The sequence below is a fragment of the Bradyrhizobium sp. NDS-1 genome (assembly GCF_032918005.1).
GTDB lineage: Bacteria > Pseudomonadota > Alphaproteobacteria > Rhizobiales > Xanthobacteraceae > Bradyrhizobium > Bradyrhizobium tunisiense.
Genome location: NZ_CP136628.1, coordinates 1,820,195 through 2,742,940 on the forward strand (window position 1 = coordinate 1,820,195; position 922,746 = coordinate 2,742,940).

At 61.6% G+C, this 922,746-nt stretch carries 769 protein-coding genes, 2 tRNA genes, 68 pseudogenes and 1 other annotated feature (2 of these 840 only partly in view); of the genes and pseudogenes, 500 read left to right on the forward strand and 339 right to left on the reverse strand.

What is annotated here, in order from left to right; all coding sequences use genetic code 11:
• From RX330_RS08610 to RX330_RS08670, 13 genes are all read right to left on the reverse strand, one after another.
• Nucleotides 1–1,019, reverse strand: partial view of a xanthine dehydrogenase family protein molybdopterin-binding subunit gene (locus RX330_RS08610; RefSeq protein WP_317242724.1) — the 5' portion only. It extends 577 nt beyond the left edge of the window; 1,019 of the gene's 1,596 nt are visible here — the first part of the coding sequence; its start codon is at nt 1,017–1,019; its stop codon lies beyond the left edge, outside the window.
• 9 nt (nt 1,020–1,028) lie between these two features.
• A complete protein-coding gene (locus RX330_RS08615) occupies nt 1,029–1,505 on the reverse strand; it encodes a (2Fe-2S)-binding protein (protein WP_212092013.1) in 477 nt (158 codons plus the stop codon).
• Between the two features lie 4 nt (nt 1,506–1,509).
• Nucleotides 1,510–2,328: an FAD binding domain-containing protein gene (locus RX330_RS08620; protein ID WP_317242725.1), complete on the reverse strand. Its 819-nt coding sequence runs from the start codon at nt 2,326–2,328 to the stop codon at nt 1,510–1,512.
• Nucleotides 2,329–2,330: 2 nt separating this feature from the next.
• The gene (locus RX330_RS08625; RefSeq protein ID WP_212092017.1) at nt 2,331–2,774 is read right to left on the reverse strand and encodes an SRPBCC family protein; all 444 of its coding nucleotides are present in this window, start codon (nt 2,772–2,774) and stop codon (nt 2,331–2,333) included.
• A 2-nt stretch (nt 2,775–2,776) separates the two neighbouring features.
• Nucleotides 2,777–3,214, reverse strand: coding sequence for an SRPBCC family protein (locus tag RX330_RS08630; RefSeq protein WP_018643039.1), 438 nt, complete (start codon nt 3,212–3,214; stop codon nt 2,777–2,779).
• A 9-nt stretch (nt 3,215–3,223) separates the two neighbouring features.
• Nucleotides 3,224–6,130, reverse strand: a complete 2,907-nt coding sequence (locus RX330_RS08635; RefSeq protein ID WP_212092019.1) for a flotillin family protein — start codon at nt 6,128–6,130, stop codon at nt 3,224–3,226.
• Between the two features lie 25 nt (nt 6,131–6,155).
• The gene (locus RX330_RS08640) at nt 6,156–6,989 is read right to left on the reverse strand and encodes a phosphoenolpyruvate hydrolase family protein (RefSeq protein ID WP_317242726.1); all 834 of its coding nucleotides are present in this window, start codon (nt 6,987–6,989) and stop codon (nt 6,156–6,158) included.
• Between the two features lie 3 nt (nt 6,990–6,992).
• Nucleotides 6,993–9,200, reverse strand: a complete 2,208-nt coding sequence (locus RX330_RS08645) for an ABC transporter permease (protein ID WP_317242727.1) — start codon at nt 9,198–9,200, stop codon at nt 6,993–6,995.
• Nucleotides 9,193–9,975: an ABC transporter ATP-binding protein gene (locus RX330_RS08650; RefSeq protein WP_317242728.1), complete on the reverse strand. Its 783-nt coding sequence runs from the start codon at nt 9,973–9,975 to the stop codon at nt 9,193–9,195. The genes RX330_RS08645 and RX330_RS08650 overlap by 8 nt, the downstream gene beginning before the upstream one ends.
• A complete protein-coding gene (locus RX330_RS08655) occupies nt 9,968–11,050 on the reverse strand; it encodes a branched-chain amino acid ABC transporter permease (RefSeq protein ID WP_212092027.1) in 1,083 nt (360 codons plus the stop codon). Before RX330_RS08655 ends, RX330_RS08650 begins: the two co-directional genes overlap by 8 nt.
• A 1-nt stretch (nt 11,051) precedes the next feature.
• Entirely contained in the window at nt 11,052–12,062 is a 1,011-nt protein-coding gene (locus tag RX330_RS08660; protein WP_317242729.1) for a branched-chain amino acid ABC transporter permease, read from the reverse strand.
• Between the two features lie 225 nt (nt 12,063–12,287).
• Nucleotides 12,288–13,115 (reverse strand): helix-turn-helix transcriptional regulator, encoded by an 828-nt coding sequence (locus RX330_RS08665; protein ID WP_212092031.1) that lies wholly within the window; start codon nt 13,113–13,115, stop codon nt 12,288–12,290.
• 121 nt (nt 13,116–13,236) lie between these two features.
• On the reverse strand, nt 13,237–14,487 hold the full coding sequence (locus RX330_RS08670; protein WP_212092033.1) for an ABC transporter substrate-binding protein: 1,251 nt from the start codon (nt 14,485–14,487) through the stop codon (nt 13,237–13,239).
• A 254-nt stretch (nt 14,488–14,741) separates the two neighbouring features.
• On the opposite strand from RX330_RS08670, the gene RX330_RS08675 reads away from it, so the two are divergent.
• Complete coding sequence (locus RX330_RS08675; protein ID WP_212092035.1) at nt 14,742–15,599, forward strand: SDR family oxidoreductase; 858 nt, start codon at nt 14,742–14,744, stop codon at nt 15,597–15,599.
• A gap of 71 nt (nt 15,600–15,670) precedes the next feature.
• Here RX330_RS08675 and RX330_RS08680 read toward each other — a convergent pair whose 3' ends face one another.
• Entirely contained in the window at nt 15,671–16,186 is a 516-nt protein-coding gene (locus RX330_RS08680) for a ferritin-like domain-containing protein (protein WP_212092037.1), read from the reverse strand.
• A gap of 86 nt (nt 16,187–16,272) precedes the next feature.
• Here RX330_RS08680 and RX330_RS08685 point away from each other — a divergent pair, with 86 nt between their 5' ends.
• From RX330_RS08685 to msrA, 5 genes are all read left to right on the forward strand, one after another.
• A complete protein-coding gene (locus RX330_RS08685) occupies nt 16,273–16,467 on the forward strand; it encodes a hypothetical protein (protein ID WP_212092039.1) in 195 nt (64 codons plus the stop codon).
• A gap of 127 nt (nt 16,468–16,594) precedes the next feature.
• A complete protein-coding gene (locus RX330_RS08690) occupies nt 16,595–16,777 on the forward strand; it encodes a hypothetical protein (RefSeq protein WP_317244059.1) in 183 nt (60 codons plus the stop codon).
• A gap of 235 nt (nt 16,778–17,012) precedes the next feature.
• Nucleotides 17,013–19,334 (forward strand): molybdopterin guanine dinucleotide-containing S/N-oxide reductase, encoded by a 2,322-nt coding sequence (locus RX330_RS08695; RefSeq protein ID WP_317242730.1) that lies wholly within the window; start codon nt 17,013–17,015, stop codon nt 19,332–19,334.
• A gap of 19 nt (nt 19,335–19,353) precedes the next feature.
• Nucleotides 19,354–19,776: an OsmC family protein gene (locus tag RX330_RS08700; protein ID WP_212092043.1), complete on the forward strand. Its 423-nt coding sequence runs from the start codon at nt 19,354–19,356 to the stop codon at nt 19,774–19,776.
• Between the two features lie 329 nt (nt 19,777–20,105).
• Nucleotides 20,106–20,621: a peptide-methionine (S)-S-oxide reductase MsrA gene (msrA, locus tag RX330_RS08705; RefSeq protein ID WP_317242731.1), complete on the forward strand. Its 516-nt coding sequence runs from the start codon at nt 20,106–20,108 to the stop codon at nt 20,619–20,621.
• A 77-nt stretch (nt 20,622–20,698) separates the two neighbouring features.
• Here the strand turns inward: msrA and RX330_RS08710 are convergent, their stop codons facing one another.
• The 3 genes from RX330_RS08710 to RX330_RS08720 form a co-directional block, all read right to left on the reverse strand.
• The gene (locus RX330_RS08710) at nt 20,699–21,829 is read right to left on the reverse strand and encodes an MFS transporter (protein WP_317242732.1); all 1,131 of its coding nucleotides are present in this window, start codon (nt 21,827–21,829) and stop codon (nt 20,699–20,701) included.
• Nucleotides 21,830–21,993: 164 nt separating this feature from the next.
• Complete coding sequence (locus tag RX330_RS08715) at nt 21,994–22,812, reverse strand: quinoprotein dehydrogenase-associated SoxYZ-like carrier (protein ID WP_317242733.1); 819 nt, start codon at nt 22,810–22,812, stop codon at nt 21,994–21,996.
• A gap of 97 nt (nt 22,813–22,909) precedes the next feature.
• Nucleotides 22,910–23,836 carry a quinoprotein relay system zinc metallohydrolase 2 gene (locus tag RX330_RS08720; protein ID WP_317242734.1) on the reverse strand — a complete coding sequence of 309 codons (927 nt, stop codon included), beginning with the start codon at nt 23,834–23,836 and terminating at the stop codon, nt 22,910–22,912.
• A 127-nt stretch (nt 23,837–23,963) separates the two neighbouring features.
• Here RX330_RS08720 and RX330_RS08725 point away from each other — a divergent pair, with 127 nt between their 5' ends.
• A complete protein-coding gene (locus RX330_RS08725) occupies nt 23,964–24,845 on the forward strand; it encodes a substrate-binding domain-containing protein (RefSeq protein WP_212092053.1) in 882 nt (293 codons plus the stop codon).
• Nucleotides 24,846–24,855: 10 nt separating this feature from the next.
• Nucleotides 24,856–25,413, forward strand: coding sequence for a PQQ-dependent catabolism-associated CXXCW motif protein (locus RX330_RS08730; RefSeq protein ID WP_317242735.1), 558 nt, complete (start codon nt 24,856–24,858; stop codon nt 25,411–25,413).
• Nucleotides 25,414–25,467: 54 nt separating this feature from the next.
• Here RX330_RS08730 and RX330_RS08735 read toward each other — a convergent pair whose 3' ends face one another.
• The 6 genes from RX330_RS08735 to RX330_RS08760 all read right to left on the reverse strand — a co-directional run bounded on the left by RX330_RS08735 (nt 25,468) and on the right by RX330_RS08760 (nt 30,330).
• Entirely contained in the window at nt 25,468–25,770 is a 303-nt protein-coding gene (locus tag RX330_RS08735; protein ID WP_317242736.1) for a copper-binding protein, read from the reverse strand.
• Between the two features lie 148 nt (nt 25,771–25,918).
• A complete protein-coding gene (locus tag RX330_RS08740) occupies nt 25,919–26,527 on the reverse strand; it encodes a hypothetical protein (protein WP_317242737.1) in 609 nt (202 codons plus the stop codon).
• Nucleotides 26,524–27,372, reverse strand: coding sequence for an ABC transporter permease (locus RX330_RS08745; protein WP_212092060.1), 849 nt, complete (start codon nt 27,370–27,372; stop codon nt 26,524–26,526). Before RX330_RS08745 ends, RX330_RS08740 begins: the two co-directional genes overlap by 4 nt.
• Nucleotides 27,369–28,175, reverse strand: coding sequence for an ABC transporter ATP-binding protein (locus RX330_RS08750; RefSeq protein ID WP_317242738.1), 807 nt, complete (start codon nt 28,173–28,175; stop codon nt 27,369–27,371). The genes RX330_RS08745 and RX330_RS08750 overlap by 4 nt, the downstream gene beginning before the upstream one ends.
• Nucleotides 28,172–29,140, reverse strand: a complete 969-nt coding sequence (locus RX330_RS08755) for a YVTN family beta-propeller repeat protein (RefSeq protein WP_212092137.1) — start codon at nt 29,138–29,140, stop codon at nt 28,172–28,174. The genes RX330_RS08750 and RX330_RS08755 overlap by 4 nt, the downstream gene beginning before the upstream one ends.
• An 8-nt stretch (nt 29,141–29,148) precedes the next feature.
• A complete protein-coding gene (locus RX330_RS08760; RefSeq protein ID WP_317242740.1) occupies nt 29,149–30,330 on the reverse strand; it encodes an ABC transporter substrate-binding protein in 1,182 nt (393 codons plus the stop codon).
• Between the two features lie 59 nt (nt 30,331–30,389).
• On the opposite strand from RX330_RS08760, the gene RX330_RS08765 reads away from it, so the two are divergent.
• On the forward strand, nt 30,390–30,962 hold the full coding sequence (locus RX330_RS08765; protein WP_212092067.1) for a DUF3280 domain-containing protein: 573 nt from the start codon (nt 30,390–30,392) through the stop codon (nt 30,960–30,962).
• A 4-nt stretch (nt 30,963–30,966) separates the two neighbouring features.
• Here the strand turns inward: RX330_RS08765 and fghA are convergent, their stop codons facing one another.
• Together fghA and RX330_RS08775 are read right to left on the reverse strand one after the other, a co-directional pair.
• Nucleotides 30,967–31,812: an S-formylglutathione hydrolase gene (gene fghA, locus RX330_RS08770; protein WP_317242741.1), complete on the reverse strand. Its 846-nt coding sequence runs from the start codon at nt 31,810–31,812 to the stop codon at nt 30,967–30,969.
• A 69-nt stretch (nt 31,813–31,881) separates the two neighbouring features.
• On the reverse strand, nt 31,882–32,502 hold the full coding sequence (locus RX330_RS08775; RefSeq protein ID WP_014493646.1) for a response regulator transcription factor: 621 nt from the start codon (nt 32,500–32,502) through the stop codon (nt 31,882–31,884).
• Between the two features lie 195 nt (nt 32,503–32,697).
• Between RX330_RS08775 and RX330_RS08780 the strand changes: the two genes are divergently transcribed.
• The 5 genes from RX330_RS08780 to RX330_RS08800 all read left to right on the forward strand — a co-directional run bounded on the left by RX330_RS08780 (nt 32,698) and on the right by RX330_RS08800 (nt 38,062).
• The gene (locus tag RX330_RS08780) at nt 32,698–34,056 is read left to right on the forward strand and encodes a histidine kinase (RefSeq protein ID WP_317242742.1); all 1,359 of its coding nucleotides are present in this window, start codon (nt 32,698–32,700) and stop codon (nt 34,054–34,056) included.
• 160 nt (nt 34,057–34,216) lie between these two features.
• Nucleotides 34,217–36,679 (forward strand): TonB-dependent receptor, encoded by a 2,463-nt coding sequence (locus tag RX330_RS08785; protein ID WP_317242743.1) that lies wholly within the window; start codon nt 34,217–34,219, stop codon nt 36,677–36,679.
• Between the two features lie 145 nt (nt 36,680–36,824).
• Entirely contained in the window at nt 36,825–37,187 is a 363-nt protein-coding gene (locus RX330_RS08790) for a hypothetical protein (protein WP_317242744.1), read from the forward strand.
• A 239-nt stretch (nt 37,188–37,426) separates the two neighbouring features.
• Complete coding sequence (locus tag RX330_RS08795) at nt 37,427–37,594, forward strand: hypothetical protein (RefSeq protein WP_212092075.1); 168 nt, start codon at nt 37,427–37,429, stop codon at nt 37,592–37,594.
• A 60-nt stretch (nt 37,595–37,654) separates the two neighbouring features.
• Nucleotides 37,655–38,062, forward strand: coding sequence for a hypothetical protein (locus RX330_RS08800; protein ID WP_212092077.1), 408 nt, complete (start codon nt 37,655–37,657; stop codon nt 38,060–38,062).
• A 69-nt stretch (nt 38,063–38,131) separates the two neighbouring features.
• Here RX330_RS08800 and RX330_RS08805 read toward each other — a convergent pair whose 3' ends face one another.
• Nucleotides 38,132–38,704 carry a YybH family protein gene (locus tag RX330_RS08805; protein ID WP_212092079.1) on the reverse strand — a complete coding sequence of 191 codons (573 nt, stop codon included), beginning with the start codon at nt 38,702–38,704 and terminating at the stop codon, nt 38,132–38,134.
• Nucleotides 38,705–38,780: 76 nt separating this feature from the next.
• Here RX330_RS08805 and RX330_RS08810 point away from each other — a divergent pair, with 76 nt between their 5' ends.
• The 4 genes from RX330_RS08810 to RX330_RS08825 all read left to right on the forward strand — a co-directional run bounded on the left by RX330_RS08810 (nt 38,781) and on the right by RX330_RS08825 (nt 43,493).
• The gene (locus RX330_RS08810; protein ID WP_212092081.1) at nt 38,781–39,734 is read left to right on the forward strand and encodes a LysR family transcriptional regulator; all 954 of its coding nucleotides are present in this window, start codon (nt 38,781–38,783) and stop codon (nt 39,732–39,734) included.
• 155 nt (nt 39,735–39,889) lie between these two features.
• Nucleotides 39,890–41,353 carry a GH1 family beta-glucosidase gene (locus tag RX330_RS08815; RefSeq protein WP_317242745.1) on the forward strand — a complete coding sequence of 488 codons (1,464 nt, stop codon included), beginning with the start codon at nt 39,890–39,892 and terminating at the stop codon, nt 41,351–41,353.
• Between the two features lie 261 nt (nt 41,354–41,614).
• Nucleotides 41,615–42,847, forward strand: coding sequence for an acetyl-CoA C-acetyltransferase (locus RX330_RS08820; RefSeq protein WP_317242746.1), 1,233 nt, complete (start codon nt 41,615–41,617; stop codon nt 42,845–42,847).
• A 343-nt stretch (nt 42,848–43,190) separates the two neighbouring features.
• Nucleotides 43,191–43,493, forward strand: coding sequence for an HU family DNA-binding protein (locus RX330_RS08825; protein WP_094891268.1), 303 nt, complete (start codon nt 43,191–43,193; stop codon nt 43,491–43,493).
• 72 nt (nt 43,494–43,565) lie between these two features.
• Here RX330_RS08825 and RX330_RS08830 read toward each other — a convergent pair whose 3' ends face one another.
• From RX330_RS08830 to RX330_RS08850, 5 genes are all read right to left on the reverse strand, one after another.
• Nucleotides 43,566–43,721, reverse strand: coding sequence for a hypothetical protein (locus RX330_RS08830; RefSeq protein WP_317242747.1), 156 nt, complete (start codon nt 43,719–43,721; stop codon nt 43,566–43,568).
• A gap of 5 nt (nt 43,722–43,726) precedes the next feature.
• Complete coding sequence (gene lon, locus RX330_RS08835; protein WP_317242748.1) at nt 43,727–46,120, reverse strand: endopeptidase La; 2,394 nt, start codon at nt 46,118–46,120, stop codon at nt 43,727–43,729.
• 8 nt (nt 46,121–46,128) lie between these two features.
• Nucleotides 46,129–46,512: an Hsp20/alpha crystallin family protein gene (locus RX330_RS08840; protein ID WP_063202787.1), complete on the reverse strand. Its 384-nt coding sequence runs from the start codon at nt 46,510–46,512 to the stop codon at nt 46,129–46,131.
• A gap of 153 nt (nt 46,513–46,665) precedes the next feature.
• Nucleotides 46,666–47,232, reverse strand: coding sequence for a ferritin-like domain-containing protein (locus RX330_RS08845; RefSeq protein ID WP_317242749.1), 567 nt, complete (start codon nt 47,230–47,232; stop codon nt 46,666–46,668).
• 113 nt (nt 47,233–47,345) lie between these two features.
• On the reverse strand, nt 47,346–47,552 hold the full coding sequence (locus tag RX330_RS08850; RefSeq protein WP_212092090.1) for a hypothetical protein: 207 nt from the start codon (nt 47,550–47,552) through the stop codon (nt 47,346–47,348).
• 86 nt (nt 47,553–47,638) lie between these two features.
• Here RX330_RS08850 and RX330_RS08855 point away from each other — a divergent pair, with 86 nt between their 5' ends.
• The 3 genes from RX330_RS08855 to RX330_RS08865 all read left to right on the forward strand — a co-directional run bounded on the left by RX330_RS08855 (nt 47,639) and on the right by RX330_RS08865 (nt 50,138).
• Nucleotides 47,639–47,809, forward strand: a complete 171-nt coding sequence (locus tag RX330_RS08855; protein ID WP_317244060.1) for a hypothetical protein — start codon at nt 47,639–47,641, stop codon at nt 47,807–47,809.
• Between the two features lie 88 nt (nt 47,810–47,897).
• The gene (locus tag RX330_RS08860; protein WP_317242750.1) at nt 47,898–48,338 is read left to right on the forward strand and encodes a class II aldolase/adducin family protein; all 441 of its coding nucleotides are present in this window, start codon (nt 47,898–47,900) and stop codon (nt 48,336–48,338) included.
• Nucleotides 48,339–48,350: 12 nt separating this feature from the next.
• Nucleotides 48,351–50,138: a chloride channel protein gene (locus RX330_RS08865; RefSeq protein WP_212092092.1), complete on the forward strand. Its 1,788-nt coding sequence runs from the start codon at nt 48,351–48,353 to the stop codon at nt 50,136–50,138.
• Nucleotides 50,139–50,145: 7 nt separating this feature from the next.
• Here RX330_RS08865 and RX330_RS08870 read toward each other — a convergent pair whose 3' ends face one another.
• Entirely contained in the window at nt 50,146–50,397 is a 252-nt protein-coding gene (locus tag RX330_RS08870) for a DUF2798 domain-containing protein (RefSeq protein WP_317242751.1), read from the reverse strand.
• Nucleotides 50,398–50,702: 305 nt separating this feature from the next.
• Between RX330_RS08870 and RX330_RS08875 the strand changes: the two genes are divergently transcribed.
• From RX330_RS08875 to RX330_RS08895, 5 genes are all read left to right on the forward strand, one after another.
• Complete coding sequence (locus RX330_RS08875; RefSeq protein WP_212092094.1) at nt 50,703–51,116, forward strand: hypothetical protein; 414 nt, start codon at nt 50,703–50,705, stop codon at nt 51,114–51,116.
• Nucleotides 51,117–52,244: 1,128 nt separating this feature from the next.
• Nucleotides 52,245–53,891 (forward strand): phosphoglucomutase (alpha-D-glucose-1,6-bisphosphate-dependent), encoded by a 1,647-nt coding sequence (pgm, locus tag RX330_RS08880; protein WP_317242752.1) that lies wholly within the window; start codon nt 52,245–52,247, stop codon nt 53,889–53,891.
• Between the two features lie 256 nt (nt 53,892–54,147).
• Nucleotides 54,148–55,197, forward strand: coding sequence for an aromatic ring-hydroxylating dioxygenase subunit alpha (locus RX330_RS08885; protein WP_317242753.1), 1,050 nt, complete (start codon nt 54,148–54,150; stop codon nt 55,195–55,197).
• A 3-nt stretch (nt 55,198–55,200) separates the two neighbouring features.
• Nucleotides 55,201–55,953 carry a GntR family transcriptional regulator gene (locus RX330_RS08890; RefSeq protein WP_212092097.1) on the forward strand — a complete coding sequence of 251 codons (753 nt, stop codon included), beginning with the start codon at nt 55,201–55,203 and terminating at the stop codon, nt 55,951–55,953.
• 10 nt (nt 55,954–55,963) lie between these two features.
• Nucleotides 55,964–56,944: a PDR/VanB family oxidoreductase gene (locus RX330_RS08895; protein WP_317242754.1), complete on the forward strand. Its 981-nt coding sequence runs from the start codon at nt 55,964–55,966 to the stop codon at nt 56,942–56,944.
• Nucleotides 56,945–57,008: 64 nt separating this feature from the next.
• Here the strand turns inward: RX330_RS08895 and RX330_RS08900 are convergent, their stop codons facing one another.
• Both RX330_RS08900 and RX330_RS08905 read right to left on the reverse strand, forming a co-directional pair.
• The gene (locus tag RX330_RS08900; RefSeq protein WP_317242755.1) at nt 57,009–58,970 is read right to left on the reverse strand and encodes a putative bifunctional diguanylate cyclase/phosphodiesterase; all 1,962 of its coding nucleotides are present in this window, start codon (nt 58,968–58,970) and stop codon (nt 57,009–57,011) included.
• Between the two features lie 252 nt (nt 58,971–59,222).
• On the reverse strand, nt 59,223–59,588 hold the full coding sequence (locus RX330_RS08905) for a nuclear transport factor 2 family protein (RefSeq protein WP_317242756.1): 366 nt from the start codon (nt 59,586–59,588) through the stop codon (nt 59,223–59,225).
• A gap of 100 nt (nt 59,589–59,688) precedes the next feature.
• On the opposite strand from RX330_RS08905, the gene RX330_RS08910 reads away from it, so the two are divergent.
• Genes RX330_RS08910 through hemC form a run of 3 tightly spaced genes read left to right on the forward strand, consistent with a single transcriptional unit; the run spans nt 59,689 to nt 62,961 of the window.
• Entirely contained in the window at nt 59,689–60,279 is a 591-nt protein-coding gene (locus RX330_RS08910) for a TetR/AcrR family transcriptional regulator (protein ID WP_212092101.1), read from the forward strand.
• Between the two features lie 54 nt (nt 60,280–60,333).
• A complete protein-coding gene (locus RX330_RS08915) occupies nt 60,334–61,956 on the forward strand; it encodes a GMC family oxidoreductase (protein WP_212092102.1) in 1,623 nt (540 codons plus the stop codon).
• 24 nt (nt 61,957–61,980) lie between these two features.
• Nucleotides 61,981–62,961 carry a hydroxymethylbilane synthase gene (hemC, locus tag RX330_RS08920; protein ID WP_212092103.1) on the forward strand — a complete coding sequence of 327 codons (981 nt, stop codon included), beginning with the start codon at nt 61,981–61,983 and terminating at the stop codon, nt 62,959–62,961.
• A gap of 149 nt (nt 62,962–63,110) precedes the next feature.
• Here hemC and hemE read toward each other — a convergent pair whose 3' ends face one another.
• Entirely contained in the window at nt 63,111–64,145 is a 1,035-nt protein-coding gene (gene hemE / locus RX330_RS08925) for a uroporphyrinogen decarboxylase (protein WP_317242757.1), read from the reverse strand.
• Nucleotides 64,146–64,251: 106 nt separating this feature from the next.
• Here hemE and RX330_RS08930 point away from each other — a divergent pair, with 106 nt between their 5' ends.
• Together RX330_RS08930 and RX330_RS08935 are read left to right on the forward strand one after the other, a co-directional pair.
• Nucleotides 64,252–64,467 carry a hypothetical protein gene (locus RX330_RS08930; RefSeq protein WP_212092105.1) on the forward strand — a complete coding sequence of 72 codons (216 nt, stop codon included), beginning with the start codon at nt 64,252–64,254 and terminating at the stop codon, nt 64,465–64,467.
• 172 nt (nt 64,468–64,639) lie between these two features.
• Nucleotides 64,640–66,544: a diguanylate cyclase gene (locus RX330_RS08935; protein WP_317242759.1), complete on the forward strand. Its 1,905-nt coding sequence runs from the start codon at nt 64,640–64,642 to the stop codon at nt 66,542–66,544.
• Nucleotides 66,545–66,550: 6 nt separating this feature from the next.
• Here RX330_RS08935 and RX330_RS08940 read toward each other — a convergent pair whose 3' ends face one another.
• Nucleotides 66,551–66,769, reverse strand: coding sequence for a SlyX family protein (locus tag RX330_RS08940; protein ID WP_212092107.1), 219 nt, complete (start codon nt 66,767–66,769; stop codon nt 66,551–66,553).
• Nucleotides 66,759–67,541 (reverse strand): rhodanese-related sulfurtransferase, encoded by a 783-nt coding sequence (locus RX330_RS08945; protein WP_317242760.1) that lies wholly within the window; start codon nt 67,539–67,541, stop codon nt 66,759–66,761. Before RX330_RS08945 ends, RX330_RS08940 begins: the two co-directional genes overlap by 11 nt.
• A gap of 196 nt (nt 67,542–67,737) precedes the next feature.
• On the opposite strand from RX330_RS08945, the gene ggt reads away from it, so the two are divergent.
• The 5 genes from ggt (at nt 67,738) to RX330_RS08970 (ending at nt 73,935) form a co-directional block, all read left to right on the forward strand.
• A complete protein-coding gene (gene ggt / locus RX330_RS08950) occupies nt 67,738–69,324 on the forward strand; it encodes a gamma-glutamyltransferase (protein WP_317242761.1) in 1,587 nt (528 codons plus the stop codon).
• Nucleotides 69,325–69,483: 159 nt separating this feature from the next.
• Nucleotides 69,484–70,098, forward strand: coding sequence for a (2Fe-2S)-binding protein (locus tag RX330_RS08955; protein ID WP_317242762.1), 615 nt, complete (start codon nt 69,484–69,486; stop codon nt 70,096–70,098).
• A gap of 4 nt (nt 70,099–70,102) precedes the next feature.
• Nucleotides 70,103–71,119, forward strand: a complete 1,017-nt coding sequence (locus tag RX330_RS08960) for an FAD binding domain-containing protein (protein WP_317242763.1) — start codon at nt 70,103–70,105, stop codon at nt 71,117–71,119.
• A gap of 2 nt (nt 71,120–71,121) precedes the next feature.
• The gene (locus tag RX330_RS08965) at nt 71,122–73,410 is read left to right on the forward strand and encodes a xanthine dehydrogenase family protein molybdopterin-binding subunit (protein WP_317242764.1); all 2,289 of its coding nucleotides are present in this window, start codon (nt 71,122–71,124) and stop codon (nt 73,408–73,410) included.
• A gap of 60 nt (nt 73,411–73,470) precedes the next feature.
• Nucleotides 73,471–73,935 carry an FKBP-type peptidyl-prolyl cis-trans isomerase gene (locus tag RX330_RS08970; protein WP_212092113.1) on the forward strand — a complete coding sequence of 155 codons (465 nt, stop codon included), beginning with the start codon at nt 73,471–73,473 and terminating at the stop codon, nt 73,933–73,935.
• A 162-nt stretch (nt 73,936–74,097) separates the two neighbouring features.
• Here the strand turns inward: RX330_RS08970 and RX330_RS08975 are convergent, their stop codons facing one another.
• Entirely contained in the window at nt 74,098–74,316 is a 219-nt protein-coding gene (locus tag RX330_RS08975) for a CsbD family protein (RefSeq protein WP_212092114.1), read from the reverse strand.
• Nucleotides 74,317–74,446: 130 nt separating this feature from the next.
• On the opposite strand from RX330_RS08975, the gene RX330_RS08980 reads away from it, so the two are divergent.
• The 3 genes from RX330_RS08980 (at nt 74,447) to RX330_RS08990 (ending at nt 76,040) form a co-directional block, all read left to right on the forward strand.
• Nucleotides 74,447–74,959, forward strand: coding sequence for a cupin domain-containing protein (locus tag RX330_RS08980; RefSeq protein ID WP_080137629.1), 513 nt, complete (start codon nt 74,447–74,449; stop codon nt 74,957–74,959).
• A gap of 128 nt (nt 74,960–75,087) precedes the next feature.
• Complete coding sequence (locus RX330_RS08985) at nt 75,088–75,516, forward strand: VOC family protein (RefSeq protein WP_317242765.1); 429 nt, start codon at nt 75,088–75,090, stop codon at nt 75,514–75,516.
• A 35-nt stretch (nt 75,517–75,551) separates the two neighbouring features.
• A complete protein-coding gene (locus RX330_RS08990; protein WP_317242766.1) occupies nt 75,552–76,040 on the forward strand; it encodes a VOC family protein in 489 nt (162 codons plus the stop codon).
• A gap of 102 nt (nt 76,041–76,142) precedes the next feature.
• On the opposite strand, the gene RX330_RS08995 is transcribed toward RX330_RS08990, so the two are convergent.
• Nucleotides 76,143–77,300 (reverse strand): hypothetical protein, encoded by a 1,158-nt coding sequence (locus RX330_RS08995; RefSeq protein ID WP_317242767.1) that lies wholly within the window; start codon nt 77,298–77,300, stop codon nt 76,143–76,145.
• 2 nt (nt 77,301–77,302) lie between these two features.
• Nucleotides 77,303–78,004: a FecR family protein gene (locus RX330_RS09000; RefSeq protein WP_317242768.1), complete on the reverse strand. Its 702-nt coding sequence runs from the start codon at nt 78,002–78,004 to the stop codon at nt 77,303–77,305.
• Nucleotides 78,005–78,055: 51 nt separating this feature from the next.
• On the opposite strand from RX330_RS09000, the gene RX330_RS09005 reads away from it, so the two are divergent.
• On the forward strand, nt 78,056–79,486 hold the full coding sequence (locus tag RX330_RS09005) for a phospholipid carrier-dependent glycosyltransferase (protein WP_317243863.1): 1,431 nt from the start codon (nt 78,056–78,058) through the stop codon (nt 79,484–79,486).
• A 51-nt stretch (nt 79,487–79,537) separates the two neighbouring features.
• Here RX330_RS09005 and RX330_RS09010 read toward each other — a convergent pair whose 3' ends face one another.
• On the reverse strand, nt 79,538–80,179 hold the full coding sequence (locus RX330_RS09010) for an OmpA family protein (RefSeq protein WP_317242769.1): 642 nt from the start codon (nt 80,177–80,179) through the stop codon (nt 79,538–79,540).
• A gap of 367 nt (nt 80,180–80,546) precedes the next feature.
• Here RX330_RS09010 and RX330_RS09015 point away from each other — a divergent pair, with 367 nt between their 5' ends.
• The 3 genes from RX330_RS09015 (at nt 80,547) to RX330_RS09025 (ending at nt 82,413) form a co-directional block, all read left to right on the forward strand.
• Nucleotides 80,547–80,783: a hypothetical protein gene (locus RX330_RS09015; protein WP_212092140.1), complete on the forward strand. Its 237-nt coding sequence runs from the start codon at nt 80,547–80,549 to the stop codon at nt 80,781–80,783.
• A 120-nt stretch (nt 80,784–80,903) separates the two neighbouring features.
• Nucleotides 80,904–81,149 (forward strand): hypothetical protein, encoded by a 246-nt coding sequence (locus RX330_RS09020; protein ID WP_212092120.1) that lies wholly within the window; start codon nt 80,904–80,906, stop codon nt 81,147–81,149.
• Between the two features lie 97 nt (nt 81,150–81,246).
• The gene (locus RX330_RS09025; protein ID WP_212092121.1) at nt 81,247–82,413 is read left to right on the forward strand and encodes a winged helix-turn-helix domain-containing protein; all 1,167 of its coding nucleotides are present in this window, start codon (nt 81,247–81,249) and stop codon (nt 82,411–82,413) included.
• Nucleotides 82,414–82,446: 33 nt separating this feature from the next.
• Here the strand turns inward: RX330_RS09025 and RX330_RS09030 are convergent, their stop codons facing one another.
• Complete coding sequence (locus RX330_RS09030) at nt 82,447–82,893, reverse strand: DUF2809 domain-containing protein (RefSeq protein ID WP_212092122.1); 447 nt, start codon at nt 82,891–82,893, stop codon at nt 82,447–82,449.
• Between the two features lie 77 nt (nt 82,894–82,970).
• On the opposite strand from RX330_RS09030, the gene RX330_RS09035 reads away from it, so the two are divergent.
• The 10 genes from RX330_RS09035 (at nt 82,971) to RX330_RS09080 (ending at nt 97,108) form a co-directional block, all read left to right on the forward strand.
• The gene (locus tag RX330_RS09035) at nt 82,971–84,308 is read left to right on the forward strand and encodes an MFS transporter (protein WP_317242770.1); all 1,338 of its coding nucleotides are present in this window, start codon (nt 82,971–82,973) and stop codon (nt 84,306–84,308) included.
• A gap of 232 nt (nt 84,309–84,540) precedes the next feature.
• Entirely contained in the window at nt 84,541–85,647 is a 1,107-nt protein-coding gene (locus RX330_RS09040) for an efflux RND transporter periplasmic adaptor subunit (protein ID WP_212092124.1), read from the forward strand.
• A gap of 180 nt (nt 85,648–85,827) precedes the next feature.
• Nucleotides 85,828–88,965, forward strand: a complete 3,138-nt coding sequence (locus RX330_RS09045) for an efflux RND transporter permease subunit (RefSeq protein WP_317242771.1) — start codon at nt 85,828–85,830, stop codon at nt 88,963–88,965.
• Nucleotides 88,966–88,999: 34 nt separating this feature from the next.
• Nucleotides 89,000–89,599: a TetR/AcrR family transcriptional regulator gene (locus RX330_RS09050; protein WP_317242772.1), complete on the forward strand. Its 600-nt coding sequence runs from the start codon at nt 89,000–89,002 to the stop codon at nt 89,597–89,599.
• Between the two features lie 176 nt (nt 89,600–89,775).
• Nucleotides 89,776–90,399: a flavin reductase family protein gene (locus tag RX330_RS09055; RefSeq protein ID WP_317242773.1), complete on the forward strand. Its 624-nt coding sequence runs from the start codon at nt 89,776–89,778 to the stop codon at nt 90,397–90,399.
• A gap of 226 nt (nt 90,400–90,625) precedes the next feature.
• A complete protein-coding gene (locus RX330_RS09060) occupies nt 90,626–92,893 on the forward strand; it encodes an acyl-CoA dehydrogenase (protein ID WP_317242774.1) in 2,268 nt (755 codons plus the stop codon).
• The gene (locus tag RX330_RS09065) at nt 92,893–94,176 is read left to right on the forward strand and encodes an acetyl-CoA C-acetyltransferase (RefSeq protein ID WP_317242775.1); all 1,284 of its coding nucleotides are present in this window, start codon (nt 92,893–92,895) and stop codon (nt 94,174–94,176) included. Before RX330_RS09060 ends, RX330_RS09065 begins: the two co-directional genes overlap by 1 nt.
• 2 nt (nt 94,177–94,178) lie before the next feature.
• A complete protein-coding gene (locus tag RX330_RS09070) occupies nt 94,179–96,275 on the forward strand; it encodes a 3-hydroxyacyl-CoA dehydrogenase NAD-binding domain-containing protein (protein WP_317242776.1) in 2,097 nt (698 codons plus the stop codon).
• A gap of 7 nt (nt 96,276–96,282) precedes the next feature.
• Nucleotides 96,283–96,693 carry an acyl-CoA thioesterase gene (locus RX330_RS09075; protein WP_212089165.1) on the forward strand — a complete coding sequence of 137 codons (411 nt, stop codon included), beginning with the start codon at nt 96,283–96,285 and terminating at the stop codon, nt 96,691–96,693.
• A 223-nt stretch (nt 96,694–96,916) separates the two neighbouring features.
• The gene (locus RX330_RS09080; protein WP_212089167.1) at nt 96,917–97,108 is read left to right on the forward strand and encodes a hypothetical protein; all 192 of its coding nucleotides are present in this window, start codon (nt 96,917–96,919) and stop codon (nt 97,106–97,108) included.
• Nucleotides 97,109–97,333: 225 nt separating this feature from the next.
• On the opposite strand, the gene RX330_RS09085 is transcribed toward RX330_RS09080, so the two are convergent.
• On the reverse strand, nt 97,334–97,786 hold the full coding sequence (locus RX330_RS09085; protein WP_317242777.1) for a nuclear transport factor 2 family protein: 453 nt from the start codon (nt 97,784–97,786) through the stop codon (nt 97,334–97,336).
• 155 nt (nt 97,787–97,941) lie between these two features.
• Between RX330_RS09085 and RX330_RS09090 the strand changes: the two genes are divergently transcribed.
• Nucleotides 97,942–98,628 carry an HAD family hydrolase gene (locus tag RX330_RS09090; RefSeq protein ID WP_317242778.1) on the forward strand — a complete coding sequence of 229 codons (687 nt, stop codon included), beginning with the start codon at nt 97,942–97,944 and terminating at the stop codon, nt 98,626–98,628.
• 92 nt (nt 98,629–98,720) lie between these two features.
• Nucleotides 98,721–99,569: a DeoR/GlpR family DNA-binding transcription regulator gene (locus tag RX330_RS09095; protein ID WP_317243864.1), complete on the forward strand. Its 849-nt coding sequence runs from the start codon at nt 98,721–98,723 to the stop codon at nt 99,567–99,569.
• Nucleotides 99,570–99,571: 2 nt separating this feature from the next.
• Here the strand turns inward: RX330_RS09095 and RX330_RS09100 are convergent, their stop codons facing one another.
• Nucleotides 99,572–99,997 (reverse strand): type II toxin-antitoxin system VapC family toxin, encoded by a 426-nt coding sequence (locus RX330_RS09100; protein WP_317242779.1) that lies wholly within the window; start codon nt 99,995–99,997, stop codon nt 99,572–99,574.
• Nucleotides 99,994–100,278, reverse strand: coding sequence for a type II toxin-antitoxin system Phd/YefM family antitoxin (locus RX330_RS09105; RefSeq protein ID WP_317242780.1), 285 nt, complete (start codon nt 100,276–100,278; stop codon nt 99,994–99,996). Before RX330_RS09105 ends, RX330_RS09100 begins: the two co-directional genes overlap by 4 nt.
• Nucleotides 100,279–100,509: 231 nt before the next feature.
• On the opposite strand from RX330_RS09105, the gene glpD reads away from it, so the two are divergent.
• The 7 genes from glpD (at nt 100,510) to RX330_RS09140 (ending at nt 108,152) form a co-directional block, all read left to right on the forward strand.
• Nucleotides 100,510–102,060, forward strand: coding sequence for a glycerol-3-phosphate dehydrogenase (gene glpD / locus RX330_RS09110; RefSeq protein ID WP_317242781.1), 1,551 nt, complete (start codon nt 100,510–100,512; stop codon nt 102,058–102,060).
• Nucleotides 102,057–103,133, forward strand: coding sequence for an ABC transporter ATP-binding protein (locus tag RX330_RS09115; protein ID WP_317242782.1), 1,077 nt, complete (start codon nt 102,057–102,059; stop codon nt 103,131–103,133). The genes glpD and RX330_RS09115 overlap by 4 nt, the downstream gene beginning before the upstream one ends.
• Nucleotides 103,134–103,146: 13 nt before the next feature.
• Nucleotides 103,147–104,232: an ABC transporter ATP-binding protein gene (locus tag RX330_RS09120; RefSeq protein WP_212089180.1), complete on the forward strand. Its 1,086-nt coding sequence runs from the start codon at nt 103,147–103,149 to the stop codon at nt 104,230–104,232.
• Nucleotides 104,232–105,134, forward strand: coding sequence for a carbohydrate ABC transporter permease (locus RX330_RS09125; protein ID WP_317242783.1), 903 nt, complete (start codon nt 104,232–104,234; stop codon nt 105,132–105,134). The genes RX330_RS09120 and RX330_RS09125 overlap by 1 nt, the downstream gene beginning before the upstream one ends.
• Complete coding sequence (locus tag RX330_RS09130) at nt 105,134–105,940, forward strand: carbohydrate ABC transporter permease (protein WP_317242784.1); 807 nt, start codon at nt 105,134–105,136, stop codon at nt 105,938–105,940. The genes RX330_RS09125 and RX330_RS09130 overlap by 1 nt, the downstream gene beginning before the upstream one ends.
• A 9-nt stretch (nt 105,941–105,949) precedes the next feature.
• Entirely contained in the window at nt 105,950–106,279 is a 330-nt protein-coding gene (locus RX330_RS09135; RefSeq protein ID WP_212089186.1) for a DUF2160 domain-containing protein, read from the forward strand.
• Nucleotides 106,280–106,409: 130 nt separating this feature from the next.
• Nucleotides 106,410–108,152 carry an ABC transporter substrate-binding protein gene (locus RX330_RS09140; RefSeq protein WP_212090331.1) on the forward strand — a complete coding sequence of 581 codons (1,743 nt, stop codon included), beginning with the start codon at nt 106,410–106,412 and terminating at the stop codon, nt 108,150–108,152.
• A gap of 187 nt (nt 108,153–108,339) precedes the next feature.
• Here RX330_RS09140 and RX330_RS09145 read toward each other — a convergent pair whose 3' ends face one another.
• The 5 genes from RX330_RS09145 to RX330_RS09165 form a co-directional block, all read right to left on the reverse strand.
• Nucleotides 108,340–109,440: an alkene reductase gene (locus tag RX330_RS09145; RefSeq protein ID WP_317242785.1), complete on the reverse strand. Its 1,101-nt coding sequence runs from the start codon at nt 109,438–109,440 to the stop codon at nt 108,340–108,342.
• 179 nt (nt 109,441–109,619) lie between these two features.
• Nucleotides 109,620–110,123 carry a DUF1993 family protein gene (locus tag RX330_RS09150; RefSeq protein ID WP_212089190.1) on the reverse strand — a complete coding sequence of 168 codons (504 nt, stop codon included), beginning with the start codon at nt 110,121–110,123 and terminating at the stop codon, nt 109,620–109,622.
• 61 nt (nt 110,124–110,184) lie between these two features.
• Nucleotides 110,185–111,534: a lytic murein transglycosylase gene (locus RX330_RS09155; RefSeq protein ID WP_317242786.1), complete on the reverse strand. Its 1,350-nt coding sequence runs from the start codon at nt 111,532–111,534 to the stop codon at nt 110,185–110,187.
• An 87-nt stretch (nt 111,535–111,621) separates the two neighbouring features.
• Nucleotides 111,622–113,559: a glycosyltransferase family 2 protein gene (locus tag RX330_RS09160; protein WP_317243865.1), complete on the reverse strand. Its 1,938-nt coding sequence runs from the start codon at nt 113,557–113,559 to the stop codon at nt 111,622–111,624.
• Nucleotides 113,559–114,899: an HlyD family secretion protein gene (locus tag RX330_RS09165; protein ID WP_317242788.1), complete on the reverse strand. Its 1,341-nt coding sequence runs from the start codon at nt 114,897–114,899 to the stop codon at nt 113,559–113,561. Before RX330_RS09165 ends, RX330_RS09160 begins: the two co-directional genes overlap by 1 nt.
• Nucleotides 114,900–115,184: 285 nt before the next feature.
• Here RX330_RS09165 and htpX point away from each other — a divergent pair, with 285 nt between their 5' ends.
• The 3 genes from htpX to RX330_RS09180 all read left to right on the forward strand — a co-directional run bounded on the left by htpX (nt 115,185) and on the right by RX330_RS09180 (nt 117,491).
• Nucleotides 115,185–116,120, forward strand: coding sequence for a zinc metalloprotease HtpX (gene htpX / locus RX330_RS09170; RefSeq protein WP_212089197.1), 936 nt, complete (start codon nt 115,185–115,187; stop codon nt 116,118–116,120).
• 139 nt (nt 116,121–116,259) lie between these two features.
• Complete coding sequence (locus RX330_RS09175; protein ID WP_317242789.1) at nt 116,260–116,901, forward strand: tetratricopeptide repeat protein; 642 nt, start codon at nt 116,260–116,262, stop codon at nt 116,899–116,901.
• A 200-nt stretch (nt 116,902–117,101) separates the two neighbouring features.
• Nucleotides 117,102–117,491 carry a DUF3551 domain-containing protein gene (locus RX330_RS09180; RefSeq protein ID WP_317242790.1) on the forward strand — a complete coding sequence of 130 codons (390 nt, stop codon included), beginning with the start codon at nt 117,102–117,104 and terminating at the stop codon, nt 117,489–117,491.
• Between the two features lie 233 nt (nt 117,492–117,724).
• Here RX330_RS09180 and RX330_RS09185 read toward each other — a convergent pair whose 3' ends face one another.
• Both RX330_RS09185 and RX330_RS09190 read right to left on the reverse strand, forming a co-directional pair.
• Nucleotides 117,725–118,072 (reverse strand): hypothetical protein, encoded by a 348-nt coding sequence (locus RX330_RS09185; protein WP_317242791.1) that lies wholly within the window; start codon nt 118,070–118,072, stop codon nt 117,725–117,727.
• A 161-nt stretch (nt 118,073–118,233) separates the two neighbouring features.
• Complete coding sequence (locus RX330_RS09190) at nt 118,234–119,034, reverse strand: hypothetical protein (protein WP_212089210.1); 801 nt, start codon at nt 119,032–119,034, stop codon at nt 118,234–118,236.
• Nucleotides 119,035–119,260: 226 nt separating this feature from the next.
• On the opposite strand from RX330_RS09190, the gene RX330_RS09195 reads away from it, so the two are divergent.
• On the forward strand, nt 119,261–119,554 hold the full coding sequence (locus RX330_RS09195) for an antibiotic biosynthesis monooxygenase (protein WP_027575542.1): 294 nt from the start codon (nt 119,261–119,263) through the stop codon (nt 119,552–119,554).
• A gap of 163 nt (nt 119,555–119,717) precedes the next feature.
• Here RX330_RS09195 and RX330_RS09200 read toward each other — a convergent pair whose 3' ends face one another.
• Nucleotides 119,718–121,163 (reverse strand): short-chain fatty acyl-CoA regulator family protein, encoded by a 1,446-nt coding sequence (locus RX330_RS09200; RefSeq protein WP_212089212.1) that lies wholly within the window; start codon nt 121,161–121,163, stop codon nt 119,718–119,720.
• Nucleotides 121,164–121,392: 229 nt separating this feature from the next.
• Here RX330_RS09200 and RX330_RS09205 point away from each other — a divergent pair, with 229 nt between their 5' ends.
• From RX330_RS09205 to RX330_RS09215, 3 genes are all read left to right on the forward strand, one after another.
• Nucleotides 121,393–123,027, forward strand: a complete 1,635-nt coding sequence (locus RX330_RS09205; RefSeq protein WP_212089214.1) for an isocitrate lyase — start codon at nt 121,393–121,395, stop codon at nt 123,025–123,027.
• A 30-nt stretch (nt 123,028–123,057) separates the two neighbouring features.
• Nucleotides 123,058–123,267, forward strand: coding sequence for a hypothetical protein (locus RX330_RS09210; RefSeq protein WP_018323282.1), 210 nt, complete (start codon nt 123,058–123,060; stop codon nt 123,265–123,267).
• 189 nt (nt 123,268–123,456) lie between these two features.
• Entirely contained in the window at nt 123,457–124,011 is a 555-nt protein-coding gene (locus RX330_RS09215; RefSeq protein WP_212089216.1) for a hypothetical protein, read from the forward strand.
• Nucleotides 124,012–124,132: 121 nt separating this feature from the next.
• Here the strand turns inward: RX330_RS09215 and RX330_RS09220 are convergent, their stop codons facing one another.
• Nucleotides 124,133–125,014, reverse strand: coding sequence for a metallophosphoesterase family protein (locus tag RX330_RS09220; RefSeq protein WP_317242792.1), 882 nt, complete (start codon nt 125,012–125,014; stop codon nt 124,133–124,135).
• Between the two features lie 93 nt (nt 125,015–125,107).
• Here RX330_RS09220 and RX330_RS09225 point away from each other — a divergent pair, with 93 nt between their 5' ends.
• Genes RX330_RS09225 through RX330_RS09240 form a run of 4 tightly spaced genes read left to right on the forward strand, consistent with a single transcriptional unit; the run spans nt 125,108 to nt 128,303 of the window.
• The gene (locus RX330_RS09225) at nt 125,108–125,599 is read left to right on the forward strand and encodes an NUDIX domain-containing protein (protein WP_212089220.1); all 492 of its coding nucleotides are present in this window, start codon (nt 125,108–125,110) and stop codon (nt 125,597–125,599) included.
• A gap of 48 nt (nt 125,600–125,647) precedes the next feature.
• Nucleotides 125,648–126,799 carry a hypothetical protein gene (locus RX330_RS09230; RefSeq protein WP_212089222.1) on the forward strand — a complete coding sequence of 384 codons (1,152 nt, stop codon included), beginning with the start codon at nt 125,648–125,650 and terminating at the stop codon, nt 126,797–126,799.
• Entirely contained in the window at nt 126,796–127,731 is a 936-nt protein-coding gene (locus RX330_RS09235) for a glycosyltransferase family 2 protein (RefSeq protein WP_317242793.1), read from the forward strand. The genes RX330_RS09230 and RX330_RS09235 overlap by 4 nt, the downstream gene beginning before the upstream one ends.
• A 56-nt stretch (nt 127,732–127,787) precedes the next feature.
• Entirely contained in the window at nt 127,788–128,303 is a 516-nt protein-coding gene (locus RX330_RS09240) for a GNAT family N-acetyltransferase (RefSeq protein WP_317242794.1), read from the forward strand.
• Nucleotides 128,304–128,511: 208 nt separating this feature from the next.
• Here RX330_RS09240 and RX330_RS09245 read toward each other — a convergent pair whose 3' ends face one another.
• The 6 genes from RX330_RS09245 to RX330_RS09270 form a co-directional block, all read right to left on the reverse strand.
• Nucleotides 128,512–130,884, reverse strand: coding sequence for a TonB-dependent receptor (locus RX330_RS09245; RefSeq protein ID WP_317242795.1), 2,373 nt, complete (start codon nt 130,882–130,884; stop codon nt 128,512–128,514).
• A gap of 142 nt (nt 130,885–131,026) precedes the next feature.
• The gene (locus RX330_RS09250) at nt 131,027–131,443 is read right to left on the reverse strand and encodes a DUF2946 domain-containing protein (protein ID WP_317242796.1); all 417 of its coding nucleotides are present in this window, start codon (nt 131,441–131,443) and stop codon (nt 131,027–131,029) included.
• 262 nt (nt 131,444–131,705) lie between these two features.
• The gene (locus RX330_RS09255; protein WP_212089233.1) at nt 131,706–133,769 is read right to left on the reverse strand and encodes a hypothetical protein; all 2,064 of its coding nucleotides are present in this window, start codon (nt 133,767–133,769) and stop codon (nt 131,706–131,708) included.
• A gap of 142 nt (nt 133,770–133,911) precedes the next feature.
• Complete coding sequence (locus RX330_RS09260; RefSeq protein WP_317242797.1) at nt 133,912–136,725, reverse strand: DUF4159 domain-containing protein; 2,814 nt, start codon at nt 136,723–136,725, stop codon at nt 133,912–133,914.
• Nucleotides 136,722–137,666: a DUF58 domain-containing protein gene (locus tag RX330_RS09265; RefSeq protein ID WP_212089237.1), complete on the reverse strand. Its 945-nt coding sequence runs from the start codon at nt 137,664–137,666 to the stop codon at nt 136,722–136,724. Before RX330_RS09265 ends, RX330_RS09260 begins: the two co-directional genes overlap by 4 nt.
• On the reverse strand, nt 137,666–138,664 hold the full coding sequence (locus tag RX330_RS09270; RefSeq protein WP_317242798.1) for an AAA family ATPase: 999 nt from the start codon (nt 138,662–138,664) through the stop codon (nt 137,666–137,668). Before RX330_RS09270 ends, RX330_RS09265 begins: the two co-directional genes overlap by 1 nt.
• A gap of 309 nt (nt 138,665–138,973) precedes the next feature.
• On the opposite strand from RX330_RS09270, the gene RX330_RS09275 reads away from it, so the two are divergent.
• Genes RX330_RS09275 through RX330_RS09295 form a run of 5 tightly spaced genes read left to right on the forward strand, consistent with a single transcriptional unit; the run spans nt 138,974 to nt 142,547 of the window.
• On the forward strand, nt 138,974–139,585 hold the full coding sequence (locus RX330_RS09275) for a DUF1285 domain-containing protein (protein WP_317242799.1): 612 nt from the start codon (nt 138,974–138,976) through the stop codon (nt 139,583–139,585).
• Nucleotides 139,582–140,253 carry a CoA pyrophosphatase gene (locus tag RX330_RS09280; RefSeq protein WP_212089256.1) on the forward strand — a complete coding sequence of 224 codons (672 nt, stop codon included), beginning with the start codon at nt 139,582–139,584 and terminating at the stop codon, nt 140,251–140,253. The genes RX330_RS09275 and RX330_RS09280 overlap by 4 nt, the downstream gene beginning before the upstream one ends.
• On the forward strand, nt 140,250–140,513 hold the full coding sequence (locus RX330_RS09285; protein WP_212089259.1) for a DUF6111 family protein: 264 nt from the start codon (nt 140,250–140,252) through the stop codon (nt 140,511–140,513). Before RX330_RS09280 ends, RX330_RS09285 begins: the two co-directional genes overlap by 4 nt.
• 10 nt (nt 140,514–140,523) lie before the next feature.
• Complete coding sequence (locus RX330_RS09290) at nt 140,524–141,780, forward strand: CCA tRNA nucleotidyltransferase (protein WP_317242800.1); 1,257 nt, start codon at nt 140,524–140,526, stop codon at nt 141,778–141,780.
• A complete protein-coding gene (locus RX330_RS09295; protein ID WP_212089263.1) occupies nt 141,777–142,547 on the forward strand; it encodes a sulfite exporter TauE/SafE family protein in 771 nt (256 codons plus the stop codon). The genes RX330_RS09290 and RX330_RS09295 overlap by 4 nt, the downstream gene beginning before the upstream one ends.
• Nucleotides 142,548–142,557: 10 nt before the next feature.
• Here RX330_RS09295 and RX330_RS09300 read toward each other — a convergent pair whose 3' ends face one another.
• The 9 genes from RX330_RS09300 to RX330_RS09340 form a co-directional block, all read right to left on the reverse strand.
• Nucleotides 142,558–143,124 (reverse strand): hypothetical protein, encoded by a 567-nt coding sequence (locus RX330_RS09300; RefSeq protein ID WP_212089265.1) that lies wholly within the window; start codon nt 143,122–143,124, stop codon nt 142,558–142,560.
• 111 nt (nt 143,125–143,235) lie between these two features.
• Nucleotides 143,236–145,377, reverse strand: coding sequence for a glucans biosynthesis glucosyltransferase MdoH (gene mdoH, locus RX330_RS09305; protein WP_317242801.1), 2,142 nt, complete (start codon nt 145,375–145,377; stop codon nt 143,236–143,238).
• The gene (locus RX330_RS09310; protein WP_317242802.1) at nt 145,365–146,876 is read right to left on the reverse strand and encodes a glucan biosynthesis protein G; all 1,512 of its coding nucleotides are present in this window, start codon (nt 146,874–146,876) and stop codon (nt 145,365–145,367) included. Before RX330_RS09310 ends, mdoH begins: the two co-directional genes overlap by 13 nt.
• Nucleotides 146,877–146,996: 120 nt before the next feature.
• A complete protein-coding gene (locus tag RX330_RS09315) occupies nt 146,997–147,596 on the reverse strand; it encodes an Isoquinoline 1-oxidoreductase subunit (protein ID WP_317242803.1) in 600 nt (199 codons plus the stop codon).
• Between the two features lie 108 nt (nt 147,597–147,704).
• Nucleotides 147,705–147,923, reverse strand: a complete 219-nt coding sequence (locus RX330_RS09320) for a DUF2158 domain-containing protein (RefSeq protein WP_212089278.1) — start codon at nt 147,921–147,923, stop codon at nt 147,705–147,707.
• Between the two features lie 320 nt (nt 147,924–148,243).
• The gene (locus RX330_RS09325; protein WP_317242804.1) at nt 148,244–148,993 is read right to left on the reverse strand and encodes an HAD family hydrolase; all 750 of its coding nucleotides are present in this window, start codon (nt 148,991–148,993) and stop codon (nt 148,244–148,246) included.
• The gene (hemF, locus tag RX330_RS09330; RefSeq protein WP_317242805.1) at nt 148,990–149,877 is read right to left on the reverse strand and encodes an oxygen-dependent coproporphyrinogen oxidase; all 888 of its coding nucleotides are present in this window, start codon (nt 149,875–149,877) and stop codon (nt 148,990–148,992) included. The genes RX330_RS09325 and hemF overlap by 4 nt, the downstream gene beginning before the upstream one ends.
• 19 nt (nt 149,878–149,896) lie before the next feature.
• On the reverse strand, nt 149,897–150,529 hold the full coding sequence (gene queE / locus RX330_RS09335; RefSeq protein ID WP_317242806.1) for a 7-carboxy-7-deazaguanine synthase: 633 nt from the start codon (nt 150,527–150,529) through the stop codon (nt 149,897–149,899).
• A gap of 34 nt (nt 150,530–150,563) precedes the next feature.
• The gene (locus RX330_RS09340) at nt 150,564–151,022 is read right to left on the reverse strand and encodes a tRNA (cytidine(34)-2'-O)-methyltransferase (RefSeq protein ID WP_317243866.1); all 459 of its coding nucleotides are present in this window, start codon (nt 151,020–151,022) and stop codon (nt 150,564–150,566) included.
• A gap of 277 nt (nt 151,023–151,299) precedes the next feature.
• Between RX330_RS09340 and petA the strand changes: the two genes are divergently transcribed.
• The 5 genes from petA to RX330_RS09365 all read left to right on the forward strand — a co-directional run bounded on the left by petA (nt 151,300) and on the right by RX330_RS09365 (nt 157,852).
• On the forward strand, nt 151,300–151,830 hold the full coding sequence (gene petA, locus RX330_RS09345; RefSeq protein WP_212089289.1) for a ubiquinol-cytochrome c reductase iron-sulfur subunit: 531 nt from the start codon (nt 151,300–151,302) through the stop codon (nt 151,828–151,830).
• 62 nt (nt 151,831–151,892) lie between these two features.
• On the forward strand, nt 151,893–153,965 hold the full coding sequence (gene fbcH, locus RX330_RS09350) for a cytochrome b/c1 (RefSeq protein WP_317242807.1): 2,073 nt from the start codon (nt 151,893–151,895) through the stop codon (nt 153,963–153,965).
• Between the two features lie 181 nt (nt 153,966–154,146).
• Nucleotides 154,147–154,836, forward strand: a complete 690-nt coding sequence (locus RX330_RS09355; protein WP_212089293.1) for a dienelactone hydrolase family protein — start codon at nt 154,147–154,149, stop codon at nt 154,834–154,836.
• A 301-nt stretch (nt 154,837–155,137) separates the two neighbouring features.
• Nucleotides 155,138–157,303: an anthranilate synthase component I gene (locus RX330_RS09360; RefSeq protein ID WP_317242808.1), complete on the forward strand. Its 2,166-nt coding sequence runs from the start codon at nt 155,138–155,140 to the stop codon at nt 157,301–157,303.
• Nucleotides 157,304–157,312: 9 nt separating this feature from the next.
• Entirely contained in the window at nt 157,313–157,852 is a 540-nt protein-coding gene (locus tag RX330_RS09365; protein ID WP_018323310.1) for an adenine phosphoribosyltransferase, read from the forward strand.
• Nucleotides 157,853–157,865: 13 nt separating this feature from the next.
• On the opposite strand, the gene RX330_RS09370 is transcribed toward RX330_RS09365, so the two are convergent.
• The 9 genes from RX330_RS09370 to RX330_RS09410 form a co-directional block, all read right to left on the reverse strand.
• Nucleotides 157,866–158,198, reverse strand: coding sequence for a GIY-YIG nuclease family protein (locus tag RX330_RS09370; RefSeq protein ID WP_317242809.1), 333 nt, complete (start codon nt 158,196–158,198; stop codon nt 157,866–157,868).
• 83 nt (nt 158,199–158,281) lie between these two features.
• Nucleotides 158,282–158,950: a hypothetical protein gene (locus tag RX330_RS09375; protein WP_212089299.1), complete on the reverse strand. Its 669-nt coding sequence runs from the start codon at nt 158,948–158,950 to the stop codon at nt 158,282–158,284.
• Nucleotides 158,951–159,010: 60 nt separating this feature from the next.
• Nucleotides 159,011–159,763 (reverse strand): hypothetical protein, encoded by a 753-nt coding sequence (locus RX330_RS09380; protein ID WP_212089301.1) that lies wholly within the window; start codon nt 159,761–159,763, stop codon nt 159,011–159,013.
• 219 nt (nt 159,764–159,982) lie between these two features.
• Complete coding sequence (locus RX330_RS09385; protein WP_317242810.1) at nt 159,983–161,224, reverse strand: M48 family metallopeptidase; 1,242 nt, start codon at nt 161,222–161,224, stop codon at nt 159,983–159,985.
• A gap of 130 nt (nt 161,225–161,354) precedes the next feature.
• Nucleotides 161,355–161,915 (reverse strand): LemA family protein, encoded by a 561-nt coding sequence (locus RX330_RS09390; RefSeq protein WP_212089313.1) that lies wholly within the window; start codon nt 161,913–161,915, stop codon nt 161,355–161,357.
• A 137-nt stretch (nt 161,916–162,052) separates the two neighbouring features.
• On the reverse strand, nt 162,053–163,030 hold the full coding sequence (locus RX330_RS09395) for a small ribosomal subunit Rsm22 family protein (RefSeq protein ID WP_317242811.1): 978 nt from the start codon (nt 163,028–163,030) through the stop codon (nt 162,053–162,055).
• A 121-nt stretch (nt 163,031–163,151) separates the two neighbouring features.
• Nucleotides 163,152–166,616, reverse strand: coding sequence for a chromosome segregation protein SMC (gene smc / locus RX330_RS09400; protein ID WP_317242812.1), 3,465 nt, complete (start codon nt 166,614–166,616; stop codon nt 163,152–163,154).
• A gap of 217 nt (nt 166,617–166,833) precedes the next feature.
• The gene (locus tag RX330_RS09405) at nt 166,834–167,505 is read right to left on the reverse strand and encodes a DsbA family protein (protein WP_212089327.1); all 672 of its coding nucleotides are present in this window, start codon (nt 167,503–167,505) and stop codon (nt 166,834–166,836) included.
• A gap of 133 nt (nt 167,506–167,638) precedes the next feature.
• Complete coding sequence (locus tag RX330_RS09410) at nt 167,639–168,130, reverse strand: DUF721 domain-containing protein (protein WP_317242813.1); 492 nt, start codon at nt 168,128–168,130, stop codon at nt 167,639–167,641.
• A gap of 197 nt (nt 168,131–168,327) precedes the next feature.
• Between RX330_RS09410 and mutY the strand changes: the two genes are divergently transcribed.
• A complete protein-coding gene (gene mutY / locus RX330_RS09415) occupies nt 168,328–169,446 on the forward strand; it encodes an A/G-specific adenine glycosylase (RefSeq protein WP_317242814.1) in 1,119 nt (372 codons plus the stop codon).
• 51 nt (nt 169,447–169,497) lie between these two features.
• Entirely contained in the window at nt 169,498–169,920 is a 423-nt protein-coding gene (locus RX330_RS09420) for a PaaI family thioesterase (RefSeq protein ID WP_212089333.1), read from the forward strand.
• Between the two features lie 201 nt (nt 169,921–170,121).
• Here the strand turns inward: RX330_RS09420 and RX330_RS09425 are convergent, their stop codons facing one another.
• Complete coding sequence (locus RX330_RS09425; RefSeq protein ID WP_212089335.1) at nt 170,122–171,399, reverse strand: flavin-dependent oxidoreductase; 1,278 nt, start codon at nt 171,397–171,399, stop codon at nt 170,122–170,124.
• Between the two features lie 126 nt (nt 171,400–171,525).
• On the opposite strand from RX330_RS09425, the gene RX330_RS09430 reads away from it, so the two are divergent.
• Nucleotides 171,526–172,146, forward strand: a complete 621-nt coding sequence (locus tag RX330_RS09430; protein ID WP_212089337.1) for a glutathione S-transferase family protein — start codon at nt 171,526–171,528, stop codon at nt 172,144–172,146.
• Between the two features lie 98 nt (nt 172,147–172,244).
• On the opposite strand, the gene RX330_RS09435 is transcribed toward RX330_RS09430, so the two are convergent.
• Nucleotides 172,245–173,162: a LysR family transcriptional regulator gene (locus RX330_RS09435; RefSeq protein ID WP_317242815.1), complete on the reverse strand. Its 918-nt coding sequence runs from the start codon at nt 173,160–173,162 to the stop codon at nt 172,245–172,247.
• Nucleotides 173,163–173,253: 91 nt separating this feature from the next.
• Here RX330_RS09435 and RX330_RS09440 point away from each other — a divergent pair, with 91 nt between their 5' ends.
• The 5 genes from RX330_RS09440 (at nt 173,254) to RX330_RS09460 (ending at nt 179,436) form a co-directional block, all read left to right on the forward strand.
• Nucleotides 173,254–173,697: a nuclear transport factor 2 family protein gene (locus RX330_RS09440; protein WP_212089341.1), complete on the forward strand. Its 444-nt coding sequence runs from the start codon at nt 173,254–173,256 to the stop codon at nt 173,695–173,697.
• Nucleotides 173,698–173,780: 83 nt separating this feature from the next.
• Nucleotides 173,781–173,915 carry a DUF1127 domain-containing protein gene (locus tag RX330_RS09445; RefSeq protein ID WP_317243867.1) on the forward strand — a complete coding sequence of 45 codons (135 nt, stop codon included), beginning with the start codon at nt 173,781–173,783 and terminating at the stop codon, nt 173,913–173,915.
• A gap of 128 nt (nt 173,916–174,043) precedes the next feature.
• Nucleotides 174,044–174,625: a biliverdin-producing heme oxygenase gene (locus tag RX330_RS09450; RefSeq protein WP_212090337.1), complete on the forward strand. Its 582-nt coding sequence runs from the start codon at nt 174,044–174,046 to the stop codon at nt 174,623–174,625.
• A complete protein-coding gene (locus RX330_RS09455; protein WP_317242817.1) occupies nt 174,622–177,168 on the forward strand; it encodes an HWE histidine kinase domain-containing protein in 2,547 nt (848 codons plus the stop codon). Before RX330_RS09450 ends, RX330_RS09455 begins: the two co-directional genes overlap by 4 nt.
• Before the next feature lie 258 nt (nt 177,169–177,426).
• Nucleotides 177,427–179,436: a methyl-accepting chemotaxis protein gene (locus RX330_RS09460; protein WP_317242818.1), complete on the forward strand. Its 2,010-nt coding sequence runs from the start codon at nt 177,427–177,429 to the stop codon at nt 179,434–179,436.
• Between the two features lie 55 nt (nt 179,437–179,491).
• Here the strand turns inward: RX330_RS09460 and RX330_RS09465 are convergent, their stop codons facing one another.
• The 3 genes from RX330_RS09465 to RX330_RS09475 form a co-directional block, all read right to left on the reverse strand.
• Nucleotides 179,492–180,178, reverse strand: a complete 687-nt coding sequence (locus RX330_RS09465; protein WP_317242819.1) for a glutathione S-transferase family protein — start codon at nt 180,176–180,178, stop codon at nt 179,492–179,494.
• Between the two features lie 129 nt (nt 180,179–180,307).
• Nucleotides 180,308–180,634: a hypothetical protein gene (locus tag RX330_RS09470; RefSeq protein WP_212089349.1), complete on the reverse strand. Its 327-nt coding sequence runs from the start codon at nt 180,632–180,634 to the stop codon at nt 180,308–180,310.
• A gap of 150 nt (nt 180,635–180,784) precedes the next feature.
• A complete protein-coding gene (locus RX330_RS09475) occupies nt 180,785–181,915 on the reverse strand; it encodes a site-specific DNA-methyltransferase (protein WP_283818780.1) in 1,131 nt (376 codons plus the stop codon).
• A 414-nt stretch (nt 181,916–182,329) separates the two neighbouring features.
• Between RX330_RS09475 and RX330_RS09480 the strand changes: the two genes are divergently transcribed.
• Nucleotides 182,330–183,262, forward strand: coding sequence for a neutral zinc metallopeptidase (locus tag RX330_RS09480; protein ID WP_317242820.1), 933 nt, complete (start codon nt 182,330–182,332; stop codon nt 183,260–183,262).
• Between the two features lie 150 nt (nt 183,263–183,412).
• Nucleotides 183,413–183,976: a molybdenum cofactor biosynthesis protein B gene (gene moaB, locus RX330_RS09485; RefSeq protein ID WP_317242821.1), complete on the forward strand. Its 564-nt coding sequence runs from the start codon at nt 183,413–183,415 to the stop codon at nt 183,974–183,976.
• A 196-nt stretch (nt 183,977–184,172) separates the two neighbouring features.
• Here the strand turns inward: moaB and RX330_RS09490 are convergent, their stop codons facing one another.
• Together RX330_RS09490 and RX330_RS09495 are read right to left on the reverse strand one after the other, a co-directional pair.
• On the reverse strand, nt 184,173–185,102 hold the full coding sequence (locus tag RX330_RS09490) for a helix-turn-helix domain-containing GNAT family N-acetyltransferase (RefSeq protein WP_317242822.1): 930 nt from the start codon (nt 185,100–185,102) through the stop codon (nt 184,173–184,175).
• A 63-nt stretch (nt 185,103–185,165) separates the two neighbouring features.
• Nucleotides 185,166–185,738 carry a glycosyl transferase gene (locus RX330_RS09495; protein WP_212089358.1) on the reverse strand — a complete coding sequence of 191 codons (573 nt, stop codon included), beginning with the start codon at nt 185,736–185,738 and terminating at the stop codon, nt 185,166–185,168.
• A gap of 331 nt (nt 185,739–186,069) precedes the next feature.
• Between RX330_RS09495 and RX330_RS09500 the strand changes: the two genes are divergently transcribed.
• Nucleotides 186,070–186,909 carry an RMD1 family protein gene (locus RX330_RS09500; RefSeq protein ID WP_317242823.1) on the forward strand — a complete coding sequence of 280 codons (840 nt, stop codon included), beginning with the start codon at nt 186,070–186,072 and terminating at the stop codon, nt 186,907–186,909.
• 142 nt (nt 186,910–187,051) lie between these two features.
• Here RX330_RS09500 and RX330_RS09505 read toward each other — a convergent pair whose 3' ends face one another.
• Together RX330_RS09505 and RX330_RS09510 are read right to left on the reverse strand one after the other, a co-directional pair.
• On the reverse strand, nt 187,052–188,230 hold the full coding sequence (locus RX330_RS09505) for an acetate/propionate family kinase (RefSeq protein WP_317242824.1): 1,179 nt from the start codon (nt 188,228–188,230) through the stop codon (nt 187,052–187,054).
• A 2-nt stretch (nt 188,231–188,232) separates the two neighbouring features.
• Nucleotides 188,233–190,644 (reverse strand): phosphoketolase, encoded by a 2,412-nt coding sequence (locus RX330_RS09510; protein WP_317242825.1) that lies wholly within the window; start codon nt 190,642–190,644, stop codon nt 188,233–188,235.
• 209 nt (nt 190,645–190,853) lie between these two features.
• Between RX330_RS09510 and RX330_RS09515 the strand changes: the two genes are divergently transcribed.
• The 4 genes from RX330_RS09515 (at nt 190,854) to RX330_RS09530 (ending at nt 195,074) form a co-directional block, all read left to right on the forward strand.
• Nucleotides 190,854–192,020: a PA0069 family radical SAM protein gene (locus RX330_RS09515; protein ID WP_212089371.1), complete on the forward strand. Its 1,167-nt coding sequence runs from the start codon at nt 190,854–190,856 to the stop codon at nt 192,018–192,020.
• 21 nt (nt 192,021–192,041) lie between these two features.
• Nucleotides 192,042–192,497, forward strand: a complete 456-nt coding sequence (locus RX330_RS09520; protein WP_317242826.1) for a VOC family protein — start codon at nt 192,042–192,044, stop codon at nt 192,495–192,497.
• A gap of 73 nt (nt 192,498–192,570) precedes the next feature.
• Nucleotides 192,571–193,431 (forward strand): ribonuclease HII, encoded by an 861-nt coding sequence (locus RX330_RS09525; RefSeq protein WP_317242827.1) that lies wholly within the window; start codon nt 192,571–192,573, stop codon nt 193,429–193,431.
• Nucleotides 193,432–193,565: 134 nt separating this feature from the next.
• Nucleotides 193,566–195,074, forward strand: a complete 1,509-nt coding sequence (locus tag RX330_RS09530; RefSeq protein WP_317242828.1) for a glycosyltransferase family 39 protein — start codon at nt 193,566–193,568, stop codon at nt 195,072–195,074.
• A gap of 130 nt (nt 195,075–195,204) precedes the next feature.
• On the opposite strand, the gene RX330_RS09535 is transcribed toward RX330_RS09530, so the two are convergent.
• Nucleotides 195,205–196,011, reverse strand: a complete 807-nt coding sequence (locus tag RX330_RS09535) for a uracil-DNA glycosylase family protein (protein ID WP_317242829.1) — start codon at nt 196,009–196,011, stop codon at nt 195,205–195,207.
• A 135-nt stretch (nt 196,012–196,146) separates the two neighbouring features.
• Between RX330_RS09535 and RX330_RS09540 the strand changes: the two genes are divergently transcribed.
• From RX330_RS09540 to RX330_RS09550, 3 genes are all read left to right on the forward strand, one after another.
• Nucleotides 196,147–197,808, forward strand: coding sequence for an electron transfer flavoprotein-ubiquinone oxidoreductase (locus RX330_RS09540; protein WP_317242830.1), 1,662 nt, complete (start codon nt 196,147–196,149; stop codon nt 197,806–197,808).
• Between the two features lie 289 nt (nt 197,809–198,097).
• Complete coding sequence (locus tag RX330_RS09545; protein WP_317242831.1) at nt 198,098–199,894, forward strand: tetratricopeptide repeat protein; 1,797 nt, start codon at nt 198,098–198,100, stop codon at nt 199,892–199,894.
• 84 nt (nt 199,895–199,978) lie between these two features.
• Nucleotides 199,979–200,863 carry a 4-(cytidine 5'-diphospho)-2-C-methyl-D-erythritol kinase gene (locus RX330_RS09550; RefSeq protein WP_317242832.1) on the forward strand — a complete coding sequence of 295 codons (885 nt, stop codon included), beginning with the start codon at nt 199,979–199,981 and terminating at the stop codon, nt 200,861–200,863.
• Nucleotides 200,864–201,011: 148 nt separating this feature from the next.
• Here the strand turns inward: RX330_RS09550 and RX330_RS09555 are convergent, their stop codons facing one another.
• Genes RX330_RS09555 through RX330_RS09565 form a run of 3 tightly spaced genes read right to left on the reverse strand, consistent with a single transcriptional unit; the run spans nt 201,012 to nt 203,527 of the window.
• Complete coding sequence (locus RX330_RS09555; RefSeq protein WP_212089393.1) at nt 201,012–201,887, reverse strand: alpha/beta fold hydrolase; 876 nt, start codon at nt 201,885–201,887, stop codon at nt 201,012–201,014.
• Entirely contained in the window at nt 201,880–202,512 is a 633-nt protein-coding gene (locus tag RX330_RS09560; protein WP_212089395.1) for a LysE family translocator, read from the reverse strand. Before RX330_RS09560 ends, RX330_RS09555 begins: the two co-directional genes overlap by 8 nt.
• A 7-nt stretch (nt 202,513–202,519) precedes the next feature.
• Entirely contained in the window at nt 202,520–203,527 is a 1,008-nt protein-coding gene (locus RX330_RS09565; RefSeq protein WP_212089397.1) for a polyprenyl synthetase family protein, read from the reverse strand.
• A 133-nt stretch (nt 203,528–203,660) separates the two neighbouring features.
• Between RX330_RS09565 and RX330_RS09570 the strand changes: the two genes are divergently transcribed.
• The 6 genes from RX330_RS09570 to glyS all read left to right on the forward strand — a co-directional run bounded on the left by RX330_RS09570 (nt 203,661) and on the right by glyS (nt 209,311).
• Nucleotides 203,661–203,888 carry a DUF2007 domain-containing protein gene (locus tag RX330_RS09570; protein WP_212089400.1) on the forward strand — a complete coding sequence of 76 codons (228 nt, stop codon included), beginning with the start codon at nt 203,661–203,663 and terminating at the stop codon, nt 203,886–203,888.
• On the forward strand, nt 203,881–204,645 hold the full coding sequence (locus RX330_RS09575; RefSeq protein WP_317243868.1) for a tRNA1(Val) (adenine(37)-N6)-methyltransferase: 765 nt from the start codon (nt 203,881–203,883) through the stop codon (nt 204,643–204,645). The genes RX330_RS09570 and RX330_RS09575 overlap by 8 nt, the downstream gene beginning before the upstream one ends.
• A 214-nt stretch (nt 204,646–204,859) precedes the next feature.
• A complete protein-coding gene (locus RX330_RS09580) occupies nt 204,860–205,768 on the forward strand; it encodes a S49 family peptidase (protein WP_212089403.1) in 909 nt (302 codons plus the stop codon).
• A gap of 105 nt (nt 205,769–205,873) precedes the next feature.
• Entirely contained in the window at nt 205,874–206,065 is a 192-nt protein-coding gene (locus tag RX330_RS09585; RefSeq protein ID WP_212089405.1) for a hypothetical protein, read from the forward strand.
• Nucleotides 206,066–206,276: 211 nt separating this feature from the next.
• Complete coding sequence (locus RX330_RS09590; protein ID WP_212030902.1) at nt 206,277–207,212, forward strand: glycine--tRNA ligase subunit alpha; 936 nt, start codon at nt 206,277–206,279, stop codon at nt 207,210–207,212.
• Complete coding sequence (gene glyS, locus RX330_RS09595) at nt 207,212–209,311, forward strand: glycine--tRNA ligase subunit beta (protein ID WP_317242833.1); 2,100 nt, start codon at nt 207,212–207,214, stop codon at nt 209,309–209,311. Before RX330_RS09590 ends, glyS begins: the two co-directional genes overlap by 1 nt.
• A 258-nt stretch (nt 209,312–209,569) precedes the next feature.
• On the opposite strand, the gene RX330_RS09600 is transcribed toward glyS, so the two are convergent.
• Nucleotides 209,570–209,923, reverse strand: coding sequence for a DUF1236 domain-containing protein (locus RX330_RS09600; RefSeq protein ID WP_317242834.1), 354 nt, complete (start codon nt 209,921–209,923; stop codon nt 209,570–209,572).
• A 231-nt stretch (nt 209,924–210,154) separates the two neighbouring features.
• Here RX330_RS09600 and RX330_RS09605 point away from each other — a divergent pair, with 231 nt between their 5' ends.
• From RX330_RS09605 to RX330_RS09615, 3 genes are all read left to right on the forward strand, one after another.
• Nucleotides 210,155–210,310 (forward strand): DUF3096 domain-containing protein, encoded by a 156-nt coding sequence (locus RX330_RS09605; RefSeq protein WP_008562090.1) that lies wholly within the window; start codon nt 210,155–210,157, stop codon nt 210,308–210,310.
• Between the two features lie 96 nt (nt 210,311–210,406).
• Nucleotides 210,407–213,334 carry a pyruvate, phosphate dikinase gene (ppdK, locus tag RX330_RS09610; protein WP_317242835.1) on the forward strand — a complete coding sequence of 976 codons (2,928 nt, stop codon included), beginning with the start codon at nt 210,407–210,409 and terminating at the stop codon, nt 213,332–213,334.
• A 456-nt stretch (nt 213,335–213,790) separates the two neighbouring features.
• Nucleotides 213,791–215,245 carry a cell wall hydrolase gene (locus RX330_RS09615; protein ID WP_317242836.1) on the forward strand — a complete coding sequence of 485 codons (1,455 nt, stop codon included), beginning with the start codon at nt 213,791–213,793 and terminating at the stop codon, nt 215,243–215,245.
• Between the two features lie 131 nt (nt 215,246–215,376).
• Here RX330_RS09615 and nadC read toward each other — a convergent pair whose 3' ends face one another.
• From nadC to nadA, 3 genes are all read right to left on the reverse strand, one after another.
• Nucleotides 215,377–216,255, reverse strand: a complete 879-nt coding sequence (gene nadC / locus RX330_RS09620) for a carboxylating nicotinate-nucleotide diphosphorylase (RefSeq protein ID WP_317242837.1) — start codon at nt 216,253–216,255, stop codon at nt 215,377–215,379.
• An 11-nt stretch (nt 216,256–216,266) separates the two neighbouring features.
• Nucleotides 216,267–217,868, reverse strand: coding sequence for an L-aspartate oxidase (locus RX330_RS09625; protein ID WP_317242838.1), 1,602 nt, complete (start codon nt 217,866–217,868; stop codon nt 216,267–216,269).
• Between the two features lie 178 nt (nt 217,869–218,046).
• Nucleotides 218,047–219,159: a quinolinate synthase NadA gene (nadA, locus tag RX330_RS09630; RefSeq protein WP_317242839.1), complete on the reverse strand. Its 1,113-nt coding sequence runs from the start codon at nt 219,157–219,159 to the stop codon at nt 218,047–218,049.
• A gap of 331 nt (nt 219,160–219,490) precedes the next feature.
• Between nadA and RX330_RS09635 the strand changes: the two genes are divergently transcribed.
• The 6 genes from RX330_RS09635 to RX330_RS09660 all read left to right on the forward strand — a co-directional run bounded on the left by RX330_RS09635 (nt 219,491) and on the right by RX330_RS09660 (nt 225,128).
• Nucleotides 219,491–220,741: an MFS transporter gene (locus RX330_RS09635; RefSeq protein WP_212089425.1), complete on the forward strand. Its 1,251-nt coding sequence runs from the start codon at nt 219,491–219,493 to the stop codon at nt 220,739–220,741.
• Between the two features lie 43 nt (nt 220,742–220,784).
• Nucleotides 220,785–221,771, forward strand: coding sequence for an MDR family oxidoreductase (locus RX330_RS09640; protein ID WP_317242840.1), 987 nt, complete (start codon nt 220,785–220,787; stop codon nt 221,769–221,771).
• A gap of 113 nt (nt 221,772–221,884) precedes the next feature.
• A complete protein-coding gene (locus RX330_RS09645) occupies nt 221,885–222,472 on the forward strand; it encodes a hypothetical protein (protein ID WP_317242841.1) in 588 nt (195 codons plus the stop codon).
• Between the two features lie 165 nt (nt 222,473–222,637).
• Nucleotides 222,638–222,877, forward strand: a complete 240-nt coding sequence (locus tag RX330_RS09650) for a DUF6894 family protein (RefSeq protein WP_212089430.1) — start codon at nt 222,638–222,640, stop codon at nt 222,875–222,877.
• Nucleotides 222,878–222,890: 13 nt separating this feature from the next.
• Complete coding sequence (locus RX330_RS09655; RefSeq protein ID WP_375848293.1) at nt 222,891–223,082, forward strand: hypothetical protein; 192 nt, start codon at nt 222,891–222,893, stop codon at nt 223,080–223,082.
• A gap of 357 nt (nt 223,083–223,439) precedes the next feature.
• Nucleotides 223,440–225,128: a methyl-accepting chemotaxis protein gene (locus RX330_RS09660; protein WP_317242842.1), complete on the forward strand. Its 1,689-nt coding sequence runs from the start codon at nt 223,440–223,442 to the stop codon at nt 225,126–225,128.
• A gap of 3 nt (nt 225,129–225,131) precedes the next feature.
• Here RX330_RS09660 and RX330_RS09665 read toward each other — a convergent pair whose 3' ends face one another.
• The 6 genes from RX330_RS09665 to RX330_RS09690 all read right to left on the reverse strand — a co-directional run bounded on the left by RX330_RS09665 (nt 225,132) and on the right by RX330_RS09690 (nt 231,904).
• Nucleotides 225,132–227,846 (reverse strand): DUF2339 domain-containing protein, encoded by a 2,715-nt coding sequence (locus RX330_RS09665; RefSeq protein WP_212089434.1) that lies wholly within the window; start codon nt 227,844–227,846, stop codon nt 225,132–225,134.
• Nucleotides 227,847–227,893: 47 nt separating this feature from the next.
• Nucleotides 227,894–228,862: an NUDIX hydrolase gene (locus RX330_RS09670; RefSeq protein ID WP_212089436.1), complete on the reverse strand. Its 969-nt coding sequence runs from the start codon at nt 228,860–228,862 to the stop codon at nt 227,894–227,896.
• Nucleotides 228,863–229,043: 181 nt separating this feature from the next.
• Nucleotides 229,044–229,550, reverse strand: a complete 507-nt coding sequence (locus tag RX330_RS09675; RefSeq protein ID WP_212089438.1) for a tyrosine phosphatase family protein — start codon at nt 229,548–229,550, stop codon at nt 229,044–229,046.
• Nucleotides 229,551–229,788: 238 nt separating this feature from the next.
• On the reverse strand, nt 229,789–230,403 hold the full coding sequence (locus RX330_RS09680) for a YfbR-like 5'-deoxynucleotidase (RefSeq protein ID WP_212089439.1): 615 nt from the start codon (nt 230,401–230,403) through the stop codon (nt 229,789–229,791).
• A complete protein-coding gene (locus RX330_RS09685) occupies nt 230,400–231,026 on the reverse strand; it encodes a DNA-3-methyladenine glycosylase I (RefSeq protein WP_212089441.1) in 627 nt (208 codons plus the stop codon). The genes RX330_RS09680 and RX330_RS09685 overlap by 4 nt, the downstream gene beginning before the upstream one ends.
• Entirely contained in the window at nt 231,023–231,904 is an 882-nt protein-coding gene (locus RX330_RS09690; protein WP_212089443.1) for a YgfZ/GcvT domain-containing protein, read from the reverse strand. The genes RX330_RS09685 and RX330_RS09690 overlap by 4 nt, the downstream gene beginning before the upstream one ends.
• Before the next feature lie 101 nt (nt 231,905–232,005).
• On the opposite strand from RX330_RS09690, the gene RX330_RS09695 reads away from it, so the two are divergent.
• Entirely contained in the window at nt 232,006–233,340 is a 1,335-nt protein-coding gene (locus tag RX330_RS09695) for a dihydroorotase (protein WP_212089445.1), read from the forward strand.
• 172 nt (nt 233,341–233,512) lie between these two features.
• On the forward strand, nt 233,513–234,382 hold the full coding sequence (locus tag RX330_RS09700) for a sulfurtransferase (RefSeq protein WP_317243869.1): 870 nt from the start codon (nt 233,513–233,515) through the stop codon (nt 234,380–234,382).
• A 172-nt stretch (nt 234,383–234,554) separates the two neighbouring features.
• Here the strand turns inward: RX330_RS09700 and RX330_RS09705 are convergent, their stop codons facing one another.
• From RX330_RS09705 to RX330_RS09720, 4 genes are all read right to left on the reverse strand, one after another.
• Nucleotides 234,555–234,821 carry a hypothetical protein gene (locus tag RX330_RS09705; protein WP_028134933.1) on the reverse strand — a complete coding sequence of 89 codons (267 nt, stop codon included), beginning with the start codon at nt 234,819–234,821 and terminating at the stop codon, nt 234,555–234,557.
• 257 nt (nt 234,822–235,078) lie between these two features.
• On the reverse strand, nt 235,079–235,456 hold the full coding sequence (locus RX330_RS09710) for a TIGR02301 family protein (RefSeq protein WP_212089447.1): 378 nt from the start codon (nt 235,454–235,456) through the stop codon (nt 235,079–235,081).
• A 46-nt stretch (nt 235,457–235,502) separates the two neighbouring features.
• Nucleotides 235,503–235,937: an NUDIX hydrolase gene (locus tag RX330_RS09715; RefSeq protein WP_317242843.1), complete on the reverse strand. Its 435-nt coding sequence runs from the start codon at nt 235,935–235,937 to the stop codon at nt 235,503–235,505.
• A gap of 33 nt (nt 235,938–235,970) precedes the next feature.
• Nucleotides 235,971–236,471 carry a hypothetical protein gene (locus tag RX330_RS09720; protein WP_317242844.1) on the reverse strand — a complete coding sequence of 167 codons (501 nt, stop codon included), beginning with the start codon at nt 236,469–236,471 and terminating at the stop codon, nt 235,971–235,973.
• 63 nt (nt 236,472–236,534) lie between these two features.
• Between RX330_RS09720 and RX330_RS09725 the strand changes: the two genes are divergently transcribed.
• Nucleotides 236,535–237,299: an SOS response-associated peptidase gene (locus tag RX330_RS09725; protein ID WP_317242845.1), complete on the forward strand. Its 765-nt coding sequence runs from the start codon at nt 236,535–236,537 to the stop codon at nt 237,297–237,299.
• A gap of 202 nt (nt 237,300–237,501) precedes the next feature.
• Here the strand turns inward: RX330_RS09725 and RX330_RS09730 are convergent, their stop codons facing one another.
• The 6 genes from RX330_RS09730 to RX330_RS09755 all read right to left on the reverse strand — a co-directional run bounded on the left by RX330_RS09730 (nt 237,502) and on the right by RX330_RS09755 (nt 243,288).
• Complete coding sequence (locus tag RX330_RS09730) at nt 237,502–238,695, reverse strand: CaiB/BaiF CoA transferase family protein (protein WP_317242846.1); 1,194 nt, start codon at nt 238,693–238,695, stop codon at nt 237,502–237,504.
• Between the two features lie 37 nt (nt 238,696–238,732).
• Nucleotides 238,733–239,662: a glycine reductase gene (locus tag RX330_RS09735; protein ID WP_317242847.1), complete on the reverse strand. Its 930-nt coding sequence runs from the start codon at nt 239,660–239,662 to the stop codon at nt 238,733–238,735.
• Between the two features lie 154 nt (nt 239,663–239,816).
• Complete coding sequence (locus RX330_RS09740; RefSeq protein ID WP_317242848.1) at nt 239,817–240,398, reverse strand: NUDIX domain-containing protein; 582 nt, start codon at nt 240,396–240,398, stop codon at nt 239,817–239,819.
• A 9-nt stretch (nt 240,399–240,407) separates the two neighbouring features.
• Nucleotides 240,408–240,851, reverse strand: coding sequence for a GNAT family acetyltransferase (locus RX330_RS09745; RefSeq protein WP_212089459.1), 444 nt, complete (start codon nt 240,849–240,851; stop codon nt 240,408–240,410).
• Nucleotides 240,848–242,275 carry an FAD-binding oxidoreductase gene (locus RX330_RS09750; RefSeq protein ID WP_317242849.1) on the reverse strand — a complete coding sequence of 476 codons (1,428 nt, stop codon included), beginning with the start codon at nt 242,273–242,275 and terminating at the stop codon, nt 240,848–240,850. Before RX330_RS09750 ends, RX330_RS09745 begins: the two co-directional genes overlap by 4 nt.
• Nucleotides 242,276–242,298: 23 nt before the next feature.
• Nucleotides 242,299–243,288 carry an L-threonylcarbamoyladenylate synthase gene (locus RX330_RS09755; RefSeq protein ID WP_317242850.1) on the reverse strand — a complete coding sequence of 330 codons (990 nt, stop codon included), beginning with the start codon at nt 243,286–243,288 and terminating at the stop codon, nt 242,299–242,301.
• 68 nt (nt 243,289–243,356) lie between these two features.
• On the opposite strand from RX330_RS09755, the gene RX330_RS09760 reads away from it, so the two are divergent.
• Nucleotides 243,357–243,433 (forward strand) — tRNA-Pro (locus tag RX330_RS09760).
• A gap of 273 nt (nt 243,434–243,706) precedes the next feature.
• On the opposite strand, the gene RX330_RS09765 is transcribed toward RX330_RS09760, so the two are convergent.
• Nucleotides 243,707–244,975 carry a tyrosine-type recombinase/integrase gene (locus RX330_RS09765; RefSeq protein ID WP_085398456.1) on the reverse strand — a complete coding sequence of 423 codons (1,269 nt, stop codon included), beginning with the start codon at nt 244,973–244,975 and terminating at the stop codon, nt 243,707–243,709.
• 958 nt (nt 244,976–245,933) lie between these two features.
• On the opposite strand from RX330_RS09765, the gene RX330_RS09770 reads away from it, so the two are divergent.
• Both RX330_RS09770 and RX330_RS09775 read left to right on the forward strand, forming a co-directional pair.
• Nucleotides 245,934–246,320 (forward strand): hypothetical protein, encoded by a 387-nt coding sequence (locus tag RX330_RS09770; RefSeq protein ID WP_085398455.1) that lies wholly within the window; start codon nt 245,934–245,936, stop codon nt 246,318–246,320.
• Complete coding sequence (locus tag RX330_RS09775; protein ID WP_085398454.1) at nt 246,317–246,952, forward strand: DUF6036 family nucleotidyltransferase; 636 nt, start codon at nt 246,317–246,319, stop codon at nt 246,950–246,952. The genes RX330_RS09770 and RX330_RS09775 overlap by 4 nt, the downstream gene beginning before the upstream one ends.
• Nucleotides 246,953–247,019: 67 nt before the next feature.
• Here RX330_RS09775 and RX330_RS09780 read toward each other — a convergent pair whose 3' ends face one another.
• The 3 genes and pseudogenes from RX330_RS09780 to RX330_RS09790 all read right to left on the reverse strand — a co-directional run.
• Nucleotides 247,020–249,806, reverse strand: coding sequence for a caspase domain-containing protein (locus RX330_RS09780; protein WP_317242851.1), 2,787 nt, complete (start codon nt 249,804–249,806; stop codon nt 247,020–247,022).
• A 3-nt stretch (nt 249,807–249,809) separates the two neighbouring features.
• Entirely contained in the window at nt 249,810–250,145 is a 336-nt protein-coding gene (locus RX330_RS09785) for a hypothetical protein (protein WP_317242852.1), read from the reverse strand.
• 228 nt (nt 250,146–250,373) lie between these two features.
• Nucleotides 250,374–250,634: pseudogene (locus RX330_RS09790) on the reverse strand (short-chain fatty acyl-CoA regulator family protein); the annotation flags it as partial.
• Nucleotides 250,635–250,799: 165 nt separating this feature from the next.
• Between RX330_RS09790 and RX330_RS09795 the strand changes: the two are divergent.
• A complete protein-coding gene (locus RX330_RS09795; protein WP_085398462.1) occupies nt 250,800–251,009 on the forward strand; it encodes a cold-shock protein in 210 nt (69 codons plus the stop codon).
• Here the strand turns inward: RX330_RS09795 and RX330_RS09800 are convergent, their stop codons facing one another.
• The 8 genes and pseudogenes from RX330_RS09800 to fixL all read right to left on the reverse strand — a co-directional run bounded on the left by RX330_RS09800 (nt 251,010) and on the right by fixL (nt 257,444).
• Nucleotides 251,010–251,315: a hypothetical protein gene (locus RX330_RS09800; protein ID WP_085398451.1), complete on the reverse strand. Its 306-nt coding sequence runs from the start codon at nt 251,313–251,315 to the stop codon at nt 251,010–251,012.
• A 529-nt stretch (nt 251,316–251,844) separates the two neighbouring features.
• Nucleotides 251,845–252,195 carry a hypothetical protein gene (locus RX330_RS09805; protein WP_085398450.1) on the reverse strand — a complete coding sequence of 117 codons (351 nt, stop codon included), beginning with the start codon at nt 252,193–252,195 and terminating at the stop codon, nt 251,845–251,847.
• Nucleotides 252,196–252,357: 162 nt separating this feature from the next.
• The gene (locus tag RX330_RS09810) at nt 252,358–252,513 is read right to left on the reverse strand and encodes a hypothetical protein (protein ID WP_201266095.1); all 156 of its coding nucleotides are present in this window, start codon (nt 252,511–252,513) and stop codon (nt 252,358–252,360) included.
• Between the two features lie 330 nt (nt 252,514–252,843).
• Nucleotides 252,844–253,943 (reverse strand): annotated as a pseudogene (locus RX330_RS09815) (NAD(P)/FAD-dependent oxidoreductase); the annotation flags it as partial.
• A gap of 93 nt (nt 253,944–254,036) precedes the next feature.
• Nucleotides 254,037–254,735, reverse strand: coding sequence for a helix-turn-helix domain-containing protein (locus tag RX330_RS09820; protein WP_085399681.1), 699 nt, complete (start codon nt 254,733–254,735; stop codon nt 254,037–254,039).
• A gap of 103 nt (nt 254,736–254,838) precedes the next feature.
• Nucleotides 254,839–255,261 (reverse strand): response regulator, encoded by a 423-nt coding sequence (locus tag RX330_RS09825; protein WP_317242853.1) that lies wholly within the window; start codon nt 255,259–255,261, stop codon nt 254,839–254,841.
• Between the two features lie 44 nt (nt 255,262–255,305).
• Nucleotides 255,306–255,923, reverse strand: coding sequence for a response regulator FixJ (gene fixJ, locus RX330_RS09830; RefSeq protein ID WP_085399672.1), 618 nt, complete (start codon nt 255,921–255,923; stop codon nt 255,306–255,308).
• Between the two features lie 3 nt (nt 255,924–255,926).
• Nucleotides 255,927–257,444, reverse strand: coding sequence for a sensor protein FixL (gene fixL, locus RX330_RS09835; RefSeq protein WP_085399680.1), 1,518 nt, complete (start codon nt 257,442–257,444; stop codon nt 255,927–255,929).
• A gap of 264 nt (nt 257,445–257,708) precedes the next feature.
• Here fixL and RX330_RS09840 point away from each other — a divergent pair.
• From RX330_RS09840 to ccoS, 10 genes and pseudogenes are all read left to right on the forward strand, one after another.
• Nucleotides 257,709–257,927, forward strand: a pseudogene (locus tag RX330_RS09840) (universal stress protein); the annotation flags it as partial.
• 36 nt (nt 257,928–257,963) lie between these two features.
• A complete protein-coding gene (locus tag RX330_RS09845) occupies nt 257,964–258,389 on the forward strand; it encodes an HPP family protein (RefSeq protein WP_085399671.1) in 426 nt (141 codons plus the stop codon).
• 209 nt (nt 258,390–258,598) lie between these two features.
• The gene (gene ccoN, locus RX330_RS09850; protein WP_317242854.1) at nt 258,599–260,248 is read left to right on the forward strand and encodes a cytochrome-c oxidase, cbb3-type subunit I; all 1,650 of its coding nucleotides are present in this window, start codon (nt 258,599–258,601) and stop codon (nt 260,246–260,248) included.
• Nucleotides 260,249–260,258: 10 nt separating this feature from the next.
• Nucleotides 260,259–260,993, forward strand: a complete 735-nt coding sequence (gene ccoO / locus RX330_RS09855) for a cytochrome-c oxidase, cbb3-type subunit II (RefSeq protein WP_085399670.1) — start codon at nt 260,259–260,261, stop codon at nt 260,991–260,993.
• A gap of 13 nt (nt 260,994–261,006) precedes the next feature.
• Nucleotides 261,007–261,171, forward strand: coding sequence for a cbb3-type cytochrome c oxidase subunit 3 (locus RX330_RS09860; RefSeq protein ID WP_085399669.1), 165 nt, complete (start codon nt 261,007–261,009; stop codon nt 261,169–261,171).
• A gap of 6 nt (nt 261,172–261,177) precedes the next feature.
• Entirely contained in the window at nt 261,178–262,053 is an 876-nt protein-coding gene (ccoP, locus tag RX330_RS09865) for a cytochrome-c oxidase, cbb3-type subunit III (RefSeq protein ID WP_085399668.1), read from the forward strand.
• Between the two features lie 110 nt (nt 262,054–262,163).
• Nucleotides 262,164–263,630 (forward strand): cytochrome c oxidase accessory protein CcoG, encoded by a 1,467-nt coding sequence (gene ccoG / locus RX330_RS09870; RefSeq protein WP_317242855.1) that lies wholly within the window; start codon nt 262,164–262,166, stop codon nt 263,628–263,630.
• Nucleotides 263,631–263,648: 18 nt separating this feature from the next.
• The gene (locus RX330_RS09875; RefSeq protein WP_317242856.1) at nt 263,649–264,140 is read left to right on the forward strand and encodes a FixH family protein; all 492 of its coding nucleotides are present in this window, start codon (nt 263,649–263,651) and stop codon (nt 264,138–264,140) included.
• A gap of 11 nt (nt 264,141–264,151) precedes the next feature.
• Nucleotides 264,152–266,341: a cation-translocating P-type ATPase gene (locus RX330_RS09880; RefSeq protein WP_317242857.1), complete on the forward strand. Its 2,190-nt coding sequence runs from the start codon at nt 264,152–264,154 to the stop codon at nt 266,339–266,341.
• Entirely contained in the window at nt 266,341–266,502 is a 162-nt protein-coding gene (gene ccoS / locus RX330_RS09885) for a cbb3-type cytochrome oxidase assembly protein CcoS (protein ID WP_317242858.1), read from the forward strand. Before RX330_RS09880 ends, ccoS begins: the two co-directional genes overlap by 1 nt.
• Before the next feature lie 67 nt (nt 266,503–266,569).
• Here ccoS and RX330_RS09890 read toward each other — a convergent pair whose 3' ends face one another.
• Complete coding sequence (locus RX330_RS09890; protein WP_317242859.1) at nt 266,570–267,082, reverse strand: hypothetical protein; 513 nt, start codon at nt 267,080–267,082, stop codon at nt 266,570–266,572.
• Nucleotides 267,083–267,962: 880 nt separating this feature from the next.
• Between RX330_RS09890 and RX330_RS09895 the strand changes: the two genes are divergently transcribed.
• From RX330_RS09895 to RX330_RS09910, 4 genes are read left to right on the forward strand one after another with little or no spacing between them, the layout of a single operon-like run.
• Nucleotides 267,963–269,102 (forward strand): DNA adenine methylase, encoded by a 1,140-nt coding sequence (locus tag RX330_RS09895; protein WP_317242860.1) that lies wholly within the window; start codon nt 267,963–267,965, stop codon nt 269,100–269,102.
• Entirely contained in the window at nt 269,099–269,818 is a 720-nt protein-coding gene (locus tag RX330_RS09900) for a hypothetical protein (RefSeq protein WP_317242861.1), read from the forward strand. Before RX330_RS09895 ends, RX330_RS09900 begins: the two co-directional genes overlap by 4 nt.
• Nucleotides 269,796–270,791 carry a beta-ribofuranosylaminobenzene 5'-phosphate synthase family protein gene (locus RX330_RS09905; protein WP_317242862.1) on the forward strand — a complete coding sequence of 332 codons (996 nt, stop codon included), beginning with the start codon at nt 269,796–269,798 and terminating at the stop codon, nt 270,789–270,791. The genes RX330_RS09900 and RX330_RS09905 overlap by 23 nt, the downstream gene beginning before the upstream one ends.
• Complete coding sequence (locus tag RX330_RS09910) at nt 270,788–272,419, forward strand: non-canonical purine NTP pyrophosphatase (protein ID WP_085399661.1); 1,632 nt, start codon at nt 270,788–270,790, stop codon at nt 272,417–272,419. The genes RX330_RS09905 and RX330_RS09910 overlap by 4 nt, the downstream gene beginning before the upstream one ends.
• 437 nt (nt 272,420–272,856) lie before the next feature.
• Here the strand turns inward: RX330_RS09910 and RX330_RS09915 are convergent, their stop codons facing one another.
• The gene (locus tag RX330_RS09915) at nt 272,857–273,057 is read right to left on the reverse strand and encodes a hypothetical protein (RefSeq protein WP_085399662.1); all 201 of its coding nucleotides are present in this window, start codon (nt 273,055–273,057) and stop codon (nt 272,857–272,859) included.
• 149 nt (nt 273,058–273,206) lie between these two features.
• On the opposite strand from RX330_RS09915, the gene RX330_RS09920 reads away from it, so the two are divergent.
• The 6 genes and pseudogenes from RX330_RS09920 to RX330_RS09945 form a co-directional block, all read left to right on the forward strand.
• Nucleotides 273,207–274,097 carry a di-heme-cytochrome C peroxidase gene (locus tag RX330_RS09920; protein ID WP_317242863.1) on the forward strand — a complete coding sequence of 297 codons (891 nt, stop codon included), beginning with the start codon at nt 273,207–273,209 and terminating at the stop codon, nt 274,095–274,097.
• Nucleotides 274,098–274,596: 499 nt separating this feature from the next.
• A pseudogene (locus tag RX330_RS35685) lies at nt 274,597–274,942 on the forward strand (helix-turn-helix domain-containing protein); the annotation flags it as partial.
• Nucleotides 274,943–275,249: 307 nt separating this feature from the next.
• Nucleotides 275,250–275,768, forward strand: coding sequence for a hypothetical protein (locus RX330_RS09930; protein ID WP_144030660.1), 519 nt, complete (start codon nt 275,250–275,252; stop codon nt 275,766–275,768).
• 1,935 nt (nt 275,769–277,703) lie between these two features.
• Nucleotides 277,704–278,919, forward strand: a pseudogene (locus RX330_RS09935) (EAL domain-containing protein).
• 526 nt (nt 278,920–279,445) lie between these two features.
• Nucleotides 279,446–279,649, forward strand: coding sequence for a 4Fe-4S dicluster domain-containing protein (locus RX330_RS09940; protein ID WP_085399650.1), 204 nt, complete (start codon nt 279,446–279,448; stop codon nt 279,647–279,649).
• Nucleotides 279,650–280,510: 861 nt separating this feature from the next.
• Nucleotides 280,511–280,687: pseudogene (locus RX330_RS09945) on the forward strand (hypothetical protein); the annotation flags it as partial.
• Between the two features lie 247 nt (nt 280,688–280,934).
• On the opposite strand, the gene RX330_RS09950 reads toward RX330_RS09945, so the two are convergent.
• Together RX330_RS09950 and RX330_RS09955 are read right to left on the reverse strand one after the other, a co-directional pair.
• Complete coding sequence (locus RX330_RS09950) at nt 280,935–281,090, reverse strand: hypothetical protein (RefSeq protein ID WP_317242864.1); 156 nt, start codon at nt 281,088–281,090, stop codon at nt 280,935–280,937.
• 369 nt (nt 281,091–281,459) lie between these two features.
• Nucleotides 281,460–282,527, reverse strand: a pseudogene (locus tag RX330_RS09955) (cytochrome-c peroxidase).
• 2,525 nt (nt 282,528–285,052) lie between these two features.
• Between RX330_RS09955 and RX330_RS09960 the strand changes: the two are divergent.
• The 12 genes from RX330_RS09960 to gltB all read left to right on the forward strand — a co-directional run bounded on the left by RX330_RS09960 (nt 285,053) and on the right by gltB (nt 303,517).
• Nucleotides 285,053–285,526 carry a helix-turn-helix transcriptional regulator gene (locus tag RX330_RS09960; RefSeq protein WP_317242865.1) on the forward strand — a complete coding sequence of 158 codons (474 nt, stop codon included), beginning with the start codon at nt 285,053–285,055 and terminating at the stop codon, nt 285,524–285,526.
• 1,357 nt (nt 285,527–286,883) lie between these two features.
• Nucleotides 286,884–288,386 (forward strand): nitrogenase molybdenum-iron protein alpha chain, encoded by a 1,503-nt coding sequence (gene nifD / locus RX330_RS09965; RefSeq protein ID WP_085399646.1) that lies wholly within the window; start codon nt 286,884–286,886, stop codon nt 288,384–288,386.
• Nucleotides 288,387–288,467: 81 nt separating this feature from the next.
• Nucleotides 288,468–290,027, forward strand: coding sequence for a nitrogenase molybdenum-iron protein subunit beta (gene nifK / locus RX330_RS09970; RefSeq protein WP_317243870.1), 1,560 nt, complete (start codon nt 288,468–288,470; stop codon nt 290,025–290,027).
• A gap of 117 nt (nt 290,028–290,144) precedes the next feature.
• Nucleotides 290,145–291,788: a nitrogenase iron-molybdenum cofactor biosynthesis protein NifE gene (nifE, locus tag RX330_RS09975; RefSeq protein ID WP_317242866.1), complete on the forward strand. Its 1,644-nt coding sequence runs from the start codon at nt 290,145–290,147 to the stop codon at nt 291,786–291,788.
• 9 nt (nt 291,789–291,797) lie between these two features.
• Nucleotides 291,798–293,204, forward strand: coding sequence for a nitrogenase iron-molybdenum cofactor biosynthesis protein NifN (nifN, locus tag RX330_RS09980; RefSeq protein ID WP_317242867.1), 1,407 nt, complete (start codon nt 291,798–291,800; stop codon nt 293,202–293,204).
• Nucleotides 293,201–293,596, forward strand: a complete 396-nt coding sequence (gene nifX / locus RX330_RS09985; RefSeq protein ID WP_085399643.1) for a nitrogen fixation protein NifX — start codon at nt 293,201–293,203, stop codon at nt 293,594–293,596. Before nifN ends, nifX begins: the two co-directional genes overlap by 4 nt.
• Before the next feature lie 10 nt (nt 293,597–293,606).
• Nucleotides 293,607–294,077 (forward strand): NifX-associated nitrogen fixation protein, encoded by a 471-nt coding sequence (locus tag RX330_RS09990; protein ID WP_317242869.1) that lies wholly within the window; start codon nt 293,607–293,609, stop codon nt 294,075–294,077.
• 105 nt (nt 294,078–294,182) lie between these two features.
• Nucleotides 294,183–294,467 (forward strand): ferredoxin III, nif-specific, encoded by a 285-nt coding sequence (gene fdxB, locus RX330_RS09995; RefSeq protein ID WP_148775419.1) that lies wholly within the window; start codon nt 294,183–294,185, stop codon nt 294,465–294,467.
• Between the two features lie 176 nt (nt 294,468–294,643).
• Nucleotides 294,644–296,710, forward strand: a complete 2,067-nt coding sequence (locus RX330_RS10000; protein WP_317243871.1) for a prolyl oligopeptidase family serine peptidase — start codon at nt 294,644–294,646, stop codon at nt 296,708–296,710.
• A 111-nt stretch (nt 296,711–296,821) separates the two neighbouring features.
• On the forward strand, nt 296,822–297,304 hold the full coding sequence (locus tag RX330_RS10005; protein ID WP_317242870.1) for a hypothetical protein: 483 nt from the start codon (nt 296,822–296,824) through the stop codon (nt 297,302–297,304).
• Nucleotides 297,305–297,505: 201 nt separating this feature from the next.
• A complete protein-coding gene (locus RX330_RS10010) occupies nt 297,506–298,624 on the forward strand; it encodes a TlpA disulfide reductase family protein (protein WP_317242871.1) in 1,119 nt (372 codons plus the stop codon).
• Between the two features lie 132 nt (nt 298,625–298,756).
• A complete protein-coding gene (gene gltB / locus RX330_RS10015) occupies nt 298,757–303,517 on the forward strand; it encodes a glutamate synthase large subunit (RefSeq protein ID WP_317242872.1) in 4,761 nt (1,586 codons plus the stop codon).
• 48 nt (nt 303,518–303,565) lie between these two features.
• Here gltB and RX330_RS10020 read toward each other — a convergent pair.
• From RX330_RS10020 to RX330_RS10030, 3 genes and pseudogenes are all read right to left on the reverse strand, one after another.
• Nucleotides 303,566–304,337, reverse strand: a pseudogene (locus tag RX330_RS10020) (IS5 family transposase).
• Nucleotides 304,338–304,871: 534 nt separating this feature from the next.
• Nucleotides 304,872–306,548: an ATP-dependent Clp protease adaptor ClpS gene (locus RX330_RS10025; protein ID WP_317242873.1), complete on the reverse strand. Its 1,677-nt coding sequence runs from the start codon at nt 306,546–306,548 to the stop codon at nt 304,872–304,874.
• A 50-nt stretch (nt 306,549–306,598) separates the two neighbouring features.
• A complete protein-coding gene (locus RX330_RS10030; RefSeq protein WP_317242874.1) occupies nt 306,599–306,826 on the reverse strand; it encodes a hypothetical protein in 228 nt (75 codons plus the stop codon).
• On the opposite strand from RX330_RS10030, the pseudogene RX330_RS10035 reads away from it, so the two are divergent.
• Together RX330_RS10035 and RX330_RS10040 are read left to right on the forward strand one after the other, a co-directional pair.
• Nucleotides 306,825–307,016 (forward strand): annotated as a pseudogene (locus tag RX330_RS10035) (HesB/IscA family protein); the annotation flags it as partial. The gene RX330_RS10030 and the pseudogene RX330_RS10035 sit on opposite strands and share 2 nt — an antisense overlap.
• 167 nt (nt 307,017–307,183) lie before the next feature.
• Nucleotides 307,184–308,354 (forward strand): ISAzo13 family transposase gene (locus RX330_RS10040; protein WP_410707531.1). Its coding sequence is split into 2 segments (ribosomal slippage): nt 307,184–307,936 and nt 307,938–308,354, totalling 1,170 coding nucleotides; the frame shifts between segments, so codons are not numbered across the junction.
• A gap of 5 nt (nt 308,355–308,359) precedes the next feature.
• On the opposite strand, the gene RX330_RS10045 is transcribed toward RX330_RS10040, so the two are convergent.
• Nucleotides 308,360–308,707: a hypothetical protein gene (locus RX330_RS10045; protein WP_317242875.1), complete on the reverse strand. Its 348-nt coding sequence runs from the start codon at nt 308,705–308,707 to the stop codon at nt 308,360–308,362.
• A 45-nt stretch (nt 308,708–308,752) separates the two neighbouring features.
• A complete protein-coding gene (locus RX330_RS10050; protein WP_317242876.1) occupies nt 308,753–308,941 on the reverse strand; it encodes a class I SAM-dependent methyltransferase in 189 nt (62 codons plus the stop codon).
• Between the two features lie 255 nt (nt 308,942–309,196).
• Between RX330_RS10050 and RX330_RS10055 the strand changes: the two genes are divergently transcribed.
• Entirely contained in the window at nt 309,197–309,406 is a 210-nt protein-coding gene (locus tag RX330_RS10055) for a hypothetical protein (protein ID WP_317242877.1), read from the forward strand.
• Here RX330_RS10055 and RX330_RS10060 read toward each other — a convergent pair.
• Together RX330_RS10060 and RX330_RS10065 are read right to left on the reverse strand one after the other, a co-directional pair.
• Nucleotides 309,403–309,737: pseudogene (locus RX330_RS10060) on the reverse strand (hypothetical protein). The gene RX330_RS10055 and the pseudogene RX330_RS10060 overlap by 4 nt on opposite strands.
• Before the next feature lie 389 nt (nt 309,738–310,126).
• Entirely contained in the window at nt 310,127–310,717 is a 591-nt protein-coding gene (locus RX330_RS10065) for a hypothetical protein (RefSeq protein WP_317242878.1), read from the reverse strand.
• A gap of 317 nt (nt 310,718–311,034) precedes the next feature.
• Between RX330_RS10065 and RX330_RS10070 the strand changes: the two genes are divergently transcribed.
• The 16 genes and pseudogenes from RX330_RS10070 to RX330_RS10140 form a co-directional block, all read left to right on the forward strand.
• Entirely contained in the window at nt 311,035–311,355 is a 321-nt protein-coding gene (locus tag RX330_RS10070) for an iron-sulfur cluster assembly accessory protein (protein ID WP_317242879.1), read from the forward strand.
• Nucleotides 311,356–311,394: 39 nt separating this feature from the next.
• Nucleotides 311,395–311,664, forward strand: coding sequence for a NifU family protein (locus RX330_RS10075; protein ID WP_317242880.1), 270 nt, complete (start codon nt 311,395–311,397; stop codon nt 311,662–311,664).
• 18 nt (nt 311,665–311,682) lie between these two features.
• On the forward strand, nt 311,683–312,876 hold the full coding sequence (nifS, locus tag RX330_RS10080) for a cysteine desulfurase NifS (protein WP_317242881.1): 1,194 nt from the start codon (nt 311,683–311,685) through the stop codon (nt 312,874–312,876).
• A complete protein-coding gene (gene nifT, locus RX330_RS10085; RefSeq protein WP_085399342.1) occupies nt 312,873–313,094 on the forward strand; it encodes a putative nitrogen fixation protein NifT in 222 nt (73 codons plus the stop codon). Before nifS ends, nifT begins: the two co-directional genes overlap by 4 nt.
• Complete coding sequence (locus tag RX330_RS10090) at nt 313,091–313,330, forward strand: hypothetical protein (protein ID WP_317242882.1); 240 nt, start codon at nt 313,091–313,093, stop codon at nt 313,328–313,330. The genes nifT and RX330_RS10090 overlap by 4 nt, the downstream gene beginning before the upstream one ends.
• Nucleotides 313,331–313,485: 155 nt before the next feature.
• Nucleotides 313,486–315,039, forward strand: a complete 1,554-nt coding sequence (gene nifB, locus RX330_RS10095) for a nitrogenase cofactor biosynthesis protein NifB (protein ID WP_317243872.1) — start codon at nt 313,486–313,488, stop codon at nt 315,037–315,039.
• Between the two features lie 16 nt (nt 315,040–315,055).
• Nucleotides 315,056–315,280: a 4Fe-4S dicluster domain-containing protein gene (locus RX330_RS10100; RefSeq protein ID WP_317242883.1), complete on the forward strand. Its 225-nt coding sequence runs from the start codon at nt 315,056–315,058 to the stop codon at nt 315,278–315,280.
• Between the two features lie 1,103 nt (nt 315,281–316,383).
• Nucleotides 316,384–316,701, forward strand: a complete 318-nt coding sequence (locus tag RX330_RS10105; RefSeq protein WP_085399339.1) for a nitrogen fixation protein NifZ — start codon at nt 316,384–316,386, stop codon at nt 316,699–316,701.
• Nucleotides 316,701–316,955: a nitrogen fixation protein NifZ gene (locus RX330_RS10110; protein ID WP_317242884.1), complete on the forward strand. Its 255-nt coding sequence runs from the start codon at nt 316,701–316,703 to the stop codon at nt 316,953–316,955. Before RX330_RS10105 ends, RX330_RS10110 begins: the two co-directional genes overlap by 1 nt.
• On the forward strand, nt 316,952–317,311 hold the full coding sequence (locus tag RX330_RS10115; RefSeq protein WP_317242885.1) for a hypothetical protein: 360 nt from the start codon (nt 316,952–316,954) through the stop codon (nt 317,309–317,311). Before RX330_RS10110 ends, RX330_RS10115 begins: the two co-directional genes overlap by 4 nt.
• 2 nt (nt 317,312–317,313) lie before the next feature.
• Nucleotides 317,314–317,592, forward strand: coding sequence for a hypothetical protein (locus RX330_RS10120; protein ID WP_410707328.1), 279 nt, complete (start codon nt 317,314–317,316; stop codon nt 317,590–317,592).
• A gap of 889 nt (nt 317,593–318,481) precedes the next feature.
• Nucleotides 318,482–319,714: pseudogene (locus RX330_RS10125) on the forward strand (IS3 family transposase).
• Nucleotides 318,766–318,882 (forward strand) — a sequence feature (AL1L pseudoknot). (Overlaps the previous pseudogene by 117 nt.)
• A gap of 361 nt (nt 319,715–320,075) precedes the next feature.
• Nucleotides 320,076–320,836: pseudogene (locus RX330_RS10130) on the forward strand (IS5 family transposase).
• Between the two features lie 377 nt (nt 320,837–321,213).
• Nucleotides 321,214–321,588: a DUF4189 domain-containing protein gene (locus tag RX330_RS35690; protein ID WP_410707329.1), complete on the forward strand. Its 375-nt coding sequence runs from the start codon at nt 321,214–321,216 to the stop codon at nt 321,586–321,588.
• A gap of 106 nt (nt 321,589–321,694) precedes the next feature.
• Nucleotides 321,695–322,851: pseudogene (trbL, locus tag RX330_RS10135) on the forward strand (P-type conjugative transfer protein TrbL); the annotation flags it as partial.
• A pseudogene (locus RX330_RS10140) lies at nt 322,763–323,040 on the forward strand (VirB8/TrbF family protein); the annotation flags it as partial. The pseudogenes trbL (RX330_RS10135) and RX330_RS10140, both read left to right, overlap by 89 nt.
• 131 nt (nt 323,041–323,171) lie before the next feature.
• On the opposite strand, the gene RX330_RS10145 reads toward RX330_RS10140, so the two are convergent.
• From RX330_RS10145 to RX330_RS10180, 8 genes are read right to left on the reverse strand one after another with little or no spacing between them, the layout of a single operon-like run.
• On the reverse strand, nt 323,172–323,906 hold the full coding sequence (locus RX330_RS10145) for a DUF1045 domain-containing protein (RefSeq protein WP_317242886.1): 735 nt from the start codon (nt 323,904–323,906) through the stop codon (nt 323,172–323,174).
• Nucleotides 323,906–324,640: a phosphonate C-P lyase system protein PhnL gene (gene phnL / locus RX330_RS10150; protein WP_317242887.1), complete on the reverse strand. Its 735-nt coding sequence runs from the start codon at nt 324,638–324,640 to the stop codon at nt 323,906–323,908. The genes RX330_RS10145 and phnL overlap by 1 nt, the downstream gene beginning before the upstream one ends.
• Nucleotides 324,641–324,653: 13 nt before the next feature.
• Nucleotides 324,654–325,433: a phosphonate C-P lyase system protein PhnK gene (gene phnK / locus RX330_RS10155; RefSeq protein ID WP_317242888.1), complete on the reverse strand. Its 780-nt coding sequence runs from the start codon at nt 325,431–325,433 to the stop codon at nt 324,654–324,656.
• Nucleotides 325,430–326,236, reverse strand: a complete 807-nt coding sequence (locus RX330_RS10160; protein ID WP_317243874.1) for an alpha-D-ribose 1-methylphosphonate 5-phosphate C-P-lyase PhnJ — start codon at nt 326,234–326,236, stop codon at nt 325,430–325,432. The genes phnK and RX330_RS10160 overlap by 4 nt, the downstream gene beginning before the upstream one ends.
• 49 nt (nt 326,237–326,285) lie before the next feature.
• On the reverse strand, nt 326,286–327,479 hold the full coding sequence (locus RX330_RS10165) for a carbon-phosphorus lyase complex subunit PhnI (RefSeq protein WP_317242889.1): 1,194 nt from the start codon (nt 327,477–327,479) through the stop codon (nt 326,286–326,288).
• Complete coding sequence (gene phnH, locus RX330_RS10170; protein ID WP_317242890.1) at nt 327,476–328,072, reverse strand: phosphonate C-P lyase system protein PhnH; 597 nt, start codon at nt 328,070–328,072, stop codon at nt 327,476–327,478. The genes RX330_RS10165 and phnH overlap by 4 nt, the downstream gene beginning before the upstream one ends.
• The gene (gene phnG, locus RX330_RS10175) at nt 328,069–328,491 is read right to left on the reverse strand and encodes a phosphonate C-P lyase system protein PhnG (protein WP_317242891.1); all 423 of its coding nucleotides are present in this window, start codon (nt 328,489–328,491) and stop codon (nt 328,069–328,071) included. The genes phnH and phnG overlap by 4 nt, the downstream gene beginning before the upstream one ends.
• A gap of 60 nt (nt 328,492–328,551) precedes the next feature.
• Nucleotides 328,552–329,832 (reverse strand): alpha-D-ribose 1-methylphosphonate 5-triphosphate diphosphatase, encoded by a 1,281-nt coding sequence (locus RX330_RS10180; protein ID WP_317242892.1) that lies wholly within the window; start codon nt 329,830–329,832, stop codon nt 328,552–328,554.
• A gap of 250 nt (nt 329,833–330,082) precedes the next feature.
• Here RX330_RS10180 and RX330_RS10185 point away from each other — a divergent pair, with 250 nt between their 5' ends.
• The 9 genes from RX330_RS10185 to RX330_RS10225 all read left to right on the forward strand — a co-directional run bounded on the left by RX330_RS10185 (nt 330,083) and on the right by RX330_RS10225 (nt 341,897).
• On the forward strand, nt 330,083–331,351 hold the full coding sequence (locus RX330_RS10185) for an extracellular solute-binding protein (protein ID WP_317242893.1): 1,269 nt from the start codon (nt 330,083–330,085) through the stop codon (nt 331,349–331,351).
• A 442-nt stretch (nt 331,352–331,793) separates the two neighbouring features.
• Nucleotides 331,794–332,972 (forward strand): ABC transporter ATP-binding protein, encoded by a 1,179-nt coding sequence (locus RX330_RS10190; RefSeq protein ID WP_317242894.1) that lies wholly within the window; start codon nt 331,794–331,796, stop codon nt 332,970–332,972.
• 83 nt (nt 332,973–333,055) lie between these two features.
• A complete protein-coding gene (locus RX330_RS10195; RefSeq protein ID WP_317243875.1) occupies nt 333,056–333,913 on the forward strand; it encodes a sugar ABC transporter permease in 858 nt (285 codons plus the stop codon).
• Nucleotides 333,910–334,743 (forward strand): carbohydrate ABC transporter permease, encoded by an 834-nt coding sequence (locus tag RX330_RS10200; RefSeq protein ID WP_317242895.1) that lies wholly within the window; start codon nt 333,910–333,912, stop codon nt 334,741–334,743. The genes RX330_RS10195 and RX330_RS10200 overlap by 4 nt, the downstream gene beginning before the upstream one ends.
• A gap of 347 nt (nt 334,744–335,090) precedes the next feature.
• Entirely contained in the window at nt 335,091–335,843 is a 753-nt protein-coding gene (gene phnF, locus RX330_RS10205; protein WP_317242896.1) for a phosphonate metabolism transcriptional regulator PhnF, read from the forward strand.
• A gap of 1,210 nt (nt 335,844–337,053) precedes the next feature.
• Entirely contained in the window at nt 337,054–338,547 is a 1,494-nt protein-coding gene (locus tag RX330_RS10210) for a porin (RefSeq protein ID WP_317243876.1), read from the forward strand.
• A 220-nt stretch (nt 338,548–338,767) separates the two neighbouring features.
• A complete protein-coding gene (locus RX330_RS10215; protein WP_317242897.1) occupies nt 338,768–339,250 on the forward strand; it encodes an HIT family protein in 483 nt (160 codons plus the stop codon).
• Nucleotides 339,251–339,514: 264 nt separating this feature from the next.
• Nucleotides 339,515–340,516: a succinylglutamate desuccinylase/aspartoacylase family protein gene (locus tag RX330_RS10220; RefSeq protein ID WP_317242898.1), complete on the forward strand. Its 1,002-nt coding sequence runs from the start codon at nt 339,515–339,517 to the stop codon at nt 340,514–340,516.
• A 109-nt stretch (nt 340,517–340,625) separates the two neighbouring features.
• On the forward strand, nt 340,626–341,897 hold the full coding sequence (locus RX330_RS10225) for an extracellular solute-binding protein (RefSeq protein ID WP_317242899.1): 1,272 nt from the start codon (nt 340,626–340,628) through the stop codon (nt 341,895–341,897).
• 708 nt (nt 341,898–342,605) lie between these two features.
• Here RX330_RS10225 and RX330_RS10230 read toward each other — a convergent pair.
• The 7 genes and pseudogenes from RX330_RS10230 to RX330_RS10260 form a co-directional block, all read right to left on the reverse strand.
• The gene (locus tag RX330_RS10230; RefSeq protein ID WP_317242900.1) at nt 342,606–343,427 is read right to left on the reverse strand and encodes a class I SAM-dependent methyltransferase; all 822 of its coding nucleotides are present in this window, start codon (nt 343,425–343,427) and stop codon (nt 342,606–342,608) included.
• Nucleotides 343,428–343,453: 26 nt separating this feature from the next.
• Nucleotides 343,454–344,584, reverse strand: coding sequence for a PLP-dependent aminotransferase family protein (locus RX330_RS10235; protein WP_317242901.1), 1,131 nt, complete (start codon nt 344,582–344,584; stop codon nt 343,454–343,456).
• Between the two features lie 43 nt (nt 344,585–344,627).
• Nucleotides 344,628–345,248: a CDP-alcohol phosphatidyltransferase family protein gene (locus RX330_RS10240; protein WP_317242902.1), complete on the reverse strand. Its 621-nt coding sequence runs from the start codon at nt 345,246–345,248 to the stop codon at nt 344,628–344,630.
• Nucleotides 345,245–346,060 (reverse strand): phosphocholine cytidylyltransferase family protein, encoded by an 816-nt coding sequence (locus RX330_RS10245; protein ID WP_317242903.1) that lies wholly within the window; start codon nt 346,058–346,060, stop codon nt 345,245–345,247. The genes RX330_RS10240 and RX330_RS10245 overlap by 4 nt, the downstream gene beginning before the upstream one ends.
• Nucleotides 346,061–346,084: 24 nt before the next feature.
• The gene (locus tag RX330_RS10250) at nt 346,085–347,293 is read right to left on the reverse strand and encodes a pyridoxal phosphate-dependent aminotransferase (protein WP_317243877.1); all 1,209 of its coding nucleotides are present in this window, start codon (nt 347,291–347,293) and stop codon (nt 346,085–346,087) included.
• Between the two features lie 568 nt (nt 347,294–347,861).
• A pseudogene (locus RX330_RS10255) lies at nt 347,862–348,285 on the reverse strand (transposase); the annotation flags it as partial.
• Between the two features lie 116 nt (nt 348,286–348,401).
• Nucleotides 348,402–348,682 (reverse strand): annotated as a pseudogene (locus tag RX330_RS10260) (transposase); the annotation flags it as partial.
• Nucleotides 348,683–348,863: 181 nt separating this feature from the next.
• Between RX330_RS10260 and aepX the strand changes: the two are divergent.
• The 3 genes and pseudogenes from aepX to RX330_RS10275 all read left to right on the forward strand — a co-directional run.
• Nucleotides 348,864–349,724 carry a phosphoenolpyruvate mutase gene (gene aepX / locus RX330_RS10265; protein ID WP_317243878.1) on the forward strand — a complete coding sequence of 287 codons (861 nt, stop codon included), beginning with the start codon at nt 348,864–348,866 and terminating at the stop codon, nt 349,722–349,724.
• Between the two features lie 308 nt (nt 349,725–350,032).
• Nucleotides 350,033–351,664: a glycerophosphodiester phosphodiesterase family protein gene (locus RX330_RS10270; protein ID WP_317242904.1), complete on the forward strand. Its 1,632-nt coding sequence runs from the start codon at nt 350,033–350,035 to the stop codon at nt 351,662–351,664.
• 472 nt (nt 351,665–352,136) lie between these two features.
• Nucleotides 352,137–352,677, forward strand: a pseudogene (locus tag RX330_RS10275) (IS630 family transposase); the annotation flags it as partial.
• Between the two features lie 117 nt (nt 352,678–352,794).
• On the opposite strand, the gene RX330_RS10280 reads toward RX330_RS10275, so the two are convergent.
• Both RX330_RS10280 and RX330_RS10285 read right to left on the reverse strand, forming a co-directional pair.
• Nucleotides 352,795–353,907 (reverse strand): hypothetical protein, encoded by a 1,113-nt coding sequence (locus RX330_RS10280; RefSeq protein ID WP_317242905.1) that lies wholly within the window; start codon nt 353,905–353,907, stop codon nt 352,795–352,797.
• A 636-nt stretch (nt 353,908–354,543) separates the two neighbouring features.
• A pseudogene (locus RX330_RS10285) lies at nt 354,544–354,751 on the reverse strand (IS630 family transposase); the annotation flags it as partial.
• Between the two features lie 214 nt (nt 354,752–354,965).
• On the opposite strand from RX330_RS10285, the gene RX330_RS10290 reads away from it, so the two are divergent.
• The 5 genes from RX330_RS10290 to RX330_RS10310 all read left to right on the forward strand — a co-directional run bounded on the left by RX330_RS10290 (nt 354,966) and on the right by RX330_RS10310 (nt 362,652).
• On the forward strand, nt 354,966–355,325 hold the full coding sequence (locus tag RX330_RS10290; RefSeq protein ID WP_317242906.1) for a hypothetical protein: 360 nt from the start codon (nt 354,966–354,968) through the stop codon (nt 355,323–355,325).
• Between the two features lie 264 nt (nt 355,326–355,589).
• Nucleotides 355,590–357,080, forward strand: a complete 1,491-nt coding sequence (locus tag RX330_RS10295; protein WP_410707533.1) for a S10 family peptidase — start codon at nt 355,590–355,592, stop codon at nt 357,078–357,080.
• Between the two features lie 390 nt (nt 357,081–357,470).
• Nucleotides 357,471–359,048: a B12-binding domain-containing radical SAM protein gene (locus tag RX330_RS10300; RefSeq protein WP_317242908.1), complete on the forward strand. Its 1,578-nt coding sequence runs from the start codon at nt 357,471–357,473 to the stop codon at nt 359,046–359,048.
• Nucleotides 359,049–359,342: 294 nt separating this feature from the next.
• A complete protein-coding gene (locus RX330_RS10305) occupies nt 359,343–361,319 on the forward strand; it encodes a RiPP maturation radical SAM C-methyltransferase (RefSeq protein WP_317242909.1) in 1,977 nt (658 codons plus the stop codon).
• 304 nt (nt 361,320–361,623) lie between these two features.
• Nucleotides 361,624–362,652 (forward strand): IS110 family transposase, encoded by a 1,029-nt coding sequence (locus RX330_RS10310; protein ID WP_007596425.1) that lies wholly within the window; start codon nt 361,624–361,626, stop codon nt 362,650–362,652.
• A gap of 464 nt (nt 362,653–363,116) precedes the next feature.
• Here the strand turns inward: RX330_RS10310 and RX330_RS10315 are convergent, their stop codons facing one another.
• From RX330_RS10315 to RX330_RS10330, 4 genes are all read right to left on the reverse strand, one after another.
• Entirely contained in the window at nt 363,117–363,530 is a 414-nt protein-coding gene (locus RX330_RS10315) for a hypothetical protein (protein WP_317242910.1), read from the reverse strand.
• A gap of 383 nt (nt 363,531–363,913) precedes the next feature.
• Nucleotides 363,914–364,237: a hypothetical protein gene (locus RX330_RS10320; protein WP_317242911.1), complete on the reverse strand. Its 324-nt coding sequence runs from the start codon at nt 364,235–364,237 to the stop codon at nt 363,914–363,916.
• Between the two features lie 23 nt (nt 364,238–364,260).
• Nucleotides 364,261–364,623: a hypothetical protein gene (locus tag RX330_RS10325; RefSeq protein WP_317242912.1), complete on the reverse strand. Its 363-nt coding sequence runs from the start codon at nt 364,621–364,623 to the stop codon at nt 364,261–364,263.
• A gap of 184 nt (nt 364,624–364,807) precedes the next feature.
• Nucleotides 364,808–365,296 (reverse strand): hypothetical protein, encoded by a 489-nt coding sequence (locus RX330_RS10330; RefSeq protein WP_317242913.1) that lies wholly within the window; start codon nt 365,294–365,296, stop codon nt 364,808–364,810.
• A 5-nt stretch (nt 365,297–365,301) separates the two neighbouring features.
• On the opposite strand from RX330_RS10330, the pseudogene RX330_RS10335 reads away from it, so the two are divergent.
• The 18 genes and pseudogenes from RX330_RS10335 to RX330_RS35695 form a co-directional block, all read left to right on the forward strand.
• Nucleotides 365,302–365,661: pseudogene (locus tag RX330_RS10335) on the forward strand (nickel-dependent hydrogenase large subunit); the annotation flags it as partial.
• Between the two features lie 198 nt (nt 365,662–365,859).
• On the forward strand, nt 365,860–366,951 hold the full coding sequence (locus tag RX330_RS10340) for a hydrogenase small subunit (protein ID WP_317242914.1): 1,092 nt from the start codon (nt 365,860–365,862) through the stop codon (nt 366,949–366,951).
• A gap of 21 nt (nt 366,952–366,972) precedes the next feature.
• A pseudogene (locus tag RX330_RS10345) lies at nt 366,973–368,762 on the forward strand (nickel-dependent hydrogenase large subunit).
• A gap of 9 nt (nt 368,763–368,771) precedes the next feature.
• Nucleotides 368,772–369,509, forward strand: coding sequence for a Ni/Fe-hydrogenase, b-type cytochrome subunit (cybH, locus tag RX330_RS10350; RefSeq protein WP_317242915.1), 738 nt, complete (start codon nt 368,772–368,774; stop codon nt 369,507–369,509).
• 14 nt (nt 369,510–369,523) lie between these two features.
• The gene (locus tag RX330_RS10355) at nt 369,524–370,105 is read left to right on the forward strand and encodes a HyaD/HybD family hydrogenase maturation endopeptidase (protein WP_317242916.1); all 582 of its coding nucleotides are present in this window, start codon (nt 369,524–369,526) and stop codon (nt 370,103–370,105) included.
• Nucleotides 370,106–370,131: 26 nt separating this feature from the next.
• Nucleotides 370,132–370,428 carry a HypC/HybG/HupF family hydrogenase formation chaperone gene (locus tag RX330_RS10360; protein ID WP_317242917.1) on the forward strand — a complete coding sequence of 99 codons (297 nt, stop codon included), beginning with the start codon at nt 370,132–370,134 and terminating at the stop codon, nt 370,426–370,428.
• A gap of 275 nt (nt 370,429–370,703) precedes the next feature.
• Nucleotides 370,704–371,150 carry a hydrogenase accessory protein gene (locus tag RX330_RS10365; protein WP_148756124.1) on the forward strand — a complete coding sequence of 149 codons (447 nt, stop codon included), beginning with the start codon at nt 370,704–370,706 and terminating at the stop codon, nt 371,148–371,150.
• A complete protein-coding gene (locus RX330_RS10370) occupies nt 371,147–372,010 on the forward strand; it encodes a hydrogenase expression/formation protein (protein WP_317242918.1) in 864 nt (287 codons plus the stop codon). The genes RX330_RS10365 and RX330_RS10370 overlap by 4 nt, the downstream gene beginning before the upstream one ends.
• Nucleotides 372,007–372,216, forward strand: a complete 210-nt coding sequence (locus RX330_RS10375) for a rubredoxin (RefSeq protein ID WP_317242919.1) — start codon at nt 372,007–372,009, stop codon at nt 372,214–372,216. The genes RX330_RS10370 and RX330_RS10375 overlap by 4 nt, the downstream gene beginning before the upstream one ends.
• A complete protein-coding gene (hybE, locus tag RX330_RS10380) occupies nt 372,213–372,740 on the forward strand; it encodes a [NiFe]-hydrogenase assembly chaperone HybE (protein WP_317242920.1) in 528 nt (175 codons plus the stop codon). Before RX330_RS10375 ends, hybE begins: the two co-directional genes overlap by 4 nt.
• The gene (locus RX330_RS10385; protein ID WP_317242921.1) at nt 372,737–373,828 is read left to right on the forward strand and encodes a nickel-dependent hydrogenase large subunit; all 1,092 of its coding nucleotides are present in this window, start codon (nt 372,737–372,739) and stop codon (nt 373,826–373,828) included. Before hybE ends, RX330_RS10385 begins: the two co-directional genes overlap by 4 nt.
• A complete protein-coding gene (hypA, locus tag RX330_RS10390) occupies nt 373,821–374,162 on the forward strand; it encodes a hydrogenase maturation nickel metallochaperone HypA (protein ID WP_148774722.1) in 342 nt (113 codons plus the stop codon). Before RX330_RS10385 ends, hypA begins: the two co-directional genes overlap by 8 nt.
• Complete coding sequence (gene hypB, locus RX330_RS10395; protein ID WP_317242922.1) at nt 374,162–375,082, forward strand: hydrogenase nickel incorporation protein HypB; 921 nt, start codon at nt 374,162–374,164, stop codon at nt 375,080–375,082. The genes hypA and hypB overlap by 1 nt, the downstream gene beginning before the upstream one ends.
• A 2-nt stretch (nt 375,083–375,084) precedes the next feature.
• A complete protein-coding gene (gene hypF, locus RX330_RS10400) occupies nt 375,085–377,337 on the forward strand; it encodes a carbamoyltransferase HypF (RefSeq protein ID WP_317242923.1) in 2,253 nt (750 codons plus the stop codon).
• Entirely contained in the window at nt 377,337–377,573 is a 237-nt protein-coding gene (locus RX330_RS10405; protein ID WP_085398637.1) for a HypC/HybG/HupF family hydrogenase formation chaperone, read from the forward strand. The genes hypF and RX330_RS10405 overlap by 1 nt, the downstream gene beginning before the upstream one ends.
• The gene (gene hypD, locus RX330_RS10410) at nt 377,570–378,712 is read left to right on the forward strand and encodes a hydrogenase formation protein HypD (RefSeq protein ID WP_085398636.1); all 1,143 of its coding nucleotides are present in this window, start codon (nt 377,570–377,572) and stop codon (nt 378,710–378,712) included. The genes RX330_RS10405 and hypD overlap by 4 nt, the downstream gene beginning before the upstream one ends.
• Nucleotides 378,709–379,749, forward strand: a complete 1,041-nt coding sequence (gene hypE / locus RX330_RS10415) for a hydrogenase expression/formation protein HypE (RefSeq protein WP_317242924.1) — start codon at nt 378,709–378,711, stop codon at nt 379,747–379,749. Before hypD ends, hypE begins: the two co-directional genes overlap by 4 nt.
• A 76-nt stretch (nt 379,750–379,825) precedes the next feature.
• Nucleotides 379,826–380,035: pseudogene (locus RX330_RS35695) on the forward strand (hypothetical protein); the annotation flags it as partial.
• Nucleotides 380,036–380,180: 145 nt separating this feature from the next.
• Here the strand turns inward: RX330_RS35695 and RX330_RS10420 are convergent.
• Complete coding sequence (locus RX330_RS10420; protein WP_410707535.1) at nt 380,181–381,506, reverse strand: M16 family metallopeptidase; 1,326 nt, start codon at nt 381,504–381,506, stop codon at nt 380,181–380,183.
• Nucleotides 381,507–381,562: 56 nt separating this feature from the next.
• Complete coding sequence (locus RX330_RS10425; RefSeq protein ID WP_410707537.1) at nt 381,563–382,957, reverse strand: M16 family metallopeptidase; 1,395 nt, start codon at nt 382,955–382,957, stop codon at nt 381,563–381,565.
• A gap of 1,351 nt (nt 382,958–384,308) precedes the next feature.
• On the opposite strand from RX330_RS10425, the gene RX330_RS35700 reads away from it, so the two are divergent.
• Nucleotides 384,309–384,452 (forward strand): hypothetical protein, encoded by a 144-nt coding sequence (locus RX330_RS35700; RefSeq protein WP_410707338.1) that lies wholly within the window; start codon nt 384,309–384,311, stop codon nt 384,450–384,452.
• 270 nt (nt 384,453–384,722) lie between these two features.
• The gene (locus RX330_RS10435) at nt 384,723–384,953 is read left to right on the forward strand and encodes a hypothetical protein (protein WP_317242927.1); all 231 of its coding nucleotides are present in this window, start codon (nt 384,723–384,725) and stop codon (nt 384,951–384,953) included.
• Nucleotides 384,954–385,493: 540 nt separating this feature from the next.
• Here the strand turns inward: RX330_RS10435 and RX330_RS10440 are convergent.
• A complete protein-coding gene (locus RX330_RS10440; RefSeq protein ID WP_317242928.1) occupies nt 385,494–386,048 on the reverse strand; it encodes a peroxiredoxin in 555 nt (184 codons plus the stop codon).
• A gap of 539 nt (nt 386,049–386,587) precedes the next feature.
• Between RX330_RS10440 and nifH the strand changes: the two genes are divergently transcribed.
• The 8 genes from nifH (at nt 386,588) to RX330_RS10480 (ending at nt 393,556) form a co-directional block, all read left to right on the forward strand.
• The gene (gene nifH, locus RX330_RS10445; RefSeq protein WP_085398584.1) at nt 386,588–387,478 is read left to right on the forward strand and encodes a nitrogenase iron protein; all 891 of its coding nucleotides are present in this window, start codon (nt 386,588–386,590) and stop codon (nt 387,476–387,478) included.
• 67 nt (nt 387,479–387,545) lie between these two features.
• On the forward strand, nt 387,546–388,250 hold the full coding sequence (locus tag RX330_RS10450; RefSeq protein WP_317242929.1) for a nitrogen fixation protein NifQ: 705 nt from the start codon (nt 387,546–387,548) through the stop codon (nt 388,248–388,250).
• A gap of 114 nt (nt 388,251–388,364) precedes the next feature.
• Nucleotides 388,365–388,505 carry a hypothetical protein gene (locus RX330_RS10455; RefSeq protein ID WP_317242930.1) on the forward strand — a complete coding sequence of 47 codons (141 nt, stop codon included), beginning with the start codon at nt 388,365–388,367 and terminating at the stop codon, nt 388,503–388,505.
• 84 nt (nt 388,506–388,589) lie between these two features.
• Nucleotides 388,590–388,922: a nitrogenase stabilizing/protective protein NifW gene (gene nifW / locus RX330_RS10460; RefSeq protein ID WP_317242931.1), complete on the forward strand. Its 333-nt coding sequence runs from the start codon at nt 388,590–388,592 to the stop codon at nt 388,920–388,922.
• A 1,109-nt stretch (nt 388,923–390,031) separates the two neighbouring features.
• Nucleotides 390,032–391,147: an electron transfer flavoprotein subunit alpha/FixB family protein gene (locus RX330_RS10465; protein WP_410707340.1), complete on the forward strand. Its 1,116-nt coding sequence runs from the start codon at nt 390,032–390,034 to the stop codon at nt 391,145–391,147.
• Nucleotides 391,148–391,157: 10 nt separating this feature from the next.
• Complete coding sequence (locus RX330_RS10470) at nt 391,158–392,465, forward strand: FAD-binding protein (RefSeq protein ID WP_317242932.1); 1,308 nt, start codon at nt 391,158–391,160, stop codon at nt 392,463–392,465.
• 41 nt (nt 392,466–392,506) lie between these two features.
• Complete coding sequence (locus RX330_RS10475) at nt 392,507–392,803, forward strand: ferredoxin family protein (protein WP_085398575.1); 297 nt, start codon at nt 392,507–392,509, stop codon at nt 392,801–392,803.
• 117 nt (nt 392,804–392,920) lie between these two features.
• A complete protein-coding gene (locus RX330_RS10480; RefSeq protein WP_245343919.1) occupies nt 392,921–393,556 on the forward strand; it encodes a hypothetical protein in 636 nt (211 codons plus the stop codon).
• Nucleotides 393,557–394,409: 853 nt separating this feature from the next.
• On the opposite strand, the gene RX330_RS10485 is transcribed toward RX330_RS10480, so the two are convergent.
• The gene (locus RX330_RS10485; protein WP_317242933.1) at nt 394,410–395,105 is read right to left on the reverse strand and encodes an SPASM domain-containing protein; all 696 of its coding nucleotides are present in this window, start codon (nt 395,103–395,105) and stop codon (nt 394,410–394,412) included.
• Between the two features lie 534 nt (nt 395,106–395,639).
• A complete protein-coding gene (locus RX330_RS10490; protein ID WP_317242934.1) occupies nt 395,640–396,095 on the reverse strand; it encodes a hypothetical protein in 456 nt (151 codons plus the stop codon).
• A 534-nt stretch (nt 396,096–396,629) separates the two neighbouring features.
• On the opposite strand from RX330_RS10490, the pseudogene RX330_RS10495 reads away from it, so the two are divergent.
• From RX330_RS10495 to RX330_RS10525, 7 genes and pseudogenes are all read left to right on the forward strand, one after another.
• A pseudogene (locus tag RX330_RS10495) lies at nt 396,630–398,006 on the forward strand (M16 family metallopeptidase); the annotation flags it as partial.
• Between the two features lie 6 nt (nt 398,007–398,012).
• Nucleotides 398,013–399,371, forward strand: coding sequence for a M16 family metallopeptidase (locus RX330_RS10500; protein ID WP_410707539.1), 1,359 nt, complete (start codon nt 398,013–398,015; stop codon nt 399,369–399,371).
• 1,541 nt (nt 399,372–400,912) lie between these two features.
• The gene (locus tag RX330_RS10505) at nt 400,913–401,185 is read left to right on the forward strand and encodes a hypothetical protein (RefSeq protein WP_317242935.1); all 273 of its coding nucleotides are present in this window, start codon (nt 400,913–400,915) and stop codon (nt 401,183–401,185) included.
• Between the two features lie 32 nt (nt 401,186–401,217).
• Nucleotides 401,218–401,469 (forward strand): hypothetical protein, encoded by a 252-nt coding sequence (locus RX330_RS10510; protein WP_317242936.1) that lies wholly within the window; start codon nt 401,218–401,220, stop codon nt 401,467–401,469.
• 577 nt (nt 401,470–402,046) lie between these two features.
• Nucleotides 402,047–402,358 (forward strand): hypothetical protein, encoded by a 312-nt coding sequence (locus tag RX330_RS10515; protein ID WP_144030614.1) that lies wholly within the window; start codon nt 402,047–402,049, stop codon nt 402,356–402,358.
• An 819-nt stretch (nt 402,359–403,177) separates the two neighbouring features.
• The gene (locus RX330_RS10520) at nt 403,178–403,402 is read left to right on the forward strand and encodes a hypothetical protein (RefSeq protein WP_317242937.1); all 225 of its coding nucleotides are present in this window, start codon (nt 403,178–403,180) and stop codon (nt 403,400–403,402) included.
• Nucleotides 403,399–403,596: pseudogene (locus RX330_RS10525) on the forward strand (hypothetical protein); the annotation flags it as partial. The gene RX330_RS10520 and the pseudogene RX330_RS10525, both read left to right, overlap by 4 nt.
• Before the next feature lie 883 nt (nt 403,597–404,479).
• Here RX330_RS10525 and RX330_RS10530 read toward each other — a convergent pair.
• The 4 genes from RX330_RS10530 to RX330_RS10545 form a co-directional block, all read right to left on the reverse strand.
• Nucleotides 404,480–405,049, reverse strand: coding sequence for an anthranilate synthase component II (locus tag RX330_RS10530; RefSeq protein ID WP_317242938.1), 570 nt, complete (start codon nt 405,047–405,049; stop codon nt 404,480–404,482).
• Nucleotides 405,046–406,443, reverse strand: a complete 1,398-nt coding sequence (gene pabB, locus RX330_RS10535; protein WP_317243881.1) for an aminodeoxychorismate synthase component I — start codon at nt 406,441–406,443, stop codon at nt 405,046–405,048. The genes RX330_RS10530 and pabB overlap by 4 nt, the downstream gene beginning before the upstream one ends.
• A gap of 116 nt (nt 406,444–406,559) precedes the next feature.
• Nucleotides 406,560–406,919 carry a Dabb family protein gene (locus tag RX330_RS10540; RefSeq protein ID WP_085398924.1) on the reverse strand — a complete coding sequence of 120 codons (360 nt, stop codon included), beginning with the start codon at nt 406,917–406,919 and terminating at the stop codon, nt 406,560–406,562.
• A gap of 156 nt (nt 406,920–407,075) precedes the next feature.
• Nucleotides 407,076–407,720, reverse strand: a complete 645-nt coding sequence (locus RX330_RS10545) for a GntR family transcriptional regulator (protein ID WP_317242939.1) — start codon at nt 407,718–407,720, stop codon at nt 407,076–407,078.
• Nucleotides 407,721–407,922: 202 nt separating this feature from the next.
• Here RX330_RS10545 and bioB point away from each other — a divergent pair, with 202 nt between their 5' ends.
• The 12 genes and pseudogenes from bioB (at nt 407,923) to RX330_RS10605 (ending at nt 423,439) form a co-directional block, all read left to right on the forward strand.
• Nucleotides 407,923–408,921 (forward strand): biotin synthase BioB, encoded by a 999-nt coding sequence (gene bioB / locus RX330_RS10550; protein ID WP_317242941.1) that lies wholly within the window; start codon nt 407,923–407,925, stop codon nt 408,919–408,921.
• Nucleotides 408,922–408,967: 46 nt separating this feature from the next.
• Nucleotides 408,968–409,319, forward strand: a pseudogene (locus RX330_RS10555) (aspartate 1-decarboxylase).
• Nucleotides 409,320–409,402: 83 nt separating this feature from the next.
• Nucleotides 409,403–410,557: an 8-amino-7-oxononanoate synthase gene (locus RX330_RS10560; RefSeq protein ID WP_085398920.1), complete on the forward strand. Its 1,155-nt coding sequence runs from the start codon at nt 409,403–409,405 to the stop codon at nt 410,555–410,557.
• Nucleotides 410,554–411,186 (forward strand): dethiobiotin synthase, encoded by a 633-nt coding sequence (gene bioD / locus RX330_RS10565; RefSeq protein WP_085398919.1) that lies wholly within the window; start codon nt 410,554–410,556, stop codon nt 411,184–411,186. Before RX330_RS10560 ends, bioD begins: the two co-directional genes overlap by 4 nt.
• A complete protein-coding gene (locus RX330_RS10570; RefSeq protein ID WP_317242942.1) occupies nt 411,183–412,448 on the forward strand; it encodes an adenosylmethionine--8-amino-7-oxononanoate transaminase in 1,266 nt (421 codons plus the stop codon). Before bioD ends, RX330_RS10570 begins: the two co-directional genes overlap by 4 nt.
• 1,213 nt (nt 412,449–413,661) lie before the next feature.
• On the forward strand, nt 413,662–414,534 hold the full coding sequence (panB, locus tag RX330_RS10575) for a 3-methyl-2-oxobutanoate hydroxymethyltransferase (protein ID WP_317242943.1): 873 nt from the start codon (nt 413,662–413,664) through the stop codon (nt 414,532–414,534).
• 13 nt (nt 414,535–414,547) lie between these two features.
• The gene (gene panC, locus RX330_RS10580; RefSeq protein WP_317242944.1) at nt 414,548–415,399 is read left to right on the forward strand and encodes a pantoate--beta-alanine ligase; all 852 of its coding nucleotides are present in this window, start codon (nt 414,548–414,550) and stop codon (nt 415,397–415,399) included.
• A 474-nt stretch (nt 415,400–415,873) separates the two neighbouring features.
• On the forward strand, nt 415,874–416,074 hold the full coding sequence (locus RX330_RS10585; RefSeq protein WP_317242945.1) for a hypothetical protein: 201 nt from the start codon (nt 415,874–415,876) through the stop codon (nt 416,072–416,074).
• Between the two features lie 438 nt (nt 416,075–416,512).
• A complete protein-coding gene (locus RX330_RS10590; protein WP_085398936.1) occupies nt 416,513–416,752 on the forward strand; it encodes a hypothetical protein in 240 nt (79 codons plus the stop codon).
• Nucleotides 416,753–417,691: 939 nt separating this feature from the next.
• Nucleotides 417,692–419,686 (forward strand): HAMP domain-containing methyl-accepting chemotaxis protein, encoded by a 1,995-nt coding sequence (locus RX330_RS10595; RefSeq protein WP_317242946.1) that lies wholly within the window; start codon nt 417,692–417,694, stop codon nt 419,684–419,686.
• Between the two features lie 1,148 nt (nt 419,687–420,834).
• Nucleotides 420,835–421,608: a polysaccharide deacetylase family protein gene (locus RX330_RS10600; RefSeq protein ID WP_317243882.1), complete on the forward strand. Its 774-nt coding sequence runs from the start codon at nt 420,835–420,837 to the stop codon at nt 421,606–421,608.
• 1,258 nt (nt 421,609–422,866) lie between these two features.
• The gene (locus tag RX330_RS10605) at nt 422,867–423,439 is read left to right on the forward strand and encodes a GNAT family N-acetyltransferase (protein ID WP_317242947.1); all 573 of its coding nucleotides are present in this window, start codon (nt 422,867–422,869) and stop codon (nt 423,437–423,439) included.
• Here the strand turns inward: RX330_RS10605 and RX330_RS35705 are convergent.
• Nucleotides 423,426–423,476, reverse strand: a pseudogene (locus tag RX330_RS35705) (hypothetical protein); the annotation flags it as partial. The gene RX330_RS10605 and the pseudogene RX330_RS35705 overlap by 14 nt on opposite strands.
• A gap of 220 nt (nt 423,477–423,696) precedes the next feature.
• On the reverse strand, nt 423,697–424,932 hold the full coding sequence (locus RX330_RS10610) for a diaminopropionate ammonia-lyase (RefSeq protein ID WP_317242948.1): 1,236 nt from the start codon (nt 424,930–424,932) through the stop codon (nt 423,697–423,699).
• A gap of 744 nt (nt 424,933–425,676) precedes the next feature.
• On the opposite strand from RX330_RS10610, the gene RX330_RS10615 reads away from it, so the two are divergent.
• From RX330_RS10615 to RX330_RS10625, 4 genes are all read left to right on the forward strand, one after another.
• Nucleotides 425,677–425,928 carry a hypothetical protein gene (locus tag RX330_RS10615; protein ID WP_317242949.1) on the forward strand — a complete coding sequence of 84 codons (252 nt, stop codon included), beginning with the start codon at nt 425,677–425,679 and terminating at the stop codon, nt 425,926–425,928.
• A gap of 92 nt (nt 425,929–426,020) precedes the next feature.
• Nucleotides 426,021–426,266 carry a DUF6894 family protein gene (locus RX330_RS10620; RefSeq protein ID WP_317242950.1) on the forward strand — a complete coding sequence of 82 codons (246 nt, stop codon included), beginning with the start codon at nt 426,021–426,023 and terminating at the stop codon, nt 426,264–426,266.
• Nucleotides 426,267–427,102: 836 nt separating this feature from the next.
• The gene (locus tag RX330_RS35710) at nt 427,103–427,396 is read left to right on the forward strand and encodes a helix-turn-helix domain-containing protein (RefSeq protein WP_085398908.1); all 294 of its coding nucleotides are present in this window, start codon (nt 427,103–427,105) and stop codon (nt 427,394–427,396) included.
• Nucleotides 427,384–427,506, forward strand: a complete 123-nt coding sequence (locus RX330_RS10625; RefSeq protein WP_144030609.1) for a helix-turn-helix domain-containing protein — start codon at nt 427,384–427,386, stop codon at nt 427,504–427,506. The genes RX330_RS35710 and RX330_RS10625 overlap by 13 nt, the downstream gene beginning before the upstream one ends.
• A 52-nt stretch (nt 427,507–427,558) precedes the next feature.
• Here the strand turns inward: RX330_RS10625 and RX330_RS10630 are convergent, their stop codons facing one another.
• The gene (locus tag RX330_RS10630; protein ID WP_245343950.1) at nt 427,559–427,912 is read right to left on the reverse strand and encodes a MarR family winged helix-turn-helix transcriptional regulator; all 354 of its coding nucleotides are present in this window, start codon (nt 427,910–427,912) and stop codon (nt 427,559–427,561) included.
• A 577-nt stretch (nt 427,913–428,489) separates the two neighbouring features.
• Between RX330_RS10630 and RX330_RS10635 the strand changes: the two genes are divergently transcribed.
• Both RX330_RS10635 and RX330_RS10640 read left to right on the forward strand, forming a co-directional pair.
• Nucleotides 428,490–428,843: a HipA domain-containing protein gene (locus RX330_RS10635; protein WP_317242951.1), complete on the forward strand. Its 354-nt coding sequence runs from the start codon at nt 428,490–428,492 to the stop codon at nt 428,841–428,843.
• 188 nt (nt 428,844–429,031) lie between these two features.
• On the forward strand, nt 429,032–429,187 hold the full coding sequence (locus RX330_RS10640; RefSeq protein ID WP_317242952.1) for a hypothetical protein: 156 nt from the start codon (nt 429,032–429,034) through the stop codon (nt 429,185–429,187).
• Nucleotides 429,188–429,800: 613 nt separating this feature from the next.
• Here the strand turns inward: RX330_RS10640 and RX330_RS10645 are convergent.
• Nucleotides 429,801–431,435, reverse strand: coding sequence for a PAS-domain containing protein (locus tag RX330_RS10645; RefSeq protein WP_317242953.1), 1,635 nt, complete (start codon nt 431,433–431,435; stop codon nt 429,801–429,803).
• Between the two features lie 270 nt (nt 431,436–431,705).
• Between RX330_RS10645 and RX330_RS10650 the strand changes: the two genes are divergently transcribed.
• Together RX330_RS10650 and RX330_RS10655 are read left to right on the forward strand one after the other, a co-directional pair.
• Nucleotides 431,706–431,888: a hypothetical protein gene (locus RX330_RS10650; protein WP_317242954.1), complete on the forward strand. Its 183-nt coding sequence runs from the start codon at nt 431,706–431,708 to the stop codon at nt 431,886–431,888.
• 207 nt (nt 431,889–432,095) lie between these two features.
• Nucleotides 432,096–432,284: a hypothetical protein gene (locus RX330_RS10655; protein ID WP_161495752.1), complete on the forward strand. Its 189-nt coding sequence runs from the start codon at nt 432,096–432,098 to the stop codon at nt 432,282–432,284.
• 295 nt (nt 432,285–432,579) lie between these two features.
• Here RX330_RS10655 and RX330_RS10660 read toward each other — a convergent pair whose 3' ends face one another.
• The 4 genes and pseudogenes from RX330_RS10660 to RX330_RS10675 form a co-directional block, all read right to left on the reverse strand.
• A complete protein-coding gene (locus RX330_RS10660; RefSeq protein ID WP_317242955.1) occupies nt 432,580–432,930 on the reverse strand; it encodes a hypothetical protein in 351 nt (116 codons plus the stop codon).
• On the reverse strand, nt 432,887–433,204 hold the full coding sequence (locus RX330_RS10665) for a hypothetical protein (protein WP_317242956.1): 318 nt from the start codon (nt 433,202–433,204) through the stop codon (nt 432,887–432,889). Before RX330_RS10665 ends, RX330_RS10660 begins: the two co-directional genes overlap by 44 nt.
• 130 nt (nt 433,205–433,334) lie before the next feature.
• Complete coding sequence (locus RX330_RS10670; RefSeq protein WP_317242957.1) at nt 433,335–435,806, reverse strand: putative bifunctional diguanylate cyclase/phosphodiesterase; 2,472 nt, start codon at nt 435,804–435,806, stop codon at nt 433,335–433,337.
• Nucleotides 435,807–436,935: 1,129 nt separating this feature from the next.
• Nucleotides 436,936–437,246: pseudogene (locus RX330_RS10675) on the reverse strand (transposase); the annotation flags it as partial.
• Between the two features lie 1,444 nt (nt 437,247–438,690).
• Here RX330_RS10675 and RX330_RS10680 point away from each other — a divergent pair.
• Both RX330_RS10680 and RX330_RS10685 read left to right on the forward strand, forming a co-directional pair.
• On the forward strand, nt 438,691–438,912 hold the full coding sequence (locus RX330_RS10680) for a hypothetical protein (protein ID WP_085398308.1): 222 nt from the start codon (nt 438,691–438,693) through the stop codon (nt 438,910–438,912).
• A gap of 20 nt (nt 438,913–438,932) precedes the next feature.
• Nucleotides 438,933–439,357 (forward strand): annotated as a pseudogene (locus RX330_RS10685) (hypothetical protein).
• A gap of 131 nt (nt 439,358–439,488) precedes the next feature.
• Here the strand turns inward: RX330_RS10685 and RX330_RS10690 are convergent.
• From RX330_RS10690 to RX330_RS10705, 4 genes are all read right to left on the reverse strand, one after another.
• Nucleotides 439,489–439,809 (reverse strand): hypothetical protein, encoded by a 321-nt coding sequence (locus RX330_RS10690; protein WP_317242958.1) that lies wholly within the window; start codon nt 439,807–439,809, stop codon nt 439,489–439,491.
• Between the two features lie 382 nt (nt 439,810–440,191).
• Nucleotides 440,192–440,413 (reverse strand): hypothetical protein, encoded by a 222-nt coding sequence (locus RX330_RS10695; protein WP_317242959.1) that lies wholly within the window; start codon nt 440,411–440,413, stop codon nt 440,192–440,194.
• Between the two features lie 2 nt (nt 440,414–440,415).
• Nucleotides 440,416–440,637: a hypothetical protein gene (locus tag RX330_RS10700; RefSeq protein WP_317242960.1), complete on the reverse strand. Its 222-nt coding sequence runs from the start codon at nt 440,635–440,637 to the stop codon at nt 440,416–440,418.
• 39 nt (nt 440,638–440,676) lie between these two features.
• Nucleotides 440,677–440,940: a hypothetical protein gene (locus RX330_RS10705; protein WP_317242961.1), complete on the reverse strand. Its 264-nt coding sequence runs from the start codon at nt 440,938–440,940 to the stop codon at nt 440,677–440,679.
• A 692-nt stretch (nt 440,941–441,632) separates the two neighbouring features.
• On the opposite strand from RX330_RS10705, the gene RX330_RS10710 reads away from it, so the two are divergent.
• Nucleotides 441,633–441,812: a hypothetical protein gene (locus RX330_RS10710; protein ID WP_027516023.1), complete on the forward strand. Its 180-nt coding sequence runs from the start codon at nt 441,633–441,635 to the stop codon at nt 441,810–441,812.
• A gap of 628 nt (nt 441,813–442,440) precedes the next feature.
• Here RX330_RS10710 and RX330_RS10715 read toward each other — a convergent pair.
• On the reverse strand, nt 442,441–443,163 hold the full coding sequence (locus RX330_RS10715; protein ID WP_317242962.1) for a GIY-YIG nuclease family protein: 723 nt from the start codon (nt 443,161–443,163) through the stop codon (nt 442,441–442,443).
• Nucleotides 443,164–443,639: 476 nt separating this feature from the next.
• Here RX330_RS10715 and RX330_RS10720 point away from each other — a divergent pair, with 476 nt between their 5' ends.
• The 3 genes from RX330_RS10720 (at nt 443,640) to RX330_RS10730 (ending at nt 445,441) form a co-directional block, all read left to right on the forward strand.
• Entirely contained in the window at nt 443,640–443,873 is a 234-nt protein-coding gene (locus RX330_RS10720) for a hypothetical protein (RefSeq protein WP_317242963.1), read from the forward strand.
• Between the two features lie 69 nt (nt 443,874–443,942).
• Nucleotides 443,943–444,194, forward strand: a complete 252-nt coding sequence (locus RX330_RS10725) for a hypothetical protein (protein WP_317242964.1) — start codon at nt 443,943–443,945, stop codon at nt 444,192–444,194.
• Between the two features lie 548 nt (nt 444,195–444,742).
• Nucleotides 444,743–445,441, forward strand: coding sequence for a hypothetical protein (locus RX330_RS10730; RefSeq protein WP_317242965.1), 699 nt, complete (start codon nt 444,743–444,745; stop codon nt 445,439–445,441).
• Nucleotide 445,442: 1 nt separating this feature from the next.
• Here the strand turns inward: RX330_RS10730 and RX330_RS35715 are convergent, their stop codons facing one another.
• Nucleotides 445,443–445,598, reverse strand: coding sequence for a tyrosine-type recombinase/integrase (locus RX330_RS35715; protein ID WP_354099219.1), 156 nt, complete (start codon nt 445,596–445,598; stop codon nt 445,443–445,445).
• 48 nt (nt 445,599–445,646) lie between these two features.
• Here RX330_RS35715 and RX330_RS10735 point away from each other — a divergent pair.
• Nucleotides 445,647–445,751, forward strand: a tRNA-Ser gene (locus tag RX330_RS10735).
• Between the two features lie 164 nt (nt 445,752–445,915).
• Here the strand turns inward: RX330_RS10735 and RX330_RS10740 are convergent.
• The 15 genes from RX330_RS10740 to RX330_RS10810 form a co-directional block, all read right to left on the reverse strand.
• Nucleotides 445,916–447,442 (reverse strand): hypothetical protein, encoded by a 1,527-nt coding sequence (locus tag RX330_RS10740; protein ID WP_317242966.1) that lies wholly within the window; start codon nt 447,440–447,442, stop codon nt 445,916–445,918.
• 1,066 nt (nt 447,443–448,508) lie between these two features.
• A complete protein-coding gene (locus RX330_RS10745; protein WP_317242967.1) occupies nt 448,509–449,501 on the reverse strand; it encodes a hypothetical protein in 993 nt (330 codons plus the stop codon).
• A gap of 502 nt (nt 449,502–450,003) precedes the next feature.
• On the reverse strand, nt 450,004–451,254 hold the full coding sequence (locus RX330_RS10750) for a DGQHR domain-containing protein (protein WP_317242968.1): 1,251 nt from the start codon (nt 451,252–451,254) through the stop codon (nt 450,004–450,006).
• Nucleotides 451,251–451,793: a hypothetical protein gene (locus tag RX330_RS10755; protein ID WP_317242969.1), complete on the reverse strand. Its 543-nt coding sequence runs from the start codon at nt 451,791–451,793 to the stop codon at nt 451,251–451,253. Before RX330_RS10755 ends, RX330_RS10750 begins: the two co-directional genes overlap by 4 nt.
• 630 nt (nt 451,794–452,423) lie before the next feature.
• A complete protein-coding gene (locus RX330_RS10760) occupies nt 452,424–453,590 on the reverse strand; it encodes a cysteine desulfurase family protein (protein ID WP_317242970.1) in 1,167 nt (388 codons plus the stop codon).
• 11 nt (nt 453,591–453,601) lie between these two features.
• Entirely contained in the window at nt 453,602–453,991 is a 390-nt protein-coding gene (gene dndE, locus RX330_RS10765; RefSeq protein ID WP_317242971.1) for a DNA sulfur modification protein DndE, read from the reverse strand.
• The gene (dndD, locus tag RX330_RS10770; protein WP_317242972.1) at nt 453,966–455,972 is read right to left on the reverse strand and encodes a DNA sulfur modification protein DndD; all 2,007 of its coding nucleotides are present in this window, start codon (nt 455,970–455,972) and stop codon (nt 453,966–453,968) included. Before dndD ends, dndE begins: the two co-directional genes overlap by 26 nt.
• Entirely contained in the window at nt 455,969–457,435 is a 1,467-nt protein-coding gene (dndC, locus tag RX330_RS10775; RefSeq protein ID WP_317242973.1) for a DNA phosphorothioation system sulfurtransferase DndC, read from the reverse strand. The genes dndD and dndC overlap by 4 nt, the downstream gene beginning before the upstream one ends.
• The gene (dndB, locus tag RX330_RS10780; protein ID WP_317242974.1) at nt 457,432–458,550 is read right to left on the reverse strand and encodes a DNA sulfur modification protein DndB; all 1,119 of its coding nucleotides are present in this window, start codon (nt 458,548–458,550) and stop codon (nt 457,432–457,434) included. Before dndB ends, dndC begins: the two co-directional genes overlap by 4 nt.
• A gap of 105 nt (nt 458,551–458,655) precedes the next feature.
• Nucleotides 458,656–460,788 carry a DEAD/DEAH box helicase family protein gene (locus RX330_RS10785; protein WP_317242975.1) on the reverse strand — a complete coding sequence of 711 codons (2,133 nt, stop codon included), beginning with the start codon at nt 460,786–460,788 and terminating at the stop codon, nt 458,656–458,658.
• A gap of 4 nt (nt 460,789–460,792) precedes the next feature.
• Nucleotides 460,793–461,266, reverse strand: coding sequence for a hypothetical protein (locus RX330_RS10790; RefSeq protein WP_317242976.1), 474 nt, complete (start codon nt 461,264–461,266; stop codon nt 460,793–460,795).
• A 2-nt stretch (nt 461,267–461,268) separates the two neighbouring features.
• On the reverse strand, nt 461,269–463,284 hold the full coding sequence (locus RX330_RS10795) for an AAA family ATPase (protein ID WP_317242977.1): 2,016 nt from the start codon (nt 463,282–463,284) through the stop codon (nt 461,269–461,271).
• Complete coding sequence (locus tag RX330_RS10800) at nt 463,281–463,442, reverse strand: hypothetical protein (protein ID WP_317242978.1); 162 nt, start codon at nt 463,440–463,442, stop codon at nt 463,281–463,283. The genes RX330_RS10795 and RX330_RS10800 overlap by 4 nt, the downstream gene beginning before the upstream one ends.
• Nucleotides 463,439–466,177 (reverse strand): ATP-binding domain-containing protein, encoded by a 2,739-nt coding sequence (locus tag RX330_RS10805; RefSeq protein WP_317242979.1) that lies wholly within the window; start codon nt 466,175–466,177, stop codon nt 463,439–463,441. Before RX330_RS10805 ends, RX330_RS10800 begins: the two co-directional genes overlap by 4 nt.
• A 912-nt stretch (nt 466,178–467,089) precedes the next feature.
• On the reverse strand, nt 467,090–467,476 hold the full coding sequence (locus tag RX330_RS10810; RefSeq protein WP_317242980.1) for a hypothetical protein: 387 nt from the start codon (nt 467,474–467,476) through the stop codon (nt 467,090–467,092).
• Nucleotides 467,477–467,564: 88 nt separating this feature from the next.
• Here RX330_RS10810 and RX330_RS10815 point away from each other — a divergent pair, with 88 nt between their 5' ends.
• The 3 genes from RX330_RS10815 to RX330_RS10825 all read left to right on the forward strand — a co-directional run bounded on the left by RX330_RS10815 (nt 467,565) and on the right by RX330_RS10825 (nt 471,252).
• Nucleotides 467,565–467,819 carry a hypothetical protein gene (locus tag RX330_RS10815; RefSeq protein ID WP_317242981.1) on the forward strand — a complete coding sequence of 85 codons (255 nt, stop codon included), beginning with the start codon at nt 467,565–467,567 and terminating at the stop codon, nt 467,817–467,819.
• A gap of 218 nt (nt 467,820–468,037) precedes the next feature.
• Nucleotides 468,038–469,690 carry an alpha/beta fold hydrolase gene (locus RX330_RS10820; protein ID WP_317242982.1) on the forward strand — a complete coding sequence of 551 codons (1,653 nt, stop codon included), beginning with the start codon at nt 468,038–468,040 and terminating at the stop codon, nt 469,688–469,690.
• Nucleotides 469,687–471,252: a serine protease gene (locus tag RX330_RS10825; RefSeq protein WP_317242983.1), complete on the forward strand. Its 1,566-nt coding sequence runs from the start codon at nt 469,687–469,689 to the stop codon at nt 471,250–471,252. The genes RX330_RS10820 and RX330_RS10825 overlap by 4 nt, the downstream gene beginning before the upstream one ends.
• Before the next feature lie 266 nt (nt 471,253–471,518).
• Here RX330_RS10825 and dinB read toward each other — a convergent pair whose 3' ends face one another.
• Complete coding sequence (gene dinB / locus RX330_RS10830) at nt 471,519–472,556, reverse strand: DNA polymerase IV (RefSeq protein ID WP_317243883.1); 1,038 nt, start codon at nt 472,554–472,556, stop codon at nt 471,519–471,521.
• 65 nt (nt 472,557–472,621) lie between these two features.
• Entirely contained in the window at nt 472,622–473,371 is a 750-nt protein-coding gene (locus RX330_RS10835; RefSeq protein WP_317243884.1) for an SOS response-associated peptidase, read from the reverse strand.
• Nucleotides 473,372–473,415: 44 nt separating this feature from the next.
• On the opposite strand from RX330_RS10835, the gene RX330_RS10840 reads away from it, so the two are divergent.
• The gene (locus RX330_RS10840; RefSeq protein ID WP_085398870.1) at nt 473,416–474,450 is read left to right on the forward strand and encodes an IS110 family transposase; all 1,035 of its coding nucleotides are present in this window, start codon (nt 473,416–473,418) and stop codon (nt 474,448–474,450) included.
• Between the two features lie 249 nt (nt 474,451–474,699).
• Here RX330_RS10840 and RX330_RS10845 read toward each other — a convergent pair whose 3' ends face one another.
• Entirely contained in the window at nt 474,700–475,149 is a 450-nt protein-coding gene (locus RX330_RS10845) for a hypothetical protein (protein ID WP_317243885.1), read from the reverse strand.
• 46 nt (nt 475,150–475,195) lie between these two features.
• Entirely contained in the window at nt 475,196–475,591 is a 396-nt protein-coding gene (locus RX330_RS10850) for a hypothetical protein (RefSeq protein ID WP_317242984.1), read from the reverse strand.
• 144 nt (nt 475,592–475,735) lie between these two features.
• Here RX330_RS10850 and RX330_RS10855 point away from each other — a divergent pair.
• From RX330_RS10855 to RX330_RS10865, 3 genes and pseudogenes are all read left to right on the forward strand, one after another.
• Nucleotides 475,736–476,669 (forward strand): annotated as a pseudogene (locus RX330_RS10855) (Ku protein).
• 64 nt (nt 476,670–476,733) lie between these two features.
• On the forward strand, nt 476,734–477,237 hold the full coding sequence (locus RX330_RS10860; protein ID WP_317242985.1) for an NUDIX domain-containing protein: 504 nt from the start codon (nt 476,734–476,736) through the stop codon (nt 477,235–477,237).
• A complete protein-coding gene (locus RX330_RS10865) occupies nt 477,234–477,698 on the forward strand; it encodes a metallophosphoesterase family protein (protein WP_317242986.1) in 465 nt (154 codons plus the stop codon). The genes RX330_RS10860 and RX330_RS10865 overlap by 4 nt, the downstream gene beginning before the upstream one ends.
• Nucleotides 477,699–477,782: 84 nt before the next feature.
• On the opposite strand, the gene ligD (RX330_RS10870) is transcribed toward RX330_RS10865, so the two are convergent.
• Entirely contained in the window at nt 477,783–478,730 is a 948-nt protein-coding gene (gene ligD, locus RX330_RS10870) for a non-homologous end-joining DNA ligase (protein ID WP_317242987.1), read from the reverse strand.
• A gap of 145 nt (nt 478,731–478,875) precedes the next feature.
• Between ligD (RX330_RS10870) and RX330_RS10875 the strand changes: the two are divergent.
• Nucleotides 478,876–479,489: pseudogene (locus tag RX330_RS10875) on the forward strand (cell envelope biogenesis protein TolA).
• Nucleotides 479,490–479,535: 46 nt separating this feature from the next.
• Here the strand turns inward: RX330_RS10875 and RX330_RS10880 are convergent.
• Nucleotides 479,536–479,703, reverse strand: coding sequence for a hypothetical protein (locus RX330_RS10880; RefSeq protein WP_317242988.1), 168 nt, complete (start codon nt 479,701–479,703; stop codon nt 479,536–479,538).
• Complete coding sequence (gene ligD, locus RX330_RS10885; protein WP_317242989.1) at nt 479,703–480,623, reverse strand: non-homologous end-joining DNA ligase; 921 nt, start codon at nt 480,621–480,623, stop codon at nt 479,703–479,705. Before ligD (RX330_RS10885) ends, RX330_RS10880 begins: the two co-directional genes overlap by 1 nt.
• Before the next feature lie 109 nt (nt 480,624–480,732).
• On the opposite strand from ligD (RX330_RS10885), the gene RX330_RS10890 reads away from it, so the two are divergent.
• Nucleotides 480,733–480,918 (forward strand): DUF3606 domain-containing protein, encoded by a 186-nt coding sequence (locus tag RX330_RS10890; protein ID WP_283018230.1) that lies wholly within the window; start codon nt 480,733–480,735, stop codon nt 480,916–480,918.
• 30 nt (nt 480,919–480,948) lie between these two features.
• On the opposite strand, the gene RX330_RS10895 is transcribed toward RX330_RS10890, so the two are convergent.
• On the reverse strand, nt 480,949–481,218 hold the full coding sequence (locus RX330_RS10895; RefSeq protein ID WP_317242990.1) for a hypothetical protein: 270 nt from the start codon (nt 481,216–481,218) through the stop codon (nt 480,949–480,951).
• Nucleotides 481,219–481,717: 499 nt separating this feature from the next.
• Between RX330_RS10895 and RX330_RS10900 the strand changes: the two genes are divergently transcribed.
• The 9 genes and pseudogenes from RX330_RS10900 to RX330_RS10940 all read left to right on the forward strand — a co-directional run bounded on the left by RX330_RS10900 (nt 481,718) and on the right by RX330_RS10940 (nt 494,541).
• Nucleotides 481,718–482,239 (forward strand): thermonuclease family protein, encoded by a 522-nt coding sequence (locus tag RX330_RS10900; protein WP_317243886.1) that lies wholly within the window; start codon nt 481,718–481,720, stop codon nt 482,237–482,239.
• Between the two features lie 133 nt (nt 482,240–482,372).
• Nucleotides 482,373–482,555 carry a hypothetical protein gene (locus tag RX330_RS10905; RefSeq protein WP_085398880.1) on the forward strand — a complete coding sequence of 61 codons (183 nt, stop codon included), beginning with the start codon at nt 482,373–482,375 and terminating at the stop codon, nt 482,553–482,555.
• 501 nt (nt 482,556–483,056) lie between these two features.
• Nucleotides 483,057–484,004 (forward strand): annotated as a pseudogene (locus RX330_RS10910) (ArdC family protein).
• Nucleotides 484,005–484,110: 106 nt separating this feature from the next.
• Nucleotides 484,111–486,228, forward strand: a complete 2,118-nt coding sequence (locus RX330_RS10915; protein ID WP_317242991.1) for a ParB/RepB/Spo0J family partition protein — start codon at nt 484,111–484,113, stop codon at nt 486,226–486,228.
• A 179-nt stretch (nt 486,229–486,407) separates the two neighbouring features.
• Complete coding sequence (locus RX330_RS10920; RefSeq protein ID WP_317242992.1) at nt 486,408–490,730, forward strand: strawberry notch-like NTP hydrolase domain-containing protein; 4,323 nt, start codon at nt 486,408–486,410, stop codon at nt 490,728–490,730.
• A complete protein-coding gene (locus tag RX330_RS10925) occupies nt 490,730–491,791 on the forward strand; it encodes a toprim domain-containing protein (protein ID WP_317242993.1) in 1,062 nt (353 codons plus the stop codon). Before RX330_RS10920 ends, RX330_RS10925 begins: the two co-directional genes overlap by 1 nt.
• A gap of 330 nt (nt 491,792–492,121) precedes the next feature.
• Nucleotides 492,122–493,045 carry a DUF2493 domain-containing protein gene (locus RX330_RS10930; protein WP_317242994.1) on the forward strand — a complete coding sequence of 308 codons (924 nt, stop codon included), beginning with the start codon at nt 492,122–492,124 and terminating at the stop codon, nt 493,043–493,045.
• Nucleotides 493,046–493,186: 141 nt separating this feature from the next.
• Nucleotides 493,187–493,666 (forward strand): hypothetical protein, encoded by a 480-nt coding sequence (locus RX330_RS10935; protein WP_317242995.1) that lies wholly within the window; start codon nt 493,187–493,189, stop codon nt 493,664–493,666.
• 554 nt (nt 493,667–494,220) lie between these two features.
• The gene (locus RX330_RS10940; RefSeq protein ID WP_259219296.1) at nt 494,221–494,541 is read left to right on the forward strand and encodes a DUF736 domain-containing protein; all 321 of its coding nucleotides are present in this window, start codon (nt 494,221–494,223) and stop codon (nt 494,539–494,541) included.
• A 119-nt stretch (nt 494,542–494,660) separates the two neighbouring features.
• On the opposite strand, the pseudogene RX330_RS35720 reads toward RX330_RS10940, so the two are convergent.
• A pseudogene (locus tag RX330_RS35720) lies at nt 494,661–494,925 on the reverse strand (helix-turn-helix domain-containing protein).
• A gap of 1,060 nt (nt 494,926–495,985) precedes the next feature.
• On the opposite strand from RX330_RS35720, the gene RX330_RS10945 reads away from it, so the two are divergent.
• Nucleotides 495,986–496,801 carry a ferredoxin--NADP reductase gene (locus tag RX330_RS10945; RefSeq protein ID WP_317243887.1) on the forward strand — a complete coding sequence of 272 codons (816 nt, stop codon included), beginning with the start codon at nt 495,986–495,988 and terminating at the stop codon, nt 496,799–496,801.
• 520 nt (nt 496,802–497,321) lie between these two features.
• Here RX330_RS10945 and RX330_RS10950 read toward each other — a convergent pair.
• Nucleotides 497,322–497,603, reverse strand: a complete 282-nt coding sequence (locus RX330_RS10950; protein ID WP_148778165.1) for a helix-turn-helix domain-containing protein — start codon at nt 497,601–497,603, stop codon at nt 497,322–497,324.
• Between the two features lie 107 nt (nt 497,604–497,710).
• Between RX330_RS10950 and RX330_RS10955 the strand changes: the two genes are divergently transcribed.
• The 5 genes from RX330_RS10955 (at nt 497,711) to RX330_RS10975 (ending at nt 500,219) form a co-directional block, all read left to right on the forward strand.
• Complete coding sequence (locus RX330_RS10955) at nt 497,711–497,989, forward strand: DNA -binding domain-containing protein (RefSeq protein ID WP_317242997.1); 279 nt, start codon at nt 497,711–497,713, stop codon at nt 497,987–497,989.
• A 218-nt stretch (nt 497,990–498,207) separates the two neighbouring features.
• Complete coding sequence (locus tag RX330_RS10960) at nt 498,208–498,330, forward strand: transcriptional regulator domain-containing protein (protein ID WP_317243888.1); 123 nt, start codon at nt 498,208–498,210, stop codon at nt 498,328–498,330.
• 55 nt (nt 498,331–498,385) lie between these two features.
• Nucleotides 498,386–498,910, forward strand: a complete 525-nt coding sequence (locus tag RX330_RS10965) for a DUF2285 domain-containing protein (protein ID WP_317242998.1) — start codon at nt 498,386–498,388, stop codon at nt 498,908–498,910.
• A 124-nt stretch (nt 498,911–499,034) separates the two neighbouring features.
• On the forward strand, nt 499,035–499,313 hold the full coding sequence (locus RX330_RS10970) for a helix-turn-helix transcriptional regulator (protein WP_317242999.1): 279 nt from the start codon (nt 499,035–499,037) through the stop codon (nt 499,311–499,313).
• 3 nt (nt 499,314–499,316) lie between these two features.
• The gene (locus RX330_RS10975) at nt 499,317–500,219 is read left to right on the forward strand and encodes a replication initiator protein A (RefSeq protein ID WP_317243000.1); all 903 of its coding nucleotides are present in this window, start codon (nt 499,317–499,319) and stop codon (nt 500,217–500,219) included.
• A gap of 587 nt (nt 500,220–500,806) precedes the next feature.
• On the opposite strand, the pseudogene RX330_RS10980 reads toward RX330_RS10975, so the two are convergent.
• Nucleotides 500,807–501,784, reverse strand: a pseudogene (locus RX330_RS10980) (IS110 family transposase).
• Nucleotides 501,785–502,103: 319 nt separating this feature from the next.
• Here RX330_RS10980 and RX330_RS10985 point away from each other — a divergent pair.
• The 4 genes from RX330_RS10985 to RX330_RS11000 all read left to right on the forward strand — a co-directional run bounded on the left by RX330_RS10985 (nt 502,104) and on the right by RX330_RS11000 (nt 505,943).
• On the forward strand, nt 502,104–502,568 hold the full coding sequence (locus RX330_RS10985) for a DUF2840 domain-containing protein (RefSeq protein WP_317243001.1): 465 nt from the start codon (nt 502,104–502,106) through the stop codon (nt 502,566–502,568).
• Entirely contained in the window at nt 502,568–503,074 is a 507-nt protein-coding gene (locus tag RX330_RS10990) for a S26 family signal peptidase (RefSeq protein ID WP_317243002.1), read from the forward strand. Before RX330_RS10985 ends, RX330_RS10990 begins: the two co-directional genes overlap by 1 nt.
• Before the next feature lie 3 nt (nt 503,075–503,077).
• Complete coding sequence (locus tag RX330_RS10995) at nt 503,078–503,974, forward strand: lytic transglycosylase domain-containing protein (RefSeq protein ID WP_317243003.1); 897 nt, start codon at nt 503,078–503,080, stop codon at nt 503,972–503,974.
• A gap of 241 nt (nt 503,975–504,215) precedes the next feature.
• Nucleotides 504,216–505,943 (forward strand): relaxase/mobilization nuclease domain-containing protein, encoded by a 1,728-nt coding sequence (locus RX330_RS11000; RefSeq protein ID WP_317243004.1) that lies wholly within the window; start codon nt 504,216–504,218, stop codon nt 505,941–505,943.
• A 43-nt stretch (nt 505,944–505,986) separates the two neighbouring features.
• Here RX330_RS11000 and RX330_RS11005 read toward each other — a convergent pair whose 3' ends face one another.
• A complete protein-coding gene (locus tag RX330_RS11005; RefSeq protein WP_317243005.1) occupies nt 505,987–506,256 on the reverse strand; it encodes a hypothetical protein in 270 nt (89 codons plus the stop codon).
• 654 nt (nt 506,257–506,910) lie between these two features.
• On the opposite strand from RX330_RS11005, the gene RX330_RS11010 reads away from it, so the two are divergent.
• From RX330_RS11010 to RX330_RS11080, 15 genes are all read left to right on the forward strand, one after another.
• Nucleotides 506,911–508,887 carry a conjugal transfer protein TraG gene (locus RX330_RS11010; protein ID WP_317243889.1) on the forward strand — a complete coding sequence of 659 codons (1,977 nt, stop codon included), beginning with the start codon at nt 506,911–506,913 and terminating at the stop codon, nt 508,885–508,887.
• Nucleotides 508,888–508,897: 10 nt separating this feature from the next.
• Nucleotides 508,898–509,320, forward strand: coding sequence for a CopG family transcriptional regulator (locus RX330_RS11015; RefSeq protein ID WP_317243006.1), 423 nt, complete (start codon nt 508,898–508,900; stop codon nt 509,318–509,320).
• A gap of 383 nt (nt 509,321–509,703) precedes the next feature.
• Nucleotides 509,704–510,366, forward strand: a complete 663-nt coding sequence (locus RX330_RS11020; protein WP_317243007.1) for a hypothetical protein — start codon at nt 509,704–509,706, stop codon at nt 510,364–510,366.
• Between the two features lie 73 nt (nt 510,367–510,439).
• Nucleotides 510,440–511,759, forward strand: a complete 1,320-nt coding sequence (locus RX330_RS11025; RefSeq protein WP_317243008.1) for an MFS transporter — start codon at nt 510,440–510,442, stop codon at nt 511,757–511,759.
• A 202-nt stretch (nt 511,760–511,961) separates the two neighbouring features.
• Nucleotides 511,962–512,930, forward strand: coding sequence for a P-type conjugative transfer ATPase TrbB (trbB, locus tag RX330_RS11030; RefSeq protein ID WP_317243009.1), 969 nt, complete (start codon nt 511,962–511,964; stop codon nt 512,928–512,930).
• Nucleotides 512,927–513,253: a TrbC/VirB2 family protein gene (locus RX330_RS11035; RefSeq protein WP_317243010.1), complete on the forward strand. Its 327-nt coding sequence runs from the start codon at nt 512,927–512,929 to the stop codon at nt 513,251–513,253. Before trbB ends, RX330_RS11035 begins: the two co-directional genes overlap by 4 nt.
• On the forward strand, nt 513,253–513,516 hold the full coding sequence (locus RX330_RS11040; protein ID WP_317243011.1) for a VirB3 family type IV secretion system protein: 264 nt from the start codon (nt 513,253–513,255) through the stop codon (nt 513,514–513,516). Before RX330_RS11035 ends, RX330_RS11040 begins: the two co-directional genes overlap by 1 nt.
• Before the next feature lie 10 nt (nt 513,517–513,526).
• Entirely contained in the window at nt 513,527–515,968 is a 2,442-nt protein-coding gene (gene trbE, locus RX330_RS11045; protein WP_317243890.1) for a conjugal transfer protein TrbE, read from the forward strand.
• Nucleotides 515,965–516,699: a P-type conjugative transfer protein TrbJ gene (trbJ, locus tag RX330_RS11050; protein ID WP_317243012.1), complete on the forward strand. Its 735-nt coding sequence runs from the start codon at nt 515,965–515,967 to the stop codon at nt 516,697–516,699. Before trbE ends, trbJ begins: the two co-directional genes overlap by 4 nt.
• On the forward strand, nt 516,699–517,070 hold the full coding sequence (gene trbK-alt / locus RX330_RS11055; RefSeq protein WP_317243013.1) for a putative entry exclusion protein TrbK-alt: 372 nt from the start codon (nt 516,699–516,701) through the stop codon (nt 517,068–517,070). The genes trbJ and trbK-alt overlap by 1 nt, the downstream gene beginning before the upstream one ends.
• A 3-nt stretch (nt 517,071–517,073) precedes the next feature.
• Nucleotides 517,074–518,309, forward strand: a complete 1,236-nt coding sequence (trbL, locus tag RX330_RS11060) for a P-type conjugative transfer protein TrbL (RefSeq protein ID WP_317243014.1) — start codon at nt 517,074–517,076, stop codon at nt 518,307–518,309.
• Nucleotides 518,310–518,359: 50 nt separating this feature from the next.
• Nucleotides 518,360–519,040 carry a conjugal transfer protein TrbF gene (gene trbF, locus RX330_RS11065; RefSeq protein ID WP_317243015.1) on the forward strand — a complete coding sequence of 227 codons (681 nt, stop codon included), beginning with the start codon at nt 518,360–518,362 and terminating at the stop codon, nt 519,038–519,040.
• Nucleotides 519,041–519,042: 2 nt separating this feature from the next.
• A complete protein-coding gene (gene trbG, locus RX330_RS11070) occupies nt 519,043–520,017 on the forward strand; it encodes a P-type conjugative transfer protein TrbG (RefSeq protein WP_317243016.1) in 975 nt (324 codons plus the stop codon).
• Nucleotides 520,014–521,219 carry a TrbI/VirB10 family protein gene (locus RX330_RS11075; RefSeq protein ID WP_317243017.1) on the forward strand — a complete coding sequence of 402 codons (1,206 nt, stop codon included), beginning with the start codon at nt 520,014–520,016 and terminating at the stop codon, nt 521,217–521,219. Before trbG ends, RX330_RS11075 begins: the two co-directional genes overlap by 4 nt.
• Nucleotides 521,220–521,225: 6 nt before the next feature.
• Nucleotides 521,226–521,468, forward strand: coding sequence for a DUF2274 domain-containing protein (locus tag RX330_RS11080; protein ID WP_317243018.1), 243 nt, complete (start codon nt 521,226–521,228; stop codon nt 521,466–521,468).
• Here the strand turns inward: RX330_RS11080 and RX330_RS11085 are convergent.
• From RX330_RS11085 to RX330_RS11105, 5 genes are all read right to left on the reverse strand, one after another.
• The gene (locus tag RX330_RS11085; protein ID WP_317243019.1) at nt 521,441–522,394 is read right to left on the reverse strand and encodes a LysR family transcriptional regulator; all 954 of its coding nucleotides are present in this window, start codon (nt 522,392–522,394) and stop codon (nt 521,441–521,443) included. The genes RX330_RS11080 and RX330_RS11085 overlap by 28 nt on opposite strands.
• Nucleotides 522,395–522,465: 71 nt before the next feature.
• Nucleotides 522,466–523,098 carry an acyl-homoserine-lactone synthase gene (locus tag RX330_RS11090; protein ID WP_317243020.1) on the reverse strand — a complete coding sequence of 211 codons (633 nt, stop codon included), beginning with the start codon at nt 523,096–523,098 and terminating at the stop codon, nt 522,466–522,468.
• Between the two features lie 94 nt (nt 523,099–523,192).
• On the reverse strand, nt 523,193–523,915 hold the full coding sequence (locus RX330_RS11095) for a helix-turn-helix transcriptional regulator (protein ID WP_231144076.1): 723 nt from the start codon (nt 523,913–523,915) through the stop codon (nt 523,193–523,195).
• A gap of 163 nt (nt 523,916–524,078) precedes the next feature.
• Nucleotides 524,079–524,252, reverse strand: coding sequence for a hypothetical protein (locus RX330_RS11100; RefSeq protein ID WP_317243021.1), 174 nt, complete (start codon nt 524,250–524,252; stop codon nt 524,079–524,081).
• Between the two features lie 79 nt (nt 524,253–524,331).
• Nucleotides 524,332–525,192, reverse strand: coding sequence for an enoyl-CoA hydratase/isomerase family protein (locus tag RX330_RS11105; protein ID WP_317243022.1), 861 nt, complete (start codon nt 525,190–525,192; stop codon nt 524,332–524,334).
• Between the two features lie 12 nt (nt 525,193–525,204).
• Between RX330_RS11105 and RX330_RS11110 the strand changes: the two genes are divergently transcribed.
• The 3 genes from RX330_RS11110 to RX330_RS11120 all read left to right on the forward strand — a co-directional run bounded on the left by RX330_RS11110 (nt 525,205) and on the right by RX330_RS11120 (nt 529,376).
• Nucleotides 525,205–525,879 carry a GntR family transcriptional regulator gene (locus RX330_RS11110; protein WP_317243023.1) on the forward strand — a complete coding sequence of 225 codons (675 nt, stop codon included), beginning with the start codon at nt 525,205–525,207 and terminating at the stop codon, nt 525,877–525,879.
• A 492-nt stretch (nt 525,880–526,371) separates the two neighbouring features.
• On the forward strand, nt 526,372–527,907 hold the full coding sequence (locus RX330_RS11115) for an AMP-binding protein (protein WP_317243024.1): 1,536 nt from the start codon (nt 526,372–526,374) through the stop codon (nt 527,905–527,907).
• Nucleotides 527,908–527,984: 77 nt separating this feature from the next.
• The gene (locus RX330_RS11120) at nt 527,985–529,376 is read left to right on the forward strand and encodes an amidase (RefSeq protein ID WP_317243025.1); all 1,392 of its coding nucleotides are present in this window, start codon (nt 527,985–527,987) and stop codon (nt 529,374–529,376) included.
• Between the two features lie 537 nt (nt 529,377–529,913).
• On the opposite strand, the gene RX330_RS11125 is transcribed toward RX330_RS11120, so the two are convergent.
• Nucleotides 529,914–531,311 (reverse strand): IS1380 family transposase, encoded by a 1,398-nt coding sequence (locus tag RX330_RS11125; RefSeq protein WP_317243026.1) that lies wholly within the window; start codon nt 531,309–531,311, stop codon nt 529,914–529,916.
• Nucleotides 531,312–531,536: 225 nt separating this feature from the next.
• On the opposite strand from RX330_RS11125, the gene ald reads away from it, so the two are divergent.
• Entirely contained in the window at nt 531,537–532,649 is a 1,113-nt protein-coding gene (ald, locus tag RX330_RS11130; RefSeq protein ID WP_317243027.1) for an alanine dehydrogenase, read from the forward strand.
• A gap of 759 nt (nt 532,650–533,408) precedes the next feature.
• On the opposite strand, the gene RX330_RS11135 is transcribed toward ald, so the two are convergent.
• The gene (locus RX330_RS11135; protein ID WP_317243028.1) at nt 533,409–535,088 is read right to left on the reverse strand and encodes an MFS transporter; all 1,680 of its coding nucleotides are present in this window, start codon (nt 535,086–535,088) and stop codon (nt 533,409–533,411) included.
• A 654-nt stretch (nt 535,089–535,742) separates the two neighbouring features.
• The gene (locus tag RX330_RS11140) at nt 535,743–536,219 is read right to left on the reverse strand and encodes an Lrp/AsnC family transcriptional regulator (RefSeq protein ID WP_231144083.1); all 477 of its coding nucleotides are present in this window, start codon (nt 536,217–536,219) and stop codon (nt 535,743–535,745) included.
• 191 nt (nt 536,220–536,410) lie between these two features.
• Here RX330_RS11140 and RX330_RS11145 point away from each other — a divergent pair, with 191 nt between their 5' ends.
• Nucleotides 536,411–537,886, forward strand: coding sequence for an NAD-dependent succinate-semialdehyde dehydrogenase (locus tag RX330_RS11145; protein ID WP_317243891.1), 1,476 nt, complete (start codon nt 536,411–536,413; stop codon nt 537,884–537,886).
• Between the two features lie 10 nt (nt 537,887–537,896).
• A complete protein-coding gene (locus tag RX330_RS11150) occupies nt 537,897–539,297 on the forward strand; it encodes an aminotransferase (RefSeq protein ID WP_317243029.1) in 1,401 nt (466 codons plus the stop codon).
• A 1,100-nt stretch (nt 539,298–540,397) separates the two neighbouring features.
• Here the strand turns inward: RX330_RS11150 and RX330_RS11155 are convergent.
• Nucleotides 540,398–541,144 (reverse strand): hypothetical protein, encoded by a 747-nt coding sequence (locus RX330_RS11155; RefSeq protein ID WP_317243030.1) that lies wholly within the window; start codon nt 541,142–541,144, stop codon nt 540,398–540,400.
• A gap of 903 nt (nt 541,145–542,047) precedes the next feature.
• On the opposite strand from RX330_RS11155, the gene RX330_RS11160 reads away from it, so the two are divergent.
• Nucleotides 542,048–542,623 (forward strand): hypothetical protein, encoded by a 576-nt coding sequence (locus tag RX330_RS11160; protein WP_317243031.1) that lies wholly within the window; start codon nt 542,048–542,050, stop codon nt 542,621–542,623.
• 427 nt (nt 542,624–543,050) lie between these two features.
• Here the strand turns inward: RX330_RS11160 and RX330_RS11165 are convergent, their stop codons facing one another.
• A complete protein-coding gene (locus RX330_RS11165; protein WP_317243032.1) occupies nt 543,051–543,533 on the reverse strand; it encodes a MarR family winged helix-turn-helix transcriptional regulator in 483 nt (160 codons plus the stop codon).
• 470 nt (nt 543,534–544,003) lie between these two features.
• Between RX330_RS11165 and RX330_RS11170 the strand changes: the two genes are divergently transcribed.
• The 15 genes from RX330_RS11170 to RX330_RS11240 all read left to right on the forward strand — a co-directional run bounded on the left by RX330_RS11170 (nt 544,004) and on the right by RX330_RS11240 (nt 564,160).
• The gene (locus RX330_RS11170; protein ID WP_317243033.1) at nt 544,004–545,524 is read left to right on the forward strand and encodes a porin; all 1,521 of its coding nucleotides are present in this window, start codon (nt 544,004–544,006) and stop codon (nt 545,522–545,524) included.
• 928 nt (nt 545,525–546,452) lie between these two features.
• Nucleotides 546,453–547,547 carry an ABC transporter ATP-binding protein gene (locus tag RX330_RS11175; protein ID WP_317243892.1) on the forward strand — a complete coding sequence of 365 codons (1,095 nt, stop codon included), beginning with the start codon at nt 546,453–546,455 and terminating at the stop codon, nt 547,545–547,547.
• A gap of 25 nt (nt 547,548–547,572) precedes the next feature.
• The gene (locus RX330_RS11180) at nt 547,573–548,637 is read left to right on the forward strand and encodes an ABC transporter substrate-binding protein (protein ID WP_317243034.1); all 1,065 of its coding nucleotides are present in this window, start codon (nt 547,573–547,575) and stop codon (nt 548,635–548,637) included.
• A gap of 66 nt (nt 548,638–548,703) precedes the next feature.
• A complete protein-coding gene (locus tag RX330_RS11185) occupies nt 548,704–549,948 on the forward strand; it encodes an ABC transporter permease (RefSeq protein ID WP_317243035.1) in 1,245 nt (414 codons plus the stop codon).
• Nucleotides 549,949–549,952: 4 nt separating this feature from the next.
• Nucleotides 549,953–550,783, forward strand: coding sequence for an ABC transporter permease (locus RX330_RS11190; protein ID WP_317243036.1), 831 nt, complete (start codon nt 549,953–549,955; stop codon nt 550,781–550,783).
• Between the two features lie 698 nt (nt 550,784–551,481).
• Complete coding sequence (locus tag RX330_RS11195) at nt 551,482–552,531, forward strand: ABC transporter substrate-binding protein (protein ID WP_317243893.1); 1,050 nt, start codon at nt 551,482–551,484, stop codon at nt 552,529–552,531.
• A 728-nt stretch (nt 552,532–553,259) separates the two neighbouring features.
• Complete coding sequence (locus tag RX330_RS11200; RefSeq protein WP_317243037.1) at nt 553,260–554,744, forward strand: AMP-binding protein; 1,485 nt, start codon at nt 553,260–553,262, stop codon at nt 554,742–554,744.
• A gap of 97 nt (nt 554,745–554,841) precedes the next feature.
• Complete coding sequence (locus tag RX330_RS11205; protein WP_317243038.1) at nt 554,842–555,645, forward strand: enoyl-CoA hydratase/isomerase family protein; 804 nt, start codon at nt 554,842–554,844, stop codon at nt 555,643–555,645.
• 156 nt (nt 555,646–555,801) lie between these two features.
• Nucleotides 555,802–556,683 (forward strand): SDR family NAD(P)-dependent oxidoreductase, encoded by an 882-nt coding sequence (locus tag RX330_RS11210; protein ID WP_317243039.1) that lies wholly within the window; start codon nt 555,802–555,804, stop codon nt 556,681–556,683.
• A 314-nt stretch (nt 556,684–556,997) separates the two neighbouring features.
• Nucleotides 556,998–558,452: a M81 family metallopeptidase gene (locus tag RX330_RS11215; RefSeq protein ID WP_317243040.1), complete on the forward strand. Its 1,455-nt coding sequence runs from the start codon at nt 556,998–557,000 to the stop codon at nt 558,450–558,452.
• A 123-nt stretch (nt 558,453–558,575) separates the two neighbouring features.
• Nucleotides 558,576–560,141: an ABC transporter substrate-binding protein gene (locus RX330_RS11220; protein WP_317243041.1), complete on the forward strand. Its 1,566-nt coding sequence runs from the start codon at nt 558,576–558,578 to the stop codon at nt 560,139–560,141.
• A gap of 69 nt (nt 560,142–560,210) precedes the next feature.
• Nucleotides 560,211–561,155 (forward strand): ABC transporter permease, encoded by a 945-nt coding sequence (locus RX330_RS11225; protein WP_317243042.1) that lies wholly within the window; start codon nt 560,211–560,213, stop codon nt 561,153–561,155.
• Entirely contained in the window at nt 561,152–562,024 is an 873-nt protein-coding gene (locus tag RX330_RS11230) for an ABC transporter permease (protein WP_317243043.1), read from the forward strand. The genes RX330_RS11225 and RX330_RS11230 overlap by 4 nt, the downstream gene beginning before the upstream one ends.
• Before the next feature lie 9 nt (nt 562,025–562,033).
• Nucleotides 562,034–563,077 (forward strand): ABC transporter ATP-binding protein, encoded by a 1,044-nt coding sequence (locus RX330_RS11235; protein WP_317243044.1) that lies wholly within the window; start codon nt 562,034–562,036, stop codon nt 563,075–563,077.
• Between the two features lie 69 nt (nt 563,078–563,146).
• On the forward strand, nt 563,147–564,160 hold the full coding sequence (locus RX330_RS11240) for a dipeptide ABC transporter ATP-binding protein (protein WP_317243045.1): 1,014 nt from the start codon (nt 563,147–563,149) through the stop codon (nt 564,158–564,160).
• Nucleotides 564,161–564,232: 72 nt separating this feature from the next.
• On the opposite strand, the gene RX330_RS11245 is transcribed toward RX330_RS11240, so the two are convergent.
• From RX330_RS11245 to tnpA (RX330_RS35730), 8 genes and pseudogenes are all read right to left on the reverse strand, one after another.
• Nucleotides 564,233–564,433, reverse strand: a complete 201-nt coding sequence (locus RX330_RS11245) for a hypothetical protein (RefSeq protein WP_410707543.1) — start codon at nt 564,431–564,433, stop codon at nt 564,233–564,235.
• Between the two features lie 35 nt (nt 564,434–564,468).
• Nucleotides 564,469–564,546: pseudogene (locus RX330_RS35725) on the reverse strand (transposase domain-containing protein); the annotation flags it as partial.
• A gap of 113 nt (nt 564,547–564,659) precedes the next feature.
• Nucleotides 564,660–565,661 (reverse strand): tyrosine-type recombinase/integrase, encoded by a 1,002-nt coding sequence (locus RX330_RS11250; RefSeq protein WP_317243046.1) that lies wholly within the window; start codon nt 565,659–565,661, stop codon nt 564,660–564,662.
• On the reverse strand, nt 565,658–566,584 hold the full coding sequence (locus RX330_RS11255) for a tyrosine-type recombinase/integrase (RefSeq protein WP_317243047.1): 927 nt from the start codon (nt 566,582–566,584) through the stop codon (nt 565,658–565,660). The genes RX330_RS11250 and RX330_RS11255 overlap by 4 nt, the downstream gene beginning before the upstream one ends.
• Complete coding sequence (locus tag RX330_RS11260) at nt 566,581–567,822, reverse strand: tyrosine-type recombinase/integrase (protein ID WP_317243048.1); 1,242 nt, start codon at nt 567,820–567,822, stop codon at nt 566,581–566,583. Before RX330_RS11260 ends, RX330_RS11255 begins: the two co-directional genes overlap by 4 nt.
• A 149-nt stretch (nt 567,823–567,971) precedes the next feature.
• A pseudogene (locus RX330_RS11265) lies at nt 567,972–569,311 on the reverse strand (IS66 family transposase); the annotation flags it as partial.
• 13 nt (nt 569,312–569,324) lie between these two features.
• Nucleotides 569,325–569,678 carry an IS66 family insertion sequence element accessory protein TnpB gene (tnpB, locus tag RX330_RS11270; protein WP_317243049.1) on the reverse strand — a complete coding sequence of 118 codons (354 nt, stop codon included), beginning with the start codon at nt 569,676–569,678 and terminating at the stop codon, nt 569,325–569,327.
• A gap of 65 nt (nt 569,679–569,743) precedes the next feature.
• The gene (gene tnpA / locus RX330_RS35730; RefSeq protein ID WP_410707360.1) at nt 569,744–570,094 is read right to left on the reverse strand and encodes an IS66-like element accessory protein TnpA; all 351 of its coding nucleotides are present in this window, start codon (nt 570,092–570,094) and stop codon (nt 569,744–569,746) included.
• A 634-nt stretch (nt 570,095–570,728) separates the two neighbouring features.
• On the opposite strand from tnpA (RX330_RS35730), the gene RX330_RS11280 reads away from it, so the two are divergent.
• From RX330_RS11280 to RX330_RS11305, 8 genes and pseudogenes are all read left to right on the forward strand, one after another.
• Nucleotides 570,729–571,733: an alpha/beta hydrolase gene (locus RX330_RS11280; protein WP_317243050.1), complete on the forward strand. Its 1,005-nt coding sequence runs from the start codon at nt 570,729–570,731 to the stop codon at nt 571,731–571,733.
• A 422-nt stretch (nt 571,734–572,155) separates the two neighbouring features.
• Nucleotides 572,156–572,971 (forward strand): annotated as a pseudogene (locus RX330_RS11285) (tyrosine-type recombinase/integrase).
• Nucleotides 572,964–573,296 carry a transposase zinc-binding domain-containing protein gene (locus RX330_RS35735; protein WP_410707362.1) on the forward strand — a complete coding sequence of 111 codons (333 nt, stop codon included), beginning with the start codon at nt 572,964–572,966 and terminating at the stop codon, nt 573,294–573,296. Before RX330_RS11285 ends, RX330_RS35735 begins: the two are co-directional and overlap by 8 nt.
• A 99-nt stretch (nt 573,297–573,395) precedes the next feature.
• Nucleotides 573,396–573,503: pseudogene (locus RX330_RS35740) on the forward strand (transposase); the annotation flags it as partial.
• Between the two features lie 217 nt (nt 573,504–573,720).
• Nucleotides 573,721–574,092, forward strand: a complete 372-nt coding sequence (locus tag RX330_RS35745; protein WP_410707364.1) for a transposase — start codon at nt 573,721–573,723, stop codon at nt 574,090–574,092.
• A gap of 538 nt (nt 574,093–574,630) precedes the next feature.
• Nucleotides 574,631–575,556: pseudogene (locus RX330_RS11295) on the forward strand (IS630 family transposase).
• 709 nt (nt 575,557–576,265) lie between these two features.
• Nucleotides 576,266–577,150, forward strand: coding sequence for an acyl-CoA thioesterase II (locus RX330_RS11300; RefSeq protein WP_317243895.1), 885 nt, complete (start codon nt 576,266–576,268; stop codon nt 577,148–577,150).
• Nucleotides 577,151–577,177: 27 nt separating this feature from the next.
• Nucleotides 577,178–577,372 carry a hypothetical protein gene (locus RX330_RS11305; protein ID WP_317243051.1) on the forward strand — a complete coding sequence of 65 codons (195 nt, stop codon included), beginning with the start codon at nt 577,178–577,180 and terminating at the stop codon, nt 577,370–577,372.
• Nucleotides 577,373–577,531: 159 nt separating this feature from the next.
• On the opposite strand, the pseudogene RX330_RS11310 reads toward RX330_RS11305, so the two are convergent.
• Nucleotides 577,532–577,919 (reverse strand): annotated as a pseudogene (locus RX330_RS11310) (transposase); the annotation flags it as partial.
• Nucleotides 577,920–578,540: 621 nt separating this feature from the next.
• Here RX330_RS11310 and pimC point away from each other — a divergent pair.
• The 8 genes from pimC (at nt 578,541) to RX330_RS11350 (ending at nt 590,356) form a co-directional block, all read left to right on the forward strand.
• On the forward strand, nt 578,541–579,743 hold the full coding sequence (gene pimC / locus RX330_RS11315; RefSeq protein WP_317243052.1) for a pimeloyl-CoA dehydrogenase large subunit: 1,203 nt from the start codon (nt 578,541–578,543) through the stop codon (nt 579,741–579,743).
• A 91-nt stretch (nt 579,744–579,834) separates the two neighbouring features.
• Nucleotides 579,835–581,019, forward strand: coding sequence for an acyl-CoA dehydrogenase (locus tag RX330_RS11320; RefSeq protein ID WP_317243053.1), 1,185 nt, complete (start codon nt 579,835–579,837; stop codon nt 581,017–581,019).
• Nucleotides 581,012–583,096 (forward strand): 3-hydroxyacyl-CoA dehydrogenase NAD-binding domain-containing protein, encoded by a 2,085-nt coding sequence (locus RX330_RS11325; protein WP_317243054.1) that lies wholly within the window; start codon nt 581,012–581,014, stop codon nt 583,094–583,096. Before RX330_RS11320 ends, RX330_RS11325 begins: the two co-directional genes overlap by 8 nt.
• A 141-nt stretch (nt 583,097–583,237) precedes the next feature.
• On the forward strand, nt 583,238–584,443 hold the full coding sequence (locus tag RX330_RS11330) for an acetyl-CoA C-acyltransferase (RefSeq protein ID WP_317243055.1): 1,206 nt from the start codon (nt 583,238–583,240) through the stop codon (nt 584,441–584,443).
• A gap of 850 nt (nt 584,444–585,293) precedes the next feature.
• Nucleotides 585,294–586,388: an ABC transporter ATP-binding protein gene (locus RX330_RS11335; RefSeq protein ID WP_317243056.1), complete on the forward strand. Its 1,095-nt coding sequence runs from the start codon at nt 585,294–585,296 to the stop codon at nt 586,386–586,388.
• Nucleotides 586,389–586,476: 88 nt separating this feature from the next.
• Complete coding sequence (locus tag RX330_RS11340) at nt 586,477–587,541, forward strand: ABC transporter substrate-binding protein (RefSeq protein WP_317243057.1); 1,065 nt, start codon at nt 586,477–586,479, stop codon at nt 587,539–587,541.
• 185 nt (nt 587,542–587,726) lie between these two features.
• Complete coding sequence (locus RX330_RS11345) at nt 587,727–588,959, forward strand: RidA family protein (protein WP_317243058.1); 1,233 nt, start codon at nt 587,727–587,729, stop codon at nt 588,957–588,959.
• A 332-nt stretch (nt 588,960–589,291) separates the two neighbouring features.
• Nucleotides 589,292–590,356, forward strand: coding sequence for an ABC transporter substrate-binding protein (locus RX330_RS11350; protein WP_317243059.1), 1,065 nt, complete (start codon nt 589,292–589,294; stop codon nt 590,354–590,356).
• A 1,382-nt stretch (nt 590,357–591,738) separates the two neighbouring features.
• Here RX330_RS11350 and RX330_RS11355 read toward each other — a convergent pair.
• Together RX330_RS11355 and RX330_RS11360 are read right to left on the reverse strand one after the other, a co-directional pair.
• Nucleotides 591,739–592,512 carry an SDR family NAD(P)-dependent oxidoreductase gene (locus tag RX330_RS11355; protein WP_317243060.1) on the reverse strand — a complete coding sequence of 258 codons (774 nt, stop codon included), beginning with the start codon at nt 592,510–592,512 and terminating at the stop codon, nt 591,739–591,741.
• A gap of 202 nt (nt 592,513–592,714) precedes the next feature.
• Entirely contained in the window at nt 592,715–593,758 is a 1,044-nt protein-coding gene (locus RX330_RS11360; protein ID WP_317243061.1) for an ABC transporter substrate-binding protein, read from the reverse strand.
• Between the two features lie 1,063 nt (nt 593,759–594,821).
• Here RX330_RS11360 and RX330_RS11365 point away from each other — a divergent pair.
• The 4 genes and pseudogenes from RX330_RS11365 to RX330_RS11380 all read left to right on the forward strand — a co-directional run.
• Nucleotides 594,822–595,151, forward strand: a pseudogene (locus RX330_RS11365) (tyrosine-type recombinase/integrase); the annotation flags it as partial.
• 232 nt (nt 595,152–595,383) lie between these two features.
• Nucleotides 595,384–595,667 (forward strand): annotated as a pseudogene (locus RX330_RS11370) (IS5/IS1182 family transposase); the annotation flags it as partial.
• Between the two features lie 827 nt (nt 595,668–596,494).
• On the forward strand, nt 596,495–597,385 hold the full coding sequence (locus RX330_RS11375) for a 3-keto-5-aminohexanoate cleavage protein (RefSeq protein WP_317243062.1): 891 nt from the start codon (nt 596,495–596,497) through the stop codon (nt 597,383–597,385).
• A 37-nt stretch (nt 597,386–597,422) separates the two neighbouring features.
• Entirely contained in the window at nt 597,423–597,869 is a 447-nt protein-coding gene (locus tag RX330_RS11380) for a thioesterase family protein (RefSeq protein ID WP_317243063.1), read from the forward strand.
• A 1,188-nt stretch (nt 597,870–599,057) separates the two neighbouring features.
• On the opposite strand, the gene RX330_RS11385 is transcribed toward RX330_RS11380, so the two are convergent.
• Nucleotides 599,058–599,837, reverse strand: coding sequence for an SDR family oxidoreductase (locus tag RX330_RS11385; protein ID WP_317243064.1), 780 nt, complete (start codon nt 599,835–599,837; stop codon nt 599,058–599,060).
• A gap of 1,111 nt (nt 599,838–600,948) precedes the next feature.
• Here RX330_RS11385 and RX330_RS35750 point away from each other — a divergent pair.
• Both RX330_RS35750 and RX330_RS11390 read left to right on the forward strand, forming a co-directional pair.
• A pseudogene (locus RX330_RS35750) lies at nt 600,949–601,968 on the forward strand (M20/M25/M40 family metallo-hydrolase).
• A gap of 689 nt (nt 601,969–602,657) precedes the next feature.
• Nucleotides 602,658–603,518: a CmcJ/NvfI family oxidoreductase gene (locus RX330_RS11390; RefSeq protein WP_317243065.1), complete on the forward strand. Its 861-nt coding sequence runs from the start codon at nt 602,658–602,660 to the stop codon at nt 603,516–603,518.
• Between the two features lie 666 nt (nt 603,519–604,184).
• On the opposite strand, the gene RX330_RS11395 is transcribed toward RX330_RS11390, so the two are convergent.
• Both RX330_RS11395 and RX330_RS11400 read right to left on the reverse strand, forming a co-directional pair.
• Nucleotides 604,185–605,354, reverse strand: coding sequence for a Xaa-Pro peptidase family protein (locus RX330_RS11395; RefSeq protein ID WP_317243066.1), 1,170 nt, complete (start codon nt 605,352–605,354; stop codon nt 604,185–604,187).
• A gap of 177 nt (nt 605,355–605,531) precedes the next feature.
• Nucleotides 605,532–606,722, reverse strand: coding sequence for a M20 family metallopeptidase (locus RX330_RS11400; RefSeq protein ID WP_317243067.1), 1,191 nt, complete (start codon nt 606,720–606,722; stop codon nt 605,532–605,534).
• A gap of 1,141 nt (nt 606,723–607,863) precedes the next feature.
• On the opposite strand from RX330_RS11400, the gene RX330_RS11405 reads away from it, so the two are divergent.
• From RX330_RS11405 to RX330_RS11460, 12 genes and pseudogenes are all read left to right on the forward strand, one after another.
• The gene (locus RX330_RS11405; RefSeq protein WP_317243068.1) at nt 607,864–608,745 is read left to right on the forward strand and encodes an ABC transporter permease; all 882 of its coding nucleotides are present in this window, start codon (nt 607,864–607,866) and stop codon (nt 608,743–608,745) included.
• Nucleotides 608,735–609,535, forward strand: a complete 801-nt coding sequence (locus RX330_RS11410) for an ABC transporter permease (RefSeq protein WP_317243069.1) — start codon at nt 608,735–608,737, stop codon at nt 609,533–609,535. The genes RX330_RS11405 and RX330_RS11410 overlap by 11 nt, the downstream gene beginning before the upstream one ends.
• 8 nt (nt 609,536–609,543) lie before the next feature.
• On the forward strand, nt 609,544–610,632 hold the full coding sequence (locus RX330_RS11415; RefSeq protein WP_317243070.1) for an ABC transporter ATP-binding protein: 1,089 nt from the start codon (nt 609,544–609,546) through the stop codon (nt 610,630–610,632).
• Nucleotides 610,633–610,691: 59 nt separating this feature from the next.
• Nucleotides 610,692–611,741 carry an extracellular solute-binding protein gene (locus tag RX330_RS11420; RefSeq protein ID WP_317243071.1) on the forward strand — a complete coding sequence of 350 codons (1,050 nt, stop codon included), beginning with the start codon at nt 610,692–610,694 and terminating at the stop codon, nt 611,739–611,741.
• Nucleotides 611,742–612,239: 498 nt separating this feature from the next.
• A pseudogene (locus RX330_RS11425) lies at nt 612,240–612,392 on the forward strand (amidase); the annotation flags it as partial.
• 699 nt (nt 612,393–613,091) lie between these two features.
• A complete protein-coding gene (gene tnpA, locus RX330_RS11430; RefSeq protein WP_317243072.1) occupies nt 613,092–613,514 on the forward strand; it encodes an IS66-like element accessory protein TnpA in 423 nt (140 codons plus the stop codon).
• Nucleotides 613,511–613,864: an IS66 family insertion sequence element accessory protein TnpB gene (gene tnpB / locus RX330_RS11435; protein WP_061876445.1), complete on the forward strand. Its 354-nt coding sequence runs from the start codon at nt 613,511–613,513 to the stop codon at nt 613,862–613,864. The genes tnpA (RX330_RS11430) and tnpB (RX330_RS11435) overlap by 4 nt, the downstream gene beginning before the upstream one ends.
• A 69-nt stretch (nt 613,865–613,933) precedes the next feature.
• Complete coding sequence (gene tnpC, locus RX330_RS11440; protein ID WP_317243073.1) at nt 613,934–615,523, forward strand: IS66 family transposase; 1,590 nt, start codon at nt 613,934–613,936, stop codon at nt 615,521–615,523.
• A gap of 22 nt (nt 615,524–615,545) precedes the next feature.
• Entirely contained in the window at nt 615,546–615,968 is a 423-nt protein-coding gene (gene tnpA, locus RX330_RS11445; RefSeq protein WP_317243074.1) for an IS66-like element accessory protein TnpA, read from the forward strand.
• Between the two features lie 207 nt (nt 615,969–616,175).
• The gene (locus RX330_RS11450; RefSeq protein WP_317243075.1) at nt 616,176–617,414 is read left to right on the forward strand and encodes a tyrosine-type recombinase/integrase; all 1,239 of its coding nucleotides are present in this window, start codon (nt 616,176–616,178) and stop codon (nt 617,412–617,414) included.
• Entirely contained in the window at nt 617,414–618,328 is a 915-nt protein-coding gene (locus tag RX330_RS11455) for a tyrosine-type recombinase/integrase (protein ID WP_317243076.1), read from the forward strand. The genes RX330_RS11450 and RX330_RS11455 overlap by 1 nt, the downstream gene beginning before the upstream one ends.
• Nucleotides 618,325–619,336, forward strand: a pseudogene (locus tag RX330_RS11460) (tyrosine-type recombinase/integrase). The gene RX330_RS11455 and the pseudogene RX330_RS11460 overlap by 4 nt, the downstream one beginning before the upstream one ends.
• Before the next feature lie 129 nt (nt 619,337–619,465).
• On the opposite strand, the gene tnpA (RX330_RS11465) reads toward RX330_RS11460, so the two are convergent.
• Nucleotides 619,466–619,897 carry an IS66-like element accessory protein TnpA gene (gene tnpA / locus RX330_RS11465; RefSeq protein WP_317243077.1) on the reverse strand — a complete coding sequence of 144 codons (432 nt, stop codon included), beginning with the start codon at nt 619,895–619,897 and terminating at the stop codon, nt 619,466–619,468.
• A 371-nt stretch (nt 619,898–620,268) separates the two neighbouring features.
• On the opposite strand from tnpA (RX330_RS11465), the pseudogene RX330_RS35755 reads away from it, so the two are divergent.
• Nucleotides 620,269–620,416: pseudogene (locus RX330_RS35755) on the forward strand (transposase domain-containing protein); the annotation flags it as partial.
• Between the two features lie 177 nt (nt 620,417–620,593).
• Here the strand turns inward: RX330_RS35755 and RX330_RS11475 are convergent.
• Nucleotides 620,594–621,355, reverse strand: a complete 762-nt coding sequence (locus tag RX330_RS11475) for a CmcI family methyltransferase (RefSeq protein WP_317243078.1) — start codon at nt 621,353–621,355, stop codon at nt 620,594–620,596.
• 950 nt (nt 621,356–622,305) lie between these two features.
• On the opposite strand from RX330_RS11475, the gene RX330_RS11485 reads away from it, so the two are divergent.
• Complete coding sequence (locus RX330_RS11485; protein ID WP_317243079.1) at nt 622,306–623,358, forward strand: KamA family radical SAM protein; 1,053 nt, start codon at nt 622,306–622,308, stop codon at nt 623,356–623,358.
• Between the two features lie 191 nt (nt 623,359–623,549).
• On the opposite strand, the pseudogene tnpC (RX330_RS11490) reads toward RX330_RS11485, so the two are convergent.
• Nucleotides 623,550–624,308: pseudogene (gene tnpC / locus RX330_RS11490) on the reverse strand (IS66 family transposase); the annotation flags it as partial.
• A gap of 63 nt (nt 624,309–624,371) precedes the next feature.
• Between tnpC (RX330_RS11490) and RX330_RS11495 the strand changes: the two are divergent.
• Nucleotides 624,372–625,370, forward strand: coding sequence for an IS110 family transposase (locus tag RX330_RS11495; protein ID WP_028146080.1), 999 nt, complete (start codon nt 624,372–624,374; stop codon nt 625,368–625,370).
• 227 nt (nt 625,371–625,597) lie between these two features.
• On the opposite strand, the pseudogene tnpC (RX330_RS11500) reads toward RX330_RS11495, so the two are convergent.
• A pseudogene (gene tnpC / locus RX330_RS11500) lies at nt 625,598–626,418 on the reverse strand (IS66 family transposase); the annotation flags it as partial.
• Between the two features lie 521 nt (nt 626,419–626,939).
• Here tnpC (RX330_RS11500) and RX330_RS11505 point away from each other — a divergent pair.
• Complete coding sequence (locus tag RX330_RS11505; protein ID WP_317243080.1) at nt 626,940–629,027, forward strand: recombinase family protein; 2,088 nt, start codon at nt 626,940–626,942, stop codon at nt 629,025–629,027.
• On the opposite strand, the gene tnpB (RX330_RS11510) is transcribed toward RX330_RS11505, so the two are convergent.
• The 4 genes from tnpB (RX330_RS11510) to RX330_RS11525 form a co-directional block, all read right to left on the reverse strand.
• Complete coding sequence (tnpB, locus tag RX330_RS11510) at nt 629,015–629,320, reverse strand: IS66 family insertion sequence element accessory protein TnpB (protein ID WP_317243081.1); 306 nt, start codon at nt 629,318–629,320, stop codon at nt 629,015–629,017. The genes RX330_RS11505 and tnpB (RX330_RS11510) overlap by 13 nt on opposite strands.
• Complete coding sequence (gene tnpA / locus RX330_RS11515) at nt 629,317–629,679, reverse strand: IS66-like element accessory protein TnpA (protein ID WP_317243082.1); 363 nt, start codon at nt 629,677–629,679, stop codon at nt 629,317–629,319. Before tnpA (RX330_RS11515) ends, tnpB (RX330_RS11510) begins: the two co-directional genes overlap by 4 nt.
• A 233-nt stretch (nt 629,680–629,912) precedes the next feature.
• Nucleotides 629,913–631,187, reverse strand: a complete 1,275-nt coding sequence (locus RX330_RS11520) for an aminotransferase class I/II-fold pyridoxal phosphate-dependent enzyme (RefSeq protein WP_317243083.1) — start codon at nt 631,185–631,187, stop codon at nt 629,913–629,915.
• Nucleotides 631,188–632,033: 846 nt separating this feature from the next.
• Nucleotides 632,034–632,924, reverse strand: coding sequence for a 3-keto-5-aminohexanoate cleavage protein (locus RX330_RS11525; protein WP_317243084.1), 891 nt, complete (start codon nt 632,922–632,924; stop codon nt 632,034–632,036).
• A 490-nt stretch (nt 632,925–633,414) separates the two neighbouring features.
• Between RX330_RS11525 and RX330_RS11530 the strand changes: the two genes are divergently transcribed.
• The 3 genes from RX330_RS11530 to RX330_RS11540 all read left to right on the forward strand — a co-directional run bounded on the left by RX330_RS11530 (nt 633,415) and on the right by RX330_RS11540 (nt 637,993).
• Nucleotides 633,415–633,588, forward strand: a complete 174-nt coding sequence (locus RX330_RS11530; RefSeq protein ID WP_317243085.1) for a hypothetical protein — start codon at nt 633,415–633,417, stop codon at nt 633,586–633,588.
• Between the two features lie 956 nt (nt 633,589–634,544).
• A complete protein-coding gene (locus RX330_RS11535; protein WP_317243086.1) occupies nt 634,545–636,983 on the forward strand; it encodes a CoA transferase in 2,439 nt (812 codons plus the stop codon).
• Nucleotides 636,984–637,207: 224 nt separating this feature from the next.
• Nucleotides 637,208–637,993 carry an SDR family oxidoreductase gene (locus tag RX330_RS11540; RefSeq protein WP_317243087.1) on the forward strand — a complete coding sequence of 262 codons (786 nt, stop codon included), beginning with the start codon at nt 637,208–637,210 and terminating at the stop codon, nt 637,991–637,993.
• Between the two features lie 387 nt (nt 637,994–638,380).
• On the opposite strand, the pseudogene RX330_RS35760 reads toward RX330_RS11540, so the two are convergent.
• Nucleotides 638,381–638,458 (reverse strand): annotated as a pseudogene (locus tag RX330_RS35760) (transposase); the annotation flags it as partial.
• 703 nt (nt 638,459–639,161) lie between these two features.
• On the opposite strand from RX330_RS35760, the gene RX330_RS11550 reads away from it, so the two are divergent.
• Nucleotides 639,162–640,811 (forward strand): class I adenylate-forming enzyme family protein, encoded by a 1,650-nt coding sequence (locus tag RX330_RS11550; RefSeq protein WP_317243089.1) that lies wholly within the window; start codon nt 639,162–639,164, stop codon nt 640,809–640,811.
• 496 nt (nt 640,812–641,307) lie between these two features.
• Here RX330_RS11550 and RX330_RS11555 read toward each other — a convergent pair.
• A pseudogene (locus RX330_RS11555) lies at nt 641,308–642,227 on the reverse strand (IS630 family transposase).
• A gap of 1,024 nt (nt 642,228–643,251) precedes the next feature.
• Between RX330_RS11555 and RX330_RS11560 the strand changes: the two are divergent.
• The 3 genes from RX330_RS11560 (at nt 643,252) to RX330_RS11570 (ending at nt 648,047) form a co-directional block, all read left to right on the forward strand.
• Entirely contained in the window at nt 643,252–643,929 is a 678-nt protein-coding gene (locus tag RX330_RS11560; protein WP_317243090.1) for a hypothetical protein, read from the forward strand.
• A gap of 962 nt (nt 643,930–644,891) precedes the next feature.
• Nucleotides 644,892–645,983, forward strand: coding sequence for a C45 family peptidase (locus RX330_RS11565; protein WP_317243091.1), 1,092 nt, complete (start codon nt 644,892–644,894; stop codon nt 645,981–645,983).
• Between the two features lie 648 nt (nt 645,984–646,631).
• The gene (locus RX330_RS11570; RefSeq protein WP_317243092.1) at nt 646,632–648,047 is read left to right on the forward strand and encodes an amidase; all 1,416 of its coding nucleotides are present in this window, start codon (nt 646,632–646,634) and stop codon (nt 648,045–648,047) included.
• A gap of 386 nt (nt 648,048–648,433) precedes the next feature.
• Here the strand turns inward: RX330_RS11570 and ccrA are convergent, their stop codons facing one another.
• Together ccrA and RX330_RS11580 are read right to left on the reverse strand one after the other, a co-directional pair.
• Nucleotides 648,434–649,708 (reverse strand): crotonyl-CoA carboxylase/reductase, encoded by a 1,275-nt coding sequence (gene ccrA / locus RX330_RS11575; protein ID WP_317243896.1) that lies wholly within the window; start codon nt 649,706–649,708, stop codon nt 648,434–648,436.
• Nucleotides 649,709–652,533: 2,825 nt separating this feature from the next.
• Entirely contained in the window at nt 652,534–654,075 is a 1,542-nt protein-coding gene (locus tag RX330_RS11580; RefSeq protein WP_317243093.1) for an acyl-CoA synthetase, read from the reverse strand.
• A gap of 1,177 nt (nt 654,076–655,252) precedes the next feature.
• Between RX330_RS11580 and RX330_RS11585 the strand changes: the two genes are divergently transcribed.
• Together RX330_RS11585 and RX330_RS11590 are read left to right on the forward strand one after the other, a co-directional pair.
• Nucleotides 655,253–655,765, forward strand: coding sequence for a hypothetical protein (locus tag RX330_RS11585; protein ID WP_317243094.1), 513 nt, complete (start codon nt 655,253–655,255; stop codon nt 655,763–655,765).
• On the forward strand, nt 655,758–657,185 hold the full coding sequence (locus RX330_RS11590; protein ID WP_317243095.1) for an MATE family efflux transporter: 1,428 nt from the start codon (nt 655,758–655,760) through the stop codon (nt 657,183–657,185). Before RX330_RS11585 ends, RX330_RS11590 begins: the two co-directional genes overlap by 8 nt.
• 325 nt (nt 657,186–657,510) lie before the next feature.
• Here RX330_RS11590 and RX330_RS11595 read toward each other — a convergent pair whose 3' ends face one another.
• A complete protein-coding gene (locus RX330_RS11595) occupies nt 657,511–658,596 on the reverse strand; it encodes an IS5 family transposase (protein WP_317243096.1) in 1,086 nt (361 codons plus the stop codon).
• Between the two features lie 540 nt (nt 658,597–659,136).
• Here RX330_RS11595 and RX330_RS11600 point away from each other — a divergent pair.
• The 5 genes from RX330_RS11600 (at nt 659,137) to RX330_RS11615 (ending at nt 662,895) form a co-directional block, all read left to right on the forward strand.
• A complete protein-coding gene (locus RX330_RS11600) occupies nt 659,137–659,442 on the forward strand; it encodes a hypothetical protein (RefSeq protein WP_317243097.1) in 306 nt (101 codons plus the stop codon).
• 223 nt (nt 659,443–659,665) lie between these two features.
• Nucleotides 659,666–659,992, forward strand: a complete 327-nt coding sequence (locus tag RX330_RS11605; protein WP_317243098.1) for a TlpA disulfide reductase family protein — start codon at nt 659,666–659,668, stop codon at nt 659,990–659,992.
• Between the two features lie 285 nt (nt 659,993–660,277).
• Nucleotides 660,278–661,573, forward strand: a complete 1,296-nt coding sequence (gene dctA / locus RX330_RS11610) for a C4-dicarboxylate transporter DctA (protein ID WP_187437134.1) — start codon at nt 660,278–660,280, stop codon at nt 661,571–661,573.
• A 175-nt stretch (nt 661,574–661,748) separates the two neighbouring features.
• The gene (locus tag RX330_RS35765; protein ID WP_148774871.1) at nt 661,749–662,003 is read left to right on the forward strand and encodes a DUF6538 domain-containing protein; all 255 of its coding nucleotides are present in this window, start codon (nt 661,749–661,751) and stop codon (nt 662,001–662,003) included.
• Entirely contained in the window at nt 661,951–662,895 is a 945-nt protein-coding gene (locus tag RX330_RS11615) for a hypothetical protein (protein WP_317243099.1), read from the forward strand. Before RX330_RS35765 ends, RX330_RS11615 begins: the two co-directional genes overlap by 53 nt.
• Before the next feature lie 309 nt (nt 662,896–663,204).
• Here RX330_RS11615 and RX330_RS11620 read toward each other — a convergent pair whose 3' ends face one another.
• Nucleotides 663,205–664,293 carry a uridylate kinase gene (locus RX330_RS11620; RefSeq protein WP_317243100.1) on the reverse strand — a complete coding sequence of 363 codons (1,089 nt, stop codon included), beginning with the start codon at nt 664,291–664,293 and terminating at the stop codon, nt 663,205–663,207.
• Between the two features lie 1,228 nt (nt 664,294–665,521).
• On the opposite strand from RX330_RS11620, the pseudogene RX330_RS11625 reads away from it, so the two are divergent.
• Both RX330_RS11625 and RX330_RS11630 read left to right on the forward strand, forming a co-directional pair.
• Nucleotides 665,522–665,898: pseudogene (locus RX330_RS11625) on the forward strand (SDR family NAD(P)-dependent oxidoreductase).
• 292 nt (nt 665,899–666,190) lie between these two features.
• A complete protein-coding gene (locus tag RX330_RS11630) occupies nt 666,191–666,871 on the forward strand; it encodes a hypothetical protein (protein WP_317243101.1) in 681 nt (226 codons plus the stop codon).
• 1,407 nt (nt 666,872–668,278) lie between these two features.
• On the opposite strand, the pseudogene RX330_RS11635 reads toward RX330_RS11630, so the two are convergent.
• Nucleotides 668,279–668,374 (reverse strand): annotated as a pseudogene (locus tag RX330_RS11635) (DUF892 family protein); the annotation flags it as partial.
• Nucleotides 668,375–668,474: 100 nt separating this feature from the next.
• On the opposite strand from RX330_RS11635, the pseudogene RX330_RS35770 reads away from it, so the two are divergent.
• Both RX330_RS35770 and RX330_RS11640 read left to right on the forward strand, forming a co-directional pair.
• Nucleotides 668,475–668,675, forward strand: a pseudogene (locus RX330_RS35770) (ABC transporter substrate-binding protein); the annotation flags it as partial.
• Complete coding sequence (locus tag RX330_RS11640; RefSeq protein ID WP_317243102.1) at nt 668,593–668,859, forward strand: hypothetical protein; 267 nt, start codon at nt 668,593–668,595, stop codon at nt 668,857–668,859. The pseudogene RX330_RS35770 and the gene RX330_RS11640, both read left to right, overlap by 83 nt.
• Before the next feature lie 539 nt (nt 668,860–669,398).
• Here the strand turns inward: RX330_RS11640 and RX330_RS11645 are convergent.
• Complete coding sequence (locus RX330_RS11645; RefSeq protein WP_317243897.1) at nt 669,399–670,136, reverse strand: outer membrane protein; 738 nt, start codon at nt 670,134–670,136, stop codon at nt 669,399–669,401.
• 1,262 nt (nt 670,137–671,398) lie between these two features.
• Here RX330_RS11645 and RX330_RS11650 point away from each other — a divergent pair.
• On the forward strand, nt 671,399–671,536 hold the full coding sequence (locus RX330_RS11650) for a hypothetical protein (protein WP_317243103.1): 138 nt from the start codon (nt 671,399–671,401) through the stop codon (nt 671,534–671,536).
• Nucleotides 671,537–672,061: 525 nt separating this feature from the next.
• Here RX330_RS11650 and RX330_RS11655 read toward each other — a convergent pair.
• From RX330_RS11655 to RX330_RS11690, 8 genes and pseudogenes are all read right to left on the reverse strand, one after another.
• Nucleotides 672,062–672,277, reverse strand: a pseudogene (locus RX330_RS11655) (transposase); the annotation flags it as partial.
• A 170-nt stretch (nt 672,278–672,447) separates the two neighbouring features.
• Complete coding sequence (locus RX330_RS11660; protein ID WP_317243104.1) at nt 672,448–672,828, reverse strand: hypothetical protein; 381 nt, start codon at nt 672,826–672,828, stop codon at nt 672,448–672,450.
• A 1,234-nt stretch (nt 672,829–674,062) separates the two neighbouring features.
• Nucleotides 674,063–675,088 carry an LLM class flavin-dependent oxidoreductase gene (locus RX330_RS11665; RefSeq protein WP_317243105.1) on the reverse strand — a complete coding sequence of 342 codons (1,026 nt, stop codon included), beginning with the start codon at nt 675,086–675,088 and terminating at the stop codon, nt 674,063–674,065.
• 11 nt (nt 675,089–675,099) lie between these two features.
• Nucleotides 675,100–675,270, reverse strand: a complete 171-nt coding sequence (locus RX330_RS11670; RefSeq protein WP_317243106.1) for a hypothetical protein — start codon at nt 675,268–675,270, stop codon at nt 675,100–675,102.
• Between the two features lie 34 nt (nt 675,271–675,304).
• A pseudogene (gene hisC, locus RX330_RS11675) lies at nt 675,305–676,380 on the reverse strand (histidinol-phosphate transaminase).
• A gap of 621 nt (nt 676,381–677,001) precedes the next feature.
• A complete protein-coding gene (locus tag RX330_RS11680) occupies nt 677,002–678,168 on the reverse strand; it encodes a branched-chain amino acid ABC transporter substrate-binding protein (protein WP_317243107.1) in 1,167 nt (388 codons plus the stop codon).
• A 644-nt stretch (nt 678,169–678,812) separates the two neighbouring features.
• On the reverse strand, nt 678,813–679,532 hold the full coding sequence (locus RX330_RS11685; protein ID WP_317243108.1) for a MerR family transcriptional regulator: 720 nt from the start codon (nt 679,530–679,532) through the stop codon (nt 678,813–678,815).
• Between the two features lie 2,622 nt (nt 679,533–682,154).
• A complete protein-coding gene (locus tag RX330_RS11690) occupies nt 682,155–683,099 on the reverse strand; it encodes a LysR family transcriptional regulator (RefSeq protein ID WP_317243109.1) in 945 nt (314 codons plus the stop codon).
• A 465-nt stretch (nt 683,100–683,564) separates the two neighbouring features.
• Between RX330_RS11690 and RX330_RS11695 the strand changes: the two genes are divergently transcribed.
• From RX330_RS11695 to RX330_RS11755, 13 genes and pseudogenes are all read left to right on the forward strand, one after another.
• Nucleotides 683,565–683,963, forward strand: a complete 399-nt coding sequence (locus RX330_RS11695; protein WP_317243110.1) for a response regulator transcription factor — start codon at nt 683,565–683,567, stop codon at nt 683,961–683,963.
• The gene (locus RX330_RS11700) at nt 683,960–684,592 is read left to right on the forward strand and encodes a NodA family N-acyltransferase (RefSeq protein ID WP_317243111.1); all 633 of its coding nucleotides are present in this window, start codon (nt 683,960–683,962) and stop codon (nt 684,590–684,592) included. Before RX330_RS11695 ends, RX330_RS11700 begins: the two co-directional genes overlap by 4 nt.
• Nucleotides 684,589–685,248, forward strand: coding sequence for a chitooligosaccharide deacetylase NodB (nodB, locus tag RX330_RS11705; protein WP_317243112.1), 660 nt, complete (start codon nt 684,589–684,591; stop codon nt 685,246–685,248). The genes RX330_RS11700 and nodB overlap by 4 nt, the downstream gene beginning before the upstream one ends.
• Before the next feature lie 14 nt (nt 685,249–685,262).
• Nucleotides 685,263–686,618, forward strand: coding sequence for a chitooligosaccharide synthase NodC (gene nodC, locus RX330_RS11710; RefSeq protein ID WP_317243113.1), 1,356 nt, complete (start codon nt 685,263–685,265; stop codon nt 686,616–686,618).
• Between the two features lie 24 nt (nt 686,619–686,642).
• The gene (gene nodS, locus RX330_RS11715) at nt 686,643–687,272 is read left to right on the forward strand and encodes a nodulation methyltransferase NodS (RefSeq protein ID WP_085399769.1); all 630 of its coding nucleotides are present in this window, start codon (nt 686,643–686,645) and stop codon (nt 687,270–687,272) included.
• Between the two features lie 11 nt (nt 687,273–687,283).
• The gene (gene nodU / locus RX330_RS11720; protein WP_317243114.1) at nt 687,284–688,996 is read left to right on the forward strand and encodes a nodulation protein NodU; all 1,713 of its coding nucleotides are present in this window, start codon (nt 687,284–687,286) and stop codon (nt 688,994–688,996) included.
• Nucleotides 688,997–689,000: 4 nt separating this feature from the next.
• Entirely contained in the window at nt 689,001–689,915 is a 915-nt protein-coding gene (gene nodI, locus RX330_RS11725) for a nodulation factor ABC transporter ATP-binding protein NodI (RefSeq protein ID WP_317243115.1), read from the forward strand.
• 3 nt (nt 689,916–689,918) lie between these two features.
• On the forward strand, nt 689,919–690,707 hold the full coding sequence (locus tag RX330_RS11730; RefSeq protein WP_148774890.1) for an ABC transporter permease: 789 nt from the start codon (nt 689,919–689,921) through the stop codon (nt 690,705–690,707).
• A gap of 198 nt (nt 690,708–690,905) precedes the next feature.
• Nucleotides 690,906–692,909: a carbamoyltransferase gene (locus RX330_RS11735; protein ID WP_317243898.1), complete on the forward strand. Its 2,004-nt coding sequence runs from the start codon at nt 690,906–690,908 to the stop codon at nt 692,907–692,909.
• Between the two features lie 196 nt (nt 692,910–693,105).
• The gene (locus RX330_RS11740) at nt 693,106–694,077 is read left to right on the forward strand and encodes a nodulation protein NodZ (RefSeq protein ID WP_317243116.1); all 972 of its coding nucleotides are present in this window, start codon (nt 693,106–693,108) and stop codon (nt 694,075–694,077) included.
• A 905-nt stretch (nt 694,078–694,982) separates the two neighbouring features.
• Nucleotides 694,983–695,822 (forward strand): annotated as a pseudogene (locus tag RX330_RS11745) (SDR family NAD(P)-dependent oxidoreductase).
• Between the two features lie 256 nt (nt 695,823–696,078).
• Nucleotides 696,079–697,833, forward strand: a complete 1,755-nt coding sequence (nifA, locus tag RX330_RS11750; protein WP_317243117.1) for a nif-specific transcriptional activator NifA — start codon at nt 696,079–696,081, stop codon at nt 697,831–697,833.
• A gap of 394 nt (nt 697,834–698,227) precedes the next feature.
• Nucleotides 698,228–699,094 carry an electron transfer flavoprotein subunit beta/FixA family protein gene (locus RX330_RS11755; protein WP_317243118.1) on the forward strand — a complete coding sequence of 289 codons (867 nt, stop codon included), beginning with the start codon at nt 698,228–698,230 and terminating at the stop codon, nt 699,092–699,094.
• A 658-nt stretch (nt 699,095–699,752) separates the two neighbouring features.
• Here the strand turns inward: RX330_RS11755 and glmS are convergent.
• The 5 genes from glmS to RX330_RS11780 all read right to left on the reverse strand — a co-directional run bounded on the left by glmS (nt 699,753) and on the right by RX330_RS11780 (nt 709,379).
• A complete protein-coding gene (gene glmS, locus RX330_RS11760) occupies nt 699,753–701,579 on the reverse strand; it encodes a glutamine--fructose-6-phosphate transaminase (isomerizing) (protein ID WP_317243119.1) in 1,827 nt (608 codons plus the stop codon).
• A gap of 223 nt (nt 701,580–701,802) precedes the next feature.
• Nucleotides 701,803–702,780 (reverse strand): GDP-L-fucose synthase family protein, encoded by a 978-nt coding sequence (locus RX330_RS11765; protein WP_085399778.1) that lies wholly within the window; start codon nt 702,778–702,780, stop codon nt 701,803–701,805.
• Nucleotides 702,761–703,846 (reverse strand): GDP-mannose 4,6-dehydratase, encoded by a 1,086-nt coding sequence (gene gmd / locus RX330_RS11770; protein WP_317243120.1) that lies wholly within the window; start codon nt 703,844–703,846, stop codon nt 702,761–702,763. Before gmd ends, RX330_RS11765 begins: the two co-directional genes overlap by 20 nt.
• A 2,995-nt stretch (nt 703,847–706,841) precedes the next feature.
• Complete coding sequence (locus tag RX330_RS11775; RefSeq protein WP_317243121.1) at nt 706,842–708,221, reverse strand: hypothetical protein; 1,380 nt, start codon at nt 708,219–708,221, stop codon at nt 706,842–706,844.
• A 132-nt stretch (nt 708,222–708,353) separates the two neighbouring features.
• Nucleotides 708,354–709,379, reverse strand: coding sequence for a radical SAM protein (locus RX330_RS11780; RefSeq protein WP_317243122.1), 1,026 nt, complete (start codon nt 709,377–709,379; stop codon nt 708,354–708,356).
• Nucleotides 709,380–709,946: 567 nt separating this feature from the next.
• Between RX330_RS11780 and RX330_RS11785 the strand changes: the two are divergent.
• Nucleotides 709,947–710,308, forward strand: a pseudogene (locus RX330_RS11785) (helix-turn-helix domain-containing protein); the annotation flags it as partial.
• Between the two features lie 393 nt (nt 710,309–710,701).
• Nucleotides 710,702–711,574: pseudogene (gene panB, locus RX330_RS11790) on the forward strand (3-methyl-2-oxobutanoate hydroxymethyltransferase).
• Between the two features lie 977 nt (nt 711,575–712,551).
• Here panB (RX330_RS11790) and nolL read toward each other — a convergent pair.
• From nolL to RX330_RS11815, 5 genes are all read right to left on the reverse strand, one after another.
• Nucleotides 712,552–713,673, reverse strand: a complete 1,122-nt coding sequence (nolL, locus tag RX330_RS11795; RefSeq protein WP_317243123.1) for a nodulation factor fucose acetyltransferase NolL — start codon at nt 713,671–713,673, stop codon at nt 712,552–712,554.
• Nucleotides 713,674–714,224: 551 nt separating this feature from the next.
• Nucleotides 714,225–714,497, reverse strand: a complete 273-nt coding sequence (locus tag RX330_RS11800; protein ID WP_317243124.1) for a hypothetical protein — start codon at nt 714,495–714,497, stop codon at nt 714,225–714,227.
• A 109-nt stretch (nt 714,498–714,606) separates the two neighbouring features.
• A complete protein-coding gene (gene ectB, locus RX330_RS11805) occupies nt 714,607–715,860 on the reverse strand; it encodes a diaminobutyrate--2-oxoglutarate transaminase (protein ID WP_085399795.1) in 1,254 nt (417 codons plus the stop codon).
• A gap of 990 nt (nt 715,861–716,850) precedes the next feature.
• Nucleotides 716,851–717,240, reverse strand: coding sequence for a response regulator transcription factor (locus tag RX330_RS11810; RefSeq protein ID WP_317243125.1), 390 nt, complete (start codon nt 717,238–717,240; stop codon nt 716,851–716,853).
• A 90-nt stretch (nt 717,241–717,330) separates the two neighbouring features.
• Nucleotides 717,331–718,014, reverse strand: coding sequence for a response regulator transcription factor (locus tag RX330_RS11815; RefSeq protein WP_085399787.1), 684 nt, complete (start codon nt 718,012–718,014; stop codon nt 717,331–717,333).
• A 2,162-nt stretch (nt 718,015–720,176) separates the two neighbouring features.
• Here RX330_RS11815 and RX330_RS11820 point away from each other — a divergent pair.
• Nucleotides 720,177–725,747, forward strand: coding sequence for an AAA family ATPase (locus tag RX330_RS11820; protein WP_317243126.1), 5,571 nt, complete (start codon nt 720,177–720,179; stop codon nt 725,745–725,747).
• A gap of 356 nt (nt 725,748–726,103) precedes the next feature.
• Here the strand turns inward: RX330_RS11820 and RX330_RS11825 are convergent.
• Nucleotides 726,104–726,721: pseudogene (locus RX330_RS11825) on the reverse strand (FMN-binding negative transcriptional regulator).
• A gap of 566 nt (nt 726,722–727,287) precedes the next feature.
• Between RX330_RS11825 and RX330_RS11830 the strand changes: the two are divergent.
• The 4 genes and pseudogenes from RX330_RS11830 (at nt 727,288) to RX330_RS11845 (ending at nt 734,011) form a co-directional block, all read left to right on the forward strand.
• Nucleotides 727,288–728,000: pseudogene (locus RX330_RS11830) on the forward strand (IS5 family transposase).
• An 831-nt stretch (nt 728,001–728,831) separates the two neighbouring features.
• Nucleotides 728,832–730,079 (forward strand): polysaccharide lyase family 1 protein, encoded by a 1,248-nt coding sequence (locus tag RX330_RS11835; protein ID WP_317243127.1) that lies wholly within the window; start codon nt 728,832–728,834, stop codon nt 730,077–730,079.
• A 444-nt stretch (nt 730,080–730,523) separates the two neighbouring features.
• Complete coding sequence (locus tag RX330_RS11840) at nt 730,524–731,453, forward strand: TauD/TfdA family dioxygenase (RefSeq protein ID WP_317243128.1); 930 nt, start codon at nt 730,524–730,526, stop codon at nt 731,451–731,453.
• A gap of 1,319 nt (nt 731,454–732,772) precedes the next feature.
• Entirely contained in the window at nt 732,773–734,011 is a 1,239-nt protein-coding gene (locus tag RX330_RS11845) for a cytochrome P450 (protein ID WP_317243129.1), read from the forward strand.
• A gap of 810 nt (nt 734,012–734,821) precedes the next feature.
• Here RX330_RS11845 and RX330_RS11850 read toward each other — a convergent pair.
• Nucleotides 734,822–735,115, reverse strand: coding sequence for a hypothetical protein (locus tag RX330_RS11850; RefSeq protein ID WP_317243130.1), 294 nt, complete (start codon nt 735,113–735,115; stop codon nt 734,822–734,824).
• A gap of 185 nt (nt 735,116–735,300) precedes the next feature.
• On the reverse strand, nt 735,301–736,626 hold the full coding sequence (locus RX330_RS11855) for a DUF3422 domain-containing protein (protein ID WP_317243131.1): 1,326 nt from the start codon (nt 736,624–736,626) through the stop codon (nt 735,301–735,303).
• Nucleotides 736,627–738,571: 1,945 nt separating this feature from the next.
• Here RX330_RS11855 and RX330_RS11860 point away from each other — a divergent pair.
• Nucleotides 738,572–738,868 (forward strand): annotated as a pseudogene (locus RX330_RS11860) (integrase); the annotation flags it as partial.
• A 154-nt stretch (nt 738,869–739,022) separates the two neighbouring features.
• Here the strand turns inward: RX330_RS11860 and RX330_RS11865 are convergent.
• Nucleotides 739,023–740,420, reverse strand: a complete 1,398-nt coding sequence (locus tag RX330_RS11865) for an FAD-binding oxidoreductase (RefSeq protein ID WP_317243132.1) — start codon at nt 740,418–740,420, stop codon at nt 739,023–739,025.
• Between the two features lie 186 nt (nt 740,421–740,606).
• A pseudogene (locus RX330_RS11870) lies at nt 740,607–740,864 on the reverse strand (helix-turn-helix domain-containing protein); the annotation flags it as partial.
• A gap of 312 nt (nt 740,865–741,176) precedes the next feature.
• Here RX330_RS11870 and RX330_RS11875 point away from each other — a divergent pair.
• The 3 genes and pseudogenes from RX330_RS11875 to RX330_RS11885 form a co-directional block, all read left to right on the forward strand.
• Nucleotides 741,177–741,545: a hypothetical protein gene (locus tag RX330_RS11875; RefSeq protein ID WP_317243133.1), complete on the forward strand. Its 369-nt coding sequence runs from the start codon at nt 741,177–741,179 to the stop codon at nt 741,543–741,545.
• 587 nt (nt 741,546–742,132) lie between these two features.
• Nucleotides 742,133–743,272, forward strand: coding sequence for a redoxin family protein (locus RX330_RS11880; protein ID WP_410707378.1), 1,140 nt, complete (start codon nt 742,133–742,135; stop codon nt 743,270–743,272).
• A gap of 401 nt (nt 743,273–743,673) precedes the next feature.
• Nucleotides 743,674–744,445, forward strand: a pseudogene (locus RX330_RS11885) (IS5/IS1182 family transposase); the annotation flags it as partial.
• A 196-nt stretch (nt 744,446–744,641) separates the two neighbouring features.
• Here RX330_RS11885 and RX330_RS11890 read toward each other — a convergent pair.
• The 4 genes from RX330_RS11890 to RX330_RS11905 form a co-directional block, all read right to left on the reverse strand.
• Nucleotides 744,642–744,854, reverse strand: coding sequence for a helix-turn-helix transcriptional regulator (locus RX330_RS11890; protein ID WP_317243135.1), 213 nt, complete (start codon nt 744,852–744,854; stop codon nt 744,642–744,644).
• A 224-nt stretch (nt 744,855–745,078) separates the two neighbouring features.
• A complete protein-coding gene (locus RX330_RS11895; RefSeq protein ID WP_317243136.1) occupies nt 745,079–745,318 on the reverse strand; it encodes a helix-turn-helix transcriptional regulator in 240 nt (79 codons plus the stop codon).
• Nucleotides 745,319–746,195: 877 nt separating this feature from the next.
• Nucleotides 746,196–746,381: a hypothetical protein gene (locus tag RX330_RS11900; protein ID WP_317243137.1), complete on the reverse strand. Its 186-nt coding sequence runs from the start codon at nt 746,379–746,381 to the stop codon at nt 746,196–746,198.
• 769 nt (nt 746,382–747,150) lie between these two features.
• Nucleotides 747,151–748,239, reverse strand: coding sequence for an NtaA/DmoA family FMN-dependent monooxygenase (locus tag RX330_RS11905; RefSeq protein ID WP_410707379.1), 1,089 nt, complete (start codon nt 748,237–748,239; stop codon nt 747,151–747,153).
• On the opposite strand from RX330_RS11905, the gene RX330_RS11910 reads away from it, so the two are divergent.
• The 5 genes from RX330_RS11910 to RX330_RS11930 all read left to right on the forward strand — a co-directional run bounded on the left by RX330_RS11910 (nt 748,179) and on the right by RX330_RS11930 (nt 752,349).
• Nucleotides 748,179–749,036, forward strand: a complete 858-nt coding sequence (locus RX330_RS11910) for a hypothetical protein (protein ID WP_317243138.1) — start codon at nt 748,179–748,181, stop codon at nt 749,034–749,036. The two genes, RX330_RS11905 and RX330_RS11910, sit on opposite strands and share 61 nt — an antisense overlap.
• A 752-nt stretch (nt 749,037–749,788) precedes the next feature.
• Nucleotides 749,789–749,965 (forward strand): hypothetical protein, encoded by a 177-nt coding sequence (locus RX330_RS11915; protein WP_317243139.1) that lies wholly within the window; start codon nt 749,789–749,791, stop codon nt 749,963–749,965.
• Between the two features lie 119 nt (nt 749,966–750,084).
• Nucleotides 750,085–750,261 carry a phage terminase large subunit family protein gene (locus RX330_RS11920; RefSeq protein ID WP_317243140.1) on the forward strand — a complete coding sequence of 59 codons (177 nt, stop codon included), beginning with the start codon at nt 750,085–750,087 and terminating at the stop codon, nt 750,259–750,261.
• 908 nt (nt 750,262–751,169) lie between these two features.
• Complete coding sequence (locus tag RX330_RS11925) at nt 751,170–751,637, forward strand: hypothetical protein (protein WP_317243141.1); 468 nt, start codon at nt 751,170–751,172, stop codon at nt 751,635–751,637.
• Between the two features lie 52 nt (nt 751,638–751,689).
• Entirely contained in the window at nt 751,690–752,349 is a 660-nt protein-coding gene (locus RX330_RS11930) for a hypothetical protein (RefSeq protein ID WP_317243143.1), read from the forward strand.
• On the opposite strand, the pseudogene RX330_RS11935 reads toward RX330_RS11930, so the two are convergent.
• A pseudogene (locus tag RX330_RS11935) lies at nt 752,324–753,167 on the reverse strand (IS630 family transposase); the annotation flags it as partial. The gene RX330_RS11930 and the pseudogene RX330_RS11935 sit on opposite strands and share 26 nt — an antisense overlap.
• Nucleotides 753,168–753,371: 204 nt before the next feature.
• Here RX330_RS11935 and istA point away from each other — a divergent pair.
• Nucleotides 753,372–754,109, forward strand: a pseudogene (gene istA, locus RX330_RS11940) (IS21 family transposase); the annotation flags it as partial.
• A gap of 27 nt (nt 754,110–754,136) precedes the next feature.
• Here the strand turns inward: istA and RX330_RS11945 are convergent.
• The 4 genes from RX330_RS11945 to RX330_RS11960 all read right to left on the reverse strand — a co-directional run bounded on the left by RX330_RS11945 (nt 754,137) and on the right by RX330_RS11960 (nt 757,381).
• On the reverse strand, nt 754,137–756,203 hold the full coding sequence (locus RX330_RS11945; protein WP_317243144.1) for a recombinase family protein: 2,067 nt from the start codon (nt 756,201–756,203) through the stop codon (nt 754,137–754,139).
• Complete coding sequence (locus tag RX330_RS11950; RefSeq protein ID WP_317243145.1) at nt 756,196–756,450, reverse strand: hypothetical protein; 255 nt, start codon at nt 756,448–756,450, stop codon at nt 756,196–756,198. The genes RX330_RS11945 and RX330_RS11950 overlap by 8 nt, the downstream gene beginning before the upstream one ends.
• A gap of 23 nt (nt 756,451–756,473) precedes the next feature.
• On the reverse strand, nt 756,474–756,950 hold the full coding sequence (locus RX330_RS11955; RefSeq protein ID WP_317243146.1) for a helix-turn-helix domain-containing protein: 477 nt from the start codon (nt 756,948–756,950) through the stop codon (nt 756,474–756,476).
• A 164-nt stretch (nt 756,951–757,114) separates the two neighbouring features.
• Nucleotides 757,115–757,381 (reverse strand): DUF5372 family protein, encoded by a 267-nt coding sequence (locus RX330_RS11960; protein WP_317243147.1) that lies wholly within the window; start codon nt 757,379–757,381, stop codon nt 757,115–757,117.
• Between the two features lie 44 nt (nt 757,382–757,425).
• On the opposite strand from RX330_RS11960, the pseudogene RX330_RS11965 reads away from it, so the two are divergent.
• From RX330_RS11965 to RX330_RS11980, 3 genes and pseudogenes are all read left to right on the forward strand, one after another.
• Nucleotides 757,426–758,208, forward strand: a pseudogene (locus tag RX330_RS11965) (Mu transposase domain-containing protein); the annotation flags it as partial.
• A 19-nt stretch (nt 758,209–758,227) separates the two neighbouring features.
• Nucleotides 758,228–758,989: an IS21-like element helper ATPase IstB gene (gene istB / locus RX330_RS11970; protein WP_317243899.1), complete on the forward strand. Its 762-nt coding sequence runs from the start codon at nt 758,228–758,230 to the stop codon at nt 758,987–758,989.
• Nucleotides 758,990–759,807: 818 nt separating this feature from the next.
• Nucleotides 759,808–760,011 carry a hypothetical protein gene (locus RX330_RS11980; protein ID WP_317243148.1) on the forward strand — a complete coding sequence of 68 codons (204 nt, stop codon included), beginning with the start codon at nt 759,808–759,810 and terminating at the stop codon, nt 760,009–760,011.
• Nucleotides 760,012–760,123: 112 nt separating this feature from the next.
• On the opposite strand, the gene RX330_RS11985 is transcribed toward RX330_RS11980, so the two are convergent.
• Entirely contained in the window at nt 760,124–760,384 is a 261-nt protein-coding gene (locus tag RX330_RS11985) for a tyrosine-type recombinase/integrase (protein WP_317243149.1), read from the reverse strand.
• A gap of 122 nt (nt 760,385–760,506) precedes the next feature.
• Nucleotides 760,507–761,258: pseudogene (locus RX330_RS11990) on the reverse strand (IS5 family transposase).
• Between the two features lie 743 nt (nt 761,259–762,001).
• On the opposite strand from RX330_RS11990, the gene RX330_RS11995 reads away from it, so the two are divergent.
• A complete protein-coding gene (locus RX330_RS11995) occupies nt 762,002–762,964 on the forward strand; it encodes a tripartite tricarboxylate transporter substrate binding protein (protein WP_317243151.1) in 963 nt (320 codons plus the stop codon).
• 26 nt (nt 762,965–762,990) lie between these two features.
• On the opposite strand, the gene RX330_RS12000 is transcribed toward RX330_RS11995, so the two are convergent.
• Together RX330_RS12000 and RX330_RS12005 are read right to left on the reverse strand one after the other, a co-directional pair.
• The gene (locus RX330_RS12000; RefSeq protein ID WP_212089476.1) at nt 762,991–763,317 is read right to left on the reverse strand and encodes a hypothetical protein; all 327 of its coding nucleotides are present in this window, start codon (nt 763,315–763,317) and stop codon (nt 762,991–762,993) included.
• A gap of 219 nt (nt 763,318–763,536) precedes the next feature.
• Nucleotides 763,537–763,926 (reverse strand): hypothetical protein, encoded by a 390-nt coding sequence (locus RX330_RS12005; protein WP_249153406.1) that lies wholly within the window; start codon nt 763,924–763,926, stop codon nt 763,537–763,539.
• Between the two features lie 109 nt (nt 763,927–764,035).
• Between RX330_RS12005 and RX330_RS12010 the strand changes: the two genes are divergently transcribed.
• The 5 genes and pseudogenes from RX330_RS12010 to uraD all read left to right on the forward strand — a co-directional run bounded on the left by RX330_RS12010 (nt 764,036) and on the right by uraD (nt 768,436).
• Nucleotides 764,036–764,995: an N-carbamoyl-D-amino-acid hydrolase gene (locus RX330_RS12010; protein ID WP_212089478.1), complete on the forward strand. Its 960-nt coding sequence runs from the start codon at nt 764,036–764,038 to the stop codon at nt 764,993–764,995.
• A gap of 911 nt (nt 764,996–765,906) precedes the next feature.
• A pseudogene (locus RX330_RS12015) lies at nt 765,907–766,106 on the forward strand (hypothetical protein).
• A gap of 89 nt (nt 766,107–766,195) precedes the next feature.
• Nucleotides 766,196–766,609: a DUF3830 family protein gene (locus RX330_RS12020; RefSeq protein ID WP_317243152.1), complete on the forward strand. Its 414-nt coding sequence runs from the start codon at nt 766,196–766,198 to the stop codon at nt 766,607–766,609.
• Nucleotides 766,610–767,545: an allantoinase PuuE gene (gene puuE / locus RX330_RS12025; protein WP_317243153.1), complete on the forward strand. Its 936-nt coding sequence runs from the start codon at nt 766,610–766,612 to the stop codon at nt 767,543–767,545.
• A gap of 3 nt (nt 767,546–767,548) precedes the next feature.
• Entirely contained in the window at nt 767,549–768,436 is an 888-nt protein-coding gene (gene uraD / locus RX330_RS12030; protein WP_317243154.1) for a 2-oxo-4-hydroxy-4-carboxy-5-ureidoimidazoline decarboxylase, read from the forward strand.
• Here uraD and RX330_RS12035 read toward each other — a convergent pair.
• From RX330_RS12035 to RX330_RS12045, 3 genes are read right to left on the reverse strand one after another with little or no spacing between them, the layout of a single operon-like run.
• Nucleotides 768,433–769,830, reverse strand: a complete 1,398-nt coding sequence (locus tag RX330_RS12035) for a nucleobase:cation symporter-2 family protein (protein ID WP_317243155.1) — start codon at nt 769,828–769,830, stop codon at nt 768,433–768,435. The genes uraD and RX330_RS12035 overlap by 4 nt on opposite strands.
• 17 nt (nt 769,831–769,847) lie before the next feature.
• On the reverse strand, nt 769,848–772,571 hold the full coding sequence (locus tag RX330_RS12040) for a molybdopterin-dependent oxidoreductase (protein WP_317243156.1): 2,724 nt from the start codon (nt 772,569–772,571) through the stop codon (nt 769,848–769,850).
• Nucleotides 772,568–773,395 carry an FAD binding domain-containing protein gene (locus RX330_RS12045; protein ID WP_317243157.1) on the reverse strand — a complete coding sequence of 276 codons (828 nt, stop codon included), beginning with the start codon at nt 773,393–773,395 and terminating at the stop codon, nt 772,568–772,570. Before RX330_RS12045 ends, RX330_RS12040 begins: the two co-directional genes overlap by 4 nt.
• Before the next feature lie 147 nt (nt 773,396–773,542).
• Between RX330_RS12045 and RX330_RS12050 the strand changes: the two genes are divergently transcribed.
• Complete coding sequence (locus RX330_RS12050) at nt 773,543–774,892, forward strand: 8-oxoguanine deaminase (protein WP_317243158.1); 1,350 nt, start codon at nt 773,543–773,545, stop codon at nt 774,890–774,892.
• Nucleotides 774,893–774,999: 107 nt separating this feature from the next.
• On the opposite strand, the gene RX330_RS12055 is transcribed toward RX330_RS12050, so the two are convergent.
• From RX330_RS12055 to RX330_RS12075, 5 genes are all read right to left on the reverse strand, one after another.
• Nucleotides 775,000–776,076: a BMP family ABC transporter substrate-binding protein gene (locus tag RX330_RS12055; protein ID WP_212090544.1), complete on the reverse strand. Its 1,077-nt coding sequence runs from the start codon at nt 776,074–776,076 to the stop codon at nt 775,000–775,002.
• A gap of 78 nt (nt 776,077–776,154) precedes the next feature.
• Nucleotides 776,155–777,072, reverse strand: coding sequence for an ABC transporter permease (locus tag RX330_RS12060; protein WP_212090548.1), 918 nt, complete (start codon nt 777,070–777,072; stop codon nt 776,155–776,157).
• The gene (locus RX330_RS12065) at nt 777,059–778,150 is read right to left on the reverse strand and encodes an ABC transporter permease (RefSeq protein WP_317243159.1); all 1,092 of its coding nucleotides are present in this window, start codon (nt 778,148–778,150) and stop codon (nt 777,059–777,061) included. Before RX330_RS12065 ends, RX330_RS12060 begins: the two co-directional genes overlap by 14 nt.
• Nucleotides 778,134–779,723, reverse strand: a complete 1,590-nt coding sequence (locus RX330_RS12070; RefSeq protein WP_375848875.1) for an ABC transporter ATP-binding protein — start codon at nt 779,721–779,723, stop codon at nt 778,134–778,136. The genes RX330_RS12065 and RX330_RS12070 overlap by 17 nt, the downstream gene beginning before the upstream one ends.
• A gap of 188 nt (nt 779,724–779,911) precedes the next feature.
• Entirely contained in the window at nt 779,912–780,394 is a 483-nt protein-coding gene (locus RX330_RS12075) for a nucleoside deaminase (protein WP_317243161.1), read from the reverse strand.
• A 182-nt stretch (nt 780,395–780,576) separates the two neighbouring features.
• Between RX330_RS12075 and RX330_RS12080 the strand changes: the two genes are divergently transcribed.
• Nucleotides 780,577–781,950 (forward strand): hypothetical protein, encoded by a 1,374-nt coding sequence (locus tag RX330_RS12080; RefSeq protein WP_317243162.1) that lies wholly within the window; start codon nt 780,577–780,579, stop codon nt 781,948–781,950.
• Between the two features lie 54 nt (nt 781,951–782,004).
• On the opposite strand, the gene RX330_RS12085 is transcribed toward RX330_RS12080, so the two are convergent.
• Nucleotides 782,005–782,226, reverse strand: a complete 222-nt coding sequence (locus RX330_RS12085) for a hypothetical protein (protein ID WP_317243163.1) — start codon at nt 782,224–782,226, stop codon at nt 782,005–782,007.
• Nucleotides 782,227–782,573: 347 nt separating this feature from the next.
• Between RX330_RS12085 and RX330_RS12090 the strand changes: the two genes are divergently transcribed.
• On the forward strand, nt 782,574–782,756 hold the full coding sequence (locus tag RX330_RS12090) for a hypothetical protein (protein WP_317243164.1): 183 nt from the start codon (nt 782,574–782,576) through the stop codon (nt 782,754–782,756).
• A 34-nt stretch (nt 782,757–782,790) separates the two neighbouring features.
• On the opposite strand, the gene RX330_RS12095 is transcribed toward RX330_RS12090, so the two are convergent.
• From RX330_RS12095 to RX330_RS12105, 3 genes are all read right to left on the reverse strand, one after another.
• Entirely contained in the window at nt 782,791–784,170 is a 1,380-nt protein-coding gene (locus RX330_RS12095) for a vWA domain-containing protein (protein ID WP_317243165.1), read from the reverse strand.
• Between the two features lie 5 nt (nt 784,171–784,175).
• Nucleotides 784,176–785,123 (reverse strand): AAA family ATPase, encoded by a 948-nt coding sequence (locus RX330_RS12100; RefSeq protein WP_212090584.1) that lies wholly within the window; start codon nt 785,121–785,123, stop codon nt 784,176–784,178.
• Between the two features lie 146 nt (nt 785,124–785,269).
• On the reverse strand, nt 785,270–785,470 hold the full coding sequence (locus RX330_RS12105) for a hypothetical protein (RefSeq protein ID WP_027545881.1): 201 nt from the start codon (nt 785,468–785,470) through the stop codon (nt 785,270–785,272).
• 224 nt (nt 785,471–785,694) lie between these two features.
• Here RX330_RS12105 and RX330_RS12110 point away from each other — a divergent pair, with 224 nt between their 5' ends.
• The gene (locus RX330_RS12110; RefSeq protein WP_212090586.1) at nt 785,695–786,669 is read left to right on the forward strand and encodes a quinone oxidoreductase family protein; all 975 of its coding nucleotides are present in this window, start codon (nt 785,695–785,697) and stop codon (nt 786,667–786,669) included.
• A 37-nt stretch (nt 786,670–786,706) separates the two neighbouring features.
• Here RX330_RS12110 and RX330_RS12115 read toward each other — a convergent pair whose 3' ends face one another.
• Both RX330_RS12115 and RX330_RS12120 read right to left on the reverse strand, forming a co-directional pair.
• Nucleotides 786,707–786,982, reverse strand: coding sequence for a hypothetical protein (locus RX330_RS12115; protein ID WP_212090588.1), 276 nt, complete (start codon nt 786,980–786,982; stop codon nt 786,707–786,709).
• A 112-nt stretch (nt 786,983–787,094) separates the two neighbouring features.
• Nucleotides 787,095–787,703 (reverse strand): helix-turn-helix transcriptional regulator, encoded by a 609-nt coding sequence (locus RX330_RS12120; RefSeq protein ID WP_041748162.1) that lies wholly within the window; start codon nt 787,701–787,703, stop codon nt 787,095–787,097.
• A gap of 165 nt (nt 787,704–787,868) precedes the next feature.
• Between RX330_RS12120 and RX330_RS12125 the strand changes: the two genes are divergently transcribed.
• A complete protein-coding gene (locus RX330_RS12125) occupies nt 787,869–788,399 on the forward strand; it encodes a GcrA family cell cycle regulator (RefSeq protein WP_212090590.1) in 531 nt (176 codons plus the stop codon).
• A 45-nt stretch (nt 788,400–788,444) separates the two neighbouring features.
• Complete coding sequence (locus RX330_RS12130) at nt 788,445–789,020, forward strand: hypothetical protein (RefSeq protein ID WP_212090591.1); 576 nt, start codon at nt 788,445–788,447, stop codon at nt 789,018–789,020.
• A gap of 149 nt (nt 789,021–789,169) precedes the next feature.
• On the opposite strand, the gene RX330_RS12135 is transcribed toward RX330_RS12130, so the two are convergent.
• On the reverse strand, nt 789,170–789,526 hold the full coding sequence (locus RX330_RS12135) for a hypothetical protein (RefSeq protein ID WP_317243166.1): 357 nt from the start codon (nt 789,524–789,526) through the stop codon (nt 789,170–789,172).
• A gap of 641 nt (nt 789,527–790,167) precedes the next feature.
• Here RX330_RS12135 and RX330_RS12140 point away from each other — a divergent pair.
• A complete protein-coding gene (locus RX330_RS12140) occupies nt 790,168–790,353 on the forward strand; it encodes a hypothetical protein (protein ID WP_007601490.1) in 186 nt (61 codons plus the stop codon).
• Between the two features lie 149 nt (nt 790,354–790,502).
• Nucleotides 790,503–790,844, forward strand: coding sequence for a phasin (locus RX330_RS12145; protein ID WP_094972645.1), 342 nt, complete (start codon nt 790,503–790,505; stop codon nt 790,842–790,844).
• A 237-nt stretch (nt 790,845–791,081) separates the two neighbouring features.
• Here the strand turns inward: RX330_RS12145 and RX330_RS12150 are convergent, their stop codons facing one another.
• The 4 genes from RX330_RS12150 to RX330_RS12165 all read right to left on the reverse strand — a co-directional run bounded on the left by RX330_RS12150 (nt 791,082) and on the right by RX330_RS12165 (nt 794,454).
• Entirely contained in the window at nt 791,082–791,399 is a 318-nt protein-coding gene (locus RX330_RS12150; protein WP_212090595.1) for a c-type cytochrome, read from the reverse strand.
• 34 nt (nt 791,400–791,433) lie between these two features.
• Nucleotides 791,434–791,589 (reverse strand): hypothetical protein, encoded by a 156-nt coding sequence (locus RX330_RS12155; protein WP_317243167.1) that lies wholly within the window; start codon nt 791,587–791,589, stop codon nt 791,434–791,436.
• A gap of 77 nt (nt 791,590–791,666) precedes the next feature.
• A complete protein-coding gene (locus RX330_RS12160) occupies nt 791,667–792,497 on the reverse strand; it encodes an alpha/beta hydrolase (protein ID WP_212090597.1) in 831 nt (276 codons plus the stop codon).
• A 160-nt stretch (nt 792,498–792,657) separates the two neighbouring features.
• Nucleotides 792,658–794,454: a ShlB/FhaC/HecB family hemolysin secretion/activation protein gene (locus RX330_RS12165; RefSeq protein ID WP_317243168.1), complete on the reverse strand. Its 1,797-nt coding sequence runs from the start codon at nt 794,452–794,454 to the stop codon at nt 792,658–792,660.
• Between the two features lie 130 nt (nt 794,455–794,584).
• Between RX330_RS12165 and RX330_RS12170 the strand changes: the two genes are divergently transcribed.
• The gene (locus tag RX330_RS12170) at nt 794,585–795,784 is read left to right on the forward strand and encodes a FecR family protein (RefSeq protein WP_317243169.1); all 1,200 of its coding nucleotides are present in this window, start codon (nt 794,585–794,587) and stop codon (nt 795,782–795,784) included.
• A gap of 62 nt (nt 795,785–795,846) precedes the next feature.
• Nucleotides 795,847–798,588, forward strand: coding sequence for an EAL domain-containing protein (locus RX330_RS12175; protein ID WP_317243170.1), 2,742 nt, complete (start codon nt 795,847–795,849; stop codon nt 798,586–798,588).
• A gap of 15 nt (nt 798,589–798,603) precedes the next feature.
• Here the strand turns inward: RX330_RS12175 and RX330_RS12180 are convergent, their stop codons facing one another.
• Complete coding sequence (locus RX330_RS12180; RefSeq protein ID WP_212090616.1) at nt 798,604–798,864, reverse strand: hypothetical protein; 261 nt, start codon at nt 798,862–798,864, stop codon at nt 798,604–798,606.
• 257 nt (nt 798,865–799,121) lie between these two features.
• Here RX330_RS12180 and rocF point away from each other — a divergent pair, with 257 nt between their 5' ends.
• A complete protein-coding gene (gene rocF, locus RX330_RS12185) occupies nt 799,122–800,099 on the forward strand; it encodes an arginase (RefSeq protein WP_212090619.1) in 978 nt (325 codons plus the stop codon).
• Between the two features lie 309 nt (nt 800,100–800,408).
• Complete coding sequence (locus tag RX330_RS12190) at nt 800,409–800,747, forward strand: hypothetical protein (RefSeq protein ID WP_317243171.1); 339 nt, start codon at nt 800,409–800,411, stop codon at nt 800,745–800,747.
• Nucleotides 800,748–800,821: 74 nt separating this feature from the next.
• On the opposite strand, the gene RX330_RS12195 is transcribed toward RX330_RS12190, so the two are convergent.
• Nucleotides 800,822–801,232, reverse strand: coding sequence for a hypothetical protein (locus RX330_RS12195; protein ID WP_317243172.1), 411 nt, complete (start codon nt 801,230–801,232; stop codon nt 800,822–800,824).
• A gap of 239 nt (nt 801,233–801,471) precedes the next feature.
• Between RX330_RS12195 and RX330_RS12200 the strand changes: the two genes are divergently transcribed.
• A complete protein-coding gene (locus RX330_RS12200) occupies nt 801,472–801,678 on the forward strand; it encodes a hypothetical protein (protein ID WP_249153510.1) in 207 nt (68 codons plus the stop codon).
• 5 nt (nt 801,679–801,683) lie between these two features.
• Complete coding sequence (locus RX330_RS12205; protein WP_212090636.1) at nt 801,684–801,821, forward strand: hypothetical protein; 138 nt, start codon at nt 801,684–801,686, stop codon at nt 801,819–801,821.
• A gap of 3 nt (nt 801,822–801,824) precedes the next feature.
• Here the strand turns inward: RX330_RS12205 and RX330_RS12210 are convergent, their stop codons facing one another.
• Nucleotides 801,825–802,193, reverse strand: coding sequence for a nuclear transport factor 2 family protein (locus RX330_RS12210; RefSeq protein WP_317243173.1), 369 nt, complete (start codon nt 802,191–802,193; stop codon nt 801,825–801,827).
• A 146-nt stretch (nt 802,194–802,339) separates the two neighbouring features.
• Between RX330_RS12210 and RX330_RS12215 the strand changes: the two genes are divergently transcribed.
• Both RX330_RS12215 and RX330_RS12220 read left to right on the forward strand, forming a co-directional pair.
• Nucleotides 802,340–806,368, forward strand: a complete 4,029-nt coding sequence (locus RX330_RS12215; RefSeq protein WP_317243174.1) for a response regulator transcription factor — start codon at nt 802,340–802,342, stop codon at nt 806,366–806,368.
• A gap of 150 nt (nt 806,369–806,518) precedes the next feature.
• Nucleotides 806,519–806,803, forward strand: a complete 285-nt coding sequence (locus RX330_RS12220) for a hypothetical protein (protein WP_317243175.1) — start codon at nt 806,519–806,521, stop codon at nt 806,801–806,803.
• A 74-nt stretch (nt 806,804–806,877) separates the two neighbouring features.
• On the opposite strand, the gene RX330_RS12225 is transcribed toward RX330_RS12220, so the two are convergent.
• From RX330_RS12225 to RX330_RS12245, 5 genes are all read right to left on the reverse strand, one after another.
• Nucleotides 806,878–808,164, reverse strand: coding sequence for an NRAMP family divalent metal transporter (locus RX330_RS12225; RefSeq protein WP_212090646.1), 1,287 nt, complete (start codon nt 808,162–808,164; stop codon nt 806,878–806,880).
• 231 nt (nt 808,165–808,395) lie between these two features.
• On the reverse strand, nt 808,396–808,581 hold the full coding sequence (locus RX330_RS12230) for a hypothetical protein (RefSeq protein ID WP_212090649.1): 186 nt from the start codon (nt 808,579–808,581) through the stop codon (nt 808,396–808,398).
• A 218-nt stretch (nt 808,582–808,799) separates the two neighbouring features.
• Nucleotides 808,800–809,426: a general stress protein gene (locus RX330_RS12235; protein ID WP_317243176.1), complete on the reverse strand. Its 627-nt coding sequence runs from the start codon at nt 809,424–809,426 to the stop codon at nt 808,800–808,802.
• A 12-nt stretch (nt 809,427–809,438) separates the two neighbouring features.
• Nucleotides 809,439–809,759 carry a hypothetical protein gene (locus RX330_RS12240; protein WP_212090656.1) on the reverse strand — a complete coding sequence of 107 codons (321 nt, stop codon included), beginning with the start codon at nt 809,757–809,759 and terminating at the stop codon, nt 809,439–809,441.
• A 524-nt stretch (nt 809,760–810,283) separates the two neighbouring features.
• Nucleotides 810,284–810,478, reverse strand: a complete 195-nt coding sequence (locus tag RX330_RS12245; protein WP_317243177.1) for a hypothetical protein — start codon at nt 810,476–810,478, stop codon at nt 810,284–810,286.
• Nucleotides 810,479–810,604: 126 nt separating this feature from the next.
• On the opposite strand from RX330_RS12245, the gene RX330_RS12250 reads away from it, so the two are divergent.
• A complete protein-coding gene (locus RX330_RS12250) occupies nt 810,605–810,832 on the forward strand; it encodes a hypothetical protein (protein ID WP_211419921.1) in 228 nt (75 codons plus the stop codon).
• 167 nt (nt 810,833–810,999) lie between these two features.
• Here RX330_RS12250 and RX330_RS35775 read toward each other — a convergent pair.
• Nucleotides 811,000–811,089 (reverse strand): annotated as a pseudogene (locus RX330_RS35775) (EAL domain-containing protein); the annotation flags it as partial.
• Nucleotides 811,090–811,380: 291 nt separating this feature from the next.
• Here RX330_RS35775 and RX330_RS12260 point away from each other — a divergent pair.
• Together RX330_RS12260 and RX330_RS12265 are read left to right on the forward strand one after the other, a co-directional pair.
• Nucleotides 811,381–811,629, forward strand: coding sequence for a hypothetical protein (locus RX330_RS12260; RefSeq protein WP_212090665.1), 249 nt, complete (start codon nt 811,381–811,383; stop codon nt 811,627–811,629).
• Nucleotides 811,630–811,757: 128 nt separating this feature from the next.
• Complete coding sequence (locus RX330_RS12265) at nt 811,758–812,027, forward strand: DUF6894 family protein (protein WP_212090668.1); 270 nt, start codon at nt 811,758–811,760, stop codon at nt 812,025–812,027.
• Here RX330_RS12265 and RX330_RS12270 read toward each other — a convergent pair.
• Complete coding sequence (locus RX330_RS12270; protein WP_317243179.1) at nt 812,021–812,251, reverse strand: hypothetical protein; 231 nt, start codon at nt 812,249–812,251, stop codon at nt 812,021–812,023. The two genes, RX330_RS12265 and RX330_RS12270, sit on opposite strands and share 7 nt — an antisense overlap.
• The gene (locus RX330_RS12275; RefSeq protein ID WP_212090687.1) at nt 812,248–812,448 is read right to left on the reverse strand and encodes a hypothetical protein; all 201 of its coding nucleotides are present in this window, start codon (nt 812,446–812,448) and stop codon (nt 812,248–812,250) included. The genes RX330_RS12270 and RX330_RS12275 overlap by 4 nt, the downstream gene beginning before the upstream one ends.
• Before the next feature lie 945 nt (nt 812,449–813,393).
• Here RX330_RS12275 and RX330_RS12280 point away from each other — a divergent pair.
• The 3 genes from RX330_RS12280 to RX330_RS12290 all read left to right on the forward strand — a co-directional run bounded on the left by RX330_RS12280 (nt 813,394) and on the right by RX330_RS12290 (nt 817,014).
• Complete coding sequence (locus RX330_RS12280; RefSeq protein WP_317243180.1) at nt 813,394–813,987, forward strand: DUF4261 domain-containing protein; 594 nt, start codon at nt 813,394–813,396, stop codon at nt 813,985–813,987.
• Between the two features lie 523 nt (nt 813,988–814,510).
• Entirely contained in the window at nt 814,511–815,032 is a 522-nt protein-coding gene (locus RX330_RS12285) for an imm11 family protein (RefSeq protein WP_317243181.1), read from the forward strand.
• 362 nt (nt 815,033–815,394) lie between these two features.
• Nucleotides 815,395–817,014, forward strand: a complete 1,620-nt coding sequence (locus tag RX330_RS12290) for an AHH domain-containing protein (RefSeq protein WP_317243182.1) — start codon at nt 815,395–815,397, stop codon at nt 817,012–817,014.
• A gap of 154 nt (nt 817,015–817,168) precedes the next feature.
• Here the strand turns inward: RX330_RS12290 and RX330_RS12295 are convergent, their stop codons facing one another.
• From RX330_RS12295 to RX330_RS12305, 3 genes are all read right to left on the reverse strand, one after another.
• Nucleotides 817,169–818,701 (reverse strand): FAD-dependent monooxygenase, encoded by a 1,533-nt coding sequence (locus RX330_RS12295; protein ID WP_317243183.1) that lies wholly within the window; start codon nt 818,699–818,701, stop codon nt 817,169–817,171.
• 222 nt (nt 818,702–818,923) lie between these two features.
• On the reverse strand, nt 818,924–819,268 hold the full coding sequence (locus RX330_RS12300) for a response regulator (protein ID WP_212090720.1): 345 nt from the start codon (nt 819,266–819,268) through the stop codon (nt 818,924–818,926).
• A 64-nt stretch (nt 819,269–819,332) separates the two neighbouring features.
• Nucleotides 819,333–819,533, reverse strand: coding sequence for a hypothetical protein (locus RX330_RS12305; RefSeq protein WP_212090723.1), 201 nt, complete (start codon nt 819,531–819,533; stop codon nt 819,333–819,335).
• A 519-nt stretch (nt 819,534–820,052) separates the two neighbouring features.
• Here RX330_RS12305 and RX330_RS12310 point away from each other — a divergent pair.
• The 6 genes and pseudogenes from RX330_RS12310 to RX330_RS12335 all read left to right on the forward strand — a co-directional run.
• Nucleotides 820,053–820,247, forward strand: a pseudogene (locus RX330_RS12310) (hypothetical protein); the annotation flags it as partial.
• Nucleotides 820,244–820,543, forward strand: coding sequence for a hypothetical protein (locus RX330_RS12315; RefSeq protein ID WP_317243184.1), 300 nt, complete (start codon nt 820,244–820,246; stop codon nt 820,541–820,543). The pseudogene RX330_RS12310 and the gene RX330_RS12315, both read left to right, overlap by 4 nt.
• A gap of 53 nt (nt 820,544–820,596) precedes the next feature.
• On the forward strand, nt 820,597–821,025 hold the full coding sequence (locus RX330_RS12320; protein ID WP_317243185.1) for a GNAT family N-acetyltransferase: 429 nt from the start codon (nt 820,597–820,599) through the stop codon (nt 821,023–821,025).
• 244 nt (nt 821,026–821,269) lie between these two features.
• The gene (locus RX330_RS12325) at nt 821,270–822,538 is read left to right on the forward strand and encodes a CaiB/BaiF CoA transferase family protein (protein WP_317243186.1); all 1,269 of its coding nucleotides are present in this window, start codon (nt 821,270–821,272) and stop codon (nt 822,536–822,538) included.
• Nucleotides 822,539–822,691: 153 nt separating this feature from the next.
• Nucleotides 822,692–823,897 (forward strand): acyl-CoA dehydrogenase family protein, encoded by a 1,206-nt coding sequence (locus RX330_RS12330; protein ID WP_375848866.1) that lies wholly within the window; start codon nt 822,692–822,694, stop codon nt 823,895–823,897.
• A 9-nt stretch (nt 823,898–823,906) separates the two neighbouring features.
• Nucleotides 823,907–824,470, forward strand: a complete 564-nt coding sequence (locus tag RX330_RS12335; protein WP_212090859.1) for a flavin reductase family protein — start codon at nt 823,907–823,909, stop codon at nt 824,468–824,470.
• 22 nt (nt 824,471–824,492) lie between these two features.
• On the opposite strand, the gene RX330_RS12340 is transcribed toward RX330_RS12335, so the two are convergent.
• The gene (locus RX330_RS12340) at nt 824,493–825,401 is read right to left on the reverse strand and encodes an NAD(P)-dependent oxidoreductase (RefSeq protein ID WP_317243188.1); all 909 of its coding nucleotides are present in this window, start codon (nt 825,399–825,401) and stop codon (nt 824,493–824,495) included.
• Nucleotides 825,402–825,566: 165 nt separating this feature from the next.
• On the opposite strand from RX330_RS12340, the gene RX330_RS12345 reads away from it, so the two are divergent.
• The 6 genes from RX330_RS12345 (at nt 825,567) to RX330_RS12370 (ending at nt 831,923) form a co-directional block, all read left to right on the forward strand.
• Nucleotides 825,567–826,550: an ABC transporter substrate-binding protein gene (locus RX330_RS12345; protein ID WP_212090865.1), complete on the forward strand. Its 984-nt coding sequence runs from the start codon at nt 825,567–825,569 to the stop codon at nt 826,548–826,550.
• A 78-nt stretch (nt 826,551–826,628) separates the two neighbouring features.
• Nucleotides 826,629–828,323, forward strand: coding sequence for a dihydroxy-acid dehydratase (gene ilvD, locus RX330_RS12350; protein WP_317243189.1), 1,695 nt, complete (start codon nt 826,629–826,631; stop codon nt 828,321–828,323).
• Between the two features lie 123 nt (nt 828,324–828,446).
• The gene (locus RX330_RS12355; protein WP_212090872.1) at nt 828,447–829,292 is read left to right on the forward strand and encodes an ABC transporter ATP-binding protein; all 846 of its coding nucleotides are present in this window, start codon (nt 828,447–828,449) and stop codon (nt 829,290–829,292) included.
• A complete protein-coding gene (locus RX330_RS12360; protein WP_317243190.1) occupies nt 829,289–830,074 on the forward strand; it encodes an ABC transporter permease in 786 nt (261 codons plus the stop codon). Before RX330_RS12355 ends, RX330_RS12360 begins: the two co-directional genes overlap by 4 nt.
• The gene (locus RX330_RS12365; protein ID WP_317243191.1) at nt 830,071–830,838 is read left to right on the forward strand and encodes an ABC transporter permease; all 768 of its coding nucleotides are present in this window, start codon (nt 830,071–830,073) and stop codon (nt 830,836–830,838) included. The genes RX330_RS12360 and RX330_RS12365 overlap by 4 nt, the downstream gene beginning before the upstream one ends.
• A 38-nt stretch (nt 830,839–830,876) precedes the next feature.
• On the forward strand, nt 830,877–831,923 hold the full coding sequence (locus RX330_RS12370) for a peptidase M29 (RefSeq protein ID WP_317243192.1): 1,047 nt from the start codon (nt 830,877–830,879) through the stop codon (nt 831,921–831,923).
• Here the strand turns inward: RX330_RS12370 and RX330_RS12375 are convergent.
• Genes RX330_RS12375 through RX330_RS12395 form a run of 5 tightly spaced genes read right to left on the reverse strand, consistent with a single transcriptional unit; the run spans nt 831,920 to nt 837,641 of the window.
• A complete protein-coding gene (locus tag RX330_RS12375) occupies nt 831,920–832,915 on the reverse strand; it encodes a 3-hydroxybutyryl-CoA dehydrogenase (protein WP_317243193.1) in 996 nt (331 codons plus the stop codon). The two genes, RX330_RS12370 and RX330_RS12375, sit on opposite strands and share 4 nt — an antisense overlap.
• 3 nt (nt 832,916–832,918) lie before the next feature.
• A complete protein-coding gene (locus tag RX330_RS12380) occupies nt 832,919–834,007 on the reverse strand; it encodes an NAD/NADP-dependent octopine/nopaline dehydrogenase family protein (RefSeq protein ID WP_317243194.1) in 1,089 nt (362 codons plus the stop codon).
• Nucleotides 834,004–835,539, reverse strand: a complete 1,536-nt coding sequence (locus RX330_RS12385; RefSeq protein ID WP_317243195.1) for a class I adenylate-forming enzyme family protein — start codon at nt 835,537–835,539, stop codon at nt 834,004–834,006. The genes RX330_RS12380 and RX330_RS12385 overlap by 4 nt, the downstream gene beginning before the upstream one ends.
• Nucleotides 835,540–835,541: 2 nt before the next feature.
• Nucleotides 835,542–836,831, reverse strand: a complete 1,290-nt coding sequence (locus tag RX330_RS12390) for an acyl-CoA dehydrogenase family protein (RefSeq protein ID WP_317243196.1) — start codon at nt 836,829–836,831, stop codon at nt 835,542–835,544.
• Between the two features lie 12 nt (nt 836,832–836,843).
• The gene (locus RX330_RS12395; protein WP_317243197.1) at nt 836,844–837,641 is read right to left on the reverse strand and encodes an alpha/beta fold hydrolase; all 798 of its coding nucleotides are present in this window, start codon (nt 837,639–837,641) and stop codon (nt 836,844–836,846) included.
• A gap of 213 nt (nt 837,642–837,854) precedes the next feature.
• Between RX330_RS12395 and RX330_RS12400 the strand changes: the two genes are divergently transcribed.
• The 4 genes from RX330_RS12400 (at nt 837,855) to RX330_RS12415 (ending at nt 843,249) form a co-directional block, all read left to right on the forward strand.
• Nucleotides 837,855–838,616, forward strand: coding sequence for an SDR family NAD(P)-dependent oxidoreductase (locus tag RX330_RS12400; protein WP_317243198.1), 762 nt, complete (start codon nt 837,855–837,857; stop codon nt 838,614–838,616).
• 43 nt (nt 838,617–838,659) lie between these two features.
• Entirely contained in the window at nt 838,660–839,496 is an 837-nt protein-coding gene (locus tag RX330_RS12405; protein ID WP_317243199.1) for an enoyl-CoA hydratase family protein, read from the forward strand.
• Between the two features lie 99 nt (nt 839,497–839,595).
• On the forward strand, nt 839,596–841,947 hold the full coding sequence (locus tag RX330_RS12410; protein ID WP_317243200.1) for a bifunctional salicylyl-CoA 5-hydroxylase/oxidoreductase: 2,352 nt from the start codon (nt 839,596–839,598) through the stop codon (nt 841,945–841,947).
• 51 nt (nt 841,948–841,998) lie between these two features.
• The gene (locus RX330_RS12415; RefSeq protein ID WP_317243201.1) at nt 841,999–843,249 is read left to right on the forward strand and encodes a flavin-dependent oxidoreductase; all 1,251 of its coding nucleotides are present in this window, start codon (nt 841,999–842,001) and stop codon (nt 843,247–843,249) included.
• Between the two features lie 9 nt (nt 843,250–843,258).
• Here the strand turns inward: RX330_RS12415 and RX330_RS12420 are convergent, their stop codons facing one another.
• Complete coding sequence (locus RX330_RS12420) at nt 843,259–843,714, reverse strand: cupin domain-containing protein (protein ID WP_212090913.1); 456 nt, start codon at nt 843,712–843,714, stop codon at nt 843,259–843,261.
• A gap of 27 nt (nt 843,715–843,741) precedes the next feature.
• The gene (locus tag RX330_RS12425) at nt 843,742–844,917 is read right to left on the reverse strand and encodes an ABC transporter substrate-binding protein (RefSeq protein WP_317243202.1); all 1,176 of its coding nucleotides are present in this window, start codon (nt 844,915–844,917) and stop codon (nt 843,742–843,744) included.
• Between the two features lie 248 nt (nt 844,918–845,165).
• Here RX330_RS12425 and RX330_RS12430 point away from each other — a divergent pair, with 248 nt between their 5' ends.
• The 3 genes from RX330_RS12430 to RX330_RS12440 all read left to right on the forward strand — a co-directional run bounded on the left by RX330_RS12430 (nt 845,166) and on the right by RX330_RS12440 (nt 847,999).
• Nucleotides 845,166–845,684, forward strand: a complete 519-nt coding sequence (locus RX330_RS12430) for a MarR family winged helix-turn-helix transcriptional regulator (protein WP_317243203.1) — start codon at nt 845,166–845,168, stop codon at nt 845,682–845,684.
• 145 nt (nt 845,685–845,829) lie between these two features.
• On the forward strand, nt 845,830–847,521 hold the full coding sequence (locus RX330_RS12435; protein WP_317243204.1) for a benzoate-CoA ligase family protein: 1,692 nt from the start codon (nt 845,830–845,832) through the stop codon (nt 847,519–847,521).
• Nucleotides 847,522–847,540: 19 nt separating this feature from the next.
• Nucleotides 847,541–847,999 (forward strand): RidA family protein, encoded by a 459-nt coding sequence (locus RX330_RS12440; RefSeq protein ID WP_375848855.1) that lies wholly within the window; start codon nt 847,541–847,543, stop codon nt 847,997–847,999.
• A gap of 42 nt (nt 848,000–848,041) precedes the next feature.
• Here RX330_RS12440 and RX330_RS12445 read toward each other — a convergent pair whose 3' ends face one another.
• Nucleotides 848,042–848,770 carry a CBS domain-containing protein gene (locus tag RX330_RS12445; RefSeq protein ID WP_212090927.1) on the reverse strand — a complete coding sequence of 243 codons (729 nt, stop codon included), beginning with the start codon at nt 848,768–848,770 and terminating at the stop codon, nt 848,042–848,044.
• A gap of 207 nt (nt 848,771–848,977) precedes the next feature.
• On the opposite strand from RX330_RS12445, the gene RX330_RS12450 reads away from it, so the two are divergent.
• Nucleotides 848,978–850,831, forward strand: coding sequence for a PHA/PHB synthase family protein (locus RX330_RS12450; RefSeq protein WP_317243205.1), 1,854 nt, complete (start codon nt 848,978–848,980; stop codon nt 850,829–850,831).
• Here RX330_RS12450 and RX330_RS12455 read toward each other — a convergent pair.
• Both RX330_RS12455 and RX330_RS12460 read right to left on the reverse strand, forming a co-directional pair.
• The gene (locus RX330_RS12455) at nt 850,828–851,802 is read right to left on the reverse strand and encodes a CHAD domain-containing protein (RefSeq protein WP_317243206.1); all 975 of its coding nucleotides are present in this window, start codon (nt 851,800–851,802) and stop codon (nt 850,828–850,830) included. The two genes, RX330_RS12450 and RX330_RS12455, sit on opposite strands and share 4 nt — an antisense overlap.
• Nucleotides 851,803–851,827: 25 nt before the next feature.
• Nucleotides 851,828–853,360, reverse strand: coding sequence for an AAA family ATPase (locus RX330_RS12460; RefSeq protein WP_317243207.1), 1,533 nt, complete (start codon nt 853,358–853,360; stop codon nt 851,828–851,830).
• Between the two features lie 186 nt (nt 853,361–853,546).
• Between RX330_RS12460 and RX330_RS12465 the strand changes: the two genes are divergently transcribed.
• Together RX330_RS12465 and RX330_RS12470 are read left to right on the forward strand one after the other, a co-directional pair.
• A complete protein-coding gene (locus RX330_RS12465; protein WP_317243208.1) occupies nt 853,547–854,386 on the forward strand; it encodes a universal stress protein in 840 nt (279 codons plus the stop codon).
• Nucleotides 854,387–854,450: 64 nt separating this feature from the next.
• On the forward strand, nt 854,451–857,144 hold the full coding sequence (locus RX330_RS12470; RefSeq protein ID WP_212090938.1) for a bifunctional acetate--CoA ligase family protein/GNAT family N-acetyltransferase: 2,694 nt from the start codon (nt 854,451–854,453) through the stop codon (nt 857,142–857,144).
• Nucleotides 857,145–857,151: 7 nt separating this feature from the next.
• On the opposite strand, the gene RX330_RS12475 is transcribed toward RX330_RS12470, so the two are convergent.
• Both RX330_RS12475 and RX330_RS12480 read right to left on the reverse strand, forming a co-directional pair.
• On the reverse strand, nt 857,152–857,637 hold the full coding sequence (locus RX330_RS12475; RefSeq protein WP_212090941.1) for a phage holin family protein: 486 nt from the start codon (nt 857,635–857,637) through the stop codon (nt 857,152–857,154).
• Nucleotides 857,638–858,030 (reverse strand): hypothetical protein, encoded by a 393-nt coding sequence (locus RX330_RS12480; RefSeq protein WP_249153543.1) that lies wholly within the window; start codon nt 858,028–858,030, stop codon nt 857,638–857,640.
• A 58-nt stretch (nt 858,031–858,088) separates the two neighbouring features.
• Between RX330_RS12480 and RX330_RS12485 the strand changes: the two genes are divergently transcribed.
• The 3 genes from RX330_RS12485 to RX330_RS12495 are packed head-to-tail and all read left to right on the forward strand — an operon-like array spanning nt 858,089 to nt 861,102.
• A complete protein-coding gene (locus RX330_RS12485) occupies nt 858,089–859,225 on the forward strand; it encodes an ABC transporter permease (protein ID WP_317243209.1) in 1,137 nt (378 codons plus the stop codon).
• Between the two features lie 2 nt (nt 859,226–859,227).
• A complete protein-coding gene (locus RX330_RS12490) occupies nt 859,228–859,995 on the forward strand; it encodes an ABC transporter ATP-binding protein (protein WP_317243210.1) in 768 nt (255 codons plus the stop codon).
• Nucleotides 859,996–859,998: 3 nt separating this feature from the next.
• Nucleotides 859,999–861,102: an ABC-type transport auxiliary lipoprotein family protein gene (locus RX330_RS12495; RefSeq protein ID WP_212090962.1), complete on the forward strand. Its 1,104-nt coding sequence runs from the start codon at nt 859,999–860,001 to the stop codon at nt 861,100–861,102.
• Nucleotides 861,103–861,105: 3 nt separating this feature from the next.
• On the opposite strand, the gene RX330_RS12500 is transcribed toward RX330_RS12495, so the two are convergent.
• On the reverse strand, nt 861,106–861,423 hold the full coding sequence (locus tag RX330_RS12500; RefSeq protein WP_212090965.1) for a c-type cytochrome: 318 nt from the start codon (nt 861,421–861,423) through the stop codon (nt 861,106–861,108).
• Nucleotides 861,424–861,577: 154 nt separating this feature from the next.
• Here RX330_RS12500 and RX330_RS12505 point away from each other — a divergent pair, with 154 nt between their 5' ends.
• The 3 genes from RX330_RS12505 (at nt 861,578) to RX330_RS12515 (ending at nt 863,515) form a co-directional block, all read left to right on the forward strand.
• Entirely contained in the window at nt 861,578–862,291 is a 714-nt protein-coding gene (locus tag RX330_RS12505) for a helix-turn-helix domain-containing protein (RefSeq protein WP_212091669.1), read from the forward strand.
• A gap of 92 nt (nt 862,292–862,383) precedes the next feature.
• Nucleotides 862,384–862,512 (forward strand): hypothetical protein, encoded by a 129-nt coding sequence (locus RX330_RS12510; protein WP_317244061.1) that lies wholly within the window; start codon nt 862,384–862,386, stop codon nt 862,510–862,512.
• 274 nt (nt 862,513–862,786) lie between these two features.
• The gene (locus tag RX330_RS12515) at nt 862,787–863,515 is read left to right on the forward strand and encodes a Crp/Fnr family transcriptional regulator (RefSeq protein ID WP_212090980.1); all 729 of its coding nucleotides are present in this window, start codon (nt 862,787–862,789) and stop codon (nt 863,513–863,515) included.
• Nucleotides 863,516–863,519: 4 nt separating this feature from the next.
• Here RX330_RS12515 and RX330_RS12520 read toward each other — a convergent pair whose 3' ends face one another.
• Nucleotides 863,520–864,302: a cyclase family protein gene (locus RX330_RS12520; protein WP_212090983.1), complete on the reverse strand. Its 783-nt coding sequence runs from the start codon at nt 864,300–864,302 to the stop codon at nt 863,520–863,522.
• Between the two features lie 292 nt (nt 864,303–864,594).
• Between RX330_RS12520 and RX330_RS12525 the strand changes: the two genes are divergently transcribed.
• From RX330_RS12525 to RX330_RS12545, 5 genes are all read left to right on the forward strand, one after another.
• Entirely contained in the window at nt 864,595–865,566 is a 972-nt protein-coding gene (locus tag RX330_RS12525; RefSeq protein WP_212090986.1) for a TRAP transporter substrate-binding protein, read from the forward strand.
• Nucleotides 865,567–865,630: 64 nt separating this feature from the next.
• A complete protein-coding gene (locus tag RX330_RS12530; RefSeq protein ID WP_212090989.1) occupies nt 865,631–866,179 on the forward strand; it encodes a TRAP transporter small permease in 549 nt (182 codons plus the stop codon).
• Nucleotides 866,170–867,462, forward strand: coding sequence for a TRAP transporter large permease (locus tag RX330_RS12535; RefSeq protein ID WP_212090992.1), 1,293 nt, complete (start codon nt 866,170–866,172; stop codon nt 867,460–867,462). The genes RX330_RS12530 and RX330_RS12535 overlap by 10 nt, the downstream gene beginning before the upstream one ends.
• Nucleotides 867,463–867,484: 22 nt before the next feature.
• Complete coding sequence (locus tag RX330_RS12540) at nt 867,485–868,291, forward strand: SDR family NAD(P)-dependent oxidoreductase (protein WP_317243211.1); 807 nt, start codon at nt 867,485–867,487, stop codon at nt 868,289–868,291.
• A 155-nt stretch (nt 868,292–868,446) separates the two neighbouring features.
• Nucleotides 868,447–870,561, forward strand: a complete 2,115-nt coding sequence (locus tag RX330_RS12545) for a molybdopterin oxidoreductase family protein (RefSeq protein WP_317243212.1) — start codon at nt 868,447–868,449, stop codon at nt 870,559–870,561.
• Here the strand turns inward: RX330_RS12545 and RX330_RS12550 are convergent.
• A complete protein-coding gene (locus RX330_RS12550; protein WP_317243213.1) occupies nt 870,534–871,910 on the reverse strand; it encodes a caspase family protein in 1,377 nt (458 codons plus the stop codon). The genes RX330_RS12545 and RX330_RS12550 overlap by 28 nt on opposite strands.
• Nucleotides 871,911–872,078: 168 nt before the next feature.
• Here RX330_RS12550 and RX330_RS12555 point away from each other — a divergent pair, with 168 nt between their 5' ends.
• On the forward strand, nt 872,079–872,861 hold the full coding sequence (locus tag RX330_RS12555) for an enoyl-CoA hydratase/isomerase family protein (protein WP_317243214.1): 783 nt from the start codon (nt 872,079–872,081) through the stop codon (nt 872,859–872,861).
• A 168-nt stretch (nt 872,862–873,029) separates the two neighbouring features.
• Here RX330_RS12555 and RX330_RS12560 read toward each other — a convergent pair whose 3' ends face one another.
• Together RX330_RS12560 and RX330_RS12565 are read right to left on the reverse strand one after the other, a co-directional pair.
• The gene (locus RX330_RS12560; protein ID WP_317243215.1) at nt 873,030–873,458 is read right to left on the reverse strand and encodes a GlcG/HbpS family heme-binding protein; all 429 of its coding nucleotides are present in this window, start codon (nt 873,456–873,458) and stop codon (nt 873,030–873,032) included.
• The gene (locus RX330_RS12565; RefSeq protein WP_317243900.1) at nt 873,451–876,459 is read right to left on the reverse strand and encodes an FAD-binding and (Fe-S)-binding domain-containing protein; all 3,009 of its coding nucleotides are present in this window, start codon (nt 876,457–876,459) and stop codon (nt 873,451–873,453) included. The genes RX330_RS12560 and RX330_RS12565 overlap by 8 nt, the downstream gene beginning before the upstream one ends.
• A gap of 205 nt (nt 876,460–876,664) precedes the next feature.
• Here RX330_RS12565 and RX330_RS12570 point away from each other — a divergent pair, with 205 nt between their 5' ends.
• The 7 genes from RX330_RS12570 (at nt 876,665) to RX330_RS12600 (ending at nt 887,639) form a co-directional block, all read left to right on the forward strand.
• Nucleotides 876,665–877,864, forward strand: coding sequence for a pyridoxal-phosphate-dependent aminotransferase family protein (locus tag RX330_RS12570; protein WP_317243216.1), 1,200 nt, complete (start codon nt 876,665–876,667; stop codon nt 877,862–877,864).
• A 45-nt stretch (nt 877,865–877,909) separates the two neighbouring features.
• Nucleotides 877,910–878,707 carry an enoyl-CoA hydratase/isomerase family protein gene (locus RX330_RS12575; RefSeq protein ID WP_317243217.1) on the forward strand — a complete coding sequence of 266 codons (798 nt, stop codon included), beginning with the start codon at nt 877,910–877,912 and terminating at the stop codon, nt 878,705–878,707.
• A gap of 564 nt (nt 878,708–879,271) precedes the next feature.
• Nucleotides 879,272–883,180 (forward strand): beta strand repeat-containing protein, encoded by a 3,909-nt coding sequence (locus tag RX330_RS12580; protein ID WP_317243218.1) that lies wholly within the window; start codon nt 879,272–879,274, stop codon nt 883,178–883,180.
• A 200-nt stretch (nt 883,181–883,380) separates the two neighbouring features.
• Nucleotides 883,381–884,355: a Bug family tripartite tricarboxylate transporter substrate binding protein gene (locus tag RX330_RS12585; RefSeq protein ID WP_317243219.1), complete on the forward strand. Its 975-nt coding sequence runs from the start codon at nt 883,381–883,383 to the stop codon at nt 884,353–884,355.
• A 181-nt stretch (nt 884,356–884,536) separates the two neighbouring features.
• A complete protein-coding gene (locus RX330_RS12590) occupies nt 884,537–885,079 on the forward strand; it encodes a tripartite tricarboxylate transporter TctB family protein (protein ID WP_317243220.1) in 543 nt (180 codons plus the stop codon).
• Nucleotides 885,080–885,091: 12 nt separating this feature from the next.
• Nucleotides 885,092–886,609 (forward strand): tripartite tricarboxylate transporter permease, encoded by a 1,518-nt coding sequence (locus RX330_RS12595; protein WP_317243221.1) that lies wholly within the window; start codon nt 885,092–885,094, stop codon nt 886,607–886,609.
• A gap of 160 nt (nt 886,610–886,769) precedes the next feature.
• The gene (locus tag RX330_RS12600; protein WP_317243222.1) at nt 886,770–887,639 is read left to right on the forward strand and encodes an outer membrane protein; all 870 of its coding nucleotides are present in this window, start codon (nt 886,770–886,772) and stop codon (nt 887,637–887,639) included.
• Nucleotides 887,640–887,717: 78 nt separating this feature from the next.
• Here the strand turns inward: RX330_RS12600 and RX330_RS12605 are convergent, their stop codons facing one another.
• Both RX330_RS12605 and RX330_RS12610 read right to left on the reverse strand, forming a co-directional pair.
• On the reverse strand, nt 887,718–888,911 hold the full coding sequence (locus RX330_RS12605) for a CaiB/BaiF CoA transferase family protein (RefSeq protein ID WP_317243223.1): 1,194 nt from the start codon (nt 888,909–888,911) through the stop codon (nt 887,718–887,720).
• 116 nt (nt 888,912–889,027) lie between these two features.
• Nucleotides 889,028–889,333: a hypothetical protein gene (locus RX330_RS12610; protein ID WP_212091037.1), complete on the reverse strand. Its 306-nt coding sequence runs from the start codon at nt 889,331–889,333 to the stop codon at nt 889,028–889,030.
• A gap of 186 nt (nt 889,334–889,519) precedes the next feature.
• Between RX330_RS12610 and RX330_RS12615 the strand changes: the two genes are divergently transcribed.
• From RX330_RS12615 to RX330_RS12630, 4 genes are all read left to right on the forward strand, one after another.
• Nucleotides 889,520–892,138 carry a M10 family metallopeptidase C-terminal domain-containing protein gene (locus RX330_RS12615; RefSeq protein ID WP_317243224.1) on the forward strand — a complete coding sequence of 873 codons (2,619 nt, stop codon included), beginning with the start codon at nt 889,520–889,522 and terminating at the stop codon, nt 892,136–892,138.
• 487 nt (nt 892,139–892,625) lie between these two features.
• Nucleotides 892,626–893,474: a right-handed parallel beta-helix repeat-containing protein gene (locus RX330_RS12620; RefSeq protein ID WP_317243225.1), complete on the forward strand. Its 849-nt coding sequence runs from the start codon at nt 892,626–892,628 to the stop codon at nt 893,472–893,474.
• Nucleotides 893,475–893,537: 63 nt separating this feature from the next.
• The gene (locus RX330_RS12625; RefSeq protein WP_317243226.1) at nt 893,538–894,386 is read left to right on the forward strand and encodes a right-handed parallel beta-helix repeat-containing protein; all 849 of its coding nucleotides are present in this window, start codon (nt 893,538–893,540) and stop codon (nt 894,384–894,386) included.
• A 122-nt stretch (nt 894,387–894,508) separates the two neighbouring features.
• Nucleotides 894,509–895,066, forward strand: a complete 558-nt coding sequence (locus tag RX330_RS12630; protein WP_317243227.1) for a tetratricopeptide repeat protein — start codon at nt 894,509–894,511, stop codon at nt 895,064–895,066.
• 231 nt (nt 895,067–895,297) lie between these two features.
• Here RX330_RS12630 and RX330_RS12635 read toward each other — a convergent pair whose 3' ends face one another.
• Both RX330_RS12635 and gspD read right to left on the reverse strand, forming a co-directional pair.
• Nucleotides 895,298–895,888: an A24 family peptidase gene (locus RX330_RS12635; RefSeq protein ID WP_317243228.1), complete on the reverse strand. Its 591-nt coding sequence runs from the start codon at nt 895,886–895,888 to the stop codon at nt 895,298–895,300.
• A 4-nt stretch (nt 895,889–895,892) separates the two neighbouring features.
• Nucleotides 895,893–898,271, reverse strand: a complete 2,379-nt coding sequence (gene gspD, locus RX330_RS12640) for a type II secretion system secretin GspD (RefSeq protein ID WP_375848841.1) — start codon at nt 898,269–898,271, stop codon at nt 895,893–895,895.
• A 139-nt stretch (nt 898,272–898,410) separates the two neighbouring features.
• On the opposite strand from gspD, the gene RX330_RS12645 reads away from it, so the two are divergent.
• From RX330_RS12645 to gspM, 9 genes are read left to right on the forward strand one after another with little or no spacing between them, the layout of a single operon-like run.
• A complete protein-coding gene (locus tag RX330_RS12645; RefSeq protein WP_375848839.1) occupies nt 898,411–900,099 on the forward strand; it encodes a GspE/PulE family protein in 1,689 nt (562 codons plus the stop codon).
• Between the two features lie 3 nt (nt 900,100–900,102).
• Nucleotides 900,103–901,314, forward strand: a complete 1,212-nt coding sequence (locus tag RX330_RS12650) for a type II secretion system F family protein (RefSeq protein WP_212091112.1) — start codon at nt 900,103–900,105, stop codon at nt 901,312–901,314.
• Nucleotides 901,315–901,353: 39 nt separating this feature from the next.
• The gene (gene gspG / locus RX330_RS12655; protein ID WP_212091116.1) at nt 901,354–901,809 is read left to right on the forward strand and encodes a type II secretion system major pseudopilin GspG; all 456 of its coding nucleotides are present in this window, start codon (nt 901,354–901,356) and stop codon (nt 901,807–901,809) included.
• Nucleotides 901,772–902,266 (forward strand): prepilin-type N-terminal cleavage/methylation domain-containing protein, encoded by a 495-nt coding sequence (locus tag RX330_RS12660; protein WP_317243231.1) that lies wholly within the window; start codon nt 901,772–901,774, stop codon nt 902,264–902,266. Before gspG ends, RX330_RS12660 begins: the two co-directional genes overlap by 38 nt.
• Nucleotides 902,244–902,639, forward strand: a complete 396-nt coding sequence (locus RX330_RS12665; RefSeq protein WP_212091122.1) for a type II secretion system protein J — start codon at nt 902,244–902,246, stop codon at nt 902,637–902,639. Before RX330_RS12660 ends, RX330_RS12665 begins: the two co-directional genes overlap by 23 nt.
• 26 nt (nt 902,640–902,665) lie before the next feature.
• Nucleotides 902,666–903,370 carry a type II secretion system protein J gene (locus RX330_RS12670; RefSeq protein ID WP_249153564.1) on the forward strand — a complete coding sequence of 235 codons (705 nt, stop codon included), beginning with the start codon at nt 902,666–902,668 and terminating at the stop codon, nt 903,368–903,370.
• A complete protein-coding gene (locus tag RX330_RS12675) occupies nt 903,367–904,281 on the forward strand; it encodes a general secretion pathway protein GspK (protein WP_317243232.1) in 915 nt (304 codons plus the stop codon). The genes RX330_RS12670 and RX330_RS12675 overlap by 4 nt, the downstream gene beginning before the upstream one ends.
• A 1-nt stretch (nt 904,282) precedes the next feature.
• The gene (locus RX330_RS12680; protein ID WP_317243233.1) at nt 904,283–905,320 is read left to right on the forward strand and encodes a PilN domain-containing protein; all 1,038 of its coding nucleotides are present in this window, start codon (nt 904,283–904,285) and stop codon (nt 905,318–905,320) included.
• Complete coding sequence (gene gspM, locus RX330_RS12685) at nt 905,317–905,898, forward strand: type II secretion system protein GspM (protein WP_212091133.1); 582 nt, start codon at nt 905,317–905,319, stop codon at nt 905,896–905,898. The genes RX330_RS12680 and gspM overlap by 4 nt, the downstream gene beginning before the upstream one ends.
• A 30-nt stretch (nt 905,899–905,928) precedes the next feature.
• On the opposite strand, the gene RX330_RS12690 is transcribed toward gspM, so the two are convergent.
• Entirely contained in the window at nt 905,929–909,546 is a 3,618-nt protein-coding gene (locus RX330_RS12690) for an autotransporter domain-containing protein (RefSeq protein WP_317243234.1), read from the reverse strand.
• Nucleotides 909,547–909,874: 328 nt separating this feature from the next.
• Here RX330_RS12690 and RX330_RS12695 point away from each other — a divergent pair, with 328 nt between their 5' ends.
• The 8 genes from RX330_RS12695 (at nt 909,875) to RX330_RS12730 (ending at nt 918,797) form a co-directional block, all read left to right on the forward strand.
• Nucleotides 909,875–910,555: a hypothetical protein gene (locus tag RX330_RS12695; RefSeq protein WP_317243235.1), complete on the forward strand. Its 681-nt coding sequence runs from the start codon at nt 909,875–909,877 to the stop codon at nt 910,553–910,555.
• Nucleotides 910,556–910,697: 142 nt separating this feature from the next.
• Complete coding sequence (locus RX330_RS12700) at nt 910,698–912,251, forward strand: lipopolysaccharide biosynthesis protein (RefSeq protein ID WP_317243236.1); 1,554 nt, start codon at nt 910,698–910,700, stop codon at nt 912,249–912,251.
• Nucleotides 912,252–912,254: 3 nt separating this feature from the next.
• Nucleotides 912,255–914,093, forward strand: a complete 1,839-nt coding sequence (asnB, locus tag RX330_RS12705; protein WP_317243237.1) for an asparagine synthase (glutamine-hydrolyzing) — start codon at nt 912,255–912,257, stop codon at nt 914,091–914,093.
• Nucleotides 914,094–914,096: 3 nt separating this feature from the next.
• On the forward strand, nt 914,097–915,185 hold the full coding sequence (locus RX330_RS12710; RefSeq protein ID WP_317243238.1) for a glycosyltransferase: 1,089 nt from the start codon (nt 914,097–914,099) through the stop codon (nt 915,183–915,185).
• Nucleotides 915,186–915,228: 43 nt separating this feature from the next.
• Entirely contained in the window at nt 915,229–915,834 is a 606-nt protein-coding gene (locus tag RX330_RS12715) for an acyltransferase (protein ID WP_317243239.1), read from the forward strand.
• Nucleotides 915,824–916,675, forward strand: coding sequence for a class I SAM-dependent methyltransferase (locus tag RX330_RS12720; protein ID WP_317243240.1), 852 nt, complete (start codon nt 915,824–915,826; stop codon nt 916,673–916,675). The genes RX330_RS12715 and RX330_RS12720 overlap by 11 nt, the downstream gene beginning before the upstream one ends.
• Before the next feature lie 3 nt (nt 916,676–916,678).
• A complete protein-coding gene (locus tag RX330_RS12725; RefSeq protein WP_317243241.1) occupies nt 916,679–917,611 on the forward strand; it encodes an NAD-dependent epimerase/dehydratase family protein in 933 nt (310 codons plus the stop codon).
• Nucleotides 917,604–918,797 carry a glycosyltransferase family 4 protein gene (locus RX330_RS12730; RefSeq protein ID WP_317243242.1) on the forward strand — a complete coding sequence of 398 codons (1,194 nt, stop codon included), beginning with the start codon at nt 917,604–917,606 and terminating at the stop codon, nt 918,795–918,797. Before RX330_RS12725 ends, RX330_RS12730 begins: the two co-directional genes overlap by 8 nt.
• Nucleotides 918,798–918,810: 13 nt before the next feature.
• Here the strand turns inward: RX330_RS12730 and RX330_RS12735 are convergent, their stop codons facing one another.
• Together RX330_RS12735 and RX330_RS12740 are read right to left on the reverse strand one after the other, a co-directional pair.
• Nucleotides 918,811–920,115 carry a hypothetical protein gene (locus RX330_RS12735; RefSeq protein ID WP_317243243.1) on the reverse strand — a complete coding sequence of 435 codons (1,305 nt, stop codon included), beginning with the start codon at nt 920,113–920,115 and terminating at the stop codon, nt 918,811–918,813.
• 39 nt (nt 920,116–920,154) lie between these two features.
• Nucleotides 920,155–921,117, reverse strand: coding sequence for a UDP-glucuronic acid decarboxylase family protein (locus RX330_RS12740; protein WP_212091161.1), 963 nt, complete (start codon nt 921,115–921,117; stop codon nt 920,155–920,157).
• Nucleotides 921,118–921,335: 218 nt separating this feature from the next.
• Between RX330_RS12740 and rfbF the strand changes: the two genes are divergently transcribed.
• Complete coding sequence (gene rfbF, locus RX330_RS12745) at nt 921,336–922,106, forward strand: glucose-1-phosphate cytidylyltransferase (protein WP_212091164.1); 771 nt, start codon at nt 921,336–921,338, stop codon at nt 922,104–922,106.
• A protein-coding gene (locus RX330_RS12750) for a GNAT family N-acetyltransferase (protein ID WP_317243244.1) crosses the window boundary here: on the forward strand, nt 922,103–922,746 show its 5' end (the start). Its footprint extends 2,563 nt past the window's final position; only the first 644 of its 3,207 coding nucleotides appear in the window; its start codon is at nt 922,103–922,105; its stop codon lies beyond the right edge, outside the window. The genes rfbF and RX330_RS12750 overlap by 4 nt, the downstream gene beginning before the upstream one ends.

Consider the following 922,746-nt stretch of genomic DNA (forward strand, 5'->3'; position numbering starts at 1 on the left):
TAGCTCGACAGCCGCGTATAGGCGCCGCTGTCGAAATAGGCGCGGATCTTGCGCGCGACGATGCGGCCGTCACGCATCACGCCATCCTTGATGTAGATCCGTTCGGCGCCGCGCGGCGGGCCGTATTGCATTTCCTCTTCGCGCCCGAACACGTAGCGGACGGGGCGTCCCGTCAGCATGGCGCCGAGGATGGCGAGCGGCTCGGTCAAAGTGTCCACCTTGCCGCCGAAGCCGCCACCCACGGTGCCGCCGATGAAGTGGAAAGTGTTGGACGGCACGTCCAAGATCTTGGCGCAAGTGTCGACCGAGAAGAACAGCGCCTGCGTCGAGGTATAGACGACGTAGCGGCCGTTGGTATCCGGAGCCGCAATGGCGCCGTTGGTCTCGGTCGGCGCGTGCTCGATGGGCGACATCTGGTAGCGCTGCTCAAGCACGTGATCTGCGCTCGCTAGCGCCGCATCGGCGTCGCCGAACCGCAGGCGCTGGTGGTCGTAGACATCGTGATAGATGAAAGCGTTCTTCGGATAGGTCTCGTTGACCACGGGCGCGCCGGGCTTGAGCGCGTCCTCGACGTCGAACACGGTCGGCAGCGGTTCGTAGTCGACCTTGACCTTCGCGATGGCCTCGAAAGCCTCGCGCTCGCTGTCGGCGACGATCGCGACGATGGGCTCGCCCTTGTAGCGGACCTTGTCGACCGCCAGCGACGGCTCGTCGTCCTTGCCGAAATTGATCAGGCTCAGAAGCGTGTTGAGATTGACCGGCACGTCCGTGCCGCGGATGATCCGGCGTACGCCGGCCGACCGCTCCGCCTCGGTGGTGTCGATGCGACGAATCCGTGCATGGGCCTGTGTCGAGCGAACGACCTTCAGGTGCAGCATGCCCTGCAGCTTATGGTCGTTGAAGTAGCTCGACGTACCCGTGACATGGCCGAGCATGTCCTGGCGTTGGGTGCCCTTGCCGATCTCCTTGAGGTTGTCGTCGCGCTCGTCGGCGAAGATGTCCTTGCGCAGTTCCAGCATGGTCTGACCTCAGGCGCTGACCCGGCCGCCGGCGGCGGCGAGGATGGCATTGATGATCGGCTCGTAGCCGGTGCAGCGGCAGATGTTGCCGGAAATGGCTTCGATCACCTCGTCGCGGCTGGGCGAGGGATTGCGGTCGAGCAGCGCCTTGGCGGCCATCAGCATCCCCGGGGTGCAATAGCCGCACTGGGCGGCAAAATTGTCGGCGAAGGCGCGCTGCAGCGGGTGCAGGTTCGGGCCCTGCTTCATGCCGTCGAGCGTGTCGATCGAACGGCCGGCGACCGTCTCGGCGAGCGTCAGGCAGGAGAGGTGCAGCTCGCCGTCAACGAGCACGCTGCACGTGCCGCAGCCACCCTGGCCGCAGCCGAATTTCGGCGTCATGTCGCCGATCAGCTCGCGCAGCGCGACCAGCAGATTGGTGCCGCCGTCGACGAAGATCGCGACGTCGCGGCCGTTGTGACGAAATTGCAGGGGGATTTTGGCCATGGCTTTATTCCTGTCCCGACAGCAGGCGGCGCAGATGCACGCCGACGATCTCGCGGCGATACCAGGCGCTGCCGAGCGCGTTGTCGGATGGCGAGGTTCCTTCGGTGGCCGCGGATGCGGCCGTCGCGATGGTCGCGGCATCCAGCGAGCGGCCCTCCAGCGCGCGCTCGGCGGCGCGGGCGCGGATCTGGGTCGGTGCCATCGATCCCAGCGCGATCCGGGCGCCCGCGATACGTCCGCCGCTGATCGGCAGATGGGCCGCGAGCGTGACGACCGAACCGCCCTTCGGCTTGATGCGCGCGATCTTGCGATAACGGAAGGCTTCGCTGTTGGCGGGACGGGTGCAGGACACCGACAGCACCAATGTCCCGGCCTGTCGTTCGCGCGCCTGCAGGAACTCTTCGATCGGGACGTCGCGCGCGCCAAAGCCGCCGGCTACAGTGACGGTAGCATCGAGCGCCAGCAGCGCGACGGTGAAATCGCCGTAGGGATTTGGCGCGAAGAGGTTGCCGCCGACCGTACCCATGTTGCGCACGGCGGGACCGCCGATCGAACGGGCGGGCGCGTGCAGGAAGGCGAGGTCGCGTTCGGCGAGGACGCGCGCGAAGGTGACGCCGGCGCCCAATGTGATGCGTGGGCCCGAGGCGTCGATCCTGGTCAGTGCCTGGTCCTGTGCGCGCACCACGGTCGAGATGGAAACATCCCCCTCGTTCAGCGCTCGCATCACCAGCGTGCCGCCGCCGAGATAGCGCGCGCTGCGGTCCGAGGACAGCGCGCCGGCCGCCTCGCTGGCGCTTGCAAAAGTCTTCACTGTCACAGCCATGATTACGCGGCCTCCTTCAGGTGCCGGCGGATCGCCTCGAAGCCTGCCTGATAGATGTCTTCGGCGACCATATGGGTCATACGGTCCTTGTCCTCGGGCTTCGTGGTGAAACGGGATTCCCAGTGCCAGAAAGTCCGGTCGCCGTCGGTGACCGGCAGCAGCCGGACATGAGCGACGTAGTTGAACATCGGCACCGGTGTATCGAGCAGGCAATAGCTGAAGGACTGTTCCAGGTCCGACAGCGCCAGCAATTGCTCGCGCAACTCGGAGCCGTCCGTCAGCTTGAACCGCCTGACGCAGCCGATCTTGTCGGACGACTGCGCACGCTCGATCGAGGAGGTCGCGACCGCCGGATGCCAGCGATCATGCCCGTTGAAATCGCGCAGCACCGCCCACGTCGCGTCGGTCGGCGCGTCCAGGATCGTGCTCTTGACGATATGCGGCACCGCTAGCCTCCGAACACGCGCTTGAGCGCGTCGAACCCGCCCTGGAACACGCCGCCGCCGATATTGCTGACGAGCTCGGTCTCCCGCTCCGGCGCGCAGTCGAACTCGGCGGTCCATTCCATGAAGGTCTGGTCGCCGTCGGTGACGGGGGTCAGCCGCAGGGTCGCGACGTAGTTCTCGACGCCCATTGGCGATTCCAGGATCGAATAAGTGCAGAACATGTCGTAGTCGGAGAGGCCGAGCAGCTTCTCGCGGATTCGGTCGCCGTTGCGCAGGCGAAAATCGCGCACACACCCGATCTTGTCGGAGGGCTCGCCGCCCTCGATGCGGCTTTCGGCGATGGCCGGATGCCAGTTCGGCAGGCCATTGAAATCACGCACCCGCGCCCAGACGCGGTCGTTGCGGGCGTTGACGACGGTGGAGACGTAGACGCGAGCCATGGTGCGACCTCAGCTCTTCTTCTTCGGCCCGCGCTCGGCCGCCGCCTCGCCGCCCTCGGCCGCAGGCGGGGAGGCCGCCGGCTTGTCACCCCCACCGCCGCCGCCCTTGCGCGCGGACTCCTTGATGCCCTGCATGTCGCGCGCCTCCCGGATCAGGCCCGGCATCTTGGCGAGGCTGCCGCCCTCGACGCCGATATCCGCAAGGATGGAATCGATCAGCGGCGCCTGGACGCGGTAGCGCAGGGCGGAATCGATCACCTCGTCGGTGGCGCTGCGGCCGCCATTGCCGCCATTCCCGTTGCCGTTGAGGCCATCGACCTGGAGGATGCGGATGCCCTCGATCTTCTCCATCGGCTTGACGCTTTCGCGCACGATGCCCTCGATCCGGTCGAGCAGCTTTCTGCGGAACAGCGAGTAGCGCGCCTGATCGGTCAGCACGTTCTCGGCCTCGTTGAGCATCCGCTGCGCCTCGGCCTCGACCGCCGCACGAACGCGCTCGGCTTCCGCTGCGATCCGGGTCTCCTCGGCTTGTTTCTCGGCGATCAGGATTTCCACTGTCTTGCGTCGCTTCGCGATCTCGTTCTCGCGCGCCGTGATGACGCGCTCGGTTGCTTCCGTCGCGCGCATCCGCGCTTCCTCTGCGGAAGCCTTGGCCGCGGACTCTTCCAACGACTTCAGGTGGATCGCGATCGCCTTCTCCATCAGGACGGTCTCGACCTCCTTCTCGCGGTTGACTTCCAGCTTGCGCAGCTCGCGCTCGCGGCCGACGCGGGCTTCATCCAGGCCGCGGTCGGATGCGATGCGCGCGCGCTCGACCTCCTCGCGGGAGGCAATCTCGGCCTCCTGCAGGGATTGCACGCGGGCGACCTCGAGCTGCTCGATGGCGCGGCGGCGTTCGATGCGCGCGGCTTCCAGTGCCTGCTCGCGCGACACGTCGGTGGTCTCGACCTCCTTGCGCGCGACGATCTCAGCCTGTCGGACCTGGCGATCGGCATCGATGCGTTCGGATCGCTTGGTCGACAGCGCGATGACGCGGTCCTCGTCGGCGATCTCGACCGCCTTCTTCTGCTCGATATTGAGCACCTCGCGCTTCTTGGAGGAATTGATGCGCTCGGCCTCCAGCGCCAGATCGACGGTGATGCGCTGGCGCTCGATGGCGTCGCGCCGCTTCAGCTCGGCCGCCTCCAGCACGCCGGTGCGCTCGATTTCGAGCGCCTTGGTGTCGCGCTCGGCCTGGATGCGCTCTGCCGCAACCGTCTTCTCCTGGGCGATGCGGGCCGCCTCGATCGCTTCGCGCGAGGCGATATCGGCCTCCTCAATGGCACGGTTGCGGGCGATCTCCAGCGAACGCACGCGCTCTTCCTGGGCTATGCGGCTGGCCTCAGTGGTCTCGCGCGCGGAGATGCCGGCGACGTCGAGCGCCTGGTTGCGCTCGATCTCCAACTGCCGCGTGTTCTGTTCGGCGGCGATGCGCTCTGCGGCGAGCGTCCGCTCGCGGGCAATGCGGGCGGCTTCCACGGCGCGCTGGGCCTCGATCTCGGCCTCCTGAATGGTGCGCACCTGCTGGATCTCCAGCGCGCGGGTACGCTCATCCGAGGAGATGCGCTCGACATTGACGATCAGCGTCTGGGCGATGCGGGCCTTCTCGGTCGCCTCGCGGGCGGCGATCTCAGCCTCGTCCACGGCACGCGAGCGCTCGATCTCGCGGCGCCGCGTCTCCTCCTCGTTGGCGATACGGGCATCGGTGACGACGCGATCCTGCTGGATCCGCGCCTTCTCGATGGCTTCGCGGGCGGCGATCTCGGCTTCCTCGATCGTGCGCATGCGCTCGATCTCGCGCTGGCGCACCTCGCGCTCTGACGCAATCCGCGTAGTGTCGATCGAACGCTGGTTGGCGATCCTCGTCTTCTCGATCTCCTCCCGTGCCAGCAGCTCCTTCTCCTCGATGGTCCGGGTCCGCTCGATCTCTTTCTGGCGGGTTTCCCGCTCCGAGGCGATGCGGGCCTCGGCGATCGCCTGGTCATTGGCGATGCGGGCGCGCTCGATGGTCTCGCGGGCGGAGATCTGGGCCTGTTCGGCCTCGGTCTCGCGCAGCGCGCGTTCACGGGCGACTTCCGTGCGTTGCAGGGCGCGGCGCATCTCGATGTCGCGCTCCTGCTCCAGCCGCGCGGTCTCGCTCTCGCGCTCGATCTCGAGGGCCTGCCGCTCGGCCTCCAGATTGCGGGTGCGGATCTTGATCATCGAGTCCTGCTCGATGTCGTTGCGCAGCTTCCGCCTGGCCTCGATGTCCTGCATCAGCTGGGTCAGGCCTTCGGCGTCGAACCGGTTCGACGGGTTGAAGAACTCGAGGTCGGTCTGGTCGAGATCGGTGATGGCGACGGATTCCAGCTCGAGGCCGTTCTGGGCGAGGGCTTCCGCCGCTTCGGTCTTGACCCGCGCGACGTAATCGCCGCGCCGCTCGTGCATCTCTTCCATGGTCATTTCAGAGGCGACGGAGCGGATCGCGGAGATGAATTTGCCGGCGAGCAGCGCGTGCAACTGCCCGGGCTCCAGGGTGCGGCGGCCGAGCGTTGCCGCTGCGATCGAGACCGCTTCGCGGGTCGGCTGCACGCGGACATAGAAGTCGGCTTCGATGTCGACGCGCATGCGGTCACGGGTGATCACGGCATCCTGCTTCGAGCGTACGATACCCATCGGCAGCACGTTCATGTTGACGGGCGTGTAATCGTGGATGAAGGGCAGCACGAAGGCGCCGCCATTGATCACCACGCGTTCGCCGAGGAAGCCGGTTCGGACGAACGAGGTCTCCTTGGAGGAGCGGTGGTAGAGCCAGTTCACGATGTAGACGCCGACCACGATCACGACGATCGCGACGATCAGCCAGAGGATCAATTCACCGACCAGATTCCCCGACATCTTTCCCTCCCTCGTACCTTCGGCGTTACCGCGCGCCGATCGCCTTGAATTGACGCACCTGTTCCGTCAGCGCCCGCTCCACGGGCAGCCGCTCCATCGAGGAGGCGCCGTAGAAGCCGTGGCAATGGCGGGTGTTCTTCATGATGAAATCGGCGTCGGCGGGATCCGCGATCGGACCGCCATGCGCCAGCACCAGAATGTCCGGATTGATGCTGAGTGCGGCGGACGCCCAGGTATCGATCTGCGCCGGACAGTCGTTCAGCTTCGGAGCCGTCTGAGCGCCGATCGAGCCGCCGGTCGTCAGCCCCATGTGGCAGACGATGATGTCGGCGCCGGCGATCGCCATCGCGGCGGCCTCCTTCTCGCTGAAGACGTAGGGCGTGGTCAGCATGTCCTTGTCGTGCGCCTTGGCGATCATGTCGATCTCCAGCGCGTAGGACATGCCGGTCTCTTCGAGATTGGCGCGGAAGGTGCCGTCGATCAGGCCGACGGTCGGAAAGTTCTGGACGCCGGCAAAGCCGAGCGCCTTCAACTGGTCGAGGAACACGTCCATGTCGCGGAACGGATCGGTGCCGTTCACGCCCGCGAGCACCGGCGTCCTGGTGACCACGGGCAGAACTTCGTTCGCCATTTCGAGCACGATGGCATTGGCATCTCCGTATGCCATCAGCCCCGCGAGCGAGCCGCGGCCGGCCATCCGATAACGGCCGGAATTGTAGATGACGATGAGATCGACACCGCCGGCCTCCTCGCACTTGGCCGATAGCCCGGTGCCGGCGCCGCCGCCGACGATCGGCTCGCCGCGCCTCGCCATCTCGCGAAACCGCCTCAGCAGTGCCGTGCGTTCAAACCTTGCCATCGGTCACCTCGCTAGTCTCCGACGCGTAGCCGTGCGGCCGAACAGGGTTCGGAATGCACTGACGATGGCGGCGGCGAAGTCGGGATCGTTGATGTTCTTCGGGACACGAAGGAGCTGACGATTGCCGGTCTGCCGTACCGTGCGCTCGAGCGTGCGGAACAGCGCGGCGTCGGCGTCCGGATCCCAGAACGGTTGGCCCCGCGCATCGAGCGCGGAGACACCGCCTTCGGGCAACAGGAAGCGCACAGGGCCATCCATCTGGTTGAGCCGCTCGCCGATCCAGCGGCCGATCCGCTCGTTCTCTTCCACGGTCGTCCGCATCAACGTCACCTGCGGATTATGGACGTGGAACTTGCGGCCGCGGTAGCGCTCGGGAATGGTCTCGGGCGCGCCGAAATTGACCATGTCGAGCGCACCGACCGAGCCGACGTAAGGCAGCCGGCTGCGGATGATCGCGCCGAAGCGGTCCTCCGTCGCCGGGAACACGCCGCCCATCAGGAGGTCGCAGACCTCGGTCGTGGTGAGGTCGATGATGCCGGCAAGCTGGCCGGACTCGACGAGCTTCTCCATGGAGCGGCCGCCGACGCCGGTGGCATGGAAGACCAGGCACTCGAAATCGTCACGCAGATCGGCCGCAATCTTCTGCACCGCCGGCGTCGTCACACCGAACATAGTGATGCCGACCGAAGGCAGGCCGGTCTCGGATGCCGTGGCGGCGCGCGCATCGAGGCGCGCTTTGACCATGCCGGCGATCGCATGGGCACCATTGGCCAGCACCGCGCGAGAAATCGAGTTCAGCCCCTGCACGTCGGTGACGGAGTACATCATCGTGATGTCGGCCGGGCCGACATAGGGCCCGACGTCACCGGATGCGACGGAGGAGATGATCAGCTTGGGCACGCCGACCGGGAGCGCGCGCATTCCCGGAGCAACCAGCGAGGCCGCGCCGGACCCACCGGCCGAGATCACGCCGGCGACATTGCCCTGGCGCCGCAGCCAGTTGGCGAACGCATCGGCCATCGCGGTCACGGCAACCCCGCGATCCGGGCCGAATACCGCGGCCCCCCCGCGGCCGTGATTCAGGGCGATCTCCTGCGCGGAGACATCGCAGGACGAATGCTTTCCACTGGTCGAGACGTCGACCAGCCGCGTGCGCAGGCCGCTTTCAGCGATGATGTCGCGGATGTAGCGCAGCTCGATGCTCTTGGTGTCGAGCGTGCCGACGACCAGCACCACCGGTGGGCCCGCGGTCTGCGCCGCTACCGGCTCGCGCTTGCGCCGCGCCGTATCGTCGAGCCGCGCGACTTGCGTTGAGAGCGTGCGCGCCGCCGCCTCGATGCGGGCGATTGGCACCGGCTGCGACCACCGCGTCGGCAGCGTCGGGTTGGAGATGTAGATGCGGATCGGACCGTCGCGGCGCGGGGCCGGCGCCGGTTTGGCTTCGGTGCCGGACGCCGCGACATCGACATCGGGCTCGAGCTCGGCGTGAAGCCCGACGCCGAGCAGGCGCTGCTGCAGCTCGCGGTCGGCGGCGAGCCGCGCGGAATCGATGATGCGGTTGATGCGCCCGTTGACCATGATCGCGACGTTGCGCGAGATCGCGGTGGCGACGCCGATATTCTGCTCGATCACGAGCACGGACATATCGCCGTCCTCGCCTAACCGCAGCAGCATCTCCTCGACCTGCGTCACGATGACGGGCGCAAGGCCCTCGGTCGGCTCGTCCATGATCAAGAGCTGCGGATTGGTGAGCAGCGCGCGCGAAATCGCCAGCATCTGCTGCTCGCCGCCGGAGAGCTGGCCGCCGCCGTGATCCCGGCGCTCGGCAAGGCGGGGGAAGGTGTCGTAGATGCGCTCGACCGTCCAGGCACCTCGCCGCATCCCGCCGGCGAGCTGCAGATGCTCCTCGACGCTGAGCGAGCGCCAGAGCCGGCGGCCCTGCGGCACATAGCCGACGCCGAGCCGGGCGATCTGGGCGGAAGGCCGCTGCGTGACGTCCTCGCCGCGAACGCGGATCGAGCCGCCGCTCACGGCCACCAGCCCCATGATCGCCTTGCACAGCGTGGTCTTGCCCATGCCATTGCGGCCGACGACGGAGAACACGCCGCTCTCCAGCGTGAGGTCGACGCCTTGCAGGGCGTGCGAATGACCGTAATAGACGTCGAGGCCGCGGACCTCGAGTGCGGCGGCGGAGCGGCGGACCTCACTCATGGCCGCCTCCGAGATAAAGCTCCTGCACCTCGGGGTCGGACTGGATCTCCTCCGGCAGGCCCTCCTTGAAGATGCGGCCGTTGTGCATCATCGTGACGCTCTCGACGACGCGTAGCGCCACGTCCATGTCGTGCTCGATGATGATGTAGCCGATATGCGCCGGCAGCGAGGTCAGGATCTCGATCAGCTCGGCCCGTTCGGTTGGCGACAGGCCCGCGGCCGGCTCGTCGAACAGGACGAAGCGCGGGGCACCGGCGAGCGCCAGCGCGATCTCGAGCTGGCGCTGCTGGCCGTGCGCGAGCTCGGCCACGCGCTGATCCTTCACGGCCGAAAGATGCACGGCCTGAACCAGATTGTCGGCCGCATGCATCAGGGCATCGTTCTGTCCCGGACGCAGGAACGAGTAGCGCCCGCGCGAGACGCCGCGGCAGGCGAGGTAGACGTTGTCCTGCACGGTGAGGCCGGGGAACAGCGCCGAGATCTGGTAGGTCCGGCGCAGCCCGCGCCGGATCCGCTCGTAGGGCGGGAAGTGGGTGACGTCTTCGCCGAAGAAGCGGATGGTGCCGGAGGAGGGCGCGAAGTCTCCGGTGATGCAGTTGAACAGCGTGGTCTTGCCGGCACCGTTGGAGCCGAGCACGGCGCGCCGCTCGCCGGGGCGCACGGTCATGGTGACATCGGTCAGCGCGGCGAGCGCGCCGAATAACCTCGTCACACCGCGCAGCTCAAGCGCTGCACCGGCGCCGACGGCCGAAAGGCGTTGCGCGACGCTATCCATGGCCGCGTCCTCCGCCAGGTCGATTTGCGGCCGGACGCCGGCTCTGACGCCAGCGCTGCCACAGGCCGATGACGCCGTCCGAGGACCAGAACACGATGGCGAGAAAGCCGAGCCCGATCAGCAGCCGGAAGCGGTTGCCGTCGAGGCCGATCCTGACCAGGAAGTCGAGCGCGAAGGTGCGCAGCAGCACGAAGATCAGCGCGCCGATGAAGGGGCCGATGGGGCGTGTGATGCCGCCGACGACGGCGATGATCAGAACGTCGATGCAGGCCCCGACGCTGACCGAGCCCGGCGAGATCTGGCGGTAGTTCCAGACCTGGAGCACGCCGGCCAGCGCGGCCACGAAGGAAGCGAAAGCATAGGCCGCGATGCGGTGCGCATTGACGTTGAAGCCGAGCGCCGCCATGCGGCGCGGATTGTCGCGCACGCCCTGAAGGGCGAGGCCGAAGGGGGCGCGCGAAAGATATTCGACCGCGAAATAGCAGAGCGCGGCGACCGCCAGCACGATGTAATAGAAGGGAATGTCGGCGCGCCAGTTGACGCCCCAGAAATGTGGCGTGGCCACGGTATTGATGCCGGTATGGCCGTTGAAGATCGCCCAGTTCTGATTGGTGAAATAGTAGAAGGCAGCTCCGATCGCGAGCGTGATCATGATGGTATAGATGCCTTCGGTGCGCACGGCGAGCGCGCCGCCGAGCGTGCCGAACGCGGTTGCCAGCGCCAGCGCCATGGGGACCGCGAGCCACCATGGCCAGCCCAGGCTGATATTGGCGTTGCCGCTGACGCCGAACACGGCGACCATGTAGGCCGAGAAGCCCGCGATGGTGAGCTGCATCAGGCTGACCATGCCGCCATAGCCGGCGAGGAACATCAGGCTCAGCGCCATGGTGCCGAGAATCAGGGTGGAGGCGAAGATCTCGATCAGGAAAAAGCCGTTGGCGATCAGCGGCATGATCACGAGAACGACCGCGACGATCCAGGCCGCGGGATTGTTGATCTCCGGCCACGTCCGGGCCGCGCGCTGCGCCAGTGTGGCGGGAGGTGCGGTAACGCGGGCATCGTGGGCGAGCGACATGTCAGCGCCTCGCCAACAGGCCTTGCGGCCGGATCGCCAGCACCAGCACCATGATCAGGAAGGTCACGACGATGGCGTAGGTCGGGATGTAGACAGAGCCGAGCTGCTCGGCGAGGCCGATGATGAGCGCCCCGAGCGCCGCGCCGGGGATCGAGCCCATGCCGCCCACGATCACGACGACGAGCGAGGCCAACAGGAATCGAATGTCCTCACCCGGCGATAACGACTGGAAGGTGCCGCCGACGACGCCGGCCATGCCCGCAAGTCCCGCGCCGAACGCGAACACGGCCACGAAGACGAGCTGGATACGCACACCGGTCGCGGCGAGGATATCGCGGTCGTCGACACCGGCGCGGATGATCATGCCGATGCGGGTGCGGTTGAGCGCAAGCCACATCGCCACGCCGATGATCACGGATGCTACGAAGATCACCAGCCGCACCATGGGATATCTGAGATAGACCGGCTCGCCAGAGGATTTGATTGCCGTGACCAGCGGCAGCTCCACGGGGCCGATCAGCCAGTTCGGTGTCTGGATCTGGTAGAAATCGCCGCCGCAGGCCCACAGCATGAGATCGGCGAACACGATTGAAAGCCCGATCGTCACCATGGTCTGCCTGAGATCCTGCCCTTCTATCCGGCGGAACACGATCACTTGGAGCAGGATGCCCACCATGGCGGTTAGGATGAAGGCGACGATGAAGCTGAGCACCCAGGAGCCGGTCGCCGTACTGACGGCGTAGCCGACATAGCCGCCGAACAGATAGAGCGAGCCGTGCGCGAGGTTGACGTTGCGCATCAATCCGAAGATCAGCGTGAAGCCGCTGGCGACGAGGAAGTAGAGCCCTCCAAGCGTGATGCCGTTGAAGACGGCGTTGAGGAAGACGCGCTTGCGGCCGACGGCTTCTTCGAGACCCGGCGGCCAGACCGCGAAGATCAGCCAGAGCGCGCCGGCAACGGCAATAATCAAAATCAGTGCCCAGGCCGGATGGCGTTCGACAAAGCGGCTCATGCTCTCGCCCCGCACACGGGGATAGGTCGCGAAGGCGCGGGCACAGCCCAACCGTCTCCCCGCAGGCGCGGAGAGGAGGGATGCAAGCCGCTGCCGGCTGCGAGCCCTGCCATGGACGAACGTCCTCCCTGGACCAGCGACCCTCTTTCGGGATCGCGTTGCCCGCATCCTAGCGAGGCTGCGCGAGTGACGTTTGATCGTGAGTATCTTTTCGTGGCCCGCCGCTCAGGCGCGCAAAATCTTGGCTGCGCGGCGATAATCGGTCGGGGCCATCCCGACATTGGCGGCGAAGAAGCGGGTGAAGCCGCTCTGCGAGGAGAAGCCGAGATCGAAGCCGATGTCCGCGATCGGCGTCTCGCTCGCCACCAGGGCGTCGAGCGCCTGTTCCATGATCAACGTGTTGAGATAGAGATTTGGGGTGACGCCGGTTTGTGTGCGGAACAGACGGTAGAAGTGCGGCCGGGACAGGCCGGATTCGCGCGCGATCGTATCGAGCTCGATTTCGGCACCGGGGCTTTCCGACATCATCTTGATGCATTTGCGCACGCGGAAATCGGTGACGGACCCGCTTGCGCGCGGATCGCGGGCGATCTCGGCCTGCTGCCAGCTTTCGTCGTAGCAGATGTCGATCAACCTCCGCAGCTCGGAATCCAGACTGGAGAGCGATGGTGCGCCGCACACGAGCGCGGCGGTTCGCCTGATGTGCTTGTCGAGTGCCGGCGTGCGCTTGAACTGGGTGCGGCCGAAACGCAGCCGGTGGGTCCCCGAAGCATCGGGTGCGAACCATTCGGCGTTGACGTAGAGCACGAAGAAGATCGCGCCTCCCTCCAGATCGGCGGGCAGGAAATTGTGCGGCTCCCAGGGATTGACCGCGACGACGGACGACTCGGTGAGATCGTGGTGCCCGTCGGACACGTCGATGCATGCGGGCATGCCGCCGACATGGAAGATCAGATGACCTTCGCGATGGGCGTGGATATTGAAAGGGCGGTTCAACTGATAAACCGTCGCCCGACCGAACCGGCCGTGGAAGACGGCGAGCGCACGGCTCATGCCTTCCCCTCCCGAATGTTCTTGTCTTTTCGGTCAGCGTTCAACAACGCCGACAAGTTTGCAAGAGCGGAGAGCGACCGCGTCAGCAAGTCGCTCCCCGGTTCCGTCCAGGCGTGATGCGTCAGTACTTCTTACATTCCGGCACGGTGCGGCTCGGCAGCCCGATCTTCGAGAATACGGCCGGATCATAGCCCAGCGTCTGGTTCACGTTCGGGATCACCTTCACGACCTTGCTGAACAGCGCGCCCTTGCCGTCGTCGACGACTTCGGTGACGAAGTTGGTGCCGATCGCCTGGCGGTTGGAGTCGAGCTTGATCTTGCCGTTCGGCGCATCGATCTCGATCTTCGCCAGCGCCTCCTTGAACTTCGCCTGGTTGTTGGAAAGATCGCCATTGACCTGACGCAGTGCGAGGATCAGCGCCATGGTCGAGTCATAGTAGTTGGTCGCGAGCAGCGACGGGCTCGGGAAGCGCTTGTTGGGCGGGAAGGCGTCCTGATAGGCCTTCACGAATTTCTGCCAGCCCGGATCTTCCCAGGTGTCGGCTTGGCCGCTCGCCGCGATGGTGCCGATGAGAGCGTTCTTGGCGTTGCCCTTGGACGACAGGATCGTCTGGTCGATCATGATGGAGCCGCCCATCAGATGCGCCTTGCCGCCGGCCTGCTGGTACTGGTTGAGGAAGTTGACGGCGTCGGCGCCGCCGAGGCCGAGATAGATCGCATCGACATCGTCGGGCAGTGCGGCGATGACCGAAGCGAAATCCTTGGTGCCGAGCGGCACCCATTGCCGGTTGGTGACCTGTCCGCCGGCGCCGCAGAATTCGAGCACGAGGCCGAACACCTGGGTGTAGATGAAGGAATAGTCCTCGCCGACGGTTGCGATCTTGCGATACTTCTTCTCCTCATAGGCGTATTTGCCGAGGCCCACCTGCCATTGTGCGCCGTCCATGTTGTAGCGGAAGAAGTTCGGGGCAGGATCGACATAGGTGGTTTCCTGCGCGCCGGAGGCCGCATTGATGAAAGTCAGCTCCGGATGGGTCTTCGCGAAGTTCTTGACCGCGATACCCTCGTCGCCGGACAGCGGCGAGAGCAGGATTTGGACCTTGTCCTGCTCGATCAGCTTGCGCACGGCGCGCACCGCCGAGTCCGGCGTCGCGTCGGTCGAGGCGACGATGAATTCGAGCTCCTTGTCGCCGATTTTCTTGCCCAGCACGTTGAGCGCGGTCTGGTGGCCGCGCATGCCGTCCTCGCCGAGCACCGTGTAGGTGCCTTCGAGGGTCGCGGTCACGCCCACCTTGATTTTTTCCTGGGCGATCGCTGCGCCCGAAAGAAACAGGCTGCTCAGCGCGAGCAGTCCCACACTGCATTTCGACATTGTGCTCCTCCCTGTGACGTCGATTTATGGCCGTGCCGAACTGGCGCGGCGCCGCGTGACTCTCGAAGGCCCGCGGCTTTGAAGAGAAGCTAGCCGAAGTCGCACGCGGTGCATGCGCGGGCGCCTGCCTTGGTTTGACGGGCAGTCTCATTTTGGATGTTGCGGCGCAAATGGTTCCGCGGTGCAGCAGCGCGGGTCGCAGGAACGCTTCCGGTGGGGCTCCGTTAGCGGAGCACATCCGCTGGAGCCACTTCATGACCGACTATCCGAAGCCACCCTATCCGTCGCAGCAGCAACCGATGCCCGGTTCGACGCGTGCGATGAAGCCACGCCCCGATCATGGCGAGGAGAGCTACAAGGGCTCGGGACGACTGGCCGGAAAGAAGGCGCTCATCACCGGGGGCGACAGCGGCATCGGCCGCGCGGTCGCGATCGCCTACGCGCGTGAAGGCGCCGACATCGTCATCTCCTACTTGAACGAGGACGAGGATGCGGCCGAGGTCAAGGCGCTGGTGGAGCGGGAGGGACGCAAGGCGATCCTCATGCCCGGTGACATCGGCAATCCCGAGCACTGCCGCGCCATCGTACGCCACACCGTCGAGGAACTCGGCGGCATCGATATCCTCGTCAACAATGCGGCCCATCAGGCCACGTTCGGGGATATCGGAGACATCAGCGACGAGGAGTGGCAGCTCACGTTCGAGACCAACATCCACGCCATGTTCTATCTGACCAAAGCGGCCGTGCCTCACATGCGGCCGGGCGCTGCGATCATCAACACGGCCTCGGTGAACTCGGACATGCCGAACCCAACTCTCCTGGCTTACGCCACGACCAAGGGCGCCATCCAGAATTTTACGGGCGGGCTGGCGCAAATGCTGGCGGAGAAGGGCATTCGGGTCAACGCCGTTGCGCCGGGACCGATCTGGACGCCGCTGATTCCATCGACCATGTCGGAGGAACGGGTCAAGAACTTCGGCAAGCAGGTCCCGATGCAGCGGGCCGGCCAGCCGGCCGAGCTCGCGACCGCCTACGTCATGTTGGCCGATCCGCTCTCGAGTTACACCTCAGGGGCGACGTTGGCCGTCACCGGTGGGAAGCCGTTCATCTGACCGTTTCTTAGCTCATAGAATCGTGGCGGCACCGGGAGGCCGGGCCGCCACGTCGCAATGGCAGATCCTTATCAGGCGGCGTTGGAAGCCTTGGCGTTGACGCCCTTGCGAAGCGCCACCGTGTTGAGCTTGGTATTGGCCGCCTTCTCTTCGTTCAGGTTCGTCGTGAGGAAACGCACGATGTCGTCGTGGCCGAGTTGTTCCGCCCAGGCGATCAGCGTGCCGTAGCGGCACATCTCGTAGTGCTCCACGGCTTGCGCATTGGCGACGATCGCCGCGTCGAGAACGGCCTTGTCCTCGATCTCACTCGCGGTCGCGTCGGCTTCCTCGATCAGGCCGTCGATGGCCGGACACTGCGTGCCGCTGGGCTCCTTGCCGAGCTTGGCGAACACTTTGTCGAGTCGTTCGACCTGCTTGTTGGTCTCGTCTAGATGAGCTTTCAGTCCGGCCGCGAGGTCCCTGTTGGTCGCCTTGTCGATCATCTTGGGCAGCGCCTTCAGGATCTGCTGCTCCGCGTAATAGATGTCCTGCAGCCCGTGCAGCAGCAGGTCTTCCATCGATTTGATGTCCTTGGTGAAGAATCCCATAAAAGACGCTCCTTTTCACAATGATGACACTGGAACGCCGGACGCCCGCAGCTGTTCCATTCCCGTGTGCTGACCAGGAGAGCCGAATGAGCGATGGAGTTGATCATCTCGCGGGCCTGCTCGGACGCGCCGCGATGGACGTATGGGGCGACATGCCTCGCGACATCCAGGAAGCGCTGTTCGAGGCCGCCATGAAGGGACGCGCGAGCGAGCGTGAGGAGCTCGCGCGGCTGCTGCACGAGCGGCATCCGCGCACGCTTCATCCGGCGCGGCCGGGATGAGGTCCAGAAGCGGAACGATCATGCGTGCTCATGATTGGTAAACCGGGTGGCGCGTCGCCGAATGGTTCGCATGAGACCGCGGCAGGCGCCCCGCTCGGCTGTTGAGCAAATCTGCGAGTCGATCGCCGTGACTGAGATGAACATCGGAAAATGGTACGACCCGATCTCGGAGCGGTGGATCGAGCCTCGTGAAACGCGCGCCATCGCCGGTTATGATCAGTCCAGCGCCGAGAAAGCGCCGGAGAGTCACGAGCGGGGCGAGGCGCAGCGGATCTGGCAGCTGTTGGTTGATTGCTGCGTGGGTGAGTGATGCCGAATTCCGGCGGTCCTCGGCCGGAGAGCACCTGCCGGCACGCACGGTCATAGTGTGATCACGAAGTTCGCGAGGGCGATGACGAACCCGGTGCGGCCGCCGCGCCGGGCTCGGCTTGCATCGCGCGGGGCAGCCCAGCGTTTCCGTCAAGGCTGATCTCGACGACGTCCGGCACGGATCGGTATAATTACCCCACCCGATTGCAAGCCGGACCCGGAACAAGGATCAGATGATGGACGATACGATTGGTTTCCCCGACCCCGGTCTCGATCTGTCGGACGGCTTCAAGCCGCACACCTCGCATTGGGGCGTGTTCTCCGCGCGTCAGGGCGCGGCCGGCCTCGAGGTCAGGGCCTATGCGGGCGATCCCGATCCGAACGGCATCATCGACAATTTCCCCGGTGCACTCCGCCATCAGGCGCGCATCGCCCAGCCGGCGATCCGCCGCGGCTGGCTCGAGCGCGGGCCGGGCCCCGACAATCGCCGCGGCCGCGACGAGTTCGTTTCGGTGAGCTGGGAGAAGGCGCTCGATCTCCTCGGCGACGAGCTCTGTCGCATCCGCGACACGCGCGGCCCCGGCGCGGTGTTCGGCGGCTCCTATGGCTGGTCGAGCGCCGGCCGCTTTCATCATGCCCAGAGCCAGGTGCATCGCTTCCTCAACATCGCGATGGGCGGCTATGTCCGCTCGGTGAACTCCTACTCCTCGGGCGCGTCCTCGGTGCTGCTGCCGCAAATTTTGGCAGGCTATGAGGACATCACGAAGCGCAACGTCACCTGGGAGCAGATCGCCGAAGACACCGACATCGTGCTGGCCTTCGGCGGCATGGCGCTGAAGAACTCGATGGTGGCCGGCGGCTCGATCAGCAAGCATGTCGAGCGCGGCGCCATGGCCGCAGCCCGCAAGCGCGGCTGCGAGTTCGTCCTGGTCAGCCCGCTCCGCGATGATCTGCCGGTCGAAGCTGGTGCGGAATGGATGAGCTGCGTGCCCGGCACCGATACCGCGCTGATGCTCGGCCTCGTCCACACGCTGGTCAGCGAAGGTCTGCACGACCAGGACTTCCTCGATCGCTACACCGAGGGCTGGCCGGTCTTCCTGCGCTATCTCATGGGCGAAAGCGATGGCCAGCCCAAGCACGCCGAATGGGCCTCCGCGATCTCAGGCGTCGCGGCCGACACGATCCGGAAGCTGGCGCGCCGCGCCTCCGGCAAGCGTGCGCTGATCACCGTCTCACATTCGCTGCAGCGCGCCGAGCATGGCGAGCAGCCGGTGTGGATGGGCATGGTGCTGGCGGCAGCGCTCGGCCAGATCGGCCTTCCCGGTGGCGGTTACGCTTATTCGCTCGGTGCGATCGGCTATTACGGCCGCCGCGTCAACGACGTGCCGGGGCCGACGCTCGGGCAGGGCCGCAACGGCGTTGCCGATTTCATTCCGGTCGCGCGGATCGCCGACATGCTGCTCAATCCCGGTACCACCTATCGTTATAACGGCGAGACGCGGACCTATCCGGACATCCGCCTGGTCTATTGGGCCGGCGGCAATCCCTTCCACCATCACCAGGACATCAACCGCCTGCGTAAGGCTTTTGCGCAACTCGACACCTTCGTCGTGCACGAGCTCGCCTGGACCGCCACCGCGCGCCACGCCGACATCGTGCTGCCCGCGACGATGACGCTCGAACGTGAGGACATCGGCTATTCCACCAATGATCCCTTGATGGTCGCGATGCACAAGGTCGCCGAGCCGTTTGGCCTTGCGCGCGACGACTACGACATCTTCGCCGATCTCGCCGATCGTCTCGGCGCGCGCGAACCCTTCACCGAGGGACGCACGTCGCGGCAATGGCTGGAGCATCTCTACGAGCCGACCCGCGCCTCGCTTGCGAAGCGTGGGCTCGAAGCGCCAACCTTCGACGAATTCTGGGCGCGCGGCAGCCTGGTCGTGCCGCAACAGCCCGATGACGGCGGCCGGCTGCGCCGTTTTCGCGAAGACCCGGTCAATCACGCCCTGCCGACGCCGAGCGGGCGCATCGAGATCTTTTCGCAGAAGATCGCCGGCCATGGCGATGCAGATTGTCCCGGTCATCCGGTCTGGCTCGACAAGACCGACATGCCCAAGCCCGGGGCGCCGTGCTTCCTTGTCGCCAATCAGCCGGTGACGCGCCTGCACAGCCAGCTCGATTTCGGCGGCCATTCGCTTGCCGCCAAACATCGTGGCCGCGAGGTCGCGCGGATGAACCCGGTTGATGCGGACGCACGTGGCATTGGGGATGGCGACATCATCCGCCTGTTCAACGAGCGCGGCGCCTGCCTTGCCGCGGTCCACGTCACCGACGGCATCGCGCCCGGCGTGGTGCAGCTGCCGACCGGGGCCTGGTACGATCCGATGGATCCCGAGGACGAGGCGCCGCTCTGCGTTCACGGCAATCCCAACGTGCTCACCCGCGACGTCGGGACCTCGTCCCTGGCGCAGGGCTGCACCGGTCAGCTGACGGCGGTCGAGGTCGAGAAGTTCACCGGCAATCTGCCGCCGATCCGCGCATTCGATCCGGTTTAGGCAAGCAAGGAGAACTGAGATGATCCGCAAGGCAACAGCAGTCTGGAAGGGCACTGGTCGCGATGGCACGGGCCACCTGTCGAGCGAATCCGGCGTGCTTGCCGGGACGCCTTATTCCTTCAAGACCCGCTTCGAGAACGAGAAGGGCACCAATCCCGAAGAGTTGATCGCCGCGGCCCATGCCGGCTGTTTCACCATGGCGCTAGCCTTCGGCCTGCAGATGGCGGGTTTCACACCGGACGAGCTCTCGACCGAAGCCGCCGTCACGCTCGAGCCTGAAGGCAAGGGTTTCAAGATCAGCAAATCCGCGCTGACCCTGCGGGCGAAAGTGCCGAATCTCGACGATGCCGGCTTCGCCCGGATCGCCGGCGAGGCCGAGAAGAACTGCCCGGTGTCCAAGGTGCTCAACGCCGCCATCACGCTCGACGCCAAGCTGGTCTAGGCGCGATGAGATGAGGATTGATTGCTGCGACGACGGCGGTGCAGCACTCCTCTCCCGCCTGCGGGAGAGGGTGCTTCCACAATGGGATAGCCCCCTAGAGGAGAAAGCCCTCACCCGCGCCTTCGGCGCGACCTCTCCCGCAAGCGGGAGAGGTCGCACCGAGCCCGGGGCAATCGATTCGACCTAAAGCCATCGCGCGCTGGGGCGAGCGTTTGCTCCGCGCCATTCGATCCAGGCGACCGGATGGGCGTCGAGGCGCGGCTTTCGGCCGGGCGGCCGAAAGCCTATATGATGGACAAGCTGTTGAGCGATCATTGGGAGCACATCACATGACGACGGAACGCGCAGTTTTGGCCGGCGGCTGCTTCTGGGGCATGCAGGATCTGATCCGCAAGCAGCCGGGCGTGATCTCCACCCGCGTCGGTTACACCGGCGGGCACGTCAAGAACGCCACCTACCGCAATCACGAAGGCCATGCCGAAGCGATCGAGATCGTGTTCGATCCGGCCAGGACCAGCTTCCGGACCATGCTGGAGTTCTTCTTCCAGATCCATGATCCGACCACGCTCAACCGTCAGGGTAACGATATCGGCACGAGCTATCGGTCGGCCATCTTCTACACCAGCGAGGAGCAGAAGCGGATTGCCGAAGACACCATTGCCGACGTCGAGGCATCCGGCCTGTGGCCCGGCAAGGTGGTGACCGAGGTCGCGCCCGTGCGCGAGTTCTGGGAAGCCGAGCCCGAGCATCAGGACTATCTCGAACGTTATCCTGATGGTTACACCTGCCACTTCATCCGGCCCGGCTGGAAGCTGCCGCGCCGAGCGGCCGCGATGGGCGGCTAACGCCGAATGGCCAAGGGTTGAAACGCTAGCCTCATCCTGAGGGGCTTGCGCAAGCGGGCGAAGGACGAGGCGCGCGCTCACCTTGCGACGATGCGCGCCGACAGCGTGACGAGACCCATCAATGCAGCCAGCAACCAGAACGCCAGCGGCAATCCGCCAAGATGTGCGACGAAGCCGACGCCCGCGGGGCCGATCAGGATCCCGGCATAGCCCGCGGTCGTGATCGCGGCGACCGCAAGCCCCGTCGGCATGACGGTCTGCCGCGCCGCCCGCCGAAACAGCACCGGCACGAGGTTCGACGCCCCGAGCCCGATCAGCAGGAATCCGGCGATGGCGACTGCCGCGACGGGCGCCGTGAGCAGGACCACGAAACCGGCGATCGCGATGAGACTGCCCCAGAGCAATGTCGCGCGGTCCCCGATGCGCGCAACGACGGCGTCGCCGCCGAGCCGGCCCACGGTCATCGCGATCGAGAACACGATGTAGCCGGCTCCGCCTTGAGCCTCGGTGACGAGCCCTGCGCCGATGACGAGCAGTGCGCCCCAATCGAGCATCGCGCCCTCGACCAGGAACGTGATTGCGCCGAGCAGCGCAAGCAGCAGCACCGATCCGTGCGGCATTACGAACAGCGGGCCCTCCTGCACCTGCACGGAACGGAGCAGGCGCGGCCAGGTCACGATCATTGCGATCAGCATCAGGACGGAGCATATCAGCGTGCAGGCCAGTGTGCCGAACTGCAGCGAGAGCAGCGCCGTCACCAGCGCGGATCCGGCGAACCCCCCGATGCTGAACAACGCGTGGAAGCCGGACATCAGCGGGCGTCCCGCGGCGCGCTCCACCTCCACGGCGTGGATGTTCATGGCGACGTCGATCGAGCCGAGCGCCGCGCCAAATGCGAAAAGCGCCAGCGCCAGCGTTGCGGGCGAGCTCGCGACCGCGAGCAGGGGCAGGACCAGCGCCAGGCCCAAGCCGCCCGCAATGATGATCGGCCTGCTGCCGTGTCGCGCGCTCATGATTCCAGTCAGCAGCATCGCAACGACCGAGCCGATGCCGAGGCTGAGCAGGAGCAGTCCGAGGACGCCGTCGTCGACGCCGAGCCGCGTCTTTGCGAACGGCACCAGCGGTGCCCAGCATGAGATGCCGAAGCCGGCAACGAGGAAGGCAAGCCGGGTCGCAAGTCGCGTCGAAGGCCGGTCGGCAGAAGACATGGGGATTCCGGGGGAGGAAGCAGGGCAGGACGGCCGACAAGCCGGAGAAATGCCGCAGCTTTATGTCCGAGCCATTCCCGAATTGCGCAGCCGCCCACAGCAAGCCGCAACACCATGATCGCCCGTTCGCGTCTCGTGCGCCCCGGATTGAGAGGAGGAACGCCTCACGTCCCCGGCTTTTCCACGTCCCACTCATTGCGGAACACGTGGCCGTCCGTGTCCCTGGCTTCCGCGCGGAAACGCCTGGCGCCGTTGGAGACGTAGGTGAAGCGCAGATTGGGATCTTCCGAGATCGAGATGCCACCTTCCATCGACAGCACAGGGCTGTCGTCCTGCGTCAGCTTCAGCTGGTTGACGAAGAACGCGGGAATGTAGAGCTGCGTGACCTGGTCCATCTGCAGGCCGGAATTGTTGGGATGGCCGATCATGATCTGCGCTTCGCGGATACGGCTCGCCGGCGCCTCCTCGCGCGCGAATTGCCGGTAACGCATCTGGCCCAGCCGGCTGTTGGCTTCTTCTGCGTTCTTTCCAGCTGGCGCAGAGCAGCCGCCCGAGGCCTTCACATAGACCTTCGAGACATAGAGCTGGCCGTCGCTGAGCTCGGCCACCGCATGGACGTCGGTGTAGTTGTTGACGCGCACGCGCGTCGAGATCTCGGTGACATTGGCATCGGGGCCGAGCTCGAACTTCGCCGCCATCGGCGCCGGGTTACGGTCGATCACGAGGGTGATCGAGCGGATGCGGCGGCTGTCTGCGGGCGACAGTTTGCTGCGCAGGGTCACCGGAACGATCGCCGCGTCCTCTGCGCGATACGGCATCTCGATGCCGATGACGGCGCTGCCGTCGTTCATCGGGCGATTATTGAAGATATCCTGGACCAAGCCCGGCCAGGGATCGTCGGCGTCTGCAGCCTGCGCCGGCACGGCAAAGGCGATGCCGAGCAATGCGGCGATCAGGGGCAGGCGACGTGTCCATCTGGTCATGGTCGTGGTCCTCCGAGTCAGCAAAGCTGATCTCGTCCAGAGTCAGCGAAGCTGATCTCCCGCGGAAGCTGATCTCTTGCTCATGATAGCGCGCCTGCTACTCCCATTCAATTTCCGAGAATGCTGCAGTTGCGTTCCGCGCGTTGTAGTCGCCGAACAGCTCCCAGCGCGACCGCTCCTCAGCGGCCGCCTTGTCGGCGGCGGCCCGGATCGGCTCGCCGGTCTTGTTCAGCGTGCGGACGTCGGACAGCAGCGTTGACAGGTAACGCCGCTCATCGGTCAGCGCGGCAGGCCAGTCGCTCACGGGGCCGTGACCCGGCACGACGCGTCGCGCCGGGATGGTCTCCAGCTCCTTCAACGTCTCGAGCCAGCCGCGGATGCTGCCATCCATGACCGGAATGTGGCGGAGAAAGACGAGATCGCCCGCGAACAGGGTCTTGGTCGTTTCGTCGTAGACGGTGACATCGCTGTCGCTGTGCCCGGTCCGCCAGGCGCGCAAGGTCAGTTGGCGCGACCCGAGATCAAGCGTCTTCGTGTCCGAAACCAGCAAGGTGGGAGCAATGATCTTCACGGGATCCATCAACTCGCGACCCATGATGCGACGAAAATTGTCGAGATAGAAGGGCCCGCGCGTCGCGAGCGCCTGCGGCAGCTTGTTGTGGCCGACGAAGCTCGTGCCCGCGGTGGCGAAGGCCGCATTGCCGAAGACATGGTCGGGATGGCCGTGGGTGTTGATGACATAGCGGATCGGCTTGGATGTGCGGGCCCGCACGGCGGCCAGCAGGGCCTCGCCTTCGCGAAGGCTGCCGCCGGTGTCGATGACGGCCACGGCGTCATCGCCCACGACGAAGCCGACATTGGCAATGTCGCCCTCGTTCTCGCGGGTCATCAGGGCAATGGCCCCGGAATGGACGAAGATTCCCGGTGCGACTTCGCTCACAGGCAATTCGGCCGCCCCGGCCCGTGCTAGCGTTGCGATCCCCAGCAGGGACAAGGCTGCGATCACTCGAGCGATGCGGGACACTTTTCTGCCTCAGTTCAAAGGGTTCGCTGCATTGCACTGCAACAAAGCGAAGCCAGCGAAGTCTGGCCCATCATGGCGCGTCATGCGTTGCATGGATAGCATTCAAACAAAACGAGGAGGAAGCACGATGACGGAGGCCGGACGACATCGTCGCTGGTTGTTTTCAATGTGGGTTCTGGTTGCATCCTGTGCGCTCGGCGATGTCGCCGTCGCGCAGACGAACGAGGCCGGCGATCTCTCATTCGAGCTGGTTGATCCCAAGGTGCTGCGCGTCTGTGCCGATCCGCGCAATCTGCCGTTCTCGAACGAGAAGGGCGAGGGGTTCGAGAACAAGCTGGCCGAGCTGCTTGCAGACAAGCTCCAGAAGAAGCTCGACTACGTCTTCTTCCCGCAGGCCACCGGCTTCGTGCGGATGACGCTGGGTGCGCATCGCTGCGACGTCATCATGGGCTTTCCGCAAGGCGATGACGTCGTGCAGGGCACCAACCCCTATTACCGCACGAGCTATGCATTGGTTGCCAAGGCCGGCAGCGGGCTCGAGAGCGTGGCTACGCTCGAGGATCCGAAGCTGAAGGGCAAGCATGTCGGCATCGTCGCGGGAACGCCGCCGGCGACCAACATGGCCATTGCCGGCCTGATGGGCGATGCAAAGCCCTATCCGTTGATGGTCGACACGCGCTACGACAATTCGGCGCAGGTCATGATCGACGACCTCGCCGCCGGCAAGATCGACGCCGGCGTCCTGTGGGGACCCATGGCCGGCTACTATGCGAAGAAGGTCGGCTCGCTTCACGTCACGCCGCTGGTGAAGGAAGCCACGGGTCCGAAGCTGGTCTATCGCATCGGCATGGGCGTGCGGCCCGCCGACCAGAACTGGAAGCGGCAGCTCAACAAGCTGATCCAGGAGAACCAGGCCGAGATCAACAAGATCCTGGTCGACTTCGGCGTACCGTTGCTCGACGAGAGCGATCGGCCGCTCAGTGCGGAGACGGTCAAGAAGACGCCATGAGGCAGACACCATGAGGCGGCCTCTTGCCGCTGCGCTCGTCGCCGCCCTGCTGGCGGCGCCGGTTCTGGCGCAGCAGCAGGAGCCGTTCGAGCCCGAGGGTTATCGGACCGACAATTATCGCGCGCCGGTGCCGGCGACGCTCGCCGGCGCGCGGGTGCTTGCCACGGCGGAAGCCGAAGCGATCTGGCGTGCCGGAAGCGGTGCGTTTATCGACGTGCTGCCGCGTCCGCCGAAGCCGAAGAACCTTCCGGAAGGCACGGTGTGGCGCGATGCGCCGCGCAGGAACATTCCGGACAGCATCTGGCTGCCGGATACCGGCTATGGCACGCTGCCGCCCGCCATGGACGATTATTTCCAGCGCGGCCTCGCGCGCGCCTCGCGCGGCGACAAGTCGGCGCTGCTTGTGATCTACTGCCTCGCCGACTGCTGGATGTCCTGGAACGCCGCCAAGCGCGCGCTGGCCTATGGCTATTCCAACATCGCCTGGTATCCCGACGGCACCGACGGCTGGGAGCGTGCCAAGCTTCCCACCGAAGAGGTGCAGCCGGAGCCGCGGCCGGAGCAGTAGTGATGGGCGCAGATGCCCGCCTCTCCCCGTGAGCGAGGAGAGGCGGAGACAGGACTATTTCTGCTTCTGCAACTTCGTCAGCGTGCCGGTGCCGTTCGCCTCGGTGGCGGTATAGCTCACCCTGTCGCCGGCATGGACGGCGTCCAGCATCGCGGCGTCCTTTGCCTTGAATTCCTGGAGCGCGCCGGCGCTACCTGTGCTGGCGCCGACCGTGCCCTTTTGCGCCTGCTGGATCGAGATCGTGCCGTTGAGCCGGTCGATCCGCATGACCATTCCGGTCATGTCTTCGGCAAAGGCGCTGGTTGCGAGCATCGTGGCGACCGCAGCGCCCGCGAGGATGAATTTCATGGTTCCCATCGAGGCCTCCCGATGTCCTGGATTGGAATGTCTTGGATTGACTTGGACAAGACCTCCCAAGGCGATTTGGTTCCGCCTGCTAGCGCGGCGAAAGGTTAACGATCGTGAACATAGCTCGGGAACTTTGAAGCAGCTCATGCTGCCGACCCTATTCCATTTCCTGCTGGATCACGCGGCCGAGCGCGAACAGGCGCTGGTCGATCGTGGTTGGAACCTCGCAGACGAACCGCACCACCTTGTTGCGGTCCTCGAAAATGCGGGTCTTCCAGATGAGTTCGTTGCCGAGCGCCTCCACCTTGGCATCGTCACGCGGGGTGGCACCCTGAAGCGCCTGGAGCTGAACTGCCTCCTCGCGGATCTTGTCGGCGGCCTCGCGCTGCTTGCGGCTGACGCGCTCCAGCCCGCTCATGACTTGCGAACGCTGGGCATTGAGCGTTTCGAACAGGCCGGCGAACAGCAGCTTGGCATTCGCAGACTTGTCGGCGGAAGAGGCGGCCAAAAAGTCTTTCACCGATTTCTCGGCTTCGTCCATCGACGTCTTGCGCGCTGACAGTTTTGCGACCAGCGCCACGATTTTCGTGTCGTTCTTCCACCTGGTCTCGGCGTCGTCGAGCGCAGGACCAGCCCAGACCGCGGCGAGCGAGATCTCCGGCACCTTGGCCTGCGTGCAGGGCCAGTTGGGGTAGCGCGGATCGGCCGCGCGGGCCGCCGTGCCGGACAGCACGAGCGCCAGAACTGCCATCGCCAGAACCTTCATCCTTCGCCTCCTGCAGGCCCCCGTCGCGCCAGCCCACGCGAGGGATCATAGGCCCAAATCGCGCCGATCATGAAGACGATTGTGCAAGCCGCGACCACCGCGAGCGAGATCCAGTTGATCTGTCCGTACAGCGCAAAACGTATCAGCTCGACTGCGTGGGTGAACGGATTGGCCTCGCAGAGATAGTACAGATAAGGACTGCCCTCCCGCACCCGCCAGAGCGGATAGAGCGCGGAGGAAGCGAAGAACATCGGGAAGATCACGAAGTTCATCACGCCGGCGAAGTTTTCGAGCTGCTTGATGCCGGAGGAGATCAGCATGCCGAGCGAACCCAGCATCAGCCCCGACAGGATCAACGCCGGCAGCACGGTGAGATAGCCCGATGACGGCGGGGTGATGTCCCAGAACCAGGCGATCAGCAGGAACGCATAGACCTGGAGCAACGACACCGCGGTGCCTGCCAGCAGCTTGCAGAACAGCAAGAACCCGCGCGGCAGCGGGCTCACCAGCAGCGTGCGCATGTTGCCCATTTCGCGGTCATAGACCATCGAGAGCGAGGATTGCATGCCGTTGAAGAGCTGGATCATCGCCATCAGACCGGGCGCGATATACACCTCGTAGAGGATATAGGTTTCGTAGGGCGGGATGATGGAGATGCCGAGCACCTGGCGGAAGCCGGCGGCGAAGATGAACAGCCACACCAGCGGCCGCACCAGCGCCGAGACGAAGCGCTCGCGCTGATGCAGGAAGCGCAATCCCTCGCGCCAGACGATGCCGGTGAGGCAGGTCATGTACTCGGCGGCCGAGAAGCCGCGCGGCGCGTCACGCGTGGTGATGCTGCTCATGCGCCGCCTCCCGGCATGGTTTGCGCGCCGGTCAGGCGCATGAAGGCGGTGTTGACGTCCTGCACGCCGGCCTCCGCGATGACGCGGCTCATCGGCCCCCGCGCCAGCACCTTGCCCTGGTGCAGCACCACGAGGTCGTCGCTCGGCATGATCTCGTCGAACAGGTGCGTCGCCCAGAGCACGCCGATGCCTTGTTCGGTCACGAGCTGGCGGACCTGGCTGATGATGTCGGCGCGCGCCTTGACGTCCAGGCCGACGGTCGGCTCGTCGAGCAGCAGCAGCCGGGGCCGGTGCAGCAGCGCGCGGGCGATCTCCAGACGCCGCATCTGCCCGCCCGAGAGATCGCGCACCTTGCTGCCGGCGCGGTCTTCGAGCCCGATGCGGCCGAGCAGCTCGGCGCTGCGCGCGGCCGCCTCGCGCCGGCTGATGCCGTGGAGTGCGGCGTGGTAGAGCAAATTCTGCGTCAACGACAGGTCGAGATCGAGCGTGCGCGGCTGGAACACGACCCCCAGCAGCCGCAGCGCTTCGCCGGGGCTTTTGCCGATGTCATGGCCGAAAATGCCGACGCGGCCGGACTGAATGCCGAACAGGCGCGTGACGAGCGAAAACAACGTGCTCTTGCCGGCACCGTTGAGGCCGAGCAGGGCCGTGAAGCTCGCCGGCTGCACATTGAAAGAGACGTCGATCAACGCGCGGCGTGGCCCATAGGCATGGCTGACACCGTCGATCGACAGTGCCGGCGCCCCGGCCGATTCCAGCCCCGGCGTCTCACGCGGTTCGGCGATGGGGGCAGGGCTGATCATGGCGCGATCGCGACGCCCCAGGGCAGCTCGCCGACCTGAATGGTCTTGATTACCTTTTGCGCGGCGACGTCGATGACGGAAACGTCGTTCGACACGCCGTTGGTGGTGAGCAGGTATTTCTCATCGGGCGTGAACGCCACGTGCCAGACCCGCTGCCCGACCAGGAGATATTTCGTCACCTTGCGCGTGGCGACATCGACCACGGCGATGCGGTTGGCGGGGCCGAGCGCGACGAAGGCGGTCTTGTCGTCCTTGGTCATGCCGATGCCGACCGGCTGGATCGCCTCTTTCCGCAGGCCCGGAATCTCGAACGTGACCTTGCCGATCACCTCGTGCTTCTTCGGGTCGATGATCGAGACGGTGCCGCCGATCTCGGAGGACACCCACACTTCCGAACTGTCGTGCTTGAACTCGGCAAAGCGCGGCCGGGCGTCGACCAGCACGTTGGCGACGATCTGGCGCGAGGCCGTGTCGATGAAATGCGCCATGTTGGTCGTCTCGGACGTGTTGATCAGCGTCTTGCCGTCGGGGCTGATGGTCATGCCCTCGGGCTCGACGCCGACCTGAATGTCACCGAGCCGGGCGCGCTTCTCGAGATCGATCACGGTCACCGTGTTGTCGTTCTCGTTGGCGACATAGAGGATCTTGCCGGCGGCATCCTGGGCGAATAATTCCGGGTCGGGTCCGGAGGGCAGGCTGTCCACGACGCTGTGCGTCTTGGCGTCGATCATCTGGATGGTGTCGTCGTCGCCGACGGCGACCATCACGAACTTGCCGTCGCGCGTGAGATCGATGCCGCGCGGGCGCTGGCCGACCTTGATCGTCTTGGTCACGGTCCAGCTGTTGGTGTCGATCACCGTCACCGTGTTGCTCTTCTCGTTCGAGACATAGGCGATGAACGCATGCGCGGGCGCGGCCGCCAGCGCCAGTCCGGAGAGAAGCCCAACACGCCACATGCGCAACATCCGCGTCCTCATTTCAGCTTGCATTTGCTCTCCGGACGATCGTAGCCGAGCGTGTCGAGCTCGGAGACTTGGTGCAGAAAACCTTCCTGCGGCGAGACTGACACCACCATGCGGCCGTCGACCAGGAGGATCGGCTGACGCAGCTGGAGATTCCAGTCGCGCAAGGTGAGGCGCGTGCCCTTGAAGGCGGCGACCGAGAAGTCCGGGCCCTTGATGAAGTCGGTCACCTTTTTCACGTCGCCGGAACTGGTGCGCGAGGTGGCCTCGCCGATCATGCGCACCGCGGTCCAGGCCTGCATATCGAGCGCGGTCATCCGCCGCGCGTTCAGCTTGACGAAGCGGTTCTGGATCTGGATGGCGCCCCACTGGTCCTGCGCGGCGTCCCAGCTGCGCGGCACGAGCCCGGCCGAGCCCGCGACCGGTCGCGGATCCCAAATGCGATAGGGCAGGTAGGCGCCGAACACCTCGCTCTCGTCGGCGGCGACCAGCACGTCATAGGCGGGCGCCTGCTGCGTGAATACCGGCATCTGGCGCTGGATCAGCGTGACGCCGCTGTCGGTGCGGCGTGCGCCGCCCTTGTCCTCGAAGGTGCGCTCCTGCACGATCTTGGCGCCGAACCGCGTCGCGGTGCGCCTCAGCGCATCGGCGAACAGCTTGTCCTCGTCATGCGAGCCGACCACCAGCAGCCAGCGCGACCACTTCTTCCACACCAGGTATTGCCCGAGTGCATCGGCCAGCATCGCGCGCGTCGGCGCGGTGTGGATCACATTGCCGCGGCAATCGGCCTCGCGCAGCCGCTCGTCGATTGCACCGACGTTGAACAGAAGCGTGCCGCGATCGCGCAGGGCGTCCGAGACCTTTAGCAGAGCATCGGCGGGCAGGTCGGCGATGATGAAGCCGTTCTTCTCCGCGAGCGCGGCCGCGGCCTGGACCGGGTCCTCACCTTCCTTGATGCGCCGTTCTGCCAGCGCAAAGCGTTGGCCCAGAAATTTCCCGGTGGTGTTGTTGTCCTCGATGGCGAGGCGGGCTCCGGCGAGGCCGTCATTCTCCGCGGGCAGATCGACCAGCGATAGCGTCGATCGGGAAGCGGCGAGGCCGAGATAGCCGACGCCGATCAGGGCAGGCTCCGCCGCGAGCGCGCTCGTCGCAGCGAGACCAAAGCCGATCAGACCGGCCAGCCATCGGATCATGTTTCCTCCAAGAGTTCTCCCCCGCTTGACCGCCGGTAGAGAATTGTCTCTGCTAAAGCATGACCGATTTGTCAGGGCATGCAACCCCGCATTTCGTCCCCGCGCGCACGAGGACCGGAATCACGATCATGCGAGCGCTGATAGGTTTCGCGGCTTTGCTGTTGACGGGCTCGGTCGCGCTCGCCGACCCGCCGAAACTCGCGGTGTTCGATTTCGAGCTGATCGACACCAGCCTGCCCGGCGAGTTCTATGGCTCCAGGCCGGAAGAGGCGCGGCTGTTACGCATCAGCGAGCAGCTGCGCAAGGAATTGGCCGATTCCGGCAGGTTCCAGGTGCTCGACATCGCGCCGGTCAGGGACGCGGCCCGTCAGGCCAATTTGCAGGCTTGCGGCGGCTGCGATCTCAAGCTTGCCGGGCAGCTGGGAGCAGACCTGGAGATCACCGGCATGGTACAGAAGGTCTCGAACCTGATCATCAACCTCAACATCTATCTGCGCGACGTGAAGACCGGCAACATGATCGCCGCCGCCAGCGCCGACATGCGCGGCAACACGGATGAAGCCTGGACGCGCACGATGAGCTATCTGATCCGCAACCGGTTGCTGGCCCCGAACTACGGGAGGCGGGAGTAGGGGATCACCCCTTCAATTTCTCCGCATGCCAGTGCAGATGATCGCCCATGAAGGTCGAGATGAAATAATAGCTGTGATCGTAGCCCGCCTGCCGTCGCAGCGTCAGCGGGATGCTCGCCTTGGTGCAGGCGGCTTCGAGCAGCTCCGGCTTGAGCTGTTCTTTCAGGAAGTTGTCGGCTTCGCCGACATCGACCAGGAAGCCGGAAAACTTCGCGCCATCCTCGATCAGCGCCACCGTGTCGTGGCCGCGCCAGGTGTCCTTGTTCGCTCCGAGATAACCGGTCAACGCCTTGATGCCCCAGGGCACCAGCGAGGGCGCCACGATCGGCGCGAAAGCGCTAGCCGCCCGAAAACGGTGCGGGTTGCGCAGCGCCACCGTCAATGCGCCGTGACCGCCCATCGAATGGCCCATCACCGATTGCCGCTTGGCATCGACCGGAAAGTTCTCGGCGACCAGCTTCGGCAGCTCGTCGGTCACATAGCTCCACATGCGATAATTGCGCGCAAACGGCTCCTGCGTCGCATCGACATAGAAGCCGGCACCCAGGCCGAAATCATAGGCATTGTTGGCATCGCCGGGCACGTCGGGCCCGCGCGGTGAGGTGTCGGGCGCGACGAAGATCAGGCCGAGCTCGGCGCAGGCTTTGCGGAATTCGCCCTTCTCGGTGACGTTGGCATGGGTGCAGGTGAGGCCGGAGAGGTACCACACGACGGGCAGCCTGGCGCCCTCGGCATGCGGGGGAACATAGACCGAGAACACCATGTCGGTGCCGGTCGCCTGGCTCGCATGGCGATAGACGCCCTGCACGCCGCCATAGGATTTGTTTGTCGAGACAGTCTGGATCGTCATGCCTTAGAGCTCCTTGGCATCTCACCGCATCAGCATTGCAACGCTTATGTGACCGAATTTATGGCGTCGTCAGGCGACGCCGCTGTCGATCGCCAGCCGCACCAGCTCGACGGAGGTCTTCACCCCGAGCTTCTGGCGCATGATGGACGAGGTGTTGGCCACCGTCTTGTAGGACGATTGCACCAGCCAGGCGATCTCGGACAGGCTCTTGCCGGCGCTGAGCAGCCGCAGGATCTCCATTTCGCGCGCATTCAGCTTCGACAGCGGGCTTTGCGCCAGCGTCGGCCCCGCAAAGGCGATGCTGCGCGCGATCGCGGTCGGAAGGTAGGTGCCGCCGCCGCCGACGGCGCGGATTGCCTCGACGAGGTCGTCGGGATCGCCGGTCTTGGAGACGTAACCCTTGGCGCCGCATTCGATCGCGCGCGCGGCAAAGGCCGGGTCGTCGTTCATGCTGAACATGATGATGCGGGCCTCGGGCGCGCGCTCGAGGATGCGGCGGGCGAGCTCGAATCCGGAGACGGTCGGCAAATTGATGTCGATGATGCAGAGGTCGGGGCGCTCGACGATGAAGACGCACTCGCCGTCCTCGGCGTCGGCGGCCTCCAGAATCTCGATCTCGCCCTCGTCGGCCAGCACGGCGCGACAGCCGGAGGCGACAATGGGATGATCGTCGACGATCAGAATGCGCATAGGCGTTTCCCTGTGACAGCGCCGGCCTGTTGTCGCGCCGCATGATACCGAACATGGCGCCGCGCGGGTCTCATGTCGCCTCATGCAACCCGGCCGGGATTGCTGTACGCTTCCGATTAGATATCCGCAGCTTCCCCTCTGTCAACGTCATCGGGCAGGCGCGGGCCAAACCTTCGCGGGGCACGAGCGATACCAATGTGGCAAAATCTATCCTTGCGCGGGCGCATCAACCTGTTGCTGGCGCTGCTGCTGGCCCTGGGGCTCGCCGTCAATATCGGCCGCCAGGTGGCGGAAGCCGGACCGCGGGTGCAGGCCGAGGACCAGAGCGTGATCCGGCTCGCGCGCGAGTTCATCGAGATGATCGTGGCGGACCTGAACGAGGCGCCTGATCCTGATGCCAAGCTGAACCAGATCGCGCGCGACCTCAGCCGCCTGCGCCATGTCAGCATCGCCCTCCATGACGCCAGTGGTCGTCCGCTGACGCCGCCTCGAACCGGGGCTGACGCTGACATGCGCGGGCCGCCGGCCTGGTTTGTCGGCCTGGTTCATCCTGAGCAGACCGCAGTCAGCGTACCCGTCTCGATCCAGGGCAAGCCCGGCTCGCTCGTGGTCACCTCGCATCCGACCGACGAGATTGCCGAAATCTGGGACAGCATCGTCACCCAGCTCGAAGTCGGCTCGGTCGTCGCGGTAGTGCTGTTCCTGGTGATGATGAATGTGGTGGGCCGCGCGCTGGCCCCGCTGCAGTCGTTGGCCGAGACGATGGGAGAGATCGAGGACGGGCATTATGACGCGCGGGTCACGCCAGGAGGGGCCCCCGAGCTCGCCGCGATCTGCGGCAAGCTCAATCATCTGGCGGCGGTGCTTGGAGAGGCGGTCGAGGACAAGCGGCGCCTTGCCGAGCGCGCGGTGTCGCTCCAGGACGTCGAGCGCAAGGAAATCGCGCGCGAGCTGCATGACGAGTTCGGGCCTTATCTGTTCTCGCTGCGCGCCCATGCCAGCGCATTGGCGAAGCTGGCGGACGGACGCGCGCCGAGTGCGGAGGCCGTCCGCAAGCATGGCAGCGCCTTGCTGGAGCAGATCAACGCGCTCCAGCAGTTCACCCGCCGCGTGCTGGAGCGGCTGCGTCCCGTCGGACTTGCCGAGCTCGGTCTGCGCCAGGCGCTGGAATCGCTGTCGCGGCTGTGGCGGGAGGCGCACCCGGAGGTCGCCATCGAGACCTCGATCTCACCGGCGCTGGGCACGACCGGCGAGACCGCGGATCTCACCATCTACCGCATCGTGCAGGAGGCGCTCACCAACGTGTTCCGCCATGCCGGCGCGACCTCGGTCAACGTGCTCATCGAGCCGGCCGGACAGCCGGGACGCGACGGCCGCTTTTGCGCGAGGGTGCGGGTCAGCGACAATGGCCGCGGCATGGAGCCCGGTCAGAAGCTCGGCTTCGGCCTCGTCGGCATGAGGGAACGCATTCTGGCCTTGGGTGGCACGCTCAACGTCGTCTCTGGCGACGGCGGCTTGACCGTGGAGGCGCTGGTCCCGACGGCGACTGCCTGATCGCGCCCGAAATGGTCGGGAAAAATTCCCGATTTGATCGGGAGAACGGGCGCGGATATTGCCGATCTTTTGTGGCTGGCGCACCCATCGCGGCCGAATACACTCGTCCGGACCAATCGGCGAAAATCAAAACAGCCGGTGGTTACGGATGGGGAAGGGGATGAGCAAGTTGAAGCGTGGTTTGTTGATGGCCTCGGTGTCGACGGGGCTGTTGTCGGGGTTGGTCCTTGCGAGCCCTGCCGGGGCCGCTCCGGACGAAGAGACCAACGTCCAGAACCTGCCACCGGTCGAGGTGACTGCACCTCCGACGGCAACGCGGCGTGCGGCGCCCTCGCGGCCGGTCGCGCGTATCGGTGTGCCCGGGTCTGCTGCCCCGAGAACGCGGCTCTATGTCTATCCGACCTCGCCGGGTACCGGCAGGGGTCTCGACGTCGACAAGGTTCCGTCGGCGATCAATGCCGTCGACGCCAATCAAATCAAGCGTACGGGTTCGCTGAACGTCACCGATGCGCTGCGCGACAACATCGCCGGCGTCAATATCAGCGAGGTCACCGGCAACCCCTTCACGCCGGATATCGAGTTCCGCGGCTTCGTCGCTTCTCCGGTCGTGGGCACGCCGCAGGGCCTCGCCGTGTACCAGAATGGCGTCCGCATCAACGAAGCCTTCTCCGACGCCGTCAACTGGGACCTGATCCCGACCGCCGCGATCAGGTCGGTGACGCTGGTGACCAACAATCCAGCCTTCGGCCTCAACGCGCTGGGCGGCGCGCTCAATTTGCAAATGAAGGACGGCTTCACCTATCAGGGCACGGAGCTCGACATCATGGGCGGCTCGTTCGGCCGCATTCAGGGGTCGGCGCAATGGGGCAAGCAGGTCGATCAGAACTACGCCGTCTATGGCGCGCTCGAAGGCGTGCGCGACAACGGCTTCCGCAACTTCTCGCAATCGGAGGTGCGGCGCTTCTACGGCGATGTCGGCTACAGGGGCGGCGACAGCGAGTTCCACGTCAACATGGGAGTGGCCAAGAACCATTTCGGCGCCAGCGCCATCGTCCCGGCCGAGCTGCTGGATAAATATTGGGGCGCCACCTACACCACACCGCAGACCACCTCCAACCGCGTCGGCTATCTCAACCTGACCGGAAAGGTCGACGCGACGCCGACCTGGACGTTTGAAGGCACCGCCCATGTGCGCAGGTTCGAGCAGAACATCGTCGACGGCAATCCGACCGACGCGGAGGAGTGTGCTGCGAATCCGGCGTTGCTCTGCTTTGGCGATGACACCACACCTGCCAACGGCGCTGGCGGCGTGCAGCTTGCCAATCCCTTTGCGCCGGGAACGATCCTCGGCGCGATCGACCGGGGCTCGATCCGTTCGACGACATTCGGCGTGTCCGGGCAAGCCACCAACACGGATCAACTGTTCGGTCATGACAACCGCTTCGTGGTCGGCGCAACCTATGACGCCGGCGTCACGCGTTACAACGCCAGCTCCGAGATCGGCTCGATGGGAGAGAACTACGTCGTCAGCGGCGGCGGCGTTTTCCTCGGTCCAACTCCCGCCGCGGACCCCATCGCCGGCCCCGTCTCGCTGCGAACCGTCAACCAATATAACGGCCTCTACGCGATGGATACGTTCAACGTCACGGACGCCTTCGCTGTCACGGGCGGCGGCCGCTTCAATGCGGCGCGGATCACCTTGGAAGATCAGCTCGGGACTGCGCTCAACGGCGACCACACGTTCATGCGCTTCAATCCGGTCATCGGCGGCACCTACAAGATCACGCCCGGATTGACAGCCTATGCCGGCTATTCCGAGGCCAACCGCGTGCCGACGCCGCTCGAGCTCGGCTGCTCCGATCCAGCCCGCCCCTGTCTGATCGCGGCGTTTCTGGTCTCCGATCCGCCGCTCAAGCAGGTCGTCTCCAAGACCGTGGAGGCCGGCTTCCGCGGCACCAAGGAGCTGAACATCGGCACGCTCGGATGGAAGATTGGCGGCTTTCGCGCCACCAATCACGACGACATCATGGCGGTGCCGGTCGTTGGCCGGACCGGCTTCGGCTATTTCACGAATGTCGGCCGGACAAGGCGGCAGGGGCTCGAGGCCGAAGTCAACATCAAGTCGCCCACGCTTCAGTTCCAGGCGAGCTACGCCTTCGTCGACGCACGCTACCTTGACCCGCTCGAGCTTGGCTCCGAAAGCCCGTTTGCCGACCCGGCCACCGAGACGATCCAGGTCCGGCCCGGCAACCAGATCCCCGCGGTCCCGCGCCACCGCGTCAAGGTCGGCGTCGACTACGCCGTGACCGACGTCTGGAAGGTGGGCGGCAATGCGCTGTTCGTCTCCGATCAATTTCTAGTCGGCGACGAGTCGAACCAGTACGCAAAGCTGCCTTCCTATACGGTCTTCAATCTCCACACCTCCTACCAGGTCGCGAAGAACGTCCACCTCTACGGCCGCGTCGACAACGTGTTCGACAAGCGCTATGTGACCTACGGCCAATTCTTCGACCGCGATGCCTTGCCCAACTTCACCAATGGCGGCGCCGACTTCACCGACCCTCGCTCGCTCAGCCCTGCAAGGCCGCGCGCGTTCTATGCCGGGATGCGGGTGACGTTCTAACGACGGCTGCCGCGTCGGTACGGTCCGGGCCCGCACTCGGTAAGGCGAGCTGCCGGAAGTTCTGCCACCGGGCGCCGCGGCCGGAGGCCGCGCCCCTTGTTCCGCGGTTGCGCTCGCTGAGCTTGCAGAATATTCCGCCTCCGGCATGATGGCTCCGGAGGCCCGCTTTGCCGTGTCGTTGAAGAATCCGGATGCCGTCGCTTCGATCGTTTCAGCGCTTCGGCACGCCTACGGTGACGAGGTCGCGCGATTCATGCTCGTCGAGGGCATGAGCCTCGCCGACTTGATCGACGCGATGTTCTCCGCGCCCTTGACGCACCGCGAGGCCGTTCGGGATATCACCGACGCATTGGACGATTTCGTCATTTCACCGGACCTGGGTCTCGTGTGGCACCTCAGGTACATCTATGCAGACGAGCCCGGCTCCCTGCACGTCGTGGACATGGAGATCGCCACGCCGGATGGCACGCTGGCAAGCAAGGATGTCTGGCTTCGTCTGTCCGCTTAAAGCATGATCCGGAAAAGTGCGCAGCGGTTTTCCGAAAAGATCATGCTCAAACAACAACCTAAAGCGCGATGACGATTCATCCTAATCGCATCGCGCTTTAGGGGCGAGGCCGGCCGGGATGATTTGGCCACGCACCGCGCCGCGTTGTCTTTACCAATCAGAAACCATCTCAAATGATCCGAAAATTTTAACGAAACCCCTCGGGCTTCTCCGCGTCAGTCTGTCGGAGGGCCGGTGTGATGACAGAGCGCCAATTGAGAGAGCAGGAATGCCAGATCGCGCGTTATCGGCGTTTGGAACGGGAGGTTACGGATCCGCTCGCCGCGTGTCTGCTTCACGGCATCGTCGAGGAGCTTGAAGCCGAGCTGCGCAAGCAGCGTCCGGAATGGCACGGGCCGCGTGATTAACGCTTTCTTAGCGCTAATCGTGCGGATTGTCCTGGGGAATGGCCAAGGAAGACTGCTCCCATGCTCAAGGACGGGACATATGCGGCGTGGTACAAGACGCCGCTCGACCAGGGGACCGGCATCGTCCATGTCGCGGACGGACAGATCTGGGGCCGTGACAGCCTGATGACCTATCACGGCTCGTGTCAGGTCGATGGAGATCGCTTCACCGCCACGGTATCGACGAAGCGCCATACCGACGGACGAGCCACGGTGTTCGGCGTGGAAGACGAACTCATTTTGGATATCGAGGGAAACTGCCCCGGCAAGATCGCGACTTACACCGCGACGGCACAGCAAGTGCCGGGGATGATCCTCCAGGGCACGCTCATCCTGACGGAACAAAAGCAGCCGGCACATGACGAGGCGGCGCAGCGCCCGGCGTTCAACCCCGGCAAGCTCCCGAAGCTGCCGAAGCGCTCGCGCTGAGAAACCTCAGGCGGACTGCTGGGGACATTCTGAAACGGCTGACCGGCAGAACCAGCGAGGCAAGGGACACTATTCTTTCTCCAACCCGCCCCGGGCGAGTAGCGCCGCTTGCTGCAGGGTGACGCTGCGGACCAGCGGATCCGCATGGCGGTGCACGAGCTGCCAATCCATGCCGTCCTTGCGGTAGACTTCAGTGACGCGGAGCGACCAGTCTTGAGCGGCCAATCCGCCGACTTCGGCGCGCTGATGTTCCACCATGACAAGTACGACAAGCGTGTCCGACGCAAGCGTTTGCACGACCTCAAGGTCGGTTTCGCCCTTCCTGAAGTATCGCGATAGGTCAGCCAAGCGTTTGGGGCTGGCGTCAAATCCGCGACTGGCGGGCCCGCCAAAGGGCTGCATCAACGTGAAATCCGGTGCGATGCGAACAAGCTGGAGCCAGCGATCCATGTCGCCCCGCATGAAGGCGGCATTCTTACGGCGCGCGCGTTCGATGAGGTTCGCTGTCACCTCGGGCCCGGCGGCTGCGTCGGCCGAAAGCTGAACCAGAGGAACTGCAGCCGCGGCGGCCATCATCGCGCGCCGCGACATCTTTTCCTGCCTGGATGCCGATCTGCTCTGTCCGGACGTCTTCTTGGTCATTGTGCAGTTCCTGGTCGACGGGTGCCCATCCATGAAGTCTTGATCTCGATGAATCCAGCGATATGATTTCAGCAACATGCTGAACCAAATTGATCTATCCAGGATTGATCTGAATCTCCTCGTGCTCTTCCGCGTGGTCCTGGAAGAACGTCATGTCGGTCGGGCAGCCGCCCGGCTGAGCCTGACGCCGTCGGCTGTAAGCCATGCGCTTGGCCGGCTCCGGCTTCTGCTGAATGACCCGCTGTTTCTGCGCACACCGAAGGGTGTGGTTCCGACGGCGCGGGCGCTGGAGCTTGGGGAGCCCGTGGCCGAGATCGTCGCACGCATCGAACGATTGATCGGCTCGGCCGCACCGTTCGACCCGAAGACAAGCAGTCGCCGGTTCATCATTGGCGCTCCCGATGCCGTACTGGTCTCGGCAGTCGGTCCGCTCCTGCGATCGATTGCGACTGCGGCGCCTCACATTGACATCGGGCTGGTCCACCTGATGCCGGCGCCGCGCGCCGGCGCGATCGGAGAGCCTTGGCAGGAGAATCTCGACATGCTCGAAAGACGCGAGCTCGACATCGCGATGCTGCCGCTGCTGGCGGTATCACCTCGTTTCGAGGCGCGCAGGCTTTACGAGGAGGATTTCGTGCTGGCCATGCGCAAGGGACATTCCTTGGCAAGAGCGGTCAGCCATGCTGCATTCGCGCAATCGCAGCACCTGCTGGTCTCTCTCAGTGGTGAGCCGCGCGGCTTCGTCGATGAGATGTTGGCCAAGCGCGGCCTCGAACGCCGCATCGCCCTGACCGTTCCGAACTTCATGATGGCGCTGGCCCAGCTTTCGGAATCCGATCTGATCGCGGCATTGCCACGCCGACTGATGGAGCAGTATGCCGGCCGCTTCGGCCTGGTATTCGTCGAGCTGCCTTTCGCCCGCAAGGCGGATACGATCCGGGCCGTCGCCACCAAGGCCGCGATGAGAGACGCCGGCATCGCGTGGCTGATGCAGGTTGTGGTCGGTTCAATCGGAACAAGCCGACGCTAGAATCGACATACTGAATTGGAGAGGCGTTCATCTCGGAATGGGCGCGACATTTTGCCTGCCACACCTTCTACCGTTCTGAGTGCCCGGCACCGCTTCTCAAATGGCCTGGAAATGTCCATTGTGCCGGCCCGAAAGAGAGAAGAGGAGCATCATTGATGACGGATACGGTCTCGCGCCGCCAGTTTGCCAAGCTGGCGGGGTTGTCCGCAGCCGGGATTGCAAATCCTCTCGAGGCCGTCGAGGCCAGGCCGGCACCGCCGCCGCGCGGCGGAAGCGGCTTTCCCGCGGGCTTCCTCTGGGGCACGGCGACCTCGTCCTACCAGGTCGAGGGTGCGGTTGACGAGGACGGCCGGGGGGCCTCGATCTGGGACAAGTTCGTGCGCATCCCCGGCAAGATCGAGGACGGCACCACGGGCGACCGCGCCAATGAGCATTATCACCGCTACAAGGAGGACATCGCGCTGATCAAGGCGCTCGGCTGCAAGGCCTACCGGTTCTCGGTGGCCTGGCCGCGGCTGTTTCCGGACGGCGACGGCAGGCCGAATCCGAAGGGGCTCGATTTCTACAACCGGCTCATTGACGAGCTCCTGAAGAACGGCATCGAGCCGTGGCTGACGCTCTATCATTGGGACCTGCCGCAATCGCTTCAGGATCGCTTCGGCGGCTGGCGCTCGACGGAGACCTGCAAGATCTTCGGCGACTATGCGGCTCATGTCGCGAAGCATCTGACCGACCGCGTCAAGAACGTGTTCACTCTGAATGAGAGCGGCCGCTTCGTCTATTTCGGTTACGGCACCGGCATCGATGCGCCGGGCCTGACGCTGCCGCAAGCCGAGGTCAACCAGATCAGGCACAACAGTGCGCTGGCGCACGGGCTCGCGGTCCAGGCGGTGCGCGCCCATGGCCGGCGCGGCACGAGAGTGGGGCCGGCAGAGAATATCGACGCCTGTGCCCCCGCGATCGACACGCCTGAGAACGTCCGTGCTGCCGAGATCGCGCTGCGCGAGATGAATGCGGGCTATCTCAACGTCATCATGACGGGGCGCTACACCGACGCCTTCCTGAAATACGCCGGCGCCAACGCGCCGAAATACACCGATGCGGAGCTGAAGATCATCTCCTCGCCGGTCGATTTCCTCGGCCTTAACATCTACGCGCCGCAGAACTACGTGGTGGCGTCCGACCAGGGCGCGGGGTTCATGCCGCTGCCGATCCCGAAATCGTTCCCGCACATGAATTCGGACTGGCTCCGCGTCGGTCCCGAGACGCTCTATTGGGTGCCGAAGCTGGCGGCGAAGATCTGGAAGACCGATGCGATCTATATCAGCGAGAACGGCACCTCCGGCGACGACGTCGTGACGCCGGACGGCAAGATCTACGACACCGACCGCATCATGTACCTGCGCAACTATCTCGCCCAGCTCCAGCGCGCCACCGCCGAAGGCGTGCCGGTGCGCGGCTATTTCCTCTGGAGCCTGATGGACAATTTCGAGTGGGTGTACGGGCTGAACAAGCGCTTCGGACTCTACCACGTCAATTTCGACACCCAGGTCCGCACGCCGAAACTCAGCGCCAGCTTCTATCGCAACGTGATCGTGAAGAACGCGGCGGGGGTGTGAACTCTATCCTCGTTGAGGTCGTCATGCCCGGGCTTGTCCCGGGCATCCACGTTCTTCGTGCGTAGTAGCAAGGCGTGGATGGCCGGGACAAGCCCGGCCATGACGTCGACTGTTTCGGGCCGATCATTCAGGCCGTATGCGATCGGCTCAATTTTACGTGCGGCGGAATTCCGGGTGGCGGGTGCAAACGCCCCGCATTGACTCTCCTCTCGCCCTTATTCAGAACCGTCCTCAACACTGACAACAAAGAGGACAACGCCCATGACCGATGCACTCATCATCGATGCCTGCCGGACCCCGCGCGGCGTCGGCAAGGCCGGCAAGGGAGCGCTGTCGGGCATTCATCCGCAGCAGCTCGGCGCAACCGTGCTGCGCGCGCTCGCGGAGCGCACCGGCATCGACACGGCCGACGTCGACGACATCGTCTGGGGCTGCAGCGCGCAGGTCGCGACGCAAAGCGGCGATCTCGGGCGGATGTCGGCGCTCGATGCCGGCTATGACGTGCGCGCCAGCGCCGTGACGCTGGACCGCTTCTGCGGCAGCGGCATCACCAGCGTCAACATGGCGGCCGCCTCGATCATGGCGGGCGCGGAAGACCTCGTCATCGCCGGCGGCTGCGAGATGATGTCGATGGAGGGACGCCGCGGCTCGGGTCCGATGATGATGGACAACGGCAATCTGCGCCTGCGGGCAAAGCATCCGCAGTCGCATCAGGGCGTCTGCGCTGACGCGATTGCCACGCTGGAGGGCATCACGCGAAGGGATGTCGACGCGCTCGGGCTGGAGAGCCAGAAGCGCGCGGCCCATGCGATCGTGAACGGGCACTTCAAGAAGAGCCTCGTGCCCGTCCACCGCGAGGACGGCAGCCTCGCGCTCGACCACGAGGAGTATCCGCGGCCGCAGACCACGATGGAAGGCCTGGGCAGCTTGAAGCCGGCATTCCCCGCGGTCGCCGACTACGCGCTCGACGACAAGGGCACGACCTATCGTGGCCTGATCCTGCAGAAATACCCGGACCTCGAGATCGATTTCGTGCACCACGCCGGCAACTCTTCCGGGGTCGTCGACGGCGCCGCCGCGATCCTGCTGGCCTCGCCCGCCTACGCCAGGGCGCATGGCCTGAAGGCTCGCGCCCGCGTCGTCGCGATGGCGAACATGGGGGATTCGCCGACCCTGATGCTGAACGCGCCGGTGCCGGCCACGCGCAAGGTGCTGGCGAAGGCCGGCCTCACCGTCGACGACATCGACCTGTTCGAGATCAACGAGGCGTTTGCGGTGGTGGCGGAAAAATACATCCGCGACCTCCGGCTCGATCGCGCCAAGGTCAACGTCAATGGCGGATCGATCGCGCTCGGCCATCCCATCGGCGCCACGGGCTCGATCCTGATCGGCACCGTGCTCGACGAGCTCGAACGGCGCGATCTCAAACGTGGTCTCGTCACCATGTGCGCCGCCGGCGGCATGGCGCCCGCCGTCATCATCGAGCGCATCTGACCGATCGCCCGCCACTTTCTCCCTGTTTTTACGGGGAGGAAGACCGGCGATATGCGTCCGACCCTTATTTTTCAGGGTGAAACACGACCAGCCTTTCACAAAGAGGCCGGTCGCCGCTTGTCGAAAGCGGCGAATCAGTTCTAGCAGGATGGCGTGCGGGCCTTTGAAACAAGGCAAAATCCGCTGCCCGAAGCTTCTCCCGCGCCGGAAGTAGCTAAAAAGCAGGGTTTTTTGCTACAGAGGGCCAAAAAAGCCCGTAAAACCCCGACAAAACCGTGCAGAAGGCTATAGGCCTTCGCCGGTTGGTCTAATATCCAACCGCCAACGAATCAGAGGAGACACGATGGCAACCCAAATGTCCAAATCGCAGTTGATCGAAAAGATTGCGACCGCCACCGAGCTTTCCAAGCGCGACGTCAAGAGCGTCATGGAAACGCTGACCGACGTCGGTCACAAGGAGCTCAAGAAGAACGGCCTGTTCCTGGTGCCGGGCTTCGCCAAGTTCGTGGTCATCAAGAAGCCCGCGACCAAGGCACGCAAGGGCACCAACCCGTTCACGGGTGAAGAGATGATGTTCAAGGCCAAGCCGGCCCGGAAGATCGTCCGCGCCCGCCCGGTCAAGGCCGCCAAGGACGCCGTGGGCTAACGACGCAAAGGCCCCCTCGGCTAGGAGGGGGCCTTTTGTTTGGGGCAGCCGCGAGGGCCTGAGACGGAGGGCTCAACCCTTGCGGCGCTTCACCCGGACAGGAACGGGTTGAAGCTGCGGCCCGGACGCCGCCAGCGCATCGCGGACCCGGTCGATGGCGCGATCGAGCAGCCGGCGTAGCCGCTGCGTTGTCCGCGACCGCTTTGCATTTTCCAGCCGTTTCTTCATCGCATTCACTCCGCCGCCTCGACCTTTGCATCGGCTTGGACCTCGACCGGCTCGAGCGCCGCGGCGATGGCTTCATCGACGCGCTCCAGCCAGATGAATTCGAGGTTGTCCCGCGCGCTCTTCGGGATGTCGTCGTAATCCCGCTTGTTGCGCGCCGGCAGCATCACCCGCTTCAACCCGGCAGCGGCCGCAGCCACCACCTTCTCCTTGATGCCGCCGACCGGCAGCACCAGTCCGCGCAGCGAGATCTCGCCGGTCATGGCGGTATCGCTGCGCACCGTGCGGTTGGTGAGCAGGGACGTCAGCGCCGTGAACATCGCAACGCCCGCGCTCGGACCGTCCTTCGGAGTCGCGCCCGCGGGAACGTGAACGTGGATGTCGCTCTTCTCGAACAGTGACGGATCGATGCCGAGCTGCGGCGCCTTGCTCTTCACCAGCGTCAGCGCAGCCTGCACGCTCTCGCGCATGACCTCGCCGAGCTGACCGGTCAGGATCATCCCGCCCTTGCCGGGCACCTTTGATGCCTCGATGAACAGGATGTCGCCGCCGACCGGCGTCCAGGCAAGGCCGGTGGCCACGCCCGGAATGCTGGTGCGCTGCGCGATCTCGCCTTCGAAGCGCGGCTGGCCGAGCACGGTGGCGATGTCCTTCGCGCCCACCACGACCTTCGTCGCCGTACCCTCGGCGACCTGCACCGCGGCATGACGGAACAGCTTGCCGATCTCGCGCTCGAGGTTACGCACGCCGGCCTCGCGGGTGTAACCCTTGACCACCAGCTTCAACGCATCCGGCTCGATCTCGGCCTGCTCGGCGGAGAGTCCGTTCGCCTCGAGCTGCCGCCGCACCAGATAGCGCTGCGCGATCTCCAGCTTCTCGTCCTCAGTGTAGCCGGCGAGGCTGATCAGCTCCATGCGGTCCAGGAGCGGACCCGGGATCTGGTCCAGCATGTTGGCGGTCGCGATGAACACCACGCGCGACAGGTCGAAGGGCACGCCCAGGTAATTATCCCGGAACGTTCCGTTTTGCTCGGGGTCGAGCACCTCCAGCATGGCGGCCGACGGATCGCCCTGCACGCCGCGGCCCATCTTGTCGATCTCGTCCAGCATCATGACGCAGTTGCGTGAGCCCGCCTTCTTGATGCCCTGGATGATGTTGCCGGGCAGCGCGCCGATATAGGTGCGCCGGTGGCCGCGGATCTCGGCTTCGTCGTGCACGCCGCCCAGGCTGACGCGCACGAAGGGGCGGTCCATCGCGCGGGCGATGGATTGTCCGAGCGAGGTCTTGCCGACGCCGGGCGGGCCGACGAAGCACAGGATCGGCGCCTTGCCCTGCGGCGCCAGCTTGCGCACCGCCAGATATTCGATGATCCGGCTCTTGATCTTCTCCAGGCCGAAATGGTCGGCATCCAGGATGGCTCGCGCCTCCTTGATGTCGATCGGCTTCTCCGCGGGCAGCGCCCAGGGCAGCTCGATCAGCCAATCCAGGTACGTGCGGACCATGCCGGCCTCGCCGGCAGCCTCGGGCATGCGCTCATAGCGGCGCAGCTCCTTTTTGGCGTGCGCGTCCGCCTCGGGCGGCATGTTGGCCTTGGCGATCGCAGCGGTCAGCTCGGCGACCTCGGTCGCCTTGCCGTCGCCTTCGCCGAGCTGGCGCTGGATGGTCGCCATCTGCTCGCGCAGGATCGCCTCGCGCTGCCGCTCGTCGAAGGAGGCCTTGGTCTTCTGGCCGATTTCGTTGGAGATGCGCAGCACCTCCAGCCGCTCGGCCAGGTGCTTCGACACCTTCTCGACGCGCAAGGCGAGGTCGATGGTCTCCAGCACCTCCTGCTTGTCCTGCGGCTTGATGTCCATGAACGAGGTCGCCAGATCCGCCAGCGCGCCGGGCGCACTGGTGCCCTGGAACATCGCGGCCAGCTCGGGCGGCGCCTGCGGCAGCAGCTCGATCGCCTCGATCGCCTGGCGCTGCAGATTCAGCGCGCGCGCCTCGATCTCGGGCGAATTCGCGGTCGGCTCGGGGATCTGCTGGATCCGCGCGGCCGGGAACGGCGTTCCCGGCAGGAAGTCGAGGATGCGCGCGCGCTGCACGCCCTGGCAGACGATGTGATGGGTGCCGTCGGGCGCGGTGATGTAGCGCACGATGTTGGCGATGGTCGCGACCCGGTAGAGGTCGTCCGGCCCGGGCTCCTCGGTCTCGGGGCTGCGCTGCAGGACGATGCCGACCGGCCGCTGCTCGCGCAGCGCCTGCTGCGCGGCGGCGATGGACTTGGCACGGCCGATCGTGATCGGCGCGATGGCGCCTGGGAATAGCACCATCTCGCGCACGGGGATGATGATCAGCGCGTCGTCGGGGATCTTCACGTCGTTACTGGTCTGTTCGTTGTTCATCTGTTCGGTGGCCATGATCGACCTCAGGATTTGGCAAGGCGCAGCGCGACGCAGCCGTCCATCACGAAGCGGCTGATGGCGTAGCGGCCGAGGGGCAATGCAATGCGGCGCTCAAAACGCCCCTGCGGCAGCTCGAGCCGGTGGATGCGGGCGTTGCGGAGCTCCGGGGGCAGGGTGCGCTGGCCGGAGACGACGAGCACGCCGTCATGGATGACAGTCTCGACATTGTCCGGATTGACACCGGGAAGCGCCACCAGGATCAGAAGCTCATGCTCGGTCTCGAGCACGTCGATCGGCGGCTCCCAGCAGGCTTCCTGGCGGCCGAACTGCTGACGCAGCCGGTCGGCGCGGGTCAACGAGTCGAGGGCTTCGGACAGCATCCAGTCGAGGGGATTTTTCGGTTGCATGATGCGGGGCTCGGGGGTGGGGAAGCCTGCATATGGGGCTGGTTCCCCGGAAATCCAGTCCGCCGGCGCTGACGTGCCATGCGCCGTCGTGCGATTGAAAAACGAACGCCGCGGCCCGGGCCGCGGCGTTCCATCGTCGGGTCACGCAGGGCGTCAGGCCGCCGCGCGGTACTCTTCTTCGGCCTCGAGGTTGATCACGGACGTCGCGAGCTCGGTCAGCGTGTGATCAGTCGCCTCTTCCTCGTCCAGCGTCGCCTGCAGCAGCCTTGCCGCGTCCGGCATGCCGAGCTCTTCGGCCCAGGTGCGCAAGGTGCCGTAGCGGGAGATCTCGTAATGCTCCACCGCCTGGGCGGCCGCGAGCAGTCCCGCATCGAGCGCCGGCGCGCCCTTGAACTCCTTCATGATCTCGGCGCCCTCGTCGGTAATGCCGTTGATGGCTTCGCACGGCTTGCCGCGGGCAGGCTTGCCCAGCATCTTGAAGATCTGGTCCAGCCGCTTGACCTGGCCCTGGGTCTCGCGCAGGTGCTTGTTGAAGGCGGCGGCCAGCTCCTTCGATTGCGCTGCCTTCGCCATCTTGGGCAAGGTCTTGATGATCTTGTTCTCGGCGAAATAGATGTCCTTCAGCGTCTCCACAAACAGGTCGCTGAGCATCTTCGGCGCCTGACGCGGCCGCCGAGCCGCGGTCTTCTTGGATGTGCGCTTCTTGGTTCGTTTGGCCATACGTCCTCCTCTTGAGGTGACACGGGAAGGCCTCGCCCTCCTCAATCCTCAGGCGATCAAAGCCGCGTCAGTAACGAAAGTTCCTAACTGCAACCGGCGCGCGGAGCGGTCGCTCAGGTCGGGCGCTTGTAGGGATCTTCCTGGCGCTGTCGCTCCTCCGTCGCGCGATCGAGCTGTGCCCGCTCGCCGCGCCTGAGGTGGCCGGCCTTCATCACCCCGTAGACGAGGACCGCACCGAGCAGGAAGGCTCCGATGAACCAGAGCCAGAGCAGGTTGGCCGAGAGCTGGCCAAGAAGCATTCCGATTCCACTGTCGCTCATTGTCGTCTCCACTGATTGCAAAGCGGTGGCCTAGGCTAAGTCTGCCCGGAAGCCATCGTTCCAGCGTCCGAGGACCACGCCGGCCCGTGCTCGACTTCGCGCTGTGCTCTGCTTCGGCTCACCGGATCGCGCGCACCGGAAATGCGGTGCTCTCGCGCGTTCTCCGCATGCTGCTCGCCGCCTATTCCGTCCAGTTCGTGATCGACGGGATTGCGGCCGTCCGGACCAACCTGTCACAGGGCTGCGACAATCAGTGAATCCATTGATTTTGGGTCGCTTTCGCTTGCACTGCCATGTTGGTTTGACGTACTTCCGGTCCAACAAGACCATCGTCAGGAAATCGGGATGTCGATGACTGCGGACGAGCTCGCCAAGAGACAGGCCATCATCGACGCTTGCCGGCGCATGAACGCGCTCGGCATCAACCAGGGCACCTCGGGCAATATCAGCGTCCGACATGTGGACGGGCTTCTGGTCACGCCGACCAGCGTGCCTTACGAGGCCATGACGCCGGACCAGATCGTCTTCACGGCCATGGACGGCGCACACGCGCCCGATCAGAAGCCGTCGAGCGAATGGCGGTTTCATCGCGACATCCTGGAGTCGCGTCCCGACGTCAACGCCGTGGTGCATGCGCATCCGACCTATTGGCTCGCCGTCGAAGTCGAGCCGCTGGCGCGGCAGGATCACGGCTGCCTCCAGATCGGACAACCGCCGCTGCTTCCCAGCGACGAGATCGAACGGGTCCGCCGGCGCATGGCCGGCTACGGCCTGTCGGAAGGGTAGGGCAGGCAGAAGGTGTTCGTGCGGATCAGGCATCTCGTCGATCGCAAGGGGACGAACCGCACCATGGTTCGGCTGCGCGCTCTCTTGCGCAGCAACGAGTTCTACCTGATCCCGCTCGCGCTGGTGATCGGCACGCTGGCCGGTGCGGTCGTGACGCTGATGGCCCATATCGCGCAGTTCGCGCATGTGGTGATCTACGGGATTCCCGTCGATGTTCACCTGTCGGCTCACGCGAGCGTCAGTCCGTGGGCGGCACTGATCGCGCCTGCACTCGGTGGGCTGTCGCTCGGAATCATGGAATGGTCGCGGCGGCGCATGAAGATCTCGAACGCGGTCGACCCGATCGAGGCGAACGCGCTGCGCGGCGGCAATCTCTCGATGCGCGACAGCATGGTGGTGTCGGGCCAGACCCTGATCTCCAACGGCTGCGGCGCCTCGGTCGGCCTCGAGGCCGGCTATACCCAGATCGGCTCGGGTATCGCCTCGCAGCTCGGCAAGTTCTTCAATCTGCGCCGCAACGATTTGCGCCTGATGGTTGGCTGCGGCGCTGCCGCCGCGATCGCGGCGGCGTTCGGCGCCCCGATCACCGGCGCCTTCTACGCCTGTGAGCTCATCGTCGGCGTCTATGCGGTCGGCAGCGCCGCCCCGATCCTGGCGGCATCGCTCGCGGGCGCCCTGACCGCGCAATGGCTCGGCGGCGCGCCGTACTCGCTGGAGATACCCAAGGTCAGCGCCGTCGGCGTCGAGCAATATCTGGCGCTGATCGGGCTCGCGCTCATCACCAGCGGCGTCGGCATCGCCGTGATGCGTTCTTCGCCGATGTTCGAGCGCCTGTTCGCCTGGATGCCGGTCTGGCTGCGTCCAGTGATCGGAGGCCTCATCGTCGGCGGCTTCGCCATCATCACGCCGCAGGTGCTGGCAGCCGGACACGGCGCCATGGTGCTCGATCTCTTTCACGACATGACGATCGGCCTGATCGCGCTGATCATCGCCTTGAAAGTGACCGCGTGCCTGATCTCGCTCGCCTCGGGCTTCCGCGGCGGCCTGTTCTTCGCCTCGCTGTTCGTGGGCAGCCTGATCGGCAAATTCTTCGCGGCAGTGCTTCTCCTGATCAGCCCGAACTTCGCGATCGATCCGCTGGTCGCGATGCTGACGGGCATGGCGACGCTCGGCGTTGCCATCGTCGGCGGCCCCCTGACCATGTCGTTCCTGGTGCTCGAGATGACGCGCAATGTCGACGTCACCGCCGTGGTGCTCGCCGGCTGCATCGTCACCTCGATCTGCGTCCGCTTCATGTTCGGCCATTCCTTCTCGACCTGGCGGCTGCATCTGCGCGGCGAGACCATCCGCAGCGCCAACGACGTCGGTTGGCTGCGCAATCTCACGGTCGAGCGGCTGATGCGCTCCGACGTCGGCAAGGTGCCCTCGACCACGACCATCGCCGCCGCACGCCGCGAGTTCGCGCTGGGCTCGCGGCCGGGTATCGTCATCGTCAACAATGTCGACGAATATGTCGGCCTCGTCCTGCTGCCCGATTTGTTCTCCGGCGACCTCGACACCATCGCCGACGAGATCCAGGTGATCGAGCTCGCCCGCCTGATCGACATCGTGCTGATCCCGGAAATGAACGTGAAGTCGGCGATGGCGGTGTTCGACGAGGCCGAGGCCGAAATGCTGGCGGTGGTCGATTCCACCGACAGCCGCAAGGTGATCGGATTCCTCACCGAAACCTTCGCGCGCCGCCGCTATGTCGAGGAGATCGACAAGGCGACGCGCGGCGTGCTGGGGGCGCTGTCGTAGGCGACTTCTACCGGCCGGATGGGGCTGCGACGAGGCAGGCCACGATGCGCCGGACCATCGGCAGCACGACGAGCAGCGTTGGAAAGGCGACCAGCCAGGACAGGGCCCAGGCACCTGGCCACGTCGCGAGGAATGCCGGCGTTGGCCCCAGGCTCCGAAGCGTCGAAATGACCGACACCACGGCCGTCATGAGAACGGACAGCACGAATGGCATCACGATCGGCGCATAGCGCGCCGGCAGTTTGCGAACAGCAATCATCTGATTTCTCTTGAGGAAAAGGACGCGTCGGTCACGTTGAACCCTGCAAAACGGCATCGATCCCGACGGCGTCGGTTGATGCGTTGGTTCACGTAAAACGCTTACGGCGACCGGAAAACGGCGCAGCCGTTCATTATCCGCTCAGGTTCGGTGGTTCAAGCTGCGATTTGGTCGTACGTTTACAATCGTTCAAAGCGTGGCAGATTGCCGCGAACGTGAAACCAGCTCGATGGTTTGCGGATTCAATGCGGTTTGCGTATCTCTTCGCTGGGCAAGAACTTAGGCAAAGGCATAGGAAGGTCAAAATGACTGTTAGACCCGTGATTTCTGCAGCCGGCCGCAACATGGTGCTGGCCGCGTTCACAAGCCTGGCGTTGGTCGCAATTTCGGCGTCGCCTTCGGCTGCTGCCTCGCCGGCGGAGCCGGTATCCGCAAAGCCTGTCGCGGCCGGGCAGGGCTCCTCCGCCGCCACCGATTTCAGCGCACATCGCCGCCGCTACTACCGGCGCGGGTCGAACGCTGCCGGTCTCGCCGTTATGGGCGCCGCGGCGGGCATCATCGGGGGGGTGATCGCCGAGCAGCGACGCCGCGACTATTACGAAAACCGCTATTATTACGGCTCACGTCCTTACTACGGCGGGCACGGCTATTACGGCGGTTCCGGCTACGGCGGCAGTCCTTTCTATTACGATCCGGGCTACCGTTACGCGCCGTATTGAACGATCGTTTTTGACGCCGCCCGGATTGGGTTGCAGGAGAAAGGGCGGTGTTTGGGCCGCCCTTTTTGCTGCGTCGGTTCTCTCGTAGTCGCGGTGAGCGCAGCGATACCCGGATTCCGCTCGTAAAGATCCGGACGTCTCTTCCGCCTTCGCTTTTCGAGCTGCCGCGGACAAGGCGCTGATCCGGGCTACGGCATCGCGCCTGTGTCGCCCTCTGTCAATCCACTAGCGCGAAAATATTCCACTTTACCGAAATTCGGTTTCGGCGTATGGGTCGTGCATCCCGGCTCACTCAAGAGGGGCGATCATGAGGTCGTCATTTTCGCGAGCCGGGTCTGCGGTGGACGCGGCAGCGTCGGCGCGAGAGGTGCGGGCAGGGCGGGTAGTCCCTGTGAGCCCGTAACCGCGTGCGGACGACGGCGCTGCCAGGCTTCGTCTCGCCTGTAAGTTTCCAGCTTTGTCGACAGGGCTGGGAATACTGCGGCGACATGGCGGGCCGTGCGTACGGCAAAACCGTGTGGTCCTGGCCGTCGTTGCCACGGTCAAGCTGTCTGCGAAGGTGCGAGCGAGCCCGACCGGGCGGACTGCATCATCCAATTCGCGGGGCGAGGGAGGCCAGAAGGAAAGTTCGGCTCCCGGGAGAGCACGGCATAAGCCGTCCGACCATCGCGCAGGGAAGGCCGAGTGATCGGCACCACCTGTATGCTGCTGTGCGGTTCTTCCTGCGTGCGCATGTCGCGCAGCGGACCGCGGGTGCCTGTCGGCACCCGGCCTTCCCTGCGCCCTCTTGGTTTAAAGAGGGTGGAGCGACCAGGCATAGCTCGGGCGAAACACGCCGCGAGGCTGCGAGTGCATGTCATCATTGAAGATCCCAACATCGATGATGCAGGCTCGGATTCATGACCATCACCCTTCGAGGCTCGACCACGATGCTACGCACCGCATGCCTCGCACCGCCAGCGACGACCGCTTCGCGGTTGCGCGGCTATGACGTTCTCTGGGCGCGGACTTTCGCTGCAGTCATCTCCCCAAGGAACGGCCACCCCGCCGCGCGAGTTGTGCCCTTGGCGGGGGCCCGGCCGATGCTATGGTGCTCCGCGATTTCTTGCGACAGGACGAGGTACTTCAGTGGCTGATGTTCATCCCGCGGCAGGCAAGCAGGCTTCGCCGGACACGCTCACCAATATTCCGCGGCTGGTGACGGCCTATTTCGCCGGCAAGCCCGATATCACGGATCCCGCGCAGCGGGTGGCGTTCGGCACCTCCGGTCATCGCGGCACCTCGTTCAAGAACACGTTCAACGAGGGCCACATTCTCGCGACCACGCAGGCGATCTGTGACTACCGAAAGGAAAAGGGGCTGACCGGTCCGCTCTTCATCGGCATCGACACCCATGCGCTGGCCGAGCCGGCGCTGGTCAGTGCCGTCGAAGTCTTCGCCGCCAACGGCATCGACATCATGGTCGACAAGGACGGCGGCTACACGCCGACGCCGGTGATCTCGCACGCGATCCTCACCTACAACAAGGGCCGCACCTCCGGCCTCGCCGACGGCGTCGTCATCACGCCCTCCCACAATCCGCCGGAAGACGGCGGCTACAAATACAATCCGCCGCATGGCGGACCCGCCGACACGGATGTCACGGGCGTCGTCGAGAAGCGTGCCAACGCCTATCTGGCCGACGGCCTCAAGGGCGTGAAACGCGTCGACTACGACAAGGCGAAGAAAGCCGCGAACGTCCACGCCTACGACTTCATGACGCCCTACGTCGCCGATCTCGGCCAAGTCGTCGATCTCGATCTGGTCAAATCCGCCGGCATCAATATCGGCATCGATCCGCTCGGCGGCGCGGCGGTGCATTATTGGCATCCGATCATCGAGCGCTACGGCCTGAAGGCCACGGTGGTGAACGAGGCGATCGATCCGACCTTCCGCTTCATGACGGTCGACTGGGACGGCAAGATCCGCATGGATTGCTCCTCGCCTTACGCGATGGCGAGCCTGATCGCGATGCGCGACCGCTTCGACGTCGCTTTCGCCAACGACACCGATGCCGACCGCCACGGCATCGTGACGCGGACCGGCGGCTTGATGAATCCCAACCATTATCTGGCGACCGCGATTTCCTATCTGTTCGCGCAACGGCCGAACTGGAGCAGGGATGCTGCGATCGGCAAGACCGTGGTGTCGAGCTCGATCATCGACCGCGTCGCCAAGAAGCTCGGCCGCAAGCTGGTCGAAACGCCGGTCGGCTTCAAATGGTTCGTCGACGGCCTTCTGACGGGCGGCTTCGGCTTCGGCGGCGAGGAGAGTGCGGGGGCCTCGTTCCTGCGCCGCGACGGCGGGGTGTGGACGACCGACAAGGATGGCGTCATCCTCGGCCTGCTCGCCGCCGAGATCATGGCCAAGACCGGCCGCGATCCCAGCCAGCTGTTTGGCGACCTCACCGCCGAGTTCGGCGTGCCCCATTACGCGCGCATCGACGTCGCCGCGACTGGGCCGCAGAAGAACATCCTCAAATCCGTCACGCCCGAGCAGCTCGGCCTGAAGGAGCTCGCCGGCGATCCGGTTCGCGCCACCCTGAGCAAGGCGCCCGGCAACGGCCAGCCCTTCGGCGGCATCAAGGTCGAGACTGATTTCGGCTGGTTCGCCGCCCGGCCCTCCGGCACGGAGGACGTCTACAAGATCTACGCCGAGAGTTTCCGCAGCCCCGAGCACCTGAAGCGGATTCAGGAGGAGGCCAAGGCGGGGCTGGCCAAGGTGTTCGGGGCGTAAGACGCCGAGAGGAGGGTACGCCGCATCCTCCGCTGTCATCACCCGCGAAAGCGGGTGGTCGAGTACGCTGCGGCTCCAGTTGTGTGAAGCCAATGTCCGGCGGCGTACTGGATTCCCCGCCTTCGAGGGGAATGGTTGTGGATGTATACAGTATCCTGACTATAGGTATCCAAGTACATAAAATTTAGCCTTGAACGGTTCAATTCCTCCGCTATTGTATACATAACGCATACATAAGCCCGTGGGAGTGAGATCGATGACAAAACCCTTCCCGATGAACGCCTGGTACGCCGCCGCCTGGGACGCCGAGGTGAAGCCGGCCCTGTTGCCGCGGACGATTTGCGGCAAGCACATCGTCATGTACCGCAAGGCCGACGGCTCGGTGGCTGCGCTGGAGGACGCCTGCTGGCATCGGCTGGTGCCGCTGTCGAAGGGCCGGCTCGAAGGCGACACCGTCGTGTGCGGCTATCATGGTCTGAAGTACAACGCGCAAGGCCGCTGCACCTTCATGCCCTCACAGGAGACCATCAATCCGTCGGCCTGCGTCCGCGCCTATCCCGTGGTCGAACGTCACCGCTACATCTGGCTCTGGATGGGCGATCCCGCGCTGGCCGATCCCGCGCTGGTCCCCGACATGCACTGGAATCACGATCCGGCCTGGGCCGGCGACGGCAAGACCATCCACGTCAAATGCGACTACCGCCTCGTGCTCGACAATCTCATGGACCTCACCCACGAGACCTTCGTGCACGGCTCCTCGATCGGTAACGAGGCCGTCGCCGAAGCTCCGTTCGACGTCACCCATGGCGAGAAAACCGTGACCGTGACGCGCTGGATGCGCGGCATCGAGCCGCCGCCGTTCTGGGCCAAGCAGCTCGGCAAGCCCGGGCTCGTCGACCGCTGGCAGATCATCCGCTTCGAAGCGCCATGCACCATCGCAATCGATGTCGGCGTGGCGCCGACAGGCACCGGCGCGCCCGAGGGCGACCGCTCACAGGGCGTCAACGGCTTCGTGCTCAACACCATCACGCCCGAGACCGAGAAGACCTGCCATTATTTCTGGGCCTTCGTCCGCAACTATCAGCTCGGCGAGCAGCGCATCACCACCGAGATCCGCGAGGGAGTTTCCGGCATCTTCCACGAGGACGAGCTGATCCTCGAAGCGCAGCAGCGTGCCATGGACGAGAATCCCGATCGCATCTTCTACAACCTCAACATCGATGCCGGCGCGATGTGGTCCCGCAAGCTGATCGACAAGATGGTGGCGAAGGAAAGCGCGCCGCAGCACCTTCAGGCCGCGGAGTAGCTCATGGCCGAGCGTGAGGTCGACCGCTCCGTCTCGCAGACCGTGAAGGCGCAGCTCGCGCTGCGCGACCAGATCCTGTCGGGCGCGCTGCGGCCCGGCGAGCGCATCTCCGAGCTTCAGGCCGTGGAAACCACCGGGGCCTCGCGCACCCCGGTGCGCATGGCGCTGGTGCGGCTGGAGGAGGAGGGCCTGCTGGAAGCGATCCCCTCCGGCGGCTTCATGGTGAAGGCGTTCTCGGAGCGCGACATCTCCGATTCCATCGAGCTGCGCGGCACGCTGGAAGGCCTTGCCGCGCGCTTTGCCGCCGAGCGGGGCGTCTCCGCGCGTGAGCTCGAGCCGTTGAAGGAGTGCCTGGCTGCGATCGACGAGCTGTTGCGCCAGGTGCCGATCTCGATCGAGGCCTTCTCGTCCTACGTCGCGCTGAACGCGCGCTTTCATGCGCTGCTCACCGAATTGTCGCGCAGCCCGCCCTTGATCCGCCAGATCGACCGCGCCTCGGCGCTGCCGTTTGCATCTCCAAGCGGCTTCGTGATGGCGCAATCCGCGCTGCCCGAGGCGCAGCAGATCCTGATCATCGGGCAGGAGCACCATCGCGTCGTCATCGACGCCATCGAGAACCGCGAGGGAGCGCGCGCCGAAGCCGTCATGCGCGAGCACGCGCGGCTCGCCGTGCGCAACCTGCGCCTTGCGCTGCGCAACCGCACCCATCTCGACCTCTTGCCGGCGCTCGCGCTGATCAAGACCGCAACCGAGTGAGGCAATAGCCATGCGCTTCATCGAAACCTGGATTCCCGCGACGCTGGTCTCGACCCGCGATCTCGCCCCCGGCATCCGTGAATTCCTGATCCGCCCCGATCAGTTCGAAGCCACGGGCTATCCGGTCGGCAGCCACATCAATGTCAGCGTCACCATCGGCGGCCTGCCGGAGACGCGGTCCTATTCGCTGGTCGGCGAAGCCGCCCCGCAAGGCCTCAAGATCGCGGTGCGCCGCGCCGAGGATTCCCGCGGCGGCTCGCGCTACATGTGGTCCTTGCAGTCGGGCGCACGGCTCGAGATCACGCAGCCCGCCTCGCTGCTTGCCGTCGACTGGACGCGCGAAAGCTACTGCCTGATCGCGGGCGGCATCGGCATCACGCCGATCCTCGGCGCCGCGCAGGCCCTGGCGCGGCGCGGGGCCGACGTCACGCTGCATTATGCGGTGCGCTCGCGCGGCGAGGCCGCCTATCTCAACGAACTCGTCGCGATGCTCGGCGATCGTCTGGTCGTTCATGCCAGTGACGAAGGCCGCCGCCTCGATCTCGACGCGCAGTTCGCCTCGCTCCCCAAGGGCGCGCTCGCCCTGTTCTGCGGCCCGATGCGGATGCTCGATGCCGCACGCCATGCCTGGATCGGCGCCGGCCATCCGCTGCCCGATCTGCGCTACGAGACCTTCGGCTCCAGCGGCACGCTGCCGACCGAGACCTTTCGCGTGCGCCTGAAGGGCTCCGACGTCGAGCTCGAAATCCCCCGCGAACGCTCCATGCTGGACGTGCTCAACGCCAGCGGCCATGACGTGATGTACGACTGCAAGCGCGGCGAATGCGGCCTCTGCGCCATCGACGTGGTCGAGGTCGACGGCGAGATCGACCATCGCGACGTCTTCTTCAGCGATCATCAGAAAGAGAGCAACCAGAAGATCTGCGCCTGCGTCTCCCGCGCGCGGGGCACCATCACCGTGGATACGCTGCTGCGCGCGGATGCGATCTGATGGAGAGCTCGTTGGAGGGGTGGACGCCGCCGCGGTCGTCGCTCAGGTCAAATCTTGGTTGCACCTACGCCGCGAAATTCGCCCGATACTTTTTCGTTTCCAGCAGCGCCAGCACGCCGTCCGCCAGCACCGGCCGGCTGATCAGATAGCCCTGCGCTTCGTCGCAACCGATCTGCCCGAGATATTCGAGCTGGTCGGCGGTCTCGACTCCTTCGGCCACCACGCCGATGCGCAGATCACGCGCGAGGCCGACCACCGATTTCACGATTGCCGCGCAGTCGGGCTGCACCAGCATGTCGCGGATGAAGGACTGGTCGATCTTGATGCGGCTGAACGGCAGCTTGCGCAAATAGGTGAGGGCGGAGAAGCCCGTCCCGAAATCGTCCAGCGCCACGTTGACACCGAGCTGCAGCAGTGCGTTCAGGACCGACTCCGCCGCGCCGTATTTCGACAGCAGCATCGATTCCGTGATCTCGATCTCGAGCCGGTGCGGGGCGATCTTGGCATCGCCGAGCGCCTGTACGATGCTTTGGAGGACGCTGGCGTTGTGAAACTGCGCCGCGGAGAAATTCACGGCGACCCTGATCTCATCAGGCCATCTGGCGACGGCCGCGCAGGCGCGGCGGATGACCCATTCACCGATCTCGTGGATCAGCCCGGTCTCCTCCGCAATGGGGATGAATTCGCTCGGCGGCACCAGTCCGCGCTGCGGATGTTGCCAGCGCAGCAGCGCCTCGAAGCCGGTAATGCGGCTTTCGTCGAGATCGAGGAATGGCTGGAACACGAGGAACAGCTCGTTTCGCGCGATCGCGCCGGCGAGGTCTGATTGCAGCGCCTTGCGATCGCGCGAGACCCTGTCGTCGGCTTCCTCGAAGAAGCGGATCATGCCCGGTCCCGCCTTCTTGGCGCGGTAGAGCGCGGCGTCGACATTCTTCATGAGGTCGAGCGGCGTCGTGCCGTCGCGCGGTGCCAGCACGATACCGACGCTGGTCGCGCCCACGATCTGGCGGCCCTCGATCTGGAACGGTCTCTCGAAGGCCGCGACGAAGCGCTCGGCGATCTCGAGTGCTTCCTCGGGGCGCGCCAGATTGGCCATCACCAGTGCGAACTCGTCGCCGCCAATGCGCGCGACATGTTCGGCCGCGCGCGTGCAGCGCCGCAGCCGGCTTGCGACCTGGACCAGGAATTCGTCGCCGGCAGGATGGCCGAACTTGTCGTTGACCTCCTTGAAGCGATCGAGATCGAGCAGGAGCACCGCGAACTCCTCGCCGGACAAGGCCAGTCGCCTCAGGGCGGCATCGAGCGTTTCGTTGAAGGCGACGCGGTTGGGCAGATGGGTCAGAGGATCCAGCCGCACCGTCCGCTCCGTCTCGATCTGCCGCATCACGCGACGCGCAAACGTGAACGAATTGACGAACACGCCGCGCAGCAGCACGCTGCCATAGACCACGACGAGAAAGGCGATCAGCAGGAAAGCCAGGTCGCCGTTCCGGCCGAGGCAAATGGCGATGCCGAGGAAGATGGGCGCCGTGAAGGCGATCGCGGCGATCGGGATGGTGGCGAAGGCGAGGGCGCCGCCGGCCAGCATGCCCGAGCACAGGCAGGTGATGACGAGCTGCCCGCCGGTTGAGGCATCGGCGAAAAAGGCGACCGGGACGATGCCCCAGGCGGCGCCGAGGACGAAGGCGTTGCGCACCAGCCGCTGCATGGCACGGCGCGACACGAATTGCGGCTTGGTGATGCGGCGCGCGGCGCGGGATTGCAGGCCGAACGCGATCGCGGCGCTGGCCACGGCGACCGCCCAGATCAGGGCAGGTATCCTGTCCGGCGACTGCCACAGCGCGATCGCCAGCACGATGGCGTTGCAGGCATTGGCGAGCATGATGCCGACCGAATAGCCCAGCACAAGCGACATCTGCTCGGCGCGGATATGCCCGGCCACGGCTTCGTCGGTTGCGGGACCGCCAAAGGCCGACAGATCGCCGGCGAGCAGCCGCGCGAGATAACTGGTCGTTTGAGTCCGCATTCCAGAGCCTACCAGCTTGGGTCGTTCGTCCGGCGCGAAGCTGAGAATTCGCTGCAAAACTTTGACGAACTATGAATTATCCCCGGCTGCGGCGCTCGCCGTGACCACTTCTGCGTGTTCGAACCACGGTATCGATAACAAATCGATACAAATGCGTGATGGGCGGGAAATGTTCGCCACCATCTCCGCGGTCAAGCCGGGCCATGACACCGATCGCAAGGCGGGCGCGGTGAAGCACCCCGGCCCAGACACTCACCGCCCCAGCTGCTTGGGGTCGTAATAGAACCGCTCCTCGATCAGCTTGTCGCCGCGCCAGGTCTGCCAGGCGATCTCTTCCAGCGTTCGTGTGACGCCCTCTGCGTTGGTGAAGCTGAACTTCCAGCGGGTCGCAACATGGTCGCCCTCGATCAGGCTCGGCCCGATGCGGACCGCCTTGACCTCCCTCGACGCCGCAAGCACGCCGCGCTCCTTGGCGACGAGCTTGTCGCGCCCCACCGTCGGCGCGGCATTGTTCTCATAGGTCGCGGCGTCGGGTGTGCAGAATTGCTCGATCGCGCCGATGAAATCTCCGGTCTCCAGCCGCTTGGCAAAAGCTTCGACGATGTCACGGCCCGGCATGGCGCACCTCACGATAAAAACCGACTGATGGTCGGTAAATACCGACCGGTGGTCGAAAAGTCAACTGGCTGCCTGATTCGAATTCGACTAGACGAGACACATGGCAAAGCAGGCGGAGCGGCGGGCGGCGACATTGGAAGCGATCCTGACGGCGGCACGCCGCCTGTTCGGGACGCAAGGCTTTGCCGCAACCACGATGGATGAGATCGCGGACGACGCCCGCATCGCCAAGGGCGCGGTCTATCATCACTTCAGGAACAAGGAGGCGGTGTTCGAAGCTGTGTTCGACCAGGTCTCGCGCGACCTCGTCGCGGAAATCGACGGTGCCGCGCGTGCCGAGAAGGACGTGCTCGCCGCGATGGTCGCCGGCACCCAGCATTATTTTGCCGCGACGGCGAAGGGGCCGACAGGCCAGATCATCCTGCGCGACGGCCCGGCCGTGCTCGGCTGGGAGCGCTGGCGCGAGATCGACGCCAGGCATTTCGGCGGCAAGCTGCCGCGTGCGCTTGCGGTGGCGATGGAGGCCGGCCTGATCGCGCGCCAGCCGGTCGAGCCTCTGGCGCGGCTGCTGCTCGGCGCGGTGACGGAAGCCGCGGTTGCCTGCGCCGGACGCGCGGATATCGCAAGGGCGGGCGCGGAATACGCCCGTGCGTTCAAGTCGCTGGTCGAGGCGCTGCGCGTGCGGGAATGATTGTGCTAAGTGACGCAACGGAAACGTCCACAGCAACAAGAAGACTAGCAACAAATGACCGCAAGCTCCCTCACACCCTCCGATCCCGAATTCGACTACATCATCGTCGGCGCCGGCTCAGCCGGCTGCGTGCTCGCCAACAGGCTCTCGGCGAACGGCCAGCACAGCGTCCTGCTGCTCGAGGCCGGCCCGAAGGATTCCAACATCTGGATCCACGTCCCGCTCGGCTACGGCAAGCTGTTCAAGGAGAAGAGCGTCAACTGGATGTATCAGACCGAGCCGGAGCCCGAGCTGAAGGGTCGCCAGGTGTTCCAGCCGCGCGGCAAGACGCTGGGCGGCTCGAGTTCGATCAACGGTCTGCTTTATGTCCGAGGCCAGCACGAGGACTATGACCGCTGGCGCCAGCTCGGCAACGCCGGTTGGGGCTATGACGACGTGCTGCCCTATTTCAAGAAGGCGGAAAACCAGTCGCGCGGCGCCGATCAATATCATGGCACGGGTGGGCCGCTGCCGGTGTCCAACATGGTCGTGACCGATCCGCTGTCGAGGGCTTTCATCGACGCTGCGGTCGAGACTGGTCTGCCCTACAACCCCGATTTCAACGGTGCCACACAGGAAGGCGTCGGCCTGTTCCAGACGACGACGCGCAACGGCCGCCGCGCCTCGACCTCGGTGGCCTATCTCGGTCCGGCAAAGACCCGCGGTAATCTCAAGATCGAAACTGGCGCGCTCGGCCAGCGCGTGCTGTTCGAGGGACGCCGTGCCGTCGGCGTCGAATATCGGCAAGGCGCGCAAACCCGCCGCGTACGCGCCCGCAAAGAGATCGTGTTGTCGAGCGGAGCCTACAATTCGCCGCAGCTGCTCCAGCTCTCCGGCGTCGGCCCCGGCGACCTCCTGCGCAAGCACGGCATTGATGTCGTGCTGGATGCGCCGGGCGTCGGTCACGACCTTCAGGACCACATGCAGGTCCGTATCGTGATGCGCTGCTCGCAGAAGATCACGCTGAACGACACCGTCAACCATCCGCTCCGCCGTACCATGGCTGGCGCGCGCTATGCGCTGTTCCGGAAGGGTTGGCTGACCATCGCGGCCGGCACCGCGGGCGCGTTCTTCAAGACCAGCCCGCGGCTGGCCTCGCCCGACATCCAGGTGCATTTTCTCCCGTTCTCGACCGACAAGATGGGCGAGAAGCTGCACGACTTTTCCGGCTTCACTGCTTCGGTTTGCCAGCTTCGCCCCGAAAGCCGCGGAACCTTGCGCATCCGGAGCGCCGATCCGACGGTGCCGCCGGAGATCCGCATCAACTACATGTCGACCGAGACCGACCGCAGCACCAACGTCGAAGGCATCAAGATCCTGCGCAAGATCCTGAATTCGCCGGCGCTGAAGCCGTTCGTGGTCAGCGAGTACGACCCTGGCGCGAAGGTATCCACGGATGCCGAGATATTGGATTATTGCCGCGAGCGCGGCAGCACCATCTACCATCCGACCTCGACCTGTCGTATGGGCAACGACGCGCTCGCGGTGGTCGATCAGCGGTTGAAGGTGAGGGGTCTCGAAGGCCTGCGCGTCGTCGACGGCTCGATCATGCCGGACCTCGTGTCCGGGAACACCAATGCGCCGATCATCATGATCGCCGAAAAAGCCTCCGACATGATATTGGAGGATGCGCGTTAATTCGCGGCTCGAAAGGACGACAGCTTGGCTATTCGACTTCGGATCGGCACCCGCAAGAGCGCGATGGCGCTGGCACAGACGGAAGAGATCGCGCGCCGCCTGACCGCCGCCGTGCCCGGCCTCGACGTCGAGATCGTCAAGTTCGACACCACGGGCGATCTCGACCAGACCAGCAAGCTGTTGCCCCATGGTGGCAAGGGCGGCGCCTTCGTGGCGCAGATCCGCGCCGCCGTGCTGTCGGGCGAATTGCAGGCGGCGATGCATTCGCTGAAGGACATGCCGGGCAACGAGGATACGCCGGGCCTCGTCATCGGCGCTACGCTGTCGCGCGATCCGGCCAGTGATGCGCTGGTGCTGCGGGACGGCGTAACACTGGAGGCGCTGCGCCAGTCCCGGGGCAAGGGGTTCAAGATCGGCACCAATGCCGTCCGCCGCGCCGCCTATGCGCGACGGCTGTTTCCCGAGATCGAGATTATCCACTTCCGCGGCGCGGCCGACACGCGCGTGCGAAAACTCGACAATGGCGAGAAGCAGCGCCTGCCGGATGGCGGCGCCGTCGGCCCCGCCGACGCGCTGATCATGGCGCGCTCGGGCCTCGACCGCGTCGGGCTCGCCGGTCGTATTGCGTACGAATTCACCGCGACGGAGATGTTGCCCGCGGCGGGGCAGGGCATCGTCGCCGTCGAATGCGCAGCGCAGGACTGGCCGACGCGGCAGATCCTCGCATCGATCGACGATCCCGCCGCGCATGCCTGCGCGGATGCCGAGCGCGAGGTCTTGTGGGTGCTGAACGGCCACTGCAATTCACCGGTGGCGGGCTTCTCGACCATCGCGGGTGATCAGATGTCGCTCACCGCATCCGTGCTCGATCTCTCCGGCAACACCATCATCGAGGCCTCGCGCGCCGGTCCCGCCAATCGCCCGCGCGAGCTCGGTCGTGCCGTGGGACTGGATTTGCTGGGCAAGGGTGCCGCCGAGATCATCGAGCGCAGCCGGCCGCGCTGAGCCTCATCGCGAAACACCGCGCCTGTTTTGCCCGACGCGTCAAACGCGTCTGAGCCGCCTCATGCCGGCCCAGCTTTTTCAATGACTTGTCTACTGTGCATGGGGTTGTTTTCGCGTTTTTGTGCGACCCGATCACAACGGCTCGTCCCTTAGCCCCGCACGCGCTTGATCATCTGCTCGACATGGGCGATCGGCGTTTCCGGCTGGATGCCGTGGCCCAGGTTGAAGATGAAGCGCCCTTGCGCGAAATTGGCCAGCACGTTGTCGACCGCGCGGTCGAGCGCGGCGCCGCCCGTGATCAGCACCAGCGGATCGAGATTGCCCTGCACGGCGACCTTGCTCTGGACGCGCTCGCGGATGAAGGCCGGCTCCGCCGTCCAGTCGATGCTGACGGCGTTGACGCCGGTCGCCTCGACGTAACCTGGCAGCTGTGCGCCGGCACCGCGCGGGAAGCCGATGATCTTCGCATCCGGCACCCTGGCCCGTACGCCGTCCACGATGCGCCGCGTCGGCTCGACCGACCATCGCGCGAATTCGACCGGCGGCAGCACGCCGGCCCAGGTGTCGAAGATCTGCAAGGCGTTGGCGCCGGCGGCGAGCTGCGCCAGCAGATACTCGATCGAGTTCTCGACGAGTACGTCGATGATTCTCGCGAACGCCTCCGGATGCCGGTAGGCCATCATCCGTGCCGGCCCCTGGTCGGGCGTGCCCTGACCGGCGACCATGTACGTCGCGACCGTCCACGGCGCGCCGCAGAAGCCGATCAACGCGACCTCCGGGGCGAGCGCGGCGCGCACGAGCTTGAGCGCCTCGAACACCGGCGCGAGCTTGCCGAGATCGGCGCGCGGTGCCAGCGTCGCGACCTTTGCGGGATCATCCAGCGGGTCCAGCCGCGGACCCTCGCCGACCTCGAACCGGACCGAGCGGCCGAGCGCATGGGGGATTACCAGAATATCCGAGAAGATGATCGCGGCATCGAAGCCGAACCTGCGGATCGGTTGCAGCGTCACTTCGGCCGCAAGCTCCGGGTTGAAGCAGAGATCGAGGAAGCCGCCGGCTTTGGCACGCACCTCGCGATATTCCGGCAGATAGCGGCCGGCCTGCCGCATCATCCACATGGGCGGGATGCTCTGACGCTGACCGGAGAGCACGTCGATGAAGGGCTGTTTTGCAGATTGGGGCACGAATGGTCCTGAACAGGGTTATGGCTCCTGATACACCGCCTAGGCCCCCAGCGGAACAGGGGAACCAGTGCAACATGGCCGCGTTGACCCGCCGATGGAGGACATCATGGCTGAGACATTCAATCCCGCGCCGCATGACAAGCACGCCGACGATCTGCACGAAGCACTTGCTGCCGACCGCCACGCCAAGCTCGACGCCGGGCTGAAAGACACCTTCCCAGCGTCCGATCCCGTGAGCGCCGCCCAGCCGACGCCCTCGAAGGCCGATGCCGATGCCGAAAATCCCTCGCTCTGGGACAAGGTTAAGGCCATCTTCAGCTAGGCGAAGCCGACGCGGAATTTCGATCGGCTTACTAATGTGCTGTTAGCGATGCGCGGATCCGAGCGTCCGTACGACTACGGAAAACCGGCCTATCGCGACCTATTCCGGCGGTACTTTCAGAGTTCAATAACGGAAGCGGCAGAGGTTCCGAAACATCGGAGAACTCTGTCGCATGAACGCTGCTACCCAACGAGCTGGATGGAGCCGCCTGCCGCTACGCGCGGCGGCGTTCGTTGCGCTGACCTGCGTGACCATCCTGGGCGTCAGCGGCTGGCGCGAATGGGCCGCGCGCGACGCGGTGCTCAGGGATGCCGAGACCGAGATGGCGAACGTCGCCCGCTCGCTCACCCAGCATGCCGAGGACAGCCTCGATCTCCTGGATTCCGGCGTCGTCGGCGTCGTCAGCCGGCTGGAGATGGACGGCACCGGGCCTGCCACGATCACGAAGCTGCGCACCCTGCTGGATGTGCGCAAGAAGGCGATCGAGCGCATTCACGGCCTCGCCATCATTGACGACCAGGGCAACTGGCTGACCTCGCCCGGCACGATCGGTTCGACCCTCACCGACGATGCCTTCTTCCGCTATCACCAGCTCTCACCCAAACGCGAGGCCCATGTCGGCCGCCCCGTGAAGAGCTTGCTCGACGGCGAATGGGTCGTCACCCTGTCGCGCCGCTTCAACAAGCCGGACGGCAGCTTCGGCGGAGTCGTGCTCGCCACTATCAGCTCGAAATATCTCTCGCGTTTCTATGAGCAGTTCGAAATCGGCCTCAACAGCTCGGTGTCGCTCACCCATGGCGACGGCCTGATGATCGCGCGCAATCCCAGCAACGAGACATTCGTCGGACGCAGCGTTTCAGACAAGCTCTTGTTCCGCGACGCCGGTCTGCAGCGGTCGAGCGGCGCCTATCATTTCAAGTCGCCGCTGGACGGCGCTGAGCGTGTCAGCTTCTTCAAGCGCAGCAGCCGCTACCCGCTCCTCCTGCTCGCCACCGTCGACAAGGCCGAGCTGCTCGCGCCCTGGCGCGCCGCGGCAATCTCCCGCATGCTCTACGTACTTGCGCTGGTGATGCTGATCGCGGTCATCGGCGCGGTGCTGGTGCGGCAGTTGCAGCGGGGCCAGCGCATGGCCGCAGCCCTGACCGAGAAGGAGGCGCATTTCCGCCTGCTCGCGGAAGGCTCCAGCGACATGGTGACCCGCATCGGGCTCGACGAGCGGCTGCGCTATGTCTCGCCTTCGTCCGTGCGCGTCGTCGGCTGGCGCGCCAACCAACTGATCGGCACGCCGGCGCTGGCGGGCATCAATCCGGAGGATCTGCCGGAGGTCCAGGCGGTGGTCGACGCCATGAAGCGTGGCGATAGGGAGGAGGCGCGCCTCACCTACCGCAACTCGCATCGGGAGAACGGCGAGGTCTGGCTCGAATCGACCATGCGGGTGACGCGCAAGGACGATGGCCGCGTCGACGGCGTGGTCGCGATCTCCCGTGACATCACCGAGCACAAGAAGCTGGAAACCAGGCTCGAGACGCTTGCGATCGAGGACAGCCTCACTGGCCTTGCCAATCGCCGCCGCTTCGACGAGCGGCTGAAGGAGGAATGGGCGCGCGCCTATCGCGACCGCTCCAGCCTCGCCTTGCTGATGATCGACGTGGATCACTTCAAGTCCTATAACGACGAATACGGCCATCCCGAGGGTGACGCCTGCCTGCGCCTGGTCGCAAAGATCATCGCTGCCGAGGCGCAGCGGGCCGGCGATCTGGCGGCGCGCTATGGCGGCGAGGAATTCGCCATGCTGCTGCCGAGCACCGATGCCGCCGGCTGCGCCCGGATCGGCGAACGGATCCGCACTGCCATTCACGAGGCCGGCCTCGTTCATGTCGGCAATCTGGCGTCTGGGTGCGTCACCGCCTCGATCGGCGGTGCGACCTGCCGGCCCGCGCTGGAGCGCACCGCCGGCGTGACCTCGTTGGTCGAAGCTGCCGACCGGGCGCTCTACGCCGCCAAGGACGCAGGCCGCGACCGCCTGATGATGTCCGTCGAGGTCGTGGACCTGCTGCCCAGGGCATCCGGCCAGTAAGACGGCTCAATAATGCGGCGGAGGCTCGTTGGCAGGTCCAGGCGCATTCGCCTCCGCCTCCTGCAGCCGCTCGCCGAGTTCTGCGATCTTCCGCGTCAGCAGATCGATCTGCTTCCACTGCGCGGTGATGGTTTGGTTCAGCGTCTCGATAGTATCGTCCTGATAGGCGAGCCGCGTCTCCAGCGTGTCGATGCGCTCGCCCAGACTCTTGATCTCATTCGTCACGGCCTTGCTCCATATCTTGTTCGAGCAAGCTCCGCTCGCGCAAACCGTGGCCGAGCGCGACGCGCTCGTCGAACACGAAGCATTCGCCACGCCAGCGGCTCTGCGCTTCCGGTACCTCCTCCAGATATTTGAGGATGCCGCCCTTGAGGTGATAGACCTCGGCAAAGCCGCGCGCGAGCAGATGTGCGCTCGCCTTCTCGCAGCGGATGCCGCCGGTGCAGAACATCGCGATCTTGCGGTGCTTTGCCGGATCGAGCGCGGCTGCGGCAAAATCCTTGAATTGACCAAAACTCCTGATGCCGGGGTCGACGGCGCCTTCGAAGGTGCCCATCGCCACCTCGAAGGCGTTGCGGGTGTCGAGCAGCAGCGTGTCGGGTGCGGAGATCAGCGCGTTCCATTCGCTCGCATCGACGTAGCTGCCGACCTGGCGGGTCGGATCGGCGGCCTCATCGCCGAGCGTAACGATCTCCTTCTTCAGCCGCACCTTGAGCCGTCCGAACGGCATCGCTTCGGCGGTCGAGAATTTCAATTCGAGATCGTCGAGCCTGCCGCCGAACATGTCGCCGTGCGCCAGCTCATGAGCGAGAGCGTCGATCGCCTCCGGCGCGCCGGCGAGAGTGCCGTTGATGCCCTCCTGCGCCAGCAGCACGCTGCCTTTCAGCGCCAGGCCGGCGCAGAACGCGCGCAGCGGCTCGCGCAGCTCGCGGTAATCCGGGAGGGCGGCGAATTGATAGAAGGCGGCGACCTTGGTGAGCGAATTCGGATCAGACATGGCGGCTCGTTTAGCAGGCGGCCGCCGCTCAGAAAACCCGCATGGCCACTGATCCCGGAAGGTCTATACGCCCAGCGGATGGCAGCCATTTCCTGGTATGCCAGCATTGCCCCGGCCGGCCGGAATGTGTCATGAAGACCCGGTTTTCCTAAGACGGTGCGGCGCGCGCATCCACGGCCAAGAGAGCAAGAATTCGATGAGAAACTTTCATTTCCCCGGCAGGTCAACGGTCCATGCCACCAACGCCATGGTGGCGACCTCCCACCCGCAGGCTTCGCTCGCGGCGATCGAGGTGCTGCGCGAGGGCGGCACGGCGGTGGATGCCGCGGTCGCCGGCTCGGCCCTGCTCGGCGTGATCGAGCCGCAATCGACCGGCATCGGCGGCGACTGTTTTGCGCTGGTCCAGCCGCGGGGTGAAGGCAAGATCATCGCCTATAACGGCTCCGGCCGTGCGCCGAAGGCGGCAAACGCCGACTGGTATCTCGAACGCAAGATCAACTCCGTGCCGCTGACCTCGGCGCATGCGGTGTCGATCCCCGGTGTGGTCGATGCCTTCGCGACCGTCTTGCGCGATCATGGCAAGTTCGGTTTCGACCGGCTGCTCCAGCCCGCTATCAAGGCGGCCGAGGAAGGCTATGTCGTCGCGCCCCGCATCGCCTTCGACTGGAAGAACCAGTTCGAAAAGCTGAAGGGTGGCACCAACACGGTGCGTTACTTGTTGCCGGACGGCAAGCCGCCGGTGGCCGGCGACGTCATCCGCCAGGCCGAGCTCGGCAGGACGCTGCGCGCGATCGCCAAAAACGGCCGCGATGCCTTCTACAAGGGCGAGGTCGCGGAAGACATGGTCGAGACCCTCAGGGGCATCGGCGGCCTGCACACGCTCGACGATTTCGCCGCGCACACCACCGAGACGACGTCGCCGATCGGCACCATGTACAAGGGCTACGACGTCTGGCAATGCCCGCCGAACGGACCCGGCCTCACCATGCTGCTGATGCTCAACATCCTGTCGCGGTTCGACCTGACGAAATACGCGCCGCTCAGCATCGAGCGATTCCATCTCGAGGCGGAAGCCGCGCGCATCGCCTACATGCATCGCGAGCTGCATGTCGCCGACCCCGAGCACATGCAGATCGAGGTCGCGAAGATCCTCGCCAAGGAGTTCTGCGACGAGCACATCGCCAAGATCCGCATGGACGGCATGCTCGACCTGCCGAACGTTGCGCCGCCGATGAATCCCTCGACCATCTACATCACCGTCGTGGACAAGGACCGCAACGTCTGCTCGTTCATCAACTCGATCGCGCATTCGTTCGGCTCGGCGATCGTCTCGAACAAGACCGGCGTCTTGTTCCAGAACCGCGCCGGCGGCTTCCGCATCCAGCCGGGCCACCCCAATTGCATCGCCGGTGGCAAGCGCCCGCTCCATACGATCATGCCGAGCCTGCTCACCAAGGGCGGCCGCTCCGTGATGCCGTTCGCGGTGATGGGCGGACAGTACCAGCCGGTCGGCCAGACCCGTGTCGTGACCAACATCCTCGACTATGGCTGCGACGTGCAGGAGGCGATCGACATGCCGCGCGGCCTGCACTACGAGGGCCAATATCAGCTCGAGGACAGCGTGCCGGCCGCGATCGTCGAAGGCCTGAAGAAGCTCGGTCACAAGACGACCAGCGTGGTCAGCCCGCTCGGCGGCGCCCAGGCGATCTGGATCGATTGGGACAAGGGCACGCTGACCGGCGGTTCCGATCCGCGCAAGGACGGCTGCGCGTTGGGGTACTGAGCGCGCGAGTTCCCCGCTCAAGATCAGGAAAAGTTGACGAAGGGCGATGCGGCAATTGCTGCATCGCCCTTTCTCGTTCGGAACGGAGCTCATCGCATCTGGTTGAGGGGCGATGAGCGGCGCTGGCCTGCGCTGCTTTGCATAGCGGCGGAGGCGTCGATGTCCGACAAACCAGGTTCCAAACAATCAGTATTCGATCGGCGCGCCTTCATGGCTGGCGCGGCCGGCAGTGCGCTCGTCCCGATTGCGGCGCGCGCGGCCGCGGAGGAGGCCATGGCCCCCGCCGCACGGGATCCATCGCTTCCCGTCGACGTCACGCTGCGGGTCAACGGCCAGGACAAGCGCCTGAGCATTGATGCACGCACCACAGTGCTCGACGCACTGCGCGAACATCTCAAGCTCACCGGCAGCAAGAAGGGCTGCGACCATGGCCAGTGCGGCGCCTGCACCGTGCTGATCGACGACAGGCGGGTGGTGTCGTGTCTCACGCTCGCACTCGCCGCGGAAGGGCAGGAGATCACGACCATCGAGGGCCTTGCCACCGACGACCGCCTGCATCCGATGCAGCAGGCCTTTGTGGACAACGATGCATTCCAGTGCGGCTACTGTACGCCAGGCCAGATCATGTCGGCCGTCGCCTGCGTCAAGGAGGGGCATGCGGGGAGCGAGGCCGACATCCGCGAATATATGAGCGGCAACATCTGCCGCTGCGCCGCCTATCCGAACATTGTCGCCGCCGTGAAGCAGGCGGCGCCCGAGATCATGAAGGGCTAGTCGCATGCGACCTTTCTCGTATCAAAGGGCAACAGACCCGACCGCGGCCGTGCAGGCGCTCAGCGCCGCCGCGGCAACGAACGATGCGCTGACCAAGGCCGCGGCGCAGCCGCTGGCGGGCGGCACCACGTTGATCGACTTGATGAAGCTCGATGTGATGCGGCCGGCCGCGATCGTCGACATCAATCCGCTTGCAGATGGCTGGGCGGCAATCGAGCCGGGCAGCGACGGCCTGCGGCTCGGTGCTCTCGCGAAGATGTCCGACGTGGCCGCGCATGACGGGGTCCAGCGCCACTACCCGGTGATTGCCAGCTCCCTCAAACTCGCCGCGAGTGCCCAGCTGCGCAACATGGCGACGCTCGGCGGAAATGTGATGCAGCGGACGCGTTGCAGCTATTTCCGCGACATCTCCTACGAGAATTGCAACAAGCGCAATCCCGGCTCCGGCTGTGCCGCCATGGACGGCGTCAACCGCATTCATGCGGTGCTCGGCGTGTCCGATCAGTGCATTGCGACCTATCCCGGCGACTTTGCCCAGGCGCTGATCGCGTTGGATGCCGTTGTCGAGATCACGGGCAGATCCGGCACGCGCAAGATGCCGTTCGCAGAGTTGCACAAGGCGCCCGGCCATACGCCCGACATCGAGACAACGCTTCGGCCGGGCGAGCTGATCTCGGCTTTCTCCATCTCCGGCCGCTGGCCGCGTTCGGTGTATCTGAAGGCGCGCGACCGGCAATCCTATGAGTTCGCGCTGTCGTCGGCTGCGGTCGCGCTCGACGTCCAGGACGGTACGGTCAGGGACGCGCGGATCGCCCTCGGCGGCGTCGCCACCGTGCCCTGGCGCGCGCGCGAGGCGGAGGCGGTGTTGAAGGGGCAGAAGTTCGACGACGGCCTGGCGCAGCGTGTTGCGGATGCCGCCTTCGCGGACGCCAAGGGCCGTCGGCACAACAGCTTCAAGATCGCGCTCGGCAAGCGCGTGGTGGCGCGCGCGCTCCAGCAGGCCGTAACGATGGAGATCTGATCATGACCGCTGCAGCTCCCGAGCCGAAGGTGAATATGGGCCAACCGGTGCCGCGCTATGATGCGACCGCAAAGGTCACGGGGCGCGCGACCTACGCCTCCGACATGCCGCTGGACAATCCGGCTTATGCATTCCTGGTCACCAGTGCGATCGCCAGAGGTCGCATCGACGGTTTCGATCTCGATGACGCCCGGCGTGTCCGCGGCGTGATCGACATCGTCACCCACGAGAATGCTCCGAAGCTGAAGGAGTCGAAGCTTTTCAGCAATGGCGGTTATGCGGGCACGACGATCCAGCCGCTGAGGTCGGCCGACATCGCCCATGACGGCCAGATCATCGCCGTCGTCGTCGCGGAAAGTTATGAGGCCGCGCGCGAGGCGGCCAACCGGGTCAAGGTCAGCTACACCGCCACGGCGCCGAGTGCCACGTTCGACTCGCCCGGGACAACCACGGCGGCTGCGAAGGGGCAGAGTGCCCAGTTCAAGGAAGACCCCGAGGTCGGCGATTTCGCCAAGGCGTTCGACGCGGCCGAGGTCAAGCTGACCGCCTCCTACGAGACGCCGACGCAGCATCACAACCCGATGGAGCTGTTCTCGACCAGCTGCTTCTGGATGGGTGGCAACCTCGTCATCTATGAGGGCAGCCAGTTCGTCTACGGCCTGAAGAACGGCGTTGCCGAGCAGCTCGGCATCGACGCCGACAGGGTGCGCGTGGTCAATCCCTATGTCGGCGGCGGCTTCGGCTCGCGCGGCTCGATGACGCCGCGCACTGCCATCATCGCCGCCATCGCAAGGCGCCTGAATCGTCCGATCAAGCTGGTCCCGACCCGCGACCAGGGTTTTACCATCACGACGTACCGCGCCGAGACGCGGCATGAGATCAAGCTCGGCGCGAGCCGGGACGGCAAACTGCTTGCCTTGAGGCATGAGGGGGCTGAAGTCTCCTCGCGTGCCGACGCCTATTGCGTCGGCGGCACCAAGACGACGGCGCGGCTTTATGCCTGTCCGAACGTCGCCAGCCTGGTGTCGATCGTGCGCGCCGATCGCAACACGCCCGGCTTCATGCGCTCGCCGCCTGAGGTGCCGTATCTGTTCGCGCTGGAAAGCGCGATGGACGAACTCGCGGTGAAACTGAATATGGATCCGGTCGAGCTTCGCCGCATCAATGACACCAATGTCGAGCCGATCGGCGGCAAGCCCTATACGTCGCGCTCGCTGATGGCCTGTTTCGACGAGGCAGCCAAGGCGTTCGGCTGGGCGCAGCGTTCGCCGCAACCGAAATCGATGTCGGACGGCGACTGGCTGATCGGCTATGGCTGTGCCGCCACCTGCTACCCGACCCAGATGGCCCCGGCGGCTGCCCGCGTGCGCCTCCAGCGTGACGGCCGTACCCGCGTCGAGATCGCCGGTCACGAGATCGGCACCGGCGCCTACACGGTGATCGCGCAGACCGCGGCCGAGCGGCTCGGCGTGCCGCTCGAGAAAGTCGCCGTCTTCCTGGGTGACAGCGATCTGCCGCCGGCACCGGTTGCGGGCGGATCGAACTCGACCGCGAGCACCTGCTCGGCGGTGATGATGGTGTGCGACCAGATTCGCCAGCGCCTGTTCAAGGCCGTGATGCCTGACAGTCTCACTGACAAGGCCAAAGAGACCGTTGGCATCAGCCAGGCGCCGACAGCCCAAGCCGCCAAGAGCGACCGTCCGGTCGATATCGAGAAGGCGTTCAATGCCCTCGGCGTCGGCGTGGTCGAGGAATATGGCGAGTGGAAGCCGGAAGGTGCGCCGCTCGATTCGTTCAAGGCCATGCACAGCGGGCAAGTCCGGTTGGTCGGTGGCCACCAGATGAAGGACCACATTGCCTATGCGTTCGGCGCGGAGTTCGTGGAGGTCCGCATCAACCGCTTTACGCACGAGATCCGCTGCCCCCGTCTGGTCGGCGCCTTCGCCGGCGGGCGCGTCATGAACCCGCGCACGGCGCGCAGCCAGTTGATGGGCGGCCTGATCTGGGGCATGTCTTCGGCGCTGCTGGAGGCCACGGAAATCGACGAGCGCAATGCGCGCTACGTCAACGACAATCTTGCCGACTACCTCGTGCCGGTGAATGCCGACGTCCCGGGCGTCGAAGTGATCATGCTCTCCGAGCAGGACGATCACATCAACCCGGTGGGCGTCAAAGGGCTCGGCGAGCTCGCCAATGTCGGCACCAATGCGGCCATCTGCAACGCGATCCATCACGCAACGGGCCAGCGCATCCGCAAGCTCCCGGTCCGGCTGGAAAATATCGAGGTCTGAGGGGTGGAAACCCTACCCGCGTTGCGCTAGACACCTTCCGCCCCAAACGGAAGGTGCCTCATGCAGCGTTTCCAGCGCGCGCTCCTCACCCTGATGTCGGCACTCGCGATCACGGTGATCGCAGGCGTGTCGCATTTCGTTTCCACCACGGCCTCGGCCCAGACCGCAGGAAAGACCATGACCACAGCTTCAGGCTTGCAGATCATCGACTCCACCGTCGGCACAGGTGCCTCGCCGCAGGCCGGTCAGATCTGCGTGATGCACTATACCGGCTGGCTCTATGAAAACGGCCAGAAGGGCAAGAAATTCGACAGCTCCGTCGATCGCAAGGAGCCTTTCGAATTTCCCATCGGCAAGGGCCGCGTCATCGCCGGCTGGGACGAGGGCGTCGCGTCCATGAAGGTCGGCGGCAAGCGCACGCTGATCATTCCGCCGCAGCTCGGCTACGGCGCCCGCGGCGCCGGCGGCGTGATTCCGCCGAACGCAACGCTGATGTTCGACGTGGAATTGCTCGCGGTGAAATAACCCTCACCGTCATTTCCGGAGCGATGCTGAGCATCGAGCCCGGAATCTATCTCGAGATTCCGGGCTCGGCTCTTCGGGCCGCCCCGGAATGACCACACAAACAAGAACAGACAAAAAAAGACCGGCCTTGCGGCCGGTCTCTTCTTTTCAGTCCTGCGCCGGTTACTCCGCCGCGCGCTTTGCGGCCGCCGCAGCGCGGTCCATCGCGTCCTTCGCGGCGTCCTTGGCATCGCCCATGGCCTGCTGGCCCTTGCCCTTCACTTCCTGGACCACGCCTTCGCCCTTCAAGCGCTCGGAACCGGTGGCTTCACCGATGCCCTGCTTGGCCTTGCCGATGGCCTCGTTGGCGTTGCCCTTGATCTTGTCTGTCGTGCTACCCATGAAACTCTCCTTCCAATCTGGTTCGCAATGACAACGTCCCGCGGCTATGAGGGTTCCGAATTTAGTATGGCTCGCAGGCGCAGCTTCGGGTTAGTTTGCCGCACACGGAACCAACAGAAGGCAAGCCTCCATGACCGGCCATGATCATTCGCATTCCCACCATGACCACGATCACGACGATCGCTGGAAACATGACGGCGTGCGCGTCATTCCCGGCAACCAGCTCGACACCAACGTGCCCTCGACGGCGGGCATGGACCGCGCGGCCGCGATCAATTTCGCGCGCGTCGGCGCGCAGAAATTGTGGGCTGGCACGGTCAGCATCAAGCCGGATGCCAAGACCGGTGCGCATCATCACGGGCACCTCGAAAGCGTCATCTATGTCGTGAAGGGCAAGGCGCGGATGCGCTGGGGCGAGAGCCTGCAATTCACCGCGGAGGCAGGCCCCGGCGATTTCATTTTCGTCCCGCCTTACGTGCCGCACCAGGAGATCAACGCCAGTCCCGACGAGGTGCTGGAATGCGTGCTGGTGCGCAGCGACGGCGAGGCGGTGGCCATCAACCTGGACATCGAGCCGGTCGAAAAGCCTGAAACGGTGCTGTGGATCGACCCGGTGCACCGGGATCCGAACGAGAAGAAGTAAGGCCGCCCCGAAAGGGCCGATTTCGGTGCGGGAGAACCTCGCAGCTCGGGTCGAAAAATAGTCGGAAGCAGTGTCGGACCGCCGCTGGCTCGTCCGTCCTTGGGCAGAACCCGCCCAAGGAGCTTGCGATGCCCAAGATGATCTTCGTCAACCTGCCGGTGACCGACCTCGAGCGCGCGACCGCCTTTTACGAGGCGATCGGCGCAGTCAAGAATCCTCAATTCTGCGACGGCACGGCGAGCTGCATGGTCTTTTCCGAGACCATCTTCGCCATGCTGCTGACCCACGACAAATTCCGTCAGTTCACGCCGAAGCCGATCGCAGATGCCAGGACCTCGAACCAGGTCCTGTTCTGCCTGTCCGCGGACAGCCGCAGCGAGGTCGACGATATCATCGGCAGGGCCGAGGCGGCGGGCGGCGTGGCCGATCCCAGTCCGAAGGACGAATACGGCTTCATGTACGGCCGCAGCTTCGAGGATCCGGATGGTCACATGTGGGGTGTGAAGTGGATGGATCTCGCGGCGGCCCCTCGGCAGCCCGAGATGGCGAACGTCTGATCCAAACCCGGAAGATCTGAAGAGGAGCATCCAAGATGTCCAAGCTCGTGCCCTGCATGTGGTTCAACGGCGATGCCGAGGACGCCGCAAAGTTCTACGTCTCGCTCGTTCCGAATTCGGCGATCACGCGCGTCCAGCGCAACGTTTCGGACGGTCCCTCCGGCAAGGAAGGCTCCGTGCTCGTCGTCGAGTTCACGGTGGCCGGCCAGCCGCTGGTCGCGCTCAACGGCGGGATGAAGATGGAATACACCCACGCCATCTCGCTGATGATTCACTGCGACGACCAGGCACAGGTCGATAGCGTTTGGAATGCGTTCCTGGCCCATGGCGGCAAGGAAGAGCAATGCGGCTGGCTCAGGGATCGCTGGGGAGTGGCCTGGCAGGTGGTGCCGACAGTGATGTTCGAATTCCTGTCGAGCCCCGACAAGGCTGCCGCCGCGCGCGCGATGCAGGCCATGATGAAGATGGTCAAGCTCGACATTGCTGCCGTGCGCCGCGCGTTCGAGGGGAAGTCAGCGGCGTGAGCCGCAAGCTCGTTCCCTACTCGCTGTCGTCCCGGATCGGCGCCAGGCTCGAGACAGCGCTACGCGTTGTCGGGAGCTCCGCTTGTCCGGGACGACGACGTCCTAATAGTTGATCCGCAGCCCCACGCCGCCGTGGATGGTATTGCCGACCGGCTGCGGACCGAGCGTGCCGTTGGCAAAGAGATCGACGATCCAGCCCTTCTGCACGCGGAAGCCGAGGCGGCCGCCATATTCGAACCAGCCCTGGTTGCCCATGGTCGGCACCACCGTCCCGGTGCCGGTCACGGTCGCGACGATGCCGCTGTGACTCGCAAACGACTGCACCCAGCCGCCATTGATGTTGGTCTCGATGTTGCTGCCGAAGAGGTGTGTCCACTGGCCGCCGATCTTGACGAGGCTGGTGCGGTCGGTGCCGGTCGCGATGCTGGCATCGAATGGATTGAAGGCCACGGTGCTGTCGCTGTAGCCCGACACGCGTTGCCAGAGTTGCCAGACCTCGATCGACGCCGCGACCTCGTCGCGTGGCGAGATGCGACTTATCCAGCCGGCGCGACCGTAGACGGCGTAGTTCGAGGCGTTGGTCGAACTGGTCACGCTCACCGGGCCGAGACTGGTGTCGTAGCTGCGCGTGTAGCGCGCCTTCTCCCACGGTGTCAGGATCGTGCCGATGTCGAAGAACGGGCGCGAGGAGCCCCAATCGGTGAAGTCGTAGCGCAGCGCGAAAGCGCCGATCGGTGCGCTGGTGATCTCGTAGCCGCGCCCATCGTAGTGCGTATAGGCGATGCCGGCGAGCAGCGAAAGATTGTTGGTCAGCGCCTTGCGGCCGTGGATGCCGGCGGAGAACGAGCCGGCCGAGCCGAACGCGCTGACGCAGTCGCCGCAATTGATCTGCTCGTTGACGCCGAGCAGCACCGTGCCGAGCACCCGGTTGGTGATCATCTGGTTGAAGCGCTGGCCCGCGAGGCCACCGAGCGAATTGCCGCTGGAACCGGCGCCGGTCGGCGTCGGGCTTGGCGAGGGGTACGGACTCGGCGATGGCGACGGATACGGGCTCGGCGACGGGGAGGGCGTAGGCGTGGGTGACGGATACGGCGAGGGAGAATAGGTCGGGGACGGATTGGGATTCGGTTCACCGCACCCGGATTCGCACTCCGCCGCCTGCGCAGCCGCCGGGCTGGCATTGAGTGGGACAAACGCAAACGCCGCAGTTGCGGTCAGCGCAGCGGCAAGGATGAGGCGCCTGACGTTGAATTTTGCCATCGTCAGCGCCCGCACAGCATGCCGTCGTCCTGGACGGCGGGCGTGATGGTCGGCGAGGCGCCGGCGTACTGGTTGACCGCGCACAATCCGGCGCTCGCCGCGCAGTTGGCGGCGAACGTCCAGGGCGGCGTATTCGCCTTGGTGATGCTCACCTTGCCCCCGGTCGAGGTGATGATCGCGGTGTCGCCAGGCTGAGTGAGTTGCACGCACTGGGAGCTCTTCGTGCAGACGCTGGCCGCGCCGTCCTGAAGCACGACGACGGAGCGCCCGCGCTGCGAGAGGATGTCGAGCGTGGTGCCGCGCACGCCGATGGTCGCAAGCGGCGTCGTGATCTTGTAGGCGGCCTTGTCGGAGTGTCCGGTGACGAAACGGAAAGCACCGGTGGTCATGCGGATCGCGACGTCGCGATAGCTGTGCTCGCCGTTGAAGACGGTGCGGTCGAGCTTGAGCGTGGCGCTGGGGCCGAGCGACAGGTTGGTGCTGTCGGCCATCACGAAGCGCGCCGCACTGTCGGCGCCGGTGCGCACGGTCTCGTCGCGCAGCATGCTGTCGCCGACGCTGATCGGCGTCGTGGTCGCGGCCACGCGCACCACTTCGTTCTGGATCACGACGGCTTCGCCGACGCGCGTCTGTGCCAGCGCGCTGGGCGACGCACATAGTGCGACTGACAACAGGGTGGGGAAAAACAAGAAACGCAAATTCATTTCGCAACCGATCGATGTGTCCCTGATCGTACCGGATCGCGCATGCTTGCGATGTGGCGGAATTATCACAAGCGGCGCGGGACGTGCGTTATGCTTAGTGACAGTTGCGGCAGAATGCGTTCAATGAAAATCGCGCTCTCTTTTTTTGTCCGCGGTGACGCAAATTTGCCACGTAAAACATCCCCACAGCAGCCGATCGAAACGTCCGCAGTTCCAAAGGTGTCGCGGAGCGCAGTCATTGCTGTCGCGATTTTCCTGATTGCCCATCTCGCGCTGCTGATCGGCCTGGCGGCGCCGGAGAAGTTCGTCTTCGACGAGGTGCACTACGTGCCGGCGGCGCGGCAGATGCTGGCACCGGCGATGTCGCAACCGATGCTGAATCCGATGCATCCGCCGCTGGGCAAGGAGCTGATCGCGGCCTCGATCGCGGCCTTCGGCGACAACGCGCTCGGCTGGCGCTATCCCGCGACATTGTTCGGCGCATTGGCGATCGTCGCGATCTATCTGTGCGGCCTCGCGCTGTTCTCCGCGCAAGGGCCCGCCATCGCGGCGGCGCTGATCGCCGGATTGAACCAGATGCTGTATGTGCAGGCGCGCATCGCCATGCTCGATGTCTTTGCGCTCGGCCTCAGTCTGCTTGCGACCGCAGCCTTCATGCATGGTTTTCGACGACAGCGGCCGCAGGCGCTGTTCGCGCTCGCCGGCGGCTTGTTCGGTCTCGCCGCAGCCTGCAAATGGAGCGGACTTTTTCCGCTCGGCGTCTGCGTCGTCATCGTTGCGGTGATCCGTCTGATGCAGGGCTGGCGCACGCTGTTCGCCGACGCGAAGCCGGACGACTGGTATCGGCCGGACATCTGGCCCGGCTTCAGGCTGCATCATGCCGCGCTGTTCTTCGCCGTCCTGCCGGGCGTGGCTTACCTCGCCGCTTTCGTTCCGCTCTACGGCCTGTCGCTGCCGGACCTGATCGAGGCCCAGCGCCGGATCTTCGCCGACAACACGACGACCGCGATTGCCGGCCACACCTATATGAGTTCGTGGCCGTCCTGGCCGCTGCTCGCCCGTCCCGTCTGGTTCCTGTTCGACAAGAGCCCGGAGGACGACGTCTCCGCGATTGTCTTTCTCGGCAATCCGCTGGTGTTGTGGCCGGCGCTGATCGCGCTCGCTGTGGTGCTGCGCGACTTCGTCGTGGCGCGGCGCTGGGATGCCTTCCTGATCGCAGCGTTCTATTTCGGGCCGTGGCTGGCCTGGGCGTTGCTGCCGCGCACGCTCGGCTTCATCTACTACTACCTGCCGGCCGCGACCGCGGCGTCGCTCGCGCTGGTCTATGTGCTGCGCCGGGAGGGGCTGCCGCGTTGGATTCTGTGGGCCTATGTCGGCGTCGCCGCGGCCGGCTTTGCGGTCATGCTGCCGGTTTCCGCGGCCTTTGTGGGCATCTCCATGCGGGCCTTCGGCCGGCTGATGCTGTTCCAGAGCTGGATATGACAACGCCGCCTGCCAAGGCGGCAGGCGGCGCGGTTGCTCAATGCCTGGAACTTATTTCGACGCGGTCTTGGTGTCCATGTTCACGACCTGGACGCGGCGGTTGGCCGGGCCAGCGACGTTGGCGGCGTCCTTCAGCTTGGTCTCGCCGTAGCCGACGGTGACGAGATCGGTGCCGTTCAGGCCGTAGTTCTGCACCAAATACTTCTTGATGGTGTCGGCGCGCCGCTCGGAGAGTCCTTGATTGTACTCTTCGCCGCCGGTCGCGTCGGTATGGCCGGCGACCACGAAAGTCGAGCCCTTCAGCGCCGGATCGGACAGGGCCTTGCCGAGCGCCTGCACCGAGGCCATCGAGGTCTTGGCAATGTCGGCCGAGTTGTAGTCGAACTGGATCTCCAGGTCGATCTTCGGCTTGGTCGCCGCGAGCTCAGCGATCTGCTCGCGCTCGCCGGTCGAGAGCGACCGGGTCGAGCGGTTGCGTACGGTATTCAGGAAGGTCGCTTCCTTGGCCTGCACGGTCGTGTCGACCTGCGGACCGACGGACAGGCCGCGGGTTGCCGGCTTCGGCTTCAGGGCATCCAGGATCTTGTCGGTCGAGACGTTGTTGTCGCCGGCAATGGCCAGGCCCGCCGTCATCGACAGCGCGGCGGTGAGAGTCATCGTCTTCAGTCCAAAGAATTTATCAAAACGGATCATTGTCATATCCTCGTTGTTACGCCTGATGGCGATTTGATGCTGCGAGCCTAGGGCAGGTTCAAAGAGCTTGATGTGATCTTGGTCACATCCAAGGTTGGCGAGCCGAGGTCACCCTGATCTGCCGCGATCGCTGCTTCGAACCGGCTCCCTGGGTTCCGGCAAACCCGCGTGCACCGATCGTCGCAAAGGCGTCGCCACGAGGTCCGCGTGCGAACAAGAATTCGTCCAGATGCCCGCCTAGCACGCTTCAATCATTCAACAATTCGTCCGCAAGCGGGGAGCTGAGTTCCATCCAGTGCCGAGGCCGACCGACTACAACCAGTTCTATCGAGGCGGCCCGCCGGACCGGACAGTGCACCTGAACGCGATGCCCATCTATATCGGCGCAGCCATGATTGCGGTGGCGATCCTGCTGTCCACGCTGATCACGGGAATGACCTCCCGTTATGTCGGCCTGGAGGGACCGACCGAGGAAAACATCTGGCTGGTCGACCGCCTCACCGGCAACGTCTATCGCTGCCAGGCGGAGGGGCGCGGCAGGGCCGTGTGTGAGCCGGATGTTGCCACGGGCAGCGTCGGGGAGCGCCCAAAAGCCGCACGCTAATCGTGGGCTGGCACTGCAGTGCAGCAACGAAAATGTCTTCTCCCTGAAAACTTGTCGCTGAAGAATGGCTGTCGTGTTGGCCGGCATGGCGCCGGTTTTGTTCTACGGAGGAGACATTCGATGAAGATCTTGCTTTCGGCCGTTCTGCTTGCCGCGTTCGCTGCCTCGCCGGCTTCTGCGGCGAAGATGCAGCCCTGCACCGGCGAGGCGCTCGGCAAGTCGATAACGGGGATGGGAACTGTGGATTCGCCCGCCAAACAAGCGACGGCCAAGGAAATGGCTGCGGCCAACACCGAGCTGAGCAAAGGCAATGCGAAAGGCGCCTGCAAGCACTACATGAAGGCGCAGAAGATGAGCGCGAAATAGTTCGAGCGTCGACGACCGCGCTGTCAGCAGATGGCAGCGCGGTTTTCTTTTGCACCTTTTGTTTGCCCCAACGAATCCCGCTACATTGCGTTCTGCAATGTCACGCGCGCCCAAACCGCTTCCCCTCACCACGACACAGGCCCGGCAGATCTGGCTGCATGCCCAGCGGCTGGACGAGCGCGCGCCGTTCGGCGTGGGAGCGCAGGCTGTCGCGGACGCGGTAGCTCATCTCGGCTATGTGCAGATCGACACCATCAACGTCATCGAGCGCTGCCATCACCATATCCTGTTCAGCCGTATCCCGTCCTACCGCCGCGCCGATCTGCGCCACGCCCAGAGTGTCGACAAACGCGTGTTCGAATACTGGACGCACGCGCTCTCTTACGTTCCGGCTGAAGACTTCCGCTTCTTTCTGCCGGCGATGCGCGAACACCGCCGGGAGGGACACAGATGGTTCGCCTCGGTGAAGCCGGCCGACACGCGCAAGGTGATGCGCCTGGTGCGGGCCGGCCCGCTGACGATCCGCGACATCGAGGACGACGTGCTCACCGAGAAGGAGCATCTGTGGCAGAGCCGCAAGCCCTCGAAGCGGGCATTGCAACTCGCCTTCTATACCGGTGCCGTGACCATCAGCGAGCGGCGGGGCATGCTCAAGACCTACGAGCTGACGACGCGACATTTCGGATGGGACAAGCCGCCGAGGCCCGCCTCGGCAAGGGAGATCACGGCCTATGTGCTCGACCGCGCATTGCGGTCGCAAGGCGTGGTGAGCCTCGATTCGATCTGTCATCTCGATGCGCCGCGCAAGAAGGCGGTCGCAAGCCTGATCACCGCGCGTGTCCGCCGCGGTGAGTTGGTGCCTGTCGCGATCGAGGGCGCCGGCAAGCAGGAGCATTGGGCGGCGCCGGCCGCGCTCGAGGCGAACGGTACGGCGATCTCGCCTGATCTCGTCCACATTCTCTCGCCGTTCGATCCCCTGATCATCCAGCGCAAGCGCACCAATCTCATCTTCGGTTACAACCATCTGTTCGAGGCCTATGTGCCGAAGGCCAAACGCAAGCTCGGCTATTTTGCGCTGCCGGTGCTGGTCGGCGACGAGATCGTCGCCGCGCTCGACCTGAAGACGGACCGACAGGCCAGAAAGCTCTTGATGCAGAAATGGACCTGGGTCGGGCAGGGGAAGAAGACTGCAGGGCGCAAGGAGCTCAAGCACGTGATCGAGAACGAACTCGATCGCTTCGAGCGGTTTCAACTGGCGGAGTAGCTCGGGCATCGGTCTCGTAGGGTGGCCAAAGCGCTAAGGCACCTTTGCCCACCCTACGAGACCGCGCATTGTGGTCACCCGATCGATCCAAACGCCGAACGCAATCCCGACCGCGTAAGCCGCCAGATTCCACAGCGAGAAGATGCGCCCGAGCAGCAGCGCGCCGGCGGTGGTGAGCCGAAACGCATCGAGCCATGGTGTATGAATCAGCCGGGAGAATTCGACCACGATCGCAATCACCGCCGCGATGGCTGCGAGTTGGCTGCGCGACAGCCGCGGCAGCAAGACCCCGGCCAGCAGAAACACCATCGTGGCCCACAACAGCGAGCCGCCATACTTCACGACGAATGCAGGCAGGCCGAGCGGAAAGCCGTACCAGCGCAGGGACAGCCCGCATACGATCACCGCGACGGCAAGGGTGGCGCGGATCAGCGATGTCCGTAACAGCGCAACAGGTTTATCCGGCTGCGTCTCGTGCATTGCTCGCTCCATTGACTCTTCGCCCGCGATGCTCAAAACCGCCACCAGCCCTAAAAGAGCAACAACCCGGGGAAACCATGAGCCAGACCACCACCTATTCCGCCGGCGGTGCCAGCAACGTCAACAAGAGCGACATCGAGACGTCCACGATTCGCGCCATCTCCTGGCGCCTGATTCCGTTCCTGGTGCTGGCCTACTTCTTCTCCTATCTCGACCGCGTCAATCTCGGCTTCGCAGCGCTGACCATGAATGCGGACCTGAAGTTCACGCCGCTGATCTTCTCCTGGGGCGCCGGCATTTTCTTCATCGGCTATTTCATCTTCGAGGTGCCGAGCAATCTGGCGCTGGAGAAGTTCGGCGCCAGCCGCTGGATCGCCCGCATCATGGTGACCTGGGGCATCATCTCCGCCCTGATGGCGCTCGTCAGCGGCGTGACGAGCTTCTACGTCCTGCGCTTCCTGCTCGGCGTCGCCGAGGCCGGCTTCTTCCCCGGCATCATCCTCTATCTCACCTACTGGTATCCGGCCGAATACCGCGCCCGGTTCCTGGCGGCCTTCGCGATCGCCGTGCCGGTCTCGACCGTGATCGGCGCGCCGGTCTCGGGCCTGCTGCTCGGGCTCGACGGCATGATGGGCCTGAAGGGGTGGCAGTGGTTGTTCATCATCGAGGGCATCCCGTCCGTGCTGCTCGGCATCGTCACCTGGTTTTACCTCACCGACAAGCCGGAGAAGGCGGATTGGCTGTCTGGCGAGCAGAAGGCCTGGCTCAAGGCGAGGCTCGATTCGGAGATCGCGGCCAAGCAGGCGGTGAAGCATGTCTCGCTCGGCGAAGCGCTGTCCTCGCCCAAGGTGATCGCGCTCAGCCTGATCTATTTCGGCTTCGTCGGCGCGCTCTACGGCATGCAGTTCTGGCTGCCGCAGATCGTCAAGGCGTTCGGGCTGACCAATGCGCAGACCGGGTTCGTCACCGCGATCCCGTATCTGTTCGGCACCATCGCCATGGTCCTGTGGGCGCGGCACTCCGATGCCACGCGCGAGCGCGTGATGCATGTCGGAGCGCCCTTGCTGCTCACCGCCGTCGCGCTCGCCGTCTCCTCCTATCTCACCGACCCTACCCTGACGATGCTGGTGCTGACGGTTGCGGCGATCGGCGTGTTCTGCTGCTTCGGTGTGTTCTGGACCCTGCCGACCGCCTGGCTCTCCGGCACGGCGGCCGCCGGCGCCATCGCTCTGATCAACTCGATAGGCAATCTCGCCGGCTTCGGCGGACCGTACCTGATCGGCTGGGTCAAGGAAGCCACCGGCCAGACCTCGACCGGTCTGCTGGTGCTCGCCGTGCTGCCGCTGCTCGCCGGCATTCTGGTGTTCTTGGGCGGCCATGACACCAAGCACGAGTTTGCCGGGCAGGGGCGGTGAGGGGATGTAGGCAGGCAAAGGCGCACTCAACGCGCCGTGCCCACTGCATGTCCCGGGCGTGACCGGCGCTCGGGCCAGCTTCGCTTTGCCTACCCTACAATGACACCTGTAGGTGCTTCTCGACCCCCACACCGCCTCTTAACGATCACGTATTTCTGATGACTGACGAATATTGACTTTTATCAGTGATTAGTCGACATTCCTCTCATTCGAGATGCAGGAGTGTCCTTCGATGTTCGTCCGGTCTGTTTTGTCGAGCTATTCCAGGCTGTTGGCTGGCGTGTCGCTGGCTTTGATGGCGGCTTCGCTGGCCGGGTGTAATGACACCGTCGCCGAGAAGGCCGAGCCGCCGCGGCCGGTTCTGGTCGCGACCGCTCATTATGATGCAGAGACCCCGGAGCGCAGCTTCGTCGGTACCGTCAGGCCGCGGATCGAGAGCGACCTCGGCTTTCGCGTCGCCGGCAAAGTTGCAAAACGCCTTGTGGAAGTCGGCCAGACCGTCGAGATCGGCCAGCCGCTGGCCACCCTCGACGAGATCGATCTGAAGCTCCAGGCTGAGCAGGCGCTGGCCGAGCAGACCGCGGCAACCGGCGTGTTGGCCCAGGCCGCCGCCGCCGAGCAGCGCGCCAAGGACCTGAAGGCCAAGGGCTGGACCACGGACGCGCAGATGGATTCGAGCCGCGCCGCCGCGGACGAAGCCCGCGCGCGCCTGAACCGCGCTGAGCGCGCGCTCGAGCTGAGCAAGAATTCCCTTTCCTACGCGACGCTCAACGCCGACGCCCGTGGCGTCGTCACCGCAACGCTGATCGAGCCCGGCCAGGTGGTCGCCGCGGGCCAGGCTTCGATCCGCGTCGCCCGCTTTGCCGAAAAGGAAGCGGTCGTCGCGATCCCCGAGACGCTGGTTGGACGCGCCAAGTCGGGCGTCGCCAGCGTCACTCTTTGGTCCGAGCCGGGCAAGAAGTACACGGCCAAGCTGCGCGAGATCGCGCCGACGGCCGATCCGGCCACGCGCACCTATCTGGCGAAATTCTCGCTGCCCGAGGCCGACGACAAGGTCTCGCTCGGCATGACGGCGACCCTGACGCTGTCGGACGCCGCGACCGAGCGCGTGGCGCGGCTGCCGCTGTCGGCGCTGTTCAACGAAGGCGGCAAGCCGTCCTTCTACGTCGTCGACGACAACGGTGCGCTCACGCTGAAACCGGTGACGGTGAAGTCCTACGAGAGCGGCGACGTCGTCATCACCGGCGGTGTGGAAGAGGGCGCCAAGATCGTTGCCCTCGGCGTGCAGAAGCTCGATCCGGGCCAGCGGGTGCGGATCGTTTCGTCACTGTCCTTCTAAGTTTCTTACGAGTTACGTCGTGTGAGGAGAGTTTCGGCCTTTGTCCCTAAGCAGAGGCTGAAGCGGCGAAGCGATCCAGAATCTGCCCAGCCCCCTGGATTGCTTCGCTGCCTCGCGATGATGGTTTGAACAGAGCGGCTGTCCTTTTTAGGCAATTGGAACGTCCTTTCGGAGAGAGCGATGAAGCGCTTCAACCTTTCGGCCTGGGCCGTCAGCCACCCGACGCTGGTTCTCTTCCTTATGGTCATGCTCGGCGTCGCCGGCTACTTCTCCTATGAGAAGCTCGGCCGGGCCGAGGATCCGTTCTTCACGGTGAAGGTGGTCAACGTCTCCGTGCTGTGGCCGGGCGCGACCGCGCAGGAGATCCAGACCCAGGTCGCCGATCCCATCGAGAAGAAGATCCAGGAGCTGCCCTATTTCGAGAAGGTGCAGACCTATTCCAAGCCCGGCTTCACCGCGCTCCAGGTGACCTTTCGCGACAGCACCCCGCCGAAGGACGTGCCCTATCTCTTCTATCTGCTGCGCAAGAAGCTGGTCGACGTCCAGGGCCAGCTGCCGTCCGGCATCCTCGGCCCCGTCGTCAACGACGAGTTCTCCGACGTCGATTCCATCCTCTACATGATGACCGGCGACGGCGCCGACTACGCCCAGCTCAAGAAGATCTCCGAAGGCTTTCGCCAGCGCCTGCTGAAGGTGCCTGGTGTGACCAAGGTCGACGTCTACGGCAATCAGGACGAGCGCATCTTCGTCGAGTTCAGCCACGCCAAGCTCGCGACCCTCGGCATCACGCCGCAGGCGCTGTTCGATTCGCTCGCCAAGCAGAACAACGTGACGCCGGCCGGCACGGTCGAGACCTCCGCGCAGCGCGTGCCGCTGCGCGTCACCGGTGCGCTCGACGGCACCAAGGCCGTCGCCGAGACCCCGGTCGAGAGCAACGGCCGCGTGTTCCGCCTCGGCGACATCGCCACCGTCACCCATGGCTATGTCGATCCGCCGACCTTCGTCGTCCGCCAGGAAGGCAAGGCCGCGATCGGCATTGGTGTCGTCACCGCCAAGGGCGCCAACATCCTCGACCTCGGCAAGGAGGTCGAGAAGGCGACGGCCGACTTCATGAAGGCGGTCCCGCAGGGGATCGATGTCAAGCTGATCGCCGACCAGCCCAAGGTCGTCGAGCATGCCGTCGGCGAGTTCGTGCATTCCTTCATGGAAGCGCTCGTCATCGTGCTGTTCGTCTCGTTCCTGGCACTCGGCTGGCGCACCGGCATCGTGGTCGCGCTGTCGGTGCCCCTGGTGCTCGGCATCGTCTTCATCGTCATGAACATGATGTCGCTCGACCTGCACCGCATCACGCTGGGTGCGCTGATCATCGCACTCGGCCTGCTCGTCGACGACGCCATCATCGCGGTCGAGATGATGGTGGTGAAGATGGAGCAGGGCTGGGACCGCATGCGCGCGGCATCCTTTGCCTGGGAATCTACTGCGTTTCCGATGCTCACGGGAACGCTGGTCACGGCCGCTGGCTTCCTCCCCATCGGCTTTGCCAATTCCGCGGTCGGCGAATATGCCGGCAGCATCTTCTGGATCGTGGCGATCGCGCTGGTCGCCTCCTGGTTCGTGGCGGTGATCTTCACACCCTATATCGGCGTCAAGCTTCTGCCGGAGATGAAGGCGCACCACAATCACGATCCGCACGCGGTCTATGAGACCCGCATGTACCGCGGCTTGCGCGCCATCGTGCAATGGTGCGTCAACCACCGCATCACCGTGGTGGTTGCGACCGTCGGCGTCTTCATCGCCTCGGTCGTCGGCTTCGGTCAGGTCCAGCAGCAGTTCTTCCCGCTGTCGGAGCGGCCCGAGCTGTTCCTCCAGCTGCGCCTGCCCGAAGGCACCGCGTTCAACGTCACGGAAAAGGCGGTGAAGCAGGCCGAGACGCTGCTCAAGGACGACAAGGACATCGCGACCTATACCTCCTATGTCGGCCAGGGCTCGCCACGCTTCTGGCTCGGCCTCAATCCCCAGCTGCCGAACGAGGCCTTTGCCGAGATCGTCATCGTCGCCAAGGGCGTGGAGGCGCGCGAGCGGATCAAGGCCAAGATCGAGAGCGCGGCGGCCGAGGGCTTCCTGTCCCAGGCGCGCGTGCGCGTCGACCGCTTCAATTTCGGTCCGCCCGTTGGTTTCCCCGTCCAGTTCCGCGTGATCGGCCCCGACGCCAACAAGGTGCGCGAGATCGCTTATCAGGTCCGCGACGTCATGCGGCAGAACAAGAACGTCCAGGACGTCCAGCTCGACTGGAACGAGCAGTCGCCCTACCTCAAGCTCGTCGTCGACCAGGACCGCGCCCGCGCCATGGGCCTGACCCCGCAGGACGTCTCACAGGCGCTCGCGATGCTGATCTCGGGCGCGCAGGTCACGACCATCCGCGACGGCATCGAGAAGGTGGCCGTGGTCGCCCGCGCGGTCCCGTCCGAGCGTCTCGACCTCGGCGGCGTCGGCGATCTCACCATCACCTCGCGCAACGGCGTTGCCGTGCCGCTGCAGCAGATCGCCAAGATCGAATATGCCCACGAGGAGCCGATCATGTGGCGGCGTAACCGCGACATGGCGATCACCGTGCGCTCCGACGTCGTCGACGGCGTGCAGGCGCCCGACGTCACGGGCCAGATCACGCCGAAGCTGAAGCCGATCATGGACCACCTCGAGCCGGCCTACCGCATCGAGCCGGGCGGCGCGTTCGAGGAATCGGCCAAGGGCAACGCCTCGATCTTCGTCCTCTTCCCGCTGATGGTCATGGTGATGCTGACGCTGCTGATGATCCAGCTTCAGAGCTTCTCGCGCCTGATCCTGGTGTTCCTGACCGCACCGCTCGGCATCGTCGGCGCCTCCTTCGGCCTCAACGTCGCCAACGCCCCGTTCGGCTTCGTGGCGCTGCTCGGCCTGATCGCGCTCGCCGGCATGATCATGCGCAACACGGTCATCCTGGTCGACCAGATCGAGACCGACGTCTCCCAAGGCATGACCCGGCGCGAGGCGATCGTGGAGGCCACCGTCCGCCGCGCCCGCCCGGTGGTGCTGACGGCGCTCGCCGCGATCCTCGCCATGATCCCGCTGTCGCGCTCGGCGTTCTGGGGCCCGATGGCGATCACCATCATGGGCGGCCTGTTCGTCGCGACGTTCCTGACGCTGCTGTACCTGCCGGGCCTCTATGCACTTTGGTTCAGGAAGAGCCTGGACGAGGCGGGTACCCCCGAGCAGCCTGCCGCGCCGCAGCATGGGAGCAATGACCCGCATGCTATTCCGCTTGCTGAAGCGGCTGAATAAGTGAGATGAAGTACTGACAGACGAGTCCTGACAGATGGCCCTAATTTCGGAACATATCGAAAGCGACACCCGGGATCGTATTCTCGAGGTGGCGGAGCGGCTGTTCCGCCAGATCGGCTACCAGAAGACCACGGTGGGCGACATCGCCAAGGAGCTCAGGATGAGCCCCGCCAACGTGTATCGCTTCTTCGAATCGAAGAAAGCGATCCATCAGGCGGTGGCGCAGGGCTTGATGGGCGAGGTCGAGCTCGAGGTGCAACGGATCGTGGCGCGTCCCGGTCCGGTACTGGAGCGCTTCCGCGAGCTGCTGACCACCATCCATCGCATGAACACCGAGCGCTATGTCGGCGACAACAAGCTGCATGAGATGGTCGAGATCGCCATGGAGGAGGACTGGGACGTCTGCGTCAGCCACATGGAATGCATTGCCAGAATGATCGGCCAGGTGATCGCGCAAGGCGTGGCCTCCGGGGAATTCGAGGCGCCGGACCTGGAACTGGCTGCGCTCTGCTCGTGCACCGCGATGATGCGGTTCTTCCACCCCCAGATGATCGCCCAGTGTGCCACCAAGCCGGGCCCCAACATCAACCAGATGATCGATTTCGTCATCGCGGGTCTGTCGCCGCGCCACTGACGGACGGCCGGTTTCCCCGTATAAGATGTCCGGCACGCCCTCGAAGGGCGAAATGACGGGCAGTAGCGGATCAACAAACTCCGTCATCGCGAGCGCAGCGAAGCAAACCAGACCGTCTCCGCCGAGGGATTCTGGATTGCTTCGCTGCGCTCGCAATGACGAAAAGGAAGCAGCGCGTGACCGAAAAAGACCTCTATTTCTACGAGCCCTCCAAGGGCCACGGCCTCAAGCACGATCCCTTCAATGCCATCATCGCGCCGCGTCCGATCGGCTGGATCTCCTCTCGCGACACCAGGGGCCACGTCAATCTGGCGCCCTACAGCTTCTTCAATGCGTTCTGCTACGTGCCGCCGATCATCGGCTTCTCTTCCACCAACTGGAAGGACACGGTGGAGAACATCCAGCAGACCGGTGAGTTCGTCTGGAATCTCGCCACGATGGAGCTCGCCAAGCACATGAACGCGACCGCCGCGCATGTCGCTCCCGAGGTCGATGAGTTCGAGGTCGCGGGCCTCACCGCGGTGCCCGGCAGGCTCGTCAACGTGCCGCGCGTGGCCGAGAGCCCGGTCGCCTTCGAGTGCAAGGTGTCCGACATCGTCCGTCTCAAGGGCGCAGACGGCAAGGAAGCCGACGCCTGGCTGACGCTGGGCGAGGTGGTCGCCGTCCACATCGACAAGGCCATGATCAAGGATGGCGTCTACCAGACCGCCGCCGCCCACCCGATCGTCCGCGCCGGCCGCCGCGGCGATTATTTCGAGATCAAGCCGGAAAACATGTTCGAGATGGTGCGGCCGGATTAAGGCCGCCGCTTCGCTCTCGCCGCCGTCATTCCGGGGCTCGCGCTTCGCGTACTCCGGAATGACGTGGAGAGATCTCGCCTGCTCCCCTCCCGGAACTGCCCGCGCACCCTGGCCGTTATGGTCCGGGGGCCGCCCGGCCGCGTCAATTTTGCAGGCGAAGTGTTCGCCTCCGCGCGCCAGTTTCCGCTAAAATGCCCGACAACCGCGCCGATGCACGAGGTCAGCCATGAGCTTCCGCCGCGACACCCTGACAAAGCCGATCTTCTCCTGGGCACGCGGCGTGCTGCCGGCGATGTCCGACACCGAACGCGAGGCGCTGGAGGCGGGCGACGTCTGGTGGGACGCCGACCTCTTCACCGGCAACCCTGACTGGTCGAAGCTTCTGAAGATCCCGCAGGCGACGCTGACCAGCGAGGAGCAGGCCTTCCTGAACGGCCCAGTCGACGAGCTCTGCGCCATGCTCGACGAGTGGAAGATCTTCTGGGAATGGCGCGACCTGCCGCCGGACGTCTGGCACTTCGTCAAGCGCGAGAAATTCTTCGGCATGATCATCCCGAAGGAATTCGGCGGCCTCGGTTTCTCGCCCTATGCGCATTCGGAAGTCGTGCGCAAGATCTCGACGCGCTCGATCGCGGCGGCGGTCACGGTGATGGTGCCGAACTCGCTCGGGCCCGGCGAACTGCTGATGCGCTTCGGCACGAAGGAGCAGCAGGCGCGCTGGCTACCGCGGCTCGCCGACGGCCGTGACATTCCCTGCTTCGGCCTCACCAGCCCCGAAGCCGGCTCTGACGCGGCCTCGATGATCGACACCGGCATCATCTGCAAGGGCGAGTTCGAGGGCCGCGAAGTCCTCGGCCTCAGGCTCAACTGGCACAAGCGTTACATCACGCTCGGCCCGGTCGCGACGCTCCTGGGTCTCGCCTTCAAGGCCTCTGATCCCGATCATCTCGTCGGTGATCAGGAAGAGCTCGGCATCACTGTGGCCCTGATCCCGACCAATTTGCCCGGCGTCGAGATCGGCCAGCGCCATCTGCCGTCGATGCAGGTGTTCCAGAACGGCCCGAACCGAGGGCGCGACGTCTTCATTCCGCTCGACTACGTCATCGGCGGCAAGGAGCGGCTGGGGCAGGGCTGGAAGATGCTGATGACGGCGCTGGCCGCCGGCCGCGGCATCTCGCTGCCGTCGCTCTCTGCTGCGGGTGCCGCCTATGCGGCGCGCACCACCGGCGCCTATGCCCGCATCCGCGAGCAGTTCGGCATCTCCATCTCTAAGTTCGAAGGCGTCGAGGAGCCGCTCGCGCGCATCGTCGCGACAGCCTATCAGCTCGATGCAGCACGTCGGCTGACCTGCGCGGCGCTCAATGCCGGCGTTCATCCCGCCGTCATCTCCGGCATCATGAAGCTGCATGCGACCGAGCGGATGCGGACCGCGATCGACGATGCCATGGACATCCATGGCGGCAAGGCCGTGATCGACGGCCCGCAAAACTATCTCGGCAATCTGCACCGCGCCGTGCCGGTCGGCATCACGGTGGAAGGCGCCAACATCCTGACCCGCAACCTCATCGTGTTCGGCCAGGGCGCCATCCGTGCGCATCCCTATCTGCTCGACGAAATGAATGCGCTCGCCGACACCGATCGCGACCGCGGGCTCACCGCGTTCGACAAAGCGTTCTGGAAGCATGTCGGCCACAGCTTCCGGACCCTGTTCCGCGCGTTCGGCCGGAGCTGGACCTTTGGCGCGTTCGCGCTGGCGCCCGATGCTGGCGATGCCACCCCATTCTATCGCCAGCTCTCGCGCTATTCCGCCGCCTTCGCGCTCTGCGCCGACATGGCGCTGCTGACGCTCGGCGGCGCGCTCAAGCGCAAGGAGATGCTGTCGGCGCGCTTTGGCGACATCCTGTCTGAACTTTATCTGCTCTCGGCTGCGCTGAAGCGCTGGCAGGACGAGGGCCGGCAGAAGGAGGACTTTGCCGCGCTGGAATGGTGCATGGCGACGGGCTTCAAGACCATCGAGAACCGGTTCGCCGAGATCCTCGCCAATCTACCGAACCGCTTCGTCGCCGCCTTCCTCAAGCTCGTGGTCCAGCCGTTCGGCGCCCGCGTCCTCGGCCCCTCCGACCGCGTCGTGCACCAATGCGCCGGCATCGTGCTGGAGCCCTCGGCGGCGCGTGAGCGGTTGACGCCCGATTTGGCCCATGTCGATGACGACGGCGGCTTTGCCCGGCTGGAGCGCGCCTTCAAGTTGGTCGCTGGCACGGACGCCATCGCCAAGCGCATGCGCGCGGCGCATGTTCGCAACTGGGAGGAAGCTGTCGCCAAAGGCGTGATCACGCAGGCCGAGGGCGAGCAAATCTCTGCCGCCCGCAAAGCCGTCAACGAAGTGATCGAGGTCGACGATTTCGCCCCGGAGGCCCTGTCGCCGATTTACAGGAAAGCCGGCGACGTGCATCAGTTCTTCCAGGAACTCGGTGAACAGAGGGCGGCGAGCTGATGGCACGACCGGTTTTCATCGTCGACGGCAGTCGCACGCCGTTCCTGAAGGCGCGCTCGGGGCCGGGGCCGTTCACGCCGGTCGATCTCGCCGTGCAATGCGGCCGGCCGCTGCTGGCGCGCCAGCCGTTCTCTCCAACTGATTTCGACCAGGTCATCCTCGGCTGCGTCAATGTGATCGCCGATGAGATGAACCCGGCCCGTGTCGCCACGCTCCGCCTCGGCATGGGCGAGGACATGGTCGCCTTCACCGTGCAGATCAATTGCGGCTCCGGCATGCAGTCGATCGACACCGCCTATCGCTACATCCGCGAGGGCCATGCCGACATGGTCCTCGCTGGAGGCACCGAGGCGCTGAGCCACGCGCCGCTGGTCTGGCCCAATTCGGGCGTGCGCTGGTTCGCCGGCCTCGCCACGGCCAAGGGCATGGCCGCGAAGCTCGCTGCCGCGTTCAAGCTGCGGCCGCGCTATCTCAAGCCGATCATCGGCCTCGAACGCGGGCTGACCGATCCGATCACCGATCTGAACATGGGCCAGACTGCCGAGGTCGTCGGCCATCTCTTCGGCATCACCCGCGCACAGTCCGATGCCTATGCCGCCGAAAGCCACCGCAGGCTGGCGCATGCGCAAGGCGCGGGCTTCCTCAAGGGCGAGGTCGAGACCGTGTTCGCGCGCGACGGAAAATTCTTTGATCACGACGACGGCGTGCGCCCGGACTCCACGGCCGAGACGCTGGCAAAGCTGAAGCCGGTGTTCGAGCGCCCCTGGGGCCAGGTCACCGCCGGCAATTCCTCGCAGATCACCGATGGCGCCTCCTGGGTGATCCTCGCCTCCGACGCCGCGGTCGCAAAGCACAAGCTGACGCCGAAAGCCGCGATCGTCGACAGCAACTGGGCCGCGCTCGATCCCGGCATTATGGGACTCGGCCCGGTGATGTCGGCAACGCCGCTGCTCCGGCGCAACGGCCTGACCCTTCACGACGTCGAGACCTGGGAGCTGAACGAGGCCTTTGCCACGCAAGTGCTCGGCTGCCTCGCCGCCTGGAACGACGACAAATTCTGCCGCGAGATCCTCGGTCTCGACGGCGCGGCCGGTGAGATCGATCGTGGCAAGCTCAACGTCGATGGCGGCGCGATCTCGCTCGGCCATCCCGTCGGCACCTCCGGCAACCGCATCGTGCTGCATCTCGTCAACGCGATGAAGCGGCTGGGAACGCGTCGCGGTGTTGCGACCGAGTGCATCGGTGGCGGGCTAGGTGGGGCCATGCTGATCGAGGCGGTGTGACCATGGATTCCAAGATCATGACCGCGCTCGCGGATCGCGTGCTGACGCTCGGGCCCACGCCCGCGCCCGACAGCCCGTACAGGCACTTCAAGCTGACGCGCGATGCCGACGGGGTCGCCTGGCTCTTGTTCGATCGCACCGATGCCAGCGCCAACACGCTCTCCTCCGAGGTGATGGAGGAATTCGACGCCGTGCTCGCGGCAATCGAAACTGAGCGTCCCGCCGGTCTCGTGATCCGCTCCGCAAAACCGTCCGGCTTCATCGCGGGCGCCGACGTCAACGAATTCCGTGGCGCGTCCGATCCCGACATGGTGGAAACGCGCATCCGCGCCGCGCATGCGGTGATCGACCATCTGGAAGCCTTGAGGTTGCCGACGGTCGCGGTCATCCACGGCTTCTGCCTCGGCGGCGGGCTCGAGGTCGCGCTGGCCTGCCAATCGCGGATCGCCATCGACGGCGCGCGCTTCGGCTTCCCGGAGGTGATGCTGGGTCTGCATCCCGGCCTCGGCGGCACTGCGCGCTTCACCGCGCTGGTCAATCCGGTCCAGTCGATGTCCCTGATGCTGACCGGGCGCACCATCGACGCGCGCCGCGCCAGATCCCTCGACCTCGTCGACACCGTGACGCAGGAGCGCCACGTTCGTAACGCGGTGAAGGATGCGCTGTTTGGCCGACTGAAGCGGGCGCGGCCAGGCTTGCTGACGCGCGCGGCGAATGTCGGCCTCGTCCGCGGGCTGCTTGCCAAGCGTATGCGCTCGGAGGCGGCGAAGGCCGCATCCCGCGAGCATTATCCGGCGCCTTACGCGCTGATCGACCTATGGGAGACCCATGGCGGCAGCAAGGCCGCGATGCTGAAGGCGGAGCAGGCTTCCTTCGCCAGGTTGATGGTGACCCCGACCGCCCAGAACCTGATCCGCGTCTTCTTCCTGCGCGAGCAGATGAAGAAGGCCGCAGGCAGCGGCAACTCCATCAAACACGTCCATGTCATCGGCGCCGGCGCCATGGGCGGCGACATTGCAGCTTGGGTTGCAGGGCAGGGGCTGCGCGTCTCGCTCGCCGACATGAAGGCGGAGCCGATTGCGGGCGCGGTGAAGCGCGCCAATGAGCTCTACGGCAAGATCATCCGCAATCCGACCGACGTGCGCGACGCGCTGGATCGCCTCATCCCCGACATGAACGGGGAGGGCGTGCGCAGCGCCGATCTCATCATCGAGGCGGTGCCGGAGAAGCTCGAGCTCAAGCAGAAGGTCTATGCCAGCATAGAGCCTCGGATGAAGCCGGGCGCGATCCTCGCGACCAACACGTCGAGCATTCCGCTCCAGGATCTGCGAACCACGCTGGCGCGACCGGAGCGGCTGGTCGGCCTGCATTTCTTCAATCCGGTGTCGCGGTTGCAATTGGTCGAGGTCGTCAGCCATGACGGCGATGACCCGCAGGTGCTGAAGCAGGCGCTCGCCTTCGTCGGTGCGATCGACCGGCTGCCACTGCCTGTGAAGAGCTCTCCGGGCTTTCTCGTCAACCGCGCGCTGACGCCGTACATGCTGGAGGCGATGGTGATGCTGGACGAGAAGATCGACCAGCGCCTGATTGACGCGGCGGCCGAGCAGTTCGGCATGCCGATGGGGCCGATCGAACTCGCCGATCAGGTCGGGCTCGACATCTGCCTCGACGTCGGTGACATGCTGCGCACCAAGTTCGGCGATCTCCTGCCGCCGACGCCGGCCTGGTTGCGCGAGAAAGTCGCCAAGGGCGAGCTCGGCCGCAAGACCGGCAAGGGCTTCTACACCTGGAAGGACGGCAAGGCGGAGAAGGCGCCGCTCCCCGAGACCGGCCCGCGCGTCACCGATCAGATGATCGACCGCCTGGTGCTACCGATGTCCAATGTCTGCGTCGCTGCGCTGCGCGAGGGCATCGTCGATGATGCCGATGCCGTCGATGGCGCCATGATCTTCGGCACCGGTTATGCACCATTCCGCGGTGGTCCGCTGAACTACGCGCGTACGCGTGGCCCGGAAAATGTCGTATCGACCTTGCGCGGGCTGGCCGAGCGATTCGGCGCGCGCTTTGCGCCCGATCCGGGCTGGGACAATTTCAGGTGAAACCGGCATGAACGAACATGCGAATACCGGGCCGGGCGGCGATCTGTGCATCCGCACGCTGGCGATGCCTGCCGATACCAACGCCAATGGCGACATCTTCGGCGGCTGGCTGCTGAGCCAGATGGATGTCGGCGGCGGCGTGTTTGCGTCAAAGGCCGCGAAGTCGCGTACCGTGACGGTTGCGATCGAGGCGATGAATTTTCGCAAGGCGGTCTATGTCGGCGATCTCGTGTCGGTCTACGCCAATCTCGTCCGCGTCGGCCGTACCTCGCTCACCGTGCATCTGGAAGCCTGGGCGCTTCGCCGCGGCGAAGAGCATCCGTTCCTCGTCACCGACGGCAACTTCACCTACGTCTCGATCGACGAGCACGGGCGCCCGCAAGCGGTTCGTCCGACCGGCACGACGATAGCGACGTAGTCGCGCGCGACGCTCTGCCTCGTCTCGCGAACGCGTGCAGCGCCGTCAAACGCGGCGCGACTGAGTCATCCTCGTCGCGGCTTCGCCAAGAACCAGTCATAAAACGGATGAGGTCCCGGCGTACTCAGTTGCATGTCGATTCGGGGTGGAAACGGCCTCAAATGCCTGGGGAACCTTTGGGCAGGAGCACCGTTATTTGCCCGCACTGAGGAATCCACGGACCATGCCGGACAGCTACATCATCGAAGTCGATTCGCAGACCGCAGGTATCGTCGTTCGTTCTTCCGGAGGCTATTGCTTCTTCGCCTCCTCCCAGCGCTTCAACCGCCTCGAAGGACAGCTCTTCCGCAATGCGCGCGAAGCCGAGCGCGCTGCGCGCAAGCTGGTGAACGGTGATGTGAAGGAGGCGGCGTAAGCGCCGCACTCGTCAGTCCGGGGCGCGCGAAGCGCGGTCGGAATTTTTTGCCGCCCGGGAATGCTGTCGACCCTTCTCACCTTGTGGGAGTGGCGCGAAGCGCCGGATGAGGGGTTGCCTCAGCACACTCTATTGTGAGAGGTCTCGCAGAGAGAACCGCTCACCCGTCTCGCCGCTCGCGGCGAGCCACCCTCTCCCACAGGGGGAGAGGGCAAGCGTCGTTGCTCACAATTTCGTTGCGGCGCGCGACAAGAGCTTCCACTCGTCGCCCTGCTTCTGCCAGTTCATCAGGATGTGAAGGTTGGTCGATACTTTTTTCCCGTCGGCCGCCATCTCCTGCTCGCCCAACCAGTGGAAGCGGACGATCGCGGCGGGGCCGACCACCTTGATGGTCGGGTCCTTGTACTCGATCGACAGGAATTTCGACTTGCCGTCGGTGGCGTTGGCGATGAAGGTCGCCTTGTCCTCGACCTTGCCGCTGGAATGGCTGTAGCTGAGATCGTCCCAGCATAGCGCGCCGAGCGCCTTCGGATCGGCCGCGATCTGGGCGAGGCGGAAGGCCTCGACTTTCTTCGCCACGGCCTCCTCGTCGGCCGAGGCCGCCAGCACCGGTGTTGCGAGCGCAAGCGCGGAGACGGCAAGGGTCGAGAGAGCCAGATCGCGTCGGTTGATCGTCATCGTTTCCTCCTTTTTGATCTTGCGGCGAGTGTTGCAGCCGCGCGCGACTTTGTCGAGTGGTGCAGATGTCGTCATCTGCATGCGTCGTTGCGCGGTTGAAGCCATATTGATACGTCTCGCGCATCAATGCGCCGCGGATTTGGGAAAGTACGGAAATGATCGAAGCCAAAACGGAAGCGATGGGCAGGGCCTTGCTGTTCGACATCGATGGTACGCTGGCCGACACCGACCCTCTGCACTTGAAGGCCTTCAACCAGGTGCTCGGCCCTCACGGCCATGTGTTCGATCACGCGCGCTTCTCCAGGGAGCTGCAAGGTTTCGCCAATGTCGCGATCGGCGAGCGCTTTCTGCCCCACGAGGCGCCGGAGCGGCGCGCCCTGATCCTCGATGAGAAGGAAGAGGTCTTCCGTACGCTCGTGGCCGGGCAGATCACTCCGCTTCCGGGCCTGATGGCATTGCTCGACCGGGCCGACAGCGCCGGCATTCCCATGGTGGCCGTGACCAATGCGCCGCGTCTCAACGCCGAGCTGCTGCTCTCCGGCCTCGGCATCACGCATCGCTTCAAGGCCCTCGTGATCGGCGCGGAGCTGCCGCACGGCAAGCCGCATCCGCTGCCCTATCAGGAAGGGCTGCGCTTCGTCGGTGCGAGCGCAGAGGCCTCGATCGCATTCGAAGATTCCCGCACCGGCGTGCAATCGGCCACGGCGGCCGGAATTCCAACCGTCGGCATCCGGACCAGCCTCAGTCATGCTGACCTGGTGGGCGCCGGCGCGGTCACGTCCGCCAGCGCCTTCGACGATCCGGCGCTGCTGACACGCCTCGCGAGCGCCATGGCGTGGTGAGGAGCCGCGTCCGTTAACCGTGATCGGCGCGCGCATTGACCGCAGCTGCAAACCGCCGCACCATGCATCATTCTGAATTCGAGGCCGTTGCCGTGACCGGATTGACCCATCGCCAAGCCGAAATCCTCAACATCGCGCGCGCTTCCGGCCGTGTCATGGTCGAGGAACTCGCGCGCCGGTTCGAGGTCTCGGCACAGACCATTCGCAAGGATCTCAACGATCTCTGCGAGCGGAGATCGCTGACGCGTATCCATGGCGGTGCCATCATCGCCTCCGGCGTGGAGAACCTCGCCTATGAGGCGCGGCGCTTCGTCGCCGCCGACGAGAAGAAGGCGATCGGGGCTGCGGCGGCCTCGCTGATCCCGAACGGCTGCTCGCTCTTCATCAACATCGGCACCACGACGGAGGAGGTTGCGAGCGCGCTGACCTCGCATGAGGACCTGCTCGTCATCACCAACAACCTCAATGTCGCGATGCTGCTGTACCGCCATCCCCGCATCGAGGTGGTGGTCGCCGGCGGCACGGTGCGGCGCGCCGACGGCGCCGTGGTCGGCTCGACCGCGACGCAACTGATCGGACAGTTCAAGGTCGACTACGCCATCATCGGCGCGTCCGCGATCGACGAGGAGGGCGCGCTGCTCGACTTCGACTATCGCGAGGTGCAGGTTGCGCAGGCCATCATCGCCAATGCCCGCAGCGTCATGCTGGTCGCCGATTCCACCAAGCTGCGCCGCAGCGCGCCGGTGCGGATCGCCCATATCACGCAGATCCAGACCTTCGTCACCGACCAGGAGCTGCCCGAGCGCCTCGCCACCATCTGTCACAGCAAGGGCATCGAGGTGATGGCGGCAATGCCGAAGGAGGCGGGGGAAATCGATGATGCGCAGGCCGAAGCGCATGATACGGTGCCCGAGGCGGCGCCCGTGGTCAGGCTGAGGTAGGACTAGACATCGTCCCACGGGTTGAGCAGCGGGACGCCGAACGCCGCAAAATCGTTCACATTGCGCGTGGCGAGCGTGAGGTGGTGCGCGAGTGCAGTCGCCGCAAAGAAGCCGTCCATGACAGACAGCGCGACGCCGCTTCTCCGGCTCTGCGCCATGAGGTCGCCCCAGCGCTCGGCCACGGCGTAGTCGATGGGCAAGACACGTTCTGCAAATCGCGCTGGGAGATCGTGGGCAAGCCAGGCGGCCAGCGCCGTGCGGCGCCGGCCATCCTCCAGCAACGCGACGCCGCGGCGAAGCTCGGCGATCGACGCAACGCTGATGAAGGCACGATCCTCGTCGATCGTATCCAGCCAAGCCAAGACTTTCGGCGAAGGCGCGGGACGCCGAATCTCTGACAGCACATTGGTGTCGAGCAGCAGGTTCACGGCATCTCGTCGCGGGGCGCGTCGTGCACTCGTTCAAGTTCGAGATCGACGCCGCGAAGCGGCGACGCCAGCAGGAATTCGGCCAGCGTGCCTTTGCGTGCAGTCTTGCGAGCCCATTCCTCGGCTGAGACGACAACCGCGTTGGGCTTGCCATGTCGTGTGATGACCTGGGGGCCGGCTTGAGCGCGATCAATCACCTCGGACAACCGCGCCTTGGCGTTGGCCAGCGTCCAGGTGTCATCGGCCAGAAGTCCGTGAGGTGCAGTGTGGCGATCGGTCATGCGCGCGGAACCAGAATGACTAAAATGACTATAATTCTTCGGCACTGACCAATCAAGAGCACTGTTGCATCCCCAGTTGCCAAATCGGTCGCACATTATTGTCGCTTCTTGCTCATCAAAATAGTTCTGCTTTCACTTCCCTCCGCCTCTCTTTCATCTTGCTTTCGTTTTTCGGTATGATCTAATCAAAAACGAAAGTAGCCGCTCGAAGGAACGGGCGGTCGTCAGGGGATGCGTCTGTTGGAGCGTATTTTCGACCTCGCCATCATCGGAGGCGGTGTTAACGGCTGCGGCATCGCGCGCGACGCGGTGGGCCGCGGCAACACGGTTTTCCTGTGTGAGATGAACGATCTGGCGAGCGGGACGTCGTCCTGGTCGACCAAGCTGGTGCATGGCGGCCTGCGCTATCTCGAATATTACGAGTTTCGCCTGGTTCGCGAGGCACTGATCGAGCGCGAGATCCTCTGGGGCATCGCGCCTCACATCATCCGTCCCCTGCGTTTCGTTTTGCCGCATCATGCCGGCCTGCGTCCCGCCTGGCTGCTGCGCCTGGGCCTTTTCCTCTACGACCACATCGGCGGCCGTCATCTGCTGCCCGCCACGCGCTCGGTCGATCTTGGGCGTGATGAGGTCGGCAAGCCGCTGATCCCGAATCGCTACAGCCGCGCGTTCGAATATTCCGACTGCTTCGTCGATGACGCCCGCCTTGTCGTGCTCAACGCACGCGATGCCGCCGACAAGGGCGCCGAGATCCGTACCCGCACCCGCGCCAGCGAGATCCGCCAGTCCGACGGCCTCTGGACTGTCGGCATGGTCAACACGCTGACCGGCGAGCGCTCACAGATCCAGGCCCGCGCGCTGGTCAATGCCGGCGGCCCCTGGGTCGAGGACGTGCTCGGCCGCGGCGCCGGCGTCAACGCGAAGGCCAAGGTGCGCCTGGTACAGGGCTCGCACATCGTGGTCAGGAAGCTCTATGACCACGACCGCGCCTACATGTTCCAGAACGCAGACGGCCGCATCATCTTCGTGATCCCGTACCAGGACGATTTCACGCTGATCGGCACCACCGACCGCGACTATGACGGCGATCCCGCCAAGGTGAAGGCGACGGCTGAGGAGATCCAGTATCTCTGCACGGCGGCGAGCGAATATCTGGCCAAGCCGGTGACGCCGGACGACGTCGTCTGGACCTATTCCGGTGTCCGCCCGCTCTATGACGACGGCGCCAGCGAAGCCAAGGCCGCTACGCGCGACTACGTGTTCGAGCTCGACACGCCCGGCGGTGTGCCGCTGCTCTCGATCTATGGCGGCAAGATCACGACCTATCGCCGCCTCGCCGAAGAAGCGCTGGAGCGGCTCGCGCCTTATCTCCGTAGCGCAAAGGCGCGGGAGGGCTGGACCGGAAAATGGCCGCTGCCCGGCGGCGACATGAATGTGTCCGACATCGACGGGCTGATCGCCGAGCTCCAGCGTGGCTATCCCTTCCTCAGTCACGAACATGCGCGCCGTCTCGCCCGCGCCTATGGCACAAAGGCCGTCAAGCTGCTCGGCGACGCGAAATCGGCGGCCGATCTCGGCCAGTCCTTTGGTGCGACGTTGACCGAGCGTGAGGTCCGCTACCTCATGGCCAATGAATGGGCCGTGACCGCCGAAGACGTCGTCTGGCGCCGTTCCAAGCTCGGCCTGCGACTATCTGCCGATGAGATCGGAACGCTTGACGACTGGATCAGGATCCACGCCGTGCCGCAAACTCCCCTGATGGAAGCGGGAGGACGCTCATGACCGTGACGCTTGATCATGTGACCCGGACAGTCGAGGGTATTCCACATATCCGCGACGTCTCGCTGACGCTCGAGAGCGGGACCCTCAACGTGCTGCTCGGCCCGACACTGTCGGGCAAGACCTCGATCATGCGGCTGCTCGCCGGGCTCGACAAGCCGACCACGGGCAAGGTGATCGTGAACGGCAAGGACGTCACGGGCGCCGACGTGCGCCGGCGTTCGGTCGCGATGGTCTATCAGCAGTTCATCAATTACCCCTCGCTCACGGTCTACGAGAACATCGCCTCGCCCCTGCGCGTGCAAGGCAAGCCGCGCGACGAGATCGAGGCGCGGGTGGCGGAGGCCGCAAAGCTGCTGCGGCTCGAGCCGTTCCTGAAGCGCACGCCGCTCCAGCTCTCCGGCGGCCAGCAGCAGCGCACCGCGATCGCGCGCGCGCTGGTCAAGGGCGCCGATCTCGTGCTGCTCGACGAGCCGCTCGCCAACCTCGATTACAAGCTGCGCGAGGAGCTGCGCGCCGAGCTGCCGCGCATCTTCGAGGCTTCCGGCGCGATCTTCGTCTACGCCACGACCGAGCCGACCGAGGCGCTGCTGCTCGGCGGCAATACGGTGTGCATGTGGGAAGGTCAGGCGCTTCAGATCGGCGAGACCACCAACGTCTACCGCCGCCCGCAGACCTTGCGCGTCGCCCAGGTGTTCTCGGATCCGCCGCTCAATCTTGTCGGCATCGAGAAGAAGAACGGCTCCGTGCAATATGCCGGCGGCACCGCTTCGCCGGCCTCGGGGCTCTATTCGTCGCTGGCCGACGGCGCCTATCGCGTCGGCTTCCGCGCCCATCAGCTCGCGCTTGCCAATGGCGAGGCCGACCGCCACGCCTTCCATGCCACGGTGACGGTGACCGAAATCACCGGTTCGGAGAGTTTCGTGCATCTGACCCGCGACGGATCGAACTGGGTGGCGGTGCTGCACGGCGTGCACGAGTTCGAGCCGGGCCAGACGCTCGACGCCGTGCTCGATCCCAACGACGTTTTTGTCTTCGATGCGGCTGACCGTCTGGTCGCCGCACCCGGATCCTGAGGAGGCATGCGCCATGGCCCGCATTGACCTCGTCGATCTCGCCCATTCCTACGGCGGCAATGATGCGCCGCAGGAGAGCTTTGCGTTGAAGCCGGTCACCATGACCTGGCGGCAGGGCGGCGCCTATGCGCTGCTCGGCCCCTCCGGCTGCGGCAAGACTACGCTGCTCAACGTCATCTCCGGCATCATCACGCCGTCTCGGGGGAAAATCCTGTTCGACGGCAAGGACATCACACCGCTGTCAACCCAGAAGCGCAACATCGCCCAGGTGTTCCAGTTTCCGGTGATCTACGACACCATGACGGTGGGTGAGAATCTGGCGTTTCCGCTGAAGAACCGCGGCGTGCCGAAGCCCGAGATCGACAAGCGCGTCGCCGAGATCGGCCGCCTGCTCGATCTCGAACCCTATCTGAACCGCAAGGCGACGCGCCTCACGGCCGATGCGAAGCAGAAGATCTCGCTCGGCCGCGGCCTCGTCCGCTCCGACGTCGCCGCCGTGCTGTTCGACGAGCCGCTGACGGTGATCGATCCCGAGTTGAAATGGCAGCTCCGCTCCAAGTTGAAAGCGTTGCATCGCGAGCTCGACCTCACGATGATCTACGTCACCCACGACCAGACCGAGGCGCTGACCTTCGCCGACACCGTGGTCGTCATGCATGACGGCCGCGTCGTGCAGAGCGGCACGCCGGCGGAGCTGTTCGACAAGCCGGCGCACACCTTCGTCGGCTATTTCATCGGCTCGCCCGGCATGAACATCCTGCCGGCCGAGGTGAGAGGACGCGAGGCCAATGTCGGCGGCCATGTCATCGCGCTCAACCGCGCTTACGACAATCTGCCTGCCGATGCCAAGATCGAGATCGGCGTCCGTCCCGAATTCGTCGAGGTCGTCGCGCCTGCGCCCGGTCTGCTCACCGCAAGGATCGAGCGCCTCGACGATCTCGGCCGCATCCGTTTTGCGCGAGCGCGCTTCGGCGACGCCAAGCTTGCGGCGCGCGCGCCCGCGGGGTTCACCAGCTCGGACGGCATGGCCGGACTGAAATTCGACCCGTCGCATGTCCACGTCTACGCCGACAGCCTTCTGGTGGAGGGAGCCGTCTGATGGACAAGACCGTCAATCAAAAAGCCTGGTTTCTGGTGCTGCCGGTGTTTCTGGTCGTCGCCTTCTCGGCGGTGCTGCCGCTGATGACGGTGGTGAACTATTCGATGCAGGACACCTTCGGCAACAACCAGTTCTTCTGGAACGGGGTCGGCTGGTTCAAGGAATTGCTCGATCCCTCGACCGATCTCGGCGGCCGCTTCCTCGCCTCGCTCGGGCGCAATCTGTTCTTCTCGATGGTGATCCTCGCGATCGAGGTGCCGCTCGGCATCGTCGTCGCGTTGTCGATGCCGCGCCAGGGCTGGACGGTGGCGGCCTGCCTCGTCATCCTCGCTCTGCCGTTGCTGATTCCGTGGAACGTGGTCGGCACGATCTGGCAGATCTTCGGGCGTCCCGATATCGGCCTGCTCGGCTATGTCCTGAACGCCATCGGCATCGACTACAATTACGTCTCCAACGAGATCGATGCCTGGGTCACCGTCATCGTGATGGACGTCTGGCACTGGACCAGCCTCGTCGCGCTGCTGTGCTATGCCGGCCTGAAGTCGATCCCGGAAGCCTATTACCAGGCCGCCCAGATCGACGGCGCCTCGCGCTGGGCCGTGTTCAAGGCGATCCAGCTGCCGAAGATGAACCGCGTGCTCCTGATCGCGGTGCTGCTGCGCTTCATGGACAGCTTCATGATCTACACCGAGCCGTTCGTGGTGACCGGCGGCGGGCCGGGCAATTCCACGACGTTCGTGTCGATCGAGCTGGTCAAGATCGCGCTCGGCCAGTTCGACCTCGGCAAGGCGGCGGCGCTGTCGCTGGTCTACAACCTCATCATCCTGATCGTCTGCTGGATCTTCTACACCGTCATGACCAATGCGGGCGCCGAGCGGAAGCCCCAGGAAGGAGCCGTGTGATGCACTCGATCCCCGGCCGCCGCCTCATCATGGGGCTGTTCCTGATCTTCCTGATGCTGCCGATCTACTGGCTCGTCAACATGAGCTTCAAGACCAATGCCGAGATCGTCTCGACGATGACGCTGTGGCCGCACACGCCGACGCTCCAGCACTACAAGCGCATCTTCACGGACGAGAGCTGGTATTCCGGCTACATCAACTCGCTGACTTACGTCGTCCTCAACACCATCATCTCGATCTCGGTGGCGCTGCCGGCGGCCTACGCATTCTCGCGCTACCGCTTCCTCGGCGACAAGCACCTGTTCTTCTGGCTCTTGTCGAACCGCATGGCACCGGCCGCGGTCTATGCCCTGCCGTTCTTCAACCTCTATTCGGCGATCGGCCTGTTCGATACGCCCTGGGCGGTTGCGCTCGCGCACTGCATCTTCAACGTGCCGCTGGCGGTGTGGATCCTGGAAGGCTTCGTCTCCGGCGTGCCGCGCGAGATCGACGAGACAGCCTTCCTCGACGGCTATTCCTTTCCGCGCTTCTTCATCAAGATCCTGGTGCCGTTGATCGCGAGCGGCATCGGCGTGGCCGCCTTCTTCTGCTTCATGTTCTCCTGGGTCGAGCTTCTGCTCGCGCGCACGCTGACCTCCGTGCATGCAAAGCCGATCGCAGCGATCATGACGCGCACTGTGTCGGCGGCCGGCATGGATTGGGGCCTGCTCGCCGCCGCCGGTGTGCTCACCATCATTCCAGGGGCGCTCGTGATCTGGTTTGTCCGCAATTACATTGCGAGCGGTTTTGCGCTCGGCCGGGTGTAGGAGGTTTTGATGGAGTCCATCGCATGGATGGCCTGGACGCTGCCGACCGCGATCTTCTTTGCGGCGCTCGCCTGCACGCTGGCGGTGATGACATGGCTTGCCGCGGTCTACCCCGAGGCCGAGCGCGTCGGTGTGTTGCGCATTCCGACCACGCGCGGTGATCGCCTGTTCATCTCGCTGATCACGGCGGCGGTCATCCACCTCGCCTGGATTGGCCTCGTCGGCACTGACGCGATCGCCACGGTGCCGATCGGCGAGGAGGGATTCGAGATTTCGAGCCTGTGGCTCGCAAGTGGAATTTCGCTGGCTGCGGCCGTGCTCATTTTTCGCACGGTCTGAAGTTTGCGAAGGGACGGCCAGATCCGGGACCAACCCGGGCCTGTATAAAAGTTTGTCGCTGCAACGGAGGAACAATATGCGACAGTTTAGGAGAAGGAAAGGTCCATTGACCAAGAATAGTTTTCTGACCATGTCCAGCGCCGCTGCGATCGTTGCAGTGTCGCTCGCTCTCTCGGCGCCGGTTCGCGCCGCCGACGAGGCCGCGATCCAGAAGTGGATCGCGGAATTCACGCCCTCGACGCTGTCGAAGGAAGACCAGAAGAAGGAGCTGGAGTGGTTCGCCAAAGCCGCCGAGCCGTTCAAGGGCATGGAGATCAACGTCGTCTCCGAGACCATCACGACCCACGAATACGAGGCGCAGACGCTGGCGAAAGCGTTCTCCGAGCTCACGGGCATCAAGCTCAAGCACGACCTCATCCAGGAAGGTGACGTCGTCGAGAAGCTGCAGACCCAGATGCAGTCCGGCAAGAACGTCTATGACGGCTGGATCAACGATTCCGACCTGATCGGCACGCACTTCCGCTACGGCCAGACCATCGCGCTGTCGGACTACATGACCGGCGAGGGCAAGGACGTCACCAATCCGATGCTCGACGTCAACGACTTCATCGGCAAGTCGTTCGGCACGGGTCCGGACGGCAAGCTCTACCAGCTGCCCGACCAGCAGTTCGCCAACCTCTACTGGTTCCGTTACGACTGGTTCACCAACGCGGACTACAAGGCCAAGTTCAAGGCGAAGTATGGCTACGAGCTCGGCGTGCCCGTGAACTGGTCCGCCTATGAGGACATCGCCGAGTTCTTCACCAACGACATCAAGGAGATCAACGGCGTCAAGGTCTATGGCCATATGGACTATGGCAAGAAGGACCCCTCGCTCGGATGGCGTTTCACCGACGCGTGGCTGTCGATGGCCGGCAACGGTGACAAGGGCATTCCGAACGGTCTGCCGGTCGACGAATGGGGCATCCGCATGGAAGGCTGCCGTCCGGTCGGCTCCTCGGTCGAGCGTGGTGGCGACACCAACGGACCGGCGGCGGTCTACTCGATCACCAAGTATCTCGAGTGGATGAAGAAGTATGCGCCGCCGCAGGCGCAGGGCATGACCTTCTCCGAGTCCGGTCCCGTGCCGGCCCAGGGTAACATCGCCCAGCAGATGTTCTGGTACACCGCCTTCACCGCCGACATGGTGAAGCCCGGCATCGCCGTGATGAACGCGGACGGTACGCCGAAATGGCGTATGGCTCCGTCGCCGCACGGCTCGTACTGGAAGGAAGGCATGAAGCTCGGCTATCAGGACGCGGGCTCGCTCACGCTCCTGAAGTCCACTCCGCCGGATCGCCGCAAGGCCGCCTGGCTCTATCTCCAGTTCATCGTCTCGAAGTCGGTGTCGCTGAAGAAGAGCCATGTCGGTCTCACCTTCGTCCGTGAATCCGACATCTGGGACAAGTCGTTTACGGAACGTGCGCCGAAGCTCGGCGGCCTGGTCGAGTTCTACCGCTCGCCGGCGCGCGTGCAGTGGACCCCGACCGGCAACAACGTGCCCGACTATCCGAAGCTCGCGCAGCTGTGGTGGCAGAACATCGGCGATGCGTCGTCCGGTGCGAAGACGCCGCAACAGGCGATGGATGCTCTCGCCGCGGCCCAGGACTCCGTCATGGAGCGCCTGGAGAAGTCCGGCGTGCAGGGCGCCTGCGGTCCGAAGCTCCACAAGAAGGAGAAGCCGGAGTACTGGTTCGCGAAGGCCGAGAAGGACGGCACCATCGCGCCCCAGCGCAAGCTCGCCAACGAGAAGCCGAAGGGCGAGACGGTCGACTACGACACCCTGATCAAGTCGTGGCCGGCCACCCCGCCCAAGCGCGCGGAAGCGAAGTAAGCGGCGCGCGACGTCACCAAATGCGAAGGGCCGGGAGCGATCCCGGCCTTTTTGTTTTTGGTGAGTTCGCTGCGCTGTCTCCACACCGTCATTGCGAGCGAAGCGAGCAATCCAGAGCCTTCCCGCCGCGGCAGTCTGGATTGCTTCGTCGCAAGAGCTCCTCGCAATGACGCGGAGAGAGTTGATTTTACTCCGCCGGTTCGGCCGCCAGCGTCGGGTAATCCGTATACCCCTTCGCGCCGCCGCCGTAGAACGTGGTCTTGTCCCAGTCGTTCAGCGCTGCGCCCTGCTTCAGTCGCTCGACGAGGTCGGGATTGGAGATGAAGGGCTTGCCGAAGGCGATGAGGTCGGCTGCGTTCGCGTCCAGCACCTTGGTGGCGAGATCGAAATCGTAACCGTTGTTGGCGATGTAGGCGCCGGTGAAGCGCTTGCGCAATGACGCATAGTCGAACGGCGCGACGTCGCGGGGGCCGCCGGTGGCGCCTTCGACGACGTGGAGATAGACCAGCTTGAGCGCGCCGAGACCGTCGACGATGTGGTCGTACAGGGCCTGCGGGTTGGAATCCGAGATGTCGTTGGCCGGCGTCACCGGCGAGATGCGGATGCCGGTACGATTCGCTCCGGCTTCGGCCACGACGGCCTTGGAGACCTCCAGCATCAGCCGCGCGCGGTTCTCGATCGAGCCGCCATAGGCGTCCGTGCGCTTGTTGGTGCCGTTCTTGGCGAACTGCTCCAGCAGGTAGCCGTTGGCACCGTGGATCTCGACGCCGTCGAAGCCGGCCTCGAGCGCATTCCTCGTCGCGCGCTTGAAGTCGTCGATGATTCCCGGAATCTCGGAAAGCTCGAGCGCGCGGGGTTCGGAAACATCGGCAAAGCCGCCATTCACGAACGTCTTGCCCTTGGCGCGGATCGCGCTCGGCGCCACCGGGGCGGCGCCATTCGCCTGGAGGTCGACATGCGAGATACGGCCGACATGCCAGAGCTGGATGAAGATCTTGCCGCCGCGCTCATGCACGCGGTCGGTGACTTTGCGCCAGCCGGCGGCCTGCTCCTTGCTGTAGATGCCGGGCGTGTCCTGGTAGCCTTGCCCTTGCTGCGAGACCTGGCTCGCTTCGGTGATCAGAAGCCCTGCGGAGGCGCGCTGACCGTAATAGTCGGCTGCGAGGGCGCCGGGGACGAACGTGCCGGGAACGGCGCGGTTGCGCGTCAGCGGCGCCATCACGAAGCGGTTCGCAAGCGTGATCGGACCGAGCTTATAGGTCTCAAACAATTTGGTTGGACGGCTCATTGGCAATGTTTCCAGCAGTGAGGGGTCTGGAACAGTTGTGCATTGCGATATCCAACGCAAGGGAGGAGCCATACGGAAAGCGCAGGCGACCTACGCGGCAAATCCCGCGTAGCATAATTCATGTGCAATTCCGGCCGCGACAGTCGATTTCAGCTGTCGCGACCGTGCGATTTCGCAAGTCAGTTCGCGCCCATGAAATCGCGCTTGCCGATCTCGACGCCGTTGTGGCGCAAAATGCCGTGGGCGGTCGCGCAGTGGAAATAGAAGTTCGGCAGCGAGAACGCGCTCAGGAATTGCTGGCCCTTCATGGTGATGGATTTGTCCGGTCCGGCCGGGAAGGTGACGTCTTTGGTGTCGGCACCCTCGAACTGCTCCGGCTTGAACGACTTCACGTAGTCGATGGTCTTTGCCAGTCGCTGCTTCAACTCCGCAAAGCTGGTTTCGGTGTCGGGGGTCGCGGGCACCTCGCTATGCGTCAGTCGCGCGCAGCCCTTGGCGGCGAAGTCGCTGACGAGCTGGACCTGCTTGGACAGCGGCAGCATGTCCGGGAAAAGGCGCGAGCCGAGCAGGACGCTGGGGTCGATCTTCCTGGCCGCGCAATGCGCCTCGGCCTTGGTGAGCAGGCCGGTGACGCTGTTCAGCATTTGCAGATAGGCCGGGACGGCCGCGTCGTAGAAGGACATGTGATGCTCGCTTGTGAATGGGAAATCTCAGGAGAAAACCTGAGCCACTCACATGGGAGCCTCATGGAAAAATACAATCGCAGACAGCGGCTTGTGCGATGCGAAAATTCTTTCGCACCGTCGCCTGGGGCTGCGCCTGCGCCGTGCCGCCCCGCATGCGCGCCAGCAACTCCGCAGTCGGCCAGGAATCGGCGGGCAGGCCGAACTTGATCTGCATCGCCTTCACTGCAGTGCGGCTCAGTTGCCCCATTACGCCATCGACCTTGCCGACATTGAAGCCGGCGCGGACGAGGTGCTGCTGCAACTCCTTCAGCTCGTTGAGCGGCAGTTGCGCAACCGGCACGGCGGGCTGCCGCATCGGCGGGGCGCCGGCGATGCGGCTGGCGAGATAGGCTGCGGTGGTCGAATAGATCAGTGAGTTATTCCACTCGGTATAGGCCGCGAAATTCGCATAGGCGAGAAAGGCTGGCCCGGTACGACCCATCGGCAATAGCAGTGAGGCGGGCAGGTCGTCGTTCGGCAGCGGCCGGCCATCGGGATAGGTGACGCCGAGTTGCGCGAATTTTGCGCGCGGCAGTTTGATCGTCAGGTCGGCTTGGTCCCACGGAAAGTTCGTGGGCGCGCGCACTTCCTGCAGCCACGGCTCGCCACGCCGCCACTTCAGTCCGTTGGCGATGTAGTTCGCGGTCGAGCCGATCACGTCGGGCGCGCTGCGCAACAAGTTGGGATGGCCGTCGCCGTCATAGTCCACTGCATAGTTGAAATAATGCGTGGGCAAAAACTGCGTCTGCCCGAGCTCGCCCGCCCAGGAGCCGATCATCTCGGATGGTGAGAGATCGCCGCGGTCGATGATCTTGAGAGCCGCGATGGTTTCCTTCTGAAACATCTCGGAGCGGCGGCAGTCGTAGGCCAACGACACCAACGAGGGCAGCGTATGCAGCGTGCCGAGCTCGGCGCCAAAGCTGCTCTCCAATCCCCAGAACGCAGCGATGACCGCCGGCGGCACGCCATATTCTTTCTCGGCGCGGGCGAACGCCGCCGCATGCATCTTGATGCGCGCCTGAGCGTTCCTGGCCGCGCCCTCCGACGCTCGGTTGCGCGAGAATTCGGTGAACACCTGGCCGAACACGCGCTGGCCGCGGTCGCGGTTGACGATGCTCTGGTCGTAGGTGAGGTATGGCGCGGCCTCGGCGAGCGCGCGCTGCGACACCCCGGCCGCGATCGCCTGCTGCTTCAGGTCGGCCAGGAAGCGATCGAAGCTCGCGCCGTTGTGGCATGAAGCCGCGCGCGGCGAAGGGGCAGCGGCCTTCGGCGCTGCGGGCCTTGCGGGAGGCGGGAGCATTTGAGCGGAGGCGGTGGCTGTGCACGCGACAAGCGCGACGGCCGCGATCAGAAATCGGGTCTGGACCATAGGTGTTCCGGTGAGGGGGTCGAGCGTGGATTCGTCCGAAGTCTAGGTGAAGTGATGGCCTCGGGCCATCACTTCCTCGTCGCCCGCCTAGCCGAACAGCCGCATCAGCAGCGCTTTCCCGACCGGGAGCGCCCTGACGCCCCGGAAGGCGCGAACATATTCGCCCGCATAGAACGCCCTGATCGCGTGCACGCGCGTATCCATGCCTTCCTCGAATCGCACGGCGAACCCGTCGGTGGTTCGCCGCACCACGATGGCCGCGATTGGGCGGCCATAGATCCGGCATTCGATCGTGCTGCCCGGCGCCGGCGGATCGGGATCGATCAGGCGAGCGCCCGTGATGGAGATGTCGGCGAGCCGCGCGAGATGCGACCTGCCGTCCTGGCGCACCAGGACCGGTTCATTGCGGTTGAACCGTTCCGCCTTGCGCTTGCGCGGTTGCTCGATGCAGACGAAGCAGACCACGGTGAGGATGAGCGCGTTGTAGAGACTCCAGGCCAGCGCCAGTCCGCCATAGGCGATGTTCTCGCCGCGCTGCTGCAGGACGAAAGCATACGCGATGGACGCGAGCGTGATGAAGAGTGCGCAGCCATAGATCCGCAGCAGCGGCCATTCGACGAAGCGCCGGTCGCGGTCGCCGCCTTTGGCGGTGACCTTGAACTTGTGTCCCTTCGGTTTCAGCAGGCCGGCGGCAACGGCCTTGAGCACGGCGGGCGCGGCGATGAGCTGTGAGACATCCGTCATCATCGCCAGCGAGCGGCCGCGCGACAGCCAGGCCATGCTGAGGCCGTTCCAGACATAGAACGGCAGGAAGACGCGCAAGAGCTCGTTGAGGTCGGCCCGCACCGCCTGGATGCCGAAAAGCAGGAACAGCCAGGGCACCACCAGGCCCGCCACCTTCGAGGTGTAGACCGCGGACCAGCTCATGAAGGCGTCGACCAGCGAGAGCCGGTCGATGAAGGACAGCTTCGAACTCCGCGAGAGCGGTCCGCTGCGGCCGCGCACGATCTGCATCAGGCCGAGGCACCAGCGGGCGCGCTGGGTGATGTATTCCTTCAGCCCTTCCGGCGCGAGCCCGATCGTCAGCCGCTCGTTGAGATAGATCGTGTTGAGGCCGTATTCCTTCAGGCGAAGGGTGACGAGGTAGTCTTCCGTCACCGAATCGGTCGGAAATCCGCCGATCTGCATCAGCCCGGCATAGCGGATGAGGGAGGAGGTCCCGCAGCAGAACGCAACGCCCCAGGCATCCTTGGCCGGCAGCAGGATGTCGAAGAAGAAGCGCTGCTCGTCGGGCCACACGTCGGTCGCAGCGAGATTGGTCTGGATCGGGTCGGAATTGATGAAATGCTGCGGCGTCTGCACCACGCCGACCGAAGCATCGTCCATGAGCGAGGCGGTTCGTGCGAGGAAGTCGGGCCGCGGCACGAAGTCCGCATCGAGAATGGCGACGAATTCCGGCCGCTCCGGCAGCGCGCCGACATGCTTGAGGGCGTGATTGATGTTGCCGGCCTTGGCGTGGTGGTTGTCGGGCCGCGTCAAATAATGGCAGCCGAGCTCGCCCGAAAGCCGACGCAGCCAGGGCCGCCTGCCGTCGTCGAGCACCCAGACGCGATAATGGCCGTACGCCATACCGGTCGCGCCGATGATGGTGCGCTCGAGGATCCCTCGTTCCTCGTTGTAGGTGCAGATGAAGACGTCGATCAGCGGTGCGCGAGGATCGCCGGCGCTGCTGTGAATCTTCGCGGTGCCGGTGCGGTCGCGCGTGCGGCTCAGGAACAGCAACGACAACGCGACCGCGACCAACGAGGCCGCTTCCAGCAGCATGAAGGGGTAGCCGATCAGGGCATCGACGGTCAGGTGCGGCGGCGGGAGCGTCGAGGTGACGCGCCAATGGAGATAACGCAGCAGCAAGGTCACCGACACGATGGCCAGGAGCGAGCGCGCCATCGTGCTGTCGCGCCTCAGCAGCGGCACGATCGCCATGAAGGCGCCGAGCGCGATCAGCCCGGGCGTCAGCGCCATCATCACGGTGCGGTCTCGTGCCGGGCAAACACGACGCGGCCTGTGCGTCCGACGGTGCAGGCGCCGGCCGCCGCATCGTGCGATGCCACGGTCACGCGATAGGGCTCCTTGCTCAGCGCATCCGGATTGATGGCGAGATTGGCCGGCGCACCGGCCGCGCCGGTCAGGTTGGCCACCGTGCCGGAGATCGGTTCACCGCCGTCATTCGGCTCGAACGTCGCGCGATCGCCGAGCTGCAGGCGGTTGTAGACGCTCTCGGTGACGTTGGCGGTGATGACGGCGCCGCTGCAATCGAGCACCTTGAGCAGGGGCTGCCCGGCCTGCACGTCCTCGCCGGGTGAGGTCATCATCTCCCAGACGCGTCCCGTGACGGGTGTCGTGATGTTGGCTTCGGACAGATCGGCGAAGCGGACCTCCTCGACGATGATCTCGTTGGCGAGCCAGGCGATCTCGGTGTCAGTGCGCGACAGATCGGCTTCGAGGTCGCCGGCACGCTGACGCATCTCCTCCTCGCGCTGCACCGAGCTTGGCCGGTCGTTGTAGCTGTCGCCGAGGAACGAGCCGTTCTGTGCGGCGGTGAGTTCGACTTTGGCGGCATCCAGCCGCTTGCGCGCGCCGAGTTCGGTTTGCTGCGACACGGAGAGCTCGCGCGTCAGCCGCGCCAGCTCGACGGTCGAGACATTGCCGGTTTTGGCCAGTGAGGATGCGCGCTCGACGGCGGCGCTGGCTTCGTCCCGCCGCGCCGCCGCCGCCTCGATCGAGGTCTGGATCTCGGCAATGCGAGCCTCGAGCTGAAGCACGCGTCCGTCGCGGAATTGGGCTGCCTGCCGCGCCAGGTCCTTTTGCGCGGCCTGCGCCGAGGCGAGCTTGACAGCAAGGCTGGGCCGGTCGTTCTCCAGGCGCGACTTCTGTCGCCGGAGATCGTCGAGCCGGGTGCGATCGCCGCGCGAGTTGACGACACGCAGGACGACGGTTCCGGCCTCTAACCGGGCCTGGTCAGTCACGCGCTGCGCGGCAGAGACGCGGCCACCGATGGGTGCGCGCAAGGTGACGAGGCGGGAATTCAGCACGGCCTCGACGCTCGAATATTCCCAGATCGCGCGCAGCGGTAGCCAGCCAAAAACGGCGAGGATGGCAAGTCCGATGGCGATCTTGGCGCCGCGCCGCAGGTGCGGCCACCGGCGCCCTGGCTCCGGCTCCGTCTGCGCATCGGACGTTTGCTCGGGCTCGTCATGCGCGAATAGTTGCGTGTGCAGCGCCTCCTGCAAGCCCTTGGCGTCAGCTTTGCTCTCGGTAGGGGAGGGGGTGGGGTCGACCGGAGCGGCACCTGAGCGGTCCATCATGATGGTCACCTTGCTGACGAGATGCCAACGGAACCGGTCAATGCGCAAGAACCCTGCGACGTGCCCGGTTACCGCGGATTAAGTCGACGCCGCGCTTTCCAGGTTACTAACCGTCCACGTGTGTTTTGGTGTAAATCCCCGTCAAGGTTTAGCGACAGCGGAAAGGCTGCCGCACTGCCGTGGATCTGCGGCTCGGCGACGCACGAACCTTGCGGTCGCCGGCGGCATCCATATTTTCGCTGGAGCCGGCCGAAGGTTCGCCCGCGGCCGCCCCAGGAGACGGCCATGAACTATTTCCGCACCGCAATGCTGCTCGCAGGCCTCACTGCCCTGTTCATGGGCGTCGGCTATCTGATCGGTGGCGCCTCCGGCGCCGTGATCGCGCTGGTCATTGCCGCCGCGACCAATCTATTCACCTACTGGAATTCCGACCGCATGGTGCTCTCGATGTACGGCGCCCATGAGGTCGACCGCAGAAGCGCGCCGGAACTGGTCGGGCTCGTCGCCGAGCTTGCGGGCCGCGCGGGCTTGCCGATGCCGCGGGTGTTCCTGATGGACGAGGCGCAGCCCAACGCGTTCGCGACCGGCCGCAATCCTGAGAACGCCGCGGTTGCCGTCACGACCGGCCTGATGAACCAGCTCAGCCGCGAGGAGCTCGCCGGCGTGATCGCGCACGAGCTTGCGCATATCAAGAATCACGACACGCTGCTGATGACCATCACCGCGACCATCGCGGGCGCCATCTCCATGCTCGCTCAGTTCGGCATGTTCTTCGGCGGCAATCGCGAAAACAACAACGGCCTGGGCATCGTCGGCTCGATCCTGATGATGATTCTCGCGCCGCTGGGCGCCATGCTGGTGCAGATGGCGATCAGCCGTACCCGTGAATACGCGGCGGACAATCTCGGTGCCCGCATCGCGGGACAACCGATGTGGCTGGCTTCCGCGCTGGTGAAGATCGAGGGCGCAGCGCATCAGGTGCCGAACTATGACGCCGAGCGCAATCCCGCGACCGCGCACATGTTCATCATCAATCCGCTGTCGGGCCACGGTGTGGACAATCTGTTCGCCACCCATCCCTCGACCCAGAACCGCATCGCGGCGCTCCAGCAGCTGGCGGCCGAGCTCGGCGCGCGGGCGGCGCCGTCGGTCGGGGCCAACGAGAATTATCCGCCCCGAGGCCCGTGGGGCCGCTCATCTTCACGCGGCCCTTGGGGCTGATGCGAAAACCGGCTGGAATTTTGCATCCCGCTTTGTGACCTGGCGCACACTGGATCGTTCGAGCCGGTGTTAACACCCCGGCAAGACCAATTCTTCGAAAGGGGATGCGTGGCCGGCCCAATGCCGGCCGCCGTCGAAGATGACCAGAACTGCCGTACCATTGCTGATCGTCCTGTGTGTCCTTGCCGGCCTGTCCACGCACATGGTCGTCAATTGCGGTGACGAGGACGATCCCGACATCTGCTCGGCGGTGATCGGCTTCTCGCCGCTCCGCGGCTCGCTGATCGCCTTTGCCTATGAGGGGCGCGGACGGATCGCGCTGCGTCATGGCGACTTCAAGCGGGCGATTGCCGATTTCGACGAGGCCATTCACCTCAATCCCAACCGCGCCTCGCTCTATCGCGAGCGCGCGCTCGCGCGTCGTCAGAACGGCGATCTCGAGCTCGCCATCGCCGACTATGACGAGGCGATCGCGCATGATCCCAAGCGCGCTGCGCCCTACCACCAGCGTGGTCTTGCGCTCGCCGCCACCGGCGATCTCGATCGCGCCATCCTGAGTTACAACACGGCGGTCCGCCTCGATCCGTCGGATGCCCTGGCCCGCCTCGACCGCGGCCTGGCATTCCTCGCCCGCGGCCAGGCCGACGATGCGCGCGCCGATTTCGAGGCGGCGCTGGCGCTACCTGCAGGCAAAGACGGCCGCGCGCGCGAGGCTGCGCGCGAAAAGCTCGCCGAGCTCGCGAGCGCCGAGCCGACCCGGATCGCCGCGCCGGGAAGGTGAGGGGAGCAGCGTTCACCGCCCACAGCGCCTTGCTCTGGTCGGAGAGGGGTGGCTCGCCCTGGAGCGGCGAGAGGGGCGATGGATGCGGCCGGTAAGACTGTCGCGGCCGCGGGCGTTTGAACCAATGCCCCAGAATTGATTTGGATCAACGCTGATTGCGCCCAGACTGCACCCTGTGTCGTGCAACCTTGGAGGTTCCAATGCGGAAATGGGCTTTCATGATTCTGACGGTGAGTATCGCCCTGACAGCGGGGCACGCCCGGGCCCAAACATACGACCCGGCTTTTCCGGTTTGCCTGTACGTCGTTTCGTTCGGAATGACCCCGTACTATCGATGCAGCTACATGACGATGGACCAATGCAGGGCGTCGGCGAACGGTCAGATGTGCGTCCTCAATCCCTATTACGCAGGTCCGGCCAGAGGAGGCAAACGGGGTCAGCATCGTCAAACCTACGCACCACCTCGGCCGCCGGTGCACTACCGGGCCTCACCGTACAATCAACACTATGAACCGTATTATGGAGCGTCGCAGGGCTACGCGCCGGGCGAGAAGGAACGATTTCTCCAAAGTGTGAGAAGCTTTATGTGACGGATCGACGGTGTGTAGCGCACGTGTGCCAGCCCGCGGGCCGGGGGGCAGCTTCGTACGTCGTGGGCGACCCTATCGCGGCGGACCTGCGGAAGCACGCCGCCCAAATGGCGAGTCGTAAACGAACGACGCTGCAGCGGAGGCCCGCGAGCCGACCAGACGGGAGATGACAAGAAAAGCCGACGCGTGCTCCCGGGATGACAAGCAGCGCCGGGAGCGCGGAAGAGCAACGGCTACTTCGTCTTTTTCGCTTTGGCTTTCTTCGCGGCCTTCTTCTCCGGCTTCTCCTTCGCCTTCTTCTCCACCTTCACCGCAACGGGCGTGCTGGCGGCAATCCGCATCGACCGCGCGTAGCTGTCGGCGACGTTGTCGGCGGACATCTGGAGGCGCTTGGCGGCGGCGGTGGCCTGCTCCATGGTGGCCTTGGCCATCATCTTGAAGCGGTCGGCGGTTTCCTTGCCCTTGGCCTTGACCGCAAGGCCGTTGAAGCGATCCCGCCGCTCCTTGGCGCGGGTCATCAGGCCCGTATGCAGCTGTCTGGCCAGTTGCCGGATCACGACATCCAGGTCGGCGTCCGCCATGTTCTCTTATCCCCTTCGAAAAACGGTATCGATGCGGGCGGGACTATGCAGATCAGGCCCCGCCTTGGCAATTCCCGCCGGGGCGTCATCCGCAGCTTCCCGCGGGCCAAAACAAAAAAGCCGCGCATGCCGCGCGGCTTTTGAACGTTTCGGGAGGCGCCTCACTTCAGCGAGGCCACCGGTCCGTTTGCCGCCGCGGGCTCGGGGTCGAAGCCGAACACGCCGACCAGATATTTGTAATAATCCGGCATCTTCTCCTTGAGCGCCTCGCGCGACTTCGGGTCGTGGAATTCGCTTTTTCCGGCCAGGAAGATGCTGGCGGTCACGGCAAAGAACTCCATCGGATTCTTCATCGCATAGGAGTCCTTGGGGAGAAGATCCTTGGACTTGGCAAGCGCGTAATAGGCGATCACGCCCTTGTTGGCATAGCCGTCCGGCAACAGCCGGGCGTGATAGGCGTGCAGCAACTCGTGCAGCAGCACGGCTTCCTTCTCATACCGCATCATGTCCGGGCGCAGCATGATCACGCCGAGCCCGGAATCGACCGCGAGGTCGACGGCGTTCGGGTTGGTCCAGCGCTGCTTGTTCGGGTCCCACACCGTGAGCGTTCGTGGCGCGGAGCGGTGAATCTCTGGCGTGACCCGGCCGTAGCACGCGGTCGCGGCGCCTTCGTCGAGACAGGCCAGCTCGCTCGCGACGATCGGCACGGTATGGAAGAAACGCAGCACGCGCGGCGAAAGGCCAGCGCCTTCGACGAGATCGATCTGCTGCTTCAGATTGTCGGTGAGCTTGTCGACGTCCTTGCGGTCGGAATTCTCCGACAGGTCGAACATGTAGCCGCGGTAGCTCTGGAAGCCCGGCGGCAGCGGCTGCGCTGCGCCGGCATCGAGCGAGCCAGCATGGGATGGACTGGCGAAGAGCGCGCCGACGATGGTCGCGGTCAGCAGCAACGCAATGCGCATGATGAACCCCCTGATGTCACTTCGCCCGGAAGAATAGGTCACCGGTGTTTGCGAAAAGTGAGTGGGGCAAGACTAAGGCACCGATGTTGAGGCGTGCTTAATCCTTGGTTACAGATCGCAGCAGTGGATTAGGGCAGGGTTAACCAAGCATGGATTGGCGGGGCGCTTCGGCGTAACATCGTTCCGGGCAACAAGCCCCTCATCACGAGCCGGAAGGGAGGATGCCATGTATGCCGCCATCCGTCAGGCCAAGGCGAAAAGCGGGAGTGCGGAAGAGCTGGCGCGCAGGATCAAGGACGGCGCCGTTCCGATCATCAGCGACGTCGACGGCTTCCGCGCCTATTACGTCGTCTATGCCGGCGACGACACGGTCACCGCGATCTCGATCTTCGACAAGTTCGAGCAGGCCGAGGAAGCCAACAAGCGCGCGATCGCCTGGATCGAAAAGGATCTCGGCCCGCTGCTGGCCGGGCATGCGAGCGCCGCCGCGGGCCCCGTGATCGTGCATACGCTGGCGTGAGGTGCTGGCTGTCGCCACGCATTCAACTGTGATCGCCCGGCTTGACCGGGCGATCCAGTACTCCGTGGCGGCAGTGATGGGGCCGATAGGCCGCGGCGTACTGGATGCCCCGCTTTTGCGGAGCATGACAGCGGAATGAGCGGTATGTGCCTTCCGTCAAACCTCACAATTCCCGCGCATTCGAGAACGCGAAGCTCGACACCCGCCGCGTCGTCTCGTCCAGGATAAGCGTGCGCGTAATCGGCGGCTCGGCGCGCTGGGCGCAGTTTTCGCGCTCGCACAGGCGGCAATTGACGCCGATCGGCGTGCCCTCGGTTTTCTCGAGGTCCATGCCGGCGGCATAGGTCAGCCGCGCGGCGTGACGGATCTCGCAGCCGAGGCCGATGGCGAAGCGCGGTTGCGGCAGCGGGTGCGGCGCGACGGGACGGCGCACCATCTGCGCGATCGAGAAATAACGCGTGCCGTCGGACAGCTCGATCACCTGCTTGAGCAGGCGATCCGGCGTGTCGAAGGTCGAGTGCACGTTCCACAGCGGACAGGTGCCGCCGAACTTCGAGAACGGGAAGGTGCCGGACGAGAAGCGCTTGGAGACGTTGCCGGCATTGTCGACGCGCAAGAGGAAGAACGGAATGCCGCGCGCGTTCGGCCGCTGCAGGGTGGTGAGGCGGTGGCAGACCTGCTCGAAGCCGGAATTGAAGCGCTGCGCCAGCACGTGGATGTCGTAATTCAGGGCTTCGGCCGCGGCCAAGAATGCCGGATAGGGCATCATCACGGCGGCGGCAAAGTAGTTGCCGAGCGTGATGCGGAACAGGCGGCGCGGCGCGTCGTCGAGCGGGCCGGCGCGGCCGATGATGGTCTCCAGGGCTTGCGCGCATTCCCCTAAGCCAAGCTGGAAGGCGAGCTGGAAGGCGCGGCCGGGCGGATCGACCAGCTCGGAGATCAGCAACTGGCGGCGATGACGATCGAACCGCCGGAGCGTCTCGCGCATCACGTCGACAGGCATGACGCGGGTCTGGATCGAATGCTTTTCACGCAGCCGCGCCGCGAGCGCTGCATAGAGTCCCTCGGCCGGCACGTTCAACTCGTCGCGAAGATTCTCCGCGGCCTGTTCGAGTTCCGGGAAGTAGTTGCGGTTGGCCTCGATCAGCTCGCGCACGCGCTCGACCGGATTGGCCTCATAGCGGGTGCCGACATCGCGGTCGGCCATCTGGGCGGCGGCCAGCGTCTCGCCCTGGCGGGCCTCGGCGTAAGCGGCGTAGAGCCGCTGCAGGGCATGGGTGACGCCGGGGCAGAGCTCGGCGAGGTCGCGCAGCTCCTGCTTGGGAACGTCGATCTGGCGGAACAGCGGATCGGAGAAGATCTCGTTGAGCTCGGCGAAGAAACGGTCCTCGTCAGCGGTGGCCAGATCGCGCAAATCGAGGTCGTAGGTCTCGGCCAGCCGCAGCAGGATCTGCGCCGTCACCGGGCGCTGGTTGCGCTCGATCAGGTTGACATAGCTCGGCGAGATCCCGAGTCCCTCGGCGATCTGGGTTTGCGACAGCCCCAATTGCTGCCGGATCCTCCGGAACCGCGGGCCGACGAAGAGTTTCTTGCCGGAATTGGCGGGCATTCTCAGATCTCCCGGGACCGCAAAAAGGGCAGTTTTGCTGACCTATATGTTACAAGATTTACAAAATAACATCTATTACATGTTCTGATGTTACATGACATCACCAATAAAAAACAAGCCATCTATACGAAGTTTCTGTTTTCGCGTTTAGCTCCTGACACGCATCTCGCAATGCACTGTCAAGAATGTCGATGGCAAGCCAGCCATCGTCAGCGAAAGGATCAGGCACATGAACTACCAGCCGCGCGGCATCAGCACCCTTCAGGGCCCGGGTTCGTATCAGGACGAAGTCAAGGCGGCCCGGGCGCTCCTCGAGACCCAGCCGACCTGGAACGGCGTGTCGGCCGAGGCCGTCGCACGCATGCGCCTGCAGAACCGCTTTAAGACCGGTCTCGACGTTGCCCGCTACACCGCGGCGCTGATGCGGGCCGACATGGCCGCCTATGACAACGATCCGACCAAGTACACCCAGTCGCTGGGCTGCTGGCACGGCTTCATCGCCCAGCAGAAGCTGATCTCGGTCAAGAAGCACTTCGGCGGCAGAACCGATCGCACCTATCTGTACCTCTCGGGCTGGATGATCGCGGCGCTGCGCTCCGAGTTCGGCCCGCTGCCCGACCAGTCCATGCACGAGAAGACCTCGGTGCCGGCACTGATCGAGGAGCTCTACACGTTCCTGCGTCAGGCGGATTCGCGTGAGCTCAACGACATCTTCCGTCTTCTCGACAAGGCGCGCAAGGAAGGCGACCAGACCCGCGAGAAGGAGCTGATTGCGAAGATCGACAACTTCCAGACCCACGTCGTGCCTGTCATCGCCGACATCGACGCCGGCTTCGGCAATGCCGAGGCGACCTATCTGCTCGCCAAGAAGATGATCGAAGCGGGCGCCTGCGCGCTCCAGATCGAGAATCAGGTCTCGGACGAGAAGCAGTGCGGCCACCAGGACGGCAAAGTCACCGTGCCGCATGACGTCTTCCTCGCCAAGATCCGTGCCTGCCGCCACGCCTTCCTGGAGCTCGGCGTCGAAGACGGCATCGTCGTGACCCGCACTGATTCGCTCGGCGCCGGCCTGACGCAGCAGATCGCCGTCAGCCACAAGCCCGGCGATATCGGCGACCAGTACAACAGCTTCCTGGATTGCGAGGAAGTGACGGCGGAGAACGCCCGCAACGGCGACGTCATCATCAATCGCAACGGCAAGATGATGCGTCCGAAGCGGCTGCCTTCGAACCTCTATCAGTTCCGCCCCGGCACCGGCGAAGACCGCTGCGTGCTGGACTGCATCACCTCGCTGCAGAACGGCGCCGACCTGCTCTGGATCGAGACCGAGAAGCCGCATATCGAGCAGATCGCCAAGATGGTCGATCGGATCCGCAAGGTCGTCCCGAACGCGAAGCTGGCCTACAACAATTCGCCGTCGTTCAACTGGACCCTCAACTTCCGTTGGCAGGTCTACGACGCGATGAAGGAAGCAGGCAAGGACGTCAGCAAGTACAACCGTGCCGAGCTGATGAAGGCGGAGTACGACGATACGCCGCTGGCCAAGGAAGCCGACGAGCGCATCCGCACCTTCCAGGCGGATTCGGCCAAGCGTGCCGGCATCTTCCACCATCTGATCACGTTGCCGACCTATCACACGGCAGCGCTCTCGACCGACAACCTCGCCCGTGAGTATTTCGGCGAGCAGGGCATGCTGGGCTACGTCAAGAACGTCCAGCGCGCCGAGATCCGTCAGGGCATCGCCTGCGTGAAGCACCAGAACATGGCCGGTTCCGACATCGGTGACGACCACAAGGAGTACTTCGCCGGCGAGGCTGCCCTGAAGGCGGGCGGCGCCCACAACACGATGAACCAGTTCGGCTAACGCAGCACGCACCGAAACAGGAGACTGACAATGACCAAAGGCAGCAATTTCTGGGTGATCGGCGGCGAGTTCGGCTCGATGAACTTCCACAAGCTGGTGGAAGGCTCGGCCCAGGTGCAGGGTCCGTTCAAGACCCGCAAGGAGGCCGAGGACGCCTGGCGCACGGTCTCGGAAGAGAACCGCCATAAGGCCGGCGTCCGTTTCTCGATCGTGGAAGAGCCGTCGCGGGTCTCGGCCTGACGGCTGCCTGAAGATCTAAGAAGACGTCCAAGGACGGAGGGTCCCATCCGGCGCAAGCCGGGTGGGATCGTCTGTTTTTGGCACAGGTGAATGGCCTGTGGGCGCCGTAAGCCTCTGGAATTGTGGGCCCTTTGCGGGCGTATTGGTTGCTGATAGGTTAACGGAGGAAAGTCGAGGACGAGGCCGACAATGTCAGAGCCCGAGACCAGCGGGATCCATCCCGGCCAGCCGCGCCCGGTGCGGCTGCGCGATGCGCTGCTGCGAGCGCGGATCGAGGCCGCCGACCGGACCGGCGTGGTGGTCGATCTCAGGGACGCCGAGGTCGCGCGACTCGAGATCCTCAACGACGCCCTCGATCCGCTGTTCGCGCAGGTGCCTGACAAGATCGACCTGTTCGACCGCGGCATCAGCCAGGGCGATACGCCGAGACTGTGGATCGACGTCGTCGCGCACATCGTGATGGGGCGCGACAAGAGGATGTACCGCTTCGTCCAGGACACCCGCTTCGGCCGCATCGTGCTCGCCGAATCACACGACACCATCGTGATCGTCGAGGCCGTCACCGACTACGTCGCGCGCCGCATGGTCGAGCGCGAGCATGCGATGGTGGTCCCGCCCGAACCGAAACCCGAGGTCGCGCCCCCGCGGCGACGCTCGCGCGTGTGGCCGTTCGTGTTCGGCTTCATTCTCGGCGCTGCCGCGTTGTTTGGCGTCGCCGTGGTGGCCGCCTTGCGGAGCTGGTGAGGCTCTCTCCATCGTCATTCCGGGGCGCGCGAAGCGCGAACCCGAAATCCATTCATCAGCACGTAGTGCGGCTCGATGGATTCCGGGTTCATGCTTCGCATGCCCCGGAATGACAGCGGGGCTAAATCAACCTCACATGCTTGATCTGCCCAATCTGCAATCCCGCTCTCAGGCTCCGCACCGTCTGCTCGCACCGCCAGCCGGCATTGTCCTTCTCGATCGTGAACAGATTATACGCCGCCGCGGGGTAGCGCCCATGCGCGAGCGCGGAGGCTGAGGGCACGCCAAGCGCGGGAATCTTGCCGTTCGGCCCCTCGAACCACATCGTCGAATGAATGTGGTCGTGCCCGTGCAGGATCAGCTCGACGCCGTGGCGCTTGAGCAGGGCCAGCAGCGCGGCCGAATCTGTCATCCGTTTCTGCCGCGCACCGGACTTCAGCGGATGGTGCACCAGCAGCACGCGGAAGACGTCCTCGGTCGCGAGCCGTTCGAGCACTGCTGCGAGCGAGGCGAGCTGATCGCGGCCGAGCGTGCCCGTCGCCATCAGCGGCATGGTCGGGACCGCCGTCGACAGGCTGATCAGCGCGAGCGGCCCGCGCCGGCGCACGGACGGAAAGCCGATCTTGCCGTCATCGTCCGCAAGATAGGGGGCAAACGTCTCGCCGAAGCGATGCGAGGTGGCGCGAACATAGGCGTCGTGATTGCCGGGAATTGTGGTGACGCGGTCGGGCGGGCCGACGCCCTCGAGCCAGGCGCGGGCAGGAGCGAACTCGGCTTCCAGCGCCAGGTTGACGAGATCGCCGGTCACCGCGATGTGGTCGGGCACCTGCGCCTTCATGTCGGCCACCAGCGCGTCGAGCACCTCGCGGCGCTGGTACTTGTGGCGGTTGCGCGTCCAGTTGACATAGCCGAGCACGCGCTTGCCCGCGAGCTCGATCAGCTGCGGCTTCGGCAAGGGCGGCAGATGCGGATCGGACAGATGGGCGAGCGTGAAAGGGGCCATGGCGCGCGATTGCCTCGCTATTGCTCCACTGTAATGGCAAGGTCGCAGGCAACGTGCAAGCGGGGCCCGGGACAACGGCCTCGAGGAAGCCTGATGGAAGATCGTCTGAACAGCGTTCGCAGGAAGTTCGAGCCGTTGCTGCGGCGAATCTTCCACGCCTATTTCCTGGTCGTCCGCGCCATGACGCTCGGAGTCCGCGCCGTGGTGCTGGATCATGAGAATCGGGTGTTCCTGGTCAAGCACAGCTACGTCAGCGGCTGGTACCTGCCCGGCGGCGGCGTCGATTTCGGCGAGACCATGGAAGAGGCGCTGCGCCGCGAGCTCAAGGAGGAGGGCGACATTGATCTGGTCGGAGATGCCGTGCTGCACGGCATCTTCCTCAACAGCCACGTCTCCCGCCGCGACCACGTCGCGGTTTACGTGGTCAGGCAGTTCAGCCAGGACCGCCTGCCCGAGCCCAATCGCGAGATCGTCGAGTGCGGATTTTTCGCAGTCACGGCGCTGCCGGAGGGGACCACGCCCGGGACGCGGCTGCGGATCGCGGAAGTCGTGGGCGGACAAGCTCCGATTGCGACGTGGCGCTGACGGCGGCTTGTGCTAGTAACCGGATCCTACGGATTCCGCGGACCCCGGATGAAGATTGCCAAACTCGCCTTCGGCCTGATCTGCCTTGCGATCCTTGCCAGCAACATCGTCACGATGTCGCGCTGGAGCGAGGCGCGCGGCGTCTATGACGACATCTGCTATCTCCGGCAGGCGCATCTATTCCAGCGCCTCGGCATCGGTGGGCTCAACACCAACGCCGCGTTTGATTACGATGATTATGCCAAAGGCAAGTGGAAGGAAATTTCGTACGCCGAGTGGCAGGATCCGACGCGCTGGCCGTGCCACAATCCGATGCCGGGCGGCAAGATCGTGATTCAATATCCGCCCGGCACGGGATTCCTGCTGGCGCTGTTTCCGGAAGGCAATCAGGTGGTGCCGCTCTACATTGCCGCGAGCCTGATCGTCTGCGGCCTCGCGCTATCGGGCATCTTCTTGGCGCGCACGCTGCCTTCGATAGTGGGCGCGGGCCTGTTCGGCGCTCTGGCAATCTATCTCATGATCAACCCGGCGAAGGCGAGCTATTCGATCGCGCCGACCATGGCGGTGTGTGCCGTCGCGGGATTTCTGACCGCGCTGTGGCTGACGAGGCAGAAGCGCAGTCTGCTGCTGCTCGCGCTGATCGGCCTTCTGCTGGGAGCCTCCGTCAGTTTCAGGCTGCCGAACGCGCTGCTGCTGGCTGGTTATTGCCTGTTCCTGGCCGTTGCGTTCCTGCGATCGCGGACGGTCGCGGATTTCATGCAGGGGCTCGGCTTCGGTGTTGGTGCCCTCGTCGGTATGACGCCGACATTGCTTGCCCAGGCCGTCAACGCCGGCAGCCCCCTGGCCACCACCTATGGCAGCGTCGACGCGGTCGCGCCGGCCTTCGATCTTGCCGTCCTCGGCCAGTATCTACGCGACACGCAGTCCGCGCTGATCGTGCTGGCGATCGGCTCTACGGCCTGGTTCTTGCGGGTGGGCGAGGGGAGCGTGCGGCAGGTCGCGCTCGTCGTCGCCGGTAATCTCGTCGTCAACCTCGTCTTCTTCCTGAGCCATCCGATCTTCACACCCTATTACATCGTGCCGATCGCGATGCTGTCGCTGTGGAGCGTCTCGTTCGCCTGGCTGATGCAGCCCGAGCAGGCGCGGCAGGCCGCGCTGCTCGCGCGCGAGCCGGCAAGCCTCGGGGTGCCCTCGCGATGACCTCAACGCAACTTCGCATCGCGGTGCTGGTGCCATGCTACAATGAGGAAGCGGCGGTCGCGACCGTCGTTGCCGACTTCCGCAAGGCGCTCCCTTCGGCCGAGATCTATGTCTACGACAACAATTCGCGCGACCGTACCGCGGCAGCCGCGCGCGAAGCTGGCGCAATCGTGCGCAGCGAGCGGCGGCAGGGCAAGGGCCACGTCGTGCGCCGCATGTTCGCCGACGTCGAGGCCGACGTCTATGTGCTGGTCGACGGCGATGCCACCTACGATGCGCCGAGCGCGCCGCGCATGATCGACAGGCTGCTCGATGATCAGCTCGACATGGTGGTCGGCCTTCGCGTCGATCAGGACCAGGCCGCCTACCGGCTCGGCCACCGTACCGGCAACCGTATGCTGACCGGCTTCCTGGCGTCGACCTTCGGTCACACGTTCAAGGACATCCTGTCCGGCTACCGCGTGTTCTCGCGCCGCTTCGTCAAATCCTTCCCGGTCCTCTCCGACGGCTTCGAGATCGAGACGGAGCTTGCGGTCTACGCGCTGGAATTGTCGCTGCCGGTCGCCGAGATCGAGACTCCCTATTACGCGCGCCCGGAAGGCTCGTTCTCCAAGCTCAACACCTGGCGCGACGGGTTTCGTATCTTCGGCACCATGCTGAAGCTCTACCGTTCGGAGCGGCCGTTGCGCTTCTTCACGGTGATCGGAATCCTGCTGGCGCTGGCCTCGGTGACCCTCGCGATCCCGATCGTGATCACCTTCATCGAGACCGGTCTCGTGCCGCGCCTGCCCACCGCGGTGCTGTCGATGGGCTTGGCGATCATGGCCCTGCTCTCGGTGTCGTCGGGACTCGTGCTCGACACGGTGACGCGAGGACGGCGGGAAGTGAAGATGCTGGCCTATCTGTCCCAACCGACCTTGAAAAGGAGCTGAGCGCCGTCGCTGCCCAATGGACCGCGCTGCGTTGAGGTGCTATCCCGCGAATTGACATGACCGATCTCTCACTGACCATCCTTCCCGAGGCCGCCGGCGACGCCCAGTCGATCGAGCGGCTGCATGAACGCACCTTCGGTCCCGGCCGCTTCGTGCTCAGCGCCTACCGGATTCGCGAGCACGTCGACCATCTGCTCGAATTGTCCTTCACGGCCCGCATCGGCACGCTGCTGGTCGGCTCCGTCAGGCAACTGCCCATCCTGATCGGCGACACGCCCGCGCTGCTGCTCGGGCCGCTCACGGTCGAGCCGCCGTTCCGCGGCCGCGGTGTCGGCCGTCTGTTGATGGAGCGCGCGCTCAAGGACGCGAAGGCGAAGGGCCACCGTCTCGTGCTGCTGGTCGGCGACGAACCCTATTACAGCCGTGTCGGCTTCAAGCCGGTCCCCAAGGGCCGCGTCACCATGCCGGGCCCCGTCGACGCCGCGCGTATCCTGGTGTTCGAGCTCGTCGACGGCGCCTTCGAGGGCGTGTCGGGCCCGGTCGGCCCCGACTGGAGCAAGGCGCGGGCGTAATAGCGCGACGACGTTGGCATGATGAGGGCGTGAGCGCCGCCTCGTACTTCGTCATCGCGAGCGGCTTGTCCGCCATAGCTCGAAGAGCGACGGCGGAAGCGAAGCAATCCAGAATCTTTCCACACGACAGTCTGGATTGCTTCGTCGCAAGGGCTCCTCGCAATGACGGTGTAGGTCGGGGCCCGCGGGCCCCGGCCTTGATCCACGCTCAGAACTTGAAGTTCGCGAACGCCCGCACGCCAATGCCGGGCATCAGCACCTCGTCCTTGGTGTAGGACACCGAGTTGCGGATGTTCTCGTTGAGCAGGTTGTTGCCGAGAAGGCCGACCAGCATCTCGCGCGCGCCGAATGGATTGGGGTTGAGCTTGGTCCTGTAGCTGACCTCGGCCTTCAATAGATTGTAGCCTGCCGTCGGCGTCTCCGCGATCACGGCGACGTTGTTCTGGGCGAAGGCATGCAACAGGTTGACGCGCATCAGCCAGTTGTCGTCGCGCCAGAACAGGCCGCCGCCCATTCTGAGCGGGGGAATCCGCGGCACGTTGGTGCCGTCAGAGAAGGTGGCGCGGACGAAGTCGATCTGGTTCTCGATGCCCCAGATGCCGCCCTGGAACGCGCCGACGTCGAGCTGCGACTGGAATTCGCCGCCGCGGAAGGTTGCGTTCCGCTGCGTATAGACCGCCTGGTTCAACTCGCCATCCGGCGCGCCGCAGGATGCGAAATCGTCATCGCACCGCACGCCGGTGAGGCGACGATAGATGAAATTGTCGAAATGCGTGTAGTAGACGGTTGCCTCGAAGCGGAACGGGCCCGTCGCACGGCGCACGCCGACTTCGACAGATTTTGCGGTCTCGATGGTGAGGTTCGGGTTGCCGATGTCGAAGGTTGCCGTCGCGTCGTGGCCGCCGCGGGAAAACAGCTCGGCCGCCTTCGGCGCGCGTTCGACATATTGCGCGGTGATGCTGCCGACCATGCCGCCGGGCAGATCCTGCAGCAGGCCGATGCTGCCGCTCTTGGGCGTGAAAGACGGGTTACGCCCGATCGCTGCCTGGGGCGTGCCGTCGGGCAGATAGTCCGCCGGGAAATTAGGCGTCGTGCCGTGCAGCTCGACATGTTCGATGCGGCCGGCGATCTGCGCCCGGGTCGCCTCCGTGAATTTGAACTCGTTGAAGGCGTAACCGGCAACACGGTTGCTGTTGCTGGGATCCAGCAAGCCGTTGAAAAGCGCACCGGGATCGTTGGGGCTCGACGCGCTCAGTTCCTGATGGCCGACCTGGAAGCCCAGCGCCGTCGTCACCTCGGCGAAGCGCGCGTTGAACGGCATCAGCTGCACCTCGGTGCGGATCTCCTGCTCCCTGTTGGTGAAAGTCTGCTGAATACCGTCGCTGGTGAGATCGGCCGGATCGCCAAGCCCGATCTCGTGATGCCTGTAGTCGGTCGCGCCGGCCCAGAACCGGACAGCATCGATGGCTGCAGCGTCCGGGCGGTACTCGCCCTTGACGTTGATCTTGGTCTGGTGCGCGTCGATCCGCGTGTTGTGGTCGGAAGCCTCGATACCGGGGATGTGGTAGAGCGAGTCGTTCTGCGTGATCGACGCGCCGATATAGCCGCCCTGGAAGAAATAGGAGCCGCCGATCGAGGCACCGTACGAGCGCGTCGCCGAGTTGGGCTGGCGACCGTTCACCGGCCGCGTCTGGTCGAACAGATACGGATAGCCCGGGATGTGATAGTCGGAAGTCGTCCGGCCATAGGCGTCGGCATGGAACGCGAAATTGCCGCCGCCGGTATCGAGGAGCACGCCGCTTTCAACGCCGCGATCGACCGAGCTGACCGCGGTCCGCGTCTCGGCCGTCACGCAAGGCGCCGAGGCGGCGCCGGCGAGCGGCGCCTTGACCGGCAGGCCATAGCTCTGGAACGGGGCGCCGCAGTTCGGCAGCGCATCCGGAATGCGATTGTTGGTGGCGCTGACGACGCCGCCGATCGAGGTCGAACCGTAGCGCAGAGCGGCGGGGCCGCGCACCACTTCGATCTGGTTGGTCGCGAGCGGATCGATTGGAACGAAATGATCCTCGCCGAGATCGGAGACGCCGCCGGCATTGGTGCCGTTCTCGATGATCCCAACGCGGTTGACGTCGAGGCCGCGGATGATCGGCCGGCTGGAGGCGCCGGGCGCAAAGCTCGAGCCGGTGATGCCGGGCTTGGAGAACAGGAGATCGCCGAGCTGACCGCCGCCCTCGCGGCGGATCTCCTCGTTCGGCACCACGGTGACCGTCGCGAACTGGTTGGTCACAATAGGCAGCACGCCCGGTTGGGGCGCGGCGGATGCCGGCGTCGCCGGCGTTGCTTCCGCCGCCGTTTGCGCGGGGTTGCGCACCCGCGCGGTCCGCGTGCCGCGGCCTGGGTTGCGGGACGTCACCGCCGCTCTGCGCACGATCGGGCTCGGCGCCGTCACGGTGACGGCGGGGATCTCGGTCGACGATTGGTCTTGCGCAGGCGTTTGTGCGAAAACGGGTGTGGCGGCAGCACCGAGCAGGAGCAGGCTTGCTCCGCCAAGACGCTGCGCGCGCCGCGATTTGAATGACATGATCCTGATTCCAGCCAGGCCGTCCGCATAGTGTTCGATGATGGGAGGCGGCCCGCCGTCGCAGCGCGACGGAATTCGACTTCAACTTCTCCCAGGCATTCGCCGATGCGCGGCGAGGCTGGGCGTGATCAGACGTTGGAGGTCAGGACGCGGGAGGGGCGCGGGGCTGGAATGCCGTGCCGGCCGATTTCAGATGGATGAATTCGGCATCTGTGGTGCGGTGGAGCAGTTCGATCGCCTGCGGCAGCAGCAGCACGGGCGGCGTTGCCGATATGATCGTGCCCGCCATCGCAATGATGGCGCAGATCGCGCAATTGTCCTCGGCCGGATGCTCGCGGTCGGGGCTCGAGGGCGACTGCTTGTGAACCGCTGTGCGGTCGATCGCAGCGACGTCCTTGGCACTGTCCTTGGCGCCGTCGGTCTGCTGCAGCGAGGATTGAGCAAGGGGAGCGGCCTGGGCGAACCAATGGCTGTGGCCGAATGTCAGCGCGAACTGCACCAGCATCGCGAACAACGCGAGCCGGGTGCCGTGCCTGATATTCGACCGGAACCACTTCATCTGAAAACGCCACCCCCACACCGGGGCGCCAATCTCAGGACGCCGCGATGTTATAATGTAACATCGCCTGACCAGTCGTTGGATGTCAACGGCCGGTCGGGGCTGCCGCTGCGGCGGCCCGCTGGATGTGTCCTCCGGGCAACTAAATCGGGATGGGGCTGGGTTGAGTCTGCAACCGCGGGGTGGTTCAGCTCTCCGGCGTGCGTGCGGGGGAGGTCGGGGCGAAGCGCCCCGTTGCAATCAAGACTGATGGCATCGCGCCTCAGCGCCCTTCGCGCACCCAGGTTGCGGCAAACGCGCCGAGCAACAGCAAAAGGCCGATCACGCCGGCGAAGATCGGCAGCACGCCGACGCCTTTCACCACGCTGGCATCGCGCATTCGCACGCCCATCCAGCCGTCGCCATGGAACATGCCCACCGAGCGCACCGGCAGGATGCGCGGCAGCTCAACGCTTGAACCGCTGGCCACGCGGACGGCGTCGCCGCCGGTCGCCTGGGTCAGCGGCTTCAACGTCTCGGTGGTGGAGGTGACTTCCGAAAATTCCCTCGGGTTGGTCGGACCGACGTTGATCAGCGCCTTCAGCGTGCCGTCGGTGGCCTGCCACAGGCCGAGCTCGCTCGCGGGAAGACTGGCGCGCCACTCGCCGGGATCGGCAGGTGCGAGCGTCAGATCGTGCGTCGCGCCCGATGGCGAGGTGACCTTCACCGGCGGGACGCTGTCAGCCATGGTCTGGCGCACCACGACGAGGTCCTTGGCCTGTACCTGCAGACGCAGCGCCTCCTCGTCGAGATCGGGCTGCTTCATCAGCCAGTGTGACATCCGCCGGAGCAGATCGAGATGCGGGCCGCCGCCCTCATAGCCGCGCGCCCACAGCCAGATGTGGTCGGACAGCAGCAGTGCGACGCGGCCCTCGCCAAAGCGCGACAGGAAAAGGAGCGGCTTGCCGTCGGCCCCCGTCATCACCGGCGGGTTGACGGAATTGCGGGTGTCGACCGTCCTGAAGAAGCGGCTCCAGCGCGGCGGCTCGCTTCCGGAGCCCTCCAGGGCGCGGGTCACGGGGTGGCGTTTGCCGATGTCGGACAGATGCGCATAGAACGGCTTTTCCGTCACGCCGACAGGTTCGGCCGGCAGCACCGAATCCAGCGGCGTGCGCCAGATGCTGGTGTTGGAGGCGTAGTCGGGACCGGCCGAGACCAGCACGGCGCCGCCGCCGCGCACATAGCGCGCGATGTTGTCGAAATAGGCGATCGGCAGCACGCCCTGACGGGCGTAGCGGTCGAAGATGATCAACTGGAATTCGTTGATCTTCTGCTGGAACAGCTCCCGGGTCGGAAACGCGATCAGCGACAATTCGTTGATCGGCGTGCCGTCCTGCTTCTCCGGCGGACGCAGAATGGTGAAATGCACGAGGTCGACGCTGGCGTCGGACTTGAGCAGATTGCGCCAGGTGCGCTCGCCCGAATGCGGCTCGCCCGAGACCAGCAGCACCCGCAGCTTGTCGCGCACGCCGTCGATGGCGACGACGGCGCGGTTGTTCACCGGAGTCAATTCGCGTTCGAGCGGCGAGGCTTCGATTTCGACGATGTTCGGCCCGGCATGCTTGATGTCGACGTCCACGCTCGCGGCCTGGCCGCTCGACAGCGTGCGCTCGTTGATGACTTCGCCATCCCTGCGGACCGTGACCCGGGCGCGCTCGCCGGTGACGCCCTGGTCGTCGAGGCGGTAGCTGATGGTCTGGGTCTGTCCGACGATGCCGAAGCGCGGCGCCGCCGTGATCGCGATGCGGCGATCGCGCTCGTCCTTCTGCCCGGTGATCAGCGCGTGCACCGGCGCCTGGAAGCCGAGCGCGGCGGCGTTCGCCGGAACGTCGTGGACGCGGCCGTCGGTGATCAGGAAGGCGCCGGCGACGCGGTCGACCGGCACGTCCGACAAGGTCGAGGCGAGGGCGCCGAACAGCTTGGTACCGTCGGTCTCGCCGTCGGCCTGTCCGGCGTCGACGACGCGGACTTCGAGGCCCTTGATCTTCTTCAGGCTGTCGACCAGCGCCTCCTGCGCCTGCGCGGCCTCACGATTGCGGTTGCCGAAATTCTGGCTCGGGCTCTTGTCGACGACGACGGCGGCAACCGAGGTGAGGGGATCGCGGTCCTCGCGGGTGAAGGAGGGGTTGGAGAGCGCCAGCAGGAACAGCGCCAGCGCGGCGACGCGCACGGCGGCGCCGCGTGCGCGCGCGAACAGCAGCACGAGCGCGACGACGACGATCGCGGCGAGCGCGATCCAGAGGACGATCGTGGGGACAAGCGGCGTGAACGCAATGCCGTAATTCATGGCGTCACTCTCTCGGCATCGTCATGGCCGGGCTTGTCCCGGCCATCCACGCCTTGCCACACGGCACGAGGAACATGGATGCCCGGGACAAGCCCGAGCATGACGGCTTCATGTTGGCGAGCATCCAATCGCAACACCCGCATCATTGCCCCAGCCGTTCGATCAGCGCCGGTGCGTGCACCTGGTCGGCCTTGTAGTTGCCGGTCAGCGTGTACATCACGATGTTGGCGCCGGCGCGGTAGGCGAATTCGCGCTGGCGGGTGTCGCCGCCGGTCACCGGCAGCATGGCCTGGCCGTCGGGCCGCACAGCCCAGGCGCCGGCAAGGTCGTTCGAGGTGATGATGATCGGCGAGACGCCGTCGCCGCCGCGCGCCGGCCGCTGCGCGCTGTCCTCGTCCTCGTCGCGCGGCAGGGTCTCGACCCAGGTCTGGCCGGTGACGAAGCGGCCGGGAAAGTCGCGCAGCAGATAGAAGGTCTTGGTCAGCACGTGCTCGCGCGGCACCGGCTCGAGCTCGGGAACGTCGAGCGACGACAGGATCTCGCGCAGCGTCCGCATGGCCGGGGTCTGGGCCGCGCCGTTCGCGCCGGGCGGTGCTTCGATCGCGTCGCGCGTGTCGAACAGCACGGTGCCGCCCTGCTTCATGTAGGCGTCGATCTTGTTGATGGCGGCCTGCGGCGGCTTCGGCGCGCCGGGCACGATCGGCCAGTAGATCAGCGGGAAGAAGGCGAGTTCGTCGCGCGCGGGATCGATTCCGACGGGATCCCCGGCCTCGAGCGCGGTGCGCTGGGCCAGGAACAGCGTCAACCCGTTCATCCCCGCTTTGACGATGGAATCGACGTCGGCATTGCCCGTGACGACATAGGCGAGGCGGGTCTGCGATACCGCCTTCATCGCGAACTCGTCGGACGCGCCATCGGCGCGCGCCGGCGCGGGCGCGAGCGCCGGAAGGCCCGCGAGCACGAGCCCGAGCACGATCATCGCAGGCGCGGCGCGGCGGCGCAGCAGCGCGGCGATCCCGCCGCCGAGCACCGCGACGATGATGGCGTCGATCAGAAACAGTGCGAGCGCCGTCGACAGCAGCCAGCCGCGCAAGTCGCGCGGCTCGGCATTGGTGTAGGTGGCGTGCCGGGCGCGCAGGCTCGCGGTGTTGAGGGCCGCGATGCGGTCGGCGCTGGCAAGCGTGTTCACGGCGAGCGGTCCTTCGGCCGGGCCGTAGAAGCCCGGCGGATGATCGGGGGTGGCGCGGTCGCGATAGTCCGCGGGCAATGGCTTTGCGGTTGCCGGGGGCGGGCCGAAGGCGCCAAACCCGTCGAGAATGTGCAGCGGCGCCACCGTTTCAGTGGTCGCTTCGCTGGCAACCCCGGCGCCGGGCTTGGACGTGTAGCCGGACATGTCGACGACCCGCCGCAGCATTTCGACGAAGGTGCCCGACATCGGCAAATCCGACCAGCGCATGTCGGCGCTGACGTGGAACAGGCTGACCAGTCCCTTGCCGCGATGCTCGCCGGTCACCAGCGGCGTGCCGTCTTCCAGCGAGGCCCAGCTCTTGGTGGCGAGCACGGCGTCGGGCTCGGCCAGCACCTGGCGGCTTACGGTGATGTCCTTGGGGACGACGACGCCGGCAAACGGACCGTCGGCGGCGAACGAGGCCAGATGCTGCGGCTTCTCCCAGGTCAGGCTGCCGCCGAGCGTGCGGCCGCCCTTGCGCAGCTTGACCGGCACGAGATCGTCCTCGGCCTGAGCCAGCCGGGGCCCTGCGAACCGCACCAGCACGCCGCCCTGGTCGATCCAGGCATTGAGGCGCTCGCGCAGCTCGGGGGCGATGGTGCCGACATCGGCAAGGATGATCATCGGCAGCTTCTGGTCCAGAAATTGTGTAATGCCCTGCTGCGGCGAACCCTTGTCGGCGAGCCTGACGTCGGCGAATGGCGCCAGCGCGCGGGCGAGGTAGAAGGTCGGCGCCAGCAGCGGCTGAGCGGTCTCGCTTGTCGTGCCCGAGACGACGCCGATGGCGCGGCGGCGCCAGCGCTTGTCGAGCAGCTGCACCGCGCCGGCGGAGCGCTCGCCCGATATCTCGAGCCGCGTGATGTCGTTGCGCAGCTCGACCGGCAGGTCGAACGAAGCGTCGGTCTCCTTGTCCTGCGGGCCGAACGTATAACGCGCTTCGCCGATCGGCGAGGCCTTCTGGTCCAGCGCGCGCACGGTGCCGACGGCGATGCCGCTGTCGGTACGCAGCACCTTCACCGTCATCCTGGCGGCGGCATTCTCGGCCGCAACGAGCGCCAGCGGCGAGGAGGTGCCGCCTTCGAACACGGTCAGGCTGCGATCGCCGATGGTCTTGCCGAGGCCCTGCACGAAATCCCCGCCGCGGCCGGTGTCGATGCCATCGGAGAGCCATGCGATCTCGCAATCGCCAGTGGCTTTCAGGAAGCGGTCGATTGCAGTCAGCGTCTCGACGCGGTCGATCGAATAGGGCTTTGGCGCGAGCTGGCGCAGCGCGACGCGCGCGGCGCCCGCCGGCATCAGGGTGATGTCGCGGTTCGGCTCGGACAGCGGCACCAGCGCGATGGCGCGGCGGTCGGTGTCGGCGTTGGCGACCAGCTCGTCGGCGGCCCTGATCCTGACATCCCAGTGCGATGCGGCGCTCCAGCCGTCGTCGAACATGATCATCAGCGGCGCCTTGCTGGCGGCGAGGCCTGATTGCGGATTCCAGATCGGACCGGCGGCCGCGAAGATGACGAGCGCCGCAGCCAGGAGGCGCAATGCGGTCAGCCACCATGGCGTCCGCGAGGGCGTCTCTTCCCTCGGCGCAATGTCGAACAACAGGCGGGTCGGCGGAAACTCGATGCGGCGCGGTCGCGGCGGCATCACGCGCAGCAGCCACCACAGCACCGGAAGGCTGATCAGCCCGATCAGGAGCAGCGGTTGGGTGAATGCGAGCGGTAGTCCCATCATGCGGCCGGCCCCGCCTTGATGGTCGTGGTGCGGGCGCCCGACTTGCTCACCTGCATGCCGGCATGCAGGAACAGAAGCAGCTCGGCGGCAGAGCGATCGGTGGCGTGCGTCGTGAACAGCCAGTCGAGCTTGCTGGTCTCGGCGCGGATCTGATCGCGGTGCAGGGCGAGGCGCGCGGTGTAATCCTGCGCCCAGCTCTCGGCGCGGCCGGCGGTGATCACGCCGAACCCCTCGGGCTCGACGAACTCGACGCGGCCGGAATAGGGGAACGATTCTTCGGCGGGATCGACGATCTGCACCAGCGTGCCATGCGCGCCCGAGCCGGAGAGCCCTGCGAGCGTGGCCCTGATCTCGGAGATCGGCGACCAGAAATCCGACAGCACGATCGTCTCGGCAAGCGCCGCGGGCACGAAGGACGGCGGCAGGCTGAGACGATCGGCATCGTCATGCAGCATCGTCTGCGCCATCTTGTCGATGACGCTGCGGCTCGCCGTCGGCGCCATCAGCCCGGGAATCCCGACGCGCTCGCCGCCCGCGACGAGCAGCTCTGCCAGTGCGAAGGCGACGATCAGCGTGCGCTCGAGCTTGGACTCCCGCGCGGTCTTCGAGGCGAACGCCATCGAGGGCGAACGGTCCGGCCAGATCCAGACCGTGTGCGAGGCCTCCCATTCGAGCTCGCGGACGTACAGGAGATCGTCACGCGCCGAGCGGCGCCAGTCGACGTTCTGCGCCGGCTCGCCGGAGACGAAGCGGCGATATTGCCAGAAATTCTCGCCGGAACCGGCGCGGCGCCGACCATGCAGGCCGTGGATGACGTTGGCGGCGATACGGCGGGCTTCGAGCACGAGACGCGGCAAGGAAGCTGCGAGCGTGCGGCTTTCGCCGTCGGCACGTCGGATCGCAATGACCTCCTTCGCCGCGTGCCCGTTCTCCGCTGCCATCAACCGATCCGTGTCTTCAATTGCCGGATCACGTCCGGAATCGTGCGGCCTTCGGCGCGCGCCTGGAACGTCAGCGCCATGCGGTGCTTCAGCACGGGCTCGGCGAGGTCGAGCACGTCGTCGACCGAGGGCGCGAGGCGTCCGTCGATCAGCGCACGCGCGCGCACCGCCAGCATCAGCGATTGGCTGGCGCGCGGGCCGGGACCCCAGGCGATGAACTTGCCGGCTTCGCCGGCGTCCGGACCGGGACGGGCCGAGCGCACCAGCGACAGGATCGCCTCCACCACGGAATCGCCGACCGGCAGGCGCCGGATCAGCCGCTGCGCGGCGATCAGCGCATCCGCACTCATCGCTCCCCTCGCGAGCGTTTCCTCTGCGCCGGTGGTCTCGAACAGGATGCGGCGCTCGGCGTCGCGATCGGGATAGTCGACGTCGATCTCCATCAGGAAGCGGTCGAGCTGCGCTTCCGGCAGCGGATAGGTGCCTTCCTGCTCCAGCGGGTTCTGCGTCGCGAGCACGTGGAAGGGCTTCGGCAGATCGTGGCGCGCGCCGGCGACGGTGATGTGCTGCTCCTGCATCGCCTGCAGCAGCGCCGACTGCGTCCGCGGGCTGGCGCGGTTGATCTCGTCGGCCATCAGGAGCTGCGCGAACACCGGGCCTGAAATGAAGCGGAAAGCGCGCTTGCCCGCGGTGCTCTCGTCGAGCACCTCGGCGCCGAGAATGTCCGACGGCATCAGGTCCGGCGTGAACTGGATGCGCTTGGCATCGAGACCGAGCGTGACGCCGAGCGTCTCGACCAGCTTGGTCTTGGCAAGGCCGGGGACGCCGATCAGCAGTGCATGGCCGCCGGAGAGGATGGTGACCAGCGTGTTCTCGATCACGCGATCCTGGCCGAAGATGACGGACGCGATCGCCTCTTTCGCTGCGCGAATCTGGCCCGACACCTGCTCGGCCGAACGGACGATCCCGTCCTCGAGTTTCTCGACACTCTCCGCCATCCGTTCGCTCCTTCGGCCCGCCATGCGGCTTGCGTCATGATGTCATCGCATCACGCCAATTCATCACGTCAGGTGATCACCGCCAGGTCATCACGCTAGGTCATCACGCCAGATCATGGGCCCTATGCTAGACTTGCAGGAAGGCCATGTATTCGTTGAATTAACCTATCCCCACCTTATCGGCTTCGGGTTATGTACGGCATCACGAAGTGGCGACCGCCACACCGCACTAATCCGGGGTGGAACCGAGCGCCGATGTACAACGTAGACCTGCACCAATCGTGCCAAAGGACAAAGTCAGGGCAAACCATGGCGAACCAAGGGCAGAGCGCCGATTGTGGTCTCGAGGGGCTGACGGCCGCGGCCCAAACTGCTGCCAAGGCCGAAGGCGCCAAAAAGGGCCTGCCTCCGGTACATCTGTGGAATCCGCCGTTTTGCGGCGATCTCGACATCCGAATCGCCTCCGACGGTACTTGGTTCTACATGGGGACGCCGATCGGGCGCCCCGCGCTGGTCCGGCTGTTTTCGACCATCCTGAAGCGCGAGGGCGACAAGCATTTCCTGGTCACGCCGGTCGAGAAGGTCGGCATCCGCGTCGATGATGCGCCATTCATGGCGGTCGAGATGCTGAAGGACGGGGAGGGAACGCATCGCGTGCTCAGCTTCCGCACCAATGTCGACGACTGGGTCCCTTGCGATGCCGCGCACCGGCTGCGCTTCGAGCAGGCCGGGGACGGCGGGCTGACGCCGTACTTGCATGTCCGCGCCGATCTCTGGGCCAAGGTCACGCGGGCGCTCTATTACGATCTGGTTGACATGGGCGAGGAGCGGATGGTCGATGGCCAGCCGATGTTCGGCGTCGAATCATCAGGCGAATTCTTCGCCATGGCCGATGCGGAGCAGGTGAGGGCCGCGCTTTGAACAAGCCTATCCCCAAGAACGATCCGGCCGTGATCGGCGCGGCGGATTTCTTCGCGCGTTCCCGGGCCAAGCTTGGTTTCGACGTGCCGCCCGGTCTGTTCGATCCCAACATCATCCCCGCCTCGGGCGATCCCGGCACCGACAAGATGCTCGAGATCATCGCGCGCGAGCAGCCGGTGCGCCCCGCAGCGGTCCTGATCGCGGTGGTCGATCATCCCGAGCCGACCATCCTCCTGACGCAGCGCTCGGCCCATCTGAACGACCATGCCGGCCAGATCGCCTTTCCGGGCGGCAAGATCGACGCGACCGATTCCTCGCCGCTGGACGCGGCGCTGCGCGAAGCCGAGGAGGAAGTCGGGTTGTCCCGAGACTTCGTCGAGCCGCTCGGCTATCTCGATCTGTACGGGACGGGGTTCGGCTTCCGCATCCTGCCGACCGTCGCGAAAGTCCGGCCGGGCTTCGAGCTCACCATCAACCATTCCGAGGTTGATGACGCGTTCGAGGTGCCGCTATCCTTCCTGATGAACCCGGTGAACCATCAGGTGCACAGCAAGGAATTCCGCGGCATGGAGCGATCCTATTACGCGATGCCCTTCGCGGAGCGCTACATCTGGGGGGCGACCGCCGGGATGCTGCGCGTGCTCTATGAACGGATCTATTCATCATGATGCGGACGGTTCTGACCGAGATCGGAATCTTCCTCATCCCCTTTGCCGTCTATGCGCTGTTCCTGGCCGCGACGCGATCCGGCCTGTTCGCGCGCTCGTCCTGGCCGCTCACCGTCGTGGCGCGCCTCGCGCTCGTTGCCATCGTGCTCGTCATTGCGGGCTTGATCGGCCTTGCGCACTTCTCCGGCGCGTCGCCCGATTCGACCTACGTTCCCGCTCATATCGAGGACGGCAGGCTGGTGCCGGGCACGGAAAAATAGGGGCCGGCTGATGAGCGCGGAGCCTTTACTCGCCCATGCGCCCTGGCTGACCGCAGGCGGGACCGCGCGCGTCCTGCAACTGCTCAACGCCGACGGCGAGGAGGCGCGGGTGGTCGGCGGCGCGGTGCGCAACGCGCTGCTCGGTCTCGAGCCCGGCGACATCGACATCGCGACCACGGCGCGGCCGGAGGAGGTGATGCGGCGCGCCAAGGCAGCCGGCATCAAGAGCGTGCCGACCGGCATCGATCACGGCACCGTCACGCTGGTCATCGACAGCCATCCCTATGAAGTCACGACGCTGCGCGAGGATACCGAGACTTTCGGCCGCAAGGCCAAGGTCGCGTTCGGCCGCGACTGGGTGAAGGATGCCGAGCGGCGCGACTTCACCATGAACGGCTTGTCGGTCGATGCGGCAGGAATCGTCTACGATCATGTCGGCGGCATCGCGGATGCGAAAGCGCGCCGCGTGCGCTTCATCGGCGATCCCGATCAGCGCATCGCCGAGGATTACTTGCGCATCCTGCGCTTCTTCCGCATCCACGCCGCCTTCGGCGCGGGCGAGCCCGACCGCGAGGGCTATCTCGCCTGTATCCGGGGACGCGCGGGCCTCGCCAGCCTCTCGGCCGAGCGGATGCGGATGGAGATGCTGAAGCTGCTGGTGGCAGCAGGCGCATCCGCAGCCGCGCTGGCCATGGCCGAGGGCGGATTGCTGCAAACGCTGACCGGCGGCGTCGTCTATACCGGGCCGCTGGCGACGATGATTGCGATCGAACGCGAGTTCGGCCTCACCGCGAGCACCACGCGCCGCCTCGCCGCGCTGACCGTCGCGGTGACCGAAGATGCCAAGCGCGTCGCCGCGCGCCTGCGGCTGTCCAATGCCGAGACCAAGGCGCTGGATTCGATGGGCCATCGCTGGTGGCGCTTCGCGACCAAGGACGAGGCCAATGCGCGGCGGCTGCTCTATCGGCTCGGCCCCGAGCGCTATCACGATCGCGTGTTGCTGGGATGGGCGCGGGCCGGCGGCGACGTCACGTCAACGCGCTGGCGCGCGCTCGCCGAGCTGCCGCAGCGCTGGACTGCGCCGAAATTTCCGCTGAAGGCCGCCGACTTCATCGCGCGCGGAATGGCGGAAGGACCCCGGCTCGGGCATGTGCTGACGCTCGCGGAGGACGCTTGGCTTGCGGCGGATTTTCCCCTAGATGATGCCGCACTCGCTGCCATCGCCGATCAAGCTGCGGCCCGCGTCAGCCGCGACGAGAGAACGTGACCATCGTCTCAGCCTTCGCCGACATCTCGATCTTTCAGCTCCTGCTGGTCGCGTTGATGGCGTTGTTTGCTTCGATCATCGGTGGTCTCGCCGGCTACGGCACCGGCGCCCTGATGCCGCTGGTGCTGGTACCCCTGGTCGGCGCCGAGCCGGTGGTGCCGATCATCGCGATCTCCGCGATGCTCACCAATTCGAGCCGTGCACTCGCCTATATCCGCTATGCCGACCGACGCCGCGCGCTGATCGTGCTGGCCTGCGCGGCGCTGACGACCGCACTCGGCGCCTACGGCTATACGCGCCTCACCAACGCCGGCGCGGCTCTGGTGATTGGTTCGATGCTGATCCTCAGCGTGCCGCTGCGCCGCGTGCTCCGCCGCCGTCAGGTGCGGATCGGCGACGGCGGTCTTGCCGCCGGCTCGGTCGGCTACGGCGTGCTGGTCGGCGGCACCTCGGGCTCCGGCGTGATCCTGCTCTCGCTGCTGATGGCCGCCGGCCTCGAAGGCGCCGCCGTGATTGCGACCGATGCGATGATCTCGCTCGGCACCGGCCTCATCAAGATCTCGGTGTTCGGTCTCGCCGGCGCCGTCACCGCGCAAGTGCTCGCCTTCGCGCTGCTGATCGGCGCGATCGCGATCCCCGGCGCGTTCCTCGCCAAGGCCTTCGTCGAGCGGATGCCGGTGCATATCCACACTGCGATCCTCGATGCCGCGGTGATCACCGGCGGGCTGGTGATGATCTCGGCGGCGGCGAGGCAGCTGATCGCGTAGACGACGCGGCTCAGCGCACAGTCGCATCCGGCGTCGCGTTTAACGGCGCTCCCCCGATTGATATCGGACCGCTCGGGGCCGCTGCGCGCGGTGGCTTCTTTTGCTTCGGGGCGACGCGCGCTGTCGCTGCTGGCGAAACGGGAGGCACTGAAGCCGATGGCATCGCGACACCGGGCGCGGTCAGCGGAGCCGGCGCGACCGATGACTGCGGGGCCGGGCTCTTCAGTGCGTCAATTTTCGAACTGAGGTTGGCAAGCTGACTTACGATCGCCTTCAGCTGCTCTTGCTGGTCGGCGATGGCCCTGTCGACCGCTGCCAGGTCGTCGGCCGTTTTCTGTTGCGCGGCGAGCAAGTCGGTCATGATCGCCTTGTCACCGGATCTGCTGTCGGCATCCCCATCCTCGCGTCCGGCGGACTGACTGAGCAATCCCGGATTCAGCCAGACGTAACCGGCCCCTGCGCCTGCCAGCGCCAAGACAACGGCCACGAAGAGAGCAAACGGCCATCGGCGACGAGGCGCGGGCACAAAAGGCGGCGGGTCCACAACTGGCCAACTCGGAGGCGATTCGATGCTCATCCGAACGTCCTAGTCAGCCTTTTCGTCCAACGCAATTGGTGCGGCAGCGATCGGCAGCCGTGAGCAATGAACGCCCGCACCTGGCACCCGATAACGGCTTGACCGCAACGGCTACTCTCGCCTGCCCGGAGGCATTTCGAGGACGTGCTTGAGCAGCGTCGGATGGCCGAGAACGGCTTGCAATTCCGAGCGGTCGAGCCAGGAAGCGGCATCCTCCAGGCTTTCGCATTGCTCGACCTTGGCGGTTGCGGTCGCAAGAGGCACGTCGACGGGAGCAAATCTGCGCGGGCTGGCAGGCGAGAGCGAGCCCAGATGCTCGACCAGCAATTCAGGGTCCCGGCCGAGCTGGTGTAGAGCCCCGGCCATTTCAGTGCGCTTTGATGCGGCAAGCTCGTTCGCGCGCAGCACTACGGCAGGCGGGCTGTTGGTTTCCGGCGTGGCAAAGACCCCGGGCGTGCTCAGCCGCAAAGACGTCATGATCCCCAACGGGATCGAAAGCAGCAGTCCCAGCACCACCGGCGACATCCAGAGCAGCAGGGGCAAGGAGACTGCATAGGCGCATATCGACAGGGCGAGGCCGAACAGTGTCGGTCCGGCGAGCTTTCGATGGACTTCGCCGCGGGCAGGCTGTCCATCGCCTCGGCGCTGCACTTGCCAGCCCGCGTCACGGCCGGCGAGAATTTCCACGACGGCCTTGGTCTGAAGGATCATCATGCAGGGGGCTAGCAATGCCGCCACGAACGTCTCGCAAACGACACCCACCAGAGCACGAAAGCTTCCTGCAAATCCGGCTCGCTCATCGCGATTGCTGATCATAACCAGATAGGCCAGCAGCTTCGGCAGGATCAGAAGCCCCATTGTCGCGGCAAAGACCCAGGCCGCAAGCACCGGATCCTGTTGCGGCCATGTCGGAAACAAACTGAAGCCCTTCGGAAAGTATTCGGGCCGGATGAAGTGCGCCTGCAGCGAGATGAGCAGACCGAGCAACAGGAACACAAGCCAGAGCGGCGCCGTCACGTAGGAGCCGATGCCGGTGAGCAGATGCAGCCTCGAGACCCAGTGTAGCCCGCGTGCCGGCAGGACCGCGAGATGCTGCAGGTTTCCCTGGCACCAGCGACGGTCTCTCCCCGCAAAGTCCAGCAATGACGGCGGGACCTCTTCGAAGCTGCCGTGAATCGCCGGGACCATATAGATCCCCCAGCCGGCGCGGCGCATCAACGCGGCCTCGACAAAATCATGGCTGAGGATGTGTCCTCCGAAGGGTTTGCGACCGCGCAGTTCCGGCAGTCCGGCCTCCGCAGCGAAGGCCTGTATCCGGATGATGGCGTTGTGGCCCCAATAGTTGCTGTCGCCGCCGTGCCACCAGGCATTGCCCGCCGTGATGAGCGGACCGTACATGCGTCCCGAAAATTGCTGCAGCCTGCTGAACAGCGTGCGCGCGTTGACGATGACGGGCTGCGTCTGGATCAGCGCGCAAGTGGGGTTGTGTTCCATCGCGTGGACGATACGAACGATCGTGTCAGCCTCCATGAGGCTGTCAGCGTCAAGGACGATCATGTGATCATAGGCCGCGCCGAACCTGGTGACCCAGTCCGCGATGTTTCCGGACTTCCGCGCGGTGTTGTCGGAGCGATGCCGGTAGTACAGCCGATCTCCGCCGCAGGCGCGGCGCAGCTGGATGAAGGCCATCTCTTCGCTGATCCAGATGTCCGGGTCAGTCGTATCGCTCAGCAAGAACCAGTCGAACTGTGGGCCATATCCGGTCGCTTCGACGGATTCATACATTGCGCGCAGCCGGGCCATCACATGATGGGGGTCCTCGTTATAGGTCGGCAGCAGCATCGCGGTGCGCGTGGTGATGGGAGGCAGCGGGCCTGTCGTGTCGATCGGCAGGCTGACCTGCCCGCGCGTCAACAGCACGAAAAATCCGGCAAGCGCGGACATGAACGAGAACGCGACCCAGGCGAGCAGCACGAAGAACAGACCCAGCAGCAGCGCCTCGAGAAAGGTGACACCGCCAATTTTCACCACGTCGTACATGCCGTAGCCGCCTGCAAGCGTCAGCAAGGCGGTACCGGCAAAGATGAAGAGACGGCGAACCGTCAGGCTGGCCCTCGCCGGCGCTTGCGACTGCCCGACGCCGGTTGCGTTGTCCAGCCGGCACGGCAGCATCGTCAGCGGGCTTTCCTGCGGCAGAAACGGGCGGGCGGAGGCGCTTGGCAGCGCCGCCTGCGAGTGCTTCAGGGCGTCCATCGATAGATCCAGACTTCAGAGACCGGCGCATCGTTTTGCGCGAGGAAAGCGCGCAATTCGATCGACGCCTGCCCCTTGACCGCGCATTGGAAGCTCAAACGCCATCCGCCGGTCGCGGGATTAGGTTGCGTGACGATGTTGCTGATTTCAGCTTTTTCAGCGGTCACCATGCCTTTGATGGTCTTGGGATCGATGCTTTTGAGGCGGTCGCCCATCAGCTCCAGGACGAACAGCTTGCTGTCATCGCCACGGCTGCCGATTCCCGTTCGCGTGAACCGCGCAAGTGCGTCGGCTTTCGGCGCGTCCGGTCCCCAGTGCAGTCGATAGGTAAAGATGTGCTCGCTCTTTGCCGCCAGGGGCTGCTTCGGCTGCCAGAGCGCGGCGATATTGTCGTGGACCTCTTCCTTGGTCGGGATCTCGATCAATTTCACCGCCCCTTCGCCCCAATCGCCGATCGGCTCGAACCAGAGGCTTGGACGCGTCTCGAAACTGGATTCCAGATCCTGATAAGCGAGATAATTCCTCTCCCGCTGCATGAGGCCGAAGCCGCCAGGATTGACATCGGCAAAACTGCTGACCTGCAAATCGCGCGGATTGTTGAGCGGTCGCCAGAGCTGCTCGCCTCTGCCGTTGAAGATCGAAAGTCCATCCGAGTCGTGAACCGCGGGGCGGAAATCATCGAAGTCCTTCCGATCGTTCGGACCGAAGAAGAACATGCTGGTCATCGGCGCGAGCCCCGCGTGCTCGACGTCGACCCGCGGATAGAGGGCCATCTCGACGTCGAATACCGTGGTTTGGCCCGGCCGTATGGTGAAGCGGTAGCTGGCCGCCGCGCTCTTGCTGTCGAGCAGCGCATGGACCACCATCGAGGAGGCGTTCGGCGCCGGCTTCTCCAGCCAGAACGCCTTGAACACCGGAAACTCTTCGCCTTTGCTCTCGCCTGTATCGATCGCAAGCCCCCGCGCGGACAGGCCATAGGTCTGTCCTTTCGCAACGGCCCGGAAGTAGCTTGCGCCAAGGAATACGCAAAGTTCGTCGTAATAATCGGGTTTGTTGATCGGGGTATGGATACGGAAGCCGCCGAACCCGAGGTCCGCATCCGGCCATTGCCCGAGCCCTTCGCCGAACGAAAAGTCAGCGCGCCGATACAACACCGGCGTGACGCTTCTGTTCGCCACCTCAAAGATGTCGACCCTGTTCTTGTAGAAGAAGCCGCGGTGGAAGAACTGCACCTGGAACGGCAATTTTTCGTCACGCCACAGCGCCTTTTCGGGGGCGAACCGAATGGATCGGTATCGGTCGTAATCGAGATTCTTCAGTGGATCCGGAAGCTTCTCGTCCGGAGCCACAAATGGCTTGGTCGCAAGCGCCCGCGCCAGCTCGCGCACGGTGGATGGGCCGAAGGGCGCGGCGGCGCTGGTCTGAGCGTCTGCAGCCCGTGGCAGGATGGCTGCAGCTGAAACAGCAGCTGATGCGCGAAGAAGGTCTCGGCGGTTCACGCGCGTCTCCTGATTTTGGAACGGATGGAAACGGCCGATGTTCCCGGGAGTTCCATTGGACATTCCAGGAGCTCAGCATCGCGCGTTATGGGCGCCGCAACGTCCGGATAACTGCCTGCGTCAGCGTGGGCACTCGGCGCCGCTATCGATCCAGGCCTGCACCAGTTCGCCCGCCGCCTGCTGGCTGCCCGGAGCCGGCTTGCGGCCTTCGCCGGGATTCCACCCCCACGCGACGAGATCATCCTTGGCGATGTGTTCCTGCAGCGCGGCGAGGTCACGACCGCCATTGAGCTGGACGTCCTTCAACTGGCGGCAGATCTCGCCCAACGACTTGCCTTCCCACGCCATGGACAGTGGCGCGAAGCCCCATCGCGGATGACCGGGAATGCTTCGATAGGTGGCCGCTTCGTGAAGCGAGAAGTTCTTCCCGCCATGGCATCCGGAGCAATTGACCTCGAAATGCCCGGTCTCGGCACGCCATATCGGCGGTACATGCTCGTGGCTATCGTCACCCTGCAACGGATGATCGCCGGCCGGGTGGCAATTCATGCAACGCGGATTGGTGAGCACCTTGCCGATTTCTTCGAACAGCGCGCGCGAGCGATCCGCTTGATTTGAAATGGAGGAAAAAGCGGCGGCATTCCGAAGTGTTGTGGAAGCAGATGAGGGGTCTGCACCGCTCGGGCCAGAGCCAGTCATCGCTACGACGAAAGCGATCATCGCAAGGCTTCCGGCCCGAACCGCGAATTGAGGTGCGCGGATCATGACATCCTAATCGACGCCTTTGGGTTTGGTTCCCGCGCCGCCAGGATGAGGACCCGGCCGCGCCTATTCCTCGTCTTCCTCGTCTTCCTCGTCTTCTTCATCCTCTTCATCCTCGTCCAACTCTTCCAGTTGTTCGAGCACGGCGAGCGGTAGGGTCTCGCGAAACAAATCGCCTTCCACGCCCATCCAGAGACAGAGGACTTCGTCGCCCTTCACTTCGGCGACGGTGAGCGGCTGCCCGCCGGATTTCAGCATGACGATATCGCCGGCTTTCAGTTCCATGGATGGTCCTTTCAGGTTGATTGACTTGAGAAGCTAGCAAGCCGGCATGACACGCCGATCACGGGATGGGGACCCGCGAATGTGCCCGGCTGGCGTCAACTTCCGAAGCGTCTATGGCAGAGGTTCGAGTGGGGATCGCTCGATGGTCACCGAGGGCTGTTCCGTCCTGGGTGCGGCGATGATGGCATCATGCGCCCGTTTTGCCCGACGGGTCAAATGATTTCGTAAAATCGGCAATTCGCTTTCGGCGTGACGTAAGCCGTTGTTATTGCAGCAGCCGTCTACTGTGCATGGGGTTGTTTTTCGATATTTTGGTTTGGTCAGGGCCGGTCCGGCACCAGCTCGGTCAGCGAGCGGATGATGCGGTCGGGTCTGACCGTCGAGCCTTCGGGCAGGCCGTCGCCATGCACGTCGATCCAGATCGAATAGATGCCGAGGCGCTGCGGCGTCACGACTTCCCATTCGAGATTGTCGCCGATCATCCAGGTGTCCGCGGGCGTGACCCCAAGCGCTTCCATCGCGTGCAGATAAGCGCGCTCCTCGGGCTTGCCGAAACCGTGCTCGCCCTCGATCTGGATGTGGTCGAAGCGGTGCGCCAGCTCGAAGCGCTCGACCTTGGCGCGCTGGGTGTCGGCGGCACCGTTGGTCACCAGCGCCAGCTTGATGCCGAGCGCCTTCAATTCGTCGATCGCTTCATGCGCGCCGGGGAAGACGAACATCTCCTCCTCGCGATAAGCCGTGAAGCGGTCGGCGAGGCGGATGGCGAGGTCGTCGGGGAGGGCGCGGTGGCCGGCTGCCGCGAGCGCGGCAAAGCCGCCCTTGACCGTGAGGTGCCGCGCCTCGGCGAGCTTCATCCGCCATGCGGCTTCCGCGTTCGCCCAGAAGTTTCGCGCGAAGGCGAGCACGGCGGTTGCGACCAGCGCTGGCGGCAGCGGCGCCAGCTCCTCGGCAAATTCGTTCGTGATCGTGTTCCAGGCGATCTCTGGCCGGCCATAGGCGGACAGGATGGTGTCGTCCATGTCGATCAGCATGGCGCGCGGCAACGGTTTCGAGATCGGCGTCGTCGTCATGGCCACTTCACCTCCGGCGGCATGGATGACAGGATCGAGTCGACATTGCCGCCGGTCTTGAGCCCGAAGATGGTGCCGCGATCGTAGAGCAGGTTGAACTCGACATAGCGGCCCCGCCGGACCAATTGCTCCTCGCGGTCCGCGGCGGTCCAGGCGCTCGCGAAATTGCGCCTGACGATCTCGGGATAGATCTTCAGGAAGGCGCGGCCGACGTCCTGCGTGAAGGCGAGGTCGGCGTCCCAGTCGCCGCTGTCGTGCCAGTCGTAGAAGATGCCGCCGATGCCGCGCGCTTCCTTGCGGTGCGGCAGGTAGAAATACTCCTCGCACCATTTCCTGTACTTGTCGTAATCGGCAACGCCGTCGTGCTGGTTGCAGGCTTGCTTCATCGCGGCGTGGAAGGCGATGGTGTCGGCATCTTCCTGCGTGCGCCGTCGGTCCAGCACCGGCGTGAGATCGGCGCCGCCGCCGAACCAGGCCTTGGTGGTGACGACGAAGCGGGTGTTCATGTGCACCGCGGGCACGTTCGGATTGCGCATATGCGCGATCAGGGAGATGCCGGAGGCCCAGAATTTTGGATCTTCCGCGGCGCCGGGGATCTGAGCCCGAAACTCGGGCGCGAACTCGCCATGTACGGTCGAGCAGTGCACGCCGACCTTCTCGAACAGCCGGCCGTGCATCATCGACATCACGCCGCCACCGCCGGCCGCGCCGGTATGGTCGGTGCGTTGCCACGGCGTGCGCTTGAAGCGGCCTGCTTCGCCCGGATAGAGGCTCTGCGGGGCGTCGTCCTCGAGCCGCTCGAAGCTCGCGCAGATGTCGTCGCGCAAGGCTTCGAACCAGGCGCGTGCGCGGGTTTTGCGGTCTTCGATCGTGGACATGTCCATCTGCATTCCCGGTCGCGTCCTATCTGATGCCGAGCGACTTGTGCGTCTGCACGCTGAGCCGCCATTGCGGATGGCGCAGGCAATAGTCGATCGCACGTGCGGTGTTCTCGATGGCGTCGGGGCCGTCCATAGGCTGCAGCGAGAAGCGCTCGAAGGCGAGGTTCTCGAAAGTCTCGGGCGCGGCGAGGGCCTGCGGATAGACCAGCTTCAGCTCGTGCCCCTGGCGCAGCACCAGCTCGCTGCCTCCCTTGGGGCTGACGCAGATCCAGTCGAGCCCCTCCGGCGCTTCGATCGTGCCGTTGGTCTCGACGCCGATCTCGAAGCCGCGGGCATGGAGCGCCTCGATCAGCGCGGCGTCGACCTGGAGCAGCGGCTCGCCGCCGGTGAGCACCACGTAGCGGTTGGCGGCGGTTGCCGTCCATTGCTCGGCGATGGTGTCGGCGAGCTCGGCGGCCGAGCCGTAGCGGCCGCCGAGCGTGCCGTCGATGCCGACGAAATCCGTGTCGCAGAATTTGCAGGTCGCATCCATGCGGTCCGCCTCGCGCCCGCTCCAGAGATTGCAGCCGGCAAAACGGCAGAACACGGACGCGCGCCCGGCATGGGCGCCTTCGCCTTGCAGGGTCAGGAAGATTTCCTTGACCGCGTAACTCAATTGTCTCTCCTCATCCTTGCCGGACTTGACCTTGTCAGACTTGCGGGGCTCGCATCTGCCGCAGCGCCTCGCCTGCGGCCATGGCCGCGGTCATGGCGACATTGAGCGACCGCAGCCCCGCCGTGATCGGGATCACCAGCCGCGCATCCGCGGCCTCGACCACCGCGTCGGTGACGCCAGCGCTCTCGCGCCCGAATAGCAGGATGTCCGACATCTGGTAACGGAAATCGCGATAGTCGGTGGCGCCCTTGGTGGTGAACAGCAGCAGGCGGTAGCCGTGCGAGGCGCGCCAGTCCTCGAATTTCTGCCAGGAGTCGTGCCTGACGATGCTGACATGGCCGAGGTAATCCATTCCCGCCCGGCGGAACGCGCGGTCGGAGACCGGGAACCCCGCCGGCTCAATGATATGGGCGGCCAGTCCCAGGCAGGCGCAGAGTCTGAGAATCGTGCCGGTGTTCTGGGGGATGTCGGGCTGGAAGAGCGCTATCTGCATCATGGGCTGCGGTTGGTTGTGGGGCGGAAATGTCTCAATAAAACATCGCCTGCCCGGGAATTCGTGCATTGCACGCTCCCGCGCCGATAGCGGGCTTGCGCTCGCCCGGCAAGGGTGCCAATAGAACGATTCTGGACTGCTGTTTCGCCTGTTTAGAGGTGGATAAGCGAAGTTCTGCCGCCGCGGGGGGCCGCGGGCGCCGGCAGCCTTTCCGGGGACCTCATGGGCGCCCCCTGGAGCGGTTCCACCGGTCGCATAAGAAGAAAGGGTTGGAATCGTGACGACAGCGTCTTCGGCGGACCATCCGACACGCCGTGATTTCTTATTCGTTGCAACCGGGGCAGCTGCAGCAGTAGGGGGCGCGGCTGCGCTCTGGCCCTTCATCTCCCAAATGAATCCTGACGCCTCGACCATCGCCGCTGGTGCGCCGATCGAGGTCGATCTCAGCCCGGTCGCCGAAGGCCAGGACCTCAAGGTGTTCTGGCGCGGCAAGCCGATCTACATCAGCCACCGCACCAAGAAGCAGATCGACGAGGCGCGCGCCGTCAACGTGGCGAGCCTGCCCGATCCGCAGACCGACGAGGCCCGGGTCAAGTCCGGCCATGAGCAGTGGCTGGTCGTGATCGGCATCTGCACCCATCTCGGCTGCATCCCGATCGCTCATGAGGGCAATTACGACGGGTTCTTCTGCCCCTGCCATGGTTCGCAGTACGATACGTCCGGCCGCATCCGCCAGGGGCCCGCGCCCACGAATTTGGCGGTGCCGCCGTACCAGTTCGTTTCCGACACCAAAATCCAGATCGGCTGAGCCTCGGACCTTCGTCCGAAGCTTCGCGCCGTCTCGTCGTACTATTTCCTCAGGATCGCATCATGAGCGGACCATCCGACTACCAGCCGAGCAATCCGGCCTTGCAATGGATCGAGCGGCGCCTGCCGATCTTTGGTCTCATGCACTCCTCCTTCGTCGCCTATCCCACCCCGCGCAACCTGAACTATTGGTGGACCTTCGGCGCCATCCTCTCCTTCATGCTGGGGATGCAGATCCTGACCGGCGTGATCCTGGCGATGCACTACACGCCGCATGCCGATCTCGCCTTCAAGTCGGTCGAGCTGATCGTCCGTGACGTGAACTACGGCTGGCTGCTGCGCAACATGCACGCGGTCGGCGCCTCCATGTTCTTCGTCGCGGTCTATGTCCATATGTTCCGCGGCCTTTACTACGGGTCGTACAAGGAGCCGCGCGAGGTGCTGTGGATCCTCGGCGTCATCATCTATCTCCTGATGATGGCGACCGGCTTCATGGGTTATGTGCTGCCGTGGGGCCAGATGAGCTTCTGGGGCGCCACCGTCATCACCAACCTGTTCTCCGCCATTCCCTATGTCGGCGAGAGCGTCGTGACGCTGCTCTGGGGCGGCTATGCGGTCGGCAACCCGACGCTGAACCGCTTCTTCTCGCTGCATTTCCTGTTGCCGTTCGTGATCGCGGGCGTCGTCGTGCTCCACGTCTGGGCGCTACACGTCGCCGGCCAGAACAATCCTGACGGTGTCGAGCCGAAGACGGAAAAGGACACGGTGCCGTTCACGCCGCATGCCACCATCAAGGACATGTTCGGCGTCACCTGCTTCATGCTGCTCTACGCCTGGTTCATCTTCTACATGCCGAACTATCTCGGCGACGCCGACAACTACATTCCGGCGAACCCCGGCGTGACGCCGCCGCACATCGTGCCGGAATGGTATTACCTGCCGTTCTACGCGATCCTGCGCTCGATCCCGGACAAGCTCGCCGGCGTCATCGCAATGTTCGGGGCGATCATCATCCTGTGCTTCCTGCCCTGGCTCGACAGCGCCAAGACCAGGTCGTCGAAGTATCGTCCGCTGGCAAAGCAGTTCTTCTGGATCTTCGTCGCGGTCTGCATCCTGCTCGGCTATCTCGGCGCACAGCCGCCGGAGGGCATCTACGTGATCGCCGGCAGGATCCTTACGTTCTGCTATTTCGCCTACTTCCTGATCGTGCTGCCGCTGCTCGCGCGCATCGAGAAGCCGCGGCCGGTTCCGAACTCGATCTCGGACGCGGTGCTCGCCAAGACCGGCAGCAGGTCGACGCCGATGGTTTCGACCGCGATCGTGCTGGCGCTCGCCGGTTCGTTGTTCGCGGGCTCGATCGACAGCGCGAAAGCGGCTGAAGGCGGCGACAAGCCTCCGGGCAACAAATGGTCGTTCTCGGGCCCCTTCGGTACGTTCGATCGCGGCGCGCTGCAGCGTGGCCTGAAGGTCTACAAGGAAGTCTGCGCCAGCTGCCACGGCCTGTCCTACGTCGCTTTCCGCAATCTCGCCGAGCCCGGCGGTCCGGGCTATTCGGTGGCGCAGGCGGCTGCCTTCGCTTCGGAATACAAGGTCAAGGACGGCCCGAACGATGCGGGTGACATGTTCGAGCGTGCGGGCCGGCCGGCGGACTATTTCCCCTCGCCATTTCCGAACGAGCAGGCAGCGCGTGCCGCGAACGGCGGTGCGGCGCCACCCGACCTGTCCCTGATCACCAAGGCGCGTTCCTACAAGCGCGGCTTCCCTTGGTTCATCATCGACTTCTTCACCCAATACCAGGAGCAGGGTCCGGACTACGTGTCGGCAGTGCTTCAGGGCTACCTGGACAAGGCGCCGGAAGGTGTGACCCTGCCGGAGGGCTCCTACTACAACAAGTACTTCCCGGGCCATGCCATCAAGATGCCGAAGCCGATCAGCGATGGCCAAGTCACCTACGACGACGGCTCGCCCGCCACGGTGGCGCAATACGCCAAGGACGTCACCACGTTCCTGATGTGGACCGCAGAGCCGCACATGGAAGCGCGCAAGCGCCTCGGCTTCCAGGTCTTCGTGTTCCTGATCCTCTTTGCCGGCCTGATGTACTTCACCAAGAAAAAGGTCTGGGCCACCTCGCACTGAGCGGCTCGGGACGAGACGAGCGAAATGAAAAAGCCCCCGGATGGGGGCTTTTTTGTTGTCCGTCATTCCAGCGCGATGGGTAAGCATCGAACCCGGAATGACGGGAGTGTGGATTGCGCCGCGCGCTTCCAGCCGTCAAAATAGCCTCAACCGCTCCCCCAAAAACTCATCGGAGGACACCATGGGAACCGCCATCACCTTCAAGCGCCCGGACGGCAAGGACGCCTCGGGCTATCTGGCCAACGCCGCGCGCGGCAACGCGCCGGGCGTGGTCGTGATCCAGGAATGGTGGGGGCTGTCGGACCAGATCAAGGGCCTGTGCGATCGTTTCGCGCTGGCAGGCTTCGATGCGCTGGCGCCCGATCTCTACAAGGGCAAGGTGGTGCCGTACCACGACACGGATTCCGCCAACAAGGAAATGAACTCGCTCGACTTCATGGACGCCACCACGCAGACGGTACGCGGCGCCACGCAATATCTCTCGCGCAACGGCGCCAAGGTCGGGCTGACAGGCTTCTGCCTCGGCGGCGCCGTCACCATCATCGGCGCGACCAAGATCCCGGAGCTTGCGGCCGGCGTCGTGTTCTACGGCATCCCGCCCGAGCAGGCGGCCAAGCCCGCCGACGTCAAGATTCCGCTCCAGGCCCATTTCGCCAACAAGGACGATTGGTGCACGCCGGAGCTGGTCAATGGCTTCGAAAAGGCCATGAAGGCCGCCGGCAAGTCGCTGGAGCTGTTCCGCTATGACGCCGAGCACGCCTTCGTCAACGAGCAGCGCCAGGCCGTGCACGACCGCGAAGCCGCCGAGCTCGCCTGGGGCCGGGCGATCAAGTTCTTCGCCAATCATCTCGGCGGCACCAGCGCGGCCTGACCCAACTGGTAGCCCGGATGGAGCGCACCGGAATCCGGGACTGTCTCGTCGTGGCGCGTCTCCGGATTGCGCTACGCTCCATCCGGGCTGCCGCCCACCCTTGACGCCGCTTCCCGACCATGGTGAGTATCCACGCTATGAGCACCGCCGTCCGCCCAGCCCGTCTTTGGTGGCGCACCTCCTGACGAGGTGGCCGGTGCGATTTTCCTTTCCCAAATCGTCTGAGGTCGCCAGCACAGCGCGGCGGCCTGATCGTTTGTCCTGTGTGGCGTTCCCTCGGCAAGTTTCGTAAGAGGACGACATGAACAGGACAGTCTTTGCCCTCCCGGCTCGAAGCGACTATGTGACCCGCGCGGGACTTGCGATCACGCGGGTGGCCGAGCAGTTTACCGGCGGTGCCAATCGGCTCGACGACCTGATCAACCTGCTCGACCACCGCCGCGGCGTGGTGTTGTCCTCGGGCACGACCGTGCCCGGCCGCTATGAGAGTTTTGACCTCGGTTTCTCCGATCCGCCTCTCAAGCTCGAGACCACGGGCGTCAATTTCAAGCTGGAAGCGCTGAACGCACGCGGGCAGGTGCTGATCGCCTTCCTTACTGACGTGCTGCGCGAACCCTGCGTGGTGATCTCCGAGAAGACCGCTTCGCGCCTGGCCGGCCACATCATCCGCGGCGACGCGCCGGTCGAGGAGGACCAGCGCACCCGGCGTGCCAGCGTGATGTCGCTGGTGCGCGATCTCGTCGCCGCCTTCTCCGCCAATGAAGACGGGCTCCTCGGCCTGTTCGGCGCCTTCGCCTACGACCTCGTGTTCCAGATCGAGGACCTCGTACAGAAGCGTGCACGCGAGAGCGACCAGCGCGACATCGTGCTCTACGTGCCCGATCGCCTGCTGGCTTATGACCGCGCCACCGGCCGCGGCGTCGTGCTGAGTTACGACTTCGCCTGGAACGGCAAGTCCACCGCAGGCCTGCCGCGCGAGACCGCCGAGAGCCCATACCTGAAGACGCCGCGCCAGGGCTTCGCCGATCACGCGCCCGGCGAATATCAGGCCACCGTCGAGACCGCGCGCGCCGCCTTCGCCCGCGGTGATCTGTTCGAGGCGGTGCCAGGGCAGTTGTTCGCGGAGCCTTGCGATCGCTCGCCGGCGGAAGTGTTCCAGCGCCTCTGCGTCATCAATCCGTCGCCCTATGGCGCGCTGATGAATCTCGGCGAAGGCGAGTTTCTCGTCTCCGCCTCGCCGGAAATGTTCGTGCGCTCGGACGGGCGCCGCGTCGAAACCTGCCCGATCTCAGGCACCATCGCGCGCGGCAGCGATGCGATCGGCGATGCCGAGCAGATTCGCCAGCTGCTGAACTCGGAGAAGGACGAGTTCGAGCTCAACATGTGCACCGACGTCGACCGCAACGACAAGGCGCGCGTCTGCGTCCCCGGCACCATCAAGGTGCTGGCGCGCCGGCAGATCGAAACCTACTCCAAGCTGTTCCACACCGTCGATCATGTCGAGGGCATGCTGCGCCCCGGCTTCGACGCGCTCGATGCCTTCCTCACCCATGCCTGGGCGGTCACCGTAACGGGTGCGCCCAAGCTGTGGGCGATGCAGTTCGTCGAGGATCACGAGCGTTCGCCGCGCCGCTGGTATGCCGGCGCGATCGGCGCGGTGAACTTCGACGGCAGCATCAACACCGGTCTCACCATCCGCACCATCCGCATGAAGGATGGGCTTGCCGAAGTGCGCGTCGGCGCCACGTGCCTGTTCGATTCCGATCCCGCCGCCGAAGACCGCGAGTGCCAGGTGAAAGCTGCCGCGCTGTTCCAGGCGCTGCGCGGCGATCCGCCGAAGCCGCTGTCGACCTTTGCGCCTGATGCGACCGGTTCGGGCAAGCAGGTGCTGCTGATCGACCACGACGACAGTTTCGTCCACATGCTCGCCGATTACTTCCGCCAGGTCGGCGCCAGCGTCACCGTGGTCCGCCATGTGCATGCGCTCGACATGCTCAAGCAGAGGACATGGGATTTGCTGGTGCTGTCGCCGGGTCCTGGACGCCCCGAGGATTTCGCGATCAAGAAGACGATCGATGCGGCGCTGGAGAAGAAGCTGCCGGTGTTCGGCGTCTGTCTCGGTGTGCAGGCCATCGGCGAATATTTTGGCGGCGAGCTCGGGCAGCTCACCCATCCCGCCCACGGCCGCCCCTCGCGGGTGCAGGTGCGCGGCGGACGGCTGATGCGCAATCTGCCGAACGAGATCGTCATCGGCCGCTATCACTCGCTCTTCGTAGAGCGCGACAGCATGCCGGAGGTGTTGTCCGTCACCGCAAGCACCGAGGACGGCGTCGCCATGGCGCTGGAGCACAAGACCCTGCCGATCGCCGGCGTGCAATTCCACCCGGAATCGCTGATGTCGCTCGGCAATGAGGTGGGACTACGTATTGTCGAGAATGCGTTCCGGCTGGATGCGCGCGTTGATTGAGAGGCACCAATGACCTTCGACCATGATATCAAGGCGAGCGTCCGCACCATCCCTGACTATCCCAAGCCAGGGATCATGTTCCGCGACATCACGACCCTGCTGGCGGACGCACGCGCGTTCCGCCGCGCGGTCGATGAGCTCGTCAATCCCTGGGCCGGCAACAAGATCGACAAGGTCGCGGGCATGGAGGCGCGCGGCTTCATCATCGGCGGCGCGGTGGCGCATCAGCTCTCGGCCGGCTTCGTGCCGATCCGCAAGAAGGGCAAGCTGCCGCACACGACGGTGCGCATCGCCTATTCACTCGAATACGGTATCGACGAGATGGAGATGCATGTCGACGCGATCCAGCCCGGCGAGCGCGTCATCCTGGTGGACGACCTCATCGCCACCGGCGGCACCGCGGAAGGCGCGGTGAAGCTGCTGCGCCAGATCGGCGCCAACGTCGTCGCCGCCTGCTTCATCATCGACCTCCCCGAGCTCGGCGGCGCCGCCAAGCTGCGCGCCATGGACGTTCCGGTGCGCACGCTGATGACGTTCGAGGGGCACTGAGCCGCCGCTGCGGTCAGATCATCTCGGCCTTCAGCTCGTCCCGCCAATGCAGCATGCGCTCCTTCAGGAGCGCGTTCCTGACATAGGCGCTCTCCTCGTCCTCCAGGCGCTCGCACTCGGCAAAGGTCAGGCCGGTCTCGCCATGGGCCTTCCAGGCTGCCTGGAGGCTGCGGCATGTGTGGCTGCCCTGGCGCAGTGAGAACCAGATGCGGTTCTGGATCGTCTCCAGGTTCGGCGCCTGGCCGACCCAGGCCTCGCCCGAGGCCGCGCAGCGCAAGACGAAGATGCCCGCGATGGTCTTTCGCTCCTTGTAGGCGGCGATCGCTGCTTTCCGGTCGATGCTCACGGGGATGGGCCTTACTGAGGACGTTGCTGCGCACTCAGTAGCGGCAGGCCCGCCCACTGTCAATAACACCCGGGTAAAATACGTCAGGAGCGCTGCAGGATCAGGCTGAGCTCGAGCTCACGAAAGGCGAGGTAGTTGCGCCGGGTCCATTGGTGCAGCTCGGTCGAGGCATCCTTCTCCTGGCGCAGGTAGCCGGTGAAGGAGAAGTTCAATCGGTCGATATAGGTCTTGAGGAAGCCCGGCAGCGCGGGCAGGCGGAACAGCCGGCCGCCGGCCATCGCGGCCGGCAGCTCGCCGCGCACGACATGTTCGTTGTCGACCGTGATCAGGTTCATGCGCGGGATCTGCCCGCGCAGCGTCTCGTGGGCGCGGATCGAGACGCGGTCGGTGTCGGCGACGAACAGGATCTGAGGCGCGACATGGCGGCGCGCGGCCTCCTTCAACAGGCCGATCTCGTCGGTCATCTTGAAGAACTCGTCGAAGGCGTGGAAGCCGAGGTCGATCACCTTGGCAACGCCGTCATCGAGGATGACGCGGTCCATCAGCTGCATCTTGCCGTAGGTGTCGATCACGTCGGCCGTTTCGGTCACCTTCGGCAGATAGTCGAGCAGCGACGGCTCCTTCAGATTGACGTCGAAGGCCGCGACGTTGCCGTTCTTGAGCAGCAGGAATTCGCTGAGGAGCCGCGCCAGCAGGGTCTTTCCTACCTGCGGGCGGGGCGAACAGATGATGTAGACGGGTGTCGCGGGCATCGACAGCTATATCAGGCCAACTCACCGCCCAATCCAGCCGTATCAGCCCCGGCTTCGCAACTATTTTTCGCTGTTGCGGGTCGCGGATTTCGACCCGACGATGTCGGTCAGGCGGATCCGGTCGAACTCGCTCCAGACGTTGGCCAGCCAGTGCCGGACATAGCCGCGCAGAACGAACGAATAGTTCGCTGCCTCGTCGTTGATGCCCTTGTTGGCGACGAATTTCAGGAACGGAACGGAGGACACCTCGACCTGCTCATAGGCCATTTCGTTGAGCTTGGGGATGGTCAGCTCGGTCGCGTCCTTGATGCGGTTGAAATACGATTGGTAAGTCGCCTGGTCCCACTGGAAGAACTGGGTGTCGTTGATGAAGTTCTTGACCAGGAAATATTTTGCGCCGCCCATGAAGCCCGCGGTCTCGGCGATCTCGTCCAGCGAGGCGATCGAGGGGCCGAGGATGTGGAACACGGCAAAGGTGATTTGGCCGGCCTTGGCGGCGTCGAGGAAACCGATGTCGCGCAAGGAGGCGAGCGCCGGCGAGAGCAGGCCGGCGCGGACGTCGATCACGGTGACCGACGGGCTCGTCGCGTTGAGCGTATCGAAGATCTTCATCTGATCGGCCGTCGTCGTCATGTCGACGATCTCGGTGATGTCAGGGTGGAAGCGCTTCAGGGTTCCGCGGGGCGACTCCGTGTCGAAGGCGCGCGTGGGCACGTTGTTGGCTGAGAAATAATCGAGCAAGGTCCGCGACACCGTGGTCTTGCCGACCCCGCCCTTGTCCGCGCCCACCACAACCACTGCCGGCTTTGCCATTGCTGTCCCCTAACGCGCGCCCCCCGATCGCGAGGTCGCGATCGGCCGGGCCCCAAATCGATGTCCCGAGGATGGCCCCAAGGATGTCCCGAGTCTGCTGTTGGGCGCGAACATGGCAGAAACAAGGGAGAATTCAATTCCGCAGGCCGTCGATACGGCAATTCCGGAAGTTTTTCCCAAGCGCGGCGAAACTGCCGCGGATGGCGGGACATCGCGTGCCTAATGACGGCCCCAGGGGCCCATGGAATTGCGGACCGGATTGCTGTTCGCGGTTCCGGAGGGGCCGGATGCAGGCACGGGCGGTGGAGCGGCGGGCTCGTCGGTATCGTCCCAGGGGCCATGACGCGGCGGCGGGGCGTCCTGCTGGTCGGCTGGTGGCTCGGGCTCGTCCGTTTCCTCACTCGGCAGCAGCGGGCCTGGATCGCGGCCGCCGGCAAACTTGACCAGTGCATCGACCCGGGACTGCACAGAAGGATGGGTTGCGAACAGGTCGGCAAAGCCCTCGCGGGGATTGTCGACGCAGAGCTCCATGACGGCCGAGGTCGCGCCGGGCAGCTCGCCGCGATTCTCGATCTTGCGCAGGGCCGAGATCATCGCATCGGGATCCTTGGTCAGCTCCACGGAGCCGGCGTCGGCGAGATATTCGCGCGAGCGGGACAGCGCGAGCTTCACCACCTGGGACAGCAGCCAGGCCACCACGATCAGCACGATCGCGATGATGATCACGATCACCGCGCCGCCACCGGAACTTTTTCCCTCGCTCGACGAGGAGGACGACCGCGACGAGGAGGAGGAGCCCGAGGACCATGAGCCGCCGGAGCCGGAGCTCCAATTGAGATTCGTGAACAGGCGGAAGAACAATTCGCCGAAGAAGCCGACCACGCCGGCGATGATGACGGCGACCACCATCAACTGTACGTCGCCGTTCTTGATGTGGGTCAGCTCGTGGCCGAGCACGGCCTCGATCTCCTTGTCATCAAGCGCATCGAGCAGACCCGTGGTGACGGTGATGGAATATTGCCTGGGATTGAGGCCGGTCGCGAACGCGTTCAGTGCCGGGCTCTCCATGATCTTCAGCTTCGGCATGGTGATGCCGCGCGAGATGCAGAGGTTTTCGAGCAGATTGTAGAGCCGCGGCTCCTCCTGCCGGGTGACGCCGTGGCCACCGGTCACCGCATCGATCATCGACTGGTGGAAGAAATAGGCGATCACGATCCAGACCGCCGCCACGATTGTCGCAACGGGGGCAGCGATTTTCAGATCCTGGAAGGCGTGGCTCAGGTAGAAGGCGACGGTCCGGTTGCTGTCGATGAGAACTTCGGCGAGCAGCGCGCCGGCATAGACCAGCACGTAGACCAGCACGTAGACCAGCACGTAGACCAGCATGAACAGGCCGGCGAGCAGCAGCATCGAACGAAACTTGTTCGAGGCGATATGCGTGTAGAGACCATACGCGGCCATGACGCGTCTTTATCAAAATCCGTCGTTCCGGGGCGCGCCGAAGGCGTGAACCCGGAACCTCGAGATTCCGGGTTCGATGCTACGCATCGCCCCGGAATGACGGAAAGAAATGATGGGCATGCTCAAGCAATCAGAACTTCACCTGCGGTGTCGCCTCGACCTCGGTGCGGCTGGCGCCGAGATCGAAGAAGTCCTTCCTGGTGAAGCCGAACATGCCTGCGAACAGCGCGGCAGGCAGCTGCTGGATGCCGGTGTTGTATTCCTGGACCGCGTTGTTGAAGAAGCGGCGGCTCGCCGCGATCTTGTTCTCGAGGTCGGAGAGCTCGGATGCGAGCTGCTGGAAATTGGCGTTGGCCTTGAGATCCGGATAGGCCTCCGAGAGCGCGATCAGCCGGCCGAGCGCACCCGAGAGCTGGTTCTCCGCGGCGGATACCTGCGACGGCCCCTGGGCTGACATCGCCGAATTGCGCGCCTTGATGACGTCGTCGAGCGTGCCGCGTTCGTGCGAGGCATAGCCCTTCACGGTCTCGACCAGGTTCGGGATCAGATCGTGACGCTGCTTGAGCTGCACGTCGATGTCGGCAAAGGCCTGGCCGACGCGTTGGCTCAGCGCCACCAGGCGGTTATAGGCGCTGAAGGCGAACAGCGCGAGGACGACGATGACGCCGAGAACGATCCAGCCGGTCGACATGGAGAACTCCTGAAGAGGGAAGAAGGCGGGTGCTAGGGTAGACCAAATTGGCGTGGAGCGAGAGCCCGTCGCGGAGGGGAGGTAGGATTTGGTCTGACGAGGAGCCATCCGAGTTCAAGCCGAAGGCCTGAACGGGGTTAACTTTCGGCAACAACCGCGTCGCCCCAGCGCCAACGCCGGGCGCTTGCATAGGCCGGCTTGTCGCGGCGCGGGATTTTCGTCAGCGCGACGCTGCTCTCGGTACAGAGCTTGGCCGTGATCTCGGCCTTGCCGACATCCGGCGGCGCCAGCACGCGCGCGGCGCGGCTCTCGGGCGCCGTGCGGGTCAGGGCGACGTAGATGAAGCGCTCGTCCTCGAACGGCACCTCGGCCCCCTTGATCTGGCGGTGCGCCTGCGAGCGCGGCAGGCGCTGGGAGAAATGGCACCAGTCGGGCGCGAGGAGCGGACAGGGCCTTTCGTGCGGGCAGGGTGCGGCGACGTAAGCGCCGGCCGTGACCAGCTGCTGGCGCAGCGCGAGGATGCGGGCATAGCCCGCGGGCGTGCCGGGCTCGATCACGAGCAGGGCGTGGCGTGCTTTCGCCCACATCGCCTGGGCGAGCTTGCGCTGATCGCTCTCGCTGAGTTCGCCGATGATGTAGCTGGCGATGACGAGATCAGCTTGCGAGACTTCAGCGAGGTTGCCGCCGGCATCGCCCGGCAGATAGCGACACTCTCCAAGACGCGTGCTGTCGCGCGCGAGGTCGAGCGCCAGCCGGCTCAGCGTGGCGTTGGCGTCGAGCAGGGTGAAATCCTGCAGCGACGGGAAGGCTTCCGCGGCCGCCCAGCTCGCGGTACCCGGGCCCGCGCCGACGTCGAGCAACGTTTCCGGGGCGAGGTCTGGTGCGATCTCGGTCAGCGCGTTCAAGCTGGCGGCCACGGCCGCGTAGGTCGCCGGCATGCGCGCGAGGGCATAGGCGAGGCCATCAGCCTCGGACTTGATCGTGCCGGACGTACCGCCTGCGCGGTAGGTGGTCGAGATCTTCTGCGAGCGCTGTGCCGCGTCGGTGCGCGAGAAGCACTGCAGCTTGCCGTCGAGTGCGGCTTTCAATTCGGCGGGGAGGGTGGGGGAGATCATCTATGCCCACCGTCATTCCGGGGCGATGCGCAGCATCGAACCCGGAATCCATCGCGCGGCAGACTCGGTCGAGAAATGGATTCCAGGTTCTCGCTGCGCGAGCCCCGGAATGACAGCCACGTCAAGCCACGTTCTGGTCGAGGATGTCCACGGCCTCTGACAGGCTTACCGACACCAGTTGCGACACGCCGCGCTCGGCCATGGTGACGCCGAACAGACGGTTCATCCGCGCCATCGTGATCGGGTTGTGCGTGATGATGATGAAGCGCGTATCGGTCGAGCCGGTCATCTCGTGCAAGAGGTTGCAGTAGCGTTCGACGTTGTGGTCGTCGAGCGGCGCGTCGACTTCGTCCAGCACGCAGATCGGCGAAGGGTTAGTCAAGAACACCGCGAAGATCAGCGCCATGGCGGTCAGCGCCTGCTCGCCGCCCGAGAGCAGCGACAGCGTCTGCGGCTTCTTGCCCGGGGGCTTTGCGATGATTTCGAGACCGGCTTCGAGCGGGTCGTCGCTCTCGATCAGATGCAGCGCGGCTTCGCCGCCGCCGAACAGCTCGACGAACAGGCGCTTGAAGTGGTTGTTGACGACCTCAAACGAGGTCAGAAGCCGCTCGCGCGCCTCCTTGTTGAGGCTCTGGATGCCCTGGCGCAGCCGCTTGATGGCTTCGACCAGGTCGTCGCGCTCGGTGACCAAACCGGTGTGCTGGGTCTCGACCTCGCGCAGCTCTTCCTCGGCGCGCAAATTGACGGCGCCGAGGCGCTCGCGGTCGCGGCGCATCTTTTCGAGATCTTCCTCGATGTCGTGCAGCGGCGGCAGCTCGGCACCGGGCTCGAGCTCGGCGAGACCGGCGACGGCCTGCGGCTCGACCTCGAGCATGTCGCGGATCTCGCGCTCGATGTCCTCGAGCCGGCGCCGCGCGCCTTCCATGCGCTCCTCGGCGCGGGCGGTGGCCTCGCGCGAGCTGGAGAGCGCCTCGAGGGTCAGCTTGGCAACGCGGTCGGTCTCGGCCATCGCGGTCTCCGCGGTGGCAAGCGCGTCGGCGGCCATGCGGCGGTCGTTTTCGGCGTATTCGATCTCGGTGATCAGCGCGCTGCGCTTCTCGGCGAACACTTGCGGCGCGTTTTCGAGCTCGCTGCGCTCGATCGTGAGCTCGGCGATGCGAGCCTGGATGGTGTCGATATGAGAGGCCGCGCTCTCCTTGCGGTTCTGCCACTCGTTGCGCTCGGCCAGGATCGCCTGCACGCGGCGATCGGCGAGCTCGGCTTCACGGGCCAGCGCCTGCGCCTCGGCGCGGACCTGGGCGGCCATGCGGCGATGGCCTTCGATGTCGCTGCGGACGGCGGCGAGACGGGTCTCGGTATCCTCGCTCGACGGCAGCTCGGAGATGCCGGCTTCGGCATATTCATAGGCAGCTTCGGCTTCGGCACGGTCGGCGGCGAGGCGGCTGTGCGCTTCCGACAGCGTTGCCTTGCGTGCGGCGTGGCGGCTGATCTCTCGCTCGGCATTGGCATGGCGCTCGCGCGCGACGTTGAGCTCGCGCTGCGCGGCGCGCCAGGCTTCGCGGCTCGCGCCTTCGGTGCTGGCCGCCATCTGCAGCTCGGACTCGGCGTTCTCCAGCTCCTGGCGCTTGATCTGCGCGTCGATGCGGGCCTGCTCCAGCTCGTTCTCGATGTCGACGAGACGAGCGCGCTCGGCAAGGCGCCGCGCGGCACCGGTCGGGGCGTGAGCGGCCGCGACAAAGCCGTCCCAGCGCCAGACGTCCCCCTCGGGCGAGACCAGCCGCTGGCCGGTCTTGAGCTGCGAGACCAGCTCGGCGCCGCGCTCGCGCGGCACCACACCGATCTGGGCCAGGCGGCGCGCCAGCTCGGCCGGCGCCTGCACGTGGTTTGCGAGCGGGGTGACGCCTTCGGGCAGCTCCGGATCGGCCTCGGTGTGTCCGACATTGGTCCAGCGCATCGGCGCCGACGGATCGACCGGCGCGTCGAGATCGTCGCCGAGCGCGGCGCCGATGGCTTTTTCGAAGCCCTTGTCGACGGTGATGCCGTCGATGATCGGCGGCCACAGATTCTTGGTTTCGCCGTTGAGAATCTTGGAGATCGTGCGCGCCTCGGTTTCGAGCCGCTGCGCGCGCTTGTCGGCCTCGACCAGCGGCGAGCGCGAAGATTCCAGCGTCTGGCGCGCCGCGACGTGCGCGGCTTCGCTGGCCTGCGCCGCGGCCTCCGAGGCCGCCAGCGTCTGCTCGGCGGTCTCGACCGCGGCCGTCAGCTCGTCGAGATCGCCGAAGCCGCCGGTCTCGGCGGCAAGCTTCTGCTCTTCCGCGGCAACATTCGCGATCTCCTGGTCGAGCCGGGCAAGCTTGTCGCGGTGGGTGCGGACGTTGGCTTCGAGTTGATTGCGCTTGGCGGTGAGGTCGGCGAGCGCGGTGGTGAGCTCGGCGAATTGCTGCTCGGTCTCGGTCAGCACCGCTTCGGCTTCGCCGACGCGCTCGTCGACGCCGGAACGCTTCTCGACGCGCGACTTGATCTCTTCCTTCAGCTCGGAATCTTCGGTGTCGAGCCGCTGCAGCGCGACGTCGGCATCCATGGTCTGCTGCTGGGCGCGGGAGATGTCGCCTTCGAACTGGGCGAGGCGGCGCTCGAGTTCGGCGACGCGTTCCTTGGCGCGCTCTTCCTCGCGGTCGAGCAGCTCGCGGGCATTGGTCAGGCGCTGCAGCCCGGCAGCGGCGCGCGCTTCGGCATCGCGCAGCGCCGGCATTTCGGCGGCGCGGATCGCCTGGATGCGGGCGGCTTCGGCCTGGTGCTGGGTGCGCTCGGCCATCTCGCGGACGGCGAGATCGTGGGTCTGGCCGGATTCGTTGACGTCGGCATGGGCGCCGATCCAGCGCAGATGGAACAGGGTGGCTTCGGCCTTGCGGACCTTGGCGGCGACCTCGCGATAGCGCACCGCCTGGCGGGCCTGCTTCTTCAGGCCTTCCATCTGCCCTGCAAGCTGGCCGATCACGTCCTCGACACGGGTGAGGTTGGTTTCAGCCGCCTTCAGCCGCAGCTCGGCTTCATGGCGGCGCGCGTGCAGGCCGGCGACGCCGGCGGCGTCTTCCAGCACGCGGCGGCGCTGCTCGGGCTTGGCCTGGATGATCTCGCCGATCTTGCCCTGGTGGACGAGCGCCGGCGAACGCGCGCCGGTGGCGGCATCCGCGAACAGGATTTGCACGTCGCGGGCGCGCACGTCGCGACCGTTGATGCGGTAGACCGAGCCCGCTTCGCGCTCGATGCGGCGGGAGATTTCGAGGAGCTGGCTGTCGTTCATCGCCGCCGGCGCGGTGCGATCGGCGTTGTCGATCGTCATCGTCACTTCGGCATGGTTGCGCGCGGGGCGGTTGCCGGAGCCGGCGAAGATCACCGCGTCCATGTCGGCGGCGCGCAAGCTCTTGTAGGAGGTCTCGCCCATCGCCCAGCGCAGCGCCTCGACGAGATTCGACTTGCCGCAGCCGTTGGGGCCGACCACGCCGGTCAGGCCGGGCTCGATGACGAAGTCGGTCGGCTCAACGAAGGACTTGAAGCCGTGAAGGCGCAGGCGGGTGATTTTCATAAGCACGCATCTCTGTTGGCAGGCGCGAATCCCCCTGCCGGGACAATACCATGGAAGGCAATGTCGCTCTCTGGGTGAGTCGCGCGAGGCGCCTCATGCGGCTGGACAATGGCCGCGGTGTGCCGTGAGGGCAACCGGCGAAAGCCGCTTTTCCCAAGGGATTTATGCCGGGAAAGATACGGCCTCAGATGCGCGAATCAGGATTGTCGCGCGCGAATCAGCTCTTCAGCAGCGGATTGATCTTCTTGGCGAAATCCTCGAACGAGGCTTCGCCCTTGATCTTCTCGCCGTTGATGAAGAAGGTCGGCGTCGAATCCACCTTCAGCACCTCGCTGGCATATTTCTGGTCGGCGGCGATCTTGTCGAGCAGCGCCTGGTCCTTCAGGCAGGCTTCGACCTGCTGCTGGGTGAGGCCGGCCTGCTTGCCGATCCGCGTCAGGGTCTCCGTGGTGTTCTTCATCACCCAGTCGTTCTGCTGGCGGAACAGCATGTCGGTGACCGCGAAGTATTTCGGCGCGTCGCCATTGGCGATGCAGCGCGACAGCATCGAGCCGGCGGCGGCTTTGATATCGAGCGGGAACTCGCGGAAGATGTAACGCACCTTGCCGGTGTCGATGTATTCCTTCTTGAGCTTGGGGAACACCTGCTCGTTGAAGGCCGCGCAGTGCGGGCAGGTCATCGAGGCGTATTCGGTAATCGTGACGGCGGCATCGTTCGGGCCAAGCGCCATGTCGGGAAGTGACACCGGCTTGGCCACATCGCCTGCGGACTGCGCCATTGCTTCAGGGATCATGGCTTCGGAGATGAAGCGCAGAGGAGAGAACCCGGCGACCGCGGCAAGCCCGGTCAGCGACAGCATCGTGGTGAAGGCGCGGCGGGTGATGATCACGGTCGGCTCCAGATTTGGCAAAAATGTCGCCCCAGGGATCTATCTTTCCCGGGCGGCCTGTCGCTAGCTTGAAACGTCGATTGAGGCAATGGCGAGCGGTCAGGACAGGTCCAGATTGGCCGCGAAATAAGGCTCAATTTCGCTTGATGGCGGCCCCGAGCCGCGCAAGCGCCGTCTTCAGCTCTTCATCTTCGATGTCCCCCAGGCCCTCGGCTACCTTGGCGACGCTCTTGGGGTCTGGCGGACCGGGGCTCTTCCGGACCCGGGGCCGCGACAGGGGGGCCTGCCGGAAGGCCAGCTTGCCGACCGCGCTCCAGCCGAAGAAGCGGTTGACCCGCTCCAGGATCACGTCGGCGGAATGCTGGATCTCCAGCGCCATCGGCCCCTCGACCCGCAGCACCAGCGTCGCCGGCTCCTGCGGCTGGCCCTCCACCGGCCGCGGCCATTGCATCTTCAGCGGCTCGGCATGAGCTGCGATCTCCGGCCCGGCGATCTGCGCCCACCGCGTCACCAGCTCGCGCGCCGCAAAGCCCTGCTTGGCATAGGCCTCGGCAAAGACGTCGTTGAGCAGGATGCCGAGCGGCTTGGCGCTGATCGGACCGGGTTTGGGAGGGAATTTGGACATGGGCCCTTATAGCACTTCGTCGGGTGGGCCACAGGCCCCGCGGCCCGTGATGGCCGGGCTTGTCGCGCCTGCGCGGCCGAAGCCGCTTCGGCGAGGCGAAGGCCGGCCACGTTCTCCTGCGAAGAAAAGACGTGGATGCCTGCGCCGAGCGCGGGCCTGACGTGGAGAGATCGGCGTAACGCCGTTAGGGTGAGAGCATGAGCCCCAAATCTGCCCTCAAGGCCAGGCCGGAACCCGCCCCCTCGAAAGCATCATCGCGCCCGACGCTCCTGCTTGCCTGGTACGATCGCCACCGCCGCCGATTGCCCTGGCGCGCGGCGCCTGGAGAGGCATCGGATCCTTACCGCGTCTGGCTGTCGGAGATCATGCTCCAGCAGACCACGGTGAAGGCGGTCGGTCCCTATTTCGAAAAATTCGTGGCGCGCTGGCCTGATGTCGCGGCACTCGGCAACGCCTCGCAGGACGACGTGCTGCGGATGTGGGCCGGGCTCGGCTATTATTCGCGTGCGCGCAATCTCTACGCCTGCGCGGTCGCTGTGACGCGCGAGCATGGCGGCAGCTTTCCCGATACGGAGGAGGGGCTGCGTGCGCTGCCGGGCATCGGGCCCTACACGGCGGCGGCGATCGCGGCGATCGCCTTCGATCGCCACACCATGCCGGTCGACGGCAATATCGAGCGCGTGGTGTCGCGGCTCTTTGCGGTTGAAGATGAACTCCCGCAGGCGAAACCTTTGATCCAGCAACTGGCGGCGACGCTGCTTGCAAACTCCCGCGCCGGCGACAGCGCGCAGGCGCTGATGGATCTCGGCGCCTCGATCTGCACGCCGAAAAAGCCGGCCTGCTCGCTGTGTCCGCTGAGCGAGGATTGCACGGCGCGGCTGCAGGGCACGCAGGAGAGCTTTCCGCGCAAGGCGCCGAAGAAGAGTGGCACGCTGCGGCGCGGCGCCGCCTTTGTCGTCACACGCGGCGGCGAGCTGCTCGTGCGCAGCCGTCCCGAAAAGGGGCTGCTCGGCGGCATGACGGAAGTGCCGGGCTCGGACTGGCTCGCCGGCCAAGACGACGCGACGGCGAAGCGGCAGGCGCCCGCGCTGAAGGGATTGTCACGCTGGCAGCGCAAGGTGGGCGTCGTCACCCACGTGTTCACGCATTTTCCGCTGGAGCTGGTGGTCTATACGGCGAAGGCGGAGGCGGGCATGGGCGCGCCGGAGGGCATGCGGTGGGTGCCGACCGCGACCCTTGCCGGTGAAGCACTGCCCAACGTCATGCGGAAGGTGATCGCGCACGCGCTGGACCTGTCGCCGGGGCGATCCTCCTGACAGCACGCTGGCAGCAGCGCTACGCTAGGGCATTGCGAACGGAGGCTGCCAATGGTCAAGACCGCGCTCGACAACTTTCCACGGCCGCCCTGCGCCGAATTGCTCGGCTGGCGTCTGCTCGATGCCCGTCCGGAGGAAGGCTGGATCAAGCTCGCCTTCGAGGGCAAGCCGGAGTTCTGCAATCCGGCCGGCTTCATCCAGGGCGGCATGCTCTCGGCCATGCTCGACGACACCATGGGTCCGGCCGTGCTGGTGATGAGCGAGGGCCGGCTCTACACCACCACCATCAGCATGACGGTGAACTTCCTCAGTCCCGCCAAGCCCGGGACGATCATTGGCGAAGCGACAGTGACGCAGCTCGGCAAGACCATTGCGTTCGTCGAGGCGAAGCTGATGGCCGAAGACGGCACGGTGCTGGCAACGGCAAGCGCGAGCGAGCGATTGCTGGAGGCGGCGAGGGTGGTGGGGAAATAGGCCGCTCCTCTTCCCTTCTCCCCTTGCGGGAGAAGGTGGCGCGAAGCGCCGGATGAGGAGTATCTCTCCGCGAACTCTCATCGCGAGTTGAACGCGGGGAGACATACCCCTCACCCAAGCGAGCTTGTGTTTGCCTGCGTCGCTGCCCTCTCCCACAAGGGGCGAGGGCGCATCCATGCGCATCCCGCTTCGTGCGAAATCCTAAGCTCCCGCCCGCGCGTCCTTGCTCACGATCGGCGGCTTGGCATTCAGCGCTTCCACCTGGAATCCCGCGACGCGCTTGTAGTTGGCCGCGATGTCCTCCAGCTCCTTTTGCGACAGCACGTCGGTGACCACCTCAAAGCCGTCGGGCGCGCGTTCCTCGACGAGCTGCATCACCTGCTCGGGGCCGTTCTTGCGGTTGAGCAGGACGAGGTCGGTGGTGGCGGGCCGGCGCTCGGCCTCATAGGCGAGCAGCGCCGCGGTCGTCGGTCCGTGCGCGAGGATCTCGCGGGTGATGGTGCGGGCATCGAGGATCGCCTGCGAGGCGCCGTTCGATCCGATCGGGTACATCGGGTGCGCGGCATCGCCCATCAGCGTGACCTTGCCAAAGGTCCATCGCGAGACCGGATCGCGGTCCACCAGCGGATATTCGTAGGCGTGCGGGCAGTTCCTGATCAGGCCGGGCACGTCGAGCCAGTCGAACTGCCAGCTCTCGAACCAGGGCAGAAACTCCTCCAGCCGCGCGGTGCGGTTATAGTCCTCGCGCCGCCACTGATAGGTCGGGGGCATGTGGCGCTCGGCGACCCAGTTGATCAGGTGATTGCCGGACGCGTCCGGCGCCTTGCTGATCGGATAGCAGACGAATTTCAGGATCTCGTGCCCGGCCATGATCATGGTGCGGCCGGTGAGGAAGGCCTTGGACGGCGTGACGCCACGCCAGAGGATGCGGCCGTTCCAGATCGGCGGGCCTTCATTGGGATAGAGCTTTTCGCGCGCGGCGGAATGGATGCCGTCGGCGGCGATCAGGATCGCACCGTCGTACGTCCCTGCGGCCTTGCCGGCTGCCCGGTCGATGAAGTCGGCGCGCACGCCATTGGCCGTCTCGGTCCAACCGGCCAAATGGTGGCTGGTGAGGATGTTGTCGCGGCCGAGTCGCTCGACCGCGGTGTCGAGCAGGAGCTGTTGCAAAGTGCCGCGATGGATCGAGAATTGCGGCCATTTGTAGCCGGCTTCCAGCCCGCGCGGCTCGCTCCAGATCGGCTTGCCGTGCTTGGAGAAATAGGCGAGCTCGCGTGTGCGGACACCGCTGGCGTCCAACTTGTCCATCAGACCGAGCTCGATCAGCTCACGCACCGCATGCGGCAGTACGTTGATGCCGACGCCGAGCGGCTTCAACTCGGCGACGCTCTCGAACACTTTTACGGGAACGCCGATTCCGTGCAGGCTGAGCGCGAGCGTCAGCCCGCCGATGCCGCCACCGGCGATGAGTACGGTCATGACAAGATCCCCCTCCAATTCACGCGTCTTCGCATAGCAGGGTGGCGGTGGGCAACTGCGAAGAGTTCGCCTATGGACGGCGCGGCGGGGGCCCGTTAACCTCGACTTTTCCCCATGAGGTCCGCCATGCTCAAGCTCTACTACGCCACCGGCACCTGCGCGCTCGCCACCTACATCACCCTGGAGGAAGCCGGCGCCGACTACACGGCCGAACGGCTGAGCTTCAAGGACAACCAGCAGACCAGCCCGGACTATCTCGCGATCAACCCGAAGGGCCGCGTGCCGGCGTTGGTGACCGATCGCGGCGTCCTCACCGAGACGCCGGCGATGCTGGCCTACCTCGCGCAGACGTTTCCCAAGACGAAGCTCGCGCCGCTCGACGATCCCTTCGACTTCGCCCAGGTGCAATCGTTCAACTCCTATCTCTGCTCGACCGTGCACATCAACCACGCCCACAAGATGCGCGGCGCGCGCTGGGCGACGCAGGAGAGCTCGTTCGCAGACATGAAGGCGATGGTGCCGAAGACCATGGCGGCCTGCTTTTCCCTGATCGAACAGAAGATGTTCCGGGGGCCCTGGGTGATGGGCGATCAGTTCACGATCTGCGATCCCTATCTCTACACGCTCTCAACCTGGCTCGAAGGCGACAGCGTCGACATCAACGCGACGCCGAAGATCGCCGATCACTTCAAGCGCATGTCCGACCGCCCCGCCGTGGCAAAGGTAATGGCCGCGCAGAAGGCGTGAGGGCCCGGCTCTCGTAGGGTGGGCAAAGGCGCGCAGCGCCGTGCCCACGATCTCTTTCCGATCGCGACAGATGGTGGGCACGCTTCGCTTTGCCCACCCTACAAGGTCCTCCGCTTCTCCAACTCGCGCCCCGTCTCCAGCATCAGCCGCCGCAACCAGATCGAGCCGGGGTCCATCTGCGCACGGGTGGGATGGAACATGAACTGCTCGTCGATCCCCGGGTCGAGCGGCGGTGTCACTGCAACGAGGCCGAGCTGTTTCGACAGCGCTGCGATGAGGCGGCGCGGTACGAAGGCGACGAGGTCGGTCCGGGCGGCGACGTGAAGCGCTTCGAGATAGCCTGACACCACCAGCGCGATATGGCGCTCGATGCCCTTGGCGCGCAGCCAGGTGTCGATCAAATCCTCGTTGCTGCCGCGAATGATCACGCCGACGTGGCGTGCCGCCAGGAACGTCTCGCGCCGTTTCAGCTTCGCGCCCATCGGATGGCCGCGCCGCACCGCCAGCGCATCGCTGTCGGTGTAGAGCAATTGGCGGTGGAAGCCCTTGAAGGCATTGCCGATCGAGATCACGACGTCGATGGTCTGGGCGAACTCGGCGTGGAAAATCGCAGGTCCCCGCCACGGCACCACGTCGATGCGGACATTGGGCGCGGCCCGTGTCACCTTCTCCATCAAGGGCGGCATCAATAGCTCGACCGCCAGATCCGGCATCATCAGGCGGAATTGCCGCTCGCTGCGTGCCGCATCGAAATCGTCTGGCGCGAACAGTCCGCGCACCTGGTCGAGCGCCTGGGCGAGCGGCGCGCGCAGGGTCTGCGCCCGCGGCGTCAGCTCCATCCGCGCGCCGGTGCGCACCAGCAGCGGATCGCCGAAGATGTCGCGCAGGCGCTGCAGCGCGTGGCTCGTCGCCGGTTGCGATAGCCCGATCCGCATGGCGGCACGGCTGACGCTGGCCTCGCGCAGCAGGGCGTCGAGGGCCGTCAGCAGATTGAGGTCGAGCGAATTCAAATTCATCAAACGAATAGATATCATATTCTCTATCGATTTGAAGAATTATCATCGCGCGGCGATGATCTCCGTGTTCTCACCAAACGGAGATGCCGCCATGAGCGCTGCCGCCAACAAGAAACTGATGCAGGATATTTTCGCCGCCGCCGCCGATCCCGATCCGGCCGCGCGCGATCGCGCCCTGTTCGCCGCAAGCCTTGCCGAGGATGCCAAATGGGTCGTCACCGGCCAATATTCCTGGTCGCGCACCTTTTCGGGCAAGGAGGCGATCCTTGGCGATCTGCACGGCTATGTGCGCACCCGCCTGCGCGACCGCACGCGCACGGTCGCGCACCGCTTCATCGCCGACGGCGACGTGGTCGTCGTGGAGGCCAAGGGCGACAATGTCACGCCTGAGGGCGTGCGCTACGACAATGACTATTGCCTGGTGTTTCGTCTCGCGGACGGCAAGATCAAGGAAATCCGCGAGTACTGTGACTCGATCCTGACGGAGAGGGCGCTCGGTCCTTTTCCGCAGGCGCCGGAGAGAGCTGCGAGCTGAGGAGAGTGAGCACCACCTCCGCCGGCCGGTGTCATCGGGCCGAGCCGGCGAAGGTCATGCGGGCCTGGCAGGCTCTGGTCGAGATGCTCCGGAACAAGCGCGAACGATCCCGGGCCCGGGCTCAACTCGCTGCGATGACCGACCGGGAGCTTCCGGACTGCGGGATGACCAGGGCCGAGATCACGTACGAGCTGTACAAGCCCCACCGCCGGACATAGACGCGCGTGGGCATGGTCCGTTCGCTGCTCAGATTCTCCAGCGCCGGTGGAACCTTTTGGGTTCCGCCGGCGTTTTCTTCGCTTCCGGGGCAATCGCGCCCCCGACACTGCGCGTGTTTGGGAATTTCATGCTGGCTGGGGTTTCGGACGTCTCGACGCAGGTGAACCCGGGCTTCCCTGGACTTCGTGACCGACTAAGAGATGCAACCGCAGCTGCGCACCGGGAGCTCGATGCGCAATTGTCGTCATTTGATCTTACCGTTCTGACGGGCTATCGCCGCTTTCTCCAAGCCAGCGCCGGCGCGCTGCTTCCGCTCGAAGCCGCGCTCGAGGCGGCTGGCGTCGCCAGCATGTTTCCCGACTGGCCGGATCGGTCGCGCAGTGCGGCGATCACGGCCGATCTCGGACGGCTCGGCGGCGATGCGACGTCTTCCGTGTCGGTGCCGCCGCTGACGCCCGGTGGCCTGCTCGGGACCATGTATGTGCTGGAGGGCTCCCGGCTCGGGGCCAAGTTCCTGCTGAAAGAGGTCACGGAGGCCGTCGATCCGCGCATCGGTGCGGCCACCCTCTATCTCCGCCACGGGACAGGCAAACGGCTCTGGCAAAGCTTCCTGTCGAAGCTCGAAAGCGAGGTCTGCGACGAGGTCGAGGTGATCGCGGCGGCGCGGATGGCGTTCGCCGCGTTTGAGCAGGCGGCGGATCGCGCATGAACGAGGCCGTCAATCTCACCAATTGCGATCGCGAGCCCATCCACATTCCGGGCAGCGTGCAGCCGTTCGGCTTCATGCTCGTCGTCCTCTCGGATTTCACGATCTGCATGGCCTCGGACAATGTCGGCAGCTTTCTCGGAAGCGAAATTGCCGACCTCCTCCAGCGACCGTTGGCGACCGTCATCTCCGAAGCGGCCGTCGAGACCATCCGCAGCCGCGTCGATCATTTGAGCGGGCCGGATGCGACCGAGCGCCTGTTCGGTATCGAGCTCCAGGCCGGCAAGCCGCAATACGATCTCTCGATCCATTTCTCCGGCGTCTATCTCATCATCGAGGCGGAGCCGAGCGTCCACGAGCCGGGCGTCAATTCCGGCGAGCTCGTCCGTCTGATGCTCGACCGGATCCGCAAGACGCGCGGCATGAGCGATCTCGCGCGCGAGGCGGCTCGCCAGCTCAAGGCGCTGACTGGCTTCGACCGGGTGATGGTCTATCAGTTTCACCCGGACGGATCGGGCGAGGTGATCGCCGAGACCGCGGAGGCCGGACTGGAATCCTTCCTCGGTCTACGTTATCCCGCCTCCGACATCCCGAGGCAGGCCCGTGCGCTCTACCAACGCAACTGGCTGCGTATCATCGCCGACGTCAATGCCGTGCCGGCGGCGTTGACGTCCACGGCGACGCACAATGCCGGGCTGCTCGACCTCTCGATGAGCGTGCTGCGCTCGGTCTCGCCGATTCACATCGAATATCTGCGCAACATGGGCGTCGCCGCATCGATGTCCGTGTCGATCCTGCGCGACGGCAAGCTGTGGGGGCTGTTTGCCTGCCATCATTATTCACCGCGTTACATCTCATTCGACAAACGTACGGCCTCCGAGCTGTTCGGGCAGATGTTCTCCTGGATCGTCGAGGGGCGCGAGCGCGAGGGCGACGTCGCCTATGAAGCCCGTGCCCACCAGGTTCAGGAGCGGTTAATCGAGATCGCGGCCGCGCATGAGCACAGCCGCCGCGCCATCGTCGACTTCCTCGGCGACTATCGCAAGATGATCGACTGCGACGGCGTCGCGGTGTGGTCGGATAACAAGATCGCGCTTCAAGGAGACACGCCGACCGAGGACGAAGTGAAGGACCTCGTCGCGTTCATCAACCGGACCTCGCCGGGGCGGATCCTGGCGAGCGCCGAGATAGCCAAGGTTTATGCCGCCGGCCAGTCCTTCCGCGACCGTGCGGCGGGTTTTCTCGCCATTCCGATCTCGCGAACCCCGCGTGATTGCCTGATCTTTTTCCGCCGCGAGGTCATGCGGTCCGTGAACTGGGCCGGCGCCCCCGACAAGGTCTATGATGAAGGTCCGAACGGACCACGGCTGACGCCGCGCAAGAGCTTCGAGCTTTGGCAGGAGACGGTGGCCGGCCAGTCGAAGCCGTGGTCGGTGGCCGACATCCGCATCGCCGAGAGCCTGCGCGTCACACTGCTGGAAGTGATCCTGCAATTATCCGACCTCGCCGCGCGCGAGCGCCGCGGCGCGCAGGAGCGGCAGGAGCTGATGATCGCCGAGCTCAACCACCGCGTCCGTAATATCCTGAGCCTGGTCCGCGCGCTGGTGGCGCAGAGCAAGGATACCGCGACGAGCGTCGAGGAGTTCGCCAGCGTTCTCGGCGGCCGCATCCAGGCTCTGGCGCGCGCCCACGACCAGATCACCAATCTGAACTGGGCGCCGGTGGCGCTGCGGACCCTCGTCGAATCCGAGGCCGGCGCCTATCTCGGGGCGCGTGCAGACCGGGTCAAGATGGGCGGGCCTGACGTCGCGCTCGATCCCAAGGCGTTTGCCACGCTGGCTCTCGTCGTCCACGAGATGATGACGAATTCCGCCAAATATGGCGCGCTCGCCGATTCCACCGGCAGCGTCGAAGTGGTCTGGCGTCTCGATCCCTCGTCGAGCCTGGTGATCGAATGGAAGGAAAGCGGCGGCCCGCCGGTGCAGCCGCCGTCGCGGCGGGGCTTCGGCACCACGATCATCGAGCGCTCGGTGCCGTTCGATCTCAAGGGCGATGCCGAGATCCGCTTCGATCTGCTGGGCGTGCAGGCGAAGTTCGTCATCCCCGCAAATTTCGTGGAATTCGTGCCATCAATAGCAGGAGCCGCCATGCGCGTCGAAGAGCAGCAGTCCAGCCGCCCGCGGCTGTCCGACACAGCGCTGATCGTCGAGGACAATCTGATCATCGCCATGGCGGCGGAGGTCATCCTGCTCGATCTCGGCGCGCGCCACGTCGACACCGCCGCGAGCGTCGATCAGGCGCTGCGTTCGATTGAACGCACGCGGCCGAGCTTTGCCCTGCTCGATCTCAACCTCGGCAGCGAGAGCAGCATCAAGGTGGCGCAGAAGCTGAAAGAGATCGGCGTGCCCTTCATCTTCGCAACCGGCTATGGCGAGCGCGCGCCGCTTCCGGCTGAGCTTGCCTCGGTGCCGGTCATCCAGAAGCCGTACACGCTGGAAGTGGTCGACCACGCCCTCGGCAAACTGCAGCAAGCCAGCGCCCTCTGAGGGCTTGCGTGCGACGTTATGCATGCCGCTGCGGATTCCTGCATGACTTCGCATAGCTGCCGATAAAATCAGCAAGTCTGTGTGCGACGAGGCGCGCACGCGCGAACAATTTGAAGGTTCAATTAACGAGTGTCCTCCATTGTGTCGCGGTGCAGCGTGGGTAGCGAGAATGCGGCGCGCGGCTGCCAGGGGGGCCGGCGATAATCGCCGGAATCGTTCGGTCGCTCGAAGTGGAATGCATCTGGGTGGACAGTGGGAATGCCGAAGTTTCGTTTGCGGATCAGGGGGCGCCTGTACGCAGGCTTCATGGCCCTGGTGGCGGTTGGTCTCGTGATGGCGGTCGTTGCCGTCGGGAATTTGTGGGCGGTCCAGGATCAGGTCGCAAGACAGTCCGCTCTCTCTGACAGCACGGCGCGAGTGCTGGAGATATCGACCCACCTTCAGGCGATCCAGCGCGCCAATCTGCGCTACGTCTACGATGCCAACGAATCCGCGATGAAGGAGGCGCAGGAGCGCGAAACCGCGGCGACCGAGCTGTTGCGGGTCGGCGCGAAGGGGACGCTCTCGGAGGAGCGGCGAGCGCTCTACAACGGTCTCATTGACGACGTCGTCAAGATGCGACGCCTGCGTGACAACCTCGCAGACGCCGTCAACGAGGCAAGGACGGGCAAGGCGACGTTGCTGCCGAGCGGCGAGGAGCTGGCCGTCAAGATGGGCAAGCTGGTCGATACGGCGCGCGCGGCCGTCGACGAGGACACCGCGGCCCTCGTCGCCGACCTCGAATCCAGGACCCTTCTTGTTCGGGTCGCAAACTGGCGTTTCCTCGCCCTGCGCGATACACAGGGGCCGGCCAACTTTCGGGCGAGTGTGGACAGGGCGGCGCAGCGGCTCGCGGCTCTCGAAAAGAGCCCGCAGGCAGCGGAGTTGCGCGCCACCCTCGCGCCGGTGAAGACCTCGCTCGGAATCTACAAATCCGCGTTCGAGACGACGTCGGCCGCGATGCTTCAGGCCGACGAGATCTACCACAAGAGCCTCGCACCTCTGATCGTCGACAGCATCGGCAGACTCAAGGCCGCGGAAACGACCCTGAAGAAGGACTATCAGGACTCGCGCAGCCATGCCGAAGCGGTGATCGCCGGCACGACGACCGTTCAGGAGATTGCAGGCGGGCTTGCCGTCGTGTTCGGCGGCATCGTCGCCTTCCTGATCGCCCGCAGCATCGTCGGTCCCCTGGCCTCGATGACCAGCGCGATGGGGCGGCTTGCCGGCGGCAATCTCGAGGTCGAAATCCCCGGCCGCGGCAAGGCCGACGAGATCGGCGACATGGCCAAGGCGATCCAGGTGTTCAAGGACAACATGATCGACACCGAGCGCATGCGCGCCAAGCAAAGCGAGCTCGAGGCGCGGCAGGCCGAAAGCCGCAAGAAAGACATGGAGAGGCTCGCCGACCAGTTCGAGCAGGCCGTCGGCGAGATCGTCAACACCGTGTCGTCGGCATCGAGCGAGCTCGAAGCCTCGGCCGGCACCCTGACCACGACCGCCTCGCGCGCCCAGGATCTGTCGACCGAGGTGGCCTCCGCATCCCAGGAAGCCACCGCGAATGTCCAGGCTGTCGCCACCGCGACCGAGGAGCTGTCGTCGTCGGTCGGGGAGATCGCCCGCCAGGTGCAGGAGTCCGCGCGCATCGCGGGTGAGGCCGTCGGCCAGGCCAGCCGAACCAACGATCGCGTCGGCGAGCTCTCCAAGGCGGCGGCCCGGATCGGCGACGTCGTCGAACTGATCAGCACCATCGCGGGCCAGACCAATCTCCTCGCGCTCAACGCCACCATCGAGGCGGCGCGTGCGGGCGATGCCGGCCGCGGCTTTGCCGTCGTCGCCACCGAAGTCAAGGCGCTTGCCGAGCAGACCGCGAGGGCAACCGGCGAGATCGGCCAGCAGATCGCGAACATCCAGGCCGCCACCGAGCAGTCGGTCGGCGCCATCAGGGAGATCAGCGGCACCATCGAACGGCTGTCGGAGATCTCCTCTGCGGTCGCCGCGGCCGTGGAAGAGCAGGGCGCGGCCACGCAGGAAATCTCGCGCAACGTGCTGCAGGCCGCCCAGGGCACCCAGCGGGTCTCGACCAATATCGGCGACGTGCAGCGCGGAGCGTCCGAGACCGGCTCGGCCTCCTCGCAGGTGCTCTCGGCGGCGCGCCTGCTGTCGGCCGACAGCAACCGGCTGAAGCATGAAGTCGCCAAGTTCCTGAGCTCGGTTCACGCCGCCTGAGCTGAAAGCAAAGGGCCACGCGCGCGCGCGCGGCCCTTCATCGTTTGTGGTGCGATCAGGCGACCTTGGTCGTCATGTGCTTGAACATATTGGCCCTCGCCTCATCGTCCATCTCGGCCTTGAAGGTGAACTTGTCCTTCAGCGCAATCGCGCGCGCCGCTGCCGGGCGCGCCGAAATCTCCTCTACCAGTCGCTTCACGTTCGGGTATCGCGCAAAGGCGTCGTCACCGAGCTTGAACGGGAGCATCCGCGCCCAGCCCCACAGCGCCATGTCGACGATCGAATAGCTGTCGCCGACCATGTAGCGGCGGCCTTCGAGGTGGCCGTCGAGAATCCTGTAGTGGCGATCGGTCTCGTACTGGTAGCGGTTATGAGCGTAGTCGTGGTTCTGGTCCTTCGGCGCAAAATGCTTGAAGTGCACCGCCTGGCCCGAGTACGGCCCGACGCCGGTGGCGATGAACATCAGCCATGACAGCGTCTCGCCGCGCACGCTGGCGGAGGGCAGGAACTTGCCGGTCTTCTCGGCGAGGTACAGCAGGATGGCGTTCGAGTCGAACACGATCGTCCCATTGTCGTCGATCGCCGGCACCTTGCCGTTCGGATTGACCTTCAGATAGTCCGCCGTGAACTGCTCGCCCTTGCGGGTGTCGATCTTCACCGGCTCGAAGGGCAGTCCCGCCTCTTCGAGATAGAGCGCGACCTTGGTCGGATTCGGCGAACCGTTGAAATAGAATTTGAGCATCACACATCTCCCCAATCTTCTTGCCGAGCAAACGCGGCGTCATCGCCGCTTGGTCGCTTCTCTTTGCCCGAACCTCGTTGGGGAGGGCAACCGGCGAGTTTGCCGGGCGGTATCTGCGCTCTGCGCAGATCATCCGGCGTAACAAAGGCCGATCGCCGCCGTAATGACCATCGCCGCGCCGACCGCTTCCAGGCGCAGCCCGAGCCGCGCGGCGAGATGCATGTCGCCGGCCCGCGCCTTGCGCTCAGATCCGCGCGCATAGCCGTGAACGATGACGTCGTGATTGAAATTGTCGTGAGCCTCGTTGCTGCTGGCGAGACCGACGCAGATCACGAGCACGCCGAACAGCGCGAGGCCGAAGAATCCGAGCAGGGCGATCAGGAACATCGGAAACATGCCGACCAGGAAGATCGGCAGCAGCGGCACCAGCAGCAATGTCTCGGACTGTCGTCGCATGGGAGCCGGCCGGTCAGACGGGGCTGATCAGCGGAATCTAATCCCGGCTGGCTCCCCATTCAAGGTGCCGTAGCGTGGGCAAAGGTGTAAAGTGCCGTGCCCACGGGTAGAGGTCCCACGGGTACGAGGTCCTGCGAGAGCAGGGTCGGATCAGTCTGCCGCCATGCCGGCGCGGATTTCGGCGCGCAGCTCGTCGATCAGCTTGAGACCCTTTTTGGTCTCGATGTGCCAGAACGTCCAGCCGTTGCAGGCTTGCGCGCCTTGCGCCACCGCGCCCATGCGGTGGATCGAGCCGACCTTGTCGCCGAACATGATGGCGCCGTCGGCGCGCACGAGAGCGCCGAGCTTCTTCTTGGCGTCGAACAGCTTGGTGCCGGGCATGATCATGCCGCGCTCGATCAGCTCGGAGAACGCAACCCGCGGCGCTTCGCGCGCGGTCATGAACGGGGCGAGGCTCGCCTCCGGCAGCGGCTCGACCGCGGCGATGCGGGCTTCGGCTGCTTTCGCATAGGTCTTGTCGCGCTCGAACCCGATATAGGAGCGACCGAGCCGTTTTGCGACCGCACCGGTGGTGCCGGTGCCGTTGAACGGATCGATCACGAGATCGCCGGGTTTCGACGATGACAGCAGCACACGCGCGAGCAGGCCTTCCGGCTTCTGCGTCGGATGCACTTTCTTGCCGTCGGCGCCCTTGAGGCGCTCCTCGCCGGTGCAGAGCGGAATTAGCCAGTCGGAACGCGCCTGCACGTCCTCGTTGGCGGCCTTCAGCGCCTCGTAATTGAATGTGTAGCCCTTGGCCTTTTCATCACGCGCGGCCCAGATCATGGTCTCGTGCGCGTTGGTGAAGCGGCGGCCGCGGAAGTTCGGCATCGGGTTCGACTTGCGCCAGACGATGTCGTTCAGGAGCCAGAAGCCGAGGTCCTGCATGATGGCGCCGACGCGGAAGATGTTGTGGTAGGAGCCGATCACCCAGATCGTCGCCGACGGCTTCATCGCGCGGCGGGCGGCAAGCAGCCAGGCACGGGTGAAATCGTCATAGGCGGAGAACGAATCGAACTTGTCCCAGTCGTCGTCGACTGCGTCGACATGGGATTCGTCGGGGCGCTTGAGATCGCCCTTGAGCTGAAGATTGTAGGGCGGATCGGCGAACACGAGATCGACCGAACCAGCCTGAAGCTTCGACATCTCGGCGACGCAATCGCCGAGGATGATGCGATGCGAAGGGGACTCGAAATTTGTGCGGGGCGCCCTTGCAGACGCCCCGCGACGCGACTCTACCATGACTCAAGAACTCTGACTCAGGCGACGCTGTCGGCGACGCGGGACCAAACAACCGACTGACCGTTACATTGAAGCGGCAAAGTAAAAATCGACTTAACCCGCCGCTTTCGCGAGCAGGACTCGCATCATTCCTCGCGCGCGATTCATCGTGCGCATTCGTCGTGTTTTGCAGTGTATTTCGCGTTTCGACGCGTCGCGGGAGCGATCATGGCCCGAAAAAGGCGTCGATTCTCTCTCGGAAAAAATTGCTCGACCCTCGGAAAAAATTGCTGGCATCGGCATGTTGCCGCACTAGGCAATTTTTGCCGGCCACGATATTGATAAAAGCAACGGAAATTTTACGTGTGTGGCGCGTTGAGCTTTCGCGCTCCTGCGCCCGGATGCCGCCAATCGAGGACTGAGGGAAAACCCGCCATGCGCTACGATGATTTCCGCCGCAGCGACGACATCGAGGATCGTCGCGATGATGGTGGTGGCGGCGGCGGAGGCGGGTTCGGCCTGCCCATGGGCGGCGGCGGGCTCGGCATCGGCACCATCATCATCCTTGGCCTGGTCGGCTACGCCTTCGGCATCGACCCGCGCATCCTGATCGGCGGCGCCGAGATTCTCACCGGCGGCGGCCAGGCACCGACCTACCAGACCGATCGCCAGGCCTCCTCCGGCAAGCGCGGCGCGCCGACCGACGAGATGGGCAGCATGATCTCCGGCATTCTCGGCGAGATCGACGATCGCTGGACCGAAATCTTCCAGGCCAGCGGCCAGTCCTATACCGGTCCCAAGATCGTGCTGTTCCGCAACGCCACCAATGGCGGCCGCTGCGGCATGGCGCAGTCGGCAATGGGGCCTTTCTATTGTCCGCCGGACCGCACCATCTTCCTCGACACCAGCTTCTTCCGCGAGGTCGAGACGCGCTTCCGCGGCTGCTCCGGCAAGTCGGCGTGCAGCTTCACCACCGCGTACATCATCGCCCACGAGGTCGGCCATCACATCCAGAACCTGCTCGGCATCATCCCGCGCGTGACGCGGCTGCAGCAACAGGCCGGCTCCAAGGCCGAGGCGAATGCGCTCCAGGTGAAGGTCGAATTGCAGGCCGACTGCCTATCCGGCGTCTGGGTCAATCGCGAGGCCAAGAAGCGCCCGAACTTCCTGGAGCCCGGCGACATCGACGCCGCGCTGACCACGGCGAGCGCGATCGGCGACGACACGCTGCAGCGCCAGGCCACGGGCCGCGTCGTGCCGGATTCCTTCACGCATGGCTCGGCTGCGCAACGCAAGCAGTGGTTCATGACCGGCTACCAGCAGGGCACGGTCCAGGCCTGCAATACGTTCGGCGCCGGGGCGTTGTAACGAAGACTCCGTGCCCCGGACGCAGCGCGCATTATCATGCGCGATTGCGCATCTCGGAATCCGGGAGTAGTGCCGTCATCCTGAGGTGCTCGCCTCTTCGGCGAGCCTCGAAGGATGGCGGTGGTCGGTGTTGAGAGAAGGTGCAGCGCTATGGCGTCTATCGATGAAGCAAAACAGTTCATCCCGCTCAACATCGCGGTGCTCACCGTGTCCGACACGCGTGTCCTCGCTGACGACAAGTCGGGCCAGACGCTGACCGACCGTCTGCTGGCTGCCGGCCATCATCTCGCCGCGCGCGAGATCGTCACCGACGATGTCGAAGCCATCCGCACCGTGATCCGCCGCTGGATCGCGGATGCCGGCGTCGACGTCGTCATCACCACCGGCGGAACCGGCTTTACGGGACGCGACGTCACGCCGGAGGCGATCGAGCCGCTGTTCGAGAAGCGCATGGACGGCTTCTCGATCGCCTTCCACATGCTGAGCCACGCCAAGATCGGGGCCTCGACGATCCAGAGCCGCGCCACGGCGGGCGTTGCGGGGGCGACCTATATCTTCTGCCTGCCGGGCTCCCCCGGCGCCTGCCGCGACGGCTGGGACGGCATCCTTGCAGCCCAGCTCGACTACCGGACGCGGCCCTGCAATTTCGTCGAGATCATGCCGCGCCTGGACGAGCATCTGCGAAGGCCGAAGGCGCAAGGTGCGACGGTTTAGCTGCTCGCTGTTTCTTCTTCCCTTTTCCCCCTTGTGGAAGAAGGTGGCGCGAAAGCGCCGGATGAGGGGTATCTATCGGCACGGAGTGCTCGGAGAGATACCCCTCACCCGCGTGAGCTTGTGTCTACCAGCGTCGTTGCCCTCTCCCGCAAGGGGCGAGGGCACATTCATACGCATCTCGCTCGTTGCGAGATGATCACAGATCCATTTCCCATGTCTCTCCGATCAGATCCTGTCCGAAGCTGTGATGCGGCTCCGTCGCGACCAGCTCGAATCCCGCACTCTGATAGATCCCGCGCGCGGCGGCCAGGATGCTCTGTGTCCACAGCGTCATCCTTCTGTAGCCCCTCTCGCGGGCGCCCTGGATGCATTGATCGACCAGCGCGCGGCCGACGCCGAGGCCCCGCGCCTTCTTCTCCACCTGCAACAGGCGCAGCTTGGCGATCTCGTCGGTGGCCTTGACCAGAAAGACCGAGCCGACCGGCTCGCCACCCACTTCCGCGATCCAGCAGTGCTCGCGCGCGGCGTCGTAGTTCCTGATGAACTGTGCGCAGATCTCGGCGACCAGCGCCTCGTAGCTGATGTCCCAGTTGTAATCGGCGGCATAGGCAGCGGCCTGGCGGGAGATGACCCAGCCCATGTCACCGACGCGATGGCTGCGCAGCATGAACGCCGCGGGCTGAGCTCGACGTTGCTCCAGCACAGCTTCGATGGTCGCCATGGCCTGCGTGAGCCGCTTTGCATCGCTGGCCGAAAGCTGAGCCAGCATGGCGGCGACCTCGTTTTGCGAGTTCACGTTCAGCTTGGCGTAGGTCTGGCGGCCCTTGGCCGTGAGACTGAGCTGGTATTGCCTGCGATCCGCGGGCAGGGGCTTTCGCGTGATCAGCCTCTTTTCATCGAAGCTCTGGACGATGCGGCTGAGATAGCCGGGATCGAGACCAAGCTCGTTCCCGATCTCTTTTGCCGCAAGCCCATCGCGATGCGCGAGTTCATAGAGCACGCGAGCCTCGCTGAGCGAAAATGGGCTGTTGCCGAGATGCTGGTCGAGCACACCAAGCTTGCGGGTGTAGAAGCGATTGAAGGCCCGAACTGCTGCGATCTGGTCGTCGGTACCGTCGATTGCCATGGCTCCCCTCGATACTTGCTATTGTCAAATAATTATTCGACTTTGGCAAGTATCGGCTGGGCCTCAGCCGACCATGACGATCCGGCTGCGCAGCATAGTCCGGGAGCGGCCGAGCCGCCGCAGCAGCCGCGCCTCGGAGCGGCGAGCCTGGGGTGGGTAGCCGCCGATCCGGTCGTAATGATCGCGCGCGATCAAAAGTCCCTGATCGCCCAAGGGACCGACGAGCTTGCGCACCACGGCCCAGAGGGTATCTCGGAAACCGGTATCGGCGTAGGGGGAGCGCGCATAGCGGAACACCGCTGCGCGATCGCGGCCGCTGGACGCGACGCTTTGGATGAACTGGGTCGTCTCCTCGATCCAGCCCGTGTCCAGCACCGCGCCTGCGGGGAGGAACATGAGCCAAGGCGAACGGGCCTGGAGCGCGCCGGCCGCGAGCGCCGCGCCTTGCGAGGATCCTTCGAAACCGACGAAACGGCAGCCTGCAACGTCGGCGACACGCTCGATGACACCATTGCGAGTGCCGTCGACAAGGAGCACTTCCTTGATGATGCCCGCGGCGGCGCCGGGCACCAGCGCGGCCAGAGTCGCCACCGCCGTCTGCTCGACACCTTCGGTCGGTATGATGACGCTCAGCATGAGTGAGGCTTCGATGTCCGTAATTCGGGAGAAGCGTAGTCCGTTATGATGTTGTCATAAACACGCGACGGCGCCGAGAGCAACTTTTGGCCGGGGGCCTCGGTATTCGATGGTAAACTACCAGAACCATCGCATTCAAATATGTCCGCTGCCGGGCGGCAATGTTGCCGAATATTTCGGCGCAGGCCCGCCGGCCCAGTGTTAGTCCGGAGTTCGGCTCCGATATTGCGCGCCATGCGGGCAGATCGCAATCCCGCAAGGGGATGATGCGTGACAAACGACCGCGGACACAGGAACGGCCTGCCATCCGTAAGACTGACGAGAGTGTCCTATGAACGCCGATCAACTCGCTGTTAGTGCTCCTGCAACAACTCCGAAGGCGGACGGCGCGCCGACCTTGCGGATCCGGGCTCTGATGCTGGGTGACCGCATCAATGCCTCCGGCCTGGAGATCGGCACGCTGGTCTCGTCCACCCCGGCCGCCTTCCGCGTCCATGCCGGACTTGCCGTGATCTTCCGGTACGGCGTCGTGGTACTGATCGGCCTGCTTCCTTCGGAGGAAAAGGTTCTCGTCGACAACCTGAAGTCACGCCTGATCGGAGAGTTCAGCCCCTTCGAGGAGGAGATCGCGCAGGCCCAGCTTTGCAACGACGAGGCCGCCGAGGCGATCCAGCCAGGCGGGCCGATCTGCCTCGCCAAATTCTCGGACGACCGGCTTCTCTTGATCGCTGACGCGCTCGCCAAGAGCACCTCGCTGGCGCGCGACGAGCGCCGCGTCGCCGCAGTCTTCGACGTGATCGAGCCGCTTGCGCGGCAGCTTGCCGAGCACGGCCGCACGCCGCCCGGCCGCAAGGGCGTCCTGCAACTGATCGGAAACGCGCTGCTGGTCCAGCAGCGCGTTGCCGGCCGCGTCGCCGTCGCCGAAAAACCCGACGTGCTCTGGGAGAAGCCCGAGCTCGACCGGCTCTATTCACGTCTCGAGGACGAGTACGAATTGAAGGAGCGCCTCGACACGCTCGAGCGCAAGCTCACCGCCATCTCGGAGACCGCCAACGCGCTCACCGACATCATCGACACAAGGCGCTCGCTCCGCCTCGAGATTGCGGTGGTGGTGCTGATCGTGATCGAGGTCGTGATTAGCTGTTACCAGATATTGACGGGCACGCATTAGGGCAGCGAGAGGGCTGCGCGTGACTGTGCCCTCTCCCCCTGCGGGAGAGGGCAGCTCTGCTGGGAAATGCAATCTCACTCGGGTGAGGGGTCTGTCTCCGTGACTCCAACTCGCAATTCAGACTGGGGCCGCCGATGGCACTTCACCCCACGAGCACCGTCTTGCAGTGCCGCGCGATCGTCAGCTCTTCATTCGTCGGAACGACGAAGATTTCGACGGCACTCTCGCCCGCGCTGATCCGCTCGCGCGTCGCGTCATTCGCCGCAGCATCGACGTGCACGCCGAGCCAGCCGATGCGCTCGCAGATCGCGCTGCGAATTTCCTTGGCATGCTCGCCGATGCCGCCGGTGAAGACCAGGCACTCCAAGCCGCCGAGTGTGGTGGCCATCATCGCGACTTGCTGCGCCGCCCGGAAGACGAACAGATCGATCGCTTCCCGCGCCGCAGCTTCATTGCTCGCGAGCAGCGTGCGCATGTCCGCGGAGAGGCCCGAGACGCCGAGCAGGCCGGACTCGTGATAGAGCAGGTGCTGGACATCCTCGACCGACATGTTCTCGTGCTGTTGCAGATAGAGCAGGACGCCGGGATCGATCGCGCCGCAGCGCGTGCCCATTACGAGGCCGTCGAGCGGCGTCAGTCCCATCGTGGTGTCGATGCTGCGGCCGTCGCGCAGCGCGCACAAGCTGGCGCCGTTGCCGAGATGCGCGATGACACAGCGCCTGGCCGCGAGCTCGGGCGCGATCTCGGCCAGGCGCCCCGCGACATATTCGAAAGAGAGGCCGTGAAAGCCGTAGCGCCGGACGCCGCGCGCCTCATACCGCCTCGGAATCGCGAAGCGGCTCGCGGTCGGGAGCATGCTGTGATGGAAGGCAGTGTCGAAGCAGGCGATCTGCGTCAGCGCAGGACGGATCGCCGCAAGCGCGCGAATTGGCGCGAGGCATCGCGGCTGGTGCAGCGGTGCCAGCGGGGTCAATGCCTCAAGCTTCGCTATGACGCCGTCTGTCAGTGCGACCGGGCCTGAATTATCCGGCCCGCCGTGAACGATCCGGTGACCGACGGCGCGCAGGCTGTGATCGCCGAACTTCTCCTCGATGAAGGCGAGCACGTCGGCGAACAAATGGCCGCCCTCGGCATCCGCCGCGTCTCTTCGTGTCTCGAACAGATCTTCGCCCGCGGGGCTCTTCACCACGAGCCGGGGTGTTGCCTCGTGCTCGTCGAGCAGGCCCTTGCAAAGTAGCCTGGGTTCGTCCGCCGAAATCTCGAACAGGCCGAACTTGATGCTCGACGATCCCGAGTTGAGGACGAGGACCGTGTCCGACATGGCTAGTCGCCGGCCTCGGTCGGGGTGTTGCCACCAGAGCTGTTGGGCCAGACCCAGCCCTGGATCTCGGGCATGTCCTCGCCGTGCTCGCGCACATAGCGCGAATGCTCGATCAGCTTGTCGCGGAATTGCTGCTTGGCCTGCGCGGCCTTGGCTGCGAGCCCGGGCACGCGTTCGATCGCCTCGATCGCGAGGTGATAGCGGTCGAGCTCGTTGAGCACGACCATGTCGAACGGCGTCGTCGTGGTGCCTTCCTCGGCAAAACCGCGCACATGCATGCCGGCATGGTTGGTGCGGCTATAGGTCAGCCGGTGGATCAGATAGGGATAGCCGTGATAGGCGAAGACGACAGGCTTGTCCGATGTGAACAGGCTGTCGAAGTCGCGGTCGGACAGGCCGTGCGGATGCTGATTCTTCGGCTGCAGGGTCATGAGGTCGACGACGTTGACGACGCGGATCTTCAGGTCCGGCAGCGCCTTGCGCAGCAGGTCGACGGCGGCGAGCGTTTCCAGCGTCGGCACGTCGCCGGCGCAGGCCATGACCACATCGGGCTCCTGGCCTGCATCTTCCGTCCCCGCCCAGGTCCAGATGCCGATACCGGCATCGCAATGCGTGGCAGCTTCCTGCATCGAGAGCCATTGCGGCGCCGGCTGCTTGCCGGCGACGATCACGTTGACGCGGTTGTAGGTGCGCAGGCAGTGGTCGGCGATCCACAGCAGCGTGTTGGCATCAGGCGGGAAGTAAATGCGGACGATATCGGCCTTCTTGTTGGCGACGAGATCGACGAAGCCGGGGTCCTGATGGCTGAAGCCGTTATGGTCCTGACGCCAGACATGCGAGGTCAAGAGGTAATTGAGCGAGGCGATCGGACGCCGCCACGGCAGCTCCCGCGTCACCTTCAGCCATTTGGCATGCTGGTTGAACATGGAATCGACGATGTGGATGAAGGCCTCGTAACACGAGAAGAAGCCGTGCCGGCCGGTCAGCAGATAGCCCTCGAGCCAGCCCTGGCAGAGATGCTCGCTCAGCACCTCCATGACGCGGCCGTCTTGCGCCAGATGCACGTCGTAGGGTTCGATCGGCTCCATCCAGACGCGCTCGGTTTCCTCGAACACCGCGTCCAGGCGGTTTGACGCGGTCTCGTCCGGTCCCATGATGCGGAAGTTGCGTTCCTTCGCGTTGAGGCGGATGACGTCGCGCAAGAATTTGCCGAGCTCACGCGTCGCTTCGGCCACGACGCCGCGCTGCGGCACCTCGATTGCGAAGTTCCGGAAGTCCGGCAGCTTCAGCTCTTTCTTCAGGAGGCCGCCATTGGCATGCGGATTGGCGCCCATGCGGCGAAGGCCTTCGGGCGCCAGCGCCTGAAGCTCGGGGACGAGGGCACCGCTCGCGTCGAACAGTTTTTCCGGCTCGTAGCTGCGCATCCAGTCTTCGAGCACTTTGAGATGCGCCGGGTTTTCACGGCAGCCTGCGACGGGCACCTGGTGCGCGCGCCAAAAGCCCTCGACCTTCTTGCCGTCGACCTCTTTCGGACCGGTCCAACCCTTCGGGCTGCGCAGCACGATCATCGGCCAGCGCGGCCGCTCCACGCTTGCGCGCCCGTCCCGTGCGTGCTGCTGAATCGAGCGGATGCTGGCGAGCGCGACGTCGAGCGCGTCCGCCATGGCCTGGTGCATCAGTTTGGGATCATGACCCTCGACGAACAGCGGCTCGTGGCCGAATCCGCGGAAGAGATCACGGATCTCTTCGTCCCGCATCCGCCCGAGCACGGTTGGATTGGCGATCTTGTAGCCGTTGAGGTGCAGGATCGGCAGCACCGCGCCGTCATGGGCCGGGTTGAGGAACTTGTTGGAGTGCCAGGACGCGGCCAACGGTCCGGTCTCGGCCTCGCCGTCTCCGACCACGCAGGCAACGATCAAATCAGGATTGTCCAGGGCCGCGCCATAGGCATGCACCAGCGCGTAACCGAGTTCGCCGCCTTCGTGGATCGAGCCCGGCGTTTCCGGCGCCGCATGGCTCGGAATGCCGCCCGGGAAGGAGAACTGCCTGAACAGCTTGCGCATGCCGTCCACATCGCGCGCGATATCAGGATAGATCTCGCTGTAGCTGCCTTCCAGATAGGTGTTGGCGACCATGCCCGGCCCGCCATGGCCGGGGCCGCAGACATAGAGCACGCTCACATCAAGTGCGCGAATGACGCGGTTGAGATGGGCGTAGATGAAGTTCAGGCCGGGCGTTGTACCCCAATGGCCAAGCAAACGCGGCTTGATGTGCTCGGGCCGCAGGGGCTCGCGCAGCAGCGGATTGTCGAGCAGGTAGATCTGCCCGACGGAGAGGTAGTTCGCGGCGCGCCAGTAGCGGTCGAGGAGATCGAGGTCGCTGCTCAAGGAGGCCGATTGTCGTTGATTTGTCATGTTCGTGCTGACCTTCACCCGGCGATCGTCACCAACATTGTTCCGCGGTGATTGATCCCTGACCGGCATCAGACGAGATCGTGATGACCGGGGTGTTGCGTGAGGTCAAAGGATCGCGCCCGAAAATTGGGCGGCACTTTGCATGGGGTTGTTTTTCAGTTTTTCGTTTGTGTTCTTGATTTGTTCCTTTGGCGTGCTATCTTGCCCTCATGAGTCCAGCAGCATCCTCTCATGCTCTCAAGCACCCGCCGGTCACGGCGCCCTCCGAGCCGGCGGGTGCGGACTCTGATTTTCCCGAGCTCGGCGTCGCCATCGACCGCGCGCGCAGGCGGGGGCGGGGTGCGCAGTCCAACGCCAGCGGCCGCTATGAGGCCGAGGCGCGCGTCGCCTTCGACGACGGCTGGCAGAGCCTCGAAGAGCTGCCGCCGTTCAAGACCAGCGTCGGCATCGACACGTCGCGCAAGGTGATCACCCGCAACGACAGCCCCGATATCGGCTTCGACCGTTCGATCAATCCCTATCGCGGCTGCGAGCACGGCTGCGTCTACTGCTTCGCGAGGCCGACCCATGCCTATCTCGGCCTGTCGCCCGGGCTCGACTTCGAGTCAAAACTGTTCGTCAAGCCCGAGGCGCCGGCGCTGCTGGAGAAAGAGCTCGCCGCGACCGGCTACGAGCCGCGGATGATCGCGATCGGCACCAACACCGATCCCTATCAGCCGATCGAGCGCGAGCGGAAAATCATGCGCGGCATCCTCGAAGTGCTGGAGCGTGCCGGGCATCCCGTCGGCATCGTCACCAAGTCGGCGCTGGTGGTGCGCGATATCGACATTCTCGCGCGGATGGCAAAGCGCAACCTCGCCAAGGTCGCGATCTCGGTCACCTCGCTCGATCCAGGACTGGCGCGCACCATGGAGCCGAGGGCCGCGACGCCGCCGAAGCGGCTGGAGGCGCTGAAGCAGCTTTCGGACGCCGGCATTCCGACCACGGTGATGGTCGCGCCCGTGATCCCCGCGCTGAACGATGCAGAGATCGAGCGCATTCTCGATGCCGCCGCCCATGCCGGCGTCAAGGAAGCCTCTTATGTGCTGCTGCGGCTGCCGCTGGAGGTGCGCGATCTCTTCCGCGAATGGCTGATGGCCAACTACCCGGATCGTTATCGCCACGTCTTCACGCTGATCCGCGACATGCGCGGCGGGCGCGACTACGACGCGAAATGGGGTGAGCGGATGAAGGGCACGGGACCGATGGCGTGGACCATCGGCCGCCGCTTCGAGATCGCCTGCGACAGGCTTGGCCTCAACAAACGGCGCTCGAAGCTGACGACGGATCATTTTGCGCGGCCGAAGCGGAACGGCGATCAGCTCAGCCTGTTCTGAACGGAATGAAAGAGGCGCAGCATGAGTAAGGAAGTTCCGCCCCCGGTGCCCCGGCTCACCGTCGTCACCCTCGGCGTCAGCGACATCCGCGCCAGCATCGCCTTCTACGACGCGCTCGGTTTCTCGCGGCGGCTGAAGGCGACCGGCGAGGCCGTCGCCTTCTACGATACTGGTGGTCCGGTGATTGCCCTGTATCCCTGGGATCAGCTCGCTGCCGACGCGGCGTTGCCGGACCAGCCGAGGCCGTCGACCTTTCGTGGCATGACGCTCGCCTGGAACTGTCGGACGCGCGAGGAGGTCGATGCGGTGCTGGCGTTCGCCCTCGGCAAGGGGGCCAGCTTGTTGAAGGCCGCGCACGAGACCGATTACGGCGGCTATTCCGGCTATTTCACGGACCCCGACGGCCATCCCTGGGAGGTCGTGGTGGCGCCGGGCATCGATGTCGGCGAGGACCGGCGGGTGCATCTGGCGGAGTAGGGCGATCTGAATAACGGGAATTGTCCGGGGTTCCCGGTTGCGCTGGCCAGGCCGCTTGCGCACGATCCCGGCCATGATTCGGGACAAGTCAGCCAAGAAGCCGGCCAAGGGCGCGCCAAAGCAGGATGCCGCGAAGAAGGCAGCGCCTGCCCGGGCGGCCAAAGCCGCCGAGGCAAAGGCTTCGACGGGCAAGGGTGCGGGCAAGAAAGGCGTCATCGCGATTGCTCCGCCGAGCTTCCGCCGCGAGCGTGCGCTGATCAAGCGCGGTGTCTGGCCGGTCGCCGGCTGCGACGAAGCCGGGCGCGGACCGCTGGCAGGTCCAGTGGTGGCGGCCGCCGTCATTCTCGATCCGAACCGCATCCCGCGCGGTATCGACGATTCCAAGCGCCTGACGGCGGAGGAACGCGAAAAGCTGTTCGACAAGATCTGCGCCACCGCGCAGGTTTCGGTTGCCGTCGCCTCGCCCTCACGGATCGACCGCGACAACATCCTGCGCGCCTCGCTGTGGGCGCTGAAGCGTGCGGTGGTGGCGCTGCCAGAGACGCCCAGGCATGTCTTCGTCGACGGCCGCGACCGGCTCGACACGGAATGCGACTGCGAAGCCGTGATCGGCGGCGACGGCATCGTGCTGTCGATTGCCGCGGCGTCCATCGTCGCCAAGGTTACCCGTGACCGGCTGATGTGTGCATTGGCACAGGACTGCCCGGGCTACGGCTTTGAGCAGCACAAGGGCTACGCCGTGCCGGAGCATCTCGACGCACTCGACCGTCTCGGCCCTTCGATCCACCACCGCACCTTCTTCGCTCCCGTAGCGGCGGCGCGTGCCAAGCACATGCCCTGGACGGTCGAGCCGGTGCGGGATCTGTTCTCGGTCACCGAGGTCGAGGTGCAGGTGGAAGCGGCCGTCGAGCTCGACGCACCGGCAAGTCTCTAGATGCCTAACCCAGCCTCTCATGGCCGGGCATGACGGGCAGACCGAAGTTGCCACAGCGCGTCACGCCCCTTATCAAAGTAGCCGTCAGCGAATAGGGCCGGCTGGACGGGTTGGCTGCATCTGTCGGGCATTGCATGCGGTTTACCTCCCTGGTTATCGAGCTCATTCGCGCCCGGCCGCGGCTGATCGTCTGGATCGCCGTGCTGCTCCAGGCCGGGATGTGGCTGTTCGTGGCGCTGGTGTTCTACCGCAGCCCGCCGGGTGCCCTCGCGACGCTGCTGGCTTTCGGACGCGAATACCAGGTCGGCACTGACCTTGGTCCACCCTTGCCGCTTTGGCTCGCCGACATCGCCTATCGCGCCGCCGGCGGCCACATGTTCGGCGTCTATGTGCTGGCCCAGCTCTGCGAGATCGCGACCTTCATCGCGCTCTATCATCTCTCCCGCGCCGTGGTCGGCTCGCAGCAGGCGGTGCTCGCCGTGCTCTTGACGATGACCGTGCTTGCCTTCTCCTCGTCGGCGCTCGACTTCGGCCCGCTTATCCTGGCCAGGCCGCTCTGGGCGCTGCTGCTGCTGCATTCCTGGCAAATCATCGGCCAGCGCCGCGGCAATGCCTGGTTTGCCTGGTCCATCGAAGCCGGTCTCCTGTTGCTGACGACGCCCGCGGCGATCTTCCTGCTGTTGCTGCTCGTCGTGTTCGCGGTCTCGACCGCAGGCGGCCGCCGGACGCTGCGCGCGCTCGATCCGTTGTTTGCGCTGATCGTCGTGGCGGTTCTGGCGCTGCCCTATGCGGTCTGGCTGATCCGGGCCGAGACGCTTGCGATGCCGGCCCTGCCGCAAATGACCGAGCTGAGTGCCCGCGCCCTGCACGCGGCCTGGCTGCTCGGCGGCCTCGTGCTCGGGGCTGCCGCGATCCCGGCGCTGACCTTCCTCAACACCGGCCTGTTCGCCACCAAGGGCGAGGAGCCGCCGATCATCTTTCGGCCGCCGGTTGCGCCGCTCGCGCGCAACTTCGTCTATTTCTTCGCGCTCGCCCCCATGCTGGGCGCAACGCTGATCTCCGGCCTGCTCGGGCTCGATACCGTCGTCGGTGGCGCCGGCGTCGTGCTGGTCATGTCCGGGCTTGCCGTGGTCGTCACCGCCGGCGATCTCATTGCCATGCGCCGCACGCGGATGCTGCGCATGGTGTGGGCCGCGGCCGTCGTGGCGCCCGCGGTCGGCGTCGTGCTCGCCGTCCTGCTCCTGCCCTGGACCGGGACAAGCGAGATCGCGACCTCGATGCCGGCGCGTGCGATCTCGGATTTCTTCGACGAGAGCTTTACCCGCCGCACCAACCATCGCCTGCGCGCTGTCGCCGGCGAGACCCAGCTTGCGAGCCTGATCACGCTGCATTCCGGCCGGCCGCATCTGTTCATCGACGCCGACCCCGCGCGGACGCCGTGGATGAATCAGGCCAAGTTCAGCGAGACCGGCGGCGTCGTGGTCTGGCGCGCCTCCGATACCGCCGGCACGCCGCCGCCCGACATCCTCAAGCGCTTTCCCGGCATCGTGCCGGAAGTGCCGCGCGCCTTCGAATGGCTGGTGACGGGTCGGCAGCAATTGCTGCGGATCGGCTGGGCCATCGTGCGGCCGAAGGGAACGTGAGAAAGCACGCGCGCTCTTTCCGTCGTCATTGCGAGGAGCCCTTGCGACGAAGCAATCCAGGATCTTTCCGCGGAGACAGTCTGGATTGCTTCGCTGCGCTCGCAATGACGGGGAGAGAGCGTTCCGTCCCTCACACCACCGCCAGCGCCTTCGCGATCGCGCGCAGATCCTGCCAGGCCAGCCTCTTGTACGACGGCGAGCGCAACAGATACGCCGGATGGAACGTCGGCAGCGCGCGGATGGTGCGCTGGCCCGTCTCGTAGTCGAACCAGCGCCCGCGGGTGCGCATGATGCCCTCGCGCGTTCCCAGCAATGTCTGCGTCGACGGGTTGCCGAGCGTCACCAGCACGTCGGGATTCACCAGCTCGATCTGGCGCTGGATGAAGGGCAGGCACACTTGCGTCTCCTGCGGCGTCGGCGTGCGGTTGCCGGGTGGCCGCCAGGGGATCACGTTGGCGATATAGGCGGTGCTGCGGTTGAGGCCGATCGCGCCGATCATGAGGTCGAGCAGCTTGCCGCTGCGCCCGACGAAGGGCAGTCCCTCGATGTCCTCGTCGCGCCCCGGCGCCTCGCCGACGAACATGATGCGCGCCTGCGGATTGCCGTCGGCGAACACCAGCCGCGTCGCCGTGTGCTTCAGCGCGCAGCCCTCGAAGCTTTGCATCAACTCGCGCAGCGCCTCCAGCGTCGGCGCGGTGCGCGCGGCCTCGCGGGCCGACGCGATCGCGACGTCGGGGGCGGGAGCGGTCTCGCCCCTCATGACCGCCGGCGCGGCCGGCCGCGGCGCCTCGACCGGCGGTGCGACGCGCGGGGTTGGCGGTGGGGCAGCCAATTCCGCCAGGCGGTCGATCGGGTCCTCCGCGAGCGCGCAATCGACCCCAGCCTCCAGATAGAAGGCGAGAAGCTCGCGGACGGTGGGTGCGGGTTCGGGTATCATGAGAAAGTCTGACTATTAGTTCAGTTTAAGGCGCCTTGCATCCCAGCGGAACGCATTTCCGTGGTTGTCCTACCCGGAAAAATCGGAAACAAGAGGGCGCAAATGACCAAGGACCGTCTCAAGGGCTGAGATCAGATGAGCACCGAAGAACTTCCTCCGCGCGAATCCATGGAATTCGACGTCGTCATCGTCGGTGCCGGCCCCTCGGGCCTGTCCGCCGCGATCCGGCTGAAGCAGCTCAATGCCGATCTCAACGTCGTCGTCGTGGAGAAGGGCTCCGAGGTCGGCGCGCATATTCTCTCGGGTGCCGTGATCGATCCGGCCGGCCTCGACAAGCTGATCCCGGACTGGCGCGAGGATTCCGACTGCCCGCTGAAGACGCAGGTGAAGGACGACCGCTTCTATTGGATGACGGCCGGCGGCGCGATCAAGTTGCCGAACTTCATGATGCCGCCGCTGATGAACAATCATCACTGCTACATCGGCTCGCTCGGCAATGTCTGCCGCTGGCTGGCGCGAAAGGCCGAGGCGCTCGGCGTCGAGATCTATCCGGGCTTTGCCGCTGCCGAAGTGCTCTATGACGAGGAGGGCAGGGTCAGGGGCATCGCCACCGGCGATATGGGCATCGGCCGCGACGGCAAGCCGAAGGACTCCTTCACCCGCGGCATGGAATTGCTCGGCAAGTACACGCTGTTCGCCGAGGGCGCCCGCGGCAGCCTGACCAAGCAGCTCATCGCGAAGTTCGCGCTGGATGCCAAGAGCGAGCCGGCGAAGTTCGGCATCGGCCTCAAGGAAGTCTGGCAGATCGATCCGGCGAAGCATCAAAAGGGGTTGATCCAGCATTCCTTCGGCTGGCCGCTCGACATGAAGACCGGCGGCGGCTCCTTCCTCTATCATTACGACGACAATCTCGTCGCCGTCGGCTTCGTCGTGCATCTGAACTACGACGATCCCTATCTGTCGCCGTTCGACGAGTTCCAACGCTTCAAGACCCATGCCTCGATCCGCGGCACCTTCGAGGGCGCCAAGCGGCTCGCTTACGGTGCGCGCGCCATCACCGAGGGCGGTTATCAGTCGGTGCCGAAGCTCAGCTTCCCCGGCGGCGCGCTGATCGGCTGCGCGGCCGGCTTTGTCAACGTGCCGCGCATCAAGGGCGTGCACAATGCGATGGGCACCGGCATGCTCGCAGCCGAGCACGTCGCGGCAGCGCTCGCCGCCGATCGCGCCAATGACGAGCTGGTCGAGTACGAGAACGCCTGGCGCTCGTCCTCCGTTGGCAAGGACCTGTTCCTGGTGCGCAACGTCAAGCCGCTGTGGTCGAAGTTCGGCACCGTGCTCGGTGTCGCGCTCGGTGGCCTCGACATGTGGTGCAACACGCTGTTCGGCGCCTCACCGTTCGGGACCCAGTCGCATGCCAAGCCCGATCGCGCCACGCTCGATCCGGCCAGGCAGCATGCCCCGAAAAACTACCCGAAGCCGGACGGCAAGATCTCGTTCGACAAGCTGTCCTCGGTGTTCCTGTCCAACACCAATCACGAGGAGGACCAGCCGGTCCATCTCAAGGTCACGGACATGAACCTGCAGAAGACTTCCGAGCACGACGTGTTCGCCGGTCCTTCGAATCGCTATTGCCCGGCCGGCGTCTATGAGTGGGTCGAGGAGGGATCGAGCCCGCGATTCCAGATCAACGCGCAGAACTGCGTCCACTGCAAAACCTGCGACGTGAAGGATCCCAACGGTAACATCACCTGGGTTCCTCCGGAGGGCGGCGGCGGCCCGAACTACGAGGCGATGTAGGCCTGACGCCAAAGGTGATCGGGCGCACGTTCGCGTGAGGAGGGGGCCGCGACCACCGGTCGCGGCCACGATAAGGCCATAGTAGCGGCGTCTTGGGGCTGCTCCGGACCGGTTACCTGGCCGATTTGGGCCGTGTGGAGGGGATCGTCCGGCCCGAATCCTTGCGGCGAAGCGCCAAAAGCGGCATTGTTGGCCCGACGGTTCCGGGTCCCGATGCCACCGGCCGCGTTCGCATGCGAAACGGCCTTCTGCTGCAAACCCAGGCACTACCAACTCAAGGCGAGCCCTGATGTTTTCAAATCGTTTCAACCGCTGGACCGTTGCCGCCATCGCCCTCGTGGGCACAGCGATCGCGACCGTCCCGGGCAGCGTCTCGGCGCAGACGCCGGATCACCCGGAGAACACGGCGGCGCAGTTTCCGACCCGAAACGATCTGAAGTCGCTCACCGGTGCCGGCAGCTATCTCGCCGCCCGCCACGCCAGCGTCGAGCGCGACGCCGCCTCCGCCGCTGCGTTCTACCGCTCGGCGCTGCGCACCGATCCGAAGAACAACGAGCTGCTCGACCGCGCCTTCATCTCGTCGGTCGCCGACGGGGACATCGACGAGGCGGTCAAGCTCGCCGAGCGCGTCCTCGCCATCGACAAGACCAATCGCGTCGCGCGTCTCGTCGTCGGCGTGCATGATCTCAAGGTGAAGAAATACGCGGCCGCGCAGACCAACATCAACCAGTCGATCCGCGGTCCGATTACCGATCTCGTCGCCACGCTGCTGTCGGGTTGGGCTGCCTACGGTGCGGGCGACGCCAAGGGCGGTGTCGCCACCATCGACAAGCTGGCGGGTCCCGAATGGTATCCGCTGTTCAAGGACCTTCATGCCGGCATGATCCTCGAGCTCTCCGGCAAGGAGAAGGACGCCGGCACCCGCTTCGAGCGCGCCTACAAGCTCGATGATTCCATGCTGCGGGTGACCGAGGCCTATGCGCGCTGGCTGTCGCGCAACAAGGAATCCGCCGCGGCGACCACCGTCTATCAGGCCTTCGACAAGAAGCTCGCCCGCCATCCGCTAATCCAGGAAGGCCTGCGCGAGACCAAAGCCGGCAAGAAAATGGCGCCGCTGGTCGATTCCGCCCAGGCCGGCGCCGCCGAAGCGCTCTACGGTATCGGCGCCACGCTGACCCGCCGCGGCGGCGAGGATCTGGCGCTGGTCTATCTCCAGCTCTCGCTCTACCTCCAGCCGACGCATCCGCTGGCGCTGCTTTCGCTCGCCGATCTCTACGAATCGGTGAAGCGGCCGCAGATGGCGATCAAGGTGTATGAGCGTGTGCCGTCGAGCTCGCCGCTCAAGCGCAACGCGCAGATCCAGCTCGCCATTGATCTGGATTCCGCCGACCGCACCGACGAGGCGATCAAGATCCTCAAGGGTGTCACCACGGAGGATGCCAAGGACCTCGAAGCCATCATGGCGCTCGGCAACATCCAGCGCGGCCGCAAGAAGTTCGGCGACTGCGGCGCGACCTATTCGCAAGGCATCGACGTGCTGCCGGCCGGCAACGACAAGGCCAACAGCGTCTGGTATTACTATCGCGGCATCTGCGAGGAGCGCTCCAAGCAGTGGGCCAAGGCCGAGGCCGACATGAAGAAGGCGCTCGAGCTGCAGCCCGATCAGCCCCACGTCCTCAACTATCTCGGCTATTCCTGGATCGACCAGGGCGTGAACCTCAGCGAAGGCATGAAGATGATCAAGCGCGCCGTCGAGCAGCGTCCCGACGACGGCTACATCGTCGATTCCCTCGGCTGGGCCTATTACCGCATCGGCAATTACGAGGAAGCGGTGAAGAATCTCGAGCGCGCGATCGACCTCAAGCCCGAGGATCCCACCATCAACGATCACCTTGGCGATGCCTATTGGCGCGTCGGCCGCACGCTGGAAGCCAAATTCCAGTGGTCGCACGCCCGGGATCTCAAGCCGGAGCCGGAAGAGCTGCCGAAGATCGAGGCCAAGATTGCGAACGGGCTGACCGACGACAATTCGAACTCTTCGGCTGCGCAGGCGGAAAAGAAGAAGGACGACGGCAGGGGCGGCTAGGCCGTCGCATGATCCGGAAAAGTGTGTGGCGGTTTTCCGATTAGATCATGCGCGACAAACAAGTGAAGTTGGGGGCGTTCGCCGATGCCGGCGTTGATTGAAGAAGGACGGGCGAAGGTCAATCTCAGCCTTCGCGTCGTCGGCCGTCGTGCCGATGGCTATCATGATCTCGAAAGCGTGGTCGCGTTTGCCGACTGCGCCGACCGGCTCACGCTGGAGCCGGGCGGCGAGCTGAAGCTCGCCACCACTGGGCCGCTGGCCGCGGCCTGCGGCGATACCGCCGACAATCTCGTGCTCAAGGCCGCCAAGCTTCTGGCCGAGGCGGTGCCCGGCCTGAAGCTGGGCGCCTTCGCCCTCGACAAGGTACTGCCGGTTGCTGCCGGCATTGGCGGCGGCTCGGCCGACGCCGCGGCGGCGCTGCGGCTGCTCGCCCGTCTCAACGATCTGTCGCTCGATGATCCCCGACTGCAAATGGTCGCGCTCGCGACCGGCGCCGATGTGCCGGTGTGCCTCGTCTCGCGCGCCTGCGACATGACCGGCGTCGGCGAGCAGCTGCTGCCGCTCGCGCTGCCAAGCATGCCTTGCGTGATGGTCAATCCGCGCGTGCCCGTCGCCACCAAGGACGTGTTCCAGGCGCTGGGCCTGCGCAACGGCGAACTGCTGGTTGGCGTGACCGACGTCATCCGCGCTCCGGCCTGGTCGGACGAGGGGGCCTCCATCACCGATTGGGTCGATGTGCTCGAAACCGTGGCCAACGATCTCGAAGCACCTGCGCTGCGTATCCAACCTGTCATCGGCGACGTGCTGGAAGCCCTGCGCTCTTCCGCCGGCGTCAAGCTCGCCCGCATGTCCGGCTCGGGCGCGACGTGCTTTGCGATCTATGGCTCGGCCGCCGATGCGCACGCCGCCGCCGAAAAGATCCGGCGCGACCACTCCGGCTGGTGGGTGCATGCGGGGACGTTGAGCTAATCCAGCGCTTCGTCAAAGACGCTGCCGTAGGGTGGGCAAAGCGACTTGTCCCGCCGTAGCTCGAAGAGCGAAGGCGGAAGCGTGCCCACCACTTCCAAGAACGTGGGCACGGCGCTGTCGTGCCTTCGCCCACCCTACGGCAGTTGAGCTAGCCGCATTCCTCGGGCAATCCCAGGAATCGCTGGATCTCGCCCAACACCTCCTGCGGCTTGTCGTGCTGCAGCCAGTGCCCGGCGCCGGCGATGGTCTCGACGCGTGCTTGCGGGAAATAACGCTCCAGGCCCGCGGCCCTGGCCCCGGCGAGAAAACTTTCACCGGCATTGAGCAACAGCGTCGGGCAGGCGATGCGCGCCCACAGCGCGACGTGATCGTCAGGCCAGAGCCGGTGCGGCGCCGAGGCGCGCTGATAGGGATCGAACTTCCAGCTATAGGTGCCATCCTCATTCTGCCTCGCGCCGTGCGTGGCGAGATGCAGCGCGAGGTCGCGGGACAGGCGCTTGTTGTGAAGGACCATCTGCGCCGCCGCGTTCTCGAGGGTCGCGTAGCGGCGGGGTGTACGGTCATGCAGCTTGTCGAGCTGGCCGACCCATTTGCTGATGCGCTCGTGCGTCGGGGCCTTCGGCGTATCCGGTAACATGGTCACGCCGTCGAGCACGACCAGCTTCGAGACCTTTTCTGGGAATGATCCTGAAAAGATCAGGCTCACCATGCCGCCCATCGAGTGCCCGACGAGAGTCACCTGAGGCGCTGCGACAACGCGGATGAGCTGGGCGAGATCGTAGACATATTCGGTCAGCGCGTAGCTGCCGCCCCTGGTCCATTCGGAATCGCCGTGGCCGCGCAGATCGGGCGCGAGCACGCGGAAATGCGGCTGCAACGACCGGGCAATGACGTCCCAGCTACGGCAGTGATCGCGGCCGCCATGGACCAGAATGAGAGGCGGCGCGCTCTCATTGCCCCAATCGGCGTAATGCAGCCGCAGGCCGTGCGATTCATAGAAGCGGTCCTGCGGGGTGCTATCCATTCGCCGGCCGCCGCGCCAATGCCAGCGAGAGGCCGAGACCTGCGATGAAGACGCCGGAGCCCTGCGTGAGCCGCCGCATCAGATGCGGACGTCCAACAAGCTGAGTGCGCGTCGCGGAGGCCATCAACACCACGGCGACATCGGCGAGCGTGTTCAACGCCACCGAGATCGCACCCAACATGATGAATTGCAGCGTGATGTTGGATCCCGTGGGATCGAGGAACTGCGGAATGAAGGCGAGGAAGAACGCGGCGGTCTTCGGGTTCAGCGCCTCGACGAGCACGCCGTCGCGAAACGCGCGCTTGTCGCCGACAGATTCGCTCTCGAAGGACAGCGTGCGGCTGGCGCCGCGAAACGTCTTGATGCCAAGCCAGACCAGATAAAGCGCGCCGACGAACTTCACCGCGGCAAACAGCTCGGCGCTGGCAAGGATGATCGCGGAGATGCCGAGGCTGCCCGCCAGCACATGAACCAGCCCGCCCAGCGCTGTGCCGGCGGTCGAGGCGAAACCGCTGGCACGTCCTTCGGACAGGGTCCGCGCTGCGACGTAGAAGATACCCGGGCCGGGAACGGCGGCAATCAGCAAGGCTGCGGCCAGGAACAGCCAGAAGTTCGTTTCGCTCATATTTCGCCTAATGCGACCGCGCCAGGCAGAACGCCACGACCTGCTCCAGCGCGCCCTTCATCGGCGAGGAGGGGAACAGCGCCAGCGCGTCGACTGCCATGGCGCCGTAGTGCTGGGCGCGGCTCAGCGTGTCCTCGAGCGCGCGGTGCTTGTTCATCAGGCCGATGGCGTGGTCGAGGTCGGAATCGCCGATCTCGCCACGCTCCAGCGCGCGGATCCAGAACGCGCGCTCGGTGTCGTTGCCGCGGCGGAAGGCGAGCACGACGGGCAGGGTGATCTTGCCTTCGCGGAAATCGTCGCCGGTGTTCTTGCCGAGCTTGGCGCTCTTGCCGCCATAGTCGAGCACGTCGTCGACGAGCTGGAAGGCGATGCCGAGATTCATGCCGACCGAGCGGCAGGCGGTCTGTTCCGCCTTCGGGCGGTTGGCGATGACGGGGCCGACCTCGCAGGCGGCGGCGAACAGTTCGGCGGTCTTGCCGCGGATCACGGCGAGATATTCGTCCTCGGTGGTTGCGGTGTTCTTGGCGGCGGCAAGCTGCATCACCTCGCCTTCGGCGATGGTGGCGGCGGCCGCGGAGAGGATGTCGAGCGCACGGAGCGAGCCGACCTCGACCATCATGCGGAAGGCCTGGCCGAGCAGGAAGTCCCCGACCAGCACGCTCGCCTCGTTGCCCCAGAGCATGCGCGCCGACAGCTTGCCGCGGCGCATCTCGCTCTCGTCGACGACGTCGTCATGGAGCAGGGTGGCCGTGTGCATGAACTCGACCGAGGCGGCGAGCTTGATATGGCCGTCGCCGGTGTAGCCGGCGAGGCTGGCCATGGCGAGCGTCAGCATCGGCCGCAGGCGCTTGCCTCCGGAGGAGATCAGATGGTTGGCCACTTCCGGGATCATGGTCACGTCCGAACCGGTCCGCGACAGGATCGTGGCGTTGACGCGCTCCATATCAGGGGCGACAAGGGCAACCAGCTCTTCGATCGACGCGCCGGGAGTTTCGAAAGGTACGATGACGGCCACGCCGGTCTCCAATATTTGCCCCGGAAGGGCTATTCTGATGGAAAGACAATAGAAACTGGCGGCGGATGCGGCAAGTGCCGCGGAACCATTGACATTTGCCGCTTTTAGCTACTTCGGGCAGGAGATCTCTCATTTGCGTGAACTGGTTCGGACCAACGATATGGTGCTGGTGTCGGCGATCGGCGCGCTGCTCGACGGCGCCAACATCCATCATCTGGTGCTGGACCAGAACATGAGCATCATCGAGGGCTCGCTCGGCATTTTGCCGCGGCGGATCCTGGTTCATGAGGACGATGCCCAGGAGGCGCGGGCGCTCCTCACCGACGCCGGCCTTGGTCACGAACTGCGCGGCGATGAGTGAGGCCGCAAATATGACCGAGGACGCCTTTCTCGGAGGGCGCCTGCGGCTGAGGCAAAAGCGGTCCGGCCATCGCGCCGGGCATGATGCCATCCTGCTTGCGGCGGCGACAGAGGCCCGGGCAGAGGACCGCGTGGTTGATTTCGGCGCCGGTATCGGCACGGCCGGACTGGCGCTGGCGCGGCGCATTCCCGGTGTCAGGCTCACCCTGGTCGAGATCGATCCGGAGCTGGCCGGGCTCGCGCGCGACAACGCAGCGGCGAATGCGATTGCCGCCGAGACGATCGTGCTCGACGTCACGGCTGGCGCCGAGGCCTTTGCGGCGAACGGGTTGTCGCCCGACAGCGTCGACGTGGTGTTGATGAATCCGCCCTTCAACGATCCGGCTCGACATCGCGGCTCGCCGGATCAGGCGCGTCACACCGCGCATATGGCGACGGAGGAAACCCTGCATGCGTGGGTGCATGCCGCGCGGCGCATTCTCCGATCGAATGGTGTGCTGACATTGATCTGGCGTGCAGATGGCATCACTGAGGTGCTGGCGGCGCTGTCGCGCGGCTTCAGCGGACTCTCGATCCTGCCGGTTCACGGCGAGGCGGGACGGCCCGCGATCCGCGTGCTGGTGCGGGCAGTCAAAGGCGGCCGGGCCCCGACGCGGTTGCTGCCGGGGCTTGTGCTCAACGACGAGTCACGCATGCCTAAGAACGAGACGACGGAAATTCTGGAGGGCAGAGCGGCCTTGCCGCTGGTGGACCCGTGAAAGCTTACTGCGGAAGCGATTCCGACTGTTGCTCGTGCGGAGACGTCAGGCGGATCGCCATGAACAGCGCACCGATCAGCAACATCAGCAGATAGATTTTCATGGTGTTCTCCACTGCCTCATTGCAGCCTCCCAACCGGAAATCTGCAAAACACGTTCCAGGCACTTCCAATGACAGTCGCGTGATAAGAAATGGTTAATCAGAGGTAATGGCATGGCCGAACAATTGAACGATCGTGAGAGTTCCGGCCTGGCCGACAAGCTCATGCAATACCTTCCCGTGCGGTTCCGCCCGGGCACTGCGGTGGTGCCGGTGGTGCGACTCTCAGGCGTGATCGGCGCGGTGACGCCCCTGCGTCCGGGCATGACGCTGGCGGGCGTCGCGCGCGTGCTGGAGCGGGCGTTTTCGTATCGGAACGCCAAGGCGGTGGCGCTGGTGATCAACTCGCCCGGCGGCTCGCCGGTGCAGTCGCGTCAGATCTACCTGCGCATCAAGCAGCTCGCGGCGGAGAAGAAGCTGCCGGTGCTGGTGTTCGTCGAGGACGTCGCGGCTTCCGGTGGCTACATGATCGCTTGCGCGGGCGACGAGATCATCTGTGATCCTTCCTCGATCCTCGGCTCGATCGGCGTGGTCGGCGGCAGCTTCGGTTTCCAGGAGGCGATCAAGCGGCTCGGCATCGAGCGGCGCCTGTACACCGCCGGCGCGCACAAGGCGATGCTCGATCCGTTTCTCCCCGAGAACCCCGATGACGTCGCCAGGCTGAAGGCGATCCAGCGCGAGATCCACCAGATCTTCATTTCGCTGGTGAGGGACAGCCGCGGCGCGCGGCTGAAGGGCGACGACGATACGCTGTTCACGGGAGAATACTGGGCCGGCGAGAGTTCAGTTGCGTTCGGGCTGGCCGACAGCATCGGCGATCTCCGCTCAACTCTTCGTGCCCGCTACGGCGAGAAGGTTCTCACCCCCGTGATTGCCCAGCCGACCGGGCTGCTCTCCGGTCTTCTGGGCCGAAAATCGCCCGGCGCGGGCCAGCTTTCGGCCCTGGAAGCAGTGGCCGGCTTGCCCGACGAGCTGATCTCGGCGGTCGAGACGCGGGCGATCTGGGCGAAATTCGGGTTCTAGGCGCTACGCTCCCGCGCCATTTCGTCCCTCAGCCTGCCGATTGCGGCGCAGGACCATCTGCGCAACAATGCACCTGGGGGCTGAGCACTCAACAAGGATCGACCGATGCCGCCGTTCGTCGCTTTTGCGGGCGTCCTGGGTGGGCTTGCCGTGGTCCGCTGGGCCTACAAGACCGCTGTCCGGATCAACCAGGAGCTGGAGGAGATGCGCCTGTCGCGCGTCGCCGAAGCCGCCCATGTAGGGGATATCCAGAAGCTGAAACGTGATCCCGTCACCGGAGCGTATCGGCCCGGTTAGGGGGCGCTCCGCTCAAGCGTCATTCCGGGGCTCGCGAAGCGAGAACCCGGAATCCATCGAACCACGAAGCGAGCGGCCCGATGGATTCCGGGGTTCGCCCTGCGGGCGCCCCGGAATGACGGCCAATTCGCCCCCTTTGCCTTGATTCCCACCCCCGCCGTCGATACGGTCCCGCGCGATTCAAAACCCCCCGCGAGAGCCTGATCTGACGATGGACGCCTCATTGCCCGCCCATATGCGCCCGGAACGCTCGTTCCAGGGTTTTATTCTCGCGCTCCAGCGGTTCTGGGCCGAGCAGGGCTGCGTGATCCTGCAGCCCTACGACATGGAGATGGGCGCGGGCACCTTCCATCCGGCGACGACCCTGCGTGCGCTCGGGCCAAAACCCTGGAACGCCGCCTATGTGCAGCCCTCGCGCCGGCCCAAGGACGGCCGCTACGGCGAGAACCCGAACCGGATGCAGCACTACTACCAGTTTCAGGTGATCATGAAGCCGTCGCCGCCGAACCTTCAGGAGCTGTACCTGAAGTCGCTCGCCGCGATCGGCATCGATTCCGCCGTGCATGACATCCGCTTCGTCGAGGACGATTGGGAGAGCCCGACGCTGGGCGCCTGGGGCCTCGGGTGGGAGTGCTGGTGTGACGGCATGGAAGTCAGCCAGTTCACTTACTTCCAGCAGGTGGCCGGCTTCGAATGCGCGCCGGTCGCGGGCGAGCTCACCTACGGGCTGGAGCGGCTCGCGATGTATGTGCAGGGCGTCGACCGCGTCTACGATCTCAATTTCAACGGCCGCGACGGCGATCAGAAGGTCACCTACGGTGACGTTTTCCTGCAGGCCGAGCGGGAATATTCGAAGCACAACTTCGAGGTCGCTGACACCGCGATGCTCTTCGAGCAGTTCAAGATGGCCGAAGCTGCCTGCAGGAAATATCTCGACGCAGGCTGGAAGGACGACAAGCGCGAAGCGCATCTGATGGCGCTTCCGGCCTATGACCAGTGCATCAAGGCGAGCCATGTCTTCAACCTCCTGGACGCGCGCGGCGTGATCTCGGTGACGGAGCGGCAGAGCTACATTCTTCGCGTGCGCGAGCTGGCAAAAGCCTGCGGAGAGGCCTGGATCCATACTGAAGCGGGCGGAGCGGCCTGATGCCCGATCTTTTGCTTGAGCTGTTCTCGGAAGAAATCCCCGCGCGCATGCAGGCCAAGGCGGCCGACGATCTGCGCCGCATGGTCACCGACAAGCTCGTCGCCGAAGGCCTCGTCTATGAGGGCGCGAAAGCGTTCGCGACGCCGCGCCGGCTTGCGCTCACCGTGCACGGCATCCCCGCGCGCCAGCCTGATCTCAAGACCGAGCGCCGGGGCCCGAAAATCGGCGCGCCCGACGCGGCCGTGCAGGGTTTTCTGAAAGCGACGGGGCTCAAGTCGCTCGATGAAGCCAAGATCCAGCGCGACCCCAAGGGTGATTTCTACATCGGCTTGATCGAGAAGCCGGGCCGCGATGCGATCGAGGTGCTCGCCGAAATCCTCCCCGTCATCATCCGTACCTTCCCCTGGCCGAAATCGATGCGCTGGGGCGCGCGTTCCGGCAAGCCCGGCTCGCTGAGCTGGGTGCGTCCGCTGCACGCGATCACCGCGACCTTCGGGCCGGAGACCGAAGAGCCCGATGTCGTAAAGTTCGAGGTCGATGGCGTCGCGAGCGGCCAGACGACATATGGCCATCGCTTCATGGCGCCGGATGCGATCAACGTGCGCCGCTTCGAAGACTACGAAGCGAAGCTGAAGGCTGCGAAAGTCATTCTCGATCCGCAGGCGCGCAAGGACATCATCTTTGCCGACGCCAAGGAATTGACGTTTGCGCAAGGTTTCGAGCTGGTCGAGGATCAGGTGCTGCTGGACGAGGTGTCGGGCCTCGTCGAATGGCCCGTTGTCATGATGGGTTCGTTCGAAGCGGAATACCTCGCGATCCCGGACGAGGTGATCCGCGCCACCATCCGCAACAACCAGAAGTGCTTCGTCGTCAAGGATCCCAAGACGGGCAAGCTGACCAACAAGTTCGTCCTCACCGCCAATATCGAGGCGACCGACGGCGGCAAGGTCATCGTATCAGGCAACGAACGCGTGATCCGTCCGCGTCTGTCGGATGCGAAATTCTTCTACGAAACCGACCTGAAGACGAAGCTCGAGGACCGTCTGCCGAAGTTCGATCAGATCGTATTCCACGAGAAGCTCGGCACGCAGGCGGAGCGCATCAAGCGCATCGAGCGCTTGGCCGCCGAGATCGCGCCGCTGGTCGGCGCCGATGTCGCCAAGACCAAGCGCGCCGCGCATTTGGCGAAGGCTGATTTGCTGACGGAAGTCGTCGGCGAATTCCCGGAAGTGCAGGGCCTGATGGGCAAGTACTACGCCCTCGCCCAGGGCGAGGACGCCTCCGTCGCCGCCGCCTGCGAAGAGCACTACAAACCACAAGGGCCGGCAGATGGCGTGCCGACCGATCCGGTGAGTGTCGCGGTGGCGCTCGCCGACAAGATCGATACGCTGGTGGGCTTCTGGGCCATCGACGAGAAGCCCACGGGCAGCAAGGATCCGTATGCGCTGCGTCGTGCGGCGTTGGGTGTGATCAGGCTGATCGCCGAAAACACGTTGCGTCTGTCGCTCATGAAGTTGGCTGCGTCCGCGCTTGCCGGCCTGTCGGTGAAGCCGACCGATATCTCGAGGCTTCCGAGCGACCTCCTCGCCTTCTTCGCCGACCGCCTCAAGGTCCAGCTCCGCGAGCAAGGCGCGCGTCACGATCTCGTCGACGCCGTGTTCGCGCTCGGCGGCCAGGACGATCTCCTGATGATCGTCCGCCGCGTCGAGGCACTCGGAAAATTCCTCGAGAGCGACGATGGGAAGAACCTGCTCGCCGGCATCAAGCGCGCCAGCAACATCCTCTCGATCGAGGAGAAGAAGGACAAGCGCAGCTTCGACGGCGCTCCGGATGCTGCGCTTTACAGCCTCGATGAGGAGAGGGCGCTGGCCAAGGCGATCGGCGAGGTGCAGGCGGAAGCAAGCGCTGCCGTCGCGAAGGAGGACTTCGCCGCCGCGATGAGCGCGATGGCGAAGCTGCGTCCGCCGGTCGATGCGTTCTTCGAAAAAGTTCGCGTCAACGACGACGATGCCAAGGTGCGCGAGAATCGCCTGAAGCTGCTGAACGAGATCCGCAGCGCCACGCGCGCGGTGGCGGATTTCTCGAAGATCCAGGATTGAAACGCGATAGCGCGGCAAACACCGCTGTCATTCCGGGGCGCGCCACTTGGCGCGAGCCCGGAATCCATTGTTCCTCACCACGCGCGGCACGATGGATTCCGGGCTCGCGCTTCGCGCGCCCCGGAATGACAGGAGCAAAAAGAAGTGCCCCGCCCGGCGGGGGAAGACCGGGCGGGGCCCGATGTCCGATTTATACTGCTCGCGCCAGCCTGATTGAAGTGACGCGCCGGACATCTAGTCGATGTCGATGATTCGATGTCAGTCCAGCACCTCGACGATGCGGCGCGAGCGCGGCTCGACCAGCACGGTCTCGCCGTTCACGACGGTGTAGCGGTAGGTGGTGGCGCCGAAGCGTTGCGGCACGTCATAATAAGTGACGCCGCTTTCGGGTAAGGTGGCACCGACCACCACACGATCCGGAATCCGAAAGGGCGGCACACGTTGTTCGACGACATAGTCGCGGAAGGCCGGCCGCTGATCGGTCGTAATGGTCGGGATGCTGTCGGTCGCGGCCGGCGCGCGTCCGACGGTGACACCGCTTTGCGCCTGCGCCGCAAGGGGCGAGCCGACCGCGGCCGCGAGCGCTGCAAGAGCAAGAATCCTGTTCCGCATGGACAACTCCTTCGACGTGATTTTATTTCGGACGCGCCAGTGGCGCAGCCGATTGGCCAATGCATGCACCCTTCGCAATGTTCCGGGAAAAGGCCCGCCGCATTCGCGGCAATTTCAGGCAGTTTTCGTGTGCGCCGGAACTCGCACTGCCCGTTGCGCGTCTCTACTCGCGGAACCGGGAGGGCTATGATCCGCCCGCGATTCGCCTCATCCTCCACAGAAAGATAGTTCATGCACATCACCGTCGCCCACATTTCGCCGATCCTGTCGTTGATTGCGGGCGTGCTCATCCTGATCATGCCGCGGCTCCTCAACTTGATCGTCGCGATCTTCCTCATCGTGAACGGCGCGATCGGGCTCGGGCTCCTGAAGTGGCTCCGCTTCTAGGTGTTCACTTTTCGGAACCGTCCGACTTGCGCGGGCCCGCCCAAAGTGGTGTAAGGCCCGCGATTTCCCATTCCTCTCGCAGGTTGTGTGCAAGCTATGGCCAAAGCCGCCTCGAAGCCCAAGAAAATCCCGGCGAAAATGCCAGCGAAATCAAAGTCCTCGGCCGCCGCTAAGGCCGCGCCGCCGGCCCGCAAGGCGCTGGCCAAGAGCGCGCCGAAGCCAGTCGCCAAATCCGCGGCAAAGCCGACGGCAAAGGCCGTGACCAAGGCGGCTCTGCCGAAGGTCGCAACGAAGCCCGCACCGAAGAAGGCGGCGCCCGCCAAGGCCGCGCCGGCAGCCATCAAGGCCGGCAAATGGGTCTACACGTTCGGTGACGGCAAGGCCGAGGGCCGGACGGAGATGCGCGACCTGCTCGGCGGCAAGGGCGCGAACCTCGCCGAGATGGCCAATCTCGGCCTTCCCGTGCCTCCCGGCTTCACCATCCCGACTTCGGTCTGCACCTACTTCTACGCGCACGACAAATCCTATCCGAAGGAATTGCAGGCCCAGGTTGAGAAAGCGCTCGACCATGTCGGCAAGTTGACCGGCAAAGTGTTCGGCGACACCAGGAACCCGCTGCTCGTCTCGGTGCGCTCCGGCGCGCGTGCCTCTATGCCGGGCATGATGGACACCGTGCTCAACCTCGGCCTCAACGACCAGACCGTGGAAGCGCTGTCGGAATTGTCGGGCGACCGCCGCTTCGCCTATGACAGCTATCGCCGCTTCATCACCATGTATTCGGACGTGGTGCTCGGATTCGAGCATCATCACTTCGAGGAAATCCTCGATACCTTCAAGGACAGCCAGGGCTATACGCTCGACACCGACCTCACCGCCGAGGATTGGGTCGACCTGGTCGGCAAGTACAAGGACGCGGTCGCGCGCGAGACCGGCAAGGAGTTCCCGCAGGACCCGCACGACCAGCTCTGGGGCGCGATCGGTGCGGTGTTCTCATCCTGGATGAACGCGCGCGCGGTGACCTACCGCAAGCTGCACGACATTCCGGAATCCTGGGGCACCGCGGTCAACGTGCAGGCCATGGTGTTCGGCAACATGGGCGAGACCTCGGCGACCGGCGTTGCCTTCACCCGCAATCCCTCGACCGGCGAGAGCAAGCTCTACGGCGAGTTCCTGATCAACGCGCAGGGCGAGGACGTGGTGGCGGGCATCCGCACGCCGCAGGACATCACCGAGGAAGCGCGGAGAGAGTCGGGCTCCGACAAGGCGTCGATGGAAGCGGCGATGCCGGAGGCCTTCAAGGAGCTGACGCGGATCTACACGCTGCTCGAGAAGCACTACCGCGACATGCAGGACATGGAGTTCACGGTCGAGCAGGGCAAGCTGTGGATGCTCCAGACCCGCGGCGGCAAGCGCACCGCGAAAGCGGCGCTGCGCATCGCGGTCGAGCTCGCCAATGAAGGGCTGATCAGCAAGAAGGAAGCGGTCACCCGCATTGATCCCGCCTCGCTCGATCAGCTCCTGCATCCGACCATCGATCCCAACGCCAAGCGCGACGTGATCGCGACCGGCCTGCCGGCGTCCCCGGGCGCGGCCTCCGGCGAGATCGTGTTCTCCTCGGACGAAGCGGCCAAGCTTCAGGCCGACGGGCGCAAGGTCATCCTGGTCCGCATCGAGACCAGCCCGGAAGACATCCATGGCATGCACGCCGCAGAAGGCATCCTCACCACGCGCGGCGGCATGACCTCGCACGCGGCGGTGGTCGCGCGCGGCATGGGCAAGCCCTGCGTCTCCGGCTGCGGCACCATCCGCGTCGATTACGGTCGCGGCACCATGAGCATCGGTTCGCGCACCTTCAAGACCGGCGACGTCATCACCATCGACGGCTCGCTCGGCCAGGTGCTGGCCGGCCGCATGCCGATGATCGAGCCGGAGCTGTCCGGCGAGTTCGGCACGCTGATGGCCTGGGCCGACCAGGTCCGCAAGATCGGCGTCCGCGTCAACGGTGACACGCCTGATGACGCGCGCACCGCGATCAAGTTCGGCGCCGAAGGCATCGGCCTGTGCCGCACCGAGCACATGTTCTTCGAGGAGACCCGAATCCGCACGGTGCGCGAGATGATCCTCTCCGAGGACGAGCAGTCGCGCCGCGCCGCGCTCGCAAAGCTGCTGCCGATGCAGCGTGCCGACTTCGTCGAGCTGTTCGAGATCATGAAGGGCCTGCCCGTCACGATCCGCCTGCTCGATCCGCCGCTGCATGAGTTCCTGCCGCACACCCATGCCGAGGTCGAGGAAGTGGCGCGCGCCATGAACACCGACCCGCGGCGCCTGGCCGACCGCGCCCGCGAGCTCTCGGAGTTCAATCCGATGCTCGGCTTCCGTGGGTGCCGTATCGCGATCGCGTATCCCGAGATCGCCGAGATGCAGGCGCGTGCGATCTTCGAAGCGGCGGTCGAGGCCGAGAAGCGCACCGGCAAGGCCGTCGGCCTCGAGGTGATGGTGCCGTTGATTGCTACCAAGATGGAGCTCGACCTCGTCAAGGCGCGCATCGATGCCACCGCGCAGGCGGTGATGCGCGAAACCAACACCAAGCTGGCCTATCAGGTCGGCACCATGATCGAGCTGCCGCGCGCCTGCCTGCTCGCGGGCGAGATCGCGCAGTCGGCCGAGTTCTTCTCGTTCGGCACCAACGACCTTACGCAGACGACCTACGGCATCAGCCGCGACGACGCGGCGAGCTTCCTCGGTCCCTACGTGGCGAAGGGCATTCTCTCGGTCGATCCCTTCGTGGCTCTCGACCAGGAGGGCGTCGGCGAGCTCGTCAAGATCGGCGTCGCGCGCGGCCGCAAGACCCGCCCGAAGCTCAAGGTCGGCATCTGCGGCGAGCACGGCGGCGATCCCGCCTCCGTCGCCTTCTGCCACAATATCGGCCTCGACTACGTCTCCTGCTCGCCCTACCGCGTGCCGATCGCCCGCCTCGCCGCCGCGCAAGCCGCGCTCGGCAAGGCGATCGCAAGCCAGGCGTAAGAAGAACTGGAATGCTGGAATGAAAGAGGCGGGGCGAAAGCCCCGCCTCTTTCTATTTGTCCGATGCTCTCTCCATCCGTCATTGCGATTAGCCCTTGCGACGAAGCAATCCAGGACGTCTCCGAAGGGATTTTGGATTGCTTCGCTACGCTCGCAATGACGGGGTTGTTGAAGCACCGCACCGACAACGGGAACACCGCGCGTCCCGTAATGACACGCGCCCGCAAGGGTTCCTTCACCATTTGCGTTGACCGGTTGTTTACCGCTTCACGTGAGGACGCGTTTACCACCGCGCGCGATCGCCCCGTGAAAACACCTGTGTTCGCTTGAGTGTGCCGCACGCGCAACGCGGATTAACGCCCCGGCAACCTAAATTAGATACTTACGATAAAGATCGAATTGCACGGATGTACTGCGGCTCGATTTTTCTGGCGTAAGCGTAGCGTGAGCGTAACGATGTCAGTGTTGCGTAACCATCCGAAGGGCGCGCGGTTCGCGTCCTTCGGCATCGGTCTCTGCATCTTCGCATTGATGCCGAGAGAGACCGGCTATCAGGACATTGCCTCCTTGCTGGCGCGCCAACCCGGCGTCGCCGAGCGTTGGCAGAAGCAGGTGTTCTCCGCGGCGTCCTCCATCCAGCTCGCCACCTACAGTTTCTCGCGCCCCATCGGCACCTCCGTTCCGCAGAGCGCGATGGTTCGCCTCGCGAGCCTCGACGGCCGCGACTTTACCGGCGCGATCAGCCGCAATCCGGCGCTGCAGGCGCCGCCGCGCTACCAGGCTTCCGACTTTCCCAAGGTCGATCGCTCCATGAAGGGTGATCGCCTCGCAATCGTCACACCGGGCCAGGCTCCCGAAACGGCGGCGCCTGCTGCGGCACCGGCGCAGGAAGATCCCGCGACGTGGAACGGTTCGGTGTTCGGCACCAAGACCGCCGCGTTGCCACAGGCGATGTCGCCGGAGACTGCGGCTGCGCTCGACCCCGAGCTCCAGGAAGCGCTGCGTGCGCCGCCGCTGCCGCAATATGCCAATCCACCGCAGGCCAGCGACGCGGCGCGTGCGTTCGCGGTCCAGCCGCTCGAAGCGCTGAAGCAGGCGACTGTTCCGCCGGCACCGGCGCGCGATCCCTTCCGCGTCAAGACCTCGAACCTGTTCTTCGGCAGCGCCTCGCTCGGCGGCAATCTGGAGAGCATCGAGAGTTGGCAGCCCGGCGCCGAGCCGCTGATCGTGATGCCCGATCCGGACATGAAGGTGACGGCCTCGCTATCGCCGCCGACCGTGGATATTGCCAAGGACATCGAGAGCGGCGAGAGTGTCGCGCCAAAGGGCGAGGTCAACGCCGACAACCAGCGCACCAGATCGCCGGCGGAACGGCTCGCGCTCGACGACAAGTCGCGCGCGAAGTCCGAGAAGTGTCTTGCGGAAGCGATCTATTTCGAATCCCGCGGCGAGGCCGTCCGGGGCCAGATGGCGGTGGCGCAGGTCGTGATGAACCGTGTGTTCTCCGGCAAATATCCCGACACCGTGTGCGGCGCGGTCTATCAGAACAAGCACCGTCATCTCGCTTGCCAGTTCACCTTCGCCTGCGACAACAACACCGACGTGATCCGCGAGCCCGAGATGTGGGAGCGCGCCAAGAAGATCGCCAAGGCCATGCTCGACGGCCAGATCTGGTTGCCCGAGGTCGGCAAGTCCACGCACTATCACGCCTACTGGGTGCGCCCGTCCTGGGTCGCCGAGATGAAGAAGATGTACAAGACCGGCGTGCACACCTTCTACCGCCCACGCAAATGGGGCGACGGCAGCGAGGCGCCGGCCTGGGGCACGCCGGCACAGACCGCCGCGCTCTCCGCCGAGCTCGCGCAGGAAGCCAAGAGCTCCGCGGAAATGGGCATGAGCGAGCGGCGGTAGCTGAGCGCCAAGGTCTCCATCGCGTCATCGCCGGGTTTGTCCCGGCCATCCACGTTCTTAGGTCCGCGCGGCAAGGCCGTGGATGCCCGGGACAAGCCCGGGCATGACGACCTCGTGCAGGCTGCGTGCCCTCACGCCTCGATATCCAGCGCGCAGTCGAAGTTCGGCGCCGAATGGGTCAGCGCGCCGGCCGACGCGTAGTCGACGCCGGTGGCTGCGATCGCCGCGATCGAATCCAGCGTGACGCCGCCGGACGCCTCGAGCTTGAGGCGGTCCTCGTTGATCCGCACCGCCTCACGCAGCGTCGCAAGATCCATGTTGTCGAGCAGCACGGCGTCGGCCATTCCCGTCGCCAGCACTTCGCGCAGTTGCGCCAGCGTGTCGACCTCGATCTCGATCTTGACGAGATGGCCGGCGTGGCTGCGGGCGCGCTCCAGCACGGCACCGACGCCGCCGGCAACCGCGATGTGGTTGTCCTTGATCAGGACCGCATCGTCGAGGCCGAAGCGGTGGTTGAAGCCGCCGCCGCACCGCACGGCGTATTTCTCCAGCGCCCGCAAGCCCGGCGTGGTCTTGCGCGTGCAGCAGATGCGCATCCGGGTGCCTTCGGTGCGCGCGACGTATTCGGCCGTCAACGTTGCGACGCCCGAGAGGCGGCCCACGAAGTTCAGCGCGGTCCGCTCCGCGGTGAGAATGGCCCGCGCGGGGCCGGAGATCGTCAGCACCTGCTGTTCGCGGGCTACGCGTGCGGCGTCGCGGACATGCGCGCGCACCTCGATGTCGGGCGAGAGCTTTTGCAACGTCGCCAGCGCCAGCGGCAAGCCGGCGATCACGCCGGACTGGCGCGCGACCAGGACTGCCTCTGCCCGGGTCGCTTCCGGGATCGTCGCAAGCGAGGTGATGTCGCCCGCACGGCCGAGGTCCTCGTCGAGCGCGCGCTGCGCGGCGTCGTCGATGACGAGCGGGGAAAGGAAGGCGTCGGGGTTGAGCAACGAGGTCGGATTGATCATGGGGAACTCCATCAGGCGATCATGGGGTGGGCCGTGCGCGGCAACGGGCGCAGGCCTTCTGCGATCTCGCGCGCCGCGGCGAGTGTGGTCATCGTTCTCTGCGCCAGCGCAGGGATTTCGGCCGGATGGTCGGAGCGGAAATGCGCGCCCCGGCTCTCGCGTCGGCTCCAGGCTGACGCCGCGACGAGCAGGGCCGAAATCGCCATGTTGCGGAGCGCGAGGCTCGTTGCCTCGCGTTCGAGCCTGGCGAAGTGGTGCACGGCATCGGTCAGACCGTCGCCGTCGCGGACCACGCCGACATGCGCGCTCATCGTCGCCCGCAGCCGCTGCACGACCGCGGCATCCGGCGTGCCGCCGCGCGATGCGACCGGTGCGTCGGGGAGGCGGGCGGGTGAGGGGAGCGCGCGGCCGGCAATGTCGTCGGCAATTCGTGCGGCGTAGACCACGGCCTCGAGCAGCGAATTCGAGGCCAGCCGATTGGCGCCGTGTGCGCCGGTCGACGACACCTCACCGCCGGCCCAGAGCCCGTCGATCGAGCTTCGGCCACGTTCGTCCACCGCGACGCCGCCCATATGATAATGCGCGGCGGGCGCGATCGGGATGAGTTGCGTGGCAGGGTCGATTCCAGCGGCGATGCAGCTCGCATGCACGGTCGGAAATTTGTCGGCGAAGCGCACGCCCAGCGCCTGCCGCGCATCGAGGAAGGCGCCCCGCCCGCCCGCGATCTCGGCGAACACGCCGCGGGCTACGATGTCGCGCGGCGCGAGCTCCGCGAGCGGGTGGCGCGCTGCCATGAAGCGTTCGCCGTTGCCGTTGACCAGCGTTGCGCCTTCGCCGCGTAGCGCTTCGGTGGCGAGCGGCGCCGGATCGCGCCCGACCATGATGGCGGTGGGATGGAACTGCACGAATTCGGGATCGGCGATCACGGCATCGGCGCGCGCTGCGATGGCGAGGCCGGATCCGCTGGCCTCGACCGGATTGGTGGTGACGGCATAGAGATGCCCGATGCCGCCAGTTGCAAGCACGACCGCGCGCGAGGCGAGCAGGACCGGCCGTGCCGCCGCGTCGCCGGCCTCGCGCAGTTGAAGGCCGGCGACGGCGCCATCCTCCGTCAGGAGCGCTTCAGCGACGAGACCTTCGATGACACGGATCGACGGCGTGCGGCGCACTGCTGCGCTCAAGGCCGCGATGATCGCCGCTCCCGCCCCGTCGCCCCGCACGTGCACGATGCGCCGGGCGGAGTGTGCGGCTTCGCGTCCCACGGCGAGCCTGCCTTCGAGATCACGGTCGAAAGGGACGCCATAGGCCAGGAGATCGTGAATGCGCGGCGCGGCCTCGCGGGCGATCCCGAATGCGACGGCCTCATCGACGAGACCGCCACCGACCGCAACGGTATCGGCGGCGTGCGCTTCCGGCGTATCGCCTTCGGCGACCGCCGCGGCGATGCCGCCTTGCGCCCATGCGGATGATGCGCCCTGTCCGAGCGGCGCCGCGGAGATCAAGGTCACCGGCCGCGGCGCGAGCTTGAGCGCGCAGAACAGTCCGGCAAGGCCGCCGCCGACGATGACGACGTCGTCGGTGCGGCGGGTGAGGTTGTGGATGTTGTTGGTCATGATGCTTCCTCTTGCTCATCTGTCGTCCCTGCGAACGCAGGGACCCATACGCCGCGGCGGAGGTTGTCGTGCGAAGCTGTTCAACGTCGTTCTTCGCAACCACATCTTCCTGTGGTTATGGGTCCCGGACTGCGCTCCGCCTTGCTGCGCTTGTCCGGGACGACGGCTATGTGCGACGCTAGTTCTTCAGATTGATCATCCGCTCGACCGAACGCCGCGCGCGCGCCGCAAGCGCGGGGTCGATCGTGACCTCCTCGCGGAGCGTCAGCAGGCTGTCCAGAATGTTGGCGAGCGTGATGCGCTTCATGTGCGGGCAGAGATTGCAGGGGCGCAGCATCTCCACGTCGGGCAGCTCGGCGTGGACATTGTCGGCCATCGAGCACTCCGTGATCATCACCAGCCGTCGCGGCCGCTTGTCGCGCACCCAGTTGATCATATGCGCGGTCGAGCCGGTGAAGTCGGCTTCCGCCAGCACGTCGGGCGGGCACTCCGGATGCGCGATGATCTGCACCGAGGGATCGGCCTCGCGAAACGCGCGCAGTTCCTGGCCGGTGAAGCGTTCGTGCACCTCGCAGGCGCCCTTCCAGGCGATGATCTTCACATCGGTCTTCGAGGCGACGTAAGTTGCGAGATAGCGGTCGGGCAGGAAGATCACGCTTCGAGCGCCCAGGCTCTCGACCACCTGGACCGCGTTCGACGAGGTGCAGCAGATGTCGACCTCGGCCTTCACCTCGGCGGAGGTGTTGACATAGGCCACGACCGGCACGCCGGGAAATCTTTCGCGGAGCAGGCGGACGTCGGCGCCGGTGATGCTGGCGGCGAGCGAGCAGCCGGCGCGTGAATCCGGGATCAGCACCGTCTTGTCCGGATTGAGCAGTTTCGACGTCTCCGCCATGAAGTGCACGCCGCATTGCACGATGACGTCGGCCTTCACCTTGCTGGCTTCGATGGCGAGCTGAAGCGAATCGCCGCCGATATCGGCGACGCAGTGGAATATCTCCGGGGACTGATAATTGTGCGCGAGGATCACCGCGCCTCGCGCGCGCTTCAGCTCGTTGATCGCCTGGATCGTCGGCGCCATCAGCGGCCACTCGATCGGCGGGATCACATGCTTCACACGCTCATAGACCGGGGCGGTGGCGCGCGCGACCTCCGGCGTCCATGCCAGCGAGGGCGCCGGCAGCGCGGGCCCCGTTGGCGCCGCGGCACGGGAGGCGGCGACCTGGTTCTCGGGGTGGCCCTGGGGCCGGTTGGCAAAGTCGTCGGGGCCGTAAATTCCAGCGATCGGCATCGAAGCCTCCCTTGCATGTCAGTTATACTCATAATGAGTATATGTTAGGCCCAGATAATCCGCCCACGGGGGCGGCAAGAACTCATCGCGGTCTAATATACTCACTCTGAGCAAATCGAAGATAACATGCTCGGGCTGAGACCGCCAGATCCGGCTTCACACATTTCCGTCAAACAGGTCCGACGGGTCGAGGCCGCCTCGAAATGCAATGCTCCCGCGGTAGCCCCCCGTGGAATGCAACCGTTTTTAACTTGGGATTTTCATGCAAGTGCATTAAGTCGCATGTTCGCAGCCGCCGCTTTGCGAGACCACCAAGAAGACGAGGAACACCATGACATCAGCGGGCGAACTTGCTCCGGCCTCACGTTCCTCCAATTGGCGCACTCCGGCCGTCATCATTCTCTGCGGTTGCGCGATCGGCATGCTCGGCTTCGGTCCGCGCTCGGCGCTCGGCTTCTTCGTGCAGCCGATGAGCCACGAATTCTCCTGGGGCCGTGACGTGTTTGGCCTCGCGATCGCCGTGCAGAATCTGTTGTGGGGCCTGGGCCAGCCGCTCGCCGGCGCGGTCGCGGATCGCTTCGGCGTGTTCCGGGTGATGTGCGTGGGCGCTCTGCTCTATGCCGGCGGACTGTTGTTGATGCGCTATTCCTCGACGCCGTTGTCGCTCAACATCGGTGCTGGCGTCATGGTCGGTTTCGGTCTTGCCGGCTGTTCGTTCAATCTGGTGCTGTCCGCGTTCACCAAGCTGCTGCCGGCCGAGAAGCGCGGCCTTGCGCTTGGTGCCGGCACGGCGGCGGGCTCATTCGGGCAATTCCTGTTCGCGCCGATCGGCGTCGCCTTGATCGACAATTTCGGCTGGCAGCAGGCGATTTCCGTGTTCGGCTTCCTGATGTTGCTGATCATCCCGCTGTCGCTGGCGCTCTCGACGCCGCCGGTCGCACGTGCGGCGAACGCGACGCCGGCGGATGATCAGACCTTCACCAAGGCGCTTGCCGAAGCCTTCGGCCACCGCTCCTACGTGCTGCTGGTGCTCGGCTTCTTCACCTGCGGATTCCAGCTCGCTTTCGTCACCGTGCATCTGCCGGCCTTCTTGGTCGATAGCGGCATCTCCGCGCAAACCGGCGGCTGGGTGATCGCGGCGATCGGCCTGTTCAACATCGTGGGATCGCTGAGCGTCGGCTATCTCCAGAACTCATTGCCCAAGCGCTACATCCTCTCGACCATCTACTTCACGCGCGCGCTGGCGACCCTTGCCTTCATCTCGTTTCCGATCACGCCGTTCTCGGCGATCGCATTCGGTGCGGTCTCCGGCCTGACCTGGCTGTCGACGGTGCCGCCGACCTCGGCGCTGGTGGCGCTGATGTTCGGCACGCGCTGGTTTGCGACGCTCTACGGCTTCGCCTTCGTCAGCCATCAAGTCGGCGGCTTCCTCGGCGTCTGGCTGGGCGGCATCGTCTTCGAGCGGTTCGGTTCCTATACGCCGATCTGGTGGCTCTCGATCCTGTTCGGTGTGCTCTCGGCGCTCATCAATCTTCCGATCGTGGAGAAACCGGTTCATCGGGCAGTTGCGCAGCCTGCCTGATCGGCTAAACATCCCCGACAAACATAAGTCAGGGAGTTCAGTCGTGGCCACATTCAAGGCGATCCGGGTCGACAAGGCGGACAAGGGCACCACTGCCGCGCTGACGCAGTTCGACGAAGCCGAGCTGATGGACGGCGACGTCACCGTCCGCGTCGAATGGTCGACGCTGAACTACAAGGACGGCCTGGCGCTCACCGGCAAGGCGCCGGTGGTGCGCCGCTTCCCGATGATTGCCGGCATCGACTTCGCAGGCACGGTCGAGCAATCCTCGCATCCGCAGTGGAAGGCCGGCGACAAGGTCGTCTGCACCGGTTGGGGCATGGGCGAGACCCATCTCGGTGCCTATGCCGAGAAGGCGCGGGTGAAGGGCGACTGGCTGGTTGCCTTGCCGCAAGGCCTATCGACGCGCGATGCCATGGCGATCGGCACCGCCGGCTTCACCGCGATGCTCTCGGTGCTGGCACTGGAGAAGCACGGTCTGTCGCCGAAGAGCGGTCCCGTGGTGGTGACGGGTGCTGCCGGCGGCGTCGGCTCGGTGGCCACCGCCGTGCTTTCGAAGCTCGGCTACCACGTCATCGCGTCGACCGGCCGCGCCTCGGAGGCCGACTATTTGAAAGAGATCGGCGCAGCCGAAATCATCGACCGCAACGAATTGTCGGCACCGGCCAAGCCGATTGCCAAGGAGCGTTGGGCGGGCGGTGTCGACAGCGTCGGCTCGACCACCCTGGCGAATCTGCTGTCGATGACGAAATACGGCGGGGCAATTGCGGCTTGCGGCCTGGCCGCCGGCATGGACCTGCCGTCGTCTGTGGCACCTTTCATTTTGCGCGGAGTGTGCCTTCTCGGCATCGATTCCGTGATGTGTCCGATCGAGCCGCGGAAGGCCGCCTGGCAGCGTCTGGCGTCCGATCTGGATCGGACAAAACTATCTGAAATCACTCAAGAAATCGCGCTCGACGCAGTTCCGGAATGGGGCGCGAAAATTCTGGCGGGGCAGGTCCGCGGCCGCATGGTGGTAAAAATTGTCTAACGGCGTTCAGACTTTACCAACCAAGCTGCTTCAATGTCGCCATGGTTAGTATGGTAAGCAGCGGGTAAAGAGATAAGGCATCGCCCGCTGCGGGGGTCGGTTCGGAGTTGAGCATGCTTGCGCGTATTGTGTTGGGGGCTGTCACGGCGGCAGCAACGTTTGCGCCGGCCATTGCCGGAAGCATGAATGCCGATGAGGCGCGTCGCTTCGTGGCCGGCAAGGTGTTTGCCTTTACCTGTTTCGACGGCACCCGCGGTGCAGGCCGCATCCTCGACGACCTCGGCGCCGCCGGTGCGGTGCAGTTCTCGGGCTCAGGCCCGGTGAAACATCTTCGCCTGCCCGGCAACACGCTCCAGATCCGCGGCCAGAACGTCTGCGCCGCGATCAAGGGCATTCCGTTCGAGCCCTGTTTCAACCTTGAAAAGACCGATGATCGCAGCTTTCGCGGCTCGGTGTCGGGCATGGGCTTCGCCTATTGCGACTTCCGTCACCAAGGCGGCAACCAGATGCTGATGGCGCGCGCCGCCGCGCGTCCGCGTTCGCTGCGCTCTTCGGAGCATACCGGTTCGGTCGCCGCATCTCACACCGAAGTCGCCGCGCGCGTCGAGACGCCGCGTGTCGAGAGCGGCCGCCTCGAGCCGGTGAAGTCGGAGCCTGCCAAGAACGAGGGCCCGCTGGAGCTGCGTCGCTCGACGCAGTGAGACGGTCGCGCGGGACGGTCCGCGCAGTTTTCAGTTGAAGACGTCCATCGAACGCGAAGCCGCTGCGCCGTAGTCATACGGACGGCGGTTTTCATGCCTTGGTAGCTGTTCGCGCGCCAGTTTGCGTACGGCCGGAGGGGCGCGGCGCGATAAAAGGGTTCAACGATGTCGCTGTACTTCTTCCGCATCAGCACCGGTCGCTATTCCGGCGCCGCCGACCAGCCCTACGAGTTCGAGGATCGCACGGCCGCCTGGACAGAAATGACCGAGGTCTGCGCCAATTTGCTCGGCAGCATCGCCCGCGGGCTGAAGCCGAACGCCGAGTGGTGCATGGAACTGCTCGACGAAAACAAGCAGCCGGTGTTTCGCATCAGCCTTCTCGGCGAAAGCGTCGGAGCACCCTAGACCCGACCTCAGGGTGCAATTTTACAACGTGCAGCAGGCGGCGGAAGGCACTCACCAGGTGTCGTCCAACGTCACAGACGTGCAGCGCGGCGCGAGCGAGACGGGTTCGGCATCCTCGCAGGTCCGCCGCGCAGATGCTGTCCGGCGACAGCAACCCCTCAAGCTCGAGGCCGGCACGTTCCTCGGCACCGTGCGCGCCGCCTGACGGCCGCCTCCTTCGATAGAGCTGATCTTCAACCGTCGCGCGTGAAGGCGCGGCGGTTGCGCGCGTTCGTATTCGTCGCGACCCGCACGCACAGGTTTTGTTTTCGAACGCGACGCTCTCCCGCCACGGCAGCCGCTCGCCGCATGCAGCAACAGATGCGTGCACGGAAAATAGCGCGGACCGGGCTCGGCCGTAGTTTTACGTAGGATCATGTTAACGCCTGCTTGCGATTATGGCAGGCAATCTTACGGGATAAGAACCAGCCAGCACTGTTGAGCTAACCGCCGCACGGTCGTCCGTCGTGACGCCTGGCGCAGGTGGCGTGCGCGTTGCTAGGCATCGTCGGGATTTGTCGTGATGTCGAAGTTGTCCATCGTCTTCAAGCTTCTGACCGTGTTGTCAGTTCTCGTCCTCTCGCTCGCCGGTGTCGGCGTGACGGCGATCGGCACCATGCAGAACATCAACGCTCACACGGTCGAGATTGCGGAGAGTTGGCTGCCGAGCGTGCGTGCACTCGGCTCGATGCGCGCCGACATCAATGAGCTGCGCGTCGCCCTCCGCCTGCATCTGATGCAGGACACCGCCGAAGGCAAGGAGGCCGCCGAAAAGCGTCTCGCCAATCTGCGCGAGCGCATCGAGAAGACCCGAAAGGTCTACGAGCCGCTGATCAACGCGGCCGAGGAGCGCGCGCTCTACGGGCAATGGACCAAGGCGTGGGCCGAGTACCTGAACGGCGTGCAGGACGTCATGGCGCTGTCGCGCAAGAGCGTCGGGCGTTTTCCGGCCGACGCCAATGAAATGCTGCAGACCAAGGTCGCGAAGATGGCCCAGGCGGCCGATCCGCTGCTGCAGAAGGCCATCGAACTCAACAACAGCGGCGCCGAGCTGGAGACGAAGCAGGCGGCCGACAGCTATGCGTTGATCTTCCGCGTGCTGGTCGGCATCATCGTACTCTCCGTCGTGATCGCGATCGGCGCGGCCTATTATCTCGTGCGCGATGTCTCTCGCGGCATTGCCTCGATCATCCGTCCGATGCAGTCGCTCGGCGAGGGCGACCTCTCGGCCGAGGTGCCGCATCGCGGCGAGAGGACCGAGATCGGCTCGATGGCGGATGCGCTCCAGATCTTCAAGGAGGCGCTGATCGCCAAGAAGGCCGCCGACGAAGCGGCCGCTCGCGATGCCGAGGCCAAGATCGAGCGCGGTCGCCGCGTCGATGCCATCACGCGCAATTTCGAGGCCATGATCGGCGAGGTGGTCGGCACGGTCTCCTCCGCCTCGACCGAACTCGAGGCCTCGGCCTCGACGCTGACCGGCACCGCGCAGCGCGGCCAGCAACTCGCGACCGTCGTCGCGGCCGCGTCCGAGGAAGCCTCCACGAACGTGCAAGCGGTCGCCTCCGCATCCGAAGAACTATCGTCCTCCATCACCGAGATCAGCCGCCGCGTGCAGGATTCGGCGCGGATGGCGGCGGAAGCCGTCGAGCAGGCGGCGCGGACCAACGAGCGCGTCAACGCGCTGTCGCAGGCCGCGTCCCGCATCGGTGACGTGGTCGAGCTCATCAACACCATCGCAGGCCAGACCAATTTGCTGGCACTGAACGCCACCATCGAGGCGGCACGCGCCGGCGAAGCCGGCCGCGGCTTTGCGGTCGTCGCGTCGGAAGTCAAGGCGTTGGCCGAGCAGACCGCGAAGGCGACCGGCGAGATCGGGGCACAAGTATCGGGCATCCAGGCCGCGACTCAGGAATCCGTCAGCGCCATCCAGGAGATCGGCGGCACCATCGAGCGGCTTTCCGAAGTGTCCGCAGCGATCGCCGCCGCCGTCGAGGAGCAGGGCGCCGCGACGCAGGAGATCTCGCGAAACGTCCAGCAGGCTTCGGTCGGCACGCAGGAGGTCTCGGCGAACATCACCGACGTGCAGCGTGGTGCGATCGAGACCGGCGAAGCCTCGGTCGAGGTGCTCTCGGCTGCGAAATCGCTGGCGAGCGACAGCACCCGTCTCAAGGTCGAGGTCGCGCAGTTCCTGGAGTCGGTCCGCGCGGCCTGATAATCAACTGCCCGTCTGCGCGGCCGGCGGCGGCGCGACCTGCCGCCGGAACAGGATGCGCTGGTAGAGCCAGCCGATCGCGACCAGCACGATGCCGAGGCACATGAACGACAGCGCCCGGTAGACGCCGGTCAGCGTCCATACGTCGACGGCGAAGGCTTTCAGGATCGTGAGCGCGATGACGGCGGCCGAGGCCAGCCGCGCCCGCTCGGAGTTGACGAGGATGCCGACGCCGAGCAGGACAACGCCGAAGCCGAGCCAGCCGATCGAATAGGTGTATTGCTCGGCGCTCGTGGTGGCGCCGTAGAGCAGCACCGGGCCGTGATAGAAGCGGCGGATCTCCAGCGTCACATAGCTGAGCGCGAACACCAGGGCTCCGCCTGCGATCGTGTTGGCGTAGACGACGGAGCGATGGCCCGCCACCGCATAGGACAGCAGCAGCATCAGCACTGCCGGCAGAGCGTAGCCGAGCAGCAGCAGGTTGAAGACGAGGCCGCCGACATTGACGCCGGAGAACAGCAACGGGTTCTCCAGGATCAGGAGGCCGAACACGCTGATGATCCCTGCAATTGCCGTGAGCACGACCGCACCGGCGTTGTGCACGATGCTGTGACTGCGCAGCCGCAGCCGCTCAAGTCCGATCGCCATCGCGAGCGTGATGCAGACCTGCAGCGCGAATTCGAGCAGCGAGGGGGCCGCTGTCATGCGGCCGCCGGTCGCGAAGTGCCGGATCTCCATGAAGGCGAGCAGCGCGGTGAACAGGATCGCGGCGGTCTCGACCATGCGCAGCGGCGCGTCGTCGGCGCGGCGGCGCAGGAAGATGCTCGCGCCCCAGAACGATGCCGCCGGCAGACCGTAGCCCCAGAGCAGCCAGTTGAAGATCGGCGTGGTGCCGACGGCATCGCCGACGATCAGTGGGTCATAGGCGATGCGCGCGGTGACGAGGCCCGCGAAGATGGCGGCGAGCCAGCGCAGGAACGGGATCGGCCGCTGCAGCGAGATCCAGGCGGTGCCGAGCGACATCAGCGCGAGCGCGATGGTAAGCCAGCCCTTCTCCAGCGCAAAGGTCAGCGCCAAGGCCAGCGCGCCGAGCGTGCCGGTGGCGAACAGGGCGATGGAGGTAGCAAGCCCCGGTCGATCTTCGCGGCGTGAGAGGGCTTCGGTCGCAGCACCGAAAGCAGCGGCGAGCAGCACTGCGAGGATCGCAAACGGGATCGAGCGGTCGAGGTGAGCGATGCGCGCATAGAGCGCCACCAGGATGGCGATCGGTGTCGCGACACCTGCCGCCGACCATACCACCGGGATGACGGCCGAGTTCGACCGGCCCTGGGCGAGGAAGCCTGCGACGCCGAAGCCTGCGGCGAAGATCGCGGCCATGACCAGATGCAGCGTCACGGAGCTGTCGATTGCCGTCGGGCCGACGCCGGACATCGGGCCGCCCGGCAGCACCAGCATGTCCGGATTGGCACGCACCGCCCATTCGGCGAACACGATGAAGACGGTCGCTGCGGCGGCGCCCAGCGCGCCCGTTGCCGCCGGCGCGCGCCAGGCCACGAACAGCGTGCCTGCGACCAGCAGAGTGAAGGCGATCAGCGCGAGATCGGCGTGCGCGCTCGACACCACGATCACCACCGTGGCGAACAGGTAGGCACCGAGCGAACTCGACGAGACCGGCTCGATCTCGCCGTCCTCGGCCGCCGGGCCGAACATGAAGCCACAGACGACGAGGAGGGCAGCGAGCACGAAGCCCGCAATGACGTGGAAGGCGTGCGGCGCGACCTGCAGCTCCGGCTCGAGCCCGACGAGGGCCCAGAACACGGCGAACACGATCGTGGTGACCGCGAGCCAGCGCCACAGCCGGATGCGGGCGAGGCCGAAGCTCGCGGCGGTGACGATCGCGAGATAGATGTAGAGCGCCCAATAGTCGGGCTTGCCGCTGGAGACGAGAACCGGCGTCACGAAGGCGCCGACCACGCCGAGGCCGGCGAGTGCCGGTCCGTGCAGCAGCGCTGCGGCGAGCGTGCACATGGCGACGATGCCGAGCAGCACGAAGGCCGTGGCGGGCACGAGGAAGCCGTAGAGCGCATAGGCGGCATAGATCGTCGCGAACGCCACCGCCGTACCGGCGGCGGTGAGGATCGCGGGAATGTTGGCGATCGGCAGCGCCTGAATGGTCGAGATGCTCTCCTTGCGCCGCGTCCATTCGCCGGCCCCGAGCAGCGCGGCCGCGAACAGGCCGCCCAGGAACACGCGCACGCCGGGGCCGAGAAGGCCGGCCTCGATCGAATAGCGCACCATGAAGAAGCCGCCGAGCGCGAGCGCAAGCCCGCCGATCCACACCACCCAGCGCGTGCCGAGCCGCTCCTCGAAGCCAGGTTCTTGAATATCAGGCGCAGGCGCGGGCAAAGGAGGCGGCGCAGCGGCTTCAGGGCCCGCCTCGGGCGGCGGCGGCGAAACAGCTTCGGTCACGGGTGGCGACGCCGGTTCGGTTTCCGGCGCAAGCGGCGGGAGCTCCGCGGCAGCCGTCGCGGCGGCCGGCGCCTGCTCCCAGACAGGTGTGAGCGGCGGCGGCTGCATCCGCCGCTGCGCGTCAAACGCCTCTTCGAGCGCATTCAGTCGCCGGCGCAGCTCGCCCGCCAGGTTGGCGGCCTTGATGGCAATGATGAACGCGGCGATCGCAATGATCCACGCAAAGACGTCGAACGTGCCGTCGAACATGAAGCCTCCAGGCGATCGACGGATGGGGCCGATCGCGAAATCCTTGTCTAGCGCCGGGAGCGTACGCGCAAGCCCGGTGCGGGTCGCTCCTGAAGCACGTCGCGGCGGAAGCGGTAGAGCGCCGCCGGTCGTCCGCCGGTCTGTGTCGACATGACCCCGGTCGGTTCGACCAGGGCTTCCATTTCGACCAGGCGGCGGAAATTCTGCTTGTGCAGGTGTCGGCCGGAAATCGCCTCCACCGTGTGCTGCAGTTCGGTAAGTGTGAATTCAGGCGGCAAAAGTTCAAAGACCACAGGACGATACTTCAGTTTTGCGCGTAGCCGCGCGATCGCCGTGGCGAGAATCCGGCGGTGGTCGAACCGCATCGAGGTCCCGAGCGGTGGAAGCGTCTTGCGCGCTAATGCCGCAGGCCGGCCGTCGCGCCGCGCTTCCTCGACCAACCCGGCCTCGTACAGGAGCTCGTAGCGATCGAGCACGCGCTCCTCGTCCCAGGCCGCTCCGTCGAGGCCAAAGTAGAATCGCACGCGATCCTTTCGCGGCAATGCGCGCGTGGTCTCCGGCGTCTCCTCCGCGGCCCACTCGGTCAGCGCAGGGATGATGTCGCGGGCAATGATCGCGGGCGGCTCCTCGCGCCGGTCTTCCCACGGAAGGAAACGGTACCATGGCGAAAAGCTCGCCGCGTTTGCTGCAAGCTCGCCGTCCACCGCGCGCGTCAGTGCGAGATAACCGATCGACACCATATGCGCCCCGGTGTCGCCGGCCTCGGCATGGCGGCCGCGATCGCCAAAGGTGTAGAGCTGCTCGACATAGCCGAGCCGCAAGCCCGCCTGTTCCTCGACCCAGGCGCGCAGGCCGATCTCGAAAGTGCGGTGCGCGACCGCGTCGAACGGGCCGAACGGCAGGCCGGCAAGCCCGTCACTGTCGCGCGCGGTCAGGATCAGCGGCTCATGGCCCGCGATCGCGACGATGGCCGCGGTGAGGCCAATCTCGATCGGCGTCAGGAGCGTCTCGCTCATGCGATGTGGCGCGCAGCTGTTGCCGCAAACACGTCGTGCCCGGGCTCGTCCCGCCTGCGCGGCCGAAGCCGCTTCGGCGAGGCGAAGGCCCGGGCATCCACGTTCTCCGTACCGCGTGAAAGCTCGTGGATGGCCGGGACAAGCCCGGCGATGACGCACCTTCTGCGATGTGGCCTAACTCTCATTCCAGCTCGATCACGAAGGGGCGGCCCTCGACCATCATCGCGCCCGGGCCGATCTCGTCGAGCGCGCGCAGCATGCGGCCGTTGCGTCCCAATGCACGATCGGCGAGGCCGACGATGCGCCGGTTCGGCGAGGCAATCGGCGAGGCCGCGCGGATCTTCCTGGCGATATCGAGCTCGTCGCGGTTCGGATTGAGCGCGCAGACCGCCGCGAACGCGCTCGCGGTGGAGCGGCTGATGCCGGCATAGCAATGAACCACCAGCGGTGCGCTGCGGTCCCAGCCGCGCACGAAGTTCAGCACCTGTTCGATATGCGTCTCGGACGGTGCGACGAAACCATCCATCTCCTGGGTGATGTCGTCCATCGACACCTTGAGATGGTTGGCCGGCAGCACGGACACCGGCCGCGCCACCTGCTCGACATTGGCCATTACGGTCAGCACGTGGCTGGCCCCGGTGAGGCGGACGGTTTCGGGAAGCGCGGCGAGGGAACAGACGTGGATCATGGCGGACCTTTTTGCCGGCGATTATAGCCGGTGCCGTAGGGTGGGCAAAGCTACCACTTCGTCGTCCCGGACAAGCGCGCTACAGGCGCGCGCCGATCCGGGACCCATAACCACAGGGTTGAGTTTTACGAAGGCTCGTGATGACCGGTTTTGCGCTGCAACCACTCCCTGTGGGTATGGGTCCCTGCTTTCGCAGGGACGACGGCGGAGTGTGAGGCATCACTCTCCCACGACAATGCTACGCGAACACCGCCCCGAACCGCTCCAAAAACTGCTTCTCGGCCCGTGCCGCGGTCCAGGGCGTCAGGTAGTCGCGCCGGACGCTGTCGGAGAGGCCGGGATCCTTGCCGAACAGGCGCCTCGCCTCGGGCTCCTCGAAGCCGGCGAGCGCGGTCGCCTCCAGATAGGCTGCACCGCGATCGGCGGCCTTGATGGCCTGCGTGATCTCTTCGGGCAATTCCGGTGGCAGGCCGAAGCGGATGTGGATGGCGCCGAGCAGGCGCTTCTCGACCGCTTTGTAGTGGCCGTCGAGCACGGCCTTGAACGGCGAGATCATGTCGCCGATCACATATTCGGGGGCATCGTGCAGCAGCGCGGCGAGCCGCATGCGCTGATCGACCCGCGGCATCTCGTGCCGCAGCACGGTTTCCACCAGCAGCGTATGCTGCGCGACCGAAAAGATATGCGCGCCGATGGTCTGGCCGTTCCAGCGTGCAACGCGCGCCAGCCCGTGCGCGATGTCGGCGATCTCGACGTCGAGCGGGGAGGGATCGAGCAGGTCGAGCCGTCGGCCCGACAGCATGCGCTGCCAGGCGCGGGACTGCGCAACGCCCGCCGTTTTCTTCGCGGTCATTTTGCCTTGAGGCGCGGCTTGCGCTGCGTCTTGCCGCAGGTCGCGTGACAATGGCAGTCGACGAGGTGGTCGTTGACCATGCCGGTCGCCTGCATGAAGGCATAGACGATGGTCGGGCCGACGAATTTGAAGCCGCGCGAGGACAGCTCCTTCGAGATCTGCACCGACAATGGTGTCGAGGCCGGCACGCTCGCCGTGGTCTTGAACTGGTTGACCTTGGGTCGTCCGTCCATGAAGTCCCACAGCAGCTTCGAGAAGCCCGGGCCCTTCTCCATGATGTCCAGATACGACTTCGCGCTCAGGATCGTGCCGTCGATCTTGGCCTTGTTGCGCACGATGCCGGCATCGTTCATCAGCGCATGAACTTTCTTGTCGTTGTAGCGCGCGATCTTCTCGGGCTGGAAATCGTCGAAGGCTTTGCGGAAGTTGTCGCGCTTGCGCAAGATCGTGATCCAGGAGAGACCGGCCTGAAAGCCGTCGAGGATCAGCTTTTCGTACAGCGCGCGGTCGTCATACTCCGGCACGCCCCATTCGGTGTCGTGATAGGCGACATAGAGCGGATCTTCACCAGGCCAGGGGCAGCGGGTCTTTCCGTCGGGATGCAGGCGGGGGGCGCGGCTCATGCGATGGGCTGCTTGGCTGGAATGCGAACGACGTCCGGTTCAGCGAGCGTCAAAGCCAGCCCTCCGGCAGTAAGCGGCTGGCCGGCATCGAGCGCGTCCGCGACACGGTCGATGCGCACCAGAGCTATGCCCTTGCCGCCGGAGGTCGAGCCGATGGTGCCGACCGGCTTGTCGCCGGCAAGAATGGTCGCGCCGGCCTCCGGCGAGGGGCCGTCGAGCAGCACCTTCACACTGCGGGTGCGTGCGGTGCCGCGATGCTGCATGCGCGAGACGACCTCCTGGCCGACATAGCAACCTTTGTCGAAATCGACGCCGGCAAGGCGGTCCATGTTGGTCTCGTGCGGAAACGCGTCGCTGTACATGAAATCGAGCCCGCCGCGCGGCACGCCGAGCGCGATGCGGTGCGCCTCGTATTCGGTCGCATCGACCATTTCGGCCCCGATGAGGTCGGACAGCTTCTGTTTGATATCTTCGGGGATCAGGATGCGAACACCGAGGCCTTCATGGCGGGGGTCGGCGAAGGCGAGGTCGGGCTGGGCCGCGGGCTGGCCGTCCCATGCGGCAAGCACGCCGAGACCGCCGGAGAGGTTTTCCACCGTGACCTTGGCGCGCAGCTTGTAGAATTTCAGCTTGGTGGCGAGGCTATCCGCCAGCGCTTTCGGGCAGTCGATCAGGAACCCGCCGCCATGACCCGCGGGCACTTCCGTGATCAGGAAATCCACGATGATCTTGCCCTGCGGCGTCAGCAACGCGCCGAATCGGCCCAGCCCGGGTTTCAGCCTGTCGACGTCGGTCGTGACCAGGCCGTTGAGGAAGTTGCGCGCATCCTCGCCCGCGACCTTGACCACGCCCCGGTCGGGAAGAAACGCTGATTTCATGCGAAAATCTCTTGCGACATGTTGCTCCGGAACGTAAGCCCGCGAGGCATAAACGACAAGACCTCGAGCCCTGCGCTTGGGGACGAGAGAGGCCCTCAGCCATGACCCAGCGCTTCGATGTGATCCTCAAGAACGGCACCGTCGTCAACCAGGACGGCGAGGGTGTTCGCGATATCGGCATCACGGACGGTCGCATCGCCGAGCTGGGCCCGCTGTCGCAGGCCTCAGCCGCGGAAGTGATCGACTGCAAGGGCCTGCACATCCTGCCCGGTGTCATGGACACGCAGGTGCATTTCCGCGAGCCCGGACTGGAGCAGAAGGAAGATCTCGAGACCGGCTCGCGCAGCGCCGTGATGGGCGGCGTCACCGCCGTGTTCGAGATGCCGAACACCTCGCCGCTCACCGTGACCGAGGCGACCTTCTCCGACAAGATCAAGCGCGCCCATCACCGCATGCATTGCGATTTCGCCTTCTTCATCGGCGGCACCCGCGAGAACGTGCAGGACCTGCCGGTGCTCGAGCGCGCGCCGGGCTGCGCCGGCGTCAAGGTGTTCATCGGCTCCTCGACCGGCGCGCTGCTGGTGGAGGACGACGAAAGCCTGCGCCGCATCTTCCAGGTGATCCGCCGCCGCGCCGCCTTCCACGCCGAGGACGAGTACCGCCTCAACGACCGCAAATCGCTGCGCATCGAGGGCGATCCGCGCTCGCATCCGGTGTGGCGCGACGAGACTGCGGCGCTGATGGCGACCCAGCGCCTCGTCAAGCTTGCGCACGAGACCGGCAAGCGCATCCATGTGCTGCACATCTCGACCAAGGAAGAGATCGAATTCCTGCGCGACCACAAGGACGTCGCATCGTGCGAGGCGACGCCGCATCATCTCACGCTGGTCGCGCCCGAATGCTACGAGCGGCTGGGCACGCTGGCGCAGATGAACCCGCCTGTGCGCGGGGCAGATCATCGCGCCGGGATCTGGCGCGGTATCGAGCAAGGCATCATCGACGTGCTCGGCTCCGACCATGCTCCGCATACGCTGGAGGAGAAGCAGAAGACCTATCCGGCCTCGCCCTCCGGCATGACCGGCGTGCAGACGCTGGTGCCGTTGATGCTCGATCACGTCAACGCGGGCCGGCTCTCGCTCGCCCGCTTCGTCGATCTCACCAGCGCCGGTCCCGCGCGCCTCTACAACATGGCCTGCAAGGGCCGCATCGCCGCCGGCTACGACGCCGACTTCACGGTCGTCGACCTCAAGCGCAGCGAGACCATCACCAACAAATGGGTGGCGTCCAAGGCCGGCTGGACTCCCTATGACGGGGTGCGCGTCACGGGCTGGCCCGTCGGCACCTTCGTCCGCGGCCGCCGCGTGATGTGGCAAGGCGAGCTGGTGACGCCTTCGCAGGGTGAGCCGGTGCGGTTTCTGGAGACGCTGAAGCAGTAGAAGCAGGTCAAGCCTCTGCCTCCGCTGTCATGCCCCGGCTTGACCGGGGCATCCAGTACGCCGCGACGAGAGTTGATTGATGCGACTGCAGCCTCTGGAATCCTGGATTGCCCGCTTTCGCGGGCAATGACAGTGTGCCGCGAAGCGAAACCGCAAATTGGGAGGCCGCATGATGTCCCAGCGAAACGCCCTCATCACCACCGAACAGCTCGCCGCCATCCTTGGCGATCCCAACCTGCGCCTCTACGACTGCACGACGTATAACGAGCCTGTTCCGCCCGGCAGCGACGTGCCGTATCGCGCGGTGCCCGGGGACAAGACGTTCGAAGCCGGCCACATTCCCGGCGCCGATTTCCTCGACCTGCAGGGCGAGTTCTCCGACACCTCGTCGCAACAGTTCTTCATGATGCCCGGCGTCACCCAACTCGAGGCCGCCTTCGGCCGCCACGGCCTCGACGCGGGCAAGACCGTCGTGCTCTACAGCATCGGCACGATGATGTGGTCGACCCGGTTCTGGTGGATGCTGCGTTCGCTCGGCGTCGATGCGCAGGTGCTCGACGGCGGTTTCGACAAATGGAAGGACGAGGGGCGGCCGGTCGCAACAGGCGCACCGAGGGGATATGAGGCCACGACCTTCAAAGCCACGCCGCGCGCGGGGTTCTTCGTCGACAAGAATACGGTGATATCGCGGATCGGCGATCCCAAGACAGTCATCGTCAATGCGCTCGGGCCGCAATTTCACCGCGGCCTCGAGCCGAGCCGTTACGGCCGGCCGGGCCGCGTTCCCGGCAGCGTCAACGTGTCAGCGGCAACGCTCGTGAACGCCGACAAGACGCTGACAACGCTCGCGGATGCGGAAGCGAAATTCGCGGCACAGGGCATCACGCGCGACAAGAATGTGATCTGCTATTGCGGCGGCGGCATTTCGGCGACGATCGATCTGCTGCTGCTGACGCAGCTCGGCTACGACAAGCTGACGCTGTATGACGGCTCGATGGGCGAGTGGGCGAGGGATGCGGCCCTGCCGATCGAGACCGATTGAGGCGCGCGTTCCCGGTGGCATCGGGAACATCTCCCGGGCATCGCGAGACTAATGCTTGTCTGCGCGCAACCGCTTCCGTGCGATAAACACGGCAGACTTCGCGACGCTTTTCGCTGAGTCATTCATCCGTCAACTGGCCCCGCCCGTGTGGCGGGGTCATTTTCGGCAGTTCCTACTGCCTGCAGATGTCGACCGAGAATTCGCCGTTGCGGATGCGGCCGGGAAAGCCCTCGACGAACTTGGCGACCGCGTCCTCGCCGTAGGTGCCGACGAGCTCGGCAAAGGCCGCGAACAAGCTCGCCTGCGCCAGGCAGTCGCCGTCGACGCCATCATGGCGCGCTTCGGCCCAGGCCTCGTTGAGATAGCTCAGTGCGGCCTGCTTTTGCTCGTGATCGGGCAGCGGCGCGCGGGCGGGGGCGTAGGAAATCGGCTGGCTCATGAAACTCGATCAGGGCTGGGGCGCGATCCACGGCGATGCGCTGTGCGAGAGGTTTAGCACGGGCGTTAATGACCGCTAGGCTACATCTTTAAGAACGGTTAACGGCTGTGAACAAACTCGATGACAGAGTTCCCACTGCTTGTCATTCCGAGTCGCGCCGACAGGTGCGAACCCGGAATCCATCACGCTACGGAGCCGGTGGATGAATGGATTCCGGGCTCGCACTTTGCGCGCCCTGGAATGACGGGAGGGAGAGTTCAGTTCGCGTAACGCGCCGTCAGATCCCGCGAGATCTTCGAGCCTTCCTCGATATAGCGGCGGATCGCCACCGTCGCCGCCGGCGTGCAGCTCCGGTAGGTCTGCTGAAATCCGTTATAGCCGCGGTTGAAGCCCGCGATCATGCGGGTGCGGCGCTCGCCGGAGGGGGTTTCGGCATCGATCAGCGCCTGCATCTCGTTGCGCCATTTGTTGCCCTCGTTGGCCCCGCAGATGCCGCGCAGATAGTGCAGCCCGCCAAGGATCTCCGCCAGCCTCTGCAGATCGCCGTCAAACGGCGCCGCCACGTCCTGGGCCCGAGCAGGCACGCAGGCGCAGGCGAGAACCAGGGCAAAAATGGCGAGAAATCGCGTGGACATCGGCCGGCTGTATGCCCCCTTGGGCCCGTGGACGCAAGGCGGGCGGTCAGGGGCCGATCAGGCGCGCGGCGGACTGGATGACCTCTTCCAACCCCCCGGTCAGCTTGAGGTCTCCGAGGCTGGCCAGGGCGTCGGGCGCGATCCAGCGGTAGTCGTCGAGCTCGTCGTTCAGAACCGGCTCACGGGCCACCCAGCGGGCGGCAAACGACATGATCAGATAATGGCCGGCCCCGGTCGCCGCCGGCAGCACCTCGCGCCACCCGGCGAGGCCGACGATCGCAATGTCGAGCCCGGTTTCCTCGTCGACCTCGCGGCTCAGGGCCTGGTGCAGCGATTCGCCGAATTCGACCCGGCCGCCCGGGAGCGAAAAGAAGCCCTTGGCGGGCGAGCGGGCGCGGCGGGTCAGCAGCACCTTGCCGTCGCGGAAGACGGCGGCACTGACCGCGATCTGGGGATGGGTTGGCTGGACGGCTGAAACCATCTTCTTGAAGGACCTGTTCTGAAAGGACCCGGCTCAGTTCGCCATGATGGTATCGACGTCAGCTTCGGCCCCGCCATGGATGATGCCGCCGCAGGCCGCGATCAGCGGCTTGACCCAGAGCGCGGCCTGCTCGGCGAGACGAATGCGCGTCGTGTCCTTTTCGACGTCGCGCATCGCCGAGCCGACCGCAGTCAGGATCGAGGTCATGGTGTCGGTGAGGTGGTCGAATTGGGCGCGCACGTTGGGATCGGCCTTCTCATAGGCCTCGATGGCGAGGTCGCGCGCCTTGAAGTTGGAGGCCGTGAAATGCTCGGCATAGGACAGCGGCGACCAGGTCAAAAAGTCTTCCGCGCATTCGGGCATGTCGGGGACCATTTCCAGCAGCATCACGGCTTCATTGAAATGGTTGAGATAGTCGGTGGCAAGCCCGGTCCGCGGGTTGATGTTGGCCACGCGCAGCCGCTCGGCCCAGGCGGAAGCCTCGGGGCCCGTCTGTACGTGCGTCCGCGCGGGTTGGGAGGCCATTGAGCTCATCAGCCGCAGTGTTAACGTTCGGGGTTAAAAGGACCTGAACGGACCCTATATAGACGCCCTGGGATGTGTGGACGCTTCGTCATAACTTCGGCCCCCGCGGCCTTGCGGCAACTGTTCGGCTATGTCGAGCAGCCGAATTTCCCGCCTCGGTACAACGTGGCGCCGACACAACCGATTCCGGTCGTGTTGGTCGAGAACGGCGCGCGGCATTTCCGCCTGATGCGCTGGGGCCTCTTGCCGGGCTGGGTCAAGGATCCTCGCGGATTCACGCTCCTGATCAACGCCCGTTCGGAAACGATCCTCGAGAAGCCCGCCTTCAAGAGAGCGATACGCCGGCGGCGCGGACTGATCCCGGCCGACGGCTATTACGAATGGAAGGTGGAGGACGGCCGCAAGCAGCCCTTCTTCATCCACCGCGCCGACGGTGCGCCGCTCGGTTTCGCCGCTGTGTTCGAGACCTGGGCCGGACCGAACGGCGAGGAACTCGACACGGTCGCGATCGTCACGGCCGCCGCAGGCGAGGATCTCGCCGCGCTGCATGACCGCGTGCCCGTCACCATCAGCGAGCGCGATTTCGAGCGCTGGCTCGATATTCGCGGCGACGAGGTCGACGCGATCCTGCCGCTGCTGGCCACCCCGCGCCTCGGCGAATTTGCCTGGCACCCGGTCTCCACCCGCGTCAACCGCGTCGCCAATGACGACGAGCAGCTGCTCTTGCCGATCAGCGCGGAGGAGATGGCGGCGGAAGCAGAGGCGGCCAAGCCGAAGAGGGCGGTGCGGAAGGTTGTGGCTAGCTCATCGGATGACGGGCAGGGGTCGTTGTTCTAGCTGCAGTGTCGCCACCCACTCCGCCGTCGTCCCGGACAAGCGCGCCCCAAGCGCGCGCAGATCCGGGACCCATAGCCACAGGGAGCAGTTGTGGCGCGAGCCGGTCACCACGAGTCTTCGTCAAACGCGACCCTGTGGTTATGGGTCCCGGGTTCGCGCTACGCGCGCCCCGGGACGACGAGGAGAGTATGTGGCGCTATCGTCACACGATCTCCCTTGCCCTCAACCCTGCAATCTCCGCCGCATCGAATCCCAGCTCGCCGAGCACCGCCTCCGTATCAGCGCCCAGCTCCGGCGCCATCCGGTCCAGCCTGCCGCCGCCATGGGCAAGCTTGAAGCCGCTGCCGGCAAAGCGCAGGCGGCCGTAGGGCGTGTCCAGCTCCTGGATCGCGGCGCGCGCCTTGATTTGCGGATGGTCGATGACTTCCTCCACCTTCCAGATGCTGGCGCAGGGCGCGCCGGCGTCTTCCAGTAAGGTCTCCCATTCGCGCGCCGGCCGTGCCGCCAGCACCTCCTCGATGATGGCGCGGAGCGCCGGCTCGTTCTCGTTGCGCGCGAACCAGTCGGCAAAGCGCGGATCGCTGAGCGTATCCTCGCGGCCGAGCGCGCTCATCAGCGCGCGGTACTGCTTCTCGTTGTTGACGGCGAGCAGGATATGGCCGTCGCCGCACTTGAACAAGTTCGCCGTGGTCCTGCGGCTGACCGCCTGGTTGCCCGAGAGCTGCTGGCGATGGCCGGCGACCGACCAGTCCGCGATCTGCCCGGACAGATAGGCCAGCGTCGCCTCCAGCATGGAGACGTCGATGAGCTGGCCCTTGCCGGTGCGGTCGCGTTGGTAGAGCGCGCTCGACACGCCGAATGCGGCGGTCGCGCCCGACAGCACGTCGCAGACCGCAAAGCCCGCCCGCGTCGGTCCGGTCTCCGGATGGCCCGTGATCGCCATGATGCCGGAGAGCGCCTGCATCTTGCCGTCATAGCCGGGCCGCAAGCGGTCCGGCCCGGTCTGGCCAAAACCCGAGACCGCGCAATAGATCAGTTTAGGATTGATCGCCGACAGCGCCTCGTAGCCGATGCCGAGCTTGTCCATCACGCCGGGGCGGAAATTCTCCATGACGACGTCGACGGTCTCTGCAAGCTTCTTCACGATCGCGATCGCCTCGGGCTTCTGCAGATCGAGCGTGAGGCTGCGCTTGTTGCCGTTGACGGCCTGGAACGCGGGGGCCAGCCCGCGCTCGGCCCATTCGCGTGACAGCGGCGTGCGGCGCATGTCCTCGCCCTCACGCCGCTCGATCTTGATGACGTCCGCTCCCAGCAGCGCAAGCTGGTAGCTGGCATAGGGGCCGGCCAGCACCTGGGTGAAGTCCAGTATCTTCACGCCCTCGAACGGTCGCGTCACGTCGCTCTCCCCATTTTGTTGTCGTTATCGGAGGACGTCAGGCGGCGCGGTTGCCCCGCGCGATTTCCTTCTGCTTGTCGAATTCGGCGCGGCGGCGCGCCAGCTCTTCGGCTGAGAGCTGCGCGACGTTGTTGTAGTCGAGCTTCCAGGAGGCGTCCTCGCTCCAGCGCAGCGGCGACTGCATCGTGGTCTGCGCACCGCTCGCGGTCTCCAGCAGCTTGAGCGCCAGCTCGAGCGTCTGCGCCTGCGAGGCGACATCATGCGGCTTGCCGGCGGAATTGCCGAGCGGGAAGTCGCTGAACAGGAAGCGCGGGACGGCGGCGTGCTCGATGATGTCCTTGGCGCAGCCCATGATCACGGTCGGAATGCCGTTCGCTTCGAGATGCCGCGCCACTAGCGCCGTGGTCTGGTGGCAGACCGGGCAGTTCGGCACCAGCACCGCGACATCGACCTTGTCGGCGAGACAGCGCGCCAGAATCTCCGGCGCGTCGGTGTCGAGCGTGACGCGGTGGCTGCGGTTGGTCGGCGCGCCGAAGAAGCGCGGGGCGACCTCGCCGATGCGCCCGGCGGCGGACGCCTTCAGGAGCTGCGGCAGCGGAAACCAGGTGCCGTTGTCGGTCGCCGAGGTGTGCTTGCGGTCGTAGCCGATATGCGAGATGCGAAGGTCGTGCTCCCTGGAGGTGTCGCCGTCGTAGACCTCGTAGAATTTCGCACTGCCGTTATACGCCGCCCCTGGCCCCTGGTCGCCCTTGGCTGGATCGTACGGCGCAGCGGTCGTGATGATGGTCACGCGCGACTTTGCCAGCGGCTTCGTCAGCGGCTGGAACGGCGCCGAGGTGTAGTGCGCCCAGCGATACGGCGTGGTGTAGCCGATCGCCGCGTAATAATCCCGCGTGCGCTGCATGTAGGGGACGGGGGCATCATAGTCGGGCGCAAAGCCGAATTCGTCGTCGCGCGGCGCGGTCATGGGCGCGTCTCCTGGTTCTTGGTTGGGGCCAGACTAGAGATAGTTTTCGCGTCGCTCAACGGGGGGCGCGGCGGCGCAGGGCTGAATTGCAGGCGAGGATGGTGGGCACGGCGCCCCTCAGCCTCCCCTGGCCCCCAGGGGAGGGTAAGCTAGCTCACCTGAACACATGCAGCGCCACATATTGCAGCAGCATGATCGCCTTGGCGTCGATGATGCGGCCGTCGGCGATCATCGCCAGGGCCTCGTCGATCGAAAGCTCCAGCACCTCGATGTCCTCGCCCTCGTGCTCCAGGCCGCCGCCGTCGCTCACCCGCATCTCGGGCTCGTACTCGGCGACGAAGAAATGCAGCTTCTCGGTGATGGCGCCCGGGCTCATGAAGGCCTCGAACACCTTGTGGACGTGGTGCAGGCGATAGCCGGTCTCCTCCTCGGCCTCGGCGCGGATGCGCGCCTCGGGCTCGGCATTGTCGAGCACGCCCGCGGCGGCCTCGATCAGCAGGTCGTCATGGCCGCGGATGAAGGCCGGCAGGCGGAATTGCTTCACCAGGATCACGGTCCGCCGCGCGCGGTTGTACGGCAGCACCGCGGCGGCGTTGTCGCGCTCGTAGGTCTCGCGGTGCTGCGTCTGCCACTCGCCATTGGCGCGCCGGTATTCGAACGTCGTGGTCTTCAGCGTGGTCCAGCCGTCGGAGAGCACGCGGACGTCCTTGATGCGGACGCGGTCGGAAATGGTCATGGCGGGATCTCAATTATTCGGCGTGGTCGCGCGGCCGTCGAGCCACTTCTGGAACATCACGGAGGTCGAGAGCTCGAAGCCCAGCGAGCCGTAGAACGCATTGGCCGCTTCATTCTCGCGGCGGACCAGCAGCTGCAGCTTCGAAATTCCGGCCGCGCGCAGCCAGTCCTCGGCCGCGGCCATGATGACACGGCCATAGCCGCGCTTCCGGCAGTCTGGATCGACCGCGACGTAATAGACCCAGCCGCGGTGGCCGTCATGGCCGACCATGATCGTGGCGACGATCGCGCCGCCCTCGCGGCCGATCAGCACCGTGGAATTGTCGCGCCGCCGTGCCAGCGCGATATCGGCATGCGGATCGTTCCAGGGCCGCGTCAGGCCGCAGCGCTGCCAGAGTGCGACGACCATCTCGACATCGGCATCCTTGATTGGCTCGATCGCGAGCGCGCTCACAGCACCTTCCCCGGATTCATGATGCCGAGCGGATCCAGCATCGCCTTGATCGCGCGCATCAGCTCGATCGCGGTCTTGTCCTTGACGTCGGGCAGCTCGTCGCGCTTGAGCACGCCGATGCCGTGCTCGGCCGAGATAGAGCCGCCCATGCGCAGCACGATCGCGAACACCACCGCGTTCATCTCGTGCCAGCGCGCCAGGTAGTCGGCCGTGTCGGCGCCGACCGGCTGGCTGACATTGTAGTGCAGATTGCCGTCGCCGAGATGGCCGAACGGCACCGGCCGCGCGCCGGGGATCAGCTTCACCACGGCCGCATCAGCCTCCGCGATGAATTCGGGCACGGCCGCGACCGGCACGGAGATGTCGTGCTTGATCGAGCCTCCCTCGGGCTTCTGCGCCGAAGACATCTCGTCGCGCAGCTTCCAGAAGCCGGCGCGCTGGGCGAGGCTCGCCGCGATCACGGCGTCGTCCACGATCTCCTCCTCCATGGCGCGGGTCAGGATCGTCTCCAGCGGCGTGCGGGCATCCTCGGCGGGGGAGGACAGTTCCATCAGCACGTACCAGGGATGCTTCGCCTCAAGCGGATCGCGCACGTCGATGCCGTGCCGCACCGAGAAGTCCACCGCCATCTCCGACAGCAGCTCGAAGCTCGTCAGCGCATTGGCGGCTTCGCCCTGCGCGATCGTGAGCAGCTTCAGCGCCGCCGCCGGCGATCTCAGCCCGACGAAGGCGGTCTCGACCGCCCGCGGCTTCGGAAACAGTTTTAGGGTCGCCGCCGTGATGATGCCGAGCGTGCCCTCCGCGCCGATGAAGAGGTTGTGCAGATTGTAGCCGGTGTTGTCCTTCTTCAGTTTCGACAGCGTGTTCAGCACGCGTCCGTCGGCCAGCACCACTTCAAGCCCCAGCGCCATCTCGCGCGCGACGCCATAGGCGAGCGCGGCCGTGCCGCCGGCATTGGTGGAGAGATTTCCGCCGATGGTACAGCTTCCCTCCGCGCCCAGCGAGAGCGGAAACAGCCGGTCCACCTCGGACGCTTTTTGCTGCGCGATCTGCAGCACCACGCCCGCTTCGACCGTCATGGTGTTGGAGGCAGTGTCGATCTCGCGGATCTTGTCGAGGCGCCGCAGCGACACGACGACCTCGCCATTGTGCGGCGTCTGGCCGCCGACGAGCCCGGTGTTGCCGCCCTGCGGCACCAGCGCGATGTTGTGCGCGGAAGCGAGCTTGCAGATCTCCGAGACCTCCGCCGTCGAGCCCGGGCGCAGCACCAGCGGTGAGCGGCCGTGGAAGAGATTGCGCTCCTCGGTGAGGTAGGGCGCGATGTCATTCGCATCGGTGATGGCATGGCGTTCGCCAACGATCTTGCGGAATTGTTCGATCAACTCGGGCGCAAGCGGCGGGGGGGCGGATGGATTGACGTTCATTCTCGTGTCTCTTCTCAAGCTTCTTATCGCGCAACCGCGGCCCGGCGCAGCCGGTCGTTGATCGCTTCGCCAAGTCCCTCTTCGGGCACCGTCATCACCGCGATCGCCCGCGGGCCCTTCGCGTCGAGGCTCCGAAGATAGCCGAACAGATTGGCGGCGGCTTCATCGAGATCAGCGGTGGGCGACAAATTCATGACGGCGCTGGCGGCGTCCATGCCGGGCAGCCGCGCGGGACCGAATGCCAGCAGCGCCTCGCCCGGCGCCACCTCACGCGCATCGAGCCGCACAGGAGCGCGCGGCGCGTAATGCGAGGCCAGCATGCCCGGCGCCAGCGGCTGGCTGTCGTCGCTTCCGGCTTCCATCGGCGGCCGCGCCAGGGGCGCGCCGAGCACCGCCTCGATCCGTTCGCGTGAGAGCCCGCCGGGCCGCAGCAGCATCGGCGCCTCGAAGCAGCCGACAATGGTCGATTCAACGCCGACCTCGACCGGCCCGCCGTCAATGATGAGGTCGATCCGTCCCGATAAGTCGCTCTCGACATGGGCGGCCAGCGTCGGCGAGACGTGGCCGGAGATGTTCGCGGACGGCGCCACCACGGCCCCGCCGAAGGCGCGCAGAATGGTCTGCGCGACGGGGTGGGCGGGAATACGGATCGCGACGGTGTCGAGGCCGGCCGTGGCGAGATCCGCCACGGGACAGCCGTCGCTCTTCGGCACCACCAGCGTCAGCGGCCCCGGCCAGAACGCCTCGGCGAGCTTCAATGCGCGCGCGTCGAACCGTCCGATCCGCCGCGCGGCTTTGAGGTCAGCGACATGCGCAATCAGCGGATTGAACGCCGGCCGCCCCTTGGCGGCGTAGAGATGGGCGATCGCCGTGGCATTGGCGGCGTCCGCCCCGAGCCCGTAGACCGTCTCGGTCGGAAACGCGACCAGCCCGCCGGCGGCCAGGGCCCTGGCGGCAGCCTCCGCGCCGGCCGCGCCAGCCGGCAAGATCAGTGTTTCAAGGCCCGTTTTCACAGGGACAAAATTCCTCATCTCGGCCGCTTGCGGTGCGCCAAACCCGACGCTATAAGCCGGCCTCTTGTCGGAGTGTGGCTCAGCCCGGTAGAGCACTGCGTTCGGGACGCAGGGGTCGCAGGTTCGAATCCTGCCACTCCGACCATTCTTTCAAATACTTATACTTTCGATGATTTTTGCGCGCAACGAAATGCGCAACGAAATGGCTCGATCGGAGCAATGTGGTGGCTGTAGAGCTCGATTCTGCATACGAGCGTTGGAGTAAGGCCGTGCACGCGCTTGTCACAGCCAACGATCGGTTTCTGCAGATTTCGCCGAGGGATCCTGAGAAGTCCGGGGCTTGGGCGAAGGTGCGGGCCGCTCAATCTGAGCTCGACGCTGCAGCGAACGAAATCGATCCCAAGTTCCCCGCGCGGGACTAGCGTTGGCCGCCAAACGCCTCAGCGGCTTCTTCCTGGAATTCAGGATGGTGATGACCGTAGTTTGCCTCAAGCTGCTCTACCGTCATTCCAAGCCAGCCAGCAGCCTCCCACATATCGACGCCGGCCTGCATCAGCCACGTCGCTGCTGTATGGCGTAGCGAATGCCGGACAACATCCTCGCCAAGCCCCGCGTCCTGCAGAATACCTTCCCAAGCTGACCTGATCTTGCCGGCAAGCGGCTGGCCATCGTGAATGCGGTTCACGACGAATCTGATTTGTTCGCCGTTCTCCAGAATGCCGGCCGCGCGCAGTTCGCTCGATCGCATTTGGTCGATCTTGCGCCAGCGGACCAAGTGAGGGCGCAGGCGGCTAGCGATCTTTGCCGGAGGGCGCCGTTTCTTAGTTGACCGTTCCAGGGCGCCTTTGCCCTGATAGACCATGCCGTCGAGGTTCATCCATGGATGCGTGGTGGTGGCGAGCCATTGTGTGCGCCGAATCGTTTCCTCGCGCCGCGCGCTGTAAACGCCAATCAGACAAAAGCGGGCGGCCGGATAGCGTCGCCGGATGATCCACCGCTCCCGGCGCAACAGCTTGCCATCTTCCTTTCGTTTCCAGGATTTTCGCTCGTTATCCCACACGTAGCCGATCGCGGCACCGAGCAGGCGCGCGGCTTCGTTGCGCGTCAGCCAGCGGTGGCGGCCTTCCGCCTTGGGAGGTAGGGTAATCTTCGGAACGACGCTCAGCGTGTGCTCCGCATGGTACGCGTTGATGGCAGCACGTAAATCCTCAAGCCGGCGCCTAGCGGTTTGCTCGGAAACTTTGTCTTGACGTGGCTTAATCCCGGCCTGCCTGTTGTTTTCATTCGGCGTGTTCGTGGACCAGTCCACGAAGTCGCGGCACAGCTGGGCCTTGAGCTTGCTCACTGTCTTGTCACCGAAGAAGCCATTCAGATCGAGGAGCCGGATGAGCAGTAGATCATGCTGCGCCCAGGCTCGCTCGTCACTCTTATCCTTTGGCCGTTTGGATATCTCGTAGGCAGTAAGGACGTCGGCTATGGCGAGGACCCCAGGGTCACTTGCCCCGATTGTGGTTGGGTGCCGTCCGCCGATGTAGGTTTCGAGCGCTTTCGCAGCGCCGTCAATGTCGTCGCGGCTGCAACCTGTGCGGATCTGCCGTCGCTTTCCCTCCGATCGATCGAGGATGACCCAGCATCCGTCGTCTTCTCGGAACCAGAGTCGCGGCGGCTTGGCTTTGCGGCCCGGCATGATGGCTTTACCAATTTGCGGATAGCACGAGGCGTCGTCAAATCTTTACCTGCCACTTTGGCGATTTCAAGAGTCCCAACTGCCGCTGCCCTGCGCAGTGATGATAATGTCAGTGGACCTTGCGGAAAAAACACGGCGACAGCCTCGACAAAGGTCATCGCTTCATCCTCGTTCCATTGGGAGGGATCCGGTCGTGCTTTCGCGCGCGCAAGCTTGTCGGCATTTCGCTTGGGCATATGTTGGACCCGGGACCTTTGCTTCCGCTGTTCTGATCAACGTGTAAGCAAAATCTGCCCTTCGTGAAGCTTGATGCCTTGGCCGGTGCGGCAATCGGCGACTTCCGAGTACAAATTGGACGATCGAGGACTCTGAATCATCGCATTCCCAAATGGCGTGATGTTCGGCTTCAACGAAAATTCGTGGCCATTCCCAAATCGTCCATCCGTAAAGCAGTGTCCCTCCGTCTCTCGCAACCTTTGCGGCAACGTTGCTGAAGCACTCGCTGGCAACGGCGCCGGGCTCAGGCAAGACTGAGATCCAGACAGGCTGTCGGTCTGGGCTGAGTTCGCGGCAAAGGGCCAGGATGGGCTCGGAGATCTCCCGCGGGGAGGGGGTAAAGGTTCTCTGGAAGATCTCAGTTCGTATCGCCGGCATGGCCTCCATTCCCGTTTTGGGCTTGAAAGGAGGATTATCGCTCTTGAGGCGATAGATCGAGCTAAGATATTGATTTGTCTTATCAATACCCCCATATTTAGTTGAGTAAGACGCTTGCTGGTCGGAGGTCAGGTTCCTTAGACCTTGGCGATTTTCCGGGTTTTTGCCCCGTTGCCCGAGCTTATCGGAACTGCTAGTTTGAACGGACAGGGAACATCCGCCGTCCAAGAGGATTGGTGGGTAGCTGGATTTTTAAGGGTCGATGCCCTATTTTGCACCCTGAGATAGGCACTGGTCGAGAGCCATGAGCGTCCGGATCAACCGGGAATACGTGAACGACACCGCGAAGCTGATCATGCATCGGCTTATTGCGCGGCAGATCGGTCGCGACCCGTCGCTGGTCGAAAGGGCTAAGGATTCTTTGGCCCATAACTACCAGCGTTTCGAAGGCTACGCTTTCGTTCGCGAGTGGTCGGACATGCTTGGCTTTCCTCCTTCTACGGTCCGCCGCCGTCTGACGAGCCGCGACGAAGAGATGACGCGTCTGCGTCTGTCCTCACCTTTCGTTTTGGCGGAAGGCATCAATTTCGAGGACGACACTCTGCGCCGTCGTATCTGGAAGGCGGCGAAGCGGATTGCCGAGAGATCTGCGATCCATCAGACCGCGGGACTTCCGCGGATGGCTGCGTGACACAAAACTCGTTTGTTCGCACTATTGAAGACCTTGTCGAGACAGTCAGGGTGATCGCCCGGCTATTTAAAACCGACAAGGTCTTCATCATCGGCAGCCAAAGCATCTTGCTTTCATGGCCAGACGCACCAATCGTCCTACGCACCTCTGGCGAAATCGACGCTTATCCGGAAAACGCGAAGATTTGGGAGATCCAGCAGAAGGAACTGGATCCCGAAGACGATCCAGAGGCTTCAGAAGAGATCAATGCCCTCTATGGCGAGGGCTCTAAATTCCATCGCGAGCACGGCTTCTATATCGACGGTGTCGACGAGAACACCGCGCGGCTTCCTGAAGATTGGAACAAGCGGGCGATCACCAAGACGGTCGACGTCGACGATCGAAAGGTCCTAGCCGTTGCCCCATGTCCTGAGGACATCATCGTATCCAAACTCGCTCGCTTGTCCGACAAGGACAAGGAGTTCGTGGAAGGCTACCACCAGGCGCGACCGTTCGATCGCGAGCTCGTTGTCGAGCGCATCAAGGCGACGAAGCTTGAGGCCGAACTTCAGGAGCGAGCCATAAACTTCGTGCGCGGCCTTGCGGATGCGCCGAAAGCAGATGCTGCGGCAGGCAAGACGGTCGGATCATAGCCGTTGCCGGCTGTGCAACCTATCGCGCCTTGATTCAGCGTCGCGCGTCGGCGGGGGGCGTTGCGCTTCAGCGCTTCTCATTCAGGTCCTCCAATTCGATCGAAGCAAACACTCTCACCGCCAAGCTTGCGATGTCCGCACGCAATTCTGGTTCGATTTCAGTAGCAGCGAGCGCGCTTAGCTCCGTGACCCACCTCTTTTTTTCCGCAACAGGGCGATCACGCAGGTACTCCTGCACAATCAAGACCTCGGATCTGCGACGGCGCGCATCACCTCGGAGGCTCGACACCAATCTTAACAAGCCTTCCGGGGTGGGCGGATCTTGCCGATATCTAATTTCCGCTCGCGCAGCCAACATCCAATCGACGTATGCGCGCGGTGCGAGAAATCCGCGCCAGTCAGAGAGGTTTATTCCTGGAATTGGATTAGGCAGATCGAAAAGCTCTTCCTTCATTCGGGGGTCTTGATAGCCGCGAGACGCCATGCGTGCGAGCATCCCGAGCTTGAGGTCGACAAGTGATTTGATTTGGTCGCGTCCTTCAGTCGTTTCACCGTGAAAAATATAGTCCGATATGTCTTTTCTAAGCGGACCGAGCCACGATAGACCTTCCGCATAGGCATCGAGCCCGGGGGCAATAGGTTCCATGCCATTTGTCTTAGCTATTCTCTCGATTGGTTCATCCAGACGCAGGAAGCGCTGCTTTGACTCGGAGGACATCTTTGCAACGCCAACACTCAGAGTCTGCAGGGCGCGATCGGGACGCGACAGCGCCTCTGAGAACAGTTGCGCCCACATAGGCGGCACTTTGTCTGCGGCAATTCTATTCGGCCATCTTTCGACTGTTTGAAAAAGGGCGTCTTCCAACTCTCCCGGAAACCCGCGATCCGCCGCCAAGCGCACAGCCATTCGGAGCCTGTCCTTGGCGCTCACCGATTGTGGCACCTGCGATAACAAAGACCACCCTTTAGACGTCTCTTTGATCGCCTCACGGTGGCAAATTTCCTCGAAAGCTCCGAGAAGCAGTTTGACCACGGTATCGCTACGTTTTCCGTACTTGACCGGGGGCGTCGTGAGATCAGTGAGGATCCTCGCTGGCAGCTCTGGATCAGCTTTCTCCTCCTCCAGCCAGGCAAGGAGAATATCCGCCATCGTGCCGCATCCCGACGTTTTCAGTTCGGAAACTTTGTCGGCATCTCCTTTCGCTAACGCCGTCTCATTTCTCAATCGTCGTCCAAGTGCGTAGGATCTAATCAGGTGGCGAAGTTTGGCGGCGCTAAACACTATGTAGTCAAGTGGATCGGATTCAGGAGATTCCGGTCGTGGCGGCTCCGCTCGTAGGATGAGATCCAGAACTCGGGCTTGGAAGATCAGAAAGTCAAAAAACTCGGGTGCGTCGGCTCTGGCCGCCGAGAGAGACAACGATTGCCAAAAATCGCCCTTATCCCACTCGAGGTACTCGTAGCTTATTGTTGTCGCACATGCGTTGGAATTAAATGTAGCCAAATCCTTGTGCTGAACGACCGGTCTAATCAAGCCGTCCATGTCAGTAGGATGATCGAGGACAGCCGACGCGCCAATGGCGATTAAATGATCTATGTCCATCGGCCGGGGGCCAAACAGCATGCTTGAGTATCCGGATACGCCAGCTCCGCGCCTCTTGAAATCGAAGCTTTCCGGATTGATAAGGTTCAAGTCTGGAGCTGCTTCCTGGGGCATGCCATTGAGTGCCCTAGTGTAAGCGCGGATGCCAGGTCGCAGAGCGCCTTCGATGACCTGTAGCCAGCGGCGCTGGCCGAAACGATCGGTCTGCCACCACACACCCTCGATCTTCCGGCTCAACGCCGCTGCCCTAAGGGACGGCTCTTCGGTGATGTCAGCTACTGTAAATGGAAGCTCGCTTCGTAGCAGGAGATCTCCCGGCAGTGACGGTAACCAGGATGGACCTGCAAACAGTGCCAAATAGCCCTTGGAGCTGAATTCAAGATGCCAGGTCGCGGCATAGATGGTCACGATCGAGAACGCGGCAATTACACAGATAGTGGTGACTACTGAACGCCACCGCGCCAATAGCGCGGTGAACGTTCCAGGCGGTGGGCGAGTTGAGGGGGCGATCGGCAGGTAGATATTATCGCGTGACAGTCCGCCGGAAACCGGCTCCTGCGGGGCTCTCCCTTTGAGATTGAACGCGAGCGCAGGTACTCTTCTCTTTAGGTAGGGAAACAAGGCCTCATCCAGGCTAACGTGCTCCGAGCGAAGCCGCGCCGCTTCGTCGATTTTCTCGAACAACGCCAGCGCAAGCAAACTTGACCCACTGGCGTCAGTTGCAGATTTTAGGAGATCGTCTTCGTAGGCTAGTTGATCCGCTTGACACGAAGCGACGAACAACCTGCAACGAGAGCCTTCCAATCGGCTGAAGAACTCGCTGCCCCAGAATACCGCCTCCGCGTGGCAGCAATCCACAAAGATCAGGACGTTCTTTGCTTGCATTCTACGGAGCGCATCGTCGATAAATTGGGCATCGACGCCTTGGCCAACCTGCGGATGGTCGTACGCGCAGAAGTTGGCGCCGTTTGCCGTACGACGACCGTGACCGGCAAGATAGATCAGCACGAAATCAAGGTTTTGCAGGGTCGCGAGTGTCTCGAGCGAGGATTTAATTGTAAGGTGAGTCGCCTGCGCGTTGAAAAATGCGAAATGTCTCGACTGCTCGCGCGGGAAGGTGTCGGAAACCCACGCGTGGACACGGCGGGCGTCTGCGCTAGCACATTTCAGGGGCAATTCATCCCCTTGGTAGAACCCTTGGGGGTACTCGTCGATTCCAATCGCGAGGGAGGCAAAACGGGCTTGGGCCATCGGCTACCAAACGAAAAAATCTCGGATGCCGGCCGATGAGCCTCTCGATCCCTTAACGCCTGCGGGAGCGTGGGCAATCAGCTTCTGCAGTATTATTGGTGCGGCCAGACCAACGAAGTAGACGTCAAATGGAACTCCGTCAGAGCCGAATCGAACCCACGCGAGAAACGCGCCCACCAAGACCATCGCAATCGTCACAATCCAGTAAAAAACCGACTTTGCGTAGATCGGCACACGACCACCGCGTCGAAGTCCATACCAATGAAGAACCTCCGCCGAGATTCCGCCGGCCGCGCCAACGGAAAAAACGGAAAAATCGCTGCTGAGAGTGGCAACCATGGTGTCCCCGCCATTTGTACAATTTTTGGGTTACGAGGCGCAATTATATCGCGCAGCGAGAAGCCGTAAAGCGCGCGCGGACCTCTTCATACTGGCTATACTCGCTTGGCTCCCGAAGTGGACCGCGCTGTCGAACATACGTCGGCTCACCCAACGCCCGCCGGATCTGAAAGTAATCCAGCGATCGGCTCGCGATATCTAGGCGTGTTTTTGAAGGTGCCCGTATAATCAGTCACCGGAGAACCCAAACGGTACGCTTGACGTCCTGAAGTCGTCGGGAAGGAGTTCGCGACCAATTGGAAGCGCTGACCGAGCCGCGCATCTCGGGCGGCGGCAGACGCGACATGCGACGCCGATCGGCGTTGCCTCCTCCGAGCGTGGTCCATGGCCGCCGCGCATATAGACCAATTGCCCGGCGTGCCCGGCTGCGCAGCCAATTGCGATTGCGCGCTCGACGCGGATTGCACCGAACGAGCCTCCGCCGGCGGTGCCCATCGCGCGCATCTCGCCGAAGATGATTTTGACGGGTATACGAACACAAGGTGCGCGAGCTACTTCCGCCGGAGGAGTTTTGGGAGCTGCGCCGTAAGTTCAAGGTGGAAAGCTCAGCAAACCTGATTTATTCTTTCGGAATTGCGTAGCGAGGAGACTAACGTGGCAACTGGCGTGGTAAAATGGTTCAATGCGACCAAAGGTTTCGGCTTCATTCAACCCGATGATGGCGGCCAAGATGTTTTTGTGCACATAAGCGCCGTCGAGCGCGCTGGTCTCTCGGACCTGCGTGAGGGACAGAAGGTCTCTTACGAGGTCAAAGTCGATCAGAGGCGGGGCAAGAGCAGCGCGGAAAATCTGCGCGTATCTTGATCACTGCATTTGTCTCTCAAGATCTCTTAGGAGCGTGTGGAGAAAGTCGCTCGCGCAATCATATCGCGCGCCGCCGCCGGCGATATCATGCGCGCGCGGCTCTACTATACTGCCAACGGTTTCGCGGCCGAGTAAATCAGCTCTTTCAGACCACTGCTGCAATAGACGATCAGGAATGTCTTCCGCGGACCCGAACAGTTTCAGAAGGCATTCCTCACCTTCGGCTTTGTGGTCGTGATGAGCTTTCGCCGCATAGAAAGCGAATAGTCCACGAAAAGCATCACGGGAAACGGCCGGTTTTGCCATTGCAATGTCCCCGGAAAAATTGACTGCTCAATGGGACGATCTTGATTGTCCAGTGCAGGAAAATCCAGCAAAACTTTCGTCGCACGTCACAAGAAAAGGCCGCCCTTCGGACGGCCTCAGGTTGTTCGCTATGCTGATCTAAAATCGTGCTGAAAGCACCGACGTAGCCTTGTTGCTACGTCAGACCCCGGGTGTAAATAGATGCGAGATGAACGTTCCAGCCCCGGCCCTAAGATTATGCCAAGGTGATTTGCTTCTGCCAATGTAAATCCGATGAATGCCGGGAAAGAATGCGAATTCCCAACTTATGTTAGTTTTCGTTTGGAACTCGGCAGGTTGAAATCATGATGATCTATCAGAATTGCGTGCTCGACGAACTTGGTAATGCGCTGAGTTTAGACTTAGCGCGACTGCGCAACAGAGTAAGAAGCCAAGGTCAAGGCCGCCGCGATGGTCGACGGACATCGGGTGGCGATCGACGCGTCGCTCTAGTTGGCGCGACGTGGAGCACCTCGTGGGCTTTCAGACATTAGCGTAGCGGCAGTACCAACTGCAGCCTTGTTTCGCTCGCATTGGCGGCGATGAAGGCATCCAGCGCAGGTGTGATCTCCAAGGCCTCATCGATTGCGAGTTGCGCAAGCGCCGTGGCAACCTCAGACGTCGCGTCCCTCGACCAGCCCTCAATAGCGTTAAAGGCCACGATCCGCACGGGATAGGTGTATTGTCCAGAGATCAGATCGCGGACGATGGTCTCCAAGTCCGTATCTTCCTCGTCGGTCTCCCGCCAAGCGCAGCCGGCGCGCGCTCCAAAGTCCTCCAACACCAAATAGACGTCACGATCGAGGCGATCAGCCGGTACAATCGAGGGCGAGGACCGCATGAGCTATTCCGAACACAAAGGCTGAGAGAGACGGCCCCGGCTTCAGGGGGCTGGGGGGCATGGCCGGGGCCGCTCTGCCAGCTCTCCACGGGCTGGCATCACTCTCAAGCCGATCTGCTGGCCTGCGTTCCTCGCCGGTCCAGCTGGGAAATTTACGGGTGGTCAGACTGGCGGGCCTATCACGTCGTACTCGAACGCCACGCCCTCAGGATCGTTCTCCTCGAAACACGTTTCCGCGGCATCGATCGTGGAGAAGACCTTAATGTGGTCGACGTCGCCGACCTGTTTGGCGGTGTTCACGTAGACGAAGACGGTCATAGTCATCCTCAGACCACGGATGGCGGAGAGACGGCCGCGGCTTCAGAAGACTTTTGGGCCAGGGCCGGGGCCGCTCCGCCAGCTCGGCAGCGCGCTGGCAAGACTCTCAAGCCGATCTGTTGGCCTTCGTTCCTCGCCGCTCCAGTTGGGCAGACTACGGGTAGAGGCGGTTCATCGTTGTGGGGGCATCGTTCTGGTTTCACGAAACGTTCACATGCGCGGTCAGTCTCAGTGGCTTACTTTGAAAATCACGGTAGCCTAGTTTGATGCCGGATGGCCCTGCCTATGATTTTAGACCCTTCCGATGGCTTCAAGGTTGTCACCCACCAGAAACCGCCGGCGTTCAACGGCACTGACCGGCAACGGCAAATCGTTCTCCGCGATCTGCCCCAATGCGTACGAAGCCAAAACACTGCCAAACACTGTGCCTGGTGCGATTCCGCGGCCGTTATAGCCACTGAAACCGATGACGTTGCGATCCAGCTTGTGAAGCCGGGGCAAGTTGTCCGACGTCATTCCAATCATGCCGAACCAGCCGGCTTCAAACTGGACGCCCCGAAGTCCTGGAAAAAGCTTGCGCAGCGATCTTTGGGCCCAGGCCCGGTGAATAGATTGCCCCATTCCCTCAAGCGCACCAACACTGCCAAACACGAGTCGCCCGGAGCGATCGAGGCGAAATGAAGAGAGAACCTCTCGAGTGTCCCACACACCCTGCCGCTCAGGCAGGATCGACTTTCTCAGATCGTCGGGCAGAGAAGGCGTGGCAAAGTTGAAATAGGGCAGTTGAATCTGTTCCTGCCGTATCTCAGACCAAAGTCCTTTGCCATAAGCATCCGTCGCGACGACCACCCAGTCGGCCTCTACAGATCCGCTTTCGGTGCCGACTCTCCAGCGCAAACCGTTGTGTTGCGCCACGATGGCCTCGCTTTGCGTAAATATCCTGGCTCCCATCGCAAGCGCGGCCCGCGCTAACCCTCGCGCATAGGCCAATGGCTGTATGGTGCCGGCGCGGTTATCGAGCAGCGCGCCGGTGTAGTCGCCACCGCCTACTTTCCTGTGTGTTGCCTCCGCATTTAGCACCAAGACGGGCGCTCCACGCTTCTGCCACTGTTCGGCACGGGCCTCAATCTCCTCCAAGCCCTTACGTCCGAGCCACAATGTAAAGTGCCGGCACGTTCCACTTCACATTCGATGTCGTGCTTTTCGATGAGTTCGAACACCGTCTGCGGTCCGCGCCCGAGTTGTTCAAGCAACCGTTCTCCAAACGGCGCGCGGAGCGCGTCCGGAAGCGCGTCAGGCATGAGCCACATACCCGCATTCACGAGCCCGACGTTCCGCCCGGAGCCGCCGAATCCTATTTCAGACGCCTCCAAAAGCGCGACACGCGCCCCACCTTCAGCAAGATAGTATGCAAAACTGACGCCGGCCAGGTGCTAGTTTCTCACTACATCATGCTCGGGGCGCAATGAATAGCCGCCATCGGGCCAAGTCGCGGAGGAGAAACATCGGCCAGGTGAAAGCGATCAGGCGTCGAGATTGTGCAGGTGCTGGCGGTTGCGCAGCACGATCTGGCGAGCGCCCGAGAAGCCGAGTATGCCCTTTGCGTGAAGCTGCGAGAGCGCGCGCGACACGGTCTCGAGCGTGAGGCCCAGATAGTCGCCGATATCGAGCCGACACATCGGCAGCGCCATCATGTTGGCGACGGCGAGGCGGCGATCCATTTCGAGCAGGAAGGTTGCAACACGCTCCATCGCCGTCTTGCGCCCCAGCAGCAACATGTGATCTTCGGCGTGACGCAGCTCGCCCGCCGTCATGGCCCAGAGCTTGCGCGCGACCTGTACGTCGGTGCCGGCGACCCTTTCGAGGCTGGCCCGCTCCACGAGGCGCACGCTTGTGGCGACAATCGCTTCGGCCGCAAGGCGATGCGTCTGGCCCGGTTCGAGGCCGAACACGTCACCGGGAAGGTGAAATGCGCCGATCTGACGGCGGCCGTCGGAGAGCAGCTTGTAGCTGCGCACCGCGCCGGAGACCACCTGATAGACATATTCGGCGGGCTCGTCTTCGCCGTAGATCTCCTCTTCCTTGCGATAGGAGAACTCGGTGGCAACGAGGCCGGCATGTCCCGCGATCGCGCCGAACTGGTCGGAAACGGGACGCGCGGGAGCGATCTTACCGCCGATTTGGGTGTTAATCGCCTCGGTCTTGAGCGTCTGGGTCAGCATCTGCGCCATCTCCGTTGTGATGGTGCATTGGTATGCCGGATCGTACGGTCCGGAAATTTCGAGCGATATCTTAAGGAGGTTTACCTACGGAGAATCCCGGAGGTCAGTGGCCGCGCCTGTCCTGGATGGCGTGGCAGATGCATTTCGCGAGGCTTTCATCGAGGAGCGGCTTCAAAATCACGTCCTTGATCCCTGCCGCCGCCGCCCGTGCTGAGATATGTCCGTCCGGATAACCCGTGATCAGGATCACGGGCGTGTCGACGTCGGATTGGCGCAGCCGCCTGGCCAGCTCGATGCCATTGATGTCAGGCATCTTGTAGTCGATGACATAACAATCTGCGCGGGGCGGGTTCGTCGCATTGAGCAGCGCCGTGGCATTCCTGAAGGTCCGTACGGCAAAACCGTCGGTTTCCAACAGGAACCGCAGGGAGCCCAGCACGGCGGCATCGTCATCGACAACATAGACGGTGAGCTTCGCCGATGACGCCATTGGGAGCCGCTGATGGTGCGAGCCGATCTCGATCATGCTGCTTGGCTAGCACAGGGCCAGCGCAAGGGCTTTGACCTGACTCAATCCTTGATCAGGCCGGCGCGCATCGCCAGCCGCACCAGCTCCGAGAGGCTGTTGGCCTGCATCTTGGTCATCACATTGGCCCGGTACACCTCGATCGTGCGCGGGCTGATATCGTATTCGCGGGCGATCAACTTGTTGGAGAGGCCTGCGATCAGCGCCTCCATGACCTGCCGTTCGCGCGGGCTCAAGGAGGTGACGCGGGCGGCGATGTCATGGGCGACGGCCTCGTTCTTGGCGACCGGTTCGGCCTGGCGGATAGCGGCTTCGATCATGGTGACGAGGCGGTCGTCCTCGAATGGCTTCTCGAGAAAGTCGACCGCACCAAGCTTCATCGCCTCGACCGCGAGCGGCACGTCGCCGTGACCAGTCATGATCAGGATCGGAAACGGACTGTTCTGCGCCTTCGTGCGCTTGAGAAGCTCGATTCCGTCAAGGCCCGGCATGCGGATGTCCGAGACGACGCAGCCGAAGGCGAGGCCGGGCAGGGCGTCGAGGAAACTTAGCGCGTTGTCGAACATCGTGACGCCAAAGCCCGAGGAGTCCAGCAGGAAGTTCAGCGAGTCCCGCATCGCCTCGTCGTCGTCGATGACGTAGACATGTCCCTTGGTCGTCATGAATCAGGTCTCATCGGCTGCTGGGAGGGTGAAGCGGAATGTCGCGCCCCCCGATGCGTTGCTTTCGGCCACCATGAGGCCGCCGTGAGCCTCGATGATCGAGCGGCTGATCGACAGTCCGACGCCCATGCCGGTCTCTTTGGTGGTGAAGAAGGTCTGGAACAGATTTGGAATGACGTCGTCCTGAAAGCCGGAACCGGTGTCGGACACCTCCACCTCGATCATATCGTCGCTGACGCGGGCGTTGGTGACGGCGAGCTCACGCCGTGGCGACTGCGCCATCGCTTCCAGCGCGTTGCGGAACAGATTGACCAGCACCTGCTGGATCTGCACGCGGTCGGCAAGGACGAGATCGGCGTCCGGATCGAGGCTGAAACGGAGCTGCACGTTCTGCTCGCGTGCGCCGGCTAGTCCCAGCGCGCCGGCTTCCTCGATCAGTTTGGACAGGGTTTCGACCCGCTTTTCGGACTCGCCGCGGGAAACGAAGTCGCGCAAGCGCCGGATGATCTGGCCTGCACGCACGGCCTGCTCCGAGGCGCGATCCAGCGCGCTCTCGATCTTCGGCGTGTTCGGATCGGTACTGCCGGCGAGCAGTCGCCGCGAGCCCTTCATGTAATTGCTGATCGCCGCCAGCGGTTGGTTCAGCTCATGCGCGAGCGCGGACGCCATCTCGCCCATCGCGCTCAGCCGCGAGACATGGACGAGCTCCGACTGCAATTCCTGGAGCCGCGCCTGGGTCTGCTGATGCTCGGTGAGGTCGCGGACGAACCCGGTGAAATAAGGCTCGCCGCCCGACTGCATCTCGCCGATCGACAGGTGCATCGGGAAGGTGGTCCCGTCGCGGCGTCTGCCGGTGACGATGCGACCGATGCCGATGATGTGCGGATCGTGGCTGGAGCGATAGCGGGCGATGTAGCTGTCATGGCGGGCGCGGTCGGGCTCCGGCATCAAAATGCTGACGTTCTGTCCGATCGCCTCGTGCTCGGACCAGCCGAACAGCCGCTCCGCGGCCGTGCTGAACAGCTGGATGATGCTGTTGCCGCCGATGACGATCATCGCATCGGGAATGGTGTGTAGGATCGAGCGGAGGTGAGTCTCGCGGGTGCGCAGCGCCTCCTCGACCTGCTTCTCCTCGTCGATGTCCAGAAAGATACCGCTGAGATGACGGGCGGCGCCGGCTTCATCGCGAATGACTCCCGCCCGGGCGCGGATCCATTGCCCACTCTCTGATTCGCCTACGACCCGGAAAGACAGGTCGAACCCGCCGCCCCGCTCGGAGACGCGCTTGATCGCCGTCTCGACCCGCTCGCGGTCCCCGGGCTCGAGGCGGGACATAAACAGGTCGTAGCTCCGCGGCTGGCCCCGCGCGACGCCGAGCAAGATACCGGCGGTTTCCGACCAGTCCAGCTCCCGCGTGTTGAGGTCGAGATCCCAGGTGCCAACGCCGAATCCTTCGATTCGGACGCGAAAATATTCGCCGCGAGCGTCGTCTTGTGGATGCGTGACGCGGCTCGGCGACAAGCTATTGCTCCCATTCTCCTGCGGCGGGTTCCGTGCCGTGAAGATGGCTGCAATTTCGCCCAAGGCCGGGCCGGAGGCAAGTTCGGATGTCTGATTTTATTGGCGGATTTCTTCCAGCTGGCGCGACGAAATTTGATCTACCTCATCCCGCCTTGCGTCGGCGCGGCTAGATTCCACCGCATCTCGCTGCCCGGAGGCTCCCGATGACATATGCGACAGTGATGGTCAGCCTGGCGCTCGATCAGCCCAAAAACGGCCGTCTTCTGGCTCGCCCGCCACGGCGTCGCTGCTAGCACGCGCATCGCGGAAGTCGGGAGAAACGAAACCGCCGCCGTGCAATTGGAGAAGATCGCCCATGACGTCGGTGCCGGCCTGATCGTCGCCGGCGCCTACGGTCATTCGCGCTTCCGCGAGCTGATCCTCAGCGGCGTTACGCAGTATCTTGTGATGCAATCCGCCCGCTGCGTGTTGCTGTCGCACTGACGGCCGGCGAACCCAGATGAACGAGGAGGACGCGCCGTGTACAAGTTTCTTGAGCAGACCGTCGACGGCTACATGACGCGCGACGTCCGGATGGTGAAGCGCGATCTCGACCTGCTCGAACTCAGCGAGATGTTCGAGCGCGACGATTTCAACTCCTATCCAGTCGAGGACGACGGGCAGGTCGTCGGCATCGTCACCAAATTCGACATCCTGAAGGGCTTCGCCCTCACGCCGAGCCAGATGCTGCCGCGCTATCACGATCTGACGAGCCGCAAAGTCGGTGACGTCATGGCGCCTGAATTCATTTATGTCAGTTCCGACACCAAGTTGACGCGCGTGCTCCAGATCATGGTCGAGCACCGCATCAGGAGCGTCATCGTGCTCAACAGCCGCCAGAAGCTGGTCGGAATCATCGCCCGTGAGGACGTCATCGCCGCACTCAAGGCGACCGCGCGCGACTGACAGGCCGTCCGCAAATCGCTCGACTTGAGCTCCATGATTTCACGCAAGCGGTGGTTACCGCGCGCTGCGAGGAGCGCGAGCGGTTGATATCGCTCTCCGACCAGCGGCTGCTTCACATTAACAGAAATTCACTGACCTTGATTTCAATCAAGTCCCCGCGAGGTTGAATGTGGTTTCTGGCGCTGTGTTTCTTTCGAAAGAGAATCCGCATGAGCCAGCCATCTATCTCAAAATCCATGACAACAGGTGAAAGCGGCCTGGCGCTCGTGTTTGCGGTCACCGCCTTCCTCTGCTTGATCGCCTCAGCCAAGGCGCTCGATGCGCCGTTCGCGTTCCATGCCGCGCTCAGCGCGGCGGCGAGCCTGGCCGCCGTGTTCTGCATCGTCAACCGCTACTTCGATCGGCCGGCAGAGCTGCCGCCGGCGGAGATCAACGGGCGCCCCAACTACAATATGGGGCCGATCAAGTTCTCGTCCTTCATGGCGATGTTCTGGGGCATTGCGGGCTTCCTTGTCGGCCTCATCATCGCCTCGCAACTGGCCTGGCCCGCGCTGAACTTCGATCTGCCCTGGACCAGTTTTGGCCGCTTGCGGCCGCTGCACACCTCGGCCGTGATCTTCGCCTTCGGCGGCAATGTGCTGATCGCAACATCGTTCTACGTGGTGCAGAAGACCTGCCGCGTACGCCTCGCGGGCGACCTCGCACCCTGGTTCGTCGTGGTGGGCTACAACTTCTTCATCCTGATCGCCGGCACCGGCTATCTGCTCGGCGTCACCCAGTCCAAGGAATATGCGGAGCCGGAATGGTACGCCGATCTCTGGCTGACCATTGTCTGGGTCACTTATCTCCTCGTCTTCCTCGGCACGATCATCAAGCGCAAGGAACCGCACATCTTCGTCGCGAACTGGTTCTATCTCGCCTTCATCGTGACGATCGCGGTGCTGCATCTCGGCAATAATCCAGCACTTCCCGTCTCGGTGTTCGGCTCGAAATCCTACGTCGCCTGGGGCGGCATCCAGGACGCCATGTTCCAGTGGTGGTACGGCCACAACGCGGTCGGCTTCTTCCTGACCGCCGGCTTCCTCGCCATCATGTACTACTTCATCCCCAAGCGCGCCGAGCGGCCGATCTATTCCTACCGTCTCTCGATCATCCATTTCTGGGCGCTGATCTTCCTCTATATCTGGGCAGGTCCCCATCATCTGCACTACACGGCGCTGCCGGACTGGACGCAGACGCTCGGCATGACCTTCTCGATCATGCTGTGGATGCCGTCCTGGGGCGGCATGATCAACGGCCTGATGACGCTGTCGGGGGCCTGGGACAAGCTGCGCACCGACCCCGTGCTGCGCATGCTCGTGGTCTCCGTCGCCTTCTACGGCATGTCGACCTTCGAAGGCCCGATGATGTCGATCAAGGTGGTCAATTCGCTCAGCCACTACACCGACTGGACCATCGGCCACGTGCATTCCGGCGCGCTCGGCTGGGTCGGCTTCGTCTCCTTCGGCGCGCTCTACTGCCTGGTGCCGTGGGCCTGGAATCGCAAGGAGCTCTACAGCGTGAAGCTCGTCAACTGGCACTTTTGGATCGCGACGCTCGGCATCGTCCTCTACATCTCGGCGATGTGGGTGTCCGGCATCCTCCAGGGCCTGATGTGGCGCGCCTACACCTCGCTCGGCTTCCTCGAATACTCCTTCATCGAGACCGTCGAGGCGATGCATCCCTTCTACATCATCCGTGCCGCCGGCGGCGCGCTGTTCCTGATCGGCGCGCTGATCATGGCCTACAATCTCTGGATGACGGTTCGCACAGGCGAACAGGAAGTCCAGATGCCCGTCGCTCTTCAGCCGGCGGAGTGAGGAGCTTCCCATGTCGTTCTGGACACGCCACCAAGTCTTCGAAAAGAGCTCGATCATCCTGGTCGTCGGCATTCTGCTAGTGATCGCGATCGGCGGTCTCGTCGAGATCACGCCGCTGTTCTACCTCAAAAGCACGATCGAGGTAGTCGACGGCATCAGGCCGTACACGCCGCTGGAGCTGGCGGGCCGCAATGTCTACGTCCGCGAAGGCTGCTATCTCTGTCATTCGCAGATGATCCGGCCGCTGCGTGACGAGGTCGAGCGCTACGGCCACTTCTCGCTGGCCGCCGAGAGCATGTTCGACCATCCGTTCCAATGGGGCTCGAAGCGCACCGGTCCTGACCTTGCCCGCGTCGGCGCCAAATATTCCGACGACTGGCACGTCGCCCATCTGACCAATCCGCGCGCGATCGTGCCGCAATCGGTGATGCCGGGCTATCCGTTCTTGGCCCAGACCGAGGTCGATCCGGACACGATCGCCGACCACATGCGCACCTTAAGGACGGTCGGCGTGCCCTATACCGACGACCAGATCGCCAACGCCGGCGCCGACATGAAGGCCCAGGCCGATCCGGACAATGCCGGCACCGATGCCTTCAGCAAGCGCTACGCCAAGGCGGTGGTGCGCAATTTCGACGGCAAGACCGGCACGCCGACCGAGATGGACGCGCTGATCGCATATCTGCAGATGCTCGGCACGCTGGTCGACTTCAAGATCTACAACGAGAAAGCCAATCTTCGCTGAGAAGGCATCACCGATGAAAGCCATCCTGACACTCGACAATCTCGCCTCCAGTCTCGTCACCACGATCTGGACGCCGGTCTTCGTCGCGATCTTTCTCGCGATCATCACCTACGCATTCTGGCCCCGCAACAAGGCTGCGTTCGACGAAGCGGCACGCCTGCCGTTGCGGGAGGAGTAAGAGATCATGACCGATCATCATGGCGACATCGATTCCGTCTCCGGCAGGTCCACGACCGGGCACGAGTGGGACGGCATCAAGGAGCTCAACACGCCGCTGCCGCGCTGGTGGGTGATTACGTTCTACCTCACCATCGTCTGGGCGATCGGCTACTGGATCGTCTATCCGGCCTGGCCGCTGATCTCCAGCAATACCACAGGACTGTTCGGCTACTCGACACGCGCCGACGTCGCGGTCGAGCTCGCCAATCTCGAGAAGATCCGCGGAGCCAAGATGGTGGCGCTGGGCGCGGCCTCGCTCGCCGACATCGAGAAGGATCCCGCCTTGCTGGCGCTCGCCCGGGCCAAGGGCAAGACCGTGTTCGGCGACAATTGCGCGCCGTGTCACGGCAGCGGCGGCGCCGGCGCCAAGGGCTATCCGAACCTGAACGACGACGACTGGCTGTGGGGCGGTACGCTCGACCAGATCATGCAGACCATCCAGTTCGGCGCGCGCTCCGGCCACGCCAAGGCGCATGAAGGCCAGATGCTCGCTTTCGGCAAGGACGGCGTGCTGAAGTCGGACGAGGTCGTCACGGTTGCCAACTACGTGCGGTCCTTGTCGGACCTCCCGACCCGGAAGGGCTATGACGCCGCCAAGGGCGAGAAGATCTTCGCAGACAATTGCGTCGCCTGTCACGGCGACGGCGGCAAGGGCAACCCGGAGATGGGCGCGCCCAACCTGACCGATAAGATCTGGCTCTACGGTTCCGACGAGGCAACCCTGATCGAGACCATCAGCCAGGGCCGCGCCGGCGTCATGCCGGCCTGGGAAGGGCGGCTTGATCCTTCCACCATCAAGGCCATGGCGGTCTACGTCCACTCGCTGGGCGGCGGAAAATAGTGGATCAGCGAACGACGGGGGCAAACAAAAGTGCCCCCGTTTGAGCAGGATCAACTGACGCGGCGGCGCCGGGTCTAGGTTTAATCGCACCTCTCGAGACAAATTTCGCGATGAACAAGCCCGTGAACCCGAACGACCTCACATCGGACGACGACTACGGGCCGCTCTACGCAACCCACAAGAAGGTGTATCCCCAGAGCATCTCCGGCACCTTCCGCCGGATCAAATGGGGCCTGATGGCGCTCTGCCTCGGTGTCTACTACGTCCTGCCTTTCGTGCGCTGGAACCGCGGCCTCGGTGCTCCCAGCCAGGCGGTGCTGATCGACCTTCCCAACAGCCGCTTCTATTTCTTCTTCATCGAGCTGTGGCCGCAGGAGGTCTATTACTTCACCGGCCTCTTGATCGTCGCCGCGGTGGCGCTGTTCCTGATGAACTCGGTTGGCGGCCGCATCTGGTGCGGCTATCTCTGCCCGCAGACGGTGTGGACCGACCTGTTCTATGCTGTCGAGCGGCTGATCGAAGGCGACCGGCGCGAGCGGATGAAGAAGGACAAGTCGTCCGATCCGATGAAGCTCGAGCGCATCTCCGAGATCGTGCTCAAGCATTCGATCTGGCTCCTGATCGCCTGGTGGACCGGCGGCGCCTGGGTGCTCTACTTCAACGACGCGCCGACGCTGGTGAAGGAGCTCGTCACCTTCCAGGCGCCGATGATCGCCTATATCTGGATCGGCATCCTGACTGCTACGACCTATGTGCTCGCCGGCTCCATGCGCGAGCAGGTCTGCACCTATATGTGCCCGTGGCCGCGGATCCAGGCCGCGCTCACCGACGAATGGGCGCTCAACGTCACCTACCGCTACGACCGCGGCGAGAAGCGCACTTCGGTCAAGAAGGCTATCGAGCTGCGCGCGCTGGGCGAGCACGCCGGCGACTGCGTCGACTGCTACCAGTGCGTCGCGGTCTGCCCCACCGGCATCGATATCCGCAACGGGCCGCAGCTCGAATGCATCCAGTGCGGCCTCTGCATCGACGCCTGCGACAACGTGATGACCAAGATCGGCCGGCCGAAGCGCCTGATCGGCTACGACAACGACATCAACATCCATCGCCGCCAGGAAGGCAAGGCGCCGCTATATCGTGTCGTCCGTCCCCGCACCGTCGTCTACAGCGCGATTATCGCGGCCGTCGGCGGCTTCATGCTCTACACGTTGGCGACGCGCAGCCTGCTCGACGTCAACGTGCTGCACGACCGCAATCCGGTCGCGGTCAGGCTCAGCGATGGCTCGATCCGCAACGCCTATACAGTCCGACTCCTGAACAAGAGCGGCTACGAACGCGTCGTCGCGATCGACGCGGATGGTCCGGTCAACGTGACGATTCATGTCGTCGGCGTGGATTCGGTGACGCCGGACCGGCCGATGATCGTGATCGCCCGCGACTCCACCAGCGAGCTGCGGCTGCTCGTTACCGCGCCGGCGGACAGCAATCCGGAGAAGTCGACCCCCGTTCGCTTCCACGTCACCGATATCGGGCTCGGCGAGGTCGCCTCCGCCACCGATAATTTTGTCGCTCCTTGAGAAAGTCCGGAGTTCGCCATGGCATCCGCACCGAAGCCGCTGACCGGAACGAAGGTGTTCCTGATGCTGGTCGCCTTTTTCGGCGTCGTGATCGGCGTCAACGTGACCATGGCGAAGCTCGCGATCGCGACGCTGCCCGGGACCGACGTCGACAGCCCTTACGCTGCGGGTCTCGCCTATGACCGCGAGATCTCGGCGGCGCAGGACCAGGCCGCGCGCAAATGGCGGGTCAACGCCCATATCGAGCGGCGCGCCGATGGCGGCGCCGTGCTTCAGGTCGAAGCGCGCGATGCGAGCGGCCAGCCGATCGCCGGACTGAAATTCGGCGGCCGCCTGGAGCGGCCGACCGACAAGCGCGCCGATCTCGCGGTCGAACTCTCCCAGGCCGGCGTCGGCATCTATCGCGGCAGCGTTGCTTCCGTCGCGCCGGGCCAGTGGGATCTCGTGATCGAGGGCGACGCGCGGGGCGAGCGTGTGTTCATGTCGCGCAACCGCGCGATCCTGAATTGAGAGAACACGCCATGCAGATGACGCGGGATTTTTCCCACTATGTCCGGGCTGCGGGCGAAGGCCTCCAGCACATCGATCTCGCCGTCGAAGGCGTGCATTGCGCCGGGTGCATGGCGAAGATCGAGCGCGGGCTGTCCGCCATTCCCGACGTCACGCTGGCGCGCGTGAATCTCACCGACCGGCGCGTCGCGCTGGAATGGAAGCAGGGCACGCTCGATCCGGCCCGCTTCATCGATCGGCTCGAAGAGCTCGGCTACAAGGCCTACCCTTACGAGACCGAGAGCGCGGAGGCGACCGAGGTCGCCGAATCGCGCTTCCTGCTGCGCTGCCTCGGCGTCGCCGCGTTCGCCACCATGAACGTGATGATGCTGTCGATCCCGGTGTGGTCCGGCAATGTCTCGGACATGCTGCCGGAGCAGCGCGATTTCTTCCACTGGTTGTCGGCGCTGATCGCGCTGCCGGCGGCGGTCTATGCCGGCCAGCCGTTCTTCCGCTCGGCCTGGCGCGCGCTGTCGGCCAAGACCACCAACATGGACGTGCCGATCTCGATCGGCGTGTGCCTTGCGCTGGGCATGTCCGTGGTCGAGACTATCAACCACGCCGAGCACGCCTATTTCGACGCGGCGATCATGCTGCTGACTTTCCTCCTGGTTGGGCGCTTCCTCGACCAGAACATGCGGCGGCGGACCCGCGCGGTCGCCGGCAATCTCGCCGCGCTCAAGGCTGAGACCGCGGCCAAGTTCGTCGGCCCCGATGAAATCTCGCAGGTGCCGGTCGCCGCGATTCATCCCGGCGACATCGTGCTCTTGCGGCCCGGCGAGCGCTGCGCCGTCGACGGCACCGTAATCGAGGGGCATTCCGAGATCGATCAAAGCCTGATCACCGGCGAGACGCTCTATGTCACGGCCGAGCACGACACGCCGGTCTATGCCGGCTCCATGAACATCTCCGGCACGCTGCGGGTGCGGGTCTCGGCGGCCTCCGAAGCGACGCTGCTCGCCGAGATCACGCGGCTACTCGACAACGCGCTCCAGGCGCGCTCGCGCTACATGCGGCTCGCCGACCGCGCCTCGCGGCTCTATGCGCCGGTGGTGCATGCGACCGCGCTGATCACCATTTTGGGCTGGGTCATTGCGGGCGCAAGCTGGCATGATGCGATCGTTACCGGCGTTGCAGTGCTGATCATCACCTGTCCTTGCGCGCTCGGGCTTGCGATTCCGACGGTGCAGACGATCGCCTCGGGCGCGATGTTCAAGTCCGGCGTGTTGCTCAATTCGGGCGATGCCATCGAACGCCTCGCCGAAGTCGACCATGTCATCTTCGACAAGACCGGCACGCTGACGCTGCCGGATCTCGAAGTCACGAACGCGGCCGATATTCCGGCAGATATCCTCGATCTCGCCGGCCGGCTCGCGTTGTCGAGCCATCATCCTGTCGCAGCTGCGGTGGCGCAGGCTGCGGGTGCCAAATCGCCCATCCTCAGTGCGGTCGAAGAGGCCGGGCAGGGCGTGCGTGCTGTGGTCGATGATGTCGAAATCCGACTCGGCCGTCCGTCTTTCTGCGGTGCCGAGGCATTGGTCAGTGGCACCGATCTCGATCCAGAGGCGTCCGTCGTGGTCTTCAGCAAGGGCGGCGAAAAGTTCATCCTCTCCGTGCGCCAGGGCCTGCGTCCGGATGCGCAAGCGGTGATCGCGGCGCTGAAGGCGCGCAACATCGGCATCGAGATCCTGTCCGGCGATCGCGAACCGGCGGTGAGGGCGGCGGCCGACGCCCTCGGCATTCCCGAGTGGTGCGCCGGCGTCACCCCTGCCGACAAGATCGCGCGGATCGAGGAGTTGAAGCAGCGGGGCGCAAAAGTGCTGATGGTTGGCGACGGCATGAACGATGCGCCCTCGCTTGCGGCAGCTCACGTCTCGATGTCGCCGATCTCGGGCGCGCATCTCAGCCAGGCGACCGCCGATCTGGTCTTCCTCGGCCGGCCGTTGGCTCCGGTCGTCGCGGCGATCGACTCTTCGTGCCAGGCGCTGCGCCTGATGCGGCAAAACCTTTGGCTTGCGATCGGCTATAACGTCCTGGCGGTGCCGGTCGCGATCAGCGGCGTGGTGACGCCCCTGATTGCGGCGGCGGCCATGAGCGGATCGTCAGTCCTGGTCATGCTAAATTCGCTGCGCGCACGCAGCACTTCGCGGGGGATCGCGTGATGGAAATTCTGCTGATCCTAGTTCCGCTGATGCTGGCACTCGGAGGTGCCGGTCTCATCGCCTTCCTCTGGTCGCTCCGGAGTGGCCAGTATGACGATCTCGAGGGCGCAGCGTGGCGGGCCGTCGGCGAGGACCGGCCGCCGAAGGAGGCGCAGGGTTAGGGCTAGGTGTGGTCTTTCCAGAGGTTGTCCATCTGGTATGAACCGAGCAAGCTGAGGTTGCGAAGCTTCAGTGTTCCAAGAGAGACCAGATGAAAGTCCAGAAGGCGCCTTTGACGCCCACCGAGAGGCGATGGTGCGGAGTGTCGTCCAGGGCGGGCTTACGGAAGCGCGCGATGAAATCCGATGCGAGATTGGCGGCCTTGCGCTGCGTCAAGTTGAAGATCATCGCCAAGTCGTCGTCGTCCGCGAGATTCCAGTACCAGATGTACTGCACGTAGTTCCGTAGCCGCCATAACTGAAGTTCTCGTGGGGTCACGAAAGGCTGCTGTCCATTTATCCAGGCGCGGTATTCGTAGTCGGCCAGACCGCCGAGCCGTTCCTCGACGTAGGCCTGCAGGATCGCCTGCCGATCTCCTTTGCCCGCGTTCGGAAATTTCTTCGACGTACAGTAAGCGTGGCATTCGGCAGGAATGGCGCGGGCGACAGTCACGAGCACGTTCGGCATGTAGACCAGATCGGTCGGTATCTTCACTTCGAAGTACGCTTCGTAGTCGGTAGGAACGGTGACCGCCTTCGCCATCGACAATTCTCGTGTCCCCTGAGCAACTCGGAGTCGCTACTACGCCCCTATAGGATACAACGAGAGAATGCAACGCCGCGAGAGATGTAGAAGCGTTTCTCGTTTGAAATGCGTCGATTAGTCCGCCCATCGAGCGTCACATCGATGCCGCAAAAGGCCCGTGTCCCGGATGACACGCTGGCGGCGGGGTCCACAGGGGCACGGCCGAGACGCTACTCAGATAGTGTTCAATGCTGGGAGTGTTGGCGCGCTGCGATTTCGTTGCGGCGTTCTCAGAGAAAAAACTGGCTCGCCGGTGAGCTTCTCGGCAGCCAAACGTGGGTTTATGCTGCGCTCGGATTCTTAGCGATTTCAGAGGCTTGCAAGGCCGAGCTGCACAGTAAAGCGCATTTCGGGACCGCCTGTGCTCTTCAGCTTGGCCAGGTTTCAAAACCATCAAGGGGAGCCCAGTTGCAGATGTGTTTGCAGACAGCCTGTGACCTTCAGGTTATGAGCCCCGTCACAAGGCGCAAAAAGCCCAATCTTTTCAATCTTCAAGCGGGCGCTTCGTGCCAGTTCTGTGCCGTGGAGAGAACAGCTACGGCTGGTAATTATTGTGAGTCCTTCCCGCGGGCTTGGGCCGCGAAGAGGTGGATACATAAGAGTGATCAAAGGCGGGGCCGATCCCTTGCCGTCGGAGTTGCCAACTGTCCTAGCTGACTCCTTCTGCGAAGCACCGATCTGGAAGAATTTTCTAATCGCATACGCCGTTATGTTGCCCCGCAGCCACGATCGCCTCCGCTGGAATACGGAGTGAAGCATACCCTTAGTTATCAACTGCGAATTGTTTACTTCCAAGTTTCGCGTCCATAGTATCTGTGCGGGGTTTGGGGGACGACCAGTGTCGCGGTTGAGTAAGCTTGCAGTTGAGAGAGAGATTATATCGGCGAGCCCTAAGGGGCAGACTCCGCCTTCGCTGACGCTGATAAAGTCCGTCAGCGAAACGATCGCGCAGCTTCCATCGACGAGATACTATGGGAGCAAGCGAAAATTGCTCCCGTGGATATACGATCACGTCCGAACCCTTGAGTTCGACACCGTCTTGGATGCACTCGGTGGTACGGCGTCTGTCTCGCTACTTTTCAAAGCAATGCGTAAGACAGTCACGTATCATGACGGGTTCCGATTCAACTTGGACATCGCAAGCACGTTGCTTTCCAATCAGACTGCGATGACCCGAGACGATGTATTCCAATTCCTTGACAACGTTACTCCTGTTTCCGGCGTCGTATCGAGATCATTCCGCGGGATATATTACAAGAACAGAGAGAATAGCTGGATTGACGGCTTTGTGGCTTCGCTTCAACGATCAGACCTGTCGCGAGCACAGACCGCGCTTCTCCGCTATCTTCTGTATCAAGCATGCCTAAAGAAGCGCCCATTTAATCTCTTTCATCGGTCCAACTTACACCTCCGGACCAACAAAGGGGTAAGTCGATCTTTCGGCAATCACGTAACATGGGAGCGTAGCTTTCAGCATCACATCATGCAGGCTTACGACGAACTGCCAAGCGGCCTCAGAACGCACGCACAATGCGTTGTCATGCAGTCTGGCAACGTCGAGCGCATCAAGCCGGGCTACGACCTCGTTTACATCGATCCGCCCTACGTAAGCGAGATCTCGCGTTACAATCGAGACGATTATTGGCGTCGCTATCACTTCTTGGAAGGCTTAGCGAACTACAGCACTTGGGAGCAGCGGATCGATACGGCTTCGGACATTCGACTACTGCGTCGCCCCAAATGGATGCTCGACTGGGCGACGAAAGCCACTTTCGCGGAACGTCTATTTGCTTTCATCAGCACGCACAAACAGTCCCAGGTCGTCCTGTCGTATGTGACGAAAGCGTGTCCCGGCGAACGCGAAATTACGCGTTTCTTTGAAGACACATTCGCGAATGTCTCGATTCACTCACGGGAGCACAGCCACGCGCTTGGCGCTACTCCCAGACGAGAACTACTATTCATAGGACGACCATGACCATATTTGAGGCCCGAAATACTTCAATACCGACATGGCTTTTGATTGTCCTGATGGTGGCGATCGTCACATCGGGTAGCGCAGTCTATTACTTCCTTTATCTAGATCCGAACGACGCTAAGTTGATTGGCCTCGTTGGCGGCGTCATTTCAGGCGGCCTCGTCTTTCTTCTTACTTACATTGTATCAGCTCAACCCCTTCGAGATTTGGCTCGCTATGAGCAAATGGGAATTCGCGGTGTACTGGCCAGCCGCCATGACAAAGCCTATTATGCTGTGCTCGTGTCGAAGGCACGACGATCCGTCCAGGTGATGGGCGCCTCTTGCACAAGATTCGTCGAGGACTTCTTAGACTTACAGAGTGAAGACCACGCACTTGTAGATGCGCTTCGGCGCAATCAAACACTGTATGTTCAGCTCCTCATCCCAGACGACGAACACATCGCCGAGAGCAGCACGCCTCGATTACCTGGATTGTTTCACAAGCTCGAGGCACTTAAACCGGAGTTCGGCGAACGGATCGAGCTGCGCCGCTTTCGTGCAAAGGCCCAGCACAGCTTCATGAGCGTCGACGACGACCTGGTTGCTGGGCCCATCTTTCAGGACAACGAAAGCAAATACGCTCCTGCTGTGCACGTAGCGATGTCAACGCGGTTCGCTCAGAAGTACTATGATCACTTTGAAACGGTCTGGAATGCCTGTGAACCAACTGGCTGAGGCAAGCATCGTCGCGTCCGCTCGTATCCATTTGGGCCTGATCTCGATGCATGCAGGAGGCCCCAGAATGAATGGCGGCATCGGATTCGCCATCGTGAATCCGATCGCGAACGTCAACGCTAAATTAAATTATCGCTTCACAATTAGAGACTCACGACCTATTCCACTCCTTGAGCACGAACTCGATGAGCTGATCCGTGATGTCGAGGTCGTTCGACTCGAAAATGGCCTTAGGCCAGCAACGATCACCATCTTCGGCCCCATTCGAAGTCACGTGGGTATGGGATCGGGCACAGCAATCAGGCTTGCCATCCTGGAAGCTCTATTTGCGCTGAACGGGCAGTCGCCCGCTGATAAAGCTCTTGTTGCAAATTCGAAGAGAGGGGGCACTTCTGGCGTCGGAGTGACGTCTTACTTCAGCGGAGGGATGATCTTAGATTTGGGCCGCCCCACCGACGGCAGCCTTCCTACGCCGTCGTCGCAATCGAATAGGCCGGTCTCCGCCGCAACTATCCTTCCTACTTTGAGAATGCCGGACTGGCCACTCTGCGTCTGTATTCCTGAGCGTATACGAGCAAAGACACAGCGAGAGGAGGTGGAGTTCTTCGAGCGCGTCCTTCCGCTGGCTATCCAGGATAGCTACCGCACCTGCTACGAGGCAGTCTTCGGAATCTACGCTGCGGTCAAAGACCACGACTATCAAGCGTTTTGCCGCGCTGTAACCTCAATCCAGACGACGACTTGGAAGGCGCTGGAGTGGAACGAATATGGCGGCGCTCTGCAGCGGCTGAAGGGGCAAGTGGAGCGCTTTGGCGTTGATTGTGTCGGAATGTCCAGCTTGGGACCATCCCTTTTCTGCTTTGCGACGCCCCAAACACTAGATCGCTTAGTCGAGGCCCAATTATCCTTGAATTGCGAGATCTACAAAACGCGCCCAAATAACAGCGGGCGCGTACTGCGGCTTTTGCCATGAAAGAACTGACTTTCTTTACATCGAACTCAACGAAATTGGCTCATGCACGTTACATCGCCGAGAGATACCCGGTACGCATTAAGGGCTTCCGGCAACGCACCTACCACGCAAATTACGATGAACCCCGGTTAGCATCGAGAGCAGATCTATTGGAGGCAAGTTATCGCAGTGCACTCCGTCAGTGCACAAAAGCAGGCCTCTCGACCGACAACCATCCATTCATTCTTGAAGATACATCCGTAAAGATCGATGCACTCAGCCGGGACGGAGGCGAGGTACCTGGCGTTGAGATCAAATACTGGATGGAAGGGCAGACATTCTCCAATCTCGAAGCAATGCTACTTTCAGGCGGGAACAATAGATCGGCGACGGTGCGTTCAGATCTTCTTCTGCATATTCCGAAGCACTACAAAGCTATCTGGCAGATCAAGAGCGACTATTTGACGTTTGTGGGTACGCAACAGGGACATGTTGCGGGATCGGAGTTCATTTTTGAGACCAATCTAGTCTATCCTTGGCTAGACAATCGATCTTTCAACAAATGGTTCGTCCCAAGCGGTCACGCACTTCCCTTCGGAGCCCTACCGATTAGCGATGCCGATCGTGTTGACTTCAGACGCAAGGCTTTCGCACAACTCTTCGACTTCCTAATTGAGCGGCGCTATCTATCCTCCGAGCCGAAGCAACTTGAATTTGGCCTCGACCGTAAGCCCAACTTGGTCATGTCAGGCTTCACCTGTGCTGGCAAAACCACCGCCAGCCAGCACCTCGCTCGAAAGTTTGGCTATCTACACGTTGAGGCGAGCGATTTCATGTATCTGAATTACTATTATCGACACGGCTATCGTGGTGACATTTCGATAGGCGATTTCGCCGAAGACGCTCTAGCTCAGAAACCCGAGATCGCCGCAGAGAGAGTCGCGGAATATATCGCAGACAAGGGAAGCGGGCCGGTAATCATATCCGGCTTTCGTTCCCCCGGAGAAATTGACTACCTCAGCGACGCCATGAACGTACTGGGAAAGGCAATCCGCATAGTCTTCGTTGAATCCAACGAAGCCGCCCGATACAAACGCCTTGCTGCGCGTGGGCGACCTGGAGATGATATATCCCTAGATGCGTTTAGACGACGCGATGAACAACAACGCCGAATGGGCCTCGAAGAGATCGCCAAGTCCGCAGGTGCGATGACTCTTAGCAATGAGGCTAGCCTGCCCGAATATCTCGAAGCCATCGATGTTCTCGCCGGGCCGGATCTGCCGGACGATATTATCGTTGCGAGCGCGCTCGCCCGACTCGTCGACGTAAAAGAGGTCAAATTGGAGGACGCCATTTTAATCGCTCTTCTGGGCGCTTGGACCAGCGAGGAGAGTCGGCCTTTCTTTTCTACCACGCAGATTGCCCGGAGAATTCAGGCGACATTTTTGAATGCCCCGCCAAAGCATAAAGACAACGTTAGCCGTTACTTCAATCAGGATTTCTATGCGTATTACGAGATTGCCGGCGAACAATCCGACGCCAAACGTCGTTACCGGCTTTCGAACACCGGTTACGGCATGGCTATTCGCTCGTTAAGGACTTTGTTGAGAGCCAGCCAAAACCTTTCGCGTCCTGCAGAGCCGCTTTAGCTTCAGATTTCGGCCAGCAGATTTAACCGAGCATCTCGGCCGGGATTGCGTCCATGGCCTTCTGATCGTCCGACTTGAATAAGTGATCGGTCGCGGCTCGTTTGCGGGCCACCTCTCGCTGGCTTCGGATTGACACGATTTGCGGGAATGAAAGCGCATAGGGCAATGAGTACCGTTGCCCACAGTGACACGGTCCCCAATCGGGTGTATTCCGAACCCACCACCAGAAAGCCGCGCGATAGCTCGCCACTAGGCGTACTTTTTTTCTGCTCAGTCTGCCAAGGTGTTCTTCTGGTCAACCGCAACTGCGGCTGCCCAGCTGAAGTCATAATGAGTGCCCAACAACTTCATTGTGACAACAGCGACAAGAACGCAGATGATCTTCAACAACGTTCTGCTCGAGAACACTCTATTGAAGCGCGTCATGATGCCGCCTTCTAGCGCTGATGACCGAGCCGGATTCCAAGCTTGAGCGCCTTTTGGCGGAGTGAGCCTTCGGAGCGCTTTGTGAGCTTCGCAATATTCGCAACCGGAGTCTTCGCTTTCGAATGAGCGCGCAGCTCCTTCACGTCAGCCTTCGTGTATTCACGACGCACAGGTTTCTTTTTCGTAGCCGTCTTCTTTGCCTTTTTCGCCACTCTTAGCTCCTCGATTCGAGAGTGGGCGTACTAGCACAGCTACATTGAGGCGCAACTCTCCATCAGTTGACCTTATCCGCTGGTCCGATGCGTGAACTCGCTCATGATGTCAGTTTTGCCGGCGATTTGATGACGGAGAGATTCGGTCTGTGCCCGAAGTTCAAGCACGCATTAATGCGCTGCTGGCGGCGGGTATGTCCGAGATGCTTCGAAAGCGGATGTGGGATCTGCTCGTCGTCGACGAGGCGCATGACTGCCGGAACGCGGACCGTCTTCGATTCCGCTTCGTCTACTCGCTGCGGGCCCGGCGTCGCGTATTCCTCACCGCCACGCCGATCCATAATAGCGGCTATGATATGTTCAATCTCGCTACGTTGCTGAAACCGGGTTATCTCGGCCAGCGTCGCTTCTTCGCCGAGAAGCACATGGCCGGCGACCGCATCATCAAGGACAACGACGTTCTTCAACGACGTTTGGCGCCCTTGATGGCTCGGAGCCTTCGTCGCGAGACCGATATCCTGTTCGCAAAGACAATTGACCAATGGATCATTGCGAACGGCACCTCGGAAGAAGCCAAGCAGCAGATCTGGGGACCCAGGAAGAATTGCCAAAACCAACGAGTCTACGTTGGGGCTCGGGCGAACCATAACGGAAAGGACGAAGATGTTCTTGCTCTCGAACCTCAATATCGGGCGCGCCCGCTGGATGGTGTTTGGGCGACAGCTCCGTATCTGCACAACGGGTCTGTGCCGACGCTAAGAGACATGTTGTTGCCGCAGAAGGAACGGCCGATGTCCTTCTGCGTTGGCAGTCGCGAATTCGATCCAGTCAATGTCGGGCTTGTCACGAAAACTCAAGCGAGCGACGCCTGTGCGGCCGGTCTGACGGAATTCAGTGTCTCGCTGCTTGGGAACGGCAATCGTGGACATTCGTTTGAAGGCAAGGAAACCGACTTAACGAAGCTGCCGCCTGGTGTCATCGGGCCAGAATTGACCGACGCCGAGCGGCGCGCACTTGTCGAGTATCTCAAGACGCTGTGAGAGGTCCGTTGCCTGCACGTGGAAAGTCAATCGAGACCTTTCGAATTGTCGAAGCCGTTGGCCCATCTCGTCCATACGAGCAGCTCTTCCCTCGGTCGCTTCTCATGTATTCCCCTGAGGTGGGTCAAGCGCCCTTGCATATCACAGATTGTCGCGAAGGAATGTGGAACCAGCTTTCGAAGCATCATTCTTCTTGCCGAACTGCCACGCGACTTGCACGCGACGCGATGTTCATAATTACAAGGTGGCGTTTCTGTCCGACCTGACCGGCCCGGATATGGGCTACGGAGCGCTCTAGCTTTGGTCTCTCAGGAGGTTGTCCATCTGGTCTGAACCGAGGAAGCTGAGGTTGCGAAGCTTCAGTATTCCATGGTGAGACCAGATGAACGTCCACAAGAATGCGCCTTTGACGCCCAAAGGTCGAGAGGCGATGGTGCGAGACGAGGTCGAGGGCGGGCTGAGGCAGGCTGACGCGGCAAATTAGTTCAGCACGACACCGAAAACCTTGGCCACATGGGTCAAGCGGTTCCGAGCAGAAGGCGTGGATGGCTTTGCGCGACCGCTCGTCGCGACCTCATTCATCGCCGAGCCAAACCCCGCCGGCCACGTGCGCTGCCGTCGAGACGTTGCACCGACAGCGCCACTCCGGTAATCAGATTGATGCCGAGATCGAGGTGTCACCGGCCACCATCAGCCGTATCTTTCGCCGCTTGGGATTAGGCCGGATACGCGATCTGGAGCCCGCCGAGCCGGTGCGCCGCTACGAGCGCGAGCACCCCGGCGAGCTCATCCATATGGACATCAAGAAGCTCGGCAGTTTCGTAAGACCAGGCCACCGCATCACACACGAAGCAAATGGGCTGCTCACGATCCAGAGACGAGGCCTCGGCAAGACGAACATCTATGAACTGTATCTCACGGAGACTTCCCGGACAAAAATGTCCGGTCCAGAAAGGTACGTTAGGTCCGATATGGCGCAGACAAAAATGTCCGCTCCTCAATTAATGAGACCTGATGAATGAGATCCATATTGAGAATAAGCAATAAGGGAAGGTACTTTCGCAATAAAGGGAAGGCTCCAACAGGCGGCGCGTATAGCTCAATGCTAGGTTTGATCGAGTCTCCCAAACTCCAAATTCGGGGAAAGCGCGCATGACGCCGGAACAGTTCCAAACACTATACCCTCACTTAATCGGTTGGATTCATCAAACACTACAAGCACATTCGAACGAAGTAAGGATCGTAAGTTCGCTCGGATTCCCGAGACTGTCGCAATACTTCAGCGGAAATCTCTTATCGTCGACCAAGGTTGCCGTCGTCGAACGGGTTCCGATGCCGCCACTATCATCTTTAGGACTCAGCCAGTTCGCCGAATTCGAAAACGGCGATTACGACGGTATCACGTACCTGGACACATTCTTCGTAAAGCGTCGCTCTGCGTCGAGTGAGCGGCTCCACTTTCATGAATTAGTCCATGTTGTACAGTGGCGATTGCTTGGTCCTGAAAGGTTTCTCGCGACGTACGCCGATGGATTGGAGAAACATGGGTATCGGCAAAGTCCGCTAGAGGCCATGGCTTACACCGCCGAGGAAGTATTTTGTCAGTCCAACGAGAACTTTAATGCCGAAAAGCTGGTTGCGGACGAACTGGATCGAATGTCAGGCGTTTAGCGAAACGCGTGCACGATCGGGGATACCGTCGCGCATTCATCGCACATTGAGAAAAAATGGCTCAATCTTGATGCCGTCGTTGAATCCGACGATTGCGACGACCTTCGGCAACGGATTTGCGCTTTTTGAGCCGCCGCCAGGTCCTTGATGCGGCGATAACCAGCTTGAACACCATCGGCCTGGCGGTGGTTGGCGAAGGAGCCCTTCGTCCGCACGGTCCTGTATCGCCCGGTTGCGGACACGCGCTCGATGGGATTGGTAGTGCTCAAGTCAGCCCCAATGTGCGGCAAGAAAATCCCAGAAGGGCAGCAGTGCGTCGCGATCCCTGACCAGGCATTCCACCGCCCAGCCGTACGTCGCGCAAAACGTCTTGGCGAAGACGTCGGTCGACGCTTCGGCGGACGCTGGGCTCGCGCCCATAGACCTCGCGCAAATCCTTCTTCATGGTGGCCTGCACCGAGAGTGGGACCTTGTCCGGGACGTTCACGTCTTGTGCACTCACCATTATGGTGGCTTGTGCGGGGAAAGACCGGCCGGGGCTTCGCCCGCCCGCGCCCCGCCGACTTGCCTGCGCGCTTTTAGCCGGGCAAGTCTCGGCTTGCCGTCCAGGAGCGTTGAGAAGACGATCTTATCGCTTCGCACAATGAAGAACGATTTGATCACTGACATGTCGAATCTTCCCGCCAAGAAGGTCGAAGAGGTAACCGCTAGCAGTGGGAGTAGCACCGCATCCAGTCCAGGTTCTCGACCATGCTTGGCCGCGACGCACGCGTTGAAGCGTTCGTTGCGAGAACCAACAGGACTTGCTGCTGAAAGACTTTACTGGTAGCGCGCGAGCTCAGGAGCGATTTAACCGTGTGAAGCAGAGTTCATAGTGCCGTCACGGCCTCTTGCGCGCGCAATCCTGCAATCGATATGTGCTCGCCTCGTAGAAACGGCGTACCCGTGCTAAGGCCGGATAGCCATCCGGAGGCGACGCAACCTCAATCATGGCGCGTCGCCTCCGAATGTACCCCCTCGAGGAGATGCCGACGTTGTCAGAGCTTCGGAAGTCGCGGGAAATCCATAGCTCCTGAAGCACGCCGTACGCTCCGGCTGCTCCCATGCCTGTACGGATGAGATGGTAGCGAGCCGTACAATCTGCCCCGTGGCTTGTTGCTTGATAACAAGAATGAAGGCCCCTTCGGGATCCTGAATCAGGCGCAGATCCGCCTGCTTCGCGCCTTCAAAGGCTGAACTCTGCTCCGGGGCCACGTAATTCAGATATTAGCTTTTCGACCGCTTCTGCGATCGCGCCCTCATCTCCTGGCACGCCCCTGCGCGAAGCCGAGCCCCCGTGGCGGGCCTTGCGCTTCAGCGCCAGCACGAACACCGCGACGTTAATCCCTCTTGAAGAAATCCATAGTCAAAAGGATACCGAAAGCTCAACCGAGAGCAACTATCAAGCTCGGTAGAGAATGGGACCTCCGCACTGCTATAAGCAACAGAGGTGAGTAAGTGCAAGCTGCTTCCGTTTTCAGAATCGACCGCGTCTTGAGCGCCTGCGAACTCAGGATGGACTTCCTTCGATTGGAAAATAAATGAACCATACGCCACATTCGCGCGTGTGCAAGCCGGCCATGCCGACGAACCATTCGTAAGAGAGTTTGCCGATCGTCACTCATGAGTGAGTCCATGAAGTAGATCTTGTACCATGAGCCATAGGGCGCATCAGTCCGACGGTGAGATTCTCCACAGTCGCGTGCGTCACTCAACAAAATTACGCGAAGAGGTATCATGCGCGCGCCCGACAAAATCGTCAGAACAACATCGCGAATTGCCTGCTCATGCACTATCTTAAGCTTACCTCGAAGAATCGAAAGATAGCGACAAGCGCAGCTTGTTTGAACCTTCGCTCCTCGTTTAAACGGTCGTCACGGAACGGGAGTGGTTGCGATGGAGCATGGGCAGGCCGAATTGATCGGAGGGAAACCTGCGATCTTCGGGCGGCGTAAGGTGCGGCCGCGAGCGTGCGTGGCCGTCGGCAAGCGGCATCTGCGCGCGTTTCTACAGGATGTGCTGGAGGATATGGGGTTTATTATCAGCGAATGCGGGACTGCTGAAGAGCTGCCGCTCGTACTCTGCACGGAGCTCCCTGATCTGATCCTGCTCGGCATTGGCTCGGATCGCATCGAGCCTGGACGATTGCTCGAGATACTCGTGCGCGAAAAATTTGCAGGCAGAGTGCTGGCATTTGGCGCCCGCGAATCGATCATCATGACGGCAGTGCAGCAGGTCGGGGGCGAATATGGACTTGCTATGCTGCCGCCGCTGAGGACGCCGTTTGCAGCCGAGACGCTGCGCGATCGGGTCGCCATGCTCTTGCCCAGAGAGCCGGCGCCCCGTCCCGCGGTCCATGTCGGAGAAGCCTTACACGCTGGATGGCTTGAGCTCTGGTATGAGCCGAAGTTTGACGCGTGTACCCTCAGCCGCCGCGGCGCCGAGGCGCTTGTGCGAATGCGGCACCCGACCTGGGGCGTTGTTCCACCGGCCTATTTCATCCCAGAGCCTCACGATCCGCATTTGAGGGAGTTGTCGGAGTTCGTGATCGACCGCGCAATCAAGGATTGGCGGTATCTTCTGGAGCAGAAAACTTCAATCGATCTCTCCATCAATCTCCCGGCAGCATTCCTGATGGACCCCGCAGGCGGTACGCGATCTGTGTCAGCGCATGCCGTCGCACCCCGCTTTCGGCGGCTTGACTATTGAAATCGAGAGCGAGGAAGCCATCCGCAATCTAGATCTCCTGATTGAGGTCGCGCGCGAGGTTCGCTTTTACAACATTGGCCTTGCAATCGACAATGTCGGCGCCAATTGGCCGCAGCTGATGGGGGTGGAGAGATTCCCGTTCATGAAATTGAAAGTGGACCGGCAATACGTCTCGGGTTGCGGAAATGGGCCCCTGAAGCGAACGGTGTGCCGCCAGATCGTCGATCTAGCCAAAGAATACAGTGCGCGCACCGTCGCCGAAGGTGTGGAGAGCCATGCCGACCTGATCGCTGTGACCGAACTCGGCTTCGACCTTGCGCAGGGCCATCTGTTCGGAAAGGCCATGCCGCTGAAGCAATTTGCGCAGTCATCTTTCAGCACTCCTCCACTTCTTCCAAACTAGGTGCGTGAGAGTGGCTGAGCACAGTCAAGCAAAGCGTAGCAGCGCTCGCCCACACCGCCATGCTTACTCGGCGCCAGGCGTGAGGCTGACTGCAATTATCGGTCAGTCTGCAAGGCCAGTGTCGCTCCTCCCGGCGCGACTTCATTTCCCTCCGAGCGAGACTTGGACAAAACCTCCAGTCAGGGCGTGTGACCGGAGGTTTGCCGAAACCCGGCCTAGACGTGCGTCGGCTCGCGGCTTTTAGTCGCGCCGCCGGTTTCGGATCATCGAGCGTCGCGTAGCCCGCGCTGCCGTGCCGGACAAACCGACGGAAGCGCGCGGCGGTCGAGTCGCGACATGCTCTCGGAGTACTGCCGAGGGCTCTCATAGCTTGAATTGAAGCGGCCTGTTGCTGTAGCAGATGCAACATGGTCTCAGCCCCGGGACAGCACAATTGCGCAAATTGCCCGCCATTGCGCCTATCTGTGTTTGGCACGGCATTTGAAGGGATCGCCAATGGCATCGCTCGCCTAAGGAGTCGGAAGGCATGGCTTACAAGATCGTCGCTTCGCAATGCACCGTTTGTGGTGCATGTGAGTTCGAGTGTCCCAACGCGGCAATCAGCCTCAAGCGCGACATTTACGTTATCGATGCCAAAAAGTGTACGGAGTGCGAGGGCCATTCCGACACGCCGCAATGCGCGGCCGTCTGTCCGATGCCTGACACCTGTGTCCCGTCTAAGACAGCATAAGCAGCCCGCGTAAGGCTTCATCGATGTCGTGAACGAAGTAGTCGAAGTCGAGCTCAAAGGGGCTTTGTCGGAGGACAGCTCGAATTTATCTCGAATAAGGACAAGGCCGCTTCGATGCTCCAGTGGCCGCGTTGAGGCTTGTCGTCGCTGGCTGACGAGCCGAGGCGAGGTGGACGGGCGTCGAAGGATCGCTTGCAGAATATCTAAAACTGCGTCACTTCGGAGCCGAAGAGACGGTCTCCTCGCGCGACGAGATCGTTCCGGAGATCCTGAAGAGGTCCGAGAAGCTCGGCCTCCGCTTGCCCATGGTCACCGTGCACGAGTGCCTGGAGTGTAGGGTCATAGCCCGATCCCGCCGCCCGCGCTCTGGCTGCTTACTCCAGTTTCGCAACTCGGAATGCATCCTGAGGTCAGGAGCTGTTCCTGCATATCGCCCGCGTCCGGGCTCCACTTGCCAAGCGGCGGCGGACGCATCGAAGGCGCGCGCCAAAGTCGCTCAGCACGTGAATACCTGCCGCACCGAGGAGATCGTCCTGACCAACGGCACGGAGGCGATCGAGCTCATGGCTCGTCGCGGGGCCAGCCGTATACCAAGCTGTCCGACCTGATCATTCCTGCGATTCTAGAGTAATCTGGCATTGGCAATTCCTAAGGAGCCTCATGGCGGTGTGATCAAACGGACGCCTGCCGAGGATGATCGCAACTTCCTGACAGGCGGTTTCGAGAAGCTGCTGACGGAAAAACCAGGCCCGTCGCAATCACACAGATATCGAAAGCGGCCCGGGCTCGTTCCGGCCGCGGAGCTCATCCGGTTACCCGAACAGGGTATCGAACGCGAACGCATTCACAGGCGGAGCCTCCAAGCAGTTTATTGTGTTGGCGCCGCAGCGAGTGTCTGATCGGCAGCTCTGGATCAATCCCGACTGCGGGCTGAAAACTCGAAAGTGGGAGGAGGTGCGTCCCGCGCTCGTCAATATGGTGGCTGCGCGTTGCGGGCTGCGCCACGTGCCGACCGTTTTGCCACGCTTTTGCGAATGAGATGCACACCCTTTGGGGGCTTGCGATGTCCTTGCGAGCTTCCCAAAGTTCCAGAGACGGGAATGCCGACCGGCGTTGGCCAAGGCGGTCGCATAACAGCCGGCGACAAGCTCGATTCTCGATCCGACGGCCGATAGCCTGCCGGCGATGCCGATCGAAGTCATTAATGGTCGATGCTAATCCAGCTCTGCTTTTCATTTATCCATCGCGTGGATGCGTCCCATCACAACAATCTATTTTACCTCCCTTACGGAATGTCATAGGAGATTGGCGCCTTGGCACGATCTTCGGGAAGATAATCGAGCGTTGCTGGTGTTTTGGGGATGCCAAATGCTGCTGCGCGACGGTAAGCGGCCGCTTGAGTTTCAGGGCGCGGCGCATTGCGCGAAGGATCCAGCTCCATCAAAGGCACTGCCTTGCCAACTGGACGCGGGTGCGAGTGGTGGGCAGTCCTGAAGTGTCCCACAGGAGCGGAAGGCAAGCGGCTCCAGATTTTCCGCGGAGGCGATATCCGCTTCTCGTTGTTTGACGGCGAATGCCCTCGCCGTAAATCGATCGCCGGTAGTCCTCCCTACCGACGAAAGCTGGTGCGATGCGTAAAGCAGCGTCGCTCCTGCGTGACTTTCGCCCGGCCTCCAGAGTAGGCCGGGCGCTTTTTTATATGCCTGGCTATGAGTGACGGCACGGGATCATTCATTTTGACGCCATTGCGTGACCCCGGGGTACGTGCATGGCATCTGCTACACCAAGCATGAGGCCGGTGCTGCTAATCCTATCTATCTATGGAAGGCTTTGGCCTCGTGTTTGTACGCGTGGGTAGTGGCGGATACTCGATCTTAGGTACCCGCCCGATCAGCGAATACAGAAACACTACGATATCGTTCTCTTCCTCATCCCTAAGCTTGGCGCCGAGCTGGATTTCACTCATCAGGGCAACAGCTTGCTTCACGCTCCAAACTTGGCCCGAATGGAAATAAGGGGCTCGCAACCGACGTTCCGCAAGAGCGCCGCGCGGAAGACATATTCGTCACCGACTGCCTTGGTGACCGCGAACCAACCCTTATCGGCGGCCCGGGAGCAGGCTTGCGTCAGGCGTTTTCATCACGCCGAATGGGAGGTAGGCCTGTCCATCGACTTTGATTTCCTTGTGGCAAGCGGCGCATCCGTTCTCTATAAACAGCGCCAACCCTGACTTCTGCTGATCATCCAGAGCATGTGGATTGCCCTCCAGATACTGATCGAATGGGACCGCAGGTGTAATGAGAGTCGCTTCATTAGCCTCGATTGCCTTGGCAAGGTTTTCAAAGGTGACCGGTCTCGCTTCGTTCGGAAAGGCGTTTTTGACCAAGGCGACATAGCTGGCCATTGAGTTCAAGGTGTCGAGCACATGATCCGGGGTCGCATTCATTTCGGCACTCGCCTGCACAGGGCCGGTGGCTTGCGCCTTCAGGTCCGCGGCGCGTCCGTGCCAGAATTGCGCCACATTGAACACCGCGTTGTAGACGGTTGGGGCCCGACGTAGGCCGACCTTCCAGCCGTGGCCGACTGAGGTCGGACCGGCATCGACTCCGCCGGTGCCGAGATTGTGGCACGTATTGCAGCTAATGATTTCGCTTGCCGATAGCCGCGGATCGAAGAACAGCATCTTGCCAAGCCCGACCGTTTCATGTGTGACTGAATTGTCCTTTACCGCAGGAATGACTGAGGGGATCGGATGGAAGATCTGCTTGGCGGTTCTCATCAGATCATCGTCAGCGTTAGCTGCTGGCGACAACAGCAGCCCAATCGCCAAAACAGATGCTTCGGCCACAGGCCGAAGCTTCCGGATCGATTTGTTCATACACCCACCTCATCAGCTCTGATTGTTAATCAAGAAGACAGTCGACAACGAGGCCACCCTCCGTTCCGTCAACGGGTCGGCGCAGTATGCCCCGGATCCTCTGAAAGCGAAGCGGCTGCATCAAACGCGCGATTTCGAGGTACTTGCTCCCGGCGTGCGCGCACGAGGGTTTGGCTCTTATTTGATTCGCGAGTTCGCTTTGAGCCAGATAACGACATTTGGTTGGTAGATCAGACGAGCGCCTCAACCTTCGGCGTGATGGTCGATCTGACAACAACGGGTGTGCCAGGGTAAGCTGTCCGGTGGCCGCATCGGTGCTCCATCAATCGATTGGTTGGCCAATACGCTCCCGCGAAGTTGATCATATGCGTCTTACACCGCTGGTCGCGCTCAGCGCTCACGGTGTGGCTGACAATAGCAACCGCCATGCCAGTTGTATCTGACGTGCAAGCTGCTGATTTAGTTGCAGAGCGAGTCCGGGCGAACAAACAACGTCGGATGTCTTGGCTTGATGAATACATGCAGTGTTGCAGATGCGACAAGCGCCAGTCCCGGCTAGACATCATCGCACAGAGAGTTTTGTGATGAGATCGAATTGCCAGCTTGCGGGCCGAACGCGGGAACGGCGGTAATAAAGGTCTACGCAGGTTTGGCGAGACACTGAGCCGAGCGCCGGCGGTGCGCATCGCTCACGATTTCGCCGCGCCCTGCCGACTGAAGCCTCTCCGACTCATATCCGGGCCGCTCCGGCGCGCCGCCGCCGCGAAATCCCGCTCCTTTGTAACGGACCAGCCCCAAGCCTGAACATGGCCTGCCTTCCACCTGAAGTCCGCTGGCATGACAATTGCCGTTCTCAAATCTGAAAGGCGCGGCTACCCAGAGCTTGACGGTGCGACGGTCCGATTAGTCGGATACTCCCATTCGAACCAGCTCAAGTCGCCGGCATGACACCGGATCAGGCCGGGTGTTGGTTGGAATAACAAACCACTTCGTCTTACTACGGCGAGTGGCAGCTTTTGAAGTCCTGCGCGCTGATGGCAAAAGCCGCTGAACTTCTGCGGAAGCAACCGTCACTTCGTGCCCTTGCGTTGAAAGACTGCGATACAAGAGGACATGCTGGGAGGAGATCGTGACATCATGTCCGCAGATGGCCAGGTCGTGACATGTCATCGGCGTCTTCCCCGGAAAGACGTGATTGACCAGTTGTCCATGGCTGGTTCAGGTTGAATATGGTATGCGTGATGGCTTCGATTGACGATCGCTTGAATGAGATCAGATACATACGGAATGACATTTGGCGCTGTCGCAGAAGGCTTCAATGTGAGCTGAGTGGTGTCGAGCGTAAGTTCCTCGAAGAGCGTCTGCTTGAGCGGCAGACTGCCTTTGACCGGCTCCTGGCGACCACGTTTCCTTTTACATTGAAACTGTGAAGAAAATTTCGGGACCTGGCCGCGGGGCATTGGCGCGGAAATGGCTTCCGCCCGCAGAACGCCTGCGCCCGCGTCAGGAACGTAGCGCTCCGGCGCCGCGGGCCGTCGGGCCCCTCATAGCCGCCGCCGAGCTGAATGGCGTCGGTCCATAGCCTTGGTTCACCGACGTGCTGGCCCGCTGCGCGGCGTGAACGCGGATACTGGAATCGTTCGGGCACCCATCCAGGGGTGTCGCCGGGGGACACCGATCGCCACGTTTCTGCGACACCGCGGTCACCGTGACTAGCTTTCATCCGACAGAGCGATCGAAGAAGCTTGAATCGGCCGTAGCGTCAGATTGTACAGAGTAGGCGAACGATATTCCAGACCAGGTGCAGCCGAATGATAAGACCCGTTCTCGCTTTTGTATTGTGTTCCGCGCTCGAGTTGTTCGGGCCAAGCACGGGCGCGGTTGCGGACACAAGGCGGTACGCGTGCACGATCACTGCCGCCGATCGAGAGCCGGTCGGAGTTCGGAATGAGCGGGTCATTCTCAGCGTTCAATATGGCTGCCGGATCGCGGGTGGTCTCTTGAGCGACGCGGGGATCACAGCAGTGTCGGTCAGTGAGTGGGCTGCTGACAAAGGGTCATACTTGGCTTCCCTGGAATTTCACCGCGCGCTGGAGGGAGTTGCAATTGGACAACTCTCCGAGGCGACCGGCTTCTCTACAATGGAAGGCGAGCAGGGCATTGCGGTCGCAACTTCCGGCACGACAGTATTCAAGTTCGCATCTGGCTCATTGGCAGCCCTTTCAGGGAAGACCCTTAAATTTACGACCAAACCCGCTGGCCTACGTAGCTTCGAATTGGAGTTCACAGATTGGCCCGAATCTCTTCTACGGAGGTGAACTCGTGTCTTACGCTGATTTCCGCAGGCGCTCGGACACGAATTACCGTCCATACTCTTAGCCGCACACAATACGTGCTCCCCGGCCTGTGTGCTGTCCTCCAAGGCGAGCACACGCGCAACAAGTTAAGCTAAATCTCCGAAGGCACTCGAGCGCTGTAGAGCTTTCAAATTAACCTTCACCCGAGCCGATCAGCAGCTCTTTAAGGTGCTGATCAGCATCAGGGACGAACTGGTCCCGCAGAAGGGGCATCTCTTCGGCAGCGCCTGCGCGACACCGAAGCTATCGACAAGGAACAGACGCAGCCCGATGATGAGCACGAAGAAGAAGAAGCTGCCGTCCCACAGCCGGGGCTCCGGCAACATTTTTGCTGATCTCGGCCTGGCGAACGCCCAGGAGCACCAACTCAAGGCAGCACTCGTCGTACAACTGAAGCGCTTGATGGCGGAGCGGGAGATCACTCAGACCGAAGCCGCGAGGCTGGTGGGCGTGAAGCAGCCCAACCTGTCTAGGATGCTTCGGGGCCAGTTCAGGCTGGTTTCTGTGGTAAAGCTGCTGCGTATGCTGACGGCGTTCCACCAGGACGTCGAGATAACGGTAAAGCCACATCGGAAGCGTGGCAGAGCGGGCCGGATCACGTTATTCCGGCCTGAGAGCTGCCGAAAAGGGGAGGGTTCATGACATCCAACGCGACGGCGCCCAAAACCGCTCATGACCCCGCCTGTCGTGCCCGAACTGCAATGATTACATTCGGCGGACTGAAAATCCCTCGCCGCCCCTCTCCTCGCGGAGACCTGCCTGCGCTTTCAGGAACAACTGGGCGAGCAAGGACGCGGAGCTCGCCCGAGAGACCGAAGCGCCCCAGCAGGAGCGCGAGAAGCTCCAAACGGGTCGTGAGCAGGTCGTGAACCGACTGGCGGCTGAGTGCAGCCAACTCGCCGTTACAGAAGCAAGGAACGCGGGCGAGGCAGCTCGATGGATTGGGCTGATTCCACCGGACTCCCTCTTTCTCTCGAAGGAGAAGATCTCGACTTGCAAGCCGGGCATCTTCCATCCAGAGCGCAGATCGTAATCGGATATCTTTAGAGCGGGATCCCCGACTGCAGTCTTCGCCAGGCCGAGTGCCGAATACTGTGACATGGCGTCCAATGCCGATTTCCCAAGACCAATCAGCGCCCACACGAACAACCCAAGCCCGCCGAGTACGGTGCAGCCACAGACGACGTTCAGGATGGCCAACCCAGGGGTAGTCATGCCGAATCCCGAAGGCGGCGATGGTTGACAGAAGGTACGCCGCGGCCAGCAGGATCATTCCAACCAGTCACCGACGGACATGCTCATCACAGCGGAAAGCGCGACGATGGCAGCGATGAGTCGGATCCCGAAATGCCGGTGCTCGGGGATGTTCAAGTTGAGCGATGTCTCCTTGGCGATATCTTTCTGCGTCCCTAACTCGACCTTCAATGCGGCGAATAACCGATCTTTGGCGGCGTAGATTTCCCGGAGAGCGCAACTGATTGTCTTGTTTCAGACAGGCCGTTAGCCGGTACGCCTGTCGGTGGCCAACAGGTCAGGTTTCTAACAATCCGCATCCTGCCAACTATCTAGCTCTACAGACGTGGGTTTTTGTCTTCGACCAGCGCTGGCACACTCATTGCAAACCCCTGCGCAAGAGGCGGCTGTTAGCCTTTTGCAACAACATGCAGAGGGACACCCCCTGATGGCAGCCAGTGAGTAAAGAAGCCGATATGACCACCCGCTGGAGAGTAGGCATGACTTCACCGAGACGCGTCTTGGTCAGCGATCCCGTCGACAAGTCAACAGCGTCACAAACACCGCGTTCGCAAGCGCTCAGCCGAGATGAACTGCAAGATCGTGAACGACCGCCGCCGCATGATCCGGAAGGCCGCGAAGTTGCGATCGGTAGGACCGGTCACGGAGATTGCACGTTTTACACCTGAATGCCGGATCGGAAATCCGTCGGTCTACCGGAAAAGCGTCGCTTCATGATCTGAGGCGACAATCAAAGGAAATTTGTATGAGCCGAGCAACTACCCAGAGTGTCGCTGAGATCAAGGCGCGCAACAAGCAGCTAATCGATGAGGTGTTGAAGGTCTACCCAGAGAAGACCGCCAAAAGACGCGCCAAGCATCTCAGTGTTCACGAGGCGGGGAGGTCGGATTGTGGCGTCAAGTCGAATATCAAGTCCATTCCGGGCGTGATGACCATCCGTGGCTGCGCCTACGCAGGCTCCAAGGGCGTGGTCTGGGGGCCGATCAAGGACATGATCCACATCAGCCACGGTCCGGTCGGCTGTGGTCAGTACTCTTGGGGCTCGCGGCGCAACTACTACGTCGGCACGACCGGCATCGACACCTTCGTGACACTGCAGTTCACCTCCGATTTCCAGGAAAAGGATATCGTATTCGGCGGCGATAAAAAGATCACGAAACTCATCGATGAGCTCCAGGAGCTATTTCCTCTCAACAGGGGCATCACCATTCAGTCCGAATGTCCGATCGGTTTGATCGGCGACGATATCGAGGCGGTCTCCAGAGAAAAGTCAAAGGAATATGGCGGCAAAACCATCGTGCCTGTGCGGTGCGAGGGCTTTCGTGGCGTGTCACAATCGCTCGGACATCACATCGCGAACGACGCAGTTCGAGATTGGATCTTCGACAAGAGCGCCCCAGAGGCCAGTTCAAAATTTGAGCCGACGCCATATGATGTCGCGATTATCGGCGACTACAACATCGGCGGCGATGCCTGGTCGTCACGGATCCTACTCGAAGAAATGGGCCTGCGCGTCATCGCCCAGTGGTCCGGGGATGGATCTCTCGCTGAATTGGAGGCGACGCCGAAGGCGAAGCTCAACATATTGCATTGCTATCGCTCGATGAACTACATCTCACGGCACATGGAGGAAAAATTCGGGATTCCCTGGTGCGAGTACAACTTCTTCGGGCCTTCCAAAATCGCGGAGTCGCTGCGCAAAATTGCAAGCTTCTTCGATGATAAGATCAAAGAAGGTGCCGAGCGCGTCATCGCGAAATATCAACCGCTTGTCGATGCGGTGACCGCGAAATACCTGCCGCGGCTCGAAGGCAAGACCGTAATGCTGTTCGTTGGCGGCTTACGTCCTCGCCATGTCATTGGCGCCTACGAGGACCTCGGCATGGATGTTGTCGGCACAGGCTATGAGTTCGGGCATAACGATGACTACCAGCGCACCGCTCAGCACTACGTCAAAGATGGCACACTGATCTACGACGATGTCACCGGCTACGAATTCGAGCGCTTCGTCGAAAAGATCCGGCCAGACCTCGTAGGTTCCGGTATCAAGGAAAAATACGTCTTCCAGAAAATGGGTGTGCCGTTCCGTCAAATGCATTCCTGGGACTACTCGGGTCCTTACCACGGCTACGACGGCTTCGCGATCTTCGCCCGCGACATGGACATGGCGATCAATTCCCCGATCTGGGGGAAGACCACGGCACCTTGGAAGGACGCTCCGCGGCCGAGCCTCATGGCGGCGGAATAGGAACGCCGACGCCCGGCCTCTTTCTTCCGCAGAGGAGGGGAAGGGCAGGAGAACGAACACAAGAACCTAAAGAGTGCCATGATGACACAGAACGCCGAACACATACTCGACCACTCTGAGCTTTTCCGGGGAGACGAATACCAGCAGATGCTGGCCAATAAGAAGGCGCTATTTGAGAATCCGCATGATCCCGCCGAAGTCGACCGTATCAGAGAATGGTCCAAGACGCCCGATTACCGCGAGAAGAACTTTGCCCGCGAGGCGCTAACGGTCAATCCGGCGAAGGCTTGCCAGCCGCTAGGTGCGGTGTTCGCTGCGCTCGGGTTCGAGCGCACACTGCCGTTCGTCCACGGCTCACAGGGCTGCGTTGCGTATTATCGCAGCCATCTGTCACGCCACTTCAAGGAGCCGACCTCGTGCGTCTCCTCGTCCATGACGGAAGACGCGGCCGTGTTCGGGGGGCTCAACAATCTTACCGACGGGCTTGCCAACAGCTACAACATGTACAAGCCGAAGATGATCGCGGTCGCGACGACCTGCATGGCGGAAGTCATCGGCGACGACCTCAACGCCTTCATCAAAACATCCAAGGAAAAAGGTTCAGTCCCCGCGGACTACGATGTACCATTCGCTCACACTCCTGCATTCGTCGGCAGCCACGTTACCGGCTACGACAACACGCTCAAGGGCATCCTCGAGCATTTTTGGGACGGCAAAGCCGGCACGGCACCAAAACTCCAGCGCAAGGCCAACGACACGATCAACTTCATCGGCGGCTTCGACGGCTACACTGTCGGTAACATGCGTGAAATAAAGCGCATATTCGAGCTGATGGGGATCGGCTACACCATCCTCTCGGACAACAGTGATGTGTTCGACACCCCCACCGACGGCGAGTTCCGCATGTATGATGGCGGCACCACGCTGAAGGATGCCGCGGACGCAGTCCACGCGAAGGCAACCATTTCCATGCAGCAATATTGTACGGAGAAGACGTTGGCCTTCATCAAGGGGCACGACCAGGAGGTCGTCGCCTTCAATCACCCCTTGGGCGTCAGCGCCACGGACGATTTCCTGATGACGCTGTCGCGTATCACCAACAAGGCAATTCCAAATGCGCTGGAGCGGGAGCGCGGGCGTCTGGTAGACGCAATGGCTGACTCTAGCGCGCATCTTCACGGCAAGAAGTTCGCGATCTACGGCGATCCTGACCTCTGCTATGGCGTGGCCGCATTCTTGTTAGAGCTCGGCGCTGAGCCCACCCACGTGCTCTCGACGAACGGGGGTAAGGCCTGGCAGCAGAAAATGCAGGCGCTGTTCGCGAGCTCGCCGTTCGGTAAAAACTGCCGCGCCTTCCCCGGCAAGGATCTCTGGCACATGCGTTCGCTCCTGTTCACAGAACCGGTCGATTTCCTGATCGGTAACACCTACGGAAAATATCTCGAGCGTGACACTGGAACACCGCTAATCCGCATCGGGTTTCCCATCTTCGATCGCCATCATCACCATCGTTATCCAGTGTGGGGCTATCAGGGTAGCATGAATGTGCTGGTCAAGATTCTAGACAAGATCTTTGATGAGATCGATAGAAAGACCAGCTCGGTTGGCAAGACAGACTACAGCTTTGACATCATACGCTAAGGCGAGCGCCCCGCCTCATCGTCCGCAGGAACAGCGGCGCTGTGGCGGGGACCACAGATTATCCGCCGGCCATCCGGTTGGTCTGTGCGGCGTCTTGACATTCCCGAAAGAGACACCATGACTTCGCTTCGCACGACCATACTGGACGTCTTTAACGAACCGGGCTGCGCCAAGAACGCGAGCAAGTCGAACATCGAGCGCAAGAATGGATGCACCAAGCAGCTGAAGCCGGGCGGTGCCGCCGGCGGGTGTGCCTTCGATGGCGCCAAAATCGCACTGCAGCCCTTCACCGATGTCGCCCATCTTGTGCATGGTCCAATCGCCTGTGAGGGCAATTCCTGGGACAATCGCGGTTCCGCCTCGTCCGGCTCCGATCTGTGGCGCAGAAGCTTCACCACTGACATGAGCGAGACCGACGTCGTGTTCGGCGGCGAGAAACGGCTGTACAAGGCAGTCAAGGAGATCACAGAAAAATACGACCCACAGGCCATCTTCGTCTACCAGACCTGCGTGCCCGCGATGATCGGTGACGACATCGATATGGTCTGCAAGGCGGCCTCCGCCAAATTCGGCAAACCGGTCATTCCCATCAATGCACCGGGATTTGTGGGGTCGAAGAACCTTGGTAACAAGCTCGCAGGCGAAGCACTGCTGGCGCACGTCATCGGTACCGGAGAGCCCGATTACACCACTCCGTATGACATCAACGTCATCGGCGAATACAACCTGTCCGGCGAGCTCTGGCAGGTCAAGCCGCTGCTCGACGAGCTCGGAATTCGGATCCTGTCGTGCATCTCGGGGGACGGCAAGTACCGCGAGGTCGCTTATTCACACCGAGCCAAAGCCGCGATGATGGTCTGCTCAAAAGCAATGATCAACGTCGCACGCAAGATGAGGCAGCGCTACGGCATCCCGTTTTTTGAAGGATCGTTCTACGGTATTGAGGATACCAGCGATTCACTGCGCCAGATCGCGCGCATGCTAATCGAACGTGGCGCGCCGGCTGAGCTGATGGAACGAACGCAAACCCTAATCGTACGCGAAGAGACCAAAGCCTGGACTGCGATCGAACGTTTCAAGTCGCGCTTTGCCGGCAAGAGGGTCGTTCTCATCACCGGTGGCGTGAAATCCTGGTCGATGGTGGCCGCTTTGCAGGAGGCCGGACTCGAAATCGTCGGCGCGTCCGTGAAGAAATCGACCGAGAAGGACAAGGAACGTATCAAGGAATTGATGGGCCAGCACGCCCACATGATCGAGGACATGTCACCGCCCGAGATCTACAAGATGCTCAAGGACGCAAAAGCCGACATCATGCTTTCGGGCGGCAAGTCGCAATTCGTCGCACTAAAGGCGGCGACGCCATGGCTCGATATCAACCAGGAGCGCTGCCACGCCTATATGGGCTATGTCGGGATTGTCAAGCTCATGGAGGAGATCGAGAAAGCGCTCTACAATCCGATATGGGATCAGCTCCGCCAAGGCGCGCCCTGGGATGAGTTCGATTGGAAGCGACAGGCAAAGACGGTTGCGCAGATGGGTGCGCAAGCCGTTGATCCAGTTCGGGGCGCGAACACGAACGGCGTCAAGACGATAAGTTTCTCCAACAGAAGTGAGATCGGCGATGGTGAGAGCGCGATTGCGGCGCACGGCCCGAACCTCGTCGAGCCCGCCAAGCCGTGCACCAATTCCACCGCAAGGGGCCATGCTTGTAAGGACACTCTTTCCGATCTCCAGCCCCCGGCGCTGCAGGCGGTGGAGTAGGAGAACGACATGGCGATCGTCACTGCCTCGAAGAAAGCCTGTTCGGTCAATCCGCTCAAGATGAGCCAGCCGATCGGCGGCTCATTTGCCTTCATGGGCCTCCGCGGCGCGATGCCCCTTTTGCACGGGCCGCAAGGTTGCGCCTCGTTCGGGCTGACGCTGTTCGTGCGCCATTTCAACGAAGCCGTGCCGATGCAGACGACCGCCATGAACGAGGTTGCTACCGTGCTCGGCGGTCTCGAGAATCTCGAACAGGCGATCCTCAACATCTACAATCGCGTCGGGCCCGAGATCATTGGTATCAATTCGACTGGCGTCACCGAGACCAACGGCGATGACGTCGAGGCCTTCATCAGGTTGATCCGGCAGAAGCATCCGCAGCTCAAAAAGCTTCCCCTTGTCTACGTCTCGACGCCGGATTTCAAGGATGCCTTTCAGGATGGCTGGGGCAAAACAGTGGCGCGGATGATCGAGGCGCTCGTGGCTCCCGTCGACCCAGCGAGACCGCGCGACGCCGCCCGCGTCAACGTGCTACCTGGCTGCCACCTCACGCCCGGCGATCTCGACGAGCTTCGCACGATCTTTGAGGATTTTGGGCTCAAGCCCTCCTTCCTGCCGGACGTTGCCGGTTCGCTGGATGGCCACATCCCCGACGAATTCACGCCGACCACGATCGGCGGCATTGGAATGGACGAGATCGCGACGATGGGGCAGGCGGCCTGGACGATCGCAATCGGCGCGCAAATGCGCTGTGCGGCCGAGATCATGCAGGCTCGGACAGGCACGCCGTTCCGTCTGTTCGAGCGGCTCTGCGGCCTTATGCCAAGTGACGAATTCATCGCGTTTCTGAGCGAGATCAGCGGCCGGTCGGTGCCCTGGAAGTATCGCCGGCAACGTGGACAGCTGGCAGACGCCATGCTGGATGCGCATTTCCATATCGGCGGCCGCAAGCTCGCGATCGGCGCCGAGCCGGACTTGTTATTCGATCTCTCCAGCTTCCTTCACGAGATGGGGGCGCAGGTAACGGCTGCGGTGACGACGACGAACTCACCGGTGCTCCAGCGGGTCAGGACCGAGGACGTCCTGATCGGCGATCTGGAGGATCTTGAAGAGCTTGCCAGGTTACGTGACTGCGACCTCTTGATGTCGCATTCACACGGTCGACAGGCCGCTTCGCGACTCAATGTTCCGTTCCTCCGGGTGGGCTTTCCGATGTTCGATCGCCTTGGCGCTGCGCACCTCACGACCGTGGGCTATCGCGGCACGCGTGATCTGATCTTTGATATCGCCAATCTGATCATCACCGACCGCGAAACCAACCATGGGCCGACGCCCGACTCCTGGCGATCACCTGCGGTGACCTGCAGGTCCATCCGCCCCAGTTGCATTGAGCAGGAAGAGAAACCACTCGGATGAAAGTTGCATTCGCCACTCAGGACTTGAAGCACGTCGATGCGCACTTCGGCTGGGCCAAGAACATCGTGATCTACGAGGTCGGCCCGGACGGGCATCGGTTTATTGAGGCGGTTCAGTTCGGCGGTGACCTCACGGAAGACGGCAATGAGGATAAGCTGGCGCCGAAGATCCAGGCGATCAGGGACTGCGCAATTCTCTATGTAGCGGCGATCGGCGGCTCGGGTGCTGCGCGCGTCGTCGCGAGCAACATCCATCCGATGAAGGTGCTGCAACCAGAGCCCATCGACGACCTTTGCGTCAAACTCGAGACCGTGCTGAAGGGGTCGCCGCCGCCCTGGCTGCGGAAGCTGCTCACCAAAAGCTCGGAACGTACGGTGGATTTCGAAGCCTGAAGGAAAGAGGATGCCCGATCAGTCTGAAATCAATCCAGCCGCCCCCGCGGCAGAGCGGCCATTTCTCAAAGAGCTCATCAAGATCTTGCGCGCCCAGGACACCCACGGCGCCTGGGAGGGCAAGAAGGACCTCGACCTGCTCGACCCCTACATTCTGGACAAACGCAAGCGCCGTGCGCTGCCGATCGTTGGCAATCCCGAGCCCGACACGATATGGCGACTGCAGTTGTTCTTTGACGCCATTGCGCTCTCGATCGAGAAGGCGACGGGCGTGATGATCTCGCCAATGTTGAAGATGCATCAGGAAGGGTTCGGTCGGATCGTACTGATCGGGGGCCGGCTCGTTGTCGTGAGCAAGCAGCTACGGGACGTGCATCGCTTTGGTTTCAACAATCTGTGTCATCTTGCCGACCAAGGCGACGAAATCGTCAACAGTGGTGTTGAGATGATCCGCGAGTTCCCGGACGTGGCGAACTATTGAGGCAAGTATGAGCGATGTTGAAAGCCTGAAAGCGGAAATAAAGAAGCTGTCGGCCAAAGCGCCAAGTTCTCCAGGCGCTACACAAAGCATAACGGACCTCAAGCCATGTCATTCAGAACCCGCGACGGCCGCGATTGGAGGCCGGACTACCTGGTTTGGATCGATCCGAACAAGTGCATCGGCTGCGGCCGCTGCTACAAGGTCTGCGGCCGCGAGGTCATGACGCTGAAGGGCCTGAGCGAGGGCGGCGAGTTGATCGATCTCGATGAGGACGACGATGAGGTCGAAAAGAAGGTCATGGTGATGAAGGACGAGGGGGCCTGCATCGGCTGCAGCGCCTGCGCCCGGGTCTGTCCGACAAACTGTCAGACCCACGCGCCAGCTGCTTGAATCGACTTTTCTCTCGCTATGAACAGGGGTGGTTTGTCAGAGACAAAGGTAGCTCGGAAGATCCGGCATCGAGCCGACGACATGTACGGCGAAGCCTTGAATCCTGTCGAAAGTGCGCGTCAATGCTAAGCATGGAGTGAATCTTGGTCAAAAAAGGTGTGCCGTTGCAGTCGCGGATTGAAAGGCCAACGGCCTCGACTCCAGATGATGATCCCTATCTATGGTTGGAAAAGATCGAAAGCGGACGGGCGTTGAACTTCGTCGAGCGGCAGAATAGCAGGACGCTGCGCGTGTTCGGCGGACCGGCCGCGGGACGAGATCGCGATGCGCTGACCGCGATTTACGATCGGCCTGACAGGATCCCGTACGGCTGGCGCCGCGGCAGCTATCTTTACAATTTCTGGCAGGACGCCACCAACCCGCGCGGGCTGTGGCGGCGGACAACAATGCCGGAGTTTCGAAGACCCAATCCGGCGTGGGAGATCATGCTGGATATCGACCAGCTTGCGGCAAGCGAGCGCGAAGACTGGCTACTGAACTCGACAAGCTCACTGCCGGGAAGCCCGCGAAGTATCTTAAGCCTGTCGCGCGGCGGCAGCGATGCCGTCACCTTGCGGGAATTCGACGCCGACACGAGGAGCTTCGTCGCGAACGGCTTTGCGATGCCGAAAGCCAAGGGCAGCGTCGACTGGCTCGACACGGACACGCTGCTGCTGTCCAGCGCCCATGGCGAGGGCATGGTCACGAGCTCCGGATATTCGAGGACCGTTCGCCTGTGGTGTCGTGGCGAACCTGTGGATCGGGCAGAAGTGATCTTCGAGACCGCGGCTGATCACATGCGTGTCCATGGCCTCGCGGACCATACCGGCGCGGTCCCGCGTACCTGGATCATCGATCGGATCGACTTCTTCAACCAGCGCATCTGGCTGCGCGATCACGCCGGCACCACCACGAAGCTCGAGCTCCCGTCCGGCATCTGGATGCAGGCCCATGGCGACTGGTTTGCGATGAAGCTGCGCCAGCCCTGGTCGACCGGAGGTCGAACCTATGCCACCGATGCCGTCCTCGGCATCTCGCTTTCGGCTTTCCTTGCAGGCAGCCGCGATTTTTCGCTCCTGTTCGAGCCCGGACCGCGGCGCGCATTGCAGGACTTGTTCTGGACTGCCGGCAGACTGGTGCTCTCGATCCTCGACGAACTTAAGCCGCAATTCCAGATCTGCACGCCATTCGCCACGGGCTGGAGCCGCGCGATACTCGGCGGGCTTCCTGAAATCGGCGTGGTCGACGTCCGGCCGCTCGATTGTCATCCGTCTGAGAGCAACGGCGACCTGCTCGCCGAAGTGCAGGACCCGCTCACGCCGCCCTCGCTGCTGTTGATCGAGCGCGGCGTCGAAAGTCCTGTCGTGTTGAAGCAGGCATCGAAGGCCTTCACCGCCGATGGCCTGGTGGTGACGCAGCATGAAGCGATCTCGATCGACGGCGAGCATATCCCCTATGTGCAGACCGGCCCCGCAGGCGAAACCGGCGATGCGCCGGTCTATATGACCGCCTATGGCGGCCTCGGTCGCTCGGTGAAACCATATTACAATTCGTCGCTCGGCAAGCTGTGGCTGGAGCGCGGCGGCACCGTTGTGCAGGCGAATTTGCGCGGCGGCGGCGAGTTCGGCACGCGATGGCACGAGGCTGGCCGGCTCGCCGGCAAGAAACTGTCGCATGACGACTTCGCGGCCGTTGCCGCCGATCTCATCCGCCGCGGTGTCACGAAAGCGAAACGGATCGCAGCCAGGGGCGGATCGAACGGCGGCATCCTCATTACCAACATGTTGACGCGATACCCGGAGCGTTTCGGCGCGCTGTTCTGCACCGTCCCGCTGACCGACATGCGCCGCTACACCAAGCTGCTTGCCGGCGCGAGCTGGATCGCGGAGTACGGCGACCCCGACAAGCGTGAGGACTGGGAATGGTTGAAGACCTATTCCGCCTATCACAACGCAAAACCCGGCCAGCCCTATCCGCCAATCCTGATCGCCACGAGGCGGCGGGACGACCGCGTCCATCCCGGACATGCTCGCAAAATGGCCGCAAAGCTCCAGGCGATGGGCTATGAGGCTTATTTCTACGAGGCGGCGGGCGGGCACGGCCGCGGCAAGGACAACAAAGAGCGCGCCGGCCTCGAAGCGCTGGGCTTTGAATTTCTGAAGAGCAAGATTGGCTGGCAGGAGGAGGAGGCGTCAGCCAGCTAACGCAATTGCCAGATGACATTCGTACGATATCGACCAGAGCGAGGGCAATCTGACCGCCGTCCAGAACTCCTGCTACGGCCGATTCGAGATCCTGCGTGCTTGAACCAACGCATGGTGGAGTTACTGTCTCGCCGGGACTTTGATAACGACCGTTTCTCTTCACAACTCTATGACCTCACTTACGTGCTGTATCTCAGCCCGGTGCTGCGCGTGATCTTCCAGGACCGGGACTGGACTGCGTCACTGCGTCTTGTCTTGCCCTTTAGAATGTATCCGCACAAAAGTTCGCGATTTAAAAGTTCGAATTGCCTTTTGTACGTTCCGCAGGCGCTCAATTCGGCGACAGGATTATCTTCAGGCAGCCGCGGCCGCGCTTTCTTTAAGAAGCAGGTCAGACAGATAGAGCGAGCGAGGCTCATACCAACTGTTATTTGCCGGCGCCGCGCGCCGGCGGTTACGGCAGCGATCCTCAAAACGCCAGCAGCGATCGTCACGATGGGCGAGGCACAAACCCCGCGGCCCGAAGCGCTCGACCCGCGTCCGATGTCTGACATCGAACGAGACCGTTTAGCTACAAACGTACCGTCATGTTGAGCTGCCGAGGCAATCTCAGACCGGATCAGGCGCGTGATGTTCGTTGCTGGCGTTGGCACGGCCATTGCTGCTGAGATCGAGCACGGTGTCAGGCGGAGTGCATGCAGACGCGCTCTCTCGTACTCGGGCCGCGTTTCTTAGAGACAGACGAGCTTGCGCAAACATTCGCGTGAAGGTTTGGCAATATCTTTGGAGAACAACATGAATCTTCGTATGGAGTCGCCAACTCCTCCGATCAGAGTGGAGAGCTGGGTACGTGGCGAGCCCCTCACCAACTTTAAGCTGGGTACGCTGTATATTGTCGCGTTTTGGGCGACTTGGTGCGGCGGATGTGTGGCGGAGATTTCCCACCTCGCGCAGCTGCAAGAGAAATACGACGATAGCGCAGTTGAGGTCATTGCAGTTGCAGCTTCCGAGCGAGGTTCAACGGCCGAGGAGGCGCGAACTCACTTGGACGCGTGGTTGACCAAGAACGGCTCGGAGCTGAACTTTCGGATCGCGTTCGATTACGCCGGAAACATGAAGAAGTCTTGGATGGCGCCCAGCCTTTCCAGCACTATCCCCACCTCATTCGTCATCGACCGTGACGGTCGCGTCGCCTTTATCGGTCACCCGATGCAACTGTATGACGTGTTTCCAACAATCGTAAATGGCACCTGGCGCACCAGCGATGAAGCCAAAGCAGCGGATGCTGAGCGAATCGCTGAAGCAGAATCTGAAATGCGCGAGAAAGCCCGGACGCAAGCATTCTGGGGCAAAATTGGACTGACGCTGAAGGCGAAGGATTCGTCGACGGCGCTTTCGGCCGCTAAAGAGGGCGTCGCAATCATGCCGGATGACATCAACGTTCACCTAGTTCATGAGGATCTAGCCCTGCACAAAATCCATGACATGCAGACGGGATTACCCGTTATGCGTCAATTGGCTCGCGATGCGATCGAAAAACAATCCGAGTTGTGGAGGGTGCAAGCGATCCGCCAACTCTCTAATCCAGCGGAGAAGAACTCTGATGTCCCGCATTCTGATCGCTTTGCGATTGGCAAGGACTTGGCCGAACACATCCTCGCGCTGGACTCTCCAGAAGGCTGGGCCGGCCGCAAGTTTCTGTCCTATGTGGCGGTCGCCCAGTATTGTTTCGAATGCGGCGACAACGATCGTGCGGTCGAGTTAGCTGAGTCGGCGGTGAAGTCGCTGGACGACCCGAAGCCAATGCCGGCTGAACAGAAGGCACACTACCTGCGGCTGTTGCTTGCGGCCTTGGCCAAGTACGAGGATGAGGAGGCAAAGTCGTTCTCGGGGACGAAGAACGCCTTGGTCTGAATTCTTGGCCTGAATTTAAGAAAATGCGGCTCGCAGAGGACGAGCGGTGACCCAGAAGCGGGTGCCGCGGAACGCCCAAGGTGCGCCGAAGATGGCGGTGAGGCAGCTTGCCGCACGGAGAGGATTGGAACAATGAACGGGTCGCAATTCGAGCGCGCAAACATCGTGGCAGAAGAACTGTCGGCGACGGTCGCTTCGAAAACGACCGATCCGATTCAGGAACACAGTTCGCGCCCGCCGGCCGAAGGCCTCTACGATCCGAGCCTGGAGAAAGATTCCTGCGGCGTCGGCTTCATCGCCAACATCAAGGGCAACAAGTCGCACGAGATCGTCTCGGACGCGCTCAGCATCCTCTGCAATCTCGAGCATCGCGGCGCTGTCGGCGCCGACCCGCGCGCCGGTGACGGCGCCGGCATTTTGGTGCAGATCCCGCACGCCTTCTTCAGCCGCAAGGCCAAGGAGCTCGGCTTCGCGCTGCCCGCCCCCGGTGAATACGCCATCGGCGCGCTGTTCATGCCGCGCGACACCGCCTGGCGCAACGTCATCAAGAGCATCATCGCCGACCAGATCAAGGAAGAGGGCCTGACCCTGCTCGGCTGGCGCGACGTGCCGACCGACAACTCTTCGCTCGGCGTCACCGTGAAGCCAACCGAGCCCGCCTGCATGCAGGTGTTCATCGGCCGCAACGGCACCGCGAAGACCGAGGATGATTTCGAGCGCCGGCTCTACATCCTGCGCAAATCGATCTCGCAGGCGATCTATCAGCGCCGCGACCGCGGATTGGCGGACTATTACCCCTGCTCGATGGCCTGCCGCACCGTGATCTACAAGGGCATGTTCCTCGCCGACCAGCTCGGCAAGTACTATCCCGATCTGCACGAGAAGGATTTCGAGAGCGCGCTCGCCCTCGTTCACCAGCGCTTCTCCACCAACACCTTGCCGACCTGGTCGCTGGCGCATCCCTATCGCATGATCGCGCATAATGGCGAGATCAACACGCTGCGCGGCAACGTCAACTGGCTGGCGGCGCGCCAGGCTTCGGTCAGCTCCGAGCTCTATGGCAAGGACATCAACCGACTGTGGCCGATCTCGTATGAAGGCCAGTCGGACACCGCCTGCTTCGACAACGCGCTCGAATTCCTGGTGCAGGGCGGCTACTCGCTGCCGCACGCCGTCATGATGATGATTCCGGAGGCGTGGGCCGGCAATCCCTTGATGGATGAGAAGCGCCGCGCCTTCTACGAATATCACGCAGCCCTGATGGAGCCGTGGGACGGCCCGGCCGCGATCGCGTTCACCGACGGCCGCAAGATCGGCGCCACGCTCGACCGCAATGGTCTGCGGCCGGCGCGCTATCTCGTGACTAAGGACGACCGCATCGTGATGGCGTCCGAGATGGGCGTGCTGACGATCCCCGAGGACCAGATCATCACCAAGTGGCGCTTGCAGCCCGGCAAGATGCTGCTGGTCGACCTCGAACAGGGCCGCCTGATCCCCGACGACGAGATCAAGGCCGAGCTCGCCCGCAGCCATCCCTACAAGGAGTGGCTGGAGCGGACCCAGATCGTGCTGGAAGAGCTGCCGAAGGTGCCGGCCACCGGCGTGCGCTCCAACCTGTCGCTGCTTGATCGCCAGCAGGCGTTCGGCTACAGCCAGGAAGACATCGCGATCCTGATGACGCCGATGGCCTCGATTGGCGAGGAAGCGGTCGGCTCGATGGGCAACGACACGCCGATCTCGGCGCTATCGGACAGGGCCAAGCCGCTGTTCACCTATTTCAAGCAGAACTTTGCGCAGGTCACCAACCCGCCGATCGACCCGATCCGCGAGGAGCTGGTGATGAGCCTCGTCTCCATCATCGGACCGCGGCCCAACCTGTTCGACATCCCAGGACTTGCCACCACCAAGCGCCTCGAAGCACGACGGCCGATCCTGACCGATGCTAATCTCGAAAAGATCCGCTCGATCTCGGACCTGGCCAAAACCCACTTCAAGTCGCGCGCGCTCGACACCACCTTCCACGCCGGTCTTGGTGCTGCCGGCATGGACCAGGTGCTCGACGAGCTCTGCGCGCGCGCGGAAAGCGCCGTGCGCGAAGGCGTCAACATCATCATCCTGTCCGACCGCATGGTCGATACCGATCGGGTGCCGATCCCGTCACTACTGGCCTGCGCCGCCGTGCATCACCATTTGATCCGCACCGGCCTGCGCACCTCGGTCGGCCTTGTCGTCGAATCCGGCGAGCCGCGCGAAGTGCATCACTTTGCCTGTCTCGCGGGCTACGGCGCGGAAGCGATCAATCCTTATCTGGCGTTCGAAACCATCATCGCGATGAAGGACCGCCTGCCCGGCTCGCTCGACGACTACGAGATCGTCAAGCGCTACATCAAGTCGATCGGTAAGGGCCTGCTCAAGGTGATGTCCAAGATGGGCATCTCGACCTACCAGTCCTATTGCGGCGCGCAGATCTTCGACGCAGTCGGCCTCAAGGCCGATTTCGTCGGAAAATTCTTCGCCGGCACGCACACCTGCGTCGAGGGCGTGGGCCTTGCCGAGATCGCCGAAGAAGCCGTGCGCCGTCATGCCGACGCGTTCGGTGATGCGCTGGTCTACAAGACCGCGCTCGATGTCGGCGGTGAATACGCCTATCGCAGCCGCGGCGAGAACCATGCCTGGACCGCCAAGTCGGTGAGGCTGCTTCAGAACGCCGTGCGAGGCAATTCGCTGAAAGACTATCGCGACTTCGCCAAGATCCTCAACGAGCAGTCGGAGCGTCTGCTGACGCTGCGCGGCCTGTTCCGGATCAAGAACGCGGACGAAGAGAAGCGCAAGCCGGTGCCGCTCGACCAGGTCGAGCCGGTCAAGGACCTCGTCAAGCGTTTCGCCACGGGAGCGATGAGTTTTGGCTCGATTTCGCGCGAGGCGCACACCACGCTCGCGATCGCCATGAACCGGATCGGCGGCAAGTCGAACACCGGCGAAGGCGGCGAGGAAGCCGACCGCTTCAAGCCGCTGCCGAACGGCGACAGCATGCGCTCGGCGATCAAGCAGGTCGCCTCGGGCCGCTTCGGCGTCACCACGGAGTATCTCGTCAACTCCGACATGATGCAGATCAAGATGGCGCAGGGCGCCAAGCCCGGCGAAGGCGGCCAGTTGCCCGGCCACAAGGTCGATGCCACCATTGCCAAGGTCCGGCATTCGACGCCTGGCGTCGGCCTGATCTCGCCGCCGCCGCACCACGACATCTATTCGATCGAGGACCTGGCGCAGCTCATCTACGACCTCAAGAACGTCAACCCGGACGGCGCGGTCTCGGTCAAGCTCGTCTCCGAGATCGGCGTCGGCACGGTCGCCGCGGGCGTCGCCAAGGCGCGCGCCGACCATGTCACCATCGCGGGCTTCGAGGGCGGCACCGGCGCTTCGCCGCTGACCTCGATCAAGCATGCCGGTTCGCCCTGGGAAATCGGCCTTGCCGAAACCCACCAGACGCTGGTGCGCGAGCGGCTGCGCAGCCGCATCGTGGTCCAGGTCGACGGCGGCTTCCGCACCGGCCGTGACGTCGTGATCGGCGCGCTGCTGGGTGCCGACGAGTTCGGCTTCGCCACCGCGCCGCTGATCGCGGCCGGCTGCATCATGATGCGCAAGTGCCACCTCAACACCTGCCCGGTCGGCGTCGCGACCCAGGACCCCGTCCTGCGCAAGCGCTTCACCGGCCAGCCCGAGCACGTGATCAACTACTTCTTCTTCGTCGCCGAGGAAGTCCGCGAGATCATGGCCTCGCTCGGCTTCCGCAGCTTCAACGAGATGATCGGCCAGACCCAGCTGCTCGACCAGACCAAGCTGGTTGCGCATTGGAAGGCCAAGGGTCTCGACTTCTCCAAGCTCTTTGTCCGCCAGAAGGAGGAGAAGGGCCAGAAGATCTACCACTCCGAGCGCCAGAACCATCATCTGGAAGCCGTGCTCGATCGCACGCTGATCGAGAAGGCCACGCCCGCGCTCGACCGCGGCGCGCCGGTGAAGATCGAGGCCGCCATCAACAGCACCAACCGCTCTGCGGGTGCGATGCTGTCGGGTGCGGTCGCCAAGATCTACGGCCATGCCGGCCTGCCGCATGACACCATTCATGTCAACCTCAAGGGCACCGCGGGTCAGGCCTTCGGCGCATGGCTGGCGCAAGGCGTCACCTTCGAGCTCGAAGGCGAAGCCAACGACTATGTCGGCAAGGGCCTGTCCGGCGGCAAGATCGTCGTCAAGCCGCCGAAGAACAGCAGCATCGTGCCGGAAGAAAGCATCATCGTCGGCAACACCGTGATGTACGGCGCGATCCAGGGCGAGTGCTATTTCCACGGCGTCGCCGGCGAACGTTTTGCCGTGCGCAATTCCGGCGCGGTCGCGGTGGTCGAAGGCGCCGGCGATCATTGCTGCGAATACATGACCGGCGGCATCGTGGTCGTGCTCGGCAAGACCGGGCGCAACTTCGCGGCCGGCATGTCCGGCGGCATTGCGTACGTGCTCGACGAGAGCGGCGACTTCGACAAGCTGTGCAACATGGCGATGGTCGATCTCGAGCCGGTGCTGTCCGAAGAGCTGATCAAAGCCGGTACCTATCATCACGCCGGTGACCCCGAGGCGCATGGCGGGGTAGACGTGTTCAAGGACCTGCTCTCGTCCGACGTCGAGCGGTTGCACGTCCTGATCTCGCGCCATGCCAAAGCGACCGGCTCCAGGCGCGCCGCCGACATCCTTGCCAACTGGAAGGGCTGGCTGCCCAAATTCCGCAAGGTGATGCCGGTCGAGTATCGGCGCGCGCTGCGCGAAATGGCCGCCAACGCGGACGCCGAGCCGAATCGCGATCGAGCTCCGGGAGCTGAGACAGTACCACCGACATACTGAACACCGCACGTGCCCGATGATGGGCAGATATAGCGCTAGGGTTTAGACTCAATTGATCCAATAGGCGACGATGGCGGCGAGGTGGACGGCAGCCAAGAAGTTTCTGGCAAGTTTGTCGTAGCGAGTTGCGACACGCCTGAAATCCTTGAGGCGGCAGAAACAGCGCTCGATGACGTTGCGCCCCTTATAAGCGCGTTTGCTGAAGCTGTGGAGGGTGACCGTGTTAGATTTGTTTGGAATGACGGGCTTGGCGCCAGGATCGACGATTTCGGCGCGAAAGCCATCGCCGTCGTATCCTTTGTCGCCAATGAGGGCAGACATGGGTGGCGCGAGTTCCAGAAGGGTTGGCGCTGCGGCAATATCTGCGTCCTGGCCTGGAGTTAGATGAATGCGCAAGGTCTGCAGTCAGGGTCGCTCAGTGCGTGGATTTTCGTGGTCCGCCCACCGCGCGAGCGGCCGATCGCCTGTTCATACTCCCCCTTTTCCGCCGCTCGCCGAACGATGCGCCTTGATCGAGGTGGAGTCGATGGACAAAGTCACGCTATCCTTGCCGCAGCGGGCGAGCGCCTCAGAGATCGCTTGCCAATGTCCGCGCTTGGCCCAGCGATTGAACCGATTGTAGACCGTCGTGCAAGGACCGTAGTCGGGCGGGCAATCGAGCCAGCGCGCGCCGCACTGAAGCATGTGAATGATAACCGCTGATAATGCGTCGATCGTCATCGCGCGCCGGTCCGGTCTGGTTCGTTGGCAGATGTGGTTCTATCCGAGCCCACTGCTTGTCGTTGAGCCAGAACAGTCCTTCGCATCGAAATCCCCCCAGCCCGAATCAACTCGTTGCGAGGGAATCAGAGATCGCTAATTAGGTACAGACCCTAAGGAGTTGGTGTCGCGTCTTGTCGGCTCGTCGGACCCATCATGAGGTATGAGTCAGCCGATGCCATCGGCCGGAGAAAACTGCATGCGCATGTACTACCAGTTGGACGCTTTCGCTGAAGGACTTTTCGCCTGCAATCGCGCAGCCGTTCTCGTTCCTTGACGGATGGCGAAGCTCCAATTGATCGTCCGACAAGTGCGCCATTCCAGCCTGCTCTCCGAAAGAGTTCCATGCTACCGCTTATCTGCTCTGCTCATTGCATGTCGGCTGTGGCGAGGCGCTGCCTTCGTGATATCGAAGCCCGCCTGTAGGGGGCAGGCCGGCATGGAACAGGAATTGCGAGACGGTTGAGCGGGCGATTGCGGCGGCGGTTCGCGTTCACGAACCGCCTCGCTGCTCATTAATCGTAGACGCGTCGTCGACACCCGGCGCATGCGGGAGTTGGCGCAGCCCTTGGCGGGTGATCTTCCTCCCTTCGCTTCATTCAGACCCCGCAGCCATCGCTCCGGCCCCACCCAAGAGCTTCACGTTAAGGCGGCCGCCGGTGAACAGCATGTCGTCGAGCGCTTCCTCGATGTCAGCTGTGGTCACTGAGTTTCCACCGTCACGAGCGATGCATGATTGCGCAATGCGTCGCATCAGCTCCTTAATGAAAGCGGCGCTGACGCCCTCAGTGCGGCGCACCGTCTCGGCTACGATCTCCGCCTCGAGCGGCAGGCCCATGCCGTAAAGCCGGATCAGCTTGTCGCGGCCGGTCGTATCTGGCAGCGGCATCTCGATCGCCTGGTCGATGCGGCCGGGGCGACCGGCCAGGGCGCCCTCGAGTTGCTCGGGACGGTTGGTGGTGAGCACGAAGAGGATGTCAGCGTCTTCCTTCAAGCCGTCCATTTCATTTAGGAGCTTGTTCAGCGCGGCCTCCTCACATGTTGTCAAGTCGTCGCGCTTGCTGGCGATAAGATCGACATCCTCGATCACCACCATGGTAGGCTGCAGCAGGCGCGCGAGCGCCATATAGGCGCTCAGCTCACCGACCTCTTCAGCGGTGATGATTAGCGTGGTGTGTCCCGGTAGGTTGGTGGCGAGATAGCGGATGGTGTGGGTCTTACCGGTGCCGGGCGGGCCATAGAGCAGGATGCCCTTGCGGGTCGACTGGCCGAATCGGCGGAGTTCGCCGCGCGTGGCGACAAAACTCAACACGTTGCGATCGAGCAATTTGATAGCCTGTTCCCGCAAGATCACGTCCTCGCGCCTCACTGGTGCCAATCGATGCACCATGATGCCTCTTGAGCGGCCGCTGTAATCCGCACCTTTCTCGAATGAGAGGATCTTGCCGCGATAAGAACATGCCGCGTGTACCGCCCGTTCCAGTTCGTCAAAGCTGCGCTGAACAAAGGCTGCGCCGCCAGACCCCGCAGGGGCAACGATTTCAATCCGGATCCTCGGTTCTTGCTCGGACTCTAACTCAGTAGAGAGCACGACGGCATAGAAAAATTCGCTCGCCCGGCAAAGCCACAGTCCATTATACAGGCATTTGACCGGCGCCGTCTCGCCAGTATCAACCTGGTGATATTGCGGCGGCACCAGCGAAATCGCGTTCTGTCCACGCCGTTTCATCCGAGCGAATGAAAGCGTCTCGTACCTATGTTCTTCATAGGCGCCGAAGAAGCGGACCGGATCGGCGAATAGCTTATCGATCGCGACCTGCACATCGGCCTGCATGTGGCCCGGGAATTGCCGCACAGTAGTGGCGAGTTCGCTCGGCGGTATATTGGTGAAGTGCCACTCAAGCGCTTCGAAGGCATATTCGAATTGCACGTCGGACAGGTCGGGGGCGTCCGCTTCGCCCGCGGCTTCGCCCGTGATCAGCAGGGGACATCCTTCAACTCGGATACGCTCTTGCGCCGCCTCGAGGAGCGCTTTTGCGACTGAGTGAGGATAGCGTCCGCAGACGGCCTTGCCATGCTGCAAGACGAGTTTGGCGAGCGCAATGGCATCCCGCTCCTGTTTGTCGAATACCTCGCGCAGCAGGCGTACCACGAAACCGAGAGTCGTCTTGCCGTCATTGTGCAAAACAAGCTGAATGGGCGCACCGCCTGCGCAGATATTGTCCACAAAGACCCCCGCTGCGTGTTCTAGTTGTTCGCCAGTGTTCATCATGAGTGGTCTCCGATCTTCATCACCGGACACTTCGGTCGGCTTAGACCAAGTTATGCAAATTGCTTGCCGCCGCGTTCCTTACGCTTCATCGGCGGAATCCATATTAAAGAAGACACGCAAAGCCGCCGCAATCCCTCGAAGACCTTTGTCAGAAACCCTACACGCGTCGTAAAGCCAACAGGCGCGATTTCGACAAGGTGACCGATGTCAAGCTCGGGCGCGCTGGCATGCGACTTGCCAATTCCTATGCAAACGACCCAGGCAAAAAGGATAGCCATGATCAATCTGACGGATAGCGCAGTGAATGCGCTCAAGAGCGCGATCTCGGCTTCCGCGCAGCCGACGAGCGGCCTGCGCATCATGGTCGAGGCCGGTGGCTGCGACGAGTTCAAATACCGGATGAGCCTGGCCGACGAGGCTAAGCCTGACGACACCGTGATCGAGCGCGTCGGCGTCAAGGTGTTCGTCGTCTACAATAAGGGCCCGTCCATAAACAACTGAGTCATAATTGCCACAGATCGCGAGGATTTTTGCCCGGGATTCACAATGATGAGTCGCGCGACGTAGCGTCGTGGGATGATTCGAGCCGCTCAGGCGCGCGCCGCGCGTAAGCGCTATCGGGAGATGGCCCTGTTCTGAATGAACAGAGCCTCCGGCGCTCTGTCGCCCTGGAGGCGAAAGCGCTGGGACACGGCGGGGTCAGCTTGATGTCCGGCATCAGCGGATTGGCGCGGTCGACGATTTATCACGGACTTTCTGACATTCGCGACAACGTGGCGGTTCCGGCTGGACGTGTCCGTAAGGCGGGCGGCGGGCACAAGAAGAAGTCGCCCCGGGATCCAACCCTCGCGGCCGATCTCAAGCGCCTGGTCGAACCGGTGACGCGGGGCGATCCGATGCAGCCATTGTTGTGGACGACCCGTAACCTCGTGACCGAGCTGGCGAAGGAAGGTCATAAGGTTTGCCCGACGGTTGTCAGCGAGCTTCTGCGCGGCATGGGCTACAGCCTGCAAGCGAACAACGAGACACGAGAAGGCGGCCAGCACATCGATCGCGACGCGCAGTTTCAATACATCAACACGCAGGCCACGACGGTCCTGGCGGCGAACGAACCGGTCATATCGGTCGACACGAAGAAGAAGGAATTGGTAGGCAATTTCAAGAACAACGGCCGGGAATCGCGTCGCCAAGGCAGGCCTGAGCTCGTCAACATTCATGACTTTATCGATCCCAAGCTAAGCCGCGCCGTGCCGTACGGCGTGTACGACATCACCAATAATGTCGGCTGGGTCAGCGTCGGCACGGACCACGACACCGCCAGCTTCGCGGTCAATGCGATCCGCCGATGGTGGCGGACGATGGGGAAGAAGCGTCATCCGACAGCCATAACGCCTGATGATCACGGCCGACGGCGGCGGCAGCAACGGGTCTCGTGTGCGCCTGTGGAAGGTCGAGCTTCAAAAACTGGCGGACGAGCTCAAGTTGCCGATCACGGTTTGCCACCTGCCGCCCGGCACCAGCAAGTGGAACAAGATCGAGCATCGTCTCTTCTCCTTCATCACCATCAACTGGCGGGGAAAGCCACTGCGTAGCTATCGCACGATCGTCCAGCTGATCGCGGCGACGACAACAGATGCCGGCCTCAAGGTGCGCGCCGAGCTGGACGAAAAGAAATATCCCAAAGGCGTCAAGGTTTCCGATCTCCAGATGGCTGCCATCAATCTCACCCGCCACTCGTTCCATGGCGACTGGACTATACGATTTCACCTCATCGAAAAATCATCGTTTCCAAAACGAATTGACTGAGTTATTTATGGACGGGCCCTAACTGCTTCGAAGAGAGCCACGTCGATTTGATAACTGCCGTCGGCTTCCGTTTCGAAATGCTTGGTGGCCAGAATCGAAACTGCGTTCTGAAGTGATCGGATCGCATCCACGTGAAGCTTTGGCGTATTCATGCGCTCGACCCAGGCCTTGAAATCCAGCCGCAACCGAAACGGTGCGACGGAATGGCCTTGAAGTCCCGCCCGGGCGATGGCAGCCTCCCACTCGGCTCGCGAGTAATTGCGAGCGTGTGAACAATCCCGCAGGGGCTCGATCGCCTGAAAATAGGTGTCGACGAGCGGATTGCTGGACGTGACAGTATCAACGATTGCCATCGTGCCCCTGCCTTCAGAACGCGCCGTGCCTCGCCCAGCCCAGCGTCAAGATCGCGCCAGTGGCGCGCACTGAAAACGGCTGAGCACGACATCGAAACTATTCTCATCGAAAGGAAGGCTTTCAACGGCGCCCTGGCGCACCGTCACGTTCTCCAGCCCGCGTTCGCCCGCGGCGCGCGCGACCACGTCCAGCATTTCCAGTGAAAGATCATATGCCACGATCTCCTTGACCAAGGGCGCGACATTGAAAGTGACGTGACCACCGCCGCAACCGAGATCGAGGACGCCGGGCTCTGCGCATGCACCGCGCTCTTCAAATAGGCGTCGGCTCGGGATCCGAATTGATCGCCGACCAGGGCTTCATGGCTCTTTTCCATCGTCGCAAGCTCCATTGTTGGCCACAAGGGCGCTAGCATGCGGCATGAGCTGGTCTCAGCCTCAGATTTATGCTGGTAAAACTCTCACCATGATCCAGCGTGGACGAATCAGATGACAGCGACCTCGGCAACAATCATCGACTTCACTGCTTACAGGATGAAGCGCGCTGCGGCCAAGCTGTCATCCGACACGGTCGGCTCGATAGCGCCCTATGAAGCGATCGCATCCTTCTATTTCTTGTGGTGCTTGCTAGCTTTGATCCCGTTTGCCTCGCTCGATCTGTTCGGCATCGAAACAGCAACCTTCGTGAGCAATCCTTAAGGACGCCGCGGATGGCCGAAGCCGAGGCTGAAGGAGAAATCCACCCGCCTGCTCGACCTCTCGCGCGTGTGTTGACTACAGCGGCGGGCACTCGGGCAGGTATCTCCGATCGAGTCCAGCACCTCCACCAGTTCAGCGACAGCTTCGTCCCCCGATACTCCTTGGGGCGGATCTTACCGAGCGATTTCGCAGGCGCGCTGGCGCGCATGCGGGCCGGCTGGTCCTGCATCCAGCCGTGCTCCTCGCACTCGCGGATGGCGCCGGCTTTCCGCAGCACGGTGATCGCCCAGCCGCTGAGCGTGCCGATCGGGTCTTCCTTGAACGTCAGCACAGTGATTGCTCCTCGTGCGACATCCCAGCTCCGCTCAGGCCGGCAAAGGCCTGGAGCACAACGCCAAAGCTGATCCATACACCGTCGATCAGCCCTCTGAAATATGAGCGCGATCATGAGCCGATCATCATTGGAATGTTCCGATCCCGATGGACGCAGTCAGCCGGACCCTCGCGGCCAGCCGCCCCTCGGTGTAATTGACGACAGTACTCATGACCAACACGCGCTTAGCAGAGTGGGTCGTGTGATCTCCCAAACATAGGCCGAGAAGTCCATCACGAGGGTGTCAGAGCCAGTCCCAGGCGAGGCGGTACAGTGACTCACTCTGGGTGCAGTGACTCTCTCTGCGGCAGACTCGTCGAGCTGGCGAGGGGATCTGAGGCGATGCCTCAGACCGGGCGGTTTTCGCCTCTGTTCTTCACCGGCTCCATTTTGGCCAAACCGTCCTCGTATGAGATATCGCTGTATGATCCACCGATGTCCTTGGCCGCGTCGAGCAAGTAGTCGAGCCTACCGGCCGTACCGAACTTCTTGATGTCATTCTTGTCGACGCCGGCGAGGTCCATCATCTCCTTCCACACAGTTGATTCGTCGCAAGGCAGAATGCGGAAGGTGATGTCGCCTATCTTGACGCGGTACTTCGCGAGCAGATCGATGTTGTTGCAGAAGATGAAATAGCTGCCTTTGGGGCTCAGCCTGCCATCCAGCACCTTTGCGGCCTCGGGTAGATACGCGAAGGAATGCAGATACCCGGCAAGGACTGGGATGGTCGGCTCGCCTTCCTGCGCGATCGCAAGAACTTGTTCGATGGAATAGTCCGGTGGTCGTTTTTCGTCGGCCAGCTGAGCTTGGAACTTCAGCGCGATGTCGCCCCGGAATCCAAATCGCCCCGACTTCGTTGTTTCACTCTTAAGCACCGCATTCAATAGCCGCCCCTCCGTGTCCAACGGGCCAAGAGCAGTGTTGTCAATCGACGTCATGGAAAGGCTCCTCATCAATGCGTGGTGTGACGCGTCGCGCAAAGCGACGTGTCGGCTACGCTTATGCAAGTTGTTTGCCGTCACGCTATCTCCGCGGCGTAAGCGGCAGCTTGGCGCTATGTGCATGGATACGTGCTGGCACCGTCGCGAGGTCTTGGCCGGATGACGCGGCGGCCGGGAAGCCTCGTGTCGAAAACCCGACACACAAGTCGTGAATCGAACAGTGGCCGCCCGCAAATCCTTCATTTCAGCTGCATCTCGACTGGCATGGGATTTGCGAAACGTGCCTTGCGACAAGACCTGAAAGCGAGTCAAAAATGATCAACCTAACGGATAACGCCATCAACGCATTGAGGGCCGCAATCTCCACGACAGGGCAGCCGGCGAGCGGCCTGCGGATCATGGTCGATGGCGGCGGCTGCGAAGGGTTCACATACAAGATGGATATCGCGCATGGGCCGAGCTCCGATGATGCCGTGGTCGAGCTAGACGGCATCAAACTCTTCGTCGACAGCGCGACCCAAGAGCACCTCAACGGTACCACGATCGACTTCGTGGTGTCGCCCGAAGGATCGGGGTTCCGATTCGACAATCCAAATGCCAAGTCGAGCTGCTCCTGCGACAAGCCGTGCAGGTGAGCCTGTCCTCGACCATCCGCAATAGAAGGGCTTCGAAACATGGGCATCAAGACTGCACCAACGAAGCAGCCTCCGATTTCTGAGCCTTCCGATTGCGAGCAAATTGTCGGAGCCGTGCTCGATGAGAATCGGGCGAGCCTCAGGCGTGATCGTGGAGATCGTGAGCTCATCGTCAGGCTGACCGGCGCCTGCATGTCATGCAAGCTTGCGGGCACGACGGTCGCGGCCATTCAGGCGCGTCTGATCGAGCGGCTCGGCGAGTTCGTCCGCCTGATCCCGCTGCGCGGAGCTGCCAAAGGGCGACATTAAGTGCAGAGCGGACAGTCCGTGCGGCCGATCTACCTGGATAACAACGCGACGACCCGCGCACATCGGTTGGTCGTTGCGGCGATGCTGCCGTTCTTCTCTACACAATTCGGCAATGCGTCCTCCGCACATGCATTCGGCAGCGAGGTTGCGCCCGCATTGAAACAGGCGCGCCGGAACCTGCAGTCCCTCATTGGCGCGGCATTCGATCATGAGATCGTCTTCACCTCGGGCGGGACTGAAGCCATTAACACAGCGATTCTGTCTGCGCTCGCCGTGCAGGAGGGGCGCGACGAGATCGTCACAACGGCCGTTGAGCATCCGGCCGTGCTGTCCCTTGCCGAGGAGTTGGGTCGACGAGGAATCAAGACCCATGTCATTCCGGTAGATGCCAGCGGCCGACTCGACATCGAGACTTATCGCAACGCATTGTCGAGGCGCACGTCAGTCGCCTCGGTCATGTGGGCCAATAATGAGACCGGTACGATCTTTCCGGTGAAGTCCCTCGCCAAGATGGCGCGCTCAGTCGGCGCGCTCTTTCACACCGACGCAGTCCAGGCGGTCGGGCGAATTCCGATTGACCTGAAGGCTACGGACATCGACATGCTGTCGCTCTCCGGGCACAAGCTCCATGGTCCGAAGGGGATCGGCGCGCTGTACGTGCGCAGGGACGTCAAGTTCCGGCCGCTGCTTTTCGGCGGCGTACAAGAGCGGCGTCGCCGCGCTGGTACCCAAAACGTTCCGGGTATTGTTGGACTCGGCAAGGCGGCGGAACTCGCTGCGGCAAACCTCATACAAGACCAGATGCAGATTGGCGCCCTTCGCGACCGGCTGGAGCAGGGCATTCTCGCTCACGGCTGTTGCATCGTGCTTGGCCATGTCAAGAACCGCTTGCCAAATACGTCTAACATTGCTTTCGAGCATCTCGAAGCAGAGGCCATCGTTCACCACCTGAACCACAACGGAATTGCCGTCTCACTCGGTGCAGCCTGCGCGTCCGGCTCGATGGAGCCATCCCATGTCCTGCGCGCGATGAGAGTACCACCGGCCTTTTTGCGCGGCGCGGTTCGCTTCTCGCTGTCGCGCGAGACGGCGCCAGATGAGATCGACCGTGTCCTGCAAGTCATGCCGGACATCACTGCCAAACAGAGAGCCTTGTGGCGTGCGTATCAGGAGCGCGCGGGCGAGAGCTCACAACGTGCGGAGCTCCCATGAAGGTTATGATTCGCCGTTCGCCCGAGACGGGCCTTTCGATTTATGTGCCCAAGAAGGATCTTGAGGAGCCGATCGTCGAATGGGAGCACGAGACGCTGTGGGGCGGTTGGATCAGAATCGCGAACGGCTGGGTGCTCGACCTACCCGCGATGGCGAGTGACACCACCCTACCAATCACTGTCAACGCCAAGAAGCGCGGCGGCGAAGCAACCGAATGATGAATGCTGCGGTTCCACAGAACCTCGCCAACCGGCGGATGCGGAAGCTCTTCTTGGCGGGGCGGTCCGGCACCTGGGAGGAACGCGACACCATTCCCCTGGCTTGGGCCTGGCGTGACCGGCCACCCGCCCTGCGTTTTGCCAAGGGCGTTGGTGAAGCAGCCAACTCGTCGTCAAAACAACGCTGCCAGCGCTCTTGTGATCGCAATCTCTGTCAGCTTTCCAACATGAGTTGATAAACTGACATTCGAGAGAGCGTTACCTAACTACTTGAAGCAAACCGCAAAAGTCATTTGTGGCAGGCATGGCACGCCAGTTGCTCTTAGCTTTTCGGAAAACGTCGCTGTGGATGCTTGCCAAAACGGTTCGGCTTGCGAATAGAATTGGAAACATGAGTACTTCAGCGCAACACCAGGTATCCTGCGGCGGCGGCGAGATCAGCGAGACCATGCAAGCGGTCACTAAGCACAAGGGCTGCGGTACTATCCGCGGCAGCGGGAAGGCGAGCTGCGGATCTCAGACCGGCATCAGCAATCTGCCAAATGAGATCTGGGAAAAGGTGAAGAACCATCCCTGCTACAGCGAGGAGGCGCACCACCATTATGCCCGCATGCATGTCGCGGTCGCACCCGCCTGCAATATCCAGTGCAATTACTGCAATCGTAAATACGATTGCGCCAACGAATCGCGCCCCGGCATTGTCAGCGAGAAGTTGACGCCAGAGCAGGCCGCCAGGAAGGTGCTGGCGGTCGCTTCCGCGATCCCTCAGATGAGCGTGGTCGGCGTTGCCGGCCCTGGCGATCCGCTAGCGAATCCGGACAAGACATTCAAGACGTTCGAGCTTGTGAACAAGCTCGCGCCAGATATCAAGCTGTGCCTCTCGACGAATGGTCTTGCGCTAGCCGATCATGTCGACACGATCGCAAGACTCAAGATCGATCACGTGACGATCACGATCAACATGATCGATCCCGAAATTGGTGCAAAGATCTATCCCTGGATCTTTTACCGCCACAAGCGCTACACCGGCGTTGAAGCTGCAAGCATCCTTAGCAATCGGCAGCTCCAGGGCGTGGAGATGCTCACCGCGCGCGGCATCCTGTGCAAAGTCAACTCGGTGATGATTCCCGGGATTAACGATCAGCATCTGGTTGAGGTGAACAAGGCTGTGAAGTCGCGCGGGGCTTTCCTGCATAACGTGATGCCGCTGATATCGTCGCCCGAGCACGGCACCGTGTTCGGTCTCAGGGGGCAACGCGGCCCGACCGCACAGGAAGTGACAGCGTTGCAGGATAGCTGCGAAAGCAAGATGAACATGATGCGTCATTGTCGTCAGTGCCGGGCCGACGCCGTCGGACTGCTCGGAGAGGACCGCGGCTCGGAGTTCACCATAGAAAAGATCATGGCGATGGACATCAAATACGACGAGCAGCCCCGAAAGGCGTATCGGGCCAAAGTCGAGAAAGCGCGCATCGCAAAGCTTGCGGCCAAGCAGGAGGAGCTTGCGGGGCTCGCCAGCGCTTCCAGCGAAATCAAAGTGCTGGTGGCGGTTGCAACCAAGGGCTCGGGATTGATCAACCAGCACTTCGGTCACGCCAAGGAGTTCCAGATCTACGAGCTCTCGACTTCAGGCGCGAAATTCGTTGGTCATCGTCCTATTCATCCCTATTGCCAGGGCGGCCATGGCGAGGACAGCAAGCTCGCAATCGCCATCGGCGCTATCAAGGATTGCCACGCCGTATTCGTGTCAAAGATCGGCGGCTGCCCGAAGGCCGAATTGATCAAGGCCGGGATCGAGCCGATCGAACAGTACGCCTGCGAGTTCATCGATGCGTCGACGATCGCCTGGTTCAAACTCTATCTCGATAAAGTCAATGAGCGGAAGATCAAGCACCTTGAGCGGGTCGAACCGGCCCGCCACAATGCGCTGATTTCCGCCGCCTGAAGAATGGGTTCAGACAATGCCGTTCAAGATCATCGCCTCGCAATGCACGGGCTGTTCAGCGTGCGAAACGCAATGCCCAAATCTTGCTATTTCCGAAGTAGCCGGCGTTTTCCTGATCGATTCGGAGACATGCACCGAGTGCGACGGCCACTTTGACGAACCGCAATGCGTGGCGGTTTGCCCAGTTGACAACACATGCGTACTCGACCCAGCACTGCCACGCTATCGGGCGCCCGCCTGAGGACCGCGACATGGATGTCACCACGACACGAACGGTTCAGAAACTTGAGAGGATGACGCTTCGCCTTGACGAGGTGGCGACCGCGGCTGTCGCCCTCTCAGACGACGGCTCGCCCTGGTGGCCGACGTGTTCGCCAATTGCTAAGCCATGTTCTGGCGACGCGAACGTCGAGGGCAACGCGTTAAGCTATTCCTGCCGGCCCGAAGGCTGCGGTCTTGAACGTCGAGGATCGATTTCGCCGATGGGTGCACCAAGAGCGGACTCGTCTTCCGCGATATCAATCCAGTCACCTGCGGCCATCTTTGAACAGGCGCCATTCATGCCAGAGGCCTTCTTCAGTCGGTCATCCGAGCGAAACGAGGGCGTCCTCACCCAGCCCTGTGTTGGTCGCAAGGTGTCGAGCCGGCCGAGCATAATTGCAGGACGGCAGGGGTATCCTATCACCTCGATGAAGACGCAGAAAGTCAACCTATGTCAAGCCAAGGCGTTCGTGATGCGGATATGATTTTGCTGCCGACCGGCGCGGTGGTGCCACCAGCCCGAATTCGGCTGCTATGAGAGCACCTCGCGTGGGTCTTGCTATTATCGCTCAAGGCTTGTTGCCCACTTGGAGAGGCGTCTCGGGCAACCCGAGGGAGGGACGGCGGTTGCCGAGAGACTGCTGGGCCGCAGTCCCGCGCACAAGATTGGCGCCAAGGTTTGTGAGGCACGCTCGAGCGGATGGGCGGGACCATGAGTGATGTCATCGACGATGCCCTCAGTTGCCGGGGCAATCAGGTTGTGCCGGCCGCGCGTGTCGCGCTGAACCGCGCTGCTTGCTGCCGGCTCAGGCTCGTTGCTTCAACGACAGACCCGCGTGCAGCATCGGCGGCTTCCTCGACATCAATCATGGGCTCGCGGATCGCCACCTCAAGCATCCGTTTTGGGGTGCCGGGCGTTGATGTTGACGCATCGTCATCCCCGTCGGCTCATCCACTACGTGGTCGCAAGCCGCGCGGCGGTGCGGGAATCGACGGAGTTGATCGAGGATTATGATAGGGCGGTCCGTAACGCCGGGCGCTCGCGCAACGCCGCACAGTTGAAGCATGGAAAGGGACGGCAGCATGAGCAACATCGCCCGTGATAGTGACATCGTCGAGTTGACGGACGTGCCCTTCTTTGATTATGGCGACAAGGTGCGGGCCAACCGCACCATCCGCAACGACGGCACCTATGTGGGCAAGGAGATCGGTGAGGTTCTGGTCAAGAAAGGCGAGCTTGGCTATGTCGTCTCGATCGGTACGTTCCTGCAACAATTTTATATTTATGGGGTCGATTTCCTCGCTTCAGGCTATCGCGTCGGCATGAAACGCAAAGAGCTTGATCTAGTCACGCGAAGCAACAGAGGCGAGGAGCCTTGCTTGTCAGGAGGGGCACCCTGATGATGGAACCAAGGTTGCCGAAATACCGCTCAGGCCAACGTGTCGAGGCGGCAATCGATCTGCTCAACGACGGTTCCTTTCCCGACGCCTCCGCGGAAGAGTGTCTGGTCAGCGTCGGACACATTGGTGAGATCGTCCAGGTCGGTCTCCATACGGAAGCGAACCTGCCCATCTATATGGTCGACTTCGGCAAGCAGTTGGTGGTTGGCTGCCTCGAGGCAGAGATCTCCGCAGTCCAGGACATCGCGCAATGAACGCCGCCATCATCAGACAACATCATTCCGGATTGCCTGCGCATCCCAACGAGCTCGACCGGTGGCGGATCGTGCGCGCGCTGACGAGCCGCGAGCGCTACCGATATGTCTCGCCAAAGGTAACACCGGTTGCTGGCGGCTATCTTGTCGAGAGCCTGTGCTGCTCAGGCAATATCGATGCGGACGGAGGCCTCGTCGACGTCGCGCTATTGCACCACGATAAGACTGGGGCGGCATGGCAGCTGTTCCGCAAAGATCACGGTAAGGGCGTCTGGGAGTGGCATTCGACCCATCAACGGCTTGGCTTGGCGACAGCGGTTCTGAACGCCGACCCTGAACGTTTGTTCTGGCAATAAGGATGATGGAGATGGTGCTCGCTGCAGGCGAATTGACGAACATCGAGAAGACGCTCGCCGCTATTGATACAGCGTCTGAGCCCTGCCTCACGCTCCGGCAGACATTTCCACATCTCGCCTGGATTTGTTGCGAAGCCTCTGACATGACGCAGAGGCCGTTCCGCCGCGTTGGACAATTCGAGCTGCATCTGCTCGACAGTGGCGGTCAGTGTGCACAGATTACGAATGATCCGCAGCGTGCCACCGGCATTGTGCTGGCCAAGCGCTCTGGCAAGTCATGATCAACCAATCGCCTGCCGGTTCCAAGCTCACCCAGGACGGCTGGGCCCGCGGGTTGATTACCATGCGGTAATGACCAGCCCGGGGAGTATCACGACGCTCGTTCGTCGGGTCCATGAGAGGGGGGCCGGCGATCGTTCCTCGCAGCGGAATTGCCTGAGTATGTCAACGTTACTAATTAGGTCAACAATACCGCGGCAGATCAATTAGGACGGGCGAGCCGTGCTCGATCAACCGACGAGGATCTGGTATCGCAAGATTTGCCTTTGTGAGAACTTTCAAAAAGCCGCTTTCCTTCGGAAAATAGGACAAGTCGTTTGTTCTTCGCGCGGTAACGCCGTGCACTCGCCGTGGAGGCCGGTTGATGATGCGCGCAAGTGAGGCAGTGCGAGTGTCCCGGCCGATCCAGCGCTACTTAATACTGGCGCCTAGTATCGTTCTACGAACGTCTTGGTGAGCTGAGGTCGGGGCATTCAAGCTAGAAGCGCTCTTCCAGTTGTCTTTCGAAGACGTATCGAGCGTCCCTTCTCTGTGGCTTTTTTCCATGTTGAAGCTGGGTGACGTGCATGTCGAAAATCGGGTTTGTCACGCAGATAAAAATGGAGGGAGGACAAATTCGCGTGTAGTTCCAGTTCTTATCGCGAAGAGAACCCGCTTGGATAGTTGTCGATCACGATTGATATGGTAATGGGATGCAGTTGCGTCTACGCCAAAAAATCAAGGCGCTACAGGCAAATGTGCAAAGCGAAATCGGAGAACATCACGTGGCAAAAACCACCAAGCGCAAAGAGTATAGTAAGGATGACGTCAAGCTGCTCAAAGGGCACTCTAAGGCCCGCACTGAACCGCCCCGGGTTTGCCGGAGGCTCCAACTCCTGAGAGGATGGAGCCATGACGAGCAAGACGACGAACAAGTTTTCACCCGAGGTCCGGACCCGCGCGGTTCGGATGGTTCTGGATCACGCCAGCGAGCACCCGTCGCGCTGGGCGGCAGTGACGTCAATCGCGGCCAAGATCGGCTGCACGCCGCAGACGCTGCATGACTGGGTCAAGAAGGCCGAGGTCGATAGCGGGCAGCGGGCCGGCGTTCCGACCGACACGGCCGAGAAGCTGAAGGCGCTGGAACGGGAGAACCGTGAGCTTCGGCAGGCCAACGAGATCCTGCGCAAGGCAAGCGCCTATTTTGCGATGGCGGAGCTCGACCGCCGGTCCAAGCCATGATCGCCTTCATCGACGATCATCGTGGGGCGCATGGGGTCGAGCCGATCTGCAAGGTCTTGCCGATCGCCCCCTCGACCTACCACGCCCATGTGGCCAAGCGGCGCGATCCGGCCAGGCTGTCGGCGCGCGCCAGGCAGGACGCCGCGCTGAAGATCGAGGTTCGGCGCGTCTTCGATCAAAACTTCTCCGTCTACGGCGTGCGCAAGGTCTGGCGGCAGCTCAAGCGCGAAGGCTTCGATGTTGCCCGTTGCACGGTGTCGCGACTGATGCGGGACATGGGTTTGCAAGGGGTTATCCGCGGCAAACCGGTCAAGACCACGATCAGCGACAAGGCCGCGCCATGCCCGCTGGATCACGTCAACCGCCAGTTCAAGGCGCCACGACCGAACGTTCTCTGGCTCTCCGACTTCACCTATGTCGCGACCTGGGCCGGCTTTGTCTACGTCGCCTTTGTGATCGACGCCTATGCCCGCAGGATCGTGGGCTGGCGAGCCTCGCGCACGGCACATGCAGGCTTCGTCCTCGATGCGCTGGAGCAAGCCCTGCATGATCGACGACCGGTCCATCGCGGCGGGCTCGTGCACCACAGCGACAGGGGCCGCCCAATACGTCTCTATCAAATACACCGAGCGCCTGGCTGAAGCCGGCGTGGAGCCCTCTGTCGGGAGCGTCGGAGATTCCTATGACAACGCTCTCGCCGAAACCATCAACGGTCTCTACAAGGCCGAGGTGATCCATCGGCGCGGACCATGGCGCAGCTTCGAGGCCGTCGAGTTCGCGACCCTAGAATGGGTGGACTGGTTCAACAACCGACGGCTCCTGGAGCCCATCGGCAACATACCGCCGGCCGAAGCCGAGCAACGTTACTACGCCATGCTGGAACAACAGGCCATGGCGGCATAACTTAAACCAAATGGCCTCCGGCAAACCCGGGGCGGTTCACACCCCTGTAGCTAGGGTTTCAAAGCTGATGAAGCGATCCGAGGGGTCTCTACGACAGAAAGCACGTACCTTGGGGATTGGCTTGGGTCACCAGCGCTGAGATATGATTCAATTTTCGGAAATTGACCGGCGTGATCGTGCCGGCCAGGCGGCTTACGACCGCCGGGCCAGCTGATCGTTCCAGGTCCATGCGTCCGAGGGTCAGCTCGCGCGATGAGCGAGCTGACCGGTCTGCCGATAGACCGGCTCACTTGGCCTAGACCTCATCGATTGTCGTGGTTTCAATCAGCGACTGATAAAGGCGCGTCTTGCCTCCGTGTTCTTGATTCGGAGGCGAGAGAATGCGCGCGGGGTTGTTTTGGTTGAATGACAGGCAATGGGCTCGTATCGAACCTCATCTGCCGACGGGACTGACGGGGCCGGTTCGGGGCGACGACCGGCGCATCATCATCGGCATTGTTCACATGCTCAATCGGGTGCGCGATGGCGTGATTGTCCGCGCCAAACGGTCCTTACACGATGATCTACAATCGCTTTAATCGCTGGGCCAAGCGCGAACGATGGTGCGCAATCTTTCAAGCACTGCTCAAACTTGGCAAAGATGCCGTCGTGCTGTCGCTCGACTCGACTTCGATCAAAGCTCATCGGTGTGCCTCCGGCGGAAAAGGGGGAGCACAATCAGGCAATCGGCCGCTCGCGGGGAGGCCGTACGACAAAACTCCATGCGCTGAGCGATTCGCTTTGCCGACCGGTCGTCCTGCATCTGACCCCAAGTCAGGATGCCGACATCGCTGCCGCGCCCGATGTTCTGGCGCTCGCGCTTCTCGCAGACAAAGGGTACGACGGGGACAACCTTCGGCCGAAATCGCTGGTCGCGGTGCCAAGCGCGTCATTCCCAATAAATCCAACCGTGTCGTCATTCATCGTTTCAACAAACGCGCCTACGGAGGCCGAAATGTCATCGAACGCTGCTTTTGCCGGCTCAAGGACTTCCGCCGCATCGCCACATGATACGACAAGCTCGCCCGGAATTTCTTGGCCGCTGTTCAGCTCGCCGCTCTCGTCGCATATTGGCTCAATTGAGTCTGTACCCTAGTTTCCTGTAAGCGCGGCGTGGACCGTGAAATCCTCTTGCAGCAGTTGGCGGTAGCCCATCGCAAGTCTCCCAGGGCGCCGCGCGCATTGCCAAAAGGGAATTGCCTTCAACCCGGATCAAGTCCGTGGGGCAGGTCCGGATGCGTCAGCTCCTCGATCCTTGTCCGCTTTCTGACAGCGGTGCACAAAGCTCTGAGATTCAAAACACCGTGCGCCGTTTGCGCATCGCGAACTGTTTCAAAGTTTCAAAGCACAATCAGGCGCTTAGTGCGCGCGAGGAGCGCTGGCACGGCCCTTGCTGTATCTCGCCGTAGGGCAATAGGCGCCAATCGGTGCGATGCTCAAATCCGAATGGAGAAAAGTGAATGCGTAAACTAATAATCGGCGTCCTCGCGCTGTTCATTTCAAACACTACCGCGTTCGCCGGCTCCGGGGCCATCGCATACTCCAAACCAGATGACGTGGTCGGTGTCTCGCACGGGTGTAGATCACAAAAGCACGCTAAACGGTGGGCCCTGCTCGACTGTCGCCGCAAGGGCGGCTCGGATTGCCAAATCGAAGCTTACGAAAGGAACGCTTGCGCCGCCGTTGCCATAGGCAATGGACGCCGGCTGGGACGTGGGTGGTGGTCCCACCCACTTGGTGAATTTGAAGAGGAGCTATCGCAACAAGGCGCGCTGGCGGGATGCAATGAGACCGGCGACGAGGACTGCAAACTGCGGGCCTGGGTTTGCCACTAAGGCCCCTCAGTAAGCCAAAGCCCTAAGGAAGGAGGTCAGGCGAACCCAAATTCGCAGCAGACATATCCAGCCGAATCCCGCGACTGAAGAGAGTTCTGTGCGTCGCGTCATCTTCAATAGCTTCGCCGGCCTTGGCCTGAAGGCCGGCGGCTCCTCCATCTCGACAGCCGATTTCCTGCGGCCCGGCCGGCTCGCGCAGGTCGGTCTCGACGCGGGGCACCCACTGCCAGATGGTGGGCTTCACCAGCTTCTTTGCGAACTTCGTCCAGGTTGCGGTCCTGATGGTGTCCTGGCGCCTGGTCCTGATCGCTTATTCATTCTGGCGGTGAAGCTATTCGTCACGTTGATCGAGTTCAAGCTGACAACGCTCGCGGGCTTCATCCTCTTTCCTTTTGCCCTCTTCAACAAGACTGCCTTTCTCGCCGAGAAGGTGCTGGGCAATGTCGTCGCCTCCGTGAAGGTGATGGTGCTCGCTGTCATCGTCGGCATCGGCACCGGACTGTCTCGCAGTTCACCACCACCTATGGCGGCTGCCAGCCGACGATCGAGCAGACGCTTTCTGTCGTGCTCGCCGCACTCGCCATGCTCGGCCCCGGCGCCGGGCATCGCTAACGGTCTGTTCTCCGGCGCGCCGCAGCTTGGCGCGGGCGCTGCTGTCGGAACTAGCCTCGCCGTCGCCGGCGCGGCGATGGCGGGCGGCGCTTCGCTCGCTCTCGCCGGAAGGGGAGCGATGGCGGCCGCCGCGCGTGGTGGTGCGGCGATGGCGGAAGGCGTGTCCTCCCCCTACAGCCTCGCCTCGGCCGTTCGGTCCAGCGCGGGCCGCGTTGCGTCCGGCTTTAGCGGCGCGGGGCGTGCGGCGGCCAGCGCTGTCGCCGCACTCGTCAGGCGCGCCGCCGAGCAAGCAACCGGGCAATGCAGGAGAGCTTCGCCTCAGGCGCCCGCGCCAGTTTCGCCAACACGGGTGGCTCCTCGACTATGGGAGTCGTTGAGGGTGGCGAGGCCGCAAGAGGGAGCCGCTTCCCAAGGAGCGAGCGAGGTTTGCCCGCCTGGGTCCAGCGCATGAAACGCAATGAGGCGGTTGTTCACGGCGCGCAGTCCGCCGCGCAAGCCCTCAGATCCGGCGATAGCCATGGCGGCGGCCACTCCGTCGACCTCTCGGGAGGAGAAATAACGAATGTCAGTCTTTCGGCGATCGTCGGTCCGCTACGGCCGCACGCCCGAACCCGCAACTCCGTACCAGCGCGCGGCGCAGGTTTGGAATGAGCGCATCGGCTCGGCCCGCGTGCAAGCTAAGAACTGGCGGCTGATGGCCTTCGGTTCGCTGATCGTGGCTTTCGGCCTCGTCGGTGGGCTCGTCTGGCAGTCCACGCACGGCACCGTCGTTCGCTGGGTGTACAGGTCGACAAGCTCGGCGAGGCGCAAGCCATGGCGCCGGCTGCGGCCGACTGGCGATGAACCGGCGGACGAACTGAAAGCAGGGATCGAATTCTAAAAGCGTGCGGGCGTAGTCGATGAGGGTGTCCTTGCCCGCCCCACTGAGACCAGCGACGAGAACCATGTGCCCGCGAGCGGAGGTCATGATCTCATACCGCCTCCTTGAGGAGGCTGCGGCTCCTCAAGGTAAATTGCGACCGGACGACAAAGTCGGCGCCCGAATGTATCTGAACAAAGAGGGAAAGAGCATCGATGCTGTAGTCTTCGGAGAGCAAGGTCCCGAAGACCGTATCCAACTCCCGCCGCACTTCAGGCTGGCTCTCGGCGGGAACGAAATCGGTCAGGGTCATGTGGAAGCGGAAGTGATCGAAAACGTACGGGTAGCCCCATCGCACAAGATGGGTCGTCTCGATCTCGTTGAGCGGGCTGCATAAACACCGTTGAAACTCGCCGTGAAACAGCGGCGCTCGAAAACGGTCGAACTCTTCGACGATACACGAGGCAAGGCCCTGCAAAGTGAGAGTCGGATTAGCAGGAACCAGCGCAAAGAAGCCGCCCAGCAGATCGATTTTCAGAGGACCGATCGGGCAAGAAGGCCAAGCTGTCACGAACGCGCGGAGTGCTCGCTCCAATTCCTCGACGGAATACCCCTCCTTCAGCCGGAACGGCGCCTTGAGCGTCGCGTGGAAGCCGGAGCGGCGGGGCACAGTGGTAAGAGCACCGCGAATTTGGTTCGTAGTAGCGGCCTCGAGTCCAGCCGACGCCACGGGCGAGCATCCCGCAAAGGCGTCGCGCCCTAGCCACGTTCTCGCCGCTACCGTCAGCGGGTGTTCCGGAGCCGGCGTGTAGTAGATCGCGTAGCGGGGCGCGGACGGTTCTGGCATTATGCGACAGGTTCCGCTGCTGTCATATTGCGCTGAGACTTACGAACTGACGACTGGCCCACTTTGAACAGGCGGTCGGCCACAGCCTCGCGCACTTCCTCATCATGGAAAATGCCGACAATGGCTGCCCCACGGGCCTTAGCCTCGTTGATCAGGTCGACCACGCTCTGGCGGTTGACGGCATCGAGCGAGGCTGTCGGCTCATCGAGAAGCAGGACCGGGTAGTTGACCATGAAGCCTCGTGCGATGTTGACGCGCTGCTGTTCGCCCCCCGAGAAGGTGGCTGGCGCCAGCGACCAGAGTCGCTTGGGGATGTTGAGGCGCGCAAGTAGCGCCTTCGCCTTGGCATGTGATTCATCTGCTGGAATAGCAATGGCGATCGCCGGCTCGGTTACGATGTCGATGGTAGCAACGCGGGGGATGACGCGTAGGAATTGGCTGACATAGCCGATGGTGCGACGCCGCACCTCGACCACTTCCCATGGCTCGGCGCTTACAAGGTCGATAGATTCGTCTCCGTGTTGCACGACGACGTGCCCAGCGTCCGGCTTGTAATTGGCATACAGCGAGCGCAGCAACGTCGACTTGCCCGCCCCGGAGGGGCCGTGTAGGCAGACGCACTCTCCCGCGCGGACCTCGAGTGAGACGTCGTCGAAGACGGCGATCTCTGCGCCGCCCTGAGTATGAAGCGTGAAGGTCTTGGAAAGGCCGCCGACACTGATGAGGATGGTCATTATTGGCCCTTCTTTAGACCTGCAGGATTGAGGAGACGAGCAGTTGCGTATATGGGTGGTGAGGATCATCGAGCACTTGGTCGGTGAGTCCCTGCTCGATCACTCGACCGCACTGCATCACCATCAACCGATCGGCGAGCAGACGCGCAACGCCGATATCGTGGGTGACGACAACGACGGCGATGCCAAGTTCGCGGACAAGGCTGCGCAGCAGGTCAAGGAGCTTTGCCTGGACGGAGACATCGAGGCCACCAGTCGGCTCGTCCATCAGCACGAGGCGAGGGTGGGTAGCGAGTCCCCGGGCGATCTGCAGCCGCTGCTGCATGCCGCCGGAGAAGACTTCGGGCAGGTCGTCGATGCGCCGACCCTCGATATCGACCTTCTCAAGCCATTCCAGTGCCGTTGCGCGTAAGGAGCCGTAGTGGCGGCCGCCGGCGGCCATCAGAGGTTCGGCGATATTGCCGCCGGCGCTGATATCAAGGCGCAATCCGTCGCGTGGGTTCTGGTGAATGAGTGAAATCGTCGTTGGCAGGAATTGCTCGCGCGAGGCTTCGTCCATCGCCCAGAGATCGACGACGTGGTCACCGGAGGCAATCACTACTTTGCCATCATCCGGCTCGATGCGGCCCGCAAGACAGCGCAGTAGCGTCGACTTGCCCGAGCCGCTCTCTCCGACAATGCCGAGAACCTCGCCCTGACGCAGCGAGAACGATACCGCGCTGCAAGCCGGAACGCGCCCAAAGGTCTTGGACAGGTGCTTCACCCGAAGAATTTCTCTCACCTTCGGTTTCATGATGCGGCCCTTTCGTCGTGCCGCGAGGCGCAATAGGATGTGTCCGAACAAATAAAGGCCCGGGTGCCGCGATCATCGAGGAGGATCTCGTCGAGATAGCTGTCCTGCGCGCCGCAAAGTGAGCAGCACGCCTCGAAGTGCTGCACTGTGAAAGGATGGTCAACGAAATCGAGACTTTTGACATCGGTGAAAGGTGGGATGGCATGGATACGCCGCTCCCGGCCCGCGCCGAACAGGGCGAGCGCGCGGCTGCGGTGAAGCTTCGGATTGTCGAATTTCGGGATCGGCGACGGCGAGGCGAGATAGCGTCCATTCACGATAACCGGATAATCAGCCGACATCGCAACGTGGCCAAGCTGAGAAATATCTTCATACAGCCGGACATACATAATGCCGTAGCGGGCGAGAGCGTGGAGTTTCCGCGCGACCGCCTCATGCGGAATGAATCGCCGCAACGCTTCGGGCTGCGGCACCTGGAAGACGATGATCTGGTCCTCAGTGAGCGGCCGCTCAGGAATGCGATGACGCGTCTGAATCACCGTTGCTTCCCCCGTACGCTCGGTCGTGGCAACATCGGCGACATGGGCGAAGAAGCGGCGAATCGAGACGGCGTTTGTGGTGTCGTCCGCGCCTTGATCAATTACCTTTAGCACATCGTCCCGGCCAAGGATGCTCGCGGTAACCTGGAGTCCGCCAGTACCCCACCCGGGGGGAAGCGGCATTTCACGGCTGCCGAACGGCACTTGGTAGCCCGGCACGGCCACCGCCTTCAGGATCGCACGCCGAATCATTCGTTTCGTCATCTCATCGAGATAAGCAAAACTGTAGACACCGCTGTCGTCGAAAGTGAAGTCAGTCTCCACTGAGAGCCTCCGTAATCATATCTGGCCCGGGAGTGGGTTTTAGGCTGGGGTTTGCATGTCGTTCCGCATAGTCCGCGCGCATCTGGCCGAGCAGCTGCATCTCGGCTTGGAAATCGACGTAGTGGGGCAGCTTTAGATGCTGCACCAACCCGGATGCCGCCACGCTATCGCAATGAGAAAGGACAAATTCGTCGTCTTGTCCCGGGTAAGTCGCCGTCTCGCCGAGTTCGGCGGACCGCAGCGACCTGTCGAGGATGGCCATCGACAGCGCTTTGCGTTCACTATGGCCAAAGACGAGGCCGTAACCGCGCGTGTAACGAGGCGGCACCGCACCGTCGCTGGTCGTCAGATGCACGGTTTGACATTCAGTAAGGCAGATCGTCCCAATGCCAACAGGCATGTTGAGCTCAGGGATAGTCAGGACAACCCCAACGTCACCGGAGCGTAGTTCGGCAACGAACGGATGGTTACGCCCATAGCCGCGCATCGTCGAATAGCAGAGGCCCATTAGGAAGCCCTCATCACCGCGGGCCAAGCTCTGCAGCCGCTGGTCCCGTGTGGAGGGAAACACCACTGGATCGCGGGTGATGTCGGCAACCTTCGACTGCCCGTCTGGCCGGACGTCCTCGACGATATCGGCCAGCGCGAGGACGCCGCAATCTTTTGTCAAAGCGTGAGCCGCTGAATCGGGTCCCGGCTCTGCAGCGTCGTCTTCGGTTTCCTTTTCATACCTACTTTCGCCGTCGCCGGCGAGATCGGTAAGATCCTCGCTACTTGCTCGCAAAAGAGCGATATCAAGGATCCGGTGGGTATAGTCATAAGTCGGCCCGAGGAGTTGGCCGCCCGGCACGTCCTTGTGAGTTGTCGCGATGCGTCGGCGTACCACCATCGCCGCGGGGTCGACCGGTTCGGCGTAGCCGAACCGGGTGAGCGTGGTTCGGAAAGCGCGCAACAGGTAGATCGCCTCGATGAGGTCGCCCTCGGACTGCTTGATCGCCAGCGCCGCCAAGTCCGGGTCGTAGAGCGAACCCTCGCTCATTACTCGCTCGACGGCGAGCGACAATTGCTCGCGGATCTGGTCGACGCCGAGGTCGGCGATCGTCGGATTGCCACGGCGGCGCTTGGCGAGGAGACGGTGCGAAGCAGCGATGGCGGCTTCGCCACCCTTGATCGAGGTGATCATGGTTCCTCGGCTTTGGTGGAGCGCGGGAGGCCGACAACTGCGAGGTCGTCGGTAAGGAAGATGTCAACGCCGAGCGGATAGCGAGCGGCATTCTCGCGCCAGGACGACCAAAACCAGTCCGGCAGGCCACGAGGCGCGAAGCTGGTCGTCGTCTCGATTCCGGGCCCGGAAAGACGGACGACAGGCCCGCCGGCGAGCGCAGGCACTTGGAGCAGAAGCGTCGTCGACCGGTCAGGATAGGCGGCCACACCCGGATGGAAGCTGCCGAATCCCGGCATCCGGCCAACATCGCCGATCAGCGCGCAGGTCGCGGTTCTCGGGTCACTGACTTGCGGCGCGTTTGTATGGAAATGGAGATAGCGCCGCACCGAATCCCTCGAGAGCGCCGGGTCGAGCCAGATCGAACAATCGGGGTCGATGAGCGTCAGCGCGATAGCGGCCAGCGGCCCGCTCATCGGTTGCGGCGGCTGGGCGGGGCCGGGAAACGAAACCGGTGTGCCGGGCCGCGACAGCGCTTTCAGGAGTCGTCGGAAAGCTGACTGCGCATCGTGAACGGGATCGCGGAATGCAGGCGGGATCAGGTCAGCCGTCATTCGCCATTGTCTCCCTGCCCGAGCATGAAGAAATCGACCTTGCTCCGTTGGGCCTCGCGTCGGATCGCCTGCTCTGCCTGGCGCACGCAGCGATCGATCGCGGCAATGATCGGGCCGATCGCGCCCGCCCCGGTCGCTTGATCGCGCTGCATCAGTCCGTCGAACACGGCAGCGAGTGCCGCGTGGCGCTTGTTGCGGCCGAGCACGTAGGCAATGCCAATCTCGCCAGTCTCGATCTGGAGCGTACAGCGCGTCACAGTCGCCTCGCCGAGATTGAACACAGTGCCGGTGCGCCCGACGGCCCCCCGCAGCATCGCTGCGCCATATTCAGGACGCCGTATCCACTGGAATTTTGGCCGTGCGATCGCCGCCCAGTGCCGGTCCAGTTCTGCAACCGGCGCTTTGGCAAGTAAGGTCATCCAGTTTTGGCGGCTATATTGATGGTGCGTCACTGAGATATTCATGTGTCTCGGATCAACTCACAGCGCCTGACGTCCAGCCGTCCAGACACCTCGGATGACAGGGCCGGCTCGGTCGGCTACGCGGATGAGGTCGGCGCGCTTGCCCACAGCGATCTCGCCGCGGTCGAGAAGGCCGAAGGTTTCTGCTGGCCGCTTGCTTCCGAGTGCAACGGCCTCGGGAAGCGTTAGCCCCCCGGATTGGCTCGCTAAGTACCAAATGCCGCGCAGAATGCTCGCAGGGATGTAATCTGAGCAAATGATGTCAATGAGGCCGTCCCGCGCGAGCTCCCGCACTGAGGCGTTCCCAATATGTGATCGCCCGGCGACGAGGTTCGGTCCCCCAACGATGATAGTCATGCCCGCGGTGCGGGCGGCTTTCGCCGCCTCCAGAGTAATTGGAAATTCGGAGATGGCGAGACCGTATCCGACCGCTTCCGTGATATGGGCAACAGTAGTGTCATCGTGGCTAGCGAAAGGTACACCGCCCGCGCGACAGTGTGCGACGAGGCGGCGCCGATTTTCTTCCGTGCAGTCCTCTGTGGTCGCGACGGCGGCAATCGCTGCCTCGATCTCCGCCGCAGGCGTATTTTTGCGACGTTCTAGATGGCGGAAGCGCTTCGGGTCCCGCCGCGGCCCGTCATCCATGATGGTGACGAATCGAAGTTCGGGCAGGTCGGCATATTCAAGGAAAAGTTCAATTAGGTTGTGCTCGCGGGCGTCGCAGCGCAGGTGAAGCAGGTGATCAGCCCTAAGCAGGCCGTGACGGCGCGCCTCCCCAAGCCCCTTGAGCATCAGAGGCAGCAGGCGCCGACGCTCCGGGTTGCCCACCGCCCCAACGATCAGGGAATCGAACACCGTCGTGGTCCCAGCCGCGCAGACCTGAACGTCATGAGCAATGGCCGCGCCCAAGGGATCCCAAGTCATGCCGGCGCGCGGGAGGATCTGCTTTTCGAGGTGGTCGGTATGGACGTCAATCAAACCGGGCAGCAGATGATCGCCTTCAAAGTCGAGGGCGCCCCGCGCCTTGGAATTGTCTGTCGAGATGTCAGCTATCGCGCCGTCAACGATCTGGACCGTTCCTTTGAAACAGGTCGACCGGGTCACGATCTTAGCGTTGGTCAGGACAACTTCGCGGGACTCAAGAATGGCTTGTGGAACTTGACTTAGCGTACCGGTCGATTGACCCATCAGAGGGCGCCTCTTTCTTGCTTTTAAACCCGCTTGAGTTCTATCAGCAGTCAAAGGGGCAGTGAGAGACAGCGCGATGACAAATCGTGTGACTTTGATGAAGTTGTACAATGTCCTCAATCGAGAGGCGCTGTCCCAATAAACGTTCGACCAAGCCGCTTTAGTTTCGTCGCCAACGTGAATGAGAAGTTAAGGTCCCGGATGGTTCTTTCCTAAGGTACAAGTGGCGATGTGATCCCAATTCTGTCAATTCAGCTTCACCCGGCCCGCTTAGTTGGAAGCATGTCGAGCACAATGCCCGTCCGGGCACCCAATTCGGCGCCGGCATGATCCGTCTCCGTTTCAAGGCAGGGTTGTCGTGATGAAAACGATGTCTTTGGTAATCTCGGCCATCGCTGGCGCGCTCATTGGAGTGACCGCAGCCCATGCCGATCCGGTCACACTGCGGGTGGGCTACGCCTTTCCGGCCCGCGACGGCCTCTTCCGCCAGCCGATTGTCGAGCGGTTCATGCAACAGAACCCCGACATACGAATCGTCACGGAAGCCAACGCCGCCGACTGTCCGGCCCTGTTGCAGCAACTGCTGAGGGCGGCGGTCACCGAGGATCTGCCAGACGTCGTCGCCTCGCTCTGCTATCCGGATATGCCGGTCCTCGCCGAGCGAGGGCTGCTCGTACCACTCGACAGCTTTCTTGCCGCTGACCCGTTATGGGCCGCGGTGGGTGTGAGGCCAGAGGCGCTCGCCGCGACGCAATGGAAAGGCAAGACGATCGCCCTTCCGGAATCGGTATCGACGAGCATTGTTTACTACAACATGGGCGTCATTCGTAAGGTGCGTCCGAATCTCTCAAACTTGGATCTTTCTTGGGACGATATCCTGTCGCTCGCCGACAACATCCACACGTCGATCCCTGCACTTGTTCCGATTTTCTTTGAATATTATCCCGACAGTTACAATTGGTCGTTCCACGCGCTGGTATATAGCCATGGTGGCGACGTGTTCACACCCGACGGAAAGATCGCCTTCGACGGCGCTGCCGGGCAGGGCGCCTTGCAGTTGATGCGCCGCTTCGGTGAGACTGGCATGGTCGACATGACCACCGAACAGGCGCGCCAAGCCTTTGCCTCGGGCAAAATCGGCATTTATGTCGCCTCCAGTTCGCGCTTGGAACAATTGACCGCCAACGTTGGATCTACGCTCGACATCCGCACCGGTCCGTTCCCGCAATCGGCTGCCGGCGGCAGGATGCCCTCGGGTGGCAGCGGACTGGCGATCATGACTCGCGATCCAGCGAAACAGCGAGCGGCGTGGGAATACCTGAAATTCGCTCTCGGCGCGGAGGCGCAGACGCTGATGGTATCGAAGACCGGATTGACGCCGGTCAACACGATTGCGGTCAATGACCCGAAATACCTTGGCGACTATTACAAATCGAAGCCGAACGCCCTCGCTGGCCTTGCTGGGCTCGCCCGGATAAAGAGCGTGAACGTCTATCCCGGCGACAACGGGCCCCGCATCACCGCCGTGATTCGAGATCACCTGCAAAGTGTCGTGACGCTGAAAAGGACACCAGACGAAGCGCTCGTCGACATGGTTCGCGGTGTCCAAAAGCTCTTGCCGAAGCGCTGATTTATCTGTTTGCTTCGGCGCCAATTGCTGGTGCGGAGGACAAGCAATCATTCCTCGCAAGCCCGTTGCTGTTTCCCAAATTCTTCCTCAGAGCGAGATCTCCTGCACGCTATCGACCGTGACGAGAGGAATTCATTCCCGCGGGCTGCCGACCAGCTATCTGACTGTCATTCAGGGGCCAGAATTTCCGGTCTGCCTCTCGATGGCAAGGTACTGTCACGGAGGTGGTGCAGAATCGTGCACCTTTGTCATCTTGGCGATCGCATTGCCTCCAAGTGATTGAATACGTTGTGGCGGCACGTTGGCTCAGCCTGGACATGCTAAGCGACCCTCCGGATGGGTATGAATGGCGCGGTCGTACCTATTCTGTCAGTGCAGTTTCATCAAGACCGGGTAGCTCAGCAAGGTGCCCGTGAGGGCCGGCCTGGAAAGAAAGTGGCCCATGAGTGACATCCACCTTCATCACATCACCAAATCCTTTGGTCCAACGCCGATCCTTCGGGGTATTTCGCTTGCGATCGACCATGGAGAGTTCCTGACGCTGTTGGGGCCCTCGGGGTGCGGTAAGTCGACGCTCCTCAGGATTTTGGCGGGGCTGGAAGTGCAGGACAGCGGCTCCGTGAGGATCGGAGAGGGCCTAGTTGATGGCTTGCGGCCGAAGCTCCGTGATGTCGCCATGGTGTTCCAGTCCTACGCCCTTTATCCGCATATGACCGTGGCCGCCAATATGGCCCTGCCGCTTCGCATGCGGCGATTGAACATCTGGCAAAGGCTGCCGATCCTGGGACGGCTCGTGCCGGGCGCCCGGCAAATTTCGGCCGAAATCGACGCAGAAGTCGCCCGCACCGCAAAGGCGCTGGGCATCGGCCATCTGCTTTCCCGAAAGCCCGGCCAGCTCTCCGGCGGACAACGCCAGCGCGTCGCCGTGGGCCGCGCGATGGTCCGCCATCCTGCCGTCTTTTTGATGGACGAGCCGCTCAGTAATCTGGATGCCAAGCTCCGGGTCCAGATGCGCGCCGAGATCAAGGACCTCCATCGTCGTCTAGGCGTCACCTTCGTCTACGTCACCCACGACCAGGCCGAGGCGATGACGCTATCTGATCGAGTCGCAGTGATGCTCGATGGCGAGTTGATCCAGGTCGCTCCACCCCAAGATATCTATGCTGACCCCGACGACCGCCGCGTGGCCGAATTCGTCGGAAGCCCCAAGATCAACCTTCTCGACGCGATTGTGCGCGAGCGGGGCTTGGCCGATGCGCTGGGTACCAGCTTCAAGATCCTCTCCGATGCGCCGCCTGGTACGGCGCTCGCCCTTGGCATCCGTTCGGAAGCCTTCCACCTTTCCGAGTGCGCAGGCGTCAATACCCTGACCGGGGCGGTCCGGCTCATTGAGCACATGGGTTCCGACCTATTCGTCCATCTCGACCTCGCCGGCCTCGATCATCCGCTTATCGCCCGGCTCGCCGCCGAGCGGGCGCCCCAGATTGCGCTCGGCCAAACGCTGCATTTGTCGGTGAATCCCGACCGCATCCTGGTCTTTGGCCAGGACGGCAAGAGGCTTCGGTCGAGCGGGTCGGCGGAGACACCCAAGGTCACCCCGATCCGGCAGTTCGCCCTGTGAATGCGCTCGGTCCAACTCAATCGCTGGACGCGCCAGCGCGCGCCGCTCAGGTGCCTTTGCGTCGGCAGCGCCTTGCCGAGGGGATGGCTGCCTACGCCCTCGCGGGGCCGGCGGTCCTGCTGCTTTTCCTGCTGTTCTTCGTACCTGTGATCGCCGTCTTCGTTATCGCGCTAACCGACTGGCAGTTCGGCGCGCACACCTTCGCCTTCGTTGGAATCGCGAACTTTCGCGAGGTATTCGCCGATGACGGATTTCGAGCCTCGCTCCTAAACACCGTCATCTATGTCCTGATTGTGGTGCCCGGCACCGTGATCCTCGGCCTTGCCATCGCAATGCTAATCGAGAGCGGACGGTCGCTGCGCGCTCTTTACCGCGCCATTCACTTTCTGCCATTCATGGCGACGCTGGCTGCGATGGCGATCGCATGGGAGGCGCTGCTCCATCCTACCATCGGCCTCGTCAACCAGACTTTCTCTGCGCTGGGGCTGCCCACAGCCAACTGGTTGCGCGACGAGGTGACCGCGTTGCCGGTGCTTGCAATCATCGGCATCTGGCAGAACCTCGGGTTCGCTATGGTTCTGTTTCTCGCCGGCCTCAAATCGATCCCCCGCGACCTCTACGATGCCGCCGAGATCGACGGTGCTGACCTCTGGCTAGATCGCTTCCGCACCGTCACCTTGCCAATGCTCGGTCCAGTATTGATGTTCGTCGTCATCGTTGTGGCGCTGCGCGCTTTCGAGGCCTTCGACACCGTCAAGGTGTTGACCAAGGGTGGGCCAGGCCACGCCTCGGATGTACTGCTCTACACGCTCTACCGCGAGAGCTTCGAATTTTTGCGCACCGGCTACGGCGCAGCCGTCGCCGTCGTATTCCTCATCATCGTCGTGGCACTAACGCTCATTCAAGCCCGCGTCATGGACAAGAGGGTGCACTACCAATGAACGCCCGCCTCTCTCCTCAGGCCGCCATATTGCGCCACGCCGTGTTGCTGATCACGGCAGCCCTCATCCTCATCCCCTTCGTCTGGATGATTAGCCTGTCCATGAAGCCGCCGGGTGAGATATTTCGTGAACACTTCGCGTTTCTCCCCGAGCAATGGTACGCGGTGCAGAACTACAGAAAAGCATTAACCTCCGCGCCGCTTCCGCGCTACATGGGCAATGGCGTACTGGTCTGTGCCGCAATCTTGACACTCCAAATCCTAATCTGCGCTCCCTGCGCCTATGCTCTCGCCAAACTGCGCTTTCCCGGCCGTGATCTGATCTTTGGTCTCGTATTGATCGGGCTCCTTCTGCCGCACCAGGTGCTCTCGCTGCCACTTTTCGTGCTCTGCTATGAACTCGGTATCCTCAACACCTATGCAGCGCTTATCTTTCCTTTCGTGGTCTCGCCGTTTGGCATCTTCCTCTTCCGCCAGGTGTTCAAGACCATTCCCGACGACGTGGTCCACGCCGCGCGCCTCGATGGGCTCTCGGAACTGGGCATCGTTTGGAAGGTGATGGTGCCGATGGCGCTCCCGGCGGTGATTGCTTTCTCGATCTTCTCCGTCGTTGGCCGTTGGAACGATCTCTTCTGGCCACTGATCGCGGTCCGTTCAGAGAGCCTGATGCCGCCACCGCTCGGGATTATTGCGTTCGCGAACGAGGAGGCAGGGAACGACTACGGGCCCCTCATGGCCGCCGCCACAATCGTCGTTCTTCCCCTTGTCATCGCCTTCCTCGCCGCTCAGAAGTGGTTCGTTGAAGGAATGACGGGGGGAGCCGTCAAATGATGAAGCCTTCTTGTGAGGCCGGGTAACGAACGGTCTGTATCGAATCGGCCCGACGCTCTGCCGACGCCCCCGAATTTGGTACGTTTCGAACAGTAGGATACAGGGAGCGCAAGAATGCGCCTCCAGAATAATATCGCGCGCTTCCGCGTCGGCGCGCTAGCGTCGGCTCCAGTAGAGCAAAGCGCCAATGCGGCACAAGGGTAGTCCCGCCGATTTCCTGCGGCGCATGGGACTTTTCCGGCGGATTTCGACTTACCATCTGCCACTTACGGTCATTGCCGTGCTGTTCGATGTGCTAAGCGCTGGACGTCGGCGCAGACTTTCCGCCAACCGCAAGCCCGATATCGATGACCGGACAGAATCAACCATCTTCCCTCTACGCCAGGCGCGGCGCGAGTTCGCTATGGCGGATCATGGTCGAGGCCATCCGCAAGGATATCATCGGCGGGACGTATAAGCCGGGCGAACGCCTACCTACAGAAACTGAGCTAGCGGCGATCTTCGGCGTTCACCGCAACACCGTGCGCCGGGCATTCGCGGTGCTCAAGGAGCGCGACTATGTGCGCATCGAGCAGGGACGGGGTACCTTCGTCAAGGAGCGCGTTGTCCACTCCCGATTGGGTGCGCGGACCCGTCTGAGCACGACCGTGCGCGACATGCACAGGATCAGCGAGCGCCGGTTCGTCGGCTCCGCGCGGGTTCGCGTCGACAGGGATCTTGCGCGCGACCTCCGTGTGCCACTGGCCCAGTTCGCACGCAGAGTCGATACGCTGACGCTGATCGATGGTATTGCCGCCTCGATCTCGTCGAGCTATTTCCCACTGCCTCGATTCGAGGGAATCGAGGCGTTGATCGAACAGACGGGCAGTCTCACGGAATCCTGGAACCACTTTGGCATCGTCGACTATCACCGATTTGAGACGCGGATTTCCGCGGGTTTATTGTCACACACCGATTCCCTTCTGCTTGCGCTGTCGCGACGGCAACCGGTCATACTCATGACCAATATCAATGTGGCCGTTGACGGCGTTCCGATCGTGGTCACAAGAGGTCGAATGGCACCGCAACACATGGAAGTTGTCATTCGATTCAGCGAGTGACCAAGTGACCCGTATTTTCGGCTGAGAGGATGTTTGCCACTTTCATACGAGCCGGCATTGGCAATGCAGATCCGTCGTTCTTTTCTAGACCAGAGAAGCGGCGGTGCTTCACGAGACTGCTTGCATCTGCGCTATCTCGCGGCTGCCGTTTCCTGTGCCAAACCATTTTTGTGGGCGAAAGCGGTGCCCAGCAGACGGCGCAATCCATCTCTCGACTCATTCAAGCGGCGTCGTGTCTAAAGGATGGCATAAAGGAATTCCTCTCCTTAGCGTGGGACGAGTGAGATTTTCCTGCCAAATCATAAGCGACTCACTCAGCTAACGTAGCAAAACTGTCCAAGCCGGAGTCAGCAGGCAGTCACGGGCAAGGAGCCGACTAGCGTTACTATTTTTATTTATTTAAGGCTGGCGCGCGACGCTGTACGAGGCTTCGTTCGGTTGCAAGAGGCTAGGTCCCTCGATGATCAGAACTACCCGATCATTGCCAAGCGTTTCTGTATTTCGGCGTCCGCGGGTCTTCTTGGTCGCATCGGGATCATCGTGCGACAGAGTCTGGCATTTCGGAGTCCTGGACGCTATCGCCGGCTCGAGATGCGCATTTCCGTAGACCAACTGTATCGCCGAACCTCGCACTGCCACGCCGGTGAGTACAGATGATCCGGATGACCAACATCAATTTCGACTCCTTCGATCGCGGCCTCAACCGCCCGAATGGTCCGACAACACGTGGAGGGATGATTCGCTTCAGCGAGTGATTAACCGAGGCCCGGAGCTTTGTTTCGGCTGAAGGTACGTTTGGCGAATTCATCCAAAAACTGTCAGCGCAGTTTCAGCGAACCGACATCGACAATTTAGATGTTGAGTTCATCTTCCCAGGCAGAACGCTAGTCGAATTTGACGTGAGACCTCGCCTACCAGTGGTCGGTCTTACGGGAGACCATCCCTGCGCTCGCCGAACGCTTTGGAGCCCTAGTCTCGCTAGGAAACCGAAAACGTACAGTCAACGATTGCGTCTTTTTGAATGGAGACTTTTGTGCCGAAGAAGGTAGCCAAGCGAAACTCGAACGCGAAAACGTGCCATCTAGCGTCAACCTTACGACCGTTATTAAATATCGGCTGTATGGGGCACTCGGACCCGGCTTCTAGATCCGCCGAGATCGAGCCGTGCTCTGCCCCGAATGGGCCGATCCATGGCGAGCGTGCGCGGTACATAAGGGCGATCAAACAGGTTGTCTTGACTTCAGCGGCAGCTGTCATCGCGTTGAGTAGCGCACAAGCAGCTGACCTTCCCGTCAAAGCAAAAGCGATCGAGTACGTGAAGGCCTGCTCGCTGCATGGTGCCGGATTTTACTACATTCCGGGGACCGACACTTGCATCAGACTCGGCGGATACCTGCGTTTTGACACAACTCTCTTGCCGAACGGCGTAACCGGCGCGCCCGGAGCTAACAACCGCCTTAGTAACTACTACAGCATGCGGTCTCGTGAGGCCCTTGACATCGATACGCGTACCGCGACCGAGTACGGCGTCGTTCGGACCTTCTTCGAAGGCCTGCTCCAGTGGACCACTGGTGGCTACGCCGGTGCTGGCGCTCCCTCTGGCGGTGCCACCACGTACTCCGGTGACACGGCCGCAGGCGGTTACCTCCAGGTGTACCTCGCCTTCATCCAGTTCGCCGGCTTCACCTTCGGTCAAACGCAGTCGCAATTCAACACACCCTGGACCGAGTATCCAGCGAACATCTTCGAGCTGCCGGGCAGCGGCGGCGGAGATGCCGTCAATCAATTCACGTATACAGCCGACTTCGGTCAGGGCATCACCGCTTCCTTCTCGGCCCAGGATCAGGTCGCCAGATACACAACCAACATCTGGAACGTGAGTGCCGCGACGCCGGTAGGTCTCGCAACCGGCGCGTACGGTGCCAGCGACATCGGGGGATCGCGAGCTCCAGATCTCGTTGCTATGCTTCGCGTTGACCAAGCTTGGGGCCTCTTTCAGGCGTCGGTCGCAGCGCATGACAACCATGCCGCATATTATGGCGCGGCCGAGCCAACTGGTCATCCAGCCGACAAGTGGGGCTGGGCTGGGCAATTGGCCTTGTCGATCAAGAACCTCCCGACCGGGCCGGGTGACACCATCAATGTGAGCGGCATGTATGCCAATGGCGCAAGCCGCTATGGGTTCAACAGCTATATGTCGACGACTTACGCGAGATACGGCAGTACCGGAGGAACAGGTGCTTACCAAAGTCTCGGGATTGGCGGTGTGTCTGACTCCGTCTTTGTCGCCGGTGCCGGTCAGGAGCTGACCACGGTCTATGGTTTCAACGGTGGGTACACCCACAACTGGGATCCACATTGGGCCACCAGCCTCTACGGAGCGTGGGCTGCTGTCCGGTATGACAGCAGAGCGAAAGGTTACGTCTGCGGCGCATTCGTAGCAGGTCTCGCGCTATCGAGCGGCGTTGCCGGTTGCAACCCCGACTTCAACTACGCAGTTGTTGGTGCACGCGCAATCTGGACCCCGGTCAAGAACCTGTCCTTCACAGCCGAGCTTGCTTACAACATGCTCGATCAAAAGTATGCAGGCGGAAGCACTGTAACGCTGCCGCCCCAGTCAGGTATTGCCAAACCGGGTGCTGCTTATGAGCTGAAGGACCAGGGCGCCGTGAACATCCTTCTGCGCGCACAGCGGAATTGGTGAAATCCGTTCAACCAATGCCTACCCCGACCCGAAGTCCAGGAGGATCACATCCGTCGTGACGACCTGCAAAATATGGTGCCCTTCAAGCAGACCGCCGAAGGGCCGATGCCGGCAACGGTTCGCGACGTGACGAGCCTTCCGAAATCCTGATATCGACGATTGGCCGTCCTCCCTTCGGTGCGAGGACGGCCAAGGACCTCCATATAGAAAGACATATATAATGGCTCATGAAAGCTATTCGCCGGCCGAAATCCTGCGGTTGATCGACAATTCAGACGAGCGTCATTTCGTTGCCGAGCTCGAAACAGGCATTGTTACGCTCAGCCGCAATCGTCAGTATTTCAAAGGCTACTGCTTCTATTCCGCGAAACGGAAGGCACGCGAACTGCATGATCTTCCGATTGAGATTCGCACGAAGCACCTTCTGGAAATGGCGATGGTCGCTGAGGCAGTTCAGTTGTCCTTTGGCGCGAAGAAAATGAACGTCGCATTCTTCGGAAATTCGTTCGCTCACGTGCATTGGAACATCGTTCCCCGTTACGGCACGGATCCGCTACCTGAAGATTCGATCTGGACGCTGGACCACAAGTTGATCGAATCGCACTTCCTACCGGAACAAGAGTTTTCGGAGGTGAAAGCCACTTTGCGCGAGGCGCTTTCCAAGCTCTGCGAGCGCGACCGGATTCCGATCTCCTTCTCCTGAAGGCGCACCCTCGTCGTGCTCCCCCGTCATTGCCTTCCTCTAGAGTCTCCGATTGAGGCGTCCCTGACTGCGGTCCAGGCACCTTACGATCTCAATAACTTCCTTGCTCCTGCGGATTGAGATTCGCCACCGAGGTTTCGCGAACACATGTCCTAGAGCGAACCTAGCGATATTGCCGTCGCGGAGTATCGCTTGTGGGAGAGAGCAGTCTCTGCTCCGCTTCACAGATTCGAATTGTCGTCAAACCGGGAGGTGTTTGAGCTCATGAACCAGCCGTTTAAATTGGGCATTGATCTAGATAAGGATGGCCGTCAGGACGGCTATCTCAACGTGAGGACGACCAGCGAGCTATCGCCATTCGGATGTTCTATGGTTCCTGTCACATCCATACGCAACGGCGACGGCCCCTGCGTTGTGGTCATCGGCGGCTGCCACGGAGACGAATATGAGGGGCAGCTAATCGCAAGGTCGCTGCTTGGCACCCTAGAAGTCGAGGATGTTCGCGGCCAGTTGATCGTACTTCCCGCCGCGAATGCCGAGGCCGTTCGAGCCGGACGGCGCTTTTCCCCCCTTGACGACGGGAATCTGAACGCCGTTTTCCCCGGCAGGGAAAACGGCACGGCGACCGAGCGCATCGCGCACTTCATCGAGACGGTCCTGATGTCCCGCGCAGAACTTGTCGTGGACATCCATACAGGCGGTAAATCCATCGATTATTTCCCGTCGGCAATGCTTTCTGGAACCATCGATGGCGACAGGCGACGCCGCGTCGTGGATCTCACCAAGGCACTCGGACTTCCGGTCGCGTTTTTCGTCGATGAGGAAGATTACTCCCATTCGAGCATTCTCGGAGCATGCGACCGCGCCGGGGTCCTCAACATTTCTGCCGAAATCGGCGGAGGAGGATCAGTCAACCCGTCGACGCTGGAGCCGGCGCGCACCGGCGTCATGCGTCTGCTGCATCAGGCCGGCGTCCTTTGTGATGGCCCCTCGAACTCAGCTACCGAGGTCTCGTTCATGCGTCGCCTCCCGATCAGCTCAACCGTTCTCTCGCCAGCTAGCGGGCTGCTAGAGCCGCTCGTGCAACTAGGCGACTGGGTCACCAAAGACCAGTTGGCCGGCCTCCTGCATTCTATCGAAACACCGTGGTCCAGGCCGATCCCGGTTTACTTCGCCGAAACCGGGTTCGTACTCTGCCGTCGCCTGCAGGTTGCGACACAGATCGGCGATGGCCTCTTCAAGCTCGCGGTGCCGACGGAGGCGTAAGAAGCTCCCGCGGTTTCCTCTCATGTCAGCAATCACAGCAATTAACGGCATCGGAGTTTTCGAGCGATTGCTCACGCCGAACCGGATTGCCCCTTAACGGAACACCAATATGATGATCACCCGCAGAAGCCTCCTGGTGACCGGAGCCGTGTCGACAGCCGTATACGCCATGCCGGCCGTCATCAGAGCCGCCCAGAAAACGACCGTCACGATTTCGCAGGCCAATCCGACCTACCGAGCCCTTCTCTCCGAACTGACGACGCAATTCGAAACCGATAACCCCTCGAAGTCGATCAAATTCGTAGCTGACGGGGACAACTGGGGCCCGTTATTGAACAGCACGATCCGAGGTTCTCTTGTGAATTCCTTGCCGGACGGCTCCTGGCAAGCCCTGACCTATGCGCGGTTTCTCGCCAACAGAAAGATCGCGCAGCCTTTGAACAAGCTCTTCGGCGGCGACACTGGGAGTTTCGAAGTGCTGGGACTTTCGAAGACGATGATCGATGCGGCAAGCGTGAATGGCGAAGTCTTCAGCGTCCCGTTCGGGACGACCATTCCCGTCATCTACTGCAACATGGACCTACTTCGTAAGGCGGGTTACTCGAATCCGAAACCTCCAGCATCCTGGGACGAAATTCATGAAGTCGGTCTCAAGGTCAAGGGTCTGAACGAGACGGTCAGCGGCGGTTTCATCGAATACGAGGCCAGCAACGCCTGGATGTTCCAGACCCTAATATCGTCCTACGGCGGCGAGATGATGAACCCGGTACGGAACGCAATTGCCTTCGACGGCTCGGCAGGTCTCCAGGCGCTTACCACTCTTGCGCGCTTTGGTGAAATCGTCAGGACAGATATGTCCGCGGAGCAGGCTCGCCAGGCGTTCAAGTCGGGTAGCACTGCCATGCATATTCAGTCCGCAAGCGGCATGACTTCGACGGCGAAGGCGGTGGCCGGGCATTTCGAACTGGCCATCGCCCAGATTCCTGTCGAGCCTCAGGGCCGACTGGCCGGAGCTGGTCATGGTTTCTTCATGTTCACCAAAGATCAGGCCAAGCAAGAGGTCATGTTCGATTTCATGAAGTTCGCCGCCAGCAAAAAGGGCCAGATGATACTGGCGAAGAATAGCGGGTACATGCCCATCAATCTTGTGGCTCTCAAGGACGCCGTATTCCTCGACGAGTATCTGAAGATTAACCCGCTGCATCGGGACATCGTAGAACGGCTTGCGGTGACGGGGGACCAATTCTCATTCCCGAGCGACAACACGGCCAAGATCGTAGAGATGATTTCCGATCAAATGCGCAGTGTTTTGTTCCGGGGCAGCAAACCGGAGGAAGCACTACAGAACATGGCAAGCCAAACCAAGAAGCTCCTTGGATAATTGCAAAGCTGCAAGCATAGTCGGTCGGCGACTCCGTTGATCGTGCCCCTAAAGATGGTGAAGGTGACAGCGGCGGTCCCAGTGCTTCTTCGGCATGCCCGGGAGGGAGTCAGCTTGCCGCAGCGAGCAAGTTGATGATGAGATCATCGCTATTTGAGTCTTGGTCTCGAGGGTTATATATCGCGACCGCTGAATGGTCACTCGTGGTTTGCCCCAAGAAGCAGTGCCGTAAGAGGCAGTTCGCATAGGATTTTCAAGATGCACGACTATTCGTAAAATCTCCTCCGCAGAGCGTCTATCTTGATGGTTGGACCTCCGCCGCGTTCTGCGGCCAGAACTGAAGTTCCAACGCGTTCACAGGCGGCGAAGAGACTTCCCGCATTGTAATCCTCCTTGTCCAAAACGAATGTCATTGGCGTTCCAAAGATCTGGACAAGTTCAATGAGCCTATCCTGCTGTGTTGTCTCGGCCAATCATCGCGCAACACCTATATTTAACGCTACGTCCTCCCGAGTGCGTGTCCACGACGAGTGGCGCCCGGGGTAACGAGGCCGTTTCGATAAAATGGGCGAGGACTTGAGTAGGCATTCCAATTGACAACACAGGGAAAGCGGCATTTCGAGTCCTCCATCAAATGGCGAGACGTGCGATCCGGGGTAGACCGTAGGGGCCCAGGGCCATTCAAACTAGAGGCAATGATGACATCGATTATCGCTTTGTCGCTAATGTCACTTCGGTCACGTGAGGTTGACGCAGTAGACCTTCCTGCGAGTATCGCTCAAATAATTCGGTTAGCTTTTCGGCAACGGCTTGCTTGCCAATCGCCGAGGCAGATCGCTGCATGAGGCTGGACGAGAAACTCAGTGCAAGGAAGTGTGAAAGGTCCACATCAAAATCCCAATTCCAATGCCGAACGTTCACGTCTGCGAATCGGAGGTCAGCATCGAGCTCGCTGTAAAAGTCGATCGTCGAGTACGTTCCAGCCACGGTTGTGAAGGTGCCTCTGCGATATTCTGGAATGCACTGTTCTACGAATTCGTGGTATTCGGCAAGCGCCGGGCTGTCCCAGTATCGGTGTCGATTGTGAACAAGCGCCAACATCCCATCTGGGAGCAATGTGCGCGCGACCTCGGTGTAGAACATCTGTCTATCAAACCGGTGGGCCGCTGTAGCTGCCGCGATGGCAGACACAGACTTGTCTGGAAATGGCAGCCGCTCAGCTGGTGCAATGCGGAACGTGATTTGCAGATCGTGGGGCGCTGACTTACCAGCAATCTGGATCATGTCTGCGTTCGGCTCAACTCCAATAACGGAGAGCCTTCCCTGCGCTTCCGCGGCGAGCACCCTTGTGAAAATTCCTGTGCCGCTTCCCACGTCCACAATAGGGGCGTCGAAGCGTTTGTTGGTGACGTGATCAATGATCACACTCGCAACTTCAGCGGGATAGCTGGGTCTATAAAGGTCATAGCTTTCGCCCTCGCCAGTGAACTCGGACCAGGGGGTCTCAAAATTGGGAAATTTGGTAGTCATCGTAACCTTTCAAAAATCTCCGAAAGCTATGCTCTGATAAGTTTGCCGATAATCGACAGGCCGTTGCGAAGTTGGTCGTGATCGGCGGCGACCCCAAGTCCGATCCGGACTCTTGTGCTGCCTAGAGACGAACCAACGGCGAAGGAATCTCCAGCCCCGACGACAACACCTCGTTGCTTCGAAGCTTCGACAAAATCATTGAGGCTTAGGTGGTCGGGCAGTTTGATCCAGAGGTGGTAACTTGCCGGATCGATATCGAATGGCATGCCGAACGCCTCTTCCGCGATATTCCGTCGGCTTTTCGTTTCGAGGCGCACTGAATTTATAATTTCAGATGCCACGCCAGTCGTTAGCCAATGGGTCGCGATCTCCGCGATGAGAGGCGCAACCATCCAATTTGTCGTTCTAACCCCAGGCCAAAATACCCTCTGCGTCATCGCTAAACTTGGACCCGCAACGTAGGCGACCCGAAGCTGACAAGCCAAGGATTTGCTGAGACCCGAGATGTACCAGCTGCGTTCGGGCGCATACGCAGAAAGGGGGGGAGGAGCGTTCTGCGCAAGGACGCCATAGATGTCGTCCTCAAAGATCGAAAGATTATGACGGCGCGCGATCTTCGCGATTTCTTGTCGCCTCGTCTCGGTCATAATCGCTGACGTGGGATTGTGAAGAGTAGGCATGCAGTATAAGGCGCGCGCCTTCCCCTTGAACTTGTTGCACGCACGATCAAGGCTTTCAGGCTCAATCCCCTCCGCATCAATTGAGATGCCATACAAAATTACTCGAAATAGATGCGACAGTGGTTTGATCGCAGGATAGGTAAGTGCCTCCGTAAGGAGCACGCCACCTGGTTTAACATAGTACGCAAGCAACATAGCGAGGATGCTCTGCGTGCCGTTAGCGAGCACTATTCCCTCCGGATCCGGCGTTCCTTCAAGTCGCCGTGCGAGCCAGTTGGCACCGGCTTCACGATCCTTCGCTGTGCCGTTGAAACGAGGAAATCGAATAGCCTCTGCAATATTCGTCTTCGCAAGATAGGAAAAGGACTCCTGGATTGCAGTCCCGACAAGCGGACTCGGAGGCGGAAAATTGCGTCCGAAGTCGATGAGCCGTGCGGAAGCCTGTGCAACTTCGCTAACGTTTGAAAGATCGTCCATTTTTCCCTCCCTGGCTTGAAAGCCACAACGATGTTCGATCGGCTTAACGGGCAATACCTGCGACAGTTGCCAGCGCGATCGAGCCGGCGATTGCAAAGCCCGTCGCGATCGGCACCGCAATTCCACGAATGGCTGGGACGCGGATTGCTGTGTTCACGTGTAACAGCGCGAGTATGATGAATGCTGCCGCAACAATCGTCGGAAAAACATCGTCCGATAACAACGGGCGAGCGAGCAGCAGGATAGTAAGGATTGGCGTATCGTACGAAACTGGAATGCCAATAAATCGCGCGTCAGATGTGAGTCCTACATTTTCGAAATAGCTGAGCCTGATCGCGCCCGCCAATACCAGCGCCAAGCTCGCGACGAGCGAAAGCATCGTGCCTTGACCAAGAAGGATAACGATCGTGGCCGGGAACACAACGCCATGAATGAGATCGGCAAATCCATCGAAGCTTTTCCCGAACTCCGCCACACCTGGACGGCGAAGATGCCGCATCTTCCGGGCAACATGCCCATCCCAATGATCCAGAAACCAGGTCCAGAGCATTGCCGCAACGCCGAGCTCTATCTTGCCGTTTAAGGCCAGGAACAGCCCGATGACGGCAAACAGATAGGCGAGGGCGGTGATGGCATTTGCATAGTCACGCAGATACCCGATCATCGCCTTGCTCCCGTCAGCGGGATGGAACTCGCCACGGAAACTGCCCGGCCCATCGACGGCGCGAAAATCTTCTCCGCTAGGCGCAGATCATCTTTGCTATCGATTTCGAACCAGCGGGTATCGCTGCAATCCGCCGCTGAAAGCTGCAGCTCTCGCTGCTCGACAAGCCGTGCGAGGACCTGCTCAACATAGGCCGTACGATGCCCGCTTTCCACAGCCTGGTGCAATGCTGGCACCACCTGTTCGCGCGAGGCGTCCGCGGAAAAGCGCGTCAGGTTGATGGTCTTGAAGAGACCCCTGGCCTGGGCCTCGACGGGCGTCTGGTTCATGACGAACGCGACGACAGAACCATCGTCAGCCAGCTCGACGGCGGAACCACTCATTGCTGCGTTGAACGCCGCCACAGCCGCCACGCTCTGCTTGGTAGATGAGACCGTTCGAAGTGTTCTTTCGAGGACTTCGCGCTCAAAGAACACATCGCCTTCGAGAAAGACGGCGTCGCCGGCAAGCATTGTATTTCGCGCTAGCCATAAGGAATAGGCGCTGCCGGTCCGATCGAAGATGGGATTGTGGACATACTCGATGTCGACCTCCTCGAACCGATGGCCGCAGGACTGTTCGATGGCTTCTTCGCGATAACCCACGACGATGGTTGCTTCGCGAGCCCCGAGCTCAGACAACTGATGCAGCGCGTTGTGCAGCATCGGGGTTCCGTTCACCTCCACCAAAGGTTTCGGAACAAATTCCGTGTAGGGGCGCAGCCTGGAGCCCATTCCTGCGGCAAGGATCACCGCCCGTGTACCATTGAGCATTTTGAAACGTCCTTCCGGCAAGCTTCAAGCCGTTGCTTGCCTGGTCTTCAGGCTGTTCAGGGTCTCGACGACGCGTTTCAGTCCCGTCTCCAGCAGGTCTGGTGGAGCACCGAAACAGAGACGCAGGCCATTCACGTCGCCAAAGGTACCGCCGGCAACGGATCCCACATCGGCTTCCTCCAGGAGCAATCGTGCAATGTCGTCGGTGGATCGAAGGTGGCCGCTGGCCGGCAAAGCTGAGACAAGCCTACTGAGATCGAGATAGAAGAAGAACGAGCCGTCGGCGCCCGGCAAGCTTACGTCCTGCAGACCAGAGAGGATGCGAAGGCCATTGTTGCGAGCGTCGGACAGACGCTCATGCATCTTTCGTTCAAAACTGCCGTCGCCAACTTGAAGGTGATGCAGGATGGCGTGCTGTGCGATTACATTGGCATTCGAGGTCGTATGGCTTTGCAGCTTCTTGGCCGCGGAAACGATCTCCGGCGGAGCTGCGAAGTAACCCAGGCGCCAACCGGTGATCGCCAGCTCTTTTGAGAAGGCGTTGACCAGGATAGTCCTTGAACGGACGCCGGGATGCGCCATGACGATCGACTCATGGCGCGAACCGGTGAATACGAAGCTGGAGTAGCTTTCGTCGGAAACGATCCAGAGCTGATAGTTGATCGCGAGATCGCCGATAGCTTGTAGAGTCGTTCGATCATAGACTGCGCCGGTCGGATTGTTCGGCGAGTTAATGATAACGGCTTTCGTGCGCGGGCTGACAGCGGCGCGAATTGCGACAATATCAGGAGTATATGTCGGGGGGCGAACGTCGACGAACACGGGCTTTGCGCCAGCGAGAAGAACCTGGGACGGGAATGTCGGCCAGCAGGGGCGAATGATGATGACCTCATCTCCAGGATTGAACACCGCCAAGGCAGCGTCGAGCAGGCCCTGCTTTGCACCCGCAGTGATAGCGATGTTATCCGTATTCCAGTCGATGCCTGTTTCCGCAGACAGCTTTGCGGCAACGGCGCCGCGAAGCGGCGTCAGGCCGATGGAATCGGTATACCGGTTCGCCCCGGCATTGATGGCGGCAATCGCTCCTTCGCGCACGGATGATGGTGGCTCGATGATGACTTCGCCGTCGGCCAGATCGATGATCTGACGGCCGGTCGCGGCAGCTATCTTAGCCGCCTCACGGGCGGCGGCAGTGCCCGAAACTGGCAGCAAAGACATCCGTTGCGCCAACATCTGCGCTCCTCCTGCATCGATGGTCGAATTTGTTACGGTGATCGCAACCGCTTCGCCGCCGGTACGCGATCTGCCTCGGCGGATATCACTCTTCCGATCGACAACCGCGTCGTAGCCAAATGGGGCTTTAGAGTTCATTGAGACCGGCGACCTCTTCATCGCGCCAAGATGCCCTTCATGCACTTACAAGGAGGGGCGCGGTTGGAGCAGACCTGAGCACACAGTATTTTGGAACCGAGGAGCCAACGCATCGATCGCGGCCGTCGGCCAGAACAGATTGTGAGTGAGTCTGCATGCTGAACTCCTTGCAGCTGATGTTTGCGTAGCCCGATGCTCATCCGACAAATAGTTTGCTCCCATCAGTAGATCAGATACTAACGTTGGTAGTTGACCCGAGCGCAAACATAAGTCGTTAGAATTGAGACGAGAGTTGCGGCTCTACGGTGCTCGGAGTCGAGCAGCTCTAGACTTGCCCTTGGCGATGGCTTCTATCATTTGCAAACATGTCGATGCACGAGGCGCTTGAAACATGCCGCAGTCTGATCGTGAGAGTGCCGCCCGCTCTACCGACGATGCTTATTGAGCTCAGAGTGGTGCGGATAAGCGATGCATCGACGTGAACGACCTCAGCGGTGGCGATCTTCGCCTTGAGACGCGCCCCGACCGTCCGCTTGAAGATCATGCGGTGGCGCTCTGCACCCCACCGCTCGCGGATGCGTATCAAGCTGGAGTGGTCGGGAAGAGCGTCATGCGGTCCGTAGCCGACGAACCATCGGATGGCGACATTGACTTGAGCCTCCGATCGTCGAGGATGCCCAGTGACAGCCCAGCGAGCATCAACCGTACAGCGACTTCCGGATAATCGCCCGGCCATCGCCGAAGAAATAGCAGTGAGACTTCGTGGTGTAGCCCAGAAGAATAGAGTACGCGATCAACCCGAACCGCCACTGGTCGTCGGGCATTTGCTGGCGAAGCGCGGAGGTGACGAACAGCTCTAGCTGATTCTGTTCCTTCCCAGCATATGGCGCCCCTCCGACCGCGACTCACAAGGAAAACGGAATCAGTTCGCGCGAACTCTTTCAACAACCTCCACTCGGCAGCGCTGTCACGTGGCGTTCAGCACCTTGGCGGCGGCCTTATGCCCTCGTGGGCGTCCGAGATTCACTAGCTTGAGGGCCGCGCAGACCCCGCCTCGCGAGCCTGCGCAGGACGCCATCCGGGGATGGGCCGACATCCACGTCCCCGGACTTCGCGCCGGCCATCACTGTACGCCGATCGCGACGATCCCCGCGACCGAGACAATGCGCCCCTGCTGGCGCACCTTCACGTAGGTGGCGTCGATCCACAGAGAGAGCCCTCGCCCTCGACCGGACGGGCGCGGAACGCCCCGTCAACTATCAAGCCTGCTAATTGATCTAGATGTCAGAAAAGCCGAGTGATGCCGATTGAAGGTTGGGCTGCTCTGTCGGGTTGCTCAACCGTCGCTCCTGGGGTGTTCGGCATGAAACGTCAACCACAATCTGTACTCGCCAACGGTCCTGATCGATGCACCGCATCCTCGCCCGCAGAAATGCTGCGTGCACAGGTTTGCTCCAATCTTGAACTCTCCTTCCTCATGGAAGCGCATGACGGCCTCTCCGCTGCGATCGCCGAGCGGGCAGGGTTCAAAGGTCTCTGGGCGTCCGGTCTTTCAATTGCCTCCTCTCTTGGGTATCGTGATGTCAACGAAGCGTCATGGTGCCAACTTGTCGATGCAGTCGAGCGGATCGTGGACTCGAGCAAACTGCCTGTTCTGGTTGACGGCGATGGCGGCTTCGGGAATTTCAACAATGCACGCCTCCTTGCCCGCAAGCTCCGTCAACGAGGCGCTGCCGGCGTTGCGCTGGAGGACAGCTGCTTTCCGAAGATGAACTCGCTCATTGGCGATCGTCACCCCCTCGCCGATATCCACGAATTCTCCGGCCGCCTGCGGGCAGTTAAGGATACAGTCGCGGAAGACTTGGTCCTCGTGGCCCGGATCGAGGCGTTGATCGCGGGGCATGGAATGGACGAAGCCATATTACGCGCTCACGCTTACGCAGACGCGGGTGCGGACGCGATCCTGATTCACTCGCGAAAGAGCACCGCGGACGAGGTTCTTTCCTTCACGCGCACCTGGCAAAGCCGATTGCCCGTCGTGATCGTGCCAACGACATACTATCGAACACCAGTCTCTGCGTATCGTAATGCCCGCATCTCAACAGTGATCTGGGCCAACCACTCAGTGCGAGCTGCAATAGCGGCAATGCAGCAGATCTGCCGTCGTATCATTGCCGAAGAAGGCGTTGCCGGTATCGAGCCCAATATTGCGACGCTCGATGAGGTCTTCGAACTGTTGAGGTATGACGAACTTGCCCGCGCGGAAGCGCGCTATCTTCACCCTCTTGACTGAGGGCGATGACCTCTCATTTAAACGCAAACAAACTCATTCTCGAAGGACCACCGCCATGCAATCGGCCGCCTTACTGGTACGCTCCACCGTAGTTTTCAGTGAAGCACAGGCGTTCCCTCCCAAAATCAGATACGCTATAAACGGGCGCGACAGCTCTTGCGCGGCTGATCCGAACATGCTGCAGATCTACGGGCTCATTTCCTCTCTTGAAGAGGCGCCAACGGGGACGGTGATCCGTCTTCCTCTTCAAGAAAGCTCGTAGACTCCACACCGCAACTTCAACCACAAGTAACATTTGAGACCGACGGATGTTAAGGCAAGGGACAGTTCTGCTCAACTCTTCGGGCACCGTCGCCAACGTGACAGATCTGCGTGGCGACGCCGTTCGCAACGTGTTCTCTTGCAGTATGCGCCGCTGGCGCAAGCAACTGACCCGGCTAGGGTTGATTGGGACCATAGTTGTCGCCTCAGCTGCGGCTGGCAGTGTCACCGATGCGAACGCGGGAGACGAGGCGAAGGCTGCCATGCAAACCCAAATCGGCTGGGTGCAGCCGCGGGTTCCCGCATGTGGCGAGACAACCCAAAAATTTGGCTCCAATGATCCGGACGATCCCGTCGATGACACCGTCAACAAGATGATCACCAAGTGGCTGGCGGCCGGCAACAAGGCCGCTTGGAAATCCAGCTTCGGTCTGGATAGGCGCTCTCTTGCCGACGCAGAGTCCGAAATCGACACCTCCGGTTACGGGAAGGATCTCTTCCTGACCGGCCCCGAAGCCAAGACCCGCGGCATCGATCCGCATCGGAAGCAAATACTGCCGCACCGCGGTCTGTTCGATAATTCCAAGGGCATTCTCGAAAACACCATTTCAGCCGCCGACAACGCGCTTAAGCACGGCTTCCACCGTGTCGAACTCGATCTTCGCGCGGATAAGAGCGGCCATGCCTGGATGATTCATGACAGTACACTCGGGCGGGTTACCGGCGATCCGAACAATTGCCTGATTTCGGATGTCCCTACCGAGGAAATCAAGAACATGAACCTCTCGATATGGAATCCCATCAATAATGAACGACTTCCGGCGCTTGACCGCCACGGCAATCCGCAACAGATGGAAGACCTGCAGAAGATCATCGATTACGTTCGCGAGAAGAATAGAAGCGGCGATGAGTTCAACGTTATCATCGACCCCAAGGACGAGGTATCGACGATCGCAGCAATCAAGGCGCTGTCGGCGCTTGAGAATGCTGACGTGCGGAGGCACCTCGGCATCAAGATCTATTCGACCTATGTGCCGATTACCGACCGCGACGTTGCGCGCTGGGAAAATAAGACAACCAAAGTACTCGATGCGTTGGTGCAGGCCAATGTCCCGGTCCAGCTGAACAACAGACTCAATCTGATCCCGGTCCTCATCAAAGCGGAAAACGTCCAGTCGCCTCACATCGATAAAGACCAGGTCACCCAGGCCGGCGATTGGCTGACCTCCTTCGATAGGCTGGGCAATCTCACCATGGTGGAAATCTCCCGTTTCAAGGGAACCGACAACTTCGACAAGATGAATCAGGTGACCGCGAAATTCCAGGCAGCGGGCAAGAAGTTCGCCAGTACGCCTGTCACGGCGTCCTATATCTCGGAAGCGTTCTCCGTTAACGGGCAGAAGTTTTACTATAGTGCTCAGGGCGTGCCGATCACCCTGCCCGGCCGTCCCGACATGGAGTTCCGCGCCACTTTCGGCGCGCTTGAGCCCTATGCCGACGTGCTGCTGTCCGACAATGTTTATTTGGAGACGCTCTATGCCACCGGCTATATCACTGAGGGCAGCCATGCGGATTATGCCTTTCCGATAGATGCCCACTACAACCCGGCATCCATTATCGCCGCACCGAAGGTTATCAGTGACAAGCCGAGCTGGATGAGCGATCCACGTCATCGGTGAGCCGATGGCCGATGGTGATCTGCACCACGATTGTTGCACGCCCCCTGCAGAAAGCTGCGAAGGGATATGATGAGCTGGCCAGTCGAAGAAATCCAAACATGAAGCCCTGCAAGAGTAGGACCGCGTCAGTTGGCGGCCCGCCATCGTGAATCGGCGGACGAGACAGCGCTTGACCTCCGCCTGCCGCATTCACGCAGAAGCACGTAGTGCTAAGCTCGTGCATGAGAGCAAAAAGCAGCAACCAGTGTTACCTAACCATCACATCGTTCCGTCGGCTGCCGAACGATCGCCTGCTTCTTGGCATAAAGGGCATCCGCGCCGTGTGCAGCGGTGCCGTTCAGTACATGGCGACGTCGGGGAATACTCGCCGCGTCTGGCCGGCTCTCCTGTTCGCGCAGATGCGTGAGGAGCGACACGACATGAACGTGATCACATCAGAACGCAATTCCCTGATCTCGGAAACTTGGGCTCCGAGGTGCGTCAGCCGATACCGGCCAGGCCCGGACAGCGCGAGCGCTACGATTATGAGTACCGCCGCAACGGCACCGTCAATCTCTTCGTTAACTTCGATCCGCATCGCGGCTGGCGCAACGTCAAGATAGCAGGCCGCCGCGCCGCCGTGGACTACGCTCACTGCATGCGTGAACTCGTCGACGTCCATTATCCCGATGCCGCCAGTATCCGTGTCGTGCAGGACAATCTGTCGATCAGTCCGCCGGCGCGCTGTATCAAGCATTTGCGCCCGCCGAGGCCCGTCGCATCCTGCGTCGCCTCGAATTCTACTACACACCGAAACACGTCAGTTGGCTCAACATGGTCGAGTGCGAGATCAGCGTGCTGCAGCGCCAGTGTCTCGGCCGCCGCATCGACGACGCCAAACGGCTCCGAAAAGAGATCGCAGCATGGCAACAGAAGCACGAGACCGCATCAAATGGATGTTCACAACCGACAAAGCCGGCGCCAAACTCGGCCGCGCATATCCAACCATCGCCAAAGAGTCAAAATTACTGTGATGAACCACTAGCTAGGTCCAGCGGGCTTTCATAGCGATCCTTCAAGAACCTGGCGGCGCGCTCATGGATTCCTAGTTTTGAGCCAACAACGCCGCATGGATTGTAGCTATCGACGCCTCAAGCCAAGCTGAATACGCCGGAGAAGACTGGCAGCTCATATCGGGCGACAATATTGTTGAAGCGAACATGGGTATCTATCAGCTCTTCGAGATCGAACGAGAATGGAATGCCCATTTGCTTTACGACGAACGGTGTCAACACCGTCGGAGCAGGTGCTACGCCGATCTTCGCCAATTCTTCCAATCCATTAATCGTGTTCTCTGCAGCCTCAATTCCGGCCAGAAGGCAGCTTCCGGCTCCGAACCGACCAAACACGTCGACTGCGTCGGCAAAGATCGCCATGTACTCTTCAAAAGTGTATTCGCCCTTCAGGCCACGGATATACTTTCTTCGCATTCCGGCATCGACGATATCGACCCCCGTGTTGAATCGCGAAACGCCAGCATCTCTCAGAACTGAAAGGTAATTTCTTCGCTTATCCCTGTCGTTTCGGATGCTCGGCGGAACCACCTGGGATACGTAAATATTCTTTGTATACCCCGCCTCTCTGAGCCGACGAGAGATTGTCGAATGTCGATCCAATTCGGTCTTCTCATCCTTGATGCTTCCAGTGCATAGCCAAACGATATCGTATTTGTCATCAAACGTGTGGCCATTCCTGTCCGCATAATTCAAACACTCCTGAAAATTGGCCTTGTAATTAGTATCACCTCCCTGAATGGCCAGCGCCTCCCACTCATTTTCTTTAAAACAGAACTCGCACGAATAACAGCAGTAAACATGATAATCGAACACGAAACTCCGGGCGCCATTCGCGCGCATCATACCGAAATTGTACATACCCGTAGGCGAGCGTTCGGGGTCAATATGTTGTCGACAACGGACTTGTTCAATTTCGTCGTTTATTGATGCAAAGAGGACCTCTCCGTCAAACATAAATGGCGAGTTCGAATTGATCCGTACGGTGATCTTTTTGACGAACTGCGGGCCAAATATCTCGATTTCGAGTCTCGGTATGATTTGCCCAAGAATTGGAAATGATATATCGGTCGTGAGAAGTTGAATTCCGTCTCTCAGTGCGCCAAGTCTGAAGACTTCCTCGATACGAACACCGTGCCTATTTTTGAGTGCAAGATCGAATTTTGCGATCCTCTTTTTCTGAATGCTCATGGCCGCACTCCACCTGCCGCAACGGATTCCTTAGATCGACCGAGCGCCATGCCTGCGACTTAAAATCCGTCACACGCCACGGCGGCCCCGATGAGATCGCTTGCTTTTGATGTCTGGGGCTTGGAGTGCTGCGGCTGCTTTCATGAAACGGCGACTTCCTTTGTCGAACTGCTTCAGCCCTGCATCCTTCCTCACTAATGATCAGAAAGCGATCATGCGCGCCAGGCGCGGATCGAGATTTGGTTGTGGATGCGCCATCAAGGCCGAGCAGGTGGATCAGCCGAAGCGCTGCGGCGAGATCAATCCGAGTATTCTGCAGTCCATCCTTGCTGGCCGATGCGCGCGCACGAGTTGTCATCACTTCCCAATCTCTCAGTTGTGACGTTAAACGTGCGCCACGGTGGTCACAATTTACTCCATGCGATTTCACGACGGCGGTGATCGCAACAGATTGTTTGCCACTTATAGGCAATCGGCGTGCCACAAGAGATGCTGTGCGAGCCGTTGACGAAACGATGCGCTTTGCACTGCGCCAACGTAGCACCGAGTCTCGGTGTCGGGTCTCTGCCATAAACGTATCAAACCGAACAGTGCTGAACGCGACAACACGGAGCGTTCATCGATATCGAAGCCTGGAGCATCGTTTCTTTTTAAGAACTTCAACAACTCGATGGCTCGATGACGCTTGAGGCGTTTGCCGATGACGGAAGCCCGAGGTGACATCGAGCGCTGCAGACAGCAGGCATCGACGGCGCACGTATCTGGGCCGCCGCGGTACCCCAGGCATCACCGCCAAGGCCGGTAGCTCGCGTTCGAGTGCCTGGATCTGGCTTTTCTCATCGATGCCGAAGGACAAGGACCCCGTTCGTCGCTGGATAGGTAGCTAGAGTCGAACCGGCGAAGCCGGATGCGCCCTGCACAACGGAAATGCATCGTTCTCTCCACTTGCAAACAAGATTTGAAACAACCATGCCGCGTGTCATGATGAGGAATGACTGTACGATACGATATTCGATCCGAGACGAACGGCTGGACGGTTTACGACATCCGCACTGGTTTTGCTGCTGATCAATGACGTCGCCCAAAATGGCCTTCCCCTGGAAGACGCCGACGACCTGGCCGATCTGTTGAATCACCTACAATCAGAGCAAGCCTACGTCAGCAGTCACTATGGGTTTCGCGGGCGCCGCGATTTTCGCTCTGGTCGCCGCCCTTTGGTGTGGCGGAGGATAAACGTGTATCGACGGGAGCTTCCACGGGTCTTCGAACTTCGCGACTTGGTCCAGTATTCATCATCGCGAGACGCGTATTTCCAGAATTTTGAGAAATCGCTGTCGGAGATCCCTGAAAAACTGAAGCAGTTCCCGCGACATCGAGCGGGACTTCCGATGTCGACGAAGGCCTTGGCCATGCCGTGAAGGCCGAGCGCGTTGAGCTGATCAGCGGTCAAGCCGCCAATCGGGGCGATTGGCGATGGTGGGGGCATATGATCTGCACCCGCCGACGGTGACAACTGCTGACTCTAGTAGGTTTGTTGTTCCCACGCATGAGCTAATGACTAGGTCGTTTTCACCGACACGCCTCGCGCATCAACAGTGCAAGCCCTGCACAGGAGAACCTCTATGTCGTCGACCGCACTGTGCACCACCTCTCTTGCGTTGATCCTTTTTGCCAGCGGGATCATGGGGAGCGCGCAGGCAGACAATCCGCCGCCGCGCGCCAATGCCACGACGCCAGCCGGCCAGAACGGCGGCCCCGGCGAACGCGCCGGCCAAGCGCCGAGTACGCCGTCGGTCGCCGAGCAGCATCGCCTGCCCCCGGACTCCAGCACCAGGCAAACGCTTGATCTCCCTGGGCGGACGCTCTCTTTCATCGCGACGGCCGGCTCCATCCGCCTGTTCGAGGAGAAGGGCGAGCCGGAGGCCGACATCGTCTATACCTCCTATCAGCTTGACGGCACCGATCGCGGCACGCGCCCGGTAACGTTCTTCTTCAACGGAGGACCGGGCTCATCATCGGCCTGGCTGCAGCTCGGCAATGCCGGACCGTGGCGGCTGCCGATCAATGCAGACGAGGTCACGCCATCCACTTTTCCGGAGGTGAGGCCAAACGCGGAGACTTGGCTCGACTTCACCGATTTGGTGTTTATCGACCCCGTAGGCACAGGCTATAGCCGTTTCGTGGGAACCGGCGATGATGTGCGCAAGCGGCTCTTTTCAGTTGACGGCGACGTCAACGCGCTCGCGCTGGTGGTCCGTCGCTGGCTCGAAGAGCATGACCGGCTGTTGTCGCCGAAATACATCGTGGGTGAAAGCTATGGGGGCATTCGCGGGCCAAAGGTTGTGCACCAGTTGCAGATGCGGCAGGGCATAGGAGTCAAGGGTCTGATAATGGTATCGCCACTCTTCGACTATGGCCAATTTGCCCGCACTGGCCTGCTGCAATACATCGCAACACTGCCGAGCTATGTCGCGACCCTGCGTGAAGCCGAGGGTCCGGTAAAGCGAGCCGATCTCGCCGACGTGGAAGCTTATGCACGCGGAGAGTTTCTGATCGACCTCATCAAAGGTCAGGCGGACAGGGAAGCGACCATGCGTCTGGCCGACAAGGTCGCGGCGCTGACCGGCATCGATCAGGCGGTGAGTCGCAGGCTCGCGGGCCGCTTCGACCTCGCCGAGTTTCGCCGTGAGTTCGATCGTAAGAACGGCATGTTAATCGGCAGATATGACGCCTCAGTGCGTGGCCTCGATCCGTTTCCGGACTCGGATTTCCATCTTTCCCGCGATCCGTCGAGCGACACGCTGCTCGCACCTTTGACCAGCGCCACTGTCGATCTCCTTACGCGCAAGCTAAACTGGCGTCCGGACGGCTCCTATGAGCTAGTCAACCGCGCGGTCGGGCAGGCTTGGGATTACGGCCGCGGCCTTCCGGAGTCGCTGTCGGAGCTGCGCCAGATTCTCGCAACCGACCCGAAGATGAAATTGCTGGTCGGGCACGGCCTGTTTGACCTCGCCACGCCTTATCTCGGATCACAGATCGTGCTCGACCAATTGCCGCCATTTGCTTCAGCACCGCGCGTCAAACTCGTAGTCTACCCAGGCGGCCACATGTTCTATTCACGAGATGGCTCGCGCCAGGCTTTTCGTGCAGAGGCCGAAGCGATTATGAAGTAACCCGCGCCGCGAACTAGGTCACAAGCATGCTCGTGTTCGCACGAGCATAGTTATAGATGAAGCTGCTCATGGCGCCGGCTTCGACGTGTAAGTTCATGCTTCCCCCGGTTTTGGTTGTGGATCAGGGGAGCCTACTTCTTGTCGCTTGTGCCGCATCATTGTTACCGACTCGGGTGAGGTTTTCCTTGCCCGACTCTGCGGGTGCTTGAAAACGGCTTCTTGAGTGTTCCTATCTGCCCTTGCATTGCGTCAATCTTGTTGACGTACAACCTAAATCTCCTCAGAGAGCAGTTCTGCACAACTGGTATCATAGGAGCGTCAATGGGAAGCACCTCTGGAGTGTCGTTCACAGCTAGTCGTAACTGTACACGGAATACCGAGAGGTTCGCGTTGCGCGAGGCAGCCTTACCCTTACGCGGTATTCCGCCGATAGTTCTGGCTACGCCAGCGCCGATCACGCACCGTACCGCCGAGGAAAATTTGGGGCTCGGTTACCTGGCGAGTATTCTCAGAAGCAAGGGGGCGAATGTCCAAATCATCGACGGTTGGCTGGGCGGTCTGACGAGTGACGAGATCGTAGATTCGATAGCCCGGCTGCCGGTTCCGCTGTGGATCGGATTTTCCTGCTACCGATCCAATATGGCTCGGGCAATCGAAGTCATGCAGCTGCTTCATCAGCGCGGTCTACAAACCCCGACGATCGCCGGCGGCTACGGGCCGACCTTTCACCCGGATGAGTTCCTGAACGCTGGGTTCGACGTCGTGGTCCTCGGCGAGGCCGAAGAAACTGTCTGCGAGTTGAGCGAGCACTTTGCATTCGGTAAACTGGACCTCTCCGACATTTCAGGTATCCGCTACAAACACGACGGCAAGATCGTTCGTAGCGGGCGCAGGCCAGCGGTCGCGAACCTTGACGCCATACCTTTTCCTAGCCGCGACACGATCCGCGCCTCACTTGAGCGGCGGAGCGCTGTGCCCGTGCTTTCGTCACGCGGCTGCGCGGCCCACTGCACGTTCTGCTCGATCGTTGCCTTTGCGAAAGTATCGGATGGTTCGCATTGGAGGCAGCGTTCGATCGAAAACTTCGTCGACGAGCTGGAGCAGGTTAGCCGCCTCGGGGCGACGTGTTTCAAAGTCATCGACGACAGCCTTATTGAGCCGCCTCGAGACGAGCTCTGGTGCCGTGAACTTGCCGACGATATTCAATCGCGAGGCCTGCGCGTGCGCTTGCGAGGTTCGATCAGAGCGGATCGCGTGACCGACGAGGCAATTAGGCAGCTCAAGCGAGCCGGCTTCTTCGCGTTTTCGTGCGGTATTGAGAATTATTCGGAATCCGCATTGAAGAGGATGGCGAAGAGTGCAAGCGTTGATCAAAACCTGCAAGCCCTTGATGTCTTCAAGAAACACGCCATCTACGTGCAAGCCGGGCACATTCTCTTTGATCACGGCACGACGATGGAAGAGTTGCGGGAAAATCACCGTCGCATGTCGGACTACGTTTGGACGATCAGCAAGGGAATTTTCTCCGAGATGTATGCGGCCGAAGGAACGCCGTTCGCGAGGCTGCTGCGAAAACGAAACCTGATCGACGCCAACGTCGATGGGACTGGCAACCGAAACTATCGTCTGGCCGACGAAGACGTGGTTCACGCCTATACGGGCCTAAAGCGCTGGCACAAGAGCCATCTTCGCCTTTACGACAAAGCGATCGACGCCATCAGCGCGCCAAAGGCACTCGAGGACGAGGAACTGGTCGAATTCCACGCGCTTGCGACCGAACTGCGGCGGCACGACCTCGCCTACCACTTGCCTGAGCTCGGCCGGATGGGCTTTGGTAGCTCCGCGCTGGACGCGACCGAAGGACTTCCGCGCTCGCGGCTTCGAGCGAAGTCCTCTTTTTTTTGCGCATCGTCGAGTACGACTGGAACGCTGCACGCCCTCCGTCAAGAACTACTCGACCCGAACTGATCCTTGCGGCGTGGCACCGCTTAATGTCGAGAGCGAAGCGGTGTGTCGACTCATTCACCGCTCGGCTCTAGCACCCTCCGCCGGACTAGCGCGTTCATGCTTTCCAGTCTCCATGCAACGAACGTGACACGGAAACATGGCTCGAAGCGCGCCGCCTAGGGCATTCGCTGAATTAGTTGACTTCATGTTCACGGCTCCAATCACGGAGTCGCGCAGAAGTTCGCATTGCCGTCCAGCGCAAGAGGCTGCGGCCGGGCGAACGCGCCTAGTCTACGACAAATATTGTGGCATCACATGAGTATCGATGTGCCAATCGTCTTAGTCAACATGCCTATGTCGGCAGTCGAAAGACCGTCGTTGGCGCTTGGTCTGCTGAAGTCAGCGCTGACCCAGGCTGGGCTGCAAGCCACGATAGCATATCCCAACATCTGGTTTTTGGAATACATGGGCATTGCCGACTATGGGCCTCTTGAGAGTTGCCCGCCAGAGGAGGCGCTGGTTGATTGGCTGTTCGCGGGCGTTGCTTTTCCCGACTTCGAGCCTGAAGAAAGCGCCTTCCTGGACCTTTATTTCGAACGCAACCCGATACACGCAGGCAAATCTTTGGCCGAGCGTCGCGCGAATTTCCTCAGGCTGCGCTCGCTCATCGGCGGGTTTATTGATTGGACGGCTGACAAGATATTGGAGCAGCGGCCGGCCATGGTCGGGTGCAGCTCGACCTTCACCCAGCATGTTCCCTCGCTCGCGTTGCTGCGCCGACTGAGCGAGCGCTCACCGGATCTTGTCACTCTCATGGGGGGCGCAAACTGCGAGTCGGTAATGGGGCGGAGCACTCACATGCGCTTCCCATGGGTCGACTATGTCGTGTCGGGCGAGGCCGACTTACTGATCGGCCCGCTGTGTTGGGACATCCTTAATCGCGGCAGAGACATTCCGCCTGCTGACCTGCCATTTGGCGTTTTCGGTCCGGCGCATCGCGAGGCCGGTTATCCCGCTGCGTCGACGCGCGACTTAGTGCCCCGCGCAGTGATCGAGAACATGGGTGACCTGCCGCTGCCCGATTTCTCGGACTATTTTGCCGAGCTCAACGCGTCGCTCTACGCCGACCGCATCCATGCCGGGCTGCCGATGGAGTTCTCTCGAGGCTGCTGGTGGGGCGAGCGGAGCCACTGCACGTTTTGTGGGCTGAACGGCGGATCGATGACCTATCGCCAGAAACCCGCGAGGCAGGCCGCAGAGGAGATGATTGAGATGTCGGCGCGCTACGGTTCTTCGCGCATCGAAGCGGTGGACAATATTCTGGCCACTGACTACCTTAAAAAGGCGCTGCCTCGCCTCACCGCGCTACCCGAGAAGCTCGCGATCTTCTTTGAGGTCAAAGCCAACCTGAAGCGCCACGAAGTGGAGAAGCTGGCTGCCGCCGGCGTCCGCTGGATCCAACCGGGTATTGAGAGCCTGGATACCCGTGTTTTGAAGCTGATGCGCAAAGGAACGAGCTCAGCGCATAATGTCCAACTCTTGAAGTGGTGCCGTCAGCACGGTGTGCGGGTCAGTTGGAGTTTGCTGTGGGGCTTCCCGGGCGAGAGCGACGCATGGTATGCGGAAATGGCTCCTTTGCTACCGCTGCTGCATCATCTACAGCCGGGACCTGCGGTGCGTTTGCGGTACCAGCGCTACAGCCCCTATCACTACGCAGCCGAGAAACATGGATTGAAGCTGCGCCCGGCCGTCTCCTATCGCTACGTCTATCCGTTGTCGGAGCGCGATCTGGTGGATCAGGTTTACTACTTCGAAGACAGTGAAGACGACGATGTCGGCGGTCATTTCGCGGCGCGCAGCGCTAATCGCCGCCCGGGGCTAAGCGCTGTCGCCAAGGGTATCGATGCCTGGCTGAAAGCCTGGTGCGAGCCGAGGTTGTCTATGCTGTCGATGCGGGACAGCGGCGACGAGATCATAGTCGAGGACACGCGAGCCATTGCAGTCGAGCGCGAACACCGGGTCAGGGGCCTCGCGCGGAAAATTCTTCTGGCTGCGGACGAAGGCTTGCCTGAAACCCGCCTGCGCGAACAGCTGAGCGGGACAAATGTAATGCAGGCCGAGATTGAGGCTGCGATAGCTGACATGATCGCTCGCAAATTGATTGTGCGGCTGGATGCGCGGCTGGTTGGGCTCGCGCTCTGGCAGCCCTATACGCCAATCCCTCCGATGACTGCGTTCCCTGGAGGCTATTTCGACCGACGTGCCGCGCCATTGGGTACATCGCGTGAATGAGGAAAACTGCGGGGGGCATCTCGGAGGGAGACGCTTCTTCTGGGGCGCACGACGAGATGCCAAGTATGGCGGAGCGGAGATTTCGAGCTTTTGGAAGTTTTGTCTCTGTATGTTCCTCCGGACTGGCAGCACGGCGAACAGTGGGCGCCGGAAGAGCTCAAGGAGGGAATGCGCTTGCACAACGTGTTTGCCAAGCGTGTCCGAGCCAAATTTGAACACGATGACGTAATTGCGGTCGGCGCTCGTGGCAGACAACCTCCGTTATCGTTGAGCCCTCGCAATCAAATGATTCGAAGGAGCTCCCATGAAGCAGTATGTCGGGCTGGACGTCTCACAGAGAGAAACCGCTGTGTGCGTTGTCAACGAGACCGGTCAAGTAATATTCGAAGGGAAAGCCAGGTCTAATCCTGGTGCCTTGACTGACCTGCTTAACAAACATGCGCCTCATGCCGAGCGTATCGGCTTCGAGACCGGTGCGATGGCAAGTTGGCTATGGCATGAACTCCGCAGGGTTGAACTTCCGGTGGTCTGCATCGACGCTCGGCATGCGCACGCAGCTTTGTCGGTCCGAATGAACAAGAGCGATCAGAATGATGCGCGAGGGCTTGCCGAACTGGTGCGGGTTGGATGGTATCGAGAGGTAAAAGTCAAAAGTGAGGAAAGCCAGAAGATCCGAGCGATCCTTGTCGCCAGATCTCGGCTAGTGTCCATGCGCCGAGACATCGAGAACCAAGTTCGCAGCTTGATCAAGGAATGTGGATTGCTGTTCCCTCGCGCGATCGGCCAACAATTCCGCAACCAGGTCAGCGAACTCTTGGGCGTCGATCATTTGCTTCTCAGCGTGATATCGCCGCTGCTCTCGATCCATGAGAACGTTTGTCAACAACAAGGTAAGTTCGACAACGAGGTCCGCCGGTTGGCAAAGCTGGACGACACGACGCGTCGCCTGATGACGGTCCCGGGGGTCGGTGTCGTGACGGCCCTAACGTTCCGCCACACGATCGATGACCCCTCGCGCTTCCGATCGGCTTCGACGGTCGGCGCCTACCTAGGCCTTACGCCGAGGCGCAGCCAATCCGGCGAAACCGACACCAACGGAAAGATATCTCGATGGGGCGACCGGCTTCTCCGAACTTACTTGTTCGAGGCCGCCACTGTCCTTCTTTATCGAACCAAAAAGTGGTCTTCCCTAAAGGCCTGGGGCATGAAGCTCGCCAAGCGGATCGGCATGAAGAAGGCAAAGGTCGCCATCGCCCGAAAGATCGCCGTGATTCTCCACTGCATCTGGGTCGATGGCACGTCGTTCGACTGGGGCCAGCCGAAGCCAATCTGATATTTGCTCGCAAGTTCCTGGTCCGGTCCGCCGGACTGGCGATGTCCCGCTGGGACGGTGGTCGTGGTGACCTCGGTCAATCGGCTGGTGGCGGTTCGCCCGCACTCCGCTGCAAACGTTGAGGCGCCCGATCCGGACATCATCATGAGGCGCTCGCGACCTCGGAAAGGACCATGACCCCAGCTACGACATCAACCCAACCCGACGAAGCCGCCAACGACGTCGATTGCCAAGCCCGCTAGGCAATCGTCTCGCCATCCGCGATCGCTCCGTCTCCGCAACCTGACCAGCTCCGACGGAGCAATCGCTACCGGCGTGTCACTGGAGAGAGGAAGAATGGTAGCTTGACAACAAACCGCAATTAAAGGGCCGATTGACAGTTTTTGGAGTGCCCAGTTTTGTAACGATGTGGCGCACCAAACACGATGCGAACGTGTGACTTCCACCTTTGGGAAGGCAATGGTCTAGGCAGCCAATCGCGGAATGACTGTTTCCACCAATCGCAAAAACCGGGTAATACGAGCCCACACGACCATCATTTCTTGCGAGATCCCGATTTCGAGAACACCCGTTCCATTTCGCCGGAATCGGGTGTTGCGTGTCCCCGCAACCAACGATTCTTGCGAAAGCAAGGCAACCAAAACCCCGGCCTCCGAAAAGACGTCGGGGTTTTTCTTGTTTGCGGCGAACCGCAGGAACGAGGCCAGGTCGCCCCGCAGGACGATCGCCAGTTCAGCCTTGTCGGGCACAAGTGTCACCTGATCGACCAACGTGCGGAAGACTTCCGCCGCCTCGGTCTTCCCATCCTCGGTCTTCCCATCCTCGTTCTGCAGGCTCTCATAGAGCGCCGCGATCCGCTGACAGTAGATCTCCGCCATGTTCGGAATGTAGGAGGGGGGGGCGGCTCTTCCGCATTCGCAAGCTGGTCCTTCAGTACCGCCTTTCGGGCCTCGAGCCGCTTCATGTCCTCGACGATGGCTTCGATATCGGACCGCCAGCCTTAATAGCAGCCAGCAGCTTTCCCAGTTCGCGTTCGATGCGCGGGAGCTCGTCTCGCATGGCAGCGAGGCCCGCTCCACGCTCAATCCGCAACCGATTAACCTCGCGGGTGAACTCGTCGCAGAATTCCTTGAATAGATCGGGCTTCATCAAGTGCGTCCGGAGGCCACTGAGCACCGAGGCTTCGAGAGCGTCTCGCCTGATATTCAGGCGGTTGTCGCATGTGCCTTTGTTCCGCGACGTCGCGCAGCCGAGCAGATCCTTAGAGATCATCGTATAGCCGCCACAGCCGCGGATCAGGGCTCAGCAAGTCCTCGCGCGTCCACACGCCCGGGCTCGTTCCGCGCATTCGCAGCAGAGCTTCGTCGCGCAATCGCGCGCGGCATTCGGTTCGTCGGCTCTGGGGCACCCGCAGTAGGAAGCCGAGGATGTCGTTAATCTCCAAGTCCAAGAGACGCTCGGTGAGAACGCCCCAGATGCCGATCCGCCCCTCCGGTCCATGGGGTAGGGTCCCTGACAGGCTGGCCGGGAAAATCCGCTCTTCCGGCCATTCCTCCAAGCCGCGGACCAGCAGGTCGCTGGCCACGCCGGTGGCGTCGGCATTGGTAATCAGCAGATAGCCGTGCCGGGATCGTCGAGGTGGTGTTTGGCCGGCCGACGGGTGGTACCGTGTTTGAGCAACGCGTCGAAGTCGGTGATTGACCACGGACCGCTGTTGCGCAGCTTCACCTGCACGACGAGTTTGTAGCCGTCTGCGACGTTCGCGCTAGGTTGGGCACGGCCAGGCGTCGTTGGTTCGAGCTCCGACTCCAGATCTTCCTCGTTGGCGGGTTCGAGCGTGATGCTCGTCGCCGATTTGGTGATCAACATCAACCGCAGAGCCGCCAACACCGAGACGGCGAGTTGGTACTCGTAGCCATCGAGTGCAGCCTTGCCCCCGCCTGCAGCAGATGGTAGAGGGAGCGCTGTCAAGCGTCGGCACTCATCAAACGTCATTATCCAAGTAGTGGAGCTGCTGGAGATGATTCATCATCGTTTCTTTCTTACAGGTGCTTATTGGCATCGGACATGCCAGAGGCATCGAGTGTCTTCAGCAACGCCGAGACGTTCCGTTGTCGTTTTTGAGCCCGCCTAGGCGGGGCTCTATGAGACCTCGTCAGGTTGTCTTCAGTTTTAGGGTGCTTGTCGGATAACCGAAGGCGAGAAAAAAGTGTGAAACTCGAATGGTGCCGTGCGTGGGAGCCAGCGACGGATCTCGTTCGTGCTCAGTGTCGAAATCTGCCGCCCTGAACATATTGGACGGCCTCGCTATCGGGTCGCCGCCGGAGGTAGGCTTAAGGCGCAATGCGGTTGCGAGGGCGGCGTCCTCCAGTGCTTCCCTGATCGGCGGGACCACATCAGCGTCCGGATCAAGAAGGACGCCCACCATGGCGGCGACCGCTTGTCGGCGGCTGTAGATGCCTGTGACGAAGCGACCGAGGCCTTGTTCGAGCAGATAATGGTTACGGTGCTTCTTTTGCCGTCCCATGCGATTGAACTCGAAGACGAGACGCATGCCTTGAGTGGTGTCGTTCCAGCCATAGACAATGTCGGTCCGCCGCTCCTGAATGAGCGTTCCAGTGCTCAGATCGATTTCCCCGATCACGTCCTCGGCTGATCGAGACCGCGCGCATCGCGCTTGCCATGGAGCAGTGGACGCGCGCGCTGCGGCTGTCGGAGCCGTTCCGCGACAAATCGCGCGAGCTCCCCGACGGAAGCTATGTCGAGTTGGTCGAGGCCGCCCGCGGCAGTCTCGGGCACTGGATGGCAGTGCGCGACGGCAAGATAGAGCGCTTCCAGATCATCGCGCCGACCACCTGGAATTTCTCGCCGCGCGATTCCTTCGACGTCGGCGGCCCGCCGGAGCGGGCGCTGGTCGGCACTGATGTCGGCGACGCCGGCCCGCGTGCGGTTGCGATCCAGCACATCGTGCGCTCGTTCGAGCCCTGCATGGTGTGCACCGCGCATTGACCGGAAACTTCGTTGCCGGCTGCAAATCGAATTGTTTCCTCTTCTCGTGTTGGCAGCGTCCTCGCGTACCGTTCATGAAAGTGGTTCAAATTCGCAACGTTATGGAATCTCTCTACTTTTGAATCTCTCCAGGCTGTTGGCCTGCTTCTTGCTACCCTTTGCGTCATCGAAAAGTCAAAGCCGAAGGCGGGAGGATTCATGGGCGCGGCGACGGAAACGTTTTACAGCGTGATCAGGCGGCAAGGCATCACGCGTCGGAGCTTTCATAAATTCTGCAGCCTGACGGCGACGAGCCTCGGCCTCGGACCGCTGGGGGCGAGCCGCATCGCGAACGCGCTCGAACTTAAGCCGCGCGTGCCCGTGATCTGGATGCACGGCCTCGAATGCACCTGCTGTTCGGAGAGCTTCATCCGCTCCGCGCACCCGCTGGTCAAGGATGCGGTGCTGTCGATGATCTCGCTCGACTACGACGACACCATCATGGCGGCTGCGGGCCACCAGGCCGAAGCCATCCTCGAGGAGACCCGCGCCAAGCACAAAGGCCAGTATATCCTCGCGGTGGAAGGCAATCCGCCGCTGAACGAAGGCGGGATGTTCCGCATCGATGGCGGCAAGCCGTTCGTCGAGAAGCTGAAGATGATGGCCGAGGACGCGATGGCAATCATCGCCTGGGGCGCCTGCGCCTCCTGGGGCTGCGTGCAGGCGGCAAAGCCCAATCCGACACAGGCAACTCCGATCGACAAGGTGATCACCAACAAGCCCATCATCAAGGTGCCGGGATGCCCCCCCATCGCCGAGGTGATGACCGGCGTCGTCACCTTCATCACCACCTTCGGCAAGCTGCCCGAGCTCGATCGCCAGGGCCGACCGAAGATGTTCTACTCGCAGCGCATTCATGACAAGTGCTACCGGCGCCCGCATTTCGACGCGGGGCAGTTCGTCGAGGAGTGGGACGACGAGGCCGCGCGCAAGGGCTATTGCCTCTACAAGATGGGCTGCAAGGGGCCGACCACCTACAACGCCTGCTCGACCGTGCGCTGGAACGGCGGCGTGTCCTTCCCGATCCAGTCGGGTCATGGCTGCATCGGATGCTCAGAGGACGGCTTCTGGGACAAGGGCTCGTTCTACGACCGTCTCACCAACATCAAGCAGTTCGGCATCGAGAAGAATGCCGATCAGATCGGCATGGCGGCAGCCGGCGCCGTCGGCGCGGCGGTCGCGGCGCATGCCGCGGTGACGGCGGCGAAGCGCCTCGCCAACAAGCGCGACGATGCGAACCAAGATCACTAATCGAGTTCAGGGGAGATAGCGATGGGCATCCAGACACCCAATGGGTTCAAGCTCGACAATTCCGGCAAGCGCATCGTCGTCGATCCGGTCACCCGCATCGAAGGTCACATGCGGGTCGAGGTCAACGTCGATTCCGACAACATCATCCGTAACGCCGTGTCGAGCGGCACGATGTGGCGCGGCATCGAGGTGATCCTGAAGAACCGCGATCCGCGCGACGCCTGGGCGTTCACCGAACGGATCTGCGGCGTCTGCACCGGCACGCACGCGCTGACTTCGGTGCGCGCGGTCGAGAACGCGCTCGGGATCGCCATCCCGGAGAACGCCAATTCGATCCGCAACCTGATGCAGCTTGCCCTGCAGGTGCACGACCACGTCGTCCATTTCTATCACCTTCACGCGCTGGACTGGGTCGACGTCGTTTCCGCGCTCTCGGCCGATCCGCGGGCGACCTCGACGCTAGCGCAGTCGATCTCGAGCTGGCCGCTGTCGTCGCCCGGCTACTTCAAGGATCTGCAGACCCGGCTGAAGAAGTTCGTCGAGTCCGGACAGCTCGGTCCGTTCAAGAATGGCTATTGGGGCAGCAAGGCCTACAGGCTGCCGCCCGAAGCCAATCTGCTGGCGGTGGCGCATTATCTGGAGGCGCTCGATTTCCAGAAGGAGATCGTCAAGATTCACACCATCTTCGGCGGCAAGAACCCGCATCCTAACTGGCTCGTCGGCGGCGTGCCCTGTCCGATCAATGTCGACGGCACCGGCGCTGTCGGCGCCATCAACATGGAACGGCTGAACCTGATCTCCTCGATCATCGACCGTCTGATCGAGTTCAACGAAATGGTCTATCTGCCCGACGTGGCGGCGATCGGCTCATTCTACAAGGATTGGCTCTATGGTGGTGGCCTTTCGAGCCAGAGCGTGCTCTCGTATGGCGATGTGCCAGAACATGCCAACGACTATTCCGCCAAGAGCCTGAAGCTGCCGCGCGGCGCCATTATCAACGGCAACCTGTCCGAGGTGCTTCCGGTCGACCACGCCAATCCCGACGAGATCCAGGAGTTCGTGGTGCACTCCTGGTACAAATATCCCGACGAGACCAAGGGACTTCATCCCTGGGACGGCGTCACCGAGCCGAATTACGTGCTGGGACCCAACGCGAAGGGCACCAAGACGGCGATCGAGCAGCTCGACGAAGGCGGCAAGTACTCCTGGATCAAGGCGCCGCGCTGGCGCGGTCACGCCATGGAGGTCGGCCCGCTGGCGCGCTGGGTCGTCGGCTACGCGCAGACCAAGGCGGAGTTCAAGGATCCCGTCGACAAGTTCCTTCGGGATCTGAACCTGCCGATCTCGGCGCTGTTCTCGACCTCGGCCGCACGGCGGCGCGTGCGCTCGAATCCGTCTGGGCCGGACGCCAGATGCGCTACTTCCAGGACAAGCTCGTCGCCAACATCAAGGCCGGCGACAGCTCGACCGCCAATGTCGACAAGTGGAAGCCGGAGAGCTGGCCGAAGGAGGCCAAGGGAGTCGGCTTCACCGAGGCGCCGCGCGGCGCGCTCGCGCACTGGGTCAAGATCAAGGACACCAAGATCGACAACTACCAGTGCGTGGTGCCGACGACCTGGAACGGCTCGCCGCGCGACCCCAAGGGAAATATTGGCGCCTTCGAGGCGTCGCTGATGAACACGCCGATGGTCAATCCCGAGCAGCCGCTGGAGATCCTGCGCACCATCCATTCCTTCGATCCGTGCTTGGCCTGTTCGACGCACGTCATGAGCCCGGACGGCCAGCAGCTCGCCAAGGTCAAGGTCAGGTAGGAGAGGATCATGATGGATGCAGCTGCCTCGGACGCCGGGCCCGACCTCTCGGCGATCGCAGCCGATGCTTCCGGAGAACGTGCGGTGGGTCGTCCCAGCGTCTATGTCTACGAAGCGCCGGTACGGATCTGTCACTGGGTGAACGCGTTCTCGATTATCGTGCTTATGGTGACCGGCTATCTGATCGGAACGCCGTTGCCGACGGTCGCGGGCGAGGCGTCCGACAATTTCGTGATGGGCTACATCCGCTTCGCCCATTTCGCCGCGGGGCAGGTGCTCGCGGTATTCTTCCTCACGCGCATCCTGTGGGCTTTCGTCGGGAACCACCAGTCTCGGCAGATCTTCTACATCCCGGTTCACCGCAAGCAGTTCTGGGAGGAAGTGCTGCACGAAATCCGCTGGTACGCGTTCCTGGAGCGCGAGCCCAAGATGTATGTCGGCCATAATCCTCTGGCGCAGATTGCGATGTTCACGGGATTCACGCTGTTCGTGGCCTTCATGATCATCACCGGGTTTGCGCTCTATTCGGAAGGCACCGGCATCGATAGCTGGCAGCATAAGCTGTTCGGCTGGGTGTTTGCGATCTGGCCGAACAGCCAGGACGTGCACACCTGGCATCATCTCGGCATGTGGGCGCTGGTCGTGTTCGTGATGGTGCACATCTTCACCGCGATCCGCGAAGACATCATGTCGCGCCAGAGCATCATCTCCTCGATGATCTCGGGCGAACGGCAATTCCGCGACTGAGACGGGAACGCCAAGTGAAGCCGACTTTCTCGCAAGACGATCGCATCCTGGTGCTCGGCATCGGCAATATCCTGTGGGCCGACGAAGGGTTCGGCGTGCGCGCGGTGGAGGAGTTTCACCGCCGCTACGCCGTGCCCGACAATGTCACCATTCTCGATGGCGGCACGCAGGGGCTCTATCTCGTCAACTATCTGGAAGAGGCGGACCGCCTGATCGTGTTCGACGCGATCGACTATGGCCTCGAGCCCGGCCAGTTGAAGCTTGTGCGTGACGACGAGGTGCCGCGTTTCACCGGCGCCAAGAAGATGAGCCTGCACCAGACCGGCTTCCAGGAAGTCATCAGCGCGGCCGACCTGCTCGGCCGCTGCCCGAAACATCTGGTGCTGATCGGCTGCCAGCCGCTCGATCTCGAAGACTGGGGCGGGCCGCTGACGCCGCCGGTGCGCGACCAGATCGCGCCCGCGATCAATCTCGCTTGCGCCATCCTGGCCGAATGGGGCCTCACGGTGAGCCAACGCGCCGAGCCATTGGCAGATATCGAGCGGCTGCTCGCCAATGACATCGATCATCTCCATTACGAGACGCCGCCGGCCTGATCGGCCACACTGCCGGAGACTTGCCCATGTGCCTCGGCCTGCCCATGACGATTGTCGAGACCGACGGGATCTCGGCGCTGTGCACGTATCGCGGCGAGCAGCGCCCCGTCTCTGTGCTGCTGCTCTCGAATCCTCCGGTCGGCGCCAAGGTGCTGGTCTATATCGACACCGCGATCCGGCTGCTGGACGAGGACGAGGCACGCCTGATCGCGAATGCGATCGAAGGTCTCAGCGCGGCGCTCGACGGCGAGGATTGCGATCGCTTCTTCGCCGACCTCATCGACCGCGAGCCGCAACTGCCCGAGCACCTGCGGTCCGACTAGGATCGCCGCTGCTTCTCCCGTTTGATGCGTTGACGACATCAGTGACCGGCCGGCCTCGGCGGCCGCTGTGCGCCTGGAAGATCGATTTCTACCTGCAAAGACAGCTCTCACCAGATATGGCAAGTATCTTTCCATTGAAGCCTGGCTTACAATCGGCGCCAAGAAATACATGATCTGGATCAATGGGATAAATCCGAACATGTGATAACCGATCCTGGCACGTGGCTTGCTGACCTCTAGTTCGGCAAAAACACAAGCTTGTCAGGAGAGGTTCGATGGAATTCCAGGTGGGAAAGCATGATCTGGCGCGGAGTGGTCTGCCGGAGGTCGATGCTGCGACGGTCGATCATTTTCTTGGCGGAGCGGACGAGGCCGGTGCGGTCGCGGTGCTGCTGTCGGCGGGCGATCCCAACCGCTTTCCGGAGGCAATCGATGTCGCCGTGGTGCTGCCCGAGCTTATCGCAGCGTTCGGCAATCGGCTGCGCGGTGCGATCATCGCACGCGACGCTGAGCGTGTGCTCGGCGAGCGCTTCGAGGTGCGGGTGCAGCCGACGCTGATCTTCGTCGCCAACGGCAAGACGCTGGGGTTGATCGCCAAGATCCAGGACTGGTCGGTCTATGCCGACCGCATCACCAAGCTGATCGACCGGCCGCGCGGGCAAGGCGCCGCAGTCGCCGTCACCATCGTTCCCCAGCATCGCGCACAAGAGGTCGGGCTATGAAGGCCGGCTTCTGGGATGCGCCCGAAGGCGCCGGGCAACCAGTCAACGTGTTTCCGATCGGCGACGAGAGTCTCAATGCAGCGAAGGGCAGCCTGACGGCGGCCGGCGCGCTCGCAAAGCTTGCAACGCTCGACAGTGCGGAGCTTGCAAAGAGCTGCCCGAACGCGGTCGCGCTGCTCTCGGGGATCGCGGATGCCATCGCGGATCAAAAGGCGAACGCGCCGACAAGACTGTTTCGGCTGGCCAATCTCAACGATCTCGAGAGCAAGCTGGTGGCCGACGTGCTCGGCGAAGGCGAGGTCGCCGGCGTCGTCGCGCTGCCGGACGGATCGCTGGCGCAGATCCAGGAATCGGTGCTGGCGGGAATTTGGCTTGTGCGGCTCGAGACCGACGCCACTTCCGAATATCTCGAGATCGGCGCGGTTCCCGAGATCGTCAAGCGTGCGGCTGCCGACCTGACATCCGCCGATTTCGAGATCGGGCAGGTGCCGGAGGGCGCCATGAACGTGCTGCCGGTGCTCGCCGAAATCCGCGAGCGGGCACAGGCCTGGCGGCCCGGCATTCGCTCGCAGATCATCAATTTCACGCTGCTGCCGATGAGCCCGGTCGACATGAGGTTCCTGCAGGACACGATCCGGAACGGACCGATTCAGCTCGTGTCGCGCGGCTACGGCACCTGCCGGGGGCTCTCCACCGGCATCCGCAATGTCTGGTCGGTGCAGTTCTTCAACGCCATGGACACTATCATTCTCGATACGCTCGAAGTCGGCGGCGTGCCGACGGTTGCGCTGGCAGCGGACGAGGATTTCGAGGATTCCGCCGAGCGGCTGCAGGAAATCATCGAGGCCTACTTCAAATGAGCGCCTTCGAGATTATTGGCGTGCGCCAGGACGTCGCCGACGTCACGCGGCTGGAATGCGGCATCTGCTGGACCGTCTACGATCCTGCGGATGGCGATGAGGTAGCGCAGATCGCGCCGGGCACGCCGTTCGCGGCGCTGCCGGAGGAGTGGCACTGCCCGAATTGCGACGCGCCAAAATCCAAGTTCATGGCGATCGAAACATGACAGGCAGCGCGCCAGCGAGTGCGTCAGGTCCTGCCGGCGACCCCGACGCCGCGGCGTGGGGCGAGCTTCTGGCCGCAAGCTACCGGGAGATCGGCGAGCGCGCGATGCGCGATCTACCCATCTACAACGATGCGCTCGGCATCGAGGCGGTCGGTTTCCGTCCCTTCAACGGCACGATCGTCGGCATCATGGTCACGCCGTGGTTCATGAACGTGGCGATGCCGGCGGGCGCGGTGACGCCAGCCACCTCGGGCGCGACCGTGCGAATGCGTTTTCCCGCGGGCGATATCGAATTCACCCTCAGCGAGATCGCCCGGATCGGCCGGAACGCGAGCTGCTCGCTGTTCTCGCCGATGTTCCAATTCGCCGACATGGATGCCGCGCGAGCGACGGCCGAAGCCGCGCTTGCCGAATTGATGCTGCCGGCGGACAGCGAGGAGGCGGTTCGCCGCCGCGAGCCCGAGACAAGCCCGATCGATCGGCGTAACTTCCTGCGGGGTGTCTTGATGGAGCGGCATGGATGAGTCTCTCGTTCCGCAGCGAGATCGATATTACGGTGCTGTTGTCCGGCGCCACGATCGCCGACGTCGCGATCAAGCCGCGCAACCGGCCGCCGCTGACGCGGCTGTTTGCGGGAAAGCCCGCGGCTTCGCTGCTTCCGGTGCTGCCGCGTCTGTTCTCGCTGTGCTCGATCGCCCATCACGTGGCGTTCCAGTCGGCGGTGGAAGCCGCGCAAGGGCGGGAGGCGGCTCCCGCAACGGTGCGGCGCCGCGTCACCGCAGTCGTCGTCGAGCGGCTGACCGAACTGCTGCGCGGCCTGTTCGTCGGACGGCTCGCGCTCGACGGCACAAACGCTCCGGCGGTGCGCGCCGTAATGCAGGCAAGCGCGCTGCTTTGGGGCGCGGACGAGGCCGTCCCGCCGGCCTTGCATCGCAACGCCGTGGTGCAGATCAAGGCCGCGCTCGGCGCGATGGGGATCGCCGGCGAAGAAGACGAGACGCTCGCGCCGGGCAGCCCGCTCGCCGCCTCCGTCGCGGGATGCCACGGCAAGCTGGTGTCAGAGCCGGAGGCCGATCCATCCTTCCTGACGGTGGCGGACGATTTGGACATCGTCACGCGTCTGCTGGCGGACGGTGCGGCCTATTCCGATGCGCCGGACCTCTGCGGCCGGATTCCGGAAACCGGCGTCTGGGCGCGCAGGGCACGCCGTGAAGCGGTCTCGGCGGCGGAAGCGGGCTCCGCCGCGCGTCTGAAGGCGCGGATTGCCGAGGTCGCGCGGCTCTGCGCCTGGCTCGATCGTGGCGATGCGGATCTTGATGAAGGCGTCGTCGCGAGCTACCGGCTCGGCGCGGGCAAGGGGGCAGCCGCGGTCGAATGCGCACGCGGGCGCCTTCATCACGCCGTCGCACTGGACGAGGATCGCGTCGTCAACTTCGAGTTCCTGGCACCGACCGAGTGGAATTTTCACGCCCGCGGACCGCTGGTCAGGAGCCTCAAGGGCGCGACGCTCGCGACCGGCCGGCAGGGACAGGACGCGGTTCGCGCGCTGGTCGGCTCCTTCGATCCCTGCGTCGGCTTCAGCCTGCAATTTCGCGAGGCCGGCCATGCATGAGATGGCGCTGTGCGAAGGCATCGTCGGTATCGTCGAGGAGGAAGCGCGCAAGCGCGCTTTCACCAAGGTGAACGTCGTCTGTCTGGAGATCGGTGCGCTGAGCCATGTCGTGCCGGAGGCGCTGAAATTCTGCTTCGAGGCCGTGGCCGCGCGGACCATCGCGCAAGGCGCGCGGCTCGAGATCGTCGAGACGCCCGGCACGGCTTGGTGCATGGCCTGTTCCAAAACCGTTGAGATCGGGCAGTGTTACGAGCTGTGCCCGTCCTGCGGCGGCTACCAATTGCAGGTGACGGGCGGCGAAGAATTGCGCGTAAGGGAATTGGAGGTCGACTGATGTGTACGGTCTGCGGCTGCAGCGACGGCAAGGCATCGATCGAAGATGCGCATGGTCATCATCATGATCACGGCGATGGCCATGAGCACGGAGGGCACCATCATCATGACCGCGGTCATGGCCACGACCACGGTCACCACCATCACCACGGTGGTGCCCACGACCACGCCCCCGATGAGGCCGGGCTGCTCGACTGCGGCGCCAATCCCGCGGGCCAGAAGATCGCCGGCATGAGCAGCGACCGCATCATCCAGGTCGAGCGCGACATCCTCGACAAGAACGACCGGCTTGCGGCCGACAACCGCGCCCGCTTCGCGGCCGACGGCGTGCTCGCCTTCAACCTGGTCTCCAGCCCCGGCGCCGGCAAGACCTCGCTGCTGGTCCGCGCCCTGTCCGAGCTGAAGGCAAGCTTTGCGATCGGCGTGATCGAAGGCGACCAGCAGACCTCCAACGATGCCGAGCGCATTCGCGCGACCGGCGTGCCGGCGATCCAGGTCAATACCGGCAAGGGCTGTCACCTCGACGCCGCCATGGTCGGCGAGGCCTATGACCGGCTGCCCTGGCTGAACGGCGGCCTGCTCTTCATCGAGAATGTCGGCAACCTGGTTTGCCCGGCGGCGTTCGATCTCGGCGAGGCCTGCAAGATCGTGGTGTTCTCGACCACCGAGGGCGAGGACAAGCCGCTGAAATACCCCGACATGTTCGCAGCCTCGTCGCTGATGCTGATCAACAAGATCGATCTCGCGCCCGTGCTCGATTTCGATCTGGCGAAGACCATCGACTATGCGCGCCGGGTCAACCCGAAGATCGAGGTGCTGACGGTGTCGGCGCGCACCGGCGAAGGCTTTGCGACGTTCTTTGCCTGGATCCGCAAGCGGATGGCGGCGACGACGCCTGCCGCGATGACGGCGGCGGAGTGACGATGGGCGGCGAGGCCACGGCGCGGGACGGACGGCGGCTGCGCCTGCACGTGCGCGGCGCGGTACAGGGCGTCGGCTTTCGCCCCTATGTCTACGGCCTCGCCACGCGCTACCGCCTCGGCGGCTTCGTCGCCAACGATTCCCATGGCGTCGTCATCGAGGTCGAGGGCGAGCGCGCGTCGGACTTCGTCAGGGCACTGCCGCTGGAAAAGCCGCCGCTCGCCCGGATCGACGAGATCTCGGTGCAGCCGGTCGGGGCGGTGGCGAGCGAAGGGTTTTATATCCGCGCGAGCGACCAGGGCAGGGTGTCGACACGCATCGTCGCCGATGCCGCGACCTGTCCAAAATGCCTGAGCGAGCTGTTCGATCCAGCCGGCCAGTTCTATCGCTACCCCTTCGTCAACTGCACCCATTGCGGTCCGCGCTATACCATTGCCGAGCGGCTTCCTTACGACCGCGCGACCACGGCCATGAAGCGCTTTGCGATGTGCAAGGCCTGTGCGGGCGACTATGCCGATCCCGACAGCCGCCGATTCCATGCCGAAGCGATCGCCTGCCCGCAATGCGGCCCGCGGCTCAGCCACGGTATCGAGGACATCGCTGCCGCGATCGCCGCAGGCAAGATCGTCGCAGTCAAGGGGCTCGGCGGTTATCAGCTTGTCTGCGATGCCCGGGACGAGGCGGCCGTGCAGCGCCTGCGCCAGCGCAAGCAGCGCGACCAGAAGCCGTTTGCCGTCATGGTCGGCTCGGTGGACGCGGTCGCCGGCATCGCCGACGCCGATGCTGCCGAGCTCGCCTTGCTCGAGACGTCGCCGCGGCCGATCGTGCTGATGACATCGCGCCATCGGCTCTCGCCGGCGATCGCGCCGGAGCTGGCGCGGATCGGCATCGCGCTGCCGGTCACTCCGCTCCATCATTTGATCTTCGAGGCGCTGGATGCGGCGTATCCGCTCGCCGGCGAGAGCTGGGCGATCGTCGCCACCAGCGCCAATCCCGGCGGCGAGCCGCTTCTGACCGACAATCGCGAGGCCGAGCTGCGGCTTGCCGGCATCGCCGACCTCATCGTCAGCCATGATCGCGACATCGTCACCCGCGCCGACGATTCCGTGGCGGCCGTCGTCGCCGGCCGGACGCAATTCATCCGCCGTGCCCGCGGCTACGTGCCGGAGCCGGTTCGGCTGGCGCGACCGGTGCCACCGATCCTTGCGGTCGGCGGCGCGTTGAAGTCGACCGTGACGGTCACGCGCGGCAGCGAGGCCTTCGTTTCCCAGCATGTCGGCGACCTCGGCACCGCCGAAGGCGTCCGTGTCTTCGAAGAAACCATCGGCCACCTGCTGTCGACGCTGGACGTCGAGCCGGGGGTTATCGCCCATGATCTGCACCCGAACATAGCCTCGACCCGCTTCGCCGAAGCGAGCGGGCGGCGACTGATCGCAGTCCAGCACCATCATGCCCATGCCGCCTCCGTGATGGCGGAGCATGGCCTCGCGGGATCTGCGTTGGCGCTGGTGCTCGACGGCTTCGGCCAGGGCAGCGACGGCGGCAATTGGGGGGGCGAGCTCCTGCTGTGCGAGCGCGCGCAGTTCCGGCGGCTCGGCCATCTGGCGCCGATGAAGATGGCGGGCGGCGATCGCGCCGCGCGCGAGCCGTGGCGCATGGCTGCAAGCGCATTGCATGGCCTGGCCCGCGGCAACGCGATCGCGACCCGGTTTGCGGCGCAGCCGCAGGCTGCGCGTCTCCATGCCTTGCTCGACCAGCCGGGCGTACCGGTGACGACCAGCGCCGGCCGGCTGTTCGATGCGGCGGCGGGGCTGCTCGGTCTTTGCCAGGTGCAGAGCTATGAGGGCGAAGCCGCGATGAAACTGGAGGCGCGGGTTCGCGCGCCGCGCTCCATGAAAGACGGCTGGACGATCGAGGATGGGGTGCTGTCCCTGTTTCCGTTGCTTGCGCGCCTTGCGGCCGAGGGCATCGATCCGGTCGAGGGGGCCGGGCTGTTCCATGGCACGCTCGCCGCTGCCTGCGTCGACTGGATCGCCCGTGCGGCGCGCGAGACCGGCGTCACGACCGTCGCCCTGAGCGGCGGCTGCTTTCTCAACGCGATCCTCAGTTGCGAGATCGAGCGCGGCTGTATCGCCGCCGGTCTCTTGCCGCTGCTGCCGCGGCAAGTGCCGCCCAATGACGGCGGTCTCAGCCTCGGCCAGGCCTGGATCGCCGCGCTCCAACTCGAACAGTACGGCCTGGAAGGAACCGCCTGATGTGTCTCGCGATACCTGCTGAGGTCACGAAGCTCCTGCCCGACGAGATGGCGATCGTCTCGATCGACGGCGTGAGCAAGGAGATATCGGTCGCCTTGATCGAGAATCTCGCCGTCGGCGACTATGTGATCATCCATGTCGGCTATGCCCTGACGAAGATCGATCCGGAGGAGGCAATGCGGACGCTCGAGCTGCTGCGCGAGCTTAGCGCCGAGGGGCAGGGAGCCGCGTCATGAAATATGCCGACGAGTTTCGCGACAAGGAGATCGCGCTCGGGCTTGCGAAAGCGATCCGCGCGGAAGCCGATCCGCAAAAGCTCTATCGCTTCATGGAATTCTGCGGCGGCCATACCCACGCGATCTCGCGTTACGGCCTCGAGGACATGCTGCCGAAGAACGTGCGGATGATCCACGGCCCCGGCTGTCCGGTGTGCGTGCTGCCGGCCGGACGCATCGACATGGCGATCCGGCTCGCCGAGCGGCCGGACGTCATCCTGTGCGTCTATGGCGACCTGATGCGCGTTCCCGGCTCGCAGGGCACATCGCTGTTGAAGGCGAAGGCGCGCGGCGCCGACATCCGCATGGTCTATTCCACCATCGACGCGATCCGGATCGCCGAGGACAATCCCGGACGCGAGGTCGTGTTCTTCGCCATCGGCTTCGAGACCACGACGCCACCGACTGCAGTCATGATCCGGCTGGCGGAGAAGAAGCAGCTCGAAAACTTCACCGTGTTCTGCAACCACGTGCTGACGCCGCCGGCGATGCAGAACATCCTGGAAAGTCCCGACATCCGCAACATCGGCCGGGTCGAGATCGACGGTTTCGTCGGGCCGGCCCATGTCTCGACGATCATCGGCACGGCCCCTTACGAGTTCTTTGCCGAGGAGTTCGGCAAGCCCGTGGTGATCGCGGGCTTCGAGCCGCTCGACATGATGCAGGCGATCCTGATGCTGGTGCGGCAGGTCAACGAGGATAGGCACGAGGTCGAGAACCAGTACAGCCGCGCGGTGAACCGCGACGGCAATCTGCGCGCCAAGGAGGAGGTCTCCGACATCTTCGAGCTGCGCGATCAGTTCGAATGGCGGGGGCTCGGACAGGTTCCCTATAGCGGGCTGAAGCTGAAGCGCGCTTACGCCATATACGACGCCGAGGTGCGCTTCGACATGCACGAGCTGCGCGTCGACGACAATCCCGCCTGCGAATGCGGCGCCATCCTGCGCGGCGTGAAGAAGCCGGTCGACTGCAAGCTGTTCGGCACCGTCTGCACGCCGGAGACGCCTTTGGGCTCCTGCATGGTCTCCTTCGAAGGCGCCTGTGCCGCACACTGGACCTATGGCCGCTTCCGCGACCACCAGCAAAGGCGCGCGTCATGAAGGCCTACCAGCGCAAGCTCGACATCAGGAACGGCTGCGTCGACCTATCCCACGGCTCGGGCGGCCGGGCCATGGCGCAGTTGATCTCGGGTCTGTTCCACGAGGCCTTCGGCAATGAATGGCTGGCGCGCGGAAACGACCAGTCGGCATTCGACGTTGGTGCCGGGCGCATGGTGATGACGACCGACGGCTATGTGGTCTCGCCGCTGTTCTTCCCCGGCGGCAATATCGGCTCGCTTGCAGTGCACGGCACCGTCAACGATATCGCCATGGCCGGTGCACGCCCGCTCTACCTCTCTGCAAGCTTTATCATCGAGGAAGGCTTCCGCTTCGCCGACCTCAAGATGATCGCGGAATCGATGGGCGAGGCTGCGCGCACGGCCGACGTTCACATTGTCACCGGCGACACCAAGGTGGTCGAGCGCGGCAAGGCCGACGGCCTGTTCATCTCGACCGCCGGCGTCGGGGTCGTGCCCCACGGGCTCGATCTCTCGGCGGAGAATGCCCGCGTCGGCGATCGCGTCCTGATCTCGGGCACGCTCGGCGATCACGGCGTGGCGATCATGTCGAAGCGGCAGAATCTCGCCTTCGAGACCGAGATCGTCTCGGATTCGGCGGCGCTGAACGATCTCGTCGCGAAGATGGTCGAAGCCGGCGGCCGCGGCATCCGCCTGATGCGCGATCCCACCCGCGGCGGGCTTGCCGCCACGCTGAACGAGATCGCCCAGCAGTCCGACCTCGGCTTCCATCTTCGCGAGGAGGCGATCCCGGTCAAGCCGGGCGTCGCGGCAGCGTGCGAGCTGCTCGGGCTCGATCCGCTCCATGTCGCCAATGAGGGCAAGCTGGTCGCGATCGTGGCGCCCGAAAATGCTGCTCCAGTGCTGGCCGCGATGCGGGCGCATCCGCTTGGCCGCGACGCCGCCGACATCGGCGAGGCCGTGGCCGACGATCATCATTTCGTGCAGATGGCCACGAGCTTCGGCGGCGGGCGGATCGTCGACTGGTCGTCGGGCGAGCAATTGCCGAGAATCTGTTGAGGCAAATCATGCGCATCCTGCTCCTGTCGCATTCCTTCAACAGCGCAGCGGCTGCAGAGTCAAACCCTCGCGCCTCATGGCTGAACGTTATCTCACCCTGTCGCGCGAAGTCGGCCTGAAGCCTTGGGCGTTGCCGCGACCGCCTCGGGCGGCCTGTTCATCTGCTTGAGAAGGACATCTGGGTTGTGTAGGCGCTGGATGGTCTGTTTGCATCACCGCTCAGCGAGCATGTCGTCTTTAAGGGCGTACGTCGCTCTCGAAAGTCTACAAGGTTATTCGTCGATTCTATGCCCATGGCAACCGCTCTCCGGTTGCCACCCCAAGGCGGAGCGGAGAGCGAGGCTCGAAGCTACGCGGGCCGTTGCCTAAAGTTAATTGGGTTTGGCCGGTATTTTGGGCGATGCCGTGGCGCCTAGCTGCTCGGCGCCTGGTCAAGAAGTCGCTGCCGATGGCACGGTGGCCGACCGGGCGGCGCCCATTGGGGAGCGGCCAACGATCATGGTGAGCAGACCCTGGCCCCACAGCCGCTGTGCGGCCCTCTTGGCGTCCTCCAACGTCACTGCATCGACGACGGCGTTATGCTGTTTGACATAGTCGATCGGCAGCTTATCAAGCTGATGCTGCAGCAGCGTTCGCGCAAACTTCGAGGAAGTGTTGAGGGCCAGCATCTGTGAGCCTCTCAGGTAAGACTTTGCATCGTCGAGTTCCTGCAGGGTCGGTCCTTCCTCCGCGATTCGGTGGGCTTGATTCTCGATCTGTTCGACCGTCTCGTCAGCGCGATCGGCGCGGGTGCCGCTATTGCCGACAAACATGGCGGAATGATCCATCCAGACCAAGCGCTCATGGACCGAATAGGCCAGCCCGCGCTTCTCGCGGACTTCGCGGAACAGCCGCGACGTCAGACCGGGGCCGCCGAGGATGTGGTTGACGACATAGGCCGCCATGAAATCGGGCTCGCTGCGGCGGACGCCGGGACCGCCAAAGATCACAACGGTCTGGGGCACATCGAGCGGAATGAAGACGCGCTGCGGCGGCGTTGCTGCGACCACGTCGGGCACCGGCGCCAACTCCGCCATGGCCGGCAGGCCGCCAAAAGTCCTGTCGAGCAATTTGCACAGGGCCTCTGGATCGACGTCGCCGACCACCGCGATCTTGAGCGTGTCTTTTGCTATCACGCGTCGGACATAGCCCTTGAGATCCGCGACCTCGATCTTTGGCACGCTCTCGATCGTGCCTCTGGCCTCCCGAGCATAAGGATGATCGTTAAAGGCGACTTCGAGGAATTTGCGCTTGGCGAGGGACGAGGGATCGGTCGAGTCTTGCCGAAGGCTCGCAAGCATGCTGGCACGAATCCGTTCGACATCGGCCGCGTCGAAACGCGGCGAGGTTAGTGCCATCCGTAGCAGGTCGAAGGCCTCGTCCCTGTTGTCTTCGAGCGTGCGCAAGGCACCGCGGAAGTGATCGCGGGTCGATTCAAAGTTTAGCTCAATCGCGCGACGGTCGAGCCGCTCATGAAAGGTCTGGGAATCTAGATCACCGGAGCCTTCACCGAGTAGGCCAGAAACCATGTAGCCGACGCCGGGTTTATCAGTGGGGTCTTGGGTCGCGCCGCCGCCGAATGCGTAATCCATCGCAATCAACGGGACAGTGGCGTCCTGCACGAACCAGGCTACTATACCGCAAGATGACACCAGGCGCTGGATCTTGGTCGCGCCACGCGTTCCGGCCGCGGAAAGTGAACGTGGCGAGGCGAGCATCGCGGTCGAGCGCGAGGCTCCGCCGGCGAAGACCGCACGACGTGTGAAGGAATAGGTCATGATCGCTTCTCCCGGTGGTTCCGCGTTGACTCTTTCATAAGATAGCCAGTCACGGAGCGCTTCTTGTCGAGCCATTTCCCAGCGGCCGCGCGCACTTGGTCGGCGGTGACTGCGCGGATGCCGTCCTGCCAGCCTCGGATTTCGTCGATGCTGAGCCCAGTCGTGAGCCCACCACCATACCGGATCGCAAGCGCTTCTTGCCTGTCCTGAGCGTAGGTTGCTTGCGCGATCAGCTGCGTCTTGACCCGCTCGAGATCCTCGGCGCGCGCGCACATGTGCGCAATATCGGCTATCACCTCGTCGATGGCGCACTCAATCTCCCCGAATCCGACGCCGGGTTTCGGGGTCGCATAAATCTCGAATTGCGTAGGATCGAGCGAGGTACGCTCGTAGCTTGTCTCCGCCGTGATCGCAATCTGCTTGTCGATTACCAGCGCGCGATAAAGATGTGAGTTGGCGCCGCCACCCATCAATTGCGCGAGCACATCAAGCACTGGACTCTCGCCGGCGGCCGCGGGGTGAGCCGACGGCACGAGATAATAACGGCGCAAGGCTGGCTGTTCGACGCGGGGATCGGTCAGCGTCACGGTACGCGGCGCAGCCGGCGTCGGCTCCTGCGGTCGCAGGCGTTCCGCGGGAATTGATGGTTGCGGGGGGATGTGGCCATAATTCTTTTCCACCATCGGGCGGATCGCATTTGCGTCGACGTCACCGGCGATGATCAGGATGGCGCTGTTCGGCGCGTAAAAACGCTTGTAGAAGGCGAGCGCGTCCTCGCGATCGAACTTTTCGATTTCCTGACGCCAGCCGATCAAAGGGCGGCCGTAGGGATGGTTGAGGTAAAGAGCCGCCATCATCTGCTCGGCGAGCTGCGCGTCCGGCTTGTTGGCGACCCGCCTATTGAGTTCCTCCAGCACCACGTCGCGCTCCGACAGCACGTTCTCCTCTTTGAGGATGAGACCGGTCATGCGGTCGGCTTCAAATTCCATCATCTTACCGAGCTGCTCGCGCGGCACCTGCTGGAAATAGGCGGTATGGTCGGTCCCGGTGAAGCCGTTCTGGTTGCCGCCGCAGCGCTGCACGGTCTGGGAGAATTCACCCGCTGGATGTTTGGATGTGCCCTTGAACATCAGGTGTTCGAGGAAATGCGCAAGCCCCGATTTGCCGGGTGGCTCGTCGGCGGAGCCGACCTTATACCAGATCATCTGAGTCGCAACGGGCGTCCGATGATCCGCAATCACCACGACCTGCAGGCCGTTCTGAAGCGTGAAGCTGGCTGGTCGATCCGACCTGACTGTGTCCCGGGCAAGCACGCTCCCTTCTTCAGGAGCGTACCGAAGGTTACCATCCGCGCTATCATACGTTTCGACAGCCAGTGCGGTGCGCGTCATCAAATCGAAGGCACCAGCCGCGGTGCTTCCCACCTTGGCGGTTACCGAACCCCAGTTCTTCATCGCATCGCCTTTTCGTTCCACAGAGAGCCACGTTCTGTGACAGACAATCCCGACAAAAGCGGGAAGCCGCACACCGTTTGGCAAGCAGCTGAGCAAAGACCGGGCCAACTGCCTGGCGGCCTGCGCACGGCCACGCTACGCGCCAACTGGACGCAGAACAAACGTGGGGCGCACGTTCTGGCCAAAGGTCAACCGCCCGCATGTCGTTAACACGACATTGCGCACGAAAGCGCATCATAACTTGCCGCCGACTGGCAGAATGGCAACTTGCAGCAAACGACAGACCGAGCGGCGATTACAACGCCGTCTCAACTTTCGCAGTCGCTGTTACACGCATAAGGACGCTCATCCATCGAAAAGTCTGACGCACGGCGTCCTACCGACGGTCCAACTCGGGCGGGCAGTGAACGATTGCCTGTTCGCTGGAGCGCAAATTTCTTCGCAGCGGATGCCACGGCATTGCACTCAACTCGGCTGATGGCTCACTCTCCCTCTGCGCCGTGAGTGGCTTCGCAATATTTCTCATGATCGCGAGACGGGAGTTGGCGAGCAGCTGCTTGGAGTGAACTCCGCCGAAATAGTGTAGGACAAGGCGCCGGAATAACGTAGATGTCTCGGTAACGCGAATTAGGTTGTCGAGAATGGGCCCACTTCGCCAATGTGGTCGCGGATAACGTTGATAGCGTTCAGCCGGCGAACCGCCTCGTCGGCAATCACCTCTAGCAATCAACAAACGCGTTGTTCCCTAGTGCGTCGTAGAATGGCTTTTCTGCAGCATACGCGCGGCAAGTGCACATCTCGTCAAATGCGATCATAACCAACAGGGAGAATTCGTCTTTGAGATGTCAGCCATGGACCAAAATCATGTGATCGAATGTTTAATCTCTCTCGAAGGTCCGTTTCGGATCCGTTAGCGACAGCTCTGTGGTGCGGATGACCCCATTGGCGTGGCGCTCTTCGTCGGCTGTCCATAATTAAACAATGCCCCGGCGTCATCCGTAGCGATCAGTCCTACTGCGTCATAATTTGCACCGACTTCGACGTCAGATTGGTCTGATGCAATAAGGGTATCGAAATAGTGTGGACACGAGAGCCGCGTTCCATCCTCTCCGAACGGTGGCGATCGAATCTGGGAGTGTTGCTCAGGCCGCAATGGCGGATCCCCTCGGTCGATAAGTTTCGGGAATTGCAGCTTCCTTGAACAGCTTGGTGGAGGCTGTTTCTGAGGGGGAAATCGCTTCTCGCTCGGAGACCAGAATCCGTAGGCGGCAATGCAGGGTGTTGCGTGATGGTGGAAGCCACGCCAGCTTCGCCCCTCGAAGTGGCCAAGGCCCACATCCTGTTTGAGTTCGTGGTAGTCGCGCTCAATGCGCCAGCGCAGCTTGACGGCATCGACGAGCCGACGGAAGCCAATGTTCGCCGGAAGCGTTGACAACCAATATTTGGTCGGCGCCTCTTCGCCTGCCGGCCCCTCGATCGGCAGCCATTTCCTCCGACCGGCTTTCGCCGCGCCACTAATCTCGATGTGCCGGACGGACGCGCACACGGGCGAAGCGCGAGGACAACCTTTCTGCCATACCCTCACGCCACGTGATCTTGTGCCAAGCATGTGATGGCAGGCCGAGCGCAAGCTTCTTGGCCGAAATCGCTCGGTGCGTAACCCTGTGGTAAAGCGATCATCCGGTATCCACGGGAGGAGCCAATGACCACGCGCACGCTGTTCGTGACCAAGGCTGTTGGTGATGGCGTTGGCGATAGTCTGACTCTTGCCCCTGCCGGGCGGGCCGAACAGTACATAGCCCGCGCCGCGCTGGGCAGCGACGACGGCAGCGATCTGCGAGGAACCGGCCGACAGCGGCGCGAACAGTTCGATCGGGTCGACGATATCGTCGATGGTCCGCGATCGATGAAGCTCGCCCGGGACCCATCGTAGCTGTGGGTCGGGGTATCGATCAGGTGACGCACGACGGGATTGCTCTTGGGCAATCTGCGCGGTCGACGAGATCCTCCCATATCAGTTACTTGGTGAAGGACTGCGTCGCGAGCGTCACCGGCTCGGTGACTTCCCAGCCCTGGATGCTCTTGATGTGGCGGCGGACACCTTCGAGCTGGGCAGGCGGATCGGCTCATTCTGAATGAGGGGGTTGAGTTGCGCCGGTGCTCTCCGACTTGTCGGCCGGACTCAATTCGCAGGCTGCTGAAATACGAGCTGAAGACATTCGGCGGAAGCTGATCTGGATGATCGGGCTTCCAACGATGCTCATGGGCCTGTTCGCCCTGCTGTTGGGTTGCAGCATCGCCACAAACCGTCGCGTCGATGACGGCAGCCATGCGTCAGCTCGGGCGACGGCCCGTTCGATGTGGTTCTGCCGGGTAGCGGATCCAGGAAATAGCCTCCACGTTAGACCGTACCGAGTCTGACGTCCTTCGAATGCGGGAGCTGCTTCTTCAACTGCACGATCGACATGTTGCCTCAGGCAATTTTAAGCGTGTCGCCGCCGATCTCCCGGTTGCAAGGGCAGAGCTCATTAGTCTGTATCGCATCCAGAACGCGTAGCGTGTCTTTTGGGCTGCGGCCGACATTGAGGCTTGTCGCATAGACATGCTGGATCGTATTCTCAGGATCGACGATGAAAGTGTAGCGATGCGCGATGCCATCACGCGAGCGCACTCCAAGGCCATCGACCAGTGCGCCCTTGGTGTCGGCAAACTGCCAGATCGATAGACGGTGCAGGTCCTTGTGCTCACGCCGCCAGGCGAGCTTGCAGAACTCGTTATCGGTCGAGCCACCAAGCACGACTGCATCGCGATCGGCAAAATCCTTGGATAGGCGGGCAAACTCAGCGATTTCGGTTGGGCAGACGAATGTGAAATCCTTCGGGTAAAAGAAGATGACTTTCCATTTGCCGGGAAAGCTCGTCTCAGTCAGCGTCTCAAAGGCGCTCTGCCCGTTCTCCTCTTGCAGGTGAAAGCCGGGCTTCACGCCTGTGATTTCGAACGGCGGCAACTTACTTCCAATTCCAGACATATTGTCCTCACAACAACATCGCGTCACGCGGAAACTGCGTTCCGGGCCTAGCAAAGCAAGCGATATGCCACCCGCTCTGACGGCAAGTACCCACCGTACCGGTCATGAAACATTCGCACTTTGATGATGGCGGTGTCCTCGAACCCGATCCGCACCGTATGATCTCCTCAATCGCCTCGGGCTAAGGCCCGGCATTTCCCGTTCCGCGCCCTGTCGCCGGGCGCTCGTAATGGAATCAATGCGCCAGGGCTTTGTCCGGTTTCTGTCAAAGCCCTTGCCGCGGTCGCGTCCGCAACGGCATCCGGTCTCGGACGCCGCGCGATTAGTCCAGCACGCTCAGGCGCTTGACGCACCTGCGAACGAAATGGCACGCCAGTTGCTAAATGGATGCAGCAACAACGAGTGAGGGCTGAGGGCATGCCGACGCCGATGGCGAGCGATGGCCTCCTTCCCGAAACCCGTGTGCCCACGTTTCTGAGAGAGAAACAGCCTCGCGCGTTCGGCGCGACAATTTTGGCAATCGGTTGATGGAGAGCAACATGTCTTCGCTGAGACAAATCGCGTTTTATGGCAAGGGTGGCATCGGTAAATCGACGACGTCGCAAAATACGCTGGCGGCCCTTGCAGAGCTGGGCCAAAAGATTCTGATCGTCGGTTGTGATCCCAAAGCAGACTCGACCCGCCTCATCCTGCACGCCAAAGCGCAGGACACCATTCTGAGCCTGGCGGCGAATGCCGGCAGCGTCGAGGACCTCGAAATCGAGGACGTCATCAAGCTCGGCTACAAGGACATTCGATGCGTCGAGTCCGGCGGTCCGGAGCCGGGGGTCGGGTGCGCCGGAAGAGGCGTGATCACTTCCATTAACTTTCTTGAGGAGAATGGCGCCTATGAGGACATCGACTACGTCTCTTACGACGTGCTCGGCGACGTCGTCTGCGGGGGCTTCGCGATGCCTATCCGCGAGAACAAGGCGCAGGAAATCTACATCGTGATGTCCGGCGAGATGATGGCGATGTATGCCGCCAACAACATCTCCAAGGGTATTTTGAAGTATGCGAATTCCGGCGGCGTGCGCCTCGGCGGCCTGATCTGCAACGAGCGGCAGACCGACAAGGAGCTGGAGCTTGCAGATGCTCTTGCCAAGAAGCTCGGCAGCCGGCTGATCTACTTCGTGCCGCGCGACAATGTCGTTCAGCACGCGGAGCTGCGCCGCATGACGGTGCTGGAATACGCACCAGATTCCAAGCAGGCGGATCACTATCGCAATCTCGCGACCAAGATCCACAATAATGCTGGACAAGGCGCTATCCCGACGCCGATCAGCATGGACGAGCTCGAGGATATGCTCATGGAGCACGGCATCATCAAGCCCGTCGACGAGAGCTTGGTCGGCAAGACCGCCGCCGAGCTCGCCGCTGCTTCGGCATAGTTCATGATGTCGGCCTTCTCGACCCGGGAAGGCCGACATCGTCCACTCAGATGCTGGGGTGACCTTCATGATTGGTACACAAAGACAATTGGCCGGTACGGTGTCACCTCCTGTATCGGCAGCTCACGTCGCCGAGCTGCGCGATGCAAGTAAGCTCTACGGCCTTCTGACTGGACGCCATCCAACAGAAGTCGACATCAGCGATAACTACGATTTCGATCGCCATGTGCTCGCCTGCGTTCTCGCCGCATCCGCTATGGATGGCGGCCAACTTCCCGAACGGGCTGGCTTGACTAACCAGGAGCTCAATGCGCTCCTAGTGCAATACTTCCCGTCCAGCCCGGTCAGAAGGTGTACCTGGCGCGAACAGTCCGCGTTATCGGCTCCTGACGAGACAATTATGGTGCGCGACCTCCTGCTTGCGCAACGTTCTACCCATAGCGAGGTCGGCGGCTGGTTGGCGACGATGATCGCGCGGCGCGCCATGGAGCCCAATCACTTGTGGGAAGATCTCGGTCTGCGGAAGCGCGACGAATTGTCCCGCCTCCTGACGCGCCATTTCGGGCCGTTAGCGGCTCGCAACTCCAAGAAGATGCGTTGGAAGCGCTTCTTCTATCGCATGCTATGCGAAGATGACGGTCTGGTGATGTGTACTACGCCGGTCTGCACGGAATGCAATGATTTTGATCTTTGCTTCGGCGTGGAGAACGGGGAGAGCCGGATGGCCGGACGACGGCGGGATCATCTGCGTCGTCTCGATGATTCCGTTTAAAAGACGGCGCCCTACCGAGCGCTGGACCCGCGATTGCTTGGCCGCTCCCACCGCATTGTGATCGGCTAGCATTCAGGGTTTGCCGCAATCACTTCGCTGTTGTCCGAGTTGCAAGTGTCGGTCACCGCCGAGCAAACCGAAACCATCCTCGCGCGCGTCCGCAAGCATGCCATCGAGCACAAGGGCCGGGTGCCCGGAAGGGTGGTGGCAATCTGGCGCGACATTCACGAGGGCTCCCTCGTCAAGGGCGTGTGATGGGTTGGTCAGCCAGGGCCGCGCGATCAAGTCGAAACATTCGCCCGGATGGTTTCTGGGCGTGGATCTAAATGGAGGTTGAGAATGATGACGGACGGCATCCTTTCGCAATTGAAGAAGGCCTCGGCGGCAGAGGAGTTTTTTGCACTGCTCGGCGTCGAGTACGACGAGAAAATCATCGACGTGGCGCGGCTTCACATCCTGCGTCGCATGGGTCAGTATCTTGCGGGTGAGGCGTTGACGGGTGCATCCGATCCTGACATCGCCTTGCGTTGTAAGGCTACGCTTGAGCGCGCCTATGCCGACTTCGTCACGTCCTCCCCGATCGAACAGCGCGTGTTCAAGGTCCTCAAGGATGCGGCAGCGCCACAACCGAACAAGCATCCAGCCTTGGTCCAGCTCGGTTCCTTGGAGTGAATCGAGTTTACATCTCGTGCTCTGGACTGTGAAGGTTCGGAGCTGACAGCCCCAGCTTGCAATTCAAACGGAAGTTGCAGTGGCCTCGTGGATCCGCAGCTTTAACACTTGCTCCGCTCTCCTTATGTGCCAATCACGACTGGGCGCTGGTTTGTCCATCCTTTCAAGCTGGTGCCCATGGCGAACCTATCTCCTGCAATAGTACGCCGGCAGCGGGAAGCGCACATTTGGCGAGGAAAGCGCACCAGATTCGGATGACTGTCTTCTGTCGCATTCCGGACACGCCTCGGCGCGGTTACCGAATGTTCCGATCCTCGTGAGAGGCCGCCAACCAATTTCCTTCCGTAAGAGTCTGTATTGGCGCCCAATTTTAATCGCCTACGCAATTGGTACGACAATTGCTGACATATGCTCAGCCAGTCTGGAGAAGCGCATGCACATCTTGGTCTGCATCGATTGTGTTTTTGACGTCGCGCAGGTTCGCGCGCGCTGCCTGTCGGCACCATGATGCGTCGCGACGCCAACGCGATGGCCGCATATTCGGACCTGGCTGAGCTGAACGCTGAGCGTGATCCGCGCCAAAGGTTCGTCGACGAAATCACCCCCGTTGGCCGAGCTATGGCCGAGGTTTCGCGGGGGCAGTACTTGCTCTCCAGCGCCGGCCGCGCGGCGCCGTTGACGGGCGGTTTGACCCCGGCGCTCGTGCTCTCGCCAAGAGTTGCGGGCTTGTCGCTGCAATCGGCGAGACCTCGAGGGCATTCGGAGCAATGGATCGGGTTTTCACCGGCAAGCACGTGGCGGATAATGATATCAGCCGAGCCTCTGCCACATCCTCGATCCGTTCCAGCTCGGTTGCATCTCGAAGATGAGGGGACCAATCGATCGGCTCGCGTGACCGGCGCAGAGAACCCGAAACGCGTGATTCCGTGGTCGTCGACACTTCGAGCAATGTCTGTCTCGGCCCCGCGCTGCTGCCAGGCGGTGCTGACTGAATGGCGGCGGGCATCCGGCCGAACTTTTGACTGAAGCAATCCTCAAGCGCGAATTCAAAGCTGGGGCGGAGCGCGCTCCGCTGGCTAGCCGCTACTGAACAACGGATGGGAGTACAGATGATGAGCACCGCACCCAAAAGCGCAGCGCCGGCCGCGGGTGGTGGTCGCGCAGCGACCAAGAGGGAGCTGCCCGAACGATTTAAGGCGTATAAGCACGTCTGGGTCTTCATCGAGCAGGAACGCGGGGTTGTGCACCCCGTCTCCTGGGAGCTGATGGGTGCCGGCCGCCGGCTCGCCGACAAGCTCAACGTCGACCTCGCCGCGGTTGTCATCGGCCCGGTCGGGGAGACAACGGAGCAGGTAGTCGCCGAATCCTTCTGCTACGGCGCCGACCTCGCCTATATCGTCGCGGACCATCTCTTGGCTGACTATCGCAATGAGTCCTATACCAAGGCCTTGTCAGAGCTGGTCAATACGTACAAGCCGGAAATCCTACTCCTAGGGGCAACTACACTCGGCCGGGATCTCGCCGGCTCAGTGGCCACCACACTGCTCACCGGCCTAACTGCCGACTGCACCGAGCTCGATGTCGATCCCGACGGCTCGCTTGCAGCGACGCGGCCGACGTTTGGCGGTTCACTGTTGTGCACGATCTACACACTCAACTATCGTCCACAGATGGCAACCGTCCGCCCGCGCGTGATGCCGACGCCCGAGCGCGTGACGGGCGCCGTCTGGCGCGTCATCTCGCATCCGCTCGGGCTTGTAGAAGAAGATATCGTCACAAAAGTCCTCTCGTTCCTGCCGGACCGCGATTCTAAAAGGTCCAACCTTGCCTATGCGGACGTGGTCGTCGCTGGAGGGCTCGGTCTGGGATCGCCTGAGAACTTCCAACTGGTACAGCAGCTCGCCGACGTGCTTGGCGCCGAGTATGGCTGTTCGCGGCCGCTAGTCCAGAAGGGCTGGGTCACCTCGGACCGACAAATCGGCCAGACTGGGAAAACCATTAGGCCAAAGCTTTATATCGCGGCCGGTATTTCCGGGGCGATCCAGCATCGCGTCGGAGTGGAGGGTGGCGACCTCATCGTTGCCATCAATACCGACAAGAACGCCCCGATCTTCGACTTCGCCCATATCGGTATCGTCACCGACGCCATTCGACTGTTGCCGGCATTGACCTCTGCATTCCGCGCGCGGCTGTCGCCGCACTCGCACGACCGCATCGCCGGCTAGGGAGCTTGTTATGATCGAGGAAAAATTCGACGCGATCGTCGTCGGTGCTGGCATGGGCGGGAATGCGGCGGCGCTTACCATGGCCGAGCGTGGCCTGAAAGTGCTGCAGCTGGAGCGCGGCGAGTATTCGGGGTCGAAGAACGTGCAAGGGGCCATCCTCTATGCCGATATGCTGGAGAAGCTGATCCCGGATTTCCGCGAGGATGCACCGCTTGAGCGGCATCTGGTCGAGCAGCGCTTCTGGATCATGGACGAGCGTTCGCACACGGGGCTTCACTATCGCTCCGATGATTTCAATGAGGAGAAGCCGAACCGCTACACCGTCATCCGCGCTCAGTTCGATAAATGGTTCTCGCAGAAGGTCCGCGAGGCCGGCGCCACGGTCCTGTGCGAGACCACGGTGACCGAGCTCCTCCAGGATTCACATGGGCGGGTGGTCGGGGTGCGCACAGACCGCGATGGCGGTGAAATCCATGCAGATGTCGTCGTGCTGGCCGAGGGGGTGAACGGAGTGCTCGGGACGGGTGCGGGGTTAAGAGGGCGACTGAAACCGGATAAGGTGGCACTCGCGGTCAAGGAGATGCATTTCCTGTCGCGCGAGACAATCGATGCTCGCTTCAGCCTCAAAGGCGACGAGGGGCTCGTCATCGAAGCTGCCGGAACCATCTCCCGCGGCATGACCGGCATGGGCTTCATCTATTCGAACAAGGAATGTATCTCGCTCGGTATTGGCTGTCTTGTTGCCGACTTCCAGCGTACCGGCGAGACGCCCTACGGCTTGCTCGAGGCTTTCAAGCGTCACCCCTCCGTCGCGCCGCTGATCGAGGGTTCGGAAGTCAAGGAATATTCCGCCCACTTGATCCCCGAAGGTGGGTACAAGGCGATCCCGCAGCTTTGTGGTGAGGGCTGGGTCGTCGTCGGGGACGCCGCCCAGCTCAACAACGCCATCCATCGCGAGGGGTCCAATCTGGCGATGACGTCGGGCCGTATCGCGGCGGAAGCGATCTGTCTTATCAGATCGCGAAATGATCCCATGACGGCGAAAAATCTTTCGCTTTACAAAAAGATGCTGAATGACTCCTTCGTAATCAAGGACCTGAAGAAGTACAAGGATATGCCGGCACTGTTGCATGCCCACTCGCAAAACTTCTTTCTCACATATCCGCAGCTCTTCTCGAAGGCGATGCAGGATTACCTGCGCGTCGACGGTACACCAAAGCTCGAGAAAGAGAAGCTGATGCTGAACTCGTTCATCAAGGCACGATCGTGGAGTGGACTGTTCAGCGATGCCCTTCGCATTGCCCGGGCCTGGCGCTGATCACGAAGCAAAGACAACGACGATTGACGGAGCCAGAATCAATGCCGAGCGAGCCATCCCAACGTGTCGAGGACAAACTATTCTACAACCGTTATCTTGTTGATTCCGGCCGCGCCCATATCAAGGTGCGGCCGCACACCACGCCATCGTCGCAGCTGCTATCGATGCTGAAGGCTTGCCCAGCACGGTGCTACGAACTCAACGATAAAGGTCATGTTGAGGTTACAGTCGACGGGTGTCTCGAGTGCGGCACCTGCCGGGTGATCTGCGAAGAAAGCGGTGATATCAAGTGGAGCTACCCACGGGGCGGTTACGGTGTGCTATTCAAGTTTGGTTGAAGCTTCAGGGGAGGGCCTGGCTTTGGCAGGATGCGGCGTTGTCGCGATGCAACGAGATGCGCGGGACTCGAGATTTCACCCGGGCACATTCAATCGGGGCCACGGGCAGGCCCTTGCATGGTGGATAACCGCAGCTTCCCAGCTTCCCCCCATAATCTTCCCGACGATAGCCAAAGCGAGCGGATCCAAAACAAGGGCGCGACGCACTGTATCGCGGGGATATATCGTCGGCCGGAGAGCATTATGATTGTTCGAGTACAAAAGAGCAGGGCAGCCGCTGACGCGCGGATGCTGCTCGACAGCTTGCGAGTAGAGGTAGGCCGTGAGAGTTCGGTTGGCGACATCCAGGCATGCATAGCCGAACTGAGAAGCTTGCCGCGCGAGAAGCTCGCGGATGCGGTGCTCATACTCTCGATGAATGCAAGACGGCAGGGCGACTTGATCCGACAGGCGATCGAGAAGCGCGCCGAGGTCGACTTGGACTTTGATCCGCCGGCGAATGCGGATTTGGCGACCTATCTCGCCAATGATGCGGTCTCGACCTTACGCCACCACGTTGTCGACCTTCCGGACTTGCTGGACTTCTTGGTTCCGCAAGCGCCTGACGTCTGCTTCACCGTCCATCGGGAGGAGGCCGTTTTGCTGCTCGCCGCAATCATTCGCGAACAGCGGCTCGAAGGAGTCCTTGAAGGCCTCAGGCTCGCCGGGCTCCTGAATGAGCCAGCGAAGGATCGTCATGCCGGGATCGGTTAGGACGCGGACTTGAGGGAGCTGCCGACGGCGTGTGAGGGTTCAGGGCGCTTTGAGGACGGTCCCTGCAGAGAGGTCAAAACCGCGTCGAACGTCGCGGCGTAGTTCCTTTGTCCTCCGTTGAACGTTTATCGCCGACGCGGAGCCGGTATGCACGCCCGGTCGCAGTCCCCGGCCGCGTCAAGCTCGGGTCTTTATAGTGAGCACAAGATCCGCAGTTCTGAGCTTTCGTGCTCAGTTGCAGCACGCGCGGCGCGCTGCGCTGGCGGATCACGCAACCGTTCGTTAACAGCCTAGCAAGGGAAATCACGGCAGGACACGTCGGCCGAGCAGCGGCGAGGCGGACGCCGCTTTTTCGCAGATGGCAGGCTTGCCGGGCGCAAGTTGATCCATGTTCACTTTAGCGTCCGGTTTGGCGCCACGTCCTCCCGACCATGCTCAAAGGAGTAAGATGGTCTCAAACTCTCGTAAGCGCGAACGGCGCAAGACACAAAGTCGCGAGCTCCGCAGGAACGACACCATCTCGGCCGTGATTCTTGGGAAACATGGACTCGCGGTCATGCCAAGACGCCGCCTTTTGAGTTCGAGAGAAAGCCGTATTCGCCTCAGAAGAATGATGGGGTTCTCCAGGGCCTGACAAGACAAGGGCGTGGCACGGAAATAAATCAGATTCCGCCGGGTAGCCCAGGCGCCCTCCAGCAGACCGGCGACCAGCAAAATGCTAGTCCAGTCCATGGCGACCCTCCGTTCATCGGAGGGTCGTCCCCGCGGCTGATGTAATGATGAGCTGCAGGGCCGAGCTTCGCCAGGACTCGCGATTCGCTTCGATCAGGCCGCGGCCAACTGCTCTCAAAGATCAGCTCTTGGACGTTATTGGTTCAGCGAATTCACACGATCGACAAAGCAGAAAGCCGTCCGTTCCGTTCATGCGATCGGCAATGTTGCGAAAAGTCGCCCCTTCGAAGAGATCCTCGTACCTGTCGCGGAGGAGGTTGCCCAAGACGTGTCGTCGCTCAAAATCCTTGCAGCAGAAAGTAACATCGCCGTTTGGAAGAAGAACATTACGATATTGCCGTTCGTCGGGACACGTTAGTGTTCCAACGATTGGCGGTCGTGCTTTAACCATCTCGAGCTCGCCGCTGCCAGCTCTCCTGCGAGGCGGACGCAAGCGGACCAGCGCTTCGTCGGGAATGATGCCGACAAGTTCGGGATGAACCTCGCCCATGACCATGAAGAGCAGTGATGAAATGTCGGCGTCGACAAGTTGGCGTATCAAATCGACATAGTTGCGCGTGACGAGACCACTATCCATGGACGTGCAGTCATCAACAACCTGCACCAGGAAAACGCGGAACTGCAGCGCACGTAAGCGCCTTAGATCCTGCCCGTCCACTCCGGCAAGGGTTGTGAAAATCCGGATTCCATGGCCGCACGCGTAGGCATGCTCGACCATTTCGGTGCAAGCCGGATTGAGCCAAGGCTGCGAATATCCGGAAAAGCTGATGTCGACAGCTGCTGGTACGTGCGCCAGGCATCGCTTGAAATCTTGCATGGAAAGATGCTTCAGGTCGGATCTCGCTCTTTGCCGTTCGGCAAACCTGTCCTGCGAGCAATAAGAACATCCGACGACACAGCCCGTTGTCGTAGTTATCTCCAAGACCCTGCCGCCAGTGACTGCAGAGCGCAGCTCCTGTAGAGTCATCGATTTGATACTATCCACTTTCCGCGCTTCCCCGTTTGGAATAAGTAATCTTGAGGGTGACCGTCCAGCTGTATCCCTCATGCCAGTTCGCTCATGCATCATTTTCGTTCGTCGCCCATCAGCGCGACACGGCACCGTTGCAAGCGCGACCGCGAAAGATGAAGAAAGCGCCACGGCTCTCTCCCGCCTAGTCCAGAAGGATCGGGCAGCGGCTGCCGAGTGCGCTTGCATCGATGGGGTTGGTCTAACGTCTCGTTTACTTCAACAAGCATCACTCATGCCAGGCGGTACTGTGTCCATAAGTCGACACGTTCGCGATGAATGTCGTCCCAATTGCGGCAACCGAGGCGCAGCTCTACGCGATCGATAGAGTACAATATGACCTTACGTGCGATTCAAGCTCTCTCGAAAATGAGTTGAATTGCGGGTTTCTATGAACATGTGACGGCGTTGCCGCTGCCCGAGCGCCTCGTCATCATGATTATGGTGCACGATCGAACGCGATTGGTGTCTGCGGACCAGGGAGGCGATATCTTCGTGGCGCGCGCTGATATGATCCGGGATCGGTCTTTGCGTCTCGCGGTCGTGGTCGCCGACGAAACCAGCGTCGGTACGGACGCCGAGCTTCACGAAGCGATCATCGCCGATCGCGATGCGCTGCACGCGTAGAACCTCTGCCTCATCGAGCGGCCCCGTCCCGCCTTCCTGATGACCATTCCCCATCGCTGGATACGGTCCTGCGGTGGTCTCTCGCCTTCTATTGACGTAGCTCGACTTTGAGTCTTTGAGGAGAAGAACGGCAGCGGTTCGCGCGAGCAGATCTTTTGGAATCTGACTCACTACGGCGCGGGCGCGTTCCTTGATATCATGCCAACAGACCCACCAGTACTGGCGTCTTGAGAACGACCGGGCAGAAGTCCGGTGTACCCCCGCAGATTGTTGCGGACACGATGCCGTGCCGAATTCTGCCCGGAACTGGCGTACTGGAGCTCGGTGTCAACGGAGATTTAAGTCGGCGCCCCAACAGCCATTCATGCAGAAACCAGACGCGACGTGTGTAGAGTTCTTGAAGGAGACGCCCTCTCGGGCGTGACTATCCGAAAGGTACCTCGTTTACCGCGAGGAAGCTTCGGCAGGTAAATGGTTTGCCGCAAGAGGCGCTGGCGCTCCGCGCGGAGACGATCGAGCCTAACGTCAATCAGCGATACGTATGGTTTTACAATCTCATCCTCGCGGCCGGCCCTCACTTGAGCAAAGCTTAATGGGGGGCCGCGCGTCTCTCTCCGTTTCGTGATGACCGGCACGGACAGTGCCGTGTATGGTGCCCGCGCTTTCGCGCCCCGAGCGCATGTTCGGGCTTCCATAAGGATCATGATGTCCTCACACCAAGTGACCGCCCCTTTCGTTGCCGCACATGTTTGCACAACCTCACTGTCAAGCAGCGGCCTGCGCGCCCAGACTACGGTTACCTCCGGACGCCCCGCCAGCTTTAAGCTCGACAACGGCCTGCAGGTTGTGGTGATCCCCGATCACCGCACGCCTGTCGTGACGCAGATGATCTGGTACAAGGTCGGCTCCGCCGACGAGACGCCGGGCAAATCCGGGCTCGCGCATTTTCTCGAGCATCTGATGTTCAAAGGCACCGTCAAGCACCCGGCCGGCGAGTTCTTGCAGACCGTGCAGCGGGTCGGCGGCGACCAGAACGCCTTCACCTCGGTCGACTACACTGGCTACTACCAGCGCGTGCCGCGCAAGCAGCTTCCTGCCACGATGGAGTTCGAGGCCGACCGCATGATCGGCCTCATCCTCAAGGACGAGGACGTGCTGCCTGAGCGCGACGTCGTGCTGGAAGAATACAACATGAGCGTCGCCAACGATCCGGACGGGCGGCTGAACGAGCAGATCATGGCCGCGCTCTACCTCAACCATCCCTACGGCCGGCCCGTGATCGGCTGGCACCAGGAGATCGAAAAGCTCGACCGCGAGGATGCGCTCGCGTTCTACAAGCGCTTCTACGCCCCGAACAACGCGATCCTGGTGATCGCCGGCGACGTCGAGGCCGCCGAAATCCGTCCGCTGGTCGAACGCAATTTCGGGCCGATCCCGGCCCAGCCGGCGATCCCGGCGCGGCGCGTCCGCCCGCAGGAGCCGGAGCCGGCCGCGCCGCGCACCGTCACGCTGGCCGATCCGCGCGTCGAGCAACCCGGCTTGCGTCGCAATTACCTGGTGCCCTCGGCGACCACGGCAGCGGCCGGCGAAAGCGCGGCCCTCGACGTGCTGGCGCAGCTGATGGGCAGCGGCAGCAACTCCTATCTCTACCGCGCGCTCGTGGTCGACAAGCCGCTCGCGGTCTCCGCCAGCGCCAGCTATTCGAGCATCTCGCTCGACCCGACCCAGTTCGCTGTCTCCGCCTCGCCGAAACCCGGCGTCAGCTTTGCAGAGGTCGAGCAGGTGGTCGACGGCATCATTGCCGACGTCGCCCAGAATCCGAGCCGCGCCGAGGATCTCGAGCGGGTCAAGACCCAGCTCATCGTCGAGGCGATCTATGCCCAGGACGATCAGAAGAGGCTGGCGTGGTGGTATGGCGCTGCCCTGACCACCGGTCTCAGCATCGACGAAATCAGGAGCTGGCCGGACCGCATCCGCGCCGTCACCGCCGAGCAGGTGCGCGATGCCGCGGCCAAATGGCTCGACAAGAAGCGATCGGTGACCGGCTATCTGATCAAGGATACTGCGCCGAAACATAAGGAAGCACTTGTGACCTATCCCCTCACCCGCAGCGCGGCGCTGATCGGCGGCGACTGCGCCGCGATGCTGACGCTGTCATCCGCACCCTTGCAGGCTGCAGCCAATATCCAGCGACTAGTGTCGCCTGGCGGCATCGAGGCGTGGTTCGTGCAGGATGCGACCGTGCCCCTGATCGCGATGAAGTATGCCTTCAGCGGCGGCTCGTCACAGGATCCCAAGGACAAGCCCGGCGTCGGCAATCTGGTCGCCGCCCTGCTTGAGGAAGGCTCAGGCGATCTCGATTCCAAGACCTACCATGAGCGGCTCGATCGCCGGGCCATCAAGTTGAGCTTCTCCGCGACGCGCGATCACTTCCGCGGCTCGCTTCGCATGCTCAAGGACAACAAGGACGAAGCGTACGACCTGTTGCGGATGGCGCTGACCTCCGCGCGGTTCGAGCCGGCCGATGTCGAACGCATCCGCGCCCACGTGCTCTCCACCCTGCGCCGTGAATCGACCAATCCGTCCTCGCTGGCCGACCGCAAGTTCCTCGAAGTCGCGTTTGGCGATCATCCCTATGGCAGGCCGGACACCGGCACGCTGGACAGCGTACCGAAAATCGAGATCGCCGACCTGAAGGACTATGCGCGCCGGATCCTCGCCAAGGATACGCTGCGCATCGCCGTGGTCGGCGACGTCGATCCCGATACGCTCGGCAAGCTGCTCGACAACACCTTCGGCGCCCTGCCGGCCGAGGCTGAACTGACGCCGATCCCCGATGTTGTGGCGGCCAAGCCGCCGCAGCGCGCCTTCATCCCGCTCGACGTGCCGCAGACCGTCGTCACCTTCGGCGGACCCGGCATCAACAGGCACGACCCGGATTTCATGGCGGCCGATGTGGTGAACCACATTCTCTGCGGCGGCCCGGCGTCGCGTCTCTTCAACGAAGTGCGCGAGAAGCGTGGGCTGGTCTATGAGATTTCGGAAGCGCTGCTCTGGATGGATCACTCCGCGCTGTTCATCGGCAACACCGGCACCCGCGCCGATCGCGCCGGCGAGACCGTCGATGCGGTCGAGACGGAAATCCGCCGGATCGCCGACGAGGGCCCGACGCAAAAGGAGCTCGACGAGGCCAAGTCTTACCTCAAGGGCTCGCAGATGCTGGCGCTCGGCACCTCTGCCGAGCTCGCGCAGGCGCTGCTGCAATATCAGCAGGACAAGCTGCCGATCGACTATATCGAGAAGCGCAACGCCATCGTCGACGCGGTGACGCTTGACGACACCAGGCGGGTCGCAAAGAAGCTCTGGGGCGACGGCCTGCTCACCGTAATCGTCGGCCGCGCCCCGCAGGCGGCCGCCCAGCCGGCCGCGCCCCCGAAGTCGAACTGACGTTTTCCTACGCGCACCTCCATTGCGGCTTACTCCCCCGCAAAGGGGGAGGGAGCCTGAACGGGGCGCTCACCTCACTGCGCGTTGCAGATGACTCCGAAGTCATTGGGATCAGTAAGGGGCGCATCGGCCGACCGGCTCCCCCCTTGCGCTGACGGGATCCCCGAAAGTGATCGATCGGGACAGGGGGAGCCTCGCAGCTCCGCCCACCGGGTCACCGGAGGCGGTAGCCCGCCCCCGGTTCCCACAGAACGTGGCGTGCGGATTTCCCGCACCCCGCTCTTCGGCAGGTGGTTCACAGCTTTCACCGCTATCTGTTCAAGTTCCGCTTCCCATGTGGACGGCTGAGTGTCGGGCCGGGGAGGCCCATTGAAGGGCTTGCCCGCCACTCAAATAGTTCGTGCAGGTTTCCCGCGAGCCGCTTTCATGAATGGGCTTTCGTGAGCTGAAGTGAAGGGATCAGTGAGACAAGGCCAACTAAAGCGGGATGGGTTAGGCTGAATCGATTTGGGATTGAACGAAGCCGCTGGCACGGCATTTTGTTGCTGGAGTGGGAGTGACAACAACGTTCCCGCCATTGGCAGGCGGTACTTCGACCCGTGCAGTCGGATCAACAATGATGGTAACCAACAGCATCTGGACACTTCGAAAGGACGATGCCGGGGCGCCTTTCTGTAAGTCCGTCGCACCGGTCGAAGACCGTTACCGGGCTCCCCCGCGCCCAGGTTGTCGCAGGTGACTTTCCGCAACGCTTAACCCATTGACAGCACGTGAAGTCGGCAAGCCACTTTCCCATTCTGCAACGTCCGTGCCGTATCGCATAAGTTGGACGTGCGTTTGAGCCTGTCAACCGTCGAAGATCATCGGCCTTGAATCTCGCCCGGTGCTCGCGCATGGCAGCGGCTCGTTCAATTCGGCGTCTATGAAGTCGCACGCACGACAGTGCGCGGCTCGTACCTGCCACGCGACCTCACAGAACCCTCCAGTGTGTTTCCGATTGGCCATGCTAACTGGGCGGAAGCGAGCATGGATGGGCACACCTTACTCTCTCGATCTGCGCAAGCGCGTGGTGGCGGCGATTAAGGGCGGGATACCGCCACCAATATCAACATGGCTGGGCAGGAGCTATACCGCGGCTGGCGGGCGGGCCGTTCGGGCGATCTTCGATTAGGCGCATGCTTCGACGCACGTTGACAAGACCCGGTGAGCAAACATTCCGCGCGAGTGCCCCGTGGTCGAGGGATTGCTGTCCCGCGGTGGCTTATTTTCTCGCTCTATTGGCGGTCAGCCCGACGGCCGCTGTTCTCCATACGTGTGGCCGTTCAGCCAGAAGCTGAGTAATTGCCGGAAGGTCTTCACACTCCGAGATTGTAAATCGGCCGAGCGGCCGTAGAGTACGAAACCAACTTGCCCTGACACGGTAGACATTCTAATCGATCGCGAACGCTGCCAGCAATGGCGCGTTTTTCTGTATTTTCGTAGTTTGTCTCAAGATGTTATTCGAGAGTAGCCATGCCTTATGGTGGTCTGAATTCGAATTGTTGAGCGCTTTTCGTCCGAACTTTTTCGGCGACATCTGGCTCGGGAAACGACGAAAATTACTGCTCGCATGCGCGACGACAATTTTGGCGGCGGGTTGTTCAGTCACCCGGTCCACCGGAGTGCGGACGTCTGATCTCGCGCAATATATCCGTTGCGAGAGCCGGCTCGCGATCCAGGATAAGACAATCCCCCTGTTCCGTAAGGAAGATCAGGCCAATCCGTTGATCGATGACTCAGCCTTCTTCGCGGAAAGCAGTGGCCTTCAAACCTGAGGGCCATCTCAACGGGATCGAGCAAGTTATCTATGATCGATACATCAAGACCGGCATCGCCTATGATTTTTTCGTTCGATATGACCGAAGAAAATGGGGCGTCCGGCGCTGCCGATCCGGTCAAGTTGTTTACCAATGGGGCCGCCGGAGTTGGTTTATCCGCAAGCAGTGACTTAAAGCGAGAGAACCTTCGGCATTTCGTCGTCAGCGAAACGGCCGAAGATCTTCTGGAGAACCAGCAGCTGGATTGCGGCCCGCAATATGACTACAAGTCATCAAATTAGGCGTATACGCGCGAGCACGGCAGCCCACAATAGCGCCAGATTCACGTATGTGTCGCCGGCTGGAAAGCTCGAACCAAAGGGAGGGGCCAGTTTCCTTTCCGGCGAGACGAACCGCGGCTACGTCATCGATGGCGGCTATTTCGAGAATTACGATGCGGTGACGGCTAGGGAAGCCCGCGCGCAGATCGAAGCAAAGAGAGGCGGCTGTCGGGCTCATCGTTCTGCAGATCAGCAGCGACCCGACTCTCACCAAAGAGCGTACACGTGTGAGAATACGCGAAGACGAAAAGCTGAGGTGCGTGTTGACCACCAGCATGCCTGCCGTTGGGGCGGCGACCACGTCGGACTTCCTGCAGTTCAGGGACAGTGGTTGGAACGCGAAGACCGGCCGCTGGGAGAAGAACGATGGCGGGGGCTTCGTTGTAGCGTATCTGAATGAGTTGGCAGCACCTCTGCTCGGCGTGACGGCGGTCCGCGAGGCTCACGGTACCTTGGCGGCAGCTGAACCAGCGGCTTCCGTGTGCGACAGCGGGAATTCTCATGCGTTGAAGCCAAGTCGCAGTCCAAGGGACTCGACTTGCTTGCTCCGGTTACCAACACTCAGGATCCAGCACCAATTCCAAGATGGAACCGAGCACGCGCCGAACCTCATTTTTCACACTTTGCCATGTGCGAGGTCTCGGAAAACGGCAATGCACCGATCGTGCCACCACTAGGTTGGGTGCTGTCCAAGCCCATGCGGGAGCAATTTCCAAACATTCTCAAGGACTGCGGCAACGATGCAGAGCTAGCCGCTGAGATAGCGCTGCGTGTTCTCGCCTATAACCTCACAAGGGCGATGAACATCGTCGGCAAACCGGGCCTGATTGCAGCCATCCGCGCTACTTGAAGGCGGCGAAGTGCGCCAAAGGCGACGCCGCGCGTCGCTTAACCACCTTGGCCGGCTACTTAGACGCTCCGAAGCGAAAACATTGGCGGCCTGGAACGATTGTCGACCACGGCCGCCTCTGAGCTATCCGTTTCCACACAACCAAGACCCATTGCGGAAGTGGTCGGCTTTAAGGAGGAGCGCCCTAAACCTTCGTATTGTTCCGTCACCCATCTAGATGCCGGACGATTACCTACGTTCAATTGAGCTGCTGATCGTGATCGTCTTAGGCTGCATGCGTTGGAAACGCGCACAGGCTCATCAAGTGCGACAGTGAAAAAAGGATGATCGACGAACAGCTGCGATAAAGCCAAGAGGAGAGTACAATGCCCAACTGCTCCGAAAGTCTTAGATCTGGCGGTGCCGCGCGATGCGCAGTTTGTGACGGCAAGTTCGGTCTCGTCCGGCACTACTCGTGGCGAACGCCTCTTTGTTCCAAGAAGTGCGTCGATCGCTTCAGAGCTCGCAGGGAAAGTGACCGCAATTGGGTGGGCTGGCTCCAGATCACCTTCAACCAGCTGCCAGAGAACCGCGCGAGGGCTTTGTGATGGTCCAGATCTCTCAACGAGGCAAGGCATATTTAGAGACAGCACGGACTTTGCTCCGTGCAGCCCAAACCATGACTGACTCAGCGATTGCGGGTCAGCTTAAGGTCCTTGCCGACGATTACGAGCGGCGTGCTGAGAAAGCTTGGCATGTTGATGCGGCCAAAGCATTCGCCCGATCGGCTGCTAGCGCTGAACGCGAATTGCGTGCATGACTGGGTGGGCAGCTTCAAACATGTTCCACGAATTCTGTACCATTGAAGCGCTGAACCTGCGCCCCGGCTCCAAGGAGCTGGAGGCATTCAACGTCGAGCGTGTGCGCGGCTACCTCGAGTGTAATCTCGGCTGCAAGAAGAAGGAAGTGATCCACGCGCTAGGCCTGCATCCGCGCACGGTGGCCAAAGCCATCAAGATCATCCGGGCAAATGCCCATCGCAGCGATGGGGCTCTCCAGTCGTGATCAAGATCATCGCTGTGCTCTGCGGTCTCTCCTCTCCGGCAAATTGCCACGAGCAGACCGTGACCACCTCGGACTTCGCCGACGTCTCGATGCAGTCCTGTCTGATGGGTGCGCCGCAGCTCGCCGAGTGGATGAAGCTTCATCCGGCAGAACGCCCGGCGGGCTGGCGCTGCGTGATCAGCTTGACATGCGGTGGCAGAAAAAATTGCAGTTCTGGCGCTGCTGCTCGAGAAGTGCTCCCAGTTTCGTCAGAGAGTTCGCCCCAGGTACAGCAGCCCTCATGTCGAGAACGAAGCGCTCTGGCTTCGGCACAAACTACCAGTGGGCCGCCAATCCGCCTTCAAATCGTTGCCGCTTTCGCGACGAGGCCAACGTGGTCCGTATCGCCCGCATCTGAAGGAAGCAGACCTTGGGCCACCAGCGGCCAACTGTTAGAGCAAGAGCGGTCTGAAACTGTCGATTGTGGGTACCCAGGGCTTGCGCACCGTCTGATCGATACCGGTCTCGACACGCGACATGCCGCTCATCCAGGTCTGCGTCATGATCTTCTGCTCGATCTATCTCTTCCTTGGGTTGCTGGTCTATATCGCCGGGATCCCATCTGACCCGAGGCGCGGTCATCATTGAAACTGATCAGACCATTGCTGCAGTCGAAGCGCTCGCCCCGGTCGCACATGGGGCGGTCCGCTCGCAGGCACGAATCGGCGCTAGCATCGTTGCCGCCTGATGGCGATCACACGTCCCGTACATCGCCCGTCACAACATCGGCGCGCCGGTCGACAATGACTGTTCGCGCGCTTGTGCTCGGCGCTGCCGCTCGGCAGCAATTACCTCGGCCGCGCGTCCTCAGCCGCATCGTGTCGGCGCGCACTCTCAATCGGGATCCTGCGGCGGCAACTTTCCTTGCCATCCTGATGGGCGGCACACTCGGCATGCTGAACGCTTTTGGTGCCGTCGAACGAACGCGGCGGCGCCGCTCTACTCAAATCGAAGAGATCAACCGCTCGGAGCGGGATTCTGAGCAGGCCGGGAGCCCATGCGTGTGACGCAACTTCAGCTCCTCACCCCTTTGGGGGACTATATGAGTCGCAAGAAGTTGAGCAGCAGCACGTGCCCTTGTTGGGTAAGTATCGATTCAGGGTGGAACTGCACACCAATAGTTGGGTGATATCGATGTGCGAGGGCCATGACCTCGCCTTCCTCCGAACGCGCTGTCACCGTGAGATGCGACGCGCATGACTCATCGACCTCGACGACGAGAGAATGGTAGCGCCCGACGCGAAGTGGGGACGGGAGTTCCTTGAATAGCCCTCGGCTATCATGAGTTACGTAGGAGGATCGACCATGCATAGGGCGACGTGCACGCGCCACTTGAGCGCCGAAAACGCTCCCAATGCACTGGTGACCGAGGCAGATGCCTAAAATAGGGACTTGACCCGAAAGTTCGCGGACGACGGCGGTGGATATTCCGGCCTCAGCTGGACCGCAGGGACCGGGCGAGATAACTACTGCGCGCGGCTTGAGGCCAACAAGATCGCTAACGCCGACCACGTCGTTCCGGATCACTTCCGTTGCTTCACCAAGCTTGCGGAAATAGCGGGCAATGTTGAAGACGAAGGAGTCGTAGTTGTCGATGATGACAATCAAGATGCACCGGATGTTTCAGCACGAAACGCGTCAAAGATTCGCTGCGCCTTGGCGAGCGTCTCTTCGTATTCGGCCTCTGGATCCGACATCGCCGTCACGCCGCCACCCGCATGAAACACGGCCAGATCGTCGTCGATCGTGACAGTGCGGATCGCGATATTCGTGTCCATGTGCCCGTTGAAGCTGATAAAGCCAATAGCCCCGCAATAGACGTATCGCGCCGCCCGCTCGATTTCCGCAATGATTTCCATCGATCGCACCTTTGGCGCCCCTGTAATGGAGCCTCCGGGAAAGCAAGCTCGAAGCAGGGTAATAGCGTCTTGGTCGTCTGCAAGTTCACCCGTAACGATCGATACGAGGTGGTGCACTGAGGCGTAGGATTCGAGGCCGCACAGCACTGGAACGTCGATCGAATGTGGAGTGCAAACGCGCGACAGATCGTTGCGCATGAGGTCGACGATCATAGTATTCTCGGCACGGTCCTTTTCGGACGTGACTAGGATTTCAGCGCGACGCTGGTCTTCCTTGGAATCAGCAGAACGCGCGATCGTGCCTTTGATGGGGCGCGTTTCGATCTGTCGTCCGTCGAGCCTCAGGAATCGTTCCGGCGAGCTCGATGCAATGGTGAGCTTGCCGTAGCGCAGGAGGGCCGCAAAGGGAGCCGGGTTCAACGACCGCAGCTGGCAGTAGAAGGCAAGAGGATCAAATGAGGTCGACAGGCGGGCGCTGAAGCGCTGCGCAATGTTGGCTTGGAAGACGTCTCCAGCCAGAATCAAGTCCATGACGCGCTGTACTGCCGCAATATAGCCCTCACGGCTGAAATTCGAATGCCATGCGGCAGTTCGGCCGGGGAAGTCGTTCCACGACGTCTTTGGGCCCGCAAGCAATGCTGCTGCAAACTCGTCGGCTCGACGGCGTGCGCGCTCGGCGCGACGTGCGGGATCCTGCTCCGGCCATCCGGTAGAAACGATCCAGCATCTGTCGTCACGGTGGTCGAAGCTGATGACCACGTCATAGAAATGCAGGATGGATTGCGGCAAACGCTGATCGGGAATTGCCGGCGCCGGCAATCGCTCCAGAGTCCTGTTCAGATCGTAACAAAAGAACCCGGCCGCACCTCCTTGGAACGGCGGGAGATCGGGGCGATGCTCTTGCGGATACTTGGCGAGCAGGGTGCGAAGCACTTCCCATGGATCGCCCTCGAGAGCCTCTCCGTTGCAACTCGCCTGTCCGTTCGCGACCATGTAGGTGCTAAAGGGGTCGCAGGTCAGAAATGAGTAGCGCCCGAGCAACTCATGCTTTGCTGCGCTATCGAGAAACGTAAGGTGCGGTCGATGCGCGAGACATCGCATCGCTGTGACAGGCCCAATCCACGGTAACTCGCGGACGTGCATCGGCCAGTCAGTCACCGAGGACTGCCGTGCTGGGAGACGCGCTCCGATTGTGATCCTTACCCCAACGAGAGCGACGCTCGCCAAGGACCCGCAAGCTCTTGAATTCGATTTTCAGGTTAACCCCCGCCAGTGGACGCAGTGGGCCGAGTAACTTGGCTTATCACTGTCGTTGAGGCGAAACGCGCATCCGTTGATAGATTGTAGTCAGCTGCGAACCGCAGCTCCCGGAGTGGTCGTACCCGCCTGATCGCTTCCTGGTATAGCTCATGCGCTTTGTAGGCTGCGAGGTCCGTCTCGTTATCGAACTCACCATAGACCACGACGTCGATATCGTTGTCGAGCTGGTCGGTCTTGCGATTGCGAGCAACCTCGAGCCGGCGTGCATGTGGGATATTGGTGAGAACCGACAGGCCTTCGATGATTTGGTCGATGTCGGCCTTATCTTTGGCCGTGAATAGAACGATGTGACGAATCATGGATGGCCGTTGGGTGATTACGGAAGTAGATCGCATAACTATCTTGGGATCGACCCCGCTGCAACGCTGTCGTCGCAGGTTATGTCGCTCGGCAAGACGGTCGGTCGTTTGACAGTCTTGCGATGGCTTGCTGTCTGCAGCTGACCTCGCCAGATCTCATTCCTGGTCAGGCGCGGGAAGGGCAAGGCGCTCAATCGTTTGAATGTGGCGCGCGAGCAGATTACAGGCTTGATCGACGTTGCGTGCGCGCAGTGCCCGCAGAATCAGGCGGTGATCCTGATTGGACCGCGGTTGCCAGCCTGCACTGCGCGCCGTTGCAAACACCGATCGCGAATTTGCAAGCTGTAGTCCATCGAGGCTCGCGAGCAGGCGCGGCATCGCGCAGGGCGCCACCAGCGCGTGGTGAAAGGCGCGGTTGGCCGTCTCAAACTCCTGAATGGTCTGGGCATTGTCTGCTTCAATCAGGGAGAGCTCGATCCGTGCCAAATGGGCGGATGTGAGCTTTGAAGCCGCATTGCGCAACGCGACCACTTCGAGCGCAGCACGCATCTCGGCGATCTCCTTCACTGAATTGGTGTCGAGCGGGGCAACCCGCACACCGCGACGGCGCACAGCGACGACAAGATGTCGGGCCTCCAGTTGCCGAAAAGCCTCGCGCACCGGGACGTGGCTGGAACTGAATTCCCGCGCGACATGATCCTGCCGGAGCGGGGCGTCTGGCTGCAGCGCTCCGCTGATGATGCGCTCACCGATTGACTCCGCAATGCGCACCGCAATCGTCGTGTTCTCGTCAGTCATCATAGATTATCTATCATTACCCCTCCGTCGATGATCGGCATAAGCCCGCTCGTTTTGCAGAATTTCTGCAATGCCTGCAGACTTTCGCGGTCTTTGGGCGTCGGCATACGGTTATGTTTCATGTTGGAGAGGCAAAGCAGGCAGGAACGGGCGGTCACATAATAGATAATCGCCCGGATTATCTATTATAAGGAAGGCGAGACTTATGGTTGCTGCCGTGGGAGTGAAACGGAATGACGGAGGCGACAGCGCGCCGGTCCGCCATGACTGGCAGCGCGCCGAGGCCGAAGCACTCTATGGCCTGCGGTTTGCCGACCTGATGTTGCAGGCGCAGAGCGTTCATCGCAAGAACTTCGATCCAAACTACGTCGAAACAGCAAGCCTGCTCAGCATCAAGACCGGTGGCTGTCCGGAAGACTGCGGCTATTGCTCGCAGAGCGCGCATTACGACACCGGCCTGAAAGCCACTCGCCTGATGAATCGCGCCGAAGTGGTCGCCACCGCGCGAGCCGCCAAGGACGCTGGCGCGACGCGCTTCTGCATGGCCGCGGCCTGGCGCAGTCCGAACGACCGAGATCTCGATCAGGTCTGCGACATGATCAGCGCTGTTAAAGACCTTGGCATGGAAACCTGCGTCACGCTCGGCATGCTGACGTCGAAGCAGGTCACCCGGCTCTCCGAGGCCGGGCTCGACTTCTACAATCACAACGTCGATACCTCGCCCGAGTTCTACGACAAGATCATCACCACCCGCACCCTGCAAGATCGCATCGACACACTGGCACACGTGCGCGACGCCGGCATCAAGGTCTGTTGTGGCGGTATCGTCGGCATGGGCGAGCGCGTCGAGGATCGGCTCGGCATGCTCGTGCTACTCGCCAATCTTCCCAGCCATCCGGAAAGCGTGCCGATTAACCTGTGGAACGAGGTCAAGGGCGTGCCGGTCAATGACACTGCGGAGCGTCCCGATCCGATTGCACTGGTGCGCCTGGTCGCGACGGCCCGGATCATGATGCCGAAGAGCGTCGTGCGGTTGTCCGCTGGACGGCAGTATATGAGTGATGAACTGCAGGCGCTGTGCATTTTGGCCGGCGCGAATTCAATCTTCATCGGCGATGTTCTGTTGACCACCAAGAACCCGCAGCGCGACCGCGACGCGAATTTACTGGACCGGCTCGGCGTCACGTCGGGCTTGCCTGATTGAAGCAGCTCAACGAGCACCTGTGCGCAAACTCCGGTTTAGGTGAGAAATGCAGATTGCGTTGATGAAAGGCAAAATCCTTCGCGCCTCCGTGACTAAAGCCGATCTGCACCGTGATGGCTCGATTTCGATTGATCGTGCGCTGTTGGCCGGCAGGAGCCCCGATCGACGAACGCGTCGAAATCTACAATATCGAAACCGGAGCGCGCTTCGCCACCTTATGTGGAGGACGCCCCCGCGGATCTGGCACCATAGATTTGAACGGAGCGGCTGTGCGCCTCGCGATGCCCGGAGACAAAATCATTATCGTTGCATATGCCTCCTTCGATGAAGCGGAAGCGAAACTCTTCAGACCGCGCGTTGTGGTGGTTGGCCGAGAAAATCGCATCTTGTCAGGTTGAAAACCAAGAGCCCGATGCTGAAGCGTTGTTCTTCGCGGCCATCAGAACTTTCGAGAGATCGACCGCTACTTTGCGAGTGAAGAATGAATTCAATCCAGAGGGCCAAAGTTGGCGACTATGTCGCGGCGTTGCATGCCTTGAAGGAAGACAACCGGCTGCGTGGCCTCAAGCCGCGCGCCGGCATCGATTTTGCGTCGAACGACTATCTAGCGCTGGCGAGCGCGCCGCGGATGAAAAAGGCTGTCTCCGCCGCGCTCGAGGCCGGCACACCGATCGGAGCCGGCGGGTCGCGGCTTCTGCGCGGCAATTGCGAGGAACACGAAACTCTCGAAAAAGAAGCGGCTCAGTTCTTTGGGGCTGAGACGGCGCTATTCTTTGGTGGCGGTTATATCGCAAATTTTGCCGTCCTGACAACGCTGCCGCAGCGGGACGATCTGCTTGTTCTCGATTCTCTGGTGCACGCCAGTATTCATGAAGGCGCGCGCGCTGGCCGTGCCGAGTTTCGGATAAGCGCCCATAATGATCCCCAATCGATCGAAGACACAATTCGTGACTGGCGGGCCGAGGGCGGAACGGGCCGCGTCTGGATCGTGGTCGAAAGTCTCTACAGCATGGATGGCGATTTCGCGCCGCTCGAAGGCCTGGTCGCGATCGCGGACCGATACGACGCGTTCCTGATGGTGGATGAGGCTCATGCCACGGGCGTTTACGGCGAGCAGGGACGAGGGCTCACCGCGCCCTATGAGGGACGCGAAAATCTCCTGGTCGTTCATACCTGCGGCAAGGCGCTGGGCGCAGCTGGTGCGCTTGTCACTACCTCCGGCGTGCTGCGCGACTTCATGATCAATCGCTGCCGTCCCTTTATCTTCGCCACGGCACCCTCACCGCTGATGGCTGTTGCCGTGCGGGAGGCGCTCTTCATCCTGCAACATGAACCTGAGCGGCAGCAGCGTCTGGCCAAGCTGGTCGCGTTTACGCATCGGGAGATGGGTTTGCGCGGTTGGCGAAGTCCTTCGGTCTCGCAGATCATGCCGTATATCGTTGGCGACAACGCGCGTGCGATGCGGCTCGCCTCCGCACTGCAGGCTCGCGGCTTCGATATCCGCGGAATTCGGCCGCCAACCGTGCCGGCGGGCACGGCCCGTTTGCGAATTTCACTAACGCTCAACGCTGGGGAGGATGATGTGCGTGCAATGCTCGATGCTCTGATCGAGGAGACGAGAGGTGAAATTCGATGAGTCAGCGGATCGTGGTGACAGGCACCGATACCGGGATCGGAAAAACGGTGTTTTCCGCGGGGCTCGCCGATCTCCTTGGCGCGAGCTATTGGAAACCGATTCAGGCCGGTCTTGAAGGAGAGAGCGATACTGAGTTCGTCGCGCGACTGGGCAATCTCTCGTCCGATCGCATCGTGCCGGAGCGTTATCGCCTTCAAACGCCCGCTTCACCCCATCATTCCGCGGAAATTGACGGAATTCGCATCGAGCCAGATTTGCTCGATGTGCCCGACACCGGGGAGCGACCGTTGGTGATTGAGGGCGTTGGCGGCCTGATGGTTCCGCTGAGTGGCGAGACACTCTACATTGATGTCTTCGAGCGATGGCGGCTTCCAGTCGTGCTTTGCGCGCGTACGGCACTGGGCACCATCAATCATTCGCTGCTGTCGATCGAGGCGCTACGAAAGCGCCAGATCCCTATTCTTGGGATTGCCTTCATTGGTGAACGAAATGCTGAGACTCAGATTGCAATTCGCGAGATCGGGCGGGTGCGTTGGTTAGGGCGACTGCCCTGGCTTTCTCCCCTCACGGCAGACACGCTGCAGGCCGCGTTCAAAACCTCGTTCCATGCCGATCATTTCAAGCTATGACGACGAAGCCGAAGTCGCCGATCTGGCATCCGTTCACGCAACACGCGCTTCAGGACGAGATGACAAAGGTCGTTCGTGGGCAGGGTGCTTATCTCTACACCGCGGATGGCCGCCGTATCATAGATGCAATCTCATCGTGGTGGGTTGTCACGCATGGTCATTGCCATCCGCATATCGTGAGCGCCATTCAGGACCAGGCAGGCAAGCTCAACCAGATCATCTTCGCTGGCTATGCCCACGATCCGGCTGAGGAGGTTGCGGCACTGCTTTTGAAAGTTGCGCCCCGTGGACTTGAGCATGTCTTCTTTTCTGACAGTGGCTCGACCAGTGTGGAAGTCGCGCTAAAGATGGCGCTCGGCTACTGGCAAAACATCGGGAAGAAGCGGACGTGCATCGTCGTGATGCAACATTCCTACCATGGCGATACGATAGGGGCGATGTCGGTTGGCGCCCGTGGTGTGTTCAACGCGGCGTACAGGCCCCTGCTGTTCGACGTTACCTCAATCCCGTTCCCGGCGAGAGGTCATGAACAGGCGACGCTCGATGCGCTCGAGTCTGTATGTCGCAACGAAGTTCCGGCAGCCTTTGTTGTGGAGCCTCTGATATTGGGGGCGGGCGGGATGCTGATGTACCCAGCCTGGGTGCTAAGAGAGATGAGGCGGATCTGCGAGGCCTCGGATGTCCTGTTCATTGCCGACGAGGTCATGACAGGCTGGGGTCGCACCGGAACACTATTCGCCTGCGAGCAAGCTAATGTCACCCCCGATATCGCCTGCTATTCGAAAGGCCTCACGGGAGGGGCGCTTCCACTCGCGGTGACACTCTGTCGCGCGGATATTTTCGACGCGCACTATTCGAAAGATCGGACGCGTACGTTCTTTCATTCGAGTTCATATACGGCAAATCCAGTGGCCTGCGCCGCCGCAAAGGCCAACCTGGATCTCTGGCAAGATCCGGAATCTCGCCAACGCGTGGCGTCGGTTGTCACGATGCAAGAGCAGGCAATTGAGCCATTCCGCGCCGACCCGCGGTTTGCAAACATCCGGCGGACCGGCACGATTACAGCACTCGATCTGAAAACGAAGGATGCAGGCTATCTCGCGGGCGTCGGTCCGAAGCTTCAGGCGTTCTTTAAAGACCGAAATCTGCTGCTGCGCCCGCTCGGCAATACCATCTATGTAATGCCACCCTATTGCGTCACAGGGGCAGATCTTGATGAAATCTACCTCGGCATCAGAGATGCCGCCGATGCGCTAGCTTAAGGCGGGCTTGGCGCGTTTAGCGAGCGGGAACCCAAGGTTCGCCCGTCGGGTTTCGGATTGCCGTCCTTTAACCGCGTAAAGGCAAAGAGGTGGCACTGATAGCTACAGATCAGTTTGCTGTACGCACCCCATCGGCGCCAGTTGAATTCCGTCGAGGAAAGCCGCCCGCACGCGGCATTTAAGCGTCAACGCGCGACTCATTGCATTAATCAAGATGGAAATATCGTTACAGTCAACAATTAAGACGAGGCCGGCGAAGCACCCCGATGGAGCGTGCCGCTTCGCCAAGGAGGCGCAATTCAGAGCTCAAACTCTTGCGCCCGGTGTCCGCACATGCCGCGAGACTAGGCATCGCCAGCGTCGCACTCCACGTGCGGGCATGGTGCTGCAGCGAAGAAAGGGGGGGCTATCCACCTAATGCCGACAGGAGGCGAGGAATGCGCAACAGCTCTCATAGTTCGCACCGCGGTTCAGTAGGGTGCTGCGCGATATGCGGTGGAAGGTTCGGGCTGATCCGTTATTACTGCTGGCGAACGGCCCTTTGCTCCAGGAAATGCGTCGACCGCTTCAAGGCGCGGCGGGAGGCCGACCATAAATGGTTTCGCTGGTTGCGAGCGGCTTAATACATGGCTAGCATGCTATGAAATTTATACTCGTGAATCAAAGGACCCCGCGCGGCGACGGAACCTGCACCGAATGTTGTCGGTCCTTGGGTCCGGGTTACGTGCGAGAGGTGGTAACGCGGAGAGAATATTGCAACTACGATTGCTACCGACGCTGCCACATGGACATCGCCTTCCCGTACCTTACAACGCGTGCCGATTCTAATTCCGACACGAAAGATCTCGTTCCTCTTGGGCTCGCAGCCTTGCTGGGTGCGGCTTCGTTCTGGTTTCAGGTTGGGGCGGCCTCGATGTCATGGATCAACACAGCCGCGCATGCCGACGAGCCGTCCACGGCTGAGCGACCTCCCTCGGCTTAAGCTGGGCTGAGTCGCGCGGTGTGCGTCAAGCGCGACCCAAAGCCGCTCCGCATGAGGAAGAACGGCTGAGAAGTTCTTATTTGATGATCGCGCGATCATTGGAGGTTTTGATGCGTCTGTACGTGACCTTGGAGAGGTAATTTCCCTTTTTCATCTCCCCATTGACAGCTTCCTCTCGCCTTCCCAAGGAAGCGCCGACTCCATGCATGCGGGGGTGGATCGGGATCTAAGATGAGCCACATTTCAGAGCCGCCTGTTGAACACGTCACGATTCCGGTCCTGCTTCGATGGAAGGAGGAGGGGCGTCGTATCGCGATGACCACCGCCTACGACGCGGTTACAGCACGCATCGCCGATCCGATCGTGGATGTCCTCCTTGTCGGGGATAGCGTCGGCAACGTCTGTCTTGGATTCGATGATACGTTGCCGGTGAGCATGGCGATGATGAACCATCACCTCGAAGCCGTTGTACGCACAAAGCCTCGTGCCTTGCTCGTGGCCGATATGCCCTTTCTTAGCTTCCATCTCAGTCCAGCGGAGACGATACGCAATGCCGGAGGTTTCCTGCAGCGTGGCGCCGACGCTGTCAAACTCGAGGGGGGTGCCAAGCGTATCGAGATGGTGCGCGCCCTGATCGATTGCGAAATTCCTGTGATGGGCCATCTCGGCCTGACTCCGCAGAGCGTCAATGTCATGGGTGGGTTCAAGGTGCAGGGCCGGAGAGCCGATGATGCCTTGCGCCTGCTCGATGACGCCCACCGTCTACAGGAGGCCGGCTGTTTCGCTCTCGTCCTGGAGGGTATCCCGGCTGAGCTCGCGGCGCGAGCGACCGAATCCCTGAGGATACCGACCATTGGAATCGGTGCGGGTCCTGGCTGCTCAGGCCAAGTGCTCGTCTTTCACGATGTGCTGGGATTGACTGAAGGTCATCGCCCCAAATTTGTTCGCGCCTATGCCAATGGTTTCCAGTTGTTGCAGGAGGCCCTGTCGCGTTGGGCAGCCGATGTCCGCAACGATGCATTCCCGACATCGCAAGAATCCTATCGGCTTCCTGAAGGCCTTCGCGACACGGTCGCGAACTGGACACCCTCCAATCCAACCTGATGTAAAGCACAACATGCAAACGATCACGACGGTCGCAGAGCTTCGTCGCGCGCTCGCAGAGGTTCGCAGCGCCGATAAACGCGTCGGACTTGTACCGACGATGGGCTATCTACACGACGGCCACCTGGCGCTGGTCGCGGCCAGCCGGACGCAATGCGACGTCACCGTAGTTAGCATCTTCGTCAATCCCACTCAGTTCGGGCCAAATGAGGATCTCAGCACCTATCCGCGCGACTTCCTGAGCGATCAAGAGCTGTGTCGCGATGCCGGCGTTGCGATCGTCTTTGCGCCGGATATACAGGAAATCTATCCGGCTCAATTTGAGACCTTCGTCGAACCGGGCGAGCTCGCAAAACCAATGTGCGGTGCTTTCAGGCCTGGGCATTTTCGTGGGGTGGCGACTGTCGTTGGCAAGCTATTCAACATGGTGCAGCCGGATGTCGCGTTTTTTGGACAAAAGGATTTTCAGCAATGCGCGGTGGTGCGCCGCATGGCAATTGACCTCAACCTTCCAATTAAGATCGTCACCGTACAAACCGTCCGGGAACCGGACGGGCTCGCGATGAGCAGTCGCAACCGCTATCTAAGCGAGGAAGAACGTCGGCGCGCTCTTGCCATCAGACGTGGGCTGTTCGCCGCAGCGGATAAGTTTCGCTCAGGAGAGCGCGACGTGGAACAGCTGATTGCGATCGCAAAGGAGCGGTTGAATACGGTCGATCGACTGCAGTACCTTGAGCTTGTCGACGCTGATACGCTCAAGCCCGCCGAGAGTCCTCTGCGGCGTACCGCTGCACTATGCGCCGCAGCCTATGTCGGCTCGACACGTCTGATCGACAACGTGATACTGTCGTTGCCGACTCCTTAGCGCGACTCACAACTAAACGACTGAACAGTCTCAGAATACTGAAGTTTGCAGTGAATGGGTGTTTTCGTGGACGAACAGTTTTTGAGAGACCGGGCTCGGGTTATTCGCGATCTAGCGGACAAGGCAGACCCCTTCATCAGAAAGAGACTGCTGGACCTGGCGGAACTGTATGACAGACGTATTAGCCGCCCATCTCAGGCGATGAAGATGGTGACCGCGGCGATTTCGCCGACCAGCACAAGCGCGTCATCGATGCGGTAAAGTCCATCGAAACGTAAGCGCGATCGCTGGACAGCCCCAATCGAACACCGGCACAAGCCGAGAAAACGTGTGTTGGGAGAAGCAGAAAGAGAAGGTGGAGACCGCTCTGTGGCGGGGCGCGGCAGTCGCAGATTTCTTACCCGATCAAACACACTTGAACCGCGAAACGCGAAATGTGCATTATCCTCCTCACTAGGGATGGGGAGATCTCCAATGTTGGATGCCGCTACCACCGCGCTTCTGCGCGCGATCCTCGACGAGGTCTGCGAGAGCCTTTCGCCGTATGATGCCGGCGCCCGCACTTACGTCGCCTCGAAGATTCTGGAAGCCGCCATCAGAGGTGAGACGATGCCCGACCGCCTCAAACAGATCGGCCGCGAGGCCCTTTCCGAAAAACCGACCATGTGGAGGTAGGCGTAGACAACATGATGTTGTCACTCAGTTGAATTTCCAGATCACAGTTGTGAAGCTCCTGGTGAGCTATCTGGACGAGGCCGCACCGATGCTGAGCTTAAGCGTGACATAGCCATTTTGGCGATCTCCTGCCTTGCCCGCGTTGGCCCAAAAGTTGACGCCATGACCGCACGGAAAAACTTTGCGTTCTGCTGAGCTGGCGCAGATTTTCGCCGATGCGAGGGCCATGATTAGCGAATTTCGCTCTTAGGAAGCCGATAAGTGTTACTGCAAGAGATGCTGATAAGCCGAACCCTGAGAACCAACTTTCTTGTCGGTAGAATCGATGCGGCTCCTAGTTATCTCTCTCCATACGAACGACTGGACCATCTGACGAAGCCTGAGTGGAGGTAAGGATGCGCCTCAAGGGACGAATCCGATCAAATGGGAGACCTTCGGATGCCGTACTACTCTTTTGATCTTGTGATTGACGAGAAGTACAGGAATCAAGGCGGCCTCATTCTCGAAAACATCGAGGTTGCCTCCGACCGAGCGGACCAGCTCGCGACCGAACTGTCTATTGTACATCCGGACCTGAAGGCCAAAGGCTGTGCGGTTCGGGTCACCAGCCCCGAGAACGCCGAGGTCTATCGCACGCCACTCGATCCGGTCCCGTCATGGATGCGACGCCAGCACTGAGCCTCGGGAGCGGCGGGCGACACTCGAGACGCTCGGTTTGGCTAATGGGAGGGGTGATCGCGCGTTCACGGCGAGGCGCCGCGACGTTCGCAGACAGTCGATCTGTCGAGGTCATCTACGGGCCATAGCGTAGACAGAATGGGCGCGAGATGGACGAGGAGAGATTCACTGCTTACTTGACTTGGTCGCCTGAACTTAAAAGGGAGCCTCGATGAGGCGACCGGGGCGTGGCCTTGTGTCCTAACAGCGTTCCACGCGTTTTTTCCGTTTAAGACCCGCTGAATCCTGCATATCGACCGGCACCTTGTTGGATGCGGAAAAAGGCCGCGCGAAGATTACGCGCGGCCAAGTCAGGGAGGAAAACGCCCCAAGGGCCATTGAAGGAGCATCGAGATGAGCAGATCGATCACTCATCGAGAGCTCCAAGCTTGTGAGAGAATCACCGTTGCGAGCGCTTCAATCATCTTTGATCCCGCGCATGAGTGATCGGATAACCGAATTGAGCGCCGCTTTGCGGCGTTTTTCGCGCGTGTTTCGCATCTTTTATGCGAAAATGATCAACGTGTCGCACGCCGTGAGCTACTACCGACCTGTTCTGGCAGTTCGCATCTCATCGGCCTGTAAATTGATTTCCCTTTGATAGATCTGCAACGTGTCCTCAAGGCTATGTAGCGCGCCTCGGACCGTTTCTGCCCAGCGAGCTTCGCTCCCTATCATCGCGGCGCAACCCTCGTCGGGGAAAGTTCGCTCGCCACGACGCCGAGCAATAGTGCTTCACCTACACTGCGAGTTCAGGAATTCGAAATCAATGTAATTTAATTGGCAGGTTGTCATCGACCGAATGAAGTCCTCTCCCGTTTAGCTCCATATAGAAATGCGCCCGTCGCACTCGCGATAACCAGCACTGCGCTGGGGCAAAAAACTTATTGAAGGGGTAAAATGAGTAAAATTGCTACGAGGATTTTCGGGCAATCAAAGGGCTGCCGTGGCGTACGCATTGGATTGCGCGGCCAAATGGCACTACTCGGGATTTCCGGGGTCCTCGTCACCGGTGCAATCTGCGCCGCCGCCCTGAATTACGCGAGCCTCGTCCAGAGCGCTTCGAACGACAGCAACCAATTCAAAGCCGATGTCGTATCGTTGTCGCAAAGCTTCCTCGAGTCACGACAAATCGCGAGCGACTTCCTGCGCAAGCCCAGTGAAGTGTCGATCAAGAAGTATGCAGACAATTATGAGCAGCAGCTCGCAGACTTGAGTCGCGTCGAAGCATTTGTGTCGGCGTCGCCGGAGGATGACCCGCTGAAGCAGGCGACCTCCCTGCGGCCGGTGATTGGTCTCTATGCAACGCGCTTTCATAACCTCGTCGCAGCACAACGCAACCTCGGCTTCAACGAAGAGGACGGATTTCAGGGCAAGCTGCGCAAGGCCGTGCACACCGTCGAGCAACGGCTGGCAGAGCTGAACCAGCCACGCCTCACGATCTTGATGCTGATGATACGCCGGCACGAGAAAGATTTCATGCTGCGCGGCGAAGACAAATATGGCGATCAACTGGCGGACCGGGAGGTGGAATTCGAAACCGCGCTCGCTCAGGGCGGCCTACCCGCAGAGCTGAAATCCCAGATCCTCGAACTGATCCGCGCATACAAGACGAGTTTTATGTCGTTCATGGTGACGCAGCAAGCGCTGAGCGACCAGGTCGACGATCTCGCGCAGATCTACGACCGTATCCGCCCGGCGCTCGTGAAGATCATGGCTGCCGCTGACGCGCGCTCGCGGGCTGCGGAAATGCGAGCTGAAGAAATTCGTCGGAAGCTGATCTGGGTGATCGGGCTTGCAACGATGGTCGTGGGCCTGCTCGCCTTACTGTTCGGCCAGCGCATTGCCAAAACGGTCGCTTCGATGACGGCAGCCATGCGCCAGCTCGGCGACGGTCGGTTCGATGTGGTTCTCCCGGGCCTTGGCCGAAAGGATGAGCTTGGCGAGATGGCCGAGGCAGTCGCAATGTTCAAGCTGAGAGCTCGCGAGAAGGCGCAGGCAGAGCTCGACGCAAAGGCCGAACAGGATCGTACCTCAGCCGAGCAGCGTAAGGCCGATATCGCTCGGCTCGCCGACGAATTCGAAGCGGCCGTAGGCAAGGTGATCGACACTGTCTCGTCCGCCTCCACAAAACTTGAAGTCTCCGCACGCAGCCTTACCAGTTCGGCTGATCACAGCCAGCAACTCTCCATAGAGGTCGCCTCCTCATCGGAGGATGCGTCCGAAAACGTTCAACGTGTCGCAGCCGCGACGGGCGAAATGGCGGCAACCATCGCCGATGTGGGCCGGCGGGTCGAAGAAGTGGCCAATATGGCGCGCGAAGCGGTTCGCAAGGCCGAACTCAGTGACCAGCGCATGGTTAATTTGTCGGCCGCGGCGGAGCGGATCGGCAGCGTGGTCCAGCTGATCGCCGCGATCGCGCGGCAAACCAATTTGCTCGCGCTGAATGCGACGATTGAAGCCGCGCGCGCCGGCGATCGTGGCAGAGGTTTCGCGGTTGTCGCCCAGGAAGTGAAATCGCTCGCGACGCAAACCGCGCACGCGACTGTTGAGATCAGCGAGCACATTGGCGGCGTTCAGGCCGCGACGACAGAGTCGGTCGGCGCGCTTACCGAAATTGGCGTCATCATCGGCCGCATCTCGGACATCGCCATGACCGTGGTCGAATCGATCGGTGAACAGGAGGCGACCAGCAAGAGCATCGCGTTCAATTTGCAGGAAGCGGCGGCCAGGACGACCCAGGTGGCAGCGAGCGCCGGTGAAGTCACCAACCGCGCAAAGGAAACCGGAGGGGCTTCGATGCAGGTGCTGATGTCTGCCGAACTGCTATCTGAGGAAAGCTCTCGGCTGAAGCACGAACTAGACAGCTACCTGTGCAGGGTTCAAGCGGCTTAAATCGGCGCGTCAACGTCGCAAGCTCTCCACGCCTGAAATGTGACCTTTCTTCCGAAGCCAAGTTGCCCCATCTGCTCTCGGATCGGCGTGTAAATGCTAGATGTTCAATCGGACCGAGTCTCTTAGAGCTGCAAACGCGGAAGCGCTGAACACTCCTGCGGTTTTCATGCGCGGTTTCTTTATCTCCGCCGCAAGACGGCGGAGCGAGCCGTAACCGCGCTGGAAAAATGCTTTCCCTCCTAACAACAGCAGGAATAATGCGCTGGTTTTGAATATTGATTTATGTGCTGACCGGTCAACCGGCGCAACGCAGAGATTGCTGCTCGCTCTTCTGCGGTGCAATCGAGGGGATTTCATGCGCAATCATGACCTTGTTTCCGGTAGCTTCCTGGCACTGACCGCGGCCGGCCTCGCGCTGCTCTGCTCGAGCCTGCTCGTCTTTGCCTTCGCTTAGTGGCTGCGTCCGACGACGGGGAACCGATCGACATCGAGCATATGGAATTTTGAGCCGATGGTCTTGCTGCGGTGAAGGACGCTGAGCGTCGGCACCCAGTAGGTCGTTCTGCAGCATTGGCGGCTCCGCGGCAAAGCCGCCGTTTCTAAGCAGTTTCGATCGATATCATGTCCTCTGGCAGGAAGATCGTCGCCTCATGAAGGTGACGGTGTTGCCGGTCAGTCGCTGTAATTGTCGGTCGCTGGAGCGCCGTCGGCACAAGCCGACAATCGATGGTGGAATCCGCGCCGAGAAACGGCATCGGAACGCGGAATTCCGGCGTCAGTGCCGCGCCATTGCATTAATCAATATCGTCATATGGCTACTGTGTAGGGGCGAACGTGACCAATGGACGAGCCGACGTTTGTGGAGGCCGGCAAAGTACAATGGCGGCGGCTAAATCAACTCCAATCGGACGACGCAGCAAATGATCTGGCTGCAGACAATTTGATGCGCTCGGGAGCGAAGTAGTCCGATCTGAGCGCAGGTCCACTGCGACGGATCAGCTAGTCCGGAATGGAAAACGAGGTGGCTGAAGCCATCGGCATGCTGATGTAACTCCAGCCAGGACGGCAGGACTATCTTGTTTAAGGCCGCAACCAGACACCCGTCCGGGCACGACCTTGATGGCAGATGTCTGCACGGATGGACCTTGCTGCTCGTGAGCGCCACGACGGCGGTGCTTGCCGGCGTCACGGCTGCGGGCGCGGCCGACTGTCCGCGTAGGGACGCGCTCGGGACCTCGCGCGTGCTCGTCGTTGACGCCAAGACTTATCCGCGGGTCGGACTGAAGAGCTTTCCCCAGACGCTGCCCTTGGCCGACCACGAAGTTGTGCTGACCTTCGACGACGGGCCCCATCCGCCGTACACAGAAGAGGTGCTGGCGGCGCTCGCGCAGGAGTGCGTCCGAGCCACGTTCTTCCTGGTCGGCAAGTCGTCGGCCCAATTTCCCCAGGTCGTGCGGCGCGCCGCTGCGCAAGGCCACACCATAGCGCACCACACTTGGTCGCATTCGATGGCCTCGAAGATCAACTTCGAGAAGGCAAAAGAGGATATTGAGCGTGGGATTGCGGCCGACGAAACGGCGCTCCACGGCGTATCGAAGATGGCGCCCTCGACGCCGTTCTTCCGCTTCCCCTATTTCGACTCGACCCCTAAGACGCTCGAGCTACTCCAGTCTCGGGGTATCGTCGTGTTCGGAGCGGACCTGTGGGCCAGCGACTGGGAGGAAATGACGCCAGACCAGGAGCTGAAGCTCATCACCAGCCGACTGAATGCCGAGGGGAAGGGGATCATTCTGTTTCACGACGCCAAGACACATACCGCCGCGATGATGCCCGCCTTCCTACGGTACCTGCACGACAACGGCTATCACGTCGTTCACATCGTTCCGACGGCGCCGCTGCAGAGGAATGCCGACACGCATTGATGGCGGAATGTCACGGCGGCGCAGAGCGGAGTAATCCCGAATCAACTAAGCCTTCGTTCATGCTAGCCGGTGCAATGATGAAGGCGGAATCGCGCCTGAGCCGTTTCGGGCAGGCTCCGTCATAGGAAGGTAGGAACGGCAAGGTGACGTAGGTCACTTCAGACGTCTGCCTCATCGTTGCCGTTTACGCGCCGGCAGGAGTGGTAGGCGCGCATAGCCGCTCGGCATCTTCGTCGGCAGCACTTCCTGATTTTGAAATGGCAGAAGCCCACCGCTTGTGACCTAAGCTATCTTCTGCCGAAATGCCGCGACCGTCTCACGCTTTAACGCGTGCCCGCAAGGATTAGAACAGTCTTCCAACAAACAGATCGTAAAGTGATCCAACTGAACGGTAGAAACGATCTCGCGCGACACGGCCCGACGATGCTCTCAGAAAGCATTTAACGGCAATGCGATGGCAGGCCGTGAACCCGGCTCATCAGGACCGGACATTGTCTATTCGAAGAACACGAGAGAAGCGGGCCTCAATCGCGAGCTCAACGACCAAGTTGCACGCGGTTCGTCGGGCGTCCGTGATATCCTTCATCGCGCGGCAACAAATGGCGCGTCCGATGAGAAATTAAAAAAACTGATTATCTAAACACTACCAAAAACAGTGTGCCTTGGACTCGCGCATTCCAAGATTCTCTGAGAGCATTGATCTCAGGCAATGAAGCCGGTCGAGGGACGCTCATGATGCCCAACAACATCTTCGACACGTTGAGTGATTCAGTTATTGCCGCGGGGCGATGAGCATTCCTTCCGCGACATGCGCAGCCATTGCGATAGGACCGTCGAATGTGATTGCTCGAGACTGGATCCGGCAAATCGCTGGTCGGCCTGCCCTCGAGCTTTCTACGAGGGGGAGAGTAGATTCAAATCCGTGAGCCAGTTCGCAAGCGGTCAGCCTCGCTCCTGTAACGTCCGAGCATGAACACGATGGCACCCCGATATTGGGGGACACGCAAGTCCAAAGAAGAAGAGACGGCTCCGTGCGACCATCACGATGTTCGACAAGTTATCTTTCGATTTTCTGAGAGATTTTTTAGCTTAGCTAGGAGCGACACAAAGACGCTATCACCTCGGTGTGAACTAAGACGTCATCTGACCTTCAACCGTGCGGCATATCTGTTTTGGATCGGGTGCTGCGGCTGCCTCCTGCCCCGATGCCGCCGCTGGACCAGGTCGTATGTTGGTTAAACTTGGAAGAGGATATGACATGGTGATCACGCGTGAAGTCTCTATCGATGACGCCACAACGGTGACTCACATGGTTGCTGCTCTGCTTGCCGAACTTGAGGGCGGACAAAAGCAGGGCGGACTAGATACCCAGCTTGTTGTCGACCTACTGGCCATGAAAGAGCGCATCTATGGGTTTCTGGCATTCACGGAGGTACGCCCGGTCGGCCTCATTATGTTGTCGGAAAGCGCCGCCCTTTTTGCGGGCGGAACCTACGGCATTATCACCGAACTCTACGTGGTGCCGGAGCAGCGCTCGACTGGGGTCGCGATGCGTCTCATTGAGGCTGCGGTGGGCCTGGGGACGGTAAAAGGCTGGGGCCAGCTCGAAGTGGGGGCGCCGAGGCAACCCATGTGGAGCCGTAGCCCCAGCTCAGCATTGTACTTGAAGGCCGGTTTTGCAGAGATCGGCCCACGCCTCAAGTTGCCGTTACACGGCTTAGCTAGTCAACGTGCGAAACGTAATGCTGCGGGGAGATCGCGGTTGGAGCCTCGGCGGCAACGCGCACTAAGCCGCTGTATCCCGGATTCGTCTTCCGCAAAATTTGCGTGAGCGTCGATTTGCCGGCGCCCGATTGACCCGCGACCAAGTTTGTAATGCCGGGTTTGAGTCCGGCCGATAAGTCAGAGAGGACCGGCGCATCTCAAACCCCTCATTCTAAGTAAGTCAATCCGCGTGCCCAGCTCGAAGGGACATGAACCCCTGCGCCGCGCAGGGGGGCGGCCTCTGCTCGGCGATAAGCCTTTCTGTAAGGGGCGGAACGCTGGCCAGTCTCCGAGGGCGTCCGGATGGGATGGCTTACGAAAGGCTCACGAGCTCGCCCCATCCGTTGACCTGTTCTTGATCGGCTTAATATTCTTCGCGGTCACTTGCGCTGGCGTCGCACCGATGAGCTGTTCGTACAGGAGAGGATCTGTCGCGCCCTCGGTGTTGATCAGGAAGACCCGGGCATTGGGCCCAAGACCAATCTTACCACGCAAGGTCAGGTCAGAAGCAGCCTTCAGTAAGGCTGCAAGGCCAACACCACCACTTTCGCCTGCAACGACAGCGGGATCGCCATCCTTCGGATTTGCCAGACGTTTCATCACGCTGATTGCGTCCTCATCGTCGACAGTCATAAAAGCATCCGCTGTGCGGGAAAGAATGCGCCAAGCGACGAGCGAAGGCTCGTAGCATTCGAGCATCGCCATCACGGTCGATTGCCCATGATCTACCTTGACAGGATGCCCGGCCCGCGCGCTCTCGAAGAGGCATGCTGCCCGCGAGGGATCGACAACTGTGAAGAACGGGCGGTCGTCGCCCAACAGAATTGATAGATGTCCAGCAACGGCTGCGGCGATCCCACCGACGCCTGCCTGGATGAAGACGTGTGTCGGCGGCTCCGGCAACTGGCGTAGTGCTTCGCTCACAAGTGCGGTGTATCCCTGCATTACAAAGCGGGGGATCCGCTCGTAGCCAGGCCAGGACGTGTCAGACACTGTGATCCAACCTTCTTGAGCTGCAACTCGCGATGCTTGGACGACGGAATCGTCATAGTTGCCGTCGACGCGGATCATCTGCGCGCCAAAGCCGGCGATGGCGGTGATGCGCTCGTTGCTCACGCCTGAATGAACGAAGATGGCGCATTTTGCATCAACGAGCTGGGCGCCTTGAGCAACTGATCTGCCGTGGTTGCCATCCGTGGCGCAAGAGAGCGTCATACCTCTTGCCACGGTCTTCACTTCAGGTGTGTGCAGCTCGGACACGTCAATATCGCGACCAAGCTGCCGAGTTGCTTCCTCGAGCACCAGACGGATCACAGCATAGGAACCGCCCAAGGCTTTGAAACTCCCAAGGCCGAGACGTTGGCCTTCGTCCTTTAGATGGATCGAACCCACTCCAATCTCGCGGGCAAGGCCTGGCAAAGGAATAAGAGGGGTTTCCTTGTGGCCATCGCGTTGCTTGAGAAACCGCTCGACCTCGCGAGCGGCTTCGACGCCCAACGTGACGGCGTCCGAGGCATCGAGGGGCGTGCGGTGGTCGACGTGCTGGTTGAGGAGAAACATGGTTTGGCTTTCTTGCCCCGTCGGTAGCGCAATGTATGGAATACTTCATTCACGATGATATAAGTGGCGCATTTTGGAATCATTTTGTGCAAGATTCGCTCATACCCGAGGGCGAGCCTCTTGATTAGCCTGGATCGCTCGATCCGAAGGTCGCAAATGATAGGGCGCGCTCAGCAGCAATAGAAAAGGCGCCTTATTTGGCGTCATACCTGGCAGCGGATCGGCTGCTTCCTGAACCCGTCACAACCAGCGGGCCTTCGGTTGTGCAGACCGACCACAACCACCTTCGCCCGGGCTGCTTTAAGAAACTCGTGAACGTTGGAAATTGATCAGACATGAGCAAGACAGGCACAACTTTCGAAGATTGTGCGTTTTGGTCCTCAGAACTCCAGAGCGACTTTCAAGCGAGCTTTAGGCGATTCCTGAGTGCTGTGAGCCTATCAGCGAACTCGGTCAATTCGCCAGTGCCGAAATCACCAAAAACAAATTCATCGAGTGCTTCCTGTTGTGCGGCCACGCTCGCGAGATGCTTGGAAGTCTTGTCCGTCAGCGACAGCTGTACGACCCGGCCATCGCGTGTGCAGGGCTTGCGCCGCAAAAGCCATTTTTCTCCAGCAGCTTTGATTGGCTCGTACCGAACGAAGGGTCAACGTGCACTAGACGGCTTCACCGACCATATTTGCTTCGTCGAGATACGCGTGCGCGCTCCGCCAGGTGGCCTAAGAAGGCTGGACGACCAGTACCATGCCGCGCACCCGCTCGACCTGCCATCCCGGGCCGCCCTTCGAAGATGTCTTCGGCAAAGCGCTCGCACTGGCCTTGCAGACCCAAATGCTGCGCGATCATCGGACAATCGATGTGGTGAAATCCGTCGAAGGAAGCGCCCGAACGCGGAATTTAAGCGTCAACGTGGGACTCGTTGCATTTATCAATATCTACATGTCGTTACTGTACAGTATCGAACATAAGCTGTTTCACGAGCCGACTGTTGCGTAAGTCCCAATTGGCGGTGCTCGCTGCCTCCTGCCCAGCGTGGTATACGTCTGCGAAAATCCACCAAATAGGTCTCTGTTCAATTGGAGTTCGCCTTGGGACGTTTCTACTTTCATGTACGTGCCGGCGACGAGATTACGCTCGATGAGGAAGGAACAGAGCTGCCAGATTTATCTGCGGCTGAGGGTGAGGCCGTATTAGCTGCGCGCGAGCTTCTAGCCGAAGCGATCAAGAGCGGTACGCCAGACGTGTCGGAGGTTTTGGTCATCGCAGATGAGGTGGGGCGACCGCTCAGTACCGTACCCCTCGAAACCGTTTTGCCGAGGTTCTTAAAGAAGTAGGGTGCCTGTTGGAGTCTGACCATCATCCCGACAGTATTGCGGGTCCCGAGATCCTTATTGCAGATTTATCGGCTTGCCATACGGCCCCGCCGCTATCCAAACTGCTGGATGATGGTCCGACCAACAGAAGCGTCGCTCGAGCGAGCGTTGGATCCTCGTAGGCTATCTCTTCAGGCGAACGCCCCTTCAATCTCCGATTCGTGATGCCTCGTTTCGCCTCTAGTTACCCTCCGCCCGACACGTGGAAGCAGATTTTTCCTTTTAAGGTCGCACGATCAGCCTTGTATCTTGTCTATCGCCCGGCATGCCCGCGGACTCGGCTGCGCAATTAACGACGTTTAGGCGTCTCGCCCCCTTAACAGGCGCCGGATTAGCCAGGGCTGATATCAAATAGAGCAGGATCACGGCCACGAGGACTGTCCAGCCGATCGACGCGGCGAGAGCCCATACTTGCGTCGGCATCGGACCGCCTTTCCCGATGAAGCGAACGAAGAGACCGCTGGCGCTGGACAGCGATCTCTTCGACCCGCCTCGAAGCGTCTTCGAGATGAAAGCTCTTACCCAGGGTCCGCCATAATCAAACGCCGGACTCGCCGCCCTGTGAAGTCAAAAACGAATTCGAAGGCCAATGGACCCATTGTGACGTTGCGAGCGCGACACACCTAACAAGCTAGGCCAGCATCGGCGGAGAGTTCTTCCTCGGGCGGAAGCCAACCGATTTGGCATAGAAATGAGTGACGGTGCCTGGCGCACAAGCCGGCGTAGTGTACCGTCCCGTAAGTTCGTAGCATAATTATTGCAGTTGTTTCGGGTATCCTGATCGAAGGAGCTACTCGATGCGAACCGGACGCCCAAAGGCGACACTAACGATATCGAGCGACAAACGCACGCATCTTTTGGCCATAACGCGGTCGCGCTCTTTGCCGGCGGCACTGACATTGCGGGCGAAGATCGTGCTGGCGTGCGAGCGCGAGCCCAGCAACGCCGTCGTGGCGACGCGGCTTGGCGTCGGCCCCCGTACGATCGGCAAATGGCGCAATCGCTTCATCACCAATCGGATCGAGGGGCTCTACGACGAGATGCGTAGCGGCAGGCCCCCACGGTTGAGGATGAGGCGGTGGCCGAGTTGATCACCAAGACACTGGCCCGCAAGCCCAAGGCCGCAACACACTGGAGCGTGCGCGCCATCGCCAAAGAGACCGGGATTGCCAAGAGCACCGTCCATCGCGTGAACGGGTAGCGAAAGATGCGTGCAGATCTTTGTCGTCGCCCCTGGATTGTTTCAGTTGATCTCAGGATTTTAGTTCAGCCTGTAGGCGAGCTTTTTCCAGCCGATGCCTGACTCCGCTGAGGCAGCTAGCCAATTTGGCGAATTCCTTAATGCCGAGATAATCAAAAACAAACTGATCGATCTCTTCCTGCTGTGCCGCGATGCTCGCAAGACGTTTGCGAGCGTTGTCTGTTAGCGACAGATGTACGACTCGGGCGTCCTTCGTGCAGGGCTCGCGCCGCACAAACCGTTTGTTCTCGAGCTCCTTCGAATGCTTCGTGATGAAGGCCGAACCCACCTCCATTAACTTTGCAACCACGTTGACCGGAACCCCGTCATTCCGTTCCAATTCAGTCAGCGCCATCAGGATCATCATTTGCGGTCCAGTAATACCGAGCGCATTCGCCTGGAAATAGCGAAGTTCGTCCAGACACACATTGATAGATCTGATCTCCCACGTGAATCGCCTAAGTACATCCTGACCCGCGGCAGAGCCCTTTCCGAGCCGTGTTGTTAGACTAGGCAAATTCGGGGCCATCGGATCTTAGGAGCTCCATCGTTAGACTGTTCCGCGCCAGCAGAGTTCAACAGAGAGGATTGATGTTTGGCTGACCGACTCGACCGGCCAAGCGCTGGATGTCACCTCGATGAACTGCAATCCCCCAGCTCGCTCCCGATGCTGCTTCCTCGCTGGAGCTCCAACGCATACATCGCAACTTCACACAATCGCGGTGGTGAAATCCGTCAAAAACTTGGTTGTGAACGCAGAAGTTAAGCGTCGCGACAGGTCAGACGGCGGGAGTCGGCACCGGATGATTCAGACGGAACGCCTCCGACGTCGCTGGTCGAGATGCCCTCGCTGCGCTCGATGACGAGTGTAGGCCGGGCGACGATTCCTTCGACTTTGAGTCCACCAGGAAGATATCTGCCAGGCGCTCGGCATCCTGCCGACCATGAAGTATCAAATCGATGGCGGACCAAGCCCTGCCGATGTGATCGAGCTTTTGCGCACCTACTCCACGGATCGCGTCGCCGACGTTGACACGTTTGTCGACGCTCTAGGCTTCAATTGGCTGATTGCAGGTACGGATGCTCATGCCAAGAATTATTCGCTGCTGCTGGCCGGAGGCCCTCACGTACGGCTCGCCCCGCTGTACGACATCGCCAACATTCTTCCCCACGATGACGTCGATCTGCAGAAGATCAAGCTCGCGATGAAAATCGGCGGTGATTACAAGCTCAGCCAGTTAGTTTACGCGATTGGCAGAAGTTCGCGCGCGAAACGCGCCTCGATCCTGACAAGGTGATCGCCGGACTGATTTCCATGGCCGAGCAGCTTCCGGATATTGTAGCCACCGTACGGAAGCAAGCGCAGAAAGACGGATTGGACAATGCTATCATCGGGCATCTCGCCAAGCACCTGATCGCAAGAGCCGGGCAATGCCGTCGACTGCTCGGTGAGGCATAGTTTCCGCCGACGGCCGCCAGCAGCATCATGCTGATCGGCAACATGGTGCCGATCATCATCGGTCGACATGTCGTTGTCGAAGCCAACGGCAGCAACAGCATCACCGCCGCGATCGGCATGCCGATATCGATGTCGATGTCGACTACGATCGGTGATTGCTCGCGATCCGTGGCAGCCGCGTAGTCATGCGGCTGGCGTCACCTCACGTTCGGCGTGTCCTTTCAAGGCTCCGGCAGACAGCGATTTCTCCTCCGCGGACTTTCCCAATTCGGCGAGGCGCTTGTAGGTCCTCTTTTTGGCACGGCCCCTATGCGCCCGGCAGTCCCGTGGCCACGGCTGCGCAATCACGACGACTAGGCGTCTCGCCCCCTTTAAGAGGCGCCGGATTAGCCAGGGCTGAAGATCAAATAGAGCAGGATCGCGGCCACACGACTGTCCAGCCGATTGACGTGGCGAGAGCCCATACTTGCGTCGGCATCGGACGAACTTTCCCGATGAAGCTAACGAAGAGACCGCTGGCGCTGGACAGCGGCCTCTTGAACCCGCCTCAAAATGTCTTCGAGATAAAAGACCTTACCCCGGGGTCCGCCATAATCAAACGCCGGACTCGCCACGGTGTGAAGTCAAAAACGATTCGAAGGCCAATGGAACAATTGTGACGTTGCGAGAGCGACACACCTGACAAGCTAGGCCAGCACTGGTGGAGAACTCGTCCTCGGGCGGATGCCAACCATTTGGCACAGAAATCAGCGATAGTGCCCGCATTCGCCTGCGGAGGGTGACGTAAGGCCAGCTGCTAGTCGACGGTCCCAACCTGATCGGAGAGGTCTTCGACCATACTCACGAACATGTGCGATTCCTCCCCGGGGGCGCCAATCTGCAAACGCCTCCACGAGATCACCCGGCGGCCACGAACTGGATTGCAGATTGTATCGACAATAGGCTCGAGCTGCTGGCTTTGCGCAAGTAGCTGCTGGTCGCGCTTTTCGATCAGCTCGGCCGTTTCACAGGAAAACAATTCGCGCGCGGTCTTGCCGACAATGTCGGTGCGCGACATGCCGATCTGCTGTTCGGCCGCCTTGTTGATGAACAGATAGCGCAGACTGCGCGCGTCCTTGGCGATGATACCTTCGCGCACGTTCTCGACGACCGTGGCGAGCAGCCGTTCGGTACGCTCGAGAATACGCTCATTCTGCCGCTGTTCCGTGACGTCCTCCTGGACGGAGACCCAGCCGCCCCCATCCATAGGCCGTTCATGAATCTTGATGATCCGGCCGTCGTTGAGCCTTACCTCGTAAGCCGCCGGCTCCTTCTTTCCGATGCGAACGAGAATGGCCGAAACGTACTTTTTGATGTCGCCGCTGAACAGCCCGTGCTCCAGGATCTCCTCGAGCGAGGACCCTGACTCGATGGTCTCGGGCAGATTATACATCCGGCGATAGTTGCTGTTCATTGCAATCACACGTGCCTTGCCGTCGAGCATGATGAGGGCTTGCGGCATGCTGTTGATAGCGGCGGAGAGCTGCCACTTTTTGGCCTGGTACTTGTCGTTGAACGCGTCGCGCTCGGCCATCGCGGCGTCGCGCTGCTTGCTGAGGTCCAATTCAAGCTGTTCGAGCTCAAAAACTTGAGCGACAGCAGCGCGGAAGTTCTGCACGGTGCGCGCCAGGCGGCCGATTTCGTCGTGGCCTCGCAGATGTGGCACCTTGCTTCCGATGTCCCCGGTTCTGATACGATCGGCCGCCTGGGCAATGTCTGAGAGCCGCGCCAGCACCGAATCCCGGATCACGAGAACATTGAGCGCGGCAAGCACCAGCGCCACCAAACCCAGCATGAACAGGTACCATGCCGCACAGCGATTCTGTTCGGCGAGCCCATCTGCTTCGCGAGTACGTTCGTTGTAGCCGCGCTGCAACGCTTCCAGATCCGCAGTCAGCCTGCTGCGAACCGTGCTGCTGGCTTCGGTGTCCCCGAACTCGCGGGCGGCTCCGGGGCTAATCTCGACGGCCCGGCGGACCAACTCCTGACGGAAATCGATGAATTGTGCAATCCGGCGTTTGAGGGATGCGAACCGTTCGAAGTCTTCCGAACGGACCGTAGGCTCCCAGCCCTTCATCACCTCCGCAAGCTCGTAGTTGCGCTTGAGGATTCCGTCCGCGAACTCTTTCACCTTGGCTCGTTCGGTGGACATGTAGATGCCGCGTGAGTCCATCACTATCGCATAGACGGATGCGTTGACCAGTCCGGAATTGATCGCCGCAGCAGCGGAGGAGGCTTGCATATTACGATAGGAATTCTGCAGTCGTACGATCTGGACCGACATGACCAGAAGAAAGGCCGTAACAATTCCCAAAAACCCGGCGATCGCATAGACTTTCTCGGCGACTGTCAGGTCGTCGACCCCGCGCGCAAAGCGGATGTGTTTTTTCAAAAGCCGCTCGACGGGCCCGGCTCCAAGGCCTGCTATCGCAGCATTCAAGACACATCCCAGCCTAAACCTGCGCAACATAAAACTATCCGATTGTCCAACCTTAAGGTTGTGCCGGTTTACGGGGCAATGTGCGTTGAGAATCGGCCGGCGTCGGAGAGCACGTCTTCGGGGGAGACTGGGCCGTACGCATCCCCGCATAGGCCGCGGGCTCATTGGATTATTCTGGCGGGGAGCGCTTAGGCGGCTCCGGGCTTTCCTATACATCCGGACGTGTTCGACCAGGTTGTCGATTCCGAAGTTAGTGAAAAACTGCATGCCGTGTTCTCCGGCGCCATAGCCCCAGATAGCGCCATGTTCAATCTCCATTTCATTGGCGACTTCTCGCAGCCAGTCTTCATCTTCGTCAAGTTCCTCGGCAACACGTTTGATGCTGGCAACGTGACGAACCGCTGACGTTCATGGTTACACAGCTCAAGCGGCGATCGCTGATGCCAGCCTCAAATCCCAGGGAAGCAGCCCGTCCTGCCGATGAACTGGATGAGCAGAGAGGGGCCACACGAGCGACGGCTCACCTCATGTGAAGACGAAGACAAGCAGGCTCGAGCAGAGTAGCGCAACTCCTACTGCGGTCAGCCCTAGGAAACTGCTGGAGACAAGATCATGACTGCCCATGAACGACCTCTGCGGCGAGGAATAGAGATCGGCAATCGCCGCTTCGTTCCCTTTCCAGCCAATCTCGAGATTATTATTCAAATGAGGCGCACAATTCCTGCTGGTCCCGCGATGGGGCGCACGTTTCCAGCAAAATCGATGGACAGTTCGCCGCGTTCCGGCGCCATCCGCGTTTAATGCTATGGCGTCTGCAAACGGATCGCGCTCCCTCTGACGCTGAGTGAACATTTGCGCGGGAATTCAAAGCTGTGCAATCAAACGCGCCGATGTTAGCCGCTCGTTAATCGCGATACAGCTTCTGGACAAGGTGTGCCGTATGCGTCAGTCTCCCTTTATCGCCTCCGAAACGATCTTGACGGAACGTTCGATCATGCTGTCGAACTGATATGAGAATCGCCGTCGCAAAGGCGCTCGTGAATTCGTCCAGCTCGATGGCGCTGACGATCTCTATGTGGCGCTTCACCAGCTCGAATCAGGATATGCCGAATTGCCTTTTCTTGGTCAGAAGGTCCAGGACCTGGCCATTCCACCACTTGAGGAGCTGCCTGGCAACTCGCGCTCGTTTATCGCGCATCACCATGGTCAAGCTGTCGGCGAGAACGTCCTCGATCGCGGAGATATTCGGCTGCTTCGGCCGTATTCGGGCCCGCGCCAGCAAGGTGGCCTTCGTTTCTTCCGGAAGTGTGAGAAAAGCGTCGCACGCGATAGCTCGGTCTGAATGAGGAGATTTCTTACCCTCGCCAGCCGCTTCGGCCCTTTCGCGTCCAACGCGCTTTGCCTCATCCTCCAACGCGTGAAGAAGACCTTCTCTGCTTTCCATCATCGTCCAGAACTGCCTCGAGCGGTGATCCCGCTGAGATGTCCGCGACCGCTACGAGGTGCAGCCAGGTTCGGGATAGGTCGAGCTCGGGCAGGATGTCGATCCAGGCCTTCAATGTCTTCCAGAGCTTCACGCTCGCGACCGTCAGCGCAGGCGACTTATCTTTGAGAGAATGCTTCAGCTGCTCCAGCAAGGTTTCGCCGTTGGCGACGAGAACGACGTCGTTCAGCGTTTCAAGCCATACTAACGCGTCGTCGTCAGTTTCGCGCCATAGCAAGATTATACGCGTACTGTCCCTGATAGAGAAAGCCCAAAGCGGCGCACGAGAGACGGTCTCGGGTGGTATCGCGACCCGATCAAGATCTGTGCGCAAGTCATTGCGAACCTGGTGCTGTCGGGCCCGAAATTCACGCCGCTCTCGACGCCCTCGCGCCAAAACGACGCAAGAGCTGCTCCACCTCAGCGGCCGGCTTGGCGCCGCTGAATAAGAATCCCTGCACCTCGTTGCAGCCCTCTGCGCGAAGCCAATCCAGCTGCTCGGTGGTTTCCACCCCTTCCGCAGTTGTGGTGATGTTGAGGCTACGCCCGAGGCCCGAGATCGCGCGCACGATAGCGACGGAGTCGGAACGTTTCGCGAGATCCTTCACAAAGGAGCGATCGATCTTGATCTTGTCGAACGGAAAGCTGCGCAAGTAGCTCAGGCTGGAATATCCTGTTCCAAAATCATCCAACGAGATGGAAACTCCAAGCTCGCGCAGCTGGTGCAGGATCGCGAGATTGGCTTCGGTCTCCGCCAGGAACACCGACTCGGTGATTTCGAGCTCGAGCCGCTTGGGCGACAAACCCGAATTGGCGAGCGCTGAAATCACCAACTGGACCAGATTACGGCTACGAAATTGTGCCGGCGACAGGTTGACCGCGACCTTGATTTCGGACGGCCACTTCACCGCCTCGTTGCAGGCTTGACGCAATACCCACTCGCCGAGCGTGACGATCAGTCCGATATCTTCCGCCACCGGAATGAACTCCGCCGGCGAGATCATGCCCTTCTCCGGATGGAGCCAGCGCAGGAGCGCCTCAAAACCTGAGATCTTGTCAAGCGCGACGTCGACCAGCGGCTGGTAGTGCAGCTCGAATTCTCCATTGGCAAAAGCGCGGCGCAGGTCGAGCTCCAGCTCGCGGCGCCGCTGCACTTGGTGATCCATCTCGCGCTCGAAGAAACGCTGCGTGCCGCGGCCATCCTGTTTAGCGCGATAGAGCGCCATGTCGGCGTTGCGCATCAGCTCCTCGCTACTCGTGCCGTCGCCAGGCGAAAGTGCAATTCCGATCGAGGCGCCAATTACCACCTGATTGCCGTCGATCTCATAAGGCTCACTCAACATACTGATCAGCCCGGCGGCGAAATCGCTTGCCTGCTTCGGCGAGGTATCGTCGGCCAGGATGATTCCAAATTCATCGCCACCGAGGCGTGCCGCCAGATTGTTGCTGGCTACACGCGACCGCAGCCGGTCGGCGACCTGCTTGAGCAGGCAATCGCCCATGGGATGGCCGAAGGAGTCGTTGACGTTCTTGAAGAGGTCAAGGTCGATGCACAACACCGCGACGCGTTTGCCGGCTGCATTGCCACTTTCGAGCGCCTCGCCTAGCCGCTCCTGGTGGAGCGCGCGGTTAGGGAGGTTAGTCAATCCATCGTGGAGCGCCATATGGGCGATGCGGGCCTCGGCCTTACGCCGTTCGGTGATGTCGACCACCGCGACCAGGTAGCCTTCGCGCCCTTCGAGCATGATGCGTCGCCCGAAGGTGAGCACACAAATCTCAGTCCCGTCGGCTTTCACGTGACGCCAGTGATGTTCGGACTGGTAGGTATCGCCGATGTCCCGCAGCGCCTGCGTATAGCTCAGCCACTCCTCCTTAGGCCAGATCTCGTGAACTTTCATCCGCAGGAAGGTCTCGCAAGCGTAACCGTAGTGCTGCACCGCCGCGTCGTTGACCCTCACAAAGGCCATCGTCTCGCAGTCCAATGCCCACATCGGCATTGGATTAGAGTCGAACAGCAGCCTAAACGAAGCGTCTCGGCGCTTTAAGGACGTGACGTCGGAAATGACCAGGGACAGGATCCCGCCGAAGGCGGTAATTGCCAACCGCAGGGTGCGATCATCGCTGTCGATCTCGAACCGGTCACCTTGGTCGTCCTTAACCGCAGCCCGCAACCGCCCTACGACCGCTTGCGAACAGAGCAGATGGCCTCCGTTGCTCAGACGCTGCCACAGCAGGCTTCGCTCTGCCACGTTGAGGAGTCTCACTGCTGCTTGATTGTAGTGCACGACCTGAAAATCAAACGGCCGGCCCGTCGCATCGCGAATGGTCGAGAGCGAGATTACGCCGTCATCGGTCGTGGAAAAGATCGCATCGAGCAGATTGTATTCCGCGCCACGCTCGTTGACGTAGGCGCCGACCAGCGTGCCGCCCCAACGCGCGAAGGTCGGCAGCGCGAGGACGTCATACGTACGCACCATGCCGTTGCGCACGCAATCAGCGGCGGTGAGATAAGGACGGTTGTTTGCAATCGCGTTCGCGGCTGCCTCACTGAGGACGGTCGCGCAATCGGGGCGCAGCGCGTCCATCGGAATGTCCCAACGCTCATCGCCCAGCCATTCCTGCGCATAGCGACCCGTCCGCGAAACGGCGAATGCGTCGTTCTCACACTTGAGCAGCACCATGTGATCGGCGAGTCGCCCGAGGCTACCCAGCAGCACATCTTCGTAGCGGGGAAGAGTTTCGCCGGGCTTGAGCGCAGCCCGCCACGTGCGCTGCAGGACCGGCACGTCCTCGAACATCCTCGCATCAAATTTCACGGATTGCTTCCTGGCAGCACCCATCACACATCCCCGAGATCCAAGCTTCCTGTCCGCGTGGCATCAAATCCTGCTCTGCTTAATTCGCTGTAAACGATTGACTTGGGCTGCAGCGAGTAGCCGATTGCGACAATCTTAAATCAGCTAGTGGTTAGCGCGCGCATGACGGATGCGCGAAGGAGTTGTGCACAGGCGGGAATTTCGCGCGACTAACGGCCTGCTGCAGGGCCACCTCGTGATCGCTTCCATGCAGCGGGATGCAGGAAATCATCGGCACAGCGGGAGAATTCGACGCAAATAGGCTGGCGAGGCAGTGTGACGATGAGAAACTTCGAATGGACGTTTTGAACGTCGCGTATTTTACTGGCGGAGGTTTCATCCGCTACACGTGTCTGTACGGGCTGATGTTTGTCCGATTCGTACCAACTATGATCTGCCGGACGGACCGAGATGACGAGGAATCTGCGCGGCCAGCTGTTGCGCGAGCTCTGTCGAGAATGGAGACTTCTTTCGCCGGTTTGGCTGCGACATCGACCTCCATCACATGTATCTATGTGAACTTCGTCGGCACACGCCCAAGAGTTGGGCATCAGCGGCCCGCAATGGTGATGGCGACCGAGGATCTGGGCAAAGGAGATGTGCCGCAACCAAGTATACGTTGAAGAATCGTGGCGACGCGCAGCGTGAGGAGTCGGAGCATGAGAAAGAGTGATGTGACGTGTTCCGAGTGCGGTGCTGGCTTCCGCCGTCTTGAGCTTACCTCTGAGCGTGGCACGGAGGGCAGGTACTATTGCCCTGCTTGCGGCAATCTGATCGAGGCTTTCGGAGCGGCTCATCTCGTTGTTTACCGGTTGACGATACAGCCATCAATTAAAGTGCTTCGCTATCAGTAAGGCCATCTCGGTTGGCAGCCTTTACTTCAATATCCGGACATAGGCGCCTGACTCGTGCAGCTCGAGCCATCCGCGTTCGATGGCGTGATGGAGGCCGGTGTTATTCGGCGGCGGTGGCCTTCAGCTTGAAAAGCATCGGATAGTTGACCAGCTCAATATGCGATCGGGCATCGTTGGCTCGCGATTCATCTCCGCCGCACTGAGGCACTTTCCCAAGCGGAGATGGCCAGCATCGTCGAGGCGCCACTCTCGCGTTCGATCCTTTGGATGAGCTCGTCGGGCTTGAGCTTCAGGATCTTTGTCGCGCCGTTCTGGCGGTAGTCCTTCCAGGTAAAGGTGACGTGATCCTCGTCGAGGGCTACGAGCCGGCTGTTGGCGATTGCAACGGGATGGGTATAGCGGCCGAGATACGCCAGCACCTGCGCGGGGCCGCGAACGGCCGTTTGGCGTAGACGGCCCAGCTGATGCGCCGCATGGCGACGAGCTGAGCTGCGAAGGCGGCAGGCTTGGCCAGGGATGCGAGATCGAAGAAGTTCAGGGTGCCGGCGGTCAGAGATTCGAGGAATACGCGAATAGACTTTGGCGTCCCCCTCATGCAGATGCAGTTGGGCTTGGTATCCGTCGGCCTTGATCTCGTAGACCCATCCCTCGCCGCGCGGCGGATTCTCGCGGAGCGTGGGGTCGCAGGCTCGATGTAACCAGGAATAGAAGTTTTGCGGGCGCCGTGGACGCGCGATACTCCGAAACGAGACTGACGCAATGCCACGGCACACATGCGGATTCAACGCCAAGCTGCTGAATCGTTCCCTGCCGAAGCGGAGCGAACGCGAGGGGCGCCGTTTGGCTCGCGAAGTAGCCTAACGTCTTGGTGCCTACCTAGTTCGATCAGGCGGCATCGTGGCACCGGCCAATAGAGAAGCCGCCGGGTGGTGCCGCGGCGGCTTGCAAAAGTCTCTGACTGTTGAGTGCCTCCCCCAGCCCAGGCGTACCGCCGTTACCTTCTTTGCGGCCATGCGACGTCCGCCTCTAACGAATGCAATCCGATTCGCCTAACGGCTGGCTGAGTTTTGCGCTGAAGCGCTACAGTGCCGCTAGAGGGCGCTGGGGAGGGCTCGGCAGCACCGCTCGCGCGAAATCGCCGCGGCGACACGGCCGCCGGTTCGCACTATGCCCAGAACCCCGCATCTGAACGCCGGGCCTGCTTTCTCGGGTGAGATCACGCGTTGTTTCAGGCCTGACCGGAAGCGGTCGATGAGCACGCAGGGCGTTCGGAGCCCGGTCAGTTCCACGACGGCGGTCGATCCCAGCCACATCCGGCTCCGAGGGGCATCCGCTCAAGGTCCAGGCCTGCCCTGGCGATGTTCTCACCCAACTCTCCCGCACCGACCTCGTAGCCGTATCTGCGCTGCGTGTCGAAAAGCTCGCCGGTATCAGGTGGACCTGACGCAGATTGGGCAGGCGAGGCTGCCTCGGGCGAGATACCTGTGCCGAACGAAGGGACCTGCGTGCGCCTCGCCTTCGACGCCGTGGCCTTCTCTCATCACGATCGCGCTGCGGTATCTTACTGAAATGGTGTCCCTGATCTGCGAACAGTGCGACCTCCATCCCTTTCAGAACGAGATCATGCATCGTCGAGTCAGGCCCCCGCGAACCCGTCTTGAAACACGGTCCAGATCGGGGTCTAGCGCCTTGGCGCGGGTCGCGTCGCGCTGGATTGTCCGATCGGGTTTTCCTGTCTTAGCGGGGTATCGGAAGTAAAAGACGCCACGTTGGCATCTTTTTTCCCGCGGCGCCCGGTCCCACCGTGCTTCGTCTCCGGATGCACGGGTTCATATGCCGCCTTCCACTTCGCGATCAGCTCGGTGCGCTGGGGGCAGGTCGCGGCGGATTAGGTATTCCTCGATGCCGGTCAGGGCGCCTAATGGGAAACACAGCAAATTTCCTCGGACTAGGAACACCAGCCGGCGCCGCGAGGTTCTTCCACGCTAGGGTTAGGACTTACGGAGTTCTCTTCCATGGCTACCCAGATCGTGATCGACCACACAGGCGACAGCAGACATTTTTTTGACCAAACCGACCCCGAGGGGCTGGCCAAGGCTGAGCGGCGCTTTAAGAAGTTGACAGACCAAGGATTTACCGCTGCTACTCGGACGCCGGCCGGCGATCTCAAGGCCGTACGGACATTTGATCCGGCTGCGGACGAGACGCTGTTCTACCCGCGCCTCGTCGGCGGCTAGCCACCCTCGCGGCACAGCAAATGTTTTTGTTCAGACGCAACGGCGTCGGCAGTAGTGCGCGTTTGCGCGCCCTGCGTTCGCTGTATTGGAGCTTCATCGAGCAAAATGGGCCGGAAGCGCGTGCGCGGCGTCTTTTGCGCGATTGGCTATCTCCGGATCAGCGTGCGCAGTTTGATGCCGAGGGTTATTTCGAAGTCACGGGCTCTCACACCGGCCGACGATATCGAATTCATCAGGCACCATGAGCAATGTTTTGGAGCTTGATGAAGAAAGACAGCCTAAGATCGGGTGGTGTTTCGTTCCCGAACGGGCGCTGGCAGCTGGCGACGTGATGCTCGCCCAGAAGATCGCGCTCGAAACCGACGAAGCCGCAGTGCTCGCGCTCGCCCACCGGTTTTCTCCGAGACTGCCCTCCCTGCCCCGAGTAGTGCGGCGTGCTTACTAGGCCGCTTACGGGCGGGGCCGCCGCTTGTGACGGCGGCGGCCCCTTGCCGCGAAGGCGGCGGTTACGCGAGACATAACCACCTCCGCGACGACGGGTAGCATCAACGCCGCGCTCGCCTAACGCAATCGGATCTACTTGTTAGCCTTACTCGATGGCGTCTGGTCGCCCTTTGTGATGATCTTCTCGACATCTGCCATCGTTTCAGTGAATGCGTCCCACAGCCGCTTCGCCTGAGCGGCGCTCTCTGCTTCGGTGAGATATGCAGTCTTGATCAGCAACCGGTTCAACAGATGCGTGACGCGGGCGTTGTCAGAGTGCCGGGTTCGCAGAGCGATAATCTGTCGACGCATCTCTACGAGGTTGAGCGTTTCGTGTTTTGACGGCCTCTTCAAAATCACACTCGCGCGCGTAGCCGGGCAAACGAAGCCGCCACGCCGAATATGATGGCGCAACGGCTTCGCCCGGGCGGACCCGGACGGGGGCAATGTCCGGTGCACGAAGCTAACCCTCCGATGCGCCGCTGCAATCAAATCTTCAAGTTAAGCTTGATCTTCTCGCAGGAAGTTAATTCGGGAACCGAGAACCGGTACCGGAATGTACTTGCCGGTGAATGCCCAAGATGGAACGTCAGGGCCTGCGTCGGAATTGCTGACTGAGCAACAGCTGCGAAACTTCGAGATGCATCGTGAGCTGTGACTGCGCGAGCCTCGCCAAATGCTTCGGGCTCTTGACCGCTACCGGTCCGTTCACGACCCGTGAGATAGCGCGGGTCGACATCCTCTTGGAGACAACGCCCGTCGGGGCTGTGCCGCAGGGCGACGACGGCGGACCGTCCTACTGTTCAGGATTGCCGATGTCGAACGCGCCTAGACGGTAATCTTCACCCACCGATTGCTCAGTCATCGGCCGCGGGATCAAAGTGAACGTCGCATCGGGGTAGCGCGTCCACACCTCAATGTCCTCTGAAGTGACGTTCAGATATCCGAAAAAGCACTTATATCGACCCGGCTCCGTCACCCGGCCGATTTTGTCCCAATTGATCTTGTTAACGCGCATCGCTAGTTCCACTCGTTCTCAGGCAGCGAACCGGGCGGAGGTTTAAGTGCTTCGAGGCCGGCTTCGATCACCGCCAATTCCTCTTGGATTGCTCTTACTGCGTTTTCTGGGTTGATGCCCGACACGGCTTCCAGCTGGGCGAGCACCTTGCGCCGATGCGCCAGCAAGTCGACTAGAGCACGTCGGTCCCGCACCTTCACGTAGCCAGCGACGATCAATTCCATGGCCTTTGACACGTTCGTCGTTTCCCACCGGTTTGCGGGTTATCGGGGTCGGCTAAGTTCTGCCAGACCGGCTTCGGTCATACGATATTCGACGCCTTCGTCCGTTGAGCGTCGCTCCATCCATCCGTTTCGTAAAAGAGCGAGCGTTGTTCCGGGGTGGTCGGGAAGCTTCGAAGAAGACACCCAATCGCGGTCACGAAGAGGATCGAGCAATTGCCGGTGATACTGATTAAAAATCGGCCTGCGCTTTTCCTGCCGACCGATGTCTTGACGTATCGTTTCAAGCGGGCGTTCGGTTTCCATGGCCGTTTGTTGCCATCGCATCGTTTACGATCAGTTACGGATCGGGAACAGCCGGCAATCTTTTCTAAATGGTTCATGGATATTGTTCTACGGCATGGATCACGAGGACGCATCTGCTTGGTTCGTTCCGGCTCTCAGGCGAAGCTACGCTCGTCTAGCAGCGTGGATGACGTGCGGTAATCGCGCGCCTGAATCCAGTCGCTTGCCGGCGTCGCCGCGCTCAGAGCGGCCAGCTCGCTTTCCCGACCCGCCGCGGCGGCCAGGAGAGCCGCGCATTTAGGCAAGGCAGGCACCGCGAATGACGAACGATCGCACATCGACGCGTCCGTGGTTGCCGGACGAAGAGGCGGAATTGCTCTCGCTGTTTGGCGCAGGTGCCACAGCTGAGGAGGTCGGCGAACGGCTAGGCCGCACCCGCCAAGCGGTCTACGCTCGCTTGCAGCGCTTTCAAAAACAGCGGGGGCGAGCGAGTAGGACGAGTGGGAAATTCTTTGCTCAGTTACTAGAGTGATCGAGCGATGGTGATCGATCTCTAAGGTCGCAGGATCACATCCGCAGCGGAACTAAGGTAGCGATCCGATCGCATCGTCCGTTCGCCCGTGCTGAAGTAACCCTCAACCGATACATCGAAGGTTCAATTGCATCCGCTTCAAAAGGCACCAAGCTGTAAACGATCGCATTGAGGTCGACCGATGACCAGCCCGACTGATGACGAATTGCGCGCCGCTGTCACCGCCGCCATTGAGCAGTGGAAGACTTCGCGCCAGCTTCCCCACCTGTCGCCGAACGATTGTGAGACGTTGAACAAGTTGATCATCACCGGACTTCAAACCGTGTTGTTCCAGCGTGCGAAGGCCTTCGACAAGCGCTAAACCGGGCATCTCTGATCAAACCCGGCGGAGTTCGACTACGCGACTTTAATCGGAGCATGCGCCCGAAAGCCCGCGTTCATCCAAGCCCTTGCTTGGGTGTGCCCAGGCTTCATGGAGCTTTCGTTGCTCCACCACGCCGTGAATTTGTGTGCCGCTGCCGGAAGCTTTCTCCAAAGTATCTCTTCCATTTCGGAGAAGGTCAGCCGAAAGATTTATCCGTGCTCGCCTCAACAACCGCTGATGCAATGGTTCGTAGATCGATTTTCGGAAGCTCATGGTCTCACCGCAGGCTAGGCAAACATGGACGGTCCTAGAGCAAGTGCGTGCCGAGCTTCCGCACGGTGGCGATCATGAGAGCCGGAAGTACATCGCCGAGCAATTGATCCAACCGGCTGAGGCAGGACAAAGTACCCTAACAGCCAATCGGGCTGAGCGAGGCGCCGCCGGGGCTGGCTGCTGGCGGGCCCCCACCCAAGGCGCTCCCGTCCTTGACGGATCTCTTCATCGCTCGCCTACCACCACCTTGTCTCTTGCTCTTTTATATTCGAGCAACTGCGACACCGCATCGTAGGAATGATACCTTGCGTAGACGCTCTTTGCATTCCTCTCGCGAAGATCGGCCAGAGCATCAGCCCAATAAGCGACCATGGCGCCGAACTCCGTCGAGGGCGAAGATGCGTCCGGCCTTTGCGAAATCCTCGTCGAAACTCAGACTTACTACACGTTCAGCAGCTTTGTAGTCGGCCGGTTGAACATCCCCAGCACGTTGGCCGAGCCACATGATCGTTTTGGGATACTCCAAAATGAGACGGTCAAGCACGAGGTAGTGCGAGAACTTTCCGTCCGCAGGTGTTCGAGTGCTGAAAGCGACTTCGTGAGACCCGATGTTTAATGTGAACCAACGCCCTCCGTTGGTCTGCGGGAGAACGCTTAAGGTCCACGCGCCCTGAATGTCGAGGTTGCCGTACAATCCCGAAAGCTGGAATAAGCGAAAAAGAAACAGGCTGACTTCAGGATTGTGGAAGAGCTGATCCGTCCTCTCGTGATAGGCGCGAAGCAGTTCGCTAATCGAGCGCAATTGTTCTCTAGCCTCGTGCGGAGCCACGCTGAATAGCTCCCGCGTCCCTTCGACTTCCACGTTTCGGGTATGAAAGTGACGGTGAAGCGCGCTCTCTACTGCGGTGCAGTCCGTGACGTGCACGAAATCTGACAATTCCCACGGACCATGGGGAGCGTACGCCTCACCGCCATTTATTCCTCGAAGGCGTTCAGCGATGGGCCGTTCGGTGCGGCCGATTTTTATGTAATCGCTATTTGGTGAAACGAGTACGTAGACAGACCCCTGCGGCATAGGCGGGATCCCCCAACCCACGCCGGCAAAGTAACTGAGGACCGCCCGGACGTGGAATAGGCGGAACGTCTAGATTGCATGACTTGCGTGGCAATCCTCCCGCATCGGCGGCAAATTGCTAATCAAAAGGTGTCTGACGAAACGATTAGCGGAATGATTGCGAGCTTGGTGGCCCATCTTCTCCACGCCACAACGGCGCACGCCGTGCGGCGTCCATCCTTCGCGCAAAGGGATGCGGAGCTCCTCGCCGGGGGCATTCGGGAAAGGGGCCCGCCGTGATGAAGTATGCCGTCGTCGCTGTCACTGCCCCGTTCGCGGGTGCCCTCTTAAGTGGGAAGAGCGAGCCCCCATGGCGGTCGACAGCGCGGCCGGACCCAGGCTGATCGAGCAGAAAGACAGCGCATCACAAGGGTCAAACGCTGCCAATCGCCTTGGTTGCAATGCTAAATGTTCTTCGCCGACTGACTGGGGGCAGCATGGTTAAGATATTTCGCAATATGGTCATGGCACTTACTTTTGTAGGAGTTGCCGGCTGCAACATGTTTTGGAATTTCATGAACGACTATATGGCCTGCGGCCTTGCGCTGGCGGCTTCAGTTACAGCCGGCTTTTGCGTTGAGCGCATCTTCATCGAGCGGTCCCGTCGGGAGATGATCCGCCTCCACGGCGCGGACTGGCATTCGGCGGAGAACCGACAGCTCGACTCATGAGCGTCACCCCTCGCTCGCTCTTCATTTTCATCATCCGATTGTTCGCTTCGACCCGAGGGGCCTAGCCCGATGATCAAACTGGTCCATCCATTCCGGTTCGCTCGCATCGAGCGCCTGCGAGAGCTGCTTGAACGAGACTACAAAATGGCAGTTGATCCGAATGCGGGCGTGAGCACCGCGAAGCTGGTGAGACCCGATCCGACAATGCTCGATGCAGGTTTGGTACTCGGTCGTGATCCAGGAGGCTGCGAGTTGGGTCCTTCGTTGCTTGCGAGCCATGCGAGCGCTCCGGCATCGCAACCGGTCAATACGCCCGAGTAGCATCACGATCTGGAAGGGCGATGACCATAAGTCGACCCCGAGGTAGGGGATGCCGAAAGCGAACTCCCCGGCTCCATTGGTCCTTACCGCTTTACAATGTTGCCATAGGGATCTCGTCGTAGTCGGTCACCATCGGCGAGGTAATCAAGAGGCGCGATCCTAACCAAGTCAAGCGCGGGGCTCAACGGCAACAGCTGGCCGAGAAGCAGTGCACGAGCTGGCAACCTGATGATTGAAGGTGGCCCTATGAGGCGCCCCCTCACCGGACGGCAGGTCGTCACTGGAAACCAGCACTGTCTGCTCTGCGACGTGGTCTCGAGGACCATTTCGAGCTCGCCGCCGATCGCGTGAACTGTCACGACGTGATCGGGGGGAACAGCTTTTGAAACGGGCACGCCTAGGATTCCAAGCAAGGCTCTGTAGGCAAGCGAACGCGCCCGGCTTGCAGTCGGCCCCGCGAATCTATTTGGACGCTACTTGCCATCCGAGTTGTATCATCGCAAGATTGTATCTGCAACGCGAACGGCGTGCGATGAGGAGGGGGAGGGATGAAAACTGAGATCGTTGTTGCAATTGTCGCTGCGGCGGCTTCCATCGGAGCAGTGGTAATCACTGCTATCACTAGCAATCAAGTTGAAGAATTGAAGATCGAGTCTCAAAGAGAGAAGGAGCTTTCCGGGTTTCGGGAGCCGCTGGCGCGGGCAGCTTATGACCTTCAAAGTAGAATCCAGAACATCTTAAGGCAAAACATGATTGGCGCGTTTGTCGCGAAGGGCGATGAGCGGGAGAAGACATACGTGATCAACAATACTGCGTTTCTAGTTGGACAGTATCTTTGCTGGACCGAACTGACACGCCGGGAAATTCAATTCATCGATTTGGGCAGCACGGAAAGAACGCGGAAGCTAACAAAGCTGCAAGATCAAATCTCTGGCCTCTTCGGCACGGATCAATACAAGAAGCCGTTTCGTCTGTTTTCCGGTGAGCAGCGAGCAGTTGGTGAAGCTCTGATTGAAGAGGGCGCTAAAGGGCCGCAATGCGTAGGATATGGCACGTTCCTCAAGCGCGTTGACAGCGGCGCGTATCCCTTCATCGATGGACTTCGCAAGGATGTATCGTCCCTCGAGCAAAATCTTGAGGCAGGAGAATCGCGGTTAGCTGCTTTGGATCACGCTTTAATCGATCTGCTGGACCTACTTGATCCAGAGTATGTTCGGTTTGATAAAGACAAGAGAACGAAAGTCTAGGTCACGCAATCGACTTTGCTTGGTCATGCGTCACGGCGTCCTTCCACTGCATATTGGCGATTTCGCCTCGCCTCATCCCAGTGGCGAGCGCGAACTGGACTATCTGCGTAATCGCTGAGCTTCGGCAAGAACGAGTGGCTTTCAATAACCTGTTCAATTCTCAGGCAGTGCGATGACTATGATCGTGCGACGAATGCCCACTTTCGGTCGGATAAGCCCAGTGGTGCGACCAGTAAGTGATTGATTATTCTCAACCCCGGGCTGACTCTTAATCAGCGGGTCCCAGGTTCGAGCCCTGGTGCGCCCACCACCCTAAGACATTGGCCCGCAAGGGCTTTTTTAAATTCCTAGGCAGAACAAACCGGGTCTCGTGCGACGCTTTTAATGGTCGTACGTCGCACGCCGTGCGACGAGTCGGATAATTGGGACCGAAGCCCATCCACCACTGTAGCACGAGACCCACCGGGTCTGCGTTCAGCTCTTCATGCCTTCCTTCCGCACCTGCAATTCAAGCCTGTCGATACCGGAATCGGCGCGAGCCGCATTGCGGGCGCGGTAGTGCTTCACGATGGTCTGCGCGCTTCGGTATGAATGCCCAGTGATGTCGCAGATCGTCAGCAAGTCGCAGCCAGCCCGATCGAGAAGCATGACGCAGGTATCACGTAGGTCTTGGTCGTGCTTTTGGTCGAGTTCGCCGGCGCCGTTGACGAACATCAGCGCGGCGCAAGGCTTTAGACGCCAGGCTGTCTCATGGCCATTGCTGTCGCGTGTGGTCTGCGCGTCCAGCCACTCCGATAATGCGCCCTTGCGCTGATCGACCGCTCGAGCGCGCTGCGCCTTACTCTCCTCATCGAGAGGAAAGGGGGCGAACAGCTTGTCGACGTTTTTAATCAGTTCGGCGTTCAGTCGCTCTGCACGGACAATTGCCTGGCGCGCGTTGTCGCGCGCGAGAAAGCCGAAGATAGCGACGGCCCGTGCCGTCGACACCCAATGGCGATAGGTACTCTCGTCATAAGGCTCACCATTGTCCTCGTTGACCACGAGCTCGGGTGGCACCTTATCCAGCTGAAGCCGAAGCTTGAGTTCCTTTATTCGTGCACGCGAGGCATTTAGTCGTGCGCTGAGTTGTGGCGCCTCCTTGATGTCGACAAGCTCACCAGTCTTGCTCTGCCGGAACGCGTGCCGGCCCTCGACGTCGCTCTCATTGCGCATAATTAGACGGTCAGTCTGGCGTTGCCCAGTGAACAACGCCAGATGGAAGCTGTCCCCGACCGAAGGCCGTTCGATCGCATCGGCCGCTGCGACCCACGCGGAAAATTCGGCCATCGAAACCTGTACGATGCGTCCCTCTGGATGATCGAACTCCATGCCTTCTCGCGGGTTGGGTCCGAGACGCCACAAGACGCTTTCCTGTCCCCAACTGAATGCTGCTGAGAGCGTGGCTATCATCGAGAGCGCCATATGATGGCCGCGAGCCGATTTCGCATAGTTATAGAAGGCGCGGAACTCCGGTTTGCCGATTGATGTCGGAGTGGCGGTCGCGATCGCCTCGAGTTCTCGTGCGGGCTCGGCTACGCCGAGCAGCTTGGCGGCACGGATTTCGGCACGCATCTTTGCTGCGGATTCGCGTGATTGCGGTCGGTACAAGATAGCGGAGATACATTTGCGATAGGAAGATTGCGAGGCGGACGACAACGCCTTGAACTCAACCGACTTGCTCCAATCGTCCAGAAGATCTTCGATCGTAGAACGCTTCCGGATCGTAATTTTCTTCGGCAGCTTGCCGGCACGGCGAGCCGCTTCGATTTCCGACTTTCGTTTGTCTGAAAAGTCTGAGGCTTCTTGGAGATTGAACCACGCACCGACCGGACGTCCTTTTTCATCGTACGGCGGATGGCGCAAGTCGGCATCGACAAAGCCGAGTGCCCTGGCATAAGCGCCGTGCGACGAGCGAGGACGGCCATCGCGCCACTTCACATGGGGAAACTTGGGATCGGCCATAGAAAGCCTCAGTGCCGGTAAGAGATGGCACCCATTGGAATCTAGCGCGATTTAGTCTGTCAAGCGCCGTGCTGGCCGTAGGCTCTGCGCAGACGCTCGCGGTGTTCCTCGTCGCTTGCTGCCGGCGGTGGCGCGAATGCGTCATTAGCAATCGTCTTTGGGCGCATAGGATGGTATCGCGTAAGCCAAGCATCAAAGCCGGTGCGTTCCCATTTCAGCGGTCCTCGCTCGCTGATCGGCGAAGGCAAGCCATCGCGCTCGTGCCTGAGGTGGCGCGTTCGATAGAACGTATCTAGAGAGACGCCAATCGCTGTCGCGACCTCGGTCGAAGAATAGGGTGGCTGCATGCTCTGGGGACGCAAATATAATGCCTCGCCACTCTTGGCTTTTTGAGCGGCGAAGCAAAATGAACAGATAAAGCTACAGGCGAGAAGCATTCCTCACCGCGCGTAGGGAATTCGGCTTATTTGGAGTACGAACAGGATGCCCCGGCGGACATTTGTCCGCCGCCTTCGGGGATTCAAGATAGATGCGTAACTGGTGCGGCGAGCCAACCCTCACGTCATGGGAGCGCAAATTCCACTGCTCGGTCAGCGGATTCGAACATGCAACCAGACCGTTATGAGCGGCAGACTATCGATCGCCTTCGTTGAATTTGCTGCGTTTTCGTTGGGTTCGATCGCGTTCGTCGCGTTTCGTTCGCGCTGTTTCTGGTGCGAAACTGGTGCTGTTGATTCTTGACCTTCGTTCTGTGGAACAGGAGGTCGGTGGTTCGAGCCCACCCAACTGTACCAACAGAATCAATAATTCTGCTACCATCGGTGAAAAGGATGCAGCTGCTAGCTACCGCATAGCTACCACGGCAGCGGCAGGAGGGGCTTGCCAAGAGTCGCGCGAATGAAGCACGCACGACTTTTTGCCGAGACCCTCGATTGTGGACATATTTGCCCGATCTGTTTCGTGCGGCGCGGTCATAATCCGGATGATGTCAAGAGTCCGTGCGTCTGTCTCGGTACTCCGGTGACGATCGTTCGCGCGGGTCGTTCGCCAGGTTACGAGAGCGTGGTCAGTCGAGAAGGAACTGATTGCGACGGGTAAACATTGGACGGCCGCCGTTGCGGAAACCTTCATTTACGATCGCTCCGTATGCAGCGTTCTGTACAACGTCGGGGCCGCCCTGGAAGATTGGAAACTTGATGTAGGTCTCGTTGCGATCAATCATAAGCCTGTGGACGTTGATCCATCCGACGCGGTCTAGTCCCCCGCGAAGCGTTCGGCGGATGGCATTGCTAAGTATGTCGACAAGCTCCAACCCCATGTCGATGTCCGAAGAGAACCGGAAGTGCCTGAGCAATAGCGCAGGATCGACGCCCTCCATGTCGCCTATTTTGCCGGTGTGGGCTTTGTTGAAGAAAGTGAAGTTCAGCAACGAGCCTTCTTTTGGATTGGGTCGCGGCGCCGGATGGCGCGCGGACAGACTAGCCAGCGCTCCCCTTGCATAGAACTCCAGCCAGTTCTCCCAGTTGGTGACTTTCTGAGGGTTCTTTCCGTCAATGACCCAGTTTAATTCTCCGAGCGTCTCTGGCTTTCGCTGCGAAAAGAACAATGTGGTGTGGCCTATCACGCGATGCATGAGGTCGAAGGTCACAAGGGCCTGTAGAAACAGCTGAGCGGGAATTTGAAGAATGTAGTTCGAGGCTGCGGCGACCCGCTCGCGGATGGCGTAGGGCATTTGCGGGAGCAGTGCCTGCATTTCCGCCGCGAGCTGCTGCTGATAAGTCGCGACGCCAGCTGCCGTATGAAGCGCAAGATCGAGGGCCGTCACCTCGAAGATCGCGTCGCGGTCCTTTATCAATCGAACGACCCAATTGATCTGAGCCGCGTTCAAGTCGCGGCCTTTTACTTCGTCACCGTCCGTCGACAGGCTCTTGCGGATACGCGCATACTTTTTCCTCAGCCGAGGCATGTTTCCATCGGGTATCGCCAGCGCTCCCACAACGCTGATTGAGCCCGCCTGGTAGGCGGTAAAGGTGCCGCTTTCGTCGATGAAGACTTGCATCCTGCGTGCCCACCTCAACGTATTGCCTATTGATCGAACAAGTTGGGGAAATGCAATCCGAAGAATTCTTCGCCGGAGGGAGTCGGTCCCGCGTCTTCGACGCTCCTGCAGCTACTAGGCTAATCCTATGCCGTCCTTTCGTGTTGTCGGGCATGGGGCCACTACGCCGCCAAGGCAAGCCCATGAGAATGACCCCGACGACTGAAAGTGCGGAGCAGTCCCGGCTGGGGCCCCTGAAATTCGGAGCGCTACCAAGCTTCGCAACCTCAGCTTCTTCGGCTCGGACCAGACGGACAACCTCCTGAAAGCCCACACCTAGCTCGCTCTCGTTTCGCCCCTCGGCAGCGATGCGTGATCTTCATCCAAGCTGTCGAGGTTGATCATGGTCTTGCCCTCCATTTTAGGCGATCAACTCATAAGCCTTAGCCTTTCTGCATTTGCTTCGATAATGGGAGCGAAGCCGCCTTCGCAGGAACAGATCGGGCGTCTGCATGAGATACTCTTAAGGCAACAGGTTTTCTTCGATCGTTTTCCTGATCAGTGATCGGCCCGAACCCGCCGGCACCTGATACTCGGTCTTGGCGAAGTTGATTTTCGCAGCCTTGCTCAAGCGTCCAGTGAAGTACGCGGCGCGAATATCCTTTTTGGCGACGGCATCAGGGCAAATCTTTCGAAGCACGTCAAAGAGCGCTTGCACGCCTACCGTTTTCAAAATGTACGAGTCCGTCGCAGCGCCCCTCCAAAACAAATCGTCGCACGCCGTCAGAAAATTAGTCACAATGGCGTAAATTAGCGCGTCGTTGCCGTCGACAAACACCTGACGCAGCACCGACTTATCGCGCGCGCCGGGACCTGTCATCAGCGCCTTGCGCGTCTTGTCGCCCGTGTTCATCTCGTTGGAGTCACGCTTAGGATTGGATGAAATCAGGCGCAAGATTCCGTCCACGACAACGGCCGTCGACACCTTCCAGCTCGACTTTTGTGTGATCGCGTCCAAAGCCGAGTCCCGCTTAGGCGCGACCGATATTCGCCCTCGAAGGGGCGAGCCCGCCTCTGTCGTCAGCTTGCGCGTCAAGAAGACGGCAAGCTTGTCCGGCGTCCAAAACTGCTCGGCTTCATCGGACACGTTGTAGCCGAACAGCTCGTAGGTAAGGCTTCGGTCAACGGGCTTCTGCGTCGAGTTGATCGTTGCAAAGAGTTGCGCTTGAAAGGGCTTTGGCAGATCGAGAAACACCGAGCAGATGAGTCCCATTTCAAGCCGCGACTTGTCGCCTGTCTTTGCAAACGCAAAAAGGCGGTGCTGACCATCGATAATGGCGGCAAGGGGCTTGTTCGTTGGGATGTGCAAGAACTCCTGCCCATCCTTGGCTACGATCGTCCAGGCCTCCGTGGCTTTCGATGCGGCCGGGTCGGCAGCCTTTTCCTTTTCCGTGGCTTCTTCCTCTTCCATGGCTTCGACCTCGTCTTTGTCGAGGCCAACATCCCGGATGTAGTTTGCGGCTAGGATGATTGAATTTGGAAACGAGGAGTCACCCCGGTCGATGTAATCAGCGATCTGGGTCAGGCGCGGATCCTGAATCACGCGTTGCGTCCCATGAAGTGTATAGCCGCTCCCTTCGGGATTCAGCGTCGCATGGATGCGATCGCTTGCCGCGACTTCGAGCAACAGTTTGGCCGGCAGAACCGTTACGTAAAATTTGCCCAGCGGCTGAACGACCGGAATGACAGGCGCTTCGAAAGGATAGGTGATCATTTCACTGTAAATCCTTCAAGGTCGCCTCGGATGTTGCGGTCAAGCGCGCCGCCCGCTGGGGCATCCGGTTCAATTTTCTGCCAAAGCCGGTCGCCGCCATTGGTGATCCACCAGAACCAAATGGCGCCAACCGATGAGAAGACTCCAGCGACAATGCAGTAGGCCGTTTGCCGGGTACCAAAGAGGGACAGGAAGATGGCCGCGATAAAAAAGATGAAGAACATGATCCAAGCGAACGCGATCATGGGCTTGTCTTTCCTTTCGACGGCCGCGAAATTCATCTGGTACGCGGCCGTACCGACAAGCGCCATGAAGAACGTCGTCATCGCCGTCAACAGATTGGTCAGATCGATGGCGCCATCCGCAAGAATAATCTTCGTCACTTCTACCCAGATGCCGAGACCACCAAGAATTGCGGTGCCGACGATCGCGTAGACAACGAACGAGACACTCTGAAGAGGCTCAATGGTTCGCTTGCGAAGCTCCTTGAACAATTGGGACCATTCGCTTTGCGCGACGCCCGTTGCGTCCTCTTCCAAGTCTTCCTCCCGCAATACTTTAAAGCTTATTCTGGTGCGAAAGCGCAGCCGCTGCAAGCGATGGTTGTGGCCAGTTTGCGTTGTCTACAAGCTCTTCACGTGCTCGCTTTCGCAACTCGGGTCTTGTTCTCTACTCCGCGCTTCACTTCAACTAATTGATCATTAGGCAACGCCGCGGCAGACTTTCTTAGAGGCCGCCCCGAGATACTTAGTTCGATTGCGAGCAAGGCTGTTGTCCAGAGCGTGAAGCTTATCCAACCGGTCGTGCTAACCAATGCCGACCACTTCGATGGCTGGCGTTTCGACGGAGTGCCAGTAATAGGTGAAACAGGACGCAAGGCGATTACGCAAGGGTCCAAGGTGACTATATAGATGCCCGCACTAAAGAAGTCGTCCACAGCCATCACTTCGTAACCGAGGGCGAACTGACAACAGATACAATTTTGTCGCTGCTAGACACTCCGATTGAACGACGTATTGCGGCTGAGGGTAATGATATTGGGCATCGAGTTGTCGAAACGGGCGCCCTGCGGTTTAGTATCCCCGAATTCGTCCTCCGAAACGATCCTGTCGCTAGATCGGCTCACGAACATCCGATTAAGCAGCGATTGCCACTCGAAAAATGGCGGCCTACGCAGCTGGGCGCGAGAGATCGCTCAAGAGCCGGATCTCGGCGATTAAGTGGCCGAGAGCCGCCTCGAATTGATGTTTGGTCGTGAACCGACCCGGCGCGAGGCGAAAGGCACCTCTCGCACGCAAACTCTCGCCGAACATAGCCTTCAAAACATGCGAGGTTGTGACCTTGTCGGTGGCGCAGGCACTCGATGCGGAGAAGCTCAAGCGATCGCGTAGCCTGCGCATCAGCGCAAGCGGCTCGATGCCTTCGATAGAGAAGGAAAGATTATTAGGGAGTCTTCTGTCGGGATGTCCATTTAACTTCGCCGCCGGAATTTCCGCAAGAAGCTTGGTCCGGAACTCGCCGCACATCTGCGAAAGGCGAATCGCGTCCTTGGCAGCCAATCGACGGGCCCGTGCGAAAGCCTCGCCCATGCCGACGACGCCCGCGGTGTTGAGCGTGCCCGGGCGCAACGAGCGTTCCTGGCCTCCACCCACGATTATCGGCTTTATTCTTGCCCGCGGCTTTCGAGATCTCACATAGAGCGCTCCAACCCCTTTTGGGCCATACGTCTTGTGGGCTGACAGGCTAGCCAGATGGATACCGGCCCTTTCGACATCGACCGGAACGTAAGCGATCGTCTGGGCTAGGTCGGAGTGAAAAAGCACTCCCCGTTGCGAGCAGATCGCACCGATCTTTTCGAGCGGTTGTAGCGTGCCTACCTCGTTGTTGGCCGCCATAACCGATACCAGGGAAGTGTCATCGGTGATCGAACGCTCAAGTTCCGAGGGGTCGATCAATCCATATTCATCAACCGGAAGGTAGGTCACGCGCCATCCTTCGGTTTCCAACGAGCGTGCGGATTCAATAACGGCTGGATGTTCGATGGACGTCGTGATTATGTGTTTTTTCTCCGGATAAGCCTTCGCGACTCCAATGATCGCCAAGTTGTCCGCCTCGGTACAGCTACCGGTAAAAACGATCTCGTTCGGTCGCGCGCCGATGCATTCCGCGGTCTGCTCGCGCGCGAGCTCGACGGCGGCCGCCGCGAGATGACCGTCCTCATGCTCGACGCTGGAGGGATTACCGTAGAAGGTTCGCAGGTACGGGTCCATCGCCGCGAGCACTGCCGGATCGATCGGCGTAGTCGCATTGTGGTCGAGATATACCCGCTCCGACATCCCGGTTCCCTTCACGAATGCTTGGGTACCAGCCGAAGAATATCGGATGGCGATTTGGCCCGCACGGAAAGCGTCCGTACGCCCCGGTGAATGTGACTCCGAACCAGATCGATAAGTTCGTCGTTCGATAGATCTCTGGCTTCCTCCTCCGAAGAGCGGCCTTCCACCCAGCGGGTGAGCGCACCGATCAGTGCTCCGTATTCGCCGGTGAGGGTGTAAGCGTTGAATTCGGCGCCGGTCTCATCCGGTGCCGGGGTCCCGAGCAGCGGTCCTTCCTCCAACGAAGTCAGCAGCGCCATTCGGCATAGCAAGTTAGGCGTAACGCCCGTACGCTGTCTCAACGCTCTCAGCCTGCTGCTGGCGTCGGCGGAGATCTTAAGCTTGCTGTAGTGCACGTGCATCCTCCCGAACCTCTGGAACCTCGAAGTAACCGCGACAAACGGAGGTTCGACGAGATACCGGATCGTAATCAAGCCTGTAAGAATGAGATATGCTCGGCCGCAGCCTCTCGATCTGAGTTGCGTCGACCTCCGTATCTGTCGACAGCATGATGACCTGGTGCGATGCCGCCGGAAAATACCGCTCCATCAGGTTTGCGCGGTGCTCTGAATCCAATCTCGCAAGGGGAGTATCGATGATCATGGGCAGCGGCCTACCGCTGGTACGTGCCAGGGCCCAGAGCATCGCGATCGCGTAGACTTGTTTTTCCCCGGCCGATAATTCGTCTTTCCTGACCTCATTTCCGTCCTGGTCGAGGAGGGTGGTTCGGAACGTCACCGGATCGATACGGATGTCGCCGATGAGACCGGGCTTCCTCGCGAGGTATCCGAAACACCGCACGAACTCCGATTTGAGCTGAACTAGCTTGTGCTCGAGAAGGCGATGTTCATAGTCCGCCAGCACCTGAGCCGTTCGGCCCGCCAAGTCCACCCGGTCGGAAGCGTTCGCAGCCGCGCTCTGCTCCTCCAGCATGCGCACGCGCTCGCGTTCCATGGTGACGCGTTGCCCCCGAACGAGGTCGAGTTCGGCCTGGCGTGTCTTCAATGTGGCTTCCGTGGTGCCCAATTTCTGGTCGGCAAGCCGAAGCTCGTCCAGCATGGCGCCCGCTGCGGCGTTGTCGGCGCGCGCCAGCTTCTTTTCCAGTTCGCGCTCGCGCCTCGCAAGGCTCTCGAGTCTTCGGAGCAGCGTTTCCGCGCGCGGGCGAACGACGCCTTCGATTTCGTTCAATCTCGCCAAAGCGGCCGTCCCATCTCCGAGGCCGGCAAACGCTACTGCGGATTTCGAGCCCGAAGGCGTGCGCGCCTGCTGTTGAACGAAGCGTCGGAGATCCGACCAATGCTTATCGGTCCAACGCGCTTCACGGTCGGGCGTTTCGTTCCTCTTCCACGACGAAATTGCGGCACGCAAGGCGGCGACCGACGGTGCGACGCTCGACGAGTTCTCGGCGAGAAGCGCGTTTTTGAAACCAGCGATCAACTTCGGCGCCATCGCAAAAGGAAGCAGACCGTTCGCGAGCTCCTTCAGTTCGTGCTCGCCCCGGGATATTTCCTTCTTTACGCTTTCCCGTTCGCTCTCGATGCTGTTGCGAGCCATAGCCTCTTCGCCGCCTTCGGCGACGAAACGCCGTCGGATCCGCTCGGCCACTCTTGCCTGCGAGTCGCGGAAAGACATCAATTCCGCGACCTCGCCATTCAGTTCGTCGATCCGTTTGGCGTTGGTGTTCAGTTGCATGACAACATCGTTCACCTTCGCGGCGACGCCGTCGCCGGCGCCGCCTTCATGGCGTCCGATGAACAGCGCGATGTCGGTGCGCAATCGGCCTACAAGTTCGATGCCAAGCAGGCTTCGGACTGCGTCGGCCATCTGCTCGTTGTCGTCGTCGCTGGCGATCTGCTGTATCTTCTCTCCGTCGAAAAAGAACAATTGAGAGACGCCGGGAGGAATGAGCTCCTGAAGGAACATATGCCATTCGTCGCGCGGCACCGCCGTCACGATGCTCCCATCCTTTTCCAGCGACAGCTCTTCGGCTACCGCCTTGCCGCGAACTTCCCATTCGCGCCTAACTCGATAGCGATGGACGAAGCCCGCCTCCGAGTAATCGAATTCGAGTTCGACGGCTGCCCGTGCCGACGTCGAGTCGCGATTGATGCGCTCGCGCAGATGGTTTTCATATTCCGACAGCCCAACCCTGGTGCCGAGCGCCCGTCGGCCGTAGAGCGCCAGGCGGACCGCTTCGAGGACTGTAGTCTTTCCGGCTCCGTTCTTACCCCCGATCAGGACGATCGGATTTTGGCGTCCCTTCACGGTGCGAGGAACAAGGTCGATCTCCGCACTTCCGGCATATAGCCCGAAATCCTCGAGCCTGATCTTGCGGAGGATCATGAAATCTCTCCGCTTTCGATATCCAGTTCCACCTGTCCAACAATTGCCGCTTCGGCGTCGGCCCTGGACGACCCTTTGGCGGCTATCCGCTCCGCGACGATCACGTCAAGATCGCGCCATTCCTGGCGGAATACGTCTTCGATCCGCGTGTGCACAGCGTGCCGGCGTTTCAGACCATGAGCGGCTTTCTCGATGTCCAGCAGGCGAACCACGAGTTCGGTCGGGACCTGTCGAGCCGAGCAGACCTCGTCGAGCAGTCGCGCATCTTCAGCACCCAACGATACGGAATCCTCGACGACCCAGTTGAGATCGCGCCCCAACGCTTTTCTCACAATGCTTGGAACGCTATCGGCCCAGTCGCCTCTCTCCGACCGCCATATCCTGCGTATCTCGTGCAGTTCGGCGTCGTGGATGAGAAGGCTGTCTTCTCCCGGGGGAGCGCTCTTCTGAACGCGAACCTGGGTGTCCAGGAGGCGTTCGAGCAGAAGCTTGCAAAAGTCCATCCTGTACGGGCCGGGAACGGGTTGATCCGAGTCCCCGATGAACGAGACGTGGCCGCCACGTCGCCGGAATTCGCGATAGATTTTCTTCTTCTGCGGATCCTGGGTTTCCGAAAGCATGTCCCTGAATTCCAGAAGGGGCTCCAGCCAATCCTCTCCGGAATCGATCATGTTTTCCATGGAACGGTCCCGCTCCACGACCGTGCACACCCAGCATCCGAACCGGGAGTTTCCGCAGCTCGGAGTGGTCTTGTCCACGACGACTGGGCATTCGCCCTGGGCGTTGCGGTACATCGCGACCAAGTCGCGATTGTCGTTCCCCCAAGGGGATGCGTTCTGTAGGAGATAGGACCAGACGTCGTCAGTCGAAAATGCCTCGATCGGTCCGTAAACGAAGGCATTCAGCAGCGAGGAATGCCTGGAGAGTACCGATCCCTTTAGCCGGTGCAATGACATGACCTGAGCGCGAGTGGCGCTCTCCGACGACCGAACCCCGAGAACCATCACTACTTCACCGAATTCGGCGACTTTGCTCTTGATGAAGGCGTCCGCCGGTTCGATCTTGAGCCGTTCGGTGCACCAGCGGAACCGTCGCGACGGCGCGGGATAGCCTTTCCCGATCAGATTGACCCAAAAGCTCTTCTCGACCGTCGGAGTCACCTTCTGGCTTCGAAACGGCAAACCTTGGTCCCGAGCGGTCTTTTCAATTCTAGCCAGCGTGACGTCGATGTATCGAACAATCACGGGCGTTTCTACAAGTGTGTCCGAACTGATGACATAGACCGGCTTCGTTCGCTGGTCGGGTGGCAGGGACGAGAGCGCGGTCCAGACGAGTTGAAGGACACAGGTCGAGTCCTTGCCCCCGGAATAACCGACAACCCACGGACGGGCGTCCGCTAGGTAGACCTCGCGTATTTCCCTGGAGCGGTCTTCGATTGCCGCCTTATTGATCATGGGATTCATGTTGCGTCCGCTGCTTCCAGTTCGATACCTGCCACCGGTGCGTAAAGGTCTTCGATTTTTTGCGCTTCGGGCGGCAGAGGTACTCCGAGCGCTTTCGAGATCACGTTGGCGACGAGGACGATGTTGTTCTTGGATTTGTTCACTTTGCCAGCCACCAAGGCGCGGTTATCCCACAAGCGCCGGTTCGATCGCGACCAATCGATGTCACGAAGGCCTTGCAGTTTGGGGCGCCATCCCTTGGGGCTATCCGACGCCATTCGTCCTACCACTGTCGCGATCGCCTGGACGGCGACCCCATGAGCGTGCACATAGTCGCGCCTCAGATCGCATGCTGCAACTTGCCTCGTGCCCACTCGCTGCCAGTCCGGCATGTTTTGGATAATCTCGGTCCAGTAATCCACAGCCTTTTCCAAATCTCCCTCATCGACCTTGCCGCCATGCATCTTGCCCACCAGTTCGGCGGTCGCCTGATGAAGGCTGCTCAAGGTAAATAGCTTGATGGAGCGGTTCGAGATGCTGCTTGTATCGAGGCAGGTGAAGTCCCTAAACAACGGAATTTGCTTGACGACACTGCGGGTCAGGCCTGCCAACGCATCCCGATGGTCGTACAGAAGCTTGATCGATTTCGTCGGTCTCACGGCGTGGATGTTCAAGTCGGCGAACATCTGTTGCGAACGTTTAAGTCCTCGGTCGGCAAAAACCACAACTGAAATCGTTTCATCGCCCAGGAGGGGGCGCTCGCGAAGCGCCTCCTCGATGGCAGCGCGCCTGTGCTGACCGTCATTGATCAGAATTGTGGCGTCCATGGAAATCCGAAGCCGTCCGACCGAACGCAGCGCACCAGTCGGTGCGGCAGGTTGAAATTCGATCTCGCCGTCAATCGACGCACACAGCGACGACAGAATGTATTCGCCCGGATTGTTGGTGATGTAGCTGGCAATGGCTGGCACACGGGCTCGGTTCAAAACCCGTTGAGCGCGCTCCGCTGCCCCCATCGCTTCATCCTCGAACTGGAAAAGGCGCGGAACGACCTTGAGCGGGACCATGATCACGTAATAGGCGTTAGCCGCTTGGATGCCTCTAATCGCCGTAAACTCAAGGCTGTTGTCGGACATATCACCACTCCAATGGACTTTCAGTTATCCCATTTGGAAGTTCGATGGAAGTCAATTGTCGCGTGATAGAGATGCGGACGCTTGGCAAGAATCCAGGAAAATAATCTAGACAAGACAGTGTGTTAGGTCATTTTCAACAAGAAGGGGCATCAGGGTTTCAATCACGTCGCCGCTGTTTCGTGCCAAGCGTGCGAATTCGGCAACACGCTTCAACTCTTCCTCCAATAGCGCCCGTTCGACATCGCTCCTCTCGACCAGGCCATCCGGAATTCTGACCATCAGATCGACGATTTCGGCGAAGTGTTTGCCGGGCGAGCGCCGGAGTATTCGTCCCCGTCGCTGGATGAATTGGCGCGGATTTCGACTGCTGGCTAGTATGAACGCCTTTTGGCACGCGGGAACGTCGATACCTTCGTCCAAGCAACGGATGGCGACCATCGCTTCGAGGTCCCCGAGACGGAAGCCGTCCAAGATCATTCGACGCTCGTACGTAGCTTCCCGCGCCGTGAATCGCGATGCCCGCCATCCGAGGTCGTGTAGTCTCTGGGACACCGCTTCGACCTGCCTTTGCGGCGCGGAATTGTCTTCGTCGGAGTCGGTGCTTGCGTCGCTGCAATAGAACAGCGTGTGAGCGGTGGGCTCTTGTCCCCGTAACAGCCGGTCAAGGACATTCATCTTGTTGGAGGCACCTCCGAGCACTCGCGCTCGCTCGAACAAGAGGCGGTCGAGTTCCGGATTTCCTTCGCCGAGTCGCGCCGGAGATCGACCGATTAGACGGCCGATGCGCTCACTCAACTCCAGATATCGGTCGGTTTCGTCCTCCGTGAGGTCGACCAACTCAACCTGATATCGATAAGGGGTGAGAACGCCGTCCTCGAGAGCCTGACGGAGGTCATAGGTATCGACGACGCGTCCATAAAAGCGGTTCAATCGAAGGTTTGCTTCGGCGTTCAAATAATGATCGGGCGTCGCCGAAAGCCCCAGTCTGAGCTGTGCCTGGTCGGGAAGCGAAGCCGCATTAGATACCGAGCCATGATGGTGGCATTCGTCGCCGACCCACAACATTCGATCGCCGGGGATATTCTTCAGTAGGTGCTGAAAGACCTCTCCGGTAAGCGTCTTGTTCACGACAACCAAACAGATGAACGGCGCTGCCCCCTGTTCGAAGAGGTGTAGCGCCTGGGCTACGTCGTCGCGCCAACGGGCGGTACCGCCATAGCATGCGAAGGCCTGGATAGAGAAAATGCGAAGATTCTCGACCCACTGATCCGCCAGGCTCTGGTAGGGGACGGCGACGATCAGGCACAGGCGGTTCGTTTGCTTGAAAAATTGCACGGCTGCGTAGATCGCCGTAACTGTCTTTCCCGCACCCGTCGCCAGGGCCAGGATGCCTTGGCAGTCCGATGCCCGCCACGCTTCCAGAGCCCGCCTTTGATGCGGCATGATGGCGAAGGGGCGGCCGCCCAAGGTCTTGGGCAGTGAGGGCTGTGAACGCGCCGGCGAAGGCATATATCGTTGAAGCGCCTCTTCCCATAACGCGCGCTCGGTATCGGTATCGGCAACACGCGACCGCTTTGCGATGCGTATGAAACGTTCGCGAACGGCGTCAGGAAAGTCGATGACAACCGTTCCGGGGCTTCGATTTTTCCAGAGCCTTTCGAACCCCGCAACGTGCGGCTCGAAATGTGCGGCGAGTTCCGGTCGCCAAGTCGGAAAAACGTTCATCGTCTCGAAATTAAAGTCGGGCAGGAGAGCATAGACTGTCTCGTTTGCCGATCCCTGAAAGACAACGCCGTCGCCGTTGGCATCCCTCATGATGCCAACCTTTGCGTGGTACATCCCCCTGCGCTTCAATGCGACTTTGATGTCGAGGTGACCGCCGGCGACAAGCCAGCTCAACAGCTCGATTCTGGTCTGAAAAAGATCGTCATCGACATTGTCGAGAACCCGCAGCAGTTGCCTGCCGATCTTCTCGCTGAGGATCCGGGTGTCGTATCCGCTTTGGATTGCGGCCACGTCCTCCTCGTCCAATTCGCCGCCCACCACTAGCCGCATTCTACCGTTGCCGGCGACGAATGCTGATATTCCCTGCGCCGCAAAAGACAACATGCTGCCGGAGAAGAATCCGACCGCCCTGTCGTACTGAACGCTCTGGGAGAGCGCCGGGATGTAGAAGTCTCGCAGAAGATCGTCTTCGTCGGATTGGTAAACCGCCTTGAGATTGAGGTCCTTCAACATGCGACTAGAAGACGACCCGGTTGATAACGTCTGCCGCCAGCGGTTCCGCCTTGAGAAGGCCCGCCCTGTGCAGTCCGCTCAGAATAGCCCTGTCGCCGTTCTCGTCCGCGGGATCATCGTTCAGCCATTCCTTTAGAATCTCCAGTCCGCCGGCCACGTAACGCTCGAATTCCGACACCAGACGATCCGAGTTGGCGTCGTCGTTTTTCAGGATGTTCCTGTCGCGCGTCGCCGCCAATCCCACGAGATAGAGCACGTCCAACGCCTGGTCGTTTCTCTCGAAGATGCGGGCGTCCACGAGCAGTTCGGTCGGTCCGTCCAGCACGACCTTTCTGTCTCGTTCGAATCCGAGCAGTGCTGCGAAACAGGCCAGCTCTCGAAACGTTCCGAAAATCGAGTTTCCCGTGTGCGGGTGCGTTGCCCTCGCAAGGAGTTCGCAAATCTCTGCGTGCCGGGCAAGTCGTCGAATGTTCTGCATCTTTAAGCGACCTCTTCCACACGCGTGAGATTTCTCTCCTGATTGAACAGCGACTGGTTGTAGTTGCGCCCGTTCAAGGCAATGGGGTCGTTGCTCTTTCCCTCGCGCGCCCGCCTGTTTTCGGAAATCAGCACGTATTCCTTGCCGACCCGGGCCTTTAACGCGTCGTACACTCCCGCGGACATGTGCGCGCTGGACAGCAGTAGGATAACTTGTCCCGCCATCTCGGGAATGAATTCCGCCGTCGCCTCCCTGTAGGACTGGTCCAGATGGCCGATCGGTGCGTCAAGGACCAGCGGCGCCACGGTACCCGGCGAAAGAAGTTCGTCCGTATTTCCCACGCGTTCCTTCGAGAACCGCACAAGCGCGGCGGTAAAGGCAAGGCTCATGAGCTGGTTTTCGCCTCCGCTCTTGGGGACCGGACCATCGATGTCGGAGTGGGTCAAAGCCATCGAAAAATCGTCGTCGAACTTGAATTGGTAGTCGCGTCGCGCGGTGCGTTCGAGGATCTCGTTGATTTCGCCTTCGATCGCGCTTCTGGCCCGGCTCTCGTACCGCTCCAGGCGGCTCTTCAGAAGGATCGCAGCGTCCAATGCGAGTTGCCGCTTCCTCATGATCGTGCGCGTGCGTTCGTTCTTCGCTCCCTTCACCTTGATTTCCTGGGCCAAGCTGTCGATGCGCGATGCCGCATTCCTGATCGTTGCCTCAAGATCGCCGATTCTCTGGTGTCGTTGACCCAAGTTTTTCTCGATCTCCCCTCTCGCTCTTTCTCGTTCCCGGACCCCGTGAAGATCGAGGCCTTCGAGCTTCTTGCTGACCTCACCCAATTCGGCAGCGACCCCGCGACGCTCTTCGAGAAGCTGACCCAACCGTTCCTGTGTCGATGACAGCTGGTTCGGCGCATTTCGAGCCAAGTCCTGAAAGGTATGAAGCCTGATGCGGACCCGTGCCAGACGGCTTTCCGCCTCGGTATTGCCCGCCGTCTTCAGGAGGGTGGCTACAGCGTTCCACTCCGACGTCGTCGGTTTCAGGTCTCGACAGCAGATGCAATTCTCCCGGTGAAGAAGGCTCTGGATGAAATCTTCACGATAAGGGCTCGGGAGCCGTCCTTCAACCGCCTCCGAATCGACGAAGCTCGCAGTTTCAAGCAGCGCCTTCTTGCTCAGAACGGTGATGGATTTCTCGCCGATCCAACGGACGAGCTCGGCCTGTCTCTCGCGGACGTCGCGTTCGATCTGCTCCTCGCGCGTTTTCAGGCCATCGCGGAGTTCTTGGACCTCGCTCGCTCCGGCGGTCAATCGGAGAGCTTCGTCGATCAGGGATTTCTGTTCGCTCAGTTGCTCGACGCTTTTCTTCTGATCGGCTAGGTCGGCTTCGTCGCGCGCCACCTGATCCTCAAGTTCGGTCAGTTTGTCGCGAAGGGATTTAAGTTCGTCGTCGCCGCCTCCATCACCGGTCTGTTTCGTGTACTGGCCGGCGACGGCCTTGAGGTCCTTCATCCCTTCCTCGGCGAGGTCGCAGCCGAGCATGCTTCGGACAGCAGCCCCGGCGGTTTGATTCTTTTCGGCTGCAAAGGTCTCGGCGTGCTCGCCGTCGAAGAAGAAGTATCGCGCCATCGCCTTTGGAATGACCGAATTCACGAACGTCTCGGGAGCTCTGATCGGAACGTGCGACCCCCGATCGATACGATAAAGAAGAAAGGACGTCTTGGCGGATCCGATCGAAAAGGTGCGGGACGCCCTGTAGATTTCGCCGTTGAACTCGAATTCGACCTCTACCTTGGCTTCTCGGATTCCTTCCTTCTCCGCCTCGAAGTTTACTATCCGGTTTTTCTGCTCGAACCTTGGCGTTACGTCGTCGAACATCGCCCAATATACCGCGTTCAGGATAGTAGTCTTACCGACACCGTTCTCGCCATGAATAAGGGTCACATTCCGATCGTCCTCGCACGCCAGCGCCAGCTTGGTGGTGCCGTAGAACTGGCGGAAATTGTACAGATCAATCTGGCGGATTTTCACGGTTTTGCCTTTGTCAGTTTCTCGATGACTTCCCTGATTTCGTCTCTGCGCTCCTGCTGTACGTTGCGGAGTTCGTTCGCGTTCCGCCGCTCGATCAGAATGACCTCGCGTAGCAGCGTCTCCACAGTTTCGTCGACCGGCTCGCCGTTGTCCTTCATGATTTCCCTCTTGCATTTGGGCGCGTCGAACCGGCTGCCGTCGTCCAACCATCGACGAAGGTGGACCGCATGTCTGCAAGGATCGGAGGCAAGCGATCCTCGATCGTCAAACCGAGAAAAAGTGCGGCTCTGGTCGCGCCGACGTAAAGGTACTTAGCGAAGATATCGGGCTCGCGCTTGGCCAACCTGTCCAATCCCACGAAGAACACCGCTTCAAATTCCAGTCCCTTGATATGCTGGACGTCGAAGACGCGGACCTGATTACCCCGCCCGATGGCTAGGCCGCCTTGGCAGGCCACGGCGTTCAAATTCAAGTTCCTCTGCGACAGCACGGTGTCCAGAGACTTTGCAAGCGGAGAAACGCGGTCTTCCACGTCGACAAGCACGGCGACCGAGGGGATTCCGCCGCTCATGTTCTCGATTTCCTCGATCCGGCGCGCAATCCAGGCTGCGATGTCGGCGTCCGTCCTTAGACCGATGCCTAGAGCCGGCGGAACACCCTCGTTGTCAACATGCTCGGGAAGGCTCGGCGGAGCGCTATCCCGATACTCACTGCTTATGAGTTTATGGGCGAACTCGTTCAGCTGCCGGCTGTGACGGTATGTGATGTTTATGCCTCGAACATCGAGGCCGTCCAAGAGGACCAGATCTTCCAGCGAGCGGCTACCCCAGGCGGTAATCCGCTGGTGGAAATCGCCGCACGCCGTGAAGGATCGTGCGGCAGGATCGCCGAGCGCCGCCATGCATGCCAGTTGGATCGGTGAAAAATCCGTCGCTTCGTCGACGGCGATCTGCGTCCGGTACAGATCGGCCACGTTTTTTAGCGAGGCGTAGCTTGCGTCGGCAATGCTTGCGGCAAAACGCCGGTCTGCAAGGAGCATGGCCGTGCTTCTCAGCCTGGCAAGAAGTATCACGTCGATCTCCAACGGGTGCGCCTCCGAACCGACGAAGCCGGAGGCCGAGTACCATTTGCCCTCGGCTTGTCGCTGGCGCCGGAATTGCCTGTACCTCTGCGGGATTCCGACCATGTAACGGCGGAGCGGATTTGATAATCGCGTGACGGCCGACGAAGCGCGAAGGGCCCGCCCGAGAATCGAAAGTTCGCTTTCGGACGGAATTCGTCCGCCGAGCCATGCGAGGATCTTGCCGGTCCTGGAACGCGGTGCGACCTTTCGTCCGGACACGTGGGCGCGCGCGTGTGCGCCTACCGTCTCGACGTATGCGAGGAAGGCTGCCTCCCGGGTATCTTGTGAAACGATCCTGTCTTCCTCGTCGTCCGCCGCAGCATCGTCGGGCTCTTCGGCGTCGTCTTCCAGGCCGGCTACGAAATCCGCAAGCGCCGTTAGGAGGCCGCGGTCCTTAGCGAGCTGGTTCGCGAAGGCTTCGCGCGCGCGTCTTTCGGCGCCCTGACGCAGATCGAGGCGAGCCTTGGAAAGCTCGGCTGCCGTCTCCATGATATCGGCAAGCGACAGCGGTCCTTTTGCATCGGCACCTTTCAGCAATCCTTCCAGGCGAAGCCCCATGGTACGCAATTCACCCGTTTCGGCCTCCAGAAGCAGTTTTGCATTCGCCCCTAGGTCGCTCCAGAATGCTTCGTTCTGCCAGATTTCGAAATCGAGATACCAGGCGGTTTGACGTTTCAGTGTCGCGTTCTGGAGCGAAGATACCGTTTCCTTCATGACGAGGCCGCCTCGACGCGCGGCGGTTCTGAGAATGCCGAGGTTTTTGCGGGCGATGTTTTGGCGAAAGCTTGTCCATGTTTCAATGCGCAGATCCGACGCCGGCACCTCCTCCCTCGCGAAATTCTCCTTGACGTATTGAGCGAGAAGGTCGGTCGGCGCAAACATCAGCCAGCTGTTTCCGAGACCGGCCATTCCGGCGGCAGTCCGCGAAATGACACTCTTTTCGGTGTCGGTAAGATGCGTGACGTCGAGCTTTAGGCCGAGGCGTTTGATAAGCGTCGTCGTCTTTCCCGTGCCGGGCGGGCCGAGGATCAGCAGCCGGGTGGAAAGAGGCAGGCGGAATATTTCGTCTTGGAATTCGTCGAGTGCGCCCGTCTCGCGCAAGCCCATCTTGGCGACGACGGAGCGTCGGAAGCCCTCGACTACGTTTTCGGCTTCCTTCGCCTCCGCAAGCAGTTCGTCGATGAGATCCATTTCCATGGAAGCCGCCCGCGGAAGCAGGTGCCGCAGCGACACGATGGTCTTCGGAAAATGGCCGATATGCTCGAACTTCGAGTTCTTCGAGTCCCAACCTTCCGGATCCAGGGAAGGCTGCAGGAGTGTCTTTTCCAGGATTTCGAGCAGTTGCTCGCCTTTGGGTGTCGGCTTTGCGTACCTTGCCCCTACGGGAAGGGAAGCCAGACGTCCCAATGGCGCACGGTAGTTGGCGACCCGGATATTCGGCTCTTGACCGCTGTCCGGGGTCGCCCGCGCGATGTAATAGACAATCGGCTTGCCGTCCTCCATGACGACGATCCTGGCGATTGCAGGCTCACTTGAGAGGATCGCGAGCCGCCTTCGCTTCTCGGTTCCGATGTCCGAGAGTTTGTCCAGGGTTTTGGTGCCGGTGAACGTGTTGACCGCGGCAAGGGAAGCCGGTCCCGGCGCACTTTCGTGCATCTCGGACTGAGCAGCGTCCGCCGTCTTTTTGAAAAACGAGAGCGTTTGGTCCGCTAGGCTTCCCAAATCGGCCGTCGTTGGTCCGCGCGAGCGCGATTTTCTTTCAGAGTTCATTTCCCCCAGCCCGGCGTTTGGTCTTGACCCGATCCACAGCACGCGGCGGGCTTTATTGGCGGAGCATGCGAGGCAACCCTGCGTCGGCAGATCGGCACACGCCGACCGGAACGCTACCCCTTCAACCCCTAGTTAAGAACATCCGATTGGTATCACATCACAATACGCGAGTCTTGGCGGGGGCGTTCGCAGTCATTAGCAATTTGGGTTAGAGCCAAAATGGGGGAAAGGCTGCAAGGGTATGGCAATCCGGCAGAATCAGCGTCTTCATGACCGAACGATGGACAGTTCTGCTCGACGATGTCCTGCATGGATGATCGTCACGGATGTGCAAAACCGCCGAGCAAAGAAAGCGATCATCTTCCCAGTCAAAAATATGCGCCTCATCATGGTACTCTAAATTGCGAACGAAATAGACGTCAGCATCAATCCAGCAACCCAAGCCACGCTTCAGTAGTTCATATCGAAAATATTCGATCCTAGTGCGACGCTTCCGTTTGATCGGTACCGGAATATCCGGTTCTCAGACAGGACGGTGCGAGCATCAAGAACTTCAACGCCCTCGGCACCCCATCGACGCGATGGTAGCTATAGAGAACGACTTCGATGTCCGACCGCAACTGCTGACGCTAAGCATGCCTCTTCAACGTAACTGAGGCTTTTGCCGATCCATAAAGTATTAAGTCTGGTACCCATTGAATGCCAATATTTTCGCTTCAACAAAGCTCGGTCATGGAACGGGCCAACACCGCCCGCGACCCACTCGCATCTCGCTATTCTAGATTGCATTGGGAGTCGACGCCAGAGCAGTTCCGAACCGCAGCCGCCATCGTCGGCTCCTCTACAAAGTGCTTAGAAGCCGCATTTAGTGGATTGCTTCATAAAGATCGCCGGCGGCGTGGCGATTTGCCTCTAGGGCCGCCTGGCATGGTCAAAATCCTTGCTAGTTACCCTTCGAATGACCTTCGTCTCAATGCTTTTTTCATCCCAAATTTCGCCCGTAGCAACAACCTCAAAGACAGCCTGAAAGTCCTGAAATTCGTGGGGATGGTGGCTGTAGTCTTTCGCGACAGCGACGGCCACGATGAAAGAATCCGTGCTGGTTCGGTGCGCTTCCAATTCGTCTGCGTTCTGGAACCAGACTTGTTGGAAGACTTCGCCGCTGTTCTCCTTGGTGTAGCGTCCTTTTGTCCAAGTGACCGGTGCAATAGCGACGACTTTGCCGTGACTCCGAATTTCCGCCTTCCAACTCGTGCGGCTAGTATATTTCAGATCCAATCCCCCGACCGAATGAGCCATCTGGTCCGCTCCTAATCTACGCCAAGCATAGCACATCTTGCGCCAAGGCGGTGAGGGGACTTACAAAGCCCATGGGAGGTGCGCGACGATGACAGTTCCAACGGCAGATTCGACAGGAAAACCGTTCACAGAACGGGACATGAAATTGCTAGCCCTCCTGCTGCGGCCCAAAGGTGCGCAAAAGTATGAGCTCAATCAAGCGACCATGAGACGCGTGCCCGCGCACAGCTTCGTTGCGGACTCCAAGCGCCTGGCGGCACGGCTCAACGGCAAAGCCTGGGCCGATTCTCCCGGCCTGGGAGATACAAGGCGCTTCGGAATTACCCTGTCTGTCTCGACCTGACCTCAAGAAATCTAAACAGGCGACCACGACGACTAGGCATGCTTGCCGGCAGTGATCTGCTCGCCTCGGGGTCCGCGTTTCTTTCGCTACAGTGCTCGTCGACACGCAGCCGTTGCCGGCGCGTCGAATGGGTGCAGACCCGTCAAGATTAATAAAAAACCCCCTTGCTAGAAAGTAATCTTGACTACAATCTGTCGGTGTTAGATCCAGGGGGATGCATGCCTCTGTATGGCATTCACAGAATTGCAGTTGAGAGTTTGGTCTGCGTTACCGGCATGCGCGGCAAGCTGCAACTGCACCTCCATCTCTTGCGAATATCCAGGTTGGTCGGCCCGCTTTTCGCTTCGATCGGTGTATGCCTTACGATTGCATCGATGATGTCCTGGTTTCCCGCCAACGCCATCGCTCAGGATAGATCAAGGCGGCCACTGATCTTTGTACCCGGTATATTCGGGAGCAAGCTGTGTGAGGACGGCGATCCAAAAAAACTCCTGTGGGGATCGGTGTCAGCTTGGAAGCAGCTTCCTCTGCTCAAGCTCGATGCCGATGGCCACACGTCAAAGGTGCGGGTCGAGGCGTGCGGGCCAATTGACGAGTTCGTGTACTTCGGACACCTCGGACAGGACGTATACCGCAAGTTTCTCGACGCACTTGCTCCGGATTACAAACCCGACACCAATCTGTTCGTATTCGCGTACGACTGGCGATTAAGCAGCTTCGACAACGCCGAGCGCTTCGAAGCCGCGATCGAACAATATGCAAAACTCCTTCATCTCGGAGATTCGGATCAATTCGACGTCGTCGCTCACAGCATGGGTGGGCTTGTCGTAACCATATCGCTGAACGGTGGAAATCGGCGGATTCACCGCCTGGTTACGGTATCAACGCCGTTCCAAGGTTCGGTCGAGATGTTTCCTTCTCTTGAGGGCGGCTGGGGTTGGCTGCAGCGCCAGCTGGTTTCCATGCAGCAGGTACGAGACACGGTGCTCAGCTTCCCGTCGATCTATGAGTTGTTCCCGACCTATAGAAATTGCTGCGCGCTGGGCAGCGGAAGGCCAGGTATCCCTCTGAACATGACCCTGCCAGAGGACGTAAGAAGGATAGCCTGGATGAGCACGTTGCCGCCGGATTTGCTAAAAACGCGTTTGGATGCCTTATCAAGGCTTCGCGCGCTGACTGCTGGCAAATCTCCGATTGCGGTAGCTCACATGTACGGCGTCAAGGAAGAGACACCGGAACAGATATATCTTTCGAATGAACCAAATGCCGATCAGGATCACTTGATCAAGAAGAAAGTGACATCCTGGCTGGGTGATGGAACTGTCCTCGATTACAGCGCCATGATGGACAATGATCTGGGAAGACTTCCTGGAGCGACCCTGCACGAGCGGATCATGTCTGATCCGAAGATTATCGAACAAGTGAAGGCAGCGCTGGTTGAACGGACTCCGCCGGAGAACATTTCAGCAGCCCCCCTCGCGACCTGCAACACCTCCGAGGGACCCCTTGAGATCGACGGGGCCACGCTGAATGGCTCCGAGAGGGTACTGCTACCCGAACAAGAGCTCTCCATGACGCTTTCGGTGAGGACCTCGAAGCCCATTCAGAGTCCCCCGGTGCTTCGCACTTTGGAAGCGGAAGGCCTCATCGTCTCCTCCGGTGCTTCCGCGGCTATAAAATTTGAGCCTTTCGATCAACCTAGCTTCGATAAGGAACGGGCGCGAGGAGGAGGGGTAATCGACTTCTACACCCAGAAATTCGCTGCGAAGGTCCGTGCTCCGACGGTCTCAGGAGATGCCAAGATCGAATTTCGGTGTGACGGGAAACAAAAGGAAGCCGTCGCCTCCTGGGACTTTAAGGTGACACCATGAACAGGCGAGCCGTTTTGCTGGCGTTACTCGGTAGTTTTGCTGTCTCGCCTGCTGCGCCTCAATCTTTCACCAAGGCAATCGAACTTGCCAGGACCTACACTGTTGCGATCCGGGTGACCGGCACGGCGGAGAATGGCGGATCAGACACCCGATACGGGTCGGGCGTTATTGTGCGCAGCAGTGGCTTCATCGCCACTGCTGGCCACGTGATTGGAGCCAACTCGGAATGGCTTCAGGGCAGCGACGGAATCCTGAAGCGAACCATCCAGGTTCGAATTCCCGACATTCACGGCTATCTCGAAGATCAGTGGCGGTCCGCCGAGCTGTTCAAGCCAGGGCCATCCGACGTTGCCATCATCAAGATCAATGGAGCCGATTTCAAGCGCGCCGATTGCCGCGTGTTGCAGGAAGTTCGCGGTACCGACATCTATCGCCTTGGTTTTCCCGAAGGCGGCCAAGGCGGCTGGGCTGACGAGAAGGGTGGCAAGACGGCAGTCAGCCAATTGGCCCAGAATTTTCAAGGCAACATGATTTCCCAGAAGGGAATGAGCGGCGGACCTGCAGTCGACGTGACCGGCAGGGTGCTCGGGTTGTCGATCAACCGCGAAGATGATCCGAGATTTCCCAGCCAGAGTTTTACGGAATTCGTCCGCATCGAGGAGGCCGCCGCGCTGTTGCCCCAATCCAGCGACGCGGCAGGCTGCCAGGTTGGATCACCCGGCACAGGTGGCGATGCTGTCGACATCACGCCGCGTCTGAAATCCCTCGGCACCGAAGCGACCGTCATTTTCAATTATCCCGATCAGATCGTGACGATCAAACCCGGCGAATATGTTCTCGACGGCCGCAGCCTGCGACTCAAAGCCAAGAAGCTGGCCTTGGACGGAACGGTTCTGATCCGGTCCTTCGCGCCAGCATCGGCGCCATCAGCGGGACAACAAGGTGGCCCGGGCAATACAGGCACGCAGGCTGGCGGTGATGGCCAGAACGGTGCGAGAGGGTTGCAAGGTGAGGTCGGGGCGCCAGGTGGTGACGGGAGGTCAGGGCGCGCGAGCGGTGCCTATTTGATCGAGGTAGAGGAACTCGCTCTCGCGCGAGATACGAAATTGCAAATAGTCGCAGACGGCGAACCTGGAGGAAAGGGCGGGCGTGGTGGTGTCGGCGGTCCTGGTGGTGCCGGAGGTGCCGGCCGCAACCGAGGCGGAAATGCCTTTTGTGGCGGAGCGGTTTCGCCCGGCAATGGTGGTCCCGGAGGCAAGGGCGGAATAGGCGGTCCGGGCGGTAGAGGAGGCCGCGGCGGAGACGGTGGCCAAATCGTCTATGCCGCATCGTTGGCCGACTATTTGGTCGACCAAAGATTGGTGCTCTCCGCACCCGGTGGAATGGCAGGTGTTGGTGGTGCGGGTGGACCGGGTGGTTCAGGTGGCCCCGGCGGGGCCGCGGGCGGAGGCAGCCACTGCGGCGGTGGCGGAGATACTGGTCCAGTAGGAGCTGCAGGCGACGCAGGGATCAGCGGAAGCGCAGGCGCGCTTGGTTTGTATGGCGATGTGCGTGGCCTTTAACTGAATCCAACCACGATGCGTTCTTGTCAGTACCGAGCCGTCTCAAACCCATGCCCTGATCGTGCATTCTGCAAAATCAAGAAGCACTCAGAGCACCGGCATGCGCCCCGATCGATAGCTGCAGTTCGAAAGAACTCCTGGTTGCAATGACGCGACTCAGTGCCGCCCTTACAAGACCACGAGAAGGTCGGTCATGCGTCGTTGTTGCACCCCATGAGCCGAACTGCCGCATCCTACATGGCGTTGTTGGAAACGTGGCTCGCTGCTCAGATTGGCAGATCCAGCTGTGGCTCCGCGCCATCTTCGGTTTGTAGCGACGACAGTGAGACGCCCAAGAGCCGCACCGGTCTTGGAAGAGGCGTTTCGTTCTCAAGCAGGGCGACGATCAGGCTCTCCAGACCGGCCCGGCTCGACACGGCGGAAGGAACAGACTTACTGCGTGTCATGATCTCGAAGTCTGCGAATTTAATCTTCAGCGTTACTGTCCGGCCTCGCAGGCCCTTGTCTTTGGAATGCCGCCAGACCTTGTCGACCAGGGGCTGCAGCTCCGACACCATCGCCTCGAAGTCGCCGAGATCAGTGGAGAAAGTGCTTTCGGCGCCGACGGATTTTCGGATCCGGTCGGCGCGAACCTCACGGTTGTCGACGCCCCGCGAGATCCAATAGTAGTAGCTTCCGGCCTTCCCGAAGTTTGCCTGCATGAATTCGAGCGACTGGTTACGCATGTCGAGGCCGGTGTAGAGGCCGAGAGCGTTCATCTTGGCGCTGGTTGCCGGCCCAATGCCGTGGAATTTGCCGACAGGCAGGGTTTCTACGAATGCGGGGCCCATCTCAGGCGTGATGACGTACTGGCCGTTCGGCTTGCGGTGGTCAGAGGCGAGCTTTGCGAGAAACTTGTTATAGGAGATGCCGGCCGAAGCGTTGAGGCCGGTTACCTCCTTGATCTTCGCACGGATCGCCAACGCGACGTCCCGGGCTAACGGAATCCCCTGCAGGTTTTCCGTGACGTCCAGATAAGCCTCGTCCAGGGAAAGCGGCTCGATGATGGACGTGTGCTCGGCGAAGATGTCGCGGACCTGCTGGGAGACTGCCTTGTAGAGCTCGAAGCGCGGCTTCACGAAAATGATGTTCGGGCATTGCCGCTTCGCCGTTACCGACGGCATGGCCGAGCGCACTCCGAATTTCCTCGCTTCATAGCAGGCTGCCGCAATGACGCCTCGCTCGCGCGATCCGCCGACGGCAACCGGCTTGCCGCGCAGATCCGGGTTGTCCCACTGCTCGACGGACGCATAGAAGGCGTCCATGTCGACGTGGATGATCTTGCGCTGGCGGCCCGGGGAAGCTGCCTGGTCGTCATCGTCCTCGATGGTCACGTCGTTAGCCCGGCCGTGTCTTCCTTGACGCCGCGGGCGACAATCCGGAGCGTGCCGTCGGCAAGCGGCCGTTGTAGCCTTAGTGCCTCGTCCAGAGGGGCAGTCATCCAGGTCTCGACTTCGTCCGGCGTCGTCAGGATCACCGGCATCGCCTTGGGATGGATGGCGTCGACCTCGGCGTTTGGTTCGGTCGTGAGGAACGCGTAGAGATCGTTGGTGGTCTCGCCCTCCTTGACCTTCCGAACGGACGTCCAGTTGGTCCAGATGCCGGCGAAGCAAGCAAGGGGACGCGTTTCATCGAGCGCGAACCAGATATCACCGCCCTCGGCCTTGTTGAATTCGCTGAAGGAGTTGAACGGCACAATGCTGCGATTTTCGGCCCCCAGCCATCGCGTCCAGTGCTTGCTTTTCACGTTGCGGATGTTTGTCGTGCCGCCGTCCGGCTCCATCCGCAGTAGTTCCTTGAAATCGACGGTCTTGCCCTTGGCCTGCAGCTTTTCGGCTCGCTTCTTCGTGGCATCCATCAGCGCCTTTGACGATGATGGCATTCCCCACCGCGCCGTAGCGAGTTCGCGCCCCTCGGGTCCGTTGCGCACGATCGGTGCCTTGTAATCGGGAAAGACCCCCGGCATCGGCGCTAGATTGCCAACGTATCGGCTCACGACGCGAAACAGCGCGATGATGGCGGCCTGGTTTGTCGTGATCGAATAGAGAGGGTGATTGCGGTTGCTGCTCGAAAGGCTCAGCCTGGAAGGGAAGCCGGCGAGCCGGTGGCAGCAGGAGCGGGAACATGAAGCACTATGTCGGTCTGGATGTTTCGCTAAAGGAGACGGCTATCTGTGTTGTGGACGAGAATGGCGTCGTCATTCGCGAGGGCAAGGCACTTTCGGAACCGGAGGCTATTGTTGCTTGGCTCAACGAAAGCGGATTGCCCATTGTCAAGATCGGGATTGAGATTGGTGGTCTCGCTCGTTGGCTGTACAGCGAACTGCGTGCTGCCGGCTTACACGCAGTCTGCATCGATCCCCGAAGACTGCGTGGCGTGACTAAGACGATGCCGATTAAGACCGATCGAAACGACGCTCGCGCCATTGCACAGGTAATGCGGGTCGGCTGGTACACCGTTGTTCATATCAAGGGTGACGTGAGCCAGGAGCTACGAATGCTTCTCAACAATCGCAAGACGCTTTTGATCAAGCAGATCGATATCGAGAACGAAATTCGCGGCGTCTTACGCGTCTTCGGCTTAAAGCTATCTGGTCGTATACCTCAAGCGACGTTTGAGCAGCAGACTAATGAACTCACAGATGGCCATCCACGACTCGCGGCGATGCTGCGCCCAATGCTTGTGGCTCGAGCCGCGCTGCGTGAACAGTACGGCGTCCTGCACAAGATGGTACTTGAAATAGTACGCCGCGAACCGACATGTCAGCGGCTCATGACGATACCGGGCGTAGGTGCACTGACGGCAATCACGTTTCTAACAACCATTGATGACCCGGATCGCTTTCAACGCTCCCGCGATGTTGGCGCGCATCTTGGCCTTACGCCACGCAAATACGCATCTGGGGAAACCGATCGGAATGGCGCTATTTCGAGGTGTGGCGATGTGATGCTCAGGACCATACTTTATCAGGCCGCGCTTGCACTTCTAACCCGCACCAAGCGTTGGTCCGCATTGAAAGCTTGGGGTGTAAGGGTGGCCAAGCGACGCGGCCTTCGCCGAGCGGTCGTAGCAGTCGCACGAAAATTAGCGATCGTGATGCATCGGATCTGGGCAGATGGAAGCGAGTTCCGATGGACCCGCGAGGAGGCGACCGCATGATCAATTAGCAATTCAGCGGATCCGCCGAAAAGGCGGGACGACGTCCTGCGAGGACGAGGTCGGGGTGACTGCGCTGCAACCTCTGTGCCTGCAGCACGCGCCTAATAGATAGCAGCTCCCGATCTTCGGACTACCATCGTGAGGCGGCTATGAACGTCGACCTCGTAGACAAGAGCGAGCCTCGCAGGCTGTCGGTAACGAGCTGAACCCTTGTGCCAGCAACCGCAATCAGACAAGATTGCACATCGGTCAGGCTTCGGTCCGGGGGTGGCGCGGCTGCCAGGCCAATTGTAGCAGAGTCGCGGATGGACGCCGGCCCGCCTTGGCGCATTTGCGGCAGCGCAGCCGGCTGGCGAGATCGTGCACAAAGGTGGTCGGCGGGTGCTTCATCGCCGCAAGGTCGACGTCGCTTGGCGTCTTGCACTGCGCGCACCTGATCTCAAGCCAAGGGAAGCCTCCATTCACGGCCTGGTCGATGGTGGGCGACGGATCGATCGGTTCGCCGTCTGACCACATCCGCTCGTTCCAGCTTTCGCAAAGCAGCCTGTCAGCTTGCTGGATGAGCGCTTCCCCCTTCGCCCGCGTCTCCGCCGATTGGGTCGCGAGAATGTTGGCCATCGCCCGTGCCTTGCCGAGCTCTTTCGCCAGTGCCTTGCGATCGCCGCCCGACAGCGGTGTAGGGTGATACTTCGGGGCCATCCGGACATCCAGGTGCAAAGAGATCGGATAGGCGATCCGGAGCGGGTTACGGCGTCTCGAGCGCCGGCCAGCACCCGTCTTCTTCATGTCTGCCAGTGCGCTGCTGGCAGGTGTTGTCGAGCAGCCGTTGCGCGACGTCCTTCCAGACCGCGTTGCTGCCATACAATCGGACTGCATCGGCGGTCTGGATTTCCACGGTCCGCTCGCAGCGGCGGCAGGCGACGCGCAGCACGTGACGCTGAATTTCCGAAAGACGTCTCAGCCGTATCTGGACCTCGGTCGCGGCGGCACGAGGGTCTTTGAGGACCGACTCCCAGTATTCGGCTGGGAGGGGCGCATCCGGAGCCGCAGCGGAGGGGCCCCGCCTGCGGGCGGCTTCAGCGGCGAGCTTTTCCATCTGCTTCGGGGTCGGCATGCGCCAGCTCGCGGGTCGGTCGGTCATTCTGAATTAGAACATAAAGAGAACAAAAGTCGAGTCCGCTCCGGCCCGTTCCGATGAAAAATCCTCCTGGTGGAAGGGGCACGATGTCGGAACCAAGCTGGATGGATCGTCTTGAATCCAGCATCAGTATCGGAGTTCCCCACCATGGCCCCTCGCGCCAACTGGAAAGGCTTCCTGCGTCTTTCCCTCGTCACCTGTCCGGTCGCGCTCTATCCCGGCCACATCGGAATCCGAAAAGGTCTCGTTCAACCAGCTCAACCGTAAGACCGGTCACCGCATCAAATACGCCAAGGTGGATGCCGACACCGGCGAGGAGGTCGACAACGAAGACATCGTCAAAGGCTACAAGGTCGACACCGACACATTCATCGAGGTTACCAAGGAGGAGCTCGAGAACGTCGCGCTGGAATCCACGCGAACCATCGAGATCGACGAATTCGTCGACCGCAGCGAGATCGATCCGCGATATCTCATCCGTCCTTATTATCTGCGCCCTGACGGCAAAGTTGGGCACGATGCCTTCGCGGTCATTCGCGAGACGATCCGCGAGATGAACAAGGTCGCGATCGGTCGGGTGGTGCTGACCAATCGCGAACACATCATCGCGCTGGAGCCGCTCGACAAGGGGCTGATGGGGACGCTGCTCCGCTATCCCTATGAAGTCCGCGATCCGAAGGAGTATTTCGACGATATCCAGGACGTCAAAGTCACCAAGGACATGCTCGATCTCGCCAGGCATATCGTCAACCAGAAGGCGGGACATTTCGAGCCGGACAAGTTCGAAGACCAGTACGAAACCGCTCTCATCGATCTCATCAACCAGAAGCGCGCCGGCAAACCCATCACCGCGAAAGCGCGTCCCAGCGGCGAGAACGTGGTTGACCTGATGGACGCTCTGCGCAAGAGCATCGGCGGAGGCGCGGCGGCAGCGACAGAGGCGCCGAAGAAGGCAGCCAAGAAGGCGCGCAAAGCGGCGGCCGGGCAGAAGGAAATGCTGATGCCGATTGCCGGCAAGAAACCGGCCAAGGAGGCCGCAGCGAAGAAGCCGGCGGCCAGACCGCAGCGGAAGTCGGCATAGCGAGACGCTAAGCATCCAGTGGCGCCAGACGGCCGTTACTTCGTCGTCCGCGGCAGGGAGCGATATGGCTGCGCTGAAAAAGACTTCCAGGAGATCGATGTTGAGTGCGGGCATTCTCGCCTACCGCAATGGCGCTCGCGGGCTCGAGGTTCTGCTCGTTCATCCCGGCGGTCCGTTCTGGCGCAAGAAGGATAATGGCGCCTGGTCCATTCCCAAGGGCGAAATCGATGCCGCGGATGCTCCGGAGCAGGTCGCCCGGCGCGAGTTTGCCGAAGAACTCGGCCGGAGTGCTTCGATTGGTCCACTCCGGGCGCTGGGGGAGATTCGACAGCGAGGAGGGAAGCGCGTTATCGCATTCGCCGGCGAGGGCTATTTTGAACCGGCGGCGCTGACCAGCAATACCTTCGATATCGAATGGCCGCCACGAAGCGGCCGACGGCAGAGCTTTCCCGAAGTCGACCGCGCAGAATGGTTCGATATCGAGTTCGCGCGGACGAAGATGCTGTCAGGGCAGGTAGAGCTTCTCGATCGTCTTTTGGCGATCGCGGGTGAGAGCGCCGGGAAATGATGCTCAGGATTGGAATCATTTCGGACACGCACGGCCTGTTGAGGCCCGAGGCGGAACGAGGCCTGACGGGCGTCGATCACATCATTCATGCCGGCGACATCGGGCGTCCCGAGATCGTCGACGCGCTCCGCCGGATCGCGCCCGTCACCGCCATCCGAGGAAACGTGGACAGTGGCGAGTGGGCCCACCAATATCCCGACACGAAACTCATGCACCTGGCGGGAAAGTCGATCTACGTTTTGCACGATTTGAAGACGCTGAAGTCCGATCCCGGCGCCGGCATCGGCGTCATCGTCTCGGGGCATTCCCACATGCCGAAGATCGACAGGGTCGATGGCGTTCTCTATCTGAATCCCGGCAGCGCGGGACCCCGGCGTTTCAAGCTGCCGATCACTCTTGCGACGCTCGAAGTCACGCGTGAGGACGTGCGACCGAAAATCCACGACCTCGGAGGGGACTGAACATACGGCCGCGGAGGGAATTCACAGCGGAGGAGGCGAATGCATCAATTCGTTCCGTTTGCCGGTTAGGCCCGAAGGGAAGCGCTATTTGCGCGGACGTTCTCGCTCGCGCACGACGTCCTTCGCCCGCTTGTCGGACCTGAGCCCGAGGTAGACGGGTTGGCGCAGTTCGCCCTTGCTCGTCCATTCCGCAAATTTGACCTCGGCCACCAACGAGGGCCTGACCCAGGTCGTCGCGGCCTCATCCTTCACTTTGGCAGGGAAGGGTGATTTTGAGGCCGTCAGCTTCATGAGCTTGGCATGGATGTCTTCCAGGACCTTGTGGCTGAAGCCAGTGCCGACATGACCGATGTAGCGCCAAGCGTCATCTTCGCGCACGGCGAGGACCAAGGCGCCGAAGAACGGCCTGCTGCGTCTGGGCGCCGTGAAGCCCGCGATCACCACTTCCTGTCGCTTTGCCGTCTTGATCTTCAGCCAATCCGCCGTTCGGCTTCCGGACGCATACGCGCTGTCGGCGCGCTTCGCCATGATGCCTTCGAGACCCTTCCGCTCGGCCTCGCCGAAGAATTTGATACCATTCCCTTTACGGTGAGCGCTAAAGGCGATCAGCTTGTCGCGCGGCAGAATTGCCCTTAGCCGCTTCTTGCGCTCGAGGAGAGGCTGCTTGCGCAAGTCCACTGCATTCTCAAACATGAGATCGAAGACGCAATACTTGAGCTTCGCTTCATGGCGCAGTGCGTTTTGGAGCAGCTGGAAATGTGAGACGCCGTCCTTTCCGATCGCGACGAGCTCGCCATCGATCACGGCGTCGCCCTTCACGCCCTCCAGCGCTTTGGCGACCTCGATATAGCTGCGGCTGATGATCTTGCCGTTGCGGCTGTAGAGCGCAACCTTGCCCCGCCGGATTTCGGCGATCATTCGGAATCCGTCGTACTTGTCCTCGAAAACCCAGCCGGGGTCGTCGAACGGCGCGTCGGTGAGCGTAGCGAGCATCGGCTGCAGGCGCTTGGGCAGGGTCGACGTCCGGCTCATTCGAAAGGCAATCCTTTAAGAGCGCGTTGCGAAATGCATGGACGTCCTTCAAGGATTAAGGAACGCTTCGAGGCCTTGTCGTGTTCCGCAGAAGCCGTGACGTAGCGCGACGTTGACGATCGATCGGGGAGCGCGGATCAGACCGATGGCCAGAAAACTGAAGACCTACCAGACTTCGCTGGGCTTCTTCGATCTTGCGATCGCCGCGCCATCCATGAAGGCGGCCTTGGAGGCGTGGGGCGCCGACAGCAACCTCTTCCACCAGGGCGCGGCGAAGGAGAGCCACGATCCGGACGTCATCGCTGCGAGCATGACAAAGCCGGGTGTCGTTCTGAGGCGCCCGGTTGGCACCGATCGTCCTTTCAGCGAACATGCCGAGCTACCCACCGATCTTGTCGGCGGTGGATCAACGAAAGTTTCCCGCAAGTCGAAGAGCCCAAAGGCGAAGAAGCCTCTCTCCCGCGCCGTCGACAAGGCTGGGGAGCGCAAGGCCGCTCTCGCCTACGAACGGGAGCAAAGGCGCCGCGAGCTCGAACGGGCGAAAGAGGAGGCCGCAAGGCAGAAGGAGCGTGAACGCCGTCAGCGGGTGGTCGACAAGGAGAGGCTGCGTTGGACAAGGCCGAGCTGGAGCACGCAAAGCGGGCCGCCGCCATCCAGGCCGAGATCGAGGCTCTTGAGAAGAGATCTCAGGCCGAAGAAGCCCGCTGGGATAAGGAGAAGGAGCGATTGGAAGCCGCGCTGCGGCGCGCGCGGGGTTAGTTTCTGTGGCAGCCACGAACGTAGGCCAGCGGTCCCCTTCAAGCGCTCACCATTCGGGATATTGGTGGCGTGCTGCGGCCCGGTTCACGGCGGCGCGGTCCCGTCGGTCCTCGGGGGCGAGCTCCATGACGGCCCGATGTAGCTCGGCTGGAATCATCAGTTGGCTTTCCAAGGGCTTGTTGGCCCACTGCCAGAAGCGATCGAATGCATCCATCACAAATCCTCCCGCAGGCCCCGGAAGAATGGGTGCCGGACCTTTCCCTCCGCCGACTTCGTGCGGTACTCGATCTCGGCGAGCAACTTTGGTTCGACCCAGATGCCCCTGTGTGTGATCCGCTTCGTGTACGGCTGTGTCTTGCGGATGAGCGGCTTCAGTCTTTTCTGGAGGTCAGCGGCGGACGTCTTGTCGAAGCCATGATCGACCTTGCCCGCATAGATCAGATCGTCGCCCTTGAGGCGGCCCACATAGATGCCGTCCCACTTTCCCTCATCGAGCGCGAAGCCGGCGATCGTCAGCGTCTCGCGCTGGATGCAGGTTTTCTTCACCCAGTCGCTTGTACGGCCCTTCGGATAGGGACCGTCTCGCACCTTCGACACGACACCTTCCAGGCCGAGTTTGCAGGCGTGCGCGAACATCTCGCGTCCCTCGATCTCGAAGGATTCGCTGAACTGGACGTCGGTGCCGGTTAGGATCTTCTTGAGTTCGGCTTTGCGCTGAATGAGCGGCAGCTTCCGGAGATCGCGGCCGTTCAGATAGAGCAGATCGAACGCCACCAGCACGATCTTGGTCGACTTGCCCTTGAGCTCGTTCTGCAGCACCGAGAAATCGGTCGTGCCGTCGGCGGCTGGAACGACAATCTCGCCGTCGATGACGGCCGAACTCGCCCTGATGCGCCAGGCATCGTGGGCGACCTTCTTGAAGCGGTGCGTCCAGTCGTGGCCACGCCGGGTAAAGATCTTGGCCGACTCGTTGGCCAGATGCACCTGCACCCGGTAGCCGTCGAACTTGATTTCGTGAATCCATCGGCTACCGGAGGGTACCCTCTCGATCGAGGTCGCCAAGGCCGGTTCGATGAAGCGGGGCAACGGCGCCTTCACGCCGATGGCCGCGGGTCTTTTACGCTGAAACGCCACTGAAGAACTCCACGCAACAGCTGATTCAAATTGACACAGTTCGAATCGTTCCGGAACCCGTGAATCCCTTGCTGCGTTGGTTTGTCATCAAATCCGACAGGAGGAGCCGATGGCGGCAGCGAAGAAGAAGACGGCGCGCGGGCGCAAGCAGGACCGGGCCCGTGTGGCCGGCGGGCAAAAACATGAAGTGGGGTACGAGTCCAAGAAGACAGGGCGGTCGGCGTCAGCGGTCAAGAAAGCTGTCAAGAAGGTCGGCAACAGCCGGAAGCGGGTCGAGAAGCGTCTCGCGCGCTAGGTCTTTGCTCGCGCCGATTGTCCAACGCGTTTACTCGACGAGGGGCGGGCATTCGGGGCAGGTGTCGCCGATCGAGTCGAGGACCTCGGTCACCGCGCCGGCGGCCGCCTCGGGCGAAAGACCTGGTGGCGGATCCTGGCGGGCGATTTCGAACGCCCGCTCGCGGGCGTGCGGATCTGCGCGGTCCTGTATCCAGCCGTGGTACTCACACTCGCGGATCGCGCCTGCCTCCTGCAGCACGGCTATCGCCCAGCCCCGTACCGTGCGGATCGCCGTCCGCCTCTCCTTGGTCATCAGCATCAAGATCGCCTCCCCGAGGGACGAATCTTGCGGCCCTCGATTCGTTCCGGCTGCTAACACAGGGCAGGGATTCCAAATCGTCGGGGCAGGTGCTTTTCCACGTGTTCCGCGGCCCTGTGCAAAACCAGCCGCGCAGCAATCTTGTCTTCCTTGTGCGAGTCGCGCATGACGACCTTCAGCGCCTCGTTCGGCAAAGCGCGCTGCAGCGCCTTTGCCTCATCCCAAGGGGGCGCGCTGGGACGAAATTTACGCGCTTTTGCCGGCTGAGCGGCCTGCCATTCAACGCGACCGGCCAACATATAAAGACGGCGTCTGGAGGGTTCATGAATTCGCTTGGCAGATGGACGTAATTCTGTTCTGGGCTCATTTCGAGGGCCACTGGCTGGCAGCACGGAGTTTCATGATCCCCAGCGGCCGGAGCACCCGCCGGCGCTGCAACATTCGATAACTGGCCGAAATCCAGTCCGCATGGTTTGCGGTAGCTACAAGGTCATTGGAAATGCGTCGAACCGCTGTCGCATTGATTCTCGCCATTCTGTCGAGCGGGGCCTTGGCCGATGATTTTGTCGGACAGGCCAGCGTGATCGACGGCGACACGCTGGACATGCATGGCGTGCGCATCCGGCTTTGGGGCATCGACGCACCGGAGAGCAGCCAGCTGTGCCGCGGCGAAGACAGCTTGCAATATCGTTGCGGTGCGCAGGCCGCGAACGACCTTGACGCCTTCATTGCCCGCCGTCCCGTCAATTGTGTCCCAGTCAGCCTCGACCCGTATGGCCGCACGGTTGCGACCTGCTCGGTCGCAGGCGGGGATGTCGGGGAATGGCTTGTACGCAACGGCCTTGCGTTGGATTGGCCCCAATACTCGAAGGGCAGATATCGCGAAGCTCAGCGCGAGGCTGAGCGTGCCGGCCAGGGTCTCTGGAAGGGCAGTTACGTGGAGCCGTGGCTCTATCGTGCATGCATCCGCGCCAGTGGAAAGCCGTCCGCCTGTTCGGATGATGCAAATGCCCATCCTTGATGCGATCCCGGCAAGGCGCCAATCCACAACGTGCATTGGCCAATCACCGAACTTGGCCAGGTGGCTCTGGCGCGGTTTGGGCGACTCACGCTACTCATCATTGCCAATCACCTCACTGCACAATGGGAATGAAATGGTTGCTGCCACCCGTGAATTGCCGGCCTCTGGTTACGCGCTTGAAGTAGACGGCCGGCTCAAAGCCGAATTTGCAACCAGGGATGGCGCCAGGGCGGGTGGAGAAGAACTGAAGAGGCGCTTTCCCATGCTTCAGATCAGGATCTATGACGCGCAGACGAATGCGCGCGAGGAAATCTAGATCCGCTGATTCAAGTTTTGGCGGAGTTGCTCGGCCAGAGCGCGTGCGGCTGCCGCCGCACCGGGCTCTTGTAAACCGAGCCGCGTTGCGTCTCGGCCATCCGGCGTCGATCCCTCGCGCAAGGGGATGCGGAGCTCCTCGCCGGGGGCACTCGGAAAAGGGGCTCGCCTGCGGCGATCGCTATCACTGCCCCGTTCCCGGGTGCCCTCTTAACCGGTCTCGTCGCTGCACTCGGACCCGCGTGCCCCTGCGGGTCGCTATGCTCACGCTCTCCGGGTGCCATTTTCCTTGAGGCGATGCGCCCCTGGCGCACGCCTGGTCGGGCCTGCGGCCCTAGGCACCTCAATACCAACTTCAATGCAGAATCGACGAAAAGCAGGCCGCCCCGCAGATTCCGCATCCTCTCATTTGGAGGCCTGAGAGTGAGAGTGTCGCGCGGTTTTGCCGTGACGGGTTACAGGCTGCGAGAGAGGCTCGCGGCGCCCGTCGCGGAGATCCGCGATGTCCAGACACCATCCTCGGGCGCGCACCGGTGAGGACCGGGCAAACCTTTATGACGAAATCACCAACAAGATCATCGCCGAGCTGGAGGCCGGCCGAGTGCCGTGGGTGCAGCCTTGGGGCACCGCGGCGGCGAAGGCGCCTTTGGCCATGCCGAAAAGCGCAGCGTCCGGCCGTCAATACAGCGGCATAAACATTTTAATCCTCTGGGGAGCAGCCACTGAGCGCGCATTCACAGGTCAGAGCTGGCTTACATTCCGTCAGGCGCTGTCGCTCGGTGGTCACGTCCGCAAGGGCGAGCGCGGCACGACCGTCGTCTATGCCGACCGCTTTGTGCCGGTCGACGAAAAACGCCGCGCGAGCGAGAGCGGTGAGGAAGCGCAGGCCATTCCGTTCCTCAAGCGTTTCACGGTCTTCAACGGCGATCAATGCGACGGCTTGCCTCGAGAGATCGCAACAACGGTGCCGCCCCCGCCGCCAGGCCTGATCGAGCCGCTGGTCGAATACTTGATCAGGGCGACCGGCATCGATTTCCGCATTGGGGGCAACCGAGCCTTCTATGTGCCTGCAGACGACTATGTCCAAGTGCCGCCACCGCAAGCCTATTTCGAACCGATCAATTGGCATCGAACGGCCTTGCACGAGCTGGCGCAGGCCATGCGGCCACCCGTCGCGTCTCAACCGCGACCTGTCGGGCAGCTATGGAACCAAGAAGTACGCCTTTGAGGAGCTGGTCGCGAAATCGCCTCTGCGTTCGGTTGCGCCTCGCTCGGTATCGTTCCCACGGTGCGGCACGCCGACTATATCGGCTCGTGGCTTGAAGTGTTGCGCGAGGACAATCGTGCAATCATCCGGGCCGCTTCCCAGGCCAGCAAGGCCGCGGACTACCTGCTTGGCTTTCTCCCAGGAGCTGCTGCCGATATGCCGGAGGACCAGCACGCGGCGTGAGGCTCTGCTCGGTGGCCGCAGGATGAGAGTGAGAGGGCGGGGGCGTTTCCGTGACGGGTTGGAGGCCGAGAGAGAGGCTCCCGGCGGCCCGTCGTGGAGAATCGATATGACGAAGGCTGTCCAAAAGATCACGCTGTCCCCCTCACGAGACATTCCGTTCAACAAACTGGTCCTCAGCCAGTCCAACGTCCGGCATGTGAAGGCGGGCGTTTCCATCGAGCAACTCGCCGAAAGCATCGCGCAGCGCACGCTCCTGCAAAGTCTCAATGTGCGGGCGGTCGTGGACGCCGAAGGCAATGAGACCGGCATGTTCGAGGTGCCGGCCGGCGGCCGGCGTTATCGGGCGCTGGAACTTCTGGTGAAGCAGAAGCGTATGGCAAAGACGCAACTCGTTCCTTGTGTCGTGCGCGAGGGTGGCATCGCTGAAGACGACTCGCTTGCAGAAAATGACGAGCGGGTAGGGCTTCATCCGCTCGACCAGTTCCGCGCCTTCCAGACCTTGAATGCCACCGGCATGTCCGAGGAGGATATTGCGGCCCGGCATTTCGTGACGCCGGCCGTCGTGAAGCAACGACTGCGGCTGGCGTCCGTGTCGCCAAAGCTGCATGACATCTATGCCGAAGATGGCATGACTCTGGAGCAACTCATGGCCTTCTCGGTCACGGCCGACCACGCTAGGCAGGAGCAGGTGTGGGAGAATGTCAGCCGATCCGGCTATGACGAGCCCTATCAAATCCGGCGAATGCTCACAGAAAATACCGTTCGCGCGTCCGATCGCCGCGTGCAGTTCATTGGGCTGGATGCTTACGAGCAGGCTGGTGGCAGCGTTTTGCGGGATCTGTTCGAGCACGATGATGGCGGCTGGCTCCAGGACGTTGCCTTGCTTGATCGTCTCGTGACAGAAAAGCTCAAAGCCGAAGCCGAGACCATTGCTGCGGAGGGCTGGAAGTGGATTTCGGTCGCCGTCGAATTCCCCTACGGTCACACCGGGGACCTACGCGAAATTGAGGGCAAACCTGTCGATCTTTCCCCGGAGGAGCAGGCCACCATCGAAGCACTCAACGCCGAGCAGGCCAAGCTTGAATCCGATTACCAGGATGCCGACGAATTGCCCGATGAGGTCGATCAGCGTCTCGGCGAAATCGAGACGGCACTGGTCGCGTTCGAAGACCGGCCGATGATTTACGATCCGGCCGAGATCGCCCGCGCCGGCGTCTTCGTCAGCATCGATTCCGAAGGGCGCCTCTCGGTCGATCGGGGTTACGTCCGGCCGGAGGATGATTTGTCGGCAGACGATCCTGATGTCGGGCAGACCGCCGACACACAATCGGTCGAGGGGAAGGCGGCTGGTCCTTCCGTCCAACGCACGATCATCGCCGTGGCTAGCGGCGCGACTGACGCGGAGGAAGATGATGAGGACGCGACAAAACCTCTGCCGGATCGGCTGATCGCTGAGCTGACGGCGCATCGCACGCTGGCATTGCGGGATGCGCTGGCAGAAAATCCCGCGATTGCGTTCCAGGCGGTGCTGCACAATTTCGTGCTGACGGCGTTTTACCGGTTCGCATCGTCAGGGAGCTGCCTTGAGATCGGGCTTCGGACACCGACCTTTCCGGCTCAAGCGCCTGGCTTGAGGGAAAGCGCGTCGGCGAAGGCCGTCGAGGCGCGGCATGAGTCCTGGAAAGCACGTTTGCCGAAGGGGGAGAGAGATCTCTGGGATGCTCTTTCAACCCTCGATGCCGACGCGCAGGCATCCCTGTTTGCTCACTGCGCCTCATTTGCGGTCAACGCCGTCTATGAGCCGGCCAACCGCTACAATCAGGGCCGCGTTTCCGCCCAAGGCGTCCGCACCCGCCTTGACCAGGCCAATGTGCTGGCACGCGCGGTCGACCTCGACATGGTTCGAGCGGGGTGGAAGCCCTCCGTCGACAACTATCTCAGCCGGGTCACCAAGCCTCGCATTCTGGAGGCGGTGCGGGAAGCCAGGGGTGAATCCTCCGTGCAACTGATCGACCACTTGAAGAAGGCCGACATGGCCAAGGAGGCCGAGCGTCTCCTCGATGGTTCGGGCTGGCTGCCGGAGCCACTGCGTCTTGTCGATCCCAATGCGGCGTCAGGGGAGCAGGAGAGTGAACCGGGCCCGCTGCCCGAATTCCTCGCCGAGGACGAGGATCGGGACAACGCGAACGACGATGATCCGCAACAGCTCGACGCGGCTGAGTGACGAACGGGATGGCTCCCGCCGTCCCACAGTTGCTTGGGGATCGGTGTGCCGCGCCGGTCCCCATTCTTTTGGGCGAGGGCTGAGAGGGAGAGCCGGGCCGGCAAGGGTTTGAGCCGTCGGGTCTTGAGGAGAGCGCCTGATGGTTCGACCCGTTCCTGCTCTCCGAAAGAAATCCTGCCATGACCGAATCTCTCGCCGGCGGCGCTGCCGCCGCGCCGTTCTCGATGCGTGCCACTGCAAGTCTCACCTCCGCCGCCGTCAGGGCCGCGCGACAGCTCGCGGTTGATCTCGAGCGCGGCCGTCGCATCGATGCCGCTGTGCTGCGCAGCGCCGTGGAAGCTGCCTTCGGCGCTTCCGACGCCACTGGCGTCTGGAACTGGAAGACCGCCTATGATGTCTGCGAGGCGGCAACCGTTCTGTTCCTTCGCAAGTTTGGCCCGGCTATCCGGACCAAGGCTGCGTCAACGGCCGCGATGCTGCCGATGCTCGCGAAAATCGCGCGCTGTCTGCCGACCCATACGCGGCGTTCCGAGGATAGCCAAGCCCTTCAACAATTCTCGACGCCAATCCCGCTGGGGCTTGCCGCATGCACCGCGGCCGGCATCACGCCCTCTGACCGGGTTTTGGAGCCCTCTGCGGGGACCGGCTTGCTCGCCATCTTTGCCGAGCTCGCCGGCGGCACCTTGGTGTTGAACGAGCTGGCCGAGTCCCGCGCGGCATTGCTCGATCAACTGTTTCCCAGCCTTAAAGTCACGCGGTTTGACGCCGCCCAGATCGATGATCACCTCGATGCGGGTGTCGTACCGAGCGTCGTCTTGATGAACCCGCCGTTCTCGGCATTAGCGAACGTCGATCGACGGATGGCGGACGCGGCTTTCCGGCACATCGCCTCAGCCTTGGCGCGTCTTTGCGATGGTGGGCGTCTGGTCGCTATCACCGGCGCAAGCTTTGCGCCGGACAATCCGGCATGGCGAGATGCCTTCGTTCGCCTCCAGGAATGCGGGCGGGTGGTGTTTTCTGCCTCCATCGATGGCGCGGTTTACGCGAAACACGGCACGCAGACGGACACGAGGCTGCTCGTAATCGACAAGAAGCCGGCCGCAGATCCGAAGATCTTTCCAGCATCGCTGGGCGTGGCAGGCGATGTCGCCACGTTGCTCGACTGGGTAAGCCAGCATGTGCCCCCGAGGCTGCCCGTTGCCACCCCCGTCATGCTCGACGCCATCAGGCGCCCCACGACGTCGCGGCCGGTCAGCGCCTTTGCGCCACGGCCGTCGTCCACTTCCAAAGATGGCGCGACCGAGGGCGTTGAGCTCCACTACGAGACGGTCGACTGGACGCCTCCGGACGGCGCTCGACTGACCGACGCGTTGTATGAGGAATACGCACTGCAGGCGATCCGTTTTCCGGACGCGCATGCGCATCCGACCAAAGTCGTGCAGTCCGCCGCGATGGCCTCGGTCGCCCCGCCGAAGCCGTCTTACCGGCCACATCTGCCGGCCAATGTCGTGGCGGATGGTATCCTGTCGGACGCTCAGCTTGAGAGCGTCATCTATGCCGGCGAGGCGCATTCCGAGTTTCTTGCGGGCTCATGGACGGTCGATGCGACCTTTGATGTTGTGGCGGCCGCGCGCGGCGATGCAGAAAATGCCGTGCGGTTTCGGCGCGGCTGGTTCTTGGGTGACGGCACTGGTGCGGGCAAGGGGCGGCAGGTCGCCGGCATCCTTGTCGACAATTGGCTCAAGGGCCGCCGCCGCGCGGTCTGGATCAGCAAATCCGACAAGCTGGTCGAAGACGCGCAGCGCGACTGGTCTGCGCTCGGCATGGAGCGGTTGCTCGTGACGCCGCTCTCACGTTTCCGGCAGGGCACGCCGATCCGGCTCGCGGAAGGCATCCTTTTTACCACCTACGCTACGCTGCGTACCGATGAGCGCGGCGAGAAGCTTTCGCGCGTGCGGCAGATCGTCGAATGGTTGGGCTCCGACTTCGATGGAGTGATCGTCTTCGACGAGAGCCACGCGATGCAGAACGCGGCAGGCCAGAAGGGCGAGCGCGGCGACCAGGCGGCCTCCCAGCAGGGGCGCGCGGGGCTCCGGCTCCAGCACGCCTTGCCGAATGCCCGCGTCGTCTATGTCTCGGCGACCGGCGCCACGACCGTGCACAATCTCGCCTACGCCCAGCGATTGGGATTATGGGGCGGCGCCGATTTCCCGTTCGCCACCCGCGCCGAGTTCGTCGAGGCCATCGAGGAGGGCGGCGTAGCGGCGATGGAGGTGCTCGCGCGCGACCTCAAGGCCCTCGGTCTCTACGCGGCCCGCTCGCTGTCCTACGAGGGCGTCGCGTACGAGCTCATCGAGCACCAGCTCGCGCCCGAGCAGGTTCGCATCTACGACGCCTACGCCGGCGCGTTCAGCGTCATACATAACAATCTCGATGCGGCAATGCGGGCCACCAACATCACCGGCGAGACCGGCACGCTGAACGGCCAGGCCAAATCGGCCGCGCGATCTGCCTTCGAAAGTGCCAAGCAGCGCTTTTTTGGCCACCTCCTGACCTCGATGAAGACGCCATCGCTGATCCGCTCGATCGAGTGCGATCTTGACGCCGGCCATGCCGCCGTCATCCAGATCGTCTCGACCGGGGAGGCACTGATGGAGCGCCGGCTCGCCGAGATCCCGACCGAGGAGTGGGGCGACGTCCGGGTCGACATCACCCCGCGCGAGTATGTGCTCGACTATCTCGCCCATTCCTTTCCGGTCCAGCTTTACGAGCTCTTCACCGACCAGGAAGGCAATCTCTGCTCCCGGCCTGTCTATCGCGACGGCCAACCAGTCGAGAGCCGGGACGCCGTCGCTCGCCGCGACCGCCTCATCGAGAAGCTCGCCTCGTTGCCGCCGGTACCTGGTGCGCTGGACCAGGTCGTCCAGCGCTTCGGCACCGACATGGTCGCAGAGGTGACCGGGCGCTCGCGCCGCATCGTTCGCAAGGGCGACCGGATGGTCGTCGAAAACCGGGCCGGTTCGGCCAACCTCGCCGAGACGTCGGCGTTCATGGATGACGTCAAGCGGATCCTCGTCTTCTCCGACGCCGGCGGCACGGGGAGGAGCTACCATGCGGAGCTCTCGGCCCGGAATCGCCGCCTGCGGGTCCACTATTTGCTCGAGCCTGGTTGGAAGGCGGATGCCGCGATCCAGGGGCTCGGCCGCACCAACCGGACCAACCAGGCGCAACCGCCGCTGTTTCGCCCGATCGCAACCGACGTGAAGGCCGAAAAGCGCTTCCTCAGCACCATCGCCCGCCGGCTCGATACGTTGGGCGCCATCACGCGCGGCCAGCGTCAGACCGGAGGGCAGGGCTTGTTCCGGCCCGAGGACAATCTCGAAAGCCAGTACGGGCGCGATGCGCTGCGTCAGCTCTACACCTTGCTCGCGCGAGGCAAGGTCGAGGGCTGCCCGCTCGAGGGGTTCGAGGATTCGACCGGCCTGAAGCTCACGGATGCCAATGGGCTCAGGGATGACTTGCCGCCGATCACGACCTTCCTGAACCGGTTGCTGGCGCTCACGATCGATCTTCAGAATATCCTGTTCACCATTTTCGAGCAGCTCTTGACCGCACGGATCGAGGGTGCGGTCGCGTCAGGTACCTATGACGTCGGGCTGGAAACGCTCCGCGCGGAGAGCTTTGTCGTCACCGACCGGCGCACGATTTATGTCCATCCGGGCATCGGCGCCGAGACCCGGCTGCTCACCATCACCCAGCGCCAGCGCAACCGTCCTGTGAGCCTGGATGATGCTCTTGCTCGTGCCTCCGATCGCAACACTGCCCTGCTGATCAATGAGCGCTCGGGACGAGCCGCGGTGCAGGTCTCAGCCCCGAGCTTCATGCTTGACGACGGCGAGATCGAGCAGCGCGTCCGCCTGATCCGGCCGATGGAGCAGCATACGATGCCCCTGAATATGATGGCGGAGAGCCACTGGATCGAAGCGGATCGCGAACGCTTCGCCGCGGCCTGGCTGGCGGAGCTTGCCGAGATCCCCGAGTTCACGGAAAGCACGATCCATGTCGTGGCCGGCTTGCTGCTGCCGATCTGGAAGCGGCTGCCGAACGAGTCGACCCGCGTCTATCGGCTGCAGACCGACGCGGGCGAGCGGATCATTGGCCGCAAGGTCTCGGCGACTTGGGTCGCGAACGCCCTTGCGGCGGACGCGCCGGCGCTGACGCCGGACGCCGCCTTTGCCGCGCTCATGGAGGGACGGGCGGTCCTCGAGCTTGCGGAAGGGCTCCAGCTCCGCCGCGTCCGCGCAATGGGCGCATACCGCATCGAACTGTCTGGGTTCAACGACACGATGCGCGACCGCTTGCGGGCCTACGGCCTCTTTGGAGAGATCATTTCCTGGAAGCTGCGGATGTTCGTGCCCACGGACGCAAGCGGCTTCGAGGTCCTGGCGAAGGTGCTCGACACCTATCCCGTTGCGCGCATCAGTGAGCGGGAGGCCGCCTGATGTCCCGCGATGCTTCCGAACTGGCACGCCGCCTCGCGCGCGAGGCCGAGGCGGTGTGCCGACACTATCTCTCCAATGGCAAGCGGGCGGGCCGGTACTGGGTGGTCGGCGACGTCCACAACACCGCCGGCCGCTCGTTGTTTGTGCGACTTAAGGAGTCGCCGAAGGGGCCGGCGGGCAAGTGGACCGATGCCGCAACAGGAGAGCATGGCGATCTCCTCGACATCATCCGCGAAACCTGCGGCTTGCGCGACTTCCGCGAGGTCGCCGAGGAGGCGAGGCGCTTTCTGAGGCTGCCTCGTACTGAACCGGGACTCGCTCTGAAATCCATTCGTGCGCTAGCACCGGCTGGATCGCAAGAGGCGGCGAGACGGCTCTTTGTTACCTCGCAACCGATCGAGGGGACCGTGGTCGAGGCATATTTGCAGCGTCGCGGAATAGCCCGCGTTCACCATGGTGGCAGCCTGCGTTTCCATCCGCGCTGCTATTATCGGCCCGATGAACACCTGCCGACCGAGACCTGGCCGGCGATGATCGCCTGCGTCACGGACCTCGAAGGACGGATCACTGGCGTGCACCGCACATGGCTCGATCCGGATGGCTTTGATCGCATTCGGCTCGGCAAAGCGCCGATCGATACGCCACGACGCGCGATGGGCGATCTCCTCGGCAACGCGGTTCGCTTAGGCGTGGTGGACGACGTGCTCGCTGCCGGCGAGGGTATTGAGACCATGCTGTCGCTGCGCTACGTGCTGCCGAGCATGCCAATGGCGGCTGCGCTTTCGGCCAATCACCTCTCAGCCATGATGCTCCCATCGAGCCTGCGTCGGCTCTACATCGCCCGCGACGCCGATGCCGCCGGCGATGCGGTGCAAGCTATTCTCAGCCAGCGCGCAGCAGACGCCGGCATTGAAGCGATCGCGCTGTCGCCCCGGTTGGGCGACTTCAACGAAGATCTGCATGTCTTCGGCCTCGACGCACTCCGAGCAGCATTGCGGCTTCAGCTCGTGCCAGAGGATGTCGTTCGCTTTCTGCATTCGTCGACGGTGGCCGCGGAATAGCTCCTGGTCTCCGATCGACGTTGTATCGGCCGGTCATAGGCGAGGCCAATACCGGAAGAGAACGCGACCTCGGCCTTCTAGAGGGCGATCGGACGGCAAGCGGCCCGGGCCGGCAATGGCTGCGTCCGGCTATTTTCCGCCGCGCGCCAGCGATGTGAAGACACATCATGCGTTTGGCCGCGCGCTTTGCATCGCGAAGCAAAATAGCCGGCCTCCGCCATCCTCCGCTGCCGCTTCGGCCCTTCGGGTTCTGGCCCGTTCCGCCTGCCGTCAGAGGATCGCCACGAAGGCCGCGATGGTCGCGGCCGATCCGGCAAAGGACCCCTTCTCATGACCGACCATGACGACATCGAACCGCCGCACGCCTCTTCTTCAACCGACCACGTCCTCACCGAATTACAGCTCTTCGGCTACCGTCCCTTCGACGACCATCCCGATCCACGGCCGCTTCCGGAGGGCAAGATCATCACCGGCGCTGTCGCCGATATCTTCGACGCCCTGGTTGCGACCCTCAACGACACGCGGCTTGAACCGGACCTTGACGATTTGCTCTGGTCGACCGTCAATCTGTTCCATCGTGCCGTCGACCGCATCGAACGGCAGCTCGACGACAACGAGCAAGCGCAGCATAAGAGCCAGCGTGAGCAGAACGGCTCGGAAGTGCGATCGGTCGAACTCGAGCGCTTCACCGCCGAAGGCATCACCCTGATCGAGCGCCGCAATTGCCTGGAACTGTTCCGGGATCAGGCCATCGAGCGGTTTGAGGTCCACACCGGTTCGTCCTGGCGTCCTCGGTCGGGATCATTGGTCAATCACCGCTCGCTGACCGCAGCAATGATCGACTCCCGTGACTTCATCGCAGCCAAGCGTCGCGCCGAGACTGAGGTGATGTTGCCGCCGGGGCCGAAAATCGCACTCACCGGTGGACTCGACTTCAATGACCACAACCTCATCTGGGATCGCCTCGACAAGGTTCATGTCAAGCACCCCGCCATGGTCCTGCTCCATGGCGGCTCCCCGAAAGGCGCTGAACTGATCGCCTCGAAATGGGCGACGAGCCGCAAGGTGCCACAGATCGCTTTCAAGCCCGACTGGACGAAGCACGCGAAGGCTGCGCCGTTCAAGCGCAACGATGCACTCCTCGAGCTGCTGCCGATCGGCATCATGCATTTCCCGGGCACGGGAATCCAGGACAACCTCGCCGACAAGGCGAAGCGGCTCGGCATCCCCGTCTGGAGCTTCGGCGGCGCGTGAGCGCCGTCGTGCTTGACATCGAGACAACCAAGCCGGAGTTGCACGCCGCAACTCCGCCTCGTTTCGATTTTACCTCCGAAACTGCGCCGTGGTGGTGGTGGAAGGCGCGACCGGTACTTCTATGCACATGGAGCCACCACCATGCTTGCGCTTGGGCTTGTTCTCAACACACTCGGCATTGGCTTATTCTGCTGGGCGATCTTTGCGCTCGCGGTGTACGCTTTGCCGTTTTTCGTCGCACTCAGCGTCGGAATGCTGGCATTTCATGACGGTGCCGGGGTCGTCGGCGCGCTGCTTATCGGATTGGCCTCCGGCGCACTGGCGCTTGCTGTCGGTCAGGTCGCCGTCGCGGTTAGTCGGGTCCGGACCTTGCGCGTCGCGATCGCAACCGCGTTCGCGGTCCCTGCGGCAATCGCTGGCTATCATGTGGTGTTTGCCCTCTCGCAGATCGGGGTGCCTTCGCTGGCTTGGCGCGAGGCCTTCGCTTGCGGAGGTGCGGTTTGCATCGGCGGCACGGCGTGGACGCGCTTGACCGTTTTCGCGGAGACCCGCCCGTCGGAGTCGGTCGGGGTGGCGGAGAATGCGCCTCAACCAGTTCTCACAGCCGCCACGCAAGAGTGATGAGGCATCGTCGCCATCATCGGTCGAAGGTCGCACAGGGCGCCACGTTGAACGAGGGGTCGTCGAGCTTGAGTGAGAAGTAACAGAGCTTCTCCTCGGAGCGCTTTAAGCAAGCCTACCAATCTATGTCTGGCCCACATGGCTGCGGTGGAGCGGCACGCCGCGCTCGATCATTCCTTCCGGGACCGATACCGCCCTTTGCGGCAGATTGTTTCTCTTTCTGCGCCGAACCGTACCGACCTCTTGTTCAGCGCAACCGAGATTCGCCAGACTTCTCCTCAAGATTGCGGTTCAGCACGCAGACCACGTGGCCTCTTTGATGGCTTGATCTGGCCGAAGACCGGCTGCGCCTCGATCGTCTGAGCCGCAACGCCGTTGATGCGACTTTCTTCCCCTGGGCTTCGCCCATTCCTCGCGAGACAAGAAAGTCGCCACAACGACGTCCTCCGCTGCGCTCCGGCCCGCGAGCGGGTGCGCCGCCGATCGTCTTCGGCCTCTAGATCGCCATCGAGGCCGCGGTGGTCGCGGGCTCGAAACACAACAGGAGAAGTGACATGGCTAACATCGGTTCTTTCAAGAAAGTCGGCAACGATTTCCAGGGCGAGATCATCACCCTGAGCTTGCAGGCCAAGGGCGTCCGCATCGTCGCTGAGGCCAATCGCTCCAACGAGAACGCGCCCAGCCACCGCATCTACGTGGGTAGGGCGGAGATCGGGGCGGCCTGGTCGAAGCGCTCCGACGAGGGCCGTGATTACCTCTCGCTCAAGCTCGACGATCCGTCCTTCAACGCTCCGATCTACGCGAACCTGTTCGATGACGAAGGCGGCGAGGGCTACACCCTGCTCTGGTCGCGGCCGCGCAAGAACGGGGAGTGAGGCTCGCTCTAACCCCCGCCCGAGTTGATCGGGCGGGGTCCCTTTGGAACCTAAAGCCGCAATCATCAATGGCGCAGTCGATTTTTTATGATTTTCGCATTTTAGAGCGCGCGGTGCCGCTACCGATCTGCGTGGCCATAAAGTCGCTCTTGCAGCAGTGCTATTTCTTCTTGGAACGTGGGCTTCGCTGGCTTGCGGCCGTTAGGCAAAGTCTTGGATGTCGTCGCTCCTCTGCATGGCTGAACATCGACTTCAGATAAAAGAACACCCAGCGTCTCGGCCAGCCGGTCGAGAAGATCAATGTCGGGTTCCCAGATTGCCTCTCAAGGCCACCCATATATGAGCGGTCAAGCCGGCATCGTACGCAAGTTGCTCTTGCTGCATCGGAGCCTTGCCGAGCCGGGTGCGGAGCGCGTCTGCCTCACATGTCGACGCCGCGGCGCTATCGCTTGCTGACCTTGCATTGGACAGCCGACAGGCACCCACGATTGGTATGCTGTAGTACGCAGTCAGGGACTGCAACGCCACCTTTGGCTCAAAGAAGCGCCGCAGCTAGGGAAGGATTCTGTTCCGTGGAACTGGCGCTCGATGCAGACTTTGAAGTCCGTGCCAATACCTCTCTTGTTTCCGCTTCGCCTCTTTGGCTTAAGAGGAGGCTGAGGCAGCACGTTCTGTATCGGACCGAACACGTGGCGCGCTAACCATAGACGGTCGGGACCCTTCGGAAGCAGGTGGATCGCTATCGCGTGAAACCCATCGAAGAAGGCACCCGGATGCAGGATTTAAGCGTGAACATGCGGCTCATTGCATTAATCAACATTACAATATTGTTACGGTCAGCCCAGAGCAATCACATGCTCTCGGAGAGAGCATGTTCGGCGACCGTTACCTCGGCGAAGCTCGCAGCTTCGATCCTCTTTGGGAGCTTTTTCCAGTAGTGCAACAGCGCGCAGATTGGTTCTAAGCGAGATGGCAGGGGCTTTGTACGAAACGCACCCATCTGAAGCCGAGACGCCACACTCACGTGCGAAACAAGATTGTCCGTTCGCTACGTGCCGTGTTTGTCGAAGCAAAGGCTCCCAAATTTGCCATGCCTCTGCGCGAGGTGGGCACGAACACTCGGCAGGGAGTGAGCTGGCCAAGTCAGCCTGCCGGCGTGGCGTGAACTACGAGAAAAGTTCATGTGAGCGGCGCTGCCGGCGGGCTGAACGAGTAAAGGGTTGGAGTTCTTTGTGAATTGGCAGCGGCCGGGTTGATCGCTACAGGCGGGGCACAGGCCGATCTTCCAAGGCGAAAGCAGTTGAGTGCGTGAAGCTATCGATCCGACGGGATCGAGAGCCTCGTCTGGTGCTTGTAGTATGATTCTTCGGAAAATCGGTGAAAACTTTGCGCTAACGCGGTCCTGCAGGTCCGGATCATGCTCTGCTTTCGCGGGAGCGGTGGGATGAGTATTTTCGACCAAGAAAGCGTACTGAGCGTCCATCACTGGACCGACAATCTCTTCAGCTTCACCACGACGCGGAATCCGTCGTTCTGCTTCCGCAGCGGCGAATTCACCAGGATTGGCTTCAAGATCGACGAGAACCCGCTGCTGCGTGCCCGCAGCCTCGCCAGCGCCCATTACGAGGACCGGCTGGAATTTTTCTCGATTAAAGTGCCGGATGCTCCCTTAACCTCGCGTCTGCAGCATCTGAAGGAGGGTGACGAGATCATCGTCAGCCGCGAGGCGACGGGGACGCTGGTCATCGATAACCTGGAGGACGGGCGCAATCTCTATCTGATCAGCACCGGCACCGGGCTTGCGCCGTTCCTGAGCGTGATCAAGGATCCCGAGACCTATCTACGATTCGAGAATGTCGTACTGCTGCATGGCTGCCGCCGCGTTGCCGAGCTCGCCTATGGCGAGATGATCGCGGAAAAACTGCCGAGCGACGAGCTGGTCGGCGACTTCGTGCGCTACCAGCTGATCTATTATCCGACCGTGACGCGCGACAGCTTCTGCAACCGCGGCCGGATCACCGACCTGATCGAGTCAGGCAAGCTGTTTACCGAAATCGAGCTGCCGGAACTGGAGCCGCAGCATGACCGCGTCATGATCTGTGGTAGCCCCGCGCTGGTGCGCGATGCCCGCGAGCTATTGGCAGCGAAGGGCTTTGTCGAAGGCGATCGCGGCGCGCCGGCGCAATTCGTGTTTGAAAAGGAGTTCGCTGAACGCAATACTTTGAGCTCTTCTCGGAAAAGGGGTCTACATGAACCATGACGGTAAGTAAGAATCGCCATGAAGCCGCTGCAATAACAGACGAACGGCGCGAGCTGGAGCGCTGCAAGCAAGAGATCCTCCGTCTCTCACAACTGTTTATATTTCTCAAACGGCAGCTTGTGCAGCTTTCTGAAATCGTCTTACGCAATGTCGTAAAGAGCGCCGAGGGCGGAAAATCGGAGCGTTCCTGAGTCTCTGAGCGACGCCGAAGTAGCGCGGTGTTTCCCAGCAGCGTGGCTCCTTGGCTTTGGGCGGCGGGAGCAGCCCCGCCCTTGTGCTCCATGGGGGAGGGGCCCTCAAATTTTCAGTCGGAAGCGCGGTTATGGCACGACAATCAGGATGAGAGCGCGTCTTACCCTGATCGCCACCGCTCAGCCCGAACTGCTCGGGCGGGGCTCGCTCTTGGAGAAAAGCCGACTGAGCAAAGCTGCAGCTGGACCGGCTTGGTCGAATTGATTATTTCACTCCTTTAAGACAACACTTGCATGGCGCTTGTCGCGTGGCTTGAACTCGCCCAATGCTATTGCTTCTTGGAACGTGGACGCGCTGACTTGCGACCCTTAGGCAACGTCTTGGGTGTCGCCGCTCCCTTGGGTGGCTGAACAAAGAACTCAGATAAATGAACACCCAGCGTTTCGGCGAGCCGGTCGAGAAGATCAATTGTCGGATTCTCAGATTGCCGCTCAAGGCCGCTCATATATGAGCGGTCAATCCCGGCATCGTAGGCCAGTTGCTCTTGCGGAATGCCGCGATCCACGCGAATCCGGCGCACATTCCAGGCCACGAGCGCACGAGCTTTCATGCGCTCAAACAGCCATTAGGCAGACCATCAAACCACTGGCTATAACCGAACTATTTTGGTAAGTTTCGCTTACAATACAGATTAGCGAAGTGCGCGCATAAGCCTACATGACGAAGCCACCGTTAGATCCCAATGTCGCGGATGTCGCGCCGCATGAGCCGGTGTTGACGACCTATGACGAGCAGCATCTCGTGACGTATTGGCGACTTCTTGATGCCGAAGCCGATGGCGCGGATTGGAAAGAAGTGACCCGGATCGTGTTGCACATCGATCCGGATCGCGAAGCGGCGCGCGCCCGCAATGCGTTTGATAGTCATCTGGCCCGCGCAAAATGGATGGCAGACCACGGCTACCGCGAGTTGCTTCGCGCCGGCGCGCCTAAATAGCAAAATCTCTCATAGTGAGTTCGCACTCGAGAAGAGATTTCTCCGCTGACGCGTGATCGCCTGCAGGCATCACGCAATGCATAATTGGCGACTTCCGCAACAATCCCAAGCTTCATAGACATTGCGCCGCAATCGACTTAAAGCAGGGGATCACAGCAATGTCCGAGTTCGACTGGCGCTCACCGGAGGCGTATCAGCACGCTATCAAGTCTGGCGAGATGCCGGATTTCGCCTGGGAGTCACTGCGGCGCAGCCCTAACTATCGAGCTTCCTACCGTCAAAATCGATTGCAGATGACTCCCGAATTCCGAAGGAGATGGGGCGTCTGCTTTCGCTCATGACCCGCAGGGGTCCTTTCACCAACAGACTGTCTTCTGGGCACCCGAGGCGTTGCCGATGGTGGTGCCGCTCGTTCGGAGCACGCCCGGCTCAAAAGTGGTCGGCGCGAGGCTACGGCTTGCCGACCTTTCACCGGGCACCATCAGACAGGCATCTGACGGCTGGCATGCCGTATTGCGCATCCAAGGGGCACAACACCATCTCTGGCTAAAAGAGGCGCCGCAGTTTGGTGTCTCTTATGCGGCCGAACTGCCGCTCGATGCGGACTTCGAGATCCGCGCCCATGCCTCACACCGGCTCTGGCGCGCAATCAACGGCCGCCGGCCGGGACCTCCCCTTCTTCAGCTTTCGGCGCAGCGGCGCGAACGACTGGTCTTGGTGCTGCGAGCGCTCGATGGACGCATGGATGGTGCTTCCTATCGCGTCATAGCCGAGGTGCTGTTCGGCCGAAAACGCATCCCTGAGCGCGCCTGGAAAACCCACGAATTGCGCAGCCGGACCATCCGCCTGGTGCAGGCTGGCTTGGCTCTGATGCGCGGCGGCTATCGCGCATTGCTACGTCCTTCGTCTCGCAAGGAGTAGAGCAGGGGTGCCGAAAATCACCGCTCGATCTTCGGCATCCCCCTAGGCACGCTGACTGCGCCATCGTGACCGTCGACGCGCGGGCCGAGCCGGCCGCGCTCCAGACGACCACGGAGCCTCGCAAATGCCCGATCCGAACGCCGGCCTGCCGCCGCGATACCTGCGCACGCCCGAAGCGGCGCGCTTTCTCGGACTCTCAGGCCGAACCCTGGAAAAGCACCGCACGTATGGGACAGGCCCGACCTACCGTAAGCTCGGCGGTCGCGTTGTGTATGCGCTCGAGGACCTGAAGGCGTGGGTTGACCGCGGCGCCAAAACGTCCACCAGCGATCCCGGCACAGGCACGGTCCTGCCTGCGAAACGGCACCCACCCATCCCGTATGCCGGCAAGGAGCGGCGCTGACCCATGCCGGACAGCAACTCCACTCCAAGCAGGAGACGGCGATCAGAGCGCGACCAACTCGATCTGTTTCGCGCCCTCCCCGGCGATCTGGCGCCACGGGACGCGCAAGACCTGATGGCGTATCCGTTCTTTTCGCTCGCAAAATCGAAGCGCAATGTTCCCATCGATTTCCGCGCAGGCACCATCACCATTCGTGTCGAAGCCGTTCCGGAACATGGCATGGCGACGATCTGGGACGCGGACGTTCTGATCTGGGCTGCCTCGCAGATCCTCGAAGCCCGTGATGCCGGCCTGAAAACGTCCCGGTTGATGGCAGCGACCCCTTACGAGATCCTGACCTTCGTCGGCCGCGGCACCAGCGTGCGCGACTACGACCGCCTGAAGGCTGCGCTCGACCGGCTGCAATCGACCACTGTTATGACATCGATCCGCCAGCCGAGCGAACGCCGGCGGCATCGGTTCTCCTGGATCAACGAATGGAAAGAGACAGCCGATCCGCACGGGCATGCCCGTGGAATCGAGCTGATCCTGCCCGATTGGTTCTACACGGGCGTTCTCGATGAAGCGCTCGTGCTGACGATTGACCGGGCCTATTTCGATCTGACCGGTGGATTGGAGCGCTGGCTCTATCGCCTCGTTCGCAAGCACGGCGGCCGTCAGAATGGCGGCTGGAGCTTCGATCTTGTGCACTTGCATGCGAAGTCCGGGAGCCTGTCGCCGTTCAAACACTTTGCCTACGACCTGCGTCAGATCGTCCTTCGTCAGACATTGCCAGGCTATCGACTCATCATCACGCGTCATCCGAATGGCGCAGAGCGATTGAATTTCGCACCAGTCCCAATCGGCCCGTTGAGCAAGCGACTGCGCAATCGTGGCCTCGTCCTTCCTGCTGGGGATAAGCTGTGAATGTGCTCGTGCTATCGGGGACCAGAACCCTCGTGCCATCGGGGACGCGATGCTCGTGCTATCGAGGACCGGAATCAGAGCTAAGGTTCTGCGGCGCCAAGACTTCCTGCTCCCGTAACTTTACTAACATACTGACACTAACTTCTTGTTGTGAATCAGTACGTTGTGAACAAGTCGGCGGCGCGTGCAGCGAGGATGCCTCATGCGCTTACGCTGTCACGCGCAAGACCTTCCTGCAATGCGAATCCGTTCTCCAAGATCCGCGCGTGTGCGCGATCGCGCGCAAAATCACGCAATCACCAGCATCGGCAGCACCGCATCACGCTCGTCGCTTTCCCTTGCGGGAGCTCGCTCGTCGAGGAGAACTCTCTAACGTTCGTGGTTGGCCCGACGGCCACCACAGGCCGGAATCTGGTGAATGGGCGGTCAGGCTAGCCAGCCCCCGGCTTGACGGCTTCAAAGGTGTGCATCTTGCCGCCGGCAAGAAAAGTTGCGATCTCACCCACATCCCCGTCCCCTCGGGAGACGCCGCTCCGCCGTGGCGGAAGGAGAAGGCGCGTGTGGAAGCGGCACGGTCGCGGAGGCCCTTAACCCCCCGCAGCGACCCGGCCGCACTTGCCGCCGGCGCCAAACCGGAACGTGGTGCCATCGATCCAGATCCTATGCAGCAGCACGGCGAGCGCGCGCGCCACTGCGGTCGCCGCGCGCTTCAGATCCTTCTTCCTGGCCAGCCGCAGGCCCCACAAGCGAAGTTTGAAGTCTTTCGGGATGCGGGTGAGGAGCGCGATCGCCGCCTCGTACAGCAACGCTCGCGTCAGCTCATCACCGCATTTGGAGATGCTGCCAATCCAGCCGGTCTGGCCGGATTGATAGCGCCGCGGCGTCAGCCCGAAACGGGCGCCGACATTGGTCGACTTCTTGAATCGCGCCGGATCATCGACGGCGGCGCGAAAAGACAGCGCCACGCGGTGCAGTTTTGCCAACTGCTGCCGCTTGGCGCTGCGGGCGTCCAACAGCGGCGCGACGATCGCCTTCAATTCCTTCTTCCCGGCCAAGAGATCGCACACCCGCGCATCAAAACGGCCGACCGAGATCTCGCCGACCTTGAGTCCGAATGGTCGCAACAGGCCGCGGATCATGTTCTCCATGTCCAGCACTTTGCCGAGCATCGCTTTGCGCGTGACCAGCAGTCCCCACAACGTCTGTGCGCTCTCCGAGTTGACACGAACCCCGCGGAACCAGCCAGTGCGCATCATCTGCGCAATGCCTTTGGCGTCGTTGCGGGCGGTCTTGTTCAGCATCGCGTTCAGCGCCGCCTTGGCGTGCCGGGTCTCGATGCAGATCATCGGGAGCCCCTTTTCGGCAGGCGCCGTGAACAGCCGGGCGCTGAACGAGGACGCTTCCAGGCCGACGCGCTTGAGAATCTCCCATTTCGCCTACAACAGTGCGATCGCGTCCGGATCGGTGTCCAGCTTCGCCTCTCAGGCGACATTGCCGTCGCCGTCGACCACACAAATGTTCGTCGCCTCCAGCGACAGGTTCAGCTCTGCATAGAAGTCGATCATGCGCCTCGGTTGCCGACTGCCGGAACGCACTATGCGCTCCGTTCGCGAATCGTCGCGAGGCATCATCGTCGCAATGCGACCGGCGATGGGGCACCGGTCAGTACCCCGGCAAACCTGGAATCCTTCGGACTCCTTCTGACGAATTGGAGCACTCGGCTGCGATCCTTGACAGCAGCAGGAGCGCTACAAGGCTTAGACAAGCCGATCATCGGCGCTTCATCACAACCGTTCTGCCGAAACCAAGGCTCTGACGTCGATGCGCTAGCGACAGCGCACCCGTTGGCATGTCAAAAATTCCTCAAAACTATGGAGCGGCCAGGTGAGCGACCTCACAACTGTTGAACTCTTGTGGCTCGAGAAGCGGATCGAGAACCGAATCCGGTTCGGCAAGCCTGTATCGGAGAAGATCATTGACCAGCACCGGCGCATTCTCTCGTTTGTGCCCGGCAGCATCTTTGCGTTCGTGCGCTGGACGTCCAATGACTTCGGAACCATCCTGTCTCGCATCGACATTCTCCGCGCGATCACGCCGGGACAGCGGTATTCGACCGTGCCTTGGGTCAGCCCCGGCGGCGAAAGCCTGCTGCGACTGGCTGGCTGGCGAAAGGTCGAGCGCGTTCTCCAGTTGATCGACGCCGTGGAGTCACTCGGCATCGATCCAGCCGATGCAGCCCCCGAGTATTGGCATCACGTCCACAACCGTCTTTCCGTCAACGAAACGCCACGACCTTATACGCGTGCGCGCCACCAGGCGTGGCTCCGCCGGCGCAGGATGGTGTTCTGATGGGACGGCTAAGGATCATCCTTGCGATATGTGGGTCAACAACGCTCGCGCTTTGGCCGGTCACCGACACCTCACCATCGTACATCTGGAACGCTTCCGAAAGTGTGCCGATCGGCCTCTACCGTTTGCAAGGGACCGCACGATTGCACATCACTGAGCTCGTGGCCGTTCGGCCACCAGAGCCGCTTGCGAGCTTCCTCGACTTCAACGGCTATTTGCCGAGCGGTCTTCCGATGCTCAAGCGCGTGCTGGCGTTGCCCGGACAAACCGTCTGCAGAACGGGACTCACAATCGTCGTCGACGGCATCGAAATGGGTCAGGCACGCGAGCGCGACCGCCGTGGCAGGCCGTTGCCGGCCTGGCAGGGCTGCCGGGTCGTCGCTGAGGACGAGGTCTTTCTCATGAACTGGCAGTCGGCGGTGTCCTTTGACGGCAGATATTTCGGACCACTCCCGAGATCGGCCGTCATAGGGCAAGCGGTACCGGTGTGGAGCAGGGAGGACTGACAAATGGCGGCATTCCTCCAATGGCTTGCGCTCTCTCTAGTCGGCCGATCGCACCGTCATTTCTCCATTCCGGCCGAATTGTCAGCAATCGGCGCGCGTCGCGGCCGTCTCGCGCCGTCTCAGTGCCGGCCGGGAAGAGCTCTGTCCTTGGCGGCTGTCCGCACATTGCTATCTCGAGCCGCTGCAGGTTTTTTGGGAATTCTGCTGACGTTCGGAGCGCCATCGGCCTGCAGAGCGGAGGTTGGATCGCGCGCACAAGCTGCGCGCTCCTCAAACCTGCTTCCGGGCCTTGCACACGCCGCGTTCGTGACCGAAGCCTCGCATCGGTTCGCGGTCCCGGAGCGTTGGATCCGTGCTGTCATGCAGGCTGAAAGCGCCGGTAATGCGCACTCCATATCACCTCGCGGAGCGCTCGGGTTGATGCAAATTATGCCCGCGACCTGGGTCGAGCTTAGCGTTCGTTACGATCTCGGTATCGATCCGTTTGATCCTCACGACAATATTATGGCTGGGGCAGCATACCTTCGCGAGATGCTCGATCGTTTCGGATCGGCAGGGTTTCTCGCAGCCTACAATGCTGGACCAAAACGGTACGAGGATCACCTGGCCACCGGTCGAGCGCTTCCGGATGAAACACAGATCTACATCGCTAAACTCGCACCATTGATCGGTATTGAGCGGCGCAACAGCGATGGTTTGTCTGCCAGACGCTTCGCCGCGTGGCAGCAGGCTCCACTTGTTGTTGTGCGGTCCAAGAGCTTATCGGCTGACACCAACTCGGCATCCGGTGTCCGCACAATGAATTCGTCGAAAGCAGCGCCTAGGGCGGGTGCAACTGCACTCGTCCCTCGCGCGACGGGCCTGTTTGTGCGGCGATCAGACGAGGTGCAGGCCCGATGATCGCAATCGCATTTCGTCGCATGATGTCGAAGCCAGTCGCAACGTTGAGAGTGGTCGGCAGAGAGCCGGGTGTGAGCGACCGGGGAGGGCAGGATAAAAGCCGCAAGGTGCGGCCGGTCGGTTGTGGGCGATATTGCTCAGATTTCAATGATCCGGAAAACATTGCGAATGGGCGACGCAACTTGCGATTTGCGGCAACTCCCCGTTGTCGCTCGGTTTTCGACACGTTCCGGCGGGCAAGGTGACTGGTAACGACGATTTCCGCATCCGCCCAGGCCGCATCCGTTCGACGCGCGCGCCTCGGACGAAGCCGTTCTTGGCGCAGGCGCTCAAGGCTGCTCAGAAGGCCGGCGGTCTGTCGCGGGGTAGCCGCAGCCGTGGCAGCAAGTTTGGGCGCGGTCGCGCGGCGAGCCTTGCCGCGACGCGGCTCCTCAACAACCGTGCGCGATCCGCCATGGTCAAGGCGCGGGTCGTGCGCCGGATGCGTTCGCCGGGCGCGCTGCGCGCGCATATCGGTTATCTCCAGCGCGACGGGGTCGCCCGCGATGGGACACCGGGCAAGCTCTTTGACGCAGCGGGCGATGACGCCGATGGCCGCGCGTTCGCCGAGCGCTGCGAGGGCGACCGGCATCACTTCCGGTTCATCGTCTCGCCCGACGATGCGGGCGAGCTCGCGAATTTGCGCAGCTTCACGCGTGAGCTCATGGATCAGGCCTCTCGCGACCTCGGTACTGGCCTTGATTGGGTTGCGGTCGATCATTGGAACACCGAGCATCCGCACATCCATATTCTCGTGCGCGGCCGGGCCGATGATGGAGAAGACCTCGTGATCAGCCGCGACTATATCGCAACCGGCTTGCGCGCCCGCGCTGGCGATCTCGTCACGCGCGAGCTTGGCCCGCGATCGGAGCTCGAGATCCGCCAAGTCCTTGAAGCGGAGGTGACGGCCGAACGCTGGACCAGGCTTGACCGGGCGCTGGCTCGGGAAGCTGGCGCGGCGGACGGAGTGATTGATTTAAGGCCAGACCGGGATGCCGGGGGCGACCCGTTACGGGAGATTCGGATCGGGCGGTTGCGGACACTTGAGCGGCTCGGCTTGGCGGAGCCTGCGGGGCCTGCACGCTGGGTACTCCCCGGGGACGTGGAACCGCATTTGCGTAACCTGGGCGAGCGCGGCGATATCATCAAGCGGCTTCACAAGAGCCTTGCGAAAGACGGCGCCCCGCGCGCACCATCATCCTGGGCGCTTGAAGCCGAACGCCACGGCGAGCCGATTGTCGGCCGTCTCCTCGCACGCGGCCACGATGACGAGCTGAAGGGCACAGCGTTTGCCATCGTCGACGGTGTCGACGGTCGCGTGCATCACCTGAAGCTTTCGGAGATCGAGGCGGCCGGCGATGGGCCGATCGGTGGGATTGTGGAGCTCCGGCGGTTCGAGGACGCGCGTGGCCGAACACGGATCGCGCTCGCGGTACGCTCCGAACTCGCCATTAACCAGCAGGTCGCAGCGGAAGGCGCGACGTGGCTCGACCGGCAGCTTGTGGCGCGGCAATCTGCCGATTTCTCGCGCGCTGGTTTTGGTGCCGAGGTGCGGCATGCGCTTGATCGGCGCATCGACGTGTTGGCAGGACAGGGGCTAGCACGCCGGGCGGGAGACAAGGTGACGCTCGGCCGCAACTTGATCGAGACACTCCGCCGCCGTGAACTCGAGGGGGTAGGCCGGCGTTTGGCCTCCGAGACGGGGCTAACGCACTTGCCTGCGGAGGCTGGCGAATCTGTTTCGGGAATCTATCGCCGGAGGTTATCGCTTGCGTCGGGCCGCTTTGCCATGATCGACAACGGCCTCGGCTTTCAGCTCGTGCCCTGGGTACCCAAGCTAGAGCACGAACTAGGTCGCCAGGTGAACGGTATTGCTGGTCCCGGAGGGGTGGACTGGAGCTTTGGTCGGAAGCGCGGACTTTCAATTTGATTCGTCGATCTCTGCGGGGATCCGTGATCTGGCGGCCAATCGCTCAGTTTAACATCGCTTTGAAGCGCTCGACGGTACCACTGCGAGCACCAAGCTCCTCCAGGCGCGCTCTGCCGGCGTCGGTCACGCGGAAGACCTCGACCTGCCCACCACAAGCCGGATCTCTCATCTTGCCCTTGAGCACGACCCAGCCTTTCCTCAGCGCGCGCTCCTTGGCAGCAAGACGATTCAGATTTTTGTCCGGAACCGGGTTTGACACCTCGTCTCCGCTCGACGCGGCCAAAAACAACAGATCGGCCATTGCATCGTTCATTCCTTTTCTCTCCGTGCTGCAAGACATGCGCTTTGGGTTCGGTGGTCGCCTTCACGAGTCCCGTTTCATATGCGATCGTCGAAGCAAGATGCGGGCCATTTTTGGAACTCCTGCTGCGGCACAAGGCACGCAGCAGGAACGTCGGCTGGAGCCGCTGCTTCTCCTCCGCCAGAGTGAGAGCCGTCGTCGCATCCAGCGAGGACACCAAGATCGACAAGCGATCGTGTGGCGATCGCCAGCTTAGGCAAGAGCGGCCTCTCACTTTGACACGCTAGTTCTGTGGCGCTGTGTGCGCGCCACCGCGACCCGAGGCCACGATCAACGGGCCATCTCGGCGTTCGTCCCGGCCGAGGCCGCCGGTGCCAATGCACAACCCGATAGCCCTGGCCATGCAGGTAACGCAGGAAGCCCCGTATCATCGCGGCGGTCCAGGCCTGGGCATCGTGCAACAGAATGACGCTCTTGCAGACTCTAGCGGCTCGATCACGTTTCTCAGCTCCTGGTCTGGACTTGTTTCTCCCAGTCGCTCGCCCAGAGGTCAGCTCCGAACAGGTTTCACCCCGACCCGCCGAACGCTACAGTTTTATGCGCGGGACTGCGATATCCCGGCGCTGTGGTTGCGCTCAGCTCATGGATGCCGTCCAGATCTCCACCATGTCCGCGACAAAGATCATTTGGCATCAGGTCATCCTGGTCTGTCTGGTCGTGCTCGCCTTCATGTGGGCGGCGACCGAATGGACCGCTTGGCGGCTTGCCTTCCAACCGCAGCTTGGACCCGCCTGGTTCAGTCTCGGGGGTTGGCCGATCTATCAGCCGGCTGCCTTCTTCGCCTGGTGGTTCAAATTCGATGCTTACGCGCCTGTGATCTTCCTTGAGGGCGGCGCCATCGCCGCAAGCGGAGGAATCGCGGCAATCGCGCTGGCAATGATGCTCTCGGTGTTCCGGGCCCATGAGGCGAGGGACGTCACCACCTACGGCTCAGCGCGCTGGGCCGATTCGCGCGAGGTCAGGCGCGCAGGGCTGTTGGGGCCTGATGGCGTCGTGCTCGGACGCTTTGAGGGGCGCTATCTACGGCATGACGGACCGGAGCATGTGCTCTGCTTTGCTCCGACGCGCTCGGGCAAGGGCGTGGGCCTTGTCATCCCGACTCTTCTGACCTGGCCGGCCTCCACGATCGTTCATGACATCAAGGGCGAGAACTTCCAGTTGACTGCCGGCTGGCGCGCGCGATTTGGGCCAGTGCTCTTATTCGACCCGACCGATCCGGCCAGCGCTGCCTACAACCCGCTTCTCGAGATCCGTCGTGGTGATTGCGAGGTGCGAGATGCCCAAAATATCGCCGATATCCTTGTCGACCCGGAAGGGGCACTCGAACGCCGCAACCACTGGGAAAAGACCAGCCACTCTCTCCTTGTCGGCGCAATCCTGCATGTCCTGTACGCCGAAGCTGACAAGACCCTCGCAGGCGTCGCCAATTTCCTGTCTGATCCCTCCCGCCCGATCGACGCTACGCTCAACGCCATGCTCGCAACCCCGCATCTTGGAGGTAGCGTTCATCCCGTTGTCGCTTCGGCCGCGCGCGAGCTTCTCAACAAGAGCGAGAACGAGCGCTCCGGCGTGCTCTCAACCGCGATGAGCTTCCTGGGGCTCTATCGCGATCCGGTGGTTGCCAAGATCACCGCGCGAAGCGATTGGCGCATCCGCGATCTCGTCGACGGCGCCGAGCCCGTCTCACTCTATCTCGTGGTGCCTCCATCCGACATCGTCCGCACCAAACCCTTGATGCGGCTCATCCTCAACCAGATCGGGCGGCGGTTGACCGAAAGCCTGGATCCAGACCGGTGCCGGCAAAAACTCCTTCTGATGCTCGATGAATTTGCAGCGCTCGGCCGGCTCGACTTCTTCGAGAGCCAGCTCGCGTTCATGGCAGGCTATGGCATCCGCAGCTTTCTGATCACCCAGAGCCTCAATCAGCTCGAACGCGCCTATGGGCCGAATCATGCCATCCTCGACAATTGCCACGTCCGGATCGCCTTCTCGACCAATGATGAGCGTACCGCCAAGCGCGTATCCGACGCGCTCGGAACCGCGACCGAGTTGCGCGCCATGAAGAACTATGCCGGGCACCGTTTAAGCCCCTGGCTTGGACATCTCATGGTGAGCCGTCAGGAGACCTCCCGGCCGCTGCTGACGCCGGGCGAGGTCATGCAACTTTCGCCGAAAGATGCAGTCGTGATGATTTCCGGGGTGCACCCGGTGCGCGCCACGAAAGTCCGCTACTATGAGGATCCGCAGTTCCAGCGACGTGTGTTGAAGCCGCCCCGTTTCGAACCGCGTACCTTGTCCGCAGGACCGGATGACTGGTCGGCCGGCGCTCCAATTCCGCCATCAGTCGCGCTACTGACCAGACGCAAGCGCAGGAGCGACCAGGCGAACGGTGGTTTGCGTCGCGAGCCGGAATTGCCAGAACATGAGGAGATCGAGATCAAGGCACCGCTTGGCGAGCATGAGTTCGACGCCGACCTCGATGAGGGTGATGCCGATGCCGTCCAGGCACAAGCTCTGAGCCGCTCGATGCAGGGCGTCGCGCGGACCGTCAGCCTCGACGCGGACGATGGGATGGATCTGTGAGCGGGGCAGCGTGAAAAAGATCCAGCTCAGCATCTATCTCGATCCGGAAACCTTCAAAACCCTCGAGGCCTTCGCACAACGCCGGGGTCAGCCCAAGTCCCTGGTCGCCGAGGCAGCGATTGCCGCCTTTCTTTCTCCCGATGACTCCGATCGGCGCGAGGCCGCAATCGCCAAGCGGCTGGACAGGATCGCGCGCGTGCTCGAACGCCTGGAGCGCAATGATGGCATCACGCTTGAGACCATCGCGCTCTTCATCCGTTTCTGGCTGACCTCAACGCCGGCGCTCCCCGAACATTCGACTCCCGCCGCGCGCGCCAAGGGCGCGGAACGTTACGATCGCTTTGTTGAGGCGCTCGGACGGCGGCTTGCAAGCGGATCCACCGTCCTGAAGGAGGTGAGCATCGACATGCACGCCTCTGAGAAGCCCGAGTAATCAGTACACGCGCCCCAATGCGCCCTGGCAGCTCCTGGCGATGGGGGCGGCGCTGAATCAGATAAGCAGACTGCAGGTCGGCACACGCCACGAAGCAACAAGCGATGGCCGCGAAGGCGCCCCGGGCCCGCTGCAACAGCCCGTTAGCTGCCCGCGAATGACACAGGCTTACAAATCCCGCTCTTCTTGAGACCGCCTTGTCTTTCTTTGGCTACGCCAGACTACGACGCAGGTGTCGGTGCAGTTGAAGTGACGTTCGGATTGGCCCTTGTGTCAAGTCCATCATCGCTGGGGGCGATTCAGCCGTTTCGATTCCGAAATCGACGCCGCGCGTGCCGCGATCAGCGGACAGGTCGCGGCCGCAAATTGGGAGTGAACAAGCAGTGCAAGTCGATGGAGAGCTTGGAGGCCAGCCCAACTCGATTGTGAATCAAGCCGACAGCGATGCGCAGCCGAGCCCGAACGAAGGAGCGCGAACCAAGAAGGTTACCGTTCAGCTCTCCGAGAGCATGTTTCAGCGGCTTGAAGTTGCGACCGAACGCCCGGGAGTCGGCAAGAGCATGGTCGTCGAGACGGCGCTTGAACGATTCCTGAATCCTGCACCGCCCATCGAGGGGCGCGTTCATGAGGCTCTGGACCGGATAAGTGGCCAGATGGCCAGGCTCGAGCACGAGATCGCGATCATCGCGGAGACCGTAGCCCTGCATGCGCGCTATCACCTCACCGTGACGCCGCCCATGCTGCCATCCGGGCAGCGGGAGGCGTGCCTGCTCGGACAGCAGCGTTTCAAGATATTGGCGGAGCAGGTCGAACGGCGGGTACGGCTCGGTCAACCATTGATCCGGGAGACGATCGATCGGCTGGGCAGGCGCGGTCGACCTGCCGGTGAAGCTCTTGGCGGCGCGTCACAGAGCGCGGCAGAAGAACAGCCGAGAAAGGAAGGTCTGTCCGCAGTCGCGGCGGCTGGAAACTCCGAGCCGAGCGCTGCCGCCGTGGAGGGCGGCAGCAATCCGAACTTTCGAAACCTGCCCAACTCCTTTTGTTAGGCCGGCCGCCAGAAGCGTGCGGAAGGAGCTTGGGTCGCGAATATTGCCGGTGGCACGAGTTGAGCCAGTTCCTGTGTGGCGGCTCATCGCGTGCGTGTTTCTTCCCTTCGCGGCGGGGTACTACCTTTCGTACCTGTTCCGGACCATCAATACACTCATTGCTGGCCGCCTCGCCTCTGACCTCGGGCTTGGCGCTGCCGATATCGGGCTGCTCACGTCAATCTATTTTCTGGTGGTTATGGCGGCCCAGATTCCGATCGGCATGTTGCTTGATCGCTTTGGGCCGCGCCGGGTCCAGAGCGTGCTCTTGGCTGTTGCTGCAGGGGGTGCCGCGCTCTTTGGGCTATCGACGGGATTCCTGTCGCTTCTTTTTGCTCGCGCGATTGTCGGACTTGGGAGTGCAGCAGCCCTGATGTCCGGGCTGAAAATCATCGTCCTCTGGTTTCCAAGAGAACGAATGGCCCTCATCAATGGCTATATGATCATGCTGGGCTCACTGGGGGCCGTTACCGCAACGGCTCCTGCCGAGGTGCTATTGGACTGGATCGGATGGCGGGGTCTATTCGGCGTGCTGGGCGCCGCAAGCGCGCTTGCTGCCATTTTGATCTATCTCGTGGTTCCCGAACGAACCACTGGGCCACAGAGTAGCAGGACGCCCGCCACTCTGAAAACCGTCTACTCGGATGCGCGGTTCTGGAGAATGGCGCCCTTATCGGCGACCTGCATCGGGTCCGCCTGGGCACTGCAATCCTTATGGGCGGCGCCCTGGCTTTCCGATGTGGAGCGGCTGGATCGAACGAGGCTCGTCAACGAATTGTTCGTGATGGCGGTCGCTCTGAGTCTCGGCGCTCTGGTCTTGGGCGTCCTTGCCAACTGGGTGCGCCGCCGGGCTAAGAAGAGCGAGGCTCTGTTTGGCTTGGTCGCGGCGATGTTGATTGTGGCGGAGCTTGTGCTGATCCTGCATCCGCCCTGGCCGTCACTCCTGCCATGGTGCGTGCTGTCGATGGCCGGATCAGCCACTGCTCTGACCTACGCCATCATAGCGGATTATTTCCCGCCCCAACTGGTTGCGCGCGCCAATGGCGGTCTGAATGTCCTGCAGTTTGGCTGGGCTTTCGTCGTGCAGTACGGGACGGGACTGATTCTAGAGCAATGGCCTCTGGAGGCGGGGCATTATCCTTTAACGGCCTATCAGACCGCGTTCGGTGTGAACGTTTTGCTGCAGGTGGCAGCGCTGGTCTGGTTCGCCGCCGTCCCGTGGCTCGAGCGCCGGAAACGGAAGGCTGGCGCTTCGGTCACACGTCAACCGGCGGTAGGCTGGAACTCGGTTGAGGTCGTTATTCCACCAGCCGAGCTCGCCATCCTGGTGGCGGACGATCATGCGGAGTGGTGAAGCCGGCCTGTCGCCGGGCTGATGTCCGGGGTAGGTCACGATGTTCGGCGCGTCGGAAGCGATCGTCCCGAATCTTTCTTCTTCTACGCCAGACTACGATTGACAGAGTCCCATTGTTGCTGTCGCGCAGGTTCTGCTTTTTCTAGTTGTCCTCATGTGAGGCGGCTAGACGCTAGCTGCCTCACTCAACTAGGGGGCAGTCGTGGCGATCCATTCATTTCATTCGGAAGCCGAGTTGCGCGGAGCGCGCATGCTCCGCACGGCGCTGGGCTCGGCCATCGCGGGCTTTCTGGAAGATCCGTCGATCGTTGAGGTGATGCTGAACCCCGATGGCCGGCTGTGGATCGATCGGCTGTCGAGCGGTCTTACCGATACCGGCGAGAGTCTATCACCTGCCGACGGCGAGCGAATTGTCCGGCTGGTCGCGCACTATGTGGGCGCTGAGGTTCATGCCGGCTCGCCCCGAATCTCGGCTGAGCTGCCGGAAACGGGAGAACGTTTTGAAGGTTTGTTGCCGCCGGTCGTCGCCGCGCCGGCCTTCGCGATCCGCAAACCTGCGGTCGCTGTCTTCGGCCTGGACGACTATGTCGCTGCCGGCATCATGAACTCGGCGCAGGCGAACGCGCTTCGTGATGCGGTTGCCGCGCGCAAGAACATCCTGGTCGCCGGCGGCACATCGACCGGCAAGACGACGCTGACGAACGCCCTTCTGGCGGAGGTGGCCAAAGGTTCGGATCGCGTCGTTCTCATCGAAGATACGCGGGAGCTTCAGTGCACGGCGCCGAACCTCGTGGCGCTGCGGACCAAGGACGGTGTCGTCTCGCTGTCCGAACTTGTGCGCTCGTCGCTTCGTCTGCGCCCCGATCGCATCCCGATTGGCGAGGTGCGCGGAGCCGAGGCGCTCGATCTGGTCAAAGCCTGGGGGACTGGACATCCCGGCGGAATCGGCACGATCCACGCCGGCACCGCGCTTGGCGCGCTCCGCCGGCTCGAGCAGCTCATCCAGGAGGCCGTCGTCACGGTCCCGCGCGCGCTGATCGCCGAGACCATCAACGTCATCGCCGTGCTCTCTGGCCGTGGTGCCGAACGGCATTTGAGCGAACTCGCTTCTGTCACCGGGCTTGGACCATCAGGCGACTACACCCTTTCGAAAATCGGAGATCAGTCATGAACGTACGATCATCTCTCAGGCGAGGTTTCACATCAGTTGCGGCATTCGCTTGTCTGTACCTGGTGAGTAGCCCGGCCTGGGCCGCCGGCTCGAACATGCCCTGGGAGCAGCCGCTCAACCAGATCCTGCAATCGGTTGAAGGACCCGTGGCCAAGATCATCGCGGTCATCATCATCATCGTGACCGGTCTTTCGCTCGCATTTGGCGACACCTCGGGCGGCTTCCGGCGGCTGATCCAGATCGTGTTTGGTCTGTCGATCGCATTTGCCGCCTCTAGCTTCTTCCTGTCGTTCTTCTCGTTCGGCGGCGGGGTGGTGATCTGATGGATGAGCCAGTCCCGGGCTTTGTCGCCCCTGTCCACCGTGCGCTGACCGAGCCGATCCTGATGGGCGGAGCACCGCGATCGGTTGCCATTCTCAACGGCACATTGGCTGCAGCACTCGGCCTTGGTCTGCGCTTGTGGCTGGCCGGCCTTCTGCTGGCGTTCATCGGCCACATGGCCGCGGTCTGGGCCGCAAAACGCGATCCGGAATTCGTCGAAGTCGTGCGCCGGCACGTTCGTGTTCCCGGTCACCTCGGCGCTTGAGAAAAGTCCCATGATGAATCTTGCCGAATACCGCCGCTCGAATACGCGCCTTGCTGATTTCCTCCCCTGGGCTGCTCTTGTCGACGAGGGAATTGTATTGAACAAGGACGGCTCACTTCAGCGGACGGCGCGGTTCAGGGGACCGGACCTCGACAGTTCCGTGCCGGCTGAGCTTGTTGCGGTCGCAAGCCGGCTGAACAATGCGCTCCGGCGTCTCGGATCGGGCTGGGCGGTTTTCGTCGAGGCGCAACGGCATTCGGCAGGGCGCTATCCGCCCGACACATTCCCGGATGTCGCATCCGCCCTGGTGGATGCGGAGCGGAAAGCGCAATTCGAGGAGGCCGGCAGCCATTATGAATCGAGCTACTACCTGACCTTCCTTTATCTGCCGCCTGCAGAGAGTGCAGCTGTGGCAGAGCGTCTCCTGTACGAGGGCGGCCATCGCAGCGCGGGAGCGGATGCGCGCGAGGTGCTGAGTGGCTTCGTCGACCGGACCAACCGCGTGCTGCAGCTCGTTGAGGGCTTTATGCCGGAATGCGGCTGGCTCGATGACGAGGCAACGCTCACCTACCTGCACTCGACTGTCTCGACCAAGCGGCATCGTGTTCGGGTGCCGGAAATCCCGATGTATCTCGATGCGCTGCTTGCCGATCAGCCGCTGACAGGCGGGCTTGAGCCGATGCTGGGTGACGCGCATCTGCGTGTCCTGACGGTTGTGGGGTTTCCCACGACGACGACGCCCGGGATCCTCGATGATCTCAACCGCCTCGCATTCCCCTACCGCTGGTCGACGCGGGCGATCATGCTCGACAAGACGGATGCAACAAAACTCCTGACCAGGATCAGGCGGCAATGGTTTGCCAAGCGCAAGTCGATTGCCTCGATCCTGAAGGAGGTCATGACCAACGAGTCGTCCACGCTTCTGGACACCGATGCCCACAACAAGGCTTTGGATGCAGATCACGCGCTCCAGGAGCTCGGCTCGGATCAGATCGGTGAAGCCTTTGTGACGGCAACGGTCACGGTCTGGGACAGGGATCCTAGCGCGGCCGACGAAAAGCTACGCCTCGTTGAAAAGGTGATCCAGGGCCGGGACTTTACCTCCATGACCGAGACAGTGAATGCCGTTGAGGCCTGGCTCGGCAGCCTGCCGGGACAGGTCTATGCAAACGTGCGCCAACCGCCGGTGTCGACGCTAAATCTCGCCCACATGATCCCGCTTTCTGCGGTCTGGGCGGGAGAGGTGAGGGACCATCATTTCAAGGCGCCTCCACTGTTCTTCGGCAAGACGGAAGGATCGACCCCTTTCCGCTTCTCGCTCCATGTCGGCGATGTCGGACACACTCTGATCGTTGGACCGACCGGCGCCGGCAAATCGGTGCTGCTCGCACTGATGGCACTGCAGTTCCGGCGATATCCGGCCGCTCAGATCTTTGCCTTTGACTTCGGCGGGTCGATCCGCGCGGCGGCGATCGCCATGGGAGGCGACTGGCATGATCTTGGCGGCGCGGTTGGTGGAGACTCGGCAGAATTCGTGGCGCTCCAGCCGCTTGCACGCATCGACGATGTCGCGGAGCGCGGTTGGGCAGCCGATTGGATTGCATCGATCCTTACGCGCGAGCGCATCGAGGTCACGCCCGAGACCAAGGATCATGTCTGGTCGGCATTGACCTCGCTCGCCTCGGCGCCAGTTCGGGAGCGGACGCTGACTGGCTTGTCCGTTCTTCTGCAATCCAATGCCTTGAAGCGCGCGCTGCAACCCTATTGCCTCGGCGGTCCGTTTGAGCGGTTGCTCGATGCGGAAGGTGAGCGGCTGGGAGAGGGCTCCGTCCAGGTGTTTGAGACCGACGGGTTGATCGGGACCGGTGTCGCGCCGGCGGTTCTCTCCTATTTATTCCACCGGATTGAGGATCGCTTCGACGGCCGTCCCACCCTGCTCATCATCGATGAGGGCTGGCTTGCGCTCGACGATGCCGATTTTGCCGGCAAGCTCCGCGAATGGCTTAAGACGCTGCGCAAGAAGAACGCCTCCGTCGTGTTTGCGACCCAGTCGCTGGCCGATATCGACGGCTCCGCAATTGCGCCGGCCATCATCGAGAGCTGTCCGACCCGGATCCTTCTTCCCAATGACCGCGCCATCGAGCCGCAAATCTTAGGCGTCTACCGGCGCTTTGGACTAAATGATCGGCAGATCGAGATCCTCGCCCGCGCGACGCCAAAGCGCGACTACTACTGCCAGTCGCGCCGGGGCAACCGGCTGTTCGAGCTCGGCCTTGGTGAGATCGCGCTGGCTTTTGCGGCCGCGTCGTCCAAGACCGACCAGACTCTCATCGAGCGGGTTCTTGAGGAGTACGGACGAGACGATTTCGTCACCGGCTGGCTCAAGGCGCGAGACCTCGGCTGGGCCTGCAATCTCATTCCGCAGCTTGCCAGGGAAGGGGGCTTGTCATGAAACGTCTCCGTCCGCTTCTGGCAACAAGTATCATCGCAATTAGCCTGACCCAAGGGCCCCGGGAAGGAAAAGCACAGTGGATCGTGTTCGATCCCAACAACTACGTGCAAAATGTGCTGACCGCCGCGCGCGAGCTGCAGCAGATCAACAACCAAATCACCTCGCTGCAAAACGAAGCGCAGATGTTGATCAATCAGGCGAAGAACCTGGCGAGCCTGCCGTACTCGTCCTTGCAGCAGCTCGAGCAATCGATTCAGCGCACGCAGCAGCTGCTCAGTCAAGCGCAGCGCATTGCCTACGATGTCCAGCAGATCGATCGCGCGTTCTCAACGACTTATGCGCCGGCATCCGCAAGCATGTCCAATGGGCTCCTCGTCGCCAACGCCCAAACACGCTGGCAGAACGCAGTCGCCGGCCTGCAGGACGCCATGCGGGTGCAGGCAACCGTCGCCGGTAATCTCGACACCAACCGGACCCAGATGTCGGCCCTGGTCACGGCGAGCCAGGGCGCGTCGGGCGCGCTGCAGGCAAGCCAAGCCGGCAACCAGCTCCTTGCGCTGCAAGCGCAGCAGCTTGCTGATCTCACCGCGACCGTGGCCGCGCAGGGGCGCGCACAAACGCTCGAAGCCGCGCAAAGAGCAAGTGCCCAGGATCAGGGGAGGGAGCAGCTGCGGCGCTTTCTGACCCAAGGTCAGGGCTATCAACCGACAACCGTGCAGATGTTCCACTGATGATGAAGAGCAGATTTGAACGGCTGCCGATGGCGGTGGCAGTTAGCCTCACAGTCCTGGTCGTCGCCGCCTGCGCCGTTCGCCTGCGCGGCGACGATAGCGCCACCCAATCTTCCGCCTCGCTCGCTGCGAAGCCCGATCCGACGGCGGCAAAACTGGAGCAATGCCGCACCGTCACCTACGAGCAGACAGAGGCTCTGCTCGAATGCCAGAGGATCTGGGCGGAACGGCGCAGCCAGTTCTTGGGGAAAAGCGGATCGGTAGACGGTGATAGCGGGGTAGGCGCCGCGCCATTTTCCTCCGCGCCGCCGCGCAAGGACGAAAGCCGCCTCCCGTCCCTCTCCCCCTCCATTCCAAGTCAAAGCGAGTGAACGATGGGCGGCACCTCTGTCATCGACCAGTTCCTGGAAACCTTCACCCGCTATATCGATTCCGGATTCGGTCTGGTCGGGGGCGAAGTCGGCTATCTCGCCACGACGTTAGCTGCAATCGACCTCACGCTCGCGGGGCTGTTCTGGTCCTGGGGGACTGATGAAGATATTGTTGCCCGGCTCGTCAAGAAAACCTTGTTTGTCGGTGTCTTTGCCTATCTGATCGGCAACTGGAGCAGCCTCGCCCGCATCGTCTTCGAGAGCTTTGCTGGTCTTGGCCTCAAAGCCTCGGGCACGAGCCTGTCATCGGCAGATTTCTTGCGACCAGGCCGCATCGCGCAAGTGGGGCTCGATGCCGGCCGTCCGATCCTGGACTCGATCTCGGGGCTGATGGGCTATGTCAGCTTTTTTGAGAATTTCGTCCAGATCGCGGTCCTGCTGTTCGCCTGGATCGTGGTGCTGCTGGCCTTCTTTATTCTCGCCATCCAGCTCTTCGTCACGCTGATCGAGTTCAAGCTGACGACGCTTGCAGGTTTTGTCCTGATCCCCTTCGGTTTGTTCGGCAAGACCGCCTTTGCGGCCGAACGGGTGCTGGGCAACGTCATCTCCTCCGGCGTCAAGGTTTTGGTCCTCGCCGTCATCGTCGGCATTGGATCGACCTTATTCTCGCAGTTCACGGCAGGTTTCGGCGGCAACCAGCCGACCATTGAGAACGCGATGGCGCTTGTACTGGGCGCGCTCGCCTTGTTAGGCCTCGGCATTTTCGGACCCGGGATTGCCAACGGCATCGTCTCTGGAGGTCCGCAGCTCGGCGCAGGCAGCGCCGTTGGGACGGGACTTGCCGCCGGTGGAGTCGTCGCGGCTGGCGCTGGCGTTGCGGCCGGTGCTGCCGGTCTCGCCGGCGGCGCGATTGCAGGCTCGCTACGAGGTGGAAGTGCGATTGCAAGTGGCACCGTGAGCGTGTTTCGGGCGGGGAGTCAGTCCGGCTCCGAGGCGAGCGCGTCCGGTGCTGCAAGCCCCTTGCGCTCGGTCGCAGCTGGTCTTGGTGGAACGGCGAGCAATGCCGGTACGGGGGAAGGGGATTCCTCGAGAGCTTCCGACAGCGCGCCCGCTTGGGTTCGGCGCATGAAGAGAGCGCAGACGATCAGTCATGGCGCATCAGCGGCAACCCACGCGATCCGTTCAGGTGATCATGGAGGCGGCGGCGGATCTGTCGACCTCTCGCAAGAGGATCACTGAGGCCTCCTTTCTTTCTAATTCGGTCCCCCGCCATCTCTTGAGGTCAAACAATGTTCAAACGATCGGCCGTTCACTATGGCCGCACGCCAGAAGCCGTCACCCCCTACCAACGCGCAGCTCAAGTCTGGGATGATCGCATTGGGTCTGCGCGCGTGCAGGCCAAGAACTGGCGCCTGATGGCCTTTGGCTGCCTCTTCTTATCGGCTGGTTTCGCCGGCACCCTGGTCTGGCAATCGGCGCATGGGACGATCACGCCCTGGGTGGTCGAGGTCGATCAATTGGGGGAAGCAAAAGCCGTCGCTCCGGCAAACGCCAGCTATCAACCGACCGATCCGCAAGTAGCTTTTCACCTGGCGCGCTTCATCGAGCATGTGCGTGGCCTGCCGATGGACGCCATCGTCCTTCGCGAAAACTGGCTCCGCGCCTACGACTTTACAACCGATCGCGGCGCCGTCGCGCTGAATGACTATGCACGCACCAACGATCCATTCGCCAAGCTTGGCAAGACGCAAATTGCGATCGACGTCTCGAGCGTCATCCGGGCATCCCCTGAGAGCTTTCGCCTCGCCTGGGTCGAACGCCGTTACGACAACGGTCAGCTTGCCGCAACCGAGCGGTGGAGCGCGATCCTCACGATCATCGTGGAGATGCCTCGCGACCTCGATCGCCTCCGCAAGAATCCGCTTGGCATTTACGTCAACGCCATCAACTGGTCGAAGGAGCTGGGTTAGCAATGCCGTCAGGTCTCGTTATTGCGTCGCAGAGGGTCCGCCCGAGCCTGGCTCTGGCTCTTGTTATTGGCGTGTCCACCCTTGGCGGGTGCACCACGTTGAAACCACCCCAAATTAGTTACGATAGCGATGTCCCGCCGGCTCCAGATCTGCCGGCGCTTGTCGACGATCGGCCGCGGCCGCTGCATGTCCCACCGGCCTGGAAGGCGGCGCGCGGCGGCAAGAACGCGGAAGCCAAAGAGCCCGTCGAGCGGATTGAGACCGCGAATGACGCGGCACGCGTGCAGCCGCGCAAAGCCGGCTACTTCAATGCGGTGCAGGTGTTTTCGTATAGTCCGGGCGCTCTCTATCAGGTCTATGCCGCGCCGGGGCAGATCACCGACATCGCCTTGGAGCCCGGCGAGCAACTGATCGGCTCGGGACCAGTTGCCGCGGGTGATACCGTGCGTTGGGTGGTCGGCGACACCGAAAGCGGCAGCGGCGACACGCGACGCGTCCACATCATGGTGAAGCCGACACGTCCGGCGATCGAGACCAATCTCGTCGTCAACACGGATCGGCGCACTTACCTCATCGAACTCCGCTCCCGGGAAAAGCCCTACATGCCACAGGTCGCGTGGTTCTATCCGGAGGATCGGACCGCGCGTGGTCGAGTTCTGCCGCCCACACCCGTCATTCCGGACCAGGCGCAGCGCCGTTACCGCTACGCCATCGAGGGAGACAGCCCACCCTGGCGTCCTGTCAATGCCTATGACGATGGGCGCAAGGTCTACATCGAGCTTTCGCCCGGCGTCGGCCAAGGCGAGATGCCGCCGCTGTTCGTGATCGGGCCTGATGGCAAGACCGAGCTCGTCAACTATCGCGCTTACGGCAACGTGCTGATCGTCGACCGGCTGTTCGCGGCCGCGGAACTGAGGCTCGGCGAGGAGCACCAGCAGAAGGTCAGGATCGTCCGAACCGACGGGAGGTCGCTGTGACAGAGACCGGCCAGCCGAATGACACACCCAAGGACCCTGCTCAGGTTAAGCCGCCGGAAAATATCGCCGAAACCCTTCGGCTCCGGCCGGAACGGCCGCAAGTTACGCGCCTATCGCGCAAGGTGCTTGCGGGTGGCAGCGCCCTTTTGCTGGTGCTCATCTCTGGTGCGGTCTTCTGGGCTCTGCAGGAGAAGCGATCGCGTACGCCGGCCGCCGAGGAGCTTTACGCGACCGACCACCACAATGTCGCCGATCAGCTTGCAACCTTGCCGAAGGATTATGCTGAGATCCCGAAGGAGGTGCCGCGCCTTGGACCACCTTTACCCGGCGATCTTGGCCGGCCGATCGTTGCAGCACAGGGCTCTTCGACGGCCAGCCCGCTCGGTGTTGACGCTGAACAGCAGCGCGTCAATCAGGAGAGCGAGGCGGCCCGCACCAGCAAGGTGTTTGCCAGCACGAACGTCCGCGCACAGGCCCCTGTCACATCGCCAAGTGAAGCCCCATCAAATGCAGCGCCATCATCCGACGAAGCATTTTCCCAGAATGGCCAGGATCGAAAACTTGCGTTCGTCAGTGCTTCCGTTGACCGTCGAACCACCAGTCCCGATCGCCTGGCAAGACCGGTCTCTCCCTTTGTGGTCCAGGCGGGAACGGTCATTCCGGCTGCTCTTATCACGGGGATTCGGTCCGACCTGCCTGGCCAGATCACGGCCCAAGTCACAGAAGCGGTATACGATTCCCCTACCGGGCGAGCTCGCCTTATCCCGCAAGGAGCCCGGTTGATCGGGACGTATGATAGCCAGGTCGCATTTGGCCAATCGCGCGTACTCCTGGTGTGGACGCGCCTCATCATGCCAAATGGGCGGTCGATCGTGCTGGAGCGGCAGCCGGGCGCAGATGCCGCGGGCTACTCTGGGCTTGAGGATGAGGTCGACAACCATTGGAAGGAGCTGTTGGGGGCCGCTGCGCTTTCGACGCTGCTCGCCGTCGGCACCGAGGTGAATTCCGGATCGGATACGGGTAGCACCAACAGCGACCTCATCGCTGCGCTCCGCCGCGGGGCGGGGGACTCGATGAACCAGACGGGCCAGCAGGTGGTCCGCCGTAATCTCAACATCCAGCCGACTTTGACGATTCGTCCGGGATTTCCGGTGCGGGTGATCGTCAATCGCGACCTGGTGCTCGAACCGTATAGAGGGTGAGGTACGATGGCTCAGCTTAAACTTGGAGCGCTCGAAGACGATAAGCCGATCAAGATTACGCATGAACTCCCGGCGAGCGTGCACAGGGATCTCGTAGCGTACGCCGAAATCCTTGCACAGGAGAGCGGGCAGCCGATCGGGGAGCCGGCCAAGCTTATCGCTCCCATGTTGGCACGGTTCATGGCAGCGGACAGAAATTTCCGGAAAGCTCGACGAGCGCGTCAACGTCCGATGGATGGCGGGGAATAGCGCTCAGAGAGCAGCTTCAGGAACTCCTGCAGGGCTGGATTATTATTTTCGGCTCGCCAATGGGCCGAAAAGTCGAAATGGCTCGGAGCCGAGCCATCGCGCAGCTGTCGGTAGGTCAGGCCCGCAAAATTTGCCCCCATATCGGACTCGAGCACCAAGCTTATTCCTGTATGCATGCTGATGAGGCTTTTGACGATTCCGCGACTGACGTCGTGGCGCTCGATCTTGGGGCGATCCTCGGGCGAGAGGAGCTTGGAAATCAGAAGATCTTCGAGCTCCTTTCCCGCGTCATAGTAGCTGAGTAGCACTGTCTCGCCACGCAGGTCAGTCCAGCACACAGTCTCGCGCCCGGCGAGCGGATGATCATGGGGCAAGGCTACGAGAACACGCTCGCTCCAAAGCGGCATTTCTTCAGTTTCCAACAATGGGAGGTTCCCTGTCACGATCAGGACATCGATTGCGCCGTTTCGAAGTGCCGCTGCCAAACGCGTCCGCGATCGTTCGACCGTCGCAAGTGCGATCTGCGGGAACCGCTCTTTGAACGCGAGTAGCGAGGCTTGCAGATTGCCTGCCGAAAGCGAGGTGCAGAAGCCGACGGTCAGACGGCCGATTCCGCTGTTTTGAACGGATCTCGCAGTGGCGATGAGCGCGTCGAATTCATCCAGAATGGTCCTTGCCAGCCGAAGCACGTCGCGGCCGGCCTGCGTCGGGCGCACGCCTCCGCTATGGCGCTCGAAGATGGCGATGCCCAAGTGGTGCTCGATTTCGTCGATTCTTCGGCTGAGACTCGATTGTTGCGACCTCAGCAACTCCGCGGCTCCGCGGAAGCTGCCGCAATCGGCCGCAGCAATGGCCGATCGCAGGTGTTTCAGTTCGATTGCCTTGCCGGCTTGAGGGGAGGGTGTTGATCGACGTGGTTTGTGCATCGTAAGTCTTAAGCAGATGGGCTTTCCGCTCCAATGTGCAGCGATGCCCCGTTTGTACTTGCTTCCAGATCCTAGGCGGCCGCTCGGATGACTGGAGCCCAGAGCACCGGACCTGAGATGTGTCCCGCTTTGCGGATGCGCTCCAAGGCATCAGTCGACACCTCCAGATATCCAGCAATGGCCGTGGTGTTTCCGAGAGGGCGAGCTTTTCCGATTTTGCTGAGCGACCAGCCCGCGCGGCGAAGAATGCGTTCCATCCGGGCGTCAGTGACGGTAACGATTTCGGTCGATTCAATCGAAAGGCCGAATTCAATCATGCCCGCAAACAGCTCGTAAGTAGCAGCAGCAAGTCCACCACTTGCCTTCGGCGCATCCAGAGGAACATCGAGCGCGAATCGACTGCTCTCCCAAATCCGGTCGCTTCGTGGCGCCGGCTGGCCGTCCAGAAGAATCGGGAAGGTGTCTCTCAGCATGGTTGGACCGGTCGAAGGCAGAAGTCGGACGCAACCCTGAAGACGTCCGGCGTTCGAGCGGTTCAGGAGGTGCACGGGTCGAAGGACATCAAACTCGTCGACTTCCATGTCGCCGCTGACCTCGACGTTCCAGTCCAGGCGCTGTTTGAAAACGCGATATCGCAGCCGGTGCATCTCGGTGAGATCGTCGACGAATTCGCCGTAGTACTCCGGCGTGATGAGCTGCATCATTCTTGCCTCCTTGCCTTGCTTCAGGCAAGCAAGCAGAGAAAGCAGGAAAGCACATCCTGTGGAGTTGCACAGGTGCTTGCAGCTTGCGGTTGATCTATTTTCGAGATTTTGACTCGGTCAACAGCACGATCGCTTGACGAAGCGAGCTGACGCCAAGCTTCGCGCGCGCGTTATCCAGGTGAAATCCCGCGGTTCGCTCCGCGATGCTGAGAATGATCCCAATCTCCCCAGCTGATTTGCCGCGCGCGGACCATTCGAGACACTGGTACTCGCGAGGAGACAGCACCACCCCACCGACCATGCGATCTATCGTCCAGAAGCGTTTTGCATGTGCATGGAAAAACGTTGCGATTAACCGCAGGCTTTGGGCGTGCTCGATCAGCGAGCGCTCGAAACCAGTTCGACGATCGTCGCTTGCAAAGCTCAGCGCGGCGATCGCGCCCTTGTCATCGTGGATAGGGAATGTAAATCCGCAGCGAATCCCAAATTTGGCGGCTTCTTCGAACAGAGCGCGTTCTGCCTCCGACCGATTTCCCGCTTCCAATCCAAGGCCCCATTGAAAGGGCTTAGGCTGGCGCATTGCCCGACGTACCACCGGATCGACGGATTCGTAGCCGCGCTGCAGATAGATGGCGGTCCAGGAGGGTGGATATGTCGAGATCAGATTGGGAGCACTGCCCGGCCTACGGGAAAAGGCGAGATATGCGAAGCACGACAGTTCGAGCGCAGCGGCCACCTCTGCCATGCTCTGCTGAGCTGCGTCTCGATGCGTGCTTTCGGTCAATTGCTCAGCAAATCTTTGAAAAACTCGATCCATGGCGCACGAGCCCACGGGCCTCCCTCGCAGGCGCTCCTTGCATTATCGGATCGAGCATCACTGCGAATGGGGCAAAACAACGAAGAAGTCGATCTATTTCGGCTTCGATCGATCTTGATCGCGAACCCTACATCGGGTGGTTGAGGCGTATCGGGTTGGCCGATTACTCGCGCTCAAGTTGTGATATCATCGCGACCAAGTCCGCGAACTCCGTCGTCTGTTTGAAATCCTGCAAGAGGGCGCCGAAGATCGCCGGATTGCTGCGTTCTTCGCGTTCCAAGTAGGAGATTTGTACGGCACTTCCGATCTGATCGTCACGCCCCAACTCAGTAACCATGCGTCTTCTTGGGTAACGCGAAATTGGATCCGGGAATCACCGCCCCGGGGCCCTCTCGGCGGCAAGAGCGTGCAAGATTTCATACGGCCGCGAAGCCAGGAAGGCGATGCTCGGACCAAGCCTTCAGCCCTTCCTGAGCATCGGCGCAAGAGAGACTTTCAAAGAATCTCGCGTTGATCTCTGCCGGATCGGCGGTACCTCGGCAAATTGAATTGAGCGACGCCTTTAGGCCGCGGAGCGAAGCCGGAGAACGCTGAGCGAGCATTCCGGCAACGACCTCCAATCGCGCTTCGAAACTGTCGGGCGTACAGGTTTCGGTGAGAAAGCCGATCCGCAACATCGTGGCGGTGTCAATCTGCTCCCCCATTAGAAACAACCGCTTGGCCTCGGGCAAGCCGAGTCTCTCTACGTATCGGCGGAGACCGGAATGGTAGTACTGGATGCCTAGCCGTGCAGGAGACATCTGCAAACGACAACCTTCGACCCCGATGCGGAAGTCGCACGCGAGCGCGAAGTCAGTGGCTCCCCCGTAGACATTCCCGTTAAGTCCGCACACCGTCGGGATCGGCAACGCTTCGAGCAAGTCGCACATAGCCGCAAACGCGGCGGTGCACTCCACCGCTCGCTCGCTTGACAGCGTGTCGAGGTCAAATCCCGAGCTGAAGCTCGGCCCGCTAGCCGTGAGGATTAGAACCCGCAGCCCTTTGTGTCCCGCCAATTCTCTTAGCATCGCCGAAAGCGCTTCGATGTCCCCCGGCTCGAACCGATTGTGCTGCTGCGGCCTGTTCAAAAGGATCCACGCGCTCGTTTCAGACACACGCAACGTCGGCAGCCCCGACCGCTCAAGTGCTTTCTTCTGATCCATAGGTGTTTTATTGTTCTTAAAAAAAATATCTGTCAAGATGGAAATGTCTGGGCTTACTGCCAGGGTCGCTTTCATGGGGAGATGGTCGTGGATTCCGCTTTGCTGACCAAGAAGCCATACCGAACAGAGGAGATCGCGCAGTGGATTCGCCACGAGATCGAGTCAGGCGCCTTTCCGCCAGGCTCGCGTTTGGAGGAGCGGCGACTCTCGGAACGGTTCGGCGTCTCGAAAACGCCGGTGCGCGAGGCCCTTATCCAGCTTTCTTCGATCGGCCTGGTTGAGCTGCGTCAACGTCGTGGCGCTATCGTTACGCTGCTTAGTGTCGAGCAGGTGATCTCGATGTTCGAGGTCATGACCGAGCTCGAAAGCATGGCGGCCAGGCTCGCCGCGTCTCGGATCTCGCCTGACCTCCGGGAGGAGCTGGCCGAGATTCACCGGCGCAGCGCGGCATTCATTCCGACCCAAGATTTCGAGAAGTATGACGCGATCAATAGGGAATTTCACGAGCTGATCTATCGCTGTTCGTGCAATGATTATCTCGAAACGAGCATCAAGGACGTCCGCGGTCGCTTACGCGTCTATCGCAGGTACCCCTTTCAGAAGCCAGGTCGCATCCGCCGCTCGTTCGCTGATCACGCCCAGATCCTCGAGGCCATATTGCGGGGCGACGAGGAGACGGCCGGGAGCGCGATGCGAGATCACATCAGCGTTGGCGGCCGCGTGTTCGCAGACCTAATTGTCGAAATGGGACGGCGCTCCTGACCAAGGACTGATCTGGAGGCCTAACAGCTCAACCCGCTGATTAGAATGGGGTCACCTCCGAGCTGCATTGAATCGAGTAAACGCGAATGACATCGGAAAACACCGGTGGACACATCAAGCGTGGGCCAGCTTTCATCACCTCTCTGCGCACAGCTACGTAACGTGCCGTCACAACGCTGAGTGCAACTGGACGCACCGACGAAAAGCTGCATGAAGCGCCTCGCGCGCCACAAAAGCCCCGAACCGTTGTGTAGCGCTTCCTGGCGGGAGAGGCCGACTCGCTCCCCGACAAATCCATTGCAAGTTCGGCTCATTCCCTCCCTTTGAGCAACGCTCACGGTAGCCATCAAGCCGGTCATATTGTTTTTCTCTTGAAAGATATTTTTTTTACTAGTATTAAAACATCAAAATTCGTTGAGAAGGCAGCTAGGGGCTGCCCACCACCTGGCGCGGGTTGCGCCCCGGAGACCCAAAACGAAGACGGCTCAAATCATGACTGATGCAAATTTCTACCGGTTGTTCGAGACCTGGCTGCGACTGGAGCCAACCGGCGCGGTCTTCGAGCTAGAGACCGGTCAGACGTTCACGCGTGAATGGCTTCACGTCCTGTCAGGACGATATGCGAATGCATTGCGGCGATCTGGATGCGCAACCGGTGATCGCGTCGCGGTCCAACTGGAAAAGTCGGCGCACGCGTTCGCCTTGTACCTCGCCTGCTTGCGTGCAGGATTTTGCTATTTGCCGATGAACACCGCCTACCGGCCGGCCGAATTGGCTTATCTCCTGCAGGATGCTCAGCCGGCGGTATTCTTCACGGGACTAACCGCGGAAACTCTTGCGGCGGAGATCGTACCAGCGACAACGAAGGCCTTCACGTTCGGTCCCCAAGGAGAAGGGACGTTCGCGGCCATCGTTGAGTTGGTAGATCCAACATACCGGACGATCGAGCTGACTGAAAGCGCCCCGGCCGCGCTTCTCTATACGTCCGGTACCACCGGACGCCCTAAAGGTGCTCTCATCAGCCATGGTGCGCTCTCGTACTCTGCGCAGACCTTGAGCGAACTCTGGGGCTTCTCCGCATCGGACGTTCTCCTCCACACTCTGCCGATCTTCCACAGCCACGGACTTTTCATTTCGTTCAACGTAGCTCTGGCAAGCGGAGCGCGGCTGCTTCTTCAAAGCAAGTTCGATGCTGCCGATGTACTCAAGGCCCTTCCGCGTTCGACCGTATTCATGGGCGTGCCGACCTATTACCATCGATTGTTGTCGAGCCCGTTGCTAAACAGTGATCGGTGCAGACGAGTGCGGCTGTTCGTATCAGGGTCCGCACCTCTTTCCGCGGATGTGCATGGCCAATTCGAAGCCCGCACCGGTCATCGTATTCTGGAACGTTATGGTTCGACGGAAGCAATGATCCTCTCCTCGAATCCCTTGGAAGGCGAGCGCAAGCCAAGTTCAGTAGGGCTTCCGATTCCTGGAGTTGATCTGCGCATCAGTGGAAGTAGCGATGAGGTTTTGAAAGCGGGAACTATCGGAATGATTCAAGCGCGAGGGCCAGGCCTGTTTTCCGGTTACTGGAATAGGCCGGACCAGACCCGCGAGGAATTCACAGCCGACGGCTTCTTCCGCACTGGCGATCTGGGATTTGTCGATGACCAAGGATACGTATCGATCACCGGCCGAGCCAAGGATCTCATTATCAGCGGCGGCTACAATGTCTATCCCGCCGAGATAGAAGCAGTGATCGACGAAATGCCCTCTGTTCAAGAGTCAGCAGTCGTCGGTGCCCCGCATCCCGACTTCGGCGAGTGTGTCGTGGCTTTCGTCATCCCTTCAGACAAAGAGCTCCCGCCGGTCGCCGGCGAAGTGATTCAGCGTGTCAAGGATCGTCTCGCAAACTACAAGGTCCCTAAGCAGGTGATCGTTGTCAATGAACTGCCGCGGAATACGATGGGCAAGGTTATGAAGAAAGAGCTTCGGAGCTCGCTCGCTGAGCCATCGCGACGCCTCGTCACCGGGGCCCAATAACACACTTCAATCGTTCAGCGCGGTTGGAGCAATCCTGTCTTTAGCTCGTCCAGCAACTCAACTCCGAGGATAATCCGTTGTCCGCCCAATATAGCCCCGCTGACTTTCGGCCTCTCACATTCCACGATGCGGTGCCGGCCTTTAAGGACGGTACGGACAACCCCCGCAAATACCTCGAGAGATGTCTTGAAACCATCGAGACCCGCGAACCGGTTGTCCGGGCCTGGGTCGAGATGAACATCCCCGCGGCGAGATCCGCTGCCGATGCCTCGACGAACCGGTATCAGGCCGGACGTGAGCTATCGAACATCGATGGTATGCCAGTCGGCATAAAAGACATGCTGATGACGAAAGACATGCCTACTCGCATGGGCTCGCCCCTATTCGAAGGCAATTACACCAAACAGGATTCTGCTTGCGTGCAAGCACTCAGGGGAGCCGGCGCCATTGTCCTCGGAAAGACGGTTACAACCGAGCTCGGTATGTCTCACCCCGGACCGACCACCAACCCGTTTGATCCGCTTCGTACCCCAGGGGGATCATCCAGCGGATCCGCAGCGGTGGTCGGTGCCCGCATGGTTCCTGCGGCGATCGGAACACAGGTCGTTGGCTCAGTGATCAGGCCGGCGAGCTTTTGTGCGAACTACGCGATTAAGCCCACTCTCGGCGCTCTTAATCGCGGGGAGCGGCTGGGTTTCAGCCAGAGCCATATAGGCATTCATGCCGGCGATCTTCAGGACATGTGGCAAGTTTCGATAGAAGTCGCCAAGAGGTCGGGAGGAGACCCCGGTTTTCCGGGCCTGTACGGCGGAACAGTGCTCCACGCCGCGGCGCGCCCAGCGAGGCTCGTTGTGATGGAAGCGGAAGGAGCGCCAGAGCTGGATGAAGCCACTAAGGGAGCATTCGATAGTCTTCTGTCGGATCTCCACCGCGCCGGCGTCGAGATTATCGGCAGAACAGATCACCCACTCGTGGAGGCGTTTGAGCAGGCAATTAGCGAAAGTCTGGCGATAAGCCGGGACATTTGCGCATACGAAATGCGTTGGTCACTTGAGAACCTTCTCGAACAGTTTGGTGGAGGGTTGAGCGAAAGCCTTAGGTCGCGTCTCGATATCGCACGCAAGATGACGCTCGATGACTACCGTCTGGTACTCTCAAAACGTGACGCGGCAAGAGCAGCCCACCACGCAATCTCGAACATCGCCGATGCCATTATTTCTCCGTCTTCCGTCGGCCCCGCGCCAACTTTGAACAATAAGGGCGTTGATTCCGGTGTCATACACACGACCGGCTTGCCAAACTACAATGCCGTCACCTCTGTGCTTGGTGCTCCAACCATCACAATGCCGCTCCTTGCTATCCATGAGCTTCCCGTCGGGGTTCAGGTCATAGGGCAGCAGCATACAGACGACGGTCTAGCGGGAATTGCTCGATGGATAAGCCAGACCATTCACGAGCGGCCCGTATAAGCTCCAATACTCTTAGGCGGCTGAGCAGGCGAGAACACGGTGGACGGTTCGCGAGGCGCGAGCTGCCGGAGTTGATGGACCATACATCCAGTTCGCGGTAAGAAGTGCGAAACGGCGCCTGCGCTTGGAGAGCCTGCGCCCAGCCCGTCGAGATCGGATGAGGCCGACCCTCTAGTCACGCTCATTTCAAACCGACCGAAACCCGGGACTAAGAAGACCATGGGTTTAAGCCAGCCATGCTGGGCGACAGACGGTTGCGGCGCGCAACTATTGATTCGATGCACAAGCGTTGTTGCGCAGTGATTCCTACTGACTGCAAATGATTCTCCATCGGCGGCACAGGCCGATTTTGAGAGGCGTGAGGCTCACCTAGCCCGCATTTCTCACACGACCGATTGCTCAGCGACGGAGGATGGGAGGATCTGGCGGAGGCGACGAGGGCCGTGGCGCTGAAGGCGCGGCTTGCGATCTGGTTTTGAGCGTCTCCGTTGGGCCTGTTGGTGATGCCGCCGATTGGGCGCGTCGCAGCGTCGCATGTCAGGCCGGCGAGGCGCGAGCCTTGGCGGCTTCGGCCAGGCGGCGAGCCACGTGTCCCCATTCCTGGGCGGCTGGACAGGCCGAGGCCATGGCGATCCTGATGCGGCGCACGCTGATGCGCACCAGCGCGCCGATTTTGAGGAGCTTGAGGCGGATGGTGCCGCAGGTGGCGTCCGCAAAGGTGGTTTCGGCAAGGCCGATGCGGCGCAAGGCACAGATCAGCACATAGGCCATCGAGGCGAACCACAGCCGCAGTTGGTTGGCGCGCATGGTGGCGGCCGAGGTCCGGTCGGCGTAGAGGTCGAGCTGGCACTCCTTGATGCGGTTCTCCATCTCGCCGCGGGCGCAATAGATGTCCTCATAGAGCTGCCGCGCGTCCGCCTCGCTGCGCTTGAGCGAAGTGACGACGAAGCGCGGATTGGCCTCGCCTTGCGTCCACTCCGCCTTGGCGACGACGCGGCGCTCCTGGCTCCAGGTGTCGCGCGTACTCCATTGGAAGTCCTTGAAGCGGCGTGCCGGGCGGCCGATCGTCTCGGCCGTGGCTCTCGCCGCGGCGAGCTCCTCTTCGATCATGGCGACCAGGCGCGTGTTGCGGGCGAGCCCGAACAGATAATCCACGCGGTTTTGCTCACACCACGCCATCAGCGCCTCGCGCGCAAAGCCACTGTCGGCGCGCAGCACGATGCGCACGAACGGCCAGTGGGCGCGGATTTGCCGCACAATCCGCGCAACCTCCGCGACGCTGCCCGCACTGGCGTCGATGTCGGCGCGCCGCAGCTTGGCCGCCAGCAGATGCCGGCCGCAGAACACGTACAGCGGCAGATAGCAGTAGCAGTCGTAATAGCCGTGGAAGAAGCGCCCCTCCTGATGCCCGTGCAGAGGATCGTCGGTGGCGTCGAGATCGAGGATGATCTGCGGCGGCGGTCGCTTGTGCGCCTCCAGGAACAGCGTCACCGGCAACGCCTCGATCGCCGCCGCGTCGTAGGCGATCTTGTGATAGCGCGAAGGTTCCTCCCGGCCCAGTTCCAGCCGGTTCAGCGTCGACTTGCCGGCCACCGGTGCGCAGTCCTCGCGCCGAGCAACAAGCTTGCCCGCCAGCACCGCCATCAGCGGGTCGTGCCGCAACTCGTCGTGATCGTTGAGGTCTTCGTAGCCAAGTGCGATGCCAAAGACCCGCTGTCCGACCAACGTTCCGACTGCGTGCTCGATCAAGTCCGGGCGGCGATGATCGCGAAAGCAATCTGCAAAGCGCCCCACCAGATCGATCGCCCGATCGGACGCGCCCAGAAGCAGCGCGCCAGCATCCGACGTCACCAGGCCACCATCAAAAGCCGCGTCCACGATGCGGCCTTCTACCACTCCAAAATCAAACCGTTCTGCGCTACACTCTGTCAGCATCGGGGCATTCCTTGAATCACCGCAAAGTCCTTCTCGCAAAAGAACTTTCGCTGATTCGCGCCCCGATGCGCCTCAACACTGTGAGAAATGCGGGCTAGCCCGGTCCTCTGGATTCCTGCACTAACGTCCAAAAAATCGCTGAATTTCTGCGCCACTTCGTGATGTCCGCTGCAGGTTAGTACGGCTGTTCCGACTACAAAGAGTTTCCAAACGAGGAGATTGCAAATGAAGGTCGGTGTTCCCAAGGAAATCAAGACACACGAATATCGCGTGGGTCTGACGCCTGGAGCCGTCCGCGAGTATGTTGCCGCCGGTCATAGCGTAGCGGTTGAGACGAATGCAGGGGCTGGCATTGGTGCGACAGACGAAACCTATCGCAAGGCTGGTGCAACAATCCTTGGCTCCGCTCGCGAGGTATTTGGGTCGAGCGAATTGATCGTGAAGGTCAAGGAGCCCCAGCCTTCCGAATGGACCCAGCTGCGAGAGAATCAGATTCTGTTCACGTATCTCCATTTGGCGCCGGACCCTGAGCAAGCGAAGGGCCTCTTGAAATCTGGATGTACCGCGATTGCCTACGAAACGGTCACTGATGCATATGGCGGACTTCCATTGCTTGCGCCCATGAGCGAGGTTGCAGGTAGGCTTTCGATTGAGGCAGCCGGTGCGGCGCTGAAGCGGTATGCAGGCGGTCGCGGGCTGTTGATCGGCGGTGTGCCTGGTGTTCAGGCGGCGCGCATCGTGGTGATCGGAGGCGGTGTTGTCGGCACGCACGCAGCTCGAATGGCGGTTGGCTTGGGAGCCGAGGTTACAATCCTTGATAGGTCGATTCCCCGGCTTCGTGAACTTGATGAACTGTTCGAAGGGCGGGCTCGTACCAGGTTCTCGACCATAGATGCCGTTGAGGAAGAGGTCTTTGCTGCGGACGTCGTGATCGGGGCCGTGCTCGTTCCCGGAGCGAGCGCGCCGAAGCTGGTTAGCCGCAGCATGTTGAGCTCGATGCGAAAGGGCTCCGTGATCGTTGATGTCGCGATCGATCAGGGCGGGTGCTTCGAAACATCTCGTCCAACCACTCACGCCGATCCAACCTATGAGGTTGATGGGGTCATACACTACTGCGTCGCGAATATGCCCGGGGCTGTCCCCCTCACCTCGAGCCAGGCTCTGACTAACGCCACGCTGCCCTTTGGACTGGCTCTCGCCAACAAGGGATTTGCAGCCGTGCTCGAGAACCAGCATCTGCGAGCGGGCGTCAATGTCTATCGTGGCCGTCTAACTTATAAGGCCGTGGCCGAGAGTCTAGGCCTGCCATACTCACCGATCGATCAGGCTCCGGCCTGATCCCCGAGGCCTCCCATGGGGGCATTTCCTCCCTGACTTGGCGGGCCACTCCTTCGGGGGTGGCCCCTTTTTTGTCAAGCCGTCAATCGTGAGCTCCGGAATCATCCGTTGTCGCCTTGCAACGTTTAGTCATCAACTCGTTGACCTCACGCGTGTGCTCGCGGGCTTTCGTCGACGCAAACGCTCGGCGGCCGCGGCACGAAGGTGATCAGGGGCTGCAGGCACCGAAACGACCGGCGAGCCTTCGGCCTCTTTACCCGACCGATGCCGGGGCACGGCAGAAAAACTAGCTTTGCAAGCGCAACAAGCCCGTCAAGAACGCTAGGCCGGAAGGGAAGAGAGATCATCCGCCAGATTGAGCAAACCGCCCTGTCATCCAGAGCCACAACTTCGGCGATCTCAGGCGACATAACAGCCGGCAGCGCCCGGCTCTACCGACAACGAATGGATGCTGCTGGTCAGTGATCATACGGTTCGAGCGCAATTTGTTCCCTGCTCGACCTCCGAGCTCGCCAGACCGAAATTCGTCAAGCGCAACGACCGAGTTGCCGACGGTAAGGAGATCCTTTTGAGGCACGCGGATCAAGCGAAGTTGCGCAGCCGCTCCAATGAACAGTCGTAACTATCTGGACCAGTGGCGCCAACTGAACTCACACTGGACATCAGATCCGGATGCAGGCGTCTAGCTACGGGCGCCTTTGCGCAAATGCGGCGCTGTCATGCGGCTTGTCTGCGTTGGGCCCAGGCATGCCTTGCCTCTCAGCTCCAAGCAGTCCCTGAGCGCGGCATGACGTCCTTCGCGGCCCGTTCACGTTCATCTTCCCTCCGGCGCACCGATCCGAACGGACGCTCGAGCATGCGGCGAACCCGCATGGGCTGAGGACCAATGTGGAAAGCCGCCGCCGTTTCATCCAGGGCACGCTCTGACTTAGTCGAGCGATTGCGCTGCCGCAGATAATCAAGCCACGTCGGGCAGTGATAGCGCTCGGTCCAAAGCTCGGGATCGGCGACGTCGCGCGCGATGGACCACCCATAAGCACCGCTGCGCTGGCGAAATAGCTGTACATCCTGCATCACATTGTGAAATGCGCGCGCATCCTCCGACGCGATACGATATTCGATTTCGACTACAAGCGGCCCACTGCGTGCGGAAAGTGCAACACGCACCTCGGGATCGGCCAACATCTCGGCATCTTCCTCACGAGTACTAACGCGTGGCATGCGTAGCCAGAACCCCAAGAGCGGGGAGGCTAACATTAGACCGGCCGACATCAGAAGGGTGGTCTGCACACCAGTGGCGTCAGCCAGAGAGCCCCACACCCAACTGCCAACAGCAATCCCACCCGATCCTGCCGCCTGATAGGCTGCAAGCGCGCGCCCCGCGACCCAGCGCGGCGCCGATAGCTGGACCCCAATATTGAACAACGCCCATGCGATCATCCACACAGCTCCCGCGAGGAACAGCGCAATGGCCGTTAATATCGGCTCGCGGCTCAGCGCTACGGCGGTGATCGCGCCACCCATCGAAAGCGCACAGGCACGGATTGCCGCTTCGCCGCTCAGGCGTTTACGCACCTGCGTAATATTGAGCGCGCCGATCACAGCGCCTAGACCAAAGGCACTGAGCATGGTCCCATAAGTCTGTGCGCCACCTCGCAGCAAATCGCGAGCGACGAGAGGCATAAGCGCGACGATCCCTCCGCCGATTACGCCCGTCACCATGGAGCGACCGAGCACGACCTTGATAGAGGGCGAGTTAACGATGTAGCGGATCCCGGTAACGATAGCGCGATTCAGCGTCTCGGGCGGCAGATGCGCGGGTTCAGGGATGCGCTTCCACAGAAATAGTGCCAACATCAGCGGCAGATACAGCAGCGCATTGACCGCGAACGAAGCCGCCGCGCCAGCGGTGGCAACGAGGATACCGCCGATCGCAGGGCCCACGCTGCGAGCAATATTGTAACTAATACTGTTCAGCGCGATGGCCGCGGGGAGCGTTTTTAGAGGAACTTGCTCACTGACCGAGGACTGCCAGGCTGGATCCATCAGTGCCATTCCGCTGCCGACAACGAAACACAGGGCCAGCAACATGTTCGGCGTGACTAGGCCGACCCACGCCAGCGTCGTCAGCGCGGTCGCGCCAGCGAACGAAATCGCAACTGAGATGAGGGTTACCACGCGACGGTCGTACATATCGGCGATCGCGCCGGCAGGCACCGATATCAGCATGACTGGTAGCAATAGAGCAGTCTGCACCAGCGCCACTTTGTCTGCCGACGAGGTCATCTGCGTCATCGCCCAAGCTGCTCCAACGCTCCGGATTAGAGCGCCGAGATTGGCGAGTACGCTCGCAATCCAGATGCGCCGAAACGTGACATGCTGGAGCGGTGCGGTGATCCCATCGGCGCGGAAGATGCGCGAGTTCCGCGAATCAGTCATCTCGTGCCTGCTGCGCGTCCGGGGGCTGGTCGGATGAGGGCCGTTCTAAGCTCAGATACATTTGGCGCTGGCAACGACTGACCTAATATGGGCAGCTCAAATACAACAAGCTTCGACGCGACAAGACGGCCCTGAGATCGCTTGGAAACCCGGTCCTTGGGACATTGCGCGCAAGACCCACCGACTCGTTGCAAACGGGACAAGCACCAGGCCAGTCGCCATGTCAATTTGTTTGAGGTTGTGGAAAGCTCGCAGAGTTCCAGCTCGCAGAGTTCCGCCAGACTCCCCGCCCAGCTCTTAGCGTCAGCTTGGAGATATTCTGATCTCAGCGATCTCGATGTCGCATGCTGTGATGATCGAACACGAGGGCAGAAGAGCGGGACGTTCGAGCGAAGCCACACTAGCTCGTCTACCGTACCGTAATGAAATCTCCACCGCGTTCTTTCAGTCTGCATCGTCTCGCCAGAGCAGACGTATCAAGCCAGCGCTTGAAACGCCTTATCGGTATAGCTGCAGTCTCGTCTGAAAGCTGAAGAACACTTCAGCCAAGACCTTGGCAGGCGCAGAAACTAGCGGATCACCGTTGGGGTTTTTGGGCATTGTATGCGAATGCGTGAGGAAAAAATGCGAGGCATGGAACGATGCGAGGGCAGCTCAGTCTTCGTCCGGCATCTCGATCGGAACGGCGAAACCGGTTTTTACCCGGTCCATTATAACCATCGTCTTGAAACCCTTGATGTCGGGGTTCTCATAGAAGAACCGTCGAGTGAACTGCTCATACTCCTCCATGCTACGGGCTGTAAGGTAGAGAACAAAGTCAGCATCGCCGGTCACGTAGAAGCCGTTGACCACTTCAGCTGACGACTTGATAGCTTTCTTGAACCTGTCGATGATGTCTGAACGCTCGCGCTCCAGGCTCACTAGGACAAGCATCTGGATCGGTCGTCCGACCGCCCTCGCCGAGACGATAGAGACATCGGCCTCGATGATCCCTTCAGAGCGAAGTCGCTTTAGCCTCCGTTGGCACGCGGTAGCAGAAAGCCCAGCCATCTCGCCGATGACCTCCGACGTCAAACGGTTGTTCTTCTGCACAATCTCGAGGATGCGCGCGTCTATCCGGTCGTATCGCATGTTGAAGCTCCAGCCCTCAGGTGCATTCCGTCTCCGAACGCATGTCCGTTGCAGGAAATCGTTAGCGCATCGAGGAAATGCGCCGCAAATCTGTTGAGGTTACCAGTATCCTGAATGCACAACAAATTTCAACAATGACGGTGTCGGACCCGCAAATGGCCCTTCAAACTCTTCGGCAGGAAAATCGCGAGTTGGTCGGTCTTGCTAAGGAGCGCCTGCAGACTTTGCGCAAGGATTTTGTGGCAGGGGCCGCGCTGCTGGACGGGCGGTGGATTCCGGGCCACCGAAGAGACGTCGTCGTCGATCCGGCGACCGGCGAACAGATCGCAGACGTTGCGCGTTGCAGCGCGGCTGACATGAATGCCGCGATCGCAGCGGCTGACAGGTCTTTCTCGGCTTGGCGGGGATTGTTGCCTGCGCAACGGGGGGCGATCCTTCGGTCTTGGGCGTCCTTAATACTCAAGCATGCTGAAGAACTCGCTGTCATCGTCACGAGCGAGCAGGGTAAGCCCCTCGCGGAATCGCATCATGAAATCCGGTACGGTGCAGGATTTCTTGAGTGGTTCGCAGCCGAAGGAGAACGTGCGTACGGAGAGACCATCCCAAGTCACAAGCCGGGCAGTCTCCTTCACGTCCGAATGCAGCCAATCGGTGTTGCGGCTGCGATTACGCCTTGGAATTTCCCTGTCGCGATGATTACGCGAAAGGCCGGGGCCGCGCTCGCCGCTGGCTGCCCCATCATTGTAAAGCCTGCTCCGGAGACACCGCTCTCTGCGCTCGCTATTGCCCGGTTGGCCGAACAGGCCGGACTCCCTGCCGGCGTGTTTCAAGTCCTGGTAGGTAACCCGATCGAACTGTCGACGCCTCTATTGCACGACGCGAGAGTGCGGGCCCTGTCGTTCACAGGTTCTACAGAGGTTGGCCGCCATCTCCTTCAAGGGGCGGCGGACACGGTGAAGAAGGTCTCCATGGAATTAGGCGGGCATGCCCCGTTTATCATCTTTGATGACGTGGACCTCGAGAAGGCGGTCGAGGGGGCGATGGCCGCTAAATTCGCGACGTCAGGGCAGGACTGCCTGGCAGCGAACCGCATCTACGTTCAAAAGGGAATCTATAGGGCCTTTGTCGAAGCGTTTGCTGCAGAAATGGCTCGACTGCGAGTCGGTCATGGACTGGACCCGACAACAGATATCGGGCCTATGACCAAGCTATCTGTTGCTAACAAGTGCAGGGCCCAAGTCGATGATGCGGTGAAAAAGGGAGCCACCATTGTGTTGGCCCATCAGGGCGCCACTGCCGGCCCCAACTTCGTTCCTCCGACACTGCTCACTGAAGTTTCCGAGAATATGCTTATTGCTTCTGAGGAAACATTTGGCCCAATCGCAGCAGTCCTTCCGTTTGACACCGAAGAAGAGGTCATCGCTAGAGCCAACGCCAGCGAAATGGGCTTAGCCGGGTACGTCTACACCGACAGCTTGCGTCGGGCGCTTCGGGCTTCTGAGCGGCTCGAGTGCGGTATGGTCGGCATCAACACAGCCTCATTCACAGGGCCACCTATTCCGTTCGGCGGATGGAAGCAATCTGGCCTTGGTCGAGAAGGCTCGCGACACGGCTTAGCCGAATTCATGGAACTCAAGTACGTCTGTTTCGGCGATCTGGCAGGTTAGGAGAAGTGACATGATTGATATCAAGGCCATCGCTGAACGAGATCGCTCCAGTGTTCTGCATCCTTTCACTCAGCTCAAGGACTTCGCGAGCGGCAAGATGGGTGATCCCACGATCGTTACGGGCGGCAACGGTATTCGCATAAACGACGCCGAGGGTCGAAACTACATCGACGGCTTTGCGGGGCTGTACTGCGTCAACATCGGTTACGGTCGGACGGAAGTCGCAGAAGCTATTGCGCGGCAGGCATATCAATTGGCTTACTACCACACGTATGCGGCGCACACGACGGAAGAGTTGGCAACTCTTTCGGATCGTCTCGTGCGGATGGCACCGGGCAAGCCAAGCAAGGTGTTCTATGGGCTGTCCGGATCGGACGCTAACGAAACGCAAGCAAAGCTGGTCTGGTACTACAACAATCTACGCGGTCAGCCCAGGAAGAAGAAGATTATCTCGCGCGAGCGAGGTTACCATGGTTGCTCGGTTATTTCTGGTTCGATGACCGGCATGTCATTTTACCACGATCACATGGATCTTCCTTTCCCTGGTATTCTGCACACGGGAACGCCGCATCATTATTGGGGTGCTGAGCCGGGCGAGACGGAAGAGGCCTTTTCTCGCCGGCGTGCAGCGGAGCTTGAACAACTAATCTTGCGAGAGGGTCCAGAGACAGTCGGCGGCTTCATCGCAGAGCCGGTGCTCGGCACGGGCGGTATTACGCCGCCTCCTGCTGGGTACTGGCAAGAAATCCAAACTGTGCTCAGTCGCTACGACATTCTTCTGATCGCTGACGAGGTCATCTGTGGATTCGGTCGAACCGGTGCCGACTTCGGCAGCACACTCTACGGGATCGAGCCAGATCTGGTGACTGTGGCCAAGGGGCTGACCTCCGGATACGTACCACTCTCTGCCGCCATCGTCGGTGAGAAAGTGTACAAGGTCATGGAAGAAGGAGCCGATCGCGTTGGAGCTTTCTCGCATGGATATACGTATTCCGGCCATCCAATTGCGGCCGCAGCTGCAAATGCAGTGCTCGACATTGTAGAGAAAGAGGCGCTAAGCGACCGAGCCAAGACCGTCGGCGCGCACTTGCAGAGACGGCTTAAGGAGCGGTTTGCGCAGCTCGAGATCGTTGGTGAAGTCAGAGGCGTAGGCTTGCTAGGCGCTGTGGAATTCGTCGCGGATCGTCAGACCAAACGGAGATTTGATCCGGAGCTAAAAGTAGGTGCTCGCATTTCAAAGGCTGCCCGTGATCGAGGACTTATCGCGCGAGCGATGCCGCACGGAGACATACTTGGTTTTGCCCCACCGCTCGTTGTGTCCGAGGCAGAGATCGATGAAATAGTCGATCTTGCATATCAGGCGACCAAGCAAATAATGGACGAACTTACAAAGGAATCGGGTTTGTCTTGAAAAGTGGGCAGCATGTGCTGCATGAGCGTCGTCGGGATCTTACTACTGGCGCCAGGCGTCAGACATGAGCACGGAAGCGCAGCCCAAGACGCAAAACTGGTCAATAACTGCAGCAAGGAGCATAAGCGCCTGCGCGGCGTAGCGCGTTAAGCGTCGCGCCAACATATCAACGCACCGGCCCCATCGCATTCGCTGACCACCGTCTCTTCGCGATCGCATCTGCTGCACTTCGAAAAGTCGATGTGATCGTCATTTTTGCAGCGAATTCCTGGTGACTTAGCGAGAGGGGGACATGATAAGCTCGTCACCCACGCGGACGGCTCGCTTTTATTCGTTCGATCCGACGCAGCTGCTAATGAGGGTCGATTCCGGCGAGTGATCTTCACCTCGGCTGCAATCGTCTCCAGGCCACATTCGATTGACCGAAGGTCTTTTCCGGCAAGGTTCACAAATCATCAGGAATTTGACGGTGTGTGCGCTTCACCAACCTGATATGGTTCGCCGCGCTTTCGAATGGCTTCAGACCAGCCGGGGTGCAGCGCGGCGTCACAGCTTGGGTTCGAGCAGCCTGTGACAAATCGCGGCGCTCAATGTCACGAACTGAATGGGCTCGCCCGGGGCGACAGCCCTCTCTTAATCGTCTTGACGCGGAATGCGACGATCGAGGGCGAGGGCCGCCTGTGCTTCGCGCGTATTAATGGGTCTATTTCCGCGCCGAGTGAGCGCGTGCGATTGGAATGGCTCTGACGTCTATCGGCATGCATCTGGGCAGCCGCAAGGCGAAGTCCGCCGGGTGCGGGAAAGCCGGATGCCCGGTTCTGTGAGGACAAAGCAGTCACTTAGCTAATTGACGAAGATCGCGAATTAAACGCCCCATCTTGCAGGCGGAACGACATACATCATTAGATCCGTGAGGAGCTTGCTTTCGGGTACATCCGAAAAGCGACTGAGGAAACCTGAAGTGAGTATCCGATCCGGTTTGGAACGGCAGGGAAAGACTGGCCTCAAGAAAAGGCGGGCTGAAACCCTCACTAAAGATAAACAGCGGTGCTTTTGTTCGCCAAGATTCAGTGAGCGGTCGTCCCGTGTAATAAAGGCGTTCAAGAAACCGATGCGATCATCAGACGGCAGAGATCGGTGATATCGTAGACGGGTAACTTGACCCTACGGCGGATCGCTGCCGCTACCATCGGGAATGCAGCGCACTCGAACAAGATGGTCGCGATTTCAGGATAGGCGTCGCGAAGACTTTCGATCCGTGCACCAACATCAGTCTCGATTGACGTGACATCGATCGGCGGCGGTGGACGCTTCAACTCGTCGTGCCAGAACTTACCGCCTTCAATCCCGCCGATGACAATCCTCGCCCGCTCGCCTGGATCATCGACGCCGAGCAACTCTTCGCCACAATGCGTCGAATCGTACGTTAATACACCGATCTTGGCGGCCGGGGGGACTTGACGGAGCAACGTCGGCAAAAGGAGCAAGCTCGACATTGCTACCGGTACATCCACAGACGCGGCTACTGCTTGCTGGTGTCTGATCGAGAACCCGCAGGTGGAGCTTATCGCTACGGCCCCGCGCTCAACCAACCGCCGAGCCGCGGCGACGTAAGCCGGCTCAAGCCCCGGATCGCCGCGGACGACGTTCTCAACCCAAGCTCCTGTGACAGTTTCTGCAATAATCGGAAAGTTGAAGGTAGACGGATTCAATAAAGAGCCCGGGCGCGGCGGTGGCGGCGCGGCGCCGGCCGGCACTCCTCGCTCCAGGTTGAGAATTCCAATCGACCGTCCGCTATGCGATGCCATGGGGGAAAGATACCTAGAATCGAGGTTGGTATTCTCCATATTAACCGATCTAAGTCGAGAAATTCTGCGCCAACATTGAAGAGCGGAACTGTTTTGTGCGCGGGACCGGATACCTATTTTGCTCTTGAGTGCTGCGCCTCAAGGTTCGACAGCTCGCATCGCAAAGCTATCATCCTGCCACTTGAATCGAAGCCCATGGTGGATTGCCCGCTGAGGGCTGAGTGGCCGACTTACAAATAAAACCTACGCATTTTGTCTGTAAGTTGCAGGATTTCGAACGCGCGAATGCTCACATTGGGGAATTTCACCTCCAGGTAGCACATATCGTATGTTTGGAAGTCCGAGTCTAAGGCCAGCTTTCTTTCGGCAGACTCTCCTTCTGGATCGCTACTCGAGCGGCTGAGACTTGTTCAGTATCCGCGAGCGATAGGTGAGGGTATAGCGAGGGGACACCAGATGGATTGCGCTACATGGCCTGTTGTCCTAGGCGATTTGGCGTCCACACGGTGCGATGCCGCAGCTTTCCTGGACGGTCTGCAATTCGATGACGTGCAGAATCCCAGTCATTGGCAGCACTGGGGTACAAGATGGTCAAAACTCGGAGATGCTCAGTCGCTTCACGGCGATCTAAATGCCGAAAAAGGAGCGACAGATCAGGCTAGGGAAGCCTGGCTCTGTGCTCTAACCGCGTTCGAAGTTGCTAGACGACTAATTGATGAAGGCGATCCAGACGCTAAGCAGATTTCAGCGAAGATCGAGGGTGGAGTTCAACGGCTCGGATCAGCGCTAGAGCAGAATATAGAGCGGGTGCAAATCGCACGGTGGGATCAATCCGAAATCTCGGCATACTACGTGCCTCCCGGTGATCGCGAATTCTGCGCCCCCGCAGTTATTTGCGTCAGCAGAGAGGAAGAGAGGGCGGAGACGTTGCTTGGAAGGCTCTTGCCTCTCGTGGTCGGACGAGGAATTTCGATCCTCGTTGTTTCTCATGATGACGTCTCAAATCATGCCCGCGATTTGTCGAACCTATTCTTATCTAGCTGCATGGATTTCTTGTCGGTTCAGCCCAAGGTCGATGCTGCCCGTGTTGGCGTCTACGGTGAGGGGCTGTCCGCTGTTTTAGCTACTGATTTTGCGCGGTCAGATTCCCGTGTTGCTGCAGCGGTTTGTGACGGAGGGCTTTGGAATCGGACTCGGCTACTCGCATCGATTGGCTGGATGACGAGAACTGCTGGATCCGACAACCACTCGGTTTGTACGCGTCGCAGGGAAATGGTGTGGCATTTGAAATGCCCGGTTCTCGTGGTCGCCGGTGGGCGCAGCGTCGTCAGCGTGTCGGAGGCGATCAGACTTCAAAATGATTGCGAGGGCGCGCAGGTCGACCTCGAAGTGACGATGCCGCGGATGAGCGCCTTCCCGCTACGCGAGATCGAAAACTTCCCAAGTTCTGACGACTGCGTCTTCCGATGGCTGGATCGCAAGCTCGCGAACAGTTCGCAGCGGCCTATACAAGCTTAGGTCCATTGAACAGTCGATGCCGATCGTCATCATGTAGTGGAATTGTGGAAGCGACACATGACTTGCTCGCGAGCGCAAACCTTGCGATGAATGAGATCGCCATCAATGCCGTAGTGCCACGCTTTGTAATATCAATTCACCGATTGGATCGGGAATTCAGCAGCTCGCGGCCAATTACTTTGGTAACTCAGGACAGATGCTGATAGAGGCGGGAATATCAAGCTTGCATCGCTGTCAAGGATGTGCCGAGGTTCATCACTGCATTGGTCCGGCTCTACAACGCCAGCCTTCCGAATGTCATAGGCGAGCGCGGCGGCGAGATCCGCATCACGTCAATGACCAATCCTAGAAAATCCGGCAGTTTTACCAACAGGTACCTGGTATCACGTCGCGGGAGGCTTAATTCTTATGGCGATCGACTCGCGGCCTACAAGACGCCAATACTCAGCTTCTGAGATGCCAAGCGGCTATTCTTAGCGAGCAAGGCCAGCCGCTTGTTGAGATAGTCAATGGTCGTTTGGTCCACCCCTTCAAGTATCGTGGCGTTGAGGGCCTTTCTCTTAATCGACAGCTTTGCGATCTCCGCTCGCGCCGTTTCCGTGAGAGACATCTGTATGAATCGTGCGTCGTCGGGCGATGTCGGGCGGGCCAGAAACTCCATGGTCTCTAATCTTTTCGTCTGACTGGTAACAAACGGCGGATGAAAGCCCAGTTTGTTTGCAACTGCAGTTCCAGAAACACCGCTCCCATCATCGAGCTCGTTAATAGCCATCAGGATCAACCACTGCGCTTCAGTGATTCCGAGCATTTTAGCCCAGCTCTTATGGATCTCTTCGAGCTGTGAGTGGATCTCCACGATGTTCCAGATGAAGTCCCTTACGGCCTTATCGGATTGTTCGGCTTCAGCCATTTTTGTTGTTCAACCTTTTCGCTGGTGGTGGCGGCCGCGCCCCAAGGCGTCGTGAACGGTACCTACCCGTCTTAAGTAGCCTGAAGAACCCCGCGATAGTACATAGGGGCCATGTAAAAAAGTAATTGTAATGTATAATTATTTTAATGCACCATGATCTCTAGTTCGTCGGGACACTCCGACGGTCATGGTCAAAACCTCCAAGAAAAGCCCCAGGAGATGCCAATCCGGGGCAAAATCTGCATGTTGGCTGACCCCAGGTCGCCAGATGTTGCCTGATCGCAACACAATCCCACCGAATAGTAATGATAGAAATTAATTCATGGAAATAATTGAGTGGGGTGTTAGACAGAGCTCGACAGCGAGGGGGCGCCTCGAAGGTCGTTCCGTCCAGCACCCCTGTCCGTCGGGCCAGGCTAACGCCGGCGGATTTTGAAGGACGGAAACGACGTTTCCAACGGAGGTCGACTATGAAATTGACGAAGGGTCTTATTCTCGGTTCTGCGGCAATGTTCGCCGGCGCAGGAGCTCAAGCAGCCGATCTGCCGGTTAAGGCGAAGCCCATCGAGTATGTGAAGATCTGCTCACTTTATGGAGCGGGGTTCTATTATATCCCTGGCACTGACACCTGCATCAAGCTCGGTGGTTATATGCGTGCCTCGCTGGGGTTGGGCACGAACGGGATCATTGTTCCTTCTGACAGCGGCGTAGCGGGCGCGCAAAATCGGCTCCGGAATTATTATACTTCTCAGGCCCGTTTTGACTTGAACGTCGACACACGCACCGCGACTGAATACGGCGTGGTTCGTACCTTTTTCGAGGGTGTGCAAACTTGGACCGCCGGTGGCTATTCCGGAGCGGGCACAACCGCTACCAATGGTGCAACGTCCTATTCAACGTCGATTGCAGCTCAGATCGCTGCTGGAAGCATCGGCGTTTACTACGCTTTCATCCAATTCGCTGGCTTTACAATCGGTAAGGCGCAGTCGCAGTTCTCCTCGCCGTGGACCAATTATCCGGCCAACAGCTTCGATGGCCTGCCAGGCGCTGGCGGCTGGAATCCTGTGAATCAGTTCGCGTATACTTTTGATTTCGGTCAAGGAATCTCGGCCTCTTTGTCTGCTGAGGATCAGGTCGCCCAGTCTACAACGAGTATTTGGAACGTGAGTGGCGCAACCGCGGCAGGTCTTGCAAGCGGGGTGTTCGGCGCCAACGACATCGGTGGTTCGCGCTCTCCCGATCTTGTTGCGATGCTTCGAGTTGACCAGGCTTGGGGTCTCATTCAGGCGTCGGCCGCGGCGCACGACAATCACGCCGCCTACTATGGCGCCGACGAAACGTCCGGTCACCCGAACGACAAGTGGGGCTGGGCCGGTCAGCTCGCATTGTCGATCAAAAACATTCCTACCGGTCCGGGTGACACGGTCAACTTGTCCGGCGTGTATACGAACGGTGCGAGCCGATACAACTTCCAGCAGTACATGTCGACCAGCTTCGCGATGTATGGCGGCACTGGCCTTCCAGGCGCTTACCAGAGTCTCGGCGTCGCGGGTGTATCTGACTCGGTGTTTGTCACTGGCTCTGGCCAAGAGCTGACCACTACATACGGTTTCCAGGGCGGCTACACGCACAACTGGAATCCTAACTGGAATTCCAGTGTCTACGGCGGGTTGGGTGCTGTGAGGTATAATGACACAGCGAAGGGTTACATCTGCGGTGCCTTCGTTACGACCCTTGCACTCTCAAGCGGACGTGCTGGATGTAATCCTGATTTCAACTACGGTGTGGTTGGTCTGGTCACGCGATGGACGCCGGTCAAGAACCTGACCTTCACGGCCGACCTCTCTTACACGATGTTGGACCAGAAGTTTGCGAGCGGAAGCACAGTCGCCCTCCCACTCCAGTCCGGTATCGCCAAGCCCGCTACCGTGTACGAGCTGAAAGACCAGAACACCCTGACGTTGCTGCTTCGAGCACAGCGTAATTGGTGAGTTTCCTGTCAAACTAGCGAAGGAGAAAACGCAACGACTCTGTAAACCTTAGTTTAAACCTCCAATAAGGCCTCCGGCATGCCCGCCGGAGGCTTTTTTAATGGATGCGTGCAAGCTGGGCAACCATTCGGTGTGCCGTAGAGCGGTGCCCGGCGCGCATTATGGAAGACCCTACGATCGGCCACCGACGGTGTCATCTTTGCTGACAACTGCCGGACCATGCCTGATCCGAATGCACAGGAATGCTACGACGAGAGCCGCGCTAGCGATAGCGGGCTCCGTCGGTCCGCAAAGGGCTTGTGCGATTGCGAGAATGGCAACACCTACTGAAAGCGATCAATGCGCAACATTCGGAGCACCACAAGCTCCTCGCAGGCGCGGGCGGCGCGCACCTTAATTCTAGGAGTTCGTTCGGTTAGACGTGCCGGACTTTGCGTCACGATTGCGTTGACCTTACGCTGGCGAGCACCGACGCGGACCGCTCCGGATACAGGAGGACACCTGCAAACGCTTCACTTCCGGCGACCGCAAGTCGCCGCGTGGCACCGCGCAAACGCATGAACCTGTACGTTGGGGCAATGCAACGCGAGCCTGTTGCTGTCGCGCCTTGATCACTCCGGCTGAGCTAGTGGAAGACGTTAAAAGCTTCGCATTGTTGGGTAATGCGCAGAATTTCGGCCATTCCAAGCGTGATATTGGAGAAATCCAGCTGGAGGGACCGCTAATAATTGCGACAAAGAAAAACCCTTCGCCGACGAGTGTCGCGAGGCCAAAGGCAGGTGAGGAACTAATGAGTCACTCGATTCGCAGCCAGCGCCTCATGCCAGCGTCGGCCCTGTTGCGTAGTCCGAGCGCTGAAAAAGGTGCGCTCGGTGGTCCGGCGGTGCGTGGCGGGACGCTGGGAGCTCGTCACGAGAAAGACGGGGTAATGCCAGGCTCGAACGATGCGTTTGTCAGGTTTTGGAATATTCAGAAGACTTATGATGGCGAGACGCTCGTCGTTAAGAATCTCAACATGGAGATCGAGCGGGGCGAGTTTCTGACGATGCTGGGGCCTTCCGGCTCCGGCAAGACGACGACACTCATGATGCTGGCGGGCTTCGAGGCGCCCACCCATGGTTCGATCCTGCTGGCGGGTCGGTCGATCGAGAAGGTGCCGCCACATAAGCGCGACATCGGCATGGTGTTCCAAAATTACGCTCTCTTTCCGCATATGACTGTGGAAGAGAATCTTGCCTTCCCTCTCAAAGTTCGAAAAGTCGGCAAGGCCGAGGCCGAGGCCCGGATCGGGCGGGCGCTCGATATGGTTCGGCTCGGCGCCTATGGCCGGCGCCGACCGGGCCAGCTTTCTGGCGGCCAGCAGCAGCGTGTCGCGCTGGCCCGCGCGCTCGTCTTCGATCCCAAGCTCGTGCTGATGGACGAGCCGCTCGGCGCGCTGGACAAACAGCTGCGCGAGCACATGCAGCTTGAGATCAAGCATATCCACGAGGATCTCGGCGTCACCGTGGTCTATGTGACGCATGATCAGGGCGAGGCGCTGACCATGTCGGACCGCATAGCGGTGTTCAACGACGGGGCTATCCAGCAGCTCGCTGCGCCGGCTGAGCTCTACGAGCGGCCGCAAAACGCTTTTGTCGCCGAGTTCATCGGCGAAAACAACCGGCTGCATGGGAAGATTGTGGCGATGAACGGCAGGACCTGCACCGTGGAGATTCCGAGCGCCGGCACCGTGCAGGCGCTGGCCATCAACGTCGAGACGGCTGGCCGGCCGACCGTGCTGTCGTTGCGGCCAGAGCGAGTGAAGTTGAATCCGGCGCCTGGCTCGCTGCCTAATGTGTTTAGCGCGCGTGTTACTGAGTTGATCTATTTGGGTGATCACGTTCGCACCCGTGTCTCGGTGTGCGGCCACGAGGATTTCGTGATCAAGCTGCCCAATTCGGAAGGTGCGGCACACCTCGATCCTGGTGCGGAGATCACCATCGGTTGGAAAACCGAGGATTGCCGGGCGCTCGACGCGTCGTAGAGTTGGTTACAGCGGAGAATAGAAGATGAAGAAGTCCTACATGATCGCCGGTGCCTTGGCCATGACCTCGCTCGCAGTGGCCGCACTTGGGCCAGCCAAGCTTGCGTTTGCAGGCAGTCAGCTAACCGTCACCTCCTATGGAGGAGCGCGACAAGCAGCTGAGCGCAAGGCCTATTTCGAGCCTTACGTCAAACAGACTGGCGTAAAGATTACCGAAGAAGAATACTTGGGCGAGATCTCAAAGATCCGCGCGATGGTCGAATCCAAGAGCGTAAGCTGGGACGTCGTCGTCGCCGATGGTGTGGGCGCCGTCCAAATGTGCAATGAGGGCATTCTTGAGAGAATCGACTGGAAAAGACTGGGCTTGGATCAATCTAAATTCACTGGCGCGGACAAATATGAGTGTGCCGTGCCGGTAGATAACTATGCCACGGTCTTAACCTACGACAAGGACAAGCTGCCGGACGGCCCGAAGACCATCGCTGACCTGTTTGATCTGCAGAAGTTCCCGGGCAAGCGGGGATTGTTGAGGAGCCCGTTCGGGAATCTTGAATGGTCGCTGATTGCCGATGGGGTGCCCATCAAGGATGTTTATAAAGTACTCAACACCCCTGAGGGCGTGGATCGGGCGTTCAAAAAGCTTGATACCATCAAGAAGGATGTCGTCTGGTGGCAGGCGGGCGCCCAAGCGCCGCAGCTCCTGGCCGATGGTCAAGTGGTCATGACCTCAGGTTGGAATGGCCGCATCTATGATGCAGTCAAGAATTCTGGGAAGCACTTCGAGATTATGTGGGACGCGCAGGAGATTGGCCAGAGTGTCTATACAATTCCGAAGGGAGGTCCGCGGCTAGACGAAGCCTACAAGTTCATTGCCTTTGTCGGTTCGCCCCAAGTGCAGGCCGGCTTTAGCCGCTACATCCCCTATGGGCCCGCCAATAGCGAGGCCATCGCCTTTGTCGATCCAACGATCCTGCCGAACCTGCCGACGGCGCCGCATCATACGACCAGCGCCTTGCTCATCGATGCTGTCTTCTGGGGAGACAAGGGCGACGAATTGCGCCAGCGCTTTAACGCCTGGGTCGCGAAGTAGCGGGACGAATCAACCGCGGGGATTTCCATCCTCGTCTCAGACCATGACAAATAGGAATGGATGGCTATGACGGTCGCACAGATCACGGGCGGCTCCGAGTGCGTCCCGCTGAGGATTCAGCTGCAGCATGTCGAGCGTCGGCGCAAGCTGAAGGCGTTCACTCTCGTCTTACCGCTCTTACTCTTTATGCTGATCGCGTTCGTTCTGCCAATCGGCCGGATGATCTTCAACGCTGTGCACGACGATACATTCCTCAGGTTGATGCCGCGAACAATGGCGGAGCTCAGGGGATGGAACGGCAAGGGCTTACCTGACGAGACCGTCTATGCCGCGCTGGCCGGCGACATGAAGGAGGCGTGGGCCCAAAAGACCGCCGCCGCAATCGGCAAGCGAATGAACTATGAGCTGCCCGGCATTGGAAGTCAGGTCGTCTCGACGGCGCGCAAGGTCCGCGAGCTTGCGGCCGGCCCTTACAAGACGGCGCTCATCGATATCAATCCGCTTTGGGGACAGCACGAAGTATGGAGCCTCCTGAAGCGCGGGACCTCGGAATACACGGCCTACTATCTCTTGCGCTCCGTGGACTTGCAGTACAGCCCCGACAGTCTGATTGTCGCGTCGCCACACGAGAACGCGATCTTCCGCGATGTATTCCTGCGAACGCTTGGGATCAGCATCGGCGTGACTGTCGCGACCCTTTTGCTCGGCTTCCCGGTGGCCTACCTTCTGGCAACGTTGCCGCCCAGGTCTAGCAATCTCTTGATGATCATGGTCGTGCTTCCATTCTGGACCTCCTTGTTGGTGCGCACCACCGCCTGGGTCGTGCTCCTGCAGCAGCACGGTCTCGTGAACGACACGTTGATGACGCTGCATCTTATATCCCAGCCGGCCGAGCTCATCTTCAACCGGCTCGGAACGATCATAGCAATGACCCACATTCAGCTGCCCTTCACGTTGCTACCGATCTACAGCGTGATGAAGACTATCTCGCCCAATCTTGTCCGCGCAGCTCGCTCCCTCGGCGCCGGACCCTTCTACGCCTTTTGGAAAGTTTACTTCCCGCTGACAATGCCCGGTATCGCCGCCGGCTGTCTGCTGACGTTCATTCTCTGCCTCGGCTACTACATAACCCCGGCGCTCGTCGGGGGACCAGCTGACCAGATGGTGAGCTATTTTGTCGCCCATTACACAAACGAGGAACTCAACTGGGGTATGGCTTCGGCCCTCGGCGCCATTCTGCTTACGGCGACGTTGCTCCTCTACTATGTCTTCAACAAGCTGGTCGGGCTTGAGCAAATCAAGATGGGGTGAGACCATGATCGTTTCCGCTTATGCTTCTCCAATGGAGAGGGGCTGGTACTATCTGCACCGCGTGATCTGTGGGGCCGTGCTATTATTTCTCATTGCCCCGATCCTTGTAATCATCCCGCTGTCCTTCAATTCTGTACCATTCTTCACCTATCCGATGCCGGGGCTGTCGCTGCGGTGGTATGAGGAATTCTTCCTCACAGGAAGGTGGCAGGGCGCGCTGCACAATTCTATCTTCGTCGCCTTATCGGTCACGCTGCTGTCGACGGTGCTGGGCACGCTAGCCGCCCTCGGGCTAAGCCGCCCGAACTTCCCATGGCGAACGGCGGTCATGACCGTGCTGATCTCGCCCATGGTGGTGCCGGTCGTGATTACAGCAGTCGGCGTGTACTTCTTCTACGCTGACGTTGGGCTGCTCAACACCTATACCGGATTGATACTGGCGCACACTACGCTGGCCACGCCCTTCGTCGTCATTACCGTCACCGCGACATTGACGGGATTCGACCACTCGCTGACGCGTGCGGCCGCCGGGCTCGGTGCGCCGCCAATTACCGCTTTCTTCAAGGTAACCCTGCCGCTCATACTTCCGGGCATGATCTCCGGCTCGCTATTTGCTTTTCTTACTTCCTTCGATGAGACGGTCGTCGCTCTTTTCGTCGCTAGCGCCGAACAGCGCACCTTGCCGAAAGTGATGTTTTCCGGCATCCGCGAGGAGATCAGTCCGACGATCACTGCGGCGGCGACGGTATTGACCCTATTCTCAATCGTCGTGCTGGGCACGATCGAACTGCTGCGGCGGCGCTCGGAGCGTCTGCGCGGTATCCGCAACACCTGACTGATTCCATCCGAGCTTCAGAAGGAGGCCCTTTCACAGGGCTCTGCCAGATCATTGCGCGGCCTTGCCGGCTTCGGGAGCTACAAGCCAAAGGAAAGCTGTTCCTAGTACCGCATTCACAATTGCTCTTACGCTCTTACGGCGCTCTCGCCAGAGATCATAGCCCGCCAGCGGTCGTGTCCTGAGGCGGGACCGGGGCCTTAGCATCATCTGCCTGGATGCGCTCGGCAGAAGACATGGCTCCGGTCCGCATAAACCGCAGACCTCAGAATTGCCGGGTCGCGCCTAGTCACTGGCCGAGCGTTGAGCCATCCAAACGGCCTTCGCGCTGGGTAAAGTTCGCTAGGACCATTCAGCGCCGAGTGCGGGCCGTATTTGTGAAAGGGGTATGCCTCGGAGGCTTTGGCAATTCCGCGCGTTAGTGAAACCTTCGCATTTGCTCGACTTGCAAAGGATTTCAGCGGCCCGGGCCCAACTTCACAGAAATTCGGCGCCACGGGGCAATACACTTTTCGACGGGGAGAACTCTCCGCCGTAACGCAGCGCAGACGACCTCCTGAGCAACAACGGGGGCAACCGCTGACGCCTCACGCGGACCTACCGTTGCGACTTTACGGCTTAGGTAGCGGGAGCGTTGGGACGTCGCGCGCGGAGCCTGCGTGGAAGGACAAAAGGGAAGGGCGATGAGAACTTCATTGATGATTACGAGCCATGTGACCGCAATCGGCCTGACAGTGAGTTTGCTAGCAGCAACGCAACCAGCTTTTGCAGGAGATCAGCTTACGGTCACTGCTGGAGGTGGGGCGTTTCAGCAGGTCCTGCGTAAAGCCATATTCGATCCGTTCTCCAAGGCAAGTGGGATCAAGGTCGCTGATACCGAGTACGATTACGGCTTGGCCAAGATACGCGCCATGGTCGAGACGAAGACCGTTAGCTGGGACGTGGTCCTCGCCAGTGAGTCGGGGGTCCGGCAGTTATGCGCGGAAGGTATCATCGAGACAATCAACTGGAACAAATTGGGCCTCAACCGTACCAAGTTCGACGGAGCCGACTACAGCGACTGCGGGGTGCCGGCCGGCGTCGCTGGTACGGTCGTTGCCTATGACAGAGACAGGCTATCGAACGGCCCGAAGACTATCGCCGATTTTTTTGATCTGAACAAATTTCCCGGGAAAAGAGGGCTGTATAAGAATCCCGGGGTCAATCTCGAATGGGCTCTCATCGCCGACGGCGTACCCGTGAAGGACGTCTACAAAGTGCTCAATACGCCCGCTGGGGTCGACCGTGCCTTCAAGAAGCTCGATACGATCAAGAAAGATGTTATTTGGTGGACCGCCGGCGCCCAACCACCTCAGCTCCTTGCTGATGGTCAGGTCGTGATGAGCCAAGCTTGGAATGCCCGTATTTATGATGCAGTCAGGAACTCCGGCAGGCATTTTGAGATTATGTGGGACACTGCGATACTAAACGGCAACGCTTGGGTCATTCCGAAGGGCAGCCCGCGATTGGATGACGCCTACAAGTTCATCGGCTTCGCTGGGTCGGCCCAAGCGCAGGCAGACGTAGCAAGCTACAGCGCCTTGGGGCCGAGCAACAAGGATTCGATCGGGCTTGTCGATCAGGTGGTCCTGCCCCACCTTCCGAATGCGCCCAGCCACGTGGGCAGTACTCTGCTTATCGACTCAAGCTTTTGGACAGAGAAGGGCGACGAGCTTCGACAACGTTTTGATGCTTGGCTCACGAAGTAGGACCGCGGCTAGTGCGAGCTTCAGGTCTCTCCCACTACTCTGGTGGACAAGGCGAGCGCGGAGCCAATTCTGTTTCCTGGCTCTCCGTGTCGCCGAATCTTGAATTGAACAGCTTTTCCTCCCCCGTTTTCACACATCAGCCTAACGGTACCCTAGATGAACGTGCCTTGGCGCCGAGTGAGGAGCTGTTCTCGCAGATGCGCTCCACATACCACCGTGCTCCCACACCGTCGGTTGCATTGGGCGCTGATGGATTCCGTCATCTCCTATCGGTCCGGCGCCTCTCGAACTCTCAGACATGAAATGGAGAACGCGAGAAAGCATTCAACGCGCACTCTCCAGCCTCTCCATACAGGTGAAGGGGCAAGCCGCGTTAGCGACCAAAGGTCCTCGAGAATCGAGGTAACGTTTGCAAGAACGCTGACCGCACGACGCATTGTCCCGGGGCTGCCGTTCGACTGGCTTGGGCGCCGCGGCGAACAACAAAGCAGTCGCCGGCTTCCGTGCCGCAGCAGTTCGACCTGACGGATACGATCAGTCGATAAGGTTTATGACTATGCGGAGCGGCAGCGCAGTCCAGTGACATTCTCGATGTGAGACCCACATCGGCAATGCGTAACTAAAGATGTTCATGATGCGAACAACCGGCCCTTGCCGCAGCAACCGACCGGTCACGAGCAACTCTCCGAAAGAGAAATGCCTATCGAACGCAAGAGGTCTGCACAGAAATGGCTGAAGACATGATCCCCTTGGGCGAGAAGTTGTACCGCCACGCTCAGGCGGCGCCGAACAAACCAGCAGTAAGTTGCGGCGCGACCAGCCTCACTTGGGGCGAGCTAGAGTCTCGGGCGAACCGGATCGCACGCGCCCTGCAGGGTTTGGGCGTCAAGCTTGGCGATCTTGTTACAATTGCCCTTCCGAACGGCGTCGAATTCATTGAGGCGTGCTGGGGTATTTGGAAGCTGGGCGCGACACCCCAACCGATATCTTTTCGACTCCCGAACGCCGAACTGCGCGCCATAATTGATCTGGCCGCGCCTGCGCTTCTAATTGCACCAGCAGAGATGGAGAGCTCCCAGCGACGGGTCGCGGTTGCCGATCTGCTTGCGCTATCCGACGACGATCGTCCAGTTGCGCCGCGTGCAGCCCCCGTTTCGAATGCCATGACATCCGGCGGCTCGACCGGCCGACCTAAACTGATCCTCACTGGCTGGCGGGGGGAGACTCGGGCGGAGCCCGAAAGGCCGAACCTGTGGCGCCTAGGGCCAAATGAGACGGCGCTGGTTCCTGCGCCCCTTTATCACGGCGGCCCATTCGAGTACTCCAAGGAGGTACTCGTCCAGGAGGCACATTTGGTGCTGATGCAGCGCTTCGACGCTGAGGCGGTGCTGGCCGAAATCGAGCGGCGAAAGGTCACTTGGGTCTATCTGGTGCCGACCATGATGAGCCGTATTTGGCGACTGCCGGAGGAGGTGCGAGCCCGCTATGACATCTCGTCTCTAAAGACCCTCTGGCATTTGGCAGCGCCCTGCCCTCCGTGGCTCAAGGAGGCCTTCATCCGCTGGATGGGTCCTGAGGTGATCATGGAGCTTTATGGTGGCAGTGAGAACCTAGCCTACACCACCATCGCTGGAAGCGAATGGCTGAATCGCCGCGGGTCTGTCGGGCGCGTAAAATCGGGGGAAATGGCGGCCTTTGATGCCAACGGCCAAGTTTTGCCGCCAGGAGAGGTGGGCGAGATTTACATGCGCCGCGCAAAGGACCGGCCGCCCACGTACGCCTATCGTGGCGCAACGGCGCGCGTCCTGCCCGGCGGTTGGGAGAGTCTCGGCGACATCGGACACTTTGATGCCGAGGGTTACCTCTACCTCGGCGACAGGCGCACTGACATGATCCTGGTCGGCGGATCCAACGTTTTTCCAGCTGAGGTCGAAGCCGCGATCGACGAACACCCGCTAGTGAGCTCGAGCGCGGTCGTGGGCCTGCCTCACGAGGACATGGGATCGTCTGTCCACGCGATCGTCCAGGCTCAACGCACCCTGACGGCGGACGCGCTAATGACGCACTTGGCCGAGCGGCTCGTCACCTACAAGCTTCCGCGCAGCATCGAGTTCGTCGACCACCCCTTGCGTGATGAGGCGGGCAAGGTGCGTCGCACACAGCTGCGTGACGAGCGCGTCGCTCGAACGAAGTCGCCTGTCGGCCGACCTTAAACCGGTGCGCTGCCCTTTTTGAGGTGAAAGCTGCGGCGGGAACACATGCGCTCGCTGCGCAAACAGAGCTACAGAGCAGCTAAAAGGAGCCGAGACGTTGGCGAACTTCGTGACTATTGAGAGAGGCCTCGGACCAGGGGGCCGTGTCGCGGTGGTGCGGTTCGACCGTGGCGATCGCATCAACGCGCTTTCTGATGATGCAACTCGCGAGCTCACGAGAGTGGCTCAATGCTTTGAGGACGACGCTGAAACCTCAGTCGTAATCCTCACCGGCGGGAAATCCTTCAGCGCTGGCGCAGATATGAAAGCCGGTGGAGCTCGTTCGCCCACCTCGACAGACGTAGCAGCGCTACGCCGTCAGTTCAGGATAGGACCGCGGCTAACCCGCGCCTGGTATGAGATGGATCAGGTGACCATCGCTGCGATCGAAGGATTTTGCATTGGAGGCGGTCTCGCGCTCGCCATTGCCCTCGACTTTCGGATCATGGCGCGCGATGCCCATATCCGTATCCCGGAGATCGCGCTTGGCATGAACATGAGCTGGCAGACCATCCCGCGAATGCTGCAGCTGATCGGCCCAGCCCGCACCAAGCAGGCGGTCATCCTCGCTGATCAACGCATCTCCGCTGAAGAGGCCTACCAATGGGGCTTAGTGGAGCAACTGACGGAGCCAGAGGGGACCTTTAACGCCGCCATGGAACTCGCCGCGAAGGTTGCTGCCCAGCCGTCGATCCCAGTCGCCATGACCAAGCAAACGATCAACCGTCTCGCCGGCGCTCTTGACGATCTCGCAAGCCACATGGACCTCGACCAGCTGACGCTCACCTGCCTGACTGAGGACCACAAGGAGGGTGTCGCGGCCTTCCGCGACAAGCGCAAGCCCCAGTTCAAGGCACGATAGCGGCAGGAACACTGGCGCTTCCCGCAATTTATCCAGAGCGCCATTTTAGCCGCAGAATAAGCGTGTTGTCTGGCCTGGCGCAATGCGACCGTCGACAAGACGGACCAACCCGCCTCGCTAGCGCCCGGGCGCTCACACGACTGATCGGAGGATGCGATGGGATTGTTGGACGGAAAGGTGGCGATCATCACTGGCGCTGGTGGCGGGCTCGGCGAGGCCTACGCCAGTTTGTTCGCTAAAGAAGGCGCAGCCGTGGTCGTCAATGACCTCGGGACCGACATGGATGGTTCGGGCACTAGCGCCGCTGCTAGCAGAGTGGTGTCGCAGATCGTTGCGACCGGCGGGCGCGCAGTTGCGAATACCGATGACGTATCCACGCTGGCCGGCGGCGAGAATATACTCAAGACGGCAATCGAGGCCTTCGGCCAAGTTGACATATTGATTTGCAATGCAGGCTTCTTGCGCGACCGGACATTTGCCAAGATTTCAGAAGAGGATTGGGATCTCGTCGTCAAGGTTCATTTGAAAGGAACCTATTGTTGCACGCTACCGGTTTGGAAGTGGCTCAAGGACAATGGCCGGCCCGGCGTGATAATTATGACGTCCTCGACGTCGGGATTGTTCGGCAATTTCGGTCAGGCAAATTATGGAGCGGCCAAAGCTGGAATCTATGGTTTGGTGCGGGTTCTCTCTATTGAGGGCCGCAAATACGGCATCCGTGTAATGGGTGTGGCACCAAACGCGATCACTCGTATGTGGGCGGATATTCCAAGTATGCGGGAAACCGAACCCGATTCCATTCTGCGTCCCGAGAACGTTGCGCCTGGCGTGCTATTCATGGCCTCAGAGTTGGCTGAAGACTATTCGGGAAAGATCCTCGCCATATCCGGGGAAGAGATTGCAGAGGTTAAGATGGTCATGGCTGACGGCTTCCATCCCAAAGGAGCCTACAGTGCGGAGGACTTGGCAGCACATGCATGTTCCGTTTTTTTCCCGACAGATGTGAAGCGGCTAGACGCCTTGAGTGTGAAGGGTTGACGTTGGCGTAGCTGGCGGAAGAGCTGTGTGAGCTTTCATCAGCTCCGCCTGTCCTGTCGAGCAGAAGAGACGTTTCCCTTGGCTCGGCTTATCCGTCAATGATCGGCTCTGCACGATGTTTCACGCCCCTGGCCCCCACAATGCTTCACCGATGGCATCTCAGCGCGGATAGCGGTAGCCGTCATCGGCGCAGAATTTCGACAATCAGAGGCACGAATAGCAGAATTTCGACGAGATGCCTCAAAATGTAGAGAATTTCAGCTCACGTAATTGCGTTAACTGGCGAACAACAAATACTTGGGAGCGTCTTGGAGATGCGTCTGTTCGCCGCTGCGCTGTTCATGGAGACCAATACCTTTTCGCCGCTCCCGAGCAGCCTGAATTCCTTTAGTTTGCTGCGACCAGGCGAACATCCCCAAGATCGGCCGCGGTCGGCGCCGCTCTGGGTAGCGCGCCGAAGGGCAGTTGCAGAGGGATTCACGCTAATCGAAGGGAGCTGTTTTGGCGCCGAGCCCGCAGGTGCTACGAACCGTGCTGACTACGAGTTTATGCGCGATGAGATCCTGAACCAGCTAGAGGGAGCGCTGCCCGTTGATGGCGTTCTGCTGGATCTGCATGGTGCCATGGTGGCGCATGGCTATGACGACGTGGAAGGCGACATATTGGAGCGAGTGCGCGCGCTTGTCGGTTCACAATGTGTGATTGGCGTTGAGCTCGACCCGCATTGCCATCTGACCGTCAAGCGAGTCGCGCTTGCTGATGTCATCGTCCTTTATAAAGAGTATCCCCACACTGACGTGGTAGCGTGCGCCGAGCGCGTGCTGAACATCGTGCTTCAGACGCTGCGGAAGCAGGTGAAACCCGTCATGTCGCTTTATGACTGTCGGCAAATCCAACTCTATCCGACAACCCTGCCGCTGATGCGCAGCTTCGTCGACCGTGTCAAGGCGATGGAGGACGAGGTGGGCGTACTCTCGATCTCGATCGGCCATGGCTTTTCCCATGGTGACGTACCGGAGCTGTCGAGTCGCATCCTCGTTGTCATGGACAAAGATAAGGCTAAGGGCGACGCGCTCGCCAGCAAGATAGGCGAGGAATTCGTCTCGATGCGGGGCAAGACTGCGCCCCAGTACTATTCAGTCGACAGCGGGATCGATGCCGCCATCAAATTCGACGACGCACCAGTCGTTGTCGCAGATCCAGCCGATAACGCCGGCGCGGGCGCGCCTTCCGACAATACCACCATTCTGCGCCGCCTTATCGAGCGCCAGGTCGGGAGTGCGGTGGTGGGCCCAGTCTGGGACCCGATCGCGGTGCGACTATGCTTCGACGCAGGCGAGGGCACCCAGTTCGCCCTGCGTTTCGGCGGAAAAATCGGACCCGTGTCCGGCGCGCCGATCGATGCCAGCGTGACTGTGGTTGGGCTCAAGCGTGATTGCTGGCAGCACTCTCCGTTCGGACGGTCAGCGCTCGGGGACTGCGCCGCGGTGCGAATAGGTGGCGTCGAAGTCGTGCTCAACACAATTCGGACGCAGGCTTTTGGGCTCGAGCTTTTCCGCAATGTAGGCATCGACCCACTCGCCCGCAAGATTGTGGTTGTCAAATCCACCAATCATTTTATGGCAGGGTATGGCCCAACAGCTAAAAAGGTAATTTATGTCGGAAGCGACGGGCTATTTGGCAATGATTACGGCAACTACCCTTACGCGCGTGTCAAGCGCCCGATTTGGCCACTCGACGAAGAGACCAGCCCCGGCCTCATCCTTTGATCAAGGAGCGAGCATTACCGGGATCAAATGGGCGGAGACCTCACCACAAGAGCGGGAAGCCAGCTGCTCGATCATTCTTAGGGAAGGACAGCACCAATGAGGAATCTTACGCGCCGTACAATCATGAAAGGCGGTCTTGCCCTCGCTGGTACGCTAGCAGCGCCCCAGGTCGTGCTAGGTCAGAGGGGCGGTGGCAAAATTATCAAGGCGGTCATGAGTGGCGATATCCCAACCTATGACCCGATCTGGACCACCGCGAACCAGTCCGCTTATCATGGCGTCATGGTTTACGACACGCTCTTCGGCGTGGACGCGCGGCAAACTCCAAGGCCACAGATGGTCGGCAAATACGGGCTCTCTGATGACAAGCTAACTTGGACTTTCGAATTGCGGGACGGCCTGAAATTTCATAACGGCACAGCAGTTACGAGCGCCGACGTCGTTGCTTCAATCCGCCGGTGGGCGGCGCGCGACGGCTTCGGCCAACATATGCTGAACTATGTGAGGGACATCTCGGCGAAAGACGAAAATGCTTTCACCATCCAGCTCAGAGAACGTTATGGCCTCGTTCTGGATGCGCTCGCCAAGACCGGGACGCCGCTCTGCTTTATTATGCGCAAGAAGGAAGCAGAGACCGACCCGATGCAGAAGATCGAGACGATCATCGGGTCCGGTCCTTTCAAATTTAACCTCAGCGAGACTAAGCCCGGCACACAATACGTCTATGACAAGAACCCCGACTACGTGCCTCGCAACGAGCCGCCGAGCGGTATTGCTGGCGGCAAGATCGTCAAGGTTGACCGAGTCATCTACATCAATATGCCGGATGCGCAGACAGCCGTCGCCGCCGTGCAAGCGGGGGAGATCGACTTTTATGAGAGTCCGCCGAGTGACCTTCTGGGCCAGCTCTCGGAGGACAAAAACGTCAAGCTTCAGGTTCTTAATCACGCGGGTTTCATTGGCATCATTCGTCTCAATTTTCTCCACCCGCCATTCAACAATGTGAAATGCCGCCAAGCGATGCTCCACATTGTCAAACAGATCGACTATCTCGAGGCAACCATCGGAAACCCTAAGTACTACAAGTCCTGCGCCTCTTTCTTCGCCTGCGGCACTCCGATGGAGAACGATGCTAATACCGGCTGGTCCAAGACGGTGCCGGACTACTCGAAGGCAAGACAACTATTAAAGGAAGGCGGCTATGATGGGCGGCCGGTCGTGCTGCTGCAGGCGACTAACCTATTCAAGAATTCGGCCGAGATCCTCGCTAATGAGATGCGCCAAGCCGGCATCAACGTGCAGATGGAGCCGATGGATTGGTCAAACGTGGTAACACGCCGCGCGGTCAAAGCGCCACCCGACCAAGGCGGCTGGAACATCTTCATCACCTCGGCGGGCGCTACACGTATCAGCACTCCGCTCGACGTCATCCAGCAGGCAAGTGGTGAGAAGGCTTGGTTTGGCTGGCCTAACGATGCCAAGCACGAGGAGCTGCGGACGAAATGGGCGCTCGCCGAGGCGCTTGAGGAACGTCAGAAGATCGCGCGCGAGATGCAAGAGAACGCCTGGAACTTCGTGCCGCATGTCTGGACGGGGCAATCGTTTTCTCCGGCGATGATGCGCTCCAACATTAATGGCGTTCTGCCGATCCCCGAAGTCATTCCCTGGTGGAACGTCGAAAAGACGTGATCGATAGAGACGAAGGAAACAGTGGCGCGCCAATTCTTCTGAGGTACGCCACGCATCGCGATTGGACCCATGGCCACCTATATCATTCGTCGCCTTCTCTCGATGCTGCCTGTGGTAGCGATCGTCGCCATCTTCGTCTTCCTGCTCCTGCACCTAGCCCCCGGCGATCCCGCTGCAATCATGGTGGGCGAGAACGCCACACCGGAAGCAATCGCACAGATCCGCCAGAAGCTAGGCCTTGATGAACCGCTGTGGACACAGTTCGTCGTCTGGACGCTGAGCCTCCTACATGGCGACCTTGGTCGCTCGACCTTCTGGAATGACCCGGTGACGACACTGATTGCTCAACGCGCCGAGCCAAGCATCGCGCTCGCTTCCACCACCCTTGTCTTCACCCTGGTAGTCGCGCTGGTACTCGGCGTCACCAGTGCGGCGAAGGCCGGCACGGCGCTGGACCGGTTCGTGATGGGCTTTGCCGTTCTCGGCTTTTCGGTGCCGAGCTTCGTCATCGGTTACCTTCTCATTTTCCTCTTTTCAATCCAACTCAAATGGCTGCCGGTGCAGGGCTACTCGCCGATCGGTGAGGGCACGGGGCCGTGGCTGCGCAGCCTGGTGCTGCCAACTATGACGCTCGGCCTCGTATACGTGTCGCTCATCGCCCGCATCACACGCGCCGCGATGCTCGATGTGCTAAGCGAGGACTATATGCGAACGGCGCGCGCAAAGGGCGTCGCGCGGCCAGCGCTGCTCTTGAAGCACGCCCTCAAGAATGCGGCGGTGCCGATCGTGACGGTGGTTGGGACCGGCGTGGGGCTCCTCATCGGCGGCGTCGTCATCACCGAGACTGTCTTCAACATCCCGGGCATCGGTCGGCTCGTCGTCGACGCCATCGCGCGGCGCGACTATCCGATTATCCAAGGCGTCGTCATCGTCTTCTCAGGCGTCTACATGCTGGTGAATCTTGTCGTCGATCTCTCCTACACATTCTTTGATCCGAGGATCAGCTACCAATGACGGTCCTCGCCGAGATTCCGCAAGCGGTGCAGCAGAAGGACGGAGCCTTTCGCACTTTCGTGCGGCGCAACCCGACGATCGTTCTAGGCACAATGTTGCTAATCCTCGTCGCGCTAGTTGCCATACTCGCGCCAACCATTGCTGGCGATCCGATGGCAATGGCGCCATCTCATCGCTTAAGGGCGCCCTCTGCGGAGCATTGGTTCGGCACTGACGACCTGGGGCGCGACGTGTTTGCGCGCACAATCTATGGCGGGCGCGTCTCTCTGGTGGTGGGATTTTCGGCCGCCGGGCTAGCGATTGTCTTCGGCCTCCTCATCGGTCTTGTGGCTGGCTACTACCGATGGCTCGACGGCTTCGTGATGCGCATCATGGACGCGGCGATGGCGATCCCCTCTATCCTTCTCGCTGTTGCGCTCGTGTCGCTCAACAAAGGCAGCGTCGGCATCGTGGTTATCGCCATCATGATCCCGCAGGTTCCTAGCGTCGTACGCCTGGTGCGTTCGGTCGTGCTCTCGACGCGCAGTCAGGACTTCGTCCAGGCCGCAGTCTCCTCGGGAAGCCGCGATCTCAAGATCATCCGCCGCCATATCCTGCCCAGCACGGTGGCGCCGCTGATCGTGCTGGCCACCAGCATCATTGCCTCAGCGATTCTTGTCGAAGCGGCGCTCTCCTTCCTCGGTGCCGGCGTGCCACCCGGAATCCCGACATGGGGCAACATGATTGCGGCAAGCCGCCTGTTTCTCGCGCGCGCCCCCTGGACGATCTTCTTCCCGGGCGCGTTCCTGACACTGGTCATCCTAGCCGTCAACCTGCTCGGCGACGGCTTGCGCGACCGCCTCGACCCCCGCCTTGCCCGTCGGATGTGAGACATAAACATGGTTGGAAATGTCGATACTGTTTCGGCGGAAAAGGCCTCAGCCAGGACCACAACAACCGCCATTCTTACGGTCGAGGACCTCCAGACCTTTTTCTTTACGCAGGACGGCGTGACGCGGGCCGTTGACGGCGTGAGCTTCGAAGTCAAACCCGGCGACACGCTCGGCATCGTCGGCGAGAGCGGGTGCGGCAAGAGCATCACGGCGCTCTCCATCATGCGCCTCCTGCCAGCCAAGCTCGCACGCACGGTCGGGGGACGTATCCGCTTCGAGGACCGGGAGATCCTGACGCTCGGAGAAGCCGAGATGCGCGACATCCGCGGCAATCGTATGGCCATGATCTTCCAGGAGCCGATGACGTCGCTGAACCCAGTGCTTACTGTCGGCGAACAGATTGCCGAGGCGGTGATGATCCACCAAAAGAAGAATCGCGGCGAGGCGCTCACACGGGCGATCGAGATGCTTCGCCTAGTGCGTATTCCTGATGCCGAGCGGCGCCTCAAAGACTATCCGCATCAATTCTCCGGCGGCATGCGTCAGCGGGTCATGATTGCGATGGCTCTCTCCTGCAACCCAAAGCTCCTCATCGCCGACGAACCGACGACGGCGCTCGACGTCACCATTCAGGCGCAGATCCTGCGCCTCATGTTGGAGCTGAAGGACCGCATCGGCGCCGCCGTTATGCTCATTACCCACGATCTCGGTGTCGTTGCCGAGACCTGCCAGCGCGTCATCGTAATGTACGCGGGCCGAAAAGTTGAGGAAGGCGAGGTGACGGAGCTCTTCGACCGGCCGCTCCATCCTTACACGCAGGGCCTAATAGCATCGATCCCGCGCCGCCGGCGTCAGGGGGAGCGGCCGAGGCGCCTTATCGAGATCCCTGGCATAGTACCAGCGCTGAACCAAGTCATTCCGGGCTGCGCGTTCGCCCCGCGTTGTACCCTCGCGACTGAGCGCTGCCGCGCCGAGGCGCCGCCTTTCGAGGGCCATGAGGGAACGCATTCGGTCGCCTGCTGGGAAGCCCGAGAGGTGGTCACGGCATAACGCGGGCCTTTGTCTTCGAAACGGTAGAGCTGTGAGCGGCTCGAGGCGAGCAGAAAGGATAGCACAATCATGATTGGTCATGCGAGCACGCCCGTCCTCCAGGTCACTAAGCTCGAGAAGCACTTTCCTGTACTCCGCGGCTTGATGCGGCGCGAGGTGGCACGCGTCCAGGCTGTGGACGGCGTCAGTTTTTCGATCGCCCCGGGCGAAACGCTCTGTCTGGTCGGTGAGAGTGGGAGCGGTAAGTCGACGGTGGGCAAGCTAATCCTCCGTCTTATGCAGCCCACCGGCGGCACAATCTGGCTTGATGGCACCGACGTGACGGATCTCGGGGAAAGGGCGCTGCGCCAGCACCGGCGGCGCGTGCAGATGGTCTTCCAAGACCCCTACTCGTCCCTTAATCCGAAGCTCCCAGCTCGTACCATCGTCGCCGAACCGATCGAGAACTTTGAGCGCCTCTCGGCAGACGAACGCAACGCGCGCGTCGCGTGCATCCTCAAGAAAGTGGGGCTGCGCACCGACGCGATGCGGCGCTATCCATTCGAGTTCTCGGGTGGGCAGCGCCAGCGCCTCGCGATCGCCCGGGCGCTCGCCGTCAACCCCAGTCTCATTGTCGCCGACGAGCCGGTTTCCGCGCTCGACGTCTCGGTTCAGGCTCAGGTGCTGAACCTGCTCATGGATCTCCAGGAGGAGCTAAAACTCGCCTATCTCTTCATCAGTCACGATCTCGGCGTAGTCGAACATATTGGTCATCGCGTCGCGGTCATGTATTTGGGCCGCATCGTCGAGATTGCACGGAAGGAAGCGATCTTCGATGAGCCGCTGCACCCTTACACCCAAGCACTTGTCGCCGCCGCGCCGGTGCCAAATCCGAGGTTCAAGCGCGAGCGCTTGCTCATCGAAGGCGACGCGCCGAGTCCGATGGACGCCCCTTCCGGCTGCCGCTTCCACACACGCTGCCCTTTCGTCGCGCCACGCTGCCGCCGCGAAGATCCGCAATTACGTGAGGCCGTCCCTGGCCATTTCGTCGCTTGCCATCTGCGGGAGGAGGGCTATCGAGGTCCGTTACTGCGGACCAGCTGATCCCACCGCAGCTGCAAAATGCACCACAAACAGTGGCCCTTTGGGGGTATCCATTCGGCGTAGGCCGCAGGGTTACCGCTTGAGCAGTCCAGGGTTCTCTTTGTAGAACCTGATCAGCTCGATGAGGTTTTCGCTTCCGAAGTCGGTGCACGCCTGGATGCCGTCTTCTCCGACGCCATAAACCCAGATGGTGCCGTCCTCGATCTCCATTTCGTTGGCGACGTCTCGTAGCCAATCTTCATCTTCGCCGAGGTCTTTCGCGACCTGGGTGATGGTGGTGACGTGATGGACCTTGTTGACGTGGGTGGATGCGACGGATGGGCGGCGATCCGCGCGAGGACGTCGGTCAGCCAGGCTTGCGGGTCGATGCCGTTCATTTTCGCGGTTTATGCCGCCCGCCGAACTATGCCGAACGAGTCCGGTATGGCACGTCGTTGTCACGCTGGCACCGTCGATCGCGTGCACGGTTGCCCCATTCCATTCGGCATAGTCTGGTCGTTCAGAGCGCCTCTAGGAAGGCGAGCAGGCGATCGTTCGGCTGGAAGCGGGTTCGCTTGCCGCGCTCGTACGGCTTAAGCTTCGCCAAGGCAGCTTCCTTGAGGGCAAGGTGGGCGTGCAGGTAGGTCTGCGTTGTCTCGACCGATTCATGACCGAGCCACAGCGCGATCACGGAGCAGTCGACGCCGGCTTGCAGCAGTTCCATCGCAGCGCTGTGCCTCAGCACATGCGGTGACACGCTCTTGGCCTTCAAAGACGGGCAACTCTTGTGAGCGACACGAACATGCTTTCCCAGTAGCGACTGGACGCTGTCGGCACTGAGCCGGCCCCCGTGCACGTTGGGGAACAACGCTGTTGCTCCTTTCCGTAACGGTTCCTTGAGCCATGCCTGGAGCGCATACCGAGCGAGTGTGGTCAGCGGAGTGGTCCGCTCCTTCCGCCCTTTGCCGACGCATCGTACGTGTGCGCCAGACCCGAGGTGGACGGCATCCCGGTCAAGGCCAGTCAGCTCGGAGAGGCGTAAGCCTGTCTGGGACGCGAGCAGCAGCAAGGTGTGATCGCGGCGGCCAAGCCACGTCGTTCGATCGGGCGCTGCGAGAACCGCCTCGATCTCGGGGCGCGTGAGGAAGTGCACCTGTCGCTTATCGTGGCGCTTGCTCGGAATGGCGAGCACGCGCTGGATCAGCGCACTGTGTGCCGGCTCCTCGAAGGACACGAACCTGAAGAAGGATCGGATAGCGGTCAGACGCAGGTTACGCGTCTTCGCGCTGGCGCCGCGCTTTACCTCGAGATCGGTTAGGAACGCGCCGATGAACGTTGCGTCCAAATCGGTGAGCGTCAGGGCCGATGGGGGCTTCCGCAGCTGCACCTGTGCGAACATGAACAGCAGCCGGAACGTGTCTCTGTAGGAGGCGATCGTGTTGGCGCTAACATTGCGCTGGCGCATGAGGCGCTCGGTGAAGAAGCGCTCGATCAACGTGGCGACATTGCAGGCGGGCTTCATGGTGTCACCTCCCACCGCCGATCGAGACGCCGCGCCGCTTCTTCCATCAACTCGGGGCAGGCCGAGAGATACCAGTAGGTATCACGCACGCAGGCGTGGCCGAGGTAAGTGGAGAGCACTGGGAGTTGCTGCTCGACGTCCTTGCCTTCGCGATACCAGTCGAGCAGCGTCCGGATGGCGAAGCGATGACGGAAGTCGTGCACGCGTGGCCCGGTACGATCACCTGGGCGCCGCAGCCCGATCTCTCGGGACAATCGCCAGAAGACGCGATGAACGTACTGGTGCAGCAAGCGGCCTCCCTGTTCGGCAACGAAGAAGGTCGAGCCGCAGCGTGATCCGAGCATCGCGTCGCGCCGGTGGGCGTAGTCGCGCAACGCGGTTCTCGTCGTCGGATGCAATGGCACGAGCCGCGACTTGCCGAACTTGGTCAGCCGGACCGTCAGCACGCCGGCGTCGAGGTCGACGTCATCACGCTCCAGGCCCATCGCCTCGGATATACGCATGCCCGTCACCGCGATCAGCCCGAACAGGGTATGGTAGGTCCATCGGCGCAGCCCGCCCGCTGGCGGCAGAGCCAGCGCTGCCGTCAGCAACGCATCGATCTCCGCGTCGCTGTAGACATAGGGCTTGGCGCGCTTCCATCCGGGCAGCATGCCGACGGGCGGTACCTCCGTTCTCGGATCGAAGTTGGCGACATGGCGCGCGAACCCGCGCACGTCGCTCAATCGCAGCGCCCAGGATGCATGACGATCGGGCGGCAGCGTTGCCCATTCCATTGCCAGCTTCGTCGTGATGATCCTGGCTTTGCGCTTCTCCATGAAGGAGACGAAGTCGGCGAGCCGACGGGTCTGGTGCTCGTACTTGTATCCAAACCCCTTGCGCATGCTCAGGTACTTATCGAGTGCGGCGCGCAGATTGGTCATTGCACGCCTCCCGGCCAGGGCAGGCTCAATGTTCTCAACGCATCGATATCGACCTTCGCGTAAATCCGGGTAGTGTCGTGGTTCTCGTGCCGCAGCAACTGCCCGATCTCCGACAAGGTCGCGCCAGATCGGAGAAGCTCGGTAGCGAGACTGTGTCGGAAGATATGTGCGCCGCGGTGTGCGCAACCTTCGATTCCAACGCGATCGAGGGCGGCCTTGGCGATCATGGTGATCGCACATCCGGAAGCAAACCCGATGTGCGGCGCGAGTGTGCGGACGAACAACCGCCGGCACGACGACTTTGGGCGGCCACTGCGCAGATATGCAACGATGGCCGCGCCAACGTCTGGCGGTATCGGCATCCGTGCACGCTGTCGGCCCTTGGCGCGAACGAGTATCTCGCTGGCGCGCCAGTCGATATCATCGAGCGTGAGCGTCGCGACCTCGTCGGCCCGCAGGCCGAGCTTGGCCAGCAACAACAGAATGGCGTAGTCACGCCGTCCCATCACCGTCTTTCGGCCGCAACCGTCGAGAGCCTTCCGCACCTGTGCGGCAGGCAGATAGGTCGGCAGAGTTGCGAGCTTCCATCGCCGCATCGATGGAACGCAATCCGCCAACGGGCGCGCATTCAGCCCCCGATGGTGGAGGTAACGGAGAAAGGCGCGCAACGACCAGCACATCGCCTTGCCTGTTCCCGGGCTCCAATCCTGGGCGTGGCGCTCAATGTAGCGGATCACGTCCTCTTGGTTGATCTTGCACAGGGCGGCGGCGCCGCCGGAGCACACCTCGTGCAAAAACCTGCGGATGACCGGGAGATGCCGTACGATGGACCTCGGGGCCAAGCCGCGCTCTGATCGCAGGTAGGCATCGAACTCCTTGAAGATCCGTTCGTGCGGGGTGAGAGGCGGTAGCACCAACGGCGCGATCGCGCCTTCCTCGCGCAGCACCGACAACCATCGCTTGAGCGCTGCCCGGTCACCGGGTTGGATAGATTGCCACCCGCCTCGATGTCGGAGGTACCGCTCAACGACCTGCTCATCGAGATCAATCAGCTTATAGCGACGGCCCGCGATCCAACTCAGGAGCCCGCTAACTACGTTGAGGCAACGCCACGTGCCATGCCGAACGAGCCTCTCTTCGACGAGACGAACGGCGTAGCACTCGACGAGCCGTCCGTGCGGCTCGCTTCTGAGACGCCGGTACAGCCGGCTTCTGCCCAAGTACTCTTCAACTTCCATCTTCCTGTTCTCCGCTGTTGACAGCGGAGGCACAGAACGAACTATGCCGAACCGACCAAACGCCGGTCAGCCAGAAATCTGGGGAAAACGACCCGACTCGGCATAGTTCGGCGGGCGGCATAAACGGCACTATGCCGCGCGCGGCATAGGGCTGTGATGATGAGGCTGTACATAGCTGCCGCGCGCCGCCCTCCGCGATCAGAGCCGCAGAACAGCCAGGACTTCCGTCCAAGGGCGATGCCTCTTAAGCCTCGTTCTGCGGCATTGTTGGACAGGCATACCCGCCCATCCTCGAGGAACAGGGTGAAGCTCGCCCAACGCTTCAGGATATAGTTGAACGCCTTGGCCAGGTCGTGCCCCCGGGACAGCTTGGCGAGCTGCTCCCGCATGTAGACTTGAAGCTCCTCGACCAGAGGCCGGCTCAGCGCCTGCCGCGCCTGAAGACGCCCTTCGGGGCTCCTGCCGTTGATGGAGCGTTCGATCTCGAACAGTGCATCGATTCGCCGCACGACCTCGATTGCGATCGGAGAGAGCGGGATTTCCTTTTTGCCGGCGGCCTTGCGCCGGGCATTCTCTTCGATGTCAGCCATGGCAAAGAACGGACGCCGTCCGTGCGACCAGCAGGCGGCCTCTCGGATTGGCCCTATAGATTCAGCATCGTCCCGTATCGGTCTTGCCCTTGGCCAGCACCGGCACTGTCGTATCGTCAGCATGAAGCCGCTCGGCTGCCATGACATGAGCTTCCACCAAGCGCAGCAGAGAATCCAGCGAGGCACAGACCGCCCCAACCGCATCAGCCATGGTCGACAGTGCGATCGGCACGCCTTCCAGCACATAGCGCTCGGCTTGGCGGTTCAAAGGCTGATGCTGACCGAACTTCTCAAACATGATCATCGCCAAGAGGCTGGGGCCAGCCCACCCCCGGGCGACGGCATGGAACGGCGCCGGCGCCTGGCTGATCTTCTCGCAGTCGCGGCAGGAGAACTTCTCCGAGACCGTCTCGATCACCTTCCACTGGCGCGGCACCACTTCCTGCGTGCGGGTCACATCCTCGCCGAGCTTGCGCAGGCGATTGCTGCCGCAGCACTCGCAAGCCGTAGGCCCATCGATCACCACCCGCTCCCGGGGAAGGTGCTCGGGGAAGGTCTGGCGCTCGGCGCGCTTGCGGGTAAATGCGCGCACCGTCGTCGTCTTCTACGGCCCGTTCCGCCGCAAGCTCGTCCTCGGTGGCGTCCGCTTCCAGCTCTTCGAACGTCAGCGCCAACTGCTCGATCAGGCGCGACGAACGCTCCGACCGCTGCCTGTAGATCTGATGCCTGAGCTTGGCGATCTGCAGCTTCTGCTGGGCGATCAGCACCTCGTCTTCCGACGCTTTCGCGCGGGCGACCGCGAGCTCAGCGGCGATCTCCAAACCCTTCGCGCGCTCGACTGCCAGCGCCTCCTTCAGGGCGGCAATGTCATCCGGAACAGCGTCGCGATCAGCATGCATGCGACGCAGTGAATCACAGATTGGACGCGTTGAGACTCCCCAAAATGCCTGCATCCGTAGTTTCTTCGCTCAGCCCGCGCTCTGCGGCCGCCAGCTTAGTTGCGGATTCCTCCAATCGACGCATCGCCGCAGAGATCGACACCGCGCCGGCCGACGCCGACGGCCAGATGAACTTGCCGCGGTCCAGACGCTTGGCGTATAGCGACATGCCTAACCCGTCATGCCAAAGGACCTTGACCAGATCGCCGCGGCGGCCACGGAAGATGTAGAGATCGCCAGCGTGCGGATCGCGCTTCAGAATGTCCTGAAAGTAAGAGCCAGGCTTCGCATGCCGCGACGCATGTCGGTGTGGCCAGTGGCGATCCAAACCCTGACGCCGCTCGGAATCGGGATCATCGTCGCCGCAGCAGCCCAAGAACTCGCTGCAAACGTCTACGTCACGGTCAACGCGAACGCGACAGCCGCCGCGAAGTTCGATCTCGATGATTCCAGCCCTTGCACGCTGCGCAGGCGGGGAAGACAAACCGGTTGTGGCGCGTCGCTTGAGATCGGAGCCGCCACCGGCGTGATCTCGACGGGAACGAGAGCTGGCACGAAATCGCCGCCCAGTCGACCCTGGCGTGCTTGTCGACGCCAGGTGAACAGCAGGCTGTGGGCCACCCCGTGCCGGCGCGCGACGCCGCAGACCGTCTCGCCAGCCTGCAGTGTCTCTTCGACAAGGCGAACCTTCTCGTCGTAACTCCATCGTCGCCGACGCTCGGCGCCCAACACATTGACCTGCATTCGCTACGTGACCTTAAAGCTAGACTTAAGGTCAAATCCTCGGGCCGCCTCTCAAACTACACAAGGCGGCCGACGCCGGAGCGATACCTTTGGGGCGTGCGGTCTCGCGCATAGGCGACCGGCGCAACTCGACAGCATTTTGCTATTCCTGATCTTACCGCCATGAGATCACCGCGACTTCGGTACGCTAGATGAGGTCCGGAGGGGTAGGCAACCGAGGAACCGCAACAATACGGAAAGCCGAATCGGTACTACCAGTGTTCGTAGGTTTCCTTGTTAGCTATTCTCAGATAGGTGAGTTGGAGCGTTTTGCAGAGACCCTGCAAGTTGAGATGGCCGAGCGTTCTGGCCGGCATGTCCAGAGCTCGGTCGTGAAGCAGTTGCTCGCGGAGGAGATGACGATGTGTGGTGCAGTGATCAGAACACATCGGTTCTTCGAGTCTCGGCAGCAGGTGCCGCTTGCGTCACTTGCGTTTCGGCAATCCTCAATTTAGGGCGGGCTGCTTCATGCTCTTCGGAGCGGTCGATAAGCCCCCGGTATCCAGCCCGCATGCCAACACATGCTTGGGCGACTATATGGGAAGAAGACGATGCGAATCCGCACCGATTCAGTTGGAAATGAAAGGCTAGAAACGTGAACACCTCCTATTATCAAGCGAAAGCGGCAGATTGGCAAAGTTGTTCGGTGCAAGTCGAAGAGTTCATGATCCCCGCTTATGATACAGATACCGAACTTTATGTCAGAAACAAACATTCAGCTTCGATGCACGAGTGGCAAGCTGAACGTACCATACTCTGTGTTCATGGATCGACATATCCCGGGCACGCGATATACGACACCCCCGTTGAGGGTTTTTCATGGATAGACTACTTAGCCGGACACGGCTATGACGTCTACGTTCTCGATATTCGCGGTTACGGAAAATCAACTCGTCCTGCCGAGATGCTAGACGATCCGAACGATAATTCCGCGATTGTAGATGGGGAAACAGGCGTCCGCGACATTTCGGCAGCTGTGGATTTTGTCCTCGCGCGCCGGCAGATATCACGGCTCTCCCTGATCGGGTTGTCGTGGGGCGCAAGCCTAACTGGACGCTATACTACAGAGAATCCAGAAAAGGTTGACCGACTGGTGCTCCTCGGGCCAATATGGCTTCCTGCGGCCGCGAGCCTCGACCGCTTTCCTGAGAAGATTCCAGCTTATCGCATTGTGAAGCGAGACCGTGCCGTGGCTCGATGGCTCCAGGGCGTTCCAGATCACAAGCGAGAACTGATTTTGCCACAGAGCTGGAGCAAGACTCTCTTCGATGCTATTTGGTCAAGCGACCCGCTTGGCGCGAGGGTCGATCCGCCCTTCATCCGAGTTCCCAATGGTCACTATTCGGACTGGCGAAACTATTGGTCTGCAGGAAAGCCTTTCTACGATCCTGAAAAGATTCTAGCCCCGGTTCTTCTGCTACAGGGTGAATGGGACGTCGAAACGCCCCCTTATATGGCGCACACATTGTTTCCGCTTTTGACCAACTCGCGAGCTAAGCAATACATCTGTTTCGGTGAGGCTACACACCTCCCACTCTTAGAGCGGAACCGTTTGCATGTATTCGCCGCCATCCAAACGTTTCTGGAGGGATTCCGCTGACGAGCGGCATAGCTCAGAGAGCCGTTGGATCCTCCCTTGAGTTAGTTGCGGTAGCTCGCCTTGACCTGGCCGATAACAGTCTCGCCAGCCGCGCATGCTTCACCTCGCGACAGATGGAAGCCGCGGCGGATGTAGCCCGAGACTACGTCTTTGAGAACGCCCACAGGGCTGTTTTTTCGCGAGGTTCTTTAGTCGTCCGTGAAGAATTCCTAAGTCGTAGATTTTGAATTTGGAGACGGCCCTCTGATGCAATCGAGTCTGCCGGGAAACGGGTGTGCGGGATGAGATTGAACTAAGCCGCTGCCGCGGCGTGAGGGGCAAGGTGGCGTAGATCGCCTCCTTGCTGAGAGGATGTGGGTGTGGGAGCCCACCCCCTCAGACAGGAGTATCGAGATGCCCGATTTGAGCCTCTTCGCCGCCGCATGATCGAAGACATGACCGTCCGCAATCTGTCGCTGGCGACGCAAAGATCCTACATCAGCGCGGTTTCGAAGCCACTATTTTGACCGATCGCCTGACTGGTTAGAGCTGGAAGACGTCCGCGCCTTCCAGGTGCATCTGGTCTCGACCGGCATCTCATGGCCGGCGCTGAACCAGATCGTCTGTGCGCTACGGTTTTTGTACGGCGTCACGCACGGCGAGGCGCTGATGCCGGAGCGCATTCCCTATGCGCGAGAACCGCGAAAGCTGCCGGTCGTGCTCAGCGCCGACGAAGTGGTTCAGTTCCTGTAGGCCGTGTCCAGCCTGAAGAGCGGCGCCCCGTTCACCGCGGCCTATGCGGCCGGACTCAGGCCCTCCGAAGCCGCCGGACTGCGGATCGAACACATCGACAGCGCGTGCGGCATCATCCAAGTGCGCTACGGCAAGGGCGCGAGGGATCGCAACGCGATGCTGTCACCCCAGCTGCTGGCATCCTGCGCACCTACTGGCGGCTCGCCGGGCCGCGGCTTTATCTGTTCCCTGGTTGTGACGAAGATCATCCGATCGATCAGACCGTGTTGAAGCCGCCTTTCGGTCGGCGGCGAAGGCTGCGGGCCTGACCAAGCGCGTCACGCTGCACACGCTGCGCCACAGCTTCGCGACGCATCTTCTCGAGAACGGAACCGATATCCGGATCATCCAGGTCTTTCTCGGGCACGTCGTCGACAGCGCGCTACACGCAGGTCGCCACCGATACGATCCGGGCGACGCAGAGCCCGCTCGATCGCCTGTCGCTGGAGGTGACGCCACATGGATGATCCGCGGCGGGATGCGGGTGATGATCCGCCCGACAGCCGCTCCAACAGGCCCGCCATCGAGATCGCCGATATTCTGCGCCGGCATGGCGACACCTATCGCCGTGTACGCGCCAGTCATCTCGGTCGGGTCGAGCGGCGCGTGATGAGCGAGATCGTGGCGTACCGGACCGAGGCGCTCGGCGGCCACATGGAGGCTTGCGACGACGGCGGCACGACACGCGTCGCCTATAATTCCTGTCGCAACCGGCACTGTCCGAAGTGTCAGGGGCCAGCCCGAGCCGCGTGGCTCGCCGCGCGAGAAGGCGACCTGCTGCCGGTTCCCTAATCCACGTCGTTTTCACACTGCCGGCTCCGATCGCCGCGATCGCCTTTCAGAACAAGGCCATCGGTTTATGCGATCCTGTTCATCGCCGCCAACTAAGCAATGTCGACGCTCGCCACCAATCCACGCCGGCTCGGCGCCGGGATCGGCGTCGTCGCCGTCCTCCACACCCTGGGGCAGGCGCTGACACACCATCCCTTCGTCCACTGCGTCGTGCCGGGCGGCGGCCTCTCGCCCGATAGCGCGCGCTGGATCGCCAGCCGACCACACTTCTCTTCCTGGCCGTCAAACCGCTCGCCCGGCTGTTCAGATGCCTGTTCCTCGAACGTCTGACCGCCGCCTTCGACGCCGGCAAGCACCCTGAACTTCTTCGGCGATCTCGCATCCCTGGACCGAACCTGCTGCCTTCGCAGCTCACCTCGTCGCCATGCGGCGCATCAGCTGGGTCGTCTACGCCAAACGGCCGTTCGGCGGCCCCGCTGGCCTATCTCGGCCGCTATACCCATCGCGTCGCCATCGCCAACAGCCAGCTCGTCGCCCTCGACGACGATCACGTCGCCTTTACCTGGAAGGACTACCCCAGAACGGCGCGACAAAGATCATGAAGCTCAAGCCCGACCAGTTCATCCGCCGCTTCCTTCTTCACACGCTGCCCGATGGCTTCCATCGCATCCGCCGCTTCGGCTTCATGGCCAACGGCCATCGCGCTGCCAAACTCGCCCTCCGCCGCAAACTTCTCGATCGTGAGCGGACAGCGCCAAACGATGGCGAGTCGTCGCCGGGGATTCGGACGCTCTGACGTGGGCCAAGGTTCCGGCCTGTCCTGATTGTGGTGGCGTCATGCGCATCATCGAGCGCTTTCGACACGGCTTCAGTCGTTCCGGCGCTCCAACCCCATCGTTCCGGTGCGACACATCGTGAGCCAATTCATCCCGTGCACGAAGATCGTCATTCATCATTATGATCCCGTCGTCTCGATCATCACAGACGCTGCCGAGCCCGTGCGGCCAAACAGCGCGATGGAAATTATTCGATGCTGCGGGCCATCGACCGCGACCGCCCATAAAAGGCTCTCTGTCTCAAGTTGCCGCCATTGCGCAACCAATACGTCACCGCGTCAGCTCCGCAGTCTGCCGATAGCAACCCGCGATCTCAAACTATCCCCATAGCCGCGCCACTGTGCATCTTCTCCCGCGCCTTCGTTCAATCCGGCTTTAATGAGGTCGCGTGATAAGCGCTTGCCGCGCCCTCGCGTGAGCGCGCCCTCACAGAACCCTCCAGATTCCCAAATCAGTGTGTTTCTGATTCACATGCTGGCTGGGCGGAGGCCAGCATGAATGGGCAAGCCTTACTCTCTCGATCTTCGCAAGCGCGTAGTGGCAGCGGTTGAGGGCGGAATGTCCCGCAATCAGGCCGCCAAGCAGTTTGGAGTGGCGATCAGTACAACGATCGGCTGGATGAATCGGGTCGATGAGACCGGCAGCGTTGCTCCTGGCCAGATGAGCGGTCACAAGCCGAAGGCGGTTTCGGGAAACCACGCGATCTGCTGTCGCAACGGATCAAGGACGGCGATTTCACCATACGAGGGCTCGTTGCCGAGCTTGCCGGGCGCGGCGTGAAGGTCGACTATCACTCCGTGTGGGACTTCGTGCATGCCGAGAAGTTCAGCTTCAAAAAAAGCGTGGTGGCTGGCGAACGCCATCGTCCCGACGTGGCGCGGCGGCGAGCCCAGTGGACAAAGTACCAAGGTCGCGTCGAAACTGAGCGGCTGGTCTTCATCGACGAGACCTGCACCCGGACAGACATGGCGCGCTTACGGGGATGGGCCCCGCGCGGGCACTGACTCAGCGCCATGGTTCCTCACGGCCGCTAGAAAACCATGACCTTCCTGGTGGCTCTGCGCCATGACCGCATCAATGCGCCATGGTTCATCGAGGGACCAATCGATGGCGTGAGCTTCCGGATCTATGTCGAGAAGGTTCTGCTGCCGACCCTTCGTCCCCGCGATATCATCGTCTTGGACAATCTCGGCAGTCAGAAGCAAAGCCGTGCGCCAGCTCATCCGCTCCGCCGGAGCCAAGCTGTGCCATACTCACCCGACCTGAATCCGATCGAATAGGTCTTTGCCAAGCTCAAACGTCTGCTCCGCAAGGCAGCCGCACGAACCGTCGATGCGGTCTGCGCCGCCATTGGTGAGCTCCTTGACGCCTTCACGCCCGAAGAATGCGCGAACTACTTTAAAAACTCAGGCTATCGAAGCTAATGCCATCACGCTTTAGACGTTGCGTTCGCGCGATCCAGCTGCGCACGACAGCGCCCTCTTTTAGTCCCACCACACCAGAGGCACAGAATATCCTACGTCATCGGCGGTATCGCCGAGCCCTCCGGCCAGTTGCTGAGATCCAATTCGGTCTCCCCGATTGCTCAGATGCCGACTTCGACATGCCGTTCGGAGAGCGCGGCCGTGAGCCCAGGTTCTTGCGCGCAGCATAGTCCAAGCGCAACCGAAGCGCCGTGTCCCGAAACTCCACATGATCTACTTTTCCGAAACGCCATTACGCGATGATTGTGCTCGTTTTGGCCAGAATATACTTGAAGTTTGACTAAGAAGGAACAGGCTGCAGCTCGCCCAAGACTTCAGGATGTAGTTGAAGCTCTTGGGCGAGGTCGGCGGATTCACGTCGCTCACATTTGAGACCCGGCACGTCTAGGGCAAATTAAATACTTCCGCTCGTCTGCACCACGCAGCAATCGGCCGCTGTGCTCAGCGCGCTCGAAGTACGAAATTCAGTAAGGAGGGCTGTTAGATGCAGGATTTAGCAGCCAGCGCGCCTTTCATTGCATGAATTGGGAGCGAAATTATGGGTACAGCCAAAATAGCAGTCGGAATGACAGGCGGAGCCGACCTGCATCGCGAGATTTCCCTGCATGCCGTTGTGTCCTCTGAAATGAGAAGAGCCGAAAGCATATCAATGTCCAATGGGATGACCGGGTGCCTCGCCATATTCGATCTCGAACCGATCGGGCGGAACGTGTTCCGTGGCGAGAGTCCGAATCCAAGCTTGCAGCCGGTATTCGGTGGCCAACTGATCGCACAATCGATGATCGCCGCATCCCGCACGGTACAAGCCCGTGTGGCGCATTCCCTACATGCCTATTTCATTCGATCCGGCGACCCCACCGTGCCGATCACCTATGAAGTAGAAGTTCTGCGCGATGGTAAGAGCTATTCCACCCGCCGCGTCGTTGCGATGCAGAACGGGAGAGTGATCTTCTCCATCATCGTGTCTTTTCATGCCGGCGAGCAGAGCGCCTTCGACCACCAGGACATAATGCCAGACGTGCCGCCGCCGGAACAGGTCGCCCTGGACACTTTGTCTAAGAAGTCGATCTTCTCAGAACTGCCGGAAGGAGTCCGCCGGTGGTATGAACCCGATCGGCTGATAGACTTACGCCTTCCTCCAATAGAATTGCGTCCAGTTGAGATTGGCCAATATGTGGGCAAAAAGGCTAAGCACAGCAATATTCATTTCTGGATGAGGATCGCTGAGAAGCTTCCTGAGGATCCGGCTTTGCATATTTGCGCTCTGGCCTATGCCTCGGACTGGTCGCTGCTTGATGCTGTGATGGCACGTTATGGCCGCACGGTTCTCAAGGCCGATGATATCCTAGGGGCAAGCCTTGACCATGCGATGTGGTTTCATCGTCCGTTCCGGGCCGACGACTGGCTGCTTTATGCAAAAGACTCGCCGAGCGCGCAAGGCGGGCGCGGTCTCGCGCGGGGCTTGATCTTCAAACGTGACGGCACTCTGGTCGCGACGGTCACCCAAGAGGCTGCGATTCGCGAGCGCCGCTGACCCTCACGTGTGCAAACGTAGCTCGACATGAATTTTGTCGAAGGGGAGAGGCCTTCCGTCCTTCCCGAAGTTCGGCGCTTTGAGAATTTCAAAACACGGGTGGAGGAAACGACGACTCGTCCGCAATCGATCTGGATCGAGCGCAGCTGCTCCAATCTCTACAAGAAGTTCGTTGCGATCGCTGGCGCCGCCGCCGTGCGAACGACTAAGCATCTCAGTTGATATAAAGCTCAACCACATCCTCGACTTCGCGCGAAGTCCTTGGCGCGCGAGACGTTGAATCTCTGACAAGATGCGGCTTCAGCCCGTGCGCACACCGGAAGAAGATGGAGCGCCCGCCGTGCTGAACTATCGCCAAATTCTGCTGGCGGCGGGGCCCGGTCAGGCGGCGGCGGTTAAGGGCTGACGGTCGGCCGGCTTGGCAATGACCTCCATCCCGTCGTTGAATTTCACACCAAGAATGAGTTTTGGCAACTGGTTGTGGCATCGAGGCGGCGCCAGCTTTTCTGCGCGCCCTCGACCAGTTGAAGACCACGGCGAGCGCGGTCCCTTCGACAGACAACCCTTTCGATCGGATGGCGCGGTGGCGCACGGGGGCGAGGGTGCTTTCGCTGGGGTTGGTCGTCCGCAAATGTTTCCAGTGCTCGGATGGGAAGTCCTAGAATACGAGCCGCGTGTCTCAATCCTTGCGCCGGCAGTCGGCCATCTTCTCGTATTTCAGCGCGTAGCTCTCGATGAAGGCGTCGAACGCCAGCTCTGGGCGCGGTTTGTTTCACAACGAGTGTGCGAGTGAGCCGGTCGAGAGCTTTGGAGCGCTTCTGCCGACAGAACTCCCAAATTGGGAGAACCGCGAAGCCCTTCCGCCCAACTCACCTCGAGCCGGCACTGAATAAACAAACGCTCCGCTCTCGCGAACAACTGCTTTGCAGCTGCTAGATCCGCTGTCGCGCGCATGCCTCATCTCTCGCGAGAAATTGCATCCAAAGCGAACAACTCCTTTGCTACAGCGGCAAGCAGGACCGCCTAGGGTCTCATCTTGAAGGAGATGGTGATGATTAGCGCCAGGGATCGCGCACCGGTTAGCTCGTCGTTAGCAAAAAGGGCGCCGTGTGGGCTCAAGATCGTGGGAGTGCTCCTTTGCGCAGAATTTCTCCGCTGACGGCGACCGTTTGCAGCTTTTGTGCGTCAGTCCAGTTTACGTCTTTTTTTCTCCCTCACGAATTGCGGCGCTGGGAGTAGAAGCTCTTGTTGGGATTGTTCTGGAACCGTATTGATAAAGGAGTCGCGCGCTGCTCCCATGGATCGTTATGTCTATGGCCCTCATCCTTAAGCACGCGAATATATACACCGGAAAGACGGCGGAAGCAGAATTCTCTCTCGGGACAATCGAATGGATATTGCGTTCACGAAGGAAGAGCGGGCATTCCGCGAAGAAGTCCGTCAATTTCTGCGAGATAGCGTCCCGCTGGAGACGCGGCGGAAGATAATCAATGGCCGAACTCTTTCGAGAGACGAGATGGTCGCTTGGACGCGCATTTTGCACAAGAAAGGCTGGGCTGTGCCTGACTGGCCGAAGGAATATGGCGGAACGGGCTGGACCCCGGCCCAGCTTTATATCTTTGGTGAAGAGCTCCAAATGTATCCAGTGCGAGGGCTGCCCGACTTCGGTGCGTCCTTGGTAGGTCCGGTGATTTATACCTTCGGCAATGAAGCGCAAAAAAAGTATTACCTGCCGCGCATTGTGAATGCCGATCATTGGTGGTGCCAGGGCTTCTCAGAGCCCGGCGCGGGCTCCGACTTGGCCTCACTTAAGACGCGGGCCATTCGGGACGGTGACAATTACATCGTCAATGGGCAGAAAATATGGACAACACTCGCGCAATTCGCCGACTGGATTTTCTGCCTGGTCAGGACAAATCCCGACGTCAAAAAGCAGCTGGGCATCTCCTTCCTCCTGATCGACATGAAGTCCCCCGGCATTACCGTGCGCCCGATCCAGCTGATCGACGGAAGCTACGAAGTGAACGAAGTCTTTTTTGACAACGTGCGCGTTCCTGCCAAAAACCTTGTTGGCGAAGAGAATAAAGGTTGGGGCTACGCCAAGTTTCTCCTTGGCAACGAGCGGTTTAACATCGCCAGCGTTGGCTCCGCCAAGGAACGCATCCGGCGTGTCAAGGAACTTGCTGCGCTGGCCTGTACGGGTGATGGACGACTTATCGATCAGGCCACCTTCCGCGAAAAGGTGACGGCCCTAGAGGTTCGCCTAAAGGCGCTGGAGATAACCCAGCTTCGCGTGGTCGCTAACGCAGCCAAACCGCAGACTCCCACCCAAGACCCTGCGAGCGCTATCCTGAAAATTAAGGGCTCGGAGATCCAACAGACAACAGCGCAGCTTCTGATGGACGTCATTGGCCCCTATGCGCTGCCCTACCTGTCGGAAGACCTTATCCAGAGCCATAACTGTCCGCCGATTGGTCCCGCTTGGGCCGCAGCTATCGCTCCTGCCTATTTCAATGCCCGCAAGGTCTCAATTTATGGCGGCTCTGACGAAATCCAAAAGAACATCATCGCAAAGGCGATCCTTGGTCTTTGACGTCCTTTGTTGCTCGAGTGGGCGAAGCGCGTAGGCCTTTGTGCAGTGGGCTTAAGGGGGCTGGCACGGCCCGGTTCAGGAGATTTCACGAGTGGACTTTGATCTTTCGGAGGAGCAGCGGCTTCTTAAGCGCAGCGTTCACCGGCTGATGGCCGACAATTATGGCTTCGATCATCGACGCAAGTACCAGAGCGAAAAACTGGGTTTTAGCGAGGCGATGTGGGCGCGGTATGCCGGACTCGGGCTTCTGGGGCTGCCGTTTTCGGAGGCGTATGGCGGCTTCGGCGGTGGCGCGGTCGAAATGATGATTTTGATGGAGGAGTTCGGCAACGCACTAATCCTTGAGCCCTACTTTGCGACTGTAGTGCTCGCGGGAGGCATCCTGCGGCATGGGGCAAGCGATGCGCAAAAGGCCGAGCTGATCCCGGCTATTGCGGAAGGGCGGATAAAGCTCGCGTTCGCCTACGCCGAGAAACATTCGCGCTACGATCTGTTTCACGTCGAGACGGAGGCGAAGGAGGACGGCGACGGCTGGTTGCTGAGCGGGGTCAAAGGCCTTGTGCTCCATGGCGATAGCGCCGACAAGATCATCGTGTCGGCGAGAACCGCGGGAGGGCCGCGGGAAAAGGAAGGGATTGGCCTCTTCCTCGTCAACTGCGATGCGCATGGCCTGATGCGCCGTGGCTATCCAACGCAGGATGGCCTGCGGGCAGCCGAAATCTCATTCGAAAATGTGCGCGTTCAACCCGGAAATGTCATTGGAGAGCCTGCGGGCGCCTTTCCAATCATCTCACGGGTCGCGGAGGAGGCGACCGCAGCTCTTTGCTCGGAAGCCGTCGGCTGCTTCGCAACAATGCAATCGGTCACGCTGGAGTATCTGAAGACGCGCCAGCAGTTCGGCAAGGTTATTGGCTCCTTCCAAGTGCTTCAGCACCGAGCCGTCGACATGTTCGTCGAACTGGAGCAGTCGCGCTCGATGGCGATGTACGCCACGATGATGGCAGCCGGAGATGCGACGGAGCGCGCACGGGCGATCTCGGCGGCAAAGTCCCAAATCGGTCAGTCGGCTAAGGCGATCGGGCAGCAGTCGATCCAGTTGCACGGCGCCGTCGGCATGACCATGGAGTACATCGTCGGCCACTACTTCAAGCGCGTGATAATGATAGACGCTTTGTTCGGCGATGCCGAACATCATCTCCGGCGGCTGGCTTCACTCGGAGGACTGATCAGCGATCAAGAGAATGGAGCACAAAGCGGGATGTTGTCGCATGAATAAGGTCGTGAAACTCCAATATCATGATGAGGTCGCCATTATCACCGTCGACTATCCTCCCGTGAACGCGCTAAGCGCCGCGGTCCGCGGCGGCATCTTGGAATGTATAAATTTGGCGATTGCCCACCCCGAGCTGAAGGCGGTCGTTTTGACGTGCGCTGGCCGCACCTTCATTGCGGGTGCTGATATCACCGAATTTGGCAAGCCGCCGCAGCCACCGTCGTGGGACGAGCTTCTGGCGGTAATTGAGGAGTCGCCCAAGCCCATTGTGGCTGCCATCCACGGCAACGCGCTCGGTGGAGGGTTGGAACTGGCATTGGCATGCCATTTTCGCGTCGCGACCAAGGACGCCAAGCTTGGATTGCCTGAGGTCAAGTTGGGCCTGCTGCCAGGCGGTGGTGGAACGCAACGCCTCCCTCGCGCCGTTGGGGCGGAGGTTGCTGTCAAGATGATCGTGGGTGGTGATCCGATCACCGCGGCAGAAGCGCTGAATACCGGTCTGATCGAGGACATCGTGGAAAGTCCGGCGACGGGCGGTGAAGCATTCGCTCGTAGGGTTCTGGCCGAGCAGCTGCCGTTGCGCATGCTCCGCTACGACGATACAAAGCTCGCCGCGGCAAAGGCCGACCGGTCGATTTTCACCAGAGCCGTCACTTTGATGACTAGGCGAGCCCGCGGGGCGGAAGCGCCATTTGCTGCCGCTGACGCAATTGGCGCCGCGATCGACCTACCATTCGAAGAGGGGCTTAAAAAGGAGCTCGCGGGCTTCCGCAAGCTCGTCGAAAGCGATCAGTCCAAGGCGCAGCGGTATGCATTCTTCGCCGAGCGTGCAGCGAACAAGATCGCTGGCATCCCGGACGGAACAATGCCGCGCCAAATTGCGCGCGTCGCAATCGTCGGGGCCGGCACAATGGGAGGCGGCATCGCAATGTCATTTGCCAATGCCGGTGTTCCTGTGACCCTGATCGAGACCACGGAAGCGCAGCTCAAGCGGGGCCTGAGTTTGATCCACGAAACCTGGAACGCGTCCGCTGCACGTGGCAGTATCCCCGCGGATGCTCCCGCCACACGGATGGCCCTGATCAACGGCGCAGTTGGCGTCGACAATGCAAAGAATGCTGACCTCATCATTGAGGCGGTGTTTGAGACGATGGCCGTGAAGAGGGAAGTCTTTCGCCAGCTCGACCGATACGCCAAGCCCGGCGCAGTGCTTGCGTCAAACACATCCTATCTCAATATGGACGAGATCGCGAGAGTGACAAAACGTCCGCAGGACGTGCTTGGGATGCATTTCTTCTCGCCTGCCAACATCATGAAATTGTGCGAAATCGTGCGCGGCTCGCGAACTGCGCCGGAGGCGCTGCTGACCGCGATCTCGATTTCGCGCAAGATCGCCAAAGTGCCGGTCGTCGTAGGTGTCTGCCATGGGTTCGTCGGTAATCGCATGTATGATCAGAGCGGCAAGCAGGCGGATAAGCTCCTGTTTGAAGGCGCGCTGCCGCAGCAGGTCGATGCGGCCCTGACGAAGTTTGGAATGCCGATGGGACCGTTCGTGATGAGCGATATGGCCGGATTGGATATCGGCTGGCTCTCACGCAAGGATCGGGGAAGCAAATCGGAGATCGCGGATGCGCTGTGCGAAGCGGGCCGCTTTGGCCAAAAGACCGGAAGGGGCTGGTACAAGTATGAAGCGGGCTCCCGGACCGCGATACCGGATCCCGAGGTCGAAAAAATGATAGAGCAGACGTTAACTCGGCTCGGGCGCAAACGTCGCGTCGTTAGCGAAGACGAAATCATCGAACGCGTGATGTACCCTATGATCAATGAAGGCGCGCGGATCCTTGAGGAGGGCGTCGCGTCGCGGCCGGGCGACATCGACGTGATCATGGTCTATGGCTTCGGCTGGCCGGTCTATCGCGGAGGGCCAATGTACTACGCCGATCAGATCGGACTAGATAGGGTCCTCGCCAAGATGAAGGAGCTCCACGCCGCTCTCGGCGACGATTTCAAGCCAGCCGGTTTGCTTGAGCAGTTAGTCGCGGAAGGTAAAAAGTTCGCCGACTTCAAGCGACCAGCGTAGTCTCCCAGACCGCTAATTTAGGGTAGCGGGTGAAGCAAAAAGCTGGGGAAGAGCCAATCAGCTCCGGTCTTTTGCCTCTAACCTCTCGCCCAAGTCGCAGCATGTTTTCCCGTAGGGAAGAAATTAAAGGACCCACCCCAAATGCGTGAAGCTGTTATCGTCGCCGCCAAAAGGACTCCAATCGGCAAGGCTTATCGTGGAGCCTTCAACAACACCCATGGCGCTGCTCTCGGCGGCGAAGCGATCAGGGCCGTCATCGCCCAAGCGGGTGTCGATCCGGACGAAGTTGATGATGTTATCATGGGGGCCGCGATGCAGCAGGGCACTACCGGCAACAACATTGCTCGGCAGGCCGCCCTGCGCGGCGGCCTGCCAAAAGCCGTCTCCGGTATGACGATTGACCGTCAGTGTTCGTCGGGCTTGATGGCTGTGGCGACCGCGGCCAAATACATCGTCCAGGATGGCGCTCCGATCGCCATTGGTGCTGGCGTAGAGTCGATCAGTCTGGTGCAGAACGACAAGTCCAACCACTTCATGGCGTTCGATCCCTGGCTAACCGAGCACGTGCCCGAGCTTTGGGTCTCGATGATCGAGACGGCCGAGATCGTAGCGGAGCGGTACGGCATCAGCCGCGAGGCCCAAGACGAGTACGCGCTTCAGTCCCAACTCCGCACCGCTAGGGCTCAGGCCGAAAGCCGCTTCGCTGACGAGATCGTTCCGGTCAACTCGGTGATGAAAGTGCTAGTCAACAAGGAAACGGGCGAGACAGCTGACAAGGAGGTTGTGATCATCGCCGATGAGGGAAATCGGCCGCGGACGACGCTAGACGACCTCAAGAAGCTGTCTCCTGTCTTCAAGGGCGGCCGCTACGTGAAGGAAGGCAAATACATCACGGCCGGCAACGCCAGCCAGCTCTCGGACGGCGCTGCAGCGGTCCTGCTCATGGAACGTAAGGAGGCCGAGAAGCGCGGCCTGAAGGCTCTCGGTGCATACCGCGGCATGGCTGTCGCCGGCTGCGGGCCCGAGGAGATGGGCATCGGTCCGGTTTTCGCGATACCCAAGCTTCTCGAGCGCAACGGCCTCAGGGTCGAGGACATTGACATCTGGGAGCTGAACGAGGCCTTTGCCTCCCAGGTGCTCTACTGTCGCGACAAGCTAGGCATCCCGAACGAAAAACTAAATGTCTCGGGCGGCGCAATCTCCATCGGTCACCCCTACGGCATGACCGGTGCCCGTTGCACCGCTCATCTGATGTACGAGGGAGGGCGCCGCGGCGCGAAGTACGGTGTGGTCACCATGTGCGTGGGCGGCGGCATGGGCGCCGCAGGCTTGTTCGAAATCTTCTGAGGCCTGATGAGTTGGTGGCGTATTATCGGATTTGAGAAACTGGCGTGTTCGCAATCTCACGTGCCCGGTTCGAGCAAGCAGACAGCCTGCGTCCTGGAGCGTTGGCGAAGCCAAGGTGAACCTGAGAGCCCTGGCAGGACAGCGTCGATCGGGCGTCCTGGTCCGTCGGCGCGCCATAACGTAGATTTCGCTTCTATGGCTTGTTACCGATCATGCGGTCGGAGCCGCAACTCGCGGTTGCTCTTTGCGGTGACTTCGAGCGCCTGGCGGTGGCTGCGTATTAGGCCAAGCTCACGAGACGTTCGCGGTGCGCCGTTATCGGCGAACGTTCGGTCATCGCGCTAAAAACGTTCGATCGAAGCCAATGGACGTCAAACTGAATAGCGGCCCGAGCCATGAACCGGTTGCGCGTGCGTGGACAAGTTTTCTGCGGTCGATCTATAGGTACTGCGCTGTACGAGCAACGTGGCAAACTGTTGCTCGCGCGTGAATAAAGCGCGGTGAACGAAAGGCACAGGAATGTGTCTTTGTTCCAGCTGGGATAAACGGTTACCAGCATTCACCACCCGGATGAGGCTAGCGCGAAAACTTCGAGTTTGCCGGCCCGACGCAGAAATTCGACTGTTGGAGCCTCTCCTTTCGCGGAAATCTGCTCAAAGAGTTGGCTAACGTTTTCGTGAAAGCCGAGAGAGCCGTCCATCAGTCGCAGTGCTGGCGATGCGAGCGAAGCTTCTTTGACGAACCGAAGGTGTCTTCGAGCGTCTGCGTTCTCGGCCTCTCGAAAGGCTACAAGAGGCTACGGGCGCCGCGGCACTCAAAGTTGCGGGACGCGCGGGAGGAACGAGAGTTGATGCCAAGCACGAACGATGCGTTTGTCAGGTTTTGGAATATTCAGAAGACTTATGACGGCGAGACGCTCGTCGTTAAGAATCTCAACATGGAGATCGAGCGGGGCGAGTTTCTGACGATGCTGGGGCCTTCCGGCTCCGGCAAGACGACGACACTCATGATGCTGGCGGGCTTCGAGGCGCCCACCCATGGTTCGATCCTGCTGGCGGGTCGGTCGATCGAGAAGGTGCCGCCACATAAGCGCGACATCGGCATGGTGTTCCAAAATTACGCTCTCTTTCCGCATATGACTGTGGAAGAGAATCTTGCCTTCCCTCTCAAAGTTCGAAAAGTCGGCAAGGCCGAGGCCGAGGCCCGGATCGGGCGGGCGCTCGATATGGTTCGGCTCGGCGCCTATGGCCGGCGCCGACCGGGCCAGCTTTCTGGCGGCCAGCAGCAGCGTGTCGCGCTGGCCCGCGCGCTCGTCTTCGATCCCAAGCTCGTGCTGATGGACGAGCCGCTCGGCGCGCTGGACAAACAGCTGCGCGAGCACATGCAGCTTGAGATCAAGCATATCCACGAGGATCTCGGCGTCACCGTGGTCTATGTGACGCATGATCAGGGCGAGGCGCTGACCATGTCGGACCGCATAGCGGTGTTCAACGACGGGGCTATCCAGCAGCTCGCTGCGCCGGCTGAGCTCTACGAGCGGCCGCAAAACGCTTTTGTCGCCGAGTTCATCGGCGAAAACAACCGGCTGCATGGGAAGATTGTGGCGATGAACGGCAGGACCTGCACCGTGGAGATTCCGAGCGCCGGCACCGTGCAGGCGCTGGCCATCAACGTCGAGACGGCTGGCCGGCCGACCGTGCTGTCGTTGCGGCCAGAGCGAGTGAAGTTGAATCCGGCGCCTGGCTCGCTGCCTAATGTGTTTAGCGCGCGTGTTACTGAGTTGATCTATTTGGGTGATCACGTTCGCACCCGTGTCTCGGTGTGCGGCCACGAGGATTTCGTGATCAAGCTGCCGAATTCGGAAGGTGCGGCACACCTCGAGCCTGGCGCGGAGATCACCATCGGGTGGAAAACCGAGGATTGCCGGGCGCTCGACGCGTCGTAATGGCGGCAGAGGCAACCCGCAACCAGGTGGGATAGGACTTCAGGAGCGCTGCTTCCATCGGAGCGGCACAACAGGGAGAGAGCAGAAGATGAGCGACTTATTGAGAGCCGCCAGTGCTCTGGCGGTGACGGGCTTGGTAGCGGCGATATTCGCGTCGCCGAAACCTGTCTTTGCCGGTGATCATCTCGCGATCACTTCGGGAGGGGGGGCGTTCCAGCAGGTCCAGCGCAAAGTTCTCTTCGAGCCGTTCTCGAAGGCGACCGGGATTAACATCACTGAAGACGAGTACGATTACAGCGCCTCCAAAATCCGCGCCATGGTCCAGACCAAGACCGTCAGCTGGGACGTAGTCTTCGTCACTGCTGGGGCGGCCGTTCAATTGTGCGCGGACGGTGTCATCGAGACGCTAGACTGGAAGACGTTAGGCCTCGACAGGGCCAAGTTCATGGGAGCCGACAAGAATGACTGTGGGTTGCCCGATTCAACTTCAGCGACAGTAATAACTTATGACAAAGATAAGCTGCCGAATGGCCCAAAGACAATCGCCGACCTGTTCGATCTCCAGAAATACCCCGGCAAAAGAGGACTATGGAAAGGGGCGGCAATTAACCTCGAATGGGCGTTAATCGCCGATGGCGTGGCGATCAAGGACGTCTACAAGGTCCTCAACACGCCTGCGGGAGTAGATCGCGCGTTTAAGAAGCTCGACACAATTAAAAGGGACGTTGTCTGGTGGGAGACTGGCGCACAGCCGCCGCAGCTTCTCGCCGATGCCCAAGTTATCATGACGGCTGCCTACAACGGCCGTATCTACGATGCCGTTAAGAATTCCGGGAAGCATTTCGAGATCATGTGGGATGGGGCAGTGCTGAACGGTGTTGCCTGGGTAATTCCCAAAGGCACTTCGCGGCTAGACGAAGCCTACAAATTCATCGCCTTCGCCGGTTCACCCCGGGCTCAGGCCGACGTGATGAACCTCACCGCCTACGGACCCGCCAACAAGGACGCGATGGCACTCATTGATCCCGCGGTTTTGCCCAATCTTCCTAATGCACCGGACCACATTGATAATGCAGTCCTGCAGGATCCAGTCTTCTGGAGCGAGAAAAACGACGAACTACGCCAGCGCTTTAATACGTGGCTCGCAAAGTAGCCCCGAATGATGTAGCGGCGAGGTGGTTTGTGTTTTCCTCGCCGCATTCAACGGACGAAGCGCAAGAAGATCGGTGCCGACGAGCATTTTGATTCACTGGCAGATGGCATTAGTGCGGAGGCATGGCCGAAAGAGCCGCGCCCGGCCTCATGAGAACATTTCTCGATCAGAAAGCTAGGGGACACATGGACAAGACGGCGCCTATCATTTGGCAACTGCCGATCCAGCGCGCCCACCATCTGTCTGGCAGCGCAGGCGTGTTAAGTTTCATAGGCGGAGCGGGCGATTTCGATGCAGCGGGTCGGATCCGCAATCCTGACGACTTCGAGAGGCAAATCCAAGGCGCCATGGCGAATGTGGCGGAAGCGCTCGCGGTGGAATCCTGTAACCTCGATGACGTCGTGCGGCTTAAGGCGCACTACACTGCCGAACGTAACGACTGGGAGGTGATTGCAGCCCTCGCCCGTTTCTTCACGACCGACCCAATGCCTGCGATCAGCACGGTACCGGAGCCCTTGCAGCCTTTCTCAGGCCAGACAATTCAGATCCAGGCGATCGCCCAACGGGGCTGGCGGACACATTCCGACATCCGATCCGTGCCGCGCCCTTTGCCGCAGCGCAGGAGAGCTCTCTTTGACGACCGGACGGTCACCGCTGGCCTGCGCACCGGTGAGTTCATCGCTGTGGCCAACCGCACGGCGGAGGATGTCGACGGTACGATGCTGCATCCAGACGACGGCGCGGCCCAGACCCACTTCATCATGGCGAAGCACGCCAAGACGCTTGCTGCGCTCGGCGCTTCCTTCCAGGATTCCGTCAAGATGGAAGGCTATTATTTCGGTACGACGCGCGAGCAATGGGTGCCGCTTGCCGAGGCGCGGGCGAGTCACTTTCGTGAGCCGGGCCCGCCGGCGACAGTGGTGCCTTGTCACCGCCTCAACCCAGAGGGAGCGTTGACCAAGATTGAGGTGATGGCCATGCGAGAGCTGTGGAACGGCTTCGACAAATACATCCCGCGTGAGGATCATTGGCCTAAGCGGGTGTGGGATTGGCCGATACCTCTGCCCTATCGTCAGGCGATCAGGCTGCGCGATACTATATGGCTCGGCGGCCAAGTGCCGTCGCGTCCCTACAGCAACAAAGGATTGCGCGTGCTGGACGGTCAGCTCCTGCCGCAGACGCGATTCACGATGAGCTATATTGAGGACTTGCTTCGCTCGTTCGAGCGGAGGCCGGCGGACCTGAAGCTGATGGTCTGCTATTTCATCTCGACCGGTACGGAGGCGGAAACAATAGCTTTTGCCGCGACACTCGGTGATTACGTCGGTGGAGCACTTCCAGCAATGACGCTTGTGCCGAAGCCCATGATGCACAGTCCCGGCATTACCGTGGAGATCTGGGGCGTGGCGCAGGGCTGAGCGCTCCGTTTCACTCGATAGGAAAATCTTTGGCCGGTTCACTGCCATCACTATGAAGGATGAGACGTCGCCTATTATTCCTCGGCACCCTGAGTTTAATGGGCAGAGGGAGGCCGGGTGCACGACGGGGAGGCTATCGGACAATCCATGCCCGCGCGTCCCAGTGAAACGTACCAAGCGGATGCAGCTAGAACTCACGGAGTATGCTGAGGAGGAGAGTGGCGCGACTTGGCACTGCGCGGTGTTGAGCGTTTAGCGCCTGATCCTCTGGCCACTGATGGTTTCGGGTAGGCCACCCTATCCAAAGACGCATAATCGGGAGGAAAAAGAAGATGAGGAACTCGTTCATACTTATCGGTGCTCTGGTCGCGAGCAGCTTGGCAGCGGCATTGCTTGCGCCGGTAGCCCGCGCCTTTGCCGACGATCAGCTTACGATTACTAGCTGGGGCGGCGCGTATCAGATGAGCCAGCGCAAGGCCTATTTTGAATCTTATGCAAGACAGACCGGCACAAAGATTACAGAGGACCAGTACACCGGTGAGATCTCCAAAATCCGAGCTATGGTCGAATCGAGGAGCATCAATTGGGATGTGCTAGACATCTCTTCGCGGGCTGCCATACAGGCCTGTGCCGAAGGTATGATCGAGACCATCGACTGGAAAAAGTTGGGCCTCGATCGGTCCAGGTTCACGGGGGCGGACAAGTTCGACTGCGCAGTGCCATCTATTGTCTACGCTACGATCTTTGCTTACGACAAGGACAGGTTGCCGAATGGCCCAAAGACTCTCGCCGACGTGTTCGACACACAGAGATTCCCTGGTAAGCGGGGACTCTACAAGAGTCCCGGTTACAATCTCGAATGGGCGCTGATCGCCGACGGTGTGATGATTGAGGACGTCTACAATGTCCTCCGCACGGCTGAGGGAGTCGATCGAGCTTTCAAAAAACTCGACACGATCAAGAATGACATCGTCTGGTGGCAGGCCGGCGCCCAAGCGCCGCAACTTCTCGCGGATGGTCAGGTCGTGATGACCGCGGCTTGGAACGGCCGGATCTATGACGTAAACAAGAACTCCGGCAAGCACTTCGAAATCATGTGGGAAGCACAGATATTGGACTGGAACTTGTGGGCGATTCCCAAGGGCAATCCACGGTTGGAAGCTGCTTACAGGTTTATCGTCTTTGCCAGCTCGCCAGCGGCACAGGCCGACCAGACTCATTATATTCCATACGGGCCCGCAAATAAGGACGCGATCGCGCTCATTGAACCTGCAGTCCTGCCGCACCTGCCCACCGCGCCCCACAATATGGCTAACGCGCTGCTCTTCGACCCCGTCTTTTGGGCTGATAGAGGTGAAGAGCTGCAGCAGCGGTTTACCGCTTGGCTCGCGAAATAACTTAAAAGCGGCGAGGGGACTTCTTTCACCCCGCCGCCATCACACAGGCTGGTGTTGTCCCTACGAGGCTCCAAGATAAAGCGGAAAATTTCAACATGGACGCCGCCTTGGGGGGCCGACCGAACTCAAGAAGGATGACGGCGCCGATCATCTGAATCTACCGAAGCTGAAACCCAGGCGTCTTGAGTTTCAGCAGCGGCGGTTTCGGGCTCCGGCAACCGGTGCCATGGTACGCGATCATCCAGGAGCTCACCAAAATGTCTGCCGCGGAGACAATCCCAGCGGACCGTACCGCAAGCTTCCACAACGGCTCGTTCCGTAACTTCCGCGACTGCGCTGGTCCTAGCTACGTACGGCGGGTGGTGACGATAGCAAGCGTCAGGCGGGGTAAAGATCCCGGCATCGGTGCTGCGGCGCTCCGCGCGCGATGTTGGATGTTCGACATCCATCGCCACCGACGGTTGATCGATGACTTTCGCGCACATACTGCAGGAGACATAAACCGGATTCTGCACAGGGGCAGCCACCGTACGAGCGCTACTTCTATCGGACTGCTGCCAATGCCGCCACGTTACAAGAATTGGCAAAACTCACCTCGATTCTCGAAGTCTTCACTAGATCCGCGATGCGAGTTCAGTCGCTCATACAGGCGCGAAGGGGCTCGGCATGTTTGGTGCTCCGATGATAGTTGATCAACGGGCCACGAATAACTGGGACAGACGCGCCAGCATTGGACCCGTGATGACACCGAGAGGGCTGCAAGGTGTTGATAGCGGGATGAGATACCCGGAAGAAAGCGGCTTAAGATAACCTGGCCGAGATTGTCTCTGCGAGCGCGACTTTCGAATGTTAATGGGGCTCGAAGATAGACAAGCGCGCCTCTTAGAATTGACGGTCGGGAGCGTCGATCCTCAAGATTTGCCGATAATCGAATAGGCGACTCGGGCTCTTGGCCGAAGTCAAGAGGCAAACACCGGGCTCAGACATGAAATCGGCGCGCGCTTTGCAACCTACGTGATTGAAGATCTGGGAGCATACGGCTTAGTGGCGCCGCTGGGCGCCTCATGCCGCGCGACACGATTGTTGTCGTTGCCTATGACTTCTTCGATAAGGATGCAGAAAAGCATTCAGGCCTCGTGTCGCACTGAAACCGAGACAATCGCATCGTGGCTAACTCGAGCGGATGAATTGCTCCCGTCCGACGGAAGCGTCAGCCGAGACGGCGCTCTTCCTTTGACTGTGCTAGCTCGCAAATTATTCTGTCGTGGCTCCAACCGGTGGGGCTGCTTCCAGAGACATGCGCACTCGCCGCAGGGGGTGTATAACGCTGGCATGGATCCTGCAATCGATCTGTGGAGAGTTCGTCCGGAGCGGGCGTTTAGCTACCTGCCCTCCTGAACGTCGTCGACGCGCACGCAGGCGCCGGTCACGAAGTCCGATGACGGTGAGACCAGGAACAGCAACGTGCTGTCGAGTTGCGCCGGGTCACCGATGCGCGGCCGTGGAAATCCCTTCGCGATGTCGCCCACGCGTTGCAGCAGACCATCCATCATTTCGGACGAGAAAGCACCGGGTGCGATCGTGTTGACATTGATGTTGAACTTTGCCCATTCGACCGCGAGCGCTTCGCTCATGCGCACCACTGCGGCCTTACTGACCGAATAGAGCGCAGCCCCGTTTCCACTATAGTGGTAGGCCGACGACGACGCGATGTTGACGATGCGGCCGGGAAGCTTTGCCCCGATCAATCGCCGCGCGACCTCGCAGGACAGTACGTAGGGCGCTCGGACATTCGTGTCTAGCACGAGATCGATCAGGTCGATCGACATCTTGGTTGCATGTTGCGCGTCAGGAACGCCCGCATTGTTGACAAGGATTGTCACAGGACCGAGCTGGCGCTCTGCTTCTGCGACAACCGACCTCAACTGGTCCGCATTCGTCACATCGAGCTGCAGCGGTATGGCTCTGCCGCCAGCAACGTTAATCTCTTCCGCGATGCTCTCGAGTCGCTCGAGCCGCCGCGCCGTCAACGCCACATGAGCCCCGCAACGTGCGAGTGCCTTGGCGAACCGTACGCCCAGCCCCGACGATGCGCCGGTCACAAGTGCGGTCTGACCGCTCAAATCGATCGAAAAATTGGGAAGTGAAAAATTCATAGGCACTCACGCTTTGACATGTTGAGAAGTCTGGAGCGGCTGGACTGCGCTTTAGTAAAGCATTTGATACAATCGATAGCGTTGGAGTCGTCGCGGGACAGCATCTCCAGAGAGCGCTATATAGGTAGCTCCTCGGCAGCATTTGTCCGCGAAGTGGAGGCGAAGATAGCGGAAGTCATCGCTACCGTGTCATCGTTGAGGCCTACTTCGCAAGCCAAGCGGTAAAGCGCTGGCGGACTTCGTCGCTCTTCTCACTCCAAAAGATTGAATCTATCCGCAGAGCATTTTCCATATGGTTATTCGGAAGGTGGGGCAGCACCGCCAGATTGACCAGCGCCATCGCGTCCTTGTTGGTCGGCCCGTAAGCAGTGTCGTTTGCCACCTCGGCTTGCGCCTGTGGCGAACTTGCGAACGCGATGAACTTGTAGGCATTGTCCAATCGCGGAGTTCCTTTGGGAATTACCCAAGCGTTCCCATTCAAAAGCGCGGCGTCCCACATGATCCCGAAATGCTTGCCGGAGTTTTTGACCGCATCATAGATTCGGCCATGCCAAGCGTCAGTCATGACGACCTGACCATCAGCCAGCAACTGCATCGGCTGCGCGCCGGCCGTCCACCAAATGATGTCCTTCTTGATCGTGTCGAGCTTCTTGAAGGCGCGGTCGATTCCCTCTGGCGTGTTGAGCAATTTGTAGACGTCTTTGATAGGCACGCCGTCTGCGATCAGGGCCCACTCGAGAGGGGCACTCTTATATAAGCCTCTCTTACCCGGAAATTTCTTCAGATCAAAAAAATCTGCGATCGTCTTCGGGCCGTTTGGCAGCTTGTCCTCGTCATAGACGACCACGGTGGCAGAGTCGATGACTGGAACGCCGCATGCCGTGTAGTTTCCCTCGAACTTGGTCCGGTCGAGGCTAAGCTCCTTCCAGTCGATTGTCTCGATCAAACCCTCTGCGCACAACTGCTGGATCTGCGACTCGCTGGCGTAGACCACGTCCCAGCTCACTGTCTTGGTCTCGACCATGGCGCGGATCTTGGCGTTACCGTAATCGTACTCGGCTTCGTTGATCTTGATTCCGCTCACTTTCGAGAATGGATCGAAGATGACCTTGCGAAGGACCCGCTGAAAGGAGCCACCCCCCGCCGTGATCGTGAGCTGATCGTCCGCAAGGGCCGGTTTTGTTGAAACGAACATGCCCGCTGTCAGGCCGATGACGGCCAGCGTGCTCGCGATGGTCAGTGACATCCTCATCGTCTATTCTCCCCCTTTATGCCGCCCTCGGATGAAGGCGGAGCTCCCGAAGACCAAGCCGACCCTGCTCAGGCGAAACGTGTCGTTCCCTTTCGCGCTTCGAGCGCGCGAAAGTACTCCATCTTTTAGCCGATGGTGATCACGCGCGGGCTCCATCTGCACCGTGCATTCCGAATTGGACAGCTTGACCACAATTCATCATGACCATAGACCAAAACTAGCGCGCGCACGTCGTCGCTCAGATAGACGCAACTCGCAGGTGGAGCTTATCGCTACGGCCCCGCGCTCAACCAATCGCCGAGCCGCGGCGACGTAGGCCGGCGCAAGCCCCGGACCACGTTCTCAACCCAAGCTCCCGCGACAGCTTCTGCAATAACCGGAAAGTTGAAGGTAGACGGATTCAATAAAGAGCCCTGGCGCGGCGGTGGAGGCGGGGCGCCGGCTGGCACTCCTCGCTCCAGGTTGAGAATTCCAATCGACCGTCCGCTCTGCGATGCCACGGCGAAAAGATATCTAGAATCGAGGTTGGTATTCTCCAAATTAACCGATCTAAGTCGAGAAATTCTGCGCCAGCACTGAAGAGAGGAACTGTTTTATGCGCGGGACCCGATACCTATTCTCTTGTTGTGCTGCGCCTCAAGGTTCGTCAGCTCGCATCGCAAGGCTATCATCCCCGCCACTTTGAACGAAGCTCATGGCGGATTGCTCGCAGAGGTCTGAGTTTGCCAAGTTACAAAGACCTTCGCATTTTGCCAGTAACTTGCAGGATTTCGTATACGCGAAGCCCACCTCGGCGAACTTCACCTCCTGGGAGGCTATATCGTATCTTTGGAACCCCGAGTCTGTGCGGCGGCGAACTATTCGCGAGTTTGCGCTCCAGCCATCGGAAGACGCAGTCGTGGGAACTCGAGAAGCTTTCGATCTCGCGTAGCGGGAGGCGCTCATACCTGCTTGACCGTGAGCAACTACGAGGGTTCTGCTCGCCACTACGCCTGCCGGCTCATCAGGGAAAGACTTGCAGTCGGCGGCGTCGACGAAGAGCTGCAGGCGCTGCTCAATGCGCCACACGCGAGTACGATGTCCGGCATTCGAGGCCAGGCCATGCTGCATCTGGCTTGCTGCAGGATTACGCGTGTCGGAGCTGGTCGGTCTCCGGCTCGATCAGATCGACCGCCAGACGTTGTCCAGCGTGCACGTCATGGTAAAGGGACGTCGCGAGCGAGTCCTGCCGCTCTGGAACGAAACGGCGACCGCGGTGAAGGCTTGGTTCAGAGTGCGCCCTGCCAGTGCTGCTCCTGAGCTGTTCCTCAGCGCACGAGCACAGGCCACGACGCGCTCGGGCTTCGAGTGCATCCTCGCCAAGCACGTCGCCGCAGCCTCGCGCGCTGCGCCGACGATCGCCGGCAAGGGCGTCAGTCCACACGTCATGCGACATTACCTGCTATCTTCGGCCGCCTCGTGCATCACGCCCATCGTCTTGCGCTCGATGGGCCATCGATGCCAAGACGGCCAAGTCGGATACCATAGCACCGGGGCCGAGTGCCGCGGATACGACGGTCACGAAACCGCCGACGGGAGCGAAGAAATGAACAACGCTCCCTCCGGCCCTCCTATGCGCGATGGGCAAGCTCGCCCCGATCCAGCATCAGCGCTATGCCCACGCCAAGCAGTTCAAGTGCGCCAACCGGGTGCTAAAAAAGCTGCGCACCTGTCTCGGCCGCGTGATCGGCGACATCGCCGCAAGATCGACGATGACAGCGGGCTCGAGTGGCGTTCGCAAAGCTGCGGCCGCCGGCTCGTCTGTGTGCGCGAGCAGCAGCAACGTCAACGCGGGCCGAAGGTCTATTCCCTGCATGCCCCGGAAGCCGAATGCATCGGCAAGGGTAAGGACCATCGGCCTTACCATGGTGTAGGAGTGAGGCAGTTGTGCATGCCAATGGAGGGCTGCATGCAGTCGCCAAGCACAAGCACTCGCTCGCCGGTCTCAGGGGGCCTCGCCGAGCGGAGGCGTGTTTCGCGCAAGAGTTCTTTGGACAAGTCGCCCGACAACAAGACGTCTAATCTCTGCACGAAGGCAAAGCCCGTATTTGATGATGCCCGCACAGGAACGAAATCGTACTGTTTTCCTTCGATAGCGCTTCGTATTCGCAATCTCTGAAGAGCTCCTTTGGGCTGGGTCCCGACAGTGCCGTTGGGAAGCAGTCCTTCGGGCATGCCAGGAGCCAACTTGCGTATCCGCGGCATCGCCACTTCGAGATCGACCCACGCGCCCTCGCAATCATTTTGACGTCTGATCGCCTCAGACACGCTGACGACGCTGCGCCCACCGGCGACCACGAGAGCCGGGCATTTCAACCGCCACACCATCTCTCTGCGACGCGCAGAAACCAAATGGTTGTCGGGTCCAGCAGCTCTCGCCATCCAGCCGATCGACGCGAGTACGCGTTGACGCGCTCCTCTTTCCGATGATGCGGTGGCCCTATCGCACCGGTCAATGCCCTTCATTTAGCATGCGCACGAAGGGCCCTGCTTTCGGGGTCCATTGCGGCCCTTTAAACTTACGACGAGATAACACTTCACGTTTTGGACAATCCACGCAGAATTTCGGCGTTTCGACCGACTATATTACTTAAATGCAGTTTCCACGGCCCGGTACTATCTTTTGAGTTTTTAGGTCCTGTCTTGCCTTCCTTGGGAGGACAGGTTCAGTCAGCGGGGGACGAGGTGACAATGATTTCCGAGGTGTTCATTACGTGCGCAGTCACTGGCAGCGGGGGGGCTGTGGATCTTAGCCCGCACGTGCCAGTTAGCCCGGAGGAGATCGCGCAATCGGCGATCGAGGCCGCGCGGTCAGGGGCGGCGGTGGTGCACATCCACGTGCGTGATCCGAAAACCCGGCGGGGCTCGCGAGACCCCGCTCTCTATCGGGAAGTGGTGCAGCGAATTCGGAAGTCGGATGTGAACCCGGTGATTAACCTAACGACTGGATTGGGCGGCGATCTTGTGCTGGGTGGGCCCGACGCTCCCCTTCCGCCGGATCCATCTGGGACCGATATGGCGCCCGCGCTTGAACGGCTCGTGCACGTGGAAGAGCTGCGCCCTGAAATCTGCACGATCGACTGTGGGTCGATGAACTTCGGCGCCAAAGAATACGTCATGATCAACACTTACCCGACGCTGCGCAAGATGGCGGCGCGATTGCAGGAGCTCGACGTGCGTCCTGAGCTCGAGGTGTTCGATACCGGTCATCTGTGGTTGGTGCGCGACCTGATCGAGGAGGGGCTGATCACTAAGCCGCTGATCCAGCTGTGCATGGGTATCCGCTATGGCGCGCCAGCCGATCCAGCCACGCTGATGGCGATGGTGAACCAGATCCCGCCGGGTGCCGTCTACTCGGCCTTTTCGATAGGGCGGATGCAGCTTCCGTATGTCGCTATGGCGGCACTAGCCGGCGCAAACGTGCGAGTAGGATTGGAGGACAACCTATACCTGTCGCGCGGAAGGCTTGCGACCAACGCCGAACTCGTCGAGCGGTCGGTACAAATCCTCGAAAGTATCGGAGTGCGGGTGATGCGGCCGGACGAAGTGCGCGAGAAACTCGCGCTCAAAGCTTATGTCTGAGGACATATCTCACAATTGCGGCTCTGGACCGCTGCGGATGCAGCCGTTAGAGATGCGGCATGACTGGCTTGACTACAACGGCCACGTCACTGAGTGCCGATATCTTCAGCTATGCGGCATGGCAACGGACAACGTCCTGAGTTACATCGGCATCGACAGCGGGTACCGGTCCAAATTCGGCAGTTACTACACGCTCGAGACGCACCTTTCCCATCTCCGGGAACTGCATGCTGGAGATCGCGTCGAGGTGCTCACGCAGGTCCTTGGCGCAGACGACAAGCGCCTTCACCTGTTTCATGTCATCACGCGGGAGGGTGAAGAGCCGGCGGCGACGGGCGAGCAGATGCTGATTCACGTCGATGCGAGCAGCGGACGCAGCGGACCGGCACAAGGAAGCGTGCGCGAGCGTCTCCTGGAGCTTACGCGCTTACACGCGCAGCTGCCCCGTCCGCGCGGCGTCGGCGCAAGTATCCGGCTGCGGTGAGCGCGACTTCACCAGTGCGCCTAGTGTTGCACTGGCACAACTCGAACTTGGACGACCACGAGACACGTCTTCTCCTAGGTGTTAGCCGCCGGGTCGCTGTTCTGGACGTCGCAGAATTGTGATCTGCGCTTGGACTAGAACAAAGTGAGGAGAAATTGCCAGAAGGACCGTTACACGCACTATGGCCGGACCATGGGTGTCTCCTGCCTGCCGCGCTTTGGTCTTGCATGACAGCGATAGGAGAGCCGACAGCAATTCACTAGACGCGCTCGTGCGCGGTCAAGTAGGACAAGCTATCCATGACATCTTCCACGTGTCTGACGCAACGATGCGTTCCCGCCTGGTCGGGGATCCAGACGTCGCCAACTATGGATCCGTGATCTTTCGCTTTCCTCGATCTGCGCGTCTCGAACGCTACCGAAGCGCAATCGCCAGAACATCGAAAACGGCAGACGAGCTCCTTCGCAATAAACGGCGCGGTGGACTGGCCAGCGTACGGCGACCAGACAGCCAATTCGCGAGTACCGCTGCTTCACCCGAATAAGGACGCCAAGGCCGGCGTTGTGCCTTCGGCGGATGATCAAGAACCGCAGGTCGATATGGCCGAAGCGGCCGAGCGCGCACTTTTCCCACCAGCAGCAACACCATATACCGCCGACCGAGCTGGCCGCCAGCGTACAACCCCGGTTTCAGGGATATTTGGCATCTTAGCGGCGATACGATATAGCCCTTCCCCTTCGGGGCCTGAATGCCTGTCACGGTCGGAAGGCTTCTTGCGAAGGTCTGGCCGACAATCAGCGGGGGCGCCCACTTTGTCTTCGCCGCGAGGCGTCAGTGCATCGCCCGCCCCATGACCCTTCTCGCAGTGCAGATTCCGTCAGGATAGGGGAGGAGCGCCAAGTATGTCGGCGGTGTCTATTACACGCGCCACCGCCCTTCACACGCAATCGTTCCCGACTGCCGCGTAAACGTCTCCGCAATCGGTCACCGGCCACAATGAAAGGCGCTGTCGCCTGAATAGCTGGTGCCTCGATCTGACATATAGATCGGAGCTCAGCTATGCACTTGAAAACAACGGCGCGTCCCGTGTTCTCTCTTTCGATGGTAGCTAAGTTCACGAGGTGCGTCTCATCGGCGAAATCTATCTGCGATCAGCACCGCATGCCGATCGCAGATAGTCAGTGACCGTTAGCGAGCACTCGCACCGAGGTCGACCGGTATGCAAGCGCCGTTGACTGCGGAAGCAGAGGGGCTCACAAGAAAGCCAACGGTCGCCGCGACCTCACGAACATCGATAAGACGATTGCCTGGTTGTTCCGCACGGAAGAGCGCGATAACTTCGTCGGTGCCTATGCCTCGCTTTGCTGCCTGATCCTGCAGTTGCCCCTGCATTATGGCGGTATCCATCCAGCCGGGCGCGACAGCATTTACCGTAAGGCCGTACTTGGCCCCTTCCAACGCCGCAACGCGGAGGAGGCCGAGAACTCCGTGCTTTGCGGCAGTGTAGGCAGCTTTGTCGGATGCACCCCCGTGGCTCAAGGGCGATGCCGTGACCACAACGCGACCACCAGGGGATTTCGTCAGAGCCGGCCATGCCGCCTTCAATGCGAAGAATGGTCCGTCGAGCATTACAGCTCGAAGGCGATTCCATTCTGCGTCGGGAAATTGATCGAGCGGTGCCGTGAACTGACATCCAGCATTGAGCACAAGGATGTCGAGACGTCCCGCTATCGCAAGAACATGGGAAACCATGTCCCGATTTCCCTCCGCAGTGGAGAGATCCGCATGAAATGTATCCTCGCCGATGACATCCGCGCCATGTACCTCCGCCCCGCGTTCGCGCAGTTCGGCCACGATGGCCTTGCCGAGCCCTCCTATAGCTCCGGTTACCAGCGCGACTCGACCCTCAAGCGACCACCGACGCGCGTAGACCTGATCGTCGTGTTGTTTGTAACTATCTTTGGACATTCGCTTCTCTCCTATCTAATTGCATTTCCTAATGCACGCCATCATCATTCAAGCGAGCCCCGTCCTACTGGATTGTCAAGGCGTTGCACCCGTACTCCGCGTGGCCGCACCCAACGTGATGGAACGCAGAGGGACAATGTTCAACTTCGCCGCGCCATGGACTCTCAGCAACAGCGTCACGAGGCGTCGACCCGACATGACATTGGCTGCGCGGTCACTGCGATGCGTCAACCAACGGCGCGGCAACTGTCGCTTATTGCGACAAGGCTCTGCAATTGCAGAGCGGCTGTGATGCAGTCCATCTCGCCGAGCACGAAGATATCTTGCTCGAGCCCCTCTGGTAGTCTCTGAGATGGCGGGCAAATCTAAACTAGTCGAAGTCATCTAAACCGGCAGCCCCAACGAGCGCTGCCCCTTGGCAGTCGGCGTTCTAGCTCGAAAGGGCTCAAGATCGGCCATTTCACAAACGAATATATGCCTTACCCTGTGTCGAATCCTCCAAAGAATGCGCATCTACGGCAGAAATCGTGCGCGAAATGACCTCAATACCGAGCTTCTCTGCGATTGCGCTATGGACGATACCACTTGCATGCCTTGCAGTGTTTCTGTTGGTCGCACGGGTAGGGCACGACGGGGTTTTGTACGACTATGCCGCAAGATGTTATCGGGAGCTGCGGGGTCTGCTTCCTGATGTGACGTTCGTGCGGAGCTATTGGCTGACTTCAAACGCGGACACCCACGATACGCGTGGGTTCAGGAAATTCATCGCTTTATAGCAGTATCAGTGAAAGCAGCAGCTCGAATCTAACTTCGGATCGGATTGACAGAGCTGCGCTTGAGCGTCGGCAATGGCCCTCAATATTTGCAGGACCAGCGTACCAGATAGGTCGGCCACAATGCTCGGGATGTGGCAAATTGCGCAAACGTGGCTGCCAACATCAAGAAAACAGCTTATTGCCGCTGGTTAACCATGATCGGCTATGGCACCCAACCCCAAACGTGGCTGAGACCCGTCACGAGTTCTTGCGTCGATCAGCGGTGCGCGGCACGTGGTCGAGCGCATGAGAGAGTTCCAAGGAATCCAGCCACCCGTAACTTCAAATATGATGCCATGCTGCAGGGGAATGCGAAAGTCCGACCTAGGACGCAAACGCCGCGCGCCGCAAGGTCAATCATCCGGTCGAGCGCGTTGCCGGCCGCGATAGCTTCGGCGAGGTCATTCGCGATCGCTTTACGCATCCCAAACAACGCGAGCCCGGCATCCTGATCGCTGGCCAGATGGGCACCGCGCACTCGGTCGGCACCATCGAGAAGCTGGCATAACGCCGCGAGCCGCGAGAGCAAGAAGTGCTACGGTCCCGACATCTTCGACATGAAAAGGCGGCAACTATCTGTCGCTCGAGGCGATCTGGCAGCTGGCCCATGCCTCCTTCGTCACGCCACTGCCGGTCACGGTGCTGTTCATGCCCGACGAGCAAGTCGGCACGCCTTCGACCCGCGACATCGTCGAGGCGGAAGCGAGACGCAACAAATGCGTGCTGGCGTCGCTCACAACGGCGTCAGCATCGGGCGCTATGCGTTCGCCCGTTTCAATCTCGTAGCCTCAGGGCGGCCAAGCCAGGCTGGCGCGACGCTCTCCTCTGGGGGCGGTCCGCGATACGGGAGATGGCGGGGCAGATTTCTCGCGATCGACGCGATGACGACCCAAGATTGCACCTTGTCGGTCGGCATCGTGCATGGTGGCCTGGGTCAATTGCGTCGCGACGACCCGCACTGGCAAAGCGCTTTCCATGGCCAAGCGTCAGGCCGATCTCGATCGTGGCGTCGAGAGGGGGCTGGCCCTATAGGGCACGACCAACGATGTCATCTTCGAAGTGATGCGCGGCGTCACGCGGCCGGTATGGGAGCCCAACGCCGGCACGATGGCGCTCTGCAGAAGGCGCTCGCGATCGCGCAGGCCCTTGGCGCTGAATTCCGCATGCCAGTGGCAATTTCACTGGCGCGCTTGGAGCCCCAACGCTTGACGGCCTGGGAATCCGTGGCGCCAATGCGCACACGCTAGACGAGCATATCAATGTTGACTATCGAGCGCGGCAAGTTGATGGCAGGACTACTCGCGACCCTGGAGTGACCAAGTGCAGGAACAGGCGTAATCGGACGTTGCATGAATTCTAGCGCGGCTCACCAACATCTTTGTAAAGATATGCGCCGTTTGTTGATCGAAGCGCTGGCGGGACGCAATCGTCAGCGCGTCTCACTTCAAGCAATCTGCTGAAGAACCGGGAGGCCTTGATGCTTGCAGTTCACGGATCATGGCCGTCTGTTTCGTGCATCGCACCGGATAAGCGCGTGCCAGTGAGCCAGCGATGCGGAAGGTAACGGAACTTGTCTAGGTGTTTGGCTGATTTGGGCCGTCGCCTCGGGACGCTCCTATGCCAGCGAGGCGCCCTTCACTTTCTCCGCAGCAATGTTGAGCGCCTCGCTGGAGGTGTTTCACGAGATCCCTTGGAACACCAGTTGATGGAGCAACTGAAGGCGATGATGCGGAGAAGGTGCTCACGAACGGAGACCGCCATTGCGCTGACGAAATCATCACTGGCTCTCGGCTGACGCCCGGTCGATGTGCGAACCGCTTCTTTGTTAAATCTCTAGAGATCGCATTCGCGCCCGTGACACAACGTTCGCGAGATCGATCGTTAACTCTTATTTTGAGGCACGATCGCAGAAAAAATGCTCCGTAACTCGTTCTCCGGAGAAATTCGGCTCTCAAAGGAGGTATGTTAACGCCCCTTCTCAATCTGATATCGACGCGGGGTATCCATGGCAAATGTAAACCAACGTCCATCCGTAGCATCCGTGAACCGTGATCACCTGCAGTTCGTCCAGGGGCAAATACGCTTTGCCCGACGTTCGATAGAAGAGGAAGTACCAATAGGGCCAGACAGCGCTAACTTCTTCAGCTGCGACGTCAGGATTCGCAACGCGCGGCCATTCGTGAACGAACTGTCCTTAGACCGTGAAGGATTCACGCTGGTTCAGCACACAACCTCCTGTGCGGACGAACGTGATCCGGAGATCTTACGAAACAGCTATCTCGATGAAATGGTGCCGTTCATTAAGGACTACTTCAACGCGTCCTGGGTCGTACCAAAAGGAGATGCCATCTTTGTTCGTCGCGCGGGACTGCCGGTAATCCCTGGAACCGATGTGACTGCGGTCCCCGGAGTAAGGGCAGCAACCGTTGGAGGCGCTCATATTGATTATACAGCGATCGCAGGTCCCATGCTTGCGGCGCGGGAGAACCAATTGCGAGGCATTCCGATCCGCTCGTATTCCCGCTTGATGATAATTAATACGTGGCGAGTTGTGTCGCAACCTCCGCAGGATAACTCCTTGGCGCTCTGTGACAGCTCCAGCGTGCTTGATACTGATATTCTTGTGGACGACTATACCGACAAGGAGAGCGGCTTTACGTGGAAAGCTGGCCTTCCTCGCTACAACGCGCTTCATCGTTGGTACTATTTCGCGGATATGACACCGGACGAGCTTATCATGTTTAAGGGCTACGACACGGCGCAAAACTACAATGTGGTGCATGCCGGCTTTGACAATCGTCGAGCGTACCCCAATGCAAGCATTCGCGAGAGTATCGAAGCGCGCTTCTACGTCTACTACGATTGAGTACGCATCCTCTCCGCAGTTCCTGCAATCGCAGAGCTTGGCCGCGGTGGGGCTCGAGACATTTTATTGTGGGGAAGCGCGGAAAGACTCTTCGTTCTCGAACGCTTGGACGAGCAGCACTCGACCAATCAGGTTGAACGCGCCAACTCGAGATCAAGTGCAGAACTGCCCTAGTCTACGTTATTCCCAGTGAGGACGCCATCACCAGTTTCACCTGGCGCCATCCTGCTCGACCAGAAAATGATGAGTTGGTCGATCAGGGCGGCCGTCACTGGAGATTGGAAGCGATCGGTACGTTGGGCGATGATCCTGCCGTCGGTGTCCAGCAATCGCTAGCCGGAGCAATCCGGCGGCCGGCGAATGGTGCCCTCCAGGCACCTGCCCCTGCCTAGGGGAACAATCACGCGAAAGGTCGCCCGCTTCATTAGACATCGGTCGATTATCGCTCTAGGCAGGCGTAATCATTCCCGCATTCGGGCGCGCCCTAATAGTCATCATCTTAGCTCCTGCGTCCGGATCACGATTAAAGCTGCTTTACTGCGCGTGTCGCAGGCAGCCACAGCTCATCGGCAACATGTTTAAGCGCTTTTGACACACCGGCGCTTAGTTGACGGGACAACCAGACTGCCTGCATGCGATAGCATTGTTGTAAAGATACGGTATGAATCAGATCTCGAACAGCTCGCGCGGCAACTTCGTGAATGGTTCGCCGCCAGCGTCAGTGACGCGAAACGTTTCGCTGATTACGTAACCGACATCTTCATCGATCCAGTTTCCGAGCATGAGATGAAACGTCATGTTTGGCTGGAGGACCGTCATATCACCTTCCTTCAGGCTTGCCGTCGGCTCCGTCCAGTCGATGCCGACGGCGTAGCCACACCGCGATTCCTTCTCAAAACCATGCTTCTTCAGCGTGGCATTGAAGGCCACTGCGATGTCGCTGCACGTGCCACCCGTCTTGGCGGCAGCAAGAGCCGCCTCCAAACCTACCACCTCTGCGTCATGCAGTCGCCGTAGATGGTCCGCTGGCCTGCCGATGGACATGGTGCGCATTAACGGAGACGTATAGCCGTGGCGTACGCCGCTGAATTCGAGGTTGATCTGCGATCCCTGTCGGAAGATGTCCTCGGTCCAGCGAATGTGGCATGTAGACGTACGTGGCGTCGAGCACATAAAAAAGCTCGCGATATCCGTTCCTGGCTTTCCATTGGCGCCACGCACTAACGTTGCAATAATCTCTGCGGCTGCGTCGGCTTCACGCAGTCCGGGTCGAATGACTTCTTTCGCTTTAAGCATCCCAGCGTCACTAATGGCGGCGGCTTCACGCATCATTGCGATTTCGAGATCCGACTTCAGACCCCGAATCCAGGTAACCGCGTTCGTGCAATCGACAATTCTCGATTTGGCCGCTCGGTGCCTGAACTTCTCAATAGTCAAGGAGGGCAAGAATTTCGCTTCGAGCCCGATCCCTCTACTGCCCAAACCCTTGTCCAAAAGGAAGTCGATGATTGCATCGTATCCATCCCGATCGGGGTTGGCGATGAGCGCTTCCGAGTAGCCGATCACTCGGCTACGATCGATGAACATCTGATGAATTGCCGCTGGTCCGTCCATGCGACGTGTAATGAAGGTCGGCTCTTCATCTTCTAAAAACACGAGTAGGCCTTGAGGCACATACCCCGACTTTGATGTGTAACCCGAAAGATAGGTAATGTTGGCAGGTGTCGTAACCACCAGCGCGTCGATCTCTCGCCGCTTCATTTCCAATTTCACTTCAGTTAATCTTCCCAGATATTCGGATCGGGGAAACGCCTGCGAGCTCTTGGGCATTGCCATAAGTTCAACTCCTTCCGTGAGGGCTTGGTCGTGCTAGCTTCGTTGTGACCGGCCAATAAGGTTAGTGCAGCAGATCGGGAACGCTCGGCGGAATTCTTATTCGCGGCGGGCGTGTTGAGCAGAGCGCCATACCATTCGGAGCGGTTTGCTTGTGGTGGAAATGAACACCCGATGCCATCACGAATTCAGCATTGCCAAGCAGTAGCGGATCGTTAGTTCCGTAGTTGGAACGAGCAGGTTATCCGACGCCCCGAAAGTCGGCGTGTGCACGCCAGACTCATTGCCGCGTTCCTCGCTGCCAAACCAGAAATAAATCGAAGGCACGCAGGCGGAATAGAAACCGAAGTCATCGCTGCCGCCGCCGGCGGTCGGAGACTTCTTGTCAGAAAACTTATCTTCGCCCACCGTTTCCACGACGAGCCGCCGAAACCGTTCGACCATTTCAGCATCATTGATGACAGGCGGCTCCCCAAGCTTGCAGGAAAATTCCGCTTTGCCTCGATGCATGGCCGCCACGCCTTCGGCAATCTCTCGAACGCGCTGAACCAAAAGCGTTCTACGCTCTGCACCGCTTGTTCTGATTGTCCCGGTCATGCAGACGGAAGGGCAAATGATGTTTGTCGCCTCCCCTCCTGCGATCGTACCAATCGTGATGATCGCTCCATCGTCGAAGGGCATCTCCCGCGATACGATCTTTTGCACTTCGTTGATAAATGCCCCTGCCATCGCAATTGCGTCCACGCCGGCGTGCGGCTTAGCCCCATGAGCCATGGTCCCGATCAATTTGAGCTCAAATTGGTCGGCCGACTTGGTCACTGCGCCAGTGCGTGCGCCATACATTCCCGCGGGCAAATCAGTTTTCACGTGAAAGCCGACGGCAGCGTCAAAGTCTCGGAGTAACCCTTCCTCAGCAACTGAACGGCCACCGAGCGGCTCTGCCTCCTCAGCAGGCTGAAAAAACACGCGAAGCTTGCCAGAAAAACTCGCGCGAATCCTATGGAATGCGAGGGCGGTGCCCAATGCGATTGACGCGTGCATATCGTGTCCACAGGCATGCATAACGCCCGGAACTTGCGAACGATATGGCAAATCATCTCGAGCTTCCTGGATTGGCAATGCATCGATGTCGCCGCGAATAGCGATGGAACGCTGCGGCCCAGGGGCCAATCCCTGAATGTCAACGTAAAGACCGGTCTTGTGAAATGTCTTGGGGCGGTTCAGTCCGAATCTTTGCAGGGTGTCACGGATCCGTTGCTGTGTCTTCCATTCATCGTTTGAAAGCTCGGGCTCGCAATGCATGGCATGACGCGTCTCGATTATGGCGTCCTGTTCAGTGGCGGAAAGCAAGCTGTTCGCGATTGTTTCCATGGTGATCTGCCGCTGTATCGAGCTGAAGGCCACGTTTCAATAGCAGACCGAGATCGAGAGATCGCATCGACGGGCAGGCGGATGGCGCAGAAAAGCTGCAATATTACCCGTGAACACGCGCTTTAGCGGAGACATTCGGGGCGTTGCGCCAGCCAACAGATCAGTGCGTCGGAAGAACCTTATCCCTCGCCCCAGTAACTGAAGTGCGGATCGAACACGACGGAGTGCCGATGTTGCCGCGGAGGCGATGCCACCCCGCAAGCTCAGGGTTCCTGACTTCTCAGGTCTTGGTAATGCCAGGTCTTTGGTCATTCTCTCTCCCATCGCCGGTCCTTGCTCGATAAAGGCCTTCCCGGTCGATTGGCCTATCGGAGCGCCCCTCTCCTGTGTCCGGTCGATCATTCTGGTTCGACAGCCGTGCTCCCGGAAACGACGCGTTTGTGCATATGCAGACACGCGGAGCCTATGACGATACTGTCCTTCCCATGACCGAGCTCACCGTCAGATACACATCGCGATTTACCGAATTCCAAATAAGAGCTGGGGAGGCGGTACCAAACAATGATGCAGATCGCTTTCGCTCAGATGCAATGCGCGTAGCCGATGCCGAACCCATTCCAATGATGATCTCGGCGCAGCGGTGCTGGTTGGTGCGTCGCCAGCTAACCAGCACCGACATTTGGCGGACTTGATGCCAGAGGCGCCTAAAACGGTCAGATCCGCGCCACGACCTCGCATGATGTGCAACTGGCCGCGTCGGGCTTCAAAACGTACAAACACCTCGCCGAAACTTTCTCCGACGTGGCGGGCTCGCGAGTGCCGATCGCCCCGGAGAACCGAGAGGACCAACGATTGGCCACGAATTTCATTCGAGCCCAATTACAGGCTGAGGGCACCGCTAGCCAACTGGCGCCTTGGGTGTAATTTATGCCGAAATCCGGCTTGTCTTCGGGAGTAGGCGCAGCAATTCTGCGTCAAATAAGATAATTTTACAGGTTTCCATCGCTCCTTCGGGCTACCTTGATCGGACACGGAGATCGGGCTGACTCTATTCCAAAGAAGCGCGTTAGAGTTTCCTGCTGAGTTTCCGTCCGGCGGATGACGGATCGAGTTTGGGTCAGCAACCTCTTCGGTGAAAGCGATGAGCCCGTCTACAACTGAATCGGAAACTGAGAAAAAAACCTGGTTGCTATTCTTGGCGCCGGCATTGCTCACCCTGATCGTTTTTCTGCTCATTCCGGCTGGCATCGTCCTGCGGATAAGCTTCTTTCCCGGCAGCACAACAATAGGCGCGCAAGGCTACTCGCTCGCTCAGTACGAGAAATTCTTCGGAAACTCGCTCTACCTTTCAGTGCTTGGGGAAACAGTGAGCTACGCAGTCATTGTTTGTCTTGGATGCTTAGTCCTTGGTTTTCCTGTCGGTTATTCTCTCGCGCGCCACCCTCCATATCAGCGTCGCTTGCGAATGCTAATGGTGATCGTACCCCTCACCTTGAGTCTGGTGATTGTTGTGTTTGGCTGGTTGGTGCTCCTGGGTCGACAAGGGTTGGTGAACAATATCCTCATGTGGTTGGGAATTATCTCCAGTCCGCAGCAGCTATTGTTCAATCGCACAGCTGTCGTAGTCGTTCTAATTCAGCAATTCCTCCCATTCATGATCCTTTCGGTGATGAATGTTGTTATGCAAATAGATCCCGTTCTCGAGCAGGCGTCGACGAGTCTGCGTGCAAGTCGCGCGCGTACGTTCATAAAGGTGATTATCCCTCTCTCAACCCCAGGAATAATGGCAGGATTGTCTCTGATCTTCGTCATGGCCGTTTCTGCTTTTGTCACTCCCCGGCTAGTTGGTGGACCTCGTGCGCAAATGATTGGCGGCTTTGTTTATGATCAAATCCTCAGCACATCGAACTGGCCATTTGGCGCAGCCATGGCTTTCATTTTGTTCGCCGTAGGGTTCGGACTCATGGCCGCCCTAAACGTCACCATCATCCGCCCTCTCACGAGAGGCCTCCATGTTCGATGACCTGATAGATAAACTTCTAGCGGCGGCAGGCAGGCTTCTTCGCGTCTTTGTATACCTCACGCTGATACTTCCTGCCGTCATTGTCGTCGCGACTTCATTTACATCGGGCGACGCGATGCGGTTTCCTCCGACGGGCTTCTCTTTCCGTTGGTATTACGCGTTCTGGGAGAGTTCACTTTTCATCGACTCGCTGACTCTAAGTCTGAAAGTGGCCGCGCTCGCGACATTGCTATCCCTTCTGTTTGGTTTCGCGGCGGCATTCGGGATCGAGCGACACAACTTTCGGGGGCGAGGGCTCATACGAGGTTTCATGCTTTCTCCGCTGCTGATCCCAGCCGTGGTCCTCGGCTTGGGATTGATGCAAATGCAAGTCTGGATTGGCATAAGTCAAACGTTCCTTGGCTTGCTCGTCGGACACGTGGTCGTGACGCTGCCCTACGTAGTCCGCACGCTGTCTGCGAGTATGGTTTTGTTCGATAGAAATCTGGAGCAGGCCGCAATGAGTCTGCGTGCAACACCCGTGACCGTTCTAAGGACAGTGACGATCCCGCTTCTTGTGCCTGGCATCATTTCCGCCGGTGTGTTCGCGTTTGTTACTTCCTTCGGAAATGTGAACCTCTCAGTTTTCTTAGGCGCCGGAGGTAATGTCACGCTTCCCGTACAGGTACTGGCTTATGTCGAGCAAACAGTGGACCCGCTCGTTGCCGCCGTATCCTCGGTCGTGATCGTCTTCACATTGCTGGCCATCTTGATCGCCGATCGTATCTCGGGCCCAAGGTCTGTCGTCTAGGAAGTAACATGCAAATACTTGCTCAAGATGCACTTGCGCCCGAGCTGCAATGCGAACCCGTTGTTTCCTTTCGAAATATCAGGAAGGATTACGGCGCAATCACGATTGTACCCGACTTTTCGCTTGAAATCCGCCGTGGCGAGTTGGTCTGTCTTCTCGGCCCGTCCGGGTGCGGCAAGACGACGAGCCTACGGATGCTGGCTGGGTTTGTCTCGCCAACGAGCGGAGATATCCTGATCGACGGCCGAAGTGTGACGCACGTTCCGGCGTATAGGCGCGACGTTGGCATTGTCTTCCAAAACTATGCACTTTTTCCACATATGACTGTGGCCAAAAACGTGGAGTATGGGCTGGTGAATATCGGCATGAAGAAGCAGGAACGGCTGAGCCGCGTTCAGGACATGCTCCGCCGGGTGGAGCTGCAGCATCTCGCCGGCCGCTACCCGCGTGAGCTTTCCGGAGGTCAGCAGCAACGCGTCGCGCTTGCCCGGGCACTCGCCCTTCAGCCGAAGGTTCTCCTGCTAGACGAACCCTTCTCCAATCTAGATGCGCAGCTTCGCGTTCGTCTTCGCGAGGATCTCCACAACCTCATCCGTAGCCTTGAAACGACTACTCTTTTTGTAACCCACGATCAGGACGAGGCGCTCACACTAGCCGACCGTATCGTCGTCATGAACAAGGGCGCAGTGGAGCAGATCGGTAGCCCAGAGGAGATTTACGATGCTCCAGCCACGCGATTCGTGGCTGAGTTCATCGGACAATGCTCTCTGTTGGATGGACAGATCCTCGAAGGAGGCGAATTCAAAGCCGATGATGGATTGTGTTTGCTGACCTCGGGCCACGCCGGAAAGGCCACCGCCGTCATTCGGCCCGAGAATGTCAAGAAGGCGCATGAGTTGCCTCGGCAAACGGCTCATCGCGCGACGATCGAGGCGAGTGACTATCATGGCTCCCTTACCCGGCTCCAGCTTCGCCTGGACGGATGCAAACTGATCATGGATACCCAATTTCCCGTCGGTCAAAAGCCAAAGCCCGGCGAGCAGATCGACGTATCCATTGATCCAGCAGGCGTCCGATTTGTGCCCCGAGTCCAATGATCCAGAGCGCCAACTTGCGAAGTGCAGCCAAGTTTTGAAGAACCGTTTAGGAGGGGATTATGAAAAGACGCGACTTTCTTGTACTCGGTGCTGCCTCTGCTTTGGCGACCGTTGCATCGCCAGCCGTCTACGCTCAGCAAAAGAAATTTGCCGGTGTTACGCTTCGAATCAATGGCTACGGAGGAACGTACGACAAAGCCCTGATCGAGGGCGTTGCGAAACCTCTCGAAGACAGCACCGGGCTCAAGATCGAATATATCCCCTCGAGCCCTAGCGTTGACTTAGCCAAGCTTATTTCCAACAAAGCCAACCCCCACATTGATCTCTTTATGGCGGATAGCCCGCTCATGCCTCAAGCAATTGCGGGAGATGTTTTGGAGAGCTTTGGCCCGCCCGATGCCCCCAATCTTTCGCGTGTCCTACCCGGTTTTCGTGAGTTCGGCGACTATGGCGCGCCATTTAGCGTTGCTTCGATCGTGCCCGTTTACAACGCTAATACCGTTAAGCCTCCGCTCACGGGTTTCTCCGATATCGCTCGGCCCGACTTGAAGGGGAAGGTTTCAACGATGCCGGCCAACGGCTATACCGGCTGGATGGTCTTGCTTGCTCTGGCCGAAGGCAATGGCGGATCATTGGCAAACATGGATCCAGCCTTCAAAATCATCGCCGCAGCAAAGGATAACATCATCGCGACACCACCTAGCTCCGTCACGCAACTGCAGGCCTTTACACAGGGGGAGGCGCAGGCCGGTACATTGTGGGATGGTCGGGCGTACGAGGCGCGGAAATCGGGAACGCCGTTGGAAACGGTTGTCGCGCGAGAGGGCATCTACGCCGTCACCTCGTATACGAACATCGTGCGGGGTGGGCGCAATAAAGAGGCTGCCTTGGCCTACATCAATCAGCTCCTTTCCGATCAAGGCATGCTGTCCGTGCCGAAAGCGCTCCGCTACGGACCAACCACTGATGTGGCTCTAGGCGATCTCGCAGCTGACATCCTTATTAATTCTGCCGAACGGGCGGCATTGAAGCGGCCGATTGATTGGAAAGCTTTGATGCAGCAGGGCACGGCTCTCGGCGAGAGGATGACGAAGGAGCTACGAGGATAGTACTTGCGAAACATTGCCATCGCTCCCGCATCTGCGCATGCCTTCAACAGGTTGCCGTTGTAGCGAGCGGAACGAAGAGCGATATTGTTATCGGCGCATCCACAAGGGTTGCGGAGGACGCTGCTAGCCGAACGCCATCGCAGAATGACGCTGCTTTCTTGCCGGGAAGGGTTGTGCCAACAGGCACAAGTCAGCAGCGGGCGCTTTGGCTTGTTTCTGCACGGAGTCCTTCTCGACGAAACTGTGGTCTCGCGGCGACTGCGCTCGATCGTACAGCACGGCTGCGCGGATTTATGAATGGGCACACACAGAATTGCTTTAAGCTCAGAAGTCGCACTGAACGCAAAGGTGTTCTTGCGCCTTCGGAGGATGGTCTGCCCACCACCGGTCTGGATTTCGGTTTCCTAGTCGCCGCGCCGACCGCAGCCGCACAGTGTTGGTCTTCATTGGAGTGCCATCGGGCGTAAGCAGGCGAATAGAGAGCACAGGGGTTCTGAAGTGGAGCAGATAATCCGGGATACGGCCTGCGGCGACGTTCACAAATTGACGAGCGGTGACGTATCGCCGCTCGAGCTCTTGGGCGTGCTAGAAGAACGGATTGCGGTTGTTGACGGTAAGCTAAACGCACTCCCAATCTTGTGTTTTGATCGCGGCGCGCAAGTCACGCCGTGTGAAACTGAGTAGAAGAAGCCGTTGACCTCGAGGTGATAATCGAGCGAGACACGGGCCAGGAGCCATTCCGCGAACTGATAGTCGGCGTTTAGCAATGGCCCCAGGACCGGCCTCTCGACAGTCGAACTATTGTCAGCGGCTGACGCCGATCCGGCGCATGAGGGGGCGTTTGATGTGCTCCACCACGGCTGTGATTGCCGCGTTCGCCCTCGGCCAGAGAGAAGAAGGTCTGCCGGCGAAGCCTCCCGAAGATTTAGGCCTGAGCAAACGCACTCCGGCTTCCACTTTTGCCTCATCCGGGGCTTTCTTGGCCAAACCGGAAGAATGCCAACGCCGCAATGGGACGCCATCATCCCGTAGCTGCGATTGATTCAGCGTCATGGAACGAAGCCGGGTGCATGCCGGACTTCAGATTGTCAGGGACGACGAGGCGGGGCACCCCGCCAAAGAACCGAACCATCCGGACATGGGCCTCGATCCAGTCCGGAAGTGTCTGCGTCCAGCGTAAGCGTGGTGCTGAGGCCCTTCAGATTGTTTGTGCGCAGTCTTGTGAGCGCCGCTAGAAGAGTCATCTTCTGCAAGGGTGCTCACAATGGACGTAAGCGCTTAGCCGGAACCCTTGCTTCGGGATCTGGATAGCTGTGCGAAGAAGCCTCCGGCTTTGGACGGAGGTTTTGGATGGGATTGGACAGCAAAAAGGACGTCCATTTGGACGGCCCATCGGCTGGGTCGGTTAGCCGGCTGGAAGTTCTTGAAGGACCGTCGGGGCGCCGCGTGCGTTCGGAAGCTGAGAGAGCTCGGATTGTCGCCGAGAGTCTGTTGCCCGGTGCCCAGGTGTCCGAGGTCGCGCGCAAGCATGGAGCGACGCGCTGGCAGATCTACGATTGGCGACGGCGGTTTCGCCAGCGAGGCATGTTGCCGCCGTGCGAGGCATCCCCGCCGACATTTGCGCCGCTGGTCGTGGAACGTGCTTTGGAAGAGCTTCCTGCTCCGGCGCTCAAGCTTGAGATCGCGATCGGTGACGTCGTGCTGCGGACAGATACAGGCATTGATGGTGAGCAGCTGTCCCGGGTGATCCGTGCGGTGCGAGCGTCACGATGATCGCAGCCGGTGCTGATCTGAAGATTTACATCGCGACGCGGCCGATCGACTTCCGCTGTGGCCATGATGGGCTTGCGGCGAAGGTGCAGGAGATGCTTCGTCTCGACCCGTTCAGCGGCGCAGCCTTCGTGTTCCGATCGAAACGAGCGGACCGGATCAAGATTTTGGTCTGGGATCGAACGGGCCTGGTGTTGGTGCACAAGCGTCTCGAAGGTTGCAAGTTCGTTTGGCCAACGATCGCAGACGGCGTGATGCGGATATCGCCGGCGATGTTCGCGGCCCTGTTCGAGGGGCTGGATTGGAGGTTGGTCCGCCCGGAAGAAGCGCGGCGTCCTCAGGCGGCTGGATAACTGCGGCAGAATGACTCGGAAGCAATTTTGAACGTGGCGCGCGCTGCGGCGATGTGCTCGAAATAGTGCATGAGCATCGCGGCGCTGCGCGACGAAAATGAACAACTGAAAGCGCTTTTGGCGCAAACGCAGGCGGCCTTGAGCGAGCATCAGGGGGCGCTGGCGGCGTCGGAGGAAGCGCGGCGTCGGCTGGAGGTCATCCTTGGCGAATTGCGGCGCGACAGGTTCGGCGCGAAATCCGAGAAGCTGCGGCCAGATCAGTATCACTTGCCGTTGGAAGACGTGGAGATCGCGCAAGGCATCCTGGACGCGGCGCAGGAGAGAGCCGAGGCTGTGATCAAGGGCCGATCGCGGCGCGTGCCGGATCAAGGTTCTCATCGCAATCGCGGCTGCTTGCCTGCCCATTTGCCGCGCGTGGAACGGATCATCGAGCCTGCAAGCACGCTCTGCCCGTGCGGTTGCGGCGCCATGACGAAGATCGGCGAGGACGTCAGCAAGCGCCTCGACGTGATCCCGGCGCAATGGCGCGTGCTGGTCACGCGCCGGCCGAAATACATCTGTCGTCGCTGCTCGGGCCCCGTCGTGCAGGCGCACGCACCAGAGCACGTCGTGCCCGGCGGACTGCCGACCGAAGCGGCCATCGCGCACGTGATCGTCTCCAAGTTCGGCGACCACACGCCGTTTTATCGTCAGGCCGAGATCTATGCGCGCCAGGGCATCCGGCTTGATCGGGCGACGCTGGGCAACTGGTCTGGCCGCGCCTGCTTCCACCTTCAGCCTATCGCGGACCACATGCGCCACCACCTAGCCATGGCGGATCGGTTGTTCATGGATGAGACCAGGGCGCCGGTACTCGATCCGGGGCGCGGCCAAACGAAAAAGGGCTACTTCTGGGCGATCGCCTCAGACGACCGTGGCCACAGCGGTCCAAGTCCACCGATCGTGTTGTTCAGATATGCCCCCGGTCGCAGCGGTGCCTTCGCGCAGCAGTTCCTGGACGGCTTCGGCGGGATCTTCCTGCAATGCGACGCCTATGACGGTTATGACCGGCTGACCGAAGTTGCTCGACCGCAAGGGCCATGGACACTCGTGCATTGCTGGAGCCATTTGCGCCGGCGCTTCGTCAAATTGGTGCGCAACAGCAAGTCACCGATCGCCGAGGCTGCCGTTCGGCACATCGCGCAGCTTTACGCCATCGAAGCCATGGTGCGCGGCTCATCGCCGGACATCCGGCTGGCCGCGCGCAAGGAGCACTCGCTGCCCATGGTAGCCGCGCTGAAGTCGTGGTTCGAGAAACAGTTGTCGATGATCTCCAGCGGATCGACGCTCGCCGAGGATATCCGCTATGCGCTCAATCATTGGGAGGGGCTGACGCGCTTCCTCGAAGACGGACGTCTCGAGCTCGACACCAACCCGGTCGAGAACGCCATCCGGCCAGTCTGCTTGACCAGGAAAAACGCTCTCTTCGCCGGACATGAAATCGGGGCCGAAAACTGGGCCTTGCTGGCATCGATCGTCGCCACCTGCAAACTCAACGACGTCAATCCGGCCAGCTACATCGCCGAAACACTCGAAGCGATCATCGATGGCCATCCTCTTAGCAGGATCGAAGATCTCATGCCCTGGCGATTCCGCAAAACGTCAAGCCAGCATCAATAGGGTGACGGCTGAGCGCTTACCAATGGACGACCATTCGGACGACATAAGACGACCGCTGTCTCCGCGTATCGAAGTGTATGCTGGAGTAGGCCGAAAGCAGTGGCCGGATGATTTGAAGGCCCAGATAGTCGCGGAAAGCCTCGAGCCAGGCGCGATTGTAACAGATATCGCGCGTCGCCATGGCTGCCGGCCCCAGCAGGTGCATGACTGGCGGCGCCGGGCGCGTTCAGGTCAACTGGTGCTGCCGGCTTCGGCGGATACAGTAACATTCGTGCCTTTGGTGTCGGAAACGTCGCCATCGGCGGCTGCCGCGCCGTCCGGATCGTCGGAAGCTGCCGCCGTTACGGTTGAGTTCCTGGGGGCCCGGGCGGAGGTGCGGGGAACGCCTGGGCTTGCCGTGCTGAGTGATGTGTTTGTGGCGTTGCGCCGGACACGTTCATGCTGACGGCTCCCGCTGGCCCCATGATTTACGTTGCAACCCGACCTGTAGACTTTAGGAATTATGTGGAGCCCACGATTATGCTGAGTGCGCGGCCGTTCGATCCGAGACCCGCTTCGTTATCAACAGTTTAGTTCCTGGTGCCCTCTTCCTCACTCCGCATAATCTGAGGCCTCCCTTCCTGCCTTGATGGCAACGAAAGGGAGACAACGAATGGCCGAGTCGAGTGAGAGTCACCGCCACGGGCAGCGCTGCATGGACGCGGGCGATCTCGCCCCGCTGGTGACGGAGTTCGCACGACACCTGACGGGGTTGGGGCATGCGAGCTTGACGGTGAGCGGCTATGACGCCGCAGCCCGTCACCTCGCGCAATGGCTGACGCTGGCCAAGATCGCAGTCGCCGACATCGATGATGGTGTCACCGATCGGTTCGCTCGGCATCGCTGTCGATGCCCCGGCATCCGTCGCGAGAAGGGCGTGTCCGAGAAGTACGTGAGGCGGGTGCGCCGGTTCGTCGAGTTTCTCGGCGAGCGCGGGATCGTCCAGCGCAAGCCGAAGCTCGCATCACCGACGCTCGACCGGCGGGTGGTCGAGTTCCAGGACTGGCTGCGACAGCATCGCGGCGTCACAGAGCTGACAATAGATCGACACGGTCGCATGGTCATGCGGCTGCTCCCGGCGCTTGGCATCAGGCCGCGAAATTGGAATGCCCAGCTCATTCGCAACGTGATCATTGCAGAGACGAAACGGGTCTCGCTCGCCTATGTGAAGACGATGACAATGGCGCTTAGAGGATTTTTGCGGTTCCTCAGCGCGCGGGGGTTGTGCCGAGCGGGACTCGATCAGGCCGTGCCAATCATTCCGCAGTGGCGCCTGTCGTCGCTGCCGCGATACATCGGCTCGTCAGATGTCGAGGTGTTGATTGCAACGTGCGATCAGACCACGGCGACTGGCGTGCGTGATCGGGCGATCCTGCTGCTGTCGGCGCGACTGGGTTTGCGGGCCGGCGACATTCTTTCTCTTCGTCTCACCGATATTGATTGGCAACAAGCGACGCTGTCGGTTCGCGGCAAGGGGCGCCGGGAAACAAGATTACCATTGCCGCAAGACGCCGGTGATGCCGTGCTTGCTTATCTGGATCAAGCCCGGCCGCACGTCGTCGATGGTCGAATCTTCTTCATGTCGAATGCACCAATCCGGCCACTGACAAGGTCGAGTGCAGTCTCTGACGTTGTGCGTTGTGCAATACGAAAGGCCGGCATCACCACTCCGTCGAATGGGGCCAACCTGCTTCGACACTCGGCCGCGACGGCCATGCTGCGAGGCGGCGCGACGCTCGACACGGTTGGTGCCGTGCTGCGCCACCGTTCGCCGGACATGACCGCGCACTATGCCAAAGTCGACGTGACGATGCTGCTGCAGATCGCGCGGCCCTGGCCGGGAGATGCGTGATGCTGAGTCACCATCTTGCCAAATATGTGGACCAGCAGCAGTCGCTGGGGTTCAAGTTCCGCGTCCAGCAAATCCTGCTGAGGGGCTACGTCGGCTTCGTCGAAGAGCACGGCGACCGGCACATCAGAAGTGCCCGGGTCCTGGCATGGGCCGCACGTGCGCCGTCACCGGAGCAGCGCCGCAACAGGTTGCTTACCGTGCGGCGGTTCGCGCTGGCGATGCACGCCGAGAATCCGCGCCATCAGGTTCCGGCGGCGGATGCACTCGGCCACGCCGTCGTCAAGCGGCGATCGCCGTATATCTATAGTGCGGACGAGATCGCACGATTGCTTCGCGCTGCGGCGGCACTCCGGCCGGCGGGCTCGATCAGACCGATCATGTACACAACGCTCTTCGGCCTGCTCACCGCTACCGGCATGCGGATCGCAGAAGCATTGGCGCTGCAGATCGACGATGTGACTGCCGATGGGCTCGTCGTCCGGCAGACCAAGTTCCAGAAGAGCCGGCTGTTGCCGCTTCACGCAACAGCTCGGCTGGCGCTCGACAGATATCTGGTCGCCCGGCGGTCGCTGACCACCACAGATCGCGCTCTCTTCGTATCGGTTGCTGGGCAGTCGCTGCCCTACAACACCGTGCGACGCATCTTCCTGCAGCTCCTCGATAGAACCAATCTCAGGGGCGCGTACTCGGGGCGAGATCCGCGCATCCACGATCTGCGCCACACCTTCGCGGTCCGCTCGCTGGAGCAGTGCCGCCACGATCGTGCTGCGGTCGCCTGCCATATCGTGGCGCTCAGCACCTACCTCGGCCACGCCCACGTGACCGACACCTATTGGTACTTGCAGGCGACACCGGTCCTGATGGGCCAGATCGCCGAGGCCGGCGAGGCATTGCTGATTGGAGGCGCCGCATGACCGCGCTCGCCCCCTATCTGAGCAGCTTCCTGCGCGAGCACCTGCCCAAAGAACGCCGGGCGAGCCAACATACCTGCGAGGCTTACGCGCAGAGCTTCCAGCTGTTGCTCCAATTTGCTGCCGGCCGGCTCAAGCTCAAGCCATCGAAGATCGAGATCGAACGGCTCGACGCGCCGCTGATCTTGGCATTCCTGGAGCATCTAGAGAAGCAGCGCGGCAACTCGGCGCGAACCCGCAATGCTCGGCTCGCTGCGATAAACTCGTTCTTCCGTTATCTGGAATACAGGGTGCCATCCAGCCTCGACCAATCACGTCGGATCCATGCGATCCCGATGAAGAAGACCGATCAGGCGCTCGTCGGCTATCTCACCCGTGACGAGCTGCAGGCTCTGTTAGACGCGCCAGACGCGAGCACCCCGTCCGGCATCCGTGATCGAGCCATGCTGCATCTGGCCTTCCGCAGGCATGCGCGTGTCGGAGCTGGTCGGTCTCCGGCTCGATCAGATCGACCGCCAGACCATGTCCAGCGTGCACATCATGGGCAAGGGCCGACGTGAACGTGTCTTGCCGCTCTGGAAGGAGACGGCCGCAGCTGTGAAGGCTTGGCTTAAAGCGCGCCCAGTCAGCGGCGCTCCTGAGTTGTTCTGCAACGCCCGTGCACAGGCGATGACCCGCTCAGGCTTTGAATACATCCTGAGCAAGCATGTCGCCACCGCCGCTCGCAGAGCACCGTCGATCGCCGGCAAAAGCGTCAGTCCGCACGTGCTGCGCCATACCTGCGCCATGCATACGCTTCAGGCGACCCGGGACGTCCGGAAAGTCTCGCTATGGCTCGGACACGCCAGCCTGCAAAGCACTGAGGTCTACCTTCGCGCCGATCCGACGGAGAAGCTCGAAGCGCTCGCCGCCATGACGCCGCCGATGCTGTCGCCCGGCCGCTTCCGGGCGCCCGACAAGCTCCTGGCCATGCTGAGCGCGGCCGGACGCAAGCGGAATTATGCGGAGTGAGACATACGAGAAAACCGCGGCGGGCAGCAACTTCCCGCCGCGCACTCAGCATAATCGTGGGCTCCACATAATTGCGGAAGTCGACCGGCTTGGTTGCCACCATCACCCGGACATTGCCGGACGGGCCGATCATCGGCTTGCCTTCAGCGCATGGACGATGGCCGCAATCAGCGCCACGTCCGCGCCTCGGCCGACCCGGATAGTGACGCCTTTGGCTTCGATCTCGATGCCCCCGACACCCGGCTTGGCCTTACGTCGCGCTGTCTTGCGCTCACGGCCAACAGCCGCGGCCGGTACCATGGCCTCTACCACCGCCGGTACAAACGGCGGATCGTCAGCCATCGACGTCGGCAACCGGCGTGCTTGCCGGCGCCAGGTGAACACTTGTTGTGGGGCAAGCCCGTGTTGCCGGGCAACATCGGAAACGACGGCGCCTGGCACCAGCGTCTCCCCGACGATCCGCGCCTTGTCGTCCTTGGATAACCAACGACGGCGTCCCGTCTCCGTGATCACTTCCAGCCGGCGCGCCGTCGCGTCCGACTTAAGCGTATGGTCAAGCATAGACACAAGCCGATCCCTTCAAAGAGATCGTGAAACTCGCCTATCCAATGTGCGCCGCGAGAAGGTGGGAGCAGAACGACGCTTACCCTGAAAGACTAACCCAAACGAAAACGCCGACTCCAGGCTCCGGCCGGCTTCAAATCGGAATCATCGCTTTCCAGGCGGACAAGAGCAGGGGGCTCGATCCTGATCATCCACTTCGACAATCGGCAGGTCGACATGCCGGTTGATCGCATCCCGGAAGCCCCCGCCTGACTATGTTAACTTCGCGCGGAGCAACCAGCTCCTTGATGCGGGCAACATGGCCGACGCGCTCGGCTCGCCGGCTTCAAGTCGGAATACCGCGCCGGGAACAAATCGGAATCCGCAGCTCCGATGAAGGCGGCCGCCGTGCGGCGGCGATCTACACCCTCATCGGCACAGCGAAACTCGACGATATCGATCCACAGCCTTGGCTCGCCGACGTGGCCCCCTCCCGGATCATCCGCAAGGCGCGTCGGCAAACTCCTGCCTTGGAACTGGTGGCCTCAATTGTCGCTCACGCGGGTGAGCGTAGTTAGCTATTGTCCAAAGGGACGGACAAAGGGCCCTCGCCGGGTGAGTACCGTACGACGGCATCAATCCAGCTAACACCGCATCATACCATCAACGGTGAACACGGCGATGTTCCAGACCGGCACCTTTGCCAACCTGGGATTACGACTTTCGAAGCCATGCATTTGGAGCACAAGTAAGATTGCTCCCAAACGCATCGGTATAGTAAGTATCGATCAAAAATCCTGATTGCTCCACCAATTGTAAGCCGTCAATGATCTCTTTATCCGCATTCAGAGGATTGTCTTCAATTACATAGTAATCGCCTGAAATCAGGAAGCGGTCTAGGTGAGAAAATATCGAAAATATTTGCACGTGCGCGTCGTCGATCACAAGCCATGGATGAGGTAGCCTCATCAGCAGCTTTTCATCGAAATTCGCGACGTCGGCAAGGTCAACCTGATGAAAGGTAAGAAGCGGATGTTTTGCATTTTCATGGATACATTTGTTGTTCAAATCAAACGAATGAACTTCACCTGAATCTTCGCAGAGCACCGACATATGATCAGCGAACCACAATCCACTGCCGCCTTGAAGTGAACCGAGCTCTAAAATTGTCCTCGGCTGAAGCTCCCAGATAAGCCTCGTATACAGAGCCAGATCAAAAGGGGTCTTGACATTCATTAGCCCTTTATACGTCAGCGCCAAGGCCCCGAGCTTTGTGGAGCGGTTGGGAAACAGTTTTGGATGAAGAGACGATTTCCATCCTCTTGCCGATGGTTTTACGAAGCGGTCCGAAGAGGTAGTATCGACAACGCTACATAGTTCCATTGCCCAACCAAGGTTTCCCTCTGACCCTAGTTGGTCGGGGTAGTTCTCGTGGACGGTCTTCGAAAAAGTTTCGTATCCGGAAGCGAGTTTCATAGGTCCATCTCCATACTGTTTGTCGCTCAGGCGCTGCTCGATGTGCATAGACCCCGTTGACTTGCTTGAGCAGCTACCAAATCAAGTAGAGCAAGTCGAATGAACCCAACTTGCTCCGAACATGATTCACGCGGTGCGTGGGAAATGACTTCATTGTACTTTATCGCGAGGCTCCCAGGCAGATTGGAACACGCTGTCGATCGACCGATGAAGGCGCTGGTCCATCGATGAGAAGAGCCAAATCCAGGCACTCGACCGCGCGCAACCGGGTTTGCCCCTAAAAAGGGCGGCACCGGCAGATAACCTGTAATTAGAAGCGCAACGGCGTCACAACACTCTGCGCCGCGCTCGATGTGGCGGACGCTATCTTCATCTGCGAATGGCTGGCGCGCCATCGGCCTGAGCGAGTTCCTGCCCTTTCTGAAAACCATTGACCGCGAGATGCCTGAGAAAGAGTGAAGGCGTCCCGTTGGCTGAAAATCTCGAACAGTCAATCCGGGCGTGGATTGCCCAAGACGAGGCATCTATATCGAATTGCAAGAGCGACAGCTATGAGCCTTCAGCTCAACACAACAGATCAGAACTGTTTCATGATTAGGCCCGGACTGATCAATTGTGGGGAGCTATCTGGCTCTTCCCTGACGGTAATTTATTGAAGGCCAGCTCCTCGGACCGGACCGGTGCGATGTTATCTCCCGCAAGCGGCGGCAAGCGGGTCTGCCACTGTTGAGTAACGTCCTGCGGCCCTTGAACGTTGCTTGATTCCAATACCCGTTTCCTCATACATCCAGTCTTATATTCCTCACCAGAGTAGGTAGGTTTCGATACATGATTGATCCCGTATCGTCACTGAGCAGCTCGCCGCACACTAGGAGGCAGCTCACCACTACAGGAAATGAGGCGCGCCAATGACAGACGCAGTTGATCCGCGGCATTGTAGAGGGCGAGTCATGAAGTTCATCGAAGGGACGCGCGTCGTCACCGAGGATGAACTGCAAGCCCACAACATCACGCGATATCACGTCACAAAAGTCTACCGTGAACAGATTACTAACAGCGGCTTTTACGACCAGCTTAAACGCATTGTTGAACCCTCAGTCGAGGAGTTTGAGAGTCCCGGTAGTCTGGATACAAGCGGCGAGCACGACAACACGGTCGTGACCGGACTCCAGCATAAGTACGCCCAGACCGGGTTGTTGCTGGTAACGGACCGTTGCGCTTCATATTGCCGCTATTGCTTTCGCAAACGCATTGTCGGTAAGAATTCCCATGAAATCGCGCCTGATTTGGCTCAGGTTGCGCAGTACATTGAAAGCCATCCTGAGATGACGAACGTGTTGCTCTCGGGAGGTGATCCGTTCGTACTCAGCACCGCGAAGCTCAATAAGATTCTTGATCATCTGCTGCCGATCGCACACTTAGATTCAATTCGATTCGGCACAAAAATGATCGTCTATGAACCCAAGCGGTTTGAGGATTCGGCTCTGGGCGCTTTGATCGAACGAATCCATCGAGCAGGCAAGTCAGCAACAATTGTCACACATTTCGATCACATCGGTGAGATTTCGGCCGATGTGGAGCGTATAATTCGTTCTTTGCGCGCACAGGGCGTGCAATTCCTGAACCAGTCCGTGCTGCTCGCGAAAGTCAATGATGATTCCGAGATCTTGGCGGCGACCTTCTCCAAGTGTCACCAAATCGGAGTGCGCCCTTACTATCTTTTTCAGGGCAGGCCAGTAAAGGGTGCATCCCATTTTCAGGTTCCACTGCGTCGCGGGCTAGAGATTACGCGCGGTATCAACCAACGTCTCAGCGGCATGCACAAGACATTCAAATACATTATGTCCCACCACACAGGAAAAATCGAGATCCTCGACCTGACGGACGATGATCGCGTGTATATGCGTTATCACCAAAGCAAAGCCATAGATAAGATCGGAAAGATCTTTTCCCGACGCTACGTCGAGGCAGCCTGCTGGTTGGACGATTTGGCTGAAGGATGAGTTCGGGAAGCACTCGCCGCTGATTAGCGACTCTGAGCGCGGTGACGGCTAGCATCGGTGCACGGAGAAGTTGACCGGTTGAATGGCCAAAGGGGCATACCGGGATCAGAATGCGAGATCGCGTTTGGCGAACAGTACGCATCCGGCGACGGCCCCTGGGCAGGTCGCTTTGGGCGGATAGCCGATTGCGCTCAGGCGGCGTGAGCGACGCTCTGAGGGCGCCAATTCCAAGGCAGGAGTTCGTGAATGCGCTTGGCGGGATGATCCGGCAAGCGGCCGAGTACATCGGCGAGCCAAGCCTGCGGATCGATGTCGTTGAGCTTGGCGCTGGCGATGAGGGTGTAGATGGCCGCGGCGCGTCGGCCGCCCTCATCGGAGCCTGCGAAGGTCCAATTTCTTCTTCCCACGGCGACAGCTCGTAGCTCGCGCTCGGCGGCATTGTTCGACATGCAGAGCCGCCCGTCATCAAGGAAGCGGGTGAATGCATCCCAGCGATTGAGGCAGTAATTGATCGCCTTAGTCGTGTCGTTGTTCCTGGAGAGCTTGGCGCGCTGCTCGCGCAACCACGCCTCCAGCTCAACGATCAGGGCGCGGCTACGCTCCTGGCGCACGCGCGGGCGCCCCTGCGGCGGAAGACCGTTGATCTCACGTTCGATGGCAAACAGGACATCGATGCGCTTGACCGCCTCGGCCGCGATCGGCGCCTTGCTGAGCCGTGCCAGATCAAAGAACTTGCGCCTGCCGTGCGCCCAGCACGCGGCCTCGACGATTGGGCCTCCTTTGCGATTGGCCTCGTAGAGCCTGTTGAACCCGGCATAGGCGTCGGCCTGCATCAGTCCGGCATAGCCCGCCAAATGCTGCTCCGGATGCTCACCGCCACGGTCAGGCGAGTAGAAGAACACCGCCGCCGGCGGATCCGGTCCGGCAAACGGGCGGTCGTCGCGCACATAATGAGATGGACGGTCCCCGCCCTGATAAGCTGCGAAAGGGCACCCCAAGAAGGAGGACAAGCTATGGTGACAATCGGGCTTGATATCTCGAAGAGCTGGTTTCAAATCCACTGGATTACGGCGGATGGAGAAATTATCCGCAAGAAGCTCGCCCGCGGGAAGGTTCTCGATTTCTTTTCACGGCTTCCAAGTTGTCTCGTTGGTCTTGAGGCTTGCGGCAGCGCTCATCATTGGGCTCGTGAACTAATAAAGCTCGGTCACAAAGCACGTCTTATGCCGGCCCGCTACGTCCGAGCCTACGTGAAGACAAACAAGCATGATGCTGCTGATGCGGAGGCGTGCTGGGAAGCCGTCCAACGGCCTGGCATGCGCTTTGTCCCTGTAAAAACCGTCGAACAGCAGGGAATTTTAATGCTACATCGCACGCGAGATTTGCTTATTCGACAGCGCACAGGCGCGATAAATGCTCTGCGTGGTCATTTGGGCGAGTTGGGAATCGTGACCGGGAAGGGAAAAGCAAACGCGAGAGAGCTCATGGCACTCGTGGACGTTGACGAGCGCATCCCACAGAGCGCGCGTAGCGCTCTTTCAATCCTTGTCGATCAGATCGAAGACCTTGAGCTACACATTGAAAGCCACGAGAAAATGATCCTTGCAACTGCCAAAGACAATGAAGTCTGTCGGCGTCTCATGAAGGTGGCGGGCATCGGCCCATTTGCCGCCACCGCCCTGGCGGCGTCTGTCGATCATCCACAACAGTTCGCTTCGGCAAGGCATTTCGCCGCCTGGCTTGGATTAGTACCGAAGCAGCATTCGACCGGGGGAAGGGAGCGTTTGGGCGGTATCAGCAAGCGCGGCGACGGCTACATTCGTAAGTTGCTAATACATGGCGCCCGAGCGGCCGTTCATCGCGTCCGTATCCATCAGGTCACCAATACCTGGATAACAGAGCTGCTCGGCAGGCGTCCCTTCAATGTCGTGACGGTGGCGCTCGCTCACAAAACTGCACGGATCGCTTGGGCGATCATGGCCAATGGTGAAGAATACCGCGCGCAAGTATAAATCGCGCGTGGTTCCGTTTGCGAGGGCAAAGCAGAGTGATGGCAACCGGTCGGACCGGGGTCGGCTAAGCCCGTTGGACCTATCGAGCTTCAGAGCTCGCCAACGTAATTGGGCGCCGATCCGCGGATCTCATCAAGGCTCGTGGCATGCCATAAAGCCGGATAGATAGCGGCAAACGATCGTTAGCCAAAACAAAGCAAATGGCCTTGCAAAGCGGGGACCGTCCATAGATAGGTCCAGAGCCGACCGGTTCGGGTCTTGCCCTTGGCCAGGACCGGCACCGTGGTGTCATCGGCGTGGATGCGTTCGGCCGCAAAGACATGGCTCCGGATCGCGTCCACAAGCGGCATCAGGGTTGCCGCGGAGGCACCCACCCAGTCCGCCAGCGTCGATACGTCGAGGTCGATGCCTTCACGCTGATAGACGTCGCTCTGACGATTGAGCGGCAGGTGCAGTCCGTACTTGGCGAACAGGACCTGGGCGAGCAGCTTCGGCCCTGCACGCCCGCGCGCAATCGGGTGCGAGGGGGCCGGCGGTTGGGTGATCGTTTCGCAGGCCCGGCAGACCAGCTTCTCGCGCACGTGCTGGATCACCTTCCACTGGCGCGGAACGAGTTCCAGCGTCTCGGTCACATCCTCGCCGATCTTGCGCAATCGGTTGTCGCCGCAGCATGGGCAGGTCGCAGACACGGGATAGACAATGCGCTCGCGGGGCAATGCTCCGGCAGCGGCCGGCGCGCCGGCTTGCGGCGCTCAAAGGGTGCCACCGTAATCTTGTCGGCGGCCGCCATCTGCGCCGCAGTCTCGGCTTGCGCCACATTCTCCTCCAGGTCGGCGAGTTGCAGCTCGAGTTGATCCAGCAATGCGCCGCGCTCTGAGGACTGTCCGAACTGCTCGTGCCGCAGCTTCTTGATCGTGAGCTTGAGCTTCTCGATCAGCAATGTCCGCGCCTTCGCCTCCGCTTCCGCGGCCAGCCGGGCTGCTCGCTCGGCATGCAGCATCGCCTTCAGCGTGGTCACATCGTCGGGGAGAGAATCATCGGCGCCCATCGCCGACCAGAGAATCACAAGACGCCGGCTCTGTCCGAGCCGCCGATCGTGTTATCGATTCAAATCCCGGCGATCAGCCAACCGCCTGCGGTCGCCACGTATGTTGCGGCATCCGCCAGTCAATGCCCTCGAGCGAGGGGATTGAGGAATGTCCCCAATAGTGAGTCTGACGAATCATTTCCGGAGGTGGTCCAAGTTCGAGACCCCCACCATCCTTTGTACGGCCGCTCATATCGAGTGATCAGGAAGATCGGCCAGCGAGGCCGAAGCATTCCCGCTTCGTATGAAGTTGAGTTTCGCACGGGAAGCAGTCTCCTGATTCAGGCAACCGCAATCGAATATTATGGACAAGAAGCAAATCAGATTAAGCTGAGTATGGAGGCTCTACTCGAGCTTTTATCGACAGCGGATTGTCCCGACGCACATGAGCATGGATCCAGCCGATCTTTGGTCGACGCTGACGCCCGCGCTCCGACGCCAGATCGTCGAAGACGTCGCCGCGATTTTGGCGGAGATCCCTCATGAAGTCCGAGCTGGTCACACCAAGCCACTTGGCGCGCAAAGCCGTAGTCTACATCCGGCAGTCGACGCCCCACCAGGTCGTAAGCAATCAGGAGAGCCTGCGCCTTCAATACGCGCTTCGCAAGCGCGCCCGCGAACTCGGATGGCGTGAGGCGGCCATCGATGTGATTGACACCGATCTCGGGTTGAGCGGCGCGTCTACAGCGCATCGTAACGGCTTCAAAGAACTCGTTGGCCGTGTTGGCCTGAGTGAAGTGGGGCTCATCCTGTCGATCGACGTGACCCGCTTGGCGCGTAATTGTACCGACTGGTATCCGCTCCTGGATATCTGTGGTCTGCGTGGCTGTCTGATCGCCGACCGCGATGGTGTCTATGATCCGGGCACTCCTAACGGACGGTTGCTTCTCGGGCTGAAAGGTTCGATCTCCGAGCTTGAGCTACATACGATCCGCAGTCGGCTGACCGCCGGCCTGCTGGCTAAAGCCGAACGCGGCGAACTTGCGGTTATGCTGCCAATCGGACTGATGCGGGACCCGAGCGGCGTGGTCGTTAAGGATCCCGACATGGCCGTGCAAGGGCGGCTCGGTCTCGTCTTCCAGTTGTTCCTGCAGCTGCGCAGCGTTGCCAAGGTCATGCGAGCGTTGAACGAGCGTGACCTGGAACTGCCGCGTCGTGATCGGTATGGTGATTTGTGCTGGACGCGCGCGACGCTGGCTGCCGTAGCGGCCATCTTGAAGAACCCCGCCTATGCGGGCGCCTTCGTCTATGGACGAACCCGCTTCCAGCCGCCGAAGCGGGAGGGCGCCCTGCCACAAAAGGCTCCGCGGCCGATGGAGGAGTGGCGGATCGTCGTCAAAGATCGATATCCAGCCTATATCGACTGGCCAATTTATGAAAAAATCCGGGCCGTCATCAGAGATAATCGAGCCGAATACATGCGCATCAAAACCCGAGGCGCGCCTCGCAATGGCGAGCTTCTGCTCCACGGCATCGCCTGGTGCGCACGATGTGGCCATAAGATGTACGTCCGCTACAAGGGCGGTGGCGAGTATGTATGCAACCACCTGCGTACCCAGGGAGGTCATCCAACCTGCCAACACATTCGCGCCGCTCATATCGATGCGGCCGTTGGCGATGCATTCCTGACCGCACTAGCGCCGGCTGAACTCGATGCCTTGTCGCGTTCCCGCCGGGTCCAGCAGCAGATGAGCAATGCGTTACGCTCCAGCGCAGAACGAGAGCTCGAGCGCAAGCGGTACACGGCGGCGCTCGCCGAACGGCAGTTCAACCGAGCTGATCCAGATAATCGGCTGGTCGCCTCGGAACTCGAGCGCCGATGGGAAGCGGCGCTAAACGACGTGCGCGCCGCCGAAGAAGCGCTTGCCCGACAGATGCCGTCCAAAGCCATCACGCAAGTAGCCATAAGCAAGGAGCTCAACGACAAGGTCATCAGCCTCACCGGCCGCCTCCCGCAGATATGGGGTGACGAGGCTATCTCGGACGCGCATCGCAAGGCTTTGCTGCGATGCCTCATCGAAAAGGTCGTGCTCGATCGTGGTGAGAACGACTTGGCCCTGGCCAGGATCGTCTGGCGCGGAGGCGCCGTGACGGAGCTCGAGGTGAAGATGAGCGTCAACTCCGTCACCAAATTGACACGAGGCACAGAGATGCGGGAGCGCTCGCTGGCGCTCGCCCGCGACGGCGTCCCAGACGACGAGATCGCCGCAATCCTTACCCAAGAAGGCCACCGCTCTCCGCGTTGCGCCGATAAGGTGCTGCCCATCACCGTTGGGCGGCTCCGTCGTGCTGCTGCCATCAAGGTAGCTACCCAGCGCAGCCGATGGGAGCATGACGACTCACTCCTCAGCCCGCCCGAACTGGCACGAAGGCTCGAGATTCCGGTGAACTGGCTCTATGTCCAGATCCGAAGTAAGCGTTTGCTGATTGATCGCCAGCCAAGCGGCGCCTATCTCTTCCCGAATACACCATCCGTTCTTGACGCTGTCCGAAACCTTCGAAACCACGTCCTTGCGCAACTTGATCTAAGAATCTGTCAGCCTAACAAGGAGGGGCATCAACATGGGTGATCGAGCAAATAGCCAAGCTGGGCTGGGGTGATGCTCACCACGCCGTCAGCCGGCGACGGCCACAGGAAACGGCCGCGCTCCAGCCGCTTGGCGTAGAGCGACATGCCCAGCCCATCATGCCAAAGAATCTTGATCAGTTTGCCGCTCTTGCCACGGAACACGTAGAGGTCTCCGCCGTGCGGATCGCGCCTGAAGGCTTCCTGCACCAGCACGGCCAGCGAGTTCATGCCGCGGCGCATGTCGGTGTGGCCGGTCGCAATCCACACCCGCACGCCCGACGGGATGGGGATCATCGCGACCGTCCATCAGCCAGCGCCGCGACCACCGCCTTCAGCGTCGCCGCGTCGACCGCGCCAGTAATCCGCATCCGAGCTCCGGCCGCAAACTCGATCTCGATCGCCCCGCCGGCCGGCTCGACTGGACCAGGCGTCGCCCCCGATTCCGGTACCAGCATCGCCGGTATGAAGCTCGTGTGCTGATCGGCGGCATCCGCCGGCTCGGGACGAAACGCTCGCCGCCATCGCAGCAGCAACGAGCGCGAAACGCCATATCGCCGCGCCGTCGCCGCGACCTGGCGCGGCGCCTGTAAGCTCTCCAGGACGATCTTGAGCTTCTCATCCTCGGACCAGCGCCGCCGCCGGCCTGTATCCACTACTTCGAGTCGTTCGACTTGGGCACTGCGCCTATCACTGTCCATAAGGACAGTTTCTCAACAACACGCCTCACTCGGCAAGGCGGCCTTCACCAGACGGATACGGCGAACACGGGAGCGCGCATTCACTTCAATACACTCCATCGCAATTGTTGAATGGTTAAGAGGTTGCAAATGACAGCAGCTTGATTCCTGTCAAGCCAGTTTGTGAATTCGCCAGCGGAACTGTCCGGTCACCTCAGAGGGTACGGCTTCCCGGTTGTGTCGGCTATTTTTTCCAAAATGCCGTCGCACAGCCGCTCTATGTCACGCACCGCGTGCTCCGCTGTAATGCACACCCGAATCCCCACCTTGCCTACCCCGTCCGCAGAAAGCGGGGTCACTGAAGTATAGAAGCCCATATCGAACAAGCCTCTTGCGGTTTCGATTGCACTGGCCTCAGATCCAATCGCAATCATTCTGATGGGAAGTGAATTGCCTTGCTGGGCGGTTGCGAGACGACGGTCAAAGAGGTCAATTCGCTGCGACAGAGTTGCAAGCCGCTGTTTGAGCTCCGCCGATCGATGAATTTTGCACGACGCGAGTGCCGCGCCAATCGCTGCCGGATTGGGCGCACCCGAAAACGCATAAGGAATGGAGCATCGAAATGTTGCCTCGTGCTCAGCCGTCCCAAGCATCAACATTCCTCCAGCTGCGCCAAATCCCTTGGCCAGCGAGGCTGCTATGATGGTTCGCTCACCAAGCCATTGCGGATAGTTGGATCGAGCAAATCCTTCGCCGTGGGGTCCGAAGATTGATAGTCCGAGAGCGTCGTCCATATAAAGAAAAAGCCCGTAACGCTCCTGAAGCTGATGCAGTTCCTTGGTGGGCGCGTCCCCCCCGATGGGATAAACACCATTACAAACATACGCGACAAGCGAATTCTCGCGGCACAAGCGCTCGAGATCGTCGATATCGTTGTGCGCAATCGTTTCCACTCGGGTCTCTTCAGCTATCAGGGGCCTTTGATGGAGAAGCGAGTTGTGCGCGAAGCGGTCGAACACGACTACTGGCTTACTTCCTCCCGTCAAGCGGCCTGACGCAAGGATAGGTATCGATCCGACATTCGCTAGCATACCACTCGAAAAAGCGAGCACGCGCGCGCAGAACATCTCGGACAAGGCGTATTCGAGCTCACCTAACAGATCGAAGCTGACTCGCGTCCGGCTACGAGACCAAGGCCATGAGCGGTGCCCCTCAGCGGCCTCGATCGCTGCAGCGACTATTAGCGGATGATTGTCGAGGCCGAGGTAGGAGCAACTAACGAAATCAATTAAGTGCGGGCGGCTGTCAGGCGGACCATTGCCACCCGAACGAATGGCGTGCGAGATGGTCGACCCAGCATGGGTGCCCGCAAAAGTATCCCTGCCTTGTACATCGAAATGCGGCAAGCGCCTGCTGAATCCCCAAGCAGTTTTCCAGAACTGTCTATCCGGGTAGCGTTCTTCAGTCGTGATGCACCGTTCCATTTCCTGCTCCATGCCCTTACAGTAAAAACGCGCAGATCCTCTCCCCAACACGCCGGATGAACCCGAGGGTTGGCTGCGGACGATACAATCTACTCTAGCCTTCGAAACAGCCGTGGAGAGCTTCTATTCGTGCGACGGATCAAATACATCTCTCGGCCTGTGGACCTTGTCGCCTCGTGATTAGCTTGCCAAGGCAAGTGTCGAACTGAGGATACCTCCTTAACGACCGGATGGGGCACTACCGACTCTGGTGAGAGGTAGTGCATTCGCTATTCGGGAGCCGGCGTCGGGCCATATCATTGAGCTTCGTATCATAGAGCCTCGTAGATCGCTGTTGAGGCCGAGGTGAAATTGCAGCTTGCGATGAACGATGTCATGGCCAACGCCCAAGTTCATGCGGCGAAAGTTCTGAGTTCCGTCGAAGTTGGTGGAGCGCCGGGACGGAATTGGCGATAGTCACCTACGCGCCGGTAAATCGGTCCCCAGCGTAGCCCAATGGTCCGCCCGTCAGACGGAGCAGCACGTGGACCGCGCCGACTCCGGTAAGCGGTCGCGCGCGTACTACCCTGCACCCATCGCCATCGGCTTATTACGTTAAGCAGCATTCCTCGGTGACGTACCTATCTACCCATCACAAGATAGTCGTAAGCATCGCACCTGCGTAAGTGATCGGGCAGGGTCAAAGCGCGTTCTCATAAACGACACTCGAGCGGTACTCGCGCTTGGTGGCGATGCAAATCGCCAGGGTCTCATTCCTACCCCACAGCTGGAGGTAACAACCCCGTGTAGTCGAGCCAGAGACAGCATCTTCAGCGCCGATGTCCGCAGCGGTCGGAGGAGCCATTGTCAGACATGAGCCCTGAGCGCGAGTTTCTCGCGCACTTCGTCCGGCCGCATCACCCGCACTCCGATACTTTCGAGGATTTGTACCGACCGCTCGACGAGTTCGGCGTTGGTCGCAAGCCTTCCGCGCGAGAGGTATAGGTTGTCCTCCAATCCTACTCGCACGTTTGCGCCGGCTAGTGCCGCCATAGCGACATACGGAAGCTGCATCCGCCCGATCGAAAAGGCCGAGTAGACGGCACCCGGCGGGATCTGGTTCACCATCGCCATCAGCGTGGCTGGATCGGCTGGCGCGCCATAGCGGATACCCATGCACAGCTGGATCAGCGGCTTAGTGATCAGCCCCTCCTCGATCAGGTCGCGCACCAACCACAGATGACCGGTATCGAACACCTCGAGCTCAGGACGCACGTCGAGCTCCTGCAATCGCGCCGCCATCTTGCGCAGCGTCGGGTAAGTATTGATCATGACGTACTCTTTGGCGCCGAAGTTCATCGACCCACAATCGATCGTGCAGATTTCAGGGCGCAGCTCTTCCACGTGCACGAGCCGTTCAAGCGCGGGCGCCATATCGGTCCCAGATGGATCCGGCGGAAGGGGAGCGTCGGGCCCACCCAGCACAAGATCACCGCCCAATCCAGTCGTTAGGTTAATTACCGGGTTCACATCCGACTTCCGAATTCGCTGCACCACTTCCCGATAGAGAGCGGGATCTCGCGAGGCCCGCCGGGTTTTCGGATCACGCACGTGGATGTGCACCACCGCCGCGCCCGACCTCGCGGCTTCGATCGCTGAGTCCGCGATCTGCTCGGGAGTCACGGGCACATGGTGACTACGCTCCACATTCGAACCACTGCCCGTGACCGCGCAGGTAATGAACACCTCGGACATCATTTGACCGCTCCTTTAAGCTTCATCTATTCCAAGCTATGCCAAACTCAAATTCAGCAAGCAGCACGGGTGCATGGGGCGCGTCCACCATGTCTTTTGCAGCCTAGCCACCGCAGTCGTGATCTAGCAAACGGCGTGCCGCTCGCGAAGCACCATGCGGGGCTTACGTTACGAGCCAAACCACGTCGCGGCTACCAGCCGGCTCTTGGACTGACTGTAGGAGTTCCGACATAGTGTATCCAAGAGGACAAATGGGTGGTGAAAAACACGGTTTTGCTTGATGATTCGTTCTTGTACCCCCACACCGTTGACCTTGACATGCATTTGGTACTTCACCGCCGCGATCTTCGGCAGGCTGCAGCATTGTGATTGTGACGCATTTTAACAGGAAGTTTGTCTTCGCATTTTGTAGCTCATTGGGTGGTGGGCGAGGTCCTTGAGAGCGGCGACAAGCAAGAGACGGAGGGGCGGGCATTAGCCCCACTCCTTCGACATGTTCCTGCACTTCATGCTCGATCTCTGGATCCATCGACGACGCCGTCGCCGCGCGTGCGGTCGCATCGTGCTTGTGCGCTATGCGGATGACTTTCTCGCGAGCTTCGCGAGCGAGGCCGATGCGCAGGAAATGCTCTTGGCTCTCAGGGCGCGGCTGGCAGCTTCGGCGTAATGCTCCAGGAGAACCCGACGCGTCTGATAGAGTTTGGCCGGTTGGCGCCCGTCTCGGGTCAGCGGCGCGGCGAGCGCCGGCCAGTGACCTTCGCCTTTCTCGGCTGCACCCATTACTGCAGCGTACCCGGGACGGCAGGTTCTCATGAAACACACGACGAAAGCGAAACGCCTGACGCCGCTGTGTTGGCATATCTGTTAAATCAGCTTCGGGTTCTTGTTATGCAGGCTCCACGAAAGCTGGACTGTCAGCCAGCCGCCTGATTGTTGGGAACACCCGTTGAATGTGCGTTCAACTCAGCCAACCAGCGTTCCAGCTCCTGATACTCGCTCGACGATATGCATGAGCCGCTGATCGATGTCATGTGTTGGCTTCAGCCGGGCCTGAGCGGTTTCTCCTGCCCTCCCGGCGGCGCTATGTGCCCGCGGCCCGAGTTAGTCATAGAATAGATCGAGGCACCCGCGCCGCGAACGCCCTTCACGTTTCGTTTGAGTGACCGCCTGACCAGCGGCTTGGAGGCGCAGAAGATCGATCGCTTTGCAGGAATCGATGGCCTAGAAAGTTCGGTCGGGTCAACTACCAACTTCGGTATTTGAGCCGGTGGCCGGAAGGTGGCACTTTGTCCAGCGAACGTCGAATTGGAAAGGCTTCTGGCTCTAGGTATCGGCATGCAAAATCGACCTGACGCAGGTTGAATAAATCGCGCAGATTGATGAGTTCGTTGATCGCTCTTCTCCCGACAGCGAAACTCGTTAGATCGACCCGCTTGGCCCTTTTCAGAGGCGAGAACATTCTTCGTATATCCAGAGCTGCGGAACGACATCGCGGGTTGTGTGAGTTATCCCTGAGAATGGTTGGGCGAGCGCATAGAAACATAGTGGACGAGCCTTCCAGGCCCAAATTGCACCCATAATAGCTCGCCGATGTGCGTCGGCATCTCGAAGAATGGAGACTCCATGGGAGTTCTATCTCACTTGCGTATCGTGGAGGTCGGTAGCTCGGCGGCAACAAGTTACTGCGCGCGCCTGTTCGCAGATTTCGGAGCCGATGTTCAGAAGGTCGAGCCGCCATCTGGCGATCCACTTCGCCTGAGTGCGCCGCTGACGCCGCGCGCGCAGAGTGCGTGGTTCGCGTTCTTGAGCATCAACAAGTCAAGCATCATGATAGATCCCACTGAATCGGATGCGAGCAAGAGGTTATCGGCTCTGATCGAGGGGGGCGACATCCTGCTCGATGGTCGAGAGATCGACTCCGCAGAGTGCCCGCCCATTGATATCGTCGCCATCTGCAAGCGCTGTCCCAATTTGATCTACCTCGAAGCGAGCTGGTTTGGGCGTGTCGGCCCGTATGCGCGATACGCCGCGACGGATTCGACCATCCGCGCGCTCGCGGGTCTAATCAAGCTCGTTGGACCCTCCGAGGGGCCGCCATTGCACGCTCCGGATTTCCAAACGGGAATCCTTGCCGGACTGTGGGGCTTCATTGCTACGGCTTCATCGATTATTGGACGAACGCACTCTGGTGCGGGCCGATCGTTATCGCTCAGTGTTCTCGAGTCGACCGTGACCCTAAGCGAGTTTTTGATGTGCGAAGCGTTTGAGCACGGCGATGTCATGCGCCGGACTGGCACTAACCGCTTTTGGCGGGCATTCCCGTGGGGCATATACGAAACGACGAAGGGCTGGCTCGGCGTTTCGGTCGAGACGCCCGCACAATGGCGAGCATTCTGCGACATGCTCGGCCTGTCCGATTTGCGCGATGATTCGACTTTGATCGTCGTTGACGCTCGTTTGAAGAATATGGAAGCGATTGAGCGGAAGATCATTTCGAGGTTGAAGGGTCGCCCAGCAGTGGAGTGGTTTGCAGAGGGAGTGAAACGTAGAATCCCACTCGTATCAGTGCCCGAAATATCCAGTCTGATTCGGGATGAGGAGAAGCGGCTGCGCGGCGCGATAGTGCCTGTTAGTTTTGGTGAAGAGGAGGGCGTCACGGTCGGAGCCGCCCAGCGGCTGGCAGTGACACCGCCCCTCCTCGGAGGCAGAGTTCCGGCACTTGGCGAGCAGCAGGTCTTCACAAACCGCCCAACTCGCCCGGCTAGCACTGAGTTGCGAGCACCAGCTCCCAGCGCTGCTGAACGGTTGCCCTTACACGGGCTGCGCATCATTGACTTCACGATGGGCTGGGCGGGCCCTTTGTGTACACGTACACTCGCTGACCTCGGTGCGGACGTCATAAAAATCGAGGCCATTCAATATCCGGATTGGTGGCGCGGCGCCGATAGGCGATCTGCATACGTCGACGAGCAGATGTACGAAAAGAAGACGCGGTTCTGCATCATGAATCGTAACAAGCGCGGTATCACCCTTGATCTGTCACGACCGCAAGGCGTCGCACTTGCAAAACGCCTTCTGACGATAGCCGACGCTGCCATCGACAACTATTCGGTCAATGTGCTGCCGAAGCTCGGGCTCAGTTATGACGCTCTTCGAGAGCTCAACCCACAGTTGGTCATGATGTCAATGTCGGCATTCGGGGTGAGCAGCGTTCATCGCGAATGCCGCGCCTACGGATCTACTCTCGAACAGGGATCGGGGTTACCAGCGGTGATTGGCAATGCCGGTGGGCCTCCTGTGATGGGTCATGTCGCGTTTGGGGATGCCGTAGGCGGTTTGAACGGATGCGCTGCAGTTCTGGTTGCGTTGATCCACGCTCAAACTACCGGGAAGGGACAGTACATTGACCTTGCGCAGATCGAATGCATGATGCCGTTCGCAGCGCCATGGATTACGCTTCACTCGATCGACGGTCTGCCGCCGAAAAGGTATGGCAATAGACATCCGCAGTTCGTTCCGCACGGCTGCTTCCGATGCGCAGGTGAGGATAACTGGATCGTGGTAGCGGCTACCGATCAGGGCATGTGGCATCGACTCGCGTGGCTTATTGGTCGGCCCGACTGGGCCGAGGACGCATCGCTGAAATATCCAGAATCCCGCCGGCTTATTGAGGATGCCATCGAACGAGAAATTGCGGCCTGGACGCGTACTCGCGATGCGGATGAGGCCATGTCCGAGTTGCAGGCGGTAAAAGTTGCCGCCGGTGTGGCTCGGCTGCCAATTGACCTGCTCGATGACCGGCATCTCAGGTCGCGCGCATTTCTGCAGGAAGTCGAACGTGACTTCGTAGGCCGGCATCCGCAGCCTTCGATGCCGATCCGCGAAAGTAAAGGTCCCTACGTGGTCTGCGCACCAGCTCCGACGCTGGGGCAACATAACGAAGAGATCTTCTCCGAGCTCCTCGGGCTCTCCAATGCAGAGATCGAAGAGTTGATGAGGCAGGGTATCATCGGCACATCAATGCTCTCCGAAGCAGAGCTAGCAAGAGCAAAAGAGGCATAGTTTGCGGCGACGATGGTGTCGCTTTCAGTTGATCCGCGCCACGTAGTGCTCTGCAAGTCGCACTTGCAGGCGCGCCGTACAGGTCGTGATTACGCGTGACTCTTGAGGTCCTGCCAGCCTGGAGCCGGGATTCCAGCCATAGCAGGTTGATATACAACTTGTTCGCAAATGGGCATTTGTGTCTTGCCGACTCGGAATGCTTGTTAGAGTAGAAGAGGAAAACAATGTCAAAAGACAGTTTCTGCGCGATCGTGACGGGCTCGTCATCGGGGGTTGGAGCGGCAACTGCGTGTCTCCTCGCAAGGGATGGAGCTCGCCTTGTCATAAATTACGTCCATAATCGCGGGGGGGCCGAACATACCGCTGAAGCGTGTAAGAAGTTGGGCGCGGCCGCGGTCGTAGTGGTGCAAGGCGACGTCTCGCGTGATGAAGATTGCAGAAAGATCGTCCGTGGCGCAGCGGTTTGGGGAAAACTGGACGCGCTCGTGAATAATGCTGGCAGCACTAAACACGTTCAGCACGGCAATCTCAGCGGATTATCCGCTGAGGACTTTCAGCGCATATACGCGGTCAACACGATAGGCCCATATCAGATGATCCGCGCCGCGAGATCCTTGTTGGAAGCGAGCGCTAAGAAATCGGGAAGGGCTGCCGCGGTGGTTAACGTATCTTCTGTCGCGGGTATCAACGGGGATGGTTCCTCACTGGCTTATGTCGGGAGCAAGGGCGCGCTCAACATCATGTCGCTGTCGCTCGCAAAAGCGCTCGCGCCATGGATTCGCGTCAACACGGTTTGCCCGGGCTATATTGACACGCCCTGGTACGCCAAGGGCTGCGGTGAGCTCCGGGCCAAACAGATACGCGATTCTGTCCTCGAGAAGGTGCCGCTGAAGACCGTCTCGACCGCCGAGGATGTCGCGCAGCTTGTGTATTTCCTTGCGAATTCTGGGTCGAGCAACATAACCGGCGAGTACCTGCGGATAGATGGCGGTATGCACCTCGTTTCATGAGGAGTTATGCCGTCGGAAGTCGGCCGCGGCACTTAACTGTCGCGGGCAAAGCAGGTAAGCCGAAGGCACGACGTCGCAGTGAGCAAGCCAGCCTCGAATAGAGTACTTTCCCATGACCTTGCCGAACAAGATGGCGCAAAGTCAGCCGCCCCATCGCTCACCACACGACAATCTCCCGAAGTAGTGCTAGACAGAAGCGGATTGCAGGCGGCCGGTGTAAAAGATCCGCCGCGTGACGGCGGAGCTCCAAGGCGAGTTGCGGGGGGTGACGAGAGCCAACGTGCGGCTTGCACTGACCAATACTGTCGAGCAACAGAGCTGTCTGATGCTTCAACGAGCGCGCCACCGCTTCATCCGACGGCAGGTTGCGGTCATCAATTGGATCCGCCGTTGGATCGCTGGCGACAGATTGCGGACGGTCATGTCCTCGATCATGCGGCGGCGAAGAGGGCTGATCTCAGCCATCGGAAAACTCCTGTCTGAAGGGTCGGGCTTCGAAAACCCGCGATCAGACAGGAGGCTGCTCTTGCGAGCCGTCCTCAATTGCCGCGGGAGCGGCTTCGTTCAATCCCGCTCCAAGGCCTGCTTTCCGGCAAACACGTCTAGGGCAAAATACCTTTTGGGAGTCCCAATCAACGGCTTGGGCATTCTTCACGGGAGATTAGGCAGAGATCGCGCAACGGTGCGCTGCCAGCTCATTGGCACTTCACCAAAGTAGGTAGTAGCTCAGATCTCTGATCTGACCGTATTGTACGATGGCAGTCGCCGCATTGACTATCGGTGTAAGTCATCACGAAGGCCGGGTAGAGCAAATGGTAGACGTAGCTAGTTCGACGCAGGTCAGCGCCATTCAAATGCGCGACGAATGTTCTTATCCCCACAAAAAGCGCTAGTGGAGTGGAATGTCTCGATCACCGGAGTCTGAGTGATATACGTGCACCGCAGTTTCATTGGTCTGCTCACGTTACCGGTGACAATCTGCGCCTTGAAAGTACGTCTTCTGTACCGGCGCGTCGTCCGGTTAGCGGCTGTCTACGTCATGCGCATGTCTGGACACCGGCGACCCTGGAGTACCCATTTCATGGTCGGATAAATCGGCGAGTTTCGACGGAAGTGTTGCCGCCCCGTCGTAGACGTTCGTCTGTTCTCCTGAACAAGGTAGCTATCAATGACCACTGCAAGAGAGACAAGACAGCTGCAAGACCGCGTCGCTAGCATGTTACGCAAGGTCGAGGAGCTAGAATCCGCGTACGAGACGATCACGGTCGGAGAGCTAGTCTCGAGACGCGCGACAACGCACGGTTCAACGGTGGCGATCAACGTTTTCGACCGTCATGAGTTTGTCACCTACTCTGAGATGGACCGGCTATCAAACCAATACGCACACGCGCTGCGCGCGTTCGGCGTACGTAAGGGCGATCGTATTGGCGTGATGCTGTCCAATCGCATCGAATTCCCGATCCTTTGGTTCGCGATTGCGAAGCTCGGGGCGGTGATCGTCCCGATCAACATGCGTTATACTTCGAGGGAGATCGAATACGTTATTAGCGAAACACAGGCGAGGTATGCCGTTGTCGACGAGTCCGCATGGTCAGTGTTCTCGGCCATGGAGCCTTGGCCGCCATGTCTTGCTAGGGAACGGGTGATCCCCGTTGAGTCGCATTCCGGTGGAGCGGCGCCCGCTCTCGATCAATTGCTCAAGGGCTTCGACCATTCTCCCGTGAAAGAGGATATCCACCCCGACGACTTGTTAAACATTCAATATACCTCGGGCACAACGGGCTTTCCGAAGGGGTGCATGTTGACGCATGATTACTGGGGCGTGAGCTCTTATCAGTGGGCGTGTTGGGACGGACAGTCGTACAACACATATTTGTCTGCGCAGCCCTTCTTCTATATTGATCCCCAATGGCATCTCCTGAACTCGTATCGCCACGGAGGCACGTTCTACTTAGCACCGCAAGTGAGCTCGAGCCGGTTTATCGGTTGGGTGAAGCAGCACCGCATCGAGTGGTGTCAGTTCTCCGAGCTGGTGGCGCGCCAAGCTGAGGCAGCCGATGAAGACGGAACGACATGTCTCAAGCAGACTATCAATTGGGGATGGAGTCCAAATACAGTACGCCAGTTTCGGAAACGCTTCCGGGTGCCTACCCAGGACGCTTACGGGATGACGGAAATTGGCTTCGGCACGCGCATGACGAGCGAACTCGACGACATGGCCGAGACGGGTTCAGTGGGAATTCCTGTGCCATTTCGCGCGCTACGATTGATGAACGAAGATGGTAGCCTCACGCCCATCGGCAGTGTCGGTGAGTTGTGGGTGAGCGGCCGCGGGATGTTCAGCGGTTATTGGAATAAGCCGGAGGCAAATGCCGCCTTGTTTGAAGGCAAGTGGTTCAAGACCGGCGATCTGATGCGTCGTGATCAACTTGGCTTCTACTGGTTGGTGGGACGCACGAAGGACATGATCCGACGCTCCGGCGAGAATATCGCTGCGCGCGAGGTGGAAGCCGTTATCCGCGAAATTCCCGAGATTGCCGATGTCGCGGCCGTGCCCGTTTGCGATTCAAAGCGCGGGGAGGAAGTCAAGATCTACGTGGAGCTGAAAGAAGGTGTCAAATGTTGCGACCTCCTTGTGGAACGCATTCTCGACCATGCTCGTGCCGGTCTTGCCGTATTCAAACTGCCGCGGTATATCGCCTTTATTCCGAAACTTCCTAGAACGACTTCCAGCAATAAAGTCCTCAAACGTGAGCTGATAGCCGTGAGCGACCAGATTTCTGGTTCTTACGACGTTGAACGGAAGCGATGGTGCTGAGGCTTACAACTGTAGCCAATGATAGCGCCATCAGGGACACGACGTCGCTCTCCAAACGCCAGCGCGCTTGCAATTGTTTGGCGAAGAAAGTGTGCTCGTGAACATCGTGTCCACTTACAACGAACGCGGCTTCGCACACTGAGTTCCGAAGCTGCGGCCGAGCGCTAAGGGCCCTTGAACGCCAGGACACCAGGCCCAAGGAGCGTCTGCGCAACCACCACCGCAACGCCGTCGTCATCGGCCGGAAGCTCTGCGGGCTTGAGCTGACGGTGCAACGTTACTGCCAGGGGCTTGCAGCGGAAGCGCCGATGGTGCGGTTCAAGACGTACTAGGCGCACAGCTCCAAGTCGCCTTTAGCAAGCGACTTGTCGAAATCGGCGGCAGCAAGGTTCCTTGCGAATGTTGGTTGCCACCCTGGGGTGCTCCAGCCAGTATCAGGTTCGCGCCAGAACCGCGCCCACTGGAATGCTCTCGACAGAGCTAGAGCGGATTCTGATCAGACACGATCGTAACCGGCTGCGTCGAAGAAGTTCAGGCACTTTTGGGCGGGTGAAGGCGGCCAAGGCGAGGGCAATAGCGTTGTCCAAAGCCTCGATTGATCTAGCGGCGGCCCTTCGAAGGGCGGCTTTGAGCCTTGCGAAGGCCATTTCGATCGGATTGAGGTCGGGCGAATAAGAGGAGCTAGGGCCCGCGGCGTCGATTGCGATGCCGACCTCGGCCCGCTTGTGTGCTGCGAGATTGTCCATCATCACGATGTCGCCGGGCCTGAGGGTCGGCACGAGGACTTGCGTCACGTAAGCCTCGAACGCCGGGCCATCCATGGGGCCATCGAGGACCATCGGCGCAGTCATGCCGGTCCCTCTCAGCGCGCGGACGAAGGTCGTCGTCTTCCAATGACAATGTGGGAGCCCTGCGACACAGCGCTGGCCGTAAACGAGCGGCCATAGCGCCGGGCCATCTTGGTCGAGGCTCCCGTCTAGTCGATGTACACCAACCAATGGATGCCGATCTCAGCTGAGCTTCTTTCCACGCCACGCGTTCAGCGACCACGTCCGGCCGGCCCTGCTCGCTGGCGCGCGACGGTTTTTTTCGTGATGTTGCGGCGATCGAAGAAACGCCAGACTACGCTCGGCACGAAACGCTCGCCGTGGAGTTGAGGAGATGGTCAGCGATCTCGGCCAGCGTCATGTCAGGCGTAGCCTTGACCAGGGAGAGGATCTCCGCAGCATGACCCTCGATCCGAGCTGAACGTCGGTCTCCGCCCTGCGCTCCCGGCTCACAGGCGCCGGTGCTTCGCCACTCGCTAACCAGTTCGATCGCTGTCGATGGCGCTACGCCGAACCGGCCGGCGGCGCCCCGACAGCTCATGTCTTGATCTTCCACAGCCCGAATAACGCGAAGGCGAAGGTCCACCAGCCCTCACGGTGAATTACGATTTGCCTCGCAAGGAAATCCTTCCGATTCCGCCAGCTCGAAAATTGCTCTAGCGATTGTTTTCTCCTACCGAGGACCGAGCTCCAGACCCTGACGTCTTCGCCCAGCCTCGACAGCTTCTTTGAGCCACGGGAGGGACAGATTCCCCTGCCGCGACCACGATTAGCTCACTCTGCAGATGACGAGAACCGGTTTACGCGATCATTGAATCCGCCTGAACGGTAATCAGGGTGGTGGATGAGACCAGAGCACGGCGCCCCGCGAAAATGGCCACCCGAAGGCCGAGAGCGGTAGCTCGGCGGCAAATGCTACGCGGTCCCTCGGCTGATGAGCCTGCGGCCGTACAAAAGCAGGAACGTGTATTGCATGCGCGACGGCGACTTAGCTGTATTCAGACAAGCCCTGCTCGAGACGATCGCCGAGACGATCCGCTTCATCCGCGCCGACGGAAGCATCTCAGTACCCGGACCGGGATAATCGCCGCTCTTCATAGCTGGGCCCAGACGCGAGGGCGAGACGGCGGTCGGGGACGCTTCGGGGCTCTGGGCGACATCATGCTGACATTCGTTTTGGCGAAGTCTCAGCTTCGTGGCGAACGGCTTCCGGAACGACATTACTCCACTTTCTGCAGGCCGCATCTCGCGCCCCAGGCGGTGCGCCCGGCCCAAATTGTCGCAAACTCGATAGAGGCATTGCTCAAGTTAACCGCCGGGCATCACTCAGCGTCCCATGGGAGCTGGCCGTCCTTTCTGGCCCGCTGCCAAAGGGCGTATTCACCACTTGGGATTCCCGGCGCCGATACTAGGGCAGCTCCAGCATGTAGGATTCCTATCGCCGTGAATACAACTGTTCCTGGTAGGTTCGCTGCTGATCGAATTCAGTTATCCAGTGACGCCAATCTCGGCAGCGCATCGCAATTTGCGATTCGAACTCGTTCTTGTGTCCTTGGGATAACGATTGCCGCGGGAGCAGATGTTTCCGTGGCTTGAAAGCAGGAAGATCTATCATGAAAGACCCAATCAGTCCGTTAAAGGTGTCACGCTTCCTTCAGCGACATGACGAAGCTGCAATTGGGAAAGGCATCACGCTTTCCATTGGATTCGACTTCCATGAATATGTCGCGATTACTGAGGCAACTCCAACAAAAGGAAAGACCTCTCCGGTTTTTCGGCCTGATCGCTCACCGATTATGTTGGGCGAAGGATATTGGGTCATCGGCTTCGACAAGAACAACGAAGTGGCCCTTGTGGCGGCTGCGCGACTATATAACCTCTGCCAGGGCAACCTTGCAGAACACCTTCAATCCCTGAGGTTCTTCTACGCAGATCCGACCAAGCATGCACATCCACAGGACTCTTGTATTTGCAAGGCGCCAAGCGCCGGAACGATCACGGGGAAAGTCGCGTACCACGGTGACTTTTGGGTGCGCAGAGACTTCAGGGGACAAGGTATGGCAGCCATCACGACAGGGATACTACTCGGTGCGTCGCTCGCCATGTGGGCTCCTGATTTTACGTGTGCACTTGCAGGGCGGTGGACAATCGACAAGCGGGTGTATGATTGTCCACACTGCGAACCAGGTGGATCGATATTGCGGCTGGTAGCGGAGGGTATTCAAGACGACGATTGGCTTATTTGGAGGACCGGCGAGGAGATGGTGCGCCAAATCGATCGTCACAACTGAAGCTCGTTAGCCATGCCTTCGTCATATGCAATGCCGGTCAGCCAGAGTCCGTTTTCGGATACTCACATGGTAGCCGCCGCTCCGGGCGATGATGAAATCGAGCTCACGCACCAACGAGGCGGCGTGGTATTGGCGATCAGCTCCGGCATTGGCGGGTGAAGTCGCCGGGGAACCGCCGGCGGAGTTGCGTCTTCCCAAGCAATCGAGCACATCCAATGCTTCCCGGACAAGGCGCTCCGCGCAATGCTAAACCACTCCTCCGCCCCGCGGCACGGCATTCCGCCCTCAACCGCGAACTACAATGTCGAACAGAGCCGCTGCGCATGCGTTTGTGACCGGTTGTTTGCCGTCCGAGCGGATCCATTTCTGCAATGCAGCTCGCGAGAACGGCTTTGCACGCACACAGAGCCACTGGAGGCCGGCTCCGTCTAGTAACCCCTCTCAACCGCGGAGTAGCGATCGCCGATGTCTTGCCCGGGCGGCCCTGACTGCAATGCGCGTGAGCTGCTGTGGAGCAAGTTTTGTTGCCTGAGTAAGGACCAAAGAGCTGATTGAATATGTACGCCTGATCACCGAAGTGGGAGAGCCGCGCACGGATTTTTCTAAGCTCAATATGGCGCCTGACCTAATTGTTGATTTGTGGACATGACCTTTGTCTTTCGAACAAAAGCGGGGGGCAGCAGCCAAATGAATCTCGTGAATTCCCGCCAAACGGCCGGCTCTCGACCTCGGCACATTAGGCCCGACTCTTGCTTAAGGCATCCACAGTCACCTAGAGAACCTGATGAAGTTGTTCGATCCGTTTAAGACTCTCCGTCGTTACCGGGTAATCCCGAGCAGGCGACACGATAGGCGCACTGGTCAGCTAAGTCGATCCTCGCTGGAAGGTGCGCGCACAAGCCGCTCAGCGCGGAGAAATAGCAGCGGCTAGCCTGACATCCGCCGATCTTAGGAGTCGAATGATGAGTTTGAAGTTCATTAGCTTCGCTGGAGGGTCTCGCGAGCGCGGAAGGCAACACGGAGAGATAATGCGATCGGAAATCTCGAGGAATGCGGAATTCTATCTGAAGCGTTTCTGTGCATACGGCACCGATCAGAAAGCCGTCCAATCCGAAGCCGAGTGTTGGCTTTCCTTTGTAGAGAAGCTATCACCGGAGTACGTCGACGAACTGCGAGGCGTCGCCGAAGCGGCCAATCGGTCTGTGGAAACAGTCACGATGCTCAATATCCGGCATGAAATTTGGCTTCGTCTGATGGCTCGACGAGCTGCTAGTCTGTCAAACCTAGTTCTCGATGGCTGCACCTCTACTGGATTGATGCCCGAAGCGACGTCGCACGGCGCGGCAATGCTGGCGCAAACAATCGATGGGCAGGCGGCTGTTTGTGGCACTTTGTTTGTCGGAAAGATGCCGAGAGGCAAGACGGTATCTTGGCTCGGAATTTTCGAAGCTGGCTGCGTGGGTCCTACCGCCGGTCTAAATGAAGTAGGTATTGGTTTGGTCTGCAATAGCATGCTCACGGCCATTGATGGCAGGGGCCGGATGACCGCACCGTTTAAGCTGAGATCCCGTTCCATTCTCGAAGCACGAACATTCGATCGTGCCATAAGCGTCATTATCAACACGGACCGTAGCATCTCTATGAATTATCTGATCGGTCACGCCGAGGGTGAAGTGATGAGCATTGAAACCTCTCCTAACGCCAAACGGTATCTTTATCCCAAGCGTGGAATAATCACTCACGCAAATCACTTCGAGCCTGGAGGAGTTATCGCTTCAGAATGGGAGCGCTTTGTACCCGATAGCCCATTTCGATCCCGCAGGTTCGCCCGCCACCTCCGCTCAAAGCTCGGGGCCATCGATGTAGATCACATTTTGGCAGGTCTAAAAGACCACTTTTCCTATCCGGCATCGATTTGCTGTCATCCTGCTGAGGGTTCTTGGCCAAATAGTACTCTAGCGGCAGTCATTTTGGATCTGCAGCGGCTTACGTTATTTGCCACCGACGGGCCGCCGTGCGGCGCGCCGCTACAGCGGTTTGGGCTCACGACCTAAAAAGGAGGCTTTTCATAGAGCGGAGCGATGGTGGGGACTCCCCGCATTCTGAGCCTGACAAGCGAAAAAATTCGAAGTCATGATCGGTCAGTTGGTCAGCGTTTGGCGTAGCCCGGCCGGCTAGCGGCCGATATTGGATGAGTACGCAAGCAAATCCGAGCAGACGACAATCCCTTCTAAACTCGCGATCCGGCGTGTACTTCCCAGTGATCGCCAACGTGAAAATCCCAAGTAAGCGAAATTGTGCCGGCGTTGGAGTCGAGATGATGTTCTGCGCCGAATCCCAGAAATTGGCCGAATGTATGCGCGCTCGGACCGGTACTTCGCGAATGTGGTTCTTCATGAGACGCTAATCTCCCGGCTGGCGGCCCAATTGAGCGCCTTTTGCAAAGGATTAATCGATCCGGTGGCCCTAAACAAATGGTCCTTTCGCGCAAATAGTTCGAAGGCGAATGTACTCGCTTTGCGGGAAGACACTCATTCAGGACGGGACGCGTTCGGCCGGAGGGCGCGAGCGAGGTCCCGTTTAGGTGCCCAGCCGGGGTGCGCCGTTAGCCGTGCCGCTCGCCAGTATTCTGCGACTATCGTCGCTCTCGCAACTCGGTCCTTCATCAGTCGATGGACGGCGGAATAAACTGGAGTTTTGATGTGCAGGAGCTGATCCGAGATACTGCTTGCGCCGTTGTCGAGAAGCTGAGGAACGGTGAGGTCACGCCACTAGATCTCTTGGATGTGCTGGAAGCACGGATTGCAGAGGTCGACGACAAGCTCAACGCGCTGCCAATCTTGTGTTTCGATCGCGCGCGCAAGAACGCTCAGGCGCTGATGAGGCGGCCTGCCAGCGAGCGCGGTCTCCTGGCCGGTATGCCGGTGCCCATCAAAGATCTGACGGATGTGGTCGGTGTGCGCAACACCTACGGCTCGCGAATTTTCGCAAATAACGTCCCCGCTCGGTCGGATATCCTCGTTGAGCGCCTCGAAGAGAATGGCGCAGTCATCTATGCTAGGTCGAATACGCCAGAGTTCGGGGCCGGCGCCAACACCGTCAACGAGATATTCGGGCCAACGCTCAACCCCTGGAACCCGTTGCGCTCTGCCGCCGGATCGTCCGGTGGAGCTGCGGTCGCCCTTGCCACAGGCATGGCCTGGCTTGCGCATGGCTCGGATATGGGGGGCTCGTTACGAAATCCGGCAAGCTTCTGCAGCGTGGTAGGCCTGCGGCCCAGCATTGGGCGGGTGGCACATACACCGAAATTCAAGATCGACCGCAATCTCGGTATGCCGGGACCGATGGCACGCAACGTCGAAGATGTTGCCCTGATGTTGGATGCAATGAGCGGCGAGCATCCAGGCGACCCGTTATCGCTCCCTAAGCTGACTAAGTCCTTCCTTTCGGCCGCGCGCTCTGGCATAAATCCAAAGCGAGTTGCTTATTCCCCCGATTTCGGCATCACGCCCGTGGACCCGCAAGTTGCGGCGATCACGCGCATTGCGGCCGCCCGGTTTGCAGAAGTGGGCGCAATCGTCGAAGAGGCTCATCCCGATTTTCGCGAAACTCATGAGTGCTTCCACGTGCTCCGCGCATTCGATTTCGCGGTCAGTAAAGCGGCTCTGTTGCGCAGCAATCGCGATCTCCTGAAAGCCGACGTTATTTGGAACATCGAGGAAGGGCTGAAACTTACGGTCGAGCAGATCGAGCGCGCCGAGGCGCAGCGCGTAGCGATGGCTGCGCGTGCTGTGGACTTTTTTAAGAAATACGACCTGCTCTTGTCACCCGCAACCATCGTCGAGCCGTTCGCGGTGCAAGACCGTTTTGTCACAGAATGCGACGGCAAGAGGTTCAAGCACTATGTGGATTGGGTCGCGATCGCCTCTGCAATCACACTGGCGTGTTGTCCAGCACTATCTCTGCCCTGCGGCTTCACTAGCTCTGGCCTGCCGGTCGGATTGCAGATGGTCGCCGCGCCTCGCGCTGAGGGCCAGCTCCTGGCTGGCGCCAAAATGCTGGAGGATATTTTGGGCGTGCGGGAAAATACACCCATCGACCCAAGGGCACCAACGTGAGGGCTGTCACAGCGATCGTGGCCTTCTCGGTCTCTGCCTCGGTGCGCCTTCCGATTGTCAACCGGCTGATCGAAATCCAGTATCAGGCGTGACGGTTTCGATACGCAAATCGAAATGACATTCACCGGATAGGTACCGACAGCGGTACGGCCGAAAGCAAGACGCACAACCCGCCTGGGCAAGAGCCAACTGGCGATCGGCTTTGCGGTCCCCGGTGAGCCTCGCTGGCGACGTAGGCGATCTCGCTACACAGAGAGCGCACTCATCCCAAGTACTACCATTCCTCGACCGAGCGCTGCCACAGCGAAGCGAGCCATCGCGAATCTCATATTGTGAGGTCGGATTCAAGATCCTCGAGTCCCAGGGCCACCCAACGGGGCTGCGGGTCAAGCGCCCGCCGCCTTGAGGATATCCTTGAAATTTCGTAGGCCGGTCCGCGGCGCGTTGATCAAGACGGCCATATTTCCTGGCTTGTGCTGGTTCTTCCACATCCTTGTGTGGGCTCGGGCGATCTCCTCCCACGGGAAGACCTCGCTCATGCAGGGGTCGATGCGACGATCGATTACAAGGCGGTTCGCCGCACTGGCCTGTTTGAGATTGGCAAAATGCGAACCTTGGATTCGTTTCTGGCGCATCCAGACGTAGCGCGCGTCGAATGTAATATTGAGCCCTGTGGTGCCGCCGCAGAACACAACCATGCCACCGCGCTTAACGATAATGGTTGAGACTGGGAATGTCTGCTCACCTGGATGCTCGAACACGATGTCGACGTCGCGCTTTCCCGTGATATCCCAGATTGCTCTACCAAACCGCCGAACCTCTTGGATCCAGGTTTTATATTGGGGCGAATCTATCGTGGGCATTGTACCCCAGCAGTTGAATTCTTTGCGGTTAATGACACCCTTGGCGCCGAGTGCCAGAACGTATTCGGCTTTACTGGCTTCGGAAATTATGCCAATCGCGTTAGCACCGGATGCGACGGCGAGTTGGACCCCGAACACTCCGAGTCCGCCCGACGCGCCCCACACCAGCACGTCGTCGCCTGCCTTGAGAACGTGGGGCACGTGCCCGAACAGCATCCGGTAGGCAGTTGCGAGGGTTAGTGTGTAACAGGCCGCCTCCTCCCAGGTCAGGTGCTCTGGTTTTGGCATCAACTGTCGTGATTGCACACGGCAGAACTGTGCGAACGAGCCGTCCGGGGTCTCATATCCCCAGATCCGCTGGGACGGCGAGAGGAGCGGTTCGCCCCCGTTGCAATCCTCGTCATCGCCGTCGTCCTGGTTGCAGTGAACGATGATCTCGTCACCGACCTTCCAGCGTCGCACTTTTGCTCCTACCGCCCACACAACCCCGGCCGCGTCCGACCCGGCAATATGATAATGGAATTTGTGCATGTCGAAGGGTGAGATTGGCGTGCCTAACCCGGCCCAGATTCCGTTATAGTTGACGCCGGCGGCCGCCACAAAAACGAGTACCTCGTCGTCGGCAATCGGCCAGGTAGGCACGACCTCAACGAGAATTGAAGCCTCCGGCGGCCCGTGGCGCTCGCGACGTATCGCCCACGCGTACATGCGGTCGGGGACGTGCCCCAGCGGCGGAATCTCACCGACTTCGTAGAGTTGCTTCCGACAGGAAGCTGGTGGTGACAGTTCGTGAGCAATGGTTGACACGGTGACGCTCCTTCGCAATTGTTAGTCATTCTTCCTGCACAACACTGACCGGTCTGCCCCACACCATCGGCCTGACACCGTACCGGCAAAAACGCACCTGCACGGAATTCACAGTCGCAACACGGGACCGCGCCCTCTACCCTAAGATCGTCCAAACGATCAGCACCTCGGGGCAAGGTCAACAGCACAAAATCGTTGGCACGACTCACAAAGAGAATGACGCGCACTATCGCGAATACTAAGCCATCGGGAAGTAACCACACGGGCAACTACATACGCTACTCCAGTGATGTCGTCGTCCGCTTGGCCTTGTCGCCTCTATCAACACCAGGCTCATCGAAGCGCCCGCACCCGTCACAGCTCTCTTCGCCACACCTTGAGCAAAGAGTGTGCCAGCTCGGGCCTGGGAAAAGTAAGCACGTTCAAAAATGCGATAATCTGCTCGCCTTCCAAATACGAAATACGGCGCGCGGGACCTTTGAGCCGACAAAGCATGGAGGCTGCTCACAACCGAAGAGATGCTGAATACGCGTCCGTCCGGGTGACCGCAGTTCCTCTTCTCAACGCCCAACGCTCTCTGCCAAGATGACCTCCAAGCCAGTTATGATAGGCTTTCAAGCTCCGACCTTGGCGTTGATCGCTGCGATTACCGACGCGCTTTGCGGGGGTGCAGGACTCTCGGGCGGCAATCAGTGAAGTCCTTGATGGCAGATCTAAAACCCGTCCATGCTGAGCTCCCACCCTGTTCTATCCAAGGTAGATACTCAAACTCCGAAAGGAGATGCATCCGTCATCATCTTACTTCATCTTGTCCCGCCATGTCTCGTCGCAGTGGCGAATGTTCGAAAGCCAACAAACCGTAGCTCGTGCCCGTCGCGGATGATGCCTTCTGGAGGAAAGCTGAGAAACTAACGGCGGGCCTTCGAGCCGCGGTCAGATGCAGACCCCGGCTGCAACTGAGGATGAATGGCTCTCGAGGCCGTTGCGTTATGGGCCGGAGCTTGATCGCGGAGCACAGAAGGAAGGCCCGTGGCGCAATCTGTGCGCCAGGACTCCGGCGGGATGCGCTTGGGCAACAAGGATTCGTACCGTTCTCCGTCGCCATTAAAGCGACTCTCTCTGGTCAGACATTTGTTCCGCGGCGAATGCCGTCTACAGCGAAGCGCGTCCGACCTGGCTGCCTTGTCGGAAACCCTGTGCCCGTCAAATGCCAGCGCCCAGAGCCGGTCGGAAATTCGGCGCTCTGACTGACGCGGCTGCCTGCCGAGGGCACATTATTCCGAGCGCACGCAGGCGCGGATACAGTTCGTCTTGGCAAAGGACGGGTTTGGCATCGCCTCCCCAATCTGCGAGGAATAAAGCGGAATGGCCGATCTCAACAACTCGTCAAATTCTCAACACAATGAACTCTTCAGACGAGCGTGCGGTCCAGATGCTTTTGCGCTGGTTGCGTAAGCACTCTCCATGCTGTGTCATTCTTCATGCCTTTGAGGGCCAACTGCTACTTGGTTCGGCTCAGAAACGCTATCCTACAACGATGAAGGAATACATACACTTGAGAGACGCTATGGACGCAGACGCAGAAGTCGTGCCCAAGCTTGACCGCAGTAGGGAAATTGCAAGCTGGATCACAACCGGAATTGATTCCGGTGCGTCTACGATTGTACGCGGTGACGGCGATGTTGCTGATCGAGCAATGCACGATCATATCCGCACAAGCGGCCGTGTGTTTTTCGGATCTCATCAGGCCACTGCTCATTTGCGCGAATAGACACGATTTGTGCGTCAGCACCACGGTTGTTACGCGATGCTTCGCAAATGGTGCAGCGAAGCCGCTCGCAATACTCACGTCGAAATCATTTCTCGCACCTCAACCGGACCTTGGTCCTCCGATCACGGCGCTCGGGACCTTCTGGAAGGAATAAAAACAGAGGCTGCGAAGATTGGAGCCCGTCTGTCCATGCACAATCAGGACAAGCGCGCGCTATACCTCCCGATTCCGTTCACCGCCCGTCCGTTACTTCACTGCAGCAAAACGTCTGCTCGACCGCTGTAGCGCGTTGAGCGCACGGAGAGACGAGACACGAGTGCCTGTTTGGGCGCCCCTTTATCGCAAGTGCAGCCGCCAACGATGTCAACGCCGGTCGCGCATGCGTGAAATTGTGGGAGCTCGCTCCCAGACCGTCTTTATGTCCAACAGCCGGCCGTCAACACCTCCTACGCAACGTTCGGTCGCGTGCCTCTTGTGGAAATCAGCAAAAGCGCCGACTCGATCGAGGGGATACGAGAGTTGACGATATGCGACGCTTGTAGTCGGGATCACAAAGGAGGCCCGCTCGCAGTGAGGGGTCGAACAGCATGCGTGTTGCGGTCGATGTCCACACGTTGTCCCCAGATGTTCGCTGGGGGTTGACCAGCCCACAGCGTAAATGAGTGGGACCTTCCAAAAAGTCGAGCTGCGATCCCTGGCCATCGAGTTTCCAGTAGGTCTGGTACGCACCTAGCCGCTAGGCCCACTCGATCGCGTCCCGCCAGTCGACGCACGTGCGAGTATTCGACCAGCTCACCGTGTTCATTGAATCTTCCGCTGTGGCCATGCTGAGTCCTTGCAGCGCCCAGGGCCAACAAAACATCATACGCTGGCTCTCACTGAGCGGTAGGCCGCGCCGGCCTGTCAGAACCTCTTACGCTTCATAGCCGATTTGAAGTCCGCATAACTGGCTGGATCCGTCTGGAACAGCCGCATATTCCTGTTAGTGCTACGCGAATGGCTTGTTACGAAGGTACAAAGAGTTTTGCCTCGCTTTCGATCCTCGTCAAATTTTTCGTCCAGCTTTTTCCCAAAAAGGATCACGCAGCCGCCGCTTGAAGATCTTGCCGGAGTCTTCGCGCGGCAGACAGGTGTGGATCTCGATACGGCTGGGGACCTTGTAGTCAGCCAATGATCTCTTCAGAGTCGAGCGTATATCCATGACGTCGAGCTTTGCCCCAGGCTGCGGCTCGACCAACGCCATCACCGCCTCGCCAAATTCCGCGTCGGGAATGCCGAACACAGCGCAGTCGTGGACACCGGGTACCTGGTACAGTGTCGCCTCGATCTCGGCAGGATATATGTTGACCCCACCGGAAATCACGACATCTTGCTTGCGGTCACACAGAAAGACATACCCGCTGGCGTCAATGTACCCGATATCACCGGAGGTGATGAAGCCGTCGTGCTCGATCTCGCGGCGCTTCTCCACCTTGTTGTGGTATGTAAATTCAGGATATGACGTGGCGCGGGAATAGATCTCCCCGATTTGTCCGGTCGGCAACACGCGTCCATCCACGCCTACGACACGCAGCTCGACGTCGGGCAAGACTTTGCCGACTGTTCCCGGCTTGTTTAGAGCGTCCTGCGAGGTTGCAAAGGTGACCGCGCCAGACTCGGTAGAGCCGTAAAACTCATAGATGACTGGCCCCCACCATTCGATCATCGCGCGCTTCACGTCAGTTGGACAAGGCGCGGCCGCACTGATCACGTGACGCAGCGAGGACAAGTCATATCTGTTGCGTACAGTGTCGGGCAGCTTCAAGAGGCGTACGAACATCGTCGGCACCATCAAGATCGTATCGATCTTCTCTGACTGAATGAGGCGCAAACACTCCTCAGACTCAAAGCGTGGCATTAGCACCAGAACGCCACCGATGCGGCTCGAGCGAATCCCGAAGAAGTTGGGCGCCGAGTGATAGAGTGGCCCTGGCAGGAGTGACCGCGTGCCATGCCCATAGATCATCGCGCGACGACGCTCCAAGGCCGCATTCTGCTCGAGGTTTGGTGCGGCACGACGTACCCCTTTGGGATGGCCTGTTGTGCCGGACGTGTAGATCATGCTCATCGGCTCCAGTACGGCGGCTCCCGAATAGTGCGGTTGCTCTGCAAGCCACTTTTCGAAATCTGTTGCGAAATCGGGTTTTCCCTGATGCTCAGGATTTACCTGGTAGGCGACGATAACTTCTGGAGGAGGCGATACGCTCAAGACCTTGACGCTGTTCGGGACGGCACCATCCAATCGATGTAAAAGGTCAGCATGGCCGATCAAGACCGATGCGGCGGAGTCCCTCAGAATATATTCGATCTCCCCCGGTTTGAAATGCCAGTTTACAGGTACGGCATAGGCGCCGAGCTGGATAGCGGCATGTGCCACCTCGATGAACGCAATGTCATTCCGCATCAACATGCAGACGCGGCCGCCCTGGCGCACGCCGAGCCGATGGAGACCGCCGGCAATGCGCCTGGCGCGATCAGCGACATCGGGATGGCTGCGCCGTCGTTCGCCAGAAATGACGCCTAGAAAAGCTTGGGATGCTGCGTCCATCGTTTCGTCCTTTCTATGAACTGGAAGCCGGGGAGATCATAGTGAACTCATTCGCACCATGGCTAAGGAGATCTCAAAGTCCCACGATGTGTCACCCAGACAAACTACCAACCTTGGCGCTTGACGCGTCGCGGAATGGCTTGCAGCTTGCTGCAGCTCAGCCGGCTTGGTAGTTGAAGGCGTTGCATGCTCGCTGTAACAGTCTCGCCGTGCTCATGCATCTTGCGCAGATAGGGCTGCACGGTCGGTGCAATATGCAGCGCCATCATCAACAGCCAGTCGAGCTTCCTGACCCCCGAACGTATTTCGGAACCATTGGAGATCTGTGAGCGGTCTTCCGTTCAACTCGAGGCGCTGGAGCGGCGCATTACGCGATGGAAGGCCGGTCACGAAATAAAAGGGGCCTATCGGGCGACTCCGATGCAACGACGTTGTCGCGATTTGCAACCTAACGCTCAACAAAACCGCAACCGTCGGATCGCCGCGCTTTGTTTAGGAAGCAGGGACACCGAGTAGGAGGCGCATTCAGACGGCGGAACGAGCGAGGCTCATACCAATTGCTATTAGCCGGTTCCGCACGCCGGCGGTTGCGGTAGCGACCATCGTCATGATGGGCGGGGCACAACGCCCGCGGCCCGAAGCGCACGACCCGCGTCCGATGTCTGACATCGAACGAGACGGTTAGCTCCAAAGAGCCCGCCATGTTGAACCGACGAGGCTATCTTAGGTCGAATCGGGTGTGAATGTGCGTTGGTACTGCTGGCACGGTCGTTGCTAGTCACACAGCAACGCAGTCTCAGGCGGAGTGCATGCAGACACGCTCTCTCGTTCATTGAACTCGTGCCGCGTTTCTTAGGGACACTCGCGCTTGCGCAAACAATCGCGCGAAGGTGTGGGAATAGCTTTGGAGAACAACATGATTGTTCGTATGGATTCGCCAGCTCCCCCGATCAGGGTGGAAAGCTGGGTGCGTGGCGAGCCCCACACCAACTCTAAGCTGGGTACGCTGTATATCGTCGCGTTTTGGCCGACTTGGTGCGGCGGATGTGGGGGCGGAGATTTCCCATCTCGCGCAGCTGCAAGAGAAATACGACGATAACGCAGTTGAGGTCATTGTAGTTGCAGCTTCCGAGCGAGGCTAACGGCCGAGGAGGCGCGAACAAAATTGGACGCGTGGTTGACCAAGAAAGGCTCCAAGCTGAACTTTTGGATCGCGTTCGATTTCGCGGGAACAATGAAGACGTGTTGGATGGCGCCCAGTTTTTCTAGCACTATCACCACCTCATTCGTCATCGACCGTGACGGTCACGTCACCTTTCGCACGATGCAACTGAATGACGTGTTTCCACAACTCGTAAATGGCACCTGGCGCACGAGCGATGAAGCCAAAGCAGCGGATGCTGAGCGAATCGCTGAAGCAGACTCTGAACTCCGCGAGAAAGCCCCGATGCAAGCATTCTGGGGCACACTTGGACCGGCGCTGAAGGCGCAGGATTCGTCGACGGCGTTTTCGGCCGCTAAAGAGGGCGTCGCAGTGATGCCGGACGATATCAACGTTCACCGAGATCATGAGGATCCGGCCCTGCACACAATCTATGACATGCAGACGGAGTTACGCGTTATGCGTCGATTCGTTCGCGACGCGATCGAAAACGAATCCGAGTTGTGCGACACTTCGATCCATGAATGACACGGATAAGGAATTCGTTGTCGAGAGCGATTGCAATATGATGCCCAAGAAGAAACAGAAGATCGATTTATCGGACCCCAATCTCTCGAGCCTTATCCTCCGGCTCGCCATTCCGGCTGTTGTTGGCCTGTCGATCGTCGCGTTACATCAGGCCGTTAACGCGATCTTTGTTGGCGCGCTTGGCGTGCAGGCGATCGCAGCTGTCAGTATGACCTTGCCGATCGTGCTCCTGCTAGCGGCGGTCGGAGAGGGGATCGGCGTTGGGACGGCGTCGTTCATATCTCGTCATCTGGGCGCTAATGAGTACCTGGAGGCGAGTCGAGGCGCAAGTACTGCACTCGCGCTCGCCGCTCCGATCGGTCTTGTCGTTACGGCCGCTCTGCTTCCAAGCCTACGAGTGATCTTCGCAACGCTCGGGGCAACTCCAACCATCATGCCCGTGGCGCTCGACTACGCGGTGATACTTTTGTTCGGGTACACTGTGATGCTTCTGAACATCGTCAGCGGCTTCATCGTCAGAGCTGAAGGCAACACTCGATTCAGCATGTGGACGATGATTGCCGCATTCGTCCTAAATGCCGTCCTCGATCCGATCTTCATATTTTCGATGGACTTCGGTGTGCGAGGCGCAGCCCTGGCGACACTGGTATCTCAGATCGCTGCTATTTGCCTCTATATCGCTTATTTTACGAAGCCTGGCGGGATAGTCCTCGTCAGGATATCTCACATCTCGTTGGGAGCAGGTCGCATCAGACAGCTCGCGTTGGTAGGGGCACCGGCGACCATGACCAGTGTTTTATCTGCGATTGCCGTTATGCTCTTGTACGGAGCTGCCGCGCCGTTCGGAGACGAGTCCATCGCGGCCGTGGGAATAGCTGCGCGCATCTTGACGATCGGCGCACTGCCTATCACCGGCTTCTGTATAGGCGCTCAAGCTGTCCTGGGTTTCGGTTGGGGCGCACGTGACTTTGCTCGTATATTGAAGACCGCGAAGTTCATGCTCTTGATGACTGTCGCTCTTTCCGTTACGTATTCTGCAGCCGTTGTGGTTTTTGTCCGGCCTTTGGTCAGGCTGTTCAGCGATAGCGATAAGGTCACAGAACTCGCCGTATCGACCTGCATCGTCTTTCATCTGTTTTTTGGACTTTTTGGTGTTCAGAGTTTCGTGACGACGATGCTTCAGTCGTTCGGGAGAGCACGCCTCAGTGCGGTTGTCTCCTTGGCGAGGCAAGGCTATCTCTTCATACCTGCCGTACTGCTATTTCCCGTCGTATCGGGTTTCAACGGACTGCTGGCCAGTCAGGCAATCGCTGAGTTGGGCGCCGGAATGATTGCACTGTTTGTCTTGGTCCACCAGTTCGCTGAGCTCAGACGAGCGCTCCGGCACCTTCCGTCAAGAACGATCGAGGTCGCGGGTTGACCTGACTAGTGATATCATCGGAGCCGAGGCCATTAGGCCTACAAGAAGATGGATCATTCTGGGTGCACTGGGCGCAGTGACGGCAACCGCACCAGCCGAGGCATTGCTTAACTGGATAGGCTGGCGCGGTCCAATCGAGTTGCTTGCCGCATCCAGCGCCACCGCGGCCGCTGTAATCTATTTTTTGGTTCTAACAGTTTGCTGAAAAACCCAAGGATTTGAGTTTTCTTGGTCTCGGTGAACGCCGTCGATCAATTTTCAGGTGATGTGTTCGTCAGCTTGAGGCATTTTCTTGCGTGAGGGCGGTGTTGCCGGCCCGGTACTGCTACGCTGCAAGCAGTTTGGGAATGCGGATCAGGTTATAGGCGATCAGATTGAGCAGGAAGTCGGCAGCAACGCGAGCGATGCCACGATGTTTGGTCTTGCGCATGGTGCCGTGCTGCTTGCCCCATCCGAAGATGCACTCGACCATCGCCCGGCGTGATTGCGACATGCCATATCCCGGATGCCGCGTGGTTCGTTCGTCGATGGCGCTGTTGCGGGTCTTGCCGGTTTTGGTGACGGCCTGGTTCTGTGTCACATGCGGCGTCACGCCGATGGCGCGAAGATTGGCGACATGATCGGCGGTATCGTACGCCTTGTCCTCACCGGCCGTGATGCGGCGGGCTGCGGCTTTGCGTCTTGCCTTCAGCATGGTCTCCGAAGCCCGGCGTTCGGCGGTACCATTGGCATGCGTGACCCTGCCGGCCACCGCCAGCCCATGCCGGTTCTCCATGGTGGCGTGGCCCATATAGCATAGCTTGGCCTCCCGCCCGGCCGCCTTGCGATAAAGCCTGCTGTCAGGATCGCTGGTGCTCGCATGGGTATCGTTCTTGCGCTTCTGGCCGTGGAAGTTGGCGCCATCGTCATCGTCGCCGCTGCCGTCCTTGGGGCGAAAACTCTTCTGCGAAGCCCAGGCCTCGATCAGCGTTCCATCCACCGAAAAATGCTCGTCCGACAATAGGGGTTTGACCTGCGGATGGTTCAGAAGCCTGGTCATGAACTTCGTGAACACCTCACCGCTCTGTAGCCGCTCCCGGTTCTTGGTGAAGGTGGTCGGGTCCCAGACCGGGTCGTCCGGCGACAGTCCGACGAACCAGCGATACAAAAGATTGTAGTCCAGCTGCTCCATCAACTGACGTTCCGAGCGTATGCCGTAGAATACCTGCAGCAACAAAGCGCTCAGCAATTGTTCCGGGGGGATCGAAGGACGTCCCTCGCTGGCGTAGAGCTTCCCAAGGCTGCGGTTCAAATCACTCAAAACATCACGGACGAGATCCCGGACCTTCCGCAGCGGATGGTTCGCTGGCACACGCTTATCCGGCGCGATGTACGAAAACAGGCCGCCCTGATCCGTAAACCTCCCGCGCATGATCGTCTCCCCCGATTCGAGATGATAAAGTGAATCATCAAGCCTCCTCCGTGACGAGGGGGTTTTTCAGCAAACTGCTAAAGCAGAAGGTAAGCACAAAGATCCGCTCTACGGACAGTCGGTCAGAAGACCGTCGATACGGATGGGCGGCTCTGGAGAATTGCGCCGAATTCTTCAAGGTGTCGGATCCGCAAGGGTCCTGCAGTCCTTGTCGGTAGCGTCTTGTCTCAGCGATGTGGAAGGGTTGGATCGAACAAGCCTTACCACACAATTGCTCATCATGGCGACTGCCCTAAGCATTGGCGCATTGCTGCTCGGTGCGGTCGCCGATTCGTTGCGCCCGCCTGGCAAGAACATTGAAAACGTTGCGCGCGATCATAGCTGCTGTGTTCATTGCAGCCGAACTCGCGCTGATCTTGCATTCACCTTTCGTGTCGCTACCTCATGGATCATTGTGGTGGCGGTGGGATCAGAAATCCCCCTCAGCTACGCGATCATCGGAGATTACTTTCCGGCCGAATTGACGCCCGCGCAAACGCCGTGCTCAACGTTCTGCATTTCGGGTGGGCTTTCCTGGTCCAGTACGTGACGGGGTTAATTCTCGAGCGATGGCCGGCAAAGGACGGACACTGCCCCTCAATCGCGTATCAGACGGCGTTCAATATCAATGTGCTGCTGCAGCTGGCCGCCCTGGTCTGGTTCATCGCCCCTCGGATCAAAGAGTTGAACTGGAAATCTCAGATCGCCCTCAAGCGCAAGTCGACGGACCAAAGCAGGTCAGTTCACGTCGTGATCCCGAGCGCCGGATTGGTCATCCTGGAAACCGATCGGGATGTGGAGTGGTGAACTCGGCCTTGCGCTGCCTGGCTTTCGGCCTCGTCGGTCTACAGGTGCGTCAAGAACGTCCGGCCGGCTGATCGCCTGAGAAGCTCCAAATAACTGGTCGGATATGCGACATGCGTCGCGAGGTCGACAGGAATAACACGAAAAATGCGCAATATCAGTGAGCGCGGGCTGGCATGCGACTTGCTATCTTTCTCGGAACAGCCAGGTGAAATGAGTTTGAGCAATGACCAGTCTGACTGAGAGCGCAAGTCAAGTCGGTGCGGCAGATGTGCTGAGCGTCGGTTCGCGGGCCCCCTTGATCAAAGTTGAGGACTGGCTACGTGGCCAGCCGGTTATAAAGTTCGAGCCTGGGAAAGTATACATCGTCGACTTTTGGGCGACGTGGTCCGGACCATGTATCGCCTCGAGGGCGCATTTTGTGATCCTGCAAGACAAATACAGGAACAATGGAGTTGAGGTGGTGGGCATCGTGTCGCGCTCCGGCGCGATAGCTGCGAGAGTGCCTGCCGAAGTGAAGAATGGTCGCCGGCTGCTAAGGTTGGCGTCATAGAAGCTGCCGGATGGCATCTTCGAACAACCAAAAAAGATAGAAATGGGTGGTGACGCTGATGCTCTCCAGCTCTCAAGGATGCTTTCTCAAAATTCTATCGCTGCTCTCAGAAGCCATTCAGAACCTCGTTTCGCTTAGACGGCAAGCCGATTCGGGAATCCGCGGCAATGGACGGGGCCATCTGGAGCGGTCAGAGTCCCCTGCGCCCCGCACCGAAGGAACACTGAGCGAGGCGGTACCTTCATTGTCACCCCTCTTTGGTACCACGGCGCCGGGTCGAGCATGATGTACACTCACCGCCAGCGCCGCTCTGTCAAAGCCGCCGCCCTGTTCCGGCCATCTGGCCCGTGGTACAAAGTTCTTTACATCCAGGTACTCATCGCGATCCTGATTGGGATTCTCGTTGGCTGGTTGTGGCCTGCTGTGGGGACGAGCAGCTGGGTCAAAGCGCTTGGCGACGGTTTCATCAAGCTGATCAAGATGGTGATCGCACCGATCATCTTCTGCACTGTTGTGTCTGGAATTGCGCATGTTCAGGATGCACGAAAGGTCGGCCGAGTCGGCGTCAAGGCACTGCTTTACTTCGAGATCGTATCAACCTTCGCGCTCGTCCTGGGTCTCGTGATGGGCAATCTCGTTCAGGCCGGTCATGGGCTCGCTCCCAGGGCTGATGCCGCGGCGGTAGCTAACTATGTCAAGACGGCGGAAGGGCAGAAGGCGGTCGATTTTCTCCTCAACATCATTCCTGATAGCGTGGTTGGCGCCCTGGCGCGAGGCGACGTGCTACAGGTGCTGCTGTTTGCCATCCTATTCGGGTTCTCGCTGATGGCGCTTGGCGAGCGTGGTGAGCGGATGCGCGGTCTGGTTGACGATGCTGCGCACGCGGTGTTTGGTGTCATTAGAATCGTGATGAAGGCCGCGCCGATCGGAGCGTTCGGCGCCATGGCCTACACCATCGGTGAATTCGGACCCTCCGCGCTCGGTAAACTCATCGGATTAGTTGCGCTGTTCTATGTGACAGCCGGGCTCTTCGTGATCATTGTGCTTGGCCTGATCGCGCGCTTGGTCGGCTTTTCCATCCTAAAGTTCATCGTCTACATCAAGGATGAGCTGCTGATCGTGCTCGGAACGTCGTCGTCCGAAAGCGCGCTGCCGCAGTTGATGGAAAAACTCGAACGGCTGGGCTGTTCCAAGCCGGTCGTGGGCCTAGTGGTGCCGACGGGATACTCTTTCAATTTGGATGGGACTAACATTTACATGACGTTGGCGACGTTGTTCATCGCGCAGGCGCTCGGGGTCGATCTCAGCTTTGGCCAGCAGCTCACGATACTCGTTGTGGCAATGCTCACCTCGAAGGGCGCAAGCGGTGTTACCGGTGCTGGCTTCGTTACCCTGGCCGCAACGTTGACGGTGGTCAGTCCTGAGCTTGTGCCGGGCATTGCGATCGTATTCTCGATTGACAAGTTCATGAGCGAAGTGCGCGCGCTTACGAACATTATCGGGAACGGTATTGCCGCGGTGTTTGTATCCTGGTGGGAAGGCGAACTCGACCATGACTCACTACACGCGCAGCTCAAGTGATGTGCGAGCTCAGCTCGGCCCCTCCGGTAGCCAACACCGTCGCTCACGAATGCCCCCCACCAAAGTCGTACAGTTCAATCCTGTCTGGCAGCACCACCGCTTCCTTAAAAATTCAACACCGTGCTGATGCGGTTATGGTTTTCGAGCCGCTCCTGTTACACAGATGGTTCTGAGAATGGCGCGGCTCGTCAAGAGGAACCGTTCGGGGAACTGGTACTTCCGCAAGAGAATACCTGCTGACGTTCAACCCATTCTGGCGAAGCTGCCCAAGGAACGTTGGCCATGCTGCTGGTATAAGACCGGCATCATCCTGATCTCGACGGGCACCGCTGATAAGAATCTTGCGAGGACGAGCCAGCTGGACATTGCCTCTGACGTTGAGCGCCAATTCAAGGCGCTACGTGAAGGTCCCAAGCCGCTCACGCCTTAGCAGGTTGCGGCGCTGGTCCGGTATTGTCTACCGGGCATTTGCGGAAGGGCTGGAGGACAATCCCGGCCCGACATCGCAACAGTGGTTGAGTGTCGCTGAGGCGAACAAGGCCGCTCAGCGCGGCGAGTACAGCCTTGGCGCTCGCCTTGGCATCTTCAAGGATGAGGATGAACGCCGTCACGCGGACGTGGAGAACAGGTTTGGCGCGATCGTTGATGCTACGCTGACACGCCAGTCCGTGTTCACCACTGACGACAGCCGGTGGCAGATCACAGAGGCGGTCACCCGCGACCTGACCGAAGGCGTAAAGAAGCTCGCGAGGAACGCGGACGGCGATTTCACGCCTGACACCTACGTCAAACGCCTTCCGCTGCCGACTGCTCTGCACCTCAGCGTCTTAACCGGCGAATCGTTAGCCGCACTTGCCGACGCTTGGCACACCGCCTCATTGGCCCGCGGAACGCGAAAGCGTACCGCCAAGCGGTGGAAGCCAATCGTACTGCGGTTCAAGGATTGGCTCGGCCATGATAACCTTGGCCGCATCGCACCGGCAGACGTGCAGCGGTGCGGTGATGAGCGGAGCGCTGGCGGTAGTGCGCCTAAGACCATCAACGACACCAACTTCGCGGCACTGCGAGCCGTGTTCGGATGGGGCATGAAAAGCGGCTGGCTGCCGATCAATCCAGCGGAGAACGCGAGGGTCGAGGGGCGCGGAAAGAAGCGCACACGGGAGCCGTGGTTCTTGGAAAGCGAGAGCGCCGCTATGCCGCTATCCTTAACACCGCACTCGGAGTTCAAGGCACCAAGCGAGAGAACCCCAAAACCACCGCCGCCAAGCGAGGTGCCGTGGCTCTGCGCCTACTCAGCGGCGCGGGTCGTTGAAATGATCTAGTTGCGCAAGGCGGGACGTGGGGCGCGAAGATGGTGGATGGGTCATTCGCATTGCTCATGGAATGCGTTCCAACCTCTCGGTCAGCGCAGAGGCGCTCACGCCGTCAGCGCGACTGCAAGGTGACGATCGAGCGGGTGTTGTGGCGCGATCACGCGCTATATCTCGCTAATACTGTGAGAACGACTCCGTCGGATGCTGTCTCTCAATCCATGCGGCGGCCATTTCGGGATCGCTTTGCTGTGGTGAGGAGTCGAGGATGTTATTTTGCCCGCGAGGTATGCTAGGTACGACGACAGCGCACCTAGTATCTCACAGCGTCGCGGCCAATCCCGGCTCTTCAGGGTGAAGAGCGGCGTGGACTCTTCTAGCGTAAGAAACCGCAGCATCCAGATCCTGGAATTCGCGTGCTTTTTGCTTACCCGTATTGATCTCAGTAACTAGGATTCTTGTCGATATATCGAGCGGCTTTATCCCTCGTTGCGCAAACTTGGTGACGGCAAACTCTACATCATGACTTAGATAGATCGAATGTCCTACATCTCCATCGACAGTGATCCACGTGATGTTCAGTGCGCTCAGGAGAGCTAACGCTACCTGCTGCTCGCAGGAGCTGCCGAACGTTACTCGTTTTGCTGAGCGATTAATTACAACGGTCGCAACCTCGCCCACGCTGCCGACCTGCGTTCCGACGATCTCCGGCACCAACGATTTACAAGAAATTACGATTCCACGAGTAGAAGCGTACTCGACGGCTCCGTGGTGAAGAACTTTGGCGCCGCAGCGCCCCATGCGACTAACAGTGGCATAAGAGATGTCTTGCACCAACTTCGCCTCGTTCACTAAATGCGGATCGGACGTGTAAATACCGCATACGTCCGAATAAATTTCACACGAACTGCTTCCCACAATGTCAGCCGCCAGCACAGCGGTTAAATCAGAACTATTACGTCCAAGCATTGAGATGCGCCCGCTCTTATCTAAGCCCTGGGCGCCGGCAACTATGACCACTTTGCTTACCTGCAGGGCGCTAAGAAGCGGCGCCTTGTCTATATCTTCGATGTATGCGCGATTGAAGTCAGACGACGTTTGGATCCCCGACGAATAACCGAACAGAGATGATGCCGGAATCGAATGCCTCTCCAACGCTGCCTCGAGTAAGCCGACGGACGCAATCTCACCCGTCGTTAAAACGGTGTCCAATGCGCGACTGTTGCATAGATCGTTTACTGAGAACGCCAGTGCCTTCAGGGACTCAGTTACCCCATACATTGCACTAACAACGACAACGACTCTATCTGCATCAGTAGCGAGTCTGTTCGCTATGTGGGTAGAAACAGACCGGTAGCAATCCGCCCGCCGGAATGAAGAGCCACCGAACTTCACTACTTTGACTGTCATAATGAAATGACCCCCGGTCACGTTTTTAGGAGACGCGGCGTTTCACGCGGCGTGTTTGCGATTGATGTGCCTGCTCGGCTAGTGGCACATTACCGAGGAGCAAAGGTACATGCACCTACCAGGGCCGGGAGTATTATTCGTCCCTCGTCGGTTGAGAGGTAAGCATCCGGTGAGGCTTTCAATTTCCCACATCTCGTACTTAGGATTTGCATCTGTTGAATCGTCTGTGATTCTGTCTGTGACGCCGATTCGCGGAGGCGTCACAGATGAGCGGAGACACGGGAGCCGGCGCTGCAGTCTTCACGAGCTGATCGCGTAGGCATGGATCGCCAACGCCATGCGGCTTCGGCTGCGTTAGATGGACACTCAGACAATGCGCAGCACACTCACATGGGCTGACAGCATCAGGCCCCTAGTGGCCATCAGAATCGGTCACCGTTGCTATCTCAATATGGACAAATCCGTTGTTTGGCTCGAGTCAACGTAACGAGTCTGCATTATTGATGCCGTTCGTGTCGGTCGACGAATCGTCCTGCAGGTCAGTAAAAGACCCGCGGCGTGTCCTTCCAAGCGCAGCAGTGTCGGCGCAATCATCACGATGGATCTGGCGGGCGTCATCGGCCCCTTCTTGAATTTCTTGGAGAGGGACAACACGAATGCTGCAATGCTTGCCCTCGTCGAGGAGGCGTGTATTGCTTGAGAAGTACGCATACCGGGCCGCTCTTGTTGAACTTCCGACATTGCGGGCCTCAATTAGACATAGATGTGCGAAAACATACCAAAAACGTGATCCGGGTTATCTCTTTGCGTGTCGCTTGAACCATCTGCCCCTACGATAGGCGTGGTGTGATATAAAAGCTATCGGCGCATCTCCGCATCCATGCAATGTGTCGCTTACGACCCGCTGTGCGGCCGAAACGAAGGACCTTAGACCCCAGCATTGAAATCGCTATCTGGTTTTGACGCAAATCGGGCGGACAGTAACCAGATTAGATATCGGAGCGGAGGCTGCGCGCATGAGGTGCGCATAGTGGGCGCCGTGCGCCGAGCGCAGCCATCCAGTTACGAACGCGCATGTTTTTCCACTCCACTCCATTCCACTCCACGCTGGCACGGTCCTTGCCAATTCGTGTCCGCTGTCAGCAGCGGTGTGCGCATCGACGCGCAGCGGCATATAGCAACCGACATACTGTGTCGTCGGCGATCGTTGTAGAACTAGTGTTTGGGCTTGACGCATAGGGCAGTAGCGGCACATCAAGTTGCCGTCGGAAGGGGCGGCAGCCACATTCATCTCCTCTCGGTCGGATCATCATTTGCCTTCCGAGACCGCGGCTACAGCGCCTTCTGTGCTGCAAAGGGTGGATTGGCTGCTCTTTTGAAACAGCATGCGACCGAATTGGCGCCGCACCGCATCACCGTCATTGGCGTCGCTCCGGGGAGGTCCGCTCTCACAAGAACGAGAAGGCTCTCGACGATCCAGCCTCATTTCAAAGAGCTACTGCTGACATTCCGCTTGGGCGATTAGCTACACCCGAGGATGTAGCGGGGGCCGTGCACTTCTTTGCGTCATCCCTCTCTAGGTTCGTAACCGGTCAAATCCTCTAGATCGATGGCGGCCTCACCGCCAGCACATAAGCGGACGATTTCCAGGAAGGAGACGATCATAAAATCAGCTCTGCTTGATTATGGCTGCGCATCATTCTCACCCCGATTGTTTACCACGTCGCGAGTCAACGTGGTTGCGATGTCGGTGATCCGTGCAACGGTATCTGCGTGGCGCCTACAGCCGAGCTTCAGAACGTGTCTGGGCTATTCTCGCCGGAAGCGGCGTGACGGCGGCGATCGCGCAGGTCGCCGATGCAGTGCGAATGGTTTCTCGCGCGACTGGAGAAGATCGATGAGCGTTGGCGGCCCTGATGTTTTATTTGATGTCAATCATCCTCGGCCCAGCAACTACTGCGCGTATCGGCAGTCGGTTCAGACACGCCTACTCCACATCCTTCGAGAGAATCCGGGCTGCCGATTTCTTGAGATTGGCGTAGGACCGATCCTGAGGCAGGAGCAGTTCAAGACCATCGATGAGCTTCGCATTGAATATGTGGGCTTGGACTTCAAACATATTTGCGCCAAACATCGGATCGACTTAGCTGCCGCTAGCATCGCTAACCGAAACATCCGGTTTCTGGGAAACGTTGTAGGCACATACCTGTTCAACCTGATCAGGTTGATGAGGCATGGGGAGGCGTTTGACATCATCTATCTCGATGGCAACCATTCTATCTATGTCGATCTAGCGGCTGCCATCGCAGCAGTACGGCTCTTGAAGCCCCGAGGCCTTCTCCTGTTCAATGACGTGAGGTTCGTGTTCGGACAGACAGAATTGAACCAGAAGACTGCTCTTGCGGACATCGCGAAGACCAAGGAGCTAACCGAAGATGAGGCCAACGAGCCTCACGTCACGATCATCATCCGCGAGTATCTGATTCCAATGTTTAGTTTTGAGGTGGTGCGGTCGTGGTCAGATCCTGATTGGATCGTGCTCAGAGCCCCAAGTTCCACTGCGTGGCTACGGATATGATGAGTCTCACGGGCCGGCAGGCCGATGATGTCTACGTCTGATCGTGGACTATCTTGGTGGGCCCATGCAGGTATGTGCGAAGTTGCCTTGTCAGCGTGGTTGCGCTGTGGTTTGGCCCGTCACACACGCGACAAAGGAGATTCCATACCTTTCGCGGAGAAGATTGCTAAGGATGCGGCAGAGCGTAAGATCGTCGTTGGGAGAGAAGAACGTCGCGGTACCTTCATTCTTCCACGTCAGTGCTCCGTCCACTGGCTGCCGTGGCTAGTTTTCCTAGAAAAACTCCGTTTCAGGCTCGAACCGACTGAACGTCGACGATAAGCCCGAATCGGCTTGCTGCATTTGACAAGGGGCGCACTGCCTCATCCAGAATGTTACTGGACAACTTCTCGCCGATGATTGGGTCGGTGCCATCGAATTGGTTCGGGGGCGTCTATGGCGGGAAAGGTCAGCATGGGCGCGCGGCGGGAGGTGGTGTCGGCCTAACGGAGCGTTACAGGTCGGCCAAACGAGCGGAGAAGGGGCGCATCCTCGATGCGCTATGCGCGACGGTGGGCTGGCATCGCAAAGATGCGGCGGGCGCACTTGGGCGGCGCGCAAAGGTTAAACCGGGGAAGGTCGAAGCCCCCGGAGAGCGCAAGCGTAGACATGGCGCTACGATAAAGGACCCGAAAACGGCGTTATGGGAGGCGTCGGATCGGGTCTGCGGCAAGCGGCTCAAGTTGATGATCCCGACCTTGCTGACGGCCCTCGAGCCACATGGCCGACTGCAGCTTGGGCAGGTGGACCGCGACTTTGCTCTGGCGATCAGTGCTGCTAGCAGTGACCGCCTGCTCGTCGACGTGAAGCTCGCGGCGAGCGGCGGCAGGCGGGCTCCGCGCCGGAGTCATTTCGGCAATCCGGCGCGAAGTCGCGTCCGCACGTTCATGATTGGAAGAGCCCGCCGCCCGCCCTCTGTGAGGTCGACATGGTCGCCCATGGCGGCACGTCGGTGGCTGGCTCGCTCATCCAGACCCTGACGATGGTCGATGTCGCCACGGGCTGGGCGGAGTACCTGTCATTGGTGACGCGGGAAGGTTAGCTGGTCGTCGAGGCGATCAACCGCGCACAGAGCCTGTTCCCTTGGCTTTTGCGCGGCGTAGACTTCGACAATCATAGCGCCTTCATGAACTATGTCGTGTCGTTTTCGCTCGCCCCACACTTCACCGCCGCGGGGCCTGCACGCATGCCGCCATCGACATAGGAAGCCGCGTGTTCCGGAAATATTTCGGTGTGGTGCCGTCTTCGATCCACAAGGGGCAGCAGGGCGCTGTTGCCGTGGACGAGAACTAGGCGCGCCTCACGCTGCGGCTCGTCCCGGCTTGCCGGACGGTCGAAGCTGCAATCGACGAACTGGCGAAGCGGCTCAGCCTCCTCCTCGTCCAGCGTCGCCTGAAGCAGCCTCGCCGCGTCCGCCATTCCGAGCTGTTCGGCCCAGGTGCGCAGCGTTCCGTAGCGCGAGATCCTCGCTAACCCACCTTACGCTTTCCCCGGTTACGCCATCGAGCGGCTGGTCGAACGGCTGGTAATTGTCCTTGGTGATGACCGTCAGCTTCAGCACGATTCGCGCGTCGCCGGCTATTTTGCAGGCTCCGACCTGTGGGCCTATGCCCGGCCCGCGGATGCGCGCGAGCGCGAGTTCCTCAAACCATTTGCCGCACAGATCCCGCCGGACATCATGGATGGCAGCTACCGGCTTCCCGTCAGTGCCATGGTGTCGCGAACAAAAGCTCGAAGTCACGCGCTCGCGCGCGTACAAGAAGAACGATCAAGCATTCGTCGAGCAGAAGAATGCTGCTCTTGTGCGTCGCCTGATGGAGTATCCCCGCTTCGATGGCGTCGAGACGGCGCACGTGATGGGCCGCCTGTATGCGGCGGCAGGGCCGTACGTCAACGTCTTTCAGCCGTCGTTCAAGCTGAAGGAGAATCGCCGCGAAGGGCTAAAGTAATCAAGCGCTATCCCCCCATCGACGCCTATGAGCGTCCGTGGTCGCATCCCAAGGTGACTGTAGCCGTCGGAAACGGCTGCGCGATCAGTATCGTTCGCTCGATCCGGTAGCGTTGTTGGCCGAGATTCGCGCACCCCAGGACGATTCGGCAATCGCGCCGATCGTCGTGCCGGCAGACGCGCGGCCTGCAATGCGCCAGCACGAGCTCCGCGCCGAAGGACCGCAGGCACTTTCGCGAGGATGCTCGGCAAGACGGTGACTTCCTGCGCGCCGCGTGCCACGCAAAGGCGGGCTCGTCGGCCCAATAGAGCCAGGGTTTGCATGCCGTCCAAGCTAGACGCGCACATTGCCATCGCCGGACGCAACCTGTCACAATCACTGTGCAGCGCGCTAGCCCAGGAGAAGGGTTTTGCTTGATGCAGCAAGCGCGCCCTCCCGAGAAAGCATTAGGTCGTGTATGGCTTCTGTAAAGCAGACCAACAGGTCCAAAAAACCCCGGCCTACGGCCGGGGCTTTCGATCCGCCGTTTGAACGACAGATTAATATTTGAGAAGAATCGGACCGCCGAACTTATAGTTGAGCCGTGCAGTCAGAAGATTGAAATCCTGGCGGATGCGATCGGTCCCACCAGCGGGCGCGGCGAAAGTCACCGTGGCGGGCTGCATGAATAGGTGATCGTACTCGAAGCCAACCGACCAGTTCGGTGCGAACCCGTACTCGATGCCGGCTCCCAAAGCGCCGCCCCAAAGAACGTGCTCGCTGTTCCCAAGCTGCGCGCCCGTGAGGATCGAGCTGATCTGATAGGTGTTGCTCGTGACTGCGGCGCCGCCTTTGGCGTAAAGCAGTACGTTGTCGAAGGCGTAGCCGATCTGCCCTGTCACCAGGCCAAACGCATCAATCTTGGTCTGGTTGACATCCGAAAACGCGACGCTGACATTCGAGCCGGTCAAATCAGCCCAATTTCCCCGGCCTTCAACACCAAGAACGATCTGGCCTATCTGCCATCGATAGCCGATCTGGCCACCAATGGTCACGCCGGTCGCGTCATGACAGCCCTCGGACGTGCCGGCATTGAAATCCCAGCAATTCGAGCTAGAGCCCAAGCCACCGTTCATACCGAGATAGTAGCCGCTCCAGTCGTAGGTTGCAGCCGCGACAGGCTGCGGAGCTATGGTGTAGAGAGGTTGGACGGGCTGCGCAGCCAGATCCGCGCCAAATGCGGGCGCCACCGCGTCAAGCGCCACAATGCTCACAGTGGCGAGCAACAAGTTCTTCATTTCTACTCTCATGTCTTGAGTGCCTCCGAGCCTCGTGCGTCTTAACAACGTCCGCGCGAATTGCTGTAACTGCATCGCAACATTCGCGCCCAAAGGAATGTTCGAACCGAACGCTGCGTCAGGTTGCTGCATTGCAGATCATCTCCAACCGCGTCGCAATGTTCGGTCGCGTGCGAACATGGGTCGCTTAGGTGTTGACGAAAAGCGGGCTGCTGATCTCAGCGGATTAAGCGCACCGCAAGCCAGATGATACCCAGCCACACCGCAACCAAGAAGAGCAGAGCGCTTTGCAACGTCCTTGCTCTTATCCTGTTGCGCCATCGAAGGAGCTGCGATGAGCACCCGGTGAAGCGCCGACCCCGTACAACAGCTATCACTTCATCATAATCAGTGAACCGGAAGTGAGAGCGATGTTTGCGAATATACGCCAGCCGCTCAGTGGGTGAGAGGCACTGTGCCCATGCTTTCCATGCCTCGTCATCAAAACACGCGCTATTCTCAACGAGTTCGGCGAGGCGCTCGTCAGGCTTCATGATGCATCCGCTGTACTGACTGTCGGGATCGAGTCCTACGAAGGAAGCCTCACCTACGAAACCTCTCCGTTTAGGTAGGCGAGTTAAACGAATCGAACTCGGCCAGGACGCATTGGTCACGGTCAGCGCGGCCTTGATCCTGACGCGAGATGAACATCGGAGTCGTTGCGAGGACTCTGGATCTCTCCTTTCGCCAGGTGCAGATCGCGACGGGCATCGAAGCGCCGTAGATACACTAGCAGAGTGAAGGCGGCTCCTTGTCGACGCTGCCGCCGTGCTCGCCGTCGCATTCAGTTCAAGCGCTAGCTCGCGTGCCAGACATATCTTCTCCGAGATTCGCACCAGCGCTGATTAGAAGTCGGTCTGGCAATTGCTTCCGCACATGCTAAGATCGCACAGATGGACGTTGTCCAGGCTGGGGGCGTTTGCAAATCCACCGCCGCCGACCTGATGATCCGTGAATGGCCGACCCGCGGTCTTCATCGCTCAGCATCTCAGGTCAGATCGGCGATCAGTCACATGTTACACCGTGCTGTTGGGACCGACTCAAGGCGAGCACGCGCGTGGCCTCCACTCCGCCTTGCAAATCTGTGCTCGACGAACTGGCGGTGAAGGGCGTTCTCCCTCGCGTGGCGGATCCGCAATTTCCTTCTTTGAGCAAGGCCGAATGCAACGTTAGGAACCACGGCGTGCGGGAACTCGGAGCGGCGGCGGAGCAGAAGTGCCGGAATGAAAGAGAGCACCATAGAGCCGGGCGCGCTCACGTCGCTTGCGGGAACGCCAGCTGCGCACACCGTAGCCCAGTCCAAAGCCGCCAAAGAAGATCATAGTGAGCAAAAAGAGTGCTGTGGTCATCTGGATGTCTAAACCGGAGGATTGCTTGATGTGTTACGTCACACTCCCGCCCTCGGTGGCTAACTAGTTGGTCGGCGCGAGGCGGCGGATGCCTCGTTCCTACAACGTGACGCTACGTGCGATTCAAGTCCCTTCGGCTACTCCCAGCCAAAATCTATTCTAGCTCGAGGTGGCCTGCAGCAGCAGTGGGCGCGAGCCAGGCGTAGTCTGCAGATGCCCTGAGCGGCCCACGCCGTGATCGTTGCAGGAAACGAGATTCGTTATGGGCTGATACCCGTGGTTTGGTCAGAGTGTTGCGCTTCTCTCGGCCGCTTGCCCCACCCGCCCTGGGCGGGACGAAGAAGACGTTCAGCGGCAGCTGAAACGTGGACGAGGCTAGCCATCTCGCTGCGCAGGACAGGCGTGCTGTTAAGACGCCTGGGCTATTCGCGTCGGGCAGCGGGGAGGCTGCCGCATTGTGGTGCAAGGCGTGCCGGAGTCATCCTCTGAAACCGAGGGCCTAAATTAGGCTCTGACGCTATTTTGGTGCAGCACTGGTCATGTGGAGCTGATTACCCGAGCCTGCAGCAAGTCGAGCTTGGCGCGCCCGTACATTTGGCGCTTAATCAGTTTGAGTTTGGTGATCTGGCCTTCGGTCTGTCCGTTGGACCAGGACGTCGTAATCGCTGCGCTGACGGCGGCTTTGTCCTTGATGACGCCGTTGGCGAAAGATATGACGAGGCTTGCGCATGCTCGTTCCAACCATGGTTCTAGCTCTCCGTGAGCCTACTTGCGGATCATCGCAGATTCATCAACTACCGAGGTGATGTCGCTCCATTCCAGGAGCTTCAAAGCTCCTCAGGAGCTCAATCGAAGCGCCTCGGCTAACATCAACAGTGCACAGCCAAGTGTTGCGGCGGGCGATGGGTGGAGCGGGGCATGGATCAATGCATCTTGCGATTAGCGCTGCAGATACCGACTCGGCTAAGCGGATCCTGAGTGCGGCGCGGTTCGCTGGTCATGAACATTTTCGTTGCAAAATCGAGCGACCTGAATGCTCGGTCGCGGACCGCCTGCGGCAAATCAGGAGTCGCGTCGATCGCAGCGCGCGCGTCGCTCATAATCTTATCTTTTGCGGAAAGAAGCTTTGCATCCAACATTACATGAAGCGTCTCTCGAACGTCAGGTGAGATCGAGCCGTCTCCATCGATCAATTCTCGAAGTTTCCAAAACATACGCTCGACTGCTACCATAGAACCGAGGACTGACATCAGTTTTGGTGACATCATTGCCATCTCCTTCTCCAGCCAGATCCTGGCGACCATCCCAGCGAAATCCGATCTGTTCCCGTGTGACACCGGCGCGCGCGGCGCCCCTGAAAGAGGCGAATGACTGGAGTGCAATTTCTCTGCCAGGGGCGTGAGATCGCAGGTTGCTCAGGGAAGCTCGCAAAGCGTGCGATTTGCGAGCAAGGCATTTATCTTTCCTGTGCTCCAGGCCGTAACCCGGGCGCGTGCGGTGGCTCACGTCGAAAAACCGACATGGAGGGTGGTTCTGTTTGCCACAAACCGCCAGCGGCATCGGAGTTGGACTTCTCCTGCCAGGCGTCCAATGCGTTTCCGCTTGTTCACTGAGATCGCTCTGTTAACCAGGCGGAATTGACTGAGTGATCCCCGGTCACGCAACGGTGGTCATCAGATACCCGGTGCTCTGGGCGCCCACGCGTTTTGTGATTGCATGGGTACATCGAGATTGAGCCTCCCGATCTGGCGACGGCGTGTTGGCGTGCGCTACGTTGACCTCGATCGATCTCTTGAGTCTCCATCGCCGTCTGGTCGAGCTCAGAAGAGATGCTAACTTAAACGCACATATCATTTCTCGTGCCGGAGTCCGTATCTCGGATTGATTCACTTCGTCTGTCTTACTGTCCTCGTCCCTGCACGGCTATGCTGTGCAAACCGTGCATGTTACCCACCACCGGCCACCGCGTTTCTCCGCGCGTAACTTGCCGCGGCGGATCCGAGAGAGCACGGCTTCGGCGCTTATGTGGTTCATCACTGCGAACCGCTGAACAGTGAGGTAGTCCGCATCGAGAGGTCGCGGGGTGCTAATGCCGTGCGCGGCCAGCAGAATGCGCAGCGAAGCCAATTCCGCTAGCACGATCTCGAGCTTACGCGCGATCTCTTCGGTCTGAGCGGAGCGCGGCCGGGACCGCGTCACGACAGGCCCGCTCGGGCGATAAGCCACACCTCGGATTCGTGTAGAATGGGATCGACGAACCAGCGCGCCAAAGCGGAACGAGCGTGAGCCGACTTACCTGCCCAAGCAAACCACTGCTCGGGCAGTATCAAGGCACGCAAAGTGAAGGACAGGCCGTTCGTTTGCAGTTACGCCTCCTGTTCGGTGATGTAGTCGAAAGGGTCGAATCCGCATAAAGTCCCTTTGGACCGCAAGAGCGGCCTTATAGATGCATTCGGCTCCGGTACTCATCGACTCTCGGCGTTGTCATTTGTTGCTGGATCAATGGCAAATTTATTGCAATTCGCTGTTGGCTCACCGTCAGCGGTCTGCCGCTATGAGCTCGGAGTGAATCGCAGTTGCCGTATTGAGGCAGGCATCCAGTGTCAGAGATCCGAAGGCGAGCTGGCAAAGAAGATAGTTGGCCCCTGCCTCTTCCAGATGATCGAGAAGAGTTTGGCGCACCGAAGCGCCCGTTCCGACAACGCACAGTTCACTGTCGATTGCGGCATCTAAGGTCAGGGGCAGGTTGGATGGAGGCGGGATGTCATTGAGCTCGTACAGGAACTTAAAGCTTCTGAGCCATGTTTCGTAGGCTGGCGCGGCGAGGGAACGGGCGGCTGCTTCAGAGCTGGCAATTACGACCATGCGGAGCAATGCGAGAAATGGTGCTGAACCGCTGGCGTCACGCTCCGCGTTTCGATGAGCGTGATAGCGATCGGTGACCTTGCGAACGGCAGAAGAAGGCCCCATGCACGCCAGATTTGCGCCATTTGCCGCCGCCCAATGAGCGGACTCTGGCCGATTTGTAGCAATCCATGTCGGGGGACAGGGACGCTGGTGAGGTGAAAGCGTCAAGGGAACGTCGCTCAGCGCAAAATGCTGCCCCTGGTATGAAAGCGGGCCGCCATTCATCGCGCTAACGAAGATTTGGGAAGCTTCCTCGTAACGGCTCGAGGCAACGTCGGCTCCAACCCCAAAATAGCTCAGCTCGATCGGTAGGGAGCCGCGACCAAGTCCGACCTCAACCCTGCCGCTGCTCAGGTGATCCAACATGCAGATCTCCTCGAATGCACGCAGCGGGTGATAGAGGTTGAGCAGCATAACCAATGGACCAACGCGAAGTCGCCGTGTGCGTTGTATGACACTCGACAGAAACAAGTTCGGCGAGGGGCCCCTTCCATGGGGAGTGCAATGATGCTCCGCCAGATGATAGGCATAGAAACCGAGCCGGTCGTAGGCCTCCGCCAGCGCGAGGCGGTCCGCGTATTGCCGGGCGATATCGCGGCCGTCCTCGTCAAGATGATCAAATATGCCGCAGGTCAGGTTTGGAAGAACGTTTCTCACTCAGTTATCTCCTAGGTAGAGAGGACCGGAATCGCCGGGTTTCGGGGGTGCAGGAGGTGCTCGCTGGCATGCGCTGCATAGGCTGCGAAGCCGTTCTCAACAGCTCGTAATGCGCTGACTGGATGAAAACTGACTCCGGCTGCGTCGCGAAGCTTCATCAGGTGTTCGTCCGGATCGATCACGAACGGGGATCCGTGACTTGAGTGGAAGGGGCCACTAGCCGCGGCATCCCACTTTCTTAAGAATGCTGCCGACAGCCGCAAGAAAAGCATCCATCTGGCGCTTTGTACCGATGCTAACCCGAATGCACTCTTCCAGGCCGGCGTCCGGAAAGAAGGCAACAAGGACTTTGTGGTCTTCCAACGCCGCCTGCCACCATCTGCCACCCTGGCCTACGGGCACACGAGCGAGGAGGAAATTCGCGTGGGAAGGCGTGACAGAGAACCCAAATTCTAAAAGGGCGGCCGCTACGCGCTGCCGCTCAAGCCTGACGTGGCGATGGTTCTCCTCGTAGGCGTCGCGATGCGCAAGACGCTCATGCCCACCGCATGAGCGACGACATTCATGTTGAAAACATTCTGGATGTTGCGAAGCCGCCCAATTAGCTCGGGATGGCCGAAACCGAAGCCGATGCGAATGCCAGCGGCGGAATAACTCTTGGAAAACGTGCGCAGGACCAGAAGATTCGAATGGCGCTCAACAAGGCGCAGGCCGTCCTCAGGTGCGAAATCGACATAAGCTTCGTCCAATACGATCAATCGGTCAGATCGTATAACGAGGCGTTCGATCTCAGCGAGCGGAACAAAGGTTCCGGTCGGATTGTTCGGATTGGCTAGCAGAATGAATTTGGCATGTTTCGCCGCACCGAAAACCAGCTCGTCCATCGGCAAGCAGTCAGGTTCAGACCAGGGAATTTCAATGAAGCGGGCCCCTTGCAACATGGCAAGCTTGCGATTGAATGAAAAGCCTGGCGACATCATTGCTACGGCGTCCCCCGGGGCAAGAAAGGCTCTGTAAATGAGACTGAGAAGTTCAGACGATCCATTGCCAGCCATCACGCAATCAGTTGCAATGCCATAGGCAGCTGCGGCCGCTTGTCTCAAGCTGACATTGTCGTCTTCTGGATAGAGGTATTGCAGCTCAAGAGCTGCAATTGCGCTTCGCATCACGATGCCCGGCAAAGGAAATGGGTTCTCATTCGTGTTCAGTTTCAGGAAACCATTGTCCGGGGTGGGCCGCCCGGACGGCAGAGCATCCAATTCGCGAGCGACCGACGAGAGCGCGGAAAGCATAGCTTGCAGTTTTGCATCCAATTTGGTGTTCTCCCTTTTGTCGACGCGAGCAGTTGATGGCGTTCATCGAGCCTACGTGGCGCGTGCTATATTCGGAGCCGGGAAGCGCAGGGCATGCATGAATGTGAGTGTTGGGGGTTCAATAGGCGGACTTAGATCTAAACGCGGCACCGGATCAAAGCCGGCCTCAAAACTCCGGTAGCGATCAGCACGGATCAGGCGCCGCACAGGCCATCCAAGCGAGTACCGGTTTTCACGGAGAGAAGGGACGCCACGTCCACTCGGCCGAACAGCGCTGCTAACGATTGGCTCGAACTCGCGCAAATCGCAGAGCGACTGTGCGCGTCTGACATCTTGCCCATAAGGTACGTTCCTTCTGAAGAGGCCGTGACAGTTCACTCCCGAGAGCGTGCGCATCAGTTTGCCTAGCCGGAAGAAGGTGCCGATGTTCGTCGGCCTTACGAATCTGGAAGTGGTGCTCACTGCAGTGGCACCAGGCGAATGGGAACGTACTCTTCGGGCGGCCGTTCGGGCGCGCACGACGGCTGTGATAGCACTGCCGCGAGGGCGAGAAATGCTGCGACTGCGGCGACTGCGAGGCACGTGAGCAGCGCGTAATCGCTATATCGAGGATGGTTCATCATTCGAACGCTCCGTGCGGTGTTGGGACGGGCGATCAGTTCTGCTCGATCGCATCGACGGTATTGTCGCGCCAGCGGTAGACGATGAAGCCAGGAGCGGGATTGTCTCCCTTAGAGTCGAATCGAACCGTGCCAATGGCCGTTTCGATTGAGCCCGAGCGTAGGGCCGCAGCGACCCGAGTGGCATCGAAGCTGCCGGCCCGTTTGACGGAGTCTGCCCATGCTTGAACCGCGGCATAAGCGTAGAGCGTGTAACCCGCGGCAGATAGGTTCGAACCCTTAAGCCTGGCGACAGCTGCTGCCCTGCAGCATTCTTCGTCGGGTCCGGCATAAAGGTGAAGAGCGTGTCGTTTGCGGCCTCGCCGGCAACGGCCAAAAAGTCGCTTGTCATCAGCGGATCGTTGGCGACCACAGTCAGGCGTGCGCCCGCCTCCGCAGCTTGACGCACGATGAGGCCGATCTCGTTGTAATAGCCGCCGATATAGACGATCTGAATTCCCTCTCTCTTCAGTCTCGAAACCAGAGCGGTGTAATCCTTCTCGCCGGCAACATAGCGTTGTCGAACAGTGTACGCGCCAGCTGCACGAAGCCGCGATTCAACGATATCGGCGATGCCTTTGCCTGCTGTACTCTTATCGTCGAGGACCGCGAGCTTTGCGCCTTGGTGGTGCCGCACGATGTAGTCGGCCGCAACCCTGCCTTGTTGGTCATCGCGGCCGCAAATCCGAAACAGCGTGATTAGGCCATGCTCTGTCAGACGGGGATTCGTCGAGCCAGGTGAAATCTGAAGCACCTCCGCTTCGGCGGATATATCTGAAGCTGGAATCGACGAAGATGAACAAATGTGCCCAACGACAAGCTTGATCCCGTCAGTTATCAAGCGATTGGCAACAGCGACGGCCTGCTTGGGATCGCATGCGTCGTCGACAATCCTCAATATGAGCTTTGTGTCAGGCAGCAGACCCGATTCATTTATCGAATCCACGGCCGCGGCCGCTCCGTCGCGTATCTGCGCGCCGAGCGACGCGGTGCTTCCCGTCATTGGGCCCGCTACCGCAATGTAAACATCTTTTGCCCGGGCGCTCGAACTCAGGATCAAGGAAAGGAGCGCAGCAGTTGCAAGCCTATGAACGCGAAGAATCGACATGTGGGGCTCCCGATATCGCGCCGCGTCTTGGTGTGCTTCGCCGTTGGTATGACGCGCCGACCAGCAGTCCAGCGCAATGATGTTTGAATCGAACTCAGATTGGTACGAACAGGCTCAAGTTGTTGCCAGGTTCATCCATAAGTATCGGGCGGGCATGGACGGATGGACGTTACGGGACTGGTCAGGAGAGCGTCCTCTAGGCGTTGACAGGACCCATATCGAACATCCTGGCCGGTACACTCGCGAATCTCCTGTGCTCGGCAGATGTGTGCCGACGAGGCGCTTGAAAGGCCCGGACGATCATCCACCGACTTGTTCTCGCCGAGGCCTCTCACCGGGAAGTTCCGAAAGTGATGCCGATCATTAGAGTCTCCCTCGGTTTAGCCGACGGTCTGTCCGCCCCCGTCGCTGCGACGATGCGTGAGACGGTACAATATGACGCTACGTGCGAATCAAGTACTTCGAAGCTTGCTCGTCGAGGTTGTTTGCCAAAAGATACAGAGAGAAGACCCGATGAGTGCCGACAATGGAGAGGCGGAGAGGAACTGCTACAGGCCAACGATCTTGTCAGTCAGAATTGAACGGTCACCATCAACTCATTGGGTTTAGAGTCATTCCGACAACCGAGAGCGCGCGCAACCGCGTCAATTCTGTCCCAGCTGATCCTCCAGCGCGGCGAGGGCGAGATCGAGGTATCGCATGAGGCTCGCATCCCAGCCGGCGAGATTGTGTGGTTCGGTCAATCGCGTCAGCACCTTGAGTATCATTGAGACAGTCGAATCAACTCCTGCGATCTCAGTCAGGAGCGAACGGGCCTGACGCGCGACTGCATTTGCCCGCTCACTGCATGGAGGCTCACGCTGATCCATGCAGCTTCGTAGCTCGTCGCGAATCTTGCGCCACCGATCTTCGCGGCTAGCGTTAGAGGCGCATGTGCAGATCGCCGAGGGGGTGCGCTTCTCAATCCGTGACATTGCGTCTAACGTGGCCGGCAGTTCGTCGACACTGACTTGTGTCTCACCTTGCGTCGTCATATTGCGCAATCGGTCCCTTAATAATGTCGTCCGCGCGACTTGAAGTTCAATCCGTTCCAGATGGTTGCGCAACAGGTCCGTGAGAGACGTCCGCCCCTCTATTGCTTTGCGGATCTCAGGAAGTGAGAAGCCGAGCTCACGCAGCGCGCGAATCTGAGAGACGCGTTGTAGGCTTTCACGATCGTACATGCGATGACCGCCATCGGTACGTTCCGAGACCGTCAACAATCCGGTATGTTCGTAGTGATGCAGAGTGCGTACCGTTACGCCGGTCGCCTCTGCAAGCTCTCCAATGCGCCATCGGCGCCGTCGTGGTGTGGCGTTTGTCATGGTCCTCAATTTTCAAGCCTACAACCTGACGTCACGTGAGAATCAAGTTATTTCAATGATCTAGATGGTGCGTCTCTTGCTGCGAACCGCAGAAGCACTGAGAGCATGCTGTTGATCAAGCGGCCGAGACAAGTGCAAGCATCAAGTTCGCCAGTGACCCCAATTCATCCCTCGCTGCGCGTTGCAGAACGAGTCTCGCGATCGCCTCGCGGTTCTCGCTGGTTCGCATGCATGTCGGTAAACATGTGATTGCTTGATCAAAAAGGTGTCCCAACATCGCGAGATCCTCCGGATCGTAGACTCCACTCGACTCATCCAAGAGTAGGCTCCTTTCATTGTCGCACTCGCGCCGCACGTGACGAAGCCGTTTGGCCGTGGTGGGGCAAAAACGAGACGGACCGGCGACGTGCGCAAAGAATGCGACAGGGAGGGGTCGCGTGATGCCGTTGTGCAACACGGCGTGTGCTTACTTTTGTCCAAGACTGCGCTAACCGGAAACTGTGCAAGTTCTCCTGGATGCTGCCGCAGCGGTAGCCTTCCTTTGTCTGATCGGCACGAGAAGCGAGCGCAGGTGCATGCAGCTCCGCTTGATCTTAAGATACTGCGTCACGAAACGGCGGACCCAGACACAGTACTGATCTGATCTGATGGGCCTCTTTCGATCGCAATCCTTGCTGTGATGTCTATCGTTGAGCCGGGCGTTGATTGGTCAATCATCGCAGATCAGTTCTACCACCACGTCGTGGCGCGGCCGCCGGCGCGGCGCCTAACAGCGTTTTCAGCACTCTGCTAGTCCAGTTGAGATGGCATTGTGGTCGCGAAGGCGTTGCTCGCGCATGGCTACATCTGTTTTTGGAATGCCACAATATGATGGCTGCTCCTTAATGGCGCAAGTCCGCGGCCGCAAAGCGTCGGCAGAATGAGCGAAGGCGGGCCTCAAAACCATTCCCGGCATGCATCTCAACGCAAGCGCATCTCGCGCGGCTGGCGAAACGTTGCTCGCAATTGAGAACCGAGTCTCGAAGGAGCACTCCGGCATCCGCTGGACGTGGAGGCGCTCAAAACGGTCTACGGGTGCCCCCGGCACAGCGTGGCCACGCCCGGCGAAACGTCGATGTACCGTGGCTCCCACAGCAATAACTCGGATATCCAGACCTGTGCCGGATCAGTGTCGCGGAGCGCAGTACATCGGACGGCCTCGCCAGATGCAATGCACTAGAAGTGCAAGGATCCGTAGCGGCATTGTCTTTGCACAAAGCTTGGCGAGCCTTGCTGGCAGCCGCGCTATACGGGTCCGCAATAGCAAAGGATGATGATGCTATAGCTTGGACGAGGATCTTAATGCGCATCTTAAGACCATGCTCAAGCCAAAGCTACCCCTCGAATCTGGGGGGCAGTGCCTGGCGAAGTCGCCGCAAGTATCCTATCGAACATAAGGCTCGAAGTTCTCCTGTCGCGGTATTGGCTTGCTCGTCCGGCAGCAATCAATTCCATCCTCGAGCAGTATCGCTTTGGCGTGTGCGCGCTGGACATAGATGCTTCGGGTAAGATAGGCAAATCATGTTACCGCGCCGAAGGAGCCCTTCAGCGGTGAGGGGCAGCAACTCGAGACCGACGGCGGTGGCGTCGCGCCACGGCACTTTCGAAAGAACACGACTGTCGCGAGGTCCGAAAGAAGGAACCCCGCACGCATGATCCGATTTGGCTTGGGTGAACATGTCGGCCGAAATGATCAAAAGCTGTAGGTGGAGCAGGGCTTGGCGAATGGGAGCGGCGAGCCTTTCCGTTCCGTGCGCGGACATTGGCACAGTTGCCGTCCTCTCATCATAAACGCTCATCACCGAAACACGCGCGCAGCGGGACAAATGCCGCGAGCTCATGGCCGGTAGATCAAGGTTGAGCCTGCGGCCAGCGACTTTGCGGTTGCGCTCGATCATGCCGAATCGAGTACAATAAGGGTAAGATAAGCGCGGTCGAGATGACGTGTCCCAACCGCCGTTCCAGCCTTGCGCAAGACCTTTCGCTTGCAGGTTCCGCTCTCCCGAGTTTGCGTCATCTCGCGTTCGGCCTTGCGGGCGCGACCGTGGACGGCGTTGGCGTTCGGCAGAACAAGTTGGTTCGACGCAAACGAGCGGGCATCGCCCCGTGTAGGTCACCCGCCACATAGACCTCTAGCTACTGGGGTGCTTCGGCATTACATCGATCGCCGGGGCAGTTGACGGTAAGGAGAATGCCCACCGTCAGGCGAAGAGCGCTGCGGGTGGGCTACCAGCGTCCACCTTGCAGGCTCGATCGCAGGTGCTGGTCTACAACCTGACGCGGCGTGCGATTCAAGGGAATTGTTGCTGAGGCGGGATATTGTTCACCTGACTCGCCGGATCATCTCGCGAGCTCTGAGCTCGGCTCACGTGGACCGGTGCGATGCAGCCGGTCCGCATCAGCGGAAAATCATTGACGCACAAGATCGTCACGCCAGCGCGAGATCAATAGCGCCTGCGACTCGATCAAACTGCGCTCAAGAACGGCAATTTCGACCATGCCCAACGTCAGTCAGAGGACCGGAGCTTCGAGCCTGGCGTAATCTGATTAACGGTGATTAGGTCGCAACCGGCGCGAACAATCCTACAACGAGCTGTGACATTGGCTGGTCTCGGACGGAGAGACCATCATGGATGCTTCTTGCAAGAATATGTTGCGCATCCAAATGCTTGCAGGATCAGTATTATGAATGGCGGGCCATTGGACAGCCTCGGTGAATGTGAGAAGTCGCAGCGGAGGTTCGACGACCCGCAGGGGCATCGTGTTTGCGAAATGGCTAACGAGCCTTGAGGGCATGCTCGCGATACGGTTGGTGCCCAATAACATAGGCGGAATCATACCAAAACCCTGCACAGCGACCTCGGTGCGTATCTTGAAACCATGCTCGAGCAAGAGCCATTCGTGGAACGAGGGCCTTAAGAAACGCCCAAACCGAGCTTCCACGTGCCCGATTGACATGTACGTCTCGAACGTAAGTCGCGGTGCTAGCTGCTTGTTCATGGGGCAGCCCACACAAACGAAGTTGTCCTCGAACAGTGCCGCCTTGGGATGCGCACTCGACATGAACATCTCCGGATACATCAGAAAATCGACTTCGCCGCGCCGGAGAAGTTCATCCGGGTCCTCTGCGGGTGGCAGCAACTCGAAATTGATTGTTGGAGCTTCCTGCGCGACGCGGTCCACGATTCGTCGAAAAAACACGACAGTCATGAAGTCGGACAGGATGATCTTGAATCGCCGAGTCGATCGAGACGGATTGAAGTCGTCCGGAGAAATGATGGAGAGCTGAATGTGAGCGAGAGCCTCGCGAATCGGGGCTGCGAGCGCTTCAGCCCGCGGCGTTGGAACCAGTTTTCGGCCCCTCATCGTGAATAGCTCATCTCGAAAGGAGGTGCGAAGCCGCGCGACGGCGGCACTCATGGCAGGTTGACTGAGGTTGATGCTTCTTGCCGCCGCGGTGAGGTTGCCTTGCGTCACCAGGGCGTCGAACGCGACGAGGAGATTCAGATCGAGGCCTTTGAAACGCATGATCCTGAGTGATCCACGGTGTGAATGTGTTCTATCGATACAATCGATTTTACCATTTGTACCGAATGAGGATAGCAAACGATGGTTTAGCGAGAAGTCCGATCAATCAGAATGGTTACAAATCGTTGCGCGTCTCAGCCCAGCGCAAGGGATCGATCAAGACGTCTGGACCGTGCGGTCGCAGGTTCGCGCATGTTGCGCAAGCCATATCTCGCCGAGTTCGGGCGGTGCGGATCCGCAAACTTGCGTTGGCGTATACGACGAGCAAACCATCGTTTGGCGTTGCCAACCCATTCTATATCCGCCGTGTACCGCCGTAGAATTGGGCGAACGCTCAACTTGGCCGTAGATTTCCGTCCAGTCGGACCCTCCCGGTTGCGGGTGCCGAATGTGTTGTGGTCGCAGTCGATTGGATTGCGTCCTTGCTGGGGTGAAATCGTGCGGAACATGCAAGCGAAGGCGTCCTTGGCGAATCTGATGCGAGTTGCGCACACGCTCGATGTGGTCTCGATTGTGACTGCAGATCGATCAGCGCGTGAAGCTCTCACGGATGTTGTGTTTTCCGCGGGTTACGTGCCCGAACCGTTCGAGAGCGCAGACGAGTTCTTGAAATCGGGCCGCCGTTCGATCACGTCGTGCTTGATCGCGGACATGCAGTCGAGCGTGATGAGTGGCCTTGAGCTTTTCCATCATCTGGTCGCATCCGGAAGCGCGATTCCCACCGTTCTGCTCACAGACCACTCCGAAGACGATGTGAGGCGAGTCCTGCAAGCTGGACTCCAGTTTTTGAGCAAGCCTTTCGAACGCAGCGAACTGCTGACCTGCGTCAGGAGCCAGATAATGAATAGGAATTACTCTCTATGAACATGATCGCGCCCGGATCCACACGAGGTGTTTCGGCGCGCCCTCCAGTTCGTTGGAGGCTGTGCTGGGAGAATGAGCTTCAAATTGCTGACCATATTGAATTGTCCGACTTCTTCCGCAAGACCTATGGTCCGACCGGGGAATTCAATGCAAAGCCCTTTGAAGGTCATCGAAGCTGGGCCGGCGCAAGGCCTGAGATTCGGGCAATTGGCTACGATGATCGTGGCGTCGCGATTCACATCGGCGCACTGCGCCGCTTCATAAAAGTTGGCGAGGTCGATCTGCTCGTGGCTGAGCTCGGATTGTACGGGGTACGCCCGGATCTCGAGGGGCTCGGAATCAGCCACTCCATCCGCGTGATGTATCCCGTATTGCGAGATCTTGGCGTGCCATTCGGCTTTGGCACGGTCCGATCTGCCCTGCAGAAACATATTACCAGACTGCTCGGGCGACAGGGCTTGGCGACTGTTCTACCGGGGCTCCGCGTTCGGTCCGCTCGTCCGGATATCTATCTCACTGTGCCTCCGACGCGCGTGGAGGACGTGGTCGGCCTCGTTCTGCCGATTGCCAGGCCAATGAGCGAATGGCCGGCCGGTGAGATCATTGAACGGAACGGGCCAGAACTGTGACGTCAGCGAACGACGTGACTGAAGCGCGGAGCGACTACGCCGAGGCCGGCGGAGAGCAGTGCGTGTATCTGACCTTTGATGATGGTCCAAACCCGCATTGCACGCCGGCTATCCTGGACGTGCTGGCGCAGCATCGGGCCCCAGCCACCTTCTGCGTGATCGGTGCATATGCAGCGGGCCAGCCGGAGCTGATCCAGCGCATCATTGCTGAAGGACATGAAATCGCAAACCACACAATGACGCACCCAGAATTGTCCAAATGCATGCCGGATGAGGTGGAATACGAGATCCTCACGACGAACAAGGTCATCGGAATGGCCTGCCCCCGAGCCTCTGTGCGGCACATGCGAGCGCCGTACGGGATATGGACTAAGGAGGCCCTCGCCGCGTCGGCGAAGGCCGATCTGGCAGCCCTGCACTGGTCAGTCGATCCGCAAGACTGGTCTCGTCCCGGCGGCGAGGCGATTGTTGCCGCAGTGCTGGCCTCGGTCCAGCCGGGAGCAATCGTGCTCCTGCACGACGGATGCCCTCCCGACGAGTTGGGACGCTGCCCTCATGCTGGTCGGCGCGACCAGACCGTAATGGCGCTCGCCCAGCTCATTCCAGCACTGCATGACCGTGGATTTGCAATCCGGTCGCTTCCTCAACCTCACTGAATAGATCAATTCCCATGACCCTGCTTGCCACCATCAGCACCGTTGCTGTTGCCTCCTACGCGTTGCTCTCCAGCGTCCATAAGAGCGCGCAGGCGCTTTATGCGCTGCGAACCGACGCCTCACTGCCGCCATACGACCCGATCGACAGCGGTGTTCTGCCCAGCGTGGATGTCATCGTGCCCTGCTTCAACGAGGACCCGCGCACGCTGGCGGCCTGCCTGAAGTCTATTGCAGGCCAGGACTATTCAGGGCGTTTGCAGGTCTATGTGGTCGATGACGGCTCTGCAAATGTCGGTGCAGTGGCACCCGTGCACGCAAGCTACGCCCATGACCCGAGGGTCAGCGTCATTCTGCTGCCAAGCAACGTTGGAAAGCGCAAGGCGCAGATCGCCGCGATACGCCGGTCATTCGGCGATCTCGTGCTCAATGTCGATTCCGATACGGAAATCGCCAGCGATGTGGTCAGCAAGCTCGTACGCAAGATGCAGGATCCAGCCGTCGGCGCGGCCATGGGTCAATTGACGGCCAGCAACCGCAACGACAGCTGGCTGACCGGATTGATCGACATGGAGTACTGGTTGGCTTGCAACGAGGAGCGCGCTGCGCAGACGCGCTTTGGTGCGGTCATGTGCTGCTGTGGGCCGTGTGCCATGTACCGCCGTTCCGCGCTCATGTTGCTGCTCGACCAGTACGAGACGCAGTTTTTCCGGGGAAAGCCGAGCGACTTCGGTGAGGACCGCCATCTGACGATCCTCATGCTCAAGGCAGGATTTCGAACCGAGTACGTTCCGGACGCCATCGCCGCCACGGTAGTCCCGGACAAGCTCTTGCCGTATCTGCGGCAACAGCTCCGCTGGGCGCGGAGCACTTACCGCGACACGCTGCTCGGTTTGCACCTGCTGCCCGGCCTCGATCGGTACCTCACGCTCGATGTGCTCGGACAGAACCTCGGGCCGCTGCTGCTCGCCATCTCGTCGATTGCCGCGATCGCTCAGCTCGCGCTCACGGACAGCGTGCCCTGGTGGACCGGTCTGACCATCGTAGCGATGACCATGGTTCGATGCAGCGTGGCGGCCCTTCGCGCCGGCGAGCTTCGATTTCTCGGATTCGCGCTGCACACCCCGATCAACATCTTCCTCCTGCTCCCAATGAAGGCCTACGCGCTCTGTACCTTGAGCAACAGCGACTGGCTCTCGCGCAAAGTAGCGAAATCAGACGTTGATGAATCGAAGGCCTCGATCGAAGACGCGAGAACTGGACCCAGCCTTAACCCGGCATCGGAAACGCCTGGCTCAATTCGCAGGGCAAGCCTTTCGCGCGCTTCCTCGCAGCTGATCGCGCCGGATGGCATTGCGGCCGAGACTGACTGAGCAGTTTTGTAGGGGGATTAACTCGTGAGCGTTGACAACACATATCAGTCGTTGGAACGGGAGCTGGCTAACGATGACCCGTGGCGGCTTGACGACAATCCGTTCGAACGTGAGCGTCACACCCAATTGCTGCGGCTATCGCTGTCGAACGGCGCCGTCTCAAACGGCCTCGAGATCGGATGCGCGGCCGGTGCATTCACAGAGAAGCTTGCTCCTCACTGCAAACGGCTCACGGTCATCGATGTTATGCCGCGAGCGATCGGTCGAGCGGTCCAGCGGACCAAGAGGTGGTCGCATATCAGCTGGGCGGCGACCGATATTCTGCAGTTCTCGACCGAAGAGCTGTTCGATCTGATCGTGGTCGCCGAAGTTCTCTACTATCTCGAAGACGTGACACGGATGCGTACCGCAATCGACAAGATGGTGAAGATGCTTGCTCCAGGTGGGCATCTGGTCTTCGGATCTGCACGTGATGCCACCTGTAGGCGATGGGGGCATGTCGCTGGCGCCGAGACAGTCATCGCGATTTTGACTGAAGCGCTCATTGAGGTCGAACGCGTGCAGTGCCAGGGGCAGTCGGCTGACGAAGACTGCTTGTTGGTCCGCTTTAGCAATCCGGAGCGATCTTCGATCGGTCCCAACGGCCGAGCTTGAAAGGAGCCACTATGCGTATCTGCGGTATCAAGTTGACGCATGACGGGGCAGTCGCTCTGATCGAGGACGGCCGGCTGGTGTTTTGTGTCGAACAGGAGAAGCTGAACAACAATCCGCGCTATCAAACCATTGACAACCTGGATGCCGTTGTCAGCGCCTTGGCGGAGCACGGGCTGGATCCGAGCGATGTTGATCAGTTCGTCATTGATGGCTGGGATGGAGAGTTCGAATCGCAGTTTGAAGTCCTTAGTGGGCCGACGACCGTCAAGCTCAAGGGCGCGCCGTATGTCGAACCGCAAGGCGATAGCCCCCTGACGTCCCGCGATCGCATCGGCCTCTTGCTTGACGGGAAGCTGTATCCTTATCAAAGCTATCCCCATGTCACCGGGCACGTAGCATCCGCATACTGCGCCAGCTCGTTTGCCAAATCTGCACAATCTGCTTTCTGCTTGGTGTGGGACGGCTGCATGTTTCCACGCCTCTACTATGTCGAGCCTCACGGCATCCGTTTCATCGAATGCCTGTTTCCGATGATAGGTCACGCCTATGCGACGGCAGGACATCACTTTGGACCTTACAGGCGGGTAGACCGGACCAGCTGGGATCTCGGTATAGCCGGCAAGCTGATGGCCTATATCGCGCTGGGGTCGCCCGACGAGGATATCATCGAGACGTTTCAGGAACTCTATGAGGCGCACTTTGCCACGCATGCTGACGGCGCTTGCCGTGGGCTTGCAGAAACCAACAGCTCACGATCGCCACTTGAAGCTCTGCACGACTTCTTCGATGCGTGCGCACTGCGATTGAAGGCCAAGCAAGCCGAAGACGTCCTTGCGTCATTTCACGTCTTTCTAGAGCGTCTGCTGGTTCGCACAATTTCCGATGTTGTGCAGCGGCATTCGGATCTTGCGGGGGCGCGTAACCTCTGCATAGCCGGCGGCTGTGGCTTGAATATTAAGTGGAATAGTTCATTTCGTGGGACCGGCCTGTTCGATGTCGTGTGGGTGCCGCCTTTTCCGAACGACAGCGGCTCAGCCATCGGTGCTGCTTGCTCTGCACTGGCGGCACAGCAAGGCTTTAAAGCTCTGGAATGGTCGGTCTACAGTGGACCGGCCGTTCGTCCCAGCGAAGTCCCGCCCGAATGGGAGAGCGCGCCCTGCACTATGGGCGAACTTGCGGCAATTCTCGCGGGCAACAAGCCCGTCGTCTTCCTTACTGGGCGCGCCGAGCTCGGACCACGAGCTTTGGGCGGCAGAAGCATTCTCGCAGCTGCGACCTGGGAAGGAATGAAAGATCATCTCAACGACATCAAACTTCGCGAGCATTTCAGGCCGGTAGCGCCGATATGCCTGGAGGATCGCGCGGCGGAGATTTTTAGCCCCGGAGTACCCGATCCGTACATGCTGTTCGATCACCAGACGCGACCGGAATGGCGCGACAAAATTCCGGCCGTCGTGCATCTCGATGGATCTGCCCGCCTACAGACGGTTTCCAGAACCTCTCCACATAAAGTGACCGAGCTTCTCATCGAGTACGAGAAGCTCACAGCCATTCCGCTGCTTTGCAATACCAGCGCCAATCTGCATGGACGCGGCTTCTTCCCGGATGCTGCCGCCGCGTGCGAGTGGGGACGCGTCGATCACGTATGGTGTGACGGCCTGCTTTGGACAAAAAGGCGCGCGACCCAGGAAGCGGCACGAACAACGTCCGTCGCGATGGCGTAAGCGAATGTCAACCGCGGCAGTCGACCTTTTCGAGGTGAGCAAGTCCTACAACGACAGGGTCGTCGTGGACGCTCTTTCGTTTACGGTCTCGCCGGGAGAGTGTTTCGGTCTGCTGGGACCAAACGGCGCGGGTAAAAGCACGCTTGCGCGTTTGATCCTGGGTGTTGCATCGCCCGACGCAGGTAAGATACGCGTGCTTGGCGAGCCGGTGCCGACACATGCGCGCTTGGCGCGCCGGGGCATCGGGGTTGTCCCACAATTTGACAACCTTGATCTTCAGCTCACGGTGCGCGAGAATTTGCTCGTTTTCGGTCGCTACTTCGCCATGAGCGCGGCCGAGGTCAAAGCGGTCACGCCGTCATTGCTCGAATTCGCCCGCCTGGAGAACAAGGCGGATGCCCGGGTGGGCCAACTGTCCGGTGGCATGAAGCGGCGCCTGACGCTGGCTCGTGCCCTCATTAATGACCCGCAGCTCTTGGTGCTTGATGAACCGACGACCGGCCTTGATCCGCACGGCCGTCACCTGATCTGGGAACGCTTGCGCGCGCTATTAGCGCGCGGCAAAACGATTCTTCTCACCACCCATTTCATGGAAGAGGCGGAACGGTTGTGCGATCGCCTGTGCGTGCTTGAGCACGGCCGTAAGATCGCCGAAGGCCGGCCTCACGCGCTGATCGAGCAGCAGATCGGCTGCCAAGTCATCGAGATTTACGGTGGTAATCCGCATGAACTGCTGCCGCTGGTCAGACCCCAAGTGCAGCGCGCTGAGGTGAGCGGGGAGACGCTGTTCTGTTATGTCACGGATCCAGAACAGGTGCGCGTCCGGCTTGCCGACCGAACGGATCTCCGCCTTCTGCAGCGTCCTCCAAATCTGGAAGATGTCTTCTTACGGCTAACCGGGCGAGAGATGAAGGACTGAACGATGTGGCAACGTTTTGCGCCGGCCCTGCCTGCCAATCCATGGAACTGGATATCGGTATGGCGCCGCAATTTTCTGGTCTGGCGGAAAGTCGCTCTGGCGTCGATTCTTGGAAATCTGGCCGAGCCGATGAGCTCTCTGTTCGGTCTCGGTTTTGGCCTTGGAATGATCATAGGTGGCGTTGAGGGGACCTCATACATCTCGTTTCTGGCGGCTGGCATGGTCGCCGCAAGCGCGATGGTCTCCGCAACCTTCGAAACGATCTACGCGGCTTACGCGCGCATGCAGACAAACTGCACGTGGGACGCAGTACTCTGTACGCCCCTTACGCTCGGCGACATTGTTCTCGGTGAAGTGGCATGGGCAGCGAGCAAGGCCTTGCTTGCCGGGACGGCGATCACGATTGTTGCCGCCGGGCTGGGTTATGCGGAGTGGTCATCCATTCCCTACGCGCTACCAGCCATCGCCCTCACTGGCGTTACGTTCGCGAGCCTCGCAATGGTCGTTTCAGCCCTTGCACCGAGCCACGACTATTTCATCTTCTACCAGTCACTCATTCTCACGCCCATGATGTATTTGAGCGGGACGATCTTCCCAATGAGCCAGTTGCCAGGTTCATTTCAACGCATAGCGGCCTTGTTGCCGCTGACTCATTCGGTCGATCTTATTCGTCCGGCAATGCTCGGTCGGCCGATCGAGAGCGTCGGCTTACATGTGGGCGCACTCTTCATCTACGCAGCGCTTCCCTTCCTCATCGCGGCCGCGCTGCTTCGGCAACGCCTGATGCGGTGAGTGGAACAAGACCTAAGGGAAGCATCGCATGCGCGAGATCAGATATCGGGGTAACGGACTTCCGATTCGCGTGCGACGCTTATGTGAGCCTCGGTACGCCAGGCGAGGCCTGGTCGCCCCGCGGCGACGTGCGGCTTATTCGCCAAGCACGCGATAGGATATAGGCCAACAGGCCTCTCAGGATGAATGGAGAACAACATGCTGTGTCTAGGACTGAGTGGCGGGCTCGACAGGGTCTATGAAAACCCGCTTGAACTACCGAACACGTTTCTGCACGACGGCGCCGCAGTACTTGTCAAGGACGGGCGCGTGATCGCTGCCGTCGAAGAGGAGCGCCTCAACCGGATCAAGCACTCGAATAAGCTCCCGAGCCGTGCGATCGAATACTGTCTTGCAGCTGGGGGTGTGGAGCTTCGCGACGTCGATCGTATTGCGTTCTACGCCACCGAACCCTATTGCAACGCGATGCTCGAACGGCTGTTCATCTCACAACCTGAGATCTCAATTCCGCTAGATGCCAATCTGCTATTACGGCACCTTCTGGCGGCGGAGTTCGGCACCGAAATTGATCCCGCGCGGGTGTCATTCGTAGGCCACCATCAGGCCCATGCCGTGAGCGCTCTGGCGATGTCGGGTTTTGAAGAAAGCCTGGTCCTCGCGATCGACGGCTGTGGCGACTTCCTCTCGGGTCTCTTGGCGGTCGGGTCGGGTACCGAAATGACCGAGCTTATGACGTTTCCAGAGAATAACTCTCTCGGACTGTTCTATCTGGAGACGATCCGATATCTCGGTTACGGCTTGTTCGACGAGTATAAGGTGATGGGACTGGCTCCTTACGGAGATCCCGCACGCTATCGCGAGCTCTTTGCCCAATTCTACGAGCTCTCCGCAAACGGTGGCTACCGCGTTCACCTCGACCGGATCGGCCCGGCATTGCTGCGCAATATCGAGGTCCGGCGAAAGGGAATGCCGTTCACGCAACAGCATCAAGATGTGAGCGCATCGTTGCAGGAGGCGCTGGAGCGGATCGTGTTTCACATTCTTCGGCATTACCGTGAGTCGACCGGAATGAAACGGTTGTGCCTGGCTGGCGGGGTAGCCCACAACTGCACTCTCAACGGAAAGCTCCTGTATTCAGGCCTTTTCGAAGACATCTTCGTGCAGCCGGCTGCGCATGATGCCGGATGCGCATTGGGCGCGGCACTGATGGTATCGAACGAGGCCGGGCAGCCTGCGCCCCGCGAGCGACTCCAGGCGGTTTATTGGGGGCCAGATGTCGGCAGCGACGACAGCATCGAACAGGAACTGAAGCGATGGGCCGGACACCTGGAGATGGAACGGACGGCTGACGTCGCAGCCAGAGCAGCCGAGTGGATCGCTGATGGCGCCGTGATCGGGTGGGTACAGGGCCGGTCCGAGTTCGGCCCTCGTGCGCTCGGCAACCGCAGTATTCTTGCGGACCCGAGGCCCGCCGCAAACAAGGAGCGGATTAATGCGATGGTCAAGAAGCGCGAGAGTTATCGACCATTTGCGCCATCGGTTCTGGAGGAGGATGCAGGCGCGTTCTTTGAGTTGCCGGATGGTCGCGCAGAATATCCCTTCATGAATTTCGTCGTTCGCGTGCGCGAATCCAAGCGTGCTTTGCTGGGGGCGATCACGCATATCGATGGTACGGCTCGGCTGCAAACGGTTTCCCGCACGAACAATGCCGCCTATTGGGAACTCATCAATGCGTTCAAGAGCCGGACTGGCGTTCCGATTCTGCTTAACACGTCATTCAACAACAATGCCGAACCGATCGTAGATTCCGTTGCCGATGCGATTACCGCGTTTTTGTCCACCGAGCTGGATGGTCTTGTGGTCGGGTCCTTCCTCGTCAAGAAGCGGGCAACAACGCTCGAAAGCTGGACTGCACTCGCTGTTTCACTGCCGCCCCATGTATCTCTTTACCGGGTTCGCGCTCATGCGGGCCGAGAACGTCAGGAGACGGTCTGCGAGATCCGCATGGGTCACTCCAGCCATGACAGCGTGCGCGTCTCGCATGGCCTGTTCGACATGCTGATGCAAATTGAGAAGGAAGCTGTTCTTGCCGATCTTCTCGCAAGGGTCACCTCTGACAGGACTAGGCGCGAAGCTCTCGTGCACGAACTGCGCGGGCTCTGGGATCAGCGCCGTATTCGGCTGCATCCTGCGCGGTCGTAAAAGGTGAGCAATGCGGAAGAGGGCTCCGTGGAAGCCCTCTTGCATGACCTGCCAATCGCGGTGCCGTGGAGGATAGGCTTGCGGGTTGATCGCCTTGCGTCCAGGTGACCAGCGGTCCATTAGCGGGGACCGGAATCGCAGAAGAGTAGGTACGCCACGCAAAACTTATCATGCGCAACGAGAAGGGTTTGATAATTTGACAGAGCGCTTTGTTATTTCTCGGAGGCGTACCGGCTTTGGTGATTGCCTCTGGTCGCTGGCCTCAGCATGGTCATACGCGCAGCGGACCGGGCGGACGCTCGTCATTGATTGGCGCGGTTCCTGTTACGTCGAGCAACCGTTCAGCAACGCCTTTCCAGTGTTCTTCGAGCCGGTTGAGGACATCGCTGGAGTGCCGGTGATTTGCGATGACCGGGTCAACCAGCTCTCGTTTCCCGGACCGTTCTTCCCGCGGTGGTGGAATAGACCATCGATCGACTGCATCAATCGCCCGGATGAGCAGATCTTCCGAGAACGGGACGAACTGACCGAGCTGTTCCAGTCAAGAGAAGATAACGAAGCCAACACCATTGTCTGTGACGCTTGCCTGATGTGGCGTTGCAGCGAGGAAGCCGAACGACTGATCTTTCGGAACATCAAACTCAGGCCTGAGATTCGAGCACGGATCGACGCGCTCTATGAGGAACACTTTAGCGGCCATAGCATCATCGGCGTTCATGTTCGGCACGGCAATGGCGAAGATATCATGGAGCATGCGCCGTACTGGGCCGATTCGGAGCTCGCCCTTCGTCAGGTCTGCACGGCAATCCACAAAGCCAAGGCTTTGCCATATCCAAAGCCTGTAAAGGTCTTCCTGTGCACGGACAGTGCACAGGTGCTCGAACACGTATCGGTTATGTTTCCCGATGTCTTCGCCATACCAAAACGTTTCCAGGCCGATCGGGCAGGGCCGTTGCATAGTGCGGAAATGGGAATTGAAGGTGGAGCTTCCGCGCTCGTCGACATGTATCTTCTTGCCCGATGCGCTACCGTGATCCGCTTTCCCCCAACCAGCGCCTTCACGCGCTACGCCCGACTGCTCGTGCCACGCATTATTGAATTCGATCTGAGCAATCCGGAGCATCTGACCATGATCGATAACCCATACGAGCATTTCGCGGCTTCATGAAGTGCCGCGAGTCTGCTCGAGCCCGGGCAATGGTGGGCTAGATCATCTGCCTGATACTGCTGGCGTCGACACCATCGAGTTTCGTAACCTGTCGCAGAAACGGTGTATGACGGCTTCCGTCCGCAAGCGATTGCTGACCGGCGCACTATTACGGATGCGGTGCGGCTTGTCAGGCGAATGCCGGCGCAGCGTAGGCCAATGCCGGCAAGCGCCGGCGGCCTTCGGGCCGTCAGGTGTCGCGCGGAAGGTTATGGCTCGTCATCACCGGGCCCAAACCGCCATCGCTGCCAGACCTTGGTAAGCACGGCAACGCCGGTCTGGGCCGCCTGGGAAATCTAACGTAGCAGACGGTCACGTCAGAATGTCCCAGCACCAAGGAGGTACGTCCGCTAGATGGGTCGCCCCTGTGGACTATCCTTTTGCGGTCAGTGCGTTTTCTTGACGGCGGCCGTGTTCAACCTGCGGTTTTCGAGTCCTTTCGGCTGTAGCTGATGAACAGCACGATCGCAGGCCATCGACAGCGAAACTGATTCGGATCTGCGCTCGCGATACAAGGGATGAAAAATCTCGGACGAACTGGCCATTGGTCCTGATCTCCGCCAAGGACAGTTGATCTATCTCCGCCAACCCCAAATGAGCCACAGACCACCCGTGGAGTGCGACGCAGTCAGCTCGCCTGGAATCACCAGGGTCTCGGCTCGAAGACGTAGCGCGCGCATTGGGCGGCTCGCCCGGGGAGCTCGACGACAAGCATTGCTGCGGCGTTGCTGCCGTCGAAAAGCAAACAGGCCAGATGTTCGGAACCTGCCATTTGGGTCGCAACGGTTCGCCGCTTGTGCCCTGCATCGCTTTGGCCCGGATCCTGCAGCAGGTGCACATCCGAGGGAAGCGGACGGGAGCGGCGTGTGAATCTAGGTCTACCAGATGACAAAGCGGTCGCAGCTCAATCGCCGGAAACGGACCCTGGCAGCCCAGTTCACGCTCGCGCCGGTCGAGCGGGCCACCCGCTGCGTGACCCGAAGACGCTGGTATTGACGGGGCATCGCGCGGTATCGGTCGCGCCACCGGAAAATTGTTTTCGGAAGCCGGTTGGCTCGTCATTTCTTGCGCGCGCCAACCATTCGACGCGGCACGCTGCCCATGGGACTCAGAGGGCGACAGCTATATCAAAGTCGACCTGAGCGACCATCGGACGCTGCCGCGCGTGATTGCCGAGATCAAGGAGTGCCTTGCCGGCGCACCGTTGCATGGACTGGTAAACAATGCCGGAAACTCACCAAAAACGCCGAATGGTGCCCGGCTGACGTCGCTGGTGACCTCAGTCGATACTTGGATGAGCGTGTTCCACCTCAATCTAGTGGCGCCGATTCTGCTCGCTCAAGGTCTGTTCGATGAGCTGAAAGCGGCTTCAGGCGCGATTGTCAATGTGACTTCGATCGCCGGCTCGCGGGTGCATCCATTTGCAGGCACGGCATATGCGACTTCGAAAGCTGCGCTCGCTTGTCTCACGCGAAATGGCGCACGATTACGCCTCACATGGCATTCGCGCAAATGGGGTCGCGCCCGGAGAAATCAAGACGGACATTTTGTCGCCTGCCACGGAAGCACATCTTGTGCCAAAGATCCCACTTCGCCGAGTGGGTACACCCGAAGAGGTCGCCAAGGTCATTTTCTTCCTATGTTCAGATGCGGCAAGTTATGTCACTGGCGCCGAAGTCCCGATCGATGGCGGACAACACTTGTGATGAATTCGCCCTGGCGAAGCCCGGTTAATCTGAGCCTCATGGATAGAACTCATTTTGGCCGGGGCGAATCCGCGCGGGGAGTTGGAAGAAAACGCATCAAATCTAGTCACTGTAGATGCTGCCGACGTGCCATGAAGAGGCGTCATCTCTCGCCCCGCCCTGAGAACCGGATGTCAGATCGAGGGGGCATGCAACACGGGTCCAACAGGTCCGATCAAGGTCATGGGAGGATCAAGAAAGAAACGGAGAAGTCGTTATGCTGGACAGCATTTCCCTGCGCGAAAAACTAAACTTAACCTCCGACGCGGACCGTTCCGGTTTGATTGTGCCGTCGCAAGAGAAATCGCTAAGCACGATCTTTGAAATAGCGCACACGCTGACCGGCCTATCCCGGCTCGAAGCCAAGCTGGAGAGCGTCATCGAGCGTCTGCAATCGCTCGTGCAGATGCGCCGCGGCATCGTGTGTCTCTTCGGTCATGATTGCGTGCCCCAGATCATCGTAGGCGACGGTCGGAACGAAGGCCGCGATTCCCGCTGCGGGGTGCGCTTGCCGCAAGGAGCAATTGATCAAATCGTAGCGTCGGGGCAGCCGCTCATCGTCGAAAACGTAGCGCTGCATTCGGCCTTCAGTTCTTCGGACGTCGAGATGCTAGATGCCGCCGGTAATACGCGTGTTGCGTTCATCGGCGTTCCCATAGACATTGACGAGAAAGTTGCGGGTACGCTGAGCATTGACCGCATCGCGGACAACGGGATGCGCGCGCAGCTCGATGACGACCTCCACCTGCTGACCATGGTCGCTAGCCTCCTGGGCCGGACGGCGAAGCTGCATTACACTTTTGAGCGCGATCGCGGGCGCCTTATGGACGAGGAGTTCCGGCTGCAGAAGCAGCTGTCCGAACCCAAGCCTCATGGGCGGGAGCGTAAGAAGGTTCAAGTCGACGGAATTCTTGGCGACAGCCCGGCGCTCCGCGCGTTACTTGATAACGTCGAGGTGATCGCAAAATCCAACAGCACTGTTCTGCTGCGTGGCGAATCGGGTACCGGAAAAGAGCTGGTCGCGAAGGCTATTCACGAGCATTCAGCGCGCGGCAAACGTTCCTTTATCAAGCTGAATTGCGCAGCCCTGACTGAGACAGTGCTAGAATCCGAATTGTTCGGTCACGAGAAGGGAGCGTTTACGGGCGCCTTCAATATGCGCAAGGGTCGCTTCGAGCTCGCCGACAAGGGAACGTTGTTTCTAGATGAGATCGGTGAGATCTCGGCGTCGTTCCAGGCGAAGCTCCTGCGCGTTCTTCAGGAGCAGGAATTCGAGCGAGTGGGCGGCAATCAGACGGTCAAAGTCGACGTCCGCGTGATTGCAGCCACGAACAGGAATCTTGAAGAGGCCGTGGCAAGGAAGGAGTTTCGTGCGGATCTCTATTACCGCATCAGCGTGGTTCCTCTGCTACTGCCCCCGCTGCGCGAAAGACGCAGTGATATTCCGCTTCTCGCCGCTCGCTTCTTGAAGAACTTCAACAATGAAAACGGCCGTGCTCTGGTGTTCGATTCAAGTGCGATTGAGGTCCTCATGAGCTGCGAATTTCCCGGTAATGTCCGCGAGCTCGAGAACTGCGTGCAGCGGACCGCGACCCTCGCGCAAGGATCGTCGATCGTAAGACATGATTTTGCATGCTGCCACGGGCAATGCCTGTCGGCCAAGCTATGGAGGTGTGGATCGGAGGAAATGGCGCGACAGCCGAGCCCGAATTTCTCATTGCCCGCGAGGCTGAGCATGCCGCCGCCAGAGGCTATAACAGCCGTTCAGCCGGTCAGTAGCGAGCTGACACCGCTAGGGCCATCCGGGCAACCCGCAGTGGGTGCTGGGAAACTCGCCGATCGCGAGCGCGTCATCGCAGCCATGGAAAGATCCGGGTGGGTACAGGCGAAGGCGGCGCGCCTGCTTGGACTAACCCCGCGCCAGATTGGCTATGCCTTGCGAAGACACGGGATCGAGATCAAGCGCTTCTGAGCAAAGCGTCGGGCTCGCTCCTCTCTCGCGCTCGGCCGACTGGGATAGGAGAGCGTGGCGAGAGGCGATTGCCGGCTCTTATGCATACTGCGGATGCTAGCCTTATGCCTTGCTTGGGATACGCTCGCCGGTGAAGTATAGGGCGTCTTCGCGCCGGCTGGTCTTGTCATCGTCTGTCTGCACGTATTCGCGCTGAAAACCGGCGCGTGATTGCCGCGGCTCCGTTGCTCCCGTAACTCGGATCAGCTTAAGATCACGCCCATGCTCAAGCCGTCGCAATTGCGCCAACGGACTCGCCGTCGGTCTTTGCATGCCTTCCTCATCGGCGAAATGCCTGGGGTGGTATGACATTTGCTGCTCGTCGGGAGCCGGCTCAGCATCTTAGGAGAAATACATGCACAGCATCGTCTGCATCAAACAGGTCCCCGACTCCGCTCAAATCCGCGTGCACCCCGTTACGAATACGATCATGCGCCAGGGCGTGCCGACCATCATCAACCCATATGATCTCTTCGCGCTGGAAGCTGCGCTCGAGCTACGAGACAGGTTCGGCGGCGAAATTACCGTCCTCACAATGGGGCCGCCATCGGCCGAAGACTCTCTCCGAAAGGCACTGACATTTGGTGCCGATCGAGCTGTCCTGCTCACCGATCGTAGCTTCGCGGGCTCCGATACGCTGGCGACGAGTTACGCGCTGGCGTGCGCGATTCGCAATATCGGGAGGGAATATGGCCCGCCGGATGTCATATTCACTGGCAAGCAGACGATCGACGGCGATACGGCGCAGGTGGGACCTGGCATTGCAAAGAGGCTCGGGGTCCAGCAGCTTACTTATGTTTCCACAATCAAAGCGCTGAACTTCAAAGTACGCACGATCGAGGCGGAACGGCGCTGCGAAGGCGGCGTCCAGGTGCTGCGTTCCAAGCTGCCGTGTCTCGTCAGCATGTTGGAGGCAACCAATCAAATTCGCCGCGGTGCAATGATAGATGCGTTGCGTGCCGCACGTGCCACAATCGTAAAATGGAGCGCCCAAAATGCCGGCGTGGATGACATGGCCAAATGCGGTCTGAGGGGGTCGCCGACCGTCGTCAAACGTGTTTTCGCGCCCTCCCCACGAGCGGAGAAGGCGACGTGGGTGGAGGCGGCCGAGCAGCCGGCGCAAGCATTGATCGACGCCATGTTCAAGCGCAACCCTATGCTCGAAACGGAGCTCGCACAGCTCGCGCGCGGTACCTCATCTGCGCAAGCTAGCGGTGCGTGAAGTCGCGGCTGATCGAGCGGAGCCGGCGATGGCCGGATCGTGGTCATGCATGGGCCCGTCGCTCGGTTGCACGAGGCTGCATCGATCTTGTCGGCCGTTCCTCGCCAAATACGATAAGAAGGGTGAGCATTCAACTTGCGTATCTGAGCGCCGAGAGGCAGGTATCGGATCAATCTACCAGACGTCTCGTTACGCTAACGTTTGGCGACCTGCGACACACCAATTCACTGGAGAATACATGGAACCTGAAGACGCGCCCGTTCAGTTTGTGTGGAGTGGCAGAGAGCGCCCGCTGAATTCACCGCGTGGAGCTCGCGCGGGGGATCTATCCCTCGCGCGCAATCCGCCGCATTTCACGTGACTGCAACGTGCGGGCATTATCATCGCGGTTCGACCACAAGACGATATCGAGGTTAGCTGATAATGCTCAGCCATTCCCGGTCAACATCATGGCCAGCTCGTCCCGATACCGCCATGATCGAAAGCGTAATGATCGGCCTTGCCGACGGCCAATCTGGTCAATACAGGCTCCGAGCACGATCGCGCCAACAGATCGCATCAAGGCACCGAGCCAGAACACACCGAAGATCAGATCTGCCGGAGCGTTGCGCGCCTTCGGTATCCGACCGACGCCGATTCCAGGTAGCGTCACCTTAGCTTATTCGACGGTAACCGATTTCGCAAGATTTCGCGGTTGGTCGACGTCCGTGCCCATCAAGTTGGCCGTGTGATAGGCCAGGAGCTGCACCGGAATCGCATAGACAATGGGCGTAAACGTCGTCCCCATCTCCGGCAGCACGACCGTCGCGAGTGTATCCATGGACACCTCCGCGGCTCCGCTAGCGTCCGTTATCAAGATAATCTTGCCGCCGCGGGCGGCGACCTCGTGCATGTTCGAGATGGTCTTTTCGAAGAGCCGGTCGCAAGGAGCGATGACGATTACGGGAACGCTCTCGTCGACCAAGGCGATGGGGCCGTGCTTGAGCTCTCCGGCCGCATAGCCTGCGGCGTGAATATACGAGATTTCCTTCAGCTTCAGGGCTCCTTCCAGGGCCAGTGGAAACGACGTGCCGCGACCAAGATATAGCACGTCACGCAATTTGGCGATGTCGCGTGCGAGCTTCTCGATCTGCGGCTCGCTGGCAAGCGCCCGTGTAACTAGCCGGGGAATTTCGATCAGCGCTCGCACGAGATCGACCTCGTCGCTCTCCGACAATTCACCCCGCGCCTTGCCCGCAGCGACCGCAAGCGCCGCCAGGACGACAAGCTGGCATGTGAACGCCTTGGTCGAGGCAACGCCGATTTCAGGTCCGGCGAGTGTCTGCAACACTATCCCGCTTTCGCGCGCAATGGTCGAGCCTAGGACGTTCACGATCGAGAGCGTATGCAGGCCTTGAGACTTGGCGTAGCGCAGGGCGGCCAGCGTATCGGCCGTCTCGCCGGACTGCGAGATGAAGATAGCAAGATCTCCCCTGCGCATCGGTACCTCACGATAGCGAAACTCGGAGGCGACATCGAGCTCGACCGGAATACGAGCCAGCCGCTCGAACCAGTATTTGGCGATATGGCCGGCATATCCTGCCGTACCGCAAGCCGTGATCGAGATATGTCCGATCGCATTGAAATCGAACGGAAGCTCCTGCGGCAGTGCGACGCTCTCGTTGGCGATATCGACGTAGTGCGCCAGCGTCTGCCCGATCACCTCTGGCTGTTCGTGGATTTCCTTCGCCATGAAGTGGCGGTAGTTTGCTTTGTCGACGAGAACCGACGACGTGGCAGATTTCACCACCTCCCGGCGGGCGACTGTGCCTTGTGCGTCGTAAATCACGGCGAAGTTGCGGTTGAGCACAGCCCAATCGCCGTCCTCAAGATAGGTGATCAAGTCGGTAAGGTGCGCGAGCGCGATAGCATCCGATCCGAGATACATTTCGCCTTCGCCATGGCCGATCGCAAGCGGTGAGCCCTTCCGCGCGCCGATCATGAGGTCGTGTTGCCCCTTGAACAGGATCGCAAGCGCAAACGCGCCCACTAGCCGCGGCAGCGACGCTTTTACTGCGTCCTGCGGCGAGCAGCCATTTTTCAGATATGAGTCGATAAGATGCGCCACCACCTCGGTGTCTGTTTCAGAGGCGAAATAGGCGCCATGCTGTTTCAGCTCCGCGCGCAGCTCGCGGAAATTCTCGATAATGCCGTTATGGACGACTGCAACATTGTCCGTTGCGTGGGGATGAGCATTATGCTCGGTCGGCTTGCCATGGGTAGCCCAGCGCGTGTGCCCAATCCCGGCATGGCCTGAGACCGGATGGCGGCGAACACGTGTCTCAAGGTTCCTCAGCTTGCCCTCGGCGCGCCGAAGCTCGATATAATTTCCTTTGAGCGTTCCGATGCCTGCTGAGTCGTAGCCGCGATATTCCAGTCGCTTAAGTGAATCGATGAGTCGATCCGCGACCGGACCGCGCCCCAGGATGCCGACAATCCCGCACATGCTAATCAGTTTACCCTCAAGTTCATAACAGAGCGTGCCGCAAGGCGCGCCTGACCAATTCGCTCGCTCTAGCTATGGGCCAGTCTAGCCCGTGCCTGCCCCCCATCGGGGCACGCGTCACCCGGCGGTGCGCGAGCTCCAAGCAACACGTGGAGCCCTGTCGAATTCGCCGGACGATCCTAAAGCAACTTTCTGGAAACCGAACAATGAGCGCCATCGGCGGCTAGCAGCTGCATGGTTCTGTCCTTTTGTCCGATGTAGCCGATGCCACCAAGAAGGCCTGGTAGGCCTGCCGCATTCCATGTGTGAGCCATGTCCTCGCGCGCCAGCCGAGGCTCGCGAGACGGCTGACGTCGAGCAGCTTGCGCGGCGTGCCGTCGGGCCGGGAGCTATCGAAACTGATCTCGCCGATATAGCCGACGACTTCGGCGACGATGCGGGCAAACTCGGCAATGGTGATGTCCTCGCCAGTGCCGATATTGATCAGCTCCGCGCTCGAATAGGTCTTCATCAAATGCACGCAGGCATCGGCCATGTCGTCGACATAGAGGAACTCGCGCCGCGGCGTGCCAGTGCCCCAGACTACGACGCTTCTTGCGCCCGAAACCTTTGCCTCATGGAAGCGCCGGATAAGGGCCGCGACCACGTGGCTATAATCGGGATGATAATTGTCGCCGGGGCCGTAGAGATTGGTCGGCATCACGCTGATGAAGTCGCTGCCATATTGGCTGCGATAGGCCTCCGCCATTTTGATGCCGGCGATCTTGGCAATCGCATAGGGCTCGTTGGTCGGTTCCAGCGGGCCGCTCAGCACTGAGTCCTCGCGTAGCGGTTGGGCGGCCAGCTTCGGATAAATGCAGGACGAGCCGAGGAACATCAGCTTCTCGGCACCGTTTTGATGCGCGGCATGGATCACATTGGCCGCGATCGCGATATTATCGTAGATGAACTGGGCGCGCAGCGTGGCGTTGGCGACGATGCCACCGACCTTGGCGGCGGCGAGGAATATGACTCGCGGCCGCGTCCTCGCAAACCAGTCGAACACGGCGGCCTGGTTGCAGAGATCGAGCTCACGCCGGTCCACCGTCACGAGATTCACGTCCTCGCGCGCCAGCCGGCGCATGAGCGCGCTGCCGACCATGCCGCGATGGCCGGCGACGTAGACGCTCTTGCCGTTGAGCTCAAACGAAGCGTTTGCCATTGGCCGCATCCCGTTTTGCCTCCGCCAGATCGCTCGCCACCATCTCGGCGACGAGTTCCGCAAAACTCCGCTTCGGTGTCCAGCCGAGCACCTCGCGTGCCTTGGAGGCATCGCCGACGAGGAGATCGACCTCGGTGGGGCGGAAATAGGTCGGATCGATCTTCACCACCGTCTTGCCGCTCCTGGCATCGATTCCGGTCTCGTCGACGCCTGCGCCGCGCCATTCGAGGCTGCGGCCGACCAGCGCGAAGGACAGCTCGACGAACTCGCGCACCGAGCGCGTCTCGCCGGTGGCGAGCACGAAATCGTCGGGCTTGTCGGCCTGCAGGATCATGTGCATGCCCTCGATGTAATCCCTGGCGTGGCCCCAGTCGCGCTTGGCCTCGAGATTGCCGAGATAGAGCGTCTGCTCGAGCCCCACCTCGATGCGCGCCACGCCGCGCGTGATTTTGCGGGTGACAAATGTCTCGCCGCGAATTGGGCTCTCATGGTTGAACAGGATGCCGTTCGAGGCAAACATGCCGTAGGCTTCGCGGTAGTTCACCGTGATCCAGTAGCCGTAGAGCTTTGCGACGCCATAAGGCGAGCGCGGATAGAACGGCGTGGTCTCCTTCTGCGGGATCTCCTGGACAAGGCCGTAGAGCTCGGAGGTCGAGGCCTGGTAGAACCGCGTCTCCTTCTCCATGCCGAGGATGCGGATCGCTTCCAGCAGGCGCAGCACGCCAATGGCGTCGGCGTTGGCGGTGTATTCGGGGCTTTCGAAGCTGACGGCGACGTGGCTTTGGGCGGCGAGATTGTAGATCTCGGTCGGCCGGATCTGCTGCACCAGGCGGATCAGATTGGTCGAATCCGTCATGTCGCCGTAATGCATCAGGAACGGCACGTCGCCGACATGCGGATCCTGGTAGAGATGGTCGACGCGTGCGGTGTTGAACGAGGATGAGCGCCGCTTGATGCCGTGCACGACATAGCCGAGCGACAGCAGATGTTCGGCAAGATAGGCACCGTCCTGTCCAGTCACGCCGGTGATGAGAGCGACCCGCCGTTTGCTCGCTTGGTTTGACAAATCGTCTCTCTGCGCATGTTAATGTCGTCCCGCGATCGACGACCTTTAGTCGCGTCGGCCTCCGATGCGGAAGCGTCACGCTCTCGAAGCACCGAATGTGGACGTGTATAGACATTGCATCGATCGCTCAACTGTACGGAGGTAAACGTTCCACATCGAAACGGTTTTGAAGGACTATACGAAAGTTTGCAATCCGGCGGGTTTCGTTCGGCTTCCTCGGCCGTCGCTCCATTGCTTGGGTGCGACCAGTGGAATTACGGCGCGGACAAGTGGTGAGCGACCCGCCGGGACCGAGAAGCCGTTCCACTGTCTTTGCTTGCTCAACTCGCGCGGCGAGCCAGGCCATAGGATGGCCGCCTCGGACATGCGACCTGCTCGAAAAGGGCCGATCGTTGGGCTGCGAATAAGGCAGGCATGCAATCGGGCTCCTTGAGCTGTCGATGCGTATATCGAGGAGGCGTTGATAATCTCCAAGGCCTGAACCCTCCTGAGATTGCTCAGCAAGCTGTGAGCCAGCTCATAATCCGACCAGCTTAAATCATTGCAGCCGGGCATGACGAAGACGTCGCGATAGGAGGATGCGTACCAAACATTGTGCCAACGTGTATGCCTACAGCTGCTCCGTTTCGGCGCGAGCAAACTATTTGCAGGTTCGCGGTAGGTGGATCACGACCACCAGTATGGCCTCCAACTTCCATTCCACTCTGAGCAGCGAAAAAGGCAACCTCCGACATGAGCAAATCTCAAATCGGGCAATCGCCACGCGGCGACGCTGCTCCGATCTTCGCATCCGGTTCTCCTGCACTCGCCGTTTAATCGCAAGATCTTGCAATGAATCGCTGAGGCTACCTCACTGAGGCGTTTCGAGGCATCGCGGGCGTTCTGCAATCTGAGCTCCAAATGACACACTCCCAATTGGTCGCCCGGAAGCTGTTGTACGGCCAGGCGCGGTCGCCAGCTGCATTGAAGACCTTACAACCTGACGCTACGTTCGATTCAAGCACTTATGTCGAGAGTCGCGCATTTGGCGCGGGATCTGACGCGAACCACTAATGAGTCCAATCTCCACTATCATTTTGCGTTGGCGTGGTGTTTCCAAGCGGGCGTTCTCAACCGAGAAGAATGTAGTGAAGCTTACTCGACGCGCTTGCGTTTGTTGCGATTGGTTTGTCGCATCTCAGACATTGACAGAGCGGGCGGCATTGACGGCAAATAAAGTGCTTTTGCGAAAGCCCGCCTACGGGATCTTACGTAGGGCATGTGTCGCATTTTCTTGATCTAAAAACTGCATCGTCTTTTGCATGAAGCAGAAGAAGCCATTCCCCGACGCCAAACATTGGCGAGGCCGTGCGGAAGCGACGCGAGTAAAAGCGGAGTCGCTCAAGGACAACACATCCAGACACAGGCTCCTCAAGGTCGCTAAGGAATATGATAAGCTGGCTCGCCTGGCGGAGAAGCGGCAGAGAAATGAGGTTGACGGGCAGTTCTGATCGCCGCCGGACCGCACGGTTGCATCGAAGGTCAAGGCGTCGTGATCGCAGCGCGGAAGCCTCTCCGTTGGACGGCTCTAGCGAAAACGCCCTCCTACGGTAACGCCAGTGAGCGAGGCTGCTCAATGAGTGCGGTCCGCGCGTCTGAGCCTCTGGCCGTGAATCGATTCTGTGAGTAGTGGTCCGCCACATAGATGACGCATTGACGGTGTCTCAGGCGGCAAGCGGCTAACCGCTGGACATAAGACGGAATGAGATGAAAGCCCACCGTCAGACCATCGCAAGAGCGTAATTACACGCCTCTCACTCGACGAACTGGCGAAGCATTGGCGTCAATTTGCATCGTCTGCTGAAGCCGTCGACGTGTTTTTGGGTGACAAAGTAGCCGGTTCGCCGGATCACGCCACGCGAATTGGCTTCCGCCGCCAATTTGGCCGTGAGGCGTTTCAGTCGAGCTCTCGCATCTTGGACCAAACACGGATAGCTCAACGCCATAACGTTGCGGCTTATTAAGGCGAGGCGACGAGCAGAAGCTCCTGCTGGCAGTCTTGCGTAGCAAAACGATCGTAGATGTCTGCGCGGATCGTCCGCAAGAGGCAAGTTCGAAACGACGTCACGCATGACGAGAAAATCCAAGCGAAAATCATAGTCGAAAGACCAACCACAACAGAACTCTCCGGGGACAATTCCGGACAGAACCGATGTTCTTCATCCAGATAAGTTCGGTGCAGATGATCACGAGTATGTGGGGCTGCCGATGCCGGGGGTGGCAGCCGCTCGATATATCAGTCGGACGACACGAGCGGTGCCGGCGTCAACTCTACCGGAACCACTCCGTTACAATCCGATCTCATCTCCCGAGAGCAGCGGGTTGCGCGACCCATGATTTGGCGGTCAGGCCATCGCGACGAGCGTTGTCAATGCGACAGAACCACATACAACAATCGCGACAATTGACGTTTACGCCCGCGTTTCCAGTGATCTGCGGCTCTGCTCTTCGACTGGCCGTTCCTATGGCCCGATAGGATCGCTCAGATGAGGGCCCGACGCATCCGGGCCCGCGAACGAAACTCGTTCCGTTCGCATCAGCGCCGATTTCTCCGCGGGTCGTCTCACACCTCTTTGGCACTCTTCACCTTCTGGGGAAGCGACTACCTGCAATTCAACTCACGTTCGTTCCATGTGCTCTCTCTTTCGTTTCGTTGCCGCCAGTGTTATCTCGTATTTTGCTTCGGGCTCTGTCCTCGACGGGACGACTTCATCGTCTGGATTGGCTTCAGCGCCGATCTACACGCTGCCTATCGCGGCTCCTGCCGCTCTTCGTGCTCGGCGGCGTTGGGCGCAATCGCCGGCTCCTGATCGATACCACTCACCCACAGCGCGAGCGGGGCGCCAAGCACGCTGATAGATTTACTGATGGGTTCAATCACAAGGACGGGAGAGGCAGACCGCAGCCATCACTTCGACGTCCTGAATCCGGGCGAGCCAGAGGTAACGGGGCTTGGTTATTCTCCGGTTTTCTCGACAGCGGCAGACCCTATAGGTTCTCTGCGATCGCTTGTGACAGCAGTGAGATACCGAGCGAATAGCGAGATCGTTCGTGTGTGCGAATCGAGGGTGCTTCTGCCGCTGTGTCCCGCCAACCAATCGTCGAAGAGCTTCCTCCGGGCAGCCCCTAGATCCGCATTTTGGATCAGTGTGTCCCGCGTTGGGTAGAGTCTCTCCCGGAAAGCTGGCCGGCCTAGGAAGCTGCCATTTCGCCAAAGAGTGATGCGAGCCTCTTTCGCAAATTGCGGATGAGCTTCTGTGCCAAAGTGCGGGCGCTTCACGATCCTGGCCTCGATCGCAGCAAAAGGACCGATATTCAAGCGAATGGTCTCGGATGCGTACCGGCCGTTTTTGTTGTAGATGTTGGTTGGCAGTTGCCGCCAATTGCGCAGCGAGACGCTCGTTTGCAGTAGGTCGAGCCGGAAGAGGCAGATGGTATTGCCGCTTTCGCAATGGCGTGCGGCTCCACATGAGACGAGGTCCGTCTCGCCCCAGAAACGCGGAGCGGGAAATGAGGGAGCGGGTGGGGCGGGCCCTCTTAGCCTCTGGACCAAATTAGGGGCGACCTGCCCGACTTGATCGGCGGCGGTGGCCCGGTGGACATCCAGCTCTATCGCCAGAGGCCCGAAGTTGTCTTCATTAGTACCCAGAAGGCTGGAAAGGATATCGACGTGATGATAGCCGGAATGACAAAGCATTCCATAGCCATACCGATATGGATGATCTTGGCGGGAGAGAATCTCCTCTTCCGTGTTCCAGACTCCCTCGTGATGCTCGATGCCAATATAGGTGATGGGCGTGCCGAGCTTACGGGAGGCATGGCGCGCATAACGTCCAATCAGGTCGTAGACTGCGTTGTATCGGCGCGGGGCCATCACGACGCAGCGCCCGCCACTCCGGTTGGAGATCGCCTTGAGTTCCGCCACCTCCCCAACAACTCGGTCCACAGCAGGGCGCCCATTCGAACCCATTGGAAGCACAACCGGCTTGTCGACCAGACAATCAAGACCAAGTCCAAGTGCCGCGCGAAGGTAGTCCAGATGGGCCTTCGGTTCGGTCGAGACAATGACTTTAGAGCGTGGACTTGCCAACGCTCTGAGAGCGTCCTCCCCCTCGCCGGAGTACCAGATGCCCTGTAGTCGGAGATCGGGTACCCAAGAGATACTCATCGGCTTGCACGCGCGCGTCTTGAAAAAGGCATGCACAGCATTTTTCGTGCTCGCGAGCTCAATCACATGGAATCCCGAGGCTCGCCTGCTGGCGACGGCGCTCTCGATCAGAGGAATATACTTAGCCATGGCGTGAGGACCGAGCCCGACGAGTACAAGATCCTTCATGTCTTCTGATCTCCTCTCGCCTCCGTCCCGATCAGAGCTTCGGGCGCGAACCAGTCAGAGTTTGGGTCGATCCGACCGCAGCCGAACTGGCACTCCTTGCAGAGCCGACCGTTCCGATCCAAGGCTCGTCGGTCATCCGCAGGCAAGCGCGCGATTTTCGATATTCTTCAGAAGGGCCACCTGCGAGGGGCAGTGGGCGCAGCCGCTGTCCGCCCGGTAGTGCTTCAGCGCCGGAGAGGTTCGCCAAGCCGTCTCGAGATCGAATTCAGGGGATCGGATGTTGCCGACAAGGAACGCCTCGCTGTCGGGATCCCCGACGACGTAGGGGCAGGGGTAGAGATCGCCATTTGCCGAGAGGTAGACAGAGGTGATGCCGCAGTCACATTTGGAGAATTTAACGTTCGGCCGCGGCTGGCTTGTATCAACAAAAATCGGAGGTGGCAGCTCAAGACGGGCCGAGGTCTTTGCAGCCGTTGCGATCAGAGCCTGCTGCAACTCTCTGATCTCATCAGCCGACCCTAGGAGCGCTTCCTCGTTGTCCAGGGCGACACCTGAGGCGAACATCGGCTTAATTCTGAAGGAACCAACGCCAATCGAGGACAGCAGTCGATACGCGTCCAGCGCTTCAGCGATGTTCTGTCGATTGGCCGTCATCCTGGCCTGCACCACGACCCCGCAATTGGCTGCTTCGGACATCTGACGGAGTGCGGAATCGTAAACACCCGGCCTTCCGCGGAAGCGGTCCACAGTGTCTCGCTTTGCGCCGTCGAAGCTAAATTGAAGGGTGAGCTTCGCAGGATCATCGAAGATGGAGACCACATCAGAAATTGGAACTTGGCCAAGCCCCGCTGTATTTAATTGGACTTGCATTCCCCGTTTTTGTCCATGCGCGAGCACGGCTTCCGTTCGCGGAAACACGACTCTGAGAAGCGGCTCACCACCCGTCACTGAGACCTTTGTCAGGCCATACCGGTCGATAAGCAGATCGATAAAGTTTGTCATCTCATCGACCGACAACTGCGACGGCTCTAAACGTCTCTTGTATTCGTCTCGATACTGTTGGGGGACATAACAATGCTTGCAATGAAGGTTGCAATAAAACGATACGCAGAGTCTCAGATGGTCAAACACAATCGGAAGCCGCTTGTCGGGTGGCATCGGGTGCTCCTCGGTGGTCTGACCGCATCTTGAGCAAGGCTTGGGCCACTCCCAAGCTGAAGATTCTTGACGATTTTCTTTGGCACTATGTCATGCTCAAAACAAACCCGTCGCGTTCCGCGCAAGAGCCTCGTTTGCTTTCTGACAGAACAGAGTGATCGGGCGGGAATGCGATCACGACAGAGGCTTGGGTTGAAGCGCGACCGCCCGGACGATCGATGGCACACAAAGCAACCGGTGGTTCGTCACAGTGATTCTGACGTTTTGATACCGAACCATTCGAGGATCGGCTAGCCTTCCAGCGGCACGAGGATTTCGATGCTTCTGGGGACGCCCGGTTGACGTCAGATGAAGCCGTTTCGTTCGAGGGTGACGATCATCTGGCGGACCGAAGGCGGGCTGACGCGGAAATGGCGCTGGATGTCAGCTTCGGCGGGCGGCTGTCCGAACATGTAGGAATAGATATATGGATAAAAGCGAGGTAGTGCCCCTGCTTCTCGGTGAAGCGCGCGCCTGATTTTGGACTCATCGTTGGATTCGTCCCAGCCTCCAACAAGGAGGCAAAACATGAATGTACGTTATCGTGTCGAATTGAGCCAAGCCGAGCGCGATGAACTGACGGCGATGCTCGGCGGCGGCAAGCACGCCGCCCGCAAGCTCGAGCGGGCGCAGATTTTGCTGGCGGCCGACGGGGGCCGTTGCGACGCGGAGATCGTCCGAACCGTCCGGGTCAGCCTTTCCACCGCCGGCCGGACCAATCGCCGCTTCGTGGAAGGCAATCTGGAGCGGGCCTTGAGCGAGGAGCCGCCTCCGGGCGCCGAGCGCAAGCTGACCGGCAAGGAGGAGGCCCTGCTGGTGGCGACCGCATGCACCAAGCGCCCGTCAGCCGCAAACGCTGGACGCTGACGCTTTTGGCCGACACGATGGTCAACCGTGCGGGCGCCGGTGCATCTTTCCTATCTCGCTCGCCTGGATCACGGTCGCTTCGGAATGTGCCTGCAGTCCGCCGAAGCCACGGCTTTGAGCGCCATAAGTCAATCAACAGCCATACGAAATGGACATGCCGCCTTAACGTGGGCTTTGACACGTAGATCGGAGCCTCATAAGGACATTCAGTCGCAGAATGTTTGGATGTGGAGCCCCAGAACCACATCGCAGAGGAACATCTTGAAAGAGTTTTTTGCTAATCGCGCAATCATTGGAAACTTTGTGCTTCCAACTTCTCAGTGACGCGCCTTTTCGGCCTCCCTATTGACAGAGACCATTTGCTCTTCCAAGGGAAGGCCATTTCCAGAGACATGCGGGGCCGGGTCAGATCGAACATGAGTCACATTTCGCAGCTGTCAGTTTGAGCGCGTCACGACTCCAGTTCTGCAACGATTCAAAGAGGAAAGGCGCGCCATCGTCATGACCACGGCTTATGATGCGGTAACGGCACGTATCGCCGATCCTGTCGTCGACGTCATTCTTGTTGGCGATAGCGTCGGCAACGTATGCCTTGGGTTTGATGACACGTTGCCGGTCAGCATGGAGATGATGAATCACCACCTGGAGGCGGTCGCGCGGACAAGGCCTCGAGCCATGCTTGTAGCTGACATGCCGTTTCTCAGCTTTCATCTCAGTCCCGACGACACGATACGCAACGCTGGAGGCTTCCTGCAGCGTGGCGCCGACGCCATCAAGCTTGAGGGAGGGAGTAAGCGTGTCGAGATGATCCGAGCCTTGGTGAATTGCGAAATTCCCGTGATGGGCCATCTTGGTCTCACGCCACAAAGCGTCAACGCAATGGGTGGCTTCAAGGTACAAGGTCGGAACGCGGACGATGCCCTACGTCTGCTTGATGATGCGCACCAGCTACAGCAGGCGGGATGCTTTGCTCTTGTCCTCGAAGGTATTCCGGCTGAGCTCGCTGCACGAGCGACTGAATCTCTGACCATACCAACGATTGGGATCGGAGCGGGTCCAAGTTGCTCAGGCCAAGTTCTAGTGTTCCACGACGTGTTGGGCTCTCAGGAAGCCGTTATCCAAAATTCGTGCGTGTCTATGTAGAGGGCCATCAGCTGCTGCAGGAGGGCCTCTCGCGCTGGGCAGCTGATGTCCGTAGCGGAGCATTCCCTGCGGCGCAGGAGTCATATCGGATTCCAGACGGCTTGCGCGGGGCGATCGTAAACTGGACGCCTTCCAAGACAAGCTAGTACAAGGTCCCAACATGCGAACGAGCAAGTACGGTCGGGGAACTGCGCAGCGCCCCTGCAGAGGAGCGCCAGTCCGATAGCGAGGCGGGGCCCGCTGCGACGATAGGTTGCGCCGCACGATCGTCATCTCGCCCTGGCCGAAAGCTCGACGACCTCCGTTATCACCGTTAGTGAGCGCCTGCCTCGCACCCGCCCCAGTTGAGACCAAATAAGGATCTCGGCAGATATTCTCGTGACTTCCCAAACGGTGAGAGGCCGTGCCGCGAAGCGGGTCGGGTTCGTCTCTGCGCCAGATCTCGGGAGACTTGTGCGGCTTTATTTGAGACCTCGTCGAACGGGCGAACCCGCCAAGCCTCTGCACGCTTGCATTTTCGCGGCCTTGCAAAGTACGTATGCAGGCTGTTCTATCGTGCAGCCATTGTCGCATGCATTGGACTAAAGGGTCCAACAACGCGCGGTCGTGCGCCGCATGGTCGTGAATCTAACTCTTCCGATCGAGATCGTCACCGTTTCGAGATGGTGAGGAGCCGACGGGCTCGCGATGAGCAATCGGATCGCCTCATCGAACAAGAACCGCTTGTTGGTTGCCGAGGGCCTGTTGCTTCGGGCAGCTGCGGGTCTAGACGGAGATTCGAAAGACTGGGAGGTCTCGGGTTCAGTACGGCAGTCGAAGAACCATCTTGCTGAGTGTGAATGGATTGCGTTCGATCTGCGTCGAAAACCGGCGGCTAGACGACTGGTACCGCGACGCTAATCTCACGACACTCGACCGTATAGGATGGACGGCAATGGGCTGAGTTCGCCGGTGCCATACAATCCGAGAGCAATACACGCTCGATGGGGTTGCTCTTATGCCGATCATCGCCTCGGCGGCGGCACGCCGTCGCCGCCGGATCTGGGTTCGAAAGCTATTCCAGCCGCGTCACAAGTCGATGCTATCGGTACCCTGCCGTACTCAAACGATCAATTGGATACAGCTAGTTCATTGCAGGTTTGGCTTGCGGGAGACCTGAGCGTGGTGGCATTCCAAGGACGAGCTGAGACAGATATGGAACGCCTCGAACGATCGAGCGGATCGTAAGGGCGATCGCAATGATCGCGGCCCCGAGCACACCCGCGATGATCACCCGGGTCGTGAGATCCCAAAGTTCTCCGAATTGTATGAAATCCATGAGACGGAACACGGTACCCTGGACCAGGTAGAGCAGCAGCGTGGCCTGGCCCAATTCCACAGCGATAAAGCGGGCCATTCGGTTTAAATGGCCAAAGCGCCAGCATTGCCGCAGGAGTTCGATAGCGACTGCTGACGCAGCTGCAGAGCCAACAAACATCAGAAGCACGTCTTTAGTTGACCAAAAGTCGCGAATTACCCCAAGATTATTGTAGATATAGGTGCTCTTGCCCCAAGCTAGAAAGCATACGCAGGTCACTGTTGAAAGAAATACAATCAGGACCGGCTTGTGATGTCGCAATGCACTCGTCCATCGTTCTCTCGATTGAGCAAGCAAGAAGCCGAAGCAGAAGAACGGGTAAGTGAATCTGATCAGCGGTGATATGGAGAATGTCAGAGGCGCGAGCGCGACCAGTATGGCTGAGCCAGTTATGACCCACGATCGGCGGGTGAGCCTGGTAGAAATCTTGATGAGAAGGTAGGAAATAAACGTGGCCCAGATGAACCAATATGTGCCGGCGAGATCGTCTACAAATTCCAAAAGTCCGCTCGTTAGGCTGGTCGCGCGCCCCAACGCCGCTAACTTAGCTGTCTCCATTATCACCCACCAAAATAGCATCGGCAGCAAGAGCTGCTTCGCACGGTCGCTGGCGGCTCGAGTGAACGGCTTTTGAAGCAGCGATCGAGCAGAAAGATATCCGCTTATCGCCATAAAAAGTGGCATGTGAAACATATAGATCGATTTGTAGTACGGCGAATACCAAAACGCGTCGTCTCGGTAGATGATATACTGGATCAGGTGCCCAACAATCACCAAAACAATGAGTGCACCTTTCGCGAAATCTAAACTGAGATCTCGATCGTATGCCTCTGTCCTGCGCGAACTGGGGACGTTCGTTCCAGTCACGGGTCGCAATCTATCAAACATCTAGATATCTGTTGTTGACGAGCCGGCGGCCCGTTGTCCGCTTCTTCTGCCTCATTTTTGATCCAAACGAAAGGCGATGGCGGGAGTTTTTGGAAGAGGAATACGTCAGCTTGTTAGGCCTTCCAAAAACTAGCTGTGGGCCGCGCATGTCTGAATGCCTCGGGGACCTTTGTGGCAAAGACAAGATGTCCAGTTTGAGACACGGCTGTAGCGGCACGGGCGCGGCATACTACTTGCAGACGCGTTTGTGGGAGGAAGACCGTCACGCTCAGTCTCCCACTCGGCCCGACGCATCTCAGACCCGGCAGATGCGTCGGGCTTTGTCGGTTGGCCCAGCATAGTTGACACTTGGTCCGTCACTTTCGCTTGACGTCGAGGTGTTCACGCCAATAGGGGCTTCTGATAGCTGAGACGCGAGCACCCCCAACATTGGCGTTTTGGCAGCGTGCTACGGGCGCACGCCGATAGCGGTGCTCTGCAGTTCTGGAGCAAAAGCCGAGGACCGACCTTTCTGATTGGGAGGCTTGTTCGGTTTCGTGTAACTGACGCCGTCAACCACGCGTGCCTTGACGACTTTCGTCGCGCCATCTCTTAGTCCAGCTTGTGGCTTGGCGTGCATCCGCAAAGGCCTTAGTTGGATCGTACTCGCAGGATGATTGATAGCGAACCAGCTCGACCAGAGTCGCTCGCGATAGCGAGGTTTTATGGTCAAAGAGATGCTGCTCCCACTCAGTGTTGTGGACCAAGAAGGGCAGCAGCCGTTCTTCGCGCATCAGCCGACTCGGCGGATCACAGACAGCCTTGGCCTTGAGCGTCACCTCCATAATCACGGCTTCAGAATTCCTGAACGTTTCGGCGGCAAGAAGGGACTCGCGCCAGTGACTTGTGCGGCGATGCTGTCGCGCGCAACAGTCTCTCTCGTGTGCCTACAAATTAGCTTCCTCGGGCTGAATTCAACGTTTCGGTCAACGACTCCTCGAATATGTCTAGGCCTTGTCCCAACGTGTCTTGGTCGATCGTAAGTGCGGGCAAGAACTTCACAACCTGATCCGTCGGTCCGCATCGCTCGATAATCAAGCCCTTCGCAAACGCTTTACGTGACGTCGCCTCTGCGATCTCTGTCGTTTTGCAATCGAAGCCGCATACCATGCCTCGTCCACGAACAGCAAACTTGTTTCCGTGCTGATGCGCGATAGCATCGAGTCGACGTCGCATAAGTGCGCCCAAGCGTTGGACCTGGTGCGAGAACGTCTGGTTACGCCAATACAGGGTTAAGGCCGCTTTGCCAGAAACGAGTGCAAGATTGTTTCCTCGAAACGTTCCCGTGTGCTCGCCTGGTTCCCATGCGTCGAGCGCTTCTTTGATCAAGAGCATCGACAACGGCAAGCCGTACCCGCTCAGCGATTTCGACATCACAACAATGTCTGGCGACAAAGCAGCGAACTCGAAACTGAAGAACTCGCCTGTACGACCACAGCCCATTTGGATATCGTCAACTATGAAAATAGCTCCGACCTCTTTTGCCAAAGCCTGAATTGACTGCAACCATTCCTTACCGGCGACGTTGATGCCTCCCTCTCCTTGCACGGTTTCGACGAGAATGGCGGCTGGAAGATCAATACCACTGCTCTCGTCCATTAATACCTTTCGCAGGTAATCCGCCGCGGAACCAAGATACCCATCATACGGCATGAAAGTTGTGCCAGTTAAGGGAATGCTGCTGGCTTTGCGGTAAAAGCGGTTACCGCTCGCAGCTATGGCTCCCAAGCTTTGGCCGTGATATCCATTTGTGAAAGAAATGACGTTGTGACGTCCTGTGATCTTACGCGAGAGCTTTAGAGCCGCTTCAACCGCGTTAGCTCCCGTAGGCCCCGTAAATTGAAAGCGGTAGGAAAGATTCCGTTCACGAAGGATGACAGAGCTAAAGGTCTCCATGAATTCGACCTTTGCTGGAGTGGCCATGTCCAAGCCGTGGACGACGCCGTCCGACTCCAGGTACTCGCTGATTGCTGCTTTGATCTCCTGATTGTTGTGACCATAGTTTAGCGCTCCAGCGCCGGACAGAAAGTCAATGACCTTTCGGCCACCCTCTGTGAACATAATCGAGCCGCGCGCCCGACTGAAGACAGCAGGAAAGGAACGTGAATACGACCGCACGTTGGACTCTAGCGTTTCGACGGTCTTCATTCTGCGCTGCCCGTGTATTCCAACCATGTGGTCGTCTCCTCGACAAGAAAATCCGCCCGACGAATAGGCGCGCGGCCAACATCTGCAAGATAGGCAAACGGTGAACGCGCGGTTCCGCGCCTCTCGACGTCCTTGTTGCGCGTAGCGCGTCTGAAAATCAGCTCCAGCGATTTACCTGAGAACCATGCGGAACAAAGCTACTATGTCTAGTAGTGTCGTCCACATCCAGCGAACGCCACTGGCTAAAGTCGTCTTTCGCGGACAGGCTTGCTTAGCCGCGCGCAAAGAAGTTGCGCATGCCGTGCGGTTAGCTTGCGTTACGACAAATTCTGTAAAGGAGAAAGAATGGAATAAATTTTCATCGTGACCCAGAAGGGTCCGATGCGCTCCCGTCGGTAGCAAAGGCATGGCTTGAGATCACATCGACCGGCGGCATTAGAATAGTGTTGCCGCTGCGACGGATGCGTAAGATTCGGGTGCTTCGGCCCGCCGAAGGATGCTGGGACCCAACGGACGAATCTCGCGGTGCAAACTGTGGATCGTTCGGAAGTCCAACATGGCCTGCAGCCTTTTGTAAATGAGGCGATCGTCTTGAAAGGATGCATGATTTGGCCGTGATCGGCGCGTCATGCTCCCCCACACTCCGGCGCCGGACCTCGCTGGAGCACTCGCAAAAGTGTCGGGTGAACCCTTTTCGGCGAGGTCCTGCCTGGCAAGCCGCTGCCGTGGTACTTTCGACCTAGCTCAGCATCGCCGTTGGTGCGCACCTTTGTTAGGTCGCCTCGTCTGATTAGGCGATCATGCCAGAGGCGTTTTTGTCAGGAGCCCCACGCTGCAAGTGCTTCGATGAGATGCCGAAAGCACAACAACAGCGACAGGAATGCGGCAAGATGGAAAGGCGATGGTCGCCACCAGCACGAGGTAAGGACTGGCAGCGGCACATTAGGCGCCCGCGCGGGCGCGGCGTGGTCCAGACTGCTTCCCCATCTTTCACGCATCCGTTCCGCCACGATGCTCGCGCAGCGCTTCATCGAGGCAGGCTATCAACTCCAGACCGGCAAAGGGTTTGGCGAAAAAGCCAATTACGCCGACGCTCAACGCGCGGGCTCGCGTGCGATCATCCGCGAAGGCAGTAATCAAGATGAATGGCGCAGCGTGACCCTGGGCCCGCATCTGTTCCAAAAGTTCAAAGCCGCTCATGGTGGGCATCTGCACGTCTGCAATGACACAGGACGTGTCATTCAATTGAGACGACCGCAAGAAGTCCTCAGCCGATGCAAACGTATGAACGATGTGGCCCTGCGATTTCAGAAGGTTGTTCAGTGCGGCACGAATCGAAGGATCGTCGTCGACAACGGAAACAGTTGAATACCTGGACAAGACAACCCGTTCTAGTTGGGCGAAGGCGGTGGCAGAAGCATGACAGCCAGCTGAAGGGTGCGCGTGTTCGATGAAATTGTAAAATCATACTTAGGTTTGTACCCTGAAACGGTCGGTCCCAATTCCCAGCCTCTCACTCATCCTGATCAAATCGGCTAGCGATCGAGCACCCATCTTCTTCATCACGTGCCCGCGATAGATTTTTACTGTAATCTCGGCGAGCCCGAGTTCCGCGGCTACCTGTTTGTTCAATAGGCCAGCGGCGACCAGTTTCAAGACGTCCTGCTCTCGTGGACTTAGGGCCTCGAACAAGGACTGCAGCCTCCCGACCACCTTGTCTACACCCCGCCTCTTCCGATCCTGTTCGATAGCTGCGACTACGCCATCGAGCAGTTCCTGATCGCGAAACGGCTTGCTGAGAAAATCGATTGCTCCACTCTTCATGGCTTTGACGGTCATCGGAATATCGCCATGAGCGGTGATGAAAATGATGGGAATGTGAATCTTCAGTTTGGCTAACTCACTCTGGAGCTCAAGCCCGCTCGATCCTGGCAGCCTGATGTCAAGCACGAGGCAGCTAGGAACATCAGGAAGCTCGCTCTGGAGCAGTTCCTGGGCCGATCCGTAAGCAACGACATCTAGGCCGATCGAACGAAATAGGTTGACCAGTGATTCCCGCATTGAGAGGTCATCGTCGACGACGAGGACGCTCGGCCTCACCTCCGGCCCTTCGACATTTGCGGCTTCCTTCCGCGGTTCAGAGCGCTTGGTCACGATAAGAGCCTCACTTGTACGATTTACAGTCGAATTATCGCGTCACAACGACCTTTGATTGAGACATGTAGCCTTTTGCGTAGGCTAGTCTTTGAGATTTTCCAGGTGCGTGACTGGTTAGCCATTCGCACCAGCGTTGCCCATTACAGGAAAGTCTAGCAAAAACCGCTCGAGTGGTCGAGAACTGCCTTTCGCGTCTCTCCGCCGTCGCGTTGGACCAGCCCTGCGGCATCGATCAAATCAATGAACAGCCGGTCGAGAAGCACCGAATCCAGGACTTGCAGCGCTCGCTGCAGCGAACGACTCATTTTGCGGCTGAAGGATCAGAATGCCCGGCGCTTTGGTAGTTGAACGCGGGGGCGCGAGCTGAGCGAATTGGCGCGATTGTGCCTGTGCATGCGCCGATCCCGCCGGCGTTGCGATCGGCAACTGGCGTAGACGATCGCACCCGCACTAAGGAAAATAGAAACCAGAACGAGCAGCAGCGGCATCAGCACATGAACTCTTTTTTCCGTCGTCAGAGCGCCTGTGAGTTGCGTCTTTGCGAGCTCGGGGAAAGCACCTTGCATCGCCTTCGTACAACCTGACGCAAGGTGCGATTCAAGTCCTTTCCGTCATCATGTTTGTAGGAAATATGCTCGAACTCGAGCTGCTGCAGGGACGCTCACGTTTGTTCGTCTCGTTGCTTCCTTTACCAGGCTCGCCCCCAAGATCAGGCGGCGTAATCTGAACGGAGAGGCGGGATACACTCCATTCGGTGTCCGGCTGTGGACCAGTGCGGCAAAAGGCAGCTGCATTTGCTCCGCTGCATCAGCCAAGCAACCGCTGATCCAGCGAAGAATCATTCTCCTGAGAATTGGCGGACATCAGAGTTCCGTGTCGGGCAGCCTGGAGATCGGCTCTTTGACCTACATAGGACCGACAAAACCCGGCCCGAGCGGTCAACCTGAAGCTATTGTCAGACCTACCAGCAGCTCATCGATCCGCTAGGCGGGGTCATTAAAGGCGGCCCGACGCACTCCGTCGAGCAGAAAGTGCGTCGGGTTCGCCCCACATCGCCAGTACATCCGTGGTGATGTTGCCACCAATGAAGCAACCAGCGTGGCAAAACTGAGGCTCGCTCACCAACGTAGAGTAGGTCGTGACTTCCTGCGAATTCGTACCGGTCAGGAAGGGCTTGAATCGTTCGTAGCATCACGTTGTATGATGCCGGTGTAGATCTATCGAATTGGCAAAGTCCGATCTGGTTGGCAAAGACTTGGATAAATGTTGTCGCAGTGCGCGTGGCGAGAAGAAGACGTTCCGCTGTTCTTCATTTAATTGCCTTTTCCTTCACCGGTTTTGGGGTAGCTTACGCCTCGCTTGAACAGCGGTTTAACCAGCATGAACTTTCTCAGATCTATCGAAATCGCCTGGCCGGCAATCGCCCTCCTGAGAACCGAAGCGAGCGGCATTCCGATCGGTGAGAGCCTGTACGGACGCTTTGTGAGCATCAGGAGTGCCTTTGTCGCGGGTCAGTTGCTTGAGCAATGGGAGCAGGAATGAAGAGGATAGTTTTGGCGCGGTTTCGTTCACAGTGGCTCGCAGATCTGCCCTTGATGCTGTGGTTCGGAGTCGATGACTGCGTGGCGCCTTCCAACAACGGAGCCAGGAGTGAATGTCGATCTCGAAAGCAGCACCGCGCATGTCGGCGGATTTCTAGCCTGAGCGCTGTTGCGGCGCTCAGGCCGATGCAGCCGTCAGAAGCCGGCGTCCAATGGCCTCGCGCGTTGCGCCGATCATGGGCAAACCGATCAGCGTTCACATGTCATTGCCTGCTTGAGCGGTAGCAGCGACCTGGGGCCCTGCTGCAGGTCGGGCAGTGCGCCGCTGGCGGTCGGGTAACGGCTACGAGCCGTTCCATAAAAAGGGAAACTCGCCTCTACACTGCGCCAGTCGGGAGCGCCCGCCGCCGATGCTGTGCAGGCCCGGCCTGCGCGCCGGATTGGGCTGGATTGACACGATCGGGCTGCCAGGTATTGGGTGGTGTAAGTTGCATCTTGTTTGCAGCGGTCCAGTCTTTGGCGGCCTTGATCGGTACTCGCGCCCTTTGCGAAGTCCCTTCACAAGCTCGCCCCATATATGTCAGATTTTGGCTCAATCCTTATTGACTGGGCGGGCAAATGCCGCGGGACCCCCTCAGCCGAACTCTGTTCGGTTCAAATGTCGACAGTGACATCCAGGACATCCAGCCCCTATGGGAGGACGGTGATCGCGCGTTCTGCCGTGCGTGCCGTCGGCAAACCCACGGCAGCAGCGCTGTCGTGCTTATTGTGCGGCCCACCGCAGAACACCCAGCGACGCTTGACCGCCTCGCCCACGAGTGTGAGCTGAGGGAGGAGCTAGACGAGGCATGGGCGGTGCGGCCGTTGGAACTTATTCGGGAAGCTGGTCGGACTATGCTTGTCCTGGAGGATCCATGCGGCGAGCCACTGCTAAATTTACTCGGGATCCGTATGGAGCCCAAGCCGTTCCTGCGCCTCGCTGTTGGTATCACGAGGGCCGTGGGCAAGCTTCACCGGAGCGGCTTGGTCCATAAGGACCTGAAACCCGCTCACATTCTGGTCAATTGTCCTGACGAACAGGTGCGACTCACTGGGTTTGGTCTGGCTTCCCGTCTTTCCCGCGAGCGCGTGCCGCCTGGGCCTGCCGAGTTCATCGCGGGCTCGCTGCCCTACATGGCGCCCGAACAGACCGGACGCATGAATCGCTCCGTCGACTGTCGCAGTGATCTCTATTCACTTGGCGTGACATTCTATCAGATGCTGACCGGCGCGCTGCCGTTCACCGGCTCAGATCCCTTGGAGTGGATCCATTGTCATATTGCAAGAAAAGCAACACCGCCTGTCGAGAAATCGCAAAACCTCCCGGAGCCAATCTCTCAGATTGTGATGAAACTCCTCGCGAAGACCGCCGAGGAACGCTACCAGACTGCCGCTGGCCTTGAGCACGATCTGCAACACTGTCTGGCAGCATGGGCCAACCACGGTCGCATCGACACATTTGAGCTCGGCGCAGACGACACACCTGATCGGCTGCTCATCCCCGAGAAGCTCTATGGCAGAGCCCGCGAGATCGACACCTTGCTTGGCTCTTTCGATCGCGCGGTGAAGAGCGGCGCGCCGAGGTTGGTGCTGGTTGCCGGCTACTCCGGCATAGGTAAGTCCTCGCTTGTCCAGGAGCTACACAAAGTACTCGTGCCCTCGCGCGGGCTGTTGGCATCAGGCAAATTCGACCAACTGAAGCGCGATGTTCCCTATGCGACACTGGTGCAGACCTTTCAGAGTCTTGTGCGTCCTCTTCTCAGCAAAAGTGAGGGCGAACTCGCGACTTGGCGGCAGGCGCTCCGGGCGGCGCTCGGCGCGAATGGACGGCTGATGATCGACTTGATCCCCGATCTCAGCCTGATCATTGGCGAGCAGCCCGCGCCTGCTGAGCTTCCAGCCCGGCAAGCGCAAAATCGCTTCCAGCTCGTGCTTCGCCGCTTTATCGGTGCTTTCGCCCGGCGAACCCATCCATTGGTGCTCTTCCTCGACGATTTGCAGTGGCACGATGCCGCAACGCTCGACCTGATCGAGGATCTTCTGACTCAGTCGGACCTGCACCTGCTGCTAATTGGAGCTTACCGCAGCAACGAAGTTGATGCAGGCCATTCACTCAAACGCAAGCTCGAGTCCATCAGGAGAGCCGACGTAAATCTAGAGAAGATCACGCTGTCGCCGCTCACTGCAGACGATGTCGCGCAGTTGGTCGCGGATACCCTTCGCTGCGGACCAAAACGCGCTGCCCCGCTTGCAAAGCTGGTGCATCAGAAGACGATGGGCAATCCGTTCTTCGCCATTCAATTTTTGTCTGAACTGGCCGAAGAGCAGCTGTTGACGTTCGATCACGAGTCGGCGCGCTGGCGTTGGGATCTCAAGCGCATTCACGCAAAAGCGTACACCGAGAACGTCGTCGATCTGATGCTCGGCAAGCTCATCCGGCTGCCCGAAGAGACGCAGGACGCGCTGCAACAGCTGGCCTGTTTCGGCAACATGGCCGAGACGGCAGAGCTTGCGATCGTGCTCGAAACGTCACAGGGACAGGTGCATGCGAGGCTATGGCCGGCGATCCAGCAGGAACTGGTCTCGCGCCAGGGAACAGTGTACCGCTTTGTACACGATCGCGTTCAAGAGGCGGCTTACTTGCTGGTGCCGGAATCCTCGCGCGCTCCTGCTCATTTGCGGATCGGTCGGATGCTTGCGGCACATGTCCCTGCGCACAAACGTGAAGAGGCTATCTTCGATATTGTCAGTCAACTCAATCGAGGTGTCGCGCTAATCGCTTCCGGTCAGGAGCGAGAGCAGCTCGCGGAGTTAAATTTAATCGCAGGGCAGCGTGCCAGGGCGTCGGCGGCCTACGCCTCGGCACTGACATATTTCACCGTCGGTGCTACGCTGCTCGCGCGGGATTCGTGGCAAAGGCGCCAGGAACTTGCATTCGCACTGGAAACCAGTCGGGCCGAATGTGAATTCTTGGTAGGCCGGCTGGACATTGCAGAGAGCCTCCTCTCCGCGCTGTGGAAGCGCGCTTTGAATGCGCCCCAACGATCAACGGTCGCATGTTTGCGGGTCGATCTTTACTTGACGCTCGGTCAGCACGGCCGGGCAGTGGCCATAGGTCTCGAATATCTTCACGACGTCGGGATCGAGTGGTCGCCGCATCCGAAGGACGAGGAGACACTAGTCGAATATCAGCGGATGTGGTCACAGCTGCCGGACGCGATCGAGGATCTTGCTGGTTTGCCTGGAATGACAGACCAGACCTCGCTTGCCACGCTGGCCGTCTTGACGCGGATTCTTCCGGCCGCTGGATTCACGGACGTGAATTTATCCGCTCTGGTCATCTGCAGAGCCGTCAGCATCAGCCTCGAATACGGCAACACTGATGCTTCTTGCACTCACTACGCATGGCTGGGCCGAATCTCGGCCGGCCGCTTCGGTGACTACCAAGCGGCAGATAAGTTTGGTCGTCTTGCGTGCGATCTGGTTGATCGCGTTGAGTTCTCTCGTTTTCGGGCTCCGGTCTATTTGGCCGTCGGAGGCAACGTGATCCCGTGGACGAAGCCCCTAAGGGACGGACGAGTTTTGATCCGGCGAGCGCTCGAAGCTGCGGTCAGCATCGGCGATGTCATCTATGAGGCGTACAGCTTGCTTCATCTAACCTCAAATATGATGATGGCGGGAGATCCCCTGAAAGAGGTGCAGAACGAGATAGAGAAAAGCCTTGCTACGATACTGAACAGAAAGGTCAAGTTTGCTGCTGATGCCATGACTGCACAGCTCGCAATTATTAGAACCATGCGCGGCCTCACGCGCTCATTCGGTACCTTCGATGATCAGCAGTTTGACGAGCTGGACATCGAGCGATCATTTGAACGCAGTCCGGAGCTATCACCGAGCGAAACCGTCTACTGGATCCGCAAACTTCAGGCGCGGTTTCTGGCCGGCGATTATCCTGCAGCTATTGGTGCTCGCTCGAAGGCAGAGCCCGGATTGTGGACCATCCCGACAGAGTTCTTGATCGCGGAGTTTCACTTCTATGGTGCGCTATCTCACTCGTGTTATTGCGACAAGCTAGGTGAAAGCGAACGACAGCAACATCGAGGTATCATTGATGCCCATCACAGACAGCTGCAGATATGGGCCACGAATTGCCCCGAAAACTTTGACAATCGGGCATCCTTGGTCGGGGCTGAAATTGCGAGGCTGGAATGCCGGGATGTAGATGCAATGCGACTGTACGAACGCTCAATCCAGACCGCAGGACGTAACGGTTTCTCCCACCACGAGGGGATCGCTTGTGAACTTGCAGCGCGCTTTTATGCTACACGCGGTTTTGACAGGATCTCCCGGGTTTACCTGCAGGACGCGCGGCGCGGCTACCTTCGCTGGGGAGCAGATGGTAAGGTGCGTCAACTCGACGAGCTGAATCCCCATCTCAGCCATGAGGAGACCACTCTTGCCGTGAATGGCATGAGGATCGGAGCTCCGGTTGAGCACCTTGATCTGGCGACGGTGACAAAAGTGTCGCAGGCGATTTCCGGCGAGATTGTGCTTCAAAAACTAATCGACACGCTTATGCGGACTGCCATTGAGCAGGCCGGCGCCGAACGAGGATTGTTGATTCTGCTGGATGGAGGCGAGCCACGGATCGAGGCGGAAGCCACAACGGTAGCGGATGCGCTGCTTGTAAAGGTGGATGAACAGCCCGTGACTCCGACGGCTCTTCCCGAGTCCGTGCTGCATTTCGTCCTACGTGTCCGCGAAAACGTCATTCTCGAAGATGCTGCCGCTCAGCCTTCATTTGCGGAAGATCCGTATATCCGCGAGCGCAAAGCGCGTTCTATTCTTTGCCTGCCACTGATCACGCAGGGCAAGCTGATCGGCATACTTTATCTGGAGAATAATCTCGCCCCGCGCATATTCTCGGCTGCCCGCAACTCCGTGCTGAAAATGCTTGCCTCTCAAGCTGCAACAGCGCTGGAAAACAGCCGATTGTACAGCGAAGTGCAGCAACGGGAGGCGAAAATCCGGCGCTTGCTCGACGCTAACATCATCGGAATCTTTATCATCCGCAAAGGGGGCGATATCATCGAGGCAAATCAAGCCTTCCTCACGATGGTTGGATACGACCAAGGGGATCTTCTCGCAGGGCGAGTGAACGGTCTCGACCTGACTCCTCCAGAATGGCACGAGCGCACAATGGATGCTCGGACAGAAGCAAAAAGGACCGGAGCTGTTCAGCAGTTCGAGAAAGAGTATATTCGGAAGGATGGCAGCCGCGTGCCGGTGCTAATTGGCCTCGCCGTATTCGATGAGCGACAGGACCACGGTGTTGGCTTCGTCCTCGACCTGACAGAGCGAAAGAGAGTGGAAGCGGAAGCCCGTGAAAGCGAACGACGTTATCGCGAAACTCTGATGGGCCTTGCACACGCCAATCGGATCACGACAATGGGACAGCTGGCCGCCTCGATCGCCCATGAGGTCAACCAGCCGATTGCGGCGATCAGCAGCAATGCGGGGGCAGGGCTAAATTGGCTCGGTGCTCAACCGCCAAATCTGGAAGAAGTGCGGCAGACCTTCGGTTTGATTGTCCGTGACAGTATGCGCGCGGGGAACGTGATCCGTCGGATCCGCGCTCTTATGAATAAGGCTCCGATGCAAACGGAGCTTCTTGCAATTGACGAAGTGATCTTAGAGGTGCTGGCCCTAGTTCGCGCGGAACTCGCAAAAAATGATGTGTGGGTGCGAACCCGACGGTCTGAGGCTCTGCCGTTTGTTCGAGCAGATCGCGTTCAGGTCCGGCAGGTGATTCTCAATTTGATCACGAACGCCATTGAAGCCATGAGCGAGATCAAGGAAGGCGACCGCGAACTACTGATCACTGCGCGGACAGATGGCGCGAATAACGTATTGGTCAGTTTTCGGGATACGGGTCCAGGACTCGATCCAAACAGCGCAGACCGCGTGTTCGAAGCGTTTTACACCACCAAATCCGAAGGCATGGGCATGGGGCTGGCCATTTGCCATTCTATTATTGAGGCGCACGGGGGCCGGATGTGGGCGGGCGCCAATGATCCTCGCGGGGCGGTCTTTCAGTTCAGCATGCCCGTTGCGCCGGAGGGCGTGAATCGGGCGGAACAGGTCTCTTGAACGTCTGAGGCTCGATTTCGATGTCGAGCAGGGGTGCTCCGGGAGCCCCGATCATCGTGACAGAAGCGAGCGGCGTGACCTTTGGGCATTTGAGACATTCGCTTCTTGCTGCCCGTCGGGGAGTGTTCGAGCGACCGACAGATTGTCGCGAATTGTCAGAACACTCCGAATCTGACCGCAGCGGTCAGATTCAAGACGCTCGAGGGCTCTTTGCAAATCTCTTGAGCCTTGCAGGGCGTCAAGCGGAATCGGACGAAAGCAGCAGAAGGAGTGTTCGCGAGAATGACGGCAATCGCCGAGGAAATGGAGGAAATCTTGGTGATACGGGGGCGTTTACAATACGTCGTGCGGGTTGGTCATCCTTTCGGAATGAGGTGAGCCACGCGACGGGATTCGTCACGGTCGCTCTTCGGCAAGCCCTCAATGACGCCGGCGCGATCCGCCGCGTTGCGTTCTGGCTCATCTTCCGCGTGCCGTCGAGCCGTGTAATTTGCATTCGCAGACCGACAATCCCCTTAAGCTCCGCTTTAATGAAATCGGCAGGGGCGTCCGAGACGGCCCAGCGGTCTTTGCCCGAGCGCTCATGCGCATCGGTCACTCGCGTGACCACCTCCAGCAGCCGATCGGCATCATCGAAGAATTCGACCGGCCCGTAGGCACAGCGACATAGTTCCACGTCGGTACGGCCTCGCCTCTCTCGTGCTTGGTCACGTACCAGGAGGGGCTGATGTAGGCCTGCGGCCCAGCGAAAATGGCCATCGCCTCGCCAGTCGGTGCCAGCTTCCACTGCGGATTCGCGCGCCACGTGCGCGTAAATCGTGCCCATGGAGCCTTTCGCTCTCGTCGAGTACTACGGGCAGCATCGTTCCAACCAGCCCTTCGGGAGTGGCGGTGATCAGTGTCGCCGAGCGTGCCTGGCGCATCGTCCGATCAAGGTCGGCGATATCGACAACTTGGAAGGGCGCCGTATACATCGGCGAGGCTCCCCGGCAGCCCGACGGAAGGCCGGGCGACACATGATTTGAACTGGAGTACGCCTCATGCTGGATCACAGAAACAGCCAGTTTTGGTGGGTAGTGTCATTCTTCCGCGCGCGCGAGCCCCCTGGGGACAGCTAACCTATGGTGCGTCAGGGGGCAGATCGAAGACCGGGTTTTGCGAGCTGGCCAGCCGTTGCCTTCCACGCGGCGCTTGCAGACGAATTCGGCTTTTCGCGGCGATGACTGCAGCACATGAGCAGCTTCACCTCAGGGCTATGAGTGGACGACCAAAATTGCGGCTGGGTCCTGCCGTATCACCTCGCGCCGCGACTTGCAGGTTGGTGGTGACTGGCTGTGCTAGATCCGCCCCCGGACTGGAGGGACATGCCGGTCATGAAATCCATAGGAGGCATCTCGCGTGTGTGTCCGGCACGCGATAGATGGGGCCAATCTAGGGTCTGTTGAGAATCGGGATTCACAAATTGGAACGTCCATGATTCAAGCTCCGAAAGGAGTTTTGAATGCACCGATTCGTTTTGACGGATGCCCAATGGACGAAGATGGAGCCGCTTTGTTTGGGCAAGCCGACCGATCCTGGCCGCACAGGGGGCGACAATCGTTTGTTTCTTGAGGCTGTGCTTTGGATCGCGCGCACGGGCAGCCCATGGAGAGATCTGCCGCCGACGTTCGGCAACTGGAATACGGTGTTCAAGCGCTATCGCGATTGGGTGAAGGCCGGCGCTTTCAAGCGGATTTTCGATGTTGTATCGGATGATCCGGACATGGAGTTCGCCATGGTCGATGCGACAATCGTCAAAGTTCACCGCCACGCGCAGGGAGCAAAAGGGGGACCAAAAATCAGGCGATCGGCAAGTCGAAGGGCGGCTGGACCACCAAAATCCTCGCGCTGACCGACGCGCTCGGGAATCTGGTGCGGTTCATCCTGCTCCCTGGCCACCGCTTCGACACCGTCGGTGTCGCGCCCCTGATCAAGGATATCGAATTCGGCGGCTTGATCGCCGACAAGGCTTTTGATTCCAACTGGATCATCGAAGACCTGAACGAACGCAGGGCGAAGATCGTCATCTCGCAGCATCCCAGGCGCGCCAAGCCTCTCGACATCGACAAGGACATTTACAAATGGCGCCACCTGATCGAGAATTTCTTCGGCAAGCTGAAGGAATTCAAACGCATCGCAATGCGATGCGACAAGACAGACGGCCGTTTCGAGGCAATGATCTACCTCGCTACCGCCGTCATCCATTCCAGATGAATCTCAACAGACCCTAGCCCATCTATATCACATAAGAAGGGGCCTGACATCCGACGCGCAATCCAGGAACTCGAGGATCCCAGCCGCCCCATCTATCTGTTTCCCGCGCGATGCGAACTAGCATGCACAACGCGTTCCGGTGCCGGTCGAAAATGCCGAAGAGCCGAAGCGCCTCCCGCCGGTTCAGCGAAACTTCACGAGTGACGGCCCATTCGCCCAGGCCAACGTGTTGCAGCCTTCTGTATTCTGGAATTGCCAAGCTTATCTCGATCAAACGGTCGTTCTCGAGGAGGTTAGAGCTTTTCGGCATCTCACACGGTCTTTCGCCCAGGATATTTCGAATCTTCATGTCAGGCGGGATCTGTGTTGAACTGCGGGAAAATCGTTTCCGAATGGCTGCCGGTTCGCCTAATCAATCCATCTCGCCGGCACCAGGACAGTGCTCGATCTGAGATATCTCTGGGGCGCGATGCGTGGACTTTGTCGCTCTGTATCAACGTCCGATCGGTCGTCGCATCCTGTTGAGCTGTCGACGGCGCGTCACGGTGAACCGCGGGAGTCCTGCCTTCATTCTGTCGGGGCTCTCGAAGCATCGACCGCTGCTTTCATCGGCTGTGGTTGTTCAATGGCTACCCGGATCCATTGCAGCTGATACGAAGCCTGCGGCCGCACACTTCGGCTGTTGTGTAGCATGGCTCCGATATTCCGATCCTGCCTTATTGAGGACGATCTGATGGCGTTAACGCCGCATGCTGATGGCCTATTCCAGTTCAGCATTTGAGTTCGATTTTCCGGGTAACAGAGAGAGAGCATGTGCCTATGAAGGACACGATGAAGCACATCAAGCGCTTGTTGCGCGTGCTCGGCGGACTTGCTGTCGTCCTCGGCGTCTCTTCCGTGCTCGGATCGAACAATGTGCGATTGGAAGCCCTCAAAGGCTTTGGCGTTGGAGCGACGGGCGGCCTTGGAGGCGAGGTAGTTCAGGTCAGATCAACCAAAGATCTGAACTATGAGCTGTGTCGTTCCTACAGCTTCGGCTACTGCAATGACAATAGTCCGCGCGAGATCCAGGTAATAGGAACCATAGACTTTACTGGTACGGAAGGGCGAGGCGAGGGGCAGGGTTGCCAATATGGCCGTGCTTGTCCGGCACCTTACAAGCGTGAATCCCTTCTCCTTATGGATGGCAACGACGCGCATTGCGATGGCAAGGAGAAGACGTTGATCGGCTTCGACAGGGCCGGCAAGCGTCCGCTGGAAATTGGCTCAAACAAGACAGTGATCGGCGTTGGCCCGCGTGCTACAATCAAAGGAAAGGGGCTGCGCCTGAATGGGGTCAGCAACGTCGTTATTCGCAACCTGACCATCAGTGATATCAATAACGGCGTGATATTTGCCGGCGATGCTATTGCAATTGCACGAGCCGACTTGGTTTGGATCGACCACAACCGATTTCATAATACCGGGCGGCAGATGATTGCCGGCGGCTTTGGCCCTACGACGAATATTACGATTTCCTGGAACGACTTCGATGGCAGCGATACCTATTCCTCGTATTGCAACGGGGAGCACTATTGGAATCTCCTGTTTCTTGGTGTCCCGCAGACGATCACCATCGCAAATAACTATTTCCATGAGATCTCGGGGCGGGCGCCGCACATCGACGGGGCGCAGGCCATTATTCATCTCGTCAACAATTACTTCCACAACACGAATGCGCAACAAAGCGGCGGATTCTTCCATGCGGTGGATGCTGGATCATCTGTGCAAGCACTGATCGAGGGTAATTACTTTGACAACATTGAAACACCTGTAACGACTGGTAGTGGACATATCTTTGGCTTCTTAGGCAAATCCAGCGCGACCGTGCAGGACTTCTGCCTTACCATGCTCGGACGTCGGTGCATCGAGAACATCGCGAGCCCAGTGCCGCGGATCAATGGCTTTCGCCTAGATGAAACCGTAATTCGGTCGTTTGGAGCTCTTCCAAGATCATCTATTCCTCTTCCATTTCGAGCGGATGATGTTCCGGCCGTGATCACGGCCGGCACAGGTCCCGGACACCTTGAGAGCCGGTGATGGCTCGTTCGCAGACGCGGCTCGAGACTTGGCCGATTGCCGCAAACAGTTGAGCGGAAGGCGCATACTGGACGAGAACGGCACGCACGGCTGGCTGCCCGACGTTGCACGAGGACCGTATGGCCTTTCTCCTCGTGTGCCGAGCAGTACAATTCCTGTCGATTATGCGCCCTATGCCTTTTCCCCGCCGACCCAGGCGCTCGTCTCAAATTTTTACGTCCGGTTTTTGGCGGGTTCGGGTGGAAAGAGGAGGGGAGGCGGCATCGAGTTCCTGGCAACTGTTCGAATTATCATCCGATCAGCTACCTGACGGACCTTCACTGCTCCGTTTTCCGACTGGCATGGTGCTTGCTCGAGAGTACCCGTAGCGCGAGGTTCGCCTTCGAAACCGAGTGACCCTAACCCTTATTGTTGAAGAATCCGCAAAGCTTGGAAGAGTTCGCAATGAAAGAAACGGCTTCGACCGATAGTGTCATTCCAACGACCGACGTCGTCAAGCGCGCAGCGCGCATCGGTGTTGAAATCAGAAATATCAAGCTCTCGGGTGATTTACCGAGCCGAACCATCGCTGCGATCAACAGCTTGCTGCTCGAACACAAGGTGATTTTCTTCCGTGATCAGGGGCATCTTGATGACGCGGAGCAGGAACGCTTTGCTGCTTGTTTGGGAAGGCTGGTGCCGCATCCGACGCTCGGTACCATCAATGGAACGACCTCGATCATCGAGCTTGATTCCGCGCGCGGAGGTAGTCGGGCTGATGTATGGCACGCCGATGGAACGTTTCTCGCGGCCTATCCCAAACTTGCGGTGCTGCGAGCCCTTGTAATTCCATCGTCCGGTGGCGATACGATTTGGTCGAACGCCGTGGCCGCCTATCTGGATCTGCCGCGGCCGCTCCAACGGCTTGCCGACGAACTCTGGGCCGTTCACAGCAACGCCTTCGACTACGCCGGGACCTGCCGTGTTCGCGAAATCGACCAGAAGCATTTTGATGAGGTCTTTACCAAAACAATCTATGAGACCGAGCATCCGGTGGTCCGTGTACATCCCGAGACCGGCGAGCGCGCGTTGGTGCTCGGCGATGTGGTGCAAAGGTTTATTGATATCCCAAAGCGCGACGGTCAGAGGCTGTTCGATCTATTCCAGTCCCATATCACGGCGCCCGAAAACACCGTGCGCTGGAGCTGGAAAGAAGGCGATGTCGCGATTTGGGATAACCGCGCAACGCAGCATTATGCGGTCAACGATTACGGTGACCGGCATCGCGTCGTTCATCGTGCCACAATCGATGGAGACGCGCCCGTCAGCGTCGACGGCCGATGCAGTGTAACGCGCCTCAAGACGACGAAGCACCCCTCCACGAAGGCTGCCTAGCATGGCTCGGCGAACTTACCGGTAATGCACGGCTCTTATCGCATGTTCGCGCGAATAGACTGTTTGCGAAGAGAAGTTCACCGAGCAGAACGCCACGCGCAACTGCATGGGAGGGGCGAACGCGCCGCAGACTCGGGAGGCGACCCTCCTTGCTGAAGTGAGATGCTGAAAGCTCATCTCGACCCATCAGAAAATGATTCAGCGCCGAGTGGTGCAGGTCATCCGGCCGCGGCCGGTTGTTTGCCGCGGAAGGGGAGTATGTTTCCGCCGACCTTGCGCACCGCCTTTCGGCCAGCGCCACAGCCGTCAGACAGAAATAGCGCGATTGCCGTAGTTGGTTAGGCTTGGCATCTGTGTCGCGGTTCCGCTTACCACGCCTCTGCGCGAGGCGAACTAAGCTCCGAGGGCACGGTTTGAGCGCTGTCATGGCAGAGTACGAGCTTGGAAGCGAGCCTGACGAGCAGCGCGAGCAGGCATCGAAAGCAATTTCGCTGGCGCAAGATCAGCACTCGATTTGAACAAATGAGCATCGGAGATCATTCCGCGGCCGAGGGTATAGGTCTTGCGCAATATGACGTCGGCCTATCGGTCGTAGACGAAGCAGAAGGCTTTAGCCTACCATTCCCCACACATGCTACCTTGGACACCAGGGCTCAATTTACGTGATACCCGGGCTTCGCGCCAGGAGCACAGCCGATACCAAAATTCCCGCGATAAATTGGCCCAAGCCACTCCAATGCCAGCTGCGACCTTGGGTTAGTTTACCCTTCGTCCGGCTCGCGCACCACCGCCGGTTTGGTCTCGTGTTCCTGTTTCTCCTCCTCCTGTTGATTCATTCTACGAACGCCCGCATCGCATGCAGAAGGAAAAACGAGTGCTCGGCGGACCGCGATCTCTTCTTAGTCCCTACTGTGATAAGGGTTCCATCTGCTCGCGCAATGTAAGTAGTCGAGTGGCAACGGGGCCTGCCTGCTCGAGAAAATGAGGATAAGCGGCTGGGTGCCATCGCGAGTACTTGCGTCTGTTACCGCAAAAAGTGAGTTCGCGCGCCTCCCAATCCTGATAGGGGAGCTTCGCTCGTGTTTCCGTTATTCTACATCGACAGCGGCCGAGGCAAGTTCCTCCTCACTTCGCCGGTAAGATGATTTCCGATTTCTGACGATCGTACGAGCTCTCGCGAGCCCGAGCCATGGACATGCGTCACACATTGTCACTGTACGGTCCAAGCTCGTTGTCTTTCGACCAAGCTTGCATGCGAACTCTAAACAGCGCACCCAGCCGAGCAACCAAAATTGCAGGCCAATGTCCGCGAGACAACCATGATAGCATTATCGGCAGAGAACGCCTGCGAGAGGGCTGATACCCCGCTGAGCCGCCTTGATGTAAGCGAGCCCAAGCGCTTTAAGGATGATACCGTTTGGCCTTGTTTCGAGCGCCTGCGAAGGGAAGATCCCGTCCATTATTGCGAAGACAGCCCATACGGACCATATTGGTCGATAACAAAATACCGCGACATCATAGCCGTGGACTCAAATCACACAATATTCTCATCAGAGCGAAGCGTCACAATTGTCGACCCGCCGGAGGAGTATTGGACCCCCAGTTTCATCAAAATGAGTCCTCCTGTCCATGCTCAGCAGCGTAAGACTATCAGTCCGATAGCGGCATCGGAGAATCTGGCGAATCTTGAAGGCTTGATTCGCTCGCGGGTTCAGAAGATCTTGGACGGTTTGCCGCGCAATGATACCTTCAACTGGGTCGACAAAGTCTCGATCGAGTTGACGACTCAAATGCTGGCCACGCTGTTCGATTTTCCATTTCAGGATCGACGGCTGCTGACCTACTGGTCGGACGCAGCCGCCTTGACTCCCCAAATGGGCCACCAGATCGACAGCTGGGAAAAGCGAAAGGTGGTGCTGTCGGAGTGCCTTGACTATTTCACACGGCTTTGGAGCGAACGGGTGAATTCCGAGCCGCGCGCTGACCTGATCTCGATGATGGCGCATTCACCGGCGACCCGAAACATGGAGCCACGCGAGTTCCTGGGCAACCTCATTCTGCTGATTGTTGGAGGTAACGATACTACGCGCAACTCAATTACCGGTGGCGTCTTGTTCATGAGCCAAAATCCATCCGAACTGCGAAAACTCCGCGATGATGCTTCGCTGGTGCCCGGGGCGGTATCCGAGATTATACGATACCAAACGCCTATCGCGCACATGCGCCGGACCGCTGTGGACGATTTCACGATAGGCCACAAGCAAATCAGGCGAGGCGATAAAGTTGTGATGTGGTATATCTCTGGCAACCGAGACGACGAGGTCATTGCGAGCCCCAACAGCTTCATCATTGATCGAGAAAATGTACGACAACATCTCTCATTTGGATTTGGGATTCATCGTTGCGTGGGTAGGCATCTCGCAGAGCTGCAGCTGAAAATCCTGTGGGAGGAGATGCTGAAACGATCTCTGGAGGTAAAGGTGGTCGGGGAACCGGAGCGAGTTGAATCTAATTTTGTGCACGGTTATTCCGCGCTGCCGGTGCAAATTCCAGGTTAGTCTCGGTTGCGAGCGACATTCAACACTGGTCGTGCAGAACCGGCGGTTAGGATCACGGCCTGGTGGAGACCAGTTGTCTGGGTAAATTCACCGGCGTTGCGTTGAGGGCTTGTGGTTTTTTCGAAGAGTGCGGACAGGGCCACAGCGTCGTTATCCGGTCGAAGACCCTGGCCGGCCGTTCCGATACGTCACGCCGCCGATTGTCGCATCGTTGTTACTGGAGAGCTTGGCGCCGCGCGCAGCACGAGCTCGGGAAATTGGGCCGACGATGTTCTTGGCCCGTTTAATATTCTTGCGGTCACTTGCGCTGGCGTCGCACTGACGAGCTGTTCGTACACGAGAGGATATGTCGCGCCCTCGGTGTTGATCAGAAAGACCCGTCAATTGGGTCCAAGACCAATCTTGCCACCAAGGTCGGGTCAGAAGCAGCCTGCAGTACGGCTGCGAGGCCAACACCACCACTTTCGCCTGCAACTACAGCGATAGCTAGCCCTCGGATTTGCCAGACGTTTCATCACGCTGATTGCGTCCTCGTCGTCGACAGTCATCAAAACATTCGCTGTGCGCGAAAGGATGCTCCAAGCGACGAGCGAAGGCTCGTAGCATTCGAGCGTCGCCATCAAGGGCGACCGCGACTGGCGCGGCTTTGGAACGAAATCCTCCATCCGCTTCATCGTGAACAGCTGCTCCATGAACACGTCGCTCCCGCGCATCGAACCGTTTCGCCAAGGTGGGTTGGCAGTCTATCTTTGGCGTAGATATTTCAGCAGCCTGCTAGGCGCCCACCGCCACGTGCGGGCGACGCCGGCATCAACCGGCGGGCAGATGCGCCAGAGGCGACAATTCCAGGGGCCTGAATCTGGCGTGCTCAAAAACTTGGAAGCCTGGATTCACTGAAAACAGCGAATGTATCTCTGGCGACAATGGCAGACTCGGCACAAGCGATTCATGGAGCTTCGCCGCCTCGGCATCGCGAAGTTCGCCGCATCGATTGCCGCCGGGGCTCTGGCGAATGTCCGGGCACCAGCGGTGCAGCACGCCCTGCGCAATCACTTCTTTGGCGCTCGCGGTCTCTCCGAATATTGGTTCCTCGGCCAGCTTCACTCGGTCGAACAGCCGCGGTACGGACCCGAGTATGCCAGGTGGTGAGGGAAGGGTGGCGTCGCGAGACGTCCCCCTCCCGATCAATTAAAGCGCATATACCGGCTAACCGTCGAGGCTCTGGCGGCAGCGTCGCACCTCGACTATGCGAGCTTCGTAGGACGGACGCGCTGATTCCCCAAGGGGCATTAGTTACGAGCTACCGAGGGCGCGTCGTCGTGCTTGAAGTGTCGCTTTCGGATCTTGTAACTCACCAGCCAGATCACGCCCACGGCGATCGGGACGAAGACTGCGGTTAGGAACGAGGGATCTACTCGTAATCCGACATCGTGCGCGCCCTCGGCAAGATATTTAAACAGACTGACCACGTAATATCCAATCGCCGCGACCGACAATCCTTCGACCGTGCACTGCAGCCGAAGTTGCTGCCTCGTGCGCTCATTTATAGCCTGCAACAGGTCATGATTCTGTTGTTCGATTTCGATGTCGACACGGGTTCGCAACAGATCGGCGGCACGCGCGAGCTTGACCGACAGAGCCGCCTGACGCTCCTCCACGGTCGCGCAGGTGCGCATCGCCGGCGCCATGCGGCGCGCCAGAAACGACGACCAGCTCGGATAGCCCGAGATGTCATTGCCTTCAATGATGGATAGTCGCGATTGGACCAGCTCGTCATAGGCCCTGCTGGCGCCGAAGCGAAACAGGCCACCGGTCGCACCTCTTTCGAAGGAGGCGGCCAACGCCGTCAGCTCGGCAAGCAGATGGTTGTTGAATTGCAGCCCCTCACCGCTTTGCATTTCTTCGAGCGCTTGAACAAGACGGCGGTCGATGCGATCAACAGACGGTGCAAGCTCAAGGGCCGCCGACAGACCAAGCAGCGCCAACGGACGGTAGGTCTCGATTTCCAGGAGCCGTTGCACCAGCGCTCCGAGATCGTGCGACGTCATTCCGAGGTCGCAGACGAGGATTTTCGTAAAGCCGTTTTCGTCCATGCGGAAGTCTGAGGCGACAACGCCTGCACCGCTCTTTGTGGCAACCATGGCCAGGCTATTCTTGTCAAAAATCTGTTCGGCGCGCTTGGTCGGCGCGGCGCCTTGCTCCACTTCTAACCTGATCGCGACCAGCAATTGACCCGTCTGCCGCAACGCTCGGATCAGCGATCGGACGGTATCATCAATGTTCCTGAATTGGTGAGCGGCAGGACCATTTGTGTTAGTCCAGATCCAGGTGAATGTTGTAAATTCAGAATGCTGCTCCCAGCGTAGCATAGCGGGCCCGATGACAATCTGATGATGTTTCGCCGATTGCGCAGGCGGCCGCAGATTGCGCTCCAGGCAGAAATCGATAAAACGGCAGCGATCGATTGCGGCCGCCTCGCCTTGCGCAAGAACAGCGAAGTGGATCACGCTGAATGGCGAGACAAGGCGCGTGAAAGGGCGCGCGTGCACTTCGCCGAGCACGGCGTCGCGTTGCGGATGCGGCTTGAAGGTTCGCAAATCCAGTTCATCGATCATCTATTGACGCCTCGCTTCAGAGTTGAGAAAGCAACCGTAAGCCTTGACGCGAGAGGCATTGGCGGTGCTGGAAACCGGGTGCGCGCGGCAACGCGCCGATCAGGTCATGTCGAGATCGATACCGCGGTGGCCTTGAGATTGGGAAAGAGGTCTTGCGGGAGCAGGATCAGGCCGAGCAAATTGAGGCGGAACAGCCTCAGCCAGGCTTCGACTGACGCCGTCAACGACGTCTGTCGGGTACGGTCCGGTGTCTATGGCGAAATGTCGGCATTGTGGATCAATGCGTGTAGCGGTGCGCGAGCAGGCCGTTCCGCGACCTCGGCAGTGGCGTGCGGCACTGTCCGGCGAATGCTTAGATTGACGTGGACATGGTTGTTTGTCTCCGAATCCCACGGACATCGCCCACCACCGAAGGGGTGCCCCGTGCAAGTAAGGATGCGCCGGCCCTCTTCTGCGAACAGGTTTTCGATGACATGACCGACGCCGCGCGAGGCCGTGGCAAGCGGCAGCCTCTTCCGTTCTCCCAGCGGGGTGCAGGCACGCGACCTCCGGTGCGGCTACCGCATTCTCGATTGACAGATCGATGCCCAAACACGACTCCCATCCTGTTGCCGCCGCCAAACTTCCTGGCGCGGAGAGCCGCTGCAGGATTTGGGCCAGCACGATAGAAGGGGCACGCTCGCGTGTTTCCTTGCGCAATGTGGCTTCCGAACATAGTCGAAGGCGGGTTTCAGACATTAAGCGCGCTTGTATTCTGACAGAGTCCGCCCGGTGGCGCAGGCCACAGGAAATTGCCTGTTTCGGCAAGATGATCGCTGTACGGCCGCTGCCATTGTCTGAGCGGCCACGCTGTCGCCGGAATTGTCGATGCAGAGCGGGGAGAGTGACCGCGCCCGGACCCGCGGAAGGTTTGCCGATGGCTGATAACGTCACATCGAGCGAGGATGACTGGATCACGGACCCAGAGCGCTCGCCGTCCTCTCTTTGTCGCAACACGCAGAGTAGTGCAAGCGTCGCGGCTTGACCGATTGTTGCAGGGAGGCACTTCCATCGAAGAGGCCGTTCGGTGCGCTCGATCCGAACAGAGCTGACATCAATGAAATCGCGGCGATAGCGCCGAGAGGCCCGCCCAACGCATTCAGTCGTGATTGGCTCTTTGTCCTGACAGGCGCAGATTTCCGCTAGCGATCACTGCCTCGTCCACACGCTCCGCTCACGAGAGTCGCCGGCCGTAGCTGTGATCCGCCATTATTTGGTCGATCGCTCACCACGATCGCCACGTATCTGGCCGTGCATGAAAAGCGATTTGCGGGCTTTCATGACCGGGCTGGGGGACGATGTTTCGGCAGACTGCCGTTTTGAGCTCGTGCCGCACCAGATTGTCCGAGCGAGGGACCGGCGGTGCGCGATCGGCTGCGCGCGGCGTCTTAGGCCGGCGCGCAGATCCTGATTATCGGCGGCTTCATAAGATGATCACGCTGGTGCAGACTGCTGCCATCGATACAACATCCCAGCGCGTCGTGTTCAGCATTCCGCGGCGACAATGACGAGGCAGGGTAGCGGGCGGAGCGTTTCGTGTCGGAGGAGCTCCGCGACCGGCAGCTTGAAGACAGATCGCAGCAATAGGCGCCGCGCGTCTGCAAGGGGTCGAAGGACTTGTACGGGGCGATGCGTCAAGGCTTTTCGTTGTGCCATCTCCTTGTTCGGCCGGGCTGCGCGCGGCGTTCTCATTATATTTGGGCCACGCGCCGAGGGTCTTGCGCTGGGTACCCCTTGTATCTGCACGGCTATCATTTGTGCGATTGAAGCAGCTTAGCGGCCTTTGGCCGATGGCCACCGGCCAAAGCGCGTGGCGATATCGCCCGAGTCGCCCCGATGGGCCTTCGGCCACCCTCGACAGCCGCGGCGCGTAGCGGCCAGCGAAACACAGATCGGGACGAGGAGATGTCGCAAAGCCGCCACCATCGCCGCAGGCGAGGTCTTCAAGGGCTTGGACCGGAAAGACGCGAAGCCCGAGGCGAGGCGGCAAGAAGCAGCGCACCACGCTTGCGACCCTCACTGTTGAAGGTGGTCTCTACCAGACGTCCTTGACCGAACGTCAAGTCATTAATTGGAAGCCAGCAATGTCGGCACTGCGGCTCGGGCTTAAGGATCACGCCGATAGCGGCGTAGGGGACCTGACGCGACGGCAGATTATGGCTGCGGTCGACAGATCGCCAAGACCGGCAAGCGTGGGACGGCCTCTCTTCTTGTGCCGCCTCCAGCGCGCCGAATGAGCTGTCCTCCGAGGTGATTGCCATCGCCGATTCACATATCGGAAGCAGCTTTCTTCATGCCATCCCAAGCCCATTTTCGTGCCGACGTCAACTCCGCGGCAGAGAAGGACTGCCACGTAATTACTCGTTCGTTCGCTCGGTCAAACATACGTGTAGTCGATGGCATCGGTACTCAGATCGCGGCATCGTTCCATACTGCTGCGAAGAAAGAGTGCCAACCGAGTTGCCCAGGCGATCAGACCTGGAATCCATCAGGTGAAAAAGCTGGGAGGCCGCCGTATAAAAGGCTTCCTGAGCTACACGAAAACGCCGGCGTTCAACGGCAGTGACCGGCAACGGCAAATCGTTCTCCGCGATCTGCCCCAATACGTACGAAGCCAAAACACTGCCAAACACTGTGCCTGGTGCGATTCCGCGGCCGTTATAGCCACTGAAACCGATGACGTTGCGATCCAGCTTGTGAAGCCGGGGTAAGTTGTCCGACGTCATTCCAATCATGCCGAACCAGCCGGCTTCAAACTGGACGCCCCGAAGTCCTGGAAAAAGCTTGCGCAGCGATCTTTGGGCCCAGGCCCGGTGAATAGATTGCCCCATTCCCTCAAGCGCACCAACACTGCCAAACACGAGTCGCCCGGAGCGATCGAGGCGAAATGAAGAGAGAACCTCTCGAGTGTCCCACACACCCTGCCGCTCAGGCAGGATCGACTTTCTCAGATCGTCGGGCAGAGAAGGCGTGGCAAAGTTGAAATAGGGCAGTTGAATCTGTTCCTGCCGTATCTCAGACCAAAGTCCTTTGCCATAAGCATCCGTCGCGACGACCACCCAGTCGGCCTCTACAGATCCGCTTTCGGTGCCGACTCTCCAGCGCAAACCGTTGTGTTGCGCCACGATGGCCTCGCTTTGCGTAAATATCCTGGCTCCCATCGCAAGCGCGGCCCGCGCTAACCCTCGCGCATAGGCCAATGGCTGTATGGTGCCGGCGCGGTTATCGAGCAGCGCGCCGGTGTAGTCGCCACCGCCTACTTTCCTGTGTGTTGCCTCCGCATTTAGCACCAAGACGGGCGCTCCACGCTTCTGCCACTGTTCGGCACGGGCCTCAATCTCCTCCAAGCCCTTACGTCCGACCGCACAATGTAAAGTGCCGGCACGTTCCACTTCACATTCGATGTCGTGCTTTTCGATGAGTTCGAACACCGTCTGCGGTCCGCGCCCGAGTTGTTCAAGCAACCGTTCTCCAAACGGCGCGCGGAGCGCGTCCGGAAGCGCGTCAGGCATGAGCCACATACCCGCATTCACGAGCCCGACGTTCCGCCCGGAGCCGCCGAATCCTATTTCAGACGCCTCCAAAAGCGCGACACGCGCCCCACCTTCAGCAAGATGAAGGGCCGCCGACAGCCCCGTATATCCACCGCCAATCACGACGATATCCGCTGCAGTTTCGGCGGTAAGGGGAGCAGTTTCTGGCGCTGGTGGCGCAGTCAGAGCCCATAGTCCGTGTGATCGTCTATTGTTTCGCATCCGCCAATCTTGATCGACCCGAGGTCCAGCAGCTATGGTGAATACCGGTAAGCTCTGGCGGACCTCTCTAGTATGCAAAACTGACGCCGGCCAGTCGCTTGTTTCTCATTACATCATGCTCGGGCGCAGTGAATAGCCGCCATCAGGCCAAGTCGCGGAGGAGAAACATCGGCCAGGTGAAAGCGATCAGGCGTCGAGATTGTGCAGGTGCTGGCGGTTGCGCAGCACGATCTGGCGAGCGCCCGAGAAGCCGAGTATACCCTTTGCGTGAAGCTGCGAGAGCGCGCGCGACACGGTCTCGAGCGTGAGGCCCAGATAGTCGCCGATATCGCGCCGACACATCGGCAGCGCCATCATGCCGGGGACGGCGAGGCGGCGATCCATTTCGAGCAGGAAGGTTGCAACACGCTCCATCGCCGTCTTGCGCCCCAGCAGCAACATGTGGCCTATCCGCTTGGCTATAACGTACCTGAAGCTTCAATCGCCATAAAGATCGAGCTGGAATAGACGATGAAAGCGCGCCTCAGGTCGTCGCTGATGCCCTCATTCGCCAGAAGATCGCGGGTATCAGAAAATCGCGAGGAAGTTGCGGTCAAGCGCGACAACGAGTTTCCCGCGTAGAGGTCGAAAAACGAGGCGACTTGTGTCTCCGTAAAATCAGAGCCTTCCTCGACGTTCGGAAGCACGGATCTTGGTAACGATGCTTTCCGCGCGATTCACGACCTCATTCACCTTAAGGCCCGAAATTCCTTGCCAATGGCGGCAGCCATTCTTTTCATGCCCCGATCGATCGCGGCCAGCGATTCCCGCCGGCCGACGGGATCAGGTCGATATCGACTGATAAAACGCGGCATATCGCGCACGAATAAACTGATCGCAGTCCCGCCCTTGGGAGCAAAATCCCGCCGCACCGATTGGCAAGGTCTCGATCAGCAGCGCAACCAGAGCTGGTCCCGGTTGTCTGAACAGATTCTCCGGGTCGATAATTGGAGCGTCTGCCGGGTTAGGCCGCCAACGCGGAATGACGGCTCGTTGAAGATATCAACCGATCGAGTGGCGCGCCCCGTTGGCATGCTCGCCAGCAACGCCATCACCATCAGCATGGACGTGCCGAATTTATGGTGAAGAATCTGGCCGGTTGCCTTTAGGGGCCCTACAAGGGTTAGCAGGCGGCTAGCTCTTCAAGCTTAAGTATCCTAGCGGCTTCGTCGCAAAATGCGGGGACATTCCAGACGAACGAGATCGCAGATTGCCCACCTTACCGACGTGAAATCGGCGGGCGATCCAACTACTGGGGCCCCGCCGTTCGACTTGTTCCTCGCCAGCTTGCGAATGGCTTGGAAAGGGGGCGCATCTCACCAACGGACCGGCCGATCCTAAAAGGGAGGCGAGTTCGTCGTCGCTCTGCCCCTTGGAATTTTGTCGGTCAGCGGGCACCACATCCGGCTTCTCGCGTACCTCCTACTGGCGCAGCGCGGCTCGCGATGCGCATTCGCAAGACGATCTTCTGGCGGCACGAAGGTCGCGATGCGTGCCCGAAATCCGACGCCGACGCAGCTTGTCGGGTTACATACATGGGACCTTACTGGGCGTGTGGATGTTTTTCAAAGCGTTGTCATGTGCTTAGTGTGCGCGGACTGCCTGGCACGGTGATTGCTACCATGATGAAGCGACAAGGTCGCGCGACAAGTAACTCGGGATAATATAATCACATGCTAGGCACAGAGTCCCCCGCTCCTTCGCTCATAGTCGAGAACTGGCTGCGTGGCGAGCCTCTCACAAACTTCGAGCTAGGGAAATTGTACATCGTCGAATTTTGGGCAAGTTGGTGCTATCCATGTGTGAAGGCGATGCCCCATCTGATAGAGCTGCAAGCAAAATACAAAGACGAAGGGCTTGAGGTCGTCGGAGTCGCAGCTTATGAAAAAGCACCAACGGCGGCTGAGGCGCGCACCAAGTTGGACGCGTGGTTGACTGAAAATTTCTCAAATCTGAACTATCGAATCGGGTTCGACAGTACGGGCGAAATGAAAAAGCTTTGGATGGATGCCAGCTGTTCTTCCACGGTTCCGAGATCATTCATCGTCGACCGCGACGGCCACATTGCCTTTTTCGGTGATCCGACCGACATCGCCCACGTCTTGCCGAAAATTATCAACGGCACTTGGAGCAGCGATGAAGCTAAAGCCGCTGATGCGAAACGGATTGCGGATGACCAACGCACAGAGCGCTTTTACTCAATCAAAGACACAATTCGATCGGCGGAGGAAGCAAAGGATTGGCGGGCAGCGCTCTCAGCGGCCGAAGAGGGCATTGCCATGATGCCGGACGACCGACACTTCCGCGAGATTCAGGCGCGTCTGTTGCTTCAAATGCGCGACACGGCGACCGGGTTCCAGGTCTTGCGCCAACTGGTTGAAGATGCGATTGAGAAACGCTCAGACGCTGTGCGGGGGCTGATTGCCGTGATGGATCAACTCTTTGGTCCGGAGAACGATAAAGCCCACCTTCCGCGTGCCGAGCGCTTTGCGATCGGCAGGGAGGTGTCGGAATATATCCTCAATTCAGTGCAAGACAGCGGCGGCCCCATCTTTGATTCTTATAGAGTGGTCGCTCAGTATTACTACGAGAGTGGTGACAAGCAACGCGCGATCGAGCTGATCGAGCGGGCAATGGCATGGCTAGACGATCCGGAAATCGTGCCGGAACCCGCAAAACAGTATTATATGCCGCGGCTGCTCCAAACTTTGGCCAACTACAGGGGCGAGAAGGCTTGTTGCAGCGGGTCTTGTTCGGTTCCGCAAGAAAACTCTCCTGGAGCTCCCAAAGTGCAGCCGCAGGAGGAGACATGAAGGGCGATGTTAATCGCAGATGCACAATCGGGGCTACGCGCCTTCGAAGCGCTCGCGACCACCAGAACCATTTCAGGGCGATTGCAACACGCAAGTCACAAGGAAAGCCTAGCCCACAACAAGCGATGCGACGCCCTACGGCCCGTCTTTGCTGGGTGTCTAGTTCGTCGTTCGTGAAGAACCGTCCAAGCGGTTGATCAAGAATCGATTTCCGGGCGAGATCCACTTTGAGATTGCAAGCTTTCGGGCCTTGACTGCACAAAAGCTTGCAATTTCATCTTTGAGGATTCCGTCGAATCGCAAGGCGAGATTCCCTGATCGCATCGGAGGGAGCGATGCAACCAGGGGAACGGTGCAAGCCAAGAATGTGATGCCGATGCCAAGCTACTGAACCGCACCCGCGATTGATCCGGCTGGCGAAGGGACATGGTGTCAAGCTGCGCCAGTCCTATGCCACGGTGGGCAAGATCGCGCTGATCAAGCACCAGCGCTACGCCCACGCCAAGCAGTTCAAGCGCGACAACAGGCCCTTGAAGAAAGTCAGGACCTATCTCGGCCGCATCATCCGCGACATAGGCCGCAAACGGCGCCAACGCCGACTTGCTCGGTGGGATCGTGTTGGAGCGCATGCCGGCACGGGCGCGACAAGTGCTTGAGCAGAATCGGCACCAGCGTGGCCCGAACCCCTACTTGCTGCACGCGACGGAGGTGCAGTGCATCGGCAAGGGCAACGCGCACCGGCCTTACGAGTTCGGTGTCAAGGTCTCGGTCGCCACCACGCTGGCGCCGGCCCGCGGCGGGCAGTTCGTGACCCATGTGAAGGCGCTGCCCGGCAACCCCTATGATGCCGATACACTGCAACCGTCATCCCAGAGATGGAAGCGCTGATCGGCAACACTATCGAGCGTGCTCTCCTTGACAAGGGCTATTGCGGCCACAGCGCCCCGCCCGATTACAAGTTCAGGGTGTTCATCTCAGGACAGAAGCGGCGGGTGACGCCACAGACCAAGCGCGAGCGGCGACGGCGCTCCGCCATCGAGCCGGTCATCGGCCACCTCAAATCCGAGCACCGCATCGGCCGCAACTAACGCCAAGGTGACACCATACAACGCCGTTCTCGCCACGGTCGGCTGTAACTTCCGCCGCCTGATCTGCTGGCTCAGGCTCTTGTTGTGGCAAATCATCGGCACCCTCGCGAAACGACGGTCAATCAGGCTGCCAATCAGGATTCTTCACGGCCGACTAACTATACCGCTGCGCTCACAACGGGCCGCTACTTTCGGCAGATGCGGATCCCATCTCATGGAGTAGTCCCCTAGCACCGGATGTTATACGCGCCGTCGGCACAAGTTGACAGCAGCAGCACTCCCTAGTCCAAAAGCTTGAGGCGGCGCGCCTTGATAGCAGCCTGGATTCGGGTGGTCACTTCCAGCTTTCGCATGGCGTTCTTGATGTGAAAATCGACGGTGTTCCGGCTGATTCTCAATATCACCCCTATTTCCCAGGATGATTTGCCCTCCTCTACCCACAGCAGGCACTGCTTTTGCCGTGCGGACAGCTCAACGACTTGCCCATCGATCACGTGTTGCTCCTGGAGCCGAGACGACTGGAACGCGATTAGCAAATGCCGTACCACGCGACGGAGATCGCAAACTCTCCTGCCAACACAAGCCTTGGAGCACCAATCAGCTGCCGATCCATCGGCTGTCGAAGCGATTGCGACATACGTCGTAAACGCGACAGCATGGTTGCAACAAACGGCACACTTGACGTCCGCGACCTAATTTAGGCCTGCGATAGGTCTCCTCATGGCTGGTAGGCGCCAGCATTTCGGGTGGTCACTTCCAGCTTTTGCATAGCGTTCTTGATGTGAAAATCGACGGTGTTCCGGCTGATTCCCAATATCACCGCTATTTTCCAGGATGATTTGCCCTCCACTACCCCCGCAAGCACTGCTTTTCTCGTGCGGACAGCACAACGACTTGCCCGTCGACCATGTGTTTCTCCTGGAGCCGAGACGACTGGAAGGCGATCAGCAAATGCCATACCACGCGACGGAGATCGCAAACTCTCCTGCCAACACAAACCTTGGAGCACCAATCAGCTGCCGATCCAACTCCAGCACCATCGGCTGTCGAAGCGATTGCGACAGACGTCGTAAACGCGACAGCAGTGGTTGCAACAACGGCGCACTTGACGTCCGCGACCTAACTTAGGCCTGCGATAGGTCTCCTCATGGCTGGCAAGCGCCAGCATTCTGTCCCGCGCTTGCTCCAGCGCGGCTTTCTGCATTATCCCACGGAGGAGGCGAACCGGATCCATCTACATCGGTCGCGGCTCCAAGGCAGAGGTTGTTGGCATTGCCGCAAATGGCGTGGAGGACTTGGTTCTGTTCGCGTAAATCGCTCGACGGCTCATTGATACTGGATGAGTTGATAACGGACATCGAACAAAATCAAAGTCATCAACGCTTTGTGGACCACGGTGCTTGGGCGACACTATTGACTCGAATGTCGCCGCGCGATGCTTGATCCATCTCGTGATCCGCACCGATCGCTTGCATCGCGTGATGTCGGAGGGCGTCAGAAAGGGGTGTAATCCGTCTTATTTGTACGCCACAGCTATCCAGCGGCCATAGCATACCGAATATCGTTCGGGGCGGAGGCATGAGCGGCGAGGCGAAAAGACTCCGATCGAGGCATTAGGGCCGCAAAATAATCGGATAATTTCGCGTACCACGAAGCGCCGTCGCAAGAACCGTGGCATGCCGCCGCCCGCGACGTCGGATATCAATACGCTGCCGGGCAGCTCTAATTTGACGGCAATAGAGGCCGCGGCGGTTACGCTCATCTACTGACGGAGCAGATCCTCGGCGGGCGCCGGGCAGCCGAACGTAATGCCGCTCTCATTCAGCTCGCCTTCCTTAACCGCACCTCATGCCGGCGGCGAACTCTGCGCCGCTTCCCTTAAGTGTGTAGACGAAGGGATAATTGAGCTTCTCGATGTGGGCACGGCCGTCCTGTACCGGCCCAATGCCGGACGCCATCTGAACGAGATGGCGAGCGGCGACTTCCGGATAGGCGAACGCGCGTTCGGTAACGCGTTTCATTGCGATGTTTGATGACAAATCCTGCGCACATGCCGAGCAGAAAAGGCGCAATCCGACGCGCCACCACGGCTGATCTTTGGGAAGGCGTGTCGAGTCGCACGTCACAATCGCAGCGGCTGAGCCCGCGCTCGTACACCCCCGAGGCCAGAGCGGCGAACCAGCCGAGCATGAGGGCGGCGCAGATCAGGGCAGGGCAGCGACAGGATTGTCCCTGGCGGCGCCCGGCTGCTTGGGGCCGTGAGGGAAGCAAGCTGGCGTGCGCCGTCGGGGAACTAGCCAAACGTCGATCGAGCGAGGGCCGAGCTGTTCGTGTTGGGTGAGATTTGCTCTCGATGACCCTACAGGGAATGCTCGTCGCGACCTCTGTTGTGGGTGGGGCGCACGCGCCGGATGGCTGTGGCGACGGGTCCATCAGACCAGCGCACCCGGCGGCGGCGGGGATTTCATCTGGGGCCACCAAGCAGGCATGCTTCCAAAAAGGACCGCGATTGGTACATGCGGAGGACGTCCGAAATATTCGCACTCCGCACTGCTCGTCTCAGCGACAACGTCGAGAATGCGCGGTGAATCTATCGGCGATCTCGTTGCGAAGCTCGCTCATCGCGCCCAACTTCCTAATGCGCAGCGCATTTCGAAGGCACTGCAGCTTGGTTTCCAAGGGCATAGATAAATCTGTTGCTCATTCACGTCCTAGCCGTCCAGCGGCCCAATGGAAAGCAACCTGTTCGGCTTCTGTTGCGACGTCGTCAAATCAGTGTTGTCAGGCGAACTATGCGATCGCTTGAATGGCGTTGGAGAAGATGCTGGCCGGCCGGCTCAGGCCGTAATGATCACGCAGCGTTGTGCCCGTGTAGTCGTGACGGAACAGGCCGCGCTTACGCAGAATGGGCACGACCTGCTCGGCGAAGCCGGGCAGCCAGGGCGGCATGACGTTGAAACCATCGGCTGCGCAGTTCTCGAACCAGGTCTGCATGTTGTCGGCGATCTTCTCCGGCGGTCCGGCAATCACCCAATGGCCGCGGGCGCCAGCCAGGCGCTGCACGAGCTGGCGAATCGTCGGCTTCTCGCGATCAACGATGCCGATGACCAGCTTGAAACGGCTGGCGACGCCGCGGGCGCCCTCGGAATCGATCAAATGACGAGGAAAAGGGGCCATCGAGGTCAAACCCGGAAAGGTCGAGATGATCATCTGGCGCAGCTGTGTCAGCGAATACTCGGGCTGGATCAGCTCGTTGAACTCGTCCTGCAGCCGATCGGCCTCGATTTGCGTGCTCGCGATGAAAGGACTGATGCCGGGCAGAATCTTGATCTGATCGGGACTGCGGTCGAAGGCGCGCGCCTGACGCTTGATGTCCGCATAGAATTCCTGGGCGCTCGCCAGTGTCTGATGCGCGGTGAAGATCGCCTCGGCGAAACGCGCCGCAAAGGCACGTCCCTCGTCCGAAGAGCCGGCCTGGACATAGACCGGTCGTCCCTGCGGCGTCCTTGACATGTTGAGGGGTCCACGCACGCGGAAATGCTTTCCGATGTGATTGATCGCGTGAATCTTGTCGGTGTCTGCGAAACACCCGAGATGGGCTCGTTGACGAGCGCGTCGTCTTCCCAGCTGTCCCAAAGCCGCGTGATGACGTTCATTGCAGCCGCTCGAAAGTGCGAAGCTGAGAGCGGACAGCCTGTCAGGCTGATCATCGTGGACACACTCGCGGCCGCAACGACTGGTGTCGACGGTAGCAGCGACAAAGACATGGCACTGTATGCGAGCGATTGCGGAAGGTTGCAACGGCGCTCGATTGTGCCGTGCTCGTCGTTCATCACAGCGGAAAGGATGTCTCAAAAGGAATGCGAGGTTCGTCCGCAATCCTAGGTGCGGTCGACTACACGCTCTTAGCTGAGGAGGGGAAAGGCGCCTCCACTATCAAAGTTGAGAAGATGCGCGATGGTTCAAACGCTCCGGCTCTCAAATTCAAGCTGGTCGAAGTCGTGATCGGCAAGGACGAGGACGACGAAGACGTGACGAGCTGCATTGTGCGGCCGGTGGCAATTGGCGACGGACTAGACTTGACCGTTGACGAGCATGAAGAAGTGCCGTTGCGACGATGCGGTGACAAGCGGGAACATCGTGTCGAGATGCTGATCGGCGCTGTGCGCGAGGAAGCCGAACGCACGTGCCGCGCCGACGACGAAGAGTTGAGCGACGTCGGCCTGTCAGCCGTTGAGCTGGCGCGGCTGCTCAATCAGGCGCGCCAGCACTGTTGCACACTCGATGGGAAGCTGTCGGCATCCTTCACGGCGAGCAAGATGCGCATCCGCATGCTCGCGACGGGAGCGACCGTGTCGCGCCCAGGCGGATTGACCGGCAGCACGTCCCGCTTAACTGGCGGCGGGAGCGCAAGCCTCAACGTCAAGGATGCGTTCATCGTGAACGCCAATGGCGGGCGCTTCGTTGCGATCAGGAAGGGGACGCCCCGTCTGCCGATCAAGGGCATCTATGCGGAGACGCCCAGCACTGCGCTGGGACAAAGCGGGGCAGCGGCGCAAGTCGCATGGCAGAACGCCGCGAACGACGAATTCGCTACTGGGCTGTCCGCAGAGACACAGAAGCAATTGCGTTCTGAGGGCATTCCATATTCAGCGCCTGCCGACGCGGGCGACTAATCACCAATCCAACATCGTCACAGCCGATCGACACGCGCCGTGACGGATTAGCGCGCCGCGACCCGCTCGGAGTGCGAGCCGGTCGCCCAGGCGTGGGCGCGGCGCGCGTCTTACCCGCAAAGGAACCAATGATGAAGATCGACTCAAGAGACTTGCTGTTGACCCGCTTGGTGCGGGCTCACGCGAAAGGTCAAGAGCTGCCCGCTTCGGGACGCTCGGCAACGGGCCGCTAGCCACCGCGTCCTTTCGCCAGCTTCAACACAGACGTGCGTGCGGCATGGCCCGCGCTTGCCGAGCACATCGAGCACGCGCAAGCCCCGCTCGTCAGCGAGTGCGTCGCGCCGCTGCTCTGATTGTAATGCCGGAAGGCGTGGGGATTGCCGTCCATGGCGGCGAGCGGCCCAGTCGTTGGGTCCTCCTGGCGACCGGATAAAACAGCCCAGCGGTGCGCGGCCGCATCTTTTTCATTAAAGCGAGTCGGTTTTCCGATAGCAGAGATCGAGTCCTATGGCGAAGCGATGGCTATTGCCGACCCGGCCCGCATCATCGGCCATGCCGTCAAGGGCGGGGCGAGGGCGAGCATACCGCTGCGACTGCCGCCCTGGCGGAAGCGAAGGCGCACGCTGCGCGACTTCAGGCGCGAAAGCTGGAACTTCAGAACGCCAAACTCGAAGGCTCCCTCATTCCGCGCGAGGCCGTGACGGCGACCGGCATCCGTATCATTGCGGAAATCCGAACCGCGCTGTTGGCGCTTGGCTACCGGCTCGCGGAAGGTTGCGGGCAAGACCGACGTACAGGAAATCGCACGGATCACCGAATTCGAAGTCAGCGCAGTGCTTGGCGAGCTTACCGACGAAACGCGCTTCTTCGCCGCCTTGGAGAATGAAGCACTCTCACGATTGATGAACAGTTGGCGCGGTCATGGCTGACGGCGCTCGCGCCTCCGGTCAAGATCGCCCCCTCTGTGTTCGCGGAGGCAGAGATCATCCTGCCGGGGTCGTCCAACGCAATACCGGGGCCGTTGCGACTTACGCCGTATCAGCGAGAAATGGTCGATGCCATTGCTGACGGCGACGTCGAGATCGTCATTCTGATGCTGGCGTCGCAGACCGGCAAGTCAGCGACCGTGAATGCGATCATGGCGCATTGCATCGCGGGCGATCCGGGGCCGATGCTTCACGTCTCACCGACGGCTGCACGTGCAGAGGAATTTGTGCGGGAGTGAACCGCATGTACCGAAAGGGCGTGCGGTTCTTTCATGCTCATGGTGGCGGGGCGCTGCCGGGTATTCCTGGAATCGAGCAATCTTACAGCCTTGCAGGCGTGTTTGAGCGGATGCAGGACTATCCATGGCAAGCCATGCGCTCGGTCGCATGCGCTTTGATTTACTCTTGCGCTACCGATAGCCTATTATTGCCTCGATACTCGGCAGCATGATCCGCGCCAAGCTCAATGCCCAGATCTCTGCTCGAAGTCGCACGTACCCACGCATAATAGGCTCAGTAAATTCGTACCATCATTGTCGGCTGACCACGTTTGACACAACGATATTGAGTGCCGAGCACGTTTGGGTACAGCTGAAATACAACGTCGTAACGGGACACGTGATTGCCTCAGGGAAGTTGCGATGGCTCCGACACGTGTTTCCTGATAAACGCACCTTAAAGACCGACTCGATGCGGTTGCTGTTCTTGAAGCAGCAACGCCAAGAGTGGCTTCCCTTCTATGACGCTGTTATCCGAGTAGATGAGCTCGGCTGTATGCTGAAATTCGAAAATGCTGCGCGAGTCTGATGTCCTCGTTGAGATCATCCACGATACAGCGTTGGCACCAAACTTCGATACCCGGGTCGTCGAGGCGCTTCGCTATGTCCTCGCCAAGGTGGTCCATCTGTCCCTAGTCGAGATTAGAACAAACGGAGAGGTGGACACGACGCTCATGTCTCCCATTCCCGAGGTTGCAACTCGGTTTCCAGCTCCGCTTAGCTCGCATAAGCACCCAGACGACGTACATCGGCTATTTGTTCGATATCTCATTTTTGTTCATTCAAATACCTCATCGGAGTTCGTTCACCCCTGCTCCATGTGACTTCGCAATGCTTGCGATGCGAGTGCTGGCTCGACTGAAGTTGAAGTGATCGTCCTCGGTGTCACCGTCGAAGGTCTCGCGAATCTTCTTCCGCTGGAAAAAAGAGCGCCTTTGGATCAGGCCCTTATCGACTTAAGAGATGCTGTCCTGAAATTGGTGGAGGAGTTGGCGCCAGCCGATCGTGTGAAAAAGCGCATCCAAGGACTCCTGGGGCAACTAAATAATGTCCGCGCCACGGACAGATTACAGCCGCTCGTTGACAATGGGCATCTTGCTGTTTCGTGCTTGGACGCGTGGAAAGAACTTAGGAATAAAGCTGTACATCCCAACAGCTCGAAATTGGAGGGGCTTGACCACGAACAACTGCAAGCGCTGATCGATCTCATTAACCGCGTCTGCGTTTGCATGTACCAGATCACATTCGCGCTTATCGGCTATCAAGGGGCGTACTCAAACTATGCAGCCAAGCGGTTTCCGGTCGAAGCCTATCCGCTAGCAGTGCTCTCGGAGTGACTGCGCCACTCCAAGATTTTGGCTCGTTTGCAACTGCGGAAGGATTCTCGGCGTGAAATTCCGCTTCCTGCCTAAATCGTTTGATATTTCTAACGCCAGGGTTTCGATACGCTCCGTCGCTGATTGGCGCTCGCTATCGGCTGACATCGCGTCGCATGGGCGGGTCAGCAATGGCTGGCTCCAAATGCCAACACCCGAATGGGGACGCGGGGGCCGTTACGAGCTTCCAGTGACGCATGAAATCGAAATTACCGGCTCGCAGGACGACGACCAACTGAGATTCTCGATAATCACGTTGGGTTTCCTATTCGGCCTTCGATTGCTCCCTGAGGGGTGGGGGCACCTGCATTCTACGGCCATTGAAGTCGACAAGTGCAACAGCTTCCTGGTGAGAGACAGCGAAGTCATTCCCTGCCTGGAGTTAGCGTCGGATTTCTATCAGAGGTATCACAAGACGAGAAACGCCAAGCGGATGTCGTCTGCAATCTCGCTGTTGCATTGGAGCCAAGCTCAGCCAATGCAATTCGACGAGTTCAGTTATCTTTACATGGCCGTCGATGCTTGCTGGGCCATCTGCAAGGACGTTCTTTCGGGGAAGGTACAGCGCTGTATGCCTGGAAAAGGTCAGCAAATTCGGCACCCGGAACGTCCGAAGGTCATGTGTGATGTCCTAAAGCGTGATGGCATTAGCTTCGATAGCCTGAGTTTCTGAGGTAGTTGGCGCATTCTTCAGATGTAAATGTGCCAAGCAGTTCGCCGATGGCGGCGCAGACCGTATCGACGGTTCGTGCTGCTGCCTTTCGGAGCAGATGTTTGAGCTTGGCAAAGACCTGTTCGATCGGGTTCAGGTCGGGTGAGTATTTTGGCAGGAAGAACAGCTTGGCTCCGGCGGAGCGGATGAGCTGGCGCACGGCTTTGCTTCTGTGGCTGCCGAGATTGTCCAGGACGACGATATCGCCGGGACGAAGAGTCGGCATGAGCACCTTCTCGACATAGATCCGAAAGCTCACGCCATCGATTGGTCCCTCAATGAACCATGGCGCATCGATCCGATCATGGCGTAGGGCCGCCAGGAAGGTCATGGTTTTCCAGCGGCCGTGAGGAACCTTGGCGGTGAGTCTATGCCCGCACGGGGCCCATCCCCGCAACGGTGCCATATCGGTCCGGGTCCAGGTCTCGTCGATGAAGACCAGCCGCTCAGCTTCGACGCGACCTTGATACTTTGTCCATTGGGTGCGCCGCCGTGCCACGTCGGGACGATCGCGTTCGCCAGCCACCACGCTTTTTTTTGAAGCTGAACTTCCCGGCATGCACGAAGTCCCACACCGAGTGATAGTCGACCTTCAGGCCACGCCCGGCAAGCTCGGCAACGAGCCCGCGTATGGTGAAGTCGCCGTCCTTGATCCGTTGCGACAGCCAGACCGCGTGGTCTCCCGAAACCGCCTTCGGCTTGTGACCGCCCATTTGCCCCGGAGCAACGCTGCCGGTCTCATCGACCCGCTTCATCCAGCCGATCGCTGTGCTGATCGCTGCGGAATCCGAGGCAAAGCGGCCACCGATTCCGACGGAAGGCGGCCACCGATTCCGATCGAAAGCGGCCACCCAATCCGAACGAAGGCGGCCACCCTGTTGATAGGGTGAGACGGGGGGCGTTGTCGGCAATCTGAACGGGGCAAGGTCCCTCCTTTTGCGGTTCACGCAATGGGAGGTCCGATGCCCGCCGAGAGATTGCCGATGCGGAAGATTCGAGAAGTTCTACGCCTGAAGTATTCCTGTGGGACGAGCGATCGGGTGATCTCCCGATCGGTCGGGATCGGTCGCACGGCGATTGCGGAGTATGTCCGCCGCGCCGCGGTGATCGGCATCACTTGGCCGATACCGGAGGAGCTCGACGACACCGCGCTGGAGCGCAAGCTGTTTGCGCCGGCCGGCTACAACCCGCCGCGATCGAAGCCGCTTCCGGATTGGGGGCATGTCCATGCCGAGTTGCGCCGCCGCAGCGTAACGCTGGCGCTGCTGTGGGAGGAATACCGCGGCCATCATCCCGACGGCTACGGCTACAGCCGGTTCTGCGACCTCTACGTCGAATGGCGCCACGGGATTACGGCGACCATGCGACAGACCCACGCGGCCGGCGAGAAGCTGTTCGTGGACTTCGCCGGCGATACCGTGCCGGTGTTCGACGGGCTCACCGGGGAGGTTCGCGCCGCCAAGATCTTCGTCGCGGTCATGGGAGCGTCGAATTACACATTCGTCCAAGCTCGGTTCAGCGAGGCGTTGCCCGACTGGATCGGCGCCCATGTGGATGCGCTTACCTTCCTGGGCGGGGTGCCGAAGGCGCTCGTCTGCGACAATCTGAAGGCCGGGGTCACGACGGCGAGCCGCTACGAGCCGGGGGTCAACCGGACCTACCAGGATCTCGCGGCCCATTACGGCACCACCATCATGCCGGCGCGGCCGCGCAAGCCGCGCGACAAGGCGATTGCTTCATACTGCACCTCATTCTGGTGGTTGCGTGGTGATAGGCGTTGCCTGGGGCGGACTGGAGCGGCGGCCGCCACGGCCCTTGAGGATCGTTGTCTCAGATGCGATCTGCCAGAGACCACGATTCAGGCTGTCTGCGTAGTATTTTCTGATGAGCCCCTGACGGCCCCATTCGTACACGGTGGTTTTGGCGATGCCGAACCTCGTAGCAACCTCGTGAGTCGTGAGCATGCCGCGGCGGCGCAAACGATCGTATCGGCTCGCCAGCTTGTAGGCACCGCGAATGAAGGCAACCTTCTTCAGGCTGAAGGGCTTGCCCTCCCAGGTGCGCCATCCGTCGCGGTTCAAAATGTCGGCGATCTCGCGGTCGCAATGTTGATCGAGCAACCGGTCGACGGTCGCGACAAGCTCGGGCTTGAACTTGCGCAGCTGGGCGATGGGCAGCGGTCGTTCGAGCTTCAATGTGCGCGTAGCCCCGCCGGACAGACGCACGTGGGCGGTGATGTTCTGCGCCTTGATCAACGTCACGTCATCAAGAAGCAAGCGCACGATGCGTTTGCGCTCACGGAAGTCGACGCGCGCGTCGTTCCAGATTTGTGGCAGTTGCTCAGCCAAACCGAGAATACGTTGCCGGGCCGCGGCGCTGAGCGTCGCAGCCTGCTGCTTGCTGCGGCGTTCGTAGTCCTTGGCAGCTTCGGCATGACGGCGCAGCTTGTCGTTCCATTCGGCCTCGAGCGAATCGGCGACGAGACGGTTGTCAGGGTCGACTTTCATGTAGCGCCGGCGGGCAAGCTCGGCGTCATAGCGCAACCGCTCCACATGCTGGCGACGCGCAGTATCCGTCTCGTGGGCACGCATCTCAAGTTCGCGCTGGACTTCCAGACTGACGGCCAGCGTCATCGGCGTCATCATCTCGATCATCAGCGTTGCGACCGCCGCATCGACGATCTTGCCGGGCACCGTTTGACAGATCTTTCCAGCACGGCGCACGGCACTCTCCTGGCAGACATAGATCGGGACCGTGCTGCTGTGCTCGCGGCTGTAACGCACACCCATGCGTTCGCCGCACAAGCCACATAGCACGCGCCCCTGGAGCAACGCCGGTCCCTCGCGCGCCGGCCCAGAGAGCCGTTCGCCACCGAAGGCGCCGGCATTGTCGGCGAGGCGCCGCTGGTTGGCTTCGAACCGTTCCCAGTCGATGTAGCCCTGGTGCATGCCCGGCATCACGAACTGCCAGTCCGCCCTGGCGACCTTGACGACGCTGACGCCACCGTCGGGGCGATGGCGGGTGCGCGTGCGACCATAGACGAACGCACCGGCATAGCGCGGATTGTGCAGCACCTGGAGGATGCGTGAATGCTGCGGTGACGCCCACAGGAGGTCGCCTTTGTTGGCACCTGTCCGCAGCCGGCGTGGGAACTGCAAGCCTTGCTCCCGGAAAAAGCGGACGGTCTGGACGGCGCTTCCGGTCCGCTCGAACATCTCGAAGACCAGCCGAATGGCGCTCTGCACCTGGGCGTCGGGATCGAGGCCGATTGTACCGTCAGTTCGATAGACCAGTCCGACCGGTGGACCCATCTCCAGCTCGCCGCGCCGGGCCTTGTTGAGCTGACCACCACGCATGCGCGCTTTGAGAATATGCAGTTCGGCCTCGCTCATGGTGCCTTTGAGGCCGAGCAAGAGGCGATCATTGAAGCCGGCCGGATCATAGATACCGTCTTCGTCGAGAATGAGCGTCGCAGTCAACGCGCACAGTTCGATGAGACGATGCCAGTCCGCTGAGTTGCGCGCCAGTCGCGAGACCTCCAGGCCCATGACGATGCCGGCTTTGCCAAGCGCCACCTCGCTCACGAGTTGCTGAAAGCCGTCGCGTGCGGTGCTGCTGGAACCAGACTTGCCGAGATCGCGATCGATCACATGAATGCGCTCGGTCGGCCAGCCCGCTACAATTGCGCGCTCGCGCAGCGCATATTGGCGCTGCGTGCTCTCGCCATGTTCGGCGACCTGCCGCAACGTGGATTGGCGAACATACAGGTACGCATCACGCTTGAGATGGTCGGCCGTGACCTTGAGCTCAGGCATGCATCGGCGCCATAGCGAGGGAGACAAGAATGCCGGCGATGAGGCGGGTGACGTCGCTCGCCGGCGGCGACAGATCGGGCTTGGCGAAAGGCGCGGGCTCGGGGTCGCGGCAAGCGACCGCGGCAAAAGGTTCGTGCCCCAGCGCCCGCATCCATGCAGCCAAACCTTGGCGGCGCAGGATACCGAGGCCGGAACTCGTGGTGACTTCGCCTGACAGGACCGCGCCGCGCAGCTTCTCGTAGACCATCGCTACGTCCGCCGGAGCGACAATCAGGTTGGTGGATGGATTCGTTTTTTTTTGCGCGCCAGCGCCCGCTCCAGGCTGCGTCTGTGCACCTTGACGCCGAAGCGTGCCTCGATTGCGTCGAGACACTGCGAGGTTGTCATCTCCGGCTTTGCCGCTCTGAGATCGGTCACGAAGGCAATGACCTCGGCGGAGACCTTGTGGCCGGCTTTGGGACCGCGCCGACCTGGCAGTAGACCGGCAAGCCCTGCAGCCTGCAATGCGTTTTGGGCTTTGTAGAAGGTCGGTCGGGTGACGCCGAACCCCGCGGCGGCTTCGCTGATGGCAATGCCGTCGATCTGATGGCGCCGCACCATCTCGTAGCGCACCTGGACCAGGTCCTTGGCATCGAAGAATGGATTGCTGGTGAACAGAGCGTCGCGAACGACTTCGGGATTGGAATTGAGGACACCGTCTCGCGCCAGCGCCTCGCTCTTCGGGTCTCGTCGTTTTGGCTTTGCCATGGACGGCCTCGGTGATTCGTAAATATAAATACGCCTCTATATCTTGGATGTAAACTATGACGTTAGCGCTAAATGTAGCATTTGTGGCCGAATTAGCCTGATCAAATGCAGCGAGTTGGTCGCGATGCGGCATTGTTCGTTTTACACGATGGGCGTAATTTACTTTACGCATCGCCGGCGCCCAATCGCCCAGCAAGCCCGTCCAGCGCATAGCACAGCGCCAGCAAATCGGCGGTGCGAAAGGCGGCTCTTCCCGCCGCCACCAGGCGGAACTCGTCCGGGGGGTCGATATTGGTGAACGCGCTTGCGATCGTGCAAAGCCGCCCATCTGCACCCGCATAGACCACCCGGTCTTCGCCCCAATGACGGCGCCGGCAGATCAGCTCAAAGGCGTGGCCGTTCAGCGGATGGAACGGGTGCGTGATCCGCACCTTGAGGCAGGTCGTGCCAACACGGCCCGCAGTTGACGGCTTTCGACAAGGCCAAGGTCGAGGCGGCGGTTCTCATCGTTCAGCGATGGATTTTGGCGCGGCTGCGCAATCGGCGTTTCTTCTCGCTCGCCGAGTTGAACGTCGCGATCCGCATCTTGGTCGACGACCTCAATGCCCGCCTGATGCGCAAGCTCGGTGCCAGCCGCCGTGAGTTCTTCGACACCATCGATCGTCCGGCCCTGATGCCGCTGCCAGCCGAGCCCTATCAGTACGCCGAATGGCGCCGCGCGCGCGTGGCGCCGGATTACCACGTCGAAGTTCAGGGACACTTCTACTCGGTGCCATCCCGCCTGATCCGCCAGGTCGTCGAGGTGCGGGCCACCGAGGCTACCATCGAGGTGTTCCATCGCGGCACCCGCATCGCCAGCCACGCACGCTCGGGCTTGAAGCGCCGGCACACGACGATCCCAGAGCACATGCCGAGCGCGCATCGCCGATACGCCTTCTGGACGCCGGCGCGTCTGCTGGCCGCCGCCGAGAAGATCGGTCCGTCCACGGTCGCGCTGTGCGAGGCGATCATGCGGACAAAGCCCCATCCTGAGCAGGGCTTCCGATCCTGTCTCGGTATCCTGCGGATGGAGAGGACCTATGGGGCGCAGCGTCTCGAGGCCGCATGCCGCCGTGGTATCAGCATCGGCGCAGCGAGCTATCGGTCGATCGCCTCGATCCTCAAGACCGGCCTCGACAAGGCTTTCCTTCCCGACACCACCCCCGACGCCGATCCCATCCAGCACGGCAACATCCGGGGCCGCGGCTACTACCACTGACCAGCAAGAAGGAGACCTTATGCTCAGCAACCACACCCACGAACGTCTTGCCGCTCTCGGGCTCGCCGGCATGGCCAAGGCCTTCGATGATCAGCAACGCCAACCCGACGTCACCGCGCTGACCTTCGAGCAGCGGCTCGGCCTGATGATTGATCGCGAAGCAACCGAGCGGGAGAACAAAAGGCTCACCGTGCGCCTGAAGTTCGCCTCGCTACGGCAGACTGCAATCATCGAAGATGTCGATCTGCGCGCTCCGCGCGGCATCGACCGCGCCTTCTTTGCCAAGCTCGTCGATGGCGATTGGATCAGCCGCAAGCAAAATTTGCTCATCACCGGGCCAACTGGCGTCGGCAAGAGCTGGATCGCCTGCGCACTCGGCCACAAGGCATGCCGCGATAATCGATCCGTCTTATATCATCGCCTGCCAAGGCTGTTCGAAGCTCTTGCGCTCGCCCGCGGCGACGGACGCTATGCGCGGCTCCTCAAGACGCTATCGAGGGTCGATTTGCTCATCCTCGATGATTGGGGCCTCGCCCCGCTTACCGGCGAGCAGCGTCGCGATCTCCTCGAAGTCGTCGACGATCGACACCAGCGCGGATCGACCATCATCACCAGCCAGGTACCGATCGAAAATTGGCATGAGGTCATCGCCGATCCGACCATCGCCGACGCCGTCCTGGATCGGCTCGTCCACAATGCTCATCGCCTCACACTCAAGGGAGACAGCATGCGAAAGATCACTGCGCAGCGCGCCAATCTTGACGCAGCCAAGAAAACCTGACCCAACTCCTCATGCCGGCAACGACACCCCGGCCGCCTTCGTCGGAACAGGTGGCCGCCTTCGATCGGAATGCATGGTCGCGTTCAATCGGAATCCCTGGCCGCAATCCCCGGAATCCGCACTGATCGCCACTCCAAACTGCTTGGCGGCCCGATTGCGGGACATTCCACCCTCAATCGCTGCCACTACGCGCTTGCGAAGATCGAGAGAGTAAGGCTTGCCCATCCATGCGGGCCTCCGCCCAGCCAGCATGGTGAATCAGAAATACACTGATTTGGGAATCCCAAATCGATTCAGCCTAACCCCATCCCGCTTTAGGTCTAAAGCTGCCGGAGATTTTTGATCCATCTTCGGCGATAACGGCGGCATCAATTCGGAACGATCTCATACATGAGGGGCTAGTTGGCGATCTGCCAATCGGGCAAACAGTCATTCAGCCGCACTGCACGCTAGAGATGCGAGAGTTTGCAGAAAAGCTTATTCTTAGCCTTTTGGGTGTGCAGACCGGATACTTATCGACTGCCGGTGGAGATCGGCAACGCCACTTTCTCGACCTGAAGCGTTGACAGGCGGCGGAGCAATTTTGTCCGCAGCGTGGGTCAAGAAGGAGCAATTGACCCCAAGGGCTCGAATTGGGTGGGGCATCGTTCGTGGCGATCTGGCGCTTCGAACCCCGAAAAGCCAATCGCGATGTCACAAACTCGCAAAGAAAACCGCATAGTCTATGCCTTCCGCAAAATTTGAAGGTCGGACCCGGACGGGGAAGTGAGCCACCCCTGGCGCGCGAGTGTTGTTCTAACATTTGGGATATTCGGCATATGGCGTACGATGCAGCTACAGTGCAGATGCTTCGCAAAATTTTAGATGAAATCCTTGCCAGCGAGACGTTCATTCGGCAAAAGCACCGTTCTGCTGTAGAGGTCGCAGAGCGCGTTCTGTGGCTTGTCTCGCACGGTGAGCGGGAGCCCGCGGCAATCAAAGAACACGTGCTGAACGAGTTTTTGACATACGCTGCTGCGTGATTGCACTAAGCCGCCGCGCCAATCGCCTTCCGACGCAGTGCGCTGGATACGTACTCCGCGATCGCGTCTACGGCCTGCCGCTTCTCAGTCTGCATGTCGTATCGGTCATACGTCAGCTGCCGACAATGGCATGATGGGTGAGCGCCTCGGTCGTGTCGCGCGGGATACCCACGGCGCGCGCCCAGGTCGTCGCTGATCGGCGCGCATCGTGGGGAGACCATTCGGCCATTTTCAGCTTCTGCCGGAGACGGCGGACTGCTTGCGACAGGGCGTGACGGTCAATCGGCTTGTCGCCTTTGCCTCGCGTGGACGGGAAGACGTAGGGGCTGTCCTTATACAGTCTCTCGGCAAGCGCTCGCTTGATGAGCTGCATGCGTTCATGGGGCTCGGTAAGTCTTTGAAAACAAAGGCTCGAACTGGGTGGGTGAGCGTATGATTCGCTCTCCTGACTCGAACTCCCGACGAGGCACTATCCGCTTTAGGGTCTGTTGAGATTCATCTGGAATGGATGACGGCGGTAGCGAGGTAGATCATTGCCTCGAAACGGCCGTCTGTCTTGTCGCATCGCATTGCGATGCGTTTGAATTCCTTCAGCTTGCCGAAGAAATTCTCGATCAGGTGGCGCCATTTGTAAATGTCCTTGTCGATGTCGAGAGGCTTGGCGCGCCTGGGATGCTGCGAGATGACGATCTTCGCCCTGCGTTCGTTCAGGTCTTCGATGATCCAGTTGGAATCAAAAGCCTTGTCGGCGATCAAGCCGCCGAATTCGATATCCTTGATCAGGGGCGCGACACCGACGGTGTCGAAGCGGTGGCCAGGGAGCAGGATGAACCGCACCAGATTCCCGAGCGCGTCGGTCAGCGCGAGGATTTTGGTGGTCCAGCCGCCCTTCGACTTGCCGATCGTCTGATTTTTGGTCCCCCTTTTGCTCCCTGCGCGTGGCGGTGAACTTTGACGATTGTCGCATCGACCATGGCGAACTCCATGTCCGGATCATCCGATACAACATCGAAAATCCGCTTGAAAACGCCGGCCTTCACCCAATCGCGATAGCGCTTGAACACCGTATTCCAGTTGCCGAACGTCGGCGGCAGATCTCTCCATGGGCTGCCCGTGCGCGCGATCCAAAGCACAGCCTCAAGAAACAAACGATTGTCGCCCCCTGTGGGGCCAGGATCGGTCGGCTTGCCCAAACAAAGCGGCTCCATCTTCGTCCATTGGGCATCCGTCAAAACGAATCGGTGCATTCAAAACTCCTTTCGGAGCTTGAATCATGGACGTTCCAATTTGTGAATCCCGATTCTCAACAGACCCTAAAGCGCGTTTAGAACCCACTGCGGATGCTTCCCTTTCCGAGCGGATCTAGTGGTGTCGATTTTGAACCTACTCGGATCGCTTGACACATGCTCGGCTCGATGTCTCAGCGAGCGCCGTTCTCATTCCAAAGCGCCGCAACGAAATCGCAACGAATTGGGTGAAACGACCGTGAACAAAACGGGCCGGAAAGGCATGCCACGGCAAGAAAAATCAACAACTTAGAAGTTATTCACTGCGTTCGGGACGCAGGGGTCGCAGGTTCGAATCCTGCCACTCCGACCATTCTTCCAAAAGTCGACGTTTTCCAGAGGCTTGGCCGACCGGCCGCCGGCGCCTCGGAACGCCTTTCTGCAACGATTTTCGGGGCGGGTCCACGGCCGATTTGGCCGGGCAGGGCCGCTTGTTCCGGCGGCATGGCTTGCCATGGGGCGATCCCGAGGGGAAGCGTTGCGAGGTGGATCAGAGGACACCGCGCCGCCCTCATGGAGTCGAAGCGCCGTCCCTTTGATGCGACCGCAATGACCTCACGAAGCGCCGCGTCCCACCGCATACCTGTGCTCGGGATAACCGGTTGCTCTTCGGTCAGGCCGACGGCTAGATGAGTGCACATTCGATTGCGCGTTCGAGAGCGCGATCGGCCAATAAGAAAAGGCTGGAAATCATGAACAAGAAAATGCTGGCGCTCGTCGCAGCTTTTGGCTTCGCCACCTGCGGATCAGCGTGGGGGGCGTGGCCGGACGACAAGCCCATCGAAGTCGTGGTCGGCTTTGCGCCCGGCGGCGGCACCGATGTCATGGCGCGTAAGCTCCTGCCCTTTGTCGAGCGCGCGCTTGGCGGCAAGGCGAAATTTGTCGTCCTGAACAAGCCCGGCGCCGGCGGAGAGATCGCGTTTACCTCGATCGCGCGCGGGGCGCCCGACGGCTATGCGATCGGTGTCGTCAATGTGCCCGGCTACAACTTCCTGCCCATGACCCGCAAGACCCAATACACTACGGACGAGATTCGGCTGGTCGCACGGGTCGTCGAAGATCCGAACGTGATCGTGGTGCCGGCGAGCAGCAGATTCGGCGATCTGCCGGCTGTCATTGCTGCGCTTCGCAGCAAGCCCGGGTCGGTGAGCTTCGGTCACAATGGTGCCGGAACGAACGGTCATCTGGCCATTCGCATGCTCGCGGCCGTCGCGAAGGTCGAGCCCAACGAAATCTCCTACAGAGGAACGGCGGCGCAGCGCACCGATCTGTTGGGTGGGCATCTGGACGTCGGGATGGTCACGCTCAGCGAGATTCCCGAGCTGCATGGCACCAACAAGGGACCACTTCGCGTCATCGCGATCCTGTCGAAGAAGCGCTTTGCAGCCCTGCCCGACGTTCCGACGGCAGAAGAGATGGGCTTACCGGTCATGACGACGGCCGAGCGCGGTTTTGCTGTCCCCAAGGGCGTTCCAGACGACATCGTCAAGAAGCTGGAAGCCGGGATCGCGGAGGGCCTGCGTAGTCCGGAATACCTGACGGGGTCGCCCGGGGATGAGCCGGTGATCGCCTTCATGCCTGGCGCGGAGTGGCAGAAACGTCTCGACGAGATGTCCGAGACCCTGCGTCCTTTCGCCGAGCAGATGCGGGCAAGCGAACAGAAGTAACTCTGTTGCGAGCGGCTGTGGCGCGGCTACCTTCGCGCCACCAGCATCCCCACCAGAAACGCCACCATCAACGACGGCAGCGGCGCCTCGCGCACCATGTCGCGCACGACGTCCGGCCAGTGCTGCTCCGGGACCAATCTTGGCGAGCGCACGTTCGGCGTCGGCTCGATGCCCCAGTGTGATGCGAGCTCGGCGATCTCGCTTTGCGCGAGGCGCACGTCGTCGCGGACGCGGAAGATGGCGGCTTCGGCGCGTTCGCGCGGCGCGAGCTGCATCAGCGTCGCGATCGCCGTGCGCAACGTCATCTCGCCAAAACCTTGCAGGCGCACCTGCTCCTCGGGGTCGGACGTCATGCGAAATCCCTCACAGCGCCTAAATCCCTCACAGTGCGACATGGCGCGCGATGATGAAGGCCGCCGCTGCGCGCAGCACCAGCGTGGAGACCGCGCCGGCCACGCCGCGCGCGAGGTCGGCTCGCGTCAGGTGCTTGGCCATGATCGCGCTCCATGCCCTCAAGGAAATGGCGGGCGTGGAGCTTGGTTCCCTGGCACGCCGGCGAACCGCCGCCGGACTTACTTCCGCAGCAGCTCGCTCAACGCCGCCGTCGCCTCGGCGCAGCGGATGTCGTCGATCTCGCGCGACAGGCTGAGCGCGCTCGTTCTCAGCTCTTCGAGCGTCCAGCTATCCGGATGTTGGCTTTCGAGCTGAGCCAGACGCTTGTTCAGATCGTCTAGTTTCGATTGGAGCTGCCCGGTGCTGGCGTTCCCATTCACTTTCCAAACGCGTTGTGCACGCATCGTCGTTCCCCTGATCGTCTCACGGCCTTGTGAGAGCGGTTCGTGGCCGGAATGGGAGTTTGTTTTGTCCGGCTTCAGACGGTGGGGAACCGTTGCAAATTCGCAACGAAGTTCCGGATTCCGCGAGCGACCCGCGGCCAGCCGCACGATGATACCCGCAGGCACGGAATTTGATTGTGTCCTATCCTGACGATGGGCGAGCCGGCCTGTGCGCGCGGTGCGGCGCTCGATAGGCTCAGGCCCGAACGCGCTCCGGGACATGAGGGAACGACCCGTGCCGAGATTTGTAACTGTCGCAGCCGGCCAGCTTGGGCCGATCGCGAGGACCGAGACCAGGGTCGAAGTGGTGGCCCGGCTGATGGCCTTGATGCGCGAGGCGAAGGCCTGCAGCTGCGACCTGATCGTCTATCCCGAGCTCGCGCTGACGACGTTTTTTCCGCGCTGGTACTTTGAGGATCAGGCCGAGATCGACGGCTTCTTCGAGCGCGAGATGCCGGGCCCGGAGACGCGAGGCCTGTTCGATCTGGCACGCGAGCTCGGGATCGGCTTCTGTCTCGGCTATGCCGAGCTGACGGTCGAGGCCGGAATTGTCAGGCGCTACAACACGTCCATCCTCGTCGACAGAAGCGGCACGATCGCCTTGAAGTATCGCAAGGTCCATCTGCCCGGCCATGCCGAGCACGAGCCGTGGCGCAAGTTTCAGCATCTGGAAAAGCGCTATTTCGAGCCCGGCAGCGGCTTCGACGTCGCCAGCGCGTTCGGCGGCGTGATGGGCATGGCGATCTGCAACGATCGCCGCTGGAGCGAGACCTATCGGGTGATGGGTCTGCAGGGCGTCGAGATGGTGATGATCGGCTACAACACGCCGGTGCACAATCCGCCCGCGCCGGAGCATGACGATCTCTCGCTGTTTCACAACCACCTGGTGATGCAGGCCGGCGCCTACCAGAACGGCACCTTCGTGGTCGGCGTCGCCAAGGCCGGTCTCGAGGAGGGTGTGGACCACATCGGCGGCAGCTGCATCATCGCGCCCTCGGGCGAGATCATCGCGCGATGCGCGACCAAGGGCGACGAAGTCGCGCTGGCGCGCTGCGATCTCGATCTCTGCAATTCCTACAAGCGCACCACCTTCAATTTCGACGTCCACCGCCAGCCGCAGACCTATGGGCTGATCGTGGAGCGCAAGGGGGTGACGACGATGGCGGATGGAATGCCGGCGCGGGCGAGGGAGTAAGGCTCTCATCCGGGCTACCGCTCCAATACCGTCGCCTGTGTCGCCCTCTGTCAATCCACCTGCGCAAAAATATTCCACTTTACCGAAATTCGGTTTCGGCGTATGTGTCGTGCATCCCGGCTCACTCAAGAGGGGCGATCATGAGGTCGTCATTTTCGCGAGCCGGGTCTGCGGTGGACGCGGAGCGTCGGCGCGAGAGGTGCGGGCAGGGCGGGTAGTCCCTGTGAGCCCGTAACCGCGTGCGGACGACGGCGCTGCCAGGCTTCGTCTCGCTGTAAGTTTCCGGCTCCGTCGACAGGGCTGGGAATACTGCGGCGACATGGCGGGCCGCGCGTACGGCAAAACCGTGTGGTCCTGGCCGTCGTTGCCACGGTCAAGCCTTCGCGAAGGTGCGAGCGAGCCCGACCGGGCGGACTGCATCATCCAATTCGCGGGGCGAGGGAGGCCAGAGGAAAGTTCGGCTCCCGGGAGAGCACGGCATAAGCCGTCCGACCATCGCGCAGGGAAGGCCGAGTGATCGGCACCACCTGTATGCTGCTGTGCGGTTCTTTCTGCGTGCGCATGTCGCGCAGCGGACCGCGGGTGCCTGTCGGCACCCGGCCTTCCCTGTGCCCTCTTGGACAAGAGGGTGAGAGATGAAGCAAACCTCGGGCGATTTAAGCCGCGAGAACGATAAGGCGTGTCTGCAACCAAACACTCCGTCATTGCGAGGAGCGAAGCGACGAAGCAATCCAGGATCCCTCCGCGAAGGGATTCTGGATTGTTTCGTCGCAAGGGCTCCTCGCAATGACGATGTGGAGAGAGTGCGCCGGCATGCCGGCTAATTATTCGGCAATCGCGGCCCGCTGGCACCGATGGACTTGCCGGTGGCAATCCGGTTCAATGGGCGAATGCCGCGTGAGGCGACAGCGATGTCGAGATATCTGCTGGTCCTGCTGCTGATGGCTTCCCCGGCGGCCGCGCAAGCCAAGCTGGTCTACGCCATGACATGCGAGACCCTGTCCGTGCGCCCCCGCAAGCGGAACGGAAGGAGGCGCCGCTGCCGGCCGCCGAGCCGGAACCGGAGGCGCGCCGGAGCGGCATTTTCGGCTGGTCCTGCGACCGCAGGTGATGTTGCCGCGGCACTTGCGCGAAGTTGTCGGGAGTGCTCTTTGCTGGAAAGTGTCCGACGGGCCACCGGCCCCGATTCAGAGAGATGAAATGGGCAAACTCGCTATCCGTGCGGGCGATTTCAGCTTCGATGCCCGCTTCGAGGAGCAACTGGCACCCAAGACCGTCGCCGCCTTCCGCAAGGCGCTGCCGTTCGAAAGCCACATCATCCATGTGCGCTGGAGCGGCGAGGGCGTGTGGATGCCGCTCGGCGATCTCGATTTCGGCGTGGGCTACGAGAACCCCACGAGCTACCCCGCGCCCGGCCAGATCATTCTCTATCCCGGCGGCCTCAGCGAGACCGAGATCCTGCTCGCCTATGGCGGCGTGCGCTTTGCGAGCAAGATGGGCCAGCTCGCCGGCAACCATTTCATCACGCTGACCTCGGGCCTCGAGAACCTGGCGACGCTGGGCAAGAGCGTGCTGTGGAATGGCGCGCTGCCGATTCGTTTCGAGGAAGTCTGAGTGACCGACACAAGCTACCCGCGCGATCTCCGTGGCTATGGCCGCAACCCGCCGCACCCGCAATGGCCCGGCGATGCCCGGATAGCCGTGCAGTTCGTCGTCAATTTCGAGGAAGGCGGCGAGAACAACATTTTGCACGGCGACCGCGCCTCGGAAGCGTTTCTGTCCGACGTGCTCGGCGCGCAGCCCTGGCCGGGTCAGCGCCACGCCAATATCGAATCGATGTTCGAATATGGCTCGCGCGCCGGCTTCTGGCGGCTGTGGCGGATGTTCACCGCGCGCAACTGGCCGACCACGGTGTTCGGCGTCGCTACCGCGTTGAAGCGCAATCCCGAGATCGTCGCTGCCATGAATGAGGCCGGCTGGGATATCGCCAGCCACAGCCTGAAATGGATCGAGCACAAGGACATGTCCGAGGCGCAGGAGCGCGCCGAGATCGCGGAGGCGATCCGCGTCCATACCGAAGCCACCGGCTCGCGCCCCCTCGGCTGGTACACCGGACGCTCCTCGATCAATACTAACCGCCTGCTGATGGAGGAAGGCGGCTTCCTCTATCTCTGCGACTCCTATGCCGACGATCTGCCCTATTGGATCAAGGGCAGGAGCGGCAAGCAGCTCGTCATCCCCTATACGCTCGATGCCAACGACATGCGCTTCATCAACCCGCAGGGCTTTTCCGAAGGCGAGCAGTTCTTCACCTATTTGAAGGATGCCTTCGACGTGCTCTATGCCGAAGGCGAGAGCGCGCCGAAGATGATGTCGGTGGGCCTGCACTGCCGTCTCGCCGGCCGGCCCGGCCGCGCTGCCGGCTTGATCCGCTTCCTGGATTACATCGGCAAGCACGAACGCGTCTGGGTGCCGACGCGATTGCAGATCGCACGGCACTGGCATGACAAGCACGCCCATCTGGCGGCCGACGCATTCGAGATCGGGTGAAAGATGTCGCAGATCTCGCTGGCCGATCTCAATGCATCAAGCCACGTCGATTTTGTCGCGGCGCTCGCCAACGTCGTCGAATACTCGCCGTGGATCGCCGAGCAGCTCGCCGGCAAGCGGCCGTTCGCCGGTATCAACCAGTTGCACACGGCCCTGATGGCGGCGATCCAGAGCGCCGAGCCTGATGTTCAGTTGGCGCTGATAAGGGCGCATCCCGATCTCGCCAACAAGACCCAGCGCGCGGCGGGCCTGACGGCAGAATCGACCGACGAGCAGAACAGTGCCGGCCTCGACCGGTTGTCGGAGGCCGAGTACGCTGCGTTCGAGCGCGTCAACAACGCCTACCGCGACAAGTTCGGCTTCCCCTACATCGTCTGCGTGCGCCGTCACACCAAGGATTCCGTGCTGCGCGACTTCGAGACGCGCTTGCGCAACATCGCAAAGACGGAGACGCGACGCGCGATCGAGGAAATCGGCCGTATCTCCGCGCTACGGCTGGATCAGCTCGTCCTTGCCGACGACAAGTTGAAGGTGCATGGCCGGCTCTCGACCCATGTGCTGGACAATCACGTCGGCAAGCCCGCGGCCGGCATCCCGATCGAGCTGGTGGAGCTCGCGAGCCTCGGCGAGAGCCGCGTCATCGCACGCGCGGTGACCAATGCCGACGGTCGCACCGACCAGCCGTTGATCGGCGGCCGCCCGCTGCCGATCGGCCGCTACGAGCTCAGATTCAGCGTCGCCAGATATTACGCCGAACGCAATGTGCCGCTGTCCGACCCGCCCTTCCTCGACGATATCCCGCTGCGCTTTGCGATCGGCGAGCCGGAAAGCCACTATCACGTTCCCTTGCTGGTCACGCCCTGGAGCTATTCGACCTATCGCGGCAGTTAAACGTGTTGCGCGGATGAGGCGACCGTCGCCGCGTCCGCCTCCGCTGTCGCGCCGCCGCTCAGGCCGTTGAAGAAGGCATTGAGCAGCACGGAAACGATCGCGCAGAGCAGGATGCCGGACTCCAGCAGCGGCTGGAGATCGTGGGGCATATTCCGGAAAAAGCCGGGGGCGGCGAGCGGGATCAGGCCGAAGCCGATCGAGACCGCGACGATGAACAGATTGTAGCGGTTGTTGCGGAAATCGACCGAGGTGAGGATGCGCGCGCCTGTTGCGGCTACCATGCCGAACATCACGAGGCCTGCGCCGCCGAGCACGACCAGCGGCACCGCCTCGACCAATGCGGCCAGCTTCGGCAACAAGCCGAGCACGAGCATGATGCAACCGCCCGTCACGGTCACCCAGCGCGAGCGCACGGCAGTGACCGAGACGAGGCCGACATTTTGCGAGAACGAGGTGTACGGAAAGGTGTTGAAGATGCCGCCGAGCAGCGTGCCGACGCCGTCCGCGCGCAGGCCCCGGCTCAGCGCCTCGCGGTCGACGGCCTTGCCGGTGATGTCGCCGAGCGCGAGGAACATGCCGAGCGATTCGATCATCACCACGATCATGACGACGCACATGGTCATAACGGGCACCAGATGGAATTGCGGCATGCCGAAGCGGAAAGGGATGATCGGCGCGCCCCAGGAGGCGGCGGCGACCTTGTCGAAATGCATCACGCCCAGAATGCTCGCGAGCACGGCGCCGGCGATGATGCCGAGCAGCACCGAGACATTGGCGAGGAAGCCGGTACCCCATTTGATCAGGCCGAGAATGAACAGCAGCACGAACAACGAGATGCCGAGGCCCTGCAGTTGGCCATAGGCCGGATTGGGAAAGCTGCCGGCGACGCCGTCGACCATCTTGGTCAGTGTCGGCAGGCCGCCGCCGGCCCAGTTGATGCCGACGCGCATCAAGGAGATGCCGATGATCAGAATGATGCTGCCGGTGACCACCGGAGGAAACAGCGGCAACAGTCTGCTGACGAACGGTGCGACGATGATGCCGAAGATGCCCGCGGCGATGACGGAGCCGTAGATGCCGAGCAGACCGATATCAGGCGCTGCCGCCATCGACAGCATCGGACCGACTGACGCGAACGTCACGCCCATCATCACGGGCAGGCGAATGCCGACGCCGGGGAAGCCGATGCATTGCACCAGCGTCGCGAGCCCGCAGGCGAACAGGTCGGCGCTGATCAGGAAGGCGACATCCTCGGGCGGCAGCTTCAATGCGCGTCCGATGATCAGCGGCACGGCGATCGCGCCGGCATACATCACCAGCACATGCTGGAGCCCGAGCGCCAAGAGGCGTGGGACCGGCAGGACCTCGTCGACGGGATGGACTTCGCTGGACATCGATGAGACCTCCCAACCTAACCAAACTTGTCGAGCAACGCGGGAAACAGCCGGTCCGGCTTGAAGGGCGGCGCGGTGAAGCGGATGCCGGTTGCATTGGCGATGGCGTTGCCGAGCGCGGCGGCGACCGGATTGTATGGGCTCTCGCTCATCGACTTTGCGCCAAGCGGCCCGATCGTGTCGGACGTGTCGGCGAAGAACACCTCCGTGCGCGGCACGTCGGCGAACGAGGGCAGGTGATAGTCGCGGAATTTCGGGTTGGCGACGCGGCCGTTGGCGTCGATCACCATCTCCTCGTAGAGCGCAGCACCGAGCGCCTGCGCGACGCCGCCTTCGACCTGACCGCGGCACTGCATGGGGTTGGCGACTACACCGGCGTCCGCCGCCTGCACGCTCCTGAGAATCCTGAGCTCGCCGGTGCCCTTGTTCACGGCGATGCGAAACCCCTGGACGTTGAAGCCGACCGAACGCGGCGTGCCTGTGGAATTACCGCGGGCGGCAAATGGCTGTCCGCGTGCGCGCGCGAGCTTCGCCAGCTCGGCAAAAGGCATGCGCCGGACGCCGCTGACGACGGCATTGTCCTCGAGCACACAGGCCTGAACGTCGCACAGCCAGGCATCGGCCGCCGCCGCCTTCAGCTCGGTCGCAAGCTGCATGGAAGCAGCATGCGTCGCCTTGCCGGCGACGAAGGTGCCGGCGCTGCCATAGGCGCCGGTGTCGTGGCCGCCATGGGCGGTATCGGACTGGCGCAGACGGATTCGGTCGACGGTGGTCGCGAGCGTGGTTGCTGCGATCTGCCGGTGCACCGTGCTGGTACCGTTGCCGAATTCGGCCGTGCCGACGGTGAGGTCGAAGCCGCCGTCCTCGTTGAGCGCAATCATGGCGTCGGCGATGTGCCCGGCCGGCGGTGCGGAGTCGATCATGGTGAGGGCGATGCCGTCGCCGAGCAGCCATTCCGGCGAAAGCTCCGGCTGCGGCCCGCCGGCCTGCATGGCGCGCTCGACGAGGTCGAGGCATTGGTCGAGCCCGTAGGAGCCATAGTCGACGTCGTGAAATTCGGACGGCGGCGGCGACAGCATGGGGTCGCCGAGCCTGACGATGTTACGCCGGCGCATCTCGTAGGGGCTGATGCCGAGCTGCCTTGCCAGCTCGTCGATCGCGGCTTCCACCGCGATCAGCGCCTGCGGCAGGCCGTAGCCGCGAAACGCCCCCGCCGGCACGGTATTGGTGTAGACGGCGGCGCCGTCGACCCGCTTGTTCGGACAATTGTACACGCTGATGGACTCGGCCAGCGCATGGAACATCACCGGGCCGGCGTGATTGCCGTAAGCTCCGGTGTTGGAGAGCACGTCGAGCTGAAGCGCGGTGAGTTTGCCGTCGGCATCGGCGCCGGCCTTGATATGGACCCGCATCGGGTGCCGCGTCGAGGTCGCGATGAACTGCTCCTCGCGCGTGAGCTCCAGCTTCACGGGACGTCCGGTCCTCAGCGCAGCGAGCGCAAGGATGTCCTCGACGAACATCTCCTGCTTGCCGCCAAAGCCGCCGCCGACGCGCTCGCAGAACACGCGGACCTTGTCCATGGGGAGCTCAAAGATGTCCGCCAGTGCGCGCCGGGTCAGGAACGGGACCTGGGTGGAGGTGCGGACGTTGAGCACGCCGGAAGGATCGAGCCAGGCGAGGCCGCCATGGGTCTCCAACGCGGCATGCTGTACACGATGACTGTGGAAGGTGCCCTCGAAGGTGACGGCGGACGTCGCGAGCGCCGCCGCGACGTCACCGAACTCGCCATGCGTCTCCGCGGCGAGGTTGCGCCTGGCGTCGGCGATGCGGTTCGCGGTGGTGCGGTCAGGATGAATGACGGGCGCGCCCGGCGCCATCGCCTGCTCCGGATCGATCAGCGCGGGGAGAACCTCATATTCGACCTTGATCCGCCGGCACGCCTCCTCTGAGGCGGCTTCGCTCTCGGCGACGACGGCTGCAACCCGCTGTCCGATGAAGCGGACGACGTCGTCGAGAATGCGGGTGTCCTCCGGGTCCATCCAGTCCATCTCGTGCCGCGCAGTCGAGATCAGGACCGATGGTGCATCCTCATGCGTCAGCACCGCATGAACGCCGGGAACGCGAAGGGCGTCCGACTTGTCGATCGCGACGATCCTGGCGTGGGCGTGAGGTGACCGAACCAGCTTGATGTGCAGCAGGCCGTCGATGGCGGTGTCGAAAGTGTAGCGGGCCGTACCGCGCACGATGTCGGGGCCCGCCGGCGCCGGCAGACTGCGGCCGAATGCGGCACCGGCCTCGACGCTCGCCTCGACATTGGTCTTGCCGAGGATTGCATCCTCGATCGAGCGGTAGCCGGTACAGCGGCAGATATTGCCCTTCAACGCCGTGCCGAGATCGGTGCGCTGGGCCTGGTTCAGCGAGGCGCAGGTCAGGATCATGCCGGCGGTACAGAAGCCGCATTGAAAGCCTTGCGCATCGAGGAAGGCCTGCTGCATCGGATGGTCGCCGTGCTCCCCGCCAAGACCTTCGATCGTGGTCACGCTGCGTCCCTCGGCGCGGAACGCCGGAATCAGGCAGCTATGCACGGGCTCGCCGTCGAGCAGCACGGTGCAGGCGCCGCAATCGCCGGCATCGCAGCCTTTCTTCACACCGAAATGGCCGAGCTCGCGCAGGAACGTGCGCAGGCACTGGCCGGCGCGTGGAGCTTGCGAAAATGGCTTGCCGTTGATCTCGAAGCTCATGAGGGCCCTCCGGCCAGGAGTTCGCCGCGGATCTCCTCGCCGAGCCGCAGTGTCATGTGCTTGCGCCAGAGCGGCTGGCCGTGGATGTCGGTGTGGTACAGCTCATCGGTGATCTGCTGCATCAGCGCGGCACGAAGCGCGCTCGCATCCGGGACTTTGTGAAAGAGGAGCTGGATCGGCCGCACGGTCGATGCGGTGATTGTGAGCACCAGGGTGCCATCGGTATCAAGGCTGCCGACGAGAAGCGCCGCCGAGCGGCCGACAGGCGCCAGCGAGATTTGCCGAAAGGCGGTGCGGCGCTTCAACGCGTCAATCGGAATATCGATCTGGCGAAGCAGATCGCCCGGCGTCAGGCGATTGCGCTGGTTGCCGGTGACAAATTCGGCGACAGGAATTCGCTGTTCGCCGCCGCCGGCCTTCCAGATGGTGCAGACGCCGTCGAGCGCGGCGGTGAGCGAGATCATCGGTCCCGCCGGCAGCGACATGCAGAGATTGCCGCCGACGGTCGCGGTCTTCCAGATCTTGAACGAGGCAAGGAACGCGCGGCAGCACTGGCCGATCAGAGGTGCTGCGAGCCAGTCAGGCGGACAGGCGAGACCATCGAGCTCTGCGATGGTGCAAGTGGCGGCCACCGAGAGATGGCGCTCCGTGATCGTCAGCGCCGGCCATTTCAAATCGGTAAGATCGATCAGCCGCGTCAGCTGCGTTTGCGGCTCCGAGAACAGCCACGTGCCGCCCGCGAGCCAGGCATCCCCTGTCGTCCAGTCGGGCAGTTGCGCGCGCGATTGCGGATGGGCGATCGCTGTGATGGTATTCAAATCCATGGCTGCGCCAAAGCTTCGACCCGGTGAATCGTGCGCCTGAGTCTTGCAAGACCGGAGCCAAGTCGCAACAACAAGTCGCAGCGGGATGGTATTGAGGCTGGTGCCAGCCTTGTGAGCCTGCCGTCAGGGGATGCGAGGAGCGGGATCATGAGCGATTCAATGCCGATCTGGATCAGGGATCCCCTGGCCATCCTCGCAGGCGGTGCCGAGCGCGGGATCGTGGTGAAGGACGGCCGGATCGTCGAGCTCGTCCCGGCCGGCGGCACGCCTGCGACCGCTGATGTCGCGGTGTTCGATGCGGCCGAACACGTGGTGCTGCCGGGCCTGATCAACACCCATCATCATTTCTACCAGACGCTGACGCGGGCGCTGCCGGCGGCGATGGACCGCGAGCTGTTTCCCTGGCTACAGGCGCTCTATCCGGTGTGGGCGCGGCTGACGCCTGAAGCGCTCGAGCTCGGCGTCACCGTGGCGATGTCCGAGCTGCTGCTCTCCGGCTGCACCACCACGACGGATCATCACTACGTCTTCCCCGCGGGGCTCGAAGACGCCGTCGATATCGAGGTCGGCGTTGCAAGGCGCCTCGGCATGCGCGTGCTGCTGACGCGCGGCTCGATGAATTTGTCGCAACGCGACGGTGGCCTGCCGCCCGACAGCGTCGTGCAGGACGAGGACACCATTCTCGCCGACAGCGCGCGCGTGGTGGCGAAGCATCACCAGCGCGGCGCGGATGCGATGGTGCAGGTCGCGCTGGCGCCGTGCTCGCCGTTTTCCGTGACGACCTCGCTGATGCGCGCCACCGCCGATCTCGCAGAAAAACTCGACGTGCGCCTGCATACCCACCTCGCCGAGACCGAGGACGAGAACAAATTCTGTGAGCAGATGTATGGCTGCCGCCCGCTCGACTATCTCGAGCAATGCGGCTGGCTCGATGCGCGCACGTGGCTGGCCCATGGCATTTTCTTCAATGCGGACGAGATGAAGCGGCTCGGCAAGGCCAGAACGACCATCAGCCATTGCGCGTGCAGCAATCAGTTGCTGGCCTCCGGCTGCTGTCCAGTGTGCGAAATGGAGGAGGCCGGGGTCGGGATCGGGATCGGCGTCGACGGCTCGGCCTCGAACGACGGCTCGAATCTGATGCAGGAGGTTCGCGCCGCCTTCCTGCTGCAACGGGCGCGCTATGGCGTGACCAAGGTCAGCCACAAGGACGCGCTGCGCTGGGCCACCAAGGGATCGGCGGCTTGTGTCGGCCGGCCGGAACTCGGCGAAATCGCAGTCGGAAAGGCCGCCGATCTCGCGCTCTTCAAGCTCGACGAATTGCGCTTCTCCGGCCATGGCGATCCCCTGGCCGCCCTGGTGCTATGCGGGGCGCATCGGGCAGACCGGGTGATGGTGGCGGGACGATGGGCCGTGATCGACGGCGCGATTCCGGGCCTCGATGTCGCCGACCTCATCCGCCGCCACAGCTCGGCCGGGCGGGCCATGCAGGCCGGATAGGGACAGGAATTGAAAGAGGGGGCGACCACAAGTGCCGGGTGCTTCTGGCCACCCCCTCCGAACCTCCTCCGGGAGGAGCAGGTGATCTGGGTCAAGCAAGAAGCGTGCTACTTGCCCGGGAGCTTGTCGTCGATGCCCTTGACGTAGAAATTCATGCCGAGGATCTGGCCGTCATCGAGGTGATCGCCGCCCTTGCACTCCACCGCCTTGCCGTCCTGCCCAACGATCGGGCACTTGAACGGATGCAGCTTGCCAGCGGTGATCGCGGCCTGGGCATCCTCTGCCATTTTTTTCACGTCGTCAGGCATGTTGGTGTACGGCGCCATCGAGAACATGTGGCTGTCGAGGCCGCCCCATGTGTCCTCGGATTTCCAGGTTCCCGCCAGCTCGGCCTTGACGCGCTCGATGTAATAGGGGCCCCAGGTGTCGAGGATCGAGGTGAGCTGGGTCTTGGGTCCGAACTTGATCATTTCGGAATCCTGGCCGAAGGCGAGCTTGCCGCGTTCGCTGGCAATCTGCATCGCGGCGGGCGAATCCGTGTGCTGCATGATGATGTCGGCGCCCTGGTCGATCAGCGCCTTGGCGGCGTCGGCCTCCTTGCCCGGGTCGAACCAGGTGTTGGCCCAGATGATCTTGACCTTGATGTTCGGGTTGATGGTCTGCGCCGCCAGTATCGTCGCGTTGATGCCGGAGACGACCTCGGGAATGGGGAACGAACCGATATAGCCGAGCACGCCGGCCTTCGACATCTTGGCCGCGATCAGGCCTTGAATGTAGCGGCCCTGATACCATTTGGCCGAGTAGGTCGACATGTTCGGATTGCGCTTGTAGCCGGTGGCGTGCTCGAAGTGCACGTTCGGATATTTCTTGGCGACCTTCAGCGTCGGATCCATGTAGCCGAACGAGGTCGTGAAGATCAGCTTGTTGCCGGCGCGGACGAGCTGCTCGATCGAGCGCTCGGCATCGGGGCCTTCGGGCACGTTCTCGAGATACGTCGTCTCGATCTTGTCGCCCAATTCCTTCACCAGTGCCTGGCGCCCCAGATCGTGCTGATAGGTCCAACCGAGATCTCCGATCGGACCCAGATAGATGAAGCCGACCTTCAGCTTGTCGGCGGCGGAGGCTGCACTGGCGTTCCCGGCAAGCAAGAGCCCGGCAGCGAGTGCAAGAAGTGATTTCCTCATCATCAATCTCCAAACTTCAGGGGACAGCCACGACCCGCAACGTGCGCGCCCCATCGCGCACGCCGCGGAAATGAAAGCTCAGCGGTCAGGCACGAACACGGTGCCGAGCGCAGCCGGCGCGGTCGAGCCGCCGGTGCGCGCGCGGGAGAGCAGGACCAGCACGATGACGGTCGCAAGATAAGGCAGCGCCGACATGAACTGCGAGGGGATGCCGACACCCCAGCCTTGGGCGTGCAACTGCAGGATCGTCACCGCGCCGAAGAGATAGGCGCCGACCACGAGCCGGCCCGGCCGCCAGGACGAGAACACCACCAGCGCCAGCGCGATCCAGCCGCGGCCTGCGGTCATGCCGGGAATGAAGAACGGCGTATAAGCGAGCGGCAGATAGGCGCCGGCCAGGCCGGCACAGGCGCCGCCGAACATCACGGCGAAAGTGCGGATGCGCAGCACGGGATAGCCGAGGGCATGTGCGGAAACGTGATTGTCGCCGCAGGCGCGCAGGATCAATCCCGCCCGCGTTCGGTACAGGAACCACCAGACGCCGGCGATCAGTGCGACGGAGAAGTAGACGAAGCCGTCCTCGCCGAACAGCACGCGGCCGATCAGCGGGATGTCCGTGAGGCCGGGAATGGCGAGATGCACCGCCGGCGCGATGCGCTCGCCGACGAAGCGGGCGCCGATCAGGCCGGAGAGTCCAGCGCCGAGGATGGTGAGCGCAAGGCCGGTCGCAACCTGGTTGACGGCGAGCCCGAGCGTCATCAGCGCGAAGATCAGCGACATCAGCGTGCCCGCGACAATGCCGAACAGCGCGCCGATGAAAATCGATCCAGTGAGCCAGGCGCCGGCAAAGCCGCAGGCCGCGCCAACGATCATCATGCCCTCGACGCCGAGGTTGAGCACGCCGGAACGCTCGGTCACGAGCTCGCCGGTCGCCGCGATCAGCAGCGGCGTCGACGCGGCGAGCACCGCGAGGATGATGGCCTCAACCAGCTCCACGAGTCACCTGTCGGCTCGAAAACACCAGCTTGAAACGATAGAGGATCAGGGAATCGCAGGCGAGCACGTAGAACAGCAAAATCCCCTGAAACACCTTGGTGACGTCCAACGGGATCTTCATCGCGATCTGCGCCTGCTCGCCGCCGATAAAGGTCAGCGCCAGGAAAAGGCCTGCAATCAATATCCCAAGCGGGTTCAGCCGGCCCAGAAAGGCCACGATGATCGCGGTAAAGCCGTAGCCGGGCGATATGCCGGGCTGGAGATGCCCGACGGGACCTGCGACCTCGATGATTCCGGCGAGGCCCGCGAGCGCGCCTGATACTGCGAAGGTCAGGATGACGAGCTGGTTGGCATTGAAGCCGCCGAAGCGTGCGGCGCGCGGCGCCGCACCGACGACGCGGATCTCGAACCCCTTGATGGTGCGCGCGAGCAGGATCGCCGCTACCGCCACGACGAGCAAGGCGATGATCGAGCCGAGATGCAGCCGGCCGCCTTCGATCAGCAGCGGCACCGTCGCTACGGGATCGAACTCCGCCGTGGTCGGGAAGTTGAAGCCGTGCGGATCGCGCCAGGGCCCGCGCACGAGATAGTCGAGGAAGAGGTCGGCGACATAGACCAGCATCAGGCTGGTCAGGATCTCGCTGGCGCCGAACTTCACCTTGCAGATCGCCGGGATCAGCGCATAGAGCGCGCCCGCGGCGGCCGCGAGCACAAACATCGCCGGCAGCACCCAGCTCCCGGCATCGGTGCCCTGCGTCTTCACCGCGATCCAGCTTCCGGCGACCGCGCCGATCAGGAATTGTCCTTCGGCGCCGATGTTCCAGGCATTGGCGAGATAGCAGAGCGACAGCCCGGTCGCGATCATTACCAGCGGAGTCGCCTTCACCGCGATCTCCTGAAGCGAATAGCCGTCGGTCAAGGGCGCGATGAAATAGGCGTGCAAGGCGAGCAGCGGATTCTTGCCGAGGATCGCGAACAGGATGACCATGGTCGAGATCGTGAGGCCGATCGCGATCAGCGGAGAGACGAGGGCGATTGTGCCAGAGCGTTCGGCGCGCTTCTCAAGCACCAACTGCATGCGCGGCCTCCTTCGGCTCCAGGCTGCTGCCGCCCATGAGCAGGCCGAGCTTTTCGCGGCTCGCTTCGCTCGCTGCAAGCGGTGCGGAGAGCCGGCCGTGGAACATCACAGCGATGCGGTCGGCGATCTCCGTGAGTTCGTCCAGATCCTGGCTGGTCACGAGCACGGCGGCGCCCGCTGTTGCGAGATCAAGCAGCGCCTGGCGTATCACTGCGGCGGCGCCGGCATCGACGCCCCAGGTCGGCTGGCTCACCACCAGTACTGCGGGGTTGCGCAGGATCTCCCGGCCCACGATGAACTTCTGCAGATTGCCGCCGGAGAGGGATGCTGCTTCCGGGTCGCGCTTGGCCTTGCGCACGTCGAACGTCTCAGTCGCGCGGTCGACGGTCTTGAGCGTGGCGGCGGTATCGATGAACCCGCGATGGACCATGCCGCTGGCCGCATGACCGGTGAGCAGCGCGTTCTCCGAGAGCTTCATGCGTGGCGCCGTGCCATGGCCGAGCCGCTCCTCGGGCACGAAGGCCGCACCCAGCTTGCGCCGCTGGGTGATCGAGAGATGGCCGGCGGCGATACCTTCGATCACGAACGTGCCCGGGTCCTTCGACAACCGCTCACCGGACAGCGCGGCGAACAATTCGTCCTGGCCGTTGCCGGCGACGCCGGCGATGCCGAGGATTTCGCCGCCCTTCAACTCGAAGGAGATGTGTTCGAGCCGTACGCCATGTGCTTCGCTGGGGGCCAGCGACAGATCGTTGACGACGAGCCGCGGCACGGTGGTCTTGCGGCCGGATGCCGCCTTCACCTCCTTGATCTCGCCACCGACCATCATGCGCGCGAGAGAGGCGGCGGTCTCGAGCCTGGGATTGCAGGTCGCGACCTTCCTGCCACCGCGCAGGATCGTGGCGGTGTCGCAGAGCCGCTTCACCTCCTCGAGCTTGTGGCTGATATAGAGGACAGCGCGGCCTTCGGCCTTGAGCCGCTCCAGCACGACGAAGAGCTGGTCGGCTTCCTGCGGCGTCAGCACCGCGGTGGGCTCGTCCAGGATCAGGAATTTCGGATCCTGCATCAGCACGCGGACGATCTCGATGCGCTGGCGTTCGCCGACCGACAATTGCCAGACCTCGCGCCGGGGATCGAGCGGCAGTCCATAGGTCTTCGACACCTGCTCCAGCCGCGCCGACATGTCCTTGAAAGACTCCTTGCCGTCGAGGCCGAGCGCGACGTTCTCGGCGACGGTGAGATTGTCGAACAGCGAGAAGTGCTGGAACACCATGCCGATGCCGCGGCGGCGCGCGTCCGAGGGACCGGACAGGATCATGCCCTCGCCTTGCCAGCGGATCTCGCCGGCGCTGGGCTGGATCAGCCCGTAGATCGCCTTCACCAGCGTCGACTTGCCGGCGCCGTTCTCGCCGAGCAGCGCGTGGATTTCCTTCGGCCAGATATCGATGTCGATGGAATCGTTGGCAAGGAAATCGCCATAGCGTTTGGTGAGCCCGATCGCCCGCAGCAGCGGGGACTCGCCGGAATTCAGGCTGTCACGTGTCGAATCCAACATTCGTTGATGCGCTTGCATGGTGAAGTGCCCCAATAGTGGGCCAGTTTGAACCCCGGCGTAAGGTGTGAAAATGCGTCATCCCTTGCTCAACGCTTTGGCAGGCGGCCGGGACTGGCGGCTCGCTTGTTTTCGCCGGTGCGAAGAGACGTCCGTCCCGCGGGCGCTGTTGCAGATTTGTGACGGTCCAAGCCAGTAGAAACCGCAAACTACTTCGTCCATACGCCCTCGTGCAGCGCTTCGGCTTCATCCTCGAGCAGCGGACCTACGACCTCGGTCGGCCGCTGGCCGCTGGCAAAGACGTCGCGGCAGGGCAGGTCGAGGGTCGGGTTCTCCGGATGATTGCCGGTGACGCCGCGCAGGCGATGCTCGCTGAGGCCGTAAACGACGCGGCCGATTCCGGCCCAGTAGATCGCGCCGGCGCACATCGCGCAGGGCTCTGCCGAAGAATAAAGCGTCGCCGTCGCCAGCACCTCGCGGCTGAGCGTGCTGCAGGCCTGCGTCGCCGCGAGACGTTCGGCATGCGCGGTGCCGTCGTGCTCCGGCATGTAGCCGTTCTCGGCCTCGATCAGCACCTTGTCGTCCGCGACGACGATGCAGCCGAACGGATGATTGCCATGGGTGAGGGAGCGGCGGGCAACCGCGAAGGACAGGCGCAGGAAGTGCTCGTCCCGTTGGGATGCGCCGGTCATCAATCCTCCGCCGTCATTGTTTCCGCTGTGCGCCGGCCGACTTGGGCAAGATCGGCCTCGCTCGGCTCGTGTTTCATACACGAATCTACCGGAACCGGCAGGCCGGAAAGTCATCCGGGAGAAATACGAATCAGGCAAGCTCCGGGCGGTGGCCGCACCATCGGAGTTACTTTAGCCTCCATATGAATAGCGATATCTCGTTGCCTTCAAATCACGGAAACCGATTCTACCAGGGTGCGGCTGCGACGTTTTTCGCCAACGCCCTCCAGGCGGTCAATTTTCTCGGGGATCGGTTCCTGAGAGAATCGCATCATTCGTTGTCGGCCATCGAGGACCTCTACCGGCACTCGATGGACAGCGCCTTTTCGGTGACCGAGGCCTTCCTCGTCACCGGCGCGCCGCACGCATCCGCCTATTATCCCCGCGACTTCGCCTGGTTCTATCCCGATGTCCTGGACCCCGAGACCATCATGGATGCACAGGACGCGGTGCGGCGGGCTCGGCTACTCGACAAGAGCGTCCGTTTGTTGCTGGAGGCGGTTCGCGCCGGCGTGGTCACGACGACCATCGTCCCGGCGGGGCGTCGTCGATATCTCGGCGTGAATTACTTCTCGCGTCCGTCGGATACGCTGCTCGGCATTCTGGCCGGCCTGCAACAGATGATCTCCGCCGATCAGAGGGCGCCATCCTATCTGGCGATGTCTCAATGCGCGCATGCCGGCCGCCTGCTGCTGGCCGAGTATGGCGGTGACCTGAAGCGTGCGATCCTGCAGCTCGCAAGCGAGCTCGAGCCACTCGATGACGGCGGCAGCAGGTATTTGCTGTGTGACACAAATGCACCTCGCTCCGCCGCAACGGATACCCGTGCCGAGCGCCGGCGCTTCGTGACCAATGCTTGCGTCCATACGACCTTCGTGTGGAGCGTACAGCTCGGGCTGGTCGACGAGATCGAGCTGAAGCGGCTGCTCGGGTGCGACCTTGCGCAGTACAAGAAGGATCTGCTCCGTCTGTTCGGCAGGGACGGATATGTCAGGCATTCCCTGGATGGTCCGGCGAACTCACCGGCGTCTTCGGTCGCGCTGGACTTCGTCAGCGTGCATCGCGGCTTCTGGGATCTGAACGATGCGAGCGAGCGGACGCTGTTTGCCGCCACCGCGGATCTCATCATTGCGGAGCCGCGCTTTCGCATCCCCAGCACGTTCCATTTCCTGGTGTCCGTGGATAATCCGCGGACCAAGGTGATCCACAAGATTGCGGCGCCCGCCTATCAGGGACGCTCCTCCTGGCCGACGTTCAACGTCGAGTTCGCCGATCGCATGCTGGACTACGATGAATTGTCGGGGAGCGATACCTACCGTTCCTGCGCGCAAGGCGTATTGAAGGACATTCGCACCGCGACCGAACTCCACGGCGGATATCAGGAACTGATCTCCGAGCACGGTCTGAAATATCGCACCTGGGCCTATAAGGGCGCGGTGGCTCACTCGTGGTTTCCGCGTTTCCTCTCCGTCTGGAGAAGGGCGTATGGATCGCCTCTCCTGCAGTGGAATGGCTGACTGGTGCGGTGATGTGCCAGCGGAGGAACGGCGCAGATGATCAGCGCGAACCTGTCACGCCACGAGATCCAGCAGCCGGCACGATCCGCGCACGAGCACCTTGCGGCCGGCCGGTGTCATCGCTGGCACGCCGTCCTTGATAACGACCAAGCCGAGTTCGACAAGGCCTTCGATGAGATAGGACTTCGACAGGCGACCGTTCGACGGTGGGTTGCGAAGCGTGCGCAGAGCTTCCCATTGGTCCGGTGCAAGTTCGACGTCGGAATCGCTGTTCATGTTGCCTCGCGCGATGGGACCGTTGGCGCCTCTGTTAGCGACGCCGCATGAAGACCGTGCGACGACAATGAGTCGGGAATTCGGTGAGCCGTTTAGAACGTCTCTTCACAAATTGCCGCGCTTCGTTGCGATACGAGAGCGAGATCACTCGATCGCGAACCGTGCCGGCGCGGCGATCACCAATTGATGATCTGCGGTTGATGCTGCGCTGCAAGCTACCGCAGCGCATGGGAAGTATCGCTGTCCCATTCAGTGTCGCGAGATGCCTGGAAATCATGAGGCGAGCAGTCCGGGATTCTGCTACGTTGATTCCCGGGGAATGACTTCACACGGCAGGAGTGGAGTGCATGAACAGGCTGGTTGAAATTCGCAGTCAGGAATCCCTGTGCCGGGAGCGTGCATCGCTCGATTTCGAACGCCGGATTTTCTGGCTCGCGCAAGCCGAGGAATGGGAGCAGCGCGCGCTCGACGAAATCGCCTTTCACTTCCGGGAGTGTAACGTCGGCCAGGCGGAGCTTGCGCGAAACTGACCTTTCGCAACCGAGGTTTGGCCGCGAGCGGGACCTACTGGTAAGTCGCCACGATATCGGACACGGCGCGCTCGAGCTGCTGCGCGGTGGCGCATTGGCGCACGACGCTGCAAAAGGTGGCGTAACGCGGCATCTCGGAATCGCCAAAGCCCCAGGCCAGCCGTCCTTCGGGATTGAGCCAGACCAGCCGCTTCGAACGCTCGGAGATGCGGCGCAGGATGTCGGCGCGCGGGTCGAGATTGTTGCTGCGGGCATCGCCGAGCACGATCACCGTGGTCTGCGGCGTCAGCGCGCTCATGAAATCCTTCTCGAAATCGACCAGCGAAGAGCCGTAGTCGGACGAGCCGAAGCCGACCTTTGACATGATCTCGGCCATCGCCTCTTCCGGCGAGTTCTTCTCCAGGATCTCGCTGACCTCGATCATATGCGAGGAGAACGCGAATGAGCGGACGTCGTCGACCACCTCGTGCAGCGAGTGGATCAGCAGCAGGAAGAAGTCGGAGACCTGTGCGACCGAGCCGGAGACGTCGCAGAGTGCCACGATCTTGGGCCTGTCGCGATGCTTGCGCTTCCATGCGGTGAGGAACGGCACACCGCCCCAGGCCGCGTTGCGACGGAGCGTGCGGCGGACGTCGAGATGACCGCGGCGCTGGCGCTTGCGCGGCTTCGAATAGCGCTCGCGCAGGCGGCGCGCGATCTGACGGATGAGGGCGCGCATCTCGGCGACCTGGCGGCGCTCGATGCGCGCAAGCGGCGCGTTGCGCAGAATCTCGTGGCGGAGATTTTCGGCCTCCTCGCGGGCGTAGAGCGCAAGCCCTTGGGAGACCGTGTCGCGCACCGCTTCGCGCAAGGCATCAAGCGCAGCGCGCAGACGCTCGGCCAGTGCCGGATTGGTCGCGGTCAGCTCGTCGAGATCGTCGCGCAGGCGCTGCAGACCCATGGCGTCGAGGATGCGGCTCGAGAAGATGCCGCGCTGGGTGGAGTAGCGGATATCCGACAGGGAGGCAGCCCCGGAGGCGCTGGCGATGGCGGCTGCGATCGCATTGCGATCCTGCGACAGCAGCATCTGCGCAAGCGGGCCTAACTCCTGGGGAGGCTGACCTTCGCCTGCTTCGCTGGCCGAGCCGGAGGAGGGCGACTGATCCGAATCCTGCGGGGCGTTCTCGTCGCTGTCGGCCTCGGGCTGATCCTGCCGCGGCTCCGGCTGGCTGAAGAACAGGTCAAAACAGTCGCCGAGTGCGAGCTTCTCGTCCTGAGACTTGGCAAGCGTCAGCAGCAGGGAGTCGCGCAGGATGGCCCGGTCGGAAAAGCCGACCTGCTTGACCGCGCGCATCGCATCGATGCTTTCCGCAGGCGAGACGTGAACGCCGACGCCCCGGGCCGCCCGAAAGAAACGATGGAGATTCTCGCGCATCGGCGTCAACCGAAGACGTTGGACCGCGCCGCCTTGGCAATGAAGGTCGTCACCTGCGGCCTTGCTGCCTCGATGTCGGCTTCGTATTTCAGGAGCACGTTGAGCGTGTCCTTGACCATCTCGGTGTCGAGCTCCGTGGCCTGGAGCAGCACGAGAACGCGCGCCCAGTCGATGGTCTCGCTGACCGACGGTAGCTTCTTCAGATCCAGCGAGCGGATCTCATGGATGAAGCCGACCATCTGCCGACGCAGTGTCTGCGAGATGCCGGGCACACGGCTTTCGACGATGCGCTCCTCGAGCCGCTGCTCGGGGAAGCCGATATGCAGATGCAGGCAGCGCCGCTTCAAGGCGTCGCCGAGGTCGCGCTCGCTGTTTGAGGTGAGGATCACGGTCGGCGGCGTGATTGCGGAGACGGTGCCGAGCTCGGGGATCGTGACCTGGAAGTCGGACAGGATCTCCAGCAGCAGCGATTCAAACTCCGCGTCCGACTTGTCGATCTCGTCGATCAGCAGCACGCAGCCGCCCGGCTGCTCCAGCGCCTGGAGCAGGGGACGCGGCTCGACGAATTCCTTGGAGAAGAACACGTCGCCGAAATCGTGGAGCTGGTCGAGCGCGGCATGCAGCGTCTGCGCGCCGCCGAGAACTTCGCCGAGCTTGTCCTTGAGGATCTGGGTATAGAGAAGCTGCTTGGCGTATTTCCACTCGTACAGCGCCTTGGCCTCGTCGAGGCCCTCGTAGCATTGCAGGCGGATCATCTTCATGCCGCGCCAGGCCGCGATCGCCTTGGCAAGCTCGGTCTTGCCCACGCCCGCGGGGCCCTCGACCAGGATCGGCTTCTCGATCTGCTGCGACAAATAGACGGCGGTCGCGATCTGCCGGCTCGCGATATAGCCCTGCGCGGCGAGGCCGCTCTCCACTGCCTCGATCGAGGTCGAGGCCTTCTGTTCAGCCACGAAAGGGCGCTCCCAAAGGTCTTGCTTGAGGCTTGTTCTGCCTGCGTTCCCCGCAAAGAACAAGCCTCGTTTGGGAGGCATCAGACCCGCGTGAACGGCGTTTTTCCGCTTAGCGCAAATAGTCGAGCGGTTCGCCGTTCGCGCAATCAGTGCCGCAGCAGCTCCGGCTTGCGGATGGTCTGTCTGACCTCGGCGCCGCAATCGGCGCATTCATAGACAAAGTCGATCTTGGCAAGGCTCCAATGCGGTTCGACCTCGCGCACATACATCGGCAGAAACCCCATGCAGGTGGGACAATTCACGGGCGCGATTTCGACATCCTGATGATGCTGTACATAAGCTGGCATCTCGGCTCTCCTTCGCAGGCGACCACCAAACCCCGCTGGAAAGCTACTGCCGGTTGCTCCAGGCGCGTCATCAACTCTTTCGAACAGAGATGGAACGGCGGAGGTTTGTCGCTCGCTGTGACATTCTTGTTACGTGTCTGTACTGTAACGGGCGGACCGAACGCCTATTTCTCCGGCCAATCCGCTTTTTCGGATTTCCACTCAACGATAAGGGAGCAATGCCCATGACGCATGCCATTCGTTTTCACAAGACCGGCGGACCGGAAGTCCTGGTCTGGGAGGAGGTCAGCGTCGGCAAGCCCGGTCCGGGCGAGGCGCGCATCCGCCACACCGCCGTCGGCCTCAACTTCGTCGACATCTACAACCGCTCGGGCGTGTACCCGGCGCAACTGCCGAGCGGGCTCGGAAGCGAGGCCGCCGGAATCGTCGAGGAGGTCGGCCCCGGCGTCACCGATCTGAAGCCGGGCGATCGGGTCGCTTATGGCGCCTCGCCGCTCGGTGCCTATTCCGAGGCGAGGCTGATCCCTGCGGACCGCCTGCTGAAGCTGCCCGACGGCGTCGACGACAAGACCGCGGCGGCGATGATGCTCAAGGGGCTCACCACACAATATCTGATCCGGCAGACCTATCGGGTGAAGGCCGGCGATACCATCCTGCTGCATGCCGCGGCCGGCGGCGTCGGTTTGATCCTGGGCCAGTGGGCCAAGCATCTCGGCGCGACCGTGATCGGCACCGTCAGCAATGACGAGAAGGCCAAGCTTGCCAAGACACATGGCTGCGACCACGTCATCATCTACACGCGCGAGGATTTCGTGAAGCGGGTCGACGAGATCACGGGCGGCAAGAAGGTCCCGGTGGTCTACGACTCCGTCGGCAAGGATACGTTCCTGAAATCGCTGGATTGCCTGGCGCCGCTCGGCGTCGCCGCGCTGTTCGGTGCGTCCTCGGGCGCGGTCGAACCGCTCAATCTCGGCCTGCTGGCCCAGAAGGGCTCGCTCTACGTCACCCGCCCGACGCTGTTCACCTACGCCGCCAAGCGCGAAAATCTGGTCGCGATGGCGAATGAACTGTTCGACGTCGTCAAGTCCGGTGCGGTCAAGATCGAGGTGCACCAGACCTATCCGCTGAAGGACGCCGCAAAGGCGCATGCCGATCTCGCCGCACGCAAGACCACGGGATCGACCGTTCTTCTGGTGTAGGTCCGGCCGGATGGTGGCGCAGGCTATCCGGCCTGCGTCACGTCCGTTCGTGCTTGCGCAGATCGCGGATGTGGTCGAAGCGGAAGGTCTGGAGATCGACATCCTCCGGCGGGATCTGGGGCAGGGCGGCCTCGGTCAGGATGGCCTCGGTGACGTCCTCGACCGAATTCCCGGCAATCTCGTGGATGAACGAGACGTTCCGGTATTCACCCGAGGCGATGCGGGAGATGACTTCTCGCCTCGTGATCTCAGGGTCGACGATCGCCTCGCGGCCCCTCCGTCCATAGTCGATCATCACGACGAAATACTGCATGGAAAAACGACCCTGCCGCGCCCCGTTGCGGGAGCACGGCAGAGTATTTCTGAAAAACGGAATCAAGTCAAGAAGAATTTCTATAAAAGCGAAATCGGCTGACCGAAGCTCTTCACTTCCCCTTCTTGCGGGGGCGCGCCGACTTCGCGCGCAGCCGCTCGAGCTGCCCTTTGGGCATCGACAGGCAGATCTCCCCGACCCATTCCAGCTTCACGCCGACGATCGGCTTGGCATTGAAGCTGGTGAGATTGACGACGGACGGGCTTTTCCCACGCTCGATCGTCTTCAAATAGCGTTCGCCGGTCTTGAGCCGGACCACGGCCTCTTCGCCGTAGAAGCTCGACAGCGGATGGCGCTGGTCCTTATAGACCACGATCACGTCGCCGCTCTCGTATTTGGGCAGCATCGAGTCCCCCACGATCTCGAATGCGACGGTTTCTTCCATGATCGGGAAGGGCAGCGCGATGTCGCCGAGCCCCTCCGGCGGAACCTGCTCGTAATCCGGCTCGATCACGGCGCCGGCGCCGACGCGGCCCATGATCGGCGCGAGATTGAGCTCGAGATATTCCATGATCGGAATGATTTCCGAGGCCTTCACCAGGCGTTCGCCGCCGAGGATCTCCGAGACTGCGCCGGGCCGCACGCCCATGGCCGCCGCCAGGCCGCCCTTGCTCTTGCCCGTTTTCTCCAGGCCCCGCTCGATCATTGCAACGTCCAACATGGTGATTCCCTCGATTGCGCACCGGTCCGGCTCTTGTAATCCGAAATTCGGAATTGTTGCAATTATGAATATCAGAATTATCGCTTGACTTGATCTTCGGAATACCGGAATGTGTGTTTCGCCTCCGGTCGTTCGATCAGTTGAGGCCGATCACAGGACAGCAATATGGAACCGGGCCATTGGCCGTCGGAGCACTCCGACGCGCTTCGCGACTATTTTTTCAAGGGCATGTCTTACGCGGAGATCGGACGACAGATTAACGCAAGGTTTGGAACGGCTTACACGCGCAATGCGGTGATCGGCCGCGCCAAGCGGCTCCGGCTCGTGATACCGGAATGGATAGCGAGCCCGTCGATCGCCCCGCATCTGCCGGGTGAGGCACCGGTTTCGCCGCGCCGCGCGGTGTTACCGAACCTGAATGTGCCGCCGAAGTCCGCAATGAAGCCTGCGGTGCCGGTGAAGTTGCGCTGCGTCGGCGTTCAGCCCCGCCTGGTCCAACTGGTCGAACTCGGGCCGGCCGACTGCCGCTATCCCTATGGGGGCGACAAGGACGGGGAGGAGATCGCCTTCTGTGGTCATCCCTGCCAGCCGGGCTCCAGCTATTGCGCGCCGCATGCGCGCCTGACCCGCCGCTCCGGTGCTGCGTCCGCCCGAATCCCCGGTCCCGTCGTGCTGAGGCTGGTGTCTGCGGCCTGAGTTCGTGGTCCCCGTTCCATCGTCAATTTCGCAAGGAGTATCCGAGTGGCTCGTGTCCGACGCAACAAATCCTACAAATTGGCGCAGATCTACGATCGGCGCTCCCGCGAGGTGCCGTTCAATGCCGAAGTGGCGGAGGTCGAGGTCGACAATCCGCTGGCTCTCGATTCCGGTGAGAAGATCCTGGCCATCCGGTCGATCCGTGGCGATCCCCTCGGCCGGCTGCACGCACACCACCAGGTCGACGAGGCGCAATACCTTGGGGGGCGCGCCTTCCAGAGCGATTGGGAGAGGGCGGAGCGGGGTCCTCAGGCGATGGACCCGACGACGGAATATGTCGACGGTGCGCGCATGCGCGAGCCCGTCACCGAGAGCCAGCGCCAGGCGGTGTTGCGGCTGAACCGGGTCGAACGCGAACTCGGCACCGACGGCGCCGCACTGGTGCACGACGTGCTCGTGCTGGGCCTGACCATGGATCAGATCGGGCAGCGTCGCGCCGTCCGGACACAGCGCTGGAACGACTATTTTGCACGGCGTTTTCGCGAATGCCTGGACCGGTTGGCGCTGATCTACGGCTTTGCGACGGAAACAGCGACGCAACGGGCACAGCGGCGAAGATGAAGACGGCACGCCGGCAGGCTCGGCTGCTGGCGTGCCGGTCCGTTGCCCAAAACGCGATGAATCGCCGTCGCGCTTTACGTTGTCGTGATCTTCTCGGAAAACCGCTGCGCACTTTGCGCTAACGCGGCCCTCCGGGGCCGGATCATGCTCTAGGGATGCGGTACGATCTGGTAAGGCGTCGTATAGGGCTCGACACGGAGTGAGGTGTTGGCCAAAAGTCCGATCTTGGCGGTCGGCGCCTGTTGCAATTCACCGTTCGGGCCGCGATGCACGTTGTATCGCCAGACCGTGAGATCGCCTTTCTGCGCCAGCGCATGCGCAACCGCGCTCGCATCGTTGCCTCCGAGCGCCTGAAGCTCCTCCGCCGACAATCCGACCACGATTTCGTCCTTGACGGTGATGATCTTGAACAGGTTCATCTTGGTCTCCTGCGCCCATGCGCCTTGCATCGAGAGGGTGAAAAGCGCGGCCGCGGCGCCCTTGATGAGATCGCAGCGAGAAATCATGCCGTCGTCCTTTGGTGCTGAGGCGCCCGAATCGAAGAGTCTTCAGCCATGGCGCCGTCGTCTGCGTGGCCGTGTCGCAACGGCTTGGTCGTTCGTTCGTGGACAACGGTTCATGGCCGAGAGCATTTCCGGACCAGTGAATCCCGATGCGACAACCCAGCCGGGATCAGGAGATCGGCTGTGAGATCCATCTTCATTTCGCCGTCGGTACAACCGCTAGGGTTGGACTCAACAATTGCGTGTATGCGCTGGAAGGCGCCGAATTCGCAGCCAACGTCCATTCATGTCGGAAACGAGCCGAAACGTTGCGCCGATTGACAGCGACCGCGGCTGTGTGCGTGATTGATGCCGCTTCTTGACGCAGGTGGGTGACGGCGGTCGATATTCCTGTTATCCGGAATTGCCATGGTGCGATGCAGACGAAGCATCGCTACAGCCATTGATGGACTTGTCGGAAGGGTTGTTTGTTGACATAATTGCAACCCTCTGGTTGAGCTCGTGGCTTGGATAGTTCGTTCAGCGTGCCAACCGGTCGGGGCCATCCGGTCGAGAGTTCGTCGCGATAGGGCTGTTGTGGCGTCTGGTCGTGGCGTCCGGTTCTCGAATGGATCACAAAGGCCGATGCTTGTCATAGGTGCGAGATGAAGAACCTCAATTTCGCGGCTGAACTGCACCTCAAGCTCGGCGCTCCTGCAAGCGGTACGGTCGAAAGTCTGCGGCTGCTCCGTGCGTTCCTGAAGCTCGCGCCTCGACAGCGTTTCGAGGTCATCAAGCTGGTCGAAGACCTCGCCACCGAAGAAGCTCTTCCCGAGCACCCCTTGTCCTGAGCCCGGGACGCGCGCCGGCCTTGGGCCCTTCGTTTCCTGCTTCGTTTTCCTGCCGGAGCCGGTCTCCGGCGACATTTCCACCGAGGCTGGCGCTGGAAGGCGATCCGGCAAGTGTGGTATTCAGTTGGGAAAACGGGAGGAGTGCGACCATGATCGAACCGAAGCTCGAAGTTCCGGCCGAACTGCGCGACCTGGCCGAGAAGACGATTGACCAGGCGGAGAAAGCATTCGGGATGTTTTTCGAAGCCGCCACCAAATCAATGTCGTCCGTTCCTGGCGCAGGGACGGAGGTGTCGAAACAGGCGCTGGTTTTCACCGAGCAGAACATGAAGTCGGCCTTCGAGCATGCGCGCAAGCTCGTTCATGCCACCGACCTCCAGGAAGCGATGCGAATCCAGTCCGATTTCCTGCGTAGCCAGTTCACCAGCGCCGGAGATCACATGCGCCAGATGACCGGCAGTCTCATGCAACCGGGCAAGGGCAAGTCCTGAGGCTCGGCTTGTGCACAGCGTGCCCATAAATTGAACTTGCATGGCGTGGCGATCCGCACTTCGATGCTGGTGCGGATCCATGCCGGGCCACCGAATGAGCTCATTCGCCGTCTGGCATCTCTTCTGCTGATCCCTGTCGGTCCTCCGGCAGGGATTTGCATTTCTGGCAGATGTGGTCCCCGGCGGCTGCCGCTTCACGCCTTGCGCTAACGCGGTCCTTCGGGTCCGGATCGTGCCCTAGCGCAGCGATGCGATGTAGGCGGCGATGTCGCCGGCTTCGGTCCGGCTCAGGGGGAAGTTCGGCATCTTCGGGTGCGGATCGAGCAAGAAGAAGGCGAGCCTCTCCGGATTGAAGTCCTGCCTGCGCGCGACGGCGACAAAGGAGGGGACGTCGGCACTCGCCTGAGCCTGGCCGTTCGCGACGACATGGCAACTCGCGCACCAGCGCTTGGCGAGATCGGCACCGTGATTGGCATCGGCTGCGAGCGCCGAGGACGTGCCGACGCTCGAGGTTACGGCGAGCAGCACGCAGATTCGTCTCAAATGCTGGTGCATAGGGTAACCTTCATGCATTCGTCGGCGGCAAAGCTCATCCGCAGCACGACCCTGGAAATTGCGAGAGATCAATGCGGGCGATGATCGACCGCAGCAGCTTGCGGACCGAACGGTAGAGATGCCGCACGGGTGTCGGCATCCTCGCCGCGGGCAGGCCTTTGGTATCAAGACTTTCGATATAGTGCGACACGTGTCTCTCCGAGGCCATGCGGCTCTTCTACCCCGCCGCCCCGGAACCGCCTTGATCTGCCGCAAAGCGCCCGCCGGCTAATAGTCGCCCGGATTCATGATCATCGGGCTCTTCGTGTCAGCCGGCGCAAGCGCGCTGCTGGCGCTGTCACGCAGGAAGCGGTCAAGCGTTTCCTGGATCTTCTCCTTGACCGCGTTGGGGCCGCGATCGCTCATCTCCGTGTGCTGCGCGCCGGTGTGGACGATGTCGATACCACGCGCCTTGGCCTCTTCCGGCGTCGGCAGCACGCCGGGATCGGTCACGAAATGCGGGTCTTTGGACCTGAACGACAGGATCCTCATGCCGTCGCTGAGCACGAAAGGTACCCGCAGATTGTCGAGAGTGATCACCTTCGACACCAGCTCCGGGTGCTGGTGGGCGACATACATCGAGACATCGCCGCCGTTGGAATGGCCAACAAGGGTGATGTGGTCGTAGTCGACGTTCTCCAGACGCCTCTTCAATTCGCCCAACACGAAAAGAATATTGGCCTCACAGCGGATATAGACGTCACGCCGGCCGACATATTGCTGCCCGACGAGGGTCATCAACGGCGGATCGCTCGGCAGGTCCTGCTGGATGCTGACAACCAGATAGCCCCGCGCGGCGAGTCCGTTGGCGAGGAATGAATATTCGGTGGCCTTGACGGTGTTGCCGTTGCTGATGATGGCGAGGGGCAGCTTCCAGAGGCCGAGATTGGCCTTGGTCTCGTAGTCGCGCCGCACGGCCACCTCGACGGCGATCGGCCGCTGACGCGAGGCATCGAACAACGCAAGGGCCTCATGGCGGATCGCGAACCGGCTGACGAGGAAATACTCCCCGACGCCGAGGACGCAGAGAAACGCCAGGATGGCAAACACCCTCTTCATGGTTTCGTCTCAATCACGTTCGGCTGAATATGGTCATTGGGAACTCCCGGATCGAGCGATCGTGAGCAGGTTACGGGATTAAATTCAGGCAAGTTTGTGAGCAAGGCCGCAGAAGGGCCGCATGCCCCGGGGGGACTACGTTGCGAACGGCGGCGGAGGGCTAGAGACAGCCGGATTTGCCGCGTTCGGGGCAGAGCCGGAATGCGCTCGACAACGTGAGCAGGAAGCGGGGACTGCGGCGCGTGTTGTCCGGTGCCCGGTAGCTCAAGGGCACGGCCACGCCGAGATCGGCCTGTAGATCGTCCGGCAGGAAGAAGCGCACACCGGCTCCGGCCGATGTGAGCGACAGACCCTCGCTCAGGCGGTAACCGTGGTTCCAGACGGCGCCGGCGTCGCCGAAGGCGTAGAGCTGATAGCCGGTCCAGTAGCGGAAATTGAGCTTCTGGTCGAAGCGCAGTTCGAGCGAGCCGGCAAGGCCGTTGTCGCCGCTGATCTCGGCTGCGCCGTAGCCCCGGCCGAAGGCCGCACCCCCGAGATAGAACTGCTGCGAGGTGAACAGCGGCCGCGACGCCGTCTGGCTCGCCGCGGAGAGCTTGAGCGACCAGGCATCGTTGAGCGTCTGGTAGCGCGTGAACCAGAGGTTCAGCACCGAGAAGTTCGACGAGGCGCCGTTGCGCGACACCAGATCGTCGTTGAAATGCGAAGCGCCGAAGACGTCGAGGCCCTGGCGGTAGGTCAGCGTTGCGAAATTTGTTCCGCCGAAGTGATCCTGCAGCCTGTAGTCGGCGGTCAGGCTCGCTGTCCTGATGTGGTCATTGTACCAGGGGCCGTACAGGTCGTGCTCGGACACGTTGCTGAAGCTCGCCGCCGCAGTCAGCGTGAGCGTGGACGATTGCGATTGCAGCGGAACGACGCCGGCGCGCAGCTCGAAGGCCTCGGTCGTCGTGATGTCGCTGTCGAGGCGACGGGCATCGCCCGGCCGGACCGCGCTGTACAGGACGGAAGCGCCGAGACGTACGCCGTCGACGCCGACGGGCACGTCATAAGACAGCCGCGCAAAGCCGAGCTCGCGAGGATCGTTGGCGATCGTCGACAGGTTGACCGCCAACGTGTCTCCCGGCGCGAGATAGGAGTTGAACGCGCCGGTGGCATAGGTCTGCCAGGGCCCGACCGGGGATGATCCGAGATTGTCCAGACCGAACGAGGAGAAGACGTGCCAGGTCTTCAAATGGACTGTGAGTCTGAAGCGGCCGGATGCGCCGCCGATCTCCTCGAGCGCGGTATCGGTGATCCGGGTGCCCGGCCTGCCATTGATGAGGAAGAGCTGGCGTTCGAGCGTCGGCAGGCGCGACGGCTGCTCGGCCAGAACCGGTCCGAGCATCGGCCTGACGCCGAACTGCTCGGCGCCGTCGCCTTTCAGCTCGACCTGCACGATGGCGCCCTCGATCACCTGGATCCGGACCCCGCCATCCGCAATGTCCTGCGGCGGCACGATGGCCCGGCTCAGATGGAAGCCGTCGGCGCGGTAGAGATCGCTGATCGCGCCTGCGATCCCGGCGAGATCCGCCTGCGAGACTTTCTTGCCGACATACGGCTGATAGACAGCGGCAAGGCGATCGGGGGAGACGGCGTGGGCACCGCTGATATTGATGCAGCGCAGCACGAATTGCGGCTTGGTGTTGCCACCGGTGTTGGGCTGGTCGACCGACGGCAGCCTGACCGGCGGACGGCTCAGCGTTTCCCGTTCGGTTTGGTTTTCAAAGTATTTCTCGGGCTGGCGCGGATCGAAACCCGGCTGGTTCGCCTGTTGTGCGAAGGCTTGGGAAACTCCCGCAAAAATGGGAGCCAATAGCGCCAGCGCGGTAATGAGATGCCGCCTCTCGACGCACGCGGCGAGTCGTTCTCCGTAGTTTGACGGAGAGACTGCCGCGGGGCGGTAAGAGTTCATTAGCTGCATGATTTTTCATAGTTTTTTATGGTCAATGATTGGTTAAGGTGGCTGCTCCGCTGCCCGTCTCCCGCTAATTCTCTCTTGAGTGATTTCGGATACGCCTCAGGTCCGGCTGTAACGCGGACTGAGGGTTGTCATGCTCGACAGAATTGGAATGCGGTGCGCCTTCGCGGCGGCACTGATCCTGGGAATGGCTTCCGGTGCGTTCGCTGCGGACGATGGTGTCTGGTCGGTCAGCAAGTCGACCGGCGAGGTGTGGATCGCGACCGACGGGGCGCAACAGGTTTCGCTGAACCCGGAAGAGACCCTCAAGCCCGGCAATACCATCCGCACCGGACGTAATGGCCGGGTGCTGCTCGTCCGCGGCGAGGAAACGATACTGATCGCTCCCAACTCCGTGGTCGGCTTGCCGGCGGAGAAGAAGGAGGGCCTTTCGACCACGATCATCCAGCAGGCAGGTTCGATCCTGCTCGAGGTCGAGAAGCGCAACGTCAAGCATTTCGAGGTCGAGACGCCCTATCTCGCCGCCGTCGTCAAGGGAACGAAGTTCAGTGTCACGGTGGAGGCCGGCAGTACCAAGGTCGGCGTGCTCCGCGGCCAGGTCGAGGTCTCCGACTTCAGGACGGGACAGATTGCCCAGGTCATGCCGGGACAGGCGGCCACCGTCTCCGAGCACGGCAAGCCTGGCCTCAGCCTGAGCGGTGCGGGCACGTTCAATCCCATCGAGCATGGCAAGCCGCGCGCTCCGACGGTCGAGCGCATTCCCGTGCCGAAATCAGGCCTGACGGCGCCGCGCAATGCCGGGAACGGCCATGCAATCCACGCGCTCGGTCCGGTCGATAAGGGCAGCAAGGCGGCCGGAGCTGACACCCTCAAGGGCGGCGGAAGCCCCAAGCCCGGCGTCGTGCGCATCTCGAGCTCGCTCGGCGAGGTCAAGCTGAACGTCCACAAGGCCACGCGCGGGCTGGCCCACGGCGTCGATGCTCCCGGTCAAGTGCGCAGGGCGAATGCGAGCACCGGAAGCCAGGCGACGGTCTGGAGCGACGGCAAGACCAATCCGACCGGATCCAACAGCTCTGTCCAGACCGCGCTCACGACCAGCGGAGGTGCGACGGCCGGCAATGGCGCCTCGCATGCAGGAGCGGCGATCGCTGCAGCAACAGCCGGCGCATCGAGCGACAGCCCCGGGGCCGACAACGCAAATGGCGGTGGCAACAACGGCAATAACGGCCACGGCAACAATGGTGCCACCGGCAACGGCAGGGGCAACAACGGCAACGGCAATGGCGGCGGCAATGGCAGCAACGGCCATGGCGTTGCCCACGGCAGACGCTGAGACGGTTTTCTCGGGAAATGAAGGGGGCGCTCCCATTGCAGAGAGCGCGCGGGAGGATCGAAGTGAAACGCTATCGGCCGCATATTCTCGTCGTGATCGCGCTCGCGATCGTGCTGTCCACGGGATGGCATGGCGCGCTACGCAACGCGCTCACCGATCTGCGGTTCAGCTGGCAATCGCGTGCGGCCAGCGGCAATGTCGTCGTGGTGGCCATCGATGCACCCTCCATCGATCGGATCGGGGTGTGGCCCTGGCCGCGCCAGCTGCACGCGGATCTGCTGCACAGGCTCGAGGCTGCGGGAGCCGGGGACATCGCCTTCGATGTCGATTTCAGCACGCCGTCGGATCCGGCTTCCGACCAGGCCTTCGTCAATGCGCTACGCGAGGTCGGGGGCTCGACGATCCTGCCGTCCTTCAAGCAGCCGTCGCCGAACGGTGGACCGGCGCACGTCAATCGCCCACTGAAGCCGTTCGCCAACCAGTCCTGGCCGGCCCTTGTGAACGTCGCAGTCGAATCCGACGGGCTCGTTCGCCGCTATCCGTTCGGAGAAAGGCTCGGCGATGCCTTGATGCCGTCGATGGCCGTCGTGCTGGCCGGGCAGGACGCCAATCGGCGGCCGCCCTTCCTGATCGATTTCGGCATTCGCGCAACCTCCATTCCGAGCGTATCCTATGTCGACGTGCTGCGCGGCGATACCGCTGCCCTCGCCAAGCTGAGGAACAAGAAGATCATCGTCGGTGCCACCGCGCTCGAGCTTGGTGACCGGTTCAGCGTTCCCAACGGCAAGATCATCTCGGGGCCGGTCCTCCAGGCGCTGGCCGCCGAATCGATCCTTCAGGGCCGGATGCTGCGCTGGACGTCCGATGTCGGCATGATTCTGGGCCTGGGTTTGATCTGCCTGCTGATGGTGTATTCGTGGCGCCGCGTCGCACCCGGAATTCGCGTCGCTGTCCTCATCGCCCTCGGAGCGGCCGTCGAATTGATTGCAGGCCTCGTGCAGGCAAGATGGCCCCTCGTCATCGACACCTCGCTATTCCACATCGCGATCATCGCCTATCTGGCCGCGATTGCGCTGGACGAGATCGATTTTCGCGGTCTGCTGGGACGCATCGCCGAGAGCCGCTTTCACCGCATCGCGATGTCGCTCGGCGACGGCCTCGTCTGCACCGACGAGGAGCACCGGATCACGGTCTGGAATCCGGGCGCGAGCGCGATCTTCGGCTACACGCCGGCCGAGATGATCGGCCGCCCGTTCGAAACGCTGTGCGCTGTGGCGAGGGACGGCAATGCAAGCCCGTCCATGCACGACGCCGCGCGCCAGGCGCTTCTGGTTCCGGGCGGGGCGGTCGTGGTCGAGTTCGAGGGCCGGCGCAAGAATGGCGAAACCTTCTCCGTCGAGGCGAGCTTCTCGGGCTGGCAGGGAACGGATGGCTTTCAGTACGGCGCGATCCTGCGCGACATCTCTGTGCGCAAACGCGAGGCCGAACGCGTCAAATATCTTGCCGAACACGACGTGCTGACCGGTCTTGCCAATCGCAACGCGCTGCATGCCGGACTGGTCGGCATGATCGCGGATGCGGAGCGACAGCCTCGCGAGGTCGCGTTGCTCGTGATCGGGCTCGACGGCTTCCAGCAAATCAACGACATGCTTGGGCATGCGGCCGGAGACCTCGTGCTGCGGGCGGTCGCGCAGCGTCTGCGGACAGAAGTCGATGGCAAGGCGGTCGTTGCCCGGCTCAGCGGCGACGAATTCGCCATCGCGCTCGATGGTGCAGAGGCGGGCGAGCCGATCGCGGCAATCGCCGAGCGGATCGCGTACGCGTTCGAAGCGCCGCTTGCGACGGGCGCGCGGCAGCACCGCGTCAGGATCAGCATCGGAGTTGCCGTCTATCCTGAAGGCGGACACAACGCTGACGAACTCCTGAGCAACGGCCATCTCGCGCTGAGCCGTGCCAAGGCGACGCGGCGGGGCAGCCATGTGCTGTTCGAGGCTGCGATCAGGCAGGAGCTGGAGAACCGGCTGACGCTGGAGAGCGAGTTGGCGCTTGCCGCAGATCGCGGTGAGTTCGAACTATTCTACCAGCCCCAGGTTCGTCTGCTCGACGGCAGCCTCGTCGGGGCCGAAGCGCTCATCCGCTGGCGACATCCCGTGCGCGGCTACGTCTCGCCTGCGGAGTTCATGCCGGTGGTCAACAGCTCGGCACTGTCAGAGCGGATCGCGAACTGGGTGATGGAGACCGCCTGCCGTCAGGCGCGTGCCTGGGAGTTGTCCGGCAACGGCGTGCGCGTCGCGATCAACCTCTCGCCCTCGCAGCTTGACTCCGGCGATCTCGCACATTCTGTTGCGGCACTGCTCGAATCGACGGGGCTCGCGCCCTCGCTGCTAGAGATCGAGGTCACCGAAGACATCCTGCTCCATGACGAAAGCCGCGTGCTCGACATGTTCAAGCGGATCCAGCAACTGGGTGTCCGCATCCTGTTCGACGATTTCGGCACGGGCTATGCGAGCCTGAGCTATCTGAAGAAATTTCCGCTCGACGGGCTCAAGATCGACAGGTCGTTCGTGTTCGGCCTGCTCGCGAATTCCGACGATGCCGCGATCGTCGGCTCGACAATCGGGCTCAGCAAGCAACTCGGCCTCACGGTCGTGGCTGAAGGCATCGAGAACCGCGCAACCGCCGACTTCCTGGTCAGCATGGGATGCGAGGAAGCGCAGGGATATTTCTTCGGCCGTCCGATGCCCGCCGAGGCATTCGAAAAGCAGTTTCTGGCGGCCGAACTCGAAGCTGTCAGCGCCGCCTGAGCAAGTGGCGGCGGTCTATCTCCGCCGCGCGATTGCCATCCCGAAGAGGAACGCGACGAACAGACTGGCGAGCGGCGCTTCGCGCGTGATCGCCGAGACCGTCGCGAGGGCTCCGCCGGGCTTGCGCGATTCCTCGATCGTAGACGTCAGACGGCCGACTGCTGCGTGCAGGCCGCCGGCGACTTCACCGATCGTGCGGGAGACATCGGCTGCCGTATCGATGGCACGCTCGGCCGCGCCGGGTTGCGAAGTGGACTGCGGTATCTCGGTGCTCAAGCGCGCGACTCCAAGCCTGATGATGGAGGCCGACACCTTTGGCTATCCGCGCGAGCGCTCGTTTTGAACAGCGGGTCGGATGACCTTTGGCTATCCGCGCGAGGCGCCGTGGTTGACGGCGGGTGCCGGCCTTGGATGAGCAATTCAGCGCACGGGATTTTGTTCCGAGATGATTCGGCGATCGAAGAGGTACCCGGGAAACGACGGGTGCGAATCTCTGTTAGGCTTGCTCAACCTTGTGACGTGAGGAGGCAGCCGTGACCGATCGGACCGTGACGGATCGCGCCCGGCGCATCGCCTTGCTCGGCGCCCCCATCGACATGGGCGCGTCGCAGCGCGGCACCTTGATGGGTCCTGCGGCGCTGCGGACCGCGGGCCTTGCGACCCTGCTCGAAAGCCTGGATTTCGAGGTCGCCGACTACGGCGATCTTTCCGTAAGCGATGTCCGGGACCTCGCCGACAGGCCGCCGGAAAGAGCCAATCACTACCGCGAGATCCAGCGCTGGACGCGCCTTCTGAGCCAACGCGGCCATGAGATCGCGAAGACGGGCGCGTTGCCGATCTTCCTCGGCGGCGATCACACGCTGTCGATGGGTTCGGTCAATGCCATGGCGCGCCATTGGCAGGAACGTGGACGCGAGTTGTTCGTGCTCTGGCTCGATGCCCATGCCGACTACAACACGCCGCAGACGACGATTACCGCCAACATGCACGGCATGTCGGCAGCGTTCTTGTGCGGCGAGCCGGGCCTCGACGGCCTGCTTGGCGACGATCCGCGCGCTTCGATCAGCCCTGACAGGCTCGATCTGTTCGGCGCGCGTTCGATCGACAAGCTGGAGAAGGAGCTGATGCGGGCGCGCCAGATCAGGGTGGTCGACATGCGCCAGATCGACGAGTTCGGCGTCGCCGTTTTGATCCGGCGGGTCATCGAGCGCGTCAAGGCCCGCAACGGCGTCCTGCACGTCAGCTTCGACGTCGATTTCCTCGACCCGTCCGCGGCGCCGGGCGTCGGCACCACGGTGCCGGGTGGCGCGACTTATCGCGAGGCACACCTGATCATGGAGCTGTTGCACGATTCAGGGACGGTCGGATCGGTCGATATCGTCGAGCTCAATCCCTTCCTGGACGAACGCGGCCGGACGGCGCGGACTGCAGTCGAGCTGATCGGCAGCCTGTTCGGCCAGCAGATCACCGACCGCCCGACGCCGAGCAACGCGATCGCTCCGGGCGAGTGAAGCGGCGGCTGACAAAGCCGGTGAGCTTCGATCTCCTGAAGCAGGGGATGGGTTTGGGTTGAACGGATTGCCGCAGCCTGTTCAAGGGCGGCGTCTCTCTCGATGTCGCCGCTTCCAACAGGAAGGGAACATTTGCGCAATTGCCAAGTTTTCCCGGTGCCCTTCCCCAAGGGTGACCCCGATGGCCCCAGCTCCGATGTCCCCATAACCCCGCGAGCTGGGGCCTCTTTTTCCCCAGACCGGACGGCGGCGCGGCCGGACCTTGCCGACGCGTTATCTTTCCGGCAGTCGCCAATAGAGGCGGACACCATGAAATGGATGCTTGTGGTCCTGGTGGGTGGCGTCGCGCCGGTTAATAGCAATCTCGTATTCGACAGGTTCGCCGATTGCCTTTCGGCCGAGGCGCAGATGCGACAGCATTACCTGGATGCGTTCGATGCCTGGGACCGTTTGGCCGCAGCGAGAATTGACCGGCGCAGCGACTACAAGAAGGCCCGCGATCTCGAGGCGAAGAGGTTGCTGAGCAACGTTGGCACCTGCGTGCCGCACGGCGGCGGAGATTCCGTTGCGCCGACGGAGCCGCCCAAGCCGTCCGCCGCGCCTTCTCAACAACCTGCCGCGCCGTCGCAGCCACCCCCTCGAACCTAGCGAAACGCAGCGCCTCATCGAAAATGGCCGCGCCCTTCGGAGCGCGGCCGCATTCGTGATAACGCGCGACACGCTTACCAGTGGTGATGATGCCAGCGGTGCCGCACGACGGGATAGGGCCCGCGGTAATAGGCGTAGGCGGGACGTACGACCCGGCGATAGCGGTAGCCGTAGGAAACGGGCTGCGTGTAATAGGTCGTCGTAGCGTATCCGCCACCCCAACGATACGGCGCACCGTAGTCATAGGCATAGGGGCCGCCATAGTAGCCGGCGCCGTAGTAGCCAGGACCGTAACCGTAATAACCGTAGCCAGGACCCCAGCCATAAGCCGAGGAGGCAAGACCACCGATCACGGCACCTGCGACAAGGCCGCCGGCGATGCCCGGTCCCCAGCCTCGCCAGTGAGCTTCGGCTGGAGATGTCGCCGCGACCGAACTCAGACCAAGAGCGCCGGCCATCAGCGCAGACATTGCAATCTTCTTCATCGCGATACCTCTTACATCACATCTGCTGCTGCCCCGGCTATAACGGGAAAAGTAGGCAATAGTTGCTATCTCCGGACCATCCTGCCGAAGCCACTTCCGAAGCAGTTTCATGGCAGCACCCAACCTTCCGAGCCAGCGCGAGCCAACTTCAAGATTACTGAAAATCGGGAAAAGCTAGAAACTTTCAGGAATGGCTCGAGTTGGCAGCAATGGAAATGGAGCTCTGGAGAGCAAGCATCTTGGACGATTCCGTGTGGAAGAATGCCACTGAGACCGCCTGGACGGTGTACCGGGCGCGGCATCCCGATGTCGACGCATGCGACAGTCGGCGATGCCTGCTGGAACGCTATTTGTTCAGGAGATGGGAAGAGCGCGAGAGCGACGCCGAAGAACTCGCCGGCTTCGGGATAGCCTACCTGCACCGGCTTCCCAGCGACGAATGTTGACGAACATGAAAATGCTCGTGGCGCGCGTGGCCCGCGGGAGCACAAGGCCGAGTTGGACCCTGCTCGCGGTGTCGTTTCTCATCGCGGCGATCATCGTGATCGCCCTGCGCATTGTTCGGGAGTTAGTTGAGGACGCGCTTTGAAGCCTAGGCTTGGGGCGCCACTTGCAGCAGTGACGTTCCGCGAGCCTCATGCAAGGGACGGCAGTCCATCACCTTGATCCTCCCGGCGCCGTCAAATGCCAAGACGGCGCTCATGACACCCGTGCTGGTGGCGTAAGAGATCACGGTTCTATCGTCCGAAGGATTGAGATCGTCCAACGTGCCTGCGGGATATTTGAGGAGGCGATCGATCCAATAGGCACGAAGTGCCTCGCGGCCGGTGATGGTCTGGATGCCGCTGCAGCCGCAGTGCACCACGGCATCGTCGGCATGAAGTTCCAAAAGGGCTTCGATATCGCCGGCGCGATAGGCATCAAGCCAATCGACCGCAACGGCCATCGGGTCAAATGACATGGTTCTCATATACCGTCCAAATCTGAGATTAAGGCCGCGTAAACCCCGCTAAGCCCCTTTCTCCAATCGATTAATTGTATTTTAATGCGCCACCCGGCCACGGCCATATGCCGAAGGACATAGAGGACCGGGCCGAGGCAAAGTTGATGTTGGACGCGTCCGCCAAGCAGGGGATCCTCAAGCCCATCCGGGTTGTGCTCGTCGATCGGCAGCCGATCGTCCTGCAGGGGTTGAAGTCGGTACTCGGGACGCAGCAGGATTTCGATGTCGTCGCATCGACCTGCGACTGGACAAGCTGCCTCGGGGCCATTCGGAGTTTGACGCCCGACGTGGCGCTCATTGCCGACGCCCTGCCGGACGCGACGGCATCCGACATCCTCGCGATCGTGAAAGCCGAGAAGCTTTCCACGCGCCTGGTGTTCTTTACCGAGTCGGACAGCGACCACAATCTGACGGCTGCGATTGCCGTCGGCGCCTGCAGCGCAATTTCGAAATATTCCGCTCCTGCCACCATGCTGCGATCACTGCGGCTGATGACGAAGAGCGGTGTGTCGCTGGAGCAGTCCGATCTCCTGCCAACCGGCAAGGAAGCCGACGGCGGCGGCAAGATCGAGAAGATGCTTGAGCTATTGACCCCCCGCGAAGTCCAGATCGTTCGATTGGTCTCGGAAGGAATGTCGAACAAGGAGATCGCGCGCACGCTCGACGTTTCCCAGGGGACTGTCAAAGTCCACCTGCACAACATCTTTCAGAAGCTCGAGATCACCAACAGAACGGTGCTCGCCACCATCTCATTACTGCAACGCACCTCTGGCTTCAGCGCGCTCGCCCTGGGCTTTCTGGCGTTCGCAATTGCCGACGAACTCAAGGCGTCGGAAGCCAACGACATGTTTGGCCATGACGACGGCCCCGGTCAGATGGACGAGCCCACCGGACACGAGGTCTGGAAAAAAGCCATCCTCCAGCATCTCATCGTCTCGAAATCCGGCGGGGCGCCTGCTTTCACGGAGAGGGACTTGCTTGCCAAAGCAAGCCTGGCCGCGAACCCGGCCGCGGCAATGGACGTGCTGCGCACCGCGGAGCAATTCCTGGGCTCGAAGCAGTGGAAAGATGGCGGTCCGGTTGGATCGAGCACGAGCAGTCTGCCAGCGCATCTGCCGCGGGCAGTCAGCGACACAGAGATTGGCGCAGGCTCGGAACATCAAATTCCACGGCCTGCTTCCAATCCGATCCCGGTTCATGGAGGGTATGGCACCTTCGCCGCTCTCGCCGGGGCTCTGATCTACGATCTCAGCGACTCTCATTTCGCCGCGCAGGCGCGTGAACTGGATCAGGCATCGATCGACAGCTTCCTGGCTGGCATCGGAGACAAGGCCACCACAAAGCTGGCCGCGGTGCGTGATGCTGACGCCGATCATGCAGACAGCATCGCCACGAATTTTCTTTCGCACGATTTCAGTCCGCATTCTGCCTTTGTGACCCCTGGAAATAGCGTCACGCAAGAAAGCGCGCAGGGCCAGGCGGGGCCGGACGCCGCCGGTCGCGACGTCCAAAAGCCCGTGGGGCTATTGGACTCCGGTCCCGATTCCGGTCCGGACGGATACAGCCGCGATCAGCTGATGGGGGGCGACGTTGTCAACATTGCGTCTCTCTCCCCAATCGATTCCAAGTCTGTCTCTTCCGACGCTGTCTCTCCCGACTCCGTCTCGGATGTCGCGACCGGGCCGGGCAGGCTCAATCTTGCGGCATTCGGAGGGCTGGCTTTTCTGCATCTGACAACGACAGTCAAATCCATCCCGCCACATACCCTCGCCTGGATCTACGACCCCGCAAGCAATCAAACGATCGTCTATGTAAATCCGACCGACCATCCCCTCGACATCGGGGACCACGGCCTGCTCGAAATCCATCTGCAGGGAATTGTATCCGTTGCGGCGGCGGATCTCGTTCATCAGTCCGAAGGTACGGCCGTCGCGGTGACCTTGGAGCAACTCGAACAGGCGCTGATGGCGGCCACGATCGATGAGGCCGCCCTGAGTACGAACAGCGGCCGCGCGAGCGAGGATTCCGGCGCGGCCGCCGTTTGGAGCGCTTCGGCCGATGACGGTTTCAGCTTCCAATTCGCACACGTTCGAACTGGCTCCGGAACGTCGGCAAAGTCCAACGGCTTCGGGAGCGATTCGGCGGATGCAACGGAAGAGAGTGCCAGTGCGTCCGGTGTGCCGGCTTACGGATCATCAATCGCGCCCGGTCATGGTGAGTCGCCTCCGGCCGTGGAAAACCTCTCCGCAAAGAATGTGCCGACTAATCCGAACACCGGGGCTCCGTCGACGCAGCAGAGCGAGTTGGTCCAACCTGGCTTCAACGCCGCGAACAGCAGCGGCCACGGTCATTCGGAACACACTGCGGAGCCAGGGTCGGCAAAGGCAGAAATGGCCCAGGCGGAATCCGAGCCCGGCAACGGCGTCGGTCACGGCAATGAGCACCATTCCCAGACTCCGGACACGCCGCCGGGGGCAGTGAGGACCGCAGAGTCGGGCGGCGCCGAGCACAGCAATTCGGGCCACGCGGCCTCTGCCCAAGGAGTGGGAGCGGGCGAGATTGCCGCAAGTCCGGGTCACACGGAGCATCGCCACTCACAGCAGGCTGCGGAGCCGGGGTCTGTGGCCGCAGAAATGGCGGAAGCCAAATCCAAGTCCGGCAATGGCGTCGGGAATGATCATGAGCACCCTTCCCAGACTCCGGACACACCGCCAGGGACAGTGAAGACCGCAGGGTCAGGCGGCGCCGAGCAAGGCAATGCGGGCCACGCGGCCTCTGCCCAAGGAGTGGAAGCGGTCGAGATCACCGCAAGTCCGGGTCACGCGGAGCACCGCCACTCACAGCAGGCTGCTGCGGAGCCGGGGTCTGCGGCCGCAGACATGGCGGAAGCCAAATCCAAGTCCGGCAATGGCGTCGGGAATAATCATGAGCACCATTCCCAGACTCCGGACACGCCGCCAGGAGCAGTGAAGACCGCAGAGTCAGGCGGCGCCGAGCAAAGCAATTCGGGCCACGCGGCCTCTGCCCAAGGAGTGGGAGTGGTAGCGGTCGAGATGACCGCCAGTCCCGGTTACACGGAGCGCCGCCACTCGCAGCAGGCTGCGGAGCCGGGGTCTGCGGCCGCGGAGATGGCCGAAGCCAAATCCAAGTCCGGCAATGGCGTCGGGAATGACCATGAGCACCATTCCCAGACTCCGGACACGCCGCCGCAGGCCGTGAAGACCGCAGAGTCAGGCGGCGCCGAGCACGGCAATTCGGGCCACGCGGCCTCTGCCCAAGGAGTTGGAGTGGACGCGGGCGAGATGACCGCAAGTCCCGGTCACACGGAGCACCGCCACTCACAGCAGGCTGCGGAGCCGGGGTCTGCGGCCGCTGAGATGGCGGAAGCCAAATCCAAGATTGGTAATGGCGTCGGGAATGACCATGAGCATCATTCCCAGACTCCGGACACGCCGCCGGGGGCCGTGAAGACCGCAGAGTCAGGCGGCGCCGAGCAAGGCAATTCGGGCCACGCGGCCTCTGCCCAAGGAGTGGAAGCGGTCGAGATGACCGCAAGTCCCGGTCATACGGAGCACCGCCACTCACAGCAGGCTGCGGAGCCGGGGCCTGCGAGCGTTGAGATGGCGGAAGTCAAATTCAAGCCCGGCAATGGCGTCGGGAATGACCATGAGCACCATTCCCAGACTCCGGACACGCCGCCGGAGGCCGTGAAGACCGCAGAGTCAGGCGGTGCCGAGCATAGCAATGCGGGCCACGCGGCCTCTGCCAAAGGCGCGGACGCAGGCGAGAGCGTCGCAACTCACGGCAACACAGACCACGGCAACTCTCAGCAGGTTGTGCATTTCGTTGCAAACCTGTCGGAAGCCGAGCAGCCCGCGACAGCCGCGTTCGACTTTGGCAGCGCCGATCAGCAACCAGTGTTCCGCTTCGACGGTGAAGACACTCCTTCCACGCTCGTCACTGTCCGCGAGCCGAAAGAACTTGCTGATCCCCACGTTACGCGCGATCAGAAAGACGCTCCCCAGAAGATCGTCGAAATTGTCCCCGGCGCACTGGACGAACAGGCGGCCCACCACCGCACTGACGGTCCACATCACGGCGTTGGACACGCGCCCCATGACTGGCTGATTTGAAGCGTTGCATCCTCATCGACAGAATATGGGTGGGGAAGGGCGACGGCGCGGGGTCCAATCCGGACTCTGTTGGAACCTGCCCGATGGGAATGGGGGAACCGGCAAGGCCGTTCCGAATTAACCCGGGACAGGACAACAGCGGATGCTTCGATGACGAGTGGTCGTTTCGCAAGATCCATTTATAGCGCTCTCCGCCATCCGGGCGTGATCGCGCTTATTGTGGCCGGCGTGGCGATTGCGGCAATGCTGGTCGTCGACCACGGCCCCTGGAATCGCGCCAAGACCCAGCCAGCCCATGTCGCGATGTATGCAACCACGGGAGAGGCGGCACGGGCCGTTGGCGCCAAGGTGCTTCCAACCACCCCGAAATCGCCGATCGAGCCTGCGCGACCGGGGCCCAAGACATCGCCGACAGTCAATCCCGTGACGCCGTAACTTCGTCGTCGCTGCAGCTCTGTGAGTCCGCAGCGATGCGGTCCGCGAGCGCCGCCTTGCGGCGTTCTCTCGCCTCAGCCCATCACCGACGAGCCGAGCAAGGCGAGGACGGCCAGCGCCATCAGCGCGGTGCCGAGCCAGCCGAGCGCGATCAACCATGACCGCGCCCTGAAGCGGCCCATGATGGCGCGGTTCGACACGATCAGCATCATCATCGCCATGATGGGCACGGCGACGATGCCGTTCAGTACCGCGCTCCAGACCAGCATGTTGATCGAGTCTATTCCCGTGAAGCCGAGGCCGAAGCCGATGATGGTTGCCGCGGCGATGATGGTGTAGAAGCCGACCGCCTCGTCGGGCTTGGCCTCCAGCGTGGCGCGCCAGCCGAAGATCTCCGCGACGCCGTAGGCGGCCGCGCCCGCCAGCACCGGGATCGCGAGCAGGCCCGTGCCGATGATGCCGAGCGCGAACAGCGCGAAGGTGAAGTCTCCGGCGAGCGGCCGCAGCGCTTCGGCCGCCTGCGTCGCCGAATCGATGTTGGTGACGCCGTTGGCGTGCAGCACCGATGCGGTCGTCAGGATGATGAAGAAGGCGATGCCGTTGGAGAGCAGCATGCCGGAGATGGTGTCGGTCTTGATGCGATCGAGTTCGTGATTGCCGCCACGCTTGAGGTCACGGAGCGGCCTGTCGCGTTCGCCCTGGTTCATCTCCTCGACCTCCTGCGAAGCCTGCCAGAAGAACAAATACGGGCTGATCGTGGTGCCGAGGACCGCCACGACCATCATCAGATAGTCGGCGCTGACATTGGCCTTCGGCCACACCGCGGCGAGCAACGCCGTGCTCCAGGGGATATTGACGGTGAAGGCGGTCGCGACATAGGCGAACAGCGCCAAGGTGAGGAATTTCAGCACCGGCGAATAGCGGCGATAGGGCACGAACACCTGCAGCAGGGTCGAGCCCGCCGCGAAGATCAGCGCGTGCTCGTGGTTGAGGCCGCCAATGACGAGCGAGAGCGCCTCGGCCATCGCGGCGATGTCGGCGGCGATGTTGAACGTGTTCGCGGCGACGAGCATGGCGACGAGGCCCAGCACGGCCCAGCGCGGCGCGACCTGCATGACGTTGGCGGCGAGCCCCTTGCCGGTGACGCGGCCGATCCGCGCGCTGACGAGCTGGATCGCGATCATGAACGGCGTGGTCAGAAATACCGTCCATAGCAGCCCGTAGCCGAATTGCGCGCCGGCCTGCGAATAGGTGGCGATGCCCGACGGATCGTCGTCGGCGGCTCCCGTGACCAGGCCCGGCCCCAGCCGTTGCAACAGCGTCGGCGCGGATTTCGTCGGGGTGAGGGCGCCGTCGCTCATGGAAGTGGACCTCTGGTAGGACGCGGTATTTTGAGCAAATGCCAAAGAGGGAACAGTGGTTCCCTGCCGCGCGCGAGGCGTCGCCGTGATTTCTGAAAATACTAATTCGACTTGACCGCCGGGCGAAACACATGTAGAGTGGCATCATCGCAAGACATGCCGGCACCTGATGCGGTCGCAGGGACTGCCCGCGTCGTCCCGCCAATGCCGGGCGGCGGCCGAGGTGCCTCGCTACTTGATGCTGACGAACATGCCCCAGGCGGCGGCCAGCGCGGCACCGGTGAACAGCATCACCGGATTGTCGCAGAACGTGCTGCCATACCTGCAGACGTCCGAGCCGAATTGTCCGAGCTCGTGACGGCTCGCCGAATAGAACAGTCCCGACAGCACCAGCAATGCGGCGGCGACGTAATACATGAGCGATCTCTCCGAGGCTCTCCCGATTGCGTCCGCACAAGGAGAGCGGGCGACATGCTTCAGCATGGCGCGAAGAGATTTCATTCCGCCGAATCCGATGCGGCGGATTTGGCTAAATTTGATGCCAATTGCCTGTTTTTCCCGGCGCGGCGGCGGGTTCGCCCTCACGCACAAAAAGGCCCCGCACCGCGGGGCCTTGTCTTGTCGGGTTACGAAAACTATCGCCGCGTACCCGCGCCGTAGACCTCGCGCTCGCGCCCGATGTCCTGCGGAGACAGCGGAGGACTTGCGGCATCGAAGTCGGTCCAGCCGCTCTTCTGCCAGGCCGCGCTGCGATCCTGCAAGTTCACGGATCTTTCGTGCAGAAGGGCATCGAGCCGCGCGCGGTCCTGGTCGGGCACCCTCGCGGACACCAGCGTGCCGCCGCGGCGAACGCCTTCGGCGTAGCGCGATGCATCCTCCTTGGAGACGCCGGCCTGCGTCAGGGCGCCGACGATTCCACCCGTGGCCGCACCGGCGGCCGCGCCGGCTGCGGTCGCCGCCAGCCATCCGGCAGCCACGACCGGCCCGAGGCCGGGAATGGCGAGCAGCCCGAGACCGGCGAGAAGGCCGGCGGCGCCGCCGAGGCCGGCGCCGATGCCGGCACCGGCGCCGGCGCCTTCGGCACGATCGTCGGTGCCGTCGCGGTCACGATCGACCTTGCCGGAGCGCGAGCCGAACCAATTGTCCGAATTGTTGGCGACGATGCTGATGTCGGAATGCGGCACGCCGGCCGCTTCGAGCCGGGTCACGGCGCGTTCGGCGTCGGAATAATTGTCGTAGAGGCGGGAGATGGTGATTGTCATGTCTGGGATTCCTTACTTGGCGGGGTTCACGTTGCCCTGGAAGTCCAGGGTGACGTCGGTCTTGGTGCCGGCCTTGTCAGCCTTGCCGCGCCAGACGCCCTGGTCGTCCTTCTGCAGGCCGGAGACGTTGGAATATCCGGCGCCTTCGATCCGCGATTTCGCCTGCCCCTCGGTGAAGCTGTTGCGGCCCTCGACCGGCTTGTTCGAGTTGTTCTGGTCCGAGCTGTTGACGGCGTTGTTGCCCGGCCCGCTTTGCGCAGGCTGCGACTGGGCGCCCGCGGGCACCGAGGCGAGCAGCAACAAGGTTGCGGCCAGCAGAGTTGAACGTTTCATGTTGTTGTCTCCTGCAAGTGATTGTGCGGCGACAACAAGCGAGATTCGAAATGGTTGCTCGGGTTCGAAGCTGCCAAGTTGCCGCGGCACCGACTTGTTCGATTGAGCTTCACTCAATTGAGTTAGCGAGGAACGATTGCCACGATGTCCTGTTTTGTCGCTTCGCCTCCTCGCAGTGTGATAGCCGAGGAACTTCGCCTTTGGCGGCTGATTGTCCTCGCTTTCACGGCAGGCGAGGCAGCTCCAACCATGCAATCACGCTATCCATTGTTGAAGAGGTGGACAGCGGAAGAGCATGAGTGCTTGAAGGCCATGGCGGAAGCGGGCCGGCGACCCGACGAGATTGCCCTCGAGCTCAACCGGAGCGAAGCGGCCGTGAGAGTGCGTGCCTGGCAGCACGGCATCGCGCTGCGCACCGTAACGGCCAAACGCGGCATATGAGCCGCGCCGGTGTTGGCGACCGCAGGCGTGCGGGGCGAGCTTTCTGAAGACGTTAAGCGGAAGCCTTGATTGAACGGGCCGCGTCACTTCACCGGCCGGGCCTCGGCGTGCGTCGTGGCGGGCTCCCAGGGAGCGGGAAGGATAACGCGGATCGGACGCGCCTCGGCGGCGGCTTGAACCGCAGGCCGCGCCTGGTCCTTGACGGGCTCGGCCGTCGCCACGGTGATCAGGGCCATCAGCATCGCGAGCGCCGTCATCGCAAGTCTCAGATCCAACATCGCAGCCTCCAGGTTCGCTTGTGAACGCGGGGCGCGGCCGTTGGTTCGGGCAGTAACCGGGAACAAGTGGCAATATTTGAAGTTTAAAAAAGACAGGTCCGGATCACCGGGCTGGAGGAGGACACGATGAACATCAAGACCATCATTGCCGCTGCCGTGCTGACGTCGTTTGCCGCGCCTGCGTTCGCACAGGCGTTCTACGTGGTGCAGGACGCCAAGACCAAGAAGTGCACGATCACGGAGTCGAAGCCGACCACCACCGAGACGACGGTCGTCAGCGGCGATACCGTGTACAAGACCAGGTCTGAAGCCGAGGCCGGCATGAAGACCGTCAAGGTCTGCACGTCGAACTAAGAGGGAGGCTGCGCAAGCGGCAAGCAAAAGCCCGCGTGGAGCGATCCGCGCGGGCTTTTGGCATCTTGGGTGGCTCCGGGAGAATCCGGTCACCCCGCGAGCGACACGTCGATCCGCTCGAATCCGCGCACCGTCGGCAGCGCCATGAAGCATAGCCGGCGCCGAAATCGTCCAGCGCTGTCCACGGCCTGGTCGAAGCGGTAAAGCTGGTTGTCGGTGAGCTGGCCGAGCACGCTGTGCGCGCTCTCGCCGTTCGGGGGGCACGCGTTAAGGAACAGAAAGGCCTCGGGCAGCCGTAATGTTCAGATCTTCACACAGACGCCTTGGAGCATCACCACCGCACGAAACACGCCTGAAACAGTGCTGAAACCCGATTGTCCTGAACTCCGCGTGCCCGGGCCTCGACCAACCAAGCGAAAAGGAGATCATCATGATCCAGATCGGTTCGAAGGAAGAAGTCGCGTTCCTGCTGGCGCTGTTCGGCACCCACACCCAGCCCGTGAAGCGGCCGAAGCCGAAATCGCGGCAAGGCTGAGAGGCTCAAAGCCATGCCCGGTTTGGCCGAATGCCAGAGCCTGTTGCGGCTCCTGATCGCCAGGGGCGATCCCAAGGCCATCCCGCTCGCCAAAGGCGCGATCGACCAGTTCCTGAACACGGCGCCGCTCAGCGCCCGCGGGCGCGGCCTGCGCGTGCTCCAGCGCGACGCACTCGACCAGCATGATGTGGCGGTCGGCGTGCAGCGCTCGTTCGCCGAGACGGTGGACGCCTATATCGAGCGCAAGCTGGCGGAGGAGTAGGCTGGCGCATTCGGGCGGCCGGACCGCGGCCATGTCTCGCGTTCCCGGAACCGCTGGATCCCGACAGAATTTTCGTCCCGAAAGAAACCTTTGTCCGCCCCGCGCCTAATACCGCAAAGGATGCGGACATGGCTCGATATTACTTCGACCTTCGCGACGACACGGGAACTGCGCTGGACGAGGAGGGACTGGAATTGTCCAGCCCGCGCGCGGTTCAGGCCGAGGCCGCCAAATCGATTGCCGACATGGCGCGCGACGCCGTCCTGGCCGCCTCGCCCGCGGGCGGCAGGCAAGAGATGGCGATCGACGTTCGCGACGCCAATGGGCCAATCATGCAGGTGAAGTTCTGCTTCGAGATCGATCATCTCGCGTCGCGATCGCGCGCACGCGGTCATTGACGTGTCAGTGACGGCCGGCATCGCGTGGGCGGCGGTGGCGGTTGGGACTGCTCCGAGTCCAGCACGGCGATCTTGCGGCCCAGTTGCCAAACTTCCACCTTGCCGTGCCGCGTGAACTGCTGCGCGAAGGTGAGGGCGGACTCGTCGGACGGGGCCTCGAACGCTTCGGCTGAGCGGAAGACGCCGTTCTCGCCGACGAGGTAAGCGCGATATTGCTGACTCATGTCGGCGCCCTCAGGCCGGGCGAATGCAGCCAGGCGGCGATCTGCATGGCGGTCTCGTCCTGCCGCGCCCGGCGCAGCAGCATCTCGCGGCGGCGCCCCGGCGCCAGCGCACGCGCTTCTTCGCGGCAGCGCGCGGCTTCGTCCGCGAGACGTTCGGTCAGTGTCTTGATATGCTTGATGCGTCGCCGTGTGATCATGGCGCATCTCCCTTGTTCGTGGGGGCGGGAGCGCAACTGGCGTTCTCATCACCGATCTCATGCCAAGGGCCTTGCGGTGACGGAGGAAGTCTAGGCCTGCCGCGGCGGGGAGTCGGTATCTTTTGATACGTGCCGCAGATTAAATTTTCGAGGTGAATCTGAGCCGGTTGAGCGAATTACTCAATTTGAGTGCGCCGTGATACTTGCCTTTATCACCGGCCGAGGCTCTGCCCATAAGCGTCGGTGGCCGAGAGACCGAGCGTGCTCCCGCCTTCCGGCAGATCGTGCGCGAGGCCCGCGAGCTGTTGAAGCAGTCGCCACCTCGATACATTCCTGGGACGCAAGAGGGTGGACGTGCTCCGAAGGAGGAGCCGCCGGACGTGGATTCGGGGTGACGCTGCGGCGTCGACACGCTTGCTCTGGTCTGAAGCGCGAGCTGCAGAATTTGCGAACGCGATCGGCCGGATATGGCGAAAGCCTCGCCGTCCGCGAAGCCACGCTCGCGATACCGAGCGGGCGCGGACTCGAACGGCGCTTCCGGTCTCGATGTCGTGCGGTTGAGCTGGCGCACGATAGGGGCCCAGCAGTCGCGCCTCAGATGATCGAGAGCGCTCTCTCCACCCTGCTCGAAGTGAACCTCCTTCAACGGGAGCCAAACGCATCCGTTGACATTGTTCTTGATTTGTTCTACAATAGGCAATATTTCAACCTGTGGGCGAATAGCAAAATCGAATTTGGTCCACGACTTCTGCGGGTCAGTTGATGAGTCAGTCGCTTCTTTCTTTTGTCCTTTTGAACAATCCCGTAACACCGGACATGTCTGCGGTCGCCAAGGTCCTTCACGCCCGACATCCGGAGCTGGCAACGGAGGTGATGGACGGAGGTGCGCAGCAGTCTCAGGCAAACTCGCCGCTCATTCGCTGCGGCACAGATCTCGTTGCCGTCATGTCGATGCCGGCACCCGTCCCAGACGATCAGGGACTGTGGGCGCGCGCGGCCACGACGTGGCCGGAGAGCAAGGCGGTGGCCGCCTGGCATCGAGGTCATCTGATCGTATCGATGCTCGGAAAGGGTGAGCAGCCGCTGCTCGCCGCGCGCGCCACGACCGCGGTCATCGGCGCGCTGATTGCGACGATGCCGGAATGTTGCGGCGTGGTGTGGGCCGGCCGGGTTGCGCGGCCCGCCGATCTCTGGCTCGAAACGTCCCGCGATTCCTTCGAACCGTATCCCGACTATCCCTTCAGGCTGTGGGTCGACATTCTGCCGTTCCGCTCAGGAGCCAAGATCGGCGCGGTCACGATGGGCTTGTCCGCCTTCGTCGGCCGTGAGATCGAGTTCGTGACAAGCAAGCTCACGCTTGCGGCGCTGTTCGACAAGGTGTCCGGGCTGTCCGTCTATCTGATCGAGCATGGCAATGTCGTGAAGGACGGCGACACGATCGGGGCAAGCGCGAGCGAGCGGATTCAGGTTCGTTACAAGAATTCCGATGCATTTGGCGGGCTGCCGGTTTTCTACTGTGTTGACGAGTTCAATCACTGATGTCGACGGGCGACTTCCGATCGGCGCTTGCCGTCAGCTTCATTGCTCGATGTCGATCGTTTGACACGTCGGGCAAAACACTGGCAGAGTGGCATCATCGGAAGAGTTCGGAAAAAGCCCGCGGGATGCCGCGGGCTTTTTTGTTGGAGCAAAACTTGGGTTTTCCAGCTGGGGCGGTCGCGGGAATAACTTCCTACGAGGTTCAGTCCAAGGTCTGTCCCCGACCTCCCGGGCTTCGTTTCGGTCAGCGCGTTGACGGACGGCCACACGATCGGTCCAAGCGCGAGCGAGCGCATTCAGGTTGTTGCAACAATTTCTGAAGTGTTTGGCTGCCGGTGTTTTACTCTACCGACAATCCTGTGTAGATGGGCAGCTCGGCACCCGCACCGGGACCGGCTAGACCTGTGCAAATGAGAGAAGACTGATGGTTGGTTCTCCTCCTGAGCGACGCCGGATTAAGGCGAAGGCTCGAAGGTTCTATGTCGTTGGTCTGGCTCGGTTTCAAACGGCGCCGGGATGGGAGATGGAGAATCTCGCAGTTCTCGCAGGGGGACGCCACGTACTCATTCCACCGCCGGGACGAGGCTTCGTGCCTTACCCTGAAACACCGCGACTGGTCATCGACAAATCTCTTGGCCGAGCTCCCGCGGACTGGGAGCTCTTTCACGACTACCGGCTTGTTTCGGATAGAATGAAGAGCCTCCTCGAGGAATTGGATTTGGAGGGAGTTCGCTTCGTCAGATGCGAGACACGTTACCGAGACGGTCGAGCGGCACCAACATATTGGCTTTGTGATGTCGTCAGGGTCCTCGATGCAGTCGACGAAGCGAAATCGGTTCTTGAGATCGAATATCCCACGCCCGGCCGCAAAGTTTACAATCTGAGGGGAAGAAGCAGCCTCGTCTTCAAGGAGGATAGTGTCGGGGCGGCTCATATCTTCAGGCTTCTCTTCTATCCCACGATAGTCTGTGACCAAGTCGCTAAGGATGCGTGCAAGGAGGCGGGCATGAAAGGCATCGGATTTACCGATGCGACCAAGTATTGAACTGATGCGCCGCGTTGTCGATTTGAAATCTTTCGTCGAGAGATCCGCCGATCAGAGGCAAGAGCGTTCTTGTCCAGCCGCGTCTCATCGGAGTATGGCCTAGAAAAGTCGGGCTCGCGAGATATTGCGAGCTTCTTTATTGCCATTCCTTGCGGCCAGGTGTTTTCCTGGCTGCTCATGCGAAGCCTCGCATCGAGCAATTGCATGGCGCCCCGAAGGCATTGCTGGTTATCAGCTGCCGCCTCGCCCGATAGCAGGGACGAGTAATCAAGACCGAAAATCTAGTTTCCTCCACTCGCATGCGGGCACCGACGTCTTGGGGCCGCGCTGATTCATGCCTTGGCGCAACGCAAGAGGCTAGCATGTTCCAGATCCATCACATCTTGCCACAGAGCCTTGCCGGCCACTTCACACTCAAGGTCTTGGGCGATCGTTTCAATCTTAATGGCATCAAGAATTTGATCGATCTTCCATCAAGTCAGGAAGCTGCTCGAGAGTTAGGATCAAGCCCTCATACAGGAGGGCATCTTGCGAGCTATAACAAGATGTTCTGCAAATTTCTCGAGGGGCTCCAGTCGCACCCATCTTTCGCCGCCGCCGAGCAAGGCGATACGGCTGCTGTTGATCAACTGGACGTCGAGATGAGCAGCTTTCTTGCAGCTGCCAAGCACGCGCTGGCGAGGGGGCATTTGTTCACCAATACGCCTTTGGGAATGACGCCCGAGGGCGCGAACAGGCATATCGACGACTGGCATGCAAACTGGAAAACGTATGCCGAAGAGAATCGCGACAGCATTCGGCAGATGCAGGACACTGTTGATCAACTTCATGCTGCCAGCCAATGGCGAGGCGCGCTGCGTGCTCCCATCCTCCTTCCCGACGGGACTCTCAGTCTCGCAGACAAGTTAGGGATCATAGCGCGATACTCACAGAAGGGTCTCACTGATTCACCTATTTCGCAGCACTTCGCAGCTGTTGAACCTGTTCCCGACCAGCCTGGCCTCATTCCTCCAGTCATTGATACGCGGGTACCACCCTTTACTCCGCCTTTGCCCGAAGATTTGAATCGACCGGAAGGATTGACGCCGGGGCCGCCTCAAACTTTTGGGCTTCCCGGTTTGCCTGCTGCTGATCCGCGAGGCTTTGGGCCGCTACCTCCCACGACGGTGGCCCCTCAAGATTCGCTGGTTCTCAGGTTCGATCCGACTAGCGGGGCTCCGCTGCCGTTTTTCGAGCGCTCCCCGATCCTAGATCCGGACCCTCCTTCGGCCGCCGCGCCGCCTAACGCGCTGTATGGTGTCGCAGCAGTCGCAGCGCTCGGAGCGGTCGCTCCGCAGCTCCTCCCGTTGCTAGGAATGTTAGGCGCCGTGGGGCTCGCAGGGACCGTGCCGGCTCGCGCTTCCGGTGCGGAGAGCGGCGCCGGGATAACCGGTGGAGGCGTCTTCTCCACCGGCACAACTCCATACGATCCATTTGCCCCGGGCAGCCCTGCCCCTCGGGCAGGCGGCAGTTCTCTTGGGCTTGCGCCCGGATGGCCGGTTGAAGACAATTCTCCCAAGCCAGAACATACCGGTACGTTCGCAGATCGCTTCGGCAATTGGACGAGCACGCCAAGCGCCACCATGCATGCCGAGCATTTGCCCCAAGTGGCCCCTACGCCCGCTGCAGGATCAATCGCGTCCGAAGACGTTCGGCGCCTCGCCCGGGTCAACGAGTCCAACGCGGGCAGCGTGTTTGCGTCCGGGAGTGCGCCGGTCCCCTATCTGCCGTCCACGGAATTCAACGAGCGATATGGCAGTTGGGCCGTTCCGACTGCTCACAGCGGGCAACCGCAGCTGAGCAAGCCGATCGGTACCTTCGCCGACGAGCCGAGCTACCTCATTCCGCCACCGATCTTCGGAGTAGACGGTTCGGGCAATCCGGGCACGGATGCCGAGAAGTGGTTCTCGCGTTGGATACGGCCGTTGCTTCCGCCGGAGTGAGGGCTTGTCTAGAAGTAGTGTACGCGGTGCGCGATCGGAGCCGTTTGACGCGTCGGGCAAAACACTGGCAGAGTGGCATCATCGAAAGAGTTCGGATCGAGCCCGCGGGAAGCCGCGGGCTTTCTTTATTCTGCGGAAATGTGACGTTCGCGCGCTACGCCGCAGCCAATCCAAACCACCGGATCAACGCATCCTCCAACCCGCCCTGGCTCCCGTCTCCCACCCAGGCCACATGCCCGTCGGGCCGCACCAGCACCGCGCCGGGCGCGGTGACCTGTCCGATCGCGGGAAGCTCCCATGGGCCGTCATAGGCGGCGTCGACAACACCGACGCGGTCCGCCCAGGGCGTGAGGTCGATTGACGCTCGCTTGCCGAAATTGACCAGCACGCCGCGTGCGCCATGCAGCAGCGTGAACAGGTTTTGCTTCTGTCCTTCGATCGTCAGATCGAGATCCGGCATGCGCCGGCCGAGCAGCGCGTGGCCTTCGCCGAGATCGTAGGCGATGTCGAGCCCGCTCATCATCGCGCCGAAGCGCTTGCGCGGCTCGTCCATGCCGAGCAGCTCGGCGATGGCCTCGCGCGCGGCCTTGCGGCCCTCGTCGCCGCGGCGGAGCAGGGCGATCTGCGCCATGGTGTTCTTGAGGACGCGCGCGCCAACCGGATGGCGCTCCGTGTGGTAGCTGTCGAGCAGGCTGTCGGGCGAGACGCCTTTGACCACCTGCGCCAGCTTCCAGCCGAGATTGACGGCGTCCTGCACACCCAGATTGAGGCCCTGCCCGCCGACGGAGTGATGGATATGCGCGGCGTCGCCGGCGAGCAGCACGCGACCGCTGCGATAGGACACGGCCTGGCGCGCCGCATCGGTGAAGCGGGAGATCCAGGCCGGATCGTGCAGGCCGAAATCGGTGCCGTAGACGGCCACGAGCGCCTCGCTGAGGTCGCGCTGGGTGGGCGGACCGGTGCGATCGAGACTTGCTTCGGTCACGACGACCAGCACGCGTCCGCTCTCGGCCTTGCTGAGGCCGTGAAAGCCGAGCGCATCGTGACGCAGGCCGAATTCCGGCGCCTCGCGCATCTCGACCTCGGCCATGAGGTTGAGAAGCGTCGGCGCGGTGCCGGGGAAGTCGATGCCCGCGGTCTTGCGCACCAGGCTGCGGCCGCCGTCGCAGCCGACCAGGTAATTTGCGCGCAAGCGCTCGCCGCCTGACAGCGAGACGTCGACGCCGGTCTCGTCCCGCGCAAAGCCCGTGACCTCGCGATTGCGATAGAAGGGAACGCCGAGCTCCATGGCCCACTCGGCCAGGATGCGCTCGATGTGGGCCTGCCGCAGCGCGAGCCCGTAAGCGTGCCGTGTGGGGAGGTCGCTGATGTCGAGTCTGGTCCAGGCAAAGCCCGCGAGCTGGACGATCCGTCCTTCGCGCAGGAAGCGGTCGGCAACGCCGCGCTGATCGAGGATCTCGATCGTGCGCGCGTGCAATCCGCCGGCGCGCGTCTCGACCATCGCCTGATCGGGGCGCCGCTCGACGATGGCCACGTCGACATCGGCGAGCGCGAGCTCGGCGGCCAGCATCAGCCCGGTCGGGCCGCCGCCCGCAATCACCACGGCGTGCTCGTTCCGCGCCGGGTTTTCCGCGCGGGTTCGCTGCGGGCGGCGGCGCGAACGGGAACTGGGAAGCAGTACGGACATGTCGTGACCCCTCGGCTTGGTGTCGGGTCGGGGGTTCTACGGCAGAGGCGGGGACTTGAAGCAAGCCCGTTGCGCACCACATATTGAGTTGGGAGGAGAGGCTTGCCCTTTTCGCGTTGGCCGCGTTGACACGTCGGGCAACACACCGGCATGATGGCATCATCGACAGAGTCTGGTTCGGCCCGCGCGGGAGATGCCCGCTGCGGGTTTTGTTTTGCCGATTCAGCAAATGCCGGTGGTTCGCTGCATGACGTCGGCGAGTTCCTCGAAGGAGAAAGGCTTGCGGATCATCGGCAGGCCGCCGCGCCGGGGCTCGCGACCGGAGAGTTGCAGCACCTTGAGCTCCGGACGGACTCGCCTTGCCAGCTCGGCCAGCTCATGACCGTCCATGCCGGGCATGTTGATGTCGGTGATGAGAATGGAGATCTCCTTGTGCTGCTCAAGCCGGTCGAGTGCGTCCGGTCCGCTTTGGGCCCTGACCACCTCGCAGCCGAGCTCTTCCAGCATGTCCACGACGACGTCGAGGACGGCGGGATCGTCGTCAACAATCAGGACAGTGTGGCTCATCGCGCGGACATTCCTTGCAACCAGAGGGGTAAACGCGCCGCTCGTCCGGTAGGTTCCTGCGGGCCTAATCGTCCTTCGACACATCGCCGGGCTTTTCAGGAACGCTGATGGTGCCGCCCTCGCCGTGCTCGAGATTGCGGCCGCTGTCCCGGGTCTCGCCGGGCTCTTCGATGATCGAATCCTGCATCTCGCGCTTTTCGTCGCGGCGCGGCTTGTCTGCGGGCAGGCCGCGCGATGCCTGCTGGTGCGTCGTCTCTCGTGTCATGGGCCGATCCTCCCGATCGGCTAACGTTCACCGAGCCTGCAAGTTCTTTTGACACGTCGGGCAAAACACTGGCAGAATGGCATCATCGAAAGAGGTTTGGTTCAGCCCGCGCGGAGCAATCTGCAGCGGGCTGCTTCATTTCCGAAAGAGGCTTTGACACGCCGGGCAAAACATCGGCATGATGACATCATCGAGACGAGTTTGGTTCACCCGCGCGGACGTCATCCGCCGCGGGTTTTTTCGTCTCGATTTCAGAATCGGACGGCGGCGGCGCATTGCGGCCACGCACTCGTCAAACCTGGAGCGCCGATCGGCGCGCCCGCCGTCCGAACCATTGCCGGCCGTGCACGCGCGAACGTGCCGGCCCGCGGCGCATGGGCCGATGGCCCGCGCCGCTGCGGTCTCCGGACGACACGGAGATAGGGTTCGCGCCCGAAACGATCGCGCCTCGCCTGGCGCGATCTGCCGCGCATTTTCTTCGCATGGAGGGATGATGACCGTCTATCTGATTTCGCTCGCGCTTACGAGCCGGACAAGCTGATGGGCTATTGCGTGGCGATCTACTTCGCAAAGCTCCTGGTCTGGGACGAGGTGCTTGGATTTGGCTCGACGGACGCTCTGGCGGGATTTGCGGCGATCACGGCCAATCTGGTCGTCTCCTTCTACTTCGCCAAGCGCGGTTTCGAGAACGTTGCGAGGATCATCAAGCGGTGAAAATTCAGGACGAAGAAATTCGAGCGATTGTCGCGCAGACGCTGGCCGAGCAACAAAGAATTCAGCAGGAGAGCGTCGATGCCATCGTATTGAAAGCGGTGGCATCAGTCCTGGCCTCGTTCGGGATCGAAGACGATGACCGGAAAGAGCTCAGAGCTGATTTCCAGCACCTGCGGCGCTGGCGAAAGAGTGTGGAACAGGCCCAGAGCTACACCTTCAAGGCCGTGATCACGGTGATTGCGACCGGCCTGATGGGGGCGGTCTGGCTCGGTGTCAAAGTCGTGCTGGGCAAGTGACCTCGACGCCACGGAATCGCCGTCGCAGCATTACCTCGCCAACAGGTTACCCGATGTACAGAATTCGAGCCGTCGATGCGGACGATGACGAAGCCGCCGAGATGCTCGGTGATTTGCATCGGCTGACATTCTTCCATGGGGCCTCAATGCCGCAATTCGATTTGGGGACGTGGTGGATCGCCTACCACGGCGATGACGCGGTTGCCTTCGCAGGCGTCGTGCCCTCGACGCATGCGCGGAACAGCGGATATTTCTGCCGCGTCGGGGTCTTGCAGCGGCACTGGGGGCGGGGACTTCAACTCAGGTTGATGCGGGCGATCGAAGTGCGAGCGCGGCGCCTCGGATGGGACAGCATCGTCTCCGATACGACGGACAATCCGGTATCTGCCAACAATTTCATCCGTGCGGGTTATCGGCTGCACGAGCCCGAGACGCCCTGGGGCTGGTCGCATACGCTTTACTGGCGGAAGTGGCTGCGCTGAGCAATTGGAGCGGGCTTCCCGTGACGCGGAACGCGACTCTCTCATACCAGAGTGGCTGCGCGAGCCGCGCGTAGCTTCCGTACGCCCGGAAATGTCTAACGGCCCGGCAGCTTGACGGCTGCCGGGCCGTTTCTGCGTTTGGAGTGAAGCGAGCGAGGCACTTGCGAAGTTGGCGGCGCCGGGCTTTAAGTCTGCTCCTGCAGGAAATTCGGCGGCCATAAGCCGATGTAAGGGAGCGCTATCGATGCCCAACAGACCTCAATTGCCGGAACGTTCGCCGCGGGCGACCGGAGGCCTGACTGCGCTCGATGGTCTGCTGGTCGTCGATTTCACGCGTGTCGTCGCCGGCCCGGCCTGCACGCAGACACTCGCCGACTTCGGCGCGCACGTCATCAAGATCGAGAACCCCGACGGCGGCGACGATACGCGCGCCTATGAGCACGCTGAAATCGGCGGCGAAAGCGCCGCCTATCTCAGCCTGAACCGCAACAAGCGTGGCATTGCGCTCGATCTTACGGTGCCCGAAGCCCGCGAGATCGCGCTGGATCTGATCGGCAAGGCGGATGTGGTCGTGGAGAACTTTTCAAGCGGGGTCATGAAGAAGTTCGGGCTCGACTATGAGACGGTCGCGCCGCTCAATCCTCGGCTGGTCTATTGCTCGATCTCCGCCTACGGGCGCTCCGGACCGTTCGCCTCGCGCCCCGGCTTCGATCCCATCACGCAGGCAGAGAGCGGCTTCATGTCGCTCAATGGATTTGCCGACGGCCCGGCGGTTCGTACCGGCCCGCCGATCGTGGACATGGCAACGGGGATGTCTGCGTGCAACGCCATCCTGATGGCGCTGCTGGCCCGGGACCGGCTCGGCCGCGGGCAACAGGTCGAAGTCGCCTTGTTCGACGTCGCAATGGGGATGACCGGCTTCTACGGCATGGCCTATCTCATGAGCGGCGAGAACCCCGGCCGGTTCGGCAATTCGCCCAGCGGCTCTCCGACTGTCGGCGTCTACGAGGCCTCCGATGGGCCGCTCTATATGGCCTGCGCCAACGACCGGCTCTATCGCCGGCTCGTGGTCGAGGTGTTCAACCGGCCAGATCTCATCACCGGTCCGCAGTTTGCCACGCGCAAGGACCGTTCCGAGAACAAGGAGCTCCTGCGCGCAGCCATCGCGGAGGTCTTTGCCGGCGATACTCTCGAGAACTGGATGGCGAAGATGAAGCAGGCCAATATTCCGGTCGGCTATCTCCGGACAGTCGAGGAGGGGTTCAACGCACCCGAAGCCCGCGAGCGCCAGCGCTTGAACCGGATCCCGCATCGTACTGCGGAATGGGTGCCCAACATCGAGCCGCCAGTTTCCATGAGCCTCACCGGCGCGGTCGATCCCGTTGCTGCCCCGCTGTTAGGTGAGCATACCGAGGATGTCTTGCGCAATGTGCTCGGGTATGACGAGCGTCGGATCGCGGAGTTTAGCCGGAAGGGTGTCTTTGGCTCAGGCAAACCCTCGGCGCCGGTCTAAGCCCGAGCGGTCAACCCTCATGGCACCCGGCTTCGGCCGGCGTGCGAATTGATGCGTCGTGATGCCATCTGCATTGGCTTGATTTGGCGATGGGGCGGCCGCATAAATGCAGGAAAGCGAGGGACACGAATGGCGCCTGGTCGAAAGCCGAGCATGGGTCAGCCCACCGGGCCGGACGCCGGCGAGCACGCCCATGCGGCAATGATCGCGAAGGCTGGGGCCCTGCTGCCGCGACTCCGAGAGAGGGCGGCGCGGACAGAGGAGCTGCGGCATCTGCCGTCGGAAACCGAAAGGGATCTCCACGACGGTGGTCTATTCCGGATGCTCCAACCGGCGCGGATTGGCGGCGCCGAGCTTGATTATGTCGCCCTGGTCGACTGCGCGGAGCTGCTCGGACAAGCGGACGCTTCGGTCGCCTGGAATCTCGCCAATCTGGCGAGCCATCACTGGATGCTCGGCATGTTCGAGCATAAGGCGCAGGATCTTGTCTGGGGCCGTGATCCGGATGCGCTAATTGCATCCTCGTTCATTTTCCCCGCCGGACGCGCCACGAAAGTCGAGGGGGGATACCGGCTGCACGGCAGCTGGCCGTTCTCCTCCGGTGTAGCCTCCTGCGACTGGAATATGCTTGCGAGCGTGGTCTACTCCGACGACGAGGCCGATGGCATCGAGTATCGCATCTTTCTGCTGCCAAAAGCCGATTACAAGGTGCTGGACACCTGGAACGTCGCGGGACTGCGCGGGACGGGGTCTTGCGACGTGGAGGTCAGGGATGCCTTCGTGGCAGACTACATGACGGTTGCGGTCGGCGATCTCTCGGGCGGCCCGACGCCGGGAAGCAAGATCAATCCAAATCCGCTGTATGCGCTCCCCGTATTCTCGCTGTTCCCATACGTCCTTTCCGGGGTTGCGCTGGGCAATGCGCAGGCGTGCCTCGACGATTATACGGAGGTCGCACGCCATCGCATTTCGACCTACAACCGCGCCAAGCTGAGCGATTTTCAGAGCACTCAGATCAAGATCGCAGAAGCCTCGGCGAAGATCGATGCCGCGCGCCTGATCATGCGGTCGGCATGCCTGGATGCCATGGAGGACGCGCGGCGCGGTCACGTCCCTGATATGGCAAAAAAGACCCGATATCGACGCGATGGGTCTTTTTCAGTGAACCTGTGCACGGACGCGGTCTCGATGCTGTTTGCCGCGAGCGGTGCGCGCGGGCTGTTCACGACTGGTGTGTTGCAGCGGCAATTCCGCGATGCTCACGCGATCAACTCGCATCTCGCATTCAACTTCGATGCGGCCGGGACCAATTATGGACGCGTGGCGCTGGGCCTGCCGTCCGAGAATCTCACGCTGTGAGGCCGGCTGATGAGTGATCTGCCGCAGCAGCCCCGCGTTTCCGACCCCGCCAACGAGTTCGCGAGCGATAACTCGCAGATCGATCCCCGCGACTTTCGCAACGCCCTCGGAACCTATGCAACGGGCGTGACGATCATCACGGCCGCAGCGCCTGACGGCAAGCCTTACGGGCTGACGTGCAATTCGTTCGCCTCGGTGTCGCTGAATCCTCCGCTGGTTCTCTGGAGCCTTGTCGTTTATTCCTCGAGCCTGACCATCTTCCAGAATGCCAGCCATTTCACGGTCAACGTGCTTGGCGCCTCCCAGCAGGCACTTGCGAGCAAATTCGCGAAATCGTCGGATGACAAGTTCACCGGTGTGGACTGGACGCCGGGCCTCGGCATGGCACCGGTCCTTGCAGAGAGCGTCGCCAACTTCCAATGCCGCTCCGTGAATCGCTATTATGGCGGCGACCACGTGATCTTTCTCGGCGCGGTCGAGGCCTATACCTACAACGCGCGCGAGCCGCTGCTCTTCGCGCGAGGGGCGTTCGGCCGATTTCTCGCGGACGACGAGCGCAAAAAGTCCCCTTAGCGTGCTTCAGGCGATGGATGGCCTAACGCTCCGCCGCTGAAAGCTTGTAAATTTCCAGCGCGTCGGCTTCCGCGCCGCGCGCCGCCTTCGCCAGCCTGAAGAGTTGGCCCGCAAGCGAGGCCATTGGCACAGGCGTCGACGTCGCCTGTGCGACGTCGACGACCGTATCGAGATCCTTGAGCATCGTTGCAATGTGGCCAAGGGGTGGCGAGTGAATGCCTTGGGCCATCCGCGGCACGAAAAGCTGTAGCGGAATGGAGTCTGCAAAGCCGCCGGCGAGGGCTTCGGGCAAGCGATTGGCATCAATTCCCGCGTTCGCGGCCAAACGTGTGGCTTCCGCGAGAACGGCCATCGCGCAACCGACGATCACCTGATTGCAGAGTTTTGTGGTCTGGCCGGCGCCGGTCGGGCCCATGTGGGTGAATCTGCGCGCCATGGACAACACGTAGGGCCGTACCCTCTCGATGTCAGCAGCTTCTCCACCGGCCATGATTGCAAGCGTGCCTTCCTCGGCCCCCTTCGTGCCGCCGGAAACCGGTGCATCGATCCAGCCGGCGCCATTGGCGTCTTTCAGTCGCCTTGCGAGGCCGCGTGCGGCGTCGGGATGTATCGACGAGAAGTCGACGACAAGCTTGCCAGCGCCGGATGCCGCTGCCAGCCCCTCGGGCCCGAAGATCACGTCTTCGACCGCCGCCGCATCGGTCACGCACATGAAGGCAATATCGGAGTTCACCAGGAGATCGCGCGGCGTGGCTGCGCGCTTGGCACCGGCTTCGATGAGCGCGGCCACCTTGCCCTCCGAACGGTTCCAGGCAGTGACCTGATAGCCGGCCGTGAGCAGGCGTCGGGTCATCGGTGTTCCCATCAGCCCCAGGCCAAGATAACCAAGCCTCTCGGCGCCTTGCGGGTTTGCCTTGCTCGCATCAGCCATAGGTTGCCTCCTTCTGCCGCAGCGGCGCCGCTTTATCATACATTGCGCGGCGGGCGACGAAACCGTCGGCCTCGCATGGCTTGCCTGATTGTTTGAACCATGAAACATTTGAGGCAGTCGGGTTGAGGTGGCGCCGGTCGGCGCCGGAGCAGCGGAGTGGGCACGATGCGAACCGTTTCGAAGTGGATCCTGGCTTTGGGGGCGGCGGCGGCCGTGAGCGCGGGGGCAACCTCGTCATGGGCGCAGCAGACGATCCGCGTCGGCTGGACGATTCCAGCCGAGGAATCCAAATACTGGATGATGCGCCGCGCGGCTGAATTTCCCAATCTCGGCAAGACCTATAACATCGAATGGACCCAGTTTCAGGGCACCGCGCCGATGACGCAGGCCCTGGCGGCCGGCGCGCTCGACTGCGCAACGCAGGCGCCGCTGTCGCTGTCCAATGGTGTCGTGGGCGGCAACCTCAAAGCCTATATCGTGGCGCAGCACGTGTTCGAGAAGCCTGGCGGTTTCTCGGTCTATTGGGCCGTCAAGGATGACTCGCCGATCAAGACGATCGCCGATCTCAAGGGCAAGACGGTCGGCATTTCCGTGATCGGCGGCGGCACGCAAGGTCCGTTCAACCTGCTCCTAAAGCAGAATGGTGTGGATCCGGCCAAGGATATCAAGCTCGTCGAGGTCGGCTTTGCGGTGTCCGAGGATGCGCTGCGCCAGGGCCGCGTCGATGCCGTCAACATGAATCAGCCATTTGCCGCACGCGCGGAGGCGAAGGGCGGCACGAGAAAACTGTTCTCACTGTCGGAGGCCATGCCGAACATCGTGCATATCCTGGAAGCCTGCCGGGCCGATTTCGTCGACAAGAACCCTGAAGCGGTCAAGGCCTATGTCCGCGACATCACGTCAGGAATGAAGAAGGCGTTGGCGAACCGGGAGGAGACCTTGAAGGTCGTCAATGAAGTTCTGAAAGCGCCTATCCCGGTGCTCGAGACCTATCTGCTTAAGGACAACGATTTCGGCCGTGATCCTGGCGCGGCGCCGAACTTCCCCGCGATTCAGAAGATGCTGGACATCTACGCGGAGACCGGAATGCTGCCGAAACTGGATGTCGCACAGTTCAAGCATCCGTCGATCGTCGCTCCCCTGGAATAGACGAGCGATCGTGCGATCCGAACGAGGAGCTCGCGGCGTCCCGGATGATCCGGGACGCGGGACGAAGAAGATGCACGCATGATGAAGTTGCGATCACGGGTCACGACAGACGGCCTCGACCGGGCCCCGCACCGTGCATTCATGCGCGCGATGGGGCTCGACGACGCCGCGATTGCGAAACCGATGGTGGGCGTCGTCAGCATGAAGGGCGAGCAGACGCCCTGCAACATGACCCACGACTTCCAGGTGGCTGCGGCCAAAACCGGAATTGAGGAGGCCGGCGGCACGCCGCGCGAATTCTCGACCGTGTCGGTTTCCGACGGCATCAGCATGAATCACGAGGGAATGAAGTTCTCGCTGTTTTCGCGCGAACTGATCGCCGACTCGATCGAGGCCGTCGTCCATGGTCTGGCCTACGACGCGCTGATCGGATACGGCGGATGCGACAAGACCCTTCCTGGCGTGATGATGGGCATGGTTCGTTGCAACGTACCCTCCATCTTCATCTATGGCGGCAGCTCGCTTCCGGGCCGCGCGGATGGGCGTACGCTGACGGTGCTCGACTCCTATGAGGCTGTCGGCAGCTTCATGACCGGTGAGATCGACGGCGCCACGCTCGAGCGGATCGAGCGTGCCTGCCTGCCGACGATCGGCGCGTGCGCCGGTCAGTTCACCGCCAACACCATGGGAATGGTCTCGGAGGCGATGGGGCTGACCATTCCCAACGTCTCGATGGTGCCCGGTGTCTATGCCGAACGCGCACAGATCTCGCGACGGGCCGGCCGCCTGATCATGGAGATGCTGGAGCGTGGCGGGCCGCTGCCGCGCGACATCGTGACGCGGAAGTCCCTGGAGAACGGCGCGGCGATCGTTGCTGCGACCGGAGGCTCGACCAATGCCGCTCTGCATCTGCCGGCGATCGCGAACGAGGCCGGCATTGTATTCGGGATCGACGATGTGGGCGAGGTCTTTGCCAGGACACCGCTGATCGGAAATCTGCGCCCCGGGGGAAAATACACGGCGAAGGATGTCTACGACATCGGCGGGGCCGCCGTGGTGATCCGCGAGCTGATTCGGAGCGGTCACATCGACGGCAGCTGCATCACCATCACAGGGCGCTCGCTTGCTGAAGAGTACGGTGCAGCCAACGCGCCGGACGGCGAGGTGGTTTACGCGTCTGCCGCGCCGATCATGCCTGACGGCGGCGTGGCGGTGCTGAAGGGAAATCTCTGCCCCGATGGTGCGGTGATCAAGGTCGCAGGCTTGAAGAGCCAGTTCTTCGAAGGCGTGGCGCGCGTGTTCGAAGATGAGGAAGGCTGCGTCAAAGCTGTTCGGGATCGCAGCTACAAGGCAGGCGAGGTGCTTGTGATCCGAAACGAAGGGCCGGTCGGTGGCCCCGGCATGCGCGAGATGCTCGGTGTCACCGCGCTGATCTACGGGCAGGGCATGGGCGAGAAGGTGGCGCTGATCACCGATGGCCGGTTCTCCGGCGCGACCCGCGGTATGTGCATCGGCTACGTGGCCCCCGAAGCCTTCGTCGGTGGTCCGCTCGCGCTCGTTCGCGACGGTGACAGGATCCGGATCGATGCCGCAAACCGACGGATGGATGTGCTGCTCGACGAGCAGGAACTCACCACGCGGCGGCGAGATTGGAAGCCGCGTCCGCCGCGTCACCGTGCAGGCGCTCTTGCAAAATATGCGCGGCTGGTTGGGCAAGCGCCAGGCGGAGCCGTGACGCATGAAGGCCCGGCAGAATGGCCGTGGTTCGAATGACGCACCGCACGGGTGCGAAAATGGCCGCCTGTCTGGCAGGTTTCTTGCTAAGCTCGTGCCGCTGACGGAGAACGTTCAGCAGGTTCGTCGAAGAATGTTCGCGCGCGTGGGGCGAGAGACGGGATGACGGTAGTGCCGGCGAGATCGAGCGAATGGGTGAGACCGGTGACATCACACGAGCCGGCTTCTGCGATCATCGAGATCGACCGCGTCTCGCAGGTCTTTCAGACCTCGGCGCGCAAGGATCATGTGGCGCTTTCGGACATCTCGCTGACGATCGAGGAGGGGGCCTTCGTCTCCATCCTCGGTCCGTCCGGTTGCGGCAAGTCGACACTGCTTTATATCGTCGGCGGTTTTGTCAGCCCGACCAGCGGCGCGGCAAAGATCAAGGGTCATGCGATCACGGGGCCCGGTCCGGATCGCGGACCGGTGTTCCAGGAGTTTGCCCTATTCCCCTGGAAGACCGTGCTGGGCAATGTGATGTATGGCCCGCGTCAGCAAGGTGTGCGCGCCACTGAGGCGGAAGCGCAGAGCCGGACCTTGATCGAGATGGTCGGCCTCAAGGGCTTTGAAAATTTCTATCCCAAGGAATTGTCGGGCGGCATGAAGCAGCGCGTCGCGCTGGCGCGGACGCTTGCCTACCATCCAGAAGTGCTGCTGATGGACGAGCCGTTCGGGGCGCTCGACGCACACACCAGGACACGCCTGCAGAACGACCTTCTGAATATCTGGGAACGTGATCGCAAGACGGTGCTGTTCGTCACTCACTCGGTTGACGAGGCTGTCTTTCTCTCGGACAAGGTCGTGATGATGTCGAAATCTCCCGGCCGCATCCGGCAGGTGATCGACATCGATCTGCCGCGTCCGCGCCGCCGCAACGAGCTGTTGCTCGATCCGCGCTACCAGAAGTACGTCGTGGATATCGAGCGAATGTTCGATGAAGGCGAGGAAGGCGGGCCTGCCTCATGACGTCGCCGGCCGCCTTGATCAGACGGGCCGCGCCGGTGATGGCCTGCATCGGCTTGCTGGCAGTGTGGCAGGCCGCCTCGCTTGCGCTGAAGAACGACAGTTTCCCGACGGCGATCGAAGCGATCCGAGCGGTTCCCGACATTCTTGGCGATAAGGAATCGCTGATCAACATCCTGGCCTCGCTTCGCCGCATGGCGATCGGGTTTGGGGTGGCGGTGCTCGTTTCGATTCCGCTGGGCCTGTTGATGGGACGCAGCCGGGGTGTCGCGGCTTTTTTCAATCCGCTCCTGATGGTGATCTATCCAGTGCCGAAGGCCGCCTTGATGCCGATCATCATGCTCTGGCTGGGAGTCGGCGACGTTACCAAGACCCTGGTGATCTTTCTGGGCGTCAGCCTTCCCGTGATCTATCACAGCTTTGAAGGCGCAAAGGCCGTCGAAGAGAAGATGCTGTGGTCGGGCGCTGCGATGGGGCTTTCGACGGCACAACGCCTGGTGCGGATCGTGTTGCCTGCGGCGCTGCCCGAAATCCTGACCGGGTGCCGCACGGGCCTCGTGCTGGCGCTGATCACGATGATCACCAGCGAGATGATCGCCCGCCAGTCCGGCGCCGGGAACATCCTGTTCAACGCGCTCGACATGGGCCAGTATGAAACCGTCTTCGCGATGATCATCATCGTGGGTGCGATGGGAATCTGTCTCGATGCGATTTTCGAACGGATCCGCGCAAGACTGGTGCGCTGGTCCGAGCCTCAGTTCGACATGCCGCTGAGCTTCTCATGATGTCGCGCCTGTTTTCCTCAAACGTCCTTCTCGGGATTGCCCCGATCGTGCTGATCGTCGCGGTGTGGCAAGGCCTGGTGTCATTCGGCTTCGCGCCCGCGGTCTTGCTGCCGCCACCGGGTTTCGTCTTCGGCCGGCTGCTCCAGCAACTCGTGACGTGGACGTTTCAGCAGGAGATCGCGGCAACCCTGATCCGGCTGTTTGCAGGGTTCACGATTGCGGTCGTGTTGGGTGTCAGTATCGGCATTGCAGCCGCCGCCAATCCGGCGATCAACGCCGTGGTTCGGCCGATCGTGCGCGTATTGGCGCCATTGCCCAAGGTCGCGCTCTATCCGGCATTGCTGTTGCTGCTCGGCTTCGGCCACGGGTCGAAGATCACGTTGGTGGCTGCTGATGCTCTGTTTCCCATTCTATTGTCCACCTACTACGGGGCGTCGACCGTCGAACAGAAGCTGATCTGGTCGGCGATGGCAGCGGGAACGCCGCGCTACGCAATCCTCTTCAAGGTGGTGCTGCCGGCGGCGATGCCATCGATCCTGACCGGATGCCGGATCGGGCTTGTCATTTCGTGCATCGTGGTGTTTCTGGCCGAGATGATCACGTCGACAGACGGATTGGGGCACGCGCTCGTGACCGCGGCCCGAACGTTCCAAGCCGTCGACATGTTCGTGCCGCTGATCACGATCTCGCTGCTCGGGTTGATCCTGAACGGCCTGCTGGGAGCCTTGCGATCGTATCTCTTGCGGGGCTTTCCCGAGGCGTGATCCGTCTCGACAAGAAACGACGATACCGGGAGTGAACCATGCTGGCTGATCGCATCGAGGCAAAATGGATTGACGCATTCTGCGAGATCTTTGAACGTTGCGCCGTGAAGGCCGGGGATACCGCCGCGATCCTCTCGGAGACCCAGTCGCGCGCGCTGAATGTGCATCTGGCAGAACTGGCGCTGCTGCGGATGGGTGCGCGGCCGTTTCATGTGGTGATGCCGACACCGCGTAACCGGAATATCGTTCCAGTTCGTTCGACAGGGGCGAGCGAGGCGATCCAGAAGCTTGGTCCGGTTATCACCGCACTTCAGCAGGCAGGCTTCGTAGTGGATTGCACCATCGAAGGCCTGATGCACGCGGTGGAGACGCCCGAGATATTGAAGGCCGGCGCACGGATACTGGTGATCTCCAACGAGCATCCCGAAGCCCTGGAGCGAATGGTGCCGGATCCTGCGCTCGAGAAGCGCGTTCGGGCCGCGGCGAAGATGCTGCGTGGGACGAGGCGGATGCGGGTGACCTCGAAGGCCGGGACCGCGCTCGATGTCGACATGGTCGGCGCGTCCACTGTCGGCGTGTGGGGCTGGACCGACAAACCCGGCACGCTGGCGCATTGGCCCGGTGGCATCGTCGTCAGCTTCCCCAAGAGCGGGACCATCAACGGCACCTTGGTGATGGCGCCCGGGGACATCAATCTCACGTTCAAGCGCTACCTGACCTCACCTGTGAAGATGACGTTGAAGGACGACTATGTCGTCGAGCTGGAAGGCGAGGGCACGGATGCCGCCATGATGCGCGCCTATCTCGGCGCTTGGGGCGACCGCGAAGCCTATGCGGTGTCGCATGTCGGCTTCGGCATGAACCCCGGTGCGCGCTATGAAGCGCTCTCGATGTACGACCAGCGCGACACCAATGGCACCGAGATCCGAGCCGTCTCCGGCAATTTCCTGTTCTCTACCGGCGCGAACGAGTTCGCCGGCCGCTACACGGCGGGGCATTTCGATCTGCCGATGATGGGCACGACGATCGAGCTCGATGGCGTTGCCGTGGTTCGGGAAGGCGTGCTCCAGGACGTCTTCGGCTAGTCGTTGCGGTCGAGCACCGGAGGCCGCGCCAAATCGAAGTGACGAAGCAGGTCGACCATGGCCTGCAGCCGCTTTGCGCGATAGGCGTCGACGTCCATCCCTGAGTAATCCAGGAATCCGGCGCCCGTGCGCAGGCCGATCCGGCCCTCATGCATATTGCGGGAAATAACATCGGGGGCCCGATAGCGGTTGCTGCCAAGCGCGCCCTCGAGATAACGACTGGCGTAGTACAGGATATCGCCGCCACCCCAATCGATGAACTCGAGCAGACCGAGCACAGCGTACCGGAAGCCAAAGCCGTAGCGGATCGCCTTGTCGATCTCCTCCGCGCTGGCGACGCCTTCCTCGACCATGCGGGCCGCTTCGTTCATCGCCAGCGCCTGGATGCGCGGAACGATGAAGCCTGGCGTCGCCGCGCAGACCACCGGCATCTTGCCGATACCTTCGAGCAGCCTCTTGACCTCGCCGACGATGGCGGGATCGGTGGCTTTGCCGGGCGAGACTTCGACCAGCGGGATCAGATAGGCCGGGTTGAGCCAATGCACATTGAGGAAGCGGCGCGGGTTGACGATCGCGCCTGAGAGATCGTCGACCAGGATGGTAGATGTCGTCGAGGCGATGATCGTTTCAGGTCCGACTTGCTTCGAAGCCGCCCCCAGTACCTCTCGCTTGAGCTCGACGACTTCGGGAACGCCCTCGAAGACGATCCCGGCGCCGGCTAGCGCTTCGCCGCTTTCTCCGGCCGATACCACCGAGACCCGTGCAATGAGCGGATCAACGTCCGCTTCCGTCAGCAGTCCCAGCTTCGACAGGCTGGCAAAGGTCTTGCCGATTTCGCCCAGCGCGTCCGCCTCCAGCTTGGAGAACTCCTCCGCGGAGCGCGCCTTGACGTCGATCATAGTGACCTTGTGCCCGGCATAGGCGAACGCGACGGCGATGCCGCGCCCCATGCGGCCAGCCCCGAGACAGGCGATATTGATACGATGGGTCATCGATCAGAATCCATTGCGGAGCAGCGTCTGCAATTCAGCTTTGCTGAGATTGTCGAGCCCCAGCGTCTTCAGCGTTCGGCCGCCTTGCGCAAAATCCTCGCCGCAGACCGCGCCGCCGATCGACAGGAACGCTCTGGCCAGCGGCGTGGCCACGCCAGCCAGGCCGGCGACGGACACCAGCAGAGACAACCCAAGCCGCAGGTCTTCGCGCATGTAGCGGTGCTCGGTCAGCACAATTCGCTCGCGCCAGTCGCCGGATTCGGTCAGCCGGTCGTGTGAGCCGCGGCCATACATCCAGATCTCGCCTTCCTTCGCGTAATGATGGGCGAGCGGGAAATGTGGCGCGCTGTAGCCGAGTGCTTCGCGCACCGCGATGCGCTCCGCGTCAAGCGCGTCGGTGACCCGCCGGATCGCCGCTTGCGTGCCTTCCTTGTGAATGTCCCAGCGCTCGAAATGTTCGATCGGACCGGCGTTCATCACGATCAATGGCGGATGGATGATCGGTCCTGCATTCATCAGCGCTCCGGACAGCGCGTCTCCGCACGGCTCGATCGCATCGGGGAAAGCACGTCCGACCACCTCGAGCGCGCGTGGCGCGTGGTCGAGCGGAAACACACCGACCGGAAGCCGCTTGGCGCGGATGGTGATCGCAACCTCGAACGGTCCGTGCTTGCGGGTGAGCCACGGCAATGTGCCGGTTTCGGCAAAGCTCGCCTTGGCATGGTTCCCGGCATCCCGTGCAGCTTGCGCGAAGACCATCGAACCGAATGTCGCCGGCGGCAAGAAGACGACCTGACCGTCCCGCAGATGCGGGGCGAGCAGGCGAGCGATATCTGCCTGCGCGAAGGCAGGAGCGGGGCACAGGATCAGCTCTGTGCCATCGACGGCCTCGGCGATATCGGTCGTGACCAGCCCGAGCGTCACGTCGTGGCGGCCGTTGTGATCCCTCACCAGTATGCGCGAGCCGGCGGCGCGATGCGCTGCGACCTGATCGGCGTCGCGGCGCCAAAGCCGCACCTCATGCCCCGACAGCGCAAAATCGCCTGCGGCCGCGAACGAGCCGTTTCCCCCACCCAGAACCGCAATCTTCAAGATGCTTCTCCTTGCGCGCGGGACTGCGCATCGAGCTGCTTCAGCAGGAAATGCTGGACCTTGCCCAGCGCCGTGCGCGGCAGGTCAGTGACGAAGACGATGTCGCGCGGCACCTTGTAGCGGGCCAGTTGCGCCTGGAGATGAGCTCGCAACTGCTCCGCCTCGGGTCGGCAGCCGGACCTTGGGATGACATAGGCGATCGGCACCTCGTCCCAGCGCGGGTCGGGCCGGCCGATCACGGCGCATTCGCTGACATCAGGGTGTTCGAGCAGGACGCGCTCGACCTCCGCCGGGTAGACGTTCTCTCCGCCTGAAATGATCATGTTCTTCTTGCGGTCGCGCACCCAGAAATAGCCGTCGGCGTCGCACAGGCCGATGTCGCCGGTGCGATACCAGCCGTCGTGCAACACCTCGCGCGTTGCGGCCTCGTTGCCCCAATATTCGAAGAACACGTTGGGTCCGCGCACCGCAATCTCGCCCGGCGTGCCTGCAGGCATCTCGCCACCGGAATGATCGATCACCTTCGCTTCGCAGCACAAGCCGGCAAGTCCGGTCGATCCCGCGCGCGAAAGGTCGCCGCCAAGCCGCGTGTAGATGGCGATCGGGCAGGTTTCGGTCGAGCCGTAAACCTGAAGCACGGGGACGTCGCGCGCGACGAAACGTTCGATCAGGTGCGGAGGCACAATGGTCGAGCCGGTGGCGACGGCCTTGAGGGACGAAAGATCCGCAGCAGCCCAGGCGGGATGCTCGCTCACGGCCTGGATGATCGCAGGCACCATCACCGTGAGCGTCGGCCGTTCCTGTTCGATGGCGGCAAGCGTGGTCTCCGGTGTGAAGCGCGCATGGACGGTGACGGTCGCGCCCAACTGCAGGGCCGGCGTCGTCTGGATATTGAGGCCGCCGACGTGGAAGAATGGCAGGACGGTCAGCACCTGGTCGTCGGACGTCATATTGTGCATGTGCTGGCTCATGACACCATTCCAGAACAGTGCCTCCTGGCGCAGTACCGCGCCTTTCGGCCGCCCTGTTGTTCCCGATGTGTAGACGATGAGCAGCGGGCAGGAGAGATCGGCGTGCGGATTCCGGCCGGTGCCGTCGCTGCGCGCCAGCAGGCTTTCGAAGGTCGTGCCGCGAGGCGGCGCGAAGTCGAGGCCGACGATGGCCGTACCCGGCGCGGTCTGCCCAAGCTCGGAAAGAACGCCTTCAAAGGCTTGCTCGAGCACCAGCACCTTGGCGCCGGCGTCAGCGAGAATGAAGAGTTGCTCGGCGACTGCAAGGCGCCAGTTCAGCGGCACCAGCATCGCGCCAAGCCGCGCGCAGGCATAAAGCAGGACCAGGTAGTCCGGTCGGTTCAGACTGAGGATGGCGACGCGGTCGCCGCGGCCAACGCCGAGCTGCTGCTTCAATGCCGTCGCGGTCCGCTCGATCCGCGCGGCAAAAGCCGCATAGCTCAGCCGTTCGCCTTCAAAGACAATGGCCGTCTTGTCCGGCGCGAACGCCGCGTTGCGGTCGATTAGACTGCAAAGGTCCACGGTCAGTCGTCCGTCTCGCCAGCTTCGTAGAGCGCCTCGCGTCCGATCCGGTCGAGGCACAGTTCGGCGGTCCAGGGCAGCATCAGCGAGCCACAACGGCTGTCGCGATAGATCCGCTCCAGTGGCAGCGAGCGAAGCATGGCCTGGCCTCCGCAGGTGCGGATCGCGAGCGCGGCGAGCTCATTGGCGCCTTCCATCACCGAATATTGCGCGGCGTAGGCCCGCAGAACCTGCTCCTTGCTCGGGTTGGCGCATGCTTCGGTGACAGCCTGGAACCAGATCCCCTTGATCTGTTCGAGCTTGATCTGCATCTGCGCGACCGCGATCTGCTTGGTCGGGTACATCCGGCGCTTGACCGGCGGCATGCCCGGCACTTCGCCGCGCAAGTAGCGGACGGTGAAATCATAGGCGGCTTGAGCCAGGCCCATATAGGTCGGCGACAACGTCAGGAACATGTGCGGCCAGCGCATCGCAGCCTGGAAATAGACGCCGCGCGGCATCAACGCGGAATCCTCCGGCACGAACACGTCCTTGAACAGGAGCGTCCGCGAAACAGTACCGCGCATGCCGAGCGGATCCCAGTCGCCGACGACCGAGACGCCATCCGATTTAGCAGAGATGGCCAGATATAGCGTGTTGCGGCGCGATGCCTTCTCACCTTCCTCGATCTCGGTGCAGAGCACGCCGTAATAGTCGGCGTGGCCGGAGAGCGATGCAAAGATCTTCTTGCCGTTGACGATCCAGCCGCCTTTCACGGGTTTTGCTTCCGTGCCAAATGCGACGCCGCCGGCGGCGGCCGCACCACCCTCCGAGAAAGGCTGCGAATAGATCGCGCCGTCATCGACGATGCGTTTGTAGTGAACCGCACGACGCCGCTCGTGCTCCGCGCGGGTCTCGGCATCCATGTCGAGGTCGTCGGCGAGGGGCCCCGACCACAGTGTCGAGCAGACATGCATGTTCCAGGTCAGCGCGGTCGCACCGCAATAGCGGCCGATCTCGGCGGCCGCTAACGCGTAAGTCTGGTAGTCCGCGCCGAGCCCGCCGTGCTTCTTTGGAACGGCGATGCCGAGCAGGCCGACGCGGTGCAGGTCGCGATAATTCTCGGTGGGAAAAGTCGCTTCGCGATCGTAGGTCGCGGCGCGCGCCGCGAACACGCTCTGGCCGATCTCGCGGGCGCGCGCAATGATGCTGGCCTGCTCGTCGCTCAGGCGGAATGCGACCGGATCGAAGATCGGTGCATCCAGTGCGACCTTGCCGGTGGCTCCGATTGTCTTGCTGACTTGCATCGTCATTGCGCAGTCACCTTACGCTTTGGTCGCGAGAGAGTTCAGGAACTTGCCAAGCGCCTCGTCGAAGGCATCGGGGCGTTCGAGATTGGCGAGATGGCCGACGCCGGGAAGCTCGACATATTCGGCCAAGGGAATGTAAGTCGCCGTCTTTGCCATCATCGGTGCCGGCGCATTGTTGTCCCTGGAGCCGGACAGCAGCAGCGTCGGGACGGAGATATCCCCAAGCGTACTGCGCTGATCGAAGCCGATGAGAGCCAGCATCATGGCGCGATAGCTCGCCTCCGGCACAGTTCCCATGCATTCGCGTGCAAACTCCATCCCGGCCGGATCGGGATCGTCGCCGACGAGCTCTTTCACCAGCGAGGGCGCCAGCGATTTCATCGTCTCTCCGCGGTCGAGCGGCCCGAGCCGCGCCGCGATGAACGATTTCTGCCAGTCGCCGTCGGCCTTGCCGAAGGCAGGACTGGTCTGCGCCAGCACGACCGCGCGCGCCAGTTTTGGCGATTGCACCAGCCATTTCTGGACGATCATGCCGCCGATCGAGTGACCGACCAGAATGGGTCTGGTTGCACCGAGCTGTTCGATGAATTGCTGGAGCGCCTGCGCCAGGGCAGCGATGCTGACGCTGGCGAGCGGCGCCGATCCGCCATAGCCGGGCATATCCCAAGCGATCGCGCGGAAGCGGTCGCCAAATGTGGCAAGCTGGCGCCGCCAGGCTCGCGCGGCCCCACCGATGCCATGCAGGAAGATCAGAGGTGTCGCGTCCGGATCGCCCGCGGCCTCATAGGCGAAGCGTCCGTCCTTTGTTATCATTGGCGCAGGCTGCGACACGCGACATCCTTTTGCTCGGCCCTTTGATGCTAACAGGCCTGTGGGGGATGGGAAGTGATAATTTTATACTTAAAGCAATTTCCGGGCCGCGCCCTCTCGTGTCGCGGCATTCGTGACGGCTAGCGCCGCTCTCGTTGCAAAAACTTGAAGGTTAAAATATATCGGAGAACGATAAGCACCTCAGGGAGCCAGCGCATGTCCGGATTGCCGCACTCGCCGCACGCGCTGGTGACAGGTGGAGGTCGCGGCATCGGCCGCGCGATCGCGGCATCTCTCGTCGGTGCCGGCGCCACCGTGACCGTGCTCGGCCGGAACGCCGCGACTCTCGCAGAGGCGATCGACGCCGGCGCCGCGCATTTTGCGGCCGTCGCCGACGTTTCCGACGAGGCGTCGTTGAAGGCAGCCATTGCCGAGGCGAGCGCGCGGCAGCCGATCGATATTCTCGTTGCCAACGCCGGCAGCGCTGAATCCGCGCCATTCACCAAGTCGGACACCGCTCTTTTCACGCGCATGATGGATGTCAATTTCATGGGCGTGGTCCACGCCGCCCGCGCTGTACTGCCGGGCATGAAGGGCCGTCCCTACGGCCGTATTGTCGCGGTCGCGTCGACGGCGGGTCTGAAAGGCTACGCCTATGTCAGCGCGTACAGCGCGGCCAAGCACGCGGTGATCGGCCTCGTGCGCTCCCTTGCCCTCGAGATGGCCGGCAGCAATGTCACCGTGAATGCGGTGTGTCCTGGCTTCGCCGACACCGATCTCGTCGCGGGCAGTATCGAGAACATCATGACCAAGACAGGGCGTAGCCGCGAGCAGGCGATCGCAGAGCTCGCCAAGCACAATCCGCAAGGACGCCTGATCACGCCTCAGGAGGTGGCAGACGCGGTTCTTTGGTTGTGCGGCGAAGGCGCCGGCGCGATCACTGGGCAGGCGATTGCGGTCGCCGGAGGCGAGGTCTAGCGTACATGGCGCAGGCGCCGAACAAGGAAGCCAAGGAGATCGCATGAGCAGACCAGCAAATCCCGTCACCATTCCGCTCGCGGACTATTCGCCGCAGCACTTCCTGCTGGCGGTGGTCAACGGCGTTGCGACGGTCACGCTCAACCGGCCCGAACGAAAGAATCCGCTGACGTTCGAAAGCTACCGGGAATTGACCGATTTCTTCCGTGCCTGCGCGTTCGATGACGAGGTCAAGTCCATCGTCGTCACCGGCGCGGGTGGCAATTTCTCGTCCGGCGGGGATGTGTTCGAGATCATCGGTCCGCTGGTGAAGATGGACACCAAGGGGCTGACCGCCTTCACGCGGATGACGGGCGACCTCGTCAAAGCGATGCGGGCCTGCCCGCAGCCGATCGTGGCCGCGGTCGAGGGCATCTGTGCCGGGGCCGGTGCGATCGTTGCCATGGCCTCGGACATGCGCCTCGCGGCGAGCGGGGCCAAGGTCGCGTTCCTGTTCAACAAGGTGGGCCTCGCCGGTTGCGACATGGGGGCCTGCGCGATCCTGCCGCGGATCATCGGACAGTCCCGCGCCTCCGAGTTGCTCTACACCGGCAGGTTCATGACCGCGGAGGAGGGCGAGCGCTGGGGCTTCTTCAGCCGCATCGTGACGCCGGAGCAGGTGCTGACCCAGGCGCAATCGCTGGCCAAGCAGGTCGCGGAAGGGCCGACCTTCGCCAACACCATGACCAAGCGGATGCTGGCGATGGAATGGGCAATGTCTGTGGAGGAAGCGATCGAGGCGGAAGCCGTCGCCCAGGCCCTGTGCATGACGACGGCCGATTTCACGCGCGCTTTCGAGGCTTTCGCCAACAAGGTCAAGCCGGTCTTCAGGGGCGATTGAACGGACGCCTTTGCCGGCGCTACGCCAGCTAAGGGGACTTGCGCGAAATTATTTTAGGCTTAAAATAGTTTCATGGCCGGGTGAATTGGCGAGGCTCCCATGAAAGTCGCGATCATCGGTGGCGGACCTGCGGGTCTCTACGCTGCGATCCTGCTCAAGAAGCAGCGTCCGGGCGCCGATATCGCGGTGTATGAGCGCAACCGTGCCGACGATACTTTCGGTTTCGGCGTGGTGTTCTCGGATGCGACGCTCGACAATTTCGAGAAGCACGATCTGCCGAGCTATCGCCGCATCACCCAGGAGTTCGCCTACTGGGACGACATCGCCGTGCATTTTCGCGGCACCGTCCACCGGGTCGGCGGCAACGGCTTTTGCGGCTGCTCGCGGCGCAAGCTGCTTCTGATCCTCCAGGAACGGGCCCGCGAGCTTGGCGTCGTCCTGCACTTCGAGGTGGACGTCGACGACGAATCCCGCTTCGCCGATGCCGATCTCATCCTGATCGCCGACGGCATCAACAGCCGCTTCCGCGAGAAATATATTGATCATTTCCAGCCGGAGGTCGACGTCCGCTCCAACAAGTTTGCCTGGATGGGCTCGACAAGGCCGCTCGACGCCTTCACCTTCATCTTCCAGGAGACCGAGTGGGGTCCATTCATCGCTCACGCCTATCAATATGAGGCCGGACACTCGACCTGGATCTTCGAGACCGATCCTGAGACGTTCGAGCGGGCCGGCCTGACGGGGCTGGACGAGACGCAGTCCGCCGCGCGGATGGCCGAGATTTTTGGCTGGTTCCTCGATGGACACAAGCTGCTCACCAACCGTTCGATGTGGCGCAATTTCCCGATGATCCGCAGCAAGCGCTGGGTCAAGGACAACATGGTGCTGCTTGGCGATGCCAAGGCGAGCGCGCATTTTTCGATCGGATCCGGCACCAAGCTCGCGATGGAAGACGCGATTGCGCTGGCCGAAGCCATGCAGAACGCGCCGAGCACCAAGGCGGCGCTCGATCTTTATGAACATGGCCGCCGTGAGGAGGTCGAGAAGACGCAGCACGCCGCCGACGTCTCGCTGGTCTGGTTCGAGCATGTCGATCGCTTCTGGGATTTCGACCCCGTGCAGTTTGCCTTTGGCGTGATGACGCGCTCGAAGGCAATCACGTATGACAATCTCAAACTTCGCGCGCCCGATTTCGTGGCCGAGGTCGAAAAGTCATTCGCCAGCCAGGTGCGCCGCAGCGGTTTCGATGTCGACACCGAGCGGCCGATGGTGCCGCTGTTCCAGCCGTTCCGATTGCGCGAGATGGAGCTCGCCAATCGCGCGGTGGTGTCGCCGATGTGCATGTATTCGGCCAAGGAAGGCGTGCCGACCGATTTCCATCTCGTGCATTACGGCTCGCGCGCGATCGGCGGCGCGGGGCTGGTCTTCACTGAGATGACCTGCGTCAGCCGCGATGCCCGTATCACGCCCGGCTGCGCCGGCCTGTGGAACGACGAGCAAGAGGCCGCGTGGCGTCGCATCGTGGATTTCGTCCACGGCAATTCGGCCGCGAAAATCTGCCTGCAACTGGGGCACGCCGGCCGCAAAGGCGCGACCAAGCTGATGTGGGACGGCATGGACCGTCCGCTGGAAGAAGGCGGCTGGGAGATCGCTTCGGCGTCGCCGTTGCCCTATTTCCCCGACAGCCAGGTGCCGCGCGAGCTCGATCGCGCCGGCATGAACGCGGTGAGGGATGCTTTCGTTGCGGCGGCCGAGCGCGGCGAGCGCTGCGGCTTCGACATGCTGGAGCTGCATTGCGCTCACGGCTATCTGCTCGCAAGCTTCATCTCGCCGTTGACGAACAATCGCACGGACGAATATGGCGGTTCGCTCGAAAACCGTCTGCGTTTCCCGCTCGAGATCTTCGAGGCGCTGCGACTGGTGTGGCCGTCGCACAAGCCGATGTCGGTGCGCATTTCCGCGACTGACTGGGCCGATGGCGGCATCACCGGCGACGACGCGGTGGCGATCGCGCGGGCCTTCGCCGAAGCCGGTGTCGATCTCGTCGACGTCTCGACGGGACAGACCGTCCGCGATGCGCAGCCAATTTATGGGCGCATGTTCCAGACGCCGTTCTCGGATCAGGTCCGCAACGAGGCGCGCGTGGCCACGATGTGCGTCGGCAACATCACGACCGCGGACCAGGCCAATACCATCCTGGCCGCCGGCCGGGCGGATCTCGTCGCACTCGGCCGGCCGCATTTGGTCGATCCGTTCTTCACCATGAAGGCGGCGGCCTGGTACGGGGCAAACGAGGCGTTCTGTCCGCCGCAATATCTTCCCGGAAAAGAGCAAATTTTCCGCAACAGCGTCCGCGACCGGCAGGACCTCGAGGAGCTGAGAATTAAGGCTAAGCCCAAGACCCGGGCCGAGCTCAAGGCGGAGGCGACAAAGCCGCTTGCGGCGGAGTGACCGCCCGTGCGACGTTAACCCATTGCCTGTGTTTCGAGTGGAGTTTGGGCGATGAAGGCGATTGTCATCGGTGGCGGTATCGGTGGTCTCACCACGGCATTGATGCTGCGCTCGCGCGGCCTGGATTGTGAGATCTTCGAGCAGGCCGACACGATTCGCGAGCTCGGCGTCGGAATCAACACGCTGCCGCACGCCATGCGCGAGCTCGCAGGTCTCGGCCTGTTGCAGAAGCTCGACGACGTCGCGATCCGCACCGATCAGCTCTATTATCTCAACCGCCACGGCCAGGAGGTCTGGCGAGAAGCCCGCGGCATCGACGCCGGCCACGACGTGCCGCAATTCTCGATCCATCGCGGCCGCCTCCAGGGCGTCATCCATCGCGCGGTCGAGGAGCGGCTCGGGCAGGGGGCGATCCACACCGGCTGCCGGCTTGGTGCGTTCACACAGGATGAGGGCGGCGTCACCGCCTATTTCTTCGATCGTGCGGGCGCCCATGTCCACACCGCGCGCGGCGATATCCTGATCGGTGCCGACGGTATCCATTCCCGTGTCCGCGAAACGTTGTTCCCGAACGAGGGCCCGCCGTGCTGGAACGGCCTGATGCTATGGCGCGGTGCGCGCGACTGGCCGCTGTTCCTCACCGGCAAGTCGATGATCGTGGCCGGCGGCCTCAATGCCAAGGTGGTGATCTACCCGATCGCGGAAGGATCGAGCCCGGCGAGCCGCCTGACCAATTGGGCCGTGCTGGTGAAGGTCGGCGAGGGCAATGTGCCGCCGCCGCGGAAGGAAGACTGGTCGCGGCCGGGTCGCCGCGAAGAGCTGATGCCCCACGTCGCGCGCTTCTCCGTGCCCTATGTCGACATCAGGAGCCTGATCTCGGCGACGCCCGAATTCTACGAATATCCGACCTGTGACCGCGATCCCTTGCCGTACTGGTCGTCCGGACGTGTCACGCTGCTCGGCGATGCCGCGCACCCCATGTATCCGGTCGGCTCCAATGGGGCATCACAGGCGATTCTCGATGCGCGCTGCCTCGCGGACTCGCTGGTGCGTGCCGAGCATCCGCGCCAGGCGCTGCTCGAGTATGAGAAAAAGCGTCTGCCCATGACGGCCGATATCGTCCGCTCCAACCGGCGCGGCGGCCCCGAGGGCGTCATCGACGCCGTCGAGCAGCTCGCGCCAGATGGATTCGACAATGTCGACAATGTCCTGAGCTATTCCCAGCGCGAAGCCATCGTGCGCGGCTATGCCACCAAGGCGGGCTTCGCCGCAGTGCCGGGACTTGCCGCGGTCCGCGCCTAAGACGCGCGGCTAGCTGCCGGGCGGCGGCGGCAGGAAGTGGATGTTGAACTCAGCCGCCATCGCTACCACGTCCTCCGGCTTCTGTTCCTTCATGTTGTGAAGTCCCCAGAACAGGTCGAACAGCTTGCGGCTTGGCGAGACCCAGAACAGCACTTTTGCAGTCTGTTCCGACTTGTTGAAGATGCCGTGCGGCACGCCCATGCCGAGGCGGATGAGGTCGCCGGCGGTCGCCTGCGACTCCGAATTGCCGAGCATGAAGTCGAGCTTGCCCTCCAGCATGTAGAGATATTCATCCTGGTCGGGGTGAATGTGCGGCGGCACGAACGTGCCCGGCGGCAAGGTCGCATGCCAGGAGAAGCTGTGTTCGGCATAGCTCTTCGGCACATAGGTCTGACCGAGGATGTTCCAGGAAATGCCCTGGATGCCCTCATTGGCCCGAGTGATGCCGGTGATTTCGCTGCTCATTGAAGTCCTCCCATAATCCGCCGCGGCTTAGTTCGCCGCCTTGCAGTCCTTGGCGTAGCGATCGCCGTAATTCTCGAAGACCTTCTGGACGATCTCGGTCTGGAACTTGCCGTCCGGCCGCTTGGCAACCTTGGTCAGGTAGAAATCCTGGATCGGATAACCGTTGGTGTTGAACTTGAAGGCGCCGCGCAGAGAGGTGAAGTCGGCCTTCTTCAGCGCGGCCCGGACGGCGTCCTTGTTCGAGAGGTCGCCCTTCACGGCCTTGACCGCACTGTCGATCAGCATCGCGGCGTCATACGCCTGGAAGGCGTAGGTTCCAGGCACGACGTTGTAGGCGGCCTCGTAGGAGGCGACGAACTTCTTGTTCTGGGGATTGTCGAGATTGGGCGCCCAGTTGGCGCCGCCGAACATGCCGACGGCCGCGTCCTGCTGTGCCGGCAGGGTCGATTCATCCACCGTGAAGGCCGAGAGCACCGGAATGCTGTCGGCGAGCCCGGCCTGCCGGTATTGCTTGACGAGATTGACGCCGAGGCCGCCCGGCATGAACGTGAACAGGGCATCGGGCTTCTGCGAGGAGATCTTGGACAGCTCCGGCTGGAAGTCCAGGGTGTTCAGCGGCATGTAGGATTCCTCGACGATCTCGCCCTTGTAGTCGAGCTTGAAGCCCGCCACCGAATCCTTGCCGGCCTGATAGTTCGGCACCATCAGGTACATGCGCTTGTAGCCGCGATCCTGCGCGACCTTGCCGAGGATCTCGTGAACCTGATCGTTCTGATAGGACGTGACATAGAAGAACGGATTGCAGTCCTTGCCGGCGAACGTCGACGGACCGGCATTGGGGCTGATCAGGAAGGTTTTCGATTCCGTCACGGGCCGGTGGATCGCCTGCAGGATGTTGGAGAAGATCGGGCCGATCACGAAGTCGACCTTGTCGCGCTCCAGGAGGCCCTTGACCTTGGTCACTCCCGCGTCCGGCTTGAGTTCATCGTCGACCACGACAACCTCGACATCGCGGCCGCCCATCTTGCTGCCGAGATCCTTCACCGCAAGCGCAAAGCCGTCGCGAACTTGTTGGCCCAGTGCAGCCGCAGGCCCCGACAGGGTCACGATCACGCCCAGCTTGATCTTCTCCTGTGCGAGGGCAGGGGTCATCGCGGTGCCAAGCAGCGCGGCGGCTGCGGCCAAGGTCATCTGCATCTTCATGATCTGTCCCTCGTGACTATCGGCGAGCGTTGCAGGCCGTACTCTAATCCAAGCTTATGCTGATGATGGCTGCCGCGGCAAGCAAGCTCAAGGCGCCGCCATCAGGGCAGGCAGTGCGCATGCAAGTGGCGCGCCAATTGTTTGAAGCTTAAAGAAACTCATCTGCGGTCGATTGTTGTAGCTTTGGACTTGCGGCCGGCTTCAATTTACTTGAAGCTCAAAATGTTGGGGAATCCGTGCTGGCGCCAATGCCCGCCGAGAGTGACTGCACCGGGATGCTCGATTCCGAGACCAAGGCTGTCGAAACGCCGGAAGACCATGCCGACGAGTTGCGGCTGTGGTTGCGTCTGCTGACCTGCACGACCCTGATCGAGGGCGAGGTGCGTGGCCGGCTGCGGCAGCGGTTCGACGTCACGCTGCCCCGTTTCGATCTGATGGCGCAGCTCGACAAGGCCCCTGACGGCATGACGTTGTCCGATGTCTCCAAGCGCATGATGGTGTCCAACGGCAACGTCACGGGTCTCGTCGAGCGCCTTGTGGAATCCGGCCATCTCGATCGTCGGACCTCGGAGACCGACCGCCGCGTCCAGGTGATCCGCCTCACGAAGCTCGGCCGTGCCGAGTTCCGCAGGATGGCTGCGGAGCACGAGACCTGGATCGCCGATCTCTTCGCCGATCTGTCGCCGAAGGATGTGCGCGAATTGATGCGGCTTCTCGCCAAGACCAAGGCGTCGGCGCAGAAATCGGCCGCGCGCCGCCGGCCGTAAGCGGGGGCCGGTGGGCCGCCAATCCCTTTTGCCGCAGGAAAAAGCACCGGATGCCCAAAATCCGCTATTGCGCCAAATTGCTTTAAGCCTAAAATGTTTTCCAGATCGTGCTGCCGGGTGCAATCCATGCTGAAAGGAGCGTGCGATGGCCAACGCCGCCAAGGTTCAAGTAACGGGCTCGCATGACGGCAACGCCGCGACGGCCCATGTCGATACGTTTGCGCAGCAGCATCTGCCGGCGCGCGAGCTCTGGCCCGAGTTCATCTTCACGCGAGCGGAGCTGAACTATCCACCGCGATTGAATTGCGTCAGCTATTTCCTCGACCGCTGGGTCGAGCAGGGACTTGGCGATGCGCCTTGCGTCATCAGCCCCGCCGTCAGCTACACCTATCGCGAGCTGCAAGCCCTGGTGAACCGCATCGCCAACGTGCTGGTCGGCAAGCTCGGCCTTGTCCCCGGCGGTCGCGTGCTGCTGCGCTCTGCCAACAACCCCATGATGGTCGCGACCTATCTCGCGGTGATCAAGGCGGGCGGCATTGTGGTGGCGACGATGCCGCTGCTGCGCGCCAAGGAGCTGTCCTATCCGATCCAGAAGGCGGAGATTGCGCTGGCGCTATGCGACGGAAAGCTCTCCGAAGAGATGGAGAAGGCGAAAGCCGCCGCAATCGGTCTCAAGCAGGTGGTCTATTGGGGGAGCGGTCCGGGCACCACGCTCGAGGCGCTGATCGCCGATGCGAGCCCGGAGTTCAGGGCGGTCGATACCGCGTCCGACGACATCTGCCTGATCGCTTTCACGTCGGGCACGACAGGCGATCCCAAGGGCACCATGCATTTCCACCGTGACATGCTCGCGGTCTGCGACGGTTATGCGCGCAATATCTTGCGGGCCGAGCAGAAGGATCGCTTCGTCGGCTCGGCGCCGCTCGCATTCACGTTCGGCTTCGGCGGCGTGCTGTTTCCGATGCATATCGGCGCTTCGTTCGTCGTGCTCGAGAAGACGACGCCGGACGACATGCTGGCGGCGATCGAGCAGTACAAGACCACGGTTTGCTTCACTGCGCCGACCGCATACCGGGCGATGATCGCCAAGCTTCCGGGCCGCGACATCTCCTCGCTTCGCAAATGTGTTTCCGCAGGCGAGACCCTGCCCAAGCCGACCTTCGACGCCTGGCTCAAGGCCACCGGCATCAAGTTGATGGACGGCATCGGCTCAACCGAGCTACTGCACATCTTCATCAGCGCGACCGAGGACGAGATCCGTCCCGGCGCTACGGGAAAGCCCGTTCCGGGCTATGAAGCCAAGATCGTCGATGATGAGGGCCGTGACGTTCCGCCGGGAACCATGGGAAAGCTCGCGGTGCGCGGGCCGACCGGCTGCCGCTATCTCGCCGACGAGCGCCAGCGCAAATACGTCCAGAACGGCTGGAATATCACCGGCGACACCTACCTGATGGATAGCGATGGCTATTTCTGGTACCAGTCGCGCTCCGACGACATGATCGTGTCTGCCGGCTACAATATCGCCGGCACGGATGTCGAGGCGGCGCTTCTCACGCATCCGGCGGTCGCCGAGTGCGGTGTGGTCGGCGCCCCGGACGAGGCGCGCGGCATGATCGTGAAGGCCTATGTTATCGCCGCGCCCGGTGTGACGCCGGACGCCGCGCTGGTGACCGAGTTGCAGGAGCATGTCAAACGCGAGATCGCGCCCTACAAATATCCGCGCGCCATCGAGTTCGTGACGCAACTCCCGAAAACCGAGACCGGAAAATTGAAGCGCTTTGCCCTGCGGCAACTGGCGCAGGCCGCTGTGTCGTCTTCGGGTGTCGCGGCGGAATGAGAGGGATGGAGAATTGTCCGTGACGACGCCGAAAGGCCCGCAACTGGCGGCGCTACCGACCGCAGCCGAGAATGACGCCCGTCCGCGGGTGCAGGTGCTCCAGCCGTCGGGGTGGCCGATGCCGAAGGGCTATGCCAACGGCATGGCCGCCGAGGGGCGCATCGTCGTTAGCGGCGGCGTGATTGGCTGGGATGCCGATGAGCGCCTCGCCGATGGCTTCGTCGCGCAGGTGCATCAGACCTTGGGCAATATTGCCGCGATCCTTGCCGAGGCCGGAGCCCGGCCCGAGCATCTCGTGCGCCTGACCTGGTACGTCGTCGACATGGACGAGTACCTAGCCAATCTGAAGGAGCTGGGCAGAGTCTACCGCGACATCTTCGGCGCGCACTATCCTGCGATGGCGCTGGTGCAGGTCGTTCGGCTTGTGGAGAAGGCGGCGCGCGTCGAAATTGAGGCCACCGCCGTCATCCCTCGCTGAACTCTGCTGCGATCAGCTTCGCCTTGATCAGCTCGCCTTCGATCAGCTCGCCTTGGCGAGTTCGTTGTCTTCGGGCGAGTTCAGATAAACGCCCGAAATGGTGTCGACCCAGCAGAGATGGTCGTGCACCTTCTTCACGCCAGGGACATTCTCCGCCGCGACGACGGCTGCCTGCCGAGCGCGTTCCTCGGTGATAACGCCGCTGAGGTGAACGATGCCGTTGCGGACGATGACGTTCAGCCCGAATGGGCACCAATCCTTCTTCTCCATGGTATCCATGATACGGCTGCGAATGTGGTCGTCGTCCGCCGTCGGATCCGGCACCTCGCGTGCGAGCTCCGCCACCGCCTGAAGCAGATTGGCGCGAGAGACAATCCCGACAACCTTGTCGCCGCGCACTACCGGAAGCCGCTTGACGTTGTTCCGCTCCATGAGCTCGACGATCTCCGCAAGCGCCGTATCCTCGGTGATGGTCACGACCGATTCTGTCATCACCTCCGAGACTTTGCGGCCGTGCTCGTGGACGAAGTCGCTGGCCGATTTGTCCGGGCCGAGGATGAACCTCAGCCAGCGACCGCGCTTGCGCCCGGTGCCGATTTCGCTGCGGCGGATGAAATCTCCCTCGGAGACGACGCCGACCAGCTTGCCGGCATCGTCGACCACCGTGAGACCGCTGACGTGCCGTTTCAGCATGATATTTGCCGCCTCGACGATGCTGGTGTCGGGGGTAACCGAGATGACCGACCGGGTCATGATCTGGTGGGCGCGCATGGACAACTCCGCTGGCTTGTCGAATTTCGATGCGCGAAAACTAGCTGGAGCATCCGGGCGCGGTTTGACGCAGGTCAATCGGACGAAGCCCGCCCATCCTGATTAAGCAACTGCGACAAGCGCCCGGATTTGATGCAGCTCAACCCCGATGCGAAGCGGGGCCATATCCTGTGGAATTAGAACAGAGCCGACAGGAAGCATTCAGCTATGAGCGTCGTCCAGATATTTCCCCGGACCGAAGAAACGGCGGCGCAGGCTCTCTCCGTCGATCCCGCCGCGGGTCGCGCAGTCTCGACCGTGAGCCCCGAAAAGCTTGCAGGAATGGCGGCCGCCGCCGATCCTCTGTCTGCGTCAGAACCATACCCTCTCGACCGTGCGTTCCATGCGATGCTGGCGCGGGTCACCGGCGGAATTTCGCCGCTTGCCCTGTCGCTCGCCTGGCTCGATTGGGGGGCGCATCTCGCTGCGGCGCCACAACGTCAGATGGAGATTTTCCGCAACGCTGTGCGCGACACCGGCAGGCTCGTGGAAGCGGTCGCGCACACGGCGTCACCGGGACAGAAGCCGTGGTCGGTGATCCAGCCGCAGGGCCGGGATCGCCGCTTCAGTGGACCGCAATGGGAGGTCCCACCGTTCAATCTGCTGGCTCAGGCATTTCTGCTCGGAGAGCACTGGTGGCGCGATGCCGCGATCGGCGTGCGAGGCGTCTCGCACACCAACGAAGCCATCGTGGAGTTCTCGATGCGGCAGATGCTCGACATGCTGGCGCCGTCGAATTTCGCGGCGGCCAATCCGAAGGTGCTGGAGAAGGCGTTCCAGAGTGGCGGCGAAAATTTCGTCTTCGGATGGCAGAATTGGTGCAGCGACCTGATGCGCCTGCTCTCCAACGCGAGGTTGGCGGATGACGCGCAGTTTGTGGTCGGCAAGACGGTGGCCGCGTCGCCCGGCAAGGTCGTCTACCGCAACGAACTGATCGAGCTGATTCAGTACTCTCCGACCACCGCGCAGGTCCGACCCGAGCCGATCCTGATCGTGCCGGCCTGGATCATGAAATACTACATCCTCGATCTTTCGCCGCAGAACTCGCTGGTCGGATATCTGACCGGTCAAGGTTTCACCGTGTTTGCGATCTCTTGGCGCAATCCGGATGCGAGGGATCGTGATCTCGCCTTCGACGATTATCGCAGGCTGGGCGTCATGGCGGCGCTGGACTTGATCGGCCTGGTCATGCCGGGGCGGAAGATCCATGCGCTCGGCTATTGTCTGGGCGGCACATTGCTGTCGATCGCCGCCGCTGCAATGGAGCGTGACGGCGATAACCGCCTCGGTACCGTCACTCTCCTTGCCGCCCAGACTGACTTCACCGAGGCGGGAGAGCTGACGCTCTTCATCAACGAGAGCCAAGTCGCTTTTCTCGAAGACATGATGTGGCAGCATGGCTATCTCGACACGACGCAGATGGCCGGCGCCTTCCAGCTGCTGCGCTCCAACGAGTTGATCTGGTCGCGTCTGTCACACGACTATCTGATGGGCGAGGGCGCGCGACCGAGCGATCTGATGGCATGGAACGCGGACGCAACGCGGCTGCCCTATCGCATGCACTCGGAATATCTACGAAAACTGTTCCTCGACAACGATCTCGCCGGGGGGCGATATCAGGTCGGAGGCAGGAGCATTTCGCTCTCCGATATTCACGCTCCGATGTTCGTGGTCGGCACGCTCGCCGATCACGTGGCGCCATGGCGATCCGTCTACAAGATCCACTATCAGGTCGATGCAGACGTGACGTTCCTGTTGACCAGCGGCGGTCACAATGCCGGTGTGGTTGCGCCTCCCGAGGAGCCCGGCCATAGCTATCAGGTGCTGACCAAAGCCGCTGATGCGCCCTATGTCGGCGCGGAGGAATGGCTGAAGCTGGCCCCGCACGTTGAAGGGTCGTGGTGGCCGGAATGGGCCAAATGGCTGGCGGCGCGGTCCGGCGCGCCCTGCGATCCACCGCAGATCGGGCTTGGAGATGCGCTCGGCCTCCCGGATGCGCCGGGAGACTACGTTCACACCTAGACCTCCGGCTCGGAGCTCGGCGCGAGCTCCGAGGAGCGGAAGGGCTTGGTCTTGTTCAGTTTCCGATAGGCCGCCGACGCCGTCCGCAACAGCTTCTTTTCCCGCTTGCGATTGAGGAAGCGATTGCTCGCATCGAGGCCGGCGCCGTTCAACGACGCCGCCAGCGTTTGTCCCCGCGCATCGTCGTTCAATTGTCCGAGCGATCGTTGCGCCTTGCGCAACTTCTTGAGGATGGACTTCTGTTTCGTCAGCGATTCTCCGGCGAACAGGTCCTGGAGCGACTCGATCGAATAGGTCATCCGCTTGTTGAGAAGGCGTAGTTTGTGGCGTTTTTCGACGTCGAGCTTGCGGAGCTTTCGCGCTTTCTTGAGCAGCGTCGTTTCCCATTCGGTCAGCCGCTCCGTCGCCTGGTCAGCGAGCGTGCAACGGCGCAATCGGATGGCTTCCTTGCTGCGCCGGGTCGACCAGGGGCCTCTCTCGATCCAGGTCGAGGTCTGCTCGACAAGGCGGCGATAGCGCGCGGATTGCAGCGCGCGCGCCAGCTGGCGGTGGCTCTCGGCGCGCTTTTCGTCCCAGTGCTGAAGCTCGGCGATCACGGCAAGCTCGTCGCCACTCTCAGCGACGACCCGCTCGATCGCCACGTCGAGGTCCCGCACCATGCCGAGCTGGCCGTTGAGCCATTTCAGTTCGGCCCAGACATTCGGGCGCACAGCGTCGTCGACCATCGGGGAGAAGAAGCGGATGGCGGTGCGCAGGTGTGTCAACGCGATTCGGATCTGGTGCAGCGCGTCGGGATCGCCGCGGCAGGTGCCGTCATGCTGAGCGAGGACGGCGTCGAGGTGACGGCGCGCGATGATCCGGAAGGCGGTGTCGCAGGCCATGCCGGGGCTGAGGCGCGCGGGCAGGGCATTGCGCCGCGTCGCCGGCTTGGCATGCTTGGCCGCCGTCGAGCTCTTGGTGGGTCGCGACATCCTTGCCCGCGTCAATCAGCTTGCCCTATTGCCCCTCAGCGATCGCGTCCCGACAGCTCTGGAGCGTTTGCTCCTGTGTCCCGGATGCATCGATGGTCGCCCAGCCAACATGGCCGATACTATATTGCTCCTGCAGCGCGGCAACCTCTTCCGTGGCGTCGGATGCGTCTCCCCGGCGGCTTCCGATCCGCATCTGCCGGGTCGCGAGATCGGCAACGAGGAACAGGCCGTTCAGCGGCACGTTGCGGTCGCGTGCCAGCGCGGCGATCGCGTCCCGTTCGTCCTCGCGGGCGAACACGCCGTCGATGATCGCCGAATGGCCTTGCGCCAGCACCCTCCGGGCGCGCTGAGCCAGCGTATCGTAGACGCGCGCCGCGTGTTCCGGCGTGTAAGCGGAGGGCGGAAGGCGGTGCGTATCCTCGACCCCGAACATCTGCTTGCGAACGAGGTCGCTGCGCAGCACGACGGCCCCGGGGGACGGCGCGACGACGGGTGCGAGCGCTTGCGCCAGAACCGTCTTGCCGGTGCCCGACAGGCCGCCGACCGCAATCAGGCGCGGTGCGGCGGGATGGATCAGCGCCCCCGCGAGGTCAAAATAGCGTCTTGCCTCGCCAAGGATGCCGGGGTCATCGGGATGCGCGGGCTTCAGCCGCGCCAGGGCCACTTGTGCGCGGATCGCTGCCCGGACGGACATGAAAAGCGGCAGGGCCGAGAGCGCATCGAGATTGTCGGCCGGCGTCGCTGCGAGATAGCGGTTCAGGACGATGTTGGCCGCACCTGGCTGATCGTGGTGCAGCAGGTCCATCAGCGTGAATGCGAGATCGTAGAGCACGTCGACGGTTGCCATCTGCGCATCGAATTCGATGGCGTCGAACAGCACGGGCCCGTCCTCGATCAGAACGATGTTTGCGAGATGCAGATCGCCATGGCAGCGGCGCACGAAGCCCTTCCGGCCGCGCTCCTCGAGCAGGGGACGAACGCGCAGAAATGCCTCGTGCGAGGCCTGGCCGAGCTTTTCGATGTCCCCCGCGTCGAAATGGCCGCCGGCTCGCAGGCCGTGACTGTTGCCGTCGATCAGGGCCGGGATGGAGGAGATCCATGCCTCGCTCCCGGCGCGGGCCGCCGCGGCGTGCGAATCTACGATCGCGTCAGCAGCGGCCGAGGCAAGAGCGGCATCCAGCGGGCCAGCCCTTGCCAGATGATCCAGCGTGCGGTTTTCGTCGAAGCGCGACATGTCGACCGCATACTCGACCGGACGGCCGGGGCCGTCGACCTTGAACGATCCGTCCGGCTCCTCGGTGATCGCGACGACGCGATGGTATATCTGCGGCGCCAGCGGCCGGTTGATCCGGATCTCCTCTTCGCAGGCTGCCTTCCGCTTCTCGAGCGTCGAATAATCGAGGAACGGAAACTGCACGGCGCGCTTGATCTTCAGCGCACGCCTGCCGTCGAGAAGGACCGAAGCCGCATGCGTGTCGATCCGCTTGACGTTCGGATGCTCAGCGGAATTGGTGAGCGCCACGAAGATCCGGTCCTGGGTCGCAGAATCGTCTGTCATGTCTGGCACATCCAGATGCGTCGGGAGGCGGTCCGCCCGACGATCAAATCCCTACGAGCGGATCGCGGCCAGTCCTTGACGTCGATCAACGCCCGCCGCGAACCACCGGACCGAGTTCCCTTGGCTTGACGAGGATCAAGCGTCTCGATGAAAGCCGGCTTATTGTGGCGGGCCAAGGAGAATCCGATGCCCATCAAGGATGTCTTTCTGCCGCTTGTCGGTCAGCCGCGCGGGCCATCCTTGGCTGCGATAGAGAAGTGCGTGGCCGTCGCCGCCGACCTCGGCGCCAGGATCACCGCGCTGGCGCTTGAGGAAGAGGTTTACGAGCGGCCAAAGGTGATGCTGCCCTACGATCGCGAGGCCGTCGAGGCCGGCAGTTCGCGCGAGGCGAGCGACGCGCAGCGGCTCCTGAACGCATTCACCAATGCGGCGTCCTGCGCCAATATTCGCGCCCAGAGCCGAACGGGCAAGGCGCCGGCGGACCAGATTCCGGCGATCCTGGCGGAACACGCCCGTTTCAGCGATCTCACACTGGTTCCGGTGAAGCCGCACGACAGTCGAACGGAGACCATTGTCGAAACCTTCCTGTTCGAATCCGGCCGACCGCTTCTGCTCTGTCCGGAACATCACGCGGACGAACTTCGGCCGGAATTCGAGAACGTCATGATCGCCTGGGATCACTCCGCACGTGCGGCGCGGGCGGTCGGCGATGCACTGCCGCTCCTGCAGGTGGCCGCCTCGGTCCGCGTGGTGACGGTTACGGATGACAAGACCGAAGCGGTCGTGCAATCCGGAGCCGCTCTCGTCGATCATCTGAGGGAACACGGCGTCCACGCCTCCTTCGAAACGGCTAGAGGCAGCGGCAGGTCGATCGGCAAGATCTTGGGAAACTGGGCGAATTCCCATGGAATGGATGCGATCGTGATGGGCGCCTATCATCATTCGCGCTTGAACGAGATCGTGTGGGGCGGTGTGACAAAGACCGTCATTGGCCAGCCACCATGCTGGGTTATGATCTCACACTAGGCTCGTTATTCTCCAGCCTGATCGTCAACCATCGAACCGTCGCTGACCGGGCTCGCTTGCTTTCATGTCAACCTATCGTCTGAACCATCTGCTGGCGCCGCGTTCAGTCGCGCTCGTCGGTGCGAGCGCCCGTCCGGCCTCCGTCGGACGCGCTGTCCTGGAGAACATTCACAAGGCCGAATTCAAGGGACGGTTCGGCCTCGTCAATCCGCGCCATGCCGAAATCGGCGGCGTCGCCGCGGTGAAGAGTCTGGACCGGTTGGACTTCGTGCCCGAGCTCGTGGTCATCACGGCGCCAGCGCGCGAGATTCCCGCCATCATCGACCAGGCCGGGCGTCGCGGCTCGGCGGGCGCATTGATCGTTTCGGCCGGGCTTGGCCATGGACCGGGATCTCTGTACGAGGCTGCGATCACCGCGGCCCGCAAATACGGCATGCGGCTGATCGGACCGAACTGTCTTGGCATCATGATGCCGGGGGTCAGCCTCAATGCTAGCTTTGCGGCGCATATGCCGGGGGCGGGCAGCCTCGCACTGATCTCGCAATCGGGCGCGATCGCTGCCGGCATGGTGGACTGGGCTGCGCAGCGCGGCGTCGGCTTCTCCGGCATCGTCTCGATCGGCGATCAGATCGACGTCGATCTTGCCGATCTGCTCGACTATTTCGCGATGGATCACAAGACGCGCGCGATCCTTCTCTACATCGAGTCCATCAAGGATGCGCGCAAATTCATGTCGGCGGCGCGTGCCGCCGCGCGCGTGAAGCCCGTCGTCGTGGTGAAGTCCGGCCGCATGGCGCAGGGCGCGAAGGCGGCGGCCACGCATACCGGCGCGCTCGCCGGCGCCGACGCCGTGTATGACGCGGCGTTCCGCCGGGCGGGTGTGGTGCGGGTCTCCGATCTGCGTGAGCTGTTCGATTGCGCCGAGACACTCGGCCGAGTCGAATCGCCCGCGGGGAAGCGTCTCGCTATTCTGACCAACGGTGGCGGGATCGGCGTCCTCGCCGTCGATCGATTGGTCGAGCTCGGCGGAATCCCGGCGACCATCTCGGCTGAGGCGCGCAAGACGCTCGACGCGGTCCTGCCGCCGACCTGGTCCGGGGCAAACCCCGTCGATATCGTGGGCGACGCCGACGCCTCGCGCTACGCGGCGGCTTTGGAGGTGCTGCTGGCCGATCGCGACAATGATGCGGTCCTGGTCCTCAACGTGCAAACGGCGATTGCCTCGGCGGCCGACATCGCGACGACCGTGACGAACCTTGTCGGAAAATATCGCGAGGAGCATCGTCGCTGGGCGAAGCCCGTATTGGCGGCCTGGGTTGGAGCCGATCAGCACATCATTCAGGCGCTTTCCGGCGCCGGTATGCCGAACTACCCGACCGAAGACGACGCCGTGCGCGGCTTCATGCATCTGGTCCGACACCGCGAAGTGGTAGAGGAGCTGAGCCAGGTTCCTCCCGCGATGCCTGATACGTTCGTTCCGGACGCCCGGGAAGCGAGGCAGATCGTCATCGCCGCGATTGCGGACGGCCGCGAATGGCTCGAGCCTGTCGAGATCAAGAACCTGCTCGAAGCCTACGACATCGCGATGGTCCCGACCTATGCGGCAGCCGATGTCGAGCAGGCGGTGAGCTACGCAAAGGAGATCTTTGCACAGGGCGGCACCGTGGTGCTGAAGATCATGTCGCGGGACATCATCCACAAATCCGATGTCGGCGGTGTCGTTCTCAATCTGACGACGCCCGAGGCCGTGCGAGCGGCCACGTCCGACATTCTCGCCCGGGCGAGAAAGCTGCGGCCCGAGGCCCGCATTGGCGGCGTCATCGTCCAGGCGATGGTCGTCAAGGCGAAGGCGCGCGAACTCATCCTGGGCCTCGCCGACGATCCGACTTTCGGCACCGTGGTCGTCTTCGGCCGTGGTGGCACCGCGGTCGAGATCATCAACGACAAGGCGCTTGCGCTGCCGCCGCTCGATTTGCAACTGGCCCGCGACCTGATCGACCGCACCCGCGTGTCGCGGTTGCTGCCTGCTTATCGGGACGTGCCGGCGGTGAAGCCAGATGCCGTCGCCATGGTGCTGGTCAAGCTCGCGCAGATGGCGGCCGACATTCCCGAGATCCGCGAATTCGACATCAATCCGCTGCTGGCGGACGAAACCGGCGTGACCGCGGTGGATGCCCGCGTCGCGGTCGGGCCGCCGCAACGGAAGTTTGTCGGCTCCGGCCCGGCCAATTTCGCCGTTCGCGCCTATCCGTCGCAATGGGAGCGCCGCCTCAAGGTCAAGGACGACTGGCGCATCTTCGTGCGGCCGTTGCGTCCCGAGGACGAGCCGACCATCCACGAATTCCTGCGCCACGTCACGGCGCACGACCTTCGCCTGCGTTTCTTCGCGCCGATGAAGGAGTTTACCCACGAGTTCATCGCACGCCTCACCCAGCTCGACTATGCGCGCGCGATGGCCTTCATTGCATTCGACGAGGCCACCGGCGAAATGGTCGGCGTGGTCCGGCTCCATTCGGACTCGATCTACGAGAGCGGCGAATACGCGATCCTGCTGCGATCCGATCTCAAGGGCAGGGGGCTCGGCTGGGCCCTCATGCAGCTGATCATCGACTACGCCAAGTCGGAAGGTCTGAAGGTCATATCGGGCGACGTGCTCAAGGAGAACATCGTAATGCTCGAAATGTGCCGGGACCTCGGCTTCGAGGTCAAGCCGGATCCCGCCGAGCCAGATATCTGCGACGTCAAGCTGAAGCTCTGAGCGCGCTCTAGGAGCCCGCTTCAGTCGACGTTGCGGCAGACTTCCTGGCCGTTGTGCGCAAGTTCTTGACGATGATCGCGATCAACGGCACCAGCACAGGCACGATCGTGCTGAGCGGATGATGCACGGCGCCCGACACCTGGGCCTGGAGGGCTCGCGCTTCGAGCTGGAGAGCCTCGATGGAGGTGTCGTGAATTTCGCTGGCTAGTTCGAGGTCGCGCCCTGACGGAGCGCGGCCGGCGATCGCGAAGAGAACAGCCGCAATGGCAAAATTGACGGCGCCGAGGATGGCCGCCGCGGCAATCGCACTCCAGATCTGGACCAGCGCGAAATAGGCAGACAGCTCCAACATCAGAAGCCCGAACGCCGCGATCAGCGCCGCAAAGGCGCGCAGGCCGAGGCCGATCAACAGATGGCGCAGCCTGATGTCCGCGATGATCCGGTCGGTGCGCCACAGCGCGCGCAGATGTTTGACCACATTCTCGGTATTCACTTAGTGTCTCCTCAGCATGAAGCCGACAATCACGCCGAGTGCGAACGCGGAGGCGAGCGATGTGATCGGGCGCTCCGCGATGAGCCCCTGAAGCTGCTCCTGCTCGTCGTCGACGGTCTCGCCGAGTTCGGTGAGCGCGGCCCGGATCTGATCGGCGAGCGCCTCGGCGCGATCCTTCGAGCTCTCGAACATCTCTTCGCCGGCGGTGCTCAGCAAGCGTGTGACATCGACCTTCAGCGCCCGCAGTTCTTCGCTCATCCCGTCACTGTTGAACATGGACTTGGTATCCCCATTGAACGTGAGCAAGCCTAGGACCCGCGCGCGCGATCGCGCTTGATTTGCGTCAATCCGCGGCGTGGTCCGGGTCTTGAGACAGGTCAAGCCGGCGGCCATATGCTGGCCTAGAAATGCTGTCTGACTGGGGGCCAATTGCCCCGATGAGGTGGAACGCGTGAACCACGAACCGCTGTTGCTCGCAACGCCGTCCGGCGACGTGCTGAACTTGCGTCCCGAAGGGCCCTGGACCGCCGCGAATGTGGTCACGCTCGAGACGTTGTCGCGGTCGGTGGGACCCGACGTCGATCGGTCGCGCGTCGTCACCATGGACATGTCGGGCGTCAGCGCGCTCGACACGCTCGGGGCCTGGGTCCTGGAAAAGCTGTCTCGCAGGGCTTCGTCATCCGGCAGATCGACCGAGTTCGTCGGTGTCGCCGATCATTTCAGTGGGCTGATGGACGAGGTACGTCAGGTCAACCGCAATGCGCCGGCGCCGACGGCTGCGCCCAATCCGGTGCTGGCGAGGCTCGGCGATTTCGGAAAATCTACGGTTGGCGCGCGGGAAGACGTCACGATCTTCCTCCAGATGCTCGGCGCATTGTTCATGGCGGTGATCGGTGTGCTGCGACGGCCGCGTTCGCTGCGGTTGACGTCGCTGGTGTATCAGCTTTACCGCATCGGGTGGCAGGCGATTCCCATCGTCGCGCTGATCACCTTCCTGATCGGCGCCATCATCGCCCAGCAGGGCTTCTTCCATTTCCGCAGATTCGGCGCGGAGTCCTACACCGTCGACATGGTCGGCATCCTGGTGCTGCGTGAGCTCGGCGTGCTGATCGTCGCCATCATGGTCGCCGGCCGGTCGGGAAGCGCCTACACCGCCGAGCTCGGCTCGATGAAGATGCGCGAGGAGATCGACGCGCTCTCGACCATGGGGCTCGATCCCGTCGAAGTCCTGATCCTGCCGCGCGTTCTGGCCCTCATCATTGCGCTGCCGATTCTCACCTTCATCGGATCGATTGCCGCGCTCTATGGCGGCGGTCTCGTCGCGCAGTTCTATGGCGACATGGGGCCGGCGATCTACATCGCGCGGCTGCACGAGGCCATCACAGTCACACATTTCGAGGTGGGCATCCTGAAGGCGCCGTTCATGGCGCTGGTGATCGGGATCGTGGCCTGCAGCGAGGGATTGCGCGTCAAGGGCAGCGCGGAGTCGCTCGGACGGCAGACCACGACGTCGGTGGTGAAGTCGATCTTCCTGGTGATCGTGCTCGACGGCCTGTTCGCGATCTTCTTCGCGTCGATCGGAATGTGACGATGGATGCATCGCAAGACCAGTTCGCGATCCGCGTTCGCGACCTCGTGGTCGGCTTCGGCCGCCAGATCGTGCTCGACCATCTGTCGCTCGACGTCCGCCGGGGCGAGATCCTGGGGCTGGTGGGGGCGTCCGGCGGCGGCAAATCGGTGCTGATGCGGACCATCATTGGCCTCATTCCGCGCCAGGGCGGGGCCATCGAAGTCATGGGACAACCCACCGGTGGTCACGGCCGCGGCGCAGCCACGACATGGGGCATCCTGTTTCAGCAGGGCGCGCTGTTCTCCTCGCTGACGGTCCGCCAGAACGTCCAGTTTCCCTTGCGTGAAAATCTCGTCCTGTCGCAGGAGCTGATGGACGAGATTGCGATCGCCAAGCTCGAAATGGTGGGCTTGCGCGCCCAGGACGCGGACAAATATCCGGCGGAGCTGTCCGGCGGCATGACCAAGCGCGTGGCACTGGCGCGCGCGCTCGCGCTCGATCCGCCGATCCTGTTCCTCGATGAGCCGACATCCGGCCTCGATCCGATCGCCGCGGGCGATTTCGACGCGCTGATCAAGACGCTGCAGAAGACGCTGGGGCTGACCGTGTTCATGGTCACTCACGACCTTGCGAGCCTGACCACGGTCTGCGACCGCGTCGCCGCGCTCGCCGACGGCAAGATCGTGGCGATCGGCCCGATGCGCGAATTGCTGCAATCCGAGCATCCCTGGGTGCGCGCCTATTTCCACGGCAAGCGCTCGCAGATGCTGCAACACGAGATGAGATGAGACATGGAAACCCGCGCTCCCTACGTGCTGATCGGCAGTTTCGTGCTGGCCGCGATCCTCGCGGTGTTCGGCTTCGTCTATTGGCTGAACAACACCGGCGGCATCGGGCCGCGCACGAACTACCACGTGCAATTCCAGGGGCCGGTCCCGGGACTTCTGGTCGGCGCCGGCGTGCTGTTCAATGGTATTCGTGTCGGGGAGGTGACCCAGCTCGGGCTCGCGCCTGACAACCCGCGCTTCGTCAACGCGACGATCTCGGTTGCCACCGCCACTCCGGTGCGTTCCGACACCAAGGTCGGTCTCGAATTCCAGGGTCTGACCGGCGTGCCGGTGGTGACGCTGGAAGGCGGTGTGATCATGGCCAAGTCCGGCGAGCCCCTGACCCTGATCGCCGAGGCCGGCGCCGGTCAAAGCATGACCCAGGCCGCGCGCGATGCCCTGCGGCGGGTCGACACCGTCCTCGAGGACAATTCCGGTCCGCTGAAGGACACGATAGCCAATCTGAAGACGTTCTCCGATGGGCTGGCGCGCAACACCGGCAAGATCGACGGCATTCTGGCGGGCCTGGAGAAGATGACCGGCGGCGGTACGCCTGCGCAGAAGGTCACCTACGACCTGCACTCGCCGCAGAACCTCGGTCCGGCCGGCAAGACGCTCATGGCGTCGCTGGCCATTCCCGAGCCGAGCGCGGTCGCAATGCTGCAGACCCAGCGCATGCTGTTCGCGCCCGCCGGGGACAGACCGGGCTTTGCGGACTTCCTCTGGTCCGACAGCATTCCGAAATTGTTCCAGGCGCGCCTGATCGACAGCTTCGAGAATTACGACATCGCTCACGCCCCGCTGCGCACGTCCGACCTCGGCCAGGCGGATTATCAGCTCCTGATCGACATTCGGCGCTTTCGGATTGCCACGGAGGGTGAGCCACGGGTCGAGATCGGAGTGTCGGCGCGGATCGTCGACAAGAACGGCAAGGTGGTCGCCTCGCGCCTGGTCGAGACCAGCGAAAAGCTCGACAAGGTCGAGCCGGCCGCCTCAGTCGCCGCCTTCGACGCGGCCTTTGCCCGCATCGCCAAGGAGCTGATCGGGTGGACCGTGCAGGCGGTGTGACGCCTATTGCAGCGTCTTCAGGTAGGACAGAAGGTCGTGGATCTGGTCTGGACTGAGCTCGAAGGCGGGCATGTCGGCGTGACCGGTGTAGATCCCTTCGGCCAGCGCCTCACCGAGGGTCTCGATCGGATACCACCGATGCAGGGTGCGCAGCGGCGGCGCGCCCTCGAGCGGACTGCGGGAAACGCGGTCGATCGCGTGACAGCGTGCGCAGTTGGCCCGCGCAAAGGCCTTGCCGCGCTGTTCGGCGGTGGGAGCCGCCAGCGCAGGCGTAATCAGAAGCAGCCCAATCAGGCCGTGACGCAGGGCGCCTTGCAGCATGGAAAGTGATCCTGTCGAACGCTGGATGCAGAATAAGACGGGGATGCCACCCGAATTTGATCTGAGTCAACTGGCTTTGGCGCAGTGCAGTAAAATGCAGATGCGTGGCCGGCTCGGCCGGGGGGCGGAGCTGGATCGACGCGAGGAGCGGTGGATGAAGCCTTCCGTGGTCACGATTGAGCCGAGCGGGCACTTCTGCGACGATTGCGCCGTGCGAGGAGCGGCGGTTTGTTCGTCACTGGATGCGGCCGAGCTCAGGGAGTTCGAACATCTGGGACGCCGCGTTCATTTTGGCTCCGGCGAGACCGTGTTCTCCGAGGAGGACATCACCAGTTCGTTCTACAACGTTCTCGAAGGCGTCATGCGTCTGTACAAGCTGCTGCCCGACGGCCGGCGACAGATCGTGGGCTTTGCCTTGCCCGGCGATTTCCTGGGGATGAATTTGTCCGGCCGGCACAATTTTTCTGCCGATGCGATCGGCGCGGTCACCGTGTGCCAGTTCGGCAAAGCGCCGTTCGGCCGCTTCATCGAAGACCGGCCGCAGCTGCTCAGGCGGATCAACGAGCTGGCCGTTCGCGAGTTGAGCCAGGCGCGCGACCATATGGTCCTGCTCGGCCGCCGCTCCGCCGACGAGAAAGTCGCAGCCTTTCTGCTCGGCTGGCGTGGACGGCTGGTCGCGCACAATGGGCTGTCCGATACGGTCCCGCTTCCGATGAGCCGTCAGGACATCGCCGACTATCTCGGCCTGACCATCGAAACCGTCAGTCGCACCTTCACCAAGCTGGAGCGTCACGGCGTGATCGAGATCATTCACGGCGGCATCAGCCTGCTCGATCCTGCGCGCGCCGAAGCGCTGGCCGCAGCCTGACGGTCCGTCCGCGGCGCCCTGATCCTTTTTTGATCTCAATCAATGACGCCGGCCGGCCGCGGCAAATAATGGCGCAACCATCAGGGAGGAGCATGATGCCCGCTGACGCATTGTTGATGTCCATTGTCGTCGTCGCGATCTTCGTCGCATTCGCCGCAGCTCTGGCTTGGGCGGACCGGCAAACCAGCGCCGGCCGGCTCGATCCGGATTCCAAGCGCTGAAGCGCCTGAAGTCTTCGTCCGCTCAGACGAGCCAGCGGCCGACGCTCGTCCGGCTGGCTTAGGCCAGCGTCTCAACGCAATCGCGCGTTGCGCGGCCTGCAACTCTGCATCAATTAAAACGCATCGACGCATCCTTCGGATGTGGACTTCCGGCATGACCGCGGCTTTTTCGCGGCATTTGCCTCAAACCGCGCGCGTGCTTTCCGGTTGAAAAGCCTGATAACGTTGACTACGCAGGAACCTCAGTGCCTCGTAGTCTTAGGAGCCCCGCGGCGTGCCTCAGGACAAGACCGGCGACCCCCGACAGTCGGCGGGCAACAAACTATCGGTCCTGCGCAAGCACCCGATCTTCGCGGATCTGGAGCCGGAGGCTCTCGATCAACTCTGCCGCTACGCCAAGCACACCACCGTGAAGCGCGGAGCGACGATCGCCGCCAAGGGCGATCCAGGCAACAATCTGTTCGCGGTGATCTCGGGGACCGTGAAGATCTCCTCCTCGTCGCCAGATGGGCGGAACGCCATTCTCAATCTGATCGGTCCCGGGGAAATCTTCGGCGAGATCGCGGTGCTCGACGGCGCGCCCAGGTCCGCCGACGCCACCGCCAACACCAATTGCGAGCTCTATATCATCGACCGCCGGGACTTCCTGCCGTTCGTGAAAAGCCAGCCGGCTCTGGCGATGAAGTTCATCGAGCTGCTCTGTGCGCGGCTGCGCTGGACCAGCCAGCAGGTCGAGCAGGTCATTCTCCAGAACCTGCCGGGGCGGCTCGCCAGCGCGCTGCTCGGTCTCACGGAGGAGCGCAAGTTCGACTCCGGCAGCGGCACACTGGCCATCACGCAGCAGGAGATCAGCGAGATGGTGGGAATGACGCGCGAGAGCATCAACAAGCAATTGCGCGCATGGGCCGGCCGCAACTGGGTTCGCCTCGAGCACGGCGCCATCGTCGTGCTGGATACGGATGCGCTGCGCGAACTCGCCGAGAGCGGCCTCAACGGCGAGTGATGCCTCAGGCCTGATCGTCGATAATGGCGACCGCGCGGGTCCAGCCCGCGGAGGCGCGTTCGATCTTCACCGGGAAGCATGAGACCGTGAACCCGGTCGAGGGCAGTTGATCGAGATTGTGCAGCTTCTCGAGATGGCAATAGCCGATGTGCCGTCCGGCCTTGTGGCCTTCCCAGATCAGGCCGGCATCCTTTGTCTCGGCGTATTTCCTCGCGGTGTAGACGAACGGCGCGTCCCAGCTCCAGCCGTCGGTGCCGGTCAGGCGAACGCCGCGTTCGAGCAGGTACATGGTGGCCGCATAACCCATGCCGCAGCCGGAATTGACGTATTCGGCTTGGCCGAATTTGGCCCCGGCGCTGGTGTTGACGACGACGATCTCCAGCGGCGACAGCGTGTGTCCGATGCGCTTCAGTTCGTTCTCGACGTCGTCGGCGCTCGCCACATAGCCGTCAGGCAGATGCCGGAAGTCGAGCTTCACGCCGGGCTGAAAGCACCATTCCAGCGGGACTTCGTCGATGGTCCATGACCGCTCGCCGCGGTTCATGGTCGGATGGAAATGCCAGGGCGCATCGAGATGCGTGCCGTTATGGGTCGAAAGCGAGACCTGTTCGACGGCCCAGCCCTGTCCGTCCGGCAGATCCTGCGCCTCGAGACCATCGAAGAACTGCAGCATCCGGGGCAGGCCTTGCTGGTGATCGATATACTGGATCGTCGGATGGTTGCCCGGCGGATCGGCCGTCACGTCGTTTCGCAGCGGCACCGAGATATCGATCAGCTTCCGCGGCATGGGCATTCCCTCAACATGGTCCGCTGTTTCGAATATCTTGAGGGGCCCCTGTTGCCGGCGTCAAGTCACGTGGCGGCGACGATGGACACCAGCCGTACCCGCCATAAAGCGAATTGCGTCAGAAATTGATCGATGCAACTCTTGCATTGATCGATGCTGGAATTGGGTTGGACAGAGAATGCCGTCCGCCCTAGGGACGACTTGGTGCTTGACTTCACGCCTGAAGTGGAGCGACCCAAGGCGGCCCGCAGCCTGCCCGACAACGAAATAATCAACCCCGGAGGAAGCCCAGATGAAGACACTCACCGGTATCATCACAGCCGTTGCGCTGGCGCTCTCGGCGCCTTTGGCGACCGCACGCGATTTCCGCTCGGCCGACGTCCATCCGGCAGACTATCCGACCGTCGAGGCCGTCAAGTTCATGGGCAAGCAGCTCGCGGCGGCGAGCGGCGGCAAGCTCGGCGTCAAGGTGTTTCCGAACGGTGCCCTGGGCTCCGAAAAGGACACCATCGAGCAACTCAAGATCGGCGCGCTCGATATGATGCGGATCAACGCCTCGCCGCTGAACAATTTCGTGCCCGAGACCATCGCGCTGTGCCTGCCCTTCGTGTTCCGCGACACGCAGCACATGCGCACCGTCCTCGACGGGCCGATCGGCGACGAGATCCTGGCGGCGATGGCGCCCGCCGGCCTGGTCGGCCTTGCCTATTACGACAGCGGCGCCCGCTCCATCTACACCGTCAAGGCACCGGTCAAGTCCCTCGCCGACCTCAAGGGTCTGAAGATCCGCGTCCAGCAATCCGACCTGTGGGTCGGCATGATCCAGAGCCTCGGTGCCAATCCGACGCCGATGCCATATGGCGAAGTCTATACCGCGCTCAAGACCGGGCTTGTCGACGCTGCCGAGAATAACTGGCCCTCCTATGAGTCCTCGCGCCACTTCGAGGCCGCCAAGTTCTACAACATCACCGAGCACTCCCTGGCGCCCGAAGTTCTCGTGATGTCGAAGAAGGTCTGGGACACGCTGAGCAAGGAAGACCAGGCGATGGTCCGCAAGGCAGCCAAGGAATCGGTGCCCGTCATGCGCAAGCTCTGGGACGAGCGTGAGCAGGCCTCGCGCAAGACGGTCGAGGCGGCTGGCGTCCAGGTCGTGACAATCGCCAACAAGCAGGAGTTCGTCGATGCGATGAAGCCGGTGTACCAGAAGTTCGCCGGCGACGAGAAGCTGCAGGGCCTCGTCAAGCGCATCCAGGACTCGAAGTAAGCACAACGGCGTCGGGTCCGGAGTCGCCGACCCGCGACACCGGACCCAGGCGGGGAGGCGCGGGATGACAGACCCACACGTCGCAGATCATGAGCATGAGGCGGTCGGACGACCGTCCACCGGCTTGCTGTCACGGATCAACGCTCCAATTGCTCGCATCGGCATGTATCTGTCCGTGGCCGGCCTGCTCGTCATCGTCACCATCGTGTTCTATCAGGTGTTCGGGCGCTACGTTCTCAATTCCAGCCCGACCTGGACGGAGAACCTTGCACTGGTTCTGATCCTCTATGTCACGCTGATCGGGGCCGCGGTCGGCGTGCGCGATGCCGGACACATCGGCATGGATAGTCTGCTGGTCATGCTTCCGGATCATATGCGGGAGAAGATCGAGCTCGTGATCCACGTCCTGGTGGCCGTGTTCGGCATTGCGATGGCCTATAACGGCTGGATCCTCGGGTCTTCGGTCGGCACCGTGAAGATCCCCAATCTCGGCCTGCCCGAGGTGATCCGCTACGTGCCGCTCATCGCCTCCGGTCTCCTGATCGTTTCCTTTTCCATCGAGCACATCATGGCTCTCTTGCGCGGCGAAGAGGTCGTCCCCTCATGGAACTGATGATCCTCGGCGCCACCTTCTTCGGCTTCCTCGTTCTTGGCGTTCCCGTCGCCTTCGCCATCGGCCTCTCGGCGATCTGCACTATTCTCTACGAAGGCCTGCCCGTCGCGGTCATCTTCCAGCAGATGATGTCGGGAATGAACATCTTCTCCTTCCTTGCCATTCCGTTCTTCGTGTTCAGCGGTGAGCTGATGCTGCATGGCGGTGTTGCCGACAAGATCGTGCAACTCGCCAAGAATCTCGTCGGGCACATCCGCGGCGGGCTCGGCATGTCGAACGTGGTCGCCTGCACGCTGTTCGGCGGCGTCTCCGGATCGCCCGTGGCCGACGTGTCCGCCATGGGCGCGGTGATGATCCCGATGATGAAGAAAGAGGGTTTCGACACCGACTACGCCGTCAACGTCACCACCCACGCCTCGCTGGTCGGAGCTTTGATGCCGACCAGCCACAACATGATCATCTATGCCCTGGCCGCCGGCGGCAAGGTCTCGATCGGCGCGCTGATCGCCGCCGGCCTCCTGCCGGCGATCGTGCTGATGGTCTGCATGCTCGTGGCCGCCTACGCTGTCGCGGTGAAGCGCGGCTATCCGGCCGGCAAGTTCCCGGGCTGGGCCGAGGTGTTCCGCTCGCTCGCGGCCGCGCTGCCGGGTCTTCTGATCGTCGGCATCATCTTGGCCGGCATCCTGTCCGGCGTCTTCACGGCAACCGAATCTGCGGCCATCGCGGTCACCTACACGATCCTGCTGACCTTCTTCATCTACCGCACCATGACCTGGGGCAACTTCCTGCGTGCCGCGGCCAAGGCCGTGAAGACGACGGGCGTGGTGCTGCTGCTGATCGGGGTCTCCACCATGTTCCAGTACCTGATGGGACTCTACGAGGTGGCCGACCTGGCCGGCGAGATGATGAGCAAGGTGTCGACGCAACCCTGGGTCATCTTCCTGCTCATCAACGTCATCCTGTTCGTGCTCGGCACGTTCATGGACATGGCGGCGACCATTCTGATCTGCACTCCGATCTTTCTGCCGATCGCGATGAAGGCGGGCATGGACCCGGTGCAGTTCGGCATGCTGATGCTGATCAACTGCGCGCTTGGACTCAACACCCCGCCGGTCGGAACCACGCAGTTCGTGGGCTGCGCCATCGGCGGCATCTCGGTGGGTGCGGTGATGCGCACCATCCTGCCGTTCTATGCCGCGCTGATCGCAGCACTGATGTTCGTGACCTACGTCCCTGCATTCTCGCTGTGGCTGCCTCGCCTGTTGATGGGCTACAAGGGCTAGCAGCACCAGGGAGACACTATCAGTGACGGACTATCGCAAGCTCTTCGATCTCACCGGCAAGACGGCAGTCGTCCTCGGTGCCGCATCCGGCATCGGCAAGTCGTCGGCCGAGGCCCTCGCCGGGTTAGGGGCCCGTGTCGTTTGCGCCGATCGCGCGCTTGACGCTGCGGAAGCGACGGCCGCAGGTATTCGCGACAAGGGCGGCTGGGCGGAGGCAGCAGCGTGCGACGCCGCAAGCGCTGCGGACGTCAACGCGCTCGCCAGAATCGTGATGCAGAAATTTCCGCGGCTCGACATCGCCGTGACGACGCCCGGGCTCAACATCCGCAAGATCATCCTCGACTACACCGAGGAGGATCTCGACCGCGTCCTCAACCTGAACGTCAAAGGCACCGTCTGGTTCTTCCAGGCGTTCGGCCGCATCATGGTCAAGCAGAAGGGCGGCAGCATCATCGCCTGCTCCTCGGTGCGCGCGGTGACCATCGAGCCGGGCCTTGGTGTCTACGGCTCGACCAAGGCCGCCATCGGCCTGCTGGTCAAGGGCTTTGCCTCCGAGGTCGGCCACGCCGGCGTGCGCGTCAACGCGATCGCGCCGAGCATCGCCGAGACCGCGCTGACTGGCCCTTTCAAGCAGCGCCCCGACATCTACAATCTCTACGCCGGCCACACCGTGTTCAACCGCTGGAGCAGCGCCGATGAGGTCGCCACCGCCGTGGCCTATCTCGCCTCGGACGCCGCGAGCTATGTCAGCGGCAGCACTCTGTTCGTCGATGGCGGCTGGACCGCGGTCGACGGCCCGCCGACCGGTCTCACCCAGCTGCACAAATAGGTCGATCGGCGCACGAAAGCCGCGCCTCGTTCGGTGTTCCGGCTGCATTTCGCAGTTGCGACAAGACCTTGCAACGGGCACGGCTTGAGCAAATCGCATGGCAGTGCCGGATAAATGCGCTCGGCTGGCTGGTATTTTGGTGTTACCAATCTGCCATGAACCAGCACGCCAAGATCGAAATCCGCCATTCGACCTGCCCGCATGATTGCCCCTCGGCATGCGCTCTCGATGTCGAGGTGGTCGACGGCCGCAGCATCGGCCGCGTCCGTGGTTCGAAGCGGCAGACCTATACCGCTGGCGTCGTCTGCGCCAAGGTCGCGCGCTACGCCGAGCGCATCCATCACCCCGAGCGGGTGATGTTTCCGATGCGCCGCACCGGGCCGAAGGGTTCAGGTCAATTCGTGCGGATCTCCTGGGACGAGGCGCTGGACGAGATCGGCCATCGCTTCAATGCAGCCGAGCGCGAGTTCGGCGCAGAATCGATCTGGCCCTATTACTATGCCGGCACGATGGGCCTGGTGATGCGCGACGGCCTCAACCGTCTCACGCACGTCAAAAAATACTCCCGCTTCTATCAGACCATCTGCGCCAATGTCGCGCGCATCGGCTATGCCATCGGCACCGGCAAGATCGCCGGCGTCGATCCGCGCGAGATGGCGCTCTCCGACCTCGTCGTGATCTGGGGCACCAATCCGGTCAACACCCAGGTCAACGTGATGACGCACGCTTCCCGCGCCCGCAAGGAGCGCGGCGCGAAGATTGCCGCGGTCGACATCTACGACAACGAGACCATGAAGCAGGCTGATATCAAGATCATCCTGCGGCCCGGCACCGACGGTGCCTTTGCCTGCGGCGTCATGCACGTCCTGTTCCGCGACGGCTATGCCGACCGCGCCTATATGGACGAATACACCGATTGCCCTGCCGAGCTCGAGGCGCACCTGAAGACGCGCACACCGGAATGGGCGTCTGCGATTTGCGGCGTCCCGGTGGCGGAAATCGAAGCGTTTGCGAAAGCGGTTGGCGAGACCAAGCGCACCTTCTTCCGCTTCGGCTACGGCTTCACGCGCAGCCGCAATGGCGCCACGCAGATGCACGCGGCCAATTGCATTCCCGCGGTGACCGGCGCCTGGCAGCATGAAGGCGGCGGCGCCTTCTTCAACAATTACGCCCTGTGGCATTTCAACGAATCCATCATCGAAGGCCACGATGCCATCGACCCAAATGTGCGCGCGCTCGACCAGTCCAAGATTGGTCGCATCCTCACCGGCGATGCCGAAGCCCTGCGCGGCAAGGGCCCGGTCAAGGCGATGCTGATCCAGAACACCAACCCGATGACGGTGGCGCCGGAGCAGGCGCTGGTGCGCGAGGGTTTTGCGCGCGAGGACCTGTTCGTCGCAGTGCATGAGCAGTTCATGACCGAGACGGCGCTGATGGCGGACATCGTGCTGCCGGCGACCATGTTCATGGAACACGACGATCTCTATTACGGCGGCGGCCATCAACATATCTCGGTCGGGCCGAAGCTGATCGACCCGCCCGGCGAATGCCGCTCCAACCATCAGGTGCTGCAGGGACTGGCGCCGCGGCTCGGTGCCAGGCATCCGGGTTTCGAGATGACGCCGCGCGAATTGATCGACGCGACGCTGAAGCTCAGCAATCACGGCGACATTGCCGGCCTCGAAGCCGACCTCTGGCGCGACCTGCAGCCGGACTTCCGCACCTCGCATTATCTCGATGGCTTTGCCCATGCCGACGGGAAATTCCATTTCAGGGCGGACTGGGCCCATCCGCCGTTCGGCGTGACCATGGGCGATTTCGACAAGATGCCTGATCTGCCGGACCATTGGGCGGTGATCGAGCATTCCGACCAGGCCCATCCGTTCCGGCTAGCGACCAGCCCCTCGCGCAGCTTCCTCAACACCACCTTCAACGAGACGCCGTCCTCGCAGGCGCGCGAGGGCAAGGCGAGTGTGATGATCCATCCGCTGGATGCGGCCGCGCTCGACATCGCCAACGGCGATGCGGTGACGCTCGGCAATACCCGTGGCGAGACCACGCTGGTCGCGACGCTGTTTGACGGCGTGCGGCGCGGAGTCCTGATCGCGGAATCCGTTCATCCCAATAAGAACCATATCGGCGGGCGTGGCATCAACATGCTGACGGGAGCCGAAGCCGTCGCGCCGATCGGCGGGGCCGCATTCCATGACAACAAGGTCTGGATCAGGAAAGCCTCTGCAGCTCAGGGCACGCACTCCGTGACGCCATAGCCCGCGAACTCCTTCGCGATATCAGGGTTCATCGACTTCGCCTGAGCGATATCGATGGCACCGTCGCCGCCGCTCTTGCGCGTGGCGATGCCGCGGCCGAACAGCGACGACGACGAGCGCGGGTTGCGCTGGATCGCGTCGTTGTAGTCCTTGATCGCCTCATTGGTCCGGCCGAGCTTGAGGTTGACGAGCCCGCGGCTGTCGAGCGCATCGCTCAATCCGGGATTGATCTGGAGCGCCAGATTGCAGTCGGCCAGCGCGCCCTGCAGATCGCCGGTGGCAGCGCGTGTCCAGCAGCGGTTGTTGAGCGCCTCGCCATCCCTGGGATCCTTGCGGATCACGACGTCGAAATCCTGCATGGCGAGCGCGTAGGCGCGCTTGATCGCATAGACCTGGCCGCGCTTGTATCGCGAGGCGACGTCATTGGCGTTCGATGCGACCTTGCGGCTGAGATCGGCGATGACCGGATCCCTGGCGAGATCGCCGGCGTTCAGAGCAGGCTCTGGTTGCGGCGCGTCGCAGACCGGCTTCTGCGGCTCCGGCTTCGCCGGCTCGGCGGCCTTGTTGTCGGCCGGCTGCGCCACCGAACCTGCGAACGAGAATTCCGTGGTCAGCGAGGATGACAGCCACGGCACCTGTTCCCGTTTGGTGGCGGCGACCACGCCGTTCTTGGTGTTGGTCAAAGCCTGCTCGGCGCTGATATTCGGCGCGCGCATCTCGCGGAGCAACTCGGCGACGAACAGGCCGTGATCGGCCTTGCCCCCGGCGGCGACCGCGCCGAGCGCTGCGGAGTAGAGCACGAGCGAATTGCTCGGCGCGATCGCCGGCGCAAGGCCCGCCGAATAGCGGCGGAAGCGCCGTTCGAACGGGTTGCGGCGTGAGGCATCGATCAACGCGATCTTGATCGCAGCGCCGCGCGTGTTCATCTCGGCGAGAATGGTGTCGAGGCTGAAGCCGTCGCGCGCCACATCCGGCTCGGTCCAGATCTGCGCGTCGACCGGAAGCAAGTAGGTCTGCCGGTTGGACTGGATGGCAAAACCGTCGAAGAAGATCAACGCCACGGTGCCGCGTTCGATGCGAGCATAGAAGCGATCCAGCACCTGCCGCATGGCGTCGGCCGTGAGATTGCTCTGGCGATCGACGACGAAGCCGCCGCGCTTCAATTCCTCGGCGACGTCCTGGACATCGTTGGCGACCTCGCTCAGCACCGCTTCGTTGTCGGGGTATCTTGCGTTGCCGATCACCAGCGCGAGCTTGGCGGCGTCGGCCGCGCGGCTTGCGGATCCTGCGCTCAGCGCGAGCAGGCCTGCCAGCAACATCGTCATCGCGGCGCGCATGAAATGGCTCATCGGTGATCAAAATCTCCAGCCAGGATAGCGGCCGTCACCGCTAATTCAATCGCCGTGCGAATTTGTGCCCACACGCTATGGTGACATGGCGTTGCAGATTGCCCTTGCGCGCGCCGGCCGTCCTGCCGCAAATGGCCGCAAAACGGAACACAAGGAAGCGAACCCACCATGACCGACACCACGGCAATCATCACTGAGAAGCGCGGCCAGGCGTTCTGGATCACCATCAACCGGCCGGAGAAACGCAACGCGTTGAACGGCGAGGTCATCGCCGGCATCACCAAAGGCTATCGCGACGCGCACGACGACAAGGACGTCCGCGTCATCGTGCTGACGGGCGCGGGCGACAAGGCGTTTTGCGCGGGCGCCGACTTGCAGAATTCCGGCGCGGCTTTCGCGATGGATCATTCCAAACCAAATGTCGACTATGCCGATCTGTTACGTTTGTCACAGAACGCCACAAAACCGGCGATTGCGCGGGTCGGCGGCGTCTGCATGGCCGGCGGCATGGGCCTTTTGTGCATGACCGACATGGCGGTCGCGGCCGATCACGTCATCTTCGGTCTGCCGGAGGTGAAGGTCGGCGTGTTCCCGATGCAGGTGCTGAGCCTGTTGCAGAGCATCGCGCCCCCGCGCCTCGTCAACGAATGGGCGCTGACGGGCGAACCTTTCGACGTCAAGGCCGCGCAGGCCGCGGGCCTCCTCAACTACGTCGTGCCTGCGGCGGAGCTCGATGCCAAGGTCGACTGGCTGATCGGCCGCATCGTCGACAAATCGCCGACCGCGATCCGCCGCGGCAAATACGCCATGCGCGCCATCGCCTCGATGTCGTTCGACGAGAGCATCGCCTACACCGAAAGCCAGATCGCGCTGCTTGCGATGACCGAGGACGCCAAGGAGGGCCTGAAGGCGTTCAGCGAAAAGCGCAAGCCGGTCTGGACGGGGAGGTAGCTGCACGAGAGCGGGGTTTACCACCTCAATTCGATTTCAACGGAGGCCGCATTCCTCCGCCGTCATTCCGGGGCGCGCGTAGCGCGAGCCCGGAATCCATCGTGCAGCCAGCGACGCGGGAAAATGGATTCCGGGCTCGCGCCAAGTGGCGCTCCCCGGAATGACCATCTACCCCGCGTTTGCCTTCAGCCCCGCCGCCTGGATACCGGCCACTGCGCAGGCCTCGTCATTGTCGGAGGTGTCGCCGGAGACGCCGACAGCGCCGAGCAGGGTGGTGCCGTCCATGATCAGCACGCCGCCGGGCACCGGCACCAGGGCGCCTCTGGCCATGGTGTTCACGGCATCGATGAAATAGGCCTGCTCCTGCGCGCGCTGGAACAGGGCGCGCGAGCCCACGCCCATGGCGAGCGCGCCATAGGCCTTTCCATGCGCGATCTCGGCGCGCATCAGGCTGGTGCCGTCCTGCGCGGCCGCGAGCTTGAGCACGCCGCGGGCGTCGAGGATGGCGACGACCAGCGGTTTCAACTTGAGCTCGCCGGCCTTCACGAAGGCGGCGTCGAGGATCTTGCGGGCGGTATCGAGGGTGAGGTCAGCCATGACTGGTTTCCTTTTCAGCGAGAGACGTGGGATTGGACTTGGCGCGGTCGAGGCTCATCGCCAGCACGCGCGCGACGTGAAGCGCGTCGCGCTGGGCGCCGTCATGAATCTGGTGCCGGCAGGAGGTGCCGTCGGCAACGATGAGCGCAGTCTGGTCCGCACGCCGCACAGCCGGCAGCAGCGACAGTTCGGCCATCTCGATCGAGGCATCATAGGTGTCGGCACCATACCCGAATGCCCCGGCCATGCCGCAACAGCTCGACTCGATGGTCTCGACCTTCAGGCCAGGGACGAGCCGCAGCACCTGTTCGACGGGCTTGAAGGCGCCGAAGGATTTTTGATGGCAATGGCCGTGCACCATTGCCTTGTCAGCGATCGCGCCGAGCGGCAGTTGCAGCCGGCCGGCTTCGGCCTCACGCACCAGGAATTCCTCGAAGGTCAGCGCATGGGCGCCGACCGCCTTGGCATCGTTGTCCTGACGCAGCGCAGCGAGCTCGTCGCGCAGCGTCAACAGGCAGCTCGGCTCGAGGCCGACGATCGGCACGCCGCGCGCGGCAAAGGGCGCGAAAGCCGCCACGAGACGATGGAGCTCGGCTTTGGCCTCGTCGACGAGACCGGCGGAGAGGAACGTGCGTCCGCAGCAAAGCGGGCGGCTGCCGGCTAAAGGCTTGGGCAGGTGCACACGATAGCCGCCGGTTGTCAGCACGCGCAGCGCGGCGTCGAGGTTCTCGCGCTCATAGACGCGATTGAAGGTGTCGGCGAACAGCACGATTTCGCGGCCGCCCTCGGGGCCAACGCTATCAGCCGGCGGCGCAAACACGTCGCTGCGGAAGGCGGGCAGGGCGCGGCGCGCGCTGATGCCGGCAACGCGCTCGAACAGCTTTCGCAGTAGCGGGCTGCGGTTGCGCAAATTCGCCAGCGGCGCGAAGCGCGAGGCAAGGCCGGCATAGCGCGGCAGATAGCCGACCAGCCGGTCGCGCAGCGTCAGGCCGTGGGAGGCGGCGCGCGCGGCGAGCACTTCGATCTTCATCTTGGCCATGTCGACGCCAGTCGGGCACTCGTGGCGGCAGGCCTTGCAAGAAACGCAGAGCTTGAGCGTCTCCATCATTTCATCGGAAGAAAGCGCGCCCTCGCCGAGCTGGCCGGAGATCGCGAGCCGCAACGTGTTGGCGCGCCCTCGCGTGACATCCTTCTCGTTGCGCGTGGCGCGATAGGACGGGCACATCACGCCGCCTTCGAGCTTGCGGCAGGCACCGTTGTTGTTGCACATCTCGACGGCGCCCTGGAAGCCGCCGCCGGCCCCGGGCCAAGCCGACCAGTCGAGCCTGGTCTTGAGCTCGCCGACGCGGTAGTCGGGCTTGAAGCGGAACAGCGAGCGGTCGTCCATCCGGGGCGCATCGACGATCTTGCCGGGATTGAGGACGCCCTCGGGGTCGAAGCGCTGCTTCACCTCCCTGAAGTCGGCGACGAGACGCTCGCCGAACATCGTCTCGTGGAATTCCGAACGCACCAGGCCGTCGCCGTGCTCGCCGGAATGCGAGCCCTTGTATTCGCGCACCAGCGCGAACGCCTCTTCGGCGATGGCGCGCATTGCCTTGACGTCTTTCTCCAGCTTCAAATTCAGCACCGGACGGACGTGCAGGCAGCCCTCGGACGCGTGCGCATACATCGTGCCGCTGGTGCCGTGCCTGGCAAACACCTCGTTCAGTCGCGCGGTGTAGTCGGCAAGATGCGGCAGCGGCACGGCGCAGTCCTCGACGAACGAGACCGGCTTGCCCTCCTGCTTCATCGACATCATGACGTTGAGGCCAGCAGCGCGGAAATCGGCAATGCCGCTCTGCAGCGCCGGCTCAATGATCTCGACCACGCCGCCCCATTTGCGCGTCTCGTTGTTCCAGCCGAAGCCGAGATCGCTCATCAGCTCGCCGAGCTGCTTGAGGCGCACGAGGTTATCCGCCTGGTCTTCTTCGGCAAACTCGACCACCAGCACGGCGTCAGGATCGCCCTTGATCGCGGCGGAGATGATGGGGCGGAACATCGCGATGTCGCGCCCGAGCGCGAGCATGGTGCGATCGACCAGCTCGACCGCAATCGGTTTCAGCTTGACCAGGTGCTGGGCAGCATCCATCGCCTCGTAAAAGCTGCCGAAATGGCAGACGCCGAGGGCCTTGTTGCGGATCACGGGCCACAGCTTCAGCTCGACCTTGGTGGTGAAGGCCAGCGTGCCCTCCGAGCCGACCAGGAGATGCGCCATGTTGTTGCGCGCATTGCGCGGGACCAGCGCATCGAGATTGTAGCCGCCGACGCGGCGCTGCACTTTTGGAAAGCGAGTGGCAATCTCGTCGGCCTCGCGGGCGCCGAGATCGAGCAGGTCGCGGAACAGGGCGCGCGCACTGTCGCCGGCCTCGACATCGGAGAGATCGCGCGAGACCTCGCCGAAGCGGCTCAGCGTGCCGTCGGCGAGCGCAGCCTCCATCGACAGCGTGTTGTCGCGCATGGTGCCGTAGCGCAAGCTGCGGCCGCCGCACGAATTGTTCCCGGCCATGCCGCCGATGGTGGCGCGGGAGGCCGTGGAGACGTCGACCGGAAACCAGAGGCCGTGCTTCCTGAGCTGGCGGTTGAGGTCGTCGAGCACGATGCCCGGCTCGACCACGCAGGTCCGGCCCTCGACGTCGAGTGACAGGATCCGGTTGAGATGCTTGGAGAGATCGACCACGAGCCCATCATTGACGGTCTGGCCGCATTGCGAGGTGCCGCCGCCGCGCGGGGTGACCTTACGCCCCTCGTCGCGGGCGATCGCCAGCGCCAGCAACGCCTCGTCCATGGTCTTCGGGACCACCACGCCTGATGGCACGATCTGGTAGAACGAGGCGTCGGTGGCGTAGCGGCCGCGGCTGAAGGGGTCGAACAGGACGTCGCCGGTGATTTCCCGGGCCAGACGTGCGGCCAGGCGGTCCGTTTGGACCGATTCCGGTGATTTTCCAGCCACTTCCGCCGCCATGGTCCGCTCTCGCTGTTCGCCGGCACCGTCTTGCCTCCCGTCACGGCCCTTGGCAAGCGAGCCCTGCTTCTTGTGCATTGACGGACCCCGCCGGGCGAGGGACAAGCCCGACGAATAGTGATATGCGAGCGGCTCGCCGGAGCCTCGAATTCGGGCCCACCGACGCCAACGCCGAGACAAGCTTCAAAGACCGGGAAGGACGCCGATGACCGTGCACACTGGAAGGCATTTCCTACAGATTCCAGGACCGACCAACGTGCCCGACCGGGTGCTGCGGGCGATGGACATGCCGACGCTGGACCATCGTGGTCCGGAGTTCGCCGAGCTCGGTTTTGCGGTTCTCGCCTCGATGCAGCGGGTATTCCGCACCAAGCAGCCCGTGATCATCTTCCCCTCGTCCGGCACCGGCGCCTGGGAGGCGGCGATGGTCAACGTGTTCGCACCCGGCGACAAGCTCCTGATGTGCGAGACCGGCCAGTTCGCCGTGCTGTGGCGCGGCATCGCCGACAAGTTCAAGCTCGACGTCGACTTCATCCCGAGCGATTGGCGCCATGGCGCCGACCTCGCCGAGATCGAGAAGCGCCTGGTCGCCGACAAGCAGCACGCGATCAAGGCGGTCTGCGTCGTCCACAACGAGACCTCGACCGGCTGCGTGACGCCGCCGCTGGAGGTGCGCAAGCTGCTCGACCGCGTCAAGCATCCGGCGCTGTTGATGGTCGACACCATCTCCGGCCTCGGCTCGATGGAATATGAGCACGACGCCTGGGGCATCGACGTCTCGGTCGCCGGCTCGCAGAAGGGTCTGATGCTGCCGCCCGGCCTCGGCTTCAACGCCGTCTCCGAGAAGGCGCTCACCATTGCCAAGGCCAACCCCGGCATGCGCTCCTACTGGGACTGGCAGGAGGTGATCAACTTCAACAAGCTCGGCACCTTCCCCTATACGCCCGCGACCAATCTGCTCTATGGCCTGCGCGAAGCGGTCAAGATGCTGGAAGAGGAGGGGTTGGAGAACGTCTGGACCCGCCACAAGCGCCACAGCGCGGCGACGCGCGCCGCGATCAAGGTTTGGGGCCTTGAGACCCAGTGCGCCGACCCGGCTGCGCACTCGCCGGCGCTGACCGGCGTGCGCGTGCCGGATGGACACGACGCCGACGCCTTCCGCAAGGTGGTGCTGGAGAACTTCGACATGTCGCTCGGCACCGGCCTGAACAAGGTCAAGGGCAAGGTATTCCGCATCGGCCATATCGGCCATTTCAACGATCTGATGCTGATGGGCACGCTCGCAGGCGTCGAGATGGGCCTCGATCTTGCAAAGATTCCGCACCGGAGCGGCGGGGTGTTGGCGGCGATGGACGTCCTGAAGGGGCGCGACGCCGTGCCGATGACCAAAGCTCAGGTCGCCTAAGGGCCAAGGCGGCCTGAACCGACCTAACCAAGAAGAGAGCGCGCGATGAACGCACCGACCACCGCCAACGAAGACCTGCTCTACTCCGTCCAGGACGGCATCGCGCGGATCACCTTCAACCGACCCCAGGCCCGCAACGCAATGACCTTCGCCATGTATGACCGCATGGCGGAGATCTGCCAGGAGATCAACGCGGATCGCTCGATCAAGGCGTTGATCCTGACCGGCACCGGCGATAAGGCCTTCGCCTCCGGCACCGATATCTCGCAGTTCCGCGCCTTCAAGACCGCGCAGGATGCACTCGACTATGAGGCCCGCATCGACCGCGTGCTCGGCACGCTCGAACAGTGCCGCGTGCCCGTGATCGCGGCCATTGCCGGCGCCTGCACCGGCGGCGGCGCCGGCATTGCTGCCTGCTGCGACCTCCGTATCGGCACCGAGACGACGCGGATCGGCTTTCCGATTGCGCGCACGCTCGGTAACTGCCTGTCGATGTCCAACATCAGCCGCGTCGTCGCGCTGGTCGGTCCCGCCCGCACCAAGGATATGATTTTCAAGGCGCGCCTCGTCGAGGCGCCGGAAGCCCTTGCACTCGGCCTGCTCAACGAGGTCGTGCCCGACGTCGAGACACTTCAGCGCCGCGCGGACGAGACCGCAAAGCTCGTCGCCAGCCACGCGCCGCTCACGCTGGAAGCCACCAAGGAAGCGGTGCGCCGCATTCGCCGCACGCTGTCGCGTGAGGAGGGCGAGGACCTGATCCTGAAAGCCTACATGAGCGAAGACTTCCGCGAGGGCATGGACGCCTTCCTCAACAAGCGCACGCCGAACTGGAAGGGCAAATAGCCCGCGTCCTTCGCTGGTTGGGCCGCTCCGGATGCGGCGGGGGCAGAAGCGAGTGCTGATAGGCCAATCGTCGGCCATCCCGGGTAAATTGCAGTTGTCACAACCGGTTCCACCCTCCGGAACGCCATCGCGTGCGCCCGCGATGACGGGTCCACGTTGACGACGCGGCGAGCTCGGGCATAAGATCGTAGAGGTTGCATGATGCCTTCTCGTATTCTTCGTGCCGACAGGCCGGCCAGCAAGTCATTTTAGGCCTGATCAAATTGATTGACCGACGTGAATTGTGTGAAGCGTTCTGACCGACCGTGCTGCAACCTGATGTCATTGAACTGAAGACATAGTGACGTAATTTTCGACGACGCGAGCCGCCCTCAATTTCATTGCTGCTGACCATCCCAACGCCAGGCGCGGCCTCGCGAACAAGCCAAGCTCCTAGATCAAGACCCTAAGCCAACGCTTTGATGCAGGACCGTTGAGTCCAGTCTGATTTCTCAGACCGATTAGTCACGTCGCCGCGCTCTCGTGCGGCAGCAATTTCATGGCAACGCAGGCAGGGATTTTTCCATGACCAACCAAACGCCGGTTTTCACCTCGTCATCCGCGACGGGCAGCTTCACCGAATTTGCCAACCTCAACGATTCAACGACGCTGCACACGCTGTCGGGGACGATGAGCTTCAGGGACGGCGACAGGACCGACACCCATACGACGTCGGTGACGCTGCATTCCGCCGTGGTCTCGGGCGGAACGACCGTTCCGGCAGCCTCGCTTGCGCATTTTCAGACCGCGATGCAATCGCAGATCCTGAGCGATTCAAACGGCTCGGGTCAGCTCAAATGGAGTTTCAGCGACCAGGACCAGGATTTCGACTTCCTGGCCAAGAACCAGACGCTGGTCCTGATCTATGACGTCAAGGTGTTCGACAATCACGGCGGCTTCGCCATCCGGACCGTCAAGATCACGGTCACCGGCACCGACGACAAGCCCGTCATCAACATGACGACGGCGGCGACGGTCACCGAGCAGGCCAACCAGACGCTGTCGCTCACGCCCGACACGGTTCAGGTCGCGCTCAATTTCACCGATGACGACCTCGCCAATACCGGGCACACCGCGACCGTTACAGGCGTATCCGCCTCCGGCGCAACGGCCGGCCTGCTGCCGGGCCCTTTCGGCAATGCCGTGCTGATGTCGTTCTTCCACGTCGACAACGTCGTCAAGGCTTCCGGCTCCTCGACCGGAATCATCAACACCACCTTCTCCGCGCCAGATCTCGCTTTCGATTATCTGGCCGCAGGCCAGCATCTCGACATCACCTACACGGTGCAGCTCGATGATCATGCCGGCGGGGTCTCCACTCAGACGGTGACCGTGACGGTGGTCGGCACCAACGACAAGCCGGTGTTCCTCGGGCCGCCGGACTGCGCGAACCTGGTCGAGGACCAGAACCTGGATTCCTCGGGCAATCTGCACGCCAATGGCGATCTGCCCTTCATCGGCATCGATCTCGCCGACGCCCATATGGTCTCGACCAGCGTGACGGCGACCCGCTCGGGCGGTGGCGCAATTCCGCTCACCAATGCACAGCTGCTCGCGGCATTTGGCACCTCTCTCGACGATTCCACCGGTCACCTGTTCGGCGAGGTCGACTGGAATTTCGCGTTGCCCAATTCCTCAGCCAGTTTCCTCGGTGGCGGCGAGACACTGACGCTGGTCTATCACGTCACGGTCACCGATTCCGCCGGCGCCGCCACGACTCAGGACGTCACCATCACGATCCTCGGCATCAACGAGCCTGTCGTGATCACGAGTGGTCCACAATCCTCCACCGTGGTCGAGCAGGATGCCACCACGGGCTCCCTAGTCCTGGATACGACGCCGACGACCCCGGCGGGCACGCTCGCTTTCACCGACCAGGACGCCGGCGACACGCATACGGTCACGGTGACGCTGGACTCGACCTCAGGACCAACGCCGCCGGCCCCGACACAGGCCGACCTCGCGGGGGCGCTGACCACGACGCTACACGATTCCACGGGCACCGGCTCCGGCAGCATCGACTGGAACTTTGCGATCCCCGATCAGGACCTCGACTATCTCGCGTTCAACGAGACGCTGACGGTGACCTACAATATCGAGGTCGCGGACGGCTCGACCAGCTCTACGCAGACGGTCTCCGTCGTCATTACCGGCGCCAACGACGCGCCGGTGGTCACGAGCGGGCCGGGATCGGCTTCGCTGTCCGAGCAGCCGGGCGTGACCGGATCCCCGTCGCCCAACACCACGAGCCCGGTGCCGACGGGAACGCTGAGCTTCAACGACGTCGACCTGTCGGACACGCATTCGATCAGCGTGGTGCTGGATTACGCGCTGTGGTCGGCCAACAGTTTCTCGGTCCCGGCGCAGACGCTGGTGGACCTCCAATCGGCGCTCTCGACGGTGCTGCACGATTCCACGGGCAGCGGCAGTGGCAGTATCGACTGGACTTTCAGCATCGCCGATGCCGATCTCGATTTCTTGAGCCTCGGCGAGACGCTGACGGTGCAGTATGCCGTCAACGTCTGGGACGGGTTCACCAATTCGGTCCAGACCGTCACCGTCACCATCGATGGTGCGGCCGATCCACTGGTCCTGACGCCGCTGACGATCGCGACGTCCGACACCGCGGGTCCGGATGCCGGCATGCCCATCGCGACCGGTGCCATCTTCGAGATCACCCAGCCGGTGGATTCGAGCACACCGCGGACCATTACCGAAATCAACGGCAGCGCTGCCAATGTCGGTAGTTCGGTGGCCGGTACGCATGGAACGCTGGTGCTCAACGCCGACGGCTCCTACGGCTATGTCGCGGACGCGTCGGTCGATGCGCTGCTCGCCGGCGAAAACGTCACCGACCAGTTCACGTTCACCGTCGACGACGGCCAGGGCCATCAGGCCTCGACCACGCTGACATTCGACATCGCCGGCGCCAACGACAATCCACAGGTCACCGCGGCCAATCTCAGCGGATCGATCACCGAGGACGCCGGCCCGCCGGTGATCCTCAACGGCGATTTCGAGATGGGCAATTTCGCCAACTGGACGGTGAGCGGCGGCGGCCACATCCACGTGACGCAGCTCGAGCTCGGCGGCAGCTTCGGCCATTATTCGGTCGAGCTGCTCCCCAACAGCAGCCCGGAAACGCTGTCGCAGAACGTCGCGACCACGCCGGGCCAGCACTACTTCGTCAGCTTCGACGTCATCGGCGATCCCGAGAGCGTCAGCGCGCCGTTCACGGTGTCGTGGGACGGCGTGACGATCCTCGCGCTCGCCAACGTGCCGGCCGGTGTCAACCATTATTCCTTCGACGTGCTCGGCGACGGCCTGCTGTCGTCCACGCTGCTCCAGTTCTCCTATGAGAACGACGGCACCGGCATGATCCTCGACTCCGTCAACGTCAGTCCGGCGACGGGACCTGCCACCGAATCCGCCGCAGGCTCGCTGTCGTTCTCCGACGTCGATCCCGGCGATACACACAGCGCCAGCTTCGTGCCGGGCGACGGCCGCTATTTCGGTACGTTCTCGCTCGATCCGGTCAGCGAGGCCGGCGGCGCCGGAACCGTCGCCTGGCATTTCACGGTCGACAATTCCGACATCCAGTTCCTGGCGCAGGGGCAGACACTGACCCAGGACTATCTGGTGACGATCGCCGACAACAATGGCGGCTCGACCACGCAGAGCGTCACCGTGACCATCATCGGCACCAATGACGCGCCGACCGCGGTCGGCGAGACCGTGATCACCGATGTCGGCCCCAACGCGACCGTCGAAATCCCCAGCTGGGCCCTGGCCTTGAACGACACCGACCCCGACACGATCGACCAGCTGTCGCTCGGCAGCATCACGGCGAGTTCCGGCGGCGGTGCCGTCGCGTTCGGGAATGCCTTCTTCAGCGATGACGCAACGCTCGGCGGCTCGTTCAGCTACACGACTTCCGACGGCTCGACGATTTCGTCCAATGTTGCGACCGCGACCATCATCAACAACGCGGCCGGCGCGACCGTGCTGACCGGCACCGGTGGCGATGACATCCTGATCGCGGTCAACGGAACCGAGACGGTGAACGGGGGCAGCGGCAGCGACGTCCTGATCGCCACCGCGGGCGGCAATGCCATGACCGGCGGCGGTGGCAATGACACCTTCGCCTTCCTCCAGCCGTCCGGTCCGAGCACGATCGGCGACTTCAACAATTCAACCGAGCAGGACCACATCGCGGTCTCGGCAAGCGGTTTTGGCGGCGGGTTGACGGCTGGGATGGACGTGACGTTCGAAACCTCGGGTGACGATGTGTTCTCGGGACTCTCCCAATTCCATTTCGACACCAGCAGCCAGACGCTCTATTACAGCGCCGACGGGACGCAAGGCGCGGCTGTTGCCGTGGTCAGCGTCCAGAGCGGCGTGATGCTCAATCAGCACGACATATTGGTCGTGTAGGCTCTGCCATCGAGCCGAGCCGCGGGCCCTACAGCGGGCCCGCGCTTTTTTGCGCCGCGCCATTCTCATTCCAAAGTCATAACCGGGATGACGCGGGGTGGCTTGAACTCGGCTGGATTACCCAGCACAATGGACGCCGAATTCGTCTCTGAATTTCCAATCCAAACAAGAACATAGGGAAGACGCACGTGGGACATGGAATGAAGGCCGCAATTGCGCTTGCCGCCGCGCTTTGCGGCACGCCGGCTGTTGCGGCCTGGGAGCCGGCAAAGCCGGTCGAGATCGTGGTGGCGGCGGGCGCGGGCGGCGCCTCCGACCAGATGGCGCGGATGATGCAGGCCGCGATCCAGAAGAACAATCTGATGAAGCAGCCGGTGGTCGTCTCGCTCAAGGGCGGCGCCTCAGGCGCGGAAGCGCTGATGTACATGAAGTCCAGCGAGGGCGATCCGAACAAGGTGCTGATCGCCTATTCGCTGATCTACATGCTGCCGCTGTCGGCGAAGATCCCGTTCAACTGGCGTGAGCTGACCCCGGTTTCCGTGGTCGCGCTCGACCAGTTCGTGCTCTGGGACAACAGCGCTGGCCCCAAGACGGTGAAGGAGTTCGTCGCGGCCGCGAAGGCGGCGAGCGCGCCGTTCAAGATGGGCGGCACCGGCTCCAAGCGCGAGGATCACGTGCTGACCGTCTTCCTGGAGCAGAAGACCGGCGCGAAGTTCTCCTATCTGCCCTACAAGTCCGGCGGCGAGGCCGCGACCCAGTTGGTCGGCAACCACACCGAAGCCAACGTCAACAATCCGTCCGAGAATCTCGAAGTCTGGCGTGCGGGCCAGGTGCGTCCGCTCTGCGTGTTCGACAAGGAGCGCATCGCCTACACCACCAAGGTGACGGAGACGCAGTCCTGGGCCGACATCCCGACCTGCAAGGAGGAGGGCGTCGACGTCCAGTATCTGATGCTGCGCGCGATGTTCCTGCCCGGCAAGGTCACGCCGGAGCAGCAGGCTTTCTACGTCGATCTCTTCCACAAGGTGACGCAGACCGCCGAGTACAAGGAGTACATGGAGAAGCAGGCGTTGAAGCCGATCTTCCTCACCGGCAAGGACATGGTGCAGTTCCTCGAGGAGGACGATGCCGTCAACAAGTCGCTGATGACGGAAGCCGGATTCGTCGCGAAGTGACCTCTTCACCTCGCCCCGCATGCGGGGAGAGGTTGGATTGCATCGAAGATGCAATCCGGGTGAGGGGGACTCTCTGCGCGAGTCCGACTTTCACTGTCCCCGTGGAGACTCCCCCTCACCCCGACCCTCTCCCCGCAAGCGGGGAGAGGGAGGATTGACCGCACTCCGTCCCTGACAGCTCATGTCCCAAACCGATATCGAAATCGTCGTCGACGATCCGACCGCGCCTGAAGACGACTCGCCTTCTGTCGTCTCTTCCGGCACGATCGAGATCGTCGTCTGTCTCCTGCTGTTCGCGCTGGCCGTCACGCTCGGCTACGACAATTGGCGAACGGGCGCTGCCTGGGATGCGACCGGGCCCGAGCCCGGCTATTTCCCCTTCTACCTCTCCATCATTCTCGGCGGCGGCAGCCTCTACGGCCTTGTCGCGGCGCTGCGCACGCAGCGCGCGGTGCGCCAGACCTTCGTCACGCGCGCGCAAGCCCGCCGCGTGATGGCCGTATTCGTGCCGACGCTGCTGTTCTGCCTGGCGATGCAGTTCCTCGGCCTCTATGTCGCAAGCTTCCTTCTGATTTCCGGCTTCATGCGCTTCGTCGGCAAGATCGCGCTGTGGAAGTCTCTGCTCACCGCTCTCGTGTTCACGGCGATCATGTTCGTCACCTTCGATGTCGCCTTCGACGTCATCATGCCGAAAGGGCCGCTCGAAGCGGCCTTCGGTCGCTAGGCGGGTCCCGCGATGGAAGCTCTCGGTCTCCTGCTTCACGGCTTCGCCGTCCTGCTGACGTGGAAGACGCTCGTGCTGATGATGGTCGGGCTGGTGCTCGGGATCTTCGTCGGCGTGCTGCCGGGGCTCGGCGGCCCCAACGGCGTTGCGATCCTGTTGCCGCTCACCTTCACGATGGATCCGACCTCGGCCATCGTGATGCTGTCCTGCATCTATTGGGGCGCGCTGTTCGGCGGCGCGATTACATCGATCCTGTTCAACATCCCCGGCGAGGCCTGGTCGGTCGCGACCACATTCGACGGTTATCCGATGGCGCAGCAGGGCAGGGCGGCCGAAGCGTTGACCGCGGCGTTCACGTCCTCCTTCATCGGCTCGCTGGTCGCGGTGATGCTGATCACTTTCCTCGCGCCGATGATCTCGTCCTTTGCGCTGAAGTTCGGCCCGCCCGAGTTCTTCGCGGTGTATCTGCTCACCTTCTGCTCCTTCGTCGGATTGGGGCGCGAAGCCAAGCACAAGACGGTCATCTCGATGTCGCTGGGGCTGCTGCTGGCCGGCATCGGCATGGATACCGTATCGGGCAATCTGCGCATGACCTTCGGCTCGGCCGAGCTTCTACGGGGCATCAACTTCCTGGTCGCGGTCATCGGCCTTTTCGGCATCAGCGAGATTCTGCTGACGATGGAGGAGCGGCTGGCGCTGCGCGGACACGCGGCGAGCATCTCGCTCCGCGTCGTGCTCGGCGTCTGGAGAGATCTGCCGAAATATTGGATGACGCTGCTGCGCTCCTCTTTCATCGGCTGCTGGCTCGGTATCACGCCGGGCGGTGCGATCGCTGCCTCCTTCATGGGCTACAATCTGGCAAAGCGCTTCGCCAGGGACCCCGAGGGTTTCGGCAAGGGTCGCATCGAAGGCGTGTTCGCGCCCGAGACGGCGGCGCATGCCTCCGGCACAGCGGCCTTGCTGCCGATGCTGGCGCTCGGCATCCCCGGCTCCGGCACCGCCGCGATCCTGCTCGGTGGCCTGATGGTGTGGGGCCTCAATCCCGGCCCGCTGCTGTTCGTCGAGCACAAGGACTTCGTCTGGGGCCTGATCGCCTCGATGTATCTCGGCAATGTCGTCGGCCTCGTGCTGGTGCTGACGACGGTGCCGATCTTCGCCTCGATCCTGCGTGTGCCGTTCGCCGCGGTGGCGCCGATGATCGTGGTGTCCTGCGCGATCGGCGCCTATGCGATCCAGAACGCGATGTTCGACATCTGGCTGATGCTGGGTTTCGGCGTGGTCGGCTACGTCTTCAAGAAGATCGGCATCCCCTTGGCGCCGTTCACGCTGGCGCTCGTGCTCGGCAACCGCGCCGAGGACGCCTTCCGCCTGTCGATGATCGGTTCGGGTGGCAACCTCAAGGTGTTCTGGTCGAATGGGCTGGTCGGCTCGATCACGACATTGGCGATCGTGCTGCTGTTCTGGCCGGCAATCGACGGCTTGCTCGCCCGTGTCGGATTGACGCAGGGGAGCAAGCCAGCGTCCAGCTAGGGAGAAAGATCTTTAAAATTCAACGGTATAATGGCGGTGTCGCCCTGGTCCTAGCCGCTATACGCCGCGATTATTTCTGGTTGTTGCTGGCCCGGCACAGCACTTGGGCACGCCTCGACGTATGGTTTCATCACGAAATTGTGCAGCGGGGGGATTCTCCATGAAGCGGATTGTGATTGGAATGGCGGCGGCGATGTCGCTGTTTGCGACGGGCGCGGTTGCTGCCGATCTCGCGGCAAGGCCCTATGTCAAGGCGCCTATCGTCGATCCGGTCTGGAGCTGGACCGGCTTCTATGTCGGCGCCAACGGCGGCTACAGCTGGGGCCGTTCGCGCACCGACGTCTCCTATTTCAACACGCCAACCGGCGCACCCATCGCGCCTCCGGCCGGGTCAATCACCAGCGCGGCGTTCGACATGAACGGCGGTATCGCGGGCGCCCAGGCCGGCTACAATTGGCAAAACGGCAACTGGGTGTACGGCATCGAGGGCGACCTGCAATGGTCGGGTGAAAGAGGCAGCGCCCTATATTCCTGCGCCCCTGCAGCAGGGCCCGTTCCGGGCGTTTGTAATCCCCTTCTGACGTTCCTTCTTCCCGGGACCGTCGGCGGCACCACCTTGGCAATCGACCAGAAGCTGCAGTGGTTCGGCACGTTGCGCGGTCGCGTCGGCATCTTGGCCACCCCGAAGGTGCTGTTCTATGGCACCGGCGGTCTGGCCTTCGGCGAGATCAAGACCACCGGCACCATGACCGGCCTCGACGGTTTCAGCCTCCCGATCACGTCGGTCGCCTCGAACAGCACTACCCGTGCCGGCTGGACTCTCGGGGTCGGCGTCGAAGGCAAGATCACCCAGAACTGGAGCGCTAAGCTCGAATATCTCTACATGGACCTCGGCCGCTTCAGCTCCGGCCCGTTCACGCTGGCGCCGGGCTCGGACATCAGCGCCAACGTCTCCTCGCACTTCACCGATCACATCCTGCGCGCAGGCATCAACTATCAGTTTGGTGGTCCGATCGTCGCCAAGTACTGATATCAAAATAGGCGTCCAACAAGAAGCAAAGCCCGGCCTCGCGCCGGGCTTTGTCGTTGGAGACGGTGCAAATGACGTTCACACCACCTTCGCGTCCCGCAGCCTGCTGATCTCGTCCGCACTGAGGCCGAACTCCTTCAGCACCTCGTCGGTCTGCTCGCCGAATTCCGGTGGCCGCGCCACCATCCTGCTCGGCGTGCGTGACAGCGTCACGGGCTGGCCGACCAGGCGGATCTGGCGGCTCTCGTCGTTCGGCACGTCCTGCGCGATGCCGAGATGCTTGACCTGGGCGTCCTCGAACATCTGGTCGATGGCGTAGATCGGCCCGCAGGGCACGCCGGCCTCGTTGAGCTCGCGGACCCAGGTCTCGGTCGACTTCGTCACCGTGTGCTTCTCGATCTCGGCGTTGAGGGCGTCGCGGTTCTTGGAGCGGGCAGGGGCCGTCGCATAATCGGGATGGGCATAGAGCTCCGGCGCGCCAATCGCCTGGGCGCAGCGCTCCCAGATCCGCCCGCCCGTCGTGGCGATGTTGATGTAGCCGTCCGAGGTCTTGAACACGCCGGTCGGGATGCTGGTTGGATGGTTGTTGCCGGCCTGCTTGGCGACCTCTTTCTCCATCAGCCAGCGCGCTGCCTGGAAGTCGAGCATGAAGATCTGGGCCTGCAGCAGCGAGGTCTGCACCCATTGGCCCTTGCCCGAGACCTCGCGCTCGAGCAGCGCGGTGAGGATGCCCATGGCGCAGAACAGGCCGGCCGTCAGATCGGCGACGGGAATGCCGACCCGCATCGGGCCTTCGCCCGGTGCCCCGGTGATCGACATCAACCCGCCCATGCCTTGCGCGATCTGATCGAAGCCGGGCCGCTTGTGATAGGGCCCGTCCTGGCCGAAGCCGGAGATGCTGCCGTAGACGATGCGTGGATTGATCTCGGCGAGACTTCCATAGTCGATGCCGAGCTTCTTCTTCACGTCGGGCCGGAAATTCTCGACCACGACGTCGGCCTTGGCGGCGAGGCGCTTGAACACGGCGAGCCCGCGCTCGTCCTTCAGGTTCAGTGTCATGGCCCGCTTGTTGCGATGCAGATTCTGGAAGTCGGAACCTCGGCGCGGGCCGCCCGGCTGCTCGCCGCCAGCGTCCTCGGTCAGCGCATCGATCTTGATGACATTCGCCCCCCAGTCCGCCAGTTGCCGCACGCAGGTGGGCCCGGAGCGGACGCGGGTCAGATCGAGCACGGTGAAGCGCGACAGGGCTTCCGAGGCATGCGGAAAAGGCATCTTGAGTGGCTCCGGGGCAGATTGCGGGCCTACCATAGTGCCGAAAGATCATGCGACAAGCCGGCCCGGCGCCGATGCAGCCTGCCGAAATGCCATGCCTGATGCGGTACCTGAGATCAGCGCGAGAGGCGCTTCAACTCCGCGCGCGCGCGTTCGGCGAGGGGGTCATCGCCGTGACGGGCGATAAAGAGCTCGAAGGCCTCCCGCGTTCCCTTCCGGCGGGCGGCTTCGTATTCCTCTGCCACGGCGGCGGCAGGATCTCGGGCCATCGGCATGGAGGGCGCGCGTCCCGCCTTGCCGTTCTCGTCCGCATTGGCCTTCTCCACCATGGCGGGCAGTCCTCCGAAAGATTGGTGATCCAGTCCGGCCAGCGCGATCAGAGTACCGAACAACAGACCGGCCAGGAACGAACGTCGTTTCATTGAAACCCTGCAAATGACGCGTGCCGCGGGAACTGAGGGACCGTATGACTACGGGATTTGATGGCTAACATAGTCTTATGGAAGGCGCGCGGACGCCGCTGCCCAATTTAAACCAAACGTTTAACTCCCAAGCTAGAATCATCTGCTTTATTCCGAATCGCGCGATGCGTTGCTCTGGAGAGTCCATTGGCTACCGCCGTTAATGTCAGTGCCACCAACAATGCCGAGATCGACGGCCTGCTGTCCGGCGTCAAATGGACCGGCACGATCACCTATAGCTTTCCCGACGCATCCAGCGACTACCCCAATCCCTATTACGGCGGCGACAGCGAGCCGACCACATCGGGCCTTGCCTCGGCGCCCACCCAGATCAAGGCGGCGATCAATTACGCGGTCGGGCTGATCCTCAGTTACACCAACGCCAACATCCAGTACGCGGGAACGAACGGCGCCGACATCATGATCGCGCAGTCGCCCGCGGCCAATCCAACGGCCTATGCCTACTATCCCGGGAATTATGCGTCCGGCGGCGACATCTGGTTCGGCACTCAATACAACTTCTCGCTCGCCAAGCTCGGCAACTATTACTTCACGACCGCGATGCACGAGCTCGGCCACGCCCTCGGTCTCAAGCACAGCCAGGAGGCCGGCGGCCCCGGCAACGTCGCTGTGCCGAGCGCGCACGACAGCAGCGAATATACCGTCATGAGCTATCGCAGCTATGTCGGCGCTTCGACTACGAGCGGCTACACCAACGAAGCGTACGGATATTCGCAGACCTACATGGCCAACGATATTCTCGCGCTCCAGGTCATGTACGGCGCGGACTACACGACCCAAAGCAGCAACACCGTCTACACCTGGAATCCGACCACCGGGCAGCAGTTCATTAACGGCGTCGGGCAGCTCGCGCCGGGCGGCGGCGTCGGCGGCTCGGCCAACCGCGTCTACGAGACGGTCTGGGACGGCGGCGGCGTCGATACTTACGATCTGTCGAACTACACGACGAACCTGAGCATCAACCTCAATCCCGGTGCCTCGTCGGTGTTCTCCTCCGTGCAACTGGCCAATCTCGGCAACGGCCATTACGCATCGGGCAACGTCTACAACGCCTATCTGTACAACGGCGACGCGCGCTCCTACATCGACAACGCCACCGGCGGGTCCGGCAACGACACGCTGGTGGGCAACGCGATCGCCAACGCGCTGAACGGCGGCGGCGGCAACGACACGATCGTCGGCGGCGCGGGCAACGACGGCATCAATGGCGGCTCGGGCAGCGACACGGCGGTGTATTCGGGCAGCCGGGCCAACTACCTGGTCTCGTATAATTCCGCGACCCAGACGTTCACTCTGACCGACCAGCGCAGCGGCGTGCCCGATGGTACCGATACGGTCACCGGCGTCGAATATTTCCAGTTCGCGGGCGTTACGGTTGCCGCCGCCAGCCTCGTGCCGAGCGCGATCGAGACGTTCGGATCGACGAGCGTGGCTCTGACAGGCGGTAACTATTATCTGAACAGCATCTCGACCGGCACCGGACCGGTCCTGAAATATGCCGGCGCCGCGGTGATCGCGGCCAATTACAGCACGTGGTCGGTCATCGGCGCCGAGCAGGTGACGGGCGGCGGCTACGACGTGGTCTGGAAGAATTCGGCGAACGCCCACTATTCGGTCTGGAGTACGGACAGCACCGGCAATTTCATCACGACTCTCGGCTCGGCTCCGGAGATGCTGGGGACGGACGCCTCGCTACAGGCGCTGGAATCGACGCTGCAACAGGATCTCAATGGCGACGGCACGACAGGGGTGGTCAGCATCCCCATCGTCAGCGGCGTCGAGATCGAGACGTTCGGATCGACCAGCGCGGTCCTGTCTGGTGGAAACTATTACCTGAACAGCATCTCGACTGGCACCGGACCGGTCCTGAAATATGCCGGCGCTGCGGTGATCGCGGCCAATTACAGCACGTGGTCGGTCATCGGCGCCGAGCAGGTGACGGGCGGCGGCTACGACGTGGTCTGGAAGAATTCGGCGAACGCCCATTATTCGGTCTGGAGCACGGACAGCAACGGCAACTTCCTAACCACGCTCGCCGCGGCTCCCGAAGTGCTAGGCATCGATGCGTCGCTGCAGGCGCTGGAGCCGACGCTGCATCAGGATATCAACGGCGACGGCACGATCGGTCTCTCCTTGGTTCCCGTCAACGGCGTCACCATCGAGGCATTCGGAGCGACCCGTGCAGTCTTGTTTAGTAGCAACTACTATCTGTACGATGCGGCCGGTACCGGCCCCACCTTGAAATACGCTGGCTCGGTCGTGAATGCGGCCAATTACAGCACGTGGTCGGTGATCGGCGCCGAGCAGGTGTCCGGCGGCGGCTACGACGTGGTCTGGAAGAACTCGGCGAACGCCCACTATTCGGTCTGGAGCACGGACAGCAATGGCAACTTCCTGACCACGCTCGCCGCGTCTCCGGAAGTGCTGGGAACCGACCCATCCTTGAAGGCGCTGGAGCCGACGCTGTACCAGGACCTCAATGGCGACGGTGCCATCGGTGCAGCGTCGCCCGCCACGGCGGGGGCCGGGACGTCCGGTGACGGCTTTGCGTTCAACTTCACCGAGGGCGGGACCCCATTGACCACTTCGTCCGAGCTACCGGATGCCATGCCCGCGCCAGCCAATGTGCAGACCACGTCGGAGCAGTGGTCTCAACTGACGGGAAGCCACGACACGGCTGCTGCGTTCGACATAGTGGCCGATTTTCTTCACAACCTGCACGGGCCCGGCTTCCTGCTGACCTGACGGCATGGGTCTCGTCGCGTCCAATCGACGCAGCGCGGGCCATCATTCCCGTCATGGCTGGCCTTTAACGTAGCCATCGTGTGTCATGCACGATGTGTTTGCGATCGAGTCTCGGTCCTGGCGGCCGTCATGGACGAGGTTCGTGACGTCGTGGGCACGCTCCTGGCGTAAAAGTCCTCACAGAAATTGATAGATCGAGTTGAACCTTGCCTGATCCGGCGCGACCACTAGAAAGTCCGCGGTACGTCGCGCAACAGTTGCGCGATCCGAGGTGCCAAGAAGCCTGCATCCATTTTTCCCAGTAGCATTGCGTACCCAATCATTCGAACGCGAAGGCCGTATTGCGAGCGCCGAAAGCGGCGGGGGAAGTTTCAGCGAAATATGGAGAATGATGCCGTAAAGCCGCGCGAGCTGCGGGCTGCGGCAGCGAAGATGTGTGCATAGCAGCAGGCTGGGGCTCTCAGCTCAATCTCGGGGAGGAAGGGAAATGCGCCGAATTGCACTCTTGGCTGTGGTTGCGGGGATGTTCGCACCAGTGATCGCATCGCAGCCGGCGCATGCTCAGGCCACCAGAACGTGGGTGTCGGGCGTGGGCGATGATGCCAATCCGTGCAGTCGCACCGCCCCGTGCAAGACCTTTCCCGGCGCGATCTCGAAGACAGCCGCGGGGGGCGAGATCAATTGTCTCGACTCGGGCGGTTTCGGCGTCGTGACCATCACCAAGGCGATCTCGATCTATTGCGAAGGCGTTGTCGGCGGCATCCTCGCAGCAGGGAGTTCCGGCGTTGTCATCAACGCGGCCGCGACCGATCACATCGTGCTGCGCGGTCTCGATATCGACGGGGCGGGAACCGGAATCAAGGGTGTCAACGTCCTTCAGGCAGCCTCGGTGGTCATCGAGCACTGCTTCATCAGGAACTTCAACAGCGCAGGCGGCGTCGGCGTCTTCGTCAATCCGTCGAACTTCAACTCGATGCTCTTGATCCGCGACAGCGTGATTTCGCACAACGGCACCGCGGCCAACGGAGCTGGGGTCAGCATCAACACCAACGGCGGCAGCGCGCGGGGCCTGATCAATAACACGGCGATCCACAAGAACTTTATCGGCGTGAGCGTGCAGGGATCGGCCAACGTTCAGATCAACAACACCAACATCTCGGAGAATCTCGGTACGGGCCTCGCGCTTACCGGCGGTGCGGGGGTGCGGATTGGCCGCTCGGTGATCGTCAACAATCTGGGGGCGGCCACCTCCGGCAATGTGCTGTCGTATCTGGACAACCAGATCAACGGCAACGCCCCGGACACGACGCCGGCCACCGCTGGTGGTTATCATTAAGTCCTGGGAATCTACTGGCCTGACAATAACGTCAAGTTTTCCGTTCAATTCTGGAGGTTCAATATGCGCCGTATTGCTCTATGGACTCTTGTCGCGGGATTTCTCTTGCCATTCGCCGTGTCGCAGCCGGCTCATGCCCAGGCGACCAGGACGTGGGTGTCCGGTGTTGGCGATGACGTCAATCCGTGCAGCCGCACCGCGCCGTGCAAGACCTTTGCCGGCGCGATCTCGAAGACCGCCGCGGGCGGCGAGATCAACTGCCTCGATTCCGCCGGCTTCGGCACAGTGACCATCACCAAGGCGATGACGATCTATTGCGAAGGCGTCGTCGGCAGCATCCTGGCGTCCGGCACCAATGGCATCAACGTCAATGCCGCGGCGACCGATCACATCGTGCTTCGCGGCCTCGACATCGAAGGTGCCGGCACCGGTCTCAAGGGCGTCAACATCCTCCAGGCGGCCTCGGTGGTCATCGAGCACTGCTTCATCAGGAACTTCAACGGTGCGTCCGGAGCCGGCATCTTCTCGAATCCGTCGAACTTCAACTCGATGCTGATGATCCGCGACAGCGTGATCTCCCACAACGGCGCCGCCGCCGCTGGCGCCGGGATTAACATCAACACGAACGGTGGCAGCACCCGGGTCCTGATTAACAACACGGCCATTCACAAGAACTTCGTCGGCCTGAACGTGCAGGGATCGTCCAACGTCCAGGTCAACAACACCAGCATCTCGGAGAATGTGAGCACGGGCCTCGCCCTCAGCGGTGTTGCAGCGGCACGTATCGGTCGATCGATGATCGTCAACAATCTCGGCGCAGCCACGACGGGCAACGTGCTGTCCTATCTGGACAACCAGATCAACGGCAATGCGCCGGACACGACGCCGGCTACCGCTGGCGGGTATCACTAGGCCTGTCCAATCGACGAGCTCCGGGCGCGATGCGCCCGGAGATTTTTTTGTCCCTGGCACCGCTATGGATTTCGGGACGCCTGCAGACTAGTCTGGCCGCGTACGCAGGGAGCGCGGGTGGCATGGAGACCCTCGACAGTCAGAATTCGGGGCTTTGCCGTTCGGCGCCGCAAACGCGCGGTTGGTCGCGACGGGCGGGGTGGGGCTGTGCTGCCGTTCTGCTGACGCTCGCCTTGGCAGTCCCGGCCTACGCCCAATCGTTCCGTCAGGGCGTCTCCGCTTTCCATCGCCAGGACTATTTGACGGCGTCCCGCATCTTCATTCCACTCGCCGAGCGGGGCAATGCCGCTGCACAGTCCTATCTTGGTTTCCTGTTCGAGACCGGCCGCGGCGTGCCGCAGAACTATACGGAGGCCGCGATGTGGTACCGGCGCGCGGCAGAGCAGGGCGACAGCCGCGCCCAGTATTCGCTGGGCCTTCTTTACGACCGCGGCCAGGGCGTTCCGCAGGACATCGTCGAAGCCTCCAAATGGCTCAATCTGTCCACGGCCGCCGCACCGCCGCCGGCGCGCGAAGCGCGGGCTCGGATCCGCGATGCCGTCACCACCAAGATGACGCGCGGAGAGATCGCCCAGGCCCGCCTGCGGGCGCTGGAATGGGCGCCTAGCCGCGAGCACTGAGCGCTGCGGCTTGCCCGCCAATCGGCGCGGTTGCCTATCGGTTCGTGATTCGGGGGAAGGGCAGTGCAATCGCCGTGATGGCCGGTGTTTTGCCCGATTTGTCAAATCGCTTCGTAAAATCCTCAAAGTGGCCGCCTAGTAAGTCATTGAAAAACCTGACCCCGCCTACTGTGCATGGGGTTGTTTTCGCGATTCTGTGGGCGGGGCCGACGATGATCCCGATCCCAGGCTTCAGCCCGGCCAGCCGCCGAGCCAGTTGGTGTACCAGGTTTCGCCGAGCCAGCCGATCCAGATCGCCGGTGCCAGGAACAGCCCGAACGGCAGGTACGCCGTGGCGCGCAGCGGCTTCCGTTGCAGGGCGGCATTGGCCAGATAAGCGCCGATCGCAAACAGCGCCGCAAGCTCGATCACCGCGACCACGGTCGCAAGCTCGAGCCAGGCGCCACAGACGGCGGCGAGCTTGACGTCGCCGAGCCCGAGCCCGTCCCGGCCGCGCCAGCGGCGGTAGAGCAGCATCAGGAGCAGCAGCGGAAGGCCCGTGGCCGTGGCGCGGATCAGCGGCCAAAGCAGCGCTTCGGCGGCGATGTCGGGCACGAACGCGCCGGCGCGGAGCAGCGCGAGCGCGAACGCGGCGCCGGTCAGCTCGTTCGGAATGCGGTAGTGGCGCGCATCGTTCGCCGCGGTCGCCAGCATCAGGGCGGCCAGGAACGCGCCGTACAGGCCTTCGGTGCCCGGCGCGGCGACGAGGCTTGCGAGTACGCCGAGCAGCAGGAGGATGGCGAGCGGAGCCCCCGTCCCGGCATTCGCCGCCCGATCCGTCACGCCCTTAGCGCGCCGCCTTGGGCGGGTTCACGGGAATCACGGGATTGCTGGTGCCGACGAGGCGGCTGTTCATCTTGCTGCGCATTTCCTCCGCAATGACGTGCGCATCGACGCCATCCTTGATGACGGTCGGGCGGATGAACAGGATCAGCTCGGTGCGGGCGCGCGTGCTGCCCTGGTGCGAGAACGCATCGCCGACGCCGGGAATGGAGTCGAGGATTGGAATTCCCTGGCGTTGCTTGTTCTCGGTCTCGCTGATCAGGCCGGCGAGCAGTACGGTCTGGCCGCTCGTCACCGCGATCGAGCTCTTGACCCGGCGCTGCGAGATCGTCGGCGTCAGCGAGCCGGTGCTGCCGGCGGCCACGCTCGAGATCTCCTGCTCGACGTCGAGCACGACGTTGCCGTTGGCGTTGGCGCGCGGCAGCACGCGCAGGATGATGCCGGTGTTCTTGTAGTCGATGGTGTTGACGACGGTGTTGTTGGCGGTCAGCACGGTCGCGGTGCCGGTCGAGAACGGCACCTGGTCGCCGACCTGTAAGGTCGCCGGCTGATTGTCCAGCACGACCAGCGACGGGTTGGACAGCACCTTGACGGTGGTGACGTTGTGGAGCGCATCGAGCACCACGCGCGGAGAGTTTTCCGCGCCGATCAGAAAGTTGAAGCCGGGCAGGGCGCGGCCGAGCAGCGCGCCGGCGGCTGCGTTGACCGCGCCGGTCTGCTGCTCGATGTTGCTGCCGACCGAAGCGCTGTTGCTCACGCCGCCAATGGTGTTGGAAACCGAGCCGTGCTTGCTGGCGATGAAGAACTGGACACCGTAGTTCAAGGCGTCGTTCAGTGTGACTTCGGCGATCGTCGCCTCGATCGCGATCTGGCGCTGCGGCCGGTCGATCTGCCGGATCGTCTGCTCGACGACGCGCTGTGATTCCGCGTTGGCGTAGACCAGCACCGCGTTGTTGGTGACGTCGGCCGTGATCCGCACGTTTTGAAGGATCGCATTGTTGACGGGCTTTGCGCCGGTGCCGAGCAGGGAGCCGTTGTCCTGGCCGGGAAGGCCGGCCGCAGCAGGGGCGGGGCGGGCGGCCAGCGACGAGCCGGGAGCGCCGGTGACCGGGGTCGCGGCACCTGCCGCTGCGGTCGGAAGTGCGCTGAGGGAGGCGATCGGATTGGTGCCGGACGAGGACGTCGCGATGCCCGCGCCCGGCGAGATCTGGCCCGCCGAATTGTCGAGCGAGGAGGTGCTGGTCGCGCTCTGGCTGAACAGGATCTCGTTCAGCAATGCCACCACCGCCTTGGAGTTGCCGTAGCGCAGCGGGTAGGATTTCAGATTCACGCCTTCCGTGTCGGAGCGGTCGAGCCGCGCGATCCATGTCTGCGCGCGCTTGAGATATTCCGGCTTCTGGCTGACGACCAGAATCGAATTGAGGCGCCCGATCGGCTGGAATTTCACCACGTTCTGGCCCAGGCCGCCTTCGCCCGAATCCATGATCTTTTCGATCTCGGAGATGAGCGGCTCGGGCGTGGAGTTCCGCACCGGGAAGATGCCGACCGATTGCCCCCGCATCCAGTCGGCGTCGAAGGAGAGAATGGTGTCGACCGCGGTCGCCCGGTCGGTGCCGCTGCCGCTGACGATCAAGGTGTTGCGGGCGCTGTCGGGACGCATGGTCTGGGCCTTCACGCCGAAGGCATCGAGCAGCTTGAAGATGTTCTGCGCCGAGACGTAGCGAAGCGGCACCACGGTGATGCCCTGGCCGGCCGCAGCGTTCAGCGAGCGATCGATCCCGCCAGGGCCGGCTTCGGGCGCCGGCAGCAGGCGATAGCCGGTGCGGTCACGGACCAGCGCGACACCGGACATGCGCAGCGCGTTTTCCAGCACGTAGAGCGCATCCGCCTTGGGCACCGGCCGCACCGACGCCAGGGTCACGGTTCCCTGCACGCGCGGGTCGATCGTGTAGCCGACGTTGAGTACGTCACCAAGAACGACCTTTGCGACGGTGGCAACCGGGGCGTTCTCGAAATTCAGGTCGTAGCCGCTGCCGCCGGCATCGTCGCGTTCGGCCAGCGCACCGCCCTGCGGCGTTGCACCATCGCTGAGATAGATCGCCGGCTTTGACGATCGCGCCTGCGCAATGCCGCTCGCGCCAGCGTCGGCGGGTTGACGCGGCTGAAGATCGAGGGAGCGGACCTTGTCGGCGATGTCCTGGGCGCGCGGGTCCTTTGGATCGGCTTCGATCGACTGGTCGGCGGTCACGATACAGGCGCCGAGCACGAAAGCGGACGACAACAGGAGGAGCGTTCCAGACAACGCTGAGCGAAGGCGCAAAAGCGGCTGGACCACCTTGAACAAAATACGCCTGCCCACGCTGATATTGATTGAAAATTGCATCCGATCCCCCTTTGGTTCGGACGCGCAATAATTTGCGCCACGATTATGTTTTTGCTAATAAATAAGTCAAGGGCAAAGGGCCGATCGTCACCCGCCGAAGTTGTTGCTTTCAGGTCACAAGGTCAACGCCGTGAATGCGATGCGCGACCGCTCCGCAGATAGCTTCCGGCAGCACCTCCTGGAAAAATACTCATTGCCGCCGCGGGCGCAGGCCCATGTCGACAAATCGGCCAACACCGCGCTCGTGCGTCCCTTGCGGGAGTTGTGGGAGGCCACCGATCTTTCCGCCGCCGAATTCGCAGATGAAGTCTCCGATCATTTCGGTCTGACGCGGCTGAGCCTGCCGCAACTGCTCGCAGCCACGCCTTGCCTCGACGGCTTCTCGCGCCGCTTTCTGCGTGAATCCACCATCTTTCCTTTCAGTGCGCCCAACGACGTATTTCGGCTGGCTGTCGCCGATCCCTCGGACACGGCTGCCATTCGTGCTGCCGAAATCGTGTTCGGAGCGCCGGTCGATGTCGTCGTGGCCTCATACGAGGACATCACCACGGTCCTCGATCAACGGGCCGATGCCGACGACGCAAATGCCGATCGAACCGGCAGGAGCGTTGCACAGCAGTCGGACGACGACATCGAGAGCCTGCGCGATCTCGCCAGCGGCGCACCGGTGGTGCGCGCGCTCAATGATCTCCTGGAGCGCGCCGTGGACTTGCGTGCCAGCGACATTCACGTCGAGCCGTTCCGCGCCGGACTCGTCGTGCGCATGCGCGTCGACGGCCTGCTGCGTGCGCTGCCATCGCCGCACGGCATTCCGCCGCAGGCGCTGATCTCGCGCATCAAGATCCTCGCCAGCCTCAACATCGCGGAGCGGCGCCTGCCGCAGGACGGCGCCGCGCGCGTGCGGGTCGGGCGCAGCGAGATCGACGTTCGCGTCGCGACCATGCCGACGCAGCACGGCGAGAGCGCCGTCATCCGCCTGCTGCCGCGCGACCGTGGTCTCCTGGAGATGAGCAAGCTCGGTCTCGCCGCGCGCGACGAGAGCGTGATGACGCGGCTGCTCGCGATGCCGCATGGCATGATCGTGATCACGGGCCCGACCGGCAGCGGCAAGACCACAACGCTTGCGACCATGCTGTCGATCCTGAACGAGCCCACGCGCAAGATCCTCACCATCGAGGATCCCGTCGAGTACGAGATTCCCGGCATCAACCAGTCCCAGGTCAAGCCGTCCATCGGGCTGACCTTCGCCTCCGCCATGCGCGCCTTCGTCCGACAGGACCCCGACGTGATCATGGTCGGCGAGGTCCGCGATGCGGAGACCGCGCATATCGCCATTCACGCGGCACTCACCGGCCACCTTGTTCTGACGACGCTGCACACCGAGACGGCCGCGGCCGCCGTGCCGCGGCTGATCGACCTCGGTATCGAGGGCTTCCTGCTGAAGTCCACGTTGCGCGCGGTGGTGGCGCAGCGCCTGGTGCGCGTGCTCTGCGACCGCTGCAAGGTCCCGCATGCGCTGACCGAGGCCGATCTCGCCGAGGACCCGCGCTTTGCGGTGATCGGCTTCAAGTGCGGCGAGGTCGTGCACGAGGCCGGCGGCTGCGAGCGCTGCGGCGGCACAGGCTATCGCGGCCGTAATGGCGTGTTCGAGATCCTCGAAATGTCCGACGAGGTGCGTACGCTGATCGGCCCGCAGACCGACTCGCACTCGATCGACGCCGCCGCGATGCGGGCCGGCATGACGACGATGCTGGAGGATGCGGTCGCAAAATGCCGGGCAGGGCTCACCACCGTGCCCGAGGTCTTCCGCGTCACGACGGTGCGCTGACGCATGCCGAACTATCGCTACCGCGCGCTCAACGCCAACGGCGAACTGGTCTCCGGCGCCATTGCCGCGCCCGCGCCGGGCGACGTCGCGCAGCGGATCGAGCGGCTCGGTCTCGTGCTGGTCGACAACGTCACGCCGGAAGAGGGCGGCTCGGCCGGCCGCGTGTTCAGCCTCTTCAACCGGCCCAAGCCGGAAGACGTCACAATCTTCACCCGCGACCTCGCGCTGCTGCTGCGCGCCGGTGCCCGCATCAATGACGGATTGGAACTGCTCGCGGCCGACCCGGATTTCGGTCGGCTGCGTCCGGTTGTCGCCGACATCCGTTCGCGCGTCGTCGCGGGCGAGAGCTTTGCCGAAGCGCTGGCGCGGCACGAGGGGCTGTTCCCGCCAATGTATGTCGCACTGGTGCGGGTCGGCGAGGCTTCCGGATCGCTGGACCAGGTGCTTGAGGTGCTGGCCGGCGAGCGCACGCGCAGCGAGGGGCTGAGGCGGCGATTGTCGGATGCTATCCGCTATCCGCTGTTCGTCTTGGGCGCGGCGGGTTGCGTGCTGCTGTTCTTCCTCACTTTCGTGCTGCCGCAGTTTGCCAGCGTGCTGCAGGACTTCGGCGCCAAGATTGATCCGGTGGTCGGAATTTTTCTCAACATCTCCACCTTCCTTCGCGGCAATTCGGATGCTGTGCTGGCTGGCCTTGCGGCGACCATCGCCGCGGCTTGGCTCCTGCTCCGGCAAGAGCGCGTCCGGCGCGGCGTCACCAATGCGATCACGCGGCTGCCGGCAATCCGCAACGTGATGAGCGCATACCGGACGGCACTGTTCTGCCGCAATCTCGGCCTGCTCCTCGGCAGCGGCGTCAATCTCACCATCACGCTGCGCATCCTCGTCGACATGATGGCGACAACCGGTCCGTCCGCGGTCTGGAGCAATGCCGCCGACCGCGTCCGCCATGGCTCGAAGCTGTCCGATGCGCTGGCCGAGACGGAAGCACTGCCCGCGATGGCGGTCCGCATGCTCCGGCTCGGCGACGAGACCGGGCAATTGCCGATGCTGTCGGGACGGATCGCAGAATTCTACGAGGCCAAATTGCAGCGCACGCTGGACCGCGCGGTCGGCATCGCGGGCCCGGCGGCGATCATCGCGATTTCGCTGGTCGTCGGCGGCCTGATCACGTCGGTGATGACGGCGCTGATGTCGGTGAGCCAGATTGTCGGTTAGTTGGGCCAGATGGCAAGCAGGTAACGGGAGAGGCTTGGAGTGACCAAATATCGAAGCGCGAAGCGCGGCCGGCGGCGCGCCGGCCGAGGGGAGGCGGGCTTCACCCTCGTCGAGATGCTGGTCGTCATCACCATCATCGGGATGATCATGGCGCTGGTCGGCCCGCGGGTGCTGAACTATCTCAGCGAGTCCAAGGCGAAGGCGGCCAAGATTCAGATCGAGAGCTTTTCCAGCGCGCTCGATCTCTATTTTCTCGATCTCGGCCGTTATCCCACATCGAACGAAGGCCTCACCGCGTTGACCCGCAGCACCAATCAGGCCGGCTGGAACGGGCCGTATTTGCGCGGCGGGGTAGTCCCAAACGATCCCTGGGGGCACATTTATGTCTATCGCGCTCCGGGCGCGAGCGCGCCCTATGAGATCATCTCGCTGGGATCGGACGGTCAGGAAGGCGGCAGTGGAACGGCGGCCGACATTGTCAGCGGCGCGCGCTGAGGGCATCGGCGATGCGCGTGGCTTCGCGCTGATCGAGATCCTGTGCGTGCTCGCGATCATCGGCCTGCTGGCGGCAATCATCCTGCCGGCTGTCCCGCGCACGACGACGCGCGCCAGGCTGGAGAGCTACGCGGTCGAGACCGCGGCGCTGCTGAAAGCCGACCGCAACGCGGCGCTGCGCCGGCAAACCAGGGTGGCGACTCAGGTGGACGCGGAGGCGCGCGCGATCCGTTCCGGAGTCACCGGCCGGACCATCCGCCTGCCTGATGACGTGGTGGTGCAGGCGATGCTGGCCTCGCGCTGCGCCGACAGGGCCGCGGGCCGGACGATCGATTTCTTTCCGTCGGGCATGTCGTGTGGCGGGGTGATCGCGTTGGCGAGGCCGGGTATCGGCTATGAGGTGCGTGTCAACTGGCTGACCGGAGGCGTTGAGATTGTCCCGCAGAAGCTGCTCTGACACCGCCGGTTTCACCCTGATCGAGGCGCTGGTCGCGCTCGCGATCATCGCGGTCATGCTCGGGACGATCGGCTCGGTCATCGCCACGACGGTGAAGGGGACGCGCGCGATCGACCAGCGTCTGGCGCTCGCAGGCACGGCCGAGACCCTGCTCGCAGACCTGCCGCCGCGCTCTTTGCTGAAACCCGGCCGGCGGAGCGGCGAACTGGCCGGCAGCCGCTGGCGGGTCGACGTTGCGCCGATGAAGATGCCGGGCGGTGATCCCGCCAGCGATCGCTTCGTGCCGTTGGCCGTCAATTTGCGCCTGCAGCGGGCCGACGGTAGCGCGATCCAGGTCACGACGGTGAAACTGGTGCCGAGGGCGGCGCAATGAAGGGTTTGGCAACGAAACGCCTGGCAATGAAGCGCCTGCGCCGCGCGCTGGCCAACGAGGCCGGCTTCACTATGCTCGAAGTGCTGCTCGCAACCCTGCTGATGACCGTCATCCTTGCGACGCTGGCGACCGTGACGGCGCAATGGCTGCCGAACTGGAATCGCGGCATTGCCCGCGTGCAGCGGGCCGAGCGTCTTGCGACCGGGCTCGAGCGCATCGTCGCCGACCTCTCCGTCGCCGAGCAGATGACAGTGAACGGCGACGCCAGGGTGCCGTTGTTCGACGGCGGCGAATTGTCGGTGACCTTCCTGCGCACGGCGCTCGGCCCGAGCGCGCGTCCAGGCCTCGAATTCGTCCGTCTGATCGAAAAGGCCGACGCTCAAGGGCTCGCCCTGGTGCGCGAGCGCGCGCCGTTCCAACCGATGCCGACCGACGGGCAGATCCGCTTCGTCGATCAGGTCGTGCTGATCCGGGCGCCGTTCCGCGTCAGCTTCGCCTATGCCGGGCCCGACGGTCAGTGGCAGCCGATCTGGCGGGGGCAGCCGCAGCTGCCGGATCGCATCCGCATTACCGTGCGGGACAGTGCGACCGGGCAGGTGCTCGCGGTCTCGGGCGCGGCGGTCCCGCGCATTACGGCGCCGGCCGAATGCGCCCGGGCCAAGAACCCGGCGACCTGCGTCACGGCGCGCTCTCGGCCGGAACAGGCGGAGAAAGAGGAGCAGCAGCTTTGAGCGGAGCAAGGGACGCGCATGCAACGCTTCGCGACGGCCGCGGCTTCATCGTCGTCGCGGTGCTCTGGATGCTGGCGGCGCTGGCGGCGCTGGCGCTGATCTACCTGACCTATGTGACCAACACGGCGGTCACGGTCTCCGTCAATGCCGACCGGTTGCAGGCCGATGCGCTGGTGACCGCGGGGATCGAGCTCGCGGCCTATCGTCTGACGGCGCAGAACGAGGCGCTGCGTCCGACCAGCGGCACCTTCAATGCCCGGGTCGGTGCCGGTCGGGTGAGCGTGACGTTCCGTTCGGAGGCTGCGCGCGTCGATCTCAACATGGCACCGAAGCCGCTGCTATCGGGCCTGATGACGGCGCTCGGTGTCTCCGCGACGGACGCACCCGTCTATGCCGACCGGATTCTCGCCTGGCGCGCATCGACCGAGCCCGGCCAGGAGAATGCGGAAGATTCCTACTATCGCACGCTCGGCGCGCCTTATTTGCCGCGTCACGCGCCGTTTCCGCATAGTGACGAACTCTGGCTAGTGCGCGGCATTCCGGCCGCCGTCGTGGAGCGCGTGCTGCCCTTCGTCACGGTGTTCAGCAACATGCGGACGGTGAACGTGCTCGACGCCGCGCCGCAGGTAGTGGCGGCGCTGCCGGGCATGTCACCCGGGCTATTGCAGCAGGTGCTGCGTGACCGCACCGATCCCAACGTCGATTCCCGGGCCTTGGTCGGGCTTGCCGGCAGCACCAATGCGACGATCGAAGGCTCGAAGGCGTACCGGTTGACGGTCGCGGTCGAGCTGCCGTCGCATCGGCGGAGCTCGGCCGAGGTCGTCATCCTGCTTCTCGAAACCGGCGATGAGCCGTATCGTGTATTGTCGTGGCATAACGCCGTCGACGGCTCCGCCGGAAAGCCTCTGTGAGATGAGCTCACTCGTTTCTCTTCGCGCTATTCTCGATGCCTGGACCGGCACTGTAGCCGGCACGATCGTTCGCGCCATGGAGCGGGCCGTGTCGCCGCGGGTGGTCCGGCTGGTCGAAAGCGAGACCGGCACGTTCGCGCTGGAAGCGGCCAAGTCGGAGAACGTCCCGAAGGAGATTGTGTTCGAGGATGGCAAGTTTGCAAGCGCCAATCTCGCGCAGATCGTCCGCGGCAGCCGCGTCGAGATCGTGCTGCGGTCGTCGCGCTTTTTGTTTCGTCCGCTGGAACTGCCGGCGCGTGCCGCCGATTTCCTCGACGGCATCGTGCGGGCGCAGATCGACCGGCTGACGCCGTGGACCGCGAACGAAGCGGTGTTCGGTTGTCGCGCTCCGGCGGCGCATGGCCGCGACAGCATCACCACGGAGATCGCCGCGGCGCCGCGCAAGCTGGCGATGAGCTATGTAGATGCCGTCTCCCCGTTCCATCCGTCGGCGGTCGCGATCGCGACGGAGGCGAGCGCGGGCGGACGCATCAAGGTATTCGAGCAGAGGTCGCGCGGCGCGGTCGATCCGGCGCGGTTGAGCCGGGCGCTGCAAGCGGTGCTGGCTCTTGCCGCCGTCGCCGCGGTGACGGGATCGGTCGCGGCAAGCTATCTTGCCGACGGCCTCGGCGCGCAGGAGAAGGAGCTCGAACGGCAGATCACCCAGCGCCGCGCCGCGCTTCGCGGCAGCGATGGCGGCGAGCGATCCCCACTCGCGCTGCTCGAACGCCGCAAATACGAGACAGCGGCGAGTGTGATCGTGCTGGAAACGCTGAGCCGGGTGTTGCCGGACCATACCTATGTCACCGAGCTGCATCTTGTGGGCAACAAGCTGCAGATCGGCGGCATCACCCGCGATGCGCCCTCGCTGATCCCGTTGATCGAGCAATCCGGACATTTCAACCGCGCGACCTTCTACGCCCCGACGACGCGCAGCTCCTCCGATCCCGGCGAGCGCTTCCATATCGAGGCGCAAATCGAACCGAGGAACGTGCCATGAGCAGTGCCAAGCTCACCGGCGGCAATGCGGTCGCGCGGGCGCTCGCGAGTTCGCCGCTGATCGCGGTTACGCTCTATGTGGCGATTGCCGGCGCGCTGCTGCTGACGACGGGGCTGTCGATCGCCGAGATCGTCGCCCATCGGCAAGCGCTGGCGCAGACTTCCGACCTGCTCGACCAGTTGCGTGGCCGCAAGGGAGGCGCCAAGAATGCCGCCGCGTTATCGGCCGAGCGGCCGGGTACGCCGTTCCTGGAGGGGCCGACCGTGACCGTCGCGGGCGCCAATCTGCTGCAGAGGGTTGCCGCTGCTGTCAGCGATGCCGGCGGCCAGGTCCAGTCCTCGCAAGTTGACGTATCCGGCGCGCGAACCAAGGATGGCTTCGTCGGCCTCGTCGTGAGCTGCGAGCTGGAACAGCCCGCGCTCCAGAAGCTGCTCTACGATATCGAGGCCGGCATGCCGTTCCTGTTTGTCGATCAGCTCGACGTCCAGGTGCCGCAGACCACCGCGCTGAGCGACGCGGGCACCGGTCGCGTCAGGGTGATCCTGGGCGTCTCGGGCCAGTGGCAGGCGGGGAAGTAGGTCGGCCAAATCAAGGCGGACTGGTCAGCCTCACCAAGCGTACCTGAACACGCCCTTGCCGGAATAGCTGGTGACGTTGCCGGAGAACTCGCCGTCGAAGGTGGCGGCGATGGAGAAGCCGCTCAGCCACTTCATCTCGGCGCTGCCGCTCACGAGCGCGGAGTCGGCATCGACCCTGGCGCCGTTCACGACGAAGCCGGTGCCCGGCAAGGTCTGGAACAGGGCGGTGACGGCGCGGCTCGGATTGTAGTCGTGCGCCCAGGCGGCACGGCCGCGCAGCGTCAGCACGCCGCTCTGCATGGCGTAAGACTTGTCGGTGCGTAGGCCGAGTTCGGAGCGGGTATTGGTCAGAGACTGCGAAGCATAGTTCAGCGCGAACAGGCCGCCGCCGTTGAGGCTGACTTCGGAGTAGTTGGGCAGGTTGAAGTTCGTCACCTGCGCCGCGGCATAGGGCGTGATGCCGATCAGCGGCGTCGTGAACCGATAGCCGCCCTCGAAGCGCGCCGAGAACGTGTCGGCCTTGAACCGGCCCTGGAGCTGGTCGGCCCCGGCGAGCGCCACGGTGCGGTTGGTCGTGACGTCGTGCCAGCCATAGGCAAGCGCGGCCGAGACGTAGGCCGCTCCGAAATTGTGCCGGCCATAGACACCGGCCTGGAACAGGTCGGCCGAGCCTGCGCCCATCGCATTGGCGAGCGAGTAGTTCAGTCCGCCGCCGCCGAGCGCAAAGCCGACCAGCGTGTCCACCGAGATTCGGTAGTCGGCACCGGCCGCGCCGCCCCAGACCCGCGCGGTCAGGTCCTGCGAGCCGACCTGCGCATTGCCGCCGACCCCGGCCGAGCCGCCATAGCCGGCTGCCCAGACGCTCCAGCGGCTGCTCGGCTGCGAGGAGAACAGCGGCGCCTTGGTCGCCATCGCATAAGCCTCGCGCTCGCGCGCGGTGGCGGGCCGCTTCGACGCGTAGGCCGCCGCCTCGTTGCTCTCGGCGAACTGCGCGACGCTGCCCGCCTTGGCGAAGCCGCCGCTACGCCCGACGACGGTCGGGTCGAGCATCAGATTCAGAAACTGGCCGTCGGCGTTGATTGCAGACTGGATGATGCCGGTGCCGAGCTCACCCGATGCGGTCGTCAGTCCCGCCGGCGTCAGCGCGGCGAATGCCGCTGGAATGCCGCCGGTGGTGTTGAAGAAATTGGTCAGCGTGTTCGCGACGTTCTGCTGGTTGACGTTGAGCCCGGCGCCTTGCGCGAAATTGACATTGACGTTGAGGAACACGTTGTTGGTGTCGTAGCTCAGTGTCGCGTTGAGCGTCGGCATGTTCGACAAGACTGTCGGATTGAAGGTACTGCCGGCCAGGGTGCCGGCCGCGGTCAAGATCGTGTACTGCTTCTTGACCGTGCCCGAGGTGAAGTTCGCGCGCACCGTTGCACCGCCGAGGTCGGCCGCGCCATTGACCTGGGCGAGGCTGGCACTGGTCGAGGAAACCTGCACCAGATAGGTCGAGGCGGCGGTGAAGATCAGCGATCCACTGATGGTCATCGTGCCGAACGGATTCGCCGCGCTGCCGGGCGCCAGCGTGCCTCCATTGACCGCGACGCCCGCGATCGTGCCGCTGCCGGCGAGCGTGCCGCCGGTGTTGATGGTGGTCAGGCTGTTCAGAAGCGAGCCGTCCACCACCAGCGTGCCGCCGTTCACGGCGGTGGCGCCCGTATAGGTGTTGACGCCGGTGAGCGTCTGCGTGCCGCCCGTCAGAGCAAGTCCGCCGCCGGCGGCGCCATCGGCGATGACGCCGGAAAAGGTGCCGTTGCCGTTCGTGATGGTCAGCGTGTTGGCGCCGAGATTGACGTTGCCCGCGCCCGAGAGCGACTTGATCGCGGTGCCGGTACTCAAGGCGGCGATGTCGAAGATGCCGTTGGCGATGACGCTGCTCGAGGTCGCGATGCTGCCGTCGCTGCCGCCGAAATTGACGAGATCGAGTTCGCCGCCGCTGGCGATGGTCGTGGTGCCGGTATAGGTGTTGGTGCCGAAGAGCTGCTGCAGCCCTCCGTTCGCGATCGCAAGATTGCCTGCGGTGCCGCCGCCGATGCCGCCGTCCTGGATCACGCCGCCGAAGGCGGTGCCGCTGCCAGCCGTAATTGTCAGCGTCTTCGATCCCAGCGCGACGACGCCATTGGTGCCGAAGGAGAGCAGCTGAGTCACCGATGCCCCGGACGTGGTCTGGGAAATATCGAGCGTCGAAGCCGCGCCCGAGAAGGCGACATAAAGCGAATTTGCAATCGAGCTGCCGCCCTTCAGTGCCAGGGTTGCGCCCGCGTCGATCTGCGTGACATTGGTGTAGGTGTTTAGGCCCGAGAGCGTCTGCGTTCCGCCGAAAACCTCGAGCCCGCCTGTGCCCTGGATCACACCCGAGAACTCGGTCGAGCCGTTGGTAATGACCAGATTGTTGGCACCCAGGTTGACGGCGCCGCTCGAACTGCCGGCAAGCGTCGTGATGGCGTTGAACGGAACCGCGGATGCCGAGATGTCGAAGGTCGCGTCCACCGTGACGACGCTGGATGACGAAATACTGCCGAAGCCGGAGATTGCCAATGTTCCGGCCGAGATCGTCGTCGCGCCCGTGTAGGTGTTGGTGCCGGTCAACGTCAGCGTGCCTGCGCCGACCTTGGTCAGGCCGCCGGTGCCGGAGATGATGCCGTCGACCTGGGTCGAGGTGTTGAGGCTGCCGGTGGTAAGCGTATTGGCGCCCAGAGCATAATTGCCGGCGCCTTCAATCGAGCCGGACGTCATCCCGCCGCTGGTCAGGCCCGAAATGTCGACGGTGCCGCCGGCGTTGGTGATGAAGCGCGCGCTGCCGCCGGTCGCCGACCCGCTGAAGTTCGTCGTTGCACCATTGTTGGTGGTGATGGTGGCGCTGCCGGCGGTGGCGGAGCCGTCGAAATTCAACGTTCCGTCGTTGATGATGGACGAGGTGGCGGCGGTGGTGGTGTTGTGGAAGCTCAGCACTCCCCCTGCGCCGTTGTTGATCGTAGCCGTGCCGGCCGAAGCATTGCTGAAGAAATCGATCTGGCCGGTGGCGTTGTTGGTGATCTGGGCGCTGCCGGCAGAGGCCGAATCCTCGAACGTGACGAAGCCGCTGTTGGCGAGAGTTGCCGTCCCTGCGGTGCTGTCCTGGATGAAGTTGACGTTGCCGCCGACATCGTTGGTGATGGTCACGGCCCCGGCGCCGCCGCTCGCCGTGCTGCTGTTCTGGAACACCAGGTTGTTGCCGGCGGTGACTCCAAAATTCTGGGTATTGCCCGTATCGTTGTTGATGATGCCCGTTGCATTGACGATGAACGGGTTGCCGATCGTGAACGTATAGGCCTGCGAGGCGTTCGAGAACTGGATCGTGCCGATGCTGACGACGCCGTTGTTGTTGTCGACCGCCGTGCTTCCGGTGTTGCTGAAGGTCGCGGTCTCGTCCGGCACGCTCGGGTTGGATGACCAATTGGTGGGATCCGTCCAGTCTGTGGAGCCGCCGGTCCATGTGCCGTCCACGGCATGCGCGGCGACGACGCCGAGTGCCGTGGTGGCGAGGAGTGTCGCCAGGGAGTGGCGCACGACGGATCGCAGCCCGTATCCGATTCGCCCACCTGCCATTGTCGGTCCAGCCATCCGATCGTCTCAAAACATCAAAGAAATCATCGCGAGCATGCAACCTGGGCGCGTACGGAGGCCCGGCGCCCACGCTATGATCTCATGGCGCCGCGACGGCCTGCAATGAATGGGTATCCATTTGTGCCCGGTTCGGACCTGTTCCGCCTTGTATTTTCAGCCATCGTGGCCGTCGGGCAACATATTCGTGCATTGCAACAGGTTCAGCACGGAATGCGCGTGCTCGTTAGGGTGGCAGGATGGGTTGATGGCGCCGTGGATCGGAACTAGTTTGGCCCCGATGCCTCGCCGTCGTCGTGGCGTGGCCCGTCGTCGCAGGGGAATATCGATGTCCGGCTGGCTGAAGCCGACAGGATTGGCCGTGCTGTGTGTGGTGCTGGGCGCTGCCGGAACCATGGCGGCCACCTCGTCGCGGGTGGACGTCCTGTCGGACGACGCGGCCGGCAGCCCTGCTGAAAGTGTCGACGTCGGAACGGTGAGACCGATCGCGCGGCCCGCGCAGCAAACGCCGGGCAAGCCTGTCCCTCGCGGCAATCCGCTGTGGTCGGTGCCGCTTTCGGCGCTGAGCGCAACCCAGGAACGCCCGATCTTCTCGTCCATGCGCCGGCCACCGCCGCGCGCGGTCGCCGCTTCGCCGGTCGAGGAAAGTCCTGCGGCAACGCCCAAGCCGGTCGAGGCGCCGCCGCCGTTGTTGCTGGTCGGGGCCGTGGTGGGCGAAGGCGACGCGATTGCAATTCTCGTCAACCGCGCCGATCAGAAGGTCGTGCGTCTGCGGCAGGGCGAATCGCTCGCTGGCTGGTCGCTGACGTCGGTGCAGCCGCGCGAGGTGACGTTCAAGCAGGGCGAGCGCAGCGAGGTGCTGGTGCTCCAGCGGTCGGATGCAGCCGCTCCCGCGGGCCCGCCCGCGGATGCCGGGGGCAAGCTGACGATGCCCGGCCCGGCCGATCCGGCGTTCTCTCCCTTCGTGCCGCGTTCGACGCCGAAGAACGGCGAGTCGGATGGACTCTGAGCGCTGGCAGGCGCGCCGGGCCCCTGTAGACTATCGACTATCGACATTCCCTGGATCGGCTGCTAGCCCGAATTCGCGCCCCTCGCGGGACCCGATCGGAGATGCGGCAAGGGCTTGGTGAGGTGATGGCCGGTTGGCTGGCATGACGTTCAGGAAAAGACCCCCCGACCTGCTGGGAAACTCCGCGTGGAATGCGATGGCCTTCCTGCTGGCGGTGGTGCTGAACCTGGCCATCCTGCCTTTCGTGATCGTTCACCTCGGCCTCACCGCATTCGGCATCGCGGGGCTTGTCACCGCATGCATTGCGCCTGCCCTTGTGTTCAGCAACACGCTCGGATTGTCGACGGCGCGCGAGCTTGCGCAGCGACTGGAGCCGTCCGACCGCGACGATGCGCGACGCCTGTTCGCGACCGCGGTCATGCTTGCAGCTGGCGCGGGCGGCCTGATCACCATTTTCTTTCTGGTCGCCGGAGCTCCGCTTGCGCGGCTCGGATTTCATCTGGCCGGTCCAGTCGCCGAGGACCTTGGATGGGCCTTCGCGTTGGCCGCTCTCGGTTGGCTGAGCCAATGCGTGTCGGCGGTCTTCATTTCCTTGTTCACCGCGCGGCAGGACTACCGCCGGATCGCTTCGACCGGCATTGTCAGCACCGTGGTCTCGACCGTTTCAATGCTCCTCCTGATCCCTGCCGCCCCCCACGCATCGACTTTCCTCGGCTGCCAGGCGCTGGGGTTCGCGACCAGCCTGCTGATCGCAGTGGCCTGGTCGTGCGGTACACTGCGCGAATGGCTGGCACCGCCAGCGTTGCATCGCGAGGCGCTTGGCAGGCTGCTCCGGTTCGGCAGCTGGCAGGTCGCCGCGCAGGGCGGTGCGCTGCTCGCCGGGCAGGCCGATCGATATCTGCTCGGCGCGCTGCTTCAACCGCAGTTCGTCGGTTTTTATGGTGTTGCGCAACGTCTCCAGGAGGCGACCTATATCGGTATCCTGAAGGTCGGCGAAATCCTGTTTCCATACTTCAGCACGTTGCAAGGCGAGAGCGAGGACCGAAAGGCCGATCTGCTGTTCCGGTCTTCGTGGATTCTCAACGTCCTGGCCGCAAGTGCCCTGGGTGGATTGATTTCGGTGGCCGGCCCGCTGCTGCATGTCTGGACCGGCGCCGAAGTCGCGGCCGAGGCTGCGCGGGTTCTCGTCGTGCTGTCGATCGCCGGAATACTCGGATCGAGCGCGAACGTCTTCGGTTTTTACCTGCTGGCGCAGGGGCGGTCACGCTCCAACGCGCTCATCGCATTGATCACGGGTGTCGTCACACTCGTCACCAGCGCGTTCGCGTTGCCGCGTTTCGGATGGCATGCCGCGGGCTGGAGCGCATGCGCCGGCATGATCGCGCAGATGCTGACTGTCGTCTTCCTGCTGCGGCGCAATTTTAAGCTCGCCGGCATGTGGTCGCGTGTCGCGCATTGCGTATTGACGCCGCTTTGCATCGGGATCGCGATGGCGCTGGCAGTGCGGTACGGTCTCGACCGCATGCCGCTCCGGCTCGCGCCGTCCTGGTGGTCGGTGGGGGCCGTCTCGTCGCTGACGGCTGCGATCATCCTCGTGGTCGCGGTTGCCGCTTCGCAGTTGGGCCCGTATCGGAAGGTGTGCCGGCAAGATATTCGTTCGATCCTCGCTCGCTTCCTGCCCCTCAAGGCCGTCTAGGACATGTGCGGAATCGCGGGCATCGTAAATCTGGGCGGCAATGCGGTGGAGCGGGCTGACATCTCGCGGCTGACGGGCCTGATCGCGCATCGTGGTCCGTTCGGCGAGGGGACCTGGTTCAGCGCAGACCGAAGCCTCGCATTCGGCCACCGCCGGCTGGCGATCATCGATCCCGGCGAGGGCGGATATCAGCCGATGCTGTCTGCGGACGGCCGCCATGTGATCGTGTTCAATGGCGAAATCTACAATTTTCTCGAGCTGCGCCGCGAACTCGAGGGGCAGGGCGCGGTGTTCCGCAGCCAGTCCGATACCGAAGTGATCTTGGCGGCCTGGCAGGCCTGGCGGGAAGACATGCTGTCCCGCTTCAACGGCATGTGGGCTCTGGCGATCTTCGACACGGGCACGCGCGAATTGTTTCTTGCGCGCGATCGCTTCGGCATCAAGCCGCTGCTCTACGCGGCGTCGCCGAAGCGATTCATCTTCGCGTCCGAGCAGCGGGCGCTGGTGCGGAGCGGGCTGATCGATGCATCCGTTGACACGGAAGTGGCGCGCCGGCTGCTGCTCGACCCCTTCGGGATCGAAGGAAGCGAGCGAACCCTGTTTCGCCAGGTTCGCCGCCTGCAGGGCGGCCATTGCATGTGGCTGCGCCAGGGCAAGGTCAGTGTCAGGCGCTGGTGGCGGACGGTGGATCATCTGCCGACCGTGCCTGCCACCGAAGCCGAACGCGCCGCGCGCTTTCGCGAGCTGTTCCAGGACGCCGTGGCACTGCGCATGCGCAGCGATGTGCCGATCGGGACCTGCCTGTCTGGAGGTTTCGATTCATCGGCGGTGATCTGCACCATGGCGGCGCACGAGAAGGCGGGCATGGGGCCGCGCGACAGCGCCGCATGGCGTCATGCCTTTGTCGCGACGTTTCCCGGCGCCTCGAACGACGAGCGGCCGATGGCAGAGGAGGCCGCCGCCTGGGCTGAAGTTGCGCCGACCTTCCTCGAAATCGGGCAGGCCGATGCACTTGCAGACCTGGATCGGATTCTCGACGATCTCGATGACGTCTATATCGGGCTGCCCAGCGCCGTGTGGTTGATCTATCGGCAGCTGAGGCGGCAGAACGTGACGGTGTCGCTGGACGGCCACGGCGCGGACGAGTTGATGGGCGCCTATTTGCAGCAAGGACAGGCGCGTGCATTCCGAATCCGGAACGCAGCCGAAGACCTCGCCTCGCGCTCGGCGCTGACCCGGCGCGGCGTGGATGTCCTGCGTGCGTTCGGCCTCAGGCGCCAGGGGGTGTACTTTCTGCGCGGCGGTCTGCGCGATCTTCCCGCTCAACTCCCGCTGACGGCGGAGGACGACGTGCTGCCGCGCGAATGGGGCGGCTTGAACAAGCGCCTCTACCGCATGTTTCACAGCACGGTGCTTCCCACCATCCTGCGCAACTTCGATCGTCTCTCGATGGCTCACGGCGTCGAAGTCCGCATGCCCTTCATGGACTGGCGCCTGGTGACGTACACGATGGCGCTTCCCGAAAGCAGCAAGTTCGCAGATGGCTACACCAAGGCGGTCGCCCGGCGGGCAATGGCCAATTTGATGCCGGAATCGATCCGGACCGCGCGCCGCAAGGTCGGCTTTAATTCACCGATGCCCGAATGGCTGAACGGACCTTTGGCCGGATGGACGGCGGACCTGCTCGACCGCGAGGTGCCGGCCTTTGCCGAAATGGTGGATGAAACGGCCTTGCGCAGAGCGGTGAGCCGCTTGACGGCGTCGAAAACTTGGGACTGGGAGACGGTCGGTCGGATCTGGCCGTATTTGAACATGAAATGGATGTTGGCGAGGTACGCCTGAGCGATGCGCCTGTTCCAGAATAGCGCCCTCTACCCGTCCTATCTGCTGCAGCTGAACCAGCTCGCGGCGAATACCCATAGCTTCGCGGAGCGGCGGGATGTGTTCTTGCATGACCGTTTCGGCGCGGCGCATTTCCTCAAGCCGGTGCTCGATGCATCGCCGGAAGCCTTCTTCACCAACGGAGACGACGAGATCCTGCAGCGCCGCTGGGCGCGCGAGCAGGGCATGTCGGGCGAGCCGACCCTCGAGGCCATCCTGCTTGCGCAGATCGAGCATCACGCCACCGAGGTGTTCTACAACCTCGATCCGGTGCGTTATCCGAGCGCCTTCGTCGCCAAGCTGCCGGGCTGTGTCAAGACGGCGTTGTGCTGGCGTGCGGCGCCGTCAGGAAATGCCGATTTCACGGCGTATGGCGCCGTGCTGGGAAACTTTCCGTCGATCCTCGACATTTGGCGCGGCAAGGGATGCCGGGCCGAATTGTTCTTTCCGGCACATGATCCCGTGATGGACGAATATGGCCACGGCGAACGCCCGATCGACGTCGTCTTCGTCGGCGGCTACTCGCGGCACCATCGGGCGCGCGCCCGGACGCTGGAGCAGGTCGCGCAGCTCGCGGCCAGTCGCAACATCGTGCTATGTCTCGATGCCTCGCGTCTGACCAGGCTCGCCGAGACCGCGCTCGGACGATTGCTCCCGCTGCGCGAGCACCGGCGCCCCGATGCCATCGCCGCCATTGCGAAGCCTCCCGTGTTTGGGAGGAGCCTCTACGAACTGATCGGGTCGTCGAAGATCGTGCTCAACGGCGCGATCGACATGGCTGGCACTGATCGCGGCAATATGCGTTGCTTCGAGGCGATGGGTTGCGGCGGGCTGCTCGTCTCCGACGCCGGAGGGTATCCGGACGGTATGGAGGAGGGGCGCACCATCGAGACCTACGATACCCCGGAGCAGGCCGTCGAGGTCATTTCTCGAAGCTTGCAGGACTGGCCGAGGTCGGCGGAGATCGCCGCCCTTGGCCGGGCCCGCGTCCGGGACGTCTACCGCAAGGACGTGCAATGGAAGCAGTTCGGCGATCTCGTCGGACGGATTTAGCCGTGCTAGAGCGTCCCGGGCGACGCGATTTTCAGTGGATTGCATGAACCTCAACTTCCTGATTCAGCGGTTCACCGGCCGCAATGTCGACTACATGGTCCAGCGGATGGTTGGACGTGCGACGTGCCGTCTCGGTGCCGGCGCTGTGCTCGGCGCCGACGCCAGGATGAGGAATATCTACGGCGACACCGACAAGATCGACATTGGCGCGCAGAGCCGAATTTTCGGCGAACTCATGACCTTCGCCCATGGTGGGCAGATCAGGATCGGCGAATGGTGTTATGTCGGCGAGGGGACGCGGATCTGGTCCGCCGCCTCCATCGAGATTGGAAACCGGGTTCTGATCTCCCATTCGGCGAATGTATTCGACAGTCTGACTCATCCGATCGGGGCGGCCGCGCGACACGAACAGGTCCGACAGATATTCACGAGCGGTCATCCGCGTGAGCTTTCGCTCGACGAAGCCCCGGTTCGGATCTGCGATGATGCCTGGGTTGGCGCGGGTGCGATGGTGCTACGCGGCGTAACGGTTGGCGAGGGGGCAGTGGTAGCGGCCGGCGCGGTCGTCACCAAGGACGTGCCGGCCTTCTCGATCGTGGCCGGAAACCCGGCGGTGCTGGTCAGGGAGCTCCGGCCCGATGAGCGGTAACGGGAAGTTCACGACTTGGGAGGAAGCCGTGGTCTGGCTGCGCAATCAGCCGGATCAGGGCCAGCTCGTGCGTGACGCCTTCTACGATGATCCGCTGGCCGCGGCTGCCGAGCGCTATTTTCGAAGCTCCGAGTGGCAGGCGATTGCGGCGCTGCTGTCCGGCCGCTCCGGCACGGCGCTCGACGTCGGTGCCGGTCGCGGCATTGCGAGCTACGCGCTGGCTCGCAGCGGATTTGAGGTAACTGCCCTCGAGCCCGATGGCAGCGCGATCGTCGGTGCGGCGGCGATCCGCGATCTGGCGGCCGAGACAAAGCTGCCGATCCACGTGGTCGAGGAATTCTCGGAGCGCCTGCCGTTCGCGGACGAAACATTCGATCTCGTATTTGCGCGCGCGGTGCTGCATCATATGCGCGACCTCGACGGCGCCTGCCGCGAGATGTTTCGTGTGCTTCGCCCCGGCGGGATGCTGATCGCCGCGCGGGAGCATGTGATCAGCAAGGAAAGCGATCTTCAGCAGTTCCTCGATCAGCACCCGCTGCATCGCCTTTACGGCGGCGAGCATGCCTACCTGCTCAACCGTTATACCGGCGCGCTGAAATCGGCCGGCTTTGCGGCTGTCGAGACGCTGGCTCCGCTGCAAAGTCCCATCAATCTGTTTCCCTACACAATGGAGACGCTGCGATCCGCGGTTGTCGAAAGGCTGACGTTGAAGATTCCAGCCGGTCCGCTGTGGCGCGCGGCCTTTGCTTCGCAGCGCGTCTTCGTATCGCTGCTTTCGCTGGCCAAGAGCTTTGACCGTCGGCCTGGCCGGCTCTATTCGTTCGTTTGTCACAAGGTTTAGATCATGTCCGCGTGGGTCACCGGTGCGAACGGGTTCATCGGCCGTCATCTCGTTCGCGAGCTGGCAGGCGCCGGGCGTGCAGTTCATGGCCTTGGTCACGGCGCGCTCGATGCAGCCGATGCGCGCGCCCTCGGCTTGCAGACGTGGATCAATGGCGAGGTTGACGCGGCCAACCTGAGCGCGCTCGCCGCTGCGCGCGGGTTGCCGTCGCAGGTCTTCCATCTAGCGGGTGGATCGTCGGTCGGGCCGTCGATCGCGCGCCCGTTCGAGGACTTTTCGCGGACGGTGACGAGCACGGCACGCCTGCTCGAATGGCTTCGAAGCTCTGCACCGGCGTGCCGTCTGGTGGTCGCGTCGAGCGCGGCGGTCTACGGTTCGGAGCATGCCGGTCCGATTCCCGAAAGCGCCGCACTCGCGCCGATGTCGCCCTATGGTCATCACAAGCTGATGATGGAGCAGCTGTGCCGGAGCTATGCGCAGAGTTTCGGCATTCGCTGCACCGTCGTGCGGTTGTTCTCGGTCTACGGTCCGAACCTTCGCAAGCAACTGCTCTGGGACATCTGCTCACGGCTGAGCAGCGATGAACGGTCTCTCGATCTGGGAGGGACCGGGGCCGAGATAAGGGACTGGACCGACGTCCGCGATGTCGTTCGCTTGCTGGCCCGCGTTGCGGAGGAGGTGCACCAGGATGAATTCCGGCCGATCAATGGCGGCTCGGGACGCGGCACGAGCGTCGCCGATATTGCCGAAGGCCTGATCCGGAATTGGGGAAGCAACACCGTCGTTCGTTATTCCGGCGTGGCGCGGCCGGGCGACCCGGTCAGCCTGCTGGCGGATGACGGGCGTTTGCGCGAGATGAATTTCGACTGGCGCCTGCCGCTGGAGCGCGGTCTCGCCGATTACGTCGAATGGTTCAGGGGCCCGGGCCGTGCCTAAGCGCGCACCGCTGCGGATTGCGTTCACCAACGTCCCGCGACGCCTATGGGCGGGCGGTTACAACTATCAACGCAATCTGTTCGAGGTGCTCAACCGGCATTCTCCGGGGATGGTGGTCCCTGTGCTGTTTGCCGGAGCGGCGGACGATCCCGATGAGATCGCGGCCTTGGCCAGCATTCCCGGCGTCGAGGTCGTGCGCTCGCCGGTGTTCGATCACGGCGCGACCGGACTTGCCCGCACGACGGATCTCGCTCGAGCGATCGTCTTTGGCTTGGACGCGCCTGCCGTTGCCGAATTCAAGGCCAACGGGATCGACATGGTGTTCGAATCCGCGCGCTTCTTTGGCTGGCGCCTGCCATTTCCGGCAGTCGCATGGTTCCCGGATTTTCAGCATCGCCTGCTTCCCCATCTTTTCTCCAGGGCCGCCTATTGGCGGCGTGATCTCGGCTTTCGGGCTCAGATCGCGTCTGGTCGGCACATCATGCTGAGCAGCGCCAGCGCGCTCGGCGATCTCAGGAAGTTCTATCCGGGCAGTTCGAACGGCGTCTCGGTCGTTCGATTTGCGAGCGAGCCCCCTGTCGGACTGCTCACCACGGATCCGTCTGACGTGATCGCCCGCTATGATCTTCCGCGACGCTATTTCTATCTGCCCAACCAGTTCTGGCGGCACAAGAATCACCAGCTCGTGGTCGATGCGCTCGATCTGCTGAAGTCTCGGGGGCGCGACGTCGTCGTCGCGGCCTCTGGAAATACGGAGGACTTCCGCGAGTCCGGCCTTTTCGACAAGACCATGAGCGAGGTCAGCTCGCGCGGGCTGGAGCCGAACTTCAAGCATCTCGGATTGATTCCCCTGGATCATGTCTATGCCCTCCTGCGTGCATCGATGGCGCTCATCAATCCTTCGGAATGCGAGGGGTGGAGCACGACTGTCGAGGAAGCGAAGTCGTTCGGTGTCCCGATGATTCTGTCCGACATCGATGTCCATCGCGAACAGACCGGGGGTAGCGCGCGATACTTCGGCATCCGAGACGCCGCGGCGCTGGCCGATCAAATGTTGCAGGTTGCGGAAACGGCCGAGGCTGCGACCGTCCGCAATCTGTTGCCGAACCTCGAGCAGCGCGTCGAGGCGTTCGTTGCGGATTTCATCCGGCTGACTCGGGACGTGATGGAGTCACGGGCCGGCTGAGCGCGCGGCCCGACTAGACCTTCGGTGCAAAGATACTCCGAGGCACCACATACCAGAGCAGGAACATAAGGGCCGTTCCGTGCGTGAGGAGCGCGACCGTAAGCGGCACGTTGAGCAGAACGTGGGGCAACGTTCCGGCGGAGATCAGTACGAGGCGGGGCGGCAGCCCCGCCGACGTCCGATTGCCAACCGCGAGCACCAGGCCGGATGCGAGCGCGGTCAGAGGCGCAAGATACGGTCCGACGGAGGCAATGCCCTCAGTCGCAAACAGCGATGCATTGACTTGCCCGAAACCGTAGGTGTTCTGCATCACCACCGCCAGCGGTTCGTCGTAGGGACAATGCACCAGCGGCTTGAGGACGGAGATCTGGCAGAACCAGGTCAGCGGGTGGTTCGCGAAGAAGTGGTTGTAGAGGTCGAGCGCGCCTGATGCCGTCGCCATCATCCGGATGTTGACGATGTCGAAATATCTGCCCGGAATGCTCCTCAGGCTCGCCTCTGTCAGCCAGATCACGAGTAGTCCTATCAGCATCGGGACGAAAATCGAGGCAATGACCGATGCTCTCGCTTCCAGAAGCCGTGACAGCACGACCAGCGTGATCAGCCAGGCCGGCGTGAAGAACGCGAATTTCGTCAACGTGACGGGATAGAACAACAGAAGCAGGACCAGGACCAGGACGGCGCGGACGCGATGGCCGAGCAGCCAGTAGCAGGCGAAGGCGAACGGCAGCAGCGTGCTGGAAACCCACCCTATGAGATATCGCAGCGCTCCCGGAAATTCGAGGGCGTCGCGATAGTCGTAAATGCGCGCGACCGAGACCATTCGGAAATTGTAGGTGGAAGCGACCGCGAGGGTAGCGATGGAGACCGCCAGAATGAGCGTCAGCAAATGCTCGAAGCGGGCGTTGGACAGGGGCACGAATTGCCGCAGCGGCGCCCCGATGAACAAAACGGGGATCAGGAAGAGCAGCAGCGCCAATGCCGCCGAAACTCCTGCAAGCAATCGCGGGTAGTTGTAGTCGGAGAAGACGTCGATCCACAGGAAGCCCAGGATCATCGTGTAAAAATAGAATCCGACGAAATAGCCGAAGCTGAAGCGGGCGGAGGCGAATAGCAGCGAGACGACGGAAAAGCCGGCCGCAACGAGAACCGCGATCCAGAGGCGTTTCGGATCGAAGTCGATGGAAAGCTGGAAGGTCGCGACCTCGATCAGCGACAGGCAGGTAACGGCGCTGTGCAGCAGGACCAGTTTCGTCAGCGCTGCTTTCGAGTCCAGGCGGGCGCGCAGATCGCTGATGATGCCGGGCGGTGCGCTCATGGCCTTAGCTCGCTGCGAACGACGGGAGTTGCGAGCAGATCAGGCGATGTCGAGCGAATGCTTGAAGTAGGCGATCGTCTCCTTCAGCCCGTCCTCGAGCGCGACCTTCGGCTGCCAGTTCAGCACCGCTTTCGCCTTGGCGAGGTCGGGCTGGCGCTGGCGCGGGTCGTCCTGCGGCAGCGGCTTGAACTCCAGCTTGGAGCGCGAGCCGGTGAGATTGATGACCTTCTCGGCGAGCTCGCGGATGGTGAACTCGGAATTGTTACCGAGGTTGATCGGGCCTGTGATGTCTTCCGCAGTCACCATCAACCGCATGATGGCTTCGACGAGGTCGTCGACATAACAGAACGAGCGGGTCTGCCCACCGTCGCCGAACACGGTGATCGGCTCGCCCTTGAGCGCCTGGACGATGAAGGACGACACCACGCGCCCGTCATTTGGCTGCATGCGCGGGCCGTAGGTGTTGAAGATGCGCGCGACCTTGATCGGCAGGTCGTGCTGACGCCAATAGTCGAAGAACAGCGTCTCGGCGCAACGCTTGCCCTCGTCGTAGCAGGAGCGGATGCCGATCGGGTTGACGTTGCCCCAGTAATCCTCGGTCTGCGGATGGATCAGCGGATCGCCGTAGACCTCGCTGGTCGAGGCCTGGAAGATGCGCGCCTTGAGCCGCTTGGCGAGCCCCAGCATGTTGATGGCGCCGTGCACCGAGGTCTTGGTGGTCTGCACGGGGTCACGCTGATAATGGATCGGCGAGGCGGGGCAGGCCAGGTTGAAGATCGCGTCGACCTCGATGTAGAGCGGGAAGGTGACGTCGTGCCGGACCGCTTCGAACAGCGGATTTGCGATCAGATGGGCAATGTTGCGCCGGCTGCCGGTGAAATAATTGTCCGCGGACACCACCTCGGCCCCGGCATCGAGCAGTCGCTCGCAGAGGTGCGATCCGATGAACCCGGCGCCCCCGGTCACGAGGATGCGGCTGTTCCTGTAGTTTTCAAACGGCATGGTCGGTTCCAGCTGGGTCGCGGGACGGTCTTGCCCCGGTGCGGCGGGCAGAGTGGTATCGGCTACGGGCGAAAACGCCAATAGCTTTGCAAGAGGGTAATTAAATACCTCTTGACATCGAAAGTTGCTTGAGAGCCGATGATTTTCCAGGTCTCGCCACTTCGTATAGAAGCCGTCGGGAATACGCGGGGAGCGGGCCTCCCGTTCGGAGCAAACGAATGAAAGTCGTAATTCTTGCAGGGGGCCTCGGCACGCGAATCGCGGAGGAGACCAGCACGCGACCAAAGCCGATGGTGGAGATCGGCGGGCGGCCCATCTTGTGGCACATCATGAAGATCTACAGCCATTACGGCTTCCATGATTTCGTGATCTGCCTTGGCTACAAGGGCTTCATGATCAAGGAGTACTTCGCGAACTATTTCCTGCACATGTCCGACGTGACCTTTCACATCGCCGAGAACCGGATGGAAGTGCATCGCGAAACCGCCGAGCCGTGGCGGGTCACGCTGGTGGACACCGGCGAGGACACCCAGACCGGCGGCCGGTTGAAGCGGGTGCTGTCCTACGTCGCGGACGAGCCCTTCTTCGCATTGACCTATGGCGACGGTGTCGCCGACATCGACCTTGCCGCCGAGATCGCTTTCCACAAGGCGCATGGGCGCCGCGCCACCGTTTCGGTGGTGCGGCCGGCCAAGCGCTTCGGCGCGATCGCGATCGAGGGTGACCGGGTCGTCAATTTCGAGGAAAAGCCCAATGACGATGGCGGCTGGATCAATGGCGGTTTCTTTCTATTGTCGCCATCGGTCGGCGAGCTGATCGCAGACGACAACACGATCTGGGAGCGCGAGCCGATGGAGCAACTGGTGCGCGGTGACGATCTGCGCGCCTATGTGCATCCCGGCTTCTGGCACCCGATGGACTCGCTGCGCGATCGCAACTTCCTCGAGGGCGAATGGGCCAGCAACCGCGCCAAATGGAGGATCTGGTGACGGATCCGGCATTCTGGCGCGGCAAGAAGGTCTTCCTCACCGGCCACACCGGCTTCAAGGGGGCGTGGGCCTCGCTGCTGCTGCGCCGTCTCGGGGCTGACGTCTACGGCTATGCGCTGCCGCCGACACACCAATCCGCGCTGTTCATCACGGCTCGCATCGCCGACGACATCAGGCACCGCGTGGCCGACATCCGCGATCTCCCGACCTTGCGCGCCGCAATGGCGGAGGCCGAGCCCGATATCGTCATCCATATGGCGGCGCAAGCGCTGGTTCGCCCCTCCTATGAAGAGCCTGTCGAGACCTTCGCGACCAACGTGATGGGCACGGTGCATGTGCTGGAGGCGGCGCGGCATCTGCGCTCGGTGCAGGTGATCCTGAACGTCACCAGCGACAAGTGCTACGAGAACAACGGTACAGGCGCCGCCTTCGGCGAGGGCGACCGGCTCGGCGGTGACGATCCCTACAGCAACAGCAAGGCCTGTGCCGAGCCGGGCTCGCTTGCTTTCATGTCAACCTATCGTCTGAACCATCTGCTGGCGCCGCGTTCAGTCGCGCTCGTCGGTGCGAGCGCCCGTCCGGCCTCCGTCGGACGCGCTGTCCTGGAGAACATTCACAAGGCCGAATTCAAGGGACGGTT

Excerpts from the sequence above, each read along its gene's own strand:
- RX330_RS08635 (WP_212092019.1), bottom strand. The coding sequence starts at position 6,130 with ATGTCGGGGAATCTGGTCGGTGAATTGATCCTCTGGCTGATCGTCGCG.
- RX330_RS11525 (WP_317243084.1), bottom strand. The coding sequence starts at position 632,924 with ATGATGTCCGAGGTGTTCATTACCTGCGCGGTCACGGGCAGTGGTTCG.
- RX330_RS10540 (WP_085398924.1), bottom strand. The coding sequence starts at position 406,919 with ATGATTCGTCACATCGTTCTATTCACGGCCAAAGATAAGGCCGACATC.
- RX330_RS10630 (WP_245343950.1), bottom strand. The coding sequence starts at position 427,912 with ATGATGATCCTGATGGCGCTGACTGAATTGGAACGGAATGACGGGGTT.
- RX330_RS11565 (WP_317243091.1), top strand. The coding sequence starts at position 644,892 with ATGAGTTTGAAGTTCATTAGCTTCGCTGGAGGGTCTCGCGAGCGCGGA.
- RX330_RS10710 (WP_027516023.1), top strand. The coding sequence starts at position 441,633 with ATGACCAGCCCGACTGATGACGAATTGCGCGCCGCTGTCACCGCCGCC.
- tnpC (WP_317243073.1), top strand. The coding sequence starts at position 613,934 with ATGAGCATCGCGGCGCTGCGCGACGAAAATGAACAACTGAAAGCGCTT.
- RX330_RS12460 (WP_317243207.1), bottom strand. The coding sequence starts at position 853,360 with ATGACAGACGATTCTGCGACCCAGGACCGGATCTTCGTGGCGCTCACC.
- RX330_RS11155 (WP_317243030.1), bottom strand. The coding sequence starts at position 541,144 with ATGGAGAATACCAACCTCGATTCTAGGTATCTTTCCCCCATGGCATCG.
- RX330_RS09510 (WP_317242825.1), bottom strand. The coding sequence starts at position 190,644 with ATGACAAATCAACGACAATCGGCCTCCTTGAGCAGCGACCTCGATCTC.
- mutY (WP_317242814.1), top strand. The coding sequence starts at position 168,328 with ATGAGCCCCAAATCTGCCCTCAAGGCCAGGCCGGAACCCGCCCCCTCG.
- RX330_RS11640 (WP_317243102.1), top strand. The coding sequence starts at position 668,593 with ATGGCAGCTACCGGCTTCCCGTCAGTGCCATGGTGTCGCGAACAAAAG.
- RX330_RS12645 (WP_375848839.1), top strand. The coding sequence starts at position 898,411 with ATGCGCGACCGCTCCGCAGATAGCTTCCGGCAGCACCTCCTGGAAAAA.
- RX330_RS11495 (WP_028146080.1), top strand. The coding sequence starts at position 624,372 with ATGGTGACAATCGGGCTTGATATCTCGAAGAGCTGGTTTCAAATCCAC.
- RX330_RS11350 (WP_317243059.1), top strand. The coding sequence starts at position 589,292 with ATGAGGAACTCGTTCATACTTATCGGTGCTCTGGTCGCGAGCAGCTTG.
- RX330_RS12420 (WP_212090913.1), bottom strand. The coding sequence starts at position 843,714 with ATGAGCAGCGAAATCACCGGCATCACTCGGGCCAATGAGGGCATCCAG.
- RX330_RS10025 (WP_317242873.1), bottom strand. The coding sequence starts at position 306,548 with ATGATGAACACTGGCGAACAACTAGAACACGCAGCGGGGGTCTTTGTG.
- nifB (WP_317243872.1), top strand. The coding sequence starts at position 313,486 with ATGAGTACTTCAGCGCAACACCAGGTATCCTGCGGCGGCGGCGAGATC.
- RX330_RS12165 (WP_317243168.1), bottom strand. The coding sequence starts at position 794,454 with ATGCAGCTAATGAACTCTTACCGCCCCGCGGCAGTCTCTCCGTCAAAC.
- ectB (WP_085399795.1), bottom strand. The coding sequence starts at position 715,860 with ATGAAGACCGTCGAAACGCTAGAGTCCAACGTGCGGTCGTATTCACGT.
- RX330_RS09380 (WP_212089301.1), bottom strand. The coding sequence starts at position 159,763 with ATGGCAAAGCCGGCAGTGGTTGTGGTGGGCGCGGACAAGGGCGGGGTC.
- RX330_RS11985 (WP_317243149.1), bottom strand. The coding sequence starts at position 760,384 with ATGCAGCTCATCAAGCGAGCGCTTGCCGAGAGACTGTATAAGGACAGC.
- RX330_RS09175 (WP_317242789.1), top strand. The coding sequence starts at position 116,260 with ATGACCAGAACTGCCGTACCATTGCTGATCGTCCTGTGTGTCCTTGCC.
- RX330_RS12195 (WP_317243172.1), bottom strand. The coding sequence starts at position 801,232 with ATGAAGAAGATTGCAATGTCTGCGCTGATGGCCGGCGCTCTTGGTCTG.
- RX330_RS10200 (WP_317242895.1), top strand. The coding sequence starts at position 333,910 with ATGAACGCCCGCCTCTCTCCTCAGGCCGCCATATTGCGCCACGCCGTG.
- RX330_RS10295 (WP_410707533.1), top strand. The coding sequence starts at position 355,590 with ATGGGGAGCGCGCAGGCAGACAATCCGCCGCCGCGCGCCAATGCCACG.
- RX330_RS11755 (WP_317243118.1), top strand. The coding sequence starts at position 698,228 with ATGCACAGCATCGTCTGCATCAAACAGGTCCCCGACTCCGCTCAAATC.
- RX330_RS11590 (WP_317243095.1), top strand. The coding sequence starts at position 655,758 with ATGAATGACACGGATAAGGAATTCGTTGTCGAGAGCGATTGCAATATG.
- RX330_RS12135 (WP_317243166.1), bottom strand. The coding sequence starts at position 789,526 with ATGATTTCTCGCTGCGATCTCATCAAGGGCGCCGCGGCCGCGCTTTTC.
- RX330_RS11190 (WP_317243036.1), top strand. The coding sequence starts at position 549,953 with ATGATCGTTTCCGCTTATGCTTCTCCAATGGAGAGGGGCTGGTACTAT.
- RX330_RS12190 (WP_317243171.1), top strand. The coding sequence starts at position 800,409 with ATGAAATGGATGCTTGTGGTCCTGGTGGGTGGCGTCGCGCCGGTTAAT.
- RX330_RS10670 (WP_317242957.1), bottom strand. The coding sequence starts at position 435,806 with ATGGGTGCTGCCAGGAAGCAATCCGTGAAATTTGATGCGAGGATGTTC.
- fbcH (WP_317242807.1), top strand. The coding sequence starts at position 151,893 with ATGAGCGGACCATCCGACTACCAGCCGAGCAATCCGGCCTTGCAATGG.
- RX330_RS09385 (WP_317242810.1), bottom strand. The coding sequence starts at position 161,224 with ATGGCCGCGTATGGTCTCTACACGCATATCGCCTCGAACAAGTTTCGT.
- RX330_RS08680 (WP_212092037.1), bottom strand. The coding sequence starts at position 16,186 with ATGGGATTCTTCACCAAGGACATCAAATCGATGGAAGACCTGCTGCTG.
- trbK-alt (WP_317243013.1), top strand. The coding sequence starts at position 516,699 with ATGATGAAGAGCAGATTTGAACGGCTGCCGATGGCGGTGGCAGTTAGC.
- RX330_RS09725 (WP_317242845.1), top strand. The coding sequence starts at position 236,535 with ATGTGTGGACGCTTCGTCATAACTTCGGCCCCCGCGGCCTTGCGGCAA.
- RX330_RS12045 (WP_317243157.1), bottom strand. The coding sequence starts at position 773,395 with ATGGATTTGAATACCATCACAGCGATCGCCCATCCGCAATCGCGCGCG.
- RX330_RS12250 (WP_211419921.1), top strand. The coding sequence starts at position 810,605 with ATGAACATCAAGACCATCATTGCCGCTGCCGTGCTGACGTCGTTTGCC.
- ccoG (WP_317242855.1), top strand. The coding sequence starts at position 262,164 with ATGAACAAGCCCGTGAACCCGAACGACCTCACATCGGACGACGACTAC.
- RX330_RS08860 (WP_317242750.1), top strand. The coding sequence starts at position 47,898 with ATGTCGATGACTGCGGACGAGCTCGCCAAGAGACAGGCCATCATCGAC.
- RX330_RS10225 (WP_317242899.1), top strand. The coding sequence starts at position 340,626 with ATGATGATCACCCGCAGAAGCCTCCTGGTGACCGGAGCCGTGTCGACA.
- RX330_RS09155 (WP_317242786.1), bottom strand. The coding sequence starts at position 111,534 with ATGGTCCAGACCCGATTTCTGATCGCGGCCGTCGCGCTTGTCGCGTGC.
- RX330_RS12220 (WP_317243175.1), top strand. The coding sequence starts at position 806,519 with ATGACGAGTGGTCGTTTCGCAAGATCCATTTATAGCGCTCTCCGCCAT.
- RX330_RS10950 (WP_148778165.1), bottom strand. The coding sequence starts at position 497,603 with ATGAAAGCTCGTGCGCTCGTGGCCTGGAATGTGCGCCGGATTCGCGTG.
- RX330_RS09530 (WP_317242828.1), top strand. The coding sequence starts at position 193,566 with ATGCGGTTTACCTCCCTGGTTATCGAGCTCATTCGCGCCCGGCCGCGG.
- RX330_RS12150 (WP_212090595.1), bottom strand. The coding sequence starts at position 791,399 with ATGCACCAGCATTTGAGACGAATCTGCGTGCTGCTCGCCGTAACCTCG.
- RX330_RS11475 (WP_317243078.1), bottom strand. The coding sequence starts at position 621,355 with ATGAAACTCGCTTCCGGATACGAAACTTTTTCGAAGACCGTCCACGAG.
- RX330_RS08670 (WP_212092033.1), bottom strand. The coding sequence starts at position 14,487 with ATGTCGAAATGCAGTGTGGGACTGCTCGCGCTGAGCAGCCTGTTTCTT.
- RX330_RS11680 (WP_317243107.1), bottom strand. The coding sequence starts at position 678,168 with ATGTCGATTCTTCGCGTTCATAGGCTTGCAACTGCTGCGCTCCTTTCC.
- RX330_RS12360 (WP_317243190.1), top strand. The coding sequence starts at position 829,289 with ATGACGTCGCCGGCCGCCTTGATCAGACGGGCCGCGCCGGTGATGGCC.
- RX330_RS08995 (WP_317242767.1), bottom strand. The coding sequence starts at position 77,300 with ATGGCAAAATTCAACGTCAGGCGCCTCATCCTTGCCGCTGCGCTGACC.
- RX330_RS10700 (WP_317242960.1), bottom strand. The coding sequence starts at position 440,637 with ATGGAATTGATCGTCGCTGGCTACGTGAAGGTGCGGGACCGACGTGCT.
- RX330_RS10865 (WP_317242986.1), top strand. The coding sequence starts at position 477,234 with ATGATGCTCAGGATTGGAATCATTTCGGACACGCACGGCCTGTTGAGG.
- RX330_RS08825 (WP_094891268.1), top strand. The coding sequence starts at position 43,191 with ATGGCAACCCAAATGTCCAAATCGCAGTTGATCGAAAAGATTGCGACC.
- RX330_RS09065 (WP_317242775.1), top strand. The coding sequence starts at position 92,893 with ATGGCACGACCGGTTTTCATCGTCGACGGCAGTCGCACGCCGTTCCTG.
- RX330_RS10230 (WP_317242900.1), bottom strand. The coding sequence starts at position 343,427 with ATGACTACCAAATTTCCCAATTTTGAGACCCCCTGGTCCGAGTTCACT.
- RX330_RS09210 (WP_018323282.1), top strand. The coding sequence starts at position 123,058 with ATGACCAAAGGCAGCAATTTCTGGGTGATCGGCGGCGAGTTCGGCTCG.
- RX330_RS10240 (WP_317242902.1), bottom strand. The coding sequence starts at position 345,248 with ATGATCGGGTATCTGCGTGACTATGCAAATGCCATCACCGCCCTCGCC.
- RX330_RS10740 (WP_317242966.1), bottom strand. The coding sequence starts at position 447,442 with ATGGCCGATCCCAAGTTTCCCCATGTGAAGTGGCGCGATGGCCGTCCT.
- tnpA (WP_317243072.1), top strand. The coding sequence starts at position 613,092 with ATGGGATTGGACAGCAAAAAGGACGTCCATTTGGACGGCCCATCGGCT.
- RX330_RS09090 (WP_317242778.1), top strand. The coding sequence starts at position 97,942 with ATGATCGAAGCCAAAACGGAAGCGATGGGCAGGGCCTTGCTGTTCGAC.
- RX330_RS10615 (WP_317242949.1), top strand. The coding sequence starts at position 425,677 with ATGCCGCGCACCCGCTCGACCTGCCATCCCGGGCCGCCCTTCGAAGAT.
- RX330_RS11250 (WP_317243046.1), bottom strand. The coding sequence starts at position 565,661 with ATGAAGCCCGCCTGCAATGTCGCCACGTTGATCGAGCGCTTCTTCACC.
- RX330_RS10730 (WP_317242965.1), top strand. The coding sequence starts at position 444,743 with ATGAAAACTGAGATCGTTGTTGCAATTGTCGCTGCGGCGGCTTCCATC.
- RX330_RS11410 (WP_317243069.1), top strand. The coding sequence starts at position 608,735 with ATGTTCGATGACCTGATAGATAAACTTCTAGCGGCGGCAGGCAGGCTT.
- RX330_RS11950 (WP_317243145.1), bottom strand. The coding sequence starts at position 756,450 with ATGGTCTACGAGAAGCTGCGCGGCGCGGTCCTGTCAGGCGAAGTCACC.
- RX330_RS08840 (WP_063202787.1), bottom strand. The coding sequence starts at position 46,512 with ATGCAACCGAAAAATCCCCTCGACTGGATGCTGTCCGAAGCCCTCGAC.
- RX330_RS11690 (WP_317243109.1), bottom strand. The coding sequence starts at position 683,099 with ATGCGTTTCAAAGGCCTCGATCTGAATCTCCTCGTCGCGTTCGACGCC.
- RX330_RS08820 (WP_317242746.1), top strand. The coding sequence starts at position 41,615 with ATGACCGATGCACTCATCATCGATGCCTGCCGGACCCCGCGCGGCGTC.
- RX330_RS12205 (WP_212090636.1), top strand. The coding sequence starts at position 801,684 with ATGAAAATGCTCGTGGCGCGCGTGGCCCGCGGGAGCACAAGGCCGAGT.
- RX330_RS11255 (WP_317243047.1), bottom strand. The coding sequence starts at position 566,584 with ATGACCAATCTGCGCGCCGCACTCGATAAGTACCTGAGCATGCGCAAG.
- RX330_RS12340 (WP_317243188.1), bottom strand. The coding sequence starts at position 825,401 with ATGGCTGATGCGAGCAAGGCAAACCCGCAAGGCGCCGAGAGGCTTGGT.
- RX330_RS10845 (WP_317243885.1), bottom strand. The coding sequence starts at position 475,149 with ATGGCCCCGAAGTATCACCCTACACCGCTGTCGGGCGGCGATCGCAAG.
- RX330_RS09800 (WP_085398451.1), bottom strand. The coding sequence starts at position 251,315 with ATGGCAAAACCGGCCGTTTCCCGTGATGCTTTTCGTGGACTATTCGCT.
- RX330_RS11175 (WP_317243892.1), top strand. The coding sequence starts at position 546,453 with ATGCCAGGCTCGAACGATGCGTTTGTCAGGTTTTGGAATATTCAGAAG.
- RX330_RS11390 (WP_317243065.1), top strand. The coding sequence starts at position 602,658 with ATGGCAAATGTAAACCAACGTCCATCCGTAGCATCCGTGAACCGTGAT.
- RX330_RS12140 (WP_007601490.1), top strand. The coding sequence starts at position 790,168 with ATGAAGAACCTCAATTTCGCGGCTGAACTGCACCTCAAGCTCGGCGCT.
- RX330_RS11140 (WP_231144083.1), bottom strand. The coding sequence starts at position 536,219 with ATGCGATACGACCGGATAGACGCGCGCATCCTCGAGATTGTGCAGAAG.
- RX330_RS10385 (WP_317242921.1), top strand. The coding sequence starts at position 372,737 with ATGAGTCTCTCGTTCCGCAGCGAGATCGATATTACGGTGCTGTTGTCC.
- RX330_RS11385 (WP_317243064.1), bottom strand. The coding sequence starts at position 599,837 with ATGTCCAAAGATAGTTACAAACAACACGACGATCAGGTCTACGCGCGT.
- RX330_RS11855 (WP_317243131.1), bottom strand. The coding sequence starts at position 736,626 with ATGATCGATGAACTGGATTTGCGAACCTTCAAGCCGCATCCGCAACGC.
- RX330_RS12525 (WP_212090986.1), top strand. The coding sequence starts at position 864,595 with ATGAAGACACTCACCGGTATCATCACAGCCGTTGCGCTGGCGCTCTCG.
- RX330_RS11005 (WP_317243005.1), bottom strand. The coding sequence starts at position 506,256 with ATGAACGATGCAATGGCCGATCTGTTGTTTTTGGCCGCGTCGAGCGGA.
- RX330_RS08695 (WP_317242730.1), top strand. The coding sequence starts at position 17,013 with ATGGACGATACGATTGGTTTCCCCGACCCCGGTCTCGATCTGTCGGAC.
- RX330_RS09705 (WP_028134933.1), bottom strand. The coding sequence starts at position 234,821 with ATGAGCCAGCCGATTTCCTACGCCCCCGCCCGCGCGCCGCTGCCCGAT.
- ligD (WP_317242987.1), bottom strand. The coding sequence starts at position 478,730 with ATGAGCCGGACGTCGACCCTGCCCAAGCGCCTGCAGCCGATGCTCGCT.
- fixJ (WP_085399672.1), bottom strand. The coding sequence starts at position 255,923 with ATGACGACCAAGGGACATGTCTACGTCATCGACGACGACGAGGCGATG.
- RX330_RS10925 (WP_317242993.1), top strand. The coding sequence starts at position 490,730 with ATGTCCCGCGATGCTTCCGAACTGGCACGCCGCCTCGCGCGCGAGGCC.
- RX330_RS35690 (WP_410707329.1), top strand. The coding sequence starts at position 321,214 with ATGCGTAAACTAATAATCGGCGTCCTCGCGCTGTTCATTTCAAACACT.
- RX330_RS10930 (WP_317242994.1), top strand. The coding sequence starts at position 492,122 with ATGACCGACCATGACGACATCGAACCGCCGCACGCCTCTTCTTCAACC.
- RX330_RS09475 (WP_283818780.1), bottom strand. The coding sequence starts at position 181,915 with ATGGTAGAGTCGCGTCGCGGGGCGTCTGCAAGGGCGCCCCGCACAAAT.
- RX330_RS10420 (WP_410707535.1), bottom strand. The coding sequence starts at position 381,506 with ATGCTCGCCTCGCCACGTTCACTTTCCGCGGCCGGAACGCGTGGCGCG.
- RX330_RS09520 (WP_317242826.1), top strand. The coding sequence starts at position 192,042 with ATGAGTAAGGAAGTTCCGCCCCCGGTGCCCCGGCTCACCGTCGTCACC.
- RX330_RS12700 (WP_317243236.1), top strand. The coding sequence starts at position 910,698 with ATGACGTTCAGGAAAAGACCCCCCGACCTGCTGGGAAACTCCGCGTGG.
- RX330_RS09585 (WP_212089405.1), top strand. The coding sequence starts at position 205,874 with ATGCCGCCGTTCGTCGCTTTTGCGGGCGTCCTGGGTGGGCTTGCCGTG.
- RX330_RS11780 (WP_317243122.1), bottom strand. The coding sequence starts at position 709,379 with ATGCCACCCGACAAGCGGCTTCCGATTGTGTTTGACCATCTGAGACTC.
- RX330_RS10715 (WP_317242962.1), bottom strand. The coding sequence starts at position 443,163 with ATGCCGCAGGGGTCTGTCTACGTACTCGTTTCACCAAATAGCGATTAC.
- RX330_RS09435 (WP_317242815.1), bottom strand. The coding sequence starts at position 173,162 with ATGAATTTGAATTCGCTCGACCTCAATCTGCTGACGGCCCTCGACGCC.
- RX330_RS10365 (WP_148756124.1), top strand. The coding sequence starts at position 370,704 with ATGGAATTCCAGGTGGGAAAGCATGATCTGGCGCGGAGTGGTCTGCCG.
- RX330_RS09495 (WP_212089358.1), bottom strand. The coding sequence starts at position 185,738 with ATGCTGAGCGTCATCATACCGACCGAAGGTGTCGAGCAGACGGCGGTG.
- RX330_RS11415 (WP_317243070.1), top strand. The coding sequence starts at position 609,544 with ATGCAAATACTTGCTCAAGATGCACTTGCGCCCGAGCTGCAATGCGAA.
- tnpA (WP_317243077.1), bottom strand. The coding sequence starts at position 619,897 with ATGCTTGACCATACGCTTAAGTCGGACGCGACGGCGCGCCGGCTGGAA.
- RX330_RS08800 (WP_212092077.1), top strand. The coding sequence starts at position 37,655 with ATGCTCAAGGACGGGACATATGCGGCGTGGTACAAGACGCCGCTCGAC.
- RX330_RS09000 (WP_317242768.1), bottom strand. The coding sequence starts at position 78,004 with ATGAATTTGCGTTTCTTGTTTTTCCCCACCCTGTTGTCAGTCGCACTA.
- RX330_RS08805 (WP_212092079.1), bottom strand. The coding sequence starts at position 38,704 with ATGACCAAGAAGACGTCCGGACAGAGCAGATCGGCATCCAGGCAGGAA.
- RX330_RS12330 (WP_375848866.1), top strand. The coding sequence starts at position 822,692 with ATGGGTCAGCCCACCGGGCCGGACGCCGGCGAGCACGCCCATGCGGCA.
- RX330_RS09695 (WP_212089445.1), top strand. The coding sequence starts at position 232,006 with ATGACCCAGCGCTTCGATGTGATCCTCAAGAACGGCACCGTCGTCAAC.
- RX330_RS09080 (WP_212089167.1), top strand. The coding sequence starts at position 96,917 with ATGCCGGACAGCTACATCATCGAAGTCGATTCGCAGACCGCAGGTATC.
- RX330_RS12370 (WP_317243192.1), top strand. The coding sequence starts at position 830,877 with ATGCTGGCTGATCGCATCGAGGCAAAATGGATTGACGCATTCTGCGAG.
- tnpA (WP_317243074.1), top strand. The coding sequence starts at position 615,546 with ATGGACGACCATTCGGACGACATAAGACGACCGCTGTCTCCGCGTATC.
- RX330_RS11135 (WP_317243028.1), bottom strand. The coding sequence starts at position 535,088 with ATGACTGATTCGCGGAACTCGCGCATCTTCCGCGCCGATGGGATCACC.
- RX330_RS12050 (WP_317243158.1), top strand. The coding sequence starts at position 773,543 with ATGAGCGATTCAATGCCGATCTGGATCAGGGATCCCCTGGCCATCCTC.
- RX330_RS10805 (WP_317242979.1), bottom strand. The coding sequence starts at position 466,177 with ATGAACTCTGAAAGAAAATCGCGCTCGCGCGGACCAACGACGGCCGAT.
- RX330_RS12725 (WP_317243241.1), top strand. The coding sequence starts at position 916,679 with ATGTCCGCGTGGGTCACCGGTGCGAACGGGTTCATCGGCCGTCATCTC.
- RX330_RS12570 (WP_317243216.1), top strand. The coding sequence starts at position 876,665 with ATGACCGTGCACACTGGAAGGCATTTCCTACAGATTCCAGGACCGACC.
- RX330_RS09250 (WP_317242796.1), bottom strand. The coding sequence starts at position 131,443 with ATGAAGTGGTTCCGGTCGAATATCAGGCACGGCACCCGGCTCGCGTTG.
- RX330_RS11220 (WP_317243041.1), top strand. The coding sequence starts at position 558,576 with ATGAAAGGCGGTCTTGCCCTCGCTGGTACGCTAGCAGCGCCCCAGGTC.
- RX330_RS08905 (WP_317242756.1), bottom strand. The coding sequence starts at position 59,588 with ATGCCGGGCCGTGACATCGTCGAAGCTTTTGCCAAGCGGCTGGAGACC.
- RX330_RS09130 (WP_317242784.1), top strand. The coding sequence starts at position 105,134 with ATGCACTCGATCCCCGGCCGCCGCCTCATCATGGGGCTGTTCCTGATC.
- RX330_RS12610 (WP_212091037.1), bottom strand. The coding sequence starts at position 889,333 with ATGAAACGACGTTCGTTCCTGGCCGGTCTGTTGTTCGGTACTCTGATC.
- RX330_RS10070 (WP_317242879.1), top strand. The coding sequence starts at position 311,035 with ATGATCAACCTAACGGATAACGCCATCAACGCATTGAGGGCCGCAATC.
- RX330_RS09940 (WP_085399650.1), top strand. The coding sequence starts at position 279,446 with ATGGCTTACAAGATCGTCGCTTCGCAATGCACCGTTTGTGGTGCATGT.
- RX330_RS08785 (WP_317242743.1), top strand. The coding sequence starts at position 34,217 with ATGAGCAAGTTGAAGCGTGGTTTGTTGATGGCCTCGGTGTCGACGGGG.
- RX330_RS10750 (WP_317242968.1), bottom strand. The coding sequence starts at position 451,254 with ATGATCACCTATCCTTTCGAAGCGCCTGTCATTCCGGTCGTTCAGCCG.
- RX330_RS09600 (WP_317242834.1), bottom strand. The coding sequence starts at position 209,923 with ATGCGGAACAGGATTCTTGCTCTTGCAGCGCTCGCGGCCGCGGTCGGC.
- RX330_RS08755 (WP_212092137.1), bottom strand. The coding sequence starts at position 29,140 with ATGTTGCGCATGTGGCGTGTTGGGCTTCTCTCCGGACTGGCGCTGGCG.
- RX330_RS10990 (WP_317243002.1), top strand. The coding sequence starts at position 502,568 with ATGGGACGGCTAAGGATCATCCTTGCGATATGTGGGTCAACAACGCTC.
- RX330_RS09185 (WP_317242791.1), bottom strand. The coding sequence starts at position 118,072 with ATGGCGGACGCCGACCTGGATGTCGTGATCCGGCAACTGGCCAGACAG.
- RX330_RS12325 (WP_317243186.1), top strand. The coding sequence starts at position 821,270 with ATGCCCAACAGACCTCAATTGCCGGAACGTTCGCCGCGGGCGACCGGA.
- smc (WP_317242812.1), bottom strand. The coding sequence starts at position 166,616 with ATGAAAATCACCCGCCTGCGCCTTCACGGCTTCAAGTCCTTCGTTGAG.
- RX330_RS08830 (WP_317242747.1), bottom strand. The coding sequence starts at position 43,721 with ATGAAGAAACGGCTGGAAAATGCAAAGCGGTCGCGGACAACGCAGCGG.
- RX330_RS10890 (WP_283018230.1), top strand. The coding sequence starts at position 480,733 with ATGGCGGCAGCGAAGAAGAAGACGGCGCGCGGGCGCAAGCAGGACCGG.
- istB (WP_317243899.1), top strand. The coding sequence starts at position 758,228 with ATGCTCAGCAACCACACCCACGAACGTCTTGCCGCTCTCGGGCTCGCC.
- RX330_RS08895 (WP_317242754.1), top strand. The coding sequence starts at position 55,964 with ATGCGCTTCATCGAAACCTGGATTCCCGCGACGCTGGTCTCGACCCGC.
- RX330_RS08815 (WP_317242745.1), top strand. The coding sequence starts at position 39,890 with ATGACGGATACGGTCTCGCGCCGCCAGTTTGCCAAGCTGGCGGGGTTG.
- RX330_RS09165 (WP_317242788.1), bottom strand. The coding sequence starts at position 114,899 with ATGATGGACCGCTCAGGTGCCGCTCCGGTCGACCCCACCCCCTCCCCT.
- RX330_RS10790 (WP_317242976.1), bottom strand. The coding sequence starts at position 461,266 with ATGCAGAACATTCGACGACTTGCCCGGCACGCAGAGATTTGCGAACTC.
- RX330_RS09325 (WP_317242804.1), bottom strand. The coding sequence starts at position 148,993 with ATGACGACGACGCCGATCTCGAAACCGTTGCCGCGCGCCATGCTGATC.
- RX330_RS08650 (WP_317242728.1), bottom strand. The coding sequence starts at position 9,975 with ATGGATAGCGTCGCGCAACGCCTTTCGGCCGTCGGCGCCGGTGCAGCG.
- RX330_RS09390 (WP_212089313.1), bottom strand. The coding sequence starts at position 161,915 with ATGTCGACCGGCTGGATCGTTCTCGGCGTCATCGTCGTCCTCGCGCTG.
- RX330_RS11195 (WP_317243893.1), top strand. The coding sequence starts at position 551,482 with ATGATTACGAGCCATGTGACCGCAATCGGCCTGACAGTGAGTTTGCTA.
- lon (WP_317242748.1), bottom strand. The coding sequence starts at position 46,120 with ATGGCCACCGAACAGATGAACAACGAACAGACCAGTAACGACGTGAAG.
- RX330_RS09195 (WP_027575542.1), top strand. The coding sequence starts at position 119,261 with ATGTATGCCGCCATCCGTCAGGCCAAGGCGAAAAGCGGGAGTGCGGAA.
- RX330_RS09140 (WP_212090331.1), top strand. The coding sequence starts at position 106,410 with ATGTCCAGCGCCGCTGCGATCGTTGCAGTGTCGCTCGCTCTCTCGGCG.
- ald (WP_317243027.1), top strand. The coding sequence starts at position 531,537 with ATGAAGGTCGGTGTTCCCAAGGAAATCAAGACACACGAATATCGCGTG.
- RX330_RS11730 (WP_148774890.1), top strand. The coding sequence starts at position 689,919 with ATGTGGCAACGTTTTGCGCCGGCCCTGCCTGCCAATCCATGGAACTGG.
- RX330_RS11165 (WP_317243032.1), bottom strand. The coding sequence starts at position 543,533 with ATGGCTGAAGCCGAACAATCCGATAAGGCCGTAAGGGACTTCATCTGG.
- RX330_RS08790 (WP_317242744.1), top strand. The coding sequence starts at position 36,825 with ATGATGGCTCCGGAGGCCCGCTTTGCCGTGTCGTTGAAGAATCCGGAT.
- RX330_RS12300 (WP_212090720.1), bottom strand. The coding sequence starts at position 819,268 with ATGAGCCACACTGTCCTGATTGTTGACGACGATCCCGCCGTCCTCGAC.
- RX330_RS08900 (WP_317242755.1), bottom strand. The coding sequence starts at position 58,970 with ATGCGGACTCAAACGACCAGTTATCTCGCGCGGCTGCTCGCCGGCGAT.
- RX330_RS11800 (WP_317243124.1), bottom strand. The coding sequence starts at position 714,497 with ATGGAGGTGACGCTCAAGGCCAAGGCTGTCTGTGATCCGCCGAGTCGG.
- RX330_RS10745 (WP_317242967.1), bottom strand. The coding sequence starts at position 449,501 with ATGCAAGTCTTCATCGACGAAAGCGGCACCTTTACCGCCTACCAGGCG.
- RX330_RS08715 (WP_317242733.1), bottom strand. The coding sequence starts at position 22,812 with ATGACCAGATGGACACGTCGCCTGCCCCTGATCGCCGCATTGCTCGGC.
- RX330_RS12470 (WP_212090938.1), top strand. The coding sequence starts at position 854,451 with ATGTCAACCTATCGTCTGAACCATCTGCTGGCGCCGCGTTCAGTCGCG.
- phnL (WP_317242887.1), bottom strand. The coding sequence starts at position 324,640 with ATGACCATCCTCATCAGTGTCGGCGGCCTTTCCAAGACCTTCACGCTT.
- aepX (WP_317243878.1), top strand. The coding sequence starts at position 348,864 with ATGCTGCGTGCACAGGTTTGCTCCAATCTTGAACTCTCCTTCCTCATG.
- RX330_RS10480 (WP_245343919.1), top strand. The coding sequence starts at position 392,921 with ATGGTGGATAACCGCAGCTTCCCAGCTTCCCCCCATAATCTTCCCGAC.
- uraD (WP_317243154.1), top strand. The coding sequence starts at position 767,549 with ATGTCGCAGATCTCGCTGGCCGATCTCAATGCATCAAGCCACGTCGAT.
- RX330_RS12285 (WP_317243181.1), top strand. The coding sequence starts at position 814,511 with ATGGAGAATCTCGCAGTTCTCGCAGGGGGACGCCACGTACTCATTCCA.
- nifN (WP_317242867.1), top strand. The coding sequence starts at position 291,798 with ATGGCGATCGTCACTGCCTCGAAGAAAGCCTGTTCGGTCAATCCGCTC.
- RX330_RS08850 (WP_212092090.1), bottom strand. The coding sequence starts at position 47,552 with ATGAGCGACAGTGGAATCGGAATGCTTCTTGGCCAGCTCTCGGCCAAC.
- RX330_RS09230 (WP_212089222.1), top strand. The coding sequence starts at position 125,648 with ATGAAGATTGCCAAACTCGCCTTCGGCCTGATCTGCCTTGCGATCCTT.
- RX330_RS10105 (WP_085399339.1), top strand. The coding sequence starts at position 316,384 with ATGAGCAACATCGCCCGTGATAGTGACATCGTCGAGTTGACGGACGTG.
- RX330_RS09375 (WP_212089299.1), bottom strand. The coding sequence starts at position 158,950 with ATGCCCGCGACACCCGTCTACATCATCTGTTCGCCCCGCCCGCAGGTA.
- RX330_RS12715 (WP_317243239.1), top strand. The coding sequence starts at position 915,229 with ATGAACCTCAACTTCCTGATTCAGCGGTTCACCGGCCGCAATGTCGAC.
- RX330_RS11645 (WP_317243897.1), bottom strand. The coding sequence starts at position 670,136 with ATGAAGAACTTGTTGCTCGCCACTGTGAGCATTGTGGCGCTTGACGCG.
- RX330_RS09450 (WP_212090337.1), top strand. The coding sequence starts at position 174,044 with ATGCTGGCTGGGGTTTCGGACGTCTCGACGCAGGTGAACCCGGGCTTC.
- RX330_RS11660 (WP_317243104.1), bottom strand. The coding sequence starts at position 672,828 with ATGGTCGCCAGGATCTGGCTGGAGAAGGAGATGGCAATGATGTCACCA.
- RX330_RS08885 (WP_317242753.1), top strand. The coding sequence starts at position 54,148 with ATGACAAAACCCTTCCCGATGAACGCCTGGTACGCCGCCGCCTGGGAC.
- RX330_RS11880 (WP_410707378.1), top strand. The coding sequence starts at position 742,133 with ATGCTAGGCACAGAGTCCCCCGCTCCTTCGCTCATAGTCGAGAACTGG.
- RX330_RS12455 (WP_317243206.1), bottom strand. The coding sequence starts at position 851,802 with ATGTCGCGACCCACCAAGAGCTCGACGGCGGCCAAGCATGCCAAGCCG.
- RX330_RS12240 (WP_212090656.1), bottom strand. The coding sequence starts at position 809,759 with ATGAAACGTTCAACTCTGCTGGCCGCAACCTTGTTGCTGCTCGCCTCG.
- RX330_RS09270 (WP_317242798.1), bottom strand. The coding sequence starts at position 138,664 with ATGGCGGAGAGTGTCGAGAAACTCGAGGACGGGATCGTCCGTTCGGCC.
- RX330_RS09810 (WP_201266095.1), bottom strand. The coding sequence starts at position 252,513 with ATGACCGTCTTCGTCTACGTGAACACCGCCAAACAGGTCGGCGACGTC.
- RX330_RS11355 (WP_317243060.1), bottom strand. The coding sequence starts at position 592,512 with ATGAATTTTTCACTTCCCAATTTTTCGATCGATTTGAGCGGTCAGACC.
- nifH (WP_085398584.1), top strand. The coding sequence starts at position 386,588 with ATGTCTTCGCTGAGACAAATCGCGTTTTATGGCAAGGGTGGCATCGGT.
- RX330_RS10245 (WP_317242903.1), bottom strand. The coding sequence starts at position 346,060 with ATGCTCAATGGTACACGGGCGGTGATCCTTGCCGCAGGAATGGGCTCC.
- RX330_RS12395 (WP_317243197.1), bottom strand. The coding sequence starts at position 837,641 with ATGATAACAAAGGACGGACGCTTCGCCTATGAGGCCGCGGGCGATCCG.
- RX330_RS12505 (WP_212091669.1), top strand. The coding sequence starts at position 861,578 with ATGAAGCCTTCCGTGGTCACGATTGAGCCGAGCGGGCACTTCTGCGAC.
- RX330_RS09505 (WP_317242824.1), bottom strand. The coding sequence starts at position 188,230 with ATGTCGGACACGGTCCTCGTCCTCAACTCGGGATCGTCGAGCATCAAG.
- RX330_RS09150 (WP_212089190.1), bottom strand. The coding sequence starts at position 110,123 with ATGTCCTTCTACGACGCGGCCGTCCCGGCCTATCTGCAAATGCTGAAC.
- RX330_RS12630 (WP_317243227.1), top strand. The coding sequence starts at position 894,509 with ATGGAGACCCTCGACAGTCAGAATTCGGGGCTTTGCCGTTCGGCGCCG.
- RX330_RS11530 (WP_317243085.1), top strand. The coding sequence starts at position 633,415 with ATGTTCCTGCACTTCATGCTCGATCTCTGGATCCATCGACGACGCCGT.
- panB (WP_317242943.1), top strand. The coding sequence starts at position 413,662 with ATGAGCCACATTTCAGAGCCGCCTGTTGAACACGTCACGATTCCGGTC.
- RX330_RS10375 (WP_317242919.1), top strand. The coding sequence starts at position 372,007 with ATGAGCGCCTTCGAGATTATTGGCGTGCGCCAGGACGTCGCCGACGTC.
- RX330_RS09320 (WP_212089278.1), bottom strand. The coding sequence starts at position 147,923 with ATGGAACTGAAAGCCGGCGATATCGTCATGCTGAAATCCGGCGGGCAG.
- RX330_RS10065 (WP_317242878.1), bottom strand. The coding sequence starts at position 310,717 with ATGACGTCGATTGACAACACTGCTCTTGGCCCGTTGGACACGGAGGGG.
- RX330_RS10860 (WP_317242985.1), top strand. The coding sequence starts at position 476,734 with ATGGCTGCGCTGAAAAAGACTTCCAGGAGATCGATGTTGAGTGCGGGC.
- RX330_RS09665 (WP_212089434.1), bottom strand. The coding sequence starts at position 227,846 with ATGTTCGACGGCACGTTCGACGTCTTTGCGTGGATCATTGCGATCGCC.
- RX330_RS11345 (WP_317243058.1), top strand. The coding sequence starts at position 587,727 with ATGGACAAGACGGCGCCTATCATTTGGCAACTGCCGATCCAGCGCGCC.
- RX330_RS11650 (WP_317243103.1), top strand. The coding sequence starts at position 671,399 with ATGAAAGAGAGCACCATAGAGCCGGGCGCGCTCACGTCGCTTGCGGGA.
- RX330_RS09685 (WP_212089441.1), bottom strand. The coding sequence starts at position 231,026 with ATGAGCCGCGCCCCCCGCCTGCATCCCGACGGAAAGACCCGCTGCCCC.
- RX330_RS09905 (WP_317242862.1), top strand. The coding sequence starts at position 269,796 with ATGCCTGTGAACCAACTGGCTGAGGCAAGCATCGTCGCGTCCGCTCGT.
- trbL (WP_317243014.1), top strand. The coding sequence starts at position 517,074 with ATGGGCGGCACCTCTGTCATCGACCAGTTCCTGGAAACCTTCACCCGC.
- RX330_RS12070 (WP_375848875.1), bottom strand. The coding sequence starts at position 779,723 with ATGCAAGCGCATCAACGAATGTTGGATTCGACACGTGACAGCCTGAAT.
- RX330_RS08660 (WP_317242729.1), bottom strand. The coding sequence starts at position 12,062 with ATGAGCCGCTTTGTCGAACGCCATCCGGCCTGGGCACTGATTTTGATT.
- RX330_RS12625 (WP_317243226.1), top strand. The coding sequence starts at position 893,538 with ATGCGCCGTATTGCTCTATGGACTCTTGTCGCGGGATTTCTCTTGCCA.
- dndD (WP_317242972.1), bottom strand. The coding sequence starts at position 455,972 with ATGATCCTCCGCAAGATCAGGCTCGAGGATTTCGGGCTATATGCCGGA.
- RX330_RS09255 (WP_212089233.1), bottom strand. The coding sequence starts at position 133,769 with ATGAATTACGGCATTGCGTTCACGCCGCTTGTCCCCACGATCGTCCTC.
- RX330_RS08910 (WP_212092101.1), top strand. The coding sequence starts at position 59,689 with ATGGCAAAGCAGGCGGAGCGGCGGGCGGCGACATTGGAAGCGATCCTG.
- hemF (WP_317242805.1), bottom strand. The coding sequence starts at position 149,877 with ATGGACATGTCCACGATCGAAGACCGCAAAACCCGCGCACGCGCCTGG.
- hypF (WP_317242923.1), top strand. The coding sequence starts at position 375,085 with ATGGGCGGCGAGGCCACGGCGCGGGACGGACGGCGGCTGCGCCTGCAC.
- RX330_RS10315 (WP_317242910.1), bottom strand. The coding sequence starts at position 363,530 with ATGGCGGAGATCTACTGTCAGCGGATCGCGGCGCTCTATGAGAGCCTG.
- RX330_RS12095 (WP_317243165.1), bottom strand. The coding sequence starts at position 784,170 with ATGCGCGAGAATCTCCATCGTTTCTTTCGGGCGGCCCGGGGCGTCGGC.
- RX330_RS09650 (WP_212089430.1), top strand. The coding sequence starts at position 222,638 with ATGTCGCTGTACTTCTTCCGCATCAGCACCGGTCGCTATTCCGGCGCC.
- RX330_RS09750 (WP_317242849.1), bottom strand. The coding sequence starts at position 242,275 with ATGAACGTCAATCCATCCGCCCCCCCGCCGCTTGCGCCCGAGTTGATC.
- RX330_RS09715 (WP_317242843.1), bottom strand. The coding sequence starts at position 235,937 with ATGGTTTCAGCCGTCCAGCCAACCCATCCCCAGATCGCGGTCAGTGCC.
- RX330_RS12270 (WP_317243179.1), bottom strand. The coding sequence starts at position 812,251 with ATGAGTCAGCAATATCGCGCTTACCTCGTCGGCGAGAACGGCGTCTTC.
- RX330_RS11330 (WP_317243055.1), top strand. The coding sequence starts at position 583,238 with ATGCGTGAAGCTGTTATCGTCGCCGCCAAAAGGACTCCAATCGGCAAG.
- RX330_RS09780 (WP_317242851.1), bottom strand. The coding sequence starts at position 249,806 with ATGGCCCAAGCCCGTTTTGCCTCCCTCGCGATTGGAATCGACGAGTAC.
- RX330_RS11040 (WP_317243011.1), top strand. The coding sequence starts at position 513,253 with ATGGATGAGCCAGTCCCGGGCTTTGTCGCCCCTGTCCACCGTGCGCTG.
- RX330_RS11200 (WP_317243037.1), top strand. The coding sequence starts at position 553,260 with ATGGCTGAAGACATGATCCCCTTGGGCGAGAAGTTGTACCGCCACGCT.
- RX330_RS10435 (WP_317242927.1), top strand. The coding sequence starts at position 384,723 with ATGACCACGCGCACGCTGTTCGTGACCAAGGCTGTTGGTGATGGCGTT.
- RX330_RS10115 (WP_317242885.1), top strand. The coding sequence starts at position 316,952 with ATGAACGCCGCCATCATCAGACAACATCATTCCGGATTGCCTGCGCAT.
- RX330_RS09225 (WP_212089220.1), top strand. The coding sequence starts at position 125,108 with ATGGAAGATCGTCTGAACAGCGTTCGCAGGAAGTTCGAGCCGTTGCTG.
- RX330_RS09765 (WP_085398456.1), bottom strand. The coding sequence starts at position 244,975 with ATGCCGGGCCGCAAAGCCAAGCCGCCGCGACTCTGGTTCCGAGAAGAC.
- RX330_RS09480 (WP_317242820.1), top strand. The coding sequence starts at position 182,330 with ATGCGCTACGATGATTTCCGCCGCAGCGACGACATCGAGGATCGTCGC.
- gspM (WP_212091133.1), top strand. The coding sequence starts at position 905,317 with ATGAGCAGTGCCAAGCTCACCGGCGGCAATGCGGTCGCGCGGGCGCTC.
- RX330_RS10425 (WP_410707537.1), bottom strand. The coding sequence starts at position 382,957 with ATGACGCGCACCGCACTGGCTGTCGAAACGTATGATAGCGCGGATGGT.
- RX330_RS12510 (WP_317244061.1), top strand. The coding sequence starts at position 862,384 with ATGATGCCCGCTGACGCATTGTTGATGTCCATTGTCGTCGTCGCGATC.
- RX330_RS09805 (WP_085398450.1), bottom strand. The coding sequence starts at position 252,195 with ATGCGGTCCTCGCCCTCGATTGTACCGGCTGATCGCCTCGATCGTGAC.
- RX330_RS12680 (WP_317243233.1), top strand. The coding sequence starts at position 904,283 with ATGAGCTCACTCGTTTCTCTTCGCGCTATTCTCGATGCCTGGACCGGC.
- RX330_RS10405 (WP_085398637.1), top strand. The coding sequence starts at position 377,337 with ATGTGTCTCGCGATACCTGCTGAGGTCACGAAGCTCCTGCCCGACGAG.
- RX330_RS11865 (WP_317243132.1), bottom strand. The coding sequence starts at position 740,420 with ATGCGAAACAATAGACGATCACACGGACTATGGGCTCTGACTGCGCCA.
- RX330_RS12500 (WP_212090965.1), bottom strand. The coding sequence starts at position 861,423 with ATGCTGCAAGGCGCCCTGCGTCACGGCCTGATTGGGCTGCTTCTGATT.
- RX330_RS09900 (WP_317242861.1), top strand. The coding sequence starts at position 269,099 with ATGACCATATTTGAGGCCCGAAATACTTCAATACCGACATGGCTTTTG.
- RX330_RS11485 (WP_317243079.1), top strand. The coding sequence starts at position 622,306 with ATGAAGTTCATCGAAGGGACGCGCGTCGTCACCGAGGATGAACTGCAA.
- RX330_RS09070 (WP_317242776.1), top strand. The coding sequence starts at position 94,179 with ATGGATTCCAAGATCATGACCGCGCTCGCGGATCGCGTGCTGACGCTC.
- RX330_RS08710 (WP_317242732.1), bottom strand. The coding sequence starts at position 21,829 with ATGTCTTCTGCCGACCGGCCTTCGACGCGACTTGCGACCCGGCTTGCC.
- tnpB (WP_061876445.1), top strand. The coding sequence starts at position 613,511 with ATGATCGCAGCCGGTGCTGATCTGAAGATTTACATCGCGACGCGGCCG.
- RX330_RS12740 (WP_212091161.1), bottom strand. The coding sequence starts at position 921,117 with ATGCCGTTTGAAAACTACAGGAACAGCCGCATCCTCGTGACCGGGGGC.
- RX330_RS09710 (WP_212089447.1), bottom strand. The coding sequence starts at position 235,456 with ATGTCCACGCGATTTCTCGCCATTTTTGCCCTGGTTCTCGCCTGCGCC.
- RX330_RS10595 (WP_317242946.1), top strand. The coding sequence starts at position 417,692 with ATGAGTAAAATTGCTACGAGGATTTTCGGGCAATCAAAGGGCTGCCGT.
- RX330_RS11240 (WP_317243045.1), top strand. The coding sequence starts at position 563,147 with ATGATTGGTCATGCGAGCACGCCCGTCCTCCAGGTCACTAAGCTCGAG.
- moaB (WP_317242821.1), top strand. The coding sequence starts at position 183,413 with ATGGCGTCTATCGATGAAGCAAAACAGTTCATCCCGCTCAACATCGCG.
- RX330_RS08750 (WP_317242738.1), bottom strand. The coding sequence starts at position 28,175 with ATGATCAGCCCTGCCCCCATCGCCGAACCGCGTGAGACGCCGGGGCTG.
- RX330_RS09135 (WP_212089186.1), top strand. The coding sequence starts at position 105,950 with ATGGAGTCCATCGCATGGATGGCCTGGACGCTGCCGACCGCGATCTTC.
- RX330_RS11945 (WP_317243144.1), bottom strand. The coding sequence starts at position 756,203 with ATGCCTGAGCTCAAGGTCACGGCCGACCATCTCAAGCGTGATGCGTAC.
- RX330_RS10825 (WP_317242983.1), top strand. The coding sequence starts at position 469,687 with ATGAACAGGCGAGCCGTTTTGCTGGCGTTACTCGGTAGTTTTGCTGTC.
- RX330_RS12090 (WP_317243164.1), top strand. The coding sequence starts at position 782,574 with ATGAACAGGCTGGTTGAAATTCGCAGTCAGGAATCCCTGTGCCGGGAG.
- RX330_RS09220 (WP_317242792.1), bottom strand. The coding sequence starts at position 125,014 with ATGGCCCCTTTCACGCTCGCCCATCTGTCCGATCCGCATCTGCCGCCC.
- RX330_RS09030 (WP_212092122.1), bottom strand. The coding sequence starts at position 82,893 with ATGCACGAGACGCAGCCGGATAAACCTGTTGCGCTGTTACGGACATCG.
- RX330_RS12695 (WP_317243235.1), top strand. The coding sequence starts at position 909,875 with ATGTCCGGCTGGCTGAAGCCGACAGGATTGGCCGTGCTGTGTGTGGTG.
- RX330_RS10545 (WP_317242939.1), bottom strand. The coding sequence starts at position 407,720 with ATGATGACTGACGAGAACACGACGATTGCGGTGCGCATTGCGGAGTCA.
- RX330_RS09015 (WP_212092140.1), top strand. The coding sequence starts at position 80,547 with ATGCCCATCTATATCGGCGCAGCCATGATTGCGGTGGCGATCCTGCTG.
- hypE (WP_317242924.1), top strand. The coding sequence starts at position 378,709 with ATGAAGGCCTACCAGCGCAAGCTCGACATCAGGAACGGCTGCGTCGAC.
- RX330_RS11620 (WP_317243100.1), bottom strand. The coding sequence starts at position 664,293 with ATGACAGTCAAAGTAGTGAAGTTCGGTGGCTCTTCATTCCGGCGGGCG.
- nifT (WP_085399342.1), top strand. The coding sequence starts at position 312,873 with ATGAAGGTTATGATTCGCCGTTCGCCCGAGACGGGCCTTTCGATTTAT.
- RX330_RS12160 (WP_212090597.1), bottom strand. The coding sequence starts at position 792,497 with ATGAAGAGGGTGTTTGCCATCCTGGCGTTTCTCTGCGTCCTCGGCGTC.
- RX330_RS08960 (WP_317242763.1), top strand. The coding sequence starts at position 70,103 with ATGCGACCTTTCTCGTATCAAAGGGCAACAGACCCGACCGCGGCCGTG.
- RX330_RS11400 (WP_317243067.1), bottom strand. The coding sequence starts at position 606,722 with ATGGAAACAATCGCGAACAGCTTGCTTTCCGCCACTGAACAGGACGCC.
- RX330_RS12535 (WP_212090992.1), top strand. The coding sequence starts at position 866,170 with ATGGAACTGATGATCCTCGGCGCCACCTTCTTCGGCTTCCTCGTTCTT.
- RX330_RS10195 (WP_317243875.1), top strand. The coding sequence starts at position 333,056 with ATGGCTGCCTACGCCCTCGCGGGGCCGGCGGTCCTGCTGCTTTTCCTG.
- RX330_RS10110 (WP_317242884.1), top strand. The coding sequence starts at position 316,701 with ATGATGGAACCAAGGTTGCCGAAATACCGCTCAGGCCAACGTGTCGAG.
- RX330_RS12480 (WP_249153543.1), bottom strand. The coding sequence starts at position 858,030 with ATGGCCGCCGGCTTGACCTGTCTCAAGACCCGGACCACGCCGCGGATT.
- RX330_RS09260 (WP_317242797.1), bottom strand. The coding sequence starts at position 136,725 with ATGATGGGACTACCGCTCGCATTCACCCAACCGCTGCTCCTGATCGGG.
- RX330_RS08970 (WP_212092113.1), top strand. The coding sequence starts at position 73,471 with ATGCAGCGTTTCCAGCGCGCGCTCCTCACCCTGATGTCGGCACTCGCG.
- nifX (WP_085399643.1), top strand. The coding sequence starts at position 293,201 with ATGAAAGTTGCATTCGCCACTCAGGACTTGAAGCACGTCGATGCGCAC.
- RX330_RS12245 (WP_317243177.1), bottom strand. The coding sequence starts at position 810,478 with ATGTTGGATCTGAGACTTGCGATGACGGCGCTCGCGATGCTGATGGCC.
- RX330_RS12550 (WP_317243213.1), bottom strand. The coding sequence starts at position 871,910 with ATGAGCCATTTCATGCGCGCCGCGATGACGATGTTGCTGGCAGGCCTG.
- RX330_RS09690 (WP_212089443.1), bottom strand. The coding sequence starts at position 231,904 with ATGAAATCAGCGTTTCTTCCCGACCGGGGCGTGGTCAAGGTCGCGGGC.
- RX330_RS12335 (WP_212090859.1), top strand. The coding sequence starts at position 823,907 with ATGAGTGATCTGCCGCAGCAGCCCCGCGTTTCCGACCCCGCCAACGAG.
- ccoS (WP_317242858.1), top strand. The coding sequence starts at position 266,341 with ATGGAAATTCTGCTGATCCTAGTTCCGCTGATGCTGGCACTCGGAGGT.
- RX330_RS12230 (WP_212090649.1), bottom strand. The coding sequence starts at position 808,581 with ATGTATTACGTCGCCGCCGCATTGCTGGTGCTGTCGGGACTGTTCTAT.
- RX330_RS09275 (WP_317242799.1), top strand. The coding sequence starts at position 138,974 with ATGGCGAACCAAGGGCAGAGCGCCGATTGTGGTCTCGAGGGGCTGACG.
- RX330_RS09115 (WP_317242782.1), top strand. The coding sequence starts at position 102,057 with ATGACCGTGACGCTTGATCATGTGACCCGGACAGTCGAGGGTATTCCA.
- RX330_RS11215 (WP_317243040.1), top strand. The coding sequence starts at position 556,998 with ATGCGTCTGTTCGCCGCTGCGCTGTTCATGGAGACCAATACCTTTTCG.
- RX330_RS11580 (WP_317243093.1), bottom strand. The coding sequence starts at position 654,075 with ATGGACGCAGCATCCCAAGCTTTTCTAGGCGTCATTTCTGGCGAACGA.
- dndB (WP_317242974.1), bottom strand. The coding sequence starts at position 458,550 with ATGTCCGACAACAGCCTTGAGTTTACGGCGATTAGAGGCATCCAAGCG.
- RX330_RS12225 (WP_212090646.1), bottom strand. The coding sequence starts at position 808,164 with ATGAGCGACGGCGCCCTCACCCCGACGAAATCCGCGCCGACGCTGTTG.
- RX330_RS11225 (WP_317243042.1), top strand. The coding sequence starts at position 560,211 with ATGGCCACCTATATCATTCGTCGCCTTCTCTCGATGCTGCCTGTGGTA.
- RX330_RS10235 (WP_317242901.1), bottom strand. The coding sequence starts at position 344,584 with ATGGACGATCTTTCAAACGTTAGCGAAGTTGCACAGGCTTCCGCACGG.
- phnF (WP_317242896.1), top strand. The coding sequence starts at position 335,091 with ATGACCGGACAGAATCAACCATCTTCCCTCTACGCCAGGCGCGGCGCG.
- RX330_RS10585 (WP_317242945.1), top strand. The coding sequence starts at position 415,874 with ATGTTGGATGCCGCTACCACCGCGCTTCTGCGCGCGATCCTCGACGAG.
- RX330_RS08980 (WP_080137629.1), top strand. The coding sequence starts at position 74,447 with ATGACCGGCCATGATCATTCGCATTCCCACCATGACCACGATCACGAC.
- dctA (WP_187437134.1), top strand. The coding sequence starts at position 660,278 with ATGTACACTCACCGCCAGCGCCGCTCTGTCAAAGCCGCCGCCCTGTTC.
- RX330_RS08745 (WP_212092060.1), bottom strand. The coding sequence starts at position 27,372 with ATGAGCAGCATCACCACGCGTGACGCGCCGCGCGGCTTCTCGGCCGCC.
- RX330_RS12450 (WP_317243205.1), top strand. The coding sequence starts at position 848,978 with ATGAGCGTCGTCCAGATATTTCCCCGGACCGAAGAAACGGCGGCGCAG.
- RX330_RS10045 (WP_317242875.1), bottom strand. The coding sequence starts at position 308,707 with ATGGCAATCGTTGATACTGTCACGTCCAGCAATCCGCTCGTCGACACC.
- RX330_RS10310 (WP_007596425.1), top strand. The coding sequence starts at position 361,624 with ATGAAGCAGTATGTCGGGCTGGACGTCTCACAGAGAGAAACCGCTGTG.
- RX330_RS08915 (WP_212092102.1), top strand. The coding sequence starts at position 60,334 with ATGACCGCAAGCTCCCTCACACCCTCCGATCCCGAATTCGACTACATC.
- RX330_RS08975 (WP_212092114.1), bottom strand. The coding sequence starts at position 74,316 with ATGGGTAGCACGACAGACAAGATCAAGGGCAACGCCAACGAGGCCATC.
- RX330_RS12690 (WP_317243234.1), bottom strand. The coding sequence starts at position 909,546 with ATGGCTGGACCGACAATGGCAGGTGGGCGAATCGGATACGGGCTGCGA.
- nifE (WP_317242866.1), top strand. The coding sequence starts at position 290,145 with ATGACTTCGCTTCGCACGACCATACTGGACGTCTTTAACGAACCGGGC.
- RX330_RS11920 (WP_317243140.1), top strand. The coding sequence starts at position 750,085 with ATGGTCGATGCCATTGCTGACGGCGACGTCGAGATCGTCATTCTGATG.
- RX330_RS09215 (WP_212089216.1), top strand. The coding sequence starts at position 123,457 with ATGTCAGAGCCCGAGACCAGCGGGATCCATCCCGGCCAGCCGCGCCCG.
- trbG (WP_317243016.1), top strand. The coding sequence starts at position 519,043 with ATGCCGTCAGGTCTCGTTATTGCGTCGCAGAGGGTCCGCCCGAGCCTG.
- RX330_RS10660 (WP_317242955.1), bottom strand. The coding sequence starts at position 432,930 with ATGATGGAAAGCAGAGAAGGTCTTCTTCACGCGTTGGAGGATGAGGCA.
- RX330_RS12580 (WP_317243218.1), top strand. The coding sequence starts at position 879,272 with ATGACCAACCAAACGCCGGTTTTCACCTCGTCATCCGCGACGGGCAGC.
- RX330_RS11630 (WP_317243101.1), top strand. The coding sequence starts at position 666,191 with ATGAGCGTTGGCGGCCCTGATGTTTTATTTGATGTCAATCATCCTCGG.
- RX330_RS11395 (WP_317243066.1), bottom strand. The coding sequence starts at position 605,354 with ATGGCAATGCCCAAGAGCTCGCAGGCGTTTCCCCGATCCGAATATCTG.
- RX330_RS09315 (WP_317242803.1), bottom strand. The coding sequence starts at position 147,596 with ATGATCGCTTTCGTCGTAGCGATGACTGGCTCTGGCCCGAGCGGTGCA.
- RX330_RS11450 (WP_317243075.1), top strand. The coding sequence starts at position 616,176 with ATGGCCGAGTCGAGTGAGAGTCACCGCCACGGGCAGCGCTGCATGGAC.
- RX330_RS11405 (WP_317243068.1), top strand. The coding sequence starts at position 607,864 with ATGAGCCCGTCTACAACTGAATCGGAAACTGAGAAAAAAACCTGGTTG.
- RX330_RS11955 (WP_317243146.1), bottom strand. The coding sequence starts at position 756,950 with ATGGCAAAGCCAAAACGACGAGACCCGAAGAGCGAGGCGCTGGCGCGA.
- RX330_RS12305 (WP_212090723.1), bottom strand. The coding sequence starts at position 819,533 with ATGACACGAGAGACGACGCACCAGCAGGCATCGCGCGGCCTGCCCGCA.
- RX330_RS09430 (WP_212089337.1), top strand. The coding sequence starts at position 171,526 with ATGCTCAAGCTCTACTACGCCACCGGCACCTGCGCGCTCGCCACCTAC.
- RX330_RS08730 (WP_317242735.1), top strand. The coding sequence starts at position 24,856 with ATGAGGCGGCCTCTTGCCGCTGCGCTCGTCGCCGCCCTGCTGGCGGCG.
- RX330_RS10695 (WP_317242959.1), bottom strand. The coding sequence starts at position 440,413 with ATGCGCGTTAACAAGATCAATTGGGACAAAATCGGCCGGGTGACGGAG.
- RX330_RS08675 (WP_212092035.1), top strand. The coding sequence starts at position 14,742 with ATGACCGACTATCCGAAGCCACCCTATCCGTCGCAGCAGCAACCGATG.
- RX330_RS11085 (WP_317243019.1), bottom strand. The coding sequence starts at position 522,394 with ATGCACAAACCACGTCGATCAACACCCTCCCCTCAAGCCGGCAAGGCA.
- RX330_RS11835 (WP_317243127.1), top strand. The coding sequence starts at position 728,832 with ATGAAGCACATCAAGCGCTTGTTGCGCGTGCTCGGCGGACTTGCTGTC.
- RX330_RS11325 (WP_317243054.1), top strand. The coding sequence starts at position 581,012 with ATGAATAAGGTCGTGAAACTCCAATATCATGATGAGGTCGCCATTATC.
- RX330_RS10010 (WP_317242871.1), top strand. The coding sequence starts at position 297,506 with ATGAATCTTCGTATGGAGTCGCCAACTCCTCCGATCAGAGTGGAGAGC.
- RX330_RS12430 (WP_317243203.1), top strand. The coding sequence starts at position 845,166 with ATGCCCGCCGAGAGTGACTGCACCGGGATGCTCGATTCCGAGACCAAG.
- ccoN (WP_317242854.1), top strand. The coding sequence starts at position 258,599 with ATGAGCCAGCCATCTATCTCAAAATCCATGACAACAGGTGAAAGCGGC.
- RX330_RS10955 (WP_317242997.1), top strand. The coding sequence starts at position 497,711 with ATGACGAAGCCACCGTTAGATCCCAATGTCGCGGATGTCGCGCCGCAT.
- hypD (WP_085398636.1), top strand. The coding sequence starts at position 377,570 with ATGAAATATGCCGACGAGTTTCGCGACAAGGAGATCGCGCTCGGGCTT.
- RX330_RS12295 (WP_317243183.1), bottom strand. The coding sequence starts at position 818,701 with ATGTCCGTACTGCTTCCCAGTTCCCGTTCGCGCCGCCGCCCGCAGCGA.
- RX330_RS11300 (WP_317243895.1), top strand. The coding sequence starts at position 576,266 with ATGTCCAATGGGATGACCGGGTGCCTCGCCATATTCGATCTCGAACCG.
- RX330_RS09515 (WP_212089371.1), top strand. The coding sequence starts at position 190,854 with ATGAGTCCAGCAGCATCCTCTCATGCTCTCAAGCACCCGCCGGTCACG.
- RX330_RS10840 (WP_085398870.1), top strand. The coding sequence starts at position 473,416 with ATGAAGCACTATGTCGGTCTGGATGTTTCGCTAAAGGAGACGGCTATC.
- RX330_RS09180 (WP_317242790.1), top strand. The coding sequence starts at position 117,102 with ATGCGGAAATGGGCTTTCATGATTCTGACGGTGAGTATCGCCCTGACA.
- RX330_RS09035 (WP_317242770.1), top strand. The coding sequence starts at position 82,971 with ATGAGCCAGACCACCACCTATTCCGCCGGCGGTGCCAGCAACGTCAAC.
- RX330_RS11840 (WP_317243128.1), top strand. The coding sequence starts at position 730,524 with ATGAAAGAAACGGCTTCGACCGATAGTGTCATTCCAACGACCGACGTC.
- RX330_RS12115 (WP_212090588.1), bottom strand. The coding sequence starts at position 786,982 with ATGCAGTATTTCGTCGTGATGATCGACTATGGACGGAGGGGCCGCGAG.
- RX330_RS11210 (WP_317243039.1), top strand. The coding sequence starts at position 555,802 with ATGGGATTGTTGGACGGAAAGGTGGCGATCATCACTGGCGCTGGTGGC.
- RX330_RS11380 (WP_317243063.1), top strand. The coding sequence starts at position 597,423 with ATGCAGCCGTTAGAGATGCGGCATGACTGGCTTGACTACAACGGCCAC.
- RX330_RS12560 (WP_317243215.1), bottom strand. The coding sequence starts at position 873,458 with ATGGCTGACCTCACCCTCGATACCGCCCGCAAGATCCTCGACGCCGCC.
- RX330_RS12075 (WP_317243161.1), bottom strand. The coding sequence starts at position 780,394 with ATGACCGGCGCATCCCAACGGGACGAGCACTTCCTGCGCCTGTCCTTC.
- RX330_RS10920 (WP_317242992.1), top strand. The coding sequence starts at position 486,408 with ATGACCGAATCTCTCGCCGGCGGCGCTGCCGCCGCGCCGTTCTCGATG.
- RX330_RS12120 (WP_041748162.1), bottom strand. The coding sequence starts at position 787,703 with ATGTTGGACGTTGCAATGATCGAGCGGGGCCTGGAGAAAACGGGCAAG.
- RX330_RS09735 (WP_317242847.1), bottom strand. The coding sequence starts at position 239,662 with ATGACCGCGCCGCGCGACGACGAATTCGGCTTTGCGCCCGACTATGAT.
- RX330_RS09880 (WP_317242857.1), top strand. The coding sequence starts at position 264,152 with ATGCAGATGACGCGGGATTTTTCCCACTATGTCCGGGCTGCGGGCGAA.
- dndC (WP_317242973.1), bottom strand. The coding sequence starts at position 457,435 with ATGAATCCCATGATCAATAAGGCGGCAATCGAAGACCGCTCCAGGGAA.
- RX330_RS09930 (WP_144030660.1), top strand. The coding sequence starts at position 275,250 with ATGACGCCGGAACAGTTCCAAACACTATACCCTCACTTAATCGGTTGG.
- RX330_RS09005 (WP_317243863.1), top strand. The coding sequence starts at position 78,056 with ATGTGGCGGAATTATCACAAGCGGCGCGGGACGTGCGTTATGCTTAGT.
- RX330_RS08810 (WP_212092081.1), top strand. The coding sequence starts at position 38,781 with ATGCTGAACCAAATTGATCTATCCAGGATTGATCTGAATCTCCTCGTG.
- RX330_RS12710 (WP_317243238.1), top strand. The coding sequence starts at position 914,097 with ATGCGCCTGTTCCAGAATAGCGCCCTCTACCCGTCCTATCTGCTGCAG.
- RX330_RS10810 (WP_317242980.1), bottom strand. The coding sequence starts at position 467,476 with ATGGCTCATTCGGTCGGGGGATTGGATCTGAAATATACTAGCCGCACG.
- RX330_RS09990 (WP_317242869.1), top strand. The coding sequence starts at position 293,607 with ATGCCCGATCAGTCTGAAATCAATCCAGCCGCCCCCGCGGCAGAGCGG.
- RX330_RS09465 (WP_317242819.1), bottom strand. The coding sequence starts at position 180,178 with ATGCTCAAATTCTATTTCAACGGTTCGCCGAATCCGACCAAGGTCGCG.
- RX330_RS10120 (WP_410707328.1), top strand. The coding sequence starts at position 317,314 with ATGATGGAGATGGTGCTCGCTGCAGGCGAATTGACGAACATCGAGAAG.
- RX330_RS09085 (WP_317242777.1), bottom strand. The coding sequence starts at position 97,786 with ATGACGATCAACCGACGCGATCTGGCTCTCTCGACCCTTGCCGTCTCC.
- RX330_RS08655 (WP_212092027.1), bottom strand. The coding sequence starts at position 11,050 with ATGTCGCTCGCCCACGATGCCCGCGTTACCGCACCTCCCGCCACACTG.
- RX330_RS10970 (WP_317242999.1), top strand. The coding sequence starts at position 499,035 with ATGCCCGATCCGAACGCCGGCCTGCCGCCGCGATACCTGCGCACGCCC.
- RX330_RS10160 (WP_317243874.1), bottom strand. The coding sequence starts at position 326,236 with ATGACGAAACGAATGATTCGGCGTGCGATCCTGAAGGCGGTGGCCGTG.
- RX330_RS10815 (WP_317242981.1), top strand. The coding sequence starts at position 467,565 with ATGACAGTTCCAACGGCAGATTCGACAGGAAAACCGTTCACAGAACGG.
- RX330_RS12405 (WP_317243199.1), top strand. The coding sequence starts at position 838,660 with ATGAGCAGACCAGCAAATCCCGTCACCATTCCGCTCGCGGACTATTCG.
- RX330_RS09645 (WP_317242841.1), top strand. The coding sequence starts at position 221,885 with ATGCTTGCGCGTATTGTGTTGGGGGCTGTCACGGCGGCAGCAACGTTT.
- RX330_RS08955 (WP_317242762.1), top strand. The coding sequence starts at position 69,484 with ATGTCCGACAAACCAGGTTCCAAACAATCAGTATTCGATCGGCGCGCC.
- RX330_RS09105 (WP_317242780.1), bottom strand. The coding sequence starts at position 100,278 with ATGACCGATCGCCACACTGCACCTCACGGACTTCTGGCCGATGACACC.
- phnH (WP_317242890.1), bottom strand. The coding sequence starts at position 328,072 with ATGACGGCTGACCTGATCCCGCCTGCATTCCGCGATCCCGTTCACGAT.
- RX330_RS12620 (WP_317243225.1), top strand. The coding sequence starts at position 892,626 with ATGCGCCGAATTGCACTCTTGGCTGTGGTTGCGGGGATGTTCGCACCA.
- RX330_RS11335 (WP_317243056.1), top strand. The coding sequence starts at position 585,294 with ATGCCAAGCACGAACGATGCGTTTGTCAGGTTTTGGAATATTCAGAAG.
- RX330_RS08870 (WP_317242751.1), bottom strand. The coding sequence starts at position 50,397 with ATGATTGCTGTTCGCAAACTGCCGGCGCGCTATGCGCCGATCGTGATG.
- gltB (WP_317242872.1), top strand. The coding sequence starts at position 298,757 with ATGAACGGGTCGCAATTCGAGCGCGCAAACATCGTGGCAGAAGAACTG.
- pabB (WP_317243881.1), bottom strand. The coding sequence starts at position 406,443 with ATGCACGTCCGCGAGTTACCGTGGATTGGGCCTGTCACAGCGATGCGA.
- RX330_RS11765 (WP_085399778.1), bottom strand. The coding sequence starts at position 702,780 with ATGGCAAACGCTTCGTTTGAGCTCAACGGCAAGAGCGTCTACGTCGCC.
- ppdK (WP_317242835.1), top strand. The coding sequence starts at position 210,407 with ATGGCCAAAGCCGCCTCGAAGCCCAAGAAAATCCCGGCGAAAATGCCA.
- RX330_RS10605 (WP_317242947.1), top strand. The coding sequence starts at position 422,867 with ATGGTGATCACGCGTGAAGTCTCTATCGATGACGCCACAACGGTGACT.
- RX330_RS12260 (WP_212090665.1), top strand. The coding sequence starts at position 811,381 with ATGCCCGGTTTGGCCGAATGCCAGAGCCTGTTGCGGCTCCTGATCGCC.
- RX330_RS08740 (WP_317242737.1), bottom strand. The coding sequence starts at position 26,527 with ATGAAGGTTCTGGCGATGGCAGTTCTGGCGCTCGTGCTGTCCGGCACG.
- RX330_RS09440 (WP_212089341.1), top strand. The coding sequence starts at position 173,254 with ATGAGCGCTGCCGCCAACAAGAAACTGATGCAGGATATTTTCGCCGCC.
- RX330_RS09045 (WP_317242771.1), top strand. The coding sequence starts at position 85,828 with ATGAAGCGCTTCAACCTTTCGGCCTGGGCCGTCAGCCACCCGACGCTG.
- RX330_RS10100 (WP_317242883.1), top strand. The coding sequence starts at position 315,056 with ATGCCGTTCAAGATCATCGCCTCGCAATGCACGGGCTGTTCAGCGTGC.
- RX330_RS09410 (WP_317242813.1), bottom strand. The coding sequence starts at position 168,130 with ATGTCCAAATTCCCTCCCAAACCCGGTCCGATCAGCGCCAAGCCGCTC.
- RX330_RS11540 (WP_317243087.1), top strand. The coding sequence starts at position 637,208 with ATGTCAAAAGACAGTTTCTGCGCGATCGTGACGGGCTCGTCATCGGGG.
- RX330_RS09675 (WP_212089438.1), bottom strand. The coding sequence starts at position 229,550 with ATGATCCACGTCTGTTCCCTCGCCGCGCTTCCCGAAACCGTCCGCCTC.
- RX330_RS12035 (WP_317243155.1), bottom strand. The coding sequence starts at position 769,830 with ATGTCCAGCGAAGTCCATCCCGTCGACGAGGTCCTGCCGGTCCCACGC.
- RX330_RS09010 (WP_317242769.1), bottom strand. The coding sequence starts at position 80,179 with ATGATCCGTTTTGATAAATTCTTTGGACTGAAGACGATGACTCTCACC.
- hypA (WP_148774722.1), top strand. The coding sequence starts at position 373,821 with ATGCATGAGATGGCGCTGTGCGAAGGCATCGTCGGTATCGTCGAGGAG.
- RX330_RS09395 (WP_317242811.1), bottom strand. The coding sequence starts at position 163,030 with ATGATCTCCCCCACCCTCCCCGCCGAATTGAAAGCCGCACTCGACGGC.
- nifD (WP_085399646.1), top strand. The coding sequence starts at position 286,884 with ATGAGCCGAGCAACTACCCAGAGTGTCGCTGAGATCAAGGCGCGCAAC.
- RX330_RS12605 (WP_317243223.1), bottom strand. The coding sequence starts at position 888,911 with ATGCCTTTTCCGCATGCCTCGGAAGCCCTGTCGCGCTTCACCGTGCTC.
- RX330_RS12000 (WP_212089476.1), bottom strand. The coding sequence starts at position 763,317 with ATGACGTCCGACCCCGAGGAGCAGGTGCGCCTGCAAGGTTTTGGCGAG.
- RX330_RS11775 (WP_317243121.1), bottom strand. The coding sequence starts at position 708,221 with ATGAAGGATCTTGTACTCGTCGGGCTCGGTCCTCACGCCATGGCTAAG.
- RX330_RS12650 (WP_212091112.1), top strand. The coding sequence starts at position 900,103 with ATGCCGAACTATCGCTACCGCGCGCTCAACGCCAACGGCGAACTGGTC.
- nodI (WP_317243115.1), top strand. The coding sequence starts at position 689,001 with ATGTCAACCGCGGCAGTCGACCTTTTCGAGGTGAGCAAGTCCTACAAC.
- RX330_RS10640 (WP_317242952.1), top strand. The coding sequence starts at position 429,032 with ATGCTGATCGGCAACATGGTGCCGATCATCATCGGTCGACATGTCGTT.
- RX330_RS11095 (WP_231144076.1), bottom strand. The coding sequence starts at position 523,915 with ATGGATCGAGTTTTTCAAAGATTTGCTGAGCAATTGACCGAAAGCACG.
- ccoO (WP_085399670.1), top strand. The coding sequence starts at position 260,259 with ATGTCGTTCTGGACACGCCACCAAGTCTTCGAAAAGAGCTCGATCATC.
- phnG (WP_317242891.1), bottom strand. The coding sequence starts at position 328,491 with ATGACCTTACTTGCCAAAGCGCCGGTTGCAGAACTGGACCGGCACTGG.
- RX330_RS09545 (WP_317242831.1), top strand. The coding sequence starts at position 198,098 with ATGTTTTCAAATCGTTTCAACCGCTGGACCGTTGCCGCCATCGCCCTC.
- RX330_RS10905 (WP_085398880.1), top strand. The coding sequence starts at position 482,373 with ATGGTTGCTGCCACCCGTGAATTGCCGGCCTCTGGTTACGCGCTTGAA.
- RX330_RS11520 (WP_317243083.1), bottom strand. The coding sequence starts at position 631,187 with ATGGAACGGTGCATCACGACTGAAGAACGCTACCCGGATAGACAGTTC.
- RX330_RS09200 (WP_212089212.1), bottom strand. The coding sequence starts at position 121,163 with ATGCCCGCCAATTCCGGCAAGAAACTCTTCGTCGGCCCGCGGTTCCGG.
- RX330_RS12125 (WP_212090590.1), top strand. The coding sequence starts at position 787,869 with ATGGAACCGGGCCATTGGCCGTCGGAGCACTCCGACGCGCTTCGCGAC.
- RX330_RS10055 (WP_317242877.1), top strand. The coding sequence starts at position 309,197 with ATGACAGCGACCTCGGCAACAATCATCGACTTCACTGCTTACAGGATG.
- RX330_RS09575 (WP_317243868.1), top strand. The coding sequence starts at position 203,881 with ATGAGTGAGGCCGCAAATATGACCGAGGACGCCTTTCTCGGAGGGCGC.
- RX330_RS10510 (WP_317242936.1), top strand. The coding sequence starts at position 401,218 with ATGATCGATACATCAAGACCGGCATCGCCTATGATTTTTTCGTTCGAT.
- RX330_RS09740 (WP_317242848.1), bottom strand. The coding sequence starts at position 240,398 with ATGACCATTTCCGACCGCGTCCGCATCAAGGACGTCCGCGTGCTCTCC.
- RX330_RS10450 (WP_317242929.1), top strand. The coding sequence starts at position 387,546 with ATGATTGGTACACAAAGACAATTGGCCGGTACGGTGTCACCTCCTGTA.
- ggt (WP_317242761.1), top strand. The coding sequence starts at position 67,738 with ATGAGAAACTTTCATTTCCCCGGCAGGTCAACGGTCCATGCCACCAAC.
- tnpA (WP_410707360.1), bottom strand. The coding sequence starts at position 570,094 with ATGCAGGTCAATGTGTTGGGCGCCGAGCGTCGGCGACGATGGAGTTAC.
- RX330_RS09300 (WP_212089265.1), bottom strand. The coding sequence starts at position 143,124 with ATGAGCATCGAATCGCCTCCGAGTTGGCCAGTTGTGGACCCGCCGCCT.
- RX330_RS10190 (WP_317242894.1), top strand. The coding sequence starts at position 331,794 with ATGAGTGACATCCACCTTCATCACATCACCAAATCCTTTGGTCCAACG.
- RX330_RS09910 (WP_085399661.1), top strand. The coding sequence starts at position 270,788 with ATGAAAGAACTGACTTTCTTTACATCGAACTCAACGAAATTGGCTCAT.
- RX330_RS10215 (WP_317242897.1), top strand. The coding sequence starts at position 338,768 with ATGGCTCATGAAAGCTATTCGCCGGCCGAAATCCTGCGGTTGATCGAC.
- RX330_RS10005 (WP_317242870.1), top strand. The coding sequence starts at position 296,822 with ATGGTGGAGTTACTGTCTCGCCGGGACTTTGATAACGACCGTTTCTCT.
- RX330_RS09770 (WP_085398455.1), top strand. The coding sequence starts at position 245,934 with ATGAGCGTCCGGATCAACCGGGAATACGTGAACGACACCGCGAAGCTG.
- RX330_RS10965 (WP_317242998.1), top strand. The coding sequence starts at position 498,386 with ATGGTGGTGCCGCTCGTTCGGAGCACGCCCGGCTCAAAAGTGGTCGGC.
- RX330_RS35710 (WP_085398908.1), top strand. The coding sequence starts at position 427,103 with ATGCGAACCGGACGCCCAAAGGCGACACTAACGATATCGAGCGACAAA.
- RX330_RS08780 (WP_317242742.1), top strand. The coding sequence starts at position 32,698 with ATGTGGCAAAATCTATCCTTGCGCGGGCGCATCAACCTGTTGCTGGCG.
- fdxB (WP_148775419.1), top strand. The coding sequence starts at position 294,183 with ATGTCATTCAGAACCCGCGACGGCCGCGATTGGAGGCCGGACTACCTG.
- RX330_RS09020 (WP_212092120.1), top strand. The coding sequence starts at position 80,904 with ATGAAGATCTTGCTTTCGGCCGTTCTGCTTGCCGCGTTCGCTGCCTCG.
- RX330_RS12555 (WP_317243214.1), top strand. The coding sequence starts at position 872,079 with ATGACCGACACCACGGCAATCATCACTGAGAAGCGCGGCCAGGCGTTC.
- RX330_RS09670 (WP_212089436.1), bottom strand. The coding sequence starts at position 228,862 with ATGAGCGAGACGCTCCTGACGCCGATCGAGATTGGCCTCACCGCGGCC.
- RX330_RS09040 (WP_212092124.1), top strand. The coding sequence starts at position 84,541 with ATGTTCGTCCGGTCTGTTTTGTCGAGCTATTCCAGGCTGTTGGCTGGC.
- RX330_RS09820 (WP_085399681.1), bottom strand. The coding sequence starts at position 254,735 with ATGCTGACCCAGACGCTCAAGACCGAGGCGATTAACACCCAAATCGGC.
- RX330_RS11420 (WP_317243071.1), top strand. The coding sequence starts at position 610,692 with ATGAAAAGACGCGACTTTCTTGTACTCGGTGCTGCCTCTGCTTTGGCG.
- RX330_RS08930 (WP_212092105.1), top strand. The coding sequence starts at position 64,252 with ATGGCTGAGACATTCAATCCCGCGCCGCATGACAAGCACGCCGACGAT.
- RX330_RS08990 (WP_317242766.1), top strand. The coding sequence starts at position 75,552 with ATGTCCAAGCTCGTGCCCTGCATGTGGTTCAACGGCGATGCCGAGGAC.
- trbE (WP_317243890.1), top strand. The coding sequence starts at position 513,527 with ATGATGAATCTTGCCGAATACCGCCGCTCGAATACGCGCCTTGCTGAT.
- RX330_RS09590 (WP_212030902.1), top strand. The coding sequence starts at position 206,277 with ATGGACGCCTCATTGCCCGCCCATATGCGCCCGGAACGCTCGTTCCAG.
- RX330_RS09190 (WP_212089210.1), bottom strand. The coding sequence starts at position 119,034 with ATGCGCATTGCGTTGCTGCTGACCGCGACCATCGTCGGCGCGCTCTTC.
- RX330_RS10165 (WP_317242889.1), bottom strand. The coding sequence starts at position 327,479 with ATGATCACCTCGATCAAGGGTGGCGAAGCCGCCATCGCTGCTTCGCAC.
- RX330_RS09245 (WP_317242795.1), bottom strand. The coding sequence starts at position 130,884 with ATGTCATTCAAATCGCGGCGCGCGCAGCGTCTTGGCGGAGCAAGCCTG.
- RX330_RS10185 (WP_317242893.1), top strand. The coding sequence starts at position 330,083 with ATGAAAACGATGTCTTTGGTAATCTCGGCCATCGCTGGCGCGCTCATT.
- dndE (WP_317242971.1), bottom strand. The coding sequence starts at position 453,991 with ATGCACGTGCACTACAGCAAGCTTAAGATCTCCGCCGACGCCAGCAGC.
- RX330_RS10935 (WP_317242995.1), top strand. The coding sequence starts at position 493,187 with ATGCTTGCGCTTGGGCTTGTTCTCAACACACTCGGCATTGGCTTATTC.
- RX330_RS12495 (WP_212090962.1), top strand. The coding sequence starts at position 859,999 with ATGGAAACCCGCGCTCCCTACGTGCTGATCGGCAGTTTCGTGCTGGCC.
- hypB (WP_317242922.1), top strand. The coding sequence starts at position 374,162 with ATGTGTACGGTCTGCGGCTGCAGCGACGGCAAGGCATCGATCGAAGAT.
- RX330_RS09490 (WP_317242822.1), bottom strand. The coding sequence starts at position 185,102 with ATGGCAATCGACGGTACCGACGACCAGATCGCAGCAGTTCGGGCCTTC.
- RX330_RS12020 (WP_317243152.1), top strand. The coding sequence starts at position 766,196 with ATGGGCAAACTCGCTATCCGTGCGGGCGATTTCAGCTTCGATGCCCGC.
- RX330_RS11115 (WP_317243024.1), top strand. The coding sequence starts at position 526,372 with ATGACTGATGCAAATTTCTACCGGTTGTTCGAGACCTGGCTGCGACTG.
- RX330_RS08725 (WP_212092053.1), top strand. The coding sequence starts at position 23,964 with ATGACGGAGGCCGGACGACATCGTCGCTGGTTGTTTTCAATGTGGGTT.
- RX330_RS08890 (WP_212092097.1), top strand. The coding sequence starts at position 55,201 with ATGGCCGAGCGTGAGGTCGACCGCTCCGTCTCGCAGACCGTGAAGGCG.
- RX330_RS09240 (WP_317242794.1), top strand. The coding sequence starts at position 127,788 with ATGACCGATCTCTCACTGACCATCCTTCCCGAGGCCGCCGGCGACGCC.
- nadA (WP_317242839.1), bottom strand. The coding sequence starts at position 219,159 with ATGCCGATCGCTGGAATTTACGGCCCCGACGACTTTGCCAACCGGCCC.
- RX330_RS12275 (WP_212090687.1), bottom strand. The coding sequence starts at position 812,448 with ATGATCACACGGCGACGCATCAAGCATATCAAGACACTGACCGAACGT.
- RX330_RS11125 (WP_317243026.1), bottom strand. The coding sequence starts at position 531,311 with ATGCTGACAGAGTGTAGCGCAGAACGGTTTGATTTTGGAGTGGTAGAA.
- RX330_RS10440 (WP_317242928.1), bottom strand. The coding sequence starts at position 386,048 with ATGTCTGGAATTGGAAGTAAGTTGCCGCCGTTCGAAATCACAGGCGTG.
- RX330_RS11605 (WP_317243098.1), top strand. The coding sequence starts at position 659,666 with ATGACCAGTCTGACTGAGAGCGCAAGTCAAGTCGGTGCGGCAGATGTG.
- RX330_RS12600 (WP_317243222.1), top strand. The coding sequence starts at position 886,770 with ATGAAGCGGATTGTGATTGGAATGGCGGCGGCGATGTCGCTGTTTGCG.
- RX330_RS11105 (WP_317243022.1), bottom strand. The coding sequence starts at position 525,192 with ATGAAAGCGACCCTGGCAGTAAGCCCAGACATTTCCATCTTGACAGAT.
- RX330_RS11900 (WP_317243137.1), bottom strand. The coding sequence starts at position 746,381 with ATGAAACGCGTTACCGAACGCGCGTTCGCCTATCCGGAAGTCGCCGCT.
- RX330_RS12425 (WP_317243202.1), bottom strand. The coding sequence starts at position 844,917 with ATGAAGATGCAGATGACCTTGGCCGCAGCCGCCGCGCTGCTTGGCACC.
- trbJ (WP_317243012.1), top strand. The coding sequence starts at position 515,965 with ATGAAACGTCTCCGTCCGCTTCTGGCAACAAGTATCATCGCAATTAGC.
- RX330_RS10475 (WP_085398575.1), top strand. The coding sequence starts at position 392,507 with ATGCCGAGCGAGCCATCCCAACGTGTCGAGGACAAACTATTCTACAAC.
- fghA (WP_317242741.1), bottom strand. The coding sequence starts at position 31,812 with ATGACGATCCAGACTGTCTCGACAAACAAATCCTATGGCGGCGTGCAG.
- RX330_RS09635 (WP_212089425.1), top strand. The coding sequence starts at position 219,491 with ATGACATCAGCGGGCGAACTTGCTCCGGCCTCACGTTCCTCCAATTGG.
- RX330_RS11010 (WP_317243889.1), top strand. The coding sequence starts at position 506,911 with ATGTCCGCGACAAAGATCATTTGGCATCAGGTCATCCTGGTCTGTCTG.
- RX330_RS09555 (WP_212089393.1), bottom strand. The coding sequence starts at position 201,887 with ATGGATAGCACCCCGCAGGACCGCTTCTATGAATCGCACGGCCTGCGG.
- RX330_RS12735 (WP_317243243.1), bottom strand. The coding sequence starts at position 920,115 with ATGAGCGCACCGCCCGGCATCATCAGCGATCTGCGCGCCCGCCTGGAC.
- RX330_RS09525 (WP_317242827.1), top strand. The coding sequence starts at position 192,571 with ATGATTCGGGACAAGTCAGCCAAGAAGCCGGCCAAGGGCGCGCCAAAG.
- RX330_RS10785 (WP_317242975.1), bottom strand. The coding sequence starts at position 460,788 with ATGTTGAAGGACCTCAATCTCAAGGCGGTTTACCAATCCGACGAAGAC.
- RX330_RS11150 (WP_317243029.1), top strand. The coding sequence starts at position 537,897 with ATGATTGATATCAAGGCCATCGCTGAACGAGATCGCTCCAGTGTTCTG.
- RX330_RS10945 (WP_317243887.1), top strand. The coding sequence starts at position 495,986 with ATGAGTATTTTCGACCAAGAAAGCGTACTGAGCGTCCATCACTGGACC.
- RX330_RS12105 (WP_027545881.1), bottom strand. The coding sequence starts at position 785,470 with ATGCCAGCTTATGTACAGCATCATCAGGATGTCGAAATCGCGCCCGTG.
- trbF (WP_317243015.1), top strand. The coding sequence starts at position 518,360 with ATGTTCAAACGATCGGCCGTTCACTATGGCCGCACGCCAGAAGCCGTC.
- RX330_RS09355 (WP_212089293.1), top strand. The coding sequence starts at position 154,147 with ATGGGAACCGCCATCACCTTCAAGCGCCCGGACGGCAAGGACGCCTCG.
- RX330_RS12490 (WP_317243210.1), top strand. The coding sequence starts at position 859,228 with ATGGATGCATCGCAAGACCAGTTCGCGATCCGCGTTCGCGACCTCGTG.
- RX330_RS09285 (WP_212089259.1), top strand. The coding sequence starts at position 140,250 with ATGATGCGGACGGTTCTGACCGAGATCGGAATCTTCCTCATCCCCTTT.
- RX330_RS12590 (WP_317243220.1), top strand. The coding sequence starts at position 884,537 with ATGTCCCAAACCGATATCGAAATCGTCGTCGACGATCCGACCGCGCCT.
- RX330_RS10635 (WP_317242951.1), top strand. The coding sequence starts at position 428,490 with ATGAAGTATCAAATCGATGGCGGACCAAGCCCTGCCGATGTGATCGAG.
- RX330_RS08735 (WP_317242736.1), bottom strand. The coding sequence starts at position 25,770 with ATGGGAACCATGAAATTCATCCTCGCGGGCGCTGCGGTCGCCACGATG.
- RX330_RS09615 (WP_317242836.1), top strand. The coding sequence starts at position 213,791 with ATGTCAGTGTTGCGTAACCATCCGAAGGGCGCGCGGTTCGCGTCCTTC.
- RX330_RS12595 (WP_317243221.1), top strand. The coding sequence starts at position 885,092 with ATGGAAGCTCTCGGTCTCCTGCTTCACGGCTTCGCCGTCCTGCTGACG.
- RX330_RS09680 (WP_212089439.1), bottom strand. The coding sequence starts at position 230,403 with ATGACCGCGAAGAAAACGGCGGGCGTTGCGCAGTCCCGCGCCTGGCAG.
- RX330_RS10560 (WP_085398920.1), top strand. The coding sequence starts at position 409,403 with ATGAATTCAATCCAGAGGGCCAAAGTTGGCGACTATGTCGCGGCGTTG.
- panC (WP_317242944.1), top strand. The coding sequence starts at position 414,548 with ATGCAAACGATCACGACGGTCGCAGAGCTTCGTCGCGCGCTCGCAGAG.
- RX330_RS11820 (WP_317243126.1), top strand. The coding sequence starts at position 720,177 with ATGCCGCGGGACCCCCTCAGCCGAACTCTGTTCGGTTCAAATGTCGAC.
- RX330_RS10280 (WP_317242905.1), bottom strand. The coding sequence starts at position 353,907 with ATGAGCATTCAGAAAAAGAGGATCGCAAAATTCGATCTTGCACTCAAA.
- RX330_RS09075 (WP_212089165.1), top strand. The coding sequence starts at position 96,283 with ATGAACGAACATGCGAATACCGGGCCGGGCGGCGATCTGTGCATCCGC.
- RX330_RS12435 (WP_317243204.1), top strand. The coding sequence starts at position 845,830 with ATGGCCAACGCCGCCAAGGTTCAAGTAACGGGCTCGCATGACGGCAAC.
- RX330_RS12520 (WP_212090983.1), bottom strand. The coding sequence starts at position 864,302 with ATGCCGCGGAAGCTGATCGATATCTCGGTGCCGCTGCGAAACGACGTG.
- RX330_RS12145 (WP_094972645.1), top strand. The coding sequence starts at position 790,503 with ATGATCGAACCGAAGCTCGAAGTTCCGGCCGAACTGCGCGACCTGGCC.
- RX330_RS12565 (WP_317243900.1), bottom strand. The coding sequence starts at position 876,459 with ATGGCGGCGGAAGTGGCTGGAAAATCACCGGAATCGGTCCAAACGGAC.
- RX330_RS09890 (WP_317242859.1), bottom strand. The coding sequence starts at position 267,082 with ATGGCGAAGGCGGTCACCGTTCCTACCGACTACGAAGCGTACTTCGAA.
- nodC (WP_317243113.1), top strand. The coding sequence starts at position 685,263 with ATGACCCTGCTTGCCACCATCAGCACCGTTGCTGTTGCCTCCTACGCG.
- RX330_RS09540 (WP_317242830.1), top strand. The coding sequence starts at position 196,147 with ATGAGCACCGAAGAACTTCCTCCGCGCGAATCCATGGAATTCGACGTC.
- RX330_RS12235 (WP_317243176.1), bottom strand. The coding sequence starts at position 809,426 with ATGACAATCACCATCTCCCGCCTCTACGACAATTATTCCGACGCCGAA.
- glpD (WP_317242781.1), top strand. The coding sequence starts at position 100,510 with ATGCGTCTGTTGGAGCGTATTTTCGACCTCGCCATCATCGGAGGCGGT.
- RX330_RS10680 (WP_085398308.1), top strand. The coding sequence starts at position 438,691 with ATGGCTACCCAGATCGTGATCGACCACACAGGCGACAGCAGACATTTT.
- msrA (WP_317242731.1), top strand. The coding sequence starts at position 20,106 with ATGACGACGGAACGCGCAGTTTTGGCCGGCGGCTGCTTCTGGGGCATG.
- RX330_RS10145 (WP_317242886.1), bottom strand. The coding sequence starts at position 323,906 with ATGCCAGAACCGTCCGCGCCCCGCTACGCGATCTACTACACGCCGGCT.
- RX330_RS12355 (WP_212090872.1), top strand. The coding sequence starts at position 828,447 with ATGACGGTAGTGCCGGCGAGATCGAGCGAATGGGTGAGACCGGTGACA.
- RX330_RS12170 (WP_317243169.1), top strand. The coding sequence starts at position 794,585 with ATGCTCGACAGAATTGGAATGCGGTGCGCCTTCGCGGCGGCACTGATC.
- RX330_RS11305 (WP_317243051.1), top strand. The coding sequence starts at position 577,178 with ATGAATTTTGTCGAAGGGGAGAGGCCTTCCGTCCTTCCCGAAGTTCGG.
- RX330_RS11455 (WP_317243076.1), top strand. The coding sequence starts at position 617,414 with ATGCTGAGTCACCATCTTGCCAAATATGTGGACCAGCAGCAGTCGCTG.
- RX330_RS11560 (WP_317243090.1), top strand. The coding sequence starts at position 643,252 with ATGAAAGACCCAATCAGTCCGTTAAAGGTGTCACGCTTCCTTCAGCGA.
- RX330_RS12345 (WP_212090865.1), top strand. The coding sequence starts at position 825,567 with ATGCGAACCGTTTCGAAGTGGATCCTGGCTTTGGGGGCGGCGGCGGCC.
- RX330_RS12720 (WP_317243240.1), top strand. The coding sequence starts at position 915,824 with ATGAGCGGTAACGGGAAGTTCACGACTTGGGAGGAAGCCGTGGTCTGG.
- tnpB (WP_317243081.1), bottom strand. The coding sequence starts at position 629,320 with ATGATCCCCATCCCGTCGGGCGTGCGGGTGTGGATTGCGACCGGCCAC.
- RX330_RS12065 (WP_317243159.1), bottom strand. The coding sequence starts at position 778,150 with ATGCAGTTGGTGCTTGAGAAGCGCGCCGAACGCTCTGGCACAATCGCC.
- RX330_RS09470 (WP_212089349.1), bottom strand. The coding sequence starts at position 180,634 with ATGCGACGACAGTCCGAGACATTGCTGCTGGTGCCGCTGCTGCCGATC.
- RX330_RS12080 (WP_317243162.1), top strand. The coding sequence starts at position 780,577 with ATGAATAGCGATATCTCGTTGCCTTCAAATCACGGAAACCGATTCTAC.
- cybH (WP_317242915.1), top strand. The coding sequence starts at position 368,772 with ATGATGGATGCAGCTGCCTCGGACGCCGGGCCCGACCTCTCGGCGATC.
- RX330_RS09235 (WP_317242793.1), top strand. The coding sequence starts at position 126,796 with ATGACCTCAACGCAACTTCGCATCGCGGTGCTGGTGCCATGCTACAAT.
- RX330_RS10975 (WP_317243000.1), top strand. The coding sequence starts at position 499,317 with ATGCCGGACAGCAACTCCACTCCAAGCAGGAGACGGCGATCAGAGCGC.
- RX330_RS08945 (WP_317242760.1), bottom strand. The coding sequence starts at position 67,541 with ATGTCTGATCCGAATTCGCTCACCAAGGTCGCCGCCTTCTATCAATTC.
- RX330_RS12365 (WP_317243191.1), top strand. The coding sequence starts at position 830,071 with ATGATGTCGCGCCTGTTTTCCTCAAACGTCCTTCTCGGGATTGCCCCG.
- RX330_RS12465 (WP_317243208.1), top strand. The coding sequence starts at position 853,547 with ATGCCCATCAAGGATGTCTTTCTGCCGCTTGTCGGTCAGCCGCGCGGG.
- RX330_RS10760 (WP_317242970.1), bottom strand. The coding sequence starts at position 453,590 with ATGTCGGAGCGGGTATATCTCGACCACAATGCGACTACGCCGATCGAT.
- RX330_RS08775 (WP_014493646.1), bottom strand. The coding sequence starts at position 32,502 with ATGCGCATTCTGATCGTCGACGATCATCCCATTGTCGCCTCCGGCTGT.
- RX330_RS10725 (WP_317242964.1), top strand. The coding sequence starts at position 443,943 with ATGATCAAACTGGTCCATCCATTCCGGTTCGCTCGCATCGAGCGCCTG.
- RX330_RS09875 (WP_317242856.1), top strand. The coding sequence starts at position 263,649 with ATGGCATCCGCACCGAAGCCGCTGACCGGAACGAAGGTGTTCCTGATG.
- RX330_RS12445 (WP_212090927.1), bottom strand. The coding sequence starts at position 848,770 with ATGCGCGCCCACCAGATCATGACCCGGTCGGTCATCTCGGTTACCCCC.
- RX330_RS12215 (WP_317243174.1), top strand. The coding sequence starts at position 802,340 with ATGTTGGACGCGTCCGCCAAGCAGGGGATCCTCAAGCCCATCCGGGTT.
- RX330_RS08620 (WP_317242725.1), bottom strand. The coding sequence starts at position 2,328 with ATGGCTGTGACAGTGAAGACTTTTGCAAGCGCCAGCGAGGCGGCCGGC.
- RX330_RS08795 (WP_212092075.1), top strand. The coding sequence starts at position 37,427 with ATGACAGAGCGCCAATTGAGAGAGCAGGAATGCCAGATCGCGCGTTAT.
- mdoH (WP_317242801.1), bottom strand. The coding sequence starts at position 145,377 with ATGGACGCCCTGAAGCACTCGCAGGCGGCGCTGCCAAGCGCCTCCGCC.
- RX330_RS09425 (WP_212089335.1), bottom strand. The coding sequence starts at position 171,399 with ATGACCGTACTCATCGCCGGTGGCGGCATCGGCGGGCTGACGCTCGCG.
- RX330_RS11230 (WP_317243043.1), top strand. The coding sequence starts at position 561,152 with ATGACGGTCCTCGCCGAGATTCCGCAAGCGGTGCAGCAGAAGGACGGA.
- RX330_RS11895 (WP_317243136.1), bottom strand. The coding sequence starts at position 745,318 with ATGGCATTTGCTGATCGCCTTCCAGTCGTCTCGGCTCCAGGAGAAACA.
- RX330_RS11595 (WP_317243096.1), bottom strand. The coding sequence starts at position 658,596 with ATGCGCGGGAGGTTTACGGATCAGGGCGGCCTGTTTTCGTACATCGCG.
- RX330_RS11700 (WP_317243111.1), top strand. The coding sequence starts at position 683,960 with ATGAACATGATCGCGCCCGGATCCACACGAGGTGTTTCGGCGCGCCCT.
- RX330_RS08845 (WP_317242749.1), bottom strand. The coding sequence starts at position 47,232 with ATGGCCAAACGAACCAAGAAGCGCACATCCAAGAAGACCGCGGCTCGG.
- RX330_RS08665 (WP_212092031.1), bottom strand. The coding sequence starts at position 13,115 with ATGAGCCGTGCGCTCGCCGTCTTCCACGGCCGGTTCGGTCGGGCGACG.
- RX330_RS12210 (WP_317243173.1), bottom strand. The coding sequence starts at position 802,193 with ATGTCATTTGACCCGATGGCCGTTGCGGTCGATTGGCTTGATGCCTAT.
- dinB (WP_317243883.1), bottom strand. The coding sequence starts at position 472,556 with ATGGACGCCTTCTATGCGTCCGTCGAGCAGTGGGACAACCCGGATCTG.
- RX330_RS10360 (WP_317242917.1), top strand. The coding sequence starts at position 370,132 with ATGTGCCTCGGCCTGCCCATGACGATTGTCGAGACCGACGGGATCTCG.
- RX330_RS08985 (WP_317242765.1), top strand. The coding sequence starts at position 75,088 with ATGCCCAAGATGATCTTCGTCAACCTGCCGGTGACCGACCTCGAGCGC.
- RX330_RS09860 (WP_085399669.1), top strand. The coding sequence starts at position 261,007 with ATGAAAGCCATCCTGACACTCGACAATCTCGCCTCCAGTCTCGTCACC.
- RX330_RS09060 (WP_317242774.1), top strand. The coding sequence starts at position 90,626 with ATGAGCTTCCGCCGCGACACCCTGACAAAGCCGATCTTCTCCTGGGCA.
- RX330_RS11340 (WP_317243057.1), top strand. The coding sequence starts at position 586,477 with ATGAGCGACTTATTGAGAGCCGCCAGTGCTCTGGCGGTGACGGGCTTG.
- RX330_RS09560 (WP_212089395.1), bottom strand. The coding sequence starts at position 202,512 with ATGAGCGAAACGAACTTCTGGCTGTTCCTGGCCGCAGCCTTGCTGATT.
- RX330_RS11550 (WP_317243089.1), top strand. The coding sequence starts at position 639,162 with ATGACCACTGCAAGAGAGACAAGACAGCTGCAAGACCGCGTCGCTAGC.
- RX330_RS10470 (WP_317242932.1), top strand. The coding sequence starts at position 391,158 with ATGATCGAGGAAAAATTCGACGCGATCGTCGTCGGTGCTGGCATGGGC.
- nifW (WP_317242931.1), top strand. The coding sequence starts at position 388,590 with ATGATGACGGACGGCATCCTTTCGCAATTGAAGAAGGCCTCGGCGGCA.
- RX330_RS08685 (WP_212092039.1), top strand. The coding sequence starts at position 16,273 with ATGAGCGATGGAGTTGATCATCTCGCGGGCCTGCTCGGACGCGCCGCG.
- RX330_RS10800 (WP_317242978.1), bottom strand. The coding sequence starts at position 463,442 with ATGAAGGACAACGGCGAGCCGGTCGACGAAACTGTGGAGACGCTGCTA.
- RX330_RS12040 (WP_317243156.1), bottom strand. The coding sequence starts at position 772,571 with ATGAGCTTCGAGATCAACGGCAAGCCATTTTCGCAAGCTCCACGCGCC.
- RX330_RS09550 (WP_317242832.1), top strand. The coding sequence starts at position 199,979 with ATGCCGGCGTTGATTGAAGAAGGACGGGCGAAGGTCAATCTCAGCCTT.
- RX330_RS12410 (WP_317243200.1), top strand. The coding sequence starts at position 839,596 with ATGAAAGTCGCGATCATCGGTGGCGGACCTGCGGGTCTCTACGCTGCG.
- nadC (WP_317242837.1), bottom strand. The coding sequence starts at position 216,255 with ATGATCAATCCGACCTCGTTGCTCAACCCCGACGCCTTCCTTTCCCCG.
- RX330_RS08765 (WP_212092067.1), top strand. The coding sequence starts at position 30,390 with ATGACCGATTTGTCAGGGCATGCAACCCCGCATTTCGTCCCCGCGCGC.
- RX330_RS11980 (WP_317243148.1), top strand. The coding sequence starts at position 759,808 with ATGGCGTACGATGCAGCTACAGTGCAGATGCTTCGCAAAATTTTAGAT.
- RX330_RS10030 (WP_317242874.1), bottom strand. The coding sequence starts at position 306,826 with ATGGCTATCCTTTTTGCCTGGGTCGTTTGCATAGGAATTGGCAAGTCG.
- nifA (WP_317243117.1), top strand. The coding sequence starts at position 696,079 with ATGCTGGACAGCATTTCCCTGCGCGAAAAACTAAACTTAACCTCCGAC.
- asnB (WP_317243237.1), top strand. The coding sequence starts at position 912,255 with ATGTGCGGAATCGCGGGCATCGTAAATCTGGGCGGCAATGCGGTGGAG.
- RX330_RS09340 (WP_317243866.1), bottom strand. The coding sequence starts at position 151,022 with ATGCAGATAGCGCTCTTCCAGCCCGACATCCCCCAGAACACCGGCACG.
- RX330_RS35765 (WP_148774871.1), top strand. The coding sequence starts at position 661,749 with ATGGCGCGGCTCGTCAAGAGGAACCGTTCGGGGAACTGGTACTTCCGC.
- RX330_RS10880 (WP_317242988.1), bottom strand. The coding sequence starts at position 479,703 with ATGGATGCATTCGATCGCTTCTGGCAGTGGGCCAACAAGCCCTTGGAA.
- bioD (WP_085398919.1), top strand. The coding sequence starts at position 410,554 with ATGAGTCAGCGGATCGTGGTGACAGGCACCGATACCGGGATCGGAAAA.
- RX330_RS11995 (WP_317243151.1), top strand. The coding sequence starts at position 762,002 with ATGCTGGCGCTCGTCGCAGCTTTTGGCTTCGCCACCTGCGGATCAGCG.
- RX330_RS09580 (WP_212089403.1), top strand. The coding sequence starts at position 204,860 with ATGGCCGAACAATTGAACGATCGTGAGAGTTCCGGCCTGGCCGACAAG.
- glmS (WP_317243119.1), bottom strand. The coding sequence starts at position 701,579 with ATGTGCGGGATTGTCGGCATCCTGGGGCGCGGTCCGGTCGCGGATCGA.
- RX330_RS09950 (WP_317242864.1), bottom strand. The coding sequence starts at position 281,090 with ATGGAGCTGGATCCTTCGCGCAATGCGCCGCGCCCTGAAACTCAAGCG.
- RX330_RS09825 (WP_317242853.1), bottom strand. The coding sequence starts at position 255,261 with ATGATCGAGATCGGCTCGCACCATCAGCGGCTCCCAATGGCGTCATCG.
- RX330_RS11035 (WP_317243010.1), top strand. The coding sequence starts at position 512,927 with ATGAACGTACGATCATCTCTCAGGCGAGGTTTCACATCAGTTGCGGCA.
- RX330_RS12055 (WP_212090544.1), bottom strand. The coding sequence starts at position 776,076 with ATGAGGAAATCACTTCTTGCACTCGCTGCCGGGCTCTTGCTTGCCGGG.
- RX330_RS12415 (WP_317243201.1), top strand. The coding sequence starts at position 841,999 with ATGAAGGCGATTGTCATCGGTGGCGGTATCGGTGGTCTCACCACGGCA.
- RX330_RS08645 (WP_317242727.1), bottom strand. The coding sequence starts at position 9,200 with ATGAGTGAGGTCCGCCGCTCCGCCGCCGCACTCGAGGTCCGCGGCCTC.
- RX330_RS10915 (WP_317242991.1), top strand. The coding sequence starts at position 484,111 with ATGACGAAGGCTGTCCAAAAGATCACGCTGTCCCCCTCACGAGACATT.
- RX330_RS12290 (WP_317243182.1), top strand. The coding sequence starts at position 815,395 with ATGTTCCAGATCCATCACATCTTGCCACAGAGCCTTGCCGGCCACTTC.
- RX330_RS10075 (WP_317242880.1), top strand. The coding sequence starts at position 311,395 with ATGGGCATCAAGACTGCACCAACGAAGCAGCCTCCGATTTCTGAGCCT.
- RX330_RS09160 (WP_317243865.1), bottom strand. The coding sequence starts at position 113,559 with ATGATGGCGCTGACGCCCGGGCTGATCGCGCTCGGCGCCTTCATGGCG.
- RX330_RS10960 (WP_317243888.1), top strand. The coding sequence starts at position 498,208 with ATGCCGGATTTCGCCTGGGAGTCACTGCGGCGCAGCCCTAACTATCGA.
- RX330_RS10485 (WP_317242933.1), bottom strand. The coding sequence starts at position 395,105 with ATGCAAGATTTCAAGCGATGCCTGGCGCACGTACCAGCAGCTGTCGAC.
- gspD (WP_375848841.1), bottom strand. The coding sequence starts at position 898,271 with ATGCAATTTTCAATCAATATCAGCGTGGGCAGGCGTATTTTGTTCAAG.
- RX330_RS10720 (WP_317242963.1), top strand. The coding sequence starts at position 443,640 with ATGGTTAAGATATTTCGCAATATGGTCATGGCACTTACTTTTGTAGGA.
- nodU (WP_317243114.1), top strand. The coding sequence starts at position 687,284 with ATGCGTATCTGCGGTATCAAGTTGACGCATGACGGGGCAGTCGCTCTG.
- hybE (WP_317242920.1), top strand. The coding sequence starts at position 372,213 with ATGACAGGCAGCGCGCCAGCGAGTGCGTCAGGTCCTGCCGGCGACCCC.
- RX330_RS10610 (WP_317242948.1), bottom strand. The coding sequence starts at position 424,932 with ATGTTTCTCCTCAACCAGCACGTCGACCACCGCACGCCCCTCGATGCC.
- RX330_RS12265 (WP_212090668.1), top strand. The coding sequence starts at position 811,758 with ATGGCTCGATATTACTTCGACCTTCGCGACGACACGGGAACTGCGCTG.
- RX330_RS11505 (WP_317243080.1), top strand. The coding sequence starts at position 626,940 with ATGAAGTCCGAGCTGGTCACACCAAGCCACTTGGCGCGCAAAGCCGTA.
- RX330_RS10590 (WP_085398936.1), top strand. The coding sequence starts at position 416,513 with ATGCCGTACTACTCTTTTGATCTTGTGATTGACGAGAAGTACAGGAAT.
- ccoP (WP_085399668.1), top strand. The coding sequence starts at position 261,178 with ATGACCGATCATCATGGCGACATCGATTCCGTCTCCGGCAGGTCCACG.
- RX330_RS10705 (WP_317242961.1), bottom strand. The coding sequence starts at position 440,940 with ATGGAAACCGAACGCCCGCTTGAAACGATACGTCAAGACATCGGTCGG.
- ilvD (WP_317243189.1), top strand. The coding sequence starts at position 826,629 with ATGATGAAGTTGCGATCACGGGTCACGACAGACGGCCTCGACCGGGCC.
- RX330_RS09455 (WP_317242817.1), top strand. The coding sequence starts at position 174,622 with ATGAACGAGGCCGTCAATCTCACCAATTGCGATCGCGAGCCCATCCAC.
- RX330_RS09460 (WP_317242818.1), top strand. The coding sequence starts at position 177,427 with ATGCCGAAGTTTCGTTTGCGGATCAGGGGGCGCCTGTACGCAGGCTTC.
- RX330_RS09625 (WP_317242838.1), bottom strand. The coding sequence starts at position 217,868 with ATGACCAACAACATCCACAACCTCACCCGCCGCACCGACGACGTCGTC.
- RX330_RS11360 (WP_317243061.1), bottom strand. The coding sequence starts at position 593,758 with ATGTCACTGACCATCGCGAGCACGCTGGCCGTCATCGGCCTGACAGCG.
- RX330_RS11875 (WP_317243133.1), top strand. The coding sequence starts at position 741,177 with ATGGCGGCAGCCATTCTTTTCATGCCCCGATCGATCGCGGCCAGCGAT.
- RX330_RS12670 (WP_249153564.1), top strand. The coding sequence starts at position 902,666 with ATGAAGCGCCTGCGCCGCGCGCTGGCCAACGAGGCCGGCTTCACTATG.
- RX330_RS11845 (WP_317243129.1), top strand. The coding sequence starts at position 732,773 with ATGATAGCATTATCGGCAGAGAACGCCTGCGAGAGGGCTGATACCCCG.
- RX330_RS09205 (WP_212089214.1), top strand. The coding sequence starts at position 121,393 with ATGAACTACCAGCCGCGCGGCATCAGCACCCTTCAGGGCCCGGGTTCG.
- RX330_RS09360 (WP_317242808.1), top strand. The coding sequence starts at position 155,138 with ATGAACAGGACAGTCTTTGCCCTCCCGGCTCGAAGCGACTATGTGACC.
- RX330_RS12375 (WP_317243193.1), bottom strand. The coding sequence starts at position 832,915 with ATGACCCATCGTATCAATATCGCCTGTCTCGGGGCTGGCCGCATGGGG.
- RX330_RS10850 (WP_317242984.1), bottom strand. The coding sequence starts at position 475,591 with ATGACCGACCGACCCGCGAGCTGGCGCATGCCGACCCCGAAGCAGATG.
- RX330_RS10340 (WP_317242914.1), top strand. The coding sequence starts at position 365,860 with ATGGGCGCGGCGACGGAAACGTTTTACAGCGTGATCAGGCGGCAAGGC.
- RX330_RS09365 (WP_018323310.1), top strand. The coding sequence starts at position 157,313 with ATGACCTTCGACCATGATATCAAGGCGAGCGTCCGCACCATCCCTGAC.
- nifK (WP_317243870.1), top strand. The coding sequence starts at position 288,468 with ATGACACAGAACGCCGAACACATACTCGACCACTCTGAGCTTTTCCGG.
- RX330_RS12320 (WP_317243185.1), top strand. The coding sequence starts at position 820,597 with ATGTACAGAATTCGAGCCGTCGATGCGGACGATGACGAAGCCGCCGAG.
- RX330_RS09025 (WP_212092121.1), top strand. The coding sequence starts at position 81,247 with ATGTCACGCGCGCCCAAACCGCTTCCCCTCACCACGACACAGGCCCGG.
- RX330_RS09290 (WP_317242800.1), top strand. The coding sequence starts at position 140,524 with ATGAGCGCGGAGCCTTTACTCGCCCATGCGCCCTGGCTGACCGCAGGC.
- RX330_RS12575 (WP_317243217.1), top strand. The coding sequence starts at position 877,910 with ATGAACGCACCGACCACCGCCAACGAAGACCTGCTCTACTCCGTCCAG.
- RX330_RS11170 (WP_317243033.1), top strand. The coding sequence starts at position 544,004 with ATGAAATTGACGAAGGGTCTTATTCTCGGTTCTGCGGCAATGTTCGCC.
- RX330_RS11685 (WP_317243108.1), bottom strand. The coding sequence starts at position 679,532 with ATGACAAACGCCACACCACGACGGCGCCGATGGCGCATTGGAGAGCTT.
- RX330_RS09535 (WP_317242829.1), bottom strand. The coding sequence starts at position 196,011 with ATGATACCCGAACCCGCACCCACCGTCCGCGAGCTTCTCGCCTTCTAT.
- nolL (WP_317243123.1), bottom strand. The coding sequence starts at position 713,673 with ATGTTTGATAGATTGCGACCCGTGACTGGAACGAACGTCCCCAGTTCG.
- RX330_RS12280 (WP_317243180.1), top strand. The coding sequence starts at position 813,394 with ATGTCGATGCCGGCACCCGTCCCAGACGATCAGGGACTGTGGGCGCGC.
- RX330_RS10995 (WP_317243003.1), top strand. The coding sequence starts at position 503,078 with ATGGCGGCATTCCTCCAATGGCTTGCGCTCTCTCTAGTCGGCCGATCG.
- RX330_RS11185 (WP_317243035.1), top strand. The coding sequence starts at position 548,704 with ATGACGGTCGCACAGATCACGGGCGGCTCCGAGTGCGTCCCGCTGAGG.
- RX330_RS08965 (WP_317242764.1), top strand. The coding sequence starts at position 71,122 with ATGACCGCTGCAGCTCCCGAGCCGAAGGTGAATATGGGCCAACCGGTG.
- RX330_RS12390 (WP_317243196.1), bottom strand. The coding sequence starts at position 836,831 with ATGACGATGCAAGTCAGCAAGACAATCGGAGCCACCGGCAAGGTCGCA.
- RX330_RS10305 (WP_317242909.1), top strand. The coding sequence starts at position 359,343 with ATGAGTATCGATGTGCCAATCGTCTTAGTCAACATGCCTATGTCGGCA.
- RX330_RS09785 (WP_317242852.1), bottom strand. The coding sequence starts at position 250,145 with ATGGTTGCCACTCTCAGCAGCGATTTTTCCGTTTTTTCCGTTGGCGCG.
- bioB (WP_317242941.1), top strand. The coding sequence starts at position 407,923 with ATGGTTGCTGCCGTGGGAGTGAAACGGAATGACGGAGGCGACAGCGCG.
- RX330_RS08615 (WP_212092013.1), bottom strand. The coding sequence starts at position 1,505 with ATGGCCAAAATCCCCCTGCAATTTCGTCACAACGGCCGCGACGTCGCG.
- RX330_RS35745 (WP_410707364.1), top strand. The coding sequence starts at position 573,721 with ATGCGGCGCATCAGCTGGGTCGTCTACGCCAAACGGCCGTTCGGCGGC.
- RX330_RS12545 (WP_317243212.1), top strand. The coding sequence starts at position 868,447 with ATGAACCAGCACGCCAAGATCGAAATCCGCCATTCGACCTGCCCGCAT.
- RX330_RS11080 (WP_317243018.1), top strand. The coding sequence starts at position 521,226 with ATGGCTCAGCTTAAACTTGGAGCGCTCGAAGACGATAAGCCGATCAAG.
- RX330_RS11375 (WP_317243062.1), top strand. The coding sequence starts at position 596,495 with ATGATTTCCGAGGTGTTCATTACGTGCGCAGTCACTGGCAGCGGGGGG.
- RX330_RS08935 (WP_317242759.1), top strand. The coding sequence starts at position 64,640 with ATGAACGCTGCTACCCAACGAGCTGGATGGAGCCGCCTGCCGCTACGC.
- RX330_RS09605 (WP_008562090.1), top strand. The coding sequence starts at position 210,155 with ATGCACATCACCGTCGCCCACATTTCGCCGATCCTGTCGTTGATTGCG.
- RX330_RS10370 (WP_317242918.1), top strand. The coding sequence starts at position 371,147 with ATGAAGGCCGGCTTCTGGGATGCGCCCGAAGGCGCCGGGCAACCAGTC.
- RX330_RS09125 (WP_317242783.1), top strand. The coding sequence starts at position 104,232 with ATGGACAAGACCGTCAATCAAAAAGCCTGGTTTCTGGTGCTGCCGGTG.
- htpX (WP_212089197.1), top strand. The coding sequence starts at position 115,185 with ATGAACTATTTCCGCACCGCAATGCTGCTCGCAGGCCTCACTGCCCTG.
- RX330_RS35700 (WP_410707338.1), top strand. The coding sequence starts at position 384,309 with ATGGTGGAAGCCACGCCAGCTTCGCCCCTCGAAGTGGCCAAGGCCCAC.
- RX330_RS10270 (WP_317242904.1), top strand. The coding sequence starts at position 350,033 with ATGTTAAGGCAAGGGACAGTTCTGCTCAACTCTTCGGGCACCGTCGCC.
- RX330_RS09120 (WP_212089180.1), top strand. The coding sequence starts at position 103,147 with ATGGCCCGCATTGACCTCGTCGATCTCGCCCATTCCTACGGCGGCAAT.
- RX330_RS08640 (WP_317242726.1), bottom strand. The coding sequence starts at position 6,989 with ATGGCAAGGTTTGAACGCACGGCACTGCTGAGGCGGTTTCGCGAGATG.
- RX330_RS12585 (WP_317243219.1), top strand. The coding sequence starts at position 883,381 with ATGAAGGCCGCAATTGCGCTTGCCGCCGCGCTTTGCGGCACGCCGGCT.
- RX330_RS11180 (WP_317243034.1), top strand. The coding sequence starts at position 547,573 with ATGAAGAAGTCCTACATGATCGCCGGTGCCTTGGCCATGACCTCGCTC.
- RX330_RS12085 (WP_317243163.1), bottom strand. The coding sequence starts at position 782,226 with ATGAACAGCGATTCCGACGTCGAACTTGCACCGGACCAATGGGAAGCT.
- RX330_RS11735 (WP_317243898.1), top strand. The coding sequence starts at position 690,906 with ATGCTGTGTCTAGGACTGAGTGGCGGGCTCGACAGGGTCTATGAAAAC.
- RX330_RS10820 (WP_317242982.1), top strand. The coding sequence starts at position 468,038 with ATGCCTCTGTATGGCATTCACAGAATTGCAGTTGAGAGTTTGGTCTGC.
- RX330_RS08630 (WP_018643039.1), bottom strand. The coding sequence starts at position 3,214 with ATGGCTCGCGTCTACGTCTCCACCGTCGTCAACGCCCGCAACGACCGC.
- phnK (WP_317242888.1), bottom strand. The coding sequence starts at position 325,433 with ATGAAACCGAAGGTGAGAGAAATTCTTCGGGTGAAGCACCTGTCCAAG.
- RX330_RS12110 (WP_212090586.1), top strand. The coding sequence starts at position 785,695 with ATGACGCATGCCATTCGTTTTCACAAGACCGGCGGACCGGAAGTCCTG.
- RX330_RS11260 (WP_317243048.1), bottom strand. The coding sequence starts at position 567,822 with ATGGAAGTTGAAGAGTACTTGGGCAGAAGCCGGCTGTACCGGCGTCTC.
- RX330_RS11100 (WP_317243021.1), bottom strand. The coding sequence starts at position 524,252 with ATGGTTACTGAGTTGGGGCGTGACGATCAGATCGGAAGTGCCGTACAA.
- RX330_RS09145 (WP_317242785.1), bottom strand. The coding sequence starts at position 109,440 with ATGAGCCGTCCAACCAAATTGTTTGAGACCTATAAGCTCGGTCCGATC.
- RX330_RS12530 (WP_212090989.1), top strand. The coding sequence starts at position 865,631 with ATGACAGACCCACACGTCGCAGATCATGAGCATGAGGCGGTCGGACGA.
- RX330_RS09265 (WP_212089237.1), bottom strand. The coding sequence starts at position 137,666 with ATGGCAGCGGAGAACGGGCACGCGGCGAAGGAGGTCATTGCGATCCGA.
- RX330_RS11235 (WP_317243044.1), top strand. The coding sequence starts at position 562,034 with ATGGTTGGAAATGTCGATACTGTTTCGGCGGAAAAGGCCTCAGCCAGG.
- pimC (WP_317243052.1), top strand. The coding sequence starts at position 578,541 with ATGGATATTGCGTTCACGAAGGAAGAGCGGGCATTCCGCGAAGAAGTC.
- RX330_RS10465 (WP_410707340.1), top strand. The coding sequence starts at position 390,032 with ATGATGAGCACCGCACCCAAAAGCGCAGCGCCGGCCGCGGGTGGTGGT.
- RX330_RS12400 (WP_317243198.1), top strand. The coding sequence starts at position 837,855 with ATGTCCGGATTGCCGCACTCGCCGCACGCGCTGGTGACAGGTGGAGGT.
- RX330_RS10900 (WP_317243886.1), top strand. The coding sequence starts at position 481,718 with ATGCGTCGAACCGCTGTCGCATTGATTCTCGCCATTCTGTCGAGCGGG.
- RX330_RS09700 (WP_317243869.1), top strand. The coding sequence starts at position 233,513 with ATGTCCCAGCGAAACGCCCTCATCACCACCGAACAGCTCGCCGCCATC.
- glyS (WP_317242833.1), top strand. The coding sequence starts at position 207,212 with ATGCCCGATCTTTTGCTTGAGCTGTTCTCGGAAGAAATCCCCGCGCGC.
- RX330_RS09500 (WP_317242823.1), top strand. The coding sequence starts at position 186,070 with ATGAACGCCGATCAACTCGCTGTTAGTGCTCCTGCAACAACTCCGAAG.
- RX330_RS10220 (WP_317242898.1), top strand. The coding sequence starts at position 339,515 with ATGAACCAGCCGTTTAAATTGGGCATTGATCTAGATAAGGATGGCCGT.
- RX330_RS08760 (WP_317242740.1), bottom strand. The coding sequence starts at position 30,330 with ATGATCCGATGGCTGGCCGGTCTGATCGGCTTTGGTCTCGCTGCGACG.
- RX330_RS08875 (WP_212092094.1), top strand. The coding sequence starts at position 50,703 with ATGACTGTTAGACCCGTGATTTCTGCAGCCGGCCGCAACATGGTGCTG.
- RX330_RS09050 (WP_317242772.1), top strand. The coding sequence starts at position 89,000 with ATGGCCCTAATTTCGGAACATATCGAAAGCGACACCCGGGATCGTATT.
- rfbF (WP_212091164.1), top strand. The coding sequence starts at position 921,336 with ATGAAAGTCGTAATTCTTGCAGGGGGCCTCGGCACGCGAATCGCGGAG.
- RX330_RS11090 (WP_317243020.1), bottom strand. The coding sequence starts at position 523,098 with ATGATGCAGCTCATCACGCCGGAGTACTACGGCGAATTCGTCGACGAT.
- RX330_RS09720 (WP_317242844.1), bottom strand. The coding sequence starts at position 236,471 with ATGAGCTCAATGGCCTCCCAACCCGCGCGGACGCACGTACAGACGGGC.
- RX330_RS10570 (WP_317242942.1), top strand. The coding sequence starts at position 411,183 with ATGACGACGAAGCCGAAGTCGCCGATCTGGCATCCGTTCACGCAACAC.
- RX330_RS09660 (WP_317242842.1), top strand. The coding sequence starts at position 223,440 with ATGTCGAAGTTGTCCATCGTCTTCAAGCTTCTGACCGTGTTGTCAGTT.
- RX330_RS10655 (WP_161495752.1), top strand. The coding sequence starts at position 432,096 with ATGACTGCCCATGAACGACCTCTGCGGCGAGGAATAGAGATCGGCAAT.
- RX330_RS10895 (WP_317242990.1), bottom strand. The coding sequence starts at position 481,218 with ATGCTGATGACCAAGGAGAGGCGGACGGCGATCCGCACGGTACGGGGC.
- RX330_RS10090 (WP_317242882.1), top strand. The coding sequence starts at position 313,091 with ATGATGAATGCTGCGGTTCCACAGAACCTCGCCAACCGGCGGATGCGG.
- RX330_RS08700 (WP_212092043.1), top strand. The coding sequence starts at position 19,354 with ATGATCCGCAAGGCAACAGCAGTCTGGAAGGGCACTGGTCGCGATGGC.
- RX330_RS11535 (WP_317243086.1), top strand. The coding sequence starts at position 634,545 with ATGGGAGTTCTATCTCACTTGCGTATCGTGGAGGTCGGTAGCTCGGCG.
- RX330_RS09420 (WP_212089333.1), top strand. The coding sequence starts at position 169,498 with ATGGTCAAGACCGCGCTCGACAACTTTCCACGGCCGCCCTGCGCCGAA.
- RX330_RS10250 (WP_317243877.1), bottom strand. The coding sequence starts at position 347,293 with ATGTTGGCGCAACGGATGTCTTTGCTGCCAGTTTCGGGCACTGCCGCC.
- RX330_RS35735 (WP_410707362.1), top strand. The coding sequence starts at position 572,964 with ATGGATGATCCGCGGCGGGATGCGGGTGATGATCCGCCCGACAGCCGC.
- RX330_RS10940 (WP_259219296.1), top strand. The coding sequence starts at position 494,221 with ATGGCTAACATCGGTTCTTTCAAGAAAGTCGGCAACGATTTCCAGGGC.
- RX330_RS10520 (WP_317242937.1), top strand. The coding sequence starts at position 403,178 with ATGTTCCACGAATTCTGTACCATTGAAGCGCTGAACCTGCGCCCCGGC.
- RX330_RS09445 (WP_317243867.1), top strand. The coding sequence starts at position 173,781 with ATGCTCCGGAACAAGCGCGAACGATCCCGGGCCCGGGCTCAACTCGCT.